Raw genomic sequence first — 922,746 nt, forward strand, 5'->3', positions numbered from 1 at the left:
TATATGGTGGAGGTGATCTTGAGCCCGTCGTGAAATGGATTCAGTTTTGTCGGCGTGCCCGGCCTCTTCCTGTACCGGACCGGGACGATGGCGATCTTCTGGTTCATCCGGACCGCCTCCGCGGAGATCTCGGTCTCGATTCCGAACCCGCCCTCGTGGAGCTGCATCTGCCGGACCGCTTCCCCGGAAAATGCACGGTATCCGGAGAGGATGTCGTTCAGGTAGCGGGCGTGCGCGAGTTTGAAAAGTCGGTTAAGAACCTGGTTCCCGAAAAAGTTCAGCCTCGAGAACGCCTCCCGGTTCTGATCGGTCAGCCGGTCCCCGATGACGTGATCGCAGCCTGAGAAGAGGGGCTCGAGCATCCTGTCCGCATCCTCCGGAAGATACGTCCCGTCCCCGTCGACCATGAGGATATAGGGCTTCTCAATCAGGTCGAATGCCTGGATGAGGGCATTACCCTTCCCTTTTCCTGACTGGACCACGACACGTGCTCCTTCGTGCTCCGCGACCGACCGGGTGTTGTCACTGCTCCCCCCGTCGATGACCAGGATGTCACGGTAGCCCTGTTCTCCGAGCTCCCGGATCAGGGAACCGACGGTGAGCCCCTCGTTAAGGGTCGGGATAAGCACGGTGACCTGGTCTTTTTGCACGCTCATCGGGATATTATTTAAATGCTCTTCACATAAGTCCTTGCATGCATCTCCAGAAAAAAGGGGTGCGCGTACTCGGAATCGCAGAAAGCTTCGCGTCCAGGAAGACTTCAGTGCTCGCCGGGGTGGTGATGCGGCGGGACCGGAGGATCGACGGGTTCAGGTGTGCCGCGGTGACTGTCGGCGGCGTGGACGCAACGGATGCGGTCCTTTCTCTCTACGCGGAGATGGATCGCAGGGATATCAACGCGATCATGCTTTCCGGCTGCGTCATCGCGTGGTATAATATCATCGATCCTGCGACGGTTGCGGAAAAGACCGGCCTCCCGGTCGTGGTGGTGACCTACGAGGATTCCACCGGGCTGGAAGAGGACCTTGCGAAACATTTTCCCGGGGATTCAGACCGACTGGAGCGTTACCGGGACCTCGGGTCACGGGAGGCGTTCTCCCTGCACACCGGGCATACCCTCTTTCTCCGGGCATTCGGCATCGATTTCCGTGAAGCGGGAAGGCTCTGCGACATCTTCACCCTCGACGGGAAGATCCCCGAGCCGCTCCGGGTCGCCCGGCTCTGTGCCCGGGGAGTCATGCATTATACGCAAAACTGGAGATGATCCGGTTTCCGGGCCGGTAGTAGACGTCCATCCTGATAGTATCGCCGGGCCGGAACGTCCCGTCGGTAAAATCTACCAGGATTTTCTCGCGCGGGTTCCATGAGAGCCCCGAACATCCCATTCCTCCCATATACTGGACGCCGAAATGGTGTGTGGAGATGAAATTGTACCCGTTGAAGGTCTCTATTGCGCAGTTCACCCGCTCGCCGTTCCGGAAGAACTCGGCCCGAAGATCGTCGTTTGTAAAAGACGCCGTTCCATTGTGGATGAGGAGCACCCGGGAGTCGTAGTTCAGGACGCCGTACTCGTTCGAATGGTAAACTGCCCTGATCTCCATGAACGACGGGACGAACGGGTCACCGGGACCGAACCAGTTCACGAAGCCGAGGAGCACCGCAAGGAGGATCGCCCCGAGCATGATGGTGAGCGCTATCATGATGAGCACCCCGGTGGTCTGGGAGTCGCCGGATTCGGGATCAGGACGCGTCAAACTATTCGAGGTTCATTCCGGGTTCAATAAATTTGCCGGAATGATCCCGGGAGCAGTACCGGACCTGTGCCATTATGAGTATTTAATCCCGGATCGCCTCCCTGACCATGGCGAACCGGGTTCACTCCGTGATCCTGCGTGAACCGGTTCGTTGCACGTGCCCCTGTTCCGGGGCCCGGATCTCAAAGGATGTAACAGGACGGTCAGGACGGAGGGATGAACGTCCGGTTCTCCCTCATAAAGACCCAGTAGCCTTTTCCGGGGACGATGATCTGACTATCGCTGTGCACCCCGCTCCCTCCCTGGATGATGGACGGTTCGTATACCTGGCCGACGGCATCGAACCCTATCATCATCACCCAGGACGAGTTCACCGGCGCCATGCCGTTCGCCGCGGTTGCGCTCGTCATACCGGGGATGCCGAACCCGTTCCACCCGGCCACCAGCGGCCTGCCTGCGTACGTCTGGTTATCCGAGAGGACCAGGCCGACACGCATCGGGTCCCGTGAATAAATCCAGATATTGTCCATCGCACTCAGGTTGTCATCCCTCGCCAGGGTCACCCATTCTTCCGAGGTCGCATTATAGGAGAACAGGCTGTGTGCCATGGTATCGACGCCGAAGAACACCACCCCGGGGGTGTTATACCCTGGTTCCAGGTTGACCGGGATAGAGATGAAGTTCCAGCCGGTGTAGAGCGTCAGGTTCCCCCCCGAGGGAGGCGGGGGCGTAGGGGTCGTGGGCAGTGTGGTCGGTGTCCCGGTCGCGGTGGGGCTCGTGGTCGGAGTGGTGGTGATCGTAGTGAGCGTGGGCGTAGGGCTCAGGGTAGTCGACGTCGGCGTGGGTGTGGCCGTGGTCGGGGTCGGGGTCACGGTAAAGGTGGGTGGAGGGGAGAGCGTGGGGGATATCGTCGGGGTCGGCGTTATCGGGACCAGAGTGGCGATTACCGTCGTGGTAGAGCCCGCCTGGATGGATACCTGGGTCTCGAAGCGTTGATACCCGGTCTTCTCTATTGCCACGCTGTGGGTTCCCGCCTGGACCCCCGGCAGGAACAGCGGGGTGGTCCCCACGACCACATTGTCCAGTATGACCGAGGCATCCGTCGGCGATGAGAACACCTGGAGGGTTCCGCCCCCGGTACCGGTCGTTGTCGGAGTCGGGGTCATTGTCGTTACCGTTGGCGTGGGGGTGCCCGTTGTCGGGGTCGGAGTCACCGTTGTTACTGTCGGGGTAGGAGTGCCCGTTGTCGGGGTTGGGGTTACGGTCGTTACCGTCGGTGTCGGTGTACCCGTTGTCGGAGTCGGGGTTAACGTCGTGACTGTCGGCGTTGGAGTTCCCGTAGTCGGGGTAGGGGTTAGGGTAAATGTGGGAGGCGGGGACAGGGTGGGGGATATCGTCGGGGTCGGCGTTATCGGGACCAGGGTTGCAATCACCGTCGTGGTAGAGCCCGCCTGGATGGACGCCTGTGTCTCGAAGCGATGATACCCGGTCTTCTCTATTGCCACGCTGTGGGTTCCCGCCTGGACCCCCGGCAGGAACAGCGGTGTCACCCCCACCGGAACATTATCGATGAAGACCTGTGCATCGGACGGGGATGAGAATACCTGGAGTGTCCCGGACAAGGTGCCCGTTTGAGTCGGGGTTACCGTCGGTGTCGGTGTACCCGTTGTCGGGGTGGGAGTTATTGTCGTAGTGGTGGGCGTCGGGGTTATCGTTGTCGGGGTTGGGGTTACGGTCGTCACTGTCGGGGTAGGGGTACCGGTTGTCGGGGTCGGGGTTGCTGTCGTTACCGTGGTCGTCGGGGTAACTGTTGTCACGGTGGGGGTCGGGGTGGAAGACCCCGCGGTCAGTCCCAGTTCACGTACCGATCCCGACTGGAAGACCGCGGTCTGGCCGGCAGGGAGTCCGCCCACGGTAAACTGAATGACCGGCGCTCCCCCTGAGAAATCCTGCTCATACGCATGGATGACGAGCCGGGGATCGAAGGGTCCGCTCCCGCCGTATGTCCCCGTCGTCGTTACCGTGATACTCCCCCGGAGTTCTCCGTTAATGTACCCCGACACGACGGTTCCCGGGGGGGCGGAGGCCCCGTTCAGGATGACCGGACCGTAGAACTCCGACGGGGGTACCTCGGGACCGAGAGTCGGGGTTGGGGTAGGAGTTGTCGTCGTGGGAGAAACGGTCGTTGTCGGGGTCGCGGTGGTTACGCTAGTCGTCGGGGTGGGGGTGGGGATCGGCCCGGAGGTGACCTGGATATAGTCGTATTTGATCAGGGAATGCGACCCGAATTCATCGCTCCGGTCCATCCGTACCGAGTAAATGCCGGGGTCGATATACTCGTGAACTACCTGTGCGTCCATGGTTGGGCTTACAGTCCCGTCCCCAAAGTTCCAGCTCCGGAACCGGACCTCCCCGGGAACGGTCGAGATATCGGTAAATTCGACCACAAGCGGAGCTTCCCCGAGGGTGATGTTTGCAATGAAATCGATCACGTATTCCTGGTCCTGGGCCACCACCGGGGAAAAAATCAGGAGGATTGCCAGAGTTCCAAGAATAATGCCGGCGGAATCGGACAGGGTCATTGTAGTGCTCCACGGTGGACGAATGAAATAATATATTAAGATTTCATAGGGGGTGGGGAATATTTACTCTTTTGCAGGTTCGTCGCCCGGTCGGCCTCCCGGCGGAGCATAACTCCCGTGCCCCCTCCCGATCCTGTACAATTATATTTTCGGTAAAACTGCGTGTTTTAATCGGATTTTTGAAACTATTCAGTATTTTTTGCAGGAGATATTCTCCCATACGATATAATGACCATCGACCGGGAATCAGGAGAACCTGCAGATTGAATGAAAGATAAAAAGAAGGGTATGTGAGAGGTGGAGAGGCCCGGCCGGACAAGTGGCAGCCTTCGCCCCGGTCCCGGCGCGAAGGCGGGCTTGTCGCTGACTGATCACTTGTTCTCGTCGCCGGTCCTGATCCGTATCGAACGTTCGACCGGGAGAACGAAGATCTTCCCGTCACCGATCTTCCCGGTCATCGCAGTCTCCTTTACGACCTGGATCACCATCTCGGAGTCCTTCTCCGGCACGATGATCTCCATGACCACCTTGGGCAGGAGGTCCACCCTCATGGCTCTCCCCCGGTACTGGAGGTTGATGCCCCGCTGGTCGCCACGGCCCATGACCTCGTACACGGTCATTCCGTAGATGTTACGGTCTTCGAGCGCCTTTTTTACAAATTCAAACCGCTCGGGTCTGATTACCGCCTTGATCATCTTCATCGGCACACCTCCTTACACTCTCTCCCCATGCTGGGAGATATCGAGTCCCACGTACTCTTCCTCCTCGGATACCCGCATCCCGATGGTCTTGTTCAGCACCCACGCGATGATGAAGGTTACCACGAACGCATAGATCAGTGCCGCGAACGCCCCGGTCGCATTGGCGAGGAACTGCTGGACGTTCCCTTCTATCAACCCCGAGTATCCGCCGATTGCCGCGACGGCAAAGATACCGGTGGCAATCGCTCCCCATAGACCTCCCATGCCGTGAACGGCCCAGGCATCCAGGCTCTCATCGAGGCCTTTGTTGATCCGGTAGAGCATGGCGCCGTAGCAGATCAATCCGGCAATCGCTCCGATCGCGATTGATCCCATGGTGTTCACGTATCCTGCGGCAGGAGTGATCGCCACCAGGCCCGCAATCGCCCCGCTGACCATACCGAGGGAGCTCGGCCTTCCCCTCACCCAGCTCGCGGCAAGCCATGCGAGCGCCCCTGCAGCAGCCGAAATATTGGTCACCACAAACGCGTTTGCGGCGATGCTGTTGGCCGCGAGGGCACTTCCGGCGTTAAACCCGAACCAGCCGAACCAGAGGAGGGCCGCTCCGAGCAGGGTCATGGGGATGTTATGCGGTTCCATGGTATACTGGCCGAAGCCCGCCCGTTTTCCTATGATGAGCGCCACCGCAAGGGCTGCAAACCCGGAACTGATATGCACGACCGTTCCTCCTGCAAAGTCCAGGGATCCGAACGCACCGGCCCAGCCGCCGCCCCATGCCCAGTGTGCGAGGGGATCGTAGACCAGCGTGGTCCAGAGCAGGGCGAACAGGACGAAGGCCGAAAGTTTCACCCGTTCCGCAAACCCTGATGTCACGATCGCCATGGCGATGGCGGCGAACATCAGCTGGAACGCCATGAACAGGATTGGGGGATACCCTGCGTCCCCGGCCTCCAGCCCGACGTTGTTCAGGCCCAGGAAATCAAGGTTCCCGATGAAGCCTCCCAGATCCTGCCCGAATGAGAGCGAGTACCCGAGGATTACCCACTGGATGCTCACCAGTGCGAAGGCGATGAATGAAAGCGCCACCATGGAGATGAAGTTCTTGCGCCGTACGAGACCCCCGTAGAAGAAGCCCACCCCGGGGGTCATCAGCATCACCATTGCGGTTGCTGTCAGGAGCCAGGCCGTTGTTCCGGTATCCAATGCCATATTCAGTTGCCTCGTTCGTCCAATGTTACAGGGTTCTTAAAGTTGAGCTCGTCGTGACGCCCGATGGATCGGACGCATAGTTACAACCGGGAACATCTCATGATGAAAGTTTCCGTCATCACGGGTCCCGGGTGGTGCCGGAGGATTCTCTCGCAGTCACCGGTTGATCAGGATCGGTTCAATGCCGGTTCGTTATTTCCGGCAGTTCATCCGGGATGAGCCTGTAGATTTACAGATTTTCCCGGGGGTTCCCGTTACGGGTGAAATCCGTACCGGGAGCAGATTGGTTCGAAATTACCACACACATCTTTTTTCAGTTCCATTTGATAGAAGGAAGTTGTTTTCTATGTATTATTAAATTATCTATTTTTCAAAGGACTCATATATAAATTTATTTGAAAAAACTACGAAAAAAGGGGCGTCGTCAGCACACGTTCCGTACTTTTTGAGCACCGGGTCGTGATCTCATGTACACTGGATCTACAAAAACACCAAAATTTAAAAAGCACCGTCATAAAAACACTAATATCCGCCGGGAAATTCCGGGCGGCCATATCAGAAGGAGCCCGGAAATCCCGCATGATTCCCGGGCCCCATAGAGCAAAGTTTGCAACCATTGTTGCATCGGAGAGAATTTATTTTGGGAGGCCTGAAATGCCGCTACATATCAGACCTCCACTTCGCCCGTGCGAATCCTGGTCGACCCTTCAACCGGGAGCACGAATATTCTGCCATCACCGATCTTGCCGGTCCTGGCCGAATTGATCACCGCCTCTACCGCGTCATTCTCTTTTTCAGCAGGTACGAAGACCTCCATGCACACCTTAGGGAGAAGGTCGATCGCGAACACCCCGCCCCGGAACTGGAGATGGAGCCCTTTCTGTTCGCCACGCCCCTTTACTTCCCATACGGACATCCCGTGGATCCCCTTCTCCTCCAGTGCCTTCTGGACAAACGGAAGGCGTTCTTCACGGATTATCGCCTTTATCAGTTTCATTCCATCGCTCCGTCCTTCCCGGAACACACGGACGAATCTCCTTCTCCCGGTACTCCCTGAAACATGACGTCGGCCGTTTCCTGGTCTTTCCTGAATATGGGCAGCCATTTGAGCCCCGCTTTCTTCAGCGTGGCGCTTATCAGCTGAACTGGCTGCTCTTCGTGCCCGGAACCTTCTGAATACGGCTGTCCGTCGATCGGAGACACGGTAAGGTACCTCTGTGCTTAGTGGAAGGAAGTAGTTGGTTTGTATATATAATATTTTTGTTTTTTCTACGCGCAAAAAAAATTAGTAGGTTGCCAGGTAGCGGTCAAGCTCCCAGGGGTGGACCGTGAGCCGGAATGCGTCGCTCTCCATTATCGCGATGCTTTCCAGGCACTCCATCACATGGCTTCCCATCGCCTTGGAGAGCACGGTGTTCTTGGAGAGTTCCGCCTGTGCTTCCATGAGGCTGCCGGGGAGCATGGAGATGCCCATCTTCTTCCGCTCTTCTGCGGTGAGGTGATAGATGTTCTTGTCGGTGCTCTCAGGAGGCATGATCTTGTTCTTGATCCCGTCCATTCCTGCGGCGAGCATCGCGGCGAAGGTAAGGTAGGGGTTGCACATCGGATCGGGGCTCCGGAACTCTGCACGGGTGCTGTTGCCACGTGCCGCGGGTACCCGGACCAGTGCCGACCGGTTCGCAGTGCTCCAGGTGATATACACCGGGGCCTCGTATCCGGGAACCAGCCGCTTGTAGGAGTTGATCGTCGGGTTCGCAACACGGGTAATCGCCCGGGCGTGCTTGAGCAGACCGCCGATATAGTACAGGCAGGTGTCCGAGAGCTGCTTCGGTCCGTCGGGGTCATAGAACGCATTCTTGCCGTCCTTCATCAGCGAGCCGTGGGTGTGCATTCCGCTCCCGTTGATCCCGCCGATGGGCTTGGCCATGAAAGTCGCGTGGAGGTTCTCTTTCAGCGCGAGGGTCTTTGTGGCGAACTTGAAAGTGATCACCTTGTCGGCGGTGTCGAGCGCATCGCTGTATTTGAAGTCGATCTCGTGCTGGCTCTCTGCGACCTCGTGGTGGGATGCCTCGATCTCGAATCCCATGTTGGTCAGGGCAAAGACGATGTCCCTCCGGACGTTCTCGGCCGAGTCGGTGGGGGCGAGATCGAAATACCCGCCGTAGTCCTGGAATTCGACCGAGGGTCTGCCGTTGCACATCTTGAAGAGGAAGAACTCGAGTTCGGGGCCGGTATTGAACTTATACCCCATCTGGGCCGCCTCTGCCAGGGTCTTTTTCAGGATGAACCGGGGGTCTCCCTCGAACGGCTTGTTCCCGTACGTGTAGATGTCACAGATGAAGCGGGCCACCCGTGCATCCGCCGGCCTCCAGGGAAGGATCGCGTAGGTGTTGAGGTCCGGTTTGAGGAGCATGTCGGACTCTTCGATCCGGGCGAAACCTTCGATTGAGGAGCCGTCAAACCAGATCCCCTCGGTGAGAGCCTTCTCAGCCTGCTCCACCGGGATGGCCACGTTCTTGGGCTGCCCCTGGATGTCAGTGAACTGAAGCCGCAAAAATTTTACCAGATCGGCGTCAATTCGTTCAAGCATTTCCGATACGACATCTTTGGTCATATGGAAATTAGCTTCTACCCAATTATATTTATACTTACTTAAGCATACATAATAAGGGCAGTCAATACAATTTTCCCGAATTAGCGAGATCTGTGATTTGAATGTGTGGAATCATTGGTGTGATCGACCGCGGCCGCGAACTGATGGACGGGAGTGCGATACGTACAGCTCTCGCCCGGATGGATGAGCGCGGAAGCGGTGAAGGAGCCGGATACGTGGCGTATGGCGTGTACCCCGATTATGCCGATTACTATGCCCTTCATATCTTCTATGACAATGTCCACGAGACCAAGAAGGCCGTGGAACAGGAACTATGCAAATGGGGCATGATCGAGCATCAGGAGGCCATTCCAACCTACGAACAGGGCAATATTCGAAAAGTGCATATTCCGTGGCGATATTTCTTCAAACCCGACCCGCTGCTGATGCCGAAGAGCACCACCCCGGAAGACGATATCGTGATGCACCTGGTGATGAAGGTAAACACCACCATCCCCGGTGCACTGATTTATTCGTCGGGAAAGAACCTGGGAGTGTTCAAGGCATCCGGATGGCCCGAGGAAGTAGCCGATTTTTACCGGATCCAGGACTATAAAGGATACATCTGGCTCGCCCACAACCGGTATCCCACCAACACCCCCGGCTGGTGGGGAGGGGCCCACCCGTTCAACCTCCTCCACTGGAGCGTGGTGCACAACGGGGAGATCACCTCCTACGGTACCAACAGGAGATACATCGAGAGTTTCGGCTACAGCTGCAGCATGTTCACCGACACCGAGGTCGTGGCCTACCTCTTCGACCTCCTCGTCCGGAGGCACGGGCTCGCCCCTGAAATGGCGGTGAAGGCCATGGCGCCAGCGTTCTGGGACGAGATCGACCGGATGCCCGCGAAAGAGCAGCAGATCAACCGGGCCATCAGGATGGCGTACGGGTCGGCGCTGATGAACGGCCCCTTCGCCATCGTGGTCGCCAAGCCCGATGCCATCGTGGGGTTCACCGACCGGATCAAGCTCCGCCCCCTGGTCACGGGCGAATGCGGCGACCGTCTGTACATCTCCAGCGAGGAAGCGGCGATACGGGCGATGGAGCCGGCAGTGGAAAAGATCGCCATGCCCCGTGCGGGCGAACCGGTGATCGGGAGAGTCTACGTATGACCATCGGGAGCGTTCCCCTGAAATTCAAGGTCAGCGTAGATGCCGAGCAGTGCATGCTCTGCGAGCGGTGCATCGAGAACTGTCCCTACGGGGTGTTCCGGAGGGAAGGCGACCAGCTCCGGATCAATTCCCGCCAGTGCGTGGCCTGCCACCGGTGCGTTGCCATGTGCCCCCGCGATGCGATCTCCATCGAGGAGCGGCCGATGGACTACAGGTCTCATCCCCTGTGGACACCGGAGGTCCGGGAGGCGATCTACAACCAGGCGAGGACCGGCAGGATAATCCTCTCCGGGATGGGCAACGCCCTTCCCTACCCGGTAATCTTCGACAGCCTCGTCCTCGATGCCTGCCAGGTCACCAATCCGAGCATCGATCCCCTGCGGGAACCGATGGAGATGCGTACCTACATCGGGAAAAAACCCTCAAGGCTCGAGTTCGTATCCCATAACGGCGATGTCGACCTGGTCACCCAGCTCGTGCCGAACCTCCAGCTCGAGACCCCCATCATGATCGGGCACATGAGCTACGGAGCGATCAGCCTCAATGCGCAGAAGAGCCTTGCCAGGGCGGTGACCGCGTCCGGGACCTTCATGGGGACCGGGGAAGGTGGACTGCACCAGGACCTCTACCCCTACCAGGACCACATGATCGTCCAGGTTGCCTCGGGCCGTTTCGGGGTGGACATCAACTACCTCGAACGGGGAGCGGCGATCGAGATCAAGATCGGCCAGGGAGCGAAGCCAGGTATAGGCGGGCACCTGCCCGGAGAGAAGGTATGTGCCGACGTCTCCTGCACCCGGATGATACCGCTCGGGAGCGATGCGATCAGCCCGGCCCCGCACCATGACATCTACAGTATCGAGGACCTCAAACAGCTGGTCCGGAGCCTGAAAGAGGCGACCGAGTGGAAAAAGCCGGTCTTCGTCAAGATCGCAGCGGTGCACAACTCCGCCGCGATCGCGGCCGGGATCGCCCGTTCGGCCGCGGACGCAGTGGTCATCGACGGGTTCCGCGGCGGCACGGGTGCTGCCCCGCGGGTCTTCCGCGACCACGTGGGGATACCCGTGGAAGCGGCCATCGCGAGCGTGGACGCAAAACTCCGGTCCCAGGGGATCCGGAACGAGGTGTCGCTCATCGCGAGCGGCGGGATCCGGGAGAGTGCGGATATCGCCAAGATCATCGCACTCGGCGCGGATGCAGTATACATAGGGACCGCGGCGCTCGTTGCCATGGGGTGCAGGGTATGCGGGACCTGCTACAAGGGCCTCTGCCCGTGGGGGATCGCCACCCAGCGGGAAGACCTTGTCGCGAGGCTCGACCCCGAAGTCGCCTCGAAAAACGTGGAAAACCTCATCCATGCCTGGACCCTGGAGCTCTCCGAACTGATGGGCGCCGCGGGGATCAACAGCATCGAGAGCCTGCGGGGCAACCGGGACAGGCTCCGGGGATACCTGCTCGATGAGTCCATTCTCAAGGTGCTCGACGTGAAACCCGTGGGGGCCTGAACAGCATGAGCGGGAACACAGTGCACATCGACGCGAAGGGGATGCACTACACCCCCCTGAACCAGGCCGTGAGGAAGGCGGTCGCCGAGGGAGCCGGGGAGGTCATCCTCGAGAATGTCCTCGGGCAGCGGTTCATCGCCGACGGGCTGAAGGGCAACGTCCACCTCGTCATCCACGGAGTCCCCGGGGGCGATCTCTGCATGTTCATGAGCGGCCCGACCTGCACGGTCTACGGGAACTGCGAACACGCACCGGGAAATACCATGGATGCCGGGAAGATTGTCATCCACGGGAGTGCGGGCGACGCGGTGGCCCACTCCATGCGGGGGGGAAAGATCTTCGTCCGGGACAATATCGGATACAGGGGCGGGATCCATATGAAGGAATACCAGGAGAAACGACCGGTGCTTGTCGTCGGAGGCTATGCGAGAGCATTCCTCGGCGAGTACATGGCCGGAGGGACTATCCTCGTCCTGGGACTTGATTCTCCGCAGGCGGTCGGGGAACGGGGTGTAGGGTCGGGAATCCACGGGGGTGAGATCATCCTCCGGGGTGACATCGACGATCTCCTCCTCGGGGTCGGCGCCCGGAAAACGCCGCTCGATGAGCACGAAAAGACCAGGATCGAACCACTCATCCGCGAATTCTGCGACCATTTCGGCAGAGATCCCGAACCGCTCTACCGGGACCGCTACGTCAGGATCACCCCGTCATCCAGCAGGCCGTTCGCGAACAAATATACATGGGAGTGAACCGATGGAGACCAGAAATTATCAGGATCTGAAGAAAGAGGTCTGGGACGCAGGCATCTGTGCAGGCTGCGGTGCCTGTGTCGCGGTCTGCCCTGCGGATGCGCTCTGTTTCGGAAAACCCGGCCAGGAGACCTGCCCGACGAATACCGGGTACTGCAAGAGCGCGAGCGACCAGGTCGCCTGCGGCGCATGCTACTATGCCTGCCCCAGGACCTCGGAGGGCCCGGGAGAGATCATCGGGCCGAACCTGGAGATCATCTCCGCGAAGGCCGGCTTTCCGGTCCCCCGCCGCCAGAGCGGGGGTGCGGTCACCGCACTCCTGGTCAATGCGCTCGAAGAGGGGATGATCGATGCGATCGTCACGGTCAGCGAGGACCGGTGGACCATGAAACCCTCTTCGGTGGTGATCACCTCGACGGAGGAGCTCGTATTCCAGGCGGGAAGCAGGTACAACTGGTGGGTGCCGCTGCTCAGCGCCCTGAAGACCGCGGTGGTCCGGAAGAAGTACCAGCGGATTGCGGTGGTGGGAGTACCATGCGTGGTGCAGGCGATCCAGAAGATCCGGGAGAGCGACCTTGATCTTCTCCGCCCTTACGCGAAGTCCATCCGCCTGGTCATCGGACTTTTCTGCACCGAGAGTTTCGATTACCACGCCCTCATGGAGAAGACCCTGAAGGAGACGTATAAGGTCGATACCTGGCAGATTGAGAAGATGGACGTCAAGGGGAAACTCGAGGTGACCATGAAGGACGGCTCGACCCTTGTGGTGCCACTGCCCGAGCTCGAGGAGACCATCCGGCCCGGATGCCGGTACTGCAGGGACCTCACCTCGGTATACGCGGATATCTCCGCCGGAGCGTTAGGAAGCCCCCGGGGAGAGACCACCCTCATCATCAGGAATCGTACCGGTGAGATCTTCGTAAAGAGCGCGGAAAAAACCGGCCGGCTGGTTACCGGTGCCGGAGTGGATCTTGCCCCGATAGAGAAACTGGGTCGGGCGAAACAGGCACGCCCCTGCAAGCCCTGAATTAACTCTTAAATTCTCTTATTTTCTTTAACCGACTGCATTTCTCACCTTAAATCATACCCGGGAAAAATAAAAACCCTGATTTTTTTTATTTTGTATTTTCAATATTATACAAAAGGAGAATGATTTTCTGCCTCTCAAATACCATTCCAAACCCCGAACAGAAGCATTTAGTCGTGAAAAACGGCGCAAGGTTTATAAGGTATGATTTCATACGCACACATATTCCCTTTTCGGACGGGGGACCATCCATACTCCGTGATCGCGAAACGGAGGATGATGAACTAAGTACATCCGGAAACTCGCAGGAAAAGCGAGATACAATCAAGGTGGCTGAAAATTATAGGATTTGGTGCGTCCAAGGTGGCTCTACTACTGTCATCTCCGTGCTGCAGAGCGACAGGGTAGCCGGCGGACCCAACCATGGGGAGTAAAAGAATATGAGTACTTCGACGAAGCGATCGCGGCGGTCCTATCAGCTGGTGCTGCTGGCTGCCGTGCTCTGCTGTATGGCATTTATTCTCCCGGCCTCGGCAGGCCCGGGTGATCCGACACATGTTGTTCTCAACATTTCGCCGGATATCGTATGTGCAGAAGACCATCAGATCAATATTACGTTCCATGCAAACTCGGGTATGAGTGCCGGGGTGAACGGTTTCCTGATCGGGTTCGACGAGGAGGAGATCGACCTCGAAGACATCACCCCACAGTGTATCACCGTCTATAATAACGGCCAGAGCGGGTCTCCCTCTGAAATCATCGTCTTCGAGACACCGGACCCCGAATACACTCAGTATTATTTCCCGGACGGTCTCACGGTGATAAAACTGTGGACTCCGATACCGATCACGTTCAATACCGACGTGACCATCATCATCGACTGCGCCGAGATCGAATGCCCGTGCAATTGTTCGGGTTACTTTGCATGGGTGGCCCGCGACGGTGGAACCGCGGTCATGAGCTCTCCCGACTACCTGAATGTCCAGATCGACGTGCATTCCGGGCAGAACGGTACCGTGGAGCTGCAGCCTGCAGGACCCGAAGCACCTCCGGACTTCACCGCAACCTTCCCGTGCTGCGATGACGCGACGTTCGAGATCGAGGCCGACCCGTGCTATTACATCTCGTCCGTGATTGTCACCCCGCTCTGCGGAGAGGATGACGAGGAGGAGTGCGTGTTCATTCCGCCGAATCCTGACGATTATTTCGGGGAGAGCGAGTACACTTACACGTTCACCAACCTGACATGCTGCTATGCCCTCGACGCGGAATTTGAGGCTCGCCAGTGCAATATCACCGCGGAGGCCTGCATGGGTGGCCGGATCCAGTCCCCCGACATGACCTGGTCCCCGCCCAACTACACCATGTCGTTCTATTGCGGTGATACTCCGACGTACTTCATCAAGCCGGACCTCTCCAACAAGATCTCCGATGTGACGGTCGACGGCGAGTCGGTCTACGATGACCTTGTGTTCTTCCAGAACGGAAGTGCGACCTACACGTTCGACCCGCTGGTGTGCGACGGGCAGGACATCGTCATCCGGGCCTGCTTCGAGCTTGCCCCCGTGGACGCCTTCCTGAAGTACCAGAACGCGACCCGGGACTGCCGGGGCGTGACCGAGGTCCAGGTCTACGGTGCCGATAACATCCAGGCGGTCCTCGATTATGTCGACCAGGTCTACCTGAGTGGCAACACTTCCTCGTTCGACATCAACGGGACCAGCACCGGGACTCATTTCGGTTCCTATTCTGCCGGGGTCTACGTTGACGATGCGACGAGCGGTGTCGGCGATACCCTGACCATCAACGTGCTCTCGCTGCCGTCGGTAAACCCGGAGACCTACAAGGTGACCTACGATGACGGGACGACGACCCGGTATGCAACGCTCACCATCCTGCTCGACGGAACCCCGGTCTGGGCCCCTGCCCCACCGGTCGGTGTCAGGGACGTGATCGACGTACAGGCCCAGATACCGGCATGGAACATGGTGACACAGGCGTACCTCGATGCGAACCCCGACTTTGAAGGGCTCATCGGCGCCGTCATCTATGTGGATGACGGGGACTACAACGAAGTCATCGAGGTCGACACCCCGGGGCTCCACCTGGTCAACATGACCGGGGCGTTCCCCGAGATCGATGCCGAAGGCCTGACTCCCGCCGGGAGCGGGGACACCAGGTCCGCGGTCTTCCTCTCAGCGGGGTGCACCGGCATCCAGGGCTTCGAGATTGAGGGTGCCGGAGAAGACGCCGGCGTGAACGCAAGCGGTATTGCGGTCTACCCGTCCAGCGAGAAGTGCCAGAGTGCATTTATCTGGGACTACGACCCGGTATCCGAGCAAAACATCCAGGTCCCGTGCCACTACGGCAGGGTGAACATTCTGGATAACGAGATCCATGAAAACACCGCAAGGGGTATCCGTGCGATCAACTGCAGTGTCCTGATCAGCGGCAACATGATCTATGAGAACGGTTTCGACGGGATCGCCGGTGAGGACCTGTTCACCGGAGTCGAGTGCATCGACCCGTTCGCATACACTCACAGCCCCGCCTCGAGCGAGATCATCTTCAACGATATCTTCGATAACGGCCCGAGCGGAAGAGGAGTCTGGGTCGTGTGGGACCCGGTCAGCCAGACGTACCGGTTCACCAGCAATGCGACCGCGTGCGGTACGCTGCCCGGCTGGACCGATTCGGGTATCGAGATCGATGAGATGAGCGAACCCGGCCTCGTCCCGGACCAGGTGCTCTACATCAAGCACAACTGGATCAACGGCAACTATCACGCGGGGATCTTCCTCATGGAAGACTCGACCGATGAGGCGCTGAACAACACTATCCTGATCGACGGGAACGACATCGAGTACAACGGTGTGTTCGGTATCTCCACGTTCGCAGGTGAACCCAGCCAGGTGACCGTCATCTACAACAACATCGTAGGGAACAGGTTCTGGGGAATCAAGAACTGGGAGACCGAGGACGAGGACGATGTCCTGATCGCCAAGGAGAACTTCTGGGGACCCGACGTAGGATCCGGGATCCCGTCGGGCGGACCGCACTGGGGTCCCGAGCCGATCACATCCCCCCTCATTCCCCCCTGCTACTGCCATGAGCCCGACCAGCGGAGCGATGCACTCGGCAACGGTGACAACGTGAGCCACTGGGTGGAGTACAACCCGTGGCTGTACTTCCCGTCCGATGAGATCTTCATGGACGATACCAACCCCATGTGGATGATGCGGGTGCTCGGGTCCGACACCCTCGAACTCCAGAAAGGCTGGAATACTCTCTCCGTCCCCTGCACCCTCTATACCAAGGCAGACACGATATCCGAGATCTCCACGCTCGGTGACTTCATCACCAACAACAACATGGTGATCGCATATTCCTGGAACGCGACCTCGGGTCTGTGGGAGAATATCGGTGCGAGTAATGCGAAGATCATCCCCAGCCAGGGATACTACATCAAGATGAAGGCTCCCACCAAGTTCCCGGTGCTCTATAGCAACAGCACGTCACCCGGGCTTCCCACCTACCCTGTGGTCCAGGGATGGAACCTTATCGGCGCTCCCTGGGGTATCGACCGGGTCGATGACGGCTACGGTGACGAAGGCCGCTGGGCAGTCGCAAGTCCCGAACTCGGCGACCCCGAGGCGTTCATGATGGTCTGGCAGTCGCTCGAATCCATCAAGGAAGGCAGCGGCGGGACCAAGGGAGTGGCCATCGTGATCAGCCCCTCGGTGCCCGGGCAGTACGCCATCTGGAGCGAGTCGGTAACCAGCGGGTTCTGGCAGATCACGAACACCAGGGAGATGGTGACCGGAGAAGGGTACTGGGTCTACATGGTGAACCCCTCGACCTACGCCGGATTCGAGATCACCCCGTTCTACTACACGTGAACGGATGGGACCAGGGGTAACCATGTCTGAACATCACAAGAGGAAGGGGGAACAAGACTCCCCGCCTTCCTCCCCTCGCGGGGCGATGAAGCAGGGACAGAACTGGAATTTCGTGGTGCTCGTAGGAGCAGTGATATTCAGCTTCATCATCTGCGCATCGTTCATCGCCGCGGCGGACAGTTCCCCTATCCTCCCCGCCCGGTTCTACGGCAGCGTAACCATCAACGATCAGCCTGCCCCTCCGGGCACTCTGGTCACTGCCGTGGTCCAGGGAGGCGGGGGGAGCTATACGACGACGGTCCCCGGACGGTATGGAAGCACGTACTTCACCGATCCGAGATTCGAGGTCCAGGGGCAGATCAGCGACGGTGAGCCGATCTCGTTCTTCGTGAATGGGATACGGGCTGAATGTTACCCTGTGGCGACCCATGGGCCATGGCAGGACACGTATCCCTTCTACGCTGACGAGGAGATCAACCTCGACCTCCGGGCGGAGGGGCAGATGTGGACCATCGTAGCCTCAGCCGGAGCGGGCGGGACCATATCCCCGTCTGGCAATGTCCAGGTCATCGACGGTGCCGACCAGACGTTCTGCATCACCCCGGCCTCCTGCTACCGGATCTACGATGTCCTGGTCGACGGATCGTCCGTGGGAGCGGTCTCTGCATATACCTTCGAGGATGTGGACCGCAACCATACCATCGCCGCCAGTTTCTCACCGATCACCTACACCCTGTCCGGGTCGGCGGGATACGGCGGATCGATAAGTCCCCAGGGGAGCATGACCGTTCCCTGCGGCGGATCGCAGAACTTCACCATCACCCCCGACGAATGTTACAGGATCGCCGATGTCCTTGTCAACGGGTATTCGGTGGGGCCGCTCGATGTTGTAGTGCTCACCAACGTCCACCAGGATTACAGCGTTGAGGCATTCTTTGCACCCATCGTCTACAGCATCTCGTCCAGTGCGGGGGCCGGAGGGTCCATTGATCCATTGGGAGAGGTCCCGGTGGCGTGCGGGGACGACCAGACCTTCATCATAGCTCCCGATTCCTGTCACACTATCGGGGACGTCCTGGTGGACGGCTCATCGGTAGGACCGGTCGGGTCCTATACGTTCTACGACCTCGACGACAACCACACCATCGCTGCGGAATTTACCACGATCACCTACACTATCGTATCCTCCGCAGGAGCGGGGGGAACGATCAGCCCGTCCGGGGAGGGTGAATTTCCCTGCGGGTCCGACCAGACCTACCTCATCACCCCCGACCCGTGTTACATGATCAGCGATGTACTTGTGGACGGGGTATCGGTGGGACCGGTCGGGTCGATAACGTTCTACGACCTTAACGACGACCACACCATCGCCGCCGAGTTTGCCCCGATCACCTACACGATCGTCGCCTCCGCAGGTCCCGGGGGATATATCTCGCCGTCCGGGGAAAGTGAATTTCCCTGCGGGTCCGACCAGACCTTCACCATCTCCCCCGACGGCTGCTACGTGATCGCCGACGTGCTCGTTGACGGTGTATCGGTGGGACCGGTGGGTTCCTACACATTCTATGATCTCGCCGATGACCATACCATCACCGCCGAATTTTCGGTAATCGTCTATAATTACACTGCGACCGCCGGTCCCGGGGGCTCCATTTCTCCGTCGGGCATCATCCAGGTCCCCTGCATGACAATACAATATTTCCATATCAATCCCGACAGCGGGTACCACATCGAGGATGTAGTGGTTGACGGAGTCTCGGAAGGTCCCGTCCCGTTGTATATTTTCGGTCCCGCCGATGCGGACCACACCATAGAGGCATATTTTGCTGAAGGAGGACCCGTGTTCTTCGATGAGACCCTCTACGGCGGGTGGAATCTCTTCTCCACCCCGATCCTGCTCGAACCCGGGCATAAGAACCTCGACGAGATCTTCGCCCCGGACCAGCTGGAAAATATCGATATGATCCTCGCATGGTCGGGCTCGTACTGGTTTATCCCGGATGCAGATTACGATCTCAACCCGCTCTACGCGGTGTACGTGAAGGTTCACGACAATGAGTCCGCGACCGCCACGATCTACCCGGCGACTTCGGTATCATCGCTCCCCGCGAGGTATCTCGAGAGCGGGCTCTCGCTGATCGGGTCCGCACCTGCGTACAGCGGCGCCCCCTTCCCGTCGATGCCGGTCGACCAGGCACTGATCAGCATCAGGGAGGCGCCGGGCAACCTCACCGGATACACCATGGTCATCAGCCCGGGGCTCGGCCAGCCCGCCTGGGTATACGTCCAGGGTGCGCCGGTGCAGAGCGTCCTTCCCTTCAAGGGTTACTGGGTGGTGATGGAAAACCCCGACACGCTGTTCGGGTTTTCTACCACCCCTATCGCCTAAATTTATGAGGTAAAAGAGAAATAAAGTGTTATTACATGTGGAAAGAGGAAAAAACCAACTTTCCGAGGTAATGATCATGAAGAAAGGAATACTCCCCGTCATTGCTACCCTCGTCATCCTGCTCTCCTGCGTGGCCGTGGCCACGGCAGCCGACCAGCAGCCCACGCTTCCCCACGTGTTCTATGGCGCAATCGTAATGCCCGATGATCAACCTGTACCGGTTAACCAGGTCGTCGAAGTCCACGGCGAAGGTATCGCAACCGGCATCGCCGGAAACCCGCTCCTCTCTGGCGAAGGAGGATTCGGAAGCAGTGGCGCGACCTCTCCGAAGCTGATGGCCCAGGGAGCCATCGCGGCAGGCACTCCGCTCACGTTCACCGTCGGCGGAGTCCCGGCACAGATCTATGTGGTCTCGAATCCGGACGGGTGGCAGGACAGCATACCGTACGCACCCGGCGAGGTCACGGTGGTGACCCTCCGCATCAACACGACACTGACCGCAGGGACCACCCCCACCAATGTCTATGTCTATCCCACGGTAACGCTGAATGAGGGAAGCGTCGTTGCGTACAACGAAGTCGTCGGTACCGGCGGGGTCCAGTCCACCGGAGGAGCCGTGAACCCCGGATCGGTACCGGCATACACGACCCCCCCCACTCGTTCGCCCGGAGTTTCGGGAACCTCTTCCTCCTCCGGTGAAGTATCCGGTGCAGCAGCGTTACAGGGCGGAAACGGCGCGGCGTCCCCCGGCCTTGTCCAGGCACAGAGCCCGTCCGAAGGACAGCCGATCCCCGCGTCCTGGTACATCGGAGGCATCCTGATCATCGTGATCATCGCCATAGGCGGGTTCTACTTCGGCAGGATGAAAAAAGAGGGTTCGGACAAGAACGAGAAGAAATAATTTTTTTTTTGGAACACTGCGGGCCCCGACTATCCGCTCCCCGATCGCGGGCCCCGGGTGTTCCGGTACACCGCCCAAAATTTTACCCGGTCCTGTTCCGGATCCGCATTTCTCAAAAACCGGGCTCGCCGTTTTTTCGTTGAACCTTCCCTATCCGATCATTTTAAGTACGTGTATGTAAAACTTCCTTTACATATCACCGCGGCAGGACCGGAATACCGGACCGGCGCACCCTCGCCATGGGGAGTACCCGGCCAGGACGATCACGACGACGAAACGGCCGGCACTTCGGGAGCCGGGCGGTAATCGGTCCTGTTCTCATCCGAGGACGAAATATGGCTGTTCACCCTGTACGATATACCACATTTTTCCTGATCGCGATCCTGATTTTTTCGTATGTGTCCGCAGATCAGGGTAGTTCTGCCGCCATCACGGACGGGACCGGCCTCTCCGGAGATCGGAGCGGAGCGGGCGCCGTTACCGCATTCTCTTCGTACTCCTCGCTCCTTCTCGAGGAAAAGAGTACCGTGTCGTCATCGCCGGGAACCGTCATAGGGCAGGGAGAAGAAGAACCGGCGTCATCTTTTCTGTTCGAAACCCTCGGGACCACACTCCTCGGTACCCTGCGGGAGCGGGTATCCCCCCTCCAGGCATATGTCGAGGGAAAGCAGGCAGCCGCTCTCGCCGGGATCACGACCGTCCAGTTTACCAGTCTCAACAAGACGGTTGAATTCGAGCTCTCTCCTATCAACCCCGATTTCCTCGAATATCTCAATACCCAGGGATCGGAACAGGGGAGCGGCGTCCACGCCCTGGGGTACGTCCCCCCGCCCGCGGACCTCTCCCAGAACAAGGGAAAGCAGGTGAGTTCGTTCGACGAGAGCTTCAGTTCCGCCCTGCAGTCCCTGCGGGCCGAGTACGTTACCGCAGCGTCCGGAGCTGATTCCGCGACCGTCTCCGCACAGAGCGGGGGGACCTCGTTCGACCTCCGCAACCAGGGGAAGGTGACCGACGTAAAAGACCAGGGGCAGTGCGGGAGCTGCTGGGCCTTCGCCTCGCTCGCATCGCTCGAGTCGACCCTCCGCCCGGGGGAGACCTGGGACCTCTCCGAGAACAACATGAAAAATACCCATGGATACGACCTCACGCCCTGCCAGGGCGGGAACTACATCATGTCGACCGGGTACCTGACCAGGTGGAGCGGCCCGGTCACCGAGTCGCAGGACCCGTACGTGGCAGGGTCGGGCACGTCGTCCACAACCTCCACGCCGGTGAAACATGTCCAGGAGGTGATCTACCTCCCGGCGAGGAGCGGCCCGCTGGACAACCAGAACATCAAACTGGCGCTCCAGGAGAAAGGAGCGGTATACTCATCGATCCGGTGGGAGGACTCGTGTTACAACGCAAGGACCGCGAGTTACTACTACGGCGGGGCCTCCATCTCCAACCACGCGGTCACTATCGTGGGCTGGGACGACAACTACGACCGGTCAAACTTTGCGAAGGCCCCTTCGGGGAACGGGGCGTTCATCGTGAAGAACAGCTGGGGACCCGACTGGGGTGACCAGGGGTACTTCTACGTTTCCTATTACGACAGCCGGATCGGAGGAGAAGGAGCCATATTCACCGCTGAGAGCCAGAACAACTATGAAAACCAGTACGAGTACGACCCCCTCGGGTGGGTGGTGAGTTACGGCCTGAACAGCGACAGCGCCTACTTCGCCAATGTCTTCACCTCCGAAGGCCAGGAAGACCTGGCCGCCATATCGTTCTATACCGTTGCCACGAACGCCCAGTGGAAGGCCACGGTCTATACCGGGGTCTCCGGGGGGCCGGTCAGCAGGACGCCGGCGGCCACGGTCTCCGGGACCTTCGGCATGCCCGGATATCATACCGTAACGCTGGATAACCCCGTCCCGTTGAAGAAAGGGGAGAAATTTTCGGTGGTGGTCTGGATACAGACCCCCGGATACGAGTACCCGGTCGCAGTGGAGTATCCCTACAAGGGATTCTCAAGCAAGGCGACCGCCCACAAGGGCGAGAGCTACGTGAGCACGGACGGCAGTACCTGGACGGACATCACCACCACCCTCGCCAACACCAATGTCTGCCTGAAAGCGTTCACCGTGGCCGGTTCCTCGCAGCCGACACCCACGGTCACTCCTACCCCGACCGTATCACCCACGCCGAGCCCCTCGCCGACTCCCTCCCCGACCCCCGTGGTCACGGATCGCACGGCTCCCCGGGTGAGCATCACCGCTCCCCGGTCCTATAGCAGCGTGACCCCCGGGGAGTCCGTTGAGGTCCGGTGGACCGCGACCGACTCGGGCGGGATAGCCACGGTAATCCTCGAGTATTCGACGGACCACGGGGCGGACTGGACCAGGGCCGCAACGGGCCTCGCCTCCTCGGGCACGTACTCCCTGAAGGTCCCCGACGACGCCTCGGGGACGCTGCAGGTCCGGGTCACCGCGACCGACAAGGCAGGGAACGCGGGGAGCGCGACAAAGACCCTGATGGTGAAGTCCGCGTCCGGAGGTATCTCGGACTTCCTCTCCTCCCGGACGGAGGCGGCTCCCGTTCCCCTGCCTACTTTTACCCGCACAGCCATCACCGCGGGCTCAACCGTCGGCTCGTTCCAGTCCGAGGCGGGGACGCTCCTTGCACGGTGGGAAGACGACGCGGTCTCCTTCCCGGCGGTCGCCCGTGCCCTGAAGCAAGAAACCAATATCCCCGCGACCAAATAACGTGGTGTGATACCCCTGGAGCGAACCCCTCCCACCCCGGAACCTTCCCTTTCTCCGGGCTGCGTGCTGTGCCACGAAGGCGCGAAAATGGTCCTCTTCGTGACGGGCACCTGCAGGAAGGCCTGCTGGTACTGCCCGCTCTCGAAGGAGCGCAAAGGGCATGACCGGGTGTACGCGAACGAGAAGTGCATCGCGACTCCCGGGGATGCCGTCGCCGAGGCACGGAGGATGAGCGCACTGGGAACAGGGGTCACCGGGGGGGAACCCCTGGACAAACTCGACCGCGTGGTGGAATACTGCAGGGCCCTGAAGAGGGAGTTGGGACCCGGGCACCAGATCCACCTCTACACCGCCCTCGCACCCACCAGGGACCAGCTGGAGAGGCTGTCGGGCCTCGTCGACGAGATCCGGCTCCACCCCCCGCACGACCAGTGGGAGACCATCGCCCAGAGCGATTTTATCGCGTCCGCCCGCCTTGCAAAGCACATGGGGTTCGTCACCGGTATCGAGGTCCCCTCCCTTCCGGGGATGGACCTCCTGGAAGCAGCACTCCCCTATCTCGATTTTCTCAATATCAACGAGCTGGAATGGGGAGAGAGCAACGCGGAAGAGATGCGGAGAAGGGGCATGGTCCCCGAGGACGGGGTGCATAACGCGGTCATGGGCGCAAGGGAATGGGGCGCCGGGCTGTGCTCCCACCAAAAAGTCCACTGGTGCTCGTCGGGCTTCAAGGACTCGGTCCAGCTACGAAAGCGCCTGCTGCGAATCGCCCGGAACACCGCACGCCCGTTCGACGAGGTCACCGAGGACGGGACCGTGGTATACGGGCTGGTCGAGGGACTCGGGGAAGTCCCGGAGATCATCCGCGAACTCGGGGATGACGGGTACGAGCTCCGGGAAGAAGGATTGGAGACCGCGTGGTGGATCCTTGCCGAGCATGGAGACGAGATCTCCGGTACCCGGTACATCGTGGAGAGGTATCCCGACCGGGGAATCATCGTGGAGGTGACACCGCTCTGATGCTCCGGAGTATCGCGGACTCGCTGTACGAGCGGAGACTCCTGCTCCAGTGCCGCCACATCCCCCGGCACATCGCCATCATCCAGGACGGGAACCGCAGGTTCGCCCGCATGATGAAGATGCAGAAGAGCGAGGGGCACCGGCTCGGGGCTGACCGCACCGAGGAGATGCTCGACTGGGCGAGCGAACTCGGGATCCGGTACATCACCCTCTACTCGTTCTCCACCGAGAACTTCAACCGGGAATCCGAGGAGGTGAAGATGCTCTTCGCGCTCTTCAAGAACAAGTTCACCAGCATCACCTCCGACCACCGCGTGCACAGGAAGCACATCAGGGTGCAGATGGTGGGTGACCGTTCGCTCCTTCCGAAAGACCTCCTCGGGGCGATCGAGGCCGCGGAGGAGTCTACCGCAGGGTACACCGACTTTTACCTTAACATCGCGCTCGCGTACGGAGGGAGGAACGAGATCGTCCGGGCGACAAGAAATATTCTCCGGGAAGTGTACGACGGGAGCTGTGCTCCGGAGGAGATCGACCCCGACCGGTTCGAGCAGAACCTCCACGCGGGGAGGAACCTCCCCCCGGTGGACCTCATCATCCGGACCGGGAACGAGTACCGGACCTCAAACTTCCTCCCCTGGCTTGCGAACGGTCACGAATGTGCCGTCTATTTCTGCGCCCCCTACTGGCCGATGTTCCGGAAGATCGACCTCCTCCGTGCGATCAGGCTCTACTCCCAACGGGTGGAGTCAAAGGCAGGTAATTCCTGATCGTGAAGTCCCGTGCCAGGGAAAAAACCGAAAAATCAGTTGGATTTTATTTTCCGAACCTTCGCGCCCTCGACTGGTAGTCGCGGAGCGCACGAAGGAAGTCCACTTTCCGGAACCCCCTCCAGTTGATGTCCGAGAAGAAGAGCTCCGAATATACCGACTGCCAGATGAGGAAATCGGTGAGGTGGTCTCCCCCGGTCTTGATCACCAGGTCCGGGCTGTAGGAGAAGGTCAGGAACCGCTCGAAGGTCTCCTCGGTGACCGATTCCGGGGGGATGCGGTCGTTCGCCATCCTCCTGATGCATTCCACGATCTCCTCGCGCCCGCTCTTCCCCACCGCGACACATACGTGCATCCCGGAACCTGAGACCGTCTTCTCCTCTCCCGAATGGAGTTCGAGCCGGGCGATCTTCTCCACCTTCCGTATCTCGGGGAGAATGGGTTCGAGCGAACCGGGGTCCGTGGTGCTGATGTGAAACGTGAGGCTCACGATACCGGGAATTTCGTTTTCCCCCGCACTTTCGGCCCTGCTCCGCACGATGTGACTGATATCCCTGCTCCACCGGGTCACCTCGAGGATCCTCTGGGGGGCGAGCCGCACGTCCTGCTCGCTCAGCATAAAGCAGATATGCCCGGGGAGGAGGGAGATCCTTCGGAGCAGCGCCCGTTCGTAGAGCCAGTAGAGCACCTATACCCACTCCATGAGTTCCTTGTGCGACATAGTGTTCAGCAGGTCGGCGGCGGTCGCCCAGCCCCGCCGGCAGGTTATGACCCCGTACCGGATGTTTCCGAACTCTTCCGGGTGATGGGCGTCGGTCCCTATGGCGATCTTCACCTTCTTCCGGGTGGCTTCCCGGATGTAGAGGTCGTCAAGGTCGAGACGGAACGGCGAGGCGTTGCATTCGAGCGCGGTCCCGGTCTCGGCCGCTCTCTCGATCACCCGGGGGATGTCGATCTCCGCGGGCTGGCGGCGCCCGAGGATCCTCCCCGTGGGGTGGCCGATGATGTCCACGTGCTCGTTCTCCACCGCGGCGAGCACTCTCCTGGTCATCACGTCCCGTTCCTGGGAGAAGGCCGAATGGATCGAGGCGATCACCACGTCGACATCGGCGAGCACCCGTGCAGGGAGCCCGAGTGTCCCGTCGGCCATGATGTCCACCTCGGTGCCCTGGATCAGCCGGCATGAAGAAGACCTGTTCGTCACTTCCACCTCGTGCATCTGTTTTCTCAGTCCCTCCTCGTCGAGCCCGTGCGCGATGCCCAGGGTTGCGGAGTGGTCGGAGATCAGGATGTACTCGTATCCCCTCGCCTCTCCGGCACGGGCGATCTCTTCGAGGCTCATCACCCCGTCGCTCCATGTGCTGTGGACGTGGAGATCGCCGCGAACCTCCCTGTCCTCCACGAGGACCGGGAGCCGGCGTGCAAGGGCCGCCTCCACCTCTCCCCAGTCCTCCCGCAGTTCCGGAACAATATAGTCCATCCCCAGGAATGAAAAGATCTCCTCTTCGGTGGCGAACTCCGAAAGGTGGCCGGAAGACCTGTCCTCGAGTCCGTATTCGTTTAATTTAAACCCTTTGAAGATGGCGTACTCCCTCATCCGGATGTTAAACGGTTTGGACCCGGTGAGGTAGAGGAGCATCGAGCCGAACTGCTCCGGCCTGCTGAACCGTACGTCCACCCGCTTCCCGAGGCACCGGAACGAGGTCTTCTTTGCCCCCTCGTCGATCATCTCTTCGGCGACGGTACGGATCTTCGGGTTCGCCACCGACGGTGGTTCCTTACTCACGATATCGATATCACCGATGGTGCTCTTCCCCCTCCGGTAGCTCCCCGCCATGGCGAACGTTCCCGGTTCGAGCACCGGCACCACCATGCCCACTACCGCGTCCGCCTCGGCCCGGGTCATCCTTCCAGACCGTTCCCGGTAGAGCGCGATCGCTTTTAGGAACGATTCCTCTTTCTTCTCGCCGAATCCTTTAATGGCCCGGATCCGGTGCTGTTTCGCCTCCCGTTCCAGGTCGGCGATGCTCTGCACGTTGAGTTTTTTCCACAGCTTGTTGACCGTTTTCGGTCCGATCCCCTCGAGGGAGAGGAGTTCGATCAACGGTTCCGGGATCCCCGCCCGCACCGTCTCGAGCTCGTGGAACGTCCCGGTCTCCACGATCTCCCGTATTTTCTTGGCGATCGCCGAACCGATCCCCGGAATTTCCCGGAGCTGTTCCTCGTCAAGGCGGCTCACCGGGGTGGCGAGCCGTTCCACCACCTCGGCGGACTTGTAGTACGCCCGGACCTTGAACGGGTTCTCCCCGAGCACCTCGAGGAGCTGTCCCATGAAATAGAGCGTCTCTCCCACCTGGCGATTGGAACGTTCTGCCATCTCATTCATCCTGTCGTGTCATGCGGTTCTTTCATTACAGGGCCCGGAACTGGTCCCCGGCATCACAGGGAGATCTCTGTCCCGCCGCTCCTCTGCATCATATTCGTTCATATCGGATTTGCATACTCCGGCATTGCCGGATACATGGCGTATGCGTTGCACGGACGTGTGCAATGAAACTCCCGCCCGCAGCGGGCCGATGCGGCCGGACCCGGGATCGACCGGCGGTTTTTTGCGCCCATGCCCCGGATTCTCCTTTTTTAGTCCCGGGCCCGGTACCTGCGGAATTGTTCCCGGAGGCCCCCCCCGGCTCCCCCGATATCGCCTCAATCTTTGTAACTGACTTACCACGGATATATATTCCCTTCCTTTCGTACGATGGGACGGTGAACACTCTCCCGTAACCGGGAAAAAACCGGGGTTCCCGGGGGAATGTCCTCCGGCAATACCGGCATTATCCAAATCCATAAGAGTGTACAGGCATAAATTCTGGTATGGATCCTTCCGTCCGGGAAGACTACCTCGAGTCCCTGTGCAACCTGGAGAGCGAACGCGGAAGCCCTGCCGCCATCAGGGATCTCGCCGCGTTCCTGGACCGGGATGTCCCGTCCGTGACGAAGGATATTCTCGAGCTCGCCGGCACGGGGGATCTCCTCGCGGGTGAGGACGGCATGGTGACCCTCACCGTGAAAGGGCGGCAGGAGGGGATGAGGGTGGTAAGAAAACACCGCATCCTGGAATGTTTCTTCACCGAGATGCTCGGAATGGAACCCGACGCGGCCTCCCGGGACGCCTGCGTCCTCGAGCACGATATCCCCGACGAAGCGGTGCTCAAATTAAAAAATCTCATCTCGGGGTGCCCGCCGGGGAACTGCGCTCCCTGCGCCCGGCGGGGGTGGAACCGTGCCCTGCTCCCCACGCTCCTCGACGTAGACGAGGGATCGGAGGTGATCGTGCGGGACCTGATGCAGAAGGGCAGGCTCCACCGGCTCGCGGACCTGGGGATCCTCCCCGGTGAGCACATCGTGCTCCGGCGGCGGCTCAGCAACAGGTCCGTGGTGGTGGAGGTGAAGGGCGCCGATATCGCCCTCTCCGCGGAGATCGCCGGTATGGTCCTGGTGGAGAAGTCTCCATGAAGATAGGCCTCGTCGGCAACCCCAACGTCGGAAAATCGCTCATTTTCCAGCAACTCACCGGTCTCGGCGTCGAGATCAGCAATTATCCGGGCACCACCGTCGATATCAAATACGGGAGCGTCTGCTACGAGAAGGAACGCCTCCAGGTGGTGGACCTTCCGGGAATCTACTCTCTCGACGGTGATTCGGACGAGGAGCGGATGGTCCGTGCGTTCCTCGAGTCGGCAGCGGTCGATTGCCTTATCGCGGTGGTGGACGCGACACACCTGGAGAGGAACCTTTACCTGCTCATCCAGGTCGCCGAATACGGCATTCCGACGCTTATCGTGCTCAACATGACCGATGAGGCCGAGAAGAAAGGGCTGATAATCGATCCCGTGAAGCTCGGGGCGCTGCTCGGTACCGAGGTGATCCCCACCGCCGCGATCCAGGGCAAGAACGTGGAGCAGATCATCCCTTCGGCCCTCGCGAAGGCGAAGGTACCGCATATCGAGGTCCATTACGACACCCATATCGAGGCCGCGGTGAGGAGCCTGCAGTCGCTCCACGAGATCGACCGGCATGGCGCCCTCATGGCCCTCCAGGGAACGGGGACCGACGAGGCCCTTCTCGAGTCCGCAGGGGTGCTTTCGACCGAGATAGAGCAGCGGCACCGGATGACGGTCCACCAGATCATCGCCGGGAACCGCCACCACTGTGCGGCGAGCCTGGTCCGCCAGGTCGAGAAGGAGAAAACCCCGGGGCCCCGGTTCGACCCGGACCGGATCCTCTCCACGACATGGCCCGGACTTCCCGTACTCGCGGGGATCCTTATCCTCATCCTTATCACGGTCTTCTTCATCGGGTCGTGGCTGGAGGGGCTGATCGTCGAGGCATTCAATATCTATGCCGTCCAGCCGCTCCTCTCCCTCGGCCTCCCCCCCCTCGCCCAGGAGCTTGCCCTCTCCTTCATCCTCGCCCTCCAGGCAGGGCTCGGTATCGCGTTCCCCTTCATCTTCACCTTTTACATCTTCATCTCCATCCTTGAGGACACAGGATACCTCACCCGAGCGGCCTTCCTCGCCGACCGGGGCATGCACCGGGTGGGTATGCACGGGGTGGGGATCATCCCCATGGTGCTCGGGTTCGGGTGCAACGTCCCTGCGATCATGAGCATAAGGCTCCTGGGGAGCAGGAGGGAACGGGTCATCGCCTCGTTCCTGGTCACCATGATCCCCTGCTCGGCCAGGACCGTGATCATCGCCGGGATCCTGGCGAGTTTCGTGAGTATCCTCTCGGCACTGAGCGTGTACCTCTTCGTGTTCGTGCTGATCGTCATCACCGGTTTTTTCCTCTCCCGGATCACCCCGGGGGAGCAGTTCGGGATGATCCTGGAGATGGCTCCCCTGCGGGCCCCGAGGGCGGGACTGGTCCTGAAAAAGTCGTGGACCAAGATCAAGGAGTTCCTCTTCATCGCCATGCCCCTCCTGCTCGCGGCGAGCCTTGTCCTCGGGCTGCTCCAGTATTACGGCGTGTTCGATCTCTTCGAGCAGATCATCGAACCTTTTTCGATGGCGGTGCTCGGGCTCCCCGCGTACGCCGTAACCGCCCTGATATTCGGGATACTCAGGAAAGAGATGGCCCTCGAGACCCTGGTCATCCTTGCCGGAAACGCAGACCTCTCCGCCGTGCTCACCGCCGGACAACTCTATACCTTCGCGATCGTGAGCGTGCTCTTCGTACCCTGCATCTCGACCATCGCGGTGCTCTCCCGGGAGGTGGGGGCGAAAATTGCCTTCCTTGTGTCGCTCTATACTCTTATGCTCGGAATTTTGATAGGAGCTCTTATAAACCTCTTAATTGTATGTTGTGTGGGAAATGTATAGTTACAAGACCGGGATACGGCCTATAGACGACGCTATCGGAGGCCTTGAACCCGGGTCCAACATCCTGATCCTCGCACCGCCCATGAGCGGTGCGGAAAGGGTTGGATTTGTGCTAGCAAGACCAAGAAACGGAGAATATACCATTATTCTCTCGACAGACCAATCTTCACTCGAACTCACCGAAGATCTTATGGGCCGTACAGGGTCGGACGATCACATCGGGGTGATCGACAGCATCACCAAGATGTCGACCCCCGATGCGACCGATACCCTGAGGGTCAAATACATCGCCAGCCCGAGCGACCTCACCGGTATCGGGATCAAGTTCTCCCAGCTGGCGGAATCGATCTTCAAAGGTGAACTTGACAGGTCGGGGGAGCTGTTCCCTCCCCCGGTGAGGTTTTACACGAATTCGCTCTCCACCCTCCTGATGTACAGGAAACTCGAGGTGCTCTACCAGTTCCTCCATGTCCTGAACGCCAAGATCAAAAAGATGGATGCCATCGGGATCTACACGCTCAACAGCGAGTCGTTCGACGAGCGGACCATCTCACTTATGAAGCAGCTCATGACCCTGGTCATCGAGATAAAAGAGGAGAACGACGGGGGATATCTCAGGATACGGGGAAAACCCGAGATATCCCCGGAATGGAAGAAGTTCCGTATCGAACATGATGAACTGATGGTGGGACCATGATCAGGACTGGAATAACCGGGATCGACGAGATGCTGGGGAGCGGGATACCAAGGGGGAGCCGGGTGCTCTTTTCCCTGGAGCCCGGGGTCGATGCGAGGGTGTTCATGTACAGCACGCTCAATGCCGCCCTCTCCCAGGGACTCCGATGCGTGATCGTCAACCCCCTCGCGACGGAAGAGGTCTTTCGGAGCGACCTGCTAGAGGCGAAGGGGATCGACATCGATTCGTTCGGGGATTACGCGGTAATCCTCGACTCCAGGGAGCGTGACCGGATAAACAAAATGTGCTCCCGGAGAGAAGATCGCAGGAGAGAGTGGGATTCACTGCTGAAGGCAGTCTGCGAGCGCCAGAAGACCGAGGTCGTATTCGTGTACTTCGACCTCATGTACGAGGATCTCGGGCTCGAGGCGGCCGTCGACGTCTTCGGGGCCTCGTGCTGCGGAGGAAAACTGACCCTGGTGATGGAGAACCTGAACCTCGAGGGGCAGCAGCTCGTCTCCAGGTTCTCGGATGATTTCGCGTTCGACCTGATCATCACCCTGAAGTCCGGATACACCACCATGCCGTTCTTCAACTTTTTCACCCTCGAATACACGTCATGGTCGAAGGTGCCCACCCGTTCGATCCCCTATCTCATCTCGGACGGGACGATCCGGCTCTATATCCCGAAGATTGTGGTCACCGGCCCCGCGTCGTCGGGGAAGTCCACCTTCGTCTCCAATGCCTCGGACCGGGGCGTCTCCGTCGACCGTGGAGGCCAGGGCGACCAGACCACGGTGGCGATGGACCTCGGGTGGCTCCACCTCAAGGGGTTCGAGATCACCATCTACGGCACCCCGGGGAAGCCGAGGTTCGATCCCATCATCCCCCAGCTGGTCCTCCACGCGATGGGGATCGTCCTGGTCATCGATGTCACCCGGAAGGATACCCTTGAACGGGCGAAGGAGCTGATGCAGCTGGCCCATGCGGAACGGCTCCCCATGGTTGTCGCGGCGAACAAGATCGATCTCCCCCATTCCCTCACCGAGGAAGAGATCAGGTCGATCCTGGGCCTGCGGGAAGACACCCCGGTGTATTTCATCTCTGCGCTCAGGCGTGCAGAGGTCCGCCACGTGATCGAGTCTATGGTGGACCAGATCACCCGTTTTCCCTATTGAACGGGCTGATAGCGGGATAACGAATTACGGAACAATCGACCCTCGCTGAATACCGGATCGGGGAACAGGCCAGGCGTGAATGCGGGATGACGAACAGGATACAGGACAAAATACCATGCTGACATTCGTAGGACTCGGGTTGTTCGATCACCGGGACATCTCCGTGAAGGGGCTGGAATGCATCCGGCAGGCGGATGCGGTCTTCATCGAGCGTTATACCTCCATGCTCGCGGGGACCACCCTCGAGGAGATGGAACGGTTCTACGGAAAACGCGTGGAACTGCTGGCCCGAGAAGAGGTGGAGCAGGACCCCGAGCGGCTCCTCGCGTGTGCCGCCGGGCAGGATGTCGTGTTCCTCACCGGAGGGGACCCCATGGTCTCCACCACGCACATGGACCTCCGGCTCCGGGCCCACGAGCGGGGTATCCGGACCGCGATCATCCATGGCGCCTCCATCTCGAGCGCGGTGTGCGGGCTGACCGGGCTGCAGAACTACCGGTTCGGCAAGTCGTGCTCGCTCCCCTTCCCGGCGAAGAACTGGTTCCCCCACACTCCCATCGAGGTGGTGGCAAAGAACCTCTCTCTCGACCTCCATACCCTGGTCTACCTGGATATCCAGAAAGACCGTTACATGACGGTCTCCCAGGCGGTCGGACTCATGGAGGAGCTCGCGGAGATCAAGGGGTTCCCCATCCCGCTCTACGTGGGGGTCGCCCGGGCGGGCTCCGACCACCCGGTGGTAGCGGCCGGGAGCGGGGAGAAGATGCGGAATATCGACCTCGGCCCCCCGCTCCACATCCTGGTGGTACCGGCCCGGCTCCACGTGGTGGAGCAGGAGTACCTGGAGGCCTTTGCGGGCCTATGACGGTCCCTTCACCCTGCGACGAGCTCAGAGCCCGGCTTTCGGGAAGCAATGCACTCCACGCACCGGAGGGGAGCATCTTCCACCGGGAAGGAGAAGAGATCCTTGGAATGGCCCGGGCATATTGCAGGGATGCCGCAACGTTTTCCCGCGATTCCGACCTGGTGAACGAGTTCGCGGCCTGCTGGTACGCGCTCGCCTGGCTTGACTGCGGGGAATGCCTGGGAATCGTATCCACCTCCGGAGCCCGCCGGGAGTGGCCGCCGGGTCCTTCGGGGATCGGACCGGAGGAAAAGGAAAAACTCGACGAAAAGACGTTTCGTTACCAGCGGCTGCTCTCCGGAGCCTGCACCGGCCTGGAACCTGCCGCCGAGCGGGAGACGGTCCCGTGCGAGGCAGCGGACCGGGTCCTGACTGTCGGGCGGGTATTCCTCGCATGGGGTGGGGAGTATATCCGGATGGGCCAAATGGACGCCGCCCTCGCGTGCTTCAGTTACGGTCACGGGTGGCTGGACTGCGGGGTCCGGACCGGGCTGTTCAGGATTACCGGCGAACGGGACCTCTTCACGGTGTGATTTTCAGGCGCTCCCGGGGCTTCCCCCGCTATTGCGGCGACCCCACACGGGATATGCCTGGATTGTCAGGACAAGCGACTTCTAGCGGGTCAAGGAACCACATCCCGTTCACTGCCTCTCCCTTGGGAGAGGAGGAGCCCGGCCCGGAGGGTGACGAGCGGAGGGGACACTCGCCTGTCCCCGGTGCGAGGAAAGGGCGAGGGAGTGGGGCATGCTCACCAGTGCTTCCTGGTTTTTTTCATGTTCATTTGATGAACTCATCGGGAGGCTGTGCCACATGCTATCGTGGTGCATAGTCGCATAAACACGAGATTAAACCTATTATGTCCGGAGTTCTACATCCTGTCAATGGATCCGGTCAGGTGCACGGTCAAGGGAGTGTATGTGGCGGTGGGAGCCGCGGGGGCATCACCCGCGGTGATCCTGAATACGGGGGAGAACAGGTTCCTCCCCATCTATATCGGGCTCTGGGAGGCAATCTCCATCAATAACGCCCTGAACAACGAACTCTCCCCGAGGCCGCTCACCCACGACCTTTTCGTGGAGTTTTTCAAAAAATTCAATATCCGGCTCCTCTCCCTGAAGATCGATTCCCTTGAGGAGGGGGTATATTATGCCACCATGCTGCTTGACCGGGACTCGGTCGAGGCGACCATGGACTGCCGGCCAAGCGACGGGATCGCGCTCTCCGTCCGGTGCGATGCCGAGATCCTCATCGACCCCGGGGTGGTGGAATCGTCCTCGGTCCCCTTCGACGAGCTTCCCCGGTTAGTCGATCTCAATTCGTATTTCTCGGGTTAATTATACGGTCTGTGGATTTCCTGAACATGCCAGGCAGAATTATTTCTTCCGGGCCGCAAGCTCGTCGAGGACTTCGTCGAACTCCACGCCGGCGCCCCGGAGCGCGACCATGAGGTGGAACTGCAGGTCCGCCGCCTCTTCGACGATCCTCGCCCTTTCCCCGTTCTTCACCGCGATGATGAACTCGGTCGCCTCTTCGCCGACCTTCTCGAGCGCCTTGTCGATCCCCTTTGCATGAGTCGCGAGGCCGGACACGTAGGACCCGGGACTTGGGTTATTGTACCGGTCGTCGATGACCGCCCATAGTTCCCCGAGCTGGTCGCACGGGCTCATTCCGCCGCCTCCGTGAGGAGTACCTCACCGATCTCCAGGTTGAAAAACCTCCTGGTGAGGAGCCGCGCCTTCTCGATATTGCAGCCGCCTTTCCCGATGGCGATCCCGAGGTCGCTCTTTCGCCTGACATACACGTTCAGGTGACCGCTCGCCGGGTCATGCTCCACCCGCTCCACCTCTGCCGGCTTGAAGATATTCGTGACGAACTCATCGCGGTCTTCGGAGTATTCCACCATCTCCACCCGCTTTCCGAGGACATTCTGGAGTCTTTTAATATTTTCTCCTTTCTTCCCGATTGCAAGCCCCATATCACCCTGTTTCACGATATAGATGACGCGTTCGAACCTGTCGTCGATGATACAATCAAGGGCGGTGGATTTGGTGAGTATACGTAATTCTTCGATATATCTTCGTTCTTTAAATCCGATACTACGATCCATTTATAAATCCTGCATAATATATTCCCGATCTCCCATTAAATGTATTGGTTTCGGCCACAGGATGTGCCGAATGGATATTATCGTTACGATTCCGGCCTGTTTCCGACTGTGGCCAAAGGATACAGAACTTTACCAGGTCATCAGATGCCGGCCCCCGACAGGTGTCACATCGGTAGCATTGGTAGGTCGATTGTTGCGTCCCGTAGCGATAGGTGTCTTTTCCGGAATATGAAACTTTTTTAGTTCCGGAACCAGGTTCCAGGATACATGCGGGGTTATTCCGGGAGGCCGGTCATGGAGGACGCTCGAGGTGGGGTGAAATCTCACGGCGTAGCCGGTCACGCTTCGTGAATAACGCGACGGCCCACTGGTGATCAAAAAAGATTAATTTATGAGATAGTTTACCGACACCGTAGCACTTACCGTGACCTGGCCCGGTTCGACGGGGGTCGGGACCGCCGCGGACATGTCCGCCGCACCCGCATTTACCGAGCGGTACATCACCGGCGGGTAATAGGATCCCACGGTGGCGTCCTGCACCCCGATGATAGTCACCCCGAGGGCTGCCGCGACTGCGTCCGCGTCGGCCCGGGTGCGTGTGACCGCCTCGGTAAGGACCTCGTTACGGAGCGATTGCTCCTTTTCGGGGCTCAGACTGAACGCGATGTTCTGCACCTGGTTCGCACCGGCTGCGATCGCGGCATCGATCACCGCACCGGTCATGCCTACATCGGTCAGCGTGACCTGCACGGTGTTGGTGACCTGGTAATACTTCACCTTCTGGCCGAAGAGGTTCGAGCTCTGGTCATACACAGGGTAGACCGAATATCCCGTGGTCTGGATGTTCTCCTTCGGGACTCCGGTCGCGAGGATGGCATCCACCACCTTGTTCATGATCTGTGCGTTCTCCTGCTGTGCGGTCATCACGTCGGCGTTCTCGGTCTGGACCCCGAGATACACGTCGGCACGGTCAGGCGTTGCAAGCACTTCTCCCGTTGCAGAGGTGGAGATGGTCTTCACATCGGGCGAGACCCCGGTCTGTGCCGTGACGGGTGCGAAGCAGAGTGCGCAGAGCACCATGATCACCGCCGCCATGAGCGTTATTTTTCGCGTTAAATAACTCATACGGCATAGTAGCACACAAATATTCAAAAACTTTTCTTAAAATGCGAAAATATTCGCAATTATCTGGAAGACCCGCCCTCCCGCTCACCCATGAAACCTCCCGGCCTGGCAAAAGTAGAATAGTCTGGAAAGACCATGAATATGTGAATTTTATGGGCAAGACCATAGTTGAGAAGATATTCTCTTCCCGTTGCGGAAGGGACGTGGAGGCAGGGGAGGTTGTCATGGCGCCGATAGATGCGGCGATGATCCATGACATCACCGGCCCCCTGGCCATCCAGAAGTTCCGTGAGATGAACGGCGGCAGGGTCTTTGACAAGAAGGGTGTCATCATCCTTTTCGACCACCAGGTCCCGGCGGATTCGATCCCTGCAGCCGAGAATCATGCATACATGCGGCAGTTTGCAAAGGAGCAGGATATTCACAACTATGATCTTCGGGAAGGGGTCTGCCACCAGGTGGTTATGGAGAAGGGTCTTGCCACCCCGGGTAAGATCGTGGTGGGTGCCGACTCCCATACCTGCATGTACGGTGCCGGAGGAGCGTTCGCGACCGGGATCGGGTCCACGGACATGGGATTTGTCCTGAAGTTCGGGGCCCTCTACTTCCGGGTGCCTCAGACGATCCTGGCCCGGGTGAAGGGCACGTTCCAGCCCCGGGTTGGGGCAAAAGACCTGATACTCTCCATCGTCCACGATATCGGGGCCGACGGGGCGACCTACCAGGCGGTGGAGTTCGCGGGCCCGACGATCCGCGACATGGACATGGCGGGCAGGATGACCTGCTGCAACATGGCCATCGAGATGGGAGGAAAGGCCGGGATTGTGGCCCCGGACGAGACGACCTGGGCGTACTTTAAGGAAAGAAGCGACGTCGCCCCGTTCCCGCTGGAAAGCGACCCGGATGCGAAGTATTCCGGGGTCCGGGACTACGACGTGAGCAGGCTTGCCCCGCAGGTGGCGGTCCCCCACAATGTCGACCAGGGAGTGGACGTGAAGGAGGTGGCCGGGACACACGTCGACCAGGTCTTCATCGGCTCCTGCACGAACGGGCGTTTCGAGGACCTCGCGGAGGCCGCAGAGGTGCTCGGGACCCACAGGTTCTCGGACGAGGTCCGGGTCCTGATCATCCCGGCATCGCGGGACGAGTACCTGAAGGCACTCAGGGCCGGGTTGATCGAGCGGTTCGTGGAAGCGGGAGCCCTCGTAGAAGCTCCCTGCTGCGGCCCCTGCATGGGGGGTGCGATCGGGCTGATCGGGCCCGGAGAGGTCTCGCTCTCCACCTCGAACAGGAACTTCAAGGGCAGGCAGGGGAGTGCGGAGGGGAAGGTATACCTCTGCTCTCCGGCTACCGCCGCGGCAAGTGCCATCTATGGCGAGATCACCGACCCGAGGGAGGTGCGGTCATGAGGGCATGGAAATTCGGGGACAACATCGATACCGATGCGATCATCCCCGGGAGGTTCCTGACCATCTACGACCCGAAGGAGCTCGCCTCCCACGCGTTCGAGGGGATCAGGCATGAATTCGCGAAGTCCGTCCGGCCGGGAGACGTGATCGTGGCCGGGCGTAACTTCGGGTGCGGCTCCTCAAGGGAGCACGCCCCTCATGCACTCTCCGGGGCCGGCGTCCGGTTCGTCATCGCCCGCACGTTCGCCCGCATATTCTACCGGAACGCCATCAATGTGGGGCTGCTCCCCCTGGTATGCGAGGACGCCGACAGGATCCGGGACGGTGCGGAGATCTCGGTCGATATCGAAAAGGGATTCGTCGAATCGGAGGGGGCGAGGTATCGCATCGAGCCCGTCCCCGACTTCCTCCAGCAGATCGTCAATGCCGGAGGGCTGGTTGACTACGCGAAGGACTTAACCGAGGTGGAGACATGTACAGGATCGCGTCGATAGGCGGGGACGGCATCGGCCCCGAGATCATCACCGAAGGAAAGAAGGTGGTGGAGGCCGCGGGGGATGCCTACGGCTTCGGGGTTGCGTGGGAGGACTTCGATATCGGCGCCGAGAGGTATCTCTCCACCGGGGACGTTCTCACCGAGGAGGACCTTTCCGAGCTGGCAAAATTCAGGGCGATCTATTTCGGTGCGATAGGCGACGACCGGGTAAAGCCGGGGATCCTGGAGAAGGGGATCCTGCTCCGGCTCCGGTTCCATTTCGACCAGTACATCAACCTGCGGCCTATCCGGCTGCTCCATGGAGTATCCACCCCTCTCGCCGGGAAAAGTCCCGATGATATCGATTTCGTGGTGGTTCGTGAGAACACCGAGGACTTCTACGTGGGTATCGGCTCCCGGTTCACGGGACACGAGAAGAAGACCCTGGACGTTTTCCGGGAGATGTACCAGGTGCGGTTCGGGCTCGACGTAGAGAGCGATGCCGAGGAGATCGCCTACCAGATCGGGGTCATCACCCGGGAAGGCGCGAGGAGGGCGATCAAATACTCCTTCGACCTGGCCGGGAAGCGGAGGAAGAAAGTGACCTCGGTGGATAAAGCCAATGTACTCTCGGAGGTCTACGGCCTGTGGAGGGATGTATTTACAGGAGTTGCGTCGGAATATCCCGGGATCCAGACCGAGTTCAATTTCGTCGATGCCGTTACCATGTGGTTCGTAAAGAACCCGGAGTGGTTCGACGTGGTGGTCACCCCGAACATGTTCGGGGATATCATCACCGACCTCGGGGCCATGATCCAGGGGGGTATGGGGCTCGCCCCCGGCGGGAACATCAACCCGTCCGGGACCTCCATGTTCGAACCTATCCACGGTTCTGCCCCGAAATACAAGGGAATGGGAGTGGCGAACCCCTTCGCCACCATATGGGCCGGCGCCATGATGCTCGAGCACATCGGGGAACCGGCAGCGGGGGCAGCGATCGTATCGGCCATAGAGCGGGCCATCGCGGAGAAGAAGGTCACCCGCGACATGGGCGGGTCGCTCTCCACCTCGGAGGTCGGGGATTTCGTAGCCTCGGCAGTGAAAAAATAATTTTTTTGCTCTGGTGAAATCCTTCTCCCAACGCGCTCAGGGGAAATGCGAGGGTGACTATGGTTTCGATCTTATGAGATGCCCTGAAACCGTCATTCTCCACGGGGCAGGGGTCGACAGACCCCGGGCACCCGTGGCCCCATCACCATCCCACGTCCATCCGATCAGGCTATCAACAGAGCCGGAATTTTATTTTTGTTATTGAGAAGGCAGGGATGCCATGAGGGCATAGAAAAATTCCGGTTTCCTTAACGTAAAGAGCCCGTACCATGCGTCGAGGGTTGCGGGATTCATGACATCCAGTTTCCTGAATATGCTGTAGGCAAATTCAACCGGTGCAAGCCCGCTTCCCGTGATAAGGTTCCCGTCTGTCACTGCAGGCTCTGTCCGGTAAAATTGCGCTCCTTTGTATCCGGGGCAGAACATTTTGAGCGCTCCGGGATCATTGCTGGTGTGGGGCCGGTTGTCAAGCAGCCCGGCATTGGCCAGGCCGAGGGTAGCCCCGCAGATTGCTGCAACAACCATCTCCTGCTCCAGGAGCGTGGCTACCTTACTGATAATCGGCGCATGGGCGGGATCAAGCCAGGTGTCTGCGCCGGGCAGGATCAGGAGATCTCCTTTTTTTGCCCTGATATTCTCAATGGTGATATCCGGTGTCAACTTCAGTCCGCCCATCGTCGTTATCGTATCCAGGGATTTTCCGCACAGGACAACATCGTACTTCAGCGACGGGTCTTTGAGATACCTTCCGGAATGGAGTTCGCCAAGGGCATGGCCGGTTTCCCAGTCGGAAAGCGTATCAAGGATATAGAGATAGAGTATCGGCATTTGGCATCACTTTCGCCATCAACACTTGGCAAGGCGGGATATCAATTTTACTTCCTTAAATTACCGGCAATTTAAAAAAAAGTGCGCGGTTGAAATCCGAAATTAAAAAGGGGGATTTTTTTCTTCTGTCCCCACCGCTTCACACGGTCTAATTGTACGAAGTACCTGATTTATGCGGCCATCTCTCCCCCGGCCCGCCTGACCTGGTAGCGGGGGGAGAAGAGCCCGGAGTATTCGGTGATGGTGTGATCGCGGGGGATGTTCTGGCTCGCCCGGGGCGGGAGCTCCGCGATCGGCGCGAACCGTTCGTCGCGGCTGAGCACGGCCCGGAGCGAATCGAGCGAGAGGGTGAACCGGTCCCCGTTCACCAGCTCGATGTTCAGCGCCCGGCCGGACCTGGAGATACTCGCATTCCCTGCAGTCCCGTCGAGATACTGCATCCAGTTCTGCCTGATTCGCTCGACACTCGCAGAAAATCCGCCCGAAAGGAGATCGTGCAGCCCGGCGAGACGCATCCCCAGGGTCGCGCCATGGATCCGGAGCTCCACGATCTCACGGGGGATACCCTCTTCATCGAGGACCGTCAGGCCGTTTCGCTGCAGATATCCTGCTCGTTTCATTTCCACCGTCTCCTTGTGACAATCCAACATCTGGCGGAAAATGCATATAAAGGCTCGATATGCGCAGGGTGAAAGTGAAAAGAAGGTCCGACCGGTCGGAGAGTAACGCCTATACCCGTTTCTTTTCGTCGATACAGGCATTAATGGCGTCTTCCATGAAGGACAGCGCCCCTTCGGTCCCCGCAAGGGGAGTGGCCCTGAGCCTGACCCTGCCCCGGAGCGGAGGGGTTATCCCTACGAACGGGGTGCCCGGCATGAGCGACTGTTCGAACGAAGACCCTGCGATAAGGTCGGGAGGGTCCGCCCGGAGGATCTCCTCCTCGACCCCCAGATCCAGGACCTGCCGGATCCCGCGGTCACCGGTGGTTGAACCGGGCGGACTTCCTGGCGGCGTTCCGGGAGGTTTCCCGGTCTGAGTCAATGCCCCGTTTCCAGGCGGGTTCCGGGAGAAGATCCCGGTGATCCCGGCGTCGAGGTACGTTGAGAGCATATCCGCGGCGAATCCCGCATAGCCCGCCTGGGCAAATATCGCGACGGAGGGAGGGTCGTACCGGCGGAGGTACTTGTCGCACGCCCGGACCACCCGTTCCTCGGCCTCCCGGAGTTCTTCCTCGAGGACACCGGTATCGGCGTCAGGGAACCGGAGGGAGAGCCCGGGAAGGCTCCCCCGTATCGCGGGGAACCCAAGCATCGACCCGATCTCCTCGCCGAACCGTCCGGCGATGTCGGGATTCGCGGAGAGCGTTGCCGGGGGAAGGCGGGAGAGGGAGGAGAACCTGTCCCGGCAGAGCACCGCTCCCACCCGGATCCCTGCGAGGGAACAGAGCCTCCTGATCTCAAGTTCATTCCCCCTTCCGAAAGGATCCGCGGCGCTGATCCCTGCGAGGGTTACCCCGGAGTGCTCCGGGTCGCTCCGGAGGGGCAGTGCCTCGAGTGCCGCGGAGAAGCCCTGTTCGAACTCCCCCATGAACCCCGGGCTGTCCACCACCAGGATATCGTCCCTCCCGGTGATGCGGTGGATATCGTCTCCGGTCAGGGCGGTCGCGCAGGTGGTCACCACCGCGAGCCGGTCGAACCGGGGAAGCAGCCGCTCCACCGTTTCCCTGACCCGTTCCTCGGCCCCGAAGACTACGTCCTCCTCCACGAGAAAGGTGGAGGAGAGGTCGGTCCGGAGCACGGTCGCCGGGTAGAAGTAACACCCGCTCGACCCGTGGATGATCACCCCGAGCCCCGAGAACCCGGAGAGGCACGCGACCGCACCCGCCATAGCGCAGGGCCAGAGCGGGTTCTCCCCTTCATGCACGGGTCCTCGCCCTCCACCGGTGGAGCACCCGTCGGACCCCGGAAGTGCCCGCAGGGAACGGGGACGGGAGGGGGAGGGAGGCTCCCCGCTCGTCGACCGAGAGGTCGAACAGTTCCGCGAGCTCGCGGACGGCCTCCTGCTCTCCGGGATCCGTCACTCCCTCGAGCCTCACCGACCTGCCTCTGATGTCCCCGAACTCCTCGACGAGAGCCCGCTGGCGTCTTTTTTCCTTCTCCAACGCCGGGTCTGCCGTTTTCCCCTCTGACTCCGCAACCTGACTTAAAAAGACGAGCGTCCCTTCGAGACCAAGGGGAAATGAAGAGATAAACGGGGTCCCGAACCGGACCTCAAGGGCCTCCCCGACGGGGGTGAGCCCCGTCTCCCGGAGGATGTTTAATGACCCCCTCCCGAGGAGCCCGACCTCCCGGGAATCGATCTCCCGGACGAACCGGAGCCGGACCTCCACCCCGAGGAGCGAGAGCAGCCTGACAATCTCGGCATAGTTCTGGTCCACCTCGTACTCCAGGTTCTTCTCCCCCACAAGGGTGATTCCCCCGGGTCCTTCCCGGGCCGGCCGGCCATGGTCTTCCATGGTCGCGAGGGCGATCAGGGCATTCCTCTCCCCGTCGTGGAACCCCCCGCCGAGGAACCCGGAGGTGGGGATGTGGACCACCGGGACGGGCCGGTCCTCCCTGCAGACCATGGCGGTGTCGTCCCCGATGGTATCGGCGACACAGCTGGTGAGCACGAAGATGCACGCCGGGTCCATCTGCACGGCCCGGTGAAGCGCCCGCTCGAGGGCTTCTTCCCCCCCGAAGACCACGTCCTTCTCGGTGACCATGGACGAGAGAATCCGGGGCGGAGGTCTTCCCCGGTCCACGGCGACCGTATGGAAGAGCGAAAAATTGTGGTGGGCGCAGCCCCGGGGCCCGTGAATTATGCTGACCGCGTCACGGACCGCCGTGGTGATCGAGAGGGCCCCGGTGAGGGTGCATCCTTCAGATCGCGATGAACTCATATGCGAGGGATTCCAGTTCCTCGATCTCGAGCGGCTCGGGGACGTCGAGCCGGGTGTTCTCCAGGACTTTTCCTGCAAGGTCCCGGTAGGCGCCCGCCTGCGAGGATTCGGGGGCGTATTCGATCACGGTCATCTTGTTCAGTTCCGCGAGCTGGACCACCGGGTCCCGGGGGATGAACTGTACCATGGTGCTCCCGATCTGCTCGGCGAAGCGGGCCACGAGCTCGTCCTCCCGGGGAAGGTTCTTCGCGTTGCAGATCACGCCCGCGAGGCGCGTCTTGCTCTTCGCACGCGACGAGAGCCGTTTTATGGCCTTGCAGATGTTGTTCGCCGCGTAGAGGGACATCAGCTCCCCCGAAGTGACCAGGTAGACCTCCTCGGCATAGCCCTCCCGCATGGGCATGGCGAATCCCCCGCACACCACGTCCCCGAGCACGTCGTACACCACCACGTCCCCGTGGAGCGCCCCGAGCCGCTCCAGGATCTGGAACGTGGCGATGATCCCCCTCCCGGCACACCCGACGCCGGGTTCGGGCCCGCCCGCTTCCACGCAACGGACGCCCCGGTAGCCCTCGAAGACCACGTCGTCCAGGGTGAGGGAGCGGTCGCCCCGTTCCCTGACCAGGTCCATCACGGTAGGGATCAGCCGGCCCCTCATCAGCATCCGGGTGCTGTCACGTTTCGGGTCGCACCCGATCTGCAGGATATCCAGGCCCCGGTCCGAGAGCGCGGCTGAAAGATTTGCAGATGTCGTCGATTTTCCAATCCCTCCCTTCCCGTAGAGGGCTATCTGCTTCATTGGGTACTACTTGGCGTCGTTCGTTTATTAGATATTCTGATGTTAAAAAAAGTACACTTGCGTTAGCCTGATTTTGACCCGATTTTCAGTCCGTACCACGGAACAGGGCCATCAGCATCACGATCACGGGGATCACTTCCAGCCGGCCGATCCACATCACGATGATAAAGACCCATTTCGAGACGAACGGCATGGTGGGGGAGACGTATCCGGCAGAGAGCCCGCACGAGGAGAAGGCCGAGACGATATCGAAGACCAGTCCGGTCACCCCGATGGAGATCAGGTGGAACTGGAGGATGATCAGGGTCGCCACGACGACCGTCAGCACCGCGAGGATGATGACCAGCATGTTCTTCGCGAGTTCGGGTTCCGCGACCTTGTTGGAGATGGTGTGCCCCCCGAACTTGAACGGCACGAGCACCTTCCCCCGGACGAACGCCCGACGGAACCACCAGATGATTCCCCGGTATCCGAGCGCGATGCGGGAGAGTTTCACCCCGCCGGCGGTACTGCCCGACGACCCGCCGATGAAGACCAGCATGGTGAGGAAGATCACCGTGACGCTCGCGTAGAGATGGATGTTCCCGTTCTGGAACCCGGTGGTGCTCACCGCGGCAGTGGTCATGAACAACCCCTGGCGGATCGCCTCGGAGACCGTGTAGTGCTCCAGGAAATAGAGGTCGCCGATCACGATCAGGGCCCCGAAGATGATGAAGGTGAGAAGGAGTTTCACCTGTTCGTCCGAGAAGAGGGAGATCTTCCGCTTGCGGTACATGGTGTACCAGATGAGGAACGGGGTTGAGCCTATCACCATCACCGGAATTAAGAGCGCCTCGAGAAGGGCGCTGTGGTAGTAGAGGATCCCGCCGGGGTGGGGGATGAACCCCCCGGTGGAGATCCCGGAAAGCCCCAGGTTGATCGCGTCCCACAGCGGGATCCTCGCCATGAGGACCAGGCCGATGGCGAGCAGGGTAAGAACGATGTAACTCGCCCAGATCTGCCTCCCGGTGGAGATCACGTTGGGGAGGATACGCTCGCTCCGGGAGTCCGACCGGAAATACGAGGGCTGGAAGAGTGCGGAGCGGTTCGCCACGGTGATAGTGAGCGCGATCACCCCGAACCCCCCGATCCACTGCATGTACACCCGCCAGAATGCGAGGCTCCGGGGGAGGTCCTGGGGAGCGGAGAGAAGGGTGAACCCGGTCCCGGTCCACCCTGCCATCGCCTCGAAGAACGCGTCGGTGAAGGTCATCCCGCTATACAGGATGAACGGGATGCAGCTGACGAGGGCGAAGGCGAGCCAGACAAGGGCAACCGAGCTATAGGCAGATGAGAGACGGATCTCCCTTCCCAGACGGGGGATATGGTTGAGCAGGATGCCGAGGACAAAGAAGAGGGCGGGGACGGTGGCCATCGGCAGGATCATCTGCCACTCCTGGAATATCAGGGCTACCGCGAGGGGTACCAGGGTGAGGGGGGAGACGAAGAGCAGCATGCCGCCCAGCTCTCCGAAAACCGTGGAAAAATACTGGATCCTGCCCATCTGTACACAGATGGAGGGATATCCACAAAATGCTTTTCGAAGCGGGGAGCCGGGATCCCCCCTCCTTCAGGGATGAATCTTACCGGAGGGAGCGATTTTTTCTTTCGGTGCCGGACAGCCCGACCCGCGTGGATCAGGACAAAGGCATTCGCCCGGGGAGTTCCCGGATGATCCGTACCGGCCAGCCCGATCCTCGTGGATCAGGACGAGTCATTCACCTGGGTAGTTCCCGGATGATCCATCCGGGAAGCGTAAGGGATTCCTTCGATCCTCCGGCCGGCCGGAGCGGAAAGGGCAGCCGCGGCATCGTCATTTTCGGTTTTTCAGTTCTCTTTTCATCCGGGCGAGCGTCTTCTCGAGGACCTCCTCGCTCATCCCGGGGTCCCTGAAACGGGTGAATCGTTCGCAAACCAGATCGGGACATTTCCCGCAGTGCGAAAGCCCGCGAAGGTTGACGCAGCAGTCATAGACCGGACACAGGTCCGCCCCGACATACGCCGTCCAGAACGGTTTTCCGCGGGTCTTTTCACACCCGGCACATTCGCGTCCCAGATGCTCGCAATCGCTGCACGAGTACCCGCAGACCATCTCGATCTGTTCACTCATCACCGGATCGTCTTCAGGTTGACCACTTAAATACTCCCCCTGCATTGTGAAAGTCCTGAACTCAACCCGGGGAGCTGTCGGGGAGCTAATCTTCTCCGCAGGAGACCCGGAACGGGCGATCCGGGTCCCGGATCTCCAGCCAGCGGGATATGATCCGGATCGCGAGGATAATGCGGATGCACGCGGTGGCGTTCACCGTATCGTCGGGATGGACGAGGCCTGGGGGATACACGCCGGTCTGCCGTGCGACGCAGCCTTCGAGGCCGGAGATCACCTCCTTTCCCGGTTCGCCATCGAAGGTGAGGGTGGCCACCTTCCTCCCGAACAGTTCCCTCTTCCGGTACTCGAAGAGGAAGTTCCCGTCCGGGAGGGAGAAGAGCCTGCCGAGGTCGATCCGAAGATCCGCATCGTCGCCGGCGAGCTCGTTCCGGGCGAGGGAGAGCGAGACCCGGTACACGTCCCGAAGCCAGCCGAGGTCCCGCCCGAACCGGGAGAACCCGATCTCCACCAGCGCATCGGCGTACGACTTCTGGGGGGCGATGAAGGCGTCATAGTCCTCGGCACGACGGGCGATCTCCTTCTCCACCTCGCCCCGGTCGTATCCCCGTTTCTGCATATCGCGCTTGATCTTCCATTCCCGCTTCACCTCCGTGGCGGGGTCGACGTAGAGGGAGAAGTCGAGGAGTTCGCGGAGCCGGGGGGTGTAGAGCGGGTGGAGGCCCTCGAGGATCAGGATCCGGGACGGGGTGAAAGGGACCGGCCCCTGGATCGTCCCCCGGTCGTGGTTGTAGACCGTCTTTAGGACGGTTTTCCCCTGTTTCAGGAGGGAAAGGTCCTCCTCGAGCCCCCGGAGGTCGTTCGCCGCGGGATCGAGCGGGGTGATGTCCCTCCGCTTCCGCTCCTCCCGGTCGTAGAGGTGGTAGTCGTCGAGGGTAATGGTCGATACCAGGTCCTCCCCGAAGATAGTGCGGATCGCCTGGGTGAAGGTGGTCTTTCCCGACCCGCTGTCGCCCGCGACCCCGAGGGTGAAGACCGAGGGTGACGCGGCGATGAGATCGTGAAAATGCGGGGATTCTTTCATGGAAATTCCGTAACGGGTTGTACATCCGGCCGGTTGTCCGCCCGGCCGCTCATTTCATTCCGGGTTTTCCGGCGACCCTGTACCGGTGCTCGGGGACCCAGAGCTCGAACCTGACGCCCTCGCCCGGCTCGCCGGTCTCCCTGATGCTGATATCGGTGATGGAGAGGATCTCCCGGGAGACGAAGAGTCCGTACCCGGCGACCTTCCCGTACTCCCGCTCGAAGATCAGCTCTTTTTCGTCTTTCTCCACGCCGGGGCCGTCGTCCTGGTAGATCAGGACCCATGCCCGTCCCTCCTTCCGCGCCGAGAGCGCGATCGTCCGGACCCCTTCGGTCCTGATCGAGTTGTTGAAGAGGTTGAAGAAGACTTTCTCGAGGAGAGGGTTGGCATAGATCTCGATCTCCGGGAGGTCGAGTGAGAGCCGGATCTTTCCCAGGTTGAGGGTCATGAGGGCCTTGTTCAGGGTAGAGGAGAGGTTCTGCCACTGGGGGGAGTGCACCCCGATGTCCTGGTAGTCCTTGTTGAACCGGATCTGGTTCTTGATCCGCTCTGCCGCGACTTCTTCCTTCTCGATGAACTCCCGCATGCTCTCGTCCATCCGGTCGTGCTTCATCAGCTCCAGGTTCCCGAGGAGGATGGTGAGCTGATTATTGATGTCGTGCCGGGTCACGCTGGAGAGCAGGCTTAATTTCTTGTTCGCCTGCTTGAGTGCCTCCTCCATGGACTTCCACTCGGTGAAGTCTTCGAGTGCGGCGAGGATCCCGCTGATCTTCTTCTTCCCGGCATAGAGGGGCCGTATCCGGTAGCGGAGGAAGATTTTCTTCCCCTTCTCGTTCACGTAGTAATGTTCGAACGTCCCTCCCTCCCCGGACTGGAGGCAGTGCTCGAAGTCGACTAATATCCCCGACTTCACCATGGGCGGGTAGGTGAGCACATTGATCTTTTTTACGTCCTCCTCCGTATCCGTGCCGAGGATGGACATGAGGAGCGGGTTTGAGTCCACTACGTTCCCCCCCGCGTCCGTGGCGAGGATCCCGATGGGGGCGTACTGCACGAGGGCCCGGTATTTCTTCTCGCTCTCCACGATCAGGCTGGTGGTCTGCCGCTTCACCACCGCATCCCGGATCATCTGCTGGAGCTGCTGCATCTTCTCCCGGGGGTCGCTCCCTTTCTGGAGGTAGAAATCGGCGCCGTTGTTGAGCGCCTCGATCACTACCTCCTCGTTTCCCTTCCCGGTAAAGATGATGATCGGGATGGTCAGGTCCATCCCCCGGAGCGTCTTTAACAGTTCGATCCCGTTCATCCCGGGCATCATGTAGTCACACACGATCGCATCGAACCGGGAGGCCGCGAGGAACCGGAGCCCTTCCTGTGCGGACTCCGCGGTGGTCACTTCCAGGTCCCCGTCCTGTTCAAGAAACAGTTTTACCATGACAAGCAGGTCGGGTTCGTCGTCGATAAGGAGGACACGGATCATGGGAGGCACCTTGGGTGTTGTCTGATATGCCATATCCCCTGCGGTATATAATTGCTTTTCCAGAAGTGCACCGGGCCCCGGGGAAAGGGAGGAGTCCGGGGACCTGGCTCATAAGACCTGCAGTGCCGCAATTCATTTTCCTGAAGTGTTCCGGGCCCTTCCACGGCAAAGGACCGGAATCTTGCTCATGAGCCCTGCGGTGCCGTAATTCCTTTTCCGGAAGTGTTCCGGGCCCTTCCACGGCAAAGGACCGGAATCTTGCTCATGAGCCCTGCGGTGCCGTAATTCCTTTTCCGGAAGTACGCAGGGCCCTTCCACGGCAAAGGACCGGATCCAAAAGAAAGTGAGGGTTTATTGCACGAGCCCTGCGGCCCGGTGCTTCCCGAGGATGGCCTCGGCAAGGTCGTCGAGCCGTTTCTGTGCCGGGACGTCGGGGACCCCCTGGATGTACACCGGCTCGATTATCTCGGGCTTGACATGGGTGAGGAGCCCCTCGATCGTCTCCACCGCCTGGCCGCCCCACCCGTAGGAGCCGATGATGCTCATGAACCGTGTCTTCGGGCGGAGGATGTTGACCAGGTAGGCGGCGGTGACCGCCTTGGGGTGGGGACCGAAGAGGACGGTCGGGCAGGCGATGACCACGGTCGCCGCGTCCACCAGCGCCATGCCGAGCGCCCCGTTGTCCGTCGTTTCGAGGTTGAGCGGTTTTACGCGTATGCCCCGCCGGATCAGGGCGTCGGTGAGGAAATCCACCATTTTGCGCGTGCTCCCGTGCATGCTCACGAAGGGGATGACCACCTCGTTCTTCACGTCGTCCGAGATCCAGTCCCGGTACGCGTCGAAGATCCGGTCCGGCGGCCGGTAGAGCGGGCCGTGGCTCGGCGCGACGATGGCGATATCGTACCCGGCGAGTTTCTCCATGTGCCCGGCGATGCTCTTCCGAAACGGCATCATGATCTCGGCGTAGTAGCGCTTGGCGGCCGGGTAGAGGTCCGGGTCGTCCCCCGCGAAGAGGTCGCTCGTCGCGTAGTGGGCGCCGAAGAGGTCGCAGGTGAAGAGGAGCCGGTCTTCCCGGACGTAGGTGAGCATGGTCTCGGGCCAGTGGACCCAGGGCGCGACGATGAACTCGAGGGTCTTCCCCCCGAGGGATATCGTCTCCTTGTCCCCCACCACCTGCACCCGGTCGGGGTCGATCTCCAGGAGCCGGACCAGGAGGTCCCTGCATTTCTCCGTGCAGAGAACCTTTGCCCGGGGGAAGAGTTCCATGATCATGGGGAGGCTCCCGGTGTGGTCCTGCTCCGCGTGGTTGGCCACTACGTAGTCTATCCCTTCGACCTCCGCCCTGACCAGGTTGTAGATCAACTCGTACTCTTTCGTCGGGTCGACCGTCTCGATCAACGCCGTCTTCTCGCTCCCCTTCACCAGGTAACAGTTATAACTTGTCCCGTCGGGGAGGGGGACCAGGGCATCGAAAACCTTCCGGTCCCAGTCCTGCGCCCCCACCGCCGCGATCCCGGGGACGACTTCGCGCACGGCCATCGGGTCACCCGGCGATAAACTTGTCCTTGCTCGCGTTGCAGACCGGGCAGTGCCAGTCGTCGGGGAGCGCCGAAAATTCAGTTCCCGGTGCGACTCCTTCGAGGGGTTCTCCCTTCAGCGGGTTATAGACGTGCCCGCATATTGTGCAGATATACGATTTCATCATTGACATACCTCGTTTTCATAAATCGGGTATTGCAGACTAAAAATGAAACGGATCCGGGATAATCCTTTCCGGTCTTATCCCGGGGTCTCCCGCGCTCATCCCCGGATGAACAGACATTTAATTGACCCGGCTCTACTCTACACCATGAACGTGGAACAGGACGCAACGGGATACGTCCTCTCCCTGATGGCACTCTCCGCACGGACCGCACCGAAGGGAAAAGGCATGGACTCCCTGGCGATCTCGGGGGTCCGGGGAAACGACCTCCACCGGCTCGCGGAGGCGATGCGGGAGTTCGGACAGGAATACGACCTCGGCTTTTTCCAGCGCGATGCCGGGAACATCGAAGCGGCCGATGCCTGCCTCCTGATCGGGGCGAGGGGGAACGAGCCGGTCGGGGTGAACTGCCAGGGGTGCGGGCACCCCTCGTGCCAGGCGATGGCCGAGGAGTACCGGTCCCGCGATATCGCGGGGATGCCGTTCCGGGGCCCGAACTGCGTGGTGAAGATGGCCGACCTGGGGATTGCGATCGGGTCCGCGGTGAAGACCGCATCGATGCTCAACATGGACAACCGGGTGATGTACAGTGCGGGCGTAGGAGGGCTTCGCCTCGGATGGCTCGGGGAGTCCACGGTGGCATACGGAATACCGCTCAAGGGAGCGGGGAAGAACATCTTCTTCGATCGGGGCTGAAGGGAGGGAGCACGCGATGCCGGTAATGATGATCCGCGGCGGCGACCTCGACCTCGTCGAGTACGAGTTCAGCTCGTTCTCGCCCGGGGAGCATATCAACACCCTGGGGCTCGACCGCGCCTACAGCCTGAAGACTATCGACGGGACGGTCACGGTGCGGGCGCCGGCCCGCATCCACCTCACGGTCATGGACATGAACCGGTTCGCCCCGAACCGGCCGGGCGGGGGAGGGGTCGGGTTCGCGATCCAGCTCTACTGCAGCGTCGAGGTGCGTTGTACCCCGGGAGGGGTGGAGATCGACTACAACCGGGCGCCGATCATCCGTCATTTCGTGGAGGTCTTCCGGAAAGTGACCGGGTATTCCGGCGGGTTCGCCATCGTCGCCAGGGACCACGAACACCCGCACGTCGGGCTCGGCTCGACGAGCACGATCATGATCGCACTCGCCAAGGCGCTCAACTTCGCGGTGGGGTCGCCCCTTTCCGACGAGCAGCTGCGGAAACTCGTGGGGAACAACTACGTGGAGGAGACCGCCGAAGGGACCATCGCGTCGGGGTTCGAGACCGGTGTCGGGCCCGCGGCGAGCATCCACGGGGGGATGGCGATCATGGGGGACGAGCTCACCCTGATCTACCACCACCCCTTCGCCCGGGGAAAGAACGTGTACATCGTCATCCCGCCGAGCGACATCTCCTCGGCAGGAACCCGTGAGTTCGACCTCCTCATGAACAAGGCCCGGCTCCTGGACTACCGCGACCGCGAACTGAAGGCCTACCTGGTCTTAATGGACCTCATCCCCGCCCTGGAGCGGGACGACCTCGCCGCGATGGGCGTGGTGATCGGGGAGATCGACTTCCGTGGTTCGAAACGGGCAGAGGTGGAGCACCACAGTTTCCGGATCTACCAGTACATGAGCGCCATGCGGGACGCGGGACTCGAGTTCGTGGGGATGAGTTCGGTCGGTCCTTCCATCGCGATCATCACGGAGAAGGACAGGGACGAGGTCGCCCGGATCGTCGAGCCCCTGGGACTCCGCATCGGGATCGCCACGCAGATCGACAACGAGGGTCTCAGCCTCACCCACCACTGCTAAAAAAGCCTTTCCCGGAGCTATTCCCGCGAACAGATGAACCTCTTCACGCACGAGCCGGCTGGTGAACCTCATTTCCACGCCATTGCCCGATGACCCCCCGGGGGGAAAAACTATCCCTCCGGGCCGGGAAGACCCGCCCCACGTAGTCCTGGCCTACCTTCTGCTGCCGTTCCTCTTCATCGGGGTCTATATCTGGATCCTCTACCTTGCGGTCCCTTACGAAGACTTCCTGCTCCTCGCCGGGCTGATGCTCGCCTACCTTATCCCTCCCGCGGGGAAGGAGAGCGTGATCCCGCTCGGTATCGCGCTCGGCCTGCCCTGGTACCTGGTCGCCACCTCGGTGGCCATGCTCGATATCGCCGCTGCGCTGTTCATGGCCTGGAACTTCGACCTCGCCCTGAACATCCCGGTGCTCGGGCCGTGGATCGGGAAGTTCATGCACCACGGGCAGGAGTTCGTCCGGCAGAGGCCCTGGCTCGAGCGCCTCTATTTCACAGGGCTGGCGCTCTTCGTCATGTTCCCCCTCCAGGGGAGCGGCGGGATCGGGGCGTCGATCGTGGGGAGGATCCTCGGCATGCCGAAGCACGAGGTGGTGGCGGCGATCGCCATCGGGGCCTTTGCAGGGAGCTTCCTCCTCGCGCTGGGGTTCGAGTTCCTAAAAGACATCCTGCTCGCCAATATCTGGGTCGGGATCGCGGTGATCGTCGCGGTCCTTGCCGGAGTCCTGGTCGGATACCTGTATCTCTCCCGGAGGGGCAGGAAGAACCGGGAAAAATTGCGGTAAACTACCGGGGAAAATCCGGGGAGCGGTCTTCGGACACTTTTTTTCCGGGCGTGGGCGGCCCTCCCCCGGCGCGGCGTCCCGGGCTGCACCGGCCGGGAGCGAACACAACGCCGGGAGAGGGTTATCGTTCCGGGGGGACCGGTTATACGTCGGGGAATGAACGTGAGAGGGTATCCCATGCAGAAAATCCTGTTCATTGTCGGGTTTATGCATCGCCCTGACGGCTGCTGCGCTCCTGTTCTTCCATATCGTTGAGTCCGGAATCGCCACGATGATCGGAATCGTGGGTATCGGGCTCACCGGGGCTTCGGGAGTAGGGAATGCAATGAAGGAGCGATGAGAATTATTCCTGTTCGGGGGTCTTTTGGGCCCGCGAGTGCAGGAACCCCTTGACCAGCCCCCACACGATGATCCCTATTGTGATCAGGGTGACCGCGATCACCAGGTAGATCAGGATGTTGATGTGCGCCTGGACGAGTGCGCTGGTGCCTAAGACGTACCCGAGCACCGTGATGCCGATCGACCAGGCGATCGCCCCGAGCACGTTGAAGATGATGAACCGCCGGTAGGTCATCCTCCCCACCCCGGCGAGGAACGGGGCGAACGTCCGGACGATGGGGATGAACCGGGCGATGAAGATGGTCTTGCCCCCGTACTTTTCGAAATACCCGTAGGTCCTGTCGATATACTCTTTCTTGATCAGGCCGGGGAACTTCTGGAGGAACACTTTCGTACCGAAGTAGTGCCCGATCCAGTAGTTCATGGTGTCCCCGATGATCGCCGCGGCGATGAAGACCAGGATGATCGCGTAGATATCCAGGAGCCCGGAGGCGGCGGCCGCTCCCGCGACGAAGAGGAGGGAGTCCCCGGGGAGGAACGGGGTCACGACCAGCCCGGTCTCCAGCACGATGATGACGAACAGTATCAGGTAGGCGTAGATCCCGTAGTGGCTGATGAGCGGCCCCAGGTTCTGGTCTATATTGAGCAGGAAATCGAGGAATCCGGGGAGCATGTATCTCCTTAAGGTTGCCACGGGTCCTATATGAAGTACTGCTACAAGGTAACCGGAGGGCCCGATTGGAACATTTTATGCGGGAAAGATGGCATAAATGTACTGCTAATTCCCGGTTGTCCGCAGGAGACGTGGGTTTCCCCGGGTCCGGGCCGCCGGGCACCACGAAAGAGGATGTCACACGATGCACGAATTCGGAATCGCATACGATATTTTCGCGACTACCCGGCGTGCGGCGCTGGAGAACCGGGCGACGCAGGTCACGAGGGTAAGGGTGGAGATCGGGGAGATGTCCATGGTGAACCCCGAGCAGGTGATCTTCCTCTTCGACACGCTCGCGGAGGAGGACCCGCTGGTCCGGGGGGCGAAACTCGACACCGTCGTGGTGCCACCCCTCTCCCGCTGCACGTGCGGGTACGAGGGGGACGAGAAGTTCGTCTGTCCCCGGTGCGGGGCGCTCCCCGAGCTGGTCCGCGGCCGGGAGATCGTGGTGACCAATATCGAGATCGAGGTGGATGAGGAATGCAAGTAAACCTGATGCACGGTGCGGGCGGCGAGGTGATGGGCGAGCTCCTCAAGGTGCTCACCCGGTTCACCCACAATAACGCGGGAGGGATCGGGCTCGAGTCCCTCGACGACGGGGCGGTGATCCCGTTCGCCGGAAAGAACCTGGTGTTTACCACGGACTCCCACGTGGTCCGTCCGATATTCTTCCCCGGCGGGGACATCGGGAGGATCGCGGTCTCCGGGACGATCAATGACCTCGCCATGATGGGCGGGAGGCCGATCGCCCTCTCCTGCGGGATGGTGATCGAGGAGGGGTTCGAGGTCTCGGACCTTGAGCGGATCGTGAGTTCCATGGACGAGGCTCTGGGCGAAGCGGGGGCGTCGATGGTCACCGGCGACACCAAGGTCCTCGAGAAGGGGGCGCTCGACGGGATCATGATCAACACCGCGGGGATCGGGGTGGCGGACACGGTCATCCGCGACTGCTGCCTCGAGCCCGGCGACCGGATCATCGTCTCCGGCACCCTGGGCGACCACGGGATCGCCATCATGGCGGAGCGTGCGAGCCTCGATCTCGGGGAGCAGATCCGCTCGGACGTTGCCCCGATGTGGAGCCTCGTAGAAAAGGCGATGGCCGCCGGGACGATCCACGCCATGAAGGACCCCACCCGGGGAGGCTTCGCGGCAGCCATCAACGAGATGGCGAGGAAGAGCGGGGTCCAGATCCGGATCGAGGAAGAGGCGGTCCCCATCCGCCGGAGCGTCAGGAGCGCCTCGGGGATGCTCGGGATCGACCCGCTCCAGGTGGCGAACGAGGGCAAGGTCGTGATGGGGGTCCCCGAAAAGGACGCGGATGCCATCCTCGCGGCGATCCGGTCCCATAAGTACGGGAAGGACGCAGCCATCATCGGGACGGTAAAAGCAGGCTCCCACGTGATCATGGAGACCGGTATCGGCGGTGAACGGTTCATCGAGCCGCCGATCGGGGACCCGGTGCCCCGGGTCTGCTGAATTTTTTTTCTTTGATTTCGGATGAAATTGGTTCTTTCTAGTACTCCTGACTTTCCCCCGAGCGGACGTCCGGTTCCCGGACCTTTCCTTGAATATCCGAACTATCGTTATTTGATGAGATGAACATCGATAGCCGGGCCTCTGAAAAAATATACAAATAAGCTAATAAGAGACGCGATAAACGCCGCCGCCCCCGAAGGGCACCCCGGCGGCGGATCAGTGACTAACCTGCGGTGTTCAAGTTTCAATTAAATTTCAATTTTGACCAGAAACCACTTGGCTATGGTACCCAACCGTCAACCGAACCGGCCCAGGCGCGACCCGACGAGGCATCGCGCCGACACCGCGGAGCGGGGTGGGAATCGGGTACTTTCCTATACCTTACACCAGCCCCGCCGGCCTGTCAGAACCCGATATACGAATAGAGCAGGTTGAGCGCCTCGACGTCCCGCGGTGAGCCGCAGCGGTGCACCAGCCGGGCATGGTGCCGGATCAGGTCCGCGAGCGCCGGGTCCTTATTCCGAATGTACCGGGTGGCATGCACGGTCGCCTCGATGACGCCGTTGAACCCCCTGTTCACCGGGTGCATATGCCAGGAGCGGACCTCTTCCTTGAGGGGGGTGAGTCTGACCACGATCGTCTCCGGGGTCGAGCGTTCGACCTCGGCCTTGAAGCCTGCCCAGGCCTCCGCCCCCGCAAGACGCTGCATCGTGAGGCCCTGGACCTGCTCAGGAACCAGGTCGCCGGGTTCGAGGTCGTCGAATGCGGTCCGGACGTAGAGCAGCGGGTCGAAGACCAGGTTCGCCATGACCCATCCGTGCGCCTCGATGCGGGCCGCGGTATGGCTCTCCCGGTAGACCACCATGCCGTACCTCCCGTTCCGGAAGATGATCCCCATGGGTGCGGCATTGTCCCGGGTGGTCGCGATAACCTCGTTAATCCCTTCTTTTAGCAGTCCCACTCCCATCCTTCTCCCAGTGCGATATAGATAGAAGCGATGATAATGTCTGCGATGGAGCCCGGGTTGATCCCTTTCCCGATCAGCTCCTCGTCGAGGTCGTAAATGTCCCGGAGCCCGGACCTCACCTCGAGGGCGTGCTCCATGGTCCGGACCGCCACGGCTTCCCCGTGTTTCTTGACGATGAACGTGTCGGGCTCGGTGGCGAGGAGGAAGAGGAAAGTCTCGACCACCGCCTCCTGCCCGCATCCGAACTGCTTGAGGAGGTCCGCCGCTTTCCTCGTGAGGTGGAACCCGTTCACCCATTCCCGGGCGACCATGTCCCGGGGGGCGGAGTGGAGCATGACGTCGTAGAGCGTGAGTTCCCTCTTTTTGAGCTCGTCGATCGCCCCCGGGTCGTTGATGTCGAGCTCGTCCCCGGGGTTGACACGGACGCTCGTCTCCTGGAACGCCCGGTAGAACTCCACCGCGTCCTCGACCGTGGTCGTCGCCACCAGCCGCCTCGCCCCCTCTATCCCGTCGCCCATTATCAGGGGGACGAGGAGGAGGAATGCCCCGAAGTGAGTGTTTCCACCCCTGTGGGTGTTGGTGAGGGCGACTGCACGATGGATGATCTCCCCCGGGCCGGCGGCCTTCTCCGCCGCCATCTCCAGGGCGGGGCGGGCGAGGATAGTGGAGGCGAGGAAATGCTCGAGCCGGGTGTCGTCGTAATCGTGGCACCGGTCCACGTTCCCGGGTTTCGGGAATGCGCAGACCTCGAGCATCATGGCCATCTGGGCCCGTTCAACAGGTGTCATTCCGTGCTTTTTCATAAAACAGGTGCTGGAGTATCTTATCGGCGAGGATATGTTTCTGCCGCATGTACTCCCGGTTGTCGATCCCCACCTGCCGGATGGTCATCTCCCGGAACATGCAGGGCGAGGAGTCTTTGCAGCACCAGGCGAGGCTCCCGAAGCAGGTGTGTTTGCCTTCGCTCAGGGGAGTCTCCACCACCGCGTGCTGCTTGAAGGCCATGTACTCGTCCCGGGTCATCCCGATCTTGTCGAGGGTGGGGATCAGGGGGCAGCTCTTCACCGGCATGCAGCAGAAGGCGAGGGAGCGGATGTCCCCTCCCCGGCAGAGCTGCTTCGGGGAGTTGTACCACCCGTGCTCGTCGGCATAACGAGTGATCGCCGCGTCGAGCCCGGCGAGGGTACGCTCGTCCGAGTGGCGGGCGAGAGAGACCAGGTCCGCCCCGTGGGAGAACATGTCCTTCATCTTCTCGAAGGTGTTGACGGAGTTGTTCGCGATCAGGACCAGGGGGCACGCGTTTCGCAGCTGGCGGACCTTCTGGTACCCGAAGTCCATGAGGTCGGCGTGGAGGATGTCCGCTCCCGCGGTCCAGATCTTCTTCGCGAGCTGGCGGTCGTCGCCCGCAACGCCGGTCCTGATCTTCACCGAGACCGTCACGTCCTGTGCCTTGAGTGCGGCGATGATCTCCGCGAGCCTCTGCTGGTTGTGGAGGAGGGCCTCTCCGCACCCGGCGTCTATCATGGGTTGCTGCCGGCAGTGGGCGTCGATCTCGTAGATGACCGAGTCCCCGAGGGCTTCTGCGACGGCAGCGTAGGCCGCAGGGGTGCTCCCCCGGAGGTTCAACCCGAGGACCACGTCGCTCTCCTTCATCTTCTCCATCTGCGAGGCGAGCTCTTCCACGGGGTCCTCGTAGGAAAACTCGGCCCTCCCCGCACGGGCCATCTCCCGGCTCGCCTCCATGGTCGGTGCGTCGATGGAATACCCGCCGATAAAGGCGACCCCCACGTGGTCCGCCCGTGCGAGCACATAGTCGGCGTTCACGACACCTGCCATGGATGCGATGGCCACCGGAGTCCTTACCACCCGGTCATTGAGCACCAGGCCGAACCGCTGGAAGTGTCGCATTGAGTCCATTTAAAAAACACACCCTCCGAATCCTAGAGAAATTGCTTATAACATTCGACGTATGGGCATATAAACAAATGGATACTTTTGACCCGATAGACCCCCTCGCACCCGACGGTCCGGGGTGGCTGCGAACCCGGATTCGGCCCCAGAATTCAGGTCTGGCCGAAAATTAGCAGGTACAATAGTATTCGTTAACCGCGCGCAGAAAGCGGCACGATCCGGTCCGGGGGTCCCCGGGGTATCCGCCGGTCCGGGACCGGGACCGGATCGGATCCTGCATCGCGGAGAGCGCCCGGGTTTTGGTGAAATATGAGAAATTTCCGGTGATTTCCACCCCGGCGGAAAAATTTAGTAGAATTTTTATCAGTTCCGGTAATACATTGTACAATATGAGTAAGAAGGGCTTGTTACTAGTCGGTCACGGAAGCAAACTCCCCTATAACAAGGAGCTTGTGGAATCGACCGCCCGGATCATCGCCGATGCAAATCCCAGTTTTATGGTGAAATGCGGGTTCATGAACATGAACTCCCCGAGCATCGGGGAGAGCCTCGGCGAGTTCAAGGGCGAGGACATCGACGCCCTCGTGGTGGTACCTCTTTTCCTGGCCAAGGGCGTGCATATCCTGAAGGATATCCCCGAGATCCTCGGCCTGCCCGAGGGGACCACCCACGGTTCGTTCATAAAGAACGGCAGCACCATCCCGCTGGTCTACGCGGACCCCATCGGAAGCGACCCCCTTCTTGCCGAACTCATGGTAAAGAACGCCAAGAAGGCGCTCTCGTCGCTCTGACGCCGGTATGAGGGTCCTGGTCCTCGACAGTATCCACGGCGGTCTGGTGATCGCCCGGTCCCTCGAAGACCGGGGGCACCGGGTGGAGACGCTCGACGTGTACCGGGGCGACCCTGCGGAGAACTCCGCGGTCGCGTCGCGGGGGGGCTGGGACCTTCTGGTCGCCCCAGTGCACCTGGACCCGTCCCACCCTCTTTTACGGGAACTTAAGGTCCCGTGTATCACCCACCACCAGGCGGTGCGCTGGATCCTCGGGGACCACCCGGTCTCCCCTTTCGTCGAGATCACCGGCGCCCGGGGCAAGACCACCACGGCGTTCGCCCTCGCGTCCCTGATGCACGGAGAGGGTATACTCCACTCCACGGGAGGGACGGTGCGCTTCCCGGAAGGGATCCGTACAGGGAAGACGAGCATCACGCCGGCCTCCTTAATCGGGCCCGCGATGGAGGCGTCCCGGGAAAGACGCTGGATGATCGGGGAGGTATCGCTCGGGTTCACCGGGGCGGGAGACCTCGGTATCCTCACCTCCCCGGAGGATTACGTGTTCGCCGGGGGCTGGAAGCACGCCATCGAAGAGAAACTTCGGTCCGCAATGCAGATGCGGGAACTTGTCCTCGCACCGGGTATACCCCCGCTCCCGGGCGCCCACATGGCAGACGAGCTGGCGACCTGCGGCGGTGATACGTGCCGTTACCGGTACGGGGATATCAGGGGCACGTTCGAGAACCCGCTTCTCCGCACCGGGGCATACCGGGAGCCGCTCATGCTTGCGGCGGCGGCCGCGATGATCTTCGATATCGACCCGGCGCCGCTCGCGGGGTTCGCACCGCTCGCGGGGCGGCTCTCGGTCAGGAAGGCCGGCGGGTCGCTCGTGGTGGACAACGCGAACAGCGGGGCCTGCGCCCGGACGGCCATCGACGCCGCGGAGTACGCCCGGTCCCTCACCGGGGACGACCCCCTGGTGCTGGTGATCGGGCAGGCGGAGCACGCGGTCTGCGAGGGGTTCCCCCCGGTGGAAGTGGGGCGGGCGGTCGACGCCGTCCGGCCCTCGGCACTGGTCCTGGTCGGGAACGACTATTCCGACCTGGCCGGGCAGGGGTGTTCCGGGTACCTCCGGGAGACCCCCGCGGTCCCGGTCCGGTACGCAGAGACACTGGAAGCGGCGGAGGCACTCGCCCGCACCCTTGTCCCGGGTGCGGCGGTGGTGCTCTCGGTCAAGACATGGAGATGACGAGATGAAGTACATGCAACCGCGGCCGAGCTCGATCGTTGCCGCACTCTACACCGCCCGGGACCTGGGGGTCGACGTGGCCATCCTCCACGGGCCGTCGGGCTGTTCGTTCAAGCACGCCCGGCTCCTCGAAGAGGACGGGCTCCGGGTGCTCACCACCTCGCTCGCGGACAACGAGTTCATATTCGGCGGGCAGCAGACCCTGGAGGACGTGCTCCGCTACGCCGAGGATAACTTCTCCCCCCGGAGGATGGCGGTGGTCGGGACCTGCGTCTCCATGATCATCGGGGAGGACCTCCAGTCGGCCATCGACGGCGCGGGGATCGCCACCCCGACCATTGCGGTCGATATCCACGCGGGATACCCGGAGAACATCGACGGGGTGATCGCCACGCTCGAACCGGCGGCGGAGGAGGGGTGGATCAGCGAAGACGAGCTCGACCGGCAGAAGTTCCTCCTTGCAAAGGCGAACGAGGTTGAGCGGCTCCGCGGTGCGGCCTGCAAGCCGTACATCGAGCCGTCCCGGGGAGACCTGAAACACGTCGCCGCCCGGAGGCTCCTCGACCTGGCGAGGGCAGGGAAGAAGGGCGTCGCCATTCTGAACGCGAAGAAGGAGACCGCGTACATGTTCGCCGACGCCCTGATCGCCCTCCACGACATGGCTCCCGGTGCGGACGTCACCTACGTGGCGAACCTCGAGAACCGGGGGCTCCCCAAGGTCCGGGCTGATGCGGCGAGGATCCGGGAGGAGATGGAGGCCCGGGGAGTCCCGGTCCGGCTGGAGGGGGCACTCGACGAGTACGGGGCGAACGGCGACCGGCTGGGTGAAGTGCTCAGGGAGATCGCGCCCGATTTCGCCCTGATCGTCGGCGTGCCCCACGCGATACCGGGGGAGTATACTGAAGGGATCGAGTGCTTCTCGATCACGAACGGCCCCCGGCAGGTGGAGCCGCTCCGGGATCTCGGCCACCGGCACGTGATGGTGGAGGTCGACCTCCACCCGAAGACGCTCGGAGTGCAGCAGGTCGTGGAGAGCGAGTTCGGCGCAGTGCTCCGGAGCCTCGCATGATAGCAGCCCGCGGAGCGGATTTACCCTTGCGAACACCTCGCTCACGGCCGGAATCGCTCGCCGCCCGATATCCGGGGGTCCTCGCATGAAAGCCCTGATGGTCGCCGGGGACCGGTCCGGGAGTGGGAAGACGAGCATCAGCCTCGCCATCGCCGCCCTGCTCTCCTCGCGGTTCACCGTCCAGACCTTCAAGGTGGGGATGGACTACATCGACCCTTCCTACCTCACCGGGGTGACCGGGAGGCCGTGCCGGAACCTGGACACCTTCGTGATGTCCCCGGACGAACTCCGCCAAATCTTTTTCCACGGCTGCACCGGTGCGGACCTCGCCCTGGTCGAGGGCGTGCGGGGGCTCTTCGAGGGGGCCGAGGCGCTGGGGGACCCGGGGAGCTCGGCCGACGTGGCCAAGGCGCTCGACCTCCCCGTGGTCCTGGTGATCAACGCCCGGAGCATCACCCGGAGCGCCGCCGCCATCGTGAAGGGCTTCCAGGCGATGGACCCGCAGATCAGGATCGCGGGGGTGATCCTCAACAACGTGACCGGGCCGAAGCACCGGGACAAGGCCGTCGCCGCGGTGGAGCACTACTGCGGAATCCCGGTCATCGGCGCCATCCCCCGGAAGCAGGAGATGGAGCTCGCCATGCGCCACCTTGGGCTGGTCCCCTACCTCGAGGGGAAGACCGACCGGGAGTTCGACCAGCGGATCTCCACCGTGACCGGGGTGATCGGCGAACACCTGGACCTCGACCGGCTCCTCACCCTGGCCCGGGACTGCCCGGCGACGCTCCCCCCGGCGCCCCTGTTCGCCCCGGCCGCTTCGATGGACCTCTCCATCGGGGTGGCGCTCGACGAGGCGTTCAACTTCTACTACGGGGACCTCTTCGACATCCTCGCCACGTACGGGGCGAAGGCGGTCCCCTTCAGCCCGATCCACGACCGGCTCCCGGAAGTCGACGGGGTGATCATCGGGGGAGGGTACCCCGAGCTCTTCCTCCCCGAACTGGAGGCGAACTCCGCCATGAGGGACGCGATCCGGGAAATGTCCCGGAACGGCACCCCGGTCTACGCCGAGTGCGGGGGGCTGATGTACCTCACCGACTCGGTCATCCTCCGCGAGGGGTGGCAGGGCTCCGAGGAGGAGCAGTCCTGCGGGATGTGCGGGGTCTTCCCCGGCGACACGGTGATGCCCGCCCGCCGGGTGGTCAGCTACGTGGAGGGCGAGAGCGTGAAGGAAAGCCCGCTTGGAGCGGCCCGGTTCCGGGGGCACGAGTTCCACTACTCGGACGTGCAGCTCCCCGCCGACACCCGGTTCGCCTACCGGCTCTCCCGGGGGATCGGGATCAAGGGGTCGATGGACGGGGCCTGGCGGGATAACACCGTCGGGAGCTACACCCACCTCCACCCGGTGAGCAGCCGGGAGATGTTTGCGCAGTTCCTGGACGGCTGCCGGGCGGAAAGAGGAAGAAGGTAATTCCCCCGGTTCTTTTTCCAGGATGCTCATGAAAGGGATTCCTTCCTTATCCACGGTTCTATTTCCAGGATGCTCATGAAAGGTTTTCTCCATTTTTCCCTGGTTCTTTTCCAGGATGACGAGAAAGAGATTGATCCATTTTTCCCTGGTTCTTTTCCAGGATGACGAGAAAGAGATTGATCCATTTTTCCCTGGTTCTTTTCCAGGATGACAAAAAGGGTTGATCCATTTTTCCCCGGTTCTTTTTCCAGGATGCTAAAAAAGGATACCTCCCATATCCATGGTTCTATTTCCAGAATACTCAGGAAAGGGATTCCTCCCTTACCCTCGGCTCTTCTTTCACTGGTGGACGGGAACGCTACGGTCTCTTCACGACCGCGGTGTCGTTATTTTCCCACGTGAGGTGGACTTCCCCGTATGCGAGAGCATTCCCTCCTCCGTGGTATCGTGTCGGTTCCCATACGGTGAGAAGGATGGTGACCGGTGGTTTCTCCTTCCCCATATCCTCCGGGGAATAGGTCCAGTAAATTGAGGGATCGGGGGTCTCGACGTACCCGTCGTGGGTCGTGACCTTCCCGTCGGTGGCATTCCACGAGACGAAATGTCCGTAGTCCGTCCCCCAGCTGTAGAACACGGGGATTGTTGCGTTATATCCGGCGTCGAGCCGGATCCCGACGGTGGACGACATGAGGGGGATATACCGGTCCGGGGTCGTCAGGATGGGGACGCTCCAGTCGTGCGGGTCTATGACCGGTCCGGCCTGGGTGACCGGGACGGTCCCGGGGGAGGGAACCGGGGTCCCGGGAGAGGTGAGCATATCCGTGGGCAGGGAGGGTCCTTCCGTACCCGGTATCGTGCACCCCGCAAGAAGGAGTGCCGAAACGATGATGAGGGAGAGTAAGATCGGCCGGAATCGCATGGTTGAAAGAGAATAGCGGGGCGGAATCATTAATTCTTCCGGAACGGTCGGAACCTTCGTTCTCCTTAAGGAAATGAACGGGAAAGTAGTAATCAGGGGTAAACAGAATAGGTGAAGGAAGGATTCTTATGGAAGATTCGGGGAACGATCAAAAAACCCTCAAATCGATCATCATCGTCTTCTCGTACCACCACCATAACACGGAGAAGATCGCCCGGGCCATCGCCGGGGTCCTCGGCGCACCGGTGAAGACCCCGCAGCAGGTCACGCCCGGAGAACTCGCGGAATACGACCTGGTCGGGTTCGGCTCGGGCGTTTACAGTGCGACGTTCGGCCGGCCGATCCTCGCCCTTGCCGACAGCCTCCCGCAGTCAGCAGGGAAGCGGGCGTTCCTCTTCTCGACCTACGGAGCCCCCGGCTTTGTCGCGAACCGGGAATTCATCGAGAAAAACCATGCCGAAATGCGCCGGAAGCTGGAGGTGAAAGGGTACCGGATGGTCGGCGGGTTCGGGTGCGCAGGCTGGAACACGAACAGTTTCCTGAAATATTTCGGGGGTCTGAACAAAGGCCGGCCGGATGAAAACGACCTGAAGAATGCGGGAGCATTCGCCCGGGAGATGAGGGAGAAGGCAGGGGCACAGGGCACCTAGAAGGGGAATACAGCCTGCCTGACCGACACTCCACGGGGAGATTCCGGACCGCTGATCCCCGGGGGAGGTTTCTCTGGCAATCGTGTTCACAGGGAAGATCCGGGGAACGCGGCGAAACGTAAATGAAAGGAAACGCCTTTGTTCGACGTGAAACAAATGGCTTTTTCACTGTTCGTTATGATTTCACCCCCCTTTTCGTCCTCCTTCGACTGAGTCGGGGCCGGGCCCGCGGAAGTGCCGCCACAAAAAAGGGGATTATGGGAACCTGACGATCATGTTGTTGTCCGGCAGCCGGTTCTCCTGAAGGACGGGGTGTTCAAGATACGTGACGAAACTGTCAAACTCCGACCATAACTGCAGTACGGAATACCCCGGTTCGGACATCCGTTCTTCGCCACGCGTCATATTAATCCCCCCGGTCGCGTCGAACGATCGGTACACATGGGGATACCCTTCGGCACCGAGGAACGACGGGGTGCCCGTGACGACCTGGAAGTGAAGGTGCGGGATGTCGGAGTTCCCGGAATTGCCGAGGAGCCCGATGACCTGTCCCTCCCTGACGATGTCGCCTTTCTTTACAAGGACCGACCCGTTGACCATATGGGCGTAACAGGCGTACTTGTCGTTCCCGAGATCGATGATGACGTAGTTACCCGCAATGGTGGGGATCGTGACCCCCAGCGGGGAGTAGATGGCGGGGGAATCGGGAAGACCGTCGACTGCATCCACCACGGTCCCGTTCGCAACCGCGTAGATCTCCTTCCCGAACCCGAAATATTCAAGGGCGAGGCTCACGTTGCCGGGAGCGACTTTGCCGGTCTCCGGGTCCAGATACACCCAGTCCTGCGCATAACGCTGGGGGACGCGGGTAGTGCCGTTCATCGTGATCTGGCCCTTGAAATGGTGGGTCTCCGGCGAGGTCGTTTCCATGGCCAGCCACCCCGGACCACGCATCGGGGAGCCGATGACCACCGGCGAAAGGTCCTTCCTCACGACTATGTCTCCGCCGGTGACGGTTTCCGGAGACTGGCCGTCAGCGGTCCGGTTCAGGGTGAGACGATGGGTGAGACGGTCCGGTACGGCGTCGGGGGCGACCCTGAACCAGATCGATACGCGGGGGACGGAGAGTTTCCCGGTTCCTTCCATGATCTCGGCCTGCGTGGGGGGCGGGACAGATGCCGGGTGGTACAGGTCTGCAAGAAGTTCGCCTTCAAGAGTATAGATCACATTTCCCGTGGCCGGGTCGATGACCTCGACCTTCTCCGGCACGGGCGTGGTGCCGGTCGCCGGTTTCAGCACCAATTCGTAGGCAATGTTGACTCCGTCGTTACTGGCGACCGGTACCGGCGGAAACGGGACGGTGATGGTCACTGCGGGCATTTCTGCGGTCGTCGGCGGGACCGCGGGCTGTGTGCAGCCGGCGGCAAGGACCAGGGCGACTGCGATGACGATGAGAAGAAAGGAATGCGGGGGAGACATGGAAATAACATCAGATCCTTCGCGTATCAGGGAATAAATGGATATGTTTTTGAGATCCGGCCGGACCTGATAATCTCCCTCTCAAAGATCAGCGTTGTGGGCGATCTTTTCGCCCCTGCGGTAAGGAGAAACCTGTCTTTCGTTCAGACAGGGCCTCCTATCAGCCTGGAATTTAATATCTGATACATTTTCATTTTTTCCGCCACAATTTCGGGAGATCGTATTGGATCAGGGACCCGTTTTTCTTTGTTGGAGTTCCCGGCAGATGAGGGATTGCGGGATGAAATCCGCAGATCCCGCAGGAACTGGCTTAGGAAAAAAATAATCAGGGGAAACTGACGATCACGTCGTTTTCCATGAGCCGGTATTCCTGAGGGATCGGCTGATCAAAGATCGTGGCGGTCTCGTTGTCCTCGAAGATCGTTCCGGTGATATTGAACGAGCGGTACACGATCGGGTAGCCCTCGGCTCCGAGGACCACCGGGCTGCCGGTGATGACCTGGAAGTGCAGGTGCGGGACGTCGGAGTTGCCGGTGTTGCCCATGAGCCCGATCACCTGCCCCTCCGTAACGGTATCGCCCACCTTCACCCGGACCGACCCGTTCACCATGTGACCGTAGCAGGCGTACTTCTCGTCGCCGAGGTCGATGACCACGCCGTTCCCGAGCGCGGTAGCGATCGTCGCAGGGGGTTTCTCGGTCGTGATCTCGATGTCCGGGACACCGTTGCTGACATAGACGACAGTCCCGTTGTCCACTGCATAGAGTTCCTTTCCGAACCCGTAATAGTTCCGGGCGACCGTTTCGTCGCCGGAGGCTACCTGCCCTGTCGCCGGGTCCAGGTAGATGAAGTCCTGTGCGTACCGCTGCGGGACGCGGGTGACCCCGTTGATCGTGATCTGGGAGCCGGCGTGGTGCACGAGCGGGGAGGTCGTCTCGATGATGCCCCACCCATCCCCTCTCACGGGAGCGCCGACGACGACGGGCGACAGGTCCTTACGCACCGCGACATCACCGCCCGTGACGGTGAGCGGGGACAGGCCGTCCGCGGTGCGGTTCAGGGTGACCCGGTGCGTGAGCCGGTCCGGCACGGCGCCGGGGGCCACTTTGAACCAGAGGTTGATCCGCGGCAGGGACAGTTTCGCCGTCCCGTTCTGCATCTCGGCCGCCGTCGGCGGCGGGACAGCCGCCGGATGGAGCGTTGCGGAGAGCAGCGTGCCGTCCGCAGTGTAGAGGACCTCTCCCGTGGCCGGGTCGATGACCTCGACCTTCCGGGGCATGAACGTCATGTTCTCCGTCCCGGAGAACTCGAGTTCGTACGCGAGGTTGATGCCGTCCGTGCTCTCGACCGGGATCGGCGGGAACGGGACGGTCATGGTTATTGCAGGCGTTTCCGGTGCCGGGTGCTCCGGGGCAGGCTGGGTGCAGCCGGCGGCGAGGACCAGGAAGGCTGCGATGAAGAAAATGAGCAGGGTATGCCGTAGAGACATAGTAAGACATCAGGTGCTTCGCGTATCAGGGAATAAAGGAGTATGCTTTGAGATCCGGGGCGGAGGCCCCCAGCCCACGCAGGAGGCCGACTTGTCCGGGACCCGGGAATCCTGCAGGAAACCGGTTATTCACATCATCGGGCCTGGGAAGCGGGTTTTCCTGCGGTCCGCACGTACTTTTCACTCCAGGTTACCAGCGGCCAGATGAGGAGAACAGGAGCAGTGCTCAGGATAATGAACACCCACTGGGCTGCAGTGAGCGGAACCGTTGAGAACAGGGCCCCGCCGTACTGGACGATCAGGATCTGGATCGCCACGATCCCCGCCATGATCCCGAAAAATGCCGGATTTCCCTTGAAAAACGGGGGCATGATACCGTTGATCCCGCGGCAGTTGATCCCGTTCCAGACCTGAGCCACGACGAACGCCGCAAAGAATGCCGTGGCCTGCCGTTCCGGAGATTCCATAAATGGGAGGCCGAACACCACGGCCAGCATACCAACCACGATATAGACTGCTGCCGTGATCAGGATCGCTCTGATCATATACGGGGTGATCACCGGGTCGTCCCGCGGCACCGGCCGCCTGTTCATCAGTGCAGGATGGGGTGCCTCGGAACAGAGGGCGAGGGCTGCCAGCGAGTCCATCACGATATTGATCCAGAGGAGCTGGATGATGGTGAACGGGGGTGGGTATCCGAGGACGGGTGCAAGAAACGATAACACTGCGGCCGATATGTTGATCGTCAGCTGGAAGATGAGGAACCTCTGGATGTTCTCATAGAGTGCCCTCCCCCACCAGACGGCATTCTTGATGGTCGGGAAGGAATCGTCGAGGAGGATGATGTCGCTCGCTTCCCTGGCGACCTCGGTCCCTGCAATTCCCATGGCAAGGCCGACGTCGGCGTGGCGGAGGGCCGGGGCATCGTTCGTACCGTCGCCGGTAACGGCAACCACCTCTCCTTCACCCTGCAGGGTCTTGACCAGGAGCAGTTTATCAGAGGGTTCCGACCGGGCCATGACCTCGAGCCGCCGGGCCGCTACGCCGCGTTCGTCCTCTGGCAATGCACGGAACTCGCTGCCGAGAAGGACAGTTCCCGAGGAAAGGATACCGGTCTCGCGTGCGATAGCCGTGGCCGTCTCAGGGCTGTCTCCCGTAACCATCTTCACTGTGATGCCTGCATCATGGCAGGTCCGGACGGCATCGGGGACATCAGGTCTCACCTCATCGCGGATTCCCACGTATCCGTCCCAGTTCAATGAAGGAGGTTCGGATCCATCGGGGAGGAGTTCGGCGTGGGCGAACGCAAGTGTGCGCATGGCACGGCCGGCGAGCGTACGGATGTGCGAGAGGTCCGGTGATGGCGTACACCGCGTTGCGACGATCTCGGGTGCTCCCTTGACCAGGAGAAATGACATGCCTTCGAGCCTGACGACCGTCGACATCTGTTTCCTGTTCGAATCAAAGAGTTCCTGGGTGACGGGATGGTGGAGCGAACGAAGCTCCTGATACGAGAGCCCTGCACGGTGAAGCCAGCGGAGAAGCGCCGCCTCGGTCGAATTTCCTACCGTCACGAGCCTGTCCTCGCGCGATTCGAGTTCCGCGGTGCTGTTCACCGCTGCATTGAGGGTGACCCAGCTGTTGGGCGACATGGGGATCCCCGCCTCTAATTCCGGATACTCGACCGATGAAGCGACCACGTCCATCTGGTTCATTGTCAGGGTGCCGGTCTTGTCGGTGCAGATCACCGTCACCGACCCCACTGTTTCGCAGGCGATCAGGCGACGCACGAGACTGGATGCCCGGGTCATCTTCCGCATGGTGAGCGCCAGGGAGACCGTGACACTGACCGGCAGGCCTTCCGGAACCGAGACAACGATGATGATCACGGCGAACATGAAACTTTCAAGGACATACTGGGCAATGGCGACCGGGCTTTCCAGGTATACCCCGGTAAATATCCCGTCGATCAGCAGGGTCGCGATGATCAGGCCTGCCATTATATAGCCGAATTTGCTGACGAGTTTTGCAAGCCGCCGGAGTTTCAGCTGCAACGGGGTCTCCGGGCGGGAACCTTCGGCAAGTTCCGCGGCAATCAGTCCCATACGGGTAGCATTTCCCGTTGCACCGACTATCATGCGCCCGCGGCCGGCAGTGACCAGGGTTCCTTTCAGGGCAACATCCTCGACCTTCCTGACCATGGGCTCGCTTTCTCCGGTGAACGCGGATTCATCCACCTCAAATCCCGACGCGGTGAGAAGATACCCGTCGGCCGGAACGACATCCCCTGCTTCCAGAATGACGAGATCCCCCACCACCAGGTCCCTCATGGGTACGGTGGCAGCCCGGCCGTCCCGGACCACCTTGATGCCGGTGTCCTCCCGCATGGCATTCAGGGCTTCGAACTCCCTGTTGCTCCGGTATTCGGTAACAAACGAGATGCCGGTCGCGAGGAGCACGGCAAGGAGAATCCCGATAGTGTCGATCAGGCTTCCTCCTTCGATAACCGAGACCATTGCCGAAATGAAAACGGCAACAAGGAGGATATGGATGATCGGATCGTTGAACTTCGAAAGGAATTGGCGCCACAACGGGGTACGCCGGGGCGGGGTAAGCTCGTTCTTCCCGTACCGCTCCCTCATGGCATTGACGGACTCGGAAGAGAGTCCGTGCACGCGGGCAGATTCAGGGAGGTCCCCGAGGGGGATCATTGGTTAAGGTATAGTTAGGGTAAGTTTTTGATGCTTTTCACCGCCGGCACCACGATCGGGCCCGGGGTGCGTATCCCGGTACACCGCGGTGTGCCAGGGACAAAGGGAGACCCTATGAGAGCCGGCACCCTGCAGACCAGGAGTATCCCCCTGCAGTCATATCCGGAAGAATGTTAAGTATTCACGCCCGGCGTCGGTAGTACGGACTGGCCTGAAAGAGATTCTGCCTCGTCATACCTATCTTGCCTTCGATGTGTCTACCGGGTGATAGATCAAATCGGCTCTTATTGCCTTCATCATCTCACACTCGGCATGGTCCTGAATTTCTTCGGTGGGAGGGGTGATGGATCCGGTGTGACGCGGGGGTGAGAACTCATGCCTCGTCAACCCGGTTCCTCATGGTTCGCGGCGTACCGCCCTGTCATCTGTGGAGGTCGAACCGGTCGAGGTTCATTATTTTGGTCCACGCCGCCACGAAGTCCTTCACAAACTTCGCCTTGGCGTCCGCACTTCCGTAGACCTCGGCGAGGGCCCGGAGCTGGGAGTTCGAACCGAAGACGAGGTCGACGCGGGTGCCGGTCCACTTTACTTGTCCCGTCCTGCGATCGCGCCCCTCAAACACATCGGCGTCGTTCGTGACCGGCTTCCACTCGGTGTACATGTCGAGCAGGTTCACGAAGAAGTCGTTGGTGAGGGTCCCCGGACGCGTGGTGAAGACCCCGTGGCGGGTGTGTCCGAAGTTCGTGTCCAGCACCCGCATCCCTCCGACCAGGACCGTCATCTCGGGAGCGGTCAGGGTCAGCAGTTGCGCTTTGTCGACCAGCAACGCTTCGGCCGGGACGGCGTAGCGGCGGGGGAGGTAGTTCCGGAATCCATCCGCTTTCGGCTCGAGGACGCTAAACGACGCCGCATCGGTCTGTTCCTGCGAGGCGTCCATGCGGCCCGGCGTGAAGGGGACCGTCACCGGGTGGCCGGCGTTCTTCGCGGCCTGTTCGACCCCCGCACACCCGGCCAGGACGATAAGGTCCGCGAGCGAGACCTTCTTCCCCCCGGACGCGGTGCGGTTGAACTCGTGCCGGATCCCTTCGAGGACCTTGAGCACCTTCGCGAGCTCCGCCGGCTGGTTGACCTCCCAGTCTTTCTGGGGGGCAAGGCGGATTCGCGCTCCGTTCGCGCCTCCGCGCCGGTCTGAGCCGCGGAAGGAGGACGCCGACGCCCAGGCGGTGGATACGAGCTGGGATACGGAAAGCCCTGATGCAAGGATCTTCTCCTTCAGGACGGCACAGTCATGTTCCCCGATCAACGCGTGATCGACCGCAGGGATGGGGTCCTGCCAGATGAGCGCTTCGGCGGGGACCTCCGGGCCGAGATAGCGGGAACGCGGGCCCATGTCGCGGTGGGTGAGCTTGAACCAGGCCCGTGCGAACGCGTCTGCGAACTCGTCCGGGTGCTCCATGAAACGCCGTGAAATCTTTTCATAGACCGGGTCGAACCGCAGGGAGAGGTCAGTGGTGAGCATAGAGGGTGCGTGACGCTTCGAGGGGTCGTGTGCATCCGGCACGGTGCCGGCCCCCGCATCGCCCTTCGGCTTCCACTGGTGGGCCCCGGCCGGACTCTCCGTCAGCTCCCATTCGTAGGCGAAAAGGGTCCGGAAGAAGTTGTTGCTCCACTGCGTGGGTGTGGGCGTCCAGGTGACCTCCAGGCCGCTGGTGATCGCATCGCCGCCTTTCCCGGTGCCGAAACTGCTCTTCCAGCCGAGGCCCTGCGCTTCGAGCGGGGCCGCCTCGGGCTCGGGTCCCACGTGCGACGCGGGGCCGGCGCCATGAGTCTTGCCGAAACTGTGCCCCCCGGCGATGAGCGCCACGGTCTCTTCGTCGTCCATTGCCATGCGGGCGAACGTCTCGCGGATATCTACGGCTGCCGCGACCGGGTCCGGGTTGCGGTTCGGACCTTCCGGGTTGACGTAGATCAACCCCATCTCCACGGCGGCGAGCGGGTTCTCGAGGTCCCGGTCCCCGGTGTACCGTTCGTCACCAAGCCAGGTGTGCTCTTTTCCCCAGTACACGTCATCCTGCGGTTCCCAGACGTCCTCGCGCCCGCCGCCGAAGCCGAACGTCCTGAACCCCATCGATTCCAGGGCGACGTTCCCGGAAAGGATCATGAGGTCGCCCCACGAGATCTTCCTGCCGTATTTCTGCTTGATCGGCCAGAGCAGCCGTCTCGCCTTGTCGAGGTTCGCGTTGTCAGGCCAGCTGTTGAGCGGCGCAAAGCGCTGGGTGCCGCGTCCTGCGCCCCCGCGACCGTCGCCCATGCGGTAGGTGCCGGCGCTGTGCCAGGCCATGCGGATGAGCAGCGGTCCGTAGTGGCCGAAGTCCGCCGGCCACCAGTCCTGCGAGGTGGTCATCAGTTCGCGGAGGTCCTTCTTCACCGCCGCGAAGTCGAGACTTTCGAACTCCCGGGCGTAGTCGAAGTCCTTCCCCATCGGGTTGCTCAACGAAGAGTTCTGGTGAAGGACCTTCAGGTTTAACTGGTTGGGCCACCAGTCACGGTTCGACATCGCCCTCCCCATCGCATGTTCATGAACCCCGCCCGTTTCCGGGCCCATCTTATTGTCAGTCATAGGTTCTCCTTCCTCTACGGTGATTCCCCTGTTGTATTCTTCCCCATAAATAGGATGTGGAGTGTCCGATCGGCACCGCCCGGGATCATGAGGAGGCCGGACGGGGAGAATGCTCTCCGCTCTCCGCGCCAGCCTCCGTTCCGGCGGAAAATGGCGCTTCACCTCCCTGCACTCCCCAGCCCTCTCGATCCAATAGATAACCTACATAACACAGTACGAAAGAACTACTACCATGGAGATCTACATCGACGGCCGCTTCTACCCCCGGGAAGAGGCCAAAATCTCGGTTTTTGACCACGGCCTTCTCTACGGGGACGGGGTGTTCGAAGGGATCCGTATGTACAACGGAAGGATCTTCCGGCTCGACGAGCACCTGGACCGGCTCTACGACTCGGCGAAGACGATCGACCTCTGCCCGCCCCTCTCCAAGAAGGAGATGGAGCAGGCGATCATCGATACGGTGAAGAAGAACAACCTCAAGGACGCCTACATCCGGCCCATCATCACCCGCGGAGTAGGCGACCTGGGCCTCTGCCCCACCAAGTGCCCGAAGCCCTCTGTCATCATCATCGCCACCGAGTGGGGCGCCATGTACGGCGACCTCTACGAGAAGGGACTCAAGGCGACGACCGTATCGGTCCGGAGGAACCCGGCCTGCTCCCTCCCGCCGAACGTAAAGAGCCTCAACTACCTCAACAATATCCTCGCCAAGATCGAGGCGAACTGCAAGGGCGGCGACGAGGCCATCATGTTCGACATGCAGGGGCACATCTCCGAGGGTTCGGGCGACAACATCTTCGTGGTCAAGAACGGGGTCATCTACACCCCGCCGACCCTGAACAACCTCCGGGGCATCACCCGGGCGGTCGTCCTGGAGATCGCGAAGTCCATGGGGATATCGGTTGTCGAGACCGACCTCGGGTACTTCGACCTCTACACCGCGGACGAGGTCTTCGTCACCGGGACGGCAGCCGAGGTCGCCCCCATCGTGTACGTCGACGGGCGTCACGTCGGGACCGGGAAACCCGGCCCCATCACCCGCCAGCTGATGGCAGGGTTCCACACCGTCACCGCGAAGGAAGGCACCCCGGCGTATTAGTGAAAAATATCAAATCCACTTACATCGGTATCCCGGGATACTGACTCACCACTCCTTTTTTCAGGGAAACGATCGACCGAAACAGGAACTGCACTGTCAGGGAGTCTTTGACCTGGTCCCCGGTCCAATGTACCCGGCCGACGCCCTCCAGGACGTTCTTTTTATCAGCTGGTCCGGAAGCGAGAACCGAAGGGGGTGTAGGGAAATAGGGGTTCTCCGGACCGGGCCGGGGCAATTCGGCCTGATATGCGACCGCTGTCGATGGCGCTGACCGCCGTTTCGGAGGCCGGGGCGACGAATTGTACGTCGGGAAAAGTGCATGGATTCTCAACCGAATAAAAGGGACCTTTTATTTCGCTGCAATGAACGTTATTTCGAAAAATATTTGATTATACAGGTACTTTCCATACGGGTGAACCCCATTTCCCCTGGAAGTCATCTTACCGGAGTTAAATAAGGGAAACGGAGGCCATACAGGGCGTATATTTTGGACCCTCGAAAAGGCCGGAGGATCGAGAGTTCTCATATCGGAGAGGACTGTTCCCAACCGGCCGGTCACGGGGATATACCGGATCCGAAGCACCCTTTCGGGGTTGATGTCCCCGGGATGCGTCCGCCCGTGCGGGGAGGTGCCGTCACCCATTTCCCCGGCCAATCCAGGGAGGTTTGACCTGCTGATTCCACAATTTATTTTTACCGGGATGGATAACTATTACAGGCAACCTTTGCTGCTATAGTGTAGTCCGGCCAATCATGTCGGCCTTTCACGCCGACGACTGGGGTTCGAATCCCCATAGCAGCATTCTGAGGCTATTTTTGGGTTATTTTATGGAATTGCCGGTTATATCATCGTATTTTCCTCAAATTTGGGAGAGGGGATTCGAACCCATAATCATTGTTCGGAATATCTCCTTACCTGTCATGTAGGAGCGAGTCACCGAGCGTCCGGGTCCGGTCCACAGCGACGAGCGGTCTGCGGAGCAGTCCGTGAGGAGCGGGACGGTAACAGCCGGCGGGGAGAAGCCTGCCACGAACCGCGGGCGTCATCGGTTTCCCGGAAAGGTCCCGCTGAAAAACGTCTATCGACTCTCATCCAGGGATCGTATTCCTTCCATGGCGTCTGCCTTTTCCTACATTTTATATCCGAATGCCTCCAAGTGGTATGCGAGAACGCTCTATGAAATTCAGTCTCCTCATTGAACAGGATGAAGAAGGGCGATACGTCGTGGAGTGCACCGATCTCCCCGGGTGCATGACTGAGGGCGAAACACTGGATGAGGCCATCGGGAATATCAACGAAGCCATCATCGGGTGCATCAAGTCGCGTCTTAAGACCGCGACCGAAAAGATCCACATTACCTCGCTCCCCACCCACATGAGTATTGACGTCGATACTAGTGGTATCACGTATGCCTAAGCTCCCACGGGCAGGCGGCGAGAAACATATCGCCGCGTTTGTACGTGCAGGGTGGATTGTGAACCATATCGAAGGGAGCCACCATATCCTTATAAAGAAAACAGCCCCATCCATCTTTCAATCCCTGTTCATTCCGGAAAAATCCTTGGTCCTGGCCTTCTTCGCAAATTGATCGGAAAGGCGGGAATGACTCCCGAAGAATATTGCGACTATTTTTATCGATAGGCTCTCGGAGCGATCTCCCCTAAAAATCATAACTCAACCTCGGGCCCGTCACCCCCACCGGAGCGGTCCCTCCCCTCGAACACCGTTCGGGAAAAAACGGGGGACCACCGGGAAGGGCTGCCGGACCCGGGGCAGGGTCGCGGAGAAGATGTGTATGCAACCTCCCGGTTGCATGAGCTAAATCCAAAGATCAGGACTATCGGAAAGTATTTTTCATGTTGAATACAAGTGATGACATAGAAGCGCGAGGTCCGTCCGCACCGGTGCCGGGACCTTGATGCTGACAATATGCAACCACTATACTCATTCAGAATAATGGGGGAAATAGAATGAAAACGAACCGAATAACAATTCTGTCGATTGCAATCGCATTTGCGATGCTCCTGATGATTATCCCCGTCAGCGCTGAACAGCTCAACATCACAACGCCGGACGGAAAATATTCCAACCCTTATCCGGACAAAGTATTCGGTGAGCAATTCCGAAGCCCGGAGAGACCTTGGGCTATTGGACGTAGTGTGACGAACATGGGACCTACGTGGGATGTTACCTGGACTTTTGTGATTTGTTTCACAGATGAGCAGATGGATCAGTATGTGGAATGGAGGGATAATAACTGGGATATGCCACTAATTGACGCATTAACACAACTAGTTCCGGAGCAGGTAGCTGCTCTGCCCGAAGACCTGGTGAGGTATCTCAAGGATACCAATGTACCAATCTACAATCGACCCCAGCCCCCCTGCTGGAGCAATCCTGGGAACGGCGATGTTTGGAAAGATCCCTGTAACACGGTAGTCCCACTGGAAGACGTTCCGCTGGTTATTAAAGATGGCATCAATTACCAAGGGGTTCCTCTTTACGACGACGTCAATACCTACGAGTATACTGATGCAGTAAAAATGCATCTCACGAACCTTGGATTATCAACCGATGCCCATACGGCCGATATTACCATCACTACATCGATTCCGAACGGTCGCTATACCATAACGATTCAGGCGAATACTCCCGATGGCACACAAAAGAGCTGGACATTCAGGAAAGAGTCGGACGGAACATGGATCGATGTGAATACGGGGTTGCAGATGAATGAGGACATGCAATATGTACTCGCAGCATGGAGATATGTGGACCCTCCAACCGAATCCGGTGCGCCAGTCTCACAAGTCCAACCCACGAATACATTCAACCTAGCAGCTCAGTCAAAGACCCTCTACCCCCATTCATTAAGCACCCTCGCGAACACTTTCCTCTCCCAGGCAGGAACCTCGAAAGTTTCCAAGGTAAACATCAGCTCGTTCGCCGGGACCAGGGCGACCACCGCCTCGACCGCCTCCACGGCCTTGCTCGTGTCGCAGGCTACGGTCTCATTGTCAGATGAGACCACAACGGGCGGGACCTTCGACATGGCATCGTTCGCGGCCTCGTACAGGAGCGGCGGCTCAGCGATCGCATCGAAGAGCTTCGGGTCGGATGTACTGGCGGCACGGGGGATCGGGGGATAAACGGGAAAATTGGCTGAATAAATTCATTCACTCCCCCCTTTCCCACCTCCTTTCAGCAGCCCATATTCGATTTCGTAATAGCACCCAGGGACCGAGATGAAGTACCGCATCTTCTTTTTCTCCTCAGCATCAGCAATCTGCTGAAGCAGCGAAGCCTGATCCTCGGGCGAGTGCCCGCAGATGACCCACTTCTTTGTCTCGTCGGTCATCTTCCAGGACCTGGCCGCCACCTCGGGCGGGGCCTTGACCACCGACTCGTCCTCCGGGTCGAAGAACGAGATCACGTTATCCTTCAGCGCTTCCGATTCCCACTGCCGGGCCTCGGCCAGGTCCCGCTTGACCAGGGCCTCGTCCTTGGCGTCAACCGCAACGAGTTTCTGCCGGTGCTGCTAGAAGGCGACCTAGTTCATATACTTTATATTCATCGCAGCGATGAACCTTCATCGTCCTGGTGAAGATTCACTGAACTTCCTGGTTATATGAAATAATCGAATTACCCGGAAAGTATTTGGAAGGTTAATCAAAATTGGAAAAGTGTCACAGGGGGGATTTGACGCTCTATCAAATCTTTATTCCCCACTGTGGCCCGTAGGCATAATGAGTTCGGCATTTAATCGTAAAAACCTTCTCATCGTGCCTCCGAAAGCACCAAGGCGGAATTAAAAATGAATAAAAGGCTAAAAAATGGGCATATTCTGTTTTCTTGCCTGATTTTAATCCTATGTGCGTTCCTTACAGGACAAGTTAGTGCGGCACCCATTGAAATCAGAGATAACATCCCATGTCCGTTTGAAAATCCAAATGCATATCAACCAGCAAATTCGATTGAATTGCCTTCAACATTCGAAGAATTACTAGTGTCAGACACCGCTGCTACAATGAAAACCCTGCTCCAAGACGATGTAAGGATAAGCTGTGGATTGGGGGTGCAAGGATATACAATATCCTACTGGGCAGCAAGTGCGGCCGAACCTGAAGTCTCACATCCATGGATGTATGTACAAGCTGCCTTAATGCACGATACACTCGTGGATCATATCGAAGATTCAGCGCCTATCGACGAAGGATATGGTGTAATTTCGGTCCAATCTCAGGACGCGTATACCGTTCCAAGTGGGACATACTATGTTATTGGGTGTCATCAGGGAGAACTACCTAATGAATATACCTACCATACTCATACACAGACGGGTACCCTTTACGTTGGTCCGTGAGATAGGTATTCGCGTATAGCAAAAAAGAGGTGAACAAATAAATGTTAAAAGGAAGGAAAAAATTCAAAATTTTTTCATTACTGGTGCTGATCTCATCGATCGGCATCTTCTGTGTTCCGGTATCAGGACTGTATATATGGAATGTCAATGATCCAGACAGCTGTCCGCTTGAGGCAGAGATCGGCGAATCCATCATTATCAGGGGCGATCCACCGCCTGATGAAAATATCGTGAAAGATCCTTATAATGCAACCGACGAACAAAAACAACTCTGCAGCGAGCTTCGGGGGAGCGACATTACGATGGGAGAATTCCTGAGAATCGTGTATCCACATTTATGGAACGGCCTCTCACCTGAAGATCAAAAAATGTATGATAGCTATAAGAAGGCCTGGGGTGCGGTCGATCCTATCCCGCTCCCCCCTTGGCATGAGCCCGGTGAGGCAGCTCCGTCAAAGACTGACTCCTCCCCATCATCAGGCACCCTCGCGAACACATTACTCTCCAGAGTAGCCATATCGAAATTTTCGATGGTGACCACCGCCCCCGCGGCCTTGCCCGTCTTGCAGGACAAGATTTCTTCGGTCGGTGAGACCACAACGGGCGGGAGCTTCGACATGGCATCGTTTGCGGCCTCATACAGGAGCGGTGGCACAGCGATCGCATCGAAGGGCTTCGGGTCGGATATACTGGCGGCACGGGGGATCGGGGGATAAAGGGTAAAAAGAAAATTGGCTGAAATAATTTATTCATCCCCCTTTCCCACCTCCCTTCAATAACCCGTACTCGATCTCGTAATAGCACCCGGGCACCGAGATCAGGTACTGGATCTTTTTCTGCCCTTCGGCATCTGCGATCTGCTTCAGCAGCGATGCCTGGTCCTCGGGCGAGTGCCCGCAGATGACCCACTTCTTCGTCTCATCGGTCATCTTCCAGGACCTGGCCGCCACCTCGGGCGGGGGCGGTCTCGGCAAATAACCCGCGCTTTACCGGGCGCTTCATTTTCCTTATTCATTTTTTGAAAATGAGACAATCCAGAGGGGATTCGAACTTCGTGTCAGGAATCCCCATAGCAGCACTCTAACGCTTCTTTTCGCTATTTTCAAAATCGTTCGTGAGTTCATGGTATTGTTCCTCACATGTGAAAAAAGAACTCTGACCTCGAGAGGACATTAGTATTATTTCCAGGTTTGTCGTTCGGGAAATGAATCGCCGAGTGTTGGTGTCCGGGCCATAGCGACGAGCGATCTGCCGTGAAATTCGTGAGGAGCGGGAAGGCCCAGGCGATCCGAAGCGAATGCATGAGCGAGCATGGCCGTCATCGTATCAAGGATGAACCGGAAGAAGCCGCCCCGTGTTGCGGGTGCGGGAGAAGGGAGTACCGGGCGATGAGGAAGAGCGGACCGGCGAAAAAGGAAACGAACACGGTGGGGCGCCACATTTCGGTCCTTTCCGGGATGGTGAAGATGAACGTGCTCCCCCTACCCGGCTCCGGTTCGACCAAAATCGGCCGCCGGGTCATACCACGGGGGATCAATTTCGATAAAGTGTCCCCCTTCCCTCGCTACCGATATGCACGCAGACTGGTCAAAGTCTTGAAACAGCCGGTCTACCCTCCCGGCCGTATATCGAGCCCCACCAGGACCCGCTCGGTCTTGGAGAGGTCCCCTATGATCTTCCGGATCGGCGGGGGCAGCTGCCGGATGAGCGTGGGAACGGCGATAATCTCGTCGTTCTTTGCAAGCTCCGGGTGCTCGAGCAGGTCGATCACCTCGATCTCGTACTTCCCTGCCAGGTGCTCCCTGCAGATCAGTTGCAGGTTCTCCAGCGCCCGATCGGCCTTGGAGGTATGCCCCGCGATATAGAGCCGGAGCCGCCAGAAGTCCTTGTCCATTTCAGAATTCGTCATGATGTACCTTTTTTTCCATGTCCCTGGAATTTTCCCCCGGATCGGCTTTCCGCCGGTCGGCGACCTGTTGCCGCTCTTCTAAGTCGACCCCTTTCTGCTCTTTTTCCCGTTCCGCCAGCCGGGAGAGCTCGCTCCTGCCGGCCTCCGCTTCTGCGTTGAGCGATTCGATCTGGGCATTTAACGCCTTTACCCTGTTCTCAATCTGCAGCTTCCGGGTGCGGAGTTCCTCCTCTTTCTGGCGTCGTTCTTCCCGGTCCTTTGCCTCCTGCAGGAACCGGGACGTCCCGGTGAGCAGCGAGCCGGGCCCCAGGTAGACATCGGAGAGCGAGATCCCCTTATCCGAAAGGATGAGCTCCCGTATCTGGTTGGAGTGGGCCATCCCCCTCGACTTCAGCACGTACAGGCCTTTGTTCCGCTCCCCGGGCTCCTCGATATCGGCAAGCATCAGCCAGGTATCGATAAGGGACGAGATCCGGGTGCTGCTTCCCCGCATTCCCTGTTCGTATTCCAGCTCGGTCATCACCGAGGTGATGTGGTTGACCTTTATCGAGTCGATGATCCTGGTGATCATCGCTTTGGAATCATCCGTGGTGCCCACCGCCTGGAGGTTGGAGATGGGATCGACGATCACCGCCGACGGGGAATAATCCCGGATCATCTTCAGCATGAGGGCGAGGTGCATCTCCAGCCCGTACAGTGCCGGCCTCGCGGCATGAATGTTCAGGAGGCCCGAGGCGAGGTGGGGTGAGAGGTCGATCCCGATAGACTGCATGTTCCGGACGATCTGGTCCGGGGACTCCTCGAACGCGAAGTAAAGGCATTTTTCACCTCTCCTGCAGCACGCGTTCGCGAATGCGGCCGCGAGCGAGGTCTTTCCGCTCCCGGCACTCCCCGAGATAAGCACGCTGGAGCCCCGGTAATACCCCTTCCCCCCGAGCATTGCGTCCAGCCGCTCGACCCCGGTGGAGACCCTGTCGCGGAGCGCCTCGTGGTGTAACCCGAGCGAAGTGATGGGGAGGACCGAGATGCCGTCCTCGCCGATCAGGAAGGGATATTCGTTCGTCCCGTGGGTCGAGCCACGGTACTTGACCACCCGGAGCCGCCGGGTGGATACCTGGTGGTCCACCCGGTGGTCGAGGAAGATCACGCAGTCAGAGACGTACTCCTCGAGCCCGTGCCGGGTGAACATCCCGTCCCCGGACTCGCCGGTAACCACCGCGGTAAGCTCCTTTTCTTTTATCCAGGAGAACAGCCGCACCAGTTCGGACCGCAGGACCCCTTCGTTCTGAAGGCCGGAGAAGAGGGACTCGATCGTGTCCAGGACCACTCGTTTCGCCCCGATCGACTCGACGGCCATCCCGAGCCGGATGAAGAGCCCTTCGAGGTCGTACTCGCCGGTCTCCTCGATGGTCCCCCGGTCGACGACCACGTGGTCGAGCGCGACCAGTTTCTCTTTCTGGAGGTCCAGGAGGTCGTACCCGAGCGACCTGACATTCTTCGCGAGGTCCGGGACCCTCTCCTCGAAGGAGATGAATACCCCGGGCTCGCCGTACTTCACTGCACCGTTCACCAGGAACTGGACCCCGAACAGGGTCTTTCCACACCCCGCCTTCCCGCAGACAAGCGTCGGCCTCCCTTCAGGAAGCCCGCCGCCGGTGATCTCGTCCAGTCCCTCGATCCCCGTCGGGCTCTTGGGGAATACGGGGGTCTCTCCCCCGGAATCCTTTAATCTGGCAGATTCTTTCATGCGAATGTACCCCTCTCATCCGGTCCGTGCGTAACGGGCCTGATCGCCGGTACCCGGCGCCGCGGGAATCGTGAAGAAGAAAGTGCTCCCGTTTCCTTCCGACGATTCCACCCATATACGTCCCCCGTGCCGTTCCACGATCTTCCTGCAGACCGCAAGCCCGATCCCGGTGCCGGGATAGGTCTTCTGGGTATGCAGCCTCTGGAAGATCTCAAAGACCTTGTCACTATATTCGGGATCGATCCCGATACCGTTGTCCTTCACGGAAATGCGCCACTCGTCGCCATCCCTGCGCCCGCCGATCCGTATCCGGGGATCTTCAGTCCCCCGGAACTTGAGCGCGTTCGAGATCAGGTTCTGGAAGACCTGGATCATCTGGGAATGGTCGGCGGAGACGACGGGAAGGACCTCCCACCGGATGTCCGCATTGCTCTCCTCGACCTGCACCGAGAGGTTCTGCAGGGCTTCGGCAAGGACCACGTTCAGGTTCACCTGCCCGAACGGTTTTGCCTGCGAGCCCACCCGCGAATATTCCAGCAGGTCGTTGACCAGTGCGTCCATCCTTGCGGCCCCGTCGACAATGTACCCGATGAACTCGTCCGCGTCATTGTCCAGCTTTCCCTGGTATTTCTGGGCCAGGAGCTGGGAGAAGCTCGTGACCATCCGGAGCGGCTCGCGGAGGTCGTGCGAGGCGATGTAGGCGAACCGTTCCAGTTCATTGTTGCTCTGCTGCAGGGCCATGGCGATCTTGTGCAGTTCCTCCTCGGCCCGTTTCTGCTCGGTGATGTCTGAAACGAGCACGATCCCGTACCGGATCGTACCCGTATCGTCCGGTACTGCGCTCGAACTGACATAAACCGCGCTCGTTTTTCCTTTCCCGTGAAAAAGCTCGACTTCCTCGTGGATGATGGTCTCGCCGGTCGCGAGCGTCCGTGCCAGCGGCCATTCGTCGACGAGGTACGGCCTCCAGTCGAGATGGAAGTCCTGCCCCGCGAGGGACTCCTGTTTCGGGATGGGGTGGCCCCATAACTCCCGCATGCGGCGGTTGACAAAGAGACACCTCCCGGAAGGAGCTTCGGTAATGATCACCCCAATCGGCAGATAATCGATAACAGGAAGAGGAGGGAATGAGGGTCCGGGGATGGGTTGATCCATCACGGCGGCACTGATCTCCGGTTCATTTTTATTGCCAGGGCTCACGTTTTCCCCCTTTTACTACCATGAAGTAGCGCATATCGGATAAAGTATTCGGACCTGACCTGCGACTCAGGCGATACAGACACGCCGGGTGATCTTTTTAACCGGGCTGCAAGCGGGAACGAGCGTCTTCGCTGGTAGACATAGGAGCGACGAGCGGTCTGCCCGGGAGCAGTCCGTGAGGAGCGGGAAAGAGCAGGCGATGCGACGCGAATACATGAGCGAGCATGGCCGTCGTCGTGTCATGGATGAACCAGGAGAGGCAGCCCCACGTTGTGAGTGCAGGGAGATCGGGAGCACCGGACGTCAGGAGGAGCGGACCGGCGACCGGAGCGAACATGGTGGGGCGTTACTTTCCGGTCCTGTCCGGTATGGTAAAGAAGAACGTGCTGCCCATCCCGGGCTCCGATTCGACCCGGATCCGGCCGCCGTGCCGCTCGACGATCCGCTTGCAGATGGCGAGCCCGATCCCCGTCCCCTGGTAGTCGCCCCTCGACTGCAGCCGCTGGAAGAGCTCGAAGATTTTTTCATGGTAATGCGGATCGATGCCGATCCCGTTGTCCCGGACCGAGAATTCCCATTCGTTTCCAATTTCACTGCACCGACAGAGACAACCGGCTCTTTGTTGTCATGGAACTTTATCGCATTCGAGAGCAGGTTCTGGAACACGAGCGTCACCTGCGAACGGTCTACGTAGACCGTGGGAAGGACGCCCACCTCGATTTTTGCCTTATTCTCCTTTATCGCCATGGAAAGACTTTTCCGTGTTTCTTCCAACACGATATTCATGTCGGTCGGTTCGAACGGTTTCCCCCGGGACGTGATCCTTGAATACTCGAGGAGGTCGTTCACCAGGGCGTCCATCTTCCTCCCGCCCTCCACGATGTAATCGATGAATTCATCGGCATCCGCATCGAGCCGGCCCTTGTAGTTCTTCTCCAGGAGCTGGGAGAAGCTGGTCACCATCCGGAGCGGTTCCCGGAGGTCGTGGGACGCGACGTAGGCGAACCGTTCCAGGTCCTCGTTGCTCTGTTTAAGGTTCTCGGCGTAGTTTTTTAGGCTTTCTTCAGCGTTCTTTCTCTCAGTGATATCCTGGCCCTGGGCGACGGTGGAGAGCACCGTCGTCCCGTCAGGTGAAAAAAGAGTCGCCGAGTTCCAGAGAACCGTGCGGATCGCTCCATCGGCATCGAGGATCGGGATCTCGACCACCTCCATTCGTTCCCCTGAAGAGGTCCTCCGGACCGCTTCCATTGCGGCATCGCGGAACTGGTCCGGGAACAGGACCGCAAGGTCTTTTCCGATCATGGATTCGGCCGGTTTTCCTGTCAGGAGCTCGAATGCATGGTTGAACCGGGTGATACGGTATCCGGGGTCCCAGACGATGATCGGGGCGTTGGCGTAACCGATCAGGTTCTCAAGGTACTGACTCGTCTCGCGCTCGGCGTGCTCGGCTTTCATGAGCTCTTCATAATTCTGTCTCAATTCTTCCTGGGTAGAGACGAGCTCTTCGTTCAGCTCGTTCAATTCTTCAAATTTCACTTTAAGGGCCTCTTCGGCACTTTTCCTGTCCGTGATGTCCCGGATGATACAGGTCCTCGCCCAGGTGGACCCGGCCGGATGCCCGAACACCGACATGTCGACCGGGAACTCGTTTCCATCCTTTCGCAGGGCAATCGTCTCGATGTGGTCACTGACCGGCAGTCCCTCGTTCCCCGTTGCCTCAGTGGAACACACTGCCCGGATTGCGGAGAGGAATCCGACTCCGGGAGCCATCAGGGCAATGGGGGTACCGACTGCCTCCTCCTGCGGATATCCGAACATCCGCTCGGCGGCCGGGTTCCAGACAAGCACCCGGTCGGCAGGGTCGAGGACCACGATCGCGCTGGTCGAGGCCTCCACGAGTGCCCGGTATCCGACCTCGGCTTCCCCGAAGAACTGAGCCAGCATCTCTTCGACGGGAACACCCTGCGCCGATGCGGTCCTTCTCACTCCGAGGTAGGCGACCAGAGCATAGCACGCCCCGACATATTCGGCGGTCCTCCCGAACCAGCCGACCAGCCCCCCGACCACCATCTCCTGGGCGAATGCGAACAGGCCGATTGAAAGGAGGCCGAAGGAGATTGCCATCCAGAAGAAGAAATCCTCCTTCTTCCTGGTGTTCTCCAGATAGAACATTACCGCCGAGGCCGCGAGCAAAACGATCGCGCTGATGAGAATGCCCTGGCGCAGCAGGGTCGGGCCGATGTCCTGGGTAAAGAACCGGGGGACGAGTCCCGCCAGGGTCGTGCCGGTGAAGAGAAGTATAAAAAGGCCCACTCCTGTATACAACAGCCCTGCGGTCCGGGTCCTTTTCGGGTCCGACAACCAGGCGGGATGATAGGTATTCGCCAGTGCGGCCGAGAATGCAAAAACTGCACCTACAAAAAATGCGGTGTTATAGACGGTGACGTTCAGGTTCGCCCCGTCCGGGAGTGATCGCACGAGCGCCGCGAGGATGCTGCCCATCCCCATGGCAAGCATCCCCCCGCCTATCAGCAGCACCGCGGGCCGCCCATACAAAGAATAGGTCCGGAAGGAGAGATACGCGATGAAAAGCGGGATAATTCCGACGAATATGGTGTTCGTGATCAGCAGCAGATAGGGGGGTTCGAATACCGTCTGGATACCAGAAAGCACGAGAATTTCAATGATAATGAAAAAAATCGGGATAAGTGCGAGACTCGCGAGCTTCCATCGTTCCTGATGTTGCGGGATTGGCATAGAAATCAAAAAAAAATGTTGGTATTGACTATGATGTCCGCTATGCACGTATAAAGGTGCGCTTTTAGAAATATCGCGACCCGGTGAAAAGATTTACACGTTCGGGCCACAGCGGCGAACGGTCTGCTCGGAAGCAGTCCGTGAGGAGCGGGAACGGGCAGGCGATGCGAAGCGAATAAATGAGCGAGCATGGCCGTAATGGGGGTGAACCAGGAGAAGCAGCCCCATGTTGCGAGTGCGGGGGAGAAGGAGCACCGGACGTTAGGTGGAGCGGCCCTGCGACCGGAGCGAACATGGTGGGGCGTCTGGATTAGACCGCCCGCGTCGAAGTCACACTCAACTACATTTTTCAAAATAGGGACAAAAATAATGATATTCGTGTCAGGGATTCGTGCACCTAAAAAAAGGGTATTCCCCTTGTGGGGGGCACTGTCCGGCCCTTATGCGGGATTACGGACGTGCGGAAGTTTCTCCTCACCCGGGAATGACGGTCATGATAGTCTGCCGGAGTTCTATTATTTAGAATTTGAATTTACGATTCAATCGGGAGCTCGTGCAGAATATTCACTCGTGACGGAATAAGTAAGGTTATATTTTTCATTAATAACCACTATCAATGCTGATCTTTCAAAATTGTAATATCTTATCTTGGTTTCTTTCGGCTTGAGATCTCCGATATCAGCTAAAAATCTGTTATCGCTGATACAGTTTCGGAACGGGAAATCATTTTGGTTATTGCAATAAGAAAATTGTTCAATTTTCACATTTTTGGCGGTAAAATTACTATTATTGAAAACAGTTACGGTAATGAGATATTTGTTTTCAGCATCGACATAATTTTTTACGTAAGTCCCATTATATTGAAAATCAGCCGTTACACAGATATCGGGATTAGGACCGCGATATGTGTGGGTGAGGCACCCTACAAAAAGTATGGATACACAGAGAATTGAGGTTAGTCCAGTTATTAGGACAATATTTTTCATTTTTTTCTTTCCTAGAATATCTTATTATAATAATCAAATATATCAATTCGATTAAATTATCTTTTTCAAATTGTTTTACGTTAAGAGTTGCCCATTTACCAGCAAAATAATGAATTCCATAGCAGCATTCTGTTTTATTGATGGTTCGATTCCTGTCTATTCATTTTCAAGATTGTTTTATATATTAGACGAATGATATTTCCAGCTACCTCATCCAACAATCATCCGGAGGGGTAGGAAACGGGGGTAAGAAAATGCTGTTCATGATTACGTTCCAGTGGGAACCGGGAAAGACGGATGAAGTGATGCAGATGCGGAAGAAGGAGACTCCGCATCCGGGAAGAAAGGTACTAAAAGAATGGATCGCACTCGAGTCAAATCTCGTGTACAGACTGGTAGAGCTCACCGATCCCGCAGCGCTGCTCAAGGCGACCCAGGGGTGGAGCGACATCGGATATATCGAAATGCACCCGGTGATGGAATCAGAAGAAGCGTTCAAGCTGCTGAAATAGGAAAAAGTCAGCCTGAAAATTCCTTTTTTTTCCGGATAATAGAATTGGACCGAATGATCTGAAGTACGAGAACTCTTTAAATTTTCGTAAAAAAGAGCATGGAACGGATATAATTGTCAACGAAGGGGTATTTCCCCGTTACGCCCCGCCGAGTTCCCTGATAATAATCAGCCGCCACTCGGTGCCGTACAACCCGACCGTCGTCCAGTAGGCCTCCTTCTGCACCGTGCGGGAAAATCCGGTATCGTAGAAGGAGTAGGTCGCGTGCCCCGACCAGTTGCCTGCATACGTATGGGCGAACGCGAGGATCTCGGGGAAAGCCTCGTAGAGCGACTCGTTGAACGTCTCTTTCCCGACCTCTTCAGGGTCGGGGTCGTAGAGCACCCTACCGCCGGCCTCGGCAACCATCGCGGTGTAGGGCGTGCCGTTCAGCACCGGCTCGATCTTCTCTTTGCAGAGCAGGTAGGGATCGAATGTGATGCTCATCGCCCCGGCCAGGCACTCGTCTTCTCCGAAGACGGGATACTCGATGATCGCCGCCTGCCCGCCCTCGTGGAGCGGGATGACGTCGGTCATGATCGGCACTTTCTTCTCGAACGTCTCCCTGACGACCTCCCGGCCACCGAGGTCCTCGCCGACGAGCGACGCGACGGACTCCGGAACGGCAGCGAGGCAGGTCCCGTTCCTCGCGATGGTGATGGCGGTGGTGACGGACGGGTCCGCCGCGAGGGCATCGTTGAGCTCCGCATCTGCGTCGGCTCCGGCCAGACCGGTCGCGGTCAGGTTCCCTGCCGTCGCCTCCACCTGTCCGTCGAGCCCGGCAAGAGCGCCGTCGATCTCGCCCTGCAGGAGATTCAGGTAGACAAGCATCTCCTTCTGCCCGGTAACGTCGCTACAGGCATCCCCGGCATCCGGTGCGCCGATGCACCAGCACAAAGAGACGCCGAGCAGCAGGAGTGCGCAGACCAGAACAGACGTCTTCTCTTTCACGTCACACAGCTTAACCGCAACTCTCTTTAGTCACTCGGATTGCCCGGGAGACGAAGCATGGAAAGTGATATGATAGTGGAAAGTTCGGATAATTCTAAAAAATTTAAGCGAAAAATTTTTGATTATCTTTATTTACTCTTTTTTTGAATCTCTACATACCAATTTTTCAGGGGAAATAGTGGCGGACCCCGGTGGCAGGAAATGACAGCCGAAAGCGAGAGAAAAACTCGAAAGAAGAGAATCGATCCTAAATTGAAGGCTGCCGGTTGGATCATAGTGACATTCGATGAGTCGAAGCCCCTTTCATCCTACCATGGATGTGCAATAGAAGAGTATCCCACGGAGAAAGGGCCGGCAGATTATGCCCTCTGCGTTGACGGCTTGATTCTCGGAGTCGTAGAAGCTAAGAAAGTCTCGCTTGGGCCCCAAAATGTGCTCACCCAGGCGGAACGCTATTCCCAGGGGGTACACCACAGTCCCTTCAACTACCGGGGATTTCGTGTCCCCTTTCTCTACTCCACCAATGGGGAAATTTTCTGGTTCCATGATATCAGAAATCCAAACAGCCGATCCCGTCAGATATCCGGGTTCCATACACCCGGCGCATTGAGAGAGTTCCTGGCAACCGATACCGAATCAGCAATTCAGCGATTCTCAGATATCCCTGATAACTCGCGGATGCGCCCTTATCAGCGGGAAGCATGCGATGCCGTCGGAAACGCAATGGTTGAGAGGAAACGCACCATGCTCCTCGCGATGGCAACGGGGACGGGAAAGACGGTCACGGTGGTAAATCTTATTTACCGGCTGATGAAATCCGGAGCGGCAAAACGAATCCTGTTTCTTGTGGACCGTCGGGCCCTGGCCGCCCAGGCGGTCCGGACCTTTGCCTCGTTTGATACCGAGCGGGGTTTGAAATTCAATAAGGAATATGAGGTGTACAGCCAGCGGTTTCAGCAGGGTGACCTTGAGGAAGGAGAATCGTTCGACGCCACAATCATGCCTGAGTCGTACCTTACGAACCCGCAGCCGGGAAATGCGTTCGTGTATGTCTCTACCATCCAGCGGATGACGATCAACCTTTTCGGGCACTCTTCGGTGTTCTCCTGTTGCGATGAATCGCCGGATGAAGAAGCCCGGAGACTGGATATCCCTATTCATGCGTTTGATATCATCATCGCCGATGAATGCCACCGGGGGTACACCACCGCCGAACTCTCGGTATGGCGGAATACGCTGGATCATTTTGACGCCACAAAAATAGGACTCACCGCTACCCCCGCTGCGCACACAACTGCGTACTTCCGTGATATCATCTACCGTTACGAATACGAGAGGGCGGTCCGCGAAGGGTACCTGGTCGATTACGATGTGGTCGCGATAGAATCCGGCGTGAGAATGAACGGTATATTCCTTCAGGAAGGGGAGATTGTCGATATCGTCGACCCGGAGACTGGAGTCCGTAACGTAGATGTCCTCGAGGATGAGCGTGAGTTCGGGGTGACCGAGATTGAAGCGACGATCACCTCACGGGATTCAAACCGGAAAATTCTCCAGGAGATCAGGAACTATGCCGATGAACATCAGGAACGATATGGACGTTTCCCGAAAACCCTGATTTTTGCAGAACAGGATGTCCCTCATATTTCCCATGCCGATCAACTGGTTGACCTCGCCCGTGATATTTTCGGCCAGGGGGATTCGTTCGTCCAAAAAATTACCGGCAAGGTGGACCGCCCTCTTCAGCACCTGCGAGAATTCCGGAACCGCCCGAGCCCCGGAATTGCGGTCACGGTGGACCTTCTTTCTACCGGGGTAGATATCCCGGACCTGGAATATATCGTGTTTCTCCGCACCGTCAAATCCCGTATTCTCTTCGAACAGATGATGGGACGCGGGACACGAAAAGGAGAGAATATCCCTGACAAGTCTCACTTCGTAGTCTTTGACTGTTTCGGCGGCTCTCTTCTGGAATATTTCAAGAAGGTCACAGGGGTAACTGCAGAACCTCCGGTCCGTGAAACGAAACCTATTACCCAGTTAATTGAAGAGATCTGGAACGGCCAGGACAGGGAATACAATATCCGCGTTCTTGCAAAAAGGCTGAACCGTATCGACAAGGAGATGTCGGGGGAGGCCCGGGACCTTTTCTCCGCATTCATCGAGAACGGGGACCTGAAACGATTCGCGGTCTCGCTGGAACGACGGCTCCATGAAGATTTCTCCGGGACAATGAAGCTCCTCCGCGATACGGATTTTCAGAACCTTCTGGTCAATTACCCGCGACCTCCCAGGACGTTCTATATTGATGATGTTACCCAGGATACGGTCACTTCTCGCTGGCTGGTCCGGGATGCTTCGGGGAACGAATACAAGCCCGAAGATTACCTCACGGCATTTTCCAGGTTCGTGAAGGAAAATCCCGAGCACATCCAGGCCATCGGGATCCTTCTTAACCGGCCGAGGGACTGGGGGACCGATGCGATCTCTGAACTGAAGTCCAAACTCGCCGCTACCCCGATGCGGTTTACGCTGGATAACCTCCAGAAGGCTCACCAGGTCCAGTACCACAAGGCCCTGGTCGATATCATCTCCATGGTGAAACACGCCGCCCGGGAAGAAGAAGCCCTCTTCACCGCCGAGGAGCGGGTAGCCCGGGCGTTCGATAGAGTCACGTGGGGAAAGACGTTTACGCCCGAACAACAGGCCTGGCTCACGAGGATTCGGGAACATTTAATTGCGAATCTCTCCATCAATGAAGAAGACTTTGAGTACATTCCCATTTTTACGGACCATGGGGGATTACGAAGAGCGACCCAGTTATTCGGGCCGGACCTTCCCGGATTATTGCAGGAACTGAATGAGGCGGTTGCCACGTGAGTGATATTGTCCAGCGTTTATGGGGTTTTTGCCATACCCTCCGGCACGAAGGGATTGATTACGGGGATTACATCGAACAGATTACCTATATCCTCTTCCTCAAGATGGCACACGAGCAGAACCGGCAGCTCCCTGCAGGATGTTCATGGGATACCCTGAAGGAGAAGTCCGGGACGGAGCTCACGGATCACTATACCGATGTCCTCAGGACCCTTGGAAAGCAGGAGGGGCTGCTCGGGGATGTCTTTGCCGGAGCACTCTCGCGGTTTCATAACCCGGTTAGCCTGAAGAAAATTATCGGCCTGGTCGATGAAACCGAATGGACCGCTCTGGATATCGACGTAAAGGCGGCCGCGTTCGAGGGACTCCTTGAAAAGGCAGCAAGCGAGGGTAAGAAGGGTGCCGGGCAATATTTCACTCCGCGCCTCCTGATCAAAACCATCGTCCGCTGCATGAAACCGGACCCCCGGCCATACCGTGAGTTCACCATCATGGACCCGGCCTGCGGGACAGGCGGGTTCCTGGTCTGCTCTTACGAATGGTTGAAGGACCAGACCGGCGGCGGGGCGTTTGACCGCGACCTCGCCAAGCGGATCCGGCATGATACCTACTTTGGAAAGGACCTGGTGGAACGGCCCCGGCGGCTGGCCCTGATGAATCTCTTTCTCCACGGGTTGGACCCGGAGATCCAACTGGGGGACTCTATCTACGAGGTGCCGGATTCCCGGCGATATGACGTGGTGCTGACCAATCCGCCATTCGGGACGAGAGGAGCGAACCAGTCTCCGGGACGGGAAGACTTCCTCATCGAGACGAGCAACAAACAGCTCAATTTCATCCAGCACGTGATGACCATCCTGAAGCCCGGCGGCCGGGCCGCGATCGTGGTCCCGGACAACGTGCTCTTCGCGGACCAGGCCGGTGCGGTGTTCGAGGACCTGACGAAGCAGTGTGCCCTCCACACGGTCCTCCGTCTCCCGAACGGCACCTTCTCCCCCTACTCTCCCGGGACGAAGACGAACGTGATCTTCTTCACCAAGGGGATGCCGACAGAGACGACCTGGGTCTACGACGGGAGGACGAACGTGCCCTCCATCACCAAGAAGGACCGCCCGCTCACCTCTGCACACTTCGCAGAGTTCGAGGACTGTTATGGCCCGGACCCGAACGGGAGATCTCCCCGGAACCCGGGGCAGTCAAAGGAAGACCGGTGGCGGTCGTTCCACATCACCGAACTGAAAGAGCGGGACTTCAAAGTTGATTCACTCAAGTGGCTCAGGGACGAGGGGCTCGGCGATGCGGATGAAATCGTATCTCCGGAGGACCTTGCGACCGAGGCAATCGAGGAACTGGAAGCAGCGGTCGAGGACCTGAACACCATTGTAGAGATGTTGGGGAACGGGTATGACTGGGGAGAATGAGCTGCCGGAGGGGTGGGTTGCTTGCCAAATGGGAGATATTTCTGAGGTGATTGCGGGAGGGACTCCGAATACTAAAAATCTTGGGAATTTTATCGATGACGGGATACCTTGGATTACACCTGCCGATTTAAGCGGTTTTAAAGAGATCTATATCTCAAGAGGTCAACGGTCACTATCAATAAAAGGGTTTGAGTCAAGTTCTGCAAGATTAATGCCAAAGGGAACTGTGCTTATGTCGAGCAGGGCACCCATTGGTTATATTGCGATTGCATTAAACCAGATAAGTACAAATCAGGGATTTAAAAATTTTATCTGTTACGAAGGAATCCTTCCGGAATACGTCTATTTCTGGATAAAATTTCAAACGCCGCTAATTGAATCGATGGGAAGTGGTTCGACTTTTAAGGAAGTATCAGGGAGTCGAGCCAAAACCATCCCCATCATAATCCCTCCCCTCGCCGAACAGCGCCGCATTGTCGCTGCGATTGAGGCACTCCTCGTCAAGGTGAACGTCTCTCGGGAACGGCTCGACCGGGTGCCGGGGCTGCTGAATGCGTTCCGGCAGGCGGTCCTTGAAGCGGCGTGCAGCGGGAAGTTGACGGAGACGTGGCGGGAGAATTCTTTTCTTGGAAATAATCACCATCAAGAAATCCCCTTCGGTTGGAAGTTGGTGAAAGTTGAAGAAGTATGTCATTCTCGACTTGGTAAGATGCTCGATAAATCTAAAAATAGAGGCGAATTCGTGCCATATCTCCGTAATATAAATGTTCGTTGGTTTGACTTCGATTTTTCTGATATAAAAACCATTAGAGCAACCCAGAGTGAGATTGAGAACTTAACGCTTAGAAAGGGAGACCTATTAGTTTGTGAAGGTGGGGAACCAGGTAGATGTGCAATTTGGAGAGATGACGATAAATCTTTTATATATCAAAAAGCACTCCATCGGCTCCGCGTCAAGGACGATGTTATCCCAGAGTGGATATGCTATTGTTTAAAAAACGCTGCTGATTCTGGTCGTTTATCAGATCTATTTACGGGAAGTACAATAAAACACCTTACTGGAGTATCTCTAAAAGAATTCTCCTTTCTATTACCACCCCTCCCCGAACAACACGAAATTGTCCACCGTGTGGAATCCCTCTTCGCTCTCGCCGACCACATTGAGCAGAGAGTGGCCACCGGGAAAGAACACGCGGACCGGCTGACTCAGGCTATCCTTGCGAAGGCGTTCCGTGGAGAACTGGTGCCCACTGAAGCGGAACTTGCAAAAATTGAGGGGCGGAAGTACGAGCCGGGGAGTGCGTTGCTGGAGAAGATAAATGCTCAAAAGGGATTCAAATCGGGTAAAGGAAAAGAGAAATGAGATATATTAAAAATTTAGAGGTTGGCCTTAAACAACACGCAACTTTTAAAAATATCCTATTATATTTTGGAATTTTCTTTTTAGTAATCCTACTCGGGAGTATATTCGTTTTCAATGTGAATATAAATCCTACCAACGTAACTGGGGCTAGATATTTTTTAAGTGCTCTAATTCAAAGCCAAGCTGCAATTATTGCGATAATAATAAGTTTGTCATTAATCGTGATTCAAATCAATTCATCAAATTCCATCCGATTAATTTCTTCATTGAAAAAGAATTCTGACCTATGGATCCTTTTATTTCTCTATCTTTTCGCAATTTCGGTTGAATTATATGCGTTGAAAGAATTTTCAGGAGATACGGGTAATCTTTCTGAAACTGGTTCAAAAATAGCATCGATTTTGTATTTCGTTGCCCTATCGACATTCATCATCCTTTTTCCATATGCATACCATATGTTGGACCTAATCTCGCCAAGGAAAATTGTTGAAAGACTGATCCAAGAAATTAAGATAGCAGATTTCATTTCCGAATCTGATAGATTTTTATCCTTATTTGATCTTACTAATAAATCTATAAAAGAAAGTGACCATTCCACTTTGAATTATATGCTAAATTCCATAACCGCTCTTTTCGAAATAACCTTTAAGGAAAATCTTCAAGAAAATGACAAAAATCAATTATGTCAGCATTTAACCCATCAATTAAAAAAACAAGGACGTTACTGTTTATTAGAGAAGAATGAAGAATGCCTTGCTGAAATAATTGATTGTTTTGGTCGATGTGGAATCATATGTGTAAAAAAGCATTCAAATGAAAATGCTAAAATTTTTGTTGAAGATATCTTATTCTTTATTCCTCCTTCGCTCGAAAACCACTCTGATTTAGTTTTAAGCCAAATTTGTGAATCATTAGGAGATACTTCAATCGCAGAAACCTCTAGGCGCTCCCATGTTGTTTTACCTAAAGAGGGGGAAGAAGGTTGGTCATCAACTGACGAATTGGGAGATATTTCGATTTCAACTCTTGGATGGTATGATGAAATTATTATTAGAACACGTGAAAATCAAGAGGAATATTATCAGACAATATCTACAATCGCTTCATTGTTATCAAAAATATGCTCATGCAGTATTAATTCAGGTTTCCAAACTCAAAGTATATTGAATACTTTAGAGGGTTTAGTTAATAGTTCAATAGATTCATCAAATTCAAGTTCTTTCTTAAAATCCCTCACTTCAATTAAAGAAATTCTCAATGCCTCCTATTTTGAGGGTGTCGAGACGGAGCATTGTGGGATTAAATTGGACACTTTTCATGCGATTTTTAAATTAATCGACTCAATTACAATTAGAGTTTTCAACATCTTTGGGGAACTCGAAATTTTTCGTTTGTTCAGCATCATTGATAATATCGCAACAACTTCAAAAGACGATCCTTTGGGTCGGGATGCTACTCAAATGGGGGTTCAATATTTCTTGAAATATGGCGCTTACGCTTTGAAAAACAAGAGCGAAATCAGGCATGATATCGCCACATTATTGGGAGGGATATGTGCTTTTAATGAGGATTTAGTCAGATATACGATTAAACAAATATTAGAAGCAAATCCAGCATTCGCAGAGGAATCAGAGGATTTTATTAGATTTTCCTATAATGAGTGTGAAAGACTTAAAAGAGTTATAAAAATGAGAGAGCAAATGAAAACTCCAAATGTAAAGCCCAAACTTTACAACTTAAAAACATAAATTCTCACGCTCCCAACACCCCTCACAAACCTTCACTCCACGCTCCCCGATAATACTTTCGCAATCCATTCCGCCTTTTGCAAGCCGCATATCGTGCATCCCCCCAAATCCACACCGATCCGCTCTAATCGTTCTACATCCATCACTCCGGTACCGGAGGTGCCGAGGCCCTATCCCTCTGGACAACCGCGTTCTCAGGATTAATACCCTCTTGTAAAAGTTGAATGCTCTCCACGGAATGAAACTATTTCGAGAGTCTGACAATCGGGAGAAATCGTGATAGTATTCCCTGCGCCGGCATCGACGCCGCCAGTCCAGGTATGACGAATTTTATTAGGTGCGATTATCTCGTAAGGGCCCCATGATCTAAGCTGATTATTTTGATATATCTCGATTCGATTATCGGGAAAAATCTGAATATACACTCCTGATACGGGCGTATTTTCATATTGGGTTTGCGTCCATTTTCCGATACTGTTACAGGACAAGTCTGATAATTGGGATGATTGATAGGTACTGGTGATTGCCGTTGTTACAGGTATAGTTGTGGCAAACGTTGATATTGTTGGGCTTATTGCTTGTGATGGAATTTGAGCGGATAATGTACCGCCGACAAATAGCCCCACAGAATAAAGGAGGTAATAAACAGGAAGCGCTCCAATTAGAGCAACAATTAACACTGTTAGTATACATGAAAATAGGTGACATCTTTGATATTTATCAGATACCCGTTTTTCACATTTAAGATCTTGATGCCATATGTAGATCGCAATAACAACGCATCCAAGGCCTGCAACTACAATGAGAATATCAGATTCAAAATAGCCCCCTAAACCGCCAAGAATTCCTAGGAAAAATGCCGCGATATATAATTGTTTGAAATCCAGAATCATAAATTGGAATATATATTCACAGGCATTAATTCTCTGGCGAAGATTCAGATGGCTATAAGCAATATACATAATAGGTACGACTCAAATTCGTCAACCGAATTCTAATTGATGGCATTTGTCGGGTTAATTTACATTAATCTGGGTAAAATACGAGCTTTTTTGGGAAGTCGGGTTTTTGAGGGTCGCTCGGGAGGGCCTGTGGACCGGTAGAGGTGGTGGGTCTGGGTTTTACTGTTACAGAACGAATAAAAACGAGAGGACTCTTTCAACTGTTAGAGATAAATCAGGGGTTAACCTGGTAGTTTACCCAAAAATATCAAAGGTTTAAGTCAATTTTGCTCTTTCAATATGAAACGTAGATTCAATTTGCTGTCTCTGTCTGTAACCTACATTATGTAAAGCGCAATGACCGACAATCATCATTTCAGCAGATCTCTTTGCAATTAATGAAAAATCCTTTTGAGATATTCTTCGATGAAGTTCTTCGACCGGTATATTTTTTAAATATTTCATGAGGATTCCATATTTAATCAGGGCCGTTGCGGGATTATCAATTTCATCACAAACTTGATTGGAAATCTCAATTAATTTGTCCGAACCTAGCGAATTAACTATTTTGAAAATATTCCCATATACGATGATAAAACACATATTCCAGAATATCGTTTGAGCCATCTTTCTTTTATCTTCTTCGGATAATTTTTTATTGGCATCTCTTTTTTCATCTAACTGACTCAATCTTATTGTCATATAATCTAAAATCGCTTTTTGTGACTCTTCACTTTTAATCGAATTGATGAGAGATGTTAGAATTCGTAAATGAACATTCATACCATATAAGAAAATATTTCGAAGTCGATCTTTTTCTAGCGATCCCGAACGGTTTCGAATTATCACTCCCATAACTTCAACAGTTTTTACTGCTTTTCTCAAATCTATGAGATACTCCTTATTTTCTGTTACTTGATCGTCGTTTGTTTCAAAATTGTGATTTTCTTCAAAATCATCTTCAAATTTCGATAACTGTTCTCTATGCATTTCAGGAGTATGGTTTTCTGAGGGTAATATCGCACGAATGACATTATGCATTTCCTCATCAAAAAAAGCCATTTCATCTTTGCTTAAAGTTGCGGGATCATATTGATTAAATAAAGAAAGTGAAATCGTTTCTATTTCGTTAAGGACTTGAACATTTTTTGAATGATGTATTATGAATACAGCGATATAGGCATTTTCGGGATTCTGAAGGTTGTTAAATATTTCTTTGATTGTTTCAATTACATCGGGTTTATCAAGATTTTCTGAAAGAGTCTTGCCAACAAAGAAATAATAAAAACATGGGTATTTGAAGGAAAAATTATTCAAACCATCTTTAATTACAACATCGGAGAGATTTTTAAGCAGTTTTTCGGGTTTTATATGTAAATTAAAATTATTTGAATAATCCTCCATAAAAACAGAAAATTCATTAAAATTTAGTTGATTTTGATTTTTTTGGCGTAAAAATGATGCAAATTCGCTCATGAAATTAAAGTAAGTATCAATATCATCACTCTCCACATTGCGTTTTTTCAGATAATAGACGAGAAATGCATGATAACAATATCCTTGAGATGTGATGTCTTCGTTGAGCGATAACGCAAATGCTTCATAAGTTATCAGTGCGGACAAAATAAAAAATGGGTACGCTGGAATTAGTCCTTTTCCGATGTTTCTCCCTAATGTTACATTGATGAGTTCAACTTTTTTATCGATTTCTTGATACGTATCAAGATCGATTTCTTTGTCATTTAAACTCAACCATCTTTTAATTAATTCGGACCTGATGGACGGTTTTAATTCCTTAATTCTGAAAGTGATAAACGATGAGATCAAGCTTTCATCTTTGAAATTTAATCCAAAAATATCATCGATAATGATAACACAAAGAGGGAAATTCAATAGGGCTTTAATTCGCTTCTCTTTATCTTTCGAAAGATGAAAATCATCAACAATTGGAACAATTCTATCAAGATTAATTACATTTTCATCAAAATTTTGATACTGTTTACGAAGGGATTTAATTAGAATATTATCTATTTTTCCAGGAGTTTTGATATCATCACCAGATATGTAAACAGGAATAAAATTTAATTTTCGAAGTTCACAAAACATCCTCTTTGCGATAGTTGTTTTTCCTGATTGATCTTCTCCGGCGATGATGATTCGATTTTCAGAGAACAGATTTTCAAACAACTCGGTCGTTTTGATAGTAGAGGTACTTTTCTTTGCAATGTCAAATTTTTCCAACTCCGTTTCTATGTAGATATCTTTGAGGGAAACGGATTCTTTTTGAGAATGAGCTTTGTTTAATAACTCGGTGTCAAATAAGAAAGATTGAAATTCATCTCTAATCGATAATTGTTTGATTTTTTGTTCTCTTTCAACTATTGCTTTTATCCCAAGATACACACTATGCCAAGCATCATTGGGATCGTTAAAAGATGTTATTGGTTTACCATCATCTGGGTACGCAAGTACATGAGAGATATTTGGATCATCCTTCCATGCACACTGAGATAATATAATTGGAATAACCGGTATCCCCTTCAATTTTCGAAGTGTAAATGCTATCTTTTTCTCATTTTGACATTCAGGGGATGCAAGAAATTTTGCAGAAACAAACAAACAAATAATGTCAGCTTTTTCTAAATTTTGACCGATAATCTCTTGAAAATCATCTCCACCTAACAAATGTCGGTCATACCACTCTTCAATCGAACCATTAGTTTTAAGGGGTGCGACATGTGTTTTGAAATCTTCGACATTTGGTTTTTCAGGGGTGTTATCAGCGTGTGAATAACTAATAAAAACCTTTAATTTTTTGTTTTCCTGGGAAACAAAATTTCCTTCTCGAATTTTTTCTGACGTATGCTTACCCCCATTATTTGAAATTGAATCAAACAGATAATATTTCGTGCAACATATATGTGAATTTCGAACTAAGTATTCTAATTCCCAAAGTCTCCCCACACCACTTTCCTGCACCGCCCTCCCCCATGCACCAAATAATAAGCGGTTAAATTATGATGAAAAAGAGATTTCCTTCAATTTTAAAGAAGGTTTAAATATTTCATTTGCTAAACGATGTCCTTCACCGTGTACCCATAGATATAATTGGGCTCCCAATGGTGAAGGTGTGCATACAATATACGAATCCTCATCCACTGCGTCTTCTCTAGCAGTAGATGCAGAACTATAGGCACTAAGTATTAATTGATCCTCACTAGACCTTGGTGCAACTCCAATACTAGCATCAACAACCGAAAATCGAGGTCTAGCTCTTGCGCCTTCTTTTTTTCGAACAAACAATGCTCTTTGTCGCTCCGAACAAAAACTTCTAGGCCCAAAAATACAGTCATTCAATAGCTCTTCTTTTAAAAGACGTGGTACAAATTCAGTAAGAATGTCTATCTCCTCGTATGTATCTTTATAATATTTCCTAAATTCTAAAAAGAATTCATTAACAGGTATCCTACAAAAAAGGCGGTGCCTATCTTCAACTTTGAAAATTGAATGAGATGTCCCTAAATGTTTTTCCCTCATTTTTGAATAGAGAATATAGTGGGCTTTTAAATCCACATTTGACATTTTAATAATCAAATCTAATAAATACAACCCTCTATCATCAGTTCCGGTTGTTGTTCGTGAGGCAGCCATTACCCCGGCGAAATATCTTTGAACAAGATCATCTTCAATATACGAACCCGAATTTATTAGTCGTTCAACGATTCTTGGATTTATTATTCCTTCTTCTTCGACTCCATCTCCGAGGACCTCTCCTGTTTTAATAACAATTTCCTCGAGATTTTTTTGTCGTAACGCAATTAAATCACGTAATTTTTCTCCAAGATAGTCTGAAGTTGGTCCTAAAATTCTTTTTACTTGTTCAGGTAAAGTTAGGGTAGCAATTCCCACAGCACCTAACAACAGAGGATCTACCATACATCAAAGCCTAATTAGAAAGAAGAAGTATTCATTTAAAAATATTTTCATAACCTAATTTTTAAATTCAATAAAGGAAATCAATTAATTTTTCAAAAATTCTTTTAAAAATGCTTTCGCCAGTTGTTTTTCAAATCGATCATCTACATATTTTCCTAATTGCACGGATATATTAATTCATATTTATTCTAAAATCCAGAAAAAATATGAAAATAAGCGAAGTTATCTTGAGGCATCCTACTCAAGGTTATTTAAGTGGATTATTTTTTATCGTCCTCGATTGCATATTTTTGTTTATAGAATTTGTTGTTCCACTCATAGTATACATCAACGCCTTATATACATCATATGCACATCCTTGGGATGAAAAGAATTCAAATATTCCTCAAAATTGTCTAGAATCTAAATATTCACATTTTATTCATTATATAAAAATTAAAATTCCATATTTATATAGGAGAAGGGATTACATCCGATATTTATTGCTACCCATTCTAATCGACTGCATTTTTGGTTATCATCTTGCAGTAACAAAACGAGAATATATCCAAGGTCGCGAACACGATGGAATTGTTATTGTTCATGAAAATATTGCAAAAATGAGTTTTTATGGCGATGGCGTTGGGATACTCATAAAATTTTTCTATGAACAGGAACCCCCTATTCCCTATAAAGTCTATCATTGTGATACTTTACAAAAATTTATAGAAGTAGTTAGAAATCCAGATGTTACTTCATTATGGATATTTGGCCATGGTCAACATTCGGGTATTGGTTGTGGTGTAAATCACTTAATTTATGAGCTTACTTTTCCACCACCTCCCAAAACCCCGGAAAAGAAATACATCTATCAATTACATTGCAATTCGGGTTGTGGTATATCTTTAACTGATATTTTATCGCATCAAAGAGGGTTTGCAAATTATCGAAATAGTGACCCATACATAAACCAATTCTACGTGAAACAAATAATTAAAAATTTTTAGCTTGATTTCCTTCCACAAATAGTCATTTCCCCAAGTGGAATAAACAAGTATCTCGCTGAAAAGATCGCAAGTATCAATAAAAAGATCTTTTTCGATATTCCATCATTTTCTCCCCCCCTATCCTCCCCCCCAGTGCCGCACCTCCCCCACCATTTCCCCTTCCTTTTAACCATCCACCCCACAATTCCGCGCGGTTTCCATTTCAGGGCATCTCCATCAAATAAAAACAAAATTTCGCCACAATTTTTCCGCCATTTTCCAATTCAACCGCAATCCTTATCTTATCCATAATAGTATCCTTATGTACAGCAATGATCCGGGAATTCGTCGTGAAGATGGCCGTGGCGGTGCGGGAAGTCGTTTCAGACCCGCGATTGAGACGCCCGGTCATCTTCATGATCTCCCTGATCTGGTTGCAGGTCAACGTGCTTATCGGCACGGTCCTCCCCGAGGAAGCGGAAGAGTTCCCGGCGCCGGTCCCCATGTTCGCCGGACCGGTCCCGGCCCCGGTATGCCCCTGCAGCCACTTCTCCCTCTTTTTCGATCGACGGTGACGGACGACACCTCCGGGTCCGTGCCATCATAAAATCCCGAAAGGTCATTTTTTTTCGCCTTGCGAGACCTACCGGGATTTTTACCGCGATCTTCCGGGCCCGGACATTCGTCCATTTCATTTGAACCATCGTAGCCTGGGCGGTTTTTAGCCCGTTTCCCGAGTCGTTGTTGAATAAAAAATTTCGAAGTGATAGAGCCATGAAAATATTCGATGAACCAGAAGTGGAGCTGGTAGAATCCTGCACGGACGCCGGCTCCGTAGGTCGTATAAGAAAAGCCGGAGCAATGAATCTCCCCGAGTCCGGGGAGGACGATAGAATACGACGGGATTTGTGGATACTCTCCGATAAGAACCTGATTCTGCACCATGAAAATGGGGAGCCGAAAGATGCAGGTCAGATTTTACACCGTGAGAGGGAGGAGCCGGAAACTAGAGGCCTGATTCTCCGACCCGACGGAGAAACCCTGTATACTCCAAATTCAATTTCGCACCGGGAGAGGCAGGGAGCGTACGATACTCATCTGATGCTCAAGCCAGACGGGGAAGTGCTATCCGCACCAGACCCGATTCACTGTCCTGAAGTGGGAGCACTGCCCGATACGAGCCTGGTTCTTCCTTCAGATACGACCCGCCTTCCAAAAGAAACAAAGGGGGTGTACCGGTGACCAAGCGCTACCGGAAGTTTTGCGATGCGGAGTACGAGGCCTGCCGCCTCCTGAAAGACGAGGGGTGGCAGGCGTACCGGATCGCAGGAGGACTTTCTCCGCCCGACCTCGTGGCGATGGGTCCGGCAGGCTGGGTCGCGATCATGGTCCGCAGTTCGCGAAGTCCGGTCCCGGACGCACACGCGGCGGCCCTCAAATATCCCCGGGAAGTTGCGAGGATGCGGACCGTCGCGGGAACGGCGAAGCGGAACTTCCGGGTCGAGGTGTGGATACGGTCGCCGCCGGACGGGTGGAAACGCTACCGGGTCTTTCCCTTCGGGTTGATGCGGGTGTTCCCGGGAGAACTCTACAACACGCCTCCGGAACTGCTGGATCTGGCCGGAGAGGAGGGTCAGCCCGACCGGCTCATGCCCTGGGAAGAACTCTTCAGGTTGGACCACCTGGGGGAGGAGGACATTGTTCCGGACCGGGAGGAAGATGACCAGGTTGGAGATGCGGGCGACGGCTGTACCCTGCGAAAAGACGCGAGGAATATAGAGGACGGCAGGGACCGGGAGGAACACGACCCTGTTGAAGGGCCTGCCCGTAACCCCACGGGCTGGCCCGGACCCTTGGCAACTGCGAACGCTGCCTGCGACCGGGTGACCAAGCATGCCTGATGCCGTATCCCCTGTCGGTACGGCATCCATGCGGGACGAGGTCGAGCGGGCGGTCCGGGTCCTCTCCGTCCCGGGCGGGGTGGTGGAAGTCCGGGCCGTCGCGGAGAACGGCACCCACAGCGGGTACTTCGACGACCCCGTCCTGCTCGCCCGGTCTTCCGAGCTCCTGGACCTCGCCACGGTCCACGGGGTGTACGTCACCCTGAACGAGGTGGCACCGGCGCTGATCGCCCGGCGGGCGAACCGGGTGAAGATGCGGCTCGGCGCAAAGGACGCCACCACCTCGGACGGGGATATCCTCCGGCGGAGGTGGTTCCCCGTCGATATCGACCCGGTCCGGCCGAGCGGAGTCTCCGCGACGGACGAGGAACGGGACCTGGCCTTCCGGAAGGCGGATGAACTCGCCGCGTGGCTCGCGGAACAGGGGGTTCCCGAACCGGTCTGCGGGGATTCGGGGAACGGTGCGCACCTCCTTTACCGGATCGACCTCCCGAACGACGAAGAGAGCAAACAGCTGGTCCAACGGTGTCTCGCGGTGCTCGCCCTCTTCTTCTCGGACGAGCGGTGCACGGTCGATACTGCGGTCTTCAACGCCGCCCGGATCTGGAAGCTCTACGGTACGGTCTCCAGGAAAGGGGACCACACCCGGGAACGTCCCCACCGGAGGTCCCACCTCCTTTCGGTCCCCGACCCGGTCCCACTCGTCTCCCGGGAGACCCTGGAACGGCTTGCCGGGCTCCTTCCCACCACGGACCCGGGACCGGAGAATGGAATGCAGGGACCGGCCGGGAATCCTCTTCCGGATCGTCGGGCATCCCCGGGCCTCGACCGGAGTGCCAGCCCGAACCACTGGAACTCCAGGGGACTCGCGGAACCTTCCGGTCAGAGTCGGGGAAAATCCCCGGGCCTCACCGGACCCTCCGGCCTCTCTCCCGGGACCTTTCCGGCCCGTAAAGGAACGGTCCCCCCGAATGCGTTTTCGCGTGCATTTCCGACCGCAACCGCGAGCGTACAGGGCCGGGACCGGACGAAGGTCTACGAGGACGGGAACGTCCCCATCGAACTCCGGGGATGGCTCCGGGAGCACGGGATCGCCGTCCGGTACGAAAAGCCCTGGCAGGGAGGGACCCTCTTCGTCCTTGAAGAGTGCCCGTTCTCCTCCGCCCACCGGGACGGGGCCTTCGCCATCCGGTTCCCGAGCGGAGCGGTCTACGCCGGGTGCAAGCACGCGAGCTGCGGGGGAGGAACACAACGGTGGCAGGAACTGCGGCGGATGTACGACACCGAGTACGCCGAGCGGGAACGGGAAGGGGAATCGGCTGCGGTTCCCGGGACGGGTCCGGGGGTGACCGGGGACCCGATGACCACTTCCGCTTCGCGACTGTCCGGAACATCTCAGGGGGTGGCCGGGAATGCAGTGATAAATTCTGCTCCCGGACTGACGGGGACATCTCTGGGGAAGAACGGTAACCCGATGACAAACTCCGGTACTCCACGAGCGGGGACACCTCCGGGGAGGACTGGAAATGCAGTGACAAATTCCGCTACTGGACTAGCGGGGACACCCCTGGGGAAGGCCGGTAACCCGATAACAAATTCCGCTTCGCCACTGTCCGGAGCGAACTCTGGTACGGAATCCGATCCCGAAAACGGATCGGTTCGCATGGACAGGAGCGCCACGTCTCCATCCCGGCAAGAACCAGGATTGCCTCCGAACCTTAATGACCCACCCGGAGCAGCCAGCGACAACCCGCTCCGCGACCGGGCGAGGGAGATTCTTTCGTCCGGCGATCCCCGGAAGTTCATCCTGGACACCTTTGCGAAGTGCCACGTGGGAGACGAGGTCGTAGCGGCGTGCTACCTCGCGAGCATCCTCTCCACGACGGTCGCGAACTCCCGGGGCCTGCACGTCTGCCCCACGGGAGACTCGGGGAAAGGGAAGAGCGACTCGGCGAACGCATTCCTCCGTCTCCTCCCCGCCGAGGCGAAGATGCAGGGCTCGATCACCTCGAAGGCCCTCTTCTACCACGGGGTCCCGCCCGGCTCCGCGATCATCTTCGACGACTTCTCCATGAGCGAGGACCTCCGGGAAGTGCTGAAGAACGCGACCTCGAAGTTCCAGCACGGCCTTTCCCACTACACCCTGAACGCGAACCGCCAGCCGGTGGTCCTCGAGCTCCCGCCCCGGTGCGTGTGGTGGGTCCTCTCGGTGGACAACCCCGGCGACGACCAGGTGCTGAACCGGATGATGAACCCCTGGATCGACGACTCCGAGCAGCAGGACATGCGGGTCCGGGACCACATCTTCGCCCGGGCCTGCCGATCGGGCGGAGCGCCAGAGGAAGACGAGGACGTGGCCGTCTGCCGGGAGATCTTCTCCCTCGTCCGGGAACAACTCTACACCGTCCGCATCCCGTTCGCGAAACGAATCCGGATGGACAGCATCCGGAACCGGAGGAACCCGATCATGTTCCTCGACATCGTCCGGTCGTTCGCGGCGCTGCGGTTCATGCAGAGGGGGAGCCGGACCCTTCCGGACGGGACGACCGAGATCGACGCCGCGGAGGAGGACTTCCGCGACGCCGCCGGGCTCTTCACCGCACTGGACTCCACCGACGGAGGCCAGACCTCGAAACTGCTCAAGAACGAGAAGCTGCTGCTCGACTCGGTACTCGCAATGAAGACCGGGGAGTTCACCCTCAAGGACGCCCAGGCCTGGATGGGACTCCCGTACGTCGCGGTCCGGCGCATCCTTCACGGGCGGCTGGAACGGGACCGGGACACCGGGGGGCTCCTCGCGAAGTGTCCCGCACTCGGCGTCATCGAAATGACGGTCAGCGAAGGGACCATCGCGGCGGTCACCCGGAAGAGGGAGAACCACTATACCTTCGACTACGAACGCTACCGGAGCTGGACCCGGGGCAACGGGGTGTGGCTCTCTGAAGGGGACCCTGACCATAAGAATCGCGACGGACCTGATCCCAATGATCCCATAAAAAAACGCGATGGGATCACAAATGGGATCAGATCGGATTTCCTGGAAAACGGTCAGATAGAAAATCCGGATGATATTAAAGAGAATACTAAGAATAATTGTACATTAAGATCCCATAATTCCAAAAGCGCAGCATCTCCTCCGGACCCCGGAAATTCCCACCAGGGGGGCGAGGGGTCGGAGGTATGCTCCCGCGATCCGGGATCATGGGATCACGAAAATGAAAATATTCCGGAAAATGAACGAAATGGGAAAGAAGATGAGGAACGCGAGAATCTCGTGATCCCAGACCTGATCCCATCCGGTCCTCCGATGGGATCATGGGATCATCTCAGGGAACAGGACTACATTGCACTTCCCTACGATTCCGACGAACCCTGCCACCTGTGTGGGAGTGCTCCCACGTCTTCAGTGAAGATCCGGCAACTGACCGATCCTCCGGACGGGGAAGAGAAGTACCTGTGTTTCGTATGCCTGAAACGGGTGCGGGAACGAGAGAGAACTGCGAAGCGGGACAACTTCAATACGAAGTCCGGACCGGCACAAGTCAAAGGAATTGCACCTCTCCCGGGCCTCCTGAACCCCGGCGATTTCACCCGGGCGAAGTGCTCCCAGGGGAAATGCGCAATCTGCGGGGGAAATGATGCGGTGTTCCGGAGTGCATCGAAGGCGATGTCCTGCTGCGAGAAGTGTTACGGGCGGCTGGTCCGGGAGGGAAACCGGGCCGAGGGGGCGGGGTAAGAATCTGAATAGAGGTCCGGGAGACCGGATAGCCACGAACGCGCCGTATTGAGAGCCCGGCATTTACAATTCTTCGAGCGGGACATACCGGGCATTCTCTTCAATCCGGTCCATTTCCTCGTGGAAACGAATTCGGCATTTTTTCCCGGGGTCCGGGAGAGACGGGGCACGCAGGCGTACCCGTGTTCTCGAGGGGATGCGCCGATCACGCATGATAATAAAGATGGAGCAATCGATAAAAAACGTATCGTCGGTCCGACCGCGCTCGTTTCCGCGCTCCATTGCACTGCTTCCGCTGCCCGACCCCCTGGACCCCGGGGACTTCACCCGGGCGAAGTTCATCCCCACCGGCGATATTCTTTGTGGGCCTGTTCGATCGTCATGACCTTCAGGACCCGGACGGTCCTGGTCTCTTCAATAACGAGGTAGAACACCGTGATGACCCTTCCGACGTGCAGCCTGTACACCCGGTACCCGTCGGGGAGGACGAGCAATTCGCTCTCCTTCGGTCGGGGTTCTTCACGCAGGGAGAGGAGCCGCTCGCGCACCTTCCCGTGGATTTTTTCCGGTAACGCCTCCAGGAACGCCCTGGCCTTCCGGTGGACTTCCAGCGTATACAAACCCGGGCCTCACTTTCGCGTCAGTCCAGTTCTTCGAACTCCCCGGCATCCTGTTCGAGCGCCTGCAGTTCACGGGAGAGCCGCAGTCCGGCTTCCATCTCCAATAACCGCGTGAGCAGTTCGTCGTAGGTCTCTCCGGGTTCCTTGAGACGTGAGAGGTTCGCCCACGTATCTGCGCCTACCGGAATTCGCTTTGTCACCGTTCCCATTCGTGCCGACCTTCCTTTCGCGGGCATGCTCATGCCGCGTGAATTGCATACTCAGATGGATTGTGCATTATTATCAATATTGTCTTAATTGCCATAATTGCACATATGATCCAAAAGACACCGGATACCGCCTGGTCTTCCTCCGCATTCCGCCCTCTCAACACCCCTCAATCCTCAATCCCATCACGCATCGCGCCCAGTTCCGAAACCCGGTGAGCAGCTAAGATCTTTCACGTCCTATATATATGTGCCTCACGAGACGAGGCAGGAAGTCGAACACACATGGCAGACTTTGTCCAGACCATCAATACCAAGACCGCCGTCCGGGAGCTCTCCACTCCCATCGCGGACGTGAACGCCTTCAACGGGATCATCCAGGGGATCCTCGACGACAACCCCTTCGGGTGCACCTCCTACATCCAGAACGACGTGACCCAGGACCCCGTGATGAAGAGTCGGGAGGCCTACACCGCCCGGATCAACTTCGAGGACAACCTGGCCGCGACGGTGGGGTACATCACCGCACGTGCCCCGAGCATCGCCGGGTTCACCGCGAACATCACCGAACTCCTCGCAAACGAAGCCCTCGCCACCGCGATGGGCGGAGACGCCGTCCGGGACACCGACCGGGACTCCTTCACCTGCACCCTGAAGTGCCACGACCCCTCCGGGGAGATCTACTATGTGGCATTCACCCGGGACCACGTGACCATCTCCTCCTACTCGGATGACGCCATCCGGACCGCCGTGGAGACCTGGGCCGATACCGTCCCGGCGCTCGCCTGAACGGGCAACGGCAACAGATGATGAGGAGATTTGGGGAGAGGAGGGAGGGATTCCCATAGATTCCCATCCTACGCCCAAACCGGCGAAGAAATTTCGCACCGCATGATGAGGGCAGGGAAGGATAGGAAAAAGGAGAGGAAATCCCAGCCCATCCCTCCTTATCCAAGGACCGTGCGTCCCGACCGGGTTTTCGCCATTTCCCGACCGGGACGTGAACGGCCCCGGTAAGGAGGCTACTGGAGAGAGTTCCTTGGTGCATCCTCCCCTCTTCCCAACCTCTCCATTCTCCTGGTGCCACCACGGAGAGACCTCATGGAATACGAACTCATCGCGGTCCTGCTCTGCGCCGTGCTCCCCGTCTACCCCGCACTCTTCGTCATTTACCAGAAGATCGGGAAATACGACGTGATGTGCGAAGAGCTCGAGAAGCTCAGGGGAGAGCACGACCGCGTTCATTCAGGGAAAGATGCACATGGGACCTGATATCATCCACATACTGGAGATGATCGCCGCCGTCATCGCGACCATCATCGCCGTCTGGCAGAACCGGCAGAAGAACGACGCCATCCAGGCGAAGGAAGAAGCCGTCGACCTCATACAGTTCGCCCGGGCCACCCAGTGGGAGACCGAGGCGGATAAGCAGGACCTGATCTCCTTCTTCGACCCGGCGGACGACCGGGTGACCGAGGCCCCGGACACCATCCCGGCCCGGTCCTGGAAGATGAACGACGAGACGAAGAAGTGGGTCGTCTGCGGGCACTCACCCGAGGACCAGGCTTCGCTGCTCACGCAAATCGCCGAGGCGGAACAGCAGCGGAAGGTGAGCTACCTCATCTCCGTGCCCGGCTGCTACTACGAGATCGAGTACGGGCTGCTGAAGGGAGGGGGGAAAGGGGGGTGAGTGAATTATTCTTTTTTCATTTTTTTATTTCTCGTCTTCCCCACATAGGACATCTGACCTGAAGCCTCCCGATAAGGTGATACTGTCATTCCAGGCACGAGACCATGCAATTCCTGAATAGATACAAATAATTGTTCAAAAAATATATGATGTGTCGTTCTAGCATGGCAACCAAAAGAATCCACAATCCTGTCACAGGTAAATATTACGAGCTAAGGCAGCGCTCTACGGTGAACGGGCAAGCCGGGCAGATCAAAGGGTTGTGGAGCTCGAAAAAGAAATCCCGGGGCAAAATTTGAAGAGCGCTCCTACGAGATGGTGCATCGATACCAATACGCTTGTTCCTTGGTTGATGACCAATTCCGGGGTTCTTGACCTTCTGATATCAAAATATCAAATCCCTGCTGATTTCAAGGAAGTATATCTGAACAGGCATCAGTTTTCAATTGAGTTTATCCAGAAAATTATCGATTTAAAAATAAAAGAGGTCCCCGATGAATTTTATTTTTCTTACCTCGCGATGAACGAAGTGTTTTCTGCGATACGGGATGAGATTAGATGTATACTCCTGTTTAGGAATGGAACACCGCTCTCGCGCTGGAACGAGGAGAAAAATGCCTTGGACCTTCCGGAAGATTCCATGGAAACGGTGTATGAGAGTATCGAAAAGAAATTCGATATCCTCTTCGGCAATAGTACAATAATACCATTGTCTTACGAACCGGAGGAAACAGGGGATAATTATTCGGAAATTATTGCATCACTTATTTTTAAAATTCAGGCGGGTGAAAACTCAGGATGCAATACTCCTTGCAACAGCCATATCCGTAAAAACAAATTATTTCGTTACAATTGACCAAAGACTCATAAAAGAAGTATCGAAGGATCTCGCAGAGAAATATGGTCTCCATTTAATTCCCCCCAGCCGAGGATATTCCATGTTAAAGGGGAAGGAGAAACGTCAAAAATAAAATTTCGCTGCGAAAGCGGTGTCTCTGCTATTCATCAATCATACCCCCGATACGTGTAATATGACCTTTCTGTCGCTTTTTCCCCCGCCACAAAAAATCCCTGGTGATACCTATGAATGAAATAGTACTGGGTCTGCGCCGGTTATCCATCGCAAAATAGTGTTGTTATGGAGTTATTCCCCACGAAAAACAATTTTTACCCTGCTAAACTCTCACCGGCCTGTTGTCCAGGATCGTGATCGCGTCCCTTCCCGGGCGGATCAGCAGCCCGTTCCGGTTGAGGGTGTCGAGGGCCTCCTCGAACTCCCAGTCGTTCCGAAACGATACGGCCTGCCTCCTGGCCTCTTTCAGGGGGATCGGGGTCTCCAGCTGGAACGCGTCGACCAGGTCGAGGTAGAGCCTCCTTGACCTGTCGTCCAGCCTGAAGAGACGGGATACCTCATACTGGGTGCTCACCACCTTTCTCGCCCGGTAGTACATGTCCGACCAGAGGTCCACCGCCCCGGTAAGGTCGTCCCGGGATACCTTCCGGTGCGAGTGGTACCGGGCGAAAGCCATCCCGAGCCTCGGCACGAGCGAGCCGAAGTCCTGCTTGTAGGGAACCCACCCGGAACTCTTGAACTCGTCGATCAGCGCGTGAAACGTGTCGGTGATCGAGGAGGAGAGCGATTCCGGGACCGCGGGCCTGACCATGAGGGAGTCGAGGAGGAACGCGGTCACCAGCGGCGCCTGGCTCTGCATGTCGAGGGTATATTCCTTCGCCGGCCGGACCTCGACCTCGTCGAGCACGACCGGGATGTGCATGGGGAACGTCTCGGGGTTCAGGTACGCCAGGTTGATCTCCTCCGCCCGGATATCGACGACCTGCTTTTCCCGGTCCGCGACCGAGTAGTAGACCGGTGCGGTCTCGCGGGAAAACTCCCGGGGGATGACCCCCATGGACTTCTTGAACCCCTGCCAGGGCCTCTTCTTCCCGAGGACCGCGGCATGCACCCCGCCCTTCTCGTCGGGGAGCGGCGGGGAGGAGACGGAATAGAGGGCGGAACACAGTGCGATCCCGTCCACGATCTCCTCCTCCCCGAGATAGGGGCGAGTGAAATACTCGTGCACCTCGCCGGGGGAGAGGGGGCCCGGCCGTACTAGTGCAGAGGGGTCCACGGGCGACCAGGAGTCCACGTATTTTATCGTGAGCGTATAGTACCCCGCCCGGTCTTTCATGATCTCCTGCTTCTCGTCGTAGACCGAGGCGAAGACCCAGGTCCCGTTCTCCGGGGGCGTGCAGTGTGCGATGTACACTACCCGTTTCGGGGACTGGAGGAACGGTGACGGGTCGAGGGAAAAGAGCGCCCCGGAGGTATGCAGGGAGCGGACGTATCCGGTGTCCTCGCGGGAAAAAATCAACTCCTTCTCGATCGATGAAAGCGAATGCCCGTATATCCTTGATGTTAACACCATGATATTCCCCCTGCTGCAGGTCGGCTCAGCAGCATACACTGGAACCACCAGTGATAAGAGTGCATCGGTTGTGTCGCGAAAGTGCGGTGGGGATGATATGCCGGCACGAGGGGGTGAGGAGAACCCCGGACGATCTCGCTATCCGGGCGAGCCTGTGCGGAGTCCTGGAAATCTGTGCCAATATTTTGGTTTATTTCAGGACGCGTGAGCGGATCGGATATCCGAGTCCGTCCAGCTCGTCGATTGCGGCATCAATCTCCGCGGGAGTAAGCCCGTCGACCGATTCCAGGAGGGTGCGAGAGACGGTCCCCTCGGGAGAGTTCTCCAGGGCGTCGAGCACGATCTCCGTTTCCCGCCGGATAGATAATTCCCGGAGGCTTTCATCCTGGAAAAGATCGTAGTCGCGTCCGTAAGGAGAAAGTTCTCCGGTCATGTCCTCTGTTATAAGAAGGTCTTTTTCCGCAAGCGATTTGAATATTCTCACCACGTCACGTTCGTCGTATCCGATTTCATACGCGACCTTTTCGGCAAGAAAAGGCAGGTCCTCTTCCTGGAAGAATCTGAGAACTTTTCTTTCATCAGGATTCAGGGTGTAGATCATTGATATTCACCGCTCAATTCCCATTTAGCCCCTACTGTATTAACCGGAACCTATGGGGGGCGAAACTGTAACGAATGAATTACGGACGATGTGCATCGATACCTCAAACGTTTTTTCGGACGACCGGGTGACCGGGGCCCCGGGACACCGTCCCGTCCCGGTTTCCTGGAAGATTTTTCGACGAGACGAAGAAGTGGGTCATCTGTGGGCACTCTCCCGAGGACCTGGTCTCGCTGCTCACGCAGATCGCCGAGGCAGAACAACAGCGGGAGGTGAGTTACCTGATCTCGGTGCCCGGCTGCTCCTACGAGATCGAGTACGGACTGCTGAAGGGAGGCGGGAAAGGGGGGTGAGAAAACTTTTTCATTTTTTTCGCCCTTTCCCTTTTTTCTGTTTTCTGTCCTAACCTCCTTTATCGGTTGCAGGTCCGTCTGCCGATCGGCCCGGAATAGATGGTTTGAATACCGGTAAATAAATAATAGGACAACATTTTTTATTTGATTATAAAATGATTGTAAAACCATACCTTTTCGTGTTCCTGTCTTTTGGATTTATTCTAGTTTCCACGGGGTGCATGAGTCTCACTTCACTTCAACTATCGCATCCGATGTATGTGGGAAATAACAATTCGATTTCTTCAATAGGGGAGAAAACGCTGGAGACAACAGGTATTGACCGTGAAACGGTTCATTTCTCAGAATTTAATTTCCGTACAGACTCCACCGGAAAGATCGATTCTTTCGAAATGCTCTTTTCAGGGATTCAAAATGGGAGAGAAGTGAGTTATCGTGCCTCATTGTATGGTGAAGATAAGGTAATCATTGCAGAACAGGATAAATCTTTATTCTCTGATTCCGGACCGGCCCCTGGTCAAATTTTCAATACGGTTCACAGTTATCTTCAAACCGTAACTCCCGGAAGCTCTCCAAATATTTCGTTCAATCTAGAAAATGGAGCGAATATTATATTCGATTCCAAATACGTTCCTGTTTATGCCGTTGAAAACGGGCAACTGATTGCATTGCAACGCATAGCATTCATCGAAAATGAAGTGGTGCATTACTTTACCATCTGCAATGGTTCGAACCCTATCCTGCCAACCATAGACGACAATAAAATCGTTGGAGGTTCGACGAGCGGGGTATGCAGGACCTGTGAAAGAAATTGCATCATCCTGCTCCATCAGGACCAATTACCAAAAGCACGAATTTTAGAGTACGGTTAAGATTTACCCGAAGTATATTTTGAAGAAAAGCGGTATTTTCTCTTCGTGAGTGTGGATTTTTACTGACTGTTGACAGAAATTTAAACATTCAGGTAACGGCTCTGAATATTTAATTGAGGGATTGTATGTTCCACTGCCACCAGATCCATCTTATCCCGATGAGATATGTTATTATTTCCTGGTAACCAGATCTGGATATCGCGTAATTCTTCGAGTAAGGTAGTCACATGAAGCTCTCAAAAAAACACATCCTTTTTTCGGTTGTGCTCGTTATCATTGTATTTGCATTCGTTGTTATGGTTCAGGCTTATTACAGCGGGAATAATAATAGTGGATGCGGATGCATTCCACCACAGAATCTCTCAACCGATGGAGAGGCTTTGGTGAATGAAGAAATGGCCGCGAAATTATGGAACCAGAACGTATCCCTCGGTGAATATCTGGAAAACGTTTTTCCTGACTATTTCAATAATTTAACAGAGGAATGCAAAGAGCAATATTACAACCAATCAATGAACTGGCCGGATCTTCATCCCGATTTACACCGATAGGGTTTCTGCAGTTATTGAAGGCCAATACCAGGCATTTAAGAGAAATAGCACCCCGATGATCGGCATTCCCAGCATCCAGTAGAAATACAACAGTCCGAGCATCGGAATGTAACCCCCATAGAGCAGGAGCACTGCGGTGATTCCGGAATATGCACTGACGAGGGCTGCAAGATAGAGTGAAGTCTCCCGGAACCTCCCGCTTTCCGGGATCGAGAACAGTACCGCTGCCGCACAGGGAGAGAGTATCAGGAGCGTGAACGCCCAGAGTTCCCCGATGGGTCCCATAGGAAACGATCCTGAAATGGAAAAGCTGAGCAGTCCCGTGACGAGGAGCGCAAGAATATCGATGCTGAATGGAAGGTTCAGATACCGGCGGGTCGAATCAGTCTTCGACTCATAGAAAAGGAGCACGGAGCCGACCAATGTAACCATGCCGGTGGAAATCATTATTATAACCCATAAAATCGGGTGGAATGCCCATAGCGAGAGTATCGGCCACCAGAAGAACACTGCAGAGGCCAGTGCCAGGGCATATTTCATCATCTAATATCTCTTGAAAAATATAAATAAATCTGAGTTTTTACCCGAATTTGGATTACATTTTCTTCCCAATAGCTCTGAACGTGCACAGCCCCGAGGACCAGGCTTCGATAGATCCTGGGTTTCTGATGAATCGACCGCTGATACCTATTGAAAAACTTGTTCTTTGCTATTTCCTTGACATTTTCACATGTGAAGACATACACGGGGAGGACAAATTGCCAAAGAGAATTTCCAACCTTACCTTGTTCACCGGTAACAACATCAACACCCGCTTTTCATGTTACATATTACAATATTTATCATAATTAGTATAACAAAAATAAAAAATTTTATTACTATGAATCACGCACATACCGTCTGCAGCAATTGAATGTTGTTGCCCGTCGGTAAATCGACACCCGCGAAGAGAATGCAAAGTCGCCTCTTCACACATTACAAAATTCGCGTACCGTTGGGGGGTATAATGAAGAAGACTGTAAATGATGCAGGAAAAGCAGTGCTGAATACCGAAAAAAGACACCTGTTTGTTCCAGGCACCGCGTGACCTGAAAGGAGACGCATACCAGAGGGGAAGAGACCTGTACATCCATACACGGAGGGGACTTCCCCCGATTTACTACCTTCACCGGTGGTCCCGGATGAAAGACGAGCAGGAGAAACTGACCGTGATATCGAACATAATGGCCAGCCGGTTCCTCGAAAATCGCGGGTTGCTCTGCCCGGGAGCCGGCGACCAGAAGGCGGCAGTAATACTGAGGAACTGGGGGTACGGGATCCTGGAGGAATTCTAAGGCCGGCTCCCTGAAAGGCAGTATGGCACGATCATCACGCAGGATGGCGTTAAGCCGACGGTATTACATGAACAGGGGGGAACGGCTACGTGCCGGACTCTATTTTTCCCGGATCTGGCTCAGGGACCCGGACAGATACCGATACTGTTAATCGGGTTCCACCACCTTAAAATCCGAGCCAGAACGGAATCCATCCCCCCTTTATTATGGATCAGACCGGAACTGAATTGCGGGACTATTTTTTTTCGAAGGAATGCGGTAATCCCTAAGCGAGTCATCCCGCCAAGGATCTCTCTGAGAGGACAAAGGGAAACAGGACCGGGATCACGGTCCTCGAAGAGGAACGATAAGACGAAGAAGTGGGTCATCTGTGGACACATGCCCGAGGACCAGGCTTCACTCCTCACCAAAATCGCCGAGGCAGAACAACAGTGGAAGGTGAGCTCTATCATTTCGGTGCCCGGCTGCTCCGACGAGATTGAATACGACTGATGAGGGAGGAGGGGGGAAAGAGGAGTGAATGAATTCTCCAGGATCTCCTTCCAGGTTCATTTTTTTCAGCGGGAATCGCAAAGAAAACGTGCTCCCCTTCCCGGGCTCCGATTCGACCCAGATACGGCCCCCGTGCCGATATCGAGGAATGGCAAAACCACCTGGCACATAACCTTGCACTTAGGAACCCATCGCTCACCGATGAACTCAACGTAGCGGTGCAGAAGACCATCGACCGGATCCTTTTCCTCCGAATATGCGAGGACCGGGGGATCGAACATTATGGGTGCCTCCAGAAACTGCTGGAACAACCGGATATTTACCTTCGCCTCCTCGGCCTCTTCCAGAGAGCCGATACCCGGTACAACTCCGGCATCTTCCATTTCAATAAAGAAGCCGGATGGGACGAGTTACCCGACATACTTACGCCGGGCTTCACGATTGACGATGCAATATTCAAGAAAATTTCCAAGCGGCTCTATTACCCCGAGAGTTCTTACGAATTTTCCGTTATTTCACCGGTCATCCTCGGCCAGGTCTACGAGCAGTTCTTGGGAAAAGACATCCGGCTCACTCCCGGGCACCAGGCGAAGGTGGAATACAAGCCCGAGGTGAAGAAAGCCGGGGGTTTTTACTATGCCCCTCAGTTCATCGTGGACTACATCATTCAGCACACCGGCGGGGAACTCGTGAATGAGAAGACCCCCCGGGATGTAGTGAAACTCCCCGTCCTCGACCCGGCCTGCGGGTCCGGATCGTTCCTCCTCGATGCCTACCATTACCTCCTCGACTGGCATCTCAACTGGTACATCCACAACCTGGTCCCTGTACTCGCCGACAAGCCTGCAACTTCCCAGGAGGTCCAGGCCTTCCTACCCGAACCGGCTAAAAAATCCGGGAAGAAAGGACCGGGGGGCGACTCCATTCTCCCCATTTACAAGGCTGCAAATGGGAGCGGATCGCGGACCCGGAGCGACTGGAAACTGACCACTACTGAGCGGGAAGCGGATCCTACTGAACAACATGAGCCCGTGCGATGGCTTGAAATCAGTTCGCTCGCACTGATCGCGAGGACCGGCGCACATACGAGCGTTACTATGAAAAATACTAAAATGAGAGACCAAATTTTCAGTCTAATTCTACGGTGGATTTAAAATCTATATAATATTTAAAATATTATAATTGTCCCGGTAAAAAAAAGTAGAGAACGAAACTCGAAAACCCGTTATTAAATTCTTATCTAATCGAAATAATCATAATTTTTGTCGCATTCTTCACCAATTCCGAAAATAGGATTTAGAATCATCAAAAGGGTAAAAAATTATGTTTTTTTTCCGAAACGAATACATACAAATGAAATGAGGATTCCAAGAGACAAAATAATGATATTCGATCCCGCAACAGGGGTTGTAGTAGGGATTGGGGTGAAATTTTCCGTGGAAGTAACATTCTGATTATCATATGCCTGACCGTCAACTGTCGGCTCATTAGAGAATAGTACACCTGACCAGCAATCGTTCAAAAAATTATCATAGTAGGGATCCAAACCCCCAAACACAACGATACTATCATTTATTACAACAACACCCTGGCCATATCGGGGAGAGAAACCTGACGAATTCGGGTCCTTGGTCCAGTTTATCCCATCGGAAGAAATCCATACGTCATTATACGCCAAACTGCCTGGCACTGATGCAACTCTTGTAGCTCTCATAGAATAACCATAACTCCCTCCTCCGATGACATACATCGAACCATTTGCAGAGATAACGGGAACAAATTCTCTTCCAGGGAATGGGCTGTCGCTATTTTGCTGTATCCAATTTACGCCATCGACCGATGACCATACGTCGGATAACTCTCTCTCTGTCGTTGTCCCCCTCGTATCAGTTAAACGTGAATATCCTCCGATAACCCAGATCTGGTTATTAAAATCGATTGTACCTTCTCCATGACGAGGAAGAAAGTTTGCCGATTTCGTCTCGCGGGTCCAGTTGATACCATCGAGAGAGGACCATATGTCATTTAATGTATTGGTCTGTGAAGATGAGCCTCCGATTACCCATAAACGGTCATTAAATACCACAACTCCGTGAAAATATCGAGGGCTGAAACCAGCGTGGTTTGTGACACGTGTCCAGTTTTTTCCATCGGTCGACGAATACACATCATTCATAGGGGTGTTATCTGAAATTCCCCCAATAATCCAGAGTCGGTTCTGAAATGTTGCAATCCCATGACCATATCGTGGTGTGAAAGCAGCATGATCGGTTACTAGGTTCCAGAATTCCCCATCTTCTGAAGACCATACATCGTTCATGCTCGATGTATTCGTGAGTCCACCCAATAGCCAAATCTTACCCTGGAAAGCGGTCATGCCCGAAAATGCACGCGGGGTAACATTCGTAATTGGAGCCTTTTCGACCCATATAATATTGTCCTGACTATCGGCAACGCATAATCCTATGGATAATAAGAAAATCACTACCCCAATGAATTTTAGAGATTTCATAGGTATCCTCTATTAGTTTGGTAATCATTCACTTTTGGGAACGAGGCGGCAGGGAGAATAGATCCTGTGATTCCCACGAATGGTGAAAATATGAAGATGCTGAAAATTATTGCAGCTATCGCAATGCCGCTGATAACGATTACCCATGTTAAGTTGTCTCGGTTCATGACTCGTTGTGAAAAGAATAGTTTCAGTGTAAATATATATTTCCAAAATATTAAATTGTAAAATTTTATTGATATCGAGAGAATATCAAAAAAGATAGATTTTCTTATTAATTTAGCACCCGAAGGACCAGGCCTCGCTGCTCACCCAGATCGCCGAGGCGGAGGAGCAGCGGAGGGTGAAGCTACCTCATCTCTGTGCCCGGCTGCTATTACGAGATCGAGAACGGGCTCCGAAGGGAGGCGGGAAAGGGGGGTGAATATTTTTTTAAACCTTTTTTGGAATTCTTTTCAAAAAATGTGGAGTGACGGAAATAATCTCATCCATTACTGCGCGAAGCTCCAGCCGATACAATACAACTGCCTGAGCGTACATGGTCGCCGTTATATCCGGGACTGTGAAGAGCACTCCACACATAAATGCAGGAAATCGGAAGCGTTGGAGGATGAGAAGAAATTGACCCGGAACGAACATCGTGGGAGCATCATATTCAGGGTGTGTCGTATCAAAAATCGGTTCATTAAAAAATTCTGCAGAATCGCCCGAAATCAATTTCAGGTCCTTTCCGGAATGGTAAAGAAGAACGTGCTCCCCTTCCCGGGCTCCGATTCCACCCAGATCCGGCCCCCGTGCCGCTCGACGATCCGCTTGCAGATGGCGAGCCCGATCCCTGTCCCATGATAATCGTTTCGCGAATGCAGCCGCTGAAAAATCTCAAAGATTTTTTCATGATACGCGGGGTCGATCCCGATCCCGTTGTCCCGGACCAGGAATTCCCATTCCTTTTCTCTCCTGACTGCCTTGACCGAGACGACCGGGTCCGTGTCGTCATGGAACTTTATCGCATTCGAAAGCAGGTTCTGAAACACGAGTAGGATCTGCAAATGGTCGACATTAACGGTAGGGAGCACCCCAACCTCAATTCTTGCCTTGTTCTCCTCGATGGCCATGGAAAGACTATTTTGAGCTTCTTCGAGGACGATATTCAGGTCTGTCGGTTCGAACGGTTTCCCCTGGGAAGTGATCCGTGAGTATTCGAGGAGGTCGTTTACCAGGGCGTCCATCTTCCTCCCGCCCTCCACGATATACCCGATGAATTCGTCGGCATCCTCGTCGAGCCGGCCCTTGTAATTTTTCTCCAGGAGCTGGGAGAAACTGGTTACCATACGCAGAGGTTCCCGCAGGTCGTGGGAAGCGACGTATGCGAACCGTTCCAGGTCCTCGTTGGACCGCTTGAGGTTTGCCGCGTATTCATTGAGCGCGTCCTCTGCGATCTTGCGCTCGGTGATATCGAAATTAACCCCGACGATGGCCTGTGGCGCTCCCGCGTCGTTTCGGATGATGCGGTATCTTCCGGCCAGCCAGTGAATGCTGCCGTCGGGCCAGATGACCCGCCATTCGTCTTCAACGGTCTCGTTTGTCTTAAAGGCCCTCTGGACTGTGGCTACCGCTCGTGCACGGTCCCCGGGGTGAACCAGTTCCTCCCAGGCCGGCTGCGTTCCTGCGAACCCGCCCTCCGGAAGACCATACAGCGCTTCCAACTCCGGCGTCCAGGTGTTCACCCCCGTCACGATGTTCCACTCAAACGAACCCACGCAGGTGATTTCCTGGGCCAACCGCCGGAGATACTCGCTCTCCCGCAGGGCTTCTTCCACCCGCTTACGCCTCGTGATGTCCCGGGTGATGCCCCGGTAGCCCTTCAATTCCCCGTTGCGGTCGAAGAACGGGACGCCGCTTACCTCGATATGGATGAGGTTCCCTCTCCTGTCGCATGAGTTAATTTCCAGGCCCTCGAACCGGATGGAAGACCTAATTACGTTCCTGAACGTTTCCCGGACGCGTTCTCTCTCGGGCGGAGGGATCATGTCAAGGAACGACTTCCCGATCATCTCATCGGGCCGAAGCCCCCAGAGCCGTTCCATCTGCGGGCTGCAATAGGTATATCTCCCCTGGGCGTCCGTTTCCCAGATGAAGTCCGAGGTGGTCTCGGTCAGGGCCTGGTACTTTGCCCTGCTTGCCTTCAGTTCTTCCTCCGCCCTCTTGCCCTCGGTGATGTCCCGGATTACCCACCGCAATCCTGTCCCGGGTCCTGTTGTTGACGAAGTAGAGGTGATGCTGATCAGGACCGGAATACATTGACCTTCAAACGACTTCATCCAGGCTTCTCTGGTAATACCAACCCCCGTCAGTAATTCCTGCACTTTCTGACCGGTATCGCTACCGTCCGTTTTTTCTATAAAGATCCCGATGGACCTGCCCTTCAACGATTCGGGATGGATATGGAGCATTTCCCCTATCAGCCGGTTGGCGGTAGTTATGATGCCGGTGCCATCGGTCACCACGTATCCGACGGGCGCATTTTCAAAAAGGTCGAAGTATTTTTCCCGTTCTTCCGCAAGTTTTTTCTGGGTTGCGCGAAGGATTTCGTTTTGTGTCCGGAGTTCTTCTTCGAAGGTACGGAGGGCATCATTTTGTTTTCTGAGTTCCTCCTCCGTGGCCCGGAGTTCCTCATATGCGATATAAAGTTCTTCCGTTCGTGTTCTCTCCTCTAAATCGTGCCGTTCGGAATGTTCGGAAGAATCCGGAACGGACGTTGTTCCCTGCATTTTTTTGGGCTTTTTATCCTTATTCGCGGGAGTTATTGGCATAAATTTCTATTCAGGTTCGTAATGGGCATTGTTCGTACTTAATAGTATGCGAACAACCAGAAGAGGATTACCGCGAGCGCCAGGCAGTCTCCCGGGGAGCGTGAACTGGAGGTATTGTATCGGGGCCGTTCCGTTACTCCTCGATTAGGAATATCTAAGAGACACCGGTATCGGACCTGGAACTCCTTCTGATGAGGTCGCCGTGCCTGGCTCCTGTTACGAGGCCAATCACAATTGCACCATCGAAGTTAAACCTGGCATGTTGATGGTGACCGGGAAACTCTTTCCGACGACGGTCCGTACCAAATGGTCAATTAACAGGGAAATAGCCAGGCGATCCCGGTCCCGTGAATATCGTCCCGCGAATCCAGCCGCGGGAAGAGCCCGGAGATTTCCCCGACCAAAATCATTTATACTCCCGGCCATAGTAACCCCCCGAACAGATGAGCCGTAGCGACATCATCGCGATAGGGGTCCTGGTCCTGGTGTTATCCGGGTCCGGCATGATGTGGAAGACTCACGAGATCGTTACGCCTCGTCCGGGATCGGGATTTTCAATTGCGTACCTGGATGTCGGACACGGGGATTCGGCGGTAATCATGAATGGAAATAAGACCATGGTGATTGATACCGGGAGAAGTGTCTGGACCCCCCGTGTGGCAAGTTACTTGAGAGAGAATCGAATACAACGAATCGATTATTTAATCCTGACACATCCGCATTCCGATCATGACGGCGGTGCATGGTTTATCGAACGTCTTTTTCCCGTTACGGCGGTGTACCGGTCCGGGGATCTTCATGCGCACGATACGCTGGATATGGGAGACGATATCAGCGTAACAATACTCAGTCCGGAAAAAGGAGTGAATTATGAGAATACCAATTGCGGATCGACGGTGATGATGATAGAGAAAAACGGGATAAAGTTTCTGTTTGCAGGGGATATTGAAAAAGAGACGGAAGATATCCTCTTCTGGGAGGGTATCGATCTCGATGCGGACGTGATCAAAGTTCCGCATCATGGAAGTCTGACCTCGTCGACGTGGGAATTTGTCGCGAGTGTGGTACCCGGAGTGGCAATCATATCGGCAGGCGAGTCGTTCACCCAGCCGTACCAGGAAGTGATCGATACCTACGAATCCGTGATGACCCCGGATTCATCCGGAAAGTACCCTGTTTTCGTTACAAGGGACGATGGCGATGTGATTGTCGAGTCCTGCGAAGAAGGAGTCTATACGGTTTATACCACGAGGACGCACGAATATGGTCTGTTCAGGGTGAATCAGGCGGTTATGGATACCGGATCCCTGCTCCGGACATGATCCGTTGCCTGGCCCACCTGGTATGCAAAAAAATGCAAGAGACGGTGGTAAAAAACCCTCGTCCCCTGTCATGAAACCATCAGGGCGTCACGATATTGAACCAGAACTCGAACGAATCCAGCAGTGAAACCAGTTCGTGGACCTTGCCTGCATTCCCGGCGACCTGCACCCCGCCGCTCCCGACTTCCTTATCGAAGGTCGATTCCTGCAGGATAATCCTGTTCAGTGCGTTTCGCGTCAGAGTGAGGGTCGCATCGGCGTGGGGGTCCTGCCGGTCAAGTGAATGATTCAACGTGGCGTTGACCAGGACGAGCACGGCTTGTTCCCCGGTATCGGTAAAGTTGAGGTTGATCACACTCTTCTTCCCCACCGCTTTGGGGCCGTTCAGGCGCACCCCCAGGTAATCAAAGAAGGTGTCCAGGCTCATCGCACGCACCGAATCGGGACTCACCGAATTTGGTGCAGGAAGCTGCATGACACCTTCGCGCAATTCCTTCGCTCCTGTCAGGTAAAAGTTCCGCCACGGGCCGGATTCCGCCCGGTAGCCCAACTGCTCGAACGTGTCGGCGAGCAATTCACGTGCTCCCTTGTGCCCGGGGTCGGCGAAGACCACGTGCTTCACCACTTCGGCCACCCAACGGTATTCCCCCCTCGCAAAGTAGGCGGCCGCCTTTTCCACCACGGCGTCGGCACCGCCCATCATGGCGACGTAGTTCTTCGCCGCCGCCTCCGGCGGCAGGACGTGCAGGTTCGCCGGATTTCCGTCGAACCACCCCAGGTACTTCACATAGGTCGCTTTGACATTGTGGTTGAAGGTACCGTAATAGGGACGCAGGGCCCAGTGGCCGGCCAGTTCCGGCGGCAATTCGAACTGCTCGGCAATTTCCACCGGAGTGTACCCGTGATTCGCGAGACGCAGGGTCTGGTCGTTGATGTAGCGGTAACAATCCCGTCCTTTCGTCAGGATCTCCAGGACACGTTCGCGACCCCAGACCGGCCAGTGGTGCATGCCGTACATCACCTCGGACTTGTCGCCCCACATGTCGATGGTCTGGTTGAGATACTTCGACCATGCCTGCGGGTCACGTATACTCGCTCCACGAAGGGTGTAGGTGTTGTGCAGGGTATGGCAGCAGTTTTCGGCGGCGGTAAGCGCTTTGAGCTGCTCGATGTACCAGTGCATCTCTGCCGGAGCTTCGGTGCCCGGGGCCAGAAGGAACTCGAAATCCAGGCCGTCGATGCGCATCCTCTGCCCGGTTGCGGTGATCTCGTGGGTGGGCGGGATCAGGGTGACGGTACCGCTGGACGTCGACATCCCGAGACCGGCACCGACCATCCCTCGGGGACCGGGCGGCAGCAGGTTGCCATACATGTACGTGGCGCGACGGCTCATCGCCGTGCCGGCCAGAACATTCTCGGACACGGCCGCGTCCAGGAAACCGGCCGGAGCGACGATCATCGCTTTTCCGGCCTTCACATCTTCTTCGGACACGACCCCCTTTACGCCGCCGTAGTGGTCCACATGGCTGTGCGAATGGACCACGGCGATCACGGGTTTCTTCGGGCGGTGCTGATAATAGAGATCGAGAGCCGCTCCGGCCGTTTCAGTGGAAACGAGCGGATCAATAATGATAAGACCGGTGTCTCCTTCCACGATGGTCAGGTTCGATAAGTCGGCAGTGCGGACCTGGTAGAGCCGGTCCACGACTTTATACAGCCCGGCCTTGACCACCAGTTGCGATTGCCGCCACAAACTGGGGTTGACCGTCGGAGGTGCCGGGGCATCCTGCGTGATGAAGCTGAAACGGGCCAGGTCCCAGACAATTCGTCCGTCGCCGGTTTTAATCACGCCGTTGTCGGGCAAGGGAGCGATGAAGCCGCGGTCGGCCTCTTCAAAATCACGGCGGTCGGTAAACGGCAGTTCCTTTAACAGTTTCGAATTGGCAGCTTTGGTATTTTCGGTTGCCTCTTTCGGTTGAGCGGTCATGGTTTCTCCTGTTTTCGGGATTGTTCTAAATTATTGGGAGATTGGCGAAGGGGGCGAGGATTCATCAGGGCAAGGTCCCCCTTCCCCCCTGCTCTTTTCCAATGACGTGAGGACTCTTTGAACGTTACTCTTTTCGGTCCTGTTTGGCGGTCGTATCGTATGACCTGCGGGGCGATCTCCGGAGCAATCCGGCCCTTGTACTACCGCCTTCGGAGGTGCGTGTGCGGAGAAGATCTCCCCGGAGTATGCGGGTTCCTTATCCGGTCCCCCTCCCGTCTCCACCCTCTCTTCATTGTGTCGCACTTCTTTCACCACAATTTGGACAGGTTATTCTGTCATTGTTCCTGTCCCTTATCGGCTGCGGGGATAAACGACCCCTTTTCAAAATCAATAAATAATTTTGATCCAAGGGAACTATCATGCAGGACCCTTCGGGATGGCTGAAAAAACATGTCCCGATCCTCGATTGGCTTCCGAAGTATACGCGGAAGTACCTGGTACGGGATCTCGCGGCAGGAATCACCGTCTGGGGGGTCCTCGTCCCTGCCTCCATGGCCTATGCCGAGATTGCGGGCATTCCACCCCAGGCCGGCCTTGCCGCCTCTACGGTCGCCCTGGTCGTGTATGCGATCTTCGGGACAAGCCGGAACCTCAAAGTGGCCATGACCTCGTCCATGGCGATTACATCGGCGGCAATTGTAGTGTCCCTTGCCCTCGGGGATCCGTCCTTAACCATCGCCTACACGGCCGCCCTTGCCCTCCTTGCCGGAATTATCCTCCTCCTCGCGGGAATTGCGAGGTTCGGGTTTATCTCGGATTTCCTTTCGAAATCGGTGATAACCGGGTTTGTCTTCGGGATCGCACTCACGATTATCGTCGGGCAGATCCCAAAGGTCCTCGGAGTCCCCGGGGGTTCCGGTACATTCCTGGAACAGCTTGTCTCGCTCATCGGGAACCTCGGGCTCACCAACCCGTGGAGCCTTGCGATCGGTGCGGGTGCCATCGTCCTGATCCTCGTGATCCGGCGGACCTGCCCGGTCATCCCCGGGGCTCTCGTCGCGCTTGTCGCGGGTATCCTCGTGGTCTCCCTTTTTCACCTTGACCAGTTCGGAGTCAGCATCGTAGGGACCATCCCTCCGGGGTTCCCTCCGCCGACTCTCCCGCACGTGGGCCTGGCTGCAATTCCTCTGCTCCTGGCAGGTGCGGTCGGCATCGTCTTTGTTGCCGTCGGGGAGTCCATCGGGATCGCCAGGGCCTATGCGGCACGCCACCACTATGAAATCAACCCGGACCAGGAGCTGGTCGCCCTGGGATGTGCAAACATCGGCTGCGGGCTCTTCCAGGGAGCGACCGTCGATGCGACCCTTTCTTCCACGGCAACCGGAGAGGCCGCGGGAGCGAGGACACAGGTCTCCGGGATCCTCACCGCGGCCCTGATCTTTCTCACGCTCCTCTTTCTCGCGCCCTTCTTTACGAACCTGCCCCAGGCGGTCCTCGGGGCGGTGGTTATCGTTGCCGTCATCGGGATGCTGGACGTGGCAGGCCTTCGGAGCTTCTACACCATGCGCCGGACAGATTTCTGGCTTGCGGTGACCGCCCTTCTCGGGGTGATCCTGGTCGGAATTCTTGAGGGCCTCCTCTATGCCGTGCTCCTTTCAATCATCGTGCTCCTCTACAGGGCGAGCAGGCCGGGCCTGGCGATCCTGGGAAGAGTGCCCGGCCAGGAAGGGTCGTACGGGGATATTGTCAGAGCACCGGAGAACGAACCGGTCCCCGGGCTCCTGATCCTCCGGGTGGATGCTCCCCTCTACTTCTTCAATGCCAACGTTGCCCGGAAAGGCATCATCGACCTCGTCGACGCCAGGAAGGACCTCCGGACTGTCATTCTCGACATCGGGGCGAGTAGCGACCTCGACCTAGCCACCGTCGATATGCTCCGCGAGCTTGTGGATACCCTCCGGAAGAGAGAGATCGTGCTGCTGTTTGTACATGCCCGCGGGCCGGTGCGGGATCGTATGAGGATCACCGGTCTCTACGACCATATTGGCGAGGGAAACATCTTTCTCACCACGGAGGCGGCGGTACGGGAATATAGCAGGCGGTTCCCCGGGATAACCAGGGTTCCGTGAGGCAGGATACGGGGACATCAGATATCTTCCATTGGACCCCATCGCTCATGACCCTGAACAGCCGGGGGAGAAATTTCCCGGTAACCAGTGATAACGACGGCCGTATCTGGGTCATAATCGGTACCGATTCGGGTTTCGAAGGACCCACCACGGTATACTACGACACGGTTGAAATTACCCTTCGGGAAGACGAGTAAGCGGTGGGGTGGCGGCACGCCGGTGCACGGGAAAAAGTGCCTTGCGAATGCTCCGGGACAAATTCAGCAACGGTTAAATATCCGTATATTTTAAAAAAAGAATGTTAAACCAACGCAAAATACAGGAGGTATGGATGAAAATCCGGATTATTCTGACAGCACTTTTAATTATCCTTGTAGCAACCGGTGGTGCGCTCGCCGACATCGGGGTGCCACAGGTTGAAGAGACGCAGGGGTTTGAGACGAGTACGCTCATGCAGCTGATCGGGACCGCTACGGAGACCGACAGCATTACCACGACAATCGATAACGGATACACGGCATATTGGCCTCCGGCTCCCCCGTTGGGAGGGTATTCGTTCATCTATTCGAGCGCCTATTCGGAGCACACCATCGCCGACCAGGGCCTCGTCTCCATTGCCAGGACCGTCGCGTATGACACTGCCGGAATGGCGGCAGAGAACCAGTATAACCTTGTCACCGACACCCTCGCGGAGTTTATCGGGAGTGAGACCGGCAGGATGGTCTCCGGGGAATCGCTGCTCCTCGATGGTGCAGGGGCCGGAACGAATGCCAATTTGACGCTAATCTGCCCGTTTGCAACAGAGAGTGGTGACGATGTCGTCGCGCCGCTCTGCAATATCGTAGAAGAGGGAAGTTCGGTAGATATTACCCTCGGCTCGCTTTCTTCACAGTCGGCGGAACGCTTTATTATGCTGGCAGTTCCGGAACCATCCTTTTATGGCATGGCCTGGCCGTATCCGGTTGCAGACCCCGGTGTCGAGGCGGACTATAGCGTGAAGCTTACCGGGTTCGGTGATGTCGCGGCAGTCGGGAGTGCATCCGCATACATGAATGCACATGTGCAGGAAGGACGTACGTTCCTTCAACGCGGTACCGGCAACCTTTACGAGGACTATCAGTACCCGAAGGCCGAAGACCTGGTATACTCGGAACTGACCACGGCAACCGGGGAGATCACGCTCTTCCAGAAAACGATGAACTATAAATCACAGTTCACCGGTCCTGCCGAAAAATATATCCCGGTCGAAACGTAAGGCGAACGGAAAAATCGTCTTCTATTTTTTTTTCTCTTTTTTTACAGACCTTGCACGGTCACTTCGTGCAGTGGGGCCGCCTGCAATCCGACCTAATGGGAATATTCACCGTCCGCTACCTTTCGGCTCACAACCCGGCGCTTTGCATCCATGGCCGAAAGGACCGCATCCATTACGTCCGGGAGCCGGTCCTCGAGTACTTTTACCCCCTCCTCCGTAATGCCGCCTTTCGTTGCCACCCTTTCAATGACACCATCGAACGTCGTATTTCCGGCTTCGAGGATCAGTGCAGTCCCGATCATCGTCTCCTTTACCAGATATTCCGCGAGATCGGGCGGGATAGTCCCGGTCCGGACTGCAGCCCCGCCAAACTCCCGCATCATCGCGACCATCAGCGCCGGGCCGCAGCTCGTCAGGTCCGTCAGGGAATCAAAATTCCGCTCATCGGTTTCCACGGCATTACCGATAGCATTCAAAAGTCCGAGGACGAGCTCCTTGTCTTCCTGTCGGACGTCATGCCCCCACGCTACGAGTGAAATCCCGGCACCCTCTTCAGCAGTCACGCTCGGGATGATTCGGACACAACGGATGGCATCACCTGCCCAATCCCGGAGGTTTTCAAGGCTGACACATCCTGCGATTGAGACAAGCAGGGTATCGTGTTTCAGCACGTCCCTGACCTCATGGAGAACACCCCTGACTTCGAGCGGTTTCACACAGATAAAAAGAACATCGGAGTTTCCCGCCACCGACCGGTTGGATGGTTCCGCAGTGATGCCGGTAGTTCCGGCAAGGGCACGAGCCGATATCCCTGACTTCGAACTGGCCGAGATCGCACCCGGTGCAACAAGACCGGTCCCGATAATTTTCCGGATCAACATGCTCCCCATGGATCCGGTGCCGATGAACCCGTATCGCATCATGAAAACCACTCTAACGTTTTAACCGGGTGGTAAAAAAGAAGCGGGCTTTCACCCGGTCAATCCTTAGGGAGAGGAGATGAGCCGGGTCCCTCCTGACCCGACGGTTCACACTTTTCCTCATCTACGACGGATACGAAATAATCGCCCAGGTACTTCAGCTCGGGATTCCACGTTCCGCCCGAAATCCTATTTATTACCTCACTCCACGAAAAGAAATAATCGGCATCATTTATTAAGTGTGAATGAATAATCAGCACATTATCTTTCAATGAAACGCACTGCATGTGCCAGAAATTCGATAATTCTGTTCACGTGCAGAAAAGAAACGTAATCGCAAGGTGAAGAGATGAACCGCGAAGAAGTTAAGGCACTGACCGCACCGTGCGGTCTCGATTGTTTCAACTGCCGCCTGTATCTGGCAGGCAGTGACGACGACATCAGGAAAGAAAACATGGCGATGTTCCATGTGTCGCACGAAGAAGCGGCGTGCAAAGGATGTCGCCCGGAGAACGGGCTCTGCCCGGTCCGCCGGCTGAACGGCCTCGGACTGTGCAAGGTGTACCGGTGCGTTGCAGAAAAAGGCATCTATTCGTGTGCCGAGTGTTCTGATTTCCCGTGCGATAATCTGCATCCCTTTGCCGAACATGCGTCGCTGCTTCCGCATAATACCAAGGTGTTCAACCTCGCGCTCATCCGGAAGATGGGTCTAGAAAAGTGGGCGGAGGAGAAGGCAAAAAGCGTGAAAGAGACCTATTTCTTCGGGAAATTCGAAATCTGATACGAATGGTGGCTCACGATTTTCTCCCGGGGGAGAAGAGGGACAGGAGAGCAATACTCCAGTTATAGCGGGTATCTGCTTCATGATAACCGACAACGCAGGGATGAAATCCGGGATCCTTTGACCCATTCATCGGAATAGCTCCCATGGAACGTGTACGAAAGAGAATCGGAAACCCAGGGAAACAGGATGTTCGCGGGATCGCAGCCGGGTGAATGTCGTCCAGACGCACGTGGAAGATGTAGTGCGCCAGGAGGAAATCGAGGGGTCGAAATCCATGCCGGGCAGGTCCCGCACACTGATCCCCGGAGTAGGTGAATAGTATGGAAAGGTCTGACGAGTGGAAAAATAGAACTGATAAAATACCTGAACTACCGAGAAAGAAGACGAGCCTGAGTAGGACGGCAGAAGATATCGCCATGCAGCGGTTTGTCGAGTCCAACCTGCCGGAGGATGAGCGGATCTGTTACGACCCCTATGCGGTTCATTTTATCGACCCGGACCTGCTCCTTTGGGCGAGGTCGCACCCGGATGAGATAAAGGCCATGGCGGCGGCATGGGAGAAAAAGGTGCCGGGCTGGAGCAACGTGATACGGACCAGGGTCCGGTATTTCGACGATATGATCACGGCGGCAGCCCGCGACGGACTCGAGCAACTCGTCATTCTTGGAGCGGGATACGACACCAGGGCGTACCGTATCGGAGAACTGACCCCCAGCACGGTATTCGAGGTCGATCGACCGGCCATGCTGCACGTCAAGGCCGGTATCATCAAGAAAATTTTCGGATCCCTTCCCAGCCACGTCACTTATGTACCGACAGATCTCAGTGCCGGGGACCTGGAACAGGTACTATCATCAGCCGGGTGCTCGGTGAAGAAAAAAACCCTGTTTCTTCTGGAGGGCCTCGTCATGTATCTGCCCGTCGAGGCGATTGGGAATCTGTTCGGGTGTATCAGACAGCATGCCGGGCCGGGCAGTATAGTCCTTTTCGATTACATCCAGGGCTTTGTTATCGACGGGACCCGCAACCGGGAGGATGCTCGTACCATCCTGGACTATACGCGAGCGCTTGGCGAACCATTCCTTTCCGGGTTTTCCGAGGGGGAGGTCGTGACGTTCCTCGCAGAGCTGGGGTTTACCGGCACGAAGATTCTATCAGGCGAAGATTGCAGGAGAATGTATTTCCGGGGCAAACGTTCCGGGCAACCTGTATCGGACCTGATGGTGTTCGTCTCTGCCGAGGTGCCGGAACGACCGATTGCATACGATCCCGACCTGCACGAAGACAGGAATTCCCTTAACTGACTCCGTGCCGCGGAAAGTGCGCCGCATCGTTTCGGTGCCCGGCGGTCACAACGAAATCGAGGTCGGGCTGCTGACGGGTGGCGGGAAGGGGAGCGAATTCCAACCCAGAATAGACCCCGATTAATTTTTCAACTCCTGATCCGGCGGGTTAAGGGGCCATTTTATGGTGCTCCCGGATCATAGTATGAACTCGCATGGACCCGGTGTTCCTCCTGGAGATCATGTTCATCGTGATCCTCGCCCTCATCGTCCTCTTCATCTGCAATTTCCTGAAGATCCCGTCGATCATCGGGTACATACTTTCAGGTATTCTCGCCGGCCCGTTCGTGCTGAGCCTGGTGGGGAGCCGGGACATCATCGAGCTGTTCGCGGAGATCGGGATCATCTTCCTCCTCTTCACGATCGGGATACAGTTCTCGTTAAAGACGTTCTTCGAGTCAAAGAAACTGGTCGTGATCGGCGGGGCGTTGCAGCTGGTCCTGACCACGGGCATCGTCACGGCCGCCACCCTGTTCGCGGGTGCTCCCCTCCCCCAGGCGCTCTTCCTCGGGTTCCTCGTATCGTTGAGCAGCACCGCGATCGTGATGAAAATCCTCCAGGAACGGGGAGAACTCGAGAGCATCCAGGGAAAGACCGCACTCTCGATCCTCATCTTCCAGGACCTCATGCTCATCCCCCTGATGTTCATCACTCCCATCCTCGCCGGGACCGGGTCCTTCAGTCCTGCATCGATCGCGCTCCTGGTCGTGACGGGGATCGTCATCCTCGTGATAGTGCTGATCACGAGCAGGTACGTCATCCCCCGCCTCCTCTATTACTCGGCGAAGGTGAGGAGCCAGGAACTCTTCCTGCTCTCCGTCATCGCCATCTGTTTTTCCGTCGCCTGGATCATCAGCCAGACGGGGGTGTCGCTTGCGCTCGGTGCGTTCATCGCCGGGCTGATCCTGTCCGAGTCCGAGTTCAGCGTGGCTGCTTTAAGCCACATCATGCCGTTCCGGGACCTGTTCGCCGGCTTCTTTTTTATCTCGATCGGCATGCTGCTCGACGTCGGCGTCTTCTTTTCCATGCCCGTGCTCATCATCGCCCTGGCGATCGGGGTCATCGCCCTCAAGTTCTGCACCGGGGCCATGGCGACCCTCTTTCTCGGCCTTCCCGCGAGGACGGGGATTCTCACCGGGTTCGCGCTCTGCCAGATCGGTGAATTTTCGTTCATCCTGGCCAGCACCGGCGAAGGGCTGGGGCTGATATCCGGGACCGTCTACCAGGTAATCATCGACATCACCCTGATCACCATGGTCGCGACTCCCTTTTTCATCGCCGGGTCGCACCGTATCGCGGCGAGGATCTCGGGTGGGATGGAGCAGCTCGTCGGGCCGTCCTGCGAGTTCGACCTCACCAGGGCTCCGGCCATGACAGGACACCTCATCATAGTCGGATACGGGTTCAACGGCATGAATGTCGCCCGTGCGGCGAAGTATGCCGGGATCCCCTACCGGATCATCGAACTGAACCCCGACACCGTCAGGGAATACTGCGAAGCCGGCGAGCCGATCTTTTACGGCGATGCCACCCAGCAGGCGGTGCTCGAACTCGCAGGTATCAGGGACGCCCGCCACCTCGTGGTGGTCATCGCGGACCGTATCGCCACCGAGCAGATCGTCCAGGGCGCCCGGGCGCTGAGTGCCCGGGTCCACATCCTGGTCAGGACACGGTTTATGAACGAGGTCCCCGTCCTGCAGAACCTCGGTGCCGACGAGGTGATCCCCGAGGAGTTCGAGACCTCCATCGAGATATTCACCCGGGTGCTGCGTAATTTCAACATCCCGGCACCGGAAGTGAACCATCTCGTCGGGGAAGTCAGGACGGAGAACTACGAGATGCTCAGGCAACCTCTCCCCTCGCCGGTGCCCCCGCTCCCGAAACAGTTGCCCGAACTGGAAGTCGGGTCTTTCAGGGTGGGTCCGGAGGATTCTTTCACCGGGAAGAACCTGGCCGAGATCTCATGGCGGAAGGAGAAGGGGATAAGCGTCATCGCCATCCAGCGGGGAGGGCAGGCACTCCTGAATCCCGGCCCCGATACCTCCCTCGAGCGCGATGACCTGGTGTATTTCATCGGCAGCACCGACAACGTGCGGAAGTTTCTCCTCGCCCGGGAATGACGGTCATGATAGTCTGCCCTCGACCGGGTGCATAACAAAAGTTATCCCCGTGTGTGGGCAAAGCCCGGCTCTTATACGGGGGTATGCCTCAGGAGGTTACAGCCGGAATCCGGGCCCCTTGTCATACAGTCCCTTGTACAACAGGGTAAACTGCGTGATGAATTCCTCTGCCCGGTCCGTTGCCACATAGTGCGACCGTTCACCGTCGTCCTCGACGTTCAGGAACCCGCGGCCGGCAAGGAGACCCAGGTATTTCTGCCCGTTCTTCGAGTTGAGATCGCAGCGGCCGACAATCGCCGTAAAGGTCCGGGGGACGCTGCAGAACGTAAGGATCTCCCAGCAGATCTCATACGATGTCCTTCGCTCGGCCACGTTCATTCCTTCCCCATCCCAAAGGATCGTTCCAGCTGCTCCGTACCACGTTCGATCTCGCGCTGCCTCCCGTCGGAGATCCTGGAGAATTTCGCGAAATACCAGGAACTGGCCAGGCTTACCAGCGCGATGAAGAGTGCGACAAGTGCCGGAGGGATAATGTGCACGCTTGAAATTGTCATCGTCCCCGAGGTGAGACTTATGGAATACGATTCAAGGGTCCCCGTAATTCCGAACACGAGAAGACAGACCCCCGATGCGATGCAGACAAGAATCATGGCCCGGATCGCTCCCCGGTTCTTCCGGTAGGAGGTGACCGTCCCGATGATCCATCCTGCGAGGGTCTTGTCCGGGACAGGTTCCGTCCGTCTTGTATACTCCCCCCAGATCCTTTGTATCCCGTTGAGGATTTTTGCACTGAGCGTAATCCAGAAGATACTGAGCAGGACGGACGCAACACCGGCCGCCACCCAGACCGTAAAGATACCGGGACGCACGGCCGGACCAGGAGGCAGGAAATTTATCGCAAATGAGACCGTCACAAATGCAATCGCGATCGCACCGGTGCAGAGGTTCAGGATCGTGAGATAATAGAAACTCGCAAGCTCGGTACCAAACCGCCGGAGGGAAGATTGGGTCATCGCTCTCTTTTCACCAGTCTGTAAGTATGGAGTGGTTTTGGGAATAAATGCCATGAAACTTAGGTACATGGGATAGCGGCACGTTGCCGCAGGAAATCGTCGGCAATTATACCGTTCACCTGTGGTCAGGCGGAAAACCGCGGGGCTACAGGACTATTCACCCGGCGGGCGGATTCCTCCCCGGCGACTCGTCAGGATCAATCTTGTTGCGGGAAAAAGGTCCCGCGAGATTCCGGAACACATAAGAGCGGCCGACAGAAAAAAACTTCCAGGCTGGTATCCATGAAACGCACCATCATTGTGTTCCTTCTCGTCCTCGCTGCATGTGCGACCTTGTTTTCGGGTTGCACGACCCCTTCGTCCCTTCCGGAGTCCCCAGGAGCGACGGTCGCCGCATCCCCTGGCGGAGCGGACGAACTGAAGTTCGTCACCGAAGAGTATCCTCCCTTCAATTACGTGGAGAACGGCACGCTCGAGGGAATTTCCGTCGACCTGCTCGCCGGGGCGTACAGGGAGATGAACCGGACCCTCGCACCCGGCAGGATCCGCATGCTCCCCTGGGCCGAAGCCTACCAGGCAGGCCTGGATGAGAATGATACCGTGATCCTCGCAGTGACGAGGCTCCCGGAGCGCGAAGCCCTGTTCAAGTGGGCCGGGCCGATCGGTTCCCTGCACCAGGTGGTATTCGCCGTGCGGGGCGACCACATTGTCATCAATACCCCCGGGGACCTCGACGGCTACCGGATAGGGGTGGTGAAGGACGACGCGGCGCTCCTCCAGTTAGAGGACCTGGGCGTAAACCGGTCACATATCGTGACGATGGACAACGCCCCCGAACTCATCTCTGCCGTGCAGAACCGCTCCATCGACCTCTGGGTCTACGGCCAGGCTGCCGGACGGTATTTCGCCGGGAAGGCGACGGGAGACCCCGGGTACTTCGAGGCGGTGTACACCCTGGATTCCGCGGACATATATTACGCATTCAACCGGAATACGCCCGACGAAACCGTCGGAGCGTTCCAGGCCGCGCTTGATGCGCTCCGGAACGAGCCTGATTCCGAAGGGATAACGGCATACCAGCGCATCGTGTACCGCTACGTGGGAGTGACCTGCGTGGACCGGCCTCCGGTGACCGCGGACCAGGTGACGAGCCTTGTAAACTTCACCGCGGCGGAGATGGAGAAGGATGCGCCGGGGACGATTGCAAGGATCAATACGGGCGAGCACCCGTTCTGGGATAAAAACAACCGGGCCCTCTACGTGTTCGTGTATGATACCAACGAGACCATCGTCGCCGAGGCGGACAACCCCCGGCTCGTAGGGGTCAACATGCGGGGCAAGACCGATGTCGCCGGTACCCCGTTCCGCGACCGGATCACCGAAAAAGCACTGACCGAAGGGACCGGCTGGGTGGATTACATCTGGGTCATCCCCGAAGAGAGCGGCGTCTACTATAAGTCCGCGTATTTCCGGCTGATACAGGGGAGCGATTCAAAACCCTACATCGTGATCAGCGGGATGTACACCCCCTGTTCCTCAGTGCGATGAAGAAGGGGCGAAGAGACCCCAAATTCAATTTTAAAAAAAGATTTTTAATAATCCGGAATCATATCACCTCTTGCTGATACCATCAGTCAAACCCCAGGGGGAGTTATCATAAAAGGTTTTTATCTACTGGCTGCTATCGCGCTGACACTCTGCATCGGCACCGCAATGGCTGATACCGGCGTCCCGCAGGTTCCGGAGACCCAGGGATTTACCACCTCCACCGCCATATCGGCAGTGGGGACGATAACAGAGACCGATAGCGTAGTGAATATTATTGCAAACGCTGCAACAGAGTTGCTCGGACCGTTGCCTTTTCCATTGGGTGAATGGGGGGCGTATGGATACCTTGCCGAATATACCAGTGCGTATACCGAGGAGACTGTTGCGGACCAGGGTCTCGTGAGTTACACGAAGACCATGACCACCGACACGTCCGGGATGGCGACCACGGACCTGTTCAACGTGCAGACGGACAAGCTCGTCGAGTTCATCGGTACGGATACCGGCCGGATGACCTCGGGAGAGAGCTCTGTCCTTGACGGGGCCGGATTGGCATTTTATAACAGTGATATCATGATCTGTCCGTTTGCCAGCCCGAACGACAATGTAAACCCCGACTTCTGCTCCATCGTGCAGGAAGGCAGCAGTGTCGACCTGACCCTTGGTTCGCTCGCGACCCGCACCGATCAACGCTACATCATGGAATCCGCGGGCCACCCGCCCACTTCACAGTTATTTGAGGAGGAGGTTCCGATCTCCGATGCCGGAGTGGAATCGAACTATGCGATCACGCTGAAAGGACTCGGGGATGTGCCTGCCATGGGCAGCGTCGAATCGCATATCGACGTCCATGTCCAGGAGGGGCGCCTGTATTTCATCCCGGAAGACTACCTCGTCGATTCGAAAGCGGAAGACCTGGTGTATTCCGAGACTACGACCGCGAGCGGTGATATCACCTTGTTCCGGAAAGTGCTGGGGTATACCTCAAAAATTACCGCTCCGGGACAGTCTATACCTCGTAATCTCTGAGTTCGTCGGATATCATTTTTTATATTTTTCAGGGAAAGGGGTGAGAAGACCGAATAGGCAGGGGCATATCGATCACGGTAAAATTGCTGTTTTCTCTCCCTCCGGAAAAATTCCATTGTCACCGTTAATTGTAACAGGGACTCTCTTTCCCGCAATACCTCCCGTACATAATGGTTATTCACCCTTCTGCGGGGTTCGTGTGAGTCTTGTTGAACCACCATAGATCCATCCATCGCCCGGCTGCTATTCGAAGATCGAGTACGGGCTGCTCCTGAAAGAGGGCAGGAAAGGAGGTGAATGAACGTACTCACCGGCGTATCTTTTTATTCGAAAATCTGGGAATTTATTCAATTTTTTCCAGGGAGAGCGCCCCCAACCGTCCAATCGTCTCCAGCATTTCGAGGGTGTCCGGCGATATCCGGTGCATTTCCGCAGGGAAGAAGAACCCCATCACACCGAATTTCATGTTCTGGGCCTTGAGGGGAATATAGGTACCCGCGGCATTCGGAAGAGTGTCCGTCCCCCTTCCGGCGGGCAGACCGTTTTCGTAGGCCCACTCGGCAATCATATCCTCCTTTTCCGGTGAGGGGTAGTCCCGGTCTCCCTCCTTTATTCCCAAGAGGCCGTTCGAAGGGATGAATATAGTCACCTTTTCGGCCCCCAAAGACCTTCCCTGCCGAAGAAGCGCGTCAAGCACTTCCCGGCGTCCACCGGCCTCCGCGAGTTCTTTTGAGAGCCCAGAGACCGCGGAGACTTTCACTTCGCTCCTCCATACCTGCTGGACCACGTAACGCAGGCGGGTTGCAAGGTAACTGACCAGCAGCGCGATGAAGACGTAGCCGATAAACGAGATGAAATACTCCCAGTCGTGCACGGTGAGGGTGAAATAGGGGCGGACAAAAACAAAATCGAAGACCAGCACGCTCATGATCGCGGTAAACACCGAGGCCCCCCTCCCGAAGAAATACGCGACCAGCACTACGGGGAGCAGCTGGAGGATGAGCATGTTGGCTTCGCTGATCGTGCCCAGGAGGAAATAGTTCAAAAGCGTGACCGCGACGACCCCCACCAGCCCCATGAGGTAGTGCCGGGGGAGCAGCAGCGGGATGTTCTGGTGGAAAGGAATGGGAAACTCTGCTTTCCAGTCGAAGAGATAGATGTCGATTCCCTTGGTCGCCCTCATGATCCGGTAGACCGGGGAGATCAGGATATCCAGTCCTCGGGGCTTTCCGAGGATGATCATGGTCACGTTATGGGCGCGGGCATAACGGATGACCTCGTCCGCAACGTTTGCTCCCCGGAACCGCACGATATGCCCGCCGAGTTTGTGTGCCGTGGAAAGCGCCTCGTCTATCCACCTCTTTTCCTGGTCGGAGGCGTTCATCTCGTCGGGGGTTTCCACGAAGAGCACTTCCCACTCGGCATTGAGGCGCATCGACATCCGGTAGGCGGCGCGGACCATCCGTTCGGCATACGGTCCCGGCCGGATCCCGACCAGCACACGCTCGGTCGCGGGCCACGGGCCCTCGACCGCCTTCATCCGCATATGGCGGAGCAGGCGCTGGTCCGCCATTCCTGCGACCTGGCGGAGCGTCAGCTGCCGGAGGGCCATGAGGTTGCCCTCCTCGAAAAAGCGGACGATCGCATCGTTGGCCATGTCTTTTACGTACACCTTGCCTTCCTGCAGCCGTTTCTGGAGTTCATCAGGGGGGACATCGATCAGCTTGAGATGATCGGCGCCCCTGACCACCGAGTCGGGGACTGTTTCCTGCACCTGGATCCCGGTGATCTGGAGCAGCGCATCGTTCTGGCTCTCGAGGTGCTGGATGTTCATCGTGGTATAGACGGAAATTCCTGCGTTCTGGAGCTCCTCGACATCCTGGAATCGCTTTTTATGGCGGAGGCCCGGAGCATCCGTGTGGGCGAGCTCGTCGATGAGCACGATCTCCGGTCTCCTCGCGATGATGGCGTCGATATCGGGTTCCCGGAGGTCCATCCCCTCGTAGTGCACGGTCCTGGTCGGTATTCCGGGCAGGCGTGCCGCCAGGGCATCGGTCTCCACCCTCCCGTGCGTCTCCACGTACCCGATCACCACGTCCGTTCCCCCTGCTTTCCGTTGCAGGGCGTCGAGCAGCATGCCATAGGTCTTCCCAACCCCGGCTGCGTACCCCACGTAAATCGTGAGTTCTCCCCGGACCTTCTTTCGTTCCTCTTCCTGCGCAACCGCGAGGAAATCTTCCGGCGAGGGCCTTTCGTCCGTGCCTCGTCCTTCCGGTCCCGGAGAGATATTTCCCGGAATATCGGAGAGTTTCATGGCGGGTTCACCGTCCCGCGGCCGGTTCCATAGTGTCTGTCAAGGTCGAGGTTGATGAGGTAGACGTTGACATACTGGTCCTGGGTAAAGAGGAATGTCCCGCTCTCGGCATGGGAAAGGACGATTCCCCGCAGTTCTTCCTCATCCGCTCCCCTCGCGGCGGCGATTCCGGGGACCTGCACCATCGCGGCATCGAGAGTGATATGAGGGTCAAGCCCGCTTCCCGAGGAGGTCACCAGGTCGGAGGGATAGGGGGAGAGGATCCCACGCGACTGGAGGCGGAGGATCGTCTCGTTCACCTCCGAAAAGAGGAGCGGGTTCGTGGGTCCCAGATTGGACGCCCCGGACGCCGATGCATTATACGGAGTTCCCGCCGTCGCAGAAGGCCTTCCGATAAAATACTCGTTTCCGGAAAACTCCTTCCCGATCAAAAGAGACCCCTCGATGCCTCCTGCTTCGTTGAACATGAGACTTCCCTTCGCCTGCATCGGGAACAGTGCCTGCCCCGCAAGAGTTACCACCAGAGGGTACGCGACCCCCACGACGACGAACAGTATGACGAAAAGGAGGACGGCGGTCCGTAGCGGTCGGAGGATAGTCATATCATACCACCCCCAGCCACGAGATGAGGAGGTCGATTGCCTTTATTCCGATGAACGGGGCAACGATCCCTCCAAGACCGAAAATCACCAGGTTGTAGGTGAAGAGCTGGCCCGCGGGCATGGGCCGGAACTTCACCCCGCGAAGTGCAAGTGGGATCAGGAGGGGGATCACGAGCGCGTTGAAAATAACTGCGGCAAGGATCGCGGAATACGGGCTTCCCAGCTGCATGACATTCAGGGCGGCAAGGCCCGGGTACATTACGATCAGGACCGCGGGGACAATGGCAAAATACTTGGCGATGTCGTTTGCGATGGAAAAAGTGGTAAGCGCACCGCGGGTGATGAGAATCTCTTTTCCGATCTGGACGATATCGAGAAGTTTCGTCGGGTCGCTGTCCAGGTCGATGATGTTTGCCGCCTCACGCGCCGGCTGCGTCCCGGAGTTCATGGCCACCGCCACGTCCGCCTGTGCGAGGGCCGGGGCGTCGTTGGTGCCGTCGCCGGTCATGGCGACCAGGTACCCCGAAGACTGGTACTCCTTGATCAGCCGGAGTTTGTCGTCGGGTTTCGCCTCTCCGAGAAAATCGTCGACGCCTGCTTCCGCCGCGATCGCGGTGGCGGTCAGGTTGTTATCTCCGGTAATCATGACCGTCCGGATGCCCATCCGCCGGAGGTCGAAGAATCTTTCGCGGATGCCCTGCTTGAGAATATCCTTGAGATGCACGGCGCCGAGGATCCGTTCGTCCTTCGCCACGAGGAGAGGGGTACCTCCGCTCTTCGCGATCCCCTCGACCATTCCCTGCACTCCTCCCGGGACATCGCCATTTCGTTCTTTCACGAACGAGATGATCGCGTCGGGAGCTCCTTTCCGGTAACAACAGCCTCCGTTGTCCAGTCCCGACAGCCGGGTCTGGGCTGAAAATTTGACCACCGTACTTCCCGGGGGAATCAGGCGGCTGATTCCCGGCGTGTCCTTTTCGATCAGGTCGATGATGCTTTTTCCTTCGGGAGTCTCATCGTCCAGAGAAGAATACAATGCCGCATTTTCGAGATCTCCGGCATCTTCCGGATTCACCGGGATCAGTGCCACGGCCTGCCGGTTTCCGAGCGTGATGGTCCCGGTCTTGTCGAGGAGGAGGACGTTCACGTCGCCGGCGGCCTCGATTGCACGTCCCGACATCGCAACGACATTTCTCCGGAACAACCGGTCCATCCCTGCGATCCCGATCGCGGGGAGAAGGGCTGCGATCGTGGTGGGTGCGAGGCAGACGAAAAGGGCTGCGAGGACCGCGATCGAGGCGGGCGCCCCTAACCCGGTAACCTCCGCACTGTACGCCGTGACCGGGTAGAGGTTGAACACCACCAGGAGGAACACCCCGGTAAGCGCGATAAGCAGGGTCTCGAGGGCGATCTCGTTCGGGGTCTTCCTTCTTTTCGCACCCTCTACCATCGCGATCATGTGGTCCAGGAAACTTTCCCCGGGGTTCACGGTGATCTTCACGATAATCTCGCTCGCGATAACCTTCGTCCCCCCGGTGACCGCGCTCCTGTCGCCTCCCGCCTCCCGGACGACCGGGGCCGATTCCCCTGTCACCGCCGCTTCGTTGACCAGGGCGGCCCCGAGGACCACTTCCCCGTCGCCGGGGATGAGATCGTTTGTTTTTACTAGAACCAGGTCTCCGGCTTTCAGCATGCCGGATTTGACACCCTCGCATGGTGAAGTAAAGGATACTTCCTGAATTCTACGGGCGTCCACTTCTCCCTTGGACTGCCGCAGCGACGAAGCCCTGGCCTTTCCACGCCCTTCCGAGACTGCCTCTGCGAAATTGGAAAATATCACCGTGAGCCAGAGCCAGAGCGAGACCAGCCCGGTAAACAGGAGAGGCTCAGACGGCGCCGATGTAAAAAGCCCGAGTAAAAATGTGATCGTAGTGAGAATGCTCCCTAATTCCACGAGGAACATCACCGGGTTATGTGAGGATACCCGCGGGTCGAGTTTCTTTATTGCGTCCCTTAGTGCAGTCGAGAGGATCTCCGGGTCGAATGCATTCACCTGATCGTATCTCTTTCTCGACACGTTACCCGCCTCCCACCATTACCAGGTATTCGGCGATCGGTCCCGCTGCGAGCAGAGGGAAGAAGGTGAGCGCCCCGACCACGACGATCACGCCGATCAGCCAGACGACGAAGACGGCTGAACTGGTGGGAAGAGTTCCCGGTCCGGGCGGGACCGTATTTTTACCGGCTGCACTCCCAGCGATTGCGAGCATTGCGATGGCAGGTACGAACCTGCCGATCAGGATCGCGACTCCTCCTCCCACCGAATACAGGAATCCGGTTGGGTTCAACCCGGCGAAGGCGGAACCGTTGTTGTTGGCCATGCTCGCAAACGCATAGACGATCTCGCTCAACCCGTGGGCTCCGGGGTTGGAGATCGCCGATAACCCCGCCGGAGTCACAAGTGCGATTCCGGACAGTATCAGGACGAGAATACCGGGAGCGAGTATTGCAAGGAGGGCATACCGCATCTCCCGGGCCTCGACCTTTTTTCCCAGGTATTCGGGAGTCCTCCCGATCATCAGCCCGGCAATGAAGACTGCCACGAGAAGAAATGCAATCATGGTGTAAAAGCCGGAACCGGCCCCCCCGAAGACGATCTCACCCAGCAGGATGAGCATGAGCGGGACCAACCCTGCAAGCGGAGTGAGGGAGTCCATCATCGCGTTCACGGCACCGCAGGACGTGGCGGTGGTTGCAACGGCGAACAGCACGCTCGGCGCGAGGCCGAACCTTACTTCCTTCCCCTCCATGGGGGGGCCAAAAACCCCAAGATTCGTGAGAACCGGATTTCCCGCGGACTCCGCCACGTAGATCCCCAGAAAAGCCCCTGAAAAGATGACGATCATCACGCCATAGAGCACCAGGCCCTGCCGGGGGTCTCCGGCCATCCTCCCGAACGTGAAGGGGAGCGATGCCCCGAGAAGAAGAAGGGCGAAAATCTCTGCGATGTTCGTCCAGGGCGTGGGATTTTCAAAGGGATGTGCGGAATTCGCGTTGAAAAATCCACCGCCGTTCGTACCCAGCTCTTTGATCGCTTCCTGGGACGCCACCGGCCCCATCGCGATGGTCTGCACCCCGCCGGGACCCGTCCCGGAGGTCACGACGTAAGGATCAAAATTCTGGATCACTCCCTGTGAGACAAGGAAGATCGCGAGGACCAGGGACAGGGGAACGAGGACATAGAGGACTGCCCTGGTGAGATCCACCCAGAAATTCCCTAGACGGTCATCTTTTACCCGGGTCAGCCCTCGCATGACGGCAATTGCAATGCAAATCCCTGTTCCCGCCGAGAGGAAGTTCTGCACGGCAAAGCCGGCGACCTGAGTGAGATAACTTGCCGCCACTTCCCCGCTGTACACCTGCCAGTTGGTATTGGTGACGAAACTTGCAGCCGCATTAAATGCAAGATCGGGGGTGAACCCGGGAATTCCTTCAGGGTTGAGGAACAGCCATCCCTGGGCGAGGAGGAGGCAAAAGAGTACGAGAAACCCTATCCCGTTGAAGATGATCACTGCTTTTGCATAGCCTTTCCAGTCGCTCTCTTCTTCGGGATCGGTTCCGATGATGCGGTATATCCAGTGTTCGACTGGCGAGAAGACGGGAGAAAGAACCGTACGGTTCCCTGAAAACACCCGGAACAGATACCTTCCGAGAAGATACGCAGCCGCGGTGAGGACAACCAGGATGATAAAAAAACCGAGGATATCCACCGCATCGACAGAGCTCGTAATGATCCCTCCAATCGTCCGATCGGCCCGGGAAAAAAACCCAAGTCACTATTCTAAGAAGGCCTCTTCCTCCAAGATTTATATACATTCTTCTTCCCCGTGCAGGCCTCCGGAAGAGCGCCGATTAAGGCATTGAAATTTTATATCCCATGCGCAGTATCGTGAAAAAACAGATAGCCGCCCTCCCCGGAAAACACGCACTCACAGGGTGCACGGAAAAAGGGGGGCCCTTCCGCGTCAGAATCTTTTTGGGTCGGTATCCACGTCCACGATCACAGGGGTATCGAGGGACATCGCTCTGATAAGCGCCGCCTTCAGTTCACCGGGCCGTTTCACCGTGATCCCCTTCCCGCCGCACACTTCCGCATAGGCGGCGAAATCAGGGTTCAGCAGGTCGGTGCCATAGTTCGGATAATGCTCGGTCAGCTGCTCGACCTGGATCATCCCCAACTGCTTGTTATTCAATACCACTACGACCATCGGGAGGTGGTACTTGACCGTCGTGACGAAATCCGACATTGCCTGCGAGAAACCCCCGTCTCCCGTAATACAGACGACCTGCTTCTCCGGATACGCGATCTTTGCCGCAATGGCCGCCGGGAACCCAAACCCCATCGTGGCAAGGTATCCCGACATCGCAAACCGCTGTCGTTTCATCCGGAAGTTCCTGCCGAACCACCACTGGTTTTCCCCCACGTCGACCGTGATCACCGCGTCCTCGGGAACAGTCTCCGAGAGAACCTTCATGATGTACGGCGGACGGACCGGGACCGCCGTGGGATCGGCTTCGCGGTCGAGCTGCTCCTGCCAGTCCCGTTTCATCTCCCGGATCCTGGGAAGGACGTCTTTATTATGCGTTTTCACCATTCCGGTGAGTTTCGGGATCGTGAGGGCGCAATTTCCCCAAAGGGGCAGAGCCAGAGGCCCCTTCCCCAGCTTGACCGGGTTGGTATCCACCTGGATCAACGCCTTGTCGGTCGGGATATTGGTAAACTTCGAGAACCCTACCCCCAAGGTGATGAGGAGGTCCGCCTCGTCCGTAAGGGCCCGCGCCTGGGGAGAGCCCACCGACCCCAGGACCCCCACGACCCAGGGATGGTCTTCGGGGAGGATTCCCTTCGCCCGGTAGGTGGTGAGAATGGGGGCCTTTATCTTTTCAGCCAGTGCGGCAATCGCGTCCCCCCCTCCGTACGCTCCCCACCCGGCAATAATGACCGCGTTTTGAGCCTGGTCGATAGCTGCGGCCGCTTTTGCCAGTTCATTCTCGTCAGGGACGATGTGGGGGCTGGCAATGCAGATCTCCTTCCTGCAGCACGAAATTTCGAGGTTCTGTTTCTGGATGTCGTTCGGGACCGAGATCTGCGCTACGCCGTGGTGGAGGGTGGCATACTTCAAGGCAAGGTTCAACAGCAGGATCGTCTTGTTCCTCTCGTACACGGTGTTATTGTAGACCGAGACCGAGCGAAAGAACGCGTCCTGGTCGATCTCCTGTATCCCGAAGGGGCCGGTGTACTGGCTCTCTACCTGGCCGTTGAGAGAGAGGACCGAAGCTCCGTCCTCCTTGGCATCGTAGAGCCCTGTCGACAGGTTGGTCGCGCCCGGACCGGCGATAGTGAGACAGGCGGCGATCTTTCCGGTGAGCTTATTGAACGCAGACGCCGCCATCGCCGCATTCTCTTCATGCCTGACGACGATATACTGCATGTTCGGATTTTTCCGGATTGCATCGACCAGCCCGAGCGACGAGGTCCCGGGGAGACCGAACACGAGGGTGACTCCCCACGCCACCATTTCACTTATGAGCGCATCGGAGACTGTGCTCCCGGAGGCTTCGTGGAGCGCCTCCTCTTCTTTGATCTCCACGAAAGCGCTCTTTGCCGCTCCGCATACCGGGCATTTCCAGGCGTCCGGGAGGTCCGAAAACCTGGTGTGGGGCGGAGTTTTAGTCGCCGGTTCCCCCTTCTCTTCGGAATAGATATACCCGCATACGCTGCATTTCCATCTGGCCATAAGTATCCCGGACGAGAAATGGTTGTAGTGATATTTCAATTATCCCTGAGCAGGCCGGACCGGTCACCTCACGCTCGTGGCATGAAAAAGACCTCGGGTGCAGACTGGAACATGGACATTCTCGCCACATTCCACGTTTGTCAAAAACAATCCTTATCAGGCAGCGTACTACACTGGCTGCAGGGATAAAGAAAAAAGAGAGTCCCGGTTCGATTTATTTCAGCATCGCATCGAAACGCTGAGTCTTTTCATTCCCCATCTGACAGAAAGACTGGTGCGTGAGCCCCTGCATTTTCGCCACCGGGCAGCCGGGACAGATGCACCCTTTGTTTTGAGTTATGCAATGGAAACTGCGCCCCATGGAACAATAGAGACCCTCCATCGCATTTTTAGAACACTCGTTATAGGTGGGGCACTTGGGGCACGTGCACATCTTCATGAGCTCCTGGACCTTCTGCATCACCTGTTCTTTTGGCATGGCGAGCATCTGTTTCTGCATTTTCAAGTACTGATCCTCGGGCATTGTTTCTTCATGTTTTCCAAAGAGTGCCATAGGCAACACCAGGTGCCCACAGGATCGCAAACCTGATAAAGCTTATCGGGCTTCGTCCGCACGTGTGAAGATCCACGCCGGCGCGAAATTATATGCCGGGAAACACCGGAATTCCGGGTATGTGAAGTATTTCGTGAGGTAAATTCGTCCGGTGCGGAGTATCGGGGGAATGACGCACCATAGGGAAAAAGAATACCCGGGGAGCGGGGCAGGATTATAACCCGGGAAAAGGCCGCAACATCGGGTTTCAGGTACTCACTACAGGTGAAGAGCGAAACGACACTTTCAAAATTGGGTTATTTCCACTCCCACATCTTGTCCTTGTAGGACCCGTCGGGGCCGATCTCGATCTCGAAGACTGCAGCGACGTCGTTCAGCTTCTTTAATGCCGGCGAACTCGTCTGGAAATAGCGGATTCCCCGTGCCATCCATCCGCCGTCTTTGGTGGGAAAACTGATCCCGGAGCCCTGGGCCTCGGCTTTCTCCCCGGTCTTTGTCATCATGATCCCGTGACCCTTCACGTAGACGCCCCCGTGCGGGCGCTCGACGGCCCAGGTGGTGGCGATGAAAGTGACCTCGGTCCCGTAGACCCTCCCCTTCGTTTCGATGGTCCGTTCAAGCTTCAGCGGACCTCCATAGTGGTGAGCGAGGCGTTTTCCGATGGTTTTTCCGGTTAATTCTCCAATTTCGTTTCCGATCATGGTCATCACCAAGGTGCCACATACGGCTATGAACGGATAAATCTTTCCTCCGGCTGAAACCTCGTTTTCCCCGGACATGGTCACCCCCCGTCCCTGCGGAGGGACTGGCGGATCGTTCGGTCCATTCGGGTGGGAATTCCTTCAAAGAGTGCCGTCTTTGAAGTTGTCCACGGACGCTTCCCAACCTTGTTCAAGTGGGACAACCGGATCGTTCGGTTCATTCGGGTGGGAATCCCTTCGAAGCGCATCACCGCGGGTGAAACCTCGTCCCTTCCCTTCCTGACCACTTCCTCTCTGTGGTCCCTCTCTCCACCCGAAGCAGAGACGCACTCTCCGGCACCCGCCTTCGATACCGGGTCATAATTTCACTATAGGGGACAGGATTTTCGAGAGAATTTGATTCGGGAGATTTTCCGCAATAAGATCCCTATCGTCCCACCCTATTTTGAAAAATTTATATAGGACCCTGATAAGGTATCACATACCAGGTCACCGGTCCGGAGCTTTTCGATGCATATGCCAGATAGCAGCAGCGGACCGGATCATGACGTGAGAGAACATCCGGTGAACAGTGTATGAAATTCCGATTCCTGATCATAGTCATCGTCCTCGCCCTCCTTGTCGCGGGGGGCGTAGCGACTTCAACGACCGGGACCCTGTACGTGGCATCGAACCCGCCCGGGGCGACGGTCCTCGTCAACGGCGTAGTGTCCGGCGCGACGGACGGGTTCGTGAAGAATGTTCCCGCGGGGGTCCAGAACCTGACCCTCGTCAAAGCGGGGTACGATCAGAAGACCATGATGGTCGAGGTCCCGGCCGGGGGGGTGAAGGCCCTGGCCCCCATCACCCTCTCAAAAAGCGGAGGGGGAGTTCCGGGACAGACCGGCACCCTGTACGTAACCACGATACCGTCGGGGGCGAGCATTCTCATCAATACCACCGACTACGGCACGACGAATGGGTTTGCGAAAAATGTTCCCGCAGGCCTCCAGGAGATGACGCTCCTCAAAGCGGGGTACGAGCAGAAGACCGTGACGGTCGATGTACCGGCAGGCGGGGTCAAGGCCCTGGCCCCCATCACTCTCACGAAAAGCGGAGGAGGAGCGGGAGGCGCGGCCACGCTCTACGTGACCTCGATCCCTTCGGGAGCGACCATCCTTATTGACGAAATAGATTACGGCACGACCAACGGGTTCGTGAAAAATGTCCCCGCAGGGATCCAGACCCTGACACTCGTCAAATCGGGATATAAGCCGGAGACCGTGACGGTTGACGTCCCGGCGAGCGGGCTGAAGGTCCTCGCACCCGTCACCCTCACCAGGGCCGGGCCCGGGTCCGGCGAGGTGGAGAACATCCAGGCAGCCGTGGACGCGGCATCGGACGGCGACACCATCGTGTTGAAGAGGGGGACCTATTACGAGAACGTGGTGATCAACAAATCGGTCACCCTCATCGGGTTCGGTCCCGGTGAAACCGTCATTAACGGGGACACCGGCAACGTGGTGATCGCGGGAGGAGTGATCAACGTCACGAAACCGGGCATTCTTTCATCCGGACCTTCGGTGACCCTCGTCGGTATGACCATCACCGGAGGTACTGCGCACTACGGGGGCGGCATCTTCAACGACGACGGATCGGTGGACCTCTCGTGGATATCCATCCAGGATAATTCGGCGTCGCTGAGCGGCGGCGGGATCTACACCATGGGAGGCACGGTGACTATGGACGGGAATACCACGGTCGCCGGGAACACGGCCCCGGTCGGGGGCGGAGTAGTCAACGACGGCAGCACGCTCACCATGGACAGCGGGAGCGCGATCACCGGGAATACGGCGCAGGCCGGCGGCGGGGTCGAAAACGTCCAGGGTACGCTCGTCATGAATAATGGCAGTTCCATCTCCGGCAATTCGGCAACCTACAACGGCGGCGGGGTCTACAGCTGGTTCTCCAGCACCATTACCATGAACGGGGGCTCGATCACCGGGAACACTGCCGAGACCGGAACCGGTGGCGGGATCTATACCGATTCTTCCAGCCCCGTGAACAAGAACGGCGGCACCGTCTCAAATAACACTCCGGATAACATCGCCTACGAGTATGAAGTGACCTTGCAGGGTGCTGATATCGGGAATATCATCTTCAATACGGAAGACTGGAGCTTCGTCGCCCACCTGCAGGGACTGACACCGGGAATGGAATACTGGCTTGCGGGCGAGTGGATACCCGGCACGATCGCCTCGGCGCACGCCGCCGGTGACGGCAGTCTTCTCCTCCAGGGGGTCCTGAACCCTGCTCCGAACCTGAGAACCATGGTTCCGGCATTCTTCCTGGGAACCGGGTCGCCCCCCCCGACCGCAGGGTCCGTCGTGCTCGATGGGAAAGAGTGCCGCGGAGGGTTTACCAGCACCACCATCTTCGGCACGTTGACATCCGATGGGGCCCCGGTTTCGGGCGCTGAGGTCGATTTCTATGTTTACGACCCGGTGAGCCTGCAAATTTCCTACCCGTCGTTCGGCCACGATACCACGGACAGCGACGGCAAGTTCTGTAAGGTATTTTTCGGCGGGCACGCGGGCGAGTCCCTTGCCGTCCAGGGTGGCGGCCAGATCGATATGAACGTGGAAAAGTCGGATGTCTGCCCGGTGTGCGGGTAACGACCGGACCAGGGAGCATGGGTGGCGGGACTCCGTCACCCCCTCCCGGATGAGAAGCGGGTACTTGATCCCCGCAGGACGGATCCGAACGAAATCGAGAACGGTCGCTGAAAGGAGTTGTCAGGGAAAGGAGGTGAAATCCCTTTTTCTCTTTACGCGACAGGGGAATCTCTTGTTTTTACAGGTACTGATTTACCGAAGGTATTCAAATGCCTTATAATAAAAACTTTAATCCTGTACTTCCTGAACCCTTCGATACGTCATGAAAAGGGCACATATCCCATACAGGACCGTGGTAATAATCACACTACCGACGATAAGGAAAATACAATAGACAAAACCCGAATCGAAGGATATCTTACTCGCCTGTTGTATTCCGCTGGTTATGATTGAGACCGCACGTGTAATGACGGCGGGTATATCGTATCCGCTTCCCGGTAGTGCGAGAACACTCACTCCGATGGACGAAACGAGAAAAACCGGGATTTCCCATTCCCGTTTCATGCGGGAAAATCTTTCGAATAATGGGATAACCGCTACCATCGAGGGTGCTGCTACGCCCAAGGTAAGCACCGAATAACTATAGTACTCGGAAATTCCCCCCACCCATCTGTCGCTCAACGGATACACAAAAATTATCGCTGAAATTATTGAAACGAGGAGAAGCACCAGAGGCAGCGCCAGATTCCTGGTATGCCCTCGGATCATCGTATACACAAAAACGGCGAGAATTCCCACAATCAATGACTGTAACAGGAAATACGAGAAAACGAGGAGCGCAATTGTTGCCAAGAGATGATATTTGTTTATTTGATCGATTTTTAAAATTTTTCTGGAAATGATTAAACCCCCAAGGAATACGGCGGTAATAATACAGAATTCAAAGTAGTAAATCAAAAAAATACTAAAAACAGGCATGGTTTCATTAAACGGGATTAGTATTGACGGGGCTCCGCCGGGTTCGAGCCCGGAAAATTGGAAAAGGAAAAAAATAACGGTAAACAGTATCGAACCGGCAGTAATAATCGAAGAAATCCGGCGGTTTTTAAGATATGGTTCAATAAAAGGAATCATGGTAAAAATCCCCGCAGTGGGAAGGAACATGATGAAAATTATAAGCGAAATCGCATCGTTGAATACCCAACTGAATAGTTCGGAAAGAAGCGAAAGTACCAGGACAATGCATAAAGGGAATATTAACCGGATGTTTTGTAACGGAATTTTTGAGAGCGCCGCATTCATTCCATAAGAAAAAAGATATGCAACAAATATTGCGCCTATTATAATAAATTCATACATATTGCTGTATTTCGTTCGTTTTCAATTAAAATTTGCTCAACGAGATCGAGTACGGGTTACTGGAAGAGACGGGATAGAGGGAGAAACATAACCCGATCTCGGTATCCGTGTGGCCTGCACGATAAAGTGACGGATTATTTGAACGGAGAGGACAATTATACCTCAATCTTTTTCCTCGTTAAATCCTTGTGAGGTTGACCTTTTCAGGAGAATACGAAACCCACCTGCTATTCACCTGTTGTTCGACCTGGACACGAACCGGGATGATCCCCGTGACTCCTCCGGGCAGGTCTTCCTCAACGCTCAGTCGGTACCAGTCTCTTTCCTGACTCGCAACCACCCCACCTCCCGCGTAGAATTTCAGGTCAAATGAGAGATTCGAGGGACCTTCGCCACGCGGCTGCAGCCCGGGACCGACGGCCACTTCTGATACAGGGCCGTCCTGACTGCTTCCATTGTAAATCTCGCGGGTATACGGTTTCGTAGTATCCGGGATCCGCGGGCTCAGCCCTTCCGTCAGCGCCCTGCTCCGGTCCATGGGACCTTCCTCTTTCTGGTACAACACTGCACGTATGTCGCTCAGATTTATTTCGCGGGTCGAGAACCGGACCATAGGGCCTCCTGCCGGGTATACCACATCGGAGGTCCAGATCCCGAACGTCCGGTTGATAATCTTCTCTTCGGGAAATATCATCGCCCCGGAATCCCGGACAGGCAGGGGCACGTCGATCGCTGTGACGTTACCACCCGAAAAACCCACAAGGCCGGTCACTTCTATCTCGTATTGATACGCACCCGGGTGGGAGATAGGGCCGTAGATGTATACTCCCCAGAGCAACAGGATATTGACAAGGAATACCGCGACGACAATTACCACTATCACCCGTATCCAGGTGGAACGCGACCATTTTTTCGGATGAACGGTTTCTTTCATGCTGATCTTTCGACTACGATTACGGCTTGCGGTACGAACGTGGGAAAGGGGGTGAATGCAGATACTCACCTTTATTCTGAGTCAAACTCATCGACTCGTTTTCTTCAGAATATCTCACCGATTCTGCTATTTTTGTCATCTCCTCCTGATTGACAGAGCCACTAATGCAGAAGGAATAATTTCCGTCATACCAGCTCAACGAGTTCCCTGTTTTCTCTCCCTGCGTAAAATTTCCCTTACCCCCGTTAATGATAACCGGGACGCTCTTCCCCGCACTTCCTCCCACGCAGAATGGTTGTTCACCCTTCTGTTGGGTTAGAGTAAGTCTTGTAGAACCGCTATAGATCGTATCAATCCGTTTCAACGTGCCATCATAGTAGTTTGCCTCGTGGAATGTACAACCTGCCGGAAGGGAGGTTGCGATGCCATAACCGGGACCGTACACTTCAGCAGCGTTGTTCAACGTTTCCGCACGGTACGGGGTTATTTGCGGTCCACCGGAAGTGTCGGGTTTTGGTGTTGCAGAAATCGAGGCAATCCAACCGACAATAAGGAAAATCAGGCACAGCACTAGTGGGATTAGTATAATGAAATACGGATTCTTCATCATTTCACCCGCCTCATCGAATTTTTGATGTCTCCCCCGGAAAAAGGAGAGAATGCCGTACTACACGTAGGTAGCGACCGAAATGATCTTCCCATTAACCGCATTGATTTTGACAATATACCCTGACGGTTGCGGCGGACAATACTTACCTTCCGAACACTGGTACGCAATCCCATGATATTCATGAATCGTTACTTTCCAAACCGTTCCCACCAATTCCGCTGTTACCGGTTGCGTGAACCCGGGCCAACGGAAGTGATTTTTCGCAATCGCAATAGCCTCGTCCTCCGAAATGATACTCTGACGAGTATCCGGAAGGGGAAACGACAGGCCCCAGGTCTGAGAATTGCCGAACATCCTGGAGAGAGCCGAAGTAATGAGATCCTGGACAGATAGGGTCGATGAGCTTTGGGACCTGAAATCGTAGAGAGACGGCAATGCCTGGGCGTATCCGGCGGTCAGGGTTAATGATAGGATCAGTAATATGAAAATTTTCAGTGCAATTTTGTTCTTTTTCATTGTATTCACCTCGCTTCAGGTCACATGTAAGATTTCATAAAAATTATTTCACCGGTTTTCGCATCGATTTCGAGAATTCCTCCCGAATTCAAGTACTCGCAAATCCCGGACGCCCCACAAATGGGAAGATATCCTTTGATATCCACCTTCCAAACGTTTCCCCACAATCGGGCGGAGATTGGTTTGGTCAGGATAAGATCCGGATATCGGTTTTGTGCAATTGCAATTGCTTCTGTCTTCGAGATTAATTGCGTCGGCGAAGATATGTCAGGTTTTGAAAAATCCCAAGAATATGAACCGAATATAAGGAAACTGCCTTGAGACAGAAGATCTGATATGGAAAAGGTGTAGGATGTCGAACTCCTTTGGGTACCGAAATTGTAGATGCTCGGCAATGCCTGGGCATATCCGGCGGTCAGAGTCAACGATAGAATAAGCAGTATGCAAATTTTCATCAATTTTTTTTCTTGTTTCATGTAATTCACATCTGATGAAATCCTACAACCAAGGGGTGACGGAGATTATTTCCCCGGTTTTGGAGTCTATTGTTACTTCCCCGCCCGCACACGTTCCCGGGATGAAATATCCCTCGGGACAATCTCCTTCCCAATCCGGTGCAAATCCTGTTATTGTTACAATATACACGCCCGGTTTCCACCGGACTGTTGCCGGACCCCTCCATGTCGCCGTTGGCCAGAGACTTTTTGCGATGGAAATAGCCTCATTTTTAGAGATGTAATTGAGGGATGGGAAATCGGCACTTGATGGAACATTCCACGCGGGTATATTTCCGAATATACCGGATAATTTCGAAGCGATCAGGTCGTAAAAGGACGTGCTTGCGGCACTTTTGTATCCGTAGAAACTGAGATCGGGCAATGCCTGGGCATACCCGGCGGTCAGAGTTAGTGATAGGAGGAGCAGTATGAAAATTGCAATTTTTCCTTGTTTCATTAATTTCACCTATGAATCGTTATTTGACCGCATTCACCGAGATGACCTCTCCCGTTATCGCATCAATTTTTACTTTTCCGCCTGCATCCGTCACGATGCAATAATAACCATCCGGACAATCTCCTTCCCAATCCTTCGTATATCCGTTCAATGTAACCGTCCATACACCCATGAACAACAACGCATTGGGCTTCCCAGTCCAGATTGCATCCGGCCAGAGATTCTTCGCGATCACTATCGCTTCATCCTTCGAGATCATTTCCGACGGCAAGACGACTTTCGGTTTCGAAAAATCAAAGAAATACTTGCCGAAAATCAAAAAACTGTCATGAGATCGCAGATCGACAATAGAAAATGTGGGAGAGGTCGTACTTATTTGGGCACCGAAATTGTAGATGCCCGGCAATGCCTGGGCATATCCGGCGGTCAGGGTCAACGACAGGATAAACACTATAAAAATTTTCATCGCAATTTTGTTCATTTTCATTTTGTTCACGTCCCTTCGATTCTACAACAATCGCCTGACGTGAATTATCTCCCCCGTCTTGGCATCAATTTTTACGTCTCCACCTGCGGGGACTCTTCCTCCGAATTCTGGCTCATAATTATAGTATCCCTTTACCGTGACAGTCCACATCCCCCCACTCAGTCTAGTCCTGATGGGACTTGTCAGAACGATTCCAGGCCAGAGGCCCTTGGCGATGTCGATGGCTTCGGTACTCGATATTTCATAATTAAAAGGTCGAATGTCCGTGTGAGAATTTCCGTATATACCGGACAATTTCGAAGCTATCAGATCGTAATAGGAAGTGCTTAATGTGCTCCCGTATCCAAAGGAACTGAGATCAGGCAATGCCTGGGTGTATCCTGCGGTAAGGGTTAATGACAGGATCAGCAATAGGGTAATTTTTAAAGCAATTTTTCCTGGTTTCATGTTATTTCACACCTTTTTTTAGAATTTGTCTCTCTATAATCCATTATCTTCAAAAATTTTTCATCCCCCGATCCCCCGTGCCGCCAGTACATCCGACCCGAAGCCCTTCGATGCGATCGCCGTGCCGCCGCTCCTGTACGAGGCAGCGAACGATGCCATGTCGAAGTTACCGCCTGCCGTGCTCTCGTCCGACAAAGAGTCAGTAGCCTGCGACACGAGCGAGGCCGTGGAAGCGGTCGAGGTAGTGGCCGTCCTAGAAATCTTCGATGTGCTTACTTGAGAGAGCAAGGTGTTCGCGAGGGTGCTGGATGTGTGGGAGGAGACGCTCGGAATGGAAGACACTGAACCGGCCTTTGATCGCACCGCAGCCATAAGAGAATCTGTTTGAAGACCTTTCGGAATTTGTGCGGCAAGCAATTCCGCCATAGGGGGTGGAGTATAGTCCGGAGAAGTGGCAAAGCAAAATGCTGCAAGAACGTAATGCATATCGTAACAGATTTCTTCGCCTGTCGCTGCATCCGTCCATGATCCGTCTGGTTTATGAATCAATGTCCAACTCTTCCGTTCGCCTTGATGGGTGTTTCCTTCGAAAACAACGATGTAAGTGCCGCCCTTCACTGATGTTGAAAATGTCGGATTCAGGCTTTGATGATGTGTTGCTAATCCCAGGTTATCGAGATGCTCCTGTACTTCCGGCGTATATGTCGAGCCGAGGCACCCCCATAAAACAACACCTCTGTCATCTCCCGGAACCAAAGTTCTCGGTACGAGGAGAGATGGGACATGGGTGCCGCAGAAGTCAGTCCAGGTATCTTCACCCACATTGTAGGACCAGCTGCCAATTTCCGAAGCGGGATCATGGCCTACCGTAATGTACGGGTGGTCCCGGAGATAGCGGACGAGGTCATCGGGCAGGGCGGCGACCTGCTCGGGGACCAGCATGTCCAGAACATCGATCAGTGGTGTATCCCACCTGTTGAACATCCAGTCCTTAAACTGTGCATCTTCTTCCGGGGTGAAACAAATAACGAAGGTCCACTTGAATTCGGAATCGGTACCGACTGATGCATCACCGTATACTTCACCTACACCAAATCCGGCCGCATAGGGTCTTTCGGGACTTCGGAATTCATCTCCATAGATTTTATTCGGATAGGGATTGGAGTATTTTCCGTCGGCGGATGTGGTCTCATATTGTTTAGCACTGGCGGGGATGATAAGTAGGAATACTGTGAGGAAAATTGTAATCGCCAAAATCATGAAATGATCTTTCTTCATTTTTATCCCCCAATCCCCCGTGCCGCCAGTACATCCGACCCGAAGCTCTTCGATGCGATCGTTATGCCGCCGCTCCTGTACGAGGCCGCGAACGATGCCATGTCGAAGTTCCGGCCATCCGATTTAAAACCGATATTTCGTATCCCTGGTCCTTGGATTACCGCATTCACCTGGCTGTTGATCGGCGCCAGAGAATCTGATGATGAGGATATCGTGTACTTATTGTCAGTATTGAACGGACAGTTCATTTCTGCAATCGCCAGTTCTTCAGGGGTCATTCCACCGCTGATTATATTTCCCTCCTCGTCGATGGTAAATTCCCAGCTCGAAAAACCGTCAATGATAAGGATACCCGACGAATCCACTACTCCTTTTTGATTCCTCCAGGTGTCTTTCATCGATTCAGGTACGACTGCATAAAGATCAGGACAGATAATCGCCTTGTACTCTGCCAACGTCATCGTCTGTCCGGAGAGATCCAGGGCCCTGGCTTTTTGTTCTTCTGTTTCGGGCCCTCCACCGATAATTGTGCACCCTTCCGTTACCGCTGGCTCTGAATTTAATTTCCTCTGTTCATCGAATGATAAAGAATTCCAGTAGGCGGGATTTTCGTTTCGTATCATCGCACCCATGGACTCGTACGGATTTCCTGTCGTCGGGTCGATGATGGGATCTGTGGTGATTATGCAGGTCCATCCTTCTCCAGAGATTTCCTCTTCGAATGCCAGCACCCCATGAATGCAGACAATTGCACATGCAAATCCAAAAAGAAGTAATGGAATTGTTATTCGGTTCGTTTTCATTGTATTTCCCCCATTTTTCTGGATGAGTAGTGGTTTCATATTGACAGCATTAAGGTCCCGGCACCGGTGCGGACGGACCTCATGCTTCTATGTCATCACTTGTATTCAACATGAAAAATACTTTCCGATAGTCCTGATCTTCGAATTTAGCTCATGCAACCGGGAGGTTGCATACATACCCTCTCCGCGACCCTGCCCCGGAACCGGCAGCCCTTCCCGGGGACTCCCCCGTTTTCCCGAACGGTAATTCGGGGCGGAGGGACCGCTCCGGTGCGGGGTGACGGGCCGAGGTTGAGTTATGATTTTTTAGGGAGATCGCTTCGAGAGCCTCTCAATAAAGATAGTCGCAGTATTCCTTCGGGGTCATTCCCGCCTTTCCAATCAATTTGAGAAAAAGGATATGAATACATTTTCTCTCTCGAAACCAGGGAAAATTTTTAATCACAATTTTGCAGCCTTCACCCCTATGGCGGATCGAGAAACGGAAGTTGCGGTAAGATACAATATCCTTCTTCCAAGTCTTCAGGACTACCCATATCTCTTATACATTTTATGGGCTTGTTCTATCGTCGTGAGCATATCAATTTTCACAGTTTTATGCTCGATATCGATTTGATAGAATGCAGTATTCGAACGACTGATATGCATGCGATATACCGGGGGATCGATTGGGAGGTCAAGTTTCTCTTTATCTCCGAACTCTCCAGGAAAAGGATTGATACTAAGTTTTTTCAGGTTTTCCTTAATCACTTTCTGACTTTTCAGAGTAAGGCTTGTAAGAAATCCATGAGCTTCTTCCTCGATCAGAATTTCAAACATTAGAACTCAATTTTTTGATATTTACCCTTGCTTCGAATAGTACCAATATCCCTCGTCAACCGGCGGGCATGCTCTGCATCGATCATTTCCTGGAGCAATTGATCATATGTCTGGTTCGGTGCTTTTAATTCACCGATTGCCCGCCATGTGTCTTCGGTTACCGGAATTCTCTTATCAAGAAGGGGCATAGTATACTAATTATATGTTGTAAATGACTTTAAAATACTATTGCATGAGGAATTACGTCACCGATTCCAGCATCGTTTCGGGGTAGTAAGAAGGTCCATTAACCACACTCCGAAAATTTGGGAACCGTGTCGCATGACACGGCCTTCTTCTGATTTTTGGTCAGATTATGAAGGAACTGCCTTTATCCCCCGATCCCCCGTGCCGCCAGTACATCGGACCCGAAGCTCTTCGATGTGATCGCAGTACCGCCGCTCCTGTACGAGGCGGCGAACGATGCCATGTCGAAGTTCCCGCCCGTTGTGATCTCACCGGCCGAAGAGACGGTGTCCTGCGACACGAGCGAGGCCGTGGAGGCGGTCGAGGCGGTAGTCGTCCTGGTCGCGGCGAACGAGCTGATGTTCACTGAAGAGACTTTGGAAAGTTTTGAACTCCTGATCTTTGAAAACAAACTTTGAGGAGATTTTTGGCTTGAAGAAACCCCATTATCAGTATCTCCGGTTATTACCGATACATCAGGATAAAATTTGAAGTAATAATCAGCGAATAACACGTGAAAAGTATTTGAATCTTGTCGCATTTCGAAGTCAAACATTTCCTTGGGAATAGTCAGGACCGCAACACCTTCATTCGGTGAAATTCCAGGAACAATCAGATAGTGAGTACCATTCGAAACGATGCTTTTTGCCGAATTCAGTTGAGAGGTGGGAATCGAAATCTCGATAAAATATTCGCTATAATCACCGGGGGAATACTGAAGCATCCTTTGCGGGAAAACCAATGATATCAACTCTGGCGGTGTGAAATCGGTTGGTTCCGGGAGTACCGGGATGGTTTTGTGTGGAGGGAGAACTATCGGCGTCGGACCTGGTTCAATAATACCCGCACAGCCGGTTGGAATCACTATGAGAAACAGTATGGCAAAAAAAGTCAGGGCGATTGAATAAACGGACAATGTTTTTTTCATTTTTTCCCCCAAATAATTGAATATAGTCTTATTCACGAACTACGGTTACGAGGTCAGCCGCAACGGATGACTCTCGCGCTTCTATGCCACTACTTCTATTCAAGGTAAAAAATACTTTATGATATTTTCCATTCAGGAATTTAGCTGGTGTAACCGGAAAGGTGGATGTATGAATGGCAGGGTGAAAGTGTTCAATCGGGAGCAACCTTTGTATACTCACTTGATACCCGATAGTGCAATTGATAGTGTTCGTCTGGGATGACGATCCAGGCCGGCCTTTCAAAATTGTAATACCGCGTTTCCTGTTCTCTTGGTATAAGATCCCCGATATCCGCCAGGAACCCGTTATCGATGATACAATTCTGGTACGGAAAAACCTTCTGCTTATTACAATACGAAAACTCGTCGATTCTTACATTTCTTGCGATTCTGCTCCCGTTATTGAGAATATTCACAGTGACGATATACCTATTCACATCATCGATATAATTTCTTGTATAGGATCCATTGTGATGAACATCAGCGGTTACAAGAACATCGGGATTGGTGCTTCGGTACCTATTTGATAGGCACCCGGGACTTGCCATCAGAGCTATTAAAATAAAAATTAGTGCAACGAAAAGAATTTTTTTCATTACCTTGATTTCATCCCTCCGGTTCGAAAAGATTTCTGTAGAGAAGAAATGCCATAGAGCTAGAAGAGTATAAATGAATTATTCCTCCGCGACCCTGTCCTGGATCCGGCAGCCCTTCCCGGTGGTTCCCCCGTTTTTCCCGAACGGTGTTCGATGGGGGGCAGGACCGCTCCGGCGGAGGAGGGACGGCTGCTGCAAAGTGTGACGTACAATTTCCCACGGATCCGGCGACCGGAACGAACATGGTGAGGCGTCTGCATACTACTGGTTAACCTGCTGACAGTGAGTGGTGGAGATCTGTATGATGAGAAAAATATCAAAGAATACGATGATTCAAGATAAAGGAAGACATCAACCATTGTGTTCAATAAAGTCGGCATTATTCGCAATTGCAGTCACATTTCTAATAGCATTGACACTTTTTTCCGGAATCGGTGCGGCCACGCTCTCTCAAACAGCGACTTCTCCCAATGGGAGCGTGAAGCTCACCATCATGCAACCGTTGGGCGAAGACGAGGCATGGATCGATATCGCTCCCCCGAACGCAGTTGTTCTCGGTGAAGTATCGGCTCCTGCAGGCATCCGGAATATCACAATCCGAAACGGGGCCGATGAAGTCATTTGTGGAAACGAGCCGACAATCGCCTGTGATATTCCCGTTTCCGAAGGTGAAAATACCATTATCGTGACTGTGACGGATAACCTCGGAAACCAGGCCGTGAAAGCCCTGAACCTCACGGTCCACCTGAGCATCCCGCCTCCGACTCAATTGATGGCGGTCACAGTATCGGGCAGGGTGACGGACCTGAGAGGTACCCCGGTTCCCGGAGCTCTCGTGAAATTTGAATCGGAACCGTTCGAAGGATTCCCACCCTATAATGTGACAAATATTACCGCCGCGGATGGTAGTTACATTATAAAAAAGGCGAGAGGATTGCACCAGACCATCAGCGTTGAAAAAGAGGGATATCTCCCTACCAGGACTATAGTTATCTTCGAGAGAACGAGAGATGAGCTGGACCTTGAATTAGTGCCGTCACTCCCCTCAGTCCCGGGATTTGACATGCCGGTTTGTTTTGCCGCGTTTCTCGGGGCAATTTTCCTGGGCTGGTTCTGCAGAAAATGAGAGGTCCTGGAAGAGATGTAATTTTTTAACCGGGGCAATTATAATATTTTAAATATCATTTGGATCTTAATTCGACCGTGGAATTAAAATGAAAATCTGGCCTCTCATTTCAGCATTTTTCATAGTAACCCTCGTCTGTGCGCCGGTTCTCGCCATCAGTGCGAGCGAACTGATTTCAAGCCACCGCACGGGCTCGCCTTCTTCCCTCACTATCCCGACAAGAATCCCGTCGGTAACGCCGACCGCTACGCCGCCTCCTCAAGTTACCGTCACACCGTTTCCTACGCGGGATCTTTCGTCGATCTTTGCCATGCCTACATTAAAGCCAACTTCGATTTACGTAAATCCATGGAAAATATACACTTGTCCACAGGACATATTGACGGGAAGACTGTATCGTTCTCTGGGAGAAGGGACGTGCGTATGTTTCGAGAGTTATGAATGTAATTGTGACGATTTTGAAAATAAACCAGGGGAACAGATATGATAGGAATACTATTTATCGTGAAAGACGGCTGCCCGGTGAAATGGGCCGAACATTAATTCAAGATCTGATATACTTCCTCTTTTGAATCATTAGAATGAATTAGTGTGAATTTTCTTCCTCTGTTTTTTTAACCGGGGCAATTATAATATTTTAAATATCATTTAGGTCTAAATTCAGTCGTGGAATTAAAATGAAAATCCGGCCTCTCATTTCGGTATTTTTTATTGTAACACTCGTATGCGCACCGGTCCTTGCCATCAGCGCGGGCGAACTGATTTCAAGCCATCGCACGGGCTCGTCTTCTCTCATCAATATCCCGACAAGAATCCCGTCGGTAACGCCGACCGCTACGCCGGCTCCTCAAGCCACCGTTACACCGCTTCCTACGCGGGATATTTCGTCCATTTTTGATGTATTCAAGAATAAAGGCACCTTCGTCATGCCGACAGCAAAGCCAACCCCAAATTACATCATTAATCAGGGAAAGACGTACACCTGTCCCCCGGACATACCGGTTGGAGAAATGCATCGCACTGTGGCAGGAGTAGACTGTACATGCTTCGTGGGTTTTGAATGTGGTTGTTACGATCCACAGACGGGACTGCCGTACCTGATGGGGGTGGATAGGTTGGGAAGAACCTTTATCGTGAAAGACGGCTGCCCTGCGAGGTGGGCCGAATACTAACATCAGATCCGATATACTTCCCTTTTTGAATTATTTGAATGAATTCGTTGAATTTTCTTCCTCTGTTTTTTTAACCGGGGCAATTATAATATTTTAAATATCATTTGGATCGTAATTCCACCGTGGAATTAAAATGAAAATCTGGCCTTTCATTTCAGTATTTTTTATAGTAACACTCGTCTGTGCGCCGGTCCTTGCCATCAGTGCGAGCGAATTGATTTCAAGCCATCGTACGGGCTCGCCTTCTTCCATCACTATCCCGAAAAGGATCCCGTCTGTAACGGCGACCGCTACGCTGGCTCCTCAAGCCACCGTCACACCGCTTCCCACACAGGATATTTCGTCCATCTTTGATGTATTCAAGAATAAGGGCACCTTCGTCATGCCGACAGCAAAGCCAACCCCAAATTACGCCAATACTCAGGAAAAGACATACACCTGCCCCCCGGACATACCGGTTGGAAAATTGTATCTCACTATGGTGGGTGGATCCTGCATATGCTTCGTGGGTTATGAGTGTAATTGTGATGATGATAAGTATCCCGTGGGTAGGGATATGCTAGGAAGACTGTTTACAGTGAAAGACGGCTGCCCGGTGAAATGGGCCGAATATTAATATCAGATCTGATATACTTCCTCTTTTGAATCATTAGAATGAATTAGTGTGAATTTTCTTCCTCTATTTTTTTAACCCGGGCAATTATAATAATTTAAATATCATTTGGGTCGTAATTCCATCGTGGAATTAAAATGAAAATCTGGCCTCTCATTTCAGCATTTTTCATATTAACACTCGTCTGTGCGCCGGTCCTCGCCATCAGCGCGAGCGAACTGATTTCAAGCCATCGCACGGGCTCGCCTTCTTCCATCACTATCCCGACAAGAATCCCGTCGGTCACACCGACCGCTATGCCGACACCCCAGGTTATCGTTACACCGCTTCCTACGAGGAATATGTCGTCCGTCTTTGATTCGTTCTCGGATAAGAGCACCTTCTTCACCCCCATAAAAAAACCAAGAATAACTGCAACGCCAACGATTGAACCGTTGAATATTCTTTCCTGCCCTCCCTCAAGCCCCATCGGTGAACTGCACCATTGTTTGTGCACGTGTGATGGCCCCGAATGTATTAATCCTAATACGGGGTGGCCCTACCCGATGGGAGGAGATATGGCAGGAAGATTATTCTATGTGAAAGAAGGCTGCCCTGCGAAATGGGCGGAATAAATTCCAGTTATTGAACTAGGGACATCATATATATTTTAATAATATAAAATTTATGAGAATACAAGTGAAAGATCATGTTCGGGGGAAAAACCAGATTGGGAAAATTTCTTTTTATCGGTGCAATATTAACGTTTGCGATGTCTTTTTCGATTGCTTCTGTGTTGGCGGATACATCAATAGCAGATCCCAACGTCCACCAAAATTGGGAGCCGTATCCAGTCATGATCCCTCAACATATCCCTATATCTATGCCTGATTCAGGTAGTTCCGTGAATGAACCGGTTATCGTATACCCGACTCCCACGCCGACCCAGACACCTGTACAATCGGTTCCTGATCAAAATGCCTCGTCGGGATGGCAAATAATTCCTATCGGAGATGGTCGATATATCTATATTCATCCGCCGTACGAACACATCCCCCTGGTGGACCCCAATACCCCCCCTGCGAAACCGGTGACGACCCTCACCCCACCAATACCCACCCCCCTATCCACACCTCCTGCAGATATCCCGAATCCCGGCGTGATTCTTCCGTCAAACCCCATACCTGTCGTTACATCTTCCCAATCATTATTCTCCAGCCTGATCTCGAGGATCTCTTCATCCCCGGTCACGGTCCCGGTCCCGGCCCAATCGGAGGGTCCTTCCGCGTCAGCGGGTCCGATGCTTGCGGAGGCCGCTCGGCAGGGCTCCGGCCCGGACCCGTTCTTTTACGTCGATTACGTAGTCCCGAACCGGCGCTGATGATTCTCTCGCGTAGTGAGGAGCACGAAGAAGATTTGAACCGAGGGATCTTTCACCTGTCACCTGTATAAGCTGCTCTCACCCGTCAGCTCCGGGCACCATTCATAAGGGTAGACTTTATCATTCCCATTGACGATTAGCCCAAAAGAGTGCTAAGTCTCGATGAGGAGAATGAGAAATGTCTTCATTGTCCGATACTATTGCGTCCTTCGGGACATCAGAACGGATACTGGCAATCCTGTTCGGGTTAGGATTCGTCATCGGCTTCCTCCTGACTCCGCTCGGATTCGAGACCCGTATGAATGAAATCCGGACCCTCGCATTCGGAGTGTTCTTCATTGTCGTAGGGTTGCTGCTCCCGCTTGCAGGGCTCGCGATGCTGCTGGTCCGGAGATCGAAACTCGCCGGTGTCCTGGCGATAATCGATGCAGCGTTCCTTTTCCTCGTCGCCCCCGCCGACCAGGCGAAATTTTTCTTCACGGTCCCCCCGCCGCCCGCCGTTACGGCCGGCGAGTTCATCCTGATCTTCGTGGGGATCGGGTACATGCTCTACGGACAAAGGGTGTATCTCGGGAACGGGACATCCCGGGAGGCCCCGCGATCTCCCTGATTCGGTCACATTTTCTCTATTTACACGGCCCTTGTGGTGAAATTTCGTGCCGCCGACCCCATTACTGAGTAACCCGGAATCTGGTCCTCCGGACCGGCTCGTTCACTGGAGCGTGTTCCCCGCAGGACGAGACCTAATCGTTTTCATGGGACATGCGAATCGGGATCGGACGAGACCTTATCGTTTTCAGGGGACGGGCGAATCGGGATCGGACGAGGCCTTATCGTTTCATCGGACAGGCGAATCGGGATCGGACGAGATTCGCGAGAATACCTGGCCAGGTTGTTCTTTGATCGAGAAGGTGTCCCGCAGGGGATCGTAGACTATAGTAAGAGTGCGCCGGATCGCGAGGGCAGTGACCTCGCCGTACCCGATATGAGCCCCCTCAGTCGTGAAGGTATAAAGTCCGCCCGGCTCCCATTGCCCGTAATACTGGAACGAATATTTCGGGTGGATATCCCCGGTGTCTGACCAGGCGCTGAACGTTCCATTTCCCCAGAAGCGGTAGAACACCGTCGAATCCGACTGGTGTGAGATCCAGGCACCCACGATGGGATCTCCCTGCGATGGTGCCGAAGTGGGAACGTGCGGGATAGTGCTGCACCCTGCGAAGAGGAGTGCACCGGACAGGAGGAAGACCAGGATCACCGGGATATTTCGATGCATTCTCATCCGGAGTGTGGGTTCGGGGAGAGATATAGATATCCGCTCTTCCGGCGCGATGATTCCTCGATCGGCCCTTCCTTTGGGCACGTCAGAAGGAGATGAAAAAAAATTAGGAAAATATTCATTCACGAGGAGAGAAAGAAATCCTCGGCCGTTTACACCGGCAATTGCGAATTCCGTGCAGTCACACACATTCACTCCTCTCCTTCCCCAAAAACCACGTAGATCGATTCATTCGCGTTCATCCCGGGATGAAAGGAACTTAGTCACCGGCGGTCGACCCCCGGGCATTTCGCCAGGAGCGCTGCGAGCGGTCCGGGTTTTGTTACCATCACGTCGTGTCCCGCGTCGATCTCGCCATAGCCCCACCGATCTGCCCTGGCATGTTCGGCAAAAGGCTTCAGCGCCGATGCCATCGGCTCCTGCGTGCAGTGGATGTACGTTTTCGGCAGGCGGTCGGATGCGTGCGTGTGCAGGTCCAGCGTATCGAAGAGGCACTTCATGGGAAAATCGGTCAGGCGCGGGGCCACCCAGGCGACGTCACCGGGGTCGGTCACGCCCCACCGGGCCAGAAATGCCTCTGACGGGGGGAGCCGCCAGCCGTCGCCCATCCGCCCGGACCATTCGAGGTAAAATTTTTGCGTCGCCTTTGTCTGCACGTCGAAGAGGCACTGGCCGTCCCGGGCGAGAAATGCGGCAAGATAGACCAGGCGCCGTATTCGTTCGTGTGCCGACTCGGCGAGCTGGGTGATGACCAGGCCGGCGTAACTGTGACCGACCACGATGACATCCGCGAGGTCCTCGAACTTCAGCACTTCCCCCAGGTCCTCGACGTGGGTAGAGAGCCCCGTCTCCCTGGTGAGGAGGTGCGATCGCTCCCCCATGCCGGTCAGCGTGGGGGAAAAGACCTCGTGTCCTTCCTTTCGGAGGTATTCGGTCAGCCTGCGCCAGCACCAGCCCCCGTGCATCGCTCCGTGGACGAGAAGGAATACCGCCATGAATACCTGTAAAGACGGCCCGGGAAGATATAAGCATGCACTTCTCCTGATCGGGGAAGTGGGCTCGTCAAGCGGCCGTCGCAGGTGAAGATCGCGAGGCGAAATTATGGATACTTATTCCCGGGAAATGGAAAAAAAGAGAGAACTCAAAAATCAAAGATTATTTTCTCTTCTTCTTCCGCGTCTGCAGAGGCGTGGTGAGGAAGAACCCGGCCGACCCGAAGTCACTGAGGTCCACGGTCCGGCCCTCCTCTCCGGGTGAGATTGCCGGGGTGATGAACCGGAAGAACTCGCTCGCGAACTGCTCGTAGCTGAATCCCTCCGCCTCGACCACGAGTTTCCACCTGTTTTCCAGCGAGAGGATCCCCATGAAGGAGATCATGAGGTACATCGAGGTCAGGAACGGGTCGAGATCGGCCCGGATCGTCCCGTCACCGGTGCCCTCCCGGATCGCCTCCATCAGGATCCCGCGACATACCCCGTATCCCTCCCCGATCTCTGCGGTATAGGGATTCTCCGTGGAGAACCGTTCTGACCCGTAGAAGTGGATAAGCCGGAGGTATTCCGGGTATTCCTGGGAAAACTGGTAGTAGGCCTGGCCCATCAGGGCCACCTTGACCAGCCCGGGGACCTGCTGCGCCATGCACTCCCCGAATTTTTCCCGGAGGATCGCAATACCCCGGAGGACGATGGTGGCGTAGAGCGCCTCCTTGTTCTTAAAATACAGGTAGAGGGTGGCCTTGTTCAATTCGACCTCCCGGGCGATGTCGTCCATGGACACCTCCTCATAACTCCTTGAGAAAAAGAGCCGCTCGGCGGCATCGACGATATCGGTCCTTCTCTGCTCCTTCTCCCGTTGTCTCCTGTCGCTTACTGCCATACCGTTCCTCCCGCGATCTTCCGGTCGTCCATTACACGATCCGTGAAATAGGTCCGGGAATCGCCGGCGGACCCGACTCCGGAGAAATTTTCCCGGATGGATCCGGCCGGGCGGTCGGTCCGGTCCTTATGAAAATGACGATTCATGACCGGTTCCCGAGCGCGTTTAACAGCCACGCCATGTTCTTTCCGGTATCGTGTGCACGCCTGATGCCTTCCTCGTCCTTCTGCACGGACCCGACCTCGTGTCCCACCCCGGTCACCGGTTTTCCGGCGACGATCATCCCGGAATAGGCCATGAAATTCATCATCGTGTTCAGGGTGGAAATCGCCCCGGCCCGCCGCATCACGGTTACCGGGACGCCGACCTTTCGCCGGAACAGGTCCCGGTTGACCATCGAGACAAAACCCGCCCGGTCGATGAGGCCTTTCATCTCCGCCGTGACGTCCAGGAAGTACACCGGCGAGCCGAGGATGATCCCGTCCGCCTCCCCCATTTTATCAATGCAGGCGTTGACGATATCGTCGTCGAACACGCAGTGCCCGTCCAGGTTCTCCATGCACTGCATGCAGGCGGTGCATCCCCGTGCCACGTTTCCGCCCAGGTTCACTTCCTCGGTGTCGACCCCTTCGTTCCCGAGCTCTTCCAGGACATGCCGTATCAGGAGGGCCGTGTTTCCCTCCCTCCGCGGGCTGCCGTTGATCGCGATCACTTTTGTCATTTTAATCCCTCGTTCCTGTTTTTCCTTTAAGGCAATTTGCAGGGTGTAATTTTTTTATCGGCTCTTCCGTTCCCCGCACCGAAGATTTCGGTATTTTCCCACAATCCTCAGTGTGGTTCGGTTCTTAGTCCATTCCCGCCGGACAATACTCCGATTCATTCCGTTCACTGCACCCGCAGGGTTTCGGTATTTTCCCGCAATTTCAGTGTGGTCTGTTCGCAGCCATTCCCGGTCGGGCACAATCCGGCTCTTTTGTTCCCTGCACCCGGCAGGGAGGTGACGGGTTCCAGGTCGCCTGCCCCGGACCGGGAAAGAGTGCGGGAAATGGTTTCAGATCTCCCGCCGGATCCAGGCCTCGATGAGCGCCCGCGAGATGCTCGTCTTCGAGGGGATGGAGGGGAGGTTCTCGCGGGAATACCAGCGGGCCTCCTCGATCTCCTGGTGGTCCACCCGGATCTCTCCTCCGGCATAGTCTGCGACAAATCCGATCATGAGCGAATCGGGAAACGGCCAGGGTTCGCTCCCGAAGTACCGGATGTTTCGCACCGTGATGCCGACCTCCTCGCCGACCTCGCGGCGGACGGTCTGCTCCAGGTTCTCGCCGGGCTCGTTGAAGCCGGCGATGACCGAGTAGAACCCCGGCGGGGAGCGAGGAGAACGGGCAAGCAGGATCTCTTCTCCCTTCTTCACCAGCACGATGATGGCGGGGGAGATCCGGGGGTAGATGATCCGGCCGCAGGCCGTGCAGGCTCGTGCCCGCTCGGTGGTGAGCGGGCGGGTGTCCGCCCCGCACCTTCCGCAGAAGGCCGTCGTCCTGTCGAAGTCGAGCATCCGGACGGCGTAGGCGGCAATTGCCATGTCGCCCTCCGGGACCTTCCCGTCCAGTTCCCTGACCGGTGATGCATGCCATCCGTCCGGCAGCACTTCTCCGGCAGGGAACTCGGCCGCATAGTACACCAGGTCGTCGCGGGTGCCGAGGTACACCGGTTCGCCGCACGCCAGCCCGGCCGGGAGCGGGTCCGGTGCAAGAACGGTGCCGGGCCCCGGGGTGTCCCGGTGGAGCACTGAGGCTCCCTGGACCAGGACCCAGCGTTTCCGTGCGGGTGGCAGGTCTTCCGGTTCCGGGTAGACCGGCAGGAGCGGACGGACCGCGTAGAAAGGGCGGTGTTCCATCAGCGCTCCCCGGCCGGTTTCAGGAACATTCTCCCGTCCGCCGTCATGAATGAACTTCTCATAGCGGCATCTTTCCCTTGCATGGAGGAGAAGATCTCCCGGCTGCCGCCTTGAATGAATCCCACATAAGAAGCATCTTTTCCCTGTACGTATGTGAAGATTTCTTGGTTTGGAGCCATGAATGACCCCCACATAAGAAACAGCGCTTCCTGGCAGATTTCCGCGGGAATATCCAGGCCGCCGCCTTGAATGAATCCCTCATAAGAAGCATTCGGGCTCCTTTCGTTCGGGGTAGAGCGTGTGGAGACGCAATTGGGCGTCCTTCACCAGCCCGGGTTTCATCGTCCTCGCGTGTTCGGGACAGTGCTTGATGCAGGCGCAGCAAGAAATGCATGTACCAATATCGATCACCACGCTGTCAGCCGGGTCAATGGCACCAACGGGGCAACCCGCCGCACAGGTACCGCACTGGGTGCACGCCTCGCTCACCGCGATGAAATCGACATTCCACAGCGTCGGGTCTCCCCGGTACGGGTGGCAGCCGGGAATATCCGCCCTGGGGATCCGGTCGACGGAGGGGATGGCGTCGATTTTTTCCCGGATCTTCCGCCCGAAGGACTCGGCATGACGAACATCGGACGCATCCGGACGGCCCTGGGCAGTCGGGGTCCCGGCGTCGGAGAACGAGTGCTCCCCGATGTATGCCCCGCCGGCGACCGGTATGCACCCGCACCCGGACACGATATCCTGCAGTTCGACGAGTGCGTCCTCGTACGTCCGGTTGCCGTAGACGACCACGCACACCGCCGGCGTATTCCGGGCTTTTATCGCGTGCAGCCATTTGCCCAGGAGGGCCGGCACCCTTCCCATGTACACCGGCACGCCGATCACCAGCAGCTCACGTTCCGAGGTCTGCAACGGCTCGTTTCTCGCATCCGGCGTGGTAATGTCCATAAATTCAGCCGTGCCGTAATTCATTCCGCGTGCGATACCCCGGACGACCGTTTTTGTCGTCCCCGTAGGTGAGAACCATACCAGTTTCACCGAATCGATCTTCATTCAGGTCCCTCCATCGAGGGCCCGGGAATGTTCCCTGAAATGCCGTTCATTATGGCCTCACTTCACGAGCATGCGGACCCTTACCGGGCCCGTTCCTTGCGCACCATAGTATCACCTTAGGTTATATTATAACTAACGGTTATTTTGTAACTAATAGTTATAACACGGGAACGAAGACGGGATCCACCCGAAACACTCTGAAATAGAATGATCCAGGTCATAATCCTTGACAAACAATCATCCTTGCCCGGTTCTTCATCGTAAGAGGGATCATCCCGGAGCAGCGGTTCCATCCCTGGCACGCGCCGGTGCTGCAAGAGACGCTTCCGGAGGGAGGGCCCACACCCCGGAGAGCAATATTTTTGCCCGGCCAATTCAACGGATCCTCCATGAAGACGCTCCTCTACTACTTCACCGGCACGGGAAACTCGCTCGCGGTGACAAACGAACTCTGCAGCCGGCTCGGGGATTGCGAGCGTGTCGCCATCGCATCCGTGATGAAAACTTCCGGACCGGTTATCCCGGATGCGGACCGGGTCGGTATCATAAGTCCGCTCTACTTTTTAGGCCTCCCCTCGATCGTAGCGGAGTTCTCCCGGAGAATCGATCTCTCGGGAGTGAGGTACGTCTTTTCGGTCATTACACTGGGAGGGGTCGGAGAAACGGCAACGCTCCGCCAGCTCGACGGCATCCTTACGGAAGGGCCGGGAAAGAGGGGACTCGACGCAGGATTTGCCCTCAGGATGCCCGGGAACTACATCATCGGCTATGACCAGGAGAAGGAGGTCATCGAGAAGACCCTTCGTGAGGCCGACCGCAGCATTGAGGAGATAGCCCGGGATGTGAAGGCCGGTATCCGAACCACAACCCCCTGGTCGCCCCTCGCATCCGTCCTTCACCGCCTCTATTACCCGCGGTTCATCCGGGGTGTGCACGAAGCGGACCGGAAATTTACCGTCGACGACCGGTGCACCGCATGCGGGACCTGTGCCGAAGTCTGCCCGGTCGGGAATATCCGGATCGAGACGGGCCGCCCTGTCTGGCTCCATCATTGCGAGCAGTGCATGGCCTGCATCCAGCTCTGCCCGACATACGCGATCCAGGCAGGGGAGAAGACCGAAGGACGGGCGCGATATCGCCATCCGTCAATCGGGGTCGGGGCGCTGAAGGAGCAGGCCGGGACCGGGATTCCCGAAGACCATTCTCCGACAGGATGACCACAAGACATCTAAATCATTTATCCCAAAGCTAATGCTCCAATGACATCGGAAGATTGTTTTCACCAGGTATTCGGGCAGATGCCCCGCCAGGGCCCGGGGTATCCGGAAGCGACCAGGAAGGCGTGGTCCCTGATCCCTTCCGTTCCACCGCGTCCCGTGATCGTGGACATCGGGTGCGGGACCGGGACCCAGACCCGCGACCTCGCCGGCCTGACCGACGGATCTATCACCGCAGTCGATGTGTACGAGCCGTTTCTCGAAAAGATCGCCGAATGGGCGCAGCGGGAAGGACTATCGAAGCGGGTCAGGACCGTGAAGGCATCGATGGACGACCTGCCGTTCGACCGGGACCAGTTCGATATCATCTGGTCGGAAGGGGCCATCGATATCATGGGGTTCGAAAAAGGGCTCTCGCTCTGGAAACAGTACTGTAAAAAGGGAGGCCATATCGTGGTCTCCGACCTGACCCTGTTCGCGGCGTCCGCACCGGAAGAGCTGATCGAGTTCTGGAAACCCTACGGAGTCACTATCTCCACCGAAGAAGAGAAAGCACGCCAGATATCTGCCGCCGGACTCCAGCTCCTCCACACCTTCCGGCTGGAGAAGAAAGGATGGACGGAATATTTTTATGAACCGATGGGGAAGGTAATCGAAGCACTACGAAAAGAAAAGGGCGATATTCCCGAGTGTGCTGCAGTCCTCGATGCACTCGAACAGGAAGGGGTGATGTACCGGAAATACGGGAACTCCTACGGGTACTCTTTCTTCGTCATGCGGAATCCCTAGGATATCCCGGATAATTTTTTTTGTAAAACTGGACATTTGAGGGCGATTTCGACATAGGATTCACTGCCCCTCGTGAGAAATGTCCTTTCCACTGCGCATTCCGTACCGATAATGACCCGACTCTTCAATCGTCCCGGATTTCTCTCCCCTCACAGGTCCGGGATCCTTCACGTCCCCCTGCGCGGCCCGGCCCTCATTTGTTTACTTCCGTGATATCCGGGACCCGTGCGGTGATCTCCTCAACGATCCGGTTCTTGATCTCCGCCCGACGGCCCTGGTCGGTGAAGTACTTCACCACCATGAGGACCTGGTACCGGTCTATGTGCACGTAGACCGTCGGCCCGGTATCGATCTCCGGCAGGTACTTCCGGTTCCCGAGGCTCTCGATCTCCTCTCGGGCCTGCTGCTGGACCTCCACGGTGTGCTTCCGGACGATTTCGAGGAGGAGCTCCCGCGTCCTGTGTATATCGGAGGAGAAAGGAAGCGTTATCCGTATCTCGTCGGCCGTGAACGAGAGCTCCCGGGTCAGGTTGGTCACGGTCTCCCGGAACAGTATGCCGTTCGGGACAGTGGTGATCTTCCCGCTGGGATGATCCCCGGACTGCTCGTCGAGCTGCATCAGGGTGGTGCGGAATACACCGATGTCGATTACAATCCCGTAGATGCCTTTTACCTGGATCCGGTCACCGATGGAAAACTCCCGGGTGATGAGCAGGGACAGGCTCGCGACCACGTTCTGGATCAGGTCCCGGAGCGCAATCAGGAGGGCGCCCCAGATGATCCCGATGAACAGGAAGATCTGCCCGGGGTCCTGCACCCACACCATCATGCCGAGCAGGAACCCTAGTCCGAGCAGGAGTGCGATGAAGATCCTGGCCGCGGTGAAACGGGACCCTTCATCCCGGATCTTCCTGACGATAAGGTAGACCCCGATCGTGTACGCCACCAGGATGAAGATCGCGACCAGGAGAGTCTCGAAGATTTTTTCAGCGACTGGATTGGTAAACAGGTTCTCGAGGTAGAAGCTCACGCGAAAGCCCATATTTCCCGTCGTGAACAGCTCTGCAAGGACGAGCCCCCCCAGCATCACCCCTATGATCAGGATGAGGAGCAGGTAGTACCGCAGGGGAAGTACGTACGATCGCATCAGAGTGGATTTACTCCACCCCGGGCTATCAACCTGCTGGTTTATCCCATGTCCGGAGCGGAAGAATCTCCTCCTGTTCAACGGAAACGTTTCTGACGCACTATTTTTCCCTGCCGGCTCCCTCGAGTTCAAGTCGTCTCTTCTCGAGACGGCTCCGGGACGCGATAGCGAGGATATATCCTATGGCGATCATGACCAGGGCCATGGCAATTCCAAGCCCGGCGATGAACATCCCGTCGGTGGCGATGGCAGCATACCCGAGGAACATCACGGGAAGGACCACCACGATGACTATCAACAGACGCTCCTTTAATACCTCGAATGTAGGGGTGTCGAGCCACTCCGGAAGATCGAGAGTACTGTCGATAAAGAGCTGGTAGAGTCCGAGTGCAAAAATAATGAGGACAAGACCGATCAGGTAGAGGTCTATCATCTCTGTCACCGTGACAGAGAGAAATCTTCCTGCCTCTTCTGAGAACACGCCATCATGGATGAGAAAGGAGAAGATCCGGAACAACTGCGCAACCCCGGCGAGTATCACCACGATTGAGGTCACGATCATGCCGATAATTGCGATGATTACCAGGATCCGGGTGACAATGTACAGGTTTTTCAGCCAGACACGTTTATTTGGCGTGTCCTTGACGAGACTCTCATCGGCAGTCATAGCATCCTGATAGGGATTAGCACTGCTCATGCATTTTACATTTCCCTCCCCGGAGCACCCGTCAGTATCCTGGAAGTGCAGGTCGGCACGAGACAAAAAGAGATGCGGGTGAGACGGTTCGGGGTGAACGCCGCTTGATTCTACAGGGGAGAAACGAACCCGGCTCTCCATGTGCAGCAGAAAGAGGAGCAGTCAAGGTGACGGCTCCTCATGTTCCGTACGGGATTTGCTCATTCCAAAACGCGGCAAATTGATCAATATCCCCTGACGGTAATGGGAATTCCGGTGATCTTCCGGAATATCTTCCTTTTCCGTGCAAGGTTCCGGTGGTCGTAGACGAAGTGTTCGTAGGTATCCCATATGGTCGCCCAGTTCAGGATAGTCAGGAATGCAAAGATGATGATGACTATCAGCGATTCTACGGGAATTTCATTCACCGTAATGTAGGCAAAAAACCCCAGGAGAAGGACAATATTCACCAGCATAAGGATGATGCTGTACATCCCCTCTCTCAAGGAAATTTTCAGGTCATGGGTGAGGTCGTCCTGCCGGAACGTGAAATGGTGACGAACGGCATCGGTAATCCCGGAAGCCGGGGTGGCGGCGAGCTCCGGTTCCGGCAGTTCGATGACCACGCTCGCGGGCCTCTTGACCCGGTACTCGTCGATATGCCCGGCGATGGCCTCCTCCGCGCCGTCCGTCAGCTCCTTTCCCGGGGCCCAGTCGGGGACGTCCTCGTCGAGGAGCTGCCCGAGGGTCTTGAACCGGAAGGTAAACATGACCATCCCGCCCTTCTCGTCCTCCCTCTTGTTCACCACGATCTCTTTCATTCGCACCCTTCCAGATGATTACACTCCGGGAATATAATCCTGCGTCCCGACCCGGGGTGAGCGTTTCGCGAAAGACCGTTTCAGTTTTTTCGGGTGAAGGGTCACCATCCCACTATGCCCGACAAATTTCGTGGTCGACAGATTGCCGCGATTTCCCCGCGGGATGAGCCGATTAAGATTTCCTTCGAAAAAGGACCGCAGACAAGGAGCGTTGTTTTCACCGCGACAAGTCATGAGTCTGTCAGCAGGTCACCGGGGGTCGATACTTGGTCAATAAAAAAAAAGGCCGGGATTTCCCCGCGGGATGAGCCGATTAAGATTTCCTTCGAAAAAGGACCGCAGACAAGGAGCGTTGTTTTCACCGCGACGAGCCATGAGTCTGTCAGCAGGTCGCCGGGGGTCGATACTTGGTCAATAAAAAAAAGGCCGGGATTTCCCCCGGTGAGGCCGTCAGAATTCCTTCGGGGAAAAATGTTACAGGCCGAGAAGCTTCTTCTTCATCGCAGCGAACTCCTCGTCCGTCAATGCGCCGGACTTGTGGAGATCGGCCAGTTTCTGGAGCTCGGCGGTAACGTCCTGTGTTGCGGGTCCCGCGGCCTTTGCCTCGGCGGCACCCTGCTCCTTAGCCTGGGCCACCTCTGCCTGGTGCTGGGCCTGCTGCTGGGCCTGTGCCTTGGCCTGGTTCTGCCCCATCTTCATCCCCGCAACGAGCATCAATCCTCTTCCTCTCATGTTCAGGCACCTCCTTTTGCCAACAGGTGTTTTTCCGCGTTCGCGATCGATTCCGGCGGGATCCTGCCCATGTCGATCAGTTCGGCATCGGCTTCCAGCAGTGCTTCCTTGAACTTGATCGCCCAGACATTCTCGAAGAGGAGGAGCCCTGCCGAACTATTGTTCGGGAGCGTCATCGCGATCGCCTCGATATCTCCCTCCGAGAACCACTCGTCGGTGTGCTTCGCAAGCTCCCTGTAGGCCGCACCCGCGTCTCCTTCGAGGTTCTTTGCCTCGACGATCATCAGTTTTCCTCTCGCGTCCTTCATGACCATGACGAGGTCGATCACCCGGATGATCCCTTTCTTCTCCAGGTTGTTCAGTTCGGGAGCGATCTTTCCGGTGAACTTGTTTCCCGGGAACCTGATCATCAGGTAATCCACCGGACCCATGACTTTACCGTGTTTCTCCGTCATTTTTTTCTCTCGCTACCTCTGTGACACTAAGGTATGAGGGAAACTGGCAGACATCGGTTATAAATCTACCGCAATCGTGAGTCCGGATAGCTTCGATCACGCCGCATTAAGGGCCCCTCCCGAATCATGGTCAAACTGCCGGCACACACTTCGAAAAGAGTATTTACCTCCCCCGGACGAACCCTGTCCTGATATGTTCCGCATTACTCGAAAGGAGCAGCTGGACTTAGGGTACGAATTGTTCATCGCGGCGGTATCGGCGCTCTCGGTCTTCAACCTGGTCCTGATATATTTCCCGAGGATCGACCCGGACTCGGTAAACGTCGTGTACGCGATCAATCTCGTCCTCACCCTGCTCTTCATCTACGACTTTTCCCTCCGGTTCGCGACGGCTCCCTCGCGAAAGGATTATTTCATCCACAATTTCGGGTGGGCCGACCTGCTCGCGATCGTCCCGGTCTTCCGTATCTTCAGGTTGTTCCGGATTTACAAAGCCTACAGGATCGTAAAGAAATACGGACCCAGTTATATCCTCAAGTACCTGTCCCATCATCGGGCGGAATCCGCCCTGTACATCCTGGTCCTGGCGGTTATCCTGATCATCGAGATCGGGGCGATCCTGGTGCTCCAGATGGAGAATGCATCCCCGGATGCGAATATCACCACTGCAGGGGATGCGATCTGGTGGGCGTACGTCACCATCACCACGGTCGGTTACGGGGACCAGTACCCGGTCACCTTCGGAGGGCGTATCGTGGGGATCCTGGTCATGACCATGGGCGTCGCGGTCTTTGCGACGTTCGCCGGGTTCATCTCGAGCAAGCTGCTCGCTCCCGGTGCGGAGGAGGAGACCCCCGAAGAACTGCCGGAAGGAGAAGCTACGCTTTCCGCGCAGATCACGAAACTGCAGGGACTTCTCGCGGAACGGGAGAAGATCGAGGCCGAGATCACCCTCCAGCTGAGACAACTCGACCGGATGCTCGAACAGGGCGGGCAGACAGGACTGGGATCACCCGGGCAGGAATGAATATTCCTTTTCTTTTTGCGTCCGACCCGGGATCGCGGGATGAAGAGGAGTCTTTCCCGAACCGATCAAAGGAGGACCCATGCCCGGAAGTTCACATCATACTCCCCCGATACTATATAATTAATCCCTGGCGGGAGCACTACCGCTGCTCCCATCCTGGACAAGGACCGACTGGATGCCCGGATTTCCGGTTCGTCAACCCTTTTTCATAGAACACCCGGTGCTGTTAAATATACGTCCGTGGATTGTTGGACCATGCGGAGTTGAGGTAAGTACATGACAAAGACCTGGAAAGGAAAAATCGCGCTGGATATCCGCGAGGCGACCCCCGACTGGGTGCCTTACATCCAGCCGAAGGCACCGGAAGGGTCCCCCAATATCCTCTACATCGTCTGGGACGACGTGGGGTACGGGACCATGGATACGTTCGGGGGCCCGGTCGAGACCCCGAACATGACCCGGATCGCCGATACCGGGATCCGGTTTTCCAACTTCCATACCACGGCCCTCTGTTCCCCGACCCGTTCCAGCCTGATTACCGGCCGCAACGCGACGAGCAACAACATGGCCTGCATCACCGAGGCATCCGGGGGATTTCCCGGGCTCTCCGCCCGTATCCCGTTCGAGAACGGGACCATCGCCGAGGTATTGAACGAACGGGGCTGGAACACCTATGCCGTGGGAAAGTGGCACCTCACCCCCGGCGAGGAGGTCGATATGTCGGCCTGGAAAGGGCGCTGGCCGCTCGGCCGGGGATTCGAACGGTTCTACGGTTTCCTCGGTGGAGAGTCGAACCAGTGGTACCCCGAGCTCGTGTACGACAACCATGTCATCGACCCGCCCTATTCCCCGGAGGAGGGGTACCACCTCTCCAAGGACCTCGCCGACAAGGCGATCGAGTTCATCCGGGACGCCAAGGCGGTGGCCCCGGACAAACCCTGGTTCATGTACTTCTGCCCCGGCTGCGCCCATGCCCCCCACCACGTCTTCCGGGAATGGGCCGACCGGTACAAAGGCCGGTTCGACGTGGGTTACGAGGAGATCCGGAAGCAGATCCTCGCCCGGCAGAAAGAGATTGGCCTGCTCCCGGAATCGACGGAACTCTCCCCCATCAACCCCCACGGGGAACCCGATACCAAGGGACCGGACGGCCAGCCCTGGCCGAGGCTCGACTTCGTGCGGCCATGGAACAGCCTTTCGAAGGATGAACAGACCCTCTTTGCCCGGATGGCCGAGGTCTTCGCCGGGTTCGTCTCCTACACCGACCACGAGATCGGGCGTCTCCTCGACTTCCTTAGAGATTCCGACCAACTGGAGAACACCATCATCGTCGTGGTCTCGGACAACGGCGGGAGCGGCGAGGGCGGCCCGAACGGCACCTTCAACGAGATGAAGTTCTTCAACAACATCCCCGACGACGTGAAGCAGAACCTCCTCCACCTCGACGAACTCGGCAGCCCGAAGTCCTACAACCACTACTGCACCGGCTGGGCCTGGGCATTCGATACGCCGTTCCCCTACTGGAAACGCTTCGCCGGGTACGAAGGCGGGGTGTCCGACATGTGCGTCGTGTCGTGGTCGAAGGGAATACCGGCACGGGGAGAGATGCGCCACCAGTACATCCATGCCGTCGACGTGGTGCCCACCCTCTACGAGATACTGGGCATTACCCCCCCCGAAGTCCTGAAAGGGTTCACCCAGAGCCCGATAGAAGGGGAAAGTTTCCTCCCTGCCATCCGGGATCCGAAGGCCCCGGAGAAGGAGGTCCAGTTCTATACCATGCTCGGGCAACGGGCGCTTTACTCCCGTGGCTGGCTCGCCAACACCGTGCACCCGCCCCTCTCCGGGTGGGGGAAGTTCGAGCACGACGCCTGGGAGCTCTACCACTTGAAGGAAGACCGGTCCCAGATGCGAAATCTCGCCCGGGAGCATCCCGATATCCTCGAGGAACTCAAGGGCCTCTGGTACTACTATGCCGGGATCTACAAAGGGCTCCCCCTCGACGATCGCAGTGCGATGGAGCTCGTCACCACCCCGCGGCCGCAGCCTTCCGAGCCGCGGAACAGGTATATCTACTACCCCGATTCGGCGGACGTCCCCGAGATGGTTGCGGTTAATATCCGCCGGCGTTCCTACGTTATCCTCGCCGGTGCGACCATCGAGAAGCCCGGTGCCGAAGGGGTCCTCTTCGCCCATGGCGGGGTCACCGGGGGGCACAGCCTGTATATCAAGGATAAGAAAATCCACTACATGTATAACTGGCTGGGAGAGAAATTCCAGAAAGTAACCTCGAATATCGAGGTCCCCCTGGGAAAACACTTGTTCACTGCTGAGTTCGCGAAGACGGGGGATGACGAGAGGACCCTGAGCGCGATAGGAACGCTCACCCTGTATATCGACATGAAACCGGTCGGTTCCGCGACCATCATGACCCAGCCCGGATACTTCGCGGCGGTGGGAGACGGTCTCTGCGTGGGGAGGGACAGCGCATCCCCGGTATCGCCCGATTACCGTGCGCCGTTCCGCTTCACGGGAGGGACCATCGAACGGGTCATAGTTGACGTGAGCGGGGATCATTACGTGGACCACGAAAAGGAAGTCGCGGCCTGGCTGATGCGGGATTGATTCCCGGGGAAGCGAACCGGAAAATAACAGGAGCCACGACCTGGTTTGTACGGGATCGATCTCCAGGCAGGAAGGGAACCGGAACAGACGCGGCATCGCTGTCCCGCGAATGCGGGTTTAATCCCCGGCTTCCGGGAAGCCTGCCCGTTCGTCCGGGAAAAACCATTTATTCGCCGACATGAAAGAAGAAGACAATCGCATGGCCCCCCCTTCCGCCCCTCCCGCATTCCATCTCATGGCCAAGCCGTGCGGCTCCCGGTGCAACCTCGCCTGCCGCTACTGCTTCTCCCTCTCCAGGGGTGACCGCTCTCCCGGCAACCGATCAGTGATGCCTGACGAGGTCCTCGAGGAGTACATCCGGCAGACGATCGCCGCACACCGGGTCCCGGAGGTCACCTTTGCGTGGCAGGGTGGAGAGCCTACACTCCTCGGGCCGGAATTTTTCGAAAAAGCGCTCGAACTGCAGAAGAAATACCGCCGGCCGGGTATGGCGATCCACAACACCCTCCAGACAAACGGCACGCTTCTCGACGACCGCTGGTGCAAGCTCTTCCGGAAGAACCGCTTCCTCGTGGGAATCAGCATCGACGGGCCGAAAGAACTCCACGACACCTTCCGGACGGGTGCCGCGGTGAACGGTTCGTTCGACCGGGTGATGCGGGGGCTCTCCCTGGTAAAGAAACACCGGGTGGAATTCAACGTGCTCTGTACCGTCAACAGGGCGAACGGGGACCATCCCGGAGAGGTGTACCGGTTCCTCCGGGACACCGCCGGGGCAGGGTTCATTCAGTTCATCCCGGTCGTCGGGCGGGACCCGGTCACCGGGAAAGTCACCCCATGGTCGGTCCGGCCGGACCAGTTCGGGAGGTTCATGACCGGGGTATTCGACGAGTGGGTGCGGCACGATGTCGCGAAGGTCTATGTCCAGCACTTCGATGCCGCCCTCGCCGGCTGGTATGGGGAACCGCACGGCATCTGTGTCTCCTCTCCCGTCTGCGGACACGCGATGGTGATCGAGCATACCGGGGACGTGTATTCCTGCGACCATTTTGTGGACCCGGATCACCTGCTCGGCAACATCATGACCGATCCACTCGAAGACCTGGTCGGCAGTCCCCGGCAGGTGCAGTTCGGAAACCGGAAACAGGAAACACTTCCGGGATATTGCCGTGAATGCCGGTTCCTCTTCGCCTGCCGGGGCGGGTGCCCGAAGGACCGGTTTGCCCTCACCCCCGACGGCGAGTCCGGGCTCAATTATCTCTGCGAAGGGTACAGGATGTTTTTCACTCATATCGCCGGACCGATGGAGTTCATGGTGAAGGAACTCCGGGCGGGGCGGGCGCCGGCGAATGTCATGGGGTTCATGAAGAGAACGTCCGACACGGTACAGTCGAATATCAACCCGTGAAACGAAAAATGAATGAATTCCCGGAATCAGGTCGTGACATTACCGGGAGGGTCCCGGCATTACTTCTTCTCTTCGGTCTTCTCTTCTTCGCCCTTCTTTGCTTCTTTCTTCTCGTTCCTGTTTCCGGCTACCTTCTTCGCAACGACAGCTTTTCCGATTAATCCCATGATGGTTCCTCCGGGACTCATATCTCCCGGGAACCCCAGGTTCGATGAGCCCGGTTCCTACTTCATTTCCCAGATAATAAAGGTATGTACTTCAGACCGCCGGCGGAGGTGAAATGCGCCGATCATTCCAGAGGCCCGGGTGATCGTACTTCCGCACAAGAATACCCAGACGTATCCTTTTGCCCCCGGAGCCGGTATGGCGGTGAGCGGAGGCTGATAGGGCTCGTTTTTTGGATGCAGAACAGGTGCGGGGTCCTGCATCCTCCCTGACCGTTCCGGGAAAAAATCACCCCTCTGCATACGGCGGCGATTCGTTCATGCAGAGGAAATCGAGCGCATTCTCTCCGTACTCGACCGGGGCGTAGTGCGAGCCGACGTGCGGGAGGTCCCTAAACCTCACAAGCCACGACCCGTTGATCCGCCCGGCCATCCGCACCGCCACCTCCTGGGGGGTCGCGGTATCACCGGTCCCGACGACCAGCATGACATTTTTGTCGATCCCGGAAAGTTCGTCCCATGTCCCGTTCCAGGCAAGGTTTGCCTCCGCCTCTCTCCGTATCCCCGCCGGCAGGGACTGGTTGCCGGCCGCGGACTGGAGGGTGCTGAACAGCGCTGCGGTTTCCGGGATCCGGGCATCGTAGGTGACGGAGTCCAGCACGAGCTTGCGTACGTGGCCGGGGTGGTCGATGACCAGTTGCTGGGCAATCGAAGAACCCATCGAGACTCCGTATACGTGCATGCTGTCGTACCCGAGCGCGGTCATCAGCCCGGCCGCGTCTTCCGAGTACAGCGTCATGGTCGGAGTAGTGTTGTCATCGCTGCTGTACCCCATCCCCCGGTTGTCGTAGGTGTAGACATGGTATTTTGAGGCGAGAATTCCAAGAAACGAACTGTTCCACTCGATATCCATCGTGGCGCCGAATCCCGGGATCATGAGGAGAGGTTCGCCCGACCCGACCTCGCGGTATGCGAGCCTGACCCCGTTGACGTCCGCGTACCGGACAGGTGTCTCATTGATCGATACGGCAGGAACCGGGGTGGTTCCCTGGCATGAGGTCTGGCCGGTGACGGTACCGGTCGTGCAGCCTGCCGCAAAAACAGCACCGAGCATGACAGCCACGGCCAGAATACAGAGCAGTTTCGTGTTCATGAAAGACCTCTCCCCCCGTGGTTCGGGGTTGTATCAGTGATCGCGAATAACCCCGGATTAAAGACTAAATCAAGATAAACGTTGCGAATCCACGCACCGCAACCATGGTCGGGTCGATCCCCCCGGTCGGAAATCCTCGCACATCCCTTTTCGCAGCGTTCGGTCCGAGGGCCGGGGGAGCGCTGCGTCGCCCGGATATCGCCGGTGGGTTCCCCTTCGGGGTGTAGATTCCCGTTGTTACTTCCGTGGTCAAAGTTTTCCAGAATGCGGAAAAAAGGGTTTATACCGTCGCATACGGCGGCGATTCGTTCATGCAGAGGAAGTCGAGTGCGGCCTCCCCGTACTCGACCGGTGCGAACCGCGACCCGACGTGCGGCTCATCCTTGAACCGGACCAGCCAGGACCCGTTGATCTGCCCGGCCATCTGGACCGATACCGCCTGGGGAGTGAACAGGTCGTTCGTGCCGACGACGAGCATGACGCTCTTATTGATCCCGGAAAGTCCGTTCCAGGTACCGTTCCACACCAGGTTTGCCTCGGCCTCCCTGTGGACGCCGGCGGTCTGCGAGGGATCCAGCGCTGCGAGCCGGATAAGGTCGAACAATAATTTCGTCTCGGGGATCCGCACGTCGTAGGTGGCGGATTCCAGGATCAGCTTCCTGACGTTCCCGGGATGGTCGATGACCAGCTGCTGGCCGATCGAAGATCCCATGGACGCCCCGTACACGTTCATGCTGTCATACCCGAGTGCGGACATCAGTCCTGCCGCGTCGTCTGCGTAGAGGGACATGGTCGGAGTCGCGTTGTTGTCACTGCTGTAGCCCATCCCCCGGTGGTCGTAGATATAGACGTGGTACCGGGTGGCAAGTATACCGAGGAACGACTCATTATAGAAGGAGTCCATCGTGGCGCCGAACCCGTTGAGCATCAGGAGGGGCTCGCCCGACCCGAACTCGCGGTATGCGAGCCGGACCCCGTTGACGTCCGCGTACTGGATTGGCGTCCCGTTGATCGATACGCCCGGAACAGGGCTGAGTTTCTGGCAGGGACTTATACTATCCTGGCAACTCTGGCGGTTCTCGCTGCCCTGGTCATTTACGGGGCTTGTCGTGCACCCGGCCGCAAGGACGAAACAGAACGTGACGGCTACGGCCAGGATTAGGAGCATGGGCTTGGTCATGGAAAGGTCCTCCCGGCTGACTGCGATGGATCCGGGATATCAGATAAAACCGGATTAAAGATTAAATCCAGATAAAATTTGCTGTTTATCGTCCCTTCGGGGAGAGAGAATTGAATTGAATTGAATTCCCCGCGAATCTCCGGGGTCACTTACTGACCGAAAACAGGGGACGAGTTCATTTCCCTTTTTTCTGTTCATCAAGGTATTTCCAGTACATCTGGGGCAGGAATGCCCCGGCGTAGTAAGGATCCCTGGAGAGGACAGTCTTCCAGTAGTCGTACACCGAGCCTGGCAGGTTGCCTTTCAGCCACTTCCTTAAACGATCGAAATTTATCATCGGGTCACTGCCGGACCGGCCGGATATGCGCACCGGGCTCATGGCGCCGATATCTATTCCTGTAGTTATATAATAAATGATGTGCCCGGTATCCCGCATCACCGGGAGCCGGGGTCTCCATATACCTTCGCAAATAGGGATCCGGGTGTCCCGACAAATTGTAGGAATGTATAACGCAGGTAAGAGTCCGGCATGTGCCGGTCCCGGTACCGCCGGAACACCGCCTCCCGGAGGTCACTCTTTTGGATATATTCCGTATGCATTCTTCCAGGTATCGGCGATTTTCACGAATTTCGCGTAGCCATGACGACGGATGAATTCAAGCGCCTCACGGTACCTGCGATACTTATACCCTTTCTTCCCGAAGAATTCGTTGAGGGTCGTGCAGTCCGCGAAGTCCGGACAATCCGCACAGGATTTATACCCTCTTCCCATGCAGCAGACCTTGATCCTGCACTTCGCTTTCGAGAGGTCCCGCTCCCCATCCGCGTACCCGATTTTACAGCCCTTGCAGGTATGTCCCGCAAATACTTTGCAGGTACCGCAGTACGCACCGCAACAGCCTATTTCCCGTAGCGACATTCCCGGTCTCGTTATTTATCTCCCGGGGAGAAAAAAAGGACGGAGCCCGGTCCCACCGGAGAAGCGCCTTCGCCTCTGCGAACCGATGCCGGATTCCTGCTACATTCAGGCCTTTACCCCGTTCCAGATGAATTCCAGCCCTTCCTCGATGAGGCCTGCACGCGTCTCCGGGTCCTTCTCGTCCGATGCCCGGGCGATCAGGCCGACGAGGGACGAGGCGACCATGCAGAAAATGAGGAGGGGGTCCATGTCCCGTAATACCCCGGTCCGGACCCCTTCCTTCACCAGGTCCTGCAGGAAGAGGTAGTGGGACATCCCCTCCTCGTGAGCGCTCGTGGAGACGAACGGCGAGTGGGCGAACTGCTCCATGAACTTCCATTTCATGGGGTTTTCGATGCCCCAGGCGACCGCGTTCTCCCCGATGCGCCTGAATTTCTTCTCCACTGTCGTCTCCGCCCCGTACCCGCTGCAGAGGGCGAGGGCCGATTCGCTCTTGACTTTGCGGTAGAGCGTGTCGATCAGGTCCTCCTTCGTGGGGAAATAAAAAAAGAGGGTCCCCGTCGCGACACCGGCCTCCCTCGAGATCAGCGAGGTCGGGGTGGCGGCAAACCCCCTCTCGGTGAACAGCCGGAGCGCGGTATCGAGGATCTTCTCACGGTTCTCCGATATTACGCCCTTATCCGGGGAAGTGCCCGTTGTGTTTCGTTTGCCGGGGTTCTTCTCCCGGTTCTCCGGCGTTCTACCCCTGCCTGACGAAGCCCCCGAAGAATACCGGGCGTCGGGGGTCTTCTCCCGGCCCGTCGATGTCCCCTGGTCCTTACCGGGTAAAGTTACCCGGGCGACCGTGTTTTTCCGGTTCACAGGACCTCCCTGCGCTTCTCCGCGAGGGCGAAGGAATGTATCCGGACCCTGGACAGTCTGCCTTCGGACCCTCTTTCACGCCCCCGCTGCCACCCGGGGCCGTTCCCGTCATGTACCCCGGGAATCATCGTCCGATCCATTTCACTCCTTTACCTCGGTAGAGAACATCATCTTCACCAGGGGCAGGATGGCTTTCGTGCGGAGGCCGCCGAGGGTGCCTTTCACCTTCTTCAGTTCGTCCGGGATGGCGATCTTCTGGGGGCATGCCTTCACGCACTTCCCGCAGTTCCGGCAGAGCGAGGCATCGGCGGGCGCGCCCATCCCGCCCATCAGGGTCGCCCCGTACATCCCGCGGGTCATGATCCGGCTCCCTCCCATGTAGTACCCGTTGTAGAGGGAGAAACACTGGGGGATGTTCACCCCGAACGGGCAGGGCATGCAGTACGCACAGCCCGTGCAGCCCACCTTCGTGAGGTGCGAATAGATGGATGCGACCTTTGCGACCGTTCCGAGTTCGCCGGCGGTCATGGACCCGGGGAATGCGTCACCGGCAGTCCGGAGGTTCTCTGCGATGTGGGCCTCGTCGTTCATCCCCGAGAGGACCACCGTCACTTCCGGGTGGTTCCAGACCCAGCGGAGGGCCCATTCTGCCGCAGAACGTTTCGGTTCCGCGTTCGCATAGACCTCCGCCGCTTCCCGGGGGATCTTTCCGGCGAGCATACCGCCCCGGAGCGGCTCCATGACCATCACCGCGATCTCCTTCGAGGCGGCGTAGCGGAGCCCTTCGGTCCCGGCCTGGTTCTGCTCGTCGAGGAAGTTGTACTGGATCTGGCAGAAGACCCAGGGATACGCGTCGATGATCTCCATGAAGGTCTTCCGGTCGCCATGGAACGAGAACCCGGCGTTCACAATCTTCCCGGACGCCTTCGCCGAATCAAGGAACTCCAGGACCCCGAGCCCGGCCAGTTTGTTCCAGGACTGTGCGTCGAGCCCGTGAAGGAGGTAGTAATCGATATGATCGGTCTGGAGTTTTTTCAGCTGGATATCGAGGATCCTGTCCATATCCTCCCGGGTCTGTACGGTCCACGGAGGGAGCTTGGTGGCGAGTTTCACCTTCTCCCGGTACCCGTCCCGGAGCACCCGCCCGAGGAACCGTTCGCTCTCCCCGCTGTGGTAGGGGACTGCGGTGTCGATGTAGTTGACCCCCTGGTCGATGGCACCGCGGATCTGTCTCGCCGCCCGTTCCTCGTCGATCTTCATCCGTTTCGTCGGGAGCCGCATGGCCCCGAACCCCAGCGCCGATAACTGGTCGCCATTCTTTGGAACTCGCCGGTATTGCATTCCTTTATCACCTGGCCGACCGGTCTCCCGGTCACCCGACTGATTGGTCTCGACTGACTAGTCAATTTATTAGAAGATCCTTAAGAGCATGCCGTTCTGCACCAGACCGGAATGGAGAGACTCCTCAATACGGATACGGGATTACAACACTCTGTACGGACTGGGACAATGGTCCTCCTGGTCAAGGACACGGGGATTACAACACTCTGCACCGGACTGAACGGGGACTCCTCCCGGTTCGGGACACGAGGATTACGCCAATCTGCACCAGACTGAACGGGGACTCCTCCCGGTTCGGGACATGAGGATTAGGTCGATCTTCAGTAGACCGGAACAGAGACTCCTCCCGGTTCGGGACGCGGGAATTGTACCGCTCCCGCCCTACGGAGGATCCGTCCTGACATTCCGGATGCCGGGCAGGGCCCTGTCGAGGGAGGATGGTTTGAAAATACACACGATTAATTCCCTTCCCTGCACATTCATTTTCCAGACGTTCATGCAAAATAGATCGACGCACGCACCGCAAGACATCGTGCACCAGGATCCCCCGGAACAGTTCCTTATCTACGGGTTCCGTGACGTCGACGGGTCCGGAGATGCAGAGGCATATCGGCGCTGCCTCGACTGTATCGCCGGGATCCCGTTTTTTTGCGCGGTGAAGGCGGACAGTATCCGCATAATCGCCGGGACGGAACCGCGACGCGTCCTCGATGCAGGGTGCGGGTCCGGGATCGACCTCGTCTCTCTCGCCGCCGCACTCCCCCCCGAATGCGGGATCGTCGGGCTGGACGCGAGCAGGTCCTTTCTCTCCATGGCATCTGAGCGGACACGGGAGTACAGGGACCGGTGCTCGCTCGTCCGGGGAGACCTTCTCGGGATCCCCTTCCGGGACGGCTCCTTCGATGCCGCGAGGATCGACCGCGTGCTGCAGCACATCCGGGAACCCGGACGGGTGGTCCGGGAACTGGCCCGTGTGCTCTCGCCGGGAGGAGTCCTCGTCGCCTTCGACAACGACTGGGACACCTTCCGGATCGAACTGGACGATCAGGACCAAGCCCTCCGCCTGACCCGGTTTTTCAGGGACAGTTTCGCCTCGGGACGGGTCGGCCGGGAGCTCGCGGGGCTCTTTGGCGCCGCCGGTCTCGAAGAGATCCGTGCCGAACCGAGGAACCTGGTGGTTACTGATCTCCCGACCGCCTGGCAGCTCTTCGACCTCTCCGCGCTGCTCCATAGGACGGAGGCTGCAGGCGTCCTGGCTCCCGCCGAGGCTGCGGAGGTCAGGGAAGAACTGTCCCGCCGGGCCGAAGAAGGGAGGTTCACTGCCGGATACACCGGGTGCCTGGTGCGGGGCACGAAACCATCGGTAAGATGCTGAAATTTCCGTAAAAAAAAGAATACCATTCTCCTTTCTACGGCGGTCCTTCGCACCTGCCTGTGCGGTCCGGAGAAAGGGAAGGAAAAGGAAGGGTTCCTTTCCCTACGAACTCACACCAGTGCCGGCACGAACATTGCGAGTAATGTCAGGTCACTGTGATCGACACGAACGCCATGGGGGACACCGGGAGGAGTCACGAACGTCTGTCCAGGGACTAACGGGATCTCGGCATCCCCGAACGTGAAGACACCCTTCCCGCCGATGACCCGGTTCCATTCCCATTGGGTCGCGTGGTCGTGGTCCGTGATCCGGCAGTCCTTCCAGACCCGCACCAGGTGATAACTGAACCTGCCGCCCGTATCTTTCCCGCCGACAAGGTCCTTTAAAAAGACCCCGTCCCATTCCGGGTGCTGATACCAGGGGGTGTCCTGGGTGTCGACCTGGAAGTCCGGGAAATGCACGATTTCCTGCTCCGATTCGTCGGGAGTGTCCTTGCGGTTCATCATCGTTCTTCGTCCTCCCCGGTGGGATACTCCATTCATCCTTTGACGGCAGGAATTACTTCCTTGAAGATATCGATGCCGTAGTTCACGTTCGGGCTCGAGTTGCCCAGGCAGAAGTGGGTGATGCCCGCGTCCCGGAACCGCTCGATCTCGTGGATAAGCCCTTCGGCGTCGGTCGCGCAGAGATAGTTCTTCTTGAGCATGTCTGAGTGGACCAGGTTCGCGTGCGATTCCACCTCGGGCGGGTCGCTGACACGGTACTTGAACATCGACGGCACGAGACATCCTGCCCAGAACCGGTTGCCTTCCACGGCTTTTTCGAAGTCGGGGTCAACGGAGTACCAGATCAGCATGGCCTTCTCCATCTTCTTCGGGTCCTTTCCCGCCTCCTTTGCACCTTCCTCGAACTTGGGGATGGTCATGTTCTTGAGCTGGTTCGTGTCGGCGGCGACCGTCATGAGGTGGTCCCCGTACATCCCGGCGAGTTTTGCGCCCTTCGGCCCCATTCCGCTGAAGTAGAGGGGGACCTCGTCGTCCGGCTTGGTATACATGAACGCCTTTTCAAGGGTGAAGTACTTCCCCTTGAACGACACCGGGTTTTTGCTCTCCCAGAGCTTCCTCATCACCTCGATCGCCTCGACCGTCATGTCCTGGCGCTCGGCGACGCTCGGCCACTGCCCGGTCACCGGCACCTCGTTCAGCGCTTCCCCGGCGCCGACCGCGACACCGACCCTCTTCGGGTACATCTGCCGGAGCGTCGCGAACGTCTGCGCGACGATCCCCGGGTTGTACCGGAGGATAGGACAGGTGATACAGGTGGAGACAAACACCTTCTTGGTCGCCTGGAGGGTTGCACCCATCCATGCCCATGCCATGCCCGACTGTGCGTCGGTGTGGTACCACGGGTGGAAGTGGTCGTCGACCCAGATGGAGTCAAACCCTACTTTTTCCGCCCTGACGGACTGTTCCAGTGCATCCATCGGCTTGTACTGCTCGATCGATGCGAAATACCCAATTTTTGTATCCATGTTCATTACCTCGTGCCGGAAAAGAGTGGATATGCACGGGGTGACGGATCTCGCGATCAGAATCTTCTTGTAGTTCGTCGGTCATGTAGTGATCGGTGTTCCAGCTGAGTCCACGGGGCTGAGGCGATACTGTCGAAAGTTGTAACCTCTTCGAATTTTTCGTGAACCCGGCTGCTCGCCCATGCATTTTCGGCTGTTTTTCCGGTATGCGTGGATTATACCATCCACATCCTCCCGTTTCCCTGAGTCACAGATAAACCTGTTTTTTATTGCTCGCCATTAGCAATTTGAAGGAGGTCATCGCTGCCTGGATATTTTCCCGGATATCCGGGAGAACATGAGAAAATAAGTGTTTTTCCATTGTGACTGCGGACCCTTCCCCGGTTTTATTGCTCGCCATTGAACAGTGGTCGTCCCTCGCAGAGCGGTTATCCCGGCAGGGGATTACCCCGCTGCGACGGACCGGGGACTGTGCCCCTTCGTCAATGAACCGGGACACGGGGCCGACACCGCGGATCGCGTGCAGGTGGGGAGGCAGAGGGTCCGGGGCGGAGCATGACCGCTTCGCTCAGCGCTGTTTCGCGTCTTTCGCCTTCGACGCCCCTTTTACCTTGTCGGTGACATCGATCATGAACGACGCGATCTCCCCCGACGGGAGCTTGAACACATAGTGGGAGATCCACGGGAAGTCCTCCCGGTCCCGGTACTTGATCGGGGTGACGAACTCCGGGTTCTCGGTGGTCAGGACACGGCGGAGGAGGTCGGGGATGTAGGGGTCCGGCAGGTCGGGAAATTCCTCGAAGAGTTTCTTCCCGACGATCTCTTCCTTCTCCATGCGAAGGAGTTCGGCGGTCACCCGGTTGACGTCCTTGATGATGTAGTCCTCGCCCTCCCCCACCGGCTCGTAGATGAGCACGCCGTTGCAGGTGTTCTCGAAGAAGGAGTGGTACCGGACCTCTTTCAGCTCGGACCGGCGAAGCGCCTCTTCCGCCCTCTTCCGGTCGGTGACGTCGAGGATGATCCCGTTCCAGACCACCTCGTTCCTCTGCCGGACGGGCTGGGAAAGGACCCGTATGTACATCTCTTCCCCGGTTGGCCTGATGAACCGGCCCTCGAACTCCCACCGGGCGACCCGCTCTATCACGTCGCGGATCGACTCGTGCCAGCGTTCCTGGTCTTCCGGAGCGATACACTCCCCGTATCGCTGGATCCAGGTGTCCACCGGGTCGGGGGGAAGGCCATAGACCTCGGTGGAACGGTCGTCGACGTAGTACAGGCCCCACTTGCCCGAGTCGCGGACATAGAACTGGTACACGATCCCAGGGAGATTTCCGGTGATCCCCCGGAACCGTTCCTCGTTCATGCGGAGCGCCTCTTCCGCCTGCCGCCGGGCGGTGATGTCGAGGAATATCCCGTTCCAGACCGTTTCATTCTTCAGGCGCACGGGCTGCGAGATTCCACGGATATACATCTCTTCGCCGGTGGGTTTGAGGAACCGGCCCTCGAACTCCCATGGGGCGACTTTCCGGATCACGTCATTGATAGAATCGAACCAGCGTTCCTGGTCTTCGGGGGCGATACACGCCCCGTATCGCTGGAACCAGGTCGACAGCGGCTCGGTCGGGACGCCGTAAATCTCCTGCGATCGCTCGTTGACGTAGTAGACGCCCCACTCACCGGAATCCCGGGCGTAGAACTGGTAGATGATCCCGGGGAGGTTGCTCATGATCCCCCGGTAACGCTCCTTCAACTGTTTTTCGGCGATCTTCTTCGCCGTGATATCGAGGAAGAGGATGAAGAACTCCCGAGGATTGGTTCCCCCTTTATCGGCGACCGGTGCGAACACGATCTGGAAATAGGCGATGCCGGATTTTTTTGTCGACGCGAGGGCCTCGGTTTTTAACCGGTCGAAGTTGCACGAGAGGGTCAGTTCGGCGATCTTTCCTTTCTTCATCAGGTCCTGGACGATATCCCGGGAACACATGATGTCGTAGAGCTTGAAGTCTTCGAGATCAGTGAACCGGGTGAGCCCGAGGATCTCGAGCGCCGCCCGGTTCGCGTTCAGGATCGTCCCGTCCTCCCGGAAGAGGAAGATCCCGCTCGGGACCTCCTCGAAGAGGGTGCGGATCTTGCGTTCGCTGTTCTTCAGCGCTTCTTCGGTCTTCTTCCAGAGGGTGATGTCCCGGAGCGTGATCATGATCCCCGGTTTTCCGGTGAACGAGATCGAGGGCAGCACGGTGGAGACGAACTCGGTGAGGAATATCCTCTCGGTCCCCTGCTCGATCAGGAGCATCTCGTTAATGAAGGTCTGCGAATTCGCGATCCGGTTGATATTTTCCCAGATAGTGGGATTATTGAAGAGTGCGAGATTGATCCGTGAAAGGTCGCTTCCTACGACGTTTCTCCCGGAGCGGATGTTGAACGTATCGATGAAACTCTTGTTCACCATGAGGATGTGGAGATCCGCGTCCAGGATGACGATCGCATCCGAGAGGAAGTCGAAGATGTCGTCGAAGGGGACGTTCCGGGCGGAAGAATAGAGTTTTGCCTTCCCGAACGGCTTCATGATCACGTGGCCGTGCGACTGGAGGACCTCGAGATATTTCGCCACGGAACCGCGGTTCATGTTCAGGGATCGGGAGATCGTGGAGATCGAAACCGCCCCGGGATAACGCTCCTGGAGAAATTCCCGGATTTGGGTATAGCGGTCTTCCTTTCCACTCATGATTAGGTGTTGGCGATACCCCTCGTTAAAGGAGACGATGGGACCAATGCACCACCGTCACTCCCATGTGCGACGGTCGTCCCGACCTGGAACAGCCTCTGTGTAGGGTCGGGGATATCGCAGGCCACGGTGCTCGCTTCGTCTCTGTCATCAGGCCTGTTGGCGGCTTATGTGCGGGTCAAAGGTTTCGGGGTTACCGGGACTTGTCCCGGTCTTCGCTATCCGGCTCGAGTACTTCTGGACAGGACCCGGGGTTTCGAAGGCATGAGGACTTGCGCCATTTTTTATCATACTGCCCGTAAACGTCCTGCGTGAGACCAGGCGCAGGAGGGTCCCGGGCTCCCTTACTCCCTGATCACGGTCCTCGCCTGCTCCCGGAGGAACGAGAGAAGATAATAGGGGCCGCCGACGCCCTTCCCGGTCGAACCGCTCGCCTTCCAGCCGCCGAACGGCTGTGAGCCCGGCCATGCGCCGGTCGTCGCCCCGCCGCTCCGGTTTGCATAGGTCACCCCGAACCGGATACGATCGAAGAAATACGCGACCTCGCCCGGGTCTTTTGAGAAGATCCCCGCGGTGAGCCCGTACTCGGTATCGTTCGCGAGACGGAGGGCCTCCTCCAGGGTGGAGAACGTGTCGACAATAAGGAACGGCAGGAAGAGTTCCCGCTTCACCAGGGGGTGGTCCCGGGGGAGGCCGGTCACCAGGGTTGGCCGGACGTAGTACCCGTGGGCGAAAATCCCGTCGTCGAGGGTTTCCCCCCCGGCGAGCACCTGTGCTCCCGCGTGTCTCGCCTCGGCGACCGATTCGAGGAACCTGTCGAACGCCTTCTTCTCGATCACCGGGCCGACGAAGGTTTCTTTCTCCTTCGGGTCCCCGACCTGCAGCGACTCGGCCTTCTTCTTCAGGGCGGCGATGAACTGTTCCGCGACCGGTTCCTGGACGTACACCCGGGAGGTGGCGCTGCACTTCTGGCCCGAGTACCCGAACGCCGCCTTGACCACCCCCTCCACCGCCCTCTCAAGGTCCGCCTTCGCGGTCACGATGACCGGGTTCTTGCTCCCCATCTCGGAGACGACCGGTTTCGGCCAGGGCTGGCGTTCGAGAAAGGATCGCTGGAGCCAGAGCCCGACGTCGCGGGACCCGGTGAACGCGATCCCCGCGATGTCCGGGTTCCCCACCACCGCATCGCCGAACATCTTCCCCGGGCCGGTGACGTAATGGACCGCGTTTTTGGGAATGCCCGCCCCGATGAAGGCCCGGTAGAGTTCCAGCGCCGAGCAGGGAGCCGTGCTCGTGGGTTTCAGGACCGCGGTGTTCCCGGTTAGGAGGGTTCCTCCCGCCATCCCCGCAATGAGGGCGATGGGGAAATTGAACGGCGAGATGACCGCCCACACCCCGTGGGGGCGCATCACGCTCCGGCACTCCGCCGCCGGGCTCTCGGGGGCCATCTCCCGCTCGTAGCCCTGGTTCTTCTCGTACACGCCGGCGTAGTACCGGAGCATATCGATCCCCTCGGAGATCTCGGCGATCGCCTCGTACCGGTTCTTGCCCGACTCCATGGTGATCAGGGCCGCGATCCAAAACCTCCTCCCGTCGAGGATGTCCGCGGTCTTCCGGATTATCCCCGCCCGTTCCGTCCAGGGCCTCGTGCTCCACGAATCGAACCCCTCCTTCGCGGATTCGATCGCGGCGTTCACCTGCATTACCGTTCCCAGGGGGAACTTTCCCACCAGGATCCGGGTATCGAACGGGGACCTGACCTCGAACTCCGGCGTCCCGAAGACCTCCTTTCCCCCGATGAACATCGGGTGGGACCTTCCCAGTTCGGGGCCGACCTCCTGGAGCGCCTCTTCGTAGTTCACGTGGATGCTCTCGTCCGCGAGCAGGTCGACATAGGTAAGTTTCTTCCTGGTCTCCATCGTCGTCACTCTCCCTCCGTCCTCGATCCGGGGCCTTCCGGGAACCGTCGCATCCCGAGCCCCGATTTTATGGGATATACTGTACGGCCCGGTATATATGCTAGGGGGTAGTGTTCCACGTTTCAGGAGCGGCGGGCGTGAAGGATCCCTTCCACACCGAGCGGTACGTGAGACGGGTCCCGGTCGATGGTGAATGCGTAGTGCCGCCCGATATAGTCCAGGAGCCCGGGATTCTGCGGTCCCCCGATAGGAGGCAGGTGGAGTTCCATCTCGATCCTGCGGACGCCGGCAAGGTCGCGGGGTTCGATCTCCCATTCCGCGCCTTCACAGTCGCATTTCAGGAAATCGCACCCTCCGGCCATCCTGACGAGATCCCTGAGAGGATACGCCGGCACCCGGGCGTACACCCCGTCCCATCCGATCTCCCGGACACCTCCCCTGCCGAGGGCCCCCTCGATGACCCGGACCGCGACTCCGTTCAGCCTGATATTCTCCCGAAGCACCCCTGCGGTTACCGGCTCGACCGCCCATACCGAAGTGCTCATCCTTGCGGCCCGTATGCAGAACGCACCCGCGTTCGCCCCGATATCGAGGACGATGTCATCGTTTTGGATATCGTCGAAGCGATACCCGGAAACCCCGGTAATCAGGCGGCAGCCGCCGGTTCGCCGAACGAACAGCGTCCCGTCCGGTTCGCGAAGGATCGGTCCGCCGGGATCTCCCCGGTCCTTCCCCGAAAACAGCCCCCTCGCCATATCCAGTCACGATCCCGGTCCATTTTTCAGCAATTGTACGCGCCTGTCGGAATTCCTGCAGCCTGTCAGGGTATTCAGTCGGGCCGGCATTTAAGGGCCCTTTTGCGGTCGGGAGCGGCCCGTCACCTCATCAGCCTGGCCGGCATCAGCATGCGGAGGGCCCCTGTTCCCGCCCGCCCGGGCACTCCTTCTTCAATATATGCCAGTCCCCCCTTGGAGAGCGAAAAGAACGGGACCGTTCTCCCGGTGAGGATGTATGCTCCCAGGATCGACAGGTCGGGCTCGTGCCCCACCAGGATCACGACGGCATTTTTTTTGACCGTGCCGATTTTTTGAAGCACCGTTTCCGGGTCGTTCCCCGGGGAGAGCTCGTCCCAGGTCTCGGGCGAGCTGCCGCTCTGCAGCTCATCCGCCAGTATCGCAGCAGTCTGCGATGCCCGGGCGAGGGGGCTGGTGGCGATGAGGCCGGGCTCCGTGTCCTGGCGCCGGAGCCATCCGGCGATGAGCACGAGATCCTGTATCCCTTCATCGGTCAGCGGCCGGAGCCGATCGTCCCCCGTGTACTCCTTCCGCTTTCCGGCCTTCCCGTGACGAAAGAGGATGAGGTCCATACACTCCGGACGACGGCGTGGAATATAAGCGTAGTGCCCACGAAAGAAGTCCGGACCACCCCTTCTGCGAAGCATACTTCCGGTTATCCGTGAACAGGTCTCCCGTAATCAGGAAACATAGTGAACGAATATCGTTCAGGAAATCACTTCCACGGAGGCATGGCCCGGGGGGCGGAGAAAAGAAAATTGGCCGGAGACCGGTGTTCCGGCCGGGGTCCGATCAGGAGATCTCCCGAAACTCCCTGTCTACGATGAAGCTTAAGAAAATATTCCGGGCGTCGGGCTTGTTCACCTGGTAGATACTGTCGTCATACTGGGAGTAGGGTCCCATGTAGCTCAGTATGTAGACCTTGCCGTCGATCACCGAGTAGTACTGGAGGACCGAGTTCAGCTTGTTCCCCCGCTCGTCCCGGGTATAGTATTCTATCCGGTAGGCCTTCACCTCCGAGAGGCTCGTGGGAGCACTCTTGCTCACGGCGGTGATCGAGTAATCGCGCTGCAGGGTGGCGACCGCCTCGTTGAAGTAGTCCTCGAGGACCGTGGTGAACGGATTGGTATCCACGTCGACCGTGACCTTGGTGATCAGCCGGTAGCACTCCCCGCTCCTGTTGTCGCAGAAGTCCTGCGGGGGGGCCTCGATCTCGATAACCGGGTACGGTCCGTTGTTCTCATTAAGGGTCCAGGTGGGCGGGTACTGGAGGCTGAACCGGTAATTGGCGTTGCTATAGTCCTTCCATGCATTCGGGTCCGGTGTCGGGGTCGGTTTCGGAGTCTGCGTCGGAGTGGGGGTCCTGGTCCGGGTCGGGGTGGGGGTCGCAGTGGTGACCGTCGTGGTGACGACCTCCGTCGCCCGGGTCGCCGGGGTCCGCGACGACCCATTGAACTCGGTTCCCATCAGGGTAAGGTTATCCGGGACCGGTATCGAAAGGTTGAAACTCTTTCCGAGAATGGAGATGTTCGAGGGGAAGGGGAACGAAAAATTGAGCTCTTTTCCAAACAACGTAAGGTTCTCGGGGAACGAGCCGTTCAGGACATCGTCCATATTTGCATCCAGGTCCGAATGATCGAAGAATAGCAGGTAAACGTTTCCAATGAGCGAAAACATCAGAAGTATCAGCAGTATTTGTTCTCTCATGATCTCTGTAACCTGTGCTCAGTAGTACTCTTTGTATTGCGTTTCCACATATTATTGTTTATATCCTGACATTTTAACCGGTAAATCCGGAAATCGGTGACACCGCGGGGCACGCCGGCCGGCCGGGGTAAAAAGGGAGGGTTAGTCTTTTATCAGGATTGCCCCGAATATGAGGAGGAAAATCCCGATAATCAGAGCGAGAATGCCGATAACTCCCTCTACGAACAATATCACCTCGGGGAGGAAGTACCAGATTCCCAACCCCCCGAGAATTACCAGTATTATGCCCGCAATCAGGCTTGCGACACCAGTTTTATCCATTATTATACTTCCTTTCCGGTACTATATCTCCATCGCACAGATGATAAGATTATTGCTCCGGATTCGTGCGCACACACCCGGAGAACCGTAATTCGCGAAAAGGACGCCGGGGACAGAAGGACTCCCCGGGAGAGAACGCTAGGAGAGTAAGGATCGAACATAAGGGACCGGGGCCCCGAGGGCGGGGTCTGCTCTGCTCTGGGAAATACGGGAAAAACAGGGAAATAACGAAAAAGGATTATTCTTCGAGGGCCGCGTAGACCTGCCTGAAGATCTCTCTCGTCTCCAGGCCTTCCTCGCGGCTCAGTTTCTGGATGGCAAAGCCGACGTGCACGAGCACGAACTCTCCCACCTTCGCGTCGACCAGGTCGAGCCGGACCTCCTGCTGGAGTTCGCCGTAGTCCACCAGGCCAACATTTCCGTCTCTTATCTCAAGCACTTCTGCCGGGATTGCAATACACATTCGTCTGCACCTGCGTAGTGGGTACTATGGTCGGTTACTCCAGATAAATGAACTGATTGTTCCATTGCGCCGCACTCCCCGGAGAAAGCCTGATAACCGATTCGGGTCAAAGGAGAGGGCATGGCGGTGCGAGCTTCTCCCCGGTACCGGTGTATCATCTGCGGCTACATCTACGACCCGGAACGCGGGGACCCCCGGCAGGGTGTCTCCCCGGGGACGCCGTTTGGGCAGCTCCCCCGGATGTACAAATGTCCAGAGTGCGGGGCATACGCCACCGCGGGCGGGAGAAGACCGTTCGTCCGGATAGACTAATTTGTGAAAAAAAAAGAGTTATCAAAGTGCAGATTCGTAATGCATCTGTTTTCTAAAACTGGTGATCTCTCCAGTAGCCGTAGTATCTTCGGAGTATTCAAGGTGTTCGGCAAGGTCGTCCGGGAACAAGAGGATGATATTCCCCCCGTCAAACGTCATGAACCTGCCTCTCCCCTCCTGGATAGAGACACCGATACCGGCGGATGCGGTCCCCAGGGAAGGTACGCCTGCGGTGAACTCGGTGACACTTATATCATGATTCAATTCCACGGGGATATCCCCGGATGTTGTCACGAAACGGTCGGTGGAGGTAGTACGGACGTTTGCGACCGACATGTCGATCAGGCTCCCGGCTTGTGCGATGTTGCAGTATGAGGGGATGACGACAATTGCATCGGCGGTGAAGGGACAAATCATCACTTCGTCGGCCAGATAGCGGTTCGATGCCCCGTCCACCAGGATTGAGTCCTCCGATGTGACGCGTGCGCCGTCAATACCTACGAATGCCAGTTGCTTGTCCGCCCTGACATTGTACTGGCCGTCGACCTGCCCGATAGTATCGACATCGAGTTCCTTTTGGTAATACACGAGGCCCTCTCCTCCTGATAACGTGTGTTCGGTGTAGCTCGACGTGTAAATCGAAGCATTCAGGATCGCCAGCGGCGGAACCCCCGGGAGCCCTTCGGGATCATCGGTGATGCTCCATTGGAGTTCGGAATCAGATGCGAAATTCCCGATTGTATAGACTGCCGTGGATATCTCGAACCCCTGCGTCTCCGGTACTGCAGGAATGCCGTGGTCGGCAAGTGATAATCCCGGGAGGAATGCACACGCAAGGAAAATAATTACGAGTTTTTTCATCAACACTCCCCTTCCTGTCTTCTCCTTCTCAGCATACTACTACAATTTTCGACTGATGTTAATAGTATCGATTTGCGAAGACTCCGCAAGATTCCGCACTCCTCTGTTCAACATACCCGTGGAGACAGTGCATGATTTTTGTCCGATGCCCTGCAATGATCCCAGGGTTCATCCGACGGTGTTTGTCCCGGACCGTTGGCCGGCTCCTCCCGGGACTCGCGGGAAGGGGTACCTGTCGCAGGAATTAATACGAAACTCTTATTGCAGTACAATAAAACCAGAACACATAGGGGGATCCCTGTGAACGGTTCACGACCTTTGATAGTATTGATAGCCCTCATTGCATTGTGCATGCTGGGAGTCGGGACCTGTAGTGCTTCGCTCCAGCAGGCGGTTGATGCATCGGTGGACGGCTGCATCATCCTCATGAAGCAGGGTACCTGGAACGAGAACGTGGTGATCGACAACGACCTGACCATCATGGGGGGATATGGCGGAGGGGAGACTGTCATCAACGGTGATACGACCGGCGACGGGGCCGGGGACGGAACGGTCGTTGCGATTGATTACGCCGATGTGGTCCTCGCCGGGTTGACCATCACGAACGGCAACGCAACTTCCGGCGGAGGCATCTACAACACCGGCGGGACGGTAACCCTCGACGATGTTTCCGTCACCGGGAATAACGCGGCCCTGTACGGCGGCGGCATTCAGAACGACTGGGGTACTGTAGTCCTGAATGAGGGGAGCTCCGTGTCCGGAAACAGCGCCGGGGATAAGGGCGGAGGTATCAACAACTACCACGGCACGGTTGTCATGAACGGGGAGAGCTCCGTGAGCGATAATTATGGCGGTAATTACGGCGGAGGAATCTGTAATTATGTAGGGACCCTGGTCATGAACCAGGGAAGTTCTGTCTCGTTCAATCGCGCGAGGAATGGCGGAGGGATCGACAATTATTACGGGAACGCTACCCTGAACAGCGGAAGTCATGTTTCGAACAATACGGCGTTCACCTACGGCGGCGGCATCTATAATACTCAAAGCACGCTGATCATGAACGCCGGGACTGCGATCTCCAATAACACCGGGAACTACGGGGGAGGGATCAACAACGAGCATGGCATTGTCGTCATGAACGCAGACAGTTCCATTACGGGCAACACGGCAAATCGCGATGGCGGAGGTATCGACAATTATATCGGTAGTGTGAGCATGTACGGCGATTCCTCCATCGCTGGAAATGTGGCACGACTGGGATCTGGCGGCGGGGTTTACAATGCCAATAACCAGATCCTGAACCTGTACGATGATTCCTCCATCACGGGCAATACGGCAAGCGCCCCGGGCCGGGGAGGCGGAATTTACAATCTCGGGTTCTACAACGGCGGCGGCACTATTACAGGTAATACGTACGAAAATATCGCCCCATAACCCCCGTGAATCCCTCAAAATAGTTTATTTCTTTTTTTGGTTCCCGTGCCGTTGGAGTATCATCCCGTGCGGGAGCGGTCCTTTCAGTTCATCACGGGAAAATCCCACACTTCCGTAAATCCTCAAAATAATTTATTTCTTTTTTTGGTTCCCGTGCCGTTGGGATGTCATTCCCTGCGAGCGGTCCTTTCAGTTCATCACGGGAAAATCCCACACTCCGATAAATCGACTCTCCCACCCCCTTGCTCCCCCGGAGATCCAGGCAGGTTAAGGATACCGTGTATATCCATCATCTCCCTTTCATCTCCTGTGTCTCGAAGAACCTGCCCCTGCCATCACTCCTTTCCCGGAAATACCCGGCATATAAGGACCAACACGAAACTACCCGGGAGGGTACACCGGGAACTCGTGTGTACGACATGTCCGGCCGCGGATACAACCGGGGAAGCTTTACCGAAAAAAGAGAGTATCCGGTGAATGACCCTTTTCTCACCGGTTACCCGGTCAGATTCGAGGGGATCACCCCACACTGCCCGTTCACGCACCCGCAGGTCCCGGCCCCGCAGTCGATCGGCCCTTCGCAGCTCGCGGTGCAGAACACGGTGCAGACCTCCTTGTAGTCCTTGTTGATACAGCTCGTCGGGTGGCAGCACTGGGCAGGGACGCAGTCCGAGGGCTGGGTGCATGCGGTCAGGCCGGGCTGCTGGAGCATCACCGTGACCGTGCCCGATACCGGCGGATTGAGCGGGGTATCATCATTGTTCACCAGTTCCACCCCCAGCACGTGTTGGCCCACCCCTACATTCTCCCAGGCGTAGGTGGTCTCGGTCGTCGCGAACGTCCTCTCCAGGGCGGCGGCCACCGGCAGTCCCTGGTCGGTGGGAGGGACGATGTCGAGGAAGTAGACGAGATGCCCCTCTCCGGGTACATTCGCCTGGCCGATCTTGTCCACCAGCTTGAAGTTCATCACCGCGACCGTAACCGTCACCGAGCTTCCGTTCACCACCGCGTTATCCTGGGGGGAGAGGATGGCCAGTTCCGGCTGGGCGGTGATGCAGCCTGCGAGCAGCACCGTTGCCATGCAGAGGAATGCGATGCAGATGAGGATCTTTCCATGAGGAGACATGAGGGAGGATATGGATTGGGCATAATAAAGATATCTTCAGGGCCCTGACCGCCCGGCAGGAGGTAACTTTAAATATTATTTCCCTGTGGTATTCCCTGCCCATCGATGGGTGAGAGGTGAGAACCATGTATTTTATTTCGCTGGTAAAATTCAAAAAGAAACTGACCAAAGCGGTCGTCGCAGAGAATCTTGCATGGGTTGAGGAAGACAAGAAAGCAGGGATCAAGTTTCACGGGCTCTACTGGACACTCGGAAAATACGATGCCATTGCCGTGATTGAAGCCCCGAATGAGAAAGACATCATGAAAATGGCGATAAAAAGGGGAGACAATATGACGCTCGAGACCCTTGTCGCCGTCCCGCTCGAGGAAGCGAAAAAACTTGTCGAATAGTGCATCCTTTTTTATAAGAGAGATTCGCCTTTTTTCTCCGGTAATCGGATATCCTATCCGGTTGTTGCGTTAATTGCTAAAAAATAGAGTCTATTTGCGATGCGGGAAGAGCCTTTTTAATACCGAATAGTATCGCCGGGTTTTTTCATCCCATTTCTTCGTCCCCTGGGAATCGTACAATTCCTCCTGCAACCGTTTATAGTCGGCATAGAGGGATGAGATGACACCCATAGACAACCATTGCCGCGAAAGCTGATAGTTTTACCCTTCATTTTCAAGGACCCTTTGAACACGAAAAATCCGTGTGCCTGTCGGCACAAGAGCAGGGAAATTTTTGAACTGTTTGAGGTCCCTCACTCATGTCTGACTCTTTAATTTCACTATGGAGCTACCTAGTACCTACCAGGTAATCCGGTGAAACCATGGAAGAGATCCAGCGGGAATTTGGAACACGGAAGACCCTGACTGACCCCAGCAAAACTGCGGAACTGGTTGTGTTACGTCGGGTGTCGGAATCTCTTCGTCCCGAAGAAGAACGGATCTGTTACGACCCGTACGCCGTCCGGTTTATCGACCCTGCAATCCTTGCCGCCGCACGGGAACACCCGGAGGAGAGAAAGAAGAAGGCTTTGGAGGTCGAGCGGGTGTTCCCCGGTCTCGCGGGATCCATCGTGGCACGGGTCCGGTATTTCGATGATTTCGTGACAACGGTTGCCGCGACAGGGATCCCACAGGTGGTTATTCTGGGGGCCGGATACGACAGCCGGGCGTACCGGATTCCGGGACTGGCAGGGGTCCGGGTTTTCGAAGTGGACCACCCGTTGACCCAGCGTATCAAGAAGGAGAGGGTCCGCGGGATATTCGGCACACTCCCGGACCATGTCGCGTATGTGCCGGCCGATTTTGGCCGGGACAGTCTTTTCGACACGCTTGATGCCGCAGGATATACGCGTACTTTACCCACGCTCTTCATCCTCGAAGGGCTGACGATGTACCTGTCGCCCGTAATTGTTGACGACATCTTCTCGTTCATCGTCCGGAATTCCGGGAAGGGGAGCGTCGTTCTGTTCGATTACTACCCGCTCTCGCTGGTGGACGGAACAGACACACGGCAGATCGCGGGCAACATCCGGGAATTTTCAAAGGGCGCGGGTGAACCGATACAATTCGGGGTCCCGGACGGGGAGATCGCCGGGTTCCTGGCGGATCGGGGATTTGTCGAGATCAGGAGCGTGACGTCGGAAGAATACCGGGCCCTGTATTTCGATGGGAAAAAAGCCGGCCGGCTCACGACAGATCTCATTGCGTTCGCCGTAGCACGCGTCCCGTAACAGCAATAAGAGAGAGCCGGGGTAACATGGGGGGTTAAAGACTCCCCGGCCAGGCGATAAAAGACTGTTCAAGGCCTGTTCCCGGCACGGTCCCGCGCTGGATCGTGGAGGGATGATCTTAGGTTATACCAATTTATATATAAAAAACGCGGTTTTCCCGCGGGCGTCGCCCCGCGCCGGTTAATTGCGCCCCTTATCGCCGGCTGCCAGGATTCCTTTGAGGGCACGCCGGATTTGGTCGGGGTCCGAATCGTTCATCATATCGACTTTTTCGCGGACGAAATCGTCGAATAAGCCGTTGGTTGCCAGGTTCACGGCGAGTAACCGTATCATGGATGAGTAGGGATCTCGGACCATGGATAGCCCTCTAGAAATAGATTTTTCACCTTATGAACTGAGCGAAATGAACTCGAAAAGGGAGTCTCACAGGGTCGTGCGGACCCACCAACAGGCGTAGAGCAGGAGGGGGAGACCTCCCGGCATTTCTGCCACACTCCATTACGCCTGGCCCCCCAAATCCACTATGGATGTTATGAGGCAATTGCCAATCAGCTTACAGATATATAAAATTATATATACCCCATTTTAGTATACATCCGGAATGTGTTAAACCAGATGAATTACCAGCAGAGGGCAGATATGGCCTGGGACGAATTCAAACACGGGATTCGTTCACCGGAAACAAGCATCGCCATTTTCGAGGATATACTCTGTGATATCGCCCACGAATATGGTCATACCGAAGTTGTCGAATATTTCAAGACAATCAGGACTGCGTGCTGGCACCAGAAGAAATCATCCCGGTTTTGACTTCCCGGGTCGCACTCGAATGCGCTGGACAAAGAGGTAAAAACTCCGGACCAGGCCTCAGTCCGGATGAAATCACCCGGTAGGGTCTCAGGATGATGAAATCACCCGATTGGATCTCAGGATGATGAAATCACCCGATTGGATCTCAGGATGATGAAATCACCCGATTGGATCTCAGGATGATGAAATCACCCGATTGGATCTCATGAGGTCTTAGAACATAGTTCAAGGCAAAGAATTCATTATGGAGATTAAATCGAACAATTAATTCTTTATAAAGAAAATTTTTCCAAAATGGACTGAATGGTACAGATATGAACCCGTGCAACCCCAAGAAAATTCTGGCAATTCTCGCACACCCGCACCCCGGCAGCTTCAACCACGCCCTTGCGACGACGGTGGTGAACACCCTGGAAGGCAACGGCCACTCGGTGATATTCCACGACCTGTATGCGGAGGGGTTCGATCCGGTCCTTCCCTTTCCGGAAATTTCCAGGGACGCGGTCCTTGCCCCCGATATCGCCGTCCACTGCGCCGAACTTGCGGAAGCGGAGGGCATCGTCGTCATCCATCCGGACTGGTGGGGCCAGCCGCCTGCAATCCTTAAGGGCTGGATAGACCGGGTCATCAGGCCCGGCGTGGCGTACCGGTTCCTCGAAGGAGATTCAGGTGAAGGGGTTCCGGTCGGACTCCTGCGGGCAAAGGCAGCCCTCGTCCTGAACACCGCGAACACGCCGCCGGATCGGGAGCGGGAGGTGTTCGGCGACCCGCTGGAGAATCTCTGGAACACCTGCATATTCTCATTCTGCGGGGTCCCGGTGTTTCACCGGCGCATGTTCTCGGTCGTGGTGACGAGCACGGAGGAGCAGAGACGGGAATGGTTGCGGGAAGCGGGGGAGACGACTGCCCGGCTATTCCCCGGGGAATGAAAGGGTGGGGGTTATTCCGGGGGCATTCTTAATCGTTGTACACTCATGACCGCGATGAAAGATCCGATAATAAGCGCAACCGCCCCGGTTATTGCCCAGGTCAGGGATGTGCCGACGATCTCTTCGCAGTTCGTGGCACACACTACGGGACGCAGATGAAGGATCCCGGTCCCCTGGAGAAACCACAGGAGGCCAAGAAATGCAATAAACCCTCCAACAATGATTCCGGCGATATATATGAATTTCATACTTCGTACTTTTGTTCAATATCAGCGATAATATATTCTAAAAATTTCACGATTGCGAGGTTTTGGGAATGTACAATCATTCAAAGGATTAAATCAGGGGGGTCTTACAGGGCCGTGTGCTCCCACACATACGTGATGACAAAAGGAATCACCTAAGGTTTTGACTTCCCGATTCGCACCCTCAAAAATTATCGAAAAAAAGGTTTGTTCGACTATCAGAAATTGCGAGTTTATTGATTGGGATTAATTGTTGAGATTAATATTGATATACTCCTATACTAATTTACTATTACCAATGAAAGATGAGGAAATAAGAGACAAATGTTCTTCATTAGTCCTTCCCCATTTAGAGCCCTTATTGAAAGTTATTTACCGTTTATTTACCCGATATGGAATCGAGGTCCCTTTAGAATTTGGATTATCAATTATTTTCTTAATTTTTACTATAATCATTTACATTACGGGATCATCTGAGGGGTATATTGTTTTTTTCAGCTCTCTTGCAATAATAATATTAATAGCCTCTAATTGGAATTTAATTCGAGATTTAATTAAAGATCGATTTATTTTGAAAAAAATACCTGCTGTCACCAATTTCTTTAGAGAATTAGAGAATAGATCGGTAAATGATGTACAAAAATTTTTACGAGATTATCGAAATTTAAGTGTAGATAACCTAAAAAATTTGATAAATAGCAAATTTTTTTCATATTCTGCTGTTCAATTAAGCATTGTAAAGTATCAAAGAATATCTGGGGAGTTATTGGAATATATCGTCAATAACGGATTTGATCATAAAATTAACATTAACGTATGGAATAAATACGTTTATTTTACAGCAGATGATATTTCTGAAAATACCTATTATGAACTGCTAAATCGTTATAAAAATAAACAGATAATAAAAGCAGTTCAAGTCAATTTCCCGTTATACGCGAAAAAGCGTTCTATTTTAATTAGTTCCGCAATATATCGATTAAAAATTCGTGATTGGTTCCGTTACGGGGCTGGAAATTTATTAATTGGGACTATCGCATTGATCCTAGCGGGCTATGCACTTTCTGAATTTGTTAAAGGAAATACTCCCTTACAATCCTCGTATTTGGAAAGCTTTGGAGTTTACGGAGTTATATTTTTTTGGATAAATATTGTCATGGGTTTTTCAATTATATTTGGAATTTTCATGATTATCCAACAATTCATAATTATAGCCTTTTTAAAAATATTCAAATATTCTTTGTACATACTAGCGCCTTCTTCAGTTAACTCATAAATTCACCTTAACATATGAGAAGATTATAATAATAAAATAAAATTCATATTAATGGGGAAAAATGGTTAGACCAAGAGTATTTGTGAGCTCAACATATTATGATCTTAAACATATTCGGGAAAATTTAAAATTTTTTTTCGAAGATATGGGATTTGAACCCGTATTATTTGAGAGAGGAGATATTCCTTATTCTCCGAGAAAACCACTTGATGAATCGTGTTATCAGGAGATTAAAAATTGTCACCTACTGGTCTTAATCATTGGGGGTTATTATGGGAATCCATCCTCATATGATCAAAAAACGGGAACCGATGAAGAAAGTGAGTTTTACAATTCAGTCACAAAAAAAGAATTTGAAACCGCTGTTGAGAAAGGAATCCCTACATTTATTTTTGTTGATAAGGCAGTTTACACGGAATATAAAACATATCAGAAGAATATTGATAGAGAGATTGAATATGCCCACGTTAGTCATAAAAATGTGTTTAAATTACTTGATTCCATCCTTATTCATCAACAAACAATGTTCTTAAAAACTTTCGAGAATTTCGATGATATCTCGAATTATTTAAGGGAACAATTAGCAGGACTTTTTGCAGATTATCTTACACGCATAAGAACTGAAAAAGATTTTAATGATATTCAAGAACAGGTTAAGGAATTAAAAGAAATTACCAATTCTTTACGAAAATATATTGAATCTTTGATGGAGGAGGTAAAACCTCCACAATATAAAGAAATTATTGAAAAAGAAAGACGGAAAGAGTTCATAAGAACTGTTCAACGATTTGTTAAGGAGCCAATGATTGAATATATTATTATATCTTTAAGCCCAGAAACATCAAAATCGAAAATATACAGAGCAATGGAAGAGTCTAAGAGTCTTGAAAATTTCCTTCAAAACCTTGGAGTTGATCCTGATGCTATATCTGATTTTCTAGCGGAACATCGAAAGCGGGCTTTGGAGGATTACAAGGAAATCTATGAAAAATACTTTATATCAAAGCCTGATGAAGTGCGGCTTGAATAAGGAAATCACCTTCTCTCTTTGTCTAGTATAAAGGCTAATGTAAAAGAGAAAGAGTAAAAAAACCGATTACGCCGGGGAAGAGATTTGAACTCTTGAGGTGCAGGGCACCAGTGGTTTTCAAGACCACCGCCTTCCCGGACTAGACTACCCCGGCCCGGAATAATATAATCGGCACCGGACCAAAAAAACGTTGTTCTTCCCGTATATCTGTTGACACTATACCCGTGCTGGATATCTTCACACAAAAGAATGAATTCCCGGGAAATCCGGCATCTCTACGCCGGAAAGAAAAAGAATTATCTGTGTTTCATCCGGTACGCCACGAGCAGCCCGCAGGCCCCGAGCGCCACCAGGATGAGGGGGAGGGGAAGGGGCGACTGGGTGGTGGGCGACGCGGTGGGCTCGAACGTCGCGGGCACCCCGGTGGCCACGACCACCGCGGTCGCTCCCTCGGCGGAGAGCGTCACGATCCCCTGGTCCGACATCCGGTAGGGATAGACCTTGATCGGGACGGTGTCGCCGATGCCCTGGAGGGTGACCGATTCACCCTCGAGCTGGCCCATGAGGTTCACCTTCTGGACGACCCCCGAGGGGTCGGGGTACTCGATGACCCAGTCGACTCCCGAGGAGGTGTACACCTTCACCGGACCGGTCCCGGTGGTCACCAGGAAATACGCCGGGTTGTCGTAGGACGAGGTGGTCGTCGCGGAGAGGGCCGGAGCGGACGTCGGGACGGTGGTGGGGATGGTGGTCGCCACGGTCTTTTCGTATACCGTGAAGGTCACCGTGCCGATGTAGCCCTTCGCGTCGGTGAAACTCACCTCGTAGGTCCCCTCCTTCGTGATCGGCACGTTCTGGGAGAACGACCCGTCCTCGCCCGTCTTGATGTACTGGGGCCCGAAGACGGTCGTCTCGTCCGGGCCGATCACGCTGATCTGTACTCCGGAGTTCCCGAGGCCGGTGATCGAACCCCGGACGCTCAGTACCCCGGTGTTCTCCTGCTTCATCGGGCTCTTGATCACGATCTCGTCGGTCCGGTCGGTGATCTGGACCACTCTCATGGTGACGGAATCCCCGAGGTACGAGATCCCCGTGCCTGTCGCTACAGGGACCTCCACCTTGTACTGGCCTTTCTCGAGGTTCTTGGTATCGAAGATCACCGTGAATACCTTGTCGGCCTGGATGGTGACCGTCTGGCGGGAGAGCTCCTCCGAAGTATACTGCGACCGGTAGAGCACGATATCCACGCTCACCCCGGGCGGGAGCGTGGTCGTCCCGTTGACGACCAGGGGCTGGCCCTTGGGAAGACTCGTCGGCGCATCGATGATGATCTCGTATGCCATCGCCGGGACCACCAGGAGCAGGACCGCTATGATGATTAGGGATATCTTCGGGATCCCCGAAGAGGCGCTGCGCGTTGCCTTCATATTATACCCTCGTGTTTACTGGAACTGGTTGTATGAACCGTGGTCTTTCCGGGACACCCGCGAGAGCGCTGTCTGTTACGGGAGGAAAGACCGCCACACTTGTAATAGCTTCTCGTTCTGCAATTGAATACCTTTCCGGTTCTACCAATCCATCCCGCGTCGGATACCGGGATAATGTGCAGGAACTGCGGAAGGTAAATACAAAGAGACCGAATCATTACCGGATATGAGCACGTCCGGGCCCCTGGAAAAGCCCCTCGCCTCGTGGCGGGGAAAAGACCGCCACCGGGAAGAGATCCTCGAGTCCCTTACCGTGATTCTCCGGACCGGAGGGTGTGCGTGGAACCGGTGCAGGATGTGCAGCTACCGGCACGAGCGGTACGCTCCCGGGACCGGAAGGCCGCTCGATGCACTCCTCTGCTCCCAGCTCGCCTGGATCGACGCGAACTACGATCTTGCGGAGGTGCAGATGGTGAAGGTCTACACCTCGGGAAGTTTCTTCGACCCGGCCGAGGTCCCCCCGCCGGTATGGGAGCGGGCAGGGAAGCTCTTCTCCGGCAAGGTGGTCATCGCCGAGACCAGGCCCGAATACGTCCGGGAAGAGACCGTCGCCGCGTTCCGGGACGCCATCGATACCGGCGACTGGGACCGGCCGTTCTACGTGGCCATGGGCCTCGAGACCACAAACGATGACATCCGGGAGAAGTCGATCCAGAAAGGGTTCACCATGGAGGACTTCCGCCGGGCGGTGGGAGCGGCCCGGAGCGGCGGTGCGGGCGTCAAGGCCTATCTCCTCCATAAACCCCTGTTCCTCACCGAGCGGGAGGCGGTGGAGGACATGAACCGGTCCATCCGGGAGATCGAAGGGCTCGCGGACATCATCTCCATGAACCCCTGTTCAGTGCAGCGGCGGACCGAGCTCGAACGGTACTGGAAGAAGGGGGAGTACCGGCCCCCGTACCTCTGGAGTGTGCTCGCAATCCTCCTGGACTCGCCGGTGCACGTGCAGTGCGACCCGGTGGGAGGCGGGTACTCCCGGGGGGCCCACAACTGCGGGGCCTGCGACAAGGAGATCACCCGGGGGATCCGGGACTATACCCTGAACGGAGACCGGGACCTGCTCGCAAACCTCTTCGGGCAGGACTGCGGGTGCAAAAAAGAGTGGGAGTTCGTGATGGAGCACGAGCGCCCGTACTGCATGCCCCTCACGAGATAGGTCGGGACGGAATATTCCGGCGGTGTGAACGCCCTGTTTTTTTCCTGGCATTCCCGGGGTTTCCGACCCTGCCATCGGCAGCTCATCGATGCGGTATCCTTGAAACTGGGTAACCCGAAATGATCTTCCGGCTGTCGGTACGTGAGGTTCGTTCACTCTCGCCCGGCACTCCCCATCAGAACCGACGACAGCCCAGGCATATTCATTCCCGTATACCTTCGCCGCTCCGGACGCCCGGCTGATCCAGCCCTTCATTGCATGAATTCAAGAAAAAAGTGTTTAGTCTGCTGCACTCACAGGAACGGGGCGAAGACTACCTGAAAGTCGCGCACCTCTCCGCGTCAGACCTGGTGAAGACCCAGGGTCCGGCACTCCATTATATGATTTCGAAAAAAGATGGTTATTCTTCTGTTTCGCCGCTCTGGAGGTCGAGCTGTTTCAAGAGCAGGGGGAGGAAGGTCCCCGCGTCGCTCACCACCCCGATCGCCTGCATCGTGCCCCGGTCCATCAGCTTGGTCACCGAGGAGGGGTTGATGTCCACGCAGATCGTCTTGACGTACGAGGGCAGGCAGTTCCCCACCGCTACGGAGTGGAGGAGGGTCGCGACCATCAGGACCAGTCCCACGTCCTTGATCTCCTCCCGCATCCGGTCCTGGGCGACCATCACGTCGGTGATCACGTCGGGGAGGGGCCCGTCGTCCCGGATCGACCCCGCGAGCACGAAGGGCACGTCGTTCTTCACGCACTCGTACATTATACCTCCCGTGATCACCCCGTTCTCGACGGCTTTTCTGATCGACCCCGCCCGCATCACCTCGCTGATGGCGTAGAGATGGTGCTTGTGCCCCCCGGTGACCGGTTTTCCGGTGCACATATTCATCCCGAGCGAGGTTCCGAAGAGGTTGTACTCGATGTCGTGGGTGGCGAGGGCGTTCCCCGCGAGGAGGACGTTGATGTAACCCTTCCGCACCAGCTCCGCCGTCGCCCGGTCCGCCCCGGTGTGGATGATGGCGGGCCCGCCCACGAGGGCGATCCTCTCGCCCCGGCGCCGGATCTCCAGGATCTCGGACGCTATCTGGGAGATGATCGTCTCGCTCGGGCGCTCGGGGGAGACCGTCCCGTGCATGAACTCGAAGGTGGAGACCTTCCTCGGCCGTTCGGGGGGGACCACCTTCACCCCGGTCTCGCCCACTACCACGCAGTCGCCTTTCTTCAGCTTGGAGAGCGGGGTGCAGCGTGCGGCCATGGCCCCGGGGTCGACGACGATCAGGCAGTCCATCTCGATCCACTGGACCGGGAGCCATTCTCCCCGGAACTTGACCAGGGTCGGGTGGTGGGTGGTGGAATAGAATCCCTTGGGCACGATGGAATTTCCCTCCGCAGGCACTATGGCGACGTCCTTGATCTCCAGGAGGCGGGCCCCGAAGCGGTGTATCTCCGAGAGGATCTGGTCGAGTTGTGCGTCGTCGTCCGCGTTGACCCGGAGACGCGCATAGCTCGGGTCGGTCTTCCGCTTCCCCACGTCGAAGATGACGATCTCGAAATTTCCGCCTAAGTCCATTATCCTGTCAAAAACCCTGGTCATGATGCCCGAGTCGATAATGTGCCCCTCGAGCTCGACCTCCCTGGACGCCTGCATATGGTATAGAATCTGTGGCGATTGTTTATATATTTCGCTGAAAAAACACAGGAATTTTCCCGGAAATTCAATTAAAAGGATTTAGGTGCGTATCCGGGTTCGGGCAGAACGATCTTACCCTTCTCCCCGGTCGCGGACGAGCGACTGCACCAGGCCGAGCTCCTCCCGGGTATTGATATTGAATACCAGCCTCCGGGAACGGACCAGTACCCGCACCTCGTCCTGGACCTCGGAGATCCGGTCCCCCCTGAGAATATTGATCCCCGCCGGGCACGCGTCCGTCCCCTCGATGATCTCCCGGTAGACCGCCCGGCACCCTTCTCCGAGCACCATGTCGTGGGGGACCCATACCGAGCAGGCGTCCTTCCCGGACGCGAGGTACCGGTCCCGGACCTCCCGGATTATCCCCGGCGTGAGGCAGGGGAGGTCGGAGACCGAGGTGAAGAGCGGTCCCTGCTCCTCAAGCGTCTCCACCGCGTGGACCAGGTCTTCCACGTAGCCCTCCCCTCCGGCGGTAAGATGGGGGATGCCCCGTGCACGGCACCAGTTATGGGTATACGGGGTGCGGGGAGAGAGGACCACGACCGGTTCGCACCCCGCCTCCCCGAATGCATCGATGACCCGCTCTATCATGGTCCTCCCTCCGATGGTGACCAGCGGTTTCTCGCCGAGCTCGAGCCGGCTCCCGCTCCCTCCTGCCAGGATCAGGGCAAGCATTCCGAAAGCGCCCCGATGAGCAGTTCGTTCTCTTCCCGTGTCCGTATCGCAAAACGGATCGAACGGGGCAGGCCGAACGAGTGGCAGTCCCTGACCAGGACCCCGTGCCTCTGCAGGTCTTCGCAGACCGGTGCCGCGTCGGTCGCGAGCTCGATGAGAATGAAGTTCGCCCGCGAGGGGGTGACCCGGACCGGGAGATCCGCGAGCCGGGAATAGAGCCACTCCCGCTCCGCCTCGATGTATCTCCGGGACTCTTCCAGTTCGTGATAATGGGCGAACGCGAGCAGGGCATAGTGCTCCGCGTAGGCGTTCACGCTCCACGGGGGGCGGGTCGCCTCGATCCGGGCGACCAGGTCGGGGTCGCCGAACCCGTACCCGAACCTGATCCCCGGGATCGAGAAGCTCTTGGTGAGCGACCTGAGGATGAAGAGGGACGGGTCCCTATGCCCGACCATGCTCTGGCCGGGGTCGGAGAGCTCTATGAACGCTTCATCAAGGAACAGCATTCCGCCCGCATCGGCGACCGGGGAGAGCATCGCCTCCACATCCGTGGAGGGAAGGAGGACCCCCGTGGGATTGTTGGGGTTGCAGAGGAACGTCACCGCCGGGTCACGGGTCCCGTCAGCAGGAACCGCTCCGGCGAGCCGGGCGGAATACTCGTACTCCCCGAAAGTCGGGGCGGGGATCCGCACCCGGTCCCCGGGAGAGAGCACGCAGGAGCAGAACACCCGGATCAGTTCTATCGACCCGTTTCCCACTGCGATCTCGTCCACGCGCCGGTGGAAGAGCCTCCCGATCGTCTCCTTGAGCACCGTGTACCCGTCGTCGGGATAGTACTCCAGGTCCCTTTGATCGAGGACCGGGTCCAGCCGGGGTGGCCGCGGGTTCAGACTTGCACTGAAGTCTATTACGGAAATACCCTCGGATTCACGCAATTTTTTTACGGTTCCCCCATGATGTACCTTATCAGAAATGATATCCCTCAAAACCGGACCTCGTCTGGAGAAAGGTTGTCCACCCCGGGACATTAAGGTAATTACCCCCTTTTCCGCCCCTCCGGGAAACCGGCAGGTTTATATAATATTATGTTGTAGTAGGAATCATCTGGTTAAAGTCAGACAAATGTAACCTCTCTGACTGACACATGTCAGACAAATGTCAGACAAACGTCACATAAGAGGTTCAGGAGACACAAGACACATGAAACGAATCACCCTCAGACTGCCCGACCAGCAGATCGAGATGCTGGAACAGATGGTGGAGGCAGGGGAGTTCCCCACCATCTCTGAAGCAGTGAGGGATGCCGTCCGGCAGCTCATCGAGAAACGGGCAGGCCGTGTCTTAAAAGAAAGTGACCAGGTGACATTCAAGGTTTAGGAGGGTTTAACGCAAAATGCAGACTATCATCAACGAGGCGTTAAAAAACGCAGAGCTTGAGAAGGAGATGCAGGCTCCGGGCAGTGCCATCGAAGACGACATGATCGGCCAGCCCAGGATCGTGATCATCGGGTGCGGAGGTGCCGGGAACAACACCATCAACCGCCTTCACCACATGGGGGTTGCGGGTGCCGAAACTATCGCCATCAACACGGACAAGCAGCACCTGGACATGATCCAGGCCGACAAGAGAGTACTCATCGGGAAATCCCTCACCAAGGGACTCGGTGCAGGCGGGTACCCCGACGTGGGACGCAGGGCCGCCGAGATGGCACGCCCCACCCTCGAGGCCATCCTCGAGTCCGCCGACCTCTGTTTCGTGACCGCCGGTATGGGTGGAGGAACCGGTACCGGGTCCGCACCCGTGGTCGCCCAGATCGCAAAGGAGCAGGGCGCCATCGTGGTCGGAATGGTCAGCTACCCCTTCCAGGTCGAGAAGGCCCGGCTCATCCGTGCCGAGGAAGGCATGGAATCGCTCTCGTCCGCCGCGGACTCGGTCATTGTCCTCGACAACAACAGGCTCAAAAATTTTGTGCCCAACCTCCCACTCGGCCAGGCGTTCTCGGTCATGGACCAGCTCATCGGGGAGACGGTGAAGGGAATCAGTGAAACCATCACCCAGCCCTCGCTGATCAACATCGACTACGCCGACGTTCGGGCCATCATGAGCAAGGGAGGTGTCGCGGTGATGCTGGTAGGCGAGAGCAAGCAGCAGAACAAGGCCGAGAGCGTGGTCAGGGAGTGCCTCTCCAACCCCATGCTGGACATCGACTACCGGGGCGCAACCGGGAGCCTGATCCACATCACCGGGGGGAGCGACCTCACCCTGACCGACGCCGAGGAGATCGCCTCTTCGCTCACCTACGAACTCGACCCCCATGCGGACGTGATCTGGGGAGCCCGGATCCGGAACGACATGGAAGGCAAAGTCCGTGTCCTCGCCATCATGACCGGGGTCAAGAACGGCAACCTGATGGGCACCAGGCAGTCCTACAAGTCTGTCCTGGAAGAACTCGACCAGAAGAAAGAGAACCCGAAGGTCCCCGCCCTGCCCAAGAACCGCAAGGCACGGGACTTCACCAGCGGAGGAAACTTACTGGAGTGGGTAGGGTAACCCGACACACGAACTGCAGCACACCTTGATCGAAACACAATAAAATCTGCCACCATTAACAACGGAATATACGCGGCCCGGGGTAAGGACTGCCACCCCGATCCCCGGGCCCCTTTTTTCAGTCTCGAAACTTTTAATATTCCCGGTGTCTTTTAAATAATAGAAAATCGCTGAGTAATCCCTCAGGTAAAAGAATCGTTAAGGGCTGCACTTTTAAGGATTTTCTGCAGTTCCCGGGCACCGGACGTCGAACATGAAGGACAGACAGTTGAACATAAGGCAGAATTCACACCCCGCAGGGTATTCTTTTCGGACCGCCACTTTGCAGGATGCGAAGACGCATCCGTTGCCAGTATGCGGCACCCCCGTGGCGGGTAATTCCGGCCGGACACACGTTCCTGTATCAGATTTCCTGTTCAACAGCACCGCTGCCATCTTCACGCGAGGGATACAGAAGGCCAGGACCCGACGGTCGAGGACGTGGTAGAGCATGTTGAATGAATTGATTGAAAAAAGAAAGAAGATTCTTGCCGAGTCTGAACAGCACAAAAACCGAAGAAATGAGCTCAACGCCGAAGCGAGCAAGTTTGCACGGGAGCGGAACACCCTCAACAACCAGACCCGCGAGTTTGTTGAAGAGGCCCAGAAGAACAAGGAGCTCCGTGACCACTACAATAACGAAGTCCAGTCGTTAAAAGACGAACGGAACAAGATCAACGAAGAAGCAAACAGTTACTTCGACGAGATCGAGAGCTTCAAGAAGGAGCACGGCGGCCTTCGCACCCGGGGAATCAAGGAACTCCAGAAACAGATCGAGCACCTCGAGTTTCGCCAGCAGACCGAAGTAATCAGCACCGACAAGGAACGGGAGCTGATCGAGAAGATCAAGCAGATGAAGGACTCCATGCGGGAGCAGGAGGCCGAGCTCGAGCAGAACAAGGAGATCAAGACCAAGATCACCCAGGCGAGGGACTACCGGAAACAGGCCTCCGACCTCCACGCCAAGGTGACCGAGATGGCCGAGCTCGCCCAGAAGCACCACGACCTGATGGTGGAGTCCTACCGTAACGCCGACAAGTCCCGCGAGGAGGCGGACGTCTCCCACAAGAATTTTGTCGAGGCCCAGGAGGCCGCGGACGCAGAGCACAAGTATTTCATCGCCTGCCAGAAAGAACTCCGCGACTACGACAAGGTCATCTCCGGGCTCCGCAAGAAGACCAAGAAGACCAAGGTCACGAAAGAGCAGAAGGCGGTCCGGAAGGAGGCAGAAAACCTCTTCAAGATGTTCCGTGCCGGTGAGAAACTCACCACCGACGATATCCTGCTCCTTCAGCGTTCAAAACTGATATAACCCACTTTTTTCATTCCCGGCAAAGGAATTATTTAATAGATTCATTGCGATTTCTATAGTGATGCAACAGGGGCGCACTCTTGTCCTAAGCGTCGATCGCGATGATGATATTGGGTTTAAAGCCAATGTAGCCAGCCCCGTCATCGGGCGCGAAGCGTGCCTGAATGCCGCGACCAGCCTTGGGCTCGCCGATGCCGAGGATTCCGACGTGAACGCCATCTTCCAGGCGATCAGGATCTACGACGACCTCAAGGCGAAAGGAGAGGACGTCGAGGTCGCGGTCGTCGCCGGAAACCATATGCACATGATCGAGGGGGACCGAAAGATCGCCGCCACCCTCGGCGAGGTGGTGAGGTCCACCGGCGCAACGAACTGCATCGTCGTGACCGACGGCGCGGAGGACGAGTTCGTGGTGCCGGTGATCCAGTCCCAGATCCCGGTCACGAGCATCCGGAGGGTCATCGTGAGCCAGATCCCGAACCTGGAGGGGACCTACTATATTATCAAGAAACTCTTCAACGACCCCAAGATCTCCCGGCTTGTGCTCATCCCCCTGGGCCTCGCGCTGCTCCTCTGGGCAATAACCTACCTGATAGGATATCCGCAGATCGCTGCCATCACCGTCGCAGGGGCAATAGGGATTTATCTCCTCTACCGCGGGCTCGGGCTCGACGACCTGTTCAAGGGCTTCATGGCGGCATTGCGCACCTCGCTCACCAGGGGCAAGTTCTCCTTTGTCACGTACATCGCGGGAATACTGCTGGTGATTACCGGGGTCGCGCTGGGACTGATGAATATCCTGGTCTACTACGCCGAGGTGGGGTATCTGCTCTATTTCCTGATCTTCATGTACGGGGCCGTGTTGTGGATCGCACTCGCAGGAATCGTATCCTCTATTGGGATCATCATCGACAATTTCTTCTACGACCGGCAGAGCCTTGCAAAAGTCATCGTATTCCCCTTCTTTATCGGAGCGGTGGGCCTTATCACCTACGGAGCGAGCATTTACGGGCTCGCGACGAACAATATCCCCGATTTCCCCTATACCACGGGAACTGCGCTCCAGTACATCATAATGGGGACGGTGGGAGGCCTCATCTGCGTCTTTGCCGGGGTCGGAGTCCAGTACCTGGTCAACCGCTACCTGGTCAATCCCCGGCCGGCCGAGAAGATCATCGACTCCATATGAGTGGATGAGCCATCTTCTTTTTCCGTTCAGGCGATCGGATTCGTTACGTTGTTTTCTCCTGCCCGGATGCGGAAAAAGCACTGCCGGCAAAAAAGAACTTCGATGTAATCCGACCGGATGAGTCATCCTCATTTTCCGCCAACAGTCCGTGGTTTACGTACCTGTCTTCATCCTGCCCGGACGGCTGAAAAACACTGCCGGCAGAAAGGAAGTCGATGTAATCCGACCGGATGAGTGGTCCTCATTTTCCGCCAACCGTCCGTGGTTTACGTACCTGTCTTCATCCTGCCCGGATGCTGAAAAAACCCTGCCGCCGAGAAGATCATCGACCCGAACTGACCGATAGGCCATTTTCTTTTTCCGGCTATGGGTCCGCGTTCACGTTACGTACCATTATTCCGCCCGGACAAGGAAACCCCGGCCGGACGAAAAGAGCATCGATCTACGCATTTCTTTTTTTTTGGTACGCGGTTGGGTGGCCTGCTCGATCGTGCTCCGATCCTGCACCCTGTCTTATCCGGAATAATTCTCCTTTTCGGGGTCACACGAAGTGATCAGTAATCTGAGGTCTTCCATCCGGAATGGTACTGGCGGGCAAAACCAGAAATGTTCGCACCCTCACCTGAACGAATGAATTAATCCATATGCTTCAGTTTCGGGACCGGTCGCATTCCCCGACTTTTTCTTTATGCTCTCCGACGGTGCAGGGATAGTACCGCCATAATTACGTCAAAACCAGGATATCAGGAAGGCATCAGAGAAAAGATCCGGTTACGAGTCGAAATACCCGATCCCGTTGGAGATGTTGTCGGTATAGGAATATTCCCGGGTCAGTTGCGGGGTTCTCACCGTGAGGGAGGGGATGATCACGTTGAAACGGTGCTCCGGGAACCAGTAGATCCCCCGCCCGTAGTCATAGGAGACATCGTCCACCTGGAGCCGTGCCTGGTCCATCTCGATGTAGGTCACCTTCGCGTCCTCGTAGTTGAGGACACGGAGCAGCCTGTTCTTCAGGTCCTGCTTCCCCAGGAGGAGGACGAGCAGGCGGGTGGGCTCGTCGAGCGTATAGTTTATCTGGATCTCGGCACGGTCTTTGACAAGGTTGATGTCAACGGACTGGACCGTGATGTATCCATACTTCTCCTCATTCACCGCGAGTACAGGTGCTGTCAGGCCAAAAAGAAAAAGGCACAGTACCGCGATGGTCCCGCCTCTCATTGGTATAACTATGCAATCCGTATTCTTATATCCTTTCTGGTAGTTCCATGATCCAAATCAGGAGTGATATATTGCACCGATTGGTTAAACAGTCTCAATTATTTGTTTTCAAAAAACATGGCTCCACGTAGGGAAGCAGGGGCGAACGGACCCGGCCCGGTCTCGCCCCCGTAAAAAGATGAGAGATTTACTTCTGGTTCGCCAGGATTATCTCGATGCTCGAGACGTTGGTCTTCCCACTCTCGGTATCGATGATCTCGGTGGAGGTGAAGATCTCTTTCTTGTTCACCCCGTCCAGGAATCGGTTCAAGGCGATCTCCGCAGTATCCACCGCCCTGGAAATGGCTTTTCCCCGTGCCTTTATGGCCACTTCTTCGGCTCCGTTGTTGAACTGTGTAACCACTGCGAGAACATAGTTCATTACTGGTTTGTTCCCTACGAACACTGTGTTATCCTTTAACATCGTCAATCCCTTAGAGGTATTTCTTGCTGTAGATCAGTTCCGCGTTCAGTACGGAGGCGCCGGCCGCCCCGCGAATGGTATTATGCCCCATTGCGACGTATCGGAGACCTTCCCGGAGCCTTCCCACGGAAACGGTCATTCCGTTGCCCCGCATGCGGTCAAGCCGGGGCTGGGGCCGGTCGTTCTCGTCCAGGTAGAGCAGCGAGTGATCAGGCTGGGTGGGCAGATCCTTGATCGGGGGGACATAGTCCCTGAATGCGGATTTTACCTTTTCCACGGGCTCCTTTACATCCGCCCACACCGCCATGGTGTGCCCGTCGATCACCGGGACCCGGTTGCAGCTCGCACTCACCCTGAACGGTGCCGGTCTGACGTGGTCCCCGTCGAGGGTTCCCATGATCTTCAATGATTCGGTCTCCATCTTCTGCTCTTCGGCACCGATGTAGGGGACGACATTGTCGAATATCCCCATCGCCGGGATCCCCTGGAACCCGGCCCCCGAGATGGCCTGCATCGTCGCCACCTTGACATCCGAGAACCCGAACCGGGCGAGCGGAGAGAGCGACATCACCAGCATGATGGTGGAGCAGTTCGGGTTGGTCACGATGAACCCGTCGGTCCCTTTGTCCCTCTGCACGTCGATAAGCCCCAGGTGGTCCGGGTTGACCTCGGTGATCACCAGCGGGATGTGGGGTTCCATCCGGTGCGAGCTCGCATTACTGCAGACCCCGATCCCCGCCTTTGCACATTTTGTCTCCACCTCTCCCGCAATTTCAGCGGGCAGGGCGGAGAAGACGAGGTCCACCCCGGAGAGCCCTTCGGGCGTAGTGGGACTTACCGTGATGTCACCGACATTCTCCGGGAAGGGGCAGTCGAGCCGCCAGTTTACGACATCACGGTACCGTTTCCCTGCACTCCTCTCCGAAGCAGTGAGCGTCTTCAAATGGAACCAGGGATGCTCAGCCAGGAGCTGGACAAACCGTTGTCCTACCGCTCCCGTAGCACCAAGCACTCCAACGTCGATCATAGGTAAAAATGCTATTACGTTGGAGTAATTAAAAGGTATGTTTTTATTCGAGCGTTATTGCCTCGGAGGGGCATACGTCGACACAATTTCCACAATCCACACAGAGATCCTTATCGATCTTGGCTTTCTCCTTCTCGATGGTGATCGCGGCCGCAGGGCACTCGTCGACGCAGGTCTCGCATCCGGTACATTTCTCTTCGTTAACCTTTGCAGTCATGGTTACACTTCTTCATTTATTGCCATCGAAAAAAGAAATAGTTTCCATTCGGTCAATATTCCGGAAATTCCTAATGTTTCTTCAGGCCGAGGACCGAGTCCATCCCGTAGATACCCGGCGGTTTTCCGGCCACCCACTTCGCCGCTTTAAGGGCGCCCTGGGCGAACACCGACCGGTCGTACGCCCGGTGGGAGAGGGTGATGGTCTCGAAGTTGCCCGAGAACAGGACCGAGTGGTCACCCACGATGTCACCTCCCCGGATGACATGGACGCCGATCTCCCTTCCCCGCTCCATCATCCCCTCCCTGCCGTAGACCTTATCGCGCTCGCCGAGTTCCTGGTCGAGGATCTGGAGAATCGTCTTTGCGGTGCCGCTCGGGGCGTCCTTCTTGTACCGGTGGTGCGCCTCCAGCACCTCCACGTCGTACTCGGGCAGCATCCTCGCCGCTTCGTGCAGCAACTGCCAGAAGATATTCACCCCTATGGAGAAGTTGCTCGAGATCACCGCAGGCACCTTCCCGGAGATCGCCTGGTCCATTACCGCCCTCTGGGCATCGGAGAACCCGGTCGTACCCACCACGAGGGCGGCGCCGTTCTTTGCGGCGTTCTTCACATTTTCCACCGCTGCAGCCGCAACCGTGAAGTCGATCACCACGTCGGGACGGACCGATTTGAGGAACTCGTCCATCCGGGACGATTCCACCACTTCCGCGCCGAAGAAGGTCCCCGGGCGGACATCCACCCCTCCGACCAGGGTGAAGTCCTTCGATTCGTTGACCAGGCGCCCGATGGTGGTGCCCATCCTTCCCAGGGCCCCGCAGACCACGACCTTAGTCATACTGGCAGAGCACCTCCCTGAGTTGTTCCGTCTTCTTCGCGTCGAGCTCGTCGAGGGGGAGCCTGACCGGGCCCCCGGCCATCCCCAGGAGTTCGACCGCTTTCTTCACCGGGATAGGGTTCGTGTCGATGAACATCGACCGGAACAGGGGCGAGAGCTCGTAGTGCAGGTCGAGGGCCATCTCCAGGTCACCCTCGAGGAAGTAGTCGAACATGGCGACCATTCTCGCCGGCTGGACGTTGGCGGCCACCGATATGACGCCGCCGCCACCGAGCGAGAGGATGGGGAGGGTGAGGTTGTCGTCCCCCGAGATGACCTGGAAGTCCAGGTCGAGGGTCTCCTCGATGATCCGGGATACCTGGCCGATGTCGCCGCTCGCCTCCTTGATCCCCACGATGTTGGGGTGCTCCGCGAGTTCGGCCACCAGGTCGGGGAGGAGGTTCTGGCCCGTCCTTCCCGGGACGTTGTAGGCAACCACCGGGATGTCCAGGTCCGCGAGCCGGTGATAGTGCTTGATCAGCCCGCTCCGGTTCGGCTTGTTGTAGTACGGGCTTATCACCAGCACCCCGTCGGCCCCGAGGTCCCTCGCCGCCCGGGTGAGCCGGACCGCCTCCTCGGTGTTGTTGGACCCGGTTCCGGCGAGGACAGGCACCCTTCCGTTTACCTGGTCGATAGTCGCAGCAATTACCTGATCATGCTCCTCGAAGGAAAGAGTGGCCGACTCTCCGGTCGACCCGCAGGGCACGATCCCGTGCACTCCCTGGCAGACCAGAAACTCGATGTTGGAACGAAGACCCTCAAGGTCAAGGTCCATGCCGGGATTTCTCTGAAAAGGAGTGACGATGGCAGGAAGAACTCCCTCGAACATAAGAGAAATTATGAGTGTCTTCCAGTATTTATCTTTCTTGTGATATATCCCGCAACCCGGTTTCTTACTCTTTTGCTCTCAATGGTGGTGACTTCGCTCACCATCAGCTTGTTGTCGTCGAAATTGTTGGTAAATTTGTTTCCGTAGGTGGAAAGCAGGTCTGTTCCTACCGCTTTGATATAGGTCGGCTTAATTCCCATGAACGATTCCTCAACTTGGTCTTAAATAATGCGTCCTGATAGTTTAATAATATTGTTCGCGACCTCGATGGGGTTTTCCCCCAGGATTCGGATCATCGGCTCCTTCCCCACGGCCCCGCGGTCGAATATCACGTCAGGGACTCCCGTTTTGCAGCAGGACGCCACGCCCCAGTCCATGGTCCGAATCCCGGGGGGTTCATGCGCCCTGTCGAACGAACAGATCTCGAAGAACAGTTCCTCGAGCAACGCGATATTCTCCGGGGAATACCGGATGTTTGCGGCACTCCGGATATCGGGGTCGAACTTCATCGCGGTCAGCACGATCCTCGCCACGTGATCGCTCGCCCCGAACTCCACGGGCCCGACCGCGTGGACCGCTCCCCGCTTCTTCACGATCCTCCCCTCGACTGCCGCCACATCCCCGGGCTCTTTCGCGCCTTTCACCGCGTACGCGATGTTTGAGCCCACCTCGGGGACGAGCGCCGGGGCCATCCGCTGTTCCAGCAGCTCAACCGCCGCCTTCAGGGCGGAGATCACTTCTTCCCGCTCCTCCGATCCCATCTGCACAACCACCATTCATTGACCCGGCACCCTTATTAACTCCGCCGGAACCGGGGAACCGGGCAGAAGAAGGATACCAATATTAGGGATCCGTGCAGAAAATGTGAGCATGGACCCACGCGTGATGGATATCATCTCCGCCCTGGGAGGTTTCATCATCTTCGTACTCCTCCTCGTGTACCTTCCCATGGCGATAACCCCCGCCATCGCCTACGTCATCGCCATCATCATATTCCTGGCGGTCATGAGCGGCGCAGGCTACTATATCAACCGGAGCGCTGCGTAAAGGAAGAGCGCTTCTTTTTTCTGCGGTAGTAGTTGAGCGGGTGGTTCACCTTTCCGCAGATCTCGTCCCTGTTAACGCAGAGCCCGAACGTCCTCATCGAGGCGCACCCCGGTGCGGTGTACTCCGTCCCTCCCCTCCCGGAAATGTGTTCGACCTGGTAGAGGGTCTTTGAGACGTCGAAGTCCGGGGCGCGGCAGTAGAGCTCCACGATCTGGTTTTTATCCATGCCGATGTTGTGGAGGAACGCGGTGAGCGCGAACCTTCCCGCGTGGGTGATGTTCGTCCCCCCGGTGAGCGCGGTGAGGATCGCCTGGATGCAGGGAGGGAAACTCCCCTCCTCGACCTCGCCCATGTCCTCGATGAGCCGCTCCTGGTACGCCGTGGTGATCAGTTCGAGGTAAGGCTGGAGGTCGGCGCAGACCTGCCCGGGCACCTTCAGGGGGAGCTGCCGGGCGAGGATAACCCGAAGCTGCTCCCGGATCAGCTCGTTCATCTCGTCCCGGTTCACCTGCACCCGGCCGGAATCGACCTCGCGGTTGACCAGCCTCCACCGGTCCTCCCGCATCCCGGAGACCATCTCTACATACTGGAACAGGGGGACCGACCTTCCGCTCACGTGGATCCCGAGCGACGAGGCGACCATCTCTTTCTTGTCGTCGTCTTCATCGAGCAGGTACCGGAAGGCCCTCGCCGCCTCGTACCGGCAGAGCCGGTCGATGATCGAACGATCGTCCTGGCATGAGACCAGGACCCTCGCGAGGGCATAGCCCGCGACCTCGAGTTTTACCTCGAACCGCTCGGTAGGGACACGATCCGGGGCCTTCTCTTCCTGAAGGCCGAGCGCATCGGAAACCCTGCCGGTCGCCCGCTTGAGCGCGATCTTTCCCGGGTTCGTCCCGATGAAATCGCCGATGGTGTCCGCGTATTCCCTGATGAACTGCTGTGATTCTTTTAAAAAAGGGTATTTGGCAAAATCTTTCAGTTCCAGGGCGACCTTCATTCAGTCGGCCTCGATCCGGGGTGCGAGGAGGTATTCCACATGGCCGTTGCCGCCGGCGATGTAGAACGAGAACTTGGCGGGGTGGTCGATGCCGAGGTTCAATTCGACTTCTTCCGCGCGGCTCATGACTTTTCCCATGTCCTTCAGGTAGTCGAGGGAGAAGAGGGAGCGGCATTCCGCCCCGTTGATGAAGTTCACTTCGCTCTTCCCGAACTCCCTGCGGATATTGTCGGTATCGCCCTCGGCCGCCATGTAGAACGTGGAGGTGGCCGGCTCGATGCCGAGCGCGATCTTGTCCGAGACGACTGCCGCCGCCTTGATGGCGTTGTTCAAGTCGCTTCCCGGGAGCACCACCTTTCCGGGGAGATCGATGTTCGGGATATTGGGGTCTTTCCGGATGGTATTGGGGTCGAGGAGGGTGATGGAGTACCGGTATCCCTCGAAACTCACCCGCAGCTTGTGGCCGTCTTCGGGGAGTTCCAGGGAGAGAAGCCCTCCTTTTCCCATCATGGAGAAGATATTCTTCATCTTGGCGATGTCCATCCCGAGCTCGTACTTCGTGGCGGAAAAAGACTCGAACGCCTCTTTCTTGAGCTGCATCGAGACCATGGCCACGTTCGCGGTGTCGACCGCCCGGGTGCTCATCCCGTTTTCGTCTATGTGAAGGCGGCTTTCGGTGACCAGGGCTGATACGGCCTCTATCGACTCTTTGAAAATATCTGCATCAATCGTTGCTTTTAACATCGTACACCCCTTATTATCTACCAATATAAACTATATCATCATATTTTTAATTATATCTGATTTATTCACCGCGAGCGGCGGAAGCTGCAGGAGTCCGTGACCGATGGGTTCGCAATGGGGAAAAGACAGCGCATATCTTCGTGCGATGAAGGAAGGCTACCGTTCACGGGCAGCGTTCAAGTTAAAGGATCTCCAGGACCGCTACCGGATTATCCGGGATGACGACAACGTGGTCGACCTCGGGGCCGCTCCAGGGAGCTGGCTCCAGGTGGAACGGGGTCTCACCAACGGAAAGGTCCTCGGGATCGACCTCAACCCCATCCCCCCTCTCGAAGGGGTGGAGACGATGGTGGCCGACATGTGCGACCCCGAACTCCCGGAGAAGGTCAAAGGGATGCTCGGCATCGTGAATGTGGTCGTCTCGGACGCGTCGCCCAAGCTCTCCGGCCACAAGAGCTACGACCAGGCCAGGGCGGTCGAACTCGGGGAAATCGCACTCGAATTCGCCTGCAAGGTGCTGAAACCGGGCGGGAACTTCGTGGTGAAATCGTTCCAGGGACAGGACTTTACCGGCCTGCTCGACAGGGTGAAGGATCACTTCCTCTCGGTGAAGGCGTACAGGAGCCGATCTTCGCGGAAGGGAAGCGCCGAGGTCTACATCGTGGCCAAATACTTCGTGGGGGCCGGGAATGAGACTTAAGGATCCCTACGACCGGCCGGTGAGCAACCTCCGCATCAGCCTCACCCCGGCGTGCAACCTGAAGTGCATCTATTGCCACGCGGAAGGGGAGAAAAAACCCGGGGATTCCCTGACCCCGGAAGAGATAGCCGAGATACTCAGTGTGGCGAGCGAGTTCGAGGTCAGAAGCGTGAAGTTCACCGGCGGGGAGCCCACCCTCCGCCCCGACCTGGTGGAGATCATCGAGTCCGTGCCCGGCGGAATGGAGTCCTCGATGACCACCAATGCCACGCTCCTCGCGGATATCGCCCGCGACCTGAAATCTGCCGGGCTTTCCAGGGTGAACGTGAGCCTGGACAGCCTCGATCCCGAGACGTACCGGAAGATCACCGGGTGCGACCGGCTGGGCGAGGTGCTGGAAGGGATCGATGCCGCGCTCGATGCAGGGCTCACGCCCGTGAAACTGAACATGGTGATGCTGCAAGGGATCAACGAGCACGAAATCGACGATTTCCTGCAGTTCGTACGGGGGAACCGGGACCTGATCCTCCAGGTGATCGAGCTGATGGAGCTCGGCGGCTGCCCCCACCATAGCGAGGTCAACGGACTGGAAAAACGGCTCTCCGAGGAGTCCCGGGAGATCATCACCCGGCGGATGCACCACCGGAAGAAGTACTGCCTCGACGGTGCGGAGGTCGAGGTCGTCCGCCCGCTCCATAACACCGAGTTCTGCGCCTACTGCAACCGGCTCAGGGTCACCTCCGACGGGCAGCTCAAGCCCTGCCTGCTCCGGTCCGATAACCACGTCGATATCCGGGGAAAGTCGGGTGACGAACTGAGAGAGAGTTTCAGGGAAGCCGTCCGGAGAAGGGCGCCATTCTATTGCTGAAAACGGGGTTCTTACATAACATTAACTCCCTGCTCTCCTGTTTCTCTATTTTTTGCAGGGGCGAGGACCCATCCTGTCGGGATTTCAGATTCCTCCGGTGCAGGATGGTCCGCGGTTCTTTCCTGATTCCACTACAACTTGTGCGTCAGGGAGCACGAATACGTCCCGACTGGTGCATCTTTCCCGCGGGACATAGGCCCTGCCGGAACGGAAACCCGGTGGTCCGCATGGCAGGGTCATAATCTCTATCACTCTTCCGGTAGAGGAATTCCTCTCATGACCGCAGATCGCGAATATGTTCACGTGCTCGAGTACCTCTACGAGAAAAGCCTGGTCCTCCACGACCCCTCGCTCTGGGAACCGGTGCTCGGGTTCTATTTCCTCGATGCGCTCGCCCATATAGATTATACCGTCGGGCTGATCGCCTACGGCTACCATTCCCCGAAGACCATGATGGCCGGGGAGTACCTCCGGTGGAGGATAGACGAGGAGAAGAAGGGGGATCGGGCGAAGTTCCCGGGATTCGTCAACTGGCTCAAGGAGCATCACCCGGACAGGTTCTCCAGGATCCCCTCGCTCTGGCAGATGGTGTACGATCGGGAGGACAAGGCCTCGTACCGTTCCTTCCGGGTTGTCCTCGACCCCGAGAGCCGCACTCCGCTCGCGGCGCACCATTTCACCCGGATGGTCGACGAATTTTTCGTGACTGATTTCATAAAGAGCATGTACCGGGAAGAAGGATCGCTCGCTGCCCTGTTCCGGGAGTATTGCGCCGCCAACTGAGATATAATAAAAAGCGTACAGGAACGGGACTCATGGATATCGCACGCCTCTGCAGCGAACTCGTACGGATCAGGAGCGAAAACCCACCCGGGGATACCGAGGATGTCGTCCACTATCTCAAGGGATTCACCGACAGGCTCGGGATCCGGACGACGATCGTGAAGAACCGGGGTGGGCGGTGTAACCTCGTAAGCACTGATCCGCAGGGAACGCTGCTGCTCTGCGGGCACGTGGACGTGGTCCCCGCGCTCGGCGACGGCTGGACCCACAGGCCGGACTCGGGTGATGTCGACGGGGGATACGTCTGGGGCCGTGGCGCGACGGATATGAAGGGGGGCTGTGCCTCCCTGCTCGACGCGTGCAAAACGGTCGCCGACGAGGGGATCGACCTCTCGGTCGACCTTGCGTTCGTCTGCGACGAGGAGACGAGCGGGAAATACGGGGTGCGCTGCCTCCTCGAACGGGAGCTGCTCTGCCCCTGCGACTGCCTGATCGCCGAGCCCTGCCCGGCGCTGCACCCGAACATCGGGCAGAAGGGGCTGCTCCGGGTCAGGTTCACCTTCCACGGGGTGCCGGGGCACGGGTCGCTCTATCCGTTGCGCGGGACCTCGGCCATCATGGAGGCGTACTCTCTCCTGGAGCACCTCCACCGGCTCCATGAAAGGGAGTATTCCCCAGGACCGGACCTCCTCCCCCTCGTCACCCGTTCTTCGGAGGTGCTGGGGGAGGTCTTCTCCCTGCCCCAGGCGGGATCTGCCCTGACCAGAATCATGTACAACCCCGGGAGGATCGAGGGAGGGGAGAAGGCGAACATCGTCGCCCAGCGGTGCTGTCTCGAACTCGAACTGAGGGTCCCCTGGGGGTGCAGCACCGAACTCCTCCTGCAGGATCTCCGGGCCGCAGCTCCCGGGGCCGAGGTGGTGGCCAGCAGCGTCGCGGATCCCTCGCTCACTCGGCCCGAAGAGCGGATTGTCCGGCTGACCTGCCGGGAGATCTCCCGGGTTTACGGAGCGACGGCGGAACCGATCGTCCAGTGGGCCGCGAGCGATGCCCGTCACCTTCGTGGTGCAGGCTTCCGGGTGATCGAGTACGGCCCCGGGGAGATCCAGACCCTCCATGCAGTGGACGAGCGGGTATCGATAGAGAACATGGAAAAGGTGTCACAGGTGTATCAGGGGATTATCCGGGAATATTGCAGCGGGAAGGATTAATTCTGCAATTAACCCGACACACAATCTTTTTGCTGACATTTTCTTGATTGCAGGAAGCAGCAGTTTCCAGATGAACTGCCTCGTTAAGGTCGTACATATCATTCAATTCAGGTCTTTTGTATACAATTTGGGGCTTACCCCACCCCAAACCCTCACATCTCTTATGCAGGGTCTTATTCATTGGAGGGGGGCGAAGCTCCAGGAGCGACAAGTTAGAGATAAAAATAAAACGCGATGGTTCCGCCGCCCCCGAAGGGCGCCCCGGCGGCGGATCTGGAACTTAATCCAAATAATTACAGGTTATCCAGCAGGCCTGTCATTTCCACGAATATCCTGTGCGGGGTCGCCACAGCGGCGGGGCGACAGCCCCGGGAGCGTCGAGGTAAAATTTTTTTTAGTATCCATTTTTAGAATTTTCAGAGAAAAGAAACAGCGCTTGAAGTGAAGTGTCCAAATTGAAGAGCGAGGGATGAATTAATTTACTCTTCCTTCCCCTCGCCAAACGGTTCGCCACGAAGCATCGCGTCGATGGCGAGCGCCGCCTGCTTCGCCCCACCCATGGCGAGGATGACGGTTGCCGCCCCGGTCGCGACATCCCCTGCGGCATAATACCGCTCCCGGGTGGTCTTTCCGTTCTCGTCGACCACCAGGTTCCCTTTTCTCCCGTAGGCGACCCCGGAGAGCCTCCTGATCAGCAGAGGATTCGGTCCCTGACCAATCGCCTGTACCAGGAGATCTGCCTCTATCGTAAAGGCGCTCCCCTCTACCGGTACCGCCTCGGGCCTCCCGCTCTGGTCGAGGTCGCACATCTCCATTCTCACGCACTCCACGCCGCTTACGCTCTGGTCCCCCAGGATCCTGACCGGGTTTGTGCAGAGCAGAAATTTTACCCCTTCTTCGGCTGCCCGTTCGACCTCTGCTTTCCGGGCCGGCAGGTCCTCCGCTCTCCTCCGGTAGACCAGCGTGACCTTTGCCCCCATCCGGCGTGCCACGCGGGCAGAGTCCATGGCCACGTTTCCCCCTCCGACCACGACCACCCGTCTCCCCCGTTTTATCGGAGTGTCATACACCGGGAACCGGTTGGCGTGCATCAGGTTTACCCTGGTAAGGAACTCGTTTGCCGAATAGACCCCGGAGAGCTGTTCTCCGGGAATGCCCATGAAGAAGGGGAGGCCCGCTCCCGTGGCGACGAGGACCGCGTCGAAATGGTCAAGTTCTTCCATGGAAACACTGGCCCCCGCGAGGTGGTTGCACCTGATATCTACCCCCATCTCCCGCAACTGATCGACCTCGGCCTGAACCACGTCCTTCGGAAGCCTGAAGGCCGGGATGCCATACATGAGCACTCCTCCGGGAGCATGGAGCGACTCGAACATCGTCACCTGATGACCCCTCTTCGCCAGTTCAAAGGAGGCCGCAAGACCGGCAGGGCCGGAACCGACTACCGCTACACGGTATCCGGTTGGTTCTGCTACCGCGGGAATTTTAGGCGCGTGCTCTCTTTCCCAGTCGGCCACGAAACGCTCGAGCGCCCCGATCCGGACCGGCTGCTCTTTTACGCCCAGAATGCAGACCCCTTCGCACTGCACCTCCTGTGGGCAGACCCGGCCACATATCGCGGGAAGGAGGTTTTCTTCCTTGATGATCGCCGCCGCCCCCACAAAGTCCTTTTGTGCCACCGCTGCGATGAACGCGGGAATGTCGATCCCCACCGGGCACCCCTTCACGCACCCTGGTTTTTTGCACTGGATGCACCGTTCCGCCTCGATGACCGCTTCATCAGGGGTAAGTCCGGTGTCCACCTCCAGGAAGTCATGGATCCGGACGGACGCCGGCCGGTCACCCATGATGTGTCCCCTCCCCGCACCTGCAGGCGTGCTCATGGTAGTGCTCCATAGACTCTTTCTCTTCCTCGAGGTAGTACCGTTGCCGCTGCATGAGGAGTTCGAAGTCCACCAGGTGCGCGTCGAACTCGGGCCCGTCCACGCATGCGAATCTGGTCTCCCCGCCGACCGACACCCTGCACGACCCGCACATCCCCGTCCCGTCGACCATGACGGGGTTCAGCGAGACAAACGTCTTTATTCCCGCGGGCCTTGTCACGTTCGAGGTCACCTTCATCATGATTGCAGGGCCGATGATCCACACGCAGTCGATCTTGTGTCTCGAGATCTCCTGTTTCAGCAGGTCCGCGGGAAACCCATGATGGCCCCTGCTCCCGTCATCGGTAGCGACGTGAAGCTCGTCGCAGATCCCCGCGAGTTCGTCCTCAAGGATGAGGAAATCAGCGTTCCTGGCGCCGATTATCCCGATAACATAATTCCCGGCGCTCCTGGCCTCCCTGGCAATGAGGGGAAGAGAGGCGATCCCTACCCCCCCGCCTACCACGATGACCCTGCCATCGTTCTGGATCTCGCTTGGTCTTCCCAGTGGTCCGGCGATGTCGAGCACGTGGTCCCCTTCTTCCAGTGCTGCAAGCTGACGGGTGGTTTTTCCCACTGCCATGAAGATAATCCGGACCAGGTCCCCTTGTACTGCGGAGATGGTGAGCGGAATTCTTTCCCCCCTTTCATCGATCCTGACGATCAGAAATTGCCCCGCCCTTGCATGCCGGGCGACCTGGGGCGCCCGCACCCACACCTGGTACACCCGTTCTGCAAGAGCTTTTGCTTCTTCCACCCGATACAAAAAATTCACTCCGTAATTCGTCCGATCAGATTCCGATAGTTATAGTTGCTGGATCCTCTTTACCTTACGCACCCTGACCGCAACTCCCCTGGACGAGCGGAGCATCTCCCCGGCGGGCATCGCGGCGCGACCCGAGGCTTCGACCCCCGGACCGGTCACGAACACCTCGTCCCCTTCCCGGATGGCGGGGTCCGCGTCGATCACTCCCGGCGCAAGGATATCCCCCTGGGGGATGAAATCGTCGATCGTCACCCGGTAGCCGGTGGGGATGAGCTCCCATCCTTTCAGGGTCGGGCGGAGCAGCCCTGTCCCGGTATCCAGGGAGAACAGGGGGTCCTTCCCCCGGTAGGCCATGACCTGGGGGTACCTCCCTTTCAGGAAGAGCCCTTTCGCGGCGATCTCAGCTCCGAACTGCCATAACCCGGTACCCCGGACCAGGTCGTGCCGGACCTTCCGTTCACCAACGAGCGCGGCGTCGAGTGCAGTGAGCGACTGCGAGGAGGCGGGATGCCCGCTGCAGGTGCACTCAAGGGTGATCCCCGCCGCGTCCGCCGCCATCTCTGCAGTTGCGAGGGCCCCGCCTTCAAGATGGGCAATCACCCTCTTATAGGGGTTCTTTGCGAGGTATCCGGCAAGGATCGCCGCAATCCGCTCCCGTTCCTCCGCATCCCAGTAACCGGTCACCGGGACATCGTAATGTGCGGCGGGATACACCAGCTCAAGTTCCCGGGGGACCAGCCCCAGGGGTGAGGTGAGGATCAGTTCGTGCGCCCTCCCGGCGATGACCGGGATAAACCTCCTGTGGCTTGCGGAGAGGGAGTAGGGCTTGTGCGCCGAACAGGGCAGAAGCACCGCGGTCTCCGCAACAGGGGGCGAATAGCGCCCGATGACACGTTCCGCGAACCGGGTTACCTCGAACCTGTGCAGCGATTCTCCGGTCGTTGCAAGGAGGGGTACGCTTCTCGCGACCGGCACTGCGGGTTCCATCAGGGATCGTGCGGAATCGAGGAGCCGGAGGATCGCCACCTGCGGGGGGAAGAACCTGCACCGCGACTCCACCAGGTCCCTGAGACGGGCTTCACCGATGAAACGGCGCACAAGGGCGAGTTCTTTCTCGAGGGCGTACCGGTTGTGCCGGAAGATATCGCCGTCCCGGCACCCTTCGCAGGTACAGGCCTCCGATTCCATCCATTCCGCAGGAAATGTCCCCTCCGGGAGGCAGTAGAGACCCTGTGCGCTCGCAAGATCGACGCCCTGGTAGTCGAAGAGGTCGAATCCCGAGTAACAGAGTATCGCCGCGTTTGAGGGAAGGGCCGTTCCGGGCGCATACCATGCGGTATCGGGCGGTACCATTGATTTGAGGGTGGAGAGCCACTGGACGTACTCCCTCGACTGGGCGAGCGCGGTATGCCAGTTCCCCACCATCACGCACGAGCCCGAAACAGCCGGGCACTCCACCGCCGGGTGGACCCAGACCGGCTCGTCGTCCCCGCACGCGTGATACGCCCCCGCGAGCCCCGCGTCGGCGAGGAGGGGCATGTTGTCGAGCCGGTGCCGTTCAAGGGACGGAAAGATTCTGTCGGTCTCGACCACTGCGGGGAGGGCGAGGGTGAGGTCGTCCCTCTGGTAGACCGAGAGCCTCGCGAGGGCGTCCCGTTTCCTGACCTCAAACCCCATGTACACGCACCTCAGCGCCCGGCACCTGCTCCCTCACCAGGGACTCCCACTCCGGGGGGCACCGCACGACGACCCTGCTTTCCGGATGAGTCTCCAGGTAGCAGCGAATACCCCGGCACCCCGAGACCATCATGTCACAGTCCCAGTCGGGGATCTCGGCCTGGCCGACCGGGAAGGTCTCCCGGAGCTCTGGAGGATACGGGCCGAACGGGGGTTTATAGAGAAGGACCAGGTCGAAGTCACGCTCGTCCCCGCCGGTCATATCGATGAGCACTCTTTCGCCCCCGGCGATCCGGCCGATCGTCCCGTGGTACCGGATCACTTCGGTCCGGGCGCAGCTTTCGCTTCCCCGGTAGAAAAACCGCCGCTTGCTCACCCGATCCGACCTTTCCAGCTCCGGGGCACGTGTGAGGAGTTCCCGGTACCCCCGGAGGAGCTCGGGATGTGCACGGCACCGCTCGTCGACAAGTTCCCAGAGGGTGCCGTCGGTGATCGCCTGCCGTATACGGGAGATCTCCCCGAGGCTCACCTGGAGGTTGTGCAGGGCGAGGAGCCGCTCCTTGTCAGGGGCTTCCTGGAGTTCCTTTGCGGAATGCCGGCGGCATACCTCGCAGGTGCAGGGGAGGTCCGAGAGTTCGGAGAGCCTCATGCTCCCTCCCGCGGTGATATAGCGCCCGTCCTTGGCGTAGAGTGCATATGCCGCGGAATCGAAGATATCGCATCCCATGGCCACCGCGAGGGCGAACATGGACGGGTGGCCCGCCCCGAAGAGGTGCACGCATGCCGCGGGGGAAAGCCCGGACTTTGCCGCACTGACCACCTTCACCAGGTCCTTGTACCGGTAGGACTCCATCAACGGGACGACGGCCCCTATCGGGCAGAACGCGATACCAAGGTCAGAAACCTCTTTACCGGCCCGGGTCCGGAGGTCGGTGAACAGGCCCCCCTGGACCGGTCCGGCCAGGTTTCCGTCCGGCCCGAGGATCTCCTTCGCCTCCCGCATTCGTTCCATGGTGATCGCGAGCTCGTCGGTGGCCCGCTGCCTGTCGGCGTCCGGCGGGGTGGGAATGTCGAGCGGCACGATGATGTCGCTCCCGATCGCCTGCTGGAACGTCAGGGTGTCCCGGTTGGTCACCTCGACCTCCCCGTACACCGAGAGCTGGAAGGAGCCCGAATCGGTCATGATCAGCCCGTCGAAGCCGAGCGTCCTGTGCACTCCTTCACTGACCACCTTCTCCCCGAACTCCCTGCTCCGGTAGAAGATGTAGGCATTGGTGATCAGTCCCTCGACTCCCAGCGCCTGCATCTCCTGCGGGGTTATCAACTGCAGGTGCGGGTTGATTACCGGGAGGAGCGCCGGGGTGCGCATGGTCCGTTCCCCCGCTTTCAGCCTGCCCAGTCTTCCCGCGATGTCCTTTGCGGTTATTTCAAAGAAAATTGCCATTTGCAGTCCTATTCGTCGAAAATCTGGCCTTCGAACGTAAATATATCCACGGAGTTATCGCACCAGCATCCGGACCGGAGCCCGGCTTTCATGCAGGTATGGTCGAGGAACGTCCGTGCGTCCCAGCAGTATTCCGTGGCCACCTGGGGGAGCAGCAGCCCGCTCCTTCCGTGTCCCCGTACAATCAGCCCGTGCCTCCCGACCTCGATCGCCCCCGGCCTCTCTCCCGGGGGTACGGCGAGCGGCTGGGGCACCGAGAGCACCGTCACTTCGATGTGCACGGACGGCAGTTCCGATCCCGAGACCGGAGGAAACCTCGGGTCCTCGAGTGCGGCGGCCGTAGCCGCCTGCGGAACGGCATCGCCGAGCGTGAGCATGGGATACGGAAACCCGATGCACCCCCTCAGCTCCCCGTTCCGGGTGAGGGTAACAAATACTCCTCGTTTCTGCGAAAAGACCGGGGTAAGGCAGGGGAGCGGGTGTTCTGCGCCGCCGATACAGTTTTCGAGTGTGGTGCGGGCGAGAAGGAGCGCGAGCCTTCCTTCCTCCGCGGTAAGGGCCTCCATCAGGGGTACCTCTGGTCGCTGTTGGCTCTAGTAACTTTCCACTGCGGCCGGATCCCGGTATCCGCATGTAATTCCGGCAACAGGGCCTGGGTTCCCGTTTTCCGGATCCCGGGTCCCCTTTTATGAAGGAGATTGAAACAGATCTCACCCGGGTAACAAGGGGACCGTACGAGATCCCCGGCCCCAGGATATCGCGTGAGGGCACCCATCCCCTACGAGAGATCATGGCCGGTACTCCGGGAGCCGCCGACGATTATAATATTCAACATTTCGAGCACCACGGCAGGTAACATCTTCGATGCCGGGAGTGCGGACGGGTATGATATTTCGCAATCGTGCACCGCGGCCGGCATTATCGGGGGGGTGCGTCATAGGATAGCAGTAAATAACAGCACCGATCAGTACTACAGGAGAGGGAGAGTGCGGCTGACGGTGGCCGAACTGGCCGCTGAGGAAAGTCCCCCCACCTGCTGAGCACGCAGCCATATGCAAGTATGGGTGGCGAGAGTCACGGCAATGGCACAGACACGGCACGGCCTGTTCCCGGTGATGATGCGGCTGAGCTCCTTCCGGAGCGAGAAACGCGAGAGATCGCGTGAGATAACCCGCTGAGCAAAGGAACAGGAAACGTTGAAACGGCGAATCCCTGCGGGTGCAAGCCAGAACAGGGCAACAGGTCGCTCAGTCACCGCCCGGGTATGGCGCATAGCTGAATGCCGCAAAGAACAGAAGGGGGCTTACTCCTCCCACTCCAAATTATGCACACAGGGCCAAACTATTTTGAATAATAATCACCCACAGTAATATCATATGCACATCCCTACCTCCGACGAGATAAAGGCAAGACGGGAAGTGCTGGGCATACGGCAGGCTGAACTGGCGAAGCGGGCCGGAATAAGCCAGTCCATGGTAGCCCGGATCGAGGCCGGGACCGTCGATCCCCGGGTGAGTACGCTCACGAAGATCATCGAGGTCCTGAACACCGCCGAGCGCTCGAGGGTCACCGCGGCGATGGTAATGCATACCCCCGTATTTGCAGTCGGCTCAACCGAGCCCATCGGGGTCGCGATCGAGATGATGGACCGGAACAGCATCTCGCAGCTCCCGGTGATAGACGAAGGGGTGCCGGTCGGGTGCATCTCCGAGTCCGCGATCGTCAACGCCCTTGACGATCCGGTCCATTACAGGAAGGAGGAATCGAGGATACGGGACTTCATGGAATCGGGGTTTCCCACGGTACCTCCGGACATGGACATCGAGACCGTGGTGCGGATTCTTCAGCACAACCACGCGGTCCTGGTGATGGAGTCGGGAAAGGTGCAGGGAGTGATCACGAAGCACGACCTGATTCCCCTCATTGTAGAGCGCTGATCAGGGGATTCCTGGTAAGATACAGGTTTGACTCGCGAGAGCAGGGAGGCAAAGGTCCGGCTCGTCACATATTCAGAATTCGTCTTTTTTTACTGGTAATCATAATGTCGTTAAAAAATTGTCTGGGGGAATGAGACCTCCGCTATGCAGCAGCCCCGCCGCTCCCGTTACAACTGGGACACAAGGTCCCGTAGTACAGTAATGGGCACCTTTGCTTTCACCACCGAAGACGCGAGCAGGACTCCGTCGGTCCCCAGGTCCCGGGCAATCTTCACGCACTCGCCCGACTGGATCCCGGCCCCGGTGAGGATCTTCACGCCGGGGTTTACCTTTCTCACCGCCTCCACCGAGCGTGTTATGATCTCGGGATTCGCCTTCGAAACCGATATACCGCTCCCGATGAGTTCCGGGGGCTCGATGGCGACGTAGTCCGGGGAGAGCACTGCCGCCGCGGCGGTGGTGATGTCGTTGTTGGTACAGACCACCGAGATCATTCTCTGCGCCTTGAGCGCCTGGACCGCGGCATCGATATCCGCCAGGGTCAGCCGCCGTTCGGAATGGTTCACCAGGGATCCGGTCGCCCCCGCCTGTTTCAGGGCTTCCGCGGTGATCGACCCCGTATGCGCCCCGGGTTCCGCCCCGTCAACGTGCTGGGCATATACGGGGAGCGCGTAGTGCATGGAGATGGGATGGATATTCATGTAGCTCGGCGCGATCCCGATGCTCGTACCGCTCTCGTCCGCCACCTGCTGGGCGGCGTCCGCAAGATTGTGCACCCGCTGTCCGGACCCTTCGGTGTAGGTCTTCAGGTTAAGAAGAATGAATGGGGTTGACATGACGTTCTCCACGGAACACTTGTCCTTCAATCATTAAGAAATGCTTCGCCCGTTCCTACCGGCCTGGATCTTCCGCTCCCCGCCCGAAGAACGCGCCGGTGGTGATCCCGCCCATGGACATCTTCTTTATCCGCTCCTTTACCTGGAGGAGGCACCTCTTCGTCTCTTCTCCCCTGCCCGTCCCGAGCACCGCGAGCGCTTCGCGGTACGCGAGGGTCATATCCCCTGCATAGTAGGCGCCTCTCCGGCGGGCATCGATCGCCACCCGGTCTATTCCGGCGCCCGCGATGATGGGGAGATGGTCGACCAGGCAGGTCTCGACCGCGTTGGAGAGGTGCGTCCTCCCCTGTGCGTCGCGGTACACCGGGAAGAGCCGGCCGGTCTCGTCAAGTAACCCGTGGAACGCCACCTTGTCCGGGCTGACGCGGCACCCGGAGAGGAGGTCGTCCTCGCTCACTATCGCTTCCTGGCTTCCCTGCACCATGATCTCCAGCTCGGGCTTGTTCTGCAGTCTTCCCGACATCGCGACCATGTGGGACAGGTCGTCTGCGGCAAGTTCGGGGGAAAAGGTAAGCCCGGCGAAGACAGGCGAGAACACCTCGATCGAGAGGTAATTGGTGATGTTCAGCCCCTGTCCCCCGAAGATGCGGAGACCAGGGGCATGCCTGGCTATCGCTTCGGCGAGCCCGGGCCCCTCGACCATAACACCGCCGATCCCGGACTCCTGGGCTTTCGAAAGGAGCGGAATCGCGTTATCGATGAACTCCTGGTCCGCGATCCGGGGCCATTTCCAGATCAGCTCAACCTCCGCGGAGCCGCAAACGCGGCTTGCATCGCTGATCAGGGCCCTTAGTTCCTTCGCCTTGCCTCCGGGGACCTCGTAATATACCCTCCCCGCTTCCGCACTGCAGGCCGCCTTGACCGCGTCGGGGTCGTCGACGTATACCGACAGCCCGGGAAGGGTGAACCGGACTTCAGGCGGTTGCGCTGCACGCCCTGCAAAAAAGGACCGAATCCTTGACCCCGCCTTATCGACACTCCGGGCATCGGGCCTGGTCAGGACAAGGTACTCTTCTCTGGCCTTCTCCAGGAGATCGCGCCGGAGGCTGTTCAGAGTGGCAAGGGGAAGAAAAACGTTCTCCCCCAGGTCGACGTGCAGCGAGGCGAGGGAGAACCTCGATCCCCCGGTCTTCTCGAACTGCCTGGTTATCACCTCTCCGGTGAGCGGGGCACGATCGGCCCGGGCTACGGGAAAATCTCCCTCGACCCGGACTTCCGCCACCTCGCCCGAAGGGCCGCTGAACCGGCCGGTTGCCCGGGGCGGCGTTCCTTCCCTCAGGACCAGGGAGATCTCCAGGGGAACGGGAACACCGGCCCGGGCGGCCGGATGGGAGAGGATCCCGGAGGCGGTCTCCCGGAGGAGAGTGCTCCGGGTCAGCCAGAGGTCCATGCCCTTCCTGCATTCCCGGGGTCCCTGGAACCGGAGCTCTCCTCTTGAATAGACCGGATCCGACTTCAGCACCAGCCCGTGCTCCTTCCCGGTCCTTGGATCGAAGAGCACGAGACCGTCCCCTTTCCGGATTTTTATCCCGGGAAGGGGTTCCTTAATGGAGAACTCTCCCCCCGGGCCGCAGCCCGTGACCATCCCGACGGGAACTCCCCGGCTGTCGGGGCGGTCCCTCCCCATCAGGTCTTCGCCCCTGCACCCGAACAGGTACCCGCAGGTAAAGCCCCGGTTGAACGCGAGCATGAGCATTGCGGTCTCTTCGGGCCGGGGGGCCCACGGTTCTCCCCTGGAGAATGCATCGAGCGCAGCCCTGTAGAGAGCCACTGCTATCGCCACGTACTCGGGCGACCGCATCCTCCCTTCTATCTTCAGTGCCTCGATCCCCGACTCCGCGAGTGCTCCCACCCGGAAGAGCGTCGAAAGGTCCATGGTGGAGAGCGGATACCCCCCCTGACAGAAAATCTTCTGGGGATTGACCGGCCTTCCGTGCCGGTCGATATCCGCTTCCACCAGCACGTAGGGTTTCCTGCACGGCTGGGCACACATCCCCCTGTTTCCACTCCTCCCCCCGATCACCGAGGAGAGGAGACATTGGCCCGAATAACTGTAGCAGAGCGCCCCGTGCACGAAGATCTCCAGCCCGGGGATTCGTGTCCCGCCTTCTTCTGCAATCTCTTTAATCCGGTCCAGAGCGAGCTCGCGCGCGAGAACCACCCGCGACAGGCCGTGCTCCTTTGCCCAGGAGACCCCCTCTTTGGATAGGATTGTCATCTGGGTGGACGCGTGGAGTTCCAGATCTGGCACCACCGTCCGGGCCAGCCCCATAAGGCCGGGGTCCTGCACAAGGACGGCATCAACGCCCATCCGGTAAAGGGACAGGAGGAACGCGGCGGCATCCTCCAGTTCACGGTCCCGGAGCAGCGTATTGACGGTGACGTACACGTGCACCCCGTTGAAATGTGCATAGTCCACGGCGGCCGCAAGTTCTTCTTCCGAAAAATTAGAGGCGAAGCTTCGTGCGCCGAACCGTTTCCCGCCAAGGTAGACGGCATCCGCTCCTGCCGCTACCGCGGCCCGGAGGGCTTCAGCCGAACCGGCGGGCGCGAGCAACTCCGGGATGCGGGTATGGTGCTCCGGGGACATTGTCTGCAGTTATGGCGCGATGAGGTAAAATGGTTGAGGGAATGCGAAGCTGACCGGGGTGATTCATATACCTCGGCGGGATGGTATGCAGCCGTCGTGCAGGAATCTGGAGACTTACGGGAATGGGGTTCTGAAAAGGATTCAAGCAGAACGGAGACCTCAGCACAAGAGAGATGCGAAGAGGATTCAGCTATCGAAGATACTGTATGCCGGAAGCGGATTCGAAGAGATGTAAAGTCCCCTGATCCCCGGGTGCAAAGGGATGACCGAAAGGGATCAGGCGGGAGATGCCAGTATATTTATCAATCTGCAACAATCACGCTCTTCCACGGGACGCGGGGGTCACTCCATGGGTCACCTCCCTGAAGAATGAAATTACAGGTTTTTACCATGAAACTGGCAGTATCCATAACAGATCCTGGGGATATCCCGGTCGCGCTCGGGTTTAATCCCGACCTCGTAGAATTGAGGCTGGACCTGATGCCCGGTGTCCCCTCGAGGGAGCTGGAGGATTGCCTGTCGGTAGCCGATATCCCTGTAATCCTTACCCTGAGGAGCCGGGATGAAGGGGGCGAGTTCGAAGGAAGTCCCGCCCGGTGGGAACAGGTCCTCGGGCCGTATCTCGACATCCCGGATTACATCGATATCGAGGAAAAATACCGGGAATATGCTCCCGGCATCGCCGCCCGGGGATGTACCGTCGTCGCCTCCTGGCATACGTTCTCCATGCCGTCCCGGGAGATCCTCGAGGAGAAATACAGAGCCCTGCGGGATTACGGAGATATCCCCAAGATTATTACGGTCCCCGGGAACGAGCACGATGTACTTTCGCTGTGCCGGTTCACTGCCGAGGCTGGAAAACCGCTCATCACCGGGACCATGGGGCCCGGCTTCCGGTTTTCTCGCCTCTTCCTTTTATTCTTCGGTTCGTGGGCTGCGTTCTGCCATTGCGGGAAACCCGCTGCCCCTGGGCAGTTCCATATCAGCGAGGCGAGGGAAGTGCTCCGCCTCCTCCGCTGATACCGCCGCCGATATCCTTATCAAGGCCCCCTGCAAGTGCAGTGCGTGAACGCTATGGCAACGACCTATCCATACCCGGGGGGGGATTCGGCAGTACAATGGGTCTCCACCGAATGGCTTGCACAGCACCTCCAGGATAAGGACCTGACCATCCTTGATACCCAGCCGAACATCCACGAATATGTAAAGGAGCATATCCCGGGGGCCCTCTACGTGAACGAAGGGCTCTTCCGGATCCACACCGGGAACCTTCCCACCGTATGGATCGCCCCCGAGGCGGCGCAGATCCTCCTTCAGACGCTGGGGCTGGACGCCGGGAAACCGGTGGTGGTCTACACCAGTTCGGGACACCTCACGAAGTGCGAGGGATTCGTGGGCGACGGCCTGGAACAGACATTCCTCGCCTATACTCTCGCACGTTTCGGGCACCACAGGGTGTATGTCCTCGACGGCGGGCTTGATAAATGGCGGGCCGAGAAACGGCCGATGACACAGAAGTACCCGACAGCCGGGAGGTCATCGTTCAGGAGCACGGTCATGCGGGACTATTTCATCACATACGACGAGTTCCTGCAGCAGAAGGACAAGCCCGATACTATCGTCCTCGACGCGAGGCCTGCTGCATTTTACGAGGGCCAGGGACCGTGGAGCAAACCCGGCCATATCCCCGGGGCGGTCAGTCTTCCATGGAAGAGCCTGATGGATCCGGGCAATTCCAGGCTCCTTAAACCGGAGGCGGATATCAGGGCGATGCTTCGGGAGAAAGGAGTGAGCCCCGACAAACAGGTCATCTGCTCGTGCGGGACAGGGAGGGAGGCGACGAACGAGTTCATCCTCTTCCGGTTCTTCCTCGGGTTTCCCAGGGTAAAACTCTACGAGGGATCGTTTACCGAGTGGCTGACCTATCCCGATAACCCTACGGTCACCGGGACGAAACCCCGATAACTCCTTTTCCATGTCCGGACACACCGGAACGACATTCGCAGACCCGATACTCCTTTGGAGTTCGGATTGCGGTGAAAAATGATGGATCCTGAAATTGAACTTCAGGCGTTTCGGGATAAGATTCAATCTTCTCTTTAACGGTGCAAAAATCCCTGATCTCTGGAATAGTTTATTATCTCATTTACGGAATATACGATTCGGTGACCTGAGATGTCATTTAAGGATGAGGTACTTGACAAGATTGGCGCACTAATGACCGCAGCATTCGGGCTGGTCGCGGCACTTGCATGGAACGGAGCAATTCAGGAGATCTTCAAGGTAGTATTCGGTACGGCGAGCACCATCGCAGCCCAGCTGACCTATGCGATAGTCGTAACCATTATCGCGGTGATCTTCACCATCTGGATCGCACGGGCGATATCGCATGCCAAGGGGGAAGAGAAGAAGAAGGAAACCACCCCCTGAATTCTCCTTTTCCACCCGGATGACGCTCTTACATTCCGGGAACTCATTCGGCCTACGCCGGAAATAGATGCATCAGTCGACCGGGGTCTGATCCGGTGAGGGTACAACCCCGCCGGCATAGACAGGAGCCCTTAGAGCGTGAACGGATTACCGACCCGGACCAGAGGAACCGGGCTACCCGCAAAGAACAAATCCTCCTGCAGGTGAACAAAAAATTATACCTCACGCCGGCGCCGGAATTGCCCTGACGGTATAGTCCTCGGCGCATTCGCCGTCGAGTTCCGCAACGACCGGCTGAGACTGGCCCGGTGCGAGAGTTCCCACGAATATTGTCCGGCTGTCCCGCACTGCCCCCGAATCTGCATTCACGAGCTCGATGTTCACCTGGATCGGCCCTGTTCCGACCTGGCCGGTATTCGAGACCTGGTAGGTCGCCGTCCAGGTGCACCCCCGGGAGAAGGTCCAGTCAGAGTTCTGGCCCACGAAGTACACGCTCACCTGTTGTCCGTTCCCGAGGTCGTAACGATCCTGCCCTGTCGATACCGGTGCCGAGACGCATCCGGCACCGGCGGTGAGGAGAAGAAGGAGGAGGCAGAGACACGGGGCACACATGACACGGGAATTCATTGTTGCATCCTCGTCTTATCCTCTTCACAGTACGAGGTATACTTTTCCTGTTCCAGGAACGCGTCGATGAGCACCAGGGCGATCATCGCCTCCGCCACCGGGACGATGCGGGGTACGATGCAGGGGTCGTGCCTCCCCTGGACGGAAACGCTGACAGGCGTTCCATGGATATCCGCCGTCTGCTGGGATTTCCCGATGGACGGGGTGGGTTTCACCGCGATACGGGCCACGATCTCGTTTCCGTTGCTGATTCCGCCCAGGATCCCCCCGGCGTGGTTGGAGAGGAACCCTTCCGCCCCCATCTGGTCGTTCTGTTCGCTGCCCTTCATACGGGCGGATGAGAATCCGTTTCCGATTTCCACACCCTTCACCGCACCGATCCCCATAAGTGCGGCCGCGATGGCCGCATCGAGTTTTCCGAACACCGGGTCGCCGAGCCCCGCCGGGCACCCCCGGGCGATGACCTCCACGATGCCGCCCACGGAGTCTTGTTCCCGGGCGGCGTTCCGGATCTCCTCCTCCCAGTCGCAGGGAATGGTCTTTCCGTGGATCTCTTCGACCCTGCCTTCGACCGTGATCCCCCGCATGCCGAGCAGTTTCATCGCCAGGGCTCCGGCGGCGACTCTTGCCGCAGTTTCCCGCCCCGAACTCCGCCCCCCGCCGCGGTGATCCCGGATCCCGTACTTCATCAGGAAAGTATAGTCGGCGTGCCCGGGGCGGAAGACCTCCTTGAGCCTGTCGTAGTCCCCGGGCTGCGCATCCCTGTTCCTTATCAGCATGCAGACCGGTGTCCCGGTCGTCAACCCCGAGAAGACCCCGGAGAGGATCTCTACGGTATCGGATTCTGCTCTCGGGGAACTGAGCGCGCTCGTGCCCGGCCGCCTGCGGTCCATCATCGGCTGCAAGTCTTTCGCCTCCAGCGGGACACCGGGGGGGCACCCGTCGATCACGACGCCGATCGCGGGGCCATGGCTCTCGCCGAAGGTGGTGCACCTGAAATTCCTTCCGAACGTGTTCATTCCATCATCTCCTTGATCTCCGCGGGCGGAACCTGTATCCCCGTAAACCTCCGGAACTGCGCCGCCGCCTGCCGGACGAACATCTCCGGCCCCTGGATGACCCGGGCCCCCGCATTACGGGCCATCCTGATGAGCGGGGTCTCCGGCGGCGTGTACACGAGGTCGAAGATCACCATCCCACTTTTCAGCTGCCCCGGCCGGAGCGGCGAATGATGATCGGGAGTCATTCCCACCGGCGTGGCATTGACCACGACCCCGGGGTCGAGGGCCTCGAACGCCGAGAGCGGGGCATGGGCGCACCCGAACCGTGCGGAGAGCTCTTCTGCCCGCCCGGGGGTCCGGTTCAGGACGGTGACCTCCATCTCCAGGTCCTGGAGGGCGTACACCGCGGCGGCGGCGGCACCCCCCGCCCCGAGGACCACCGCACGCGCTTTCCGGTACTCCGCGAGCGGCCCCCTGATCCCCAGCCAGTCGGTATTGCTTCCGTAGGACTTCCCTCCGCAGTACACCACGGTGTTCACCGCGCCGATCGCATCCGCGTCCCGGTCGAGGTGGTCCAGGGAGGGGATGATCGCCTGCTTGAACGGAATGGTGACGCTCGCCCCCCGGAGGTCGATATCCCCCGCGACACGGACTACGGTCCCGATTTCGGGGTCCTGGAGCCGGGTATAGAATGCGTTCACCCGGTATCGGGAGAACAGGCGGTTGAAGAGCTGCGGGCTCTTGCTATGGGTGCAGGGATACCCCATTATGGCGTACACCCGGGTGAGGGTGTCGGTACCCTCGCCCATGAGGACCTTTTCGATCTCCCCGATATCCTCATGCCCGATCCCGGAAGCACGGATAACCTCCATTCCACGTTCCCTCCGTTTCCAGGAGACCGCCCCCCCGGAGAGGACCCTGTGGATTTCGAGGCTCACTTCGTTCGCGTTCTTGATGGTGGTATCGATGCAGAAATCGGCCGCGGAGAGGTACGCGTCCCTCCTTACGGCCAGGAGCTCGTGGATCTCGTCACGGAGCGGCAGCCTGGTCAGGGACGGTCTGCGGGTATCGCGGATCCTTCGCTCGATGGCGGCCTCGTCCGCCTGCAGCAGGAAGACCGTGCTCCCCTCGCGGAGCTTCCGGACGTTCCCGGGGTCGAGGATGGCGCCTCCGCCGGTGGCGATCACCGCATCCCCTTCGGGAAGCGAGGCGATCACCCTCCGCTCCTTTCTCCGGAACTCTTCCTCGCCCTGTTCTGCAAATATCTCGTAGATGGTCTTTTCCGCAGATTCCTCGATCATCCGGTCGGTATCGAAAAACGGCACGTCGTTTATGTGCGCGAGGAGCCGGCCCACCTCGGTCTTTCCTGTCCCGCGAAATCCGATCAATACCGCCCTCATAGGAGCCCTCCGCTGCGCAGTACGTCCCAGAACCCGGGATACGACTTGTTCACGCACTCCGCATTCGTGATCGTGACACCCCCGGTCCCGAGCCCGAGCACCGCGAAACTCATCGCCGTGCGGTGGTCGTTTCCAGGGTCGATCGTCCCTCCGCGCAGGAGGGAGGGCTCGATCCGGATGCTGTCGTTCACGACCTCGATCTTCCCGCCGAGCGAGGAGAGGAGTCGCTCCGTGCCCGCGAGCCTGTCGCTTTCCTTGTACTTCAGGTGCGATATCCCGGTGATCAGGCTCGGGCTTTCCGCGCACGCCGCAACCATACAAAGGGTCTGTACCGTATCAGGTGATGAAGACATGTCCACCTCGACCCCCTTTAAGGCACAGTCCCGGGTCACCGTCGCCGAGGTCCCCGCCCAGCGGACGGTGCAGCCCATGCGGGAGAGGATGTCCGGAAAATTCCGGTCCCCCTGGCAGGATTCCGGGTTCAGACCGTGAACCGTCACCCGGCCTCCGGTTATCGCAGCCAGGGCGAAAAAATACGAGGCCGATGAGTAGTCCCCTTCGATGGTGTAGTCGGTGCCCCGATAGGGGGTCCCTGACTTCACCTGGAACGATTCGTACCCGGAACGGCGGATCTCTCCGCCGAACACCCGCATGACCTCGAGTGTTATGTCGAGGTAGGACCGGGATACGGGCGTTCCCCGGAGCACGACCTCTATATCGTTCCTGGCGTAGGGAGCGGCGATGAGCACCGAGGTGATGAACTGGCTGGAGATCTCCCCCGGGATTCGGGTGACCCCGCCTTTGAGGTCCCCGGACAATTCCACGGGGGGGAACCCTTCCTGTCCCAGGTAGCGCACGGAACCCCCCAGCTGGACCAGCCCGTCCATGAGAGGGCCGAGCGGCCGCTCTTTCATCCTCGGGGACCCGGTCAGCACCACGGGGCACCCGCACAGGAGTGCGACCGACGAGAGGAGACGCATGCTGGTCCCCGAGTCTCCCATGTCCAGGATTCCTCCTTCGGTGCAGGCGAGTCTTCCCCCGGTCCCCTGAACCCTGACGGCGTCTCCGTCCCGTGCAAAACGGGCACCCATCTGCTCCAGTGCCCGTTCCGTGATCCCGGTGTCGTCGGATACCAGCGGGCGTGAAAGGAGAGAAGGCCCTTCCGCGAGTGCCGCGCATATCATCGCCCGGTGAGTGAAACTCTTCGAGGGCGGGGCGGTCACGGCGAGGCTGACATCCCGGGCTTTACGTATCAGCACGTCCACCCGGGCACCTCCTTCCGGCCGTAGCACCCGAGGTTTTTGACGGTCGTGAGCGCCTTGAGCTCCTCGATGGCATCAACGCATGCAGGCGAGTAGGTGAGGTCGATGAAGAAGACGTACCGCCCCATCCCTCTCTTCGAGGGCCTGGACTCGATCCGGGTGAGATTGATCCCCCGTCTCGAGAACACCCCCAGCAGTTCATGGAGCAGTCCCGCCCGGTCGGACTCCGGGTCCACCAGGATGCTGCACTTGAGGGGATGTTTCTTCTCCGCGGGCACAGCGTCGATGCAGACGAAACGGGTCACGTTGTCCGGGTTGTTTTCCACATTGGGCTGCCGTATTACGAGCCCGTAGAGTTCCGCAGCCCTCCGGGAGACGATCGCCCCCGAATCCGCACACTGGAGCGTGGCGTGTGCGCTCGCGGCGTTGCTGCTGGTATGGATCACCTCCGCCCCGAGCCCCTCTATCACCTCGCTGCACTGCTCGTGGGTCTGCGGATGCACGAAAAGCGTCCTGATATTCCCGGTATCGCGGGGAGAGACAAGGAAATGGTGCACCGGCATGAAGATCTCCGCCGTGATGAACACCCGGTACGCCATGAGCCCGTCGAGGGTCGGCCCCACCCCGCCCGCTTCGCTGTTCTCGAGGGGGACGAGCCCCCGGCGACCGTTCTCTGCGACTTCGCGGAACACCTCCCGGATGGTCGGGACAAGGGTTACCGGCCCGTTCGTCACGCACTCCGCGACCTCGTGGGAGAATGTCCCCTCCGGTCCGAGCGTTACCAGGCTCATCGGGTCACCATGGCCCTGATCAGGGAGTCGGTCAGTTCGAGGGATCGCTCCCGGTACTCACCGAAATCCTCTGCATTCCGGCAGAACATCCGGGTGAAGCCTTCCGCATCGCCTTCCGCGATCCTCGAGGAGAGGTCCTGCACCGCCTCGTTGCAGAGCCGGAGCACCCCCGGCACGAACGGGTTCATGCAGAGCATGTCGGCATACAGCCCGGGGTCCTGGGAGAGCAGACGACCGACGAGCCCGAGCTCGATCTGGTACACGGGGCTCGTGAACTCCTCGGTCATTGCCGGGCTCATCCCTGCTCTCCTCATCGTCTCGGCCATGGAAAGGGTCACGAAATGGGTCAGCCCCTGTACCACCGCCATAATACGGTCATGTTCAAGGGGAGTGCTGAATGTCACCCGCGCCCCCTCGCGGAGAAAGATCCCGGCCATCCGATCCCGTGTCTCCTCCCGGCATCGCTCGGGGCACATGATGATCGTCTGGCGGAGGAGGGAGGGCACAGTCGGCCCGAACATGGGGTGAAGGCCGATCACCTCCGCACGGGACGCGAGCATTGCCTCGACCGGCTCCGCCTTGAGCGAGGTGAGGTCGCACACCAGCTGGTCGGCGGTAAGTACCGGTGTGATCTGCCCGATCACCTTCCGCGTCTCCCGTATGGGAACGGAGACCATCACGATATCCGAACCGGTCACCGCGTCACTTTTCGCCGGATCCGTCTCCCGTCCGGTGGCGACGACCTTGTACCCCGCTCTTGCGAACACCTCCCCGAAGAGGGAGCCCATCCTGCCCCGGCCCCCGATGATGCACACCTGCATCGGTTCACTTCTCCGTGATATGCTCTTTCACCGCCATCCCGAAATGACGTCCACCCTCCATGATACAGCCGAGGATACGATCTCCTGGGGAGAGCTCCACTACGGAGAGGGACGCACCGTCCTCTCCCACGAGGCGGATGGTCTCCGCGTTCTGCAGGACGAGACTCACCTTCGACGACCCCGACTCCGCCTCAACCAGGAGGAGGGGGCGCTTCTCGATCTTTACCCTGCCCACCACGGCGTCGGAGAGGTCTCCCTCCGCATCCGCGACCGTTACCCGGTCGCCGGTCTTCAGGTCCGAGAGGTACGCGGTCTTCCCCCCGGGGAGCAGGATGTACGCATGCACGGCGCCTGCATTAACCCGGAACGGGCGGGGGGCCACGTAAGGGTTCTCCATCGTTTCGGCATGGACCAGCAGGAAGGCCGAGGAGGTGTTCCCCACGAGCATCCCTTCACCCGGGGTGAGCAGGGTGCAGGTATCGACGCAGACCCGGTCCCCCATGCCCACCGGCCGTATCGCGGTGACGGTGAAGGGTACCAGCTCGGCATGCCCGGAAGATTTTCTGACCGCGAGGCCCACCTTTCTCACCATCGCAGGGTCGCATGTCCGGAGTACCACTCCCTTTACCCCTTTCTCAAGGACGGAAAGTGCCAATGCCGCCTCTTTCTCATCTTTGACGACTGCGTAGATCCGGTCGGACTGGGCGACCAGGTTCTCCAGGGGGATCACCGTCCAGTCGCTCGTGGAGACTATCACCGGGCCCTGCACGGATCGTTTCACCGCCTCTTCTTCGTCCGCTTTGCCCTTGATGGTCACCTCGAAGACATCTTTTCCCGGGACCATGTCTCCGTCCGGTGCCACCACCACGATCCTGGAGAGCTCCTTGGCGTTCGACGCCCGGTCGACGACGAGCACGTCCGCCCCGCTCTCGAGCGCCGTGGTGGCGATATTCTTATCCCAGGGGCGGATATCGACCCAGAACTCCTTCATTCCATCTCCTTTAATGCCCGCGCCGGCTCGACGTTGTGGTGCACGACCTTGCAGAGCGCCTGGATGAACTCTTTCGGGTTGTCCCGCTGGAACGCGTTCCTTCCCATGCAGACCCCGGCACCCCCCGCGTGCACCGCTTCCCGGATGGTCTGCAGGGTCTCCAGGTCGCCGGCCTTCTCCCCGCCTGCAACCAGCACCGGGACGGAGCAGGCTTTGACGATCTTCTCGAACGCCGCCTGGTTCCCCGGGTAGTTGGTCTTGATCAGGTCGGCACCCAGTTCCTCGGCAACCCTGACGCAGTGCCCCACCGCCTGGGGTGAGAACGGGTCGATACCCTTCCCCCGGGGGTAGATCATCACCAGGAGGGGCATGCCCCAGCGGTTGCAGTCCTTCACGATCTTTCCCGCGGATTCGAGCATCTTCGACTCGTTCGGCGCCCCCAGGTTTATATGGATGGATACCGCATCCGCTCCGAGGGCCACCGCTTCTTCCACGGTGCAGACCAGCACCTTGTCGTTCGGGTCGGGGTTGAGCGAGGTGCCGGCGGAGAGGTGGATGATAAGCCCGATATCTCTCCCGTGACGCCGGTGACCCCTCTTGACGAGCCCCTTATGCAGTACGATCGCGTTTGCTCCCCCGTCGCTGACCTGCGAGATGATCCAGGTCATATCGAGCAGCCCCTCGATCTGGCCGAGGGTAAACCCGTGGTCCATAGGAATTATCACCGTTTTGCCGGTGTTCCTGTCCATTATCCTCTCGATTCTGATCTCTTTTCCAATCATTGTTTCATTCCCCGAGAATTTTCATTGCTTCTTCGACACTCATACCCTGGTGGATTATCGCCGCTGCCGCCCTTATGAACAGGTCCGGCGTCCTGTGCTGGAAGGCGTTTCTCCCGATGGAGATCCCCGCGGCTCCGCCCTCCATTGCTCCCTCGATCATCTGCAGGGTGGCAAGGTCGCTGGTCTTTGACCCTCCGGCGACCACCACCGGTACCGGGCATCCCCGGGTCACCACCCTGAAACTCTCGGGGTCTCCGGTATAAACCGTTTTCACCAGGTCCGCCCCGAGCTCCGCCGCAACCCTGGCCGCGAGCGCCACGTGCTCGACCTGGTGTTCGTTCTCTATCTTCCTCCCCCGGGGGTACATCATCGCGAGGAGCGGCATTCCCCACTCCATGCACTCGACCGCGACCCTTCCCAGGTCGGAGAGCATCCTCGCCTCCGAGTCCGCTCCCACGTTGATGTGCATCGATACCGCATCCGCCCCCATCTTCATCGCGTTGGTCACCGAATTGACCAGGACCTTGTCGTTGGGGTCCGGCCCGATGGAGGTGCTGGCCGAGAGGTGGAGGATCAGGCCGATGTCCCTCCCTCCCTGCCGGTGCCCGTAGAGTGCGAGCCCGACGTGCCCGAGCACGGCGTTTGCGCCTCCTTCCGCCACGAGGTCCACCGCCCTCCCCATATCGATCAGTCCGTCGATAGGGCCGTTGGTCACCCCGTGGTCCATGGGGACTATGATGGTCTTCTTCGTGTTGCGATCCATGATACGTTCCAGACGAATCTCTTTTCCTCTCATAACAACAACCTCCGCCCTGAAATTCCGCCAGATTATGCGGTTTTCAGAGCGAAAAAAACCCAAAATAACTAAAATAGTCAAAAGTGCAGCCGAGAGCCCGGGCTCCTTCGTTTAACGATGGAGAAACCGGCCGGCCGGGGAGCGCCCTTCGGGCCATGCAAGGAACACAGACTTCGCTAACGGTGGTAAAAACACTCACCGGCGAAAAAACACTCACCTTGCATAGTCAATATGGTTTGCCATCCTTGTATAAAAAGGCTGGGGATACAGGGTCCGCCCCCGATCGGGCCCGGTTCACTGGCATTCGAGGCCCGGCGTCGGGCCACGCAAGGGCGGATCGGCACCCCGGACATCCCACCTTCATCAAAGTGTTGTTTATTGGTCGCCCGATCCGGAGGTATCCGCCCAGGGCTCGAAAAATGAAATTGCACAAAAAATGAATGAGAATCTGACCGAAAATGTCACTTTTTCGGTTTCTTGATGGAGATGACATCTCCGAGGGTGGGCACGACCTTTCCGGCTTTCTTCCGCTCCTCGGCTTCTTCTGGGACGTCCAGCAGCCTGATGCCCAGGGCCCGTTCTATCTTTACCCGCACGTCGTCCTCGGGGATGAGGTCTCCTTTCTCGATCTTCTTGATCAGGAGCTCTTTCTCCTTGATCGACATCGCAAGGTCCTTCTGGGTCAGCCCCTGCTGCATCCGGGCATTCCTGATCCGCTCCCCATAATCGTCGACGATCTCTCCTTCGATCAGGTCGAGGACATCTCGCGACTTGCGCACCGGGAGGCTCATCGCAGGTTTGGCAGCCCCGGGCCTTTTGGGTTCGGTCTTCTTCGGCTGCATGACCTCGGTCCCGTACCGGGCACACTGGCCGCAGACGTCGAGCACCGCTCCCTCAATCCTTACCCTCTTTGGCTGGCCCTGAATCGTGGCGCCACACATTTCGCACTGCATATGCCTCGCAAACTCTTTATAATCATTTTTCCCTATATACTTAATTGAGGCATTAAATGGCAGAGAGCGCCAGGCAACCGAAGGAACCTCAGAATCCGGAAGAGCTGTACAGGTACCTGCTCGACCGGGTGACCAATATGGAGACCCGGAACCTGGAGCTCAGGGAGCAGCTGCGCCAGGTGGAGTCCGATAAGAGGTATATCGAGACCCAGAAGATACGATACGAGCGGGAAGTGCGGAAATTAAAGAGCGAGATCGAGCAGCTCCGAAGCCCGCCCCTGGTTATCGGGACCATTACCGACGTCCTTGACGCGAACCGTGTTATTATACGGAGCAGTGCAGGACCGAGGTTCCTGGTCAAGAGCTCGCTCTGCATCGACCCGGAAAATCTCAAGCCGGGACTCCGGGTAACCCTGAACCAGCAGTCGCTCGCGGTGGTCGACGTCCTCCCGGAGAGCTATGACGCGCAGGTGTACGGCATGGAGGTGGTCGAGACTCCCGAAGAGAGTTATTCGGATATCGGGGGACTCGAACAGCAGGTTATCGAGATCCGTGAGGCAGTCGAGCTGCCCCTGAAAAGGCCCGAACTCTTCGAGAAGATCGGGATCGAACCTCCGAAAGGGGTGCTGCTCCATGGCCCTCCGGGAACCGGCAAGACCCTCCTCGCCCGGGCGGTCGCACACGAAACGAATGCATACTTCCTCAGGGTGGTCGGGTCCGAACTGGTCCAGAAATACATAGGGGAAGGGGCACGGCTCGTCCGGGAACTCTTCGACCTGGCCAAGAAGAAATCCCCGACCATCATCTTCATCGACGAGATCGATGCGGTCGGCGCCACCCGGAGCGACACCACCACGTCGGGCGACCGCGAGGTGCAGCGGACACTGATGCAGCTTCTGGCCGGGATGGACGGGTTCGAACGCCGGGGTGACGTTAAGATCATCGGTGCGACGAACCGGATCGATATCCTCGACCGGGCCCTGCTCCGGCCGGGAAGGTTCGACCGTATTATTGAGATACCACTCCCCGGAGTACAGGGGAGATACAGCATCCTCGAGGTCCATACCCGGGGAATGACCCTGGAGGACGATGTTGACCTGATGGAGATCGCCACCCTCACCGAAGGGAAGAATGGTGCGGACCTGCGGGCCATCTGCATGGAGGCGGGGATGTTCGCCATCCGGCGGGAGCATGACGCGGTCACCCGGGAGGACTTCCTGAAGGCAATCGACAAGATCGGGCTCGATTTCGAGCAGCACCGGCCCCTTGGAAACATCGGGGCGATGTTTGCCTGATTTTTTTCATCCTCTTTTCGTCCATTCTCTTTCCGCAAATACTTCGAAGACCGCAGGGTAATGTAGGGGTCCCGGATTCTTTCCGACACCAGGTGCGGGTCCGATTAACCCTCCAAAGTCACGGATAATATGATATCCGGCGTGATATCCGGAAAAAATTCCGAATTTATCAAAAATCATTAAATATTACAAAAAAAACTATTTTCTCCAGAGGCATTGAAAAAATGAGTTTTCTCAAGGAGTTCAAGGACTTTTTGTACGAATACAAGATCATAGGTCTTGCAATCGCGTTCATCATGGGCCTGGCCGCAAACCAGTTGATCAAATCCCTGGTAGACAACATCATCATGCCGATCATCACCCCGTTCATCCCGGGCGGGGCATGGCAGACGGCGACCCTGCTGCTTGGCCCTATCGTCATCAGCTGGGGTGCGTTCCTTGGGGACCTGGTCTACTTCATTATCGTCGCGCTGGTGATCTTCCTGATCGCAAAGAAACTTTTAAAAGAAGAGAAGGTGGAGAAAAAATAACAGTTGCAGCGTGTTGAATTTTTATTTTTCAGGACTTTACAGGAAGGAGCGACATACCAGTTTTTGATTTCTTCAGGGAACCCCGTCGCGGTGTTATCCGGGAACTCCCTGAAAAAAGCAGAATGAAGGTCAACATTAAAGGGCCCTTTACGACCATTCGGGTCTGATACTAAACCCCGGATCCCTTCGGATTACAGCGTCTCGAACTCGTGTGCCGAGCACCAGACTTCCAGTCCCTGGTCCGTACCTTCCGGTGCAGGGTTCATGGCCTCGCCGGCAGCCATCGCCCGGTCCTCGATGACCTCGCAGTCCCGGATCCCGATGCACCGGCGATACGGCCAGGGCGGCTGGAGGATCACGCTCCTGTCATAGTACACCTGCTGTGCCAGCGCGTGCGTGCAGTAAATCCCGGGCGAGACCTCGAAGAAGACCTCCCGCATATAGCGCCGGACGTACCAGCGAAGGTCCGCGACAAGCGAGAGGGCGCTCCCGAGCGTGGAGATGCGGACGATCATCCCCACGGGAACCTTCTCGGGGTGGTAAAACCGGAGGGCCCGCCGGCTCGTCTCGGAGAGCAGGAGGGCCGAATACAGGTCCACCCCCTCCTTCTGGAGCAACAGGATCCTCATCGTTCACCCCTATGTGCTATTTATCATGAATCACGGAAATATTTTGCCCGGATTCGTACGGAAAAAACCGGATTTTAAAAAATCGTGTGATCCATTTGATGGAAACAGGCCGACGGAATGAAATGCCGGAGGCATTTTCATTGTTAAAAAATGAGGTCAGGTATACATCCTGGTGTCTACCAGGACCTCTGCCTTGACCTTCTTCACCGCGTCGATGAAGTCCTGCTGGGAGACCCCGCTCGCCTCCCTCCGGACCGCCGCCATCCCCGCTTCCCGGCAGATCGCCTGGAGTTCGGCCCCTGTGGTATTCTCGGTCATCGAGACGATGGTGTCCAGGTCTACACCCTTCATGTTCATCTTCCGGGAGTGGATCTTCAGGATCTCCCTGCGGGCATCCCGGTCCGGGAGGGGGATGGCGATCACACGATCGAACCTGCCGGGGCGGAGGAGTGCCGGGTCCAGCATGTCAACGCGGTTCGTCGCGGCCATTATCCTGACCTCTCCCCGGTTGTCGAAGCCGTCCATCTCCGCGAGGAGCTGCATCATCGTCCTCTGGACCTCGGCACTTCCAGAAGTACCGTCGTTCGTCCTCGTGCTCCCCACCGCGTCGATCTCATCGATGAACACGATCGCCGGGGAACGCTCCCGGGCCATCATGAACAGCTCCCGGACCAGCTGGGCACCTTCGCCGATATATTTGTGCACCAGTTCGCTCCCCGACATGCGGATGAACGTCGCCCTCGCCTGGTGGGCGACCGCCTTGGCGATAAGGGTCTTCCCGGTACCGGGCGGACCGTAGAGCAGGATTCCCTTCGGGGGCTCGACACCAACGCGTTCGTAAATCTCCGGTCTGGTGAGCGGGTACTCCACCGCTTCCCGCACCTCCTCGATCTCCTTCTTCAGGCCGCCGACCTGTGCGAAGGTCACATCGGGAGATTCGTCGAGCTCCATTACCCGGACCCTCGAGTCAAAGATGTTCCCCACCACTTTCACGATCGAGAGCGCATTGTTTACCGCCACCTTGCTCCCGGGCTTGAGCTGTTTGTAGAGCTCATCGTTCACATGGGTCAGGTATTCCTGGTTATTTCCCTGCTGCCGGAGATAGACCTCGCCATTGTCCATCAGGTCCACGACCACCGCGATAAAAAGCGGCATTCTCTTCAACTGGTTGTTCTCCCGTTTGAGCTGGGAGTTCTCCCTCTGCAGCTCGTCGATCCTGACCTTGAGGTCGAGGACCTGGGACTCGAGATCCTGGATTTTTAGCTGGTTTTTGATTTCGGTATCGTTACCGACATTTTTGGCGACGGTATCTTCCATATCAGCTATTATATCTCCCCGTTCACACATTTATTACGTGTGATTATGCTCATCAGGGGGCGTGGCATCTCAAAAGGAACCGGAGAGGGCGATCTCCTCGTGTCACCGGTACCGATCTCGTTTCTCTCCGGGGTCGACCCGGATTCGGGGGTGATTGTTGAGAAAGGCCATCCCCTGGAAGGGAGGAGCATGGCGGGGAAGGTCATGGTATTTCCCTACGGGAAAGGATCCACCGTCGGGTCGTACGTGCTGTATGCACTCTCCAGGAACGGGCACGGGCCGGCTGCGATCATCAACAGTGAAGCGGAGCCGATAATCGCGGTGGGAGCCATCATCGGCGATATCCCGATGGTCGACCGGCTGGACATCGACCTTTCTGAACTAAAGGACGGCATCCGCGCCAGGGTCGACGGGGACAGGGGAGAGGTGGAATACCCGGCGAATCCCGTCTCTTAACCGCCGGAACTGGTAGTAACTGGTAGTCTATGCAACCCGGCGACCTTTCTTCATCAATTCCCGGTTCTCCTGTAATCCCCGGTTCTCCCGGCACTCACGTATGCTGGAGGCTCATTCATGCCGCAAGGAATTCTTACGCGGCACTGTATGCGGCGTGCGAGAAAGAAGGGATCATTCTTGCGCCTGCAAAGGGCCCTCGTCCGGGCATCACCGTCTACAGCCTGAACAGCCTGAACGAAAAACGCTACCGGAAGGAGATCCGGGACGCGGACTCCGTTACCATCGTCGGCGGGCCACATGCCACGGCCTGTTACGAATCGGTGAGCGAGTATGCGGATTACGTGGTGGTGGGGGAGGGGGAATTCGCACTTCCCGCCCTGATCAGGCACATCACCGAGGGACGAACCGGGAAGATCCCCGGGACGGCGACACGCGAGGGCTATGTGCCGGCCGAATATTGCGTACGCCTGGATGCATATCCCCCGTTCTCCCACATGAAGGGTTACGTTGAGATCAGCAGGGGGTGCCCGTTCCGGTGCGGGTACTGCCAGACACCCCGGATGTTCGGTCACAGGATGCGCCATCGCTCCCTGGACTCGATCGCCCTCCATGCCTCCCGTTATCGCGACGCCCGGTTCGTCACTCCGAATGCCCTGGCGTACGGGTCCGACGGGACCCGGCCCCGGCTGGAAAAGGTGGAGGCGCTCTTGAAAAGACTCGACAATAACATATATTTTGGTACGTTTCCGAGCGAAGTGCGCCCGGAATTCGTCACCGATGCGGCACTGGACCTGGTGACCACCTACTGCGCGAACACCCGCCTGCACTTCGGGGGCCAGTCCGGAAGCGACAGGGTCCTTCGCGAGCTCCTTCGCGGCCACAGCGCGCATGATACCATGACCGCGGTCGATCGTTGCCATGAGCACGGGATTATACCTGTTGTGGACTTTATCGTGGGTTTTCCGTTCGAGTCCGACGAAGAACAGCGCGAGACCGCCCGGGCTATCCGGGAGGTATGCCGAGGGGGAAAAGTTCATGTGCACCGCTTCATTCCGCTGCCCGGAACCCCCCTCGCAGGGGCCCGACCGAGGAAAATACTCCCGGAAATCGACCGTTGCCTTGGATCGCTCTCACTTCACGGAAAACTTACCGGTTCCTGGGGTGATCCTCAGATAAGGTTTTGTTCCTGACCTTCGAATTTATACAGCATGATGGATGTGCTCCTGTTAGCAGATCTCCATGGCCAATACGGCCAGATCGAGTCTTTCCTGGATCTGGGACCGGATGTGGTTTTTATTGCGGGCGACATCACCAATATGGGCCCTGCAGAAGAGGTTGAATCACTTATGTCCAGGATTGACGTACCCTGCTTCGCGGTTCCAGGGAACTGCGACCCCAGGGAAGTCGTGGACGTCCTGGAACGGTCCGACTGCGTGTGCCTTCACGGGTCCCAGATCAACCTGGGCAAGATCACCATTGCAGGAGTCGGGGGGTCGAATCCCACGCCGTTCAATACGCCCTTCGAACTCACCGACAAGCAGATCGACGACATCCTGCATTCGGTCATCCCCAAAATGGAGCGTTCTACCCATAATGTGCTCATATCGCACGCCCCGCCCTTCGGGGTGCTCGACACCGCGGCGGGAAACCACGTGGGAAGCGCAAGCGTGCGCCGCCACATGAAATCGTTCGACCTGGTCTGCTGTGCACATATTCACGAGCAGCGGGGGATCACCGAGGAGGAAGGGGTGAAGGTCGTCAACCCGGGGATGGCCGCGATGGGGCAGTGCGCCATGATCCGCTTCGGTCAGGACGCGAAGGAGATCTCGATAGAACTGCTCAGCGTGTAGCCAGGAGAAGTTCCAGGTACGAGGTGAGTATGGGCGTGCCCGAAATGCCCAGCTCCCGGGCAATATCTTCTATCAGTTTTTCCGGATCCTTAAGGTCTATCCTGTTCGGGGCTTCGATCTCCACGAAGGTCCCCAGTCCTTCCACGGTATCGAGGGATATCGTCGCGCCACGGAACCGGTAATTTTCCCGCGTCTTCCTGACTTCCGCGACCTTGAAAAAACCCAAAGACGTGAGCAGGACCTCGAACTCTTCCCCCGAGGCGATATCCACGTTGATCTCCTCACGGGCCTTGAAGTGGTAATCCTTCTTTTTCGGTCCCTTGTAGGTGAGGATGCACCGCCCGTCGAGGTACCGTATCCGGAGCGCCTCGTCCGTGGTCCCGAAGTCCCGGTGGGGAGCGTTGAAATAGGAATCTCTCTCCGCAAAGGTCCCGAGCGGGGTCCCGTGGGAGATTAAAAGGCGTTCCCGCACCGGTTCGAGCGCAGGGACGCGCAACTTGCATTCAATCTCGAGCATGACGTTCCACAGGTTTATCTATTTTCATCGCTTTGATATATAGTCAAAGGTGAGTTTTTCATGCCCATAGAGAACGGTGATTTCATCAGACTGAGCTATACCGGCACCGTTGCGGGGACCATATTCGATACCACCGACGAAGACCAGGCCAAAGATGCGGGAATTCATAACCCCCAGGGCGGGTATGGTCCGGTGACCATCCACGTGGGGAGCCACCACGTCATCGTCGGGCTCGACGAGGCGCTTCCCGGAAAAGAGGTCGGGTATGAAGGTGAGATCGATGTCCCTCCGGAGAAAGCCTTCGGGGAACACGATGCCAACAAGGTAGAGGCCTATAACAAGAACTCCTTCAAGGACAAGCCGAAGAAGGGAACCAGCGTCAAGATCGAGGACAAGGGCGAAGGGACCGTGGTCGATGTCATCGGGAACAGGGTGCTCGTAGACTTCAACCATCCGTTTGCAGGCAAGACCCTCCATTACTCGTTCAAGATCGAGGAAAAGGTTGATGCCCCCGAGGAGCAGTTCCAGGGACTGATCAAGCTCTATGCCGGGAGGGAGATGGACCTCGCGATCGACGAGGGCAAAGCGACCATCGAGCTGCCTCCAGGGATAAACTACGACCGCCGCTGGGTACTCTGGAGGAGCAGGATCATCCACGAGGCGTTCGAGTTCATCAAGGACATCAACGAGATCGTTCTCGTCGAGACCTTCCGCCGTCCCGAGGAGAAGGGACCGGAAGAGTCGGAACAGGACGAATAATTCTTTTTGTTTTTTTAGATCCGAACCCCTGTTTGAAACAACATCGCAGTGTTGGTTCAGCACCTGCTTTGGGTATTTTCATTAAGTCAACTATGTATATGATAACTACAATCTGAAATATCGAAGGGCACTTCGACTGGAATACATGGATTTAATCAGGATAATTTCCCCCCCCGCTTCGCGGGGTCGGCGCGACGCCTCGTCGGGTCGCGCCTGGGCCGATTCCAAGATGATATAATCAGAAAATCAAAATTTATGTCCTTAGGGGGCATATCCGACACCTTATATCTACACCCTGAGCACCTTGGAAGGAAGAACTGTCTGGAGAGGAATGTGGTGATGAATCCCTCCGGTCAGGCGTTCAATAATCGGTTTACTACCCACATTTAAAGATTACAGTGATTTTTCTCCTCCGACAGCCCTGGTTCTATCCCGCCGGGGTTCGCCATAGCGGCAGGGGCGTCAGCCCCTGGGAGCGTCAGAAAAATTTCGAATGAGGAGAGTCATCAAATATCAGGACCCAAAACCCGGCCTTTCAAAAATAAAAAGGAAACCTCATTCGCTCCTTGCGAGAGGGGTGAGTTTCCGGACCAGGCGGTCGACCTGGAGTACCACGGTCCCCGTATACCCCACCGGGTCAAGTGCCTTTCGCAACGCTTCCGGGGACATCAGGGCGACTATCTCCTTATCATCCGCGAGAACCGATGCCAGAGGCCGGGAACGGGAGATCGCCTCCATACTCGCGAGGCGGACCTTCTCGTGGGCTTCCTGCCGGTTCATTCCCTTCCGGGTGAGCTCGATCATCACGGATTCGGCCATGTTGACCCCGTGGAGGAGGTCCAGGTTCTTTTGGATCTGGTCCGGCCTGATCACGAGCCCGTCGAGGACCTTGATCATCAGGGCCAGGATATGGTCGCACAGGATGCTCGCCTCAGGGAAGATGACCCGCTCGCACGAGGAGTTGGTGAGGTCGCGTTCGTCCCAGAGCGTGTTGTTGAGCAGGGCGGGTTCCACCGCGGACCTGACCACCCGGGCGAGCCCGCAGACCTGCTCGCTCCGGATCGGGTTCCTCTTATGGGGCATGGTGCTGGAACCCACCTGTTTCGCCCCGAACGCCTCCTCGACCTCGCCTATCTCCGACCGCTGCAGGGAACGGAGTTCGATCCCGATCTTGTCCAGGGTGGTGGCCACGTTTGCGAGGAACATGAAGTACTCCGCATACCGGTCCCGGGACACGATCTGGTTGGAGACATCGACCGGGACGAGCCCAAGCTCCTTCATCATCGTCTCCTGGACCTGGATCCCCTGCTCGCCGAGAGCGGCCATGGTGCCTACCGCACCGGTCATCTGGCCCACCTGCACCCTTGGGCGGAGTTCCGCGAGCCGGTCGATGTGCCGGGCAACCTCGCTCGCCCAGATGGCGAAGCGGAGCCCGTAGGTGGTGGGCACCCCGATCTGCCCGTGGGTCCGGGCGGCGCAGACCAGGGTCCGTGTCTCCTCGCTCCTTTTCAGGAGGACCCAGAGCAGTCGGCGCAGTTTCGTGTCGAGAAGGTCCATAGAGCCCCGGATCTGCAGCCCAGTTGCGGTATCGAGGATGTCGTTCGAGGTCGCGCCGAAATGTACCCACCTTCCCGCATCCCCGCACTGCTCGGAGATCGCCTTCACAACGGCCATCATGTCGTGGTTGATCTCCTCCTCGATCTCCTTTGCCCGGGCGAGGGTTGCACAGGGGGCGTGTGCCGCGATCGCCTCCGCAGCCGCAACCGGGATCAGACCGTGCGTTGCGCAGGCCTTCGCGAGGGCTACTTCCGAGGCCACGATGCACTCGAATCGCGTATTTTCCCCCCATATTTCCTTCATTTCCGGAGTCCCGTACCGGAATTCTATCGGATGAATCGCCATGTGCACAGATCTCTCTTTCTGCAATAATAAAAACGGTGAACGTCCAAGTATTATACAATGGATTCACTCGACGCCTGGTTCCCCTACCCCGGCTACCGCCCCCACCAGCGCGAGATGCTGGAGCTCTGCGCCCGGCACGCCCGCGACGGAGGGGTGGTGATGATCGACGCCCCCACCGGGAGCGGGAAATCGAGCGTCGTATCTGCACTTCTTGCAGAGCGGAGCGGGCGTAAGGTGGTGGTCGCGGTGCGGACCATCAGCCAGCTCAATACCTTCATCCGGGAACTGCACCTGATCCGGGGACGCCAGCGCGGGCTCCGGAGCGCGTACCTCATCGGTAAAAGGACGATGTGCCCGGTCGGCGGGGAAGGCGACGTATACCGGCGGTGCGAGGGGCTAAAATCCTTCTCCACCTCCCTGATGAAAGAACGGGCTGAGAAAGGCTCTCTCGTTCCGTCGAAAGATTCCGTGATCCTCCAGCAGATCAGGAAGATGGACCATGAAAATCCTCTCATCTGCCCGTATTTCGTCAACAGCAGGATCTTCGTCCATGACGAGGAGTCAGGGCTGAAGATGATCCCCTCCACCCCGCTCCGGTCGAAGGCGGACCGGGTGTCGTCCCAGTGTATCTGGCCGGCAGAGTTGCGGGAGATCAGCGCGGGAGTATGCCCCTACGAGATGATGACCTATGCGGCCCAGAACGCGGATGTGGTGATCGTGAACTACCACCACCTGTTCAACGATGTCATCCGCGAGCAGCTCTATGTCAACCTGGGGACCGACCCCGGCAACGTGATCCTCCTTCTCGACGAAGGGCACAACTGCGGGGAAGTGATGCAGAGCGTGCAGAGCGTGGTGCTCGGCGAAGGGGCGATCGAGCAGGCATCCCGGGAGATGACCACGCTCCGCCGGAACCTCAAGGGTATCGAAGCGGTGCAGCACCTCCTGCCCCGTATCACGGAGTTCATGAAGGCCCTGAAATACTCGGATGAGACGGAAGACTGGTTCGATTCGGCTATTTTCAATAAGATGATGGTAAAGGGCTCGCTGTACCCGGACATCTCCGCCATCGTCGAAGACCTGATGCGGATCTCCGAGTACATCCGGGAAAAAAATATCAAGGCGGGGGAGTTCCGGGAGACCGCTATCGAGCACCTCACCGAGTTCCTCTTCCGTTTGTCGCAGTCTGCAACCGATCCCGCATACCTCACCGTGTTCCGGAAAGACGGGGACGAGCTCCTCCTCGAGGTCCGGAACATCGATCCCGCGACCAAGCTGCGCGACCTCGCGGGAAGCCACCATTGCACGGTCCTTATTTCCGGGACATTCTCACCCGTGGAGTCGTACAGGAAGCTCTTCTTCGAGGACCTCCCCGTAGAGACCATGAGCCTGCCCAACGCATTTCCCTCAAAAAACAGACTTCTCCTCTGTGCCGGGGATATCACCACGGCGTTTTCCATGCGGCAGGAGAAAGAAAATACCGCACGTATCGTAGAGTACATCAGGACGTTCTCGACCCTGAAAGGAAATCTCGCGATTTATTTCCCCTCCTACCAGATCCTGGAGACCTACGCGAGAGCGCTTGGTCCCGCACTCGCAAAAAGAAACCTGTTCATCGAGCCGAAAAACCCGAAAGAGGCAGGGGATGCCTTAAAAGAGTTCCTCTCGCTTCCCTCCCGGGGCACCTCGGGCATCCTCTTCGCGGTCGCGGGAGGCAAATGGAGCGAGGGGCTCGACTACCGGGGCGACCTCCTCGCCGGAGCCATGGTGGTGGGACTTCCTCTTGCTCCCTACAACAGGGTTAGAAGAATGGTGATTGAATACTTCAGGAGGAAATTCGGGGAGGAGGGGGAGTTCCTGAGCTATACGCTGCCCGGGGTGCACAAGGCCGTACAGGCGCTGGGACGGGTGCTGCGTACCCCTGAAGACCGGGGGGTGCTCATCTTCGGGGAGAGGAGGTTCCTCGACCAGGAAGTGATGAAGGGTTTACCGGAATGGATGAAAAAAGAGATGAATACGTGCGACCTGGATGCATACAAAAAGAAGCTGTCGGGGTGGAAATTATGAACGGGTCGTGCCGCTTCGGGCTGTGGCATGTCCAGGTCTGGTGGGAGGGTGATACCGTCTACCGCGTCCGTTTCTCGAAAGATCCCCTTGCCGGGGCAGTCCCGTCTGAAATTACCCGGTTCCTCGCGGGAAGATCGACAGACCTCGGACCCCTCCGTTCCGCGGCGACGGACCCCGGCCTCCAGTATTCGGGAATATATCGCGAGGTCCGGAAGATACCCTACGGGAGTACCCGGACTTACGGCGAGATCGCCCGGGACCTCGGCACTTCGCCCCGGCTGGTGGGGCTCGCAATGAAGAGGAATCCTACTCCCCTGCTCGTCCCCTGCCACAGGGTGGTGGCGAAGAACGGTCCCGGAGGGTTTACCCCGTCGATCGATCTCAAGGAGCAGCTGCAGGCACTGGAAAAAAAGACCCTCTCGAAAACCGCTCGCCCGAAAGATGAGGAGATTCTCTCATGAACACGGAACGCCACCCTGACCCGGCTCCGAAAAACGCCCCGAATTCGGGCGACGAGCCCTCCACCGGAAAGCCCCGCAGATCTGCCATCGTTCTCGTGGGCGGTGAAGCGAGGAGGGCGAACGGAATGGAGAAGTACTTCTTTTTCTTCCGGGGAAAGACCTTCATCGAACGGCTTGTCGGTTCGCTCTCGGAGGTGGTGGACGAGATCATCCTCGTCGCAAAGGACAAGGAGCAGTGCGAGAGGTTCAGCGGGATGAGGGATATCAGGTGTGTCGCGGATGTGAGGAGAGGGATCGGTCCCATCGGGGGGATTCACGCCGGGGTCGTGGAGGCGAAGGGGGACCTCCTCTTTATTTGCGCATGCGATATGCCCTGTATCGAACCTCAGGTAATCGACCGCCTATTTTCCGAGATAGATGATTTCGATGCGGTCATCCCGGAGTGGGACCGGGAGAGGTTCGAACCGCTCCATGCGGTCTACAGGAGGACCGCGCTTATCGGGTATCTCGAGGATCACACGTCCCTCTCGTTGAGGGACATGATAAAAAACCTGCACAGCCGGTACCTCCCTGTGGAACAGCTCAGGACCATGGATCCCGATCTCCAGACCTTCACGAATATCAATAAAATCGAGGATTTAATGGGAATTACCGATAAAAAAACCAAAAATTAAAAAAAAAGATTCAAATCGGCACGGTCGGACACATGGTGACCGGTGCCGTCTCATTCATCATCGTTCCCGGAGGTGCCTTGATCTGCATCAGGATGCTCGCATTGACATCGTTACCGGTGAATTCCACGACATACTGGCCCGATGAACGGACCTGGACCGTTTTCCTGGTGTCGATGCTGTAGGTCTTGCCAAATCCGTCGCGGAGCACTTCCGCCCCGGTGTTCCGGTCCCTGACCACGACCTCGAACCAGGCGCTGGGACTGACGATCGTCTGTTTTACCGTCACATCGTCCTTGCTCCCCGACCTGCTCTGGTACCAGATGTACCGGGTGGTGATGAGGGGCTTGATACAGATGTTGATGATCAGCGGCGGGTCCGTGAGGTCGTAGCTGTAGGCTACGGTGTTGTACTTGAATGCGAGTTCATTGTTGTATACCGTCAGGTAATTTTCCGGGACGGGGGTGGGATTGGGAATATTTCTGGGAGTCGGGATGGGAGTGGCCGATTCACTGGGGAAGGGGGTCACGGGGGTCAGAAAATTGGTATCGATGATCGTGGTGGTGGTCGTCGTCGGGGTCGGGGTAGCCGCACGGGTCGCGGCACCTGTCGTTCCTCCCCCCGGGTTCTCCCTGGGGGGGGCGATGCATGCACTGGAGAGGATGATCAGAACGAGAATAAACCCCACCAGGAACGAGAGACGAATACCACCCATAAGTTGAGGTTTGCCCCTGTCAGTATATAGTTATTTATTTTTCCACCGGTATGGAAGATCCATACCATTAAGTCTGGAAAAGGAGCACTTTTGACCAACAGGAGCATCCCCATGGCGAAAAAACAGGTATGGAACAGGAAGGAAGATCTCCTGAACGAGGCCGACAAGCTTGTCCTTACCGCAGATATGCTCGCGTTCGAGAGTAAATACGAGGATGCGGTAAAAAACTACGACAAAGCCCTGGAAATCGTTCCCGGGAACGCCGACGTATGGGCGTTCAAGGGTATCACGCTCGAAGGCGGACTCGGGCGCGAGGAAGAAGCCCTGAAGTGCTGGGATACGGCGAAAAGACTCGATCATGAGATCGCGGACGCGATGGATATGAGCACCAATCGTGAAGAAGAGCCGGACCTGGAAGGCATCGACCTTAACGTCAAAGACAGCTGCCGGGATAAGATTCTCAGGCTGATGATGAAAAAAGCGGAAAATCAAAGATAATATTTTATTTATTTCACTTTTTTCTGGGCCATCTCGAGTTCCACCAGGATCGGCGCTATCGTTCCGGTATCCACCGATCGTTTCGCGAGCCGGGTCATCCGCCGGACATAATAGATGTGCGCAATCTGGAAACTCACCAGCAGTCCGAAACAGAACATCACGACGCTGATCAGCAGATAAGATGTGGTATCCACCATACGAACCACCTAAGACTCCCTCTCCATTTCCGTGATCAAAGGAACGATCGTATCGACCTTCTCGCACTCGCGGGCCACTTCCAGAAATCTCTTTTCATAGTATCTTTTCATCAGGAGATAGCCAAGCATGAGGCCAATGATAAACATCAGGATCCCGATTATCACGTACACCTGCAGATCATCCATCCCGTTGTAGTCCTCCTCACAGACCTATTCAGGATAGGACAGATAAAATTAACCAATCTATCCCGGGCCGATCCTCACGGAATGACAGCTCTTCTATCCTTGCCCACAAGCCCGCCCGGAAAAAGTTAGGTTAAAATCTGATTATACGAAATACTCACCATGAGGTGAGAAATAATCCCGGTCATCGCATTCGCACACCATAAGGGAGGAACCGGAAAGACCACATCTTGTCTTAATGTCGCGGGATTCCTCCAGAAGAAGGGCAGATCGGTCCTGGTTATCGATCTTGACCCCCAGGCAAATGCCACGTCAGGACTCGGGATAGATCCTCACGCGCTTCCCCTGAGCGTCTACGACCTCTTCATGAGCCGGTTCGAGGGGTTTCCCGACGTATCTTTTCAGGATGTGGTACTCGAGACCAGGTCGGGGGTATATCTCGCGCCATCGACCCTTGATCTTGTCGGGGTAGAGCCGTTCCTCTATAATATCGAGAACAGGGCAAAGGTATTGAAAAATTTGCTCACCCGGGACCGCCCGGAATATGAGTTCATCCTGATAGACACCCCGCCGAGCATGGGTCAGCTGGTGATCAACGGGCTTGTAGCGGCTGAGCATACGGTGGTGACGTTCGACAGGGGGATATTCGCCCTTCATGGTCTCGACACGCTCATGACCATCTTCGCGGATATCGAGGAACTGCTCGGGGAGCATGTCTCCCCGGATATGGCGATCCTCACCCGGTGGGATAATCCCGAACAGGAGCTCCGGCGGGGGGTGCTGGCGCGGTTTGCGGATCACTTCAAAAAACCGGATCCCGAACTGGCCCGCGACAAAGAACAGTTGAGGGTCTTCGAGAGGGAGGTCCGTGACCGGTTCCCGGCCGTCTTTGTCGTTCCCTACAGCAGAGAGATCTACGAGGCCCAAAACGCGGGGCTTCCCATATCCCACTTCGCCCCGGAGTGCGATGCGGGAAGGGCGTACAGGGCGGTAGCCGGGAAAATTCTGGGGTGGAACGGATGAAAATGTACATGCGCCGGGGATTTGCACCAGGAGAGAGGAGGGGGAGTCCATGACCGAGAAACTGGGAAGAAAAGCACTATTCATGGGGGTGACCGAGAAAACAAGGGAGGAATCGCCCCCCGGTGATGAGGAACGTACACTACTTGAGGAGTTGTCGGCAGCAACGCACGCGGCTCTCTCGGGAGATTATTCGGAAAGAATTCCGGAGACCGGTATGCCCGATATGTGGCGGGAGTTCGCTGCGTCGTTCAACCGGCTTCTGGAACAGACCGAAGAAGATCGTCGCGATTGCATCTCCCTTTTCCCTGCGTTCGAGAAATCTCCGGTTCCGATGAGCGTACGGTACGAATCGGGCAAGGTACTCCTGTCAAACGAAATGTACCGGTCGATCACGGAAGCAAACGTGCAGGACGATCCGGTCAGGTCGGGCGCACTGCAGATGAAGGAGATCGGGATGATCGCGGAGGCCGCCCGGAAGGACGCAGCGGTTTCTGAAGATATCCGTCTGGGGGATCCAACCGGGTCCGGCGGGGACTACCGGATTACCGCGATTCCTCTGGGGGCTCCGGATCAGTCACCCCATTTCCTCCTTTACCTCGAAGATATCAGCAACACCGCATACTTTGAAAGGTCCCTGGGGGAACTCGAACACCAGGTGAGCGCCCTTGTAGTACGTCAGAACCAGATACTCCTTGAAAACCCGCTCCCCGTCCTGATTTCCGATTTTTCAGGCAGACTCCTGATCGCGAACGAAGCATTCAGGCGGGTGTCAGGCGTTGCGATACCCGATGATGGCAGCGTCCGGTACTCGGATCTCCCGTTGGTGGAGAGCAAAGGCCAGAATATTGAAGATATCTCAAAATTCAGAAAAATCGGGTCCGCCGAGGTCACATTCGGGTTTCCCTCCGGGATCCATGTGCTCTGGCAGTACGGCGTCCCGGTCACTGCTCCCGACGGGACCGAACAGATTGTGCTGATCTTCTTCGATGTCACCGCCCAGAAAACCAGGGAGCAGGATCTCGAATCCACCGTCGCCGGGCTGCGGAAGGAAGTGGAGGCCCTTATGACCAGGCCTCCTGCCCATGCACCGGAACCACACCCACCTTACTCAGGAGAACCGCCCGCGCCGGATAAGACTGATGAGGTTCCCCGGGCGTTCCCGAAATCTCCTGTCGGCGAAAAGAAGAAACAGGAGGCCGCCCCGGACCTGACCCACGATGTGGTCGAGTTCCAGCTGGGAGGTGAGAAATATGCCCTCGATATCAACTTTGCCCGGGAGATCGTGGAGATGATGCCAATCACTCCCATTCCCCGCTCCCCTCCTTATCTCCGGGGTGTCATGAATCTCCGCGGGGAGATCACCAACATCATCACCATCAACTCCATGCTGGGGCTTTCGGAATCATCCGGCGAACGGGGAAGGAAGATCATCGTCCTCTCCTCCGAAGCGACGGGTGGCGAGAACATAGGCATCGTCGTGGACGAGGTCCACAGCGTGATCCAGATAAGGGAATCGGATGTCGAGCACCTCGGGGGAGGGCTCTCCGGGCAGGCAAGCGGACATATCAAGGGGATCATCAAGACCGCGGGAAAAGGGGTGATCGACCGGAAAACGGACGATGAAAAGGACCTGATCATTTGGATCGACATGCAGAAGCTGCTCCAGGATTTAATTCCCAGAAAATGATGATCGGTCCCCGGCCAGGTATGCACCGGCCGGGAGCGAATAACTTTTAAGGATTGATATGAGAATTTTTAACAGACGATTTTTGCGGGCTGATCTATTGGACCGGGAGTAATGGAATGAAAAAAGAAACTTTAAATGAGATTCTGGCTTCCATCGAGCGCGGAGACTATCAGGCCAGGATCGACGAGACCGGTGTTTCCGAAGCGGAACGGCCGTGTGTGAAGACAGTAAACACTCTTTTAGCCAGATCCGAGGAGCTTGAAGCACGGGCGCTCACCATGATGGAACAGAACCCGATGCCCATCCTGGTGTTTGCCCCCGACTTTGCCATCCTTGCGACGAACGAATCTTTTGCAAAGATGAGCGGGATAAGCCGGGAACAACTCCTCTCCATGAATGCGAGGGCGTTTAAAATCCTCGAACAGCACGGGGAAGGACTGCGTGACGTGATCAAGTCCAGGAAGAGGAGTTACGGCGAAGTCACCATCGACTTCCCGTCCGGCAGAAAAATCCTGGAACAGTACGGGATTCCCATCACCGATACCGGAGGAAACCTGATCAACCTCTTCGTGGTGTACAACGATATCACCGACCTCCGGAAGAGGATGACCGACCTGCAGGACGTGCAGAAACGTTCCGAGGCGATCGTCCAGGAAAACCCGTACCCCATGCTTGTCGTCAGGCCCGATATGGCCGTCATAAACCACAACAAAGCGTTTCTGGAGATCTCCGGATTCACAAAGGACAAAATGACCTCTCTTTCTCTCCGGGACCTCAAATACCTGAAGAGCTCCGGAGGAAAGATCGAAGACACGGTGAACAAGAAGATCCGTACCCAGGGCAAAGCGACCATCGAATTCCCGTCGGGGGTGCGCGTGGTCAAATGGTACTACATCCCCCTGCTCGACCATGAGGGGAACGTAGACAACCTCCTTACGGTATATAACGACGTCACCGATGAAGAGCGGAACATGGAGGAGATCAAGGGGCTCCAGCAGCGAACCTCGGCCATCGTGGAGGAAAATCCCTACCCGATCGTCCTTGTCGACCCTGCCATGAACATCAACACCGTCAACCGCGCGTTCCTGGACATTTCAGGTTATTCGAAAGAGAAGATCGCCAATCTTACTCTCAAGGACTTCAAGTACCTGAAAAGCGTGGGGGGCAAGATGGAGGACACCCTGAAGAACCGGCAGAGGACGCAGGGAGTGGCCACCATCGAGTTTCCCTCCGGGAAAAAGATCCTGGAATGGTACTACATCCCCCTCCTGGACAACAAGGGGAACGTTGCGAATATCCTCATCGTGTACAACGACATCACCGAGAAACGCCTCCTCGAGGAACGTTTAAAGAAGAGCATCCAGGAGCTCGCCGACAGTCTTGCCGCCGTCGCGGGCGGGGACTTTACGAAACCCGCGGTGACGTATCCGGACGATCCGCTGGAGAAGGTCAAGGCCGACCTGAACAAGACGCTCGCCGAGTTAAGAAATATACTTGGAGACATCCTTTCCCAGGCAAACCAGCTGGAACATGCGGTGATCGACGTGGGCAAGGGCGCCGACGAGATCGCCAAGGCTTCACAGCAGGTGGCTATCACGGCCCAGAAGACCTCCGACGACGTCAGGGTCCAGATCAACGAACTTGAAAAGGTCACCAAGGAGGTCTCGGACCTCTCGGCGTCCATCGAAGAGATCGCGAGCACCTCACAGGAGGTCAAGTCGGTTACCTCGAATGTGGCGAAAGAGGGCGACAACGCCGTCAGGGTGGGGAACGAAGCCAACTCCAAGATGAAGATCGTCCAGGAGATCTCCCAGCGGGCGGTGGACGAGATCAATAACCTCAATGCACGGATGCGGGAGATCAGCAACATCGTGAAACTGATCACCGATATCGCCAACCAGACCAACCTGCTCGCCCTCAATGCAGCCATAGAGGCGGCAAGGGCGGGGGAGCACGGGAGAGGGTTCGCCGTGGTTGCAGGAGAGGTCCGGAATCTTGCCGGCGAATCGAAGAACGCCACCCGCAATATCGAGGACGTGATCAGCGGCATCACCATGAGCAGCGAGAAGACTGCCGAGGCGATGAAGCGGGCCTATGAGGAGATTATTTCGGGAATCGGCAGCGTGAACTCCACGATCGAGGCGCTGAACCATATGGTCACCGACGTGAACATCTCCGCGAACAGCATCGCGGATATCTCCCGGGCCACGGAAGACCAGGCTGAGGCGACCAACAACGTGACCAGGAACGTGGACTTCATCAACAACCTCATCCTTACGGCGGAAAAGAGCATGGAGGACCTCGCCGCACTCGCCGAGGAATCCAGCGCATCGACCGAGGAGGTCGCGAGCGCCGCAAATGAGATCAGGACGATGGCGGCACACCTGCGAGAGATGGTCGGCAAATTCACGGTAAACTGAGGCCGAAATGAGCGGCAATGCAATCGATGTAGTGGAGTTCGAGATAGGCGGGGAGCTCTATGCCATGGATATACAGCTGGCCCGGGAGATCGTGGAGATGGTCCCGCTCACGCCGCTCCCGAGGGCGCCGGCCTATATCTCCGGTATCATCAACCTTCGCGGGGAGATCACCACCATCCTTTCCATCGACGATCTCATCGGGATAAGGGGAAAGAAGGCGGGTAGCACCCAGAAGATTATCATACTCGTTCCCGAGGCGGCGGGCGGGTCCAATGTGGGGATCATCGTCGACGATGTACATAGTGTGATACAGGTCGACCAGCAGAGCGTGGAGAAGATCGACGGAGGGCTTTCATCCGGCGCAGGAAATTACGTGAAAGGCATAATAAAATCCGGAGCCGAAACCGGGGCCGAGAAAGGGCTCATCATCTGGCTCGATCTCGAGAAGCTGCTCCGCGACCTGGTGGACCTGGAGAAAAAATAATTTTATGGACGATTTTTCGCTGCTGCTGACAACAATCGAGAAGATCCTCTCGATCCGCTGTGGTAACTATAAAGAAGATTATATCAAACGGCGCCTCCTCTCCAGGATGAACGCGACGGGGGCCACGGGGTATCGGGAATACCACAAGCTCCTCCAGAACAGTTCCGAAGAGCAGGAGAAACTCCGGAATGCCCTCACCATCAATGTCACCAAATTTTTCCGCGACCCTGAGGTCTTCGATCTCGTGAAGAGAGACCTGATCCCCCGGATACTCAAAAAGAAGAACCGGGTCCGGATCTGGAGCGCGGGATGCTCTTCAGGCGAAGAACCCTATTCATTCGCGATTATTCTTGCGGAGCTCGGACTGTTTCATAAAGACCTTGACGGGCTTATCTATGCTACCGATATCGACCAGGAGATCCTGAAAAAAGCACGCGCGGGGGTGTATGAAAAAAGCTCCCTCGAGAATCTGAGCGAGAACCAGGTGCGCCGTAACTTCACACAGCGGACGGACGGGAAATTCGAGGTCCGTCCTCACCTCAGGGAACGTATCCGGTTCCAGCACCACGACCTGATGGCCGGTGTTCCGGTCTCGCGAAACCTGGACATCGTGTCCTGCAGGAACGTCACCATATACTTCACCGAACACCAGAAGAATGACCTCGCCCGCGAATTTTATGACGGGCTCGATAACGAAGGGTTTTACATTATGGGGATGTCCGAATTTCTGGGAAAGGAGGTCGGTACGTTGTTTACTCCCTATAAGCCCCTTCAGAAGGTCTTTGTAAAGAATCCAGGTCAGAAATAAGGTTCTTCTCGATGATCACCTGGGCCGGCAGCCTGATCCTGACCTGGTAACGCTTCAGGGGGAAGATCTCCTCCGTGATGCGAAGGGCGGAACGCTCCAGGCTCCCGCCGAGGATAAGGTCGAAATGTTTCTCTTCTTCCTTGTACACTTCCAGGACATAGGCTGGTATTTCCCCCCAATTCCGGAATGGAATGGCGGCAAACAGGCGGTCGATTACCACCCTGCCGATCTCGGGCGGGACTGCGTGGGCCCTCTGGCTGATATGGACCAGGCATTCCTCGATCTCGATCTGCTCCTGCTCGAGGATCGAGCATCGTATATCAAGATCGACCGTATGGAGCCCCTGCATGCAGAAACTGACCAGGTTGACGAGATAATCGATAAAAATATGCTTGTTCTCCTGATGCTCCCGCGAAATGGCTCTGATGGCAAGATCGACCGCTTGTTCCGGTATTTCATGTTCGTCCCGAATCCTTGTCATCAGGTCCGACTGTCCCGCGAGGTGCCTCTGCATCGCCAGGAACACTTCGTATCGTTTCCAGAATTCAAGCTCGTGCGTGGCAGGATGTACCGTGACTGGATCATTCATTCTGGTCGGGCTCCTCCTTCTTCCTGTAATTCTGGGAGAAATTCTTCATCATTGCCTTTTTCCTGTTATGGTCGCGGATCTCCTGGAAGATCAGGATGAAGTTGAACCCCACCACCGTGATGATCAGGGTCGAACTAACCCAGAACAGAGGAGTTATTCCCTGCACTATGAATGTTGCGGCGAGCAGGATGGCCACGAAGCAGATGAGGTAAAAAAATATCCAGGGCCGGATATTCATGACATCCATGGGATAGCGATGGTTGGTATCTTCCGGGCTAAAAAACCTCTGATTCTTGCCGGGCGTGTGAAAATCCGAGACCGTGGAATCTTAACACAGCCGAAACCGTACCGTTTAAATGCTATACGGTTATCATAGTGATCTTATCCGCGATGGCATCCAGACTCCCCACCCCTTCCCTCCCCCTTCGGGGATACCTCAATCCGAACGACGCGGTAAAACTGATGGTCATAGCAGTTTTTGCCGTCATCTCACTGGTCCTCACCGTCTCGTTCACCGAAGGGGCAGCGTCGGAGGCCACATTTAATGAGTTATACGCAGTCATCCCGCACCTGTATCTCATTCCCATAATTCTCCTCGCACTGTGGTATCCGAGAAGAGGGCTCCAGATCACCATCCTGCTCATCGCCGCGATCCTTCTGCTCATTCTCTATATGTATGCAAGGGGGGTAATCGTCGACCCCCTCCTCACCGTACTCAATTCCGGGATGGACATCGCAATTTTCGTCGCTCTGGCCCTGTACGCCAAGGACCGGACCCTTGTGGACTCTTTCCTCCGCAATTTCTTCGAACAGTCCGGAATGGAAGATTCGGTGAAAGGCATGGAATCGGGCTCTTCCCGGGCAAAAGTCAAGTTTGAAGGGGCGTTTGAAGAGGTCATCCATGCACTCGGTTCTCCCGACGACGAGGTCAGGGAAGAGGCGGTGAGGGCGCTCGGCGAGCTGAACGATCCCCGGGCAGTGGATCCGCTGATTCAGATGCTTAACGACGAGAACCGGTATATCCGGCGCGAGGCCGCGAAGTCCCTGGGAAGGATCGGGGACCCCCGCGCGATCCCCCCGCTGATCAACGCGCTCAAGGATGACGATCGGTACGGTCGCGATGGTGCCGCTGAAGGACTGGGGGATATGGGCGAAAAAGCCGTGCCCGCACTCGTGGAGCGGCTCTTCGACGAGGACTGGCACGTAAGGATGGGCGCCGCGGTCGCATTACGGATATCCGGTAATAAATCAGCCATCGAGCCGCTCATCCGGGCACTCGAAGACGACAATCGTTTCGTCCGGAGGGAGGTGACCAAGTCTCTCGGAAGGATCGGGGATAAACGGGTGGTGGACCCCCTTATAAGAGCGCTGAAAGATCCCGACCGGAGCGTCAGGATCCGTGCTGCAGGGGCGCTTGCGAAGTGCCAGGACGACCGGGTGATACAGCCGCTCATCGAAGCCCTGAACGACGAGGATTCGGGAGTAAGGCTTCGTGTAATCCGTGCTCTCGAGGAGATCGATGACCCCCGGGCGGTCCACGCCCTGAACAATTCTCTCGGGGATGCGCAGGGATCACAGGGAATTAAGAACGGAAAATTTGCGGAAAACTGATTTCCGGCGTTCTATTTTGAATTACGGTGTTTTGAACCGCAATGAAGGATATCTTTATAAAGGTTTAGGGCGACCTCACAATTACAGGCTAAATGGAGGGATCCGTTAGCCTCGTGAGGTGTAGCAAATGAGAAAGATGAGAAAGAACGAAGACGCGTTCACCGGGCTTGAAGCCGCGATTGTGCTCATTGCATTCGTCGTGGTTGCTGCGGTGTTCTCGTATGTAGTGCTCGGGGCCGGTTTCTTCACTACCCAGAAGAGCCAGGAAGTCGTCCACTCCGGTGTGACCCAGGCTGCCTCGAATATTGTGGTGAAAGGGGAAGTGTACGGTATTTCAACCACTCCGGGGGAAGTCAACAAGCTTAGATTTGATGTCGGACTTGCCGCCGGGGGATTACCGGTCGACATTGCACGGTCAACCCTTGTGATGAGTACTAAGGAAAATGTCTCGACACTGTCATATAATTCAGAAACCACTGATTCTCCGGGGGCAAACAACTGGAGTATCTCAGGAAAGAGCACAGGTGCATCCGATGACACCCTGTTACAGAGTGACGAGACCTTTACCATCTATGTTCAGCCCCCGACGAGCATACCCCTTTACAACCGTACGACGTTCAACCTGGAGATCAAACCCGAAGTGGGAGCCTCTCTCGGTATCCAGAGAACGATCCCAGCCGGGGTAACCAACGTAACGTTACTCTACTAATTCTCCCTTTTTTTGTATTCCCTTATTTTATTGCTAATAATTTTATATGGGATGCAATTTTCCAAATCCCATTGAGAGAAATGCCGATAGATCGCTTTCATTCGGCTGAATCTATCGGAATCCACTGCGTTATAAAACCCTGAAATATTGTTGGAATACATGTTTCCTCCCAAATTAGTGGGCTATATGGCCCCTCCAGGTCGTGTAACCAAAACTATAATTAGATCCAGTCAGAATTTTATTCATTATGGCAGTGAACCAGGCGCAGGTAGACCACATCATCTCCACCGCCTCGGCCGACGACCCGGAGGTGAAGCTGCTCAAGCTCCAGGACGAGGTGGAGCTGATCAAGACCTCCATCAAAAGGCTCCTCATCGATATCCGCGAGCGGATGAACGACATGGAGAATCCGATCATCGTGAACCCGGGCAGGAGCGGATCGGACAACGAGACGTATTCCCAGATGGCAAAAACCCTCAAGGATACCTCGAGCGCCGTGGAATCTGCCGCCGGTGCCCTGAAGAGCAGCACCGAGGCAAAGAAGGACGAAGTGAAAACCGAGTCCCAGGTCTCCTCACCGGCACAGCCGTCTCCTTCGCCCGAATACGTGCCCGCCACCGTTTCACTGCCGGCGGCGCAGGCACAGGGCCAGGTCCGGTCTGATATAGACCTCCTTTCGGCGCTCCGGGCTCAGCTCTCCATGGCGAGTCCCGGAGAAGAGCATGCAGGCCCCGCGACCGAGAAGGACAAGGTCAGGCTCCAGAAAGTGTTCCGTCTCTTCGAGTGGACCTCTAAGAATGTGAAACGGTTCGGGCACGACAGGGTCGACCTGATGCTCGATTCTTATTACGCCATGGGATATATATCAGAGCAAAATCTCCGTCTGGTCAAGGACATGGCCCGGCTGATGCCGTCGGACCTTGGGGAACAGCACGAGATCCAGGCGGATGAATTCGTCTCCGAACTCTACGAGCTGAACCACATCCTGATCCCCACGGACTCGACTCTCGACCGGGATATGATCGAGGTGCTCATGGAGCAGCGTGAGGGAAAAGAAGGGAAGAAAGTGGGAGGACGTCCCCGCCGGTCAGAAGATGTCAGGGAAGAAGAATATATCCGCACCAACGACCGAATATAAGAAATAGATGTCTTCCGAGACCATAGTCACCGCCCTTTTTTTAATCAGCGCAGTCATCGCAGCGGGAGTGCTGATCAGCGCAATATTTCCGGCAATATACCGCACGGCGGATACGTTCGGTTCGGTCTCGCACGAGGCGGATACGCAGATGCGTACCGATGTCAAGATTGTCAACGGGTATTCCGCTACAAGCCAGGATGCCACACTATGGTTGAAGAACGTGGGAACTTCCCGTATATCGACCGGAGAACTGGATGACGGGGATATTTTCATAGGTCAACCGGGCAACTTCGAGCGGCAAAACCTGCAGGGAAAATATACCATCGAAGGAAACGGCAACGGGTTCTGGGACCCTGGTGAGACGCTGACCGTTCAGGTTCACAGCACTTATCTCCCCACTACTTCAGGAGATACTGTATATTTCTCCATCGTACTGTCCAACGGGGTGAAGAGGTCGACGGAGTTCACCTCTGGTTAGTTCCTCATCACTATGGCAGCTGCTTCGCTTGTCGCCACGGCGCTCGGGATTATCCTTCTTCTCGTGACGGGTTATGTACTAGTCGGGGGGGCGCTTACCTCCAGCCAGGTGGTGATGGATGCCCAGAAGGATATGACCGCGGCCCAGGTCGAGATTATGGGGACCGGGATGGAGATTAACGGTGTTACTTTATCGGGAAATCCCTTTTACATCCAGGTCAGGAATACGGGGAATGTTCCCATCCTTGACTTTGAACATACCGATATATTCCTGTTCCCTCCAAATGATGTCCCGGTCAGAATCCACTACAGTGCAGCCGGGGGAGGAAATACCTGGCAGAAATTCTCGATCAACCCCGATGTCATTTACCAGAATCAGTGGGACCCGGGCGAAGAGATGAACATCTCGGTTTCTTACAGCGGGACCGCCCCCAAGGCAGTGAAGATTACCACGGCAAACGGAGTCTCGGCCTTCTATACGATTTACCCGTAAACCTCCGCTACGCACACTTTTATATAAATTCGGAATTGAAGATCAATGTAGTAGGTGGCATAGGTGAATGACGGATTATCAGGGCTCCTGGGTGGCGAAGACAAGCATATTCTCTCCACAGGCAATAGCGAAATAGATAAGAAGATCGCCGACGGGCTCCCGCTGGGTTCCCTTACCCTGATCGAGGGGGAGAACGACACCGGAAAGAGCGTGCTCACCCAGCAGATCATGTGGGGTGCGATGAAGCAGGGGCTCAATGTGGATCTCTATACCACGGAGATGACCGCGAAGAGTTTCCTCTCCCAGATGGAATCGATGAGCCTTGACGTCTCCGACTATTTCGCGTGGGGGTACATGCGGCTCTTCCACCTCCATATGGTAGGGTTCAAGTGGTCGAAGGAGGAAATGGACGGGATCCTGCAGCGGATCATCGATCATATCCGTACCAGCAAGGCCCAGGTCGCCATAATTGACTCCCTCACGATGTTCACCGAGTATACCCAGCAGGAGGCCATCCTCACCTTCCTTACCAACTGCAAAAACCTGGTCGATCATGGGAAAACCATCCTGATCACCCTCCATACCTATGCCTTCCAGGAGGACACCCTGGTCAGGATCCGTTCCATCTGCGACGCCCACCTGATGATGAAGAAGTCGCTCATCGGCGACAAGTACGTGATGGTGATGGAAGTGGTCAAGGTCCGCGGTGCAAGAAAGACCACGGGCAACCTGGTGAGTTTCGAGGTCCATCCCGGGTACGGCATGAAGATCATCCCCATCTCAATGGCGAAAGTGTGACATGAGTTCCCTTACGGCGGCCATCAACCTCCCGTTCAAACCGACCGAGAACGAGGAGGACAACGACTGTGCCAACAATATCGAGGCCTGCGCACTCTACCGCATGCTCCCGGTCAATGCCAAGGAGTATGTGAAGAAAAGCCCCCATCTCCTCGAATACCTCCATATTTTCCCGGTGGACGAGTACGGCATCCCCCTGTTCTTCTCGGAGCTGAAACGGGATCTCCGTTCGATCAAGGAACCGAACCTGATCTACCCTGCAGACGATACGGTGTTCGTCCACATCTTCCACGACCCGAACGATGTCCGTAACTTCTACATCCCGGTGGACCCCTCGTTCATGCACAGCGTAAAGCAGCTTACTCCTGCGGTGGAAGTGAAACTGATCGATCTTCTGGACTCGCTGGAAGAGGACCCGGTGACCAACGAGGAGCGGGCGGAGGTACTCAAGAGCCTGATCTCGCAGGTGCTCTACGTAAAGCGCCCGGACGAAGTGCTGCCACAACTCACGCAGGGAGAGGGAAAGAAGGGATTCGGGGAGAAGATGAAGGAGTTCCTGAACAAGGACCTCACTGCGAAATCAAATCCCAAAAAGGACCGGGTCCTTGTCAAAGTGCCCACCACCGCGGACGGGAGGATCATCGTAAGTCCCCAGGAGTACCGTGCCCTTGAATACATGATCATCCGGGACAAGATCGATGTGGGGATCCTCAAGCCTTTCATCAACGACCCCTATATCGAGGATATTACCGTCGACGGGGTGGGTCCCGTCTTCATCGAGCATAAGATCTTCAAAGGGCTGAAATCAGTGGTGGGGTGGGACGATACCGACGAGCTCGACCGTTTCGTGATAAAACTCGCCGAACAGGCGAAACGACCCATCACCTACCAGAACCCCATCGTGGATGCCACCCTGCCAGACGGGTCACGTATCAATATCGTTTACAGTACCGATATCAGCCGGAAAGGGAGCAACTTCACCATTCGTAAAGCCATGGACGACCCGATCAGCATCCTCAAACTGATCGAGTTCAAGACCTGCGATTACATGGTGGCCGCGTACCTCTGGGTGTGCATCGAGAACGGCATGTCCCTATTCATGAGCGGGGAGACCGCCTCCGGCAAGACCACGAGCCTCAATGCCATGACCACGTTCATCCCCCCGGAGAACAAGATCGTGACCATCGAGGATACCCCGGAGCTCCAGGTGCCTCACAAGAACTGGACGAGAGAGGTTTCCAAGGGGAAAGGGAAGGGCGAAGGGGAGGGCTCGGACGTGACCATGTTCGACCTGCTCAAGGCGGCGCTGCGCCAGCGCCCGAACCAGATCCTCGTGGGTGAGATCCGAGGGGTCGAGGGGTCGGTTGCGTTCGGGGCGATGCAGACCGGGCACCCCGTCCTCTCGACGTTCCACGCCGCTTCGGTGGAGAAACTGATCCAGCGTCTTTGCGGTGATCCCATTAATATCCCCAAGACCTACGTGGATAATTTGAATATCGTGGTCATCCAGAGCGCGGTAAAACGCCCTACAGGCGAGACTGTCCGCCGCATGCTCTCAATCAACGAGCTGGTCGGGTACAACCCGGAGACACAGGGATTTTCGTTCGTGGAGATGTTTCACTGGGACCCGGTGACCGATACTTTTGAGTTTACCGGAAGGGGGAGCAGTTTCCTCCTCGAGAACAAGGTCGCCACCATGCTCGGGATCCCGGAGCACAAAAAGGCCGCCATCTATCTCGAGCTCGAAAAAAGGGCACGTATCCTTGAGCGGTTACACAAAGCGGGATATACAGGCTTCTATGATCTTTACCATATGACCACCAAGGTGAAGAAGCAGGGGCTGCTCACCATCGATGTCGATGCAGTCTGAGGGATTCGGCAAGCCAGTCCGTTCGCCGAGTGCGGGAAAAGTTCCTTTTGCAGACGTATTTACCAGGATAAAGAAATATTTCGCGAAAGTCACTGAAAACAAGCGGATGGGGCCGGACCTCCTGTTCATGATAACCTACATGGCCTCGATCACCACCTCCAAGGCCACGAGGCCGGAGATCTTCGCGTATACTGCGGCCAGGACAGAGTTCGTACCCGCGAAATACATCGCCAAGGTGGAATTCTTCGTGAAGCGGTGGAACTACAGCTACGTGGAGTCCCTCACCACCATCGCCGAGCGGGTGAACAACGAGATGGTCAGGAGCATGCTGAACCGTTTCGCGAATTCGATCGAGTCGGGGGTCCCCGACGAGGATTTTCTGACAAGAGAACTTGCCACCATCCGGAGTGTGTATAAAAATACCTATGAGCAGGGGCTGGAGATGCTCAAGAAATGGGGTGATGCCTACATCGCCATGCTCTTCTCCGGAGCGCTCGTGGGGATCATCATCATGGTCTCGGTCGCAATCTTCGCCCCGGACGATGTGAACCAGACCCTTGCTGCATCGTATTTCATCGTTATCTTCATCTCCGCATTCGGGCTTATCACCATGTACCGCTCGGTTCCCCTCGACGACAAAACGCATCACCTCGAGAGGGGTTCGAAGGAACAGACTCTGATTCGCCGTCTGGAAAAGAGGATCGTTCCGGTCGCAATCGTTGCCTCCGTCATCCTCCTGGTTATCACGTGGAACCCGGGCCTGATGATGCTCCTTCTCGGCCTGATGCTGCTTCCCCTCGGGATAATCGGCTACCTCGACGACCGGAATATCATTCTCAGGGATGCCGAGTTTACCACATTCATCCGTGGGCTCGGCGCGGTGATGGGCGGAAAGGGGATCTCGATCGGGACAGGCCTTTCGGAGATAGACCGCAAATCGCTGGTCGCCCTGGAGCCCTTCATCAACGGGGTCTATTCGAAGCTGAACCTCGGGCTCGACGAGGAGAAGACCTGGGGGCGGTTCATCGGGGAGAGCGGGAGCAACCTGATCTACAAATATTTCAATATTTTCCGCGATTCCATTCTGCTGGGGGGAAGGCCCGACAAAATCGGCCAGATCGTCGGTTCATCGATGCTGGAGCAGGTCCTCCTCCGGGAGAAACGCAATACCATCGCCATGGGATTCGTGATCCTCCTCATCCCCATGCATGCCATGATGGTCGGGATCTTCCTCTTCCTGTTCCATATCATGCTCACCATGTCGAAGGCGATCGCGGAGGTAGTCTCGACGCTCGGGAGCACGGGAATGGGAACCACAGGCTCAATCAGCGGCTCGCTCGGGGGAGGAATCGAGATGTTCGTGAACTTTCCGGAAGCAGACATGACTATGTACGTGATCATCATGATCACCATTCTGACGGTGGCAAACACCATCGCAGGGAAGATCGTGATGGGGGGGGACCGGTACATGTATTACTTCTTTGCGAGCACTCTGCTTGCGGTAACAGGGCTTATTTATATTGCAGCACCAATAGTTGTTGGGATGTTTTTCAATATTCCGACCTTCCAGGGGGTATGACATGAAAGAATCGACCCGTAGAGCTGTTATTTTTGCGGTAATCGTGATCGGCGGATCGGTGATGATCATCTTCGATCTCCCCACTTTCTACCTCGTTCTCGGGATCGTCATCCTCGGAATCCTCCTCCTCTTCCTGACCGGCGCAATAAAAATCCCTGCAATCAAACTGGCCCGAAAACCCCGGGCGAAGAAAACGGCATCCGGGAAGGAGCCCGTCGCACCATCTCCGAAAATAAAAGAGAAAAAACCGAAGAAGGAGAAGACTAAAGGTCAGGACACCGTCTCCGGGGGATCGTTTTCCCAGGCGTTCTCGATGCTCAAACTTGACCTCCGGCGACTCTTCCGGTCAAGCAAAGAGAAAACAACTCAGACGAAGAAGATCGACGAGCTGCTCGAAAAATCGATCAAGGGCGAAGAAGTCTCGTCTCTTGCAACTATCGTTCCCGAGCTCGCCCCTCCCCAGAAAAAAGGAATATCCGACCCGTTTTCAGAACTCGTGAAGGATCCGCTGAACCCTGACATGATTAACGATCTCCCGCTGGACGAAGATATCCCGCTCGCGAATGAAATGGACCTGGGGGACGATTTTTCCGGGGAAATCTCCAGTGAAACGGAGGATAATTTTGACCTCTCGCACCTGGATATCGAGATCGGTGAGAACGAGTCTTCTATTGCCATTGATGAGGAGGAGGATGACGAGGTCGCGGACATTCTCGCGGCACACCAGGATATGCTCTCGGAGGAAGAAGGTTCGGGAGTGGACCCCTTCACCTCCGGCCTGGATGGCCTAGGGGATATCGACCTTGGCGAGGTGGATCTCGATCAGGACATCGGCCAGGCGGGGACAGGGCAGGCCGGGGGAGATCGCCCCGCTCCGGCAGCTTCACCGGCAGTGGTGAGTGCGGTTGCTTCGCCGTCCCCTGCGCCCTCCCCGATGCCGGTGGTAAGCGGAGGAGGACCGGGTGGAAGAAGCGATTCGAACGAGTACGACATGGTCTCGTTCGGCACCGGCCACAGGGAAGACGATGACCTTATGGCCTCCCTTAAATCCGACGCGAAAGGAGTAAAGAGGCAAAATAATCTCAGCCTTCTTCGCGACCTGAAAGATGTGCGGGTCCCGGCCTCGGATCTCGAAAAGGAACTTGAGGGGATAGTCAGGTCGAAAAAACAAAGAGATTGATGCACGAATGTTGACGTATCAGCGAGGGATGAGTGAATCATGACCGAGGTCCCGGTAAAGATTGAGAAGGACGGGCAATGGGTGGTGACGAAGGTCGACGTCCAGCAGGATGCGATGCAGATCAGCGAGCCCGTGAACCGGAAGATCCCGTATAAGTCGATCGTGGACCTTGTAGAAAAGAAGAACGTTCTCCTGATTACGCTGAAAGGCGAACCTGGCGAGGTCATCCGGGTCGCGAGCGTAGAAAAGGTGCTGCAGGCATTAAAGCGGGTCATCATCATGTCCTGCAGCGCCTACCGCCTGACCGCGTACTTCATGTCGCCTGCGGTGAGGGGCGGGGTGATGGTCACGAATGCCCAGTGGGAAAAAGGTGCGATCGCGGTCCTCAAATCGAGCATCTGGTTTGTCAGCCAGAATAAGCAGGTCTCGGTCCCCCTCCGTGAGGTTGCCGGGATTGAACTGACGAAGCGTGAGGTGCAGAACAAGCAGGTCGATGTGGTAAAGATAGACCACCTTGAGAATACCGAGGTGGTCACGAGTTTCGTGCTCTGCCCGCTTTCCACCCTCAATGTGCTGTTCAATTTCTTAAAAGACGCCACCAAGGACATGGACATGGCAGGAAACGAGCTCGATGCGCTCGGTGCCCAGGTCGGGATGCTCATCTACAGCGGAATGGACTCACATGCCATAGAGAACATGTTAAACGTCTCTCACAAGGACCTTGACACCATCTATGACAAGTTGATCCAGCTGGGACTCGCCGAGGTGATGTTCGTCAGGAAAGAGGTCCAGCTGACCCCGAAAGGGGTGCGTTACATCGCTGAAGCGGTGAAACCCCCGCAGTGATTTCCATTTTTGCGCCGGAAACATGATTTTGTAATCTTTCATTCCCCGGTTGTCCGGACCCTCACGAGAAAGGATCCCCGCAAACGATGCCGTGGTAAAATCCCGCGAGAGTTCCTCACGTGACAGCATGGCGTATTGTGGCTAAAGGTTACCTACATATAATTCTCTTGCGAAATTCTATTTGATCTGTTATGGGCAGAATTTTGATCGTCGATGACACCCTCTTCATGAGGACCCTCCTTAAAAATATCCTGTTTTCCGGGGGGCACGATATCGTCGGAGAAGCCGCGGACGGCGATGAGGCAGTGGCCAAATACAGGGATCTGAAACCCGATCTGGTGACAATGGATGTAGTGATGCCGAAAGTAAACGGTATCGAGGCCCTCAAACAGATCCGGGCGATGGATCCCGGTGCACGAGTGGTGATGTGCACCGCGGTCGGGCAGGAGCAGATGGTGAAGCTCGCCATCAAGACCGGTGCCAGGGGATATATCGTGAAACCATTCCAGGCCCCGAAAGTGCTGGAAGAGATAAAGAACGTGCTGGGTTCATAGGATGATCAGGGTCCTCGTGGTGGATGATTCGCTCTTCATGCGTACCCTCATCAGGGATATGCTGGAGAAGGATCCCGAATTCCAGGTGGTAGGGACCGCCATCGACGGCCAGGACGCGCTTTCGAAGATCCGGGACCTCTCTCCGGATATCATGACCCTCGATATCGAGATGCCCAGGATGGACGGACTGACCGTCCTCCAGAAACGATCCGAATGCCCCCGTTTTCCAAAAACCCTTATGCTTTCCTCCCTGACCACCGCGGGGGGCGAAATGACCAGGAAAGCAATGGAACTCGGCGCCGATGATTTCATGCTCAAACCAAGGGACGTGCGCGGGGTCCGGGGAATTGACAGGGAACTCCGGGACAAACTTAAAAACCTCATCAATATTTCCTATCCTGGAAAGAAGCTGATTCAACGCCAGAAAATCGCGAACCGCGCGGTGTTCGTCGGCTCTTCGGCAGGAGGGCCACCCATGCTTGACGTGCTCCTCTCGAAAATCCCCGCCCCCCTGGAAGCAGCGCTGGTCATCACCCAGCATATGCCGGAAGGAGGTTTTACCGCATCCCTCGCGACGCGCCTGAACCGTGTCTCCTGCATGCCGGTGAAAGAATCCGAGAACGGGGAGCACCTCATGGAAGGAACGGTATACGTATCGAAGGCAGGGTACCACTCCATTATCACGGGCCTTCTGAACGAACGAGGACGCCGGGGAGGAATGATCGTCCACGCCCGTTCGGCCCCCGTGCACAGCGTGCGACCGGCGGTCGACAAGACCTTTTCAACCGGTGCGACGGTCTTTGGTGACCGGTGTATCGGGGCGATACTCTCCGGGATGGGAAACGACGGCGGAGAAGGGATGGCCGCGATACGGAACGGCGGGGGAAAGACCCTGGTGTGCAGGGAAGAGGACTGCCTGGTCTGGGGTATGGCCCGATCGGCCATTACACGGAACAGTGTCGATATGGTGCTCCCCCTGGGGGAGATTGGAGGCCAGATCGTAAAAATGCTCGAGGAGATGGAGAACAATGTCCGATCTTGAGAGTTATCGTGCGCTCTATATTGCGGAGTCCAGGGAAAACCATGAGACGATCGTGAAAAATCTTCTCATCCTGGAGAATGAAGCGGATGAACAGGCCATTGCCGAGATCTTCCGGGCCGCACATTCCCTGAAGGGGATGTCCGCATCCATGGGCTTTGCCGGGATGGAGCGACTCTGCCACGCAATGGAAGACATTTTCCAGGAGGTCCGGAGCGGGACCCTGGAAGTGCACCCCGACCTTATCGACCTGCTCCTCGCCGCCGCCGACGACATGGAGTCCCTGCTCGATGAGATCGAGGGAGGCGGGGAAGGATCGCCGGAGACGGTGGATCAGCGGATCAGGCAGCTGAAGGAATGGGACCGGCGGCCGGATAAGGGGGGTGCCGGGGACGCCGCTGCGATACAGGACATTTACGAGCAGGAACTCTCAGATACCACGCAGGTATCCGGTACACAAGAAGGCCTCCATACCTACCTTTTACAGGTCCAGCTCAAAAGTTCGTGCGACAATAAAAACCTGCGGGGAATGATCGTCCTTTCAAACCTCGATGAACTGGGAAAAGTCGTCGCAACAAACCCTTCCCGGGAGATTATCGAGGATGGCGTGTTCGACGGGTTCTTTGAAGTCTCAATCGCCAGCGATGCAGGGAAGGAGGCGCTTGAGGCGATCACCTCAGGCAGCGAGGTCGAGAGTGTCGTCATCATCGGGCAGGAAGTCCAAAAACCTGCGCCTCCAGATGCAGGGACTGAAACCGCGGAACTGCGGTCGGTTCAGGAACGAGGCGAGGTCGCGGTCGAAAAAGGAGAGAAAACCCGCGAGATCAGGAATATCAGGGTCGATATCGCCAGGCTTGACCAGATGATGAACCTGGTGGAAGACCTGGTGATCAACCGGGGCAGGATAACCCAGATCGCGAGGAAACACCAGATCAAGGAGCTCGACGAGACGCTGAATATGGTAGGGCGATCCGTCTCGGATCTCCAGAACCTGATGATGAATATCAGGATGATCCCGCTCAACCACATCTTCAACAGGTTTCCCCGGGTGGTCAGGGACGTGGCCCACCGGGAAGGCAAGGAGGTGGAGTTCGTGATCGAGGGGGGAGAGACCGAACTTGACCGGAGCGTGATGGACGGACTGAACGACCCGCTCCTGCATCTGATCAGGAACGGCATAGACCATGGCATAGAAACCCCCGAACAGAGGGTGTCGGAAGGGAAACAAAAGAAAGGGCTTCTCCGGCTCTCCGCGCGGAGGGACAAAGACAACGTGATCATCACCGTCGAGGACGACGGCAGGGGGATCGATACCACCCGGGTCCTGCAAAAGGCGGTGCATAAAGGACTCATCGATCCCGAATCCGCGGCCACGCTCTCCAGGGAGGAGATATTTGACCTGCTCCTGCTCCCCGGATTCTCCACCGCCGAGAAGATCACGGATATCAGCGGCCGGGGCGTCGGCCTTGACGTAGTCAAAAACGCCATTGAATCGCTCAAAGGGACCATAAAAATTGAATCCGAGATCCACAGGGGAACGAAGTTCGAACTCCTCCTTCCTCCCACCATGGCGATCGTGAACGTGATGATGGTCCGGATAAACGACCACCGGTGCGCCATCCCGGTCAACAACGTGGTAGAAGTCGCGAGCCTTAACAACCTCAAGATCCATCACATCGGGACACAGGAGACCATCATGCTCAGAAACGAAGTGCTGCCTCTCGACAGGCTCGACGATATGTTCGGTGCTTCCCGGAGGTCAGAGATCCTCGTGGTGCTCCAGTACCAGAACAGGAAGCGGTCGATCGCGGTGGACCTTATCGAAGGCCAGCAGGAAGTGGTAATCAAACCGCTCTCCACGGTCATCGGGATGTGTAAAGGGGTGAGCGGAGTGACCATACCGGGGGATGGGGAGGTCGTCCCGGTCCTTGACGTGAATTCAATCCTGAAAGAGGCGTGAAAATATGTTATTGAACAGCCAGCAATGTGATGCACTGAGGGAACTTGGAAATATCGGGGCGGCCCATGCCGCAACAACCCTCTCGACCATGCTCATGACCAATATCGAGATGGATGTACCGGATATCAAGGTGATCGATATCTCGCAGGTTCACCAGTATGTCAGCGACGAGCTCGCCGCACTGGTCCTCTTCGAGATCACAGGAGAGGTTTCGGGCGGAGGATACGTACTTCTGCACATCCCCAAGAATTCGGTCATCCGGCTCACCAATGCGATGCTTGGCATGACGGAGCAGGACCGTGAACTGACTGAGATGGACGAGAGTGCGCTCCTCGAGATCGGCAATATCATGGTCTCTGCGTTCCTGGACGCGACGGCAGGGCTGCTCAATATCATCATGCTCCCCTCCCCTCCGTCTCTCACCATCGATATGCCGCATGCCGCAGTTCAAAGTATCCTGGCGTCGGAAGGATTTATGGATATCAACGAAGTAGTCCTCTTCCGGACGGAACTGCGGAGCGATCAGCACAAGATCATCAATAACCTGTTCCTCCTGCCGAACGAGCCTATGCTCGACGAGATCGTGACAATGCTCGAAAACCTCTTAACCACCGCATCGGAGTCCCCGGGTACTTCATGAGTAAAGAACAGCCTGATCCCCAGACGGTAATAATCGGCATCGGTGAGTTCCTGGTAGGAAAATTACCGATGTCGTCCATAGGCCTCGGATCCTGCATAGGCCTTGTGTTGCATTCCCGTACCGGAGGCATCGGGGGGATGGCACACGTGATGCTGCCCGATTCCCAGGGGAGGGAGGACCGGCCGGGTAAATTCGCCGATACCGCGGTTGAGATCCTGGTAAGCGAACTCTCCGCTGCCGGGTGCAGGCCCTCACAGATGGTGGCCAAGATCGCAGGCGGCGCCTCGATGTTCAAGGGTTTTTCGGGGAATCTCAACATCGGAGAGCGGAATACCGAAGCTGTTCTCGTGGCCCTGAAAGGGAAAAATATCGAAGTGGCCGGAAAAGACGTGGGCGGGACGATGGGAAGAACGGTCACATACTATCCGGCACTCGGGGGAAGAATGGTAGTCCGCTCTGCCGATGGAACGTTAAAAGAGTTGTAGAATATTCAGGGCAGGGTTCCCTTCAGATACCACAGATCGGCGTATGCTTGAAAATCACGAATTTACGGATACCCCGAAAAAATCGCAGATCCGTGTCCACGAGAAAATATCCCAATCCATGGACACTTACTAATTGCAGGTCCGCTCATACCTTGAAAAATACCGATCTGCCGGAACCCTAAAAATCAAGGAATAAATACCGCGGCCGCTATCACCGTGGTCCATAACCCGCTTTTATCGCCCTGTGCCGTCTGGCATACCTGCTGGGTTTTGATAATCTTCCCGCTCGCTTTATAGATCTGCTCCCGCTCCTGCCATGCCATGTCGATATCGAACTCGATACCCAGCGTGGTGGCGAGCATTGTTGCCGCAAGATCCTCCGCGTAATCGCCGGTTCTCTCGGCGGTCTCTCCGAATGCATGATGTTCCGAGAGATACCCGTATGAGTTGGGTTCTTTTGGAAGTGCGAGACCGACTGCGGCTGAAATCAGCCTGTTCGGTTCGTTCGTTTCGTTCTTTGCCATGACGCAATAGGTTATCTCGCCCGCTTCCAGCAGGTTTGTTCCTTCTTCGACTGATACCTGCCGGCAATTGGGCGGAAAGATACTCGAGACATATACCAGGTTGTACTTCTCGATATTCGCCTTCCGCAGGGCAAGTTCAAAAGAGGCGAGACGGTCTTTATGGACACCCATCCCCTTGGTGAAAAAGACCTTAGTCGGCACTGCCATGCAATATCTTTATCTTTTTTTCTTCTTTAACTTTGCTGATTCTGAAAATGAGGGTTTTAATTGAATTTCCGGTGCCGGATATCCCCCGGTGGCCGCCGGGGATTTTTATGAACTCCGGGGTTATACCAATGAACTTTGCGGTTCAATGACCCTCTCCAGGGGAATGGAAGGTATTTATTAAACGGATTCTATAGTACACTTGCTGACACCTGATCAGCACCGAGATAGAGGAGGAATCAAAGATTAGATTTTCAGCGTTCCCGATCATCCTGGGAGCTCTCGTGGTATGCCTCGCGTTATGCAGCCCGGTTGTTGCAGACCGCCCGGTCAACCAGACACCCGAGACCCAGGGGATCGTGACCAGCACCGCGATCGAATGCGTCGGCACGGTGACCAACACCGCCTCGATGGTCTGGACCGTAAGCAGCGAAGCAGTCAATGGTGCCCCGCTCAGTGCGTCGGAAAACATCGCGACCACTTCCTACAGCGAGAACACCATGGCGGTCGACGGCTACGTCCGGTACGTTAAGGAATTCGGCCTCGATACCTCGAACCAGGTGGCAAACACCAACAACGTGGAGTCAACCCGGATCATCGAGTTCGATGCCGCAGCCGATGGCAATCCCATGGGAAGGATGATCTCTTCCGAGGACATCCTGATCGATACCGCGGGCAACCCGGCATCTACGGCGGCAAATATGATCTGCCCCTTCGGATCCTCCAGCAGCAGCTCCATTCCGGCCTATTGCAACATCATCCAGGCAGGAAGCGACATTGACGTGACATCGGTCTCGGTGGCCACTGAGGCCTCCTCGAGGACCGTTGCAGCGTCCGCCGATATACCGGCAGCGCTCTCCTACCATATCAGGGCAACGGGCCTGGGCGGAGAACCTGCACAGGGATCTATCAGTGCCTACATACGGTCTCACATCCAGGAAGGCCGTGGCGACAGCACTGACAAGGCGGAAGACATGATGTTCGAGGAGCGAACAACCGCCAGCGGTGAGATCACGCTCTTTGACAAACTGATGGAATATCAGTCCGGCATGCGCCGAGTCTAAGAGCTCCACACACTCCTTTTTTATTCCTCGTGAGCACCGGGCGATGTGCATTTCCGGGATTTGGTCCCATGGCGTCACACCCTGATACCGGTGTGGAAATAATCCCTTCTTCATCCTGTTTGCACATCCGTCACCTATTATAACTGATTGCACCAATTTAATATGGAAATCATGAAGGCGGTTCTGGGTCTGGAAGACGGGACCTATGTAGTCGGTGAAGGGTTCGGTGCGGAGGGGGAGCGTTCCGGGGAACTGGTCTTTTCCACCCAGATGACGGGGTACATGGAAGCGCTCACCGATCCGAGTTACCACGGGCAGATCCTGATGTTCACGTTCCCCACCATTGGCAATTACGGGGTTGACAGGAAAAATTTCCAGCACCCCCGTGTCTGGGCCATGGGGTGTGTGGCCAGGGAGATCTGCGAGAAACCTGCAGCACTGCCGAATATGAGAGATTTTTTCGAGGAGAACGGCCTTCCGGGCATTATGGGCGTGGATACCAGGATGCTCACCATTAAGACCAGGGTAAAGGGGACCATGAGGGCGACCCTTGTCGTAGGGAACGACGACGGGGAGTACGCCGTCGCATCAGCACGGGAAGCCCCGTCCATCTCGCTCGAGGAACTGATCCCCGAGGTCTCCTGCCGGGCACCCTACCGGGTGGAAGGAAAGGGAAAGAAAATTGCGGTCATCGACCTTGGAATTAAAAAGAACATGGTTATATCGCTCAGGAAAAGGGATGCGGACGTCTACGTATTCCCCCATGACGTGAAAGCAGACCAGGTCATGGACTGCCGCCCCGATGCCCTTTTCATCAGTAACGGGCCGGGCGACCCTGTCCATGCCCGGCATGCCATCGAATGCGTGAAGGAACTGGCAGGGACGCTCCCCGTATTCGGCATATGCATGGGAAACCAGGTGTGCGGGCTCGCCCTCGGCGCGGAGACCTATAAGATGAAGTTCGGCCACCGGGGAACGAACCAGCCCGTCCGGTACAAGGACGGGAGCATTTACATCACCACCCAGAACCACGGGTTCGCGGTCGCCGCCGATACCCTTCCCGAAGGCAGCGCGCTCCTCTATTCGAACGTGAACGACGGGACCCTCGAAGGGTTCGAGGACCCCTATCTTGACATCACCTGTGTCCAGTTCCACCCTGAAGCGCATGGAGGACCACGGGATACAGAGATGCCGTTCTTCGACACCATGTTCCGGAGGCTGGACTGAATATGCCCAGGCTTCCGCACATTAAAAAAGTCCTCCTTATAGGGTCGGGACCGATCCAGATCGGCCAGGCGGCGGAATTCGACTTCTCCGGCTCGCAGGCTTGCAGGGCGCTCCGGGAAGAAGGAGTGAAGGTAATCCTGGTCAACTCCAACCCGGCCACCATCCAGACCGACCCCGAGATGGCGGATGAGATCTATATTGAACCCATTAAAGCCGACATCATCGCCGAGATCATCAAAAAAGAACGGCCGGACGGGATCCTGAGCGGCATGGGCGGCCAGACCGGCCTGAACATGACCGCGGAGCTCGCCGAACGCGGTGCGCTTGAGGGCGTGGAGATCCTCGGCACCCCCCTCGAGGCCATCTACCAGGGGGAAGACCGGGAGAAGTTCAGGGCACTGATGCACAGGATCGGGGAACCCGTACCCACCAGCATGATCCTGAACAGGCTGGACCAGCTCGGGGAGGCGCTCTCGGTCGTAGGGCTTCCCGCTATCATCCGGCCGGCATACACCCTTGGGGGCGCCGGAGGCGGAATTGCCCACACCCCTGATGAACTCGCCCGTATCGTCGAGATAGGGCTTTCACGGTCGCGTATTCATCAGGTGCTCATCGAGGAGAGTGTCGTAGGCTGGAAGGAAGTGGAGTTCGAGGTGATGAGGGATGCCTCGGATACCTGCATCATCGTCTGCGGTATGGAGAACGTGGATCCCATGGGGGTCCACACCGGGGAGAGCGTGGTGGTGGCACCGATCCTGACCCTGCGCGACGACGAGTTCCAGCTCCTCCGCAGTGCGGCGATCAAGATAATCCGGGCGCTCGACGTGCAGGGAGGATGCAACATCCAGTTCGCCTTCAAAGACGGGGATTACAGGATCATCGAGGTGAATCCCCGGGTATCGCGTTCGTCCGCGCTCGCTTCCAAAGCCACGGGATACCCCATCGCCCGTGTGGCGGCGAAGATCGCCATCGGGCTCCGGCTGGACGAGATCACCAACAGCGTCACGGGATGCACACCGGCGTCCTTCGAACCGTCCATCGACTACGTGGTGGTAAAGGTACCCCGCTGGCCGTTCGACAAGTTCAAGAGCGCCGATCGTACTCTGACCACCGCGATGAAGAGTACCGGCGAAGTGATGGCCATCGGAAGGTCCCTCGAAGAAGCGTTTAAAAAAGCGCTCCGGTCGCTCGATACCGACGTGACCCGCCATACCAACCCGAGTGAGATTCGGATGATCCTCTCCCGGCCGACGGACGAACGGTTCCATACCCTCTTCGACGCGTTCAGGTCGGGGTTCACCCTGGAGGAGATCGCCGGACTCACCAATATCACCCCCTTCTTCCTGGAGAAGATGCGGAATATCGTCGACCTGGAAACGCGCCTCGCCACGTTCCCGACAAGGAATGATATCGCGCTCGCAAAGAAATTCGGCTTTACCGACGCGGAGCTGGCGAAACTGACCACCAGGAGCTGGGAGGAGATCGAAGGCGTGGCGGGCAACCCCACCTACAAGATGGTGGACACCTGTGCCGCGGAATTCCCCGCGACCACCCCGTACTTTTACTCCACCTGGGAGAGCGAGTGCGAAATTGTTCCCTCCGACCGGCAGAAGATCCTGATCCTGGGGTCCGGCCCGATCCGGATCGGGCAGGGTATCGAGTTCGACTATTGCACGGTCCACGCGGTGCAGGCGCTCAGGGAAGAGCATGTCGAGGTGCATATCGTCAACAATAACCCCGAGACCGTATCCACGGACTTCGATACCTCGGATCGGCTCTTCTTCGAGCCGATGACTCTCGAGGATATCGTCAACATCCTGCTCAAGGACAATTATTACGGAGTAATGGTCCAGTTCGGGGGTCAGAACGCGGTGAACCTTGCGGTTCCTATCTACGACGAGATCCACCGCCTCGGCCTGCAGACCAGAATTCTCGGGACCACCCCCGATTCCATGGATATCGCAGAAGACCGGGACAGGTTCAGCCTGCTCCTGAAGAAACTCGAGATCCCCAGTCCACCCAACAGCAGCGCGTATTCGCTCGAGGAGGCCAGGGTCAAGGCTGCAGCCATCGGGTACCCGGTCCTCGTCCGCCCGTCCTACGTCCTCGGGGGGAGGGCCATGGAGATCGTGCACGACGAGGTGGAGCTGGAGAGCTACATGAAAGAGGCGGTCCGGGTGAGCCGCCATCACCCGGTGCTGATCGACTCGTTCCTCCAGAACGCGGTCGAACTTGACGTGGACGCGGTCTGCGACGGTGAAGAGGTCCTGATCGGGGGGATCATGGAGCACATCGAGGAGGCGGGAGTCCACAGCGGGGACTCGGCGTGCGTGATCCCCACGCAGTCCCTCTCTCCCTCGATCCTGGAACGCGTTCGCGACTATACCCGGAGGATGGCCCTCGAACTCGGAGTGGTCGGCCTGGTCAACATCCAGCTTGCGATCAAGGACGACGTGGTCTACGTGCTGGAAGCAAACCCCCGTGCGAGCAGGACTGTACCCTTCGTGAGCAAGGCCACCGGACTCCCCCTCGCTAAGATCGCGGCGAAGGTGATGATCGGGAAGAAACTAAAAGACCTTGGCTACGCGGAACGCCCCATCTGCCACGTCGCGGTCAAGGAGGTGCTCCTCCCGTTCAACAAGCTGCCCGGTGTGGACACGGTGCTCGGCCCTGAAATGAAGAGCACCGGCGAGGTCATGGGGATCGATTACGACTTCGGGCGGGCGTATTACAAGGCATCCGTCTCAGCGGACAACGAGCTCCCGGTCGAAGGGAACGTCTTCATCTCGGTATCCAGCGACCAGAAGGATGAGGTGATCGATATCGCCAGGAAACTGAAGAACCTGGGACTTTCCCTGTATGGAACGTCGGGTACCGTCGAGTACCTGACCCAGGCCGGGATCGAGGCGCACCTGGTGCGAAAAGTCCAGGAAGGTTCGCCGAACGTGATCGATATGCTCCGGAACGGGGAGATCCGCCTTATTGTGAATACCCCGATGGACAAGCAGTCCCGCCAGGATCACTACCAGATCATGCGGGTCGCAGTCGATTATGGCGTACCGTACATTACCACGGTCCAGGCCGCAAGGGCCGCGGCGCTCGCAATCGAAGCCATCAAAAAATCGAAGATCACCATCGAACCCCTGAGCCACTATAATCCTTCGCGATAGCGCCTGGGACTTTTTTTCCCCTTTCCGCTCATGGGGATGGCCTTATAATCAATCGCCCCGAAAAAGTACCTGGAGAATCGGAATCGATAATACCGCGGGACGGGCCGGCAGGTAATGCTTAAAAGTCCGGTATTTCCGCCTGTCCCGAACAAGGAGCACGACAATGGGTAAAGGAACCATAGTAATGGCATACTCCGGAGGGCTCGATACCTCCATTTGCATCCCTCTTTTAAAAGAGCGATACGGGTTTGACAGGGTGATCACCGTAGCGGTCAACGTGGGCCAGAGGGATGAGGAGATCGCAATGGCCACCGAGAAGGGGAAGAAACTCGCCGATAAGCACTATACCATCGATGCAAGGGAACAATTCGTCAACGAGTACGTGTTCCCCGCCATCCGGGCGAACGGGTCCTACGAGGGATATCCCATGGGGACTGCGCTTGCCCGCCCCCTGATTGCGGAGGAGGTCGTCCGGGTGGCAATGGAAGAAGGCTCCCACAGTGTGGCACATGGGTGCACGGGGAAGGGAAACGACCAGTTGCGGTTCGATTTCATCTTCCGGATGGCCGGACTCGAGGTTATTGCACCCATCCGTGAGCTGAACCTCACCCGCGACTGGGAGATTACCTATGCGCAGGAGCACAACATCCCGGTGACCGTGGCAAAGGAAAAACCGTGGAGCATCGATGAAAATATCTGGAGCAGGAGTATCGAGGGCGGAAAACTCGAGGACCCCGCATATCACCCCCCCGAAGAGATCTATGGCTGGACCGCGGCGCAGGAGAAAGCCCCCGACACCCCGGAGATCATCTCCCTGCAGTTCCTGAAAGGTGTCCCGGTCGCCCTGAACGGCCAGGCAATGTCCGGGCTCGACCTGATCCGGACCCTGAACGTCATCGCGGGGAAGCACGGCATCGGCCGGAGCAACATGATCGAGGACCGGATCCTCGGTCTCAAGGCCAGGGAGATCTACGAACACCCCGCGGCAACCGTCCTCCTTACAGCTCACGCCGACCTTGAACTGCTCACCCTCACCCGGCAGGAGCTCTCGTTCAAGCGGATGGTGGACGACCGCTGGTCGGAACTCGCCTACATGGGCCTGGTGCACGAGCCGCTCTTTTTGGACCTGAACGCGTTCATCACCCGCTCACAGGAGAATGTCAGCGGACGCGTGGACGTGAAGCTGTACAAGGGATCCTGCAGGGTGCTCGGACGCTCCGCGCCGGAAGGGCTCTATTCCGAGGAGCTTGTGTCCTTCGACAGCGGGGCCCTGGACCAGTGCCACGCCATCGGGGTCTCCGCCTATTACGGTATACAGGCACGGATGAACAAAAAGAAATAATTTTTTTAAAGGATCTTTTTCCCGGCGTTCGGCCCGGGAGCACAATCGAAAATTTCCTCGATATGCATGACAATCAGCGATTTCGCAGGGAGCTCGGGCTTTTTATCGTGCACCATCTTCCGCATCTTCTCGTAATCGGGACCCGACGTCTTGATCTCGACCTTCCCCTTCAGCTGGAGACATTTCTTGCTCTCCGGCTCCCAGGCGTACACCGCGATCTTCGGGTTCTCCTTGAGGTTTGCGAGGGTCTTGTTCATGAAATTGTCCGCGAGCCAGAGGGTATCGTCGCTTACCATGACCACGAATGCTATCGGAGCGACGTTCGGCACTCCCGCTTTCGAGGCGGTCGCAACCGGGAAAAGTTTCACCTTGGAGAACGCCTCTTTCATCTCTGCCGTCATTTTGACCATTTTTTCACCATCCGGATATCCGGCACGGCGCTGCCGTAGTAGTGCCATCAACCTGCAAGACTTTATTTTTTTGGTTTCCAGGGGATGAGGCGGATGCCCGGGTTCACGAGGCTGATCTGTAGGGGAGGAGGACCGGATTTTCAACGAGTATCAGGTCCCGAATGAATTTCCGGGTTCAGAGTTGAGCATGTCGCTATTATTACCAGGTTCACGTGGAAGGAGGGTTATAAGAATGAATTAGTAACAGGATTGATGGTGCCCTAAGAGTAAGGGTTCACGAGGAAGGCCGGTTATGAGGAGGAAAGGGCCTTGGGGGGGTCAGGAAGCTAAAAGCCAAGGTTCACGAGGAAGGCCGGTTCTGATGAGGAAGGGGCTTTGGGGGGGGGATCAGGATCCTAAAAGCCAAGGTTCACGAGGAAGGCCGGTTCTGATGAGGAAAGGGCTTTGGGGGATCAGGATCCTAAAAGCCAAGGTTCACGAGGAAGACCGGTTATGAGGAGGAAGGGTGACGTATGAGCGTTCCTGCATACCTTGAAACATGGAAAAGCGGGGAACTGGCCGGAAAGGTAGAGCGGGCCCTCTCGCAGCTCGATTCATGCACCGTCTGCCCAAGGGACTGCGCCGTTGACAGGGCCGCCGGCGAGCACGGCTATTGCGGGATCGGCCAACATGCACGTATTGCCAGTTACGGCCCTCATTTCGGAGAGGAGCGACCGCTCGTCGGGCGTTTCGGATCGGGGACAATCTTCTTCTCGGGATGCCATATGCGGTGCAGGTTCTGTCAGAATTACCAGATAAGCCAGCTCCGCTATGGAAGCGAGGTCTCCGCTCCTGAACTCGCCAGGATCATGCTGGAACTACAGGACCGGGGATGCATCAACATCAACCTGGTCTCGCCCTCTCACGTCGTCCCCCAGATCCTCGAATCGCTCCCGATTGCCGTCGAAGGAGGTCTCTCCATCCCCCTGGTGTATAATACAGGAACCTTCGACCGCATTGGGACGCTCGAACTGCTGCACGGCGTCGTAGACATCTACATGCCGGACGCGAAATACGGGAGCGACGAAATTGCCCGCGATCTCTCTGATGCCCCCGGTTACACGGAGATAATGCACGCGGCACTAAAGGAGATGTACCGCCAGGTCGGGAACCTGAAGACAGAGAACGGCATCGCGACACGGGGAATGATTATCCGCCACCTGGTCCTTCCGGGAGACCTCGCGGGGAGCGGGGAGGTGATGCGGTTCATCGCCCGGGAGATTTCAACGGATGCATACGTGAATATTATGGACCAGTATTACCCTTCCTGGAAGGCCAAGGAGACCGGTTATTCAGGAACCCCGCATGAATCGCTTCTCGGAAGACGTATTACTGACGACGAGTACCGGATTGCACTCGAAATTGCAAAAAAAGAGGGGCTTCACCGGGGATTTCCCGGGGCGGACGAGTAATTCTTATGGACTGGATCCTGCCAGGTTGAATTCATGGGAACCATATGCTCAATAAATGAATTTTCGAAAAAAAATGGCTAATGAACAAGATATTTCCTATTCCGCTTCGCTAGGTCGGTATGATGCCTGCACCTGGTCTCAATTGAGTCGACAACTGATCACTTAATCATCGTTATGTGATAGGAGATCGAAGGATCCAATCTCTCCGGGAAACGTATAAGATCCGCCGCCGGGGCGCCCTCCGGGGGCGGCGGAATCATCCTATGAGGTTTGGGGGCGATAGCCCCCAGTAAGCATCTTCAGAGAAGTCGCACAACTATCAGCACAATTTTATTTTATGAGAAATATACAAGAAATTTCGCCAATTACCTCACAAATACCAACAGAGAGGGTCGTCCCCGCCTATCTGCCCCGTCTCGTGATATGCCCTTACCCTGCACCCTCCTCCACAGGTGTCGACCGAGGGACAGCCCCTGCATTTTCCGGTAAGGATATTCGCATTGTTCCTGAATATACCGAGAACGGGATTCTCCTCGTCCCGCCACAAGGTGCTGAACGGTCGTTCGCGGACGTTCCCGATCAGAAAACCCTCCTCCTGGGCAAACTGGCAGGGATAGACATTCCCCAGGTGATCGATGTTGGCCACCCGCCGGCCCGCACTGCACCCGGCCCCCATGCACCTGGCGAGAGTCCGGGCATGTCCACTCTCACCTTCATTGTCCTCATCCATTCTTTGCAGGATATGGACCAGATCCTGGGGAGCGTCGACGGTGAGAATCTCCATCTCGCCCGGCTCGAGCATCCTGGCCCATAGGTACAGCAGCTCGAGCGCCGACTTCGCCTCGCCGGGGGTGAGTTGCGAGCCGTTCGCAAGTTCCCTTCCCCTTCCGCTGGGGACGAGCCAATAGAGGCAGAACCGCGGGACACCAAGGTCCCTGGCCATGCGGAGTACTTCCTCGAGCCCGGAAACGTTCTCCCTTGTCGCGGTGAACCGTATCCCGCACTTCAGGTCCGCGTCCAGGCAGTTCCGGATCCCCTGCACGGCCCGGTCGAAACTTCCCGGGACATTCCTCTGCCGGTCGTGGACCTCCGGCCCGGGCCCGTCGATGGATACGCCCGCATACTCGATACCGGTCTCTTTCAGCCGGGCCGCCACCCGGGGAGTGATCAGGGTGCCGTTGGTGCTCAGGGCCAGTTTGATCCCCTTCGCTCTGGCATGTCCGGCAAGCTCCCAGAAATCGTCCCGCAGGAGAGGTTCGCCCCCCGAGAGGAGGATGAGGGGGACCCCCATACCGGCGAGGTCGTCGATCACGTGCATCGCCTCATTTGTCCCAAGTTCGAGCGCGGTGCCCGCCCTCGGACCAGAGGAGTTGTAACAGTGGAGGCAGGAGAGATTGCACCGGGTGGTGAGGTTCCAGAACACCACCGGGGCATCCACCTTCGAAAATGCGAGATACCGGGAGGGGATCTCCCCGAAGGGTGCCGAACGGTGTTTGATCACCTCGCTCACTGTACCGCTCCCGTGGATCATCTGCGTTATCCGGTTCATTCCTGCTCCTTTCTGTTCCGGAGACTCCCGGTAGGCGATCTCTTGTACTCAGCCCCGCTGAACAGCACCAGGTAGGTATCTATTCCCGTGTCGGCCGCGATTTCCGCGACCTCGTTGCAGAGATCCTCTCTTCGCCGCGAATGATGGACGGTATAGAGCTCATAATCCCAGCGACCCGGGACGGGTCTCCGGCGGTAGCAGTGAGTAACTCCGGGAAACTCCGCCACCCTTGCACCGAGCGACGACACGTCTGCCTGGTGAACATCCCATGCAACCAGCGCATTTGCAGTGATCCCGGCCTTTCGCTGGTCGATCCTCGCCCGGAACCTCCGGATCACTCCCTGTGTGCGAAGGATCTGCAGTCTCCGGATGACCTCCGATTCCGGGATACCCGTTCTCCTTCCGATCTCCCTGTAGGGATGATCCGAGAGCGGGATCCCCCCCTCGATCTCCATCAATAGCATCCTGTCCGTGTTATCCATGTTGCTCGTCTCCGTCGAACCTGAACCGCACATCTACCTTGTACCGGTCGAGAGTGACCAGGTTGAGCACCTTTTCGTCGGGTAGCCCGGTCTTCGCGATGATCTCCCCCACCAGCCTGACGCATTCGTCCTCGTCCCGGGTGCTGAGCGTGAACCATACGTTGTAGTCGTGCTCCCGCTGGTAATTATGGGAGACCTGGGGATATTCGTTGATTATCGTCACCACCCGGGGAATATCGCATGCAGGCACCTGCATTGCCACGAGGGTCGAATACCGGAGTCCAATCTTCCCGGTCTCGAGAATGGGGGAGATGCTCCGGATTATTCCGCGGGACTGGAGATCCCGGACCCTGGAGAGCACTTCGCTGCCGGGCAGTCCGAGTCTCCCGCCGAGCGCATCCCATGGTGACGGGATAAGGGGGAATTCCTCCTGGAGCAGGTCGAGAACCTTCAGGTCGACCGGATCAGGGAATTGTTTCATGATATCGGCCCCTTTTCGTCACCCGGAATATACGGGCACCAGGGCTCCTCGTCGAGATAGTGATCCCCGGAAAGGGATGATCCATGTGGGGTGATCCGGCCGCTATTATTCCACAAGCCGTAGGCCCGTGCCCTGCATCCCCCGCAAAGACGCCTGTACTCGCACCTTCCACATTTCCCCCGGAGCCTCGTGAAATCCCTGAGATCCCGGAGTATCTCTGACCGGTACCATATCTCCCTGAAAGGCGTCGAAAGGATATTGCCGCAGCTGATCGGAAGATACGGGCATGGAGTGACGTCTCCGGTCGGCGTGATCCGGCAATAACTCTTCCCGGCGATGCATCCTCTCCCCCATTCTTCAAGCGGAAGTCCCATCTTCCGCGCGATCCGGATGAACTGCGGGGCACACGTGGGTCGGATGTGCACACCTGGCGCATTGATCGCGAGCACCTCGCGGATCATCGTTTCATACATTGCGGGAGTAACGTCCGTCATGGTCCCCCCCCTTCCGGTCGGCACCAGGAAGAAGACCTGGAAATCAGTGACTCCGAGGTTCCTCCCCATAGATATGATATCATGGATCTCCCGGAAGTTCTCCCAGGTGACGGTAGTATGGATCTGGACTCCAAGCCCCGCTCTGACCGAACCCCTGACTGCCTCGACCGCTTTCCCGAAGGCGCCCTCAACCCCGCGGAACCCGTCGTGAACTTCGGGCGAGCAGGAATCCAGGCTGATTGCTATCTTTTTCAACCCGGCCCGACGAAGCTTGGCTGCCATATCTTCGTCGACGAGGTACCCGCAGCTGCCCATTACCATTCGAAGACCTCGTCCGGTTCCGAACCTTATGATCTCGAAGATATCTTCTCTCATCGTAGGTTCCCCCCCGCTCAGGATTACCACAGGACGCGAGAGAGATATTATCCGTTCAATCACCTCTTCCGCTTCGGTCGTGGAGAGTTCTCCCTGAACGGGGTCTCCTGCAGAGATATAACAATGCGGGCATTTCAGCATGCACCTCGTGGTAAGATTCCATGAAATTATGCGGGGCGCTTCAGGGGGTTGTCCTAATTCCACGGGACCATCATAACCGGGATGCATACATCACCACTCCCAGGTATGCTATCCCTACAACTACAAACGGGATAATCCCTGTCACGGTTAATTCGGCGGCTCCTATCACATACCCCATCGGGAAAAGCGCTCCTACCGGGTTCTGGGTTATCCCAAGGAGGACCAGAGGGAGCGTAACGAGTATTGCGAAGAGATGGACGCTCCCCAGGGTCCTGGCGACAAGCCCGACTAATGTGCCACTAATCGCCGCGAGAATAAGGGAGAGTTCGGCGAAGGGAATGATCAGCGCGCCTTCGAAGAATGCACCGGCAAGCATCGCAGGCAGAAACTGGGCAGTATAGAGCAGCACGTAATTTGCAGTATATGCCGAAAAAATCTCATTCTTCGGTCGCTCGCTTACCACAAGACGGCGGAACATCCCGCTTAGTCTCAGTTTCACAAGATTGATCGCCGTTCCGGCGACCACTACGAAGATGAGCAGCACTGTGAGAACCAGCCCGGAATATCCCCATAACCCTGCCACCAGGACCGCGGCTGCCGGGACGATCATCCTCCCCGCCAATCGCAGGGGATGGCCAGTGTACTCTTTCATCAGCGGGGTCCACATCATCGCTTTTCGAACCTCGTTCTGGCTTCATCTACTACCGATACGGTGATCCGCGAATAGCCTTTATCCCGGGCATATTTTTCCACAAGTTTCCTTACCATCGGCCGGACGAATGCCGGAGCCCGGGAGACCTTTTCCTCTGCATCGCGGGTCCAGAACTCGTCTGTTGCCCCGGGATCACCGAATACCTCGATGGTGCGTGGTACGCCGAACGGGAGCATCTTGGCAATAAGCGGGGGAAGATCCTCGATCCGTTCCAGGTGCTCGGTGAAAACCTGATCCCCGGTCGAGATCGTGACCGGGATGAGATCCTGCTCAAGCTCGGTGACGGAGCCGACCTCCTTCAGTCCTTCCCCGGTCAGGTGAAAAATCCGGTCTCCGTGGCGGATTTCACTTATCCTGTTCGTCCCGTAGAGAACCGCGGCCCCCTCCCGGGCCCGTTCCCCGGCAAGCGAGAAGAAACGGGTTCTTGTATCGGAATCAAGTCCCAGTGACGGTTCGTCATACAGGAGGACCGGCTTTCCGCTTACAAGGGATTCGGCGAGCATGAGCTTGCGCTTCATCCCCAGGGAATAGCTCCCGGCAGGACCCGAGGGGTCCAGGTCAAGGATCTTGAAAATCCGGTCGGAATCGTCCAGTTTCGTCAGGGCGTATATTTTTTTGAAAAATTCGAGATTGTCCCATCCGTTCACGTTCTCGAAATGGGAATTTTCATCGAAAACCGGAAAAATCCTGGCCCTGACGGTCTCCCGTTCGCGGTCCCCGTCGGCTCCGAGGATCAGGAAACGTCCGCCCGAGGGGCGGCAGGTCGTTGAAAGGACGTTGAATAATGTCGATTTTCCCGTACCATTCTTTCCATAGATACAGCAGATCTCCCCGGGGTCAACGGTGAAGGTGAGATCCCTGACTCCCTTCCCGCCGGGATACGTGTAAGCCAGGCTTTCCACGGCCACCGCAGGGATCATATCCCGAATTTCTCCCTCGCGCCGTCCATTATCTCGGGAGTGATGATAAAAACCCCAAGCTCGCGTGCGTACCGTTCTATCGCAAGCACCGCCATACTCCGGGCGAAGGGAGGTACATTCTCGATACGGGCACTGGCCTCCTCGGTCCACTCGAGTGACCCGCCTGCGGGGCAGGGAACGGAAGCAGGCTCACCTGAGGGGATCTTCCCCGGGATTTGTGCCCATCCACCGACTACCAGGACGTTCGCACCGGTATTCCTCACCACCCTTTCAGCTGTTGATCCGATATCGGAATAGCTGCCCTTGTGCATACCGGAACGGCTCACTACCACAAGGTCATACCCGCCCTGCTCCGCTTCACGGCAGATCTCGTTCCAGGGCACGCCTTCTTTCCGCACCGGATTCACCCGCGAACATCCCGAGTCGCGAGCGACCTCACACCCCCGGTCCAGATATTTCCGGTAAAGTTCGGCGAGGCTCCGATCGATTATGGTGTTGTGGAGCGTTTCCTGCTCGTTGAACCTGAACACCTTGCCCGCCTCCTCGGAAAGGACCCGGGAGAGGAGGGAGAATACCGTGCGGTGCAACTGGGGGTTGAAGACCGATATGAGCGTGACCTCCCCGTTCATCATCGATGCGAGTCCTGAGCCTGTCTTCACGGCTCCGAAGGACTCCTCGCTCCCGTCAATCCCGACAAGAACCTTCCGGGGTATCCTGTCGTTCCTGATTATCAGGAGGTCGCACCCCGCGTGGCGGAGCACGGATGAAGCGGTTCCGCCGAGCGTGCGCGTCCCCTCTACCGTGCCAAGCCCTTGTGCACCCATGATGAAGAGGTCATGACTTCTGGTCGCTTCGATCAGGATATCCGCGTTTTTTCCGTCTTTCAGGACCTCTCTCAACGGTATCTTCTCACCGGCACACTTCTCCGAGAGTCCCTTCATGTATTCAAGAGAGATTATCTCCAGCCCCCGTTCGATCAGGACCGAATGGATCCTTCTCTGGTAGTCCAGCTGGTCCTCATCCTGGTAGCGGGGGGGGAGGTAGGGCTCCAGTGCCCCGAATCTCGCGCGATGAAATCTTCCCGAATAGACATGATATCCCGAAACAGCCGCATGGAACTGTTTTGCAATCTCCACCCCGATCGTTTCGGAAGCATGAGAGCACGGGGATTTGTCCACTGCGATCGCGATATCACTGTACATATAACACCGGATAAAGATGGATTCGCCGGAATTCCCTGGCGTTAGTTCATTCTGGTAATAATGAGTGTTCTGTAATAAAAGCTCTGCTCCTACATTCCCCGGCAAGGCTGCGATTCAGGAACAGGACTAATTTTAATACACTTCCCGGGAAGAGTGAGGGATACCATGCCGGGCGCGAGGCGAAGTAAGGGGCTGAGTATCGCCGCTGCAATAGCATTTGCTGTGGGAAACATGGTCGGTGCGGGGGTGTTCGTGCTAAGTGGCCTCGTCGTAGGGGTCGCGGGGCCCTCGGCGATCCTCTCATACCTTTTTTGCGGAATAATCGTAGCCTTTTCAGGCATTTCCTATGCAGCCCTGGCATCGATATTCCCCGAAGACGGCGGGGGATATTTGTTCGCACGGAGGATGCTCGGAGCATTCCCCGGATTCATCGCCGGGTGGGCGATGTACATCAGTCTCACCATCGCATCCGCCTTTGTCCTGCTGGGCTTTGGCATTTATTTCAACCTGCTCCTGGGGACGTCAGTCGACCCCAGGCTCTTCGCTCTCGGCGGCATCGTGGTCCTCGCGGGCCTGAACCTCCGCGGCTTGTCGGAAGCCGGAAAATTCGAGATAGGTCTTGTGGCCTCGAAGATCGCCATCCTGTCCGGGCTCATCGCAGTGGGACTCTTTCACATCACTCGCACGGATTTCGTGCCCTTCTTCGATTCGGGAATAGGAGGGATGATTCAGGGGATGACCATGGTTTTTTTTGCCTATATCGGGTTCCAGGTCGTTGCCCTCATGGGGGGAGAGGTGAAGGAATCCTCCCGGAACGTCCCTCTGGCCACGCTAATCTCGATCGGCATCGTCGCGATCATTTACATAGGGGTAATCGTGGCCCTTCTTTCTGCACATCTACCCTCTTACGGCAGCCAGAGCGTGTTCGATGCGTCGGTCGTGCTCTTTGGGGGGGCCGGTGCAGCAGTGGTCGCGCTTGGTGCGGTGTTCTCCACGCTTTCGTCCGCGAACGCAAACGTTATAGGGGCATCCAGAATCATCATGGAAATGGCAAGCGAACGGCAGGTCCCCGGAAGGTTTGCACGTCTTTCCGCCGGGGGGCAGCCGGCGAATTCCATTATTATCGGCGCGATCCTGGCAACTGCCCTGATCCTGTATGGAAACCTCAATTTCGTGGTGGACCTGACAAACGTAACCACCCTGGTGACCATGGCCCTGGTGAATATCAGTGCGTTCCTGCTGGTTCGCAGGGAAAATCTTGTACCACCTGAAAGGACATACTTCAGGATACCCCTGGGAGTAGTCATCCCTGCTGCAGGTGCGATCTCCTGTGTCCTGTTTATGGTGACGCTCGCCCCACTCACCATACTGGTGGGGTTCATCGTTCTTTTCGCAGGTTCTGCGATATATCTGATGGAGGATACACCCCGGGGAGAGAGGATCGTGAGAGAGATACGGGACCGGCTGGGAAGGCGGGACGGGTCGGAACTGCCACAAAAATCTCCCTGATAATTGCCAACGGGTGACACCCCCGGTTCGGAAAACATTCCGGGCGGTAATTATATCGTCATTTAATTTATCTATACCTCGTAAACGTGGATTCATGGGAGGCGTTGAAGGGTCATGAAACAGATATACGGCTATCTCATCGCATTGGCCATATTCCTTATAATACTCGTGTTCTTTATCGTTCCCCAGCAGGGGGGACTGATATCGTCCACTCAGTTGAATGCCGATGCGCTGGGGCAGGTACCTTCGCAATACAACGAGACATTGCCTATCCAGGAGGTGGATATTTCAAGTTCCGGACGGTCAATCTTCATCGCGTTCGTGATGCTTGCCCACGTCCTGTTTGCCAACCTTCACCTGGGAGGGGCCTGGGTGGCTGCCGGGACCGAATCGATCTACCTTAAAACCAAAAAAACCAGATATAAACGACTGGCGCGTTCGATTACGCTGTTCAACGTAATCCTCTTCTCTGCGGGAGCGACCTTCGCCGTCGGAGGGGTCTTATTCTTCATCTCGCTCTTTCCCACGTTCGCCTCGGAGGCATTCCACATCTACTGGTGGCCACTGCTCGCGGAGGCCATCACCTTCGGGCTGGAAATTTTTTTCCTTTATACCTACTGGTTCGCGTGGGATAAGATAAGCAACAAATGGCACCAGTTCCTTGGTTACGCATATGCGGTAGACGTATTCGCCCAGACCCTTCTGATCAACACGCTTGCGTCCGGGATGCTCACCCCCGGCGGGACCGCCATCGACTGGAACACCTCCGCGGGTCTTTTTACCATGCCCTTAAGTGTTCTCTCCGGCTGGTGGTTCAATGCCACGACCTGGATATTACAGTTCCATCGGCTTGCGGCGGCGGTGTCATACTTCGGGTTCCTGCTCGCGATGCTCGCGATGTTCCATTACCTTGACCGGAAGGACAAACCATCAAAGACCTATTGGGATCTTGTGGGGTCATACGGGCTCAGTTTCGGATTGCTGGGATTGATCTTCCAGCCATTGCTCGGGTTGATCTACATGAGCACGATCTTTCACGCGCAGCCCGGTGCCTTCGCAAGCATCATGCTTGCAAATCGTGCGTGGGAGATGGTCCTGATGGTGGGACTGCTCTCGTTCCTCTTTATCGCGTCGATCCTCTACCTCTACGACCGAAAGGAACGGATACTCACCGAAGTCGGCAACGAGCGCCTTCACCGGTTGTTCAAGCTCTTCATCGTGATCGCGTCCGTGGCCGGGTTTATCCTCGTCCAGCCCTATACCATGGATTTCGGGGTGAATCCTCTGGGATACATGAGCTACAAGCTCGTAGCGCTCTTCGTCCTCATCGTAATCGGGGCAATCGTCCTGGTTATTGACCTGGTGATGCTTCGGGAACCTACCAAAATGGAATGGGGCAACCTCTCGTCGGTTTCACGCAGCTATGCACTGATTGCCGGCGTCCTGGGCATGTGGATCGTGATTGTCATGGGCTTTGTCCGCGAATCGGCACGGTCTCCATGGACGATATATGGGATTGTCCCGGTCCCGGGAGGGCAGGCATACCCTACCCCAATCCCCGTGGCGCAGATATTCGGGGTCTGGTTCATCATCACCGTGATGACCATCGCCATATTCTGGTTCACCTCGAGGGTCACCGCCGAACATCCTGAAGAAGCGGAGAAGATCTAGGAGGAAATGGTTATGGAAGTGAAGAAAGGAGAAGAAGAGATCAAGGAGATCGTCAAGGAGATGCCCCGTTGGGAGAAGATCACCTGGGCCCTTCTGGTCGTGTACCTGATCATCGTGTTCGCGGTGTACTGGTACCTGGGATGGCGGGTCCTCCCGTTCCCTCTCTAATCCCGGAATTTTTTTTGATCCCGGAAGTCATTGAACAGGGAATGGTCTACTCAGGGAGGGTTTCTTTAAGGCGGGCTTTAAGCTAATATAGAGGGGTTTGAGCCCATCTGGAAGGAGCGCTTAATTTTTTGGAAATAATCCCGGGGAGAGCTGGAAAATTTTCAGGGAGGGGGTACATTCCGCCCAAAAACCCCCCTCCATCCCCTGCAACATTCCTGAATTATTCTACTCTCATGGGGTATACCCCCGGACTGCAGGTGTCCGGAAGGTCTACCTCGTTCAGGCGGTTCGAGAGGTCATTGAGGTCGGTCATGATGATCGAACCTGAAGAGACCGTATAAAGCACGTTCCCGATATACAACGACCTCTTCACCGTATCAGGGGAATACCAGTAGGAATATGCATCTGCGTTCATCTGGTGCGTGATTGTACCTTTTTTGATGAAGCCGATGTCCGGGTCCACCCCAAAGACATATGCCCCCTGCCAGAGCCCGTGACCATACGGGCTCCCCTTCAGGTCGGATACGTAGGTCTTTTGTATCTCCGAAACCGGGATTACCAGCAGGTCTTTTCCTTTGTCGAAGAGGAAGGCCTTATGGTCCTGAAGGGCCGCGGAATCGGTCCCTGAATCGCCGATCTCCACCTTATCCACCATCACCGGATTATTCACGTCGGAGACGTCGAAAAGAGCCAGTTTCAGTCCGCCGACAGACACCCCGCCCCAATCGTTCGATTCCGTCTCTTTTCCGAGACCGATGATATGATTTTCGTCATAGGGATGCAGGTAGTCGGAATATCCGGGGATCTTCAGTTTTCCAAGGATGCCCGGATGTGCCGGGTCGGAGAGATCGATAACGAAGAACGGGTCGATTCTCTTGAATGTCACCATATAGAGCCGATCGCCGAGGAACCGGGTGGAGTAGATCTTTTCATCTAGTGCGATATATTCAAGGCTTCCTACCGTGTGCATGGCACCGTCCAGGATGTAGACGCTGTTGTACTGCAGGGACCTGGAGGAGCTCCATTCGTTCACCGTGGTGGCGACCCGCAGGTTCCCGCCGTATTCGTCGAGGGAGAACTGGTTAAGGAGGTGGCCCGGTACATCCCCGGTAGATTGGTACTTGACGATTCCATCCATGATTGAGAAACGGTGGATGATGGTCTCTTCCCTCGGGGGTTCGTACATGGGACTTGTACTTCCCAGGGGTTCTGCCATAACCTGCCGCGGTGCGTAGTTCTGGTTTACATAGGCGACGTACAGGTTATCCGGCGAGCAGTAAAGCGTGGAGGAATAACCTGAGAGATAGGTCTCTGCCCTGACCGGTGAATCGTCGTTCACCTTGAAGGAAGAGATGGTATTGTACACGAAATTCCCAGGAATGGTCCGGAACCGGTAGAGATCCGGAACCATGACCGGTTCGTCTCCCACCTTCACCTCGGGGTACAGGGGTTCGTCCAGCACCCAGGGGACCGACTCGCTGGTAATCGCGTACACGTAATCCCCGACCATGCGCGAATCGTAGTAGTTCCCACTTATTGCAATATCCCGGGCCAGACGGGGGTGCGAGCGGTCGGATATATCGTAGACATACGCATGGGTGATCTCCCTTCCGTAGGGAACGGGTGCAACGCTTGCGGCAGGTTTGATATAGGTCTGTTCCCAGCCGGAGGCAAAGATAGTAAGCCTGTTACCCTCCAGGAACATCTCCCCCGGATTTCCCTCGATACGGGTTGTAGAGAGGGTCTTTGCGCTCTCAGCCGGATATGCGTCGATGATGGCCAGTTCCCCGCAGGAGAGAATATAAATATATCTCCCGTCGTTCTTCACGAAATCCGCTTCGTCCACGCCTGCAACCTGGATGTTCGTTGTGGAATAATCGGAAGACACCACCGGGTAGGCTGCCGGAACAGCCATCTTCTCCATACCGGTTCCTGCCATCCCGATACTGCCGTCCAGCGTCGAAGACTGGACGTACATCGGACTCCCTCCGGTTCCCCGGTCACGGTCTGACTGGAGATATAGCTTCAGGTCCTTTGGGTCTGTAATTCTGATGATTTCACTGGTATTCGTACCTTCGATATCGCCTCCGGTGACAAGTGCGGCACCGATTACGGCAGCAATGACGGCCACACCTACGAGAATTATCGAGATAATATAACGGTCGGACATTTCCACTCCCATCTCTATGAGAGGCTGGGACCGGAGAAGTTAATTATTTTGTCTTAACTGCGAGAATTTTTGTAATTATGAATTGAACAGCCTTGTCGTTAATGAGTTCAGGCGAGGGGCTTGATATTTTGTAATAAATTGTACCAGCGCTGATTTTGCAGAAAAATGTAACGCCCCGGCCGGGATTTGAACCCGGGTCAAAAGCTCCGCAGGCTTCTAGGATATCCACTACCCTACCGGGACAGAGAGTTGCCTATAACCTTCGAACTACAAAGATAAATAGATGTGCCTTTTTCATTCACCTCTTTCGGGCATATCGTTCGATATCGGCCTTCATCATCATTTTTACAAGATCCTCGAATTTTACTTCCGGTTGCCAGCCAAGTATATTCCTCGCCTTTGACGAATCTCCCATCAGGAAATTGACCTCGGCTGGCCGGAAAAATTTCGGATCCACCAGGACATAGTCCTCGTAGTCCAGACCGACCTCCTTGAATGCAAGGTCGACGAACTCCCTGACGGAGTGGGCCTCACCTGTAGCGATTACAAAATCATCCGAACTGTCATGTTGGAGCATCTTCCACATGGCTTTGACATAATCTCCGGCATATCCCCAATCCCTCTCGGCATCCAGATTGCCAAGCCTTAGGTCTTTTTGGAGCCCTGCATCGATACGTGCAACCGCATCGGTTATCTTCCTGGTAACGAATTCGATTCCCCTGCGCGGCGACTCATGGTTGAATAAAATACCATTTGCACAGAACATTTCGTAACTCTCGCGATAATTGATCGTAGCCCAGTATGCGTAGACTTTGGCCACACCATAGGGAGACCTGGGATAAAACGGTGTTTTTTCATTTTGTGGCGTTTCCTGGACCTTCCCGAACATTTCACTCGAAGAGGCCTGATAATAGCGGCAATCCTTTTTATTCCTTCTGATTGCTTCCAGGACCCGGAGCGCCCCAAGTGCGTCGACTTCGCCGGTCAGAACCGGTTGCTGCCAGGAGGTTGCAACAAATGACTGGGCCGCCAGATTGTATACTTCATCGGGTCTGCATTGCTGGATCGCAGTGTCTAGGGAGCTCTGGTCCATCAGGTCTCCCTCAACAAGATGAATGTTATCGACGATATGTGTGATATTTGTCGTATTCGGGGTACTGAGCCTTCGGACAAGCCCATATACGTCATATTTTTGTTCCAGGAGTAATTCCGCGAGATACGATCCATCCTGCCCTGTAATTCCGGTGATTAAAGCTGTTTTAGTCATGGTTTCAGCATCAGATCCTGTTGTATATTGGTAATCACAGTATTTTTACTTAATATCTTTTTATAGAGGAGCATTCAGATATTTAGTCAGATGGTCTCGCAGGAGAATACAGAAGTCCCTACAATTATCATCCGACCCCCGAGAAAATGGGTACCAATGGACTTCGGGGAGCTCTGGCAGTATCATGAACTTCTCTATTTTTTTACCTGGCGTGACGTTAAGGTGCGTTATAAGCAGACGGGGCTCGGTTTCACATGGGCAATAATTCAGCCTTTGTTTATGATGGTGGTCTTCTCGATATTCTTCGGTGGACTGGCCCATATCCCCTCGGAGGGCCTTCCCTATCCTTTGTTCAATCTTGCAGGGCTACTTCCATGGACGTTATTTGCCGAAGGGTTAACCAGGTCCACAACGAGTATGGTCACTAATGCAAATATTCTGACGAAAGTTTATTTCCCCCGCCTGATCATGCCATTATCCGGGGTGCTTTCACCTCTTGTGGACTTTGCGGCGGCGTTCTCAATTCTCGTTGTCATGATGGCAGTCTACGGATTTATGCCGGGGTGGAACCTGATTTTTCTACCGGTTTTTATCATTTTTGCAGTGATAACCTCACTTGCTGTTGGATTATGGCTATCAGCATTAAACGTTCAATACCGGGATTTCCAGTATACCCTTCCATTTATTATCCAGTTCTGGCTCTTTGCGTCTCCGGTTGTTTATCCCAGCACACTTCTTCCAGAATCAATCAGGTGGCTCTATGGACTGAACCCCATGGCAGGAGTCATAGAGGGGTTCCGATGGGCACTTTTAGGGACAACTCCTCCAGATGCATTGATCGGGGTTTCAGTCGCAATGGTGATTGTCCTTTTATTCGGGGGATTTTTCTATTTCAGGAAGATGGAACAATACTTTGCAGATATTGTGTAGGGGCGGAGAGAATTAATGGATACAGCAATAATTAAAGTGAAAAAAGTAGGGAAGAAATTTCGCCTTGGACAGAGAGCGTCGTACAGTACGTTTCGTGATGCAATTTCTGATACATTGAAAGCGCCTTTCAAAAAATTTACCAATAATCCAACTGTTGTGAATGAGTTCTGGGCGCTCAAAAACATCTCCTTTGAGATTGAAAAAGGCCAGGTTATCGGAATAATTGGAAGGAATGGTGCGGGAAAAAGTACCTTGTTGAAGATTTTATCCCGAATAACATTTCCCACCGAAGGAGAAATTGAAATCCATGGCCGTGTAGGTTCTTTGCTCGAGGTGGGGACGGGTTTTCACCCAGAGTTAACAGGCAGGGAAAACGTATACTTGAGTGGTTCAATTTTAGGAATGAAAAGAAAAGAAATTGATGCGAAATTTGAGCAAATAGTTCGTTTCGCAGAAATTGAAAAATTTATCGATACTCCTGTGAAAAGATATTCAAGCGGAATGTATGTAAGACTGGCATTCGCAGTTGCTGCACACCTCGATCCTGAAATTCTTCTAATCGATGAGGTTTTAGCAGTAGGGGACAACGAATTTCAGAAAAAATGTCTAAATAAAATGAAGGATGTGTCCAGGAGTGGTCGAACAATACTATTTATCAGCCACAATATGAGAGCAATAGCCGGATTGTGTGATAAATGCATTATGTTGGAAAATGGAATTTTAAAAAAATTTGGTGAGACAAATGAAGTCATTGAGGAATATCTATCGAGCCAGGATACTATCGACAGTGGAATTGCAGATCTCACAAGCACCGATTTACGCGTAAATTCCATCGAATCGAGTAAATTTAAGTGGGTTAAAATTGAAATATTGAATTCCAACAATATACAAACATCATATATCAGATTAAATGAACCCTTTTGCCTAAAAATCTCAGGAAAATTGACCGAAACAATAAGTGATATCCAATTTGGTTTTAGTATCGATTCTGTTATGGGATTATGTCTGTTCAATTCATATTTATCTGATTCACTCAATGTGACACAGTTCAAAGCTGGAGCGATCGAATTTATAATAAAATTTGAGAATAATATTCTCGGACCTGGTTTTTATACCATTAGTCTCGGAGCAAATGGGCCCGGAATTATTGATTTTATCCCTATTTCAATTCAATTTCAAGTTAGTGACATCGATATTGAAGGGAGGCCGTTACGGAAAAATTTTGTCGGAATGGTCAGTCCGCAGTGCGAATGGTCAATGAATAATTTTTAGAGTGAAATTTTACTCCAATATCGGTTTTTCTTTTATTCCATGGACATGTCCAAAATATTTCATTCACGAAAATCCCACATCAAAATTTAAGCAGTGAATTACCGGCCCTGAGGAAACTTTGTTTTTGCTAATAATAAGACCGGAACACAAATGAAAATGTAAACTCAGGGAACGACCATTGAAAAATATTTACCGTTCTGATCACCTTTCATAGACGCAACGTGAAGAGCTTAATGTCAAGGTCAGATAATAACTTTTCAAATACCTCAAGAATACTGAATTCCTTTTCTCTTCTGATCGTTATTGAGGAATTCTACAGAGCCGGATTTTTTTCTTTTTTGTTGTTAACGAGTAAAAATTAATAGTTTTAAAATCAAATTCTGAAAAAAAGTATTCCGTTTAATCTGAAATAAGTGGTAAAAAATGATTTACTTGAACCCAGAAGTAATAAGCGGTTTGGGAGAAGATACCTTTTGGACGTGGTTTAAAAGGGAATTTCCTTCGTCCAAATTTGGCCTTCCAAATAGAATGTCCTCCGACGATATTCTATTGCAATACTCAACTCTTGGATTTCCAAACCTACCGGGAAAAAGCATCGCTCTTTTATGGGAATTGTATCCGGAAATGAAGGAAGTTTTTAAAAAGGATATTTGGGATCAAAAAATTGAAAGAATTTTTCAGTGTTCAAAATACTGCACTTATAGGACTGTTTCAAGTCCCTTAGCCGCCAGATATTACCAGGAATTTGGTCATGTCGATGTCTTACCGATTGGTGTCGATACAGAATTGTTCAAACCAAAAAGGGATAAGGAATTACTCAGAAAAAAATATGGTCTGCCTCTCGATAAGGAAATCGGCTTTTGGGGAGGCACTACCCATCCTATGAAAGGATATGACAGGGTTCTAGAATATGCAAAAAATCATCCGGATATTTATTGGATTATTGTCTGGAAATGGGATCTTGAATCAGATAATTTTTCCGGAGGCCATAATTTCATTAAGGTAAATCAAGAGACATTAAGTGAATTGATGAATTGTGCGAATTTCATACTTTTTACGGGATTATTAAGGTCTTATTTTATGCTCGAATGGGAAGCGATGGCCTGTGATCTTCCTGTACGTCTATACGATTCTTCATTAGAAAGAGACTTTATCCCCTCTAATTCTCCAAGGGAAGACGTCTTTAGGCAGAAATGGGATAGAATAAATACTAAAGCATTGTGGACTCAATATTTGGAAAACAAGGGGATAACATGGTAAAAATATCAATTATATCACTAATATATAAATCTAAAAAATATGCTGATTTCATATATGAATCAGTAAATAAATATACTCCTATGATTCGTACGGGCCATGCAGAATTTTTTTTTGTTGCAAATGATGCAACCGAAGAATTGATCGAACATCTCGTAAAACGAGGATATAAATTTATAATCAATAATAATGAAAAAAGAACCCCTGAAGAACTTTTTAATTCGGGCTATGGAGAACCCGAATATATGCAATATGTCTATAAAGGGTATAATAAAGGGATTACTTCAGCAAGCGGGGATATTGTTGTCCTTGTCAATAGCGATAACTGTTTTTCTCCTGACTGGCTTGAAAATTTATTGAAATATTTAGGCCCAGACTCTATTATCACATCTCATTTGGTTGAGAGAAATCATCCGGAACATGGCATATTCCCTGATGCATCTTATTGTGACTTTGGAAATAGCCCAAAAAACTTTGATGAAACGGGCTTTTTAAAGTTCGTTGAACAAAAAAAGGTGACGGGTTTGACCAAAGGAGGTGCATATATGCCCTGCGCCGTTTTTAAGAAAAATGCAATAAAAGTGGGCCTGTATCCAGAAGGAAATCTTGCAGGTAAATCATTTAAGGATGTTGTAGAATTCGGCGACCAAAATTTTTATAGGAAATTATCAAATATTGGCGTTCAACATTTTACCTCACTGGATTCGATTGTGTATCATTTCAAGGAGGGTGAGAAAGATGAAGACGTTCCAATTGTAGAAAATTCAATTCCGTTAAAGCGTTACTATAAACAACCTAATTATTTCCCTCTGAAGTCAATTAAAATTCAAAATTTAGACAACTATGAATTTTTAACAGTTGACAATACTCCAATATTTTTTAAGATAATGAAAAATAATTTCATATCATTAAAGAATTTCTTCAACTCAGCAATTATAAAAATGAAAAATTTTTAATTTCCCCCCAATTATTAATATAATAAATTTAATTGAATAATATCCGCATTATTTTTATCTTTAAGGACTGAAGATCACCGAAAACCAACTGTATTCAGGAATTATTTTGAGCTGTTCACCGACCATCATCAAGTAAACTTTTTTATTAAGACTTCAAATAAAATAAATGATTCCGATGAAAATTCTGGTTCTAGGCGCTACGGGGATGCTGGGGCATAAAGTCATTCAAATTCTCTCAAGGGAACATACGGTATATGGAACAGTAAGAAAGAAATTGCCAATAAAAGGTCATCCGGTCTTCGGTAAAATGAACTTAATAGAGAATATCGATGCCCTTCACTTCAATACACTGATTTCTGAAATTCATAAAATTGAGCCAGATGTGATAGTCAACTCAATTGGGATTGTAAAACAGCTTCCAGAAGCACACGATCCAATAAAAAGTATATCAATTAATTCACTTTTTCCACACCAGCTCGCAAGCGTCTGTCGAAATAGCGGGATCAGACTTATTCATTATAGTACGGATTGTGTTTTTTCGGGAAATAAAGGGAATTACTCAGAAGAGGATTTTCCCGATGCGAACGATCTTTATGGAAGGACAAAATTACTTGGAGAACTAAATGAAAAAAATTGTCTCACAATTAGGACCTCAATTATAGGCCGTGAGCTTACGTCATCTCATGGACTTATTGAATGGTTCCTCTCGCAGAATGGAAAATCAGTACAGGGATTCAGAAAAGTCATCTTTTCGGGTTTGACAACAAATGCCCATGCAGAGATTCTTGAGAAGATTATTGTTGAATATCCACATATTTCCGGTCTGTACCATGTATCCTCACAATCAATTAGCAAACTTGATCTCCTTAATTTAGTCAGGGATATTTATGATCTTAAAATTGAGATTTTTCCCAATGATTATGAAATTAGTGATAGAAGCTTGAATTCTCAAAAATTCAAGTCTAAAACAAAAATTTTTATTCCCGGGTGGAGAGAAATGATTGAAGAAATGCATCGTGATTCTACGCCGTACTCCAATTTGAGGGACTAACATGTTAACAGAGAAAACTGTTTTAATAACCGGTGGAACTGGTTCACTTGGAAAAGTACTCGTTCGCAGACTGCTTTCAGGAGAAATGGGGTTACCAGAAAAAATAATTGTTTTTTCACGAGATGAGGCTAAACAACATGCAATGCGTGTCGAGTATCAAAATCTAAAATGTCCAACCGATGAAGTAATCTATAATAATTTTCAACAACTCCTTGAATTCCGGATAGGGGATGTCAGAGATTTTCATAGCATCAGTGCAGTATTGCCAGATGTAGACATCGTTTTTAACGCAGCTGCCTTGAAGCAAGTCCCTTCCTGTGAATATTTTCCCTTCGAAGCAGTCCAGACCAATATCCTGGGACCAGAGAACATTATCAGAGCGATAAGAGAACATAATCTGAAAATTGAAACTGTAGTGGGCATATCTACGGATAAAGCGTGCAAGCCCGTCAATGTCATGGGAATGACCAAAGCAATCCAGGAAAGAGTGTTTATCCACGCAAATATGGATTGTAAAAATACAAGATTTATCTGTGTACGGTATGGTAACGTGCTCGCTTCGCGTGGATCAGTTATTCCCTTGTTCCATGAACAGATTAAGAGCGGGGGACCGGTAACTATCACCACCGAAGATATGACGAGATTCCTTCTCAGTCTTGATCAGGCGGTCGACACCATCTTTGCTGCAATAAAATCTGGCCGACGTGGAGAAACCTTTATTCCAAGAGTGCCGTCTGCGAAGGTTACTGATATCGCAAATATTTTGATTGGGAATAGAGCGATTAATACTATTGTGACCGGGATACGCCCTGGTGAAAAGGTTCATGAAATTCTTGTTTCAGAAGAAGAGGCTCATCGGACTATCTCGAGGGGAAATTACTACGTAATACTCCCAATTCTCCCCGAATTATTGCCAAAAGAAGGGGTTGGAGAAATTATTGGTCATGAATTTAGTTCCGCTGACAATTTAATGAGCATTAGTGAATTGAAAAAACAGATGGAAAAATTCAATCTTTTACTCGAACAGCAGACCCCGGGAGAAGGTGAATTGCTAAGATGAAGGTTCTGACGGTATTGGGGACAAGACCTGAAATTATCCGTCTCAGCCAGGTAATAAGAAAACTGGACCAGTCAGGGGACCATACACTCGTCCACACCGGCCAGAACTATGATGTAAACCTTAGCGATATTTTTTTTCGGGATCTGAACGTAAGAGAACCAGATTATTATTTAGGGGTAAAATCATCCACGTTTGGGGAACAGGTCGGCACCATAATCCAAGAGACCGAAAAGATCCTTGTGCGTGAAAGGCCGGACAGGCTCCTCATCCTTGGCGATACCAACAGTAGTCTTTCGGCATTTGTCGCGAAACGATTGGGGGTCCCGGTATTTCATATGGAAGCCGGCAATAGGTGCTACGACGATCGCGTTCCCGAGGAGATTAACCGGAGAGTAATCGATCATTGCAGCGATATCCTGATGCCCTACACCGAGAGAAGCTGTATGAACCTTTTACGAGAGGGAATCCCCGGTGAAAAGATATTCGTTATCGGAAATCCGATTTACGAAGTATTGCTACAGTATCGAGATAGTATCGAATCGTCATCGATTATGGAAAAACTCGGAATTGAGAGAGGTTCGTATCTTCTCGCAACTTTGCATAGAGCCGAAAATGTGGATGATCCTCAACGCCTGCGTTCGATAGTCAAGGGACTGAATACACTGCATTCTGTTCTCGGTCTGCCGGTAATCGTGAGTGTGCATCCGCGGACAAAGGCACGGTTGGAGTTAGCCGATTTGAGTGGGATTTCCGAAGGTCTCCGATTCTGCGTACCTTTTGGATTCATTGATTTCATAAATCTCGAGAGAAATGCATATTGTGTGATTAGCGATAGTGGAACAGTCCAGGAAGAATGCTGTATTTTTAAAGTACCGAATGTTACAATCAGGGATGTGACGGAAAGACCCGAAACGATAGAATCCGGGAGCAATATGCTCAGCGGCGCGGATGAGGATATGATAGTGCAATGCGTCAGGACCGTCACAGAATTGTCGCCTTCATGGATAGTACCTCGTGAATACCTCGTGGATAATGTGAGTGGAACTGTTCTGAAAATTGTGAAAGGCTATTCTCATTTTTCCTGATGTGGTATTTCCGATGAAGTTTGCAATTATCTCGCCTGTCCTGCCACCTTCTCCCTCGGGCCAGGCCGTAGTCCTGTATAAACTGCTACAGGACATACCCTCCGACGACTTCATTGTAATTTCCACTCGCGATTACCACAAAAAATGCAGGGACTCTTGCACAGAGAGATTTAACTCCGAATATTTTTACATGCCTGGTTTACACATCCTTTTTAAACAATTCATCCTCATTACAAATTTTTTTGGGGTTAAAATTTTTTTAAGGGCATATCTTAATAAGAGAGCCTCGGACTACACGAAAATACTCGCAAAAAACGGGTGCCAGCTGGCAATTGTATGCACTGCAGACCTTTTTGAACCTGACGCAGTCTGTTCCGCATGTAAAAAACTGCAAATCCCCCTTTATTTTTACATTTTTGATGACTACATACTTCAATGGCACAATAGGTCTGAGCTTAAATTCGCGGGAGAAACGGGACCACTCGTCATTAAAAATGCAGAAAAAGTGATTGTTGCGAACGAATGCCTGAAACGGGAATACCATAAGCGGTACGGGATCGAGTCAGATGTAATTCATAACCCGGTAAACATGGACTTTTACAAACGTCCGGGGAATTCAGGGTTTTCAAGTACGAACCTACGGATAGTATACACAGGAGACGTAGGGGAAGCACATTACGATGCGTTCCGGAATATGATCAGTGCCCTTAAATTAATAAATCGCAGGGATGTTAAACTTCATATTTACACGGGACGAAGAAAGGCCAGATTGGTGAAGGAAAGAATAACTGGTCCGTTCGTAGTGATCCATCCGCATCAGAGCATAACGTCCATCCCTGATATCCAAGAGAATGCAGATATCCTGTTCCTTCCATTGGCATTTCGATCCAAATATCCGGATTTTATCATTGATTCGGCTTCTCCCGGTAAAATGGGAGAGTATCTTGCAGCAGGCAGAGCCATTTTGGTTCATGCCCCAGCGGGATCTTTTGTATCCTGGTATTTCAAGAAAAATAACTGCGGAATTGTCGTCGATTCCACCCGTGTGGAAGATCTCGCAGGTGCCATCCGACAGCTGCTTGAAGATAGATCTCTTCGGCAGAATCTCGGAGATGCTGCAAAGAGCGCCGCAGATCGCGATTTCAATCTGGATCGGATTAGATCACAATTCAGACGGATAGTCTATGAGAACCAGACGACCAGATAAATCACCAGTAAGTCTGATGGCAGTGCGAGAGTAGGTGACGTATGCGTATCCTCCTAATCCATTCTAATTATGATGCGTTTGGCGGAGGAGAGATATATGTCAGTTCTTTAATGCGCCTTTTAAAGGCGCATGGGAATGATACATTCCTCTTCTCCTTTTCAAATCGTGAAGAATTCACGGACGAGTCCATGTGCATTGTAAGAGATCATTTTTACGACAGGGATCAATATCCGGGCAGTTACATTCTCCGTTATTTTGCAAGATTTTACATTAACCCGCGCATCATCTTAAAATTACGGCACTGGATTTCCCAAATAAAGCCGGATATTATTCATATAAACGCAAATGACAGATATGGAATTTCGGTGCTGATTGCATTACATGGATTGAGGATCCCGGTTATCCAATCGGTTCACGCATATACTGTAGTTTGCATGAGTGAAACATCTAAAAAACCTTTCGGGGAATTATGCCGCTATTCCTACGGAATAGAATGTTTTAAAAATCGTTGCCTTCCCACCTGGAAATTTTTGGCAATTGCTCCTTCATACGCACTTAAATGGAATTTAACCAAGAGAATCGTTGACAGAATCATCGCACCGAACAACCAGTTAAAACAACGGCTGCTCAATTGCGGAGCTAAAAATATGAGTGTCATCCAGCACTTTGTGGATCGTCCTCTGACATTGCCGGATACATCGGGTGTAGAACCGGGAAACATCCTCTGTGTGGGAAGAATTAGTAAAGAAAAGGGATTTCAGTACGTAATTCTCTCAATGTTGGAGGTTCGCAATGAATTTCCTGCCGCCGTGCTGCATATTTGTGGTGACGGGCCATATCTGGATGAATTAAAATTACTATCCAAATCCCTGAACCTCGACCAGGCGGTTCAATTTCACGGGTACGTCAACCAGAACGATCTAGGGGGATTCTATGAAAGGGCGAACGTTGTAGTTTTTCCCTCAATGTGCCTTGAGATCTGTGGCCTCGTTAACCTAGAAGCTCTTGCATATGCCAGACCACTAATAGTGAGTGATCAATGTGGCGTTGAAGGTCTTTTCATAGATGAGTTGACGGTAAACCCTTCCGATGTCCGTTTATTGTCAGGAAATATTCTTTCTGTGTTGAAGGACCGGGACCGTTTTCAGGAAATGAGCAAAAATTCGTACGATTTATACAATCGCCGATACAGTCCTGAAATCCACTATGAAAGGTTATACAGAGAATATTCCGAACTACAGGCAAAAAGGCGATCTGCGTAGAATAAATTCTTTTCCTTCATCCGTGCTTATCCTTCGTTTTCGTTTCATATTTTTCCCAGTCTCATCCTTCTTATTTTTGAAGGAAGTTATAGAATAGCAGATTATAGAGAACAACTTTGAATATAGAGTTCATTCAAAATTAATCTGAAGTCTTCATGACCATCCTCCTCACGTGCCGCCGCTGCAAAGGGACCGGGGAGATCCCGAACGATCAGTACCGGATCTGCCAGGCCCTTGAATCCCACGAGACCCGGCGATATTTCCATATAAAAACCGAGGATACCATCGCGGAAGACGAGCTCCCGGAATCTGACGGCTGCAATGAAATCTCCAAGACCGTGGAATGCCCTGTCTGCAACGGTACGGGCCAGATCGAATTCGATGAAGAGGAATGGGAATTGCGGATAATATCGGACGAGGAAGAAGACGTAGCCTGATCCGCGAAATTCGGTAATTCTGTTGTAACTTTTCAGGGGTCCGGCGTTTTCGTATTGTTCACCGTTTTTTTGAGCGCGTAGTGATGTTGGGATAAATTTTTAAAAAAACCTAAAAAATTCATAAGAAGAATTTTCACCCCGGATGGCCCACCTCAGGGTGATCTGACAATTATGATTCCGTGGATTGTGATCGGGTCCGTCGCGGCGCTCCTGACGATGTTCGGGTTTGTGCCCCAGATCCTGAAGATGTACAGGACGAAGCTGGTCCACGATGTCAGTGTCCTCACGCTGTTCCAGTTCTCTGCAGGGGTTTTTCTCTGGGCAATCTATGGCTACGCGATCCAGGACCCGGTCGTCGTCGGGGCGAACATCGTCAGTTTCGCAACCCTCGTCGTGGCGCTGATCCTGTATTACCATTATAGGAGAAGAACACCCTGACCCGATTACCAAGAAGGAAGGTCTTCCACGAGTGAGACCCTGCTGAGACTATACGTTCCATCCCAATCCATTGGTCGAACACCCCGTGCGTTATCCTTCGGCCGGCTATGACTGTCGAATACTGCGATATTTTCAATGATTTTACTCATTTCCGAAGATTTACCTAACAAAATTCCTGCGCACTCCTGCCTGCACCCCCGGGATGCCTTTGCTGCCAGGGTGATCTTTTTACCGGCATATCGCGTAGTAATATCAGGTTTTATAAAAGGGAGCAAGGGTATCACACAGGTGGTAGCCCTCCCGGGAGGAGAATTCATGCAGCAGGTATACGTGATCGGGCACCGTCACCCGGATACGGACAGCATCGGAAGTGTGCTCGGGTATGCCGAGTTCCTGAACAGGGAGGAGCCCGGCAAATACGTTCCGGCATATTCCGGGGAACTTAACGCAGAGACGAGGTTCGCCCTTGCCACGTTCGGGCTCGAGCCGCCTCTCCCGATCGAGAGTGTTGAGCCTGCCGTTTCCGATATCCCCTTCTTTTACACGAAGAGCGCTCCGGCAGATATGCCCACCATCGACGTAGCCGGGATGATGGACGAGTTCGAGGTGCGAAACATCCCCATCACCGATTCCCGGGGCGCACTGGTGGGGCTGGTGAGCGAGCACGGACTGGCCAAGGCCTACGTGACCCCTGATACACGAGGGGAGCAGCTCACGATCGGCCCCATCCCCCTCGCCACCCTAGCCAGGATCCTGAGCGGTGAGGTGCTCACCCAGGCAAAAGAGGAACTGCGGGGAAGAGTCACCATCGTCATCGACGCGCTGCACGTGTCCCTTTCCCGCCTTACCCACGAAGATGTAGCTATTGTGGGAGATAACGAGCCCGCACAGCTGGCGCTCATCTCAGCCGGGATTGCAGCGCTGATCGTGGCGGAAGGCGCCCCCGTAGGGAACCGCGCGCTCGCCGCGGCAAAGGATCGGGGCGTTTCCATCATCGGGACCCCGCTCGACGGTTTCTCTGTCGGAAGAATGGTCCATCTCTCGCTTCCCGCGGGAAAAGTGGTTGCCACCGACGTTCCCACAATCCGGCTCGAAGAACCGCTCTCGTACGCCAAGAAGCTGGTCACCGATTCAAAATACCGAACTGCGTGCGTAGTGGACCGCGACGGAAAACTGCTCGGCATGATCTCCCGGAACACCTTCCTCGAGGAGATACAAAAGCAGGTGATACTCCTCGACCACAACGAGTATGCCCAGTCGGTCGAGGGAATAGAGTACGCGGAGATCCTGGAGGTCATTGACCATCACAGGCTCGGGGCGATCTCTACCCTCAAACCGGTCAGGTTCCTGAACGAACCCGTAGGCTCCACCTCTACGATCATCGCTTCCAAGTTCATGGAGTCTTCCGTCGACCCCCGGGATCCCACGGCGGGGATGCTACTGGCCGGGATCCTCTCCGACACGCTCGTACTCCGGATGTCTACCACCACCCAGAAAGACGAGAAGGTGGTGTCTTATCTCTCGGGAATCACCGGACTCGACCCGGTGAAGTTCGGGACAGACCTCATCCGGAAAGGGATGGACCTCGAGAATAAACCTCTGGACGAGCTGCTCACCCAGGATATCAAACGATACCTCCTCTTTGGAAGGGATATCATCATCGCCCAGGTGATGGCCGCTTCCGGAAGTTATGCGGCCGCGCATGGAGGCGAGATCAGGAAACACCTGGAGCAGCTCAGGAAAGGGCACGGGGTCGATCTCTATATGGCGCTTTTCACCGATATTATTGGGAATTCGAGTGATCTTTTCGTTGCCGGCGACCACACGCTCCTCGCCGAGCTCGGTTATGAGGCGCAGCCGGTCCGGCTCGGGGGAGTAATGTCGCGAAAGAAAGATTTCGTGCCGGTTTTCGGGCAAAAACTAAAAAATATCTGAATATTTTTTTCAGATTTCGCGGATCCAACTCTTCATCAGAAAAGTTGATTCGTAAAATTTTTCAAAAAATTCCTTTTTCCTTTTGGTTACAGTATGTAATTGAATAACAATACCCTATGAGAAACTACAGGATGGTTCCGCCGCCCCCGAAGGGCGCCCCGGCGGCGGTTCTGGAACATGAACTGGAATTAGATTTTTTCGATAAGATATGATGAATATCAACACCTGAACTCAGTCAATTCCGCGAGTTCCTCGGCGGGGTGCCGCAGTGGCGGTGCGGCAGCCCTGGGAGCGTCTTCCCGCGTGATTAGCGGAATAGTTCAATTATTCTCATATTCTCCCCACTGTTTCAGCAGAGGGTTCCTTTACGCGCACAAGACACAGGACACACCTCATTATCCGCAAATAATCCTTATCCATTCCCCCCAATTACCCCGAAGATCAGCCCTATATGGATCAGAAGACCACCATAATCACACAATTGAAATGAAAAAGATCATCATAAAGGGAGCGCGGGAGCACAACCTCAAAAATATCAACGTAGAGCTCCCCCGCGACAAATTCATCGTCATCACGGGGCTTTCAGGATCGGGAAAGTCCACCCTTGCATTCGACACCATCTATGCCGAAGGGCAGAGGAGGTACGTGGAGTCCCTCTCTTCGTATGCCCGCCAGTTCCTGGGGCTGATGAACAAGCCCGACGTGGATGCCATCGAAGGCCTGTCCCCCGCGATCTCTATCGAACAGAAGACCACCAGCAGGAACCCTCGCAGTACTGTCGGGACCGTGACCGAGATCTACGATTACCTGCGCCTCCTCTTCGCCCGCGTGGGCGTGCCCTACTGTCCCGAGCACAACACCCGGATAGAATCGCAGACCCCGGAGAAGATCGCGGACCGGATTACCGAAGAGATCCCCGGAATGGTGACGATTCTCGCACCGCTGGTCCGGCAGAAAAAGGGCACCTACCAGCAGCTCATAAAAGACCTCCAGAAGGAAGGGTATTCCCGGGTCCGGGTAAACGGGGAGGTCCACCGCACCGACGAGGAGGTCCTCCTCGAGCGTTATAAAAAACACGATATCGAGGTAGTGATCGACCGCCTGGAGACTTTTGACCGCTCCAGGCTGGTGGAGGCCTGCGAAGCCGCACTTAAAAAATCCGAGGGCCTGATCATCGCCGTTGACAAGGAGGGGAATGACCACCTTTACTCTTCGCTCATGGCCTGCCCCGAGTGCGGGTGCACCTTCGAGGAACTCCAGCCCCGCATGTTCTCCTTCAACAGCCCGTTCGGGGCATGCGAGGAGTGCAATGGCCTGGGTATCCGCATGGACTTCGACCCCGACCTGATCATCCCCGACCAGGACCTCTCCATCGCAGACGGAGCGGTGGCACTTTATCGCAACTACCTCGACGGCTACCGGGGACAATATCTCGGGGCAGTAGCGAAACACTTCGGGTTCTCCATCTTCACCCCGATAAAGGACCTGACCAAACGACAGTACGATGCCCTGATGTACGGTTCGCCGGAGACGATCCGGTTCTCCATGAGCATGAAGAACGGCGACGCCCACTGGGCTCATTCAGGAAGCTGGGAAGGGCTCCTTCCCCAGGCTGAACGGCTCTACCGGCAGACACAGTCAGAATACAGGAAGCGCGAGCTGGAAAAGTTCATGCGGGTCACCGAGTGCCCGAAATGTCATGGGAAAAGATTGAAGGACAAGATCCTCGCGGTCAAGGTCGGGGGCAGGTCGATCATCGACGTGACCGATCTCTCGGTATCGTCCTGCTATAAGTTCTTCTCCGCCCTGGAACTTACCGAGAAGGAGGCCGAGATCGCCCGGCAGATCCTGAAAGAGATCAATGCCCGGCTCGAGTTTCTCGAAAAGGTAGGTCTCGGGTATCTCACCCTCTCCAGGAGTGCAGGAAGTCTTTCCGGAGGTGAGGCCCAGCGAATCCGGCTCGCCACGCAGATCGGGTCCAACCTCATGGGGGTGCTCTACGTGCTTGACGAACCCTCGATCGGGCTCCACCAGAGAGACAACCAGAAACTGATAGACACGCTCCGCCGGCTTCGCGACCTCGGCAATACCCTGGTGGTGGTGGAGCACGACGAGGACACCATCAGGAGCGCAGACCACGTGATCGATATGGGGCCGGGAGCAGGGCTGCACGGGGGGTATGTGGTGGCGAAAGGCACCCCGGCACAGATAGAGAAGAACCCGAAATCCCTCACCGGACAATACCTGGCCCGGACCCTGACTATCGAGACCCCGGAGTCGCGGAGGGGCTCTGATCGTTTTATCCGCATATCGGGATGCCGGGAGAACAACCTGAAAAATATCGACGTACAGATACCCATAGGAGTTTTTACCGTGATCACCGGGGTTTCTGGAAGCGGGAAGTCAACGTTCATGTACGACACCCTCTACCAGGCGCTGGTGAAGAAAATTCATCATTCCAGGGTTAACCCGGGAAAATACGACCGGCTCGATTTCGACTCTCCGATCGACAAGGTCATCGTGATCGACCAGAGCCCGATCGGCAAGACCCCCCGGAGCAACCCCGCCACATATACCAAGGTATTCGACGAGATCCGCCGGGTCTTTGCGGAGACAAAGGAAGCGAAGGTCCGGGGATATAAGCCGGGCCGGTTCTCGTTCAACCTGAAAGGGGGCCGGTGCGAAGCCTGCGAGGGGGACGGCCTGATCAAGATAGAGATGAACTTCCTGCCCGACGTGTACATCGAGTGCGAGGAGTGCAAGGGGACACGGTACAACCGGGAAACCCTGGAAGTCAGGTACAAGGGGAAGTCTATCTCCGACGTGCTGAATATGAGCGTGGAGGAAGCCCTGGAGTTCTTTGCCAATATCCCCTCGATAAGGACCAAGCTCGAGACCCTCTCCGCGGTCGGACTCGACTATGTCAAACTGGGGCAGAGCTCCACCACCCTCTCCGGGGGGGAGGCACAGCGGATCAAGCTCACCCGGGAACTCTCCAAGCGCGGGACGGGGAGAACGATATACCTCCTCGACGAGCCCACGACCGGACTGCATTTCCATGATGTCAAGAAACTGATCGCCGTGCTGAACGAGCTCGTGGACAAGGAGAACACCGTGGTGGTGATCGAGCACAACCTCGATATCATCAAGTCCGCGGACCACATTATCGACCTCGGGCCCGAAGGCGGCGATGCGGGGGGCTACGTGGTGGCCACAGGGACCCCGGAGGAGGTGGCCGCAGATGATAAAAGCCATACCGGTGCATTCCTCAGAAGGATGCTTGCCTGAATATGATAGAATATTCAACCCTGCCCGCCGAGCCCGGCTGTTACCTCTTCAAGGATAAAAACGGTGCCATAATCTACGTAGGGAAGGCAAAAAACCTCAAAAAAAGGGTCGCTTCCTATTTCCAGAAACGGGACCACGACAAAAAGACCCGGAAAATGCTCTCGCTCGCCGAATCGCTCGATTACCTGGTCACCGCCAACGAGGTCGAGGCCCTGATCCTGGAAAACAGCCTGATCAAGACCAACCATCCCAGATTCAACATCAACCTGCGGGATGCGAAGCAGTACGCCTATATCCAGTTCACCGACGATCCATTTCCCCGGGTGTGCATCGCGCGAAGGTCTGAGGGAAAGGGACAGTTCTTCGGGCCCTTCGTCTCCGCCGCAGAACGCGATTACGTCCTTTCCGTGGTAAAACGGATATTCCGTCTGAGGACCTGCAAGAGACTGACCGGGCGCGCCTGCCTCCGGTATCATATCCATACCTGCAGCGCACCCTGCAGAGGGATGATCGACCAGGATGCATATCGCGAGCAGGTGAAAAGGGCCTCGATGGTGCTGAAGGGGAGGAGCAGGGACCTGATCGGAGAACTCCGCCAGGAGATGGCGGCATGCGCGGAGAGCCAGGATTACGAGCGGGCCATGGTACTGAGAGATCAGACCCAGGCAATCGAACGGCTCTCGGGGAAGCAGGACATGGCCCGGCAGGTGCAGGGAGACGAGGACATTATCCATTACCTTGCGCACGCGGGAAACATCTATCTCATGCTTTTCCAGGTGCATCACGGGACTCTGATCAATAAGAAGGAGTACATTTTCGAAGAGACCCCCGATATGCTCGAGGAGTTCCTCGTGCAGTATTACGGGGAAAACCCGGTTCCTTCCGACCTCATCCTTCCCTCCGAGGTGGATGCCACCCTCGAAGAGTACCTTGCCGTCCAGCGCGGTAAGAAGGTCACGATCACGGTACCGAAAATTGGCGCCAAGAAGAGGCTCCTGGACCTGGTCGAGAAGAACATCGAGATCTCGTTCTTCGGGGACCGGATCAAGCTCGAGGAACTCCAGGAGAAACTTGCCCTGGACACCCTGCCGGAGGTCATCGAGTGCTTCGACATCTCCCATATCTCGGGTACCGCGGTAGCGGGATCCATGGTCCAGTTCCGGAACGGCAAACCGGACAAGCGGAATTATCGCAGGTTCCGGATCAAGACCGTGGAAGGGATCGACGACTTCTCCGCAATCGCCGAGGTGGTAAAGCGAAGGTACTCGCGTCTCAAGAAAGAGCACGGCACGCTCCCCGACCTCGTGGTGATCGACGGAGGAAAAGGGCAGCTGTCTGCTGCCCGGAAAGAATTGAAGGCCCTGGATCTCCCCCTCCCGATCATCGGCCTTGCGAAGAAAGAGGAACAGGTCTTCGTGCCCGGTCACTCGCACCCGCTCTCCCTCGAAAAGAAGGAGAAGGCGTCCCTGTTCCTCCAGGAGATCCGGGACGAGGCACACCGGTTCGCCATCTCCTACCACCACCTGCTGCGAAGAAAAGAGGTGCGGCAATGACGGAATTCAACCTGAAATCGGAGTTTTCCCCCAGGGGTTCGCAGCCTGAAGCCATCCGAAAACTTGTCGACGGGGTAAGCGCCGGACTCCGCTGCCAGACCCTGCTGGGGGTGACGGGGTCGGGCAAGACTTTCACCATGGCGAACGTCATCCGGCAGGCCGGGCGCCCTGCCCTGGTAATCGCGCACAACAAGACCCTGGCGGCACAGTTGTACAACGAGTTCCGCGAATTCTTCCCGGACAACCGGGTGGAATATTTCGTCTCGTATTATGATTATTACCAGCCGGAGTCCTATATCCCCCAGAAGGACCAGTACATCGAGAAGGATGCCCAGATCAACCCCAAGATCGAGCAGATGCGGCTCTCTGCCACCGCGTCGCTGCTTTCCAGAAGGGACGTGATCGTGGTTGCGTCCGTTTCCTGCATCTACGGGCTCGGCCGGCCGGAGCATTTCCGGAATATGGGGTTCGAGCTGAAAGAGGGAGACCAATTTTCAAGGAAAGATATCCTGGAACGGCTGATATCGAGCCAGTATGAGCGAAACGACCTGGAGCTCATGCCCGGGAGGTTCCGGGTCCGGGGGGATACCATCGACCTCATCCCCGGGTACTTCAACGACATCATCAGGATCGAACTCTTTGGCGACCGGATCGAACGGATCCTCGAAGTTGAGAAGGCGACCGGGAAGGTGACCGAGAGGATGAGTTACTTCTATGTCTTCCCCGCACGGCACTATGTCATCCCGGTCGAGGTCCAGAAAAAGGCTCTCGAATCAATTCGCGAGGAGCTGGAAGAGCGGCTCCCGCACCTGGGAATGTTGGAGGCCCACCGGCTCGAACAGCGGACACGGTACGACATTGAGATGATCGAGGAGACGGGGAGCTGCAAGGGTATCGAGAACTATTCCCGCCATTTCGATTTCCGGAAACCGGGGGAGAAACCGTACTGTCTCCTGGACTATTTCCCGCCCGATTTCCTGATGTTCATCGACGAGAGCCACCAGACCATCCCCCAGCTCCACGGGATGTACCGCGGGGACCGTTCCCGGAAGAATGCGCTGGTGGAGTATGGGTTCCGCCTTCCCTCTGCCTACGACAACAGGCCCCTGAAGTTCGACGAGTTTGAGAGATACATGCGGCAGGTTATCTTTGTCTCGGCTACTCCCGGTGACTATGAGCTCTCCAGCTCAGGCCAGGCGGTGGAGCAGATCATCAGGCCGACGGGGCTGGTAGATCCCGAGGTCGAAGTGCGAAAGACCGAAGGGCAGACGGAAGATGTAATCCGGGAGATCCGGAGGACGGTTGCCCGCGGGGACCGGGTCCTGCTCACCACGCTTACCAAGAAACTCGCGGAGGAGCTGACCGAGTACCTCGCCGAGCAGGGTATCCGCACCCGTTACCTGCACTCGGAGATCGATACCCTGGAACGGACCGAGATCATCCGTGAACTCCGGTTAGGAAATTTCGACGTCCTTGTGGGGATCAACCTCCTCCGTGAGGGGCTGGATATCCCCGAGGTCGGGTTCATCGGGATCCTCGACGCAGACAAAGAGGGCTTCCTCCGGGACGCCCGCAGCCTCATCCAGATCATCGGTCGGGCAGCCCGGAACGTGAACTCGCTGGTGGTGCTCTATGCGGACAACATCACCGGGTCGATCAGGGACGCGCTTTCGGAAACGAAGAGGAGGAGGGAGCTGCAGTTACAGTATAACCTCGCGCACGAGATCGTTCCCCGGACCATTATAAAACCGGTACGGAAGAAAGAGGTCGAGATCAAGGATACCAGGCATATCCCGAAGAAGGAGATCCCGGATCTCATCATCGAAATGGAGGCAGGGATGCAAAGAGCGGCTGAACGGCTGGACTTTGAAGAAGCGATCCGGCTGCGGGACCAGGTCAGGAGCCTTCGGGAGCGTATCGGACAGTCCCAATAAGAGAGCAGGAGCAGGGATGGAGGAAGGAAAATCTTGGGTCCGCAGGAGAATTTCGATGCTCTGGCACTTTCAAGAATCTTCACATTTCGGGCGTAAGATCTTCCACTTCCCCATATTCACCACACCAGAATGAGAGGAAGTCGCATCATGCCGCACATGTAGCGGTGTTCTTCGTATAGGTTATCCCTTATGTCCAGGATATCCCTTGGCACTTCACACAATCGAAGGAGCACGGGATCTCGACAGAATTAATCAGGTCCGGTTTCGTCTTTCAACCGTAGTGCCAGTTCAACAACTGTTTTTGGAATTACCCGGAGGGATCAACTTTCCGGCCGGATTCGTATCATCCGAAGACTAATTAAAAAATCCGTGAGTAAACGGTAAATTCCGGACCAGGTCAATCAGGTCCCGCAAATTCTAAAAAAATAACTGAAAGGTGAGAGAAAGAGATCAGGGGAAAGAAAGGACCCTGATAAAGTTGGTCTTGGTCGCCATGCTGGAACCGAAATCATCGGTAACCGTGAGGGCGACCGTATAGTTGCCCGGGCTGTTATAGGTGTGGACTACGTTCTTCTCGGCCGGGTTGGTCACTTCCTGGAACTGCCCGTCGCCGAAGGTCCAGAACCAGCGGTTGGGTTCACCGATACTGGTATCCATGAACAGCACCGTGAGGGGTACCGATCCCTGGGTCGGCGTTGCATCGAAGTTTGCCTCGAGCGGGTTTGTGACGACAATGGTCTGCGAGGTCGCACTGGTGCCCGAGAGCCCGGTCACGGTGAGGGTGATGGTGTAATTGCCTGCCACGGGGTAGTTGTGGATCGGGTTCCGGTCGGTGGAGATGTACCCGTCACCGAACTGCCATGTCCAGCGGAGCGGTCTGTCGGTCGAGGTGTCGGTGAATGCAACCGAGAGCGGTGCGGTGTTATCGGGGTTGCTGGTGGTGTAGGTAAACGCCGCCTGCAGCCCTTCCTGCACATTGATATACCTGTTCTTGGTCTCCGTGCTCATCCCCGACGGGTTGGATGCAATCAGCTGGACGCTGTAGGTCCCGGCCTGGGTATAGACGTGGACCGGGTTCTGGTCGGTGGACATTCCTCCGTCGCCGAAGCTCCAGGTCCAGTTGGTCGGGTCACCGGTGGACTGGTCCAGGAACTGAACTGCAAGCGGTGACATTCCCGCGGTGGTGTTGGCGGTGAATGCCGCGACCGGCAGAGACCTGACAGTTATCAGACTGTATTTGGTGAGCGTATCGGCTCCCGCCGGGTTAAGGACGGTCAGGCTGACGTTGTATACGCCGGCTTTGGTGTAGAGGTGATAGGGGTTCTGCTGTATGGAGAAGCTGCCGTCACCGAACTTCCAGGTCCACTTGGTCGGGTTGCCGTCCGATGTGTCGGTGAAGTGGACCAGGAGCGGCGCCGTGCCGTCGGTGGGGGCCGCGGTGAAGTTGGCGATCGGCCGGGTCACCACGGTGATGTAGTCGTACTTCGTCACGGTGTCGGACCCGCCTGCGTTGAACACGGTGAGGGTGACGTTATAGACGCCCGGTGCGTTGTAGGTGTGGACCGGGTTCTGCTCGTAGATCCCGGCGAGCGTGCCGTCGCCGAAGTCCCAGACCCAGACCGTGGGGCCGTTCAGCGAGTCATCCGTAAACTGTACCGTGAGCGGCACTGTTCCCAGCGTGGGGTTCCCGGTGAACGCGGCAACCGGCGGGGGCGGGGTGATGGTGAACCCGTTGGGCAGGGATCCCGATTTGCCGTCGGTGTTGGTCACAACCACGTTCCACAGCCCGGTCATCGCACCGGACAGGTCGACCGTGCAGTTGATCAGGGTCGGGCTCTGGACGGTGACATGCGTGGCGACGATATCAGGCTGCCCGGTCCGGGTCAGTTTCACTGTGGCTCCGGAGAGGAACCCGGTACCCTGCAGGCTGCCGATATCGAGCGAGCGGTCGTTCGGGCCCTTGTTCGGTGAGATCGAGGTCACCGTGGGCGCGGGGTTCTGAACCGTGAACCCGGCCGGCAGCGTGCCGGACTGGCCGTCATCGTTCCTGACCACGACGTCCCACGGACCGGTCACGGCACCGGCGAGGTTGAAGGTGCAGGTGATCTTCCCCCGATGGACCACGGTCACGTTGGTCGCGGTGATATCTGACTGGTTTACCTTCTCCAGGGTAACCGTCGCACCGTTTCTGAACGCGGTTCCCGCGAGGTCGGTGATGAACACCGGGCCGTTATTGATCCCGGTCGCCGGGGTTATCGAGGTCACCGTAGGCGCCGGGTACTTCACAACAAACCCGTTGTTGAGCGTTCCCAGCTGCCCGTCATCATTGGTCACTACCACGGTCCATGGCCCTACAACCGCTCCGGTCAGGTCGAAGTCGCAGGTGATCTGGCTGCCGCTGACCCTGGTCACGTTGGTCGCAACGATCGTAGGTTCACCGGCTTTGGTGAGGTTCACCGTAACGCCCGGCTCGAACCCGCTTCCGGCGAGGTCGGTGATGGACACGGTCTGGAAGGTTATGCCCTGATCAGGGGTTATCGAGGTGATCGAAGGTGCCTGCGGGTAGTATACGATAAATCCGTCGGGCAGCGTTGCTGACTTGCCGTCAATGTTCTCCACTACCACATCCCATGGCCCGACCTTCGCCCCGGTCAGGTCGAAGAAACATATGATCTTGGTGCTGGTTACCACCAGGCCCTGGCCAACAATATCAGATTCGCCTGTTTTGGTCAGCTTCGCCGTGATCCCCGGCAGGAACCCGGTCCCGGAGAGGTTAAGGATCGGTACCAGTCCGTTATTTGTCCCATAGGTGGGGTCGATACCCGTAAGGGTGGGCGCCGGGTTGGTCACGTTGAACCCGTTCGTCAGTGTCCCGGTGAGACCGTCGGGGTTCTCCACCGTCACGTCCCAGGAGCCGGTCGCGACGCCAGTGATGTCAAAGGTGCAGGTGATCGAGGTCGGGTTGACCACGGTCAGGCCGGTGGCCACAATATCGGGCTGTCCGGTCATGGAGAGCTTCGCGGTTGCACCAGGTAAAAATCCGGTCCCTGCGAGATCGCTGATGTATGCCGGTGCGGTGTTCACACCCTCGGACGGGGTGAGCATGGTGACCGTAGGCGCGGGGTTGGTGATATTGAACCCGTCGACGAGCGTGGCCGACTGGGCATCGGTATTCTCCACGGTCACGTTCCAGAGACCGGCAGCCGCATTGGTGATATCGAGGGTGCAGGTAATGGTCGTCGAATTCACCACGGTCACGCCGGTGGCGACGATGTCCGGCTCTCCCGTGCGGGTGAGCGTAACGGTCGCTCCGGTTACGAACCCGGTCCCTTCAAGGTCAGTAACCGCCACGGGCCCGGTGTTTACCCCGGTATCAGGTGTTATTGAAACGAGCGTCGGCGGAGGATTGGTCACGGTAAAAGCCGCCGGTAGGGTTCCGGACTGGCCGTCGTTATTGGTAACCACCACATCCCACGCACCGGTCGCCACACCGGTCAGGTCGAAGGTCGCATTGACCTGCGTTCCGCTCACCCGTATAACGTTCGTTCCCGGGATGTCCGGCTGTCCGGACATGGTGAGGTTAACCGTGAGGTTGTTCTCAAAGCCCGTACCGCTGATGTCCGGAATGACGATAGGCCCGTCATTCACGCCGGTCGCCGGCGTAATCCCGGTCACCATAGGGGCCTGCGGATAGTATATGGTAAATGCACCCGCGAGCGTCCCATTCTGGCCGTCGGGGTTGTCCACTACCACGTTCCAGACACCCACCGGCTTGCCGGTAAGGTCAAAGAAACAGAGAATTTTGTTCGGTTGGACGATCGGGCCATTTATAGTCGCAATCGGGGTCTCTCCGGTCTTGACCAGGGTGACGATCGCTCCGTTCATGAAGTTCGCACCCGCAAGATCGGTGATCCCTATCACGCCGTTGTTGATCCCGCTCGAGGGGGTAATACTGGTGATCACCGGCGGTGGATACGTTACCCTGAACGCATTCGGCAGTGTCACGCTCTGGCCGTCGCCATTGGTCAGGACCAGGTCGTAAAGGCCTTCATTCCGGCCATTGAGATCGAACGTGCAGGCGATATCGGACGCGTTTCCAGTCACGCCGGTCCCCACTATGGTCCCATAGGTAACGTTCGTCAGGTTCACCGACGGCGAATAGAAGTTCGCTCCTGATATGGAGACTCCCACGCTGCCCGTGTTGATCCCCGAGGCGGGAACTATCCCGTAGAGATAGGGCGGCGGGTTCATGATCGTGAACCCGTTCGGCAGTACCGCACTGGTCACGTTCGTGGGGTCATTTACCACCACGTTCCAGGGGCCGTACTGCTTCCCGGTGAGGTCCATCACGCAGGTTATCCTGGTGGGATCGGCCACGGTCACATACATACCCGGAATGTCCGGGTATCCGGTACGGTTCAGAAGTACCGTCGCATCCATCGGAAAATCGGTACCTGATAAATTCGTTATGAACACGGTCCCGTTGTTAAGTCCCGTTGCGGGAGTGATGCCGTTCAGGCTGAGCGCAGCCGATACCGGCACCCCTACCAGCACCAGGAGCAATAAAGGAACCGCGTACTTCACTACTCTTGAATGGTTCATGGGTCACCTCAGTTGCAACTTACATTTCCATGGTTTGATTGCGAAATAAGATTGAATTCAAACCTCATTTCGCCATTATAAATATATTCAACAATACGTCTATTGTAACCTATTTAAATCTTTCCCAAAAATACAACAATTTTAATGGGTTATTTCAGGGTATCACCTCTCCATTCGCGACCAATTACAGTACCAGACCCCTCCTCATCTCCTCCCGCAGGATGATGACCCCATCTCCTGATGTTTGAAATAAACACCCCGGTAAATTGTTTTTGGTTTATATTTTGGAATAGCTTAACATGATAAACGGGAAAAATTACCCCTTGCGGTGGGTATACTAAGATCCAAATGCAAAAAGACCGATTGTCCGGAAAAAAACTTCATAACGGATGTTTATATATTCAATAGTACTGCGCTCCCCAAAGAGCATCTTAAGCCCCTAAAGGTTTATATTCCTGGACCTCTTCATTTCGAACCTGATATATAGAAGCTTAACCTTTGAAAAAAGTATCTTGCAGTCGTACCCTGAACGTCAAAATAACTCATCAATCGATATTTACTCGTTCACACTGGCATAAAAACTCACTTTCTTAATATATGATCTGCTTAACACTTCCCGCGGGTTATTGGAGCTAAAGGTTCCTTTACCCCCGGTGTCCACGGCACGATACATCAGGTTCCGGATGGTGGTCTTCCTGCACGGAAAAAATGAATCGATTAGGACCGTGACGGAGAATTCACGACCCTCCTGTCCCGGAACAGTTCCGTGAATACGTTACAGCCGGTTTGCGGGTCTCTTCTTTATAACCCTGCAAATTCCGGATTTCCCGGATCAGCCCGAAAAAAGGTTAGAGTTTGGGCTTGACCTTCAGTGCCTGGACCAGGAGCCGGACACCCGCCTCGATGTCTTTCACGTCCAGCACTTCCACCGGAGAATGAATGTAACGGGTCGGGATAGAGAGGGTGGTGCTCGGGATCCCTCCTTTTTCGAGATGGATCGCAGTCGCATCGGTGGTCCCTCCGCTCCCCACCTCGAGCTGAACGGGGATGTCATGATCCGCCGCCGTCTTACGGAGCCAGTCCACCATGCTCCGGCTCGCGATCAGTCCTCTCCCGCTTGCATCCATTATGGTGATAATCGGGCCCTTTCCCATCTCCACCGGTACGTCATTTTTATCTATACCCGGATGATCCCCGGGAAATGTCACATCGGTCGCCACCGCGCAGTCCGGCGAGATGGAAAAGGCGCTTGTTTTCGCCCCCTTCAACCCGACTTCTTCCTGCACGGTGAAGACGCCGAAGATGGTATACGGTGATTTCACCTCCTGCAGGGTCCGGATCAACATCGCCACTCCAGCCCGGTTGTCGAAGGCCTTTCCGGTAATCCTCCCGTTCGCAAGATCCGCGACCTGGCGGTCGATGGTGACGGGCGTCCCGATCTCGACTCCCAGGGCGAGCGCATCCTCTTTGCTGGTCGCACCCGCGTCGATGAAGAGATCTTCTATCTTCGGCATCTTTTTCCGCTCTTCTTCATCCATTTTGTGAGGAGGTTTCCCCCCCAGCACACCGGAAACAGGTCCCTTCGTGCCGTGAAGTATTACCCTCTGATTATAGAGGGTGGGGTTATACCATCCCCCCAGGGCGACGAACCTGATGAAGCCCTTGTCATCTATGGATTTTACCGCCAGTCCGATCTCGTCTGCATGGGCGGCGAGCATGATCCGGAAGTCGTTTCCTTTCTTTACGGTGATCAGGTTGCCGAGCGGGTCGGTGTACATCTCATCAACATGTTTTTTCAACTCTTTTTTTACGATGTTGAGAACACTTCCCTCGCTGCCGGAAACCCCGTGCGCATTGGAGAGCATGCGTAGTAGTTCATGAACCATCGATTACTCCTCCATAACACTGCCGATTCTGTCCACGGCCTGTTGCAGCACCTGTCGCGACGCCGCATAACTGAAACGTGCATAATCCGGTGCATTACATCCGAATGCTGTGCCGGGCACGATGACGACACCCGCTGCGAGAACCCTTTCCAGGAGTGCAGGGGACATAGGCGAGAAGATATAGAATGCTCCCTCGGGGAGGGGGAAGTCTATACCGAGGCCCTTTAACCCGGAATACAGCAGGTCCCTCCTGGCCTGGTATTCGGTCCGCATCTCCTCCACGCATCCCTGGTTTCCCGTATAAGCGGCCAGGGCGGCATATTGTGAGATCGATGTGGCGCAGGCCTGGCAATACTGGTGAACCTTGAGGCACTGGTCGGTATACTCTTTCGGGCCCGCGAGGTAACCGATTCGCCAGCCTGTCATAGCATAGGTCTTGCTGGTTGCATTGACCGTGATGACGTCCTCCCCGAAGCGTGCCGCGCTCGTGTGGTGTGCACCGTAAATAAAATGTTCATATACCTCGTCGCTGACCACGGTCACTCCCGCGTCGTTGGCATACTCCACGATCGCCCTTATAGAATCTTCCGGTTCGACCGCACCGGTGGGATTTGCAGGGGAGTTTAATACAAAGATTCTCGCCCCGTCCATCAGCTCCTTTGCTGCTTCCACGTTGATGTGGAACTTACCGTCAAGGGGAACACCCACCGGGCACCCTCCCGCAAGCGTCGCAAGGGATGCGTAGGACACGAAACCCGGGTCCTGGAATAACACCCTGTCTCCCTCTTCCACCAGTGCATGCATGATGATATGCAGCGCCTCGCTCGCACCTGCGGTGACGATAATCTGATCGGGGGCGTATGCGAGCCCGTTCTCCCGGGCAAACTTGGCGCTGATAGCCTCGCGCAGTTCCGGGATCCCGGTATTCGGGGTATACCCGGTTTTCCCTTCCCTTATCGCGGCAATAGCCGCCTGTTTGATATGTTCCGGGGTGTCGAAGTCCGGCTGCCCGAGACCTAGGTTGATGGACCATGGCCCGGCCGCTTCGAACAGTTTTCTTATCCCGGAGATCTCTATTCCACGGCATCTTTTGGTACACCTGTATGGCTCCATTCATTCCACCTCATTCGATATTGGCATGCCTTGTCTTCAGGTCCTTCTCTTCCATCCGGGTGATCTCCATCAGCCGCGAGATGATGGCATCGGCAAAGACCATTGAGGCGGTCTCGAAGATTGTCCCGAGCGGCGCGAACGACTTGTGTTCTCCCATCATCTGCCGGATCTCGAACTCCGCCGTGTCGTCCTTCACCGCGTCCCTCTGGGACTCGATGATCACCACCGAGTCGGATATCTGTGCGATTTTCGAGGACTTGTCGGAAGAGATCAACGCGAGCCTGCCTCCGATGTCCTTTGCCGTCTCTGCGATATCCGCCACGGTCTTGGTCTTCCCCGAACCCGAGAAGACCACCATGAGGTCTCCCTGTTTCATTGCCGGGGTGATTGTCTCTCCCACCACATACGCCTGGAACCCAAGGTGCATCAGGCGCATTGCAAATGCCTTCGCCACCAGTCCCGAGCGTCCGGCACCCATCACATAGATCCTTCTGGCTTTCAGAATTTCGTCAAGAAACCGCGTTATTTCCTCGTCAGAGAGAGAATCTGCGATTTTTTTAATCTTGGACGACATCAGCCGCATCATATCCTGAACCCGGTGATCCACCATACTCTGCTCCCACTCATTCTTCAATCCGCCAGCACATAAATCTACCAAGAGTCGTGAACGAAAGTCCGTTATCCTCCCGTGTGACTCCAAACTGCTATTAATGACCGCGGATAGAGTTGTAATAGAGACCCATGACCCCCGGGCGGGAAAAATGAACACCATGCCTGTCTGTCGGGTCTTAACAGGACCGAGTTCCCGGAAACGATCATGACCCTCCCTGTCCCCTACTTCTCCCGCGACGGATTCACCCTCTATCACGGTGATTGCATCGATATCCTCGGCCACCTCCCCGCGGGATCGGTGGATCTCATCTTTGCCGATCCGCCGTATAATCTTTCGAACGGGGGGTTCACCTGCAAAAGCGGGAAGAGAGCGTCGGTGGACAAGGGACCCTGGGATGTGAGTGCAGGGATTAAGGAAGACTTCTCATTCCACCTCGCCTGGATCGGCGCCTGTCGCAGGGTGCTGAAGGACCATGGAACCATCTGGATAAGCGGGACCTACCATTCGGCCTACGCATGCGGATTTGCTCTTCAGATGCTCGGGTTTCACATCCTGAACGATATCTGCTGGTTCAAGCCCAACGCGCCGCCGAACCTGAGCGGACGATTCTTCACGGCCAGCCATGAATCTCTCATATGGGCAAGGAAATCGAAAGATTCTCCGCATTACTTCAATTACAGTCTGATGAAATCGGGAGAGTGGGAGGAGGACAGCATGAAACGCCCGGGGAAACAGATGCGAAGCGTATGGAGCATCCCTTCGCCCAAGGGAGAGGAGAAAAGGCAGGGTAAACACCCGACACAGAAACCCTGCGCCCTTCTCCGAAGAGTACTCCTCGCCTGCTCCCGGGAAGGGGACGTTGTCCTTGACCCCTTTACCGGAAGCTCCACCACGGGCATCGCGGCGGCCGTGCTCGGGAGGACCTTTATCGGGATAGACTCTTCCGTGGAATACCTGGATCTCTCGATCCGCAGATACTCTGATCTGGGCGTTTTGGAATGATTCAGGCGCGGTGAACCATTTTAAGGTCGCACGCGTACAGTATTGCGGTGTTGGCCTGATGCCGCCTGATCCCGGACCCCGCGAGAGGACATGCCTGCTGATAGATGCAGAGCTGCCGTACCTTCTGGAACTGTACCGTCATCTGCACCGGAACCCCGAACTTTCCGGGATGGAGGAAAAGACCGCAGCGACCCTGGCCCGGGAACTGGAATCGGTGGGGGTCGAGGTGATTTCAAACCTGGGAGGGCATGGCGTGGCGGGGATTCTCCGCAACGGTACCGGTCCGGTCGTTCTTGTCAGGGCGGATATGGATGCACTCCCCATCGAAGAGGAGACCGGCCTCCCGTATGCAAGTGTTGTTCGGACCACGGATAGCACAGGGGCGCCCGTGGGAGTGATGCATGCCTGCGGGCATGACATCCATATGGCGGTACTGGTAGGAATCGCAAGGATCTTTTCCAGGATGCGGGACCGGTGGGGGGGAACCCTGGTCTTCGTGGGGCAGCCCTCGGAGGAAATGGTCTCCGGTGCAAAAAAAATGGTGGATGAAGGTCTTTACACCCGGGTCCCCCATCCCGACGCAGCCCTCGCTCTCCACGTGGGCCCGGACCTCCCCCCAGGCGTTATTGGGTACCGGGAGGGGATCTTCTCGGCCGGGGCGGATTCGATCGATATCGAGGTACGGGGCATCGGAGGGCATGCCGCGCATCCCGACCAGACCCGCGACCCTGTCGTGATCTCCGCCACGATGATCCTTGCATTCCAGACGATCATCACCAGGGAAATTCCCCCGAACGAGTTTGCCATCCTGACCGTGGCATCGGTCCACGGGGGGACGAAACACAATGCAATCCCCGACCAGGTGGACCTTCAGGCAAATATTCGTTACTTCAAGCCCGAAATCAGGGAACTTCTTCTCGAGGCAATCCGAAGGGTGGCGAATGGCGTGGCCCTGGCGGCAGGGGTTCCCGCGGACAGGATGCCGGTTGTCCGGGTAGAGACCGAATCGGTCCTCCCACTGGTCAACGACCCCGGGCTCTCGGAGAGGATCGCCCTTGCGTTCATCAGGAATCTTGGGAAAGACAGGGTGAAAAAGATCGAACCTCTCTCGGGGAGCGAGGATTTCGGATTTTTCGGGATGGTCCGGCCGCCCGTCCCCTTGTGCTATTTCCGGATCGGGACGGGAAGCAGTCCGGTCGAAGGCCAGGGGCAGGCATACCTGCACAGCAGCCGTTTTGCCCCGGACCCGGGCCCGGCCATCGTGTCCGGTCTTGAGGCGATGTGCATCGCGCTGCTGGAACTTACGGGAATACCCGATCAGCAGACATCCGAACCCTGATAGTGCTCGATCTCCCCCCAGGGGACAAGCTTCTTTCCTGATATCACCGATACCGGGCCGTGCCCGCCGCAGATCAGGCAGGGGCGATCCGATCCCGGTACTTCCTGGCTGGTGGCTTCTGCGAGCTCGAGGAGCGCCCGCCGCTCCTTCTTTGCAAGATCGCTGTCCACGTTCACCGAGGTTACCAGAAACACCGCGAGGGAATTATAGGTCGCCCGTTCGGGGGTAAGATATTCGAAGTTGATCACGGTATCGGAAGTGAAAAGGAGGCCGACACGGGGAGAATAGACGAATATCATGCCATGGGTATGGCCTCCCATACCTTCGAGTATCTCGAATTCAACACCGGCAAGCGTGAACGTGGAGACTACAGGGAAGATCCCCCGCATGGAAAGCGGGACGGTGGGGACGACCTGGATCTCCTCCGACGGCGCAAACCCTGAGAACAGGTTGATCATGGTGGTGTATACCTCTTCGAGGATCGATTCCTCGCTCCTTGAACCATACGCACGATTCGCAACCCTGATGATGTCCAGCGTACCGGGGTGCATCAATGCAGGGACCCGGTAGTGCGACCCTGCCCCGCAGTGGTCCGCATCTGCATGAGTAATAATGATCCGGGAGAGATGCTTCAGTGCATCAGGGGCATACTGGCGGATCATCGCGGAAATTTCCGGATAGTAAATACCATACCCTGTGTCTATCATCACCGCTTCCCCGGCGGCTTCAAGTATGAACACGTTCCCTCCGCAGGGCGGCTGGAAACAGGATACGGTGATCCCCCCGCCCGCCGGAATTATCTGAACGTCGGCATAAAATTTCGACCCTGTCGTCGCTTTTAATGACCTGCCCGTGACCAGGACGCTCTCGAACGCTTTCTTCGGGTCCTGCCCCAGGTTCATCAGCTCCTGGGCGATATGATTGATATCCCCAAGCAGCTGCATCAGGAAACGGTCCTCGGAATCCCCGATAATCTCCCGGATATTCTGTGCGAAGCGGAGGTAAAAGACCGTGTCATCGAGGTGCAGCCCCGAGTTGTCGTATTCGATGATCTCGATCCGGTAGCGGGATTTCAGTTGATCGAGGAGCCGGTCCGCACCGGCATTGTCTTCAAGATTGAGACTTATGGTAAGCCTGTCCGGGTGCCGGCCTTTATCATCGAAATCGATGAACGCGATATTTGCCTTGCAGGCGGTCGTATAGTGGAGGAAGTCGGAGAGTGCTCCGGGCCGGTGAGAGATATACACATAGAACTTGAGAAAACTCAGCGGTTTTAAAGAAGACTGCAGGTATCCTATTGCGTTCAGTTCTTCGGTCATCCGCTGGTAGGAGTCTTGGTCTGCCGTCACCTCAAAAAATACGGTGTAGGGGTCTATTCTCCGATCAAACTGTATCCGATTGATATTTCCGGAGTAACGGGTGATTATTTCCGCTGCCCTGTGCAACGATCCGGGCTGATCCGGTACTCTGGCAATGAACGAGCGTTTTTCCATTCTGGCACCCTGTAAATTGGTCAGGGGGTACTATTGGGGGTGTCGTTCCATCAAAGTTCCCCATCCGGGAGAGAGTTTATATTCAGTGGTGTGAATTGTTTTTACTATACGGTTCCCTTCGGGGGGGGAATTCCAAAATACCAGGATTTCTATGCAGCATCAGCAGGTATTTGTGGTGGATGACGATCCCATAGTGGCAAATCTCATTGAATTACGGCTGAAAAAGATGGGGTACGGGGTCTCGGGAGTCTCCCACAATGGTACGGATGCGCTGGAGAAGATCCGCGGGTGCCACACGGATGTAGTGATCATGGACATCAACCTTCCCGGGTCGCTTGACGGTATCCAGACTGCAGGCAAGATCGCGGCATCCCATGATATCCCGGTTGTGTATCTCACCGGAGACCAGAATCCGACTACGTTCGAACGGGCGAAGTCCGGTTCGGAATGCCAGTACCTGGTAAAACCGTTCAAGGACTCCGACCTTCACATTGCGATCCAGCTCGCGATATCGCGGCACGACATATTCAAGGAGGTGAGCAGGCAGAACCGGTTCTGCCAGAGTATCCTCTCGAGCGTGAGTGACGGGATCATCGCCACCGATACGGAAGGCTTCGTATCCTTCATGAACCCGGCTGCCCAGGTGCTTACGGGAGTCCAGAGTATATCGGGGAGAAAAACACATGTCCGGGAGCTGGTCTCCATCATCAGCAACGGGAACGGGCAGGCCATGGAGAACCCGGTCGATCTTGTAACAAGGACCGCGGATATCGCCGGGTTCCCGCAGGATGCAGTCCTTATCAACCACAACCGCGAGAAGATCCATGTCGACGGCTGGGCAGGTCCCTTGTACGACGAGAAAGGAAATCCCAAAGGGATTCTCCTCTATATCTCCCCGAAACCAAGAAAAAACCTGTTAAAATTTACCGGGAAGGTGCTCTATTAAGTGTACCCGACCGATCGCTTTTTCGGTCGGGAAGGTCTTTCGGCGAAACGCCGGCAGAATACCTGGACATTTCTTTGGAGTCCCGGGTTGATTCCCAAGGGGGTCCTTCTTACCGGGCCCTGCGGACATCCCGATGCCATATGTCGTGAAAAACAGACTACAGTGGCTAAAAATGGAAAATACGAGTATTTTTCAATAAAAAAGATTGAGGCTATTCCGAGTCAGTTTCGTGCACGATCATCAGCGAACCATAGATGATCTTCTCCAGCACCTGTGCAACGTACTTAATCTGCTGAGCCCGTTCCAGGTCCTCGTTCCTGTGGATATCCGCATGGATCTGGATCCTTACAAGGGCAAAACGCAGCCGGTCGAGGGTCTCATCGTCCATCCGGGACGCCTCCCGGTACACGGGCTCAACAATATCCGGCAGGATGCGGACATTTTCGAGCGCAGGGCCTATTATCTTGTAAATTTCCAGAGGCTCTTCGCGCCCGGCAAGAACCGCGGTGTAGTCCATCTACTCCTCGACGACCCTGATCAGCGACTCCATTACCTTGTCCACGCTCTTCCAGGTGGGACTCGCCATGCTCCGGAGGATAAACGGCCTCCCCTCGTCTCCTGCTTTCCTGATCTCGGGGTCGAGGGGAATGCTGCCAAGGTACGGCACGTCCAGTTCCTTGGCGATCCTCTCTCCTCCGCCCTGGCCGAAAAGGTCGATCTCTTCCTTGCAGTGCGGGCAGATCATCACGCTCATATTCTCGACGATCCCAATCACCGGGACTTCAAGCCTCTCTACGAACTTTGCAGCCTTGAGCGCGTCCATGGTAGCGACATCCTGTGGTGTGGTGACGATCACCGCACCCCGAACATTGGGGGCGAGCTGGACCACGGTCAGGGCTTCGTCACCGGTGCCCGGGGGCAGATCAACGACCAGGAAATCAAGGGCCCCCCAGTCGACGTCCTCCAGGAACTGCTGGATCGCACTCATCTTCATCGGGCCCCTCCAGATCACCGGGGTGCTGGTATCAGGCAGGAGGAATGCCATCGAGATGACACTCAGATTCCCTGTTACCCTCACCGGCTCTATCTTGTTACCCACTGTGGTCAACCGGTGGCTCTCGATTCCCAGCATCTTGGGAATGTTGGGGCCGTGAATATCGAGGTCAAGGAGGCCGACCTTGAACCCATGGGTCGAAAGTGCATAAGCAAGGTTTACCGAGACCGTAGACTTCCCTACACCTCCCTTTCCGGAGAGCACCATGATCACGTGCTTCACATCGATCTTTGCTTTCGGGGGAAGACTCATCGACTTTGCCTGGGGATTTCCTGCGCTCGGACAGGATTCGGCGGACTTGCAGCCCTCGCACGTACCCGGGCATTCCTCTTCGTTTGCGTTACCGGCCATAAAAAATCACATCCTATCGGTTAGTACCGATATATATTCGATCAAAAAACTTAAAGAGTATACCGATGCTGCAATAAAACGTAGTACCGTCGATCCGAGTGACCGCGGGTTTCAGCGTTTCACCGCATCGTCAAGGATCCGGTTGCAGAGCGCGTCCATCCTTCGTATCAGGGGATTTTCCCTGGGGACAGAACGATACTCCACATTCTGGAACATTCCTTCACGCTCTTTGACCCTCCGGTACAGTGGGAGGAGATGAGCGGCCCTGACCGCGTAGCGACCGTTAAGTTGCCGGATGACGAGCTCGCTGTCGGAAAAGACCGTAACCGATCCGTGAGAGAATCGTGCCCCGGCGTCGAGCGCCGCTATGACCGCCTGGTATTCCGCCTCGTTGTTCGTTGCCTTTCCCAGGAATTTTCCCGTTTCATCAAGTATCCTGTCCCGATCGCAGACGAGGTAGGCATACGCGGAGGGGCCGGGGTTCCCCCTGGACGCTCCGTCGGTATAACAGGTCAGCCCCGGATCTTCGTTCGTCAGGTTCATCTACAACATGAGGGAATTGAACCGTTTTTAGGGTTCCGGAACCCTGCCGGAGGGACACGGGTGAACGACCGATGCATTTTAGAACAGGGACACGGTACTGATGGGTATGAAACCACTCGTGGTGCGGCTTCCTTTTCTCGAGTTTCCTCCGGATCACACCTGCGACGGAGGGGATCGTTCTCCTGAGATCCGCCTTTCGGGACTCGACGCCCAATCGATCGCGATAATGGCTGTAAATCCTTTTCAGCCGTCATGCTGCTCGTTTTCCCCCTGGATCATCTGGAATATCGAACCCATGGAAGAGATCCCCGCGGGCATCCCGAAGGAGATGGTGGTGACCCACCCCATCAATGCAGTGCAGGGAATGAACGACTTCGGAAAGATGGGGTACTCAGGCCCGTGTCCCCCGCACGGGGCGACTCACCGTTATGCGTTCAAGGTATACGGGCTGGACAGCATGCTGGACCTGGAACCGGGCTCCCCGAAGAATGCCCTGATCGAGGCCATGCAGGGCCATGTCCTCCAGTACGGAGAAACAATGGCGCTGTACACCCGGTGAACTGTCCGGGAGAGGAGATACGGTGACAGTCATCCCCAAAAACGAGCCGGTCCCGTAATGCCTGTCAGGTTCTCTTGAGGATCCGGGAATTGAAAATAAAAGGAAACATTCATTTCGACTGAATTTGAACCGAAGTGCAGAGTGAAATGATATGGAAAATCTCTCCATAAAATTCCAGGCAGTGAATCTCCCGGTACTGCACACCTGCGACGGGGAGGATCTCTCCCCTCCGTTCGAGGTGTCGGGTATCGATACGAATCGGGTGGTCACCATCGCAGTAGTGATGAGTGATCCCGACGCATCCGGAGGCTTTACTCACTGGGTGATCTGGAACCTGAAACCCCACGGAAAGGTCCCCGCCGCGATCCCCCCGGAACCCGTGGTCATGACACCCGTGGAAGCGATCCAGGGGAAAAATTCCTACGGGCTTATCGGGTACAGCGGGCCCTGTCCACCGCAGGGTCAGACCCACCGTTATGATTTCAAGGTCTACGGCCTGGACACCACTCTGGGACTGGCCCCCGGGGCGACGAAACCCGAACTGCTGAAGGCAATCGAAGGACACGTCGTCCAGTACGGGGAAGGATTCGTCGTGTACGGTAAATAAGAACCACACGCGACGGTTTCAACGAATCCGGGTTTGCCTGAATGGAGCATTGGTCGTCACGAACCGGGTTCATCCTCGCGGCCATCGGTTCGGCGGTAGGTATAGGAAATATCTGGCGTTTTTCTTCTGTAGTCGGCCAGAACGGGGGTGGGGCATATCTCATCCCGTATATCGCCGCGTGTTTTCTCGTTGCTGCACCACTGATGATCCTCGAGATCACTGTCGGTCGTTATTACCTCGCCGATGTGGTAACCTGTTTCCGGAAGATCGATGAACGGTTCAAGATAGCCGGCTGGCTGGTTGTGGGAATCGTATTTCTTGTTCTCTCCTACTACCTGGTCATTACCGGGTGGACACTGGGGTTTGTCATGCTTTCCGTTGCCCACACCGGCGAAAATTTCGGCGACTTCATCTCGGGAGCAACCCCGGTATATCTTTTCCTGGCCTGTGCCGTGATCGCAGGTGTCGTGGTGGCAGGAGGAGTGAGGAAAGGGATCGAACGCGTATCCATCCTTCTTGTCCCCTTCATCTTCATTATACTGGCCGGGCTTCTGGTATACTCCGCGAGCCTGCCGGGCTTCGGACAGGGATTGACATACTTTCTTTCTCCGGATTTCTCGGTGCTCTCTAACCCGCTCCTCTGGAGTGCCGCGTTCGGGCAGGCGTTCTTCTCGCTCTCGGTCGGCCAGGGGATTCTGATCACCTACGGGGCGTATCTTTCTAGAAGTGTCGATGTGGCCCGCTCATCGATCATCATCGTCCTCGCCGATCTCTGCGTCTCGCTTATGGCGGGAATCACTATCTTCTCCCTGGTGTTCACCTTCGGGCTCGAACCAGGGATGGGAGCGACACTTGCGTTTTCCACAATTCCAAAAGCGTTCGCGTCCATCCCTTTCGGAAATATACTTTCTTTCGGGTTCTTTGTGCTCCTGTTCTTCGCAGCCCTCACCTCCGCCATCTCCATGCTCGAGGTGAGCGTGGCCGCATTTACCCGGAGTTTCGGACTTTCACGGGTCAGAGCCGCCGGGTTGCTCGTGACCATGCTTGTCATCGTGGGCCTTCCTTCCGCCGCAAGTTACAGTTCCCTCGGTTTCTCCCTGAACGGAATCCGGTTCCTGGATTTTATGGACGAAACCGTGGGGACGCTGGGAATCCCGGTCGCCGCGATGATCACTTCGATAGCATTTTCATGGTTCATGGACCGGAAGGTGCTCGAAGGGGAACTGATGACGTACCGTGGCCTGAGAAGAATTATAATTCCGGCGTGCAGGTATGTCATACCTGTCGTGCTGGCGGGATCGATTGGTGCTCGTCTCGTGCTCAACCGGGATTATCCCGCGTGGCATGTGATCCCGGGGGCTCCTTTCCCCGGGAATCTCATTCAGGGGGCCGGTACATTCCTGATACTGGGGGGCATTCTTCTCGTAATTTTCATAAGCTGCAGGCTCTCCGGGTGCAGCTGGGTCCGGAAATTACCGTTCTTTGGAGAGAAAAAGGCCCCCTGATGTCCCGATTAACTCCTCCACGCCGGTTCCTGCGCTATTCCACATCTTCATATACTGCCAGCAGAAAAATTATGCACTATGGAAAAGCGGGATCTGGCGATCGTAATAGCAGCCCTTGCGATAGTCATCGTCCTGGCGCTGGTCGTCAAACCCGCACTCACCGGGAAACCACCGGACCTGAGCATCCCGATTCCGGGCACCGAACCTACGCCGAGCCCTACGCCCACGCTCCCGGACTGGGCGAAAGATTACTATGCATCGTCAACCACATCGGCTACGCCCGTCCCTACCCCCTCGCCGACCTGGAGCGGGCAGTCGCAGACCCTGGGGATTGTGGGACCCGGCAGCACCCCCGAACCCACCCTCTCCCATAGCCGGCTGCCGGAAGAGCCCACGCCTGTGCCCGAAAAAATGCTTGTCTACGCTACCATAGACGGGAATTACGGCGGAATGACCGAGAATATCTCTATGCCCTTCCCGTATTGGGAACTCCAGTACACAGTTGAGCCCTGGGACCGTTTTGTCGGGGTTACGGAGTCCAAAGCAGGGGGGATTGCCAGCTCTATGGGAACCCAGGTGTTCCCGTCCTTTTCCATCGAGGTCCGGGATGCTTCAGATCCCGATCGGGTCATCCGGACCATCGAACCCGCGGGAGGGCTCGACCCTGATCTCTGGGGGAGGGGGGATGATTACGATCCGCGTCCCTGGGTCGAGAAGTTCTATGAAGGGACCTCGAGGGGGTCCTATTACTTCGTCATTAAGCCGCATATGATCCGGTCATATCACATAGAAATCCTGGTACCCGAACGATACCTTGGAAATTACTAGCCTGTATCCCACCTGGGGAGATCAGACCGGGAAAAAAAGAATTTGTATTCTGTATCCCGGGGACGGCTTGATATCCCGTCCCCTTCGCCGCGGGTTCTTTAACGGTTATTCGAGGTCCAGTTTCCTCTTGCCCATCGATTCGATGTAGGGAATCTCTTTTCCGACCTCTACGGCAGCAGTCTTGTCTGCGGGAATCTCGATCTCGAAATTGGTGAACTCTTTCATGTCCATCAACGTCGCAGTCGTCCCTGCCACCGTGATCACCTGCCCGCTTTTCCTTTCTACCACCGGGATGTAGGTCTTTGCCGAGACTGGCTGGACGATGGAGCGCTTGACTCCGTCAAAGATCCCCACCGCATCTATACGCGCCTTTGCCGCGCCATGCTTGCCGGGCTTCGAGACCGAGATGGACAGTATCTTGCAGGGCTCTTCTTCAATGACCATGTAGCGGCCTTCCTTGAGTTTGCCTATTTCTGTTTGTTCTTTCATTGTATTCACGCTCGCTCACAAACGCAGTAGTAATTTATCATAACCAGATTACATAAATACACCGTAGGAACGCACCGGTTTGATACCATGGAATTCCTCTCCTCGTGTGAAGAAATGGCGGCATTGGTGCAGGATGCGATAGAGGATCTTGCCGGGAGGCCTGCAGGCGGGGAAGTCGTGGGGATGGGTGCTGACGGCACGCCGACCAAGAAGATCGACCTGGTTGCGGAAGACTGCATTGTATCCTACCTGGAAGATCATCCCCTGTGCAGGACCCTGATTAGCGAAGAAGCAGGGATCGTGTCCATGAAGGGGGATGCCGGGACCATCTTCCTCGACCCGGTGGACGGGACGTTCAACGCAGTTGCGGGGATTCCCTTCTATGCGCTTTCCCTTGCATATGCCGAACACGGCAGGGTCGAGAAAGCATTCGTGAAAAACCTTGCAATCGGGGAGACTTTCACAGCGGTAAGGGGAAAGGGGTCTTTTATGGACGGGTCCCCGATCAGGGTCTCCGCGACCTCCCACCTGGACCGCAGTGCCATGAGCATCTACGGGAGGAAGTTTGATCCCCGGAGGATGACACCACTTGGCCAGAAGATACGGAGGTGGCGTCTCCTGGGAGCGTCCGCACTCGAGTTATGCTACCTTGGATGCGGAAGGATAGACGGGTTCATCGATCTTCGCGGAACCCTCCGGGTAACCGACGCCGCGGGAGGTATGCTGGTATGTACGGAAGCGGGAGGGGTTGTCAGCGATCTCGAGGGGTCGCCCCTGTTCTTCCCCGACGAGGTGACCATTGGAAAATGCATGGTGGCGACCAACGGCACCCTGCACGGCAAAGTAATCGAGTACCTGAGGTAACACCCATGCGATTTCTGCTTGTCTCACGGATAGACACTACGGACGCACTCAGATATACCCTGGAACTCGGCGATCTCCTCTCCGGAGCAGGCCACGAGGTTCAGTATGAGCAGAACACCGCCAGAACAGCAGGTCTCCCCTCCGGAATGGCATTTCCGGATGCCGATGCCGATATTATCGCCACGGTAGGAGGAGACGGTACCATTCTTCTCGCGGTCCAGAGCCTGCGCCGGCAGATCCCCGTCATAGGGATAAACTGGGGCGAGGTAGGCTTCCTGGCAGACCTTGAACCCGAAGAGGCGAGTCCTTTTTTGCTCTCATTGCAACCGGATTTTCCTGTGGAAAAGAGGATGCGTATCTCGCTCTCCATGGACGGGAAGGAACTCGGAGAAGCACTGAACGAGGCCCTCATCGTCACCAGTCGTCCGGCCAAGATGCTTCGGTTTCTCGTAATGGTAGATGGAAACCCCGCAGAAAGGTTCCGCGCGGACGGCCTTCTGATCAGCACCCCTACGGGCTCGACGGCATATGCGATGAGTGCCGGGGGGCCGATTGTCGACCCCCGTATCGAAGGAATCCTGCTCGTGCCCCTGGCACCCTACCTTCTTTCCTCCCGTCCCCACCTTATCAGCAGCGGCCGTTCCCTCGAGATCCGGTTGGAGAGTGCGAAACCCGCCAACCTTGTGATCGACGGTCAGTCCACCATCGTTGTGGGCGAGAATGCATCCATATCCGTCACGAAATCCGTGAACCCGGCATTATTCGTCACGACCGGGAAGAACTTCTTTGAAAAGGTGGACCGGAAGCTCAGGCGACTTTGAGCCTGGGGTCTTATGCGCATATGAGAGTTATTATCACTCCTGCCGGGTATACCGTGCAGTGGTGACAAGTGATGGATCAGACTATCCGGACCGATTTTAATTATGCGGAGGCATCCGCCGCGCTGAAAACGGCACTAGGATTGAAGACTTCTCCGGTCGCGATAAAGCTCGCCACAAGCAGGGCCGATATCCCCGAGGGCATGGAAAAATTCGAGGGAACAGTGAGGCACTGCCAGATGGTGAGTATCGCCCGGAAAGAAGGCAGGGCATTCTATGCAACCGTGGACAACCACGAATGCATGGGCGGTGCCTGGGCGCTCGGCCTCCGGGAGATCACCGAGACCCTGAAAACCGGACATTTTTACTTCAAACTGGGCAAATACGAGAGCACTGCGGCATGTAAAAGGACCATCGACAAAATTCCCCACGTTGAATCGGGTGCAACATTCGCAACACTCTACGCCCCCCTTGAAAAAACCAGTTTCTCGCCTCACATCGTACTAATCGTCGCCCCCCCCCGGACCATGCTCAAACTCGCACAGGCAAGCCTGTTCAAATACGGTGGAAGGATAGTCTCGGAATTTTCGGGTATCCAGTCCGTCTGCTCCGATACCACCGCCCAGACCTACCTGACCGGGAAACCGAATTACAGCCTGGGGTGCGACGGTTCCAGAAAATTCTCGGGAATCGAGGATGACGAGATGGTGATGGGGTTCCCGATCGAGATGCTCACGGATATGGTGGATGCCGTCCGGGTGGTCACCGCTGCTCCAGGCTCAAAAAAATAATTTTTTTTTTCGTCGAATTTTTCCCGCCCCGTAATTCGAGACGGGCCAACGATAAACATTTTTTTGTTTTGCCCGCATAGAGCCAGGAAAGATAATTCGCATGATATGACGCTCCCTGGGCTGCGCCCCGCCGCGGGCGTCCCAAAAGGATAGGCTGTGACTGTCGTATGCTCACGATCCAGTACGATTGATAGCGGGAGTACACTGCCCGTTCTCTATTGAATCATTCCGGCGCTCCGGAGCGGATTTAACCTTTTTCCCGGGATATCGCGACGGGGGCTGCCGGAGACGCGGGGGTGGAGCCCCGGGAACATCAAACAGTAAGAATGTAGAAAAAGCCAGTTTTTCGTTACCGTTTTTCCCTTTTAATGCGTTTCCCGTTTTGCCGCCGCAACGGTCACGTTGTCCCTGCTTGTCCGCAGCGCATCATGGACGAGTGCCTCGCAGAGATGGGAGAACGGGACAGTTCCTGAAATTTGCGCTATCTCAGCGTCGGAGAGCCCGTCGATCAAGCCGTCGGAGCAGAGCATTAAAAGATCTTCATCGTTCATCCGGAGGTCGTAGAGATCAGGGGAATCCCCCGGACGCCCCGCGATACGGGTGACGATATTTTTCATCGGATGACGGTTCGCCTCCTCGAGCGTGAGAATGCCCCGTGAGACCATCTCCATGACCCTCGAATGATCGACGGAGAGCCGGACCGCTCCTTCAGGTCCGATGGAATATGCCCTGCTGTCACCCAGGTTTCCAAGTATCCCGTGCCCTTCCTCGCGGATAAGGGCGGCCACCAGGGTGGTCCCCATGCCCTGCCATGCGGGTGTCGCGATGCCGCGGGAAAACACTTCATTGTCGGCGGAAGAGAACCCCTTCTTCATTATAATCCGTAAAACACCGTGATCCGGGTCCGGGGAGTCCGCGAGACCCCGCCCGACTGCACGATGAAGCTCCTCCAACGCCAATGCACTCGCGATATCACCCGCGGGATGACCTCCAAGACCGTCTGCGACCGCGATGAGGGTGAGGCCCTGAGGAAACTTCCATACCCCGCACGCATCCTCGTTCCTGGGACGGATGCCACGGTCGGTCAAAAAACAGGTCTTCATATGATTCACCCCGGCGAGGACATATGCCTCATTCGACGGTCAGGGGTATTGATGTATTCGAAATTATAAATTTATGCCCGGGAAGACCGGAAAAACGGGCGCTCAGTTCTTTTCGAGGACAAGGATCCTTCTCGTCAGGCTCTTATGGACGCGCTGTCCGTATGAGTCCACGATCCTGAATTTTCCCATGGCAAGGTCGCGAATGTCCCGGTGAGTCACCAACACCACCCTCTTTCCTGGTTTTAGCACTCTCCTCATCTCGGTGAGCGAATCATTATAGAGGGACTCAATGCTCGAGGCTGCGATGCAGACCGACTGCCCGTACGGCAGGTCTGTAACGATCGCATCGAATGTACCGTCCCGAAACGGCAGGTCTGTGGAATCAGCGATAACCAGTTCCGCCGAAGGAACGTTCATCCTGCTCCCCTTCACCATCAGGGGATCGATATCGCTTCCCACTGACGATGCCCCGATCATCACTCCTTCCAGGACGATCCCCCCGGTTCCGCTGAAAGGGTCGAGCATCAGTTCGCCGGGCAGGACCCCGGAAATATTCACCAGGGCCCGTGCCGTCAGGGGCATCATAACCCCGGGATGGAAGAAAGGACGATCTCCGGGGCGCCTCCTAGAGAACGAACCACGGTCGATGGCGAAGAGCACACGACCGAAGTAGCAGGTGTCGCCCGAGAGGACCGCCCGGTATTCTTCCTCCGGGTGATCGAGAGAAACCTTCCCGTGTATCTGGGAACCTATCTCACGTTCCAGTTCCTGGCGGGAATCTTCCATCAGGCTTCCCTCTATCTTCTTGACCCTCCCTGAAAACGAGCGGGATGTTGCGATATCCAGTTCCCCGAGCATTTTCCGGAACGCCTTCCTGTTTGCGGGGCATTGCCCGAGATATTCGATCACCACGTGGGTCAACGCCAGCCTTCTCGCCCTGTCCGTGTCGGCACAATCCCCTACCACCACCTGGGGCCTCCGCTCGAGGATACGGGCGCAGGAGGCCACCTCGGCCGCCGGAAGTTCGGGGTGTTCCCCGGAGAGCTCGAAGATCAGCTTCATTCCATCTCAATTGGGGTCAAATATTCAAATATCTGTGTTTCGTGCAGCATCAGTGACGAAGGATTTATTCATGGACGGGATATAGGGGGTGCCGTAGAGAAAAGGAGGTACCAGGATGAGTAAGATCGCGGTGCTGATCGCCGATATGTTCGAAGACGTTGAGTATGCAGAACCCGCGGAAGGCTTTAAAAAGGCCGGGCATACCCTGATCCACGTGGGTCTCAAACCGGGGGCTGTCGTCCGGGGAAAACACAACAGGGAAAAGGTGCTCATCGACCGCTCGGCGGATGACGTACACGTCGCCGAGTTCGACGCCCTGTTCATCCCCGGGGGGTACTCTCCCGACGGGCTTCGCGCCCATCCCGGGCCTGTGAAATTCGTGAAGGACTTTGTCGAATCGGGGAAACCTGTTATGGGGATATGCCACGCGGCCCAACTCCTGATTACTGCGCAGGTCCTCGGGGGTAGGAGAGTTACCGGATGGGTCTCAATTGTCCAGGACATAAAAAATGCAGGGGCTGATTACGTGGACCAGGCGGTAGTTGAGGACGGCAACCTCCTCTTCTCCCGTAACCCCGGGGATATCCCCCGTTTCATCGAGGCCTCGCTCAGGAAAATGAAGGAAGCGGGATGATCTACGGGAGACCTACTTCTTCCCTTTCAGCCCGCTGAAAAATCCCTTTTTATGCTCCAGGGGACGGTTCCCTTCCAACTCCATGATCCGTTCATAGAGTTCCTTCTGTTCCCCCGAAACGTTCTTCGGGGTAACGATCTTCACCCTCACCAGCAGGTCACCCGGTTTGGCCCGCCTCCTGACCCCTTCACCCGGGATCTTGAGGGCCGTGTTGTGCTGGATCCCTGCCGGGATATTCAGCTCCACCTGGCGTTTATCGATGGTCTCGACCTCGGTTACCGATCCGAGCACCGCCTGCGCAGGGGAGACCGCGACGATGGTCTCCAGGTTGTCCCCGTGACGGGTGAACCTGTCGTGCGGCCTCACATAGACCTCGATGAAGAGGTCCCCGTTCGGTGCCCCGTAATCCCCGGCTTCACCGTAACCTTCCATACGGAGCCTCATCCCGCTCTCGATACCGGCCGGGACATGGACCGAGACCTTTCGCTTCACCTGGGTATGGCCGGTTCCCTTGCACTCGGGGCACCTCTTCTCCGGGACCCTGCCCCGCCCGTGGCACTCGGTACAGGTGCTCATCCTCACGAACTGGCCGAAGATGGTCTGGCTCATCTGGCGCATCTGTCCGGTCCCCCCGCACCGGGTACACGTGATCAGCTTCTTGGTCTCGCTCCCGGTCCCGTTGCAGGCAGGACACGCCTCGGAATGGGTGACCTCGATCTCACGGTCCGTCCCGAAGACCGCATCGTCCAGGTTGATCTGGATCTTCATGAGCAGGTCATGGCCCGGTTGCGGGCCGCTCTGCTGGCGCCCTCCGAAACCCCCGCCGAAGAAGTCGAAGATATCCCCGAAGCCGCTGAAATCTGCGGAGAAGCCTCCTCCTCCGAAGCCGCCGCCCCCGGTGTAAGACCCCCTCGAGGCGTTGGTATAGGTGTCGTGGCCCATATGGTCGTACTGGGCCCGTTTCTGCGAATCTGAGAGCACCTGGTAGGCCTCGTTGATCTGCTTGAACTTTTCTTCCGCACCCGGTTCCTTGCACACATCGGGGTGATACTTCCTCGCCAGGTTGCGGTACGCCTTTTTTATCTCTTTCTCGTCAGCGTTCCGCGGAACTCCGAGGGTCTCGTAGTAGTCTCCCGATGGCATGGAGTTCACTCATCTTTTACCTTGAAGTCGGCGTCCACCACATTGTCCTGGTTCCCGGTATCGCCCCCGGGGCCGCCCGCCCCGCCCGTCGCCTGGGCCTGCTGCGCCTGCTGTTCGGCCTGGACTTTCTGGTAGATTTTGGTGGTGACGGCATAGATCGCCTCGGTCAGCGCTTCCATCTGCTTTTTTATCTCGTCGCTGTTATCGGACTCGAGCGCTTTTTTGACCTCCGCAACCCCGCTCTCTATCTTCTCCCGGTCGGCGGGCTCGATCTTGTCCCCGCTCTCCTTGAGCATCTTTTCTGCGGAGAAGACCGCGGTGTCGGCCATGTTGCGCAGTTCTATCTCTTCTTTCTTCTTCGCGTCTTCCTGCTCGAACTGTTTCGAGTTCTCAACCATCCTCTTGATCTCGTCTTCGGAGAGTTTCCGGTCGCCCTTGATGGTGATTGCCTGCTGGTTCCCGGTTCCCAGGTCTTTTGCAGATACGTGCAGGATACCGTTGGCATCGATATCGAAGGTCACCTCGATCTGGGGAATGCCCCGTGGAGCCGGGGGTATCCCGGTAAGCTGGAACTTGCCCAGGGTGAAATTATCTTTGGCAAGTGCCCGCTCGCCCTGTACCACATGGATCTCCACACTGGTCTGGCCGTCGGCTGCAGTGCTGAAGATCTGACTCTTCCTCGTGGGAATGGTGGTGTTTCTCTCGATAAGCTTTGTCGCGATACCGCCCAGGGTCTCGATCCCCAGGGTGAGCGGGGTTACATCGAGGAGCACAATATCCTTCGTCTCGCCGGTGAGCACTGCGCCCTGGATTGCTGCCCCGAGCGCCACGCATTCGTCCGGATTGATCCCTTTGTCCGGCTCCTTGCCCATGATCTTCTTCACGGTCTCCTGGACCAGAGGGACCCGGGTCGACCCGCCGACCAGCAGTACGTGGTCTATCTTCTCGGGGGTAAGCTTTGAATCGGAGAGGGCCTGTTTCACGGGCCCTACCGTGGATTCCACCAGGTCACCGATCAACTGTTCGAGTTTCGCCCTGGTGAGGTCGATATCGAGGAACTTGGGTCCCGTGGGACCGGTCGTGATATAGGGGAGGTTGATGTTGGTTTTGCTCTTCTGGGAGAGCTCGATCTTCGCGTTCTCGGACGCGTCTCTTAACCGCTGCATCGCGATGGGATCGGTCTTGAGGTCGATGCCTTCCTTTTTCCTGAATTCTTCGACCAGGTAGTCCATCACCCGCTTGTCGAAATCGTCTCCGCCCAGGAAATTGTTGCCCGAGGTAGCCTTTACCTCGAAGACGCCGTCGCCGAGGGTCAGGATGGAGACGTCGAAGGTCCCGCCGCCGAGGTCGTACACCAGGACCGTGACGTCGTGCTCCTTATCTATGCCGTACGCGAGTGCGCTCGCGGTGGGTTCGTTGATGATCCGCAATACCTCGAGACCCGCGATCTCCCCGGCGTCCTTGGTCGCCTGCCGCTGGGCGTCGTTGAAGTAAGCGGGAACGGTGATGACCGCCTTTTTGATCTTCTCCCCGAGATACGCCTCGGCATCTATCTTCATCTTCTGGAGGATCATTGCCGAGATCTCCTGGGGGGTATACTGTTTCTCGTCGATCTTCACCTTCTCGCCCGAACCCATCTTCCTCTTGATGGACTGTATGGTACGTCCGGGGTTGGTGATGGCCTGCCGCCTGGCCAGGCTCCCGACGAGACGCTCGCCGTCCTTGGTGAAGGCGACCACCGAGGGAGTGGTCCGCTGTCCTTCCGCGTTGGGGATCACCGTGGGTTTTCCTGCCTCCATTATCGCCATGCAGGAGAAGGTGGTCCCCAGATCGATTCCGAGCACTTTTTCCGTTGCCATATCACTCACACTCTTTTCCTTTCGAGACTGCAACCTTCGCACATCTGATGACCTTATCGTGCATCCTGTAGCCCTGGCAGACCTGGTCGATCACCACGCCCTCGTCATGATCCGAGGGCACGTATGCGATCGCCTCATGTTCGGCAGGATTGAACTTCCTGCCCCTGGACTCTATCCTGGTAATGCCGTGGCGCTCGAGCACCGCGTCGAAGAGCTTGCTGATCTGCTCCAGCCCTTCCCGTACGGCGCCGTTCTCGGCAGATAAGGCACGTTCGAAATTATCCGCCACTTCAAGGAGTTCGATCGCGAATTCCTCGATGGCAAACCTTACACGCTGGTCGAGATCCCGGGAGACCCGCCTCTGGTAATTTTCAAAATCCGCGGCGAGCCGGAGAAATCGATCGTTAAGGTCATCGTATCTCTTCTGCATCTCATCCGGTGCGGGAGAGCTCTCCGGCGATTCTTCCCTGGAAACCGATTCTTTTTTCGTTTCAGGGTTCACTGGAGCCCCCTCTTCTGATTGCGTCATACGATGATCAGTATCTATTGCATTGTGGTTCTATAAATAATTTCTGATATTTCGAAAAAGGGAAATCAAACCAAATGTGAGTTTATTATCAAAATGAAGGCTGAAAATAACCTATTTGCGGCGGTATGATCTCTTTTTTGACACCGCGGGAGCCGCTTCACGCATCTTGGGGGGGAGGACGTCCCACCGCCAGAGCCCGCAGGAGAAGAACTGCTCGGGATGATGTTTTCCCTTGTAGTACTCCTTCAGAAACTCGATCCAAAGAGAGTACAGCTCGGGATGAATCGATTTCACATGCTCCGATTCGCTCTCAAGCATCGCGGGACACATCCAGCACCCTACCCGCTCGAACCCCATCTCATACAGGGGATTTACCGGGAGTTCCCGCCACCATATGTAGAGAAATACCTCGAGCGCACGCCAGTTCCGTATCGGGGAGATGTTCACCTGTGCCGGGTTGAACGGGTTGACCGCAACCGGGGGGAGGTTCGCCCGGGCAAACGATTCGTACCACCGGTTACCCTGGACCGTTACGCACGGACCGGTTTTTTTCCGCCATTCCTTGACCGGTTCGAGCTTGAGGCATTCGCAGCACCAGCGCTTGTCCTTCTTCGGGGGGCCCGCTTTCCGCACTTCCTTCCAGAAATCACCCCCGAAAAGCCGGACCTGGAGGTCATGACGGGACACGAACTCAAGGGTTTCCGGAAATTCAAGACCCGTATTGACGAAATATGCAGTGGTGATCCCGGCCCGCCGGGCGAGCTCGAGGGCCACCGTACTGTCCTTCCCTCCTGAGAACGAGACATTTGCCTCCGGCCGGTCATGCATGTGCTGCCTGATGAACCGTACCGCGTTCCGCTCGAGGTTATGGAGGTGATACCGGTTGCGTTCGACCACGAGATCCCATCCGGGATCTGCCTCCTCGCGAGGCTGAATGACGCCGATCTGTTTGATCCGGACGAAACCTCCGGATAATTGTCCCACGCCGTGGAGTTTTCCGGATCTGACGACCACACTGCCGTCTGCAAGCGACGTTCCTACGGCGACTTTCTTCCCCCCGATTCGCTTACCGGGATGCGTTCCCGGTTCACCGATATCCACGATTCCTTTCGTTATCCAGGGGAGGATCGCCGGAAGTCCCTCGAATGCGAGGTCAAAGGAGTAGGTCCTGCCGAAGGGATCGAATGAGAGCCAGCCGAGACGGGTCCCGTTGGCGATTACCAGGTCTTTCCTGTCGGTCCCGCCGGTCTTGTTCAGCAGGATGATCCTCGGGATTCTGGCGACCCCGAACCTTTTCGCGATCAGGGAGCGGATGATCTCCATGTCCGCGGAAAGCGCAGGCCGTACGTCGTACGGCTGGAGGAGCTCGAGCGGGATCCCCTCCGCTCCGCACCCGCAGGTCCTCCCGATCAGCGGGACGTTGCATTCCCTGCACCAGTACAACAGCTTCTTTACCGGCGGCTCTCTCATTTCCATACTACCTTGCGCAGGTGAGCGGATAAGAATTCACCATGGGGACCATCAATCACACGGGACAGGGTCAGGCTCATTATCTCCCGCTGCCCATTACACCTCATGAAGTGGGCACTGCTTTCTGTCTGGGACAAGACAGGAATTATCGAACTCGCCGGCTCCCTGGCATCCCGCGGGGTGGGGATCCTCAGTTCGGGCGGCACAGGAAGAGCCCTCCAGACCGCAGGGATTCCCTACACTGAGGTATCCGAATATACCGGGTTTCCGGAGATGATGGACGGGAGGGTGAAGACCCTCCACCCCCGCGTCCATGGAGGACTCCTCGGCCGGCGGGGAATCGACGACTCGGTCATGGAACAACACGGCATCCGCCCCATCGACCTTCTGGTGGTGAACCTCTACCCCTTCGAGGAGATGGCGAAGAGCGGAAAAGGGCTGGATGAACTGGTCGAGTACATCGATATCGGTGGACCGGCCATGATCCGCGCCGGAGCAAAGAATTTCCGGGACGTGGCGGTGCTGGTCGACCCGAACGATTACGGCATGGTAGGGGAGGCGCTCGATTCCGGAGGGTTCCTTCCCGAACAGAAACTCGCCCTCGCAAGGAAGGCGTTCGCCAGGACCGCCGCGTACGACGCGGCTATCAGCAATTACCTCTATGGCCTCGACGATATGTTCCCGGCGGTCTACACGGTGCAGCTCACCCACGGGAGGAGACTCCGCTACGGAGAGAACCCCCACCAGCAGGCTGCGGTCTACGGCTCAGGCGGGGTGGCCCTCCAGACCCCCCTCCAGGGAAAGGAGATGTCGTACAACAATTATCTCGACCTCCACGCCGCCTGCGGACTCCTGAGGGAGTTCGATCAGCCCGCGGCGGTAATCGTGAAACATAACAACCCCTGCGGCGTCTCCACCGGGGAGTTCATCTACGACGCGTATGTAGACGCCAGGGAGGTGGACCCTGTCTCGGCGTACGGGTCGGTGGTCGCGTTGAACAGGGAGGTCGGCGCGAAACTCGCCGAAGAGATCTGCGGGACGTTCGTCGAGGTGATCTGCGCCGAATCGTTCACCCCCGAAGCACTCCGGATAATGTCCCGGAAGGAAAACATGCGAGTGCTCGCGCTCCCACCACCGGTCGGCGGAAACGAGATCAGGACCATCGACGGCGGGGCGCTGGTCCAGCACACTCCCCCGTACCAGGAGCACTGGAAGGTCATCACCGACAGGGATGCGACCGAGGAGGAGATGAAAGCGCTCCGTCTCGCCTGGAAGGTCTGCAAGCACACGCGGAGCAACACCATCATATTCGCCAACGCGAAGAAAGTCCTCGGGATCGGCGCCGGGCAGATGAGCCGGGTGGACGCGGCGAAAATTGCCATTGACAAGGCGCTCTATCCCCTTAAAGGCTCTGCGGTGGCCTCGGACGCATTTCTCCCGTTCCCGGATACGCTCGAAATTGCCGCCGCTGCCGGGGCAACAGCCCTTGTGCAGCCGGGCGGATCGATCCGGGACCAGGAAGTCATTGCCGCGGCTAACAGGCTTAATATGGCAATGATCTTCACCGGAATCCGCTATTTCCGTCACTGACGGGAAAGATCAGACCTCACATTTTTTATTTTCCTACACTGAATTCTCCCGGGAAGGTGAATAGTATGGAATACGGTTCGATGATCGGGAGTTCGATGGAGTATGCGAAAGACGCAGTATGGGGAAAATGGACCCGATGGGTTCTGCTGGTAATTTCCACGATAATTTTCCCCCTGATACTGGGGTATATCATGGAGATTTATCGGGGTGCGACACCCGCGCCGGAGATGGAACACTGGGGCAAAAAATTCATTGACGGGCTGAAATTCTTAGTAGCTGCCCTTATATATGCCATACCGGTCCTGATTGTTATCTTCCTTTTCATCGGGATCGCAATCCTGGCCTTTATGCCGTTCTCCTCGACCATGGGATACACGCCCATGAACCCGGCCCTGATCGCCGGTGCCATCGCGGGGGTTATCGTCGGGATCATAATCGCGATCGTCGTGGGGATCCTGGTCACCCTCTTCTCCACCATTGGGCTTGTCAGGATGGCGAGAGAAGACCGGTTCGGAGAAGCGTTCAATTTTGGTGCGATTCTGGCAACAATCCGCCGGATCGGGTGGGGGAATTACATTGTCGCACTCATCGTGCTCTGGATCATTTCGCTCATCCTCGGACTGATCCTGGGCGCTCTCGCCGCCATTCCGTTTATCGGCTGGCTTATCTGGCTGTTCCTGTTCCCGCTCCTCCTGATCTTCGAATCGCGCTATGTTACACAGATATACGATGCAGCGGGACCTGAGACAAAATCAAAAGAGTGACCGGAATTGTAACACTTATCAATCCTTTTTTATTTGATTCCGGGAAGAATCAACTGCCACTCTGAATGGGGATCTCCCGTGATCCCGAAAAAGGAGTTCCTGGAATGTAAATTTTCCTGTATTCACATAACCTGTGAATCCAGGTTTTTTTCCATTTCCTCATTGATCTTCTTGGCAGAGGTGTACGCATCGTACATCCCGAAAATCCAGACGATTATTCCCGGAACGATAAAGAGCGCGAATCCGACCAGCTCGGCAAAAAGCAGGAGAATCCCTTTCAGGTATTGCCCGTTATAGAACTGCCCCAGGCCCGAGAGGATCAATGAAAGGATCAGGGCTACAACCGGGTTCTTTTGTGGTTTTTTATTCTGGATGACATTCTCAGATTCCGCTTCCATATACTGTCCTCAACGCTGAACCATTACTGATAAAAATTAATTAACTTTTGCCACGGTTTTCACACATGCGCCGTGATACTGGTAAAAATATCTGCCGATGTCCTCAAAAAATTGTAAAACACACGAGATTATTTATATTCTCCCTTCCAAACTGAATGACGTGGTGGAATTTCCATGACAGATCGTTTTATTCTCTGAAAAGCTGCGCTTTTTTGACACCACCTTACGGGACGGTGAACAAACTCCCGGAGTATCGTTAAATCCTGCAGAAAAGCTCGAGATCGCAGCCAAGCTGGCTGAAGTCGGGGTCCATGTCATCGAGGTGGGATCTGCTGCGGCATCCGAGGGAGAGCGGGATGCATTGCGTCTCATATCCGATGCAGGCCTGAACGCCGAGATCTGCACGTACGTACGTGCGGTGAACCAGGACATCGACTTTGCCGCGGATTACGGCGCAGATTCCGTTCATCTGGTCATCCCGGTGAGCGACCTGCATATCCAGAAGAAGATGCGGAAGACAAGGGCCCAGATCTGCGAGATGGCGTTCTCCGCGGTGAGTTATGCCCGGGACCGCGGGCTTATCGTGGAGCTCTCCGGGGAGGACGCGTCGCGTGCGGACCCGGCTTTTATCCGCGAGATCTACCGGGGGGGTATCGAACGGGGAGCACAAAGGCTCTGTTTCTGTGATACCGTGGGCCTGATGACCCCGGAGAGGGCGGCTGAGATCATTCCCTCCCTGTGCCTCGCCCCCCTGAGCATTCATTGCCACGACGACCTCGGGGTTGCCATGGCAAACACCCTTGCGGCGTTGAAGGCAGGGGCAAGTGCGGCGCACGTCACGGTCAACGGCCTCGGCGAGCGTGCCGGGAACACGCCTCTTGAAGAACTGGTGATGGCCCTCGAGGTGCTGTACCGCTACCCGACCGGGATCCGGACCGAGGAACTCTATCCCCTCTCCACACTGGTCTCACGCCTTACGGGGGTACCGTTACCCACCAACAAGGCGGTGGTGGGTGAGATGGCCTTTACCCACGAGAGCGGGATCCATGCACACGGGGTATTACGGGAACCGAGTACCTACGAACCGGTCCGCCCGGAGCTTATCGGAAGGAAACGCAGGATCCTGCTCGGAAAACACAGCGGTTCGGCCGCCGTGGAAGCAGCCCTGCACGAGATGAAGTATCGTCCCGAAGAAGGACAGTTAAAAGAGATCCTCAAGCGGATCAAGACTCTCGGCGACCAGGGGAAGCGGGTCACCGACGCCGACCTCATGGCTATCGCGGAGGCGGTCATGGCGATAGAATGCAAACCCCTCCTGAAGGTCCGCCAGTTCACGGTGGTAAGCGGGAGCAACGTGATTCCCACGGCCTCGGTCACCATGGTGGTCAAGGGTGAGGAGATCACCGGGGCCGCCACCGGTACGGGCCCCGTCGACGCGGCCATGGAGGCATTGCGGAAGTCGGTGGCCGCAGTCGCGGACATCAGGCTCGAGGAGTACCACGTGGACGCAATCCGTGGCGGAACCGATGCAATGGTGGACGTTACAGTAAGATTAAGTAAAGACGGCAAGATAATTACCTCCAGAGGCGCACGCACGGACATCATAATGGCCAGTGTTGAAGCAGTGATCGCCGGAATGAACAGATTGTTGAGGGAAGAGGATGAAAACCGGAGCTAAAATCCTGATTGAAAGCCTGCAGCGTGAGGGAGTCGAGACACTCTTCGGGTATCCCGGAGGGGTGGTGCTTCCCATCTACGACGAGCTTTTCGATTCGCCGCTGAACCACATCCTGGTTCGGCATGAACAGGCAGCGGCACACGCTGCCGACGGATATGCAAGGGCGAGCGGAAAGGTAGGCGTATGCCTGGCTACTTCGGGACCCGGCGCCTGCAACCTGGTAACCGGTATCGCCACCGCGTACATGGATTCAATCCCCGTGGTGGCTCTTACCGGACAGGTCCCTACCAGCCTGCTCGGGAACGACGCCTTCCAGGAGTCCGATATCACCGGCATCACCCTGCCGGTCACCAAACATAATTACCTTGTAAAAAGGACCGAGGATCTCGGCCATGTGGTGAAGGAGGCATTCTATATCTCCAATACCGGCAGGAAGGGGCCGGTCCTGATCGACCTCCCGAAGGACGTGAGTACCAAGGAGATCGAGTACGAGTTCCCTGAGAACGACGAACTGGTGCTTCGGGGGTACCAACCGACCTACAGGGGACACGCCCGGCAGATCGAGAAAGCCCTGGAACTTATTGCACTCGCGGAACGACCCCTCATCTATGCGGGAGGCGGAGTAATTAGTTCGGATGCCTCCCGGGAGCTGGTCCAGTTCGCGGAGATGCTCCAGATCCCGGTGACAACGACCCTGATGGGGCTCGGTGCGATACCCTGCGACCATCCCCTGAACCTGGGGATGCTCGGGATGCACGGCACCCAGTACGCCAATTATGCGGTCACCGAGTGCGACCTGTTATTCAGTGTCGGGGTCAGGTTCGACGACCGGGTGACGGGAAAGATCGAGACATTCGCATCCCGTGCACAGGTCATCCACGTCGACATTGATCCTGCGGAGATCGGCAAGAACAAAAAGGTCGACGTGCCCATCGTCGGGGACGCCAAGGGCGTGCTCGCGGATATGTGTGCCAGGATCCAGAAGAAGGCGGGATACCAGAATTGGATCTCCAGGATTAACTCCTGGAAGCAGAAGTATCCCATGCGGTTCCGCGAGGACGGGCACCTTCGGCCCCAGATGATCATACGGGAGCTCTCCGACCTCCTTGCGGGTGAAGGTATCGTGGTGAGCGAAGTGGGCCAGAACCAGATGTGGACCGCCCAGTACTTCTGCTTTAAGAAGCCCCGCACCTGGATCACCTCGGGCGGCCTCGGGACCATGGGTTACGGGTTCCCGGCCGCAATGGGGGCGCATTTTGCGAGGCCCGATCAGCCGGTCTTCGACATCGCCGGCGACGGGAGTTTCCAGATGAACATCCAGGAACTCGGTACCGTCTCCCACAACCGTATCCCGGTCAAAGTCGCGGTCCTCAACAACATGTTCCTCGGGATGGTCCGGCAATGGCAGGAGCTTTTCCACAACCGCCGTTACTCCTTTACCGAGCTCCCCCCGGTTGACTTCGTCAAGATCGCAAACGCCTACGGGGTTGACGGAATGCGGGTCGACTCCCCCGACCAGGTCAGGGAAGCCTTAAAGACCGCGATCGAGACCGAAGGTCCCTTCGTGCTGGATTTCAGGATCGAGCGGGAAGAGAACGTGTTTCCCATGGTGCCCGCAGGGGCGGCGATCAACGAGATGATCGGGGGGTGCCAGGAATGAAACCCCATACCCTGAGCGTGCTGGTGGAAAACAAAGCCGGGGTTTTGTCCCGGGTTACCGGGCTGTTCAGCCGGCGGGGTTTCAATATCGAGAGCCTTGCAGTGGGCACCTGCGAAGAGCCGGGGATGAGCCGGATCACCATCGTGTGCATCGGGGACGATGCCCAGATCGAACAGGTGATGAAACAGCTGAACAAGCTGATCGAGGTGATCAAAGTCTCGGACATCTCCGATATGGACCGGGTGGAGCGCGAACTCGCGCTCATCAAGGTACATGCGGAGCCTGGTTCGGGACGTGCTGAAGTTATGCAGATCGCCACTATCTTCCGGGCCCAGATCATCGACGTGGGAACAAAAACCGTTGTGCTCTCGGTCGCGGGTGATACCGAGAAGATAGACGCACTGGAGACCCTGCTCCGGCAGTACGGGGTGAAGGAGTTCATCCGGACAGGAAAGATCGCGCTGCTCCGGGGTTCGAAGACGGTGAAGAGCAGCAAGTAATGCCTTTCTTATCGGGGGCAGCGCAACGCCCCCGGTTCAATCCTTTCCTTTCAGCAGCAGCCAGTCGTTCTCACCCGCCTTCCTGAACCTGACAAGCACGAAGAGGCCGCTGATCCGTTCTCCTTTCATCACCACCTCGATCTTGTCCTCGTTCCATTCGAGCGGCTCGTAGAAGCCCCGGTCCCATATCCCGACCTCGCCAGCGCCGTACTGTCCCCGGGGAATGGTCCCCTCGAAGTCCGCGTACTCGAGCGGGTGGTCCTCCGTACGTATGGCAAGGTTCCTGATACCTGTTTTTTCAGGGATCCCCTTGGGGACCGCCCAGGATTTGAGCACCCCGTCCCGCTCGAGCCGCAGGTCGAAGTGGTGGGTGGACGCATAGTGCTCCTGCACGACAAAACGCGGGTGTCCGGCCTTCGTCTTTCCGATCTCCCCCCCGGGTTCGGGAGTCTCGTCGAAATTCCTCTTTTTCCGATAGTCATCGAGTTCCATCTGTGCATTCCTCTTTTCCAGTTGATCTAGCCCGCATTCTTCCGGCCTTTTATCCGGCCGCCGCCGTATAAAACGGGGAGCCCGGAGCATTCCTCCCCTGGTAACCGCCGTGTAGGCGACCTCGCAGACCATACCCGCCCCTACCCACCAAACCCCCGGTCCAGCGCCGGGGAGCGGGGAACCCGGACCGTAATCGTTGAGCTCCTGGAGGATCTCTTCGCGTTCCTCAATGGAAAACCCTGTTCCCACCTTCCCTATGTAGACAGGAGAACCGTGATCGTAGAGGCCCAGTATTAGTGCACCGAACGTCGATCTGCGCTCTCCCTGCCCCGGGGTGTAGCCAAGGACCACACAGTCGCAGGTGAGGATATTTTTTATCTTCAGCCAGTTGTCGCTCCTGATTCCGGGTTCGTAGACACTCGTCTTCTTCTTGGCGATGATCCCTTCGATTCCTTCCCCGCTCACCACCTCGAAGTACTCCTTCCCCTTCGTGTCGACGGGACGGGACAGGACCACGTGCGGCCCTTCCCGCACCTCGCGGGCAAGCAGCTCCTTTCGCCTTGTAAGGGGGAGCGCGATAAGGGATTTCCCGCGGCACTCCAGGAGGTCGAATACGATGTAGGTTACCGGCAATACCCGTGAGAGCGCCGCGATATCTTCAGGGGAGGTCTTCTGGGCCCGTTGCAGGAGGGACTGGAAATCGGGCCTGCCTTCCCTCATTGCCACCACCTCACCGTCCAGCACGCTCGATTCCGGGGCAAGTCCGGTGATCTCCCCGATTTCGGGGAACACCCCCGAGAGGTCACGTCCGTTCCTGCTGGAAAGGCCGAACTCTCCGTGAGGGCCGATGAAACAGATCGCCCGGATACCGTCCCACTTTATCTCAAAGAGCCAGTCCGGAGAACTGAAGGGTGCATCCGCATCGCGGGCGAGCATCGGGACGTAACGTTCGCTCATTGGTGTTGAAGCCTGGCGAGCGTCTCCTGCAGGGCATCCATCAGTTCTCTTGCCTCTTCTGCGGCAGGTTTCTCGACAGTCACCGTTTTTCCCTCCATCTTCTTCTGGATCAGGTCCTTCAACCGATCGCGGTAGGTGTCCTGGAAATCCGCAATATCGAACTCACCGGTGAGGTCGCCGATGATCTTCCCCGCTATGCCGAGCTCTTTTTCCGGAGGTTCGGACAGCTTCTGGATCTCTTCGAGATCGGGCGGGTTCACGATCTCGTCCGCGTAGTGTAATGTGGTAAGGATTAGAGCCTCGTGATACTCCCGTACCACCGCGGGGTATTCCTTCGTCCGGAGCGTTATCATTCCCACGCCCGCCCGTCCCATGCTACGGAACGAAGAGAGCAGGAGGGAATACGCTTCATCGTTGCCGTCGGGAACGAGCAGGTAGCTCCTGTTGAAGAATACGGGATCGATAGAGAGGGAATACACGAATTTATCCAGCCTGATCTTTCTGTCCGAATCGGGTTTCACGGCATCGAGTTCTTCGTTCTCGAATACCACGTACTCGTCTTTTCGTACCTCGAACCCTCTCACGATATCTTCCCAGGGGACGACCTGGTTGTCCCTGGTACAGACCCGCTGGTACTGGATCGGCTGGCCGTCGGCCCTGTGCAGAAGCCGGAACGAGACCGAATGGTCCCGGACCATGGTAAGAAGTTTGACCGGGACGTTCACGAGTCCTATGCTTATCGACCCGGTCCATATCGGGCGATGCGGGATCCTGGGGGCTGATTTGTCTGCGGGCATGTCATTTCACCGGAATATCCTGTCGATCGTCGAAGATCCCGTTCCAGGGGTCTATCGTCCTGGAAATCACCGTTGCAATATTAAAATCTTCGGGTTTTAACGAAGCGGACACTTCGTCCCAGGAGATCGGACACGAGACCGAGGCCGCCGGTACCGGGCGGAGAGAATAGGGGCAGGCCATGGTCTTCCAGGAGGTATTCTGGAGGTAGTCCACGAACACCGTACCCGGGTCCCGTGAACGGGGGAACTCCGACACGATCCATTCGTGCTCGCGGGAAAGGAGGATGCCGGTCGCATGGACGAAATTCCGTACCTCGTTGAAATTATAGCCTTCCTTGAGCGGGACCACCACGTGGAGCCCTTTCTTCCCCGACGTCTTCACGTAACCCCGAATCCCGAGACCCTCCAGTACATCCCTGAGTTCAGCGGTGACCCTGACTGCCTCCTGTATCCCGAACGGTGGTTCCGGGTCTATATCGAAGAGTGCAAAGTCGGGCATTTCCGGTTCATTTGCAGGAGAAAGAGTGATGTTAAGCTCGATCGCGGCTAGGTTGGCGAGCCATATCAGGGTATCGAGGCGGTCACATACAATGTAGCGGACAACTTTTCCCGTGTGTCCGGATCGATGGGCGGAAAGGGTCACCCAGTCTGGGGTCTCCCGGGGGGCGTTCTTTTCAAAAAAACCCTGGTGGTCGATCCCGTCGGGAAACCGGTTCAGGATAACGGGCCTGCCGGAAAGAAAGGGAAGCATTTTCGGGGCGATCCTGATGTAATACTCGATGATCTCTTTTTTTGTAAGCGCGAGCTCAGGATAGAGCACCTTTTCAAGGTTGCTGAGTACGACTCTTCCGATCCTGCTCATGGGGCACCCGCTTCCGCGTGTCCGGTCATCCTGCAATGAATAGCCGCTGCCAAACCTGATAAAGATCGGTTCCCGGGGGGCATGGGGTGAGTCCCGCCCCGCATGGAAAGGAAGCGGGGTTTCCGGAAGGACGGTCAATCATATAAGGCGGCGCTGCGAACTAATAAGAAGTGAAAACTGTCATTCTGGGGGGCGGTCTTACCGGGGTTACCCTCTCCCGCCTGCTCACGGAAACGGGTGACGAGGTGACCGTCCTCGAGGCGGCGTCCCGGATCGGGGGACTCTGCCGTTCAAGGACCGAACAAGGGTTCACCTTCGACGCGGGAGGCTCCCATATCATATTTTCCAGGGATTGCGAGGTCCTTTCGTTCATGGTCGACGCCCTCCGGGGTAACCGGAACGAACGCATCCGAAATACCAAAATATTCTACAAAGGGCGCTATGTCAAGTATCCATTCGAGAACGGCCTCGCCGGTCTTCCGAAGGACGATCTGTTCTTCTGCATCAATGAGTTCATAAAAACTCTGATCGCCGAGGAGAAAGGAGAACTTGCCCCCCCCGAAAATTTCAGGGACTGGATCTACTTCACTTTCGGAAAGGGGATCGCCGAGTGTTACATGGTCCCCTATAACGAGAAGATATGGAACTTCCCTGTCGGTAAGATGTCGCACCACTGGGTGGAGGGGCGTGTACCGCGACCACCGGTCGAAGACGTGATCAAGTCGGCGATAGGGATCGAGACCGAAGGGTACACGCACCAGGCGGTCTTTACCTATCCCGTCACCGGGGGGATCGAGGCGGTGATCAGGGCGATCGCAGAGCCGGTCCGCGAGACGATACGCACCAATTTCCCCGTAAGATCGGTAAAGAGAGAGGACGACGAATGGGTTATCGGGGACGGAGATTCAGAAATCCGGGCGGAACGGCTGATCAGCACTATTCCCCTTCAAAATCTCATCCCCGCCCTGAACGATGTACCCCTGACCGTTGCGGAGGCGGTAAAGAACCTGAAGTACAACTCGGTCGCCTGCATATTCATAGGGATCCGGGGCGAAGTCCCTCCCTATTCCTGGGTGTATCTCCCCGACCCCGAGACGGGACTCATGAACAGGATCTCGTTCCCGTCTAATTATTCTCCAGGAGTCGCCCCGGAAGGACACGGTTCGATCCTTGCAGAGATTACCTACAACGAAGGCGATGCGGTCTCCCTCATGTCGGACCAGGATCTGATCTCGCATGTCACGCTGTCGCTGGAAAAGATGGGCGTGATTGATCGCACCCGGGTGGTATACTCCGGGGTCGAGCGGCAGGAATTTGCGTACGTAGTCTACGACCTGGACTATCAGAAAAATATCAGGATAATCAGGGATTATTTCGACCGGGTCGGAATCGACCTGGTGGGACGGTTCTCACAGTTCGAATACCTGAACATGGATGGTTGTATTAGGAGCGCCATGAATTACGCAGGAAACCTGGCATGCAGGTAAATTTTTACGTTGAAGACCTGCTCTTCTTCAAGTACATCGGATGTGCCACGGTTGCCCGCACCCTTTATAAAGAACTCGTCGGATCCAACGAGATCGAGATCACCTGGAAGAAACGGGATACGCACATGGACCTCGTCCACTACCACACGTTCGGCCCGCTCGCCATGTTCAACCGGAGGATCAATAAGGGAAGGAACCTTCTCACCGCACATTCCACTCCCCGGATCAATGAGGGGAATATCGCCCTCGCGAAAGTGATAAACCGACGTTATCCCAAGATTTACCGTAAATTCGACCACATCATCACCATATCGGAACCCTGCCACCGGGAAGTGACCGAGATGGTCCCGGACATGCCGGTAACCATGATCCCGAACGGGGTCAACAGGGAACAATTCCGAAGGGACGATGAGAAAAGGAGGCTCTTTCGGGAGCGCTACAATATCCCGGAAGATGCGGAAGTGGTCCTCTCGGTGGCCCAGCTTACTCCCCGTAAGGGGCTCTACGATTTCCTCGCCCTCTCCAGGGCCTGTCCCGACAAGGTATTCGTGTGGGTCGGCGGATTCCCGTACGGTGCCCTTTCGAAGGACTACCGGAAGATAAAAGTCCTGAAACGGAGATGCGGGATGAATGTCATATTCACGGGATACGTGGACGAGATCGTAAAGGCCTACTCGGCAGCGGACATCTTCATCATGCCGTCCTATGCGGAGACATTCGGGCTGGTCATCCTAGAAGCGCTCTCCTGCGGGCTCCCGGTCATTGCCCGCGATATCCCGGAGTTCCATGACATATTCGACCAGCGGATCCTGTTCTTCGGGGATCGGCAGACCGCAGCGTCGCTCCTCGAAGACAGGTCCTCGCTGCAGGCCTGTGCCTCCCGCGCCCGCGATTACACTACACAGTTCGACATCCGGGATATCGGACAGCGACACCTGAAATTGTATCACGAGCTGATAGAAGAATGATATCGGTAATTATCCCCTCGTTTAACGAAGAGGCGAACATCGCCAGTTGCCTTGAGTCGCTCTCCCGGCAGACCATCCCCCGGGACCAGTATGAGATCATCGTGGTGGACGGGGACTCGCACGACCGTACCAGGGAGATTGCAGAGCAGTACGCGGACCTGGTCTTCATCCAGACCAGCAGGAAGGTGGGAGGGGCCCGGAACGACGGAGTACTCAGGGCAAAGGGCGAGATTGTCGCCACCACCGATGCGGACTGCTTCATCCCTCCCGACTGGATAGAACGGATCGGAAAAGACTTCATGCGTTACCCGGAGGTGGTCCAGCTCTACGGTCCGGTATACCCGAGAGAACCGGGGATAAAAAACTGGATTTCGCTCGCTCTTGCGAACACCTTCTCCCGTCTCGGCTACTATACCAATACCCTTTTCTATACTCTCGGGGCCAACACCGCGTTTCGTAAAGCCGCCTTCATGAAAGCAGGCATGTACAGGACGATCGATGCGGGGGACGACCTGGAGATCGCACGGCGTATGCGAACCCTGGGAAAGGTTCTCTTCGACAACAAACTCAGGGTTGGGTTTTCCATGCGTCGTTACCAGCAGTTCGGGACACTGAAGTCCCTGTGGGAATGGATCTACATCGTTCTCCACGGGGGAGAGGCGGAAGATGTCTCCTATACCCGGCGAGAGTACAAATAACCCTGTGTTCCTCATCCCTCCCGGAGGTGCTTCAGAATGACCCCGGGAACAAACAACGAGCGGGAGCGGAACAGGAAGTCCCTGACAGACGAGTTCAACCGCAGCGAGTTCGCCAGGCTGCTGGGAATGGTGGTGATGGATACCTGGGAAGGGGGAGTTAGGGTGAGGATGGATGTGACCGGAAAGAGAAACTCCCGTGGAAATGTCCATGGAGGTGCAATATTTTCTCTTGCGGATCAGGCGTTCGGGCTCGCCGCAAACCTGGAGGACGACCAGGTGGCCACCTCGGCCCATATCAATTATCTCTCTCCGGCGGGGGACCACCTGGAAGCGGTCGCAGAGCGTGTCGGGGGGAACGCACTCAATACCTTGTACCGGGTAACCGTCTATGAAGGTGAACGGGTTATCGCCACGTTCGAGGGTGTAGGGATACGGATGAAGCGTACGGCGCGGGGCAAGTAACGCGTCATATCCCGGAGTGGATCCCACCCCCGATATCACCGGATCAGCGGATAATTTGTTCGCACCGGAAGAGTGTAATACCCCGGCGTAAAACCGTAGGGGTCAGGCATATCATTCCCGAACATCGGGAAACACGCGGTCGTTCATTAGATTCCGCTCTGTTGACAGCCTCTATCTCCATCATTTATGAGTGTTTTTTCAAGGCTTTGCCAGGGGTAGTACAAATCTATGGCATATGACGCGCCAGGGGCTCTGCCCCGCCGCTGCGGCGCCCCAACGGGATATGCCTGGACTGTCGCAGGGGCAGAATCTTGTTTCAAATTGACATTCAAACGAATTCTGCCGAAGGTAGACATTTGCCAGGATATCGCGCCGGGGGCTGCCGCAGTGGCGGGGGCGCCCCCCCCAAGAACGTCGCGCAGTAAGGATATCAAAAAGCCTTAAATTCGAAAAATACCGGCCTAAAACTGTTTATGGCACTGCCAGACAGACAAAAAAAGGATTTAGCTGTAGGTCCTGAATGCCAGGTCCTGGTCGTAGATCAGGTACCGTTTCCCGTCTGACATCTGTGCAACCACTTTCACGTTGTCGACTCCCCGGGTGCCGAGGATATCGATCTTGTCGTTCACCTGGGGTCGGGTGAGCCTGTCAACCACCACGGTCCCATCGGATCTTGCGACAATTATATCCAGCCATTGCAGGAAATTGATCCCCGCTCCGCCTCGGAAACTGACGGTGATGTACGGCTCGGTCGAGACGGTGTTCCTTGTTACCTGGACCTCGACTTTCTGCCCGGTCGGCATCGGGGTGGTGAGGTAATCAGGTATCTCGATTACCGCAGTCGGCACGGTGGTCGGGGCGGTGGTCGGCACGGTGGTCATCACCGTGGTCTGGGTCGTGGGAGGGACGGTCGTGGCTACCGTCGTGGCCGGCCCGGACGTGGGCGAGGTGCACCCTGCGGCGAGGAGCAGCCCGAAGAGCGCACAACAGACCAGGATAATTCCAATCCTCATCTTCATGCGGTACTATAAGCGCCCCGATTATAAGAGGTTTCTCGGAACCGGCAGGATCCTTTTCCCCGCCGGAACTTCCTGTCCTGATGTGCGCTCACTTTTCCCGCATCCTGTAAATCTGATTCGGAACAGACCTTATTTCGCCATTGAGCGCCATTATTTTCGCCCGAGCTAAGAGTCCTGTAAGGAAGAGAAGGCAGGTGAGCCTGAACCCGCATCGGACTGAAAAGAAATAAACTGACGCCGAGGGGGAGATTTGAACTCCCGAGGCGCAGGGCGCCAATGGTTTTCGAGACCATCGCCTTCCCGGACTAGACTACCTCGGCCCGATGAGAGTAGCTATTTTGCCTCCCGATTCGTATAATGCTATCGAAGCATGCCCTGCTGCAGGTTTGTTCTGATGCCCGGCGGAGAGGTCCTCGACCGTGAGATCCGGCCAGGTGAGACGTACGAGGAGGCCCTCCTCGCCCTTGGGATCATCCCGGACATCGTGCTCATATTTTATCGCGGGAAAAGCCTCCCCCAGGATAAAACCATCGAGGAGGATATGGTGGAGATCGTGGAGACCTGTTCGAGAGGGTGAATTTTTTCAGGTCCCTTTAGGTTGAAAACCGGGGGCGAGGCTGTTGAAGAATTACATTCCCACCCTCGATAATCCGGTCATTTCCGCGGATATCCTCTGCGGATGCATCACAGGGGCTGGGTGTCAGTCTCGAGAGAGCCTGAACTAATTTAATCAAATAGAATATCACTTTCGTCTCGCGAACGCCAGAGGATGGTTCCGCCGCCCCCGAAGGGCGCCCCGGCGGCGGATCAAGAACCTGAGCTAATAATATGGTAAGAAAAATGCCATTCGGTTTGGAAAGATAATTCCGGTACTCGATTGTCCACGGATATCCTCTGCGGGGCGCCGCAGCGGCGGGGCGACAGCCCCGGGAGCGTCCGCATTTCCATTACAAGAAAAAAAATACATTCGTTGATAAGGAACGAAATTTGTCTTGTCAGAATTGTAATTATTTTTCTCAAAAAATAATTTTTATCCGGAGTTATGCACCGGGCATCGGAGGAGCACCCGCGCTGCGGGTGATCATCATGTCGTCCACTCGGAGGAGGAGGGAGGCCGCTTCGGTCGCACTCTGGATTGACTGGCGCTTGGATCGCTGGGGTTCGATTACCCCGTTCTTCAGCATGTCCACGATCTTCCCGGTGTAGACATCCAGACCGGCATACTTCTCGCCTTTCTGGTGGGCATTCTTCAGGTCAACCAGCTTGTCGATGGGGTGGAACCCCGAGTTCTCCGCGAGCGTAACAGGGATAACCTCGAATGCGGAAGCGTAGGCCTCAATGGCGAGCTGCTCCCTTCCACCGACGGCCGCTGCGTAATCCCTGACTCGCATAAGTATCTCGGTCTCCACCGATGCGCCGCCGACCACGAGCTTTCCGTCCTCCATCGAGTCCATGACCACGCTGGTACCGTCGACGACCGCCCGCTCGAGCTCGTCCAGAAGGTATTCGGTCGAGCCGCGAAGGAGAATAGTGACGGCTTTGGGATTATCGCACCCGGAGACCTTGATGATATCCAGGTCTTCCAGCTGCTCCACGGTCTCGGCCTTGCCAAGCGCATCGGGGGTGAGATCCTCGACCTTGTTCACGATCTGTGCGCAGAGTGCCTTTGCCGCGTACTTCATGTCCTTCTCGGGAACGTCCTCGACGGCGAACACCCCGTTTTTCGCAAGGAAAAACTGGACCGGGTCGGCGATCCCCTTCTGGCAGAAGAGCACGTTCGCACCCGCCGCGATGACCGCGTCCGAGAACTTCTTCAGGGTCTCCCGCTCCTGGGCGGAGAATGCTTCCATCTGCTGGCTGGAAGAGATCCGGATCTTTGCCTTGGTCTGGGTCTTCTTGATCTCCATCGGGCTTGCGATGAGGGCGACCTTTGCGTTCTTGACCTTGCGGGGCATGTCCTCGGAGACCCTGCTCTTGTCGATGACCAGTCCCCGGACCAGCTCCGCGTCGTCCATGGTCTCGCCCTTCTGCTTCTTGATCATCACGTTGTCTTCGTCGGCGGTGACCTTCCCGTCCTCTTTCTCGGCGATGGCCATCACGGCGTCCACCACGATACCGTTCAGGCTGCCCTTCACCGACTCGATGGACTTCCCGGTCATGGCCGTGTCGGCGATCATGATCAGTTTCTCACGGTCGAAGGGATCGATCTCGATGGTCAGGTCGTCGAGGATCTCCATGGCCTTCTTCATCCCCAGGCGGTAGCCCTGTGCGATGACAGTCGGATGGATCTTCTTCTCGATCAGCTGTTCGGCCTTCTCCATCATGGACCCGACCAGCACCACGGCGGTAGTGGTGCCGTCTCCCACTTCGTTGTCCTGGGCTTCGGCCACCTCGATGACCATCTTTGCACCCGGGTGCTGGACCGATATCTCGGAGAGAATCGTGGCGCCGTCGTTGGTGACCGTCACGTCACCGGTGCCGGAGACCAGCATCTTGTCCATACCCCGGGGGCCGAGGGTGGTGCGGACCGCACTGGCGATGGCCTTTGCCGCCGCAATATTCGAGCGCTGGGCTTCAAGGCCCCTGTTCCGGTCCACGTTGTCCTTCAGGATAATGATCGGTTGTCCTCCTAGCATAATATCCTCCAATGTTGTAAAAGATGGAATTGAACTTCTATATAAATTAGTCTATTTTGAGGCTTCCCAAAAAAAGCCCTTTCAATCGATACGGGATATTTTGAAGAGCGAATAGACCGGAACTCCCTCGACGTCCTTGATACCGCGCTTATCGAAGATCACCCAGATCGCGAGTGGTACAGCTCCATGCTTGCGAAGATAGCGCACCACCTCCTGCATGGTCTTCCCCGAGGTGATCACGTCATCGACCACGATGCAGCGCTCGCCGGCGATATTCGCAAAATTACCGCTGATCGATCCCAGCGGCGGGTCCGAGGTGCTGTGCTTGGCCGGGTGATAAATCGCGAGCTTCGCGTCCTCTTCCACGGCGATGAGCGTGGCCATGGGTATCCCGGAGATCGCGATCCCCACGATGGTCGACGGGTAATTCTCAACCGGGGTCTCTTCCTTCCCCACGTCCCTGGCTGCGGTATAATACCGCTTCTGCATCATCATCGCCAGATCGTCAAGCAGGGGGCCCTGTCCGCTCACCATGCTCCAGTCGATATGGACATCTTTCGGGATCTGGGCTCCTTTCTGCTGGGTGAGGAGCCAGGTCACCGTCTCCATGGAAAGGGAGAGCTCATCCGCGATCTGCCCCGGGCTGTGGCCCTCAGAAAGAAGCATCTGTGCCTTTTGTATCAGCTCTTCGAGCGATGACATGAGAAAAACAAGGTGTCTCGGCTATTTAAGTTTTCTTTTGATTTGTGCGCCGCAAACCGGACATTCACCCGGTTCCCGGTAATATCTTCCGCATCCTGCGCACCGATACTTCCACTGCACCTTCGCCGCCCTGCGCTGCAGGATCGGATGGACCTCGATTCCCAGTTTCTTTGCCACGTTCTGGACCGCAAAGTCATCGGTGCAGATATCTCCCCCGATCTCCAGCGCCAGGGCCAGCACGGCCTCATCCACGGGAGAGAGCACTCCACGGTCCCCGGTCTTAGTCGCGGCGATCTTCACCTTTTCGATCGATTCGTCTCCCGGCTGGAGTACCCTGAGTCCCTGATGTTCCAGGAGATCAAACCTGCATTTCGCCTGCAGATCCCGCAGTTCTTCCACGACACCCGGGACGGAATAGAGCTCGCCGGAAAATGAGATATCCAGGAAAAATGCTCCCGCATCGAGGACACGTTTCATCTCCGCACCTCGGCAGTACCTTCGGGATCCTCACTGACCCGGAGGGGGAGGCCGAATTGTTCCAATAGCCAGAGCATTGTTCTTGAATGCAGGGTGAGTGGTACGGTGATGAACCGCCCTCCGTACACGGCCACGTACGGCATGAGCTGATCGGCAAGGTGGCGGTCCGCCCCCCCCGGCGGGTCCAGTTCTGCTATCAGTGCATCGGCGGCTGCAGTTCCCACCTGCTCTGCAGGAAGTCCCCGGCGCCCCAGTGCCGTGCCTCCTTTGGAGTCCTGCCAGACCGTGCACGACGTGCCTGTCGAGGGGCCGCTTCTCCGGTCGAAAATGACAGGATACTCGAGTCCGGTATATCGTGCGAGACGCTCCGCCGCGGATACCCCCTGCCGGGCGGCCACGTGTTCCGGAAGATTGGCGGAACAGGAGATCACTCCCCTGGATTCTCCGGAAGGGATTGCCATCGGGGTCAGCGCGGACGGGCGGACCGTGATCCTTACCTTCCCCCCTCCGGCGGGGTAATAGCCCCTCTGCAGGATTTCCACGGTCACCTCGGCCCCGCAGGCTTTGAGGACAGGGAGAAAGACCCGGGTGAAGTAATCGATCGTGGGACTTTTCCGGACCTCAGTCCCCCCGGTTATGGAGAGCGATGCACCCGAACGGAGGGCGACAAAAAGCCAGGCCTGGAGGACCAGGGGAATACTCCCTGCGGTACCGATATCGATATCCTGGTCGCGGCGGACCGGGTTGCCGGGTGTGAACTCAAGCAGGCTGCTCGTCGGACTGCACCCTTTCACCGTCGCACCGCACAGCCCTGCTACAGCGCGGACCGCACTGCAGTGCTGGGGAGCCAGCCCGGGTCGCGCTCTACCGCCGCGGACCCTGTCGATCGTGACCGGTATACCGGTCACCGCGGATAGTGCGACGGACGTGCGGACTATCTGTCCTCCCCCCTCCATCATGGACCCGTCGATTCGGAGCATCAGGCTGTGATCTCCGCGGCAAGGCGTTTTGCCGCAGAATAACAACTGCAACCCCGTTCGATCGTGTCGCTGCACGCCACATCAAGGATCCCGGCAGCCCGAAGGTGGGTATACGCTCCCCCGGACAGCACCCCGTGCACGCACACCGCATGGATGCTTCGTGCACCCTGGTCCGCGAGCATCCCTGCCGCAGTCGCAAGGGTGCCCCCGGTCGATATGATATCGTCCACGATCACCACGGTCCTCCCTTCCGCACAGAGCGATTTGGGCTTCATAGTGACCTCTTCTCCGGAATGCCGGGTTTTTTGCAGGTGATCCGCATCCCAGCGGCCGGACTGGGCTACGGCTTTGCCGAACCGGGCCGCACCCTCATCGGGCGCCAGGACGAGGGGGTCGGCGAGCCCCATGGCTTTCAGGTACTCGCCCACATCCTCCGCGAGGGAAATATTCCGTGCGGGAATGGTGAAATGGTCCAGCACACTCTCTTCATGGATATTTACCGTGATGACCTCTTCAGCGACCGTGGAGAGCGCCCGGGCGATCGCCCGGGCCGAGAGCGGTTCCCCGGGATGGAACTGTTTATCCTGTCGTGCGTAGCCCATGTAGGGAACCGCCAGGGTGCAGGACGACTCCCGGCATGCGTCGAGAAGGAGGAGGAGCTGGACCAGATCGTCATTACTGGTCACGCTGCCCACTACCACCGTCCGTTCGTCCAGTTGCCCTGCCCGGAGGTACAGCTCCCCGTCGGGGAAGCGGGAAAACCGCACGTCCACGAGACTGCATCCCAGCTCTCCTGCAAGCCTTGCAGCCAGGATTTGTGAAGATTCGGTGCTAATAACCCTCATCCAATGCTACCTCATGCTGAAAGTACTTAAACCACCATGGATAAATTATATCACTACCTGTAGCGTCCAGAGAGGTAAAATCAATAATGGAATCAACATTACATCCTGAGATCACGCAGCCCGATCTGCCATCGGATGAGGTCCCCGATTCCTCCTCCCTGATAGAAGTGCCGGCCAGGCTGATCGACCAGGTCATCGGCCAGGAGCACGCAGTGGAGGTCATCGAGAAAGCCGCCATCCAGAGGCGGCACGTGATGATGATCGGGAGCCCGGGTACCGGAAAGTCCATGCTCGCCAAAGCCATGGCAGAACTCCTGCCCAAGGAGGATCTCCAGGATATCCTCGTATATCCCAACTCTGACGACTCGAACAACCCGGTTGTCCGGACCGTGCCTGCAGGGCGGGGAAAACAGATCGTCGCCGCCCACAAGGCAGAAGCCCGGAAGAAGATACAGTTTCGCAATACCCTGATGATGATTCTGATGATCGGGATCATCGGTTATGCGTTCATCACCATGCAGTGGCTGATGGGGATCATCGCCGCGGCATTCGTGTTCATGGCGCTCCGCTACGCGACCCCGCGGGAAGAATCGATGGTCCCGAAGCTCCTGGTATCGAACGATACCCATACGGTCGCACCTTTTATCGATGCCACCGGGTCCCATGCCGGGGCCCTCCTCGGCGACGTCCGGCATGACCCGTTCCAGAGCGGCGGGCTGGAGACCCCCAGCCACGACCGCGTGGAGGCCGGAGCCATCCACAGGGCGCACCAGGGCGTCCTCTTCATCGACGAGATCAACACCCTTACCCCGCACTCCCAGCAGAACCTGCTCACGGCACTCCAGGAAGGAGAGTTCCCCATCACGGGACAGAGCGAACGATCCTCGGGAGCCATGGTGCGTACCGAACCGGTCCCCTGCAGGTTCGTGATGATCGCGGCGGGTAACCTGGATGCAATCCAGGGGATGCACCCCGCGCTCCGTTCGCGTATCCGGGGATACGGATATGAAGTGTACATGAGCGAAAGCATGCTGGACACCCCTGAGAACCGGGAGAAATTCATCCGTTTCATCGCCCAGGAAGTGAAGAACGACGGGAAGATCCCACACTTCGACCGCGGAGCGATGGACGAGGTTATCCGCGAGGCCCGGAGAAGGTCGAACCGGAAAGGCCACCTCACCCTGAAACTTCGTGACATGGGCGGGCTGATCAGGGTGGCCGGCGACCTCGCCCGCCAGGAAGGCGCCGAGGTCACCACCGCCCAGCATGTTATCGCCGCGAAAGGAACCGCACGCTCCATCGAGGACCAGGTTTCGGACGAGTATATCCGCCGCAGCCGGGAGTATGAACTGACCGTCGTCGAGGGAACCCGGGTGGGACGGGTGAACGGACTCGCAGTAATGGGGAGCGATTCGGGCTCGGTGCTGCCGATTATGGCAGAAGTCACTCCCGCCCAGGGTGCGAGCGGCACGGTGATCGCCACGGGGATGCTCAAGGAGATCGCCCAGGAGTCCATCAAGAACGTGAGCGCAATCCTGAAGAAGTTCACCGGAAAGGACATCAAGAACATGGATATCCATATCCAGTTCATCGGGACCTACGGCGGGGTGGAAGGCGATTCGGCGTCCATCAGTGTCGCTACCGCGGTGATCAGCGCCATCGAAGGTATCCCGGTACGCCAGGACATCGGTATGACCGGCTCGCTCTCGGTCCGGGGGGACGTGCTCCCCGTGGGAGGGGTGACCTATAAGATCGAAGCGGCGGCAAAAGCCGGAATCAAGACGGTGCTTATACCCCGCTCAAACGTCGAGGATGTGCTCATCGAGGAACGGTACCAGGAGATGGTGACCATCATTCCGGTCGACTGTATCGAGGATGTCCTCAAAGTCGCCCTGGTTCCCGAGAACAATGAAGGTTTCCTCGCAAAGCTCCGGAAGATGGCATCCTCTGCCTCGGGCAGAGTGGGGACGGTAAGTCCCACCTCGGTTGCGTAGAGTGACATGGCCGGAGAACGTGACGCCCGCTATTATGACATACGTCACGTGACCGGCAGGGTCACCCATATCGACATCGATAACGGCGCGGTCGAGTCGGCGGGCTCGTCTCTTTTCGACCACGCGGTGGTGAGAGTGCTCGGCCCCCGCGGATGGGGCATCCTCACCCTCGATAACTACCGGTGGCCCCGGGGGGAGCAATTCGATGAACTTATCCGTTCCGCGCTCCGTCTCGCCAATCTTACCGGGGAGTACGTTGAGCTCGCTCCTGCGCCTCACAGGATACGGAAAGTCCCGGCGGTAAGAGAGGATCCGTCCGGGGTGAGCATGGAAGAGAAATCGGACCTGCTCGGTTCAATCGCCAGGGCCGCATCGCTTCCCGGGATCGTCAATACCAGGGCAAACTATATCGAAAGGACCGAAAACGTAAGATTTCTCGACAGCAGCGGTCATGAGTACGAATATTCCACCTGCAGGTCGGGTTTTTCGGTGCTCGCGGTAGCCCAGAGAAACGGGACCGTCCAGATGGGATACGAGCGCGAACATACCATCCGCGGGTTCGACCTCCGACACAAGGAAGATGCGGGACACAACGCCGCGACGAGAGCCCTCCTGCTGCTGGACGCCATTCCCGCAAAAGGAGGGAGAATGAATGCGATCCTCGATCCCGAGCTCGCCGGCGTCTTTGCCCATGAGGCGGTCGGGCACGCGAGCGAAGGTGACCTGGTCCAGGAAGGCAACTCGGTGCTGAACGGCATGATAGGGACGCAGATAGGGAGCCCGCTGCTCACCATCGTGGACGACCCCTCACTTCCCGAGTTCGGGTTCGAACCGGTGGATGCCGAGGGAAGCGCGGTGAAGAGGACGGAGATCATAAAATCCGGGGTGATGAACGCATATCTTCATTCCCGGGAAACCCTCAAAGCGGTGGGTTCTGGGATTGCAGGGCATGCGAGGGCGATGCCCGGGGAACCGCCGCTGGTCAGGATGAGCAACACGTTCGTCGAGAACGGGGATAGCTCGTTCGATGAGCTGATGGAGGAATGCAGGGACGGGATCCTGCTCAAAGGTTCCCGGGGAGGCCAGGTAGACCCGGGAAGGGGGGTGTTCCAGTTCAATGCCGAGTACGGATACCTGGTGCAGGCCGGGGAACTTGCGGGGATGGTACGGGACGTATCGCTTTCGGGCGAGATCCTCCACACCCTCCACGCGATCCGCCGACTCGGCAACGACCGGGTCATGCATCAGGGATATTGCGGAAAAGGAGGGCAGAGCGTGCCGGTAAGCGACGGATCGCCCCATCTCCTGCTTGAAGATGCGGTGGTGGGCGGCAGTGGATGACCCGGAGAAGATCCTGAAGTACGGGTCAGGAAAAGCGGACGAGACAGAGGTATACTATGCCCGCGGCAGGACCATCTCCGCAGATCTGAAGCGGGACAAGGTGAGTGCCGCGGTGGAGTCGCAGTCCGCGGTCCTCACGGTCCGGGTGATCCTGCAGGGAAAGATCGGCACCTCGAGCACCAACGACCCGGGCCGGTGGAAGGACTGCTTCCATGCCGCCCTCGACGGCGCACATCTTGTCTCGGCGCAGCCCTGGAAAGGGCTTCCCGACCCCGTTCTCGGCGATCCTGCACCACTGGCCTTCGATCCCGATCTGCCCATGGACCCGCAGACAGTTCAGGATCTCCTGGGCGAGTTGAAAGCGGGGGCTGCTTCCTACAAGGACGTGGAGATCACTTCGGGTTCGGCAGAATTGTCAACGGGTGAGATACTGCTCATGAACAGCAGCGGGATCACATACCGCCGTCCGGTGACTTCTGTCGGGGTATCCCTGGAGACCATCCGGGAACAGTCGACCGGGTACGAGTTCGACCATTCGGTGTATTTCGATATCGATGCCGGATCGGTTGGCGAAAAAGCCGCGGAACTTGCCCACAGGTCACATGGAGGAAAAGACATTCCTTCCGGGGAGTACGAGGTCGTGCTCTCGCCCATCGCACTTGCCCAGGTGCTGGGAGCGGTCGTGGTTCCCGCCCTGAACGGGAGGAATGTCAACGCGGGCAGGTCAAGGCTTGCAGGGCACCTCGGGGAGCAGATCGCGGACTCCTCGCTGAACCTTCTCGACGATCCGTTCCGCCCCAGGGCCCCGGGCAGCACGCGCTGGGATGCCGAGGGAGTACCCACGGAACCCGTTCATTTCATCAGGGACGGGATCCTTGAATCGTTCTGCTACGACCTCAAGACCGCGTACCGGTACGATACCAGGTCGACGGGAAGCGCGGTCCGGGGCGGACCCGGGGGAGCCCCCTCCATCGGCCACCATAACCTGGTCCTCGATGGTCCCCGCGGGCCGTTGCTCGAAGATTCGGTGCTCTACATACGCGATGTGGTGGGTGCCCATACCGCAAACCCGATGAGCGGGGATTTCTCGGTGGAACTTTCGAATCCTTTCATGGCGAAAGACGGTGATTTCGAGCTTCCGGTACGAAAGGCGATGCTCTCCGGCAACGCGTTCGACATGCTGAACGACGTCGTGCGCATCTCCCCCGAGACCCGGAGCGTGGGGTCGATGATTTTACCCTCGATAAGGTTAAAGAATCAGAAAATCATTGTAAATTAGGTATGAATTTCGATCCGGCGCTCCTGATTGTCGCGGTCCTCATCGCCATCGTCCTCTTTCTCCTGCTGAAAGATATCACGAAACTTATCATCAACTCGATCCTCGGCATTCTCCTTCTGTTCATCGTCAATTACTTCGACCTGATGAGTTACCTGGGGCAACCGGACGTGAATATCGACGTCGTAACCGTACTCATGTGTGTTCTGGGTGGAATACCCGGCGCACTGCTGGTGATTATTCTCCAGGCACTCGGATACAGCGTATAATCCGCCCTCCTCTTTTACCGGATGCCTGAACTGTCGCAGAAGGATCTTTTTATTTATTTTATATCACGCGATATCGGCCGGGGGTTACACTTCGCCGATAATATCATACCGGGGGTGCCGCAGTGGCGGTGGTGAAGCCCCTAGGAACGTAAAATGTAAGATTTCAACAGAGCCCTAAACAGGTCTGTTTCAGAAGACGTTCGCCTCGGTGTATACGAGAACCTGGTCCTGCTGAATTTCATACGGTTTGATCTCCCTGGAGTGCGCGGACAACCTCATCTTCACTACTTCGAGGGCGAGGTGCACGTCGGTGAGGTCCGAGGGGCGGACGTAGCGGAGGAGGATCACCGTATCGGCAAGATATTCGATAAGGTTGTGCCTGCTGGAGAAAGGATTGTCCTTGTCGGTCTCGCTGGTGATGACGATGGTGCAGTGCTGCTCCCTGAGGGCCTCGACAAACCGGAACATCTCTCTTCTCCGGTCCGACGCCCGTTCAAAGAGGTCCTCGAAGAGGGAGACCGGATCGATCACCACCCGGGTCGCCCCGAGCTCGCGTACGAGTGTGGGAAGCTCGTTCTTGATCCGGTTTATCGCGAGGTTGAAATCCGAGGGATCCAGCTTGATTACCGTGAGGGCAGAATCTTTGTACGGGGTGATGTCCCAGTTTTTCTGTTTCATATAGAGATAGAGCCGGTCCTCCGCTTCTTCCAGGCTGATGTAGATCGTTTTTTCCCCGTTTTTCAATCCCTCCCAGATGAACTGAAGCGCAAACGTGGTCTTGCCCGTGCCGTACGTCCCGATGATCGCGCAAATCGTTCCGGGAATAAGCCCGCCTCCCATCATCTGGTCCAGCCCTTCGATTCCTATCTTTACCCGGTCCCCGTTCATATGACCACCCTGATATTGCTCACCTCGAACCCGCCGGTGGATGAGATGCGCACGGCAAACTTCACCAGGTCCTTGTCCTCGAGGAACGGCATGAGTCCACGGAATTTATCGATGTGCATCACCCGCTGTCTCCTCGCCCCGGTGGTCTCTTCCCACCGGAACAGGAGGACGGCGTCCACTGCGTCGGCTATCTCGAGCTCCTGCCGGGGGTCGAGGATCCCCCGCGTGAGCAGGAGATACACGGTGCTTTCCCATTGCTTGGATATCCGCTGTATGCCTCGAAGCAGGGCGATAAGGTCGGTCCAATTTCCGGTCCCCGCATAGGATGTGGCAAGGTCGGTGAGCGAATCGAGCACGATGAGACTCCCGGGGGGTATGTCGTTTAAGGAATCCGCAAGGTTTGCAAGCATCCCTTCACTCTCAGCTCTTTTCTGGAGACGGGATACGAGGTCGGTACCCGAATACCAGCCGACGGGGACTACGGTGGCATCGAAATACTGGGACGAGAGATCGAAAAATTCGATGCTGGGCAGGCCGGTTGACATGTCATGCCGGAAGGAGAACGTGATCTCTTCCTGGATGTCTTTCTTTGTTTTTGTGAATGAAATATACGAGATCCGACCTGGACGGACCGTTTTCCCCGCCTGCACCCCCGGGGGAGGTGAAGCAAGCGCCAGGATGGAGCTGTAAACAAATTCCTGGCTTCCCGCACCTACATCGCCGAGCAGCAGGACCACCGACCCCGGCGGCATACCCCCCTCGAGAACCGGATCCAGGGAGGGTATCCCGGTCGGCATCCGCATCGGACCTGTGGTCTCCATTAGAAATAACTCCATTCAAGAGATGAAGAGAAAAGCACTTCTATTTTTCGATGGATCGATGCTCCTTTCCGATATCCGGCCTTCCTCCAGGGAAAGAGTTTATTAAGTTAATCTGCAACATTTAAATCAAATCAGGCGTTTTCAAGGCCGGAAAGCGCGGAGTTCAGGTTTCGTATGAAGGTTCCGGATATTAAAAGTCTCACAGCCGGGTTATCACCGAAGCCAGGCAAAGACGAGGCGACAACGCCCCCGCAGGATAAAAAAAATACTTTCTCGCTCACGAGGAAAAAGAGTGAAAAACATTATCCAGAATACGACCCGGCAATCCATCCGCCCCTCGTAGAGGCAGAGGTCCCGCCGGAGTACGAAGAAGTGGAGCGGTACTGGGTCGAGACCGGCCGGTCGCTTATCATCATCGTAAGGAACACCCGCACGAATCAGCTCGAGTATCTTCTCTTCGAACCCGCGCTGTCAGAATTCGAGTACGAACTCCTGGAGAGGATCCACGAAGACCTCAGGTCTGCCCTGATCCTCACGGACGAGGAGATCAAAAAGGAACGAAAGGAGCTTCTTACGGAGAAGATGTACATGCTCCTCCGGGAATACGGCATCTCGCTTTCGGAGCCCTCACAGTTCAAGCTGCAGTATTTCCTTATACGAAATTTCCTTGGGTGGGGGAGGCTCGACCCCCTGATGAAAGACCGTTGGCTTGAGGATATCTCCTGCGACGGGAACATGATCCCCCTCTTCCTCTACCACCGTAAATACCGCAACATCAAGACGAACATCATGTTCGAGGAAGAGGTCCTCAATTCCCTCGCTATTACCCTCGCCCAGCGCTCGGGAAAGCATATCTCCACCGGCAACCCCATGCTCGATGCAACGCTGCCCGACGGGTCGAGGCTCCAGGTCACCCTGGGGACCGAGGTCACCACCAGGGGAACGTCGTTCACGATCCGGAAGTTCCGGGAAGACCCCTTTTCACCAGTCGAGCTGATCGAGAACGGGACGTTCTCCGCCGATGAACTGGTGTATTTCTGGATGGCTATCGAGAATAACAAGAGCCTCCTCTTTATCGGCGGCACCGCCTCGGGGAAGACTACCTCCTTAAACGCCGTCTCGCTTTTCATCCCCCCGATGGCCAAGGTGGTGAGCATCGAGGACACAAGGGAGATCACGCTCTACCACGAGAACTGGATCGCGAGCGTCACCCGGGAATCCGTGGCGGAAGGTTCAAACCTCATCGATATGTTCGACCTTCTCCGGTCCGCCATGAGGCAGCGGCCCGAGTATATCCTGGTCGGAGAGGTGCGGGGTCACGAGGCCCAGACCCTGTTCCAGGCGATGAACACCGGGCACACCACCTTCTCGACCATGCATGCCGGGAGCGTGGATGCCGCCATCCACCGTCTGGAGAGCGAGCCGCTCCGCGTCCCCCGCAACATGGTTACCGCACTCGATATCGTGAGCGTGCAGGCATTGGTGTATGTGGGGAACCAGAGAGTGCGGCGGGCACTCGAAGTAGTGGAGATCGCAGGAATCGATCCGGCCACAGGGAATCTCCGGGTCAATACGGTCTTTACCTGGGACCCGGTCAAGGACACGTTCTCGTTTAAGGGGCGGTCGGGGGTTTATTCCGATATTGCCGAACGGAGAGGATGGAGCAGGGAGGCTATGGAACAGGAGATCGAGGTCCGTAAGAAGATCCTCCTGGCCATGCAGGCACAGCGGATCATTGATTATATCAGCGTATCGCGGATCTTCCACACCTACTACATCGAACCCGAAAAGGTGCTCGGGTCAATGGACGACTTGAACAGGCTGTTGCAATGAACTTTTTCGGACTCGTACACCGGTGGATTGAACGGGATCCCCTTCGGTACCAGCAGCTGCTGGGAAACATAATATCCGCCCGGATCGGGATGACCCTGGAACGTTACCTCACCCTCTCGATCCAGGTCTCTCTCCTTTCAGGGGTCGGGTTTGCAATATTCGGCTGGTGGATGGCCGGGATACTCTTTTCCAGTTCGTACACCCAGGGATATACCGGGATCTACAATATCCTGCAGGTACCCTTTCCCAGCATCCAGCCGTCACCGGGGATGCTTCTCTGGTGGCAGATCGCCGGGGCATTGTTCGCCTTCCTTCTGGGGTTCTTCTTCGTGTATTATATCGCCTTGAAATACCCCGGCATGCAGAAGAGCAGCAGGGCAACCAAGATCAACCTGACCATCCACAATGCGGTGGCCTACATGTACGCCATGCGGAAGGGAGGCGCGGAACTGATGGTAATATTCCGTTCTCTCTCGGAAAGCGCATCGATTTACGGCGAAGTTGCGATGGAGTTCCGACAGGTGGTCAGGGACGCGGATTTCTTCGGGTACGATGTGATCTCAGCCCTCCGTCACCTGATGGAGACCACTCCCTCGGAGAAGATGAAGCAGTTCCTCGAGGACATGATCTCGGTAATCGAGAGCGGCGGGGATCTTGCCTCATTTCTGTCCAACCGGGTCCGGCTTTTCCAGGAAGAGGCGCGATTCGAACAGAAACAGTTCCTGAACTTCCTCTCCCTTGTGGCGGAGTCCTACGTGACGCTCTTCGTTGCCGGACCTCTGTTCCTGATCATCATCATGGTGGTGATGGGACTGGTGGGCGGACTTGCCGCACTCCAGATGACCATGGTCGTGTACATGCTGCTCCCGATCGGCTCCACGATATTCATCGTCCTCATCGATATCATCTCCATCAAGAGCGAAATCGTCCAGCGCTACACTTTTGTAAAATGGCTCCACGAATATTCGGACGTCCGGGTTTTCAAGAAAACGGGGGAAGAGATCTTCTTCGCCAAGCTCGTCCGGTACGATCAGTTAAGGAATGTCAGGAATTTTCTCCGCCATCCCCTGCAGTTTTTTACCCGTCATTACAATGCCACCCTTTTAATAACCGTCCCGATCGCAGTTGCGTATATCGCCGCCGTACTGGTAATTACTCCCCATTACACGAACGTCGAGACCTATATCGACGTGATCGATGATCATCTCATAATTATCCTGCTCATCGTGCTTGTCCCGTACTCTGTATTCTATGAGTTGTGGCGAAGGAATATCCAGGGAATGGAATCCCTGATCCCCGAGTTCCTGGAGCGGATGGCAGGTATAAACCAGGTCGGACTCACCATCGCCCAGGCGATCTCAATTATGGTAAATACCAACCTCGGGCTCCTTTCTTATGAGATAAGGAGAATCAAACGCGATATCGATTGGGGCGCGACGTTCTCTGATGCACTGCTCCGGTTCGAAGACAGGGTTCGGACACCCCTGATTGCCCGTACCGTGGTGTTAATCACAAAAGCAAGCAGGATGAGCGGTTCTATCGGGGATGTACTGGCTATCGCCGCGAGCGATGCCAAAATGACCGATACCCTGAAACGCGAGCGTCTCTCGGATATGTTCATCTATACCGCGATCATTTACCTCGCGTTCATCGTGTTCCTATTCGTGGTCGGAGTCATCTCAAGCCAGTTCATCCCCGTGCTCGGAACCATAAACACTTCCGGGGTCCCCACGGGGACCGGCCTTTCAGGTATCACTCCGATCGGTCTGCAATCCATAAAAAGACTGATGTACCACGCAGTGCTGGTGCAGGCCCTGTTCTCAGGCCTTATCGCGGGCCAGATGGGAGAGGGGTCGCTCAAATCCGGACTGAAGCATTCCTGTATTATGCTGATCATCACCCTGCTGGTCTTCAACTATATCATTTGAGGGATTCGGAGGACCCGGTGAACCTGATGACAAAAAATTCTGATATGGAGTTTCCGGGATGGCCTTCAGGTTCGGTGCTCCTGATAGAGGGCAGCGCCTCTTTCCTGGTCGTAGGCCTCGCAGGAGCAAGATTTCCTCTCTGCATCGAGACGATGGAGGAAGAGTACTGCGAGACCGTAGATGCCCATCATCTTATCGCGGTATCCGCTCCCGAAGGCGGAGACTATTCGCCTGCACTCATGCTGATGGAACTGGTGAGGAGCTACCGGTTTCCTCTGGTGGTACTCCCCCGGAACCATCCCGGATCCCGCAGGCTCCGGTACGTCGTCTCTGCCGGACCGGAGATACTGCTCTCCTGCGGGATCTCTCGCGGTACACATCCCGAACAGCACCTGCTCTGTTCTTCTCCCGAACTGGCGGGAATAACCCTCCTGGCGGACGAAAAAAAGGTTACTGTCCGGAATATCCCTTCCGGAATAACCGCGGGGGTGAGGGCCCTGCCACTCCATGACCGCGGAGGCGTCGAATGAAAATTCTCGCCCTTTCTCATCATTTGATCGGAATGCCGTAAACCCGATTATTAAAATTTCTTCAGAAATTCGTTATTTCCCTTATCGGAGGCGTTTTCTGGATAAATTATAGAACAACAGGTATAAGAACAATTCCTGTCAAATATTTGAATGCCGTGAGAGGAGGGTTGGATGAAGACTGAGGTATTGCAACAGATCAAGAAGTCAGAAGAAGAGTACCAATCGCTGGTCAACACGGCACGTGACGAGCGAAAGACCCGTATCGCTCAGGCAGAACTTGAAGCTGACAATCTGATTGCCAAGGCATCAAGTGATGCAGAGGCCTATAAAAAGACCAGGCTGGCCGATGCACGCCAGCAGGCAGAGAAAAAACACGAAGAAATCATTTCTGAGGGAAAAGTCCAGGCAGAGGCCCTCACTGAAAAAGGCAAAAAGAACCTTGACAGAGCTGTAGAACTTCTGGTATCCCGCTTCAAGGAGCAGCTCCATGTTGGCTCCTAGGAAAATGAGCAGGCTGCTGATTGCGGCCCAGAAAGACCAGATGGAACCGGTTATCGCCGAATTGTTCCGGCGTGGCGTATTCCATATCGAGGATTTTGTCGATCAGGGAAAAGAGGGTTTCGAAGGCTTTAAAATTGGAATGCCACTCCCTGGTGCAGGAGAACAATCAAGTGCACTGATCAAGATCCGGGGGATCGAGAACACGTTTATGATCGATCCGGAAGTTTTTGACCCTAAAGCAAAGGTTGGAACTTCACGTATGAAGGATCTTATTGAGAAAGAGCTTCCCGTGGTCGAGCAGATGGTGGAAGATCTGGTCGGAGAACGCTCGAAACTCGAGGCACAGAAGAAGGGCCTTGAGGATAACATCGAGGAACTTCGGCCTTTCACGGCAGTCCCCATCGATCTTGACCTGCTCCAGGGATACAGGACACAGACGGTATTTGCCGGTTTCGTGGCCCGTAACATAGAAATTCCAGTACCTCATGAACGCTACTACCAGCCCTCCAAAGAGGGCAATCTCATCGTGATCGTAGCTCCCAACGAGCAACGCGATACGATCGAGAGAATCCTGCTCGACGCCGAATTCCGCCCCATTCCCATCCCGAAGGAACAGGGTGCCGCAGCACCGCGGATAGATGAGTATAGGGCCGGGGTCGGGGACGTCGAGCGACAGATGAAGACGGTCGATGCGAAGATCGAAGAAGTCAAACTGAAGCATTCTGAATTTCTCCTGGCATGTGACGAATTTCTTTCGGCACAAGTCGAGCAGAATGAGGCTCCCCTGAGGTTCGCCACCACTGATCTGGCGTTCGTTGCCGAAGGGTGGGTACCTTCGGCGGAGGTAAAGGATATCTCTGATTCTCTCACCGGGGTGACTGGCGGGAAGGTCTTCGTGACCGAGCTTCCAATTGACATCGAGGAGCGTACTCCTCCCGTGGAATATCACAATCCAAATTTTGCGAAACCCACGCAGATGCTGATGGATATCTATTCCAGGCCCAGATATACTGAACTTGATCCGACTCTCCTGGTGGCGATAGTATTTCCCATCTTTTTCGGTTTCATTCTCGGTGACCTTGGCTATGGGATAATCCTTCTGGCATTGGCCCTGGGGCTCCGGAAGTTCTTCAAAGGAGAAGAGGGAATCATGCTCCTGAAGGTGCTCCGGAACGCCGCGATATCGACTATCATATTCGGAGCGCTGTATTCTGAGTTCTTCGGATTTGAACTTCCGTGGCATCCCATTTTGCCAAGCAGGCATTTGAACATAGGCGGTGAAGGCGAAGGGCCGGGCGCGGCTATACCCGAACTGCTCATTATCACGATCTGGATAGGGATATTGCATATCACTGTCGGCCGGGTTCTCGGAATTATCAATCATGCCCGGCAGGATCACGGCTCGCACCGGATAAAGGCAATTCTAGCCAATTTAGGCTGGTTGCTCGTGATGTGGGGACTGTTATCCGCTATCTGGTCGATTTTCCCAATCCCCTATATGCCGGACTTCACCTCGGCCCCAACGGTTGGATTCGGACTAAACCTTGCCACCGTGATCGGCGGGGTGATGCTTGTCCTGGGAATTGTGTTCATCGCAATGGAAAACACCCTCGAGATCGTGGAAATCCCGACTATCGTGAGCCACGTGCTCTCATACGCCCGTCTGATGGCGGTGGGACTATCCTCGGTGGCGATTGCCCTTGTGGTCAATTTCATCGCCATCGGAATGATCATTGAACCCCAGCTGGAAAATCTGACCCCTGTAGGGGTAGTTATTGTAATCTTCGGAATCCTGGTACTCGTGATCGGGCAGGTGCTTAACCTTCTGCTCGGAATTATCGGGGGAGGACTCCATTCAATCAGGTTACATTATGTCGAATTCTTCACCAAATTCTACAAAGGTGGAGGAGAGAAGTACAACCCATTTGGAATGAAAAGAAAATTTACGGAGGATTAAACAATGGCAGACGCAGTTATGACCCTTGAAATGGTTGAAGCATCGCAGGTAGGACTCAAAGCACTCGGTGCAGGACTTGCAGTCGGGCTGACAGGCATCGGCGCAGGTGTCGCCGAAATGGGAATCGGTTCCGCGGCAGTTGGTGCAACCGCAGAGAACAAGGATCTCTTCGGTCTTGTCCTCCTGCTGACTGTTATTCCGGAAACCATCGTCATCTTCGGTCTTGTGGTTGCATTGCTCCTGCTCTTCTGAAAGGGGCCGACTATGGGATTGGAATCGGTCGTAAACGAGATCAGGGATAAAGGCCAGAAAGAGGCTGCGGCGATCAGGAAAGAGACTGCAGATGAAGTCGAAAAAATCCTGAAATCTGCACAAAATCGCGCCGAAAAGATCAAGATCGCCGCGAATGAAGAGGTGGACAAGCAGGTAACCCACATCCAGGGCCAGGAAGTATCCGCCGCGAATCTGGTAGTGAAACGGGACCTGCTCAATGCCCAGAAATCGCTTCTGGACCAGGTCTATAAATCCACACTCACCTCTGTTTCGGGCCTCCCTGAAAGTTTCCATAAGGAAACGATGGTAAAACTCCTGAAAAAAGCCAAGACGGAAATTCCGCAAGGTATTGTCCATTCCAACCAGCGTGATCTTAATGCATTAAAGGATATCTTGTCCAAGGATCCCGAATTCAGGACCTATACGCCTGGAGATCCGGTGAATATAGAAGGTGGGATCGTTCTGGAAAGCATGGATGGCGAGTTGCAGATAGATTACAGCTACCGGAATTTCCTGGACATCGTATGGGAAGCAAGATTAAAAGACGCAGCAGACATCCTGTTTCGGTAGGAGGTGAAAAATGGTAACGGCGAGGGGAGGAGGCCCGGCTCCTTACATCTATGTATGCACCCGTATGCGGGTGAGAAAGTCCAAACTCCTGCCCCGGGAAGAGTACCTACGGATGCTCAACATGAGTCTGCCCGAGATTGCTCGTATCATCGAAGAGACCGAGTACAAAAAAGAGATCGATGAGCTGGCCACATCGTTTAAAGGGGTTGACCTGATCGAGATCGGCATCTCCTGGAACATGGCCAAGGAATTCCAGAAGATCATCGAGATCGCACCCGGGAACCTGAAAGATTTCACCAGGCTGTACCTCCGCCGGTGGGATATCCAGAACATTCTCACCATCCTCCGGGGCAAGTCCCAGGGATCCAGACCCGGTAAGATAAAGGAGGTTTTGATCCCTGCAGGAGAGCTCGATCGGGTATTCCTCGACCGTCTTCTTTCCGAGGAATCGATAGAGCGGATAGTCGAATTGCTGAAGGGTAGAAGGATTTACCCGGTGATTGCCCGCGAACTTCCGGCAGCGCTCGAATCCGGTGTGTTTTCCCACATGGAAAATGAACTCTACAAACAGTTCTACGGGGATCTCCTCTCCGAAACCGGCGCTGGTCTCCGGGGCGGTATCCAGTTCAAAAAATTCCTTGAACTCGATATCGATCTGATAAATATCAGGAACATGTTCAGACTCAGGGCTGACAGTATGCAGGAAGACGCCAGGGATCTGTTCATCCCGGGAGCCACGTTCACGGAGGATGAATTCCAGCGAATGATCAGTATGGAGTCCCAGAGCGAGTTCATCGACTCGATGAAGATGAAGATCCGTTCACCGGGACTGCTTCAGATCCTGGAATCCCTGAGGGAAAAAGGATCTCTCCGCGAGATAGAGATCGACCTGATCCGGGTGCAGATTGAGCAGATGGAAAAACTGGCGAAGATCTATCCATTCTCCATTCATCCTATCCTGGCGTATCTCGAGCGGAAGAAATACGAGGTCTTCAACCTGCGGGCAATTGCCCGCGGGAAGGCGGCGGAGCTTCCCGGCGAGGAGCTGAAGCAATACCTGGTGATCTGAAATGGAGATTGCAGTGATTGGTGAAAGTTCATTCGTCCTCGGTTTCAGACTCGCAGGGATCCAGAAGACCTATGTGGCGGAATCGGATGAAAAACTGGCAGAAGAGGTGAACCGGGTCCTGGCGGACAGCGAGGTGGGCATCCTGGTCCTGAAAGGCAGCGACATGGACCGGATCCCGCGACGGTTAAGGACCATCCTCGAAGATTCGGTAAAACCCACCGTGATCGCCATTGGCGGAGACGAAGGTGGGGAATCGCTCCGGGAGCGAATAAAAAGATCAGTGGGTGTTGATCTGTGGAAGTGAAAGCAAGTACAGCAACCAAAAGTGAGAAAGGTGTCCTGAAAAGGATTGCCGGCCCGGTGGTGACCGCGGTTAACCTTGACGCACATATGTACGATGTGGTCAAGGTAGGGAACGAGGAGCTGATGGGCGAGGTGATCAAGGTCCAGGGTGACAATATCATCATCCAGGTCTACGAGGATACCTCGGGGATACGGCCGGGAGAACCCGTGGAAAACACCGGCCTCTCCCTGGCCGTGGAGCTCGGCCCGGGCCTTCTCACCAGTATTTACGACGGGATTCAGAGACCGCTCTCGGTACTCGTGCAAAAGATGGGCGATTTCATCGAGAGAGGAGTATCTGCACCCGGTCTGGATCATGCAAAGAAGTGGGAATTCAAACCTCTCGTCAAGGACGGGGACAGTGTAGGACCGGGAAGCATCATCGGCGAGGTGCAGGAGACCAATATCGTGCACCGGATCATGATACCGCCCAACATGAAGGGCGGGGTCGTGAAGAGCATCAGGAGCGGTTCGTTCACGGTGGAAGAGGTGGTCTGCACCCTGGATGACGGATCTGCGATCACCATGATGCAGAAGTGGCCGGTACGGGTACCCCGTCCGGTTCAGGAGAAACTCAACCCGACGGTTCCCCTTATCACAGGGCAGCGCATTCTCGACGGGCTGTTTCCCATCGCCAAAGGTGGTACCGCTGCCATTCCCGGTCCTTTCGGGAGCGGGAAGACGGTCACCCAGCAGCAGCTCGCCAAATGGAGTGACGCGGAGATCGTGGTGTATATCGGGTGCGGCGAACGCGGGAACGAGATGACCGAAGTGCTCACCGAGTTCCCCGAACTCGAGGACCCGAAGACCGGAAAACCCCTGATGGAGAGGACCGTGCTCATCGCCAACACCAGCAATATGCCGGTGGCGGCACGTGAAGCGTCGGTGTATACCGGTATTACCATCGCCGAATACTTCCGTGACATGGGCTACGACGTCTCGCTGATGGCAGATTCCACCTCCCGGTGGGCGGAGGCGATGCGTGAGATCTCCTCCCGTCTCGAGGAAATGCCCGGTGAGGAAGGGTACCCCGCCTATCTTGCGGCACGCCTCTCCGAGTTCTACGAGCGTGCCGGAAGAGCGATTACCAAGAACGGGGGCATGGGTTCTGTCTCGGTTATCGGGGCGGTCTCCCCACCTGGCGGAGATTTCAGCGAACCGGTTACTCAGAACACCCTTCGTATCGTAAAGGTATTCTGGGCACTTGATGCCAAGCTCTCGCAGCGGCGACATTTCCCGGCGATCAACTGGCTGAACTCTTACTCCCTGTACCTTGACAGCCTGCACGACTGGTATGACAAAGAGGTTTCTCCCGAATGGAACCCAATTCGTTCATGGGCCATGGAAATCCTCCAGAAAGAGGCCGAGCTCCAGGAGATCGTCCAGCTGGTAGGATCCGATGCCCTGCCCGAGGCCGAACAGGTGACCATCGAGGTCGCCAGGATGATCAGGGAGATCTTCCTCCAGCAGAACGCGTACGACCCGGTCGACACGTTCTGCGACATGGGCAAGCAGTATGACATGATGAAGGCAATCAGGCATTTTGCAGATCTGGCATATGCGGCACAGGCTGCGGGGGTCACTCCCACGCAGATTCTGGGAGTCAAGTCTAAGAACGAACTCCCCCAGATCAAGTTCATCAAGGACTACAAGCCGGCTCTGGAGAAGATCGAGAAGGACATGGAGAACGAATTCAACACACTGAGGTCGGCAGCATGAAGGAATATCGGACGATAACCCAAATTGCCGGACCTCTGGTCTTTGTTGAAAAGACCGAACCGGTAGGATACGGTGAGCTGGTCAACATCGTCCTCTTCGACGGGTCCATCAAGCGGGGCCAGGTCCTTGATACCAGCGACGAGCTGGTGGTGGTCCAGGTCTTTGAGACCACCGCGGGGATCGGAAGGGACAGCGGGGTCAGGTTTACCGGTGAAACGATCAAGATGCCGGTAGGAAAAGAGATGCTTGGGCGCATCCTCTCCGGCGGAGGAAAACCGATCGACGGCGGTCCCGATATCGTACCGGAAAAACGGCTCGATATCACCGGTGCCGCTATCAATCCCTACGCCCGGGGTTCCCCTTCGGACTTCATCCAGACGGGTATCTCCACCATCGACGGGACAAATACGCTCGTCCGTGGCCAGAAACTGCCTATCTTCAGTGGGGCGGGGTTGCCCCACAACAACGTGGCACTTCAGATCGCCCGCCAGTCCAAAGTTCCCGGCTCTGTCGAGGAGTTTGCGGTGGTGTTCGCCGCGATGGGTATCACTAAGGAAGAAGCGAACCACTTCATGCAGGACTTCGAGCGGACCGGTGCGCTTGAACGGGCAGTGGTCTTCCTCAACCTGGCCGACGACCCGGCGGTGGAACGTATCATCACCCCGCGTCTCGCGCTTACGACCGCGGAATACCTGGCATTCGAACTTGGTATGCACGTGCTGGTCATCCTTACCGATATGACCAACTATTGCGAAGCGCTGCGACAGATCGGCGCGGCGAGAGAAGAAGTGCCGGGGAGGCGTGGCTATCCGGGATACATGTACACCGACCTCGCCAGCATCTACGAGCGTGCAGGGATCATCAAGGGCAAGAAGGGTTCCGTGACCCAGATCCCGATCCTGACCATGCCCGGTGACGATATCACCCACCCCATCCCGGACCTAACCGGGTATATCACCGAAGGCCAGATCGTGGTCAACCGTGACCTTCACAGGAAGGGCATCTACCCGCCGATCAACGTGCTCCCCTCGCTCTCCCGTCTGATGAACCTGGGTATCGGGAAGGATCACACCAGGGAAGACCACAAAAAGGTCTCCGATCAGCTCTACGCTGCATATGCAGAGGGGAACGATCTCAGGGGCCTCGTCGCCATCGTCGGAAAGGACGCTCTTTCGGAGCGCGACCGGATGTTCCTGGAATTCGCGGATCTCTTCGAGCACCGGTTTGTCAAGCAGGGATACGACGAGGACCGCACAATCCAGGATACCCTGGATCTCGGCTGGGAACTCCTGTCAACGCTGCCGGTGGAACAGCTGGTGCGTATCGACCGCGACCTGATCAACAAGTACCACCCCAAGTTCAAAGCAACTGCTGCGGTGAAGGAGTAATTATTCATGGCCCTTCGAGATGTCAAGCCCACGCGTTCGGAACTGATCGGTCTTAAAAAGCGGATAGCCCTCTCGGAGAGAGGATACAAGATCCTCAAGATGAAGCGTGACGGACTCATCCTCGAATTTTTTAAGATACTCGAGCAGGCCAAGAACAGCCGGGGTGCGCTCCAGGAGCGGCATGCCAGGGCGATGCGGATGCTTGCCCTGGCAAACACCGTGGAAGGTTCGATCGGAGTTAAGTCGGCCGCATTCTCAGTGAAGGAGGTCCCCCAGATCTCGCTCACGAGCAAGAACATCATGGGGGTCGTCGTACCCGAGATCGAGTCCTCGAAAGTGAAAAAGGGCCTTGTCGATAGGGGTTACGGGCTCCTGGGGACCACTTCGGTCATAGACGAGACCGCCGGGTCGTTCGAGGAGCTGGTCGAGGCAATCATCGAGAGCGCCGAGATCGAGACCACCATGAAAAAACTCCTCGACGATATCGAGTCCACGAAAAGGCGGGTGAACGCACTCGAGTTCAAGGTCATCCCCGAGCTCACCGAGGCGAGGGACTTCATCAAGATGCGCCTCGACGAGATGGAACGCGAAGAACTGTTCCGCCTGAAAAAGATTAAAGCGAGGAACGAGTAAAGGGGAACATACCGGTAAAGAGGGATTTGTGTGCCGATAGGTACGATTAACGAAGCGGGAGTCGAAGGAAAGACGGTTCTCCTCCGTCTCGACCTCAACTCCCCCATTGATCCCACTTCCAGTACTATTCTTGACGATAAGCGGTTCCGCGAACACGTTCCCACGGTCCAGGCCCTCGCTCAAAGCAGGGTAGTAATCCTCACTCACCAGAGCAGGCCCGGAAAAAAGGATTTTACCACGCTCGAGGCCCACGCGGAGAAACTTGCCCAGCTGATAAGTCGACCGGTGAAGTACGTGGATGATATCTTCGGTCAGTGCGCCAGGGAATCGGTCCGTGCACTGAAACCCGGAGAGGTGCTCATGCTGGAAAATATCAGGTTCAACGCGGAGGAGAACCTGACGTTAAAACCGGAAGAAGCGGCAAAGACTCATCTGGTAAAGAAGATCTCGGCGATGGGGGATATTTTCGTGAACGACGCGTTTGGTACCGCGCACCGTTCGCAGCCGACGATGGTAGGCCTTCCCATGGTCATGCGTTCAGTCGCAGGACTGCTTATGGAGAAGGAAGTCTTTACCCTCAGCCGGGTTTTGCAGGCAGCACCGAGACCTGTTACCTTTGTGCTCGGGGGTACCAAGGTAGACGATTCGATCGAGGTTGCGAAACACGTCCTCAACGACGGGATTGCCGACAGGGTCATCGCGATCGGGGTCGTCGCGAATGTATTCCTCCTGGCGATGGGCTACGACATCGGAAAACCTTCGACCCAGCTCATCTCTCAGCTGAAGTATGAACCCGAGGTCGTAAAAGCGAGAGAACTCCTGAAAATGTTCGAGGACCGGATTCTGGTCCCGGACTGGGTCGCGGTCAGGGAAGAGGGGAAACGCGTGGAATACCCCGTAAGCGCCATTCCCGGGGAAATGCCCGTCCTCGACGTAGGAATGGACTCGATCGCTGCCTTTTCGGCCGAGCTGAAGAATTCCGGAACGGTCGTGTTCAACGGCCCGGCAGGAGTATTCGAGGAGAAAGATTTTGCAACCGGGACCTACGAGCTCCTGAAGTCTGCATCCAGGGTAGAATTTTCGGTGGTGGGAGGAGGCCACACCGCGGTCGTAATCGAGAAGATGGGGATCGAGAAGGATTTCACTCACATCTCGACCGGGGGTGGCGCGTGCATCGAATTTCTCACCGGAAAAAAACTCCCTGCCGTCGAGGCGCTTGAACGTTCCAGGGAAATATTCGGCTGATTTTAAACCACATTTTTATTTTTAAGGCCGCTTTTTGGCCTCTTCCGGCGCCCGACCGGCCCGGATATGACTCCGTACCAGGACAGTATTCTCTCCGTTCTTCATTATTCTGAACCGGGAAACCTCTCCCCGGAAGGGGAGATGAAAAAGACGCCTGTCTGGTGCCGCAGTGGAATCATCATCCGTCCGAAGGATATGCTCAATTCTAAGAGGTATCGCCAGGGTCTGCCCATTGGTCAGGGTAGGCCCCCCAGGAATGTCACCGGAAAATGAGGTAACCAGTAAGGAATACTGTTCGAAAAGACTCTCCTGACCTCACAGGGATTAAGAACGCCCCTTGTTATGCCCTTCCATTCATGATGAGACGTCAGATCAGAACTTATTTCAGCCGGTGCAGTCGATCTCCTACTATGGCCTACCTCCGGTGGAAACTCCTCGCGGTCCTGGCGCTGGTGATCGGAGCGTGTTCTTTTGCGGGTTGCCTTTCTCTCGGGATCGGGGACGTTTCCTATTCCGATGGCGGGATCAACGTCCAGTTCAACAATGAGGGAAATTCCACCATCCGCATTCTGAAAATAACCGTATACCGGGTGGACAATTTCACGCAGCATGAAGTCCTCCAGCGATCGGAACTGATCTCGCTAAAGCCCGGGGAGAGCGCTCTTTTCATTCCCATGCCCCTTGAAAACGGAAGCTATAAATTTTACATGTCCCTTTCGACCGGGGATGAACGACGATATGTGGTGATCCGCGATGTCGAAGTCGGATGATATGCCCACGCTTATGCGTGCAGCCCGCGGAGAACTTCCTTCTGATGTGATCTTTCGGAATGCCCTTCTTTTCAACCCCTACGCACTCTCATGGGATCAGGTAGATTTCGCGGTGAAACATGGCATCGTAGTCGGAATTGGTGACTACAAAGGTATAAGGGAGGTGGATCTCAGGGGAAGACGGGTAATTCCCGGGATGATCGATGCACATGTTCACATAGAAAGCTCCCTGCTCTCACCCGGTGAATTCGCACGTCTCGCGGTGAGCCATGGAACCACGACTGTCGTGGCGGACCCGCATGAGATCGCAAACGTCTGTGGTCTCGCGGGGATCGAGTACATGGTATCCGAGCGCGAAGGGCTTCCCATCGATATATTCTTCATGCTCCCTTCGTGTGTGCCCGCCAGCCCGTTTGATGAAGGCGGCGCAGTACTTTCGGCATCCGACCTCGGGGTGTTCAGGGGAAGGTCCGGAATTCCAGGACTGGCCGAGATGATGAATGTCCCGGGAGTGCTCTCCATGGACCAGGGAGTATGGGAGAAGATCAGGATTTGTTCCCGTATAGATGGGCATGCTCCGCTCCTGTCGGGGAAAGATCTCAACGCCTACATCCTCGCCGGGATCCAGAGCGATCACGAATGCCTCTCCCTCGGGGAAGCAACGGAGAAACTTAAAAAAGGGATGTACATCTTTCTCCGGGAGGGTTCGACCGAGAAAAACCTCCGGGACCTCTATCCGGTGGTAACGCCCGCCACCTCTTTCCGGTGTGCTTTTGCAACCGACGACCGGCACGTGGACATGCTGGTAGAAATGGGACAGATAGACGATTGCGTGAGAAAAGCGGTGAGTTACGGCATGGAGCCCGAACTCGCCCTCAGGATGGCCACGCTCTCTCCCTGCCTGCGGTTCGGGTTTGAAGACCGGGGCGTCATTGCACCCGGGAAGATCGCAGATTTCTGTATCCTCGGGGAAGGAGAGGTGTTCGAGGTGGCAGGGACGTTCAAGCAGGGCCGTGAGGTGATCATGGAACCGTTCGTCCGGAGATCGTGTGTCAGCCATTCCATAAGGACCGCTCCGCCCACGGCCGATATGCTCAAGATCGAAGGTTCCGGGGATGCACAGGTCATATCGATTATCCCGGGACAGATTCTCACCGAAAAACTGGTCATGAACCTCGATTCGGGGGATATCCCCGACCTGGAGAGGGATATCCTTAAAGTTGTGGTCTGCAACCGGTATCATGACCATATCTGCGGCATTGGCCTCGTTCACGGCCTGGGCCTGCAACAGGGGGCCCTCGCCAGCAGTGTTGCCCACGATGCCCATAATATCGTGGCCGCGGGAACATCCGACCGCGATATCATCAGGGCCGTCGGGAGGGTGATAGACTCGTGCGGGGGGCTGGTGGCGGTCAGCGGGAATAAGGAAACGGTTCTCCCGCTGGAATGCGCCGGGCTTATGTCACTCTCCCCCTACCAGGAGGTATACTCCGGATTAAAAGCGCTGAACCAGCACGCGACCAATATGGGTGCAATCGCAGATCCCTTCATGTACCTCTCCTTCCTTTCGCTCTCGGTAATCCCCCACCTCCGTATATCAGATCGTGGCCTGGTGGACGTCGACCGGTTTGCCAGGACCACGCTGTTTATCCCGACAGAAAAGTAGGCAGGTATTTCGAAATCATCCCGGATTCGAGCCCTGATCGAATCCGCCCCCTTTTTTTCGCTCCCCTTCCCGTTTCTCCGTGATGTTTTTTGAGAACTGCAGGTTCACCCGAAAGATCCGGTCCGGGAAGAACTATCCCAATTGGTATGAGTGGACGGGACTTGTTTAACAGGGATGAAATGAAACGCCCCCGACGGGTCTTATCCGGAGTATAGCATTCCACCTGCCGAATCCGGAACACAGGGGCTCAATTCGGAATCAGGTCACGTTATTTCAGAAAATAGCCTCGTCATCCGGCAGGAATAGTGGAGAACAATAAGGGTGTACCGGGAACAATCCCGTCATCGTCCGCAGCGGAGCCTTCCATGATGCCACCTTGAATGAATATCCGCATGCAGGGACTATTATCGCCGTCGGGACCGGTGCACCATAGGTTGTGTTTTGTTTTTACATATATAAATTAGTAGGCTGGTTTTAGTAAAATGCGACGTGGATAGCTGAGTGATCCGTAAAATATCACCAATACATCACTGAAAAATTCAGGGCTCAATTTATGTTTTTTTCGAGATATTACGCTCGAAATGAAGAAAAAACCCCTGCTTTCCCCGATGCCGTAACCAGTAGCCCAATTCATTCCGATATCCGGGAGCGCCGCATTTATGGGTGAAAATTACCTGCATCTTTCCAGGGGTGCCGCAGATATTATACCCGGGGAAAATAAGATAAATGCGAATCAGATAATTATTATATCTGTCAGGAGAAATAAAATTCAATTAAGTATACCTTACCCCGGAGCATCTCATGATTACCGTTTTATTTGTGGATGACGAACCCGCTCTGCTTGAGATAACCAGGCTGTTCCTGGAGCGTTCCGGGGAAATGAAGGTTGAAACGGCGAGATCTGCACTGGAGGCGCTGGAAAAAATAAAAACCAGGACCTACGATGCCATCGTCTCGGACTTCGAGATGCCCTTGATGGACGGCATCGTATTCTTAAAAATTCTCCGGGCAGAAGGGGATCAGACTCCTTTTATCATCTTTACCGGAAAAGGGAGGGAGCACGTGGCGATGGATGCGCTGAACAACCGTGCCGATTTTTATCTCCAGAAGGGAGAAGACCCGCGTTCGCAGTTCGCAGAACTTGACAGGATGATCCGGCAGGCAATTCAGAGAAAGGTCGCGGAGGAATCGTTACGCGGATCGGATCGCCTTATGGTGGAGATCATAGGGAATCTCCCGGATGCCACGTTTGCAATCGACAGGGATGGCAGAGTTATCTCATGGAACAGGGAGATGGAGATCCTTACTGGGGTCAAGGCCGCCGATATGCTGGGGAAGACCAACCATGAGTATTCGGCGCTGTTTTACGGGAAACCAAGGCCGATGCTTATCGACCTCATCCTAAGACCGGAAGAAGATCTCTCACGATTCTCTTACACCAACATACGGAACGAGGGTAATTCTCTCGTAGCGGAGACCTCGGAAGCACGGAAAATGGGCAAAGCGGCCACACTCTGGATCAGGGCGACCAGGATAAACAATCCAAAGGGAGAACTGATCGGGGCGATCGAGTCGATCCGTGATATCACCGAGATTCGCACCCTTGAACGGGACCGGGCAATCAAAGAAGAAAAGGAACTGGAGATCGGAGTCTTCGACAGGATCTTCGGGAAATCGGCAAATGCCTGGTTCAAAAAAGGCCTGGACCTCTATTATAAACAGGGAAAATTCATGGACGCAATCCAGTGCTTCGACCGCGTCATAGAGATGGAGCCTGGACATGTACAGGCGTGGCAGGACAAGGGGATCTGTCTTAAGGAACTGGGGCGGTACGAAGAGGCAATACAGTGTTTCGACCGGGTGATCACGCTCTCACCCTCCAATCCTGATATCTATTATTTCAAGGGTGAATGTCTGGAAAAGATAGGAAAGAGTACCGGTGACTTCGAATATTTCGAAAAAGCCCTGAAATGTTTCGACCAGGTTCTCACCATGGACAATAAAAATATCAATGCATGGAATTACCGGGGCGTCTGCCTGAAGGAACTTCGAAGGATGGAAGAAGCGCGCAAATCTTTTGATCATGCCCAGATGATCCTCCGCCAGAGCCTTCAAAAAAATTATGAATAGAACATCTTCGTTTATTCCTTAAGATGCGGGAAATTTCCGGGAGATAGTGAACAGTAATGTACTTGTGCAATTGGAATCCATAGACTAGTATTCTATGGGGAGTCCCGCCTCTCAGGGTATTGCAGGAAAGGACATCATTGCCGGATTCAGGAACCTTTCCGGCAGGGCCAGGCTGCAGCTTTTCATCGTCATAGTCATCACGGCTGCCGCATTGACGGCTTCTCTGGCCGGGATACTGCATGGGATCTCCCTTATCACCCCGTTGCTCCTGTTTATCCCTATTGCCGTGGCGGCATACTGGTTTCCCCGCCAGGGTGTAATTTTTGCGGTGTTTCTCGGTGTTCTCGAAGTTCTGCTCGTCTTTCTCTATGATACGCGGGAACTTGCGATCCTTACCTTTGCGGTTACCACGGCCAGTTTTTACGTGCTTGTCGCGATCGCGGTGGTCATTTCCTCCCTTTCGGGAGGGTTGAGGGAGCGTGAATCCCGTTATCACGGAATCTTCGATCATTCGGAGACCGGCATTTTCCTGGTCCGGAACGGTGACCGGGGGCTCCAGATAATGGAGGTGAATAACAGGGGCGCAGAGATGGTAAAAGAGGATCCCGCGGCACTCGTGGGGACATCACTCTCCGAGGTCTGGAAAGAGAATGCCTCAAGGGAGGAATTCCTTGAAAAAATCAAGGAGGACCGATCGGTCTCAGGATTCGAGTCAGCACTGAACCCCGCGAAGGGGGGAAATGTTCCCGTCCTTGTATCCGGTGCGCGACTTCCCGGTTCCCAGATCGTGCTGACCTTTACTGATATTTCACGCAGGAAACAGTACGAACAACAGTTCCAGAGCCGGAATCTCCAGCTTTCCACCATTAACCAGGTAATAGGCAGCACCAGCGGTGCCACTTCAGTCCGGGAGCTCACGCAGTCCGCGATGGGGAAGATCGCGGAATTGCTGGGGTTCGAATATTGCGGGTGCCGGCTTTCGGGAACCGAAACCCACGGCGAAGAGGTGCTGCGCCAGGGAGATGATTCCCTTTACCGGGGGATTACCCGCGATGAATCGAAAGCCGCGAAGGAATGGCTTAATTCCATCGAACAACAGGTGGCGACCTATTATCCGGAACCGGGAAAAACAACGTCAGAACCCTCCCTGCTCGGCGCCGGAGCCGTAATTCCCCTGGTGAGCGACGACGGCCCCCTGGGTGCGATGTATTTTGCCACCCGTCGGCCTCACGAGTTCACCCCCGACGAAAAGGATGTGCTCGAATCGCTTGGTACGGAGGTGGGAACTGCGATCACGAAAATCCGGCTCTCGGAAGACCTGGCGGTAGCGAATCAACGGGCGAACCTCTACCTGGATATCCTGATGCATGACATAAATAATGCGAACCTCGCGTCTCTGTGGTATGGCGACCTGCTTACCGAGATGCTTTCGGGAGAAGCCCGTGATATTGCAAGGAAGATGATCGAAGGAATTCAGAAGAGCAGAGAGGTCATCAGGAACCTCGAGACCATCAGGAAGATCTATGAGAGACGGGAAAACCTCAAGTCCATCGATCTTGACCGTGTCATCAAGGCGGAGATGGCACATTATCCCGATGCACGCATACGCTACGAGGGAAAAGCTCCCATGGTCCTCGCAGACGACCTTGCAGGGGAGATCTTTACCAATCTTTTCGGGAACAGCCTGAAATTCGGGGGAAGGGACGTGGCGATCGAGGTCGGCGTGAGCGAGCGAGGAGACGACGATGTGGTTATATCGGTCTCCGATCACGGACCCGGTATCCCTGACGAATTAAAAGAAGTGATATTCAATCGTTTCCAGACCTCAACGACAAAGGGTTCCGGAAAGGGCCTTGGGCTCTACATCGTAAAAACACTGGTCGAACGTTATGGCGGGAAGATCTGGCTGGAAGACGTGGTCCCGGGGGATCACCACGGGGGCTGCAGTTTCCAGTTCACCCTGAAGAGAGCGATCTGAACCGCTGAATCTTCCCGGAACATACTCCGGCGGTTCCTCCTGCAGACCCTGAATCCTGTTCTATGAACACAGCTTCCTGAAATAACCGGCCTGCCGGCTACAATATCCGGGTCCCGGTAACCGCCATGATCAGGAGAATGATCACCGGCTGGTGGATGACGTAAATTGCGAGGGAATGTCGCCCGAGAAATACGAGCCCGTTCCGGAGAGGAAATTTCAGGTCAGGCACCTTACATCGTCTTTTCCCATCGGGGTACGCGAGGTTCCCGAGGAATATCCCCAGGAGGACCACCCCGAACCAGGGAAGGAGCGGGGTATAATCCACGCTGTAGAAGGTCGGGGAGTGAATGCCAAGAGGCAGGAGCCAGTCCGGTCCCCTGATAGTATGCACCACTTCTCCTGCAATAATGACCAGGATACCGGCGACAAGGTTAATCCATCTGAACCGGAGAAACGGTATCGAAAGGATGATCGAGATCCCGATGAGATGGAGAATTCCGAATCTTATGAACCAGGGGCCGATGATGATCCAGGTCACGAGGGTTACCGCGAGTCCCAGTCCGAAGATGAATAGTCCCCTGCGAATGTATTTGAGGTAATATGCCCGTGGTGAGAGGACTTTTCTCGCATGCGCCGAGCTTATGGTAAGGGACACCCCCACCAGGAATACAAACAGAAATGCGGTCACGTAGGCGAAGTAACGCCAAAAGCCCGTACTTACCTGGATTGCAGCAACACCGAGGAATGTCAGGTCGAAGAGGGTATGAAAGAGGACCATCATGCAGATCGCGACCCCCCTCATCGTGTCGATCTCCCAGAACCTCTGCGTCACGTGGGTCTGCTGCATATTATTCCTCTAAGTTTGCCCGGGCGGGAGAAAATCTCTCTTCTTGTTGCCGCGCCATAAATTAGAAGAATTAATGTCTTTCATCGGTAAAATACCAGTGTGGAAATCCACTCCCCGCGAATCCAGGAGGATTTTCGGGGGATTACTGGTGATGGCGATGATTGAAGATCTGATACTTGGAAATCTGAAATTTCGTGAGAACGACTTTAATGCGAATATCGAGTATTACAGGAACCTTGTGCTCGGTCAGAGCCCGGGAGTGCTCTGGATTGGCTGTTCGGACTCGAGGGTAAACCCGGAAAGGATAACAGGGGCGAAACCGGGGGAAATTTTCGTTCAGAGGAATATCGGGAATATTATCCCCATGCATGACTGGAATTTCGCTACGGTCCTGGAGTACGCGGTCGCGCATCTCAAGATCAGGGAGATAGTTATCTGCGGCCATTCCGAGTGCGGGGCAATAAAGGCCCTCGATAAAGACAGCATGGGGGACAGCTACATTCCGCTCTGGCTGAACAATGCCTGCGATGCAAAGACCAGGGTCGATGCGAGGATCCCCGTTCCTTCCAATGACGAGGAGAGGAAAGCACGTTCAAAGGAGATAGAGATGGAAAATGTCAGGCTCCAGATCGAACACCTGAAGACGTACCCCATCATTCGCGCCGCCCTTGCGGACGACAGGGTAAAAATCTACGGGCTCTATTACAACCTTGCCACCGGCACACTTGAAAAAATAACCTGATCAGGAGATCAGGCGCTCCAACTCTTTCTGGAGCTGGGGAAGGGAGATCCTTCCGAGAGGAGTGAGAGTACCGTTGATAAGGATAAACGGTATAGGGGGGTACTGGGAGGCAATTATCTCTTTTATCCGGTCTGGCATCCCCTCGTCAAGGAGGATCAGTTTCAGCTCCACCGAGTCTCCGTATTGTTCACCTATCTCCGCTTTCAGGGTTTCAAATGCGGGGACCAGTTTGCCCGAAGGATGGCAGTCATAGAGCCCGCAGGACCTGGTATTATCGCAGGGGAACGGGGAACACGATGAATCTTTGAGTCCCACGACTTCTACAAGGATAGCGCTCATGGGTGTACTATGGTCAATCAGAGTATTTCATCGTTCAGAATCTTCCACATCGCGGGACGGTCTAAAAAAATGTTCAGAGAAAACGCTCGAACCGGTCCTGCTGGACCTTACAGATCGGACATATCAGCGGGGGGGCATCCCTGGCACAGAGATATCCGCAAACCCTGCACCGCCAGACAGGATGCGAAAGTTCTGCACTCTTTCCAGTGACGCCCGGGGAGACAAATTGGAGACGCTTATCCCTGGGTGGCCGCCGCTCAGGTATTGAACCGACCTTCTGATCCCCGGAAATCACCTTTCCGGATACGTAGAGCGCGCAATAACATGCCCCGTATGCGTTGAGATCCGGGTCCCTGTAGTCGCACGGACAGATGATATCAAGGTCTTCGTTCCGCGTTCCGCCCGCCAGCCTGCAGGGGCATGCGGGGTAACCATATCTCCGCATATTGATTATCAGACCCCTGACCAGGTTTCCGGTAAATTCCCGGTCCGGGTTAAGATGGTAGCCACCGTCCTCCGCCTCACGGTTCAGGCGCCGGTACTCTGTCTCGATCTCCTGGGCGGTTGGCTCCTGGATGTTCATCCCAGTTCACTCCGGATCTCATCTTCACGGAACCCGATGATGACCCTCCGGTCGTCGATCACCAGGGTGGGAAACGACCCATGGGGATTGTACCGCTGCATCTCGTTGAAAGCCTCCTCCCTTTCATCGAGTGGCAGGAGGTCGACGAACACGAAAGAATATTCAACCCCGAGCGTATTCAGCAGCTCTTTGGTCTTTCCACACCATCCGCAGGTACTCAATGCATAGAGGACGATCTTTCCTTTATTCCTTCCCGGAATGTGTTCCATCTTCATCTCTGAGATCTCCGGTCAATCAACGATATGATAGGAGAGCGGAGTATTAAAGGTATCAGGCATAATGCCGGAAACCGTCAAGGATTTCTTTCGAATATTTTAGGTTATTTTGAGGTGTTCCTGCCGGGTGATCGTGTATCCGGTTGACATTTCCGTCATCCCCGGGGCACCATGCAAAACCCTTTTCGGGCAGCGGTGGAGATAGGAATACAGGTCAGGTAGCCATGAAGGATGTACAAGATGCCGTTATAAGGGGAAACGAACTGATCGGGGAGAAAATTTCCCGTTTGCAGGGTGATTTTTTTTACGAGGAGACTGCCTACCACCTGCCGGTGTCCTATGCCCTCACGGGGAGACCCGTCCATTCAGCCGCAGAGGGAAAAGAGGTATACAGGGCGGCCGGCGGGAGCTCCCTGGTCGGGACAGAGCTCCTGATCGCATCCGGGGAGGTGCCTCGCCCGGGACCGGAGGAGCCCTACACCGGGTTCATTCCCGATGCCGTGCTCAGGAAACTGGGGTACTCGCTGGTCGACGGGTCCATCCTTGGTCTCGCACTGGTTATCGGTTCCCCTGAAACGGGAGATGAAGCGGCCGGAATTTGTCGTGAACTCCAGGAGAAACTCATGCTCACCTTCCTGGCGGGAAAGGTGGTCCCCTCCCTCGTTGGAAAAGGGGTGAAGGTAGGCACCGATTTCCGGCTCGTCCCGCTCGGTCCCGAACCCCTGCAGGCCGTGCACTTCGTGGATATTATCGCCAGGGTCGCCATGATGTTCGGGGGGGTGGCTCCCGGTGATGCGGACCGTTTGGTCGCCTACGCAAAGGAGCGGGCAAAAGCCTTCGTAATAGTGTTTCCAGGGCTCTCCGATGAGGAGATCGCGTTCGTCGATGCATTGAAGGCACTCTCGATCCCCCTGATTACCCCCGCGGACTACCAGGGAGAGGGCTGGATAACGGCCCCGCTCGACGACCTTGTCGGCCGCGGGATGGAGGAGAAGGGGATCAAAGTCAACGTAACCGCGATTCCCATTCCTATGGGGTGTTCACCTGCCTTTGAGGGGAAGAGCATCAGGAAAGAGGAAATGTACGTGGAGTTCGGCGGGGGGAGGTCCCCGGCATTCGAACTGCTCCGCGAAAAACCCGCAGATGAGGTCACGGACGGGAAAGTGCAGGTGATCGGGCCGGAGATAGAGGATATGCAACAGGGATCCGCGATGCCTCTCGCGATCCTGGTGGACGTATCCGGGAGATCGATAAAAAAAGAGTACGAACCTGTGCTGGAACGAAGGATCCATAACTTCATCAATTACGGGGAAGGCTCCTGGCACGTAGCCCAGCGGGACCTCATCTGGGTCAGGCTGTCTGCCGAGGCGGTGAAGAAAGGAGTGCGGATCCGCCATCTCGGGGACCTTCTCGCGGCAAAATTCAGGATGGACTTTCCCGATCTCCTCGATGCGGTGCAGGTGACCCTGATCACCGATGAGAAAAAAGTGAGAGAAGCCCAAAAAGAGGCCGAACGGGTCTACGAAGAAAGGGATCAGCGTATCCGCGGGATGAAGGACAAGGACGTGGATACTTTTTATTCCTGCACGCTCTGCCAGACCTTCGCTCCCAACCACGTATGTATCATCACCCCTGAAAGACCCGCGCTCTGCGGAGCGATCAGCTGGCTCGACGGGAGAATCGCCTACGAGATCGCCCCTGCGGGGGCGAACCAGCCGGTAAAAAAGGGCGCGGTGATCGATACCCTCCGGGGGGAGTACGAAGGAGTGAACCGGTTCGTCAAAAAGGCCTCGCACGGCGAAGTCGACCGCTGTTCCCTGTACGGGGTAATGGAGTACCCCATGACCTGCTGCGGCTGCTTCGAATGTATCGTCCTCATGCTGCCCGAAGTGAACGGTTTTATGGTGGTGAACCGGGAGTGGAAGGGGGTCACCCCCTCGGGGATGACCTTTTCGACCCTGGCCGGGACGATCGGCGGGGGAGCCCAGACCCCCGGATTTGCGGGGATTTCGAAGAACTACATCCTGAGCGAGAAATTTCTCCAGGCGGAAGGAGGAATTGCCCGCCTGGTCTGGATGCCCTCCCTGTTGCGGGAAGAACTTGGCCCCCGACTGAAAGAAGAGTTTGTAAAGAGAGGGCTTGACGGCCTTTTCGAAAAGATCGCCGATGAAACTACGGCTCCGACCATAGAAGACCTTACCGTGTTCCTGATCAGGGTGAAACATCCGGCGCTCGATATGCACCCGCTTATCTGAGGTTATCATGACGTTACCATCTTTATTCGAATGGAACGGGAGACTGAACACCGTCACCATCGGGGCGACCAGGGAAGAGGGGGGGACACGGTCGGTCCGGTACACCATCGGCGGAGACGATGACCTCCCGTTCTTTTCCGGTACCGCCGGCGGCAGCAGACCCCTGGTGGCATTCGAGATCTGCGACGACCCCGAACTGTGGTCCCCGATCGTCCGGGCCGACGAAGGCGATGTGATGCACGATACGGGAGAATGGGCCCGGCACGTGGAAAAAGACCATCGGCCGGACCTGATCCGGCTTTATCTGAACAGCACGAGGAGAAGGGGATTTTCGGATTTTTCCGGGATCCGTCGCACTGTCGAAGCGGTGCTGCAGGCGACCGGGCTCCCCCTTATCATAGAGGGAAGTATCGACCCTGCCATAGACAGCGACGTGTTCCAGCGGTGCGGCGAGGCCGCAGAAGGGGAGCGGGTCCTCCTGGGGACCGCGGAGGCGGGTCGCTACCGAAGTATTGCCGCTGCCGCAATGGCCTACCACCATCCGCTGATCGCCCAGTCCCCCATCGATATCAACCTCGCCAAACAGCTAAACATCCTGCTCAGGGAGATCGGGGTTCCCCCGGACCGGGTCGTGATCGACCCCTATACCGGCGCACTCGGGTACGGGTTCGAGTATTCCTATTCGGTCATGGAGCGGATACGCTTCGCCGCACTCAAGGGCGATGGAGATCTTGCGATGCCGATGATCAGTGCCCCGGTCGATACCCTGAACGTCAGGGAAGTCCGTGAGACTCCGCACGGGGAACAGGGTCAGGCTGCGATAAAGTGGGAATACTGTTCTGCACTGTCAGCAGCGGTTGCAGGAGCGGCCATCGTATGCGTCCGGCACCCCGGGTCGGTCCCCCTGGTAAAAGATTCACTGGCAGGTCTCACCGGAAGCACGGTTACAAGACGCCCGGAGGCGCAATAATCATGGCATTAAAAGCCCTGGATATCTACAAGCTTCTCCCGAAGAAGAACTGCAAGGAGTGCGGGGATCCGACATGCCTCACATTCGCCATGAAACTTGCCAGCGGGAAAGGAGAACTCGAAAAATGCCCGTACCTCGATGAGAACGCACGAAGGGTGCTCGGGGCATCCACCAGGCCGCCCGTTCAGAAAGTAAAAATCGGCGTGGGTGAACGTTCGTTCACGGTCGGTGAAGAGTTCGTTCTTTTCCGTCATGAAAAGACCTTTTATCATCAACCCGGGTTTATGCTCGGAGTTACCGACACCATGGAGCCTGAAGAGATCATGCAGAGAGTGATCGAGGTCAGGGACGGGGTCATGGTCAGGGTGGGGATGGACCTCCGCCTCGACGGGGTGGCGATCCGGAACGTGAGCAGGGACCCGGGGAGGTTTGCCGACGCGGTTTCCGCCGTGGAATCTGTTGCCGATCTGCCCGAAGTTCTTATCTCGGAGAATCCCGCGGCTCTCGAGGCGGGTCTCGCGATCTGCGGGCATTACAGACCCCTTATACACGCGGCGGACCACCGGAACTACAGGGAGTTCTCTGCCCTCGCAAAGAAGTACGGGGCAGGCCTGATCCTGAGAGCTCCTTCCCTCGAAGCCATGTCCGAACTTTCGACGCTCTGCACCGGGGAAGGCGTACATTCCCTTCTCTTCGACCTCTCCCCGGGTTCGCTTTCGGAATACCTCCGTTCCGCCACCCTTGCCCGGCAGTACGCGATCGCCAGGGCCCCGCCCCCCCTTGGGTACCCGATTTACTGCGACACTACCGCCTTCGGGGATCCCGAGGCTGCACTGGTTCTCGCGGTCCTGAAATACGGTTCGGTTATCGTTACGGACCATCTTTCCGCCCCGGCTAAGCGTGCACTGCTGACGCTTCGCCAGAACATTTATACGGACCCCCAAAAACCGATTCAGATCACCCCGGGACTGTATCGCGTGGGAAACCCGGCCAAGGACGCTCCTGTGCTCCTTACCGTCAATTTCTCCCTTACCTACTTCACCCTCCAGGGCTACCTCGAGGCAGCCCGTGTCCCCTGTTTCATGCTGGTCGCAGACACGGAGGGCATGTCGGTGCTCACCTCCGTTGCGGCCGGAAAACTGAACGAGACACTGGTGAAGGACTCCCTGGCAAGGTTCGGAGTTGACGCCGAGGTCTCCCACAGGACCCTGATCATACCGGGATACGCGGCACCCCTCTCTGGCAGGATAGAAGAGGAGACCGGGTGGAAGGTCCTGGTCGGCCCGAGAGATGCCGCAGAGATTGCCGAATTCCTGGAGAAGGAGTGGAAACCCACCCATGCCTGATGTCACGTTCCTGCCGAGTTTCCGGAAAACCACGGTCCCCCCCGGAGGCAGTCTCCTGGAGGCGGCGCAGAAAGCAGGAATCCACATGAACGTGGTGTGTGGCGGGCAGGGCAAATGCGGCAAGTGTGTCGTGTACGTAAAGAGCGGCAGGGTGGAGTTCGACAGGGAGAAGTTCGGGAGGTTTTTCTCGGGGAAGGAGCTGGACGAGGGCGGATGCCTCGCATGCCAGACCCGGGTGCTGGACGATGTACAGGTCCTGATTCCCGAAAGCTCGCTCATCCAGGAGCAACAGATCCTGATCGATACCAGGGGGCTGACCACCGGGTTCTCCCCCTCGGTCTGGAAGTACTACGTGAGTCTCTCCCCACCCACCCTCGAGGACCCGTCTCCCGACCTCACCAGGCTCCTCTGGGGGATCGAGAAACAGGGCGGCCCGAAGGAAGGGAAGATCTACGTGCCCCTCGAAGTAATCCGCCGTATTCCCCGGGCTTTACGGGACAGCGGGTGGAAAGTGACCGGGACCGTCGCGCTCGTTCCGGGCGGCTACCGCCTGATCGACGTGGAGAAGGGTGACTCCAGCCAGAGACTCTATGGCGCAGCGGTGGACCTGGGCACCACCACGGTGGTGGTCTTCCTCCGGAACCTTGCGGGGGGGGAGGTTGCGGGGGTGGCATCCAATTACAACCTCCAGATCAGTTGCGGCGAGGATATCCTCTCCCGGGTAAATTACGCCCGGAAAAACGGGCTTGAAAAACTTCAGGCCCTCGCGGCGGAGAGCATCAATACCACCATTACCGACGCCGCAAACAATGCAGGCATCGACCGGGAGGATATCTACGAGGTGGTGGTTGCGGGAAATACCATCATGACCCATATCCTGATGGGGATCGACCCGGCATACATGATCGAGGAGCCATACGTCCCTGTCGTCCGGAGGTACCTCACCTCTGCAGCGAGCAGGGCAGGGCTCGAAGTCGAGGAAAACGCCGGCCTGTTTGTATTCCCCGCAGTCAGTGATTTCATCGGGGGTGATATCGTCGCCGATATCCTCGCGTCCGGTATGGCGGAACAGGACGAGGTTTCGCTGATGATCGACATCGGGACGAACTTCGAGGTGGTGCTCGGAAACAGGGACTGGATGTTCTCATGCGCGGGAGCGGCAGGACCGGCCCTCGAAGGAGGGGAGGTACTCTTCGGCATGAGGGCGAACCCCGGGGCGATAGAGCAGATCTCTCTCGACCTGACCGACCTTACGCCGGCGTATCGCACGATCAACCACCGGAAACCGAAGGGGATCTGCGGATCGGGGCTGATCGATCTCCTCGCAGAATTGTTGCGGGCCTGTGTCATCGACCGCACCGGGAGGATCAACACCGATATCCCCCACCCGAGGATTCGTCTGGGCCCTCATTTTCCGGAGTTCGTGGTTGCCTGGAAGGAAGAGACCGATATCGGCAAGGATATCGTGATCACCGAGAACGACATCAAGAACCTGATCATGAGCAAGGCCTCGATCCTTGCCGCATGCAGCACGCTCATGAACCAGGCGGGAATCACCCGGCACGAGATCGCCCATATCTACTTCTCCGGGGCATTCGGGAACTACATCAACAAAGAGAATGCGGTCATCATCGGGCTCATCCCGGAAGTAGCGAGGGAACGGATCGAGAACATCGGCAACGGGGCGATCGAGGGTGCCAACATCGCCCTGGTGAACCGTAAAAAAAGGAAGTTGCTCGACGAGATCGCAAGGAAGATCGCGTACATCGAGCTCAATGCCGAGCCGTCCTTCATGGACGAATACACCAGCAGTACGTTCCTTCCCCATACAGATCTCTCCACCTTCCCCCTGGTCGAGAAGATCCTCAACGAGTGCCGTGTCAGGAGGAGCTAGCATGTCGGCACCAATCCCCCCAACCGACAGTCTTGCCACGGGAGTGGGTGCACTCCCGCATCTCGACCCCGGTGTCGCCTGCGAGACGGTCCTCTCGATCTACCCTGAAATCCCCTATATCCCCACGCTTCCGAAACGGGGCATCCGGGAGAGTATCGTCTTTGCAGATTCGGCCCGTCTTCCGGGCGGAGCCATCCGCGAGGGCCGGCTGACGATCGATACCGCCCGGGACATCCCCGCAGAGATGGAACGGATTTACCTGGACTTCGTGGAGGGCAACCTTGACCCCTACATTCCGACAAAGGAGTTTGCATCGGCATTCATCGAGATGCTCGGCCGGGATGTCTCCGGGTGCAGGATACTCAAGTGCCAGGTGACCGGCCCGGTCACCTTCGGGATGCAGGTGGTCGATCGGGACAGGAGGCCGTTATACTATGACGAACAGTATGCCGACGTGATTTCAAAGATGATCGCGCTCCGGGCGGCAGCGTGCGAATCCGCCATGGCCGGGATACGAGGGGTTTCCCGCACGCTCGTTGTGGTCAACGAGCCGTACTTTGCCGCGCTCGGGTCTTCCGTCGTGCCCGTCGACAGGGAGATGGTGCGATCGGGCTGGCATGATATCGCGTCGAGTGTCCGCGACGGTCTCGGGATCCATTGTTGTGCAAATACCGACTGGGAGTTCGTCCTCTCTCTCCGGCCTTCCCTGCTTTCCTTCGATGCGTATACCATGGCCGGAGAGTTCATGCTCTATGGCGGTGCGGTGGCAGAATACCTCGAAGCCGGCGGTGTGATCGGGTGGGGGATCGTCCCGGCGGAATATGCGGTGTTCACCGGGGTCGACCGCGAGGATCTCTACACTACGTACATGGATATCCGGAAGAGAATGTGCGAGCTCGTGGATCCCTCGCTCTTCGATGCGGGATCGCTTATCACCCCCACCTGCGGTATTCAGTTCGGTACACCCGAAGGCGCCGGAGAGATCATGAAGACCTCGGCATGGCTCTCCCGGAAGGTTCGCGGGGAGACAGGCTCATGACCCCTTTCACCGTTGCAGTGGCGGGGAAGGGGGGGACGGGGAAGACCACGATCAGCGCCCTGCTCATCGATGCACTCGTACGAGAGGGAATGATCCCGGTTCTCGCAGTCGATGCCGACCCGAACGCCAACCTCAACGAGGCGCTGGGAATCGAGGTCGCCGAGAGTCTCGGGTCGATGCGGGAGGACGCGTTCACCCGGAATATCCCCCCCGGGATGTCAAGGAACGAGTATATCGGGCTCAGGTTCAGGAAGGTCCTGGTGGAGGGACGGGGGTTTGACCTCCTCGTCATGGGGAGGCCTGAAGGATCGGGCTGCTACTGTTTTGCGAATGACCTGCTTTCGTCCTGCATGAGGAGCCTCGAACGGGATTACCGGTTCGTGGTGATCGATACCGAAGCAGGACTCGAGCACATCAGCAGAGGAACTATCGGACACCCGGACGTGCTGCTCATCGTGAGCGACCCCGGTGCGCGCGGAGTCCGTACCGTAGGAAGGATCCGGGAACTCGCCCTCTCCCTGGGCCTCGACGGGACCTCCATGCTGACGGTCTACAACAGGATTCGCGGTGACGCACCATATGAAACCGCAGGGATACCTCATCCCGCTGCATACATCCCTGAAGACCCGTCAATAACTGATGCCGACCTCAACGGCAGACCTATCACGGGGATCCCCGCGGATTCTCCCGCACGGGCGGCGGCAGACTCGCTCGCTAAAGTAGTGATCAGGCGATCGGGGCAGCCCCTGAAATAAAATTTCCCTTTAAATAGCCTTGCTTATGTCCTCGAGCTTCTCGATGAAATAGGCGATCCAATCCTGGACTCCCGCAATAAAGGTATTCAGAAGGTTCTCCAGAGAATGAACGAATTGCATCAACGGACCGAGATCGCCCTCCTGCGTTGGAGTTCCGGTATTGAGCATGATGGTAAGACCTATGATGATCATCAATGCCAGAAGTATCACGACCAGTAACAACGCGATGAGGAGAATGGTGAACGAACTGGATCTCATCTCTTATGGATTCTATTACAGAGCGCGATAAAAAAGATATTTATTGGTGTCTTTGGTCCACTCGCGATCGACCGGGGATAAATTTCTTGAATTACGAGTCGGATTCTCGTTTCTTCGCTCTTTCCTTGGAGAGTTCAATCAGCAGCATGACAAACAGGATTATCGAGAACCCCAGGACTACCAGGACGAGCAGCAACCCGACCCAGAGCATGGTATCCTGAGTGAAGAGGAACCCGACCCAGAGAAGTGCCACAAAACAGATCAGGTAGTAGAAAATCCAGCTTCTGGAATCCCCAATTTCCATAATTAAAATAAGTTTATTAACGAGAATTTAATACTTTCTTTATCAATCCTCTGGCGCGCTTTGCTCCTTAAGCACTCCTTTTTTCACCCGGCCCACTGCCCCGAAGTCGCTCTGATCGCAGCGGGTACATTCTGCTTGATATACCCCTTCCCTCCAAGGACAATTATGAAAAAATTCGCAGTTCTTGTCATGATGATGGTAGTGCTCATCCTGCCTGGCGGGGTGTCCGCACTGGATGCCAGGAGCGGAGGGGAGGTCGTCATCTCTTCACCGGTATATGACGATTTGCTTGCCAGCGGGGGGAGCATCACCCTGAATGCTCCCGTGGACAGTGCCATTCTGGCAGGCGGTACGATCGAGGTGAATGCGCCGGTACGGGGAGATCTGATCGCCGCAGGAGGGACGATCAGACTGAATTCCGACGTGGGAGGGAAGATCGTCCTGGCCGGGGGATCGGTCCTGGTGAACGGCAGCGTGGGCACCAATGCGATCGCGACGGGAGGTGAAGTGACCCTTCTTCCGGGAGCAACCGTCACCCGGGATGCCCTTATCTCCGGAGGAACGGTGAAAAACGAGGGGAATGTCGAAGGGACTCTTACGGTCGATGCGAACCGGTTCCAGGATGAGGGGCGCGCTGGAACCACGAACGTGCACATTAACCAGAATTCGGGCGCACTCCCGGCGATCGTCGTTACCCTGTCGCTCCTCTTTGCCGCAGGGATGTGTATCCTGGGACTGGTCCTGTTAAAGACGATGCCCGCCAGGTTTTTTTCTGTCACCCGCGAGGTACGAAAGTCCCCGGTGCTAAAAACGGTGATCGGTTTTATCGGCCTTTTAATCGGGATCGTCGCTCTCGCTATCCTGGCAATCACCGTAGTCGGGCTACCTCTCGCGATACTGGCAGGGATGGTGCTCCTCATCGCGGTACTTCTTTCCACCCTCTTTGTGGCATACACCCTGGGAGAGGTGATCTCAACACGTACCGCTCCCGGATCTGCCGCATGGCAGCGTTATCTCATCGGTTTCGTAATTCTCTATATATTGTTTTATATTCCCTTCATCGGCCCGGTTATTCTTGTTATTGCGGTGAGCCTCGGGTTCGGTGCATTCCTCTATGCGTTACACGACCAGTGGTCACCGATAATCGGAAGCCCCGAAACAGAATAGTCCTGACGAACCTTCACTTTTTTTCTCCGGAAAACCTGGAATAGCACTAAATAGGAGATTGTCTATTAGAGTTTTGAGGGATGAAGCAGGTACCCCCACGGCACGCCGCGTTCTATTACGCAGAGTATCGCCCGCCGGATCCCGGCTGCAGGCAACGTGCCTGATACAACCCGGGGTTCCTGCTTCTTTCGCCAAAAATCCGGAGAAGATACCGATGCCTGATTACTTTGAAGAGGAGACCAAGAAGAAGAAGGTGGAGATCTCGGAGATCGAGAGGGCAAAGATGTCACTGATGAACCCTGAACTTATCAGGAGTAAAATTCAGGAACGGACAATCGACGAGTCTGCCAAGCCGATCATCGAGCTGATGCTCAAGGAAGGGATCGAGACCGTCTGGGACAGGTTCGAGATCCAGCAGCCTCCCTGCCGGTACTGCTCTGCCGGGCTCTCCTGCAGCAGGTGTGCCATGGGGCCGTGCAGGATCATACCGCCGGTCAGGATGCGTGGCGTATGCGGGGCGGACGCGGACCTGATCGTTTCCCGCAACCTGCTCGATACGATCGCCACGGGTGCAGCGGCCCATTCGGATCACGGCAGGGATATTGTCGAGACGCTCTATAAAACCTCGATCGGCGAGTCGGACGGCTACGTGATCACGGACCAGAAAAAAATGAACCGCCTGGCCGAAGAATACGGAATACCAATAAAGGACAGGAATGAGAAGGAGGTCGCAAAAGATCTCTCGATCGCCATGCTGGAGGAGTTCGGCTCCATTAAGGGCACGCTTACCATGGCCGGAAGGGCCCCGGACCAGACGAGAGAGATCTGGAAATCAGCCGGTATTGTTCCCCGGGGTATCGACAGGGAGATCGTGGATGCCATGCACCGGGTGCAGATGGGGGTAGGCGCGAGCTATTCCAACATGATCCTCCAGGGAGCGCGGGCGGCACTCGGCGACGGGTGGGGTGGTTCTATGATGGGGACTGAAATATCGGATGTGCTCTTCGGCACGCCCCGTATAAACCAGTCTACGGTCAATCTCGCGGTCCTCAAGCCGGACCAGGTCAATATCTCGCTCCACGGGCATAACCCCATTCTCTCGGAGATGGTGGTGCGGGTCATCGAGGACCCGGAGATCAAGAGCATGGTCGAAAAAGTCGGTGCGAAAGGGATCAACCTCGTGGGGCTCTGCTGTACCGGAAACGAGCTCCTCATGCGAAAGGGCGTCCCCATGGCGGGGAATCATTTCAACCAGGAGCTGGTCATCGCCACCGGGGCCCTGGAAGCCATGGTGATCGACTACCAGTGCATTTTCCCCTCCCTTCCCCGCACCGCGAGCTGTTTCCACACCAAGGTGATCTCCACCAGCGAAAAGTCCAAGGTCCCTGGTGCGATTCACATGGAGATCCATCCGGAGAACGCGTATTCAATGGCAAAGGAGATCGTGAAGGTCGCGGTGGAGAACTACCCCAACCGGGTCCCCGAGACGGTGAATATCCCGGCGAACCCCATGGCGGTGACGGCGGGATTTTCGGTGGAGGCCATAAAAGACGCACTTGGCGGCACCTGGAAACCTTTGATCGACCTAATCGTGGCAGGTAAGATCAAGGGGGCGGCGGGGATTGTCGGTTGCAATAATCCTAAGATCCAACACGACTACGGGCATGTCAACCTAACCAAAGAACTGATAAAGCGGGACATCCTCTGCGTCCAGACCGGCTGTGCGGCCGTTGCCTCAGGGAAAGCGGGACTGATGAAGCCCGAGGCAGCGGACCTCGCAGGACCCGGTCTCGGGCCGGTCTGCAAAAGCCTTGGCATTCCTCCGGTGCTGCACATGGGTTCGTGCGTCGACAACGCGAGGATCCTGGTGCTGGTCGCCGAGCTCGCGAGGGCGCTCGGTGTCGGCATACACCAGCTCCCTGTTGCGGGGGCGGCCCCCGAATGGTACTCGCAGAAGGCGGTCTCCATCGGGACGTACTTCGTCGCATCCGGGGTATACACGGTCCTCGGGGTCATGCCAAAGATCGCCGGGAGCGAGAACACTATCCAGCTCCTGACCGAAGGCCTGCAGGGTGTGACACATGCACGGTTTGCAGTCGAGCCGGATCCCTTCAAGGCGGCCGACCTTATCTCGAATCACATCGGAGCACAGCGTTCCGCCCTGGGGATATGAACCGCGAGAAACTGAATATCAACCAGGCAGCTGAAAAGATCCGGGACGGCACTCGTGCCAAGCCGGGCGGGCGGCGGATCCTGATCACCGGCAAGGGCGGGGTCGGGAAGACCACTCTTGCCGCGATCCTCGCCTGTCTGTACGCCGAGGAGGGAAGAAAAGTGCTCGCGATAGACCAGGACCCCCAGCAAAACCTCGCCTGGTCGCTCGGGTACCCTCCGGACCAGGCTGGCCGGCTTGTCCCTCTCTCCCGGAATGTGGAGTATATCGCCGAAAAAACGGGGGCGGTGCCCGGTCAGGGATGGGGCCAGCTCTTCAGCCTGGCCCCCGACGTGTCCGACGTCTTCGGCCGGTTGGGAATCAGGATCCGGGACAATATCTGCCTGCTGGTGATGGGGGGTGTGGAGAAAGCGGGCAGCGGGTGCCTTTGCCCGGAGAACGCGCTTCTTGAGAGCGTGATCCGGGCAATTCCACTGAGGGATGACGAGGTCATCATCCTCGACACCCAGGCCGGACTTGAGCACTTCGGCCGTTCCCTCGCGGAAGGGTTTTCAAACGCAATTGTCCTCGCCGAACCGTCGTTCAACGCACTCTCGGTCGCACGTGATGCGGCCCGGCTCGCCCGGGGACTGGGGATCCGTACCTGTTCCCTGGTGGTCAACAGGGTCAGAGACGAGAGGGACCGTCAGCAGGCCCTGAAGGTAATCGGTCCTTCGCATCCCTTCGATGATGTATACTTTCTCCCCGATGACGACCTCGTCCGGAGGACCGAGCCCGATGTCAGCCCCCTCATCGCCGTATCTTCCCCGTATATCGACGCGGTGCGGCGGATGATCCTCCGGATACCGGGTGAATAACTCCACGGCGCCCGAAGCAGGGTGCATCTCACCAAAGACTTTATTTTTGGGTTTATTGAGGATAATCGAAAGATATATGGGGACATTTGAAGAACATTCGTTGTATGTGTGCACGCTTTTTTGATCGTTTCTTCAAACCCCGTCCCTATATCGTGGAGAGCCCGCCTCCCCCCTCCATTTCGCACGGTCCCGGAACCTACATGCCCGAGTTCAAAGTCAAACCTTATTTTCTGGTCGCATCAGTGGAGATGGGCAATACCACCACCAAGTGCATCCTCACCGGTGTCAACCTTGAGACCGGGATGAGCTACGTGATCAATAAAACGGTAAAGATGAGCCGTGATGTGCGCAAACCGAAACCGGGCGAGACGGTCTTTGGTGAGACCCTCGACGGCACCCGGCTCACCCGGGAATCGGTCACCGACCTTGTCCGCGACACGCTCATACAGTGTCTCCAGGAGGCGCATCTCGAGGTTGAAAAGGATCTTGATTTCGTAGTCCGAAGCACAGGAGTGGTGGCGGCGATGGATTCTCCCGACCAGGTAGGGGATTTCGTGCTCGCCCTGGCAAGCGGCTGCCTGAACGCGGGGGTGCCTCCGCGGAGAATGACGCCTCCGATGTCCAAGGCCAACCAGCCCCAGAGAGTGCAGCCCTTCAGTTACGCAGATAAAGTGGTGTTCATCGGCGCCGTAGCGGGGGTCATCCCCCCCGTGGGGAGCACAGGGGTGGAAATGGTAGCCAACGAGATGGAAGGAGAGCTTGCGATGGCGGGGATTAAGGAGGGTGCGAAGTGGACTCCCGTGGACTTCCGGAACCCCTGCGTCTCCATCGACTTCGGCACCACGCTCGACGGAAGGATCACGAGCGATGTGACCCCGGATGACCCCAACCCCTTCGCAAAGACCATAGGTAACTTTTGCGGACTGGCAGGGGCAATACCGGACGCGATCGTGAAGGGGACCGGGCTCGTGGACAGCCAGAGGGGGACCGCACTCGATGTCTTCGGTGACAGGAGCGTGGTCGCGGAGTTCGCGCTCAAGGGTCAGAGCAACGTGGTGAAGGAATACGTGGACCGGTGCCACGAGCTGATCGATATCCGCGTAGTCCCCCCCGAACGGAAAAGGTTCGGGAGAGTTCCCGTATATGCCGCGGTAGCGAAGGAATCCGGGGTCGCGTTGATTGGCTGCGATGCGGGGGAGGACGGAAGCAATCTCGAAAAATTAAAAGAGATTGGACATGAAGTGTACCAGAACCACAATCTCTCGCTCCTGAACGAGGTGATCGATCGCGTATGTGCGAGGATGGCACTCAGGCTGGTCGATGTGACCCGGGAGGAGGGTATGGTGTATCGCAACAGCTCGATAGGATTCACCGGAAGAGCGGCAATTTCCGGGAGAAAACCGGAATACATACTCGACGGGATCACCGAGAGGAAACTCTTTGATAATCCGGTGGACCACCTGGTCTTCGTAGATGATGGCCTTGCGAGGGGCGCTGCGCTCATGGCCCGGTGCATGAACTCTCTCGGAAAACCGAAAAATCCGATAGGCGGAGTCCGTGGTGGGCCGTGTATCATGCCACGCAGGATTAAAGCAGGAAAGTGAGGGCAGGAAAATGACAGAAGGACCGACGAACGCACCGCTGGAAAAGACCGGTGGAACTGAAAAGGAGGAGCTCTTCGATCTTCTCATCCCCCCGGGGGTTCCCCGGAGGATTATCAAGGAAGTAATGGAAAAATTCGATGTCCAGCTCGTCGAAAGAACGAAAAGACTTTACTTTGCAAATATGGCAGGCGATGAACGTGAACTTCTCGCATTCCGCGGGAAACGGGAAGTCATCGAGGAAGCCGAACAGTACATGATCAGCGAACTGGACAAATATATCAATGGATGATTCCGCTAGCCTGAATCGATTTATTTAACTCTTTTTCCCGAATGCACAGGATGCAATCTATCATATCGTCAGAACGCATATCTGATCTATCCCAAATACCCGAGAGATCCTTCACTCCCTGGGATCCGGGTGGATTGTGAGGCCGAATGGATCTTACCCAGAAAAGATGGATTTGGATCTCGATCGGGTTTTCAGTAGTGGTTCTGGTCATCGTGCTTGCGAGCACGTTGGATCAGAATACGCTCGAGTACCTGAAACAGGCAAATCCCATCTTTCTTATCCTTGCGGTAGGTCTGCGGCTCTGTTCACTCCTGTTCTGGTCGCTTCGGGTAAAGATGATGTCGCATGCACTGGGTTACCGGATAAAACTCTCGAATGCCTGGAACCTGGTCCTCGCAAACCTCCTCATCGGGGCCATCACCCCCGGACAGGCGGGTGGCGAACCGGTGCGAATCCACGAACTATACAAGGACGGAGTGAAAATCGGGGACGCTTCGGCCATTGTAATCATGGAAAGGGTCCTCGACGGACTGATCCTGGTCCTTATGGGCGTCCTCTCAATCGGCCTTCTCGGCAGCGTCGTACCCGGAATCTCAATCACCCTGATCATTGCGATGATAATATCATGGATCTTCATGGGAGGGCTGATCATCCTTCTTTTCATGGCCTCGAGGAATCCTGAAAAAGTTAAGCTGATGATCATCCGGCTTCTTCACTGGCTTGACGCGAAGATCCACCGCGCATCGCTGAAAAAAACCATTGGAAGGGTCGATGCAGAACTCGACAACTTTTTCGTGAGCATCAATCTCTTCACCGGGCCTGCCCGCAGGGGGCTGGTCACCGGGGGATTCTTTTCGCTGCTTTTCTGGATATCGGAATTTTTTGTCGCGTCCCTCATCCTCATGGGGCTCGGGCTGTCCCCCTATATCCTCGAATCGTTCCTCTTTCAGTTGATCATCGCGGTGGTGATGATGCTCCCCCTCACCCCTGGATCTTCCGGAATCGCAGAGATCTCGGCGACATCCCTGTATGCGTTGATTGTACCTTCGTCACTCCTCGGGATCTTCGTCCTGCTCTGGCGGCTGATACTCTACTATCTCAACATCGCTCTCGGGTTATGGCCGAGCCTGACAATATTCAGACGCGAGCTTGCCCGGAAGGACGATGAATCGGGGCAGGACCCGAAGAGCGAAGGATAAACTTACAGGTCCGGCAAATGCCGGGCGATATACCAGGCATGCAGGGCGAGCAGGATATAGACCGTCAGGAGCACTGTTTCGGTGAGCATCCCCCCTTCGTGGGTGAAAAGCCAGAGCGTGACGTAGACATCGACCTGAAACAGGACAACCCCCCACCAGCGCCCGAGATAGAGATAGCCCATACCGGGGAGAAGGAGGTTGAGCACCGCGGCGACTCCCGGGTTCTTCCGGACTCTGGGTCTTTTTGAGAGCCCTCTCGGGATATACCGGATAGGAAGTCCGGTCTTAGGAGCCGCCCTGACCGCCTCCCATCGTACACGGTCGTCGGGGTCCCGGAGATGACGGTAGATGAGAGGGATACCTTCCTCACCACCCATGGCGCCCAGAGTCCTCGCCGCATTCAGCCTGATCTCAGGGTCTTTGTCCCGGGAAGCGATATCAAGGGGAAGGATGGCAAGACTCCCGCAGTGAGAAAGGGCATCCCAGTCCTGGCGGGCACAATAGAGGTATGCCTCTTCCAGGTGATCCTCCGGGACCCACGAGAGACGCTCGAGCGAGAGGGCCGCCCCTTCACGGACGAACCGGTCCCTGTCCCTGAGCGCATCCCGAAGCGGGGGGATGACGTCTCTGTTGTCCAGCATCCCCAGCGCAAGCGCCGCCTCCCATCGTATCTCGTTATCCGGGTCTTTGAGGAGGGGAACAAGTGGCACGACCGCCCTCGGATCCCGTGAATCGCCGAGAGCCTCTATCGCTCCCAGTCTGATGTCTTTTGATCGGGAATCAAGGGTATCTACCAGGATCTCGAACACAGAAGGACCCATCGACGCGAGCGCTTCCGCTGCTCTCCACTGCACGTCCAGGTCGGGGTGCTTCATAGCCCTGATGAGAGCCCGAACCTGCCCGGATTTGAGCAATTGATCGATATCCGGTGGACGAGGGGAGAAAAGGCCGCCCATTTCAGTGCATCTCCATGAATTTCACCGAATAGAAGGTATGCACGGCGACTACCGCGGAGACCGTGTAGGAGATCGCCAATGGGACCAGGGACTCCATCGCCAGGGAAAGGAGCAGGATGGCCGTCGCATCGACCTGGAAGAGAAGAAACCCCCACCACCGGCCCAGGTAATTATACCCCAGTCCCAGGAAGAGAAAATTCAGTACCGCGGCCACATAGGGATTTTTATTCTCTTTTACCCTTTTCGCTACTCCCTTCGGGAGACGAAGCGGCGAGAACCCATATCCGGGAAGAGCCCTTACGGCACACTCACGGAGTTCCGGGTTCGCGTCCTTCAGCACGGTCGCGGCCGCCGGCGGAGGCACCGGTTTTTCGAGGAGGACAATACTTTGGAACGCCCTCATCCGGATGACAGGGTCGGGGTCCTTCATCATCCGGATAAGCGGGTCGAGAGGGGGATCGGGAATGTCCGGGATCCGTTCCCACTCGTAGCCGCTTATCGCATATTCCAGCGATTCTTCCGGGCATGAGGGTTTCCAGCCCAGCTTGCCGAGCGCAAGAGCAGCACCATAACGGACATATTTATCGTGATCCCGGAAGGCACGGACGAGGGTGGCGATCGAACGTTCCTCCCCGATCTCACCGAGCGTGATCGCCGCCGCCCAGCGGACTTCTTCTGATTCGTCCGTTAAAACCATTTTTTCCAGCACAGGTACGGCCGCCGGGTCCCTGATGGCGGCAAGCGCCTCTGCCATTCCAAGCCTGACCGCCGGATTGGGGTGCCTGCTCAGTCTCATTATCCGGGGGACCGCTTTCTGACCGAGAGTCCCCAGTCCTTCGGCCGCCCGCCACTGTAGGGTAAAATCGGGGTACGACAGGAGCCGTATGAGGCCCCTGACGTCCTGTTTTTTTACCAGGCTTTCGACATCCGTAGTTCTAAAAGGGTGAAATGAGAGGGTTACCGGAGGCGTCATTCATTCCCTTCACCTCCGCCAGACCTCTTCCACCGCACGTAGAGCACGATGGTAATGAAAAATACGAGGAATACGATTGACAGGTTTTTCAACAGGGACATAGTGAAGGGCATCGTGCTCACCACGGGAGAATCCCCGGCCTGGTCCGCCTCGGCCTGGCCCGCGGATGCGGGTGTATCCGCCACGGCAGGCCCTGAGATCCGGGCAGCTGCGGACGGCATATCCGCCCCGGATGCCTGCGCTATCGTTTCCTTCGGGGCGACAGGAATGTCCTGGACAGGAGTGGGATTCACCACCGGATTCGGCTCGCTGGCGACAGCGCCCCCGCCTCCACTGTATCCGCCGCCACCGCCGCCGCCACCGGATTTGGGCGATGCCCATTCCTGGAGCGAGAGATAAAGGATCTGGAACATATTTCCGGACGTATCAAGAGTTACGAGGCTGAAACGGGACAGTCCCTCGGGGGATGAGACCGTGAAATAATCCATATTCGCTGCCGGGTCGTGATAGAGGAACTCGGCGGGCAGGAGGTCTCCCTGACCGTCGTCACCGATCCGCATCACCCCGACACTTTCCCTTACATCCGATAGAATGATGGTGGATATGTTGGAGGTATAGCCGGGATAGGTCACGTTTACCTCGTGAATACCTGCCGAGAGTCCGGTAACGTTGATCGGGGACCGCCCCCGGTATATCCCGTCAACATACACGTATACGCCTTCCGGGTCGGTATCAACCGAAAAGTTACCGTGATCTCCCCATCCGTTCTCCTCGAGCCAGTCGCGGGAAACTCCGAAAGTGAGATTGGCGGGACCGGTGAGATTCAGATTGTCCTTTTCAAATCTCACGGTATACGCACCCCGGTACAAATCACAGTAGTGCTGGATTGCGATGCGTGATTCAATTTGTTCGTCCGCTGGTGTTACCCCCTCCCATTGAGTTGCATTGAATGGACTCGCCGGGTAATGGTCGGTGGTGAAGGAAAGATTATACCGGCAGGTGGCATCACCCACGCAGGCTGCACTTCCTGTCATTTCGGAGGTACAGATCCGGATTCCGGAAAATGTGCCTGAAACGGTGCCGTTCGAATCATCAGAAAATTCCAATCCGGGCGAAGCGAACAGGAGTATTGCCGATATTCCGCTCCGGGAGTCAGGATGTATCTCGATCAAGGATTTGTCTCCAGGAAGAGGATAGTTCACGCTGACCATTGAACTATTGATGGCAATAGTTTCGAAAACCCCGTCATCTGATACGAAAACCCCCGGGATATCAAAATTGAGTTCATTCCTGCATACAGGCAGGACGGTGACCGCCTCGGTTTTCACCATGCTGCTGTTCCCGAGAGCATTGGTTACAATGAGGCTTACATTGTAGATTCCCGGAGCAGTATATTCATGCAGAGGGTTTTGTTCCCCCGATTGCCCCCCGTCGCCGAAATCCCACCACCATTCCGTAGGGGATCCTCCCGACAGGTCGTAAAAGGAAACCACCTGGGGAACAGGGCCGCAACTTATATTCATCCCGAAATCCGCTTCCGGGAGGTTTCCGCAGGCGATAAGCCCGGGTTTACTGCATGCGTCCCGGTGAGTCGGGTCGAAAATACGTAAGATCACCGAATAAATCCCTGGGGATGTATACGTATGCACAGGATTTTGCTCATCCGACCTGTTGCCGTCACCGAAATCCCATTGCCACCCCGAGGGCGATCCCACCGAATCATCGGTGAACGTCACCGTAAAGGGGACTTCCCCCGTGGTCCCGTTCTCCGTAAACACGGCCCTGAAAGGGTAATCCGGAACGCCGAAAGTGTAAAGGCCAATATCTCCCGCATTACCGGCATTTACGAACACCATCCGGCCTTCTCCGAGATCTGGTCCGAAAATCGGGGCTCCGTACTCATTTGAGTCGAGGAATAAGCCCGTACCATCTCCAAGCGACACTACCGAGATTCCACCGTACCCGATAGAACTCTCGAACGCCACCATATCCCCATAAATAACCGGATTGTCCCCGCTACTCCCTTCATTCAGCCATATATCGGTGCCGGTGACCAGGTTGACCGCGTGAATTTCCCCGTTGTCGACATACACAACTGTAGTGCCCGAAATGCGTGGTTTTTGCTGCAAGGAAGGGTTGTCGGTAACTTTCCGTTCGGTCCCGGTTTGAAGATCATAGAGGTAAATGTGGCTGTACCATGTATCCTGGTCCCGGTAATCTTCCCACACGATGAAATTTCCCCAGATATCGGGATTAATTCCTGTATCTGTAAGAATCTCGGTTGAATTATTTTCGATTGTATAACAGAATACCTTGACGCCGACATCCGAAGAGTCGTACCATGTGATTTTACCATTTGCAATATGGGGTATGATCCAATCCCCGCTTATTTGAGCGATATCACTCATATTGCCTGTTTTAAGATCGAACAACCGGATTGTGTATCCCATTTCCCCCTTGTTCTGCCAGACGACCCAGTCCTCCCAGATATCCGGATGAGTTTGAGAGTTCGTATCCGGGCAGAGATCCTGCTCCAGTCCTGTGGTGATATTGTAAATGTGAATTTGCGGCAATCCACCTTGCCAGTCCTCCCATACAACGCGGTCTTTATAAATTGACGGGCATTTCTGAGTGAAGGTGTCAAGGGGGGTCAACGTAGCGGAGGTTCCCACCTGCAGGGGGTTCGTGTTCGTATCGGTAACCGGAGTGTTCATCCCAGGCTCGATAAGACTCTGTGCTGTACCAGTTTGGTTATCGAGGGCAGTCTCGTTCGATATCTGGCCGTCCGGGTCATCATTTGCGCCTGTAATAGTGGTATTGGAGATTTCCAGTGTCAGGTTGTCCCCGGAGTTTTGAGGGTCCGCGTCTTCTCCCTGCACCGGAGATAGCACCTCTGTGAACGGAGTAATATTGTGATCTCCGCTGCTTGTCAGGTTCTCGTTCTCCAGGGGCATGAAAGTGGACGCCGTGCCGTTGTCCCCTCCCACAGAAAATGGTAAAATGAAAAAAATGAATAAAAACACCACTATTCCCACTTTCATTTTCCCTGTCATAGATCCTGCCTCTCCAATTATCCTGTAAACAATTCCGCAAGATGCGCAACAATTTCGGAACTTGGATTCTCCAACAAATTATTAATTCTCCCGAACTTTAGGAAGTTCTGGGCGAAAATGTCGGCACGCAATGCGAAAATCCCGTCTTTTGTGTCGGAAAAATCGATGAGATTGTCAGGTAGGCCATCCGGGTTCCAGGTCCCGGCGGTTTTTACTCCCGCTGTGGGTTCTGGGAGCACCTTGCTCGTATCCCTGTTTGCATACGGGTTTCGTAAAACGATATATCCGTCGCTTATCCCAAGGAGAGAATAGGTGTGGTTCGGATAGAGCCCTGCCGCGTTGGTCGCATTACGCGTCCAGGCAACCATCGGGTACTTCGTCTTGCCGGACGCGAGGATATTCGAGCTGTTATCCGGACTCCTGGTAAGAACATTGGTGAGCGTCGCGTCCCAGATGTAATAGTATTTCCAGGCACTGCTATTTATCGATAGGATATTGACAAGGGCTGTGATACCGTTTCCCATCGGAAGGTCTCCAATCGTCTTGGCCCTGAAACTCGCATAAGCTTTTTCGAACAGCGCAGGCCAGGTCTCGACCGGAGGCATTCCGGGAACAACTGCAGTTTTAACGTAACAACTCGCAAAGATCATCTTGCCGGAAGCCTCGACCGGAAGGTTCTGATCAATGGCAATGGAAATGGTTCTCTTATTCGGGTCGATAATGCTCGGATCAGGGTTGTAAAATTTGAACGATGTCGAGCTCGTGGAAAGGCTGCTCTGGGCTGCCCAGGCGACCGATGAAAGTGCGGCGATGAAGTAGCAATCCGCTGAATAACCTTGCATCGGCTCTCGAAAATTCATTCTCGAAGTGATCGGAGGCAACATCGGATTGCAGAAAGTCCCACAGCTCTTCCATTGCGATATGGCTGGAGCGGCCCCCAGCAGGTTGGCACCCGTGTTCTGTGCTTCAGAACAAAAACTCTCTTCGGAGTCCACATTTTCTTTCTTCATTTTTTTCTTCCCCCTAGGTAAACTGCCGCGACGAGGGACGAAAATTCAGGAATCGTGTGACTTTTGGGAATAACACTATGGAACGATGATTGGACCCTTGCTTGCCAGACAATTTACCGGGATGCCCCCGGACACTGCCCCCTATCCGGCTTCAATTGATATTCCATTTTTAATGTTATAAATACTTATCCAGTATTTCCAATGGAAATAGATTCCAATGGAAATCTGGCTGGAACAATAAAGCATGAGAAAAAAAGAATTACTTTAATCTTTTATCTTCACATCGTGCGCGAGAAGTGAAACCAGCAACGCCTTCTGGGCATGGAGCCGGTTCTCCGCTTCATCGAACACTACGCTCTGCGGGCCCTCGATAACCTCGTCGGTGACTTCCTGACCGCGGTGAGCCGGCAGGCAGTGCATGAATACAGCATCGGCTTCGGCCTTCTTCATCAGCGCGGTGGTAACGGTGAACCCCTTGAATGCTTCAAGGCGTTTCCCCCGTTCGCCTTCTTCGCCCATGGATACCCAGGTATCGGTCACCACCACGTGGGCACCTTCTACTGCACTTTCGGGGTCCTTCACCAACTGGATTTTTGCCCCCTTCTCCCTTGCAGCATCGATGATGTCATTCGGGGGCTCGTATCCGGGCGGTGTGGCGACCGAGATCTCCATCCCCGTAAGGACTGAAGAGAGGATCATGGAGTTGCACACATTGTCGCCGTCCCCTACCCACGCCAGTCGCAGCCCGACCGTCGAACCGAAACGTTCCCGGATGGTCATCAGGTCAGCGAGGATCTGGCAGGGATGCTCACGGTCGGAAAGGCCGTTAATTACCGGGATGCTGGAATATCGTGCAAAGTCCTGGATGGTCTGGTGCCGGTAGGCCCTGACCATGACGCCCGATACGAAGCGTGAGGCGACCCGGGCAGTATCCCTGATCTCTTCGCCCCGCCCTATCTGGAGGTCCTGGGTATTGAGGAAGAGGGCATGCCCGCCGAGGTCGTTCATTCCTACTTCGAAGGAGATCCTCGTTCGGGTGGAGGACTTCTCGAATATCATCGCCAGGTTCATTCCGGCAAGGAACGGGTGGGGGATCCCGCTGCGCCGCATCCGCTTCAGCTCGACGGCATCGGTGATTATCCGGTCCAGTTCTCCCTGATCGAGGTCCAGTATTGAGATGAGGTCTTTGTTCATCGTATCTCCTTCATATGCGCACACCGCCGGGCGAGAAGATCTGCGGTGCCGATATCTTTCCTGTGTCGCACGGGGCCTTTTACAGATCCTGCGGCATGTTCGGCGATTGTTTCCGCCTCCGACAGGGTGTCCGCGATACCGACGAACGCCATGGTCCGCGAGGTCTGGGTATAGAGCATTCCTTCGCGTTCCTCCACGTTCGCATAGTATAGTCTGGCATTCCCGTAATCGTGCACGGAAAAGGGTTCTCCAGGGTTCGGGGTCTCGGGATAGCCTGATGGAACAATGTATTTGCAGACCGTGGCCTTGCGGGAGAATTCGACCTTACGGGAGCTGAGGGTGCATTCCGCGATGCCCGCGACGATCTCCGAAAAGTCCGACTCCAGGATGGAGAGGACGTTCATCGCCTCGGGATCCCCGAACCTCGCATTGAACTCGATGACCATGGGTCCTCTCGCGGTGTTCATGAATTGTCCATAGATTACGCCTTTGTAAGGTTGTCCCAGTCTTGCCATCGAATGTACTGCGGCATACATGATTTCAAGCGCTTTCTCCCGGTCATTTTCGGATACAAAGGGCAGGCTATGGTCTTCCATGGAGTAAGAACCCATCCCCCCGGTATTCGGCCCCTGGTCTCCTTCGAATGCCCTCTTATGATCCTGGACCAGGGGCATCGGGACGAGCGTCTTGCCGTCGGTAAATGCCTGGAGGGTGAACTCCTCTCCGATCAGACGCTCCTCGATCACCACCTCCCCTCCGAGTTGCCGGACGTATCGTCCCGCTTCTTCACGGTCGAGGTGTTCGCCCATGATCTTGACGCCCTTCCCTCCGGTGAGCCCTATCGGTTTTATCGCGAACTCCTCTTCGGAGTCCAGGATAAATCCGGCCGCGAGTTCGGGGTCGTGGAACACCCGGTATTTCGGGCACCCGGCGACTCCTTCCCTGTTCATCATCTCCCGGCAGAATGCCTTGTCGGTTTCCAGTCTCGCCGCGGCACGGGACGGGCCCATGCACCCAACGGCATTGTCCTCAAGGGCATCGACGATCCCGGTCTCCAGCGGCGCTTCCGGCCCGATAACCGCATATTCCACCCCTCGGGTGAGGGCGAAGCGGACTACGGCGGGGACGTTCGTCTCTTTCTCGATCAGGACCTCCCGGGCAATTCCTGCTATCCCGGGATTTCTCTTTGCCATAACCGAAAAAATGACGTTCCTACTATCGCTGGCCAGGGCCCTGACGATCGCATGTTCCCTTCCACCTCCACCCACAACCAGCACGTTCATAGTCATGTATTCGAGTCTCCTTTTAATATACTGTCCGGGCCGTTATGCGGATAAGAGCTCCTGTGCGGTGCAAAGAGGGATCAGGGTCAGGTTTTCCCCTGCGAGCATCTCAGGAGCCCCTTCCTGCCTGTCTACTACTGTAACGATTATGTCCACCAGGGCCCCCGCCTTCCGGAGTTCGCGAACCCCGTACAGGGCCGATCCCCCGGAGGTGGTAACATCCTCTACCAGGAGGACACGCTTCCCTTCCACGTTCCCGATGATGGTCCCCGATTTCCCATGGTCTTTCCCCGAGCTCCGGATTATGGCGAATGGTTTTCCGCTGATGAGGGAAACGGCTACGGCAAGAGGTACACCCCCGACAGCAACCCCTGCCACGGTATCGAATGCAGCGGTATCTGCCATGGCTTTACCGATCGCGCGAAGGACAACAGGGTTGGTAAGCGCAGACTTGATATCCATGTAGTAGGTGCTCTTCTTCCCGGATGCAAGCACAAAATCGCCGAATTCCACCGCCCCGTGTGACTTTAACAGTTCTGCTATCCGCGTTACCATGGCACCTTTTTCACTCCTGCAAGATATCCTATCACATTCGCGGTTTTATGCAATATAGGGGTGACGATAACTATCCAGAGCCCGATCAGAGGGGTAATGTTCGCTATGATCCAGCCCGGTGAAATTAGTGCGGTGAGGACGAATGCCCCCGCGACAAGGTCGTACTGGTCCGCTATGATCCACTGGTCGCCGCTCTTGATCCCAAGCCTTCTTTTAAAGAAACTCTTGGTCATGTCGCCGAGCAGTGCACCGGCTGAGAAGAGGACCACGGTAAGGACCGTATGCGTAGGAAGCATGGGCAGGGCTCCGGTCCCCTGGACTGCGATCTCTGCAAGCCCTACAAGTATCCCGGCGATGACCCCGGTGATAAAACCACGCCATGTCTTACCGTCGCCAAGGATCCGTTTTCCATCCCGGAAGTTTCTCCCCCCGTCGATGGGCCTCCCTCCACCCAAAGCCGCAGCGACAGGATTTGGCACATAGGCGGGGAGCATGATCCACAGGGCGGAGGCCAGGGCAATTACAACGGACTCCAGATGGATATTTATACTCACCAATACCTGTAATAGAGAGCAGATAAAATCATTAAGGTATCTGAATGCTTACATTGGAGGAGGAATCTTTGGTGGGTACCACAATGCTGTTGAAGAAGACCAGAAGTCTCTGCCCTGTCTGCAAAAACGTCCTGGATGCAGATATCGTGGAGGAGGACGGGAGTGTCTGGTTACTGCGGACCTGCCCCGAGCACGGTTCTTTTAAGGATATATATTGGTCGGATGCGGAGATGTGGCACCGTTTCGAGCGTTATGAGGTCCTGGGAAAAGGAGTGGAGAATCCACAGTCCAGCGGGACCACCGACACCTGCCCGACAATGTGCGGCCTTTGCAACAATCACCGTTCGTCCACCCTCCTTGCCAATATCGACCTTACGAACCGCTGCAATCTGAACTGTGACTTCTGTTTCGCGAATGCACGGGCGTGTGGGTTTATCTACGAGCCCACATTCGAGCAGATCGTAGCCATGCTCACCGTGCTCAGGGAAGAGAAACCATGTCCCGCTCCGGCGGTCCAGTTCTCCGGGGGAGAACCCACGATGCGGGAAGACCTCCCGGCCATTATCCGAAAGGCAAAGGAGCTCGGGTTCCCCCAGGTGCAGCTGGCAACGAACGGGATCAAGCTCGCAAGAGATGTCAAGTACGTGGAAGAGCTGCGAAACGCGGGCCTTTCCACGGTATACCTTCATTTTGACGGGGTAACCAGGGACACTAACCCCCAGCTGAAGATCGACGAAAAAGTGGTGAAGAACTGCGATGAAGTAGGCCTTGGCATTGTGCTCGTCCCGACCATCATAAAAGGAAGAAACGACGACCAGGTGGGTGCCATAATCCAGTTCGCCGCGGATCACATTTCCGTCGTGAGAGGGGTTAATTTCCAGCCGATCGCATTCACCGGGGCGGCGAGCGAAGAAGATGTGAACCGGGAGCGGATCACCATCCCCGAACTCCTGGAGGATATCGAGGCGCAGACCGAGGGCGTGCTGAAAAAATCTGACTTTTACCCCGTCCCCTGCGTGGTCCCGGTATCGGACCTGGTGGAGGCGTATACCGGGAAACCGCAGATCCGGTTCACCGCCCACCAGCACTGCGGGGCGGCCACGTACGCATTTGTCACCAAGGACGGTCTCATGCCCATCAACCGTATGGTCGACGTGGACAGTTTCTTCGCCTCTCTTGAGCAGACCGCGGAGAAACTGAAGAAAGGCGGTTCCATCAACAAATACAAGGCACTCCTGGAAGGGATCAAGGAGCTCCACACCTCGGTGAAGAAGAGCGAACAGGGGAGCACCACGGATTTCTGGAAACTGATCATGAAAGCCCTGGTGCTCCAGAACTTTGAAGCATTGCGCGATTTCCACTGGAACGCACTCTTCATCGGGACCATGCACTTCATGGACCGTTACAATTACGACCTGGGCAGGGTCCAGCGGTGTTGCATACATTATGCTACACCCGACGGGACACTCGTTCCCTTCTGCACTTACAACAGCGGACCGGTCTACCGCGAAGTGGTCTGGAAAAAATACAGCAGCGAATTCAAAGAATAACCTTTTTTTATTCGATCGGTACTTTCTCCCCGGGGGCGGGGCCGGGTCCGTATATTCCGGATTCCGGCCGGTTCAGAAAAAATGACGATTCAGGGAAATTTCAGGTTTATAAAGGCCCCGTTCTTCACCGCAATCTCGGCGATGGCGAGGTCCTGGATGGCAAGCCCGGTCGAATCAAAGACCGTTATCTCGTCTTTTCCTTTCCTTCCCGTCTTCCCGAGAATAACCTCTCCCAGGGTCCCGCGGATGCGTTCAGGGGCGTAGAAACCTTCTCTGATAGGAACATTGATCTCACCCGAATGCACTGCCTGGGCAGGATCGTCCACAAAGACTCCTGCCCGGGAGAGGATCCCGGGATCGAGCTCCTCTTTCCCGGGAGCATCCGCCCCGATCGCATTGATATGAGTGCCCTCGTGAATCCATCCATCCCTGATCAGGGGTTTTCGCGAAGGAGTCGTGGTGACAAGCACCTCTGCATCGCATGCCCGTTCCAGGCTCGCCTGCTCGCAGTTGAAACGGGCGTATTTTTCGCAGAATGCAAGAGCATTTTTTTCGTTCCTGCTCCAGACGAGGATCCTGTCTATCCGGAGCTCCTCCGCGATCGCCTCGACCTGGGCCCCTGCCTGTCTCCCGCTTCCCACGACGCCAAGGGTCACTTCCCTCTTCGGGGACAGGTATTTCGCTGCCACCGCGCCAGCGGCACCTGTCCTCATGTCGGTCAGCCGTGTCGCATTCAGGATTGCCTCCGGGATCCCGCTCTCCACCGAAAGAAGAACGGTGAGGGCCATTACGGTGGGGAGGCCGGACTTCGGGTTCTCGGGATGGACGTTTACAATCTTCACTCCTGCGGTCTCGAGAGAAGGAATGTAGCCCGGCATAGTCCGGAAATCCCCGTGACTGAAATTGATATAGACCTTGGGAGGCATCTGGACATTTCCCCTCCCATGCTCGGCAAACGCCTCCTCGACCGCCCTGTTCACCTCTCGCAGATCGAGACCGGTTTCCGGACTGGGATAATATCTCATGGTCCGATCATATTGCCTGCAACCTGATGAACCTGACCGAATCGCTTCGTTGTTGTCGGAAGCGTGAGGGTTATCCCCTTGGGGATCCAAAATTCCTCTTCACAGAACCAGGGTCACCATGATCTCCATCATTCCCAAACCTACCGATACACCCGGCGACAACTCGACCGCAATGGTCCTCCGGGAACTGCAGCGAATGGGCAGGAATTACTCAATCCTGGACATCGACAGCCTCGATCCCTTCAATTGCGAACTGGACGGCGGCGTGATCTGGGTATGCGGGTTAAAACAGGACCAGCATCAGTTCGAGGTCATCAATGCCCTCTCGGTGCACCACCGGGTGATAAACACCCCCCTCTCCATCTTCACCTGTGCGAGCAAGGTGATGACCAGCGCCCTCCTGCATAAACACCGCATTCCCACACCAAAGACCCTGTTTACCGCGTCGCGCGACGAGGCAGTGCGGTTCCTCCGGGAGCAGGGAAAGGTGGTCACAAAACCGGTCTACGGATTCGACGGAATAGACGTAAAACTCGTGGACTCCCCTGACATGCTTCCCCCACCTCCCTTTTATCTCCAGGAATATGTTCCGAACAACCGCGACTACAGGATATTCGTGATAAACGGGAAGGCGGTCGGAGGAATCATGAGAGTGTCCGATACCCTCGCCCATAATATCCACCAGGGGGGCACGGGGATCCCGTGCGAGATCGACCCTGGTATGCAGGAGGTGGCGGGGAATGCCGCACGTGTGGTGGGAGTCGATTATGCGGGGGTCGACCTCCTCCGGACGAAGGAGGGGTATTGCGTACTTGAGGTGAACGGCACACCGAACTGGCACTGCATGTCCACGCCTATTCCGAAACTCCTTGCCGAGTACTTCGTCGAACAGGAACAGCTGGAGCGGATGTAAACAGGGTCTCACATCTGGAGCTCTTCAAAAAAAAAATTCGATAATCGGGGTTGAATCATCCTGCCCCGGTTATTCAGGGCGGAATTGACGAAGGATATTTCTTTTTATAATCCCTCTGCCTCAATTATCAGCGATTGGATTTCCATTGCATAATGCTCCAGGGGCTTCGCTCCGCCGCCGCTACTGCCCCGGGACAGGATATCCCCGGACTGTCGGATTTCCGGGATCTTCTTATCGATTGATAGTGAGGGCTATTGGACAGCGTAACACCTTTACAAGGGATCACGTGCCGGGGCTGCCAAGAAGCGGAGACAAAGCTCCGAAGAAGGTCATGAAGGAGATATCAGGAAGTTCCAGAATGCAGAAATAGAGAGACTTTTGGATTTGCTATAAAGGATTACTGGACGTATTCCATCTCTTTTAAGGTTTTATCGGCAAGTTCCTTCATCCTGGCAGAGATCCTTCCCGACGCGGAGAACTCTACATCTTTCATCGCGTTGGCAATCTCGTTTCCAAGCACAAAGATCGCATATTTGTGCTCCATTTTGCTCTTATGGAGCTGGTTTGGATTAATCTTCAGAGAGCTGTACTGGGCAAACTTGAGATCCGGATTAAGATACTCAAAATGATCCTTGATCTCGAAGAGCATCTGGTGGAGGGTGATAAGTTCTTCCTTGTGCATGCTCCGACTCCGAGATCTACATGGAATCCCGGAAAATAAATAGGTATCTCCACTAACCTGTTCACGCGATTTTCATCAGCCGAATTGAAAGCGGACGTTTAATTATGCCTTTATAGTCCCTTGCGGCGACGTACTCCAGACCTTTTCCCACGAGCATGTCCAGAAGTCTCTGGTTTACGTTTCCGTCAAGGATGAGCCCGGTTGCATTCCCGTTCACCTCTGCAAGAATCTTTTCGATATCTTCGGGTTTTCCTTCCTTGAGGATGGTAAAATCTCCGGTAAGGAAACGGGCCACATGCTTGCCCTTTACGGCGATCAGGTGTTCGTTGAGGGTCCGGGGGGCAGGTGCTGAATCCGTGCTCTCCATCTTTCGCGGTCCCTTTCTCTTCTCGATCTTTTCGGGAGGCTCCTCTTTTCCGGCAGCAGGTGCGACCTCTTCGCGGGTCTTTTCCTCTCCCGGTTCTTCTCCTTCGGAGTACTGCTCCCTTACGTATTCGGCCGGGATCTTATTGCGGAGTGCCTTTATGATCTCCTTCCGGGACATGTCCTCGACGCTTTTCCCCCGGGGAGAGAAGGCGACGAAGTCCATATCCGCGACCTGGAGGAGTTCCCGGAGGATGAGCTCCCCGCCCCGGTCCCCGTCAAGGAAGGCGGTGGAGGTCTTCTTCTCACACAGGTCGATGATGGTCTGGGATATGTTGGTCCCTTCCACCGCGACGGCGTTCTTGATCCCGAAGCGGAGAAGATTGATGACGTCCGCCCTCCCCTCCACGACGATTATTGCATCCGATTCGAGGACATTCGGCCCGGCGGGAACCCGGTCATCTCCCACCGTGCTGATCTTTTCGATCCTGATGCTCTCCCGCACATCTTCAAGCAGCTCGTTGCTGTCGATAGTGCCCTCCTCGAAATAGTCGAGGAGAAGTTCCTTGGCCCGGTCCACGATCTTCTTTCTCTTACTCACCCTGATGTCCTGGATCGATCCCACCTTCACCCGGGCGACACACGGTCCGACACGGTCGATACTCTCCAGTGAGGCCGCAAGAATAGCGGTTTCAGCTCGATCGAGCGAGGACGCTATGGTGATCTCGCCCTTCGTTTCTCCTTTTTTACTTGTGATCTGGACGTCAATACGACCTACACGCCCAGTTCTCTGCAGATCCCGCAGATCGAGGTCTTCGCCGAGCAACCCTTCAGTCTGGCCGAATATGGCTCCCACTACGTCGGGTTTCTCGACCACCCCCTCCGCTTCGATGTGAATCTGGATAAGGTACTTGGTAGTATCTGATGAATACAATGAAATGCACCCCCATGCATCATGACGTGCAATGTACGCGTGATCATAGGCATTGTACCGTCTGTTGTAGGATCACTTAAACTATATGATTAGGTAAAATATTTTAGCAATTATCAAAAATAGAGCATATTTCTTTATTTTTAGCCCGGGTCCGATCGAGGAGATGTCTGCCGCCGGCACGGCACATTCCCGATCCTGTTCTTCAAATCTCCCTGGCCAGGGCTGCAAGGATTTCAGTCTTATCCAGTCCCAGCACCAGCACCTGCTTTTGTGAAGACGTCGACCCTGCAACGATCGAAACACGGGAAGCGGGGATCCCGAGAACCCGGGCGACCACGTTGCATATCGCCTTATTTGCCTTTCCTTCGACCGGCGGGGCCGTCACCTGGACGCCGATACTGTGCCGCCACTCGTTGTACCCCGCAGGAAACCTGTTGAATTTCGAGCCCGCGGAGACCTCGAGGCTCAATACCACGCCTTTCCCTGTAACCCGGAGCGCGGGTTCAAAATCCGGGGGCATAATAAGAACTAGGGTGTCGCCCGGCATTAACGGCTGCGGATCATAAGTGGCTGGTGCCGTGCTTCACCCGCCTTTACCCTTGCCGGGCGGTGCCTGTTTCACAACCGGGTTGTCCCGAAGATCATCTCCAGGCATATGCCACTCGATCACCCGGGGACCTATGGAAGTGAGCTATCGGCACCCAAAGTCTTCGGCATGGATGATATATAACCCCTTCCAGGGTACCAACGCGGGTGGCCGGGGAAGAATTCGCAATCCCGATAGACCACTTCGCCCTCCATGACGACGACGGCCGGGAACAGCGCCCGCATCCCTTCGTAAGGGGTCCATTGCGCCCTGCTATGCAGACGCTCGGCATTTACCGCGGAGATCTCCCCTTCGAAGAGGATGAAGTCGGCCCGGTCACCGGGAGAAAAACCCGCGTCCTTTATCCCAAGGAGCCGCGAAGGGGTTTGTGACACCTTCGTTATCAGGGAACCAAGGTCGCACGCCCCTCGTTTCACCTCCGCCATGAGCAGGGGGATCATGGTCTCCACCCCCGGGATCCCAGAAGGGGCGCGGTCGAAATCATCGGCCTTTTCTCCCCGCGTGTGAGGTGCGTGGTCGGATGCGATTACATCGATCCGATCCCAGCACGATAAGAGGCCCCTCCTCGTTTTTTCCTCCCGGAGAGGAGGGTTCACCTTTCCCCACGTGTCCTGCGGGGAGAAGGTATCCCGTGAGAGAAGCAGGTGATGAGGGGCGACTTCCACGCTGCCGGAGGTGACGGCCTTCACCGATTCGGGGCAGCTCAAATGGCAGAAATGCAATTCGGCACCTGCGGGGCAGGCCATTCGCTCCACCTCACGTACCATCGCGGCTTCACCCCGCTCCGGCCTGAGCCGGTCATGATCCGTCAGGCTGCAGTCGGGGCCCGGAGCCACCTCTTCGGCATGGATTGTTGCGAGCGCACCCATGGCACCTATTCTCGAGAGTGCCCGGGCAAGGAGGTCTGAATCGAGTGCCTGGCCGTAGCTGGACGGAGCCGCGAAGATCTCCCCGAAACTCATCGCCCCGGCATTCCACAGTCCTTCAAGGTCCGCTTTGGGAGAGACCCCGCCGTTCACCGCAAAGCTGCAGTTCGAATGCACAAGCCCGTCCTGTACCCGCTCCCGGTACGAACCGGGGGCATCGAGCGGAGGTATGGTATTCGGCTGGTCCACCACCACGGTCACTCCTCCCGCAATTGCACTCAAAGACCCGGTGTTCCAGTCCTCTTTCGCACTCTGCGACCATCCCCTCATATGGACGTGCATGTCGACCCCCGCAGGGATCGCCAGCCTGCCTCTGCATTCGATGGAGATGTCGGCGGAGATCGGGGATCCCGTGTGGCAGACCCGGCCTCGGTGCACGGAGACATCTGCAGTCCTCCCGGAAGGGAGGAGGACGTTTTTTAATACCAGATCGCAACGGGAGGGCAGATGTGACATTTGAGTGTCTGTTCGACCAGGAAAGAAATAATAATGACGCCCGGGAAAAGGTCAGTCCCCGGGAGTTCCCGGCTGTTCCACCCTGACGTGGTCCACTTTTCCCACGAGCGCAAGAATTGCCGGCATCACGATGATGGCCCCGATAAGGGAGAACCCGACCGTGATCACCGTCACAATCCCGAAGTTGCTGATGATATTGAAGCTCGAGATGGTCAGTGCGGCAAATCCGAATACCGTGGTGAGTCCCGATACGGTGATGGCGGTCCCGATCTGGCTCACACCGATCCGGATCGCGGGGAGCAGTTCATTTCCTCTCGCCCGTTCTTCATAAACCCGCTCCATGATCAGGATGGTGTACTCTGACGCCACACCGATGGTCATCGACCCGAGGGTCGCGGTAAGGGGCGTGTAATCGATTCCCAGGAGGTACATAATCAGACCGTTCCACCCGACGATCATCATGATGGGAATCACCGGGGTGATCGAGCGGCCGAACTTCCGGTAGACGAGCAGGAGGAAGAGGAATATCAGGCCGAACGCGAGTGCCGTCATTCTGGTCTTGCCCTGGGAGATCTCGTTGATAAGGTTGGTGAACATCTCCCCGGTACCGGTCAGCGTAGCGGTCACCCCGGGGGGTGGCTGGTTCCATTCGAGATCCTTCTTGATATTTTCCACGTTCGACGCAGCCACCTCGTTCTCCATCTCGACCATGGAGAATTCGATAACCGCCTCGGAGTTGCCGGAAATATAACGGTCCCTGGTTTCTCGGGGTATCTTTTCCAGGACCTGCTGGAGTTCGGTATCCGTCCCCGGGAGCTCGCCGCCATTGTACTGCACAAGATAGGTGGCAATACTCTGCGATCCTATGATCTTGTCATTATGCGCCGCTTCGTACTGCTGGAACCCGTACATCCATTCTATCGTGTCGGGAGAGAGGACATCGGCCCCCCTGACGAAGATCGGGAGCGAGGACGTCGAGCCCATGGTGCGCGAGACCTTGTTCAGGTTGATAATCGCCGGCATGTCCTTCGGGACGAAGGTGTCCTCGTTGGTGTTGATCACGATCTCGCTGTCCATCTGGAACCCGATGAACGCCACGAGCGCACAGAGGATGAGAACCGGGACTGCATTCCTGGCAACCTTTTCAGAGACTTTCCCGATCGCCTCGTTGTAGTGTTCGATCTTATTCTTCTTCCCGGGTTTTCCGTCGGTATCCGCCTGGACCTTCGGCCGGTACTTCAGGAGAATCCCCACTGTGGGCACCGCGATAAGGGCAAACAGGTAACAGCACATCACTCCGATCATGCAGACAAGTCCGAAACCGCCGATCATGGGCACCGGCGAGATAAGCATTGCGATGAATCCCATTGAGGTGGAGAGCATCGCGTAGAGGACAGAAGGGCCCGCTTTGGTTACCGTGGTCCTGACTGCGTCGGGTAGCGGAGAACGTCTCGCTTCTTCGTCGAAACGTGCATGGAACTGGATGGCATAATCGATCCCGATCCCGATCAGGACCGGGAATGCCCCTATGGTCACCATTGAGATGGGCATATTTGCAAACCCGAGTATCCCGAAGGTCAGGATCAGGCCGCACCCCACGATAACCACCGAGAGGAACCGATAGCGGACGTGGGAGAACAAAATCCCCACAGCGATCACCATCAGGATCATGGCGGCGAAGATCAGGGTTCCCATCGAGGTCCCCATCTCCTGGGACATCTGCTGCTGGAATGCAGCATTTCCGGTCACCACCACGTTAACTCCCGGCGGGGGGTTGGAGAGGGCGATTACCGATTCGAGGTTTGCGATCACCGTCGCCTGCACATCCTGGGAGAGCCCGGGCTCGATGGTAACGACACCGATGGTCATCAGGTTGGAGGGGACGTACCGCTCGAGCAGTTCTGGGGGGATGTTCTCCCTCGCCGCGGCGATCTCCGCGTAAGAACTGGGAAGGACGCCCCCGTTCTGTGCCTTGACCATGTCTACTATGCTCGATGCCCCCGTCACGTATTTCTGGGTGAGGACATCTCCCTGCAGCCTGTCCATGTAGGCCAAAACGTCGGGATTGAGCACATCGTCGGCCTCGACCAGCAGCATAATGCTGTCGGACTGGAACGTGCTCGTATATTTGTCGAGCAGCATCCCCCTCTCGGTATCCTTGTCAAGGTAGGTATCCGTACCGGTGGCCATGGTCACGAAGGTCATCCCTACAAGGGATACCAGAACCATCGCGATGAGGACGCCCATGACCAGCCCGGGTCTTTTAATGATTGCTCTCACTAAAAGTTCGAAAGGGGATTGGAGTGCCATTGATCCTTACAAGGTATCTCTCACAACATTCATAAGATTTGTTGTGAATGAGACAACAAAAAAAATAATAGAATCTCCGGTAACGGATCATTCATTGCCTGACGGGCGTTAAAATGGTGTATTCGTGATACCGTATACGATGATGCCCGGGCTCATGATGGAAGGATTCCAGAAAAAACGCACTGAAATGCGAGGAGCCGGATTCGAACCGGCGAACGCCTGCGCGAATAGGCCCTGAACCTATCGCCTTTGACCTGGCTCGGCAATCCTCGCTCTCCCTTCTGGTTGGACTCGCGGGAAAATAAAGGTGCCTAATTATCAGCATCCAACAACCCGCCCGAACCACGATTGTTGTTCGTATCCCACGGGAAAGATCCTGACAAATCCCCGGAGTCCGGGGGGGAACGACCATAGCGGAATCATCATACTCCTGCCAGATCAAGATACTCATCGGGAACACCTCGTTTTCCCGGAAAAAATTTCATTTAGACGCTCCGGAAGGCAGTAGTACATTACAGCGGCAGGGCTTCAAGGCCGGAAAAGGAGAATGAAAGAGAAATGCCTTACTTCGAATTCTTTTCGAATTCTTTCATTTCCCGGTCCCTGAGGACGTTACGCTTGATTTTACCGGAGATCGTCTTTGGCAGGTCGTCCACGAACTCGATCGCCCGGGGGTACTTGTAGGGGGCGGTAGTCTTCTTCACGAACTTCTGGATATCCCTGACCAGCTGTTCGGTGGGTTCCCATCCTTCCTTGAGCACGATGAATGCCTTCACGATCATTCCCCGGATGACGTCCGGGGAGCCGACCACCGCCGCCTCTTTCACGGAAGGGTGTTCCATGAGTGCGCTCTCAACCTCGAACGGTCCGATCCTGTATCCGGAACTCTTGATCACGTCGTCGTCCCGGCCCACAAACCAGTAATACCCGTCTTCATCGACAGTGGCCTTGTCACCGGTGTAATAGAAGTCGCCGGAGAAAACTGCCTCATTTGCAGCGGGATCGTTCAGGTAGCCGTCAAAAAGCCCGACGGGTTTCGGTTTCACCCTTATCGCGATCCTCCCTACATCGCCCGGTGGAGTGAGTTTTCCGTCTTCATCGTGGAGCTCGATGTGCCACCCGGGGGACGGCCGGCCCATGGAGCCGGGCTTCGCCTGCATACAGGGGAAGGTCCCGATGACGAGCACCAGCTCGGTCTGGCCGTATCCTTCGTATATGGTGAGGCCGGTCCCTTCCTTCCACACCCTGATCACCTCCGGATTGAGGGGTTCCCCGGCGCTCACGCAATGGCGCAGTTCCGTGAGGTCGAACTTTTCAAGGTCTGCCAGGATGAGCATCCGGTAGACCGTGGGCGGGGCACAGAACGTGGTCACCTCGTACCGTTCGAGGACCGGTAATAATTCCGTGGCCTTGAACCGGCCCCTGGTGTCGTACACGAGGATACATGCGCCCTGGACCCACGGGCCGAAGAATTTACCCCAGGACGATTTCGCCCACCCGGTGTCTGCAAGGGTAAAGTGGAGGTCGTTATCTCGGAGATCCAGCCAGAACTTCCCGGTGGTGAGGTGCCCCAGGGGGAGGGCCTGGTTATGGAGCACCATCTTCGGTTCGCCGGTGGTCCCCGAGGTGAAGTAGATCACCATGGGATCCGTCGACTTCGTCTTCTCCATTCCCGGAAGGCTGACGAGGTACCGCGATACCGGTGCGGGATAGTCCAGTTCCACAGGGTAACTGATCCATCCCGGAAGCTCGGCATCGATCACGAAGCGGCACGAGAGCGAAGGGCAGTCGTTCGCGATCTCGTCGACTTTGGGGGAATTCTCGAGATCGGTGATGACCATCTTGATCTTCGCCGCATTGACCCGGTATTTTAAGTCCTTCCCGGTGAGCATGGTGGGGCAGGGGCAGAATACCGCTCCGAGCTTTATGCAGGCGATGGCGAAGATCCACCACTCAGGGACCCGGGTGAGCAGGATGATCACCCGGTCGCCCTTGTTGATCCCGTACTTGAGCAGCATGTTCGCCGCCTGGTTGGAGAGGTTCATCAGCTGCCGGAAGGTGAAGTTCTTCTCCTCCCCTTTCTGGTTCACCCAGATCATTGCCAGCTTGTTCCGGTCTTTTTTTCCGAGCGCATCTATCACGTCGAAACCGAAATTATAGAATTCCGGGACCTCAATGGAGAAATTCTGGTAGGTCTCCTCGTAGTCCGCCATATTATGCTCCGGGGGGGACATATAACTTAATTTGTTGGATTCGTGGCCTGATATAGCTGCCTTTTTTTATTCATCCCCGGTATCGGGCCGGGGCTCGACAGGGCGGAGAGGGCAAGGGCCGATATTGTGCTGCATCCGGGAAGAAGAATCCGTTAAGACGCGATCGTCGCAAAAAAAAGGAAAACAGGACAGGGTTTTTCAGCTGTTATTCGAGAACCGCGCCATTTCCTTCTGGCGGAGTTCATTCCTTTTTATCTTGCCGGAGAGGGTCTTTGGCAGCTCGTCCATGAACTCGATCGCCCGGGGGTACTTATAGGGGGCGGTAGTCTTCCTGACGTGGTTCTGGATCTCCTTAATCAGGGTCTCTGAGGGGCTGTATCCCGGCTTCAGGACGATGAATGCCTTGACGATCACCCCGCGGATTAGATCCGGCGACCCTACCACAGCCGACTCCTGGACTGCAGGGTGCTCCAGGAGGGCGCTCTCCACCTCGAACGGTCCGATCCTGTACCCGGAACTCTTGATGATATCGTCGTCCCGGCCCACGAACCAGAAGTACCCGTCCTTGTCTTTGAATGCCTTGTCCCCGGTATAGTAGAATCCGTTGACGAACGACGACGCATTCGCCTCGGGGCTGTTGGCATATTCCACGAAGAGGCCGACCGGGCGCGGGTCGAGACCGATGGCGATTCGCCCCTCCTCGTCCTGTTCCACCGGTGTTCCGTCCTCGTCATGGAGTTCCACGTGCCATCCGGGCGCAGGTTTGCCCATCGACCCCGGCTTGGTTTCCATCCCCTTGAACGTGCCGATGCAGCAGACCGTCTCCGTCTGCCCGTATCCCTCGGAGATGGTCTGTCCCGTGCCCTCCATCCACACCCGCACCACCTCGGGGTTGAGCGGCTCGCCGGCGCTGGTGCAGCGGCGGAGCTCCCGGAGGTCGAACTTCTCCAGGTCCGCGAGGATGAGCATCCGGTAGATGGTCGGAGGGACGCAGAAGGTGGAGATCTCGTACTTTTCAAGAAGCGGGAGAAGTTCGGTCGCCTTGAACTTACCCCGGACATCGTAGACGAATATACAGGCTCCCTCTATCCACTGGCCGAATATTTTTCCCCAGGCGCACTTCGCCCACCCGGTGTCGGAAGAGGTGAAATGGACGTCCCTGTCTGTGACACCCTGCCAGAGCCGGGCGGTGACGATATGCCCGAGGGGGTAACTCTGGTTATGCAGCACCATCTTCGGCTCGCCGGTGGTCCCCGAGGTGAAATAGATGAGCATGGGGTCGGTGGCAAGCGTCTTCTTCCCGAACGGCAGGCTGACCGACCTGAAAGACACCGGAGCAGGGTAGAGCAGCTCGCTCTGGAAGTCCACCCACCCGGGGCGGTCCCCGTCGACCAGGAACCTGCAGGTCAGGGTTGAGCACTCCTCGATGACCTCCTCCACCTTCGGAGCGTTCTCCAGGTTGGTGATGATCATCTTGAACTTCCCCACGTTCAGCCGGTACTTGATATCCTTCGGGGTAAGCATCGTCGGGCAGGGGCAGAGCACGGCACCGAGCTTGATCAGGGCGATGACGAATATCCACCATTCGGGGACCCGGGGGAGCATTAGCATTACCCGGTCACCCTTCTGGATCCCGTACTTGATCAGGATGTTCGCCGCCTGGTTGGAGAGATTCTTCAGGTCACGGAAGGAGTATTTCTTCTCTTTTCCGTCCTGGTTGAGCCAGATCATGGCCAGCTTGTTCCGGTCTTTCTCCGCCCAGCGGTCGATCACGTCGAACCCGAAATTGTACTCCTTCGGGACCTCGATCGAAAAATTGCGGACTAATTCTTCGTAAGTATCCGCGCTGCGGTCCTTCTTCGGCATAAAATCATCATATGTATGCCACGGATATCACATGTAATTTCTCATTTCGTTCCGGAGCGTTTTCCCCCAGCAACCCGTTTTTCCGGAGATCCGGCTCAACTCTGCCAGAAACGGTGGGTCTTGATGTAATTTCTCTCGGCCTTGAGGATCTCCCGGTAGAATGCATCCCCGTTCGCGAGTGTGGAGATTATCCGGGACGCATTTTCAGGCCCCACCCCGCGGGCCGAGAGCGCGATTATTGCTTTTTTCCCGCTGGAGAGGACGATATTGGCATTCCTGATCAGCCTAATCTCGGCGTTCCTCTCCTCTTCCGTCTTCCTCTTCTTATTGGCGATGGTGTACTGTTCTTCTTCCCACGGTTTGAGGGCAGCGATGAGCCTTGCACCGCACACCGGGCAGACGGGGGTATCCTGGACCCGGGAAACGGTGGTCCGGGATTTCCAGCTCCGGCAGTTCATGCAGGCGAGGACTACCTCCTGCTGGTCGAGCCTCCGCTTCAGGGTCCCGATGACCGCCTGGTCCTGGGTGGGGGGAGGGATCTGGTCCCGGGACGAGAAGAGCCCTTCGGCGCCGAGGATGCTCAGGAACGAGATGACGAGCCCGGTTTTTCCGGACTCCAGTTCTTCGAGGACCCTGTCCGCCGCCCCGACGTCCATGTAGACCGAGAAGAGTTCGCGGTACGCTTCCTGCTGCACCACGCTCCCCTCGAAGAGGTCCGTGAGACGGTGAATGCTCAGCCGCTCATAATCGGCGTCGGGGTCGATGGCACCGAACTTCTTCGCCACCTGCACCAGTTTCCACTTGTAAAGCGCGGTCCTCTTGAGCGCGACCTCCAGTATCCCCCGGATATGCCCGGCCTTCAGCGTGAGCAGCGTCTCTTTGACCAGCCCTCCCTTTATGTCCGAGGGCAGGCGAAGAAGGATCCGGTAGGCGTCGATCTCCAGCCCCACCGTGGTACCGTAGCGTGCGGAGAGGAGGATCGATATCACTCTCCCTAACGCTTCGTTTGCCTTGTGTCCTGCGCAGACATGGCATACCACCCCATCCGCAGAGTTTTCCAGTACGATCCGGTCATCCGTCCCGACCGGCGACCGGTTCAGGTCCATGTCGTTCAGGAACCGCAGCGCGAAATCCCGGGGCCCCTTCCTGGCCGCATACGGGGAGAAGTCCCGGGTCCTCCGGAGTGCACCCACCTCACGAGCAACCGGGAACGGCACCGGGATCTGCTCTCCCTCCCAGGACGGAAGTTCTCCCCGGGCTTTGTGCGCCGGTTCGACGATGATCCTTCCTTCCTCGAAGTCGAGTACCCGCCATAACTGCCCCTTGGTGATGAAGACCGCCCCGGTCTGCACCCAGCTCACCACGAACGACTCGTCGAGCGTCCCCACGGTGCGCCGCGACACCATGTCGAAGACCGGGACCTTTCGTTCGTCGTGGATCATGGAGAGGTTTCCCCAGAGATATCTCCGCGCCCGCGCGGTGGTGATCACCCGGTCGCCGTCGAGCCGGATCAGGCGGTGGCCCTGCATCTGCTCGCAGACACTGTCCAGGAGCGGTCCGGGGTCTTCGAAACTCGCACATCCGCTCACGATCTCCCGGATCCGTGTCCTGGAGATCTCGCCGTATTCGACTACCAGGGCCGCCACCTGGTTTGCGAGTACGTCCGCAGGGTTCTTCGGGGGGTGGACCTCCTCGACCTCCCCCGACTTCGCCCTCCGGGTGATGACCAGGGACTCCAGCAGGTCGTCGAACCCGGTGGCGAGGATGGTCCCCCGGGAGACGGCGTTCAGCTGGTGACCGGCCCTCCCCACCCTCTGTACGAGCCTCGCGACCTCGCGCGGCGAGCCGAACTGGATCACGTGTTCGATGTGCCCGATATCTATCCCCAGTTCCATCGACGACGTACAGATAAGGGCCCGGACCTTTCCGGACTTGAAACGCTCTTCCGCATCTATGCGTACGTCCCGTGAAAGCGACCCGTGGTGGACTTCCACGTCGCCCCTGGAGAAAAGGTGGTGGCCGAGCGCTTCCGCGGTCACCCGGGTATTGACGAAGATCAGGGTCGAGCCATACCTGTCGATCGCTTTTGCAACCCAATCCGCCTGCTTCTCGAAGGAATCTCCCGCAAAATCGACCGAAACATCGAGATTTTTTGCCACGGGGACCTCAACCACGGAGAACGGTCGTTTCCCGCACATGAACCGCCCCATCTCGTCCGGGTTCCCCACGGTCGCGGAGAGCCCTATACGCTGGAACTCCCCTGCATACGGGACGATCCGCTCGAGCGCTACCGCCAGCTGCGATCCCCTCTTTCCCCCGGCGAGCTCGTGGATCTCGTCGATCACCACGCACCTTACATTTTGCAGGTGTTTCCGGAGGACCTTCCCCATGAAGATCGCCTGGAGCGTCTCAGGAGTGGTGATCAGGAGGTCGGGAGGGGAAAGGGCCTGCTTTCTTCGCTCGGCAGCCGGCGTATCTCCGTGGCGCACGCCAACCGTGATGCCCAGCTCTTTGCACCACCATTCCAGCCGCTGGAGCATGTCCCGGTTCAACGCCCTGAGGGGTGTGATGTAGAGCGTACGAAACCCTCCGGCCGGCTGGGCGAGCATGGCATCGAAGACCGGGAGCATCGCACTCTCTGTCTTCCCCGTCCCCGTGGGTGCGATCAGGATGAGGTTCCTTCCTTCCCGGACCATGGGGATTGCCTGCTGCTGCACATCAGAGAGGCTTGAAAATCCCCGTTTGCGGATACACGCCTGTACCCTGGGATCAAGGGTCTTCGCGATCTCCATGGTCCTCCAGCGACCCGGCCGAGCCCACGTAGGTCCCGTCGGCGAGAAATATCTCGGATTGTTCTTTGTCCAGGCACCGGGAGAGAGGGCTGAACGGGTCTTTCACGATCTTCCGGATATCATAGCCCGAGAGCTCGTTGAACGCCGGCATGAGCAGGACCCGCGTTGGCGTCGAGGGTTCCTCCCGCTTCGGAAAATTCAGGCAGGATTCGTCGACCAGCGAGAGCAGGTATGCCGGAGCCCTGAGCGCACATCCCACCTCGTCCATCAGCGATGCGGTCGGATGGTGGTGCCCGGCGATGATCAGTCTTCCCGACAGGTTCGGGGAAGGATAGGTATGCCCGTGCAGGTAGCCCGTTCCATCGATGACCACCCCGTCCCTCGCCAGGAGCTCCCCTTCCTCGAGAAAACGCTCTATTCCGGGATCGTGGTTTCCCGGGACCACCCCGAAGGCGACGTATTTCCGGAACTCTTCCAGCACCCGGGGGAGCTCCCGGTACTCCTGCCGGGAGATGTACGGGACGCTGTGTTTCACGTCCCCGAGCAGGATCATGTAATCGGGTTCGGCTTCCCCGATGCACCCGATAACCCGTTTCGCCCGTTCCCGGCTCCGGGTGGAGAAATGGATCCCGTGTCGCGCCATCTCGCTCTCGATCCCCAGATGGAGATCCGCCACGACGAGGATCCGCTCTTTTCCCTCGACCAGGAGTGCCGGACCCTGTGAAAGGAATTCGATATTCATAGAAGCCTGATGGTTCCCTTCACGGGCTGGTAGCACTCGTCCTCGGCAAGGAGCGACTCCACGGCTTTTCTGACCTCACCGGGGGAGAGACCTTCCCCGGTTCCCGCCCGGATGATCTCCTCGAGGGTTATTCCCTTCTCGCCGCCGTTATCCCGGATCAGGGTAAGCACGACCTGGACGATATCGGTCTCCCTGCAACCCGGAGATAGTTCCATTCCTGCAAGAATTTCCCTGATCTCTGTTGCGGTATCCTTCAGGTACCCGGGCATGGTCCGGTAGTGCAGGATGGCTTCCCCGATTGTTCCGGTTCTATCCCCGCTCTCCATCGCACGGGCCAGCGCCTCGATCCGGAAGAGTGTAGCGCGTGCGGTGGTGATCACCCAGCCGTCGCGGATGTCCCGGGTCACCTCCCTGATATCCTGCAGCACACATCTGAAGGCCGCATCTCCGGTCCCCCACGGGCAGCGGATCTCCGCCACGGCGGTGACAAAGACCGGAGGCTGTATCGAGGAAAGGATCCCGGCTGTATCGCGCTCCTGCCGGCCGGTCTCGAGCGTGAATGCACCGGTCGGGTCCGCGACCCTGGCCTGCATGCGGTCATTCACCCTCCCGTCCACCTCAAGGAGTGCGCCCGCTATGAATACCGCGCTGCACAGCGCGCCCGTGGGGGTGATAACCCTGCAGGTGCCGTCTTTTTGCCGGTCCTTCACCAGTCCCGTACCGGCCAGCTCGCGGGCGAACACCCGGGTGAATGAATCCATTCCGTTCATGAAATCTTCCGGAATCCTCCGTTCTGTGGATAACCGGTTAAACTATAGTAGTGTTGCCCCCGGGGCATTAGGGATTTTGCTTCGGGCAAGTGTTCCCGGACAGGCAGCAAGATTACTTCAGGTGGAGCAGTATCCGGTGAAGTGTCGGTGGGTTTATCGGTCCAGAAATCAAAAAAATGCATGGTAAATAGGATACTATAGAGAGAAATAACCGTTAAGTTTATCATGAGTTATTCACACAACAATTTTAAAGAGGTTTTTATGCGATTCACCGCACGAATAGTGTTTATTGTGCTGATGGGCCTTCTGATAGGCTGCATTTCCGGGGGTGCAGCTGCAGAAGATATCCCACCGGCCGACGTCCCCGTCACGCTCCTTGCAGGGGGTGACGAACAGGGGGTCCCGCAACCGGCCACGGCAACCGGAACTGATGAAGAGTATATCGACGAGGGCTGGCTCGATGCAATGCCCCTCCAGTTCATCCGGAACCAGGGCCAGTACGATCCCGAAGTACAGTATACGGTCATCACCGACGGGGGTTCGGTATACTTCACCGGACAGGGGGTGATCTTCGAACTCCTGAACGTGACCGAAGAACAGGTCGATTCGGCCTTCGTATGGTACATGTTCCTCAATGCCACGGGCCCGGCGGGCGTGGAAGGTGAAGACCTCCTGCCCTGCAGGACCAATTTCCTGGTCGGGAACGATTCCGCGGACTGGCACACCTCCGTGGAGACCTACGGGAAGATACGGTACGTGGACCTTTATCCCGGGATTGACCTGGTCTATCACGGGGTCCCCGGCGGACTCAAGAGCGAGTTCATCCTCGCACCCGGCGCCAGGCCGGAAAATATCCAGCTGATCTACGAGGGCCAGGACAACATCTCCATAAACGACGACGGGTCCCTCATCATATCGACTCCGGTCGGCGATCTCATCGAATGCGCCCCGGTGTGCTACCAGAATATTTCCGGAGAGATTACCGATATTCCCTGTTTTTTCACGATCGAGGACAATAATATCGTTGGATTCTTGCCGGGAGAATACCGGGACGACCTCCCCCTGGTCATCGACCCGGTCATGAAATACGGGATTTACCTCAGGGGGGTCGGGATCGCGAGGGGTGCGGGGATCGCGGTCGACGACCAGCAGAGTGCGTACGTTATCGGCACCTCATATCCTTCGCCTTATACCCCCGCACCAGGAGCCCTGGACGGCGATTCGGGGGGGACGGATATCGTGGTCGTGAAGATAAACCCCGACGGGACTGCACCCCTGTACGTGACCTATATCGGGGGGAGCGGCGACGACACGGGAGCCGGGATCCAGGCCGACTCGGGGTATGCATATATTACCGGAACGACGCTTTCCGGGGATTTCCCCACTGCCAGCGCGGTCCAGCCTGACTTGGCGGGAGGTTCGGACGCGGTTGCGGCCAAGATAAACCGGGACGGGACAGGTCTGGTGTATTCCACGTATCTCGGAGGGAGCGGTGAAGATTCCGGGGCAGGAATTGCCCTGTTCCAGGGAGATGCGTACATCACCGGGACCACCAATTCCCCGGTCTTCCCGGTAATAAGTCGCTACCAGAGGACATTCCTTGCCGGCCAGCAGGATGCGTATCTGCTCCGGCTTTCCGCGAACGGGTCAGAACTCATATTCTCGAATTATATCGGCGGAACCATGGTCGATTACGGGAAAGGGGTTGCGACGGACGGCGAGGGGTTCGGATACGTCACCGGGGAGACATACTCAAGGGACTTCCCCCTGAAGAATCCCTATCGGGCTTCATTTTCCGGTTACAGCGACGTATTCCTCACCAAGGTCACACCTTCCGGTGATTCGTTCACCTACTCGACCTACCTTGGCGGGTCTTCGATGGATACCGGAAACGCGATCGGGGTGGATGCCTCCGGCTCGGCCTGGATCGCCGGGATGACGCTTTCCAAGGACTTCCCCACACAGTCACCCTGGCAGGACAAGAGTAAGGGGTTGTATGACGGATTCCTGACCAGGTTCTCCCCTGACGGAAGATCTTTGCTTTATTCTACGTTTATCACCGGATCGGGAGTCGACCAGGCGACGGGAGTCGCCCCTGACAGCGAGGGAAGCGTGTATATTACCGGGAGCACCGGTTCCCGCGACCTCCCCACTGTCGCGGCATACCAGGACACCTACGGGGGAGGGCAGTATGATGCGTTCGCGGCAAAATTCTTCCCCGGCCAGTCCGTCCCGGTGTACATGACCTACCTCGGGGGGAGCGGACTCGATATGGGAGACGGGATCGCGACGGACGACCAGGGTGGGGCGTACCTCACCGGGCTGACCAGTTCCGTCAACTTCCCCACCGTGGACCCGTATCCGGTCGCGTTCGGGACCAGGGGACAGGGGGGATTCGTTGCAGTGCTCCTCGACCAGTCTCATCCGCCACGGGTCCCGACCGCCGATTTCGTGGTGAATGGGACCTCAGGTTTTGCTCCCCTTGCGGTGAGTTTCTCCGATCGCTCCACCGGGTATCCCACGACATGGCAGTGGAGCTTCGGGGACGGCGCGACATCTGCCGAAAGGAACCCGGTCCATGTGTATACCGGCCCAGGCAACTATACCGTTAACCTTACCGTCTCCAATCTCGTGGGGAGTGATACTGACTCCCGGGTCGATCTTATCTCGGTTCTCGGTATCCCGACCACCACTCCGACCACGGAACCAACTACCACTGTTACCACTGCAGAGCCCACTACCACCGTTACCACCGCTGAACCTACTACCACGGTCACTACTGCAGAGCCCACCACCACCGTCACCACTGCCGAACCTACTACCACGGTCACTACTGCAGAGCCCACTACCACCGTCACCACCGCTGAACCTACTACCACGGTCACTACTGCAGAGCCCACTACCACCGTCACCACCGCTGAACCTACCACCACGGTCACTACTGCAGAGCCCACTACCACCGTCACCACCGCTGAACCTACGCCGACAATGACAGGGCAGGCCCAGCTCCCCCAGAGCTTCTATGGTGCGGTGACAATAGGCGACAGTCCCGCCCCGGTTGGGAGCAACGTGACTGCGGGTGTAACGGGTGGGATTTCACAAGGGGCCACGGTGATCACCTCTGAGGAGGGACGCTACGGTGGGGCCGGAGCAGTCGACGACAAAGTCCTGGTCCAGGGTGATATCGAACAGGGAGCCCCGATCACCTTTTTAGTGAACGGTGTGCAGGCGGAATGCTACGACGCGGCGGCAGGAGGGAACTGGACCATGACCTATCCCTTCACCTCGGGTGAGGTCACCGAGCTCGACCTCCGGGTCGTGCAGGAACCGGTCGCCCCGCTGGCGAACTTCACCGCGAATATCACCCTTGGGCCAAGCCCGCTGACCGTCAGCTTCACCGACCTTTCGTCGGGAAACCCGGATACATGGTCCTGGGAGTTCGGTGACGACGGGTCTTCCATGCTCCAGAACCCCATGCATACCTACGTGAACCCGGGGACGTACAACGTGTCCCTCACGGTGGGCAACGACCAGGGGAGCAATATCCTGGTCCGGCCGGCATACATTACCGTAAACCCGGTCGTGGGCGGAGACAAGGGGTATTTCCTGGTCCATTCGAACGTCGATTCCGCGAGTGTCTTCTTTGACCAGGACTTCATGGGAACGACCGAGAACGGGACGCTCCTGGTGGAGGTGTTCGTTACCGGTACGCCCTACCAGACTTTCACCGTAGAGAAAACCGGATATCTCACCCTCACCCAGGACATCCCCGCCTATCCTGCAAAGAACGAGACCATTGACCTCTACGCAGACCTGACGCCTCTCCCCCCGGTCGTATTCATCACCGCCACCGCGGGACCGGGCGGCTCGATAGAACCGAACGGGACGGTTGAAGTGGCCACCGGCGGCAACCTGGTCTTCGCCATTATTCCGGATCCAGGGAATAAAGTAGGGAATGTGGACGTAGACGGTACCGGCTTCGGGGCGTTGAGCGTGTATATGTTCCAGTCCGTACAGGAGAACCACACCATCGCCGCCACCTTCGTTCCCAATGAGTCGGTGCTCTTTACCATCACCGCCAGTGCCGGGACACACGGAGAGATCGTTCCCTCTGGGGTCCTCAATGTTCCCGAAGGCACCAACCAGTCGTTCTCCATTGTGCCCGGCACGGGATACCTGATCGCTGACGTGACAGTGGACGGCACCTCTGCCGGTTCTGTGGCCGAGTACACCTTCGAGAACATATCCGGGGATCATACGATTGCGGCGTCATTCTCACCCGAGACGTTCGTCATCAATGCGACCGCGGGCGAACATGGGCAGATCTCGCCCTCGGGCGAGGTGCAGGCCGGTTACGGGAGCACCTATATCTTCTCAATCACCCCGGCGGGCGGCTACCGCGTCGCGGACGTGCTCGTGGATGGAACTTCGGTCGGAGCGGTAACCTCGTATACGTTCGGCACTATTACCGCGGACCACACCATCATTGCATCGTTCGAACCCCAGGTCTTTACCATCGTTGCATCGGCGGGCGATAACGGTCAGATCACGCCATCAGGCCAGATCACGGTCCCATTCCAGGAGAACCGGGAGTTCATCATCACCCCGGATGCGAATTACTTTACCTATTCCACGGAGATTGACGGAGTCTCCATCGCTCCGGTCGGGAACTACACCTTCTGGAATGTGTCCGCGAACCATACCATCTCGGCCTCGTTCCTGCCCGAAGGAACGAAGATCTACACCATATCCGCGGATTTCAGCGGGCCGGGGACGCTCGAGCCGTTAGGCGAAGTTAAGGTCATCGAAGGGCATGACCAGACCTTCACCATGACTCCCACGCCGGGATGCTACATTGCGCTGGTGCTCGTCGACAGCAGAGCCGCCCCGCTCCTCCCCACCTACACGTTCCAGAACGTAACCGCCGACCATACGTTCTATGTGCAGTTCAAAGCCGTCAGCGGCGGGGGCGGCGGCGGGGGCGGGGGTGGCGGAGGCTACACCAGCTCGGTCACCACGACCGAGACTACCACGACGCCTACCCCCACACCCACCGAGACGTCCGATACCGGTGATACCGGGACGGGAACCGGGACAGTAACCCCCACGCCCACCACCGTACCCCCGACCCTGGAGACTACCGTGCCGACCGCCGTGCCAACCACCAGTGCTCCGCCGGCACCCTTCTGGACGAGGTTCCCGGGGATAGTTGCGCTGGTAGTGGTGATCACCGTCATCGCTGCGGCAGCGGGAGGATACTACTATTACCGGACCTACTACCGGAAGGGAGAGCCCGGGGACCAGCTCTACGAAGAGAAATAGTCAAAATCTTTTTTCCTAAATTTCCCGCAAACCTGCGGGATCGTGTTTGAATTCAATAAACAGAGGCGGTTTGACGGCTCCAGACGATACTCCCCCATTTTTCTCCCTGATGCCATGTAGCCGGCATTTCCCAAGGTAAATTTCCAGGCTCCCGCGATACTCTGCAGATGCGGGAGACGCCCCACAATTTTCCTTCGAAAAGAATTCCTGTAGGGGGATATCTTTCGTAACAGTTTGTGACGATTCCAGGCCGTATCCCCTTAATCCGGATTTACAACTCTACAGGCAGCATTACTGAAACAATGCATACCACTTACAATTTTTTAGTTTCACACCACAGCGCCAAATCATTTTGTGATCAAAAAAGCAACAAAAATACCATACGAGGGCTATCCACTGATGACCGGATCGTCCCGCCCCGAGGAGCGCCAAGGAATGGATGAGAACCACGCCATATGGATCGAGAAGTACCGCCCGACAAAACTGTCGGAGATCGTGGGGCAGGACGAGATCATCACCCGTCTGCAATCCTATGTGAAGACCGGAAACCTCCCCCACCTCCTCTTTACCGGAAGTGCAGGGGTAGGGAAAACCACGGCGGCCGTCGCCCTGGCAAGGGAGTTCTTCGGGGAGACCTGGCACATGAACTTCCGGGAGATGAACGCCTCGGACGAGCGCGGTATCGAGGTCGTGCGGAACCAGATCAAGCAGTTCGCCCGCACGTCACCCCTGGGCGGGTCCTCCTTCAAGATCCTGTTCCTCGACGAGGCGGATGCCCTCACCCCGGATGCGCAGGCCGCGCTCCGCCGGACCATGGAGAGTTATGCACTGACCTGCAGGTTCATCCTCTCCTGCAATTACTCCTCAAAGATCATCGACCCCATCCAGAGCAGGTGCGCAATATACCGGTTCCGCCCCCTCTCCCGCGACGCGATCGCGGAAGAGATCCACCGCATCGCGGGAAAGGAGAAGATTAAAATCTCCCCCGGGGCGATCGATGCGATCGTCTACGTCGCCCAGGGAGACATGCGGAAGGCGATCAATGCCCTCCAGGGCGCGGCAATCATCAGCAACGAGATCGACGGGAAGATGGTCTATGCGATCACTGCGACAGCCCGTCCGGAAGAGATAGAAGACCTCCTCTCCCTCTCCCTCCAGGGCGATTTCGAGGGTGCAGAGGCGGTGCTGAACAATCTTTTGTACGAGCGGGGTATCGCGCCGAACGAGTTGATCAACCAGTGTTACCGGGCCCTCGTGAAACGGGATATGGACCCGGGCCAGAGGGTCGCGCTTATCGATACCCTCGGGGAAGCCGACTTCCGCCTCTCGGAAGGGGCCAGCAGCGACATCCAGCTCGAAGCGCTCATCGCAAGGTTCGTGCTGCTATCAGGTAATCCGAGGAGCTAGACCCGCACATGGAAGAAGAACCCGAGACCGAGATCATCGACAGGGATGCCGACTGGAGCAGGTTCCTCAAGTCGCGGTACAAAAAGCAGATGAGCGAGATCTCCAGGGAATTTCCCTACAAGAGGTCCCTGATGATCGATTACCGGGAGGTGGAGAGTTACGGGAGGACCGGGGTCAGGATGGCCGACGAGCTGCTGGAGAACCCTGGAAAGGTCATTGAGGACGTGAAGAATGCCATCAGGAACCACCAGCTGATCAAGGCAAAAGACGGCAAGACCCCGCGGGGGGTCAATATCAGGTTCATCAACCTCCCTAAAAAACTCCAGGTCCGGGATATCAGGTCGGACCATATCAACACCTTCCTCAGTGTCGAAGGGATCCTCCGGAAGACCACCGAAGTCCGGCCCCGCGTGGTGGAGGCGCATTTCCGCTGCCCTGGGGGGCATATCACCATAAAAGACCAGGGGTACGGCAAGTTCAAGGAACCCGACGGCTGCGCTACCGACGGGTGCACCTTCAAGAAACTGGAGATGATCCCCCGGAGGTCCAGGTTCGTGGACTCCCAGAAGCTGCGTATCCAGGAGTCCCCCGAAGGACTTCGGGGCGGGGAACAGCCCCAGACCCTCGACGTCGACGTCACGGACGACCTCACCGGGAAGGTCGCACCAGGGGACCGGGTAATCATCAACGGGATACTCCGGTCCATGCAGCGGATAACCCATGGGGAGAAGAGCACCATCTTCGATATCTACCTTGAGTGCAACTCTATCGAGGTCGCGGAGAAGGAGTTCGAGGAGGTCTCCATCGATGACAAGGACGAGGAGGAGATCCTCGCCCTCTCCAGGGATCCCAATGTCTACCGGAAGATCACCCACTCCATCGCTCCCACCATCTACGGAAATGTCGACGTAAAAGAGGCCATCGCACTCCAGCTCTTCGGAGGGATCCCGAAAGAGATGCCGGATGGAAGCCATCTCCGGGGAGACATCCATGTCCTGCTGATTGGCGATCCGGGGATTGCAAAGAGCCAGCTCCTGCGGTACGTGGTGAAGCTCTCACCCCGGGCCATCTACACCAGCGGGCAGTCTGCGACCTCTGCAGGTCTGACCGCGACCGCGGTCAAGGACGAGTTCGGGGACGGGCGGTGGACGCTTGAGGCCGGAGCACTGGTGCTCGCGGATATGGGTGTCGCCGCGGTGGACGAGATGGATAAAATGCAGAAGGAGGACCGGAGCGCCCTGCACGAAGCCATGGAACAGCAGTCAATCAGCGTGGCCAAGGCAGGGATCACGGCCACCCTGAAATCGCGGTGTGCGCTTCTCGGGGCTGCAAATCCCAAATACGGGCGGTTCGATGATTACGCACCGATCGGCGAGCAGATCAACATGCCTGCATCGCTCCTCTCCCGTTTTGACCTGATCTTCATCATGAGCGACAAGCCGGATCACAAGCTGGACAATGCCATAGCGGAGCATATCCTCAAGGCACACTCCATCGGTGAGATCATCGCCCAGCACCAGAAAAATCCCATCCCCGGCGTCGACGACGAGTACATCAGGGAGCAGCTCAAGCCGGTGACCCCGGACATCGAACCGAGCCTGTTCCGGAAATACGTCGCCTACGCAAAACGCACCTGTTTCCCCCGGTTAAGCGATGCCGCGAGGGAGTCGCTCATCAGTTATTACATGAAACTCCGCGACCTGGCATCGGGCTCGAACAAGCCGGTACCGGTCACCGCCCGACAGCTCGAGGCCCTGGTCCGTCTTGCCGAAGCAAGCGCCCGCATACGGCTCTCGTCCTGCATCGAGCTCGACGATGCCGAACGCGTGGTGAAGATCGTAGACACCTGCCTCCGGCAGGTCGCCTACGATGCGAAAACAGGGAGTTTCGACATCGATAAGGTAGTGACCGGCTATTCCAAAGGGAAGCGCGACCTCATCCGGATGATCAAGGAGGTAGTCAGGGAGCTGGAGGACGAGAAGGGCCGGGCGAGGATCGACGACGTCATCAAGGCCCTCACGGAGAAAGGCCATTCGAGGGATGAGATCCGGGCACAGATCGATATGTTCCTCCGCCAGGGCGAGGCGATGGAGCCCAAACCGGGAATCATCAAGCTGATATAACCCCGTGGGTGTAAGGTCCGGACCATACCGCGGACATTTTTTTTACCCGGCCCGCCAACCGGATGGGTATGATATCCGAACGGGAACAGGCCGCATTCGAGGCGGGGATCAAGCTCGGAGCCCTTTACCACCAGTGGGTGGGTACCCCTATCTCACCGGAGACTGCAGATCTGGTGGAAAGGACGATTGAAAAGAGCGTCCGGCTTCAGCCATTCGTGGAAGAGGTGCAGGTCAGGCTCGACCGGGGCATTATGAAACCTCACTCGAAAGGGTATTCTGAACTCTCGGGGATGATGTTTTCGGTTCAGATCGCCACCACCGTAGGAACCGCAACCTGCAGGGCGGTATTAAAACCCCGGGGAGATTACCCGTTAATGGAGATACTGGAGCTGGAATGAAGATCCCGTCCTTCCCGGTGACCGATGACCATATCCATATCGACCCGGTCAACGGCAGGGGCCTGGAAGCGGCAAAAGATTTTCTCCGGGCCGGGGGGAGCCACCTGTTCCTGGTCTGCAAACCCACCTCGTCCTTCGGCATCACCCCCGCAAAGGGGACGGATTTTACGGGGGTCTTTGATGAGACTCTTGCAATTGCAGAACAGGTCAGGGAGCTCGGGCTCACCGTCGGGGTGGTCCTCGGGGTCCATCCCGCGGAGATTACGAGGCTCTCCGGATCATACCCCCTTTCACGGGTGGAGGAGATCATGAAGGAAGGGATCTCCCTCGCCGCGACCTACGTCGCCGACGGCCGGGCGGTCGCGTTGAAGAGCGGGCGACCTCATTACGAGGTCCCGGGAGAGATCCTGGACGCGTCCAACCGGGTACTGGCTCACGCATTCTCCTGTGCGGCCCGGAACGACTGCGCCATCCAGGTGCATGCGGAAAGCGGCCCCTGTGCCGATATGGTCCCAATGGCCGAATCCGCGGGTCTCCCGTCCTGGAAAGTGGTGAAACACTATGCGACACCGGATACCCCGCTCACCCCCTCGTTCATCGCCACCCACCCGGATATTCCCGAATTGTGCAGGGAAAAGAGAGAATTCACCATGGAGAGCGATTATATGGACGAGAACTCCCGCCCCGGAGCGGTCATCGGGCCGAAATCCGTGCCGAGGGCGACGTTCCGTCTTCTCGAGCAGGGGATTATCGAAGAGGAGGACGCGTTCCGCATCCACGCAGAAACCCCGGCAAAGGTCTACGGCATGGAGATATCGCGTTAGGCCGTGTGGCACGGATGCCACTTTTATGTCCGTGGCGCTCCAATAACTAAATCGATGTATTTAAAGATTCACCGCAGCCCCGACGGTGTGGTGGTGGCGGTCTGCGACCGTGAACTCCTGAATACCACGGTATGCCACGGAGATGTCGAGATCTGCATCAGCGAGAAATTTTACGGGAATTCCCCTGCACGCGAGGAAGAGATCAGGGCCGCATTAAAGACCGCGGAGAACGCGAACCTGATGGGGGCACGAGCCGTTCGTCTTGCGGTGGAGATGGGCCTGATCGATCCTTCTTCATGCATGATGCTCGGGAATGTTCCCCACGCACAGATCTTCAGGATTTGAGAATGGACATCAAGGAGAGCATCTGCCCCTCCTGCGGCAGGCCCTCCCCGGGAGGGAAACCCTGCGGGGCATGCCGGGCGGAACGGACGGTCTGGCTGGAATGCGACCCGAGGGTAAAGATTGTCTTCTGCCCTTCCTGCGAAGCACGGAAAGACCAGGGAGTCTGGACGGACATGCCTGCGTCGAGGGAAGAGGTTGCGACGGAGCGGGTATACCAGGCGATCAAAGTAAGCCCGGATCTTCGGGAGCAGCGGATCGAGGTCATCCTCACCGACCTGAGCCCCAACAGGACGTATGCCGACTGCACGGTGACCGGGACACTCTACGGCGTCGGGGTGGAGGGGCAGTGCCGGATCGAGATCGCCTGGAACAAGGAGCAGTGCGACCGTTGCAACCGGCTTTCCGGAAGTTATTACGAGGGGATTGTCCAGGTCAGGGCCGCCGGCAGGAAGCCGTACCCGTTCGAGATCGCCGCTGCCGCCCGCATCGCCGAGGAGATGGAGGAGACCCTCCAGGAGGGGGGCGAACGTCTCTCGTTCATATCGAAGATGACCGACAGCAGGGACGGGCTGGACATCACCGTGGGCTCCCAGAAGATAGGCCAGGAGATCTCCAACGCCATTGTGGCCAGGCTTGGCGGGAAATGGTCGACGCACCCGAAACTGGTCGGGGAGAAAGCCGGTCGCCAGATCTTCCGGATCACCTACTCGGTGCGCCTTCCGCGGTTTGTGCGGGGGGACGTGATCGGGCTTTCGAAACGCTATGGCGAGGTGCAACAGACCGAAGGGCATAATATACGGTATTTCGACCTTTCCTCGGGATCAATGAAGACCACGAAAGACGACGCGGACCTCCGCCTGGTGGGCAATGCCAGGGATGCGGAATCGCACATGGTGGTGTACCGCGAGTCCGACCTGATCGGGGTCCTCGACCCGGTATCGGGGGTCACCCGGGAATGTCTCGTCGGCCCTTTCATGGACCTTGCCCCCGGGGATACGGTAAAACTGTTACACGACGCTGAAGAGATCGTTCTGCTGGGAAAAGCATGAGAGTACGCGAGGTCGGGGTGAAGGAACTCGGAAAAATCCGGGGCGCGGTCTGGCGGGATGAGGAACGCAGGGTCTGGGTGGAAGGCAACACTGCGTATGTTCCGGTCAGGGAAGGTTATTCTTTCACCCGCGATCTCTCTCCGAGGACTCCGTACTCCGGGCGGGGTTACTATCTCATGGGAAACGTGGCGGTCCTTCACGGAAAAGACCCCTCGGAGAAGGAGATCCGTGAAATCGTGGAATGGACCGGCGCGGAGGGGGTACTCCTGGTGCACTCCTGCGACGGATGCGAAAGGATCCCCCGGGCTGAGGTGGTCTACGGCACCGTGGGAGAAGTCTGCCATCACGAGGCCGGAATACGTTATCACCTCGACCCACGCCACCTTATGTTCTCTATGGGAAACCGTGAAGAGAAAGCCCGGCTGTGCGCGAATCTCCGGCAGGGCGAACGGGTGGCAGACATGTTCGCCGGGATAGGCTATTTTACCCTCCCGATCGCCCGCAGAGGTGCAAAAGTCCATGCGATGGAAATAAATCCCCTGGCCTACCGCTACCTGGTGAGAAATGTCGGGGAAAACGCGGTCACTGGCCGCGTAAAGCCGGAACAGGGCGATTGCCGGGATCTCCTCCGCGGGACGTACGACCGGATCCTCATGGGACACTTCGAGAGCGTGCAGTTCCTGGATTCGGCGCTGCACCACGCGGGTCCGGGGACTGTACTCCACGTGCACAGTGCAGGAAGTACTCCCCCCGACCTCGGTGAAGCGCTCATCCAGGCCGGCTTTACCGGGACTATCACCCCCCGGAAGGTAAAGAAATATGCACCGCACCGTTGGCATTATGTACAGGACGTGATACTCGCATGAACCCGGGCAGCCCACTGGAAGGACATACGATCGTCCTGGCCGTGACCGGCAGCATCGCGGCGGTCGAGACTATCCGCCTCGCCCATGCCCTGCGCAGAAGGGGCGTAACGGTTGCGGGGGTCATGAGCCCTGCGGCCACGGGGATCATTCATCCCGACGCGCTCACGTACGCTACCGGAAACGAGACCGTAACCCGGATTTCGGGAAAGGTGGAGCACGTTGACTACTGCGGCGAAGGGGGAACGGCAGATCTCCTTCTGGTCGCACCATGCACCGCCAATACGCTGTGCAAGATCTCCGCAGGCATAGACGATACCCCGGTGACCACCTTCGCAACAACCGCGATCGGCCGGGGGATGCCCGTCGTGATTGCCCCGGCGATGCACCAGAGCATGTACCGCCACCCTGCGGTCCTGGACGCCCTCGAAAAACTGCGCTCGTGGGGGATCGTGGTGATTTCTCCCAGGATGGAGGAAGGCCGGGCTAAGATCGCCTCGATCGAGGAGATAGTGCTCCGGTGCGAACGCGAGCTGCTCGGAAAACCTCTCGCAGGGAAGAAGGTGCTCATTACCAGCGGAGCGTGCCAGGAACCGGTTGATGACGTGCGGGTTCTTACCACCCGGTCATCCGGAAAAATGGGCAGGGCACTCGCCCTCCAGGCCTGGAGGCTGGGCGCGGAGGTTACGGTGGTCCACCGGGATTTGTTCCCGTGCGTGGAGAACGTCGGCTGCAGCAGCGCCGTTGAGATGCGGGAGGCGATCAACTCTCTCTGCGAATCACGGGATTTCCATTATTACATCAGTGCCGCCGCGGTATCGGATTTTGCTCCTGCGAGAGTACACGGTAAAATCCCGAGCGGTACTCCGGTCAGTATCGCGCTCGACCCCCTGCCGAAGATCCTCGATGAAGTGATCGCACGGTACGGGATACCCTCCATAGGATTCAAACTCGGGTGGGACGAGGAGGAGCGTGCCCGCGAAATGGTCGAACAAGGAACGCTCCTCGTGGCAGTGAACTCGCCTGAGGCCCTGGGTTCCGAGAACTCGAGCATAATCCTGTTCTCCCGGGAAGACCGCGAGTTTCTCTGCGGGACCAAAGAAGAGGTCGCGGCCGGGATCTGGGATGCAGTCATCAGGCTGCGGGAGCGCGGGGACAGGCATTCCTGATACCCTGCCCTCCGACGGGGACATATTAATCTGATTTCTTTAAAAAAGTAAGAACATGCACGGGAGACCCGCTGTTTCCCGTACGAAGGTGCGTTACCATGCCAGGGAAAGTACGGGCGTTCTGCCCGGGTCATATATCCGGGTATTTCAAACCGGTATTCACCGGGGACCCGGCCACAACCGGAAGCCTAGGCGCCGGAGTGGTGATCGACGAGGGGGTCACGGTGGTCGCGACTCCTGATCGTTCCCCGGCGGTCCGGATAGTGCGAAAAGACCTTCACGGGACAATTCTCGAATCGAGGGACGGTTCGGCACCGGTGGAGTCGCTGATGGAAAAGATGGGGGTAGGGTCGAGGATCGTCACCGAATGTCATCTTCCCATCGGGGCGGGGTTCGGCCTCTCCGCCGCTGCACTCATGGCCTCGGCGCTCGCCCTCAACGCCCTCCACGACCTCGGCCTCTCCCGGAGAGAATGTGCAGGACTCGCACACGAGACTGAGGTGCTGCACCGGACGGGGCTTGGCGACGTGGCCGCCTGCCAGGCCGGGGGGAGGGACTGCCGCACCGGGCCGGGTATCCCGGGAGAGATCCACAGGGACCGGGACGCGGACCTGCACCTCGTTGCGGTCACCTTCAGTGCCCTTCCCTCGCCCACTGTCCTCACCTCCGCCGAGTCACTGGAGAGGATAACCCGGGCGTTCCCGGGGAGGTGTCCCGGGTCTCCGGAAGAATTCTTCACACTGTCCCGGCAGTTTGCCGAGGCGAGCGGGCTGATCACCCCTCCGGTCCGGAAGGCGCTCTCCCTTTGCGATGCGAAGGAAATACCGGCGAGCATGACCATGCTCGGGAACGGGGTGTTTGCAATGGGAGACCGGGCGGGAAAAGTACTCTCCGGTCTCGGCGAAGCATTTTCTCTCGGTGTCGCGGGCGAGGGGGTCCGTATCCTGGAGGTGCAGGAATGATCCCCCCCGACCATCCCCGGTACAGGTCGCTCGTCGCGCGGGAGCGGATCGCCCGTTGCGCACGGGAAGGTATCGTAAGCCTTGAAGGAATCGCGGCACACGGGAGAGGCGAGGCATTCGACTACCTGCTCGGCGAGAGAACCTCAGAAAGTGCCCTCCTCGCGGAGAAAACCGCTGCGGCTTTTCTCATAACTGCAAAGAACCCGGTTATATCGGTCAATGGCAACACGGCCGCACTCGCTGCCGGATTGATCCGCGACCTGCAGCAGGCCTCCAGTGCCAGCGTGGAGGTGAACCTCTTCCACCGCACGGAGGAAAGGATGACCCTGATCACGGGACTCCTCGAAGATCACGGGGTCAGGGTCCTGTCCGGGACGTTCGAGCGGCTGCTTCCCCTTTCGCACGATCGCGCCTGGTGTCTCCGCCAGGGGATCTATGAATCCGATGTCATCCTCGTCCCGCTCGAGGACGGAGACCGGTGCGAGGCGCTCCGATCGATGGGAAAAACGGTTATAACGATCGACCTGAACCCTCTTTCGAGGACCTCCCGTACCGCGAGCCTCACCATCGTTGACGAACTCACCCGGGCACTCCCGCAGATCACCCGGGCCTGCGGTGAAATCCCTGGAGAACAGGCGACAAAATTTATCCGTGAGTGCGACAACACCCGGTTCCTGAAATCTGCACTGCGGGTGATGGAGGGGAATCTTGCCCATGCTCTGGATTGAAAAATACCGCCCCGGGTCATTTGGGGAGATAATCGGGCAGGAAAAAGCGGTGGACCTGTTGGGCACCTTCGCCGCGACCGGGAACCTCCCGCATCTCCTCATCACCGGCCCCCATGGAACCGGCAAAACGGCAGGCGTCGAGTGTCTGGCCCGGGCACTCTACGGCGATCGCTACCCGGAGAACCTCACGGTCATCCAGGCAGGGGACCTCTTCGAGCAGGGGAAGAAGTATCTCGAGGAGAACGAGCGCTACGCGCATATTTACCGTAAGGATCAAAGCCTGCTGAACAATTTCAAAAATATCATCAGGTGGTACGCCTCGCTCCGGCCGCTTGACAGCGAATTCCGGATGATGGTCTTCGAGGGGGCCTCGGCGCTTACCCGCGAATCCCAGCAGGGGCTCCGCAGGATAATGGAACGGTACAGCGGGACCTGCAGATTCGTGTACATCACAGGCCAGCCCTCGGGGATCATTCCCGCCATCAGGTCGAGATGTCTCCCCGTGTTCTTCGCACCGCTCGCGGATGATCTCATTCTTGCGAAGCTTCGGACCATCGGATCCGCCGAAGGGCTTGCACCGGAGCGCTGCCCCGACGACACCCTGGACCTCATTGCACAGGCCGCACGGGGCGACCTGCGGAAAGCAATCATGCTCCTCCAGATCTCGGTGGAATCGAACGAACCCCCGGACCTCGTCCGCTGGTCCCAGAGTGAGACCGGCCAGGTTGCGGGAGCGATCTTTTCCGCGGTGGAAAGCGGGGATATGCAGGCGGCCGTGCGCCGGATCGAGACGCTCATGATCGAATACGGGCTCTCTGCCCGGGAAGTGATCATGGAGCTCCGCAACGTGACGAAACGGGTGTATAACGATCCCAGGATCTCCCGCGCCCTCGGCGAAACGGACTATATTCTCGGTCATTGCAACAACGAATACCTGCAACTCAACGCCCTGGTGATGAAGATACGGCAGGAGGTATTTTCCCGTGAAAGCGGTCAGTAAGGTCCAGCGCCATTACGACGAAGTCGCGCACATCTATGACCGGAGGTACGACCGTTCCGGCGGGAGAGCATATTACAGCCACATCAGCCGGCACGTCATGGAGGGATTACCCGGGGATAAAAGGCTCCTCGACCTCGGATGCGGTACAGGCCTCTTCCTGTCCAGGTACCGGTCCACGGGCGGTGATGGCGTCGGGCTCGACATCAGCCGGATGATGCTGAACAGGGCACAGGAGAGATCGCCTTCTTCGAGTCTCTGCATGGGAAATGCCGAACACCTGCCCTTCAGGGACGGAAGTTTCGACGTCGTCGCGAGCCTCCTTGCGTTCAGTTATCTCCGAAACCCTGACCGGGTGCTGGAAGAGTCGTTTCGGATCCTCTCCCCGGGAGGGACCATCGCAATATGCACGCTGGGGAAAAACCTCTTTACCACGGGCCTGCCCGCAGTCTACCAGATTGGCGAGGTGATGGGGGTGACCCACGTCGGGATGGGGAATTTCGGGGAACGCTATTACTCCGGGAATGAGATGGGGTCTCTCCTCCGGGAGGCGGGATTCCGTCAGATCACGGTGAAACGGATCTCGTTCGCACACGTCAGCCTTGCAAGGCCGTTGTTCCATCTCGCGAAAAAATTCGAGCCCTTCGTAGAGACCCATATTCCCTACCTGGCCTACAACCTGGTGGCATTCGCACGAAAGCCCGAATGAGATATTCAGGGTTCAAAAGGACCCGGTTTCTTCCCGTGAACAGGAACATCCGGGAAAGGCACCGGACACCCGTGCAGACGCTGAAAAAGGCGGGTTGCCAACCGGGGGCATATTCCCGGCTGCATACCCGGATTGACCAGATATCGTTCGGTTTATTCGCCAGATGGTGTTATCCTTTTCAGTACGGATTCTTTCTTCCGGATTGCCGCCAGGGCAGCCGCTTCCACCAGGTTCTTCATCTCGTCGAAATCCCGGGCGGTCCGGTCGACCACCTTCTTGACCGGGGTATACGCCGCTTCCCGGAACCGGGGGGAAAAGTCCCTTCTCCCGTCATCTGTCTCGAGAAGCGCCTCCGGAACCCCTTTTTCGACACAACCGATCTCCTCGATGCGGACCCCGGCGGATGAGATTACCGTGCTGATTGCGGGAGCGGCCTCCCGGGGGGCGACGATGAGCAGCGCATCGAGGGATACCCCAAGGTAATCGATGGAGAGCCTCTCCAGGAGTTCTCTCACCCGGGGCTGGACAAGCCCCGCCACACGATCCTCCCGGACCACGATCCTGCACCCTGCCGTCTGGGCCATCTCGTGCACATCTCCCCGGAGCCCCCCGTTAGTCACGTCGGTCATGGCGTGGATCCGGTGCAGTACCGGGTCCTTGAGCAGCGTCTCGCACGCGGTAAGAAAATGGAGGTTGATGGTCTCCTCGACCACTTCGGGAAACCCGGAGTACAGGGCGGCAGTGGCAATGGTGCCTCCTCCCGCGCCCTCGGTCATGAGCAGTACATCACCGGGAGCAGTGCCCCTTCGTGCGGTGAGATGGCCTGCGATCCCTACCGTCCCTACGCACCCCGTCATACGGTTCCCGAGCACCATGTCCCCGCCGATGCGGAGCGTCGATCCGCTCACAAGGGGGACACCCATCGCCTCTCCCACCGTGGTTATTCCCGCAGTATAGTCGAATATCTTTGCCACGTCGCCATCGTCGGCGACGTGGATATCTGAGAACAGCATGATCGGTCTTGCACCCATCACGTACGCGTCACGGAGCGTGGCCCTCGTGGCATGGAATCCGGCGAGGAAGGGAAAATCCGAGAGCCGGGAGTGCATCCCGTCGACCGTGCACACGACGTACCGGGCATTTCCCTGTTCTTTGCCGGGGACTTCCCCCGGGACGCGGGCAAGCGGGACGACCCCCGCATCGTCCATCTCGTCGACCCCCACCACCGCCCCTGTCTTACCGATGATCCTGGCAATCTGGCGGTGGGCAAAAAAGTCGCCCGTGCCGCGTGAACCCACCCCGAATTCACCCATCTTCACCCCTGCAGGGGAGAACGAGAACAGGTCCCCGGAAAGCCCTGTGGTATTCCTGACCTCCTCGATGACCGCATCCGAAAATTCCCGCGCATAGGAGGACTGCACACCGGGTTTGTACTCCTTTATAAGGCTCACGAGATCTTCACGTACCGAAGACACGTCCTCTCCCCGCGCGATCCTCCGGCGAACGAATTCCTCCACGTCCATGTCTAGCTCTTGTGCTCCGTGTGATAAAAAACAAGGGATCTTCGGATTGGATCACGGAGAACGGAAGGAAGAAGGGATCCCCCCGCCGTGTTCAGGTCTGGCCCGGTGCGGTATGCCAGGCCGCCTGTTGGAACGAAACCGCTTTCTGCCCGGGCCGGGAAGGGGCCCGTCACGAGAGCGCGAGGTCAGTACCGTTCGCTGTGTTTGAGGGTAACGGCAAATGATTCACGCCCCTCGTGAATCGTCCGCGAGAGTCGTGCAGTCACCCTTTTCATTCCTTCGGGTGCGCACATCACATATTCGGAGATAAGACCTATCGGGACCTTTTCAAGCGTTTTGAGATCGCTCTCGAGCGCGGGGTGACTTTGGGCATGCAGGATCTCCCGTATATTTTTCACCTCTTTTCCTTCCGTGCCCGATAATACCCGTGCAGAGTGTGTGATCGAAAGAATTGTCCCCTCCGAATCGATCACAATCCTCGGCGAAGTACGCACAGACTCCGCCTGTTTCCGTGATACCTGGGAATCCTCCGTGCTTCCTTTCACCCTGACGACCTCCACGATTCCGGTCAGGGTGTTTCTATCGTCCAGGTAGACCCGGACATGCTCTTCACAACGTGCTCCGAGGGAGCCCGGTGGTGCTTCGGCCCGGGCCGTCATTCCCCCGTCCGGTTCGGTTCTGATATCGGAATAATACCGCGATTGCAGTTCACCTGGCGCGAGGACCAGGTCGGCGAGAATGGGCCGCGCCGATCCGAAGAGCACCTCTGCGAGACGATGGTCCGCGCGACCGCGCATTGATTCCGCAGGGAGGCCGGTCAACTTCTGCATGTGTACGTTCCATTCGGCGATCCGCCCGTCGCGATCGAAAAGGCATGCAGGGTCCGGGATCGCCTGCACAATTCTCACAAGATCTGTCAGGCTGTGCCCACTTGTTCTCGCCTTGACCGCATGTTCGATGCGTTCGCGAAGGACCGCAAGCTGGGTGCGCGGGTGCCTGCCTTTCTTCAGGTAATAGTCGGCTCCGAGGTTCAGGGCTTCGATCGCCACTTTCTGGCTGCCTTTTCCGGTAAAAATAATGAACGGGATCTCGTTTCCTTTCTCCCGGACTTTTTTCAGGAGATCGATCCCCGTTGTCCCGGGCATGAAGTAATCCGCTACGACGACGTCGAAATTCTCGTTCGCCAGCGCATTCAGGGCATCGCCGGCGTTCCCCGTAGCCCTGACCCGAAAGTCTCCCGATGCCTCGAGGTATTCTTTTGCGAGATCACACAATCCGGGTTCGTCATCTACAAACAGCACTAACGTCAGTCCAAACCCCCCCCGGGCCATTGGTCTGAATCCCTGTTGACTTCCTTGGTGCAGGAGTTGATAAATCTCCCGATGTGGCCGCGCGGATGTTTTTTTTTCCAAAAATCCTGCCTCACGGGTGAGGAGGAGGGTGCTGAAAATTAATTCAGGTAATTTTATTTATCTCACAAACGCTAGGATTATTTGGTTGATACTAGTATGAACCGGTTGATATTAGTCTGGGGGGTTTTAATACTCATTCTTGCCGTTCCGGCCTGCGCTGCCGTTTCGGTCACGGTCGATCCGCACCAGATCGGCCAGTCGGGAACAGTGAGCGTACATTATTCGGGACTACCTGATGGAACGAACTGTTCCCTCCGGGTCCAGGCATTCATGGACGTGGACCCCGGGTCCGACTTCCTTTTCAGGGCGGGAAACGTGAGCCTGCCCTTCGACCTCGGGATCGTGACCTTTACCGTGAAGAACCAGAATACCGCGTATAACCGGATCGTAATCCGTGAATGGGAGAACGAGCCGGGTGAGGAGGGCTATGACGAGATCACGTTCGAAGGGCCCTCGGTTGACGGGACCTATTCGAAATCGGCGGTTTCGAGCAACGCCGAGGAGGGAGGAGATATCTGGCAGGTGGAGGACTCGTCCACCGCACTCTCTGCCGCGCGCAACGTGGTATTCAGCGGAGAGATAGCAGGCCAGAAGACCGGCGGTCCGTCGGAGGGGACGTTCGAGGTGCCCATCCTTGCCTCCAACCCGGGGACCCTTCGCTTTACCCTCGTCGCCGACGGGGAAGTAGCGGATTCGGATGAGATCGTGATCGGCTCTCCCGTTTCAAGGAGCGGAAGGATCTACATAACCTCGAACCCGTCCGGTGCCGGGGTATTCATCGACGGGGTGCTCTACGGCATGACCCCGGCAATGATCGTCGATGTCCCGCCGGGACAGCGGATCGTGACCCTCACCAAGGACGGGTATGTGCCGTGGAAAAAGACGGTGAATGTCCAGGCACAGCGGATCACCATGCTCACCGGAATAAAGCTCACGAAAGAGGGGCCGGAAACGGGGGCAATTTCCGTAATATCCATTCCATGGAGCGCTGCGGTATACCTGGACGACCAGTACAAAGGGCTCACACCCCTGACTATCCAGGGAGTAACCGCGGGCACCCACACACTGAAAGTAACAAAAGACGGGTACCGGGACTACAGCACGACGGTGACCGTATCTAGTGGCAGGACGACGAGAGTCCCCACGATACGGCTCGTTCGCGAGAGCATTCCCGTAACGGGTACCAGTGGGAGCGTATTCAATAACATCGGTCTCCTTAACGAATACGAGGAGAGTACGACAGTCACCGATGCAGGAGCCCTTCTCCAGGAGATCGGGGCACGCGATTCTTCGAGCCGGGGTGAGCTTATCCAGAACGCGCTTTCGCGGTTCCGGGCCCAACAAACCACCTGATTTTTTGCTGAAATCCCACTTTTTTAAATTCCTCCGCGCTCTTGTTTACACGGATTATTTACGAATTGTTTTGCTCTGTTGCATCCTCGATCTCCTTCATTTATGAGTGTATTTTCAAGGCTTGCCAGGGATAGATCAAATCTCTCGCATATGACGCTCCAGGGGCTCTGCCCCACCGCTGCGGCGCCCCAACGGGATATGCCTGGACTGTCGCAGGCCCAGAATCTTTTTCTATTTGAAATTAAGCGACTTCAGCACAGGGTAGTGTTTTGCCAGGAATGTCGCGCCGGGGGCTGCCACAGTGGCGGGGGCGAAGCCCCCAAGAACGTCACGTAATAAGGATGTCAATAAAGTCAATTGTTGATATCGCGCCCGGGGGCTGCCCAAGAGGCGGAGACAGAGCCTCAAAGAACGTCTCAATGCGAGGACGTCAACCAGGTCCCGAATCTTTTTTCCCTGCTCCGTGAGTTCCCGGCCGAACCATTCATTATGACAGCCGGCGGCTTCGATATTCCTTTAAAAAAATTTAATCCTGAAGAGTATCGCTCACTCAATACCTGCAAATCGCCGGGACACACCATCGGATACCCCCGGAACGAACCCTGCGGGAGTGTCTCCAAAAAAATTCAGGGGAGTGCCCTCGAAAGGGGCGGAATTCCTGTGGAGTCGTAAAATACTTCCTGGTATCCGTCAGGGAACCGGACAATTGTCCGGTCGGGGGAAAAGTCCGGTCTGACCAGCGGCGCAAACCAGTACCCATTCAGGGCCTGCTCGGCAGACGCAAATGAGAGCCCGGGAGTGTTCATGATCACCTCTCCATTCTCCTCCCTCACGGTTGCAAATTGTTCCACCGTGAATTCGGCCCGGGTATTCCCCACGTTCTGTATCTCCACGTTTTTATGGAGATTCGATTCCAGTGCGGACTTCAACTCCTTTCCCGGGTCCGCTATTCGCAGGAATATGGCAACATTTTCCAGGAACGAGAGGGAATAGTCGAACTGTATCTCTGCGTCCCCCTGATCGTCCAGGGAGATTGTCAACTCTCGTGCAACGAATGCCTGACCGGGGGCGACCAGAAGGATCGCCACCATGATCAGCACGAGCGCACCACTTCGCGTCTCCATACTGATATCGCCAGTGCAGGGGTTGGCCTGAACCGCATTAACCTTTTCCTACCCCGGATGAAGGGCAGACTTTTCAAAACCTCCGATACCCTCATCTGGAGAAAAGTCATATCTCCTAAAAAGGATGCATAAAAAGAGGATCGCCCTCCTGGCACTCACGCTCTGGTTAATTTTGATAATTGCGTTCATGCTCCTTGCCAGGACGCTCGATCTGGAAATATTCTTCGTACTCTGGCTGATAGGTATTCTCGTGATAGTGGAGCTGGTATCCGGTGCCTCGGCCACCCCACGGTACCTGAAATATCTCAGGTTCGTAATTGCTGCCGGCGTGATCATCTTCGGGGCAATCGTCGCCCAGAAAGTACTGGAGATATTGAGTCGATGACCCGGGCACTCGCTGGAATAGTCGTTATTTCGGTGCTCACGGCATTCGCACTGGTTTTCGTCGGCATGCACGCGGCCTCCCCGCTCCTTTATAACCCCTCGTTCGACGGCTCCACGCCGTCGCATACCAACCCTGCGGGGCTGGACAAGACCGGCAACAACGAGGCCGAACGTCTTCTGCCCCTCATGAGCGATCTGCTCGACTCACCCGGGACGGTAATGGTGAACATCAGGTATGGGGACCTGGACCTGGCGCAACGGGACTTCGAGGAATTTTCCGAGATGGCCAGGTCGCTCGACACGCTTGTGGTGAACCTGGAGATGTCGGAGAGCGAGATCGAGGAGTTCCGACGCATGAACCGAAAAAACCTGGAAATCATGAACGAGCTCCTCAACAGCACCTCCAGGCTGGACGAACTCCGTACACTCGAGGTCCGGTTCAGGGATTCCAACGATCCTCAGGCGATGACCAGCATCACGTATGAAGGGGAGGCACTAAGGAAAAAAGTCCGCGGACTGCTCACGGATTACGAGTCACAGCGCGAACCGATGACCCGGACCGGGGAAGACCTGGAACTCGATACCACGGAGTACCAGGAAAGTCATCAGATCTTCGAGGAGATAGTGAGGAGCATCGAGGAAGAACAGGATACCAGGAGCAGGGATCTCCCGGTTCCCGTTGATGACCCTTACCGGATCACCCTAAGGACCTCGCCCCCGGTGGTATTCTATCACGATACCCTGGTGATCTCGGGATTCCTTTCCGGGCCACAGACCACGGGGGTCGAGATCGCCATATTCATCGACTCCCGTCAGGAGGCGAGCGTGTTTACAGATTCTTCCGGGATGTTCTTCCACCGGGTGTATATCGATTCCATGAGCGCGGGAGGACATACCGTGTTCGTCACATTCAGGGATAGTACGTTCTCGGATATCCATTCCTTCACCGTTGAGACGCTCCCCACGACCCTGACCCTTGCCTCCCCCTCGCCGGGGAAAGGGGGCTATTCGGCGTACGGGGTCCTTTCCGCACCGGACCGTCCGGTGACAGGAGCAGGGGTGAGCATACTTGTCGATGGAAAGGTGACCCGAAAAGTCGTCACAGGGAACGACGGTAGTTATCAGGCGGTGATTCCTCTCGCGGCCGGGGAACACGATATTAAGGCTGTTTTTACGCCACTGGGCCTTCCGCTCGGCCCGTCGGAGAGCGGGAGCCGTCACATTGTAGTCAGGCCTGAAGATGCCCCTGTGACCATTCCCGGCCTTTATTCCATCCTTTTTGGCGCCATCGTCATCGCGGCGTCCTCGGGCGGGGCTTATTATTATCTCAGGCGAAGGCCCGGGATCCCGTACAGGTCCCTGCCAGGTGAATTCCCGCCGGGTGAAATCACGGTCTCCCCGCTCCCGGGGACTCCGGGGGCCGCCCCGGAAACCTCCGCGGTCCCGTTTGCAATCCGGGCGGACGAGACTCTGGAATACTACAGGAGGGAAGAAAATTCCCGGGAAGCTGCGCGGTTGCTGTTCCTGTTCCTGCGGACGGAGATAACCGCCCGCCTCGGGCTGCGGCACGAAAGGTCGATCACCGCCCGGGAGATGGTAAAATCTTCGGAAGGGAGAGCATTCTTCTCACCTCTCCGGATATTTACCCAGATATACGAGAAGGTCCGGTACGATCGGGCGATCGCGGGACAGGATGAGAAAGACCGTATCGGCGCGGCATTCTCCGCAACCGCGGGGGTTCTGGAAGGTGATGAGCATTAGGTCATACTGGTGGATTGCAGGGGCGGTACTTGCCGGAGCGGTGATCCTGGTGGCGTTCCAGTTCTCGACTACCAATCTGGAATACAGCAGGTATAACCCGGGCTGGAACGGGACTTCCGCATTCGCCGGAATGATTGAGGCACACGGAGGCACGGATCTGTATTCCGCATCGGAACTTTCCGGGAAACAGGGGTCGATGCTCCTGATCATCGCCCCCCGCGGTGACCTTACCCAGGATGAACGGACGAAATACCGGGAATATTTGAACCGGGGGAATCTGCTGCTCCTTGCCGACGACCGCGGCGAAAGCAACGGCATCCTTTCCGCTCTCGGGAGCACGCTCCGCGTCTCCGCGGTAAACGTGTCCAGTGCCGACAGGGAGTACAATGATCCTTCGTCGGTGGATGCATATCCTGCGGGCGAAGATCCCCTCGTGAAAGGGCTGCAGACGATATGTCTTAACAGGCCGGCCGTCGTCAGGGGCGGGTCCCCGATGCTCGAGACTTCGCTCCTGACCTGGGTCGATGAAAACGGCAACGGCAGGCTGGACGGGGGAGAAGCGCTCTCGCGCTCCACGATCATGAGCTCGGAGACACTCGGGAATGGCACAATCTATGTACTGGCGGACCCAAGTATCTTCATCAACGGGATGCTTGACCCCCCCGCATGTGAAGGAAACCACGCGCTGGTGGAGCGGATCCTCACCGCAGCACCGGGAGGCGTGATGATCGACCAGGTGCATGGGATGACGGGATCCGAGGACGGAGCGATCGGACTGATAAACATCATGAAAAGCACGACCCTTATCAGGGCCGTTGCGCTTCTTCTCACTGTTCTGGGGGTAATGGCAATCTATCGGACGATAAAGAAGCGGGGTGGTTCATGACTGATTTAAAAGACGAACTCGCCAGGATCCCTGATATTTATTCCGAGATCCTTGACCGAATGGGAAAATTCGTTGTGGGAAACGAAGACCTTATCCTCCTTTGCATGGTAGGAATGCTTTCGGGGGGGCACCTCCTTGTCGAAGGGACACCCGGTACCGGCAAGACCTCCATCGTCAAAGCACTCGCGAAAATTTCGGGATGCGGATTTTCGCGGTTCCAGTGTGCGGTGGACAGCCAGCCCGCGGATATTATCGGGGTACGGATCTTCGAACCCGATTCCCAGGAATTTTCGTTGAGAAGAGGACCCATCTTTACCAATTTCCTGCTGATCGACGAGATAAACCGGCTCGCACCGAAGACCCAGAGCGGATTTATCGAGGCGATGAGCGAACGGCAGGCGACGATCGACGGGATAACGATCCCCATCGACGCCCCGTTCATGGTCATCGCCACCCAGAATCCCTTCGAGTTCGAAGGGACCTTTCCCCTGATCGAGGCACAGAAAGACCGGTTCATGTTCAGCATGGTCCTTTCCCACCTGGACGAAAACGGGGAGATGGAGATCATCCGGCGCGAACATCAGGGAAACCTGGACTGGATAACGTATTACGATCAGCTGGAACCGGTAATGGATGCTGATCTGATCAACCGCTACGTCGATGCGACCCGCGAGGTATTCATCGAAGAGCACCTGCTGGAGTACATCCGGGACCTTGTGATGGCCACCAGGAAACACAGCGATATCCACCTGGGGGCGAGTTCCAGGGCGTCAATCGCGCTGGTCAGGGGGAGCAAAGCGCTCGCCGCCCTGAATAACAGGACCTACGTAATTCCAGACGATGTCAAGTGGCTCGCACCGAGGGTGCTCGAACACAGGATAATCCTCGAGAGAGAGGCAGAGATCTCCGAATTGACCGTCTCCCAGATCATCGGGGAGATCGTCGGGAACGTAGAGGTGCCATAGCCCGTGCGGCCCACCCCTGCCCTTTCGGCCCTGGCAGTCCTTGCCGTGACCATGGAGATTTACGCATGGATCTTTGACGACCCTGCAGCCGTGATGGCAGGAGCAATGATCCTCATCGTTGCGGGTGCAAGAGCAGTCGCGTTCCAGCACGCACTCGCTTCGACCGCCGCATCAGCCACCTGCAGCCGGCGGACAGAAAATCTCATTCTCCGGCAGGGGGGCAGTACCTCGGTGGAAACCACCGTTTCTCTCGTTGCGCCGAAAGGGGCATGCATCGAGCTCACCGACCTTACACCCCCCGGGGGATCGGTAATCCAGGGGGATACCACCTGGAGGACCACGGGTACCGGTTACCCGGACCGCTCTACACTCCGGTACAGGCTGGCCTATTTTGCCACAGGCGAGCTCCTCTTCGGCGGGATCACAATCGCAGTGAAAGACCCTTTTTTTTCGGCCCGCGTGCACCTGTCGGGAGATTCATTCAGGAGACCTGCGGTATTTGTCGAACCGCTCAACCAGTTTTCAGGGAAATCAGGCCTGGAAGGCACGGGGGAGCGGGAGCTCGAGAGGATTACCCCGCTCAAGGGGTATGGAATCCGGGCGTTCCGGCTGTACAGGGATGGGGACGACCCACGGGCCATCGACTGGAAACTCACTGCCAAACATGGAAAAACATATGTCAGGGAATATGCGGGGCTGGCGGGCGCCCCTCCCCTCCTGGTTATCGACCTTCCCGGTCCCGGACAGGAGGGGAATCCGGCGGCGTTCGACCAGATCCTGGGTGCGGTCAACGATGCGATCATCCGCGGGGGAGTGTACGATAATTCCTGCGGGCTGCTTCTCATCTCGGGCCCGAACCTGATAAAATTCGTTCCTGCCGAAAGGTCAACGCTCCATGCCCGGCGGCTGATCGATGAAGCAGGCCGGATGCCACGGGTGTATTCCTCTTTTCGGAGCCTTGAACCCTCGTCCGCACGGGGGATGCAGGTAAAGATCGCGCAGGAACGCACGGAATTAACGGGCGGAAACGGACCTGGCGGGGTGGATGACCATCTCCTCCGCCTTTCGGAGGTCTACCGGGGATTCCTTCCCGGCATGCGCACCCCGACCTTCGACCTGCAGGTCAGGAACGTGATGAGAGCGAGGAAAAATTCTGCCGTCTATGTGTTCAGCCTGTACCAGGGCGATCTCAGCCATCTTCGATCGCTGGTCCTCCAATCACGGCAAGCAGGGTGCGAGACGGTGCTCCAGGTACCGTCTGCGCTGCCGGACGGAGGGGGGAGCGGGGAACTCACCATGATTCGCGGGGTCGACACCGTGGTGATAAAATGATCTCCCGATGGAGACTTGGGGTCACGGTCGTGGCGGGCCTGGCATTCGTCGCCTCGGGTGTGGCCGTATCATGGAACAACCAGGCATTTCTGCTGATCGCCGGGCTGCTGGTCCTTTATCTTGCAGTCCTTCTGGCATCGGTGAGAAAGGATCTCGGAGGAGTGTATCCGGTGTGCGCGGGCCAGCCCCCTGTTATCCTGCTCGCGGCGATCAGCCCCATTTTTTCGCTCGCAGGAGAACTCCTGGTTATCGGTCTCGGGGTGGGGATCGAACTCCGCGCCTGGTCGGCCCGGGAAGGCTATCTTCTGCTTGGATCGCTGGTTGCAGCAGGAATTGCCGGGATGGTGCTCATGATCCCGGTCCATGCGGGTCTCCTCCCCCTGCTCGTGCTGGTGCTCGCAGGGGCGGGCACCGGACTCCTGCTGCTGAACGAACAGCGTATCAATCTCGTGTTCAGAGGGAAGCATGAAGGTTAAAGGATTTTCTGATTATACGCTTGCCGGGGGGATCATCCTCGGGGCGGCGGCACTGCTCCTGGGAGTGGCATGGTTCACCAACCGGTCTGACATCACCACGGCAACTCTTTTCCTGGCGGGGGTGGGCTGTTTCCTCGGGGGGATATTCATGCTTACCTTCATGAAAGAAGAAAATCCCCACCCGGGCGCGGTTGCGCTCCTTGGCCGTGCCGAGAGCCTCAATATCTCCCGGATGTGTTCGGACCTGGGGGTCAGGGGTGATGCCTGGATACTCCCGGGCGCTCATCATGGGGACCTGTGGCAGTTTATACCGGTTGCCGACGGGATCCCCCCCGAACCGGTCAGGGATTTTTCTTACATGGTCCAGGGCGGGACCCCCGGCGTGGTACTCGTCCCGGCAGGGAAGCCGCTTCTGGAGATGCTCTTTCGCGACCATTCCCTGATCCTCCCGGAAAACGAGTCGGAACTGCCCTCTACCATCAGGGAAGTTTTCGAGGATGTTCTCGAGATCGCCTCCGGGGCACACGCCGCCCTTGAAGGGGACCAGTGGGTGGTTACCCTGACAGGCTACCGGTTGTTCGAGGGGTGCAGGTATATCAACGCGGCATCCCCGAAGTGCTGCACCATGAATCCCTGCGGGGCATGCTCCCTGGCGGGGTGCATGTTCACCGCGGCGCTCGGGCGTCCCCACCAAATCTCAAGGGTCGAACTTATGGAGAGAGAACAGGGTATCCGGATATTCTGCATCACCGGGGCCGTACCGTGATCCAGAGGTGAAGGTCCCGGTAACTCGCGTTGATCCTGTCCTGTCCCCGGACCTCTGCCCCGGGGGCCTGGTCGATGAACAGGAGGAACTGGATCTGATTATACCCGGTCTCGTTGACCCTGAACGGTAACTTCTCCTGGTAGGTCTGGTTATCGGGAAGATCGACCCTCTGCTGCGACATCTCATCCATTTTAATGATGGACGAGGCACCCGAAGCCGGATCCGATTCCCTGTCGAGGAGCCATACCTCGACGAAATAGCTCGCATTCCGGTACTCGTGGTTCCCGATCCCCACGATCACCTCCTGCGGATCCCCTGTCCTGATCATGGTGGGGTAATCCGAGGCCTTACCCTCGCTGCCCAGGATATAAAATTCGGTGAATTTTTCCCCTTCCTTTGGCACCGCGATCACGTACGCGGTAGCGACCAGGGCGCCCGCGATGGCGATCAGGAGCAGGACCGAGAGTGCCCGGTCGGTCTTTCCTGCCGAAGGATCGAAAAACTCGGCTTTGAACGCAACGGACAAGCCCCTGAAAGGGACCGAAAACCGCGCTTCAGGAGCAATCTGCGCCCTCCTGAACTGGGCCACGATCGCCATAGCCAGTGTAAATATGGCCAGGCTGATCACCAGGGGGTCGAGACGGATTCCCCAGGGAGTATAATTCAACACCAGGCCGATGAGGGGAACCACTGCAATGGAGAGCCCGAATGAGAGCGCCAGCCGTTCGATACCGTCGATCTCCGTCTTCCCGGGGAATAACGCACATATAAGGGAATACCCGGGAAAGAAGAGGATCATGGGGAGCGCGATGATAACCCGGAGGAACGTCCCGTTCACTATCGGGATGTAAATGACCGCCGCGCTCGCGATGGTCCAAAGATACACCAAAGCCAGGTCCGGGGGGGTATTCCGGGGGGAGAACGCGTCCAGGACGCCGGCCCCCGCATTATGCTCGTCCATGTGTGTATCAGCGTCTCATGAAGAACAAAAGTCCGGACAGGCAGAGTGCACCAAGAATTGTCAGGAACCCGAGGGGTATTTTTCCTGCAGGCTGGGGAGTGGTTACGGCGGTATGCATCGGGGTCCCGTCGGCCGGGGGCACAGTGGTAGAAATTCCGCTCGCGACCGTCGTCACGGGTTCATCTCCGGGAATTGTCGGAACTGTCCCGGTCGTTTGCACCGAGGTCGGCGACACGGTATCAGTGATGACTGCTGCGCTCCCACCTGAGGTACCTCCTCCCGAGGACGGAGCGGAGGTACTGGTCGGGGATACGGTCGGGAACGCGGTGCCTGACGGCACTCCGTTTCCAATGGTGATGGTCCTGTCGAGGACGAGGTTCCCGTCAATCGTTACCTTCACCCGGATGCTCCCATCCGAGATACCGTCCGGGATGAACGATATTTCGGAATTATCGGGCCCCCGTTTCACGCCCGCGAGGGAAATGCCCGAGGATACGATACCCGCACCGGCGGAGGGGGTTCCCGAGAGCCTCAGATAATCGTAGGTTCCTGCGGGGATCGTCCCGGATTCCGAGGCTGAAAAGACCCCGTTCACAGAATTTCCTACTTTTTTCACCGTGGTATCATTCTTTTTTACCTCGAGCACGTTATAGTCCGTGTCATAGAGGGTTGCCTTGATCTGGCCTGATTCAAGCGTAAAAGGCATCACAAACCGGGAGGTCTCGAAGGTGAAGTCCTGGCCTTGCTGGACCGCGAACCTTCCCTCGATCCCGATTGAAAATGTCTGATTGTCTCCCAGGTCCTGTATCGAGATGAACACCGTATCCCCGCGATCCAGGGTCGCAGGAGAGAGGGTGACCACAGTGGCTGCCGCGCTCGCGGCCAGGGCCAGGAGCAGGACCAGGCAGACACCGATTGATCGATTCCACATGTGCATCGTGCCTTTAGTGTAGTATATCGAAGCCGCCTGGCTTAAAATTGTGGTCGTCCGGGTTCAATCCGGGTGTGGTGAAACAGGACCGGAGCCGTTCTAAAAACCAGGGGGTTTGCGATCCCCCCATCGCAAAATGAGTACCAAGTACAATGCGGTTCGTAATGAGCCCAATCGCATCGTAGAGATATTTCCCCAAGCCCTCTCTGAGGGCATGAAATGTGTCGGGCACCCGGTACAATAAGCATATGCCATACACCGTTGCACGGCATAGTAAAAACAGACAAATAATATTCCGTTATTTCGCAGACGGTGGTGAATGGCGGTCCGGATGGAATCGCGGCTCCACAGAATTTATTTAGAGATTATATGATTCTTTTCAAAAAACGCATGCATGTATAAATGAAAATGCCGGAGGCATTTTCAATAAAAATAGTCGTTACCCTCCCATCGCGATTAGAACACCCTGATTGATGCAGGCGAGGCCCTCGTCCTCTCTTCCGACCTTCTTCAGGGTGATGCCTTTATTGAACAAGCATTCGGCGTTCTGGGGATCGCATTTGAGGGCATTGTCGTAACACGCGATCGCCTCCTCGTGTCTCCCCACGGAATCGAGGGCATTGGCCTTGCTGTGCCATGCCGAGGCGAGCGTGTGTACCGAAGAACTTGCAAGCGCCTGATCGTAGTACTCCATGGCCTTTGGAAGCTCTCCCTTATGCATCATCTCATCGCCGTATCGTATCCAGATCCCGGCGTCGTTCGTACTTTCGGTCGTGTGTTTTGTGCGGTCTGCAGTATTCATTTTTTTTACCCCCCACCATCGGGTTTCATGTTCTCCCCCCGATGGCTGATTGATGAATAATATCGGTCTAAATATATTTTTATGCACTAATATGCTGCATGTCGACGGTGCATGCCCACAGCGCCGGGTTGATATGCCGGGCATTGATCCGGCGGTATTTTCACCGGAAATTATTCCTTTCATGTTTCAGGGGGTTATTTATTCTTCCCGTATCAGCAGACCTGCGTATCGCGGATTCTGCCACACTATCAATTCGATCTCCGGCGGCGGAGAGCAGGGTTGAGAGAAGCCGGGGCTGTAAATGGTCTGAAAAAAGGTTGTTATCTTCCCATCGCGATCCGGACACCGTGGTTGATGCAGGCGAGGCCCTCGTCCTCTTTCCCGACCTTCTTCAGGGTCAGGCCCTTATTGAACCAGCACTCGGCGTTCTGGGGATCGCATTTCAGGGCATTGTCGTAACACGCGATCGCCTCATCATGTCTCCCCACGGAATCGAGGGCATTGGCCTTGCTGTGCCATGCCGAGGCGAGCGTGTGTACCGAAGAACTTGCGAGCGCCTGGTCGTAGTACTCCATGGCCTTTGGAAGTTCTCCCTTATGCATCATCTCATCGCCGTATCGTATCCAGATCTCGGCGTCGTTCGTACTTTCGGTCGCGTGTTTTGTGCGGTCTGCAGTATTCATTTTTTTACCCCCCACCATCGGGTTTCATGTTCTCCCCCCGATGGCTGATTGATGAATAATATCGGTCTAAATATATTTTTATGCACTAATAGGCTGCATGTCGACGGTGCATGCCCACAGCGCCGGGTTGAAATGCCGGGCATTGATCCGGCAGTATTTTCCCCAGGTAATATTCCCCCTTTCTTGATTTCCGGCTGTCCGGTTATTCTTCCCGTAAGAGACCGGACTCCTGTATCATGAGGCAGTCCGATCATCAGGTCTATCGCAGGTGGCAGAGAGCGGAAGCCAGGATCAGGATGGTCCCAAAATAGTTCGAAAAAAGGTGTTATCTTCCCATCGCGATCAGAACGCCCTGGTTGATGCAGGCGAGGCCCTCGTCCTCTTTCCCGACCTTCTTCAGGGTCAGGCCCTTATTGAACCAGCACTCGGCGTTCTGTGGATCACATTTAAGGGCATTATCGTAACACGCGATCGCCTCATCATGTCTTCCCACGGAATCGAGGGCATTGGCCTTGCTGTGCCATGCTGAAGCGAGCGTGTGTACCGAAGAACTTGCAAGCGCCTGATCGTAGTACTCCATGGCCTTTGGAAGCTCTCCCTTATGCATCATCTCATCGCCGTATCGTATCCAGATCTCGGCGTCGTTCGTACTTTCGGTCGCGTGTTTTGTGCGGTCTGCAGTATTCATTTTTTTACCCCCCACCATCGGGTTTCATGTTCTCCCCCCGATGGCTGATTGATGAATAATATCGGTCTAAATATATTTTTATGCACTAATATGCTGCATGTCGACGGTGCATGCCCACAGCGCCGGGTTGATATGCCGGGCATTGATCCGGCGGTATTTTCACCGGAAATTATTCCTCTTTATTGATTTCGAGCGCTTTGGTTATTTTTCTCCGCGCTGCCCGTCACATCCAGGCCGATAGTGCCATCGCCACGTCGGATCATCCGGAGCGGGGGTCTCCCCGGAATCCGGCTCATGCCCGGACAGTATCTTCAGGTCCGGGAACGCGAAAAGAGCACAATTCTTCGGACGATCCGGAGCCCTTCTTACCACACGCAACTGACATTTCTGTCAGGTCACGGTCGAATAAACTGTCACGGGTATATTTTTATGGGGATACAATTTGGGGGATACAATTAATGGGAGTTCCACGAAACACATCATCATTGATAAGGTGGGGTAAGGTATGGCACTCGAAGAGGAGACGATATCAAAGATCAAAGTCCTGCTCAAGCTCAACTCGCGCGGTCTTACGATAACGGAGATCTCCTCAAAACTGAAGATGAACAGAAATTCGGTGGCAAAGTACCTGGAGGTCCTGCTCATCTCGGGCCAGGTGGAGAGCTGTTCCTACGGGACCGCACGCGTCTTCTTCCTCTCTCACCGGATTCCCATATCTGCAATGCTCGGCATTTCTTCGGATCTTGTCCTCGCACTCGACGAGAACCATAAAATGGTGTTCTGTAACGAGAGCTTTCTGAAGTTCTTCGGACTCACCAGGGAAGAGATCATCGGGAAACATATCGTCGAAATTTACAAGAAAAACATCGAGGATATCTCATTTTCGGAGATATTCTCGGATATCCTGATAAATCCCGAGCTCACGAGGGAGATACAGATAAATAAGGCAGCTGAAATGTTTTTTTTCCGGATTAAAAGTATAAATACCGTATTCGACGACGGCGGACAGGGCATTACGATCCTCATGGAGGACATCACCCGGGAAAAAAAGTATAAACTCGAACTTGAGACAAAAGAAGCAAGATACAGGGGAATCGTGGAGGACCAGCCCGAGTTCATCACACGGTTCCGCCCCGACGGAACACTTTCCTTCGTCAATTCGACATACGCCCGGTATTACGGGAAAGATCCCGGAACCCTGATCGGAGAACCGTACATCTATGCCCTGCTCGAAGATGACAGGGATTCGGTGGATAGGACTATCCGCTCCCTCGCTATTGACGACCCCGTCGCCTCCTTCGACTGCAGGGTACTATGCCCTTCCGGCCAGGTCAGATGGCAGTCCTGGACGATCCGGGCATTCTTCGATGGTCAGGCGAACCCCGTGGAATACCAGGGGGTGGGCCGGGACAATATGGAGAAGCGTGAGGCTGCGGCAAAAATTCAGCAGCACATCGCGAATATGGAATTTTTGTCCCGGAAACTGCTGGAATTCTCCGAATTGCCGATGGACACGGGCATATTTGAAAAGATCGCCGCCGATCTCCAGGAACTTGCACCCGGATCCACGATATTCCTGAACTTGTTTTCAGAGCCGGATGAAAGCATGACGTTGAAAAGCCTCCTCCCTGAGCGCGACCGGGAACTGATTCACCGATACCTTGGCCGGGATCCCGTCGGCACTCAATATCACCTCAATCCCCAACTGTTCCGGGAATTGAGGATCGGTATCCTGCACAAAGTAGCTCTTCCGGTGTGTGATATCATCTCCCCCTCCCTGCCGGAATCAGTGTGCGAGGAAATATCGCGGGTGATAGAATCTGGCGATATATATGCCGTCGGCTTCGTGCGCGGGGGGAAACTCCTCGGAAATGCAATGATCGTGGTGCGGAAAAGCGCGGATGTTCCGGACCTCCCTTTGGTGGAGACGTATGTCCGCCAGGCGACCATCGCCCTTCAGCGCAGGCTTGCCGAAGATGCGCTGAAGGAGAGCGAGGAGTTGTACCGTAACGTGATCGAGAACATCCAGGATGTATTCTATCGCTCCGATCTTGAGGGAAGGCTGATCATGGCGAGCCCGAGCTGGGCCTCCGTGCTGGGGTACGCCGCCATGGACGAGTGCCTCGGAAAGAATATCGCGGATGCGTTTTATTTCGATCCCGCGGAAAGAAGCAGATTCCTGGAAGAGGTCCGGACCCATGGGGAGGTCCTCGATTACGAAGTGGTCCTGAAAAAGAAGGACGGCAGCCCCCTCCACGTTGCAGTGAGCAGTCACCTGTATTACGATAAATCGGGTGCCCCGCTCGGAATAGAAGGTATATTCAGGGATATGACAGAGCGCCACGAATCATCGGTGAAGATCCAGCGTTATCTTACCGAAAAGGAATTTTTTTCGAAAAAACTGCAGGAATTCATCGAATTGCCTCCAAAATCCGATATTTTCGAGAAAATTGGCCTGGATCTGAAATTTCTCATCCCGAAAGGGTATATTGTCGTGTGCACCTTCGATAATGCGACAGGGGTTATCACTCTCCGGAAGATGCTCATGGGACGTGACGCACACGACCTCTTTTCATCCTGTTTTGGCTGTGAGCCAGAGGGTTTTCAGCTCACCGCGACACCGGAGACCCGCAGAGGGATCCTTGAGGGACGCATCCTGCATGTAGACCGTTCGGAGTTTCCTCCCCTCTTTGAGGGAGCGCTTGGCAATGCGTTGAACGGTTTCATTGGGATGACCCGTATCAGGGAGATCTATGGAATCGGGCTCGTACGTGAGAATGAAGCGCTTGGTGTGGCCGGGGTCTTCCTCCCGGAAGATGCGGAGGTCCCGGATTTCCAGACGGTTGAAATTTACGTGCAGGCCGCCGCGATCGCTCTCCAGCGGCATATTGCTGAAGAGTCATTAAGCAAGAGCGAGGAACTGTTCTCGAAGATCACGGCACATTCTCCCTTCCCCATCTCGATCATCGCGGAGGATGGCAAATACCTGTTCATAAATTCCAGGTTCACCGAGACCTTCGGGTACGATCTTTCGGACTTCTCGACGGGCAGGGAATGGTTCCGGGTGGCGTATCCCGATCCGGAATACCGGAGATCGGTCATCGCCGCATGGTCCGGCGACCTGGAAGACTCCCAGGTCGGTTCGATGAGGCCCAGGACTTTCTCGGTCAGATGTAAAAACGGTGAGATAAAGGAGATCTTTTTCCGGCCCGTCACCCTGACCGACAACAAGCAGTTCGTGGTATACGAGGATATCACCGACCAGCGTGAGGCGGACCGGACCCGTCACCTCCTCTCATCCATCATCGAATCGACCATGGAAGCCGTGATCGGGAAGAGCGTCGATGGTATCGTGATCAGCTGGAACGCATCCGCCGAGCGGATATACGGGTACACCGCTGCCGAGATGATCGGGAAGCACATCAGTTCTATCATTCCTCCGGACCGGTTTCCCGAGATGGAGGAGATCATCGGAAGGGTCAGGCAGGGCATCCCTGTGGAGTACCTGGAGACCATCCGGATAAGGAAGGACGGATCTCCGGTCGATATCGGGATGTCTGTCTCGCCTATCAGGGACGAGAACGGCATCGTGATCGGGGCCTCGACTATTGCACGCGATATCTCGCAACAGAAAGCAGAGGAGCGACTGAGGGGGAAAGAAGAGGAGTATCGCGCTCTGGTCCAGGACATGGGCGTCGGGGTCTACCGGAGTACGGGTGATCCGATGGGACGATTTATCTGGGGAAATCCCGCCCTCGTCAGCATACTCGGGTATCCTTCTCTTGATCAGCTCAAAAACGTAAAAGTTGCGAGCATCTTTGCCGAACCGGACGGGAGAAAGCAACTCCTCGATGACCTTCGCAAGTACGGGTTCGTGAAGAACTGCCCGATCAGGTTGAAGACCCCGGACGGGAAGGTTCTGGCGGTCCGGGTCACTGCTCTTGCACAATTCGATTCTGCAGGAGAGGTTTCATGCATCAACGGACTCGTCGAGGATGTCACCAGTCTCCAGGAGGCCGAGATACGCCTCGAGGGAGCGAGGGAAGAGATCGGGTCCCTCATCGACTTCATCCCCCACCCGGCGTTTATAATCGACGAGGAGAAGCGTGTCGTCGCATGGAATACTGCGCTGGAAAAGATGACCGGCACCGGCAGGGCCGAGATTCTCGGTTCCTGTGACTATTCGGGCGCCTTCAGCAGTGTACTTCCTTCATGCCCCCCCTTAATCGACCTTATCGCCGAAGGGGATGAGGAAATTCTCAGGTATTATACCAATGTGAAGAGAGAAAACGGGAAGCTGACTGCCGAAAAATCCCTACCCGCAGGTACAGCGGGAACTGACGATCTGCCGGTCGTCACGATCGAAGCATCGTACCTCCGGGGACCGACGGGGGAGCCGATCGGAGGAATAGAAATCATTCACCTGCCGTAACATTTCCGACTTACGGTTGAACAGGATATTTTTCTCTGCTCCCTTTGTATCAGGATGCCTGGGGAAAACCCTTCATACCTCTTTTATTCCATAATAAGCACAGAAGTAAAATTATTATATTAAAATATATAATATTCTATGTTTTTTCTTTGTTTTTTTTCCTCCCGAATATTCGACGTTCCTCTCGATCAGAGTTTTTATCACGGCCAATACTGCAATTGGAAGCCGATTTATACAAAAGGTTTAAATTGATGAGCTCCACAACGGTGTTATATATAAATTTCTGATGATACCTCGCGTGAGGGCGAATCGGACATTCCCATGTACGGAGAAGAGAGGAGAAGTTAAGTATGCCAGGGAAGTTGCTATCGAATGAAGACGAGGAGGGATACTCAGGGTCAGGAGGTAAAAGGACGAAACGTCGTTACCCCGTACAGCCATCCGTGGCTGCCTTGGGTATCCTTCTTGTCCTGATGACGTTAATATCCGGATATGGTGCCGCAGATGACGATATCATCGCCAGGCTGACCCTCGACCAAACGCACACCGTAAAACAGATGACGGTCGGAACAGTGGATACCATTGACCTCCTGAACCTTTCAAAGACCGAAGTAATCCTGATCTCGACTACAGGCGACGGATCTGATATCGACACGCTCGCAGCACCCAATCTCCGCGAAGTTCGGCGGATCTTCTCTTCAGGATCCGCCCAATGTTCAGGCAATACGCTCACCATCCTGGGTCCTCTGGATGTAAGCGAAGACTGGTCTTCCTGGCCGGGAATCAACGTATATACGGACCTTAATGTCCCTACAATAAATTGCGAGATTCCCGGAGAGATCGGGAATATTTTTATCGTGAAAGTGAACCAGTCAGCAGGTATTCCAGGGCTCGAAAACCTTTTCAATTCCTCGGATATTCTTTACATCGTCTCCAACCAGGGTCTTCTAGCGGTGAAGCCGGCCTCTGACCTCTATATCGTTACCGGGACCTTCGTATATGATGCCGATGACCTGGTCTATACCCTGAACCAGAATGCGGTCGACCTCTCTTCATTTACCCTCGACAGGCAATACTCCCAGGCATTATCGAATCCCTTGTCAGGTGCCGCCCCTCTTCCCGGGGAATACTCGCTGATCGCATTTTCCTACGACCAGGCCGGGGAAAGGATTGTAAGTTACGCAGCATACCCGATTATTATTCTTGACGGGAGGAACGAGCTGGTCATCGCAGGACATTCCCTTCCCTACGAGTACGATAAAAAATCCCCCGAGAATCTTACCGTCACGTTCCAGAATAATGCCGGGATCCGGGAAGTAGCATATCTCCTGATCAAACAGACCGAAACCTACGATGCACGGCTCGATATCGACATGCAGAACGTATGCGGCTCAATCACGGACTCCTTCAATTCAGGAGTGGCGATCGGGGATCCGCTTCTTTCCGGCCTGAAGAACATTCTCAGGTCTTCCGAAGATTCTACCGCGTTCCGCTTTACCCTGTCCAGAATAGGCAGCCCTGTACCACCCCCACCTTCGAACGGCTCGGTGATCTCCTTCACTCCGGGGTTCGGCATTTCAGGTTATTCCACCGGTTCGACAGGTGCGATGATTCCGGCATCCTCCCTCAACTCGCTCAATGCGGGTGAATATTACGTCTACGCTCTGGGTCTCGACCAGGACGGGGAGATCGTCGGATTCGACCAGTCTACACTCCTTGTGGCGGAATCGCCCTCTGCCAACTTTGTCGGGGTGCCCACCCAGGGTGCCGGTCCGCTGACGGTCCAGTTCAGCGACCTCTCCACGGGCAGCCCGACCCAGTGGAACTGGTACTTCGGTGACGGGTCCCCGAACTCCACGCAGGAGGACCCGGTGCACGTTTATACTACTGCAGGAACGTACTCCGTGACCCTGACGGTCCAGAATGAGTTCGGGACCTCGACACTCCGGAAAACGGGTTATATTACGGTCACCCCCGATGCCAGTCTTCCCCACGCGTTCTATGGCGGAGTGACGGTCCTCGGGAGCCCTGCCCCAGCCGGAAGCCTCATATCAGCACTGGCAACGGGCGGGAGCGGCTCCCTCGTCACCACCATTCCGGGGGTTTACGGGAATGCCACGGCGTTCGGCAATAAACTTCTTGTGCAGGGAGGTGTCCCGGCAGGGTCTCCCATCACCTTCTCCGTGAACGGGGTCCAGGCCATGTGCAGGGTGAACGGCACTTCAGGGCCGTGGCTTTCGAGTTATCCCTTCGAACAGGGAGGCCTTACCGTTCTCGACCTGAATGTGACAAGTGCACCGGTAGCAGCGGATTTCACCGGGAGCCCCCGTTCGGGTACCGCGCCGCTCTCTGTCCAGTTCACCGACATGTCCAGCGGAGGGCCTGTGCAGTGGAGCTGGAACTTCGGTGACGGAACCGCCAACTCGACCGAACAGAACCCGGTGCACGTGTATCAGAGTGCGGGCACCTATACGGTGACCCTCACGGCCTGGAACGCGTTCTCCAACGATACGGAGCAGAAGGTCGGCTATATCGTGGTCTCCAGCTCGGGGCTGGTCGCGAACTTCCAGGGCACGCCCACGTCCGGCTTTGTCCCGCTCAATGTCCAGTTCACCGACCTCTCGTCGGGTCCGCACAGTTACTGGACCTGGCAGTTCGGAGACGGGGGAAGTTCAAACGTGGCCAACCCGACCCATACCTACCAGGCAACAGGGACCTATACGGTAAGCCTGACCATACGGGACCTCTCCGGGAACCAGGCAACCACGGTCAAACCCGGATATATCACGGTCTCGCCGCTGCCGCCGCCCCCCACGGCCAACTTCATGGCGAATGTCACCCAAGGGGAGGCCCCTCTCGCGGTCCAGTTTACCGACCTCTCGACCGGGAACCCCTTCGAATGGACCTGGTCGTTCGGGGACGGGAGCGGGTCGTCCCTCCAGTCCCCGGTGCATGTATACCGGAACCCGGGCATCTACACAGTCTCTCTGACGGTGAGGAACCTAGGCGGAACGGACACGGAGTTAAAACAGGCCTATATCAACGTGACGGAGGCCCCGCCCGCGGCGGACTTCGAGGCCCAGCCAAAATCCGGTTATGCGCCGCTTGCGGTCCAGTTCACCGATCTGTCCACGGGCGGGCCCGATGCCTGGGACTGGTCCTTCGGGGACGGGAGCAGCTCGACGATGCAGGACCCGTTGCATACCTATGCTGCAGCCGGAAACTACACAGTAAACCTCACTGTTTCGAACGGGTTCGGTTCGAGCTCTGTCTCGAAAACGAACCTGATCCAGGTCCAGGAATACTTCGGGCCCATCGCGAACTTCACCGCGGACCCCCTGAAAGGGTATGAACCCCTCGCGGTGAACTTCACCGACACTTCGCTCGGGAACGTGACCTCCTGGCTGTGGACCTTCGGGGACGGGAAGATCTCGACCGAACAGAACCCGATGCACCTGTACAACAACGGAGTGTACACCGTGACGCTCACCGTGAGTAACGACCTCGGCAACTCCACGCTCACCAGGCCCGCGTATATCACCGTGCTCCGCAGCGGCGGTGGCGGCGGTGGCGGCGGCGGCGGAGGTGGCGGGTACTTCTATGTCGGAACGACCGCCACGACGCCCACCGTGACCCCCACGCCGACCCCGACCATCCCTCCGGGCACGATCCCGCTTGACGGAAACAACGTCACCGTGCAGATGGTAGTAATCGTCTCGCCCGACGGAATCGTCTCGGTCAATATCCCCGCAGGAGTCCGGCCGACCGATGCGAACGGGAACCCCCTCAGGGACATTATCCTGACCCCTGTTTCCGGAAGCGAGCTCCCCTCGATGCCCCCGGCCCCATACTCCTTTACCGGGTATGCAGACCTGGTCGAGCCTGAGGGTGCCTCGTTCGACCCCTTCGTGACCGTCAGTTTCACATTCGGTCCCGATGCCTGGGCCGCCCTCGCAGGCCAGAACCTGGTTATCATGAGATACGATACCGCATCGGGCACCTGGTATGCGATCCCTACCACGATCGATACCTCTGCGATGTCTGTCACCGGGACGGCCACCAGGGGCGGGCTCTACGCGCTGTTCGGGGAGGCAGGGCCGGCCACCACCGTCCCGACCATAACCACCGGCACGCCTGAAACAACCCCGGTTTCCATGCCGTTCCCCGCGATGCTTGTCATCCCGGCCATGGTGATCATTGTGATCCTTGTCGCGGTCGCGGTGTACCTGATCGAGCGGCGGACACGAGCGCCGAAGAAACCGGAGAACGAAGAGATCTTTGAAGAAAAGGAATAATTTTTATTATTTTCAAGAATTCTTCGTTTTTAAGCCGGATTTTATGAAACTATAAAACCGTTCTGCTTCACCCGCGAGGATCCCACAGGCTTATTTTTTCCCTGAATTGTCGATTCTCTCCCCACCTGATTTCACTCCGGGACGAACAGGAGAGAAAAGTATATTATCATCTTGTCCCAATTCAGACTATATAAAAGAGCGGTTAGTCCCAGAAGGTGGCAGCCGGGGATCCCTCTTTCATGCATAATTCAATCAAGGTGGTGCTGAGATGAAGCTTCGAAAGTGCTTACTCTACTGTATCGTGGTCGTAATTGCTCTTATCTGGGCTATTGCGCCCGTTTCTGCGGTGACGAATGTCATTCCGCAGGGTGGTGACGTTTTTATCGGTGAACAAGGACTTGATGTAACCGCAGCAGTGGGTGGATATTCCCAGATCGCGTGGTTCATGCAGGGAACCAACCCGAACACCGATGTACCCAATGCAATTTACTCGGTGGGCAATCCTTCCTCGTTCTATGTCGCACCGTCAAATTTTGCGGGAAAAACCGGTACATGGTACAGGTGGGACGGTTCAAACCAGGGCCAGGCATTCAACGTGGTTGACCCGTCCCTGACCCTCCGCGTGTGGGACCAGGATACCCAGACCGAAGTTTCCGGAGCAAAAGTCCCTGTCGGGAGCACGGAAAACTTCAGGATCGAGACCAATATGTATTCGATTGCGAGCAGGCCGGGGTTCAACCCGGTGACCGACGGGATGTTCACCATCAAGGTGCAGACCCCCGACGGCGGGATCCTGACCAGCCTGATCGACATAACCCTCCTCTATGTCAACTACCAGATACCGTTGACCAACCAAAACGTCAATTCCAACCCCTATTACTGGGTATCCACCACACCGATCGCTCCCGACTGGTATGTCGGGTGGTACACGGCGGCCATGACCACCTATACAGGGATCTCGGGGACCAGGATATATCCTGACGGGACGTATACCGCCTGGATCGAGTGTAATGTAAACCATATCAAGGAAAACTACAACATCGAGGGTAAAACCGTCTCGATCAAGAAGACGGTGACCATCGAGTCAAGGCCGGTGAGCGTTACGGTCAACAAGGGTTCGGTGAAGAGGGGAGAGACCTTCTCCGCGACCGTCTCGGGCGACCCGTTCACCCAGTACGTGATCTGGGTCAAATCCGGAACCTGCAGCGGGACCATGTCAGGGTATCCCTGCGACCAGCCGCCCATGATCTCCTACAACCTCCAGGAGGGTGTGATGGTAGGGACGAACGGGGACAAGTACTTCGATTGTTCGGGATGTATCAAGCAGGTCGAAGAAAATGTGCCCTTCTATCCTGACGACGGCATATGGTATTATGCGACCGTCACCACCGATGTGAACGGGACCCGTACCATCGACTGGCAGACCAGCACCGATACCAAGCCGGGGACGTATTCCATTGCGGTGGTGCCGCTGTCGAGCGGAGATACCGTGATCCCGAAGTTCACCACCATCACCGTGACCAAAGGGACCGTGACCTTTGCGGCCTACGTCTTCGGACAGCAGACCAACCAGGCATACCTGGGCGAGACCATCCGGCTCTCCGGGACCAATACCGACAGCACTACCACGTACCTGTTCATCTCCGGCCCGTGCCAGTCCTGCGCAGGATCCGACCTTGTCTATAACGACCCTGTGGTGACCGGCGAACCCTATACGTTCACCCAGGTGCCGGTACAACCCGACGGAACGTGGGAATACCTCTGGGTCACCAGGGAGAACATGATAGACCTGGGCCAGTACTACATCTACGCATCCAGCAAGCCTGACGACCGCCAGGCCCTGGAGAACATCCAGTGCATCAACTGCAGTCCGGTCACTCCGTCGTGCGCCGCATGGACCAAGATACCCTTCGAGTTCCTCCAGCCGAAGATCACCGCGGATATCAACCCCAAGGTCCTGAAGATCGTCTGCTGCAACCCGGTGTCCATCATCGTATCGGGCAATGCAACCGGGATATGGGACTATTACTACGACGAGGAATACGAGGAGTGGGTCAAGGACCCCATCCCGATCGCATTCTGGGTATTCGGTGAGAACAAGGTCGCGGGCTCCAAGTACATCTACGACCAGATCGACGTGAACTGCCCAGACGATACGTTCTCCTTCAACCTCGCCAGCTACTTCAACACCCTGGCGCTGCAGCCCGGGACCTACAAGGTGGTCCTCCAGCACCCGATGTACAACCACCTCCTCGACGTCATCCCCGAGGACTGGGTGTACTACCCCACCTGGGACACCGTGTGGTCAGGAGACCCGAACAAGGAGTACGTGATCACCTCGGACCCCGTGCGGTGGAGCAAGCTCTTCCTGATCGACGGCACCGGCAGGCTCGTGGGAATGCAGGCCTTCCAGGCACTGATCAACGGAATCGACGCCCAGAATATCGATGATACCTACCAGGTGCTCGAGTTCAAGGTCGAGAGCAACACCGCGGTCATCGCGGACTTCTCGGGCACCCCGACCACGGGAGCCAAACCGCTCACCGTGCAGTTCACCGATATCTCCACCGGTACCCCCAACACCTGGCTCTGGAACTTCGGCGACGGAACGACCTCGGTCCAGCAGAACCCCCTCCACACCTACCAGCTGGAAGGGTCCTACGACGTCACCCTCAGTGTGAGCAACGCAATGGGGTCGTCTACCACGACCAAGACCGATTACGTCACGGTCACCTCCGTAGGCCCGACCCCCACCCCGACCGGGACCGTCACCCCGACCCCCGGTACCAACACCATCGACCTCTGGCCCGGGTGGAACTTCGTCTCCACGCCAAAGACCCTTGCTGACGGCTACAACACCGCCTCCGAGGTCTTTGGCGGGGTGAACACCGGCGGACACTCTATTTACCTCTACGACGCAAGTACTGGTATATGGACGCAGATGATGGCCGATTCACCCGTCAAACCCCTGGACGGTATCTGGATCTACTCTACGACCACTTACCAGGTGACTCTCCACTACAAGGACGACCCCCTGGCAACACCCCCGACCAAACAGATGTATACCGGGTGGAACGCAATAGGGTTCTCGGACACGACACAGGCCTCTGCGAAGGATACCCTGACCTCTGTGGTGGACCAGTGGTCCCAGACGATGGGATTCAATGCCGCCCTGCAGTCCTACGAGACCTCGATCATCAACGGCGGATCCGGCAGCCACTCGGACACCAACCCCATGTATCCCTCGAAGGGATACTGGCTCTACATGAGGGGCCCTGGGACTCTTGCAGCGATCAGCGCATGATCTTCCGGGTGTCGAGGTGAAGATGAACCACAAGCTCCTCATTTTTTCACTGATGCTCTGTCTGCTGGTAGGAGCTGCAGCAGCAGTACCGCCCATCCCCTGCGAGTTCTATGGCACCGTGACCCAGGGTGGCCAGCAGGCCCCGGTCGGGAGCACCATCGTCGCATATTACCATGGTACTCCGCACGGCCAGCTGGTCACGACACAGCAGGGGTTCTACGGTGGGGCAGATGCATATGCCAACCGGCTGAAGGTCACGCTTTCCGAACAGGAGATCAACGATTGCTGTTCGTCCTGCGGATGCGTCCTCCTGATCGAATTCTACATCAACGGGTACAAGGCCGACCAGACTGCCATATTCCAGTCGGGCAGCACGATGTACCTGCCCCTTACCGCATCGGGGGCCCCGACTCCCACGGTAACGCCAACCCCCACCGTGACCGTTACCACCACGACAACGACGGTTACCCCGACAACTACCGTTACCACCGCAACGCCTACACCCACGACGGCCACTCCCACGCCCACCACTACTACGACTACCCCGACGCCGACCACGTCTACCCCGACACCAACGACTGCAACGCCGACACCTACCACGACTACCCAGACACCGACACCCGTCCCGTCGACGATCCCGGTCCGGCCCCACGAATTCTATGGCACGGCCGTTCTCGCGGGCGGTGAGCAGGTGCCGGCAGGGACCGAGATAGAGGCGTTCGTCGCGGGTGGCCTGACCAACGTGCAGGGGAACCCTGTCGTTGTGAGCGTACCGGGACAGTACGGCGGCAGCAGTTCCTTCTCGCAGAGACTTGACGTGATGGGGAGCATCCAGGAGAACGCCCCGATCTCGTTCTTCATCGGAGGCGTCCGGGCCGAGGTTTACGACGTGAATGCGAGCAGCGGGTGGGTTTCAACCTACCCGTTCCACAGCGGCAGCCTCACGGAACTGAACCTGCGTACCAACATGTCCCTCCCCCAGGCCGACTTCTCCGCCACGCCGCTTGCGGGATACGAACCCCTGAAGGTCTACTTCTATGACATGTCGACCGGGATTCCGACCCACTGGGAGTGGAACTTTGGTGACAATTCCGCGAACTCCACCCTCCAGAACCCGATGCATTCCTACTTCAACGGGGCCTACACGGTGACCCTCACAGTGAGCAATGCCGCAGGGACCTCCACCACTACGAAGACAGGGTATATCGTGGTCTCCAAGTCGAGCAGCCCTGCCGCAGGCGGCGGTGGCGGTGGCGGCGGCGGAGGGTTCTACGCACCCGCATCCACGGAGACCGCAACGCCGACACCCACGGTCAGCGCCACGGCGACGACCACCCCGGTCGGCCCCGCGGGAGGGACGCTGCCCCTGAACGTGGACTACCGGCTCTCCCAGTCGGTGGTGATCGTTGCGGAGGACAATGCCGCCCAGCTCTATCTCCCCGAAGGGATGAAACCGGTCAACGCAACGGGAAGCCCGATCTTCTCCATAACCATCGTGAGGGTGCCGGGATCGGATGTCCCGCCGGTGGCCCCCGGGGCTCCCTATACCTTTGCGGGATATGCGTACGACATCGAGCCGAGCGGTGCGAGTTTCGATCCCTACATCACCCTCTCGATCACCCTTCCGGAACAGGAATGGGCCGCATTACAGGGCGGGGACCTCTCGATAAAGTGGTATAATACCGCGACCGGCCAGTGGGAAGACCTTCCCACCACGGTGAATGCCAACAGCCGCACGGTGAGCGCGACCATCACCCACTCCACCACCTTCGCGCTCTTCGTCCAGGGCGGGCAGACCCCGGTCCCCACCACTGTCGCAACCACCGTGATCCCCACCACTGCTGCGGTAACCGGTGACTTCACCGACCTGCTGATCAAGGTGATCATCGTCGTGATCATCATCGTCGCGGTGGCGTTCATGGCGATCTACCTCCTCCGGAGGAAAGGTAAAGAGGGCGAAGAACCGGAACCAAAGAAGGAAAAGAAGAAATTTGAGTGGAGAAAGAAGAAAGAAGAGGAAGAGCCGGACGAGGACTGGGAGATCAAGGGACTCCAGTAATCTTCTCGTCCGAAAATGGCTTTGCCATTTTCGTCTTTTTTTGAACTGCTGTGAATCACTCCACTCTATGATTTAATTGTCCGATCAATCTCATGCGTATCCTTTTTCGCGGACCATGTAGCAGGAAATATCTCTGGTAAAATTTTAATCCTGGCTGACATCGCTCGATAAAAAATCCAAAGATACGATATTCAGGTATTTCCTTTCGGGGCGCCGCAGCGGCGGGGCGCAGCCCGGAGCGTCATGAAACGCACATTCTATTCAAAAATCGAGGTTTAGAGAAAATAACGGGGAGTTGTCTTACTCCTCATCGGTGTAGTAATAGTATTCGCCGCTCGCCTTCTGTTCCCGGTCGAGGTACGACTCCGGCTTGTTGATACGGGGCCTGCCGGTCTTGTCCCTCCGGAAGGTTACCCCGAGCTCGGAGAGGAACCGGTTCATCCCTTCCCGCATATCGAACGGTCCGGTGGCCTCGCCGCTGATCCCGGGGGACCCCTCGAAGACCAGGATGCGCTCGCTGATCATGTCGATCAGGTAGATGTCGTGGTCTATCACCAGTACGGCGGCATCCTTGCCCTCGACGTGCCGTTTCAGGACCCTGGTCACCTTGACCCGCTGCTCTACGTCCAGGTGGGCGCTCGGCTCGTCGAGGATGTAGAGGTCCGCTTTCCGGGAGAGGCACGCGGCGATGGCTACCCGCTGGAGCTCGCCGCCGGAGAGGGTGTCGACCGACATCTGTAAAAGGGGCCCTATCGAGAGCGGTTCGATGATCTCGTGCTGGTAGCCCGAGGAATCGAACGACTTCGTGATGCTCCGGAGTATGAACTCGACGGTGTCCGAGCCCTGGGGCTTGATGTACTGGGGCTTGTAAGAGATGGTGACCTGCGACTCGAGCGGCCCTCCCTCGGGCTCCTCCTCCCCGGCGAGCAGCCGGGCGAAGGTGCTCTTCCCGATCCCGTTCGCGCCCACCACGCCGAGTACCTCTCCGGCCCGGATCTCGCCGCCCGACACCTCGAGCCTGAACCGGTCGTACGACTTCGCCATGCGGGGGAACTCGTAGAGCACCTGACGCTCGGAGCCCTTCTCGTGGGCCCGCTTCTCGAAGACCACCGGGTAGGGCCGGAACCTCACGTTCTCCTCGGGAAGGTACCCCTCGAGGTACTGGTTGATCCCCACCCTGACCCCCTTCGGCTGGGTGATCACCCCGAAGACCGCCGGTTTACCGTATGCCACGTGCACCGTGTCGGCGAGCATGTCGAGGATCGCGAGGTCGTGCTCGACGATCACGATGGGGCGGTGCAGGGCGAGGTCCCGGATCAGTTCCGCTGCCGCCATTCTCTGGTAGATATCGAGGAACGGGGTGATCTCGTCGAGGAAATAGAAGTCCGCCTCGCGGGAAAGACATGCGGCGATGGCAACCCGCTGGAGCTCGCCGCCGGAGAGGGTGGTGATATCATGGTCGAGGATCGGGTCCAGGCGGAGCGCCTCGATGTACCCCTGCAGCGCACCCCGTTCGTCGGTCCCCTTAAGGAGCTCCCGGGACGAGCCGGAGAAGACCTTGGGGATAAAGTCGATATACTGAGGCTTGACGGCCACTTTGAGTTTCTTCTGGGAGACGGTCTGGAGGTAATCGAAGAGTTCCGTCCCGGTATAACGGCGGAGGATCTCCTCCCAGGCTGCCTCCCGTTCGAACTCTCCTAGGTTCGGCTTGAGCTGCCCGGACAGGATCTTCATCGCCGTGCTCTTCCCAATCCCGTTCTCCCCGAGGATCCCGGTGACCTTCCCTTCCACCGGGATGGGAAGACCGTAGAGTGCGAATCCGTTTACCCCGTAGCGGTGTGTGGGGTGCTCGAGCTCTTCGGGAAGGCTCACGATGTCGATCGCCTCGAAGGGGCACTTTTTCACGCATATCCCGCACCCCACGCACAACTCCTCGGAGATCACCGCCTTGCCCTCCTCGGAAAGGACGACCGTCTCGTCTCCGGTACGGACCCGGGGACAGTACGAGATGCACTCGGTCCCGCATTTCCGGGAGTGGCATCGGTCACGATGAACTACTGCAATACGCATATGCGATCAGATTGAGCCGGATAGCAGGAATGTCCAGATAATGAACCAGAAGGCGAACGTCATGAACCCCTGATAGAGCCAGTCCTTCTTCCCGAGCCCGGAGGTGTTCATCCGGAGCGCCATGAAGATGTGTCGCTGGACGACTATCCCGGCGAACATTATCAGCAGGCCGAGGAATGTGTAGCTGTTGAACCCGGCGATATTCTCCGGTCCTACCACGAGGTAGGAGATTATGCCGGTCACTATCCCCATCACGCAGGCGATGACGGTCCTCTGGATCCGCTCGTGCTGTTCCTTCTGCTTCTCCTGCGGAGTAAGCTTCTTTTGTCCGCTCTCTTTCTGCGGACTCTCATTTTCTTCCGGCATTTCGGCGCTCATCGTGACACCAGTAGTCCTATTTTTAGGTGCTCGGGCCATATCTAATTTGGTATTATATGGCAACCATCCAGGGCATGAGCGGGATAGATATCCGCGCGGTGGTAGCGGAGCTCTCGGACCTTCTCCCGCTGTGGGTGGACAAGGCCTACCAGTTCGAGCCGAATTTTCTCGCGATCCGGTTGAACGGGCTAGAACACGCACGGTATCACCTGTTGATCGAACCCGCAAAAAGGGTGCACCTCGTCCGGTCGCTGCCCCCGCCGCCGAAGATGCCCCCCCATTTCGCGATGCTCCTCCGGAAATATCTCTCCGGGGGGAAACTCCTCTCCGTCCGGCAGCACGGCCTCCAGAGGATCGTAATCTTCGAGATAGGAAAAAAGGACCTCTCCTTTTTCCTTATCCTCGAACTCTTCGACCCCGGCAACGTGGTCCTCTGCGACGGGGACTTTACCATCATCAATTCGTTCTCCCACCACCGGTTCAGGGAGCGGGCGGTGGTCCCGGGGGTCCGTTACGAGCTCCCGGGCCAGGACCCTTTCACTTCGGGAGAGGAAAAGTTCTCGGAATTCCTGCGAAACGACGACCGGGACATTGTCCGGGCCCTCGCGGTGGGGGCGATGCTCGGGGGAAAATATGCGGAGTATGTCTGCGAAACGGCAGGGGTCGACAAGACTGCTCCGGCCGGGAGCGTCGATGCCGGGCCGATATATTCGGCGGTGAGCCGTCTCCTTGCCCGTGCCGAGACGGAGATATCGCCGGTGATCACCCGCGATTCGTGTCTCCCCTTCCCCCTGACCGGCATGGGCGGGCCGGGCGGACCTCGTGCGTTCAACGAGGCGCTCGAGTCGTTCTTCCCCCTGATACAAAAGCCGGAGAAGGAGACTAAGAAAGCCGAAAAGGTCTCGCGTGAAGAGCGGATCCGTCGCCAGCAGGTAGCGGCGGTAAAGAAGTTCGAGGAGAAGATCGCCAGGACCGAGCGGATCGTAGCACTGATTTACGAGAACTACCCCCTGGTGCAGGAGGTCCTCGAAAGCCTCGACCAGGCGAGTAAGAGCCGTTCCTGGCAGGAGATCGAAGCGATATTAAAGAGCCAGACCGGGGGGCCTGCGACCAGGATCACTGCCGTTCACCCCGAGGACGCCTCGGTCGACCTTGACCTCGGTGAGCAGGTGAACCTCCGGGTCCACGAGAGCCTCGAGGCGAACGTGGGCGCCTACTACGACACTATCAAGAAATTCCGGAAGAAGATCGAGGGCGCCCGGGGGGCCATGGCAAAGGTCCCCGAGAGGCGGGAAAAGAAATCTTCATCCTCGCCGGTGCGGAAAAAACGCTGGTTCCACAGGTTCCGGTGGTTCTATACCAGCGACGGTGTGCTGGTGCTCGGGGGAAAAGACGCCGGGCAGAACGAGGAACTGGTAAAGAAGTACATGGAGGGTGGGGACCGGTTTGTCCACGCCGACGTGCACGGGGCGAGTGTAGTGATCGTGAAGGGCAGGACGGTACGGATGGACGAGGTGGCCCAGTTCGCGGCGTCGTACTCCGGGGCCTGGAGGAGCGGGCATTTCAGCGCTGATGTCTACTCGGTCGCCCCGGACCAGGTGAGCAAAACTCCCGAATCCGGGGAGTATGTGGCAAGGGGGTCCTTTATCGTCCGGGGGGAACGGGTGTACTACCATAACGTCCCCCTCGAAGTGGCCATAGGGCTAGAGACCAGCCCCGAACTCGGGGTCATCGGCGGGCCGCCCTCTGCGGTGAAGGAGCGGGCCTCGAACGTGGCCGGCCTCCGCCCGGGGCAGTACGAGCCGAACGATATCGCGAAGAAAGTACTCAGGATAATCCGGGAAAGACTATCACCCCAGGAGCAGAAAGGGTTGAAAGGGGTGCTTAACACGGAGACTGTCGCGGCGTTCGTCCCCCCCGGTGGGTCGGACCTGGTGGAGCCATGAAAGCGGAACGGGGTGAACTGCAAAGATCATGCGGGGAGATCCGGATCTTCCCGGAGAGTATCGACGATCTTTGGCATCTGGAGCACCTGGTCGGCCCGGGCGACCTTGTCTTTGCCACCACCCTTCGCACCGTCGAGGGGGAGACCGACAAGCTCCGTCCTGAAAAGCTCGAAAAGAAGCCGGTCAGGCTCGGGATCAGGATAGAGCGGGTAGAGTTCCACAAGTACGCCCTCCGCCTCCGGCTCACCGGGATAATCGAACACGGGATCGAAACCGGCTCCTACCATACCCTGAACATCGAGCCCGGTTACGAGCTCTCGGTGATAAAGTGCTGGCGACCGGTCGACCTGGAACGGATAGAGCGGGCGATACGGGCCTCGGTCCAGGAAGTGCCCCATATCCTCACCATCGAGGAGGGGGAAGCAGAGCTCTTTCGCATCCGCCAGTTCGGGCCCGAAGGGGTGGTCACCATCACCTCGGGGAGCGGGAAAGAGGACGATTCGGGCGGGAGAACGGATTTCTTCTCCCGGGTGGCTGATCACCTGAAGGACGTCAGGGGGCCCCTGATCATCGCAGGTCCGGGATTTGTCAAGGAAGACCTGATGAAATACCTCCGCGGATCTCATCCGGACCTTGCCGCGAGGGTGATGATCATCGATACGCGGAGGATCGGACGGGGTGCAGTACAGGAGGCGATCGGGCAGGGGGTTCTTGAACGGGTGTACCAGGATCTCCAGCTCGGGAGGGAGGTCCGGTGCATGGATGACCTCCTTAAAAGGATCGCCTGCGGCGAGCCCGCGGCTTATGGAAAGGCCGAGGTATCGAGGGCAGTGGAATACGGGGCCGTGGAGGAGCTGTTCGTTGCCGACTCCCTCCTCCGCGATCCCGAGACGCAGCACCTTATCGAGCGTGCAGAACTCCTCGGATCCGGCATCGTGGTCTTTTCCACCGAGTTCGAACCCGGCGCTCAGCTCGAGTCCCTCGGGGGCGTGGCTGCGCTCCTGCGATACAGAATAGAATAAAGGTCACCGCGAAAAACCTGGACGGGTCACGTAGGACTCCGGTCAATTTCGGACATAACTGGACACCGGAGCGCCACATTTCCCGGGCGCCGTCCCGCGGGGAGCGTCCCGGCTGTACAGGGAGAAAACCGGGGACCGGGGCGGAGATGGACTCCCGGATCCCGGACTATGCAGCGGTTTCACAGAAAGCCTCATTACCCCGTATCGGAATATCCCTGATATGCTTCGGCACGAGTGCGGATACGAGCAGGATATCATCTGCCGGCGGTGCGGCAACTCCATGATCTACAATAAAAGACTGGGCCTCTACTGCCCGAAGTGCGGGCATGAAACGACCCTTCTCTGTCCGGGCTGCGGCAAGAAGTGGTAACGGCTATGCGCCGCTTCGCAGCCACTGCGCGTACTGTTTTCGCAGGGAATCGAGCTCTTCCCTGGTCAGGTCCTTCTTTTTCGTGCGGTGGAGGTGTTCCTCGAGCTGCGCCACCACGCTCTCGGCGACGCGATAGTCCTCCACCTCGAGATATACCGTGGCCCTGCGGACATCGATGGTCTCCCCGCAGTTCGCGCAGAGCTTCCACTGCTGGAAACGGTCCACATACGTGAATGTCCTGCACCCTCCGCAGCGGATAACCAGGTACATGAATATTTTGTGTTTTGAACCCCCGGGGGTATATATATTCCGCAGTCGTGGATAATAGTGCCCTGCCGCTGTTCCGCGCATTTTTTCCCGTTCCCAAACCAGATCTATCGGTATGAAACGTGCGCCGGAAAGCATCCGGGTCACAGGGGTCCCGGGACTGCCCCTCATCCGGGAAGGAGACGACCTCCCCGGCCTGATCCTCGCCCGGATCGACCTGGAAGACGGGGACATCATCTGCATCGCGTCGTCGGTCTACTCGAAGGCCAGGGGATATACCCGGAACCTCTCGGATATCGCGGTTTCGGGGAGGGCGTCAAGAATCGCGGGACGGACCGGCGAAGACCCCCGGTTCATCCAGGCGGTGCTCGATGCATCGCAGGAGGTGCTTCTCGAGTATCCGTTCGTCCTCTCGGAAGTATCCTGCGGGCATATCGGGGTCCGTGCCGGTGTCGACCAGAGCAATGTAGAGGACGACACGGTCATTCTCCTGCCCCCCGATCCGATGGCTGCGGCGCAGGATGTCCGGGACCGGGTGAAAGAACTCTCCGGGAAAGAGGTCCGCGTGATCATCACCGATACCTGCGGGAGGTCGTTTCGCAGGGGCCAGACCGGGCATGCCATCGGGTGGAGCGGGATGACCGCAATCCGGGACTTCCGGGGCGATACCGATCTCTTCGGCCATGTGCTGAAGATCACCGAGGAGGCGGTGGTCGACGAACTCGCGGGGATGGCCAATTTCGTAATGGGAGAGAGCCACGCGGGAATTCCGGTCGTAGTTATCCATGGATGCCCGGAATGGAAGGGCCATGACAACCTGTATTTCAATCCCGATGAGGACCTCTTTCGGAAGATGCTGACCGGGCAGGGAAGCGGGAAGTAGGCGGAGATAAAACTTCGCGCACTTTTTCACCTCGGTCAGGCGAAAAACCGTCGTTATCAAATCCGGAACGCCCAGACCGGAATCATCGTGAGGTATCTTATTGCAGGACCCAACAGGCATCCTCGCATAGAACACTGATAAAATCCATTTAAACACTTAGTTCCGCTAAATATCTTCATTTATTCCGGATAATTTTCCCATAGATACACCTATATAGAAATCCCCATATAGTAATTCCAATTACTCTTGGGCAGGAGAGAGGTCGTCCGGGATCCTGGTGCACACACCCGAATATCGCGGGCATGCGATTATGCCGCTCTTTCCTTTCAAGAGTATAAGGTGGCATATAAATGAGCAGAAATACTTACGGTTTTATCGCATTTCTGGCGATTCTCCTGTCATGTGCGGTGGCGCCCGCGATGGCAGCCGGCAGTTCTTCCACCCCGGTGCTCCCGCACGTCTTTTTCGGAACGGTTGCCGTCGATGGATTACCCGCTCCCGTGGGGACGGAGATCACTGCCGTGGTCCAGGGGGGCGGAGGTTCCATCGTGAGCGATGCAACAGGGTGGTACGGGTACAGGAGTCCGTTCGCGCAAAAACTAATCGTCCAGGGTGACATCCCGAGCGGTGCTCCTATCACGTTCTATGTCAACGGCGAACAGGCCGAATGTATCGCCGAGGGTACCGGGGGGAGCTGGCAGGGCACGTATCCCTTCACCCCGGGCGAGGTTACCGAGCTCGATCTCAGGGTAGGATGCGCCCCGCCGATCGCGGATTTTACTGCCGATCCGACCTCGGGCGATACACCCCTGACCGTACAATTCAATGACGCGTCCTTTGGAAACCCGACCGCGTGGTCGTGGACCTTCGGTGACGGCACCTCCTCGACGCTCCGGAACCCTGTCCATACCTACGCCGATGCGGGCAACTACGTGGTCAGCCTGAACGTCACGAATGACTGTGGATCGGACCCCATCACCAGGACAGGGTTTATCAGCGCCGTGTCGGACCCCCCGCCCGTTGCAGACTTTACTGCCAACACCACCTCGGGGACCGCCCCCCTGACCGTAGGATTCACCGACACCTCGCTCAACTTGCCTGCCGCCTGGTCCTGGACCTTCGGTGACGGGAGCTCCTCGACGCTCCGGAACCCCGTCCATACCTATGCCGCTCCCGGGAACTACACCGTCAGCCTGGAAGTCTCCAACGGCGACGGGTCGGACCGTATCACCAGGACAGGGTTCATCGCCGTAGATTCCAACCCTCCCCCGGTTGCAGACTTCACGGCCAACGTAACATCCGGGGCTGTACCCCTGACTATCAGGTTCACCGACACCTCGCTCAATTCGCCCACCGCCTGGTCCTGGACCTTCGGTGACGGGAGCTCCTCGACGCTTCGGAACCCCGTCCATACCTATGCCGCTCCCGGGAACTACACCGTCAGCCTGACCGCGAGCAACTCAGTCGGCAGCGTGACGGTCTCCAGGCCGGGGTACATCGTTGTCGTACAACCCCTATCGGACGCTGATTTCTCGGTATCACCCGTATCGGGCATCGTACCGCTGACGGTCTACTTCACCGATCTTTCGGGGGGACACCCTCTACGCTGGACATATAATTTCGGCGACGGGTTCACCTCGTCGTCAAAGAACCCCCGGCATACCTACCTCACGCCCGGAAATTACACCGTCACTCTGACGATCCTGAAGATAGAGGGCGGGAAGTTGGTGAAGAGCACCATAGAAAAACAAGAGGTCGTCAAAGCCGGTGGCGGGCAGGACTCCGGGTTCATTGCAAATTTCACGGCCGTGCCGATATCCGGACCGGCACCGTTGTCGGTCGCATTCACCGACTGTTCGACCGGAAACCCCCGGTTCTGGAAATACGACTTCGGTGACGGGTTGACCTCGACCTCACGCAATCCCGTGCACCGGTATAGAGCACCGGGCACCTATACCGTAACGCTCACCATCACGGAGATCCAGGGACGGAGTTTCCTGAAGAACTCCACCGTAATGAAAGACCTGATCACCGTTGGGCCCTGACAGGCTCCCGGGGATCAACGTACCTTTTTTAACGGGGGGCCTCATGCCTCCCGGGTGTGACGCGTAGTGCCAAAAAATACCGCTGATTTCTTCCGGGAGGTAGCAAAGCTCAACGTGACGCCTTTGAAATGTGAGCCAGAGCCGGGGCTGATAAATCATGCATAACGAAAAAAAGTTCAGTAGATAAGGTCCAGCACCAGGATAAAAATACCAATCGCCGCGGTAACCGCCACCACCGCTACCGGGTTCAGATGGACCGCACGCCGGTCGTCGCTGTCGTAATAATTGACCAGCCCGGCGGATGATATTAATCTCCCACCCTGTTTCTTTGCCATACAATCATATTTCTCGTTCGCCATATATAAAACGGTGTTCGTACTCATGGGTGACGGAGAAGAACTGGTCAGCGGAATGGCGCTTCTCGGACCGGAACTGGAAGTGCGCAGCGTGACCCTGGTGATACGGGACGGGATCATCGCCGCGGTCGAGGAGGAGACCTCCGGCGGAGGCCCGTGGATCTGTCCCGCGTTCTTCAATGCGCACACCCATCTGGGAGATACCGTCGCCATGGACCTCCCTTCCGGCGGGTCCCTCGAGGAACTCGTGACCCCCCCGGACGGCCTGAAGCACAGGATCCTTGCCGCAACTCCTCCCGGCCGTCTCGTCGAAGGAATGCGGGCGAGTATTTCCTACATGCAGGCATCGGGTACGGGAGGGTTCGCCGACTTCAGGGAGGGGGGGACTGCAGGGGTCGGGCAGCTTCGGACCGCCTCCGAAGGGTTCCCTGGCACGGTCTTCATCTTCGGAAGGGAGGGCGGGGAACGGGTCGCGGAAGGGCTCGGGATCTCGAGCGCCCGGGACGTCCCTGCACTCGAGGAGAAGGTGGCCGCCGCGAGGGCGGAAGGGAAAAAAGTTGCATTTCATGCCGGGGAGCGGGACGCCCTCGACATCGATGCCGCACTTTCCTACGAACCCGATCTCCTGGTCCATTGCACCCATGCCACCCCCGCCCAGGTCAGGGCGTGTGCGGACAGGGGCATCCCGATCGCCATATGCGCCAGGTCCAACTGGAAACTCGGGGTCACGAGGTCCGGGAGGAACCCTCCGATCGACCTCATGGAGAAGACGGGGTGTACCCTGATGCTCGGGACTGACAACGTCATGTTCGTCCAGCCTGACATGTGGCGGGAGATGGAGTTCGTATCCAGGATCTACGACCTCCCGCCGGAGAGAATCCTGTCTGCGGCCGTGCGCGGTTCCGCGTATTTCGACACCCCCTGGTACCTTGAAAAAGGCAACAAAGCGAGGTTTTTCCTGATCGATCCGACCCATTCGAATCTGCGCTTCTCCCGGGATATCTTTTCAACGCTCGTAAATCGGGCCGGTTTACATGATATTGTGAAAAAAGTTTTTTATTCGTAACTCAACATTATAAAGAAGACTGTTTTGGGAAGGTAAAAATGTTCACTCAGATACTCGTGGCAATAGACGGATCGAAAATAAGTGACCGGGCCCTGAAGATCGCGCTGGATGAGGCGAAGGTCTGGAATGCGACTGTCAATGTGATCTACGTGGTGGAGACCGGCCTCTTTTCATCACTCCCCATGGACAACACCTGGGAGATCATGTACAGCATGCTTGAGAAAGAGGGACAGGATGCGCTCGATGCCGCAAAGAACGAGGCTGAAAAGAGGCACATCACGCTGAACGCGGTGATGAAGCAGGGTCATGCAGGAAACGAGATCGTGAATGCTTCAGAGGAACTGGGTGCGGATCTGGTGATCGTCGGGTCACACGGGAGAAGCGAGGTCGATCGCATCCTCCTCGGCAGCGTGAGTTCTTTCGTGGTCTCCCATTGCGCGGTGAGCGTCATGGTGGTGAGATCATAACCGAAATGAAAGTCGCCGATTTTATGACCTCGGACGTGGTTGCAGTGGAGATACCGGGCAACCGCGATGATGTACTGAAGATTCTGAAGAGGACCGGGATATCGGGGGTTCCCGTCCTTAAGGACAAGGTACTGGTGGGAATTATCACCAGGAAAGATCTCCTCCGGAAGGCAGAAGAGACCCAGCTCGGCCTGCTCATGACAGTCGACCCGATCACCATCGAGGCCGACGCGACCATCTCCGATGCCGCCCGGTTAATGATAAAAAACAATATCAGGCGGCTTCCCGTCGTCGAGGACGATACTCTGATCGGCCTGGTCAGCGTGGCGGACCTCATCGCGGCCATCGCCCAGATGAAGATACGTGTGGAGATCAAGGGCCTGTACACCAGCCAGACCTTCGCGCTCTGGGAGGATACTCCGCTTCCCCTCGTGGGGAGGATCATGGAGATCTCGGGGTTCGAGGCGATACCGATCCTCGATGCGGACAGCAGGCTGCAGGGGATCATCTCGGAAGGCGACCTGATCCGGCACTCTTCCATAGAGGACACTGTCGAGGTCAGTGACTTCTCCAACGGCACCGACGACGACGAGTGGACCTGGGAGAGCATCAGGGATATGCATACCATCAGCTACGGCATCTCCAAGATCCAGCTGCCCAACAGGGCGGTAAAGACGGCAATGGTGACCAACGTGGTGGCCGTGCCCCAGAATGCCGAAGTGAGCGAGTGCGCCCTCAAGATGAAGCGTGCAAGAGTGGACCAGCTCCCGGTGGTGAACGGGGACAAGCGGCTGGTGTCGATGCTGTTCGACCGGGAACTGATCAGGGTCCTCTGCAGTGAAGAGGCGCAACAATAAAATTTAAATTTTCAAACTACATTGTATACCGTGAAGCGCTTTTCCAGATTTTCACAGCGTTTTCCATTATATTTTGGGGTGATTAAATGGAGGAACAGTATAAGGAACCCATGAAAGGGACCACCACTGTCGGGTTGATTTTCAAGGACGGTGTAGTCCTTGCTGCCGACAGGCGGGCTACCATGGGATATTTCATCGCCAGCAAGAATGCAAAGAAGATATACCAGATCGCGGACCGTATCGGAATGACCACCGCTGGTGGAGTGGGGGATGCCCAGCAGCTGGTGCGGGTCATGACCGTGGAATGCAGCCTCTACAATATGAGGAGGGGAAAATCCATGACCGTGGGGGCGGTATCGACACTCCTCTCCAATATCCTGAATAACAACAGGTATTACCCCTTCTACGTGCAGCTCCTGGTAGGGGGAATGGACGAGAGCGGCCCGCACCTCTTCTCGGTGGACGCGATGGGCGGTGCCACCAGGGAGGACGATGTCGTGGCGACCGGGTCGGGGTCCCCGACCGCGTACGGGATCCTCGAAGACCGGTACAAGCCGGGTATGAACGAAGAAGACGCGATAAGCCTGGGGGTACGTGCAGTCAGGGCGGCGATGAAGCGCGATGTCGCCACCGGGGAAGGTGTCCACGTGGCGGTCATCACAAAGGACTCCTACCGCGAGATCCCTGAAGAAGAACTGCAGAAAAAATTCGGCAAAATCCTCGCATAAAACTTTTTTAGGACGATTTTAATGCTCATTGAAGAACGACTGAAAGAACTAAAGGATAAGATCAACGATAAGATCCCTTCCGGGATCACCGTCTCGGACGTGGAGTTCGAGGGGCCTGAACTGGTCATCTATACCGACGACCCCAAGAGATTCGCCGACGAGGCGGACCTGATCAAGATCCTTGCCAGGGACCTCCGTAAAAGGATCGTCATACGCCCCAACGTCCTGGAGGACCCGGAAAAGGCAGTGAACGATATCCGGTCGGTAGTCGCGGAGAATGCAGGCATCACCGACATCTTTTTTGACCCCGACACGGGAGAGGTCCTGATCGAGGCCGAGAAGCCCGGAGTGGTCATCGGCAAGAACGGGACCACGCTCCGGGAGATTACCAAGCACATCGGGTGGACTCCCAAGGTGGTCCGCACCCCACCCATCGAGAGCGGGACGGTGAAACAGATCCGCCAGTACCTGCGGTCCGTAAACGAGGAACGAAAGACCTTCCTCCGGACCATAGGAAGGAGGATCCACCGTGACGTGATCTCCAAGGACCAGTGGGTCCGGGTCACCATGCTCGGTTGCTGCAGGGAGGTGGGAAGGGCGGCATTCCTCCTTTCCACGCCCGAGAGCAGGGTCCTGATAGACTGCGGGGAGAAGCCCGACAATACGAACAGCACTCCCTACCTCTACGTCCCTGAGATCCACCCCCTGACCCAGCTGGATGCGGTGGTGCTTACCCATGCCCACCTGGACCACTGTGCCCTCGTCCCCCTCCTCTACAAGTACGGGTACGACGGCCCGGTGTACAGCACACCTCCCACCCGCGACCTCTCGGCCATGCTCCAGCTTGACTACCTGGACGTAGTGAGCAAGGAAGACCGGAAGATCCCGTACAGCTCGAACGAGGTGAAGAATTACATCCGGCACTCCATCACCCTGAACTACGGGAGCGTCACCGATATCGCCCCGGACATCAAGCTCACCTTCCATAACGCCGGGCATATCCTGGGATCTGCGATCGCGCACTTCCACATAGGAGACGGGCTCTACAACATCGCGTTCACCGGCGATTTCAATTACAGCAGGAGCAGGCTGTTCAACCCGGCGACCAACAATTTCCCCCGCCTCGAGGCCCTTTTCATGGAGAGCACCTATGGGGGGAGCAACGACGTGCAGCCCGCCAGGGGCGACGCAGAGGAGAAACTCTACGAGACGGTCCAGAACGTGGTGAGCCGCGGCGGGAAGGTCATTATCCCGGCGTTTGCGGTGGGCCGTTCCCAGGAGGTCATGCTCGCCCTCGAAGAGGGGATGCGCAGGGAAAAGATCCCCAGGATGAAGATCTATCTCGACGGGATGATCCGGGAGGCCACGGCGATCCACACCACCTACCCGGAGTACCTGAACTCTGACCTGCGAAACCAGATCTTCAAGGAGGGCTTAAACCCGTTCCTGGCGGAATGTTTCGTCCCGGTCGATTCCTCGGACCTGAGGGGAAGGGTCATCGCAGGGGACCCCTGCGTGATCATCACCACCAGCGGGATGCTCAACGGCGGACCGGTCATGGAATACCTGAGCAACCTCGCGGCCGACGAAAGGAATGCGCTGGTATTCGTCGGATACCAGGCGGACGGGACGCTCGGGAGGAGGATCCAGAAAGGATGGCGCGAAGTGCCCCTCGGCCGTAGGGAGAGCATCGTGATCAACCTCGAGATCGTGACCATCGACGGGTTCTCGGGGCATTCGGACCGGAGACAGCTGATGAATTACGTGTCCCATATGCAGCCGAAACCCGAGAAGATCTTCACCATTCACGGCGACGAGAACAATACCATCGATCTCGCGAGCTCGATCTATAAACGCCACCATATCGAGACCCACTCCCCCCTGAACCTTGAGACGTACCGTATGATATGAAGTCCCGGATCCCGGTCTTCCTGGGTGTATTCACCGTAATGGCACTCTCCAACGCGATCGTGCCGGTCCTCCCCGGTCTCGCGGAGGGCACCGTTGCCCAGAGTGCACTCTACTCCTCGTATTTTTTCGGAGCGCTCATCCTCGTGCTCCCTGCAGGTATTCTCGCCGACCGGATCGGCGAACTGCCGCTGATCCGCGCAGGACTCCTGCTCACCACCCTCTCCGGGGTGCTGCTGCTCGCGAGCAGTTCCTCGTATATGCTCCTCTTCTCCCGCTTCGCCGAGGGGTTCGGTGCAGGACTCTTCGTGGCTTCCGGCCTGGCATTTCTGAATGCAAGGCCGGATGACGCCCGGGGGAGCGGCATATTTCTTGCCATGCTGAACGTGGGGCTGGTGGTCGGACTGATCGGGACAGGCTGGATCGTCGATATGACCGGAGACCGGTATGCCGGAGTGATGCTCTTCACCGTCTTATCCCTGCTTCCCCTGCTTGCGAGCATGCTGATGAAGCCCGACAGGGAAACATCCCGTCGCGGGGAGGCCGCCGCCGGATCCGGGCATTCCGGGACGGAAGGAAATCCGGGAGGAAAATCGGATCTTTCACGGAATACCCCGACGGAACCCGAGACTTTCCGGGAGATACTGGCCCGGTCAGGCCGGGTGATCCGCCAGTACTTCTGGCTTTGGGTCTCGGCGGTGATAATGATCGGGATTACCGGGGCCCTCACCGCGATCTACCCCCAGTTTTCCGGACTGTCCCCCGCCATCATAGGGCTCCAGATCGCCGCGATGAATGTCTCTACCGCAGTGGCGGTGCTGATAGTCCCCCGGGCGAACCTTCACCCCATCACCGCAATCCGGGTATCCGCCATTCTCATGGCGGGTGCGGTGCTGCTCTCCTTCTACACCCCCTGGGGCTTTATCCCCGTAGGCTTCCTGGCAGGGGTGGTGATGATAGGCCAGCTCACCTTCCTCTCCCGGGTGGAACCCCGGCAGGGAGCGGTCATGGGCCTGTTCAACGTGGCAAGTTACGGGGGTATGACCATTCTCCCGTTCATCGCCGGGGTTGTTGCACAGGAAGTATCATTCTTCGCCGCCTTTGCAACCTCGATGCTGTCCGCCCTTTTCATCGCGGCGACGATAGGACGATGCGGATGCAGCGATCCCGGGAAGAAAAGAGATGGCCGGAAAACCGGGGATTGACCCCGGGATCCGGATGCCGGTGCATGACGGTTCGTGCCGTTCCGTGGGCAGCCGGATACAATCTGATCTCTTTATGCCTGCACGGGTGAATGAGGTGTTCATAGAAATGCAGCCGCTTCGTGCAGGTTCTCCTCCTGAGTATTCCTTTGTGGTGAAACCATGAACCGTTCTCCGCAGATACCCCCGGAAGGGAGGGTGGTGACATTCATCGACCTGGGTACAAACTCCATCAGGGTCCTCGTGGTACGACTCTTTTCGAACTGTACCTCAACGGTCCTCTCCCGCCAGAAGGAGGTGATCCGTCTCGGGGAGGGCGAATTCGACACTTCTCTTATCTCCGAGGCGGCGATGGACCGTGCGGTCACGGTATGCCGGAGGTTCGTGGAGATGGCCCGTTCGTTCGGGACCGAAGAGTATCTCGCGGTGGCGACCTCGGCCACCAGGGAAGCGCGGAACCAGAACATTCTCCTCTCGCGCCTCCGGCACGAGTCGGGGCTGGACGTCAGGGTCATCTCCGGGAGGGAGGAAGCACGCCTTATCTATGAGGGAGTGGTCAGCGGAACCCATCTTGACGACCGCCTCGCCCTGCTCGTGGACGTCGGAGGGGGGAGCACCGAGATCGCGCTCGGGACCAGGTCCGGGTACCTTTACCTGGAAAGCCTGAAACTCGGGTCAATCCGGCTCACAAACCTCTTTTTCCCGGGAGGGACGGAGAAGAGCGTATCCCGGAAAGAATACGAGCGAATCCGGCAGCACGTGAAGAACGAGATGGTAAGGCCGGTCCAGGAACTACGAAAATACCAGATCGACCTCACCCTCGCCAGCTCGGGGACCGCACAGAACCTGGCGGAGATCGCGGCGCGTACCGCAGAAGGAACGAAAAACGGGCAGGGAACAGAAATTTCACGGTCGGAACTCTCGCGGGTGGCGAACCTTCTCTGCTCGCTGTCTCTGGATGACCGCCGGAAAGTCCCGGGTATCAATCCGGAGCGTGCCGACATCATCGTCTGCGGGGCCGCCATCCTCGAGACCCTGATGGAGGAACTGAAACTCGGGAGTATGCAGGTCACGAGCAGGGGCCTGCAGGACGGCCTCCTCACCGACTACCTCTCCCGGCTCGACGACTTCCCCCTTCTCGGGACGCTCACCGTAAGGGAGCGGAGCGTCCTCCAGCTGGGACGGTCCTGCGGGATCAACGAGCACCACGCCCGGGCCGTCGCCCGGCTCGCGCTTGACCTCTTCGATTCCGCCCGGGATACGGGGATCCACTCCCTGGGCGAGGAGGAGCGGGAACTTCTCCTGTATGCGACCTTCCTCCACGATATCGGGTCGTTCATCTCCTACAACAATCATCATGCGCATTCCTACTACCTTATCCGGAACGCCGAGCTCCTCGGATTCGACCAGAAAGAGATCTCGGTCATGGCCTACATCGCCCGGTTTCACCGGAAGAAGCCGCCGAAGAAGAAGGCCCTGGAGACGACCGAGCTTGGGAAGGGTACGAGGGCTACGGTGAAGATGCTCTCCCTTTTCCTGCGCATGGCAGAGAGCCTCGACCGGAGTCACGCAGGCCTGGTGCACCACGTGCGGTTCATGAAGGCAAACCGGAACAACGAGGTCCGGCTGGAGATCGCGGCCGTCGAAGACTGCCAGCTGGAGATCTGGGGGGTCGAGAACGAGGTCGAGAACTTCTCCCGGGTCTTCGGACGGCGGCTGGTTCCCGTTGTACGAAAGATCGACCTCGGGGAGCTGGCCGAGTGCGGTACGGCCCGGCCCGTCCCTCCCCTTCTCGATCATTCCGGGAAACAGTAACCGAATTCCCGGTCTGAGGCACTAAGGACCCGCGGAAAAGCAACCCACGACACCGGGGTGCCCGTTGATCTCCATTTTCATTCGCCGGCCGGAGTCCTTTAAAATGCATCGCCGGGTATATCTTGGAGGAACGTGACATCTATCCGAGCAGACAATGAAACATTCCCGTTATGCGCTTCTCCTGTTCTTCGGTTTTTTGAGCTGGCTTATTCCTTTCCTGGTCTCGATCCCGTTCTATTCGGTCCAGGGAACCCTTCTCGTCGACGTGTTCCTCTTCAAGAGCATCATGATCGTGGTCGGGTCCGTAGTCGGAACCCTCCTGATGGTGTGGCTCTTCCTCCGAATCAGGGAGGGCTATCTCATGGAAGGAATCCTGATCGGGTTCACCTGGCCGGTGATCAACTGGGTCATGGACGGGCTGATCCTCCTGCCAATGAGCGGGATGGACGTATCGGCGTACTTCGCCCAGATCGGGATCCGTTACCTGGTCATACCGGTTATCTCGGTCTCCATGGGATATGTGCTGGAAAAGTCCCCGGGATCCGGGTCAGCCTCGGGATCGGGGTGAAACCCGAAAATTTTTACCCGGACCGGGCATTGCGCCCGATCAGTCCCAGCCTTCGTTCTCCGAGGACCGCGAGGTATACCGCGACGCTCACCAGTATGATGGTCGCCCCGGAGGGAATGTCGAAAAGATACGAGAGCCATATCCCGGAGAAGGTGAAGATCATCCCCCCCGCCACGGCGATGACCATCATCCGCTTCATCTCGCCCGCGTATTCTCGGGCGATGGCGGCCGGAAGGGTAAGCAGGGCTATCACCAGGATTATTCCCACCACCCGGATGAGCATCACGACGGTGAGGGCGGTCAGGCACAGGAGGAGGAGCATCAGGGCGGTTACCGGGAGGTTCATCACCCGGGCGTACTCCTCGTCGAAGGTGACCGCAAGAAGCGGGGAATACACGATGATGACGGCGCCTATGATCACCATTGCAAGGACACCCATCAGGAGCAGGTCCCCCTGCGGCACGAGCAGGATATTCCCAAACAGGTAAGAGAACAGGTCGGGCGCGTACCCGGGGGTGAGGGATATGAAGAGGATACCGAGCGCCATCCCCGCCGCCCAGACGGCGCCGATGAGCGTATCGAGGTTCTGCACCGCCTTCTCCCGTAAAATCCCGATCCCGGTCGAGACCGCGAGGGCGAACCCCACCGCACCCAGGATCGGGTCGAACCCCAGGTAATATCCGAGGCCGATACCCCCGAATGCCGCATGGGAAATCCCCCCGGAGAGGGCCACCATCCGTTTCACCACCACGTAGGAACCGATGATGCCGCAGGCGATGCTTGCGAGCAGCCCTGCAAGAAGCGCGTTCCTGAAGAATTCGTAGCCGAGGATCTCGAACATTATTCATCACCTCCCCGATAAAGGGTGTACCGGAGGACCCGGCGGGGGACACCGGGGATGATCCGATCCGACGAACTCCTGCAACCGGCGATCGTGGGCATCACTCCTCATCTCCTTCGTGCGGGTGGTCCCTGAGCACCCGGTGGGGGACCCCGTGGGCGATCAGGTCCACCGGGCACCCGTACCCGAACGCGAGCATCTCATCGGTGATCTCCGCCCCCCCGTGGGTGAAGATACTATGATTGAGGCAGGCGATCCTGGTCACATGAGCGGGAAGGACCCCGATATCATGGGTCACCATCACCAGGGTCTTGGTCTTCCGGAGCACGTCCAGCAGGTCGAGGAACTGGAGTTCGGTAGGAGCGTCCACGTACACGGTCGGTTCGTCGAGGATGAGCAGGTCCGGGTCTCCCACCAGCGCCCTGGCGACGATCGCCCGCTGCTGCTCACCTCCCGACAACCTCCCGACCTGCTGCGAAGCAAGCCCGGAGAGTCCCAGGTCTTCCATCACCCGGTCGACTTCCTGCTCCTGATCAGGGCCGATCCTCCTGGATACCCCCCTCCCATGGCCCATGAGGCCCGAGCGGATCATCTCCCTCACCGTGATAGGGTAGGAGAAGTCGAAGGTCTTGAACTGGGGGACATACCCGATGAGTTCCCGTACCTCACGGGGAGGGCGGCCGAACACCGCAACGGCGCCGGTGTCGGGAGCGAGCAGACCGAGCATGATCCGGAGCAGCGTGGTCTTCCCCCCTCCGTTGGGCCCGATTATTGCATAGAAATCCCCGCGGTCCACCACCAGGTCCACGTGCGAGAGAATCTCCCTCCCGTTCTTTGAATACGAAACATCCCTGATCTCGATTGCCGGCTGACTCATGAAGTTGTGTCCTCCCCGGCAAATGCCGCCGCGACCCTGCGCATGTTCTCAAGGTATTCCTCCGAAAGGGGATCGACCAGCACGACCGTCCCGTTGATCTCTTCGGCAAGGACCTGGGCACCGCGGATCGAGAACTCGGGCTCGGCGAAGATGACCCGGATATTCTCCGTCTCGGCCAGGTTTACCAGGTACTCCAGTTCGCGTGCAGTAGGCTCTTTTCCTTCCTCGCCGATCGCCACCTGGGTAATCCCATAATCTCTCGTGAAATAGCCCCACGACGGGTGCGTAACCAGGATATCATGCACCCCGCTCCCGGCAAGGACCTGTCGGATCTGCCCGTCGGTCTCGTGGAGCCGGGAGATATAATCGTCGCTGTTTGCCCGGTACTCGTCTGCATGGGCAGGGTCGGCCTCTATGAGTGCGTCCCTGACGTGGGCGGTCATTATCTCCGCGTTCCTGAGCGAGAGCCAGATGTGGGGGTCCGGGGCTCCCCGTTCATCGGGATCGGTCCCTGCAAGCAGGGCGATCCCTTCCGAAGAATCGATCACCCTGATCCCGGGCTCGATCTCCCGGAGCCTGTCGACGAGGACGTCCTCGAAAGGAAGGAGGCCGGGGCCGACACGGAAGTAGAGCGTGCTGTCGCTCAGCCGGACGATCTCCCCGGCCGTGGGCTCGAACGTATGGGGATCCGCCCCCGGGGGGACCACGATCTGTACCGTCACGTGGTCGCCTCCCACTTCCCTCACCATCTCGGCCTGCGGAGGAAGGGTGACCGCGACCTTCAGGGGCTCCGCTCCGGTCACTCCGGCCGGCTGGGTGCACCCGGCGGCGAGGAGCGCACACACGACCAGCAGGAACACACATCCTGCGATTCCCACCGGCAGGTTCCTCCCCGGGGACCGCGCTTCCGGACCTCTCCCGGATATGTTTGGTACTCTCCCAAACATTCGGACCCCCATTCAGTCATCTCCCATGCACAGCGGCCCGTGGGTGATCTTCCCGCATATCCCGACGGTCGGATGGCCCATCGCCCGGCACATCTTGTCGATCGCCTCCCGCGAGGCATAGCACTCCATACGGGAGGCTTCCTGGCATGCCTCCTCGTCCGACAGCCCGTAATGGGAAAGGATGAGGCCCAGGATACGGTGGCGCCGGAGGATGAATTCCCCGTATTCCCTCCCGTACGGGGTGAGGACCACCCCGTGGTAGGGCTCACGGGCGATGAGCCCGATCTCCTCAAGTTCCTGGAGTGTTTTCGTGACCGTCGAGGGGTCGACCCCGAGCGCGGTGGCCAGCTCCGAGGTCTTTACCACGTCTCCTTTCCCGGCGATACACTTCAGGTACTCAACCTTTTTCGGGGTCAGCTCGAGCCCTGTGAATGCCATAATCCCATGAGTAGAGGTCGGGCGTGCTCAAAAATATTTTGGGTACAGTACCAAAAAAGCGCCGACGCAGGTGGATGGGTCGCAATGAAAGTGGGTGAAATTGATTCCTTCCGGACTCCGCCCGACGGCGGGCGTAACGCCCCCGGGATCGTCTCCTATTCTGTGCCGTAAATATCAACAAGATGGTTCCGCCGTCCCCGAAGAGCGCCCCGGCGGCGGTTCAGGGACTGTTCTCGTGAAATATTTTCAGGATAGCACTTCGCTATAATTTCAGCAGGGTCGGGTTCATCCGACGATTCAGGTTCTATCCCATTGGGGTTCGCCCAGCGGCAGGGGCGACAGCCCCTGGGAGCATCCTCCTATTCTGTGCCGTAAATATCAACAAGATGGTTCCGCCGCCCCCAAAGGGCGCCCCGGCGGCGGTTCAGGGACTATTCTAGTGAAATTCCTTTTCCATCCAACAGTATAAATTCTATCCCCATTGGGGTCGCCCAAACGGCAGCCCCGGCATGATATCTCCGATAAATGTTTAAACCTGGCTGATATCGCTGATACACAAAAAAAATCCTGACCTATGACAGTCAAGGCATATCCTGTAGGGGCGCCGCAGCGGCGGGGCGCAGCCCCTGGAGCGTCAAACAAAGAAAAGTAAGACCTCTTTGATAATCCTGGCAGGATATTTTTCAAAGGGTAATTATGAGTTCGCATTACGTGATGGAGGCGGAAGAATCCAACAAATCGAAAATAAACTATATTTTGAATACTTTCGACCCGAATGCGAGATCGTAAGGGAACAGGGGGATCATGGTGACGTAGACCTCGACCGTCTGGCCCGCCGAAGGATACTGTTTCAGGGAGCCCTTATACGGCTTGTATCCTTCCGCATCGATCTGGAGGTTCCGGTAGGGTGTGCCGGTCACGTATACCGGGACCGTGAGATTGCCTCCGTTGATGCGCCCCATGACGATTCCGTCCATCAGGACCGAGGCGTTCTCGACATTGCAATACACGGTATAGTATCCCACATCCCCTCCGACAGGTCGCGGATACACCGTAATGCAGTCGGGGACCGCGAGCGTGTCATTCACGGTACCGTTCCACACGGTGAGATTCACGCCGTACGTCCCCGGCTCGCCGAATACATGGACCGGGCGCTTCTCCGTGGAATTTTCCCCGTCACCGAACTCCCAGAGCCGCCGTTCCGCACCCTGCGAGAGGTCGGAAAACTCTACCGCGAGGGGGGCCGGTCCCTCGGTGATGTTCGACGAGAAATTCGCTTCAACCGTGGGAAGCACGGGCAAGACCTCGATTTCCAGTTCCGGGCTCTGGTTGGTCACACCCTGCCCGCAGGATATCACCAGCGAGACCGAGTAGTTCCCGGGTTCCCCGTAGGTATGGACCACAGACTGGCCCGTGGAGACCGATCCGTCCCCGAACCGCCAGTTCCACGCCCTGATCTCGGGCCCGCCTGCCGCCTCAAAAGCCACGGTGAGCGGGGCCGCGCCGCCGGTGGTATTCGCATTAAATTCAGCGACGGGGACGAATTCCTCGTCCGGCCCGGCCGGGACCGGGGTCATCTCCCCGTCCGGCTGCCGCTCCGCCGGGATGGGAACGAAACGGACATTGATGCGGTGATCTGCCTGTAGGTCGCGAAGGGTATACTCCGCGACCGGGCCCACGGAATCGCCATCGAGAAGGACGTCATCAACCCGGCTCCCTGTCCCCGGAGCGATCACGAGGGTGAGATCGCCGCCTTCAACCACCTGCACGTTGCCATCCGGGCTCACGTCTCCCTCGCCCTCGGTCGATATCGAAACGGTGTACAGGGGCAGGGGGAGAAGAGATATCGCCGCCGGTCGGCGGGCCTCGTTCGCGACCACGCGCACTTCGCCATGGTAGGGCTGGTACCCGGGACAGGTCAGTTCGACGGGATACACGCCCTCGTCCAGGGATACCATCAGGGGTGTTGCCCCGTAATATACACCGTTAAGGCGGATTTCCGCCCCCCGGGGGACGGAATCGATGGTGATCGTCCCGGTCACGGAGACCGGGGTGAGACCGATGCCGGTGATCCTTGTCACCTCCCCTGCCTTCACCCGGACTACTCCGTACACCAGGTCAACGAAACCCTCCTTGGAGAGCGTGAGCGCATGGTCCCCGGTGGAGATATGGTCCAGAAGGAGGGGAGTCGTTCCCGCGGACTCGCCGTCGAGGTAAATCACTGCCCCCTGCGGGATTGAATCGATGTACAGACCGCCCTCTGTGAGTGTAGGGATGGTTGTGGGCGGTATCGTGTACCGGGCCTGATCGGCAGATTCGTATTCCGAGGCGGAATCCTCGGTTGGGGCAGGTGTGGGAGTCGGGAAGGTGACGAACGGGACGACTCCTCCGGGAATGTCGTTTGCGGGGGTCTTTCCGACCCCGGACCCGACCTTCACCGTTCCGTCTGCGGCGGTGGCAGTGTACACCGCACCGGCATCGTCCTTCATCCTGTTGACGGTCACTTTAAGCCGGGTGGTCCCGTCGGCAATTCCCCGCAGGGTGATCGTGGCCAGGACCACGTTCCTGTCTCCCTGCCGGATCTTGTTCCCGGAATCGGCCCCTTTAAGCGTCAGGGTCGCTGTCGGAGTTTTTCCCCTTGAGTTCAGCCCGGCCCAGGACGGGAACTGGATACCGGTGATCTCCGCAACGCCCGGGTCCTCGATCGTTACGGTGATATCGTACTCCGAGAGCCCCCGGCTCACGGTGTCCATGGCAAGGGTACAACTCGCCGATTCCCCAGGTGCAGGAATGGTGCAGTCCCCGCCCCGGACCACACCCTCCCCCGAGCCGGACGCACACCCGACCAGCACGATCATGCATACGAGGAATAGTGCCAGATATCGATTCCACATACACTGTGTCCTTCCCTGAACGGATCAGGTCAAATTATTCTCTATTTTCAATAATAACCTTATGAGTTTATAACTTTTCCCCAAAAAAACGTCAAATAAGAGAGAAAATAGTTCAGCCGAACCACTGCCGGTGGAAGTGTCCCGATGCCGCAGGAGTCGTTTCCCTCCCCTGGGGGGTCCTCTTCAGAAAGCCGATCTGGATCAGGTAGGGTTCGTACACCTCCTCGATGGTCCTCGTGTCCTCTCCCACGGAGATCGCGATGGTCTTCAACCCCACCGGGCCGCCGGAGAAGTCATCCATGATAACGTGCAGGATCCTCCTGTCCACCTCGTCGAGTCCCAGATGATCGATCCCGAGGAGGTGTAAAGCCTGGTCGGCGGTCTCGCGGTCGATGGTCCCGTTCCCCTTTACCAGGGCAAAGTCTTCCACCCTTCGAAGCAGCCGGTTCGCGATCCGGGGCGTCCCCCTGGACCTTTTCGCGATCTCGGCGGACCCGTCGGGGGTGATGGTAATCCCCATCAGGCCGGCGCTCCTCCTGACGATAGCCGCGAGGTCTTCGGCACCGTAGAGGTTCAGCCTCGCGACCATGCCGAACCGGTCGCGGAACGGCGAACCGAGGAGCCCTATCCTGGTAGTGGCACCGATGAGGGTGAACCGCTCGAGGGTGAGCTTGATCGACCGGGCGCTTGGACCTTCCCCGATCATCACGTCGATCTCGAAGTCCTCCATGGCCGGGTAGAGCAGCTCCTCGATCACCACGTGGAGCCGGTGGATCTCGTCGATGAAGAGCACGTCCCCGCGGTTGAGCGTGGTCAGGATCGCCGCGAGGTCCCCGGGCTTTTCGAGGACCGGCCCGCTGGTGCTCTGGATCTCGACTCCCATCTCGTGGGCGACGAGGTTGGCGAGCGTGGTCTTTCCAAGACCCGGCGGACCTGAGAAGAGGATGTGGTCGAGCGGCTCTCCCCGCATCTTCGCCGCACCGATCGCGATCTTCAGGCTCTCCTTGAGCGTGTCCTGCCCGATGAACTGGTCGAACGTGGGGGGGCGGATGGTGCCCTCAAAACTCTCCTCCCCTTCCTGGTCCCCGGACACGATCCTCGCCTTATCCATCGCTCACCGCTCTTTCAGCACCGACAGGGCCGCTTTGATCACCGTCTGCACCGGAAGGTCGCGACCGCCGGAAAGGGCGCTCTCCACCGCGGCGTACGACTCCTTCTCCCCGAATCCCAGGGCAATCAGCGCACTCACCGCATCGTGCCGCACCTGCTGGGCGGGAACGGGGGCTCCGGCGGGCACCCCGGCCTTCTTCTGCATCCGGTCTTTCAGCTCGAGGATAAGCCTTTTGGCGTTCTTCTGGCCGATTCCCGGGACCCGGGTGAGCACTTTCTCGTCATCCCCCAGCACGGCCGCGGTAAAGTCGGGGATGCTCACCCTTGAAAGGATGTTCATCGCCAGCGCGGGGCCCACCCGGTTCACCCCGATCAACATCCGGAACATCTCCAGCGTGCTCTGGTGCAGGAAGCCGTAGAGGAACAGGCCGTCTTCCCTTACCACCAGGTGGGTGAGGACGGTGACCTCTTCCTTTCTCCGGGAGACCTCCTCGAGTTCGGGTGCAGGCATGGCGACGTGGAACCCAATCCCGCCGACCCGGATGATCGCATAACCTTCCCCCGTCCTCACCACTTCACCGTTCAGCTGTGCGATCGTATCCCTTCACCTCCCTACCTCAACACGTGGATATGGCACAGGGCCACAGAGAGTCCGTCGGCGACGTCGTCGGGCTTCGGGATTTCTGAAAGGCCGAGCAGCCGCCGTATCATCTCCTGCATCTGCAGCTTGTCCGCCTTCCCCGAGCCCGTGATCGCCATCTTCACCTGGGTGGGGGTATATTCGCTCACCGGCACGCCCCGTTGCTGTGCGGCGAGGATGATCACTCCCCGCACCTCGGAGACCCCCATCGCCGAGGTGACGTTCCGGGAGAAGAAGAGCTTCTCGATGGCCAGGTGCGAAGGTCGGTACCGATCGAGGAGATCCCCGACCCGGAGATGGATCGTCTCCAGTCGTTCCGCAGGGGTCATGGTCTTCGCGGAAGTCACGATGGAATCATAATCGAGGGGCACTACCCGGTTACCGTTCTTTTCAAGGACGCCGTACCCCGTAATCGCCAGCCCCGGGTCTATACCCATCACGATCATCTGGCGGTCACTTCCCGGTGGATTCCCATTCAGGGAGAAATAGGGGCTCTCTCCTCTTATACCTTCAGAGGGGAGGGCGAAACTGCACCGTTCGCGAGGGGGCGGGACACGTTCATTCCCGTTCTGGAGCCGGATCGCGGTAACGGACTACACATACCCGGCCTGTTACAGGATCAGCTATCGAACTACATATCCCGGCCTGTTCCAGGATCACAGTATGGAACTTCAAATTCCCGTCAAGGTACAGGTTCAGCTAGCGAACTACACATCCTGGCCTGTTCCAGGATCACAGTATGGAACTTCAAATTCCCGTCAAGGTACAGGTTCAGCTAGCGAACTACACATCCTGGCCTGTTCCAGGACCACGGTATGGAACTACACCGGGTCATCGAAAGGGAGTCCCCGGAGGTCATAGGGAGGAATTATTTCAATATTTTGTTCCACTCACCCAGTACAACTCCTCCGGGTAACCTGCAGGTGATTCGTCGTTATCTTTCCGGGAATCGTGAAAGAACGACAGGTATCTCTTCCAGGACCCGTTCGAGCCGGATACTCTTCCAGTACGCAACGAATTCTTCATAGAGTTTCTGTCGTTCACGCTTCCTGTTCTCCAGAAGATACGCGATACCGGTGCCGGGGTATTCAGGGAAATCCGGCAGGAGGGCCCGATCTCCCGTCCGGTTTCCTTCCTTCTCCATGAATTCCGGAAGGGTGGAGATCCACACGTCGCAGTCATGGATCCCCCCCAGGAGCTCCTGGACGCGTTTCACGCCACGGATTGACTCCCTGAGGCCGGTCCCGTAGAGCGGGGCGAATATCTCCAGGGTATACCGCAGTTGTTTCGCGGCGATGCGCATCCTGTGCTGCTCTTCGACCGCATCCTCGACGAAGACCCAGGGTTCGAACGCGAGCAGCACCCCGAGGTGCCGGGTGATCTCGCGGTACGCCGTGGAGTAGATATTTTTCTTTTTTCCACCCCTCTTCCCGATAGTTTCCCCCGGAGTCGCGAAGCGGTCCTCCATCTCCCCGATCACGCGGGACTCTTCCAGCTCGTCGAGCCGGCGGCATACTTCGGGCTGGAGGGCATCTCTTTCGGCCTGCAGGGTCTCGATCAGCCGGTCGAGCCCTGAACCCCGGTGACTCGCCGTCTCCGTTGACCCGCCTCTTCCGGGAGAACTCTCCGCCTGTTCGTGACCTTTACGGAACTGCATGAGAAATTCGATCTGTACGTCGAGATCCCGCGCCCTTCCGAGCGCCCTGGTGACCCGCCGCACCTCGGAAAACCATCGTTTGTACTTTTTCTCCGGGATGCACGGGGAAAAAAGTGGGAGTGCGGCCCGCAAACGCCGGGAGGCGACCCTCATGCGGTGGACCGGTTCGATATCCGCACCCTCTCTCACCCCCGCGATCTCGCCTGAGAATGCGGGAAGCAGCCGAAGAAGGTATTGTTCCCCGTAGGTACAGAACCCGGGCCTCTTTCCCGCCCGCCGGTCAGACGCCGCGCTCATCCTGCCAGGACCCCCGGTGTTGTATGCACCACTTCTGCGCATTGCATGCCGTTTCCCCGGGTCCGGTCTCCACACGGACGTACGTTCCGTCAGGAAGGAGCCTCCGGGCCTTAGTGGTATCCCTGAGGTGCACGGGAATGAGGGTATCCGCGATCGCCCGCCGTATGTGGGGGTCTTCAACCGGGAAGAGCACCTCCACTCTCCGGTCGAGGTTCCTCGGCATGAGGTCGGCGCTCCCCAGGAAGACCTCTTCATCGCCGCCGTTCCTGAAGTAATAGACCCTGGCGTGCTCCAGGAACCTCCCCACGATGCTGGTGACCGTAATGTTCTCGGAGACCCCGGGGATGCCCGGGCGGAGGCAGCAGATTCCTCTCACCTGGAGCACCACCCGCACCCCTTCACAGGAGGCCCGGTAGAGGGCCATGATGCATTCCCGGTCGACCAGGGCGTTCATCTTGAAGACGATGCACCCGTCCCCGCTGCTCCGGTGGCGGAGGATCTCCCTCTCGATCCTCGCGATGATCTCGCTTCGTATGGTCAGCGGCGCCACCAGGAGTTTCCGGTATTTCCTGATCCTGGCGCACCCGGTGAGAGAGTTGAAGAGGTCCGCGACGTCCGCCCCGATCACCGGGTCCGTGGAAAAGAGCCCCAGGTCGGTATAGACCCTGGCGCTGGAGGCATTGTAGTTGCCGGTGCCCATGTGCATATAGCGGACGATTCCCTGCTTCTCCCGGCGCACCACCATACACACTTTTGCGTGGACCTTCAGGCCCACCAGCCCGTAGACCACGTGCACACCGGCCCGTTCGAGCGCCCGGGCCCAGCCGATATTGTTTTCCTCGTCAAAGCGCGCTTTCAGTTCGATAAGAGCTGCCACGGCTTTCCCGTTCTCCCTCGCTTCGAGAAGCGCATCGACAATCGGGGAGTTCGGGCCGACCCGGTAGAGAGTTATCTTGATCGCGAGCACGTCCTCGTCCCTCGCCGCCTGGCGGAGGAAGGCGATCACCGGGGAGAAGCTCTCGTAGGGATGGAAGAGGAGCAGGTCCTTTCCCCGTAACCCGGAAAAGATCCGGTCTTCCTGTTCCACCGCCGCAGGAACGGAAGGAGTGAAGGGAACGTCCTTTAAGTCCGGCCGGTCGATCGAGAGGAGGGCCATCAGGTCGGCCATACCCAGGGGGGCACGCTGCCGGTAAAAACAGGACTGGGAGATCCCGAGCATCTTCGCCATCATGGCACAGATGGGCCCGGGCATATCGGGGGTGACCTCCACCCTCACCGGGGAGCCGACCCTCCGGAGTTCGACGCTCTCCTCGACCGCGGTGAGAAGATCAGAGGCTTCGTCCTCCTCGATCTCCAGGTCCGCATCACGGGTGACCCTGAAAGGATACGATGCCACCACCTCGAGACCGGGGAAGAGCAGGTCGAGATTCGCGGATATGAGATCTTCTAAGAATATCCTGGTCTCCCGGCCCCCCCGTTCGTCCGCGCCGGGTACTTTCATCAGACGGGAGAAGAGGCTGGCGGGGATTTTGACTCTCGCAAAGTGCTCCTCCCCGGTCTCATTGTCCCGCACCACGGCCGCGAGGTTGAGGGAGAGGTTCGAGATGAAGGGAAACGGGTGACTCTTGTCGAAGGCAAGCGGGGTAAGGACCGGGAATATCTCCCGGATAAAATAGTCCCTCATCGCCATCTTTCCGATGGAATCGAGGTCGTGATAGAGGCATATACGGATGCCTGCCTCCCCGAGGGCGGGGACCAGGTCGTCTTTCCAGAGAACCGACTGCTGTTCGAGGAGTGGCGCAAGAGTCTCCTTGACCGCCTCGAGCTGCCGCGACGGGCTCATCCCGTCCGGGGGGAGCTCCCGGACCCCCCTCTCCACCTGCCGCTGGAGACCGGAGACCCGGATCATGAAGAACTCGTCGAGGTTATTGGAAAAAATGGCCAGGAACTTGACCCGTTCGAGGAGCGGGTGCGAGGTGTCCTTCGCCTCTTCGAGTACATGGCGGTTGAACTCGATCCAGGAGAGTTCGCGGTTGATGAACAATGCAGGAGACTCTTCGAGAGCACCGGTGCGTTGTTCCGGAGGAGGTCCGTTCGGCATGGCCCGACACTTCACCCTGACCCCTGATCTTCCGGGGTTTCTCATAACAATACGAATCCGGAGAATTATACTTTTCCGGTAAATTAACCGGATCCGCTCACAAATCTGAAGGTATTCCCGGGGATTCGAAATCCTTTTATCACCGCGGCGTAATATTGCCCTGATGTACTATGGGATCATCCGAAGACGTGATGCATGATTTTGCCCGGAGGGCAGTGAAGAACAAGTACCCGACGGTTGACGGCTGGCAGTACCGCCATGCGGAGGACATCAGGGGTAAGGAGATGTTCGTGGTCAGCCGCCGGATCCTCGGCCGCTCCGAAGGGGCGTACGTGCTGGTCTCGTTCGACAAGAAAATCCCCGCCTCCGACGCCGGACTGATGGATTCCATGAGCGCCAGCCACCCGATACCCGGCGTCGCCCGCCCTGACAAGGTCCTTATCGTCGCCGGAGGATCGGATTCCTCCGTGCTTCCGGAAGATATCAGGATCCTGCATCTCCAGGGGTTCCATTTCGAGGGCAAAGACCTGATCTGGAAGAAGAGGAACGCCCTCACCACTGAGGTGGAAACCTCCTGAAGAACTCGGTATCGAGGTAAAATAACTCAAAAACTTTTCTTTTTCTTATTTCCCGGTCAACCTCGGCACAAGGTGTTATCGACACTCCCGGGCATGTCCCTGGAGGGCTTGGTTTCCAGGCGAACTGTCTTGATTGCTCATTCTCCCGACAGCCCGTCTTTCAACCTCTTTTCGAGGTTTTTCCCGTGACTTCCCAGCCAGTAGAGCTTGCGGCACCTCCGGCACCAGTAAAAGTCGAGGTGTTCCCGTTTCCGCGGGGCGTACGACGCGGAGCTCACCTCGTCCGCGCTCGCGGGACGGAGGTACTCGTTGCATATCGAACACCGGTTGAGCCGGATGGCGGGGACGATCACGCCGGCACTTACCAGTTGCCTGAGTTGGGCCATCACGTCTTCCCCGGTGATCAGCACCGCCTGGTCCCCACCCCTCCTCGCGAGTTCCCTGTCACGGGTGAGGAGGAGCCGCTGTTCTTCCCGGGCCCGGAGGAGGAGCAGGGTGTCTTCTCTCCGGTTTCCCTCTGCATACGCGTTCGCGCTCGCGGTGTCGTATCCCATGAGCCGTAGGTAACGGCAGAGCGTCCCCAGCATCCGGTCGACGATGAAACGTGCGGAGGGTTCCCTGTGCTCAGACATGGGAGACATACGGGATTTCGTGGCCGCATTTCTGGCACCGGTGGTCCTTGAGGTTCCGGATGCGTGCTGCGAACCCGGAACGCTCGATCAACAGTTCCCCGCATTCCGGACAATAGGTGTTCTCCCCGCGGTGCTGGAAGACGTTGCCGAGGTAGGGGTACATGAGCCCCATCTCCCGGGCCATCCGGTAGATCTTTTCGAGCGTCTGCACAGGTGTCGGCCCGCGGTCCGTCATCTTGTAGTCGGGATGGAAGCGGGTGATATGGAGCGGCGTCTCCGGGCCGAGGTTGTCTATGATCCAGCGAATCATCGCTTTCGACTCTTCCGGGTCGTCGTTCAATCCCGGGATTACCAGGTGGACCACCTCGATGTGCATCCCGAGTTCCCTGGCCTTCACGCTCGCATCGAGTACCGGCTGGAGTCTCGCTCCGCAGGTCTTTTTGTAAAATTCATCGGTGAAGGCCTTGATGTCCACCCGGAATGCGTTCAGCATGGGAGAGAGCTCCGTGAGCGCCTCCTCGGTGATGTACCCATTGGTCACGTACACTGTGCCAAGCCCTTCCTTCCGGGCGAGGGTCCCCATGTCGAGGGCGTATTCGTGCCATATGGTGGGCTCGTTGTAGGTCCACGCGATGCTCGCGCAGCCCCTCTCCTTTGCCCGGGAGACCCCGGTCCCCGGGGCAAGGTCCATGAGGCCCATGGTGTCGACTCCCGCCCGGGAAATGTGCCAGTTCTGGCAGTGTTCGCAATGGAAATTGCAGCCGACGCTTCCGAGCGAGTAGGAGAGGGTGCCGGGCAGGAAGTGGTACAGGGGTTTCTTCTCGATAGGATCGACCGCTTCGGCACTCACCCTCCCGTAGGTCGCCGCATAGAGGACCCCTTCGCGGTTCAGCCGTACCCCGCAGATGCCGTGGCTCCCTTCCTTTATCAGGCACCGGTGGGCGCAGAGCGAGCATTTCACCTTCCGGTCTTCCGTCTTCTCGTATTGAAGGGCCTCGTGCATGGTGATCACTCCATTGAATATCGGATCACGCTGATAAAGGTACCCTTACCCTTCGTCCGTATCCGGTCCACGGTCGGACTCTTTCCCGGGCTTTGTCTCACGGGAGTCTGTGTCCGGGCCTTTTTCGTGATCTTCGTCTTCGGTCTCCAGGACAAAAGACCCCCGGTACCCGCATTCCTTGCACCGGTAGATCTGCCCGAATACGCCTCCGGTCACCGGATAAATGGTGGTGCTCCCGCACACAGGGCAGCGAAGCATGATACGAGGGTGTGGGCGTGGGGATTAATAATACCGATCTTGCGGGTATCGATCCTCCCGATTGCCGCCCGGTATCTGTTTTTCACGGATACTGCAATTCGTTACGGATATCGGATCCCTTCCGCCCTCATCGAATGAACACACCCGCCTGCTCCTGTCCGCACCGGGGTTCAATTAGGTATATGTGGACTTTCGTGAAATGAATGGAATAATGACACGCGTTGTCCTCTCCCTGGGGGGATCGATCCTCTTCCCCACGCTGGAAGAGAACCGGCTCGCCGGGTACCTCCCCGTGCTCCGCCGGCTGGCGGAGAAGATGCAGGTTTATATCGTGGTGGGCGGCGGCGGCGAGGCCCGCCGGTATATCGGGGTCGCCCGGCAGGCAGGAGTGGACGAGGCGACCTGCGACGAGATCGGGATCCGGGTCACCCGGTTGAACGCCCTCCTCCTGGTGAGCGCCCTCGGGGACTCCGCATTTCCGGCGGTCGCAGAATCCCAGACCGAGGCCATGGCAGCCGGTGTTTCGACCGGGAAGATCGTGGTCATGGGAGGGATCACCCCGGCGCAGACGACCGACGCGGTGGCGGCGGTCCTCGCGGAACGGGTACGGGCCGACCTGCTGGTGAACGTCACCTCCATCGACGGCATTTACAGCGCGGACCCGAAGAAGGATCCCGACGCAATCCGTTTCGAGTCAATGACCGCCGATGACCTGATGCAGATCGTGAGCGGGGACTCTCTCTGTGCGGGTTCCAACACGGTCATGGACATGGTCGCGGTGAAGGTGGTGCAGCGGAGCGGGATCCCCATGGTGGTCGTGGACGGGCGCGAGCCCGGGAACCTCGCCGCCGCATTGCTCGAGGGGCGCCTGAAGGGAACGGTCGTCATCAGGGACGGCGGAAACCCCCTCCCGCTGAAGACCTGAAGGACCTCCGGTCGGCAGGTATTTTGAGATCCCTGCCCCATACTATATCTCTCCCGGGGTAGTAGGGTAGCCTGGTCCATCCTAGAGCGTTTGGGACGCTTTGACGGCAGTTCGAATCTGCCCTACCCCATCATCGGATCGCGAAACAAACATCTTTTCCCCCGGCGGGCACCCATGGATCACGCAACCGCAGACCGGATATATCGCGTTCTTCTCGCGGCATACCCTTCCGCCAGGGACAATCCCCGGCACCGGGCCTCTCCTTTCAGGATCCTGATCCTCACTATCCTCTCCGCCCAGACCACCGATGCATCGGTGGACAAGGTCAGCGGGGAGCTCTTCAGGCGCTTCCCCACCCCCGAAGCCCTCGCCTCGGCGGAACAGGGTGATGTGGAGGAGATCATCCATTCCACGGGCTTCTACCACGCGAAAGCCCGGCACATCATCGGGGCGGCGAAGACCCTCCGGGACGGGTTCTCCGGGGAGGTCCCGGATACCATGGAGGAGCTGCTCACCATTCCCGGGGTGGGGAGAAAGACCGCCAATATCGTGCTCGACCACGCATTCGGCATGAACGAAGGCGTTGCGGTGGATACTCATGTGCGCCGGCTCGCGCAAAGGATCGGGTTTTCAGACCACAGCGACCCGGCGGGGATAGAGCGGGACCTGATCGCCCTCTTTCCCCGGGACCGCTGGGGAATGCTTACCGACATCCTGATATCGCACGGGAGGGCGGTCTGCACCGCACGGGCGCCGAAATGCCCCGGCTGCCCGATCAGGGAAGAATGCAGGTATTATCACAAGGTGTTCCTGCCCGGCGCCCGGGAAAAGGACCGGTAACACCACCCCGTCGGAGGCTCTTACTATCCCAGGGGCAGACAGCCTGCCCTGTCACATGCGTGCGGACCCGCGGGTTACAAATAGGATGGTTCCGCCGCCCCCGTAGGGCGCCCCGGCGGCGGATCTTGAATTTGTTCTGTCGATTTTCCAGAGGATGACGTGCACTCGACAGTCCAAGTTTATCCCGTTGGGGTCGCCGCAGCGGCGGGGCGAAGCCCCGGGAGCGTCCAGCGTCAGTATAAGTGAGAGGATGGTTCCGCCGCCCCCGTAGGGCGCCCCGGCGGCGGATCTTGAACTTGTTCTGTCAATTTTCCAGAGAATCCCTTTGTATTCAACAGTCCACTTCTATCCCGTTTGGAGGCGTCGTGGCGGCTGGGTGTGAGTTCTGGGAGCGTCTGTGACGAGATTCTCCCCTTATGAACAGGCACGAAAAGGTTGTCATTTCAGGAGAATGGCTATCCTATCCAGCTTGGGGGCGCCGCAGCGGCGTGGCGTAGCCCCGGGAGCGTCTTTGTGATGGTCTCTAATAGGATGGTTCCGCCGCCCCCGAAGGGCGCCCCGGCGGCGGATCAGGAACTTGTTCTGTCGATTTTCCAGGGAATGCCTTTGCTTTCATCAGTTCCGGTCTATCCCGTTTGGGCCGCTGCAGCGGCGGGGCGCAGCCCCGGAAGGTTCGGTTGTTCCATAAAAAAAGAATTCACAGAGAAACAGTCTTTTAACCCTGCGGAGAGTCCTTCCCCCGTTCCACGAGGTCCTGTGCAACTCGGGCGGCCTCTTTCAAGACCTCCGCCTCGCCGGGGATGAATCGGTCGAGCATGAGCACCCGGCCGTCACAGAGAGTGGTCTTCACGGAATCCCCGTTACACGCGTAGACCACGTTGGAATCCGGGTGGTGGAGCGGGACCATGCAGCTCCGGGCGGGGTCAAGGATGACCAGGTCCGCCGGGGCTCCCACCGTGAGCGTGCCCGGACCGATCCCGAGCGCCCGGGCTCCCGACTCGGTAGCCATCCGGAGGGTCTCGCCCGCAGGGAGCAGGGTCTGCGAGTTCCAGTAGAACTTCTGCAGCAGGGCGGCGAACTTCATCTCCTCCATCATGTCCAGGTTGTTGTTCGAGGCGCACCCGTCGGTCCCCAGCGTCACGCCTGCTCCCGCTTCACGGAGCCATTCGTACGGCATGGCACGGTTTACCGCGAGCTTCATGTTGCTCGACGGGTTGTGCGAAGCCCAGGCCCCCCGTTCTCCGAAGAGGCGGCAGTCTTCCCGGTCGAGCCAGCAGCAGTGGGCCGCAACGGTCCGCGGGGTCAGGCACCCGCACCGGTCGAGGTGCACCGGAGGGCGGGCATTGTACCTGGCCACGCACTCGGTGATCTCCTGCTCGGTCTCACTCACGTGGATGTGGAGGCAGATGTCCTGTTCCTTTGCATACTCCGCGCACCAGGTGAGCCCTTCCGGCGAGACGGTATAGACCGCGTGCGGCCCGACGGCGGTCCTGATCCGGGGATTTTGCATAGACCTTACGTGCGAGACGAGGTGCTCCGTGGCCCGGATCTCGGCCTCCCTTTTCTCCTCGAGCGAGAGGTCGATGAACCCGTGGGCCAGGGTGGCCCGGATCCCCGACCTGTCGACCGCTTCGGCCGCCCGCTCCATGAAGAAGTACATGTCATTGAACGCGGTGGTCCCGGTGCGGATCATTTCCATGCAGGCGAGCAGGGTCCCCCAGTAGACGTCGTCCCCGGTGAGGTGCGCCTCCAGCGGCCAGATCTTCTGCGCGAGCCATTCCTGGAGCGGCATATCGTCGGCATACCCCCGGAGCAGGGTCATTGCCGCGTGGGTATGCGTGTTCACCAGGCCGGGGAGGGCGACTCCGCCGTTCCCCTCGATGACGAACTCGGCCTCGCCCCGGAACTCTTTCCGGGTGCCTCCCCCCATTCCCGCGATCACTCCCTCGCGGTCGATGAAGATATCCGTCAGTCCCTCGCCGACTCTCACGTTCCGGACAAGAATTGCCCCTTTCGCATCGAATATTTCCGTCAAGATCTCACACCCGTGTTCCCGAAAATTTCCCCGTCATCATACTTCTCCATGACGTCCCGCACCTCTTCCGGTTCAGGACAGGCCCGCCACGATATCCCGCAGGATGCGGTCCATCCGGTCCTTGTACCGGTTTGCATTCTCCAGCATCAGCTCGTAAGAGAGTCCCTCGTCCCCGAGCCCGTTCGCGTAGTTGTCCACCGGGCAGATCGCGGCGAATTTCATCCCGAGTTCTAACGCAAGGGTGGCCTCGCTCGCAAGGGTCATTCCCACGATGTCCGCGCACCGGGCAAGCGCCGCGACCTCGGCCACCGTCTCGATCCGCGGCCCGCGGGTCTGGACATACACTCCGCCGAGTCTCGCTTCGGGGACAAGGTCCGAGAGTTTCCCTGCCATGTCGAGGGGGAGGCCAGGCTGGATATGCCGGATGGCGTGGTCATGAATCGAGGGGATCGCCGCATCGCTCATGTAATCCGTGGGGATCACCAGTGACCCCGGGGGGATATCCATCTTCAGCGAACCGGCACTCCCGATGGCGATTACCCGGTCCACTCCCAGGAGCGCGAGCGCCGCCATATTGGACCGGAAGTTTATCCGGTGAGGGGGCCTGTTGTGCTGGTGGCGCAGGAGGACCGCGATCTCCCCGCACAACACTTCAGAATTTCCGTATGGGGTGGAGATAACCTTCTTTTCCAGGTCCGGGAGCCGGGAGAAAAGGAGGCTCGTCCCCCCGATGATACCGAGCATTTGTTCCTACACCTCCACGACCATATGCAACGGGTGGAGCGCTACGGTCCTTTCCACGCCTGCATTAGGGTAAGCCATTATATCCATTGGGACGCGGGCCCCAAAAAAACCCACCCTCCCCACCTGACACGCGGAGCGGCAGGTGTATGACGATTCCGGCCGATACTCCTCCATGGGCAGGTTCCAGACGGTGGATGAGGAGACTATTCGGAGCGGCGGGTGTACCGACATCTATTTCGTGCGGAGCGGGGAGGTGCTGGAGACAGACCAAAAAAACCCCCGGGTGGTCATGGAAGTGACGGCGGGGACGCTCCCCGATGCGTGGGCCATATTCTGCGGGTTGAACGATGTCGTATCCCTGCTCGAGGGGGTGCCGGTAGACCTCGACGCGATGCCTGAAGGGACGGTCTTCCTCGCCCGGGAGCCGGTCATGAGGATCTCGGGGAGGTACCGCGACTTTGCCCGATACGAGACCGCGATCCTCGGTTTTCTCTGCCACGCCTCCGGGATCGCGTCGGCCGCGGCCCATATTAGGTGTGTGGCAGGAGACCGGCGGGTCTACTCCTTCGGGTCCCGGCGCCAGCACCCTGCGATCGCGGCGATGGTGGAACGTTCGGCGTGGATCGGCGGGGTGGACGGGGCGAGCAATACCGCCGCCCCCGAGGGGATACCCCTCGCGGGGACCATGCCGCATGCGTTCGTGATGTGTTATCCGCGTCCTGCTGATGCATTCCGGGCGTTTGCCCTGCATGCCCCCGCAGGTGTCCCCCGGATCATGCTCTGCGATACCTTCTGCGACGAGAAACGGGAGTCCCTCGCCGCTGCCGGGGTGGGTGCCGAGGGGGTGCGGCTCGATACCCCCCGTTCCCGGCGGGGGGACATGCGGGAGATCCTCGAGGAGGTGCGCTGGGAACTGGACAGCGCGGGATACCCGCAGGTGGATATCTTCCTCTCCGGGGGTGTGAACCGGGAGGACATCGTCCGGTACCGGGACATCGTGGGCGCGTTCGGGGTGGGAGGGGCGATTGCAAACGCCCCGGTGATCGATTTCGCGATGGACATTGTGGAACGCGAGGGCGTGCACTGCGCGAAGAGAGGGAAGCGGGGGGGCGTAAAGCAGGTCTACCGGATGCCGTCCGGGGAGCGGGTGCTCCTGCCCGCAGCGAGGGAACCGCCCGCGGGGGGGACGCCTCTGCTCCTCCCGTTCGTGCGGAACGGAGAAGTTGTCCGGGAGGCGGATATGGGAGAGGCGCGCCGGAGGGTCCTTTCGGCCATCCCCGGGCTTTCCGGGAGCTCCTGATGGCTCGCGACCTCGGTTCCGGGAAAAGATTGAGGCCGGCCGGAGCGCACGGTAAACAATCCTTTTAAGCTTTCACGTCCTACAAAATAGGAGTCGGGCCGATAGATCAGGGGTAGATCGCTTCCTTGGCATGGAAGAGGCCGCGGGTTCAATTCCCGCTCGGTCCATTCCCGCGAACAAACCCATACGTTTTTCCCTGCCCGGGACCTAATTTCTCACGATCACCAGTGGGCATTAAAGAATGGCTTATTCCCCAGGATAAGGTTTTTTTCGACCTTTTTGACCGTATGGCAGCACTGGTAGTACTGGCTTCGTACCGGCTGGTGGACCTTGTGGACGACTTTTCGGACGTGAAGAACAAGGTGCACCAGATCGAACAGATGGAGCACGACGGGGACCGGATCACCCACGAGATCTACGAGCAGCTGAACCGGACGTTCATCACCCCGCTCGAGCCGGAGGAGATCTCGAAACTGGCGTCGGCGCTCGACGATATCCTCGACTATATCGACGGCACCGCCCAGAAGATGCTGAACTACGGGATCGAGGAGACCGATACGCATATGAGCGAGCTCGCAAAGCTCGTCCAGCTCTCGGTGGTGGAGCTCGAAGAGGCGGTGAAGTCCATCAGGGCCATAAAGGAACCGCGTATGATCGAGGAACGGTGTATCGAGGTCAACCGGCTGGAGAACCTCGCCGACGACGTGCTTGCCCACGCGATCAACGAGATATTCCGCACCAACGACCCGATCGCCATCATCAAGTTCAAGGATATCTACGAACACCTGGAGATCGCCACCGACAAATGCGAGGACGCGGCAAACGTCCTTTCGGACATTGCCATCCGCCATTCGTGAGCCGAAATGGAAATCGTAATTATCGCCGGGATAATCTTCGCCATCCTGTTCAATTTTGTCAACGGCCTCAACGATGCGGCCAATTCCATCGCGACGGTGGTAGCGACGCGGGTGCTCACCCCGCTCCAGGGGGTGCTCATGGCCGCGGCTTTCAACATGATCGGGCCGTTGATCTTCACCACCGCAATCGCCAAGACGATCGGACAGGGGATCGTGGAGACCGGGTTCCTCACCACTGACGTGATCCTGATCGGGATGATCGTCGCGGTGATGTGGGTGTTTCTCTCCTCCTACCTGGGGATCCCCATCTCTGCGAGCCATGCGCTCGTGGGGGGACTCCTGGGTTCGGCGATCGCGTACGGAGGCCTCGCCGTAGTGATCCTGCCCGCACTGTCGGTGGTATACATCCTTCTCCTCGCCATACTTGCCGGAGCCATCGGGGGGGCGCTGGTCCTGGGGGGGCTGGCACGGTACAAGGGCGAGGAGAAACTCGCGGCGTATTTCGGCCTCGGTGCCCTGTGCGGTGTGACGATCTCAATTCCCTTCGCGATCGTTATCGGTATCCTGCCGATCAGCGGACTCCTTGCAATTCTTGTCTTCATCGTGGTCTCCCCGATGCTCGGGATGATCGCCGCGTTCCTCCTCGGCATGCTGATCATAAAGGTATTCCGCCATTCACAGGGGAAGACCATGAACGCAATATTCCAGAAACTGCAGGTGTTCTCGGCGGCGTTCTATAGCATCGGGCACGGGAGCAACGATGCGCAGAATGCGATGGGAGTGATCACCGCGATCCTCGTGGCGGCAGGAATCCTCACCGAGTTCGTGGTTCCCCTCTGGGTCATCATCATCTCGGGGGCATCCATCGCGCTCGGGACGTTCCTCGGGGGTTGGAAGGTGGTGGAGACCATGGGGACCAAGATCACCAAGCTCCGTACCTACCAGGGGTTCTGCGCCGAGACGGGAGGCGGCGTGGTGCTCTCCTTCGTCACTGCGTTCGGGGTGCCGGTCTCCACCACCCATGCGATCTCCGGTGCCATCATGGGTGTGGGTGCGACAAGGGGGTACTCGGCGGTCCAGTGGGGAATAGTCCGCAGGATCGTGACCGCATGGGTGATCACCATCCCGCTCACCGCTGGGTTCGCATTTGCATTTTTCCTGTTCTACGGGGCGATATTTTTATAGGCCGGGTCACTGCCGGATCATGACGACGGAGACAGAGGTATCCGCTCGTTTGGGTTCGTCCCGGGAAACGATCGCCAAAAAAAAACCGAAATCCCGGTCCAGCGAAAAGAAAAATCTATTCTACGGGTTACATCACGGCCCCGACCCCGGAAATGCCCGGGTCGGGGTTGAAATTCCCCTTCAAGGTATCCGCTGAAAAGATGATGCCGGGTTCATAGTGCTACGAAAAAAATTCAGGTCCCCCGTCATTCGCACGAATAGATTGCGTTCGGGATCATGATCTCGAACCGGGCACCCTTCCCGTACGTGCCCCGTTCCTTTATCGACATCCCGGTGATAGAGAGGATCTCCCTGATAAGGAAAAGCCCGAGACCGGTGTTCTTCCCGAATCCACGTATGAATATTAGTTCTTTTTCGGCATCCGGTATGCCGATCCCGTCATCTTCGCAGACCACGGTGACCCCCTCGGTATGCCTGTGTGCCGAGAACGTGATCTTTGTGATCTTGCCCCCGTGAGCGACGGCATTCTGGATAAGGTTGTAAAAGACCTTCTCGAGCATGGGGTCGGCGAACACCTTGAGGTCGCGGAACCCGATCTCGAGCGTGATACACTGCATGTCGATGAGCTGGGCCGCATTTTCGATAATTTCCCGGACGTCCTGCCATTGCGGCGATTTCACCCCGATGTCCTGGTAATCGCTGGTAAACGAGATCTGGTGGGTGATCGAGTCCGCGATAATCAGCATCTTCTCGAGGTAGCGGAGCTGATCCTGGCCGGGGTCGTCCATCATTGAGAGCTCAACATACCCCCGGAGTGCGGTGAGGTTATTGATAATGTCGTGCCGGGTCAGGCTGGAGAGGAGGTTGAGTTTCCTGTTCGCCTCAATGAGGCTCTTTTCCGTCATTTTCAGGTCGGTGATATTGGAGGAGACCACCGTGACCGCAATGACCTCGCCGCTCTTCCGGTCCCTGACCGGGCAGAAGCGACGGGAGAAATGATGGTTGCCGGCCTGGTACTCGTCCCACGCGACCTCCCCCGTCTCGAAGACCCGTCCCACGATTCGCGAGAATGCCTCGGTTTTCCCCCTCATGTGAAGGTCTTCATAGGTCTTTCCGAGGTAGGTCTCTTCGGCGGTGATTCCCAGGCGTTCCAGATGACGGGGGTTTATCGAGAGGTAGCGGCAGTCCCGGTCCACCATGTAGACCGAATTTTCGCCTTTGCCGGGGAGGTTTTCTGATTTCCTGTAAGGGAATGCAAATTCTACACTAAGGGGCACTTTTCTCGATATTACATTCACCGCCACGATCGTATCGTCATCGATGTTCCTGACAGGCTCGAACGACCGGAGGAACTTTGTACCGTCCTCCGCATCCCGTTCTTCATCGACCCTCGCCCCGGTCGAGAATACCTGCCGGACCTGCGCTTCAAAGCGGAGAGTTTCCTCCTCCGAGTGGAAATCCCGGTAGGTCTTACCCTTGTAGAGTCCGGAGGACCGTCCCAGCCGGGAGAGGTGTTTCTGGTTCATGAACAGGTAGCGGCAGTCCCGGTCCACCATGTAGATCGAGTCGTCCATCGATTCGATGACCGAGAGGTACTTTGCCTCCTTCTTTTCCATATCGTCACAGTATCTCTTTCTTATCGCGGCTTTCCGGAGCATGTTCCTGATGTTCTCCGTCTCGAGCGCGAGGTCGCCATGCGGGATGAGGATGAGGTCCATCCCAGAACTGACGGCTTCAACCGTCAATATTTCGTTCGATTCCCCCGAAAAAAGCACGAGCGGGATTTTTTTCCCTTCGAGTTTCATTTTCTTTGCGAGTTCGAGCCCGGACGGGCCTGAAGCGACCACATCGAACCGCTGGCTCCGTGCCTTTTCGAGCGCCTCGGGGAGCCCGCTGCAGGAGACAATAAAAAATTCATTATCCCCAGAAAGGCCCGCAGCAAACTCTTTCAGCCCGGGGACATCCTCGATAACCAGCACCGATATCATACAGGGTCGAAATCCGAAAAATGAGCGGTCAGGCCGTCTCGATCTTCGAGGCGGTCTCCAGCCCGAGCTCCCTGATCGAGGTCTCCCGCATCTTGTACTTCTGGATCTTCCCGGTCACGCTCATGGGAAACTCGGTGGTGAACTTGACGTACCGGGGGATCTTGTAGTGCGCGATCTTCCCCCGGCAGTATTCCTTGATCTCTTCTTCGGTGAGGGACTGGCCGGGTTCCACCATCACCCAGGCCATGAGCTCCTCGCCGTACTTCTCGTCGGGGACACCGACGACGTACACGTCCGAGATCTTCGGGTGGTGGTGCAGGAACTCCTCGATCTCGCGGGGGTAGATGTTCTCGCCCCCGCGGATGACCATGTCCTTCAACCGTCCCACGATCTTCACGAACCCTTCCTCGTCCATGGTCCCCAGGTCACCGGTATGGTTCCACCGGTTGGAGTCGATGGTGGCGTGTGTCGCGCTGGGATTATTGTAATAGCACTTCATCACCGGGTAGCCCCGGGCGCAGATCTCCCCGATCTCGCCCCGGGGGACGATCTTCTTGGTGGCCGGGTCCACGATCTTGAGCTCGGTGTGCGGGAACACTCTCCCGACCGTGGAGACTCTTCGCTCCAGGGGGTCCTTCGTGGTGGTCATGGTGACCCCGGGCGAGGTCTCGGTCTGGCCGTAGACGATCACGATCTCGGACATGTTCATCTTCCGGTTCACCTCTTTCATCACTTCCACCGGGCAGGGAGAACCCGCCATGATACCCGTGCGCAGGGTGGCCATGGAGTAGAGGGGGAAATCGGGGTGGTTCAGCTCGGCGATGAACATGGTGGGAACCCCGTGCAGCGCGGTGCACCGCTCGTTCTGCACGGTCCGGAGCACGTCCTCGGCATTGAACACCGGGGAAGGGAGGACCATGGTCGAGCCGTGGGTGACGCAGGCGAGGTTGGAGAGGACCATCCCGAAGCAGTGGTAGAAGGGTACAGGGATGCAGAGCCGGTCCTTCTCGGAAAAGCCCATCCCTTCCCCGATGATGTACCCGTTGTTCATCACCCCGTGGTGGGAGAGGACCACGCCCTTCGGGAACCCGGTGGTGCCGCTGGTGTACTGGATATTGATCGGGTCGTCGAAGTCGAGGGACTCTTCCCGGGCCACCAGCTCGTCGGTGGTGATCTCCCACCCCTTCTTCATGATCTCGTCCCAGGTGAACATCCCGTTGTAGGGGATGTCCCCCATGAAGATCACGTTCCGGAGGAAGGGGAGTTTCTCCAGGTTGATCTTACCGGGCCTCGCCTCGTATGCCTCGGGGCAGGCCTCGTAGAACATTCCCACGTAGTCCGAGGTCTTGAACCGGCCCTGGACGATCAGGGTCTGGATCTCCGCCTGCTTGAGCACGTACTCGAGCTCGTAGGTCCGGTAGGCGGGGTTGATGTTCACCATGATCGCCCCGATCTTGGCGGTTGCGAACTGCACCACGACCCACTCGGCGTAGTTCATGGCCCAGATCCCCACCCGGTCGCCCTTCTCCACCCCGAGCGCCATGAGTCCCCGGGCGAGGCCGTTCACCTGGTCGAGAAATTCCTTGTATGTCCAGCGAATACCCTGGTGGACCGAGACCACCGCGTCTGTCTGGGGATACCGGCGGGCGATGTCGTTGAACATCTCGCCGATGGTCTGCCCCAAAAGAGGATATGAGGAGATTCCGCAGTCGTAGCTCCCGAGCGCCATCCTATAGTAGAACGTGCCCGGATGATATATGCGTACCGTTCTTTTCCACAACAGTTAAATCGCCCCGGTTCGATGTACTACGATACGGGGTCGTGGCCTAGTCCGGAATGGCGACGGGCTCCAGCGGTCTTTCGCGTCCGGTGCGAATGATGAACAATGGGTCTGCTGATTTGGTGATGACCCGTTGGAGCACTGACGCATGTCGGAGAGACCCGTCGATCGTGAGTTCAAATCTCACCGACCCCACGTTTTTGAACGTTTCCACGCGGGAGCGGGGCGTTTTCTACGAGAACCTCACCGTGCAGGGTTCCATTCCGGGGGTGTTCCACCCTGTTCCTGTATCCGTCCCTTAACGTGAGATCCATACTTGCGGCCCGTACCGGTTCCGGACCGTTCCGGTTATCCGCTCGCAGTTCCAATGTTCGCTGATAACCCATGACCGATGAACGGTACGCATGTGGAAAGGCACAGCTCGAGAAGATGGGCGGCGGCTCAGTGGAAGAGATGCTCGACAACCTGAAGGGCCTCTCGCCCGATATCGAACGAATGGCGGTAGAATTTGTGTTCGGCGAAGTAGTATGCCGCCCGGGGCTCGACCTCCGGACGAGGGAGATCGCCACCGTCGCCGCGCTCACGGCGCTCGGGACCGCCCAGGTCCAGCTCCGGGCGCACATCGACACCGCCCTGAACGTGGGCTGCACGAGGGACGAGATCCGTGAGGTCATCCTCCAGATGATGGTATACGCAGGTTTTCCCGCGGCCCTCAACGGGATGGCGGTTGCGAAGGAAGTATTCGGAATGCGGGATGCGAAAGGACAGTCCTGAAGGTGTTCCCGGAACGGGTCGGGATGTTGCGGAACAATCCTTCTTTCCCGGGGTTCTGAACGGAAATGACCGCGATCCGGACGATCTGAAGAGGTGCCCGCAGCCCGCAGGAATTCCCGGAAATCCTGTTTGTTCGTCGAGGGTGCTGCAGGAAGGACTCGAGGTTCCGGTGGTTGCCACGGGGACGCCCGGCAGGATGGCGTGGTCGCGCTGATCCTGCAGGCCGGGGGCGTAACCGCGGTCCTCTCCCGAACGGGTCCCGTCCCGGTGCCCTATTACGGGGGAGCCTGCGACCCGGCCACACTCACGCTTTTATTAATGGCCCGCACATAATTAACACAACAAATTGGGGATTTTCATGTATCTTATTGGAGAAGCACTTGTCGGGGACGGCGCGGAACTCGCTCACGTCGACCTGATCATCGGGGAGAAGGAAGGGCCGGTCGGGACCGCGTTTGCGAACGCACTCTCGCAGCTCTCCATGGGCCACACGCCGCTGCTCGCGGTCGTCCGCCCGAACCTCCTGACAAAGCCGGCCACGCTGGTGATCCCGAAGGTCACCATCAAGAACATCACCCAGGTGAACGAGATGTTCGGCCCGGTCCAGGCAGCGGTCGCGAAGGCGGTCGCAGACTGCGTCGAGGAAGGCGTCTTCGCCGACGCGAAGGTCGACCTGGAAAGCGTCGTCATCCTCGCGTCCGCGTTCCTCCACCCGGAGGCGAAGGACTACAACCGGATATACCGGTACAACTACGGCGCGACCAAGCTCGCGATCACCCGTGCCTTCGAGAAGTTCCCGGACGCAAAGACCCTGCTCTACGAGAAGGACCGTGCCGCCCACGCGGTGATGGGCTTCAAGGTGCAGCGGCTCTGGGACCCGCCCTACCTGCAGGTGGCCCTCGACCTGGTGGAGATGAACAAGGTGGCGTCGGTGCTCGCGAGCCTCCCGAAGAACGACCACCTGATCATCGAGGCGGGGACGCCTCTGATCAAGAAGTTCGGGCTCTCGGTCATCTCCGAGATCCGGAAGCTCCGCCCCGACGCGTTCATCATCGCCGACATGAAGGTGCTCGACACCGGGAACCTCGAGGCCCGGATGGCCGCCGACTCCTCGGCCGACGCGGTGGTAATCTCGGGACTCGCCCCGGCCTCCACCCTGGAGAAGGCGATCACCGAGGCGAAGAAGACCGGGATCTACTCCGTGGTGGACATGTTAAACGTCCCCGACCCGGTGAAGGTCATTAAGAGCCTCAAGGTCAAGCCCGACATCGTGGAGCTCCACCGGGCGATCGACGCCGAGGACACCGCCCACGCCTGGGGCAACATCCCCGCTCTGAAGAAGGCCGCCGGAGGAAAACTCCTCGTGGCGACCGCCGGCGGTATCCGTGCACCGAACGTGAAAGAAGCCCTGAAATCAGGTGCGGACATCCTCGTGGTCGGTCGTGCGATCACCGCGAGCAAGGACGTGGCGAACGCAGCAGAGATCTTCCTCGAGCAGATGAACAAGGAAGAGATCGACCAGTTCCGGGTTATGACTGACTTTTAATACAATATTTTTTATCAGACGAAACAGAGTCTCCGAAAAATTTTTATGTAAATTCTGTTAAAATACCTCAAAATACCGATATCGTTTTCTCGAAAAAAAGAAGCCTTTGCCGGGATCGGGAACAGATGCCCCGCTCCCGGTAATGTTCCCACTCCTCCGGATGACATAAGACTATAAATAGCCCCTCGTGCATTTCCCTCTATCCTTACTCTCCTCCCGGAGGAGAAGAAGGGGAACGGAGCGAGAAAATATGCGATGTATTGTCGAATGCGTGATCCCGGCCGAAACCGGTAATCGCAGTATCCTGGACGGGTCACTGCCCCTGAAGATCAAGAACTACCTCGACATCGTGAAACCCGAAGCGGTATATTTCACGGTCAAGGAAGGGCAGCGGACGATGATTGCCGTGGTGAACCTACCAAGCGAGGACAAGATGGTTGCATTCAACGAACCCCTCTGGCTCGACTGGGGAGGGTCCGTCTCCATTACACCCGCAATGTCCCTTGCAGATCTCCAGAAGACGGGGAAGGATATGGAAAAACTCGCAAAGGAGCGGAAATAGCGGGAACAATATTTTTTTGCGGATTGATCAGGGATTGGATCCCACCGGGGCGAGCCTGTCGGAGTTATGGAATTTTCTTGATCTCTTCGCCGTGTTTATAAATCCTGATCCCGCCGCTCTGGGACACGACGACACTTACGGAATTCGAACTCTTCGTGATTGCGGCGGCGAATATATGCCTGGCCCCTCCGGAGACCCCGAGATTCCTTATGTCTGCCGCAATAATCGCACCTGCGTCCATTACGAGCCCGTCCCCCGTGATAATAACGGCTCCGTCCAGGGTGGCGTAACGTTCGACGAACTCGAGCGTGTCGCGGTCGAGGATCCGGTGCCCGGTCTCCTTGAAGGGGTTCGTCGGGTTTTTCACGATATGCTGCTCGATCTCTTCGTAGTTCCCGACGACGAACGAGGTCCCGATCCTCTTCCCCTCGTACCCGTACTTGTTGAGTTTCTCCGCGATCTCGAGGACCCGGTAGAAAATCATGTCGTCGACATCGGTCCCCGCAAGAATATCCGCGGTCTCTCCCGGAGTCAACACACCCGGATATTTATACTGTGCGTTAGGGTTGTCCCGATAGGACCCGCCGTCCGGGGTCCCGTTTCCTGCCGGTTCCTCCAGTTCGATAAGAATATCCTTGAGCATGTACCCCATCGACCGTATCAGCGGACTCAGTACTGCCTGCTTGAACTCGAAGATCATCCCGATATAGTTGGTCTCCCCGAAATACTCCGTACAAAACTGCTTGAGATCGATCTTTCTCTCGAATATTCTGAGGACAAGCTGGTACAACAGGGCATCTTTTTCGAAATCACCGAGGGGGAGCGTAAACTGTTTCGACCCGGGCGCCTGACCTCCGGCGTCCCGGCCGCGGTTCCACCAGTCGTCAAAGCGAACATCGGCATTTTTCAGCCGGGACGAGATGATCTTCATCACCTCGTCGTTTTCGCAGAAATAGACGAAACTGTCAAATCTCGTCTGGAACGTATTGTTGTTGGACATCTCCAGATCGAACGAAATATCGGAAAATTTCCTGATGTGGTGAATTATTTTCCTGTTTCCGGAGCGATCACCCATGATTATCATTCAATACTTTTCATAAACAATTATTCTTTTGTATAGCAAAAGTTCAAAACTACGCCCTTGTTTTTTGATCCTTCTACAGATATCGCTTCACCCCTCGGATCCGGCGGGAGCCCGGGTATCCATTTTTTTGGGGGTCCTGTACCGGCCCCGGGGTTTCCTTTCGGGACCCTGGCGGGATTGCCCCGGGAAATCCCCTGAATCCCCTTCCGGCGACAATGCTTGTCAACAACCTCTCAATTCACCCGTTCTCCTCCCGCATACGAGCGAAAGAGAGATATTCTGCCTTTGGACAATATCGCGTACCGATACTGTATGGCAGAAAATTACATTTCCCGGCAACTGGGCCGCTTCGAGGCAGGATACCTCCCGGACTTCGAGTCCAAGCTCTTCTTTGAAGGGGAGCGAAGACACCGCCAGGTGACGAACTTTACGGTCCTCCTCCTCCTTGCGACCGTTATCGCGACCTATGGTGTCATTACCAATTCGACCGCCACCGTGATAGGCGCGATGATCATCGCTCCCCTCATGACCCCGATCATGGCCACCGCCGCCGCGGTCATCCTCGGTTCGCCCTCTCGGGCATTCAAATCCCTCCAGCTCGTGGTGCTCGGGGTGATCGCGGTGGTCCTGTTGTCCCTGGTTCTCACGTTCTTCGTCCCCGAGGTGTTCATCTCGTACTCGTCGAATCCGCAGATCACCTCCCGGGTCTCGCCGAGCCTGCTGGATTTGATCATCGCGCTCGCCGCAGGCGCCGCGGGGGCGTTCGCCATCGGCAGGAAGGAGATCGCGGATTCCCTCGCCGGGGTCGCCATCGCCATCTCCCTCGTCCCTCCCCTGTGCGTGGTGGGAGTATCCATCGCGAACGGGTATTTCGTCCAGGCCAGCGGGGCATTCCTGCTCTTCCTCACCAACTTCTTCGCCATCCTCGTCGCCGGGAGCACGGTCTACAGTTTCATGGGTCTCCAGAAGTATTCCACCGCCGATGTCCACGGAGAGATCCGCCAGAAGGCGGTCCGTTACATTCTCGCCGGGACCCTCGTCATCACGGTCCTGCTGGTCGTTACTTCATTCAACGCGTTCCAGACCACCAATAACCAGTACATCGCGAGCACGACCGTGACGGAATGGATAGGGAACGCACCGTTCCAGGTCTCCAGCGTCACTACCAACGGTGTCGATGTCTCGGTCACGATCGTGGGCAATGGTGACGTCCCCCCCGTGGCGAATCTGGAGAAGATGCTTTCCCAGGCATTCGGCCATCCCGTCGTCATCAGCCTTCACGTGATCCCGCAGACCAGCGTGGTCTACCCGGAGCCGGCGACATGAGGAATCTCTCTCCCGGGGGGGACCCATCCGTGTTCGCACGTCCGGTGGAATAATCAGGACCCGATGAAAAGGTATTCTCCATGGAATCCCCCTCTGCAAGTGCCCTGATCGCCCCCTGCGGAATGAACTGCGGCGTGTGCATCGCCCACTTGAGGGAGAGGAATCCATGCCCCGGGTGCAGGGGGCCGGATGCCGGAAAACCGGTCACGAGGACCCGGTGCAAAATTAAAACGTGCGGGACGCTCCGGGAACGTAACGCGAAGTACTGCTTCGAGTGCGAACAATTTCCCTGCGAGCGGCTGCAGCACCTCGACAAGAGGTACAGAACGAAATACCACGCGAGCGTTGTCGAAAACCTGGAAACGATAAAAAAATCTGGCATCAGGAAATTCCTCGCCGACGAAAAGAGGAGATGGACCTGTTCACGTTGCGGTGGGACGGTGAGCATTCATGGTGCACGCTGCAGCCGTTGCGGATACCAGGAGTCTCCCGAGGGAGATTCGCTTCCGTGAGAACAGGGTCTCCATCCGGATGCGAGAACATTTCATTTTACAGATCGCGACAGAGACCGTACGGTCCTCTGTCCGGTCATGTCCCGTTCGCAACCCAGCTCATGGAATTCCTTCCCTGCGGGTCGCCGGGGTGGGCGCTGATATTCAGGAGGGAGAGCGGGGAGGCCCCGTCCAGCCCCGCGAAAATCGAGAGGATCGCCGCTGCCAGGACCAGCACGATGACGATCAGGAGTGCGAAATAGAGCATTACAAAGAGCAGATTGGTCGGTTCGTAGGTGATTTTTCCGTATCGCATCTTCTTTGCAGTGGTATAGGCGTCGTAGATCCCGAACAGCCATATCACCACCCCGGGTATGATCAGCAGCGCGAGGCCGAATATCGTCCCGGCCAGGATCAGGAACCCCTTAAAGTTCTGGCCGTTGTAGATCTGGCCGAGCCCGGCGAAGAAGAAGGCAACGACCCCGGCGACCGCCGGGCTTTTTTTATCCCGTTCCAGCCGTGCGTAGTCTGGCGGATGCGTCTCGTGCCCCGTCTCCTCCGGGAGCGGAGGTTCACGGGCTGCCGCTTCTCCCGGGCCTTCACCCTGCAGGTCTTTGACAAAATGCATGGCCCGGCCCGCCTCTTCCGTCCTCCCCATTTTCCGGAGGGCTGCGCTCAGGCTGTTCCAGGCATCGAGATATTCCGGGTTGAGTTCGATGGCCCGGACATAATTCATGGAAGCCGCTTCGTAGTCCCCTCTCTGGAAAAACCGGTCCCCTTCCTGTTTCCATACTGCCGGGTCGTCCAGGTCCTTCTCCGGGACACGTTCCGCCATCGCGCTCCTCACCCGATAACGGATGAGAATATTATCCCTTATATAAAAGGATTATCCTTTATAATTCATTCTTGATTTTAAAAAAAAAACAATCTTATCGGTGGCGACCGAAAAATTTCCCATTTTTTCGGCATAGTTATGGCTCGGCAGTGAAAGGGTGCCGATCCCTGATCAACCGGCATATTTTCCCGGGTCCGGAAATTAAAAATAGACCCATCGTAAAGCAAAATAAAAGGGAAGACCTCCCCCGCCCTGAATATACATCGGGAACGTCGCAGGGGGGTTTATTTGAGTGCGTTTTCGACGATATCCCCCACTATCGGCAGTTTGTATCTCTCCCCCTGGTATGCTTTGATCATCAGTACGATCCACAGGATAAACATGATGATACCCACGATAATTGCCAGGATGTATGCGACGCCGGTCCACCAGAACAGACCGAGGACCCAGTAGAGTATGTTGAGAGGAAGGAACGTTAACACAGATTGTAAAGCATGGAATTTTACCGTCTTGTTATCTTTTTCCACCAGGTAAAAGATGATCCCCGTGATCCAGACGACCAGGTAACAGAGCAGGGAAGCAATGTTCTCATCCAGTCCGAAAGTTGCCTTAGGATTAGCCGTTTCTGCCATAACCATCACTTCATTGTTCTTTTAAAGAGTAGCATAATTTTTGACTATTTAATTATTTCTTTCTGTATCGGGTCCGAATAGAGAGAATACGGTCTGGGCCTAGTCGTCTTCGCAGGGTATCCGTCAGGAGGATTTTTAGGAGAGGAGCGGAAACTGGGTTCTCATGGCAGAACTGACCTTCAGGGAGATCGGGGATCGCCTCGTCTCGGCCTTCGGGTTCACCGCGAGGCCACTGGCAGTATACGGCAGCGATACGAAGCCTGCGGGCGCCGTTCACCTCCCGGCGGTGAACCGTTGCATCGCGATGTCCATGTTTCGCATGGCAACCGAACACGGCGTGGATGCAGTGTACATGAGCGGGGACGAACCGGAAGGGTGTTGCATGGGCGGGCTCACCCACATGGGATTCATCGCCACGCCGGAGGATATCAAGTACTTCGTATCCACCGGGAGGGCGGATATCCGTGGAGGCGCCGCCGAATTCCTCAAGGCGGACCCCGGGCTCGTCGAACGGTCCTTCGCGGCCGAAGGGACCATCACCCCGCCCGGCCGGTACCTGATCATCAGGTCGTGCGACACCCTGGACGGGAAAGACCCCGGGGTGAGGTCGATCTGCTGCTTCGGAAATGCCGAAGAGATCCGGAACCTCGCCGCCCTGGTGCATTTCGACCGGGACGACCCGTTCACCGCGGTGGTCGTGCCGTGGGGCCCGTCCTGTTCTACCTACATCAGTTACCCGGCCGGGATGGCCTCAAAGGCCCCGCAGGACACGGCGTTCATGGGCCCCCAGGACCCTACCCAGAACTACGCGTTCCCCCCCGACATGATGGCGCTCGGGATCCCTGCCGGTATGGCAAGGCGGATGGTCCGCAACCTGGACACGTCGTTTGTGATCAGGAGGCCGAAGGTGGCGTTCCCCGACCACGAGAAGATTGCGGAACGTAAAAAACGATGATCTTCCCGGAAAGTTACGAAAGACCGGCACGGAGAGATCGGCAGATGAGCTGGGCTGACCGAGAACACGCCTATTCCCGGAATATGCCCCGTCGGGAGCCGGTGATTTCCGGGGTATCCTCCGGGACACAGGTCACTATCGTGGCGATTCGCCCGGACCGGTTATCCCTCGGAGACTCGTCGCTCTCCCGGCATGGGCGACCGGACCAGGAGTCACTCTTGGACCTGTCAGCACTCCGGCGTGCCCCGACCGGGGGTATCCACCTCACCTGTCGTTGCTCATGACTCCGGGGATATCACTCGAGAGCTCCTCGATGATCCTGGTCTTCACCAGGGACCGGTCCCTTGCCGAAGTGATGTAGTTTACCGTGAGCACGGTGCCCCGGTCCGTCAGCTCAAGATGGAACGAGGGCCCGGTATCGAGGGAGGGGAGATATTTCCTTTGCCCGAGATTCCTCAGTTCTTCCCTGGCTTTTTCCTCGATCTCCCCGGTATATTTCTGGATCGCGTCTATCAGCAGGTTCCTCACACGGTCGATATCGGTGGTGAAGGGAACGGTGATCCTGATCTCGTCGGTGACTATCGAGAGGTGGCGGGTGGTGTTGGTCACCACCTCCCGGAACAGGATGCCGTTCGGAATGGTGATGATCTCGCCCGTCGGTCTATCGTTCGAGTCGTAGTCGAGCTCCATGAGGGTGGTCCGGAACACGCTGATATCCATAACAAGGCCGTATACCCCTTTCACCCGGATATGGTCGCCGATGCGGTAGACCCCGGTGAGGAGGAGCATGAGGCTCCCGACTACGTTCTGGATCAGATCCCTGAGTGCGACGAGAATCGCCCCCCAGATGATCCCAATCGTGATCAGGATCTGCGACGGGTCCTCGCTCCATACCGTAAGTGCAAGGAAAAAACCGAGTCCCAGGAGGATGGCGATGAATATCCTGGTCGCCGTCATGCGGGACGCTTCGTCCGGCATCTTCCGTACCAGGACCCATGCCCCGATGCTGTACGACACGACGACAATCAGGGCCACGATGTACGTCGCCAGCACGTTCTCGAAGAACACGTCCTCGAGGATGACGTCGATTGCGAAGAATACCGCAAAGAACAGGATGAGGAGGAGCACGTAGCGGGCGGACAGCCTGATTTTACCCATAAATGACAAGAGATATGCGAGAGCGATCTCATCAAGCCAGTGGTTTATTCCGCCCGGCAATCCGGGTGAGGGAGACGCAATCTTTCGCGGAACCCTAATCCGCCGGATCGATGATCTGCAGGGTTGACCTGACGATCAGGTTCCGTGAACCGCGTCTGACCCGGCATCCGGAAATGAGCAGGGTTCTTTCGCCCCGGGCCTTTCCAGGAAAGGGATTGACGAGATTTAACAATACTTTTCTCCGAAGAAACCGATTTTTATCCAATGGAACCGTCCGCAAAGAACACCCCGTATTCGAACCGGGACGACCTGACCGGAAACGAAAAGGAGGCAGTCGGGTTGTACCTGGAGAACTGGGATTACGTGAACGATACGCTGAGAAAACCGAAAGAGGTCAAGGAACTCGAGGAATGGCAGTACCTCCCGAACCTCGTCTACCATATCGACAGTGCCATCTCGAAGTCTTCTCCCGGGGAGGCCCTCCTCTTCCGGGAACTGCACGGGGACTTTGCGACACGAGCCCTGTTCTGCCTCGCTATCCCGCCCGGGAATCCCGGTGATTCGGAGTATGGCCCCGCGGTCCCCCACCTTATCCGGGACAGGGGATACTGCTCCTTTTCCGGGGACCTCGACATGGTACTGGAAGACGAGAATGAGACGAGGGGCCGGAAGGTCATCCTGGTGCATAAACCCCGGCAAGGGGAGCCCGGGCTGTATATCGACGAACAGGGGGAAGTGCTCTTCCCCCGGGAAACACTCTGGATCACGACAGGGTACTCTTACCAGGACCGTAAGGACTGTAGCGTCGTGTTCATCAGTGTGGACAGGTTCAGGACAGGGTGAGTCTATGAGCGAAAACGAACGAATGCAATGGAAACAGAAGGATATCCGCATCGAACGGGCTCCGGTTATCGTACATGAGGACCCGATGGACACGGCGGGACCGGTCCTGACCGAAGCGGCGGTACGGTTGAAGAAGTCAAAGCAGTGCGGCGGGAAATAACCCCCCTATCCCGGGATTCGCTCCCGATCTTCGGAACCACTTTTTTCTTTACCTTAAACAATAAAATCCCGGGGTCTGTATTGCGCGGCTGGCCGGGAGTAACCCTTCCCGTCTCGCCTTGATCTCCTCCCGCGTAGGACTTCCACTCACAAATTCAATCCGGGTTCGGGGAGTAGTTCTCCGGCATAGTCCTGCCACTCATGAATCAGGCAGGGTGCATGCAGGATTGCGCCGACAACCTGTACCCGGGATCCGGCGGGATACGGGGAGGCAAGAGCATAGGACTCCTTCTCACAATTCCGACACTGCATCGGGGAGTACTTTCCCAGGCTTCACGCGAGGACTTTTGGGCCTCTACGTTCTCAGGGACGCATACCAGGCAATCGCGACGACCGCCGCGACGGCGATGACGACCGCCGCATCGGCCCCGGAGAAGCCGGGGCGACGGTAGACCGTGGGCCTGGCGGAAGAGGAAAAACCCCTGCTTTCCATTGCTGCGGTAAGGCTCCGCGACCTGCGAAGCACGATCACCGCCATGGGGACTGTCAGGGTCATCAGCTTGTTCCGGTTCCGTGTCAGGAGCCCGCGGTCGAACTCCATTCCCCGCGAACGCTGGGCGTTCATGATCTTCGAGGCGTCCTCGGCGAGGACGCTCATGGTCCGGAACGCAGTCCCGAGCGAGAACGCGATCCCCCCCGGGAAGCCCGCGGACCTCAGGGCACGGACGAACGCCGTGTAACTTGTGGTGGAGATGAAGAGTATCCCCACCCCGGAGAGGGCAAGGAGCCTGAATCCCATAGCCAGGGCGAAGAGGACCCTCCCGGACACCAGTTTTAACGTGACGAATCCCGCCTGCCAGGTCACGATCACCACCCCGGCCTCGGGGCCCGCGAAGAACGCATCGGTTACCACGACGAACACGATGAAGGGGACGATGATCAGGTAACCCCGAAAGAGCGGGCGGATCAGTCCCGCGAGCCATGCTGCCGCCAGGACCGAGCTCCAGAGGACCAGTCCCGGCAGGGCCTTCCCGAACGCGAGTGCCGTCCCGGTGAAAATGATGAGTATTGCGAGTTTCGTGAGGGGATTCATCCGGTGGATGAAGGACTCGCCCGGGATATAGGCAAGAAATCCTCCTCTTTTCCCGAATATCCTCTTTTTTATTCCCTTCCTACCCGCCACCGTTCCTGTCTCCGGGTCCGTCCCGGGCGGGCCACCGGCCTTCCGGCCGTCTTCGCGGGCCATCACGGCCTCCCCGGATCACGATCTTCTTCACGGCCGATCTCTTCCCGGTTATCCGGGACGATCCTGCAGCGATCTTCCTCATGACCGTTCTCATCCCTGCTATTCAAGACGGTCCTGCAGTGATCTTCTTCATGGCCGCTCTCTACCCGACTATCCGGGACTGTGCTGCAGCGATCTTCTTCATGGCCGATCACTTCCCGGTTATCCGGGATGATCCTGCAGCGATCTTCTTCAGGGTGGGGTCCTCCCCGCGTATCCGAGATGACCCTTCCGTGATCGAGGACTATCACCCGGTCCCGGATGAGACGGGCGAATTCCTCGTCATGGGTGGCGACGATCACCGCCGCCCCCGCGTCGCGGAGCTCGCCGAGCACCTGCCCGACGATACGCTTGCACCTCCGGTCGAGCCCGAGCGTGGGTTCGTCGAGCACCACCACCGGGGTCTCCATGGTGAGCACACTACCAATGGCCACCCGCTGCTTCTCCCCGGATGAGAGGCCGAGAGGCGGCGTCTTTAAACCGAGGCTGGTAATGTCCAGCCGGTCGGCGACCTTCCCGACCCTCCGGTCCGTCTCCTCAGCCCCCACCCCGAGGTTCTCCGGGCCGAAGGAAAGTTCCTCTGAGACCGTCTCGGCGAAGAGCTGGTAGTCCGCGTGCTGGAGGAGCACTCCCGCCTCCCGGGAGAGCTCCGCGGTGCTCCTCCCCCACACATCCCTGCCCATCACCCGTAGTTCTCCGGAATGCGGTTTCTGGATACCGTTCAGGTGCCGGATGAGGGTGCTCTTCCCTGAGCCGTTCTGCCCCCGGATGACCGTGATCTCCCCGGGAAAGATATCAAGGCGTTCTATCGCGATCGCGGGCTCCTCCCTCTCGGGATAATAAAATACAAGTTCCCTGACCGAGACCGCAGGCTCCCTCCCGCAAGATTCCTTCATATGCTCTTCATGGCTCTGCCCCTGTGCATAGACCGGGTCCTCCATGGTATACCACCCGGGGAGCGTATCGGGCGGACCATCGTAGACGACCCGCCCCCGGTCAAAGACCACCAGCCGCCCGACGAGCGGAAGCAGCAGGGAGAGGCGTTGTTCCGCGAGGATCACCGTAGTTCCCGTTGTCCGGTTGAGATTTGCAATGAGGCCGGTCAGCCTCGCGGATGTCTCGTGGTCTATCCCTGAAAACGGTTCGTCAAGGACGAGGACTTCGGGGTGCACCGCAATTGCGGCGGCGATCGCCACCCTCTGGCGTTCCCCCCAGGAGAGTTCCCCGGTATCCCTGTCCCGCAGGTGCGCAATATCGAGTGCGTCGAGCGACGCATCGATGGTCTTCCCGATCTCCTCTTCGGTCCAGACCATCTGTTCCGGGCCGAACGCGATCTCGGACTCGACGTCCGAGGAGAAGATCTGGTCTTCGGGGTTCTGGAACACGAGTGCCACGTGCGCCGCGAGGTCGGTCACCCTGCAGGAACGGGTGTCCATCCCGAGAACGGTGACCGTTCCCTCCATCACCCCGGGGAAGAGGTGGGGGATCAGCCCGTTCAGGCAGTAGCAGAAGGTCGACTTCCCTGAACCGCTCATCCCGGCGTGCCCTACCAGTTCTCCCCGGTGGATGGAGAGGTTCACGTCGTTGAGGGCGGTCACGGTCCTCCCGGATACCGTTGTCGGGTGGCGGAACGAAAGTCCGCGGACCTCGATGATCGCTTCGGTTTCCTTTTGCCGCGAGGTCCCCCGTTCCTCCTCCTCATCAATCGATCCGGGTTTCACCATCCGGGATGACCCCCGTTTCCCCTTTTCACGCTGATCGTTTCGGGTTCCCTTTCCCGCGAGGTCCTCCGCACCCTCTCACCATCAAACCATCCGGGCTTCGCCATCCGGAACCCCTCTTTCCCTCTTTCCACGGTGATCGGTCCGAAGTTCCCGGTCTGCAAGATATTCCGTTCCTTTTCTCTACTGAACGGTGCGGGATCCGGGGTCCGTGATGATCCCTGTTCTATCCCCGCTGCGTTCGGTCCGGGAATTCCGGCCCGTGCTGACCCCCTGTCTCGTGTTCCAAAGGTCGGTTCAGGTTTCATGGCCCGCGATGATCCCCGCTTTCATCAGCCTGGCGATGATGACGGCGGCGATGATCCCCCCGATCCCGCCGAACACGAGGTGGGTCACCGAAGAGATGCCGATCCCGAGGATGATGAACACGGGAAGGACGCCGAGCGCCAGCTGGATGGCATAATTCACCAGCATCTTGGCGATATTCGAGGACGCACCTACCACGAACCCGATCGCCGGGTGGTCAAACCGGTAGCGGAAGATAACCCCTTCGATATCCACCGCGACTCCCAGGGCGAGGTAGGTGATCGAGTCCATCATCCCGAGCGGGTCCATCCCGAAGAACGCCGTGAGCAGCCCGGATATCACTCCCACGTAGGTTCCCGAACCGGGTTTTCTCACCACCGCAACCGCGAACATCACCGGGATGACCCAGAATATTCCCGAATGGCCGGGGAGGTGGAGCGGGATCTTGAACGCGGTCTTGAGGACGAATATCAGCCCGCCGCAGATCGAGAGGACGGAGAGTTCGTAGAGGGAGAAGTAGGGCTTCCGGGGTTTCATACGGTCTCCCCGACAAACTCCGATTCGAGATGAAGCCTGAAATCGTCCGGCTGGCCCGGTGATACCGCCACCAGGAGGAGGAGCAGCCTGACGGGGTTGCCCCCCGTGTGGGTGACATAGAAGGTCCCGTCCTGGAGGGGCGTAGTGATCACCTCACCTTTCTTTCTCGTGAGGTCGGTGGTGATATGGAGCGAATCGAGCCCGGAACCAGGTCTCTGCGTGAAGTAGAGGGTGATCAAAGACGGATCTATCCCGTCAGTGCCGGCGGGCAGGGCGGAGGAAAGGCGAATGGTATAGTTATCCGGGATCTGGCGAAGGGCGGTCGGCAGGATCGCGTCCCCGGGCGAATCGGCGCCGAGCACGTAATATGCCGAAGTCCCGAATTCTTCCTGCCGGTTCGTCGCCCACAAGCCGTCCAGCTGCCGGAACCCGTACACGTGGAACGCCGCTTCACCCGTGAGGTTCTCGAAGGTGTAATGCACCCGCACAGCCCCTCTCTGGTGCATCGCGGGGTTCCCCCCGTACGGCGTCCCGTTCAGGGGGACGAACATGAGGACCCACATACGGTCCGGGTCGGAAGAGTCGGCGATGTCAAGCCGGGTCTGGTAAGGACGCCAGGACTGGGGGCCGTAGATGAAATCTGAAGAGGAAAATACGGATTTTACTTCGAGCCCGGCGGGGGTCTCCCCTCCGGGTCCTGACCCCGGGGAAGTGAGATACTGGGCCGCGACCTGGACGATCACCGCCGCGGCTGCAAAAATCCCCAGGAGAAGGATTGCGACGAACAGTTTTTTCCGGACCGCGGGGTTTACCATGGTGTCAGTCACGTTTCACTGCATGAAGTGCCCCTTCCCTTTCTTCCACGAAAAGAACGGTTTTTCCCTTAACCGGGCAGGCTTTTACCGATTTTCCTTCCGGGGACACGATGATGCCGGTGGTGACCGGGACCCCGTCCACAGTGAGGATCATGTCAATTCCCGCCTCGAGCAGCGTCCCCGCCGGTGCAGGGCCAAGGATCTCGCGGATTCTTCCCTTCTGGAGGTACCGCCCGTCGAAGCCGGTCGAGGCCAGCCCGAGCCCGGCCATGGCGCCGATCACCCCGTCTTCGGTCCCGCCCAGCCCCTCCAGGCGGATCGAACAGTTCTTCGCAAGGGTCCGGGCCCGGTCCTGGGTGAGCACCATCCTCTTCGCGTCCTGGCCGAACGTGACCATGGCGGGTGTCACCTCCGTGATGTGGGCGAGGGCGATCCCGGGATCGCTCCCTTCCACGAAGTCGTCCATCATCACCTGCCGGGCTATGGAAAAGATCCTCTCTGCATGGTCGGGTGCGCAGGGACCGATATGGATCACCGCACAGCTGTTGTGGGACGTGTAGGGGATGGACTCGTGCACGAACAACTGGTGCCGGGTGACCGCAGTCACGGGGTATTCCTGCCCGAGCCTGTCTGCGATCGCCCGGGCCAGCCGGCCTGTGCCGCGTGAGTTGAGGGAGTCGGTGTCGTCGATAGAGAGAAGGAATGTCATTTCTGGTCTTCCTTTTCCTGTACTCCACCAGGCGTAATACCCTTTGTCATTTTGCCTTTTGTCAATATAATAAAGTTATTATGATTAACAATCCGGAGAAAAACAACAACTATATTTCAATTATTCATGAAGTATCCATAGAAAAACGGATGTTACGGGGGGCCGGACCCCCCCGACCCACCCGATTCTGGATTGGATCACCATGGCGCGCTTACACATACCTTCCGGGGCCCGGGAGAAGGACGCCCGCGGTAGCACCTCCCGGGAGAGGATCTTCCTGCAGGTTTCTGCCGGGGTTCTCCTCCTCCTCCTCTCCCTGGGAGGATCCGCCGCTTCAGCGTCCGATGTCGCGGGAATCATCCTTCCCGATTACCACCATATCGACATCACCCTGGCACACAACGCGGGCAGCAACTACATCAAGTTCGACGGCGGAGGGTTGAACGCGCTCCACCTCACCACGAGCCCGTCCGAACCCTACGGGCAGGTCACCACCACACAGTCCGAATCGGGCACGTTTTATGTCTCTGACACCGGCGGGCGCGGGTTCTTCGACGACCTGATCCTCATGGTCGCGGTGAGAGGCGACGTCCCCGACGACTATTCGGTCCGCATCAGGGCGAGCGGGTACCGGTGGACCCCCACACCGGTACTGAACATGCCTCCCACCGCTGACAACGTTTCCTATGCATACGCATCGATCGACGACACCTTCACCGCCTCAGATTTCATCTACGGGCCCCAGTCGTGGAGGCCGTATAACGGGCCCGACTACCCGTTCTACAACGGCCAGGATCTTTCAGCGAGCGACGAGACGTTCAGGTTCATGTTCATCGACCTGAACGTGGGCGCGATCGGGCCGAACAGCCAGCTTCCCGGGCTCACCGACAACGGGATGGCGAAGATCGAGTACCAGATCACCGGCGAACCCTGCTTCACGGTCTTCAACGTGTACGGGTGGTGTAACCAGTCGAACCAGGGGAAGGGGATCTCCTGGACGAACGATGTCGACGGACTCTCCCAGAGCGGGGTCTCCGGGTATTCGGTCCTTCCCCCGGAAGCTGCGTCAACGGGAGGGGACCAGGCGGGATCGACGGATTCGACCGCAAACTTCGAGAAGGGGACAGTCGTCAACGGGTATGACGGGACCACGCTCGCCCAGGGAGAGCCCTCCCTGGTCAACGGAAGCGTGCTCCTCTTCGTTTCCGAAAGCCCCGCGGCCACGCTGGACGGGCTGAAGTCGGCGGAATTCCCGTTCAACGTCACCCTGCCGCAGGGCGTTCGCGCGCAGGACGGATTCCTGGCGCTTTACGCGACCGGTGGAAAAGATACGACGTCCGGGCGGGGTGTGCTTCCCGACCTCGATGTCGCCTTCGACGGAACCACAATTACCGCACTCCGGACCTACAGGGATACCGCGGGGGGGACCGACGGAACTGTGGCGGCGACCTGGATCTATTCCCTCCCTCCGGAGTTGACCTCCGGGCGCCATGTGCTCGCGGTGAAAAACAGGAATACCGGGACGAAGATCACGATCCCGGGGGCGGTAATGGCGGTATTCCCGAAGGACGATTCCGGTACGGTCAGCCTGGTCTCGTTCACCGAGGGATGCGACATCCTTCGCGCCGAGCCCACCGGGATCGGCGAGGTCTCCACCACCTCGGTCTTCAGGGACGGGACGGTTCCGGGCAGACCTGACCGTGTGACCCTGTATCTGGTGAACACCGGGACCTTCCCCCTGGTTTCCTCGCCGTTCCGGTTCTATTTCAACCGCGAAGCCGTGAATACGACCTCTACAGGTACCCCGGGCCCGGTCGAGATCAGGACGTTCGACGTCACCGGCCTTGCACAGCCCTCGATGAACTCACTTTCGGTCTCGGTCGTTCCGACCGACCAGAAAGAGCGGTCCTACACCGAGACCCGGAACGCGATCCTGGTCTTTTCCTATGCCCCGAAACATCAGCAGGCAGGTGCGCCGGCTTCTGACCCGGATATTGTGGTCGCGGAAGAGACTCCGATCCCGACCACGGCGCTCCCGGCCACTACCGCAACACCCGGGGCGACGTCCACCCCGGCGACCAGTCCGGAAGACCCTGACGGGGGCATCTTCGGGATGCTCCCCGGGCCTGTCCGTGACTTCCTCGACGGGATCTTCGGGGCGATCTTTGCTATCGGCGGCGTGGAAAGTGCCGCACCGGGGACCGGAGCGGGAATGGTCGTCCAGGCCGGCGGGAATCCTGACCCCACCTCTGGGGAACGAGGGGTTGACCTCCGGGATGATTCCCCCGTGGCCGCGATATCGGACACGGTCCCTGAAGATGACTCTGCCGGGACCGTTGCCGCCGGAAATCCGCCTTCCGTGGCGGACGACGACCCCGGAAATCAGGAGACCCTGATAGTATCGGAACCCGGTGACCAATGGGTATCAGGGGCAGCGGCCCCCTCTTCGCCATACGGGGGTATCTATATTAAATCAATACCCGGCGGTGCGGGGATCACCATCGACGGGAAGGCACTCAACGCGGATACCCCGAAGGCGGTGTTCGGTCTGCGGGAAGGGTCGCATACCGTGAGGATCTCGAACGATAAAGGCCTGTTCTCGGTCACCGACCAGCAGGTCTGGGTCTACCGCGGCCTGATCTCCATCGCCGCCTTCGATACCGCCCCGGGGATGAAGAAGTCCGTCCAGGTGGTCTCGGAGGTGTACCCGGGCGACCAGTTCACCCTGAACGGGAGATACCCGGCCTACAAGATCCCGGCCGGTATAACGCTCCGGAAGTCCGGGTCGTACCTCACCGTGCTCCACGACGGGCACTATATCTCCCGGGAGATCTCCGACTTCCTGAACGCGGGGGGCACCGTTGAGATCCGGCCCTCCGCCACGTCGTACGGGACACTCGCGGTCAGTTCCGACCCGGCGGGCGCCGACGTGCTGGTGGACGGCTTCCCCTACCCGGAGAAGACTCCCTGCACGGTGGAGAACCTCTCCGAAGGACGGCATACCATATCCGTCTCGATCCTGGGGTACATCCCCGGGGAGCAGACGGTGACGGTGCTCGACGACCCCTCGGAGCAGATCGACGGAGAGGTCATGCTCAGGCTCTCGCCCTATGCCTGCGGCGAGCTCTCCGTGGAGAGCACGCCTCCCGGCGCCTCGGTCCAGATCAACAAGGTGAACTCCCGGCAGACCACCCCGTGCGTCTTCCCTTACATGACCATCGGGAGCTACGCCATGACGGTCTCCTACGGGGGCAAGGTAAAGAACGTCGAGTTCGACATCACCCCCGATACCCGGATCGAGTACGTATTCGACTTCGACAAAGACACGTTCCTCCACAGGAGCGTGAGAATGTAACCGCGGAGAAATCCGTGACGAGGTTTTCTAAATGAAAAAAACAACTTCAATCATTTCTATCCTGGTGGTCCTCACCGCCCTGGCGTCCTGCACTGTGACAGGCGCTCCCCTCCCGGATTACAACAACATCTTCATTAACGTCGCAAACGACGCGGGGGCGACCTACGACGCCTTCGGAAACGACACCTATAACATCCGGTTCGAAGGCATCGACCGGGGCTTAAACGCCCTGCACATTTCAACCGACCCCGCGGCCAACTACGGGCAGGTGACGCTCACGGAAGCCCTGTCGGGAACATTCTATGCTACCGATTCCGGCGGGAAAGGATACGAGGACGAGATCCTCCTCATGGTGGCCGTGAACGGGACGATCCCCGACGACTTTTCCCTGCGAATCACCTCGGACGGGTACACGTGGCCCCCGAACCCGGTGAGCAATACGGCCCCGCCGTTCGATACCGTGTCCTACCAGCCGGTCGCCCTCGACGAGACCTTCACCAAGGCCGATTTCATCTACGGGCCCCAGACCTGGAAGCCGACCGGGAACGAGGTCGAGTATCCGATCTACTTCGGGCAGGACCTCGGCGCCACCGGCAATACCTTCCGGCTGATGTTCGTCGACCTGAACGCCGGGGTGCTCCGCCCCAACGCGAGCCTCGAGAACCAGGGAGCGGTACGAATCACCTACGAGTTCCGGAACCTCGAATCCTTTGCGGCATTCAACGTGTACGCGTACTGTAAAACCTCCAACAACGGTGACGACATGGTCGCCTGGTCCAACGCCCTCCTCCTTCCGAAAACGGTGAGCGGATACTCGGTGGTCCGTGTGCCGGTTCCCTTCCCGGGGAAGACCGATCCGCCCACCGACCCCGACGGGGACGGGATCATTGAAGATATGAACGGGAACGGGTATTCCGACTTCAACGACGTGGTCCTGTTCTTCAAGCAGATGGAGTGGGTCCAGGCCAACGAACCGGTCTCTCGGTTCGATTTTAACGGGAACGGTATCATCGACTTCAACGACATCGTGAGGCTGTTCAAGGAGCTGTAAGGGACAGGAAAGAAGCTTTAAGTTATTGAGCGAATCTCCCCTGATAAATCCTGTACACGGGAGAAGAAAACAATCCTTTTCTTTTAGCAATTCCGGTTATGTATCTTACAACCGTACTCTTCTGCATGATACGGTTTCGATTCGATACCATCACATTCAAATTGAAGGTTCCGCCACAGTCCTTTCCAGGTTAAAAAGTACCTTTAAACGATTGAACCAGGTACATCTCTTGAATATATATAATGCATGAATAAAAGCCGGTTTTGGTAAGCGAGGGTCCGGCAAAGTCCTGGTCAGACGGACGGGCCCCCGTTGCCCGTAGGCATAGGAGAATGGCATTCATACTTCATTAAGTCTTTTCTTGTGCCTCGTTACGACGGAAAGGAGGCGATTTACCTATAAATCAGGCATTTCGGGAGGAAGAACCGGTTTCCGGATCCGGCGACCGGTTCGTGAATCGAAGGAGAACACAAATGACTGCGCACCGGTGACCGCGGTGCACAGAACGCGAAGGAATGAATATAGTATGAAAAATACGCAAGGAAAGGCCAATGCCTTCAAGAAAGCCATCGGGATGATTGCCGCGTTATTCCTGGTCTCGACCCTTATCGGCCCGGTAACCGCTGCGGATCCGATCGACCCGTACAAGCATGTCTGGCTGGAGATGACGAACGGTGCGAGGTTCGCCGACCTCTCGTCGGGCGGCGCAAATCAGTCCTACTACTTCAAGTTCGACGGCGGGGGACTGAACGCCATGCACATCTCCAACTCGTCCGACCTTCCGTTTGGACAGGTGACAACGGACGCTCCGACATCGGGGACATTTTACATTACCGACACGGGGGGGCGAGGGTTCAACGACGATATCATCCTCATGGTCGCTGTCCAGGACCCCCTCCCGTCAGGGCTTAATATCCACATCAATGCGAGCGGGTACCGCTGGGAGCCGACCGCGGTCCTGAACGAGATCCCGGATGAGGAAGATCTGACGTATTACGCCGGGTCGGTTGACGAGGACTTCACCGTCGATAACTTCACCCTGTACGGAACGCAGGACTGGAAGCCCTGTTCTTCGGAATATTACCCGCTCTTTGTTGATTTGGAACCGGACACAGTTTATTATCTGGCGTTTATCGACCTGAAAGTGGGCAACCTCGGGTTAAACTCGACCACAGGATATTCTGAGTCGCTCATCGACAAAGGAAGTGTCAATGTGACGTATGAGATCACCGGCACAAATGGGGAAAATATTGCCTTTAACGCGTACGGGTGGTGCAATCAGTCGAACCAGGGAAAAGGGGTATCCTGGACGAATGCGCTTACCGGGACCGGTGCAAGTGCATGGGAAGTCAATAACTGATCTCTTCCCCTTTTTTTGCAGTCTTCATCGTGTCATGATACGATCGGTAGGGATCCCCTATTTCCATTCGGGGGTGCAGAAAACAAAACCGGGAATTGAAAAAAATTGCTTATTTTTTCCGCGAGATAGAATAATTAATTAAACTAATTTAACAACTCACATCAAAACCTAATTTTTATTTATCATATTAACTTCTCCATTAAGTTATATATCCACTTATTTTCGTGAGGGTAGGTCATGACCAAAAAAGCAACAAAAATACCAGCAATTTTGATTCTTGCCGTTTTTGCATTGACATTCAGCGCCGCAGGGCCGGCAATGGCAGGACTTGTTCTACCGGAAGAGCAAGTGCAGGGAATCCAGTCGGATACCATGTTCCTGCCGCTGTTGTTCATACAAAACCAGGGTCAGGCTCCGGACGATGTGAAGTATCACGCTTCTGCGGCGGGGCACACGATATCCTTCATGCCGGACCGGATCGTACTCAGGGCGATCGTCAACGAGGGAGAAACACCCCGTGATACAGAGATATCGATGAGTTTTCCCGGCGCATCGGCCGCGCCCGAGATAACAGGCCTCGATCCTCAGCCTGGCGACGCGAACTTCTACCTGGATAATGATCCATCCCGATGGCGGGAGGGCGTTCCGATATTCGGTTCGATAGAGTACTGCCAGTTGTATCCAGGGATCGACCTTCGCTACCGTGGCACCGAGGGAGTACTGAAGCGAGAATTCATCGTCGCCCCGGGAGCCGATCCGGACCGGATTGCTATCGCCTACGACGGTATCCAGGGCCTCGCACTCAATGAAGACGGATCTCTCGCGATCACTACTCCTCTCGGAGTACTGACCGAAGAGGCCCCGATCGCGTACCAGGATGTTGACGGTTCGCGGGTGCCGGTCTCGGTTTCCTATCGCCTTATCAACGACAGGACCGTCGGTTTTACTATCGGAGAATATGATCCTTCCCTTCCGCTCGTGATCGACCCGACGCTCATCTATTCGTCCTTTTTCGGAGCGTCGGGAAGCACATATATCCACCGCGTTCGCGTTGACGGGAACGATAACATCTGGATCGCCGGCAGGACCAGCGCGAACGATCTCCCGGTCCAGAATCCCAACCAGGGATATGTATCAGGGAACGATGGTTTCGTGGCTGAGCTGAACCCCCAGGGAACTTCAGTGCTCTACCTGACATACATCGGGGGAGGTGCAGAGGACTCCATACAGGGTTTAGACCTCGATACCTCCGGCAATGTCTACATCTGCGGGGCAACGAGTTCCGATAACTTTCCTCTCCAGTCTCCCATAATGGACACAAGAAACGCACAATCGGCCGGGTTCGTGACGAAACTGGACCCGACAGGCCTGCCCGGTTCGCAGCTTATCTATTCTACATACCTGGGCCATAACGGAACATCTCCTTCCTATAATTATACGACCGTCAATGCAATTGGCGCTGATACGTCCGGAAACGCCTGGATATCGGGATACACGATGAGCGAAACCCTCCCGGTCACCCCCGATGCTGAACAGCCGAACAAGGCGGGAGGGTGCGACTCATTCGTCGGAAAGATTGCAGCCGATGGATCGCTGCAATACCTGACCTACCTCGGTGGCTCCGCAGACGACGGTGACTCCTCCGCTGCAGCGGGTTACAGTTCGTTCAAACCTATGGGGCTCGGCCTTGATTCGGCAGGAAACGTCTACATTGCCGGTTATACAAAGTCCAGTGATTTTCCTGTAGTGAATGCCTATGATTCGACCTACGGAGGCGGCACCACTGCGGACATATTCGTTGCCAAATACAATTCGAGCGGGGGGAAGGTATATGCAACGTATATTGGCGGATCCAACCTGGACAAGGCAAATGACATTGCCGTCGATGCAGGGGGATCAGTCTACATTGCGGGCACGACCTATTCCAACGATATCCCGGTGATTAATCCTGCACAGGGGACATTAAAAGGTACATATGACAATTATATTGCCAAACTCGATTCTTCAGGAACAAACCTGGTCTATTCGACCTATTGGGGAGGGGCGAGCGGTAACGATGACGGTGCATTTGGTATCGCTGTCGATGATAACGGGAACTCGTATACGGTGGGAGAAACGAGAGCTTCGGACTTCCCTCTCATCAATGCGACCCAATCGACGATGACGAGCTATGAGGGATTCATTGTCCGTCTTTCGCCTTCGGGGGAGGCGCTTTACTCAACCTACGTAGGTGGAGCGAACTATGATTACCTCTATGGTGTTGCAGTCAATGGTGAGGGAAATGCAGTGGCAGCTGGTGATTCAAACAGTGCCACGTACCCGATTGTCGGTTCACCCTATCAGGATACAAAAACCGGGACCTATAGCGGAGTCATTACTATAATCTCACCGCTCAATCTCCCGTCCGCATCCTTCACCGCCGACCCCCTCTCGGGTGATGCTCCGTTGGAAGTCCGGTTCACCGACACGTCGACCGGGGACCCGACCTCCTGGTCCTGGGCCTTCGGTGACAGCGGCACCTCGGACGAGCAGAACCCTGTCCATACCTACACTTCGGCCGGGCTTTTTACTGTTAATCTGACGGTTACGAACGCCGGGGGGAGCGACTCATTTGTTCGTACAGATTATATCACCGTCGCGCTCCCGGAAGGTGCCGGTCTCGCCTCCAGCGCCTGGCCGAAGTTCCAGTTCGATACCCGGAACACTGGACAGTCCCCGAATGCAGGTCCGGAGACGGGCACATTATATTGGACTTTCCCGGCTAACGGTGAATTCATCGCACAGCCTTCGATCGGTCCGGACGGCTCCATTTATATTGAGAACTACGACGGAGATCTCTATGCGGTAAATCCGGACGGGACGCTGAAATGGAACTATACCCTGGGTGAGCAGCTTCACGGTTCCCCTGCAATCAGTGCAGATGGAACGATTTACGTCGGCAACCGGGGTATTTCCGCGATTAATCCCGACGGGACTTTGAAATGGACCTACCCCGAAGGTCCTGCAGGGAACTTCACTTCTGCAACTATCGGACCGGACAAGACCATCTATGTCGGTTCTTTCGACGGACCGGTCGGTTCTTTGGTCGGTTCTCTGTACGCGATTTCGGACGTTGGGGACAGGGCTACCCTTAAATGGGCATACAATACGGGCCCGGTACTGGGTGTTCCTGCAATCGGAAACGACGGCACAATCTATGCCGGAAGCCTGGACAAAGATCTCTATGCGATCCGCCCGGACGGAACGCTGAAGTGGAACTTCACGACCGGAGGACAAATGGAGCTCGCCTCTCCCGCCATCGGATCGGACGGGACCATTTATATCGCGAACAATGATACAAACCTTTATGCAGTTGACCCGATGGGATCCCTTCGGTGGACTTACGCCATTGGAAATTATGTTCTCGGTACTCTCGCAATCGGGTCCGACGGAACCATATACATTGTATGCGAGGATCGTAACCTCCACGCGATAAACCCTAACGGGACCGCCAGGTGGAGCTTTGATATCGGGGGCTCGGGCGCACCGGTTCTCGCCGCCGACGGAACCGTTTATATCGGAAGCGACGACGGGAATATCTACGCGATTAACCCGGAAGGAACCCTGAAATGGTCATTTGCGACCGGAAGCTCGATAGTCTATTCCGCTCCGTGCATTGGTGAGGACGGAACACTGTACGTCGGTAACTTCGATGGCGACCTAATTGCGTTGAAGGATATTCCCGCTCCCGTCCCCCTCCCGGGGAAGACCGATCCTCCGACCGACCCGGACGGGGACGGGATCATCGAGGACATGAACGCGAACGGGATCAAGGACTTCAACGACGTATTCCTGTTCTTCAGGCAGATGGAATGGATCCAGGCGAACGAACCGGTCCCGCTCTTCGACTTCAACGGTAACGGTATCGTCGATTTCAACGATATCGTGAGACTGTTCAAGGAGCTTTGATGATGAAGTCCATTAATTTCGCCACATTTTTACTTGTGCTCGCCCTGGCGGCGTTAGCCGGAACGGCATCGGCATTCACCCTCTCCGGGGAGAACGCGAGCGTCGGAGCGCCCGGCGGGACCGCGACCATCGCGCTCTTCCTCGACGAAGCACCCGCCGGCCTCTCCGGGTTCAACATCTCGGTATCGCTCGCGGATCCCGCGGTAGGGGAGATCATGAGCGTCTCCTTCCCGTCGTGGGTCACCATGAGCGACAACACGACCTTCCCGGCGGATACCGTCTGGATCAAGTCGCTCGACACGGGACCGGGAGACTACGGGAATGTCGCGCCGGGGGCGACGGACATCCCGATGGGGACCCTCGCCCTCCGCGGCGACGCCGCGGGGACCACCGCGGTCGTCCTCTCGATCGTCCAGATGAGCGACGACGAGGGGATGAATATGACACCCGCCATAGCTCCCCTGTCCTTTACCGTGAACGGGCCGCCGGTGGCACAGTTCTCTGCGAACCTGACCGCCGGAGCCGCTCCGCTCACGGTCCTCTTCTCGGATGCCTCGACGGGTAACCCCGTCTCGTGGTCCTGGTCGTTCGGCGACGGGGGCAGTTCCACCGAGCAGGACCCGGTCCACACCTACCTGGTCCCGGGAAACTACACCGTGACCCTCACCGTGACGAATGCGGCCGGGAGCGACAACGAAGAGAAAACAGGATACATCAGCGTGACCGCCGCACTCCCGGACCCGCCGGTGGTGAACTTCACCGCGGATAACAGGTCCGGCCCGGCTCCTCTTGTCGTCCACTTCACGGACCTGTCAACCAACGGGCCTGCCTCATGGGCCTGGGACTTCGGCGACGGCACCACTTCGGGCGATCAGGACCCGGCCCACACCTACGCGGACCCCGGAACCTATTCGGTCACCCTCACCGCCTCCAACGCGGGGGGTTCCGGCGACGATGAGAAACAGGGGTACATCACCGTAACCGCACCGCTCCCCGACCCGCCGGTGGTGAACTTCGTCGGGGACAACAGGTCGGGCCCCGCCCCCCTCGTGGTCCACTTCACCGACCAGTCCACGAATAACCCGACCGCATGGGCGTGGGACTTCGGGAATGACGGGACCGTCGACAGCACGGAGCAGAACCCCACCTACACCTTCACCGTTCCCGGCACCTACCAGGTCAACCTCACCGCTTCGAATGCCGGCGGGAGCGGCAGCCGCCTGAAAGGCAACTACATCCAGGTCACCGTGCCCGGCAGCACCGACCCGGTGGTCGACTTCTCGGCCGATTCCAGGACCGGCACGGCGCCTTTCACGGTACAGTTCACCGATGCCTCGGTGACGGACCCGACCGCGTGGGCCTGGGACTTCGAGAACGACGGGACCGTCGACAGCTCCCTCCGGAATCCGGTCCACACCTACCCGGATCCCGGGACCTACCAGGTGAAACTCACGGTAACCAACGCGAGCGGCACGGCGAGCAGGCTCAAGGCGGACTTCATCACGGTAAACCCCCCGGTCACGGCACCGGACGCGGACTTTACCGCCGCGCCTCTGTCCGGTGACGCTCCGCTCGAGGTACAGTTCACCGACCAGTCCACCGGCGCCGGGACCTGGAACTGGGACTTCGGCGACGGCACCACCTCGACAGAACAAGACCCTGTCCATACCTACGGACTCCCAGGGAACTATACCGTCCGGCTCACCGTGGCGAATGGCGGCGGGACAGATACCGAAGTGAAGAGCGGGTATATTACGGTCTCTCTTCCACCGGACCAGGTCATCACCTCGATCGTGGTGGTGCCCGATACGGCCCTGATGGTACCGGGCGAATCCCTGCAGTTCGCCGCAACCGCGTATGATCACGACGGGGGTACGGTACCGTATTCAGGGTTCGCGTGGTCGAGCAGCAACGCCACGGTCGGTACGGTAAACAGTACCGGATATTTCAGGGCGCAGGCACCGGGATCCGCCACGATCACCGCGTCGAGCGGTGACGTGACAGGTTCCGCGAATGTGCATGTCGTGGCAGCTCCCGCGAACGGCGCCTCATTCACCGCAAATCCCGACACGGGACGTGCCCCGTGCATCGTCAGGTTCACCGACACCTCGAGTGCGACCGGTGTGACCGGCCGCGAGTGGGACTTCGGCGACGGAACTACGTCGGACGCTATCAACCCGACCCATATCTACCGTAAGGCGGGTCAGTACGTTGTCATTCTCCGTCTCTTCTCGGAGATCGGAACAGACACCGCGACCGGGACGGTACTCGTCACCGGAAGCGGGAGTACCGGCCCCGTTTCTTCCATTACGGCGCGGTTCTCCGCGAATCCGATGGCAGGGAAGGCTCCTCTCGAGGTACGCTTCACCGACCGTTCCACGGGGGCGGAGACCTGGACCTGGGACTTCGGCGACGGCACCACCTCGACCGAGGAAAATCCCGTACACGTCTTCACCGGTCCCGGCACCTATAGGGTGACCCTCTCGGTGACCGGCGAGGGGGGCAGCGCGTCCACGACCGGGTCGGTCATGGTAATCGGGGGCTCGTCCACTCCCGGACCCGTATTAAAAGCGCAGTTCTCGGCGAGCCCGATGTCGGGAAGAGCGCCTCTCGAGGTAACCTTCACCGACCGTTCCGCGGGGGCGGAGACCTGGACCTGGGACTTCGGCGACGGCACCACCTCGACTGAACAGGACCCGGTCCATTTGTTCACCGCCACCGGCATCCACAGGGTGACCCTCACGGTGACTCACGGTGATGAACTCGCGGCCTCCACGGCGTTTATCATGGTCATGAGCGGTGCATCCGGCCCCGTACTTCCTGCAACCGCACAGGTTACCGCGAGCCCGATGACCGGGAGAGCCCCGCTCGAGGTCAGGTTCACCGACCGTTCCGCAGGGGCGGAGACCTGGTACTGGGACTTCGGCGACGGCACCACCTCGACTGAACAGGACCCGGTCCACACCTTCGCGATGAAGGGGACCTACAAGGTTGTAGTACAGGTGAATACCGGAAATGCCGTGGAAGAAGCGACAAAGACGATCTGGGTGTTCTGAACTCCGGGACATAATATTAAATAAACTTATTTAACTTAAGACAAAAACCACCCATTTTATTTGCTGTCATTAAGATCTCCAATGGTCGAACCCCTACACCAACCCGAGGTCTGTTCATGCATAAAACCGCTGCTGTTTCGATAATTCTCCTGTCCGCCTTCCTGGCGGTCTCCTTCGCATCGGGCGCCCCCCTCCCCGCACCACGCCATATCTTTATCGACGTGGCGAACGATGCCGGAGTAAAATGGGACTGGGACAGCATCTATTACGGTGAACCCGGCGGCATCGCGAACGGCACCTACTATATCAAGGCCGACGGCGGAGGGCTGAACGAACTCCACCTCACGAACGACGTCACCTTACCCTACGGCCAGCTCACCGCAAGTAACAACGTCTCGGGAGTATTTTACGTCACCAACACCGGGGGAAGAGGGTACGACAACGAGATCATCCTCCTGCTCTCGGTTAAGCCCCCTATCCCGGACGACTTCGCCGTGCGCATCCGTGCGAGCGGCTATAACTGGACTCCCGCACCGCCGGGGCCCTACACGCCAGTCGAACTTCCCTCCGATTATTACCATATCGACGGCGCACTGGACGAAGTGTTCACCCGGAACGATTTCATGTACGGCCCGGAGACCTGGAAACCCGGCCCCGGGGATCTCCTCGTCCCGTCGCTTCCCCTCTACAACGGCCAGGACATCAGCGACGGTTCAACCGAGGAATACCTCATGTTCATCGATCTCTACGCCGGGAACATGTACCCCGAGAAGTTCGGAACGACGCTTGTCGATAACGGTGCGGTGAAGGTAGAGTATAGCTTCACCAACATGACCACCTTCGCGGCGTTTAACGGGTACGGCTGGTGCAGTGCCGCGAACCAGGACGAGGGGATCTCCTGGACCAACCGTATCGTCGACGTGGGAGCGAGCGGGTACACCGTGGAATACGTACCGCCATCCCCGTTGCCGTTCCCGGGAAAAACGAGTCCTCCCACCGACCCCGACGGGGACGGCATCTGCGAGGACATGAACGGGAACGGATTCAAGGACTTTAATGACGTGGTGCTGTTCTTCAAGCAGATGGAGTGGGTCCAGGCGAACGAGCCCGTGGGACTCTTCGACTTCAACCACAACGGGTACATCGATTTCAACGATATCGTGAGATTGTTCAAGGAGTTATAACCGTGACGACCGGAAATTCTGCGGGCCTGGTGATCGCCCTCGCCATTATAATCGCCATGGTCCTCCCCGCCTCCGCACTCACCATCTCGGCGGGAGAGGCGGTCGTGGAGGGGGGAGAGGACATCGCGAAGGTCGACCTTGTCCTCGACGAGGCACCGGAAGGGATCTCGGGGTATAACCTCACCGTCTCGCTCTCCGACCCTTCGGTGGGAGAGATCGAGGGGATCGGGTACCCGGACTGGGTCTCGCTGTCGGATAACTCCACGCTTCCCGCGGGCAAGGCCTGGATCAAGGCCGCGGACATGGGTGGCGGGGAGAACGGGAACGTCGCCCCGGGTGCGACGGGGATCGTGCTCGGGACGCTCACCCTTCGCGGGATCTTCCCCGGGACATCCGGGATCACCGTGACCGTCAACCAGATGAGTGACGACCTGGGAGAGAACATTGCCCCCTCCATCATTGCGGGGACATTTACCGTGACTGCCGTCGCGGCCGGGGAAACCCTGCCGGCATCTTCGGGGGGAAGTTCTTCCCCTGTTGAATATTCGGTCTCCGGAAGCGTGACCACCACGTCCACCGCAACGATCTCCCCCCCGGCTCCCGATGCCACCCTCACCGGTCCCGGCCCGGATCAGGCACCGGATTCGCCGGATGACGGGCTTACGGAGGAACCACCGTTCGGGAGCCCGGGTATTGTCGCGGATTTCTCGGCGGAGGTCCGAAGCGGCGTCGCGCCGCTCACGGTGCGGTTCATCGATCTCACCGGGGGGGGCCCCACGGGGTGGGCGTGGGACTTCGAGAACGACGGGGTCACCGATTCCGTCGAACAGAACCCCGGCCACGTCTACACGACCCCGGGAGTATACCAGGTCCGGCTTACCGCGTCCAATGCACAGGGAAGTGCGACAGAGATGAAGACCGCCTTCATCACGGTGAATCCGCCGGAGGCGGACGAACCGCCCCTTTTCGTTCCCTGGACCCTGGTGATCGCAGCCCTCGTCGCCATGGCCGGGGCAGGGGTCCTGGTGCTCTACCTGACGTTCACCGGGAGGATCTGACCCGGGACACCTCATGAATCCCGAGATCGCAGAACTCAATGCGTCGGCGGCCGGATACGCCGCCGCGCTCGACCGGGTCCGCACCGAGATGAGCAAAGTGATCGTGGGGCAGCGGGAGGTGATGGACAGGATGCTCGCCGCACTCTGCGCCGACGGGCACATCCTTCTCGAAGGCGTCCCAGGTATTGCGAAGACCCTCATGGTGCGCACCCTCGCGGGGTGCCTGGACTGCAGCTTCGCCCGGCTCCAGTTCACCCCCGATCTCCTCCCCGCGGACATCACCGGGACCAAGATCTTCAACCGGAAAGACTCGAGTTTTTCCACGGTAAAAGGGCCCATTTTTGTCAATTTCCTCCTGGCGGACGAGATCAACCGGGCCCCCCCGAAGGTCCAGTCCGCACTCCTCGAGGCGATGCAGGAACGGCAGGTCACCATCCAGGGAGAGACCTTTCCCATAGTCCGGCCGTTCCTGGTGCTCGCCACGCAGAACCCCATCGAGTCCGAGGGCACCTATCCACTCCCCGAGGCGCAGACCGACCGGTTCATGTTCAAGGTCATGATGGGCTATCCCACGCTTGACGACGAGATCGAGATCATGAACCGGTTCGCGGAGGAAGAGTGCAGCCAGGTGTGCAGGGTGCTCGCCCGTTCCGAACTCGACGGGCTCCAGGCATTCACCCGATGGGTGTACACGGACCCCGCCGTGAAGCGGTACGTCGCGGAACTTACCAGCGCAACCCGCGACCCTGCCTCGTTCGGGCTCGACCCCGCCGACCACATACGGTACGGTGCCTCTCCCAGGGCCTCCATCTTCATGATCCTCGGCGCAAAAGCGACGGCGCTCATGGACCGGAGAGGCTACGTGGTCCCGGAAGACGTAAGGGCGGTCGCACACGACGTGCTCCGCCACAGGATCGTCCTGACCTACGAGGCCGAGGCCGACGGAATGACCACGGACCAGGCGATCGACGCCATACTCCGGGAAGTCCCGGTGCCCTGAAGGAGGACCGATGCAGGACGCGACCTCACCCGGAGACCGGAGTTCCAAAAGGAGCAGGAGGTTCCGGAGACTCGAGCGCGCCATGATACCCATGGATCTGCGGTCGTCCGGGCTCGCGGCAGGAGTACATCGTTCGACCTTCAAGGGCCACGGGATCGAGTTCTCGGATCTCAGGGAGTACGTCCCGGGCGACGACCTCAGGGCCATCGACTGGAAGGTCACCGCCCGTCTCGACCAGCCGTTCACCCGGCTGCTCACCGAGGAACGCGACCTGACGCTGTGTCTCGTCGTGGACATCTCCGGTTCCACCGGCTTTGGTTCCCTCGCGAGCAAAGTCGATACGGCACGGGAGATCGCCGGCAGCCTCGCGGTCTCCGCGCTCCGCCACCACGACGCGGTCGGGCTCATGCTCTTCTCCGACGGGGTGGAGAAGTACGTCCCCCCCGGAAAGGGCAGACGTCACGTCCTCGAGGTCTTAAACACCCTCTTCGAGCACACGCCTGTTTCCGGGAGGAGCGATATCGCCCCCGCGCTCCGCCACCTCGCGCATTCGCTCGCGAGACAGTCCTCGGTAATCCTCATCTCGGACTTCCTCCTGCCACCCTGCCGGAGGGAACTCGCCGTGATGAAAAAAAGACACCAGGTCTTTGCGATAAGGATCTCGGACCCGAGGGAGGAGGAGATTCCCGACGTCGGATACCTCACGCTCGAGGACACCGAGACCGGCGAGCAGTTAGTCATCGACACTTCGGACACTTTGGCGATGGCCCGCTACCGCGAATCTTTCCGGGAACGTGAAGAATCGCTCGTACGCGCGCTCGGCACATTCGGAATCCCCCTCGCCAGGGTCAGGACCGGAGACGGGTGGGAGCCCGGGCTTCGCAGGTTTTTCCGGGGGTGAGGGCCTTGGCGGGATTCTATTCACCATTCTGGCTCCTCGGCCTCCTCCTGCTGCCGGTGCTCTGGCTCTTCTGGAGACGTTCGGTCTCCCGCAGAAAGATGGCCGCCATAGAGTTCTCGAACCTCTCTGCGCTGAAGTCGGCGGGCTCGGACGAACGCGGGAGGAGACGGGTCCTGCTCCTGTCGATCGTCCCGCTCCTTGCCCTGGGATGCCTGTTCATCGCGCTCGCAGGCCCCCACCTGCCCCTGGGGACCGAACGGGCGGGGACCAACGTGGTCCTGGTCATCGATGATTCCGGGAGCATGCAGGCGACCGATTACACACCGACACGGCTCGAAGCGGCGAAATCCGCGGCGGCGACCCTCATCGGCGAGCTCCCGGGGGAAGACAGGGTGGGAGTAGTGGTGTTCGAGTCCGGAGCATCGACCGCGGCATACCTCTCTCCCGATAAGACACACGTGATCCAGCGGCTCGAGTCGATCGGGCCGAAGACCGGGCAGACCGCCCTCGGCGACGGGCTGACCCTCGCGGTGGAGATGGTGGGTTCCATCCCTAGTGCGAAGCAGGTGGTGATACTCCTCTCTGACGGGGTGAGCAATGCGGGAGTGGTGAAACCTCTTACCGCCGCCTCTTTCGCGAAAGAACGTGGAATCCAGGTCTATACGATTGGGCTCGGTTCTGACGGCCCGGTCTCCCTGGGCACGGACGCGTTCGGAAACCCCGAGTACGCGGACCTCGACGAAGGAACGCTCCGGACAATCGCGGAAGAGACCGGGGGCAGGTACTTCACCTCGGTCGACGAGACCACGCTCTCGGGAATTTACCGGAACCTTTCTGGGGAGATCGTGAGCGAACCCGAAGAAACCGGCATCGGCTCCGTTTTTATCCTGGCTTCCGTCGCGCTCATCCTGGGAGAGTTCTGGCTCAGGTACGGCAGGGGGAGGATACTCCCATGAGACTCGCGATAGTGATGGTCCTCGGCCTGCTGGTCATGTCGGTCTCCGTCGCTGCCGACCCGGTCCGGCTATGGACCGATAACCGGGAGTACACATTCCCGGCGGGCGTGGAGGCGAAAATTCCCCTCCACGTGGAGAACAACGCCGGCGGGGAGGTCACGGGGGTTATCAGGGCCGTGTTCACCGAAGTGGCGGACGGGAGGGAGATCGGCCCGTGGACCGAATCCCGTTCCTATGCGTTCCAAGCGGGGGAGACCACCATCGGTTTCCCTGCGGGTACATCAGATACGCCATTGGTCCGTCTGGTCAGGCTGAACTTCGATTATACCGCAGGGATGACGAGGACCCTTTCCCTGGACGAGATCACGGTCCGGTTCGTCGTCACGGACCAGGGCGCTTCACCGCCGGCAACCGGCCCCGGTGTGGAAGCGGTTCCCGGGGTGGCAGACCCCACGAGCCCGGCGATATCAGGCCCCACGAACCAGGCCGGAGGAACGGACCCGGTCGGCGCTCAGGCAACCCAGGACATGGAATCCCTGCAACGTGACCTGCAGGCGTCGCAGGAGGAGACGGCACGGCAGAAAGAAGCCCTTCAGACGCGCCTCGTCCAGGACCCGGCGTATGTCGCGCTCAACGAGACCCTGGTCTCGGGGGGGTATTCCCCCCGGGAACCGTCCATCAATCCCGGCTCGGACACCGACGGGGAATTTACACTCCGGTTTACCAGTCCGACAGGCGCAGTCCTCCTCCAGGGGACCATAACGCGGGGGGTGATCACCTCTCTCGAGGCGAGTTCGTCCTCATCCCTCCCCGCCCCTTCTGAATTCACGAGCGATACGCAGTATCGCGACCAAATGACTCAGCTTGCGGAACAGGGGTTCACCCCTGCGGGAAGCCGGATCATCATCGCCGGAAACGAGCTCACCCTGAGCAGCGAATACTCGGGGAAGAACGGGGAACGTGCGGTCCTGACGGCGGTTTCGAGAAATGGCGTGGTGCAGTCGGTGGACCTCCAGACGGATTCCGGGATCATCGATATCCCCTCACTGATTGCGTTGATCGGGCTTCTTGCGGTCCTGGCCGTTCTCCTCGCATACCACCGGAGAAGAGGGTCCGGAACTGCACACACACAAGAGCAGGACCCCATCGTCCCCCCTGAAAAGCCGGATCCTTCCGTTACGGTAAAAGAGATGATCGCCGATGCCCGGAAGCTGGTCCCGGAAGGGGATCTCCCCGGGGCGTACCGGAAAGCCGGATACGCACTGCGGCATTACGTATCACTCCGTTTCGGTAAGGGAGACGAGATTACCGACACGGAGGCACTCAACCTTCTCCGCACCGCGGACAGTCCTTCGCTCCCGCCGGCGGCCCGGATCCTCGCGAGGTGCAGGGAAGTTGGATTCGCACGGGGAAAAGGTTCCGCGGAGGAATTTTCAGGCATCGCTGATGAGATCGATCTCCTTGTCGGACGCGGGCAGGGGCAGAATCCGTAACTTTTGTGAAACTCCAGGGATTACAATCCCGTTTCTGGAAAACCGGCCCCCCGCATATCGGCGTTTCCCGGTTAGATGAAGAGAAGTTAATCGTATTAATTAAACATATTCAACAAATAAAAACGAAATAGTAAGGTATTTCCGGCCACCGGGGCAGATCTCTTCACTTTGCCGGTAATCGGAGCAACCATGAACCGCAGCCGTATCGTCTTAGGGAACCGGGGGCTTTTCGAAAACCGGGTGAGCCCGGCCCGGGTGGGAAAGGCGCCCTTCTCTGCACCGGTTCCCTCTTTCCTGGCAGCCCTTCTTTTCGCGCTCGTGCTGGTCTCCGCGGTATCGGGAGCCACCACCTCCGTCCATATAATCAGGGAGGACGCTTCAGGGGCCGTTATCGCCGAAAAGACCGTCGACTATACCTGGATGGAGAAGAACCTCCCGGTCCTCGGCGACGGGACGACCCATTATTACCACCAGGGCCCGGTCTTCGTCGACGGGACCGGGGAGCGGTGGAACCCCGCGGAGGATCGCAACGTGCAGGAAAAGGACATGGGCGCCCTGAAAGGGACAAACCTCTCCCGCCTCTGCGACCTTGTCGGGGGGATGGCACCGGGCGACACCGTGAAAGTCTCGGCGGCCGACGGTTTTTCAAAGACATTCGCCTTCCGGAACGTATACGACCCTTCTCCCCGCCAGGGTCCGCTGGTGATCACCTGGTACCGGGCGGACGAGGGCTACGTGCCGGACTACCGCACCGGGATGAGGCTGGTCTTCTTTGCGGACACCTCGGTGAACCCCTGGGGCATCCACGCGTTCGGGAACCAGGACTGGCACGAATCGGCCGACCCGGAGTACTATTACTACTACGTGCAAGGGAGTGAACGCTATCCCACGACGACGGGCCTCTCCGTGCAGGAGGTCTCCACTATCACCATCATGGAAGGGGACGATCCGGGGACGGTCGCCGGTCCCACTCCGGCACCGCTCGGACCGGCGGCGGTGCTCACCGGGATCGGCCTCTCGTCCGTACTGGTTGCCCGGAGGCGGGGACAATGAGTCCCGGGAGAACGGTCCGGGGCGCGAGTTTCCGGGTCTTTTTAACCCTGTTCCTCGCCTCACTGCTCTGCACGGTCGTCTTTACGGCATCCGTCGCAGGGGAGCCGACCACCGGCCTCCGTATCGTGCAGTACGGACCCGACGGGATAACGGTGCAGAACGAGACCCGCGTCTCCATCGCGTGGATGGAACAATACCTCCCGGTCCAGGGTGACGGGGTGACCCATTACTACCACCAGGGGCCGGTCTTCGTGGATGACAAGGAGGCACAGTGGGACCCGGGTGAGACCGCGAACTTCAAGGACATGGGTGCCGTGAAAGGCACGGCAGTCAGGGATCTCTGCGATCTCGTGGGGGGCATGGCACCCGGCGACGAGGTGATGGTGAAAGCCGTGGACGGGTACCACGTGGAATTCCCCAGGGAAAATGTCTACGACCCCTCTTCCCGGCAGGGGAACATCACCGTGTGCTGGTACAACGGGGATGAATCTTCCGCGGGCGAACGACAGGGAACCGGGTATCCCTCCTCGTATAACGTAGGTATGAGACTCGTCTTTTTCGCGGATAATTCCACGAACAGCGCGGGAAAACACGTCTTCGGGAACCAGGACATGAGAGCGGTCATGCCTCCGGATACCATCCATCTTTTCGACGAACTCTACCCCTCCACCAGCGGATACACCGTGAAGTGGGTGGACGAGGTCCGGGTCTACCAGGGAGGATATCACGGATCGGCAGATCTCCTTCCCAAGTCGCTGGAATCGAAGATGGACGAGACTTTTCCCTCAACGCCCGCCTCGGCCGCGAGCGGGGCAGCCCTCCCGTTCGCCGCCCTGACCGTCATGGCCGGGGCACTCCTCTTCCGGAGGTGCGGGAGATGACGAAAGGAACCGGGTGGTGCGCACTTTTCGCGGCCCTGATCGTCATCATCTCAATCATGCTCGCGGGATGCACGACAGGACCCGCAAACGCGGAGGATGACGCCGCAAAGGACTGGCGGCTCACCCTCAACGGGACCGGCACGAAAGTGCTGACCATGGAGGATCTCCACAGTTTCCCCGCAGTCACCGGTCACGGCTATGCCGTATCCACGACCGGGGTGCGGTTCGGCCCCTATGTCTGCACGGGGGTGGACCTCCGGGACCTCGCGGCCGAAGTGGGGGGGCTTGCCCCTGGCGACCGGATATGGGTCTCGGCACCCGACGGCTACATGTGGGTCTTCGATACGGACCAGGCGGAAGGGAACGGGTTCGTGACGTTCAACGCGTCCCTCCGGGAGATCCCGTCGCCGCCCCTTCGCATCATCCTGATGTACGAGCAGGACGGGAGACCGGTCGGATACGATGACGGAGGACCCGCCCGAATCGCGATTATCTCGGAACAGCCCGGCGTCGTTACCGAAGGGAGTGCATGGGTGAAATGGGTGGACCGGATCGAGATAAAAAGAGAGTGAACTCTTTTCAGGTCAACGCGGTCATCCTTGCCATCGTCCTTACCGCACTGGTCCTGTGCTCCGGGTGCACCCAGCCCGCACAGGAGAAGACCACGCTCAAGGTGATAGCCGCCGGGAGTCTTCTCTCCCCTTTCGCAGAGGCGGAAAAAGAATTCGAGGCCTCACACGCGGGGGTCGACGTGGAGGTCGAAGGGCACGGGAGTATCCAGGTGATCCGCCAGGTCACCGACCTCCACAGGAACGCAGATGTGGTCGCGGTGGCGGATGAGTCCCTGATCCCCGACCTCATGTACCGGGAGGACGAAAAGACCGGGAGAAACTTCACGGACTGGTACCAGCCGTTCGCCACGAACGAGATGGTGATCGTTTACACCCGGAAAAGTCTTTATTCCGACGAGATCGGTCCCGGAAACTGGGTGGAGGTCCTCTCCCGGCCCGATGTGCGGGTGGGGTTCTCGAACCCGATGCTCGATGCCGCGGGGTACCGGGCGCTCATGGTCTTCCTCCTCGCCGGGGAGGAATACGGGGACCCCAGGATCTTCGACAGGGTGATCGGGAGCCATTTCGACCCGCCCCTCGATGTCAGCCGTTCAGGCACGGTCTCGACGGTGACCCTCCCGGAGATCATGAAGCCGTCCGATGGAAAGGTGGTGATACGGGACGGGAGTATCTATCTTCTCTCTCTCCTGGAAACGGGAGGGATCGATTACGCCATCGAATACCGGAGCGTTGCGGAAGGGATGGGGCTCGACTATATTCTACTCCCGGCCCCCGTCAACCTCGGCAGAGATGAATACGCGGAGAATTACCGTCGTGCGAACGTGGTCCTCGGCTTCCAGCGCTTCAGCAGTATCGGGAGGGAAAGGACCGGGCTACCCATCGTCTATGCGCTCACCATCCCTTCGGGCGCCGGACATCCCGGGCTTGCCCGGGAGTTCATCGATTACGTGAGCCGGCAGGCGGAGCTCGGAAGACCCGGATGGCCGGCACCCCTCCGGGAGGCCGGGAACGCATGAGTGGTAACGCCGGGCCTCCGGCAGGAAAAAAACGGTCGGGCATTGACACCTCGCTCCTGGCTTTCTGGCTCCCCGGCGCCCTGATGATCGGGCTGATCGTGCTTGCCCTGGCCACGATCGCCATTCCCGCGCTTTCCAACCCGGAAGGCCTGTCGGCCGCGGTAACCGACAGCGAGGTGATACACTCCCTCCTGCTCACCTTCGCGGCAGGGGCGAATGCGGTCTTCATCCTTTTCATCCTCGGCACGCCCCTTGCGTACGCGCTCGCCCGCACGGAGACCCGGTGGAAGGGGTTCCTCGAAAGCCTGGTCGACCTGCCCCTGATCCTCCCCCACACCGTCGCAGGGCTGATGATCTACCTGTTATTCATGGCCAGGGGGCCCCTGGGTGCGCCTTTCGCGGACATCGGGATCTTTTTCGAGGACGCGTACCCGGGGATCGTGGCGGCGATGACCTTCGTCGCGATCCCTTACTACGTCAACGCCGTGCGTTCGGGGTTCGACCAGATCCCCGTGCACCTGGAGAACGTGGCCCGGACTCTCGGCGCCTCGCGTCTCCGGGTCTTCCGGTACGTCTCCCTCCCGCTCTGCACCAGGCCGATCCTCTACGGGTGCCTGCTTGCCTGGGGCCGGGCCATCGGGGAATTCGCCGCCGTGATCATGATCGCATATTTCCCTCTGGTCATCTCCACCCTCATATTCTACCGATTCACGACCGGCGGACTCGCCGAGAGCACGGGGATCGCGTTCATCATGATCGTCCTCAGCGGGCTGATCTTCCTGGTCTTCCGGCTGCTGACCGCCCGGAAAGGGAGGTACGATGATAGGGCTTGAGGGTATCTCGGTGACCTTCGGCCGGTTCGCGGTCCGCGACGTTGACCTTTCGGTGAATCCCGGCGAGTATTTCTTCCTCATGGGGCCCTCGGGTGCCGGGAAGACCGTGCTGCTCGAGACGATCGCCGGGCTGCACGCCCCGGACAGGGGGGCCGTCCGGGTCGGGCCCGGTGAAGTCACCCGGCTCCCCCCGGAAGCACGCCGGATAGGGTTCGTGTACCAGGACTATTCCCTGTTTCCCCACTACACGGTGGAAGAGAATGTCGGGTTCGGGATGAAGATGACGGGAGTGCCGCTGGCGGCAAGAAAGGAGAGGACAGAGGAGCTCCTTGCCCGTTTCGGCATCCTCCCGCTCCGGGACCGGCTCCCGGGCACCCTCTCCGGGGGGGAACAGCAGCGGGTCGCCCTCGCCCGCGCTCTCGCTCCCGGGCCTTCGGTCCTCCTTCTCGACGAACCCTTCGCAGCGCTGGACGCGGGTTCCCGGGACCGGTGCATGAAGGAATTGCGCTCGCTCCACCGGGAGAGCGGCCTGACAATCCTCCAGGTAAGCCACTCCAGGGACGAGGCCTACGCGCTCGCCGACCGGGTGGCGGTCATGGACCAGGGCAGGATCGTCCAGACCGGGACCAGGAAAGAGGTGTTCGAATCCCCTTCCCACCCGGCGAGCGCGACCATCGCCGGCTACGAGAACATGATACCGGGCGTGGTCGTGGGAGCGGGAGACGGGATCGCGGTCATGGCCGGGGATCTGACCATCCGGGGAGAAGGGAACGTACGTCCGGGTGACCGTGCCCTGGCCTGCATCCGTGCCGCCAGGATCAAACTGATCTCCCCCTCCGGACTTCCGGGGGAAGATGAGATCCGTGTCCGGGGTACGATATCTTCGCTCATCCCCGGAGACAGCTCGACAAAGGTGGGGATAACGGGTCCCGTAGACCTGCAGGCGCTGGTCCCCCTCGAGGACCCCCCCGGACTGGTGATCGGGTCCCCGGTGACCGTTGCATTCTCCCCTGACGACGTGCACATCGTCAGGGTCTCCGATACCGGGAGGAAGGAGCGGTGAGGGAAATGTCCCCGCATCACCGTCGCGGTCGGGATAGCGGAAAAAGGGGGCGGCACCTCGCGGTAGTCTTTCTGCTTGCCTCCGTCGTATGCCTGGCCGCGATCCTCCCGGCGGCAGGCACCTCCACCGAACTCCATATCGTGAAACTGGCCTCGGACGGGTACACCATCCTGAGAGAGACCAGGGTCACCTGGCAGTGGATGGAACAGAACCTCCCCGTCAGGGGCGACGGGACCACTCACTATTACCTCCAGGGCCCGGTCTTCGTGGAGAACCAGGACGACCGCTGGAACCCTGCCGAGGACACCAACGTCCAGGAGAAGGACATGGGCGCCGTGAAAGGGACCGACGTGCGGGACCTCTGCGACCTGGTGGGGGGTATGGCAGAGGGGGATGTGCTCACGGTGAAGGCGAACGACGGCTTCTCCCGGGAGTTCGCCTATGAAAATATCTACGCCCCGTCATCCCGGCAGGGGCCGGTAGTTATCGCCTGGTACCAGGCTGCGCAGGGGTACGTCCCTTTGTACCAGGACGGGATGCGGCTCCTCTTCCTCGCCGATTCCTCCTCCAATCCGTGGGGGATCCACGCGATGGGGGTATGGGACTGGCACGAGAGTGCTGACGAGCAGTACTGGTACTACTATTACGACGGTACCCAGCGCTATCCCACCACCACCGGCCTTTCCGTCCGCTCGGTGAGCGAGCTCTCCATCGCCAGCCAGGAGGAGCCCGCGGGCTCCGTCCGCGTGACCTCGGAGCCGGAGGGAGCGGCCGTGACCCTCGATTCCATGGAAACGGGTCTTACCACCCCCTGCACGATATCCGATCTCTATCCCGGCCCGTACATGGTGGGAGTGGTGCTGGCGGGGTACGACACCCCGGGAGAACAGGAGGTCGAGGTGGTCCACGGAGAGACCGCGGAAGTATCCTTCACTCTGGAGAAAAGCGCAGATTCGGGGTACACGACCGGAGACGGCGGGGATTCTTCACTGTCCGACGGATCGGGGGGATCCGGGACGCTCCCGCTCCGGAGGGAGGGGTCAGTTCCGGGCGACCTGGCGGTAATCCCGCTTACCGGGCTCGGGGAGGTCATGCGATCCGGAGAAAGCCGGAACCCGGTGCCGGACTATGCCCTGCCCGGAAACTTCACCCCGGTCTGCCTCTGTATCTTTTCGGCCGATTATTCGAACCCCCGGAACCCGGCACGCACCTCCCCCGAGATGGAGCTCGCCATCGACGGGGCCGTCGTACCCTCCGGTGAGATCGCTACGGATACGTCTCCTGGCGGGGCTGCGGGTCTTGTCGCCACCGAATGCTGGGATCTTGCCGGTATACCCGTCAGGGAGGGCTCAACAATTACCCTCCGAATGAAGGGAGAACCGGGGGCGACATGTGCGGTACGGGGCGGGGTCCTTGTTTCGGGCGTGGACCGGGTTTCCGGATCGTCGACACGGTACTGGATGTTCGAGGGCGCTGATGCGACGCAGGCGTCTTCCGGGATGGAGAGTGCGGAGAGCGAGACCCGTTTCGAGTTCTCTCCGGGGGCCGCGGGACTTCCGGGAACGTTGAGCCTTATCCTGGTGACAACAGGCAGGCAACGGGAGAACGACATACCAGGGTTCCAGGTTCAGATAAACGAGAATATTCTCACGGGATCTTTTTCCGTGCCGCATGGGGAGATGTGGATTGGAGAGCTCAGCATCCCCGCACTCACCCCTGGGACGCGGGTCAGCGGGGTGGTAAAAACCCTGGGATCGCCCGAAGGAGGCCTCTTTACAGAGAACAGGATTGTTATCATCGCAGGCCGGGTCATGGACGCCCGGGGAACGGACGTGGTTACGACGGGCACTCCGGCCGGTGAACTACCTGATACTATTGCTGACGCACCCGCGGAGATTGTCGTCACGACATTGGCAACCGCTCCACCCACCGGTTCCGGTGCATCGCCGGCCGAAACCCCCTCAACCGGGGCTCCCCTGGTGGCCCCGCCCCCGGCCTCTGCACTGGAAAGGATTATCGATGCAATATTTTCCTTTATCTTCGCCGTGAGCGGGGCTCCCCCGATCTCCTATGAGAATTCATCCGGGACTTCCACGGGGCCCGGTGAGGGATCCCAACCGGGCGGGGGCGGATCGGACGAGAACCCCGCAGAGGTCCCCGTTGAATATACACCGGATAGCGGGACCGGGCAAGTTGTCGGTCAGCCCGTCCTGCCTGCCGGTACCGGGAACAGTACGGATCCGGGAGCAGCGCCCGCCACACCCGGGGAGGAAGGGAGGATCACCCCGTATGGCGGGCTTTACCTCGAATCACTTCCATCGGACATCAGCCTGAAGATCGACAATAAGCCTGTCACCCAGAGCCTCCCCTGCGTGGTCTACGGGCTTAAAGCAGGGAGCCACCTGGTTCGAGCGGATCTCAGTGCGGGCGGGGGCCGGCCCGGCACGGCCAGGTCCGTCCGCACCTGGGTCTACCCGGGCGCGGTGATGCCGCTCCGCCTGGACCTCATCGGGGTGCAGGAGCTTATCTCCACCCGCATCGTCACCGGGGACGGAAGTGCGGTATCGTTCACCGTCGACGGACATTACCCGGTAAGGAAGGCACCGACCGAGGTGGAGATGGGAGGGCCGGGGTCTTTCATCACCGCCCTGAAAGATGGCGCGTATCTCTCCTGTACTCCTCCTCCGGCCTACTCGGGCACCCCGCTGGTCACTATTCCGGCTGCCGGGGCGACCGGGCTCCATACGCTGGAGGTCGAGTCGTCGCCCGCAGGGGGGGAGGTGTTCATCGACGGGGTCAGGACGGAACGCACAACCCCCTGCCGGGTGGAGAACGTATCCGAGGGGCTCCACCGGGTCACCGTATCCCTGGCGGGTTACATCCCGGGAGAATCGGTCATCGACGTCCCGGTGAGCCGGGACCCGGTGGTGAAGTCCCCCGTGCGGTTTACCCTCGAACGATACCCCTGGGGCGACCTGGAAGTCCGGGGCGGTACCGAGGGCGCTGATATCTTCCTCGACGGGTTTGCCACCGGGGAGAAGACTCCGGCCACGCTCCGGTATATCCCCATAGGGGTCCACGAGGTGACGCTTCGCCTCGGGGACAGGAGCAAGGCGAGCGATGTCACAGTCAGGCCGGGGGAGTTGATCAGGTGTTCCGTAACGCTGGAGTGAGATCGGGTGCGCAAGGAGGGGGGCACCGGTGATCCGTTCATGAGCCGGGTTGTCGGTCGGACCCCCGCGATACCCGGCAGGAAGCGGAACGCACCATTGATCGTGCTCCTCGCCATAGGACTGGTGATCCTTGCCCTGCCAACTCCATCGGCCGGGGATTTGCCGGATGACCCGGCAGGGACCGAATGGGGACCCTTGATTACGAATACATCGCCGTGGTCGGCGACTATCCAGTGGAAAACCCATGACTCTGTGGTTGGGGGCGTGGAGTATCTCCCGTTCACCGGTGGATCCCCGGAAGGCCCGAACATCACCGTTACGGAGAACGCTGCCTGCCAGGTGCACCGGGTGACCCTCCGGTCTCTCGCCCCCGGAACCATGTATGTCTATCGGCTGTCCGGGTATCCGGGCTGGTTCACGCTCCGGACATTTCCTGAACACGGACCCGTACGGTTCATCGTGTACGGTGACACCCGGGGACAGGAAGGGTGGAAAGACCAGGAACTCCTCAGGAAGAGCGTTGCCGACGCCATCGCCCGTGAGAACGATATCATGTTTGTTGTCCATACCGGAGACCTGGTCTATGATCCCGGAAACGCCTCCGACTGGGGGGAGTTCTTCTCCCTGTCAGGGGAGTTCATGGGAAACACTTCGTTCTTCCCGGTGGCGGGGAACCACGAGGGCAACCTTGCCGCGTATCACCGGATCTTCGGTATGCCGGACGGGTACTCCTTCTCCTGCGGTGATGCGAGATTAATCGTGCTCGACAGTAACGTCATGGATGCCGCCGAAGAGACCGCCCAGGCGGAATGGCTTCGACACGAGCTCGCGACGACCACCGGACCGATCTTCGTCGCCCTTCACCACCCGCTCTATTCTTCCGAAACAAACCATTACGGGGGCCGGCAAGACCTCCGGGAATCATTCGGGACCCTCTTCACCCGGGCGGGAGTCACCGCGGTATTTTCCGCCCACGTCCATGCCTATGAACATTACTGGAACGGGGGGGTCCAGTATTTCACCGTGGGGACCGGGGGAGCCCCCTTCTACCCGCTTTCAGCCGAAAAGCCCGCGGGACATGTCAAGAGCCTCGAGAATACCGCAGGCTACGCGGTGGTCACTGTTGAGGATGAAGGGATAACGGTAGATTTTATCAGGGTAGCGGAAGTGCGGGAGGGGAATGTGATCCTGTTTCCACCCGGTTCCGTCGCTGAACGGACAGAGATCGGGGAGCGCCCGGGTATGATAATTCCCTTTATCGGGATCCCGTTCGAGAACGGGAATCCTGACGGGATCCGGTTCCCATTCGGTCCCTGAGGGGTTAGGATCTCGTCCGGAATGGATTCATCGGGGAGAATGTGTACCAGGGTTGAGGGGGGACCACGGCCTTCTCGAAGCTTAAGAAAATTCGGCTTTGTTGACCTCCTTACTACGTGACGTTCCTGAGAACTTCGCCCCCGCCACTGCGGCAGCCCCCAGCGCGATATTCCTGGCATAACTCTACCCTGGGCAGAAATCGCTTAATTTCAAATGGAAAACATGTTCCGGCCTGCGACATCCAGGCATATCAATATAAAAAAAAAGAGGCCGCCCCTACGCGATGCCCGACTCGTACTGCATTTTCTTGTGGAACATGGTGATCAGCCCGTCGGCTGTCGTCTTTTCCGTGTAGGCAAGGTCTTCTGCCTTTTGCACGCTGTTCCCCATCGCTTCCTGCGCATGGACGTCGAGGTATGCCGCAATGGACCCGGATGCCGGGGTGAGCTGGCCTGCCGACGTAACTCCCCTGGCTGTGATCTCGTATCCCAGCCCGACCGGCACTCCGGCATCCGCCGCGATGAATCCCGTGTCCGCCGAGGTCGCAAGAGATACCCTCGTCATGTCGAGGGTGCTCCCGGCGGTGGCGATATTGCAGAAGACCGGAATGAATTCGGTGCTGTCTCCCGCGAACGGACAGATCACGCTTCCCGGGGCTCTCGACCAGTTTCCTGAGAGGTCGACGAGAATGCTCTCCGACGAGGTCATCCTGCCCGTTTCCGTCCCGATGAACTCCACAACCTTCTCCGCCTTCAGGTTGTTTACGCCGGGAACCCTGTTCGCCGTTGATATGACCATCGACTTGGTGTAGCTGGTCTTCCCGGCGACTGCGACCGTCTCTTCGCGGTAGGAGCTCACCGCATGGATCTCCTCGGGATCCAACGGAGTAGTGGCCAGGGAGAAGGAATCGTTCGCGTAACGGGCATTATACTGGGTCCCTTCCGCGAGCGGTTCGAGGATCCCTGTGCCCAGGGGGAAGAAGATGAAGCCGTTCGTATACCCGAACTCGTAGGTCCCGGGTGGAAGCGTTGTTTCGATCTCCTCCGGTCCGGGCGCCGACGCGACGATCTGGCCGTCGGAGACCCGGCGTATCGCCGATGAGAGTGATGACGGGAGATCGGTGATGGCAAACGAGACGATCACATAGTCTTTCGGCCTCGTGGGCGAATCGACGGTCCAGATCACCCCGTCGGTCTCGGTGACCGTACCGAGGCAATCGATGGCGGTAAACGACGAAAAGTCCTGGGTTTCGGGCGTTGCATTCACCGGGCGGTCTGCAAGAACGCAGGGGGTGCACAATAGTCCTATACCCATGAGAATCCCCAGAAAAATCAAGCGCATTTTCATGTAATTCCCTTATCAAATTTCAATAGTCAGATATTATAGGTTGATTTATTAGAACGTTGTCATTTATTTTTGTACGTCTTCCATAATCCACCATGGATCGATTAAGTGAATTTAGACAGAGAATTTGAAAAAAAACAACAAAGGAAGTATTTTCTGTCCTGACCCGGTGTAAGGCGGCCTCATAAACTTAAGTTAATTAAGTTAACATATTTGAAAAATAAATAAGAATATTTTTAGTTGGGCGAGCAGATACCCCTGTGTAAAATTCTCCTGTGTCGCGCGGGGGGTGTGTATGAAATTAATCGAAAATGAGTGCGTTATAGCTATTCTCTGTATTTTTGCGGCATTCCTGGTGGCGGTGCCACCTATGGCAGCCGCAGGTACCACGAACGTCACCATCCTGAAGTATGCGAGCGACGGAATGACGGTCCTCAATCAGACGACCGTTGACTTCCAATGGATGCAGACCAATCTCCCGGTCTACGGGGACGGGTACACCCATTACTATCACCAGGGCCCTGTGATGAACGATACCATCGCGGACAAGTGGAACCCGTCGGAGAACGATCCCGTAATCCTGACCAAGGATATGGGCGCCGTGAAAGGCACCGACGTCAAGGACCTCTGCAACCTCGCCGGGGGGATGTCGCCCGGGGACTATAATGTCACCCTTAAGGCACCTGACGGTTTTAAGAAAGCTTTTGCCTATTCCAGCGTGTATACGCCAACGGCCCGTGCCGGGAAGATCGTACTCACCTGGTACAAAGCCGGCGAAGGCTACGTGAACGGCAACTACAACGCCGGTATGCGGAATGTGATGTTCTCCGATACGACGACCAACCCCTGGCATGTGAACGTCTTCGGCCTCTGGGACATGCACGAATCGTACCCCGAGGAGTTCTGGTACTTCTACCAGCCCGGACTTCCTAGCACCACCGGCCTCTCGGTGCAGAACATCAACCAGGTCCTGATATTCTCGGACTTCCCGGTCGCTTCGTTCTCCGCCAATACGACCTCGGGCTATTCTCCCCTTACCGTGTCCTTCTCGGACGAGTCGACCGGAACGGGAATAACGTCCTGGCAGTGGGGCTTCGGTGACGGAAACACTTCCGGACTGCAAAACCCGGGCCATACCTACCCGTCCGCGGGCAATTACACCGTCACCCTGACGGTCACCAATGCCCAGGGGAGCGATCCCACGACCAGGGTCGAGTACATCGAGGTATTGCAGGGACCGGTTGCGTTCCCGGGGAAGACGAACCTTCCCACCGACCCCGACGGGGACGGGATATACGAGGACATGAACGGGAACGGATTTTCGGACTTTAACGACGTGGTCCTGTTCTTCAAACAGATGGAATGGGTCCAGGCGAACGAACCGATCGTGCTCTTCGACTTCAATCACAACGGCATTATCGATTTTAACGATATTGTGCGGTTATTTAAGGAGATCTGACCATGCTTTCGAGAAAAATTTCCGGATTACTGATCGCGCTCGCACTCTTTGCGCTGATCGGCCCGGCCGCGGCATTCGCCCTCACCGCTGAGGACGTGCATGCAGACGGCATCGGGGGTACCGCCACCATGAACTTCCTCCTCGACGAGGCCCCGAACGGTCTCGCAGGGTTCAACATCACTGTTTCCCTCGCCGATCCCGATGTTGGCGAAATAATGAGCGTGAGTTACCCGGCCTGGGTATCCCAGCACGACAACGCAACGCTCCCGGCGGACAGCGCCTGGATCAAGACCGTCGATATGGGCTCGGGGGATTACGGGAACATCGGACCCGGTGCGACCGACATTCCCCTTGGGACCATCACCCTCCGGGGGGACGCCGAGGGGACCACCGGCGTGATCGTCACCATCAACCAGATGAGCGATGACGAGGGGTCGAACATGTTCCCCACCGTAACTCCCGGCACATTCACCGTTATCGTCCCGCCCGTCGCGGAATTTTCCGCGAACCAGACCAGCGGGGATGCGCCTCTAATCGTGCTCTTCACTGACGAATCCACCGGCGATCCCACCTCGTGGGCATGGAATTTCGGCGATTCGGAGACCTCTGACGAGCAGAACCCCGTTCATACCTACGCTGCGGCCGGGAACTATACGGTAACCCTTACGGCCAGCAACTCGGCGGGGAACGACGACGAAACAAAGACCGACTATATCACCGCAAATGTGGCAGTCCCTGCCCCGACAGCGGATTTCAACGCGGATCAGACCTCGGGCATCGCACCGCTCTCCGTGCAGTTTACCGATACTTCGACCGGTTCGCCCGACACCTGGTCCTGGAATTTCGGTGACTCGGCTACCTCGGAAGAACAGAACCCCACCCATATATTCACGGATGTCGGGACCTACACGGTTACCTTGACCGTGACGAACGCAGGGGGAAGCGACACCGAGACGAAGACCTGGCTGATAAAGGCTACCACCGAAGACGGCCTCGTCCCGCTCGTGGCCCCGCGGCATATTTTCATCAATGTGGCGAATCCCGACGGGGTGAAGTACGACCTCGACGGAGCGCTCTACAGCGGACCGGCGGATACCTATTACATCAAGGCCGATGGCGGGGGGCTCAACGAGCTGGGACTCTCGCACACCAACGAGACCGCAGTCGCGAAAAGCCGGACGAACACCTCGCAGGGCTCGGGGGCATTCTACCTCACCAATACGGGAGGAAGAGGCTACGATGACGACCTCATCCTGTGCCTCGCGGTAAAAGGACCGATTGCCGATGACTTCAGCGTCAATCTCCGGTCGAGCGGGTACACCTGGACGCTTCCCACCGTGGTGAACGCCCTCCCCACCGATCCCTCGTACAATGCGGGGGGTATCGACCTCACTTTCCATAAAGAAGACTTCCAGTACGGGCCCCAGTCCTGGAAACCGGGCCCGGGAGACCTGTATACCCCCTCGCTCCCGTTATACGTGGGCGAGGACATCCACGACGAATCGAACGAGTTCTACCTGATGTTCATCGATCTCGGGGTAGGGAACATGAACCCGGGGAAAGCGTGGCCCGCGGGAATCCTCCCTCTGGTGGATAACGGCGCCGCGAAGGTGGAGTACACCTTCAGCAACATGGACACTATGGCGACGTTCAACGGCTATGGGTGGACCTACCTCGCGAACCAGGGCCAGGGGATCTCCTGGACGAACAGCATGGACCCCCCGAACTATAGCGAGTTCATCGTGACCGGTATCGTGGAGCAGGTGGAACCCCCTGTGGCAGCCTTCACGGCAAACGTCACTTCGGGGACCATTCCGTTCGCCGTGCAGTTCGCGGACCAGTCGACCGGGAATCCGACCTCCTGGGCCTGGGACTTCGGTGACTCCGGTACATCCGACGAGCAGGACCCCGTGCACACCTACACCGCTGCCGGCACGTACACTGTCTCCCTGACCGCAACGAACGACGGAGGATCGGACACGGCAACCGAGCCGGATTACATCACCTCGGGTTCAGGCCCGTCCATCGACACCCTCTTCAACGGTACCGTGACCCTGGCATCAGACGGCACGTTCACGGTGGTACCATATCAAAACCTTACCAACACCTGTACGGTGAACAGCACCACTCCCCTCGGGGCACTCAATGCTGCGTCGCAGCTCGGTTCGGGATTCACCTACCTGGTGACCGATAAGAAATACTACGATTCCGGCATCCTGATGCTCGACGGCGTGGGGAGTTATCTCTATAACAAGACAGGAACGGTCACGAAGACCTGGATCTGCCAGGTCAACGGGGTGACCCTCGACGACTACACCTACCCGGCAACAGACGGGCTGAACCTGAAGACACTCCAGAACGGGGACCAGGTCGATTACTACTACGGGATCAAACCGATCACCCCGGCGAACGCGACCGCTGCGGTGAAGATCACGGTCCGGGCCGAGAGCGCCCCCGGAGACTGGTCGCTCACCATGCGGGGGAAGGTCACCCGGACCATCACCAGGGCAGACTTCGAGGATGCGCTCGCGTGCCTCCCGTCGGGACACAGCGTGACCTGGACGGATGCAAACGGGGCCGTCTGGGGCGGCATACCGCTCTGGACCCTGGTGGGAATGGTCGATGACATCGAGGGCGGAAGCCACTATACCTTCAACGACGCCCTCGCCGCGGAAGGCTACTCGGTGAAGGTCAAGGCGCCCGATTACAACACCAGCCTTTCCAGCGCCGATATCGCGAGAAACGACGGATATATAGTCGCAAACACCCTCAACGGGACCGCCCTGCCGGAGACCACCGATGCCGGGAAGCCCTGCTGGCCGCTCATGCTGAAGGGATCGGCGGTCTTTGGCGGGCAGCAGGTCGGCGGCATGAACGAGATCGAGCTCGTCGGGCTGCCCGAACCGCCCGCAGGGTGGACGCTTTCCATGGAGGGTGACGTCACCGATGTCATTACCCAGGAGTATTTCGAGCAGGCGATCGCCTGCCACCATAACGTCACCTACACCGACGCTGCCGGAGCGGTATGGACCGGTGTCCCGCTCTGGGACCTTGTGGGGAGCGTGGACGACATTGAGACCACGAACCACTGGACATTCAACGACACCAGGGCGACGGACGGCTACACCGTCAGGGTCATCGCCGGCGACGGGTACAACCGTACCTTCGCGAGCGCCGACGTCAGCCACAACAACGGATTCATCGTGGCGAATACCCTCAACGGCACCGCTCTTACCGGCACCTCCGCACCCCTGAAGATCGTGGGACCTGCGACCACCTCAGGCGGACAGCGGGTAGGGAACATCGCGACCATCCGGTTGGAGGGACTGCCTTCCTATCCTGCGGGAGAGTACAACCTCACCCTGAAGGGGAAGATCGGCGACGTCATCAACCAGCCCGAGCTCGAAACATGGATCGCCCAGTATGGCGTGGACTACACTGACCCGAACGGGGCCGAGTACCACGGGATCCCCCTTTGGATGCTCATGGGATGGGTCGACGACCGTATCCCCACCGGTGCGTCCGGGTTCAATGACCTTGCCGCTGCGGCCGGCTACAAGGTGATTGTCAAGGCCGGAGACGGTTATTCGAAGGAATTCACCAGCGGTGCGATCGGCAAGGACGACCGGTTCATCGTTGCGAACACCCTGAACGGCACTGCGCTGCCCCAGGACGGCTCGCACCCGCCGTGGCCCCTTCGCCTGGTCGGAGGGGGAGCGACCGGGTCGAACAGCGTAGGGAACATCGCCGAGATCGAACTCACCGATTTCCAGACCCCGGTTGAGGCTCCCCCGCTCCATATCGTCAAATATGCGGCCGACGGGGTCACCGTCGTGAACGAGACCACCGTCACCCGGGAATGGATGGAACAGAACCTCGCGGTGGTCGGAGACGGTACGACCGTCTACCGGTTCGAGGCCATCACCAGCAATACCTCGAATATCTGGGATCCCGAGGAGACGTATCCCGGCGGGTACAAGATTGCGAACGCCGTGAAAGGCAGCCGTGTCCGGGATCTCTGCGAGCTGGTCGGCGGAATGGGCTCCGGCACCGATATCAAGTTCATCGCGAGCGACGGGTACGAGACCACGCTCCCCTACTCGTCGATCTACACCGACCCCGCCGTCCAGGAACGCCAGGGAGACGCCATACTGGCCTGGTATGCGGACGGTAACTACGTACCGGCATACGTGGACGGGATGCGGCTCTTCTTCACGCCCGGCGGCGACCACGTCTACGGGCAGTGGGACATGCACGAGACGCTCCCCTCTACCTACTGGCACTATTATTACGACCAGGGGACGCAGTTCCCGTCATGTGCCGGGCTCTCGGCCAAGCTGATCACCACCATCAACATCTACTCGGAGCCTTCCGCCGACTGGACCCTCGTGCTCGACGGGACCCGGGTCGGAGGGCTCAACTACACCGTGAGTAAGAACTACTTCGAACAGGCCCTCGCCTGCCAGTTCGGTTCGAACCACTCCGCAACATACACCGACAGCAGCGGTCGCATCTGGGAAGGGATGCCGCTCTGGTTCCTGTGCGGGTTCGTGGACGATGCCGATCAGCACTCGAGCAACTCCTATAACGACACGCTCGCGCTCGCGGGCTACAACATCACGGTATCTGACAGCACCGGGTACTCCGCGACTTTCGACAGCAGGTACACCATCAGGACTACGAATTACCTCATGGCCAACACCCTGAACGGGTCCCTGATAGCGGAGACCGACTCCAGCTGGCCGCTCCGGCTGGTCGGCGCAAACGTCACCGGGTCGAAATCGGTGAGGAACGTGGCCTCCGTGGTGCTGTCCCCGATTGCGGCGGAAGTACCCACGGGCCCGACGATATCGGTGGTCCCGGCGTCAAACAGCACCGCTGTTGACGGCGTCGCAGAGTACCGGATAATCATCAACACCCTCCCTGAGGGCCTGTCCGGGTACGACCTGGTCGTCTCGCTGGGGAACACCAGCGTCGCGGATATCGTCGGGGTGAGTTATCCGGCCTGGGGATCCATGAGTAACACCGGGACGCTCCCCGGAGATTCGGTGAGGATAAGTTGTGTCGATGTCGACCGGCTAGTCCAGGACGGCGCCGCGAACCAGGTGCTGGCAACCGTTTCGATCGCGGGGACGGTCCCTGGCACGAGCGAAATCCTGCTGAGCGAGGTCCACATGGACGATGATGACGGGGCAGTGATGACGCCGGACCTCGTGAACGGGCAGGTAAGTACCTTCAGCGAGCTCGCTGCCGGGTTCTCGGCGAACACCACCTCCGGGACAGTTTCGCCGCTCGGGCCTTTCACCGTCGCATTCACCGACGAATCGACCGGAAGCCCGCTGCCTACCTCCTTCGCCTGGACCTTCGGTGACGGGAACACCTCGTCCGATGAGAACCCGGTCACCCGCTACTTCCAGCCGGGCCTGTATACGGTAAGCCTCACCGTCTCCAACGCGTATACCTCCGACGCACTGACCGTGCCCGATTACATCGCGGTCACCCGGTACGTGAAGCCCTTCCCGGGATACGCCAACCCGCCGCTCGACCCGGACACGGACTACTTCTTCGAGGACATCAACGGGAACGGAAGGCTCGACTACGATGACGTGGTCGTCTTCTACCAGAACATGCAGTGGATCCGGGACCAGGCCGACGTAGGGATCCTGCCCTATGACTTCAACGGGAACGGGAGGATCGATTACGACGACGTGGTCCTCCTGTACTGGGAAGTCCTGGAGAGCCCGTAATTATGAAGGACGGCGGGGCCACCCCTTTTTTTTTCGTGATACCACCTGAAGGGAGGGTGACATGAGATCGCTTGGGAGGAGCCGCGCCCATCTTCGCCTCGGTCCCGGGTTCATCCCCGGGTCGTCAAGAGCATATGCACAACCGTTTCGTCAGGTCCATCTCCCCCCGGGCAGATACCTGATCAGGAGATCAGCGAACTTCCAGAGAACAGGAGAGTGAAAATAGAATCATGAAGTCCAGTTCAGCTATCGTCGTGCTGGTACTCCTCGCCGCGGGGATTATCGCGAGTTGTTCGGCGGCACCGGCACTGAGTTTTCAGCCGGGGAGCGTCTCGATCGTGAGCGGGGGCGTCTCGACCCTCAACCTTACCCTGAACGAGGCCCCCGAAGGTCTCGCGGGATACGACTGCGTGGTCAGGATCACAAACCCCGGTACGGGGGTAATATCAAGCGTCCAATATCCCGCATGGGCGGTGATGCATAACACCACCGCCCTCGTTGACGGCGGACTGCGAATCAGCGGAACAGACATCGATCTAGAGATAGATCCCGGCGCCACAGACATCGTGCTCGCAACCCTCACGGTCCGGGGTATTTCCGCGGGCTCTTCAGCAGTTACCGTGAGTTCGGTGAATATGGATGCCGACGGAGGAGGAATGATCACTCCCTCTCTCGGTTCCGCGACGCTCACCGTGACCGGGACGGGCGGTACTTCCGGCGGTGGTGGCGGCGGAGGAGGAGGGTCGTATTATCCGTCCACTACCACCCAGGCGACCGCCACGCCCACTGTTGCCGCCACGATCACCACGGAACCCACGACCGTCCCTGCGACCCCCCGCGAGACTGTCACTACCGTTTCTGAAGAGACTCCTGTCGACGGCCTGCTCTCTGTGCCGGATACGCCGGTAGTCCCCGGCCCCGATGCCACGGAGAATCCCCAAGGGTTTCCCTGGGCTTGGATCGTTGCAGCGATAGTTATCATCGCAGCAGCCAACCTCGTCGCGGTCGGTATTATGAAGTTCCGGCAGAAACGGGAGTAATTTTTTTTCCTGCTCCGCCACTACCTTTTTTACCTTCACCGATTGCCCGTCCGCCCCGCAATACCCACCTGCACGGAGAGAATGATTTTATTCCCGGCCCCCAACAGGTCTTATAGGTATTATCCATGAACTTCCGGACATTCTCTATCGGGCTCATCCTCCTTGCGCTCCTCCTCCCCGGAGCCGTTTCCGCGGCACTTCCGGCCACCTTCGACAGCCGGATCCTGATCCCCCCGGGCCGTCTTGCGGGATTCGGGACGAACAACCTCACCGCGATCGGGGCCGGACACGACCAGGGGTTGAGTACGGGTGAAACGATGACCTGTACTGAAGTGAGGGGACGGACCCTCTGCTATTACTATCACCGGAACCCCGCCGGACCCGGGGCCCCCGTGTCGATGGTCTCCCAGTCGGACGTCCCCGATAATATGCTCGCGCTCTTAACGGCGCTCAAAGGAGCCGGTAACAGCCCTTCGTGACCATCCGGCAGCACCTTGAGAGAGGACCGATACGGGTCGTATCCCTTTTTTCCTGAGTTCAACTCCAATACCGAAGCGGAGGTCGTGGCCCGTTCGCTCTCCGGTTTATTTTAAATACCACACCTTCCATGAGGTGTAGTATGCACGCGGTTGTCTCTTTTCATAAATCCGTCCCGATGATCCCCCGGACCACGGCGAAAGGAGCCTGATACCATGCCTCTCCTGCCGAACCTCAGGCGGCTCATGGTGATTTACAAGGGGAACTGGCGGTGGATCGTCCTTTCCCAGGTCTTTGTGCTCCTCGGGGCCCTGTTCATGCTCCTCATCCCGGTACAGGTGGCATCGCTGTTAAACGACGGCGTCCTTGCCGGAAACGTCGAGAAGGTGATCGACAGCGCCCTCAACATGATATTGTTCGCCCTCCTCGCGGGGGCGTTCTCACTCGCAAACCTCTACGTTGCGGCACGGGTGGGAGAAGGAACCGCACATTACCTGAGAAAACAGGTATATGAGAAGGTCCAGACCTTCTCGTTCGGAAACCTCGACCGGTATCCGGTGGGAGAACTCCTGGTCCGGTTGACCAACGACATCTACCAGATCAACATGGCGGCGAACTACGCCACCCGGTACGTGCTCTATGCCCCGTTCATGATCCTGGTGGCCCTGGTATTCGTATACGCCGGCAGCCCCGACCTGGTCTGGATATTCGTCCTGGTGATCGTGGTCACCGCGATCCTCTTCTCCGCCATCTCCATGATTCTCCAGAAACAGTTCAGGAACCGTCAGCAGAACCTGGACAAGGTCAATAACGTCCTTCAGGAGGACTTCGCGGGCGTAAGGGTGGTAAAAGCGTTTGTCCGGCAGGACTACGAGAACGCGAGGTTCGCAGAGGTCAACGAGCAGTTCCGGAAGGCATCCGTCTCCCCCCTGCACACCAACGCGTTCATGCTCCCCTCCATATTCCTTATCCTCGGGGTCTCCAACGCACTGGTGATCTGGTTCGGGGGGCTCGAGGTCATCGCCGGGACCATAGACGTCGGCCAGATCGTGGCCTTTACCCAGTATTTCTTCTTCATCCTCGCCCAGCTGTGGATCCTTTCGTTCGTGCTCCCCCAGATCATCGCCGCGGAAGCCTCTGCGGGACGTCTGGCGTTGCTCGTCGACACGCCTCCTGCGGTCCTCGACGCCCCGGGTGCACAAGACCTGGACCCCGCAGGGGTGAAGGGGAAGATCTCCTTCGAAGACGTATCGTTCTCCTACGACGGGCCCGGAGGGAAGGAATCGGTGAAGAACATCTCCTTCGTGGCGGAGCCCGGCCAGACGGTGGCGTTCCTCGGCGCGACCGGCTCCGGGAAGTCCACCATCGTGAACCTGATCCCCCGGTTCTACGACGTGACCCGGGGAAGGATCACCATCGACGGGGTCGACGTGCGGGAGGTCTCGCAGGACAGCCTCCGCAGGGTCGTGGACATTGCGTTGCAGGAAGCGGTCCTCTTCTCGGGGTCCATCCACGAGAACATCGCGTTCGGAGACCCCGACCTGCCCTTCGACCGGGTGGTGGAGGCTGCGAAGGTGGCGGACGCAGACGGTTTCGTCTCGGCGATCCCCGAAGACTACGAGTCCAGGGTGGCCCGCAGGGGGGCGAACTTCTCCGGCGGGCAGCGGCAGCGGCTCTCCATCGCCCGGGCGGTCGCTCCCCGCCCCCGGGTCCTGATCCTCGACGACAGCACCAGCGCGGTGGACGTGGCGACCGAGGCCCGCATCCAGGGTGCGATGAACACGATGCTTGCGGGGACCACCACGTTCATCGTGGCCCAGCGGATCAGCACCGTGCTCCTCGCGGATACTATCCTCCTCCTCGACCAGGGAGAGATCGTCGACCGGGGCAGCCACAGGGAACTGATGGAGAAGAGCCCCCTCTACCGGGAGATCTTCGAGTCGCAGCTCGGGGGCATCTCGAGGGAGGAGATCTCATGAGCCCCTCCGTGAGCGCCCTGGAAAAACCGACCCGGAAACCGGGTGCGGGGGCGATGAAATCCCTGGTCCGGGCGATGAAGTACCTGGGTCTCCGGAAGGGACGTCTCGTGGTGGTACTGCTGCTCTTCGCGGTCGGCACGGTCTCCTTCATCTTCCTCTCCATCCTGCTGGGTATCGCGGTCAACGCCCTCTCCGGCACAGTGGATCCCGCAAGGCTTTACAATGCGGTGATGGCGATGGTGGTGCTCTCCGTCGTCGCCTTTGTCACCTACTACCTTGGATATTGGCTCCTTGCCGGCGTGACCCAGGACGCCCTCTTCAGGCTCCGGCAGGACCTCTTCGAGCACATGCAGACCCTCTCGCTGCGGTTCTACGACCGACAGCCGATCGGGGAGCTGATGAGCCGGGTGACGAACGACATCGACGTGATCACTGCGTTCTACCAGCAGCCGCTCGGGACCCTGCTCATGGGGATATTCATGCTCATCACCACCCTTGTCGCGATGTTCCTGATCCACCCCGGCCTGGCCCTCGTGGCATCCATCGCCATCCCCATGCTGATGGGGCTGGTCTGGCTCCTCGCAAGGGTGGCGGGACCTGCGTTCGCACTCCTCCAGGAGCGTCTCGCCGACCTGAACGGGCTGATGGAAGAAACGATCGCAGGGGAGCGGACGATTATCGCGTTCCGGCAGCAGGATCCCATGGCGGAGCGCCAGGGAATGGTCTCGGAGGAGGCACGCGAGGTAGGCACCAAGGCCCAGGTCCTCTCCCTGGTGATCAACCCTCTCACCGTGCTGGTCACCAACCTGGACGTGGGGATCGTCGCCCTGGTAGGGTCGGTGATGATCATCAACGGCACCCTCACGGTGGGGGTCCTCACCACGTTCCTCTCCCTGACCCTGCTCTTCGTCCTCCCCATGGTCACCATATTTGCCAATTATAACTTCATCCTCTCCGCGGGGGTCAGCGCCCGGCGGATCTTCGCGATAATGGACGAACAGGCGGACGTAGTGGACCGCCCCGGAGCAGTCCCCATCCCCGCGGTCGACGGGCACGTCGTCTTTTCGGACGTGGATTTCTCCTACGTCCCCGGGAGGCAGGTCCTGAAGAAGAACACCTTCGAAGCCCTCCCCGGCCAGATGATCGGGCTCTGCGGCCCCACGGGCGCGGGAAAGAGTACCATCATCAACATTCTCACCCGGTACTACGACATCGACAGCGGAAAGATCGAGATCGACGGGCAGGACCTCTACGGGGTGACCCAGGACAGCCTCCGGAAACAGATCGGGGTGGTCCTCCAGGAGCCCTTCCTCTTCTCGGACACGGTTATGGCCAACCTGCGGTACGGCCGGGAGGCGGCCACCGACGAGGAATGTATCGCCACTGCGAAGGAGGCGAACTGCGACGAGTTCATCACCCGGCTGCCGCAGGGATACGAAACAGTTCTCACGGACGGGGGGAGCAACCTCTCCCAGGGCCAGCGCCAGCTGCTGACTATAGCCCGGGCTATGCTCGCAAATCCCCGGATCCTCATCCTCGACGAGGCGACGAGCAACGTGGACACGAGGACGGAGAAGAACATCCAGGACGCACTCAGGAAACTGCAGGAAGGACGGACCAGCTTCGTGATCGCCCACCGGCTGAGCACCATCAAGAACGCCCACCAGATCCTGGTGATCAACAACGGCGAGATTGTAGAACGGGGGACGCATGAGAGCATGATGGCATCGAAAGGGTTCTATTACGACCTCTATATGAGCCAGTTCAAGGGGAGGATCGCGGATATCCTTCCCGGTGGAAGCGGAGGCGGGAAGGAGGAGAAACGATGATCAAGGATAAGATTCTCAAAAGACTCCGGGTGGTCCCGGGGAAAGGCGTGTCGCTGAAGAATTTCGGGACCGGCTGGGCCCAGAACGATGAGTTGAAGGATGCGGGAAAGGAAGCGGTGAAAGAGCGGGCGGGGGAGATCCTCCAGGCGAACAGGGAGGCACTTTCCGAGGCACAGGAGCTCCTCTGGGCGAGCGACTCCCATTCGGTGCTGATCGTGCTCCAGGGGATGGACACCGCCGGGAAAGACGGCACCATCCGGCACGTGATGTCCGGGGTGAACCCCCAGGGGTGCAGGGTATACTCGTTCGGCGTCCCCACCGCAGACGAACTGGACCACGATTATTTCTGGCGTTATATCCTGAAACTCCCCGCGAAAGGGGAGATCGGCATCTTCAACCGGTCGTACTACGAGGAGGTGCTGGTGGTCAGGGTTCACCCCGAACTGCTGGACAAACAGCGGCTTCCGCCCGGAAAACGGGGAAAGAAATTCTGGGAGACCCGGTACCGGGACATCAACGAGTTCGAACGTCACCTGGCCGCGAGCGGGACCCTTATCCTGAAGTTCTTCCTCCACATCTCGAAGGACGAGCAGAAGAAACGGCTTCTTGAGCGGTTGGAGAACGAAGAGAAGTACTGGAAGTTCTCGCTCGCCGACCTCGCAGAACGCCGCTACTGGGACGAGTACCAGGATGCCTACGAAAAGATGCTCGAGAACACCAGCACGGAACATGCCCCCTGGTACGTCATCCCTGCGGACTACAAGTGGGCGGCCCGGGCACTGGTTGCCGACGTCATCACGACCAGGATACAGTCGCTCGACCTCCATTACCCTGCGGTCACCCCCCAGCAGATGGAAGAAATACGGCGGGCACGGGAAATTTTGAGAGAAGAGGAATAATACCTCTTTTTCTTTTTATGGAGTGTTCCATATCGGAGCGGATCGCCGTCGCGTGTCCCGGACCAGATTATTCATTCCTCCACATGCCCGGTCCACGGCTATGTCGTGGGCGGGTCAGGTAAGATCGCCATTTGCTATCAAATTCCGAAGGCTCCCAGGGGCTCCGCCTCTGCCGCAGTCGCGGACCCCAAACGTGATAAACTTCTCCGATGGTGGGGGATAATTCTGGCTTTCTCTAATTGGTTCATTCATACACATGCCCGGTCAACGACTATCCCGTGGGGGGCCAGGGGGGCTCGCCCCCCGTCATCAATGATTTCAGACGCTCCCAGGGGCTCCACCCCTGCCGCTGTGGCGGACCCCAAACGGGATAGACCGTTCTCCGATGAATGGGGATAATTCTGGCTTTCCTGCCTAATTGGTCATTAGTATTCATTCCTGGTCCTCAACTTTCCCGTGGGGGGTCAGGGGGGCCGCCCCGTCGGATACTCCCCGAATGGGCACAGATATGTGATGAGGAGTCAGATTTTACCCACGGATTGCCCATACTCCTACTCATTCCACCACCGTCTCCGTGCGGGTCAGGGGAGCTCGCCCCCCGTCTGGTTGTAATTTTACAGGAAATACTCCTGCAGCATCCTGAATTCAACAAAAAAGAATACCCGATTTCCAACTTATCTGTCCGGTATCCTGAACCCTCTCTCCTTAACGCAATTCCTTTCCCGGAAGAGATCACACATTCCTTAATGGCATTCGAGTGCAGGCAGTGCGGGACCTGCTGCATGTTCCTTGGAGACTACATCCGGATCGAGGAGCAGCGCGCACCCTACGAGTTCCTCGCAGAATGCGTCTCTACCGGGACGCAGTTCATCGCACGGGTGGACCGGGACAAGCGTGCCCTCTTCGATGACCATGAATGGTCGGATGACCTGCACCCCTCGGCCTGCCCGTTCCTCCGCCCCGCGGGCGACGGCAGGATCGTGTGCACCATCCATGAATGCAGCCCGGTACAGTGCGGGGCCTACCGGTGTGTGATTATGCGAATCTTCACCAGGGACGGCAGGGAAGCCGGGAGGATCACCGGTACCAGGGCCCTGCTCTCGGAGGATACGGATCTGAATGCAATCTGGGAGGCGGGTCGCGGGAGCATCCGGTTCTTTGACGACGACGTGGAAACGCAAATCGCCTGTTTCCTCCGGTCGAAAGGTTACCGCGTGGATTAGCGATTTCATAATTCTCTGTTCCGGTGCCGTGATTATCGCGACTAAAATAACAGGATTCTAGTACGAGTACAACCCAATAGTTGTAATTCGGTGCACTCCACGGTTCACTGAAGCAGTAATCATCGGAATGCATCGGAACAGGGCTTTTTCACTTCAGGGCCCCCTATGGGGGATTCGTGATGTCCAGGGCCGGATCCGCTCCCGGAGGTCCGGGGAGATCCCCCGATCGGACCGCCGCATATCCCGTGATCCACTCACACTCACAACCTGACAATCGCATCCAAGAGGATACTATGGAACATCTGGCTGAATCTAGCAGGAACAACATCTTTCTCGTGGACGGGACTGCCAACCCGGCCCCGCTCGGCCTCTGTGCGTTCGGGATGACGACGCTCCTGCTCTCGCTGCACAACGCGGGGATCATCGCGCTCGGAAGCCCTATCCTTGCAATGGCCATCTTTTACGGGGGACTTGCACAGGCGATCGCCGGCTTCATGGAATGGAAGAAGAACAACACCTTCGGGTTCGTCACGTTCGGGAGTTTCGGGTTTTTCTGGATCTCCTTTGCGACCATCCTGATCCTCCCCGCCCTCGGGCTGATAAAAGCGCCCGGACCGGTGGAACTCGCTGCATTCCTCGCTGTATGGGGACTGTTCGCCCTGGGCCTCTTCGTCTGCACCCTGCGGATGCACAAGGTGCTCCAGGTGACCCTCCTCTTCGTGGTGCTCCTCGTGGTCGCACTGGTCGCCGCGGAACTCACCGGGATCAAGGCGGTCCTCACCCTTGGCGGGGTCCTGGGACTTATCGCCGGAGGGCTCGCATTCTACATCGGCATGGGCCAGGTGATCAACGAGGTGTACGGGAGAAAAGTGTTCCCGGTATGAACATAAACAAAAAAAATCTTTTTTAGGATTATTCTTCATTGCGTGTCGTTAATTCCTCTGGCTCCCGGAGGTTCGTCCGTTTACAATACGGAGCGTTTCCCCTGCTCAGTTGGAACTTTTCGCAGGAATCGCAGTCCCCGTACCGCGAACACTGCAGGTTCAGGCAGGGACAGTCTTCACGGTTGTTGTCCGGCATCCCAGCTACATCGGGGTCCCGGGCCTTAATGGTGGGTATCGATCACCCCGGAGCGTATGAGAAAATTCTGACCGCAGATTCCTCCCATATTCGCCCGGGGCTCTCCGCGTCGGACGCACGACACTGCATCCGGGATCGGTCCCGGCCTGTAACTCCCCGCGTGAATCAGAGCGTAACCGTCTCCCCCGGTTTCAGCACCTTCACCTTAATATCAGTGGTCCGTTCCACCGCCCTTCTGAACGCTTCGGGATCCTGGTCGATTATAGGCCAGGTGCCGTAGTGGACCGGTATTACAAGAGGCGCCCCCACGAAACGGGCCGCGATCATGGCCTCTTCGGGACCCATGGTATACCTGCCCCCTATAGGCAGGAGTGCGACATCCGGGTGGTAGAGTTCCCCGATAAGCTGCATGTCGGAGAACAGTGCCGTATCTCCCGCATGATACACGGTTGTGCCGTCCATCCTGATGACAAGCCCTGCCGCTGCTCCTCCGGAGTATCCCGGTCCCGCTTCCTCGAGCCAGTTGGAGTGCACCGCAGGGGTCATGGTGAATTTCACCCCCGAGACGGTTATCGAACCGCCCAGGTTCATCGCTTCGGCGGGAAGTCCCTTCCCCTTCAGGTACTTCGCCACCTCGTTGATGGCGATGGTCGGTTTTGCGAGTTCCGTGGTCATACCCATGTGGTCGGCATGCCCGTGGGTTAGAGCCACCAGGTCAGGCGATTCGGGAACCTTCCCTTCGGGAATAAAGGGGTCAATCAGTATGGTTTTCGACCCGCGGAGAAGGACACACGAATGTCCCAGCCATGTCAGATCCATGCATGCGGGTAGGCACCCATGAGTGATAAATTGCCCGTTGGGCTGGTAAAAAAGTATTTCCCCGCCGCCTTCAGGCGACGTCGATCATCTCGGCTTCGGTGATGTCGATGGACTCGCCGAGGCTGTCGCGGGTTGCACTGCGGGTGAGCTGTTCGGAGAGGTCGCGGTCCTCCATTACGTCCTTGATCCGTTCAAGGTAGATGTCGATGGTGGTGTCCTCGGCCTGCTCGATGACATGCCGGTACTCCCGGAGCGTTGACGGGCTCACACCCAGCTCCTCGCTTACCTCTTTCATGGTCTTTCCCGAGTCCAGGAGGTCTTCCATCTGTTCGCGATCGAAGGGCATCTTCCAGTCAAGGTCGCGGAAGAGTTTCAACCGGACACGCGCCCGGGCGACGGTCTTGGAGAGCTTCTCGTCCCCCAGTTCGCGGGCGATCTCGGTATCGTTCTTCCCGGCGTAGTAGAGGCTCACCAGCTTTGCGAGCTGGATGGGTTTCAGCTTGGTCTTGAAGAAGCCCTGGTCGAGGATCTCCCGCATTACCAACGCGATCTCCCGCTCTACCGCGTCCCTGTCTCTCAACGTCCCGTGGATCTTCGTCATGGGCTCTACTATCTTGGTCTTGCCCGAGATATTGGTAAAGAGCTCCAGAAGGTGCGTTTTTCTCTTATCGTCCTGCATGAAACCTCACTAAGGTTACCGTTATAGATCCCGCCAATTGTATATAAGGTTATTGTTCTTTCCATTCGTTTCCGGCGGTCAAATTCTCCAAACAGGTCAATTCCGGGGCCTGTTTTTTCCTTCTCGCGCAAGGTATGATATCACCTCCGTGAGCGGCGTGGATCCCTGTACCGGCCCCATATATGATACACCTTTTTGTCCCACCCCGCTGACACTTATAAACCGACACAGGTGTCCGTCATGAGCGATGTATACGATAAAATAATGGACCTGGCAAAACGGCGGGGATTTATCTGGCCCACCTCCGAGTGTTACGGTTCGGTGGCCGGGTTCATCGATTACGGCCCCCTGGGCTCGATGATGAAACGAAAGATCGAGAACATCTGGCGGCACTTCTACGTGGTCCAGGAAGGGTACTACGAGATCGAGTGCCCCACGATCGGGCAGGAGGACATATTCATCGCCTCCGGTCATGTCAAGGGGTTCTCCGATAAGATGTGCCAGTGCCCGTCCTGCAAGGAATACCTCAGGGCTGACCACGTGGCCGAAGGGCAGAACATCGCCGGGGCCTCCGCGATGAGCGCCGAACAGCTCTCCGAGGTGCTCTGCAAGCTCTGCTGTCCGGCCTGCGGTGAAGAACTCGGAAAGGTGGAGGTATTCAACTTCAACCTCATGTTCGCCACGACCATCGGTCCGGGGTCCCAACGGACCGGATACCTCCGCCCGGAGACCGCACAGGGAATGTTCACCGATTTCTCACGACTGCTCCGGTTCTACCGGGACAAACTTCCCTTCGGAGCGGTGCAGATCGGGAAGTCCTACAGGAACGAGATCTCTCCCCGGCAGGGCATGATCCGGCTGCGGGAGTTTACCCAGGCGGAAGCGGAGATCTTCGTCCATCCCTCCGAGAAGACCCACCCCATGTTCTCCCGGTACGCCGATTACAAAATCCCGCTGCTGGGGATCGCGCAGCAACTGGGGAACACGGACCCCCTGACCGTGACAATGCGGGAAGCGGTCGACCTCGGCCTCGTCGCCAACGAATACGTCGCGTACTATCTCGCGCTCACCCACCAGATCCTGACCACTATCGGGGTGAAGCCGGAACGGATGCGGTTCCGCCAGCACCTCTGCGAAGAACGCGCCCATTATGCAGAGGACTGCTGGGACGCGGAGATCTTCTCCGACCGGTTCGGGTGGGTGGAAACGGTCGGGATCGCCGACCGGACGGACTACGACCTCCGGGCCCACGAACGGCAGAGCGGCCAGCGCTTCGCCGTGTTCCTCCAGTACCAGACCCCGAGAAAAGTCAGGCAGGTCAGGGTAATTCCCGATATGGCCGCACTCGGCCCACGGTTCCGCGGGAAGGCGAAAGCCGTGGCAGACGCCCTGTGTGCCTGTGCCCCCGGTCCCGGAGGAGTGACCATCACCCTTGACGGGGAAGAGATCGAGGTTCCCGCAGCACTCTACCAGGTCAGGGAAGAAGAGGTCGAGGTCCCCGGCGAGGAGGTCACCCCCCACGTGATCGAGCCCAGCTACGGGATCGACCGGATGATCTACGGGGTGCTCGAATCCTCCTATGACGAGGAGCTGGTTGACGGGGAGGAACGGAAAGTGCTCCGGTTCCCCCCGCAGATCGCGCCCGTGCAGGTTGCGGTCTTCCCCCTGATGGCCAGGGACGGCCTCCCCGAGATCGCGGCGGAGATCAGCGAGCAGATACGGCAGAGGGGAATTCTCGCGGAATACGATGATTCCGGGGCCATCGGGCGGCGGTACCGCAGGCAGGACGAGATCGGGACCCCGTTCGCCATCACGGTGGACTACGATTCGAAGGACGACGCCTCCGTCACCCTTCGGGACAGGGACAGCATGCGCCAGGTGCGGGTCCCTATCGAAGGGATCGCCGACAGGATGCGGGGCCTGGTGGAGGGACGTATCTCCTTCTCCGAACTCTAACCCTCCATGTCCTTCATCACCCACCCCTGCATCCGTCCCGAAAGCCTCGAACAGAGGGCCTATCAGCTCACCATCGCCATGCACGCGGTGGACACCCACACCCTGGTGGTCCTCCCCACGGGGCTTGGGAAGACCGCCATTGCCCTCCTGGCCGCGGCGTCACGGTTGTACAACGAAGGGGGGCGGGTCCTGATGATGGCACCCACGAAACCTCTTGTCGAACAGCACTTACGGTTTTTTTCCCGGTACCTCCGGGTCCCGGGTGAGACGGACCACGAAGGACAGTTCGTCATGTTCACCGGGGAGACGCCGCCAGAGGAACGGACGGCACTCTGGAAGAAGGCCCGGGTGATCTTTGCCACCCCCCAGGTGATCAAGAACGATGTGATCGCCGGGAGCTACACCCTCGACGATGTCACCCTGATGATCGTGGACGAGTGCCATCGGGCGGTGGGCAACTATCCATACGTTTTCCTCGCCCGGAGATACCTGGACACCGCGAAAAGCCCTCGCATCCTGGCCATGACCGCCTCGCCGGGAGGCCGGGACGAACGGGTCGACGAGGTGTGCGTCAACCTGGGGATCGAGTCGGTGGAGAGCCGTACAGAGCATGACCCGGATGTTGCTCCCTACGTGTTCGAGCGGGATATCGAGGTGATCGGGGTCGACCTCCCGAAGGAGCTCCGCCACGCGCTCGACGACCTGAACGAACTGCTCGAATCCCGCCTGGGGTACTTGAGAACCCTGGGGTTCGAGGTCCCCCGGCGGCAGCAGCTTACCATGAAAGCCCTGAACGTGCTGAACGCCCAGATCCAGGCACGGATACAGGAACGGGACGCCACGGCGTTCCAGGCGGCGTCGGTATACGCGGAGTGCATGAAGCTCCGGCATGCCACCTCTCTCGCGGAGTCCCAGGGAAGCCGGGTACTCGCGGGATACGTGACCAAGCTCTTCTCCGAGGGAGGAGCCGCGGCGGGAAGCAAGGCCAGCAAGAGGCTCGCGCAGGACCCGGTATTCATCCGGCTGCTGGAGCGCTGCATGTCGTGGAACGAGGAGCTGCACCCCAAGATGGAACTCATGCGGGCGGTTGCCAGGGAACAGCTGGTGCTCGCCCCGGAGAGCAGGATCATCGTCTTCGCCACATTCCGGGACACGGTCCAGCAGATCGTGGAGTTCCTGAACGAATCCGGAATCACCTGCGAGCGGTTCGTGGGACAGGCGAACCGGGACCGGGAGAAAGGGCTGTCCCAGAAGAAGCAGATCGAGACGCTCTCCAGGTTCAGGGCCGGGGAGTTCCGGGTCCTCGCGGCCACCTCGGTGGGGGAAGAGGGGCTCGACGTCCCCTCGACCGACATGGTAATCTTCTACGAGGCGGTTCCTTCCGAGATCCGGAGCATCCAGAGGAAGGGGCGCACCGGCAGGAGCGGGGCGGGAAAGATCGTGGTCCTGGTCACACGGGGCACTTCGGACGAGGCGTTCCGGTATATCAGCCAGAACCGTGAGCGGGCCATGGTCACCGGTATCACCCGGCTCTCGGGGAAGACCGGGGCCGGGGGAACCGCGAGAGACGGGGGTCCGGGAAGGGAGGTCCAGACGGGAATCGATTCCTTCTCGAGGCCCGCCCCGGTAGTGGCGGCCGACCATCGTGAAACCTCCTCGAGAGTGGTCGAGGTGCTCTCCGACCTTGGCGCCGCGATCTCGATAACCCGGCTCGAACAGGGCGATTATGCCATCGGGGACCGCATCCTGGTGGAAAGGAAGACCGCCCGGGACTTCGTGGACACCCTGGTGGACCGGGACCTCATGGGACAACTCCGACGGCTCTCCGAGTCCTGTCTGCGACCGGTGCTGATCATCGAGGGAGGAGATCTCTATACCCAGCGGGACCTTCATCCCAACGCCATCCGCGGTGCGCTCGCCGCCATCGCCGTGGACCTCGGGGTAAGCATCCTCTTCTCCCGTGACGAGGCGGACACGGCGGGGATCCTCTTCGTGCTTGCACGGAGGGCTGAAGAGGGGCCGGGGGAGAAGAGGATCCCTCTGCAGAAATCCTACCAGTCGCTCCGGGAGCAGCAGGAACTGGTGGTGGCATCGTTCCCGGATATCGGGGCCAGGTACGCAAGGTTGCTCCTCGAACATTTCGGTTCACTGCAGGCGCTCGTAAATGCGGACAAGGAGGCCCTGATGAAGGTACCGGGGATCGGGGAGAAAAAAGCGGAGAAAATTTACGAACTCTCCCGGCGGGACTATCGCTGAGAGAGCATCCCGAGCACGGAGACGCCGGTCCTTACCGCCTTCATCAGGACCAGCACCCTGTCGGGATCCGGTTCGTTCCGGATTCTCTGGCAGAGCGACACGAGGGCCGCCTCCAGTTCGGGCCCGAGCGCCCCTGCTCCGACCTGGGGCTGGGAAGATGCCCGGGATTCACCGGCCGGTGCCGCTTCGGCCGGGGGCTGACCTTTACCGGGTTCCGTGGTACTCCCACGTTCCCTGCAGACCACGCAGAACGTCTCTCCCTTGTACTCGAAGAGGGGGGATCCGCATTTCTGACAGGTTTTGGCCAGCATCTTGCCTCCCTTCAGCAGGTACTGGGCCATGATCTCGTCGTCTGTCGTCATTTCTTCACGTATCCCGTTAACCGGCCGGTACATTAAAAATTTTGTATGCCCCGGTTGGATGCTACCCGATGACCCGCTGCACTACCACTCTCCACTCGGTGCCGTGGAGGGAGATCGTGTCCCAGACCGCTTCTTTCTGCACCGGCTGATCCGTTCCCGGAGTCGGGAACTGATACGTCCCTGTTCCGGACGTCTCCCTTATAATCCGTGAAGCTAATGCCCGGAGTTCCGGGTACTTCACATATACCGGGTCATCCGGGGTTTTCCCGATCTGGGTGGGGTCGCTGTCATAGAGGATAAGGCCGTCAGACGCCTGGAGTACATCGATGCCATAACCGGTGCCCCGGGTCGCATTCGCGATCAACGGTCCGATCAGAAGGTCCGGGCGGAACGGCACCGAAACACCCCCTGTCGATTCGTGAGAGGATGAGAACACCGGATACGCGATGGCCGCCGCCTCGAACCCCTCAACGGTCTGGAAAATGGGGGAGAGCGCCGGTTTTTCATCCGTGAGAATGGTGACGATATGGCTCTGGTTTCCAATGTACTCCCCGATTACGCCCTGGTACTGCTCCGGCATCACCGCGGCGATCTTCCCGTCGGGCGACACGGTGACCGCATCGACGATCCAGTCGTTCGACTCTGCGAGGGAGAGGAGGGCCAAATCGGCCCCCTGCCCGGTGATTCCCGTCATAGTGAGGATATCTCCGGTTGCCGATACCTCTGCATCGGCGGTATACAACCTGTCCTGCAGGACAGGTACCAGCATATTCAGGAACTGTTCCATGGAGGCACCGGCCTCCGTCTGGTTCGTGGGCAGGGTTGCCGGGGTCTCTGCGGGAGCAGGGGTGGGAATCACGGGAACAGACGGCGGGGCCTGGGTGCACCCCGCACATGCGATCGCGGCGATGACCGTGAGGACGAGAGTGAGCTTCATCAGCGGTCTCATGCCCGTAGATAAGGAGTGTGACCGATTTAAAATGCGGGGCTCCGATCCCAGGAGTATCGTGGGCATACAGGGACCGGTAACGATCACCCCCATATCACAGAGAAAGTGACCGGGACCGGGGCGCGATCCGGCCGATTCCCGACCCGGCCCAAGGGGGCCGGTGACAGATCGCAACCTCGTATTCGATGGCATTCCGTCCCTCCTGACCGGATTAGATGTGAAACCGAAAATAACAGAATATAATGGATATTTTTTCAAATGCATTTCCGGTTGGCTGCAAATTACTAAAGTATTTAAGGGCGTATATAAGTACACATAGGAAGAGCTGGAAGGGGATTTTGATGGCGAACCCTGAGAAAACAATAGAGAATTGCGTCCTGATGCTGCAGCACATCATGGACGACTCGACAATTCCTCGTAACATCAGGCGCGTGGCAGATGAGACGCGTCAGCTGCTGATGAATAATTCCAAACCGATCGGGCTACGGGCCGCGGAGGCGATCTCAAAGATCGACGAGATAAGCAATGATCCCAATATGCCGGTTCATGCCCGCACCAGGATATGGGAACTGGTGTCCCAGCTGGAGACAATCCCCCTCGATTGACACGAGAGCCGAGCCTCCTGGTCCGGTGCGTAACGGATCCGTGAATTGGCCTGCCTTCCCCGGCGGGTTTCGTTTTTCCTTGAGATTTTTTAAATTCTGCCCGTTCTGATATCTTTATCCTTCTTTGGGGTTGCAATGTGCAGTGAAGGTTATTGATAAAATCTCTGTGATCAGGATCTGGTTTCACGGCTTTCCTCACTATTCATGCAGATCTCCGATCTGTTTCACTATTCGGAGCCGCATACAATGAAAAGGCAATGCTGAATTCCAAATTATGATCCGGTCTGTTTTCCTGGTTTTTCTCCCCAGACTGTGACCAGAATCGTCCGGGTACGGCTGGACCGCACATCGAGTTCGAGCAGCACGATCTGCTGCCACGTCCCCAGCGCGAGACTGCCGTCTGCGACCGGGACCGAGAGCGATGGACCGACCAGGGCGGCCTTTACATGAGACCGCCCGTTTCCGTCGCCCCATGCCGCATCGTGCGAATATTTTGCGTTATCCGGGGCGAGCACCGAGAGGGCCCGGGAGAGGTCACGAAGGACCCCTGTCTCGTATTCGATGGTGGTCACGGCCGCGGTCGAGCCGGTGATGAACACGTTCGCCATGCCGTCCTTTACCCCGCTCTCGTCCAGCACTTCCCGCACGTGGGGGGTGATATCATGGATCTCCCCTTCGCCTTGGGTGGTGACCTGGACCGCCCTTCGAAACATCATACAACCGGCGTTGGGTCCTCCGGGGAAAAATCTCTTTCGGCCCGGGAGCAGAGGGTGTTCGTTCCTCGTTGGGAGCGGAACCTGGCTGGTTTACCGGAGGAATCCGGGGTATCGGATGGAAAATTTCAGACCCGGTTCCACTCCGTAGTAGAAGACTGAAAAAAATCTTCCGGACTTGTGGATCACCTTCCGGGTACAATAGCAGGTTCGCTTTTTTGGGTAATTTATAGAATGTCGAACCAGAAGAGGACTAAGTATTGTGTGATACCCGTGTTTCGCCGGGATCTCATCGAACTCCGCGGTATTCCTGTCGCTTAAGATTGAACAGAACTATAGTGGCCTCTTCATTTCGTGACGTTCTCGGGGGCTTTGCCCCCTGGAGCGTCATACAAAGCAAATTAGACTTCTTTGATAATACTTACAGGAAATCTCAAAAATGGTCATCGTCACGCCACTTTAGTAAGGAAGCAGATGGTCAAAATAAAGCCAAAAAAACGATTTATTCCAGGTCTTCCCCGGAATTCTCTTCATCTTCAAGGTCTTCCTCGGGAACTTCGGGAAGGTCCTCCGGAAGCTCTTCCCCGGAATCTTCCGGGAAATCTTCGCCCGGTTCGTCCATTGCAGGCATTTCCCCGACTTCCCCGCCGATATCTTCCGATTCTTCCTCGAGCTCGCCCTCGATCTCCTCCTGGAGGACGGCGACGCCGACCACCCGGTCGCCCTCGTCCATCTTCATGATCCGCACCCCGCGGGTACTCCGTTTCTGGATGGATATCTCGTTGACCGTGGTCCGGATCACGATGCCCGACGCGCTCATCATGATGATCTCGTCCCCGTCGCCTACCGCTTTCGCGGCCACCACGCCTCCGCGGTGCTCGGTGAGGATGTTCCGCACCCCCATGGTCCCCCTGCCGTGGCCACGGAACTCGTCGAAGTCCGTGCGCTTGCCGTACCCGGACTCGGTGACCGTGAGAAGCATCCTGCCCTCCTCGACCATGGTCAGCGCCCGGAGCTCGTCGCTCGGCCTCATCCGGATCCCGATGACCCCCATTGCGTTCCGGTGCCGGGGCGAGATGGACTCCTCGTGGAACCGCAGGCTCTGCCCCTTCCTGGTGGTAAGCAGGATCTCCCGGCTCGCATCGGTGATCTTCACGTCGACCAGTTCGTCGTTCTCCTTCAAGGTGATGGCATTGATCCCCGTGGAACGGGGGCGGGAGAACTCCACCAGCGGGACCTTGATCACCATTCCCCGCTTGGTGGCGAAGAGCAGGAACCGATCCGCCTTGAACGCCCTGACCGGGATGACCGTGGTCACCCGCTCGTTGTTCAGGTTGAGCAGGTTCACGATGGCCTTGCCCCTTCCGGTCCGGGAACTCTCAGGGATGTCATAGACCTTCAGCCAGTAGGCCCTGCCGTTGCTGGTGAAACAGAGGAGGTAATCGTGGGTGTTCGCCACGAACGCGCTCTCCACGAAGTCCTCCTCCTTGGTGGACATCCCGATGATCCCCTTGCCGCCCCGCCGCTGCTGCCGGTAGGTATCGAGGTCCATCCTCTTGATATAATTCAGGGACGTGAGCGAAACGAGGACGTTTCTCCGTTCGATCATGTCCTCTTTCTCGATCAAGGTCAGCTCGTGGCTGATCTCGGTCCGGCGTGCATTCCCGTACTTTTCCCCGATGAACTCGAGCTCCTTCCTGATCTCTCTCCGGATGTTCAGCTCGTTTGCCAGGATCTCCGCGAGGCGGGCGATCTCCGCGAGGAGTCCCTCCTTCTCATCCACGATCTTCTGCTGCTCCAGTGCCGCCAGGCGGCGGAGCTGCATCTGGAGGATGGCGTTTGCCTGGATCTCGTCGAGCCCGAACTTGGTCATCAGGGCGGTCCTCGCGGTATCGGCGGTGTCGGATGCCCTGATGGTCGCGATGACCTCGTCGATGTGGTCGAGCGCGTGGAGCAGGCCGAGCAGGATGTGTACCCGCTCTTCGGCTTTCCGCTTGTCGAACTCGCTCCTCCGGCGGATGACCTCCACCCGGTGCCGGACGAACTCCTCCATCAGGCTTTTTAGCGGGAGGACCCGGGGCTGGTTGTCCACGATTGCCAGGTTGATGATCCCGAAGGTGCTCTCGAGCGGGGTGTGCTTGTAGAGCTGGTTGAGGATCACACCCGAGACCACCCCTTTCTTCAGCTCGACCACCACGCGGAGCCCGTCCTTGTCGGATTCGTCGCGGATATCCGAGATCCCCTCGATCTTCTTATCCTTGACCAGGTTCGCGATCAGTTCGACCAGTCGCGCCTTGTTGACCTGGAAGGGGATCTCGGTGATGATGATCCGTTCTCCCTTCGCCCCCCGATCCTCGATCTCGGCGACACCCCGGGTCACCACCTTCCCGTGGCCGGTCTGGTAGGCGGAGAGGATCCCCTCGGTGCCCATGATCACTCCGCCGGTGGGGAAGTCGGGTCCCGGGATGATCCCCATCAGTTCCTCGACCGTGACCTCGGGATGGTCGAGATACATGCAGATACCCCTGCATACCTCGCCGAGGTTGTGGGGAGGCATGTTGGTGGCCATTCCCACCGCGATCCCCGATGACCCGTTGATCAGCAGGTTGGGGACCTTCGCGGGGAGTACCGAAGGCTCCTCCATCGACTCGTCGAAGTTGGGGACGAACTTCACCGTTTCCTTCTCCAGGTCGGAGAGCAGCTCCTCTGCGAGGGGAAAGAGCCGGACCTCGGTATAACGCATTGCCGCAGGGGCGTCGCCGTCGATCGACCCGAAGTTCCCCTGCCCTTCCACCAGCGGGTAGCGGTAGGAGAACGGCTGCGCCATCTTCACGATGGTGTCGTAGATCGCGGCGTCTCCGTGGGGGTGGTACTTACCCATCACGTCCCCGACCACACGGGCGCTCTTCTTGGTGGGCTTGTCGCTGGTGTTGCCCATCTCCCACATGGCATAGAGCGAGCGGCGGTGGACCGGCTTTAAGCCGTCCCTCACGTCGGGGATGGCCCGGCCGATGATCACGCTCATCGCGTAGTTGATGTAGGAGGTCTTCATCTCCTCCTCGATGTTGATGGGGATCACCCGTGCGGACGGGGTCTCCTCGGTGTGTTCCGGTGCGGGGTTCTCCTCAGATGTCAAGGTTGGTCACCTCCTTCGCGTGCCGCTTGATGAAGTCCTTCCGGGCGTCCACGTCCTCGCCCATCAGTTTTTCAAAGATCTCGTTCGCGTAGCTCGCATCCTCTATGGTCACCTTCTTGAGCACCCTCGATTCGGGGTCCATGGTCGTGCTCCAGAGCTGCGTGGCATTCATCTCCCCGAGACCCTTGTACCGCTGGACCGAGACGCCCTTCTCACCCATTTCCGAGGAGATCTGCTTCATCTCGTCCTCACGGAAAGCGTACCGCTCCTGTTTGCCTTTCGCCACCCGGAAGAGGGGCGGCTGGGCGATGTACACGTATCCCTCCTCGATCAGCCGCTTCATGTAGCGGAAGAAGAAGGTGAGGAGCAGGGTCCGGATGTGCGCCCCGTCGACATCCGCATCCGTCATCAGGATCACGTGGTGATAGCGTGCCTTGTCGGTATCGAACTGCTCGCCGACCCCCGTTCCGATGGCCGAGACCAGTGCCTGGATCTCGGCATTCTTCAGGATCTTGTGGGGGGTGGCTTTCTCCACGTTCAGGATCTTGCCCCTGAGGGGGAGGATCGCCTGGAACCGGCGGTCCCTCCCCTGCTTGGCGGAACCGCCCGCACTGTCCCCCTCCACGATATAGATCTCGCTCTTCGCGGGGTCTCGTTCCGAGCAGTCCGCCAGTTTCCCGGGGAGACCCGAGCTCTCGAGCGTGCTCTTTCTCCGGGCCAGTTCCCGTGCGTTCCGGGCCGCCTCTCTCGCCCGTGCTGCGGCGAGCGCCTTCTCCACGATGGCCGAGAGGACCTTCGGGTTCTCCTCGAAATACTCCGAGAGAGAGGAGTAGACCAGGGAGTCTACGATCCCTCTCACGTTGCTGTTTCCGAGCCTCATCTTGGTCTGGCCCTCGAACTGGGGGTTCGCCACCTTGACGCTGATCACCGCGGTGAGCCCTTCCCGCACGTCCTCTCCCCTGATGGTGAGGGAGTTGTCTTTCAGCAGGTTGTTCTTCCGGGCGGAGTTGTTGATCGCCCGGGTGATCGCGCTCCGGAACCCTTCCAGGTGGGTACCTCCCTCCCGGGTGTTCACACTGTTAACATACGAGAAGACCTGCTCGGAATATGCGGTGGTGTACTGGATGGCAACGTCCACGTCGACCATGTTCTCGGCATCCTTCTTCGCCACCGCGATCACGTCGGGGTGCACCGGGTCGACCCCTGTATTGAGATACTTCACGTACTCGGTGATGCCGCCCCCGTAGTAGAAGGTCTCAACGTCAGAGGTCCGTTCATCCAGGATACTTATCGAGACCCCGGAATTGAGGAAGGCGAGCTCACGCATCCGGTGCGCCAGGATATCGTAGTCGAACTCGCTCGTCTCGAAGATGGTATCGTCCGGTAAGAAGGAGATCGAAGTTCCGGAGAGCTTCTCGCCGTACTCCGAGAGCACTCTTCTCCGGTCACCTGCATCCGGTGCAGCGAGCTCCGGGTACCATGCCCTGAGCCGCTCCAGGAGTTCCTGTCCGCTCTCCTGCTTCGTCTGCAGGGGAAGCGAGACCTTTCCCCGCTCGAACCGCATCTCGTAGCGGTTCCCGTCACGGTAGACCACCGCGACAAGCCAGCGTGAGAGTGCGTTCACCACCGAGACACCCACCCCGTGCAGACCCCCCGATACCTGGTAGGTGTTCTTGTCGAACTTTCCTCCTGCGTGGAGCACGGTAAGCACCGTCTCCAGCGCGCTTTTTCCCGATTTGGCCATCACATCAACGGGAATCCCCCTCCCGTTATCCACTACCGTGATGGACCCGTCGTTATGGATAGTCACCCATACCCGGTCGCAGAACCCGGCGAGCGCTTCATCTATTGAGTTATCCACCACCTCATAGACCAGGTGGTGCAGTCCGCGGGAATCGGTGCTCCCGATATACATGGCAGGGCGTTCCCTGACCGGCTGCAACCCTTCGAGTACGGTGATATGAGATGCATCATAGGTATCGTTCATCGGTCCCCTCCGTGAAAAAATAATTGTTCAATCAAATAAGCCCCAAATTTCACTATAGTATTGGATTTCCGTCCTCTTAATGATGACACCCGGGACAGGAAACGTTAATGAAATTCTCCGAGGTCCGGGTCCTTTACTCCCAGGGATTTATCGATCGCGATGATAAGCCGGTCCAGCACGCGGATGACTTCTTCCGCTTCCTCCTTGTCCATGGTCCCGGGCTGGTGCCACACGATCCGCTTCCGGAGGTTCGTGACCAGCTCGTCGATCTGGGTCCCCGCAAACTGTTCCGGGACCACCAGTTCCTCCAGGTGGTCCGCCGCCCCGTACCACGCCTGCTCGGGGGGCAGCGCGAAGTGCCTGCAGATCAGGGTAAGGTTGGTGATAAAACCCCGGCCAAACTTGCTCTTCATGGACCATAATTACACGCAGGAATTACATAAACCGTGCGATCACCAGGGAGAAATGCCGAGCCAGGTGAGCACCGGGACCGCAATTATGATTACCATCCCCGTGGCGAGGAACGCCCAGTCCCTGGTGGGGAGGGGCTTTTTCGTGATGAAAAGGTGGCTCTCCCGCCCGTAGCCCCGGCAGAGCATGGAAAGGTAGGTCCGCTCCCCCTGCTCGTAGGCCCGGATGAACATGGTGCCGATGGTATACCCGAGCATCCGGACCCGGTACTTCCAGGGGATCTCCCGGGAGAACGGGTCGAAACACCGGGTTTCGAGCGACTCGGTGACCTTCCTGTACATGTAGGCGAACACGAACAGGTACCGGATCATCATCCCGAGTATGAGGGAAAACTCCGCGGGGAGCCCCAGCCGCCCGGCCCCCTCGAGGAGGTGCTGCATCCTCGTCGTGGAGGAGAGCAGGATGATGAACGAGATGCAGACCAGGAACTTCACCAGCAGGATAGAGGCGAATTCAACCGATTCGGCATAGATGTGAATGTTGAACGGGAGGTCGACAATGGGGGTGAACACCGTGTAATGCGGGTTTTCGAAGAAGATCTGGGCCACGATGATGAAGATCCCAAAGGGGAGGACCATGATCAGCCGCCAGATGTATACCCTCGGTGAGAGCCGGGCGAGCGCCCAGAGTACCGCGAAGAAGAGGAAAAAGACCGCTCCCACCCTGTATATCATGGTGGAGTAAGGGATGGCCACGATGGCGACGATCGCGGCGAATGCGATAATGATCTTCACCCTGGCGTCGAGCCGGTGGATGAAACTGTCCCGGTATGCCTGCTTCTCGATTAAAAAGAGCTCCTCGATCATGGCGTTTCCCGGAATGCCCGGAGAAAGGCCGATTCCGCGTCCTGGTAGGTATACGCCATATCGATATCGATCCCCCGCTCCCGGAGGCTCCGGATCAGTTTCGGCAGACAGGGGACGTCGAGCCGCACCGAGGTGAGCAGCTCCTGCTGATCGAAGATCTCCCCGATACTCCCGCAGGCGACGACCTTCCCCTTGTTCATCACGTAGACATAGTCGGCGATCTCGGGGATGAGCGACACGTCGTGGCTGGAAAAGATCACCGTCATGCCGTATTTCCGGGAGAGCGAGTTGATGAACCCGACCAGGTCCGAGACCCCCTGCGGGTCGAGCCCTGCGGTGGGTTCGTCGAGCACGAGCACCTGCGGCTCCATGGCGATGACCCCGGCGATCGCCACCCGCTTCTTCTCACCGCCGGAAAGGTGGTGGGGAACCCTTGTTGCACGGTCCTCCATCCCCACCATCCGCAACGCTTCTTCCACACGGTGCTGGACCGTCTCCGGATCGAGACCGAGGTTGGTGGGCCCGAACGCCACGTCCTGTTCGACGGTGGGAGAGAAGATCTGGTCGTCCGCATTCTGGAAGACCACCCCGACCATCTTTCTGACTTCCCTGATATTGGCCTTCGTGATAGGTTCGCCGTGAATGAGGACCGAGCCGGAAGTGGGCTTGAAAATGCCGTTGAAATGCTTGAAGAGGGTACTTTTTCCCGCCCCGTTTGCTCCGATTACTGCAATCCTCGCATTCCTGGGGGCGATGAAATTCACGCCTTCCAGCCCGGTGACGTTTCCCGGGTAGACGTAGGTGAGATCCCTGGTCTCGATCAGGTGCATTGAATGTGTACCTTGGTGAAAAAAGAATAAATTCTATTTGTTTCCGCATTCTTTCTGCCGGGCTGCGACCCGGGCCACACCGAGCACGATTATGAAACTGATGCCGATTCCGACCAGCATGGCGATGATCTGCCCGGGTATCCCCATATCCGGCAGTTCATAATCGGGCATCGGCGACTCGTACGCAAATCCCCCGTGCACGTCTTCCACTACTTCCGCATCTTCCGGGGTTTCCCCGGTCAGCAGTTTATCTCCCTGGACCACCAGTGCCGTGCTCTCCAGCCCGTCGGGGTCGGACGAGGCGACGAAGATGGCCACCACCCCGATGATCACCGCGATGGCAATGCCGATCATGACGAAATGTTTTGTTTCCATCATGCTGCCGCCACCTTCTCCGGTTCGGTTATCGGCATCCCTGACTTCTTCGTGGTCCAGTCGAGATCCGGCCTGGCAGTCCAGATGAGATAGACCGCGATAGCGGTGATGAACGCCTCGATCACCCCGATTGCCGCATGGTACGTCCCCATTGCGATCAGCCCCGGGACGAGCGGGAAAGTTCCCGCCACCCAGAGTTCGAACGAAGCGGCGAGGGCCGGAATGAGGCAGGCGAACCACGCGGCGATCCCCGCGGAGACGTAGGGGTTTTTAATTGCTTTTTTGAGCCCCACAAACCCAAAGAAGCCCACGAATCCACCGATGACCCCCATGTTGATAATATTCGCACCCATGGTGGTGATCCCTCCGTCGCCGAAGATGACCCCCTGGATGATAAGCACAATCGTCAGAAAGAACACCGCGGCGAAAGGAGAGCCCAGGATGATCGCCGCCAGGGCACCCCCGACGAGATGCCCGGAAGTTCCCATCCCCACCGGCAGGTTGAAGGCCTGCATCGCAAAGATCGCCGCCGCAAGAACGGCGACGATGGGAACCTTCTCTTCTGACAGTTCCTTTCTTGCCCATCTGAGCGCGAGGGCGATGAACACCAAGGCGATGATCCAATAAATGACCGCCTGGTCGAGTGGAATAAATCCATCGGGAATATGCATGATAACACCGTAGTAATACGAATACAAACTATCGTATTAACTGTTACTTAAAAAAGATTTTTATTTGATAATTCCGCGTACTCCTTCTCTTAATAGTAGCCATAAAACAGGATATAACCGGGGATTTTTAGCAAATCTCTTTAATAAAACTCCGGGGCGATCCATATCTCCGTAGAGAATAATTTCCTGTACCACTTCATCCCTGGAAAGCATGCGAACGAGCCGGTCCATCTCCACCGGACCGAAGGCGCGCCGTGCTGAGAACACCCGGAACCCCAGCGCAAGTTCTTTTCCAATATCGGCTTTCCAGCGTCCTTCGTACCGGGCGAGGCTTTCGTCGGTGAAATCGTGCTCCCTGCATGCGAGTGCCGCGGTCTCGGCCGCGTGGACCGCCGACCTGACACCGGTATAGACGCCTCCCCCGGAGGTCGGTTTGGCCATTCCCGCGGCATCGCCGATAAAAAGCGTCCTGTTCCCGAAGGTGCGGGGCATGACACCGAGAGGGATCGTCCCGGTCACCAGGTGCAGGCCGCATTCTTCGGGACCTGCTCCCACCGTCGAGAGAAGGCGGTGGAACCTCCCCCTGATATCTTCCATCCCGGCAAGACCCACCCGGGCCCGCCCCGTACCCGAAGGGATGACCCACCCGAAGAACTCCGGGGATACATCCGGGTAAATCTCCACGAACCTGGGATCGATATCCAGGGGGATCTCGGTCTGGAGTCCGGCGAGGAACACGGGGGGGCGGGTCATTCCACGCGCTCTCGCGACCGGGCTCCGGGGACCATCCGCCGCGATGAGGACCCGGAACGGGAATTCTTCCCTCCCGTTGACTCCCCTGGTGATCACGGATCTTTCCCGGACCCCGGCACACGCGGTCTTGACCCTGATCTCTGCGCCCGCACCGGCCGCCAGCGCAGCCATCTCCCTGTCAAGGATCCCCCGGTCGACTACGAAAGCCTTCGTGGTTCCTGCGTCGAAGGCCAGCTCCGTCCCATGCGCGGTCCTGATCCTGGCCCCCGAGACCCTGTTGAGCACGGAACGGGCTGATACCCGGCATTCGCGCATTGCGGCCAACGAAAGGAGGCCGGCACACTGGACCGGGTGCCCTATGGTGGCATGCTCCTCGAGCAGAAGGCATGAGAGCCCCAGCTCGGCGCACCGGCGGGCGCAGGCGCTCCCCGCCGGGCCGGCTCCCACCACCACCACGTCGTAGCCGGTTCCGGACATCGTACGTATCATTTGCTCACCTGAATCCATGAAACCGTGAGATGGTGCACTCCGCACGCCCGGATTCAATGGCTCCTCCCGCCCGCCGGTATCTTATTCCCCCGGCAGGACCGATCAACTGGGGACGAATGGCTGAAGAACCCGTATTTGAATGGAAACAGTGCATCATCCTCCGGTCGGACATCAGGATGAGCTGCGGCAAGTCCTGCGCCCAGGCCGCCCATGCCGCCATCATCGCTTACGAGCGATGCGACCAGAAGCTCCGGAAGCGGTGGTTCGCCGAGGGCCAGAAGAAGGTAGTGCTCAAGGTCTCCGGAGAGCGGGCGCTCTTCGAGTTGAAGGTGATCGCGGAACAGGCAGGGATCTCCACAGGGCTCGTGCAGGATGCGGGACTGACCGAGATCGCGCCCGGGACCATCACCGCACTCGGCCTCGGCCCGGCAAGGAGCGAGGACCTGGACAGGATCACCGGGGACCTCTCCCTGCTATGAGAGAGAGCACCCATCCCCTGGAATGTTCCCTGGGGATGCATTACTACGCGAGCGATACCCCCGGTCTCGGGGGGCGACTCCGCGCCTCGGCGCAGGACTTCATCGTGGAGGAGGTCCCCTGCCTGGTAGGAGAGGAGGGGCCGTACCTGATCTGCCGCCTGACCAAGAAGGACTGGGAGCTCCAGCGGGCGGTGAAGGAACTCGCGAAGCGGCTGGGAATCTCGCACCGGCGGATCGGCTGGGCGGGGACCAAGGACCGCAGGGCCCTGACCAGCCAGCTCATCTCCCTGTACGACATCACCCCCGAACAGGTGGCGAGGGTTGACGTGAAAGACATGCGGCTCGAGGTGGTGGGGCGCTCCCGGACGGGGCTTACCCTGGGCTCGCTCGAGGGGAACAGGTTCAGGATCAATATACGGGATATCGAAAAACCTGACCCGGAGGCCGAGGTTGCCGAAGTGACGGAGGCCTGCAGGCGCGGGATCCCCAACTACTTCGGCGTGCAGCGGTTCGGGGTGATCAGGCCCCTCACCCACCTGGTAGGGGAGGCCATCCTCCGGGGAGATTACGAGGCAGCGGTATGCTGTTACGCGGGCCGGGCCTTCCCGGACGAACCCCTCGAAGTACAGGAGGCCCGCCGTGCCTTTCTCGAGACAAGGGACCCTGTCGCCACCCTCCGTGCATTCCCGGTCCCCCTTACCTACGAACGATCGATGCTCCACCACCTTGTCTCAAGCCCTGGCGATTACCGGGGAGCGCTGCTGGTGCTCGCACCCAAGCTCCGGTCCATGTTCGTCTCGGCGTTCCAGTCCTGGCTCTTCAACATGACCCTCTCGTCGCGGCTCCGGGAAGGGCGAGGACTCACAGACCCGGTGCCCGGCGACCGGCTGGTCTTCGTCAACGGGAAGGAGGACCGGGTCACCCCTGCGGGTGTCGCTGCCGCGAGAGTCCAGGTCGCCCGGGGGAGGTGCCGGATCGGGATCTTCATGCCCGGTTCCCTCACGTTCGTTCCCGAAGGGCCGGACGACGAGACGATGGCCGGGCTCCTCGCACAGCACGGCATCACTTCTGCCAGTTTCGACCGGGCATCCGAATACGTGGGCACCTATTTCAACGGTGCCATCAGGCCCATATCCCTGGCTGCGGACGTCGAGGCACGCTTCGAGGAGGGAAACCTCGCCCTCTCGTTCACCCTTCCTCCCGGCCACTATGCCACTACAGTCTGCCGGGAGTACATGAAGGCGGACCCGTTGAAGATGGTGTGACCCCGGGGGGGACGTCCTCTTCGAATACCTTTTTGGAAACTTTCTGATGACCAGGCCGCTGGTCTTCGTCATCCCCCGGAAAAGGGGGGCAAAATATCATGCGAAATATTCCGGAATCGGACGTGGCGCTGCCCGATGGCCGGATGTGAAGATGAGTGGATAATGAGAATCCGACGCTCCCGGGGCTACGCCCCGCCGCTATGGCGCCCCCAAACGGGATAGGTCTGGTTCGTCAGGGCAGGTGATTTTAGGAGATTCGACAGGACATGTTCCTGATCCGCCGCCGGGTCGCCCTTCGGGGGCGGCGGAACCATCCTGATAGGATGTCTGGTTACCAGACGACCCCGGGAGAAGAAATCTGCGCCCGTGAAATATCCGACCTTTCACGAGAGCCGCCGGTAGAGGTAGCCGATCCGCTGCAGGGCGGAGAGGTTTGTGCAGATCGCGATGATGAGGACCGAGACCCAGATGTAGCCGGCAAGCCCTCCGATTACCAGTACCAGGAACGTCTCGGGACGCCCGAAGAACCCCACCCCCTCGAGAGGGTCCTCGATCTTCCCGTCGACCCGCTCCTGGTAGCCGATCTCGGCATAGACAACCGGCTTGATGAAAGTGTTCATCAGGGAGCCGATTATCGCCGCGGCGACAAGCGCGAAGTCTGCCATAGGGCTGACAGGATAAAACCGGGAGACGATGGCGACCCCCGAGAGGCCGACTCCCAGCAACACCAGGGCGTCGACGTACTTGTCCACGATCCAGTCGAAGACCGCCCCGAACTTGGTGGTCCTGGAAGTCATCCGGGCCACGCTCCCGTCGATCAGGTCGAGCAACGCGGAGATGATCAGCATCAGGCTCCCCAGCGGGAACATCCCGATGGCAAAAAAATACGCACAGAGTATCCCGAACAGAAGCGAGAGAAGGGATATCTGGTTGGGAGTGATGCCCACCCTGACGAACGCGCCTGCCACCGGCTCGAGATAGCCTACAAGCCTGGGGCGGAGCGCGGTTATATTCATGCCTTAATACCTTGGAAGGTTGAGGATAAAACTCTCTCCACTACTTTTTCCCTTCCGGGACCGGATCCCCCGGCCGGCCCGGGCCCGTGGAAGCCCCCCGGATATTATAACGGATTTATATCTTGATTCCCGGCCCTTGCACGCGATTTTACTCCTGTCCGGAAAAATCGATGTCTATAATTATACTCCGGAGAGAAACCACTATTACAAAGGAGTTATTTTGCCAGACCCAACCGAGCGGCCCCATGTCCTCATGATGTCCGAGATCACGGTGGACGGGAAGCTTACCCTGAAAAAAGGATCCTCCTCCAAGATCCTGATGAAATACATGGATCATGCGACCGAGATCCTGCTTCACGAGACCAGGGCCAGATACGACGCAATCATGGTAGGGTCGAATACCATACGGATCGACAACTCCTATCTTACCGTACGATACGTGGAGGGAAAGAGTCCGCTACGGGTGATCCCCTGCAGCAGGGCCGACATTTCGCTCGATGCGAACGTGCTGGGAACCGATGCCCCCACCCTGATCGCGGTCTCCGAGGACGCCCCCGAGGATCGGGTAAGGAAGATCAGGGAGAAGGGGGTGAACGTCGCCCGGGTGGGGAAACACCAGGTCGACCTCCCCGCGCTCATGCGCCTCCTCAAAAAGGAGTACCATATCGGGAGCCTGATGATAGAAGGGGGGCCCACCCTGAACTGGCACATGCTCCACCATCGCCTGGTGGACGAGATACGCCTGATCCACCTGCCTTTCATTGTCGGAGGGTCGGATACCCCGTCGCTGGTAGGCGGGATGCACATCGAGTCGGAGGACGAGATGATCCGGCTGCAGTTAAAGAAGCATTATATGGCGGGGACCAACCTGGTCACCGAATACGATGTCCTGTATCCCGGGATGCAGTGAGTTCCCGGGCACCTGGAAGAGAGGATTCCGGCTTTTTTTAAAAATGCGGCCAGGATTATCAGAAGAGATCTAATGCGAATATGACGCCCTGGAGCCTGCGCACGCCTCTGTGCGTCCCAACGGATATGCCCGGACTGTGGTATATCCAGGCACCTCATCGGTGAATCCGTCTTGCACGGTAAGGCAAGAGGAATCAACAACGCCGGGTTTTACAAATCCAAAATGCCGGAGATCAGTCCTTTTCCGAGGGAGGAGATGGTGGCGTCTTCTTCCGGCCGGTGAAGTCTCGTACCTCGTTGAGATACAGGGCGAAAAGCTCGGTGGCGAACCGGGCGAGTTCCGGGATAAGCCGGAACAGCCCGTACGCGATAGCAACCAGGAGGACCAGGGCGAGGAGCTCGGCAAAGACATTGTGGGCCCAGAAGAAGCTCTCGTACCCGTATTCTCCATTGCCCGCGATCTCAGGGAAATAGGGGAACCACTGCTCCGTATAGGCGATGATCACCGCGGTGTTGCGGATGAGGTTTAAGATATAGATGGTGGGGACGACCATCAGGAACGCGGCCACTTTCTGGCGGAGCGTGGTCTTTACCGCGGCGGCAACCCCCAGCATGATGGCGATGGCCTGGATCCCGGTACAGGCAAGGATGATCTCAACCCGGAACCCGTTCCGGATGACCGTGTTCCAGGCGTACAGTGATGTGGGGTACCCGAACGCATCGAGCAGCCACACCACCTGCCCGACCACCACCGAGATCAACCAGTCCCCAAGCGGGGTAAAGGCGAACGGGGCATAGATCAGGAAGGCAACCGAGGCGGCCGTGGTGAGCTGCATGACGCGCAGGTTCTCCCGGTTCAGGTATTTCACCGTGAATGCAAGGAACGGGACCGAAAGGACCGCGATAAGGGGATAGAGGAAGTTATTGATGGAGAAATAGTAGGGGATCTCCGCGAAGAGAAAGAGGACCATGCCGGTCCACCCCAGCATCCCGAAGTACTTCCTGGCCCTTACCGGGAGAAGAAATGCGATGAAAAATATGCCCGAGAAAAGGACCAGGTATTCTTCCATTACCTAATGTCAGGACGGAATGGTCAAAAAGAGTTCCCATGCGGCATCGCGGCAGGCCCCTGAAACGCTCTTTTTTTCCCTTTTTTTGCCCTAACCAAGCATTAATCTTGGTTGCACACGCATAATTAAAACAATGTTCTGCCCTGAATGCAAAAGCCTCATGATCTCCTCGGCCGGCCAGCTCAAATGCAGGAAATGCGGGTACATCAGGAAGATCGAATCCTCCGATCAGATGAAAAAGACCCACAGAAGAAGCGAGAAGGAGATGGTCATCGTGGAAGACGAGGAACAGGCAAGAACCCTTCCCACTATCTCGACCAAGTGTCCCAAGTGCGAGCACAACGAGGCATTCTGGTGGCTCCGCCAGCTCCGTGCCGCCGATGAGAGCGAGGTCAGGTTCTTTCGGTGTACCGCGTGCGGCCACACCTGGAGAGAATACGATTAAACAATCCATCCATCCTTTTTTCCCGGTATGCAACTCGCGGCCCGGGTACCATCTTCATTCCTCTCGCCCACCTTTGCTAATTATCTGATTTTTAAGCCATTTTTGGATTTTACGAACCATATTCTCATTTTTATCGGCAAATATTTTTTAAAAATCTCAAGAAAATGAGGTATATCTGAGGAAGCAGCGAATGGTCGAGGACCCGTATTCGTCCATGATCCGGTTGCCCGCGGTGAACCTGGCATCGGACGGGATATTTGACGGTCGAATCCGGGAACAGGTCGACAGCATGAGAGAAACGGATCCCGAGCTGGTCCGGATGGTCTCAACGGAATGACCATGCTGAATGAACTGAAGCGCGTTTGACCGGCGCACGGACCAAATGCGAATATTCTTCTTTTATATAGAACGAAGGCCCATCATAGGTACCCCATTCTCTATTTTGGTGTGTGGATGGGCAGGGAGATCTTCTCCCGGGCCGGGACATTAACCCCCCATTATATCCCGGTTTTACCAGAACGGGTAAACCTCGTTTTAATCTCCCCCCGATACCGACAGCAGGTGCCGTCTTCGTATCCCGGCCTTTTTCCTGACGTGGCGGATTTCGGGTCTTTTGAATGAATCTGCGCTCACTTTCGCCCCGCACGCTCCCTACGCTTTTCACCTTCCGGTGAAAGACGGAAGTATGTCATACCATCACAAGACAACCCGATGGGTGACACCCGGGCTATCGGGGCGGGCTCAATGAAAGGGAAATCAAGGGGACCGGGCCCGCCCACGACCCTGCGGAACCGGACGAGCCACCCGTATGCGGTGCCGTGAGGGGGTCCCGTTACGGTTTCCCCTGGGAATTGTTCCACAATTCCGTTCCCACAACTCTTTTCCTCAAATTCCATTCTCTGAAAAACCTCGTGTGTTCACGTGACTATCGGCCATGAAATGCCGGCGTCATTCTTTACGGTATTTCCCCGGCGACCTCCGGTAAGATATTCCCCCGGGTCGTGTCTCCGATCCGCGACATTCCAGAACGGGAATTCTTTTTACGGAACGCGGTCTTTTACACAGAAATCCGGTGATAAAAATTTATTACGAATCTTGCACGATCTATAATGACATCCTGCCGGTTCCCACGGTTCCGGCAAAATCGGATACACGTGTTTTTCGGGCGATACCATGGTGGAAGAACATACTGTGATGACCGGGACCAGGACCTATCTGCCTGACCCGTCGATACGCGATCAGGCTACGATGCAGGAGATCGAGACAAGGCACCGGGAGTTCCGGGACGACCCAGGGGCGTTCTGGGACCGGGTCGCCGGCGAGCTCGAGTGGTCCCGCCCTTACGCAAAAGTCAGGGAATGGAACCACCCGCATGCCCGCTGGTTCATCGACGGCCGGACGAACATCACCCGTAACTGCCTGGACCGGCACGTCAACAACGGGAGGAGGAACAAGGTCGCCCTGATCTGGAAAGGGGAGGACGACGAGGAACGCGTCTTCACCTACCGGCAACTCGCCCGCGAGGTCTGCAGGCTGGCCAACGGGCTGAAGAGCCTGGGAGTAGGGAAAGGCGACCGGGTCTGCATCTATATGCCGGTGGTCCCGGAGCAGGTAATATCCATGCTCGCCTGCGCACGGATCGGTGCGATCCACACGGTGGTATTCGGGGGGTTCGGTGCCGGGGCACTGAACCACCGTATCGTAAGCGCCGGCGCGAAAGTGGTGATCACCGCGGACATGACGCTCCGCCGGGGGAAGAGGATCCCCTTAAAGAGCGTGGTGGAAGAGGCGGTGGTCGAGGCGCCTTCCGTGGAGCACGTGATCGTGCTCAGGCGAGACCTGGAGCAACCGGTGGAGATCCACGCAGAGATTGAGGTCGACTATTACGGCCTGATCGGGGGCATGGCACGGGATTGCACCGCCGAGGAGATGGACTCCGCGGACCCCCTGTTCATCCTCTTCACCAGCGGGACGACGGGGGCCCCGAAGGGGATTGTCCATTCCTGCGGAGGCTATATGGTGGGGGCGTACTACACCACGAAAAACGTCCTGGACCTCAAGGAGAACGATGTCTACTGGTGTACCGCGGACCCCGGGTGGATCACCGGCCACACGTACGTGGTATACGGCCCGCTCCTCGCCGGGGGGACCGTGTTCCTCACCGAGGCCACCCCGGATTTTCCCGATCCCGGGGGATGGTGGCGCATGGTCCAGGAGTTCGGGGTCACCATCCTCTATACCGCTCCCACCGCCATCAGGATGTTCATGCGGTTCGGCGACGACTGGCCGAACCGGTGCGATCTCTCCTCGCTCCGCGTCCTGGCCTCGGTAGGGGAACCACTCAACCCCGAGGCATTCGAATGGTTCTACCGGTTGATAGGAAAAGAGAAGCTCCCGGTGGTGGACACCTGGTGGCAGACCGAGACCGGGATGCACATGATCACCACCCTCGTCGGGGAGCCTATGAAACCGGGCTTTGCCGGTAAACCCATCCCCGGTGTGGTCGCCGACGTGGTGGACAAGGCGGGCAACTCCGTGCCACCCGGCACCGCAGGTGCCCTGGTAATCCGGGAGCCCTGGCCTTCCATGATGTGCGGGGTATACCAGAACGAGGAGCGTTACCGGCAGTACTGGTCCACTATCGGCACCTGCTATACCGCAGGGGATATGGCGGTAAAGGACAAGGACGGGTATTTCATGATCATCGGGCGGTCGGACGACCTGATCATCGTGGCCGGGCATAACATCGGGACGGCGGAGGTGGAAAGTGCGCTCACCTCCCACAAAGCGGTGGCCGAGGCTGCGGTCATCGGAAAGCCCGATCCGGTCAAGGCGAACATCATCAAGGCGTTTGTGATCCTGCGCCAGGGAAACGTCCCCGGGGAGAAACTTAAAAATGAGATCCTTCACCAGGTACGGATGAACCTCGGGCCTGTCGCCATGCCTTCGGAGATAGAGTTCGTGGATAGTCTTCCGAAGACGAGGAGCGGAAAAATTATGCGAAGATTGCTGAAAGCAAAGGAAATGGGGATAGATCCGGGGGATATCTCGACCCTGGAGGACTAACACCCAACTCTTTATATACTGCCCAGAATCATTTATAAATATGAAGGTCAAGCCAGAGGATTCTCTGAAGATAGAAAATATCGTGGCCTCCGCAAAGGTGACCGATTACCTGGATCTTCCCGCGCTTGCATCGCAGATCAAGGACGCGGAATACAATAAAAAACGGTTCCCAGGGGTCGTGATCCGTATGCAGGAACCGAAGATCGCGGCATTGGTCTTTGGTTCGGGAAAAGTTGTCCTTACCGGGGCAAAGAGCATTGAAAGCCTCTCGGAGGGGCTCGAAATTCTCGGCAACCTGCTTCGGGGGCTGAATATCGATATCCCCCAGAAACTGACCTACAAGATTCAGAACATCGTCACATCGGCGGATCTCGGGTCGGGGATAAACCTGAACAAGATCGCGGTGGGGTTCAACCTGGACCGGATCGAGTACGAACCCGAACAGTTCCCTGGACTGGTCTACCGGCTTGAGACTCCCAAGGTCGTGGTCCTCCTGTTCGGATCAGGTAAACTTATCATTACCGGCGGCAAAGAACCTGAGGATGCAAGGAAGGCGGTTCAAAAGATCGTGAACGATCTCAAGAACCTCGGACTCCTCTAAATTTTGAAGACTTTTTCTTATGAATTAGTTTATAAAGATATTTCTGGACTTAATAATAATATATTTATATCATTTTGTAGAATATACTACGCGTCGCGGGTGAGAACGAGTGAAAGCAAAAAGTGTATTATATTTTACCCAGAAAGAGGAAGAGTTCGCCAATCTGCTGATGAAGATCGGGATTAAGAAGAACGTTGCCAGGGTTCTGGTCTATCTGGCCCATGCGCCCGAGGCAACCTCGCGGGATATCGAGCGGGGGACTGACCTCCGGCAGCCCGAAGTGAGCATCGCCATGGCATCTCTGATCGAGCAGCAATGGGTCGAGAGCAGGGAGAAGAAAGCCGAAAACAAGGGCCGTCCGGTAAAGATCTACCGTTTGTCAAAGCCGATCGATGAAATAATGGACAGCATCGAGCGTGAGAAACGCGACGAGGCCACAAAACAGATGAAACTTATCCAGCAGCTGCGGAGTTACCTTTAACGCCCGGGTCACGGGGAGAGGATCCGGCATCCTCCCGTTCCGCCAACAATTACCACCGTTTTTCCGGCATACCCTGAGAAGATACCGCAGGAAAGGACTCCGGGAAGTGCCTCGATCATGGATTCCAGCCGTGCAGGTTCCGGTATCCGGCCGAATGCGCAGTCGATGATGAAATTCCCGTTATCAGTAATAACCGGCCCGTCTTTTTTCATCCCTTCCCTTACCACCGGGGTGCCACCGAGCGCGGTTATCGCACAGGATACCGGGGTCACGGCAAACGGGATAACCTCCACCGGGACCACTGCGTCCAGGCAGGAGACCATCTTTGCCTCATCTGCAACGATCACCAGCCTTCGGGCCGCATCCGCCACGCATTTTTCCCGGGTCAGGGCGGCTCCTCTCCCCTTGATCAACCGGAGGGACGGGTCGACCTGATCCGCCCCGTCGATGGCAAGGTCGAGCACCGGAAAATCGTCCAGGGTTGCCAGGGGAATGCCCATCGCCCTGGCGCGAATCGCCGCCTGGTGAGAGGTAGGCACCCCCGTGACCCGCATTCCCTCGGATATCCGCCTGGAGATCTCTTCCATGGCGTAGAGGACCGTGGAACCGGTCCCAAGCCCAATGGCCGATCCGTCCTCCACCATCCCGGCGGCACGAATCCCTGCCGCCTGTTTTCCGCCCCCGTTGCCCTGGTTCTTCATAAAGAGAGTGTACGCGTGAAAGGTTATTAGCAGTAGTATCCCGTTGCACGGAGTGAACTTCCCGGCGGCCATGTCGGGAATATCTGTGCCCGGATTTCTCATTGGCCGGTGTGCCGTGCAGGGAAAAAAAAGACCGGACTACCTGGCCCGACCAAAGGTGTTTCATGGCAGAAATGGCGTGGTGGTGCGGGGATCCTGAAACTCCGGTGTTTCTGAAAATGAAAAATGGATGAATTCCTTGGTGCGGCAGCCGGGTCCGCCTGCTCGGATATTCTGCCGTGTTTTACAGGGAGATCCAGGTTATTTTTTCCCGGCCCGGAAACACTCCCGGAGCTCGTTATCCGCGGAGAACGCGGTGCAGTCGAGGGTGATCGGGGTGACCGAGACATTGCCTTTCCGAATGGCGTGCACGTCGGTCCCTTCCTCCGCGTCCTCGATGAGGGGACCGTTTATCCAGAAATACGGCCTCCCCCGGGGGTCTGAGCGCTCCTCGACCCCGGTCACGAAGAGTTTTCTCGCAAGCCTGGTGACCTCGTAGCCCCCCTTCACCACCGAGGGGATATTCACGTTGATCACGTCGGCGCCCGCGGGGAACGGGCGGGAGAGGAACGTGCGACAGATATCCTGCACCACCTTCTTTGCATCGTCAAAACTCTGGGCATGGTGGCGGGGATCGTCGAACTTGTCTCCCTGGTCCTCCACCTGGAGCGAGAACGCGATGGCGGGGGCCCCCTGGTTGGAGGCCTCGAGCGCAGCCCCCACCGTACCTGAAGTCATGATCGACTCGAACGAGAGGTTCTCCCCGATGTTGATCCCGCTCACGACCAGGTCCGGATCGAGTTTTTTTGCGTAGAGACCAATAATCACCGAATCGGTGGGTTTCCCGCCCACGGCATAGGCGCGGACCCCGTTCATCTGCACCTCGTTGACCCTGATGGGTTCGAAAATGGAGATGGACCTCCCCACCGCGCTCTGCTGGGTGGCGGGAGCGACCACCCACACGTCCCCCAGGGGGGCAAGGGCCTCATAGGCGGCCCAGAGCCCGATGGAGTTGATTCCGTCGTCGTTGGTGAGCAGGATCCTTTTTCTCATGGTAGGTACGCGTAGGAAGGATGGAGAGAAATACTTCACCGATCGGCATCCTATATGACATTTCAGCCCCAAATGTACTGGCAATGAAGGCCCTTCTCGCCGAGTACGCCATGTTCCACGACCCGCTCCTCGCACCGGAAGGAAAGGCGATGTACGGGGTGATCGCGGGGTCGCTGGAACGATGCGGCTACCGGGTCACGAGTCCCGAAGACGGAGATTTCGCAGAAGAAATCCGCAGGCTTGCCCCGGGATGCGACATCGGGCTGGTAATCGCCCCGGACCACCTGCTCGCAAAGTATACCGCGGTCATGGAGCGGCTGACCCACAACATCGGGTGCGGGAGCATGAACGTCGCCGTCTGTGCGAACAAACGCCAGACCGGCGATATCCTGGCCCGGCACGGGATTGCGGTCCCTCCCGGGGACGGACCGGGGAAGAAGGTCATCAAGCCGTTGGCGGGATGCGGGTCCATAGGGGTCCGGGTTTCGGGAGAGGTCCCGGGCGAGGGTGAGTTCACCCAGGCGTATATCGAAGGGGAGCACCTTTCCGTGAGCCTGGTGGGGAGCAGGGTAGTCGGGAATGTCTGCGAGTTCTACAGCGGGGACCCCCCGCTCGTGCTCGCGATCAACCGCCAGGAGATCTCGATCGGCCCTGACGGCAGGTTCAGGTACTCGGGGGGAGAGACTCCCGTCAGGGGGCACCCGCGGGAGCGCGAGATCCTGGACAGTGCCGTTCGAGCCCTCCAGGTGCTGGGATGCCAGGGATACTGCGGAATAGATATTGTGCTCGGGGACCGGGCATACGTCGTGGACGTGAACCCCAGGATCACTACCAGTATCACCGGAATTGCGGCCTGCATGGAAGAAGAGATCGCGGACGTCCTGATAGCGGCATCAAAGGGGACGGGTCCCAGGTGCGTGCATCTCACCGGGAGCGCCCGGTTCGACGACCACGGGAGGGTGGTGCGGGCATGATCGGGATCGACGTGGGTGGGGCGAATCTCAAAATCGCGGACGAAAATGGGGTCATACTTCACTACTGCCCGCTCTGGCAGGAAGCACCCTTAAAAGAGCTCCTTCTCGGGCACAGGGATGCCTCTGCAGGAAAGGCCGCGGTAGTAATGAGCGGGGAGCTCGCGGACTGCTTCCCGAATAAAAAGGAGGGAATCTCTTTCATCGTCGACCAGGTCCGCGAAGCATTCCCGGACGCCCTCTTTTACGGGACCGACGGAAAATTCCACGACCGGGCCGCGGCATCCCTCGCGGCAGCGAACTGGCTGGCCTCAGCCGATCACCTCCGGACCCGCTACCCCCGGGGCCTGCTGGTGGATATGGGGAGCACCACCATCGACGTTGTCCCGCTTTCCGGATTCGAAACACTCAAAGGGCTCACCGACCTCGACCGCCTTCAGAAGGGGTACCTTATCTATCACGGGCTGCTCCGCACTCCCGTGGCAACCCTTGTCGGGCAGGTTCGGTTGAACAATATCCCCACCCCTGTGAGCACTGAATTCTTTGCGCAGAGCGCCGACGCCCACATCGTGCTCGGCCATATCTCTTCGGAGGAGTATACCTGCGATACCCCGGACCGGAAGGAGAGGGACGTACTTTCAGCGAGCCGCCGTCTCGCCCGCGTGGTCTGCGCAGACCTCGACGAGATCGGGATGGACGGGGCTTATCAGGTGGCGCTATCATTCTGGGAGGAACAAAAACGCCGGATTAGGGAAGGAATTCTCGCAGCGGGAGGCGATCCGGAGAACGGGGAGAGTACCCCGGTGCTGTATGCGGGGATCGGATCCCGGCTGCTCCTTCGCCAGTGGGGAGGGATCGATCTCGCCGGTGTTATCGGGAGCTATGCCGACGCCCTTCCCGCGTACGCAGTCCGGGAGGTGGCGTTACGAGACCGTATATTTTAGCCCTGGTGCTTCTTGCAGGGTCCCTGACGGTGACGGTTCTCCTCTATGCCGCGGGATTTCCCTTCTTCTTCCTGTTTCTGATGATTCCCATCATTCCGTTCGTTTCGCAGAAAAAAAAGGTTCACCGGTGCCCCGCATGCGGGTTCGCCACCGCCGATCCCGCGGTAGGGTTCTGTCCGTACGACGGGACGCCGCTATCGCCGGGTGCCGATGATTGAGAGGGAGATGAGCGAACGGGGGATCTTGAGCCCGAACATCTCGGTGGTCGCGATGGGGCCGAACGTTCTCTCCGCGTAATTCAGGACCGTTCCCCGGTCGATGACTATCCCCATCTCGCGCATTACCCTGCCGGCCCGGTTGTAGGGCATATTCTGAGAAAGTACGATGCAGAGATCGACCACCGGGGAACCCATCCGCGTGTCCGGGTAGAACGGCGAGCGTGCCGGGGAGACGGCCCCGCACTGCCTGCACCGGTAACGTTTCACCTTCACCCTGATCTCCCGGGTCCCGTTCTCGGTTGCGAGGGTGGCGAACTTCCGCTCCTTCGTATCGTATCCCGAAAGCGCTCCGCTGCCGCATACAGGGCACGAGTCGAGCCGGGAAAATTCGATCCCGTCCACCGCCGCGAACCCGGTCTGGACCAGGGCGATGAGCATGGGCGGGACCCTGGCGCGGTTCACGCACACCCCCCCGCATCCCCACATTTTCCGGATATCTCGACCTCTTTACCAATTCCAGACATATTCATGGGTTTTTCCTGCATTACGCTGTCCCTTCCGCGCACCATTACCCACCAATATTCATCAATTTTTGAGATGTTAATCATTATTGTTAAATATCGTCCGGGTCGAGATCTCTGTGTTCGAGGAATACCATGGACATGAAGTATGTACAGACAACCTGTCCCTATTGCGGGACCGGATGCACGTTCAACCTCGTGGTCAGGGACGGGAAAGTGATCGGTGTCGCCCCGTATCACCGTTCGCCCGTCAATGAAGGCAAGGTCTGCCCTAAGGGGACCTATGCACACGAGTTCGTCAACCACCCCGACCGTCTTACCACCCCGCTGATCAAGAAGGACGGCAAGTTCGTCGAGGCGAGCTGGGACGAAGCGATCGACCTGATTGCCAAGAAGTTCAAGCAGTACAAGCCCGACGAGTGCGCCTGTCTCTCATCTGCACGTGTCTCCAACGAGGAGAACTACGTCATGATGAAGTTCGCCCGCGGTGTGATGAAGACCCGGCACATCGACCACTGTGCCCGTCTCTGCCATGCGTCGACTGTCGCAGGGCTCGCGGCGACATTCGGCTCCGGCGCGATGACCAACTCCATCCTGGACATCGCAGAATCCAAGTGTATGTTCATCCTCGGGAGCAACACGTTCGAGCAGCACCCGCTTATCGGCCGAAAGGTCATGCAGGCCAAGATGAAAGGGGCAAAGCTGATCTACGCAGACCCCCGGTATACCCCCACCGCGAAACAGGCCGACCTCTATATGCAGTTCCGCTCTGGCTCAGATGTGGCCATCCTCAACGGCCTGATGCAGGAGATCATCAAGAACGGCTGGGAAGACAAGGAGTTCGTCAAGAACCGGACCAAGGACTTCGACAAGCTGAAAGAAGAGGTCATGAAGCCGGATTACTCATTGGAAAACGTTTCCAAGATCTCCGGGATCCCGGTCGCCCAGCTCAAGACTTGTGCAGAATGGTTCGCGAAGGCGGAGTCCGCTTGCATCCTCTACTCCATGGGCATCACCCAGCACACCGTGGGGGTTGACAACGTCAAGTCCGTGGCCAACATCCAGATGCTGACAGGGAACCTGGGCAAGCCCGGCGCCGGCGTGAACGCACTCCGTGGCCAGAACAACGTGCAGGGCGCCTGCGATATGGGAGCGCTCCCCGTGGTGTTCACCGGGTACCAGAAGGTCATCGACGAGGCCGCCCATAAGAAGTTCGCCGATGCATGGGGATTCCCCGACGGCATCTGCGAGCCCAAGAACGGGTACGAAGTCACTACCATGATGGACGTGCTTGCCGACAAGCCCGGCGAGCTGAAGTGCATGTACATCATGGGCGAGAACCCCATGATCTCCGACCCGGACCTCCACCACGTGGAGAAGGCGATCAAGAACCTCGAGTTCCTGGTCGTACAGGACATCTTCATGACCGAGACCTCAGAGCTCGCCGACGTGGTCCTCCCCGCGACCTGTTACGCAGAAAAGGACGGGACCCAGACCAGTACCGAGCGCCGGGTCCAGATGTGGAGAAAGGCACAGGACGCACCCGGGCAGGCCAAGCTCGACTGGGAGATCACCTCCATGATCGCCGCGAAGATGGGATACGGGAAGCAGTTCGCGTGGAAGAGCGCCGAGGAGATCTTCAACGAGATCGCCAAGGTCACCCCCTCCTACGGTGGAATGAACTATACCCGGCTGGGAAGGCCCGAAGCGCTCCACTGGCCCTGCCCCACCGCGGAGCACCCGGGTACCCCCATCCTGCACAAGGAGAAGTTCGCCCACCCGGACGGCCTGGGACAGTTCTTTGCCTGTTCATGGAAGCCCCCGGCAGAGGTCCCCGATGCGGAATACCCGTACATCCTTACGACCGGCCGTTGCATCTGGCACTGGCACACCGGCACGATGACCCGGCGTTCCAAGGACCTGGAGGCGGAAGAGCCCACCGGATGGATCGAGATCAATCCCGAGGACGCCAAGGTACTCGGCGTCCAGAACAAGGAGATGGTGAAGGCCATCACCCGGCGCGGAGAGGTCAAGGTCCCTGCCCGGGTCACGAAGGACATCATGAAAGGCGTGATGTTCATGCCGTTCCACTTCAAGGAGTGCGCGGCGAACGTACTTACCAACAACGCGCTCGACCCCATCGCCAAGATCCCCGAGTTCAAGGCGTGTGCGATCCGGGTTGAAAAGATCAAGGAGGCCTGAAAATGGTAGCGAAAGGCGACATGGTCTATGCCTGGACCAGCGACGCAGACATCGCAAAGAAGGCGGAGTGCGGCGGAGCGGTGACCGGCCTGCTCAAGTTCGCCCTCGAGAAGAAGATCGTCGATGCGGTCTTTGCCATCAAGAAGGGTCAGGACATCTATGATGCGGTGCCCACCCTTATCACCGACCCTGCAAAGGTCGGCGAGACCGCGGGATCCCTGCACACCGGGACCCTGCTCATGTCCAAGCTGGTAAAGAACTTCCTTGACGGGGCACGCGACATGAAGATCGCCATGACCGTCAAGGGCTGCGACATGATGGGGCTCTACGAGCTTGCCAAGAGGCAGCAGGTGAACCTCGACAACATCATCATGATCGGGGTCAACTGTGGAGGCACGGTCAGCCCCATCACCGCCCGGAAGATGATCAGGGAGAAGTACGGCGTCGACCCTGACACCGTACACAAGGAAGAGATCGACAAGGGCCAGTTCATCATCGAGTACGAAGGAGGCCACAAGGGCATCTCCATCGACGAGCTTGAAGAAGAGGGCTTCGGCCGCCGGTCCAACTGCCGCCGGTGCAAGCTGAAAGTCCCCCGTCAGGCGGACCTCGCCTGCGGGAACTGGGGAGTCATCGGCGAAAAGGCCGGCAAGGCCACCTTCGTCGAGGTTGGAAGCGAGAAGGGCGCCATGCTCCTTGACCAGGCTATCAAGGCCGGGGCCATCAAGACCGAGAAGGCCGACCCCAAGGGGATCGAGATCCGGAAGAAGGTCGAGAACGCGATGCTCAAGCTCGGCGACAAGTGGCGGGCACGGGACTTCGAAGCGCTCGGGAACGGAAAGGAGCGTCTGGAGACGATCGTGAAAGAGACCGGACGCTGCATCAAGTGCTACAGCTGCATCAACGCGTGCCCGATCTGCTATTGCGTGGAGTGCAGCACCAAGAAACCCTACCTGGTGCCCCCGGGAGAGGTCCCGCCGAACTTCATGTTCCACCTCATCCGGTTCGCCCACATCGCCGACTCCTGTGTCAACTGCGGCCAGTGCCAGGAGCTCTGCCCCATGGAGATCAGGAACTCGCTCTTCATGCACGCCCAGCAGGTCGAGCTGGAGAAGATGTTCGGGTACACCCCCGGTGTCGACATGCACCTGCCCCTCCTCGCCCTCGTGGACGAGAAGGAGGAGCGGGAAAGGCTCCACGGGACCGGAAGCGACCAGATCTTCGATATCTTCAAATAATCCAAATTTTTTCCTCTTTTCCGGCGATTTTCCGTATCTGTCCCCATCTGCACCGGATTCGTATCCTATTCCTGTCCATGTGGACAGATCCGGGCACTCCTGTTTCCCTGGATAACGACCCGCTGTCACCGGCGACTGCATCCGGGGGTCGGCCGGAAGCCCCCGCCGTCCTCATGTACCGGCGGATTATCACAAGTGCCGTAAATTACCGCGGAAAATTGTAAAATCCATTGTCTACACCACCACCTCCCGCACCCGGGTTCTCCGCGGGAGTCCCGGTGTCTTCGCCCTGTCGTAATGTGAGGGCCCGGAGGAGTCATTATATAGAGCAATGGAGTATGGGGATAGCGTAGGTTGTGTTCGCTATGACACCTGAAGACTATCGTAAGATCCTCTCGCTCGCGATCGACCGGGAGGTTGAATCGTATACCTTTTACCGGGGTATCTCGGACAAAGTGAAGGATAACAATCTGAAGAAACTCTTCAACGAGCTTGCAGGCGAGGAGACCAAGCACCGCCAGTTACTCGAAGGCCTGATGTCCAGGGATGTGAAAGAACTCAAATTTTCAGCAGCCAAGGACTATAAGATCGCCGATCAGATGGCAGCCCCGAAACTTTCGATGGATCTGAAACCCATCGACGGCATCGTGCTCGCGATCAGGAAAGAGCTCGAGGCTATGCAGATGTATACCCAGCTCGCGGGCCACAGCACCGATGCAGGCCAGAAGAAGATGTTTACCGAGCTGGCCACCATGGAACGGGGGCACAAGGCCCGGTTGGAAGACCTCTATACCGAGATGGCCTTCCCCGAAGTCTGGTAACACCTCTCACCCTTTTTCTTTCACCCTGGTACCTGGATCCGGCGGGGAATTTCCTGGAGGCACCCGTTATTTAACGGCCCGGAGCGTTGTTCATTTGGAAAATATTATTAAAACACGGGCGTGGTTGACACCATTACCACGCCGCATTCTTAGGGGCTTCGCCCCCGATAAGGACCCGCCCGTGTGCCGGAACAGTTCAGCCGGATCCCGAAGGCCGCGAATTTTCCGACTCTTTCTCACCGTGCAGCGCTTCCAGCCGGCGCCCGTAGCCCTCCATGATATCGGTCGTGGTGATGAACCCCACGAGCCGGTCGCTTCCCCGGCCCGCGACTACCGGGAGATGATGGATGCGGTGCTCGATCATGAGTTTCAGGGCGGTCTCGAGGGTATCCTCCGGGGTGACCGTGACCACGGTCCGCTCCATGCAGCTCCCGATACCTTCGTGACCTTTCCCTCTGGCTTCCATCTTCCGCAGGTCGCCGACGGTCACGATCGCCTTCAGGTGGTCGTCCTGCAGCACGGGGAACCCCGTATGCCAGGTCTGGTCGATCAGGCCCATCACCGTGGCGCAGTCCTGGTCCGCGCTCACCGAGATGACCTTCTCACCCGGGGTCATGACGGAGGAGACGCGGACGTCGTCCAGGATCTCGACAAGGTACTCTCCGCGGTGGGCCCCGGAATCGGCCTTGGTCTCCACCTGTTCCCGGTAAATGGTCTTCCCTGCGGTGATAACCGCGGCGATCCCCACCGACGCCATGGAGGGGATGAGGAGCGAGAAGTTCCCGGTCATCTCCACCACCATGATCATTACCGCAATGGGGGCGTTCGAGACCGAACCGAAGAGCGCGATCATCCCTACCACCACGAAAGCGGGGACCGTGGCGAGGGGAACGTATTCGGGGGCAAGAATGTGGAGCACCGTGCCGAGCGAACCGCCGACCGCCGCCCCGATGAAGAGCCCCGGCGCGAACACCCCGCCGCTCCCGCCTGAACTGATGGTCAGGGACGTCGAAATTATCTTGAGGAACGGCATCACCAGCAGGACCGAGAGGGGGAGAAGGGTGAAGATTGCGAGCTGCATGAACCCGTAGCCCGAGCCCAGGGATGCCAGTGCCGGGACGAGCCCGCCGGGGACGAAATAGGCGAGAATCACCACCATGAGCCCGAGAAGCCCTGCTCCGAACGCGGGCTTGAGGTAGGGGGGGATGTGGTATTTTTTCCAGAGCGCCGTGAACTGGTCTCCCGACCAATAGAAGAACCAGACATAGAGCATTCCCATGAGTGCGCAGACCACCCCGAGGAGGATGAAGAACGGGATCTGGGGGATATCCCATTCGATGTTTCCGGTAAGGAAGACCGGTTCGAACCCTATAAACGCCCCGAAGATCGAATACCCGATGATCGAGGCCAGGAACGCCGGGATGATGGCGTCGGACTCGAAGTCCCTCTTATAGAGGATCTCGCCCGCGAGGATCGCACCCCCGAGAGGGGCCTTGAAGATGGTCCCGATCCCGGCGCCGATCCCGGTCGCGATCGCGATCCGCCGTTCCCGATCGGAGAGATGGAGGAGGTCCGCCATGATCGAACCGAACCCGGCGGATATCTGTGCCGTCGGCCCTTCCCGTCCGGCGCTTCCCCCGGTGGAGATGGTGATGATGGAGGTGACCGCCTTGAGGAGCGGGATCCTCCATCGGATCCTGCCGTCCCCGTGGAAGGCCTTGATCGCCGCGTCGGTGCCGTGCCCGGCCGCCTCAGGTGCAAACCTCCAGATGAGCAGGCCCGATGCGAGTCCTCCGAGGGTAATGATCGGGAGGATCAGCCAGATATGCAGCGGAGGGGTCCAGTTCGAGACCTCCTGAAGGGTCATACCTTCGGCGGGCATGTGGTATCCGAGGATCACCGTCGCGACGAGGCTGATTGCCGCTTTCAACCCGACAAAGAACAACAGGGAACCAAAGCCTGATATGATCCCGATAAGGATGGCGATCAGGAGGGTCTTTTTGAACCTGGAAAGCCGCTCGGGATCGACTGCCATATGTGATCAGGGTTGTCCCGCATCCACCATAAACGGGTAAGAACCGGGCCCGGCGGAGAGGCATTTTCTTATTCAGGCCACGCGGTGAGAATATCGGTAGTACACCGGCGGATCCGGATTCCAAAAAAAATCATTTGATTTTTCCGGAGGTATAACTGCATTCCGTTATTTTTTCAGACGCGGGGAACGCGGGCTGTCCCGGGGGTGGCGGTACCGGGATGTTACCGGGAGAAAACGGGAGGATAAAGCGTTACCGGTTACGGTTTCCGTTTTCTCGTATAGACGTAGTATCCGGCGACCACTATCACCGCCCCGATGATACTCAGAAGGATTGGGTTTGCAAGCACGCGGTCGATCCCTTCCCGCGGCTCCACGGTGACACGGACTTTCAACGGATCAGAGATCAGGCTGTTCCCCAGGCTGTCCCTGTACCGGACCTCGGAATCAAGCCCGAAGTCCTTGATCGTCGCGGATTTATCGACGCTGACCTGGAACCGGGCCGTGGCCCGTTCCCCGGGTGCGAGGTCTCCGAGGACCGCGGTGTCGGTCGCGCTGCTGAATGGGTCGGTCGCGCTGAGCCGGGCCTGTGCGCTGTACACCATTCCAGCCCCGGTATTCTCATAGACGACCTCAAGGGTGCCCGAATCGCCGGGTTTCATCGTCGCCGGGGGGGATACCACCGTGAACTCGATCTTACCCTTCACCGGTACGCCCGCGCTCACGGCGTCCGAGCTCACCGTGTCCTTGTTCTCGTCCTGATAGGTGACCACCACATCGATCGGGTAGGACTGCGCACCCGCACCTTCGAGGACCTTCACCTTGTAACGGCACTCCGCAACTGCGCCCGGGGGAAAATCCCCGATATAGACGCTGCTGGTCATGGGGACCACGGGTGAACTGCCGCTTCTCGATATCTTCGCCACGGTTGCCTGCCCGTCGAGGTATCCCGCGTTCCGGATCTTCAGGGTCACATAGCCCTCCCCTCCTGCGTAGAGGTCTTCCGGAAGCACCTCGATCACCTCGGGATTGACTTCCGCCTTGATCGTGAGCGGAAGGTCCAGGGTCTCGTTTACCGTGCGATAGTGGTAGATCGCATCGTCATTCCCGATCTGCTCGACGAAATAGAGATAGGTGTAGCCTACCTGTACCGGGAGGGTATACCGGCCCGCAACCGCATCCGGATTTATTTTTACGGAGAAGGGGACCGTTGCAGTAGATCCTCCCGGAATATCCCCGATCATCTGGGAATCCGACTTCACCGTGACCGGGGCGTCTCCCGCCTGCAGATCGACGGTGACCATACGTGCCTGGTTGGGAAGGTCTTCGGCAGAGCTGGAGGTCCCGGTGAGTTTCACCTCGTTTAAGCCCTGGTTCTTGATCACCACGTTCAGGGTCACGTCCTCTGCGGGCGAGAACAGGGTATCCCCGGAAAGCGAGAGCGAGAGATCCGGGGAACCGGAGAGGTACGTGGTGCCCGCCATTCCCGGTCCTGCAAGCAGGAGGAGCGCTGCGGCAAGGATGAGCACAGAACGAAAAATACTAGGCCTCATGAGTACGGTCCTTGTGTTGTTATTTTTGTAACAACATTTTAGCTGGTAAAATAAATATACATTATCCTGTTGCATTCCGTCTGCCGGGGCTGATGCTGGAGAGCCGAGAGTATCATGCCCCTTTCCGCGCCGGGATTCTTCCCGCACCCCCTTCGGATCCGCCGGGGCAGGCCAGGCAGTCATCCCCTGTGATGGGGCGACATCGCTCGGCAAGGTTCGTCACTTCGGAGACAGTGACCTGCCCCCGGTCTCCTTTACGCTATTCCGCCATCGGCGAGCTTCGCATCATCGAAGAGCGTGACATCCAAGCATTTTTCATCCGGAATGCCGAACCGGGATCCATGACAGGCGCGAGGGATGAGGCAAAGGGAGACGACCTGAAACGAAAGGTGCTCAGCCCCGGGAACATGGTCGCGTACCAGGAGGGCTCGGTCGTGAGCCGGATGCTGGCGTATAAAAGATCGGGGACCGTGACCCTCTTCGCCTTCGACGCCGGAGAAGGGCTTTCCGAACATACCGCACCCTTCGATGCCATGCTGCAGGTGCTCGAAGGGGAGGCGGGGGTCACCATAGAGAAGGAGGATTTCCGGGTGAAGGAAGGAGAGCTGATAATCATGCCCGCGGGAATCCCTCACGCGGTCCACGCGAACACCAGGTTCAAGATGATGCTCACCATGATTCACGAATAGCGGCGGGAGACGCCCTTTTTTGTGATGTTACTGTACTGGAGACTGGTAACTCCTATGGGAGCAGGTGCTGACCGGCAGTGGGTCCCAGGAAATCTTTACTTTTCGTGGAATTTCTGTGGCAATATCCCCAGATCACGGGTGGATACTCAAAAAAACAACGCAGGAGAAATTGTTCATGCGTATCCGCTGATATCGTAATTGATCGCCGTGGAGCTTTTCACGCAGTCCTCCCCGTTTTTCAAGCCCTCCTCGATCATCCGCCTGAGCAGGGTGGGATACACCGCACCCACCATGTCGGCGACCGGCCGGCCGCTGCAGAAGAACTTGAACGTCGGGGTCCCCCGGACCCCGAACCGCTCTGCGGTCCAGATATTGTTGCTGATATCGATCCGGGCGAACGTGACCTCTCCTGCAAATTCCTTTGCGTACTGCCTGAAATACGGCTCGATGCTCCTGCAGAAAGGGCACCCCGGGGAATAGAACATTACTATCGCGGGCTTTTCCCCCCTCTCCACCACCTTTTCGAAGCTCCTGTCCGTGACCTCCACCAGTTCTTCTTCTGCCATCGATCGTCCCGACTCCATATGGCAGCTTCTTTCTTAAAAAACTGTGGCCGGAGCCCGGGGATGATGTTCGATAAAACCGGATCCTGCCGGTGCGGAACCGAAGGCGAAGTGAACGCAGTCCCGGTTCTTCATGCAGAACCAGTGCAACTTCCCATTCCGGCTGATAAGGGTCGGACACGAATCCGGCGTGCACGGGGCCGGGAATTCCCGCCTCACGTATAATATACCGGGCCGGTATCGTACCAGAGGGTTCCCTCTCCAATCTGACCCGGAAACGGAAAAAATCCCTCTTAATAAGTATCCCGAAATGCGGTCTTACCCCTTCGGGGCACGGACAAATGTCTTTTCAACCCAGGCGGTTATCTGGTCCCTGAGCCGGCGGAATTCATCCCGGACCTTCTCTTCATCGTCGCCGTGTTCCGGGGAGCTCGGGAACGGGTGATGGAGATGGTGCGTCCCGCCGGGAAGGACCGGACACACCCTGCCGGCATCGTTACAGACCGTTACCACGTAGTCGAACTGTTCTCCCCGGAACTGGCGTATGGACTTGGAATAAAGTCCCTGTGTGGAAATTCCCGCTTCTTCGAGGACTGCGACTGCTCTCGGGCTTACCGTCGCGGAGGTGATCCCCGCGGAAAAGACCTGATAGCGGTCGCCTGCGAGGTGGCGCAGGACCGCCTCCGCCATCTGGGACCGGACCGAGTTGTAGGTGCACAGAAAAATAACCCTGGTGTTTGTGGCCCGGTCCTGTTCTTCAACGGTCGGGGCGGGCACATCCATCACCGGATCTCTATTCGCTCTCCGGTCACCATGTAGTGGACCTTCTCCGCGATCTTGCAGGAATGGTCCGCGCTGCGCTCCAGGTACCGGGCGACCATGAGGTAATTGGTGCACCGGGTGATCGTCCGTGGGTCCTCCATCATGTAGGTTATCCCGTCCCGGAATATGGTATGGCGGAGTGCGTCGACGCGATCGTCCCGCGCCGAGTGATGGGCGATCAGGGAGACATCTCCCGTGTCGTACGCCTGGATCGCGTCGTGGATCATGGAGAGGACCAGTTCGCTCATGTGGGGCAGGGAGAGGGCCCTCACCAGGTCTTCGAATCGGGAGTCCTCCGGGGTCTTGATCACCACGTTGGCGATATCCTTGCCGTACCTGCCGATCCTTTCCGCGGCGGATATGACTTTGAGGGCGCACGCGATTGCCCGCATGTCCTTCGCCACCGGCTGGTACCGGGCGATAAGCTGGTAGACCTCCTCCTCCAGGGTATCGTTCTTCTCCGAGAGCAGGGTCTTTCGCTCCTTTACCTTCATCGCAAGGTTGCGGTCGTGTTGTTCGAGTGCGGTCATGGAGTCGCGAAGCATCTCCTCCGCCATGGCGGCCATGGAGAGGATATGGGTCTTCGTGTCCTCCAGTTCAGCGTGAAATTTTTCAGACATGGTCTCCTCAGCCGAATCTTCCTGTAATGTAGTTCTCGGTCAGTTCCAGTCCCGGGTGCTCGAATATCTGCGAGGTCTCCCCGAACTCCACCAGTTCGCCGAGATACATGAACCCCGTGTAATCGCTCACCCGGGACGCCTGCTGCATGTTGTGGGTGACGATGACCACGCAGTAGTTCTTCTTCAGTTCGTCGATCAGCGCCTCGATCTTCGAGGTCGCGATAGGGTCGAGCGCCGAACAGGGCTCGTCCATAAGGATGACCTCGGGCTCGACGGCCAGGGTCCTGGCAATGCAGAGCCGCTGCTGCTGCCCGCCCGAGAGGCCCATCGCGGATTCGTGGAGCCTGTCCTTCACCTCTTCCCAGAGGGCTGCGTTCCTGAGGCTCTTCTCCACGATCCCGTCCAGTTTTTTCCGGTCGTTGATCCCGTGGACTCGCGGCCCGTAGGCGACGTTCTCGAAGATCGACTTGGGAAAGGGGTTGGGCTTCTGGAAGACCATCCCGATCATTCTCCGGATGTCCACCGGGTCGGCTCCGGAGCCGTAGATATCCCTTCCATGGTACAGGACCTTCCCCTTGATCCTGCACCCGTTCACCAGGTCGTTCATCCGGTTGAAGCACCGGATCAGGGTGGACTTGCCGCATCCCGACGGTCCTATCAGTGCGGTCACTTTCCGGTCCGGCACCCGGATGGAGACCTTTTTCAATGCCTTGCTCTCCCCGTAATAGAGGTCAAGTTTTTCGGTTTCCAGTATAATGGAGCGGTTGTTCATTGTGTTCACCAGCGGAGTGTCTTTTGGTAGTGGTGCCGTATGACGATGGCAACAGAGTAGATGGCGATGACCAGCATGAGGAGGACCAGGGCGGTGGTATACTGGTTCGCCTGGGCATTTGGCACGTTGGTCGCAAGAATATAGAGATGGTAGGGGAGGGCCATCACCGGCTCGAAGAGCGAGGTCGGCAGGAACCGCTGCGAGAAGACCACCGCCGTGAACAGTATGGGGGCGGTCTCTCCCGCGGCCCGTCCTATGGAGAGGATTGCACCGGTGATAATCCCGGGCATTGCCGGAGGGATGACCACCCGGCGGATGGTCTGCCATTTCGTGGCGCCCAGCGCGAGGCTTCCCTCCCGGATCGCGTGCGGGACCCCTTTTAATGCCTCCTCGGTGGTGCGGATGATGGTGGGGAGGACCATGAGCGCGAGGGTAATCTGGCCCGCGATCAGGGATACCCCGAAATTGAGGTATAACACCAGGAATGCGAAGCCGAAGAGACCGAAGACGATAGAGGGAGTACCGTTCAGGAGATCCGCTCCGGTGCGGATGATCCTGGTGATTGTTCCTTCGCGGGTGTACTCGGTAAGGTATACCGCGGCTCCGACCCCGAGAGGAAGGGAGATGGCGATAGCGCCCAACACCAGGTAAAGCGTTCCCACGATCGCCGGGAAGATCCCGCCCGCCCGGCCGAGATCACGGGGAGACTGGGTGAGGAAGTCCCAGGTGAGATTGACGATTCCTTTTGAGATTATATCCCAGAGGATGATCCCCAGGACGACCAGCACGATGATAATGGAAAGGGCGATTAGTGCGAACGCGATCTTCTGCACGAGCCGTGACGAAAGGCGTTTCCGGCTGGTGGCGATCCCTCCGACAACCCCGACGGTGAGCATTGCCGCTCCCGCCCGGGAGAAGAGGAACATCAGTCCCGTGAGCAGGGCTGCCCCGATCCAGGGGGTAACGTTCCGGACTCCGCCTAACCATCCGGACCGGTCCATGGCACAGGAGAGCGCGTTCTTATTTCTTTTTTTACCGGAAGGCATCTGTTTCTCCCTGATCCGGCCGAGGATTCCCCTCGCGATAAGGTTGACCCCAAGGGTGATCATCAACAGGACCACCGCCACCCCGAAGAGGGCGTGGAAGTGCATGCTGCCGATGGCAACCTCCCCCATCTCGATACCGAGCGTCCCGGTAAGGGTCCGGATCGGTGAGAGCATGTTCCATAGAGGGGACGGGATGATCGCTGCGTTCCCCGTTACCATCAGCACCGCCATGGTCTCCCCAAGCGCCCTGCCCATGCCCAGGATGATTGCAGCAGTGATGCCGGAGAGCGCACCGGGGACAATAACCCGGGAAATGGTCTGCCAGTGGTTGGCGCCGACGGCGAGGGACCCTTCCTTGTACTCGCGGGGCACGCAGGCGATCGCGTCCTCGGAGACACTGATAATTGTAGGAAGGGCCATGATGCCGAGAAGGAGCGAACCCGCCAGCCAGGTCTGCCCGGTAGGCACGTCGAAGGTGACGCGTATCCAGTCCGTAAGCACCACAAGTCCGAAGAACCCGAAGACTACCGAGGGAATGCCTGCCAGCAGTTCGATTGCCGGTTTTACCACTGCCTTCACCCGGGCGGGTGCGAGCTCCGAGATATAGATCGCGCTGCCGATTCCCAGTGGGATGGAGATCGCCATGGCCCCGATCGTCACCAGGAGGGTATCGACGATGAGGGGGAAGATGCCGTACATCGGCGGGTTTCCGGTGGGGTTCCACGACATTCCCGTTATGAAGTCCCAGAACCCGACCTGGAGGAATATGGGATACGCGTCCCAGAAAAGGAAGACAAAAATGAAAAAGATGACGATGACCGCAAAGATCGCACAGAAGAACCAGATCGACTTGAGGATGGATTCTTTGATGTGCATTCCATTCCATTTTGCGGGTGACGGAGCGCCCGTTACGCTCATGCCTGAAGCTTCATCATTTCCATCCATGGTAACCTTTTTTGATAAAATGGTGAAAGCCGGCAGGATTCTCCTGCCAGGGCTCATTCAACCTGCGTTTCAGGTCAGGGAAACGTATCCCTCTTCCGCAACGATAGCCTGTCCTTCAGGGCTCTGGATATAGTCGAGGTAGTCCTTTGCCAGGCCCTGCGGGGCTCCCTGGGTGATCATGAGCAGGGGACGGGAGATCGGATACTGCCCGCTCTTCACATTGGCGACAGTCGGCTCGATCTTATTCCCGTTCGCATCCAGGTCGAGGGCCTTTACCGAATCTGTCAGATATCCGATGCTTATGTACCCGATAGCTCCCGGAGTCTGGCCTACCGAGAGCAGCACACCCCCGTTGGAGTTCTGCTCGAGCATGGTGGGGGCTGCGTTCTCTTTTTTCAGCACCATCTCGGTGAAGAACGACCTGGTGCCGGACGCACTGTCTCTTCCTATCAGCACGATGGTCTCATCCGGGCCACCGACCTCTTTCCAGTTGGTGATGTTGGCCTGGTAAATAGCCTTGATCTGGTCGAGAGTGAGTGAGTTTACGGTATTCGCCGGGTTGACGATGACCGCGATGCCGTCACCTGCGACGGTGGTCACCACGAGGTTGGGGTATTTTGTCGTCTCTTCGGTCGTCAGCTCCCGGGAAGACATCCCGATATCGGTGGTGCCTTCTCCGATCGCCTGGACGCCGACACCGGACCCGCCGCCCGAGACCTTGATATCAACATTGGAGTGGGCGTCCATGTAATCCTCTGCCGCACTCTGGGCGATGGGTAATACGGTGGTCGACCCTGTTACGGACAGGGATTGAATGCCCCCGGCCGCAGCAGGGGTGGGGGTTTTTTCCGCACTCGCGGGAGCCTGCGTGCACCCGCAGAGGCACAGGGCGAGGACGAGCAGTGCTGCCAGCCCAAGAACGATGTACCCGGTTTTTTTCGGTTGTACTGCCATGGTGTTCCATGAAAAATCGACACGGGTTCATATACTGTTTTTCGAAATAAACTATATCAGTATATATAGGATATAGTGCAAGATAGAGGAGTATAGGAAATCGGGTGAACGCCGGGGAATGGGAAATACGATGGAAATCCGGAAAGTGCAGATAACGGGAGGGTCTTCGTACGTAATCACCCTCCCGAAGGACTGGGCCGAGTCGCTGAAGATCAAGAAGAACGATCCCCTCGGCCTGGTTGTGCAGCCCGACGGGACGCTGCTCGTCACCAAGGACATCACCGAGGTCCAGGTGCAGAGAGCGAAAAAGTTCGACGTGACCGCGATCCACGAACCTGCGTTCCTATTCCGCCTCCTGATTGCGAGTTATATCGCCGGCTACACGACGATCGAGATCACCTCCAAGAACCGGCTCCCTGCCTCGGTGAGGATGGTAGTCCGGGATTTCACCCAGATGACGATCGGACCGGAGGTGGTAGAAGAGACCGACAATTCGGTGGTGCTGAAAGACCTCTTAAATCCCCTGGAGATGCCGTTCAATAACACGATCAAGCGGATGTACGTCATCGTCAAGAACATGTACCTGGATGCCATGAACGTCCTGGAAACGAGGAACCCGAACCTTGCCGACGACGTCGCCGCGAGAGACAACGACGTCGACAGGCTCAACTGGCTCGTGGCGCGCCAGACCAACATCATCCTGAAGAATGCGAACCTCTCCCGGAAGATGGCGGTCTCAACCAGCATGGTGATCAACACGTACGTCATCTCCCGGATCATCGAACGCATCGGTGATCACGCGGTACGCTGGGTTGACAATGCCCGTAAACTCCCCGAAGGGGAACTCCCGGAGGACCTTATCGAGGCGGTCCGGAAGGCGAGCGGGATTTCCCTTTCCCTCTTTGACAAGAGCATCGTCTCCTACTTCCAGTCGGATATCAGGGAGGCGAACAAAAACATCGAGCAGGTAGGTGCGCTGGAAAGGGCCTGCGAGGAGATCAATGCGCTCGCGATGAGCCAGGAGCCCCTGACGGCCATTTCGCTGCGAAACATCGCCGAGAGCATCCGCAGGGCCGGGGAATACTCCGGGGACATCTCCGAGAACGTAATCAATTACCTCGTGGAATCGAAGATCTGAACACAATTTTTCCTCTTCGATACAAAGAAAACCTCACAGTCCGGTGGACATCCGACCGGATTCCCCGAATTATACCGGATCTTCCGAAGTACATTCCAGTGAGGATGACGGAATGAGATGGGGGGGCACCGGACCGGGGATATTCTGGTGATCCGAGGTCGACACGGTCCCAGCCCGCTCCGCTCCCTTCATTCGATCTGAAAGTGAGAGTTGATCCGGCTACCTCTATATATTTGATGAGACCTATTGAGACCTGGGTTCTTCCTGCGGGGCCCGGGCGGCAGGAGTGTTCGTCCTGAAAAAAAATCCCCGTATACGGAGATCAACAAGTATTCCCCCGATATAAACCCCTTTCCCTCCTCCCTCACGCGGTGCCATAGGGAGGTGCAATCGCCGCGAGTACCGCGAGTGCGGGTCCTACCAGGATGCCGGCCCAGAAGACGAGACCAAGCCCCGCGATGACCAGCATCCCGATCCTTTGCGCGAACCCCGGGGCTCCATCTGCGCGAAGACTGAACACGAACGCTCCCGCACCCAGGGCAAGGGGAATCCCCGCAAAGATCAGGGTAAGACCGGCTCCGGAGTCCCAGCCGGTGACGGAGAGTGCGATCCCCATCTCCGCGAGGACGAGGAGCCCGCTCCCCACGTAGAGCGCTCCGGCGCCCATTCCGGACCACCCGTATATTCCGGGGGTATTCCGGGATTCTTTTTTATTTCTCCATAACAGGAACCCCATTACGAGAAACCCGATACCGTAGGGGATTACGAGGAGGAACGGGGACTGGCCCTGCCAGAGCCGGATCCTGGCTACCTCCACCGGAATGCCCAGCCATTCGGCGGGAGAAAACTCCTCGAGATACCCGGTGGCCAGGATCGTGCGTCCGGCAGACGGAGCGGATATTACCGCGTAATACACGCCGTCCACCGGTGCAGGCCCCTCCAGCGATGAGATCTCGTACATTGCCATCGGGGTGAACGGTTCATAGGTGGCACGGAGCGGGAGCGCTCCGGGAACCCCCAACACCTCGTATCCCGGAGGGAGATCGATGCCCGGGGGCACCACCTCGCCGGTCCTGTTCCCGGGGACGAGGAGGGAGAGCATGGGAAGGAATCCGGGGTCCGGGGTGGAGAGGGAGAAGACCATGGAGTCTCCCCGTGCAAACTCCAGCCGGTAGTACTCCATCCCGCCCGGGGATCCGGCCGTCCCGTACCAGGCATACGATTTCGCGTTGTCGGGGACGACGGCCGCCCCCTGCACGGACGTCCCCCCGGGAGCGAGCACGGGCACGTGTGCCGCCGCGCCGGCCACGCAGCATGCGGTTGCGGCCAGCAGGACCACCACCAGGATCCGCAGTTCCATGGGGGTTCTTTTACCCTGCGTGGCGAAAAAATTTGTCCTCCCGGGAGGAGAAGAAACTGACTGATTTCCCCGTCGGACTCCGCTCAGGCGTGAATACCTTTAACCTATGAAGGCGAGATCAGCTGTGGAATGATTCTCCCCCCGCGGGGGAGTGAACGACATGCTCACGCAGGACGACGAGGAATCAGACGGCGATTCCGATCATTGTCGGAATATTTCATCCTCTACGGGATGCAGGATAACCACGACGAACACCCTCTCTTCTCGGATTATTAAAGAACCTGGCTTACCCTCCGACGGGACAATATATCATTACCGCCAGGGGAGAGAAAAAAACGGCCAGCCGCTCCCGGGGCCGGGATCAGGGCAGGATCTCCAGGGAGTGAACAATGGGCACTAGGAAGGACCCCCCGCTCGTGAAGGACCAGACCTACATGGTCCGCCGGGAGGGAGTGACCCACGTGGTGAGCGAGAACTACTCCTACAAGAGCGACACCTACTATACCATCCTCTCCCAGGAGATGAAAGGGGTGGCGATCGCGCCAACGAGCCAGTCGGTGCTGGACGCGGGCGTGGTCCCCATATGCCTGGAGAAGGCCCGGCTCGCGGGTATCAGGGTCTGCGAGTGGGGAATCTCCCATTCCTACGTCCCGTTTCCCGCACTCCTCTACGGGATCAATTATTTCGCCACGTCTTCGGACTACCACCCGGTCGCGGGCCCCGACGAGACCAAAGCGGCGATAAAACACGTGACCAACTGTGGAAAATATCCCTTCTGCTACCAGGGGCTCGGGGATGGGGACTACATCCACCGGGTCCACTCCGTATTCGGGAGGGTCACCACCGAAGACCCAGGTCTCTCCCGCCTCGCAGGAGAGATCTACGACCTCTTCGGAATCCCCCTCCAGACCCTGGTGGTCCGTGAGAGGGCTGGGGAATATGCGTTCTCTTCCCTTGCTCCGTGCCGTTACTCGGCCCTCTCCCGGGATGAGAAGACGCTGCTCCATGCATATATCGAACGCCAGGAGTTCCTATGAGCAGGCTCGGCATATTTGTGGACAGAAAGACCCTCTCTTCAGCCGAGCAGCTCACCGCCCTCATCCACTGCCGGGACGTGGCAGAGGCGATGGGGCACTCCGTGGAGTTCATCTTCCCGGTGGACATCCACCGTATCCCCCAGATGGACGCCCTCTTCATCCGGGCACGGACCGACCCGATGAACGTCACCTACGTCGCCGCCAGGATGGCCAGCTTCCATGACATCCCGGTGATCGACGACCCACGGTCTATCCGGGTCTGCTCAGATAAGATCAACATGTACTGCCAGCTGATGAAGAAAGGGGTCTCGATCCCCCGGACGATCTTCCTCTCCCGTCACGAGCTCTCCCCGGAAAAGGCGGAGGAGCTCTTCGGTGAGCTGGGACGCCCCCTGGTGATAAAAGAGCCGTCCACCTCGTTCTCTCTCCGGGTCGAGAAGGTGCAGGACACGGCGGAGTTCATGCGGGTCTCCCGGAGGTTTTCCAAGCTCTCAGACTGGATCGTGGTCCAGCAGTTCGTGGAGAGCCAGTACGACTGGAGGATCGGGGTGCTCGGCGGGGAACTGCTCTATGCCTGCAAGTACACCATCCCCACCACCACGTTCAAGATCCAGGCCTCCGTGAACGGGCACGTGGTCTATTGCGACGTGCTGAGCGTCCCCCCGGAGGAGATCCCTCCCGACGTGCTCGACCTCGGGCTCGAGGCGGGGAACGCGATCGGCAACGGGCTCTACGGGGTGGATATCAAGAAGGCCGACGGGCACGCCTGCGTGATCGAGGTGAATGACAACCCCTCCCTGGAGAGCGGGGAGGACGCGCACTATCCCCTGGTCTACCGGAAGATCGTCGGGCACCTCCTGGGAGCGTGAACATGGACGAGGACTGGCTGCTTACCGCCGAGGCCATCTGTTGTGACTGCGGGGGGCGGTGCTGCCACGGCGCCCACCCGCCGCTTTCCCCCTCCCGGAGGACCCTTATCACCTCCCGGGGCGTGGGAAACGGGAACATCGAGTTCACGGGATACCACCGGATGGCGGTTGACGAACGGGGCTGGTGCACCATGTTCCGGGAAGGGAGGTGCGCAATCCACTGCATCAAGCCCGAGACCTGCATCGCGGGCCCGTTCACCTTCGATATCAGGGACGGGATGCTCGAGATCTACTTGAAACACGAGGGCATCTGCCCCCTCGCGGGGTTGTTCCGGCGGACTCCGGGGGCGTACAGGGTCCATTACGACCGGGCTGTCCATGAGATCTCCCGCCTGGTCAGGGATCTCCCGGCGGCCGAGCTCGCAATAGTGCTCCGGATCGATGAACCCGAGACCGATAAGGTGGCAGAGATCCCCCTGGAGGCGTTCTCACGGAACTGATCGGCACCGAGCATGAATACTCCATCAACGGCCCTGATTATACCCCGTTGCCTTGTTCCGATACGATTCTCGCGGAAGTTGCAGGATACCCTGCGGACGAGACCCCGTTCTCCGGGGTGCTGCTCGGAAAAGAACTGCAGAAGACGGTGATCGAGTTCATACCGCCGGCACCGGCCCGGAACGTCCCCGAACTGGAGGCGAGCCTCCTCCCCGGTATTGAGGGGTTCTTCTCCCGCTTCGGGTCCCGGTACTCCCTGCTCGGCCTCGGCATGCACCCCCTGCTCACTCTGGACCAGACCTCGGTCTGGGACCACGGGGAGCATGAGTACTACCAGGCCTACGACCGGATCTTCGGGCTCCGCCAGCACGGGTGGCTCAATATCCAGGCGCTGCAGATCAACCTCTCCTACCGGGACACCGGCCACCTCGTGTGGCTCTACAACCGTGTGAGGGCGCTCATTCCATACCTGGTCGCCATCACCGCGGCATCACCCTTCGTCGAGGGAAGACCTACCGGCCTTGCGGATAACCGGCTCCGGTATTACCGGGAGAACCAGGCGAGGATCCCGGAGATCTGCGAGAACATCATCCCGGAACGGCTGCGATCCCTCCAGGACTATCTCGATTCCCTGGAGCGGATTTACGGTGCGCTCCGGCGTCTCGACGGGGATATCCTCTGCGACGAGTGGGTCGCCTCCCGGGGGCTGATCGTCCGTTTCTCCCGCCCCTGCATCGAGATCAAGGCCCTGGACGAGCAGGAATGCGTGCGATCCGACATGGCGGTCTGCGCATTCGTCCGGGCGCTGGTGTCCTGCCGGGACCTGTCACTGGAGGAGGACCGCGACGCCCTCGTGGAGCTCACCGGGAAGGCGATGGAAGGCGGGACTGCCGCACTTCGCCCGGAACTCCGCGCCCTGTACCGGAAGGCCTGCAGGGCCGCGACGGACGAGGAGCGAAGGTACCTTCCCTACATAGAGAGGAGGATCGAGTCCGGAAGCCTGGCGGAACAGATGGTGAGGGAGGCACGGAACGAAGGCTCGATCAGGGCCCTCCTCCCCGGGCTCGCAGGGTCGCTCCGGACAAACGAACCGTGGATCAGCCGGTGACCGCACCTTTTTTCTTGAAGAAATATGCGATAAGCACTCCGATAACAATGATCCCGACGCCCAGGGCGATCACCGGGAGAGTGAGCTGGGCGATCATGAATACGCTCGACAGGATTCCCAGGACCGGGAGGACCGGGAGCCGTCCGATCGCGAGGGGGATGCGGAACGGCCGCTCGAGGCCGGGACTCCTGTACCGGAGGACGATAACCGTCGCGTTGATCACCAGGAAGGTGACGAAGAGGAGGAAATTGGTCACGTTGGCGACCATGCCGAGGTCCCCGGGGACGGTGAAGCATATCGCCGCCACGCTGACCCCGAGCACCGCCACCCAGGGAGTCCTTCTCCCGGGGTGGACGAACGCGATCTGTTCCGGGAGAGAGCCCGCGCTTGCCATCCCGTAGGTGATCTGGGAGGCCGCGAGGAGCATCAGGAGCACGGTGTTGGAGGTGGCGAAGAGGGCCACCACCGAGATCACCACCGAGGCGTCGGCCCCCCAGGCGGCCCCGGCTACGGTGACGAACGGCGCATCGGATGCAGACAGGGCCTCCCATCCCACCACGCTCACCGCGGAGATTGAGACCAGCACATAGAGCACGATGCAGATCCCGATCGCGAGCATGAGCGCCCGGGGAATCACCGTGGCCGGTTTCCTGGTCTCGTCCGCGAACTTCACCATCTCCTCGAATCCCATGAACGCGAAGAAGACCAGTGCCGCGGCGGAGAACAGGCCCTGGACCCCGAGCGGCATCTCCAGGTAGTCGATGCTCCCCAGGAACGGGATTCCGGCAATGATGATCGCCACCAGCCCGCCCGCCTCGACAATGGTGAAGGAGATCGCCAGCCAGGCGGTCTCCCGGATCCCGTAAAGGAGGATCGCCGCCAACACGAGGATGATCCCCACCCCCGGGAGGAACGCGGGCATGGGGAACAGCGCCTGGAAATAGCCGGAGAACGCGATGGCCACCGTCGCAGCACCCACCACCCCGGAGAAGATGATCAGCCACCCGATGAGGAATGCTGCCTCGGGCCCGAACCCCTGCCGGGTATACTCGTACTCGGCGGCGGCCCGGGGATACATCGAAGAGAGTTCGGCGTAGGAGAAACAGGTGAGCAGGGCCACCACGGCGGAGAACCCGAACGCGAGCCAGACCGCGTTCCCGGCGAGCCCTGCGGCCTCGCCGATGAGGGCGTAGATCCCCGCCCCGAGAATAATTCCCACCCCGGCCGCGGTGACCTGGAGCAGCCCGAGCTCGCGTTTCAGTGCCGGCCGGGCAGGGGGGCTCCCTCCTGTCATCGTTTCACCATGGGAGCGCCGGGCAAAAGAGTTTATCCCCGTTCACCGGGGTAAGAGGGGGGAGGAAGCATGCAGGCGCGGGAAGTATCCTGATAAGGATGATTGATCGGATCAGTGGCTGGCAGTCTGGAAAATTCTCCCGGTTGAATTGCAGAGAATCACGGGATGTGAAAGATATCAGGACAAACGACAGTCCGGGCATATCCCGCTGGGGCGCCACAGCGGCGGGGCAGAGCCCCTGGAGTGTCATATAGTTCAAATTCAGTTTTTTTGGTTTTCCTGACCTCCTTTCTTCGTGACGTTCTTGGGGGCTTCGCCCCCGCCACTGCGGCAGCCCCCGGCGCGATATCTCTAGCAAAAGTTTGAACCGGAGGGTAGGTCCAGAATGGTGTGCTGGATATCGGTGAGTTCACGCTCACTAAAGTCTAAAAAATTCTTAGGCCTAACGATAGTCCGGGTATATCCCGTTGGGGCGCCACAGCGGCGGGGCAGAGCCCCTGGAGCGTCATAATTCGAATTCAGTTCTGAAGATTTTTTGAATCCTCTTTTTGTGAAATTCCTGGATTAGGTAATGTAAATGTAATCTTCTAGCGTGAACATCCCATTTTTATGACGTTCTCGGGGGCTTCGCCCCCGCCACTGCGGCAGCCCCCGGCGCGATATCTATGATAAAAGTTTGAACGGTAGGGTAATGTCCGGAATCCATCGTCAATACAAGCCACAAAAAGATTGGGCCTAACCACAGACCAGGCATATCCCGTTGGGGCGCCACAGCGGCGGGGCGCAGCCCCTGGAGCGTCATAGGCAATCTCTCTTCTTCGACCAAATTGAGAATAAAGTGCAAACCGCCCAAATCAGCCCGATCAGGCGATCTCCTGGATCATCCGCCCGTTCCGGAAGATGGAGATCTTTCCCCCGCTCTGGGACACCACGATCCCGATCGCCCCGGTCACCATGGTGATCGCCGCCACCGAGGAGTGCCGGGTTCCGAGCCCCTTCGGTATCCCCACCTCGTGGGTATCGATGGTGATGTACCGGGCCGCGGCCTCGATAAGACCGTCGCCCCGGACCACGAACGCCCCGTCCAGCTGGGCGAGCTCTTTGACGTTCTCCTTGATGTCGTGGTTCACGATCATCCGGTCTTCGGTGCGGTGCCCTGCGAAGGGGTTCAGGATCAGCTGCTTCGACTTCTGGAGCACATTCTCGGTATCCCCGATGATGAACGCCGTCCCGAGCTGTTTGCCTTCCCGTCCCTCCTTGGCGATCTCCAGGCAGATGTTGAACACCGCGTCGAAGACCTCGTCGGTGATGTCGGTCCCGGATATCACCCGGTCCTTCCACATCGCGGTGCTGATCCTTTTCCGGTCTCTGCCGGAGTGGTCGGTGATGTCGTGCCCGATGCACACGATCTCCCTGATCCGCCCGTCAGGTTCGCGGACGGCCCTGTTCACCCAGGCGATCCATACCGGTTCCCCGTCGCGGAGGACCATCTCGTTGATCCGGATGGCGGAGTTCTCGCCGTTCATGTGCATGTCCTGCACGAACCCGGTCACCTCAAGGTTCCGCCGCCCCTCGGGTATCAGGGTCCCGACCACGTTCTTCCCCATGATCTCCGGGGCCGAATAGCCGAAGAAGGACTGGGCGAACTTGTTGAAGAAAGTGATGGTGCCCTCCGGATCGAGCTTCATGATGATGCTCCCCGAGCTTTGCAGCATCTCCCGGTAGCGGAGGTCGCTCTCCTTGACCATCTCCTCGAGGCGGACCTTCTCGCTCTGGTCCTCGCATACCAGGACCTGTCCACGGGAGTGGTCGTGGAGGTCGGCGAGCCGGATCCTGGTCCTGCAGGGTATCACCGTTCCGTCCTTCTTCTTCATCCGGGTATCGGAGAACCCCCAGCCCTCCTCGTCCACCCGGATGGTCATCTCCCGGAACGCACGGTCGCACTCTTCCTTGTCGGGGAAAAGCGAGAGCGCGGACTTCCCGGCGAGCGCTCCCTCCTCGTATCCCAGGCCCCGGGTCATGGCGCCGTTCACCCAGTCGAGGACCGAGGAGTGCATCTGGCATACCCACAGGGGGGTGGCGTTCAGGATCGCGTCGAGGGTGTCGCACCGGGCGGAGAGGTCCCGTTCGATCTTCTTCCGCATCACGGCCTGGTGCACGAGGTCGCGGAGTTCCGCAACCTGGGGCCGCGAGCTGCCCCTTGGGAGGGGGGACTCCCCTGCGGCGTTAAGGTCTTCCAGCACGAGCCGGTCGCCCCGTCGGGAATAGAGGATGAAGGGGCTGGTGCTCCCCTGGGACTTCAGGAACCGGAGGAGCTCTATCCCGTTCATGTCGTCGAGGAACTCTATCCCGTTCACCTCGGGGATCTGGTAATATGAGACGATGATGTCGTAATTCCTGTTCTTCAGGATCTCCAGGGCCTGCTTCACGGAATGTACCGCATCCACCCTCACCTCGCCCATCTTCGCGAGGTACGACCGGGCCCCCTCGATGAGTTCGGTGTTATCGTGTACCAGCAGAACCGTGATCACTTCGGCTGTCCCCCGGACCCGTCGCCGGGCCAAAATATGAGATAAATTAGGATGGATCAGGATTAAATAATTATTGAACCGCTGGTTTCAGTTCTTACGACCTGTAATTCCTTTTTTTCCTTCGGCTGTCGGGGTACCGGCCCTGGCTCCGGGACGGGCCCGGCCTGCTTTTCCCCGCTTCCTGCCCTTCTTTCTTCGGTTCGCCGCCGAGCGGGGCCATCTGTATCTTCATCAGTGCCGCCGCAACGTCGAGCGAGGTGAAATCGTCGCCCATAAGCTGCTCCACCCTGGGGATGTAGGGTTCGAGCCCGCCCTTGTCCATCTCGGCCCGGACCCGGGTGAGGAGCTTCGCCGCCCGCTGCTCGGCGATCTGGTTGTCGGTGGGGATGGGGTGGGGCATGATCCGGATCTTGGCGAACTTCTGGATATCCTTTAATTTCCAGACCTCTCTCCCGGATACGAAGGTAATCGACCGCCCGCTCCTTCCCGCACGCCCGGTCCTCCCGATCCGGTGGACGTAGTACTCGGGGTCCTGGGGGACGTCGTAATTGACCACCAGTTCCACCTGCTCGATATCGATCCCCCGGGCGGCCACATCGGTCGCGATCAGGATGTCGGTCGACCCGGCCCGCACCCGGGTCATGACGCGTTCACGCTGCGTCTGGTTCATATCGCCGTGGAGCCCCTCGGCCTGGTAGCCCCTGGCCTGGAGGGTGCTCACCACCTCGTCCACCTTCCGTTTGGTGTTGCAGAAGACCAGGGTGAGCCGGGGGTTGTAGAAGTCGATCATCCGGGAGAGGGCCTCGGGCTTCATGGGGTCCCCCACCTCGAGATAGCGCTGCTCGATCCCCGGCACGGTAAGCTGCTCGTGAAGCACCTTCACCGGGAACGGCTGGTTCAGGTACTTCTCCGCGAGCTGCCGGATCTCCGGGGAGATCGTGGCCGAGAAGAGCACCGTCTGCCGGTCCTTCGGGAGCCTCCGGAGAATTGCCTCCACGTCGTCGGAGAACCCCATGTCGAGCATCTCGTCCGCCTCGTCGAGGACCACCATCCTCACCTGGTCGAGCCGGATGGTACCCCGCTGCAGGTGGTCGAGCAGCCGTCCGGGGGTGGCGATCACCACCTGCACGCCCTTCCGGAGCGCGGCGAACTGCCGCTCGATGGGCTGGCCCCCGTAGACCGGGATTACACTCATATTTTTCAGGTGAATCGCCAGCCTCCGGAGTTCTTCCGACACCTGGATAGCCAGTTCCCTGGTCGGGCAGAGCACCAGGGCCTGGATCGCGGGTTTTGCCACGTCGACTTTTTCCAGCAGGGGAATTCCGTACGCGGCGGTCTTTCCCGTACCGGTGTGGGCCTGTCCTATCACGTCACGCCCGTCCCTCACCGCGGGTATTGCCAGGGACTGGATAGGGGTCGGCTCCTCGAACCCCATCTCCGAGACCGCTTTCTGGAGCGGCAGGGAAAGGCCGAGATCTTCGAATGATAATGTCTTCATCGCCCGTTCCACCATATATATTCAGGGCGATTCATTTCTCTTCTCATCTTATAACATCTACTCCTGCAGTTAATGCGTCGCGGGCCTGCTTATAAGGTTCCTTTAGGGATGATCGGGATCAGGGAAACGGGAGGTCCCCGCCTGTAACTCATTCATGACTCCACAAATTCTCATTCGCGGGAAATGGGGGTCACTCCTGTAAGTCATCCATAAATACTCATATCGCGAAAGAATACCTCATATGGCCGGGGATATGAAGATGGGAGCCGGTAAAGGCATGAGGATGGCCTCCATGCATCAGGTGATGGCCACCGATTTCCGGAATCGGTTCATCGTCTCGGTGATCCTCACCGTCCCTATCCTGGCACTCTCCCCCCTCATCCAGCAGGCGCTGGGGTTCTCCCTCCGTTTCGAGGGGGATGCCATCGTCCTCTTCCTCCTCTCCACCGCGGTGTTCTTCTACGGCGGCTGGCCGTTCTATTCCGGGCTGGTGAAGGAGCTCCGCCGGCGCCAGCCGGGGATGATGACCCTGATCGGAGTAGCCATCATCGTGGCGTACGTGTATTCCAGCATCGCCCTGTTCGAGGCGTTCGGGATCTCGGGGGCGATCTTCTTCTGGGAGCTCGCTACCCTGATCGACATCATGCTCCTCGGCCACTGGGTGGAGATGCGGTCCGTAATGGGCACCTCCCGGGCGCTCGAGGAACTGGTAAAGCTCCTCCCTTCCCAGGCACACCGGGTGCGGGACGACGGGAGCGAAGAGGATGTTTCCCTCGAATCGGTCCGGTCAGGGGAGCGTGTCCGGGTAAAACCGGGAGAACGTATCCCTGTCGACGGGGAGGTGGTGTCCGGGGAGACCAGCGTCGACGAGTCGATGCTCACCGGGGAGTCGGTCCCGGTGTACAAGGGAACCGGGGACGAGGTGATCGGGGGGTCGGTGAACGGTGACGGGTCGATTGTGGTCCGGGTGACGAGGACAGGGGAGAGCTCGTACATCTCTCAGGTGATCGACCTGGTCCGTTCGGCCCAGACCGCCCGTTCGAGGACCCAGAACCTCGCCGACCGGGCGGCGAAATGGCTGACCATCATCGGTCTTTCGGCCGGGGCGATCACGCTCGTGGCATGGTTCCTGGTCGCCGGGCAGCAGTTCGTCTTCGCCCTCGAGCGGAGCGTGACGGTGATGGTGATCACCTGCCCCCACGCGCTCGGGCTCGCTATCCCCCTGGTAGTGGCGGTTTCCACCGCGCTCGCCGCACGGCACGGCTTCCTCATCCGGAACCGCACCGCGTTCGAGAACGCCCGGAGGCTTCAGGCAATCATCTTCGACAAGACCGGGACCCTCACCCTCGGAGAGTTCGAGGTCACCGACGTGATCCGCCTGGGGGGTCTCTGCGACGAGGCCGTGCTCCGGGACTATGCCGGCTCGCTCGAGTCCCTCTCCGAGCACCCCATCGGGAAGGCAATCGCCAAGGCGGGAAAGACCCGCTATGATGTGGATGAGTTCAAATCCATGCCCGGCAAGGGCGTCACCGGGACGATTGACGGGCACAGGGTGATGGTAGTCAGCGGCATGCACCTTGAATCCCTCAAAAAAACCGTATCTGATGCCCGGATCGACGAGACCGCGGCCAAAGGGCGGACCGTGGTCTATGTTCTGATCGATGACGAACTTTGCGGGGCGATCGCGCTCGCGGACATCGTCCGCCCGGAATCTAAGAACGCGATCGCACAACTGAAGGACATGGGGATCGAGTGCCTGATGGTTACCGGGGACCGGAAGGAGGTGGCGGAGTACGTCTCCCGCGAGCTCGGGATGAGCGAGTACTTCGCCGGCGTCCTCCCCGATAAGAAGGCCGAGAAGGTCCGGGAGATCCAGGCCCGCGGCCTTCTGGTGGGAATGGTCGGTGACGGGGTGAATGACGCCCCCGCCCTCGCCGAGGCGAACGTGGGGATCGCCATCGGGGCCGGGACGGACGTGGCCATCGAGGCGGCCGACATCGTGCTCGTCCGGAGCAACCCCGACGACGTGGTCTCGGTGATCAAGCTCGGGCGTGCCACCTACCGTAAGATGGTGCAGAACCTTCTCTGGGCAACGGGGTACAACGCGGTCGCGATACCTCTCGCGGCCGGGATACTCTACGGAGAGGGGATCCTCTTATCGCCGGCGGCAGGTGCGGTGCTTATGTCGGTTTCGACGGTTATCGTGGCGGTGAACGCGAGGCTGCTAAGGTTTGAGTGAAATTTGAGAGATTTGAAGAAAGCGCTATTTCTATTAGTTGTTATTGAACCCAGAAGGCAAATTCCGGGCCAAAGTGCAACATGAAATTCCTATCTCATTCCCTGATCTTTCAATTATGATTTAGTCCCTAGATCCGCCGCCGGGGCCCCCTTCGGGGGCGGCGGCGTTCATCCCCTATAACTACTGTATTCTGATGTTCAGATAAATTCTAAATAATTGAATTCCCTCAATCTCATTCACCATGGGAATATCTTCAGAAAGATCAACCGGGTCCAGTTCGTCACCGGGAGCCAGAAGTGGTAGTGCTCTAACAGGGTTGTTGTGAAACGGTATCCCACGATCGTGTACCATATCAGTCCGGAGGCGAAGAGCACCGGGATGAGATACCACAGCCATTCCTTCTTTACCTTCCCTAAAATTACAAGGATAACCGCAGTTGCAACAATGATCAGGAAGGTATAATTTATCCAGGCCTGAACCTGGAGCTGCTTCACCATACTGTTCCCGATGAATGCCTGGAGGACAATAAACGCCAGGGGCAGGGTCACCAAACCTATCCAGACGAACGATTCGAGGGTCTTTTTCAGATCCTTTTCTTCAAACCCGATCTTTTTTAAGAGAGAGCATCCAAGAATCGCCAATGGTATATAAATCGGGGAGAGGTAGCGAATATCCGGAATAATTCCCCCATCAGTTCCAAGGAATGCAATGCTCCTCATGTAGGGAAATAAAACCCCCAATGATACAAGGAACATGATGATTACAATCGTCCGATCCTGAGAATTGCCAAAATAACGCCTCTTCTTGATGAACAAAACCGTGAGCCAAATGATCAGGATCACTGCCATGAAGGCGAATGGAGATACTTGAAATATACCGGCAGCAATCGGTGTTTTTGGATCGAAAAATATCCTATAAAGGCCGGGAAAAAACGTTATAGGGTTTAGAAAATTTAGGGAATATTGTGAGATAATAAGATTTCCCATCACATCAATAGAGTTTTCTGTTCCTGCTTGAAAACCAATTGTAAAAGGATTAGTGAAAGGGTTTCCTGTTAATCCATAATTATTGATGAATAGGGGCAATGCCCCAAAAATTGAGGCGAATCCACACAAAAAAGTCTTCAGCTCTTCTTTGATTCCCTTTCTATATGCTATCACCAAGCCTGATATGATAAACAGGATAAGGAGCCCAAAACCCAACTCAGGCCGTACCCATGCCGTCCATCCGATAGCAATGTAGGATGACATGAGATTGAGGTACGAACCCTTCTTTACAAACCGAATAAGGAAAAAAAGAGCAATTAGGAAAAACAATAAAGCGAGGATGTGATCCTTTGCAGTACTCGACCAGAAAAGATAGGAAGACCCGGAGAGTACCGCGATGAACCCGAAGACCCCCCACCAGTCGTTTTCGAAGACCTCGCGAAAGATTAGGAAAACCATCGGCATCGAGAGCGCAAATAGAATGTGATTAGTGAACACCAATGCAGCCAGTTCCGGGAATTCTTTCCAGACAAACGGCTGATATAACCACATATTTAAGACGAATAAGACAAGGGCTGAAAGTAGTAGCCCATACGTCCAAGGAATCCCTTTATAGCGAGCATATTGGGAAAACGAGGTCTCAATAAGTATGATGAATAGAACGACAAGCGCCAACCAAAGAACATTCACGAATAAACGGAACGAATCCCCGAACAGGGAGAATAAAATGTATACCGGGGCGGAAACTATTGAAAATGCAAGAGTATATGATAGAACATTGCCATGTCCCATGGCATATGGAGTCTGGCCATACGGATAGTATCCATGTAAAAGGTCTGCACCAATAACGAGATGGTTCAACTGATTGGCAGATATCCACTCATCATTAAGGTAAAAACGAGGATACCCAAAAAGAATTGATATCATCAAAGTAAACAGGAAAATTAAAAAAATAATCCTGAAGTAACGCATTATATTTGAAAATTGCTTTAAAAAAAGATAAAATTAGTGAATGGAATCAATACTGTCGGTCAAACAGAACTTGTGAGGATCCGTCGTCAAACAGACCGGTAACAATGAACCGGTTTCCACTGAGAGTATCCCCGCCCTGAGTATAAAGCACTGAACCAACCACAACTGTTCCGCCGGTCGTTGTTGCTGCACCACTCGTTGCGGAAACAGCGAAGAATTTGTAAGTAGTTCCTCCGTCAACTGAATACTTCAAGTTTGAAATGGTCGGAATATCGGTTCCACCCTGTACGGTTACAACACCAAGTCCGGCCGCATTCTGAGTAACAGTCAGCCCCACATTCTTGGAAGATCCCGTGGTTCCCGCAAGTCCGAACACGAATGCCGCAATGACCGCCGCCAGAATGACGGTGATCGCGACCATGAGGATAACACCGATGACCGGTGATACCGCCTCGTCATTTCGAATAGTCTTCATAACACAACACCTTGATTGGTTTTACCAGTAATGCCCGCACGCGCGAACATGACACTGTAGTTGGTAATTTTTTTGGTATCTATTTAAACGTTGTTATCGCAGGACCAAGGATTCCGATGGAAGAGTATTAATGAAGGTGAAAATAATAGCAAATCCGGTGATTTCGTGGAGCCTGGCGAGGAGAAGAAAGGCATTATAGGTGTAAATGAAGGAAAAGGAGCCAGAACAGAAAGTGAGGGGTGGATAATGGTCCGGATCGCCGGAGATGCACCCGAACGCGGATTCCAGCAGGGATTTCTGCTCGCTTCCGAGATCCGCGGCGTGATGCGTTCCCTCCGGTACCTTACCTATATTGATACCGGTAAGGAATGGGAGTTTTTCGTGAACGCCGCCAGGAAATTGTTCGCTCCCCACCTGGGCCTGGAATATACCGAAGAGCTGAAGGGGATGGCCGCCGGCCTTGAGGCGGCACGCGAGGCAGATCACGACTTAGTTTCCGCGGAAACCCCGGCCCCCGGGTACCCTGTCCTGGGAGCCGGCGGTGCGATTACTTCTTCTGTGGAACGTGAAACGGACCCGGCGGCCGGGATCTCCTGGCTCGACCTCCTTGCCTGGAACGGGTATATCGAACTTCTTGACTACTGGTGGCCGAAACAGCGGGAAGGGCAGTACCGGCCGGGGAGTATGGTGGAGCACGGCGGATGCAGCGCGTTCATCGCCACGGGTTCGTGCACATCCGACGGGAAGGTGGTGATGGGGCATAACTCGTGGGACAACTTTGAGACGGGACAGTTCTTCAACGTCATCCTCGACGTCCGCCCGGACGAGGGGAACAGGATCCTGATGCAGTCACCCCCGGGGTCCCTCCACAGCGCCACCGACTTCTTTCTTACCGGCGCGGGGATCGCCGGGTGCGAGACGACCATCGGCGGGTTCCGGGAGTACGACCCGTCCGGCGTCCCGGAATTCATCCGGGTCCGGGATGCGATGCAATACGCCGGTTCCCTGGACGGGTTCGTTGAGAAGATGGTCGACGGGAACAACGGAGGCTATGCCAACGGGTGGCTCCTTGCCGATACCCGGTCCCGGGAGATCCTCCGGCTCGAACTCGGGCTGCAGTACAATTCGGTGGACAGAACGAAGGACGGGTATTTCATCGGGTGCAACGCCCCGTTCGACCCGAGGATCCGGAACCTCGAGTGCGAGAACTCGGGGTTTGCGGATATCCGCCGGCACCAGGGTGCGCGTCAGGTCCGGCTTACCCAACTTATGGAGGACCACTACGGGAAGCTTGATTGCGAGCGGGCGAAGGCGATCCTGGCCGACCATCACGATGTATACCTGGGCCGGGACAATCCCTGCTCCAGAACGGTCGACGGCCATTACGAGCTCGATTCCAGAGACGTGATGAGCCAGTCGGGCCGACCCCTGCCCTTCCAGCCGAGGGGGACCGTGGACGGCAAAGTGATCGACAGCTCACTTGCCGCCGACTGGTCGTTCCTGGCCCGCTGGGGGAACTCCTCCGGGATGCCATTTAATGCAGGAGAATTCATCGACCGCCACATCCAGTGGCGGCACCTGGACGGCTACCTGATGGACAGGCCGGAGCGCCCGTGGGTGAAGATAAGGGGTGGAGAATAGGTTATCCTCTTCGTTCTCTTATTGTTGAAATCACATTTTAATTAGCAGTTAGATGAAAACAGGATATCTCCCACCCCGCTTCGCGGGGTCGGCGCGACGCCTCGTTGGGTCGCGCCTGGGCCATTTCGGGCGGTTCCTTGTCCTTTCCCAATTACGAACTAATGGCGATTCGTTTTCGGAGAACCTTCAAAAACAGCGAAACCATCTCTGGAATCAGGATATGTATCGCGTTAACTGCCTCTCCCCTCGGGAGAGGAGGAGGCCGGCCCGCAGGGTGACGAACAGAGGGGATACTCGCCTATCCCCGGAGTGAGGTAAGGGCGGGGGAGTGGGGCATTAATAATAAAATTGAAACAGGGGCACCCTTCGGGGGTGGCGAAACCATCGCATGGGGTTTAGGGGCGACAGCCCCCCCCAATAAAATACATTACCTCGACACGATCGGGCAAAAAAATGAGACAATAACGAAGAATTACCCCTTCTTTCTCAAAAACCGGCCAGGGACCGTCAGCACGAATCGCCCGCCAGTGACGCCGTCCTCCCTGATCGAGATCCCGGAGAGTGCGAGCAGCTCTCTCACCAGCCACAATTCGATTCCAGCCTTTCCATGACCCCGTTCGAATATGAGATCCCTCTCCTCAGAAGGAACCGGCGGCGCGAAATCCTCCACGATGATGTTGAATCCATCAGGGGTATTCCCCGCCATTATTTTCACCGGTACCGTAGGTCTCCTTGCGAGGGCAATGTACTGGATTAGTCGTTCAATCGTTTCCTCAATCGAAGGATGGGCGAAGATCTCCCAGCGCTCCGGGAGCGGGGTGAGCACGAAATGGTCCTCTCCGATCTTGTTGACGACATTCCCCAGAATCGTTTCGAAATCGAGCCAGCGCGGGCCTTCTTCCCCGATGTCCTGGTATTCACGGGTGAACTCGATGAGGCGCTGGATCTTCTCCCCCGCCGTGATCTCCTTCCCGATGAAGTCCCTGAACTTGTCGTCGGTGGTCAGGTCCTCGGAAAACTGGAGGAACCCTATGAGGATGGTGAGCTGGTTCAGGATATCATGGCGGATTTCCGCGTTGAGGTGGCGGAATTTCTGTCCAATCTCGAGCAGGCCATCCTCATAGCGCCTTTGTTCCGTTACGTCCCTGACATGGAGGAGCACTCTGTCCGGGGTCTCCCCCGGTCCGGCCGCAAGAATGCTGTACTCGATTCTCCGTTCCTCACCTTTTAGAACCAGATTCCCGCTCTCCCTGCAGCAGGGTCCTTTTACCGGAGGGAGGATCCCGGCGAGGACCACCCCGGGGATCACGGGGCGCTCCTCCCCCGATGGAGGGAGCCCGAACCATTCCTCTGCCGCCCGGTTCCAATCCAGGACGTTTCCGTCCCGGTCTGCGATCACCACCGGTTCGGGGAACAACTCGCCTGTCAGCCTGCACCATTGCTCGTTCATACGCCACCCTGATTCATGCACCGAAACCTTCTCCTGCGGGTATATTACCTTGGTGCTCATCTTGCTTTCGACCCGGTTCCGGATGGAGCACACCCGTCCTCGCCGCCAGAATCGCAGCTCATATTAAACCAGAGTAAATTGTAAAAGGAGGATATTGGAGAGAATGATGAAGAGCACGCATTCACCTGCATTTCCGAAGTGAGACACTACTTTTTACGGTGCCCCGACGGCTGGACCATGGCGTTGCCGCTCCGGCTCGTCACTGCACACTCGATGGCGTCGGTGACGAATTCCTTGGCCTTCCGGAACGAATCTTCCATCCCGCCTCCCGAGGTAAGATAGGCAGTAAGTGCGGCTGAAAAACAGCACCCCGATCCATGCACCTGGCAGGGGATACGCGGGGCGGAGAGGATTTTTTCGGTCCCTTCCCCGGCGAGCAGGTCGGACGAACGATCCCCTTCCATGTGCCCCCCCTTGATGATCACGAACTCGGGGCCGAGGGCCAGTATTTTCGAGGCTGCGTCACGGGCCTCGTCCATCGAAGAAATCCTTTGAATACCCGCGAGAAGACAGGCCTCGGGGATATTCGGGGTAACCACCGTGGTACGGGGGAGGAGCGTAGCCTTCAGCGCTTCAATTCCCCGGGGGTCGAGAAGGGGATACCCGCTCGTGGAGATCATGACCGGGTCTACTACCAGGAGCGCATCTGCCGGGAGCGCGTCTGCCACCGCCTCTACCTGCCCGCCAGAACCCAGCATCCCGGTCTTGAATGCTCCGATCGGGAAATCTTCTATCACCGCTTCCAGCTGGAGCCTCACCAATGACGAGGGGACGAGATGCGTTCCTTTCACCTCCCGGGTGTTCTGGGCGGTGACCGCGGTGAGGACTGATACCCCCCACACTCCGAGGGCGGCGAAGGTCTTGATGTCTGCCTGGATCCCCGCCCCTCCTCCAGAATCCGACCCTGCGATAGTACAGGCAACCGGCAGCGTCCTCGTCTCCATCACCATTGATGGGGAGTTAATCCCACTCAATGTTTCCCATGCCAGCTGAAGACCAATCAAACAGAAAGGAAGAGTCCGGTTCTTGCAGAAGTGGATCGATTCCAGTAGAGAGAAGGATTTGGGTCCGGGGGGATGAACAGATCACGTCCTGTAGAAAGAAGAGTCCGGGTCCAGCTAAAGAAAGGGACCAGGGTTTCAGGTGAGAGAAGGATAAGGTTCCGCAGAGGGAGAGACAACCTCCATAGAGGCAGGATCATTTCCGGTGGAGGAGAGACCAGGTCCGGTGAAATGGAGACATCACATCCCGGGCAGAGAGAAAAAACCTGATCCGGTTGAGATGAGGGATGGGGTTTCCGATGGAAAGTCAAGATCGGAAGTGTTATACTCTTCCCCAAAGGAGATCGAGGATCATCCGATCGCATTCCAGGGGTTTTTATTTTGACCGAGCGTAGTGACCCGTTATCTCCACAGGAAGAAGAGGCCCGCCTTTTTTGCAGGGAAGGCATCCGCCTTACCCGGAGGGGCGAGTACGACCAGGCGCTGCGCTGGTTCTCCAGGTCACTTGCCAGCGACCCTTCCTGCGCCGACGCGTGGACTGCCCGGGGGGTCGCGCTCGGGAAGATGGGCAGGTTCGAGGAAGAGATCGAGTCCTGTGAGCAGGCCATCGCACTCAACCCCCGCCTCTCGATGGCGTTGGTGCATAAAGGATTCGCCCTGGGGAAGATGGGAAAGTTCAAGGAGAAGATTGCCTGCTGCGAGGAAGCCCTGAAGATTGACCCCGCGAACGCGATGGCCTGGAACGCCAAGGGACACGCCCACGGCGAACTCGGGGATTTCGAAGAGGAACTCAGGTGCAGCGAGATCGCGCTCTCGCTCCGCCCCCGCTACCTTGGCGCGTGGATGAATCACGGGTACTCCCTGATGATGCTCCGCAGGACACCAGAGGCGATATCATCGTTCTCACAGGCGATCTGCCTGTTCCCGGGATACTTCTCCGCGTGGGTGAACAAGGGCATCGCCCATGTAATCGCCGGAGAGCCGGAGAAAGCCCTGGAATCGTTCCATAAGGCCGAACAGCTCCGCCCGGGGAACGGCAGACTCTGGTTCTGGAAGGGGATCTCCCTCTCTATGACCGGGGAATATGGGGAATCCGCACGGACCATGGAACTGGTGACAAAGGCCGAACCCCAAAACGCGGACGCGTGGGTGGTCCTTTCTAACTGCTACCTGATGCTCGGAAGGGTCGAGGACTCGGTGCGCTGTTTCTTCACTGCGTACAAAATCGACAAGGACGACCTGACACACTGTTTCTCCCGGAGCGTGTCCCTCATCCGGGACAGGAATTTCAAGGAGGCACGGCGCTCCTTAAACGATGCATTCGGGATCCTCGCCCGGTGATCCACACCGGTGTCAAGTATAAAAATGCTTCGTAAATGGTCTGTTTTAACCAACAGGCTCATATACTCTTGTTACCTGGTATAGGTTTATGTGATAGGGATACAAATAGAAGAAGCGAGTCTGTCCGGCGAGCTGCCCGGTATCAGGACACCCTGAATGATGAAAGGCCCCCCTCAAGGGGGATACTTTTCATCTTCCGGGGTGCGCCTCTTCCAGGCGCTCAAATATTTCCGGACGCTTCACGGGCCCGGTCCATGATGGACGCGGGGAGCCCGCACCCAGAAGACCAACCCCCTCCGGGCGGGGATCGTATATGCCCGGACACGGACACTACCATGACCTCACGAATGCATGCAGCCCATACCACGTGTCCCGCCTGCCGGGAAGAGGTATACCTGGATGAACTGGTGAAAGGACGGTGCCCACTCTGCGGGTGTACCCTCGAGGAGTGCGACGACGGAGAGAGCGAAGGCGAGGAGTTGATCGAGCGGTGCGACTTCTCCTGGCTGGTCTTCAATTACTTTATCTTCAAGAAATTCGACGACATGGGGGTCTCCCCCGTGCAGATCATGCAGTTCCTCTCCAATTACGAGGAGCCGTGCGTCCAGAACTTCTCCGGGACCGAGACCTCGTTCGAGTTCGAGCTTCCCTCCCGGTTCATCGACCGGGTCCGGCCGAAAAAATGCGGGGCCTGCGGGAAGATCTATTTCCGGGGCGGGAAGAAGATCGTCCGCGGTGACCTGGCCCGTCCGGGGCTGCAGCACTCGTATCGCTGCCCCCGGTGTTAAATTTTTTTAATTCGTGGAATTTTCAATAGTTTTGAACTTTTCACGGAAACTTCGATAAATGCACTTTTTACGAGTTTCGGGAGTGATTTCACTTGAAAAGTCTGCTGATAAACGAATAACGAAGATAGATTCCCACCCCGCTTCGCGGGGTCGGCGCGACGCCTCGTCGGGTCGCGCCTGGGCCATTTCAATTGCACACCTCATTACTCAATTGTGAAAGAAAATTCGCAACACAATTCCGGTATCTATCCAATATCCTTCAGTTTCTAGGGAGAGAGAAACGATAAACCACCAGATCCGCCGCCGGGGCGCCCTTCGGGGCCGGCGGAACCGTCGCGTGGGGGTTTGGGGGCGACAGCCCCCAATTTTCTAATATCTATTTACACCCTAGAACATCTTCTAAAAAAGACTTGTTAAAATTAGTTTTCTTTAATACGCCTTCCCCACGAGCGTCCCGGTCCCTTCCTTCCCGCAGATCACGCATATCCCGTGTACAGGAGGAATCGCTTCAGACCGGACCTCGGTGCCAAGGACGCTCGCCCCGGTCTTCTCCTCTATTGCGTCCGCACACCCGCGGTCGCCGCACCAGGGGACCACCGCCACGCCGGTCTCGAGTGCGTTCACTAACTCCTGGATCCCGTTCACGACCGAGATCTTCGCCCTGAACTGCTCCAGTGCCCGCTCCTCGAGTTCGGCGGTGAATGTAGCGAGCCGTTCGGCGACCCCGTCGACAAGGCCCTCCATGGGGATCGCGCCCTTGTGCCCGAGCCTGGTGACCGCCGTAACCTGGCCCGCGTCGATATCCCGGGGGCCGACTTCCAGCCGGAGCGGCACGCCCCGCATCTCCCAGTAGTAATATTTCGCCCCGGGCCGGAGGTCGCGGTCGTCCCGTTTTACCCGGAAACCCGCAGCGAGGAGTCGTTCCTCGATCTCCTTCACCGCGTTCGCCACCTCGTCCTTGCGCTTCCCGATGGTGATCGGGACCAGGACCACCTGCACCGGTGCGACCGCCGGAGGCAGCACCAGGCCCTTGTCGTCTCCGTGGACCCCGATCAGTGCGGCGATGCACCGCTCGGAGATGCCGTAGCAGGTCTGGAACGCATACTGCTGTTCCCCCTGCACGTCCTCGTACTGGATGGAAAACGTCCGGGAGAAATGATCGCCCAGGTGGTGCACGGTCCCGCTCTGCAGGGTCTTCCCGTCGGGCATGATCACGTCCACCGCAATAGTGTGGTCCGCCCCCGGGAACTTGTCCCAGTCCGGCCTCTTTGAGACGATCACCGGGATGCAGAGCGTCCTGTAGAACTCCTTGTAGAGACCAATTGCAGTCTGCACCTGTGCCTCGGCATCGTCCCACGTGGTATGGACCGTGTGGGCCTCCTTAAACGAGGTGATCTCCCGGAGCCTTATGAGCGGCCGGGTATGCTTTGTCTCGTACCGGAAGGTATTCACGATCTGGTAGATCTTCAGCGGGAGGTCGGCATGGGACCGCACCCAGAGGGAATACATGGGATAGATAGCACACTCGCTGGTGGGGCGGAGCGCCAGTTTGACATCCATGGGCGTGAGCCCCCCGTGGGTAACCCAGTAGACCTCCTCCTCGAACCCTTTGATGTGCTCGGCTTCTTTCGCAAACTCGGTCTCCGGGATGAGCAGCGGGAAGAGGGCCTCCTGGTGTTCCCGGTCCATGATGGAACGGAGCCGGTCGTAGACGTTTCTCCGGAGAGAGAACCCGAACGGGTACCAGACGTAGATGCCCTTGACCGGGTAGCGGACATCCATGATCTCCGCCCGCCACAAAAGTTCGTTATACCAGGCGCTGAAGTCGTGTATCCCGGGGAGTGCCCCCATTTCCTCTTCCATGCCCATTGCTCCTCAAGCTACAAATTGTAGGATATATGGCGTAATAAAAGCCTCTACGAGGGCTGCAACCGCGACCAGGGGGATTACTATAGTGAGGAAATGCTTCCCCACGGCCTGTGCGGTTGCTACGGCATCGCCCCCGCCGGTGAGTTCCTTCCACATCCCTCCCGCGAGGGTGAACCCCAGGGCCCCGGCGATGATGAAGGCGGGGATCTCGAAGATCCCGTGGGGAACTATGGCGGCCGCCACGTAGAGCAGCCCCTTTTCACCGGTGACCAGCTGGAGGATGGCCCCGATCACGAGCCCGTTCGTGCCTATCACGAAGAGGGTGAACAGCCCGAAAGTCGCCCCCCCGAGGAAGAGGAGGACGCAGGCCTGGAGGTTGTTCAGGAAGAGATTTCCTGCGAGGAGGAGCGGTTCGTCGGTCATCAGTTCCCCCATAATCGCCTCGCGGAAGAGGTCGAGGAACTGCTGGCCGACCTCAGGGTTCGCCGCGGCGATCAGGATGCCCCCCGAAAGGCACAGGGCGAAGAGGAATGCCGTGAATCCCAGGTTTTTCCAGATCGCCGGTTCAGACATAGAGGACCATCCTCACCATGTCCCTGATCCCCGGGGCGAGCCCGACGGTGATCATGGCCAGCACGATCAGGTGCCAGAGGACCGGCGCACCCTCGTGCCTGAACCGCTGGAGGATGTAGATCCCGGGGAAGAGTACCAGGAGCTTCAGCGGGTACATCACGAATGCCGTTCCGGTGAGGGCGATGAGGTTCGAGCCCACGACGTGAACCTCCATGTAGTGCAGGGGGTGGATATCGATCCCGTAGCTGGTCGCGCTCGCATCGAGCAGCTGCCCGAAGATAAGGGCGAGATAGAGGGGGTCGCTCGCATACTCCCACTTCAGCAGGTACCGCATCGCCGCCCAGACCAGGAACGAAGATACCACGCCCATGGCCAGTATGGTGAACAGCACGTTCAGTGCGATGATCCCCCGCGAAAGCCCGAACGCGGTAAGCACTCCCGCGACCAGCACGCACCCGGCGACCCCAATCCCTGCATAGTAGGGGATATAGTCCTTGATTACGCCCATTTTCTCGAGCGAATAGGTGACCCCGAGCGCGATCGCGGTAACCGCGAAGAGCACGAAATAGATCAGGGGGGTGATGAGCAGGTACTGGAAGTCCGAGGTGATCATCCCGGTGTCCTGGACCACGCGGGTGAGGCCTCCCAGCACCACGAAGGGCAGGGTGGCGATCACGAACCGGCCGTTAATATCGATCTTCGACCAGACGAGCCACCTGTACACCAGGTAAATCGCGATAAGAAGCACAATCGCGTAGGTAGTGGTGTCGACGACATTGTAGGGCTGGCCGAAACGTATGGGATCGATGTAGTATTTGTAGATGAATTCCCTAATCATTCTCTGATCTAAATGGGCACGGAGGGTAATAAAGTACTGAAGAGCAAACAATTCGACAAATCACGGTGGTTGCAGCTCCCCCGGGACGTGGTGATCGGCCATGATGCCCTCTCCCAGATCGCCACGGTGGCGGGAGACCTCCGCCTCGGCTCTTCTGTGCTGGTGGTCACCGGGAGCCATACCGGTGAACTCGCCGGGAAGAAGGTTATCTCGCTTCTCTCCGGAGATTACACGGTTTCAACATTCGTCTCCGATACCCTGGATATGGAAGTGATCGCCAGGGCTGAAGCCGCCGCGGAGAAGGCGGACTTTCTCGTGGGTGTCGGGGGCGGGAGGGTGATCGATACCGCGAAGATCGCGTCCTATAACACAGACAGGCAGTTCATCAGCGTCCCCACCGCCGCATCCCATGACGGGATCGCCTCTGCCCGTGCCTCCGTCTCTTCGGGCGACGGGAACGTCTCCCTCCAGGCCCACCCGCCGATCGCGGTGGTCGCCGATACGGGGGTAATCGCCGCCGCCCCCCATCGCCTCCTCGCATCCGGGTGTGCGGACATCATCTCCAACTATACCGCCATCCTCGACTGGGAGCTCGCTCACCGCCTTCGGGGGGAGGAGGTCTCCGAGTATGCCCTCGCACTCTCGAAGATGACCGCCGAGCAGGTGATGGAGCATGCCGGCGCGATCAAGCCTCACCAGGAGGAGACCGCCTGGTTCGTGACCAAGGCGCTGGTGGCCTCCGGTGTCGCCATGAGCATCGCGGGATCCTCCCGCCCGGCGAGCGGCGGTGAGCACAAGTTCGGGCACGCCCTCGAACGGCTTGCTCCGGGAAAGGCGCTCCACGGCGAGGCCTGCGGTATCGGGACCATCATCACCATGTACCTCCACGGGGGCGACTGGCGGGCGATTCGCGCCGCACTCAGGGCGATAGGTGCCCCGATAACCCCGCGGGACCTGGGGATCGAGGACCGGATCTTTGTGGAGGCCCTCCTCATGGCAAAGACTATCCGTCCGGAACGATTCACTATCTTAGACATGGGGCTCTCTCCCGAAGCGGCGGAAGACATGGTGAGAATGCTGTACCAGGAGTGAAGTGGCGGATATGGTCGAGCCGAAACCGAAAGTAACCCTGATCGGGGCGGAACTGGCACAGCAGGGGCTGGAGTTCGTGTATGAAGGGGAGATCGAGGAGTGCGCACCCTGCTCGCTCAAAAAAACCTGCAATAACCTGAAGAGAGGCAAAAAATACCGTATCGTGGGTATCCGTCCGACAAGGCACCCCTGCCAGGTGCACCTGAACGGGACCCGGGCGGTCGAGGTTCTGGAGTCGCCCATCCCTGCCCTGATCAACGCGGACATGGCGATAAAAAACACCCGGATCCAGTACGAGTTCTCCTGCACCCGGACCACCTGCAGCAACTTTGCGCTCTGCCACCCGGAAGGGATCGTCGAGGGCGACCGGTACGTGGTGATCGAGGTGCTCGGACAGGCTGCCGAAGCCTGCGAGAAGGGCCGGGCCCTGCAGATGGTCGAGCTCAGATCCGCGTGATTTTTTCTGATTCTATTTTTTGAAGCAAATTACAGTTTGATGATATTTTTATGAAGATATTCCCCCCCCGCTTCGCGGGGTCGGCGCGACGCCTCGTCGGGTCGCGCCTGGGCCGTTTTTAATAGCATCTTGATATCTGATAATTCATCAGGCACTACGCATCTCAATGATTTATTCCTTTGATCCGCCGCCGGGGCGCCCTCCGGGGGCGGCGGAACTATCTTGTGGGGGTTTGGGGGCTACAGCCCCCATATTGCATTTTTCTTCCTTTTCTCACCGCTCCGAAACCGCCCATAGCCGCCACGCGATCTCCAGCAACCCGGGCAGGTCTTCCAGGGCGGACAGCCAGCGGACCGGTATCGCCGAAAGCCCGTAGGTCGCCCCGGCAAGTGCCCCGCAGCAGGCCCCCACGGTGTCCGCATCCCCTCCCATGTTCACCGCTGTCACCAGTGCCTCCTCGAACGACCGGGTTGTCATGAAGGTGTGGACGGCGGCATGGGTGGCAAGCAGAGCGTCGAGAGAAGGAACGGGTTCGTGGGAGAGGAAACTCCCCAGGTATCCGGCCACCTCCCGGTTTCCACAACGCCGGAGTGCACGGTTGAACGCGAACTCCCGGGACCTCCCCCGGCAGAGCTCGCTCACCATGCGGTTGAGCCATGCCGAGCAGGCGCAGGCGACCGGGTCGGGGTGGGTGAGCCGGGAACACTCGAGGGAAAGCGGCTCTAGTTCGGGGCCGTTCGAGAACACCCCGAGGGGGGGCCCCCTCATCACGCTCCCGTTGCTCCGGCTACCCTGTATACGGTCGATCTCCCGTGCGGCAGCGAACGGTTCCCAGCCTGCCCTGGCCATGAGGAAGACCCGGGATGAAGTCGGTCCGAAAGCCCACGGATATTTGAGGTAACCTGAAACAAGCCTCGATATGAGGTCATAAGGACATAACCCGCGACACGAGGCCAGGGATTCGGCAAGCGCGAAGGCCTGGATGCTGTCGTCGGTGATTTGGCCGGCGGAACGGGGGAAAAATCCACCGGGCTCCATTTCTGTGAGTTTTTTCCGTGGAGGGGGGAGCCCTTCCAGGGGCGCACCCAATGCGTCCCCGATCGCGAGCCCAATCAGGGCTCCTCCGGAGTACGAATAACCGGATATAAAGATCACCAATAAACTATATGTCGTAACGAAAAGAGTAGTGATTTGAAGAAAGGTGATTGTGTGCAAAAAGAGGAACTACTCCATCTCCACATGCTGATGATTCATATCAAGAGGTACTTCGAAACGGTCACCAGCGAAGAAATTCCGACGAAAAACTACAATTCCCTTGAGATCTCTCCTGTTCATATTCACAAAAACAAGAAATGCCACAAGGATGCTATTCTCACCCTCGGCGACGAGATCGTCACCAACATCCGGGGCAGCCACCCCATGGCGGTCGAGTATGCACCCGAGGTCGCAACTGAAAAGGTCGCAGCCGAATAATAGTATGGTATGAGTGGTGCGGAGATTTACCGGGAGATCATCTCCCAGCTTTTTTCCCGTTCTCTTTCCCCCGGCGATATTACCCGCATCAAGATCGCGGTCTGCCGCAAGTATTCCCTTCCGGAGGTCCCGAAAAACTCCGCGATCCTCGCTGCCGCATCTCCCGAAGAGCGCGAGCGGCTTCGCAGGATCCTGCAGGTAAAGCCCGCCCGCACGATCTCCGGGGTGGCCCCCGTGGCGGTGATGACCTCCCCGTACCCCTGCCCCCACGGGAAGTGCCTCCCCTGTCCCGGCGGGCCCGAGCACCCTTTCGGGTCGCCCCAGAGCTACACCGGGGAGGAGCCCGCCGCCAAACGGGCGAGGGACCATAATTACGACCCGTTCGACCAGGTCCGGGCCAGGCTCTCGCAGTTCGAGGTACTCGGCCACCAGGTCGACAAGGTGGAGCTGATCGTGATGGGGGGGACCATGACCGCACGCCCCGAGGAGTACCAGGAATGGTTCGTCACGGAGTGCGTCCGGGCGATGAACACCTACCGGGGGCCGGTTGCAGGGGTGGGCGGAGACCTTCCGGAGATCTTCCGGCAGAACGAGTATTCCCCGGTCCGTTGCGTGGCGATCACCTTCGAGACACGCCCCGACTGGTGCCGGGAAGAGCACATCCGCCGTATGCTGCGCCTTGGGGTGACCAAGGTGGAACTCGGGGTCCAGGCACTGGACAACGAGATCCTGGCGTTCAACCGGAGGGGGTGCACGGTCGAGGACACGGTGGAGGCGAACCGCCTGCTCCGCGACGCAGGGCTCAAGGTGGGTTTTCACGTGATGCCGAACCTCCCGGGGAGCACCCCGGAGACGGACCGGGAGATGTTCCGGCTGCTCTTCGACGACCCCCGGTTCAGACCGGATTTCCTGAAGATCTATCCTACGCTTGTTACTCCGGGCTCGGAGATCGAGAAATTGTGGCAGGACGGACTGTACCGGCCGTACTCCGAAACGGAACTGATCGACCTTGTGGCCTACGGGAAGAGCCTCCTTCCCGAATATGTGCGTCTTCAGCGGATCCAGCGGGATATCCCCGCGGAGCTGATAGTCGCCGGGTCGAAGCACAGCAACTTCCGGCAGCTCGCCGCCGGACGGCTGCACGAACTGGGCGGGACGTGCCGGTGCATCCGCTGCAGGGAGATCGGGCGGAAACCCTCGGAAGAGGTGCCGGAGCTACGGGTGAACCGCTACGAATGCACAGGAGGCACGGAACATTTCATCCAGTTCGTCTCCGGGGACGCCCTGGTAGGGTTCTGCCGCCTGAGGACAGGTGGGTCCCGGTTTATGGGGGAGGTCCGGGACGCCGCCCTCATTCGCGAGCTGCACGTGTACGGGAGCGTCGTCCCGTTGGGAGTGTCCCCGGAGCCCGAACAGCGGCAGCACAGGAAGTTCGGGCACCAGCTCCTCTCGCACGCCGAGGAGATCGCAGGCCAGGAAGGGTATCGGGAGATCGCGGTGATGAGCGGGATCGGGGTCCGCCCTTATTACCGAAGATACGGCTATGAACGACGCGGGCCCTATATGCATAAGGACCTTCCATGAAGGCGGCGACCCTTGAGTTCCTGAAACAGCGTTTCTCGGCCTACTACCAGTCGGGAAACCTCCTCGCGCCACCTTCGATGGAAGAACGGGAATGGGGGTTCATCTTCTTCGACCCCGAGTACCCCGAGATCCGGATGCGCAGGCACATGGGATTTCCCCGGAAGGACGAGCTCTTCACCTACCTCCGGACCATGGCGCCCGCTCACGCCTACTACTCAAGCGCGTATTACGCCATCCCCGACGCCCCCACCATGGACCAGAAACAGTGGCTCGGGGCGGACCTCATCTTCGACCTCGACGCGGACCACATCGTCCGGGGCCCGTATGACATGATGCTCGCCCGGGTCAAGGAAGAGACTGAGAAACTGCTGGAGATGCTCATCGGCGAGCTGGGAGTCGCCCCGCACACCATCGACCTGGTCTTCTCCGGGGGAAGGGGCTACCACGTCCACGTTCGGGACGTGGAGACACGGAACTGGGGGAGCAACGAGCGGAGGGAACTGATCGATTACGTCTGCGGGATCGGGCTCGACCCGGTGATGGTCCTCGGCCGCGAGACACATTCACCCCGCGGGTGGTACATGCGTTTTATAGCATCGCTGCAGGAGTACCTTCTGTGGCTCCGGGAGATGGAGGCCGAGGCGAGGATAAAAGAAGTCTCCGCCCTGGAGGGAGTGGGAAAAGTGTCTGCAGAGGAGCTTGAGGGGAGAATAGACGAGATACTCAAGGGTCTCTCCGGTCACCCACCAGTGCTGAACGTGCGCGATCCCCTGGTGGCCCGCCTGGTCAAGGGGCTCACCCGCACGAAAGAGGGGAAGTTCGCATCACTGCTCCGCGAAAAGGCCGCGCTCGCAGACGAACCGGTGACTACCGACATCAAGCGGCTCATCAGGCTGCCCTCCTCGCTCCACGGGGGGAGCGGGTTCCGGGTGACCCCGGTCCCTGTCCGGGAGATCTCCCGTTTCGACCCGTTGGTCGATGCGGTGGTCTTTTCTGACCGGAAGGTGAACGTGGACCTTACGATGAAGCTCTCCATGAGCCTCCTCGGCAGCCGGTACGACCTGGAGAAGGGGATCAACCAGGTCCCCGAAGCGCTCGCGGTCTTCCTCTGCTGCCGGGGCGTGGCCGAGATAGGAGGCGGATGACGGTGCACCTCGACGAGCTCCGCAGCGTGCTCCTCTCCGAACGGGAGACCGGGCGGCTGATCCAGATAGTCCCCGACCTCTACGACTCGACCCTGGAGGAACTGGGGGAGATCACGCGGGACGTCTATTCGCAGGAGGACCCGTTCTCCGACAGGACCCGGATCCTTATCGAGCGGGTGGGGAGTATCCGGGAAACCCTGTGTGACATTTTCCGCATCCGGGCAGGCAAGATCGTGGCACTGGCCCAGACCCAGCAGGAGGGCGGGTACATCGACCGCGACGAGATGAAGAAGATGCTCCCCGCGGAACGGGAGATGTTCGACCAGATCGCCATGGCCATGGAGCAATGCCGGTGCAGGCTTGTCGGCGGCCAGCACCCGGCCCTCTCCGAAACGGAAGAGGTGGAGGGAGGGGTCCCTCCGATCGAGGTCTGCGAACCCTCGCCGGTGCCGGAACCGGCTGCCCCGGCGTATGTCCTCACCCGGGTGCTTGCCGATATGGAACCCTTCATGGGTGTCGACGGCAGGATCTATCACCTCCAGAAGGAGGATATCGTCACTCTTCCCCGGAGGAACGCGGAAGTCCTTTGTGAACGCAACATAGTGTTAAATATGAATCTCTCCTAATAATACAGGTATTCGCGAGGGCGCACAAGAGGCGGAATCACATGAAGATGCCAGCAAAATTCAAGACATACTGCCCCCATTGCAGAAATCATCAGCTGCACGAGGTAGAGAAGGTAAAGAAGGGCAAGACGACGGGACTCCACTGGATCGACCGGCAGAAGGCCCGGAGAAGCCATGTGGGCAACCGTGGGAAGTTTTCCAAGGTGCCCGGCGGGGACAAGCCTACGAAGCGGATCAATGTCCGCTACCGTTGCAAGGTCTGCGGGAAGGCTCACCTGAGAGCAGGTTACAGAATATCCAAATTCGAACTGACGGAGTGAATTTCTTGGTACGACAGCTCAGAGAGAACCGGAGCAAGTTCCTGAAGGTAAAATGCCCGGACTGCGAGAACGAGCAGATGGTCTTCGAGAAGGCCAGCACTGTGGTCGACTGCGTGGTCTGCGGCAAGGTACTCGCGGAACCTTCCGGTGGAAAGGCAACCATTAAGGCTGATATCCTCGGAACATTCGAGTGAGTGCGTTATGAGCGAGAGGGCGTGGCCTGAGGTCGGGGAACTGGTGGTCTGCACGGTCCGGGACGTGAAGGACTTTGCGGCATTTGTCAGCCTGGACGAGTATGGAGACAGGGAAGGGCTGATCCCCATCTCGGAGGTGGCCACCGGCTGGATCAAGTATATCCGGGACCATATCCGGGAGGGGCAGAAGGTGGTCTGCAAGGTCCTCTACGTGGACCGGAACCGGGCGCACATCGACCTCTCGCTCAAGGACGTGAACGAGCACCAGCGGCGGGAAAAGATCCGGGAATGGAAGAACGAGTCCAAGGCAAAGAAGTGGATCGGGTTTGCCGCCAAGGCGTCCGGGGAACCGGCAGAGAACATCGAATCCGCCTTATATAAAAAATACGGCGACCTCTATTCTGTTTTTGAAGATATCGCCACCTCGGGTGAGAAGGTGCTGGATAAGACCGATCTCTCCCCCGGTGTGGCGCAGGCGCTCGCAAAGGTCGCCTCCGAGAATGTCAAGGTCCCCCGGGTCACGGTGAGCGGAAACCTCGTCCTCACCTCCACCAAGCCCGACGGGGTCAATATCATCCGCAGGGCGCTTCGGAGCGCCGAACCGAAGATCCACGACGCGGATATCGAGATCCTGTACGTAGGGGCCCCCATCTACCGGATCAAGGTCACCGCACCCGATTACAAGAAGGCCGAGAAGGCCATCGAGAAGGCAGCCTCGGCGGCGATCGGGGTAGTCGAGCGGGCCGGCGGCGAAGGCAAGTTCGTCAAGAAACCCAAGTCGGGCAAGGCGGCATGAGCGGCAGGATACGGAGGTGCCCGGAGGACGGGACCTACACCCTGAAGCTCAGCTGTCCCCGCTGCGGCACCGCCACGGTCACGGTGCACCCGGCACGATTTTCACCACAGGACCGTTACGGGCATTACAGGAGGATTGCCCGATCATGGACGACATAACCTTTGGTTTTCTGGATACCGTTACAAAAGAGGAACTCCGGCCCCGTATCCTGATCGAGGGGCTCCCGGGGATCGGGCACGTGGGGAAGCTGGTCGCCGAGCACATGATCCAGGAGCTCGGGGCAGTGAAGGTGGGAGTGATCGAGTCGGTCTTCTTCCCGCCCCAGGTGATCATCGAGGAGAACGGCACGGTCCGGCTCGCGAACAACGAGCTGTTCTACTATCCCGACGGCGAACGGGGTATCCTGTTCCTGGTGGGAGACTTCCAGAGCACCTCTGCCGAAGGGCACTACTTCCTCAGCGATGCCTACCTGGACATCGCCCAGGAGCTCGGCGTCGAACGGATCTACACCCTGGGGGGCTACGGAGTGGGCCACCTTGTTGAGGAGCCCCGGGTTCTCGCGGCGGTGAACCACGATTCCCTGCGGGAAGAGGTGGAGAACGCGGGAGGCACCTTCGGCAGGGATGAGCCCGGCGGAGGGATCGTCGGTGCCGCGGGCCTGCTCCTCGGCATGGGGGCACAGCGCGGGATGGAAGGGATCTGTCTCATGGGGGAGACCTCGGGCTACCTGGTGGACCCCAAGAGCGCCGCAAGCCTGCTCCGGGTGCTCACCGGCCTGCTCGGCATGGAGATCGACCCCACCCAGCTCCAGCAGCGGGGCGCGGAGATGGAGCACATGCTCCAGAAACTTATCGAGGGAGAGCGGATCACCGAGGGTGACGAGCTGAGGTATTTCGTGTGAAGGTCTATTGCGACCTTCACATTCATTCCTGTTTTTCAATCGCCACATCCCGCACGATGACACCGGTCGCATTGACTGCAGCGTGCAGGGAGAAAGGAATCTCTGTCCTGGGGAGCGGAGACGCACTCCATTCCGGCTGGAGAACGTGCTGGGAGCGCGTTCCCTTTGACGAGACCGTGCTGGTGGTCCCCACCGCCGAGGTGGAAGATTCCGACCGGGTGCACCACCTGATCCTGATGGAGTCGTTCCGGGAGTTCGGGGAACTCGAAGCACTTCTCGCCCCGTACAGCAGGGACATCGCCACCAACGGGAGACCCAGGGTAAGGCTTCGGGGCGGGGAGATCGCGTCCATGGTGCACGGTCTTTCGGGCCTCATCGGTCCCGCTCACGCATTCACCCCCTGGACCTCGCTTTACGCCTCCTTCGACCATCCGTCCGAGTGTTACGATGAAGAACGGCCGGATTTCGTGGAACTCGGCCTCTCCGCCGACAGTTCCTATGCCGCCGCTATCCCGGACCTTATCGGTCTACCTTTCCTCTCGAACTCCGACGCCCACAGCCCCGACCCGCTCCGTATCGGGAGAGAGTTCTTTGGAATCGACCTTCCGGTGCGCACTGCAGGAGCGGTCCTCGAAGAGATCAGGAAAGGCCGGATCCTGATGAATGCCGGGTTCTTCCCCGAGGAGGGTAAGTACAACCGCACCGCATGCGTGCGGTGCTATCGGCAGTTCTCCCTTGATGGGGCGGTCGCTCACCGGTGGAAGTGCCCCGACGACGGAGGGAGGATCAAGAAGGGAGTGGCCGACAGGGTCCGGGAGCTCTCCTCCGGAACAGCCGGGACCCGGCCCCCCTACCTTCATCTTCTTCCCCTGGCCCAGGTCATCCAGGTCCTCGAAGGGGCCTCATCCCCCCGCATTAAACGAGTTCAGGAACGATACCGGGATCTCATCGACCGGTTCGGAAACGAGATCTCAATCTTAGCGGAAATCCCTGCGGCCGAGCTTGCCGAGTACGACCAGGGGGTCGCCCGGGCGGTAAGGGCGCTCCGGGAGGGGGACGTGGTGCTTCATCCCGGCGGGGGTGGGAAGTACGGTACGTTTTCTTTCCGGGATGGGGTGAAATCGGGGCATGTGTAGAACCCAGTGTTTTCCAAACGTCCTGCATCCTTGGCTTACCCGAAACAGACGCTCCCAGGGGCTGTCGCCCCTGCCGCTGCGGCGACCCCAACGGGATAGAACCTAGACCTGTGGATGGAATTTTTTTTCCAGTGGGCGTTTGAACTGTCCCTAACGGATATTCCCAGCCGTTTTATCGAAGCTACTCCTAAATACTGCCTCTCCCGGAGGGAGATGAGGAGCCCGGCCCGGGGGTGGCGAGCGGAGGGGTACCCTGCCTTATCCGCGGAGCGAGGAGAGGGCGGGGGAGTGGGGTCGAATCATTCCATTTGGAACAGGATCCTCGGGCGGCAGAACCACAACAGGATACACCTGGACTATTCGGTGTTTTCGAATTTCCTCCTAACTGAATGAAGATTTTTCCCACCAGGCATCGCCGGATCTACGCGACGCCTCCTCGGGTCGCGCCTGGGCCATTGTTACGGTATTGTCACCCGAAGACATATGGGAACCACGCCCATTCATGAGGATCTTCTTCAAGGTTCGTTGAATGAGACTGGATGTCTTTACCTCTTAACAGCCCTGTGATCTGATCCGCCGCCGGGGGCGCCCTCCGGGGACGGCGGCGTTAAGCCCCATCTGATGGATTGCATTTAGATGCTCCAAGTTGCTCCAATAGCGCCCCTCCCATTCCGGCGAAATATCTCGACTTAAGAACTTATCCAGGCTCTCTGTAATGCAGATATCTCCGCAAAATACCCGGCCGGGTCAAATCCTCCCTCCACAACTTCTTCGCCGGGGGAACAAGATGTTGCAGACGCAACAAATACCCTTCTTAACCGGGAAATCCCTCTAGCTCTCTCATGTACCGGATTTGACCGGACTTTTTCCAGAGAAAACAATAAGGTTCTCCCCCGCGAACATGATCAGGATGTTGCAGGTTCATCGAGATGTATGCGGATACTGCGGGTGTTGTGTCTCGGTCTGTCCCGAGGGGTCGCTGGAACTGATCGACGCCTACCTTGAGGTGGGCGACACGTGCACCGGGTGCGGGATATGCGCCAAGGTCTGCCCGGTAGGGGCCCTCGAGGTGATCAAATGAGGGCAGGATATGACCTCCTTGTCGTCGGAGGCGGACCGGCGGGTGCGCTCGCTGCCAGAACCGCGGCCGAGAAGGGATTTTCGGTCCTCCTGGTGGAGAAACGGCCGGCGATAGGCGCCCCCGTGCGGTGCGCGGAAGGGATCGGGAAGGAGGCGCTCGCCGAGTTCATTGAACCCGACGAACGCTGGGTCTCCGCCGAGCTCAAGGGTGCCGAGATCGTCGCCCCCGACGGGACGACGATGCGGCTCGAGTCGGAAATGGCGGGGAGCAAGGTCGGGTATATCATCGACCGGAAGATCTTCGATCGCGACCTGGTCTGGCAGGCCGCGGAAGCCGGGGCCGAGATCTCGGTCAAGACCCGGGCCACAGCACCCATCATGGCCGGAGGGGCGGTCAAGGGCGCGATGCTCGACGTCTGCGGTTCGATGGTCAAGGTCGACGCCGATATCGTCATCGCCGCCGACGGGGTTGAGTCGAAATTCTCCCGCTGGTGCGGCATCGACACCACGGTGCCCGTGCGGGAGATCATGAGCTCCTGCCAGTACCTGATGACCGATATCGATATCGACCCCACGGTGACGGCATTTTACCTGGGCAACGAAGTCGCTCCCGAGGGGTACCTGTGGGTGTTCCCCAAGGGAGAACGCTCCGCGAACGTGGGGATCGGGATCTCCGGGAAAAAGAGCGGTCAGGGGCACCGGGCAAAGGACTACCTCGACCGGTTCGTGTCCGGCCACTTCCCGAACGGGAAGACCATCGAGTGCATCGTCGGCGGGGTATCCGTCTGCGAACCCCTGCCCTGCACAGTTGCCGACGGGCTCATCATTACCGGGGATGCGGCCAGGGTGGTGGACCCGCTCACTGGCGGCGGTATCTATAACTCGATGTTTACCGGGAGGCTTGCCGCCGAGGTGGCGGAGAAGGCTATCTCCAAGGGCGACTTCTCAAAGGAAAAACTAATGCCCTACGACGAGGGCTGGAGGAACTCGAAGATGGGCCAGACCATCGCCCGGAACTACCAGATCAAGGAGTACCTCATCAAGCTCTCGGACGAGAAACTGAACGCCATAATCCAGACGGCAGCAATGATGAACCTGAAGGACTTCTCCACACTCTCGCTGATAAAAGAACTGATGAAGCGGAACCCCCGCCTCGTGGTCGAACTGGCCGCGTTGAAGGCCTCACTCAGGTGACTTGCGGAGCTGCCTGTTGAGGAGTTCCAGGCAGTCGTTCTCCGCCTCTTTTTTCGTAAATACGGTGATGGTGTCCCCGGGCCGGATCTTGACCGTTCCGCTGGGAATTATCAGCTCCCCGCCTGCCCTGCGGATGGCGATGAAGACGAAATCCTTCACCTTCAGCTCCCTGATCTCGTGGTCCACGATCGGGGCCCCCTTCTCCGCCACCACCTCGAATATGGTCCCCCCGGGGATCGAGGCCAGTTGCTGCAACTGGGGGTTCTTCGCCCAGTAGTAGAGGCGGTTCGCCACCAGCTCGTCGGGGTTCTCGCTGATCTTCACCCCGACCTCCTTGAACAGGTCCGAGTGCTCCTTCTGGTTGACGATGGAGACCACGATGGGGACCTTGAACCTCTTTGCGAGCCAGCAGGTCATCAGGTTCACCGAGTCGTCGCTGGTAGTTGCCACCAGGGCGTCCGCCCGGTCGATCCCCGCGTCCTCCAGGATGGACTTGTCCGTCGCATTGCCGGTGATGGCAAGTACATCGTAGTGTTCGAGCATCTCGCCGGCCCGTTGTTCGTCGCGGTCGATGATCACCACGTTGTTCCCGTGTTCAACCGCCAGCGCGGTAAGGCTCCGCCCTATTCCCCCGAGCCCGACGATGATGATGTACATACGTACGGGTTACCACCATTGCCATTGAAATAATTTGCGCATCGATACTAAGATCACGTGTTCTGTGGCGTGGACGAAGCGGGCAAAGGAGCGGTGCTCGGCCCGATGGTGGTCGCGGCAGTGGGGTGCGAAGACCCCGGAGAGGTCGCCTCCCTCGGGGTGCGGGATTCCAAGCAGCTGACGCCGGCGAGACGGGAAGAACTGTGCGCGGTGATACGGGCCCAGTTCCAGGTCGCGGTGCTGGTCATCCCCCCGGACCGGATCGATCACCGCGGTGGAACCATGAACCGGCTGATGGTCCACGCCCATGCGCAGGTGATCGGTGAACTGCGCCCGGATACCGCCTACGTGGATGCCTGCGACGTGATCGCCGCCCGGTACGGATGCATGGTGGGGAACAGGCTCGAGTTCCCCTGCAGGGTCATCGCCGAGCACCATGCGGACGAGAACCGCCCCCTGGTCTCGGCCGCGAGTATCGTCGCCAAGGTCACCCGCGACGCGGCGATCGCCGAGCTCTCCGCCATCCACGGGGAGATAGGCAGCGGGTATCCTTCCGACCCGGCGACCGTCCGTTACCTGGAGGCCTTCATCAGGTCTTCCGGGTCTCCTCCCCCGTTCGCCCGGAAGACCTGGACAACGGTCCACAACCTCATCGCGAAGGCGGAACAGGCAACGCTCCCGGATTTTTCCTGATCAGGTGCCCTGGTCACCAAGATTATGTATTTTCCGGGGTAATACTGGAGGAATGTATGAATGGGTCTATGTCGTCATCCTGCTGGTGGCGGCCTATGCCGCGGTGGCCTGGTATGTCCATTACAGGAACCCCTCCCCCGGGAGGTTCTCGTTCTACGGGCCCATTCTTGCCGTCAAGACCTCGAAAGTCGGGTTCCTTGACCGTTTCACCGTAATTTCCACGTTCCTCCGGGTCTATTCCACCATCGGGGTGGCCATGGTGGTCCTGATCTCGGCGACCATGGTCGTGCTCCTCTTCTTCTCGCTGCAGATGACCCTGGTCGTGCAGCCGGAGCCTACCGGCATCTACGCTCCCCAGAACCTCCTGCTCATCCCGGGGATCAACGAGTACGTCCCGGCGACATTCGCGGTATGGTTCGCCCTGGTCCTGGCCATCGCGGTCCACGAGTTCGGGCACGGGGTCCTCGCCAGGGTGGAGAAGATCAGGGTCAAGGCAATGGGGGCACTCATCCTGGTCATCCCCATCGGGTTCTTCGTCGAGCCGGACGAGGAGGAGATGGAGAAGGCACGGGGCATTTCCAGAGTAAGGGTGTTCGGGGCGGGCATCACCAACAACGTTGTGGTGGGGGCGATCTGTTTCGTGCTCATGATCCTGCTCGTGGGGGCCGCGGTCCCCACCACCGAGCCGGTGATCCAGGGAGTGTACCAGAACTATTCCGCCTACCTGGCCGGCGTCCCTGCACCCTCGGTGATCACCGCGATCAACGGCACTCCGGTGGAGACCCGGGAGCAGGTTTCGGCAATCCTGAACACGACCCATCCCGGACAGGACCTTACGCTCTCTGTCGATTACGAAGGGCAGCCGGCAACGTACAATCTCACTTTGAGCGAGTGGCCGGAGGGAACGGAGGGGAGGACGTCCGGATTTTTGGGGATCTACTATTACCAGCCGGACCTGGTGATCCAGACCGTGAGCGACAGCCTCAATCCCCTGGGGATGCTCCGGTTCCTGATCGTCCCCTTCGACACCTCGATGACCGGCCAGCAGCTCAGCATCCTCGCCTTCGACACCCCTGACACCCAGTTCTACGAGGTACCGGTTCCCGGGTTCTGGGTACTCGTCCATATACTCTTCTGGAGCGGGTGGATCAACATCAATCTCGGGATATTCAACGCCCTTCCCATGATCCCCCTGGACGGGGGTTATATCCTCAAAGAGGGCGTTGACCGGACTCTGGAGAAGAGGGGTCTCTCCCGGTATGCACCCTCGGTCACCTCGGCGATATCGGCGCTGATACTGGTCCTGCTCGCATCCCTGATTATGCTCCCCTATCTCCTTCACGCCTGAACCGGCATCCCCCGGTCGGGCCCGGATTTACTCCGGAAAACGCACTCTGTGGTCATAAGCGAACGTATAAGTTGTTTTCACTGCTATCGTACAGCACTCATACCTGCCGGAAGAGTAAGAACCATGCCTTTTCACCTCAGACCCTGCCGGAAGGCCTATGCCAACGAGACCCAGCGTACCGTCCCCCCGGAAGAGACGCTTGCCCGGGTAGAGAAGACGATGCCCGCTGCAGGGATCACCCGGGTGGCCGATATCACCAGCCTTGACAGGGTGGGGATCCCGGTCTTCTCCAGTATCCGTCCGACGGCCCAGAACGGGGCTATCTCGGTGTACAACGGTAAAGGGGCAACACCGGTGGAGGCCAGGGTCTCGGCGATGATGGAGGGGCTCGAGCGGTATTCCGCCGAGGTCGGGGACCGGAAACTCAGGGTGGCCCGCTATTCCGATCTCCTCGGCGAAGGGTCCCGGGCAATCGACCCCGCCGACCTGATCCTTCCCATGAGGACAGACCCTGATATGGCGGTCCCCTGGATCACCGGGTTCGACCTCGTCTCGAGGGAAGAGGTGTTCGTCCCCGCCAGTGCGGTCTTCCACCCGCTGCCGAAAGAATACGCGCAGCTCTTTCGCACCTCCACCAACGGGCTTGCCTCGGGGAACACCCGGGAGGAGGCGGTATTCCACGCCCTGATGGAGGTGATCGAGCGCGACGCCTGGTCGCTCGTCGAGGTCCGCCGCGATACCGGTCCCCGGGTGGTGGGGATCAACGACGGACTGGCCGGAGACCTCCTCTCCCGGTTCTCGTCCGCAGAGGTGGAGGTGACCGTCAAGGACATCACCAGCGATATCGGGATCCCCACCATCGCCGCGGTCTCCGACGATACCAGGCTCCGCGACCCGGCGCTGCTCACCATCGGGATGGGCACCCATACCAGTGCCCGTATTGCGGTCCTCCGGGCCCTCACCGAGGTCGCCCAGAGCAGGCTCACCCAGATCCACGGAGCCCGGGAGGATACTACCACCGCCGATATGCGCAGGCGGCTCGGGTACGAGCGGACGAGAAGGCTGAACCGCTATTGGTTTGACGCGGGCCGTGACGTGGAGTTCTCCACGCTGCATTCCTACGACAGCGACGATTTCCTCAAGGACATCTGTTTCTCCCTGGACCGGCTGAAGGAGGCGGATCTCGACAGGGTCATCGTCACCGACCTCACCCGGCCCGAGACCGGGGTCCCGGTGGTCAGGGTGATCGTGCCGGGCCTCGAGTGCTACGCGATGGACCAGGACCGCATCGGCAGGAGATGCACCAATGCAAGGAATAGTCGTCTTTCTGGGGCCAAGCCTTCCCAGGGATGAAGCGGCGGGAATCCTTCCTGCCTCGTACCTCCCCCCCGCCCGCCGGGGGGACATCCCCGGGGCGGTCGAAGAGGGAGCCCGGCTTATCGGGCTTATCGACGGAGTCTTTTTCCAGGACTGTTCGGTAGGCCACCGGGAGATCCTGGACGCGATCTCCCGCGGGGTGCGGGTAGTCGGGGCCTCGAGCATGGGCGCCCTCCGTGCCGCCGAGCTCGATACCCTGGGCATGGAGGGGGTGGGAGAGGTCTACCGGCTCTACCGGGACGGCACCCTGATATCCGACGATGAGGTGGCTCTCGTGTTCGATCCGGAGACCGGAATTGCCCTCTCGGAACCCCTGATCAACATCCGGTGCACGCTCCGTGATGCGGAGAAGAAAAAGGTCGTCGACTCAGCAACGGGAGACCGGATCCTCTCCCTTGCCCGGTCCGTCTATTTTCCGGAGAGGACCTGGGACCGCATTCTCGAGCTGGCCGAAGGTCAGGTTGATCCCGGGACGCTCCGCCGGTTCTCCGGTTTTGTCACGGAGCACCCTGTGGATCAGAAACGGGACGACGCGATCGCCGCCCTTCACCGGATCAGGGAGATCGGGCGCGAACTGGATCTTTTATGAAAAAAACAGGCAGCGTCGGCATGTCTTTCCGGGGACTGCCGCTATCGCATATCAGACGTGAGGTATCCGGGTATGCCCGGAGATCTCCGAGCTGGTCGTGCAGATGTCCCTGATGGAGAGCCCGTGGACGTCGTCGTTTCCCGTAAGCCGGGCGAAATCCTTCAGCTCCTCGATTGATACCCTCAGGTAGTTCTCCAGTCGTACGGCCGATTTTTCTATATCGAATCTCTCCCGCAGCAGCGGGTCCTGGGTGGTCACCCCTTCCGGGCATCTCCCGGTGTCGCATATGCGATGCTGGCGGCAGGCGCAGGCCATCAGGGCCGCGCTCCCGATGGCGACAGCGTCCGCTCCCATTGCAAGCGCTTTCGCAAAATCCGACGAGACCCGCAGACCCCCCGTGATCACCAGGGATACGCCGTCCGCCCCCTCCCTGTCGAGGAACTCGCGGGCCCTGCAGAGTGCAAAGATGGTTGGGACCGAAGTCGCGGCCTTTACGAACTTGGGGGCAGCCCCGGTCCCTCCCGGCCTCCCGTCGATGGTGATGAAATCCGGTTCCGCGAAGAGTACCGCCGTGAGGTCGGCCTCGATATCCCCCGCGGCGATCTTTACCCCGATCGGCCTTCCGCCTGACATCTCCCGGAGCCAGCGCACCTTCTCCAGGAGGTCCTCTTTTGAGCGTATGTCCGGGAACGTCGCCGGGCTGACGATGTCGACCCCCGGCGGATATCCCCGGACCCGGGCGATCTCAGGGGTCACCTTGTCGGCCCGCAGGCGGGCGCCCAGGCCCGGTTCCGCTGACTGCCCTATCTTGATCTCCACGGCATCCGCGGTTCTGAGGTTCGATGCAGTGATTCCGTACCGGTTAGGGACATACTCGAGGATGTAGCGGTATGCCTCCCGCCTCGCATCTTCCAGGATCCCCCCCTCTCCGGAACCCATGGCGGTCTTCACCGCCGCGCTCCCCCGGGCGATCGCGATCTGCCCCTCCCTGGAGAGGGCTCCGTACGACATATGGCTCACGATAACCGGTGCCTCGAGGACCATCGGGATCCGTGCCCGCGGACCAATTACTGTCCGCGTTGTGACAGCGTGCCCGGCATCGAGGGGTATCCTCGCGATTTGGGCCCCTTTTATTAGGATCTCATCCCATGAAATGACCCGTTTCCTTGTTCGCATAGGCTCGAGCCGGGATCTCCCCGATATCGCCATCTCGCGGATATCCTCAAGATATTCCTCAGGTCCTCTTTCCCAGGGGACTATTTCTTCAGCGGTCGACCGCCCCGAGGCCCGGGGCGGGGTGGCGGGCTCCACCACACCCGTTGCCCCGCATACAGGACACCTGAAGACAGGTGATATCGGGGCGATCACACGTTCCCCGGGGAATGGCAGGAGATGAGACTTGTCGGCGGAACATACCGGGCATTTCCAGCCCTCGGGTAGTGCTTCGGGGAGGGTGCCCGGAGATATCGCGGCTTTCGGGTTCCCACGTTCGGAGTCGTACTCGAATTGCCTGCAGACCTCGCACCGGAAATGTACCATCGGATTTGTCACACTCCATGTTGTTCGGTATTAATTTTTTCTCCCCGGAAACGTCCGGTGATATTCCCCGCCAGTGCAGGGAAATCCCTGTCCATGCGGGAGGACCACATAAACTCCGGACACTATTCGTGTGACAGCTGCCTGAAGGGTTCACCTCTTCCCCCGTGCAGTGTGCCGAACAAAGATATACGAAAGGACCAGGTCGGGTTTCATGAAAGGCTTTGTAAAAATCATGCGTTTCATTGATCTCCTCAAGCCTCCCGTCACTTCGCGGTGCGGGGACCGAAAAGACCGTCCGGGTATACTGGCGGGGAGCTTCGGCAGTGAGGCCGGCGCCTTTCCTCACAACCCGGAAACCCGTTCCCTTCCAAGGTTCCGGATGTGGTTTTTTTAGTTCGGCGGAGAAGCGGAGGGAGTCAGCCGTGGAAAAATAGAAATTATTTCTGTTTCACATCGGGAGGCGGCGGCGTGGACCCGCCTTCGTCCTCCATGTCCGATGCCATCTCGTCCTCGCTGATCTTCCGCTTCTTCCCGATGTCCTTGAGCTCCTCGACCGAGACCTCGGTCTTGATCTCCCGGTCCATCTCGCGTAAGATCTCCTTGACCTCCTCGGTGGTGGGAATGTTCCCGAGCACCTCCTCGGGGGGTATCGTGGTAACCGCAGGTTCTTCGGGCATCTCCTCGGTGGCACCGATGAACCGGGCGGCCTGCTTCATCAGGCTGGAGATCTCGAAGGGGAAGATGATCTTGGTCGCCTGGCCGGAGGCCATGGTCTTGAGCGCATCGAGCGAGAGGACGGTAATGGCACGCTTGTCGAGCGGCTGGGACCCGACGGAGATGATCCGGAGCCCCTGGGCCTCCCCCTGGGCCTTAAGGATGAGGGAGATCCGCTCCCCTTCCGCCCGGAGCACCCTGCTCTGCCGGTCGCCCTCCGCTTCGAGGATCATGGACCTCTTGGTCCCCTCCGCCCGGAGGATCGCAGACCGCTTCTCTCCGTCTGCCCGGAGGATTGCCGCTCTCCTCGCCCGCTCGGCGGCGGTCTGCTCGGTCATCGCCTGCTTGACCGCACCGACCGGGTCGACCGTCTTGATCTCCACCCGTTCCACCTTTACCCCCCACTGGTCGGTCTCACGGTCGAGCGTGTCCCGGAGCCGGGTATTGATCACGTCCCGGTTGTAGAGCACCTCGTCGAGCTCCATGTCCCCGATGATCCCGCGCAGGCTCGTCTGGGCGAGGGCCACGGTGGCCATGCGGTAGTTTGAGACCTCAAAGTAGGCCTTCTCCGGATCGACGACCCTGATATAGACGATCGCGTCCACGTTCGTGGGGGAGTTGTCTTTGGTGATCACTTCCTGGGAGGGGACGTCCATCACGGTCGTCCGGAGATCCAGCTTGATCACGTTGGTGACCAGGGGGACCACCCAGCGGAACCCCGGGTTCATCCGGCCGATATATCGTCCAAGGCGTATCTGCAGCCCCTGCTGGTACGGCTGGATTATTACCACCCCCCTCGCGAATATGATCACGATCGCGACGATCAGGAATATTGTGACCAGTGTTGTGGTCAGATCAAATGCCATCTCATTTCACCTCTTGCACCACGATGTGTACTCCTTCCGATTTCACCACCCGCACTTTGCTCCCCACGGGGATAATCCCTTCCTCGCTCCGGGCGCTCCAGTCCTGCCCTGCAACCCTGACCTTGCCTGAAAGGCTGTCCGGGATGACCTTCACCAGGACCAGCCCCTCGAGTCCCACGAGGGAGTCCCGGCTGATCGTTGTCGGGGACAGCGTGTCGGGATTGATCTTCTTGTAAATCCAGATGGTCACTATGGAAGCAGCGATTGTCAAAATAACCGCCACAATAAGACCGAATGGGGACGAGAAGATGTCGATTCCCAGCACGAGCAGTATCCCGAGGATGATCATCACCGTCCCGGGGACTGCGATAAAAAACCCGGGATTTATTGCCTCGGCGACCAGGAACAGCGTGCCGACCACGATCAGCAACCAGCCAAATGAGAGACCGAGCACATCGACCATGAAAAAACATAGCCCCGGTAAGATTAAAATCCTATTCGAAGAAAAAACACGACAGTTGCGCGGGATCCGGAGCACGCCGGTATTTCCTATTCCCCGCGCCGAAACGCGAATTCGCTAAATATAATAACTTTCCCGGAGTACCAAATCTACATGACACACTCCATTCCGGCGAAGATCGTCGGGTTCCTCTTCCATCCTGCCGAGTCCTTCCGCGAAGTGAAGGATGAGGATATCAACCCTACACTGAAGTATTTCGGTGCAATCGCATTCTTTTATGCGCTATTATTCACCATCATGACCACGCTGGAGCTGATTCCCCTGCACCCGATCGTCACCGCGTTCGGGGTGTCCCCCGAGGGGGGGTTGGTCGGTGCGTTACTATTCGTCCTCGTCCTCATCATCGTCTTCGCCATGACGTTCATCTTCGCGTTCCTGTTCGGGGCGTGGCTGCACCTTTTCGCGTGGCTCCTCGGGGGGAGAAAGGGGTTAATGCAAACCGAGAAGTCGACGTTCTACGGCCTGACGCCACTCCTGATCATCGGCTGGATACCCGTGATCGGGGGCATTATCGGCGGCATCTGGTCGCTCGTCCTGGAAATCATCGGGCTTAAGGAGTTACAGGGTATCTCTACAGTGAAAGCAGCCGTGGCGGTTATCCTGGCGATTGTTATCGCGTTCATTATTATCGCAGCACTCTTCGGTGCCGTGTTCATGGCAGCCGTTTCCCAGGGCATAACCACGCAGCCCCTGGTCTGAATATTTTTTTCTCCCGGAAAATTACCGGGTTTTTTGAATCCTTCGCGATTTCCCCTGATTTGCCGCTTCGGCAGTCTCATTTTATTATAAGACCCCGTCTCTAACCGCAGATGAAGAGAGATCATGGAGTATGACTCTCCAGGGGCTCTGCCCCGCCACTGCGGCGCCCCAACGGGATTTGCCTGCATAGGTCCAGGATCTTTTACTTCTTCGATATTCAGCGATATTAGACCAGGATCCACTATGCAGGAGATATCGCACCGGAGGCTGCCACAGTGGTATGAGAATAGCATTTTCTCTGGAGTAATCAGCCCGGGTCACCCTTCTACCGGAGATAGCGCGCCGGGGGGATCGTGGTGGCGGGGGCGAAGCCCACGAGAATGTCAGGATAAAAAAACTCAATTCACGGAAAAAACGAAAAATCCGGTGGATAATCTCCTTGTTGTACCGCACGGGATTGAGGACCTAGTCTTCCCTTAACATGGCGACCTTCGACCCCCGGGGTACGCCCACCTCGTCGGCGATGGGGTCACATTTCACCGACATCAGGTACGCGACCGGCGGGAGATCGGTGTACTCGGAGAACGACTCGTAATTCGCCATCCCCTTGGAGATGATCAGGGTGCACTCGTCCATGGCACGGACCAGGTCCGGCGGCCGGAGGTCCATCCGCACCCCGAGTTCGCAGCCGCATCCCGTGGTGGTGATCCGGTCGACGAACCGGGCGAGGTGGAGATCGTCCGCCTCCTTCCTGGTGGCGTCGTTGAGGATGGGGGCGTCCCGCACCGCAAGGGTGACGTGGGATCCTCGCCGGTGGAGGTCCTCAAGGAGGAGCCGGTCGAATACGATCTCACCGCAGTTGTCGGTGAAATACACCACCTTCCCGATCTTTTCCAGGATCCGGTCAGTATCGTCAACGGCGAGCCCGACCGAGAACTCCTTTTCAAAAAACCGGGAGAAATCGTCGGTGACCTGGTGGAACTTCACCCCGTAGTCGAACGTATTCCCGATGATGCTCGCGAGCACGATATCGCGGAATGTCCGCAGCCGGGGCCGGAACTCCCGGCAGACCTCCAGGGCCTGGCGGGTGCTCTCTGCCTTGAGGACGGCGAACGGGTCCTCGTTCCCGAGCATCCCGTAGGCGCAGCGATGCACGGTGCTCGCGATCATGGGGTGAGTCAGGGGTTGGCCCCTGATCTCATCCAGGAGGCGGGCGCAGGCCCCGACCGTCTCTTCCGTACGCGATTCCCCCGCCCCGCACAGGCTGCATTCCAGGCGGACCCTGGAAAGAAGACAATCGAAGCACCGTTCGTCAAAACGCATCCGACAGACCTCGCATGCCATGAAAAACGGCGGTGCCGTCTGTTCATAGCTCTGTAGAAATATAGGCTGCGTGAATCATGTAGTTTATGAGAAATAGAAATGGGGCCACTGCGATTTGAACGCAGGTCAGAAGACCCCCAGTCTCCTAGGATGGCCAGGCTACCCTATGGCCCCGCTCTTACCTTATTCGACCAGATCCCTTATCTAATTTCTCTTACGAAAATCCGGGCGTCAGGAGAACAACCAAGGATAAGAAATATCTACGAGGGGATTACTCTTCTGTATACCAGGATTTACGGGCCTCGCCGGGTGAGCGGAGATGTTAAAAGAGAAAATTCAGGATTTTATCGAGAAGGTAAAGACAATTGAGGGCGTTTCGGACTGTGCCCTGGTGTCGAGGGACGGCATAATGCTCGGGAACTCAATGAGCGCGGAGTTCAACGAGCCGTGGTTCGCGGCGATGAGCGCAACGCTCTTCGCATCCGCGGAATCGGCATCGGGGATCATCAAAGTTGCCGCCCCCGAGCGGGTGACCCTCACCTCGAGAGAGGGGTCGGTCGCGGTAATCGGGGCAGGAGAGAAGCTCCTCCTGGTGGCAGTGCTGAAGAGCAGACCCGAGAGCTCCCCGTCAATGACCGCCCTCGAGGAGATGGCACGGGAAATAGGAGGTTCATTCTGATGTACACAGTGATGGTGGTAGATGACAGCCCCTTCATTGTGGATATCTTTGTCACCATGCTCGAACGGGGGGGCTACAAAACCCTTGCCGCCTATGGCGGGGAAGAGGCGCTCGAGACGCTCCGGACCGTGAAGCCCGACCTCATCCTGCTCGACATCATGATGGAACCGATGGACGGCTGGGAGACCCTGATGCACCTCAAGAACGGCCCCGAAACGAAGGAGATCCCGGTGATGATGCTCACGGCCAAGCAGCTCACTCCCTCCGAGGCCCAGGAATACGGGATTTATATCGAAGATTACATCATGAAGCCGATCACCCACCGGGAGCTCTACGATGCCATCGAGAACCTCCTCTCACGGAAACGGATGATCGAGACGGACATGAAGATGGCCGCAGAAGCGGGAGTCGACCGAAAACTGATCGACGAATATTCCCGGCTCAGGAGACAGGCGGACGTGAGTAAAAGGCTGCTCCGCCTGCTGGAGAATACCTACAAGATCAACGACGAGAAGCTGAAGGTGAGCGACGATATCAACCTCGCGATCAAAAGCATGGCAATGAACATCAGGTTCCAGGAAGAACGTCTGGAACAGCTCCGTAAAGAATTTTCACTGCGGTTTGAAGAAAAGAAAAAGACGTAAGTCCGGGGATTTCAGGAAACCCCCGGGACTTTTTTTACTTCTCCGGTTCGATCTTTTCGACGGTCACCCTGACCGTGTCGCCCGCTTCGATACCGTGCCCCTTAAGGACATCGATATTGAACCACAGGCACTCCGGTTGGTCCTGCGTCTTGTCCTGGGCCATCAGGCAATCCTTCTTCTCGTTCACCGTGGCCACGAACTCGACTTTTGATTCAAACTGCACTACTTTCTTCATATCATTCCATTCTACGGGATAGCCGACTTACGCTCCGCGGGGGGTAACCATCCAGGTGGTGCTGTTGGAGTAACTCCACTTGATGATGGCGAGTTCCTTGCACATCTGCGAGAGGATCGCCATGTTGGTCCCTACCTCCTTGGGGGAGAGTCCAAGCTCCTTGGCGATGTACTTGGACTTGAAGTAATGTTTCCCCTTTCCAAGACCCGTTTTGAGGTACTGGATTATCCTGTCCTGGGTATCGTTATAGGTCTCACGGATCTTTTTCGTTGCTGTCAAGTATTTCACCTCAGCATTTTAGATCTGGTATTTATGCTCCCCTATAAATAAATAACTGTTCTTCACGGATCACGGAAAGCATTTAAACTTTGATTTTTCCGCGGAAAAACATTAGTCTGAAGGCAAAAGGGAGACACTTACCAAAAGGAAATGTAAAGAAGGTTTTCCGTGCCCGTCATTCCGGCGGGACCACCGGGACGAGGGATATTTTCTGGATCAGTCCCTCCATCACCTCGTCCCGCATACCCTCCACGAACTTGATGCTTCCCACCACCAGGTGCCCTCCGCCGGAGATCCCTCCGCCGGGAAGCTCGTCGCGCAGCTCCCGTACCATCCTCGGGATGTTCATCATGACCCCCCTGGACCGGAGTACGGCAAAATCCGGCCCGATCCCGATGGTCACCACGGGGGATCCGGCGTGCTTCTTCACCAGCCGGTCGTGCACCTCGCCGGAGGTTTTACCCGGCGGGGGGAAGGTGAACTTGTGGGCGTGGATCTCCACGTCGATCAGGAAGAGCTCCGCCCCGTTTGCGAGCGTCCTGTGCTGGACGTGAGGCATGCAGGCGCTCATCTGGTCCTCGATCGCCGCATTCGCGCCTTCCACCATCAGGGCCACCATGGCATTGTGCCGGTCGGGATTCCCGGTGAGGTCCAGCAGGTCCTTCACCAGCTCCCGTCCGTCGTTGAACCGGAGCCAGAACTGGAGATAGTCCAGGGAGAGGGCGATGTCCTTGCAGTGGTCCTCGGTGTACCGGTCCTTCACGAGGGCGAGGTAGCGTTTCCTCTCCTCGGCCTCGCTCCGGTCGCCCACCGCGGCGACCGCCGGGAGATGGGTGATCACGTCCCCGATCGCGGGGTTGATCAGCCGGGCCACCTCGGTCCCCAGCATCCCGGCGGTGATCCCGAAATCTCCCCCGACGTGGTAGGGATTCGCATGGCCCGCGAGGTACTGGTCCACGATCTCGTCGGGGTGGTGGTGATCGATGACCACTATGGGGAGCTGGTACACCTTCGACATCTTCAGCGACGGGAGGTCCTCCTCGGTGGACCCGTTATCGGTGAGCAGCACCAGGGGCATCTTCTGGCCGTAGCGGGCGTGATCTTTCAAAGCGTAGTCGAGGTCCCTGACGATATCTTCGATCTCGTAAAAGGGTGCTTTCGAAGGGGCACGCTTGAACAGGAAGTAATCGGCATCGAAGTCGCCACCCGACTCGCGGATCAGGGAGGTCACGGCCTGTTCGATCGCCACGGCGGAGCAGATGCCGTCCGCATCGGCATGGTGCCGGAGGATGATCGGCTGGGAGGTGAAGACCGCCTTCCTGATGATCCTCGCGATCTTCCTCATCTCCGGGCGCAGCCGGGTGAGCACGTCGCTCTCCACCAGGAGGGGGATGTCTGCGGGCTCGGCGCGTTCGTCGAGGGCCCGGTCGATACGTTCCCGCACCTCCTCTGCGTCGGCACCGGCGAGGACGGAGAGCGAGGACACCTCGATCTGGACCTGGTTGTTCCGGAGCATCACCTCTCCCACGATGCGCACGATGTCTTCAAGTTCGGCCTCGGGGTACGCCCGGACCCCCGCCTCCACGAACGCCGCGGCGTTCTCGGTGCCGCTCTCGTCCACGATGGTGAAGATGGTGGGGCCGCTGGTCTGCTTGATCTGGGCGATCTCACCCTCGATCCTTACCGTCCTCCCCACCTTGCTCCGGAGATCTGCGAGCCGGACCGCGGTGGATTTCTTCTCCACCATCTCCACGGTGTAGACCTGGATGGTCACCTCCTCGAGGTCGATGTTGCCGTTGTTCCTGATGTTGAGCACCTTGACCAGGATGTTGTCCCGTTCTTTATGGTTGGTCTTGGCGTTGCTCTTGTGGACCAGTCCCTTGATCCGGTCGTTCAGCTGTACGAACGTCCCGAAGTTTGCGAATCCCTGCACTCTCCCGATATAGGTCTTTCCCACTTCAACGTCCGAGAGGTCACAGCCGGGGCTTAAGCGGTATACTTTTACGTCATCTTCCATCTGCATTATTTCACCATCCGATCAGGTATCGTATCGATTATTTTTTCACACGTCCGATCCGGGTTCCTTTCGTATAGCAGTCATTTCGCATCCACCCATATCAGGGTATGGAATCGTATTCCTTCATTCCACGGTATCCCTGAAGGGGATCTCCCACATCTCGAGATCCGAGGGTGCGATGATTGTCCCTGCAAACCTCCGGCCCGCATCCCTGATATGGGGGCCGGTCCCGGTGTAGCGGGAACTTATGTGCACCAGGGCGAGGACCGCCGCGTTCAGATCCGCTGCAGCCTCCCCCGCCTCTCCCGCCGAGGAATGGAACACTTCCCGGGCGCGATCCGCCTCCGCGTCGTCGTAGGTCGCGTCGTGGATCAGGAGGTCCGCATTTTTCGCGAACTGCCCGATGCGCTGGTGGACAGGACGGGTGTCCCCGGTGTACACCACTTTCCTTCCCGGGCGGGAGGGTCCCATGACCTGCTCGGGGGTGATGTCCACCCCGGCCCCGTCCCGGGCGATACAGACCGTCTCTCCCCGCTGGAGCCGCCCGAAGAGCGGTCCGGGCGGGACCCCGAGCGATATCGCCCGTTCCCGGTCGAACCGTCCCGGCCGGGGATCCTCCTCCAGCACGTAGCCGATGCTCTCCATCCCATGGCTCGTGGCGAACGCCGTCACCGTGTACCCGTTGAACCTCACCGCAGAGCCGTGCGAGAGCAGCACCGACTGGAGGGGGAACTTCAGGTTGAACCTCGAGAGCTGCCGGATCCCGGCGACCGCATCGTGGACCCACTCCGGGCCGTACACGGTGAGGGGTGCCTTCCTCCCGGTGAACGAGAGGGTCTGGACAAGCCCGATTATGCCCAGGAAGTGGTCGGCATGCCAGTGGGTGATGAAGATCGCGTCTACGAGGAACCCGGTCCTGGCCCGCATCATCTGCTGCTGTGCTCCTTCACCGCAGTCGAAGAGGAGGGTGTCGGGCCCGCGCTTGACCATGATGCAGGGCGGGTTCCGGAGCGGGGTGGGGAGCGCACCCGCGGTCCCCAGGAAGTAGACGTGAAGCGTCTCACCGCTCAACGGGTCCACCCCCGGACTACGGCGAGAGACCTTCTCCCTTCTTCCAGGTTCCTCCCCTCGACCACCGCCACGTGGTGATAGTCCCGGACGATCCGCGGACCTGCATTCTTCCAGTCTATGGTCCCCTCGCCGAGCGGCAGGTGCTCGTCGGATGCCCCGTGGTTGTCATGGAGGTGCAGGTGGTCGGCACGTGCGAGGAAGGGGAGGAATTCCGCGACCCTCCCCACGGTGTTCGCGTGCCCGAGGTCGATGGTGATCCCGATCCCTTCGAGCCCTTCGGTCATCCCCAGGAGCTCGCCGGGTTCGCGGCAGAGGAACTCCTTGAGCCCGATCATGTTCTCAAGGCAGGCCCTCACCCCGCACCCCTCCGCGACCTTCCCGATCTCGGCAAGTGCGGTTTTCTGCTGCTCCCAGGCTTTCTCCGGCATCATCTTCCCCACGGGAGAGAGGTAGCCGGGGTGGATGGTGACCCTGTCGGTCCAGGAAGAGGCCCGTTCGATGCAGGTGCAGATCTGGCGGACAGATTCCCTCCAGATAGGATAGTTCAGTGTGGCGAGGTTCAGGTCGCCGTAGGGAGCGTGCACTGAGATCCCGATCCCAAGGCTCCCCACCGCCTCGTCGATCCGGCGGTAGTTGTCAGGATTGTCCAGCCGGTAATTGCCATCGGCCACGATCTCCCACCCGTCAAAACCCGCACCCGGGATGTCCGCGGTCCACTCGATCCGGTCCCAGACCGACGCGGACGAAGAGAAATAGACCCGGAAACTCATGCCTCACCCTTTAGTTCGGCAAGGAGGGCCCGGGCGTCGTCGGCGAACTTCTCCAGCCCGTCGCCGTTATCCAGGACGTAATCCGCGTGGATGAGCGCTTCTCCGAGCCCCCAGCCGATCTCCCGCCGGTCCCGCCTGATCAGCTCCTCTTCCGATATGAAATCGTCGGATCTCCCCCTCGAGGCGAGCCGCCCGAGCCGTACGCTGAAGGGGGCGTCGATTCCGACCAGGTAAAACTCCGGGAAACGGGCGCGGAAGAGCCGGACTTCCGTTTCTCCCCTGATCCCGTCAACCAGGACCAGGGGGGCGTCGAGTGCTTCAATGAGGGGGATGCAGCGTTTCGCGATCGCGTCCATCCCCTCCTCCTCCCGCAACCGGGTCGCGGTCCCGCCAAGGTTCTGGTCGGTAAGCGGGAGCCCGGCTGCCTGCACCTCGTTCCGGATCACGTCCCCCATCACCACGATGGGGATGCCCATCTCCCGGGCAACCCGGGAGAACTCACCTTTTCCGCTCGCCGGCAGCCCAACGACCCCGATCACTTTCATAGACCTTCTCTCCCTCCTCACGGGTCCTTATCTTTGTTATCCCCCGCTTCCTACTAATCTGATCCGCAAGCCCCTTCAGCTCCGCGAGGGTGAGCGGCCGCTGCCACCCCTCAATGTCCCCGGGTGTGGGAGGGCGCGTCCCGTTCGTCCCTGGCATACGGTTTTCCCAGGACCTCTTCATGACTCCCTGGTTCAGCACCAGAGGGATCCCCGGCGGCAGACGCTTCGCAATCACGATCGCGTCGGCCTCGTTTCCGGGGAAGATGGTGAGGACCACCTCGAACTCGGGGAGGACCGCCTGGTCCCACGCCCCGGTACAGAGCTCGATCGAGCGCCGGACCTGGAGCGTATAGTCCTCTGTGCACACCGCGTCGTATCCTTCGCGCCGGCCGGAATACCCCTCCCACCGGGTCTTGTAGTCCAGCGCGACCCGGTCCAGCAGGCGTTCGGAGAGCAGGCGCTCGAGGGTGGCCGGGAAGTAGCCGTTGGTCTGGAGCCCTACCGCGAGCCCCAGCCCTTTTATCCGCCTGGCCAGTTCGAGGACCGCACCGGCCTGGAGCGTCGGCTCGCCTCCGGAGATCACCGCCCCGGATATGAGCGGGGCGGCGGACTCCACCATCTCCATCACGCTGTCGATATCCAGGAAGTCCTGCCCGGTCTGGATGGAAAGGTTGTGGCAGTAGGAGCACCGCAGCGGACAGCCGCGGAGGAATATAGTACAGACTGACCTCCCCGGCCAGTCGACCGTCGAGAGGCCCACGAATCCCCCGAAATTTACCAAGCCCCCACGGTTCTCCATGCGGAAAAATATAGGGTCCGGAATTTCATCAATGTATTGAAACTCCCGAATTTCCCGCAGGAATCATCCCTCCCGATCCGTAAGGAGCTCCTTCCCGGGCAGCCGAACCTCCCCGGGAGCTCCACAATCAGGAATTTCCGTTCATTAAGGCGTTTTAGAGACCTCGTTCCCGACCCGGGCACTCCGGGAGATCCCATCACACCTTGCGCTCCTGTTCACCCCCGCGTGCCTGTCCGGACACGCGTCCTCCCCCCGGCCTCCCGGCCGGTAGCGGTCCGCCGCGGGAATGTAAAATAAGGTTGCGTAAACGCAAATCAATTTTACTTGTGGAGAAGACAAGCCAGATTTAGTGACGGATTTTCATATGGTGGCTTTATCTGGTTTTCTGCGAAGTACTGAGTATGAGCCTGATCGAGGATGCCAGGAAGGGGATCATCACCGAGGAGATGAAGATCGTCGCCCGGCAGGAAGGAGTATCCGAGGAATTCGTACGAAAAGGGATAGTAGGAGGGCATATCGTGATACCGGTCTCCCCTTACCGGGATGTCAGGATCTGCGGGATCGGGGAGGGGCTCCGGACCAAGGTCAACGCCTCCATCGGTACCTCTTCGGACATAGTGAACATCGACGAAGAGATCGAGAAGGCCAGGCAGGCGGAACGTGCGGGAGCCGATACCCTGATGGAACTCTCCACCGGCGGCGACCTCGTGGAGATCCGAAAGAGGGTCATCGCCAACACCTGCCTCTCGGTGGGGAGCGTGCCCCTTTACCAGGCGTTCATCGAAGCAGCGACCAAGGAGGGTGCCGTAGTCTTCATGAAGGAGGACGATCTCTTCCGGATCACCGCTGAGCAGGCGAAACTGGGCACGAACTTCATGGCCATCCATACCGGCATCAACTGGGAGACGGTCAAGCGGCTGCAGAACCAGGGACGGCACGGAGGGCTGGTCTCCCGCGGCGGTGCGTTCATGACCGCGTGGATGCTCCACAACGAGAAGGAGAACCCGCTTTATTCTGAGTTCGATTACCTGCTCGAGATCATGAAAGAGCACGAGGTCACCCTCTCCATGGGCAACGGCATGCGTGCGGGAGCGGTCCATGACGCGACCGACCGGGCGCAGATCCAGGAGCTCATCATCAACGCCGAGCTCGCGGACAAGGCCCACGCCGAGGGGGTCCAGACGATCGTGGAAGGCCCGGGGCACATCCCGATCGACGAGATCCAGGCGAACGTGATCCTGCAGAAGCGGGTCACCAACCGGAAACCCTTCTACATGCTGGGCCCGCTGGTGACCGATATCGCTCCCGGGTACGACGACCGTGTCGCCGCTATCGGGGCGTCCCTCTCCTCGGCCTACGGTGCGGACTTCATCTGTTACGTCACCCCCGCCGAGCACCTCGCCCTCCCCACCCCGGAGGAGGTCTACGAAGGGGTGATCAGTTCCCGCATCGCCGCCCACGTCGGGGATATGATCAAGCTGAAGAAGCGCGACCAGGACCTCGAGATGGGCCATGCCCGCCGGGACCTGGAATGGGAGCGGCAGTTCCAGCTTGCGATGAACCCCGAACGGGCCCGCCAGATCCGGGCGGAGCGGATGCCGGCCGATACCGACGCCTGCACCATGTGCGGGGACTATTGCGCCCTGAAGATCGTGAACAAGCACTTCAGCTTCTGAATAATCCCTGACATCCGGCATAATTCTCTTTTTTCGTGAAATTTCGGCGTTGTTTCCATTGCAGTGGCCTCCCGGCTTCCCTGGATATTCACTGCCTCTTTACCGAACTCCAACGACCCGCATCACTTTCCACACGCCGGGATCGTATCACGCTCTTTTTCGTGAAGTCTCCCCCACCTCCCATATGCAACCGGAAAACCGACAATATCTCCGCGAGTTCCTGACCCACGCACCCGAGATGGAAAAAGACCTCTGCAACGATGCCAGGGAGGTGTTGGGGGTCGAACCCGCCATCTTTTCCACCCTGAAAGAGCGGCAGGACTATTTCGTCCTCTCTGTCCTGACTGATTATCTCGCCGGGAGACCGGAGTCTCTCGACCCGGTCACCGCCGAACTGGTGGCAATCGCGGCGGCCGCGGCATCGGATGCGCCTCATTGCATGAAAGTCCATATAGGGGCCGCGCTCAAGGCCGGAGCCACAAGGGAACAGGTCAGGGATACCATCCTGATCGCGGGTGCGATCGGCAGGACGAAAGTGCTTGCATCGGGGCTGCGGGAGCTGGAATCGGTGTGCGGGAAACGATAACTCGTTTTTTAATATGACTCCTTTCCGTCCAGGGTTAGTGTATAATTCTGGAATCACAGGGAATTGGAACAGTCATAGAGATGAACGACGACGACGAAGGATCCCCCGGCGGCTGATCCATAAAATTGATCGTTAATCAGGATGGCTTCATCTGATAGCGTTCCTCAAACGATCACCGAATCGGCCCAGACGCGACCCGACGAGGCGTCGCGCCGACCACGCTGAGCGGGGTGGGTTTTATTCTTCGAAACATATTCTGGAACTTACAATGCGATGAAAATGAAATTCAAATCCGCATACCCAAAAAAAAATAAGATTAAAACGCGGTGACTCCCTCGTCGAAGTGCTTCATCGACTCCGGCGAGGACCGCTTCAGGGCCTCGAAGAAATATCGGATCTTCACCTGGTCTGATTCTGTGATGACGCGGTTGACCGTCGCGGCGAGCCAGTTCGGCATCCCCTCCCCCGCATCTTCGAAGTCCCTGATGACCGTGACGAACGCCTCCACGTCCCTGTTGCTGTTCCAGGCCTTGGGAAGACCGAGCGCCTCCTCGAAGTATCCGATGGTGTCCGGCGCCCATTTTTTCAGTTCCCTGGCAAAATAGTCCGAGTACCGCTGCTCCGAATCTGCAATTGACGCGTTTACGATCGAGAGCAGCCATGCAGGGATCTCGGGGCCGTGGTCCAGCTGGTTCTTGATCACCACGATCGTCTCGTCGACCTCGTTATTGCTCCTCCATATGTAGGGCATTTCTTGAATCACTCCGGTGAACACCCCTAACAGGTCAACGCATAAATAACTATCCGGTCAGGCGGGTTGGGATGGGAGATCCAGGAAACCTGGGCGCGTGTGGTCCGTTTGTCCGGGAGGAGCGGTTCCCCGGCGGCCGGTCTCTGCGTGTCCCTGATGGGCATGATTATCTTTTATTTCATCCAACATCTCCGGCAGATGAGTTCCAAGCAGCAGCTCCGGGAATCCGCCCGCAAGGCACGGGATTCTCTACCGGCGAAAGAGGCCGACCGGTACAGCGGCGTGATCCTCGAGCGGCTGCTTTCCCTCCTCGACGGGGAGAGCCCGGTGATGGTGTATGTCTCCAAGCCGCCCGAGGTGGAGACCCACCGGTTCATCCGGTCCCTTCTGGAACGGGGAACGGAGGTGGTGGTCCCTATCATCCAGGCCCGGGACTGCAGTCTCCGGCTCTCCTACCTCCGGGACCTCACCTCGCTCAGAGTGAGCACCTTCTCGGTCCCCGAACCGATCGGTGCCGAGATCCCCGCCCGTGCCGAGGATATCCCCGTGGTGGTGGTCCCGGTCATCGCATTCGACAGGAACGGCCACCGGCTGGGCTACGGGGCCGGATATTACGACCGTTTCCTGGAGAAAAATCCCCACCTGAAGCGTATTGCGGTGGCATTCTCCTGCCAGGAGGTAGACGATCTCCCGGCCGACGAGCATGATATGAAGATGGACCTTATCGTCACCGAAAAAGAGGTTATCGTGGTCTGATTCACCGGTATCAGAACAATATTTATATACAATAATGACTAACTAAAAGTAAACCTCTGACAATAGGATAGGTTACGATGACAGATAAGGATTACTTTGAGGTAGTGGTCAAGGAGGCGGCCCGGGACGATGCCGGACGGGGTATCGCGCGCCTCTCGATCGAAGTGATGCGGGGACTGGGGCTGGTCAGCGGCGACGTGATAGAGATCCAGGGCAAGAAGAAGGCTACCGCGATTGTGTGGCCCGGATTCGCCCAGGATTCCGGCCAGGGCATCATCCGGATCGACGGGACGGTCCGGGGCAACGCCGGTTCAGGCGTCGACGAACGTGTCAGGATCAGGAAGATCGAGGTCGGGTTTGCCAGGAAAGTGGTGATCCAGCCGACCCAGCCCATCCGTCTGGTGGGAGGGGAGCAGTACCTCGCGAGAATGCTCCGGGGCCGGTCGGTGATGGAGGGCCAGAGCGTCCGGGTGGACGTGATCGGCAATGCCATCACCCTGGTCATCTCCAAGGTGGTCCCCAAGGGGATCGCGGTGGTCACCGACGATACCGAGATCGAACTGAAGGAGACGCCCTACCAGCCGGAGGAAGAAAAGAAGGGCGAGGTCTCTGACGTGCACTACGAGGACATCGGCGGCCTCTCCCGGGAACTGGAGATGGTGCGGGAGATGATCGAGCTCCCGCTCCGCCACCCCGAGCTCTTCGAACGGCTGGGGATCGAACCTCCCAAGGGAGTCCTGCTCTACGGGCCGCCGGGGACGGGAAAGACGCTCATCGCCAAGGCGGTCGCAAACGAGGTGGACGCCCACTTCATCTCCCTCTCCGGCCCGGAGATCATGAGCAAGTACTACGGGGAGAGCGAGGGCAAGCTCCGCGAGGTCTTTGACGAGGCCCAGGAGAACTCCCCGGCGATCATCTTCATCGACGAGATCGATTCCATCGCCCCGAAGAGGGAGGATACCAAGGGAGAGGTGGAACGAAGGGTGGTGGCCCAGCTCCTCTCCCTGATGGACGGGTTGAAGGCGAGGGGCCAGGTGATGGTCATCGCGGCCACCAACCTCCCCGACGCCATCGACCCGGCGCTTCGCAGGGGCGGGCGGTTCGACAGGGAGATCGAGATAGGCATCCCGGACAAAAAGGGGAGGATGGAGATCTTCCAGGTCCACACCCGGGGGGTCCCCCTGGCCGATGACGTGAACGTGGAAGAGTATGCGGACAACACCCACGGGTTCGTGGGGGCCGATATCGCCCTCCTGGTAAAAGAAGCGGCGATGCACGCCCTCCGGAAGGTCATCCCCAAGATTGAGATCGACGAGGAGATCCCGTCGGAGATGCTCGAGCAGCTCCGGGTGACCAAGGAAGACTTTGACGAGGCGAGGAAGCACGTGGAACCGAGCGCCATGCGCGAGGTCCTGGTGGAGGTCCCGGACCTCTCCTGGGACGACGTGGGCGGGCTCGACGACGTGAAACAGGAGTTGAAAGAGGCGGTGGAGTGGCCGTTGAAGTACCCGGGGGTGTTCGCGAAACTCGACACCAAGCCCCCGAAGGGCATCCTGCTCTTCGGGCCGCCCGGCACGGGGAAGACGCTCCTCGCCAAGGCGGTCGCGAACGAGAGCGAGTGCAACTTCATCTCGGTGAAAGGGCCGGAGCTCCTCTCAAAGTGGGTCGGGGAGTCTGAGAAGGGAGTGCGGGAGGTCTTCCGCAAGGCACGGATGGCCGCCCCGGCGATCATCTTCTTCGACGAGGTCGACGCCCTTATCCCCCGGCGGGGGACCTACGTGGGATCCTCCCACGTGACCGAGAGCGTGGTCTCCCAGATCCTGACCGAGCTGGACGGGCTCGAAGAGCTCAAGGATGTCACGGTGATCGGGGCGACCAACAGGCCCGATATGATCGACCCGGCGATCATGCGTCCGGGCCGGATGGAGCGGCACATCTACGTCCCTCCGCCGGACAAGGAAGGCAGGAAGAAGATCTTCGAGGTCTACCTGCGGAACGCCGGGGCCCTGCTCGCGAGCGACGTGGACATCGACCAGCTCGTTGCCGAGACCGAGAACTATGTAGGTGCGGACATCGAAGCGCTGGTACGGCAGGCCAAGCTCCAGGCCATGAGGGAGTTCATCTCCGTGATGGCGGGCAAAGGCACGCAGGAGATGGAGGACGCCATCTCGAACGTGCGCCTGACCCGGAAGCACTTCGAGGACGCGGAGAAGAAAGTCAGGGGGTCGCTCGACCGCGACACCCTGGAATCTTCCGAGCGGCAGTCCTGGGAGATGCTCTACAACTCCGACCAGAGGGAGATCCTTGAGAACGCGGCCGCCACCTTAAAACAGGCGGAACTGCGGAGAGACCACACGGTAGATACCACCGGACTCCGGGAAGTCACCTTTGCCCGGAACAAAGACTTCAATGAGATCAGGCGCCGGACGCATGAAGTGGAGGCGCAGCTGAAAAATTAGGGACGTTCACCCAAAAGAGCGACAATCAATGAGCGACAAGACAAACGACGCATACAAACGGATCGAGGACATGATCCGGGAACTGATGCAGCAGGCCGAGGACGGCGAAGGCCACCCTATATTCATCGGGATGAAGATCGTCGTCCCCCCCGGGAGCTTCCCCGGCATCCCCCCTTCGGGAGGACCTGGCGGCCGCGGAAATTCCACCGAACCGGAGATCGAGGTGCACCGGCTCGGAAGCCACGTGACCCTGGTGACCGAGCTCCCGGGTATGTCGGCCGAGAACGTCCAGGTACTGTTCCGGGACAACCGGGTCTTCATCTGGGCCAAGGACCAGGAACGGCAGTATCGCACCGGTGCGGAGGTCCCGCCGGCGGACAAGAAGACCGTGGAGATCTCCTTCCGCCACGGGGTATTGGAAGTCTCCTACCAGATTGCGGCAAAAGAGCAGGAAAATCCCTCATCTGAAGGATAATCCGGCGATTCTCCCCCAATCCCACATATTTTATAATCTGATCGCGCATTTACTAGTGGAGCTGATCATATGCCAAAGACCACCATTTCTGTGATAAAAGCCGATGTGGGTAGCTATCCCGGCCACTCCAGGACTCATCCGAAACTCCTTGAGAAGGCGACCAGGATGCTGAAAGAGCAGGAGGGGAAGCTGCTCATCGACTCGTTCGTCACCCACTGCGGGGACGACCTTGAACTGATCATGACCCACACCCGGGGCGAGGATAACGTCGAGATCCACAAGCTTGCCTGGGAGGTCTTTATGGAATGCACCAAGATCGCCAGGGAGATGAAACTCTACGGTGCAGGCCAGGACATGCTCGCCGACGCGTTCTCGGGCAACGTGAAAGGAATGGGGCCGGGCGTTGCGGAGATGGAGTTCGAGGAGCGGGGGTCCGACCCGGTGCTGGTGTTCATGGCCGACAAGACCGAGCCCGGCGCATGGAATTTTTACCTGTACAAGATATTTGCAGACCCGTTCTCCAATCCCGGCCTGGTGATCGACCCCACGATGCACGAGGGGTTCGTCTTCGAGGTGCACGATGTCATCGACAAGAGGGTGGTCGAGTTCAAGACTCCGGAGGAGTCCTACAGCCTGCTCGCGTACATCGGGGCTCCCTCCCGGTACGTGGTCAAGGCGGTCCGGAGGAAGGACGGCGTGATCGCCGCGTCGACCTCCACCCAGCGGTTAAACCTTATGGCAGGCAGGTACGTCGGCAAGGACGATCCTGTCATGATTGTCCGGGCCCAGAGCGGTCTTCCCTCCGTGGGAGAAGTGATCGATCCCTTCACCATCCCGACCATTGTTGCAGGGTGGATGCGCGGGTCACACCACGGGCCCTTTATGCCGGTAGGTCTTCCGGACGCCAATTGCGCCCGGTTCGACGGCCCGCCGAGGGTGATATGCCTGGGGTTCCAGGTCTGCAACGGGAAGCTGATCGGGCCGGCCGACATGTTCGACGACCCGTCCTATGACCGGGTCCGCGACCGGTGCAACGAGATTGCCGATGTGCTCAGGGCAATGGGCCCGTTCGAGCCCCACCGGCTCTCCCTGGAGGAGATGGAATACACCACTCTCCCCATCGTGGAAAAGACCCTGAAAAACAGGTGGAAGCCCCTCCCCGAGTAATTTTTTTTTGGGGAAGGCGATCCCGGGCATGAGGGGATCAAAGCAAATTTTAATATCCCCACAGCCCTAATAAACGCAGATGGTTAACGGAATTGTGCTTCCTATAAAAAAGGTATTTTCTCTCGTTGATTCCAAAATTATCGTGGAAATAAAGGATGATCCCCGAAAGCTCCAGGGTCGCCTGGTTGCGGTGGACGAGTACCTGAATCTCCATATGGACGAGACAATCGAGATGGAGGACAACCAGCGCGGACGCACCCTCGGAACCGTGGTGATCCGGGGGAACAACATCCTTTCCATCTCCCCAATCCTCTAAATGGAACCTATGACAAACCCGGCAGATGATGCACTCAAGGTGATCCAGTCCCATCCGGAGGGGGTACTCCAGAGCGAACTCTGGAAGATCCTCGATGTGGACAGCAGGAAATGCTCGCGGATCGTGAAGAGGCTGCTCGACAGCGGCCTCATCGAGCGGATCGAATACAAAAAAGACGGCATAAAGACCTATGTCCTGAAAGCGACCCGACGACCAGTGGACCCCTGCAAGATCCTCGCCGGGGACGAGCTCGTTCCCTGTATCGGCTGCGACGAGGAGTGCAATGCCCAGGAATGTCACCGCCTGATGGACTGGATGTACCAGCTCGCGATCTGCGAGGCGGAAGAGTAGGAGCGGTTCGGGGCACCGGTCCCCGGTGAAAAAAAGCCCGGCCTATATTTTTCTTATTCAATCTTTCGGTTCTTTATCTTCCCCGATATCACCTTTCCGGATCTTCACGTGATCTTCTTGCCTGTCCGGCCTCGACGGAAGACCTACCCCGATCCGTTCCCCAGTTTCTCCAGATCCACCCGATAAACGCAAGTTGCAGGAGAAGCACCAGGGCAACCTGGGTGACATCGTTCCAGGCAAAGAGCATCCCTCCGGCGAGAGTTCCTTTCGCAGAAGATGCGGCCCAGGCGATCGGCCACATGGAGAGGAGGTTGTCCGTGAGCCGGAATATCGCCGCAAAAAGGATACCATAGAGCGCAAGTACCCCCACGGCCGCCGGAGGATACGTGCCGATGTGGTAGGCGCCGAAGAACAGGCCTGCCAGGAGAATTCCGGGAATTATCCCGAACGCCTCGCCGAAACGAAGTTCGAGCCAGCAGAACACAAAGAAGGGTTCCCACAGGATCAGGGCATTCGCGACGATCTGGGGGGCGAGCACCTCCGCACCCATACTCCCGTACTGTCCCGCGATGAGCCAGAAAAAGGGGACCGCCACGATGATGCTGACCAGGAGGCTCTCCTTCCAGCGCAGGCCGGTGATACCAAGTTCGCGGAGCGGGCGCCCCCGGTGCAGGCAGAACCACCAGACCGGGACCACCACCACGAGGAGCATCGCCAGGATCCCGTAGAGTGTCGACAGCGGGGGATCGCTGAAGTGAGTGAGCAGGTAGTAGGCACCGATCCAGATGATCCCGGTAAGGAAGGCCATGGAGGTGTCGGGTCCGGGATTCCATCCGAACCACGGCCGGTGCCTCTTCTGCTCGCTGATGCGTTCCGACATTTTGTCAGATCATGGATTTCGCGCGTAACCATAATATTCCGTCTGGTGTTATCCGGGAATTTCTTCCTTCGTGGAAACGTGCCTGTGTTCCCTCCGGTAGACGAGTACGGCGACTATCGCCGCGGCGACCGAGAGCCCCAGGTAGACCAGGAAACATGCCCGGGTCGAGGCGAGGAACGCCGGGATCTCAGCGAGGGTGACCTGGGCCCCGCCCATGAAAACGCCGAACACGATGATCACCACCGCATTGCTCACCGTGATCCCGGCGAGCCGCGAGGTCTCGGTGATCCCTGATGCGACACCGGTGTATTCGCCCGGGATGACGGCCATCGCCCAGGTGATCACGGAGGGCATGAACAATGCGATGCCGACACCGTTCAGCGCCAGCGAGAGTATGACAAGGACGAGGGGGGTGCCCGCACCGAGGGAAACCAGCAGGAGCACTCCGAGCCCGTTCACCAGGGCACCCGCCGCGGCGACCAGCCGGGGGGATATGCGGTCGGAGAGGGCGCCGGAGAACGGACCAATCAGGACGGTGAACACCTGGGGTACGATCAGCAGCACCCCGGTGAGGGCGGGATCGATCGCGTCGACATACTGGAAATAGAGCGACAACAGGAATGAAACGGCGAAAGAACCGCCGTTGAAGATGATGTTCGTAACCGCAGAGGCCGCAAACGTAACAGTTCCGAACCCGCGGTGGACCAGGGGGTGGGGGGTGTGCCGCTCCCGGATGAAAAATGCACCGAGGACGAGGAGCCCGGCGACAAGCGCGAGCCTCCCAGGGGTGTTCCCTACCCCGGAGAGTCCATAGACGGAGAGCAGGATCCCGCCTGTGCAGAGCACCATCCCCAGGGGGTCGTAATCATTGATCCTCGCAATTTCGCACTCTCCCCGGACCCGGGTGAGGATGAGTGCGAGGTCGGCGACCGCGATCACCGCGACCACGAGGAAGATGCTCCTCCACCCGACGTAGGTGGTGAGCAGTCCGCCGAGGAGGAGTCCTGATACGAACCCCACGAACATGGCGGTGACATTAATCCCGATCGCCTTCCCCCGCTCGTGCGGGGGGAACACCAGGGAGAGCAGGGCGATCGAGGTACCGAATATCATCGCCGCCCCGATCCCGGTAAGGGCACGCCCGGCAATCAGTACATAGATATCGGGCGCAGCGGCCGAGATGACCGCTGAGACCACGTACATGGCGAGCCCGGTGGTAAACACCTTCTTTGCCCCCCGGATATCGGCGATCCTCCCGAACGGGATCAGGAACGATGCCGCGGTAAGGAAGAACGCAGCGGTCACCCAGCCCAGGAGCACCACGTCGGCCGAGAATTCCCTGCCTATCTCAGGGGAAGCGACGATGATCGAGGCCACCATGAACGGTGCCGCCGCCGACCCGAGGGCGGCGGTCAGCCTCACCATCCGCTTGCTCCCGGACGAGTACTCTTCGGTCATCCTTCTGTGAATGGATGATTTGCGGATATAAATTCTCGCGGGGGCTTCCGCAGGCCACGCTACCGGACCAGTGCGTCCGGGAGCCGGAACGCATATAAAAATAATTTTTTTTTCTAATAAGTGTGAAAAAAATAAAAAATATTATTACTACGACGGTCCCACATTACCTTGCAGGCCGTCTGGAACACAGCATGAGCCTCATACACCGGGACTCTCTCGCGTTACGGGCAATCCACGCACGTCTCTCTCCGACACTGCCGGGGTCCCGGCCGACCGTACTCTCTTTTTTTGCCGAGGCAAAATCCCCGATTTATGGGCCTGTATTTGTCATATGCCCGCCGATCTGTGTATCGGGTTAAAGCGATCGATCTCGACCCGGGGGAGCTTTTACCAGAGGTATCACGCCGGGGGATGCCGCAGGGGACGGGCGAAGCCCTGGGAACGGTGAAAAGAAAGAGTAGGAAAAACAAAAAAACTGAATATGCATGATATGACGTTCCAGGGGCTGCACCCCGCCGCTGAGGCGCCCCGACAGGATATGCCCGGACTGTCGTGTGCCCTGGATTTTTGCGACCTGTAGTGAGTATGGACTCCGTCGTAACCCGCCAGGATTTAACTTTTGTCAGAGATATCGCACTGGGGGTTGCCGCAGTGGCGGGGGCGAAGCCCCCGAGAACGTCACGAAAAAAGGATTCAGAAAAACCAAAAAAAAACTGAATTTGTATTATATAACGCCCCAGGGCTCCGCCCCGCCGCTCGGCGACCCGCCGAATATACAGGGATTGTCGTATTTCCAGGATCCTGTTATCGAAATGTTTACAGAGATAGTGCTCCGGGGCCGCTGCAAAGGCACCCTCCGGAGAGGCTATGTTATTCAGGCGGATGATCCTTCAAGGAACCCGGTTCCCGATGCACTCCATTCAGCACCATCCGCGGGTATACTCCCCCGCACAGGGGAGGCACACGATCTTCCCGTCCTTCACCCGTGCCCGTGACTCGGAGACCATCTCGCCGCAGACCGCACACGGATGAGACAGGAAGATCCTTGCCCGTTCGGGCACCTCCGCCCGGACATGTTCGATCCGGTAGATCTCTTCGCCCGGCATCGCCAGGATCTCTTCCACGGTCTGGTTCGCCTGGTGGCGGAACGCGGTCTCCTCCTCTGCCGTCGCGGTTCCCGCCACGACCTTCGCCCGGAGGTCCTCCGAACCCTGTGCCCTCCTCCGGTTCGCAAATTCGGTTCTCTGGGAGATCCTGACCGCATCGCCGGTCGTGCGGTTGACAAACGTATACACCTGTTTTCCGAAGTCCCAGAAGATCAGGTTGCCCTTCCCGAGGGTGCACCCGGTCACGTACTGGATCGCGTCCACCCCGCAGGCATCGTTCTCCACGATGGCGAGAAGGTCTTCATCCCCCGATCGGGTCGCATGCAGTTCCTCCATGGCGATCCGTGCGGCGCGGTATCCGAGGGCGAGCCCCGGGCAACGGTGCCCGTGAAATGCCACGACCTCTTCGAACGGGACTGGTTCCTGTATCATTGGGATCCGGTACCGCGTTCGCGGAGATGTAGATTGTGTTGTGCACAAACAGCACCCTGCAACGGTTACCGGAAGCTCCCGGGCTGAACTCCGGAAAAAGAATCCGGGATTGTGGTTTTTCGCAATCCGGGAAGGGTAACTATTAAAAAAAGATGATGTGATCTTACGGTCGCTCGATCCTTACCATTTCGGCGTAGATCGGGTTCCCGTTGCTGTCGATCCCCGCAGTGTATCTGATGGGAATCGGGATGCCCGGGGCGGCCCAATAGGTGAACTCCCCGTACGTGGTGGGAATGACATACCGGGTAGCATTAAAGGTCCCCGCGGGGACGGTCACGGTCTCGTTCCCCTGGTAGGTGAGCGTGGTCTCCTTCTCCCAGAGCATTATTCCGCTCTGGTCCAGAGGTTCCGGCGAGAGCTCCTGGTAGATGGAATTGCCCTGGACGGTCTGGTTCACCGACCCGCCGAGGAGGGTCTCCATGTCCGTATCGAAATAGACGTTTGAGATGACGGTCATATTCTCGTTCGACATGCTCGTCCGGTAGAATACGGCCGGAACTCCCTGGAACTCCGTGATTGAACGGTCCATATCAAGAAGGGTGGTGGAGGTCTGTTCGCCTGATACCGTGGTTATCCGGTACTCTACCCGGGAGAAGTCCGGTTCGAAGACGGAGGCCGAGCGTACGGTGATCGCGGGCTCAAAGGTCTGCGGGGGGGCAGGTGTGGTCAAACTGGTAATTTCCACGGGCGCGGCGGTCTCCGCGGGGGTGACCGGCGACTGTTCCGGGGCTGGGGTGGTGCATCCTGCGAAGAGCAGGCATAGCACAAGCACCCCGGTTGCGAGGATGGTTCTCCATAACTTCATGAATGTGGACTCCTGTGAAAGAGGTCGTGTCCTTTGCACCCCCTACGCTCACGGAGCCGGGGCCGGGGACTCAACCGGCGGGCACCGGGACTGCAGGGGGCCCGGGAGGCAGATCGCGGATTATTCCCGGGTCGGGGGCACTATCGAAAGAATGGAAGTCTCTTTGGAGATATAAAACTTCTTTTCCCGCCGCAGAATTTGACGGACCTGTGGCCCCCCGGTAAAAAAAAGTCGGCCCTCGTCCCCTTCCGGGACCCGGCCTGAAAAAATAAGGGTTACCCCGTCACCACGATGCAGTCGGTGACCGTCTGATTATCCCGGCCTGCCGCGTTCGCCACCGAGAGGGTGACGTCGAAGGCACCCGGCCGGGTATAGGTATGGGTGACGTTCCGTTCGGCGGAGGGAATACTCGCGTCACCGAAGTTCCATATCCAGGAGGTCGGGTCCCCGGTAGAGAGGTCGGTGAAGTTCACGGTGAAGGGGAGGGTCCCGTTGGTGACGTTTACCGAGAAGTTCGCATCCGGCACCCCGGGCCCGGGGGCTTCCCGGACCACGATGTAATCAACGACCGTCTTTCCATTGCTTCCCTTGCCGTTCGATGCGATCAGTTTCACATCGAACTCACCCGGCCGCGTATACGTGTGGACGGGGTTGTGCTCTGAAGAGTACCCTCCGTCCCCGAAGGTCCAGATCCACCGGGTCGGGTTCCCGGTCGAAGCATCGGTGAAGCGGACGGTGAAGGGAATCGTGCCCGAGGTGGTGTTCGCCGAGAAGTCTGCGTGGGGGACACCCGGTCCCGGCGCCACTCCGACGGTGATGTACCCGGATTTCACCTCCTTGTCGGATCCCCCGCTGTTCTTCACCGTGAGGACCACCGAGTAAGTACCCGGCCTCTTATAGTTATATTTCGGGTTCTGCAGGCTCGATAGTCCCCCGTCTCCGAAGGTCCACGACCATGAATCAGGCCCGCCGGTGGAGAGGTCGGTGAACTGGACCTCGAGCGGGGCCGAACCGTCGCGGGGTGAGGCGCTGAACTGCGCATCTGGGAGCCCTGGTTGCGGCGCGTTCTTTACGGAGATGTAGTCTTTCTTGGTGAGATTCACTCCTACCGAGGCGTTATCCCTGTAGACCGTGAGGGTCACATCCCACTGGCCGGTACGGGTATAGGTATGGACCGGGTTCTGCACGGTCGAGGGAATGCTCCCGTCGCCGAAGTTCCATAACCATTTCACCGGGTTCCCGGTCGAGGTGTCGGTGAACTGCACGGTGACCGGCGAGGTGCCCTCGCGGGGGCTTGCGGTGAAATCCGGGGAGGTCCCGCCGTGGACTACAGGGATTACCAGGGTCGCATTATCCTGCCCCACCTTCCCGCCCGCGGCGGCGCCGTTCACCTGAACGTAATTGGAAAGGTCCCCGGTTGCGTTTGCGGTCACCGTGGTTGCAAGTACGATGGTCAGGTTCTCGCCCGCAGATAACCCCTTCCATCCGGGGCGGTGCCCGGGATCGTAGTCCCACATGTAGATATTCGGCGCAGGGGTCTCGTTCCAGAGCGGAGCCGTCCCCTGTCCGGGTATGACATACGGGCCGGGCGGCTGCAGGTAATACTGCACCGTCACGGTGTCCCAGGTCATGCTCCCGGTGTTGGTGACCGTGATCCTCATTTTCAGGGGACCCCCCGCGACTGCCGATACGGAGTCCGAGTCAAGATCCACGTCGATCGCCGGGCCCTGGCCGGTGATCAGGAGGGTAGTGTTTGCCGATGCGTTCACCGTGCCGGCAGGGAGGGCCCCGTGAGCTTCGGTCTCTACGGTGACGTTCCCCGCGGTGACAGCCCGGGCGATCACCTGCACCGGTATCGCGTCGCCCGGGGCGAGCGTCCGGTTGAAGTTGAGGGTGAGGACGCCATCCTTGAAATCGCTCTTATTAACCGTGGGGATGGTTTCTTCAAAGACCAGGTACTGGGAGAGGTGCTGGATCACGTAGACGTTCTGCAGCAGTTCGGTCCCGGTGTTGGTCACCGTGAGGTTGAAAGTAGTGTTCCTTCCCACGGCGATATTTGTGGGTTCGGCCAAGACGGCAAGGCCTATCCCCGGTCCGCCCTCCGCGGTGACCACCGTGTAATTCGAGTACTCCACCGGTTCCCCCGTGGGAAGCGTCCCGTTCACGAAGGCGATCTGCGCCACCTGCCCGTTGGCGGTGACCGCGAAGCGCTCGGTGAGGTTGAAAGTCCTCTCTTCATTCGGGGAAAGCCCGGAAAGCGGCCAGTATACCGAGCCGGCCTGGGTGACCATCCCCGGGTCCCCGGAGACCACCGAAACCCGTGAGGGGAGGTACTGGGTTACCCGGACTCCCGAGATCCTGGTGGTTCCTGTATTCTTCACCCTGACAGTGAGGTTTGCCGACTGGCCGGGAGTCACGTTTCCGGGGGTTACGGAGACACTGCAGACGATCGGCGTGTCGCGCTCGGGGACCGTAATCGTGGCGTACCATCCCGGGGGCACCTGGAGTGCGTTCTGGAGAATGCCGGAAGTCCCTTTCGCTGAAGATCCCACGTTCCACCAGTTCACCGTGACTGCCTTCGCGTGCTGGTTCCACGCGACGAACGTGGTATGGCCGTAGGAATCGGTGAATGCCGCGGTATAGGGCTGGGTAAGTCCGGCGGTGTCCGCATCGGCGGAATACCCGAAGTACCGGAAGTCGGGGGTCCCGTACTGGTCGAGGGCCCAGAAATAGTCCAGCGATTCCGAGATGGACTGGGAATCAAAGACCGAGCTCTTGATCGGGTTCCACCAGTCAAGGTTATAGGGGTAGCTGGCGGATTCACCCTGGCGGTTTTTTTGGATCAGGTCCTCCCAGAACCAGTCGTAGGGCTCCTTGGAGATCCCCGGCACCGAGGTCGTGACTCCGACCAGCGCCCTCTGCTGGTTCTCGGTGGTGCGGTAGGCGAGCCCGCCCGGGTCGGTGCTCTGGCAGTACCCGCTGCTCGGGGAGTAGTCCACCGTGCGGGTGAAGTACTGCATGTAGTCCTTGTCCCGCCCGAACCCGAGCGAATAGGGGGTCATTGGCAGCCACATGTTGAACATGTTGGAGCTCGGGGTGAGCCCGAACTGCCCGAAGTTCGAGACCTTCATCTGGTAGACCTTGGGTACCATCGAGGTCTTCTGCGCACCCTGCTCTGACGGCCAGGTGATCTTCGGGTTGCCCCAGTTGAACCAGCGGTCCCACATGGACTCCCCCGAGTTATGGCTCCTCGGATCGAGGGGGTCGGAGGTGACCGGGATATAGTCCCCGTCCTTTGACCAGACCGCGGCGGTTGCACGGTAGTCCGGGATGTAGGAACCGGTCTTGTCGAACCAGTAGGCGTCCGCGTTGTACAGGTTGGTGGTATAGAGGTAGATCCCGAGGTCGGTGACCTGGGGCCGGTCTGTCACGCTCCCCCATAGCGCGATCCCCGCCCAGGCCTGCATGGTCTCCCCGAGCGTATTGTCGTTCTTGCCCTCGAGCTGCCAGTACCCGTCGATCTGCCCCTGGGTCCAGGACTGCCCCGCCCACTGGTCGAAGAAGTTCATCTTCGAGTAACGGAGTTCGGGGTTCCTGTAGAATGTGGTTACCCCGGGGTCGTAGGCGATGGACATGATCATCTGGTCAATCAGCGAGCCGTAGTGCTCCGGAGCGGCCCATTCCCGGTCGAACCACCCCGTCATGGCGGCCGAGGCGATCAGGTCTCCGTACAGGTAGTGGTCGTCATTCCATTCGGCTGCATTTCCGAAACCGCAGCGCGCCCCCCCGTAGAGTTCGCTCCGCGTCGGCATGGGGAAGTACCCGTAGGCGATCTGGTCTGCCGGACCTCCCTGCTGGCCTGCTTTATCGGGCCCCTGGGCAGGGTACATGAAGATCGCCCCGAGCGTCCTGTCGTACAGGAAATAGTAGGGGGAGTACTGCCAAGCGCTCCCGTCTGTCTGCCTGGACGACCGGAACGGCGTCTGCATCGTGTAGAGCCTGAAGAATTCCTCAACCGCTTCGAGATCGCGCTGGTGCGCAAGGGTCGGGTCGTAGGGGTGATCGCGAGAGGTGGCATAGTAGTCCGTGCCATTCCATGACGCATTTGAGAGCGCCCAGTGTTCATAGTCCCAGGCGGTCTCCCCGGTGATCACCCGGCTCTGGTTGGCCACCCGGGAAAGCTCCTTCGTGACGGCCAGTTTTCCGGAAACGTACCGGATCTCCTTTGCCATGTTGTAGTTTGCGTCCTGCTGCCCGCCGTCGATGTAGGTCCAGAACGGGGGATATGCCCCGGCGTTCTTCTGGGTATAATCCGACTGGTCGCAGTTGATGATGTGCCATAAGAATTCCCCGTCCTTGGTGGCGTTCGCATCGACCGGGGGCATGAAGGGCAGGAAGTTGTTGAACACGTAGGACGTGGAGAAACTCTCCGCGGTGATGGGAACGAGCTTCCCCTTGGGAATCCAGTACTGGTAGTGCCCGTTGTTCACCGCGGGCATGCTCTGGTTCCAGATCCCCGGGGCGAGGGGATAAAGGCTCACTGCACCGAGGTCCCCGTCGAACACGGAGACATTATCACGGCCGTCTTCGAACGTCCCATACTGGTGACGCTGGAGGAGCATCACGGTCTTTTTCCCGGCCGAGGCACCCACGGGGCCCTGCGTGGCGGTGGCTGCATGGTAAGTGGTGTGGAGGAGACCGGTCGCATGGTCCACCGAGTAGGATACTTCTGTCCCGGTCACGTAGTTGAACGCATAAGGTGCAAGCGCAACCGCCCAGGCGCTGGACTCGGAGAGGGCCTGTTCCCTGGTGGGGATGGCGGGGTCACCGCTCCCCTGGCCTTTCGGATAGGAGATCACAGGGAGCCCGGCGATCACGAAGGTGTCCTCGCCGGTGGTGTTCGCAATTCTGGTGAGGGCAATCCCGTTTCCGGGGTCCTCGGTCACCTGGTACTTCCGGATATCGTAGTACACGGCGAAGAAATTCCAGTTCGTGTAGGTCCCGGGTTTATCGGTGGACTCCAGGATAAGGTCCTGGTTTGTCCCTACCAGGTAACACCCCAGGTTATCAACCCCGGAGACCGGGGCGGTGATATCCGAGGTGGTGATGTTGTACCGCTGCATCGTGGAGGTGAACGGGGCCTCCCGGTAAAACTTGAAGGCCATCACTCCTCCAGGCGGGGCATCGTGCCAGGTAAATTGCGCGAACGGCGACCCCTTGGGCAGTTCGAGCCCGAGATATTCGGCACTGCCCGTATGCTGGTAGAGGAAATGCACGTCCCAGTCTCCCATCCGGTCGGTCACCAGGTTGTCGGGCACCCACGAGGGCCCGGTTGCCGTAACATTGGCAGCGGGGAACACCCGGAGCCCTGAGGCGAAGGCCCCGCCCTGGTCGACCGCGAATGTTTTGTCATCCACGGAAAAAGTCCCCCCGGTACAGTTATTATCCATGTATTTCGCACCCTGCAGCGCAACGGGGATGGGCATGGAGAAGACCAGGCCCGAGACGTCCCCGTAGTTCATGATATTGGAATATTTCACCGGTCGGAAGAGGAGGATGAGCGGGTCCGCATAGATGGGTTGCTGAAGGAAGGGCATGTCCTGCGGCTCCCAGTAACTGACGACCAGGCCGTTTGGGGAGACGTTCTTGATCGGCTTGACGGCGGTAAGGGTATTGTTCGGCCAGACCATGAACCCGGCCCAGGAATGGAGGCCCTTTACCAGCGGGCCGTCCTTCATGGCGTCCGTCACGGGGGCATACTCCCCGAAGATCGGCGTGGGATTAAGGGCCCAGCTGCAGGCGCAGGCGGTCCCGTTCCACTGGCAGTTTGCCGGCCGTTCGGTCTGGATATAGGCATCTCCCACCTTGACCGGTGCCGCTGCCGATATTGTCACGATTAGGCAGATCATCAGCGCGAGCGCGAGATAATCACGGATAGACAATTCCTGGATTCGCATGGTATGGGTCCCCCCGTTTGCCATCCAGTCATCACGGCGATCTGTATCCTTCGGGACGACGCGGTCGCTCCCGGAGTGATGGCAATCAGATTGAAGAATTCTCCGCCGCGGAGATGTTAAATGCTTTCAATTGTGGCGGGCTTTCCCGTAATTACCCGGAATTAAGAGGTATTCTTTAAATTTTTTTTGGGAATTCCAGGCATATCTTTCGAAGGTACCTCCGGCGCGGTTCCGGATATGAAAAGGGGTAAATTCCTGCAGGTCCCGGGTATGATCCTGTCGTGCATTTTTTCCGGTTCGGACCTCTGAGGTTATAGACCCCGGTTCGGTAAAGGTCCGGAGACAGCCCCCGCAGGAGTGAAAAAATCTGCCGTATACGACGGGGTCCGTTGAAACATTTTCCGAAGGTTTTTCCGGCCTGAAAAAGGGTGAGCCTCCCGGACCGTCCGCCGGGGAACTGAATGTGTGGTGTGCGTATCGATCCCTCCGGCTGACACGGTCCGGGGAATTTCATAGGCTGCTGATCTGTCTGAACAGTCTCCTCGTAATCTCTTGACGACGTGGTATGCGCGTGACCTGAGATCTCTCTCATCCGGTGTGTGCGGTTGAGGCTCACCTCCTCTCGTGCTATATAAGCATAGCACGAATAGTACTTCCACCACATTATTTAAGTATCTTCTTGTTCAGCGGTTTCCGGAATAGAGAAAATCGGAAAAAAGAGAGTTGGTTTTTTAGAGCGCGGTAGTCCCGCGTTCCCTGGTCCTGACCCGGATGGCGTCCTCAACCGGGATGATGAAGATCTTCCCGTCACCGATCTTGCCGGTGTTCGCCACCGTACAGATGGTGTCCACCACCTTCTCCACGAGAGGATCGTCGACCACCATCTCGATCTTGGTCTTTGGGATCATGTCCACCACGTACTCGGCACCCCTCCACTGCTGGGTGATACCTTTCTGCTTCCCCCGACCCTTCACGTCGGTCACGGTCATGGACTCCACTCCGATCGCCTCGAGGGCGGTCTTCACGTCCTCGAACCTCATGGTCCTTATGATTGCTTCCACTTTTTTCATGATTTCTCCCCGTCGATTGCAGGTTCAGTGGTCACGAAGTTGGGATAGGCCGCAACCCCGTGCTCGCCGATATCGAGGCCTTCGAGCTCCTCGGCCTCGGTGACCCGGACCCCTATCGTTGCCTTCAGGATCCTGAACAGGATATACCCGAGCCCGAACGCCCAGATGAAGACCACTACTGCGCTGATCGCCTGGACTGCGAGGAACCCGGCGTTCCCGAAGAGCAGCCCGGTAACCATCGGACCTTCCGTGGTATAGACCCCGTAGGTCCCGTCGGCGAAGATCCCGAGCGCCAGGAGACCCCAGATCCCGTTCATTCCGTGCACCGCGACCGCACCCACCGGGTCGTCGACATGCATCTTCCAGTCAAGGAACCATACGCCGAGGTAGATGATGATCGCTGCGATCACACCGATCAGGACAGAGGCGTAAGGACTGACCCATGCGCACCCTGCAGTGATCGCCACCAGTCCGCCAAGTACCCCGTTGCCGGTCATACTTGCGTCAGGTTTGCCGTAGCGCCACCACGTGAGAAGCATGATGGTGACCGCACCCGCAGCAGCCGCGAGACAGGTGTTCACGGCAATTACGGAGATCCTCAGTTCGGTTGCGGCGAGCGTGCTCCCCGGGTTGAACCCGAACCACCCGAACCACAGGATGAAGACACCCAGCATTGCGAGCGTTAGGGAGTGTCCCGGTATCGCCACGGGAGTGCCGTCCTTGCGGTACTTGCCCAGGCGGGGCCCGACGATCAGTGCCCCTGCAAGCGCCACGAACCCTCCGAGGGCGTGCACTACGCCGGAGCCGGCGAAGTCGAGCGCCCCGTAGCCTCCTCCGAGGGCCACCATGAAGTCAGCCGCGTTGAGCCAGCCGCCACCCCATATCCAGTGCCCGTAGATCGGATAGATCAGGGCGGATATCACCACGCTGTAGATACAGTAGGTGGAGAACTTTGTCCGTTCCGCCATGGCTCCTGACACAATGGTGGCCGCAGTGGCCGCGAAGACCATCTGGAAGAACCACAGCTCGAGCGTGCTCACATCGTACGCCTCTCCTCCGAGGAAGAATCCCGTGGATCCGAAGATCAGGGAGGTGATCCCCGCGGATGTCCCGAACATCAGGGCGAACCCGACGGCCCAGTAGGCCAGCGCCCCGAGGGAGAAGTCCATCAGGTTTTTCATCATGATGTTCACCGCGTTCTTCGCCCTGGTGAGACCTGTCTCAACCATGGCGAACCCGGCCTGCATGAACATCACCAGGAACCCGCAGAGCAGGGTCCAGGAAAAGTTAACCGGTGCGTCCGGATTCTCTGCCAGTGTGATGGCGCCGGTGGGGTCGCCCCCGAGGACCGGCTGGGCCAGCAGCATCAGGCACAGGATCAGCAGCACGATTACAGGTAGTCGCGTTTTCATCGTCACTCACCCTCACTCTTGAGGTAGAAGGAAGTTTCCTTCTTACATTATTTATAATTATTTGTTATCGTTGAGGGGCGCACGGATCCTGATTGCCTCGATATGCCCCATTTTTAAAATTTTGGACCAGGAATGCGATTTCTATCGGATAGACTCCTACCGGCAATGTTCCCGGCGCGCAAAAAAGTCATCAGGCAGCATGTTCCCACCACCCCTGCAAAAATGGCAGAGAGTACCTTGAGAAAAGTCTCCGGATCGCGCTCTCCACTCCCCGGCCTGCCCCGCAGGCTGAGAATCCGCGGAGGAGATCCCGGGCCTGAAACAGCCAAGAATTCAAATTAACCAATAATTTTGTGTTATCCGGAGATCGGCATGTCCGGTTGGTTCGTTCGCCCCAAAGAACAAGGCTATATTCCCCCGCCGAAAAACACCATGTACGGCAGTGCTCATTGCGCGTCCATCCTGTCTTTGAGACGGCGTGAGCTGCCGTTTCCCGTCGGGACCTTATTTTCGCCACTCCCTCTCCAGGAATCGCATCGTCCCGGGAGCCGTCGCTTCGCCGGGCTGGAACAAAAATCATTTATACGATCTCATGGAATTTTCTTCCACTGCCTGGAGGGGAGGGGGCATGTGATCGCGGTACTGTACGTAGATGACGAGCTGCAGCTCCTCGAGATGGCACGGGTTTACCTGGAACGCTCCGGTGAATTTTCGCTTCACACCGCGAGCTCGGTGAAAAGCGCCATCGCGATGCTGGAGGGACACCGTTACGACGCGATCATCTCAGATTACCAGCTCCCGGGACCTACCGGAATAGATCTCCTCCGTCATATCCGGAAAACGGACGAACACATTCCCTTTCTCCTGTTTACGGGAAGGGGGCGGGAAGAGGTGGTTATCGAAGCCCTCAACTGCGGGGCTGATTTTTACATCGAAAAAGGGACCGATGTCGTTACCCAGTTCCTGCAACTGGAGCACGAGATACGGGAGGCGGTCCGGCGTCGAAGGGCGGAGGAGGCCAGGGTGGAGATGGAGGCGATGCTCCACATAACAAACGCAGCCGTCCGCTCGGCCCAGAACCCCATCCTGATCACCGACCTTGAGGGCAACCTCATCTTCGTCAATCCGGCATATCTGGAGACGTTCGCCTATACGGAAGAACGGGAGGTCCTCGGAAAACCTGTGACCGACTTTTTCGCCTCCCCGGAAATGGCCGATGTCGTCGTCGGGGAACTGCTGCGCACCAAGGCCTGGGCCGGAGAGGTCGTCGCCCGGAAGAACGGGGGCGACACATTCGACGCAAGAGTGGTCGCAAACGAGATCTCCGACGAATCGGGGCGTGTACTCGGATACGTCGCCTCCTGCACCGATCTCACCGAGCAGAAACTCGCGTTCACCCGCCTCGAGGAATATGCCCGGCTGCTGAAACAGGCCTCGACCGCGGCGACAGAACTCGCAGAATATCCCCTCGATGCCAATATCTACCAGTGTATCGCAGAATCTCTTCAAAGCCTGGTACCTCCCGGTTCTGTGGTATTCGTCAGTTCCGTGTGCAGAACGCCGGACAGGACCGTGATCCTCCTGGAGGCATTCCAGGGGATATCCTCACGGGAGACGATCGAATCAATCATCGGCCGGCCACTCGCAGGGCTTGCGATGCCGGTCAACGAGGAACATCTCAGTTCACTCGCCAAGGGCAGCTTCCACACGATCAACGGGGGGGTGAGGGACATCACCTTCGGACTTCTCCTGCCCGGACCCTGCAGGGCGCTGGAGGCCGTCCTGCCCGGCGGATGCTTCCTCGGGGCGGGATTCACCTGGAAAGGACAGGTGAAAGGCAGCACCGCGGTGCTCCTCCCCGTGGGGGCATCGTTTCCCTATCTCGATATCCTCGACCTGTTCATCCGCCAGGCGGCTGCGGTCCTCCAGCGCCGGGAAGCGGAATCGGAGCTGTATGCCGGTAACCCTGAAATCATACACGGTTCTCGTCCAGCTTCCCTGCATACCGGGATTCACGACAGATAGTCCAGGATCTCGTCTGTCACGGTCCTATCCCCTACACACCATGACTCACGACTCGTTGTCAGGATCTCCCCGGGGCCGGGTCCTATCCCCATACACACGACGATTAACGACAGGTAGTCCAGGATCTCCCCGGGGCCGGGTCCTGACCTCATGCAAATTGGGATTCACGGCAGATTATCCAAATCACCAGTGCCAGGTCCTGCCCCCTTGCAGGTCTTGTTCGCGACAGGCAGTCCTGGATCTCTCCGGCCATCCCTGCCTCCATGCACATCGGGATTCACGCGGGAGCAATGGATGGTCTCACCCGGACCGAGTCCCTCCTTCCTCAGGGGAGTGCATACTTTATCCGGCGGTCCTCTCCCTACCGTGAACGGAATCCGCCGGGCCCCCGGAATTCTCACACCGGAAATGACATGCGGGGGTTGCCAGGGGAGTGCACTGTGTCATGTCCTGAAGCGAGCTGCCGAAGGATAATGTGGACCCATAGCCATCATCTGTGAAGGTGGATGTAGGTGGACCCTCAAGAAAAGCAGAGGCTCCTCGAAAAGTGCCGGGATATGGAGATACCCCTGGTGGGGGTCGCCCCGGTGGAACGCTGGGAGGACCCGCCGTTTCTCCCCTGGATGCCGGAAGAGTTCTATCCCCGGTCTGTCTATCCGGAGGCGCGGTCGGTGATCGTGGTGGGGCTCCCGGTGAGCCTCCCGGTGCTGGAGACTACGCCCTCGATATGGTATCACGAACTCTACAAGACCGTGAATATCCTCCTCGACCAGTACACGTACCGGCTCGCGAACTTCCTCACCGGTGACGGCTATCCCTCGGTATTCGTACCCCGGGACGGGTACGGCTCCGCGGAGGTGCTGAAGGAAAACCCCGTCGCATTCTTCTCGCACCGGCATGCTGCCTACCTTGCCGGGCTCGGGACGTTCGGTGTGAACAACACCGTCCTCACCCCGGCCTACGGTCCCCGGGTTCGGTTCGGCTCTGTAATTACCACCGCGGAACTTCCTCCCGACCCGCTTATGACCGGGCAGCTCTGCACCCGGTGCATGCGATGCGTGCGGTCATGCCCGGCCCGGGCCCTGGACGAAGGGGCATATCCGGAGGGTCTGACGGATAAATCCGCATGTACTGCCCATAGCATCGCGCTTGGAAAACGGTCGATCTCCCCCTGCGGGATCTGCATCAAGGTCTGTCCCGTAGGCGAAGACAGGAGAGTCTTTGCAAGGGAGGACCTTGCGGCGTACGATACACCTGAAGGTGAGCACGATCTGCACCGTGCGTGGAGACACGTCCGGGCGTATGGCGGCAGAAGAAGTCCATGAGGGAGGAGGAGATTCCGGTCTGCCGGAAGTTCCGCCGGGTTTTTTCTTTCATGGCGGCACCGGGATCCAAAAAGAGAGTTGTTGTTGAATCGTGCAATGACGAAACGAAAGGAAAAAATGAGGGCGGGAATTACCGGTTCCGAACCTGAAATTCACGAAATGTGTAGTGTTGAAGGATTAAATCGTTGAAACGAATTTTCATTGCTTCGAGGAATAGGTCACAAGTAATCCTCCCTCTGCGCTTTTCCCTTATGAGCGCACCTATAACTTTTTCAAAAAATTCCGGAAAAATCCCTGAAATTTTCAAAATATTGATAATTTGCAGTCAATGCACCACCGGCAACGAGAGCCCCCAAACCCAAATTTCAATTAATTATTAATAGTGGTGGAAAGAAACTTCCTTCTATGCAATAAATATAAATGAATTGATATCCCGGTGCACCCGGCGCAATTCCCGGGTGCCGGGATGGCCGGGGCCTTCTCGCGAAACCCCGGTGCCATGCACAGCCGTCTGACCAATCAGGTGAACAAAGGAGACCTATGACACGAGAAATTGCCTCCAATGGAAAAGATGGATGCAGGAAGTCCCCTGTCCGGCAGTATACCGCGGAAGCGATGAAGCATTCCCTTCGAAAGAAGCTCCTCGTCCGCTGCTGCGATTCGAATGCCGGCTGTACAAGAAGAATTCCCGATTCCGGGACGCATTCGTCAAAGATTCATCCCGTCTGTTTCCGGGCGGACTGACCACGGGCACCGGATCTGAACCGTCCCGGAGTGCGTCCGGGGCGGTGAATCGCACCGGACACCACTTCCGAAGGTCCCGAACCGGATAATGGACGCGGCGGAGTTCTCACGCGGAAACCGCCGGACTCGAACGAAGACCGGCCCGGAATTATCGAGCCGGGCAGTTGGAAAAAGAAATACGACCCAGGGTATGGCCCTGACTGAGAAGAGGCCTCCCGGGACACGGGCTCCAGCCGATGCTGGAGGCCGGAAACAACCAGGCAGAAGAAGAGGGTAAACATGGCACGACAGGTAGCTATCTACGGAAAGGGCGGTATCGGAAAATCGACCACGACACAGAACACGGTGGCGGCGCTCGCAGAGGCGGGAAAGAAGATCATGGTGGTCGGGTGCGACCCCAAGGCGGACTCGACCCGGCTGCTCCTGCACGGACTCCACCAGAAGACCGTGCTGGACACGTTAAGAGACGAAGGGGACGACATCGAACTCGATGCGGTCCTGAAACCGGGATTTGGGGGGACGCGGTGCGTGGAGTCCGGAGGACCGGAGCCGGGCGTGGGCTGTGCGGGACGCGGCATCATCACGTCCATCAACCTCCTCGAGTCGCTCGGGGCATACACCGACGATCTCGACTATGTCTTCTACGATGTGCTGGGAGACGTAGTCTGCGGCGGGTTCGCGATGCCGATCCGCGAGGGCAAGGCGGAGGAGATCTACATCGTCGCTTCGGGCGAACTGATGGCGCTCTACGCCGCGAACAACATCTCCAAAGGCATTGCGAAATACGCAGTGAACGGCAAGGTCCGGCTCGGCGGCATCATCTGCAACAGCCGCAAGGTGGACAACGAGCAGGCGCTCCTGAAGGCTTTTGCCGAGGAGATCGGGTCGCAGCTCATCTACTTCGTACCTCGCGACAACCTGGTCCAGCGGGCCGAGATCCACAAGAAGACGGTGATCGACTTCGACCCGGAGGCCGGCCAGGCCAACGAGTACCGCAACCTGGCACAGGCAATCGACCACAACAAGATGTTCGTCATCCCGAAGCCCATGACACAGGACCGGCTCGAGGAACTGATGATGCAGCACGGGTTCCTGGACGCACTGTAACGGCAGCATGACAAGAGGATACCAAGGCAGGTGAAAAGACGATGTTACTGATACGTGCAATTGTGAGGCCGGAGAAGAAGGACGTGGTCCTGGAACAGCTCGCCGGCGCAGGGTATAACGCGGCGACCATGGTCGACGTGGTCGGACGGGGCAAGCAGAAGGGCATCAAGATCGGGGGAATGGTCTACGACGAGATCCCGAAGAGCCTCATCCTCATGGTGGTCCCCGACGATGCAAAGGAGCGGGTGGTGCAGATCATCATGAACACCGCCCGGACCGGAACGGAGGGCACCTTCGGAGACGGGAAGGTCTTCGTCAGCCCGGTCGAGGAGGCATACACGATCTCCAGAAACAGCCCTGGCCTGTGAGGCGAAAGGAAGATGAAAGAGATCATGGCCATCGTGCGCATGAAAAAGACCGGCGCAACCAAAAAAGCGTTGGTCGCGGCCGGAGTAGCCGGGTTCACTGCAGTCCGGGTCCTTGGGCGGGGAAAACTCGTGGACGACCCGACCGAACTGGAGAAGTGCAAACGGAAGCTCCTCGAAATGGGCATGGACGAGATCAGCGACAAGCAAGACACCGAGCAGGTGGTCACGGAGTTCCTGGACGGCTCCAGGTTTTTCCCGCGCCGGCTCTTCACGGTCCTTGCGCATGACGACGATGTCCCGCGAATCGTGGAAGCGATAACGAAGGCAAACCGCACGGACTACGGGCTCGGCGACGGCGCGATATTCGTCCTGCCGGTACTCGACGCGTACCGCGTCAGGACCGGCGAGGCGGGAGAAGCGGCAATCTGGTAACGGAGGAATCGGGAAATGGCAGAACCAGACGCAACAGTCATAGACGGGGTGCTCGCATCCTGTCCGGATACGGTGAAAAAGAACCGGAAGAAACACCTCGTGGTAAAGAACGAGGCGGCAGGATGCTGCCAACAGATCGAGGCGAACACGCGGACGATCCCCGGCATCATCACGCAGCGCGGGTGCGCGTACGCAGGATGCAAGGGCGTGGTGATGGGCCCGGTAAAGGATATGGCCACGATAACGCACGGGCCGGTGGGCTGCGGATACTATTCCTGGGGGACCAGGCGCAACAAGGCCCGGGCCGACGAGAGAACACCAGCGGACAAGATCTACTCCCAACTCTGCTTTACCACCGACATGCAGGAGCCCGACATCGTCTTCGGAGGAGAGAAGAAGCTCGCGAAGATGATCGACGAGATCGTGGAGACCTTCCACCCGAGGGCGATTAACATCTGCGCCACCTGCCCGGTCGGCCTCATCGGGGACGACATCGGGGCGGTGGCAAAAGCCGCCGAGGAGCGGCACCACATCCAGGTCGTTGCGCACAACTGCGAGGGCTACAAGGGAGTCAGCCAGTCTGCGGGTCACCATATCGCAAACAACAACATCATGGAAAAGATCGTCGGGACCGGGACGGAGAGAAAGCCTGGCAGGTATGTCATCAACATCCTCGGGGAGTACAACATCGGCGGCGACGGCTGGGAGCTGGAGCGGGTCCTCGAGGAGATCGGGTACACCGTCAACAGCATCATGACCGGCGACTCGAGTTACCTCGATCTCAAGAACCTCCACCATGCCGACCTCAACCTGGTGATGTGCCACCGGTCGATCAACTACATCGCCGAGATGATGGAGAAGAAGTACGGCATCCCGTGGCTGAAAGTGAACTACATCGGGATCGGGGCCACGAACGAATCGCTGCGTCAGATGGCACGGTGCTTCAACGACCCGGAACTTATGGAGCGGACCGAGAAGGTTATCGCACGGGAGACCGCCCGGGTGATGCCGGTACTCGAACAGTATCGCAAGATATGCGAGGGCAAAACTGCATTCGCGTTCGTCGGAGGGTCGCGCAGCCACCACTACCAGTACCTCCTCCGCGACATCGGCATGGAGATCGTCGTCGCGGGGTACGAGTTCGCGCACCGGGACGACTACGAAGGCCGGCAGGTCATCCCCACGATCAAGACCGACGCGGACAGCAAGAACATCCCCGAGCTCCATGTCACCCGTGACGAAACACTGCACCGCGAGCCGAACGAGTACCTGGGAATTACAAAAGAGGAGTACGAAGACCTCAAATCCGAGGTTTCGCTCAACGCATACGAGGGGATGTACCCGAACATGCGGGACGGGGAGATAATGATCGACGACGCGAACCACCGCGAAGTCGAGGAACTCGTCGCGAGATGCAAGCCGGACATCATCTTCACCGGCATCAAGGACAAGTACGTCAGCCACAAGATGGGGATCCCCTCCAAACAGCTCCACTCGTACGATTACGCCGGGCCTTACGCTTTATACAACGGCGCCGTCAACTTCGCGCGGGACGTATCGGAAATGCTTCTGACACCCGCATGGAAGCTCATAGTCCCGCCCTGGGAACAGCAGAACACAACGGAAGGTGAACCAAATGCTTGAATGCCTGCCGGACAAAGCGGTCACGCATACCGCGGGAAAGATCAACCCGGCGAAGACCTGCCAGCCCATCGGTGCAATGTACGCGGCGCTCGGCATCCACGGGTGCCTGCCGCACAGCCACGGCTCGCAGGGGTGCTGCTCCTACCACCGGATGCACCTCTCCCGGCACTTCCGGGACCCCGTGGTAGCCTCGACGAGTTCCTTCACCGAGGGAGCATCCGTCTTCGGAGGCGCGGCAAACCTGAAAACATCGATCAAGAACGTGTTCGCCATCTACAATCCCGAGATCATGGCGGTCCACACGACCTGCCTGTCCGAGACGATCGGCGATGATATCCCCAATATCCTCAAGCAGGCCGAGATACCTGAAGGGAAGCTCGTGATCCACGTGAACACCCCGAGTTACCAGGGCTCCCACATCACCGGCTTTTCCGGCATGTGCAAGGCCATGGTCCAGTATCTCAGCGAGTCGGACGGGGTCCAGAAGGCCCAGGTGAACATCCTGCCCGGTTTCGTGAACCCCGGCGACATGCGGGAGATCCGGCGAATCGTGCATGAGATGGGGATCAGAATGATCATGTTCCCCGACACCTCCGGCGTCCTCGACGCGCCGATGACACGCAAGTACGAGATGTTCCCCGCCGGAGGGGCGACGGTCGCGGAGATCCGCGATGCGGGCAACTCCGCGCTGACCCTCGCGCTGGGCGCATTCGCCTCCAACGCTGCGGCCGACCTGCTGCAGGAGAAATGCGGGGTCACAGGTATCCCGTTAAAACTCCCCATCGGACTGAAAGCGACCGACGCCTTCATCATGGCGCTCTCGGACTGGTTCGGCACCGAAGTTCCGGGATCCCTCAGCCTCGAGCGCGGGCAGGTCGTCGATACCCTTCTCGACACCAACTTCCACTACCAGGGAAAGACGGTGGCGGTCTTCGGCGACCCCGACCACGTCATCGCGATGACGGAGTTCCTGATCACCATGGGTATGGTCCCGAAGTATGTCCTGACCGGCACGCCCGGCAAAGCGTTCGAGGCGGAGATCAACGGCATGCTCGGGGAGGCCGGCATCAGCGGGAGTAAGGTGAAAGCGGACGGCGACCTCTTCGAGCTCCACCAGTGGATCCGCGAGGAGCCGGTCGACCTGCTCATCGGCACGACGTACGGGAAGTACATCGCAAGAAAGGAGGACATCCCGCTCGTCCGCTTCGGGTTCCCGATCCTCGACCGGGCCGTCCACCCGCTTATGCCTGTGGTCGGATACCGAGGATGCCTGCGGTTGATCGAGCAGATTAGCACTGCACTCCTGGACCGGCGCGACCGCGATGCCCTCGACGAGGACTATGAACTGATCCTGTGAGGCGAGGGGAATGGACGAACTCTGCAGCCTCCCCTCCGGGGGAGCGCCTCCGTGCATCAGCGAACGCGAACGTTCGATAGTTACCGCGGGCCGGAGCAGGACCGCCATCCACTGCACCGACGACAGTCTCGCAGGCTCGGTAAGCCAGCGGGCCTGCGTCTTCTGCGGGGCGAGAGTGGTCTTAAACCCGGTGACGGACGCGGTGCACCTTGTCCACGGGCCGATCGGCTGCGCCAGTTATACGTGGGACATCCGGGGCAGCCTTTCGAGCGGCTCCGAGATGTTCCGCAACAGTTTCTCGACCGACATGAAGGAACGCGACGTGATCTTCGGCGGAGAGAAGAAACTCGCCGCCTGCATCGACGAGATCGTGGAGGAGCACCACCCGCCGGCGATCTTCGTGTATGCGACCTGCGTCTCGGGGATGATCGGCGACGACATCGTTGCGGTCTGCAACGCCGCATCGCGGCGTCACGCCACCGAGGTAATCCCCGTGGAGTCGAGCGGATTCATATCGGGCAACAAGGTCGTCGGGTACCGGGCTGCGGCCCTTGCCCTGATGCGGCTCATTACCCCAAAGGAAGGGGAGACGGTCGAAAAGACGCGGAAACTGAACTTCCTGGGCGAGTACAACCTGAGCGGAGAGATGTGGCTGGCCCGGCGTTACCTTACCGAGATGGGGATCGGGATCAACGTTGCCTTCACCGGCGACTCGACGGTCGCGGATCTCAAACGGGCTCCCGGCGCCTGTCTCAACATCGTCCAGTGCACCGGCTCGATGCACTGGGTGGCGATGCAGCTCGAGAAGGAGTTCGGCACGCCCTACATGGACGTGAACTTCTTCGGTGCGGAGAATACCGCGGAGAGCCTGAAAAAGATCGCCCGCTTCTATGCCGACGAGGCCGTCATGGAGCGGACCGAGGCGCTCATCGCCCGCGAGACCGCCCGGATCGCGCCGGATCTCGCGTGGTACCGCGAGAGGCTCGCCGGAAAACGGGCCGCCATCTACGTGGGCGGGGCATACAAGGCAGTCGCCCTCATACGACAGCTTCGCGGTCTCGGCATGGAGATCGTCCTGACCGGCACCCAGACCGGCAAGAAGGAGGAGTACGCCACCATCAGCGGGCTCCTTGACGAGGGGGCAATCGTGGTGGACGACACGAATCCCGCAGAGATCGAGCGATTCCTCAGAGAGATGAAAGTCGATGTCATGGCCGGCGGGGTGAAAGAACGGGTGCTCGCCACCAAGCTCGGCGTGGGGTTCGTGGACCACAACCACGACCGCAAGGAATGCCTGGCCGGCTTCGACGGGGCGGTTCACTTCGCCCGCGAGGTGTACACCAGCGCGTGCTCGCCGGTCTGGAAGCATATCCGCCCGTTCGGGGGTGCATGATGGCAGACCACGGGAACGTCCGGCAGGTGAACGAGAACCAGTGCCAGCAGTGCATGCCGCTCGGCGGCGTCATCGCGCTCCGCGGGGTCGCGGGGTCGATGGCCGTCATCCACGGGTCGCAGGGGTGCAGCACCTACATGCGCCTCACCTGCGTCAACCACTACAACGAGCCGGTGGACATCGCGTCCTCCTCGCTCAACGAGAAACAGACCATCCACGGGGGCGAGGCAAACCTGAAAAAGGCCCTGGACAACGTGCGCCGGGTCTACAACCCCTCCGTGATAGGCGTGCTGACCACCTGCCTCGCCGAGACGATGGGAGAGGACCTCGATCGCATTATCCGCGACTACACGGATGAGCGGGGCCTGGACGGCGTGGAGATCGTTGCCGTACCGACCCCGAGCTATGGCGGGAGCCACACGGAGGGTTACTGGGCGGCGACGAAGGCAGTGATCGCCCGTTTCGCCCGCCCGACGGAGCCTCACTGGCGGATAAACGTCATCGTGCCGCACGTGAGCCCGGCGGACCTCCGGGAGATCAAAAGGATCCTCTCGCTCATGGGCTTGGAATATATCCTGCTGCCGGACTACTCGATGACACTTGACCGGCCGTATGCGGAGCAGTACAGCAAGATCCCGGAAGGCGGGACCACGGCGGCTGATATCGCCGCGATGCCGGGAGCCCTGCTGACGATCCAGTTCGGCGAGACCTGCCCGGACCGGCTCTCGCCCGGCCTCTGGCTGGAGCAGGAGTACGGTGTGCCTCTCGTCACCCTGCCGCTCCCTGCGGGTGTGGAGGCGTGCGACCGGCTCATGAAGGTCCTGCAGAAAGTGACCGGGAGGGAGATGCCCGACGTGCTCAGCAACGAACGCGGCTGGCTCCTCGACGCGATGGCCGATGCCCACAAATACAACTCGGAGGGCCGGCCGGTGATCTACGGGGAACCGGAGACCGTGTGCGCTCTCACCCGGGTCTGCCTGGAGAACGGGGCATACCCTGCCGTCATCGCAAGCGGGTCACATGAGGGCCGGCTCGACGGGCACCTTGCGCCGCTCCTCGCTGCTGTTGAGGGCGAAGCGCCGGTCGTGCTCGAAGGCACGGACTTTGCCGCGATCGAGGCGGCGGCGCTCCGGGCCGGTGCAAACATCGCCGTCGGCAACTCGGGCGGGAAGTTCTTCACGGAACGGCACGGGATCATCGTGGTCCGTGCGGGCTTCCCAGTCCACGACCGCATCGGGGGGCAGAGGATCCTCACGGTCGGCTACGCCGGCACGCTCGCCCTCCTCGACCGTATCACGAACACTCTGCTTGAGCAGAAGCACGGGTCATACCGGCGCCTGCGCAGGGACGAGATGATGGGGACCACCGTATCAGGAGGTGTCTGAACGATGCAAAAACCGAATTACCACATATTTGTCTGCACAAGCTCCCGTCCGAACGGGCAGCAGAAAGGCTTCTGCCACACGAAGGCCGGTGTCGACGTGATGGCGAGGTTCATGGAAGAGATAGACGAACGCGGGCTCGGGGGCGAAGTCTTCCTGACGAACACCGGGTGTTTCGGCATCTGCGAGAAGGGGCCGGTTGTGGTGGTATACCCGGACAATGTCTGGTATGCCTCGGTCGCGCCGGAGGATGTCGGCGAGATCATGGACGAGCACATTGAAGGCGGCCGGGTTGTCGGGCGCCTTGCCCTGTGACGGCGGTGACCTGCCATGTGTCGTGCAGAGATCGCAGTCATGACGGGTGGTGACGGGCACACGGTCCCGTTGAACGAACCCGGGACGGTCGTGGTTTTCCGGAGGTCCCAGGGTACCTGGAAGACCGACCGGTCACTCCCGTTCGCACTCGACGAAGAGGACGGCTTATCCGGACTGCGCAGGAAGATGGCGGACCTGATCGCCTTCCTCGGTGACTGCCGGGCCGTGGTCGCGGCATCCGCGAGCGGGGCTGCATTCTTCGAACTGGAGAAGGCCCGCTGCCCCGTCTGGGAGATCTCCGGAACGGCGTTAGGAGTTCTCGATGAGGTCTGGCGGGAGATACAGGACGAAGAGGCGACGCTCACCGCCCCTCAGGCACGGGGTGCCGGCATCCCTGCCCCGCGTGAGACGTCGCCGGGAAAGTTTGCCATCTCGATCAAGGAGATCCAGGGGACGAGGCCCGAGGTGAGCAGCAAGCAGGTCCTCCGGCAGTTCGTCCGCAGGGGCGAGTTCACCGAGCTCGAGATCCTCTGCGACCACGTCCCGCCCTGGATCGAGATGGACGCCGAGTGCATGGGACTAACGCTGGATTCGGAAAGGACCGGGCCCGACGAGGTCAGGGTCCGGCTGACCAGGACATCGTCCTGACGCTCCGGGTGCTGAAGGTGAAAAACCACCCCTCCGAGCCGGGTTCCTGCGATGCGTCAGGAAGCCGGGCCCGCAGGAGAGAGGTTGTCCGAGGTGTTAAAATTTATAAGTTAACTTATGTAGTAAATTAATAATAAATATATAACATTTCATTCCCAGTTATCCGGTACCAAAAAAAGGTGACAGTATGAGAAAGATTACCACGCTTGCAGGCGTTCTTGCCGTGCTCCTGGTCGCGAGCCTCCTCGCTGCCGGGTGCACCGATTCCGCCGCCACCGCCGCACCGCACGAGACCACACTGACAGTATTCACCGCCGCATCGCTCACCGGGGCGTTTACCGATATCGCCACGTCCTACGAGGCGGCGCACCCGGGAGTGAAGATAGACCTGGTCTTTGACGGAACCCAGGCCCTCCGTACCCAGGTGGAACAGGGAGCGAGCCCGGACATCTTCGTTTCGGCGAATGCCAAACACATGAACGCGTTGAAAGACGAAGGATTCATGGACAACGAGACAGTGATTTACTTCGTCGAGAATGCGATCGCCGTGATCGTCCCGGCGGACAACCCCGCGAACATCACGAGTCTCGCGGACCTGGCAAAACCCGGAGTCAAGCTCGTCATCGGTACGAAGGATGTCCCGTTCGGCTCGTACACCCGCCAGGTACTCGATAAAATGGCGGCCGATACCGCATACGGCCCGGCGTACAAAGACGCGGTGATGGCGAACGTGATCTCCGAGGAGACCGCGGTCAGCTCCGTGGTGCCGAAACTGGTGCTCGGGGAGGCGGATGCGGCGTTCGTGTACAAGTCCGACCTGCAGCCGGCAGACAAGGATAAAGTGCAGCGTATCACCGTCCCGTCCGAGTACAACGTGGTTGCGGAATACCCGCTGGGGATCCTTGCCAAATCGCAACAGAAAGACGCAGCGTCCGCATTTATCGTGTACATCACCGGACCGGATGGCAATGCCGTACTGACAGAATATGGATTTGACCCAGTTCAGGCATCACGCTGAAACGACGCGGAACGACGACGGAACGAGGTCCGGCGAGAGGGGCCTGATCATCCTCCTCGCCCCCCTCGTCATCCTGTTCCTGCTCTTCCTCACCATCCCCGTAGCCTCGCTCTTCCTGCGGATCACCCCGGAGGCGTTCCTCGAGTCCCTGGGAAACCCGGTGGTCATCGACGCCCTGTTCCTGTCCCTGATCACGGCGACCGCGAGCCTCGGCATCGTGATCCTCATGGGCACCCCGCTCGCGTATCTCAACGCCCGCACGAACTACTGGGGAAAAGAGGTCGTAGATACCCTCATCGACCTGCCTATCGTGATGCCCCCCGCCGTGGCGGGTATCGCCCTGCTCATGGCATTCGGGCGGAGGGGTGTCGTCGGCGAGTACTTCAGTGCGTTCGGGATCCAGATCGCGTTCACCACCCTCGCGGTCGTCCTGGCGCAGGTCTTCGTCGCCTCCCCGTTCTACATCCGGCAGGCCCGGGCGAGTTTTCAGGCGGTGGACCGGACCTACGAGGAGGCGGGCAGGACCCTCGGTGCAGGGAGGCTCCGGGTGTTCTTCCGGGTGACCGTGCCGATCGCCTGGGCGGGGCTCGTATCGGGTGCAATCCTCACCTTCGCCCGTGCACTGGGCGAGTTCGGGGCCACGATAATGTTCGCCGGGAATTTCCAGGGCAGGACGCAGACCATGCCGCTCGCCATCTACACCACCATGCAGGGAGACCTCAACGACGCCCTCTGCCTCTCGATCATCCTGGTGGTCATCTCGTTCGCGGTAATCCTCATGGTGAAGTATATCACCCGGAGACTGGTCTGATGCTCTCGGTCGGGGTGAAGAAAGAGCTCCGGGACTTTACCCTCGACGTCTCGCTCTCTGTCCGCGAAGGCGAGACCCTGATATTGATCGGGGAGAACGGCGCAGGGAAATCGACGGTGCTATCTCTCGTATCCGGGCTCCTTTCTCCTGACCGCGGGGTAATAACGCTTGGCGACCGGGTGCTCTTCTCCGCCCCCGGGCGGATCAACGTCCCGCCCGAACGCCGGAACATCGGCCACCTCTTCCAGTCGTACGCCCTGTTCCCCCACCTTTCGGTCTTCGAGAACGTCGCGTTCGGCCTCCGGTGCCGGAACCTGGGAAAACAGGAGATCGTCCGGAAGGTCGGGGAGTTCCTGGAAGGAATGGACCTGGCTTCCCTTTCCGGTGAACCGGCCGGCCGGCTCTCGGGAGGGCAGCGGCAGCGGGTGGCCCTGGCCCGGGCACTCGTGCTCGAACCCGATCTCCTGCTGCTCGACGAACCGCTCGCGGCGCTCGACGTGAAGTCCAGGGTATCGATGAGAAAGGAACTGAAGGAATCGATCGCCGCCGCGGGGATACCCGCGGTCATCGTCTCGCACCATTTCGAGGACGCCCTGGCGCTCGGGGACCAGGTATGCCTTATGGAGCAGGGCAGGATCACCGCCCGGGGATCTCCCCGCGACCTGATGACCGTTAAAAACAATGCGTTTATTTCCAGTTTTTTCTGCCACTGCGAGACGTGCAGGGATCGGTGAGTCCAGGCCCTTTAACCCTGGCAGAATTCAAATATTTTTTGTTTATTTCCGGAATAATCGATTATATCATCGAATTTTTTGAAGAGAGAGTTTCATACCTCTTGTCTCGATACCCCTGGGCGGATTCGAACCGCCGTCGCCGGATCCAAAGTCCTGCATGATTGACCGCTACACTACAGGGGTGCACGTTGTCGACACTCCCTGTCCGGGAGGGCCGGTCACAAATTCCGGGAGGGAGACTTGTGCACCTACCCGTTGGATAGCCATGCTCTTAAATTCAACTTTCGTCCCGGAAAACGAACCGGGATATCCCGAATGCGTGGAACCGGTGAAGGACCCCGGTAGTGCATACGATTCATGAACAGGGCCCGGCCCGGCATCCTGATTCGCCGGGAACCCTGCGGGGTCGTATCGGTTCCCGGAAATCGCAAGGCCCGTAATCCTTAACAATTCGTGAAGATGACACCCACCGGCTATTCCAGGAAGGAAAAATACTAATGAAAATCTACCAAAGTTTAACAAGGTGATTATACGCCGACAAGCAAGAAACAGATGGTGAAACTGAACCAGGCGAAAAAGGTCAAGGCAGAAGAGCTCTCGAAGCAGGCAGCAGCGGGGAGCAAAGAGGCCAAGAAGAAACTCAAGAAACTCGAGAAAAAAATCAAATGAGCCGTCCGGTCGAGGTCTCGCTCTTTTTTTCGGATTTTTCGCGGTTCCCGACGGGTTTTTCAGGTAACGAAATTGCCCTTCCCCGGGAGAGCGCACCGCACGAACACCCCGAACATTCTGACCGGAATCGGATCCGGTATGAGATCTCGGCGATCTCGCATACATCCGATAGAAAAGTACCGAGCAAACGGTGCGAGAAGAACCAGCCGGCCAATCGCCCGATCATCGGCGCCGGCCACCCGAAAAAACCGGGTTCCACGGTTCCTCATACGGTATATCCGGCTACCCCGAATATCCGTCTGCTTTTTCATTCAGGCACTCCCAGAGAGACGATAAAGAAGTGAGACCATGACCGCGATCATCGTAAAAAGCGAACGCTGCACCGGCTGCGGAATCTGCAGCGAAGTATGCCCTCTCAGGATCATTACCGTGGATGAGGAACGGGGTCCCCGGGTTGAGCCCCTACGGGAGGCGTTCTGCATTGAATGCGGGCATTGCGAGGCCTGCTGCCCCGAATCGGCCCTTGTTCTTGATATCGGGGGTCGGGAAGCACCGCAGGAAAGGGTTACGACCTTCTCGCCGGATGAGATCGGGTTTTATATGAAAAACCGGCGTTCGGTCAGGCACTACAAAAAAGAGCCGGTGTCCCGGGAGATGATCGAGGCGATCCTCGATGTCGCCCGCTACGCCCCTTCCGGTGGCAACGGGCAGCCGGTGGAGTGGCTCGTAGTGTATGATCCGGCGAAGGTCAGAACGCTCGCCGGCCTCACCGTCGACTGGATGCGGCACGAATCGGCAAAAGAATCTCCGGTAATGCCCGCGGCATTCCTCCGGGGACTTATAGATTCCTGGGACCGGGGAAACGACCCGGTCTGCAGGGGGGCCCCTCACCTGCTGGTGGCCCACATTCCCGGCGGTCAGGGTTCCGGGCCGATCGATGCACTCATCGCGCTGACCTACGCGGACCTCGCCGCACCCGCATTCGGGGTGGGGACCTGCTGGGCGGGTTTCCTTTCCATGGCGGTGCCGGTGTGGAAGCCGCTCCGGGAGGCGCTGGCTCTCCCGGAAGGCCGTGTGTACTCCTACGCCCTGATGTGCGGGTATCCCCGGTTCATACCTCGCCGGATCCCTCACAGGAAACCGCTCCGGGTAAACTGGCAGTGACCTCGCGGCCTTTACTTTTCAGCGTCCTCTCGCCGAAAAATCGGCCGCGACCCAGGAGTAATAGCGTTCCGCCGCTGAACAGACCTCCTCCCAGTCGTACATCCTGGAATATTCCCGGCACGACGGGGAGAGGTCCCCCGACCGTTCCAGCGCCCGCATGAGGGCGTGACCCAGTTCTTCCGGAGACTCCGTTGTCAGAAATCCGGTTTTTTCGGTGACGAATTCCTTTGCCGCGTTCATCTCATGGTCGAGCGTTACCAGGGGTGTGCCGCAGGCGAGTGCCTCCAGGGCGCCGATCCCGTATCCCTCCCGGGCTGACGGGAATGCAAAGACCCGGGAGGTCTTCATGAGCGCCAGAACCTGATCGTGATCCTCCAAAAACCCGGTGAACGTGACGTTCCTCTCGAGGTGCAGCCGGCGTACCTCGGAGACGAGGTGCTGCATTTCAGGTCCGTCCCCGACCAGCATGCAGGAGACGTCCGGTTTTTCCTCCCGGATACGGTCCACCGCCGCGATAAGGAGACCGATGTTTTTTTCACGGATGAACCTCCCGGCGAAAAGGATATCCGGGGACTCCGCCGCCGGTCTGACCCTGTCGATGTGGTGTATGTCGATGGCGTGGGGGATCACCGTCGCTCCCGGCAGGGAAAGTTTCTCATCAAGCCGCTTTTTTACTGCGGCTGATATCGCGATATGGTACGGGGACAGGCGGGTGAGCACCCGGTCCATGAACTTCCCCACTCCACCCACGGCGCCGAGGTATTCGTCCCAGTATTCGCCCCACACTTCGTACCACGTGATCGCGAGGGGATCTTTCCTCATCGACGCGGCGACCCGTGAAGCGAGGCCCGAAAAATAGGGGAACTGCTGGCAGTCCACGACATCGAACCGGTCCCGGATAAGGGCAGGAAAGACCCCGGCCCCGTAGAATACGGCCTCCGGAATGGCTCTCCGCTGACCCGCGTAGAGTTGCATGGCGGGGATGACGCCGTGCAGGGTAAGTCCTTCCCTTTTGACACTCAACGGACCATCCCAGAATTTCAGCCCATAGAGATGGATTTCATGCCCCCGGGAGGCGAGGCGCACCGCGAGGTCGTGGATCCTTTTTTCGCCCCCGCCTTTTACAAAAGGGTATATTGCGTCGTATACGAACGCAATTTTCATTTATTCACCCGGGATGGAAGACTCGTTGAGCAGCATCATACTCACGAAGATGGAGGTGAGAATGACCTGGAGACCTACGATGGTCAGGAGGAGCGCGGTTACCGCCTGTGAAAACTGGTTTAACACCCCGTATCCGGTGGAGATCCAATCCGCAACGATGGTGGAGCCGAGCAGAATTCCGGCAAAAATCAGAATTCCACCAATGACCAACATTTTTTCCAGGTTATAATAGTTCATGAGGTACTTCGCAACCCCTTCCATCCGGTCATATCCGTGAACCACAGAATAGGTCTTGATCGAGATTGCAGAGAGAACAAATTGCACACCGCCTATCAGGAAAAATGCCCCGAGAATGAAGGTGTTCAGGTGAAGCTGGTTGACGTCGCCATAGAGGGAGAAGATCCCCATAAGCATCACACCCATGAGGGAAAATAGAAGTCCGGGTATGGCGAGGAACGGTATCGGTTTTAAGAGGAACAAGAACCGGAGATGTCTCCACCCATCCGCAAAACTGTGCAGTTTTGAGGCTGCGACACGAGGGCTATAGGATATGGGAACCTCCGCGACTTTCAGCCCATTTATTGATGCCATAACGAGCATCTCTGAAGCGAATTCCATTCCCGTCGATCTGAGATTCAGCGATTCCCAGGCAGTTCGCGTAATTGCACGGAAGCCGCTGTGGGTATCGGAATAATTGGTTTTAAATGCCAGATTAAGGATTTTTGTAAGCAATGGATTTCCGATATAGTAGTGAAGGGCAGGCATAGACCCTTTCTCCATGGTCCCCTGAAACCTCGACCCTACAACAAGGTCTGCCCCTTTCAGTATAGGGGCAACAAGACGGGGGAGTTCTGAAAAATCGTATGTCCCGTCGGAATCTCCTATTACGATGATGCCGCCCCTTGACGCCCTGAATCCTTCGAGGTAGGCATTCCCGTACCCCCGGTTTTTAGGATGGACTACTCGTGCTCCCATTGATCGGGCAATCTCGGGAGTCCGGTCGCTCGATGAGTCAGATACCACTATTTCGGCGCTAAGCTCGCACCGGGAAAGTCCGTCGCGGATTCGCTCTATACATCTCCCGATAGTCAATTCTTCATTCATCGCCGGAAGGATTATGGAAATATCCGGATGATCCGATCGGTCTTCTTTGTCGTTTTTCCCTGGTCCCAACTTCACTGTCCTCCGGATTATTCTTGAATAATTTTGTATATATTGTGACGGACGACTGATCAATGTGGCGCCGCCTGCGCATCCTTCCGTACCTTACCGCACCTGTCTTCCCTGCTGCACGTCCTCTTCGGTTACTTCAACATTTCTCCCACTGTTCACGATACGGTAGGGCCCGACAGCCCGGACCGGGTAGGGGTTGCCGCTGGTCGAATAGGGGACGGTAAACGTGCCGTTCACGCTTTCCTGCCGGTATACCAGCGTGCGGCCCTGGTTGGTGACAAGGTCCAGCTCGATCACCCCGTCTCCCTGGATCTCTGCTCCTTTCACCCTCTCGAATACCTTGACTTCATGGAGCCCGGTAAGGGAGTCGACACCCGGCGACTCATAGACCAACCGGTAATGCTGCAGGGCGGGTATTGTCGAGAGTGGCACGGTGAGAGAAACCGAGAACACTCCGGCGGCGGTGTCCGGGTGCACTTCACCTGAAAACTCATTTAATCTGGCGACCGCCTGGTCGTATGGGAGGGGCGCGAGCCGGGTCACGACCGGAGTGCCTTCCCCTCCCGTCCGGTACTCGATGTAATACGCCTCGGACGGGGTCGCCATCGATCCGTCGAAGTCCTGGAGCCGGGCGATCATGGTGGAATAATAGGGTGGGGCGACCATGGTGAGCGGGGTGAATCCCTCCCCGCCCTGAACCGGAGCAAGGAAGTTCATGGTGTAGTATCCGCTTCCCCGGGAGCTGTTGTACCAGGTGGCGGTGTTCTCGAACTTCGTATTCGCAAGCTTGATATCGGTGATCACGAACCGGGACCCGAGTCTGTCCGCAACCCGTTGCGCGTCCTTCTCCGTCCCGGCCATGAGGAACGCGGTGGTACTGGTCCTCCCAAGCACATTATCCTGGAACGGGTTCGAGTTCGGGATGCGTTTCCCGAGGAACGTAATCCAGTGTCCGCTATCCCAGAGGGAGATTATCCCATACGACTCCGCAGGATAGGTCCATCCATCCTTCGTATACTTCCCGAGATAGTCTACCCCCGGATCGGGGGTATTAACGGAGATCCAGTCCATGGTCGAGGCCCAGTCGTCAGGAATGATTGTGGTCCGGAACTCTGCAGGGGCGGTAACGTCCGAATACAGGGAAAAGACCGTGAAGAGCACCAGCAGGAGGATCATGACCTCTCCTGCGTGTCTCCTCCATGCTGAAAGCCCCTCTCCTTTCTCCTTCCCTTTCGAACGCTCCTGTTTCGTGCCCTGTGACAAGGCGATCAGGTATATTGCGCCCACCCCGGAGGTGATGGCGACTATCGGGGCCAGGTAGTACTCGTACCGGGCGTGGATGACCGTGGAGAAGATTATCACCGCGGCCCAGGCGAGCGTAAAAAGGTGCCAGGGATGCCGTTTTTTCATCCACAAGACACACAGTACCGCGAGGCCGGCAGCCAGGAGGACGAGCCCCCAGTTGAAGGACGTCCACGCGGTGGCCAGGTCCAGGGGTTCCATCTCGGAGATCGGGTAGAGGAGAGCCGACTGCCCGAAGAACCCCCCGATAGAGTCGATGATGACCTTCCAGACCGGAGTGGCCAGGAATGCGATCGCCGCGAGGGCCGCGACGAGGGTCACGATCACCGCTCCCAGAAAATGGAGCCTGTTCTTCCTGAATGCGACGGAGAACCCGAAGAGGGCGAGCGTGCCCGCGATCAGCAGGGCATACATGTAGCTGTGGGCGATGGAGTAGGTGAAGAGTGCCATTCCCTGCCGCTGGACCATGAAAAGGGTATAGACCACCAGCACCAGCCCGAACGCGACGATGTTGGTGAACGCCAGCGACACACTTGTTTTTCCTGCCCAGGAGTCTGCGATGAACTGGGCGAGGGTATAGAGGGCCACGATCAGGGCGAAAAGGATCATGGTGGGCATGACCAGCAGCCCGAGGAGGTAGGCGACTCCCGCCGCCAGGGCGAGCCCTCCTGCAACGGCGAGCCCCCGGGTGTCGTTAAAGGAGAGTTCGCGTCTTCCTCCATTGTACAGGGCGAGAATATAGGCCAGACAGAACAGGGTCGAGAACAGGACCTCCGCCGCGTGATGGTCGACGAATCCGAAGGAGGTCCGGAAAAGGTAGCCTCCGGGGATAATGGCGATCATCCCCGCCGCGATCAGGCCCGCCTTCCAGTCGCAGAGCCTGCGTGCGACCAGGAACACAAGGGGCACGGTCAGCGCCGCCATCAGGGGTGGGACGAACGATGCGGTGTAGATCAGTTCGTACCTCGACCCCGCTGCACCGGCAAGGAGAACGACCCCTGTGGTGATGAACGGGAAGAGCGGCCCCCAGTCGATCACCTTCCCCTGGGGATAGGCGGTCATGGGATCGAACCAGTTATAGTTGGGGAACTGTACCGCCATCGATTCGATCTGCCTGAGGTTATACCACGGGTCGGCCCCGAACACCCTGGCTACGCCGTCGGAGACCAGGTAGGGGAGGTCGATCAGACGCAGGGCGAAGGCAAGCGCCATGAAAATCACGAGCAGTACCCCAATAACGGCAAAGGGATGCCTCCCTGCTGCCTTAGTTACCCGGGAAAAAGGTCCGTCCATCGCTGTATGAGGTTATTCTCCGTGTGTAAAAATAATATCCCGTAAGGGGAAACCCCTGACACCCGGCAGGGTGGTGAAGCGCGTTCAGGGGTACCCGATCTGAATGCAAATTAAAAATTCCTACAAATAATTTCAATAGTCGGCACATCAATAATAATGAGGATGATACCTCTTCGCCGATTCACAGAGGCGGTATGGTAATGACTCCTTATCTGTCGATAATTATTCCTGTTTTCAATGAACAGGAAAATATCACTCCACTTTATGATAAGTTGAAAAAAGATCTTGCGTTGATCGATACAAGCTACGAAGTCCTTTTTATCGATGACGGATCGAATGATTCGACATTTAAAAAAATCCTTGATATCCAGCAAAAGGATAACTGCATAAAAATTATTAAATTCAGAAGAAATTTTGGAAAATCCGCAGCCTTAAATATCGCATTTCGCAAATTACAGGGAAATATCGTCATCACTATGGATGGCGATCTGCAGGACGACTCTGCCGAGATCGGGAACTTCCTAAGGAAAATCGATGAGGGGTACGACCTCGTTTCGGGATGGAAATTCCAGCGAAATGACCCTTTTACAAAGGTGTTCCCGAGCAGGATTTTCAACGGACTCACCTCATGGATTACCGGTGTGAAACTTCACGATTTTAATTGTGGATTTAAAGCGTATCGCCGCGAGGTAACCGATGCAATCTATCTCTATGGGGAGATGCACCGTTATATTCCGATATTAGCTGCCCAGTACGGGTTCAAAATTGCGGAAATCCAGGTGCACCACAAGCCGAGGCGGTTCGGGAGGTCAAAATATGGATTTTCACGTCTATTCAAGGGATTTTTGGACCTTATTACAGTGAAATACATTACCTCGTATTCTGCACGACCCCTTCATGCATTCGGAGTGCCCGGCTTTGTCTTCCTGGGGCTCGGGTTCATCATCGGGATCTATCTGCTCGCACTCAAATACCTCGAAAACATCGTGTTGAGCGAACGGCCCCTGCTATTGCTTTCCGTGCTGCTCATCGTCCTCGGACTCCAGTTCATCTCGATCGGGTTACTGGGGGAGATGATTACACACAGGGAAACCGGAAAGGAGAACCTGACACCGTATATCGAAAAATCAATCGGTATCTGAATAATGGCACACGACGAGGATCAGCTACTCCACGACGAGACTTCCGGGAAGTACTTCAAGAGGTCAACCGGATGGATCACAAGAATTTTTATCCGGAATGTAGTCCGGGAACTGGAAGAACTTAACCCCGATACTGTTCTGGATGTGGGGTGCGGGACAGGATACGTTACCGACATTATCGGAGGCGCACTAAACGTAAGTGTAATCGGGTGCGATCTCGAGAGAGAAAGATTGTTGATCGCAAAAACGCGGTTCAATCAGCAGGTAATCATGGCCGACATCACCAGGCTGCCGTTCAGGGATGGAAGTTTCGATGCCATAGTCGCAATGGAGATTCTGGAACACCTGCAACATCCGGATGCCGCACTGACGGAGATGAAGAGGGTCGCCAGGAAAAATATCGTAATTACGGTCCCCAATGATCCCTACTTCATGCTTGCGAACATGATGCGGGGGAAAAATGTTAAAAATTTTGGTAATCCTCCGGATCATATTCTCCATTTCAATAAAAGTTCCTTCGCGCGGTACCTCTCGGGTAGTTTCCGGAATGTTGCGGTCAGGACCAATGCGTGGTTATGGCTTTTGGCAACGATGTACCTGCATTAAGCCGAGAACGTGAACAGATTATTCTTTCTTAAGGCTAAAAATCCCCAAACTCCCCAGATCGCAAAATACAGTATAACGATGAAATGGTAGATGAACCCGGAGCTTATCGCAGCATCCTGGGACACCCCTACGGCGATGAACCCGAGCGTCCAGCCTGCCTCAAGCGTTCCGAAGTTCCCCATCCCCTGAACCGGCAGGACCGTGGTCAGGATGGCAAATGTCGATGCAAATATCACCGCGATATACGTCAGTTGTATATTCATCGCCAGGATGAGGACAAAATTCATGGTATAAATTGAGAGCCAGACTCCAAGCGTTGAGATAATTAACGGATACCACATGCCTTGTTTAGTTTCCTTGAGATGTTCTATACATTGTACGGTCTCGTCGCATTTTCTCAGAATGAAATTTCCTGCACGGTGCTGATCTACACGAAATGCCCCGAAAAACCTCTCCAGGTAATGGACAGATGACCTTCCTTTATACATGAACCACATCAGGAGCACGAGCAGGAGCAGCATGAATGCAATTCCCAGGAAAATTGCATTCGTACTAATCATTTTCAGATCCCGAAGGAGAAAAAAAGAAATTAAAAATAAGATTGTAATCAGGATATAATCGAAGATTCGGGAAATTATCAGAGTTGCAAGACCTTCCCCGGCAGTCCTTCCATGGATCTTCTTGATCAGGTAGACGTAGGTTAGCTCCCCGGAGCGTACGGGTAATATGTAATTGAACATATTGTGAAGGCATACAATCCGGTACATATCCCTCAACCGGATCGCATTATCCAGGAGATACCCAAAACGTAGGGACCTGAAGAAATAACTACAGCTGTACAACAGAAATCCTGCGAGAAGGTAGGCAGGGTTGATATTTCTAAGCGTGGACACCAGGTCATTGATGGAAATCTGCGATATGAGAATTCCTGCGAAGGTGATAGTAAGCAGAATCGCGATAATTTGAATGTATTGAGATTTTTTCATCGATGTCACCAGGGTCTGCATACACTTCACCTCCCGGGAATATTCCTGCGGGGGCGATGGATTAGAATGTAGACCGCCCGGTTCATCGAACTATCGCTTTGATCAGAGCATCGTTTCGTGAAGTGCCTGATGTTCATTGCGGGAGCATCACTATTGTTGAGGGAGACCTGATCCTAACGGTATAGAGTTGATATTCATTGTCCTGATACACTGGGTTATTCAGGGGAATCTCAATTTTTTTCGGATTCCCTGTAGTCACCACAATGTCGGCGTGAACTTTTCCCGACGTAATTGCGACTTCAGTCTCGTCCTTCTCCTCGGACCCGAGGATAACGTCCATGTGATCTCTCTCCGTCCGGGGTTTTATTACCAGAGTCGATTCCCCTTTCTGGAAGATCGTGCCGTTTATGCTCACGGAATTCCCATCGATATCATACAGCGTGGCGTTGGGATACGAGTATTTGTGCATCCATATGGGTAAATTATTGATTTGAGAATATTCAAGCGGGAGTTCCGTATAAGGATGACGGAAGGTATGAAGTTCCGGGACCATTGAGGTTTCGATTGGATTTGCGATCACCGGTGCAACGGTAAACAACCCAATCAGGATAAAGGGAATTATAATCTTTATATTAATCCTGGTAATCAAAAATAAAAACGCGGGAAATATGTAAAAATACCTGTTGCCTATGGCATGTTGTCCGCCAAGGTAATTGTTACCGATGATAATGACAAAAAACAGGATGTTCAGGATAATTCCCAAAAGAATCAGGTATTGAACCGGGTCTTCCCCCACGATCGAGAGTAATGTCCGCGTATTGTTATCCCGTTTTTTTGTCGCGAATATCCCAAGCGCGAATGTAAGCAGGGCAAATACGGTCAGAGGATAATACCAGATCATCCCGGTAAACTTCCCGAAGAAGTAATAGAATAAATTTAACGGGCTTTTCGCCCAAACATCCGTATTCAGAAGGCCCGAAATGCGACCTTCTTCAACGCTGAATGCCGGGTACCCAATCTCATTGACACCATCGAAATCCCCGGTATAAGGGAATTGATCGATGTAGTACATGCGATTACCCCCGTAGAACGTCATCGATCCTGTCTCAAGATAGAAATACCCGTAAAAAACGAGAATTGGGAGCAGAAACATGCACATGACCAAAGTGACACGTCTGAACTGACGACTGTACATTTCGTACGCGATGAAAGGGATAAAAAGCAGGCAATTGGATATTTTCGCTACAGTTGCCACACCGAAGACAAGGGCAGCGAGGAGGAGATAGCGGTCCTGCTTCGTATCAAAGAAAAGTGTGCAACCAAAAATCCCCGCAGTAATGAGGAACATATTGTAAATTTCTACATGGATCCAGAAGAGATAGACAAACGCGGTGGAAAAAAGAAAAAACAGGGCTGAAACGATAAACGACAGGGTCCGGGAGTTCCCCTTCCGCTCGAGATAAAGGTACCCCATGAGGATCATACCCCAGAACATAAGGCCGTTGAAGAACAGGATCCCGTGGTTTCCCAGAAGAACGAAAAAAGGAGCTGCAAACAGGGCATAAGAAAATTCTTTGCCGTAAAAATAATTTCCTTCATCGGTCTTGATCAGGAATAACCCATCCGGCAGGTCATCGAATTTATTTGAGAGCGTACGCTGAATGTCAACCGGTTCGAATTGCAGGTCAAAATCATCGGCGATGCTCGTGATCTGCATATAGTACGTTGACCCGTCTGCAAACCGATGTACCGGGGCGACATACGTAATAGCTGCAAGGCCCACGAGGAGGAGAAGAAAAATAACGATTATTCCGAGAGAACTGGATTTTTTTATGCCATTAATATTTAAAAAAAAACGGGGAACGGGGATCATTTATTTTCATTTACAGATTTATTTTTAAAAATATTATACTTTCAGGAAGTAATTAGCAGGTCCATGCTGTCTGTGTAATGCGCTGTTCTACCCTGCTACGAACGTTCCTGCCACCTATGCGATTTTTTTTGGCATTCCTCCGGACACGGGGTTATTTCTCTTCTGGTGATTTCGCTCGGGGGTAGGGCGGATTCTTACCTGTCCCCGGATGGTTATCACGGGAAGACTTTCTCGGCATTTCAGGAAGATTCTGTCAAATTCTCGTAGACCCCCACAACACGGTCGGTGATGCAATCCCACGTATAATGTTGTGTTACTTTCTGATAGCCTCTTTCCCCCATGATCCTGGACATTTTTCTGTCCTCGAGAAGCGCCAGGATGGCACGGGTTAACTCCTTCACATCTGAACATAAAAGGCCGTTGTACCGGTCATCAATTAACGTTGAGACCGCCCCGCAATTCCTGTTCCCGATTACAGGTTTTTTTCTCATCCATGCCTCACAAAAAACCATGCCGAAACTCTCGCTTTCTGACATCATGGCAAATACATCGCAGGCATCATAGGCATCGACAAGGTCCGCAAGGCCCATCTGGCCGAGATATTTGACGTATGGTTCCGCCAGGATTTTGTTGTCCTCATCGGGACCGATCATCACCAGAACCGCTTCAGGATGCTCCTTCCGGACTGCCCCGACTGCCTGGATCATGTCTGCATAACGTTTTTGCGGCGATTTCCTCCCTACCGTCAGGATTACCTCCCTGCCCTCCAGACGATACTTTTCCCGGAATCTGGCTCCGCTCACATTCCTGTTCTCAAATGATTCAGGGTCAATCCCTGCACCTAAAACACACGATCTCGCCTTCAAAGAGTCATAGACCTGGCTTTTCGAAAAATCACTCATCGCCAGAACGCAGTCGGCAGCGGCAATCATCCGAAAGTAATGATTCCAGTGATAAAACTCGTCGTCGGCGTGCATGAGCGGGAGCAATACGAGTGGTTTCCCGAATTTTTTTGCGATGAAAGAATACCTGACTGTGTTAAACGGAAACATTTGCGCGAGCACCACATCGTACCCCGATATATTTTTTCTCAGCCATAGTGCAAGATCAGGTGACCACGGCCCGCGGAGATAGTCAAACATCCAGGAAAAATATTTCGGACGGTCGCAGGCGTTTCGCATTAAATATGGGATTAATTTGTGCTGTTTTCGAAAAATGGTCCGAAAATCATTTTCAATATCAACCTGGCAGTTCCCCGAAGCGGAACAGAAATCGATTCCTGATACCGCGACCCCAAAGGTCCGGAAATCTCTCAACGGGCGGCGAACCAGGCTACAGGAGAGTGTCACCTTCACGATCCCGGAGATATCCGGTAGAGTGCAGGACTGCCTGTCCCAACGCGGATTCTCCTTGAATTCATACTTTTGAGCATAATCGCTGCCGGCGACCTGCACCGTCACCGGAATCTCCCCCGGATTATCGAGGGAGATGCCAATCTCCTTGATATCGGTATCCCTGATAAAAAAGACGGCTTCCGATTTCGTCCACCGGACGGCGCGGTTTCCTTTATGATCGATCTCGTTCCAGCCGTCAGCAAGGCAGCTCTCATGATCTCCCAGCGAATTCTCAATAAACCGGCGGATTTTATGCGAAGATCTCTGCTCCTCCCTGTCACGCTCCGCCTGTATCATTTTTTCGAACACAAGTGAGAGATACCTGCTCTGGGGGATAACAGGAAACCGCACTACCTTGATCCCATTGATCGTCTCGTTCGACAGCCTATTGTCAAAGTGCGCCCCCGACTTGATGAAGGGAGTAAGTGAATGAGCCTTCGTTGTACATACGTCCGTTTCTATACCCCGTTTGAGAAGGCCCTCGGATAAATTCCGCAGATACAGCTCCGCCCCGCCGTACACATCTCTCCCATACCGGAACGTAATATGAAGCGCTCTCATTGACCGTTACGCATATAGTTATTCGTCACAGTAAATATAAAGAATGAAATCCGTTCTTGCATTGAGTTTTCATCCCGCGTTCACCCCCCCGATGAGCGGAGGAGAAGAGCGATTATACTACGTCTTGAATGGTTTTTCACACTATGAACACGTGACATTGATCAGTTTTACCTTCCACGGGGTAGACCGTGTAGAAACGGTGTATCATTCTCCATGTTTTAAGGAGATTAGGATCCCCAAGGGAATGGTCAGCCTGGCGCTTCACGGGCTCATCCAGAAATTCACCACGATCAAGGAATGTTCCGGTGTGGTCACGTCCCTGGAAAGCAGGATCAATCCGGCATTCAGAAGGATAGTCAGGGAAGAGCTACCGCGACACGATATAATTTTTTTTGAATCCCCTTTCCTCTTCACGATCCCCGGTCGTCTTCTCCGAAACCACACCCTGGTATACAACGCCTACAATAATGAGTATGAACTGATGAAATCTGCGTTTTCCGGGTCGTTCATCGGGAAGATCCTCCTTTCGTACGTTGCATATACTGAGAGAGGGCTGGCCCGGGCATGCAAACTTCTATTCGTTGTCTCCAGGGACGATGCCGAAAGTCTCGCCCGGACCTATGGAATCGATCCCGGGAAGTGCATAGTGGCGCCGAACGGGATATGCCCTGCCTGTTATGACAGGGTGTTTCAGGAGAGAGCACATATGAAGACCTCTCCTGTCTGCCTGTTTATCGGCAGTTATCACCCTCCCAATATTGAAGCAGTTATTCAAATCGTGAACATTGCGGCAAAAATGCCCGGAGTCCTTTTTCTCATCGCCGGAAATGTCTCCCGGTATTTCGCGAGCCGGGATTCCCAGACGGAACCATGTGAGAGAGATGCATATACCCTCTCAGGGGAGTTATATAAAAATTTTCAGAAAGGGGGGGGAAATCCACAAATCGATAGAATTTGTGAGTTTATACGTGAACATCGGGAGGGGGAGGAGCCTCTCCGCCGCTTCAGCCATTCAAGAAATGTCCTATTGCTCGGCCAGTTAAGTGAAGAGCGAAAACTGGAATTGTTTCACCTGACAGGCATCGCACTGAACCCCATGACAACCGGCTCGGGTACGAACATCAAGGTCTTGGGATATCTCGCTGCCGGTCTCCCCACGATCACTACTCCCAAGGGTGCGAGGGGGCTTGACCTTGTCGACCGTCATCATGCCCTGATCTGTGATCTTAATGATTTTCCGGAGAAGATTCATGAATTGCTCAATGATCCCGGATTGGTGGAGATACTAAGAGAGAACGGCCGGATCCTCGTTGAACGTGAATACGACTGGAATACAATTGTAGAACGTATGCGTCGTACCCTGTGAATACCATGAAAAAAATTCTGGTTATCAATGATTTTCCTGTTTTTCCACCGGTTCACGGGGGAAAGATCAGGATTCTTAACATTTATCGGAATATATCTTCCGAGTGTGAGGTCACATATCTCTGTCTTGGGGATGTGAAGGAAACCACACTACGCTCGATCTCGGATAATTTCAGCGAGATCTCTGTCCCGAAAACATTTCTGTACAGACAGATCGTCCTGTTTGCCGGTCTGATAATGAAATGTCCGGTCGATGATCTTGTCGCATTGTTACTGGCACCGTTCAATCCCTGGTTAAGGAACATGATCAGGAAAAAAATCCGGGAATCCGACATCGTGATCTGTTGTCACCCGTATATGTACCCCGCGGTCTCTCCCTGGATTGGCGGCAGGTTCCTCGTTTATGAAGCGCTCAATGATGAATATGGCCTGAAATCGACGACCCTGCCGGAAGGATTCCTAAAAAAAATCATGTTGCACCGCCTCGACGTGGTATCCTGCGATCTTTTGAGAAATTGCGACCTTTGCTTCGTCGTGTCCGAAGAGGATAAAAAAGCATTTATAGAGAGATATCCTGCAGATCCGCAAAAATTGGTGATTGCACCGAATGGAGTCGATACAGAGTATTATTCGGAACTATACAAGAAACGCTCCCACATGCAGGGAGATCCGAGCCTTCATCCCCTTGTGATTTTCCTCGGAAGCGCTCACCCCCCCAACATCGTGGCGGCCAGGAAGGTGATTCACTCGATCGCTCCCAAGCTGCCCGACGTGAATTTTTTCATCGCCGGAAGCGTCTGTGACCCGATTATAAACGACCCGCGCGGCTCCAATGTGACCCTTGGATTTTATATTAGCGATGAAGAGAAGGAAAAATTATTCCTGCGTGCAAATGTGGCCATTAACCCGATGACTACCGGTTCAGGTTCAAATATTAAAATATTCGACTACCTGGCTTCGGGAATTCCGGTGGTCACTACGAAATTCGGTGCCCGGGGGATAAGTATGACAAACCGCGTTCATGCAATTGTGTGTGATATTGATGAATTCCCCGGAGCGATCACGACACTGATCGATAATAAAGCATTATCAGAAGTCCTTTCTCACAACGGACGGGTTCTCGTCGAGCAAAGTTACGACTGGAAGAGGATCGCGTTGTCGATGGTGGCTGAAATAAGGAAAAAAACGGAGGCCGGTCACTCCCAGGAGGCTTCGTAGACTGCCCTGATGAGCTTTTCCTTAAAAACCGGGATATCAAAATCCTGGGCCCTTTTAATGCAGGCGTCCCGGTACAACTCGGGATTCCGCGATATTTTCTTTACTGCTTCCCGAATCTCCCCGGGGTCGGCCCTGACCAGGATTCCCGTACCTGCAGTGACCGTCTCCCGATACCCTCCCTCGTTCACTGCGACAACCGGTTTCCCGCTCGCCATTGCTTCGATCGGGGTCAGCCCGAAGTCCTCGTCCATGGCAGTACATATATGCCCCCTGCACCGGGCATAGAGATCGACAAGCTCCTTTTCTTCCACCTCACCAAGGATCTCGATATTCTCCGGTAGATCTCTCACGATTTCCGATGCGTAAGCGTGAGCATGGTCGCCTGCCGCATATCCACCCGCGATCAACAATCGTTCTTCCGGCATCTCTGCAAACGCTTCGATCTGGAGTTCGATCCTTTTTTCCGGATACAACCTGTTGACCGAGAGCCAGAAGTCACCGTACTCCCTGCAATGGAACCGGGAAACATCGACCGGAGGATACAGGATTTCTGCATCGCGTCCATAAAATTTCTTTATCCGCGTCTGGACATTTTCTGAAATCGTGATGATCCTGTCGATCGATCCCACCGACCTCCTGTCGAACACGCGGTGACCACCCACCCAGGCCCGGAATGCTTGTCGGGTCGCGAATCCCTGGCGCCCCAGGAATGTCGCATAGAGATCATAGAAGGGCCTGACAGGCGTATAACAGTACCATAGATTCGGGTGATGCCGCCGTGCCGCATAATGGCTCCAGTTCCCGGTAAAAATAAAAAAATCGTATTCATCCGAATAATCAGCCCGAGAAAACAGGTATGATGCCGACATCTGCTTGAAGGGCGGTATCTTAATGGTCCTCCCAATGCTGATCACAGGAACGTCGTCCGCAATCCTGGGAACCGCATCGACATCCGTAGTGATTACATCGGCCTGCAGAATTCTGGCCATGGTGAGTACTACCCGTTCCCCGCCTCCGATGGCACCGAAATAGTCGTGAAAAATCGCTATTTTCATTATGATTCTCCGGTCATGCCATAACCGGTTGACTGCCGGATCGGTTTCACGAGTGGCTTTGGATTCGTTGCCCGAGATCCCGGCGTATACAACGGAAACCTCCGCATCTCCTTTTCTTTTATCCTGATCCACTCCCTGACCCCGTTCTTCCCGTATGAAGCAACCGGGAGATCGGGAGTATTTCCAGGTCCGGATTGCACGTTCTTTCGCGGGAGCCGGCCTCCTAATTCTTGATGATTCTCCCCCTTTTCCTCCAAAGATTCTGTTTTCCAGGAAAATAACATTAACATCCCTCAAAAAAATGAGATTTCGGGAGTTTCGTCAAGACCCCTCCCTCCTGAAAAATTCTGCCCGAGTGAGGACGAATGAGATGAAAGGCCCACCATGATACATTATTTGACGGTCTCCATGTAGTCATCTATCACTTTTTCGGTCTGGTCAAGCGCCTTTATGTATCCTTTCTGGATGAACATCGTCCGGCTGCAAAGATCCCGTATCAGATCCATATCATGAGAGACGAGCAGGATGGTCTTCCCTTCCTTTCGGAACTCATCTACTTTATCCGCACACTTCCGCTTGAACGCCTCGTCCCCGACCGCAAGCACCTCGTCCACCAGCAGAATGTCCGGGTCCGACTGGATTGCGGTTGAAAATGCGAGGCGAACCTGCATACCGGAAGAAAGGTGACGGAGTTTCATGTTCTCGAAGCGTTTCAGCTCCGCAAAATCCATGATCTCCTCGTACCTTTCCCGGATCTTTTTCAACGGGAGCCCAAGGACCGCCCCGTATAAAAAGACGTTATCTCTCGCGGTCAGTTCCGGGTGGAATCCAACTCCAAGCTCGAGGAACGGTGCGATCCTGCCGTTGATGCCAATCTTCCCGGTATCCGCGTATATTACTCCGGCGAGCAGTTTCAGCAGGGTTGATTTCCCTGAGCCATTCGGGCCGATAATACCGAATGTCTCACTGTGCTCCACCGTGAAACTAATATCCTGGAGTGCCCGGAACGTATCGTACGCATGCCCGTGCCCGGCAAGAAGGCTGGTGATATGCTGGTAAAGTGTGAGCTTCTTCTCTCTCGGGATTCGAAATTCCTTCGATAGCCCGGTGACCTCGATTGCATGAGTACCTGACCGGTCCCCGACAACTCTCAGGTCATTTCGATACCGTGTCCTCATGTCAGATCTCCTCCGCGAACCTTCTCTCTAGCCTTTTGAAGATGAAAGTCCCGACACCCAGCATCACGAACGAAGTTCCCAGGAGATACGCGAGTTCCCAGAGGGGGGGAGTAACCCCATTCAGCAAAATGTCACGATAAGACTGGATCATTACGGTGATCGGGTTGAGCATGTAATAGGGAATGAGGCTTTCGGGCAGGATCGATACAGGATACACGATAGGGGAGAGGAAAAACCCGAGTTGGAGGATAACTTCCCAAATCTGGTTCAGGTCGCGGTAATAAACATAAAGGCCTCCAAGCACCAGTGCGACCCCGAATACGAGAATGAAATACAGCGCCTGCAATACGGGGAAAAGGAAAACGTTAAAGGTAATATGCGGGGAGAAGAGCGCCACAAAAAAGAATAGAACTCCGAATTCCAGAAGCGAGCTGATCAAGCTGGAGAGAACGCTGGACATGACGAGGATCTGCCGGGGGATAAACACTTTCGTAACCAGGCTCGCCTTGTACACGATTGAAGGCACTGCTGCTGACGTCGCATTGGCGAAGAACCGCCAGGTAATGATCCCTACCAGCAGGTAGATGGCAAAATTCTCTTCAGTGACCCGGAAGATGCTGGAGAACACCACGTAAAGAATGAGCATCAACAGCAACGGATTTAACAGGGACCACAAAAATCCTAGCACCGAGCTCTGATACTTGATTTTCAGGTCGCTTATTGTCAGAATCCAGATCAGATCCCTGAAATCAGCGATCCACATTACACCAGCTCCCGGCACTTGTCTCTGTTCTAACTCCCCGATGAAATTTCACTACTGTTCTCACTTCCTGATTATTTTTTTCATTCCGCTATTATGGTTCTTATTCCAGTTAGGTTGGGGCCCCAAACCCGACCTGTCCCCCTTCTTCCGCGAACACGGCGAAAAACTCGTCCCACGGGTCTTTCCGGGGGACGCTCACTTACAGGAGACTATCCGGTGGCCCGCCCTGTGTCCGTCCTGTATATCCAGCAGTAGTCGATCCCGTTTAGTGTTATGACCTTTTCAGGGGCCTCCCCCTGATACTCGTCCCAAAGCCTGATATCATAATGCCTCTGCACACCGCTGATATAAAACACCAAATAATCCGGATAGGGGTCGGTTTCCTGGGTAAGATCTCCCATCCTGATTGATTTGCCCCCAAAATACTCGGGGAACCCGAAATACTGGTAGGCAACGGTGAGATTTGCCGCATCAGGTTTCTGATTAAGGTACTCCGCTGCAAGATCGTTCCCCTCTCCCCAGCCGACAAGTACGATCTCCGGTGCGTGGGTTGGACCTCCGAACGCCACCGGGTTGAAATATGAGTTGAAGTATGGCGTTACGGGGATAATTAAGGCAGATTGTATGATAATGACTGCCACGATCGCGCCGGTGAAAAGGACACCGGTACACCCGAATGATGTTTTCTCTTTCCCTTCAGCCCGGAACCTGTCACATATTGCGCGAATGCCATAACATATTCCGGCGGCAGCAAGGATATCGAGTATCGGGAATACCGGGAGAATATAGCGATCCATCTCCTTCCTTGCGATGGCCATCTGTAACGAAAAGAGGATGATATACAATATCAGGACAACAAGAAATAACTCGTAATTTCTGAATTCCCGTTTTGAACCCTTGTAGAGGATAAAGCCGAGGCACACCAGTGAAAATACCAGAACGAGTGGGGTTAACCGCATAAGCAGTGCAACCGGGTAAAATAACGGCCCGTAATTACCATCCGAGATCTCTCCAAAGAAGAAACCTGTGCCATGCGGCTCGACTGTCGCCTTCAGGAGCCCGCATGAAGGGTCGGCGACCATCCCGTAGAGTGTGTTTGCGGGGGCGACCCAGATCGACGGCCAGAGGGCCACACAGGTTACCCCGCATACGATCCCGAATAAGAGTATGCTGCCGAGGATCTGTCTCCAATCCGGTGCCCCCCGCTTCCCGCCGGGGCGCCACCAGATATTCCATACCAGAACCACGAACGGGATGAACAAGAGTAAAAATAATGCCGGAAGTTTCGTTAACAAGGCCAGCCCGGCAAAGAATCCCGCTGCCGCAAGCAGGTATTGTTTCTCTGTTTCTTTCAGGTATGCAAGGAGGGAGAGGACCGATAACAACATGAATGCGGTCAGAAGGGCATCGACATGGATGAATCTGGAATATGCGATGAAGAAGGGGTCGAGCGCAATGAAGACTGCCGCGAGAAATGCAAGTTTTGACCCCGCTATGTATTTTAATAGGAAATATGCGATGACGACTGCCACGGAAGTAACCAGTACCACGGGAAGTCTTCCTGAGATGAGCAGATCGCTGAATTCCATACCCGGAACGCGAAGTAAAAACATCGAGATTCCGGCTATCCACATGGTGGTAACACCTGGATGGGGTGCCTGATATGTTCCGGCCCAGTCCTGGTGCTGGACTGCATCGAAAAATTCGGGTGCTCTTTCAAGCCACAACCGTTCATCGGCGGTAAGTCCGGTACCCAAATCTACGCAACGCGGAATGAGGGCTATTGCAAAGATGAAGAGCGGAATCGCCACGTTAAAGAAATAGAAATACGCATCCCTCCGAGCTCTGACGTCTCCTGTACCTGATTGCGCCATCTATGCCATCCTTACGCCCTGTAATCTGCCTTATTAGATATATTTCATAAAACAGATAACACCTTTCAATCACGAAAGAAAATGTGGTTTTTCATAATCCGACCTGAGTTCCGTTACGACGATTGACACTTCCGTCATGCAACGTGAATACAATACTTCTGGAATGACATCTCCGCTAACACTCGGAATCACCCAACGATTCAAATAGTTCCTCTGCAAGTATCCATATCGTGAACACCATGCGACACTTAATTCCGATGCTGTGTGCCGCGGTCCTGCTCGCGGGACTGTGCGGGGTCGCCGCCGCCCAGATCGGCGGGGACGTCGGCTATTACTATATCACCTCCTCTCCCTCGGGGGCGAGCGTGTACTTCGACGGCAGTTACAAGGGGACCACCCCCACCACGGTACAGGTCTATACTTCGGGGACGCCCGGACATACTCTCTCACTCACCCTGTCCGGGTACCAGACCTACACCCAGTCGATCGCGGGTAACCCGTCCGAGGGTCAGACCGTGACCATCTTCGCCACGCTGACCCCGATGCCCGGGAGCCAGACCGGGTACTACCAGATCAGCTCCTCTCCGTCCAACGCGGACGTGTACTTTGACAGCGTCTACAAGGGGACCACCCCCGTTACCGTGGAGGTCTCCACCACCGGGACCCCCGGACACACCATCAACGTGTACAAGTCGGGATACGAGTCCTTCTCCCAGTTCTATCCCGGAAATCCCTCGTCAGGGCAGACGGTGTACGTGTATGCCGCACTGACCCCGGTCCAGAGTACCGGGAGCGTATACGCAACCAGCAGCCCGTCGGGGGCAAGCGTATATTTGGACGATGTATACATGGGGACCACCCCGAATACCTTCACCTCGATCTCCACCGGCACGCATACCATCAGGATCTCCCGTTCCGGGTACCAGACCTACACGGGGAGCGTTACGGTCTCCTCGGGGAGCACTACCACGGTGAGCGTCACCCTCCCGCCCATCTCCAGTTCTGTGGGAAGCCTGTACGTGACCAGCAGCCCGTCGGGTGCTTCGCTTTATATTGATGGCACCTACCGGGGGACCACACCAACTACTGCCGGAAGCCTCACTCCGGGGAGCCATACGGTGCGACTCAGTCTCGCAGGCTACCAGGACTTCACCACCACGGCTACGGTCTATGCGGGCCAGACTACCACGCTGAGCGCCAACCTGGTCCAGGTAACTCCCACCACCACGCTCGGGACACTCGCTATCTCCTCCTCGCCTTCCGCCGCGGAGGTTTACGTGGATAATGTGTTCCGGGGCTATTCCCCGCTCACATTAAACGACATCTCCCCGGGGTCGCACGCGATAACGCTGCGGCTCGCCGGGTATCAGGACTGGCAGGGCAACGTCCAGGTGAGCGCCGGGCAGACCACTTCGGTCCAGGGCACCCTCATCCCGGTCCCCACCACCGTGCCCACCACCAAGGCCCCGGGCTTCGGGATCCTCGCCGGGATTGCGGCCCTGGGACTTATCGGTGCGGTGCTGGTCATTAAAAGGGACTGAATCATGCTCGAAGTGCCATGTGCACTTCGTTTCTTTTTTTCCGACGGCTTTGCTGTTACCTGTGAAAATGCAGGGAAGATCCGATCCCTGGTAGCGAGCACCGTCCGGGCTTCGATATCACACTCCACGGATATTATCGCGGTACGTGGATACTGATGCAGGTGCCCTGGTCGCGGACGATCTCCACGGTGGCATCGATCTGGCGGGAAAGGACAAATACCAGTTGGAGCCCGAGCGATTCGGTCTTCTCGGGGTCGATGTCGGGAGGAAGACCAATTCCGTCGTCTTTCACCGTAAGGGTGAACCCGTCCGGCGTCCCCCTCATGCTCACCCGGATGGTCCCCTCGTCCTTCCCCCTGAAGGCGTACTTGATCGCATTTGTCACGAGTTCGTTGACGATCAGGCCGAGCGGGATGGCGGTATCGATAGAGAGCGGGATATCATCGAGCTCTGACAGAATCCTGACCCCCGGCTGGTGCAGGTAGGAGGCCTCGATGCCGGAGAGGAGTTCCGAGAGGTACTTTTTTGCATTGATCTCCCTCATGGAGCCCGAATGGTATAACTGTTCATGGACGAGGGACATCGTGCGGATGCATCCCTGGCACTCCTGGAGCATCTGCAACGCGGCCGGGTCCGCGAAATTGTGCTGCTGCAGGGTCATCAGCGCCGAGATTATCTGCATGTTGTTCTTGACCCGGTGGTGAATCTCCCGAAGCAACACTTCTTTTTCCCGGAGAGAGTCCTCCAGGGATTCCTGTTCGCGTTTGCGGTCGGTGATGTCCACGATGAAACAGATAAGCCCGGCGACGTATCCTTCTGCGTTATTATATGTCGACTTGTAAAATACCCCGGTCCTCCCTTTCCCCTGGCTGGTGTTCACCCGGCCTTCGTGGACCTGGACCCCGCCCTTTGAGAGCAGTTCGAGGTCCTTTGCGTGCTGGTCCGGGCCCAGGTCCTCGGAGAGGAATGGAATCTCCTCCGGCGTATGCCCCACGATCTCTTCTTCCACAACGCCGAAGAGCGAGGCGAATCGTGTGTTGCACCCCAGGAAGGCTCCGATGGAGTCGGTGTAGTATATCGGCCCGGGGATGGTGTTCATGAGCGCCTTGACAAACTCGAGCTGCTCGCGGATCGCCCTCTCGGCCTCTTTCTGTTCGGTAATATCCACGATGCTCTCCAGGAAATACTTCTTCCCGGAGATATCGACAGGGACCAGCGTGGCCAGGATGGGCCTTTCTTCACCTGTCGCCGTCACCAGCACCTCTTCGGAGAAGCCCCGTTCTTTCCCCGGGCCTCTCTTCCCGGCGGTCACGAACCGGTTCCATGATTCTCCGAGGATCTTTTCCCGGGGGGCGCCGATGAGCTGCTCGATGACCGGGTTGACATCCACCACGTTCCAGGTGTCCTGATCGATAAGGATCACCCCGGTGGGGAGACGGCTGATAATTACCCGAAGCCGGGCCTCGTTCTCCCGCAGGACTTCCTCGGTCTTTTTCTGGGCGGTCATATCGGTGACCATCACGAGAAGGCCGGATACCGACAACCCGTCGTCAAAGTACGGTGATGCCGACAGGCGAAGATACCGGGGCGTGCCGTCCTTGTGCGCTGCACGTACTTCGATCTCCCCGGAAACACCATCCCCCCCCAGGTCGAGCCCGCTGTCTCGCTGATCCTCCTGCTCCGGCGTGAGGAACGCCGAAAAATTTTTTCCATGCACCTCGGAGAGCCGGTATCCCATGATCCTCAGGAATGCGGGGTTTGCGTAGGTGATCAGCATCAGCGAGTTCAGGATGACCACCCCTTCGTGGGCGTTTTCAATGAGGTTACGGAACTTCCATTCGGATTCTTTCAGGTCGGCGTCAGCCTGTTTCCTGGAAGTGATGTCGAGGATTATCCCGGTCACCATGGACCCGTTTACCTTCGACCCGGTCAGGATGACGTCCCGGTACGAACCGTCGGTGGCGCGGAGGCGGGTCTCCATCTCCGGGGACGTCCCGCCGCTCCCGACGTCCCGGGAGAACTTCTCGAACGGCTCGGGGGTGTAAAAGAAGGCCTGCAGGGGTTGTCCAACGATCTCCGTCCGTGAGCACCCCAGTATCTCGCAGAATTTTTTATTCACCTCAAGGAGAGTAAAGTCGGGGGCCGCGGTGAATACTCCTGCCTGCGAAGTGAGGAATATAGTCTCGTATTTTTCCTCCCGGTTCTTCGTCGCCTCGAAGAGCATCGATATCAGGCCCCCAATCCCGACGATCATGCCGCCCTCGATAAAGATGAGCGAGACTACAGACGCAGGTGACGCGAACATACTTATAAAGAACATGTTAATCGCGACGAAAACTGCCGCCATGATGAGCGAAGCCGCTACTCCCCACCGGGGGTAGTGATATGCCACGAATACGATAGGGAGGTAGAATATCTGGGAGTACAGATAGAACAGCCCGTTCTGGATGCTGAGTGCGGTCACCGCGATGTCTATCGCGATCAGGATCATTATGAGGATCAGCCAGGGGTTTTTCAGGGCGGAGCCGAGGGCCGACTCCCCGGCAGGGGCCGCTCCCGGCCTTGGATCGTCCTCCGCAGGGGGTCGTTCGCGGGGATCCTTCCCTTCTCCTGCCGGTACGTCGACCTCCGTCAGAATCATTTCACCCGTCTCTCCATTATAAAACTAGTAATATTAATTTACTATGGTGGAGATTGTCACGTAACCTGGAGGACATGATGGAAAAACGCGTGTTGATCGTCGAGGACGAGGGTATCGTGGCCATGGCCATCAACGACACCCTGAAAAAAATGGGATATACCGTCACCGGGATCTGCAGCACGGGAGAAGATGCCATAGTCACGGCGGCAAAGACCGTCCCCGATGTGGTCCTGATGGACATTCACCTCAAGGGGGAGGTGGACGGGATCGAGGCTGCCGATAAGATCAACAAATTGTACGGTATCCCGGTGATCTATCTCACCGCGTACGCCGACGACGAGACCATCCGGCGGGCGCTCTCCACCGGGTCGTATGGCTATCTGGTCAAACCGTTCAATGCCAGGGAGCTCTTTTCCAACATCGAGCTTACGATCTACAAGCACCGGGTGAAGATGAGGATCGGTTCCGATACCGAAAACCTCGAGGGGCCGCTCTCCACGCTCCCCGAGGCGGCGGTCCTCGTCGATGCCCGCCAGGCGATCCTCTATATGAATCTCCCCGCAGAACAGATGACAGGATACAATCTCCGGGACATCCAGGGGAAGAATTTCTTCAGCGTCCTCGGGCTCAATCCCTCCACGACCGAAGAGCCGTGCTCCCTCGCTCTGGAGAAGATCAAGGGCTACACCTCTATCCGCCCCATCCCTTCGGTCGCCGTGATCACGACGAGGGGAGGAAAGGCCCGGCGCGTATGCATCCGGACCAACATCATCGCCAACAGCGACGGGACGATCGGGAAGATCCTGCTGGTGATGAAACCGCACACCCCCGATATTACCTGAACGAAGTGCCGGGCTTCCGAAAAACCCGATGCCATTCACGGGAAAATTTCCCGGTCCATCCGACGTTTCCGGGGCTTCCCTCTGCCGCTGTGGCGTCCTAACAGGATAGGGCCGAACTGTTGGGCGCAGAGGCATTACTGGAAAATCTATAATTGAGATGTCCCTATTGAATCGAGAGAACAAGTCCCTGATCCGCCGCCGGGGCGCCCTTCGGGGGCGGCGGAACCATCCTGATCGGTAGACTCGGATTAGTAACGGGACCTGTCGCTCCAGAGGCTTCGTCCCGCCGCTGTGGCGTCCCCAACGTGATAGTCTCAGACTGCCGGGTGCCGAAACAATCCTGGAAAAATCACCAGAACACAGTCCCTGATCCGCCGCCGGGGCGCCCTTCGGGGGCGGCGGAACCATCCTGATTGGAGGCTCATCAAATAGACGCTCCCGGGGCTTCGCCCCGCCACTGGGGCGTCCCCATGGGACATGCCCGTACCGTTGGATGTGAGATCTTCCTGGAAAATCACAGAGCAGGTTCCTGATCCCCGCCGGGGTGCCCAGGGCGGGCGGAACCATCCTGATCGGCTGTAACAGACACCGCACAAACATGTCAACAGAGGATGTTCACGCCGTTAACATCCTACACGGATACTGGTCATTCCTGGTGAATGTTCCCCAGCTCAACCTGGATTTCAAAAAAGGGATTATATCTTCGGGAACTGCTGCGGGGTGATGTACTGCAGCTGGGGTGCAAACCAGTTTGGATAAGGCTTGTTCGAGATGAAGGTCATAGTGTACCCGTACCCGTTCGACCCTTCGAGGTACTGGGGCACGGTCCACTTCAGGTAGGATGGGTTCACCTCGAAGGAGTTCGTGACCGCGTTCCACCGTTTCCCGACCGAGATATAGAAGTTGTAGGTTCCCGGCGGGATCAGCTGGTAGAAGGTCTGGAAGTCCCCCTGCTGCACGTAGACCGCAGCACTCGCGGTTTTTAACCCCGGCTGGGAGACTGCCACCACCACGTCCCACATTCCCTGGGTGTTATCGACGGTCAGGTACTGCCACCCCGGCTGGGTGGAACCGGACAGGATAGTTCCGCTGGGGATCGCGGGGTACACGATCGCTTCAGAACTGGCCAGGTAACTCTGTACCATGGGGGCAAGCCCGGGGGAGAGGGCGATCGCCTGCCGATAGGCTTCGATCGCGTTCATGTGGTCCCCGAGCGCCGCGTAGGACTGTCCCAGGGCGAAGTACGCCCGGGCAAAGGTGGGGTCGAGCGCCACCGCCTGCTGGAACTCCTGGATCGCCTGGGCGTGCCGGGCCACCTTCGCATCCGCAAGTCCCATCTGGTAGTAATTGTCCGCGGTGAGCAGGGGGTAGGCCCCGGTGCCGTTCATCACCATCACCAGTGGTTCGCCGTCCGCCGCCGCAACACTCCCAATTCCCGTCGCCAGAAGCAGAAGCGCAGCCAGCAACGGAATCAACCTGATATGCATCACAAACCCGTCCTTTTCGGGAGCCCCACACCGCCACCCGGGAGAGAGCTCCGGATGCTTTTCTCATGTACCGGCGGGATGATATAGTTTATTTAAATGTGCCGGGCAGGCCGGAGCGGGATAAACGGTTGAGAACACACGATTTTTTAATTTTAGCGTTATTCTCCACCCCTTTCAAGGCCGGATTGCTTCTATCAGGCCGGCACCTTCGGAAAATCCCCTGGAGAACCCATAAGCATAAACTATTTATCCGAAAAAAACCTCCGGGAATCGTACTACCTCGGTTTTCGGGAGGCAGGTTTGCATGCAGTCCGGCACAATCTTTATCCTGATTCTTATCGCCCTGTTATCGGCAGTCTTTTCATTTCAGGCCCTTACACAAGCGGATTTGATTACTCTGGGAGAAGTTGTTGTTGCAGACCCTTTGGCGGGCCCGGATGTCGGTATTTCGGGAACCGGTGAGATCGCGATGAACATGATCCCGGAGGGATCATCCCTCACGGTCCCGGGAGTGGATACGCTCATTGACAGGGATGCTGATATGCCGGTCAATATGGTTCCCGAAGGGGCGCAGATTTCGCCTTCCGGGGCCGAGAACATCGGAATCCAGGAAGAGGGAGCGGGCATTGATACTGCACGGGAAGAATCAGTCACTATTCCTTCAGCCGAACAGACGGTTCTCCCCGAGTCCGTCTCCTTCCCTCCCCGGGGAGCCGGACAGTCGCCGGGAATATTCACCAAGACCCCGCCCAATAAATTGTTACTCTACGGCGCTGCGTTACTTGTGATTATCATCACTATATCTTCCCTCGCATTGGTTGGACGATCGGAAGGGTGGTGGAATCGGAGAAAACCGCCATCTTAAAGGTAATGCTGTGGGACCTTCGTTTGATGTGCCCGGAATAGACTGAAACGAATCTACGTATCATGGAGATCTCGTCTGCTTGAACCGTATCGCACTGGATACCCAGGGCACCCCGGGTGTCCATGGGAGCGAAGAGGACTGCGGAGAAACGAACGGTGGGGGAATGACAAAATCCGGGAGAATTCCGGCAGACCGGGACAGAAGAGAGGACCATACCCCGAAGATCCTGCGTAGAACTTCCTTCATCCATGACTTTTTTGTTATAGGAGATAAAACCCTATTGATCCTGATGGGAAGAGAAACGAGGGGTATAAGGAACTGTCTTGTCTGCTTCATCGCATTGCTGCTGCTGTTATCTATGGGTGGGGTTTCTCTTGGAGAAACTCTTTCGGATACGCCTCCCGGGTCAATCCCTGGTGCACTCTTACCCTCCATACCCGAACCAAACACTACCCCCGCCCAGGAACTCACGCTTCCTGTAACATCAGAGACCTCCATCCCCGTGACCCTGTCGGCATCTCCGGTCACCGAAGGATCACAGGACCTCGATATCACTCCCTCTTCAACAACTCCATCATCACTTCCTCCCGATTCACTCATGACCCCTGACGAAGGGTCCTTCGGGTCACCGGCATACGCACCTGCGGAGGTCTTGGTCAGGTTCAAACCGATTACCGGGGTCACGGCAAATCAGAAAAAGGTCCGTTATGCAGCCACCCATTCTTTTGCCGGAGGCGAGCCTTCAAAGGATTTTTCCAACGCAGGACTTCCCGATCTGCAACTGGTAAAATTAAAGGAGGGGGTAAGCGTTGAAGATGCGGTAGCCGCATATTTGCAGTCGCCCGATGTCGCCTACGCTGAACCAAATTATCTGATCACCGTATCGCCTGATACCCCGGTTTCGATCTTCGCCATCCCGGACGGACAGGATTCACCCGTAAACGATCCCTGCTTTCCCCTCCAGTGGGGTCTGATGAATACAGGACAGGTGGTGAATAATGTATCAGGGACCCCAGGGGACGATATTTCTGCACCCGGCTCCTGGAAGGTCAGCACGGGGTCCCCCTCCGTGGTAATCGCGGTCATCGACACCGGGATAGATCTCGCCCACCCGGACCTTGCCCCCAACATCTGGACTAATTCTGGAGAGATCCCGTCGAATGGCATCGACGACGACCTCAACGGCTATGTGGATGATGTCCATGGATATGACTTCTATGCAAATGACGCGCTTCCTTCAGACGAAAATGGACATGGATCACATTGCGCAGGGATCATCGGGGCCACCGGAAATAACGGCCAGGGAATCACGGGGATCGGCTGGAACGTAAATCTTATGCCGATCCGGTTCCTGGGTCCTGACGGATCGGGGACGATCGCCGATGCCATCGAGGCGATAGGGTATGCAAACCGGATGGGGGCGGATATTATCAGCCTCTCCTGGGGCTCTCCCGTGAGGGACCAGGCACTGGATGAAGTACTGTCGCAGTCAGGCGCACTTGTGGTCTGCGCCGCGGGTAATTCGGGTGCAGATATCGATTCTCTTCCTTATTATCCAGCCTCGTTCGGAAGTCCCAATATCATCTCCGTGGCCGCGACCGACCAGGATGACAAACTCCCGGTATTTTCAAATTACGGGGAACAATCGGTTGACATCGGGGCCCCGGGCGTCAGCATCCTGAGCTGCACTCCCGGTGCGTCATACTCCTATATGTCCGGTACCTCAATGGCGGCACCATTCGTGGCGGGTGTAGCAGGACTTCTGAAATCTCAGGATCCGGCGCTCACTCCGGGCGAAATGAAGGAACGGATTCTCTCAGGATGCACTCGTGTGTCTTCCCTTGAAGGAAAGGTGGCGTGTGGCGGACGATTAAATGCTGCCGGGGCCCTCGAGGTTTCCACCGGAACAGGATCCGCGGTGCCTGAACCGACCGCGACGCCCACGGCCACGCCTCAGCCGATCTCCGATATGCCGTCGATCGCCCCGGAAAACCCTGGGTTCACAGAATATCGCGAGTCTTCCGCTCTGATGTCGACCGGACAGGACTCGACCCAGGTGAGCGAAGGGTTCAGGCCCTCCCCGGTGGATAAAACCGCCATGACGGGGGCATCACTGGAGTTCTCAGAAGTCCAGATATTTTCTCTCCCCGACTCATACGACCTCCGGACGGAGAACAAAGTCACCAGCGTAAAAAACCAGGGCTCGTGCGGATCCTGCTGGGCGTTTGCGACATTCGGATCCCTCGAATCGGTGCTCCTCACCTCAGAGTACCGGGACTTTTCGGAGAACAACCTGAAAAACACCCATGGATTCGATTACGGGTCCTGTTCGGGCGGCAACTTCGATATGTCGACCGCCTACCTGGCACGATGGAGCGGGCCGGTCAACGAGACCGATGATCCGTACGACCCGTATTCCTCAACATCGCCCACAGGACTCACGTCCCAGAAACAGGTTCAGGAAGTCTTCCTCATCCCTGCACGCAGCGGTCCGCTGGACAACGACAACCTCAAGACTGCGGTGATGCAGTATGGTGGAGTCGCGACTGCATTTTACTGGAGCAGCGCGTATCTCAGCGGGTATAACTACTATTATTCCGGTACAGCATCCGAGAACCACGCAGTAACAATCGTGGGATGGGACGACAACCGGGCAATCTCCGGGGCCCCGGGCCCGGGGGCTTTCCTGATAAAGAACAGCTGGGGGAGCGGATGGGGTGATGGAGGGTATTTCTGGATCTCTTACTACGATTCGAGGGTCGCAAAACAGAACATGCTGGTCACATCCGAGCCGCGGGGAACTTATGAAGCGATTTACCAGTACGATCCCCTCGGATGGACCGCCCAACTGGGATACGGTTCAACGACGGCGTGGGGCGCCAACGTGTTCACTTCAACCGGAAACGAACATATCAGCGCGGTAGGATTCTATTCGGAGGTGCCCGGCACCCAATACCAGGTCTACATCTATAAAAATCCCACAAGCGGCCCCCTCAACCCTGCAGGATACTCCGCCTCAAAGACCGGAACGATCGCGATCCCCGGATATCATTCAATCAGCCTGGACGAACCCGTGGAGATCGGTACAGGTGAAAAATTCTCCGTTGTTGTACGGCTGACCACCCCCGGATACGTGTACCCCCTTCCCATAGAGAGACCCATCACCGGGTACTCGAGCGCGGCACGTGCATCGGCGGGACAAAGTTACGTGAGCTCATCCGGGTCTTCGTGGCAGGACCTTTCAACGCTGTACGCGAACACGAACGCATGCATCAAGGCATATACCGCAAAAAGCAGTCTCCCGGTCGCTGACTTCTCCGGTAGTCCCAAAGAAGGCATAGTCCCGTTGACGGTGACCTTTTTCGATTCATCGACCGGAAATCCCACATCATGGAAGTGGGACGTGAACGGAGACGGTGTGACCGATTTTTCAACGAAGAACTGTTCTTTCACGTATACTACTCCGGGGGTCTACACGGTAAAGCTGAACGTGACCAACCAGTTCGGCTCATCCGAAATAGTAAAAACAGGGTATATACGAGGGATTGCCGCTCCTCCCTTCCCCGAGGGCTGGACCTATCGGAAGCTGCATGCCCTGGCAGGGTCGTCTTCCGGCGACCAGACCGATTACCAGATCAGATTTATAGTGCATCGCATAGCCGGTACCGACCTGGGAGAGAATGTGTATCTTGGACCCGATGTGAAACCTGACTTCTCCGATCTCAGGTTCACCACGCTCGACAACGTCCCGGTACCATACTGGATCCAGGAAACCGGGTCAGACTATGCGATCGTCTGGGCTAGGATCCCGTCGATCCCCTCTACAGGGACACAGGTATATCTCTATTATGGCAATCCCTCCGCTTCTGCAGTGAGCAGTGGGGAATCTACCTTCGTCTTCTTCGACGATTTCAACGATAACCACCTTGATTCCGCGAAATGGACCGGTGTTGCCTCGGGAGGTTCCTCAGCGATGGTTGAGCAGAACCAGCGCCTCGAAGCCCGGTCCGACGGCACGAACCGCCCATATATCCGGAGCATCGGTACCTTCTCCGCGCCCTATGCCCTCGACTTCTCCGCACAGAAATCCGAGGATATCGAGACTGCCGTTCACTGGGATGGGACAATTACCGGGACGGCCGACGTCATCACGAACGGCTATTACGCTCCCTGGTACGTGTCATGGAACACCCCGAGCACCTTCCGGATCACGAGGTCCGCCGGGGGATCCCGAACCGATCTTTCGAGTGTGGCGGCATCCCTTGATACCGCCTGGCATTCCTATTCGGTCAGAATGTTGCCCCAGGGCATCTCGGTATTCTTTGACGATGTTTCCCTTATGAGTGCTGAGACCTCCTGGAGGACTTCAGGCTATATCGGACTTTCCGCAAGAGAGAGACCCAGCGGCACAACAGCGTCCTATGATGACGTGAGGGTCAGAAAACTGGTGCCGGATGAGCCCGATCATGCAAGCTGGGGATCTGCCGAGTATCATCCGGTGCCGCCCGTCGCATCTTTTTCCGCCGAACCGCGTTCCGGCGAGGTCCCTCTGACGGTCAGGTTTACCGACACTTCCACCGGGAACCCCACGTCCTGGGCATGGGATGCGAATGGTGATTCGGTGATTGACAATACCTCGCGGAACTGTACCTTTACCTACACGAATCCGGGGAGCTATTCGGTCTCCCTCACCATAAGGAACGCATCAGGGTATTCCAATACCACGGTAGTATCCAACTATGTGACTGCTTCCCCCCCAATGCCTTTCCTCTCTGGCTGGTCCAACCGCAAAATTCATACCATCACCGGATCGCCGGCCGGCGACCAGACCGATTACCAGGTCAGGTTTAAAGTGTATCGCACGTCGGGAAGTGACTCGGGTGAAAATGTGTTCCTTGGATCCGGCGTAAAACCTGACTTCTCCGATCTCAGGTTCACCACCTCCGACAACACCCCGTTTCCCTACTGGATCCAGGAGACAGGATCCGATTATGCTCTTGTATGGGTCAGGATCCCCTCAATTCCCTCTGCAGGTACGCAAATTTATCTCTATTACGGCAACCCGTCCGCACCTGCAGTGAGCAGCGGAGAATCAACATTCGTCTTCTTCGATGATTTCAACGACAACCACCTTGACTCCGCGAAATGGACCGGTGTAGCCTCGGGAGGATCCTCGGCGCTGGTCGAACAGAACCAGCGGCTCGAAGCGAAGTCCGACGGGACAAACCGCCCCTATCTCAGGAGCATCGGCACTTTCTCCGCGCCCTATGCCCTCGATTTCTCCGCACAAAAATCAGAGGACCTCGAGACTGCCGTCCACTGGGACGGCACGATCACGGGAGTCGCCGATGTCATCACGAACGGATATTACGCCCCATGGTACGTGTCCTGGAACACCCCCACTACGTTCAGGATTACCAGGTCTGCCGGAGGGTCGAGGACCGATCTTGCGAGCGTCGCCGCATCTCTCGATACGGCCTGGCATTCCTACTCGATCAGGACCCTGCCTTCAGGGATATCGGCATACTTCGACGATTCTCTGCTGCTCGCAAGTTCGGACACTTCCAGGACTTCGGGCTATTTCGGGCTCTCCGCCAGGGAAAGGCCCGCTGGGACCACCGCGTATTATGACAACGTCCGTGTGAGAAAATATGTGGCAAACGAACCGGGGCATGGGTCCTGGGGAGCGGACGAGTACCATCCTGTGCCTCCCGTCACTTCATTTTCCGCGGAACCACGGTCAGGCGAAGTACCGCTGACAGTCTGGTTTACCGACACTTCCACCGGGAACCCCACGTCCTGGGCGTGGGACGTGAATGGCGATTCCGTGATCGACAATACCTCGCGGAACTGCACCTTTACGTACTATGACCCCGGGAGTTATCCGGTTTCCCTCACCATCACGAACACAACGGGATACTCCAACACCACCACGATATCCGGGTACATCACCACGACCCTGCCACCACCCTTCCTGGCAGGATGGTCCTACCGTAAGGTACACAGCCTGACCGGGTCGTCATCCGGCACCCAGAGCGACTACCAGGTCAGGTTTAAAGTATACCGAACGACCGGTACCGACTCGGGGGAGAATGTCTACCTCGGATCAGCCGTAAATCCGGACTTCTCTGATCTCAGGTTCGCCACTCCGGACGATATCCTGATGCCGTACTGGATCGAAGAAAGGGGATCCGATTATGCTCTTATATGGGTCAGGATCCCCTCAATTCCCTCTGCAGGTACGCAAATTTATCTCTATTACGGCAATCCGTCCGCACCTGCAATGAGCAGCGGGGAATCTACATTCGTCTTCTTCGATGATTTCAACGACAATCAGCTTGACTCCGCGAAATGGACCGGTGTTGCCTCGGGAGGATCCTCCGCGCTGGTTGAACAGAACCAGCGGCTCGAGGCAAGGTCCGACGGGACAAACCGCCCCTATCTCAGGAGCCACGGTACCTTCTCCGCGCCCTATGCCCTCGATTTCTCCGCACAAAAATCAGAGGACCTCGAGACTGCCGTCCACTGGGACGGCACGATCACGGGAGTCGCCGATGTCATCACGAACGGGTATTACGCCCCATGGTACGTGTCCTGGAACACCCCCACTACGTTCAGGATTACCAGGTCTGCCGGAGGGTCGAGGACCGATCTTGCAAGCGTCGCCGCATCTCTCGATACGGCCTGGCATTCCTACTCGATCAGGACCCTGCCTTCAGGGATATCGGTTTACTTCGACGATTCTCTGCTGCTCGCAAGTTCGGACACTTCCAGGACTTCGGGCTATCTCGGGCTCTCCGCCAGGGAAAGGCCCGCGGGGACCACCGCGTATTACGACAACGTCCGTGTGAGAAAATATGTGGCGAACGAACCGGGACATGCGCTCTGGGGAAGCCCGGAGGACTACAATCCATAATCCTTTTTCGGAGACGAACCCGGTAACCCGGAGACCCGGGAGCGCGGCCGTCCGGTTTTCCAGGCCCCCCCTTTAACAGGTCAGCACCCCCGTAAGACGGCAGTATCATGATGAATATCAGGGGATCCCGGGAGAAGGAGCATTTCTCCTCAATTTCATATCCCCTGGAATGCTATGCTGCACGACGTTGCTCTTTTTCGAGCTATACCGGGCGTTGTACGCATCCCGATCAGGGAGATTTCCGATATAAATTACTGGAAGCGCGATGGGAGAACAAGAAAAAGGGTTCCGGGGTTATATCCAGACCCCGGTGACGGGTTTGTCATTCGTCTGCCCGTAGTTGATTGTGGTATAGGTTGTTGCTGCGGCGGTATTTGCAGGCCTGAGGTAGAAGATGTGGGTCGACGGCCTGAATAAGCCTACCTCGGTGATCCCGTCCGCGTTCCAGTCGCCGCTGATGGGGAGATCCGTGCTCGATCCCATGCCGAAGGTGATCTCCGGAGTTGTCGGGTAGTTCGCGGGCCTAAGGTGGAAGTACCTTGTAGAAGGTGTGTAGGTCCCCACCTCGGTACGTCCGTCGCCATCCCAGTCCCCGGTAACGGGGAGATCTCCATTCGTACCGAACGTTATCACGGTATAGGTCGTTGCCCCGGCATTGTTCGCGGGCCTGAGATAGAACGTGTGGGTCGACGGCCTGAATACGCCTACTTCGGTAATCCCGTCGCCGTTCCAGTCGCCGCTGATGGGGATATCAGTGCTTAGTCCCATTCCGAATTGGATATAGGGGCTTGCCGGATAGTCCGCCGGCCTGAGGTAGAAGTTGCGGTTGGACGGCCGCCAGACCCCCACCTCGGTGAGTCCGTCCCCGTTCCAGTCGCCACTGATGGGAATATCCCCGGTAGATCCCATCAGGATGGTGATTTGAGGTATCGTCGGGTATCCTGTGGGCCTGAGATAGAAGTTGCGGTTGGACGGCCGCCAGACTCCTACCATCGATGCCACGACGACCGGAGCTGCCCCGATCTGAGCGACGTTCGAGGGCGTGGAGTTCGTCTCTATCTGGGGGAACCCGACCGAGGGTGCAGGATAGGTGAAGTTGTCCCCGACAAGGTTGGCGGAGAGCGTCCTCCAGTAGTAGTCTGTGCCGGGTATCCCCGTAGTATCAATGTAGCTCACATTGCCTCCCTTCTCCGGGCCGGTCGTGGACTGGAGCGCCGCGATGGGGGTCCACGGTCCCGAGGAGTTGGTGCTCCGTTCCACGTAGAACCCTGTCTCGCTCAGGGAGTCGTCTGTCCAGGTCAGGTTGACCGCGGAGGCGTTCACCTCGGTGGCGGTGAGATTGACCGGCGGTTGCGGAGGCACTACGAACGGCATGGAGTGCATCATGTCCATCTCCTCGTGGGAGAGGATGTGGCAGTGGAAGACGTACTCGTTCCCGAAGTTGACCAGGTGGTTAAACACCGTTACCGGGTTGGCCTGGGGATCGAAGAAGCCCAGTCCGCCCGGGGCCCCTATTAGCTGCTTGCCGATAGGCTCTGTCGGTGCGATGGGCCTGATGCTGTTCGGCAGGTCGAAGGGCAGCCGCATCTGGATCGGCCGCATGGCTACGATTGTGTCCTCGAGCGGGTGGATCTTGATCGTCTCCTTCCATCCGAGTTCGTTCGCGTCTGGGGGATAGATGAACCCGTCCCACCCCACCCGGTTGATCAGCTGGAGGTTGAACAGGTGCCAGTGTAGCGGGTGGGTGTCCACCCCATTGTGGGTGATCTTCCAGATCGTGGTCCCGTCACCGAGTTCCCCGATCTGCGTACCGTAGATCGTGTCGTTGATGAAGTCGATGGGCGGGCTCATGTAGCTGTAGAGCAGCAGGTTCTGCTGGTTGTTCACCGCGACCTGGAGCCCCAAAAGCCCGCTCATCCGTCCGTACTCGTCATATGCCTCGCCCATCTCGTCCTGGATGGACTTCGGGGCGAGGGGGAGGGTCACGGTCTGGCCCATGAGCGTCTGGAAGGTCGTCGAGGTCTGGAAGATCCTCACATAGGTGTCGGCGGGGAAACTTGCGTCGTAGGCAGTATTGTACCGCGAATCAGGTATGATGATATCATCCTGATCGGTCTCGAAGACTCCGTTCTTTCCGGAAGTCTTTGCAAAGACCGCATTCAGGGTGCTGAGGTCGTAGGGATCGGCTACCGGTCCGGGAGCCACGTTGATCTGCATGATGGTGCGGGTGTTCGGCCCATACCCGGCCTGAGTGGTGGGAGTGCTCCCGTAACTGGTGCCGTCGGGGTTCCCGGTGTAGTAGTCATAATGCGGGTCGAGCGCCGGGGTCGGCGCCGGGGCGTCGTTGTAGAGGATCAGGGTCTTGCCCGCGTACTGGGAAAAGTCGACGATCACGTCCGCCCGCTCTGCAGGCCCGAGGAAGAGCGAGTGCAGGTTGACGTTCCCTGCGGTGAACAGGGTCGGGTCGACGACCCAGGTGATCGGCTGGTTCGGGACCACCACCGGGGCGGGCAGGAACCCACCCTCGGTCCCGACCTGGATCCACGAGGGGCCTATCGTGGTGGGGTCGGGGACTCCACCGGCCCTCCCGTCCGTGGGCCAGTCTGCCGGCCAGCCGGGCGTGACCGCTGCGGGGACCATCTTCACCTCGGTGTTGATCCTCCCGTCGGCGGTGACCACGTCGGGGTCGGCGACGTACATCTGCAGGTTAAAGAACCGGTCGTCCGCCGCGTTCAGGATCCTGAACCGGTAAGCCTTCGGTTCAACGGTGAGGTTGGGATACACCGCACCGTTCACCAGCGGGGTGTCCATGAATGCCTCCGCGACCGCGGACGGGTTCGGGGTCCCGGGTATCATCGGACCTTCCCAGGGGGCCTGGCCGTAGTACGGGTTTGCCACCGGACCGTATGCGGTACTCGTGGGGGGCCAGAACCATGGACCGTAGGCCCACCTTCCAAGTGCGTTCACCCCGTCGACCACGTAGGGGTTCGCGGCAGGCATGTACACGTGCGGCCACCAGAGGTCGCCCGTCCTCGGCACGGGGGGAGTGGTCCCCCAGTTCCAGGTGGGGTCCTGGACCGCGATCGTGTCCGCGTCCACGAAGGTCTTGTCCTGGATGACCAGGGGGATCCCGATATCGGGGAGGACTGCGGCATGCGTCGGGTTCACTCCCGTCAGGTCGGTGCCGTTGATCAGGTCCTGCTCCACCGCGTCCGTAATGAGGTAGGGGGATGCCATCCCGGCATAGACGTTGAGACGGGTGATGGCGTGGGCGTGGTCATGGTAGAACATGAGACGGGCGCTCTGCTGGTTGGTGTAGTAGAGCGTCACCGCGCCGTCGCCGGGGTCAGGCATATCCGGTACGTTCCGGACGCTCACCCCTGTGGGATAGTCGGTGTTCTCTCCGGCGGGCGTGATCCATTGGAGCGGAGTCCCGTCGCTTATCCATGGGGTCACTCCTCCATGGAGGTGGATCACCGCCCTGTTCTGGGTATAGTATATGGGTTTGCCCGGACTGGTGTTCATCTCCAGCGGGCCCATCCCGGCGCCCATCAGGGTGAAGTCGACCGGGAGGAAGAGGTCGCCACCCGCGTTCGTGGGAAGGTTGTTGGTGAACTTGATCCGGACCGGCCGGTCACTCTGGGCGATGATCGTCGGGCCAGTATAGCTGAACCGGTCGACCGCCGGGTCCCCGCTATTGGTCTGCCGGTACCCTCTCAGGGTGGTCGGGGGGATGTCGGGGTGGAGTTGCTCGATGTACTCGCCGAGCTCGATCTCGTAATAGTCGGCACCCACCAGGGAGATGTCCTGGATTACCCCTCCGGTCACGTTCGCCTTCCCGATCGCGTTCACCGTGGCGCCGCCGCCGACAAAGCTTACAAATGGATCATCCGAGTACCCGCTCCCTCCGTCGGTAACCGTGACTGTCGTTACCTTTCCCCCGGAGATCGCCGCGGTGGCGGTCGCGTTCGTCCCGGTGGGGTCAGTGATGACCACCTGCGGGACAGAGGTATACCCGTTTCCTCCGGCAGGATACGTGGTGGTGTCGGGCACGGCGATAATCACGTACTGCCCGAGGCTGTTCTGGTTCGCGGGACCGATTCCCGGCATCGAGTCGATGAACTTCCTGATCCCGCCGAAGAATGGTCCCCCGATTGTTGCGGCCGCCTCGGCACCGTTCCCGGTTCCGTCCGGGTCAACGACGGTGAGGAGCGGTGCGGAGTAGTTCACGCCCCCGTTCACGATCGTAGCCCCGGTGAGCGTCCCGTTGATAAGCACCGGAGTGATGTTCGCCCCGGACCCGGTCTGGTAGAAGTCCGTGACGTTTATCGTGGTATTTGCGGAATAATTGACTCCTCCGCTCACGATGGTGATGTTGGCGATCGGACCTCTCGGCATCGGGCTGTTGGCGTAATTCGGGTAGGGCCCGAAATAATGGGGGATTCCGCCCGGGTCCATCTGGGCGAGCACCTGGTAGGGTGCCCCCTCCGGCTGCACGGAGTTATACAGTTCCCAGAACCGATCCGCGGCCGCCTGTCGTTCGGGCTGCGAGACGACCTGGCTCGTCCTCAGGTTGAACTGGCTGTCCGGGTCGGTACTGGCCCTGATAACTCCGGGGATATCCGGGAGGGTCGCGGAAGGCGTGACCGCCGCGAGCGTGTCCGTGACCGGCGGGACTGCGGTCAGGACCTCTTCCGGCGTGGGAGGCACCGTTGTCTCTTCGGTCGTCAGGATTGCGGTCGTCTCTTGGGTCGTCGGGACTGCGGTCGTTTCCTCCGTTGTCGGGGTCGCGTTCAGCTCCGTCGTGTTGCTATCAGGGTCGAGGACGGTATCGTTCACTATCCCGGTCGGGGCCGGGCTCACGTCCGTGTCATTACTGGCGGTCACGAACCCGATGCTTACAATTGCTATTGCACACAGGACCCCGAGGGTGAACCATACCCCCGTATTTCCTGCCCTGACCCGCCGGCCTCGTTGCGGGCCCCGTTTCTTTTCACTTCTGATATCTGACATGGTATCCCCATTTCCACCAATCATCCGGTGCTTATCTTCTTCTCATATGTTGCTATGTTGGATCAGGAGTGATCCTTGCTCTCGTCGTTCTCTGATCAAGGATATAATAATATCTAAACCCGCAGCAGAGATGGTTCAGGAAGCGTCTTCTTATTTTCATCAAAAAGCCCTGAACAGATAAAATGAAGCACTTCTTTAGAGAGAAAAGAAATTCCCGCCCCGAGTGCTTTTTCCATTGGCGGGCATTAATAATCCGGCGTTGTCGAGAGCCATATCGATCCCGGGCGAACCGTCGGGTTTGTAGTACAGGCGGGGTGTTGGATCCATATCCCGGGGCGGGCACAGCCTTCGGAAGTCGCGGGAGGAGGAGGGCGGATCCCCGGACCGCTATACCCTGCCTACTTCTTCTCCCGCAATTCCCGGCGCTCCTGCTTCTTGTTCTACAGGAACGTTACTCAACCGGGATGAGATGCGGAGTACCGGGATCACCTACAATTCCGGAATGTCACGGCCTGGTCTCTTGACAGTGACGTCTCTCCAGGCCGGGGGCGGTCAGGTTCCGGTACCTGAACTACGTCGTCTTCATGGAATCAGCGTTCCTGTGCGACATGCCTGAATACGCGTCCCCGAAGTATCCCGATCGGGAGGATAAAAAAACTCAGTGTCAGAAATCAGATTCCCGCGTTTTTAAGTGGATTCTGGCAGATCCCTGTCCATAATGATAAGATTAATAAGTGTCCCCGTCCATGAACACCTTTCATGAGTTCGGACAAGATGATTAGCGGGACCGGCGCATTGCTGGTCATCCTCGGCATCCTGGTAATCCTCACCCCATGGGTGCTTTTCCCGGTGTGTGAGGTGGAAGGACTATACCTCAAGACCGCTTCGGGCGTCCAGATGCCGATGAAGTGCGGATGGACTGCCAGGGCAGAGACCGGGATGGGTGCACTGATCGTCCTCGCGGGAGGGATGCTGATCGCCCGTCACACGCCGGAGACGCGGCAGGCCGTGGGGGTGTTCACCATCGCCTTCGGTGTCCTGGTGGTGCTCTTCCCGACCTTCCTGATCGGGATGTGCGCCCTCGCCGACCATCCCTGCAGGCTGACCACCCTCCCCGCCCTCGAGCTCCTCGGGGTGATCGTCGTCATCGTCGGAGGGTTCCTGCTCTGGAAACGAGGGAATGAGTAGCCCCCCCGGGTTCCATTTTTTCAGGTTCGTATTCCGGAACCTGGCCAACCGCCCCTCACGAAACATTGCGACGGTCTTCGTGTTCGCACTGGTCGCGGGGATCCTGTTCTCGTCCCAGTTTCTTATCGCGGGTGCAGAGCAGAGCCTGGACGCGGGGATGTCCCGTATGGGGGCGGACATCCTGGTCGTCCCGGAGGAGTACGTCCTCTCCGGGGAGTCCATTCTCATCACTGGAGAGCCATCCAGCTTCTTCTTCGAGGACACCGGGTACGAGAAGATCGCCCGCATCCCCGGAGTCGCGAAGGCGAGCCCGCAGATCTATATCGCCACGCTGTTCGCGTCGTGCTGCGCCGCCCCGGTCCAGATGATCGCCATCGACCCCGCGACCGACTTCACCGTGGCAACCTGGCTCCTGGACCACAAGGTCACCATGGGGAAGGACGAGATCATCATCGGGAGCTCGATCATCCAGAACCCGGGGAACGACCTGATGTTCTACGGCCATAACTTCCATGTGGTGGGATGGCTCGAGCCGACCGGGATGGGGATGGACAATGCGGTCTTCACCAGGTTCGAGGACGCCTACGTCATGGCGGACGAGTCCGGGGAGAAGGCGGTGCAGAAACTCACCATACCGGAGGGGATGGTCTCCGCAGTAGTAGTAAAGGTCGAGCCCGGCGCCTCTGTAGACGAGGTCGCCCGGGAGATCCGGCGGCAGGTGCCGGGGACAAAGACGATCGTGCACAGCGGGCTCCTCAGCGCGGTGAACGCACAACTGGGCGCCCTTACCGGGCTTCTCTTTGCCTCGACGCTCGCGGTCGCCGTCGTGGCGGTCCCCCTCCTCGGGGTCGTGTCCGCCATGACCGCCCACGAGCGGCGGAGGGAGATCTCGGTCCTCCGTGCACTCGGGGCGGGAAAGGGGTTCGTTGCCCGGCTCATGCTCGCCGAGGCGTTCTCCCTTGCACTCATCGGCGGCCTCATCGGCATCGCGACCTCCGCAGGCCTCCTGGTGATCTACCAGGATTACCTCATGCACAGCGTAAAGATACCGTTCATCATTCCTTCCCCCCTTTCGGTGCTCGCGGGCGGGGGGATCGCACTGGCCCTGGTCATAGGGATTGCAGGCATATCCTCGCTCTACCCGGTGCTTCGGGCCACCCGCCTCGAACCGTACGAGGCCATCAGGAGGGGAGAACTGTGATAGAGGTACGCGATGTATCCAAGATCTACCGGACCGGGGGGGGCGAGGTCCGGGCGGTGGACCGGGCGAACTTCGTGATCCGGCCGGGAGATTTCGCACTTATCCTCGGGAGGTCCGGGAGCGGGAAGTCCACGCTCCTCGGGATGCTCGCCGGGATCATCCGCCCCACCCTGGGGACCGTCCTGGTGCGGGGCGAGGACCTCGCCTCGCTCTCGGACGACCAGATCTCCGGGCTCCGGGCCCGGGAGATCGGGTTCGTCTTCCAGTTCTCAGGACTCCTTCCGACGGTGACGGTGCGGGAGAACGTACTTGTCCCCACTCTCTTCTGCCGGGGGGGGCCGGGATGCGGCGACCGTGCCGCGGAGATCCTCGAGTTGGTGGGACTTACAAGTCGGGTCGACGCGTACCCCCGCACGCTCTCGAGCGGGGAGATGAAGCGGGCGGCGATCGCACGGGCCCTGATCAACGGTCCGTCGATCCTTATCGCGGACGAACCGACCGGGGACCTCGACGCCCGCACCGAGTACGAGATCATGGAGATCTTCCGGGAGCTCAACCGGGAAGGTACGACGATCGTCATGGTCACCCACAACCCGGACCTGGTCGCCTACGGAACCCGGGTATTCGACATGGAACAGGGTGTGATCACTGAGCGATCCGGAGGTGCCGGCCATGCCGGGTGAAGTGGAAAAAAGACATCACGATCGCTCCGGCGGAGCTTGGACCCGGGGCATTCATTTCGTGTTTGGTTCGGGAGGACCGGGAGATCCGGGTGTTCCTGCGCGGATCAGTGCCGGGAATTGGGACGTCTTTTGCGTGGAGGTCGCCGGATTTTATGGAATTCCGTCCGTCACCAGGGGGAAGGCATGAACCCTGTCGCATTGGTGGACCTGGGCAGGACGCGAATTGAGGGGAAACTGTTCACGCGGAATACCCCCATGGTTCCTTTTGCCCTCCAAGAAACCGCAGGCAACACATTCGATGGCCCTGTGTTCACCCGTCCATGTACATGCGGACCGCGGAGAGGTGGCCCAGGATGAGGGCGGATGAGATTATCCCGGTTTACGGGGGAGTTCAAAAGTTCATTCAGGAGATTCGGCATGCGAAGATTCCCTTGAACACGTCTCCCCACCCGGGATCCGCAGGTGAACGCCGGTACAGAGCGATGGGGGGCATACCGTGACCGGGATAAGCCTCCTTTCATATATCGTCGCGGGCGTGCGGAACAAGCCCGGGAGGAACCTCGCGACTGCCTTCTGCTTCGCGTTCATCGCAGCGAACCTTTTCGCCGGACAGTACCTGTTCACCGGCGCAGCCGGGAGCGCCGACCAGGGGATCGCGAGGATGGGGGCGGACCAGATCGTAGTCCCCAGCCGGTACCTGGTCTTCTTCCGGGGCAACACCCAGAACAATACCGCCCCCCTGGTCAGGGCGGAAGCGTCGACCTTCCGGATCGGCGGCAGCGTGATGGAGGACATCCGGGAGGTCGACGGGATCGCCGCGGTCTCACCGCAGGTATACATAACCTCCCTCCAGCTCCCCCACCTCTCCGACCTGCCGGTGGACGTCTTCGGCATCGACCCGTCGACCGACTTCACCATCCGCCCCTGGCTGCGGCGGCCTCTTGCGGGCCCGGTCCGGCCCGGCGATGTGATTGTCGGGAGTGGGATCCGGACCGACGCGACAGGCAGGATACGGATCGGGAAGACCGAGTACACCGTCGTGGGAACACTCGACCCGACCCAGTCCCCCGTGGACCGGACCGTCTTCATGACCCTGGACGACGCCTACGCGCTCGCCCTGGTGAAGGGCGCTCTTCCGGAGAACGCCCCCTCCATATCCCGAGGGGACATCAACGCGGCGATGATCCGCCTCGAGCCGGGCGCGGACAGCGCCGCGATCGCCACGAGGATCAGGATGCTCTTTCCCGCAACCTACCTCGCGGTGGTGGAGCGGCACTTCTCCCTCGACCCCGCCTCGCAGGAGATCCGTGGAGTTCCCGCACTCCTCAACCTGGTCTCTGTAGTGGTCGTGGTCGCGGCCCTCCCCCTCATCGCCCTGATCGCGGCCATGGCCGCCCGCGAACGGCAGCGTGAGATCGGGCTCCTCCGCTCCATGGGCGCGAGGAAGAGGGTCATATTCTTCCTGGTGATCTCCGAGTCCCTGTTCCTCGCTGCAGCCGGAGGGCTTGCCGGAGTCGCTGCGAGCGTGCTCCTCCTCTCCGGCATGAATTCCGCAGGCATCCTCACCCGCACGTTCGCAGTCTCCGCCCCGGTGCCGGACGCGGCGGGCATCGGGGCGATGGCCGGGGTTGCTCTCCTCGTAGTGATCGCCATCGGGAGCATCGCAGCCCTCTACCCCGCCTACCAGAGCAGTATGATGAATCCCTATGATGCAATCAGGAACGAGGGGTAAAAAGAGCGTTGTGGCAGAGGGAAAGAGACATTATTTTCCCGATGTTCACCTTGAAATGATCAACCCTGGAAAATGACTCCCCTCATCGAAAAATTCGTAACAATGGCTACAAGGTCAGCCATTCAGCAATATTTGAAGAAACACTGCGCCCATGACACCCGTCGACCTCAGGACGCGGAGGGCAGTCACCTCCTTATATGAGCCCTATCCCCGGTCATTGAATTCGCCTCTTATAATGTTGAATTTCGTCCCCCATTTGACATATCTCAATCCTCACCGATAATCTCTCAACATTAACGTATATGCCACGAGACTCGCCACCCTGGCGAAATTCCTATCTCCGGTCATTGAATTCGCCTCTTATAGTGTTGAATTTCGTTCCCTCATTTGACATATCTCAATCCTCACCGATAATCTCTCAACATTAACGTATATGCCGCGAGACGGCCTGCCCCGTAAAATTCCACATCACCCCCGCGATCCCTTTCACCGGAAAAACCGGTACCTCTCCCCGTATTTTCATACCTACATCGGACGACCCCCGACGCCGGGGGCTCGTCACCCTCATCGTCGCCATTATCGCTTCCCCTTCCAAACTACTCACCAATGTTCGTGCTCGCCCACCTGCTCGTGGGAATCCTGATCGGCATCCTGCTCTATCTCTGGAGACGGGAACGGTGGCTGGTCCTTGCCGCTGCGGTGGGGAGCATCTTACCGGACCTGATCGACAAGCCGCTGGGCCATATTTTTCTCACAGGATCAGTGAACTTCGGCAGGATCTACTTCCATACCCTCATATTCCTCCTCGCATTCGTGATCGCGGGGGTGCTCATCTGGTGGAAGTACCGATCCTTCATCGGCATCGCCCTGGCCCTCGGGGTGCTCTCCCACCAGGTGCTCGACCGGATGTGGGTCGAGTACTGGAACTGGCTCTGGCCATTCCTCGGGCCTTTCCGGGGAAGAGAGATCGAGAATTTCTTCCTCGACGGGCTCCTCCGGGAACTCGCAAACCCCTCGGAATGGATATTCGGCCTCGCAATCCTCCTCGTGCTGATAAGCCTGCCCCGAATAGGGATGCGTGCCGGCGATTCCCCCGGGCATCATCCCTGGGCACGCGATCATCCCCTGATTTTCCGGATTTTTGCCGGGATTTGTGTAGTTCTCCTGGCGCATGCCGGGGCCTTCGCGATAGCCTGCGGAATTACAGGGACGCCCTGCCCGGCGACCGGCCTCAACGATCCGGAGGATAACCTCCTTTTGGGAATCGTAATGATCGGGGGAGCCTTGTTCCTGGGCTGGATCGATCTGAAAAGAGATTCTCCGGGACATAATCCAAAAAAATGACCGTACACATTTATTAATGACTATCAACGGGACAGCCCGGCGACCGGCCTCAACGATCCGGAGGACAACCTCCTTTAGGGGATCGTGATGATCGGGGGGGCCTGTTCCTCGGCTGGATCGATCTGAAAAGAGATCCTCCGGAATATAATCCAAAAAAATGACCATATGCCGCTATTTATTGCATCAACAGAACGGCCCAGGAAGAATTTTCAATCGGCACCTAAAAGCTGAACCACTGGCGAAAATCCGGTCCGTCGTTATCAGTGTAGACATTTTCGTATCTTCCCCGCATTTCTGAATAAATGGCAGAATGGAAGCCGAAACACCCAATCTTCCCATGTCCGATCACATTCGACTAATCTTTGCATCCAATGAATATGCGATCACCCTAATCCCATACTTTTCCGGGAATATCCGGCCCCTTTCACAGGAAAAACGCCATGAAATCATCCCCCGAATAATCCCCAACCGCACCGCGCACATTTCCACTGGAAGATTTCTCCATACCGGATCCCTTATTATTTGACCTTTATGAAAATATTGTAATAATCCTTAATCATCAATATTCCGCAAAATTGCATGATTTCCACTGGATGCGCTCCTCCCCTTCCGAGCGCGATCCCGGCGATTTCACGGCTTTTTTCCAGCCCATTGCACCCATTTTTTCCTTAACGGTGGGTCAATGAAGGCACTTTTTTCGAAGAAATTGGAAAGACTTTTTATCCCCTCATGCTAATTTTGATCTGCCGATACAATTTCATTCAATAAATCGCGCAAAATGGTGGCAACACGACTTACAAAGACCAAGGGGGGTTGGTCTTCATGTCCGATCAACGGGATTTGATCTCAGAAGTACCTGATCACAAAAAGTACGATGATTATACCTCGTCCCTATTGGGACAGTATTCGCAGTTCCAGAATACACTCCGTGCCAATTCGGCGACCGTGATGTTGGATAGGAAAGAAACTACCGATTCAAATCTCAATGTTGATCGATTTAACGAATTAAATATAATATTCCGCTCCTCAACCTTCAAAAATAGAGAGGAATCCACTTCGGAAAACACTGCAACATATCGCAATCAGAAAATTGCAGTCGTCGTTCCGGCATTCAACGAAGAATTACTCATTGGAGATGCTCTCTCTTCAATCCCTGACTTTATCAATACTATTTACGCAGTGGATGACTGTTCAACAGATCAAACAATGAATATTATCCAAGAATACTCTTTAATTGATAAACGAATAGTGCCGATCCATCACGAGATAAATGGGGGTGTAGGAAAGGCAATTACATCGGGATTTAAAAGGGCAATCCAGGATAACTTAGACATTGTGGTAGTTATGGCAGGCGATAATCAGATGGACCCCCAATATCTTCCAAACCTGCTTGACCCAATAATAGAGAGACAATGTGATTTTACTAAAGGAAACCGGTTAAAAAATGGATTTTGGAAAGGGATGAGCGCCTGGAGGTTGTTCGGGAACATCCTATTGACAACTCTGAATAATATTGCATCGGGATATTGGTACATTAAGGATCCGCAAAATGGCTATGTTGCAATTTCGACAAATGCCTTAAAGAAAATTAATCTCGAACATCTCTATCCGCGTTATGCGTTTGAAAACGACCTCATGATTAAAACAAATATTGCAGATATCAAAATGCTAAATATCGATATCCCTGCAAAATACGGAAATGAACAATCTAAAATTAAATATTTAAATTTCATTTTTTCCACAAGTGCATTCCTTCTTAAATCTTTTATATACAGAATTTCGGAGAAAAGTAAACAATCATTAAACCCTGTTTATCCTTTGTACTTTTCCTCGCTTATTCTGGTGTTTGCAGGTATTCCCCTTGTTGTCATGAATATTGGCGTTATTTTCGCACTTGGTCTGATCCTTTTCGCATCAGCGTGCGCATTGGAAGCCTTTCAGCAAAAAAGATCATCTAAGGGGTAGAATAATGAAAAATATCGGAATATTTGCCATTACTCCTGCTCAAATTCATTTTTATAGAAACATCATTTGCGAGTTGAATAAAAAGGATACTAATACATATTTGTTGGTTAGAGATTATGGCGAAACAATCCAGTTGGTAAAAGAATTTGAGATGCCACACTTCATTTTTTCAAGACCTCCTGACTCAAAATATGGAAAAATCCTCAATTTGCCCAAAGAGGTGCTTACGGCCTACAAATATCTTAGAGAGAAAAATGTTGATCTTGTCACGGGATTCGGTATATACGAGTCTTTCACTTCTGCATTACTCAATGTCCCTGCCATCACATTCACGGATTCTGAATATTCGGTCAACGCCTTCACATACGTAATTCAATTTTACATATCTTCATTATTCACAGACAAGTACATCACCCCCACATCGTTTAAACAGGACTTAGGGAAGAAACAAATCCGGGTAAATTCCTTCAAGGAACTTGCATATCTCCACCCGAAATATTACCATCCGGATGATTCCATTTTTCCGTTACTTGGACTTTCCAAAGGAGAACCCTACATTCTTATCCGGTTCAACGCGTTTGATGCAGTACATGATTTTGGGGTAACCGGCTTTTCTCTTGAAGAGAAAATAGAAATGGTCAGGAGCCTTGAAAAACACATGCGTGTATTTATTTCATCCGAGGGATCCTTACCTGAGGAATTGTGTAAATACCAGGTTAGAATACCGAAAAACAGAATACACGATGCCATCTACTTTGCCAGCCTGGTGATAACGGATACCCAGACGATGGCCACTGAGGGCGCAATACTTGGTACACCTACAATCCGATGCAATGGCTTTGTAGGATCGGCAGACATGGGAAATTTCATCGAACTGGAGCGTAGATATGGACTTTTGTATAACTTTTCAAAATATGAAGAAATATCACCATCCAGTAAAAAAATTATCCAAAATCCAAATTCCAAGATAGAATGTCAAAGAAAAAGGGAGATTCTGTTAAACGAGAAAGAGAATATTACTGATTTAATTTCGCAAATATTGATTCATTCGGTTAAATTGGAGAATACCCCCTATGCAATTTAAGTTCTCGGACAATTTTATCAGAAGAAATATTTTCATGTTCTCACATAATCTCATTGATAAATCTTTTTCTTCCGAATATTACAGATTACAAAAAAACCAATGGGAACCCAGAGGAGAATTAATTCGTCAGCAGGAAAAAAATTTAAGAGCGATTATTAAATATTCCTACGAAAATGTGCCATATTATTCAAAATTATTTAAAAAATTAGATTTAAAGGTTAATGATATATCAAGAATAGAGGATCTCAATAAGATACCGATTCTCACGAAAGACATTATTAAAAAGAATTGGGAGGATTTCAAACCAGTTAACCTTGAAAGACTTAAATATTCAGAACGATCCACAGGAGGCTCAACTGGCACCCCCTTTCGTTATCGCTTATCAAATAATGACAGATATTTATCAGGGGCTCTACTCTACCGAGGTTGGAGCTATGCTGGATACCAACCTGGAGATAAAATGGTTTTCTTTGGAGGTTCCTCAATCAATGGTCAAGATACTACTTCTTTAAAATCTAAAGTTCTTGAAGGCGTTCGGAATATTAAAAAGTTTTCAGCATTTGATATGAAAGAAAACGATTTGAAAAACTATCACACTAAAATCAGGAAGTTCAGACCAAAGTACATATATGGATATCCTTCAGCATTATTTGAATTTGCAAATTGGCTTGAGATCCATGATTTACCTGTTAGAAATGACTTAATTAGTATTTTCACAACTTCGGAAAAAATCTATCCACATATGCGCAATAAAATCGAAGAGGTTTTTGATTGCAAAATATGTGATTGTTACGGGTTAAATGATGGTGGGGTCAGTGCGTTTGAATGCACCGAACATACTGGCCTTCACCTCGATACCGAAAGGAGTATAATTGAGCTAGCGGATGATTGCGAGTCATCAATTGAAAATGGCGAGGGCAGAATTATCACTACGAGTCTTAAAAATTTTGCAATGCCGTTTATTCGATATGATACCGGAGATCTTGGTTCTGTAACTGATGAAGAGTGTAACTGTGGGAGGCAGTATAGAAGTTTAAAGGAGCTGATCGGCCGAAGCGTTGACATATTAATAGCCCCAGATGGAAAGAAGGTTCATGGATGGTTTTTTCTTTATATATTTTGGGAAGTTTTTAAAGGGATTCAGGAATATCAGGTTGTTCAAAATTCCGTTAATACAATCACTATTAATATCGTACCCGAGCAGGAATTCAAGGATAATAATTTGGAAATTATTAGGTCAATAATTGAGGGAAAATGTCCTTATTGGGACGTAGAATTTAATATTGTCGATAATATCCCAAAATCAGGATCAGGGAAATATAAATTCATTATTAACAAAGTGAATGGCGGAAATGAAAATTAGAATTTGTGCTGTTGGAGATATAATGTTGGGTGAACATCCATTATGCATAAATTTTGGTGTTAAAAGCAGTATTGATAGAAATGGGTTTAATTATTTGATTTCTGAGATTATCCCAACTCTTCAAAATTCTGATTTCACAATAGGTAATTTAGAAACTCCTTTTATAAAAGATCCAAAAAAACGAATAAATAATTATTTTTATTCTGAATCAAAAAATGTATCCACTTTGAAAGAGAATAATTTTAATCTTCTTTCGATAGCGAATAATCACATAATGGAACAAGGGAAAGAGGGATTTCATGATACAATAACAGCTTTACAAAATTATAATATTACCCCACTCGGCCTTAAAAATCAAAAATATATTATCAAGAAAAATGGCCTTAATCTTGCCTTTTTGGCATACTCCCTTATTGAGGATTTTAAAGATGATGGATTATATAATAAACTAAATTCTTATTCTCAAATTATCACAGATATTCATGAAATTAGACCAAATTCTGATATTGTTATAATATTACTCCATTGGGGTGATGAATACGTTCCAAAGCCATCTTTATCTCAAATCGAGATGGGACGAAGAATAATAAATGAAGGCGCAGATATTATTATCGGAAGTCATCCTCATGTTTTACAAGGTTATGAAGAATATAATGATAAATTAATTATTTACAGTTTGGGAAATTTTATTTTTGATATGAAATATATAAAAAAAACGCTAAATTCAGCAGTTGCGCTAATTGAAATCGATGAAGAATGTAATATTTCTTTGAAATTTTTACCGATAACGTGTAACCCCAATGATTTTTCTTTGAAAATAGCTAATGGAAAAGAATATACTCAAATCTCTGATTCTCTTTACAAGATTTCGAAATTTTTATCGAATAATTTCTTTGATTCAAAGAAATATCAAAATAATTATGAGAAGAATAAAAATAAATCTGCATTTTTTGCTAAACTAAGTATGATTTTTCATTTTATTAAAAACTATACTAAATATCCTTCAATTAATAGAAATCAGATAATAATTAATTTTTTAAAAAAAAATAGGTGTCGAAAATGAAAATTTTACTTTCGATTGGGCTCGCAGACCGCTCAATGCAGCATCACATTGCACCTCTAGCAAACGTTGACAAAATTTCTGAAATACTTGTTGTACGAGGATCTGAAGGTCCGAATATTCCTAAGGTCAAGTATTTTTGTCCCCCAGTTTTTTTTAGAGATAATTCATTTTTTAAAACTGTATTTAAATACATTTTACTGTATAAAGTTGCTTTAACCGAGAAACCGAATTATATTCATGGATTTATGTTTTTCCCTGATGGTTTAATGTGTTTAACAATTGGAAAGTTATTACATATTAAAACCGGTGTTTCATTAATAGCAGGACCGGTCGAAATTTACAAACCAGGAAGAAGTCCGATAAATAAATATTCATATACGAAGACATTACCCAAAATTACTGGGATTACTAGGTTTTATAAATGGCTATTAGAAAAATTTGATTTCATTACATGTACAGGAACTTTTACGTCTGATTTTTTAATAAATCACCAAATTAGAAATGATAAGATTTACATCGTACCACATATTGTTGATAGCAGGTTTCAAAAACAAATTGCATCTGAAAAAATATTTGATATCATATATATCGGAAGACTTGCACCAGTTAAACATTTGGAAAAAACTATTGATATAATTAACATGATAAAAAAAGAAATTCCTGAAATTTCTACAGCTATAATTGGAACAGGTCCTCAAGAAGAAGAATTGAAACAAATATCTAAACAAATGAACTTAGAAAATACAATTCATTTCCTTGGGTATAAGGAAGATGTCTGGAATTGGTATAATTTAGCGAAAATTTCAATATTAAATTCTGAAAGGGAAGGTTTCCCATATTCGGTTATTGAATCATTAAGCTGCGGAGTACCTGTAATCACTTCAAATTGCGGCGATGTCTCAGATGTAATTGTAAATAAATATAATGGAATTATAATTAATGATAATGAGGATATAAAATCATTCAGTAAAGCGTTTATTGACCTTCTTAAAGATGACGAATTATTAGAAGAAATCAGCGATAATGCTTTAAAAAGTTCTAAAGATTATAGTGACCTTTCAGCGACAAACGTCTGGAAAGATCTGTTATATCAAAAGGTTTTACAAAAAAGGTGATTAAAATTTTAATATCCCGCTCACGGGCAAATAAAGTTACTTTAATTTTATTTTTTTTATCAATTTGTATTCCATTATTAATGTTCAATGGAACAATAGATGATTTTGTTCCAAAACAAATTGTTAATGTTCAAGAAACTTTTAATTATGGTACATTAGTCGAATTTTCAGGTCATACAATTCAAGTTCCAGGATTTAATATTTATGGTGCAATAATTTTAAATCTTACGGGAATGTCTTCAGAAAATTTAATTTTTTTCCCTTTTCAGTTATTTCCTTATACAGTTATTTTTTTCACAATTATATATCTAATTTCAGATAATGGGATAATTGCCGGTAGTATTACATTAATCACAATGATCTCAGGGTCAACAGGAACGACCACAATTTTCTTCTGGCCACATGGCATTGGATATATTCTATTTTTTACATTTTTAATTCTTATTTACGTTTTATTCAAAAATAAAAATTTTAAACCTGTAGTTTTAATAGCTACAATTACAGGTTCAGCTCTTGTTTATATTTCTTACAATTTAATGGCGGTCTCATTAATCTTAATTGCGACGATAGTTGTTTTTTTATTTATATATATAACAACAAATAAAAAAATATATTTTCAGAATAAAAATTCGTTAAAGATTTTTACAATTTTGTTTTTAGTGTTAGCAATAGTCGAATTAGGACTGTCAAAATTTGTCTATGGAGTTTTTATTCCCACGATACAATCTGCTCAGGAATTAGATCTTAGCGGTTTAGATAAATTTCTACAGGCCTATTTTAATTCAAATATTTCCTCATCTCCGATCAATGTTTTACTTCTCCAATTCCCTTCAATAATTTCAATTATCAGCGGTATTAAATATTCAATAATTGTTTTATCTATTGCATTATTTATATCATATTTTATCTTCAATAGGATTCGTAAAACGGAGCTGACTTTCCAACATCTTTTTTTATTAGCCTTTATCGCGACCTTTTTAATTTATATGATTCCAAGATATTATATTGGAGGTGTGGTCATTACCTTACTATGGCTACCAGGAATATTCTGTATCGCCCATTTTTATCGTTTTTCAAATACATTTAAACTATTCGCAACCATATCAATTGTAATAATAGCCGGATGTGTAATAACATATTATTATACGATGGATGAATATAATTATATAAATCATAATGATTACAACACTAAATTATATAAAATTCCTGCAAAATGGCTAATTACATATTCTAATGAAAATCCTACAGTTTCAGATGAGCTGACAAAAAATTTTCTGATCTTTTATACATATAAAGAATTTGGTTATTCTAAGGATTCTCTATATGAAATAACTCAAAAAAATGGTTTAATTTTAAGTAAGGATGCTCTAAGTCTGACCCAGTTATCTAATAATCCCACGGAAAATAGCTATTTTGTACTAAATGATAAATTGCCTCAATTAAGCCTCCAAAATTGGATTGTCATTAAACCATGGAAAAATTACGAACTCCAAATTGATAGCAATCAAAAAATTAATAAAATCTATTCAATTCCGCTTTTATCAATTTATTATTCATAAATTGGCACGGGACTATCCTGTACAATTTTTTATCCGAAATCAGGAGAATTCCCTGTTACCTCGAAGATTATTCTTCAATAACAGGAATCCGCGGGTCAATTGTACCTTCACCGTATTCTATTACAAAAGTACAGGGAAAATATAGGGAGATGATAAAATAGAAACGATAAATTTCCTCCATTTTTTGATTTCCTGCCGAAGGAAATCCAGATCAGCTTAATATAAGGCATTTTGAGGGACTCATATTTTCGGGGTCTGGCCAGTAATAGATATATGTTTCAGATTTTCTAGCATGAGATAAAAGTGATCTCACGATAATTCCATTCGAAATTTTTATTTTGTAGACAATAATCGGGAGTTTACCGTCTGTTCTCACATTATGAGAGCTTGAACCGTAAAATAGGTGGAAAAGAAAGCATTCCTCATGCCAGACCTAACCAGTGTAGAATCATGATATTAGGTTATACATACAACTCAATAGAATAAATCAATCAATATGCAATCCCAGAGAAATCGCTATTCAGCAGTCATCAGGAATCCTTCATCTATTGTTTTTCTGAACCGCGTGTTAATACCAGCCTTTGTATTACTACCGCTAAAATGTATTCCCTCAGGGTTATTTACAATAGATATATATTATCTAATATCATAAATAATTATTATCGATTAATATGACAGAAAATATCAAATACTTTATTTGTGGATTATGGAGATTAAAAACTATCCAAAAATGGATTAACCATCATTATAATGATAATGAGAATTTAATCATTGATAGCAAGTACTTTCCCTATGTGGTCACAAAGAATGGGGAAATATTCTCTAATAGTTCCCAGATTTACACGGTTAAACAAGCAATGACAGATTATATTTTAGATGATATTCAAAAGGATGATATTGTAATAGATATCGGGGCAAATGTAGGTGGATTTTGCATCCCTGCAGCGAAGTTATCTAATTATGTTTATGCAATCGAACCCATAACAACTGACGAATTACGTCATAATATTAGTAAAAATAATTTGAATGTGAGGGTTATCGAAGGTGGTCTTGGAAATGGAATGCCTTCTGAAGTTATTTGGAATAAAAAGAAAACCGTTAAAACATATACCTTCGCCCAAATAAAGTCTATATGTGGAGGATGTGATTTTTTAAAATGTGACTGTGAGGGCTTCGAATGGTTTATCCGTCCAAGCGAATTAGAGGGCATAAGACGATTAGAGATGGAGATTCATAATTTTAACCCATCACCTAATGACCCAACTATACTTATAAATGGGATACTGAATGAATTTAATATTTCGTTAAATTCTATGTTTTTCAAGAAAAGTGATGATTTTTTTAAGTTTAAATTCAAAAAAAATATTAACCGAATAGGAGAAATCGATGAAGTTGCCATACTACATGGAAATCGAAAATAAATTAAACATAAATGGTCTTGAAAAATGCTAAAGATCCCCCTATTTTAGGGGGTAATGAATAAAAATAATGATCCTAATTTAACCATTAAAAAATATCAGAATTAGAAAAGGCCATTTGCTTCCTCATCACCACTCAACCAATTGATTAAATGATAAATAGATTTGCTCTTCGATACTTGGTTGTGCTGATTTTTTATAATTCTTACCAGGTCTTAAATGATATAAATCTGGCTATTAGAAATCTTGCTATTCTATTCCTATCGATTAGTGTAATTGGGCATATCAGATTCCTTTTTGTTCAAAGATAGTGTGTTTCAGCATTCCTCAAATCCCTTTTACCCTTTTTTATTTCAATGCCAGCAGGCTTTGTGAATATTCTGAATGATCTTGGAAATTAAATATTTCGATCTGTCAATAGATTTTTATTTCAACTTAAATGCTCAATTTGAGGCTAATTTAGGCTGATTTCTCTTATTTTTCCCTTATCATGTCAATTATAGTACAATTTACCTGTTGAAAGGGTCTATCAGCCAAATTTTAACAGGTTCTTCATTATAGAAAAAATTATCAATTAATAATTGACAGATATTATATAATAGTTTTGAGAGCAGATTGAGAATGAAAATCGCAATTGTAACGAGTTATTGGAAAAATAGCCAAGGTGGTGGTCTAAAAAATTATTTGATTAATCTAGTCGATATTTTTAAAAAAAAAGGATATAATGTAAGCGTTCTTTTTCGGGAAGGAGATGATCCACAACAATATCAGTGTGGAATAAATAAGATTTGGTTTTGTTTTAACTGTTATCGACATTTACGAAGGATTAAGCCTAGTGTAATTCATTCCCAAGGAGCATGGTTCTGTCTTTTCCCCAGTGTAGTTTATAAAAAAATCTATAAATGCAGACTTGTTCATACGTTTCATACGGCGCCAACACAAAAACTATCAGTCCCAGCTAGGTTTTTTTTTCAATGGATTCTGAATAATTGTGACTGTATTACATTTGTCTCTAAAAGCCTACAACAACAAATTATTGAAATGGATAAATTAGTTGTATCTAGGACAAAAATTACCTATGCGGGAGTTCAACCCATCACAGTTACTGATGATGAGGTTAAATGGTTCCGAGAGCAGCATAATATCGATAAAGATGCAATTGTCCTTCTAGCGATCGGAATGACCGCTCTTTCATATAAGGCAGAAGGACTAAAAAAACTAATAAGTGCTATCCACATACTTCGAGAGCGCTATCCAAATATTTTATTGATTGTTACACGAAACGCTAAATATTCAGAGGAATTGAGAGCTTTCTCAAATGAGTTAGGTATTAACAAACAACTTATTTTTATTGGAGATATAATTAACCCATTTGTTCCGCTGAAATTATGTAGTATTTATACACATACACCTTTGGGAGAGGGAGGGGTGTCATTGGCTGTTCTTGAGGCAATGTCTATGGGTAAACCAATTATTGCAACCAATGTAGGAGGAATTCCGGAAGCAATAGATGATGGGGTAAATGGGATACTCATCGAACCTGATTCAATTCAAATAGCAGCAAAAATTGACCTTCTTTTACAAAATAAAGAATATGCAGAAATGATAGGACAATTTGCGAGGAATACTGCAGAAAAAAATTTCAATTGGGAGAAGACTGCAGAACAATTTTTAAAAGCTTATTCAGGCCAATGACGATGTTTCACTTTTTATTCAAAACCGAGTTTTCTGACATACCAACGCATTAGTTCCGCATAGAATAACCACGACATGTAATCCACTCTTTCATTGGTATCCATCCGTATAGTGCATGCAAACCAAATAAAGAATCATCATTTCGGGAATGTTCCAATTTACTCAATCATACAACCCGTTTTGCCATCCAGTCTGTGATGTATTTTTATTTGCTATCGGTGAGATATTCAAGTAAAATTTTTAGATCATTCCCTGTTTTCTTGTGTTTGCAATTATATTGGATATATGGTTTTTTTCAATTTTTCATCACTTGGTGTAATAACATATTTAAATCCAACCCCTCTTCTTTATAAGTATACTGATTCCTATTCCAAGTATCATATAGGTGATCAACCAAGCATACCCTGCTCCAATAACCCCCAATGTAGTAAGCAGCCAAAAAGTAAGTCCAATAAGCAGCCCAAATCTTATAGCATTTAGGATTACGATTCCACCAACTCGTAAACGAATATTCTGAAGGGGAATAAACAGGTTGTAGATGGTCACGAAGAGGCTTGAAATAGCAATGATCCTTAGCAGGTTAAACGCCGCGAGATACTCTGTCCCAAACAGGCCGAGAAGGTAGTTTCCAAAGAAAACAACGAATAAAACTGCCGGGATCAGGATTGCATACGTAACCCCAAGGGTCCGGATCGCTCCGCTCCGGAGATTGATTCCGTGACTCCCTTCTACAAAGAAGGATGTGGTGATCGCATCCGGAATGATAAGAACGAGATTTCCCACTGCAAACGCAATGTAATAGAGTGCTGCGTCCTCCGGGCTGATGAGGTTAACAATGATTATTGGGATAATCAGAGTTGGAATGCTCTGGAAAAGGCTTGCAATATAATTCTGGACAGAGAACCTGAATGTCTTCCGGATAAATTCGTAGTCAATCTTAAAAGATATGGTAATAAATCTGGCGATTACAATAAATGCATAAATCGAGGCGATCAGATATGCAATTCCGAGTGACGAAAAAATCCCCAGACTTCCCAGGAATACAAATGGAAGAAGGAGGAGCAGCCTTCCTCCCATAATGATATTCTGAATGAATTTAAGGTCTGCTTTTCTCAATGACAAAAGGGCATTACCCGTAGTAATAACGATGGAGTTAACGACTGCAATAATTATGAAAAGAACAGCATATTCTTGGATAAACGCAATATCCGGTGAAATAAAGTTAATAGCGGCAAGATAGACGAAACTGGCAACAATTGCAGCTCCAATAGTTATCCAGAGGCAGGTATTGAACACGCGGTTGTAGTCGTGGGAGGGCATGAAACGAATGAGAGTAATGTCGAATCCAAGTCGGGAGAATGCCATCACGAGGCCCAGTGAAGATATCAGAGCAACGGCAAGTCCTACATCGGTTACTGAATAAAATCGAGCAGCGACTGTCCAGAAGAAAAATCCAATTCCTACGTCAAAAAACCTGCCAAGAGCGATATAAATGGAATTTTTATAGAGAGGATTTTTCCAATAATTCCTGACCTGTCCGGGGCGTTTCAGCAGCGAAAAATCCATTTCCTACCTGACATTAGAATTATATTTTTCTTATCTTGTCTTTTTTAGGCGGGTTCCATTTATCGAAAGACTATTAATAATCATGTTCCTGTGCCATTGCATGGATAACTCTTGCACCAGTAACACAATCGAAATTAGGCCCCCAGTATAAGAGTAAATCTATCTCCTATTCAATCTTCCTTTTTAATTTATTTTTATTATTAAAAATAAAACAAAAATCTTCATTATTTCCCGAAACCGAAAATAAACAATAACCCGCCTTTTTTAATTCCATTATGGCCTCCTCAGTCGCCGGAACCCCTACATTTGGAAATCTATGGTGGAATTCAACCAGAATTTGAGTGGGAATTATCTTCGATTCAATCAGATCATGAATTACCTGGTATTCGGCTCCTTCTATATCCATTTTCAGAATGTCTACATGCTGATGCTCCAGCTCCCGCATAATTGTCTTCAACTTCTTTACATCGACAATGATGGCATTATTACCCGTCTCCGGCCGGTCTAGGATAGTATGGGATACATGATTTGGATTTTTGGGAGGATTGAATTTTATTACTCCGTCAAAATCGGCAAGACCATATTCATGAACAATAAATGAATCCGGAAAATGCTGTTCGTGAACCCACTGGATCGATTTGGGAGGAGGATCGAAGGCATGTATCGTTACTCCGAGTCTTTGTATCATTTCCAGGTCGAATGATGCATCCTCTCCGATTCCAAATGAATAAACAACAGAGTCCTTGGAAATATCTTCAACAGCAACATCCCACCCCCCAAACCTGGAACCGAATCTTTCCTTTTTACGGGTGCAATCAAGCTGGGAAGAAAATCTGTCCGATAAAATTATATTTTCAATTAATTGCTTTATTCTGACTATCATAACAGTTGATCGATCCCTGCTGAATTTGAATTATATCCAATATAGTTTTATCTTAAGATTTGGTAGTTTTGCTCATTTAAAAATAATGAGATAAAATTTCTTACGTTGGCGATTATAATTGCCTTAAATTATTAAATACTTAATATCCTACTCTTGAGTAATGAAATTAAAAGTGAATGACGAATTACAAAAATATTATGATAATTATTATAGTAAAGAAGAAAATAAAAGCGAATGGAGAGATTTAGGGGCTATTGATAAAGTTAATAATATAGTAGAATTATGTGGAAAATATCCTCATGAAAAGATACTCGAGATAGGGTCTGGAGAAGGTGCTATACTAAAAAGACTGTCAGATCTCAAATTTGGCAAGGAACTCTGCTCGTTAGAAATTTCATCTTCCGGTATTAATTCGATACTTAAAAAGAATATCCCTACCTTAAAGGAGGTAATAATTTTTGATGGATACGATATTCCATATACTGACAAGGAATTTGACCTAGTCATATTATCTCACGTGATTGAGCATGTAGAACATCCTCGAAAATTATTGTACGAGGCTACACGGGTTGGAAAATTCATTTTTATCGAAGTGCCACTGGATGATACAATCCGTCTGAAAGAACAACATTTAAATAAATCAGGCCATATAAATTTTTATTCTTTAAAAACCATCAAAATGCTGCTCAGGTCATGCAATTTGAAAATTCTGAATTATTCCGTGACTAATATCTCGTATCCGGTCAGGAAATACCTGTCTGGCAATAAGGCACTAATTTATTATCCTTTAACAGAATTCTGCCTGAAAATCTTTCCAAATCTTGCCCCGGTGATATTACCTTATCATTGCGCTTTAATCGCAGAGCAGGAATAATTCTTTAATTTCACATTGTTATTAGATTAAATAATTCCAGGTTATTAAGGGAAAATTTTGACCATATACGTTTCATTTCAGATCTTAACTGAAGATCCGAATACTTCATCTTCCCTTTTTGGATACCATTCCCTGCCTTGATATTCCGATTAAACTGAAGAATTAGAATTCAATTGTTAGCAAAACCCACACAAAGATAATCACATCCTATAAAAGAATATTAATCAAATGCCCGAAACGGAAAAATCTTCCAAATCGGTAGGCCTCATCTATGCAATAATCCCTGCCTTCAACGAAGAGGTGGCGATAGGGTCGGTGGTCCTTCGGACGAAAAGAAATGTCGACAGGGTCCTTGTGATAGACGATGGTTCGACCGATGCCACTGCCGAAATTGCTGCAGAAGCCGGTGCCGAGGTACTCCGCCTGGATGAAAATCGTGGAAAGGCATATGCAGTGATCAGTGGGTTTTCCAAATTGAAGGAAATGCATCCGATAGCTGTGGTGATGCTGGATGCCGACGGCCAGCACAATCCCGACGAGATTCCGCGGGTAATTCAACCTATTCTCAACGATGACGCGGACCTGGTGATTGGCTCGCGATATCTCGGCCAGGAGAACATCGTTCCAAGCTACCGGAAGGTCGGGCAGAAAACCCTTGACCTTGCCACCAGCATGAGTTCGGGGTATTCTTCCACCGATTCACAGTCCGGATTCCGGGCGATCGGAGGAAAGGGGATCGATTGTTTCAATTTCACCTCGGAGGGCTACAACCTTGAATCGGATATGATAGAGACGTTCCTCAGGAAAGGGTGCAGGATCATTGAGGTCCCTATTACAGTAAAATACGATATTGCCAATACACACAAAAAACATCCCCTCGCACACGGGGTCGACGTGATGAGTCACCTCTTCGGGCTTATCGGGTACAAGCGACCTCTAATCTCGTTCGGTATGCCAGGACTGATCTTTACCGGGTTTGGGCTTGGCGGAATAATTTACACGTTTTCAGTGTATTATTCGGGCGGAGATTTTCACTATATTGTCTTCATAATGGGAATCGTGGGGATCATTCTCGGGCTCCTGCTGCTCACTTCAGCCCTTATCCTCAATTCGCTGTTGATTATTATCCGGGAACAAAACATGGAACGGCCGTGAAAATAGAAGACTTCAGGTTCAGGATCGTCGGGGGACAATCATGAGCCGCCTTTCAGTCGCAATCCTGACACCCGAGTTCATCCCGGTCCGGGGAGGAACCGGGGCGTATGTGGAAGGCCTCGCACGTAATTTCCCTCGGGATGTGGATGTCCATATCGTAACCCCCTACGTTGCAGGAGAGCCGGAAAAAATGATCTCTCCCCTGGGAGGCCACATAACAGTACATAGGCTGGGGACCACGTCCAACAGTTTTATCGATAATTTGAGGTTCCAGCGTATTGTCGGAACACAATTACCCCTGCTCGTGGAAGAATATGCAATTGATATCGTCCATTCACAAAGTGCCCTGCCAGACCGGTATATCGATCCCAGGATGCTGAAAGTCCCTATCGTGACCACGATCCATTCGACCATCGAGGAACAGATCGCCACGATCGAGGCAACCAAACAGGGATTTTTCAGGTTGTCGGACTCGGAACGCTATTGCATTCTTTTAAGCCCTTTTCTTAAAAGAATTGAAAACAAGTATTACACCAGTGACAGGTATTTCATCGCGGTATCCGAATGGACTAGAAATCAGGTCATCCGGGCAAAGCAAATCGACCCTGAAAAAATCACCGCTATTCACAATGGTGTGGATCCCGAAAAATTCCGGCCTCGAGAGAAAGAAGAGGCGGCCAGGCATTTCCCCTCTCTCGATACCTCGGACACCCTAAACGTCCTGTTTCTCTCAAGGATGAATGCAAGCAAGGGACTGTATACTTATCTTGATGCTCTTGAAGATATTTCGAAGAACACTCACCTCCACTTCATCTTCGCAGGCCCGGGAGAATTTCCTGAAGTTTCTCTTCCCGGTGACTCGTTCACCTATCTAGGACCGGTTGATCACGATATTGCCCCTTATCTCTACAACCTTGCAGACGTTTTTATCCTGCCGTCATTTTACGAAAATTTCCCAATAAGCGTTCTTGAAGCAATGGCATCCGGGTTACCGGTAATCGCATCCGAAGTGGGAGGGATCCCGGAAATGATCAGGAACAGGGTCAATGGGATACTGATCCCGCCAAGGGATCCCAAAAGAATTACAGAATCACTTATCATGCTTGCAAATGACGGTACTTTAAGAAATTTGCTTGGTCGAAATGCCAGGGGTTCCGTTGTTTCAGAATTTACCTGGAACCATGCCGCTACTGATACGATGAACTATTATAGAGAGATATTAGGCCGTAACAATGGAGATCCTGCTCGTTAACCCCCCCAGGCTAGATGAAAGAATACCGGTAATCCGGGAGGATCGCTGCGAGATTACCGATCGGTATGCAATCATCCCTCCCTATTCCCTCCTGCAGATGGCATCGATACTCAGGGAAAAGGGTCACCTGGTGCACCTTATCGATGCGAACGGGGAGAATATTACGTACTCCCAGGTCAGGGAAAGAATTTCCGCCATCAATTTTGACATAATTTTTTTCCGGTTCGGGCCGACGACATTCGACTGGGACATGCGGGTCTCGCAGATCTCAAAAGAACTCAGGCCTAAAGCCGTTACCGCAGGAATATGCTACACAGTATGGTCAATTCAGAGTGAGGTGATGCAACAGGCGGATAATCTTGATATTTTAGTTTCCAACGAGTGGGAACAGATTATTCCACGGATCGTGACCTCAATCGGGGCCAACACGGCACTCGAAGGAATCACAGGAATTTGTTTCCGTCAAAACGGAAAAATCGTAGAAACCTCGAGAATTGAGACGGTGAAAGAATATGGGGATCTCCCGCTTCCAGCATACGATCTAATTGCAGATTTCAGAAATTACAGGCCAAATACTCCTACAAATGGAAATTTCACGATAATTTATACCAGCAAGGGGTGTCCCTTCGGATGCACATACTGTACAGTTGCCCGGACACCCTATCATTCGAAACCCGCGAATAAGGTGATCGAGGAGCTCCTGCTCCTGTACAACAATTACGACGTGAAGCTGGTCACGTTTTTCGACGAGACCTTTACCATAGACCGGAAGCGGACTGTCACAATCTGCGAGGAAATATCCCGAAAGATGCCGGAATTACGATGGTATTGCAACACCAGGGTGAACCTGGTCGATGACGAGCTCCTCGGGATCATGCATGAGGCAGGATGTCGGGGGATCGCCTACGGGATCGAATCCGGCTGCCAGAACATTTTGGATAATGTCCACAAAGGAATCACAGTCGAGCAGGCACGGACTGCGATCCTGCTCACTAAAAAGAACAGGATAAAGGTGTACACGAGTTTCATTCTCGGACTGCCGGGTGAGACAAGCGAGACCGTCGCCGAAACGTTCTCGTTCCTGAAGAGTACGACACCCCACGGGGCACAATTCAATATCGCAGTGCCTTACCCGGGGACAGAACTCCTTGACTACGCAATTCGGGAAGGATTGATATCAGAGTACCGGTGGAAAGAATTGTACCAGCACCAGGCAATGCTGAAATCCGAAACTCTTACGCCAGAAGAACTGGAAGCGTTCAGGAAAAAAGCATACAGGATCCTGTATCTTAATCCGATGTGGGTGGCCTCGAACGTACGCTGGGTCCTTGAAAATCCCGAAGATCTGCGGCTGGGAATCCGCTACTATCTTAAGGCCCTCAGGAACCTGTTTATCCACGACATGGAGCATGCTCACTAATATGGAAACAAAAAAAATCCTGCTGACTTCCACTTTTTTTCCTCCCTACCACATAGGAGGGGATGCACTCCATGTCTTCGCCCTCGCACACGAATTACAGGACAGAGGATACGAAGTCCACGTCATCCATCTTCTGGACTCGTATTATTTCAAAAGAGGAAAGGGCGGGGTACCACGAGATGACGAATTTGTAACTGATGCACAAATCCACTCGATTAAATCCCAATATGGCTTTTTCTCTTTGTTGAGTGCTTATTCGGCGGGAGTCTCAAGGGCCATCGACAGGAGAGTTGAGGCGATCATCGATGAAATCCATCCCGATGTACTGCATCACCACAATATCGCCGGGTTCGGACCTTCAATTCTGTTCCATCATGCCCCAAATGTGCTCTACACCGCACATGATTACTGGCTTGTCTGCCCTCTCGGGAGTATGATGTTCAGGGATTCACTCGAATGTGGGTATAATAAAAATTGTACGCTGTGCCTTCTTGCCAACCGGAGACCCCCCCAGTTATGGAGAAGATCCAACCTGTTCAATTCAGAAAGAAACCAGGTCAGGACAATTATTTCTCCCAGTGAGTATGTCAGAGATGTTCTGATCCGCTACGGAATTAAGCAAGATGTAGTGCATATCCCGAATTTCATCGACCCCCCTCCGGATGATGAATCCTCTAATCCTCCAGTCTTCGAAGACTTCTTCCTGTTCGTAGGGGTTTTGGAGCACCATAAGGGAATACTTGACCTGATACAGGTATTTCGTGAGGTCCGGAATAAAAACCTGGTAATCATCGGAACCGGCTCACTCGAAGGTAAGATCAGGGAATCTTTGAACGCAGAAGGTGATGCTAATATCCGCTATCTAGGCAGAGTGGCTAAAAAGACATTGTTTCACTATTACCGGAACGCGAACGCGGTGATCATTCCCTCACTCTGGCCGGAAAATAATCCGTTGGTCGCACTGGAATCCCTATCGGTAGGAACCCCTATTATTGTCTCAAATAGAGGCGGACTTCCTGAAATTGCCGGAAAAATAGGTGCAACGCTTATCTTCGATCCATGCGATTTCGGGCAGTTAAAACGGATCATCGAGGAATTCCAGGGATCAAGAGCAGATATAAAAGAGATCTTTGATGATAATTATTCACAGGAAGCATTCTTCAGGCAATATATCCCATTGATCAAAGAATAGGAATTGCATGCACATTCTTGATAGCCATGAATTTATCGAGTTATATCGGGGAGATAAGGACCTCCGGATCGGAAAAATTCTTGCGTTGGATTACGACTGCACTTATACGGTCATGGTTCCGGACTTGCAGAGCCCCGCTGATAGAAAAATTCTCGATGAAAAATCTAAAATTTTTTCAGAATTCATGAAAGGTTTTCCGGAAAAAATGAATTTTATTCATTATAAGACTCACTTAATCTATTTCAACAGGAAAAATATTTCCCTCGGAGGATTTTTCCAGGTATCTTTGACCTACTTTATGAAATTGTTCAAAGCAAAACGCGTTGATCTGATCCTAGAAAATGTGTACACTACCTTTACCCCGCGTATGTACATGACTTTTTTCTACAGTATTTTGACAAAAACACCAGTAATTTACGTTGATGCAGGAGATATCCCCGCAAAAGGGACTATGAAAAAATTTTTGAGCAAATTTGAAAAAATTTGCATAGAGAATTCGAAAGGCATAATCGTATATAACGAACTTGGATCCAAACGCTACCTGCTCGAGTATGGCATTTCATCGGATCGAATTAGCGTTATCCCAAAACCTGTGGATTCTATCGAATTCAATCCCATGGTATCAGGGGCTGATTTTAAAACACGGTTCAGTCTTGAAGATAAGTTTGTCGTAGGGTATTTCGGCCGGCTTGATGCCAACAAGGGATCCGCGTGCCTCCTGAAGGTCGCCAAGGAATTATCGGAACGAAATCTCGATAATATCATCTTCCTTTTTGTCGGCGGAAATATCGAAAACAAAAGCAGTACAAACTTCAAACAAATACTTTTGGACTATGATCTCCCAAATGTTGTAGTAACTGGGATGATATCGCACGATGAAATGCCTATGGCATATGCATCGACGGATATTGTTGTTTTTCCGGATATTACTAATATCCCCGGTTTCCCCACAGTCCTTGCCGAAGCGATGTCCATGCAGAAACCTATCGTTGCCGGAATAAATGGATATGAAGAGGCTTCTCCATTGAATCCGGAGATGGGACTCATTATTCCCCCTCGCGATATTGGAAAAATTATCGAGAGTATTCTTCTTTTGAAGGATAACCCACATATAAGGGAGAAATTTGGATTAAACTGCAGAAAATTCGTTGAATTAAATATGGATTATGATAAAGTTGTGCATAAGTACTATGCCTTGTTCCTGAAGGCCGTCGCAAAATAATTCCTTTTCCATCATGAAAGGCAGCATTATCACCATTTTCATTCCTATTTGGCCAATTCTTCGATAAATACTCATATTAAGATAAATGCTTGATTTGGCCAGTATAGAGTTTTTTTGATTTAATTGAAAATTACTAACAGATTTTAATGGAATTTAAAATGTCAGCAATCCGCCTGCTTGCTCCGATTGTGCCGAAAACACCAATTTTTCTTTTTGACGATTTGATATTAACGATTTCAGATAAAATCATGAAATAATCTGCTCCAACTAGGACATTCCACCCGTCCTTCACGGTCTCGACCCATTCGGTATTTTCCCTAAGGGTGATGCAGGGAACATTAAGCAGATATGCCTCTTTCTGCATTCCGCCGGAATCGGTGAGTATCTTTTCTGCATGAGCCATTAAACGGATCATATCCAGGTAGCCGAGCGACTCACTAAGGATAATGTTCGCGGGAAGTGTATCGAGAAGGCCATAATCCGAAAGGCATTTCCTTGTCCTCGGATGTATCGGGAACACCACCCGTTTCCCCGATCGGCCCAGGGCGGAAAGAATCGCTTCCATGTGTTCCCGGTTGTCCGTGTTTGACGGCCGATGGACGGTGACTACTAGGTAGGACCCAGGTACCAAAGCAAACCGCTCCAGTATGCGGGACTTTTCTTCAGCAATCTCCCGGTTGTACTCCAGGGCGTCCACCATCACATCTCCGGTGAGATGCACCCCGCTCTTGATACCTTCCTGAGCAAGATTGTCGATCCCCGTCTGCGTAGGACAGAAGAGGAGGTCGGATATATGGTCCGTCAATACCCGGTTGATTTCCTCGGGCATTGTCCGATCAAAACTCCGTAACCCGGCCTCCACATGGGCCACCGGAATGTGGAGTTTCGCGGCCGCAAGAGCCCCGGCAAGGGTGGAGTTCGTGTCACCGTATACAAGCACCAGTTCCGGCTTCTCCTTGATTAGTACCTCCTCAACTTTTGCGAGGATCTTCCCGGTCTGCTTCCCATGGGATCCGGATCCCACTCCAAGGTAATAATCGGGCTTCGGAATATGGAGTTCCTCGAAGAATATATCGGACATCTCCAGGTCATAATGCTGTCCGGTATGGACGAGTAGTTCGGTATGCTTTTTTCGCAATTCGCGGGACAACGGGGCACACTTGATGAACTGTGGCCGGGCTCCAACGATTGTAACGATCTTCATGGCTATGCAACACCTCACACCGGTTCAATTACTGTAGCGGGTGTAGATTCTTATCCCCTCTCCCGATACCCTTGTACACGAATCCGTTACGGATGAACAAATCTGCATCAACAACGTTCCTGCCGTCGACAATAACCGGGTGTTTTTCCTGCATTAACATCTTCAGAAAAACCGGGTCCAGGTCATAGTACTCCGAATGCCCAGTAAAGATTGCGATCGCATCCGCTCCTTCCAAAACCACAGCTAAGTCCTTCTCGATCTCCACTCCCGGATATTCTGTTATCCAAGGATCATGCACTTTCACAATGGCCTTGGCTTCCCGCATTCGGTTCCGGTATAACTCCGAGGGGGTGTTTCTTGCATCGGCGGAGTTGGTCGTGAACGCCCACCCAAGTAATGCGATATTAGCTCCTTCTACTGTTTTTCCTGCCCTTTCAAGTCCCGCTATTGTTAAGTTGAATATGTGCTTCGGCATGAAGTCGTTGATATTCCGGGCCAGGACGAAGAGGGAATCTTTCCCTTCGGGATAGTCCAACGGCCCACCGAGGACCTTCACCCCCCGTTCCAGGTGATAGGTGTCCTTTGTCAGGCAGTGTCCGCCGACCCCGGCACCCGGCCAGAGGATCGCCCTTGTCACCCCTTCTTCCTTCAGGCTTGCAATCCCCTCCCGTACGTCGTACACGTTGATCCCCATCGCCTCGCAGTAGAGGGCGAGCTCGTTCACCGCGGCGATCTGCAGGTCACGGAACGTGTTCTCCGCGGTCTTGGTAACCTCCGCCGCCGTCGCGGTCATGGGGATGATCTTCCCTTTCGTGAGAAGCGGAGAGTAGAGCTCTGTCGCCCGCGTCGTACTCGTCTCGTCGATGCCCCCGACGATCCTGTCGTGCTCCTGGATATTCCGGATCAGCCTTCCCACCATCACCCTCTCAGGGGCATGGGCGAGGGCAAAATCCTCCCCGGCTATCATCCCGGACTCCTTTTCCAGGATCTCCCGGGCGATACCGCTGGTCGTCCCTGGGGTTATCGTCGACTCGAGGACTACGAGAGTACCCTGCTCCATGTTCTTTCCCACAAGCCTGAGGCCTTCGAAGAGGGCAGTAAAATCGGGTTCCAGGTCTTTTGGGTTCCTGAAGGGCGTCTGGATGGCCAGGGTGACCGCGTCGCATTCCCCGATTTTCGAAAAATCGGAAGTGCAGGCGAATTTCCCGGCTTCGACCACCTTTCCGATGAGTTCTTCGAGCCCGGGCTCTTCACCCTTCAGGGGGCTCTCGCCACAGTTGAGCATCTCGATCTTGTAGCCCGAGGTCTTTGAGGCCCGCTGGAAACCATACACCTTTTCGATGCCGGGAAGGTCGGCAAAGAGCACTGCCGAGGGGATTCCGACATACCCCATCCCGACCACCCCAATCCTGCGGATGGGACCTCTTTTCTTCAGTAAACCGGAAAGAATGGAATTCATGTCTGGCCATTCCCTATTCGCCATGATGTGGGATATTGTATCGGTTGTTCATTATTCCCGGCGCACACGAAATAATATCTCTTCAATTCCTGGAGGTTCACTTCATTGCACGATGGTTCATGGTCCCCGGACGCAACCGCGGATATCGTCCGGTAGCTGATGGAATTCACGAAAGTCCCGCCTTGATCGATTCGCAGATCCGGAGGTCCTCGTACGCCTGCAAAGCGGTTACCGGGAACTCTTTTCCGTCCTTTGCACATTCGAGGAACGTCTTTAACTCCACCTTGAGAGGCTCGACCTTGTTGACCATCACCTTCTCGATGATGTTCTCCTGGACATAGCGCTCGTTCTCCACATGGTAGGTCTCCGGTTTCCAATAGGAAAAAATCTCCTGGTTCATGAAGTCTCCCTCGATCGTGAGCTCTTCCTCCTCGATGTAGATCCTGCGGATCTTCTTGGAGGATTTTCTGCTTGCCGAGAGAAACGCCGGAGTCTTCCCGAACCGGAACAGTGCCGTCGCGACATCTTCGGTACCCCCGGGAGTGAGATCGAATCCGTCCGAGAAGAGGACGTGGCGGAGGATATCGATATCGTGGATCATCAGGTCTTCCACCACCGATGCCCCTGTGACACGGTACGAGGCGGGATTGTGCCGGTTCATCTCCACGTAGAGGGGGTCTTTGCAGATACGGCGCACTTCGGGAACGATCGGGTTGAACCGCTCGATGTGTCCCACGCCGAAGGTGGTCCCTTTCCCAATAAGGGGAAGAAGTGCCTCTGTCTCCTTCGTAGTTGCACATATCGGCTTCTCCATCAGGACGTGAATATTCTTCGGGAGGACCGTCCTCGCTACTTCGAGATGAAACTGGGTGGGCACACAGATACTCACCGCTTCCACGTTCTTCACCAGCTCCTCGATACTGGAACAGGGTGTCGCACCATTCTCCATGCCGACCGCTGTCGCGGCCTGGTAGTTCACATCATAGACGTATAAACCGGAGACGGGCCTCAGTTCTGAGTACACCCTGACATGATTCTTCCCCATGACCCCGACGCCTATTACCCCTACATCCATGACTATTTCACCTCGTTCAATATTGTGACGATATAATCCCTCTCCGTATCAGTCACCGACGGGTGAACCGGGATACTGATGACTTGATCTGCAAGCCTTGCGGATACCGGGCATTTCGTATCACCCGCAATCTCTCTGAACACAGGTTGCCTGTGCAGAGGTATCGGGTAATGAACTGCATTCCCGATGCCTTTCCCGGAAAGGTATGCAGAAAGGCTTTCTCTCGTCATAGGACCGTTCTCCATGACTTTGAGCACATACTGATGGAAAACGTGAGTTGCTCCGGGGACTTCGAACGGAGGGATTATTCCTGCGGCCCGGATATTCTTCGAATAATACCTTGCAATCGCTCTCCTTCGCGAATTAAACGAATCGAGTTTATTCAGCTGGACACATCCCATGGCGCCTCCGATATCGCTCATCCGGTAGTTGAACCCGAGGCAGGAATGGAGATATTTCTCGCTCTGTCCGTGATTAATTATTATCCGGATCCTTTCGGCGAGGTCCCGGTTGTCGGTGGTCACCATACCCCCCTCACCGGTGGTCATATTCTTCGTGGGATAGAACGAGAAACATGCCGCATCCCCTAACCCTCCGGCCTTTTTATTATGATATTCCGCCCCGTGAGCCTGGGCAGCGTCCTCGATCAGGGGTATCTTCGCATCTTCGCAGAGTTCCCAGACCGGGGTGACCTCAAACGGCTGTCCAAACAGGTGTACACCTATCACAGCCCTGGTTTTCGGGCCAATACACTCCTGAACTGAAATGGGATTCACATTGAATGTCCTTTCCTCCACGTCGGCGAATACCGGCCTGGCCCCGCACATGCACACGCTCGATGCCGTGGCGAAGAACGTGAAGTCCGGCACGATCACCTCGTCCCCTGGCCGTACCCCGAGAGCAAGAAGCGTCGCGTGAAGCGCGGCAGTTCCATTATTTACTGCGACGGCCTCAGCCACGCTACAGTACTCGGCAAAATTTTTCTCAAACCGGGCCACGTTCTCCCCCTGGGCGAGCATCCCGGAATACAGGACGTCCGCGACCGCCGACACCTCTTCCCCCCCCATCGAGGGTTTCGCAATCGGAATCATATGAACGTCCTCATCTGATCGGGGAGGTCCCGTATCCGTGCGGGAGATCCGATCGCCATCTTCCCTTCGGGAACGTCCCTGGTCACGACCGATCCCGCTGCAACTGCTGCCTTTTTCCCGATCCTGATGCCGGGCAGAATGGTACAGTTAGCCCCGATGACTGCCGAATCACCGACCACAGGTCCTTTCAGTTCAGGTTTCCCTGTCGGGGGGTACCGGTCATTCGTGAGGACCGCATTCGGGCCGATAAACACATTATTTCCTATCTCCGTAAGGGTTGGAATGAAGACCATGCTCTGGATCCTCACCCCGTTTCCGATAGTACAGAATCCCTCGATTACCGTCGCAGTCCCTATCGCAACATCCGACCCGATTCTGGTCTTTTCCCGGATCATGACGTTATGGCCGGTCTGGAAATTATCCCCTATCTCCACATCGCAGTAGATTATCGTCCCGGTCCTAAGTATCGCATGGTTTCCTATTACTGTGCCGGGAAAATCCGTTTGTCCTAGCCGTTCCCGTGAAGGGAAACCAAGGATCACTGGTTCAAAAAGCTGAGCGGAATTCCCAATGGAATTTTTTCCATATCGTGTCATTGTTGGTGTACGCCCCCCCAGAGCGGGATATGAAGTGATTTTAAAATTCACTCAATAAATGGAAGATATAATTCAAGATAAATACATCGTTTTTGAAAAAAAGCCTATCCATAGTTGCCACCTCAAGATTTCGCGGCAAATTCGGTTTCATAACTCCCTGGAGTGTTTTGTCGAGCGCGCCGCCTGACCCGAATTTCATAAGATCCAGGCGCAAAATCCAAAAAAATCTTTTACTGGGCGAAGGATGTGAAAACCGGGGTTAGGTCTTACCACCTTCGGGCTACCCTTTGAAAGGTTGATATTTCACTGACCTTGCACACAGAATCAATCCATTGAGGAACCCCTTGAAATAACAGAACAATAATTTTGCACTTTTATGCTTAACCAAATGAACATACACCGTATGCCCGATATCATAAGAGAATAAATAAAAATAAAATTTGAAAAAACGGGCATCCGTGGAATATTTTTTCATGAAATACATCCGGTTACGTGTCATATAATATTCAAAAAACCCGGTGATTCTTCTCGTGGTGAAAGAAACCTTATGCCAGACTTTGGCATTCTTCAGACAAACGATCCTCAATCCCAGTTTTTTCACTCTTACACAAAAATCCACGTCTTCCCAGTAGGCGAAATATTCGGGATCGTATAGTCCGGTCCGTATGATAGTATTGTGTGAAATGAGGAGAAACCCGTGATAATCGATGTCCAGGCACGCAGGAAATTCTGTATCTTTTTGTCCGTTATAGAGAAGAGACGTGGTTGCATGGTCCCAGTCGATCATTGCGCCTCCGAGTTGAATGATTTCAGGTGCATCGTAATAATAGACCAAGGGTGACGCAATCCCGATCGAAGGATCGGATTCCATGCAATGCAATAATTCCTTGAGCATGTTTTCGTTGCACATCACATCGTTGTTGGAAATAAAAAGATAATCAAAACCCATTTCGAGTGCATGCCGGATCCCGACATTCTGCCCTTCCGCAACACCGTAATTTTTCCCGAGCTCGATCACGGTGAATTCAGGGAAAAGAGTCTTTACCATCTGCTGAGAGCCGTCTTTTGATCCATTATCAACGACAATTACGTCATAATTTGAATAGTCAATTTTTTTATAGGAATGTAAACACTCTTCAAGAACATTTTTCGCATCCCAGTTTACGACAACGATAATTACCTTTTTTGGATGTTCCAAATATTTTCACCTTTATGGGGCAATTTTTATTGAGAGAGGGGTTTAAGTTCCAACTCTAAAAATTATCCTATTTAATCCAAATTCGAATCACTTAAGAGGGTTCGCACAATAATTCTGGATGCTATCCGGGGGGAGTACCAATTTTCAGTTATGTACCGGAAAGGGGCCAGGTACATTGTTTCGGGACAGCCCGGATTCTGTGAAAGGTACTGTGACAGCCCAAAATGCCTGTAACCTGGAGGCAGAGCAGGAAAGTCTTGCAAATTAGGTTCTTTCTCCAGCGGGTACTTTTCGCTCAGGAAGATCCGGGAATTCAATGTATGAAACACAGGGTAGGGATCACGGGCCGGCACGGGTTCCTTGGCACAAGTCTCGACAGGTATCTCCAGAGATATGAGGATGAGATCGAGGTAATCCCATTTTCCCGGGATATGTTCTCACAACCGCATGACCTGATTGAATTTTGCCGGAACTGCGATACAATCGTTCATTTTGCCGCGGTGACCCGGGGTGACGAAGAGGCCGTGTACCGGGTCAACATGGATCTCGTGCTATCACTCTGCTCGGCCCTCGAACATGTGGAACACGTTCCTCACGTGATATATGCCTCATCGGTGCATGAAACCCGGAACACCGGGTACGGGCGGTCGAAACGTGAGGGAAGGATGCTGCTGGAGGAATGGGCCCGGAAGAACGGGTCCCCCTTTACCGGCCTGGTGATCCCGAATGTCTTCGGCCCGTTCTGCCGCCCGTTCTACCTTTCCTTCATCGCAACCTTCTGTTACCAGCTCACTCACGGGCAGGAGGCAGAGATCCACGTCGATGCCCTCATGAACCTGGTGTACGTGGAGGAGCTGATGGAACTGCTGGTATCCCTGATCCGTACAGGTCCGCAGGAGTCCTGCATCACCGTCCCGCCGGGCGGGGTATTCCTGGTCAGCGAAGTGCTCGAAAAACTGACCGGCTTTCGCGACCTGTACTGTGTCCAGGGGATTGTCCCCCCGCTGGACGAACCCTTCGACCGCAGACTTTTCACCACGTTCCACTCGTACGTTGAGCCGGCCCATTTCCCGGTCCCCCTGGACGTTTCCCGAGAGGGGGATACAAGAGTCGCAGCACCGGGAGAGAAAGACAGAGAGGGGGTAGTCATCTCCATGCTGGCATCAGGAGGGGAGAAGGATCATGAGAAGGTTGTCATCTCCATGCTGGCATCAGGAGGCGAGAAGGACCGTGGAAAGGCCGTCGTCTCCATGCTGGCATCAGGAGGCGAGAAGGACCGTGGAAGGGCCGCGGTCTCCATGCTGGCATCAGGAGGCGAGAAGGATCGTGAGAGGGCCGCGGTCTCCATGCTGGCATCAGGAGGCGAGAAGGATCGTGGAAGGGCCATCACCTCCATGCTGGCATCAGGAGGTGAGAAGGATCGTGAGAGGGCCGCCGTCTCCGTGCTGGCACTTGGAGGTGAGAAGGATCGTGGAAGGGCCGTCGTTTCGGTGCTCGCACCGGGCAAACGCATGGGAAATCACTACCATGCCGAAACATTCGAACGTCTCTCCATCCTCCAGGGGAATGCGTCCCTGCGGATGAGGAGGATCGACTCGGAGTGGGTCACCGAATACGACCTGGATGGAGATGCTCCGGGCTATATTGATATTCCGGTGTATCATACGCATGAAATCACAAATACCGGGGTCTCTGATCTCGTCACAGTGGTATGGAGCGATACGAGCGACGAACGGGATACCTTTTTTGAGACGATATGAAAATCGAGGCGCATCAACCCCGCCCGACCCGTTGTTCCACGGGGCCCGTGTTTTTTCCCACTATCAGCATTGATCCGGTTTCGTTCTCCCGATTCCGGAGAATGGCGGTGATGCAACCACCTGAGAGTAGAATCTGGTGCGGAAGTGAACAATGTCGGCGCATTGAGAGCAGGATTCGGGTGACAGAGATATCCCAGAATAAACCGAAATAGTTTCTATCGCTAAAAAAAAATACGTAACACATACGAAATCCCACGTGTGAACCTGGCATGCCTCCGCTGTTGTCGATCATAATACCCACGAGAAACAGGCAGAAATATGCAATCTCTACCGTTGAGAGTATTTTGAACATTCAGGATCCCGATCTCGAACTCGTGGTTCAGGACAACAGTACTACCGGGGAACTGGGAGAGTACCTGCGGAACACCACCGATGATGAACGCCTGGTCTATCACTATAATCCCCGTCCCGTGTCGATGATAGACAATTTCGAATGTGCGGTCAGATCGTCTTCAGGGCGGTATTTGTGTTGTATCGGGGATGACGACGGTCTCAATCCCGGGATCCTCGAGGTAGCACGCCAGGCGGATGAGGAAGGGTGGGATGCGGTCATACCGGCGATCAATGTCGTGTATTACTGGCCGGGTTCCCTGGGACGCGGTAGTACAAAAAAAGATCCGGATGACGGGGTATTGCACATTAATCCGTATTCAGCGGATATTTCGTTCGCCGATTCAGAGTCCGAACTCAGGAGACTTGTCCGGGACGGAGGACTGAATTACTTTCTCGCGGGAATTCCGAGGTTATACCACGGGATTGTAAGTCGAACGGTGTTACACGCAATATATGAAACAACCGGCTCACATTTCGGGGGATTGTCCCCTGATGTCTATATCGCCGTTGCGAGCGCCGGTTATGCAAAAAAAGTAGTTACGGTAAATTATCCGTTGACTATCTTAGGTGCCTGCGAAGCGAGCGCTACCGCCCAATCCGAGCGCGGGGAACATAGCGGACCACTTGAGAACGCTCCCCATTTCCAGCACAGGGAACACTATCAATGGTCGACGCGTGTCCCCTGTTTCTATTGCGTCGAGACGATTTGGGCCGATTCCATGGTCGCTGCCTTGACCGCCCTGGGAAGACACGATCTCCTGCGCGAGTTCAATACCACGAATCTCGCAGCCCATTGCATTCTCTATTACCCGAAATATTTCCCGGTCATCATCCGTGACATGGTACGGTATTTCAGGGAAACACCTACGGACCTTGCTACCGGAATGGTGAGATTCTCACACCTGATAGTGCATAATTTCAGGAACGACGTGCTGAAACGGTATCGTGCGAGAATCTGGGGGACCTCAGGACCTCCATGCACCACATACCATAATGTTCGCGACATACAGGAAGCGATGGGCATCCTGGCCGGGTACCTGGATCAGAACAACCCGGAATTCATGGACTCGATATCGAACACGAAACTGGAACAGGGGATTTAATGTTCCTGGTCCGGGCCGACGGCCTCACGTGAAACCTCATCCGCCTGGACCTGGGTTTGCATCAGGGAGGGCCCGGTACGAACGATCGATCCCTTACATCCCCTTTTTCCTGATATATTCCCCCAGTTCCCCCTTCATCCCCTCATCCTCCATCGCGTACTCGATGATCGTCTCGATATAGCCGAGTTTATCCCCGGTGTCGAACCTCTTCCCGGTATATTTGTACGCATATACATCCTCTTTTTTCATCAGCTGCCGGATTGCATCGGTCAGCTGGATCTCTCCGCCAGCACCCGGGGTCACCAGATCAAAGCAGGGAAATAGTGCGGGTGTGAACACGTACCTTCCAATCGCCCCGAGATTTGACGGAGCGTGTTCAGCCCGGGGTTTCTCTACGATATCCTCGAGAAGAAAGAGGTTGTCGCCCTCTTCACGTCCTTTGATGATCCCGTACTTGCTGATATCCTTCTTTGCAACCTCCTGTACCGCAATCACGGATCCACCGGTCTTCTCGAACACGTCGATGAGCCGGCGTGTGCAGGGGATCCCGTCCTTCATGATGTCGTCGCCGAGGAGCACCGCGAACGGGTCGTCACCGCAATGCTTTTCGGCCGAACGAACCGCATCGCCGAGGCCTTTCGGCTCCGTCTGGCGGGTGAAATGGATACCCCGGAACCTGGATATCTCGTTCAGGTCCTTCAGCTGCTGGTTCTTTCCATGACGCTCGAGGTGCATCCGGAGCTCCGGTGCGTCGTCGAAATAGTCCTCGACCGCGCGTTTCCCCCGCCCGGTGATGATCAGGATGTCATCGATCCCCGAATCGAAGGCTTCCTCGACGACATAGTGGATGACCGGCTTATCAATGATGGGAAGCATCTCCTTGGGCATCGATTTCGTCACGGGAAGGAATCGCGTGCCGAGACCCGCCGCCGGTATGACCGCTTTCCTCACCCGGGTCTTCTTCTTCACCATGATATGCTCACCCCGGAAATCGGGCGTCCGGCAGGAAGGGGGTCGCCTGCCCGCCCCGCCGCGCAGCGCCGGAGGCAGCGCAAATCCCCCCGCATCACCAGCACACTCCCTCGTAGATTGCTGCCTCCCTGCGGGCCCTGGCGATCCTCCGGCCGTCAATCACGATCTTCCCCCGGTAGTCCAGGTCCTCGAATTCCTTCCACTCGGTGACGATAAGGACCGCATCGGCGTCGAGCACCTCTTTCGCGGTCCCTGCGTACCTGATATCCGGGAAGAGCGGCCTGAAGTTGTCTGCCGCGATCGGGTCGAACGCGACAACCCTCGCTCCTTCGCGGAGCAGTGCCCGGATCACCGGGACCGCTCTGCTCTCCCTCACGTCGTCGCTGTCCGGCTTGAACGCGAGGCCCAGGACCCCGATGGTCTTCCCGCGTAGTTCCAGGTGCCGTTCAAGGAGGCTGACCAGGTTCGCAGGCTGCGCCTCGTTCCGTTCCATCACGGCGTCCAGGATAAAGGGCTCGATGCCGGTCGCCCGTGCATGCGCAATGAGCGCCCGGACGTCCTTCGGGAAGCAGGAACCGCCGAACCCGATCCCGGACCGGAAGAACTGGTGGCCGATCCGTGAGTCCATGCCTACCCCTTCAAACACCTCGTAGCTGTCGATACCGAGCTTCTTGCAGAGATTCCCGATCTCGTTCGCGAAACTGATCTTGGTGGCGAGGAAGGCATTGCTGGTGTATTTTATCATTTCCGAGGTACGGAGTGTCGTGAAAAAAACCGGGGCGTCGAGAGGTTCGTAGACCTGCTCCATGACCTTCCTGCTCCTGTCGTCGTGTACCCCGATGACCACCCGGTCCGCGTAGAAGAAGTCCTCCACCGCGGTCCCTTCTTTCAGGAACTCGGGGTTGGATGCCACGCCGAAGTCGAGGAATGCCTTCTTCCCGGATTCACGTTCCAGTATCGGGATCACGATGGTCTCCGTGGTACCGGGGAGGACGGTACTCTTCATGATGATCGTGCGATAGTTCCCATCCGACCCGAGACTTTTCCCTATCGTCCGGGATACCTCTTCCACCTGGCCCAGATCGATCGATCCGTCCTCCAGTGAAGGGGTACCGACGCAGACGAACGTGACCTCCGAATCGCGGACCGCACCGGCGAGATCGGTCGTGGTCCGGATCCTCGCCGTGTTCCTCTCCAGCAGGTCGTCGAGCCCCTTCTCGAAGATGGGGCTCACCCCGGAGCTGATCAGGTCGAGCTTCCTCTGGTCACGACCCACGAACACGACATTGTGCCCCATTTCCGCGAGGCACGCTCCGGTGACGGCTCCGACATACCCGGTCCCTATCACGGTGATATGCATCGTGTTCATAGACGTACGCCCCCCGTTCGAGAAGGAGACGACCCTGTGGAAGGAAAAAAAATCATTATTTGTCCGGGAGTGCAGCGTTTCATTCTCAAAACCTTCCCGTTATTGTTCGTAGTATGAAATTATAATAATTCTTCAATTTTTTCAGATCGTGCGGCCGCTTCATCCGGGAAGCATCTGTCTCTCCCGTTCACCAGAAGCATCCCGGGATTCAGGTTCATTTTTCGCCCGATACCTCACCTTTATTGAGCCCGGACAATCACTAAAGGTTAAATGCTACCCTGATGACCTAGTAGATGAGGGGAGCGTTGAGGTTATTATCAGGAAGCAAGGAATATGGAGGCAAATTCCTCGGTCTTTGCACCCGCTTATTGTCCGGGAAAGAACCAGGACAGGAGCAGTATTGTGAAGAGGAGATCCGGTTATTGCCCTGTTTATGCGACAAAAATAAGATTTCCCTCGATATCGGGGCCCATTGGGGAGAATATACCTTCTGGCTGGAGAAATATTCGAAATGCACCTATGCCTTCGAACCCCACCCGGATATGATCGAAAAACTCCATGAAAGATTTTCACAATATCCCAATGTGAAAATTATTCCCTATGCGGTATCGGACAGGAATGGTAGTGCCGAGCTTTATACTCCGTCGGTACACGGGGAAGAGATCATCGGCCTGTCCACGATCAACCTGGAAAAGAACAAACTGGACGGTTTTCCAATCGTAAAAAATCCGGTGAAAACGATCCGGCTGGACGATTGTCACCTGGATGAGGTCGGGTTCATCAAAATTGACGTCGAAGGGAACGAACGGGAAGTCCTCGAAGGAGCACAGAATATCCTTGAAAAGTACCACCCTGGCATTATGGTCGAGCTGGAAAACAGGCATCACCCCGGTGCAATCGATTCCATCGGTCGGTTCATGGAAGAATTCCATTATATGGGCTATTTCTTTTTCGAGGGAAAATTATTCGAAATGGTACATTTTCAACCCGAAGACCACCAGAATATAAAAAATCTGAATGAGACCGGCACCGGCAGGCGGGAAAATACCATCTACATTAACAATTTCATTTTCATACACAATTCGGACCGATCCACACTCAGGAAACTTACGAAATTCCTGAAACCGAAGGAACCCATAAAATTACACTGAGTTTCGAGGGGTTGTCCCCCCGGGCGGGAGAATAATCAGGATTATTTTTTCAGAATGCCTCCGATTGTAGTTCTCCGCACGTTACTAAAAAAGAGGACATGTTGTAGTTCCCCGCAGGTTACTAAAAAAATAAGGGACTCTCCCTTCATTCACCCCGCTCCCTTCTTCGCGTACATCCCTCCTCCCTTGATCAGCCCGTACTCGATCTCGTAGTAAGCCCCGGGGACAGAGATCACATAGTTAATCTTCTTCTCGGCCTCGGCATTACAGATCTGCTGCAGGAGCGAGGCCTGATCAGTCTGCGAATGTCCGCAGATCACCCAACGACGGGTCTCGTCGGTCATCTTCCAGGACCGCCCCGGGACCGCTGCAGGAGGTGACGTAATCTTCTCGTCCCCGGGGTCGAAGAAAGATATCACATCCCCGGCTCTCTCTTCGGCCTTTTTCTTCCCGGAATGCTGCCAGAGCGCCGCCAGGGAAGCCCCGGCGGCGGCAGTCAGCTCAACGATCTGCAGGATCCCTGGATCCATAGGCAATCCCCACGGCAACGATCTCGTGGTCTTCGCAGTGTCTGGTGAACTCCTCGCAGACCCGGTCGAACCTCCCGATCTTCTGGTAGATGCTCCAGAGGGCCGGGTAGATGGGGAGGATGGCCGCAAGAAGGAGTGCTGTCAGTTCATAATCCATTGTCAGTCACCCCGGTGTCGATGAGAGAGAAACTGCTCCGAAGAGTGAGTGCTGTCATTTCATAGTCCATTATGGTCACCCCGGTGTCGATGAGAGAGAACTGCTCCGAGGAGGAGCGCTGTGAGTTCGTAGTCCATTGTCGATCACCTCGTTTTCAACAGAATATGGAAAGGGAGCAGGAATATCGGGAAGATGAGAAATGGAGAGGGGGACCGATGAGGGGAACGCAGAGGGTTGGTTCTCTCCTCTCCTCATCTTCCGGTTCCCTTTCCCGTTCCCGTTCAGGCCAGGGCGGGCAGTGCGTCCGCCCAGGTCTCGAGTGCGGTCACGATGCCGTCGTCCGAGTAGGAGGAGACGGTCACCCGGTCCCTTGCGAAGGCAACGTAGTAGATCTCTCCTGCAGCGCTATGGCACTTCAGGGTGCAGGAGAAGCGGTCCGCTTCGGTATCCCGCACCGGGTCACCCCCCATAGCGGTGGCGAACGCCTCGTTTGCCATGATCTCGGCGATGTTCCCGGAGAATGCCCCGATCGTCGGGGCCCGGGCGGTGATCTGGCCCACGGTGGCTGCTTCGTTATCCTGGAACAGGACCCTTGCGGTGTAGTATTCCCGGCTCTTCATGACCGGTGCCTGCTCCACGTCGTTCTGAATGTAGGAGGTGCACCCCCAGGGGTTGTCGTCGAGGATTCCCTGGACGATCCCGTTAAAGGCGTTCACATCTGCGATCGGTGCCGCCAGTTCACGAACGGCGGTCTTCTGGTTATTGGTCTGGACAAAATTTGCCATTTTTTTACCTACTGCCTCTTTTGGAGGCACATACCAGGTAAGCAGGGGATATCAAGGGGTTTCTCCGGGGTGGAGAAACGGATGGCTCTATGACGCGGGATTTTTGAACCCGGGACAACGATGGGGAGGAAAATGAAAAAGATGGAAAATATCGAAATTTTCCACTCTTGTAGAGTGAAAATTTGAACCGGCAATGAAAGACCTGGCTGCCAAAAAGGTCGTTATTGATACCCTTGTACTGTCACCCCGCCGCTGGCGGCGCCCTCATGGGATAGTCCATGGCCGGTCGAATGCAGTGAACCGCACGTTACGAACACATTGTGAAAATAAACCAAAAATAATTAATATTTTAGCTTTCACTTCTATTAACAAGTAATAGTGATTACCATGATTCCGCAACCATACGAAGTGGTGGAGCGAACGGTGAAATCAAGGGGCAAAGCGGGGTAGGTGTACCTCCCGAAGGAGTGGACCGGAAAACGGGTCCGGATCCTCCTCCTCGATCCCCTTGATATCGAAGAGAAAGAACTGCCCGCAGAATAAGAACCTGCCCATGTTCCCTTTTCCTGGCCCTTAGGTCATAGATTAATCCGGGAATTTCCTATTCAATAACAAAAAAGATTCTCATCGGCCAAAATTGGGGATTAGTCTTTTTGCCAACACATATTCGGGCTCTTGTCGCGTGAAAATTTCATTCGCGTTCTTCTTCTCCGTCCAGGGAGGACCCGGCACTCCGCATACGCTGCAGTGGCGGGGAGGGTGTCCGGAACAGCTCCCCGATACTGACTCCCTCTCCGCGGGGCGCGAACTCTTCGTGCACTATCGATCGAAGCCCGCCCGGGAATACTTCGTAGAACCTCCAGCCGAAAGGAGGTGCCAGGGTCCAGAGTTCCCTCGAGCATTTTCCCGAATGCCTGAATTTTCGGAACGCATCCAGGTCCTCCCGGCAGCGGAAGGACACCGCCTGGGCATCAGGAACTGCGGCATGGAATCCCCGGACCATGATGAGCATGTAGTCGCCGTCGGGTGCGTTCACCTGCAGATCGGGCGGGGCTCCTTCCTTTCGTCGGGTCACCTGGTATCCGCGGGACTTGAGCATCCGGATGGCCTCGAACTCTGCCCGGCATCCTTTCCGGTATGCCTTCATACTGCATCACCACCCGTATACCGGGTGCCATCCGCGACGCGGTTCATCGATGTTCCTCCCCGGTCCGGGAGGCTCGGCGTGATTTGGGGTCCATAAGTCTTCGTATTGTGGTTTTTTCCACGGAAACATCCCGGAATAAAATTCGGGACATGTCCGGGAGCGTTTATCTGACGTTTCGAATTCAGTGACGCCCGTTGGAAAGGACGCAGCAGGGTTCAAGGGCGGGAAAGCCCTTGAAAAAAAAGTGCCGGAACCCGGAAGAACTTCGAATCTTTGAGAGTCGCGATGGCGACGTACCGGGAACGGTGACATCGGAAGGATACGGGTGAACCGTCGACGTGGATGCGATTCCCGGAAAAGATCTCCCGGAAGAGCCGGCATTTCATCGTTGCAGGATAAGTACAGGCCGGAAAAAGAGGGAAGGAAATGAAGAGGAGCTCTGCCGCTCCGGCAGGGGGAGTTGCTCCTCCTTGTCCGTCCCTCCTCCCAGGAAGACCCGGAGCGTTATCATGAGGGGGGAGAAGAACCCGAAGAAACCCCACGTACGAGGGCGTATCGAAGGGTCCTTCATCCCGAGCCTCCATAATCGCATTCCGAGCTCGCTGACCATGTATACAGGAAAAATACCTCCGATACATATGAATTTATCGAACTCATGAGTTATATGGACCTGATTTTTAAAAAAACGGGATATCTGAATCGAATGACCTGATTCATGGAAACTGAGTTCTCCAAAAAAATTTAGGTCCCGGTCCGGACAAGTTATTTCCCGCGTTAGCTGGTAAGACGGCCCCTAAACCCCGCCCATGAAAAAATGAGAGTATGCCCTGTACAGGGCCAGGTCGGGAGATCTCTACGCCGCGGGAAGTTCGCCAGGCCTGAACTCATCACCCGACGTGGAGATATCCAGGAACGGCGAATCGGGAACTTCGCCCCCCTTCCCGAGACAGTCTCCGCAATAATAACGTGGTCGCTCTTCGGAACCGTTCTCCCGGCACATAAGCACATAGATCTTCGTCCAGGATCCGCACTGCTCGCAGCAGCCAAGGATGGTGTGTATTGTCAATTAACCCCCCCGGGTAAAACACAGATATACCGATGCCAGCATAAATGTTTTGAAATCAAAGTAATTAAATAAAAAACGGATTTTCGGACCTGATTTTACGTCTAACGGTAAAATTCTTCAGAATTAGAGCGCGGCGAAAAAATGGTTGTCCCGGGTGCTCCAGGCCCGGAAAGGAATTGACGCGACATTTCCTGTGCGCGGGCTACCAGAGCTTCGGGAAGGCGATCTTCCAGGGGAACGGGAAGAACCCCAGGAAGGTCTCCTCTCCGTTGGATTCGGTTATATTGACCATCGAAACAGAGGTAAAGTTGTCCGGACTCGTTGCGTTCACCTCCGGGAAAGAGATCTCTTCCGCGACCACGGGTTCGGAAACGGTCTCGAAATATTCCAGTACCCGGTCGTTCGCCACCACCGCGAGTGCGCGTCCGTCGGAGGAAAACTCCATGCGGGTGACCGCCCCCGTGGGGAATACGTCGAGTTCGTGCTGCCAGATTATTGTACCGTTCCGGTCGAACACCCTCAGGTCTCCCTCATCGTTGCCTGCGGCAAGGACCCCCGCCCCCGGTGCATAAGAGAGTCTCCCGGCAGGCGCCCCTGACTGGTACGCCCATTCGAGGTCTCCCGAGCGGTTGTAACAGGAGACATTCCCGTCCCCGCCGGCGATAAACACACATCCCCCCTGCCCGTCCAGGGCCAGGTCGTTGATCCGGGCGAGATCCTTCGACCAGAGCCGGGTCCCGTTCCTCGCATAGAAGTTCAGCACCCCGTGGCTCCCCTCACCTCCCGCGGTGGCGATATATGCGCCGTCACCCGAGAGCTCGATCTGCCGGATTGGTTCAAGATATCCGTAAGTTCCTGTATAGGCGAAGTCCTTGGCAAACGACTTTTTCGAGCCGCTGCTCACCGTGACGAACTTCACCTGGGGGTTGCTCTCCTCCAAGGCGTATGCGAAATACTTTCCGTCCGCCGAAAGCGCCAGGTCCGCGATAATGTAGGTCTTGGGGAGGTCGTTCCACGTCCGCACTTCAAGTCCTCCCCCGTCCAGCATCACCACATTCCCCGCCCGGTCACCGGTGACGATCCGGTCGGTCCCCTGGCAGAAGTCCATGGAGGTGATCCACCCCGAGTTCCAGAACCACTGCGCGTCGCCCTCCGCGTCGAAGAGCCGGAGCGTCCCCTTGTTCTTCTCCCGGTCCTCCTGGGACGCCACCAGGTAGGCGCTCCCGTTCTGCAGGATCCCTACCTGCGCCGTACCGGGGACCCGGACTTCCATGCAGACACTCCCGTTCGGGTCATACACCCGCACCTGGCCGGTGTTGGTCCCTACCATGACCCGGGAACCGTCGTCCGAGAGGGCAAGCCCGGATATCCCCGGGATCCCCTCCTCCCACCTGAAATCCAGGGTCGTTCCCTGCGCGGAACCAGCGAGGAGCGCAATAAGCACCCCTACAAGCAACAATTTTCCCCCCCCTCGCGCCATCGGATCGATATTGCCGGGAAACAGAGAAATAATTTTCGAGAGCATAGATACTAATAACCAGGACGTATTTTATTAAATAAGGCAATTTTATCGCTTTTTCATTCCCAGTGGTTGCTGCGTCGGTCTTTCTTTCCGACGCAGGGAACCCCCGGCATATATGCGCGTGGTCAGGGAGCATCCAATCCTGACCTTCTGATTTTTCAGGCAGCCGGCACCCTCACTGATATCCCGATGGTTCAGGGAACATCCTCTCTCGACCTTCCAGTCAGATGTCCCCGGGAAATTCCCGAACTTTTGAAACCTGCGATTGAACAACAACGACGTCTCGGATCTTTCCCCGATAAACCGGTTTTTGGGAAAAACCATCGAATCATCTCCCGGTTTTCCTGGAACTCCCCCCTCGTATCCGGACTTTCGCTCACGAACCCCGGGGTTAACCCTCTGAAATTCATGGTTCCGATAGGAATATACCGGAATTCGACAATAGGACTTACCATGAAACGCATCGCCTTAATCCTTGCACTGGCGTTCGCCGCCGGAATGCTCTTCACCGCAGGGTGCGTGCAGAGTCCCGGAATCCCCGGAATCCCGACTGCATCTCCCACTTCGGGTGCCCCCGGAACACTGACCACCGGGCCCACCCAGCAGCTCCCGGCAGACTATTCAATGGAGTTCCAGGTGCAGAGCAACGGCAACAACGTCAACCCCATGATGGAGGTCTCCCTCCGGGGCGGCAACGGGTTCAACCTCGACACCCGGATCGACGTCACCCAGACCGAGCCTGACGGGAGCGTCCAGACCGCGACCATGCTCCCGCCGTTCTACCAGGGACAGACCGTCACGTTCCCCTGCAGCGCCGACAAGAACCGGATAGAGATCTGGGTCACCGCCCCCACAGGCCAGTACAAGGTATACGACCAGGTCATCCCCTTCAAGACCCTGAATCCCTACTAGGGAGATCAATTTTTTTCTCTTGTCCTTTAGTTCTCTCCCCCGAAACGGGTAATATCTCCCGTATTATCAAAACTATGCATGGGTGTCTTCTTCCGCAATCTATTGGTCTGATGGAAAACTTTCCGGGGGTAATGATCTCAGGGCTCACCCCCCGGGAACCCGGAGAATCGTTATTTGATAGCGCTGAAGGAAGCGCGAGGGGTACCGGGGAAGGGGTGGATCCGAAAAGGGGCGAAAAAAAAGATCGGAGGATATCCTGGGTTACTTATGCTGCCCTAGCGCGTTCCTCTCCTGCCGGTCGTAGTATTCGAGTGTTTCGGAGAGTCCCCACTCCAGTTTGCACTCCGGCGAGTAGCCGAAGTCCTTCTCCGCCCGGCTGATATCCGCCACCGAATGCTTCACCTCGCCGGGACGCTCCCCGGTATGTTTCGGCGAAAAAGACAACCCGAAGAGGGCCATCATCGTCTCCGCCAGGTTATTCACGCTGGTCTCCTCCCCGCACCCCACGTTATAAACCCCGGTCGCACCGCTCTGCATCGCCTTCACGTTCGCCTGCACCACGTCCTTCACGTATACGAAGTCCCTGGTCTGGTCCCCGTCGCCATAGATCAACGGCGGCTCCCCCTCGGCGAGATGAGCGATGAACTTGGGGATTACCGCCGCATAATCGGAATGCAGGTCCTGCCGGGGGCCGTAGACATTGAAATAGCGCAACGCCACCGTGGGGAGGCCGTAGAGGCTTGTAAAGAGCCGGCAGTAATATTCTCCGCCAAGCTTGGCCAGTGCATAGGGGGAGAGCGGGTCCGGGGTCATCCCTTCGTTCTTGGGCTGTTCCGGGATGTTCCCGTAGATCGCGGCCGACGAGGCGAAGACCACTTTCTTCACTCCCGCGTCACGGGCCGCGAGGAGGACGTTCAGGGTTCCGGTCAGGTTGACGTCGTGGTTTACCATAGGGTGCATGATGGATTTCTGCACCGAGACCATCGCCGCCTGGTGAAACACCCCGTCCGCCCCCCGGAACGTCTCCGCGAGGAACGCGAAGTCGGCGATCGTGTCCTGGTAAAAAGTGACCTTCTTCTGCTCCAGGAGGGGCGCGATGAACTCCTTTCTGCCCGACGAAAGGTCGTCGACAATCGCCACCTCGTGTCCCGCACCCGCGAGCGCCTCGCAGAGGTGCGACCCGATGAACCCGGCCCCGCCGGTCACGATATACCGCATGATACTCCGAGATACCATACCCGAAGAAACCAGATAAAGTTCACGCTCTGCGGGCGCGGGTAGTCTCTCTTCTTTCCGGGAGATGTATAATGATAGTCGGGATCTTACGGGGGATGCATCTGGGTTACACTCTTTATTTCCGGAACATTCCCGATCAGGATGGTTCCGCCGCTCCCGAAGGGCCCCCCGGCGGCGGATCAAGAACTCAATCCGGCGATTTTCCTGTCACATATTTTACAATCGATACTTATGAAATCACTAAGTTATTTTCCAGAATATTCTGCAGCCAACAGTCCATGCCATATCCTGTTGAGGCGCCACGTGGCGGGGCGCAGCCTCGGGAGCGTTATATTCTGTAAATTGTCTTTCGATAATCCTGTCGGGGAGTAAAAAATGTTCATCGCTCGCCAGGTGGGAATACCCCACAAGTTCCTGGAAAACGAAAAATGCGAGTTCTTCTCCCCACCGGTCCAACGGTCCCTGGAGAAGCAGGGCGGGGATCGCGGGTTACAGTTCCCGGAACCTTCCCCAGGCCGAATATCCCTTCGTGAGCAGGTAGCAGACGATCAGCACGATCAGGAGGATCCCGTCGAAAAGGGCGGTGGCCGCTGCGTCGGTCGCCGCCCCGAGGAGAATGATCCCGCTCAGTGCGAGCGCCGCCTTGTGGAACATGGAGACCTCCCACACCCCCGGATAGGCCCGCGGATTTGCGGCCAGCATGAAGAAGAGCCCGGCAAAGACCAGGTACCCGAACTCCCGCCAGAGCTCGACCATCACCGTCGAAGGCGGATACGAAGTCATGGTGAGCAGGGGGGCCATGAAGGCATACACCGCCGCGAGACCCGCGAGGGTCATCAGCACGGTGGCGACCCTGTCCCGCCAGATCCCGGGGGCGCGGATGCACATTCTTCGTTCCGGTTGATCGGTGTCGCACTCTTCCAGATCGGTCATACTCATCATCCTCTGGAGAGGGAAACCGATAAAGGTTCCACCGGCCTGACCCCGCCGCGAAGGTCTCTAGAAACATTCCTGTCTTCGCTTCCGAGCTTCGCACAATTTCAACCGGAAAAGTTCGCGATCCTCCGACAGCACGGACTTATCTTGTTGGGACACCGCAGGGGCAGGGCGTAGATCCCGGAGCGTCCTGTACTGCAGGTTTGTCTTCACCGGCAAACCCCCTGGGTCGGCAATATCCCCCACCCTTACCGATGCGTGGCTTTTCCGGGTGACAATCGCGGCAAGTCCCACGGCTCCACTGCCCATTCGGTTCCATGTGCCCGTGACGGGCTCTGTAAGTCCTCCCTGGCCTTTTTCCGGCTACCAATTCACAATGTTTTAGGGTTCTTCCGGGAACCACTGTTACGAACGTCATGGACGATCCCCCCGCCTCCGGTACGCCGTCGAACCGCCTTCTCCTGCTTACCGTCGGTATCGCCGTCTTCATGACCTCGCTCGACATCACTATCGTTAATATCAGCCTCCCCACCATCTCCCTGGAGTTCGGAGTCTCCACCGCGACCATCTCGTGGGTGATCATGGGGTACCTGCTGGTGATGTGCAGTTTTCTTCCCGCCTTCGGCAAACTGGGGGATCTGAAAGGGTATCACCGCATCTTCTCCACCGGCTACCTGGTCTTCGTGGCCGGATCGTTCCTCTGCGGGATATCGGGAAGCGCGGCGATGCTGATCGGGTCCCGGCTCCTCCAGGGGGTCGGGGCATCGATGCTCTCGGCCCTCACCACCGCGATCGTGATGATCGCGCTCCCTCGCGCCGCCAGAGGGAAGGGACTCGGGATCGTGGCCATGTTCGCCTCGCTCGGGATCGCCCTCGGGCCGGCGATCGGGGGGTTCATCACCACCTACCTCACCTGGCACTGGATATTCTTCATCAACGTCCCGGTGGGGATCGCCGGCTTCTTCATCGCGCTCCGTACCGTACCGAAAAATTCCCTGCCCGGGAGGCAGAAGTTCGACTATGCAGGAGCAGTCCTCATCTTTTTCGCAATCCTCGGTATCCTGTTCGTCCTAAACCAGGGCCAGGCGCTCGGCTGGACCTCCTTTCCCGTCGTTCTCTCGCTCCTCGGGGCGTTTGTGTTCGCCGCCCTCTTTATCCGGCGTGAACGCTCCATCCCGTACCGGGTCTTTAACATCGGCCTCTTCCGGGTCCGGGACTACGCCCTGTCAAACCTGGCCACCCTGATGGTCATGCTCGTCTTTTCCGGGGCGCTCTTTCTCCTCCCCTTCTATCTGGAGTATGTCCGGGGGCTCCCTCCCGATATCGCGGGGCTTGTGCTCACCATCCCCTCCGGGGCGATATTCCTCGCCGGACCGCTCTTCGGGGCGCTCTCCGACCGGATCGGGCCCCGCATTCCGTCCGCGGCCTCCGCGGTGGCCCTGGCCCTGGGATTCATCGCCATCGCCCGACCGGGTGTGACCGGGGACGACGCACTCCTCTATGGGGGCCTGGTACTGATCGGGCTCGGGGTCGGCGGGTTCATCCCTTCGAACAGCGTGCAGGTGATGGCGCTTGCCCCCGAAGGAGAGGTCGGGTCGGTCTCTTCCATGCTCCTTACCATACGGAACCTTGGCTCGACGCTGGGGGTCGCGGTATTCGAGGCGGTCCTGGCGGGGGTCGTCCTTGCCGGGATCACCGGTCCCTTCGTGGCAGATGCCATCCCTCCCGGACTCCTGCTGGATGCGTTCAGGGTCGCGTTCCTCTTTGGAGGGTTTACCTCGGTCCTGGCCTTCATCACCGTAATGGCCACGAGGAAAAAAAGAAAATTCGCGGCGTAACAATAAAAATCACCCAATTTGGTCTCGCAAAATTCCGGCACCACAGTGAAAATGCCCTTGAAACACCAAATGACCGAATTTCTCGGTAATTCAGATTTTTTGCGTTCATCAATAAATGGTAAGAATAGCCAAAAAAAGGAAATTATCATTCCGGCAGATCAAAAGTGGGCAGGGGCCCCGAGACCTTCGAGTCGTACCCCATTACCTTCTGGAACAGGGTGATGTCCCCGCTCGCGGTGGTGAATTCGGAATACGTCAGGTCCTCCGCCTTTGCGGCTCCAATGTCATCGATGACCGGTCCCTCCCTGGCCTCCTGGACATGCACGTTGATATACGCATCCGCGCTTCCCATTGCAGGAACGTCGCCGAAACCGGTAAGCTTCACGGAATAATCCATGGAGACGCCGGGGTCAGCCGCGTAGCCCAGGAAGTGCTCGCCAGTGGTAGTGGTGAGGGAACCTAATGTGAGGTCCATGTCGCTTCCCATCTCCTCGATGTTACAGAACGCGGGGATGAACGAGTCGACAGTTGCCGCGAAAGGACAAATGAAGTTTTCCTCCCCCTCGAATCCGGAACTTGCCCCGTCGAGGACTACGTTCTCTGACGAGGTCATCCTCCCGGTATCGAGCCCGATAAATTCCACGACTTTCGAGGTCGCGACGTTGTCAACCCCGACAGCCTGTTCGGCAGTATCGATGGACGCCGTTTTCACGTACGAGACCAGCCCCTGGTCCGCGATGGTGTCCTCGCTATACGACGTGGTGTAATAAATGAAAAGCAGATCCTCCGGCGGTATGGTGTCGCTGGAGATGATCCAGGTAAGTCCGTCGGTCTCCGTCACCGTCCCCAGTGCCTGGATCGTGGTCCCGGTGGAGAACCCCTGCGTCTCGGGGGTTTGGAAGATCCCCGTGTCGGCGAATACTCCGCCGGTCACGACTGCCAGCGTGACGATGGTCAGTAGTGCTAATGTGAAAGATTTCATTACTCCTCCTAAATTCGCCGGATTTCGGCAAAATACAGTCTTATAAAGAGATATATATAACTTCTTGATTGATCCGCAAAAGACCAGCGATCCCTGCATGAAGAGGCGTGTTCAGGACAAGCAAGGGGCCGGATCGAAGAGATCGGATCCTGAAGGACCCTATCGGAAAAAAGGGAAGAATTATCCTGTAAGTTCAGTCGGAAGCGCACCGGTAACCTTCGAGTCGAAACCCATCACTTTCTGGAAGAGCGTGATCTCGCCGGCCGCGGTGGTCGTTTCCCCGTAGACAAGGTCCTCGGCCTTGAGGAATTCTCCTTCATCGTCCCCGAGCGTCCGTGCTTCCTGTATGTGCACGTTTATGAATGCAGTTGCACTCCCCATCGCCGGGATGTCACCAAAGCCCGTGAGCTTGACAGAATAGTCCATGGCCACGCCGGGGTCACCCGACTTCGCCACATGGCGTTCATCCGTCGTGGTGGCGAGCGATCCGATGGTCAGATCCGCAGTGCTTCCCATCTGTTCGATGTTGCAGAACGTGGGAATGTACGATTCCGGTAACGACAGGAACGGACAGATGAACACTTCATCCGCATTGGGCATATACCCCATCGCTCCGTCGATGACCTCGTCTTCACTGGTTATCATTCTCCCCGTATCAAGCCCCACGAACTCGACCACTTTCGCGGTCTTGAAATTATACTGGCCCGCCACCATGGGACCGGTATCGAGTGCGGCAGACTTGGTATAAGTCACCAAGCCCTGATCGGCAATGGTATCCTCGCTATAGGACGTGGTGTAGATGATCTCTCTCATGAGGGGGAGATCGGGCGGGAGCTGATCGGTGTCGAGGGTCCAGACCAGCCCGTCCGTCTCGGTCACTGTGCCCAGCGCCTGGATCGTGGTCCCGGTGGTCAGGCCCTGGGTCTCAGGCATGTTAATCGTTCCCGTATCGGCTACAGCAGCCCCCACGAGGAACATCAGGGCGATAACGGCAGGTACGAATATCTTTTGTAACTCCATTCCTCCTCCTGTTAAACGCCGATTTTCTCGGCAAATAGAGATTTTTTTGGGTTTATTTAAATCTTCCCCTGATCTCGCCCGTAATTTTCCATGGATGACCCTGTTTCACGGAAAAAATTCGATTGCGACTCACACAGGGGACCGGATGAAAAAAAGAAAATTTCCGGATGTGTTCTGCGTGCAATTTACCCGTACCATATCCGGTAGATCGCTCCCGCCTGGTCGTCGGAGACCAGCAGGGACCCGTCTGGAAGGGTAAGCACGTCCACCGGTCTCCCCCACGCCGAAGCCCCCTGCAGCCATCCCGACGCGAACGGCTCCCAGGAGACCGCGGTCCCGTTCTCCATGGTCACGCTCACCACCTGGTACCCGACCGGCACCACCCGGTTCCAGGACCCGTGCTCGGCGATGAAGATCCTTCCCCGGTATTCTGCGGGGAACATGCTCCCCCGGTAGAACTCCATCCCCAGGGGGGCGACATGGGCCGGCAGTTCCAGGGCGGGAGGTATCGCTCCCGGGCACCCGTTGCCCTGAACGGCAGGATCGGGAATATTATCTCCGTAACAGAGAGGAAAACCGAAGTTCTGGCCGTGTGTTGTGGCGACGTTCAGCTCGTCGGGAGGGAGGTCCTCCCCGAGAAAGTCCTGACCGTTATCCGTGAACCACACAAAACCCGTCTCCGGGTCCCAGTCGAACCCCACCGTGTTCCGAATCCCCGAGGCATAGATCTCAAGGTCCGAGCCGTCGGGGTTCATCCGCATGATGGTGCCGTACAGGGGCGTATCCTCGATGCAGATATTGCAGGGCATCCCCACCGGGACGTAGAGCTTCCCGTCCGGCCCGAACGCGATGAACTTCCATCCGTGGGTCGTGTCCGAGGGGAAGTTGCCGTTGACCACTACCGGCGGCGGAGGGGTGTCGAGCCGGGAGGAGATGTCGTCGTACCTGAGCACCCGGTTCACTTCCGCCACGTACAGCGCACCGTCCCGGTAGGCGACACCGTTCGGGAGGTAGAGGTTCCCGGCAACGATCTCCACCCGGTCTGCCACGGAGTCGTTGTTCTCGTCGATTACCGCGTAGACCTTCCCCTCCCCCCTGGTCCCGACAAAGATCATCCCTTCAGGGCCAAGGGCCATCTCGCGAGCCCCTGGAACGTCGGGGGTATACACCCCGATGTGGAACCCTGCCGGGAGATTGATCATGGAAAGCCGGGAGTCCGCAGGCGGTCCTCCCGGGGGGAGCATCAGGGGAACGATGCTGATGAACGCCAGGGCAATGACGACTACCAGCACCACCATGAGGGCGATCTTCTTCCAGGGCATCTTCCCGTTCACCAAACCCCGATGGAGTGCCGGGAGTATAAAGTTCCTCCCCCGTCATACCGGGACGATCCCGGTGCCGGTCGGGGCGCGGTATCACCAGGAAAAACGGTAACTTCAGCGGGAGCGATTCACCTTTGCAGGATATCCGGCCTTTCTCACCTCCCTTTAGGTACTTTGCAGGCGGACCGGCTTTGTTAACATCCCTTCTTCATGACGTTCCTGGGGGATCAGATGTCCCGGGTCCCTCAGCATATACCCTTCCCGAGGCCGTTCCGGGAGGAGCCCGCGGTCATCCCGGGTAATCTTAAATATTACTTCCTCCTTCACACTCGACGAAGGAGTGATGCTCTGATGACTATTCTTGAATGCTGCAGGGCGGCGGTCATTACCGCTTCCCCGGACGCCACTGCCCACGAAGTGGCCAGGCTGATGAGCGAGGCGGGGGTCGGATCGGTGGTGATCACCGGTCCGGACGACTGCCCGCTGGGGATTGTCACCGACCGGGACCTGGTGCTCCGGGTGCTCGCCGAAGACCTGGACGGGAAGAAGGTAAAGGCGAAGGATATCATGACCGGCGACCTGCTGGTAGTCGAGGACGGGACCGGCATCTATGAGGCCGTCCGCTGTGCGAGGGCTGAAGGCGTCCGTCGGCTCCCCATCGTGGACACCGGCGGGAGGCTGGTGGGGATCATCACTGCCGACGACATCGTTCGCCTCCTCGCCGAAGAGCTCCGGTGCGTGACCGACATCATACAGGAAGAATCTCCCTGATCTTCTGATCTTTTTGGAGGACTGAACCCTTGGTCACCCTTGTCGATATCAGGGAAGCCGAATCGAGGATACGGGGAAAGATCATCCGCACCCCGCTGGTGTACTCCCCCACCTTCTCGTCCATGAGCGGGGCGGAGGTCTATCTCAAACTCGAATCCATGCAAAAGGCGGGGTCGTTCAAAGTCCGGGGCGCCACCAATCGTATCCTCTCATCGCGCGATGCCATCGGGCCCGCCGGAGTTATTGCCGCCTCGGCAGGAAACCATGCACAGGGGGTAGCGGTGGCCGCCGGCCTCGCCGGTGTTCCCGCTGCCATCGTGATGCCCGAGTGGACCTCGCTCTCCAAGCAGGAGGCCTCCCGGGGCTACGGGGCCCGGGTTATTCTCGCAGGTACCAGCCTCGAGGAGAGCATCGTCCGGGCGAAGGAACTGGCCGGAACCGAAGGGATGATGTTCATCCATCCGTACGACGACCCCGCGGTCGTCGCCGGGCAGGGTACGATCGGGCTCGAGATCCTCGCCGACCTCCCGGACGTCGACCGGGTGCTGGTCCCGGTAGGAGGAGGGGGGTTGATCGCGGGGATCGCCCTGGCAGTCAGGGGGCTCCGGAGAAGCGCCCGGGTCACCGGGGTGCAGGCCTCGGCGTGCCCCTCCGCCATCGCCTCGCGGGAGCGCGGAGGCCCGGTCGCCGTTGACGCCGAGTCCACCATCGCCGACGGTATCAGGGTGAAACGGACGGGCGACCTGACCTTTCCCCTCATCCGGGACCTCGTGGACCAGGTGGTGGCGGTTGAGGAGCAGGCGATCCTCGACGCGGTCCTCCTCCTCCTGGAGCGGAAAAAAGTGCTCGCGGAGGGAGCCGGCGCCGTCCCCCTCGCGGCGCTTCTTTCCGGAGCGGTTGCAGTAACCCCCGGGGAGAAGGTGGTGCTGGTGATCTCCGGCGGCAACGTCGATACCTTCCTGCTGGAACGAATCCTCAAGCGGGGCCTTTTTGATTCCGGCCGGATAGCCCGTATCGCGGTTCTTATTAAGGAAGACTCCCGGTCGCTTCCCGCACTTCTCGAAGTAGTCTCCCGGGAAGGAGGAGTGATCGGCGCGGTAGACCAGGACCGCGACGACCCCGGCGTACCTCTCGACCGGATGCGGGTCAGGATTGAGGTTGAGACCCGGGGTCCTGATCACCGGGACCGGATTCTGTCGGCACTTCAGCGGGCGGGGTATCGGCCCCTTTAAGTTCCCCGCCCGAGAAGGTGAGCCGCAGCGTCCCCACCTGCACCGAGCTCACCTCTTCCGGAGCGAACGGCGGGGCGAAGAGTTCGAGGGTGTCCCCCCGGAGGTCGAGGCTGACCACGATTGCGAGCCTGATCACCATAAGGGCCGGGTCGCAGAGGGCAACCACCCGGAAGATCCAGTCCTGCTGGCGGAAGCTCCGGGGGATATTGCCGTGAATTGCGAGGCCCGCCAGGGGAAGGCGGTGAAGGGTTGCCCCCCGGAAGTACTCCGCGAACCGTTCTTCCCTGTACCTCTTCCTCCAGGCGGTGTTCCGGGGGATCACGGAAGGAGAAGGACGGATGCGGTGCACCACCGCCCCGGACCGGGCAAAGGGTGCGAGAATGGGTTCGAGCTCGCGTTCCTGTTCGATGCCCACGAGGTACTGCGGGGCGAGCAGGTCGATCATCCTGATATGGAACTCCTGTGCGGCCTCGTCCTGCACGTACCCGGGGGAGTCCACCAGGATCAGGCCGGCCCGTTTCTGGAGCGCGATGTCGTGCAGCCGGGCCGCACCGGTCATCAGGGGGAGAAAATGCCCCGAAGGGCTGGTGGAGCCCACGAATTTCAGCAGCGGACGGTGAAGGTTCACGAGGCGGAGGCCGACCGTGGCAGGCGGACCGACGGTCGACTGGCCCGGGTCGCAGTCGAGGACCGCCACGGACCCGGTGCCGGGGGAGAGTTCCTGGAGCACCGTGCAGAGGGTGGTCTTCCCCCGGTCGGTGCCCCCGAGGATGTACACGGTCCCCCGGGGGTCTTTTCCAAGCTCTTCCAGAAGAGGCGTCCAGCCGGGAGGGATGTCGATCGGCACGGATGAGAATACGATGAGATCGGATATAGGCATTCCCGGCGGAAGTGGAGAAAAACCCACGGCAACAGTCACCCGCTGTCCCGCAAGAAAGCCCGGCACCGTGATTTTGGGATTGCTGACCATCCTTTTTATTAGGGCAAAAGAACTCCCTGCCTTATTGGCGTAGTATATCGCGTGACATTCCGGGCGTATCCCATTTGGCCCCGATATCGCCGGAAACGTGTGCTCGGCTGATAATTGTTCATTATCAAATCAAAAAAATCCCGGAACTACGACAGTCCTGGCATATCCTGTCGGGGCGCCGCAGCGGCGGGGCGGAGCCCCTGGAGGGGCATACAAAGTAAATTAGAGTTCTTTGATGATCCTGGAGGGTATTTTCAAAAGTGCTCGTCAATAATCCGCTTCGAGTGAGCGCGCAGGGGAATCACGGAAAATACCCGCACCACCACCCTCCCCTTAGAATGCACCGGAAATACCCTTTTTCCTGTCCGTTTGCCAGGTATTACCCGCATCCTTCGTGGTGTCGTTCTTTCACCATGGTAAGATGGTTGGTCCCGCCCTGGTAGCGGTAGGACACCTGGTCGGTCATGCTCCGGATCAGGTGGATCCCGAGTCCCCCGATCTTCCGGTGGTCCACATCCGCTGCGATGTCCGGCGGAGGGACCGTGAGCGGGTCAAAAGGGACGCCGCGGTCTGAGATAGTGACTTCCACCTGGTGGTTACGGACGCACGACGAAACACTGATATTCCCACCCCCCTCCCGGTAGCCATAGAGGATGATGTTTGCGCAGGCTTCGTCCACCGCGAGCCCGATCTCGAAGATATCCTTCTCTCCGACACCGGATTCTCTCAGATGATCCTCGAGCAGGGCGGCGATTTCAGAAAGGCTCTCCATCGCTGCCTCGACCGTGAATTCCCTGCACGCCTTCATTCTGACCTTCCTCCCCTGGTGACCGCCGGCGGGCCGGAGAAACCCGGTCACCGTGCCTTTTGTACTAGCTGATTCTTTCTCTACCCTTATCAAGAATCCCAAAAAAGGAGGGGATGCAGGCAACCCGTGCAAAATTGAAATTTTTCCCGGGATCGCGCGTGGTCCCTGCTACGGCCTGGAGAGCGCTTCGATGGCGTCATTATACCGGTCATAAAATACGAACATCCGGTCAAATCCCGCAACCTCGAGTATTTTCTTGATCGGGGGCTGGAGACAGGCAATGAGGAATTTTCCCTCCCGCTCTCTCATGAGTTTAAGCCCGGTGACGAGCATTCTCAAGCCCTCGCTGTTGATATAATGGAGTCCGGTAAAATTCAGCAGGATTCTCCGTTCCCCCTCAAGGATAGCATCCTTTACCTGACCGGCGGCCATCGGGGTGGTGATATCGTCCAGCCGGCCGGTAAGGTCAAAGACCAGCACCGGTCCTTCCCGGCGGGAACAGAGCGTGAGATCCTCCCCCATTACCCGAATAGTCCCCCTGCCAGATGATGAGTGTTCCGGCGGGAGCGGAGCGCGGGGAATATAAATCCCATAAATAACAGACAATTTTTGAAAATAAGGCCATTTATCCCCTATAATCCTCTCAACGGATGTTCAAAAAATTATCATGATCGATATATCTCAGCTGAGTGATGCAGTGACTCCGGGTTCGGATCCCTACTCCAACCCCCCTCTGAAGATGAAATTTGGTATCCTCATTGCATATAGCATCATATGGTTTATGTAATAAAAATACCGATAATTTTGCATTATTTCATGGATTCAGGCGTAATTTTTCGAGATTTATTTCCAATTTCTTTGACACTTGTCCCGGGCAGGAAGATCGGGGCGATTTGTGTTGAGTGATTCGCGCTCATTAAAGTGGTGAAAATTAAAAATAACAGGAATTGTTCACATTTTTATTCCGGAAGATGCGATTGGAAAAGGCATCGAGCACCCCCTACCCGGGGCCCATGGAGGGATCGAGGTCCCGAGAATCCCTGCCTTTCACCTCCCATCTATCCGGGAACATGGGGAAAGCAGGGATATCCCCTGGCCATCCATTCCTCCGTGTTGCACCGGGAGGGATTATTTCCTGACGTTTTTTTGAGAAATACACCCGTAATAACGTTAATTCGTCCGCCAGGAATGAGCTGACGGAGTTCATCGATATCAGATACCAAATCAATTTCAATTAATAAACTGTCCCGGAACAACGTGAAAATCAGGCTACGTCCTGCTGGAGCGCGATATCTCTGAAAAAGAGTTCTTTCTGGCGGGGAATCCCGGAAAACCCTGCCGAATATCAGTACGCTGCATATTGTCAATACCAATCGACAGTAAAGACAGTGGTACTACGATTCACAAGACCTACCTGGTCTGGACACCGGAGCTGCGGGGAGCAGCCGGGGCGACCGCCAAATAATGCAGATTCATCATCCTGGGCGATCCCTGGAGATTTCCTTGTTCACGTTAAGGGAAAAAGACCCGAAAATTTCCATAGGACCTCCCATTTCACGAATAAAAGAAATCCGCGATTTTTCGATAACCAGGAATATTTCCTGGAAAGTACGAAAAACCCGGTACCTCACCCGGGAACGAATATATGGTTCTCCTCCCTATCAAGGGCCGTAAAGCCCGGTTACTTCTCCGGGGGCCTCTGATATGGTCGTTTCTTCGGATCAGGAGCCCTGATACCCCATGTTTTTTTCTGCGACCGACTATCCGGCCTCCCTACCTCCAGCGGTGCTAGTGCTCCGGGGATTCATCCCTGGGGCGTTTCTTCACCGGTTCGTGATTTCCTTCCGACAGGGGGAAGAACTCCTGGTAGACGCGTTTCCGCTCGTCCAGGTCGGTATGCAGGTAGATCTCGGTGGTTTTGATGGAGGTGTGACCCAGGTTCTCCTGGACCACCCGCAGGTTCTTTGACCTGCGGTAGAGTTCGCTCGCGTAACTGTGCCGGATTTTGTGAGGCGTTATGCCCGGCGGGGCATATTTCTTGAAGATATGTTGTACCGAGCGGGGAGAGATATGGTGCCCCTGCTGGCCGGCGAAAAGCGGCCCCTCGATGTGGTTCCCGATGAAGCGGGAGAGCTCTTCGAGGGTCTCGGGGTCCACGAACACGATCCTGATCTTGCCCCCTTTTCCCTTAACCCGGATGGTCTCGTCCTCGAAATCGATGTCCTCGATGTTTATTGTGCAGAGCTCCGATACGCGGACGCCGGTGGCGTAGATGGTACGCACGATAAGCCGGTCACGGGGGTCTTCTATGGAGGCGATCAGCCGCAGCACCTGGCTGTGTTTAAGATAACGGAGCTCCTGGTCCTTGATCTTCGGCCGTTCCACTCCGAGCATGGGGTTGTTCTCGATGACCCCCTGGGCGTAGAGGAACCGGTAAAAGGAGCTCAAGGTGGAGATGACCCGGTGGAGTGTCTTCGCCTTGTAGGTCCGCTGGGAACTCATGAAGGTGAGATAATCGCTGATCATGGCCGGCTTGACGTTCACCTCGGTGTCCAGCCGGGCCGGAGCGAGCTCGTCCCAGAAGACCTGGAGCTTCTCCGGGTCGGCGGTGCGCCGGAGCCAGACATAGTAGCCGAAGTTCCGGACCACCTGCTCGTAACTCTGGATGGTCCGGGCCGAATAATTGCGCATCCGGAGGTAATGGCGATACTTTCCGAGCCACTCTGAAAAAAAACCTCCGTGCATGCTCTATTCTTTATTACATCAAATAATTAAATTTTTGCGCAGAATCTCTCTTCTGCGCAAGTTATGGATTCGGGAGTGCGATCCGGCGCCGGAGCTTCCCGGGCCCCCCGGGCCACCTGTTACGATGCCGGTACCGCGCCCGGAGCCGGTGAAAACGTCCTTGCGAAGAGCCTGACATTCGACACTCTGGGGACCTAAGATTCATGACCCGGAATGGTAATTGTGGCCCGCGGATTATATCGTGATCTCATAACTCCCGATCCCGACCCGTACTACAGGACCCCTGACCCTTCCCGTGTGCGGATTAGGCGTAATCGTAGCGGAAAGAAATCTCGAAAATACGGGCTTTTTATCGTGCCGAGACGGGACTTTTTCGAAGAAGATATGTTATCCATCGATAATTTGCAATTAGTCGTTAATTTGCCTTCTACGTGCGAATCGGGGATCTTGAGGGGGGTGGACAGGCGATCCGGAGATCACGACGGTCCGATCACCTGTCCGGGCCGCTCCTTCAAAAATTTCAGGGAGGTCCCCACCCTCCCGGGGGGGATTTGGATATCAGAACTGCAATGTTCCGGAGATGGTCCGGCTATCTCGGACATCCCCACAGGCGTTGAACCCGCCCGAGCGTAGTACATCTGGATGGACTCCCTGGTCCCAATGATAACGCCGGGTAGTCCGGTTCGGGGCTTTGAGGGTCCCTTGCCTCACCACGAGATATATCTTCGATGAGATATCGAACCAGGGCGGGCGCTAAAGAGTACATACGCTCCGCCCCGGGCTCCCGCTCGTCGAAAAATCCGAAATATTTCGGTCGCATCCCTCCCTGCAGACGGAAGGTATGAGATGCTAACACCGCCGTTTCAGCAGCGTCCCTGTCACGAACATCCCTGCGAGAATCTCAACGGCGACGACGAAAGGATGTGTTCCCGCGCTTGTTGCCGGGTTCCACCCTGATGATCTCTGTGGCCCGGTCGGATCCGTCAGGCCCGGCCACTTCGAGGACTACCGTGTACATGCCGGGATTCCGGAAAATATGGGTCGTATTTGGCGTGGCGGCACGGCTCCCGTCCCCAAAGTCCCAGGACCATGCGGTTATATCTCCGGTCCAGGCACCCGTGTATTCAACCGCCAGGGGAACAGTTCCTCCGCTGACATTCGACCGGAACGATACCTCCGGGGGCACCTGCAACGGTCCATAATACCAGACATCGTTCAACGGAATGTCGGCGGAGCCGCCGATGACCCACAGGCCGCCTTTAAATGCCGCAACTCCCTGGCCGTAACGCGGGGAAAACCCGGCATGCTCGGTGTCCATGGTCCAGGTTATTCCGTCTCCGGAATGCCACACACTGTCGAAGGCATACCTCGGGGGATATTTGACGTCACAAAACGGGGGAGGACCTCCGCCCCCGGCGATCCACCGACTGTCGTTGAATACGGCAAGCGGGACGAATTCACGATCCCCGAATGCGGGTGAGGAATTTTCCAGGCGCCACGAGCGCCCGTCGGTCGTCGACCATACGTCATTGAGCCACTGCATGATTGTAGAGCCCCTGCTGTTCTCGGTCCTGGAATAGCCCCCGATTATCCAGGGGCGGGCGTCGTATGCCACGACACCCGGTCCATGACGGGGAAGGAACTCTGCGTGATCCTTCTCACGCGTCCAGTTCTTTCCATCTTCCGACGACCATACGTCGTTCGCAAAGCCATTTGGCGTTTCGCCGCCGATGATCCAGATTCGTCCGTCAAATACTGCAACTCTGTGCCATACCCGCGGGGAAAAAGCTGCATATGCGGTCTCCCGGGTCCAGTGTTTTCCATCGGCCGACGACCATACCCCGTTATCATAACCAGTTTCGGTGTACCCCCGATTACCCGGATACGCTCGTCGAATACCACGACCCCGTGCCCGAACCGGGAGGGAAGGCCCGCATCCTCCGTTTCCAGTGACCAGGTCTTCCCATCCGTAGAAGACCACACGTCGTTGTAGGTCCCATTCATTTCAGGGGTGAACGGTGGGAGGGAGGTCCCGCCAATTACCCATAATTTACCGTCGAACACGGTGGTGCCGTGCCAGCCCGGGGTGAAAAGCCGGCATCGGGGTTTACCTGCGACCAATACAGGTCATTCTCCGCACCGGATAAAGTCGGGAGAAGAACGAAGAAACAACAAAGGACCGCAAATAGAAGTGCCCGTTGCGGAGTTCCTCCGGGCGATATTATAAAAAATACTATTCGTATATTTTTATTTATTTTTCGATTTTGTAAGGTCTCTTGTGGCGCCTTCCGGCCCGAAGGCGTTTAAAGGGATATGTTCGTGAGGGCGCGACGGTCGATATCATGAATTCGTTCATATTTTTTGGAAAATGAAATAACCAGATATTTACCGGAAATGGTAATTCTTCCGGAGCTGATAAGCTGCCCTTAACCTGGGGACGGCGTTCACAACACCGCTCGTATTCATGCAGGATCAGGCAGGATTGTAATTTTTCTCCCGGAAACATCCTGAATCCGGAGCCCCTGCTTCCTTGATCTTGAACGCGTTGATTCTCGTTGGTCGACCGATGGGATGAAATAACAAGTCCCTTTAAACGTTGAAACCCGGGACAACCCATGATTTCTCGAATGGAAGTCGCGACTTTGCGAGTGTAAAAAACGCCCCTCATTATTCGAACCGGCCCCGGAGTGGCGCGAACCGTCCTGGAATTGAGAGGGATCGCCGGCTTTTACAGAATCGGGATGAATGTCACCGAAACCAGATCCGCGGTAGAAACGCCTGCTTCCTCGATGTACGCACCCTGAGCCTTAGTATTTGACGGAACACTTCCTGCTGATTACTTATACTACGGCTACGGACTCATCTCTATCCTTTTATGATCCGCAAGATCATCTCCCGGGATTCAGATGATTGTTTTTGAAATAGTCGGTTCATAACAAAATTCTCGCAGATCTCTCTCTCTGTCCTGACTTGAACCGTCGAATTCGGTCGCCATGGAGCAGGAGTCCTGTTTCCGGACCCTTCCGGGTCCCTGTTCGTTAAGATCACTCTCTGTTCCGGAACTCCCCTTTACCCGTGAGCCGGGCTTTTACACTTTCACGCCCTGCCCGCCGATCGTTCAAATAACCATCCGTTGACATTCGATCTGCCTGCATGGCACGACTTCGTGCAGGCACTGCAGCACGTGTATATCCTGACACAGCAAAAAATGGGCCAGACGGTGAATTACCCCCTCACCCGGCCTCTTTTTTCCCCGGGACGTACCTGGAGTTTCCCTCTTACGTTCTTTTTTTCGCATGTTCCGGGCTGACCGGAAATCATGGAGTCAGTAACAAACCCACCGGAATCTGCCACGTTTAGGCCCAATGATCGACCCATGAGTCGTACCCGCCCGGGACTGCCAGGGACTCGATAAAAGATTTATATGAATTCGTGTTCGGACCCGGGAAGACCCCCCGGTCTGGAGAAGGATTTTCAACAGTTGTCACTGTTCTTATTGAAAAATTCCCTGGTTTTGCGACCCTGATTCGCGTTCGTGCGAATAAAAAAAACAAAGGGAAAAATATCATATAAGTTGAAAACTACTGTTATATTGCTCAATTCAAGGTGGCATACCCCGGGCAACGTGATAATTAGCATAAACCGTATGATGCTATACAATGAAGGAGTCACAGAGCATCGCGGAAACGGTTCAAAAGGAAAAATACTAGGAGATTGTTGAGAAAGAGAACAAAGGGATACTTCCCGCTGCGTCTTCAAAGCCCGGGAGATCCACACGATCCACCCCGGCCGCGAGATTTATAATATCAGGCTGCTATTCCCGCATTCATCATGATCACCGTGCTGTTTGTCGATGACGAGCCCGCACTCCTGGACCTCTCCAGAATATTCTTGGAAAGGACGGGTGAAGTGAAGGTCGATACCTGCGGGACGGCAATCGAGGCCCTTAAACAGCTCACCGGGAGGCGGTACGATGCCATCATCTCGGATTACGATATGCCGGGAATGGATGGCCTGGATTTTCTGAAGAAGATCCGGAATTCGGGTGATACCACCCCCTTCATCATGTTCACCGGAAAGGGACAGGAACAGGTGATGATGGAATCGCTGCGGAACGGTGCCGATTTTTATATCCAGAAAGAGGGCTCTCCGAAACCCCAGTTCGCCCAGCTGGTGCATTACCTGAAGATCGCCGTGGTCCAGAGGAGGGCGCTCGAGGATCTTACTATTGCTCAGTACGCCCTGGAAAAGTCCCCAGTTTCGGCATTCATCATGGATGGATTCGGAAGGATACTCCAGAGCAACGAGCATTTCAGAAACTGCCTCGGATACGGGCCGGAACAGCTTCGCCTGAACGGGCTTTCGGACCTCGACCCCTGTTTCGAGGGCGAGGCGCTTGCCAGGTTCCTCGACCGCTTAAAAGAAGAGCGACACGTGGAGTGCTCCGTCTCGTTCAGGTCGAGGGCGGGCGGACAGGTTCCTTTCCTGATCCGATGCACTATCAAAGAATTCGGGGACAAGACGGTTATTTTCGTGTATGCCCAGGAAGTATGAAGGTCCGGGGCCCCTCTTGGACGAGATGCACCGGAGAATAAATCGTTCCCTTCGTTTTTCGTTCATTGGTAAGGAATGGTACCGGTGAATGCTCCCGTAACACCCGGACCCGAGACTCATTACGACTGGAATCCCCCGGGCTATAGTCCCGGAACCACACGGTTTCTCTTCTTGAATCGCATCCATGCAAGCAGGCAACCGTACCCGCGAACGCTCCTGTTATCTCCGGACCCGCACGGCGCCGACCTGTCCCGGGGGGACGCTGCCTCATGCTATATTAAAGGGTCCGTTCCAACTATGATCAGATGCGCAACCGATTCGGCCCGGATGATGTGAACAAGTACAAGAAATTCAAGAAGGTTGACGGTGCGACCTACCGCAGGGTGAACCAGTTCCTGCGGAAACGCACCTATATCACCGCGAGGGAATGGGCGATCGCCCGGCTCTGCACCGACTTCCGGACGCGGGGAGGGGCTGAAATGACATTCATTGGCCAGCATCTCCCCGAACTCGTCCCTTTCATGAAAGAGCCCTATACCCCCCAGGCGGTCAACCAGGCGAGGAACTCTTTCAAGAAAAAGGTCTACAAATCGGGCGCTACTTTTTTCTACGGTGCGATGTGCGGGTTTTTCACCACCGACGAGCTCGACGACCTCCTCTTTGAGGCCTCCGAGGTCGCACGGTTCCTCCTCGAGGTGGAGCGGAGCACCCTCGATATCGACGAGGAGATTGATGTAGAGGACAGGATCACCGAGGTGATGAGGAGCGTGGGAGAGGCAGCAAAGACAATCCTCCGCACCCGGGTCAGGAAAGACGAGGAAGACGAATACGACGGGGAAGAGGTCGTGGAATGAGGGTTATCCACGTCGCCGGCCTGTCGGGATCCGGAAAGACCCGGTTCATCTCGCAGTTGGTACCCCCTCTTCGGGAACGCGGCCCTGTCGCAGTGGTCAAACACCTGGGACACCACCAGTGGGACCTCCAGGAAGGAAAGGATACCACGGTATTCTTCGAATCCGGGGCGGTTTCGGTGGGGATAGACTCCCGTAAATCGGTAATGGTCATGGAAGAGCACGACCTGGAAACGGTGCTCGGAATGCTGGACCGTATCGGGATGGCGTTCGCGGTCATCGAGGGGTTCAAGCAAAAGCCCTTCCCGAAGATCGCAATCGGCGGGCTGCCGCATCCCGAAAATGTCCTGTTTGAGGACCCTCCGGTCGAACTGGTCCTTGACCACCTGGACATGTTCCCGGAATTCCACGGAAGCTCCGCACCTGGGGTCAACCAGGTGGCCGGAAACGACCCGTTCACTCTGAAACTGGAAATCCCCGCGGGAGGCCCGGAATGGGATCCGGATGAATTCTCCCGGTCAGTCCTCGCCGGCATGGACCAGGACTACCCCGGCCTCCGCGGGTCCCTTGTCCGTTCCGGCCCGGGCGAAAAGAAGGTATCCCTTCAGATCTCGGCCCCCGACCCCCGGTCGGCATATTCGGCAATGAACAGGGTCTTGGAAAAAATGAGAGAAGCAATCCCATATTCCTCATCCACTGGATAACGAAAGGACTGACCTGGCAATGAGCGTAACAAAACTGGAAAAGAAACTCTTCGGCACCAACGGGGTGCGTGGAGTCACCGGCGTGGACATGACCCCGGAACTTGCCCTGACCATCGGCATGGCATTCGGGTCGATGCGAAAAGGACGGATCGCGATCGGGAGAGACACGAGGACCTCGGGCCCGGCGCTTTCCAGCGCCGTGGCCGCAGGATTACTCGCCACCGGGTGCGACGTGGTGGACTGCGGGGTGCTCCCCACCCCGGCGCTGCAGTTCATCGTCCGGGAGAAATTCGCCGGGGGAGTGATGATCACCGCGTCTCATAACCCTCCCGAATACAACGGGATCAAGGTCATCGAACCGGATGGGACCGAGATGGGGGACGATGCGACCGTTGCGCTAGAACACCGGGTCTTCTCAAGGGACTTTGTGCTCGCCGACTGGGACGGGGTCGGGATGGAAGAGCGCGCACCCCGGGCGGTGGATGACTATATCCGGGCCATTATCTCCCGTTTCAAACCCGGTATCGGGAAGGGGATCACCGTTGTGGTCGACCCGGGGTGCGGGGCGGCTGCGTGGACCACTGCGAAGATCCTCACCGGGCTCGGGTGCCGGGTGCTGACCATCAACGCACTCGAAGACGGCACGTTCCCGGGAAGGATGCCTGAGCCCTCCATCGAGGGGTTGTCCGGGCTCGCGGACCTCGTCCGTTCGACCGGTGCCGCATTCGGGGTAGCCCATGACGGCGACGCCGACAGGGCGGTTTTTGTCGATGAAACCGGGACCTACGTGGAAGAGAACAGGGAGTTCGCCCTGGTGGAACGGTACATCTGCGCCCGGTCGAAAGGAGCGGTGGTCACCCCGGTCAGTTCCTCGCTGCTGATAGAGACCGTCGCCAGGGAATCAGGCTGCACCACAGTCTATACCCCGGTCGGGAGCATCTATGTCGCCAGGACCATGATCGACCTCATCGCCGGGGGGACCCCGGTGGTGTTCGGCGGTGAAGGAAACGGGGGGCTGATCTTCCCGGACCACCAGTTCTGCCGGGACGGCGGGATGACCGCCGCGACCATGGTGGCCATCCTCGCAGGGGAAAAGCGGGCGCTTTCAGCCCTCGTCGCTGAGCTCCCTCCGTTCCACCTGATCAAGGACAAGCGCCGGGTGGATGACCCGGGATCCCTGGTGAAAAAGGTGCAGGAGGTATTTTCCAGGGATCGGCTCGACCTCACCGACGGGGTTCGCATCAACCGGGACCTGACCTGGGCCCTCGTCCGTCCCTCCGGCACCGAACCGCTCGTACGGGTGCTGGTCGAGTCGGAGGACCCGCAAAAGGCCGAGGCCCTGTACAAGGAAATCCTGACACTCTTCAAGAATTAGGAGCCTTCCGGAAGCATCCCGTTAAAAACCACGTCCCTTTTCTTTTTTCGCCATAAAGGCCCTTTCATGACGATTTTTCGAACATTCCATGCACATGGCCGCCCGTATTGATAAACCATATAATGCTATACCTTAACCTTCCCTGACCGGATAAGGCGTATCGGACCCTTCGTGCCTTTATCCGGGCGGCAACACCTGAAAGGAGCGAGTGGAAAAGAACTTATAACCCGGTCAGGAATAGTCTCAAAGGGATGAATCCGAACAAGGGAGGAGAGGGACCCCTGCATAAGACCATCGAAATACGGATCTCGGGCCGGGTGCAGAAGGTGGGGCTTCGAAACTGCATCCGGCGCATCGCCGCGAAACTGAACGTGCACGGCGAAGTGATGAACCTCCCTGACGGAACGGTGAGGGCCGTGGCGAGCGGAGACCCTATCCTTCTCGAGAAATTCCTGTCGATGATCTACGGATGCCCCCGTGCCCTGATCCGGGACGTCGAGGTCAGGGATCACGAGCCGGCCACCTACGACGATTTTATCATCCGGAGAGGGGGACTCCCGCCCTGACCTATTTTACAATGTAGAACTCGGACTTCTTTTGCAGGGCTTCGATGAGGACCATGACCTGGGCGTCGATCATATCCTGGTCGATCGAGGCATGGAAGATCTGGGTCAGTCTGCGCCGCAGGCCATCCGAAATGTGGCACCGGGTCTCCCCGCATTCGAACTCCCACTCAGATAGCCCGTCCCTGATCAGGGCGAGGACCGGGCGGTCGATCATCTCCGACTTGAACGGATCCATTACGTCGTATACCAGTCCTTTCGGCCCCCGATGGAGGAACCCGTAGCCGGGATCGAGGTGGGCCCCCAGCACCGCCACCGCCGTATTCCCAAAGAGCATATTATACCCCACCGAGAGGATGGTGTTGACTACATCGAGATAAGGACTCCCGGTCCTCCTGCGGAACCCGAGACTCCCAGGCAGGGTACGGGAGAGGATCTCGTAGTACATGTCCGAGGTGAGACGGTGCACCCTCCGGATCTCCTCCACCCTGACCAGGAACTCGAGCTCGTCCATCGTCTGGTGGAGGATTTGCAGCTCGCCCTCGTAGAGAAGATTCCCCCCCTGCATCCGTTCCAGCCGCTCGATCTCCAGGAGTCGGGCGCTCAGTGCACCCCTGGCGATCGCTACCGCGTAGCTGTGGCCGAACACCGAATGCTGTGCATCGTGGACTTCCCTGTCGAGAGTTCCCCCGAACGGTCGCGTTATCCCCAGCGGTTCGCCGTCTGCGGCAAAAAATGAGATATACGCCCCTTCCCTGAGGAGGCGGGAGACCGCAGAGGTGTGAAGTGAATGCCCTCCCATTACCATGAGGTGCTTCACCTTCGCGAGAGGAATCTCCTCCGACCTGCCGTCCTGCTGGACCACCAGGGTACTGCCGGTGGCGCGAATATGAGCCCCGAAACCACTTACACAATACCAGGGAACCTGCACGGACCACTACCCGGGTCATCCCGGGGGACAACCCTTTGGTAAGATATTTGCCCCATGTATCTACATCAATTCATCGATTGGAAGCCGAATCATAGAATATGTCCCAGGGAGAGCCGCTTAAGGAATTACCGGGCGGGGCGGACAGATCGCGGGCCCCGTGTTCTCGCGGGGTTTCCCCTGACACGTCATGCTCCATAGGAACTTCGAGGGTTAATGCGCGGAATATTCGGGATTACCTGCGTGGAGCGGGACACGCCAGGGGGATCCCGGGTGCCACTGCCATGCCATGTCATAGCATTTTTGGCCCCCGGGGGCCTAATATCTGGTATCCCTGCACGGGAGTCCCCGCTCACGGGATCCCCGTGACCGATACTCTGTGGTACCGGGAGATTGAATGACCATGTTCTGGAATGAGAAGATAGAGACCATGCCGCCCGCGGAACTCGCGGCGCTCCAGCTGGACCGTTTGAAACAGACCCTCCTGCAGGTGCAGAATGTTGAATTCTATCGGATTAAATTGAAAGAGGCGGGAATCCGGCCCGGGGATATCAGGACCCTGGACGACGTGCAGAAACTCCCCTTCACCGTGAAGCAGGATCTCCGCAACGGGTATCCCTTCGGGTTTTTCGCGGTCCCCCTGCAGAAAGTGGTGCGGATCCACACCACCTCCGGCACCACCGGGAAACCTACGGTGGTGGGATACACCTGTAACGACCTCGAGACATGGGCGGACTTAATCGCCCGGAATCTTACCATGGTAGGCCTTACCGACCGGGATATCTTCCAGAACATGGTCAACTACGGAATGTTCACCGGCGGTCTGGGGTTCCATTACGGGGCGGAAAAGGTCGGGATGACGGTGATCCCGAGCGCCACGGGCAATACCAGGAGGCAGATCGAGATGATCCAGGACTTCGGGGTGACCGCGATCCACTGCACCCCCAGTTATGCCATGCACCTCGCCGAAGTGGCTGAAGAGATGAACGCCCCGCTGGAGAGCCTGAAGACCGGCCTTTTCGGGGCAGAGCCCTGGTCGAACTCCATGAGAAAGGAGCTCGAGTCTAAGCTCGGGGTCACCGCCTACGACTCGTACGGGCTCTCCGAGCTCTTCGGGCCGGGGGTTGCCTTCGAGTGCACGGAGCGGGACGGGTTGCATATCTGGCACGACTGCTACCTGGTGGAGATTATCAACCCGGTCACGGGCGAGGTGCTCGGTGACGGGGAGCGGGGGGAGCTGGTGGTCACCCCGCTCAAAAAGGAGGCCATGCCCCTGCTCCGTTACCGCACCGGGGACATTACCATGAAGTTCGAGGACGGGTGCCTCTGCCGGAGAGGCCAGAAGATCGCCAGGATCACCGGGCGGAGCGATGATATGCTGGTAATTCGGGGGATCAACGTGTTTCCCTCCCAGATCGAACACGTCCTGCTCCGGATTCCGGAGGTAGGCAATCAGTTTATGGTTTATGTAGACAGAATCAATCATCTGGACGAAATGACAATCGAGGTGGAGATTAACCGGAATTACTTCAGCGGAGAGCTTGCAGACCTGGCGCGGATCCAGAAGAAAGTGGTGAAGGAGCTCCGGGATACCCTCGAGCTCCGGACTACGGTAAAACTGGTCGAACCCGGATCCCTGCCCCGGTTCGAGGGGAAAGCAAAGAGGGTCGTCGACCGCCGGGGGGAGATGTAGGTGCACTTCTGGGATCCGCGGATCGAGGAGATGCCGCTCGAAGAACTCAGGAAGATGCAGTACCGCCTGTTAAAGACCCTTGTCTATCGGCTCTACAGTTTCTCTCCCTTCTACCACGAACGGATGCGGGAGCAGAAGGTGCACCCCGACGACATCCGCTCGCTCGGGGATATCGGGAAACTGCCCTATATGTACAAGCGAGACCTCCGGGACAACTACCCGGACCGGATCTTCACTGCATCGCAGGACGACCTGGTCCGGTATCACGTCTCCTCGGGGACTACAGGAAAGCCGACGGTGGTGGGATACACCCAGGCGGACCTGAACAACTGGACCACTTCGCTTGCCCGGGGGCTCACGTCGTGCGGTCTCGGGAGGGGCGACGTGATCCAGGTGAGTTACGGGTACGGCCTCTTCACCGGCGGGCTCGGGCTCCACTACGGGGCGGAACGGATCGGGGCGACCGTGCTCCCCACCAGCGTGGGGAACACCGAACGCCAGATCGAGCTGATGCAGGACCTGCACGCGACTGCGATAGCCTGCACCCCCTCTTACCTGCTCCATATGGGCGAAGTAGCGGAGAAGATGGGGGTTTCAATAAAGAACGATACGGATCTCCGGGCCGGGATCCTCGGTGCCGAACCGTGGTCGGCCACCATGAAGACCCGGATCGAGGAGGGGCTCGGGATCAAGGCCTACGACATCTACGGCACGAGCGAGCTCTCCGGTCCCATGTTCTGCGAGTGCTCGGCCCAGAAAGGGTTCCACGTATGGGGTGACCTCGCATACGTCGAGGTCCTCGACCCGGAGACCGGAGAACCGCTTCCTTCCGGGGAGAAGGGCGAGCTCGTGATCACCATGCTCCAGAAGGAGGCGCTCCCCATGATCCGGTACAAGATCGGGGATATAAGCTCGGTCGAGGACGAGGTCTGTCCCTGCGGGCGGACCCATCCCCGGGTGCAGCGGATCTCGGGCCGGGTCGACGATATGCTGATCATCCGGGGGATCAACGTCTTCCCCTCCCAGATCGAGCATGCCCTGATGAATATCCCGGAGGTCGGGGACCATTTCCAGATCGTGGTCGACCGGAAGGGAGCCCTCGACGAGATGCTCGTCCGGGTCGAGGTCTCGCCGGAAGCATTCTCCGACAAGATCACCGACCTGATGAAGATAGGAAAGCTGGTCGAACACCGGCTCCGGAACTCCCTCAACGTAGCGGTGAATGTGGAACTGGTGGAACCAGGCTCCCTGCCCCGCTTCGAGGGGAAAGCAAAGAGAGTGATTGACAGGAGGTCGCTCTGAATGGACGAATCACAGTTTATCATAAAACAGATCTCGGTGTTCTCCGAGAACAGGCCCGGGAGGCTGGCGGCCATCGCCCATGCCCTTGAAGAGGAAAAGATCAATATCCTGGCGTTTTCCATCGCCGAAGCGAACGGGTTCGGGGTAGTACGAGCCCTTGTCGACTTTCCCCAGAAGGCCTACAAGAAGCTGACCGGGCTCGGGTTCAACGTGGCCTTCACCGATGTTATCGCGGTGAAGATGCGGGACGAACCGGGAGGACTCTACGAGATCGCCAACATGCTCGGAGAAGGGGCGATCAATATCGAATACTCCTACGCCTATAGCGGAAAGGACGGCGCGGTGCTGATCCTGCGGGTGGACGATGCGAAAAAGGCGATCACTTCCATCCTCTCCCGCGGGGGAACGCTCATTCCCAGTTCCACCTTCCAGTAACCCGGTCCCGGTCCCATCACTTTTTCCACGGATTCCCTGTCTTCGACGACCTCCCCGGTCCTGACACCCGGACAAATCCGAACACCGGGCATGACCGGATGCAATTGCTGGTTTCATGATGCATATCATCAATTTTTCAAAGACCCTACCGTCAGGTTCATTCACCGGTCATTCCCGCAACGCGTGCAGGTACAGGCACGCTCATCCGGTTCACCGTGCGTGGGAGGTTCCCCACGGCATAAAGTACCTGCGGTCATCCGGATCGTCCCGTATCAGGGGCAAAAGGGCCTCCCGCATCAGGATTCCCGGCTATATTCGCCGGTCGGGTGGTCTCCGGGAGGTTATTGGTGCCCGGACTTTCGTAGCTCTTGGATTTTTGCATTAATCTGATAATACGCAATATCAGCCGAAGTTGACCAGTACACGAAGATATCGCGTCGGCGCCTGCCGCAGTGCCGGGGGCGAGGCCCCGAAGAACGTCACGTTGTACGGAAGTCAGAGCAATACCCGGAAAAAAAAGAGAAAAGAAATTGGCTTGGAATAAGCCTATTTTTTCATCTCCCACCTGACCAGGTCGGCCACTTTGGAGAGCGTGCTCCCCCTGCGGATCTCCTCGCGGATCCGTTCTTCGTTCTTCCGAACCTCGAGCGCCCTCCGGGCAACCTCGTACACACGTTCCTTCGGGATCACCACCACACCGGACTCGTCCCCCACGATCCAGTCCCCAGGCCGGACCTCCTGCCCTGCGCACCTGATCCCGGTATTGATCTCCCCGAACCCTTTGGGATCGCCCGCGTTGGGGACGACGGCTCTGGCAAAGACCGGAAACTTCATTCTCCGGATATCGTCCACGTCGCGGACGCTCCCGTCGATTACCACTCCGGAGATGCCCCGTTGGATGCAGGAGAGCGTCGCCAGCTCTCCCCAGGGGGCGATGCTGGTGGAGCCCTCGTTGTTGACCACCAGTACGTCCCCCTTCCCCGCGACATCGATGGCTTCAACGGGTTTTGCCCAGTCGCCCGCAAACGACTGCACGGTGACTGCAGGGCCGGCCATCTTCACGTCCCCGCAGATCGACCAGATCCCCGACATGGCACCCTGCCGGTGCATCGCATCCGAGATGTTCGGTGTGGAGACCTCGGCAAGGATGGTGCGGATCTGCTCCTCCCTGGACCTGGTGACCACGACAGGCGGTCCCGGGCGGTCGATCGCCTCCCGCACACTGCGGGCGGACGCTTCGACATCGGCTGAATGGGTGATCGAGCCTCCGACGATGATGATATCGGCTCCGTTCTCCACTGCCTGGGCTGCGGTAACCGGGTTAAGTCCGCCGGCGACGGCGATCGGGATGCCTACCGTACCCTTGAGGGTCGCGAGGAGTTCGAGTGAACTCCTGCCGATCATCTGCTGGTCTATACCGACGTGAGCATTGAGGATATGCACTCCCAGGGACTCGAGCTCCTGCCCACGTTCAACGGGCCGCGGGACGTTGATCAGGTCGGCCATCAGGCGCACCCCGAACCGGGTTGCGGTCCGGACCGCCTCGGCGATCACCGTATCATCGGCGTCTGCAAGGACGCATACGACCGATGCCCCCGCTTTCGCCGCCATCTCGACCTCCAGAGCCCCCGTATCCGCGATCTTCATATCGGCCACTATCGGCCGGTCCGGAAAACGGGACGCGAGAACCCGGACTGCTTCCATCCCCTCGCTCTTGATCAGGGGGGTGCCTGCCTCGATCCAGTCTGCACCGCCCCTCACCGCCTCGCTCCCGATCTGGACCGCACGGGGGAGTTCCAGGAGGTCCAGGGCCACCTGAAGGATGGGTCGTGTCATACAGAAAGGTGGTGACACAACGCCTTATTCCTGTTCCCCGGCCGGGATGAAAACGCAGGATGTAGCATCTCGGTGATCGGCAGTCCTGCAGCCTCGATATAGCGGGATCTCAAGAAAATATCCGTTATTACCACAGTTCCTGATGCCTGGATTTTCGGACGATGGTGGTGGAGCGGTGTACAGGAGATCACCTTTTGGGTGGTGGAGTGGATGACGTCGCGGACGCCCTGAAAGCACCTGATACCCGGGTCCCTTCCCTGGCTGAACCGGGCGATATCCGCCCCCGCGTCTTCTCATGAGACGCAGATCCCGCTCACCCTATTCGTGTGTTTCGACGGAAAATGCCCATGTTCCGGGAAGGTTTAACACCCACCCCATCGACCTGATACCAGATCCATGGATATCGTCTCCATCGTCCTGGTGGTAGCAGGGCTCTGCCTCTTCGAGACCATCAGCAGCATCGACAACGCCATCATCAATGCAGAGGTCCTCTCCACGATGGCCGACTGGGCACGGAGATGGTTCCTTGTCTGGGGGCTCCTTTTTGCGGTCGTAGTGGTGCGGGGGGTTCTTCCCTGGCTTATCGTGTGGCTCTCCGCCCCCTCGCTCGGCCCGGTGGGAGCATTCACCGCAACCTTCTCGAGCGACCCGGCGGTGATCGCGGCCATCGAGGAATCGGCCCCCATGCTTCTTATCGGCGGCGGCACGTTCCTGATCTTTCTCTTCCTGCACTGGATCTTTCTGGAAGAGAAAAACTACGGGCTCCGGGGTGAAAAATACGTTGAGTCCAAAGGAGTCTGGTTTTTCGCAGCAGTCTCGATACTCCTGCTTCTCCTGGTCTGGTTTGCCCTGGAGAAAGATCCCGTAATGGCCTTCGGGGCAGTTGCCGGGTCCACCGCGTTCTTCATCGTGCACGGGTTCCGGCAGAACGCCGAGGAACAGGAGAGAAAGATGCTCGGCGGAAAAATGTCCGATATCTCCAAGATATTTTATCTCGAGGTGATCGATGCCACCTTCTCCATCGACGGCGTGCTCGGGGCGTTTGCATTCACGCTCTCGGTCCCGCTCATCCTTATCGGGAACGGTCTGGGTGCCATCGTGGTCCGCCAGATCACGGTCGGGAACATCGACCGGATAAAGAGATACCTCTTCCTGAAGAATGGTGCGATGTACTCGATCCTCTTCCTGGGGGTAATCATGGTGCTGGACAGTTTCGGGGTCAATATCCCGCCGTTCGTCTCTCCGGTGGTGACGTTCGCCGTAGTAGGGTTCTTCCTCGCAAAATCGATCAGGGCAAACAAGGAACCCGGTCCGTCCTGAATCACTTTTTTACGGGGAGGCCGGATTGTTTCCAGTTTTCTATGCCTCCCCTGATATTGACGACCCTGATAAAACCGCACGATCTCATCATGTCCCTCGTGCGTTCTCCACGATGCCCTTTTTTACAATATACCACGTAAATTCTCTCCCTGTCCCGGGTCTCGATCTTCGTCCTGAAGTCCGAACAGAAAAAGTCCAGGTTCTCCGCCCCGTTCAGGTGACCTTCGGAATATTCTCCGGGGGTTCTTACGTCCAGGATAACGCATCCGGGGGAAGAATCGATCAACTGCCTGCACCCGGCAGGATCAAGCTCGGCGGGAAACGTACCCGCGTCTCTTTGCGGGACCATGAGAAAAATAGTTATCCTATCTTGATCTCTTTCTTCGCCGACCAGAGCCCGTGCAGGTTGCAATATTCCACGGCATGGAGTACCCCGCTCTTGCCGAGCTTGACCTTGGCCGTCACCTCGGGATCGGTGGTCCCCGGGTTGAACGAGAATTTGCCGAGCATTATGGGATTAAACGCCCGTCCTTCTTCATAAAAGAACAAATGAATCCAGCGGATGGAATGCTCCACCGTGTTCGGGTGGGGTCCGACCGAGACCTTCAGCATGAAGGGTTCTTCCGGCTTTGCCATCGCGGGCGCCTCGATCTTCGGGGTGTGACTCTCTCGCTTTCCCAGGGCTTCACCTGCGGCCATATCGTACGTATTGATAATGGCTCCGATATCTTTCATTTCCATAATCGGTTGCACCACATGGCTAGAGGCAGACCAGAAATATAAAAGTTTGGATCTGAAGGGAATAAAAGTGATTTATGGGGAGAACCTGTCGTAAAAGACCAGGTCTTCGGGATTTTTCTTCTCCACGAGAGTCAGGTCGGCGGGGTACCCGGCAGGCAGGAGCGACACCAGTGTATACTGGTCCGGAACCATGAGCAATTTCCGGACCTGCTCCGCATAACCCTTTTTCTCACCCGCCACCCAGCAGGACCCCACCCCGTAGGACTGGAGGGCGATGATCAGGTTCTCCGTTGCGGCACAGCAGTCCTCGAGGTAATACTTCTCTTCGCGGAGCCCGAAGACCGCAAAGCAGACCGGAGCGTCGGCGATGAACTTCCCGCTGTCGGTCAGCCCTGCGATCTCTTTCCGGAGAGTTTCGTCCCGGATCACCCCGAAGAGCCAGGGCTGCTCGTTCCGGGCCGAAGGGGCAAGGCGGGCGCATTCGAGGGCATCCCGTATCACCAGGTCGTCGACCGGCTCGGCCTTGTAAGACCGGACGCTGTGGCGGCATTTCAGGATGGTCGTTCCAACATTCATGCTCTTTCCTGGCATTCGTACGAGAAAAGGATTGCGAAGAACGGATGATCCGGTTTTCGGACTTCCGCATCCGGGAGACGGGCGCCCACTCCAATGAGTCATTTTCCCTTTAACGAGGGAAATTTTTCCAGAGCGACCGGTTTATTCCGCCGGACATCGATCCGGGCGTATTCCCCCATAAACCGATAGATGCGATATCGTAAATTCCCCCCCCCCAGGAACATATCGGGCCGTTCAGTGCCTCCATGCTGCGATCTCGGACATTAATCCCCTGAATGAACCGTGAAAGTAAGTGAATATCGGATCATTAACATCACGGTCCTTGTCGCATACAGGCGGGGGCTTCTCCGAAGGTGCCCTGATTGCAGATTGCCAGAAATCCTGTAAACCCGGGAACACGTCACAGGGAAGCACATTCCTCCGGGAACCGGGTTACCAGGGAACCGTCCCGCTTTCACCCCGGTATTACAGTGACCACGCGTGGCCGGACACCGCGATATTCCGGTAATTCCGGTACTTCGCGAAAAAAAAAGTTATGACCTTCGTATTACGACAATTCCCGCTATAAAGGCCGCAATCCCCGCGAGCCAAATCCCGAAGCCTGGTGCGGTGGTGGGAGGCGTCGTGGGGGGGACGGTCGTGGGCGCGGAGGTCGGCGGAACGGTGCTCGGAACCGTCGTTATGGTGGTGGGCGGAGCGGTGGTGGGGGCCGTGCTCGGCACCGTCGTGAGCACGGTCGTGGGCCTCGTGGTAGGAGTAGTGGGAGTGATGGAACTGGTAATCAGCGGGTTTGTCACGGAAAGCAGGAAGGATACCGGTTCGGAGACGGTCCTTCCCACGACGTCGTAGTTGTCCTTCATACTGTTGGCATTGCACTCCGCGGTCACGGTGTAGTCGCCGCGTGCGTACGCTGAACTTCCGGTGGCCCAGACTGCCCCGGTGTTGAAGGGGGAGGACGATACGGGGATATTGGTCAGGCTGTACCCGTCCACCGACGAATATTGCACTCCTCCCGGTCCGTTCAGCTTAATCGTGACCGGAGCGCCGCTCACACCGGGCCTGTTCGCCATGGTGTAGAGGTTGGTGTCGATCCGGAAGCCTGCGGTATCTCCCACCGGGAGCCAGTAGGCGGTGGGGCTCAGGGTAAACCCTGCCGTATAGTCGATGACCCGGATCCCGATCGTGGGGTCGTTCACGTAAAACGCAAGGTTGTTGCCCGGCTGGGTGAACCAGGGACCGGTCTTGCCCTGGAACGTCGCGGGGATGACGTAGAACGACCCGGCATTGTCGACGGTCACCGTGGCCTGGGGGACATTGGTGACGCTTCCTCCCGGACCGTACCACGCGATGTTCGAGCCGCTGGTGACGCCAGTGTCGGTGATATCCAGCCCCTGTTCGCCGATAAATACCGTCCCTCCTGGCGGAATGGTATTAAGTGCACCTGCTGCCGGCAGGACCATGATGATGCAGGCAAGGAATGCGATGCACCCGGAGATGATATGCTTCATCTTCATCATACGTGTGAAGATGGCCTGTCCGGATTAAAACTTTTCTCCGGCCGGGGTTATGCCTGGCCGAAGAGCCCGGTGATGGCCAGCCACATGTTGGCCAGCCCCTGGGAAATGACCGTCGCCGGGTCGATTCCGAGTACCGGGAAGATGAAGAAGAAATATGCGATCGTCCCGATCGTCGACCCCAGGTTCGCGAGGGCGGCTACCATGACCACCCGGAAGAGCGGGATCTTCATCATTGCCGAGAAACTCTCCGCCTCGAAGATCTTCCGGAAGTCCGAGGGTGCCGGCTTCCGGATCTTCGCCTCCACTATTGCGGCGAACCATCCGGCCGCGATCAGGGGGTTCAACGCCGTGAGCCAGGAGACGGCAAACCCGGTGGCGGCAGAGAGCGGGTGACCCCGGGCGAGCAGGGTGAACGCGGCGGTGAGCACCCCGTGGATCAGGACCCAGTAGACGAGTGCCATGCCCAGTACTTCCAGGCCCACACCGGAGAACGCGATCGTCGCCAGCAGGAAAACGAACAGCGCCGTGACAATGACTCCGAAGATCAGGCCCCATCGCCGGGTCTTGACATCCTGGACAAGCCCTTCAAGAGGCGGGATGGTATCAGGAGCGGCGAGATAGCGCTCCACTCCCTGGACATGTCCGGCCCCCATCACCGCGAGCACCTTTTCGTGGCCCTGCCGCAACCGGTCAAGGTTATACGCAAGATACGCATCCCTCTCATCGATCAGCGCATGGGCCCCGTTGGGAGAGAACTTACGAAACTCCTCCATGGCGACCGAGATCATGTCCTGCTGCTTGAGCTCTTCAACATCGATCTCCTGGCCGTCGACCGTGGCCACCGAGGCTGCAAGAGCATAGAACATCTTGATCTTCTCGAAAAATGAGAGGGATCGCCAGAAGCGGTGCAGGGTGACCCGGATGTCCCGGTCAACCAGTGCAAGGGGCGTTCCGGTCGCCTCCGATTCCTCAATGGCGGCCTTCATCTCCGCGCCCGGCTCCACTCCCATGTCCATCCCGATACGCCGCTGCAGGTATGCCAGGACCCACTGCACCAGGAGCTGCGTGAAGTTCTTGGCCTCCAGGACCTCGTTCACCGAGGGGTCGTGGACCTGTTTTTTCAGGGCGGCATACCGTCCCTGGTCGAGCTCGATCGCCACCACGTCGGGTTTATAGTCCCGGATAGCCTCTCTCACCTCGTCCACGCTCGCCTGGGAGACGTGGGCGGTACCTACGATCCTGATCTCACCCATGCAGCACCTTCATTCCATCGCCGTCGATCACGACCCTGCCCTGCGGGAGGGGACTTCCCTCGAAGACCTTCCTGACACGTTCCTCTTCTTCGCGCTCGAAACACTGTCTGGCGAGGAGATCTGCGGCCATTGCTTCCGCCTCCATCGTCGCCTCTGCCCGGGACAGCCCGGGGCAGGGGTAGACCAGCAGATCTTCTCCCTCTAGCACGAACGGATAGGTGCGGCAGATCCAGGGACGCGAGAGATACACGCTGCAGGCAGGGAAGCCTCCCCGTTCGCGAAGGAAACGACAGCGGTCCCCTTCCCGCCGCAGGCACCATTCGAACGTGTGGGAACCCGCGGATCCGTGGGGGGTAAAACAGGGGAACGGTTCTGCGACCGATTCCCAGGAGCCCCCGCCGGCCACGGCGATCTCCCGCACCTCGTCCGGGCTTACCAGCACCAGATGCTCATCCCCTGATTTTGCCCGGCAGCACTCCCCGCAGCGGATACAGGAGAACCCGAGGGCCCGGATCAGGTCCGCCAGCGCTCCTTCCGTCCGGGGGACGTGAAGACGGAACGGGAATTCAATGCTACGAGGATCCATGCTCCCTGCAGATGCGATCGAAGTTCTCATAGACTCTTCTCCCGTCGGGGGTGTGGCTCACCTCAGGGTGCCACTGAAGCCCGTAGATATGCCGGTCAGGGTCGGCGATGGCCTCGTTCTCGCAGATGGAGGAGCGTGCAAGCCGTATATATCCGGGAGGGACCTTCTCCACCTCGTCGGCATGGGAGGCCCACACCTGGATCCGGTCCGGATACCCCGCAAGGATCTCGTCGTGTTCCAGGATCTCGACGTCCACGTGGCCGTATCCTCCGGAGGTTCCCGGGTGGACGGACCCACCGCGGGAGACGGCAATAGTGTGCAGCCCGAGACAGATCCCGAGCACCGGCAGGCCCAGGTCGAGGTACCTCGCGCCGTTCCCTATCCGGTCGAGGGTCGGGCCTCCTCCGAGGATGATCCCCCTGCACCCCCCCGCGACCTCTTCAGGCGGCAGGGTATTGGCGACCATCCGCACCTCGATCTCGAGGTCACGGAGCATCCGCTGGATGAGATGGTTGAACTGCCCGAAATTATTCACCACGAATATGGGAAGCATTGTATATCACTTGTTATTCTGGGATTATAAGACCTGTTTTAGTCATAGAACCGCACAAATTCAAATATCTTCTCCCGTATGGCCTCAGGGGAGTGCCCGAGGAGCGCGGCGAGGAACATCGCTCCTCCTGCCCCCATTCCCTCTTTAACCTCCCCGATGCAGTAACGGGCGAGGCCGGAATGGCCGAGGTCACCGAAACCCGGGTCCACGTAATATGCCTCCGCGCCGATCTCCCCGGCAAGGCCGGCGAAATTTGCGGATGCATCGTCCCTCACGTAACAGGTGGTGACCACCCGGGGGGCCGGGAGACCGAGCCTCTTTGCCACGGCAGCCACCGCGAGCATCTGAGTCCCACCCGCGAGGATGAGGGTTCCCTGATACGCGGAATAAATTCCCGCCGAGAGGGCGATCATCGGGTCACCGCAGACCCGCACCACGTCGAGCGGTCCGTCCCCTGGATCCGCATCAAGGCGCCGCATGACCTCGTCCCATACCTCTTCCTTCATCCGTACCGGGTTTTCCGAGAAACTGCTGCTTACCCTCGCGTGGTACCCGAGACCCCGGAGGACGCACATCGCCGTGGTCGTCCCTCCCGGGACGCACTCCCCGAGCACCAGCAGGTCGCTTACCCGCCCGAGGAACATTCCAATTGCTTTCCCGCGGCCGAACAGTTCCTCCGCCCTGGGCACCGCATCGGCGAACCTGGGATCGCCCCCGGGCTCCCCGTAGGCATCCAGGCAGGGAACCGTGGGGCGGTGCACCAGCCCCGCGTTGATGAACAGGGCGTGCAGGCCTGAGAGTTCCATCATCGACCGGGTGATGGAGGCCGGTGTGGGGCATCCGGTAGGGGTGTTCGGCTTCACCGGCATGCTGGTGATCTCTCCCAAGGTAATCAGTTCCGCGTCCAGGACGGGGGTGAGAAGCGTCTTCTCCGGGCTCGGGCCGGCGCCGGAGATCCCGGGTACGGTAGAGAGCAGGGTGTTGGCAAGGACTGCAGAGAAGAGCGGTTGCCTGGTAGCGATACGGGGAACTCCGGAGATAAACGGCATGTAGGGCCTCTTTCTTATATATCTGGCCCGGTTTTCCCATAAATGCTCTCCATGCGGTTGGCAACCCTAATCACCACCCGGGGCGACGTAAGTATGATGTTTGAGATCGAGCAGAGGCTGGAGGAGAAGGGAGTCACCATGGACATCATCGTCGCCACCGCGATGGAGCTTTATGTTCCCCACGGGATGGAGTCCGCGGAGGCCGCCCCGCGGATCCGGGAGAAGATCAGCCGGGCCCTCGGGGATCCCAACGTCTCCTCGCTCCTCCTTGGCGCGATCCTGCTGGAGGACGAGCTCTACTGGAAGCGGAAGAACTCCGAGATCCAGGACGACCCGGTCTTCCTGTTGAGCGACGAGATCATCGGCATGGCAATTGCCGAATGCATCGGCGGGACCTACGCCCGGTTTGAGTTTACCCGTTACGACCAGAAAAAACCCGGAATTTTAAAGACCCTGGGCCCGTTCCTGGACGACGCGGTGGCCGGGCTTATCGCCGGGTGCACTTCCAGGTTCTACAGCGAATGTTTCCAGCCTCTGTAAAGGCCCTGTTCCAGTGGACCACGGTGCTCCCCCTGGGAGCGCCCGCGGACTTCGAGGCGTTTGCGAAACGGTCGTACCTCTACCCTCTTGCCGGATGGCTCATCGGTGGTATCGTCGGCGCCGTCATCTTTTTCGTGCCCTACAATGGCCTTGCTGCGGCCTTCGCCCTGGCGGGGGTGCTGCTCCTCTCGGGCTGCAACCACTTCGACGGGTTAATCGATCTCGGGGACGGGATGATGGCACACGGGAGCAGGGAGAAACGGATCGCGGCGCTCACCGATCGGAACGTGGGAGCAGGAGGGGTCGCGTTCGGGTTGATCTTCTCCCTCATCGCTTTTGCCGGACTCCTGTCCGCAAGTGTTCCCGCCTTCGCCATCCTCATCGCGGAGGTGGGGGCGAAGCTCGCCATGTCGGTGGTAACCACCTTCGGCAGCCCGTTCCGGGAAGGGATCCAGTCCTACATGCATGCCCGTTCCAGGAAGTATTTCCCGTTCCTCTCGGTCCTGTTGTTCCTGCCGCTATTCTTCCTCCCGGTGAACACGGTTGCGGTTTCCGTTGCAATGGTACTGGCGGTCGTCACTCCGCTCGCACTTGTTGCACTATCGTCAAGGCTCTTCGGCGGGGTAAACGGAGACGTTGCCGGGGCGGCGAACGAGATCACCCGGGCGGTAATCCTCGCGGCCCTTATTCTGGCCTGATTCCGGGTTGCAACCTATTAAGACTGATGCCCGGAACCTAGATCTGATGTTTCCGAACCAGGGCGTTCACATGAAGGGAGGGGTGATCACCGAGCGGAACCCCGAGTTCTGCACGATCCGGACCAGGATACCGGCCGGAGTGGTGACTACCGACCAGCTCCGGGGGCTCGCGGATATCGCCGAGAAGAACGGGGTAACGGATCTCCACCTCACTACCAGGCAGACCGTGGAGATCCCTCACATGGACCCCTCGGTGCTGAAGGAGATCGCCGCCGATCTCGCCGCGAACGGGACTCCTGTGGGTTCCGAGCGGGATGAGGTGGTCAACATCATCTCCTGTCCCGGGCTGGAGCGATGTGTCTTCGCGAATATCGACTCCATCCACCTTGCACAGGAGCTGGACCGGAGGCTTTTTGGAAAGGAGATGCCGGTCAAGGTCAGGATCGCTATCTCCTCCTGCCCCAACGCCTGCACCAGCCCCATGCTCAACGAGATCGGGATCGTAGGAAGGATGGCGCCGGTGCGGGTCCCGGGCATGTGTACCGGATGCGGGACCTGCGCCCAGTATTGCAAGGAATCGGCGATCATCATCAAACGGGGGATTTCGACGCTGGAGCCGGACAGGTGTGTGCAGTGCGGGACCTGCGTGCGCTCGTGCCCGTTCGACCTCCTGAAGACCTCGGGCCAGCAGTACCTGATCATGATCGGGGGGCGGAGGGGCCGCCACCCCCATATCGGCAGGGAACTGGTCGCGGTTAACTCGGAAGAGACCGCGATAGGGGTGGTGGAGAAAGTGATTAACTGGGTCTACCGGAGGGCATGGAGCGGGAGGCTCCTCTCGGACCAGATGGACGAGATCCAGTTCGAAACGTTCCAAAAAGAAATACGGGACCAGATCCCCGAATCTGCACTGATCGGTGATGCACCGCCGGAGAAATTCTCGGGGAACGGAACAGAGTAGCGCTACGGTCCCCGTTATCTCGATTTGAATCCCTTATTTTCGTCGTCGTCGCATTCGATGGCGAAGCCGTCCCGGACAAGGGTATTGAACTGGAGCTGGGCGTTGAGCAGGAGGTCCTCGGCCCCTCGGCCCCGGGACATGTCCTGCATCGCCTTCTCCTGGGGTGCCGGGTACACCCTCGCTCCCACCCGGATCCCCTTGCAGTGGAGGCAATAGGCACAGGCGCGGTAGACCTGTACTTCCCCGGTGGCGCACTCCACCGCCGCGCGGATATTTTTTTCGTCCCGGTGAATAGTCAGTGTCTTCATACTCTGGAGCTAACATTTTAATCCATCGGATATCAGAGTGTCGGTTCTGCGCATTATTTGGCGAAATCCCTCAAAATAGCGCCCATCGAAATGATTAATATGGATCCGTTTCCAATAAGTTATACTCGCATAAATAGGCTGTACTCTGACAGTCGGGTATTTATAGGAGGTATGTTATGGCAAGTGAGAAGCCCCACATGAATCTGGCGGTCATTGGACACATCGACCACGGAAAGTCAACCATGGTCGGCAGGCTGATGTTCGAGACCGGAACCGTCCCTGCGCACATCATCGAGGGATACCGGAAGGAGGCCGAGTCCAAGGGCAAGGCGACTTTCGAGTTTGCATGGGTTATGGACAACCTCAAGGAAGAGCGTGAGAGAGGTATCACCATCGATATCGCGCACAAGAGGTTCGACACCCCGAAGTTCTATTTCACCGTGGTGGACTGCCCCGGGCACAGAGACTTCGTAAAGAACATGATTACCGGTGCATCCCAGGCCGATGCCGCGATCCTCGTGGTCGCAGCCCCTGACGGTGTGATGGAGCAGACCAAGGAGCACGTCTTCCTTGCGAGGACCCTTGGTATCAACCAGATCATCATTGCACTCAACAAGATGGACGCGGTAAAGTACGACCAGAAGCGCTTCGAAGAGGTCAAGAAGGACCTGTCCGGGCTGCTGCAGATGGTCGGGTACAAGCCCGCGGAGATCCTGTTCATCCCCACCAGCGCACTCGCAGGGGTCAACATCTCCAAGAAGGCTCCCGAAACTCCCTGGTACACCGGCCCGTCACTCCTCGAGGCCCTGGACACCCTTAAGGAACCCGAGAAACCGATCGACAAGCCGCTCCGGCTGCCCATCCAGGACGCCTACAGCATCAGCGGTATCGGCACCGTGCCCGTAGGGCGCGTAGAGACCGGAGTAATGAAGAAGGGAATGAAGGTCTCCTTCATGCCGGCCAACAAGGAAGGCGAGGTCAAGTCCATCGAGATGCACCACGAGGAGATCCCCCAGGCACTTCCCGGCGACAACGTAGGGTTCAACGTGCGTGGTATCGCCAAGGGTGACATCAGGCGTGGCGACGTCTGCGGACCCGCAGATGCACCGCCGACGGTTGCGGACGAGTTCACCGCCCAGATCGTGGTGCTCCAGCACCCCAGCGCCATCACCGTGGGATACACCCCGGTGTTCCACTGCCACACCACACAGACTGCCTGCACCTTCATCGAGCTGCAGAAGAAGCTCGACCCCAGGTCCGGGCAGACCAAGGAAGAGAACCCCACCTTCCTGAAGAGCGGTGACGCAGCCATCGTCAAGATCAAGCCGACCAAGCCGATGGTAATCGAGAATGTCAAGGAACTCCCTCAGCTGGGCAGGTTCGCAATCCGGGATATGGGCTCAACCATTGCAGCCGGAATGTGCATCGCAATTACGCCCAAGCAGATGAGATAACCCAATATTTTTTTGGTGACCATAATGCAGAAGGCCAGAATTCGCCTGACCGGTACAGACTACAAGAAAGTTGAGATGGTCTGTGAACGAATCAAGGAGATTGCTGAACGAACGGGTGTCAATCTGGCCGGTCCGATCCCCCTGCCGACCAAGAAGATGGTGGTCACCGTCCGCAAGAGTCCGGACGGAGAGGGGACCGCGACATGGGACCGCTGGCAGATGAGAGTCCATAAAAGACTGATCGATATCGACGCGGATGAGCGTGCACTTCGCCAGCTTATGCGCACCCAGGTACCGAAAGATATCGGAATCGAGATAGTTCTCGAGAGTTAGGGAGGACTCCCGCAGTTGAGCGCTGCATATCCGAGGTTAACGCGCTGGTTCTCAGTCGAGAATCTCTTTATTTTAATTTTTATTCTCACCTTTCTACTGCGGTTCCTGTTCCTGGACCTGAAACTGTTTCATCACGACGAGTCGATTCATGCCTGGTTTTCCTACGATCTCCTGACCAAGGGGTCCTACACGTATGACCCCATGTATCACGGGCCGTTCCTGTACTACGTCACCGCCGGGATGTTCTACCTCTTCGGCCAGTCCGATCTGGTAGCGAGGATACTTCCCGCCCTGTTCGGGGCGCTCCTGGTCCCCCTGGTCTATGCAATCTACCGGCTGGGATACCTTGACGCCCGCCAGGGCCTTGTCGCCGCGGCGTTCGTCGCGGTCTCCCCCGACCTGGTCTATTTCTCCCGGTTCCTGCGGCACGACATATTCCAGCTCTTCTTCACCCTGCTGATCGTGGTGGCACTCCTCTATTACCTGGAGCGAAAGAAGCTCTGGTTCGCACTTGTCGCGGGCCTCGCCGTAGGAGGCGGTATGACGCTCAAGGAGGATATGCCGCTCTTCCTGGTCATCCTGATCACTTTCGCCATCTTCCTGTGGTGGAGACGGAAGATCCACCTTCCTCCCACCTGGAAACGGGATCTTATCCTGGGGCTCGTCGTAGCAGGTGCGATAATCGTCGCATTCTACTCATCGTTCGGAGGGCAATGGGAGATCCTGTATACCGGGCTCATAAAGGCGTGGAACCACTGGACCGCAATGCATGAAGCGTGTCGTATCTGCGGGCCGCCGTATTTCTACATCCTGTTGCTGCTCCTTTACGAGGTGCCGATCTTCATCCTGGCCATCTTCGGGATCATGCAGTTCATAGACCGCCACAACCCCTTCCCCGGATGGATTGAGAAGATCCGGGAGTACCGGAACCGTGAACCGGCGAAAACCTTCGAGATCGATGAGGTCACCGGGAAAAACGCGGGTCACGGCAACGTCCCGTGGGACAAGAAGGAACTCTTCTTCGCGTTCTCCATCTGGTGGATGGTGGTGACCATGGCGGCATATGCCTACATCGGCGAAAAGGTCCCCTGGCTGATAATCCACCAGCTGCTCCCCATGATCTTCGTCGCGGTCTATCTTATGACCCCGAACAAGACCATCGTGGCGGTGATCGGGATCATTTTCCTTCTGTTCATGACCTGGCACGTCGCATTTACGCCGGGCGATATCAACGAGCCGATCGTACAGGTACAAAACTCCGAGGAGTTGCGGGAGGTGATGGCCCAGATCGACAACTCCAGCGTGGTAATGATCGCATCGAAAGACTACTGGCCGCTTCCCTGGTACTACCGGGGCGATAAATGGGACAAGATGAAGTTCTACGGCCAGATAGTAGACCAGACTACGATAGAGCAGGTCAATCCCGACATGATCATCACCCACGATCTGGAGAGCTATCCCTGCCTGCCCGGGTACGACAAGGCGACCTACAAACTCTCATACTGGTTCTCCATCTACGACCAGGAGTCCCGGTTACCTGAGTATTATTTCCAGCGGGATGGGAAACTGGGGAGCATTAACATAGACGTATTCACCCGGAACGCGAGCGCGACGGGCTGCTATTGATTTTTTTTCCGGATTTCACCTATCCTGCTATTTTTACCTTATTTCGGCTCTGTTGACATCCTCGATCTCCTTCATTTATGATCATATTCTCGAGGCTTTGCCAGGGTAGCATAAGAGCACGAATCTATTGCATATGACGCTCCAGGGACTGCGCCCCGCCGCTGAGGCGCCCCAACAGGATATGCCAGGACTGTCGCAGGCCCAGAATCTTTTTTTTAATTGACATTAAGCGACTTCAGCCCGGGGTAGTGTTATCAAGAAATATCGCGCCGGGGGCTGCCGCAGTGGCGGGGGCGAAGCCCCCAAGAACGTCACATGGTAAGATGTCAACAGAGCCGATATTTCTTATACGCTGACGCCCCCGGGAGCTATTGCCCCCCGACTGTAATGTCTGGACTGTCGCATATCCAGGATTTTTTATCGATTGATTGGGAGATATCAGCCGGGTTACACTTTGGCCAGAGATATTCGCGAAAAGACAAGGCCGTTAAATGCCCAATATCAATTTTGTTAAAGAAGATTTGAGTGGATTAACTCAATTCAGTGTAGTAATGTGATCCGCCGCCGGGGCGCCCTTCGGGGGCGGCGGAACTATCCTGTTGAAGAAATGGATTCAGTTTCGGTTTTTTTAAAGAATGAAAAATTCTCGACGACGCCCGGGCCCAGGTCCCCCGCTATCCGTCTCAATTATAGGGATCCCCCCCTATACATCTTGACGACAGCCATGACCGGTCCGGGAATCGATGAGAAATTGCGAAGGCTACATGAATACCTTGCAGACCATTCGCCGATGATTATATCATTCTCGGGGGGTGTCGACAGCGGGGTCATGGCCGCGGTGGCACGGGACGAGCTGGGTGATGACGCCCTTGCGGTGCTTTTAAAAAGCCCGGTTATCCCGGAACGGGAGATCGAATCCGCGATCAAAATAGCGGAATCAATCGGAATCGGACTGGAGGTGCTCCCTGTCCCGCTCCTCGAAGACCCGGCGTTCTGTTCCAACCCTCCTGATCGCTGCTACCTGTGCAAGAAACATCATGCAGGCGTCCTGAGCGCGTATGCCAGGGACCACGGGTACTCGTTCATTGCCGACGGGCTGAATGCCTCCGACCTGGGGGAACGCCGGCCGGGAAAGCGTGCCGGTGACGAGGAGGGGATCCTCCATCCCTTCATCGCCGCAGGGATCTCCAAACCGGAAGTACGTGAGATCGCCAGGATAATGCGGCTCTCCTTCGCTGAAAAGCTCCCCTTCTCCTGCCTTTGTACCCGGGTCCCCTACGGCGAATCCATATCCCCGGACCTGCTGGCCAGGATCGGTCGGGCAGAGGATGTACTCGGCGAACTTGGTTTCACGCAGTTCAGGGTCAGGGCCCATGGCCCGGTAGCCCGGGTCGAAGTGATCCCAGGGGAGATGGAAATGGCGATGGAACACCGGGTATGGATAGTGCGGCGTATGAAGGAGACCGGGTTCATCTACGTCACGCTCGACCTCGAAGGGTTCCGGTCCGGAAGCATGGACGAGGTGTTCTGAAAACCAGGGAGAAACAGCCCCCGATTCCGGTAAACGAGACTGGATTTCTGAAAAGTCGTCTCCCTGGTGCCTGGTATCCCCGGACTGCGGTGTAACCCGGATGTGGAGTTCAACAAGAAAAAAACAGGCTGGTCGAATAAATAATTGAAAATAAGGGTTATCCCAGCTCGTCCCAGCGCCGGCGGCGCCGGAAGAGCACGATACCAACCACTGCGACCACCACGATCAGGACGATTACCCCGATATAGATGAGCACCCCGCCGATCGCACCACCCGCTCCCCCGAGGGCATTACCGATCCCCGAGAGGGGGTTGGAATCGACCTCGGTTTTTAGGGCCTGGGCATCGGCAAGGGCTTCCTGACCCTTGGCCAGGGCTTCGTTCGCCTTATTCGTAGCCTCATCGTAGCTCCCCTGCGAAGAGAGGTCGCGGGCGTCTACAAGAAGATCCGCCGCACGTTCTCTCTTGGTGATGATGGGAGAGAGGCGGGCGTCGTTCGACATGCTCTTGTTGACCTGGAAATAGGTGATGATCTCGTCCGTCTGGTCGATAGGAACGCTCGCCTTGTTGATCGCGTCCGTGGTCTGCAACTGCTTGAGCAGGGTATTGAGATCGGTTATCGACTTCTGGACCTGGCTGACATACGTCTGGGCGTTCGAGTAATTGGTGGTCGATTCGGCCTTCTGTATGTTTGCCATCGCGTCGTTGTACTTGGTCTCCGCCGCGGATACGTCCACCCCGTCGGCATTCAGCTGGTCAATAACTGCCTTGATCCCGGCAAGGTCCGTCTTCAGCTTGGGAATGGCGGAGGTGATCTCGGACGGGTTGAGCACCATCTTTTTCTTGATCACCTGGCTGCTGGCGTCCGCCTGGTTCCTCGCATTGAGATCCGCTACCTTGAATACCGTGATCTCCCCCGACTGGCTTACTGTGGGCGTTGTTCCTTCAAGACTGACCTTCAGCTGGACCTCCTTGTTGGAAGGATAGGAGAGGGTCCACCCGTTGATGTTCACATTGGGACCGATGTCGATGGGTTGGGGATTTTCCACTCCGTCCAGGAGCAGTACCTTGGTCCAGTGCGCATTGGACAGGTCGGTGGAAAGCTGCAGGGTATCTTCGCTCGGGAAGGTGTCACCCCCGCCGGCAATGAAATCGACCACGAAGGATGCGGTCACCGAGGTCTGCCCTGATACCAGGTCACCGCTCGGGGTGATGGCAATATTCGATACGGAAATGCTGGCAGACGCTGCCTGCGCGATGCCGAGAAATAGGATACAAACGATGAGAATCTTCCAATACCTGGTCATTTTCATTCACTCAAACAATGGTTCAATATCATCCGCCACCAGGGATGGCTTCTGTTCCTGTGCAGATCGTGCAACGTCCTCTTTTGTCGAGCGGGCGATCTCCATGAGCTCCTTGATCCGGGGTGCGTTGGATACCGTGGCGAGCATTACCACCGCGGCGACATAGTTGCTGTTAACCGGGTAATCTCCGCCACGGACCTCAACCCCCGCGATATTCTCTTCCACCCAGCTCTTGGCTTTCTCGATTCCTTTCCGGTCGAGTTCGCCCGGCGGCCCGGCGACAAGCACCAGGGCCCGTTCGGCGGTGGAATAGTCGCAGGGTATGGTGAGACGCCCGAGCATGGCCCGGCGGACCAGGGAGATGATCTTTGCGGTCCGGTCCTCGCCGAGAAGAACCTCTTCGTTTGCTTCTTTCTTGCGAAGGCCCTTGATCCCCCCGATCAGGCTTCCCATTCCCGGCTTTCCCTTCCTGGTGACCACTTCGCTCACTGCGTACCCCACGGAGCTGATCCCGCCGCCGCGGAGCGTATTGATGATCTCGCTCGAGTCGACCACCATCTCGCCCACGCCGGCGCGACCGACCTCTCCTGCCCTGAAGAGGACTCCGAAACGGCGCACGATCTCGTCGTTCAAGCGCTGGAAGGCGCTCTTTACGCTTTCCCCCTCGTTCTTCCAGGCGCTGTTGTCGAAGATGAAAGTGTTGTCGGCCTCCTTGATCAGAGTGGCGAGGCTCCTCGCCGCGTTGTAGGAATAGAGCCTTCCTTCCTCGGGGGCGGGGAGGATCCCGAGGACGTACACAGGCTCCCGGTAGATCTTCTTCAGCTGCCTGGCGAGAACCGGGGTACCCCCGGAACCCGTCCCGCCGCCAAGCCCGGCAACGATCATGAACGCATCGACATCGTGGGTTCCACGCTTGTCGATGGCACTGATGATCGCATCGGACTCCTCGAAGGTGATCTTTGCACCGGCGGCATTGTCCGTGCCTACACCGTGCCCTTTGACCGTCGTCTGGCCGATAAGAATACGGTCCTTGAGCTCGATATTTTTCAGGCCCATGAGATCAGTGCGTGCCGTATTGACCGCAATTCCACGGAAACTGCTGGTGCCGAGACGTTTGTCCTGCTCGATGAACATGTCTACGATCTTCCCTCCCGCCTGGCCGAATCCAATGAAAAATATCCTCATGAGTAGAACTCCAGCTCCCCGTTGCTGCACAGATAATCTGTGATTATCTTCTAAGAAGATTTTGCCCGTGAGTTCAAATACTTTCTTATAAAGGCGAATTTACGAAAGCCCGTATACCGGTTTTCACCTGATGCGGAGCCTTTTTCTCCCTTATTTTCATATTAGTATTAGGAAGGAAAGGCATGAAGATCTGCATCATCGGCGGAGGGTTGACCGGTCTTGCCGCCGCGTTTCGCCTGGCGGGATCCCACGAGGTGGACCTCGTGGAGAAGAGAGATCACCTTGGGGGGTGTCTCGCGTCCTATGACCGGGAACGCTACTGGATAGAGAAATTCTATCACCATTGTTTCGTGGGAGACGATGCACTTCTCGCCTTAATACGGGAACTCGGGATCGAGGACCGCCTGGAATGGCTGAAGGGGACCAGTGGATATTACGTCGAAGGGAAGGTGTACCCGCTCAACACTCCCCTGGAGATCGCCCGGTACCCGTTCCTCACCCTCGGCGAAAAATACAGGCTCGCCATGCTCACTCTCAGGGCAAAAAAACTCGACGTTGACGCACTCGACGGAGTGCGGGCCCGTGATTACGTGCTCGACAACCTAGGAGAAGGGATATACAGGTCATTCTTCGAGCCGCTCCTCAGGAGCAAATTCGGCGAGCGGAGCGGGGACGTCTCCGCGGCGTGGCTGATCTCGAGGATCGCGATCCGGTCCCACCGTGGACTCTCCGGGGAACGGCTGGGATATCTCAACGGGGGGTTCCAGGTACTCGTCGACGCTCTCGGGGACTGGATCGGAAAACACGCCACGTTCCGGCTGAACGACCCGGTAACCGTAATGGGGAGAACCGGAGACGGGTGGATGGTAAACGGGAGGCACTACGACCGGGTCGTCTCGACCATCCCCCCCCAGGAACTGGCCCGGATCAGCGGAATCCCGCTCGCACCGGTACCGTACCAGGGAGCGGCCTGCATGACCCTGGCCATCGACCGCGACGTGACCGACGGGGTGTACTGGCTGAACATGAGGGATCCGGCACCATACGGCGCAGTCGTATCGCACACCAACTTCGCACCGGTGGACCGGTACGGCGAACGCCTCGTATATCTTGCGTCATATTTCACCGGTGAACTCCCGCCCCGCCACGACCGGGTGATGCGGGAGGACTTCTGTAAGCGGTTCGGGGTCCGGGAGGAGGAGATCCGGTGGCAGCACATGGCGGTGGAGCCGTATGCCGGGCCGCTGTATACAACAGGTTACCGCGAGCGGCTCCCGGATTATGCCCAGGACGGGCTGTTCATCGCCGGGATGTTCTCCCGCCCCAATTACCCCGAGCGGAGCATGGAAGGGTCAGTCCGTGCGGGCTACGAGGCGGCGGAACTGGCAGGCCGGATGTGATCACCGTGGGCGAAATCGAGGTCAGTGCGGTGATCCCGGTCTTCAATGACCGGCCTGCGTTGGAAACGGCAATTCCCGAGTCGCTCGAAACACTCTCAGGCTGTTGCCAGAATTTCGAACTGATCGTCGCCGAGGACGGGAGCACGGACGGGAGCGCAGAGCTGGTCGGGGAATGGGAACGGAAAGACCCCAGGGTCCGGCTGCTCCACCGGGACACGCGACAGGGAAGAGGGACCGCATTAAATCGTGCTTTTACAGAATCCAATGGAACTATTGTCTGTTACTACGATGTGGACCTTGCGACCGACATGCAGCACCTTCCCCGGCTGATCGGGGCCATCCGGGAGGGGTACGATATCGCCACGGGGTCGCGGCTCATGCCGGACAGCGAGATCACCCGGAGCGGCGGAAGGGAGATCGCCAGCAGGGGGTATAATACTCTTGTACGGCTCATTCTGAGAAGCAGACTCTATGATCACCAGTGCGGGTTCAAGGCATTTTCCAGGGAGCGGCTGATGCCGCTGATCCCTTCGGTGAAGGACGGACACTGGTTCTGGGACACGGAGGTTCTGGTAAGAGCCCAGAGGAAAGGATACCGTATCCTGGAATTCCCGGTCCACTGGACCGAAGGGAAAGGGACGACGGTGCGGAAAAACGACGTGATATCAATGGGTCGGGCGATCCTCCGCCTCTGGTGGCAGTTGCATGTGGAAAAAGATTAGTGCGGTCGTAATTCCTACCATCATCGCGGTAGGGATCATCGCGTATATGCTCTACCGCGTCTGGGACGACCTCCTGATCGCCCTGGAGCATATCGTCTGGGGGTTCCTTGCGGTGGCGGTCGCCATATGCCTGCTTGCCTGGTTCGTCCGCGGGTACCGCTACCAGGTCATCCTGAAGGGGATGGAGATACGGGTCGGTCTTTTCTTCTCGACGGCCACAATCTTCGTCTCCCAGACCGCAAACCTGATCATTCCCGCGAGGCTTGGAGACCTGGTCCGGGTATTCATTCTCAAGCATGAGAAAGGGACGACCGTGTCCCAGGGCCTTTCATCCCTGGTAGTAGAACGGATCTTCGACATCGTCACCGTGGCGCTCATCGGGGCCCTTGCCCTGCCGTTCGTCCTGAACGTGCCGGAATGGTTTACTACGGTGATCATCGTCCCCCTGGTCCTCGGAGCGGTCTTTTTCGGGGTTCTTCTTGTCAGCGGAAGACTGGCATCCAGGAACAAGTACCTCCAGATAGTCCTGACCATGGCAGAGCAGATGCGCCAGGCGTCCCTTACGATCAGGTCGATGGTGCTCCTCTCGGCAAGTTCCATCCTCACCTGGGTGCTTGATATCCTGGTGTGCCTCTCGGTCGTGCTCATGTTCGGCCAGCAGATCCCCTTCGCGGTCATTGCGCTCGCGATCGTGATCGGCAACCTGGTCAAGGCAGTCCCGCTCACCCCCGGAGGAGTGGGGACCTACGAGCTGGCCCTGGCGCTTACCTTCTCCCTTGCGGGCGTGTCCCCCGCTGAGGCCACGCTGATCGCGGTGATCGACCACCTGATCAAGAACCTCGTCACCCTTGCCGGTGGAATCGCCTCTATATACTACTTTGGCGGATGGGTACTGGATACTATCCGGTCCGCATTCAACCGGGAACTCGAGGGAGGGAAGAAATCTGGACTATGAACTGCAGTTCCTGGCGGTAATCGTGTGGCTGGGGGTGGTGTTCCTCCTCCAGCTCTCCTTCTGGCCGTACCTGAAAAAATGGCTGGGAGACTATGCCTTCCCGGCCGCCTTCCCCGCCTCGCTCCTTGCGTTCACCCTCCTTTCGTGGTATTGCGGGTTGTTTTCCCTGCCCCTTCAGCTGGCCCTGATCCCCAATGCGGCCCTCTTCCTCTACGCCATCCGGAAGAGAACGATCACCTGGACCCTGCTGAAGAGGGAATGGAAATGGGTGGCGGTGTTCCTGCTCTTCTTCGTGTTCATGCTGGAAGTTCGGTTCGTCAACCCCAGCATATCTTACGCGGAGAAGTTCATGGACCATGCGTTCATCGCCTCCATCATGCGTACCCCGGTGGTGCCTCCGCTCGATCCGTGGTTCCTCGGCGGGACGCTCGACGTCTATTACTACCTGGGCTACTGGATCTTCGGGGCGCTCGGCGTGGTGACCGGGATACCCTCGAACATCGTCTTCAACCTGGCGCTCCCCACCGTCCTCGGAATGGCGGCGGTGAGCCTCTATGCCCTCGGCCACCTGCTCACCGACCGGTTCCGGTGGCTCCCCCTGGTCACACTGCTCATCGTCAACCCCTCGTTCGTCTACCAGGTCATCCAGGGAAAAGCGATCGGGGCGATCTTCTGGGACAGCACCAGGACCATTCCCAATGCCATCCAGGAATACCCCCTGTTCTCGTTCCTCTGGGGCGACGTACACGCCCATGTGATAGGGATGTTCAACCAGCTGTTCATGATCTTCCTGCTGGTCTACGCCTGGATGAACTGGCAGAACGCAGGCCGGCGGACCCGGTGGGCGATCGTCCTGCTCTCATCGTTGTCGCTCGGGGCGATGCCCCTTATCAACTCCTGGGACGTGATCGTCTACGCCCCTGTCACCGTGCTCTCCGGGCTGATCCTGTGGTACCGGAGCAGGAAATACCCGGCTCAGAATGATGAACCTCAACCGGGCACTTCCCGCGGCCACTGGTATCATCCCCTGAACTGGGTGTGTACGGGACCTTCGTACCTCGTCCTGGTCCCCGTGCTCGCGGTACTCTCTTACCTTCCCTCGTACTTCATGTTCAACACCCGGGGGATCATGGGGATCGGGCTGGTGACCACGCCCACGCCGGCATTCGAGTTCCTGCTTATCCACGGCCTGTTCATCGCCCTCTTCGTCGTCTACCTCGCCGGGGACATCATAAAAAGGCCGTACCTGCTTCTGGTGGCCATCCCGTTCGCCATCGCAGGGTATCCCGGGGCGGCAATCGCGGTGATCCCGCTCGCATATTTCCTCGCCCGGGGAGCGAAGAAGCCCGCCGAACTCCTCGCGGTGCTCGGCCTTGTGATCATCATACTCACCGAGTTCTTCTATTTCAAGGACAACATGGGGGACGTCTATTACCGGATGAACACCATCTTCAAGTTTTATATCGCCGCCTGGCTGCTGATGGGTGCATCCTCGTTCGTAATGCTGGCCCAGGTGCTCGGGAGATTCATCCCCCGTGAAAAGATCCGGCCGGTGGTCACCAGGATCGGGCTGGTGATCGCGGTGGTCGTCCTCCTGGTCTGCCCCTTGGTGGTCCCCCTCGATTCCCCCTACCGGGATGCATCTCTCGACGGGCTCAACTACCTTAAGACGGCATACCCCGGGGACGCACTTGCAGTGGACTATCTCCGAAGCCTTCCCGGTTCGTTCGGGATCGTCGAGGCCCAGGGAGGGGACTATACCTACTTTTCGCGGATCTCCTCCTTCACCGGACTTCCCACCATCATTGGGATGCCCTTCCACGAGTACATGTGGAGGAACGACGATTCGGGGTGGTACGGGGAACGGATCAACGACATCAAGACCATTTACGAGGACCCGGGGGCGACCGCTGACCTGATGCGGAAGTATAACGCAACCATGGTCGTCGTGGGGAACCCGGAACGCGAGCAGTACCAGGTCCGTGTCGACCTGGCGGGCCTGACAGAGATCTATAACCGCGAAGGAGTGCAGATATATGCTCTCCCCGCGGGAAATGGGCCGGCAGCTCCCGTTACGGCCGGATTTCCGGCGTGAAAAACGGTATCTCGCAAACCTTTATTTCCGTTCCTGTTGAATTTATACAGCACATCGTCGTCACTGACTGATGAGTGATGAGGGAGAACGCTACTCCTGAATGAGGTGAGTTATGGCTAAATCGTACATGAAGTTTGAAGTCCCGGAAGAGCTCCAGAACAAGGCGCTCGAAGCACTGGAGATCGCCCGAGACACCGGCAAGATCAAGAAAGGGGCCAACGAGGCGACGAAAGCAATAGAGAGAAGCATCGCGACTCTGGTCCTGATCGGCGGAGACGTGGAACCCGAAGAGATCGTGATGCACCTTCCCCCGCTCTGCGAAGAAAAGAAGATCCCCTACGTGTTTATCAGCAAGCAGAACGACATCGGGACCGCGAGCGGGCTTGACGTGGGCTCCACTGCTGCAGCCGTCGTCAAACCGGGCAAGGCAAAAGAAATTATCGACGAGCTGGCAAAGCAGCTCTCCGACCTGAGAGCGTGAAGTAGCCCATGGCAGACGAAGCAGTGCCGGCAGAAGTGATCGAGGTCATCGGGTCCACCGGGATGCACGGCGAGGCGATGCAGGTGAAATGCCGGATCCTTGACGGGATCAACAAGGGCAGGATCATCACCCGGAACACCGTGGGACCCATCCGGGAAGGCGATATCCTGATGCTGATCGAGACCGAGCGTGAGGCGAAGAAGCTCTCACGGAGGTGAAGCAAGATGGTGGAGACCAAGATTTGCAGTTTCTGCGGAGAGCCTGTCGAACCCGGCACGGGCAAAATGTATGTGCGCCGGGACGGCACCACGTATTATTTCTGCAGCAGCAAGTGCCAGAACAACCAGCGCCTGGGCCGCGCCCCGCGCCGGGTGGCCTGGACGAAGGCCGGAAGGAAGGCGCTCGGGAAGGAGTGATCCGGGATGGAGATGGATCGCACCTTCGTCATGGTGAAACCTGACGGTGTCGCCCGCGGGCTGGTGGGAGATATCGTCTCCCGGTTCGAGTCCAAAGGCCTGAAACTGGTGGCGGCGAAACTCGAGAAGCTCCCGGAGAAGCGGGTGCGGGAACAGTACCAGGAGCACCTGGAAAAGCCGTTCTATCCCTCGCTCCAGCACTACATCACCAGCGGTCCCTGCTTCCTTATGGTATGGGAGGGCAGGAACGTAGTGAAAGTGGCCCGGGCGATCATCGGGGCTACCAACCCGGCCGAAGCGGCCGCGGGGACCATCCGGGGAGATCTGGCAATGGATATCGGACGGAACGTGGTGCACGGTTCCGACTCCCCGGAAAGCGCGAAGCGCGAGATCGGGATTCACTTCGCGGGGACCGAGCTGGTCGCCTACAAGCGGATCGACGAGCCGGTCCTTTACGAGTGATCGCGTCTGAAAACCGCTCCCCGGTTTTCATTTTTTTATTATTGTTTTTTTTGTTTGGATGTATTCTTGTCTATTGCCTCCGGCCCCAAAAAAACCAGGGTTTATCCTGCGAATCCTATTTCGAGACTTTCGTGCCTGGGGCAGCTGAAGTGCCGGGTGCGGAAGATTCCAGTAACGTACCGCCGCCGAAGGACGCCTTGGCGGCGATCTTAGGCCGTAAAGCGTGGAGAGTCACGACGGGTTAGTCAATACCACAGGTATCCGGTCGGGGTTCGCCACAGTGGCAGGGGCGACCGCCCCGGAAACGTTGTCGGAGAAAATCCGGTCCGCTCATATCCTGCTCTCCGAGCCATCACCCTGCACCACTTTTCGGGATGTACCCCCAAAAGACGTCCCGGCGGCGGCCCCGGAACTTGATCGGGAGACAGATAAACAGCATTCGATTCATTTCCACAGATATCCTGTGCGGAATGCCGCAGCAGCGGGACGGCACCCCTGGGAGCGTCGTCAGTATTCAACCTGCGTATGACCTCGACCCCGGCTTTTAGAGATCATGTGAGAAAACAAACGCCGGAACAGCCCACCAACAGTCTCATTAAAGGGAAAATCCATACTCTCCCCATGGCAGGGGACCTGGTCACCTTTACGCTGCTCGCGTTTTCTTCGGTGATCATAATCGTGAACCCGCTCGCGGCCACGCTCATTTTCGTCTCCCTGACCGCCGGGGCGGACAACCCGACCCGGATGAAAGTCGCAAAGGAGTCGTGTCGTTATGCCCTCATCCTCCTGCTCGTATTTGCCTTATTAGGCGGGATAATCCTGCAGCTCTTCGGGATCACCCTCGATGCATTCCGAATCGCCGGAGGTATCCTCCTCTTCGGGATCGGTATGGAGATGGTCTACGCAAAGATCTCGCGGACCAAGCTGACCGCCACCGAGAAATATGAGAGTACCGATGCGGAGGACATCTCGGTGATGCCGCTCGCCACCCCGATGATCGCCGGGCCCGGAGCGATCACCACCACCATAGTGCTGATGAACGAAGCGGTGGGAGATTACGTCCAGGCGATCGCTATCCTTGCAGCGGTGGTGGTTGCCATTCTCATCACGTACCTGATGATGATCCGGTCCGACGCGATCATGAAGAGAGTGGGGCAGCGTGAGTTCCGGGTGATCAACCGGATCATGGGTATGCTGCTCATCGCGATCGCGGTGCAGTTCGTGGTCACCGGGATCAAGGCGACGTTTCCCCTTCTGGCGGGAGGATAAGTGCTCATGCCGGTGCTCCACTCTGTCCAGATGTCCCCGGTGTGGGAAGATCCAAAAAAGGGGCTGGAAAAGGCGGAAATTTTCGTCGCGAAAGCCGCGACGAACAACGGGATGCTGGTAGCATTCCCCGAACAGTTCGCCACCGGGTGGGACCCCACCTCCCGGAAGAACCTCCAGGCCCGGGACGGTCAGATCGCAACAACACTCTCCCGGTTGGCGAAGGAATATGGCATCGCGGTACTGGGTTCGTTTCGCGAACGACACTCTCCTCTCCCCAGGAATACGGCGATGGTGTTCGATTCCGGAGGGGATGAGGTCGCGGCGTACTCGAAATGCCACCCTTTCTCGCCCGCCGGAGAGGAGTGCTGGTACGGGCCGGGCGACAATATCTCGGTTTTTACCCTGGGAGGCGTGACGTTCGGGATCGCGATCTGCTACGACCTGCGGTTCTCCGATATATTTGCAGCCTATTCGCGGGCGGGAGTCGATGCCGTCGTGGTCCCTTCCGCGTGGCCGGGTTCAAGGCTGGAGCATTGGGAACTGTTCATCCGGGCACGGGCGGTGGAGTTCCAGATGTACGTCGCTGGGGTGAATACCACCGGGGTCACCCCGGTCGACACCTACCTCGGAGGGACCATGACGGCAAACCCCTGGGGGAAGATTATCTCCAGGGCCGGTGAGGAAGAAACAATCGTCGCTTCGGAGATCGACCCCTCGCTGGTCCTGGAAGTACGTTCCCGGTTTCCCGTAGAGAGGGACCGCCGCCCGGAACTCTACCTGCGGCTCCATGAGAGAGAAAAAGGATAATCCAGACACGAATCGGGAGAGCCTGCACAAATTGAAGAGATACATGCCTTAATGTATGGGGATGGCGAATAAGTACACCATGTACCGCCTCGTGTGTGTGAAGTGCGGCGCCAGGTACCCTCCGGACGCGATCCTCTATAACTGCAGTGCGTGCGGCCATCTGCTCGCGGTAGAGTACGATCTCGACAAGGTATCGGTGGACAGGGCGGTATGGGATTCCCGCCCCCTCTCGGTATGGCGTTATCGTGAACTGCTCCCGGTGAACATCCCCCCGGTCACCCTCCAGGAAGGCGGCACCCCGCTCTACCACTTGAAAAGGATCGGGGAGGAGCTGGGTCTTCCCCACCTCTATGCCAAGCACGAGGGAATGAACCCCACCGGATCGTTCAAGGACCGGGGAATGACCGTAGGAGTGAGCATGGCCATCCAGCTTGGAAAGACCACCGTTGCCTGCGCAAGTACTGGGAATACCTCGGCAAGCCTGGCGGCTTACGCCGCACGGGCGGGGATCCCCGCGGTGGTGCTCCTCCCGGCGGGTAAGGTCGCCCTCGGAAAAGTGGCACAGGCCCTGATGCACGGGGCCCGGGTGATCTCGATCCGGGGTAACTTTGACCAGGCCCTGGAGATGGTTCACGAGCTCTGCCTGACCCATGGGCTCTACCTGCTCAACTCGGTGAACCCGTTCAGGCTCGAGGGCCAGAAGACCATAGGATTCGAAGCGATCGACCAGCTGGGCGCGGTGCCCGACAGGATCGTCCTCCCCGTGGGCAATGCCGGCAATATCTCGGCAGTGCATAAGGGATTAAAGGAGCTTCTGGCTCTCGGGCTTATCGACAGGCTGCCGATGATGACCGGGATCCAGGCGGCGGGTTCCGCCCCGATCTACAGGGCGATCTGCGAGGATCTCCCCGAGGTGGTCCCTGAGCTGCATCCCGAGACCGTGGCCACCGCGATCCGCATCGGCGCCCCGGTAAACGCCGAGAAGGCACTCACTGCCATCCGGGAGACCGGTGGCACCGCCGGTGTGGTGAGCGACGAGGAGATCCTCGCCATGCAGAAGGCACTTGCGAGGAGAGAAGGGATCGGGGTCGAGCCCGCGTCCGCAGCATCGGTCGCAGGAGTGAAGAAACTCCTGGAATGCGGCGCTATCGATCGGGACGAATATATTGTGTGCGTGGTGACCGGACACCTGCTGAAAGATCCGGAGACGGTGATACGACAGTGCGAACCCCCGCTGGAGATAAATGCAGACCTGCCATCATTGGTCTCTGCATTGCAGTCCTCCTCATCGTAATCCCGGTACAGGCGCAGGTCGCCACCTACACGGTGATCGGGAACGGGACCGCCTTCCAGGCGGAGATACAGCTCGAGGACGCGAACGGGTTCGAGTTCTACACCACAGGGATGCTCGGGGAACGGGTCCCGGTCACGGTCAGGGATATCCGACTTTCAGGACCGTGCAACCCCTGCAACTACACCTCCACCAGCACGTCCGCCATATCCTTTCCCAGAGGAAATTACACCCTCTCATACCGGGGGGACATCTCCGAGAGCCATATGACGGGCTCCTTTGCAACCCCCTATAAGGTCGAGGTGATCCTCCCACCGGGTCTCGACGTCCGGAACCCGCTGCTCGGCATGATCAGCCCGGGGGGCGAGGCGGTGAACGGGACCAATGGGACCGTCCTTGTGACGTGGGACGAGACCCGGACCTTCGAGATGAGGTTTTACGATCCCCAGAGGGAGGAACTCCTGTATTTTTTCCTCAATTTCTGGATCCTGATCGCCATCGTGCTGCTCCTCCCGTTTGCATTCACCTGGCGGAAAAGCAGAAATAAAGGGCCCTAACGGTGAGAAAGGATCTCGTCGAGCAGCTGGCCCATATCCTTTATTCTGTAGGGTTTCGGCATCACTCCCGAAAAGCCGTAAGAGCGGGGGTCGGCCATCACGGGGTTTCCGGAGTGTCCGCTGGAGACGATCGCCTTCACCGAAGGGTCGATCTTCTGCAGCTCCTGCAGAGCCTCCTCCCCGCCCATACCCCCGTTAATGGTAAGATCGATGATCACCGCATCGAACCTCTCGTCCCGGCAAAATGCCTCGGAGTACTGCCTGCATGCCGACTCCCCGTCTGCCGCCGTCTCGACCTGGTACCCGAGGTGGATGAGAATATCCCTGAGGATCTCCCGGATACCCGGTTCGTCATCCATCACCAGGATCCGGCCCTGGCAACGGGATTCGTCGTGCCCTTTCATGAAAATGCCCCCGGCCGCAGCACGCCTGGAAGTCGGTGCATTTTCCTGGCGTTTTTAACCATGAAAAAGAATCCGCGGATGTTCCTATGGTGCCTGTCAGGAGCGGCGGGAGCTATGTGGCCGCTCCTGTTCCCGGTTCAATAATTACTATGAATAGAAGATCCATGATAACGTTTCCGTCATGGTTCTTCCCGGAGGTACTGCCGTGGGTGAGGACGGAGTCCCGATGGCATGGAGGCGTCCTTCATTCATTCGCACCGACATCCGGGTAGCATCCCGCCCCCGCCCTCGTACTATGGAAACTGCAAACCTTACCGGGAGCGGGGATTGGCATCGTATTTGCCCATCGGATATCCGGACCCCTACAGAAGCATCCGGCGATTTGCAGCGGCCGGCAATAGATCCGCGGGGCTCATCCGAACGTTCATTATTTTCTGCCGTTTGCAGGAATTTTTGGCTTTTTTAACATCATTACCACGTGACGTTCTTGGGGGCTTCGCCCCCGCCACTGTGGCAGCCCCCGACGCGATATCTCCCGCATTACTTCCGTGGCTGCTATCCCCCGATAAGAAATTAATAAAAAAAGACCCCTGCATCCGACGGTTCAGGAATATCCTGTCGGGGCGCCGCAGCGGCGGGGCGCAGCCCCTGGAGCGTCATACGTGATGGATTTGTATTCTTCAACAACTCCGGATAAGCCCTTAAGAATATGAGCACATACGAATGAGATCGAGGATTTCAACAGAGGGGGATTTTTTTAATTCCTTTCCGGCAAGGAAAAAAGATATTCAGTCTTTCTTAATCTTCAGGTCGATGCCGTAACGTTCTGCGTTCCGGTCCGCGATTGCCTGGATCTTCCCGATCTCTTCATCGTTTCTTTTTGGTTTGAACAGGTGGCGGAACCGCTTCTGTTCTTTGAGATACTCTTCGACCGGTTTTCGGACCACTTTCTTCGCCCGGGTGACCTTCCCCTCTTCCATCTCATAGTTGACCCAGAGTCCGGTCTCGACCGCGAGCTTCCCGATGGCCATGGTCTTCTCCCCCTCAAAGCCCCACCCGGTGCAGCAGGGGGCATGGATCTGCACGTAACAGGGACCTTTCGTCTCCAGAGCTTTCTGGATCTTCTTTTTCACGTCCGCGGGATAAGCGATGGACGCAGTCGCCACGTACGGAGCCCCGTGGGCCGCGAGGATCGCCGGCAGGTCCTTTTTCTGCCGTTTGTTACCGAGGGAACATTTCCCCGCAGGACTCGTGGTGGTGCTCGCGTCGTACGGCGTGGCTCCGGACCGCTGGATCCCGGTGTTCATGTAGGCCTCGTTGTCATAGCAGATGTAGGTGATATCATGACCCCGCTCAAACGCCCCGCTGATGCAGAGGACCCCGATATCGAATGTCGCACCGTCGCCTCCCAGTGCGATCACCTTCTCCTTCCTCCCCTGCTTCTTTAACGATGCCTCGACCCCCGAAGCCACCGCGGAGTTGTTCTCGAAGAGCGAATGGATCCAGGGGACCTTCCACGCCGTTTCCGGATAAGGAGTGGAGAACACCTCCATGCACCCGGTGGACGAGCAGACGATAGTGTCCTTCCCTGCCGCATCGAGTATCAGCCGGGCGGCGAGCGCCGCACCGCAGCCCCCGCAGGCCCGGTGGCCGAACTCGAAGAGGTCACAACCCGAGCCCGCCATTACAGCACCTCCTTCCGGAGCCCGTAGAAGAGGTCTCCCTGGTTCTTCTCCGCCATATCTACAACCGCCGCGATATCTTTCTTTCTCACGTCCCTTCCGCCAAGGGCGATAATATAGTCCAGGACAGGTATCCCGGAACCGTACAGCGCATCCTTCACCTCGATGCCCATCGCTCCCTTGGCTCCGAGCGAGATGTTCTTGTCGAGCACCGCAACCCGGGAAACCCCGGAAAGAGCTTTTGCGATTTCGGGACCGGGGAACGGGCGGAAAGTCCTCACGTTCAGGAGACCGACCTTCCTTCCCGAACTCCGCATCTCATCGATGGCATCCTTGGCGGTGCCGCAGATGGACCCCATAGCCACCAGCGCAGTATCTGCATCGTCAAGCCGGTATCCTTCCACCGGTGCACTGTAATCCCTCCCGAAGAGGTCTGCGAATTCCTTTCCTGCTGCGGAGAACGCCTTCTTCGACCGTTGCATCGCCCGGTCGATCTCGTACCGGAACTCCATGTAATACTCCGGGGTTGCGTACATCCCGAAACTGATGGGGTCGTCCGCGTCCAGCCTCTGGTAGGGCGAGAACGCCGGCAGGAACGAGTCGACCTGCTCCTGGGTGAGCATTTCCACCGGTTCGTAAGTGTGGGAGAGGATGAACCCGTCCAGGCAGACGAATGCCGGGAGAAGGATATCGTGGTCCTCCGCCACCTTGTAGGCGATATAGTGGAGGTCCGTAGCCTCCTGGTTGTCCTGGGCGTAGTACTGAAGCCACCCGGAGTCCCGCAGGGATATCGAGTCCTGCTGGTCGTTCCATATGGAGAGTGGTGCCCCGAGTGAACGGTTCACGATGGTCATCACGATGGGCAGCCGCATCCCGGCAACGTTGTAGCAGACCTCGAACATCAGGGCGAGACCCTGGGAAGTGGTGGCCGAGTATACTCTCGATCCTGCGGCACTCGCACCGAGGCACGCGGAAAGTGCGGAAAACTCGCTCTCCACGGTGACGTATTCGGCGTCGAGGTGGCAGTCCGCTACCATGTCCGCCAAAGCCTCCACGATATGGGTCTGGGGGGTAATCGGATATGCCGCGATCACCTGCGGCCGGCACTGCTTCACCGCGTGGGCCACGGCGTGCGACCCTTCCATGATCTCCATCATCTACTTCTCCTCCTTTTGCATCTCGACCGCACCGGAGGGGCATTCCTCGGCACAGAGCCCGCATCCCTTGCAATAGTCGTAGTCGGGGACGGGGAGCTCGTCCTCTTCCCTGATGCACCCCTCCGGACAGATGGTGATGCACATCCCGCATTTGCTGCACTTTTCGGAATCGAATTTAGGCTTGAAAACCCGCCACGACCCGGTCTTGTTATCCTTCGCCCTGCCAGGGCGGGCGGTGCACCCGACACCGAGCGCCATCTAGGACGCACCCCCGATGAGCTGGTACGCCTTCCGGGCCGCTTTGATGTTCTTTTCGGCCATATCGCCGGTGAATCTCCGCCGAAGCGCGTTTTCAAGCGAGTCCATCTTGATCTCTCCAGTTGCCGCAGAGAACGCCCCCATGAGGGTAGTGTTCGTAATGGGGACCCCAAGCTCCTGGAGCGCGATGCCTGTTGCATCGATGGTGATAACCTTCACCCCTGCGGGGATCGAATATTCCTGTTCCTTCTCGGTATTGATTATCACGATGCCTCCGGGCTTTACCCCCTGGAACACGTTCACGTCCCGGATCAGGGTGCTGTCCTGTACTATGATGTAATCCGGCTCGTACACCTGGCTCCGCAGGCGAATTTTGCTGGTGTCGAACCTCACGAACGCCTGGACCGGAGCGCCGCGTCTTTCGACGCCGAATGCAGGAAATGCCTGCGAAAACACCCCGCCCTCAAAAGCGGCGACCGCGATCAGTTCGGCAGCGGTGACCGACCCCTGCCCGCCCCTGCCGTGGATACGTAACTCTCTCAAAATAATCCCAGAATAATCTTACATGATTAATAATATAAATTTACATTTTGACGTCCAGGCCGAGGATCTCATCCTTCCCGGAGAAGATGTCCCGGGTTATCCTGGCAATTCCACGTGACGCACACCATTCATCGTATACCGCCACCTCCGTGCGGAGATGGTCCCGGACCCGGTCTCCGATCAGAGGGGCGAGCGAACCGGCCAGGGCGACCTTCGCGCATGGGCACAAAACCCGCATCGCGGCACATTCCATTGCGGCGAACATGGCCAGTGCCGGTACCCGTTCCTCTTCGGGAAGCGAAAAATTCACCCCTGCATGGAGAAACGCCTCGTTCGCGGTCATCTCGCCGGCATCGATCTTCCTGATCCCGTCCACGTCGATTGCCCCGTGGACCGTGCCGGGCGCGAAGATGCAGGCATCGATAGCCCCTACGATCTTCCAGTCCGCGACCAGGAGGGTGACCGTATTGGAGCTCGCGTCCGATACCACCACGTCCCTGCCGAGGTCATGGCAGACCTCGTAGGCGATTCCCACCTTCTCCGGGCTGGCCTGGTGGGAATAGGCCTTGAAACGGGGATCGGTGGGAGAACCCCGGTGAAGGCCGGGTATGACCACGGCAGGGATCCCGCTCTCTCTCACCTGGTCAAAGACCCGGGTCCCGCCCCCGATATGCTTCCCCGCGCCATCCCGGCTCACCAGCCCCCGGTCGACCAGGTGGTCGATCGCGGTAATGGCGGAGAAGTTGTCGCCCATGGAGTAGGAGAGGCCTATCCCCTCGATCTCTTCCAGAGGGCTGATCCGCTCGAGGTCCCGAATGGAGAAAAACCGCGCATCCTCCCGGGAGATCTTGAACTCCCCTGCGGGGGAGGAGAACCGCATCGAGGTGGTCCCGTGGTCTATGCCGATGAACATAGCAGTTAAAGGTAGTGCGCCGGAGATATTTAGGATATGATCTTTTCCGTCGTCACCGGTGGAGCGGGATTCATAGGATCCCACCTGGTCGACGCCCTGGTCGGGCGGGGCGAGCGGGTGGTGGTCATCGATTCCCTGGCGGCAGGGTCGCGGGACAACCTTGGGAAACACCTGGACGAGGGGCTGGTCACCCTCGTGGAAGCCGACCTCCTCGGGGACGGCTGGCAGCGGTCCCTCGCAGGTGCGACCCGCGTGTTCCATCTTGCCGCGGACCCGGACGTCCGCCAGTCGGCGATCGCCCCCGACTCTCAAATAAGGAACAATATCATGGGGACCTACCGTGTGCTCGAGGCGATGCGGGTGCATCGTGTGGGGGAGATCGCGTTCACCTCCACATCAACCGTGTACGGGGAGGCCGCGGTGATCCCCACACCGGAGGACTATACCCCGCTCGAGCCCGTTTCCGTCTACGGGGCGAGCAAGCTTGCGTGCGAGGCACTGATATCGTCCTATTGCCATTCGTTCGGGATGAAGGCCTGGGTTTACCGGTTCGCAAACATCATCGGGGCGCGGAGCGGCCATGGTGTGATCACCGATTTCATCCGAAAACTGCGGGAGGACCCTGAGGTCCTGGAGATCCTGGGAGACGGCCGGCAGTCGAAGTCGTACCTCGAGGTCTCGGAGTGCGTCCGCGCAATGCTCTATGCGGTCGACAACGCGCCGTCGCAGTATAACGTGTTCAATATCGGGTCCGAGGACTGGGTTGACGTGCGCCGGATCGCGGACATCGTGGTCGGGGAGATGGGACTTACCGGCGTGAAGTACCGGTTCACCGGCGGAGAACGGGGCTGGGTGGGAGACGTGCCCAGGATGCAGCTCGCGGTCGACAGAATGCGCACTCTCGGGTGGAAGCCCGAGATCGGATCGGCCGAGAGCGTGCGGTCTGCGGTGCGGGCCATGCTGGAGTGACAGGATGGACCCCGGTGCGGCGCTGGTAGTGATAATTCTCGGCGCGCTGCCCTTCTTTGAAGCCCGGTACGCCATCCCTCTGGCTATCCTCTACGGGTTTCCTCCCGCGACTGCATTCCTGCTGGGAATGCTCGGGAACCTGCTCCCCGTGATTCCGCTGCTGCTGCTCCTCGATCCGGTATCGGCATGGCTGTGCGCCCACTCGTCGATCATGAAGCGGTTCTTCGACTGGCTTTTTGCCCGGACACGCAGACATGATCACCAGATCAGGAAGTGGGGGGCAACCGCCCTCTTCCTCTTTGTGGCCGCACCCATCCCCGTCACCGGGACATGGAGCGGTTGCGCGGCGGCGTTCGTCTTCGGGATCCGCTTCCGGCAGGCATTTCCGGCCATAGTCGCGGGAGCCACGGTCGCCGCCCTGATCACCACGCTGCCCCTTATCGGGGTGCTCAACGCATTCGGTGGCTCACCATGAAGTATATCGTGATACTCGGAGACGGAATGGCAGATGAACCGCTGCCTGAGCTCGGGGGAAAAACCCCCCTCGAGTACGCCAGGACTCCCGCCATGGACCGCATTGCCCGGGAAGGGGCATCGGGCCTGTTAAAGACCGTCCCCGACGGGTTCGAGGCGGGGAGCGACATCGCCAACCTCTCCATCCTTGGATACGATCCCGCGGCCTGCTATACCGGGAGGGGGCCGCTTGAGGCCCTCTCCATGGGTATCGACCTCCGCGAGCAGGACGTGGCCTATCGGGCGAACCTGGTGACAATCCGGGACGGGGTGATGGCGGACTTCAACGCGGGGCACATCAGTTCCGCAGAGGGTGCAGCGCTGCTCCACGACCTCTCTCCCCGGCTTCCCCGGGCCAGGGTCCACGCAGGCATAAGTTACAGGAACCTGCTGGTGGTTCCCGGCGGGGAAGGCGCGGTCACCGTGCCCCCCCACGATATCGTCGGCCAGGAGATCGCCCCCCACCTCCCCGCAGGCGGGGACGCGAAACTTCTTGCCGCGGTGATGGAGGAGAGCAGGAGAGTTTTTTCCGGGCACCCGGTCAACCAGGCCAGGATCGCCGCCGGAAAACTGCCCGCCACGCAGATCTGGCCCTGGAGCGGAGGAAAGAAACCGGCTCTGACACCGTTCCGGGAAAAGTACGGCCGATCGGGAGGGATGATCTCCGCGGTCGACCTGCTGAACGGCATCGCGAAAGCGGCGAAGATGGAGGTGGTCTCCGTTCCCGGGGCTACCGGATACCTGGACACCGACTACCAGGCCAAGGCGCGCTACGCACTCGCCGCCCTGAAGCGGCTGGACTTCATGTATGTCCACGTCGAGGCCCCCGACGAGGCAGGGCATATGGGGGGCATTGCCGAGAAGATAGAGGCAATCGAGCGGGTTGACGAAATGATCGGCACCATCCTCGAGGAGTTCTACGGGGTTGTGGCAGTGCTTCCCGATCATCCCACCCCCATCAGGGTCCGGACCCATACCCGCGACCCGGTCCCCTTTGCCATTCGGGGAAGGGAAAAGGACAATACCAGCAGTTTTTCCGAGAAAGAAGCGGCAAAAGGAAGTTACGGAGTAAGATCCGCTGCAGAGTTCCTCCCCCTCGTATTCGGCGCAAAGTAACCTGGAGGCATCAGGCCCGTGCTTCATCACCGGGATCAGTGGGGGTAACTCTCATCATCTGCCTCCCGGCCCGAATCAAGTGGTCGTCCCGGGGTGATAAAGGTCTGCCGGATGGAGCCCCCCGGTACACTGCACAAATCATATCAGACGGAGTGATGATATGACTGGTATGGGAACTCGCAAAAATCTCACCGTAGGCGTCACGGTTAACCTTGAGCACTACGAGAACCTGAGGCTGGAGGTCTCCGGCGAGGTGGCGAGCGAGGAGGATGCGAAGGATCTGGTCGCCTACCTGGACCGCATCCTGGGAACGCTGGGCAGGGGGGATCCCGAGACCGCGAAACGGGTGGACAGCTACCGGGAGCGGGTATTCTTCCGGGAAGGGCCCGCCGTCGACGAACCGGTGGAATGCCAGATCGGAGTGTGTGCACTCCCGAAAGAGATCGTCCAAGAGGTAATGGAAGCCGGCCCTGTGCCGGAAAAGGTGCCGGCGAAAGAGTCTGCGGCCCTGACGAAGGGTCCGGCTGAGGAGAAGCCTTCCCTGACGGCACCCGCGAAGGTCTCCGCGGCGAGTGAGTCCGCCGGAGTGACCTGTGAGGAATGCGGGGTCGGGGTTACGCCGGCGGAGCAGAAGATGAGCCAGCTCTTCACCAGCCGTACCCTCTGCAGGAAGTGCATGAAGAAAACATGATACGAAAAAGATCGGCCTGGATTTAGTATAAGGGAGCAGAACAAGGATGAAAAAGAACCTGCTGATGTGGGACGAGACCCTGTTCCGGGACCCGGAGGTATTCGAGATCGATTACGTCCCGGAACAGTTCAACTTCAGGGAGGTCCAGATGCGGGAACTGGCCTTCCAGATACGCCCCGGACTCCGTGGAGGGCGCCCCCTGAACACGATATGCCGGGGGCTCCCCGGGACCGGGAAGACCACCAGCGTCAGGAAACTCTTCGAGGAGATCGAAGAGACCACCAAGAAGCTGGTGCCTGTATTGATCAACTGCCAGATCGACAACACCAAGTTCGCCATATTCTCCCAGATCTACCGCAAGCTCTCCGGGCATCTCCCCCCTTCATCCGGGACTTCGTTCAAACAGGTCTTCGATGCCGTGGCACGGATGCTCCAGAAAGAGGAGACGGTGCTCCTGGTGGCGCTCGACGATGCTAACTACCTTTTCTACGAGAATGAGATCAACCGGGTGCTCTACACCCTGCTCCGCTCCCACGAGGCCTATCCCGGCACCAGGATCGGGGTGATCGTGATCATCAGCGACCTCGACGTCGACCTCACCGCGACGGTGGACGCCAGGGTGTCCTCGGTCTTCCGCCCCACAGAGATCTACTTCCCTCCCTACGGGGAGGATGAAGTACGGGATATCCTGCACGAACGGGTGCTCCAGGGGCTCTACCCCGGGTGCCTCTCAGAGGAGATGTTCTCCCTGGTGGTAACCCAGACCCAGAAGAGCGGGGACCTCCGGGTGGGGATCGACCTCCTGAAGCGGGCGGCGCTTAACGCGGAGAAGCAGGCGCGGAGGAACATCGAGAAGGAAGACATCTGTAAGGCGTACGATGTCTCCCGCTACCTTCACCTGGGCTTCTCGGTGCGCAGCTTAAAAGACGAGGAGAAAGCGCTTCTTCGGGCACTCGCCGAGCTCGCGGCCCGCGAAGGGGAGATGAACGCGGGAGAGGTATTCCGTACTATCAAGGATCGGATCGGCGTAGGATACACCAGGTTTTACGAAATGGTAAAAAAACTGGACGCGATGCGCCTGATAGACCTTGAATACCGGGAAGGAAAGGGAAGGACCCGGGTAATCAGTCTCCGGTACGAGCCGGCAAAGATACTCGAATACCTTTCTTAAGTTATTTATTTACATTCGTTTGACAAAAAATATGTATTCCGCTACCATGTTGTATTGGTAAAGGGGGTATTTCATGTGCTCAGCGTAAACGAACTTGCACTCGAAATTTTCGAAAACCTGGCAGAATATGCCGAGGAATTCAATGCTGCCTACCACGAGCTGGACAACGGAGCCCGGATTGTTGACTGCGGCGTGAGCGTAAAAGGTGGATATGCCGCGGGGAGAGCATTTACCGAGATCTGCATGGGCGGCCTTGGTGAGGTCAATTTCCGGATGGGCCACATCGGCGACTATCCTATGACCTTTATCGACGTCTTCACCGACTTCCCGGCGATCTCGTGTCTCGGAGCCCAGAAGGCAGGATGGACGGTAAAGCATAACAACTACTTCGCGATGGGAAGCGGCCCGGCAAGGGCGCTCTCGCTCAAGCCCAAGCACACCTATGAAGTCATCGAGTACGAAGACGACTTCGACTCCGCGGTGATCGCGCTGGAGAGCGACCATCTCCCCAACCAGGAGGTAATGGCAAAGATCGCGGAAGAGGCAGGGGTCGATGTGGCCAACGTCTGTGCGGTGGTGGCCCCCACGGCATCACTCGTAGGTTCGATCCAGGTGGCAGGAAGGTGCGTGGAGACCGCCATCTACAAGCTGAACGAGCTCGGGTTCGATACCAAGAAGATCACCGCCGGGTTCGGGACCGCCCCCGTGCCACCGGTAAAGAAGGACGCAACCCGGGCGATGGGCACGACCAACGACGCCACGATCTACCACGGCCGGATCATGCTCACCATGAAGGCCCCCGAGATCAAGGACTACCTGGACAGGATCCCGAGCAACAAGTCGAAGGGTTATGGAAAGCCGTTTTATGATATCTTCAAGGAAGCGAACTTCGACTTCTACCAGATCGATACCTCGCTCTTCTCGCCCGCGGAAGTGGTGATCAACGAGCTTACCGAGGGCAAGGTATACCACGTCGGCGCGGTGAACCCCGAAGTGACCCTCAAGTCCTTCGGTCTGATCTAATACCTTTTTTATTCCTATTTTCCAGAACGTAACTATGCCCCCGTTCCGCGACGCCTGGGATACCGGATACCGTACCAGGGGAAGGGTCTGGGGGGGGAGCCCGGGACTCGTCCCGGAACTCCCGGCAGAAGGCCGGATTCTGGAACTGGGCTGCGGTGACGGAAAAACCCTTTCGTTCCTGGTCGCTGCCCCTGCCATTTCACAGGCAGATACCCCCGTCTCAACTACCGCTCCCCCCAGTGAATATCCCGAATTAGGCCAGGACAGAGAACTTCGGGCCCCGGCCGGAGAACTACCCAGGTCACCGCTGTTAAAAGGAGATCAGATCCCTGTCACGATGGTCTCAAACGGAAACCCTGTGGAAATAGTCGGGGCTGATTTCTCGCGCGAGGCACTCCGGCTCTGTAGGGCAAGATCAACTTTTAGATCGGTGCGTTTCGTCGCTGCCGATGCAAGGTGCCTCCCGTTCCGGGACGGAATATTCTCCCTCGTGCTGATGCTCCACGTCGCAGGGCATGTCACAAAACGGGGAAGAGAGGCCGTGGCCCGCGAAGCGTCGAGGGTCCTCACGCCGGAAGGAGAGCTGTATTTCGCAGGATTTGCCCGGGGAGACATGCGGGAAGGAAAGGGACCCGAAATTGAGCCGCACACCTTCCGGAGAAATGACGGGACCATAACCCACTATTTCACCGAAGATGAGGTGAGAGAACTCTTTTCGTCGCTCGACCCTGTCAGGGTGGAGACCCGGAAATGGGAGCTCCGGGTCAGGGGGCTCTCCCACCCCCGGGCGGAGATAAACGCTTATTTTAAAAAAGATTGAGCCAAAGCCCGCGGGCGGACATGCCCGGCTTCCTGCCCGGAATCAACAATATTAATACCCACAGGGGCGACATTATCAGGCAGCGTGGGCCCGTGGTCTAGTCGGTTATGACGTCGCCCTTACACGGCGGAGGTCGCCGGTTCGAATCCGGCCGAGCCCATCCGTTTCTCGCAGCATTGTTCACTTCCCCATCGCAATCTTCCGCATCAGTGCCATGATCCCGGGGGGAACGTCCTTCCGCGGTTTGATGCCGAACGGTCCGGCCTCGAGCGGGTTCGAATCGAACATCTCTTTATTGAGCCGGTCGCTGATCTCGCCGAAGATCCTTTTGTACGCAACGCAGTGGGGGTCGACCCCACTGATCAATCCTTCGGTGGGGGCTATGGCGTTGTAAGGACACCCGCCACGACAATACCTGATGTGCGGGCAGGCCCCGCACTCCCTATCGACATAATCGGAATATTCGCGCATCAGCCTGCCCGGAGGGGAGTCGGCCAGCTCATCCGCGGTGGGGCGGTCCCGGACATTGCCCATCACCCATTCGGGCATCCCCACGAACCGGTAACAGGGATAGATGCTGCCGTCCGGCCCGATGGCGAAGGTGTTCCCCATGCAGTCGGCAAAGGTGCACACGTTCCCTCTCCGGGTGATGACACACCGAACCAGGTCGTTGATATTCATCACCTCGATCTCGTCCAGGTGTTCGAGGGCCTCCTCAAGCAGGTACACGAGGAGGTCCCCGTACGCTTCCGGCGCGAGGGCCCATCTGCGGGGGTTATCGTCGCGGAGCGACGGCAGGGCAGGGTGGAGCTTGAGGACGAACCCGTTCTCCATGAAAAACCGGAATATCTCCCGCCTGTACTGCACCGAGTACGAGGTGAAGGTGCAGATGAACCGGACCTCGAGACCGTTCTTGGTGGCCACCCGGTATCCCTTCATCGTCTTCTCGAAATACCCGTCTCCCCTCTGCACATCGTTGATCTCCTCGGGCCCGTCGATACTTGAACCGAGGGGGACATGATACTCCGCGAGGATACGGGCGAGCTCGGGGGTCATTCTCCAGAGGTTGGTCTGCATGGCGAACGAGGGCTTCATGTGGGCAAGTCCGTTGGAGAGGAGGGGGAGTGCCTCCCGGTAGAACTCCGGACCCGCGAGGAGCGGCTCGCCGCCATGGAACGTGATGGTGACAGGCTCGTTACGGAAATCCTTGAGCCACTCCACCACCTCCTTCACCGTGTCGATGCTCATGACCGGGGAGCCTTCCTCACTGCTCCAGCAGTAATGGCACCGGGAAGGACACCCCAGGGTGGGGATGAGCATGATGTGGAAGGGGGTCTTCATTAATCAATGAATTTTAGGCCGCCCTCCACGATTAATGCTTGCGTCCCGCACCGCCAGGCCTTGAGAGGGCTGTTTGAAATTCTCCCTGAATGAGCCGGTTCAGGGAATTGAACATAAAAATTCCGGCTTTTTAGACTTCCTTTAAGTCGGCCTCAGTGACAGATCAGGGAACCTGGAAAAACGCCAAAAATTTAAAAGATTATGGAAGGGGCGCCGGATATGAGGTGTTGACCCCAGTAATCTCGTTGAGGTAGACTCCGGACCCGACCCACCAGGTCTCGTCGACCGGAAGGACATACCCGATCTTCATCTCGATCAGGTTGTTGTCGTCAGGGTTCGGCCACATGAATACCACGTACCCCCCGCCGTCCGCGGCGGTGTGTGCCAGGGCACGGATGACCTCCATTCCGAACGGGCCCTGGTACCCGGATAAATCCTTCCCGATCTTTTCCGGGATGTAGGGGTGAGCAAGGAGGGTGCCGTTATAATCGTAGGCGTAAAGATAGTGACCTTTCGCATCGACAAACCTACCGGACTTGTTCGAGATTTCCAAAAACGCTGCGTCTTTTCCATTCATTTGCCCATAGGCCACCCCCTTTTCAACGAGATCGATCATCTCCGCTACCGGTCCTGGAACCTGGTCCGCCCCTTCAAGGTCGGAGAAATATATCCCTGATCCTATCCACCAGTCCTCACCAGCCGGAGAGGCGAACCCGATCTTGGGGACGTAAGAATCCCGTGCCGCTTCGTCGATTACCCCACCCTCAGGAGCAGGATAAAGATATGCGAAAAATCCCCCGCCGTTCGAAGCGGTGTACTCACCGATCCTGATCACCGGAAGACCACGTATATCGGTGAAGTTATTCCTGTTCTGTCCCACTTCATCGGATTGGTACGGGTGGGCAAGGAGGATGCCATTGTCGTCATAGGCATAGACGTACACGTCTCCATGGGAGAACATCCCCTCTTTTTTGGAGAATTCGATAAGCGCGGCGTCCTTACCCACGGAGTGCGCATATGCCGAGGCGTTCTCCACGAGGTCCCTGAGCTGGCCGGGGGAGTACCGGGGGTGCTCACTCCCGGTCTGGCCTGCAGGGGTATCGGGAACGGTGCCTGGACTGCCGCTGCACCCTGCGGACCACGCGGCACCGATGACAAGGAGAATCAGAGTTCCCGTAAAAAAATATCCCTTCATGGAAAAATTTTGGACGAATCTTGGGAAAAACAGATCGAAACGCAAACGGGTATACTGCCGTCAGGTTATCCCTGTTTCTTCGGCCTGACCTCTTTCTTCTCCGCACCGCACCGATCACACCGGTAACGGTATTCGATAACGTTCGAGGAAAACTGTGAAGAGGAAGAGATCTTCTTCCACCGGTGGCTGCCGAGCCTGCACAAAAAATTCATGAAACGGTACCGGGACCGTGCCAAGACCGGGCCGTTACCTCAACCCCTTTTTTTCTTTCAGCCCGACAATGGTACGGTTCACCATCTTCGCTTCTTCGGTCTTGCCCATCTTCATAAGGGCCAGGCCCATGTTGTTCCAGGCCTCGAGGTATTCCGGGTCCAGCGAAAGTGCCTGGGCATAACATTTGATCGCATTCTCGTACTCCCCCCGCTTGAAATAATCGTTCCCTGCATCTTTCCACATTTCAGGCGTTTTAGCACTTCCGTTCGGAGTCATATCAGGTGTTGTCGGCGAACCTCGTATCGGTACTATGTCGGTCCTTTCATATAAGAATTGCCGGGAATCGCCCGAAACAACAAATCCGGCAATGAAACGCGACCAGGAATAATCTCCCACCCATTGACATGCAAAATCCCTGTATTTTCTTCCAAACACCTGAAGAGTCCTGGTGCGTCAGACGCATCAAAAAAGATGCAGAAATAACCATTTTCAAAGTGTTGGTTTATATACTGGATGACAAAAGTGAAGGTGTTGGTGCACCGGTTCCGCGGGCGACGCAGGCCTGAAAAAAGCACTATACAATCAAGGTGGCATCAATATAGGCAGTACTCCAGACTTAGCATGACGGGGCGGTTCCCGGTACACCACATTCAGATAATACATACTGATAAAAAATGTATCGGATCTAATCGGGTGCCGCTTTGCCCCCCGATCCTTTATCTTCTCATTTTGCGTGAGAATTTCGAAATTAAAGAGTTATAGGTTTCCAATCAGGAAGTCTTCGCCGGGATGATCTCTTCCACGGTGATCCTGAACTGGAGATCTTTTCCTGCCAGGGGACTGTTCTCATCCACGGTGACGGTGTCCTCGGTGATGTTGGAGAACCGCAGGTATCCATGAGTTCCGTCCGGGAGCGCATACTCGAAAACAGGCTCCATACCCGGATAGTCGAGCTCCCTGATGGCTCCCGCATCTTCCATCGCCTGCACGCTTGCGAGCACCTTGTCCGCAGGGAGGGTGTTCACCAGCTCGGGACGGTTGGGGCCATAGGCCTGTTCGGCGGGGATTATCACTGTCTTTGTCTCTCCTGCCGCCATTCCGACGACAGCCGAATCAAATCCCGAGATCATCGACCCTGAGCCCACTACGAACTCGAGGGGTGTACTGTTCTCGTTCGTCTCGAAGACCGCGTTTCCCGGTAGAGAAACCGCGTAATATACCTTGACCGTATCTCCCGCCTTGACCGTTGCAGGCGCGGAAGTGCACCCCGCACCCAGTGTGGCCAGGAGAAGGGCACATCCGATAAGAACTGCAATGTACCCGTTCTTCCGCTGAAGTCCGCGTGATCTTCTGATCATAAAAGTACTATTTGCACACTGCATACCCTTTAATCTCTCCTTTGGATACCAGTGGCCACAAGGAGGACGCAACGGTCATACCTGCTCCGCGATCCGGATTGCCCCGTTGTATGCTATTTGCAGGAGCATTCCAATCCTCCCGGGAGCACGATTGCACCCTATAAATAAGATCAGGGAGAAACCATACGTGGTTTATCATGGCAGATGAGGGCTACAGGGAATCCTCGGTCGGCGGGAGTAAAGTCCAGTGGGACCCGGAGCAGATGCGGAAGATCAGCGAACATCCCTGCTTTTCGGAGAAAGCCTGTCACGCGTTCGGGCGCTGCCATCTCCCTGTCGCTCCGGCGTGTAATATCCAGTGCAACTACTGCGTCCGCGATTTCGATTGCGTGAACGAGAGCCGCCCCGGGGTAACCAGCGAGGTACTTGACCCCGAGGAGGCGGTGGAACTTGTGCGAAAAGCCATGGACAAGTTCCCCTATATCAAGGTCATCGGGATCGCGGGACCGGGCGAGCCGCTGGCAAACGAGGCCACATTCGAGACGCTTCGGAGGCTGAAGGAAGAGTTCCCCCACGTGATCAAATGCATCTCCACAAACGGGCTCCTTCTCCCGGAGAAGATAGACCTTCTCGAGAAGTACGATGTAGGAAACGTCACCGTCACCCTCAATGCCATCGATCCTGAGATCGGGGCTAAAATATACCAGTTCGTGACCTATAAGGGGAAGAGGTACGAGGGAATCGAGGGCGCCCGAATCCTCCTTGAAAACCAGCTCAAGGGGATACAGATGGCGGTCGGGAGGAAGATGATCGTAAAGATCAACACCGTGTATATCCCCGGTGTGAACGAGGACCACATCCCGGAGATCGCCAAAAAAGCGGGAGAGATGGGTGTGTATACCTTCAACGTGATCCCCCTCATCTCCCAGTATAAATTCGCCGATATCGCACCTCCCACCCCCGAGATGAAGCGGAAGATGCAGGACGCGTGCGCGAAGTACGTACGCCAGATGAGGCATTGCCAGCGGTGCAGGTCCGACGCCATCGGAAAGCTCGGCCAGGACGTCCAGGGCTGCCTTTACGAGAACAAGTAATTCAAATTTTTTTTATTTTTATATCTATCCGCCCTGGCCGGTGGCACTTTGCGTCCGCCCTGGCAAGGCACCAAACAGGGCCGGTTGCGTCTCACTCATGAAAGATTGCCCGGCTATTCAATCCTCTGCTCCGGACCATTGTTGAAAATGAGAGGTTTTCCTTACTAGCGTGCGGACTGCGCAGTGATGATCTGGTCGAGGTAGCTGATCACCGGCATGAGCTGGTCGGGCACTCCGGTTGTCTGGGTGATTACGGTCTGGTTCTCGTAGGTGATCCGGTAGGTGAAGTAGTCCGCCCCGGGGGTAGGTGCAGGGTATGTCCCGTTGAGCGATTCGAACCCTGCGATGGCGAATACGTCCCTCAGCCGGTCCACATCCCCGGATGAAAGTTCAAATTCCCCTGAACCGGTCCAGGTGGAATAGATCGCCTGCCCGTTCTCGAATACAACCAGGTGGTCGCTGACCCCTGCGATACCCCCCGTCCGTACGTAATCGACCAGGATGGAGGGAGGGTTTTCCGGAGTTGTCGGTTCGCCAGGCTCGTTCACGCATCCGGCAAACACCACCGATGCACAGAGGACTACGAGAAGCCCGAAGAACACACCTCTCCCGCACCGTTTCACCGATCTATCGGTATCCCCCGCGACACCCTTCATGCCACGATTTGGTCTCGTCATGTATCATCCCTGGATACGGGATCTTTCCCTGATCTTCCTGTTCAATCTCAATGATTATATCATTATCTCACCGGGAATCGCTCAAATCGGTGATAAAAGAGATCGATCATCCTCCCGGGACGAGTGAGCGGAAGATCGCGTCAGCCACGCCGGCATGAATCGTGCACGGGGGATTATATCTCCAGGACTTCTTCTTTCTCGGCTTTCGATCCCTTTTTCCCGGGAGCGACCTCCTCGATCGATTCCAGGAGGGCCTCCACCTTCTCATTATTGAAGAGTTCACGGAAGGCGGAGAGCTCACCTCGTCCCATGATCATAATACCCTTCTTCTTCATGGGCGCACCTTTCTCGTTCGGAGGATTGATCTCTATGGCAAGTGACGCCGGCCTGCTTTTCGTCTGGGGGAGTCTGATGATCGAGACCCCTTTAAGTGTGGTGTTCTTCCGCTCCCAGTCTTCTCCAGTTTCCAGGAATGCCCGCAGGCTCTGTGTAAGTTCCATGAGCACAACTGCGGCACACGGGTATTAAAGTCTATTGCGCGGAGGATGAAAGAGGTACGGAGCAGTTAATGGCGGTGGGTGAACTCACCCGGATCTGGAGAGATCGGTCGCCGGACCGGGATCGGCGCGAATGAATAAAATTCCTGATTTCACTACCGGAACAACACGGGGACAAGAACAATCTCCCTATCCCGGGGGGGAGCGGGGAACTGTTGAAGCCTGATCTCTTCGAGTTCTATATCGGTTCGTTTCACGGCACTTCCTGTCACGCGAAGTGGACCGGTACCTCGCTCCGGTTCGAGCGATCAAGAGGGGGGAATTTTAACGGAACAGTCAGCGAGTTATTCCCCTCCGGTGGTGAATGACAGCGATTCCGTCGTGATCTTGAGGAAAATGACTGTTTTTCCTGGAGTGGCGAATACCTTTCGCCACATGGGTGCTCCGACGCCACATTCTGGTTTTTCCGGATCATGATCGACGGCAATCGCCTGGAGACCCGGGGAACGGGTGTTATCCACCGAATGGCGATCCCGGACCTTCGCCAGAGTTCAGAGCCTTCCTCACTGCCTTTTCGAGGCTCGTCGCCGGTTCCTGAAATACCCGGACCTGCCTTTACCCGCAGCAATTTAAGCCGGGCGAAGGAATTTCTGAGGGTAGTGCCATGGACACCCTTACGCTTCGCCCGGACCAGCCGTTCTCTCTCGACCATACTCTCTCCTGCGGCCAGGTATTCCGGTGGGAGAAGGACGGAGGCTGGTGGTACGGCATCGTAGACCAAAACGTCATCAGGGTCCGGCAGAGGGGTAGGAAACTGTCCTGGCAGGGAGCCGACGAAGCCCAGATCCGTCACTACTTCCAGCTGGACCTCGACCTTCCCGCGATCCTGACGGTCATCGCACACGATCCCCTGGTCCGGGACGCGGTAGCCAGGTGCAACGGGCTCCGGATCGTTGCCCAGCCCCCCTGGGAATGTCTCGCGTCCTATATCTGCGCGACGTATACCAATATCCCGGTGATAAAAAAGCGGATAGCACTTTTCTCCGCAAGGTATGGCGAAGAGATCCCGTTCAGGGGAAAAACCTACCATGCATTCCCGACGCCGGAGGCGCTGGCCGAAGCCGGAGAGTGCGACCTCAGGGAGTGCAGAATGGGATACCGGGCCCCCTACCTGTGCGACACCGCAGGGATCATCGCCGGAGACCCGGGGTGGGAGCAAAGAGTCTCCCTGCTTCCCTATCCCGATGCCCGGAAAGAGCTCCTGCGACTGAAGGGCGTTGGGAAGAAGGTTGCGGACTGCGTGCTCCTCTTTGCATTCCAGAAATACGAGGCGTTCCCTGTGGACGTGTGGATCCGGAAGATCCTCACTGCCAGGTACCCCGGAGCGGCCGGGTCCGGCCGTGACGAGGATATCGCTGCATTCGGAAGGCAGACATTCGGTCCCTACGCAGGGTATGCACAGGAATATCTCTTCTGCAACAGGGAAAATATCGGGATCGAAGAGGATAACGGATAACCGGTATCCGGCACACCTAAAAACGAGTCGGAGAGAGAAAAGGCGATCCCCTGAACATCGGGTCCTTGTCGGACAGAGCTGCCCTGCAATACCTGAATTTCACACTACGCACGAAATGACGTAGTAAGGATGTCAACAATGATGAAAATTCATCACAGTATGAGGTCGGGGTCCCCGACCCGGTGAAAAAGGAATTATTTACCAGATCTGAGAGAATTCAGGTCCCGATGTCCCAGCTGGCCATGTAACGGCGCTGCTCCTCGTTCAGGCGGTCGATGGAGAGCCCGAGTGCGGCAAGTTTGGCCCGGGCAACCTCCTCGTCGATAGTCAGCGGAACGGGATGCACCCCGGGGGGAAGTTTTTTACCATTTTTAGCGATATATTCCGCGCAAAGAGCCTGAAGGGCGAAGGAGAGGTCCATCACCTCGATGGGGTGGCCCATCCCCTTGGGAATTGCGAGGTTGACCAGTCTTCCCTGGGCCAGGACGTGGATCTGCTTCCCGTCGACATGATAGGTATCGATCCCGTCCCTCCGCACCACGGGTCCGGCATTGGCCTCCAGCCATTCGACATCGATCTCCACGTTGAAGTGCCCGGCGTTGGAGAGGATGGCCCCTTCTTTCATCCTGCGGAAATGCTCCTCCCTTATCACCGAAGTATCGCCCGTGGTGGTGATGAAAAGGTCTCCGATGGTTGCCGCTTCATCCATGCTCATGACCAGGTACCCGTCCATGTGCGCTTCGAGCGCACGGCGGGGGTCGATCTCGGTCACCACTACTTTCGCGCCGAGACCGTGCAGCTTCCTGGAGAGCCCCCTCCCGCAGTACCCGTATCCGGCAACGACGACGTACTTCCCTGCCATGAGCACGTTGGTGGTGACCATGATCGCCGTGAGCGCACTCTCCCCCGTGCCGTGTACATTGTCGAAGAACCGTTTCATCGGGGTATCGTTCACCGCAATGACCGGAAACTTCAGGGCCCCTTCCGTGGCCATGGCCCTGAGTCTGTGGATACCGGTAGTGGTCTCTTCGCAGCCTCCTATCACCTCACCGAGCTGTGCCGTGCGGGTGGTGTGAAGCCGGTAGATGAGATCCATACCGTCGTCGATAGTAACTACCGGGTGGGCGTCCAGCACCCTGTCGATCGCCTGGTAATATTCGTCCACCGATGCTCCCCGTTTTGCATAGCACTCGACCCTCTCGTAGTGGTTCAGGGCGTCCGCGACGTCGTCCTGCGTGCTCAGGGGGTTGCACCCGGTGATATACACCTCGGCGCCTCCCGCGGCAAGGGTCAGGACAAGGTTTGCGGTCTTTGCCTCCACGTGAAGGGCCATCCCGATCCTCATCCCCGAAAAGGGCCTCTCCTTTGCAAATCTCTCCCGTATCCCTGCCAGGACCGGCATGTACTGCCTGGCCCACTCAATCTTCAGTGCTCCCGAATGGCTCGGATCCATAAAAGTCCCCTCGTGCTCATAACTATCCTCCTCACAACAGATAAAGTCACGGCAGGAGCCGGGAATCTGCCCCAAAGGCACAAACCATGATATATCCACCCGTCGACCTTGTGGTATGGTTCTTACCCGGAGGATCATCCCCTGCCTGGACTTAAAAGGCGGCCGTGTGGTGAAAGGCACGCATTTTCTGGAGTTGCGTGACGCAGGGGACCCGGTCGAGCTTGCGGAGCGGTACAACGAACAGGGTGCCGACGAGGTGGTCTTCCTGGATATTACCGCCTCGAAGGAGCAGCGCGGCGCGATAATCGACGTGATCAAGCGGGCCGCGGACCAGCTCTTCCTTCCGCTTACGGTGGGAGGAGGGATCCGTTCACTCGACGATATCCAGCAGATCCTCCGGGCCGGCGCGGACAAGGTGAGCATCAACACCAGTGCGGTGCAGGATCCTACCCTGATAAGCCGGGGAGCGGAACATTTCGGGACCCAGTGCATCGTCGTTGCGATGGACGTGCGCCGGAATTTCGAACCTAGTCCCTGCGGAACCCCAGTGGTCCTGCCGGACGGTTCGTCGTGCTGGTACGAGGTCGTGATTTACGGGGGGAGCAAGCCCACGGGGATAGACGCCATCACGTGGGCTGCGGAAGCCGAAGAGCGGGGGGCAGGAGAGATACTGCTCACCAGCATGGAGACGGACGGGACCAAAAAAGGATTCGATATCCCCGTTACCTCGGCGATTTCGGAGTTCGTGGGGATACCGGTCATCGCCAGCGGCGGGGTGGGGTCAATGGAACACTTCTATGATGGGTTCGTCCACGGCCACGCGGATGCCTGCCTCGCGGCGAGCGTTTTTCATTACGGCGAGATGACCGTCGCGGAGGTCAAGGAGTACCTCGCGCTCCGGGGTATCCCGGTACGGCGGTAAGGTCCAGTTCCACCGCAGCCACCGGGTGTTCCAGTTCGAACGCATTCAGCACCGCAGGGTGGATCTCCCCGAATACCCCTGAAAACTTCCCGTGAGAGAGAATATCGCCTCTTCTCCCTTCGATGAACGCCCCGTCCTCTGACCCTTCCGCAACGTAGGGAACGGAGAGCTCGCGGCAGAGTGCGTCCGCGGTGGCGTACGCCTCCGAAAAGTCCGCCCCGGGATGGGTGCTCACGCAGGCGAGTTTCTGCACGGTATACATCCCTTCCACCACGTCGCCCACGGCAAATATCCGCTGGGGAAGCTCCCGGTGCCGGTTTGCCTGCAGGGTCTCAAGGAGCAGGGGCAGGATCGAGGTCCGGACAAGGGTGTGGTCCTCGCTGATGGGATAGAGGATCTTGAGCGCACATTCCTGCACCGGACGCTGCATCCGGGTATAGAGGGTCCGCTCGTTGGTCAGGGTAAAGGGGAGCACCTCGATGTACCCCAGACCCGAGGCAAGTTCCCGGATTGCCCCTGTGATTGCCTGTACAGGGTGTTCCTTCCCGATTGCGAAGGTCGAGGAGATGCGGGCGTCGAAGTGTTCATACCCGTATGCGATGGCCGCGTCCTCAAAGACGTCCCAGTCGTGCATGATGTCTGCCCTGTAGCACGGGACCCCGACCCGGATCCGGTCCCCTTCCCCGGCTACGGCGGAAAACCTCATCTTTTCCAGAAGCGCCGCAATCTCCTCCGGAGGGAGCGAAAGGCCCAGGAGCCTGTTGCACTCCGTCGCACTCACGGACCTTTCAGCCGGGCGGAGGTCGGGCCATGCGGTACCCTCGATAGTGACGCCCTCGATCAGGGCGCCGTTTTCAGCCAGCGCGGTGCAGATTATCGCCACCGCGATCTTCACTGCTTTCGGGTCGGTTCCGGTGGTGTCCAGCAGGATATTCCGGGTCCCTTCGGTCACACGCGTAAGTTCACCGTTGATGATCGGTGGGAAGGAAAGGACCTGGTCCTCTGCGTCTACGATCAGGGGGAAACGGGGGAAGTCCTGCACGATGTGGGCATACGCCTTCCCCTTGGGGTGCTCCGCGAGGATCTCGTCCATGGTCATCTCCCGGTCGTAGTCCAGGGGCACGAACGAAAGGTCCCGGGGGGCAGCGATGTACCGGAACGGGGCTTTTACCTTGTCGAGGTCGTGGACGCCGATGGCCACCTTGCTCCGGCCCCGGCCCACTGCCCAGTGAAGAGCCTCCTGGAGGCCCATCAGGCTGGTGATGGACTCCTCGTCGAAGCGGAGGTTCCGGATCACCGCCGACCCCAGGTACGGCCGTATGGTGGCGAGACCCGGGTCGATGGAGAACGTGGTCCGGGAGGGAGCGACCCGGTAGTCGGGGAGGCCGGTCTCGATGCCGAGGAAACCCCTCATCGCCCGGGCGACGCCCTCCACCGAGAAGAGGTCGGGGCGGTCGGGGAAGAACTCCACGTCGGCGTGGTCCTCTTCGACCCTCTCGATGTCCGACCCGATCATGGGCAAGCGGGACATTATGGTCCTGACATCGGTCCCCACGAGCGACTCGAGGTACCGGTAGGGCAGGGTGATGATCGCCATGGCTACCTCCCCCTCCGGTGTTCGGGGACCCATGTGGGAGTCTCCCTGATCCATTCGATATCGCTCCGGTAGAGGAGGCGCAGGTCTTTCAGGCCCAGGCGGAGCATCGCCATCCGGCTTACCCCGAGCCCCCATGCAAGCACGGGGTGGCGGATCCCCCACGGTGCGGTGACCTCTTCGCGGAAGATCCCCGCACCTCCCATCTCGACCCATCCGAGACCGTCCACGTACACTTCGGGCTCCACGGAGGGCTCGGTGTAGGGGAAGTACGCCGGCCGGAACCGCACGTCCTCAAAGCCCATTCTCCCGTAGAACTCCTTGAGATAGCCAAGAAGATGGCGGAAACTTACTCCCTCGTCCATCACGATCCCCTCCAGTTGTTCGAACTCAGGCAGGTGTGTCGGGTCGATGGCCTCGCGGCGATAGACCCGGCTGATGCAGAAGGCCTTGACAGGCGGCTCGGGGTTGCACGCCAGGTGCTGGATGGAGAGGCTGGTGGTATGGGTCCGGAGCACGCACTGCTCGGCCTTGTCCCTGCTCCAGGCACCCCCCCAGCCGCTCGAAGTGGTCTCTCCGCCGAAGAGGTGCATGTCCCTGACCCGTTCGTATCCCTCCGGGACCGCGAGCCTCTCCCCGAGGTAAAAGGTATCCTGCATCTCGCGGGCCGGGTGATCCTGGGGCTGGAACAGGGCGTCGAAGTTCCAGAACGCACTCTGAACAACACTTCCCTGGATCTCGGTGAACCCCATCTCCAGCAGGAGATGACGCATATGGTCGATTAACCGCTGATAGGGGTGGATTTTCCCGGGGTAAGCCTTCTTGGGAAGTTTTCCCACATCATAGCGCCGGAGGGCGAGGTCTTTCCACGCACCGCTGATAATCTGGTCACGGGTGAGGGTGCCGGTCTCCTCGGTAAGGTCGAGCCCCGCCCGGACGAGTGCGGTTCCCTCGGAAGTTATCCGGATACTGACACTGACCGTCTCCTCTTCGACGAGCAGGCCCCGCTTCACGAGGTCCTGTACAGGCCGTCCTCCTATGGAGGGATCGCGAAGCGCCCGTTCGTCGTCACCTTCAGACGCGGTCCCGGTCTTTTTTACCACGCCATCCTTTATGGATATCCAGCCCTTTTTTCTCATCTGCCCGATCCCTATCTTGGAGAAGGGGTTTTTGGAAAGGTCCGGGAGCGGGATCGAATCGCCGAAACTCTGGTAAAGCTGCCGTTCCGGGAGCCCGTGCTCCCGGTATTCGATGCCTTCGTCGGTCAGCCGGTAGGATACCTCCGTCGTTCGCAGGACCTCCGCAAGCCCCCGGTCGGCGAGAAGGTGTGCGTGCTGGATCACCGCATCCTCCCTGGTGCCGAGAATCTGCGAAAGGGTATCCGGCCCGGCAGTTTTCAGCGGTTCCAGTGCCGCGAGCAGTTTCTTCTCATTCTGCGTTAATTCTGCCATTTATACCTCCACCATATGCTCCACTTCATCCATCTTTTCCCGGAATTCCGCCAGGTATTCCGTGACCCTGGCGAGTGTCTCCTTTTTGCACTGGCCGCAACTCATCTCGCCGGAGAGACAACGACTCCGGATCTCGCCGAGTTCCGCGTCGTCTTCCACCATGTGGAACAGGTTGAGTGCAAAGAGCGAGCATTTCCCGGGCTCCCCGCCGAGCTCCTTCTGCTCGGCGAGGGTGGACCTCCCCCCGGTGAATGCGGCCATCACTTTCTTCTTCACCGTCTCGGGAGGCTCGAAGAACCCTATGGTGCTCTCCGGAATGCTCGACGACATCTTCCCCCCCTGCAACCCGGGGATGAACCGGTGGTACGTCGAGGAAGGAGTAAAGAATCCGAACCCCCCGTGCCGCCGTTCGATCTCCCGTACCATATCCGCCACATCGGCGCATACGCCCCCGGGAACGTCCACGTGGCCTTCGAATTTCCGTGACCCCGGGAATGCCCTGTGGACCTCTTCGAGGGCTTCCGGCGGTGCCTCCTTCGACCGGACGCTGATGTGGCTCTCCCGGTCTTCCACGGTGAACATCCGCAGCTTGTGGGCCACCCCGCGGGTAAGCCTGATGTGCGGGTCCTGGTCGATGCCTACCGGGACGATGGTGGGAGCGGGGATGCCGTCCACCTGGGGGTAGAGGATATCCGCGACCTGGGTGATCACGCTCCAGGCATGGGCAATATCGGTTTCGGGAGAGAACCCGTAAATTGCCTGCATTTCCGAAAAGTTCACCTTGGTCGAGGCTTCGAACGCCAGGTTCTTGAGGGGATCGTTACGGCTCTGGAAATAGGTCCTCCCGTGGAACCCGAGCGCGTAGAGGCACTGCAGGTATTCCTTTCCGAACTCGTCGCATTTTTTCCAGGAGATCTCACGTACCGCGTGCGCTTCCCGGTCGGCGATGGTGATGTAGCCCGATCCACCCTGTTGGACGTGCCACACCACCTCTTTCATCACCATCAGGTGCCCGAGGTGCGGGTGTCCCGACGGCATGAACCCGGTCAGGATATGAAACGGGCGATGAAACCGGATCGCTTCCGCGATCCTCTGGTAATCCCGGTGCCCGATCACCACTCCCCTGCGGATGAAATATGGAATACTGGGGAGAAGATCGGTCACCGTGCTGATGGGTTCGATACCGAAGTCTCCAAAAAGGCGTTCGATATCCAGCGATTGGTCACTCGACCAGGGATTAATCTCCTGCTGCATGGGTTCTTCACTCGACCTGTGCTCACACTGTTGGTAGTTCGCGATAACACTCTTTCTATAGTTTTATCCGTGCGAATTCCACAAATTGTAGCTCCGTTAAGTGTTCACACGCGAACAACATCTTCTTTTTCACGCTGTGCGCCATCCTCACCGAGCGGGAGACCGCGCTCATCGGGCTCTCCGCACCGGGCGGCAATGCATGGACGAGCATCTCTGAATGGACCTTGTTGCCGGAATACACCCTGAAGTGATGACCGAACTTATACCCCGTGCGGGGGATGTACCCGCGTTCGCGGAGGTACGTATAGGCATGGTACTTCTCGGCGAATTCGGGGTCGGCATCTCCCGCAAGCGCCCTGTACTCGGTGGCCGAAACTCCGGCACCTGCCATGAGCAGCTTCAGCAACTGGCGTTCGAGGAGATAGAGAATCTCCAGGGGGGACAGGACGACCCTCCCCTCGTCCAGGCGGATGCCGAACGTACCCAGGTAGCCGGGAGCGTCCCGCCCGGCATGCATGATCGCCGACCGTCCTACTAACAGTCCCTCCGCGGCCCCACCGGGGACGGGGGACTCCATCGGCGGGAGGGAAGGTACTTTGATCTCGTAGTAGGTCAGTTCGCTCTCATCGTCCACGACAGCCAGGATGTACTGTTTTCTCATGGCCAGTGCCGAGGTCGCTTCTCCGGCCAGGACCGAGAAATCGATCAGGTCCCGTTCCGAGAGGACCCGCACCAGGTACTGGGAGTGCCCGGTCCCCGGCCGCTGCCCTCTCCTGAATACCCGGAAGTCCTGCGGGCCGGTCTGCACCGCGTAGCCCCGTTCCCGTATATCGCGGTAGACCAGGAACGAACGGAAAAAATTCGGCCGTTCGGCGAAGAGCGCCACGAGAGAATCGAAAGAATACCCCTGGATCTCGATCCGCCCCCGATGTACGAGGTAGGAGGCCTCCTCGGGTGCGAGTCTTACCCCGCCTTCTTCCAGCCTCCCATAGCCGCTCTGCTCGTGCAGGGCGACACCGTCCGCACCGAGGCGGACGTAGGGACCATCCAGTCTGGCCTTCACGCTAGATCTGTTTATCCCCGAGCCTCATAATACGCACCCGCCCGTATCCGGGCCGGGTTTTGAAGACGGGAAGAAACGCCCGAAATGGGTAAATAAACCACATGATGCTATACACTAACGAACCCGCCACGGAGAAAAGGCTTGTAATGGAGGGGTTATTGGGTGAGAAGTCAGGAAAGGGACGTTAATAAAAGGAATCCTTTCTGCTGCAAAAATATCGGCAAAAGATCAGGGACGGGCGCTCCAGGGGGGTTCGCCCGCCAGTGGGGCGACGCCGGATTTGGATATAACCGGTCTGTTGGCCAGGGAAAATTCTGTTTGACGAGAACCGGAAGGATTTGAAAACCAATCCTTTTTTCCCGCCCCTCCCGTGAGGGAGAAGAGGTGAACAGTCGCGTGGTGACGAGCGAAGGGTTACATGCCTTGTCCCGGAGCGGGAAGTACACGGGCATAAGAAACAGTTCGATAGTACGCTATCCCGCAAAATTCAGGGTAAACCGTATCATAACCGTCAATCCCCCGCCAGCTCGCGGACTTTAGTAAGATTGCCGGCGTCATTCCTCCGGTCGTCTTCAGGAGTCTCGCATATAAGCGGGAGGTTTCGGAAGAACGGATGGTGCAGGATAGTGCGAAACCCTTCTTCACCAATATACCCGAGACCGATGTGCTCGTGCCGGTCGAGCCCGCTGCCAAGGTCCCCCTTGGAGTCGTTGCAGTGGACGACGCGGACCCTCGAGAGGCCGATCGCCCGGTCGAAATTGTCCAGGGTCTCCTGCAGCCCCCTCGCGGTGCGGAGTTCGTACCCGCCGCCGAAGGCATGGCAGGTATCGAAGCAGACACCCACGCGTTCCTGGTCGACAACCCCGTCGAGTACGGCTCCGATGTCCTCAAACGTGTTTCCTACGCCGTTCTTCTCTCCCGCGGTATTTTCCAGGAGGAGCATCGCCCCTTTGTCCGCCTGTCCGAGCGCCGTATTTATCGCATCGATCACCCGGGTCCGCCCTGGTCCGATTCCTTCGCCCTGGTGATGGCCGAGGTGCGTCACCAGGTATGGGATACCAAGGACCGCGCAGCGGTTCAGTTCCATCGTCAGGGTATCCACCGATTTCCCATAAAGGTCCGGATCGGACCCTGCAAGGTTCGGGAGGTAGGGCATATGGTCGACTGCGGGGGATATCCCGGATTGTTTCAGCCACTCGCGAAACTCACCGACGTCCTGGTCGTCCAGGTCCTTGGCTTTCCAGCCCCTCGGGTTTCGTGAAAAGATCTGGAAAGTATCGCACCCGGCATCCTTTGCCCGGGGAACTGAGCGGGCGATCCCTCCCGCAATCGAAACATGCACTCCGACACGTACCATCGGTTCACCAGCCGGTGATGATATGGACGCCGCACCCCCATCAATTCTTTCCTCCGGGGAGTGCCATTGAACCGACGACATCTGTATATTTTAAATAGGGCGGTCAGAAGGATTCCTATGGTAACCCGAAGAACCGGTTACCCGCAGGGCCTGTGCATATCCCGTGCAGTGCGGTCCTGTGAATCGAAATGTAGGAACCAATTCCGGCCCCTCCGGGGGTCGGTCAAGAAAGAAGAGGAGGATACACCGCCGGGCCCTCCATGGATCCCCCCGGGGATTCCGGACGAGGGCCCATTCAATCGCCTTTCATCGATCTTTGGGGATAACTCCCTCACAGATGCCAGCGAGAACTACAATAGCGGAATTTCCCGGCCGGCGACCATGATCTCCCACGCGGGCTCCGGAGATCTGTCCCGGCCCGGATCCCACAATACTATTTTTGCAGGAGCCTGATTTCGCGAAGAATTTCTGTTCCGAATTCCCTTGTTCCCGAAGATCCCCCGAGGTCCCTGGTGCGGACCCCCCGGGCGAGTACCCGGGTGATCGCCTCCTCGATGACTGCGGCGCCGCAGGGGTCCCCGGCGTGTCCGAGGAGCATCGCTGCGCTTCTTAGTGCCGCGACGGGATTGGCCACGTTCCTGCCGGCAATGTCGGGTGCGCTCCCGTGCACGGGTTCGAACAGCGCATTCCGGTCGCCGATATTTGCGCTCGGGAGAAGCCCCAGCCCGCCTGCCAGGTAAGCCGCCACGTCGGAGAGGATGTCCCCGAAAAGATTGGTGGTCACGATCACGTCGTAGCGTCCGGGGTGCTGGAGTACGTCCAGGCAGAGCGCGTCAATATACCCTTCCTTCCAGGGGACCCCTGCCAGTTCTGCCTGCTCGATACAGATATTCCGGAAAAAAACATCCGATTTGAGTACGTTTGCCTTATGCCCGACGGTGAGGTCCCTGCGGGAAACGGCAAGCCGGCACGCGTACCTGGCAATGCGTTCGCTCCCTTTCCTGGTTATACAGCGGAGGGTGCACGCCCGGTCCTCTTCCACGGTTTCGATACCGGAATACAACCCTTCCGTGTTCTCCCGGACGATCACCATCTCGAAACCCTCCCCCTTCACCGGGCGGATATTGGCATAGAGGTCCAGTTCTTTCCTGATCCTGACGATTACGCTGCGGTACCCGGGGTCGGGAGGAGTGGTAACCGCACCGAAGAGGATGCTGTCCGCTGAGCGGAGCATTGCAATCTCTTCCTCGTCGATCGCGGTCCCGGTCCGCTGCCACCGTCCGTATCCCGCCTCGACAGGGAAAAATTCGAAGTCCGGGCGAAGGAGCTCCAGCGCATCCCTGGCCACGGGAATGACCTCTTTCCCTATGCCGTCCCCTTCAACAACCGCGATCCTCATCACGTTCCCTCCATTTGGCCAACATGCCGGAGATCGCTGAATAGATCGCGGACGGTGACGCGCCCCAGTGGACGATAACTCCTCGTTTCCCGTTCCACTCTGTAAAACCGCCCCGTTCATTCCTGCAGCATCTGGCGATGAAGGGCTCCTCCGCCACCATGTTCAGAGGGCAGATGTCGTGGAGCTGGAACGGTTCCTCATAACACTCTTTAAGAATCTGGGAGGCGGTGAGACACCCCGCGACAGATTCTCCCCCGAGCAGGAGGTCGGCGTCCACCGTGCGGAGGAACCCCGATGCTCTGCAGGGATAGACCTCTGCATCTATCTGGGAGATATCCCGGAGCGTATGCTGGAACGAGACGTCGAGGTCGCCGAACATCCCGATCGCCTCCATGTCCCGGATCGCCGCTGAGAGTGAGGGGCGGGGAGGGGTGACATCATAGACGTACACCGTCTGGAACGCGGAGGGGTCGGGGTCGAGTACAAAGGTGATGTGTTCGTCGAGCCCGGTGAAGATCGTGCACCGGAACCCCGATTCCAGGGCCATTTGCGCGAGCCTGGCGCGGTCGTTTATCTGCACCTTTTCGGGGTACCAGTACACCTCGTCAGACCGGGCGATGACTGAGCACTCCTCCACGGCCCGCATCATGGTGCCCGGCTCCTGGCCGAGTTTCACCTCCATCACCTCGTACCCGCCCGCGGTCTGGTGCACGAGGTAGCGGGAGAGGAAATAGACCTGATCACCGCAGGGGCGTGTGGTGGCAAACCCGATCTCCTTGCATTCCCGGGGGAAGATCATCCTGTCTTCCTCCAGAACTCCACCAGGCCACCTGCAGAAAGAATGGAGATCATCCTCGGGGAAAGCAGACGGATGGAGTATTCTTTCCCGTCTACCTGCACCATTCCGGATTCGAGGTCCGCCGAAACCTGCTCCCCTTCCACGCACCTGCACCCGTGTTCGCATTCCATCAGCGGCAGGCCCACGTTGATGGCGTTCCGGAAGAAGATCCTGGCGAAGGAGGGTGCGATGACCCCGGCCACCCCGGCCTCCTTCAGGGCAATGGCGGCCTGTTCCCGGGATGAGCCGCACCCGAAGTTTTTCCCCGCCACGATGACCGCCCCCTGCAACCGGGATGCCAGCCCGGGATCGAGATCTTCGAGCGCGTGTGCAGCCCATATGCTCCGGTCCTTGGTCCGTAGGTAGCGGCCGGCAATGATCAGGTCCGTATCGACATCCTCGCCCAGGCACACCGCCCGTCCTTCGATCTTCATGGAAATTCCTCCGGTTCCGAAATAGCCCCTTTAAGGGCGCTTGCCGCAGCGGTCGCCACCGATGAGAGGTAGATCTCGCCGCCCACCCCCATCCGGTTCTTGAAGTTACGGTTCGCCGTCGAGAGGCAGACCTCGCCTTCCCCGAGCACTCCCATATGAGCCCCAAGGCACGGTCCGCATCCGGGCGGGAGGATGGTGCACCCCGCCTGCACCAGGTCGTTGAGGACCCCCGTTCTCACCGCCTCTTCGAGCACTGCATGGGAGGCCGGCGCAACGATCGTCCGCACCGCGACCTTCTTTCCCCTGACCCCCGCAGCGAGCACCGCCAGGTCCGAGTACCTCCCGTTGGTGCAGGTCCCCACAAAGACCTGGTCCAGGGCTATCCCTTCGACCTCGGTCACCGGTTTCACCGTATCGACCCGGGGCGGGCAGGCCACTACCGGCACCACATCGGAGAGATCGATTCCTATCTCCCGCTCGTAGGTGCAATCCTCCGCGGCCTGGATTGTGATCTCTTTTCCTTGTGCAGCGAGGTATCTTCTCGTGGTATGGTCAGCATAGCACATTCCTGCCTTTGCCCCCGTTTCTACCGCGAGGTTGCAGAGGGTGAGCCGGTCGTCCATATCCAGTGAAGAGATACCGTCGCCGACGAACTCGAGAGCACGGTAGGACGCACCGTCCATCCCGAGCTTCCCCACGTAGGTCAGGGCAAGGTCCTTGGCCGATGCGGGCTCCGGAAGTCTCCCCTCGAGCGACAGGGCGATCGTCTCCGGAACCCGGAACCAGGTGCATCCTGAAGCCCAGATCGCCGCCATGTCCGTAGCACCGACGCCTGTCGCGAAAGCCCCGAAAGCACCCACAGTACAGGTGTGGGAGTCGGCGCCCACCACGATCTCGCCGGGCAGCACCTCTCCTTCCGCCATCAGCTGGTGGGAGATCCCCCCTCCGACATCCGAGAAACAGAATCCGTGTTTCCGCGCGAATATCCGTAATTCATGCTGGAGGACCGCGGTGACGGAATTGTTGGCCGGGGCGATGTGGTCGAACATCACGTACAAACGGGGCGGACTGACTACGCGGTCGGCGATCTGCCGCCAGGCTTCGAGCGTCAGCACCCCCGTGCCGTCATGCACGTAAGCCCGGTCTACGGCTTTGTCGACGAACTCTCCCGCGGGCGCCTGAAGAATACGCTCGGAAAGGGTGCTCATACCGGTTTCTCCTTCTGGACATGACGGATCAGGGCCGTGAGAGCCTCGGGGCTGACCCCGATCTTGCTCTCCCCCAGTTCCTTCACCTCGTCGAGCACCTGGCAGATCTGCTGCTCGGAGAGGGAGTACCCGAGCGTGCCGACCACGTGCTCAAGGGCCTTCTTCCCGGTATGCTTTCCGAGGATGAACCTCCTTTCCCCACCCACCATTTCGGGGAGAAAATACTCGTAGGTCGAGGGATCTTCGAGGATTGCAGCGATATGGATGCCACTCTCATGGGAGAACGCATGCGCACCCACGACCGGCTTGGTCCTGCTCATCGCGATCCCGGAAAACTCCTCAACCATCCGCGAGAGCCTTGTAAGGTGGCTGAGGTCGTACCGATCGACCCCCCCCTTCATCCGGAGCGCGACGAGGACCTCTTCGAGGGCCGCGTTCCCGGCACGCTCGCCGATCCCGTTCACGGTGGTGTGCAGCTGGAACGCCCCGGCCCCGGCCGCGGTGATGGTGTTGGCAGTGGCACACCCCATATCGTTATGGCAATGGGCACAGAGCGGGATCTTCACCGAGGCGACCAGCTCCCTCATGATCCGGTACATCTCTTCAGGGATCAGGCAGCCCACGGTATCTGCGAAGCTTACCAGGTCGGCGCCCCGTTCCTCTCCCTTCCGGTACACCTTTTTGAGAAATTCGGGATCCGTACGGGACGCGTCCTCGGCCGCAAACCGGACTTCAAGACCGTGGTCCTTCGCGAGCTCGATCATCCGGAGGGCGTCCTCGAGAACCAGCTCCCGGTCTTTCCGGTATTTATGCCGGATGTGCAGGTCGGAGGTGGCGATAAACACGCTCACCATGTCGACATCGCAATCGATGGCGGCCGTTACGTCCTCCGGTCTTGCCCGGGCGAGACAACAGATACGTGCATTAAGCCCCATCTTCGTGATGGCGGTCACGCATTGTTTTTCATACGGCGAGACGATAGGGAACCCGGCCTCGATCACCTCGACCCCGATCTCATCCAACACTCCGGCGATCTTCTGTTTCTCTTCACAGGAGAACGAGACCCCCGGGGTCTGTTCCCCGTCTCTCAGCGTCACATCACAGATCTCAACATGGTATGGTTTCATGCTCCCCTCCTTTCGGGCATTCTCCCTCCACGATAATGGTCCGGGGGCCCGGAACCGGCCTGGAAAATAATCCCGACAAACGTTTCGTATCCCCCGCCGGGACCACCACGGGTTTTGCGAACCCCAGGTAATCACGCGGGTCGTACGCCTCTTCCTGCCCCCCGGTCATCCCCAGGCACCGGTTCCGGAGCACGATGCAGAGCAGGGGCGTCTTCTTTTCATACACATCGATAAGGGCCTGGATTCCAGAATGCAAGAGGGCGTAGTCCCCTATTACCGCTACTCCGGTGCTCCTCGCCCCCACAGCGACCGCGGATCCGAGCCCGTAACTGGCCACCCCCACCCCGTAGAGGGGGCTTGCGAGCAGGATCGAACAGCCGGCATCGACCGCGGCGCGTACCCCCTGTTCCTTCATCGCCAAGAACAGTCCGAGGAACGGGCAGCCCCGGCAGAACGTGCGGTAGAACCCCCGTGACGTGAAGGTCTCCGGTGCATCACGGTGAAGGTCACCGGGCTCCACGCACCGGTGCTCCCGGAGAAAAGGTCTTCCCAGCTCGTTGACGGCCGGCAGTTCTTCCACCCCCCCCGGGGGGGGGTATACGGTGACCGCAGCGGACTCTCCGGGTGCCGCCCCGGCCCCCACCCGCCCCCCGCTGATAGAATTGAGCGGGTTCTCCCGGGACCACGAAAAGAGCCCGTTGAACAGACGTTCTTCCCGCTGGACCCTTCCTTTCATGGTGAGCGCAGGATTCGCGGGAGTTCCGGGCAGGTCTCTCCGCTCGCTCCGGTCCGGGCACACCTCGCAAAACAGGAGTTCCGGGGTAAGCCGGAGGATCGCAACCCGGCTGAACCGTTCGGAGGCCCGGAACGCCTCCTCCACACCCGCGAAACACGTGGCCGGCCCGGGCTCGATCACGGGCACACGGGCGAGCTCCCCGTAGTAACGGGAGTCCTGGAGGCTCGTGGAACCTAGCGGCACGAGATCGTCCCCGGCCACCACCACCACACCCGAACCGAGCCCCTGGGTACCCGCCTGCACCAGGGGATCTGCACACGCGTTCAGCCCCGCATTCTTCATGATCACCGCCGCCCTTCTCCCTGCGAGCGAATCTCCGAGAGCATATTCCAGGGCTACCTTCTCGTTGATCACCGGTTCTGCGGACACTCCCCTTCCGATGCCGGTCACCGGGTAACCGGGAATGGCATAAAACCTGTCTGCGCTCCGCCCGAGGGCCTGCACTATCGCATCCTCTCCCTTCATGTCACGCATCCCTCCCGGGCACCATGTCACACCCGGTGCACGCGCTGCACATGGTGACCGCGCTGCAGGGATCCAGTCCCTTCTCCCGAAGAATCCGTTCGTGGATCCTGAACAGCCTTAACAGCCTTTCCGCCGAAGGCCTGGCCCACCCGGCAAGTTCTCCGGCCGGATTTAACGGGCGCAACACCGGAATAACCCCCATTCCGGCTAGTTCCCCGATACAGTCCTCCATCTCGGCATCGGTCTCTCCAAGCCCGATGATTACGTTGGAGTACACACGGTTTTTCCCGAAGACCTCAACGGACCGGGCGAGGATGCGGAGGATCTCCCGGCGGTCGAGACCGGGGCACATGGTCCGGAAGATCCTGTCCGTTGCGGCCTCGACGTTGAACTTCACCTCCGCCGCTCCCTCGGCACGCAGCCTGTCCGGAGTCCCGAAAACCGGATAGATGGAGACACCGATAGGAACCGAGAACGGCGCAAGGGCACGGATCACCGAGATCACGTACTTCTCCTCCTCTTTCGGGTCGTATGCCACCCCGCTGGTTATGGAAATGGCATCGATCCGGTCCCTGACCCGTCCGACCATTTCCCGGATCTCGGCTACGCTCTTCCGCTTCCCTCCGAGGGCGGGGACCCTGCAGTAGCGGCAATGATAGATGCACCCTGCGCTGACGGTGATGTATGCCTGGCGGGGGCAGTGGAGTGCAACCGGTTCGAGAATTCCCTCGATGCATTCGCGGCCGATACAGAGTACGGCGATCCCGCTTCCCCGGTGCTCGAGGACCAGTGTTCCTTCCTCCTCGACCGGGATCCTTACCCTGCGGCCCGCGACTGAGAAGAAGACCGAGCCTTCACCGCCTGCCCCGGGGCCTGCCGTCGACACGGCAAGGTAGTCGTCTGCCGGCAGACCGGTGATCCGTGCGGATCCCGCAGCGAGAATCCCCGCCTTCAACTCGTCCCATTCCATAACCCGAGTGCCTCCTCGTACCGGGTGTAAAAGGGTATCGCCGCGACCGCCCCGATGATACCCCTGCCTTCCATCCGGATGTCCAGGGTTCCGTCGCATATCCGGGGGATCTTTGTCCTTTCCACCTCGCCCCGTTTCACCTGCTCCCCGAATGGCCTAAGTTCCGAAGGATCAAATCCGGTGAATGCAGCCATACCTGTTTCATCCGAAAGAGTATACCGCCCCAGGAGGTCCTGGAAGGCGCCGATGAGCCTTCCGGGTTCGGAAGTGGCGAACTCGCAGACGATGCTCACGCAGTTCTTGGTCCGGTACGGGACCGGAAAGAGTTGGACGATGGTATGAGAGAGATACCGGCTAAACTCGTCTTCAACCGCCCGGGCGATATTGTGGCTGAGGGTCCATGTGGCCCCTTCTTCCGGGGTATCGGTGTCGTCGACCCCGATCAGGACCCGTTGCCTGCGGGGGAGCCAGATAGTCGACCCTGCCTGCTTTCCGCCTCCGGCGGGATCGGTCCTGCACCGGATGACTCCGCCCGCATAGGACCGGCAACTTGCCGCACCGACCCCTCCACCGCCGATTCCAAGGTAGGAGATCTCTATCTCATCTTCATGGACCCCGACACCGGATATCCCCGCGGGAAATTTCGATCCCTCAAGTTTAAGGTCCGCATGGCCGGAACGGCAAAGATATCGCATAGTCCCTCCCACATTCCGGGCGGACTCGACCACCGGGCTCTGGGGATAGTGCTTCCCGCTCCACATGGCTCCCCCCACACAGTCGAAGAACTCCACGACCTCGACTTTCCTCCCGTCGGGAGACGCGAGCGCAGTGATTTGGGGATAACGGATAGTGTAGGGGTCAGAAAGTTTCACCATACAAACCCGCCGCCTCGAT

General features: G+C 57.1%; 827 protein-coding genes, 11 tRNA genes and 1 other RNA gene (2 of these 839 cut by a window edge). 442 read left to right on the forward strand and 397 right to left on the reverse strand.

Features of this window, described 5'->3' with window-relative positions; all coding sequences use genetic code 11:
• Positions 1–656: the 5' portion of an S-layer glycoprotein N-glycosyltransferase AglJ gene (aglJ, locus tag J2741_RS00825; protein ID WP_209673165.1), read on the reverse strand. It extends 310 nt beyond the left edge of the window; only the first 656 of its 966 coding nucleotides appear in the window; the start codon lies at positions 654–656; the stop codon falls past the left edge of the window.
• Between the two features lie 38 nt (positions 657–694).
• On the opposite strand from aglJ, the gene J2741_RS00830 reads away from it, so the two are divergent.
• Positions 695–1,264 (forward strand): endonuclease dU, encoded by a 570-nt coding sequence (locus J2741_RS00830; protein ID WP_209673166.1) that lies wholly within the window; start codon positions 695–697, stop codon positions 1,262–1,264.
• Here J2741_RS00830 and J2741_RS00835 read toward each other — a convergent pair.
• The 7 genes from J2741_RS00835 to glnA all read right to left on the reverse strand — a co-directional run bounded on the left by J2741_RS00835 (position 1,236) and on the right by glnA (position 8,860).
• A complete protein-coding gene (locus J2741_RS00835) occupies positions 1,236–1,754 on the reverse strand; it encodes a hypothetical protein (RefSeq protein WP_209673167.1) in 519 nt (172 codons plus the stop codon). The two genes, J2741_RS00830 and J2741_RS00835, sit on opposite strands and share 29 nt — an antisense overlap.
• A gap of 203 nt (positions 1,755–1,957) precedes the next feature.
• Positions 1,958–4,336 (reverse strand): PEGA domain-containing protein, encoded by a 2,379-nt coding sequence (locus J2741_RS00840; RefSeq protein WP_209673168.1) that lies wholly within the window; start codon positions 4,334–4,336, stop codon positions 1,958–1,960.
• 371 nt (positions 4,337–4,707) lie between these two features.
• A complete protein-coding gene (locus tag J2741_RS00845; protein ID WP_209673169.1) occupies positions 4,708–5,037 on the reverse strand; it encodes a P-II family nitrogen regulator in 330 nt (109 codons plus the stop codon).
• Between the two features lie 12 nt (positions 5,038–5,049).
• Positions 5,050–6,246: an ammonium transporter gene (locus tag J2741_RS00850; protein WP_209673170.1), complete on the reverse strand. Its 1,197-nt coding sequence runs from the start codon at positions 6,244–6,246 to the stop codon at positions 5,050–5,052.
• A 667-nt stretch (positions 6,247–6,913) separates the two neighbouring features.
• Positions 6,914–7,243, reverse strand: a complete 330-nt coding sequence (locus tag J2741_RS00855; protein WP_209673171.1) for a P-II family nitrogen regulator — start codon at positions 7,241–7,243, stop codon at positions 6,914–6,916.
• A complete protein-coding gene (locus J2741_RS00860) occupies positions 7,240–7,449 on the reverse strand; it encodes a hypothetical protein (protein WP_209673172.1) in 210 nt (69 codons plus the stop codon). Before J2741_RS00860 ends, J2741_RS00855 begins: the two co-directional genes overlap by 4 nt.
• An 82-nt stretch (positions 7,450–7,531) precedes the next feature.
• Positions 7,532–8,860: a type I glutamate--ammonia ligase gene (gene glnA, locus J2741_RS00865; protein WP_209673173.1), complete on the reverse strand. Its 1,329-nt coding sequence runs from the start codon at positions 8,858–8,860 to the stop codon at positions 7,532–7,534.
• A 101-nt stretch (positions 8,861–8,961) separates the two neighbouring features.
• On the opposite strand from glnA, the gene J2741_RS00870 reads away from it, so the two are divergent.
• The 10 genes from J2741_RS00870 to uppS all read left to right on the forward strand — a co-directional run bounded on the left by J2741_RS00870 (position 8,962) and on the right by uppS (position 25,024).
• On the forward strand, positions 8,962–10,014 hold the full coding sequence (locus J2741_RS00870) for a class II glutamine amidotransferase (protein ID WP_209673174.1): 1,053 nt from the start codon (positions 8,962–8,964) through the stop codon (positions 10,012–10,014).
• The gene (locus tag J2741_RS00875) at positions 10,011–11,519 is read left to right on the forward strand and encodes a glutamate synthase-related protein (protein WP_209673175.1); all 1,509 of its coding nucleotides are present in this window, start codon (positions 10,011–10,013) and stop codon (positions 11,517–11,519) included. The genes J2741_RS00870 and J2741_RS00875 overlap by 4 nt, the downstream gene beginning before the upstream one ends.
• A gap of 5 nt (positions 11,520–11,524) precedes the next feature.
• Complete coding sequence (locus J2741_RS00880; RefSeq protein ID WP_209673176.1) at positions 11,525–12,271, forward strand: GltB/FmdC/FwdC-like GXGXG domain-containing protein; 747 nt, start codon at positions 11,525–11,527, stop codon at positions 12,269–12,271.
• 4 nt (positions 12,272–12,275) lie between these two features.
• Positions 12,276–13,298, forward strand: a complete 1,023-nt coding sequence (locus tag J2741_RS00885) for a Coenzyme F420 hydrogenase/dehydrogenase, beta subunit C-terminal domain (RefSeq protein WP_209673177.1) — start codon at positions 12,276–12,278, stop codon at positions 13,296–13,298.
• A 440-nt stretch (positions 13,299–13,738) separates the two neighbouring features.
• Entirely contained in the window at positions 13,739–17,197 is a 3,459-nt protein-coding gene (locus J2741_RS00890) for a right-handed parallel beta-helix repeat-containing protein (RefSeq protein WP_209673178.1), read from the forward strand.
• A 22-nt stretch (positions 17,198–17,219) separates the two neighbouring features.
• Positions 17,220–19,586, forward strand: coding sequence for an InlB B-repeat-containing protein (locus J2741_RS00895; RefSeq protein ID WP_209673179.1), 2,367 nt, complete (start codon positions 17,220–17,222; stop codon positions 19,584–19,586).
• A gap of 76 nt (positions 19,587–19,662) precedes the next feature.
• Positions 19,663–20,487: a hypothetical protein gene (locus J2741_RS00900; RefSeq protein WP_209673180.1), complete on the forward strand. Its 825-nt coding sequence runs from the start codon at positions 19,663–19,665 to the stop codon at positions 20,485–20,487.
• Between the two features lie 335 nt (positions 20,488–20,822).
• On the forward strand, positions 20,823–23,234 hold the full coding sequence (locus tag J2741_RS00905) for a lectin like domain-containing protein (protein WP_209673181.1): 2,412 nt from the start codon (positions 20,823–20,825) through the stop codon (positions 23,232–23,234).
• Between the two features lie 87 nt (positions 23,235–23,321).
• The gene (locus J2741_RS00910; protein WP_209673182.1) at positions 23,322–24,254 is read left to right on the forward strand and encodes a radical SAM protein; all 933 of its coding nucleotides are present in this window, start codon (positions 23,322–23,324) and stop codon (positions 24,252–24,254) included.
• The gene (gene uppS, locus J2741_RS00915; RefSeq protein WP_209673183.1) at positions 24,254–25,024 is read left to right on the forward strand and encodes a polyprenyl diphosphate synthase; all 771 of its coding nucleotides are present in this window, start codon (positions 24,254–24,256) and stop codon (positions 25,022–25,024) included. The genes J2741_RS00910 and uppS overlap by 1 nt, the downstream gene beginning before the upstream one ends.
• A gap of 46 nt (positions 25,025–25,070) precedes the next feature.
• Here the strand turns inward: uppS and J2741_RS00920 are convergent, their stop codons facing one another.
• On the reverse strand, positions 25,071–25,712 hold the full coding sequence (locus tag J2741_RS00920; protein ID WP_209673184.1) for an undecaprenyl diphosphate synthase family protein: 642 nt from the start codon (positions 25,710–25,712) through the stop codon (positions 25,071–25,073).
• On the reverse strand, positions 25,713–27,401 hold the full coding sequence (gene polX, locus J2741_RS00925) for a DNA polymerase/3'-5' exonuclease PolX (RefSeq protein WP_245249328.1): 1,689 nt from the start codon (positions 27,399–27,401) through the stop codon (positions 25,713–25,715). It abuts the gene before it with no gap.
• Between the two features lie 494 nt (positions 27,402–27,895).
• On the opposite strand from polX, the gene J2741_RS00930 reads away from it, so the two are divergent.
• From J2741_RS00930 to J2741_RS00960, 7 genes are all read left to right on the forward strand, one after another.
• On the forward strand, positions 27,896–28,537 hold the full coding sequence (locus J2741_RS00930; RefSeq protein ID WP_209673186.1) for a metal-dependent transcriptional regulator: 642 nt from the start codon (positions 27,896–27,898) through the stop codon (positions 28,535–28,537).
• Positions 28,534–30,402: a ferrous iron transport protein B gene (feoB, locus tag J2741_RS00935; protein WP_209673187.1), complete on the forward strand. Its 1,869-nt coding sequence runs from the start codon at positions 28,534–28,536 to the stop codon at positions 30,400–30,402. Before J2741_RS00930 ends, feoB begins: the two co-directional genes overlap by 4 nt.
• Positions 30,395–31,099: an RAD55 family ATPase gene (locus J2741_RS00940; RefSeq protein WP_209675388.1), complete on the forward strand. Its 705-nt coding sequence runs from the start codon at positions 30,395–30,397 to the stop codon at positions 31,097–31,099. Before feoB ends, J2741_RS00940 begins: the two co-directional genes overlap by 8 nt.
• Positions 31,096–32,256: a GTP-binding protein gene (locus J2741_RS00945; RefSeq protein ID WP_209673188.1), complete on the forward strand. Its 1,161-nt coding sequence runs from the start codon at positions 31,096–31,098 to the stop codon at positions 32,254–32,256. The genes J2741_RS00940 and J2741_RS00945 overlap by 4 nt, the downstream gene beginning before the upstream one ends.
• Before the next feature lie 115 nt (positions 32,257–32,371).
• Positions 32,372–33,121: a diphthine synthase gene (gene dph5, locus J2741_RS00950; RefSeq protein ID WP_209675389.1), complete on the forward strand. Its 750-nt coding sequence runs from the start codon at positions 32,372–32,374 to the stop codon at positions 33,119–33,121.
• The gene (locus J2741_RS00955; RefSeq protein ID WP_209673189.1) at positions 33,118–33,693 is read left to right on the forward strand and encodes a DUF357 domain-containing protein; all 576 of its coding nucleotides are present in this window, start codon (positions 33,118–33,120) and stop codon (positions 33,691–33,693) included. Before dph5 ends, J2741_RS00955 begins: the two co-directional genes overlap by 4 nt.
• A gap of 348 nt (positions 33,694–34,041) precedes the next feature.
• Positions 34,042–34,494, forward strand: a complete 453-nt coding sequence (locus J2741_RS00960; RefSeq protein ID WP_209673190.1) for a bifunctional nuclease family protein — start codon at positions 34,042–34,044, stop codon at positions 34,492–34,494.
• 39 nt (positions 34,495–34,533) lie between these two features.
• Here J2741_RS00960 and hisE read toward each other — a convergent pair whose 3' ends face one another.
• From hisE to J2741_RS00975, 3 genes are all read right to left on the reverse strand, one after another.
• Complete coding sequence (gene hisE, locus J2741_RS00965; RefSeq protein WP_209673191.1) at positions 34,534–34,827, reverse strand: phosphoribosyl-ATP diphosphatase; 294 nt, start codon at positions 34,825–34,827, stop codon at positions 34,534–34,536.
• Complete coding sequence (locus J2741_RS00970; RefSeq protein WP_209673192.1) at positions 34,824–35,267, reverse strand: NusA-like transcription termination signal-binding factor; 444 nt, start codon at positions 35,265–35,267, stop codon at positions 34,824–34,826. Before J2741_RS00970 ends, hisE begins: the two co-directional genes overlap by 4 nt.
• A gap of 384 nt (positions 35,268–35,651) precedes the next feature.
• A complete protein-coding gene (locus J2741_RS00975; RefSeq protein WP_209673193.1) occupies positions 35,652–36,392 on the reverse strand; it encodes an SIMPL domain-containing protein in 741 nt (246 codons plus the stop codon).
• Positions 36,393–36,544: 152 nt separating this feature from the next.
• On the opposite strand from J2741_RS00975, the gene J2741_RS00980 reads away from it, so the two are divergent.
• The 3 genes from J2741_RS00980 to J2741_RS00990 are packed head-to-tail and all read left to right on the forward strand — an operon-like array spanning position 36,545 to position 39,386.
• The gene (locus J2741_RS00980; protein ID WP_209673194.1) at positions 36,545–37,801 is read left to right on the forward strand and encodes a 3-isopropylmalate dehydratase large subunit; all 1,257 of its coding nucleotides are present in this window, start codon (positions 36,545–36,547) and stop codon (positions 37,799–37,801) included.
• A complete protein-coding gene (locus J2741_RS00985) occupies positions 37,798–38,295 on the forward strand; it encodes a 3-isopropylmalate dehydratase small subunit (protein ID WP_209673195.1) in 498 nt (165 codons plus the stop codon). The genes J2741_RS00980 and J2741_RS00985 overlap by 4 nt, the downstream gene beginning before the upstream one ends.
• On the forward strand, positions 38,274–39,386 hold the full coding sequence (locus tag J2741_RS00990) for a 3-isopropylmalate dehydrogenase (protein ID WP_209673196.1): 1,113 nt from the start codon (positions 38,274–38,276) through the stop codon (positions 39,384–39,386). Before J2741_RS00985 ends, J2741_RS00990 begins: the two co-directional genes overlap by 22 nt.
• A gap of 198 nt (positions 39,387–39,584) precedes the next feature.
• On the opposite strand, the gene J2741_RS00995 is transcribed toward J2741_RS00990, so the two are convergent.
• The 11 genes from J2741_RS00995 to J2741_RS01045 all read right to left on the reverse strand — a co-directional run bounded on the left by J2741_RS00995 (position 39,585) and on the right by J2741_RS01045 (position 50,366).
• Positions 39,585–40,214 (reverse strand): type 1 glutamine amidotransferase family protein, encoded by a 630-nt coding sequence (locus J2741_RS00995; RefSeq protein ID WP_209673197.1) that lies wholly within the window; start codon positions 40,212–40,214, stop codon positions 39,585–39,587.
• 170 nt (positions 40,215–40,384) lie between these two features.
• The gene (locus tag J2741_RS01000) at positions 40,385–40,834 is read right to left on the reverse strand and encodes a hypothetical protein (RefSeq protein WP_209673198.1); all 450 of its coding nucleotides are present in this window, start codon (positions 40,832–40,834) and stop codon (positions 40,385–40,387) included.
• Positions 40,835–40,943: 109 nt separating this feature from the next.
• On the reverse strand, positions 40,944–42,137 hold the full coding sequence (locus tag J2741_RS01005; protein WP_209673199.1) for a nitrogenase component 1: 1,194 nt from the start codon (positions 42,135–42,137) through the stop codon (positions 40,944–40,946).
• Entirely contained in the window at positions 42,130–43,155 is a 1,026-nt protein-coding gene (locus J2741_RS01010; RefSeq protein WP_209673200.1) for a nitrogenase component 1, read from the reverse strand. Before J2741_RS01010 ends, J2741_RS01005 begins: the two co-directional genes overlap by 8 nt.
• Complete coding sequence (gene cfbC / locus J2741_RS01015) at positions 43,136–43,954, reverse strand: Ni-sirohydrochlorin a,c-diamide reductive cyclase ATP-dependent reductase subunit (protein WP_209673201.1); 819 nt, start codon at positions 43,952–43,954, stop codon at positions 43,136–43,138. The genes J2741_RS01010 and cfbC overlap by 20 nt, the downstream gene beginning before the upstream one ends.
• 85 nt (positions 43,955–44,039) lie before the next feature.
• Positions 44,040–45,497 carry a TrkH family potassium uptake protein gene (locus tag J2741_RS01020; protein WP_209673202.1) on the reverse strand — a complete coding sequence of 486 codons (1,458 nt, stop codon included), beginning with the start codon at positions 45,495–45,497 and terminating at the stop codon, positions 44,040–44,042.
• Between the two features lie 309 nt (positions 45,498–45,806).
• Positions 45,807–46,103 carry a DUF3795 domain-containing protein gene (locus tag J2741_RS01025; protein ID WP_245249329.1) on the reverse strand — a complete coding sequence of 99 codons (297 nt, stop codon included), beginning with the start codon at positions 46,101–46,103 and terminating at the stop codon, positions 45,807–45,809.
• Between the two features lie 85 nt (positions 46,104–46,188).
• Positions 46,189–47,184: a phosphoribulokinase gene (locus J2741_RS01030; RefSeq protein WP_209673204.1), complete on the reverse strand. Its 996-nt coding sequence runs from the start codon at positions 47,182–47,184 to the stop codon at positions 46,189–46,191.
• A 49-nt stretch (positions 47,185–47,233) separates the two neighbouring features.
• Positions 47,234–48,661, reverse strand: a complete 1,428-nt coding sequence (locus tag J2741_RS01035) for an ATP-binding response regulator (protein ID WP_209673205.1) — start codon at positions 48,659–48,661, stop codon at positions 47,234–47,236.
• Positions 48,662–49,012: 351 nt separating this feature from the next.
• Positions 49,013–50,200 (reverse strand): FprA family A-type flavoprotein, encoded by a 1,188-nt coding sequence (locus J2741_RS01040; protein ID WP_209673206.1) that lies wholly within the window; start codon positions 50,198–50,200, stop codon positions 49,013–49,015.
• Between the two features lie 4 nt (positions 50,201–50,204).
• Positions 50,205–50,366 (reverse strand): rubredoxin, encoded by a 162-nt coding sequence (locus J2741_RS01045; RefSeq protein ID WP_342452199.1) that lies wholly within the window; start codon positions 50,364–50,366, stop codon positions 50,205–50,207.
• Between the two features lie 144 nt (positions 50,367–50,510).
• Between J2741_RS01045 and J2741_RS01050 the strand changes: the two genes are divergently transcribed.
• From J2741_RS01050 to J2741_RS01065, 4 genes are all read left to right on the forward strand, one after another.
• Positions 50,511–51,059 (forward strand): ferredoxin domain-containing protein, encoded by a 549-nt coding sequence (locus J2741_RS01050; protein ID WP_209673207.1) that lies wholly within the window; start codon positions 50,511–50,513, stop codon positions 51,057–51,059.
• A gap of 16 nt (positions 51,060–51,075) precedes the next feature.
• Entirely contained in the window at positions 51,076–52,152 is a 1,077-nt protein-coding gene (locus J2741_RS01055; protein WP_209673208.1) for a GHMP family kinase ATP-binding protein, read from the forward strand.
• A 61-nt stretch (positions 52,153–52,213) separates the two neighbouring features.
• Entirely contained in the window at positions 52,214–52,936 is a 723-nt protein-coding gene (locus J2741_RS12850; protein WP_209673209.1) for a small multi-drug export protein, read from the forward strand.
• A gap of 196 nt (positions 52,937–53,132) precedes the next feature.
• The gene (locus J2741_RS01065) at positions 53,133–53,276 is read left to right on the forward strand and encodes a hypothetical protein (RefSeq protein ID WP_209673210.1); all 144 of its coding nucleotides are present in this window, start codon (positions 53,133–53,135) and stop codon (positions 53,274–53,276) included.
• Positions 53,277–53,279: 3 nt separating this feature from the next.
• On the opposite strand, the gene J2741_RS01070 is transcribed toward J2741_RS01065, so the two are convergent.
• The gene (locus J2741_RS01070; RefSeq protein ID WP_209673211.1) at positions 53,280–53,948 is read right to left on the reverse strand and encodes a VTT domain-containing protein; all 669 of its coding nucleotides are present in this window, start codon (positions 53,946–53,948) and stop codon (positions 53,280–53,282) included.
• 184 nt (positions 53,949–54,132) lie between these two features.
• On the opposite strand from J2741_RS01070, the gene J2741_RS01075 reads away from it, so the two are divergent.
• On the forward strand, positions 54,133–54,480 hold the full coding sequence (locus tag J2741_RS01075) for a hydrogenase maturation nickel metallochaperone HypA/HybF (RefSeq protein WP_209673212.1): 348 nt from the start codon (positions 54,133–54,135) through the stop codon (positions 54,478–54,480).
• Positions 54,471–55,466 (forward strand): hydrogenase expression/formation protein HypE, encoded by a 996-nt coding sequence (hypE, locus tag J2741_RS01080; protein WP_209673213.1) that lies wholly within the window; start codon positions 54,471–54,473, stop codon positions 55,464–55,466. The genes J2741_RS01075 and hypE overlap by 10 nt, the downstream gene beginning before the upstream one ends.
• Positions 55,467–55,869: 403 nt before the next feature.
• Here hypE and J2741_RS01085 read toward each other — a convergent pair whose 3' ends face one another.
• From J2741_RS01085 to J2741_RS01095, 3 genes are read right to left on the reverse strand one after another with little or no spacing between them, the layout of a single operon-like run.
• Complete coding sequence (locus tag J2741_RS01085; protein WP_245249331.1) at positions 55,870–56,433, reverse strand: DUF447 domain-containing protein; 564 nt, start codon at positions 56,431–56,433, stop codon at positions 55,870–55,872.
• On the reverse strand, positions 56,415–57,221 hold the full coding sequence (locus J2741_RS01090) for a triphosphoribosyl-dephospho-CoA synthase (RefSeq protein WP_245249332.1): 807 nt from the start codon (positions 57,219–57,221) through the stop codon (positions 56,415–56,417). Before J2741_RS01090 ends, J2741_RS01085 begins: the two co-directional genes overlap by 19 nt.
• Entirely contained in the window at positions 57,208–58,341 is a 1,134-nt protein-coding gene (locus tag J2741_RS01095) for a methanogenesis marker 9 domain-containing protein (RefSeq protein WP_209675391.1), read from the reverse strand. The genes J2741_RS01090 and J2741_RS01095 overlap by 14 nt, the downstream gene beginning before the upstream one ends.
• 392 nt (positions 58,342–58,733) lie before the next feature.
• On the opposite strand from J2741_RS01095, the gene cfbA reads away from it, so the two are divergent.
• The 4 genes from cfbA (at position 58,734) to cfbB (ending at position 62,906) form a co-directional block, all read left to right on the forward strand.
• On the forward strand, positions 58,734–59,135 hold the full coding sequence (cfbA, locus tag J2741_RS01100; RefSeq protein ID WP_209673215.1) for a sirohydrochlorin nickelochelatase: 402 nt from the start codon (positions 58,734–58,736) through the stop codon (positions 59,133–59,135).
• 7 nt (positions 59,136–59,142) lie between these two features.
• Complete coding sequence (gene cfbE, locus J2741_RS01105) at positions 59,143–60,366, forward strand: coenzyme F430 synthase (protein ID WP_209673216.1); 1,224 nt, start codon at positions 59,143–59,145, stop codon at positions 60,364–60,366.
• A gap of 4 nt (positions 60,367–60,370) precedes the next feature.
• A complete protein-coding gene (gene cfbD / locus J2741_RS01110) occupies positions 60,371–61,435 on the forward strand; it encodes a Ni-sirohydrochlorin a,c-diamide reductive cyclase catalytic subunit (protein WP_209673217.1) in 1,065 nt (354 codons plus the stop codon).
• An 85-nt stretch (positions 61,436–61,520) separates the two neighbouring features.
• The gene (gene cfbB, locus J2741_RS01115; RefSeq protein ID WP_209673218.1) at positions 61,521–62,906 is read left to right on the forward strand and encodes a Ni-sirohydrochlorin a,c-diamide synthase; all 1,386 of its coding nucleotides are present in this window, start codon (positions 61,521–61,523) and stop codon (positions 62,904–62,906) included.
• A gap of 358 nt (positions 62,907–63,264) precedes the next feature.
• On the opposite strand, the gene J2741_RS01120 is transcribed toward cfbB, so the two are convergent.
• Positions 63,265–63,825 carry a hypothetical protein gene (locus tag J2741_RS01120; protein WP_209673219.1) on the reverse strand — a complete coding sequence of 187 codons (561 nt, stop codon included), beginning with the start codon at positions 63,823–63,825 and terminating at the stop codon, positions 63,265–63,267.
• 128 nt (positions 63,826–63,953) lie between these two features.
• Here J2741_RS01120 and J2741_RS01125 point away from each other — a divergent pair, with 128 nt between their 5' ends.
• Entirely contained in the window at positions 63,954–64,475 is a 522-nt protein-coding gene (locus J2741_RS01125) for a flavodoxin family protein (RefSeq protein ID WP_209673220.1), read from the forward strand.
• 255 nt (positions 64,476–64,730) lie between these two features.
• On the opposite strand, the gene J2741_RS01130 is transcribed toward J2741_RS01125, so the two are convergent.
• The 4 genes from J2741_RS01130 to katG form a co-directional block, all read right to left on the reverse strand.
• Positions 64,731–65,954 (reverse strand): M23 family metallopeptidase, encoded by a 1,224-nt coding sequence (locus J2741_RS01130; protein WP_209673221.1) that lies wholly within the window; start codon positions 65,952–65,954, stop codon positions 64,731–64,733.
• 325 nt (positions 65,955–66,279) lie between these two features.
• On the reverse strand, positions 66,280–67,443 hold the full coding sequence (locus tag J2741_RS01135; protein WP_209673222.1) for a M23 family metallopeptidase: 1,164 nt from the start codon (positions 67,441–67,443) through the stop codon (positions 66,280–66,282).
• A 134-nt stretch (positions 67,444–67,577) separates the two neighbouring features.
• Positions 67,578–70,154: a calcium-translocating P-type ATPase, PMCA-type gene (locus tag J2741_RS01140; protein WP_209673223.1), complete on the reverse strand. Its 2,577-nt coding sequence runs from the start codon at positions 70,152–70,154 to the stop codon at positions 67,578–67,580.
• A gap of 421 nt (positions 70,155–70,575) precedes the next feature.
• Entirely contained in the window at positions 70,576–72,774 is a 2,199-nt protein-coding gene (gene katG / locus J2741_RS01145; protein ID WP_209673224.1) for a catalase/peroxidase HPI, read from the reverse strand.
• 232 nt (positions 72,775–73,006) lie between these two features.
• Here katG and ilvE point away from each other — a divergent pair, with 232 nt between their 5' ends.
• From ilvE to J2741_RS01160, 3 genes are all read left to right on the forward strand, one after another.
• Entirely contained in the window at positions 73,007–73,873 is an 867-nt protein-coding gene (gene ilvE / locus J2741_RS01150) for a branched-chain-amino-acid transaminase (RefSeq protein ID WP_209673225.1), read from the forward strand.
• 727 nt (positions 73,874–74,600) lie between these two features.
• A tRNA-Glu gene (locus tag J2741_RS01155) sits at positions 74,601–74,675 on the forward strand.
• A gap of 375 nt (positions 74,676–75,050) precedes the next feature.
• A complete protein-coding gene (locus J2741_RS01160; RefSeq protein WP_209673226.1) occupies positions 75,051–75,290 on the forward strand; it encodes a type II toxin-antitoxin system HicB family antitoxin in 240 nt (79 codons plus the stop codon).
• Between the two features lie 875 nt (positions 75,291–76,165).
• Here J2741_RS01160 and J2741_RS01165 read toward each other — a convergent pair.
• Positions 76,166–76,363, reverse strand: a complete 198-nt coding sequence (locus J2741_RS01165) for a hypothetical protein (protein ID WP_209673227.1) — start codon at positions 76,361–76,363, stop codon at positions 76,166–76,168.
• A 54-nt stretch (positions 76,364–76,417) separates the two neighbouring features.
• Between J2741_RS01165 and J2741_RS01170 the strand changes: the two genes are divergently transcribed.
• Positions 76,418–77,023, forward strand: coding sequence for a hypothetical protein (locus J2741_RS01170; RefSeq protein ID WP_209673228.1), 606 nt, complete (start codon positions 76,418–76,420; stop codon positions 77,021–77,023).
• 23 nt (positions 77,024–77,046) lie between these two features.
• Here the strand turns inward: J2741_RS01170 and J2741_RS01175 are convergent, their stop codons facing one another.
• Positions 77,047–77,307, reverse strand: a complete 261-nt coding sequence (locus J2741_RS01175; RefSeq protein ID WP_209673229.1) for a hypothetical protein — start codon at positions 77,305–77,307, stop codon at positions 77,047–77,049.
• Positions 77,308–77,688: 381 nt separating this feature from the next.
• Here J2741_RS01175 and J2741_RS01180 point away from each other — a divergent pair, with 381 nt between their 5' ends.
• Together J2741_RS01180 and J2741_RS01185 are read left to right on the forward strand one after the other, a co-directional pair.
• The gene (locus J2741_RS01180; RefSeq protein ID WP_209673230.1) at positions 77,689–78,237 is read left to right on the forward strand and encodes a hypothetical protein; all 549 of its coding nucleotides are present in this window, start codon (positions 77,689–77,691) and stop codon (positions 78,235–78,237) included.
• A gap of 230 nt (positions 78,238–78,467) precedes the next feature.
• Entirely contained in the window at positions 78,468–78,953 is a 486-nt protein-coding gene (locus tag J2741_RS01185) for a hypothetical protein (protein ID WP_209673231.1), read from the forward strand.
• A 33-nt stretch (positions 78,954–78,986) separates the two neighbouring features.
• Here the strand turns inward: J2741_RS01185 and J2741_RS01190 are convergent, their stop codons facing one another.
• The 6 genes from J2741_RS01190 to J2741_RS01215 all read right to left on the reverse strand — a co-directional run bounded on the left by J2741_RS01190 (position 78,987) and on the right by J2741_RS01215 (position 86,836).
• A complete protein-coding gene (locus J2741_RS01190) occupies positions 78,987–79,211 on the reverse strand; it encodes a hypothetical protein (RefSeq protein ID WP_245249334.1) in 225 nt (74 codons plus the stop codon).
• A gap of 635 nt (positions 79,212–79,846) precedes the next feature.
• Positions 79,847–80,146, reverse strand: a complete 300-nt coding sequence (locus tag J2741_RS01195; RefSeq protein ID WP_209673232.1) for a circadian clock KaiB family protein — start codon at positions 80,144–80,146, stop codon at positions 79,847–79,849.
• Positions 80,133–81,893: a circadian clock protein KaiC gene (gene kaiC, locus J2741_RS01200; RefSeq protein ID WP_209673233.1), complete on the reverse strand. Its 1,761-nt coding sequence runs from the start codon at positions 81,891–81,893 to the stop codon at positions 80,133–80,135. The genes J2741_RS01195 and kaiC overlap by 14 nt, the downstream gene beginning before the upstream one ends.
• A 15-nt stretch (positions 81,894–81,908) precedes the next feature.
• Complete coding sequence (locus J2741_RS01205) at positions 81,909–83,048, reverse strand: sensor histidine kinase (RefSeq protein ID WP_209673234.1); 1,140 nt, start codon at positions 83,046–83,048, stop codon at positions 81,909–81,911.
• Between the two features lie 348 nt (positions 83,049–83,396).
• Positions 83,397–85,850, reverse strand: coding sequence for a PAS domain-containing sensor histidine kinase (locus tag J2741_RS13005; protein ID WP_209673235.1), 2,454 nt, complete (start codon positions 85,848–85,850; stop codon positions 83,397–83,399).
• Positions 85,851–86,389: 539 nt separating this feature from the next.
• Positions 86,390–86,836: a hypothetical protein gene (locus tag J2741_RS01215; RefSeq protein WP_209673236.1), complete on the reverse strand. Its 447-nt coding sequence runs from the start codon at positions 86,834–86,836 to the stop codon at positions 86,390–86,392.
• Positions 86,837–87,090: 254 nt separating this feature from the next.
• Between J2741_RS01215 and J2741_RS01220 the strand changes: the two genes are divergently transcribed.
• A complete protein-coding gene (locus J2741_RS01220) occupies positions 87,091–87,348 on the forward strand; it encodes a DUF3303 domain-containing protein (protein ID WP_209673237.1) in 258 nt (85 codons plus the stop codon).
• A 138-nt stretch (positions 87,349–87,486) separates the two neighbouring features.
• Here the strand turns inward: J2741_RS01220 and J2741_RS01225 are convergent, their stop codons facing one another.
• Entirely contained in the window at positions 87,487–88,338 is an 852-nt protein-coding gene (locus tag J2741_RS01225; protein ID WP_209673238.1) for a cache domain-containing protein, read from the reverse strand.
• A 201-nt stretch (positions 88,339–88,539) separates the two neighbouring features.
• Between J2741_RS01225 and J2741_RS01230 the strand changes: the two genes are divergently transcribed.
• Genes J2741_RS01230 through J2741_RS01245 form a run of 4 tightly spaced genes read left to right on the forward strand, consistent with a single transcriptional unit; the run spans position 88,540 to position 95,750 of the window.
• A complete protein-coding gene (locus tag J2741_RS01230; protein ID WP_209673239.1) occupies positions 88,540–91,218 on the forward strand; it encodes a type I restriction endonuclease subunit R in 2,679 nt (892 codons plus the stop codon).
• Positions 91,215–92,639: a class I SAM-dependent DNA methyltransferase gene (locus tag J2741_RS01235; RefSeq protein ID WP_209673240.1), complete on the forward strand. Its 1,425-nt coding sequence runs from the start codon at positions 91,215–91,217 to the stop codon at positions 92,637–92,639. The genes J2741_RS01230 and J2741_RS01235 overlap by 4 nt, the downstream gene beginning before the upstream one ends.
• Positions 92,623–94,002 carry a restriction endonuclease subunit S gene (locus tag J2741_RS01240; protein WP_209673241.1) on the forward strand — a complete coding sequence of 460 codons (1,380 nt, stop codon included), beginning with the start codon at positions 92,623–92,625 and terminating at the stop codon, positions 94,000–94,002. The genes J2741_RS01235 and J2741_RS01240 overlap by 17 nt, the downstream gene beginning before the upstream one ends.
• Entirely contained in the window at positions 93,999–95,750 is a 1,752-nt protein-coding gene (locus J2741_RS01245; RefSeq protein WP_209673242.1) for a hypothetical protein, read from the forward strand. The genes J2741_RS01240 and J2741_RS01245 overlap by 4 nt, the downstream gene beginning before the upstream one ends.
• Positions 95,751–95,950: 200 nt before the next feature.
• On the opposite strand, the gene J2741_RS01250 is transcribed toward J2741_RS01245, so the two are convergent.
• The 3 genes from J2741_RS01250 to J2741_RS01260 all read right to left on the reverse strand — a co-directional run bounded on the left by J2741_RS01250 (position 95,951) and on the right by J2741_RS01260 (position 100,627).
• Positions 95,951–96,712: a hypothetical protein gene (locus J2741_RS01250; RefSeq protein WP_209673243.1), complete on the reverse strand. Its 762-nt coding sequence runs from the start codon at positions 96,710–96,712 to the stop codon at positions 95,951–95,953.
• A 255-nt stretch (positions 96,713–96,967) separates the two neighbouring features.
• Positions 96,968–99,670: a TIR domain-containing protein gene (locus tag J2741_RS01255; protein ID WP_209673244.1), complete on the reverse strand. Its 2,703-nt coding sequence runs from the start codon at positions 99,668–99,670 to the stop codon at positions 96,968–96,970.
• A 36-nt stretch (positions 99,671–99,706) separates the two neighbouring features.
• On the reverse strand, positions 99,707–100,627 hold the full coding sequence (locus J2741_RS01260) for a hypothetical protein (protein WP_209673245.1): 921 nt from the start codon (positions 100,625–100,627) through the stop codon (positions 99,707–99,709).
• 206 nt (positions 100,628–100,833) lie between these two features.
• Here J2741_RS01260 and J2741_RS01265 point away from each other — a divergent pair, with 206 nt between their 5' ends.
• Positions 100,834–101,613: a hypothetical protein gene (locus J2741_RS01265; protein ID WP_209673246.1), complete on the forward strand. Its 780-nt coding sequence runs from the start codon at positions 100,834–100,836 to the stop codon at positions 101,611–101,613.
• Here the strand turns inward: J2741_RS01265 and J2741_RS01270 are convergent.
• Positions 101,610–101,786 (reverse strand): hypothetical protein, encoded by a 177-nt coding sequence (locus tag J2741_RS01270; protein WP_209673247.1) that lies wholly within the window; start codon positions 101,784–101,786, stop codon positions 101,610–101,612. The genes J2741_RS01265 and J2741_RS01270 overlap by 4 nt on opposite strands.
• Before the next feature lie 138 nt (positions 101,787–101,924).
• Here J2741_RS01270 and J2741_RS01275 point away from each other — a divergent pair, with 138 nt between their 5' ends.
• The 4 genes from J2741_RS01275 to J2741_RS12870 all read left to right on the forward strand — a co-directional run bounded on the left by J2741_RS01275 (position 101,925) and on the right by J2741_RS12870 (position 107,229).
• Positions 101,925–102,167, forward strand: coding sequence for a hypothetical protein (locus J2741_RS01275; protein ID WP_209673248.1), 243 nt, complete (start codon positions 101,925–101,927; stop codon positions 102,165–102,167).
• A 199-nt stretch (positions 102,168–102,366) separates the two neighbouring features.
• The gene (locus J2741_RS01280; protein WP_209673249.1) at positions 102,367–102,834 is read left to right on the forward strand and encodes a hypothetical protein; all 468 of its coding nucleotides are present in this window, start codon (positions 102,367–102,369) and stop codon (positions 102,832–102,834) included.
• Entirely contained in the window at positions 102,831–103,493 is a 663-nt protein-coding gene (locus J2741_RS01285; RefSeq protein WP_209673250.1) for a hypothetical protein, read from the forward strand. Before J2741_RS01280 ends, J2741_RS01285 begins: the two co-directional genes overlap by 4 nt.
• 28 nt (positions 103,494–103,521) lie before the next feature.
• Entirely contained in the window at positions 103,522–107,229 is a 3,708-nt protein-coding gene (locus J2741_RS12870) for a hypothetical protein (protein WP_245249554.1), read from the forward strand.
• A gap of 338 nt (positions 107,230–107,567) precedes the next feature.
• Here the strand turns inward: J2741_RS12870 and J2741_RS01295 are convergent, their stop codons facing one another.
• Together J2741_RS01295 and J2741_RS01300 are read right to left on the reverse strand one after the other, a co-directional pair.
• Positions 107,568–107,849 (reverse strand): type II toxin-antitoxin system RelE family toxin, encoded by a 282-nt coding sequence (locus J2741_RS01295; protein WP_209673251.1) that lies wholly within the window; start codon positions 107,847–107,849, stop codon positions 107,568–107,570.
• A gap of 20 nt (positions 107,850–107,869) precedes the next feature.
• Positions 107,870–108,058: a DUF7557 family protein gene (locus J2741_RS01300; protein WP_209673252.1), complete on the reverse strand. Its 189-nt coding sequence runs from the start codon at positions 108,056–108,058 to the stop codon at positions 107,870–107,872.
• A gap of 282 nt (positions 108,059–108,340) precedes the next feature.
• Here J2741_RS01300 and J2741_RS01305 point away from each other — a divergent pair, with 282 nt between their 5' ends.
• The 4 genes from J2741_RS01305 to J2741_RS01320 all read left to right on the forward strand — a co-directional run bounded on the left by J2741_RS01305 (position 108,341) and on the right by J2741_RS01320 (position 110,601).
• Complete coding sequence (locus tag J2741_RS01305) at positions 108,341–108,844, forward strand: hypothetical protein (RefSeq protein ID WP_209673253.1); 504 nt, start codon at positions 108,341–108,343, stop codon at positions 108,842–108,844.
• A 312-nt stretch (positions 108,845–109,156) separates the two neighbouring features.
• Positions 109,157–109,327: a hypothetical protein gene (locus tag J2741_RS01310; protein WP_209673254.1), complete on the forward strand. Its 171-nt coding sequence runs from the start codon at positions 109,157–109,159 to the stop codon at positions 109,325–109,327.
• Positions 109,317–109,745 carry a hypothetical protein gene (locus tag J2741_RS01315; protein WP_209673255.1) on the forward strand — a complete coding sequence of 143 codons (429 nt, stop codon included), beginning with the start codon at positions 109,317–109,319 and terminating at the stop codon, positions 109,743–109,745. The genes J2741_RS01310 and J2741_RS01315 overlap by 11 nt, the downstream gene beginning before the upstream one ends.
• Positions 109,746–110,007: 262 nt before the next feature.
• A complete protein-coding gene (locus J2741_RS01320) occupies positions 110,008–110,601 on the forward strand; it encodes a hypothetical protein (protein ID WP_209673256.1) in 594 nt (197 codons plus the stop codon).
• Positions 110,602–110,920: 319 nt separating this feature from the next.
• Here J2741_RS01320 and J2741_RS01325 read toward each other — a convergent pair whose 3' ends face one another.
• Positions 110,921–112,171 (reverse strand): hypothetical protein, encoded by a 1,251-nt coding sequence (locus J2741_RS01325; protein WP_209673257.1) that lies wholly within the window; start codon positions 112,169–112,171, stop codon positions 110,921–110,923.
• 190 nt (positions 112,172–112,361) lie between these two features.
• Entirely contained in the window at positions 112,362–112,772 is a 411-nt protein-coding gene (locus J2741_RS01330) for a hypothetical protein (protein WP_209673258.1), read from the reverse strand.
• A 574-nt stretch (positions 112,773–113,346) separates the two neighbouring features.
• Between J2741_RS01330 and J2741_RS01335 the strand changes: the two genes are divergently transcribed.
• Positions 113,347–113,997 carry a hypothetical protein gene (locus J2741_RS01335; protein WP_209673259.1) on the forward strand — a complete coding sequence of 217 codons (651 nt, stop codon included), beginning with the start codon at positions 113,347–113,349 and terminating at the stop codon, positions 113,995–113,997.
• 227 nt (positions 113,998–114,224) lie between these two features.
• Positions 114,225–114,548, forward strand: a complete 324-nt coding sequence (locus J2741_RS01340) for a hypothetical protein (protein WP_209673260.1) — start codon at positions 114,225–114,227, stop codon at positions 114,546–114,548.
• On the opposite strand, the gene J2741_RS01345 is transcribed toward J2741_RS01340, so the two are convergent.
• A complete protein-coding gene (locus J2741_RS01345) occupies positions 114,537–114,980 on the reverse strand; it encodes a hypothetical protein (protein ID WP_209673261.1) in 444 nt (147 codons plus the stop codon). The two genes, J2741_RS01340 and J2741_RS01345, sit on opposite strands and share 12 nt — an antisense overlap.
• A gap of 749 nt (positions 114,981–115,729) precedes the next feature.
• Between J2741_RS01345 and J2741_RS01350 the strand changes: the two genes are divergently transcribed.
• Both J2741_RS01350 and J2741_RS12875 read left to right on the forward strand, forming a co-directional pair.
• Positions 115,730–115,882: a hypothetical protein gene (locus J2741_RS01350; RefSeq protein ID WP_209673262.1), complete on the forward strand. Its 153-nt coding sequence runs from the start codon at positions 115,730–115,732 to the stop codon at positions 115,880–115,882.
• Positions 115,883–116,592: 710 nt separating this feature from the next.
• Positions 116,593–117,528, forward strand: a complete 936-nt coding sequence (locus J2741_RS12875; protein WP_342452200.1) for an N-6 DNA methylase — start codon at positions 116,593–116,595, stop codon at positions 117,526–117,528.
• 167 nt (positions 117,529–117,695) lie between these two features.
• On the opposite strand, the gene J2741_RS01360 is transcribed toward J2741_RS12875, so the two are convergent.
• On the reverse strand, positions 117,696–118,886 hold the full coding sequence (locus J2741_RS01360; protein WP_209673263.1) for a Kelch repeat-containing protein: 1,191 nt from the start codon (positions 118,884–118,886) through the stop codon (positions 117,696–117,698).
• Positions 118,887–119,605: 719 nt separating this feature from the next.
• On the reverse strand, positions 119,606–121,657 hold the full coding sequence (locus J2741_RS01365; protein ID WP_209673264.1) for a PAS domain-containing sensor histidine kinase: 2,052 nt from the start codon (positions 121,655–121,657) through the stop codon (positions 119,606–119,608).
• A 485-nt stretch (positions 121,658–122,142) separates the two neighbouring features.
• On the opposite strand from J2741_RS01365, the gene J2741_RS01370 reads away from it, so the two are divergent.
• Complete coding sequence (locus J2741_RS01370; protein ID WP_209673265.1) at positions 122,143–123,021, forward strand: ComEC/Rec2 family competence protein; 879 nt, start codon at positions 122,143–122,145, stop codon at positions 123,019–123,021.
• 79 nt (positions 123,022–123,100) lie between these two features.
• Here the strand turns inward: J2741_RS01370 and J2741_RS01375 are convergent, their stop codons facing one another.
• Positions 123,101–124,774 (reverse strand): alkyl/aryl-sulfatase, encoded by a 1,674-nt coding sequence (locus J2741_RS01375; RefSeq protein ID WP_209673266.1) that lies wholly within the window; start codon positions 124,772–124,774, stop codon positions 123,101–123,103.
• A 653-nt stretch (positions 124,775–125,427) separates the two neighbouring features.
• On the opposite strand from J2741_RS01375, the gene J2741_RS01380 reads away from it, so the two are divergent.
• The 3 genes from J2741_RS01380 (at position 125,428) to J2741_RS01390 (ending at position 128,392) form a co-directional block, all read left to right on the forward strand.
• Positions 125,428–127,137: a SulP family inorganic anion transporter gene (locus J2741_RS01380; RefSeq protein WP_209673267.1), complete on the forward strand. Its 1,710-nt coding sequence runs from the start codon at positions 125,428–125,430 to the stop codon at positions 127,135–127,137.
• A gap of 47 nt (positions 127,138–127,184) precedes the next feature.
• Positions 127,185–127,334, forward strand: coding sequence for a hypothetical protein (locus tag J2741_RS01385; protein ID WP_209673268.1), 150 nt, complete (start codon positions 127,185–127,187; stop codon positions 127,332–127,334).
• A 134-nt stretch (positions 127,335–127,468) separates the two neighbouring features.
• A complete protein-coding gene (locus J2741_RS01390; RefSeq protein WP_209673269.1) occupies positions 127,469–128,392 on the forward strand; it encodes a hypothetical protein in 924 nt (307 codons plus the stop codon).
• 92 nt (positions 128,393–128,484) lie between these two features.
• On the opposite strand, the gene J2741_RS01395 is transcribed toward J2741_RS01390, so the two are convergent.
• A complete protein-coding gene (locus J2741_RS01395) occupies positions 128,485–129,315 on the reverse strand; it encodes a pyrroline-5-carboxylate reductase family protein (RefSeq protein WP_342452201.1) in 831 nt (276 codons plus the stop codon).
• A gap of 346 nt (positions 129,316–129,661) precedes the next feature.
• On the opposite strand from J2741_RS01395, the gene J2741_RS01400 reads away from it, so the two are divergent.
• From J2741_RS01400 to J2741_RS01410, 3 genes are all read left to right on the forward strand, one after another.
• Positions 129,662–130,093, forward strand: coding sequence for a DUF3795 domain-containing protein (locus J2741_RS01400; RefSeq protein WP_209673271.1), 432 nt, complete (start codon positions 129,662–129,664; stop codon positions 130,091–130,093).
• Between the two features lie 323 nt (positions 130,094–130,416).
• Entirely contained in the window at positions 130,417–131,400 is a 984-nt protein-coding gene (locus tag J2741_RS01405) for a class I SAM-dependent methyltransferase (protein ID WP_280897074.1), read from the forward strand.
• Between the two features lie 194 nt (positions 131,401–131,594).
• Positions 131,595–133,559, forward strand: coding sequence for a cation:proton antiporter domain-containing protein (locus J2741_RS01410; protein WP_209673273.1), 1,965 nt, complete (start codon positions 131,595–131,597; stop codon positions 133,557–133,559).
• Between the two features lie 96 nt (positions 133,560–133,655).
• Here J2741_RS01410 and J2741_RS01415 read toward each other — a convergent pair whose 3' ends face one another.
• Both J2741_RS01415 and J2741_RS01420 read right to left on the reverse strand, forming a co-directional pair.
• A complete protein-coding gene (locus tag J2741_RS01415; protein ID WP_245249336.1) occupies positions 133,656–133,937 on the reverse strand; it encodes a winged helix-turn-helix domain-containing protein in 282 nt (93 codons plus the stop codon).
• Positions 133,934–134,572 (reverse strand): hypothetical protein, encoded by a 639-nt coding sequence (locus J2741_RS01420; protein WP_209673274.1) that lies wholly within the window; start codon positions 134,570–134,572, stop codon positions 133,934–133,936. The genes J2741_RS01415 and J2741_RS01420 overlap by 4 nt, the downstream gene beginning before the upstream one ends.
• Before the next feature lie 282 nt (positions 134,573–134,854).
• Between J2741_RS01420 and J2741_RS01425 the strand changes: the two genes are divergently transcribed.
• Together J2741_RS01425 and J2741_RS01430 are read left to right on the forward strand one after the other, a co-directional pair.
• A complete protein-coding gene (locus J2741_RS01425; protein ID WP_209673275.1) occupies positions 134,855–136,120 on the forward strand; it encodes a transporter substrate-binding domain-containing protein in 1,266 nt (421 codons plus the stop codon).
• Between the two features lie 165 nt (positions 136,121–136,285).
• The gene (locus J2741_RS01430) at positions 136,286–137,149 is read left to right on the forward strand and encodes a hypothetical protein (protein WP_209673276.1); all 864 of its coding nucleotides are present in this window, start codon (positions 136,286–136,288) and stop codon (positions 137,147–137,149) included.
• Between the two features lie 343 nt (positions 137,150–137,492).
• Here the strand turns inward: J2741_RS01430 and J2741_RS01435 are convergent, their stop codons facing one another.
• From J2741_RS01435 to J2741_RS01465, 7 genes are all read right to left on the reverse strand, one after another.
• The gene (locus J2741_RS01435) at positions 137,493–139,463 is read right to left on the reverse strand and encodes a DUF4118 domain-containing protein (protein WP_209673277.1); all 1,971 of its coding nucleotides are present in this window, start codon (positions 139,461–139,463) and stop codon (positions 137,493–137,495) included.
• A complete protein-coding gene (gene kdpC, locus J2741_RS01440) occupies positions 139,460–140,065 on the reverse strand; it encodes a potassium-transporting ATPase subunit KdpC (RefSeq protein ID WP_209673278.1) in 606 nt (201 codons plus the stop codon). Before kdpC ends, J2741_RS01435 begins: the two co-directional genes overlap by 4 nt.
• A 1-nt stretch (position 140,066) precedes the next feature.
• Positions 140,067–142,142 carry a potassium-transporting ATPase subunit KdpB gene (gene kdpB / locus J2741_RS01445; RefSeq protein ID WP_209673279.1) on the reverse strand — a complete coding sequence of 692 codons (2,076 nt, stop codon included), beginning with the start codon at positions 142,140–142,142 and terminating at the stop codon, positions 140,067–140,069.
• Between the two features lies 1 nt (position 142,143).
• Positions 142,144–143,835 carry a potassium-transporting ATPase subunit KdpA gene (gene kdpA / locus J2741_RS01450; RefSeq protein ID WP_342452202.1) on the reverse strand — a complete coding sequence of 564 codons (1,692 nt, stop codon included), beginning with the start codon at positions 143,833–143,835 and terminating at the stop codon, positions 142,144–142,146.
• A 255-nt stretch (positions 143,836–144,090) separates the two neighbouring features.
• Positions 144,091–145,863, reverse strand: a complete 1,773-nt coding sequence (locus J2741_RS01455; RefSeq protein WP_209673280.1) for a thiamine pyrophosphate-dependent enzyme — start codon at positions 145,861–145,863, stop codon at positions 144,091–144,093.
• A gap of 214 nt (positions 145,864–146,077) precedes the next feature.
• On the reverse strand, positions 146,078–146,362 hold the full coding sequence (locus J2741_RS01460) for a DUF2769 domain-containing protein (RefSeq protein WP_245249338.1): 285 nt from the start codon (positions 146,360–146,362) through the stop codon (positions 146,078–146,080).
• Positions 146,363–146,712: 350 nt separating this feature from the next.
• Positions 146,713–147,126, reverse strand: a complete 414-nt coding sequence (locus J2741_RS01465; protein WP_209673281.1) for a hypothetical protein — start codon at positions 147,124–147,126, stop codon at positions 146,713–146,715.
• A gap of 566 nt (positions 147,127–147,692) precedes the next feature.
• Between J2741_RS01465 and J2741_RS01470 the strand changes: the two genes are divergently transcribed.
• Positions 147,693–149,771: a PEGA domain-containing protein gene (locus J2741_RS01470; RefSeq protein ID WP_209673282.1), complete on the forward strand. Its 2,079-nt coding sequence runs from the start codon at positions 147,693–147,695 to the stop codon at positions 149,769–149,771.
• Positions 149,772–149,999: 228 nt separating this feature from the next.
• On the opposite strand, the gene J2741_RS01475 is transcribed toward J2741_RS01470, so the two are convergent.
• The 10 genes from J2741_RS01475 to J2741_RS01520 all read right to left on the reverse strand — a co-directional run bounded on the left by J2741_RS01475 (position 150,000) and on the right by J2741_RS01520 (position 157,138).
• Positions 150,000–151,070 carry a hypothetical protein gene (locus J2741_RS01475; RefSeq protein ID WP_209673283.1) on the reverse strand — a complete coding sequence of 357 codons (1,071 nt, stop codon included), beginning with the start codon at positions 151,068–151,070 and terminating at the stop codon, positions 150,000–150,002.
• 178 nt (positions 151,071–151,248) lie between these two features.
• Positions 151,249–152,004, reverse strand: a complete 756-nt coding sequence (locus tag J2741_RS01480) for a hypothetical protein (protein WP_209673284.1) — start codon at positions 152,002–152,004, stop codon at positions 151,249–151,251.
• A gap of 19 nt (positions 152,005–152,023) precedes the next feature.
• Positions 152,024–152,614 (reverse strand): DUF4367 domain-containing protein, encoded by a 591-nt coding sequence (locus tag J2741_RS01485; RefSeq protein WP_209673285.1) that lies wholly within the window; start codon positions 152,612–152,614, stop codon positions 152,024–152,026.
• 57 nt (positions 152,615–152,671) lie between these two features.
• The gene (locus J2741_RS01490; RefSeq protein ID WP_209673286.1) at positions 152,672–153,130 is read right to left on the reverse strand and encodes a PepSY domain-containing protein; all 459 of its coding nucleotides are present in this window, start codon (positions 153,128–153,130) and stop codon (positions 152,672–152,674) included.
• Between the two features lie 20 nt (positions 153,131–153,150).
• Positions 153,151–153,606 (reverse strand): PepSY domain-containing protein, encoded by a 456-nt coding sequence (locus J2741_RS01495; protein ID WP_209673287.1) that lies wholly within the window; start codon positions 153,604–153,606, stop codon positions 153,151–153,153.
• Positions 153,607–153,628: 22 nt separating this feature from the next.
• Positions 153,629–154,084 (reverse strand): hypothetical protein, encoded by a 456-nt coding sequence (locus J2741_RS01500; protein WP_209673288.1) that lies wholly within the window; start codon positions 154,082–154,084, stop codon positions 153,629–153,631.
• A gap of 19 nt (positions 154,085–154,103) precedes the next feature.
• Positions 154,104–154,571, reverse strand: coding sequence for a PepSY domain-containing protein (locus J2741_RS01505; protein ID WP_209673289.1), 468 nt, complete (start codon positions 154,569–154,571; stop codon positions 154,104–154,106).
• A gap of 21 nt (positions 154,572–154,592) precedes the next feature.
• On the reverse strand, positions 154,593–155,018 hold the full coding sequence (locus tag J2741_RS01510; protein WP_209673290.1) for a PepSY domain-containing protein: 426 nt from the start codon (positions 155,016–155,018) through the stop codon (positions 154,593–154,595).
• A gap of 60 nt (positions 155,019–155,078) precedes the next feature.
• Complete coding sequence (locus J2741_RS01515) at positions 155,079–156,296, reverse strand: hypothetical protein (protein ID WP_209673291.1); 1,218 nt, start codon at positions 156,294–156,296, stop codon at positions 155,079–155,081.
• A 2-nt stretch (positions 156,297–156,298) separates the two neighbouring features.
• Positions 156,299–157,138, reverse strand: a complete 840-nt coding sequence (locus J2741_RS01520; RefSeq protein WP_209673292.1) for a hypothetical protein — start codon at positions 157,136–157,138, stop codon at positions 156,299–156,301.
• A gap of 1,202 nt (positions 157,139–158,340) precedes the next feature.
• Between J2741_RS01520 and J2741_RS01525 the strand changes: the two genes are divergently transcribed.
• Positions 158,341–158,562, forward strand: a complete 222-nt coding sequence (locus J2741_RS01525) for a hypothetical protein (RefSeq protein ID WP_209673293.1) — start codon at positions 158,341–158,343, stop codon at positions 158,560–158,562.
• Between the two features lie 700 nt (positions 158,563–159,262).
• Here the strand turns inward: J2741_RS01525 and J2741_RS01530 are convergent.
• A complete protein-coding gene (locus J2741_RS01530; protein WP_209673294.1) occupies positions 159,263–159,706 on the reverse strand; it encodes a hypothetical protein in 444 nt (147 codons plus the stop codon).
• Positions 159,707–160,007: 301 nt separating this feature from the next.
• Between J2741_RS01530 and J2741_RS01535 the strand changes: the two genes are divergently transcribed.
• Both J2741_RS01535 and J2741_RS01540 read left to right on the forward strand, forming a co-directional pair.
• Positions 160,008–160,832 (forward strand): carboxypeptidase-like regulatory domain-containing protein, encoded by an 825-nt coding sequence (locus J2741_RS01535; RefSeq protein WP_209673295.1) that lies wholly within the window; start codon positions 160,008–160,010, stop codon positions 160,830–160,832.
• A 1,305-nt stretch (positions 160,833–162,137) separates the two neighbouring features.
• Positions 162,138–162,620: a hypothetical protein gene (locus tag J2741_RS01540; protein ID WP_209673296.1), complete on the forward strand. Its 483-nt coding sequence runs from the start codon at positions 162,138–162,140 to the stop codon at positions 162,618–162,620.
• 94 nt (positions 162,621–162,714) lie between these two features.
• Here the strand turns inward: J2741_RS01540 and J2741_RS01545 are convergent, their stop codons facing one another.
• On the reverse strand, positions 162,715–163,086 hold the full coding sequence (locus tag J2741_RS01545; protein WP_209673297.1) for a hypothetical protein: 372 nt from the start codon (positions 163,084–163,086) through the stop codon (positions 162,715–162,717).
• Positions 163,087–164,155: 1,069 nt separating this feature from the next.
• On the opposite strand from J2741_RS01545, the gene J2741_RS01550 reads away from it, so the two are divergent.
• A complete protein-coding gene (locus J2741_RS01550) occupies positions 164,156–164,587 on the forward strand; it encodes a hypothetical protein (protein WP_209673298.1) in 432 nt (143 codons plus the stop codon).
• 228 nt (positions 164,588–164,815) lie between these two features.
• Here the strand turns inward: J2741_RS01550 and J2741_RS01555 are convergent, their stop codons facing one another.
• The 7 genes from J2741_RS01555 to J2741_RS01585 form a co-directional block, all read right to left on the reverse strand.
• A complete protein-coding gene (locus tag J2741_RS01555) occupies positions 164,816–165,259 on the reverse strand; it encodes a hypothetical protein (RefSeq protein WP_209673299.1) in 444 nt (147 codons plus the stop codon).
• Between the two features lie 260 nt (positions 165,260–165,519).
• Positions 165,520–166,251 (reverse strand): alpha/beta fold hydrolase, encoded by a 732-nt coding sequence (locus J2741_RS01560; protein ID WP_209673300.1) that lies wholly within the window; start codon positions 166,249–166,251, stop codon positions 165,520–165,522.
• Between the two features lie 160 nt (positions 166,252–166,411).
• On the reverse strand, positions 166,412–167,131 hold the full coding sequence (locus J2741_RS01565; protein WP_209673301.1) for a TetR/AcrR family transcriptional regulator: 720 nt from the start codon (positions 167,129–167,131) through the stop codon (positions 166,412–166,414).
• Complete coding sequence (locus J2741_RS01570) at positions 167,122–167,277, reverse strand: hypothetical protein (protein WP_209673302.1); 156 nt, start codon at positions 167,275–167,277, stop codon at positions 167,122–167,124. Before J2741_RS01570 ends, J2741_RS01565 begins: the two co-directional genes overlap by 10 nt.
• On the reverse strand, positions 167,274–167,852 hold the full coding sequence (locus J2741_RS01575) for a flavodoxin family protein (RefSeq protein WP_209673303.1): 579 nt from the start codon (positions 167,850–167,852) through the stop codon (positions 167,274–167,276). The genes J2741_RS01570 and J2741_RS01575 overlap by 4 nt, the downstream gene beginning before the upstream one ends.
• Positions 167,853–168,182: 330 nt before the next feature.
• Positions 168,183–169,025 carry an NAD(+) diphosphatase gene (nudC, locus tag J2741_RS01580; RefSeq protein ID WP_209673304.1) on the reverse strand — a complete coding sequence of 281 codons (843 nt, stop codon included), beginning with the start codon at positions 169,023–169,025 and terminating at the stop codon, positions 168,183–168,185.
• 258 nt (positions 169,026–169,283) lie between these two features.
• Positions 169,284–170,084, reverse strand: coding sequence for an EFR1 family ferrodoxin (locus tag J2741_RS01585; protein WP_209673305.1), 801 nt, complete (start codon positions 170,082–170,084; stop codon positions 169,284–169,286).
• A 389-nt stretch (positions 170,085–170,473) separates the two neighbouring features.
• Here J2741_RS01585 and J2741_RS01590 point away from each other — a divergent pair, with 389 nt between their 5' ends.
• On the forward strand, positions 170,474–171,301 hold the full coding sequence (locus J2741_RS01590; RefSeq protein WP_209673306.1) for an EFR1 family ferrodoxin: 828 nt from the start codon (positions 170,474–170,476) through the stop codon (positions 171,299–171,301).
• A gap of 42 nt (positions 171,302–171,343) precedes the next feature.
• Positions 171,344–172,090 (forward strand): class I SAM-dependent methyltransferase, encoded by a 747-nt coding sequence (locus J2741_RS01595; RefSeq protein WP_209673307.1) that lies wholly within the window; start codon positions 171,344–171,346, stop codon positions 172,088–172,090.
• 193 nt (positions 172,091–172,283) lie between these two features.
• Here J2741_RS01595 and J2741_RS01600 read toward each other — a convergent pair whose 3' ends face one another.
• From J2741_RS01600 to J2741_RS01620, 5 genes are all read right to left on the reverse strand, one after another.
• The gene (locus tag J2741_RS01600; RefSeq protein ID WP_209673308.1) at positions 172,284–173,237 is read right to left on the reverse strand and encodes a mechanosensitive ion channel family protein; all 954 of its coding nucleotides are present in this window, start codon (positions 173,235–173,237) and stop codon (positions 172,284–172,286) included.
• A gap of 100 nt (positions 173,238–173,337) precedes the next feature.
• A complete protein-coding gene (locus J2741_RS01605; protein WP_209673309.1) occupies positions 173,338–173,904 on the reverse strand; it encodes a YqhA family protein in 567 nt (188 codons plus the stop codon).
• A gap of 254 nt (positions 173,905–174,158) precedes the next feature.
• Complete coding sequence (locus tag J2741_RS01610) at positions 174,159–174,734, reverse strand: hypothetical protein (protein ID WP_209673310.1); 576 nt, start codon at positions 174,732–174,734, stop codon at positions 174,159–174,161.
• A gap of 474 nt (positions 174,735–175,208) precedes the next feature.
• Positions 175,209–175,466, reverse strand: a complete 258-nt coding sequence (locus J2741_RS01615) for an SHOCT domain-containing protein (RefSeq protein ID WP_209673311.1) — start codon at positions 175,464–175,466, stop codon at positions 175,209–175,211.
• 2 nt (positions 175,467–175,468) lie between these two features.
• Positions 175,469–175,921: a DUF6325 family protein gene (locus J2741_RS01620; protein ID WP_209673312.1), complete on the reverse strand. Its 453-nt coding sequence runs from the start codon at positions 175,919–175,921 to the stop codon at positions 175,469–175,471.
• Positions 175,922–176,114: 193 nt separating this feature from the next.
• Here J2741_RS01620 and J2741_RS01625 point away from each other — a divergent pair, with 193 nt between their 5' ends.
• The 3 genes from J2741_RS01625 to J2741_RS01635 all read left to right on the forward strand — a co-directional run bounded on the left by J2741_RS01625 (position 176,115) and on the right by J2741_RS01635 (position 180,981).
• Complete coding sequence (locus tag J2741_RS01625; protein ID WP_209673313.1) at positions 176,115–176,948, forward strand: ion transporter; 834 nt, start codon at positions 176,115–176,117, stop codon at positions 176,946–176,948.
• A 276-nt stretch (positions 176,949–177,224) separates the two neighbouring features.
• On the forward strand, positions 177,225–179,573 hold the full coding sequence (locus tag J2741_RS01630) for an arylsulfatase (protein ID WP_209673314.1): 2,349 nt from the start codon (positions 177,225–177,227) through the stop codon (positions 179,571–179,573).
• A 178-nt stretch (positions 179,574–179,751) separates the two neighbouring features.
• Positions 179,752–180,981, forward strand: coding sequence for an anaerobic sulfatase maturase (locus J2741_RS01635; RefSeq protein ID WP_209673315.1), 1,230 nt, complete (start codon positions 179,752–179,754; stop codon positions 180,979–180,981).
• A gap of 59 nt (positions 180,982–181,040) precedes the next feature.
• Here the strand turns inward: J2741_RS01635 and J2741_RS13015 are convergent, their stop codons facing one another.
• From J2741_RS13015 to J2741_RS01670, 8 genes are all read right to left on the reverse strand, one after another.
• Entirely contained in the window at positions 181,041–181,169 is a 129-nt protein-coding gene (locus tag J2741_RS13015) for a hypothetical protein (RefSeq protein WP_280897100.1), read from the reverse strand.
• A gap of 265 nt (positions 181,170–181,434) precedes the next feature.
• Positions 181,435–182,298: an alpha/beta fold hydrolase gene (locus tag J2741_RS01640; protein WP_209673316.1), complete on the reverse strand. Its 864-nt coding sequence runs from the start codon at positions 182,296–182,298 to the stop codon at positions 181,435–181,437.
• Between the two features lie 280 nt (positions 182,299–182,578).
• Positions 182,579–183,478: an alpha/beta fold hydrolase gene (locus tag J2741_RS01645; protein WP_209673317.1), complete on the reverse strand. Its 900-nt coding sequence runs from the start codon at positions 183,476–183,478 to the stop codon at positions 182,579–182,581.
• A gap of 175 nt (positions 183,479–183,653) precedes the next feature.
• Positions 183,654–183,857 carry a hypothetical protein gene (locus J2741_RS01650; RefSeq protein ID WP_209673318.1) on the reverse strand — a complete coding sequence of 68 codons (204 nt, stop codon included), beginning with the start codon at positions 183,855–183,857 and terminating at the stop codon, positions 183,654–183,656.
• A gap of 192 nt (positions 183,858–184,049) precedes the next feature.
• Entirely contained in the window at positions 184,050–184,397 is a 348-nt protein-coding gene (locus J2741_RS01655) for a DUF3795 domain-containing protein (protein ID WP_209673319.1), read from the reverse strand.
• A gap of 105 nt (positions 184,398–184,502) precedes the next feature.
• On the reverse strand, positions 184,503–185,258 hold the full coding sequence (locus J2741_RS13070) for a TetR/AcrR family transcriptional regulator (protein WP_342452204.1): 756 nt from the start codon (positions 185,256–185,258) through the stop codon (positions 184,503–184,505).
• Positions 185,255–185,398 carry a hypothetical protein gene (locus J2741_RS01665; RefSeq protein ID WP_209673320.1) on the reverse strand — a complete coding sequence of 48 codons (144 nt, stop codon included), beginning with the start codon at positions 185,396–185,398 and terminating at the stop codon, positions 185,255–185,257. Before J2741_RS01665 ends, J2741_RS13070 begins: the two co-directional genes overlap by 4 nt.
• Position 185,399: 1 nt before the next feature.
• Positions 185,400–186,599: an aldo/keto reductase gene (locus J2741_RS01670; RefSeq protein ID WP_209673321.1), complete on the reverse strand. Its 1,200-nt coding sequence runs from the start codon at positions 186,597–186,599 to the stop codon at positions 185,400–185,402.
• Between the two features lie 496 nt (positions 186,600–187,095).
• Between J2741_RS01670 and J2741_RS01675 the strand changes: the two genes are divergently transcribed.
• Positions 187,096–187,974, forward strand: a complete 879-nt coding sequence (locus J2741_RS01675; protein ID WP_209673322.1) for a methyltransferase domain-containing protein — start codon at positions 187,096–187,098, stop codon at positions 187,972–187,974.
• Positions 187,975–188,084: 110 nt separating this feature from the next.
• Here the strand turns inward: J2741_RS01675 and J2741_RS01680 are convergent, their stop codons facing one another.
• The 9 genes from J2741_RS01680 to J2741_RS01720 all read right to left on the reverse strand — a co-directional run bounded on the left by J2741_RS01680 (position 188,085) and on the right by J2741_RS01720 (position 197,434).
• Positions 188,085–188,480: a cupin domain-containing protein gene (locus tag J2741_RS01680; RefSeq protein WP_245249339.1), complete on the reverse strand. Its 396-nt coding sequence runs from the start codon at positions 188,478–188,480 to the stop codon at positions 188,085–188,087.
• A 32-nt stretch (positions 188,481–188,512) separates the two neighbouring features.
• On the reverse strand, positions 188,513–189,505 hold the full coding sequence (locus J2741_RS01685; protein WP_209673323.1) for a TIGR03557 family F420-dependent LLM class oxidoreductase: 993 nt from the start codon (positions 189,503–189,505) through the stop codon (positions 188,513–188,515).
• Positions 189,506–190,073: 568 nt separating this feature from the next.
• Positions 190,074–192,230: a PAS domain S-box protein gene (locus J2741_RS01690; RefSeq protein WP_209673324.1), complete on the reverse strand. Its 2,157-nt coding sequence runs from the start codon at positions 192,228–192,230 to the stop codon at positions 190,074–190,076.
• A gap of 344 nt (positions 192,231–192,574) precedes the next feature.
• Entirely contained in the window at positions 192,575–194,149 is a 1,575-nt protein-coding gene (locus tag J2741_RS01695; protein ID WP_209675407.1) for an aldehyde dehydrogenase family protein, read from the reverse strand.
• Positions 194,150–194,271: 122 nt separating this feature from the next.
• Positions 194,272–194,904, reverse strand: a complete 633-nt coding sequence (locus J2741_RS01700; protein WP_209673325.1) for an FkbM family methyltransferase — start codon at positions 194,902–194,904, stop codon at positions 194,272–194,274.
• A 122-nt stretch (positions 194,905–195,026) separates the two neighbouring features.
• A complete protein-coding gene (gene sixA / locus J2741_RS01705; protein ID WP_209673326.1) occupies positions 195,027–195,515 on the reverse strand; it encodes a phosphohistidine phosphatase SixA in 489 nt (162 codons plus the stop codon).
• A gap of 220 nt (positions 195,516–195,735) precedes the next feature.
• Positions 195,736–196,650 carry a PsbP-related protein gene (locus J2741_RS01710; protein ID WP_209673327.1) on the reverse strand — a complete coding sequence of 305 codons (915 nt, stop codon included), beginning with the start codon at positions 196,648–196,650 and terminating at the stop codon, positions 195,736–195,738.
• A 141-nt stretch (positions 196,651–196,791) separates the two neighbouring features.
• Positions 196,792–196,971 carry a hypothetical protein gene (locus J2741_RS01715; protein ID WP_209673328.1) on the reverse strand — a complete coding sequence of 60 codons (180 nt, stop codon included), beginning with the start codon at positions 196,969–196,971 and terminating at the stop codon, positions 196,792–196,794.
• A gap of 238 nt (positions 196,972–197,209) precedes the next feature.
• Positions 197,210–197,434, reverse strand: a complete 225-nt coding sequence (locus J2741_RS01720; protein WP_209673329.1) for a HypC/HybG/HupF family hydrogenase formation chaperone — start codon at positions 197,432–197,434, stop codon at positions 197,210–197,212.
• A gap of 120 nt (positions 197,435–197,554) precedes the next feature.
• On the opposite strand from J2741_RS01720, the gene J2741_RS01725 reads away from it, so the two are divergent.
• Positions 197,555–197,746: a rubredoxin gene (locus J2741_RS01725; protein WP_209673330.1), complete on the forward strand. Its 192-nt coding sequence runs from the start codon at positions 197,555–197,557 to the stop codon at positions 197,744–197,746.
• 21 nt (positions 197,747–197,767) lie between these two features.
• Here the strand turns inward: J2741_RS01725 and J2741_RS01730 are convergent, their stop codons facing one another.
• The gene (locus J2741_RS01730; protein WP_209673331.1) at positions 197,768–198,607 is read right to left on the reverse strand and encodes a hypothetical protein; all 840 of its coding nucleotides are present in this window, start codon (positions 198,605–198,607) and stop codon (positions 197,768–197,770) included.
• Between the two features lie 327 nt (positions 198,608–198,934).
• Between J2741_RS01730 and J2741_RS01735 the strand changes: the two genes are divergently transcribed.
• Positions 198,935–200,041: a hypothetical protein gene (locus J2741_RS01735; protein ID WP_209673332.1), complete on the forward strand. Its 1,107-nt coding sequence runs from the start codon at positions 198,935–198,937 to the stop codon at positions 200,039–200,041.
• Between the two features lie 496 nt (positions 200,042–200,537).
• Here the strand turns inward: J2741_RS01735 and J2741_RS01740 are convergent, their stop codons facing one another.
• The gene (locus tag J2741_RS01740; protein WP_209673333.1) at positions 200,538–201,167 is read right to left on the reverse strand and encodes a hypothetical protein; all 630 of its coding nucleotides are present in this window, start codon (positions 201,165–201,167) and stop codon (positions 200,538–200,540) included.
• A gap of 125 nt (positions 201,168–201,292) precedes the next feature.
• Here J2741_RS01740 and J2741_RS01745 point away from each other — a divergent pair, with 125 nt between their 5' ends.
• Together J2741_RS01745 and J2741_RS01750 are read left to right on the forward strand one after the other, a co-directional pair.
• Positions 201,293–201,559, forward strand: a complete 267-nt coding sequence (locus J2741_RS01745; RefSeq protein ID WP_209673334.1) for a GYD domain-containing protein — start codon at positions 201,293–201,295, stop codon at positions 201,557–201,559.
• A gap of 422 nt (positions 201,560–201,981) precedes the next feature.
• Entirely contained in the window at positions 201,982–202,890 is a 909-nt protein-coding gene (locus J2741_RS01750) for an SAM-dependent methyltransferase (protein WP_209673335.1), read from the forward strand.
• Between the two features lie 180 nt (positions 202,891–203,070).
• Here J2741_RS01750 and J2741_RS01755 read toward each other — a convergent pair whose 3' ends face one another.
• Entirely contained in the window at positions 203,071–203,247 is a 177-nt protein-coding gene (locus J2741_RS01755) for a hypothetical protein (protein ID WP_209673336.1), read from the reverse strand.
• A 767-nt stretch (positions 203,248–204,014) separates the two neighbouring features.
• On the opposite strand from J2741_RS01755, the gene J2741_RS01760 reads away from it, so the two are divergent.
• The gene (locus tag J2741_RS01760) at positions 204,015–204,629 is read left to right on the forward strand and encodes an NAD(P)H-dependent oxidoreductase (RefSeq protein ID WP_209673337.1); all 615 of its coding nucleotides are present in this window, start codon (positions 204,015–204,017) and stop codon (positions 204,627–204,629) included.
• Positions 204,630–204,640: 11 nt separating this feature from the next.
• On the opposite strand, the gene J2741_RS01765 is transcribed toward J2741_RS01760, so the two are convergent.
• On the reverse strand, positions 204,641–204,877 hold the full coding sequence (locus J2741_RS01765) for a hypothetical protein (RefSeq protein ID WP_209673338.1): 237 nt from the start codon (positions 204,875–204,877) through the stop codon (positions 204,641–204,643).
• A 295-nt stretch (positions 204,878–205,172) separates the two neighbouring features.
• Between J2741_RS01765 and J2741_RS01770 the strand changes: the two genes are divergently transcribed.
• Both J2741_RS01770 and J2741_RS01775 read left to right on the forward strand, forming a co-directional pair.
• Positions 205,173–206,150 carry a hypothetical protein gene (locus J2741_RS01770; RefSeq protein ID WP_209673339.1) on the forward strand — a complete coding sequence of 326 codons (978 nt, stop codon included), beginning with the start codon at positions 205,173–205,175 and terminating at the stop codon, positions 206,148–206,150.
• Positions 206,151–206,211: 61 nt separating this feature from the next.
• Entirely contained in the window at positions 206,212–207,180 is a 969-nt protein-coding gene (locus J2741_RS01775) for a DUF4062 domain-containing protein (protein WP_209673340.1), read from the forward strand.
• A gap of 69 nt (positions 207,181–207,249) precedes the next feature.
• Here the strand turns inward: J2741_RS01775 and J2741_RS01780 are convergent.
• Positions 207,250–207,334: transfer RNA gene (locus tag J2741_RS01780), tRNA-Ser, on the reverse strand.
• A gap of 142 nt (positions 207,335–207,476) precedes the next feature.
• Positions 207,477–208,607 (reverse strand): hypothetical protein, encoded by a 1,131-nt coding sequence (locus tag J2741_RS01785; RefSeq protein WP_209673341.1) that lies wholly within the window; start codon positions 208,605–208,607, stop codon positions 207,477–207,479.
• A gap of 226 nt (positions 208,608–208,833) precedes the next feature.
• Here J2741_RS01785 and J2741_RS01790 point away from each other — a divergent pair, with 226 nt between their 5' ends.
• Positions 208,834–209,823 carry an archaeosine biosynthesis radical SAM protein RaSEA gene (locus J2741_RS01790; RefSeq protein ID WP_209673342.1) on the forward strand — a complete coding sequence of 330 codons (990 nt, stop codon included), beginning with the start codon at positions 208,834–208,836 and terminating at the stop codon, positions 209,821–209,823.
• Positions 209,824–210,223: 400 nt separating this feature from the next.
• Here the strand turns inward: J2741_RS01790 and J2741_RS01795 are convergent, their stop codons facing one another.
• The 3 genes from J2741_RS01795 to J2741_RS01805 all read right to left on the reverse strand — a co-directional run bounded on the left by J2741_RS01795 (position 210,224) and on the right by J2741_RS01805 (position 213,114).
• Positions 210,224–211,462 carry an ornithine cyclodeaminase gene (locus tag J2741_RS01795; RefSeq protein ID WP_209673343.1) on the reverse strand — a complete coding sequence of 413 codons (1,239 nt, stop codon included), beginning with the start codon at positions 211,460–211,462 and terminating at the stop codon, positions 210,224–210,226.
• A 114-nt stretch (positions 211,463–211,576) separates the two neighbouring features.
• On the reverse strand, positions 211,577–212,179 hold the full coding sequence (locus J2741_RS01800; RefSeq protein ID WP_209673344.1) for an NTP transferase domain-containing protein: 603 nt from the start codon (positions 212,177–212,179) through the stop codon (positions 211,577–211,579).
• Complete coding sequence (locus tag J2741_RS01805; protein ID WP_245249341.1) at positions 212,167–213,114, reverse strand: pyridoxal phosphate-dependent aminotransferase; 948 nt, start codon at positions 213,112–213,114, stop codon at positions 212,167–212,169. Before J2741_RS01805 ends, J2741_RS01800 begins: the two co-directional genes overlap by 13 nt.
• 265 nt (positions 213,115–213,379) lie before the next feature.
• On the opposite strand from J2741_RS01805, the gene J2741_RS01810 reads away from it, so the two are divergent.
• The 4 genes from J2741_RS01810 (at position 213,380) to J2741_RS01825 (ending at position 217,270) form a co-directional block, all read left to right on the forward strand.
• The gene (locus J2741_RS01810) at positions 213,380–213,556 is read left to right on the forward strand and encodes a ribbon-helix-helix domain-containing protein (protein ID WP_209673346.1); all 177 of its coding nucleotides are present in this window, start codon (positions 213,380–213,382) and stop codon (positions 213,554–213,556) included.
• A gap of 16 nt (positions 213,557–213,572) precedes the next feature.
• On the forward strand, positions 213,573–214,730 hold the full coding sequence (ftsZ, locus tag J2741_RS01815; RefSeq protein WP_209673347.1) for a cell division protein FtsZ: 1,158 nt from the start codon (positions 213,573–213,575) through the stop codon (positions 214,728–214,730).
• Between the two features lie 490 nt (positions 214,731–215,220).
• Positions 215,221–216,081: a coiled-coil protein gene (locus tag J2741_RS01820; RefSeq protein WP_209673348.1), complete on the forward strand. Its 861-nt coding sequence runs from the start codon at positions 215,221–215,223 to the stop codon at positions 216,079–216,081.
• A gap of 61 nt (positions 216,082–216,142) precedes the next feature.
• On the forward strand, positions 216,143–217,270 hold the full coding sequence (locus tag J2741_RS01825) for a DUF373 family protein (protein ID WP_209673349.1): 1,128 nt from the start codon (positions 216,143–216,145) through the stop codon (positions 217,268–217,270).
• A gap of 771 nt (positions 217,271–218,041) precedes the next feature.
• On the opposite strand, the gene J2741_RS01830 is transcribed toward J2741_RS01825, so the two are convergent.
• The 8 genes from J2741_RS01830 to J2741_RS01865 form a co-directional block, all read right to left on the reverse strand.
• Entirely contained in the window at positions 218,042–218,488 is a 447-nt protein-coding gene (locus J2741_RS01830) for a hypothetical protein (RefSeq protein WP_209673350.1), read from the reverse strand.
• Between the two features lie 187 nt (positions 218,489–218,675).
• On the reverse strand, positions 218,676–218,951 hold the full coding sequence (gene albA, locus J2741_RS01835; RefSeq protein ID WP_209673351.1) for a DNA-binding protein Alba: 276 nt from the start codon (positions 218,949–218,951) through the stop codon (positions 218,676–218,678).
• Between the two features lie 10 nt (positions 218,952–218,961).
• Entirely contained in the window at positions 218,962–219,978 is a 1,017-nt protein-coding gene (gene asd / locus J2741_RS01840) for an aspartate-semialdehyde dehydrogenase (protein ID WP_209673352.1), read from the reverse strand.
• Positions 219,979–220,021: 43 nt separating this feature from the next.
• Positions 220,022–220,195: an indolepyruvate ferredoxin oxidoreductase subunit alpha gene (locus J2741_RS01845; protein WP_209673353.1), complete on the reverse strand. Its 174-nt coding sequence runs from the start codon at positions 220,193–220,195 to the stop codon at positions 220,022–220,024.
• 70 nt (positions 220,196–220,265) lie between these two features.
• The gene (gene dapB / locus J2741_RS01850) at positions 220,266–221,033 is read right to left on the reverse strand and encodes a 4-hydroxy-tetrahydrodipicolinate reductase (protein WP_209673354.1); all 768 of its coding nucleotides are present in this window, start codon (positions 221,031–221,033) and stop codon (positions 220,266–220,268) included.
• A complete protein-coding gene (gene dapA, locus J2741_RS01855) occupies positions 221,026–221,901 on the reverse strand; it encodes a 4-hydroxy-tetrahydrodipicolinate synthase (protein ID WP_209673355.1) in 876 nt (291 codons plus the stop codon). The genes dapB and dapA overlap by 8 nt, the downstream gene beginning before the upstream one ends.
• Positions 221,902–221,909: 8 nt before the next feature.
• Positions 221,910–222,101: a 30S ribosomal protein S17e gene (locus tag J2741_RS01860; protein ID WP_209673356.1), complete on the reverse strand. Its 192-nt coding sequence runs from the start codon at positions 222,099–222,101 to the stop codon at positions 221,910–221,912.
• Between the two features lie 21 nt (positions 222,102–222,122).
• Positions 222,123–222,677 (reverse strand): thiamine-phosphate synthase family protein, encoded by a 555-nt coding sequence (locus tag J2741_RS01865; protein WP_245249343.1) that lies wholly within the window; start codon positions 222,675–222,677, stop codon positions 222,123–222,125.
• A 94-nt stretch (positions 222,678–222,771) separates the two neighbouring features.
• Here J2741_RS01865 and J2741_RS01870 point away from each other — a divergent pair, with 94 nt between their 5' ends.
• Positions 222,772–222,948 carry a hypothetical protein gene (locus J2741_RS01870; protein WP_209673357.1) on the forward strand — a complete coding sequence of 59 codons (177 nt, stop codon included), beginning with the start codon at positions 222,772–222,774 and terminating at the stop codon, positions 222,946–222,948.
• On the opposite strand, the gene priL is transcribed toward J2741_RS01870, so the two are convergent.
• Positions 222,929–223,948 (reverse strand): DNA primase regulatory subunit PriL, encoded by a 1,020-nt coding sequence (priL, locus tag J2741_RS01875; protein WP_209673358.1) that lies wholly within the window; start codon positions 223,946–223,948, stop codon positions 222,929–222,931. The genes J2741_RS01870 and priL overlap by 20 nt on opposite strands.
• Positions 223,949–224,692: a DNA polymerase sliding clamp gene (locus J2741_RS01880; protein ID WP_209673359.1), complete on the reverse strand. Its 744-nt coding sequence runs from the start codon at positions 224,690–224,692 to the stop codon at positions 223,949–223,951.
• Between the two features lie 103 nt (positions 224,693–224,795).
• On the opposite strand from J2741_RS01880, the gene J2741_RS01885 reads away from it, so the two are divergent.
• From J2741_RS01885 to J2741_RS01900, 4 genes are all read left to right on the forward strand, one after another.
• Positions 224,796–225,392: an RlmE family RNA methyltransferase gene (locus J2741_RS01885; RefSeq protein WP_209673360.1), complete on the forward strand. Its 597-nt coding sequence runs from the start codon at positions 224,796–224,798 to the stop codon at positions 225,390–225,392.
• A complete protein-coding gene (gene moaA / locus J2741_RS01890; RefSeq protein ID WP_209673361.1) occupies positions 225,382–226,260 on the forward strand; it encodes a GTP 3',8-cyclase MoaA in 879 nt (292 codons plus the stop codon). The genes J2741_RS01885 and moaA overlap by 11 nt, the downstream gene beginning before the upstream one ends.
• A gap of 276 nt (positions 226,261–226,536) precedes the next feature.
• A complete protein-coding gene (locus J2741_RS01895) occupies positions 226,537–227,043 on the forward strand; it encodes a hypothetical protein (RefSeq protein WP_209673362.1) in 507 nt (168 codons plus the stop codon).
• A gap of 32 nt (positions 227,044–227,075) precedes the next feature.
• Positions 227,076–228,254: a M20/M25/M40 family metallo-hydrolase gene (locus tag J2741_RS01900; protein WP_209673363.1), complete on the forward strand. Its 1,179-nt coding sequence runs from the start codon at positions 227,076–227,078 to the stop codon at positions 228,252–228,254.
• 479 nt (positions 228,255–228,733) lie between these two features.
• On the opposite strand, the gene gltA is transcribed toward J2741_RS01900, so the two are convergent.
• Genes gltA through J2741_RS01925 form a run of 5 tightly spaced genes read right to left on the reverse strand, consistent with a single transcriptional unit; the run spans position 228,734 to position 234,629 of the window.
• On the reverse strand, positions 228,734–230,101 hold the full coding sequence (gltA, locus tag J2741_RS01905) for an NADPH-dependent glutamate synthase (protein ID WP_209675411.1): 1,368 nt from the start codon (positions 230,099–230,101) through the stop codon (positions 228,734–228,736).
• Positions 230,094–230,942 carry a sulfide/dihydroorotate dehydrogenase-like FAD/NAD-binding protein gene (locus J2741_RS01910; protein ID WP_209675413.1) on the reverse strand — a complete coding sequence of 283 codons (849 nt, stop codon included), beginning with the start codon at positions 230,940–230,942 and terminating at the stop codon, positions 230,094–230,096. The genes gltA and J2741_RS01910 overlap by 8 nt, the downstream gene beginning before the upstream one ends.
• 39 nt (positions 230,943–230,981) lie before the next feature.
• A complete protein-coding gene (arcS, locus tag J2741_RS01915; RefSeq protein ID WP_209673364.1) occupies positions 230,982–232,619 on the reverse strand; it encodes an archaeosine synthase subunit alpha in 1,638 nt (545 codons plus the stop codon).
• A complete protein-coding gene (gene tgtA / locus J2741_RS01920) occupies positions 232,609–234,063 on the reverse strand; it encodes a tRNA guanosine(15) transglycosylase TgtA (protein ID WP_209673365.1) in 1,455 nt (484 codons plus the stop codon). Before tgtA ends, arcS begins: the two co-directional genes overlap by 11 nt.
• An 8-nt stretch (positions 234,064–234,071) precedes the next feature.
• Complete coding sequence (locus tag J2741_RS01925) at positions 234,072–234,629, reverse strand: TIGR00296 family protein (RefSeq protein WP_209673366.1); 558 nt, start codon at positions 234,627–234,629, stop codon at positions 234,072–234,074.
• Positions 234,630–234,751: 122 nt separating this feature from the next.
• Here J2741_RS01925 and J2741_RS01930 point away from each other — a divergent pair, with 122 nt between their 5' ends.
• The 3 genes from J2741_RS01930 to J2741_RS01940 all read left to right on the forward strand — a co-directional run bounded on the left by J2741_RS01930 (position 234,752) and on the right by J2741_RS01940 (position 236,000).
• A complete protein-coding gene (locus tag J2741_RS01930; protein ID WP_209673367.1) occupies positions 234,752–234,919 on the forward strand; it encodes a hypothetical protein in 168 nt (55 codons plus the stop codon).
• Positions 234,920–235,039: 120 nt separating this feature from the next.
• An RNA gene (rnpB, locus tag J2741_RS01935) (RNase P RNA component) lies at positions 235,040–235,381 on the forward strand.
• Between the two features lie 58 nt (positions 235,382–235,439).
• A complete protein-coding gene (locus tag J2741_RS01940) occupies positions 235,440–236,000 on the forward strand; it encodes a CBS domain-containing protein (RefSeq protein ID WP_209673368.1) in 561 nt (186 codons plus the stop codon).
• Between the two features lie 167 nt (positions 236,001–236,167).
• On the opposite strand, the gene tpiA is transcribed toward J2741_RS01940, so the two are convergent.
• Together tpiA and J2741_RS01950 are read right to left on the reverse strand one after the other, a co-directional pair.
• Positions 236,168–236,836 (reverse strand): triose-phosphate isomerase, encoded by a 669-nt coding sequence (gene tpiA / locus J2741_RS01945; RefSeq protein ID WP_209673369.1) that lies wholly within the window; start codon positions 236,834–236,836, stop codon positions 236,168–236,170.
• Positions 236,837–236,891: 55 nt separating this feature from the next.
• Positions 236,892–239,486 carry a DUF3656 domain-containing U32 family peptidase gene (locus J2741_RS01950; RefSeq protein ID WP_209673370.1) on the reverse strand — a complete coding sequence of 865 codons (2,595 nt, stop codon included), beginning with the start codon at positions 239,484–239,486 and terminating at the stop codon, positions 236,892–236,894.
• Positions 239,487–239,876: 390 nt separating this feature from the next.
• Between J2741_RS01950 and J2741_RS01955 the strand changes: the two genes are divergently transcribed.
• The 3 genes from J2741_RS01955 to J2741_RS01965 all read left to right on the forward strand — a co-directional run bounded on the left by J2741_RS01955 (position 239,877) and on the right by J2741_RS01965 (position 241,916).
• Positions 239,877–240,506, forward strand: coding sequence for a type I 3-dehydroquinate dehydratase (locus J2741_RS01955; protein ID WP_209673371.1), 630 nt, complete (start codon positions 239,877–239,879; stop codon positions 240,504–240,506).
• 54 nt (positions 240,507–240,560) lie between these two features.
• Complete coding sequence (locus J2741_RS01960) at positions 240,561–241,451, forward strand: sulfurtransferase (protein ID WP_245249562.1); 891 nt, start codon at positions 240,561–240,563, stop codon at positions 241,449–241,451.
• Positions 241,452–241,661: 210 nt separating this feature from the next.
• Positions 241,662–241,916, forward strand: coding sequence for a DUF5654 family protein (locus J2741_RS01965; RefSeq protein WP_209673373.1), 255 nt, complete (start codon positions 241,662–241,664; stop codon positions 241,914–241,916).
• Between the two features lie 222 nt (positions 241,917–242,138).
• Here the strand turns inward: J2741_RS01965 and J2741_RS01970 are convergent, their stop codons facing one another.
• From J2741_RS01970 to J2741_RS02015, 10 genes are all read right to left on the reverse strand, one after another.
• On the reverse strand, positions 242,139–242,543 hold the full coding sequence (locus J2741_RS01970) for a DUF7490 domain-containing protein (protein ID WP_209673374.1): 405 nt from the start codon (positions 242,541–242,543) through the stop codon (positions 242,139–242,141).
• Positions 242,540–243,562 carry a chorismate synthase gene (locus J2741_RS01975; RefSeq protein WP_209673375.1) on the reverse strand — a complete coding sequence of 341 codons (1,023 nt, stop codon included), beginning with the start codon at positions 243,560–243,562 and terminating at the stop codon, positions 242,540–242,542. The genes J2741_RS01970 and J2741_RS01975 overlap by 4 nt, the downstream gene beginning before the upstream one ends.
• Positions 243,559–244,944, reverse strand: a complete 1,386-nt coding sequence (aroE, locus tag J2741_RS01980) for a shikimate dehydrogenase (protein WP_209673376.1) — start codon at positions 244,942–244,944, stop codon at positions 243,559–243,561. Before aroE ends, J2741_RS01975 begins: the two co-directional genes overlap by 4 nt.
• Positions 244,941–246,209, reverse strand: a complete 1,269-nt coding sequence (aroA, locus tag J2741_RS01985; protein WP_209673377.1) for a 3-phosphoshikimate 1-carboxyvinyltransferase — start codon at positions 246,207–246,209, stop codon at positions 244,941–244,943. The genes aroE and aroA overlap by 4 nt, the downstream gene beginning before the upstream one ends.
• On the reverse strand, positions 246,197–246,997 hold the full coding sequence (locus J2741_RS01990; RefSeq protein WP_209673378.1) for a prephenate dehydratase: 801 nt from the start codon (positions 246,995–246,997) through the stop codon (positions 246,197–246,199). The genes aroA and J2741_RS01990 overlap by 13 nt, the downstream gene beginning before the upstream one ends.
• Positions 246,994–247,818 carry a prephenate dehydrogenase/arogenate dehydrogenase family protein gene (locus tag J2741_RS01995; protein WP_209673379.1) on the reverse strand — a complete coding sequence of 275 codons (825 nt, stop codon included), beginning with the start codon at positions 247,816–247,818 and terminating at the stop codon, positions 246,994–246,996. The genes J2741_RS01990 and J2741_RS01995 overlap by 4 nt, the downstream gene beginning before the upstream one ends.
• 4 nt (positions 247,819–247,822) lie before the next feature.
• On the reverse strand, positions 247,823–248,809 hold the full coding sequence (locus J2741_RS02000; protein ID WP_209673380.1) for a 3-dehydroquinate synthase II: 987 nt from the start codon (positions 248,807–248,809) through the stop codon (positions 247,823–247,825).
• Positions 248,806–249,591: a 2-amino-3,7-dideoxy-D-threo-hept-6-ulosonate synthase gene (locus J2741_RS02005; RefSeq protein ID WP_209673381.1), complete on the reverse strand. Its 786-nt coding sequence runs from the start codon at positions 249,589–249,591 to the stop codon at positions 248,806–248,808. Before J2741_RS02005 ends, J2741_RS02000 begins: the two co-directional genes overlap by 4 nt.
• Before the next feature lie 4 nt (positions 249,592–249,595).
• Positions 249,596–250,387, reverse strand: a complete 792-nt coding sequence (locus J2741_RS02010) for a 2-amino-3,7-dideoxy-D-threo-hept-6-ulosonate synthase (protein ID WP_209673382.1) — start codon at positions 250,385–250,387, stop codon at positions 249,596–249,598.
• Positions 250,388–250,848: 461 nt separating this feature from the next.
• The gene (locus J2741_RS02015; RefSeq protein ID WP_209673383.1) at positions 250,849–251,340 is read right to left on the reverse strand and encodes a multiprotein bridging factor aMBF1; all 492 of its coding nucleotides are present in this window, start codon (positions 251,338–251,340) and stop codon (positions 250,849–250,851) included.
• Positions 251,341–251,396: 56 nt separating this feature from the next.
• On the opposite strand from J2741_RS02015, the gene J2741_RS02020 reads away from it, so the two are divergent.
• The gene (locus J2741_RS02020; RefSeq protein WP_209673384.1) at positions 251,397–252,635 is read left to right on the forward strand and encodes a proteasome-activating nucleotidase; all 1,239 of its coding nucleotides are present in this window, start codon (positions 251,397–251,399) and stop codon (positions 252,633–252,635) included.
• Between the two features lie 224 nt (positions 252,636–252,859).
• Positions 252,860–253,165 carry a large conductance mechanosensitive channel protein MscL gene (locus J2741_RS02025; RefSeq protein WP_209673385.1) on the forward strand — a complete coding sequence of 102 codons (306 nt, stop codon included), beginning with the start codon at positions 252,860–252,862 and terminating at the stop codon, positions 253,163–253,165.
• Positions 253,166–253,356: 191 nt separating this feature from the next.
• Here the strand turns inward: J2741_RS02025 and J2741_RS02030 are convergent, their stop codons facing one another.
• Positions 253,357–253,794 (reverse strand): DUF5804 family protein, encoded by a 438-nt coding sequence (locus tag J2741_RS02030; RefSeq protein WP_209673386.1) that lies wholly within the window; start codon positions 253,792–253,794, stop codon positions 253,357–253,359.
• A gap of 156 nt (positions 253,795–253,950) precedes the next feature.
• Complete coding sequence (locus tag J2741_RS02035; RefSeq protein ID WP_209673387.1) at positions 253,951–255,111, reverse strand: proteasome-activating nucleotidase; 1,161 nt, start codon at positions 255,109–255,111, stop codon at positions 253,951–253,953.
• Between the two features lie 45 nt (positions 255,112–255,156).
• Here J2741_RS02035 and J2741_RS02040 point away from each other — a divergent pair, with 45 nt between their 5' ends.
• The 3 genes from J2741_RS02040 to J2741_RS02050 are packed head-to-tail and all read left to right on the forward strand — an operon-like array spanning position 255,157 to position 257,417.
• On the forward strand, positions 255,157–255,567 hold the full coding sequence (locus J2741_RS02040) for a DUF126 domain-containing protein (protein ID WP_209673388.1): 411 nt from the start codon (positions 255,157–255,159) through the stop codon (positions 255,565–255,567).
• Positions 255,568–255,596: 29 nt separating this feature from the next.
• Positions 255,597–256,757, forward strand: coding sequence for a TIGR04013 family B12-binding domain/radical SAM domain-containing protein (locus tag J2741_RS02045; RefSeq protein WP_209673389.1), 1,161 nt, complete (start codon positions 255,597–255,599; stop codon positions 256,755–256,757).
• A gap of 18 nt (positions 256,758–256,775) precedes the next feature.
• Positions 256,776–257,417, forward strand: a complete 642-nt coding sequence (locus J2741_RS02050; protein WP_209673390.1) for a metallophosphoesterase family protein — start codon at positions 256,776–256,778, stop codon at positions 257,415–257,417.
• Here the strand turns inward: J2741_RS02050 and cyaB are convergent.
• Positions 257,407–257,934 carry a class IV adenylate cyclase gene (cyaB, locus tag J2741_RS02055; RefSeq protein ID WP_209673391.1) on the reverse strand — a complete coding sequence of 176 codons (528 nt, stop codon included), beginning with the start codon at positions 257,932–257,934 and terminating at the stop codon, positions 257,407–257,409. The two genes, J2741_RS02050 and cyaB, sit on opposite strands and share 11 nt — an antisense overlap.
• Before the next feature lie 60 nt (positions 257,935–257,994).
• On the opposite strand from cyaB, the gene J2741_RS02060 reads away from it, so the two are divergent.
• Positions 257,995–258,693: a peptidylprolyl isomerase gene (locus J2741_RS02060; protein WP_209673392.1), complete on the forward strand. Its 699-nt coding sequence runs from the start codon at positions 257,995–257,997 to the stop codon at positions 258,691–258,693.
• Positions 258,694–259,248: 555 nt separating this feature from the next.
• Here the strand turns inward: J2741_RS02060 and purB are convergent.
• The gene (gene purB / locus J2741_RS02065; protein WP_209673393.1) at positions 259,249–260,595 is read right to left on the reverse strand and encodes an adenylosuccinate lyase; all 1,347 of its coding nucleotides are present in this window, start codon (positions 260,593–260,595) and stop codon (positions 259,249–259,251) included.
• Between the two features lie 57 nt (positions 260,596–260,652).
• Here purB and J2741_RS02070 point away from each other — a divergent pair, with 57 nt between their 5' ends.
• From J2741_RS02070 to J2741_RS02080, 3 genes are read left to right on the forward strand one after another with little or no spacing between them, the layout of a single operon-like run.
• Positions 260,653–262,662 carry an ATP-dependent DNA helicase gene (locus J2741_RS02070; protein ID WP_209673394.1) on the forward strand — a complete coding sequence of 670 codons (2,010 nt, stop codon included), beginning with the start codon at positions 260,653–260,655 and terminating at the stop codon, positions 262,660–262,662.
• Positions 262,659–263,123 (forward strand): methylated-DNA--[protein]-cysteine S-methyltransferase, encoded by a 465-nt coding sequence (locus tag J2741_RS02075; protein ID WP_245249346.1) that lies wholly within the window; start codon positions 262,659–262,661, stop codon positions 263,121–263,123. The genes J2741_RS02070 and J2741_RS02075 overlap by 4 nt, the downstream gene beginning before the upstream one ends.
• On the forward strand, positions 263,120–263,797 hold the full coding sequence (locus J2741_RS02080; RefSeq protein ID WP_209673396.1) for a molybdenum cofactor guanylyltransferase: 678 nt from the start codon (positions 263,120–263,122) through the stop codon (positions 263,795–263,797). Before J2741_RS02075 ends, J2741_RS02080 begins: the two co-directional genes overlap by 4 nt.
• 10 nt (positions 263,798–263,807) lie before the next feature.
• On the opposite strand, the gene J2741_RS02085 is transcribed toward J2741_RS02080, so the two are convergent.
• Positions 263,808–264,509: a hypothetical protein gene (locus J2741_RS02085; RefSeq protein WP_209673397.1), complete on the reverse strand. Its 702-nt coding sequence runs from the start codon at positions 264,507–264,509 to the stop codon at positions 263,808–263,810.
• A 111-nt stretch (positions 264,510–264,620) separates the two neighbouring features.
• On the opposite strand from J2741_RS02085, the gene J2741_RS02090 reads away from it, so the two are divergent.
• On the forward strand, positions 264,621–265,007 hold the full coding sequence (locus tag J2741_RS02090) for a hypothetical protein (protein WP_209673398.1): 387 nt from the start codon (positions 264,621–264,623) through the stop codon (positions 265,005–265,007).
• Between the two features lie 8 nt (positions 265,008–265,015).
• Here J2741_RS02090 and J2741_RS02095 read toward each other — a convergent pair whose 3' ends face one another.
• Entirely contained in the window at positions 265,016–265,204 is a 189-nt protein-coding gene (locus tag J2741_RS02095; RefSeq protein WP_209673399.1) for a hypothetical protein, read from the reverse strand.
• A gap of 9 nt (positions 265,205–265,213) precedes the next feature.
• Positions 265,214–265,390, reverse strand: a complete 177-nt coding sequence (locus J2741_RS02100; protein WP_209673400.1) for a hypothetical protein — start codon at positions 265,388–265,390, stop codon at positions 265,214–265,216.
• A 183-nt stretch (positions 265,391–265,573) separates the two neighbouring features.
• On the opposite strand from J2741_RS02100, the gene J2741_RS02105 reads away from it, so the two are divergent.
• The 5 genes from J2741_RS02105 (at position 265,574) to J2741_RS02125 (ending at position 271,809) form a co-directional block, all read left to right on the forward strand.
• On the forward strand, positions 265,574–266,410 hold the full coding sequence (locus J2741_RS02105; protein ID WP_342452266.1) for a ParA family protein: 837 nt from the start codon (positions 265,574–265,576) through the stop codon (positions 266,408–266,410).
• Between the two features lie 49 nt (positions 266,411–266,459).
• A complete protein-coding gene (locus tag J2741_RS13075; RefSeq protein ID WP_342452205.1) occupies positions 266,460–268,097 on the forward strand; it encodes a chemotaxis protein CheW in 1,638 nt (545 codons plus the stop codon).
• A gap of 116 nt (positions 268,098–268,213) precedes the next feature.
• On the forward strand, positions 268,214–270,517 hold the full coding sequence (locus J2741_RS02115) for a methyl-accepting chemotaxis protein (RefSeq protein ID WP_209673401.1): 2,304 nt from the start codon (positions 268,214–268,216) through the stop codon (positions 270,515–270,517).
• Between the two features lie 7 nt (positions 270,518–270,524).
• Positions 270,525–271,001 carry a chemotaxis protein CheW gene (locus J2741_RS02120; RefSeq protein WP_209673402.1) on the forward strand — a complete coding sequence of 159 codons (477 nt, stop codon included), beginning with the start codon at positions 270,525–270,527 and terminating at the stop codon, positions 270,999–271,001.
• A gap of 4 nt (positions 271,002–271,005) precedes the next feature.
• The gene (locus tag J2741_RS02125; protein WP_209673403.1) at positions 271,006–271,809 is read left to right on the forward strand and encodes a CheR family methyltransferase; all 804 of its coding nucleotides are present in this window, start codon (positions 271,006–271,008) and stop codon (positions 271,807–271,809) included.
• Here J2741_RS02125 and J2741_RS02130 read toward each other — a convergent pair.
• On the reverse strand, positions 271,754–272,398 hold the full coding sequence (locus J2741_RS02130) for a hypothetical protein (protein ID WP_209673404.1): 645 nt from the start codon (positions 272,396–272,398) through the stop codon (positions 271,754–271,756). The two genes, J2741_RS02125 and J2741_RS02130, sit on opposite strands and share 56 nt — an antisense overlap.
• Positions 272,391–272,645, reverse strand: coding sequence for a hypothetical protein (locus J2741_RS02135; RefSeq protein ID WP_209673405.1), 255 nt, complete (start codon positions 272,643–272,645; stop codon positions 272,391–272,393). The genes J2741_RS02130 and J2741_RS02135 overlap by 8 nt, the downstream gene beginning before the upstream one ends.
• 143 nt (positions 272,646–272,788) lie before the next feature.
• Here J2741_RS02135 and J2741_RS02140 point away from each other — a divergent pair, with 143 nt between their 5' ends.
• The 15 genes from J2741_RS02140 (at position 272,789) to J2741_RS02210 (ending at position 287,777) form a co-directional block, all read left to right on the forward strand.
• Complete coding sequence (locus J2741_RS02140; RefSeq protein ID WP_209673406.1) at positions 272,789–274,009, forward strand: HEAT repeat domain-containing protein; 1,221 nt, start codon at positions 272,789–272,791, stop codon at positions 274,007–274,009.
• 127 nt (positions 274,010–274,136) lie between these two features.
• Positions 274,137–274,718, forward strand: coding sequence for an archaellin/type IV pilin N-terminal domain-containing protein (locus tag J2741_RS02145; RefSeq protein WP_209673407.1), 582 nt, complete (start codon positions 274,137–274,139; stop codon positions 274,716–274,718).
• Between the two features lie 247 nt (positions 274,719–274,965).
• Positions 274,966–275,856, forward strand: coding sequence for a hypothetical protein (locus tag J2741_RS02150; RefSeq protein ID WP_209673408.1), 891 nt, complete (start codon positions 274,966–274,968; stop codon positions 275,854–275,856).
• A 7-nt stretch (positions 275,857–275,863) separates the two neighbouring features.
• Positions 275,864–276,334, forward strand: coding sequence for a flagellin (locus J2741_RS02155; RefSeq protein ID WP_209673409.1), 471 nt, complete (start codon positions 275,864–275,866; stop codon positions 276,332–276,334).
• A 12-nt stretch (positions 276,335–276,346) separates the two neighbouring features.
• Positions 276,347–276,826 carry a hypothetical protein gene (locus J2741_RS02160; protein ID WP_209673410.1) on the forward strand — a complete coding sequence of 160 codons (480 nt, stop codon included), beginning with the start codon at positions 276,347–276,349 and terminating at the stop codon, positions 276,824–276,826.
• Between the two features lie 63 nt (positions 276,827–276,889).
• On the forward strand, positions 276,890–277,624 hold the full coding sequence (locus J2741_RS02165; RefSeq protein WP_209673411.1) for an ATPase domain-containing protein: 735 nt from the start codon (positions 276,890–276,892) through the stop codon (positions 277,622–277,624).
• A 1-nt stretch (position 277,625) separates the two neighbouring features.
• On the forward strand, positions 277,626–279,494 hold the full coding sequence (locus tag J2741_RS02170) for a type II/IV secretion system ATPase subunit (RefSeq protein WP_209673412.1): 1,869 nt from the start codon (positions 277,626–277,628) through the stop codon (positions 279,492–279,494).
• The gene (gene flaJ / locus J2741_RS02175; RefSeq protein WP_342452206.1) at positions 279,478–281,073 is read left to right on the forward strand and encodes an archaellar assembly protein FlaJ; all 1,596 of its coding nucleotides are present in this window, start codon (positions 279,478–279,480) and stop codon (positions 281,071–281,073) included. The genes J2741_RS02170 and flaJ overlap by 17 nt, the downstream gene beginning before the upstream one ends.
• Position 281,074: 1 nt before the next feature.
• Positions 281,075–282,253, forward strand: coding sequence for a hypothetical protein (locus tag J2741_RS02180; RefSeq protein ID WP_209673413.1), 1,179 nt, complete (start codon positions 281,075–281,077; stop codon positions 282,251–282,253).
• Positions 282,254–282,292: 39 nt separating this feature from the next.
• Positions 282,293–283,099, forward strand: coding sequence for a CheF family chemotaxis protein (locus J2741_RS02185; protein WP_209673414.1), 807 nt, complete (start codon positions 282,293–282,295; stop codon positions 283,097–283,099).
• 191 nt (positions 283,100–283,290) lie between these two features.
• Positions 283,291–283,653: a response regulator gene (locus tag J2741_RS02190; protein WP_209673415.1), complete on the forward strand. Its 363-nt coding sequence runs from the start codon at positions 283,291–283,293 to the stop codon at positions 283,651–283,653.
• Position 283,654: 1 nt separating this feature from the next.
• Positions 283,655–284,695 carry a chemotaxis protein CheB gene (locus J2741_RS02195; RefSeq protein WP_209673416.1) on the forward strand — a complete coding sequence of 347 codons (1,041 nt, stop codon included), beginning with the start codon at positions 283,655–283,657 and terminating at the stop codon, positions 284,693–284,695.
• Entirely contained in the window at positions 284,682–286,652 is a 1,971-nt protein-coding gene (locus J2741_RS02200; protein WP_209673417.1) for a chemotaxis protein CheA, read from the forward strand. Before J2741_RS02195 ends, J2741_RS02200 begins: the two co-directional genes overlap by 14 nt.
• Before the next feature lie 4 nt (positions 286,653–286,656).
• Entirely contained in the window at positions 286,657–287,292 is a 636-nt protein-coding gene (locus tag J2741_RS02205) for a chemotaxis protein CheC (protein ID WP_209673418.1), read from the forward strand.
• Positions 287,289–287,777 (forward strand): chemotaxis protein CheD, encoded by a 489-nt coding sequence (locus J2741_RS02210; RefSeq protein ID WP_209673419.1) that lies wholly within the window; start codon positions 287,289–287,291, stop codon positions 287,775–287,777. The genes J2741_RS02205 and J2741_RS02210 overlap by 4 nt, the downstream gene beginning before the upstream one ends.
• A gap of 185 nt (positions 287,778–287,962) precedes the next feature.
• Here the strand turns inward: J2741_RS02210 and J2741_RS02215 are convergent, their stop codons facing one another.
• Positions 287,963–288,508, reverse strand: coding sequence for a pyruvoyl-dependent arginine decarboxylase (locus J2741_RS02215; RefSeq protein ID WP_209673420.1), 546 nt, complete (start codon positions 288,506–288,508; stop codon positions 287,963–287,965).
• 281 nt (positions 288,509–288,789) lie between these two features.
• On the opposite strand from J2741_RS02215, the gene J2741_RS02220 reads away from it, so the two are divergent.
• From J2741_RS02220 to J2741_RS02235, 4 genes are all read left to right on the forward strand, one after another.
• Positions 288,790–289,569, forward strand: coding sequence for a hypothetical protein (locus J2741_RS02220; protein ID WP_245249348.1), 780 nt, complete (start codon positions 288,790–288,792; stop codon positions 289,567–289,569).
• Positions 289,570–289,740: 171 nt separating this feature from the next.
• Complete coding sequence (gene carA / locus J2741_RS02225; RefSeq protein ID WP_209673421.1) at positions 289,741–290,796, forward strand: glutamine-hydrolyzing carbamoyl-phosphate synthase small subunit; 1,056 nt, start codon at positions 289,741–289,743, stop codon at positions 290,794–290,796.
• A 2-nt stretch (positions 290,797–290,798) separates the two neighbouring features.
• Entirely contained in the window at positions 290,799–293,966 is a 3,168-nt protein-coding gene (gene carB, locus J2741_RS02230) for a carbamoyl-phosphate synthase large subunit (protein ID WP_209673422.1), read from the forward strand.
• A gap of 163 nt (positions 293,967–294,129) precedes the next feature.
• Positions 294,130–295,308, forward strand: a complete 1,179-nt coding sequence (locus J2741_RS02235) for an argininosuccinate synthase (protein ID WP_209673423.1) — start codon at positions 294,130–294,132, stop codon at positions 295,306–295,308.
• A 5-nt stretch (positions 295,309–295,313) separates the two neighbouring features.
• On the opposite strand, the gene J2741_RS02240 is transcribed toward J2741_RS02235, so the two are convergent.
• On the reverse strand, positions 295,314–295,718 hold the full coding sequence (locus J2741_RS02240) for a pyridoxamine 5'-phosphate oxidase family protein (protein WP_209673424.1): 405 nt from the start codon (positions 295,716–295,718) through the stop codon (positions 295,314–295,316).
• A 512-nt stretch (positions 295,719–296,230) separates the two neighbouring features.
• Between J2741_RS02240 and J2741_RS02245 the strand changes: the two genes are divergently transcribed.
• Positions 296,231–297,169 (forward strand): radical SAM protein, encoded by a 939-nt coding sequence (locus J2741_RS02245; protein ID WP_209673425.1) that lies wholly within the window; start codon positions 296,231–296,233, stop codon positions 297,167–297,169.
• A gap of 370 nt (positions 297,170–297,539) precedes the next feature.
• Here J2741_RS02245 and J2741_RS02250 read toward each other — a convergent pair whose 3' ends face one another.
• The 7 genes from J2741_RS02250 to J2741_RS02280 are packed head-to-tail and all read right to left on the reverse strand — an operon-like array spanning position 297,540 to position 303,525.
• A complete protein-coding gene (locus J2741_RS02250) occupies positions 297,540–298,718 on the reverse strand; it encodes a radical SAM/SPASM domain-containing protein (protein ID WP_209673426.1) in 1,179 nt (392 codons plus the stop codon).
• On the reverse strand, positions 298,715–299,200 hold the full coding sequence (gene ahbB / locus J2741_RS02255; RefSeq protein WP_209673427.1) for a siroheme decarboxylase subunit beta: 486 nt from the start codon (positions 299,198–299,200) through the stop codon (positions 298,715–298,717). The genes J2741_RS02250 and ahbB overlap by 4 nt, the downstream gene beginning before the upstream one ends.
• Positions 299,193–299,681, reverse strand: coding sequence for an Lrp/AsnC family transcriptional regulator (locus tag J2741_RS02260; RefSeq protein ID WP_209673428.1), 489 nt, complete (start codon positions 299,679–299,681; stop codon positions 299,193–299,195). The genes ahbB and J2741_RS02260 overlap by 8 nt, the downstream gene beginning before the upstream one ends.
• Positions 299,678–300,778, reverse strand: coding sequence for a radical SAM/SPASM domain-containing protein (locus J2741_RS02265; protein WP_209673429.1), 1,101 nt, complete (start codon positions 300,776–300,778; stop codon positions 299,678–299,680). Before J2741_RS02265 ends, J2741_RS02260 begins: the two co-directional genes overlap by 4 nt.
• On the reverse strand, positions 300,762–301,343 hold the full coding sequence (locus tag J2741_RS02270; RefSeq protein ID WP_209673430.1) for a hypothetical protein: 582 nt from the start codon (positions 301,341–301,343) through the stop codon (positions 300,762–300,764). The genes J2741_RS02265 and J2741_RS02270 overlap by 17 nt, the downstream gene beginning before the upstream one ends.
• Before the next feature lie 14 nt (positions 301,344–301,357).
• The gene (locus tag J2741_RS02275; RefSeq protein ID WP_209673431.1) at positions 301,358–302,323 is read right to left on the reverse strand and encodes an ATP-binding cassette domain-containing protein; all 966 of its coding nucleotides are present in this window, start codon (positions 302,321–302,323) and stop codon (positions 301,358–301,360) included.
• A complete protein-coding gene (locus J2741_RS02280; RefSeq protein ID WP_209673432.1) occupies positions 302,320–303,525 on the reverse strand; it encodes a universal stress protein in 1,206 nt (401 codons plus the stop codon). Before J2741_RS02280 ends, J2741_RS02275 begins: the two co-directional genes overlap by 4 nt.
• Before the next feature lie 165 nt (positions 303,526–303,690).
• Here J2741_RS02280 and J2741_RS02285 point away from each other — a divergent pair, with 165 nt between their 5' ends.
• From J2741_RS02285 to J2741_RS02295, 3 genes are all read left to right on the forward strand, one after another.
• On the forward strand, positions 303,691–305,034 hold the full coding sequence (locus tag J2741_RS02285; protein ID WP_209673433.1) for an APC family permease: 1,344 nt from the start codon (positions 303,691–303,693) through the stop codon (positions 305,032–305,034).
• A gap of 114 nt (positions 305,035–305,148) precedes the next feature.
• The gene (locus J2741_RS02290; RefSeq protein WP_209673434.1) at positions 305,149–306,705 is read left to right on the forward strand and encodes a cytochrome ubiquinol oxidase subunit I; all 1,557 of its coding nucleotides are present in this window, start codon (positions 305,149–305,151) and stop codon (positions 306,703–306,705) included.
• Between the two features lie 12 nt (positions 306,706–306,717).
• On the forward strand, positions 306,718–306,873 hold the full coding sequence (locus J2741_RS02295; RefSeq protein WP_209673435.1) for a hypothetical protein: 156 nt from the start codon (positions 306,718–306,720) through the stop codon (positions 306,871–306,873).
• 220 nt (positions 306,874–307,093) lie between these two features.
• Here J2741_RS02295 and J2741_RS02300 read toward each other — a convergent pair whose 3' ends face one another.
• From J2741_RS02300 to gmd, 3 genes are all read right to left on the reverse strand, one after another.
• Positions 307,094–309,055, reverse strand: coding sequence for a beta-propeller domain-containing protein (locus J2741_RS02300; protein WP_245249351.1), 1,962 nt, complete (start codon positions 309,053–309,055; stop codon positions 307,094–307,096).
• A gap of 159 nt (positions 309,056–309,214) precedes the next feature.
• Positions 309,215–309,286: transfer RNA gene (locus J2741_RS02305), tRNA-Arg, on the reverse strand.
• A 55-nt stretch (positions 309,287–309,341) separates the two neighbouring features.
• Positions 309,342–310,310, reverse strand: coding sequence for a GDP-mannose 4,6-dehydratase (gene gmd / locus J2741_RS02310; RefSeq protein WP_209673436.1), 969 nt, complete (start codon positions 310,308–310,310; stop codon positions 309,342–309,344).
• 156 nt (positions 310,311–310,466) lie between these two features.
• Between gmd and J2741_RS02315 the strand changes: the two genes are divergently transcribed.
• From J2741_RS02315 to uvrB, 15 genes are all read left to right on the forward strand, one after another.
• On the forward strand, positions 310,467–311,240 hold the full coding sequence (locus tag J2741_RS02315) for an ABC transporter permease (RefSeq protein WP_245249353.1): 774 nt from the start codon (positions 310,467–310,469) through the stop codon (positions 311,238–311,240).
• Between the two features lie 15 nt (positions 311,241–311,255).
• Entirely contained in the window at positions 311,256–312,512 is a 1,257-nt protein-coding gene (locus tag J2741_RS02320) for an ABC transporter ATP-binding protein (RefSeq protein WP_209673438.1), read from the forward strand.
• A 456-nt stretch (positions 312,513–312,968) separates the two neighbouring features.
• Complete coding sequence (locus tag J2741_RS02325) at positions 312,969–313,772, forward strand: hypothetical protein (RefSeq protein WP_209673439.1); 804 nt, start codon at positions 312,969–312,971, stop codon at positions 313,770–313,772.
• Entirely contained in the window at positions 313,733–314,725 is a 993-nt protein-coding gene (locus J2741_RS02330) for a glycosyltransferase family 2 protein (RefSeq protein ID WP_209673440.1), read from the forward strand. Before J2741_RS02325 ends, J2741_RS02330 begins: the two co-directional genes overlap by 40 nt.
• 166 nt (positions 314,726–314,891) lie before the next feature.
• Positions 314,892–315,776 carry a dTDP-4-dehydrorhamnose reductase family protein gene (locus tag J2741_RS02335; protein WP_245249355.1) on the forward strand — a complete coding sequence of 295 codons (885 nt, stop codon included), beginning with the start codon at positions 314,892–314,894 and terminating at the stop codon, positions 315,774–315,776.
• Position 315,777: 1 nt separating this feature from the next.
• A complete protein-coding gene (locus J2741_RS02340; RefSeq protein ID WP_209673441.1) occupies positions 315,778–316,836 on the forward strand; it encodes a polysaccharide biosynthesis protein in 1,059 nt (352 codons plus the stop codon).
• Positions 316,833–317,921 carry a non-hydrolyzing UDP-N-acetylglucosamine 2-epimerase gene (gene wecB, locus J2741_RS02345; RefSeq protein WP_209673442.1) on the forward strand — a complete coding sequence of 363 codons (1,089 nt, stop codon included), beginning with the start codon at positions 316,833–316,835 and terminating at the stop codon, positions 317,919–317,921. The genes J2741_RS02340 and wecB (J2741_RS02345) overlap by 4 nt, the downstream gene beginning before the upstream one ends.
• A 13-nt stretch (positions 317,922–317,934) precedes the next feature.
• Complete coding sequence (locus tag J2741_RS02350; RefSeq protein ID WP_209673443.1) at positions 317,935–319,128, forward strand: glycosyltransferase; 1,194 nt, start codon at positions 317,935–317,937, stop codon at positions 319,126–319,128.
• A 41-nt stretch (positions 319,129–319,169) separates the two neighbouring features.
• Positions 319,170–320,390, forward strand: coding sequence for a glycosyltransferase family 4 protein (locus J2741_RS02355; RefSeq protein WP_209673444.1), 1,221 nt, complete (start codon positions 319,170–319,172; stop codon positions 320,388–320,390).
• 155 nt (positions 320,391–320,545) lie between these two features.
• Entirely contained in the window at positions 320,546–320,827 is a 282-nt protein-coding gene (locus tag J2741_RS02360) for a hypothetical protein (protein WP_209673445.1), read from the forward strand.
• A gap of 171 nt (positions 320,828–320,998) precedes the next feature.
• Positions 320,999–321,265, forward strand: a complete 267-nt coding sequence (locus J2741_RS02365; RefSeq protein WP_209673446.1) for a SemiSWEET family sugar transporter — start codon at positions 320,999–321,001, stop codon at positions 321,263–321,265.
• Between the two features lie 315 nt (positions 321,266–321,580).
• Positions 321,581–323,200 (forward strand): putative manganese-dependent inorganic diphosphatase, encoded by a 1,620-nt coding sequence (locus J2741_RS02370; protein ID WP_209673447.1) that lies wholly within the window; start codon positions 321,581–321,583, stop codon positions 323,198–323,200.
• Between the two features lie 486 nt (positions 323,201–323,686).
• Positions 323,687–326,488, forward strand: coding sequence for an excinuclease ABC subunit UvrA (gene uvrA, locus J2741_RS02375; RefSeq protein ID WP_209673448.1), 2,802 nt, complete (start codon positions 323,687–323,689; stop codon positions 326,486–326,488).
• Positions 326,489–326,490: 2 nt separating this feature from the next.
• On the forward strand, positions 326,491–328,041 hold the full coding sequence (uvrC, locus tag J2741_RS02380; protein ID WP_209673449.1) for an excinuclease ABC subunit UvrC: 1,551 nt from the start codon (positions 326,491–326,493) through the stop codon (positions 328,039–328,041).
• Positions 328,038–329,975, forward strand: a complete 1,938-nt coding sequence (gene uvrB, locus J2741_RS02385) for an excinuclease ABC subunit UvrB (RefSeq protein ID WP_209673450.1) — start codon at positions 328,038–328,040, stop codon at positions 329,973–329,975. Before uvrC ends, uvrB begins: the two co-directional genes overlap by 4 nt.
• A gap of 450 nt (positions 329,976–330,425) precedes the next feature.
• On the opposite strand, the gene J2741_RS02390 is transcribed toward uvrB, so the two are convergent.
• The 4 genes from J2741_RS02390 to hxlB all read right to left on the reverse strand — a co-directional run bounded on the left by J2741_RS02390 (position 330,426) and on the right by hxlB (position 338,186).
• Complete coding sequence (locus tag J2741_RS02390; RefSeq protein ID WP_209673451.1) at positions 330,426–334,577, reverse strand: beta strand repeat-containing protein; 4,152 nt, start codon at positions 334,575–334,577, stop codon at positions 330,426–330,428.
• 848 nt (positions 334,578–335,425) lie between these two features.
• Entirely contained in the window at positions 335,426–336,463 is a 1,038-nt protein-coding gene (locus J2741_RS02395; protein ID WP_209673452.1) for a M42 family metallopeptidase, read from the reverse strand.
• 3 nt (positions 336,464–336,466) lie between these two features.
• A complete protein-coding gene (locus J2741_RS02400) occupies positions 336,467–337,576 on the reverse strand; it encodes a pyridoxal phosphate-dependent aminotransferase (RefSeq protein WP_209673453.1) in 1,110 nt (369 codons plus the stop codon).
• A 10-nt stretch (positions 337,577–337,586) separates the two neighbouring features.
• Entirely contained in the window at positions 337,587–338,186 is a 600-nt protein-coding gene (gene hxlB, locus J2741_RS02405; protein WP_209673454.1) for a 6-phospho-3-hexuloisomerase, read from the reverse strand.
• Between the two features lie 207 nt (positions 338,187–338,393).
• Here hxlB and J2741_RS02410 point away from each other — a divergent pair, with 207 nt between their 5' ends.
• Together J2741_RS02410 and J2741_RS02415 are read left to right on the forward strand one after the other, a co-directional pair.
• The gene (locus J2741_RS02410; protein ID WP_209673455.1) at positions 338,394–339,191 is read left to right on the forward strand and encodes a DNA-methyltransferase; all 798 of its coding nucleotides are present in this window, start codon (positions 338,394–338,396) and stop codon (positions 339,189–339,191) included.
• Positions 339,192–339,249: 58 nt separating this feature from the next.
• Positions 339,250–340,530, forward strand: coding sequence for a M20 metallopeptidase family protein (locus tag J2741_RS02415; protein ID WP_209673456.1), 1,281 nt, complete (start codon positions 339,250–339,252; stop codon positions 340,528–340,530).
• Here J2741_RS02415 and J2741_RS02420 read toward each other — a convergent pair.
• Positions 340,509–341,879 carry an MBL fold metallo-hydrolase gene (locus J2741_RS02420; protein ID WP_342452207.1) on the reverse strand — a complete coding sequence of 457 codons (1,371 nt, stop codon included), beginning with the start codon at positions 341,877–341,879 and terminating at the stop codon, positions 340,509–340,511. The two genes, J2741_RS02415 and J2741_RS02420, sit on opposite strands and share 22 nt — an antisense overlap.
• A 295-nt stretch (positions 341,880–342,174) precedes the next feature.
• On the opposite strand from J2741_RS02420, the gene J2741_RS02425 reads away from it, so the two are divergent.
• Positions 342,175–342,969 carry an ATP-binding response regulator gene (locus J2741_RS02425; protein WP_209673458.1) on the forward strand — a complete coding sequence of 265 codons (795 nt, stop codon included), beginning with the start codon at positions 342,175–342,177 and terminating at the stop codon, positions 342,967–342,969.
• A gap of 211 nt (positions 342,970–343,180) precedes the next feature.
• Here the strand turns inward: J2741_RS02425 and J2741_RS02430 are convergent, their stop codons facing one another.
• The 3 genes from J2741_RS02430 to J2741_RS02440 all read right to left on the reverse strand — a co-directional run bounded on the left by J2741_RS02430 (position 343,181) and on the right by J2741_RS02440 (position 344,917).
• A complete protein-coding gene (locus J2741_RS02430; RefSeq protein WP_209673459.1) occupies positions 343,181–343,486 on the reverse strand; it encodes a hypothetical protein in 306 nt (101 codons plus the stop codon).
• Complete coding sequence (locus J2741_RS02435; RefSeq protein ID WP_209673460.1) at positions 343,487–344,374, reverse strand: Mrp/NBP35 family ATP-binding protein; 888 nt, start codon at positions 344,372–344,374, stop codon at positions 343,487–343,489. It lies immediately after the preceding gene.
• A gap of 111 nt (positions 344,375–344,485) precedes the next feature.
• Positions 344,486–344,917, reverse strand: a complete 432-nt coding sequence (locus J2741_RS02440) for a ribonuclease HI family protein (protein WP_209673461.1) — start codon at positions 344,915–344,917, stop codon at positions 344,486–344,488.
• Between the two features lie 106 nt (positions 344,918–345,023).
• On the opposite strand from J2741_RS02440, the gene J2741_RS02445 reads away from it, so the two are divergent.
• The 4 genes from J2741_RS02445 (at position 345,024) to J2741_RS02460 (ending at position 348,416) form a co-directional block, all read left to right on the forward strand.
• Positions 345,024–345,476, forward strand: coding sequence for a YbhB/YbcL family Raf kinase inhibitor-like protein (locus tag J2741_RS02445; protein WP_209673462.1), 453 nt, complete (start codon positions 345,024–345,026; stop codon positions 345,474–345,476).
• Positions 345,477–345,627: 151 nt separating this feature from the next.
• A complete protein-coding gene (locus J2741_RS02450; RefSeq protein WP_209673463.1) occupies positions 345,628–346,083 on the forward strand; it encodes a YbhB/YbcL family Raf kinase inhibitor-like protein in 456 nt (151 codons plus the stop codon).
• Between the two features lie 41 nt (positions 346,084–346,124).
• On the forward strand, positions 346,125–347,588 hold the full coding sequence (locus J2741_RS02455; RefSeq protein WP_209673464.1) for a sodium-dependent transporter: 1,464 nt from the start codon (positions 346,125–346,127) through the stop codon (positions 347,586–347,588).
• A 78-nt stretch (positions 347,589–347,666) separates the two neighbouring features.
• Positions 347,667–348,416, forward strand: coding sequence for a hypothetical protein (locus J2741_RS02460; protein ID WP_209673465.1), 750 nt, complete (start codon positions 347,667–347,669; stop codon positions 348,414–348,416).
• Positions 348,417–348,521: 105 nt separating this feature from the next.
• Here the strand turns inward: J2741_RS02460 and J2741_RS02465 are convergent, their stop codons facing one another.
• Positions 348,522–348,905 (reverse strand): translation initiation factor IF-5A, encoded by a 384-nt coding sequence (locus J2741_RS02465; RefSeq protein ID WP_209673466.1) that lies wholly within the window; start codon positions 348,903–348,905, stop codon positions 348,522–348,524.
• 87 nt (positions 348,906–348,992) lie between these two features.
• On the opposite strand from J2741_RS02465, the gene J2741_RS02470 reads away from it, so the two are divergent.
• The 3 genes from J2741_RS02470 to J2741_RS02480 all read left to right on the forward strand — a co-directional run bounded on the left by J2741_RS02470 (position 348,993) and on the right by J2741_RS02480 (position 351,378).
• A complete protein-coding gene (locus J2741_RS02470) occupies positions 348,993–349,769 on the forward strand; it encodes a bifunctional fructose-bisphosphatase/inositol-phosphate phosphatase (protein WP_209673467.1) in 777 nt (258 codons plus the stop codon).
• 5 nt (positions 349,770–349,774) lie between these two features.
• Positions 349,775–350,590: an NAD(+)/NADH kinase gene (locus J2741_RS02475; RefSeq protein WP_209673468.1), complete on the forward strand. Its 816-nt coding sequence runs from the start codon at positions 349,775–349,777 to the stop codon at positions 350,588–350,590.
• A gap of 71 nt (positions 350,591–350,661) precedes the next feature.
• Positions 350,662–351,378, forward strand: coding sequence for a DUF169 domain-containing protein (locus tag J2741_RS02480; protein WP_209673469.1), 717 nt, complete (start codon positions 350,662–350,664; stop codon positions 351,376–351,378).
• Positions 351,379–351,743: 365 nt separating this feature from the next.
• Here J2741_RS02480 and J2741_RS02485 read toward each other — a convergent pair whose 3' ends face one another.
• Both J2741_RS02485 and J2741_RS02490 read right to left on the reverse strand, forming a co-directional pair.
• Positions 351,744–352,481: a PP2C family protein-serine/threonine phosphatase gene (locus J2741_RS02485; RefSeq protein ID WP_209673470.1), complete on the reverse strand. Its 738-nt coding sequence runs from the start codon at positions 352,479–352,481 to the stop codon at positions 351,744–351,746.
• A 102-nt stretch (positions 352,482–352,583) separates the two neighbouring features.
• Positions 352,584–353,543 carry a methyltransferase domain-containing protein gene (locus J2741_RS02490; RefSeq protein WP_209673471.1) on the reverse strand — a complete coding sequence of 320 codons (960 nt, stop codon included), beginning with the start codon at positions 353,541–353,543 and terminating at the stop codon, positions 352,584–352,586.
• 115 nt (positions 353,544–353,658) lie between these two features.
• Here J2741_RS02490 and J2741_RS02495 point away from each other — a divergent pair, with 115 nt between their 5' ends.
• The gene (locus J2741_RS02495) at positions 353,659–354,177 is read left to right on the forward strand and encodes a type 1 glutamine amidotransferase domain-containing protein (protein ID WP_209673472.1); all 519 of its coding nucleotides are present in this window, start codon (positions 353,659–353,661) and stop codon (positions 354,175–354,177) included.
• Positions 354,178–354,189: 12 nt separating this feature from the next.
• Here the strand turns inward: J2741_RS02495 and dnaJ are convergent, their stop codons facing one another.
• From dnaJ to J2741_RS02515, 4 genes are all read right to left on the reverse strand, one after another.
• Positions 354,190–355,320: a molecular chaperone DnaJ gene (dnaJ, locus tag J2741_RS02500; protein WP_209675428.1), complete on the reverse strand. Its 1,131-nt coding sequence runs from the start codon at positions 355,318–355,320 to the stop codon at positions 354,190–354,192.
• 5 nt (positions 355,321–355,325) lie between these two features.
• Complete coding sequence (dnaK, locus tag J2741_RS02505; RefSeq protein WP_209673473.1) at positions 355,326–357,179, reverse strand: molecular chaperone DnaK; 1,854 nt, start codon at positions 357,177–357,179, stop codon at positions 355,326–355,328.
• A gap of 1 nt (position 357,180) precedes the next feature.
• Positions 357,181–357,681, reverse strand: coding sequence for a nucleotide exchange factor GrpE (locus J2741_RS02510; RefSeq protein ID WP_342452208.1), 501 nt, complete (start codon positions 357,679–357,681; stop codon positions 357,181–357,183).
• Positions 357,682–357,819: 138 nt separating this feature from the next.
• Positions 357,820–359,178 (reverse strand): phosphoadenosine phosphosulfate reductase domain-containing protein, encoded by a 1,359-nt coding sequence (locus J2741_RS02515; protein ID WP_209673475.1) that lies wholly within the window; start codon positions 359,176–359,178, stop codon positions 357,820–357,822.
• 105 nt (positions 359,179–359,283) lie between these two features.
• Between J2741_RS02515 and purH the strand changes: the two genes are divergently transcribed.
• Both purH and J2741_RS02525 read left to right on the forward strand, forming a co-directional pair.
• Entirely contained in the window at positions 359,284–360,768 is a 1,485-nt protein-coding gene (gene purH, locus J2741_RS02520) for a bifunctional phosphoribosylaminoimidazolecarboxamide formyltransferase/IMP cyclohydrolase (protein ID WP_209673476.1), read from the forward strand.
• Positions 360,769–360,833: 65 nt separating this feature from the next.
• The gene (locus J2741_RS02525) at positions 360,834–361,532 is read left to right on the forward strand and encodes a DUF4013 domain-containing protein (protein ID WP_209675430.1); all 699 of its coding nucleotides are present in this window, start codon (positions 360,834–360,836) and stop codon (positions 361,530–361,532) included.
• 122 nt (positions 361,533–361,654) lie between these two features.
• On the opposite strand, the gene J2741_RS02530 is transcribed toward J2741_RS02525, so the two are convergent.
• Entirely contained in the window at positions 361,655–361,930 is a 276-nt protein-coding gene (locus tag J2741_RS02530) for a DUF5683 domain-containing protein (RefSeq protein ID WP_209673477.1), read from the reverse strand.
• Positions 361,931–362,111: 181 nt separating this feature from the next.
• Here J2741_RS02530 and J2741_RS02535 point away from each other — a divergent pair, with 181 nt between their 5' ends.
• The 3 genes from J2741_RS02535 to ilvN are packed head-to-tail and all read left to right on the forward strand — an operon-like array spanning position 362,112 to position 365,768.
• Complete coding sequence (locus J2741_RS02535; protein ID WP_209675433.1) at positions 362,112–363,608, forward strand: 2-isopropylmalate synthase; 1,497 nt, start codon at positions 362,112–362,114, stop codon at positions 363,606–363,608.
• The gene (ilvB, locus tag J2741_RS02540; RefSeq protein ID WP_209673478.1) at positions 363,592–365,268 is read left to right on the forward strand and encodes a biosynthetic-type acetolactate synthase large subunit; all 1,677 of its coding nucleotides are present in this window, start codon (positions 363,592–363,594) and stop codon (positions 365,266–365,268) included. Before J2741_RS02535 ends, ilvB begins: the two co-directional genes overlap by 17 nt.
• Positions 365,265–365,768: an acetolactate synthase small subunit gene (gene ilvN, locus J2741_RS02545; protein WP_209673479.1), complete on the forward strand. Its 504-nt coding sequence runs from the start codon at positions 365,265–365,267 to the stop codon at positions 365,766–365,768. Before ilvB ends, ilvN begins: the two co-directional genes overlap by 4 nt.
• Before the next feature lie 36 nt (positions 365,769–365,804).
• Here ilvN and ligD (J2741_RS02550) read toward each other — a convergent pair whose 3' ends face one another.
• The 3 genes from ligD (J2741_RS02550) to ligD (J2741_RS02560) are packed head-to-tail and all read right to left on the reverse strand — an operon-like array spanning position 365,805 to position 368,876.
• Entirely contained in the window at positions 365,805–367,217 is a 1,413-nt protein-coding gene (gene ligD, locus J2741_RS02550) for a non-homologous end-joining DNA ligase (protein WP_209673480.1), read from the reverse strand.
• Positions 367,214–368,014 (reverse strand): non-homologous end joining protein Ku, encoded by an 801-nt coding sequence (gene ku, locus J2741_RS02555; protein ID WP_209673481.1) that lies wholly within the window; start codon positions 368,012–368,014, stop codon positions 367,214–367,216. Before ku ends, ligD (J2741_RS02550) begins: the two co-directional genes overlap by 4 nt.
• 1 nt (position 368,015) lies before the next feature.
• Positions 368,016–368,876 carry a non-homologous end-joining DNA ligase gene (gene ligD / locus J2741_RS02560; protein WP_209673482.1) on the reverse strand — a complete coding sequence of 287 codons (861 nt, stop codon included), beginning with the start codon at positions 368,874–368,876 and terminating at the stop codon, positions 368,016–368,018.
• A 170-nt stretch (positions 368,877–369,046) separates the two neighbouring features.
• Here ligD (J2741_RS02560) and J2741_RS02565 point away from each other — a divergent pair, with 170 nt between their 5' ends.
• Genes J2741_RS02565 through J2741_RS02580 form a run of 4 tightly spaced genes read left to right on the forward strand, consistent with a single transcriptional unit; the run spans position 369,047 to position 372,491 of the window.
• Entirely contained in the window at positions 369,047–370,363 is a 1,317-nt protein-coding gene (locus J2741_RS02565) for a protoporphyrinogen/coproporphyrinogen oxidase (protein WP_209673483.1), read from the forward strand.
• Positions 370,354–371,331 carry a glycosyltransferase family 4 protein gene (locus J2741_RS02570; RefSeq protein ID WP_209673484.1) on the forward strand — a complete coding sequence of 326 codons (978 nt, stop codon included), beginning with the start codon at positions 370,354–370,356 and terminating at the stop codon, positions 371,329–371,331. The genes J2741_RS02565 and J2741_RS02570 overlap by 10 nt, the downstream gene beginning before the upstream one ends.
• The gene (locus J2741_RS02575; protein WP_209673485.1) at positions 371,328–372,029 is read left to right on the forward strand and encodes a glycosyltransferase; all 702 of its coding nucleotides are present in this window, start codon (positions 371,328–371,330) and stop codon (positions 372,027–372,029) included. The genes J2741_RS02570 and J2741_RS02575 overlap by 4 nt, the downstream gene beginning before the upstream one ends.
• Before the next feature lie 36 nt (positions 372,030–372,065).
• A complete protein-coding gene (locus J2741_RS02580) occupies positions 372,066–372,491 on the forward strand; it encodes a PaaI family thioesterase (RefSeq protein WP_209673486.1) in 426 nt (141 codons plus the stop codon).
• A 503-nt stretch (positions 372,492–372,994) separates the two neighbouring features.
• Here the strand turns inward: J2741_RS02580 and J2741_RS02585 are convergent.
• The gene (locus J2741_RS02585) at positions 372,995–373,510 is read right to left on the reverse strand and encodes a hypothetical protein (protein WP_209673487.1); all 516 of its coding nucleotides are present in this window, start codon (positions 373,508–373,510) and stop codon (positions 372,995–372,997) included.
• Positions 373,511–373,745: 235 nt separating this feature from the next.
• Positions 373,746–373,830: transfer RNA gene (locus tag J2741_RS02590), tRNA-Ser, on the reverse strand.
• Between the two features lie 74 nt (positions 373,831–373,904).
• On the opposite strand from J2741_RS02590, the gene J2741_RS02595 reads away from it, so the two are divergent.
• Entirely contained in the window at positions 373,905–374,087 is a 183-nt protein-coding gene (locus J2741_RS02595) for a thiamine S protein (RefSeq protein WP_209673488.1), read from the forward strand.
• Between the two features lie 463 nt (positions 374,088–374,550).
• Here the strand turns inward: J2741_RS02595 and thsA are convergent, their stop codons facing one another.
• The 5 genes from thsA to J2741_RS02620 form a co-directional block, all read right to left on the reverse strand.
• A complete protein-coding gene (gene thsA / locus J2741_RS02600; protein ID WP_209675435.1) occupies positions 374,551–376,146 on the reverse strand; it encodes a thermosome subunit alpha in 1,596 nt (531 codons plus the stop codon).
• A gap of 81 nt (positions 376,147–376,227) precedes the next feature.
• Entirely contained in the window at positions 376,228–376,848 is a 621-nt protein-coding gene (locus J2741_RS02605; RefSeq protein WP_209673489.1) for an orotate phosphoribosyltransferase-like protein, read from the reverse strand.
• Positions 376,849–376,869: 21 nt separating this feature from the next.
• Positions 376,870–377,325, reverse strand: a complete 456-nt coding sequence (locus J2741_RS02610) for an NOB1 family endonuclease (RefSeq protein WP_209673490.1) — start codon at positions 377,323–377,325, stop codon at positions 376,870–376,872.
• The gene (gene rtcA, locus J2741_RS02615; RefSeq protein ID WP_209673491.1) at positions 377,322–378,305 is read right to left on the reverse strand and encodes an RNA 3'-terminal phosphate cyclase; all 984 of its coding nucleotides are present in this window, start codon (positions 378,303–378,305) and stop codon (positions 377,322–377,324) included. Before rtcA ends, J2741_RS02610 begins: the two co-directional genes overlap by 4 nt.
• On the reverse strand, positions 378,305–379,150 hold the full coding sequence (locus J2741_RS02620) for a ribose-phosphate diphosphokinase (protein WP_209673492.1): 846 nt from the start codon (positions 379,148–379,150) through the stop codon (positions 378,305–378,307). The genes rtcA and J2741_RS02620 overlap by 1 nt, the downstream gene beginning before the upstream one ends.
• Before the next feature lie 86 nt (positions 379,151–379,236).
• On the opposite strand from J2741_RS02620, the gene lonB reads away from it, so the two are divergent.
• From lonB to J2741_RS02640, 4 genes are read left to right on the forward strand one after another with little or no spacing between them, the layout of a single operon-like run.
• A complete protein-coding gene (gene lonB, locus J2741_RS02625; RefSeq protein WP_209673493.1) occupies positions 379,237–381,144 on the forward strand; it encodes an ATP-dependent protease LonB in 1,908 nt (635 codons plus the stop codon).
• Positions 381,145–381,150: 6 nt separating this feature from the next.
• Positions 381,151–382,485 (forward strand): TldD/PmbA family protein, encoded by a 1,335-nt coding sequence (locus tag J2741_RS02630; RefSeq protein WP_209673494.1) that lies wholly within the window; start codon positions 381,151–381,153, stop codon positions 382,483–382,485.
• The gene (locus tag J2741_RS02635) at positions 382,478–383,764 is read left to right on the forward strand and encodes a TldD/PmbA family protein (RefSeq protein WP_342452209.1); all 1,287 of its coding nucleotides are present in this window, start codon (positions 382,478–382,480) and stop codon (positions 383,762–383,764) included. Before J2741_RS02630 ends, J2741_RS02635 begins: the two co-directional genes overlap by 8 nt.
• A 2-nt stretch (positions 383,765–383,766) precedes the next feature.
• On the forward strand, positions 383,767–384,030 hold the full coding sequence (locus J2741_RS02640) for a pro-sigmaK processing inhibitor BofA family protein (RefSeq protein WP_209673496.1): 264 nt from the start codon (positions 383,767–383,769) through the stop codon (positions 384,028–384,030).
• 189 nt (positions 384,031–384,219) lie between these two features.
• Here the strand turns inward: J2741_RS02640 and J2741_RS02645 are convergent, their stop codons facing one another.
• Together J2741_RS02645 and J2741_RS02650 are read right to left on the reverse strand one after the other, a co-directional pair.
• On the reverse strand, positions 384,220–384,918 hold the full coding sequence (locus J2741_RS02645; protein ID WP_209673497.1) for a KaiC domain-containing protein: 699 nt from the start codon (positions 384,916–384,918) through the stop codon (positions 384,220–384,222).
• Positions 384,915–385,739, reverse strand: coding sequence for an RAD55 family ATPase (locus J2741_RS02650; protein WP_209673498.1), 825 nt, complete (start codon positions 385,737–385,739; stop codon positions 384,915–384,917). Before J2741_RS02650 ends, J2741_RS02645 begins: the two co-directional genes overlap by 4 nt.
• A 174-nt stretch (positions 385,740–385,913) precedes the next feature.
• Here J2741_RS02650 and J2741_RS02655 point away from each other — a divergent pair, with 174 nt between their 5' ends.
• The 17 genes from J2741_RS02655 to J2741_RS02735 all read left to right on the forward strand — a co-directional run bounded on the left by J2741_RS02655 (position 385,914) and on the right by J2741_RS02735 (position 406,271).
• Entirely contained in the window at positions 385,914–387,572 is a 1,659-nt protein-coding gene (locus J2741_RS02655; RefSeq protein ID WP_209673499.1) for a type II/IV secretion system ATPase subunit, read from the forward strand.
• Positions 387,569–389,500, forward strand: a complete 1,932-nt coding sequence (locus J2741_RS02660) for a type II secretion system F family protein (RefSeq protein ID WP_209673500.1) — start codon at positions 387,569–387,571, stop codon at positions 389,498–389,500. Before J2741_RS02655 ends, J2741_RS02660 begins: the two co-directional genes overlap by 4 nt.
• Before the next feature lie 26 nt (positions 389,501–389,526).
• The gene (locus J2741_RS02665; protein WP_245249358.1) at positions 389,527–390,030 is read left to right on the forward strand and encodes an alpha/beta hydrolase; all 504 of its coding nucleotides are present in this window, start codon (positions 389,527–389,529) and stop codon (positions 390,028–390,030) included.
• 171 nt (positions 390,031–390,201) lie between these two features.
• The gene (gene ahaH, locus J2741_RS02670) at positions 390,202–390,531 is read left to right on the forward strand and encodes an ATP synthase archaeal subunit H (protein ID WP_209673501.1); all 330 of its coding nucleotides are present in this window, start codon (positions 390,202–390,204) and stop codon (positions 390,529–390,531) included.
• Positions 390,532–390,535: 4 nt separating this feature from the next.
• Positions 390,536–392,488 carry a V-type ATP synthase subunit I gene (locus tag J2741_RS02675; RefSeq protein WP_245249360.1) on the forward strand — a complete coding sequence of 651 codons (1,953 nt, stop codon included), beginning with the start codon at positions 390,536–390,538 and terminating at the stop codon, positions 392,486–392,488.
• A 3-nt stretch (positions 392,489–392,491) separates the two neighbouring features.
• On the forward strand, positions 392,492–392,740 hold the full coding sequence (locus J2741_RS02680; RefSeq protein WP_209673503.1) for an ATPase: 249 nt from the start codon (positions 392,492–392,494) through the stop codon (positions 392,738–392,740).
• A gap of 12 nt (positions 392,741–392,752) precedes the next feature.
• Positions 392,753–393,331: a V-type ATP synthase subunit E family protein gene (locus J2741_RS02685; protein ID WP_209673504.1), complete on the forward strand. Its 579-nt coding sequence runs from the start codon at positions 392,753–392,755 to the stop codon at positions 393,329–393,331.
• A gap of 10 nt (positions 393,332–393,341) precedes the next feature.
• On the forward strand, positions 393,342–394,400 hold the full coding sequence (locus tag J2741_RS02690) for a V-type ATP synthase subunit C (protein WP_209673505.1): 1,059 nt from the start codon (positions 393,342–393,344) through the stop codon (positions 394,398–394,400).
• Position 394,401: 1 nt separating this feature from the next.
• Positions 394,402–394,704: a V-type ATP synthase subunit F gene (locus tag J2741_RS02695; protein ID WP_209673506.1), complete on the forward strand. Its 303-nt coding sequence runs from the start codon at positions 394,402–394,404 to the stop codon at positions 394,702–394,704.
• The gene (locus J2741_RS02700) at positions 394,695–396,461 is read left to right on the forward strand and encodes an ATP synthase subunit A (protein WP_209673507.1); all 1,767 of its coding nucleotides are present in this window, start codon (positions 394,695–394,697) and stop codon (positions 396,459–396,461) included. The genes J2741_RS02695 and J2741_RS02700 overlap by 10 nt, the downstream gene beginning before the upstream one ends.
• A complete protein-coding gene (locus J2741_RS02705; RefSeq protein WP_209673508.1) occupies positions 396,458–397,849 on the forward strand; it encodes a V-type ATP synthase subunit B in 1,392 nt (463 codons plus the stop codon). The genes J2741_RS02700 and J2741_RS02705 overlap by 4 nt, the downstream gene beginning before the upstream one ends.
• A gap of 6 nt (positions 397,850–397,855) precedes the next feature.
• The gene (locus tag J2741_RS02710) at positions 397,856–398,482 is read left to right on the forward strand and encodes a V-type ATP synthase subunit D (protein ID WP_209673509.1); all 627 of its coding nucleotides are present in this window, start codon (positions 397,856–397,858) and stop codon (positions 398,480–398,482) included.
• A gap of 30 nt (positions 398,483–398,512) precedes the next feature.
• Positions 398,513–399,727 carry a phosphoglycerate kinase gene (locus J2741_RS02715; protein WP_209673510.1) on the forward strand — a complete coding sequence of 405 codons (1,215 nt, stop codon included), beginning with the start codon at positions 398,513–398,515 and terminating at the stop codon, positions 399,725–399,727.
• 410 nt (positions 399,728–400,137) lie between these two features.
• On the forward strand, positions 400,138–400,497 hold the full coding sequence (locus tag J2741_RS02720) for a hypothetical protein (protein ID WP_209673511.1): 360 nt from the start codon (positions 400,138–400,140) through the stop codon (positions 400,495–400,497).
• On the forward strand, positions 400,481–402,163 hold the full coding sequence (ade, locus tag J2741_RS02725; RefSeq protein ID WP_245249362.1) for an adenine deaminase: 1,683 nt from the start codon (positions 400,481–400,483) through the stop codon (positions 402,161–402,163). The genes J2741_RS02720 and ade overlap by 17 nt, the downstream gene beginning before the upstream one ends.
• 801 nt (positions 402,164–402,964) lie before the next feature.
• Positions 402,965–404,293: a response regulator gene (locus J2741_RS02730; RefSeq protein WP_209673512.1), complete on the forward strand. Its 1,329-nt coding sequence runs from the start codon at positions 402,965–402,967 to the stop codon at positions 404,291–404,293.
• Between the two features lie 94 nt (positions 404,294–404,387).
• Positions 404,388–406,271, forward strand: coding sequence for a sensor histidine kinase (locus J2741_RS02735; RefSeq protein WP_209673513.1), 1,884 nt, complete (start codon positions 404,388–404,390; stop codon positions 406,269–406,271).
• Positions 406,272–406,368: 97 nt separating this feature from the next.
• On the opposite strand, the gene J2741_RS02740 is transcribed toward J2741_RS02735, so the two are convergent.
• Positions 406,369–407,118 (reverse strand): heparan-alpha-glucosaminide N-acetyltransferase, encoded by a 750-nt coding sequence (locus J2741_RS02740; protein ID WP_209673514.1) that lies wholly within the window; start codon positions 407,116–407,118, stop codon positions 406,369–406,371.
• Between the two features lie 157 nt (positions 407,119–407,275).
• Here J2741_RS02740 and J2741_RS02745 point away from each other — a divergent pair, with 157 nt between their 5' ends.
• Entirely contained in the window at positions 407,276–407,860 is a 585-nt protein-coding gene (locus J2741_RS02745; RefSeq protein WP_209673515.1) for a carbonic anhydrase, read from the forward strand.
• Here J2741_RS02745 and J2741_RS02750 read toward each other — a convergent pair whose 3' ends face one another.
• The 3 genes from J2741_RS02750 to J2741_RS02760 form a co-directional block, all read right to left on the reverse strand.
• Complete coding sequence (locus J2741_RS02750; RefSeq protein ID WP_209673516.1) at positions 407,861–408,199, reverse strand: hypothetical protein; 339 nt, start codon at positions 408,197–408,199, stop codon at positions 407,861–407,863.
• A gap of 73 nt (positions 408,200–408,272) precedes the next feature.
• A complete protein-coding gene (locus J2741_RS02755) occupies positions 408,273–408,782 on the reverse strand; it encodes a ferredoxin-thioredoxin reductase catalytic domain-containing protein (protein WP_209673517.1) in 510 nt (169 codons plus the stop codon).
• On the reverse strand, positions 408,779–409,057 hold the full coding sequence (locus tag J2741_RS02760) for a glutaredoxin family protein (protein ID WP_209673518.1): 279 nt from the start codon (positions 409,055–409,057) through the stop codon (positions 408,779–408,781). Before J2741_RS02760 ends, J2741_RS02755 begins: the two co-directional genes overlap by 4 nt.
• A 224-nt stretch (positions 409,058–409,281) precedes the next feature.
• On the opposite strand from J2741_RS02760, the gene acsB reads away from it, so the two are divergent.
• From acsB to J2741_RS02790, 6 genes are read left to right on the forward strand one after another with little or no spacing between them, the layout of a single operon-like run.
• Positions 409,282–411,312, forward strand: a complete 2,031-nt coding sequence (acsB, locus tag J2741_RS02765; RefSeq protein WP_209673519.1) for an acetyl-CoA decarbonylase/synthase complex subunit alpha/beta — start codon at positions 409,282–409,284, stop codon at positions 411,310–411,312.
• 7 nt (positions 411,313–411,319) lie between these two features.
• Positions 411,320–412,282, forward strand: a complete 963-nt coding sequence (locus J2741_RS02770; RefSeq protein ID WP_209673520.1) for an acetyl-CoA decarbonylase/synthase complex subunit delta — start codon at positions 411,320–411,322, stop codon at positions 412,280–412,282.
• A 2-nt stretch (positions 412,283–412,284) separates the two neighbouring features.
• Positions 412,285–413,628 carry an acetyl-CoA decarbonylase/synthase complex subunit gamma gene (gene acsC, locus J2741_RS02775; protein WP_209673521.1) on the forward strand — a complete coding sequence of 448 codons (1,344 nt, stop codon included), beginning with the start codon at positions 412,285–412,287 and terminating at the stop codon, positions 413,626–413,628.
• On the forward strand, positions 413,621–415,522 hold the full coding sequence (locus tag J2741_RS02780; protein ID WP_209673522.1) for an ASKHA domain-containing protein: 1,902 nt from the start codon (positions 413,621–413,623) through the stop codon (positions 415,520–415,522). The genes acsC and J2741_RS02780 overlap by 8 nt, the downstream gene beginning before the upstream one ends.
• Position 415,523: 1 nt before the next feature.
• The gene (locus J2741_RS02785; RefSeq protein WP_209673523.1) at positions 415,524–416,561 is read left to right on the forward strand and encodes a hypothetical protein; all 1,038 of its coding nucleotides are present in this window, start codon (positions 415,524–415,526) and stop codon (positions 416,559–416,561) included.
• A complete protein-coding gene (locus J2741_RS02790; RefSeq protein WP_209673524.1) occupies positions 416,558–417,316 on the forward strand; it encodes an ATP-binding protein in 759 nt (252 codons plus the stop codon). Before J2741_RS02785 ends, J2741_RS02790 begins: the two co-directional genes overlap by 4 nt.
• A gap of 9 nt (positions 417,317–417,325) precedes the next feature.
• Here the strand turns inward: J2741_RS02790 and J2741_RS02795 are convergent, their stop codons facing one another.
• Together J2741_RS02795 and J2741_RS02800 are read right to left on the reverse strand one after the other, a co-directional pair.
• A complete protein-coding gene (locus tag J2741_RS02795) occupies positions 417,326–417,574 on the reverse strand; it encodes a hypothetical protein (RefSeq protein ID WP_209673525.1) in 249 nt (82 codons plus the stop codon).
• 91 nt (positions 417,575–417,665) lie between these two features.
• On the reverse strand, positions 417,666–417,878 hold the full coding sequence (locus J2741_RS02800; RefSeq protein ID WP_209673526.1) for a hypothetical protein: 213 nt from the start codon (positions 417,876–417,878) through the stop codon (positions 417,666–417,668).
• Between the two features lie 165 nt (positions 417,879–418,043).
• Here J2741_RS02800 and J2741_RS02805 point away from each other — a divergent pair, with 165 nt between their 5' ends.
• From J2741_RS02805 to J2741_RS02830, 6 genes are all read left to right on the forward strand, one after another.
• A complete protein-coding gene (locus tag J2741_RS02805) occupies positions 418,044–419,045 on the forward strand; it encodes a hypothetical protein (protein WP_209673527.1) in 1,002 nt (333 codons plus the stop codon).
• A 214-nt stretch (positions 419,046–419,259) separates the two neighbouring features.
• A complete protein-coding gene (gene cooS, locus J2741_RS02810; RefSeq protein WP_245249364.1) occupies positions 419,260–421,218 on the forward strand; it encodes an anaerobic carbon-monoxide dehydrogenase catalytic subunit in 1,959 nt (652 codons plus the stop codon).
• Entirely contained in the window at positions 421,215–422,075 is an 861-nt protein-coding gene (locus tag J2741_RS02815) for an ATP-binding protein (RefSeq protein ID WP_209673528.1), read from the forward strand. Before cooS ends, J2741_RS02815 begins: the two co-directional genes overlap by 4 nt.
• Before the next feature lie 104 nt (positions 422,076–422,179).
• Positions 422,180–423,679 (forward strand): methanogenesis marker 14 protein, encoded by a 1,500-nt coding sequence (locus J2741_RS02820; RefSeq protein WP_209673529.1) that lies wholly within the window; start codon positions 422,180–422,182, stop codon positions 423,677–423,679.
• A gap of 10 nt (positions 423,680–423,689) precedes the next feature.
• Complete coding sequence (locus J2741_RS02825; RefSeq protein ID WP_209673530.1) at positions 423,690–423,968, forward strand: hypothetical protein; 279 nt, start codon at positions 423,690–423,692, stop codon at positions 423,966–423,968.
• A gap of 146 nt (positions 423,969–424,114) precedes the next feature.
• Complete coding sequence (locus tag J2741_RS02830; protein ID WP_209673531.1) at positions 424,115–425,167, forward strand: lysylphosphatidylglycerol synthase transmembrane domain-containing protein; 1,053 nt, start codon at positions 424,115–424,117, stop codon at positions 425,165–425,167.
• Between the two features lie 2 nt (positions 425,168–425,169).
• Here the strand turns inward: J2741_RS02830 and J2741_RS02835 are convergent, their stop codons facing one another.
• The 8 genes from J2741_RS02835 to J2741_RS02870 form a co-directional block, all read right to left on the reverse strand.
• Positions 425,170–426,042 (reverse strand): HEAT repeat domain-containing protein, encoded by an 873-nt coding sequence (locus tag J2741_RS02835; protein ID WP_209673532.1) that lies wholly within the window; start codon positions 426,040–426,042, stop codon positions 425,170–425,172.
• Between the two features lie 82 nt (positions 426,043–426,124).
• Positions 426,125–427,096, reverse strand: coding sequence for a HEAT repeat domain-containing protein (locus J2741_RS02840; protein WP_209673533.1), 972 nt, complete (start codon positions 427,094–427,096; stop codon positions 426,125–426,127).
• On the reverse strand, positions 427,093–430,083 hold the full coding sequence (locus J2741_RS02845) for a PKD domain-containing protein (protein WP_209673534.1): 2,991 nt from the start codon (positions 430,081–430,083) through the stop codon (positions 427,093–427,095). The genes J2741_RS02840 and J2741_RS02845 overlap by 4 nt, the downstream gene beginning before the upstream one ends.
• A gap of 83 nt (positions 430,084–430,166) precedes the next feature.
• Entirely contained in the window at positions 430,167–431,159 is a 993-nt protein-coding gene (locus J2741_RS02850) for a C2 family cysteine protease (protein ID WP_209673535.1), read from the reverse strand.
• A gap of 264 nt (positions 431,160–431,423) precedes the next feature.
• Entirely contained in the window at positions 431,424–432,353 is a 930-nt protein-coding gene (gene argF, locus J2741_RS02855) for an ornithine carbamoyltransferase (protein ID WP_209673536.1), read from the reverse strand.
• Positions 432,350–433,642 (reverse strand): phosphoribosylamine--glycine ligase, encoded by a 1,293-nt coding sequence (purD, locus tag J2741_RS02860; RefSeq protein WP_209673537.1) that lies wholly within the window; start codon positions 433,640–433,642, stop codon positions 432,350–432,352. The genes argF and purD overlap by 4 nt, the downstream gene beginning before the upstream one ends.
• A 36-nt stretch (positions 433,643–433,678) precedes the next feature.
• Positions 433,679–434,191, reverse strand: a complete 513-nt coding sequence (gene pyrE, locus J2741_RS02865) for an orotate phosphoribosyltransferase (protein WP_209673538.1) — start codon at positions 434,189–434,191, stop codon at positions 433,679–433,681.
• Positions 434,185–434,745 (reverse strand): CDP-2,3-bis-(O-geranylgeranyl)-sn-glycerol synthase, encoded by a 561-nt coding sequence (locus tag J2741_RS02870; protein ID WP_342452267.1) that lies wholly within the window; start codon positions 434,743–434,745, stop codon positions 434,185–434,187. The genes pyrE and J2741_RS02870 overlap by 7 nt, the downstream gene beginning before the upstream one ends.
• An 83-nt stretch (positions 434,746–434,828) precedes the next feature.
• Between J2741_RS02870 and tes the strand changes: the two genes are divergently transcribed.
• Positions 434,829–436,295: a tetraether lipid synthase Tes gene (tes, locus tag J2741_RS02875; RefSeq protein WP_209675445.1), complete on the forward strand. Its 1,467-nt coding sequence runs from the start codon at positions 434,829–434,831 to the stop codon at positions 436,293–436,295.
• An 89-nt stretch (positions 436,296–436,384) separates the two neighbouring features.
• Here the strand turns inward: tes and J2741_RS02880 are convergent, their stop codons facing one another.
• Entirely contained in the window at positions 436,385–437,320 is a 936-nt protein-coding gene (locus J2741_RS02880) for an ornithine cyclodeaminase family protein (RefSeq protein WP_209673539.1), read from the reverse strand.
• 118 nt (positions 437,321–437,438) lie between these two features.
• On the opposite strand from J2741_RS02880, the gene J2741_RS02885 reads away from it, so the two are divergent.
• A complete protein-coding gene (locus tag J2741_RS02885; protein ID WP_209673540.1) occupies positions 437,439–438,233 on the forward strand; it encodes an ATP-grasp domain-containing protein in 795 nt (264 codons plus the stop codon).
• A gap of 397 nt (positions 438,234–438,630) precedes the next feature.
• Here J2741_RS02885 and J2741_RS02890 read toward each other — a convergent pair whose 3' ends face one another.
• From J2741_RS02890 to J2741_RS02940, 11 genes are all read right to left on the reverse strand, one after another.
• Positions 438,631–438,915 (reverse strand): UPF0058 family protein, encoded by a 285-nt coding sequence (locus J2741_RS02890; protein WP_209673541.1) that lies wholly within the window; start codon positions 438,913–438,915, stop codon positions 438,631–438,633.
• Between the two features lie 61 nt (positions 438,916–438,976).
• On the reverse strand, positions 438,977–440,212 hold the full coding sequence (gene dnaG, locus J2741_RS02895) for a DNA primase DnaG (RefSeq protein ID WP_209673542.1): 1,236 nt from the start codon (positions 440,210–440,212) through the stop codon (positions 438,977–438,979).
• A gap of 202 nt (positions 440,213–440,414) precedes the next feature.
• Entirely contained in the window at positions 440,415–440,732 is a 318-nt protein-coding gene (locus tag J2741_RS02900; protein WP_209673543.1) for a DUF167 domain-containing protein, read from the reverse strand.
• Positions 440,733–440,890: 158 nt separating this feature from the next.
• Positions 440,891–442,201, reverse strand: coding sequence for a dihydroorotase (pyrC, locus tag J2741_RS02905; RefSeq protein WP_209673544.1), 1,311 nt, complete (start codon positions 442,199–442,201; stop codon positions 440,891–440,893).
• A 51-nt stretch (positions 442,202–442,252) separates the two neighbouring features.
• The gene (locus J2741_RS02910; protein ID WP_342452210.1) at positions 442,253–444,481 is read right to left on the reverse strand and encodes an efflux RND transporter permease subunit; all 2,229 of its coding nucleotides are present in this window, start codon (positions 444,479–444,481) and stop codon (positions 442,253–442,255) included.
• 218 nt (positions 444,482–444,699) lie between these two features.
• Positions 444,700–444,784, reverse strand: a tRNA-Leu gene (locus J2741_RS02915).
• A gap of 290 nt (positions 444,785–445,074) precedes the next feature.
• The gene (locus tag J2741_RS02920; protein ID WP_394357414.1) at positions 445,075–446,724 is read right to left on the reverse strand and encodes an AMP-binding protein; all 1,650 of its coding nucleotides are present in this window, start codon (positions 446,722–446,724) and stop codon (positions 445,075–445,077) included.
• 198 nt (positions 446,725–446,922) lie between these two features.
• Positions 446,923–448,590, reverse strand: a complete 1,668-nt coding sequence (locus tag J2741_RS02925) for an AMP-binding protein (RefSeq protein WP_209673547.1) — start codon at positions 448,588–448,590, stop codon at positions 446,923–446,925.
• 95 nt (positions 448,591–448,685) lie between these two features.
• Positions 448,686–451,382 carry a DEAD/DEAH box helicase gene (locus J2741_RS02930; protein ID WP_209673548.1) on the reverse strand — a complete coding sequence of 899 codons (2,697 nt, stop codon included), beginning with the start codon at positions 451,380–451,382 and terminating at the stop codon, positions 448,686–448,688.
• Positions 451,360–452,124, reverse strand: a complete 765-nt coding sequence (locus J2741_RS02935) for a metallophosphoesterase (RefSeq protein WP_209673549.1) — start codon at positions 452,122–452,124, stop codon at positions 451,360–451,362. The genes J2741_RS02930 and J2741_RS02935 overlap by 23 nt, the downstream gene beginning before the upstream one ends.
• Positions 452,121–452,894: a hypothetical protein gene (locus J2741_RS02940; RefSeq protein ID WP_209673550.1), complete on the reverse strand. Its 774-nt coding sequence runs from the start codon at positions 452,892–452,894 to the stop codon at positions 452,121–452,123. The genes J2741_RS02935 and J2741_RS02940 overlap by 4 nt, the downstream gene beginning before the upstream one ends.
• Before the next feature lie 261 nt (positions 452,895–453,155).
• On the opposite strand from J2741_RS02940, the gene J2741_RS02945 reads away from it, so the two are divergent.
• The 13 genes from J2741_RS02945 to J2741_RS03005 all read left to right on the forward strand — a co-directional run bounded on the left by J2741_RS02945 (position 453,156) and on the right by J2741_RS03005 (position 469,790).
• Positions 453,156–458,216 (forward strand): DUF7948 domain-containing protein, encoded by a 5,061-nt coding sequence (locus J2741_RS02945; RefSeq protein WP_209673551.1) that lies wholly within the window; start codon positions 453,156–453,158, stop codon positions 458,214–458,216.
• A 435-nt stretch (positions 458,217–458,651) separates the two neighbouring features.
• Entirely contained in the window at positions 458,652–459,623 is a 972-nt protein-coding gene (locus J2741_RS02950; protein WP_209673552.1) for a replication factor C small subunit, read from the forward strand.
• Between the two features lie 8 nt (positions 459,624–459,631).
• On the forward strand, positions 459,632–461,746 hold the full coding sequence (locus J2741_RS02955) for a minichromosome maintenance protein MCM (RefSeq protein ID WP_209673553.1): 2,115 nt from the start codon (positions 459,632–459,634) through the stop codon (positions 461,744–461,746).
• 68 nt (positions 461,747–461,814) lie between these two features.
• A complete protein-coding gene (locus J2741_RS02960; protein WP_209673554.1) occupies positions 461,815–462,144 on the forward strand; it encodes a dihydroneopterin aldolase family protein in 330 nt (109 codons plus the stop codon).
• Positions 462,141–462,968: a TatD family hydrolase gene (locus J2741_RS02965; RefSeq protein WP_209673555.1), complete on the forward strand. Its 828-nt coding sequence runs from the start codon at positions 462,141–462,143 to the stop codon at positions 462,966–462,968. Before J2741_RS02960 ends, J2741_RS02965 begins: the two co-directional genes overlap by 4 nt.
• Before the next feature lie 54 nt (positions 462,969–463,022).
• Positions 463,023–463,313 (forward strand): DUF424 domain-containing protein, encoded by a 291-nt coding sequence (locus J2741_RS02970; protein WP_209673556.1) that lies wholly within the window; start codon positions 463,023–463,025, stop codon positions 463,311–463,313.
• 2 nt (positions 463,314–463,315) lie between these two features.
• Positions 463,316–464,362: a 60S ribosomal export protein NMD3 gene (locus tag J2741_RS02975; protein ID WP_209673557.1), complete on the forward strand. Its 1,047-nt coding sequence runs from the start codon at positions 463,316–463,318 to the stop codon at positions 464,360–464,362.
• On the forward strand, positions 464,359–465,228 hold the full coding sequence (locus J2741_RS02980) for a class I SAM-dependent methyltransferase (protein ID WP_209673558.1): 870 nt from the start codon (positions 464,359–464,361) through the stop codon (positions 465,226–465,228). The genes J2741_RS02975 and J2741_RS02980 overlap by 4 nt, the downstream gene beginning before the upstream one ends.
• Positions 465,225–466,394: a bifunctional phosphopantothenoylcysteine decarboxylase/phosphopantothenate--cysteine ligase CoaBC gene (gene coaBC, locus J2741_RS02985; RefSeq protein ID WP_209673559.1), complete on the forward strand. Its 1,170-nt coding sequence runs from the start codon at positions 465,225–465,227 to the stop codon at positions 466,392–466,394. Before J2741_RS02980 ends, coaBC begins: the two co-directional genes overlap by 4 nt.
• Before the next feature lie 98 nt (positions 466,395–466,492).
• A complete protein-coding gene (locus J2741_RS02990; RefSeq protein ID WP_209673560.1) occupies positions 466,493–467,356 on the forward strand; it encodes a pantoate kinase in 864 nt (287 codons plus the stop codon).
• Positions 467,353–468,084 carry a 4-phosphopantoate--beta-alanine ligase gene (locus J2741_RS02995; protein WP_209673561.1) on the forward strand — a complete coding sequence of 244 codons (732 nt, stop codon included), beginning with the start codon at positions 467,353–467,355 and terminating at the stop codon, positions 468,082–468,084. The genes J2741_RS02990 and J2741_RS02995 overlap by 4 nt, the downstream gene beginning before the upstream one ends.
• Positions 468,071–469,084 carry an AAA family ATPase gene (locus tag J2741_RS03000; RefSeq protein ID WP_209673562.1) on the forward strand — a complete coding sequence of 338 codons (1,014 nt, stop codon included), beginning with the start codon at positions 468,071–468,073 and terminating at the stop codon, positions 469,082–469,084. Before J2741_RS02995 ends, J2741_RS03000 begins: the two co-directional genes overlap by 14 nt.
• The gene (locus J2741_RS03005) at positions 469,068–469,790 is read left to right on the forward strand and encodes a class I SAM-dependent methyltransferase (RefSeq protein WP_209673563.1); all 723 of its coding nucleotides are present in this window, start codon (positions 469,068–469,070) and stop codon (positions 469,788–469,790) included. The genes J2741_RS03000 and J2741_RS03005 overlap by 17 nt, the downstream gene beginning before the upstream one ends.
• Before the next feature lie 152 nt (positions 469,791–469,942).
• On the opposite strand, the gene J2741_RS03010 is transcribed toward J2741_RS03005, so the two are convergent.
• Both J2741_RS03010 and J2741_RS03015 read right to left on the reverse strand, forming a co-directional pair.
• On the reverse strand, positions 469,943–471,313 hold the full coding sequence (locus J2741_RS03010; RefSeq protein ID WP_209673564.1) for an AIR synthase-related protein: 1,371 nt from the start codon (positions 471,311–471,313) through the stop codon (positions 469,943–469,945).
• Between the two features lie 185 nt (positions 471,314–471,498).
• Positions 471,499–472,614, reverse strand: coding sequence for a response regulator (locus J2741_RS03015; RefSeq protein ID WP_209673565.1), 1,116 nt, complete (start codon positions 472,612–472,614; stop codon positions 471,499–471,501).
• A gap of 216 nt (positions 472,615–472,830) precedes the next feature.
• Between J2741_RS03015 and J2741_RS03020 the strand changes: the two genes are divergently transcribed.
• Positions 472,831–474,078 (forward strand): PEGA domain-containing protein, encoded by a 1,248-nt coding sequence (locus tag J2741_RS03020; RefSeq protein WP_209673566.1) that lies wholly within the window; start codon positions 472,831–472,833, stop codon positions 474,076–474,078.
• 626 nt (positions 474,079–474,704) lie between these two features.
• Here J2741_RS03020 and J2741_RS03025 read toward each other — a convergent pair.
• Positions 474,705–475,202, reverse strand: coding sequence for a hypothetical protein (locus J2741_RS03025; RefSeq protein ID WP_209673567.1), 498 nt, complete (start codon positions 475,200–475,202; stop codon positions 474,705–474,707).
• Positions 475,203–475,326: 124 nt separating this feature from the next.
• On the opposite strand from J2741_RS03025, the gene J2741_RS03030 reads away from it, so the two are divergent.
• The 7 genes from J2741_RS03030 to J2741_RS03060 are packed head-to-tail and all read left to right on the forward strand — an operon-like array spanning position 475,327 to position 481,772.
• A complete protein-coding gene (locus J2741_RS03030; protein ID WP_209673568.1) occupies positions 475,327–475,587 on the forward strand; it encodes a hypothetical protein in 261 nt (86 codons plus the stop codon).
• Positions 475,584–477,347, forward strand: a complete 1,764-nt coding sequence (locus J2741_RS03035) for a hypothetical protein (RefSeq protein ID WP_209673569.1) — start codon at positions 475,584–475,586, stop codon at positions 477,345–477,347. Before J2741_RS03030 ends, J2741_RS03035 begins: the two co-directional genes overlap by 4 nt.
• Positions 477,337–478,233, forward strand: coding sequence for a DUF4350 domain-containing protein (locus tag J2741_RS03040; protein WP_209673570.1), 897 nt, complete (start codon positions 477,337–477,339; stop codon positions 478,231–478,233). Before J2741_RS03035 ends, J2741_RS03040 begins: the two co-directional genes overlap by 11 nt.
• Positions 478,230–479,198 (forward strand): AAA family ATPase, encoded by a 969-nt coding sequence (locus J2741_RS03045; protein ID WP_209673571.1) that lies wholly within the window; start codon positions 478,230–478,232, stop codon positions 479,196–479,198. The genes J2741_RS03040 and J2741_RS03045 overlap by 4 nt, the downstream gene beginning before the upstream one ends.
• Positions 479,199–479,201: 3 nt before the next feature.
• Positions 479,202–480,530, forward strand: coding sequence for a DUF58 domain-containing protein (locus tag J2741_RS03050; RefSeq protein WP_209673572.1), 1,329 nt, complete (start codon positions 479,202–479,204; stop codon positions 480,528–480,530).
• Positions 480,527–481,006, forward strand: a complete 480-nt coding sequence (locus J2741_RS03055) for a hypothetical protein (protein ID WP_209673573.1) — start codon at positions 480,527–480,529, stop codon at positions 481,004–481,006. Before J2741_RS03050 ends, J2741_RS03055 begins: the two co-directional genes overlap by 4 nt.
• Positions 480,996–481,772, forward strand: coding sequence for a hypothetical protein (locus tag J2741_RS03060; RefSeq protein ID WP_209673574.1), 777 nt, complete (start codon positions 480,996–480,998; stop codon positions 481,770–481,772). Before J2741_RS03055 ends, J2741_RS03060 begins: the two co-directional genes overlap by 11 nt.
• Here J2741_RS03060 and J2741_RS03065 read toward each other — a convergent pair.
• From J2741_RS03065 to J2741_RS03075, 3 genes are all read right to left on the reverse strand, one after another.
• A complete protein-coding gene (locus J2741_RS03065; RefSeq protein WP_209673575.1) occupies positions 481,753–482,733 on the reverse strand; it encodes a DUF1616 domain-containing protein in 981 nt (326 codons plus the stop codon). The genes J2741_RS03060 and J2741_RS03065 overlap by 20 nt on opposite strands.
• A gap of 7 nt (positions 482,734–482,740) precedes the next feature.
• A complete protein-coding gene (locus tag J2741_RS03070) occupies positions 482,741–483,664 on the reverse strand; it encodes a hypothetical protein (protein ID WP_209673576.1) in 924 nt (307 codons plus the stop codon).
• Positions 483,665–484,103: 439 nt separating this feature from the next.
• Positions 484,104–484,466, reverse strand: coding sequence for a tetratricopeptide repeat protein (locus tag J2741_RS03075; protein ID WP_209673577.1), 363 nt, complete (start codon positions 484,464–484,466; stop codon positions 484,104–484,106).
• Between the two features lie 91 nt (positions 484,467–484,557).
• On the opposite strand from J2741_RS03075, the gene J2741_RS03080 reads away from it, so the two are divergent.
• Positions 484,558–484,749, forward strand: coding sequence for a hypothetical protein (locus J2741_RS03080; RefSeq protein WP_209673578.1), 192 nt, complete (start codon positions 484,558–484,560; stop codon positions 484,747–484,749).
• A gap of 37 nt (positions 484,750–484,786) precedes the next feature.
• Here J2741_RS03080 and J2741_RS03085 read toward each other — a convergent pair whose 3' ends face one another.
• Both J2741_RS03085 and J2741_RS03090 read right to left on the reverse strand, forming a co-directional pair.
• Positions 484,787–485,149 (reverse strand): tetratricopeptide repeat protein, encoded by a 363-nt coding sequence (locus J2741_RS03085; protein ID WP_209673579.1) that lies wholly within the window; start codon positions 485,147–485,149, stop codon positions 484,787–484,789.
• Between the two features lie 325 nt (positions 485,150–485,474).
• Positions 485,475–485,837: a tetratricopeptide repeat protein gene (locus tag J2741_RS03090; protein ID WP_209673580.1), complete on the reverse strand. Its 363-nt coding sequence runs from the start codon at positions 485,835–485,837 to the stop codon at positions 485,475–485,477.
• A gap of 505 nt (positions 485,838–486,342) precedes the next feature.
• Here J2741_RS03090 and J2741_RS03095 point away from each other — a divergent pair.
• From J2741_RS03095 to J2741_RS12880, 4 genes are all read left to right on the forward strand, one after another.
• Positions 486,343–490,269, forward strand: coding sequence for a PAS domain S-box protein (locus tag J2741_RS03095; RefSeq protein WP_209673581.1), 3,927 nt, complete (start codon positions 486,343–486,345; stop codon positions 490,267–490,269).
• Positions 490,270–490,619: 350 nt separating this feature from the next.
• Positions 490,620–494,564, forward strand: coding sequence for a PKD domain-containing protein (locus tag J2741_RS03100; protein ID WP_209673582.1), 3,945 nt, complete (start codon positions 490,620–490,622; stop codon positions 494,562–494,564).
• A 268-nt stretch (positions 494,565–494,832) separates the two neighbouring features.
• The gene (locus J2741_RS03105) at positions 494,833–497,868 is read left to right on the forward strand and encodes a DUF3821 domain-containing protein (RefSeq protein WP_209673583.1); all 3,036 of its coding nucleotides are present in this window, start codon (positions 494,833–494,835) and stop codon (positions 497,866–497,868) included.
• A gap of 22 nt (positions 497,869–497,890) precedes the next feature.
• Complete coding sequence (locus J2741_RS12880) at positions 497,891–499,927, forward strand: PKD domain-containing protein (RefSeq protein WP_245249368.1); 2,037 nt, start codon at positions 497,891–497,893, stop codon at positions 499,925–499,927.
• 300 nt (positions 499,928–500,227) lie between these two features.
• Here J2741_RS12880 and J2741_RS03115 read toward each other — a convergent pair whose 3' ends face one another.
• Together J2741_RS03115 and J2741_RS03120 are read right to left on the reverse strand one after the other, a co-directional pair.
• The gene (locus J2741_RS03115; protein ID WP_209673584.1) at positions 500,228–501,997 is read right to left on the reverse strand and encodes a ribosome biogenesis/translation initiation ATPase RLI; all 1,770 of its coding nucleotides are present in this window, start codon (positions 501,995–501,997) and stop codon (positions 500,228–500,230) included.
• A gap of 6 nt (positions 501,998–502,003) precedes the next feature.
• Positions 502,004–502,363 (reverse strand): EMC6-like membrane protein, encoded by a 360-nt coding sequence (locus J2741_RS03120; protein WP_209673585.1) that lies wholly within the window; start codon positions 502,361–502,363, stop codon positions 502,004–502,006.
• Positions 502,364–502,431: 68 nt separating this feature from the next.
• On the opposite strand from J2741_RS03120, the gene rqcH reads away from it, so the two are divergent.
• The 3 genes from rqcH (at position 502,432) to J2741_RS03135 (ending at position 505,713) form a co-directional block, all read left to right on the forward strand.
• On the forward strand, positions 502,432–504,321 hold the full coding sequence (rqcH, locus tag J2741_RS03125; RefSeq protein ID WP_209673586.1) for a ribosome rescue protein RqcH: 1,890 nt from the start codon (positions 502,432–502,434) through the stop codon (positions 504,319–504,321).
• Positions 504,318–505,343 carry an mRNA surveillance protein pelota gene (locus J2741_RS03130; RefSeq protein ID WP_209673587.1) on the forward strand — a complete coding sequence of 342 codons (1,026 nt, stop codon included), beginning with the start codon at positions 504,318–504,320 and terminating at the stop codon, positions 505,341–505,343. The genes rqcH and J2741_RS03130 overlap by 4 nt, the downstream gene beginning before the upstream one ends.
• Before the next feature lie 220 nt (positions 505,344–505,563).
• Positions 505,564–505,713, forward strand: coding sequence for a DNA helicase PriA (locus J2741_RS03135; protein ID WP_209673588.1), 150 nt, complete (start codon positions 505,564–505,566; stop codon positions 505,711–505,713).
• A 3-nt stretch (positions 505,714–505,716) separates the two neighbouring features.
• On the opposite strand, the gene J2741_RS03140 is transcribed toward J2741_RS03135, so the two are convergent.
• On the reverse strand, positions 505,717–505,983 hold the full coding sequence (locus J2741_RS03140) for a DUF1922 domain-containing protein (RefSeq protein WP_209673589.1): 267 nt from the start codon (positions 505,981–505,983) through the stop codon (positions 505,717–505,719).
• A 112-nt stretch (positions 505,984–506,095) separates the two neighbouring features.
• On the opposite strand from J2741_RS03140, the gene J2741_RS03145 reads away from it, so the two are divergent.
• Positions 506,096–506,863 (forward strand): coenzyme F420-0:L-glutamate ligase, encoded by a 768-nt coding sequence (locus J2741_RS03145; protein WP_209673590.1) that lies wholly within the window; start codon positions 506,096–506,098, stop codon positions 506,861–506,863.
• 350 nt (positions 506,864–507,213) lie between these two features.
• A complete protein-coding gene (locus J2741_RS03150; protein WP_209673591.1) occupies positions 507,214–508,908 on the forward strand; it encodes a PKD domain-containing protein in 1,695 nt (564 codons plus the stop codon).
• 176 nt (positions 508,909–509,084) lie between these two features.
• On the opposite strand, the gene J2741_RS03155 is transcribed toward J2741_RS03150, so the two are convergent.
• Positions 509,085–509,243 carry a preprotein translocase subunit Sec61beta gene (locus J2741_RS03155; protein ID WP_209673592.1) on the reverse strand — a complete coding sequence of 53 codons (159 nt, stop codon included), beginning with the start codon at positions 509,241–509,243 and terminating at the stop codon, positions 509,085–509,087.
• A 34-nt stretch (positions 509,244–509,277) separates the two neighbouring features.
• Here J2741_RS03155 and J2741_RS03160 point away from each other — a divergent pair, with 34 nt between their 5' ends.
• The 8 genes from J2741_RS03160 (at position 509,278) to J2741_RS03195 (ending at position 517,875) form a co-directional block, all read left to right on the forward strand.
• On the forward strand, positions 509,278–510,330 hold the full coding sequence (locus tag J2741_RS03160) for an amidohydrolase family protein (protein WP_342452212.1): 1,053 nt from the start codon (positions 509,278–509,280) through the stop codon (positions 510,328–510,330).
• 38 nt (positions 510,331–510,368) lie between these two features.
• Complete coding sequence (locus J2741_RS03165) at positions 510,369–510,797, forward strand: universal stress protein (RefSeq protein WP_209673593.1); 429 nt, start codon at positions 510,369–510,371, stop codon at positions 510,795–510,797.
• Positions 510,798–510,802: 5 nt separating this feature from the next.
• Positions 510,803–511,654, forward strand: a complete 852-nt coding sequence (locus J2741_RS03170) for a CBS domain-containing protein (RefSeq protein WP_209673594.1) — start codon at positions 510,803–510,805, stop codon at positions 511,652–511,654.
• 86 nt (positions 511,655–511,740) lie between these two features.
• The gene (gene psmB, locus J2741_RS03175; RefSeq protein WP_209673595.1) at positions 511,741–512,382 is read left to right on the forward strand and encodes an archaeal proteasome endopeptidase complex subunit beta; all 642 of its coding nucleotides are present in this window, start codon (positions 511,741–511,743) and stop codon (positions 512,380–512,382) included.
• Between the two features lie 21 nt (positions 512,383–512,403).
• Positions 512,404–514,293 (forward strand): beta-CASP ribonuclease aCPSF1, encoded by a 1,890-nt coding sequence (locus J2741_RS03180; RefSeq protein ID WP_209673596.1) that lies wholly within the window; start codon positions 512,404–512,406, stop codon positions 514,291–514,293.
• Positions 514,290–515,495: an MFS transporter gene (locus J2741_RS03185; protein ID WP_209673597.1), complete on the forward strand. Its 1,206-nt coding sequence runs from the start codon at positions 514,290–514,292 to the stop codon at positions 515,493–515,495. The genes J2741_RS03180 and J2741_RS03185 overlap by 4 nt, the downstream gene beginning before the upstream one ends.
• A 159-nt stretch (positions 515,496–515,654) precedes the next feature.
• Positions 515,655–517,307, forward strand: a complete 1,653-nt coding sequence (locus tag J2741_RS03190; RefSeq protein WP_209673598.1) for a Ppx/GppA phosphatase family protein — start codon at positions 515,655–515,657, stop codon at positions 517,305–517,307.
• Positions 517,308–517,461: 154 nt separating this feature from the next.
• Entirely contained in the window at positions 517,462–517,875 is a 414-nt protein-coding gene (locus tag J2741_RS03195; RefSeq protein WP_209673599.1) for a hypothetical protein, read from the forward strand.
• A gap of 13 nt (positions 517,876–517,888) precedes the next feature.
• Here J2741_RS03195 and J2741_RS03200 read toward each other — a convergent pair whose 3' ends face one another.
• The 10 genes from J2741_RS03200 to ppk1 form a co-directional block, all read right to left on the reverse strand.
• Complete coding sequence (locus J2741_RS03200; protein WP_209673600.1) at positions 517,889–518,716, reverse strand: metal ABC transporter permease; 828 nt, start codon at positions 518,714–518,716, stop codon at positions 517,889–517,891.
• A 100-nt stretch (positions 518,717–518,816) separates the two neighbouring features.
• On the reverse strand, positions 518,817–519,593 hold the full coding sequence (locus tag J2741_RS03205) for a metal ABC transporter ATP-binding protein (protein ID WP_209673601.1): 777 nt from the start codon (positions 519,591–519,593) through the stop codon (positions 518,817–518,819).
• A complete protein-coding gene (locus J2741_RS03210; protein WP_342452214.1) occupies positions 519,590–520,471 on the reverse strand; it encodes a metal ABC transporter solute-binding protein, Zn/Mn family in 882 nt (293 codons plus the stop codon). The genes J2741_RS03205 and J2741_RS03210 overlap by 4 nt, the downstream gene beginning before the upstream one ends.
• 81 nt (positions 520,472–520,552) lie before the next feature.
• On the reverse strand, positions 520,553–520,978 hold the full coding sequence (locus J2741_RS03215; protein WP_245249371.1) for a metal-dependent transcriptional regulator: 426 nt from the start codon (positions 520,976–520,978) through the stop codon (positions 520,553–520,555).
• A 749-nt stretch (positions 520,979–521,727) separates the two neighbouring features.
• On the reverse strand, positions 521,728–523,872 hold the full coding sequence (locus tag J2741_RS03220) for a PEGA domain-containing protein (protein ID WP_209673603.1): 2,145 nt from the start codon (positions 523,870–523,872) through the stop codon (positions 521,728–521,730).
• 112 nt (positions 523,873–523,984) lie between these two features.
• Positions 523,985–524,983, reverse strand: coding sequence for a Holliday junction branch migration DNA helicase RuvB (gene ruvB / locus J2741_RS03225; RefSeq protein WP_209673604.1), 999 nt, complete (start codon positions 524,981–524,983; stop codon positions 523,985–523,987).
• A gap of 3 nt (positions 524,984–524,986) precedes the next feature.
• Positions 524,987–525,577 carry a Holliday junction branch migration protein RuvA gene (gene ruvA, locus J2741_RS03230; protein WP_209675454.1) on the reverse strand — a complete coding sequence of 197 codons (591 nt, stop codon included), beginning with the start codon at positions 525,575–525,577 and terminating at the stop codon, positions 524,987–524,989.
• A 17-nt stretch (positions 525,578–525,594) separates the two neighbouring features.
• Positions 525,595–526,068: a crossover junction endodeoxyribonuclease RuvC gene (ruvC, locus tag J2741_RS03235; RefSeq protein ID WP_209673605.1), complete on the reverse strand. Its 474-nt coding sequence runs from the start codon at positions 526,066–526,068 to the stop codon at positions 525,595–525,597.
• Positions 526,069–526,556: 488 nt separating this feature from the next.
• Positions 526,557–527,576, reverse strand: a complete 1,020-nt coding sequence (locus J2741_RS03240; protein ID WP_209673606.1) for a CHAD domain-containing protein — start codon at positions 527,574–527,576, stop codon at positions 526,557–526,559.
• Entirely contained in the window at positions 527,560–529,677 is a 2,118-nt protein-coding gene (gene ppk1 / locus J2741_RS03245) for a polyphosphate kinase 1 (protein ID WP_209673607.1), read from the reverse strand. The genes J2741_RS03240 and ppk1 overlap by 17 nt, the downstream gene beginning before the upstream one ends.
• Before the next feature lie 170 nt (positions 529,678–529,847).
• Here ppk1 and J2741_RS03250 point away from each other — a divergent pair, with 170 nt between their 5' ends.
• Positions 529,848–530,255: a hypothetical protein gene (locus J2741_RS03250; RefSeq protein ID WP_209673608.1), complete on the forward strand. Its 408-nt coding sequence runs from the start codon at positions 529,848–529,850 to the stop codon at positions 530,253–530,255.
• Between the two features lie 137 nt (positions 530,256–530,392).
• Here J2741_RS03250 and J2741_RS03255 read toward each other — a convergent pair whose 3' ends face one another.
• Genes J2741_RS03255 through J2741_RS03265 form a run of 3 tightly spaced genes read right to left on the reverse strand, consistent with a single transcriptional unit; the run spans position 530,393 to position 532,148 of the window.
• The gene (locus tag J2741_RS03255; RefSeq protein ID WP_209673609.1) at positions 530,393–530,887 is read right to left on the reverse strand and encodes a Mut7-C RNAse domain-containing protein; all 495 of its coding nucleotides are present in this window, start codon (positions 530,885–530,887) and stop codon (positions 530,393–530,395) included.
• Positions 530,880–531,890, reverse strand: a complete 1,011-nt coding sequence (gene amrS, locus J2741_RS03260; protein ID WP_209675456.1) for an AmmeMemoRadiSam system radical SAM enzyme — start codon at positions 531,888–531,890, stop codon at positions 530,880–530,882. Before amrS ends, J2741_RS03255 begins: the two co-directional genes overlap by 8 nt.
• A gap of 45 nt (positions 531,891–531,935) precedes the next feature.
• Complete coding sequence (locus tag J2741_RS03265; RefSeq protein WP_209673610.1) at positions 531,936–532,148, reverse strand: hypothetical protein; 213 nt, start codon at positions 532,146–532,148, stop codon at positions 531,936–531,938.
• Positions 532,149–532,359: 211 nt separating this feature from the next.
• Between J2741_RS03265 and pyrH the strand changes: the two genes are divergently transcribed.
• The 3 genes from pyrH (at position 532,360) to nth (ending at position 533,913) form a co-directional block, all read left to right on the forward strand.
• Positions 532,360–533,073 carry a UMP kinase gene (gene pyrH / locus J2741_RS03270; protein ID WP_209673611.1) on the forward strand — a complete coding sequence of 238 codons (714 nt, stop codon included), beginning with the start codon at positions 532,360–532,362 and terminating at the stop codon, positions 533,071–533,073.
• A gap of 55 nt (positions 533,074–533,128) precedes the next feature.
• Positions 533,129–533,203, forward strand: a tRNA-Pro gene (locus J2741_RS03275).
• A gap of 44 nt (positions 533,204–533,247) precedes the next feature.
• Positions 533,248–533,913 (forward strand): endonuclease III, encoded by a 666-nt coding sequence (gene nth / locus J2741_RS03280; protein ID WP_209673612.1) that lies wholly within the window; start codon positions 533,248–533,250, stop codon positions 533,911–533,913.
• 715 nt (positions 533,914–534,628) lie between these two features.
• On the opposite strand, the gene J2741_RS03285 is transcribed toward nth, so the two are convergent.
• On the reverse strand, positions 534,629–535,948 hold the full coding sequence (locus J2741_RS03285) for an amidohydrolase family protein (RefSeq protein ID WP_245249372.1): 1,320 nt from the start codon (positions 535,946–535,948) through the stop codon (positions 534,629–534,631).
• Positions 535,949–536,020: 72 nt separating this feature from the next.
• Positions 536,021–536,692, reverse strand: coding sequence for an MTAP family purine nucleoside phosphorylase (locus J2741_RS03290; RefSeq protein WP_209673613.1), 672 nt, complete (start codon positions 536,690–536,692; stop codon positions 536,021–536,023).
• A 142-nt stretch (positions 536,693–536,834) separates the two neighbouring features.
• Here J2741_RS03290 and J2741_RS03295 point away from each other — a divergent pair, with 142 nt between their 5' ends.
• The 4 genes from J2741_RS03295 (at position 536,835) to J2741_RS03310 (ending at position 540,034) form a co-directional block, all read left to right on the forward strand.
• Complete coding sequence (locus J2741_RS03295) at positions 536,835–537,992, forward strand: nicotinate phosphoribosyltransferase (RefSeq protein WP_342452215.1); 1,158 nt, start codon at positions 536,835–536,837, stop codon at positions 537,990–537,992.
• Positions 537,993–538,087: 95 nt separating this feature from the next.
• A tRNA-Ala gene (locus J2741_RS03300) sits at positions 538,088–538,159 on the forward strand.
• Positions 538,160–538,219: 60 nt separating this feature from the next.
• Entirely contained in the window at positions 538,220–538,849 is a 630-nt protein-coding gene (locus J2741_RS03305) for a DUF47 domain-containing protein (protein ID WP_209673614.1), read from the forward strand.
• Between the two features lie 6 nt (positions 538,850–538,855).
• A complete protein-coding gene (locus tag J2741_RS03310) occupies positions 538,856–540,034 on the forward strand; it encodes an inorganic phosphate transporter (protein ID WP_209673615.1) in 1,179 nt (392 codons plus the stop codon).
• 245 nt (positions 540,035–540,279) lie between these two features.
• Here J2741_RS03310 and J2741_RS03315 read toward each other — a convergent pair whose 3' ends face one another.
• Both J2741_RS03315 and J2741_RS03320 read right to left on the reverse strand, forming a co-directional pair.
• Entirely contained in the window at positions 540,280–542,022 is a 1,743-nt protein-coding gene (locus J2741_RS03315) for a hybrid sensor histidine kinase/response regulator (RefSeq protein ID WP_209673616.1), read from the reverse strand.
• A gap of 28 nt (positions 542,023–542,050) precedes the next feature.
• Positions 542,051–543,751 (reverse strand): AMP-binding protein, encoded by a 1,701-nt coding sequence (locus J2741_RS03320; protein ID WP_209673617.1) that lies wholly within the window; start codon positions 543,749–543,751, stop codon positions 542,051–542,053.
• Between the two features lie 86 nt (positions 543,752–543,837).
• On the opposite strand from J2741_RS03320, the gene J2741_RS03325 reads away from it, so the two are divergent.
• The 4 genes from J2741_RS03325 (at position 543,838) to J2741_RS03340 (ending at position 546,684) form a co-directional block, all read left to right on the forward strand.
• Positions 543,838–543,997 (forward strand) — tRNA-Trp (locus J2741_RS03325).
• Positions 543,998–544,186: 189 nt separating this feature from the next.
• Positions 544,187–544,576, forward strand: a complete 390-nt coding sequence (locus J2741_RS03330; protein ID WP_209673618.1) for a carboxymuconolactone decarboxylase family protein — start codon at positions 544,187–544,189, stop codon at positions 544,574–544,576.
• 358 nt (positions 544,577–544,934) lie between these two features.
• Positions 544,935–546,122 carry a bifunctional 5,6,7,8-tetrahydromethanopterin hydro-lyase/3-hexulose-6-phosphate synthase gene (locus tag J2741_RS03335; protein ID WP_209673619.1) on the forward strand — a complete coding sequence of 396 codons (1,188 nt, stop codon included), beginning with the start codon at positions 544,935–544,937 and terminating at the stop codon, positions 546,120–546,122.
• A 250-nt stretch (positions 546,123–546,372) separates the two neighbouring features.
• Positions 546,373–546,684 (forward strand): hypothetical protein, encoded by a 312-nt coding sequence (locus J2741_RS03340; protein ID WP_209673620.1) that lies wholly within the window; start codon positions 546,373–546,375, stop codon positions 546,682–546,684.
• A gap of 64 nt (positions 546,685–546,748) precedes the next feature.
• Here J2741_RS03340 and J2741_RS03345 read toward each other — a convergent pair whose 3' ends face one another.
• Positions 546,749–547,759, reverse strand: a complete 1,011-nt coding sequence (locus tag J2741_RS03345) for a diadenylate cyclase (protein ID WP_209673621.1) — start codon at positions 547,757–547,759, stop codon at positions 546,749–546,751.
• 321 nt (positions 547,760–548,080) lie between these two features.
• Here J2741_RS03345 and J2741_RS03350 point away from each other — a divergent pair, with 321 nt between their 5' ends.
• Positions 548,081–549,094 carry a TIGR00341 family protein gene (locus J2741_RS03350; RefSeq protein WP_209673622.1) on the forward strand — a complete coding sequence of 338 codons (1,014 nt, stop codon included), beginning with the start codon at positions 548,081–548,083 and terminating at the stop codon, positions 549,092–549,094.
• Positions 549,095–549,174: 80 nt separating this feature from the next.
• Positions 549,175–549,606: a DUF3795 domain-containing protein gene (locus J2741_RS03355; RefSeq protein WP_209673623.1), complete on the forward strand. Its 432-nt coding sequence runs from the start codon at positions 549,175–549,177 to the stop codon at positions 549,604–549,606.
• 76 nt (positions 549,607–549,682) lie between these two features.
• Here J2741_RS03355 and J2741_RS03360 read toward each other — a convergent pair whose 3' ends face one another.
• A complete protein-coding gene (locus tag J2741_RS03360) occupies positions 549,683–550,420 on the reverse strand; it encodes a tetratricopeptide repeat protein (protein WP_209673624.1) in 738 nt (245 codons plus the stop codon).
• 284 nt (positions 550,421–550,704) lie between these two features.
• Positions 550,705–551,052 (reverse strand): DUF4870 domain-containing protein, encoded by a 348-nt coding sequence (locus J2741_RS03365; RefSeq protein ID WP_209673625.1) that lies wholly within the window; start codon positions 551,050–551,052, stop codon positions 550,705–550,707.
• Between the two features lie 163 nt (positions 551,053–551,215).
• Between J2741_RS03365 and J2741_RS03370 the strand changes: the two genes are divergently transcribed.
• Positions 551,216–552,007: a DUF169 domain-containing protein gene (locus J2741_RS03370; RefSeq protein ID WP_209673626.1), complete on the forward strand. Its 792-nt coding sequence runs from the start codon at positions 551,216–551,218 to the stop codon at positions 552,005–552,007.
• Positions 552,008–552,271: 264 nt separating this feature from the next.
• Here J2741_RS03370 and J2741_RS03375 read toward each other — a convergent pair whose 3' ends face one another.
• On the reverse strand, positions 552,272–553,165 hold the full coding sequence (locus J2741_RS03375; protein WP_209673627.1) for a mechanosensitive ion channel family protein: 894 nt from the start codon (positions 553,163–553,165) through the stop codon (positions 552,272–552,274).
• A 264-nt stretch (positions 553,166–553,429) separates the two neighbouring features.
• Between J2741_RS03375 and J2741_RS03380 the strand changes: the two genes are divergently transcribed.
• Positions 553,430–554,008 (forward strand): ADP-ribosyltransferase, encoded by a 579-nt coding sequence (locus tag J2741_RS03380; protein ID WP_209673628.1) that lies wholly within the window; start codon positions 553,430–553,432, stop codon positions 554,006–554,008.
• Positions 554,009–554,012: 4 nt separating this feature from the next.
• On the forward strand, positions 554,013–554,168 hold the full coding sequence (locus J2741_RS03385) for a hypothetical protein (RefSeq protein WP_209673629.1): 156 nt from the start codon (positions 554,013–554,015) through the stop codon (positions 554,166–554,168).
• Between the two features lie 354 nt (positions 554,169–554,522).
• On the opposite strand, the gene J2741_RS03390 is transcribed toward J2741_RS03385, so the two are convergent.
• The 5 genes from J2741_RS03390 to J2741_RS03410 form a co-directional block, all read right to left on the reverse strand.
• Positions 554,523–555,413, reverse strand: a complete 891-nt coding sequence (locus J2741_RS03390; RefSeq protein ID WP_209673630.1) for an energy-coupling factor transporter transmembrane component T family protein — start codon at positions 555,411–555,413, stop codon at positions 554,523–554,525.
• On the reverse strand, positions 555,413–557,176 hold the full coding sequence (locus tag J2741_RS03395; RefSeq protein ID WP_209673631.1) for an ABC transporter ATP-binding protein: 1,764 nt from the start codon (positions 557,174–557,176) through the stop codon (positions 555,413–555,415). The genes J2741_RS03390 and J2741_RS03395 overlap by 1 nt, the downstream gene beginning before the upstream one ends.
• A 294-nt stretch (positions 557,177–557,470) precedes the next feature.
• On the reverse strand, positions 557,471–558,016 hold the full coding sequence (locus J2741_RS03400) for an ECF transporter S component (protein WP_209673632.1): 546 nt from the start codon (positions 558,014–558,016) through the stop codon (positions 557,471–557,473).
• On the reverse strand, positions 558,013–558,843 hold the full coding sequence (locus tag J2741_RS03405; RefSeq protein ID WP_209673633.1) for a hypothetical protein: 831 nt from the start codon (positions 558,841–558,843) through the stop codon (positions 558,013–558,015). The genes J2741_RS03400 and J2741_RS03405 overlap by 4 nt, the downstream gene beginning before the upstream one ends.
• The gene (locus tag J2741_RS03410) at positions 558,836–559,540 is read right to left on the reverse strand and encodes an ABC transporter substrate-binding protein (RefSeq protein WP_209673634.1); all 705 of its coding nucleotides are present in this window, start codon (positions 559,538–559,540) and stop codon (positions 558,836–558,838) included. The genes J2741_RS03405 and J2741_RS03410 overlap by 8 nt, the downstream gene beginning before the upstream one ends.
• Positions 559,541–559,742: 202 nt before the next feature.
• On the opposite strand from J2741_RS03410, the gene J2741_RS03415 reads away from it, so the two are divergent.
• From J2741_RS03415 to J2741_RS03505, 19 genes are all read left to right on the forward strand, one after another.
• On the forward strand, positions 559,743–562,895 hold the full coding sequence (locus J2741_RS03415; RefSeq protein ID WP_209673635.1) for a PEGA domain-containing protein: 3,153 nt from the start codon (positions 559,743–559,745) through the stop codon (positions 562,893–562,895).
• A 31-nt stretch (positions 562,896–562,926) separates the two neighbouring features.
• Positions 562,927–563,946 (forward strand): nitroreductase, encoded by a 1,020-nt coding sequence (locus tag J2741_RS03420; protein WP_209673636.1) that lies wholly within the window; start codon positions 562,927–562,929, stop codon positions 563,944–563,946.
• A gap of 526 nt (positions 563,947–564,472) precedes the next feature.
• A complete protein-coding gene (locus J2741_RS03425; RefSeq protein ID WP_209673637.1) occupies positions 564,473–565,306 on the forward strand; it encodes a nitroreductase in 834 nt (277 codons plus the stop codon).
• Positions 565,307–565,543: 237 nt separating this feature from the next.
• Complete coding sequence (locus tag J2741_RS03430) at positions 565,544–569,254, forward strand: DUF7948 domain-containing protein (protein ID WP_209673638.1); 3,711 nt, start codon at positions 565,544–565,546, stop codon at positions 569,252–569,254.
• Positions 569,254–572,310, forward strand: a complete 3,057-nt coding sequence (locus tag J2741_RS03435; protein ID WP_209673639.1) for a PKD domain-containing protein — start codon at positions 569,254–569,256, stop codon at positions 572,308–572,310. Before J2741_RS03430 ends, J2741_RS03435 begins: the two co-directional genes overlap by 1 nt.
• Positions 572,311–572,426: 116 nt before the next feature.
• The gene (locus tag J2741_RS03440; protein WP_209673640.1) at positions 572,427–573,494 is read left to right on the forward strand and encodes a nitroreductase; all 1,068 of its coding nucleotides are present in this window, start codon (positions 572,427–572,429) and stop codon (positions 573,492–573,494) included.
• Positions 573,495–573,496: 2 nt separating this feature from the next.
• Entirely contained in the window at positions 573,497–574,552 is a 1,056-nt protein-coding gene (locus tag J2741_RS13080) for a PKD domain-containing protein (protein WP_209673641.1), read from the forward strand.
• Positions 574,553–574,565: 13 nt separating this feature from the next.
• Positions 574,566–575,552, forward strand: coding sequence for an AAA family ATPase (locus tag J2741_RS03450; protein ID WP_209673642.1), 987 nt, complete (start codon positions 574,566–574,568; stop codon positions 575,550–575,552).
• A gap of 10 nt (positions 575,553–575,562) precedes the next feature.
• Positions 575,563–576,453 (forward strand): DUF58 domain-containing protein, encoded by an 891-nt coding sequence (locus J2741_RS03455; protein ID WP_209673643.1) that lies wholly within the window; start codon positions 575,563–575,565, stop codon positions 576,451–576,453.
• Positions 576,450–577,409, forward strand: coding sequence for a vWA domain-containing protein (locus J2741_RS03460; protein ID WP_342452217.1), 960 nt, complete (start codon positions 576,450–576,452; stop codon positions 577,407–577,409). Before J2741_RS03455 ends, J2741_RS03460 begins: the two co-directional genes overlap by 4 nt.
• Positions 577,406–578,902 carry a hypothetical protein gene (locus tag J2741_RS03465; RefSeq protein ID WP_209673645.1) on the forward strand — a complete coding sequence of 499 codons (1,497 nt, stop codon included), beginning with the start codon at positions 577,406–577,408 and terminating at the stop codon, positions 578,900–578,902. The genes J2741_RS03460 and J2741_RS03465 overlap by 4 nt, the downstream gene beginning before the upstream one ends.
• A 189-nt stretch (positions 578,903–579,091) precedes the next feature.
• The gene (locus J2741_RS03470; RefSeq protein ID WP_209673646.1) at positions 579,092–579,955 is read left to right on the forward strand and encodes an argininosuccinate synthase; all 864 of its coding nucleotides are present in this window, start codon (positions 579,092–579,094) and stop codon (positions 579,953–579,955) included.
• Complete coding sequence (locus J2741_RS03475; protein WP_209673647.1) at positions 579,952–580,836, forward strand: argininosuccinate synthase; 885 nt, start codon at positions 579,952–579,954, stop codon at positions 580,834–580,836. Before J2741_RS03470 ends, J2741_RS03475 begins: the two co-directional genes overlap by 4 nt.
• Positions 580,833–581,408, forward strand: coding sequence for a molybdopterin-dependent oxidoreductase (locus J2741_RS03480; protein WP_209673648.1), 576 nt, complete (start codon positions 580,833–580,835; stop codon positions 581,406–581,408). Before J2741_RS03475 ends, J2741_RS03480 begins: the two co-directional genes overlap by 4 nt.
• Positions 581,405–582,424, forward strand: a complete 1,020-nt coding sequence (wtpA, locus tag J2741_RS03485; RefSeq protein ID WP_342452218.1) for a tungstate ABC transporter substrate-binding protein WtpA — start codon at positions 581,405–581,407, stop codon at positions 582,422–582,424. Before J2741_RS03480 ends, wtpA begins: the two co-directional genes overlap by 4 nt.
• Positions 582,421–583,257 carry an ABC transporter permease gene (locus J2741_RS03490; RefSeq protein ID WP_209673649.1) on the forward strand — a complete coding sequence of 279 codons (837 nt, stop codon included), beginning with the start codon at positions 582,421–582,423 and terminating at the stop codon, positions 583,255–583,257. The genes wtpA and J2741_RS03490 overlap by 4 nt, the downstream gene beginning before the upstream one ends.
• On the forward strand, positions 583,244–584,320 hold the full coding sequence (locus J2741_RS03495; protein WP_209673650.1) for an ABC transporter ATP-binding protein: 1,077 nt from the start codon (positions 583,244–583,246) through the stop codon (positions 584,318–584,320). Before J2741_RS03490 ends, J2741_RS03495 begins: the two co-directional genes overlap by 14 nt.
• A gap of 5 nt (positions 584,321–584,325) precedes the next feature.
• On the forward strand, positions 584,326–587,493 hold the full coding sequence (locus J2741_RS03500; RefSeq protein ID WP_209673651.1) for a PEGA domain-containing protein: 3,168 nt from the start codon (positions 584,326–584,328) through the stop codon (positions 587,491–587,493).
• A 39-nt stretch (positions 587,494–587,532) separates the two neighbouring features.
• Positions 587,533–588,810 (forward strand): purple acid phosphatase family protein, encoded by a 1,278-nt coding sequence (locus J2741_RS03505; RefSeq protein ID WP_209673652.1) that lies wholly within the window; start codon positions 587,533–587,535, stop codon positions 588,808–588,810.
• 276 nt (positions 588,811–589,086) lie between these two features.
• Here the strand turns inward: J2741_RS03505 and J2741_RS03510 are convergent, their stop codons facing one another.
• The gene (locus J2741_RS03510) at positions 589,087–590,124 is read right to left on the reverse strand and encodes a hypothetical protein (protein WP_209673653.1); all 1,038 of its coding nucleotides are present in this window, start codon (positions 590,122–590,124) and stop codon (positions 589,087–589,089) included.
• A 325-nt stretch (positions 590,125–590,449) separates the two neighbouring features.
• Between J2741_RS03510 and J2741_RS03515 the strand changes: the two genes are divergently transcribed.
• The 9 genes from J2741_RS03515 (at position 590,450) to J2741_RS03570 (ending at position 605,691) form a co-directional block, all read left to right on the forward strand.
• Positions 590,450–591,613: a PKD domain-containing protein gene (locus J2741_RS03515; protein WP_245249377.1), complete on the forward strand. Its 1,164-nt coding sequence runs from the start codon at positions 590,450–590,452 to the stop codon at positions 591,611–591,613.
• A gap of 2 nt (positions 591,614–591,615) precedes the next feature.
• Positions 591,616–597,360: a PKD domain-containing protein gene (locus J2741_RS12890; protein ID WP_245249380.1), complete on the forward strand. Its 5,745-nt coding sequence runs from the start codon at positions 591,616–591,618 to the stop codon at positions 597,358–597,360.
• 230 nt (positions 597,361–597,590) lie between these two features.
• A complete protein-coding gene (locus tag J2741_RS03540) occupies positions 597,591–598,400 on the forward strand; it encodes a hypothetical protein (RefSeq protein ID WP_209673654.1) in 810 nt (269 codons plus the stop codon).
• Positions 598,401–598,525: 125 nt separating this feature from the next.
• Positions 598,526–598,879: a hypothetical protein gene (locus J2741_RS03545; RefSeq protein ID WP_209673655.1), complete on the forward strand. Its 354-nt coding sequence runs from the start codon at positions 598,526–598,528 to the stop codon at positions 598,877–598,879.
• A gap of 213 nt (positions 598,880–599,092) precedes the next feature.
• Entirely contained in the window at positions 599,093–600,856 is a 1,764-nt protein-coding gene (locus tag J2741_RS03550) for an ABC transporter ATP-binding protein (RefSeq protein ID WP_209673656.1), read from the forward strand.
• Positions 600,853–602,685 carry an ABC transporter ATP-binding protein gene (locus J2741_RS03555; protein ID WP_209673657.1) on the forward strand — a complete coding sequence of 611 codons (1,833 nt, stop codon included), beginning with the start codon at positions 600,853–600,855 and terminating at the stop codon, positions 602,683–602,685. The genes J2741_RS03550 and J2741_RS03555 overlap by 4 nt, the downstream gene beginning before the upstream one ends.
• Positions 602,682–603,584 carry a polyphosphate kinase 2 family protein gene (locus J2741_RS03560; RefSeq protein WP_209673658.1) on the forward strand — a complete coding sequence of 301 codons (903 nt, stop codon included), beginning with the start codon at positions 602,682–602,684 and terminating at the stop codon, positions 603,582–603,584. Before J2741_RS03555 ends, J2741_RS03560 begins: the two co-directional genes overlap by 4 nt.
• Positions 603,585–604,330: 746 nt before the next feature.
• On the forward strand, positions 604,331–604,807 hold the full coding sequence (locus J2741_RS03565) for a YkgJ family cysteine cluster protein (protein ID WP_209673659.1): 477 nt from the start codon (positions 604,331–604,333) through the stop codon (positions 604,805–604,807).
• Positions 604,808–605,100: 293 nt separating this feature from the next.
• Positions 605,101–605,691, forward strand: a complete 591-nt coding sequence (locus J2741_RS03570) for an acetate uptake transporter (protein WP_209673660.1) — start codon at positions 605,101–605,103, stop codon at positions 605,689–605,691.
• A gap of 361 nt (positions 605,692–606,052) precedes the next feature.
• Here the strand turns inward: J2741_RS03570 and J2741_RS03575 are convergent, their stop codons facing one another.
• Positions 606,053–606,706, reverse strand: coding sequence for a metal-dependent hydrolase (locus tag J2741_RS03575; RefSeq protein WP_209673661.1), 654 nt, complete (start codon positions 606,704–606,706; stop codon positions 606,053–606,055).
• 70 nt (positions 606,707–606,776) lie between these two features.
• The gene (locus J2741_RS03580) at positions 606,777–607,385 is read right to left on the reverse strand and encodes a response regulator receiver protein (protein WP_209673662.1); all 609 of its coding nucleotides are present in this window, start codon (positions 607,383–607,385) and stop codon (positions 606,777–606,779) included.
• Positions 607,386–607,625: 240 nt separating this feature from the next.
• On the opposite strand from J2741_RS03580, the gene glyS reads away from it, so the two are divergent.
• On the forward strand, positions 607,626–609,341 hold the full coding sequence (gene glyS / locus J2741_RS03585; protein ID WP_209673663.1) for a glycine--tRNA ligase: 1,716 nt from the start codon (positions 607,626–607,628) through the stop codon (positions 609,339–609,341).
• 6 nt (positions 609,342–609,347) lie between these two features.
• On the forward strand, positions 609,348–611,597 hold the full coding sequence (locus tag J2741_RS03590; RefSeq protein ID WP_209673664.1) for a DEAD/DEAH box helicase: 2,250 nt from the start codon (positions 609,348–609,350) through the stop codon (positions 611,595–611,597).
• Here J2741_RS03590 and J2741_RS03595 read toward each other — a convergent pair.
• Complete coding sequence (locus tag J2741_RS03595; RefSeq protein ID WP_209673665.1) at positions 611,588–611,959, reverse strand: Sjogren's syndrome/scleroderma autoantigen 1 family protein; 372 nt, start codon at positions 611,957–611,959, stop codon at positions 611,588–611,590. The genes J2741_RS03590 and J2741_RS03595 overlap by 10 nt on opposite strands.
• Positions 611,960–612,020: 61 nt before the next feature.
• A complete protein-coding gene (locus J2741_RS03600) occupies positions 612,021–612,908 on the reverse strand; it encodes a cache domain-containing protein (protein WP_209673666.1) in 888 nt (295 codons plus the stop codon).
• A gap of 341 nt (positions 612,909–613,249) precedes the next feature.
• Between J2741_RS03600 and J2741_RS03605 the strand changes: the two genes are divergently transcribed.
• Positions 613,250–613,513 (forward strand): UPF0147 family protein, encoded by a 264-nt coding sequence (locus J2741_RS03605; RefSeq protein ID WP_209673667.1) that lies wholly within the window; start codon positions 613,250–613,252, stop codon positions 613,511–613,513.
• Positions 613,514–613,785: 272 nt separating this feature from the next.
• Here the strand turns inward: J2741_RS03605 and J2741_RS03610 are convergent, their stop codons facing one another.
• The 9 genes from J2741_RS03610 to J2741_RS03650 form a co-directional block, all read right to left on the reverse strand.
• Positions 613,786–614,226, reverse strand: a complete 441-nt coding sequence (locus J2741_RS03610) for a secondary thiamine-phosphate synthase enzyme YjbQ (protein WP_209675466.1) — start codon at positions 614,224–614,226, stop codon at positions 613,786–613,788.
• Between the two features lie 502 nt (positions 614,227–614,728).
• The gene (gene gyrA, locus J2741_RS03615) at positions 614,729–617,362 is read right to left on the reverse strand and encodes a DNA gyrase subunit A (protein WP_280897259.1); all 2,634 of its coding nucleotides are present in this window, start codon (positions 617,360–617,362) and stop codon (positions 614,729–614,731) included.
• Entirely contained in the window at positions 617,352–619,349 is a 1,998-nt protein-coding gene (locus J2741_RS03620; protein WP_209673668.1) for a DNA topoisomerase subunit B, read from the reverse strand. Before J2741_RS03620 ends, gyrA begins: the two co-directional genes overlap by 11 nt.
• Positions 619,350–619,453: 104 nt before the next feature.
• Positions 619,454–619,762 (reverse strand): hypothetical protein, encoded by a 309-nt coding sequence (locus J2741_RS03625; RefSeq protein WP_209673669.1) that lies wholly within the window; start codon positions 619,760–619,762, stop codon positions 619,454–619,456.
• 39 nt (positions 619,763–619,801) lie between these two features.
• Entirely contained in the window at positions 619,802–620,626 is an 825-nt protein-coding gene (gene cbiQ / locus J2741_RS03630) for a cobalt ECF transporter T component CbiQ (RefSeq protein WP_209673670.1), read from the reverse strand.
• Positions 620,623–621,456 carry an ATP-binding cassette domain-containing protein gene (locus J2741_RS03635; RefSeq protein ID WP_209673671.1) on the reverse strand — a complete coding sequence of 278 codons (834 nt, stop codon included), beginning with the start codon at positions 621,454–621,456 and terminating at the stop codon, positions 620,623–620,625. Before J2741_RS03635 ends, cbiQ begins: the two co-directional genes overlap by 4 nt.
• Positions 621,457–621,489: 33 nt before the next feature.
• Positions 621,490–621,834, reverse strand: coding sequence for a PDGLE domain-containing protein (locus tag J2741_RS03640; RefSeq protein WP_209673672.1), 345 nt, complete (start codon positions 621,832–621,834; stop codon positions 621,490–621,492).
• Complete coding sequence (gene cbiM / locus J2741_RS03645) at positions 621,831–622,502, reverse strand: cobalt transporter CbiM (protein ID WP_209673673.1); 672 nt, start codon at positions 622,500–622,502, stop codon at positions 621,831–621,833. Before cbiM ends, J2741_RS03640 begins: the two co-directional genes overlap by 4 nt.
• Before the next feature lie 60 nt (positions 622,503–622,562).
• A complete protein-coding gene (locus tag J2741_RS03650; RefSeq protein ID WP_245249382.1) occupies positions 622,563–623,744 on the reverse strand; it encodes an NAD(P)/FAD-dependent oxidoreductase in 1,182 nt (393 codons plus the stop codon).
• Positions 623,745–623,860: 116 nt separating this feature from the next.
• On the opposite strand from J2741_RS03650, the gene pth2 reads away from it, so the two are divergent.
• Both pth2 and truD read left to right on the forward strand, forming a co-directional pair.
• Complete coding sequence (gene pth2 / locus J2741_RS03655; protein WP_209673674.1) at positions 623,861–624,223, forward strand: peptidyl-tRNA hydrolase Pth2; 363 nt, start codon at positions 623,861–623,863, stop codon at positions 624,221–624,223.
• Positions 624,220–625,488 (forward strand): tRNA pseudouridine(13) synthase TruD, encoded by a 1,269-nt coding sequence (gene truD / locus J2741_RS03660; RefSeq protein WP_209673675.1) that lies wholly within the window; start codon positions 624,220–624,222, stop codon positions 625,486–625,488. Before pth2 ends, truD begins: the two co-directional genes overlap by 4 nt.
• Positions 625,489–625,871: 383 nt before the next feature.
• Here the strand turns inward: truD and J2741_RS03665 are convergent, their stop codons facing one another.
• On the reverse strand, positions 625,872–626,504 hold the full coding sequence (locus J2741_RS03665) for a CDP-alcohol phosphatidyltransferase family protein (protein ID WP_209673676.1): 633 nt from the start codon (positions 626,502–626,504) through the stop codon (positions 625,872–625,874).
• A 253-nt stretch (positions 626,505–626,757) separates the two neighbouring features.
• On the opposite strand from J2741_RS03665, the gene J2741_RS03670 reads away from it, so the two are divergent.
• Positions 626,758–627,414 carry a RibD family protein gene (locus J2741_RS03670; protein ID WP_209675472.1) on the forward strand — a complete coding sequence of 219 codons (657 nt, stop codon included), beginning with the start codon at positions 626,758–626,760 and terminating at the stop codon, positions 627,412–627,414.
• Positions 627,415–627,646: 232 nt separating this feature from the next.
• Here the strand turns inward: J2741_RS03670 and artA are convergent, their stop codons facing one another.
• On the reverse strand, positions 627,647–628,483 hold the full coding sequence (artA, locus tag J2741_RS03675) for an archaeosortase A (RefSeq protein WP_209673677.1): 837 nt from the start codon (positions 628,481–628,483) through the stop codon (positions 627,647–627,649).
• A gap of 133 nt (positions 628,484–628,616) precedes the next feature.
• Between artA and J2741_RS03680 the strand changes: the two genes are divergently transcribed.
• The 5 genes from J2741_RS03680 (at position 628,617) to J2741_RS03700 (ending at position 633,076) form a co-directional block, all read left to right on the forward strand.
• Entirely contained in the window at positions 628,617–628,928 is a 312-nt protein-coding gene (locus J2741_RS03680) for a transcription factor S (RefSeq protein WP_209673678.1), read from the forward strand.
• Between the two features lie 190 nt (positions 628,929–629,118).
• Positions 629,119–629,265 carry a hypothetical protein gene (locus J2741_RS03685; protein WP_209673679.1) on the forward strand — a complete coding sequence of 49 codons (147 nt, stop codon included), beginning with the start codon at positions 629,119–629,121 and terminating at the stop codon, positions 629,263–629,265.
• 836 nt (positions 629,266–630,101) lie between these two features.
• Entirely contained in the window at positions 630,102–631,994 is a 1,893-nt protein-coding gene (acs, locus tag J2741_RS03690; RefSeq protein WP_209673680.1) for an acetate--CoA ligase, read from the forward strand.
• Positions 631,995–632,034: 40 nt separating this feature from the next.
• Positions 632,035–632,595 carry a TATA-box-binding protein gene (locus J2741_RS03695; RefSeq protein ID WP_209673681.1) on the forward strand — a complete coding sequence of 187 codons (561 nt, stop codon included), beginning with the start codon at positions 632,035–632,037 and terminating at the stop codon, positions 632,593–632,595.
• A 109-nt stretch (positions 632,596–632,704) separates the two neighbouring features.
• Positions 632,705–633,076, forward strand: a complete 372-nt coding sequence (locus J2741_RS03700) for a MarR family transcriptional regulator (RefSeq protein WP_209673682.1) — start codon at positions 632,705–632,707, stop codon at positions 633,074–633,076.
• Between the two features lie 8 nt (positions 633,077–633,084).
• Here J2741_RS03700 and rpiA read toward each other — a convergent pair whose 3' ends face one another.
• Together rpiA and surE are read right to left on the reverse strand one after the other, a co-directional pair.
• Positions 633,085–633,777 (reverse strand): ribose-5-phosphate isomerase RpiA, encoded by a 693-nt coding sequence (rpiA, locus tag J2741_RS03705; protein ID WP_209673683.1) that lies wholly within the window; start codon positions 633,775–633,777, stop codon positions 633,085–633,087.
• A 300-nt stretch (positions 633,778–634,077) separates the two neighbouring features.
• Positions 634,078–634,869, reverse strand: coding sequence for a 5'/3'-nucleotidase SurE (gene surE, locus J2741_RS03710; RefSeq protein ID WP_209673684.1), 792 nt, complete (start codon positions 634,867–634,869; stop codon positions 634,078–634,080).
• Positions 634,870–634,952: 83 nt separating this feature from the next.
• On the opposite strand from surE, the gene J2741_RS03715 reads away from it, so the two are divergent.
• Genes J2741_RS03715 through J2741_RS03725 form a run of 3 tightly spaced genes read left to right on the forward strand, consistent with a single transcriptional unit; the run spans position 634,953 to position 637,002 of the window.
• Entirely contained in the window at positions 634,953–635,843 is an 891-nt protein-coding gene (locus J2741_RS03715) for an ATP-grasp domain-containing protein (RefSeq protein ID WP_209673685.1), read from the forward strand.
• Positions 635,840–636,784: a hydantoinase/oxoprolinase family protein gene (locus J2741_RS03720; protein ID WP_209673686.1), complete on the forward strand. Its 945-nt coding sequence runs from the start codon at positions 635,840–635,842 to the stop codon at positions 636,782–636,784. The genes J2741_RS03715 and J2741_RS03720 overlap by 4 nt, the downstream gene beginning before the upstream one ends.
• 5 nt (positions 636,785–636,789) lie before the next feature.
• A complete protein-coding gene (locus tag J2741_RS03725) occupies positions 636,790–637,002 on the forward strand; it encodes a hypothetical protein (RefSeq protein WP_342452219.1) in 213 nt (70 codons plus the stop codon).
• On the opposite strand, the gene J2741_RS03730 is transcribed toward J2741_RS03725, so the two are convergent.
• On the reverse strand, positions 636,979–637,464 hold the full coding sequence (locus J2741_RS03730) for a hypothetical protein (protein ID WP_209673687.1): 486 nt from the start codon (positions 637,462–637,464) through the stop codon (positions 636,979–636,981). The two genes, J2741_RS03725 and J2741_RS03730, sit on opposite strands and share 24 nt — an antisense overlap.
• A gap of 194 nt (positions 637,465–637,658) precedes the next feature.
• Between J2741_RS03730 and fdhF the strand changes: the two genes are divergently transcribed.
• The 3 genes from fdhF to J2741_RS03745 all read left to right on the forward strand — a co-directional run bounded on the left by fdhF (position 637,659) and on the right by J2741_RS03745 (position 641,784).
• Positions 637,659–639,725: a formate dehydrogenase subunit alpha gene (gene fdhF / locus J2741_RS03735; protein ID WP_209673688.1), complete on the forward strand. Its 2,067-nt coding sequence runs from the start codon at positions 637,659–637,661 to the stop codon at positions 639,723–639,725.
• A 2-nt stretch (positions 639,726–639,727) separates the two neighbouring features.
• The gene (locus J2741_RS03740) at positions 639,728–640,963 is read left to right on the forward strand and encodes a Coenzyme F420 hydrogenase/dehydrogenase, beta subunit C-terminal domain (RefSeq protein ID WP_209673689.1); all 1,236 of its coding nucleotides are present in this window, start codon (positions 639,728–639,730) and stop codon (positions 640,961–640,963) included.
• A 365-nt stretch (positions 640,964–641,328) separates the two neighbouring features.
• The gene (locus J2741_RS03745; protein ID WP_209673690.1) at positions 641,329–641,784 is read left to right on the forward strand and encodes a ferritin-like domain-containing protein; all 456 of its coding nucleotides are present in this window, start codon (positions 641,329–641,331) and stop codon (positions 641,782–641,784) included.
• A 196-nt stretch (positions 641,785–641,980) separates the two neighbouring features.
• Here J2741_RS03745 and J2741_RS03750 read toward each other — a convergent pair whose 3' ends face one another.
• Positions 641,981–643,819, reverse strand: a complete 1,839-nt coding sequence (locus J2741_RS03750; RefSeq protein ID WP_209673691.1) for a chloride channel protein — start codon at positions 643,817–643,819, stop codon at positions 641,981–641,983.
• A gap of 257 nt (positions 643,820–644,076) precedes the next feature.
• The gene (locus tag J2741_RS03755) at positions 644,077–645,369 is read right to left on the reverse strand and encodes a COG1361 S-layer family protein (RefSeq protein ID WP_209673692.1); all 1,293 of its coding nucleotides are present in this window, start codon (positions 645,367–645,369) and stop codon (positions 644,077–644,079) included.
• A 191-nt stretch (positions 645,370–645,560) separates the two neighbouring features.
• Between J2741_RS03755 and J2741_RS13085 the strand changes: the two genes are divergently transcribed.
• Complete coding sequence (locus tag J2741_RS13085) at positions 645,561–646,058, forward strand: cupin domain-containing protein (RefSeq protein ID WP_342452220.1); 498 nt, start codon at positions 645,561–645,563, stop codon at positions 646,056–646,058.
• 173 nt (positions 646,059–646,231) lie between these two features.
• Here the strand turns inward: J2741_RS13085 and J2741_RS03765 are convergent, their stop codons facing one another.
• The 6 genes from J2741_RS03765 to J2741_RS03790 form a co-directional block, all read right to left on the reverse strand.
• Positions 646,232–646,624, reverse strand: coding sequence for a thioredoxin family protein (locus J2741_RS03765; protein WP_209673693.1), 393 nt, complete (start codon positions 646,622–646,624; stop codon positions 646,232–646,234).
• Between the two features lie 315 nt (positions 646,625–646,939).
• Positions 646,940–647,404 (reverse strand): arsenate reductase ArsC, encoded by a 465-nt coding sequence (locus J2741_RS03770; RefSeq protein WP_209673694.1) that lies wholly within the window; start codon positions 647,402–647,404, stop codon positions 646,940–646,942.
• A complete protein-coding gene (gene phoU, locus J2741_RS03775) occupies positions 647,404–648,063 on the reverse strand; it encodes a phosphate signaling complex protein PhoU (RefSeq protein WP_209673695.1) in 660 nt (219 codons plus the stop codon). Before phoU ends, J2741_RS03770 begins: the two co-directional genes overlap by 1 nt.
• A 7-nt stretch (positions 648,064–648,070) precedes the next feature.
• The gene (pstB, locus tag J2741_RS03780) at positions 648,071–648,835 is read right to left on the reverse strand and encodes a phosphate ABC transporter ATP-binding protein PstB (RefSeq protein WP_209673696.1); all 765 of its coding nucleotides are present in this window, start codon (positions 648,833–648,835) and stop codon (positions 648,071–648,073) included.
• A 5-nt stretch (positions 648,836–648,840) separates the two neighbouring features.
• Positions 648,841–650,799 (reverse strand): phosphate ABC transporter permease PstA, encoded by a 1,959-nt coding sequence (pstA, locus tag J2741_RS03785; RefSeq protein ID WP_245249384.1) that lies wholly within the window; start codon positions 650,797–650,799, stop codon positions 648,841–648,843.
• 96 nt (positions 650,800–650,895) lie between these two features.
• On the reverse strand, positions 650,896–651,780 hold the full coding sequence (locus J2741_RS03790) for a phosphate ABC transporter substrate-binding protein (protein ID WP_209673697.1): 885 nt from the start codon (positions 651,778–651,780) through the stop codon (positions 650,896–650,898).
• Between the two features lie 130 nt (positions 651,781–651,910).
• Between J2741_RS03790 and J2741_RS03795 the strand changes: the two genes are divergently transcribed.
• Positions 651,911–652,918, forward strand: a complete 1,008-nt coding sequence (locus J2741_RS03795) for a phosphate signaling complex PhoU family protein (RefSeq protein WP_209673698.1) — start codon at positions 651,911–651,913, stop codon at positions 652,916–652,918.
• Positions 652,919–653,282: 364 nt separating this feature from the next.
• On the opposite strand, the gene J2741_RS03800 is transcribed toward J2741_RS03795, so the two are convergent.
• Complete coding sequence (locus J2741_RS03800) at positions 653,283–654,278, reverse strand: hypothetical protein (RefSeq protein ID WP_209673699.1); 996 nt, start codon at positions 654,276–654,278, stop codon at positions 653,283–653,285.
• Between the two features lie 389 nt (positions 654,279–654,667).
• Here J2741_RS03800 and J2741_RS03805 point away from each other — a divergent pair, with 389 nt between their 5' ends.
• Genes J2741_RS03805 through J2741_RS03820 form a run of 4 tightly spaced genes read left to right on the forward strand, consistent with a single transcriptional unit; the run spans position 654,668 to position 657,790 of the window.
• Positions 654,668–655,315 carry a RimK-like ATPgrasp N-terminal domain-containing protein gene (locus tag J2741_RS03805; RefSeq protein WP_209673700.1) on the forward strand — a complete coding sequence of 216 codons (648 nt, stop codon included), beginning with the start codon at positions 654,668–654,670 and terminating at the stop codon, positions 655,313–655,315.
• On the forward strand, positions 655,312–656,184 hold the full coding sequence (locus tag J2741_RS03810; protein ID WP_209673701.1) for an ATP-grasp domain-containing protein: 873 nt from the start codon (positions 655,312–655,314) through the stop codon (positions 656,182–656,184). The genes J2741_RS03805 and J2741_RS03810 overlap by 4 nt, the downstream gene beginning before the upstream one ends.
• A 2-nt stretch (positions 656,185–656,186) precedes the next feature.
• Positions 656,187–656,684: a YkgJ family cysteine cluster protein gene (locus J2741_RS03815; RefSeq protein WP_209673702.1), complete on the forward strand. Its 498-nt coding sequence runs from the start codon at positions 656,187–656,189 to the stop codon at positions 656,682–656,684.
• Positions 656,685–656,731: 47 nt separating this feature from the next.
• On the forward strand, positions 656,732–657,790 hold the full coding sequence (locus tag J2741_RS03820; protein ID WP_245249385.1) for a glutamate-cysteine ligase family protein: 1,059 nt from the start codon (positions 656,732–656,734) through the stop codon (positions 657,788–657,790).
• On the opposite strand, the gene J2741_RS03825 is transcribed toward J2741_RS03820, so the two are convergent.
• The 3 genes from J2741_RS03825 to J2741_RS03835 all read right to left on the reverse strand — a co-directional run bounded on the left by J2741_RS03825 (position 657,780) and on the right by J2741_RS03835 (position 663,113).
• A complete protein-coding gene (locus tag J2741_RS03825) occupies positions 657,780–659,084 on the reverse strand; it encodes an APC family permease (RefSeq protein WP_209673703.1) in 1,305 nt (434 codons plus the stop codon). The two genes, J2741_RS03820 and J2741_RS03825, sit on opposite strands and share 11 nt — an antisense overlap.
• 863 nt (positions 659,085–659,947) lie before the next feature.
• The gene (locus J2741_RS03830; RefSeq protein WP_209673704.1) at positions 659,948–661,615 is read right to left on the reverse strand and encodes a PAS domain S-box protein; all 1,668 of its coding nucleotides are present in this window, start codon (positions 661,613–661,615) and stop codon (positions 659,948–659,950) included.
• A gap of 94 nt (positions 661,616–661,709) precedes the next feature.
• On the reverse strand, positions 661,710–663,113 hold the full coding sequence (locus J2741_RS03835; protein ID WP_209673705.1) for a DEAD/DEAH box helicase: 1,404 nt from the start codon (positions 663,111–663,113) through the stop codon (positions 661,710–661,712).
• A gap of 259 nt (positions 663,114–663,372) precedes the next feature.
• Between J2741_RS03835 and J2741_RS03840 the strand changes: the two genes are divergently transcribed.
• Positions 663,373–665,352 carry a copper-translocating P-type ATPase gene (locus J2741_RS03840; protein WP_245249386.1) on the forward strand — a complete coding sequence of 660 codons (1,980 nt, stop codon included), beginning with the start codon at positions 663,373–663,375 and terminating at the stop codon, positions 665,350–665,352.
• Positions 665,353–665,588: 236 nt separating this feature from the next.
• Here the strand turns inward: J2741_RS03840 and J2741_RS03845 are convergent, their stop codons facing one another.
• Both J2741_RS03845 and J2741_RS12895 read right to left on the reverse strand, forming a co-directional pair.
• Positions 665,589–667,310 carry a hypothetical protein gene (locus tag J2741_RS03845; RefSeq protein WP_209673707.1) on the reverse strand — a complete coding sequence of 574 codons (1,722 nt, stop codon included), beginning with the start codon at positions 667,308–667,310 and terminating at the stop codon, positions 665,589–665,591.
• A gap of 46 nt (positions 667,311–667,356) precedes the next feature.
• Positions 667,357–667,785 (reverse strand): type IV pilin, encoded by a 429-nt coding sequence (locus tag J2741_RS12895; RefSeq protein ID WP_245249388.1) that lies wholly within the window; start codon positions 667,783–667,785, stop codon positions 667,357–667,359.
• A 246-nt stretch (positions 667,786–668,031) separates the two neighbouring features.
• Here J2741_RS12895 and J2741_RS03855 point away from each other — a divergent pair, with 246 nt between their 5' ends.
• Entirely contained in the window at positions 668,032–669,426 is a 1,395-nt protein-coding gene (locus J2741_RS03855) for a C45 family autoproteolytic acyltransferase/hydolase (RefSeq protein ID WP_209673708.1), read from the forward strand.
• A gap of 472 nt (positions 669,427–669,898) precedes the next feature.
• Here J2741_RS03855 and J2741_RS03860 read toward each other — a convergent pair whose 3' ends face one another.
• Both J2741_RS03860 and thiD read right to left on the reverse strand, forming a co-directional pair.
• On the reverse strand, positions 669,899–670,876 hold the full coding sequence (locus J2741_RS03860; RefSeq protein WP_209673709.1) for a PAS domain-containing protein: 978 nt from the start codon (positions 670,874–670,876) through the stop codon (positions 669,899–669,901).
• A 206-nt stretch (positions 670,877–671,082) separates the two neighbouring features.
• The gene (thiD, locus tag J2741_RS03865) at positions 671,083–671,880 is read right to left on the reverse strand and encodes a bifunctional hydroxymethylpyrimidine kinase/phosphomethylpyrimidine kinase (RefSeq protein ID WP_245249390.1); all 798 of its coding nucleotides are present in this window, start codon (positions 671,878–671,880) and stop codon (positions 671,083–671,085) included.
• 262 nt (positions 671,881–672,142) lie between these two features.
• Between thiD and J2741_RS03870 the strand changes: the two genes are divergently transcribed.
• The 3 genes from J2741_RS03870 to J2741_RS03880 all read left to right on the forward strand — a co-directional run bounded on the left by J2741_RS03870 (position 672,143) and on the right by J2741_RS03880 (position 674,066).
• A complete protein-coding gene (locus J2741_RS03870) occupies positions 672,143–672,322 on the forward strand; it encodes a hypothetical protein (RefSeq protein WP_209673710.1) in 180 nt (59 codons plus the stop codon).
• Entirely contained in the window at positions 672,319–673,278 is a 960-nt protein-coding gene (locus J2741_RS03875) for a tetratricopeptide repeat protein (protein ID WP_209673711.1), read from the forward strand. The genes J2741_RS03870 and J2741_RS03875 overlap by 4 nt, the downstream gene beginning before the upstream one ends.
• Positions 673,279–673,613: 335 nt before the next feature.
• Complete coding sequence (locus J2741_RS03880; RefSeq protein WP_209673712.1) at positions 673,614–674,066, forward strand: hypothetical protein; 453 nt, start codon at positions 673,614–673,616, stop codon at positions 674,064–674,066.
• 429 nt (positions 674,067–674,495) lie between these two features.
• On the opposite strand, the gene proS is transcribed toward J2741_RS03880, so the two are convergent.
• The 3 genes from proS to J2741_RS03895 are packed head-to-tail and all read right to left on the reverse strand — an operon-like array spanning position 674,496 to position 677,346.
• On the reverse strand, positions 674,496–675,929 hold the full coding sequence (gene proS, locus J2741_RS03885; RefSeq protein WP_209673713.1) for a proline--tRNA ligase: 1,434 nt from the start codon (positions 675,927–675,929) through the stop codon (positions 674,496–674,498).
• Between the two features lie 12 nt (positions 675,930–675,941).
• Complete coding sequence (locus tag J2741_RS03890; RefSeq protein ID WP_209673714.1) at positions 675,942–676,508, reverse strand: stage II sporulation protein M; 567 nt, start codon at positions 676,506–676,508, stop codon at positions 675,942–675,944.
• Complete coding sequence (locus J2741_RS03895) at positions 676,501–677,346, reverse strand: DUF63 family protein (RefSeq protein ID WP_209673715.1); 846 nt, start codon at positions 677,344–677,346, stop codon at positions 676,501–676,503. Before J2741_RS03895 ends, J2741_RS03890 begins: the two co-directional genes overlap by 8 nt.
• Before the next feature lie 12 nt (positions 677,347–677,358).
• Here J2741_RS03895 and J2741_RS03900 point away from each other — a divergent pair, with 12 nt between their 5' ends.
• Positions 677,359–678,438 (forward strand): NAD(P)-dependent glycerol-1-phosphate dehydrogenase, encoded by a 1,080-nt coding sequence (locus J2741_RS03900; protein ID WP_209673716.1) that lies wholly within the window; start codon positions 677,359–677,361, stop codon positions 678,436–678,438.
• A gap of 10 nt (positions 678,439–678,448) precedes the next feature.
• Positions 678,449–678,895 carry a UPF0179 family protein gene (locus J2741_RS03905; protein ID WP_209675484.1) on the forward strand — a complete coding sequence of 149 codons (447 nt, stop codon included), beginning with the start codon at positions 678,449–678,451 and terminating at the stop codon, positions 678,893–678,895.
• A 273-nt stretch (positions 678,896–679,168) separates the two neighbouring features.
• Here the strand turns inward: J2741_RS03905 and J2741_RS03910 are convergent, their stop codons facing one another.
• Positions 679,169–680,050: an ADP-ribosylglycohydrolase family protein gene (locus J2741_RS03910; RefSeq protein ID WP_209673717.1), complete on the reverse strand. Its 882-nt coding sequence runs from the start codon at positions 680,048–680,050 to the stop codon at positions 679,169–679,171.
• Positions 680,051–680,104: 54 nt separating this feature from the next.
• Between J2741_RS03910 and J2741_RS03915 the strand changes: the two genes are divergently transcribed.
• The 12 genes from J2741_RS03915 (at position 680,105) to J2741_RS03970 (ending at position 689,344) form a co-directional block, all read left to right on the forward strand.
• Positions 680,105–680,368, forward strand: a complete 264-nt coding sequence (locus J2741_RS03915; protein ID WP_209673718.1) for a UPF0058 family protein — start codon at positions 680,105–680,107, stop codon at positions 680,366–680,368.
• Between the two features lie 9 nt (positions 680,369–680,377).
• Positions 680,378–681,952 (forward strand): tRNA uridine(34) 5-carboxymethylaminomethyl modification radical SAM/GNAT enzyme Elp3, encoded by a 1,575-nt coding sequence (locus J2741_RS03920; RefSeq protein ID WP_209673719.1) that lies wholly within the window; start codon positions 680,378–680,380, stop codon positions 681,950–681,952.
• The gene (priS, locus tag J2741_RS03925; protein WP_209673720.1) at positions 681,949–683,097 is read left to right on the forward strand and encodes a DNA primase catalytic subunit PriS; all 1,149 of its coding nucleotides are present in this window, start codon (positions 681,949–681,951) and stop codon (positions 683,095–683,097) included. The genes J2741_RS03920 and priS overlap by 4 nt, the downstream gene beginning before the upstream one ends.
• Positions 683,094–683,723, forward strand: coding sequence for a hypothetical protein (locus tag J2741_RS03930; protein ID WP_245249394.1), 630 nt, complete (start codon positions 683,094–683,096; stop codon positions 683,721–683,723). Before priS ends, J2741_RS03930 begins: the two co-directional genes overlap by 4 nt.
• Before the next feature lie 41 nt (positions 683,724–683,764).
• Positions 683,765–684,043: a 50S ribosomal protein L44e gene (locus J2741_RS03935; protein ID WP_209673721.1), complete on the forward strand. Its 279-nt coding sequence runs from the start codon at positions 683,765–683,767 to the stop codon at positions 684,041–684,043.
• A 5-nt stretch (positions 684,044–684,048) separates the two neighbouring features.
• Positions 684,049–684,237, forward strand: a complete 189-nt coding sequence (locus J2741_RS03940) for a 30S ribosomal protein S27e (RefSeq protein ID WP_209673722.1) — start codon at positions 684,049–684,051, stop codon at positions 684,235–684,237.
• 7 nt (positions 684,238–684,244) lie between these two features.
• Positions 684,245–685,033, forward strand: a complete 789-nt coding sequence (locus J2741_RS03945) for a translation initiation factor IF-2 subunit alpha (protein ID WP_209673723.1) — start codon at positions 684,245–684,247, stop codon at positions 685,031–685,033.
• A complete protein-coding gene (locus J2741_RS03950) occupies positions 685,030–685,191 on the forward strand; it encodes an RNA-protein complex protein Nop10 (protein ID WP_209673724.1) in 162 nt (53 codons plus the stop codon). The genes J2741_RS03945 and J2741_RS03950 overlap by 4 nt, the downstream gene beginning before the upstream one ends.
• A complete protein-coding gene (locus J2741_RS03955) occupies positions 685,179–685,934 on the forward strand; it encodes a proteasome assembly chaperone family protein (protein ID WP_209673725.1) in 756 nt (251 codons plus the stop codon). Before J2741_RS03950 ends, J2741_RS03955 begins: the two co-directional genes overlap by 13 nt.
• Positions 685,931–687,070 carry an endonuclease Q family protein gene (locus J2741_RS03960; protein WP_209673726.1) on the forward strand — a complete coding sequence of 380 codons (1,140 nt, stop codon included), beginning with the start codon at positions 685,931–685,933 and terminating at the stop codon, positions 687,068–687,070. Before J2741_RS03955 ends, J2741_RS03960 begins: the two co-directional genes overlap by 4 nt.
• A 910-nt stretch (positions 687,071–687,980) precedes the next feature.
• Positions 687,981–688,151: a 4Fe-4S binding protein gene (locus J2741_RS03965; protein WP_209675488.1), complete on the forward strand. Its 171-nt coding sequence runs from the start codon at positions 687,981–687,983 to the stop codon at positions 688,149–688,151.
• Positions 688,148–689,344, forward strand: coding sequence for an NAD(P)/FAD-dependent oxidoreductase (locus J2741_RS03970; protein WP_209673727.1), 1,197 nt, complete (start codon positions 688,148–688,150; stop codon positions 689,342–689,344). Before J2741_RS03965 ends, J2741_RS03970 begins: the two co-directional genes overlap by 4 nt.
• Here J2741_RS03970 and J2741_RS03975 read toward each other — a convergent pair.
• The gene (locus J2741_RS03975; RefSeq protein WP_209673728.1) at positions 689,333–690,001 is read right to left on the reverse strand and encodes a potassium channel family protein; all 669 of its coding nucleotides are present in this window, start codon (positions 689,999–690,001) and stop codon (positions 689,333–689,335) included. The genes J2741_RS03970 and J2741_RS03975 overlap by 12 nt on opposite strands.
• A gap of 69 nt (positions 690,002–690,070) precedes the next feature.
• Here J2741_RS03975 and rnhB point away from each other — a divergent pair, with 69 nt between their 5' ends.
• The 4 genes from rnhB (at position 690,071) to J2741_RS03995 (ending at position 694,008) form a co-directional block, all read left to right on the forward strand.
• Positions 690,071–690,694 carry a ribonuclease HII gene (gene rnhB, locus J2741_RS03980; protein ID WP_342452222.1) on the forward strand — a complete coding sequence of 208 codons (624 nt, stop codon included), beginning with the start codon at positions 690,071–690,073 and terminating at the stop codon, positions 690,692–690,694.
• 52 nt (positions 690,695–690,746) lie between these two features.
• Positions 690,747–692,042, forward strand: coding sequence for a site-2 protease family protein (locus tag J2741_RS03985; protein ID WP_209673730.1), 1,296 nt, complete (start codon positions 690,747–690,749; stop codon positions 692,040–692,042).
• A gap of 123 nt (positions 692,043–692,165) precedes the next feature.
• Complete coding sequence (locus tag J2741_RS03990) at positions 692,166–693,395, forward strand: YcaO-related McrA-glycine thioamidation protein (RefSeq protein ID WP_209673731.1); 1,230 nt, start codon at positions 692,166–692,168, stop codon at positions 693,393–693,395.
• Complete coding sequence (locus J2741_RS03995) at positions 693,349–694,008, forward strand: TfuA-related McrA-glycine thioamidation protein (RefSeq protein WP_209673732.1); 660 nt, start codon at positions 693,349–693,351, stop codon at positions 694,006–694,008. The genes J2741_RS03990 and J2741_RS03995 overlap by 47 nt, the downstream gene beginning before the upstream one ends.
• Positions 694,009–694,059: 51 nt before the next feature.
• On the opposite strand, the gene J2741_RS04000 is transcribed toward J2741_RS03995, so the two are convergent.
• The 3 genes from J2741_RS04000 to J2741_RS04010 form a co-directional block, all read right to left on the reverse strand.
• Positions 694,060–695,547: a glutamate synthase-related protein gene (locus J2741_RS04000; RefSeq protein WP_209673733.1), complete on the reverse strand. Its 1,488-nt coding sequence runs from the start codon at positions 695,545–695,547 to the stop codon at positions 694,060–694,062.
• Between the two features lie 437 nt (positions 695,548–695,984).
• Entirely contained in the window at positions 695,985–697,127 is a 1,143-nt protein-coding gene (locus J2741_RS04005; RefSeq protein WP_209673734.1) for an SPFH domain-containing protein, read from the reverse strand.
• Position 697,128: 1 nt separating this feature from the next.
• The gene (locus tag J2741_RS04010) at positions 697,129–697,590 is read right to left on the reverse strand and encodes an NfeD family protein (RefSeq protein WP_209673735.1); all 462 of its coding nucleotides are present in this window, start codon (positions 697,588–697,590) and stop codon (positions 697,129–697,131) included.
• A 150-nt stretch (positions 697,591–697,740) separates the two neighbouring features.
• Between J2741_RS04010 and J2741_RS04015 the strand changes: the two genes are divergently transcribed.
• Positions 697,741–698,346, forward strand: coding sequence for a YIP1 family protein (locus J2741_RS04015; RefSeq protein ID WP_209673736.1), 606 nt, complete (start codon positions 697,741–697,743; stop codon positions 698,344–698,346).
• A gap of 465 nt (positions 698,347–698,811) precedes the next feature.
• On the opposite strand, the gene J2741_RS04020 is transcribed toward J2741_RS04015, so the two are convergent.
• Positions 698,812–699,669 carry a damage-control phosphatase ARMT1 family protein gene (locus J2741_RS04020; RefSeq protein ID WP_209673737.1) on the reverse strand — a complete coding sequence of 286 codons (858 nt, stop codon included), beginning with the start codon at positions 699,667–699,669 and terminating at the stop codon, positions 698,812–698,814.
• Between the two features lie 100 nt (positions 699,670–699,769).
• A tRNA-Pro gene (locus J2741_RS04025) sits at positions 699,770–699,843 on the reverse strand.
• Between the two features lie 145 nt (positions 699,844–699,988).
• On the opposite strand from J2741_RS04025, the gene J2741_RS04030 reads away from it, so the two are divergent.
• Both J2741_RS04030 and J2741_RS04035 read left to right on the forward strand, forming a co-directional pair.
• The gene (locus J2741_RS04030) at positions 699,989–700,348 is read left to right on the forward strand and encodes a roadblock/LC7 domain-containing protein (RefSeq protein WP_209673738.1); all 360 of its coding nucleotides are present in this window, start codon (positions 699,989–699,991) and stop codon (positions 700,346–700,348) included.
• On the forward strand, positions 700,348–700,992 hold the full coding sequence (locus J2741_RS04035; protein WP_209673739.1) for a response regulator: 645 nt from the start codon (positions 700,348–700,350) through the stop codon (positions 700,990–700,992). The genes J2741_RS04030 and J2741_RS04035 overlap by 1 nt, the downstream gene beginning before the upstream one ends.
• 34 nt (positions 700,993–701,026) lie before the next feature.
• On the opposite strand, the gene J2741_RS04040 is transcribed toward J2741_RS04035, so the two are convergent.
• The 7 genes from J2741_RS04040 to J2741_RS04070 all read right to left on the reverse strand — a co-directional run bounded on the left by J2741_RS04040 (position 701,027) and on the right by J2741_RS04070 (position 706,708).
• Positions 701,027–701,227 (reverse strand): hypothetical protein, encoded by a 201-nt coding sequence (locus tag J2741_RS04040; RefSeq protein WP_209673740.1) that lies wholly within the window; start codon positions 701,225–701,227, stop codon positions 701,027–701,029.
• 27 nt (positions 701,228–701,254) lie between these two features.
• Positions 701,255–701,506, reverse strand: coding sequence for a DUF7123 family protein (locus J2741_RS04045; protein WP_209673741.1), 252 nt, complete (start codon positions 701,504–701,506; stop codon positions 701,255–701,257).
• A gap of 175 nt (positions 701,507–701,681) precedes the next feature.
• Entirely contained in the window at positions 701,682–703,529 is a 1,848-nt protein-coding gene (locus J2741_RS04050) for a DHH family phosphoesterase (RefSeq protein WP_394357415.1), read from the reverse strand.
• Positions 703,530–703,646: 117 nt separating this feature from the next.
• Positions 703,647–704,594: a ribonuclease Z gene (gene rnz, locus J2741_RS04055; RefSeq protein ID WP_209673742.1), complete on the reverse strand. Its 948-nt coding sequence runs from the start codon at positions 704,592–704,594 to the stop codon at positions 703,647–703,649.
• Positions 704,591–705,364, reverse strand: a complete 774-nt coding sequence (locus tag J2741_RS04060) for a sugar phosphate isomerase/epimerase family protein (RefSeq protein WP_209673743.1) — start codon at positions 705,362–705,364, stop codon at positions 704,591–704,593. Before J2741_RS04060 ends, rnz begins: the two co-directional genes overlap by 4 nt.
• Positions 705,361–705,909, reverse strand: a complete 549-nt coding sequence (locus J2741_RS04065; protein WP_209673744.1) for an AAA family ATPase — start codon at positions 705,907–705,909, stop codon at positions 705,361–705,363. Before J2741_RS04065 ends, J2741_RS04060 begins: the two co-directional genes overlap by 4 nt.
• A complete protein-coding gene (locus tag J2741_RS04070; protein ID WP_209673745.1) occupies positions 705,863–706,708 on the reverse strand; it encodes an anaerobic ribonucleoside-triphosphate reductase activating protein in 846 nt (281 codons plus the stop codon). The genes J2741_RS04065 and J2741_RS04070 overlap by 47 nt, the downstream gene beginning before the upstream one ends.
• A 401-nt stretch (positions 706,709–707,109) precedes the next feature.
• Here J2741_RS04070 and thiC point away from each other — a divergent pair, with 401 nt between their 5' ends.
• Together thiC and J2741_RS04080 are read left to right on the forward strand one after the other, a co-directional pair.
• Positions 707,110–708,384: a phosphomethylpyrimidine synthase ThiC gene (gene thiC, locus J2741_RS04075; RefSeq protein ID WP_209673746.1), complete on the forward strand. Its 1,275-nt coding sequence runs from the start codon at positions 707,110–707,112 to the stop codon at positions 708,382–708,384.
• 184 nt (positions 708,385–708,568) lie between these two features.
• Positions 708,569–708,970, forward strand: a complete 402-nt coding sequence (locus tag J2741_RS04080) for a carboxymuconolactone decarboxylase family protein (RefSeq protein WP_209673747.1) — start codon at positions 708,569–708,571, stop codon at positions 708,968–708,970.
• A 316-nt stretch (positions 708,971–709,286) separates the two neighbouring features.
• Here J2741_RS04080 and J2741_RS04085 read toward each other — a convergent pair whose 3' ends face one another.
• Complete coding sequence (locus J2741_RS04085; protein WP_209673748.1) at positions 709,287–709,721, reverse strand: hypothetical protein; 435 nt, start codon at positions 709,719–709,721, stop codon at positions 709,287–709,289.
• Positions 709,722–709,919: 198 nt separating this feature from the next.
• Here J2741_RS04085 and J2741_RS04090 point away from each other — a divergent pair, with 198 nt between their 5' ends.
• The 6 genes from J2741_RS04090 (at position 709,920) to J2741_RS04115 (ending at position 715,245) form a co-directional block, all read left to right on the forward strand.
• Positions 709,920–710,477 (forward strand): 5-formyltetrahydrofolate cyclo-ligase, encoded by a 558-nt coding sequence (locus J2741_RS04090; RefSeq protein ID WP_209673749.1) that lies wholly within the window; start codon positions 709,920–709,922, stop codon positions 710,475–710,477.
• Positions 710,478–710,554: 77 nt separating this feature from the next.
• On the forward strand, positions 710,555–712,936 hold the full coding sequence (locus J2741_RS04095) for a CDC48 family AAA ATPase (protein WP_209673750.1): 2,382 nt from the start codon (positions 710,555–710,557) through the stop codon (positions 712,934–712,936).
• Positions 712,937–712,964: 28 nt separating this feature from the next.
• Complete coding sequence (locus tag J2741_RS04100) at positions 712,965–713,411, forward strand: Hsp20/alpha crystallin family protein (protein ID WP_209673751.1); 447 nt, start codon at positions 712,965–712,967, stop codon at positions 713,409–713,411.
• A 69-nt stretch (positions 713,412–713,480) separates the two neighbouring features.
• Positions 713,481–714,578: a fructose-1,6-bisphosphate aldolase/phosphatase gene (gene fbp, locus J2741_RS04105; protein WP_209673752.1), complete on the forward strand. Its 1,098-nt coding sequence runs from the start codon at positions 713,481–713,483 to the stop codon at positions 714,576–714,578.
• Positions 714,579–714,657: 79 nt separating this feature from the next.
• Complete coding sequence (locus tag J2741_RS04110; protein WP_209673753.1) at positions 714,658–714,894, forward strand: LSM domain-containing protein; 237 nt, start codon at positions 714,658–714,660, stop codon at positions 714,892–714,894.
• A 9-nt stretch (positions 714,895–714,903) separates the two neighbouring features.
• Positions 714,904–715,245, forward strand: coding sequence for a helix-turn-helix transcriptional regulator (locus J2741_RS04115; protein ID WP_209675493.1), 342 nt, complete (start codon positions 714,904–714,906; stop codon positions 715,243–715,245).
• A gap of 88 nt (positions 715,246–715,333) precedes the next feature.
• On the opposite strand, the gene J2741_RS04120 is transcribed toward J2741_RS04115, so the two are convergent.
• The 7 genes from J2741_RS04120 to J2741_RS04150 form a co-directional block, all read right to left on the reverse strand.
• Positions 715,334–716,125 (reverse strand): CPBP family intramembrane glutamic endopeptidase, encoded by a 792-nt coding sequence (locus tag J2741_RS04120; RefSeq protein ID WP_209673754.1) that lies wholly within the window; start codon positions 716,123–716,125, stop codon positions 715,334–715,336.
• Between the two features lie 48 nt (positions 716,126–716,173).
• Positions 716,174–717,583, reverse strand: a complete 1,410-nt coding sequence (locus tag J2741_RS04125; protein WP_209673755.1) for an MFS transporter — start codon at positions 717,581–717,583, stop codon at positions 716,174–716,176.
• Positions 717,584–718,503: 920 nt separating this feature from the next.
• Positions 718,504–719,121, reverse strand: coding sequence for an FmdE family protein (locus J2741_RS04130; protein ID WP_209673756.1), 618 nt, complete (start codon positions 719,119–719,121; stop codon positions 718,504–718,506).
• Between the two features lie 163 nt (positions 719,122–719,284).
• Positions 719,285–719,986, reverse strand: coding sequence for a hypothetical protein (locus J2741_RS04135; protein WP_209673757.1), 702 nt, complete (start codon positions 719,984–719,986; stop codon positions 719,285–719,287).
• A gap of 275 nt (positions 719,987–720,261) precedes the next feature.
• Complete coding sequence (locus J2741_RS04140; RefSeq protein WP_209673758.1) at positions 720,262–725,967, reverse strand: PKD domain-containing protein; 5,706 nt, start codon at positions 725,965–725,967, stop codon at positions 720,262–720,264.
• 707 nt (positions 725,968–726,674) lie between these two features.
• Complete coding sequence (locus J2741_RS04145; RefSeq protein WP_209673759.1) at positions 726,675–727,013, reverse strand: P-II family nitrogen regulator; 339 nt, start codon at positions 727,011–727,013, stop codon at positions 726,675–726,677.
• Complete coding sequence (locus tag J2741_RS04150) at positions 727,010–728,425, reverse strand: ammonium transporter (RefSeq protein ID WP_209673760.1); 1,416 nt, start codon at positions 728,423–728,425, stop codon at positions 727,010–727,012. The genes J2741_RS04145 and J2741_RS04150 overlap by 4 nt, the downstream gene beginning before the upstream one ends.
• A gap of 630 nt (positions 728,426–729,055) precedes the next feature.
• Here J2741_RS04150 and J2741_RS04155 point away from each other — a divergent pair.
• The 15 genes from J2741_RS04155 to J2741_RS04225 all read left to right on the forward strand — a co-directional run bounded on the left by J2741_RS04155 (position 729,056) and on the right by J2741_RS04225 (position 743,728).
• Positions 729,056–730,450 carry a PAS domain-containing response regulator gene (locus J2741_RS04155; protein ID WP_209673761.1) on the forward strand — a complete coding sequence of 465 codons (1,395 nt, stop codon included), beginning with the start codon at positions 729,056–729,058 and terminating at the stop codon, positions 730,448–730,450.
• Between the two features lie 512 nt (positions 730,451–730,962).
• Positions 730,963–731,775 carry an epoxyqueuosine reductase gene (locus J2741_RS04160; RefSeq protein ID WP_342452223.1) on the forward strand — a complete coding sequence of 271 codons (813 nt, stop codon included), beginning with the start codon at positions 730,963–730,965 and terminating at the stop codon, positions 731,773–731,775.
• Between the two features lie 540 nt (positions 731,776–732,315).
• Positions 732,316–732,519, forward strand: a complete 204-nt coding sequence (locus J2741_RS04165; protein ID WP_209673762.1) for a hypothetical protein — start codon at positions 732,316–732,318, stop codon at positions 732,517–732,519.
• A 279-nt stretch (positions 732,520–732,798) separates the two neighbouring features.
• A complete protein-coding gene (gene nifH / locus J2741_RS04170) occupies positions 732,799–733,626 on the forward strand; it encodes a nitrogenase iron protein (RefSeq protein WP_209673763.1) in 828 nt (275 codons plus the stop codon).
• Between the two features lie 41 nt (positions 733,627–733,667).
• On the forward strand, positions 733,668–733,994 hold the full coding sequence (locus J2741_RS04175) for a P-II family nitrogen regulator (protein WP_209673764.1): 327 nt from the start codon (positions 733,668–733,670) through the stop codon (positions 733,992–733,994).
• Positions 733,995–734,006: 12 nt separating this feature from the next.
• Positions 734,007–734,426, forward strand: coding sequence for a P-II family nitrogen regulator (locus tag J2741_RS04180; protein WP_209673765.1), 420 nt, complete (start codon positions 734,007–734,009; stop codon positions 734,424–734,426).
• Between the two features lie 15 nt (positions 734,427–734,441).
• Positions 734,442–736,070: a nitrogenase molybdenum-iron protein alpha chain gene (nifD, locus tag J2741_RS04185; protein ID WP_209673766.1), complete on the forward strand. Its 1,629-nt coding sequence runs from the start codon at positions 734,442–734,444 to the stop codon at positions 736,068–736,070.
• Positions 736,063–737,427 carry a nitrogenase component 1 gene (locus J2741_RS04190; RefSeq protein WP_209673767.1) on the forward strand — a complete coding sequence of 455 codons (1,365 nt, stop codon included), beginning with the start codon at positions 736,063–736,065 and terminating at the stop codon, positions 737,425–737,427. The genes nifD and J2741_RS04190 overlap by 8 nt, the downstream gene beginning before the upstream one ends.
• A gap of 10 nt (positions 737,428–737,437) precedes the next feature.
• On the forward strand, positions 737,438–738,820 hold the full coding sequence (gene nifE / locus J2741_RS04195; RefSeq protein WP_209673768.1) for a nitrogenase iron-molybdenum cofactor biosynthesis protein NifE: 1,383 nt from the start codon (positions 737,438–737,440) through the stop codon (positions 738,818–738,820).
• On the forward strand, positions 738,817–740,205 hold the full coding sequence (locus J2741_RS04200) for a nitrogenase component 1 (RefSeq protein WP_209673769.1): 1,389 nt from the start codon (positions 738,817–738,819) through the stop codon (positions 740,203–740,205). Before nifE ends, J2741_RS04200 begins: the two co-directional genes overlap by 4 nt.
• A gap of 3 nt (positions 740,206–740,208) precedes the next feature.
• Positions 740,209–740,517 (forward strand): 2Fe-2S ferredoxin, encoded by a 309-nt coding sequence (locus tag J2741_RS04205; protein ID WP_209673770.1) that lies wholly within the window; start codon positions 740,209–740,211, stop codon positions 740,515–740,517.
• A 15-nt stretch (positions 740,518–740,532) separates the two neighbouring features.
• Positions 740,533–741,165, forward strand: a complete 633-nt coding sequence (locus J2741_RS04210; protein WP_209673771.1) for a Fe-only nitrogenase accessory AnfO family protein — start codon at positions 740,533–740,535, stop codon at positions 741,163–741,165.
• Positions 741,166–741,352: 187 nt separating this feature from the next.
• Positions 741,353–742,183: a molybdate ABC transporter substrate-binding protein gene (modA, locus tag J2741_RS04215; RefSeq protein WP_209673772.1), complete on the forward strand. Its 831-nt coding sequence runs from the start codon at positions 741,353–741,355 to the stop codon at positions 742,181–742,183.
• Positions 742,152–742,994, forward strand: coding sequence for an ABC transporter permease (locus J2741_RS04220; RefSeq protein WP_209673773.1), 843 nt, complete (start codon positions 742,152–742,154; stop codon positions 742,992–742,994). Before modA ends, J2741_RS04220 begins: the two co-directional genes overlap by 32 nt.
• A complete protein-coding gene (locus tag J2741_RS04225) occupies positions 742,994–743,728 on the forward strand; it encodes an ABC transporter ATP-binding protein (protein ID WP_209673774.1) in 735 nt (244 codons plus the stop codon). The genes J2741_RS04220 and J2741_RS04225 overlap by 1 nt, the downstream gene beginning before the upstream one ends.
• Positions 743,729–743,838: 110 nt before the next feature.
• On the opposite strand, the gene J2741_RS04230 is transcribed toward J2741_RS04225, so the two are convergent.
• Positions 743,839–743,911, reverse strand: a tRNA-Gln gene (locus J2741_RS04230).
• An 834-nt stretch (positions 743,912–744,745) separates the two neighbouring features.
• Here J2741_RS04230 and J2741_RS04235 point away from each other — a divergent pair.
• On the forward strand, positions 744,746–745,561 hold the full coding sequence (locus J2741_RS04235) for a nitroreductase family protein (protein WP_209673775.1): 816 nt from the start codon (positions 744,746–744,748) through the stop codon (positions 745,559–745,561).
• An 18-nt stretch (positions 745,562–745,579) separates the two neighbouring features.
• On the opposite strand, the gene J2741_RS04240 is transcribed toward J2741_RS04235, so the two are convergent.
• The 3 genes from J2741_RS04240 to J2741_RS04250 all read right to left on the reverse strand — a co-directional run bounded on the left by J2741_RS04240 (position 745,580) and on the right by J2741_RS04250 (position 750,493).
• The gene (locus J2741_RS04240; protein ID WP_209673776.1) at positions 745,580–746,725 is read right to left on the reverse strand and encodes a glycosyltransferase family 4 protein; all 1,146 of its coding nucleotides are present in this window, start codon (positions 746,723–746,725) and stop codon (positions 745,580–745,582) included.
• Positions 746,726–747,904: a DPM/DPG synthase family glycosyltransferase gene (locus J2741_RS04245; protein ID WP_342452225.1), complete on the reverse strand. Its 1,179-nt coding sequence runs from the start codon at positions 747,902–747,904 to the stop codon at positions 746,726–746,728.
• Positions 747,905–747,991: 87 nt separating this feature from the next.
• The gene (locus tag J2741_RS04250; RefSeq protein ID WP_209673778.1) at positions 747,992–750,493 is read right to left on the reverse strand and encodes an oligosaccharyl transferase, archaeosortase A system-associated; all 2,502 of its coding nucleotides are present in this window, start codon (positions 750,491–750,493) and stop codon (positions 747,992–747,994) included.
• Between the two features lie 200 nt (positions 750,494–750,693).
• Between J2741_RS04250 and J2741_RS04255 the strand changes: the two genes are divergently transcribed.
• A complete protein-coding gene (locus J2741_RS04255; RefSeq protein WP_209673779.1) occupies positions 750,694–751,635 on the forward strand; it encodes a glycosyltransferase family 2 protein in 942 nt (313 codons plus the stop codon).
• A gap of 3 nt (positions 751,636–751,638) precedes the next feature.
• Positions 751,639–752,241: a class I SAM-dependent methyltransferase gene (locus tag J2741_RS04260; protein ID WP_209673780.1), complete on the forward strand. Its 603-nt coding sequence runs from the start codon at positions 751,639–751,641 to the stop codon at positions 752,239–752,241.
• Here the strand turns inward: J2741_RS04260 and J2741_RS04265 are convergent.
• Together J2741_RS04265 and J2741_RS04270 are read right to left on the reverse strand one after the other, a co-directional pair.
• Positions 752,238–753,248, reverse strand: coding sequence for a lysylphosphatidylglycerol synthase transmembrane domain-containing protein (locus J2741_RS04265; RefSeq protein WP_209673781.1), 1,011 nt, complete (start codon positions 753,246–753,248; stop codon positions 752,238–752,240). The genes J2741_RS04260 and J2741_RS04265 overlap by 4 nt on opposite strands.
• A gap of 112 nt (positions 753,249–753,360) precedes the next feature.
• Complete coding sequence (locus J2741_RS04270; protein ID WP_209673782.1) at positions 753,361–754,299, reverse strand: hypothetical protein; 939 nt, start codon at positions 754,297–754,299, stop codon at positions 753,361–753,363.
• On the opposite strand from J2741_RS04270, the gene J2741_RS04275 reads away from it, so the two are divergent.
• On the forward strand, positions 754,282–754,644 hold the full coding sequence (locus J2741_RS04275) for a hypothetical protein (RefSeq protein WP_209673783.1): 363 nt from the start codon (positions 754,282–754,284) through the stop codon (positions 754,642–754,644). The two genes, J2741_RS04270 and J2741_RS04275, sit on opposite strands and share 18 nt — an antisense overlap.
• Before the next feature lie 695 nt (positions 754,645–755,339).
• Here the strand turns inward: J2741_RS04275 and J2741_RS13090 are convergent.
• Positions 755,340–756,560 carry a glycosyltransferase family 4 protein gene (locus J2741_RS13090; protein WP_209673784.1) on the reverse strand — a complete coding sequence of 407 codons (1,221 nt, stop codon included), beginning with the start codon at positions 756,558–756,560 and terminating at the stop codon, positions 755,340–755,342.
• A gap of 538 nt (positions 756,561–757,098) precedes the next feature.
• On the opposite strand from J2741_RS13090, the gene J2741_RS04285 reads away from it, so the two are divergent.
• Positions 757,099–758,421, forward strand: coding sequence for a glycosyltransferase family 4 protein (locus tag J2741_RS04285; RefSeq protein WP_209673785.1), 1,323 nt, complete (start codon positions 757,099–757,101; stop codon positions 758,419–758,421).
• A 5-nt stretch (positions 758,422–758,426) separates the two neighbouring features.
• Complete coding sequence (locus J2741_RS04290) at positions 758,427–759,638, forward strand: glycosyltransferase family 4 protein (protein WP_245249610.1); 1,212 nt, start codon at positions 758,427–758,429, stop codon at positions 759,636–759,638.
• Here the strand turns inward: J2741_RS04290 and J2741_RS04295 are convergent.
• From J2741_RS04295 to J2741_RS04310, 4 genes are all read right to left on the reverse strand, one after another.
• Entirely contained in the window at positions 759,617–760,693 is a 1,077-nt protein-coding gene (locus J2741_RS04295) for a glycosyltransferase (RefSeq protein ID WP_209673787.1), read from the reverse strand. The two genes, J2741_RS04290 and J2741_RS04295, sit on opposite strands and share 22 nt — an antisense overlap.
• Positions 760,694–761,085: 392 nt before the next feature.
• Complete coding sequence (locus J2741_RS04300) at positions 761,086–761,871, reverse strand: ABC transporter ATP-binding protein (protein WP_209673788.1); 786 nt, start codon at positions 761,869–761,871, stop codon at positions 761,086–761,088.
• A gap of 1 nt (position 761,872) precedes the next feature.
• Positions 761,873–762,634, reverse strand: coding sequence for an ABC transporter permease (locus J2741_RS04305; RefSeq protein WP_209673789.1), 762 nt, complete (start codon positions 762,632–762,634; stop codon positions 761,873–761,875).
• Between the two features lie 209 nt (positions 762,635–762,843).
• Positions 762,844–764,445, reverse strand: coding sequence for a phospholipid carrier-dependent glycosyltransferase (locus tag J2741_RS04310; protein WP_209673790.1), 1,602 nt, complete (start codon positions 764,443–764,445; stop codon positions 762,844–762,846).
• 320 nt (positions 764,446–764,765) lie between these two features.
• On the opposite strand from J2741_RS04310, the gene J2741_RS04315 reads away from it, so the two are divergent.
• A complete protein-coding gene (locus J2741_RS04315) occupies positions 764,766–766,049 on the forward strand; it encodes a PEGA domain-containing protein (RefSeq protein WP_209673791.1) in 1,284 nt (427 codons plus the stop codon).
• Positions 766,050–766,182: 133 nt separating this feature from the next.
• Here J2741_RS04315 and J2741_RS04320 read toward each other — a convergent pair whose 3' ends face one another.
• Positions 766,183–768,690, reverse strand: a complete 2,508-nt coding sequence (locus J2741_RS04320; protein WP_209673792.1) for a PAS domain S-box protein — start codon at positions 768,688–768,690, stop codon at positions 766,183–766,185.
• A 74-nt stretch (positions 768,691–768,764) separates the two neighbouring features.
• Here J2741_RS04320 and J2741_RS04325 point away from each other — a divergent pair, with 74 nt between their 5' ends.
• Entirely contained in the window at positions 768,765–769,532 is a 768-nt protein-coding gene (locus tag J2741_RS04325; RefSeq protein WP_209673793.1) for an ATP-binding response regulator, read from the forward strand.
• A 695-nt stretch (positions 769,533–770,227) separates the two neighbouring features.
• On the opposite strand, the gene J2741_RS04330 is transcribed toward J2741_RS04325, so the two are convergent.
• Positions 770,228–771,019 carry a tetratricopeptide repeat protein gene (locus J2741_RS04330; protein WP_209673794.1) on the reverse strand — a complete coding sequence of 264 codons (792 nt, stop codon included), beginning with the start codon at positions 771,017–771,019 and terminating at the stop codon, positions 770,228–770,230.
• A gap of 388 nt (positions 771,020–771,407) precedes the next feature.
• On the opposite strand from J2741_RS04330, the gene J2741_RS04335 reads away from it, so the two are divergent.
• The gene (locus tag J2741_RS04335; RefSeq protein WP_209673795.1) at positions 771,408–771,884 is read left to right on the forward strand and encodes a hypothetical protein; all 477 of its coding nucleotides are present in this window, start codon (positions 771,408–771,410) and stop codon (positions 771,882–771,884) included.
• 60 nt (positions 771,885–771,944) lie between these two features.
• Here J2741_RS04335 and J2741_RS04340 read toward each other — a convergent pair whose 3' ends face one another.
• A complete protein-coding gene (locus J2741_RS04340; protein ID WP_209673796.1) occupies positions 771,945–772,484 on the reverse strand; it encodes a hypothetical protein in 540 nt (179 codons plus the stop codon).
• Between J2741_RS04340 and J2741_RS04345 the strand changes: the two genes are divergently transcribed.
• Positions 772,483–778,800, forward strand: coding sequence for a DUF2341 domain-containing protein (locus J2741_RS04345; RefSeq protein ID WP_209673797.1), 6,318 nt, complete (start codon positions 772,483–772,485; stop codon positions 778,798–778,800). The genes J2741_RS04340 and J2741_RS04345 overlap by 2 nt on opposite strands.
• Positions 778,801–779,094: 294 nt before the next feature.
• Here the strand turns inward: J2741_RS04345 and J2741_RS04350 are convergent, their stop codons facing one another.
• Positions 779,095–783,813, reverse strand: coding sequence for a hypothetical protein (locus J2741_RS04350; protein ID WP_209673798.1), 4,719 nt, complete (start codon positions 783,811–783,813; stop codon positions 779,095–779,097).
• 759 nt (positions 783,814–784,572) lie between these two features.
• Between J2741_RS04350 and J2741_RS04355 the strand changes: the two genes are divergently transcribed.
• The 13 genes from J2741_RS04355 to J2741_RS04415 all read left to right on the forward strand — a co-directional run bounded on the left by J2741_RS04355 (position 784,573) and on the right by J2741_RS04415 (position 801,223).
• Complete coding sequence (locus J2741_RS04355; protein ID WP_209673799.1) at positions 784,573–785,001, forward strand: DUF4418 family protein; 429 nt, start codon at positions 784,573–784,575, stop codon at positions 784,999–785,001.
• Positions 784,994–786,202 (forward strand): ABC transporter permease, encoded by a 1,209-nt coding sequence (locus J2741_RS04360; RefSeq protein WP_209673800.1) that lies wholly within the window; start codon positions 784,994–784,996, stop codon positions 786,200–786,202. Before J2741_RS04355 ends, J2741_RS04360 begins: the two co-directional genes overlap by 8 nt.
• Positions 786,199–786,885, forward strand: coding sequence for an ABC transporter ATP-binding protein (locus tag J2741_RS04365; RefSeq protein ID WP_209673801.1), 687 nt, complete (start codon positions 786,199–786,201; stop codon positions 786,883–786,885). Before J2741_RS04360 ends, J2741_RS04365 begins: the two co-directional genes overlap by 4 nt.
• 496 nt (positions 786,886–787,381) lie before the next feature.
• Positions 787,382–788,617, forward strand: coding sequence for an ABC transporter permease (locus tag J2741_RS13095; RefSeq protein ID WP_209673802.1), 1,236 nt, complete (start codon positions 787,382–787,384; stop codon positions 788,615–788,617).
• A 606-nt stretch (positions 788,618–789,223) separates the two neighbouring features.
• Positions 789,224–789,961: a metal-dependent hydrolase gene (locus J2741_RS04375; protein ID WP_209673803.1), complete on the forward strand. Its 738-nt coding sequence runs from the start codon at positions 789,224–789,226 to the stop codon at positions 789,959–789,961.
• Positions 789,962–790,783: 822 nt separating this feature from the next.
• A complete protein-coding gene (locus J2741_RS04380) occupies positions 790,784–791,926 on the forward strand; it encodes a glycosyltransferase family 2 protein (protein WP_245249397.1) in 1,143 nt (380 codons plus the stop codon).
• Between the two features lie 4 nt (positions 791,927–791,930).
• Positions 791,931–793,010, forward strand: coding sequence for a DUF354 domain-containing protein (locus J2741_RS04385; RefSeq protein ID WP_209673804.1), 1,080 nt, complete (start codon positions 791,931–791,933; stop codon positions 793,008–793,010).
• A 34-nt stretch (positions 793,011–793,044) separates the two neighbouring features.
• A complete protein-coding gene (locus J2741_RS04390; RefSeq protein WP_209673805.1) occupies positions 793,045–794,373 on the forward strand; it encodes a phenylacetate--CoA ligase family protein in 1,329 nt (442 codons plus the stop codon).
• On the forward strand, positions 794,354–795,436 hold the full coding sequence (locus tag J2741_RS04395) for a CapA family protein (protein WP_209673806.1): 1,083 nt from the start codon (positions 794,354–794,356) through the stop codon (positions 795,434–795,436). The genes J2741_RS04390 and J2741_RS04395 overlap by 20 nt, the downstream gene beginning before the upstream one ends.
• Positions 795,433–796,551 carry a glycosyltransferase gene (locus J2741_RS04400; protein ID WP_209673807.1) on the forward strand — a complete coding sequence of 373 codons (1,119 nt, stop codon included), beginning with the start codon at positions 795,433–795,435 and terminating at the stop codon, positions 796,549–796,551. The genes J2741_RS04395 and J2741_RS04400 overlap by 4 nt, the downstream gene beginning before the upstream one ends.
• Positions 796,548–798,110, forward strand: a complete 1,563-nt coding sequence (locus J2741_RS04405) for a hypothetical protein (RefSeq protein ID WP_209673808.1) — start codon at positions 796,548–796,550, stop codon at positions 798,108–798,110. The genes J2741_RS04400 and J2741_RS04405 overlap by 4 nt, the downstream gene beginning before the upstream one ends.
• Positions 798,111–798,781: 671 nt before the next feature.
• Positions 798,782–799,531, forward strand: coding sequence for an FkbM family methyltransferase (locus tag J2741_RS04410; protein ID WP_209673809.1), 750 nt, complete (start codon positions 798,782–798,784; stop codon positions 799,529–799,531).
• A gap of 618 nt (positions 799,532–800,149) precedes the next feature.
• Positions 800,150–801,223, forward strand: a complete 1,074-nt coding sequence (locus tag J2741_RS04415; RefSeq protein WP_209673810.1) for a glycosyltransferase family 4 protein — start codon at positions 800,150–800,152, stop codon at positions 801,221–801,223.
• 327 nt (positions 801,224–801,550) lie between these two features.
• On the opposite strand, the gene J2741_RS04420 is transcribed toward J2741_RS04415, so the two are convergent.
• Both J2741_RS04420 and J2741_RS04425 read right to left on the reverse strand, forming a co-directional pair.
• The gene (locus J2741_RS04420; protein WP_209673811.1) at positions 801,551–802,789 is read right to left on the reverse strand and encodes an oligosaccharide flippase family protein; all 1,239 of its coding nucleotides are present in this window, start codon (positions 802,787–802,789) and stop codon (positions 801,551–801,553) included.
• A 166-nt stretch (positions 802,790–802,955) separates the two neighbouring features.
• Positions 802,956–803,672, reverse strand: coding sequence for an FkbM family methyltransferase (locus J2741_RS04425; protein ID WP_209673812.1), 717 nt, complete (start codon positions 803,670–803,672; stop codon positions 802,956–802,958).
• 160 nt (positions 803,673–803,832) lie between these two features.
• Here J2741_RS04425 and J2741_RS04430 point away from each other — a divergent pair, with 160 nt between their 5' ends.
• The 6 genes from J2741_RS04430 (at position 803,833) to J2741_RS04455 (ending at position 810,787) form a co-directional block, all read left to right on the forward strand.
• On the forward strand, positions 803,833–804,546 hold the full coding sequence (locus tag J2741_RS04430) for a class I SAM-dependent methyltransferase (protein WP_209673813.1): 714 nt from the start codon (positions 803,833–803,835) through the stop codon (positions 804,544–804,546).
• A gap of 228 nt (positions 804,547–804,774) precedes the next feature.
• The gene (locus J2741_RS04435) at positions 804,775–805,701 is read left to right on the forward strand and encodes a glycosyltransferase family 2 protein (protein ID WP_209673814.1); all 927 of its coding nucleotides are present in this window, start codon (positions 804,775–804,777) and stop codon (positions 805,699–805,701) included.
• Positions 805,702–805,741: 40 nt separating this feature from the next.
• Positions 805,742–806,953 (forward strand): glycosyltransferase family 4 protein, encoded by a 1,212-nt coding sequence (locus J2741_RS04440; protein WP_209673815.1) that lies wholly within the window; start codon positions 805,742–805,744, stop codon positions 806,951–806,953.
• On the forward strand, positions 806,934–808,373 hold the full coding sequence (locus J2741_RS04445) for a B12-binding domain-containing radical SAM protein (RefSeq protein WP_209673816.1): 1,440 nt from the start codon (positions 806,934–806,936) through the stop codon (positions 808,371–808,373). The genes J2741_RS04440 and J2741_RS04445 overlap by 20 nt, the downstream gene beginning before the upstream one ends.
• Before the next feature lies 1 nt (position 808,374).
• Complete coding sequence (locus J2741_RS04450) at positions 808,375–809,565, forward strand: glycosyltransferase (protein ID WP_209673817.1); 1,191 nt, start codon at positions 808,375–808,377, stop codon at positions 809,563–809,565.
• Positions 809,566–809,572: 7 nt separating this feature from the next.
• Complete coding sequence (locus J2741_RS04455) at positions 809,573–810,787, forward strand: glycosyltransferase (protein ID WP_209673818.1); 1,215 nt, start codon at positions 809,573–809,575, stop codon at positions 810,785–810,787.
• Positions 810,788–810,920: 133 nt separating this feature from the next.
• On the opposite strand, the gene wecB (J2741_RS04460) is transcribed toward J2741_RS04455, so the two are convergent.
• The 6 genes from wecB (J2741_RS04460) to J2741_RS04485 all read right to left on the reverse strand — a co-directional run bounded on the left by wecB (J2741_RS04460) (position 810,921) and on the right by J2741_RS04485 (position 817,410).
• Complete coding sequence (gene wecB, locus J2741_RS04460) at positions 810,921–811,991, reverse strand: non-hydrolyzing UDP-N-acetylglucosamine 2-epimerase (protein WP_209673819.1); 1,071 nt, start codon at positions 811,989–811,991, stop codon at positions 810,921–810,923.
• 28 nt (positions 811,992–812,019) lie between these two features.
• Entirely contained in the window at positions 812,020–813,450 is a 1,431-nt protein-coding gene (locus tag J2741_RS04465; protein WP_209673820.1) for a nucleotide sugar dehydrogenase, read from the reverse strand.
• A gap of 166 nt (positions 813,451–813,616) precedes the next feature.
• Positions 813,617–814,525: a Gfo/Idh/MocA family protein gene (locus J2741_RS04470; RefSeq protein WP_209673821.1), complete on the reverse strand. Its 909-nt coding sequence runs from the start codon at positions 814,523–814,525 to the stop codon at positions 813,617–813,619.
• Between the two features lie 2 nt (positions 814,526–814,527).
• The gene (locus J2741_RS04475; protein WP_209673822.1) at positions 814,528–815,616 is read right to left on the reverse strand and encodes a DegT/DnrJ/EryC1/StrS family aminotransferase; all 1,089 of its coding nucleotides are present in this window, start codon (positions 815,614–815,616) and stop codon (positions 814,528–814,530) included.
• Positions 815,613–816,212, reverse strand: coding sequence for an acyltransferase (locus J2741_RS04480; RefSeq protein ID WP_209673823.1), 600 nt, complete (start codon positions 816,210–816,212; stop codon positions 815,613–815,615). The genes J2741_RS04475 and J2741_RS04480 overlap by 4 nt, the downstream gene beginning before the upstream one ends.
• A 280-nt stretch (positions 816,213–816,492) precedes the next feature.
• On the reverse strand, positions 816,493–817,410 hold the full coding sequence (locus J2741_RS04485) for a glycosyltransferase family 2 protein (protein ID WP_209673824.1): 918 nt from the start codon (positions 817,408–817,410) through the stop codon (positions 816,493–816,495).
• A 320-nt stretch (positions 817,411–817,730) separates the two neighbouring features.
• Between J2741_RS04485 and J2741_RS04490 the strand changes: the two genes are divergently transcribed.
• Together J2741_RS04490 and J2741_RS04495 are read left to right on the forward strand one after the other, a co-directional pair.
• Positions 817,731–819,170 (forward strand): polysaccharide biosynthesis C-terminal domain-containing protein, encoded by a 1,440-nt coding sequence (locus J2741_RS04490; RefSeq protein ID WP_209673825.1) that lies wholly within the window; start codon positions 817,731–817,733, stop codon positions 819,168–819,170.
• A gap of 269 nt (positions 819,171–819,439) precedes the next feature.
• Positions 819,440–820,666: a glycosyltransferase family 2 protein gene (locus J2741_RS04495; protein WP_209673826.1), complete on the forward strand. Its 1,227-nt coding sequence runs from the start codon at positions 819,440–819,442 to the stop codon at positions 820,664–820,666.
• A gap of 93 nt (positions 820,667–820,759) precedes the next feature.
• Here J2741_RS04495 and galU read toward each other — a convergent pair whose 3' ends face one another.
• Together galU and J2741_RS04505 are read right to left on the reverse strand one after the other, a co-directional pair.
• Positions 820,760–821,638 carry a UTP--glucose-1-phosphate uridylyltransferase GalU gene (galU, locus tag J2741_RS04500; RefSeq protein WP_209673827.1) on the reverse strand — a complete coding sequence of 293 codons (879 nt, stop codon included), beginning with the start codon at positions 821,636–821,638 and terminating at the stop codon, positions 820,760–820,762.
• Positions 821,639–821,732: 94 nt separating this feature from the next.
• The gene (locus J2741_RS04505) at positions 821,733–823,007 is read right to left on the reverse strand and encodes a UDP-glucose dehydrogenase family protein (protein WP_245249401.1); all 1,275 of its coding nucleotides are present in this window, start codon (positions 823,005–823,007) and stop codon (positions 821,733–821,735) included.
• Positions 823,008–823,429: 422 nt separating this feature from the next.
• On the opposite strand from J2741_RS04505, the gene J2741_RS04510 reads away from it, so the two are divergent.
• Entirely contained in the window at positions 823,430–824,158 is a 729-nt protein-coding gene (locus tag J2741_RS04510) for an FkbM family methyltransferase (protein ID WP_209673828.1), read from the forward strand.
• 149 nt (positions 824,159–824,307) lie between these two features.
• Here the strand turns inward: J2741_RS04510 and J2741_RS04515 are convergent, their stop codons facing one another.
• The 3 genes from J2741_RS04515 to J2741_RS04525 all read right to left on the reverse strand — a co-directional run bounded on the left by J2741_RS04515 (position 824,308) and on the right by J2741_RS04525 (position 825,630).
• On the reverse strand, positions 824,308–824,688 hold the full coding sequence (locus J2741_RS04515) for a hypothetical protein (RefSeq protein WP_209673829.1): 381 nt from the start codon (positions 824,686–824,688) through the stop codon (positions 824,308–824,310).
• Entirely contained in the window at positions 824,660–824,845 is a 186-nt protein-coding gene (locus tag J2741_RS04520) for a hypothetical protein (protein WP_209673830.1), read from the reverse strand. Before J2741_RS04520 ends, J2741_RS04515 begins: the two co-directional genes overlap by 29 nt.
• Before the next feature lie 281 nt (positions 824,846–825,126).
• On the reverse strand, positions 825,127–825,630 hold the full coding sequence (locus tag J2741_RS04525) for a hypothetical protein (protein WP_209673831.1): 504 nt from the start codon (positions 825,628–825,630) through the stop codon (positions 825,127–825,129).
• A 450-nt stretch (positions 825,631–826,080) separates the two neighbouring features.
• Between J2741_RS04525 and J2741_RS04530 the strand changes: the two genes are divergently transcribed.
• Positions 826,081–826,173, forward strand: coding sequence for a DUF2080 family transposase-associated protein (locus J2741_RS04530; protein ID WP_209673832.1), 93 nt, complete (start codon positions 826,081–826,083; stop codon positions 826,171–826,173).
• 148 nt (positions 826,174–826,321) lie between these two features.
• On the opposite strand, the gene J2741_RS04535 is transcribed toward J2741_RS04530, so the two are convergent.
• The 4 genes from J2741_RS04535 to J2741_RS04550 form a co-directional block, all read right to left on the reverse strand.
• Positions 826,322–826,777, reverse strand: coding sequence for a hypothetical protein (locus tag J2741_RS04535; RefSeq protein ID WP_209673833.1), 456 nt, complete (start codon positions 826,775–826,777; stop codon positions 826,322–826,324).
• Positions 826,778–827,159: 382 nt separating this feature from the next.
• Entirely contained in the window at positions 827,160–827,387 is a 228-nt protein-coding gene (locus J2741_RS04540) for a hypothetical protein (RefSeq protein ID WP_209673834.1), read from the reverse strand.
• A 243-nt stretch (positions 827,388–827,630) separates the two neighbouring features.
• A complete protein-coding gene (locus J2741_RS04545; protein ID WP_209673835.1) occupies positions 827,631–827,843 on the reverse strand; it encodes a hypothetical protein in 213 nt (70 codons plus the stop codon).
• Positions 827,844–828,045: 202 nt separating this feature from the next.
• A complete protein-coding gene (locus tag J2741_RS04550; protein WP_209673836.1) occupies positions 828,046–829,323 on the reverse strand; it encodes a WD40 repeat domain-containing protein in 1,278 nt (425 codons plus the stop codon).
• Between the two features lie 495 nt (positions 829,324–829,818).
• Between J2741_RS04550 and J2741_RS04555 the strand changes: the two genes are divergently transcribed.
• Positions 829,819–830,277: a hypothetical protein gene (locus tag J2741_RS04555; RefSeq protein WP_209673837.1), complete on the forward strand. Its 459-nt coding sequence runs from the start codon at positions 829,819–829,821 to the stop codon at positions 830,275–830,277.
• Positions 830,278–830,538: 261 nt separating this feature from the next.
• On the opposite strand, the gene J2741_RS04560 is transcribed toward J2741_RS04555, so the two are convergent.
• Positions 830,539–831,513, reverse strand: coding sequence for an SDR family oxidoreductase (locus J2741_RS04560; RefSeq protein ID WP_342452226.1), 975 nt, complete (start codon positions 831,511–831,513; stop codon positions 830,539–830,541).
• Positions 831,514–832,002: 489 nt separating this feature from the next.
• On the reverse strand, positions 832,003–832,446 hold the full coding sequence (locus J2741_RS04565) for a hypothetical protein (protein WP_209673838.1): 444 nt from the start codon (positions 832,444–832,446) through the stop codon (positions 832,003–832,005).
• Positions 832,447–832,865: 419 nt separating this feature from the next.
• On the opposite strand from J2741_RS04565, the gene J2741_RS04570 reads away from it, so the two are divergent.
• On the forward strand, positions 832,866–834,287 hold the full coding sequence (locus J2741_RS04570) for a DHA2 family efflux MFS transporter permease subunit (protein WP_209673839.1): 1,422 nt from the start codon (positions 832,866–832,868) through the stop codon (positions 834,285–834,287).
• 145 nt (positions 834,288–834,432) lie between these two features.
• On the opposite strand, the gene J2741_RS04575 is transcribed toward J2741_RS04570, so the two are convergent.
• The 3 genes from J2741_RS04575 to J2741_RS04585 all read right to left on the reverse strand — a co-directional run bounded on the left by J2741_RS04575 (position 834,433) and on the right by J2741_RS04585 (position 837,623).
• Positions 834,433–835,269: a hypothetical protein gene (locus tag J2741_RS04575; RefSeq protein WP_209673840.1), complete on the reverse strand. Its 837-nt coding sequence runs from the start codon at positions 835,267–835,269 to the stop codon at positions 834,433–834,435.
• A 180-nt stretch (positions 835,270–835,449) separates the two neighbouring features.
• The gene (locus J2741_RS04580; RefSeq protein ID WP_209673841.1) at positions 835,450–836,289 is read right to left on the reverse strand and encodes a hypothetical protein; all 840 of its coding nucleotides are present in this window, start codon (positions 836,287–836,289) and stop codon (positions 835,450–835,452) included.
• Positions 836,290–836,474: 185 nt separating this feature from the next.
• Positions 836,475–837,623: a PQQ-dependent sugar dehydrogenase gene (locus tag J2741_RS04585; RefSeq protein WP_342452227.1), complete on the reverse strand. Its 1,149-nt coding sequence runs from the start codon at positions 837,621–837,623 to the stop codon at positions 836,475–836,477.
• Positions 837,624–837,962: 339 nt separating this feature from the next.
• Between J2741_RS04585 and J2741_RS04590 the strand changes: the two genes are divergently transcribed.
• Positions 837,963–838,382, forward strand: coding sequence for a CBS domain-containing protein (locus J2741_RS04590; protein WP_209673842.1), 420 nt, complete (start codon positions 837,963–837,965; stop codon positions 838,380–838,382).
• A 29-nt stretch (positions 838,383–838,411) separates the two neighbouring features.
• Positions 838,412–839,614 carry a threonine ammonia-lyase gene (ilvA, locus tag J2741_RS04595; RefSeq protein ID WP_209673843.1) on the forward strand — a complete coding sequence of 401 codons (1,203 nt, stop codon included), beginning with the start codon at positions 838,412–838,414 and terminating at the stop codon, positions 839,612–839,614.
• Here ilvA and J2741_RS04600 read toward each other — a convergent pair.
• The 4 genes from J2741_RS04600 to xerA form a co-directional block, all read right to left on the reverse strand.
• Positions 839,529–840,461: a Clp1/GlmU family protein gene (locus J2741_RS04600; protein ID WP_209673844.1), complete on the reverse strand. Its 933-nt coding sequence runs from the start codon at positions 840,459–840,461 to the stop codon at positions 839,529–839,531. The genes ilvA and J2741_RS04600 overlap by 86 nt on opposite strands.
• Positions 840,462–840,963: 502 nt before the next feature.
• Positions 840,964–841,392 carry an ATP-binding protein gene (locus tag J2741_RS04605; protein ID WP_209673845.1) on the reverse strand — a complete coding sequence of 143 codons (429 nt, stop codon included), beginning with the start codon at positions 841,390–841,392 and terminating at the stop codon, positions 840,964–840,966.
• Between the two features lie 168 nt (positions 841,393–841,560).
• Positions 841,561–841,914 (reverse strand): STAS domain-containing protein, encoded by a 354-nt coding sequence (locus J2741_RS04610; RefSeq protein WP_209673846.1) that lies wholly within the window; start codon positions 841,912–841,914, stop codon positions 841,561–841,563.
• 1,266 nt (positions 841,915–843,180) lie between these two features.
• Entirely contained in the window at positions 843,181–844,137 is a 957-nt protein-coding gene (xerA, locus tag J2741_RS04615) for a site-specific tyrosine recombinase/integron integrase (RefSeq protein ID WP_209673847.1), read from the reverse strand.
• 63 nt (positions 844,138–844,200) lie between these two features.
• On the opposite strand from xerA, the gene J2741_RS13025 reads away from it, so the two are divergent.
• Positions 844,201–844,335, forward strand: coding sequence for a hypothetical protein (locus J2741_RS13025; RefSeq protein WP_280897349.1), 135 nt, complete (start codon positions 844,201–844,203; stop codon positions 844,333–844,335).
• 703 nt (positions 844,336–845,038) lie between these two features.
• Here J2741_RS13025 and J2741_RS13100 read toward each other — a convergent pair.
• Positions 845,039–845,752 carry a PKD domain-containing protein gene (locus J2741_RS13100; protein ID WP_209673848.1) on the reverse strand — a complete coding sequence of 238 codons (714 nt, stop codon included), beginning with the start codon at positions 845,750–845,752 and terminating at the stop codon, positions 845,039–845,041.
• Between the two features lie 2,216 nt (positions 845,753–847,968).
• Between J2741_RS13100 and J2741_RS04625 the strand changes: the two genes are divergently transcribed.
• The 5 genes from J2741_RS04625 (at position 847,969) to J2741_RS04645 (ending at position 852,187) form a co-directional block, all read left to right on the forward strand.
• Positions 847,969–848,691 (forward strand): response regulator, encoded by a 723-nt coding sequence (locus tag J2741_RS04625; RefSeq protein WP_209673849.1) that lies wholly within the window; start codon positions 847,969–847,971, stop codon positions 848,689–848,691.
• 305 nt (positions 848,692–848,996) lie between these two features.
• Positions 848,997–849,545, forward strand: coding sequence for a DUF5806 family protein (locus J2741_RS04630; RefSeq protein ID WP_209673850.1), 549 nt, complete (start codon positions 848,997–848,999; stop codon positions 849,543–849,545).
• Entirely contained in the window at positions 849,542–850,246 is a 705-nt protein-coding gene (mobB, locus tag J2741_RS04635) for a molybdopterin-guanine dinucleotide biosynthesis protein B (RefSeq protein ID WP_209673851.1), read from the forward strand. The genes J2741_RS04630 and mobB overlap by 4 nt, the downstream gene beginning before the upstream one ends.
• A 19-nt stretch (positions 850,247–850,265) precedes the next feature.
• Positions 850,266–851,621 carry a phosphoglucosamine mutase gene (glmM, locus tag J2741_RS04640; protein WP_209673852.1) on the forward strand — a complete coding sequence of 452 codons (1,356 nt, stop codon included), beginning with the start codon at positions 850,266–850,268 and terminating at the stop codon, positions 851,619–851,621.
• A gap of 251 nt (positions 851,622–851,872) precedes the next feature.
• Positions 851,873–852,187, forward strand: a complete 315-nt coding sequence (locus J2741_RS04645) for an acylphosphatase (RefSeq protein ID WP_209673853.1) — start codon at positions 851,873–851,875, stop codon at positions 852,185–852,187.
• 1 nt (position 852,188) lies between these two features.
• Here the strand turns inward: J2741_RS04645 and cas1 are convergent, their stop codons facing one another.
• Positions 852,189–853,115, reverse strand: a complete 927-nt coding sequence (gene cas1 / locus J2741_RS04650; protein WP_209673854.1) for a CRISPR-associated endonuclease Cas1 — start codon at positions 853,113–853,115, stop codon at positions 852,189–852,191.
• Between the two features lie 400 nt (positions 853,116–853,515).
• Between cas1 and J2741_RS04655 the strand changes: the two genes are divergently transcribed.
• From J2741_RS04655 to J2741_RS04665, 3 genes are read left to right on the forward strand one after another with little or no spacing between them, the layout of a single operon-like run.
• A complete protein-coding gene (locus J2741_RS04655; RefSeq protein WP_209675511.1) occupies positions 853,516–854,805 on the forward strand; it encodes a phenylacetate--CoA ligase family protein in 1,290 nt (429 codons plus the stop codon).
• The gene (locus J2741_RS04660) at positions 854,806–856,107 is read left to right on the forward strand and encodes a phenylacetate--CoA ligase family protein (protein WP_209673855.1); all 1,302 of its coding nucleotides are present in this window, start codon (positions 854,806–854,808) and stop codon (positions 856,105–856,107) included. It abuts the gene before it with no gap.
• The gene (locus tag J2741_RS04665) at positions 856,108–856,542 is read left to right on the forward strand and encodes an acetolactate synthase (RefSeq protein ID WP_209673856.1); all 435 of its coding nucleotides are present in this window, start codon (positions 856,108–856,110) and stop codon (positions 856,540–856,542) included.
• Positions 856,543–857,088: 546 nt separating this feature from the next.
• On the opposite strand, the gene J2741_RS04670 is transcribed toward J2741_RS04665, so the two are convergent.
• Positions 857,089–858,378 (reverse strand): orotidine 5'-phosphate decarboxylase / HUMPS family protein, encoded by a 1,290-nt coding sequence (locus tag J2741_RS04670; RefSeq protein ID WP_209673857.1) that lies wholly within the window; start codon positions 858,376–858,378, stop codon positions 857,089–857,091.
• 396 nt (positions 858,379–858,774) lie between these two features.
• Here J2741_RS04670 and J2741_RS04675 point away from each other — a divergent pair, with 396 nt between their 5' ends.
• On the forward strand, positions 858,775–859,698 hold the full coding sequence (locus J2741_RS04675; protein WP_209673858.1) for a DUF475 domain-containing protein: 924 nt from the start codon (positions 858,775–858,777) through the stop codon (positions 859,696–859,698).
• A 1-nt stretch (position 859,699) separates the two neighbouring features.
• Here the strand turns inward: J2741_RS04675 and J2741_RS04680 are convergent, their stop codons facing one another.
• The 8 genes from J2741_RS04680 to cobT form a co-directional block, all read right to left on the reverse strand.
• Complete coding sequence (locus tag J2741_RS04680) at positions 859,700–860,047, reverse strand: rhodanese-like domain-containing protein (RefSeq protein WP_209673859.1); 348 nt, start codon at positions 860,045–860,047, stop codon at positions 859,700–859,702.
• 11 nt (positions 860,048–860,058) lie between these two features.
• Entirely contained in the window at positions 860,059–860,451 is a 393-nt protein-coding gene (locus J2741_RS04685) for a class II SORL domain-containing protein (RefSeq protein WP_209673860.1), read from the reverse strand.
• A 60-nt stretch (positions 860,452–860,511) separates the two neighbouring features.
• Entirely contained in the window at positions 860,512–861,030 is a 519-nt protein-coding gene (locus J2741_RS04690; protein WP_342452229.1) for a nitroreductase family protein, read from the reverse strand.
• A 518-nt stretch (positions 861,031–861,548) separates the two neighbouring features.
• Positions 861,549–862,532, reverse strand: a complete 984-nt coding sequence (locus J2741_RS04695) for a DUF3821 domain-containing protein (protein WP_209673861.1) — start codon at positions 862,530–862,532, stop codon at positions 861,549–861,551.
• Positions 862,533–862,579: 47 nt separating this feature from the next.
• Complete coding sequence (locus J2741_RS04700; protein WP_209673862.1) at positions 862,580–863,785, reverse strand: TraB/GumN family protein; 1,206 nt, start codon at positions 863,783–863,785, stop codon at positions 862,580–862,582.
• Positions 863,778–864,401 (reverse strand): YkgJ family cysteine cluster protein, encoded by a 624-nt coding sequence (locus J2741_RS04705; protein WP_209673863.1) that lies wholly within the window; start codon positions 864,399–864,401, stop codon positions 863,778–863,780. Before J2741_RS04705 ends, J2741_RS04700 begins: the two co-directional genes overlap by 8 nt.
• Entirely contained in the window at positions 864,358–864,924 is a 567-nt protein-coding gene (locus J2741_RS04710; protein WP_209673864.1) for a GMP synthase subunit A, read from the reverse strand. Before J2741_RS04710 ends, J2741_RS04705 begins: the two co-directional genes overlap by 44 nt.
• Positions 864,925–864,962: 38 nt before the next feature.
• Positions 864,963–865,973: a nicotinate mononucleotide-dependent phosphoribosyltransferase CobT gene (cobT, locus tag J2741_RS04715; protein ID WP_209673865.1), complete on the reverse strand. Its 1,011-nt coding sequence runs from the start codon at positions 865,971–865,973 to the stop codon at positions 864,963–864,965.
• A gap of 96 nt (positions 865,974–866,069) precedes the next feature.
• Here cobT and J2741_RS04720 point away from each other — a divergent pair, with 96 nt between their 5' ends.
• From J2741_RS04720 to J2741_RS04730, 3 genes are read left to right on the forward strand one after another with little or no spacing between them, the layout of a single operon-like run.
• Positions 866,070–866,513: a phosphatidylglycerophosphatase A gene (locus tag J2741_RS04720; RefSeq protein WP_209675516.1), complete on the forward strand. Its 444-nt coding sequence runs from the start codon at positions 866,070–866,072 to the stop codon at positions 866,511–866,513.
• On the forward strand, positions 866,495–867,211 hold the full coding sequence (gene cobS / locus J2741_RS04725) for an adenosylcobinamide-GDP ribazoletransferase (RefSeq protein ID WP_209673866.1): 717 nt from the start codon (positions 866,495–866,497) through the stop codon (positions 867,209–867,211). The genes J2741_RS04720 and cobS overlap by 19 nt, the downstream gene beginning before the upstream one ends.
• A gap of 46 nt (positions 867,212–867,257) precedes the next feature.
• A complete protein-coding gene (locus J2741_RS04730) occupies positions 867,258–868,172 on the forward strand; it encodes a 4Fe-4S dicluster domain-containing protein (protein WP_209673867.1) in 915 nt (304 codons plus the stop codon).
• Positions 868,173–868,186: 14 nt separating this feature from the next.
• Here the strand turns inward: J2741_RS04730 and J2741_RS04735 are convergent, their stop codons facing one another.
• The gene (locus J2741_RS04735) at positions 868,187–868,480 is read right to left on the reverse strand and encodes a hypothetical protein (protein WP_209673868.1); all 294 of its coding nucleotides are present in this window, start codon (positions 868,478–868,480) and stop codon (positions 868,187–868,189) included.
• Positions 868,481–868,656: 176 nt separating this feature from the next.
• On the opposite strand from J2741_RS04735, the gene tuf reads away from it, so the two are divergent.
• From tuf to larE, 4 genes are all read left to right on the forward strand, one after another.
• Positions 868,657–869,934, forward strand: a complete 1,278-nt coding sequence (tuf, locus tag J2741_RS04740; RefSeq protein ID WP_209673869.1) for a translation elongation factor EF-1 subunit alpha — start codon at positions 868,657–868,659, stop codon at positions 869,932–869,934.
• A gap of 24 nt (positions 869,935–869,958) precedes the next feature.
• On the forward strand, positions 869,959–870,267 hold the full coding sequence (rpsJ, locus tag J2741_RS04745) for a 30S ribosomal protein S10 (RefSeq protein WP_209673870.1): 309 nt from the start codon (positions 869,959–869,961) through the stop codon (positions 870,265–870,267).
• Positions 870,268–870,282: 15 nt separating this feature from the next.
• Positions 870,283–871,893, forward strand: coding sequence for a flippase activity-associated protein Agl23 (locus tag J2741_RS04750; protein ID WP_209673871.1), 1,611 nt, complete (start codon positions 870,283–870,285; stop codon positions 871,891–871,893).
• A 607-nt stretch (positions 871,894–872,500) separates the two neighbouring features.
• The gene (gene larE, locus J2741_RS04755; protein WP_394357416.1) at positions 872,501–873,424 is read left to right on the forward strand and encodes an ATP-dependent sacrificial sulfur transferase LarE; all 924 of its coding nucleotides are present in this window, start codon (positions 872,501–872,503) and stop codon (positions 873,422–873,424) included.
• Between the two features lie 157 nt (positions 873,425–873,581).
• Here the strand turns inward: larE and J2741_RS04760 are convergent, their stop codons facing one another.
• Together J2741_RS04760 and J2741_RS04765 are read right to left on the reverse strand one after the other, a co-directional pair.
• Positions 873,582–874,730, reverse strand: coding sequence for a hypothetical protein (locus J2741_RS04760; RefSeq protein WP_209673873.1), 1,149 nt, complete (start codon positions 874,728–874,730; stop codon positions 873,582–873,584).
• Positions 874,731–874,736: 6 nt separating this feature from the next.
• Positions 874,737–875,915 carry a tubulin/FtsZ family protein gene (locus J2741_RS04765; protein WP_209673874.1) on the reverse strand — a complete coding sequence of 393 codons (1,179 nt, stop codon included), beginning with the start codon at positions 875,913–875,915 and terminating at the stop codon, positions 874,737–874,739.
• A gap of 182 nt (positions 875,916–876,097) precedes the next feature.
• Between J2741_RS04765 and J2741_RS04770 the strand changes: the two genes are divergently transcribed.
• From J2741_RS04770 to J2741_RS04825, 12 genes are all read left to right on the forward strand, one after another.
• Positions 876,098–877,315, forward strand: coding sequence for an NAD(P)/FAD-dependent oxidoreductase (locus tag J2741_RS04770; protein ID WP_209673875.1), 1,218 nt, complete (start codon positions 876,098–876,100; stop codon positions 877,313–877,315).
• 5 nt (positions 877,316–877,320) lie between these two features.
• Entirely contained in the window at positions 877,321–878,037 is a 717-nt protein-coding gene (locus J2741_RS04775) for a dolichyl-phosphate beta-glucosyltransferase (RefSeq protein WP_209673876.1), read from the forward strand.
• Positions 878,021–878,992 carry a lysylphosphatidylglycerol synthase transmembrane domain-containing protein gene (locus J2741_RS04780; protein WP_209673877.1) on the forward strand — a complete coding sequence of 324 codons (972 nt, stop codon included), beginning with the start codon at positions 878,021–878,023 and terminating at the stop codon, positions 878,990–878,992. The genes J2741_RS04775 and J2741_RS04780 overlap by 17 nt, the downstream gene beginning before the upstream one ends.
• A complete protein-coding gene (locus J2741_RS04785) occupies positions 878,916–881,087 on the forward strand; it encodes a DUF2298 domain-containing protein (RefSeq protein ID WP_245249407.1) in 2,172 nt (723 codons plus the stop codon). The genes J2741_RS04780 and J2741_RS04785 overlap by 77 nt, the downstream gene beginning before the upstream one ends.
• Positions 881,088–881,199: 112 nt before the next feature.
• On the forward strand, positions 881,200–881,568 hold the full coding sequence (gene rpl7ae, locus J2741_RS04790; RefSeq protein ID WP_209673878.1) for a 50S ribosomal protein L7Ae: 369 nt from the start codon (positions 881,200–881,202) through the stop codon (positions 881,566–881,568).
• A gap of 8 nt (positions 881,569–881,576) precedes the next feature.
• Complete coding sequence (locus J2741_RS04795; RefSeq protein ID WP_209673879.1) at positions 881,577–881,786, forward strand: 30S ribosomal protein S28e; 210 nt, start codon at positions 881,577–881,579, stop codon at positions 881,784–881,786.
• A gap of 6 nt (positions 881,787–881,792) precedes the next feature.
• Positions 881,793–881,984, forward strand: coding sequence for a 50S ribosomal protein L24e (locus J2741_RS04800; protein WP_209673880.1), 192 nt, complete (start codon positions 881,793–881,795; stop codon positions 881,982–881,984).
• A 12-nt stretch (positions 881,985–881,996) separates the two neighbouring features.
• On the forward strand, positions 881,997–882,446 hold the full coding sequence (gene ndk, locus J2741_RS04805) for a nucleoside-diphosphate kinase (protein WP_209675519.1): 450 nt from the start codon (positions 881,997–881,999) through the stop codon (positions 882,444–882,446).
• Positions 882,447–883,067: 621 nt separating this feature from the next.
• Positions 883,068–883,715: a MarC family protein gene (locus J2741_RS04810; RefSeq protein WP_209673881.1), complete on the forward strand. Its 648-nt coding sequence runs from the start codon at positions 883,068–883,070 to the stop codon at positions 883,713–883,715.
• 6 nt (positions 883,716–883,721) lie between these two features.
• Entirely contained in the window at positions 883,722–884,522 is an 801-nt protein-coding gene (locus tag J2741_RS04815; protein ID WP_209673882.1) for a nitrilase-related carbon-nitrogen hydrolase, read from the forward strand.
• A 79-nt stretch (positions 884,523–884,601) separates the two neighbouring features.
• Entirely contained in the window at positions 884,602–885,816 is a 1,215-nt protein-coding gene (gene thrC, locus J2741_RS04820; protein WP_209675520.1) for a threonine synthase, read from the forward strand.
• Complete coding sequence (locus J2741_RS04825; protein WP_209673883.1) at positions 885,744–886,370, forward strand: DUF5803 family protein; 627 nt, start codon at positions 885,744–885,746, stop codon at positions 886,368–886,370. Before thrC ends, J2741_RS04825 begins: the two co-directional genes overlap by 73 nt.
• On the opposite strand, the gene J2741_RS04830 is transcribed toward J2741_RS04825, so the two are convergent.
• The 6 genes from J2741_RS04830 to J2741_RS04855 form a co-directional block, all read right to left on the reverse strand.
• Complete coding sequence (locus tag J2741_RS04830) at positions 886,367–886,774, reverse strand: response regulator (RefSeq protein ID WP_209673884.1); 408 nt, start codon at positions 886,772–886,774, stop codon at positions 886,367–886,369. The two genes, J2741_RS04825 and J2741_RS04830, sit on opposite strands and share 4 nt — an antisense overlap.
• A gap of 788 nt (positions 886,775–887,562) precedes the next feature.
• The gene (locus tag J2741_RS04835) at positions 887,563–888,459 is read right to left on the reverse strand and encodes a thiamine pyrophosphate-dependent enzyme (RefSeq protein ID WP_209673885.1); all 897 of its coding nucleotides are present in this window, start codon (positions 888,457–888,459) and stop codon (positions 887,563–887,565) included.
• A complete protein-coding gene (gene porA / locus J2741_RS04840; protein WP_209673886.1) occupies positions 888,459–889,613 on the reverse strand; it encodes a pyruvate ferredoxin oxidoreductase in 1,155 nt (384 codons plus the stop codon). The genes J2741_RS04835 and porA overlap by 1 nt, the downstream gene beginning before the upstream one ends.
• Positions 889,614–889,871, reverse strand: a complete 258-nt coding sequence (locus J2741_RS04845; protein WP_209673887.1) for a 4Fe-4S binding protein — start codon at positions 889,869–889,871, stop codon at positions 889,614–889,616.
• Positions 889,872–890,414 (reverse strand): pyruvate ferredoxin oxidoreductase subunit gamma, encoded by a 543-nt coding sequence (locus J2741_RS04850; protein WP_209673888.1) that lies wholly within the window; start codon positions 890,412–890,414, stop codon positions 889,872–889,874. It lies immediately after the preceding gene.
• A 40-nt stretch (positions 890,415–890,454) separates the two neighbouring features.
• Positions 890,455–891,327: a methanogenesis marker 12 protein gene (locus J2741_RS04855; RefSeq protein WP_209673889.1), complete on the reverse strand. Its 873-nt coding sequence runs from the start codon at positions 891,325–891,327 to the stop codon at positions 890,455–890,457.
• 36 nt (positions 891,328–891,363) lie between these two features.
• Between J2741_RS04855 and J2741_RS04860 the strand changes: the two genes are divergently transcribed.
• The 8 genes from J2741_RS04860 (at position 891,364) to J2741_RS04895 (ending at position 897,790) form a co-directional block, all read left to right on the forward strand.
• A complete protein-coding gene (locus J2741_RS04860; RefSeq protein WP_209673890.1) occupies positions 891,364–892,296 on the forward strand; it encodes an NAD-dependent epimerase/dehydratase family protein in 933 nt (310 codons plus the stop codon).
• A 4-nt stretch (positions 892,297–892,300) separates the two neighbouring features.
• Positions 892,301–892,771, forward strand: a complete 471-nt coding sequence (locus tag J2741_RS04865; protein WP_209673891.1) for a COG2426 family protein — start codon at positions 892,301–892,303, stop codon at positions 892,769–892,771.
• Entirely contained in the window at positions 892,768–893,925 is a 1,158-nt protein-coding gene (locus tag J2741_RS04870; RefSeq protein WP_209673892.1) for a cofactor-independent phosphoglycerate mutase, read from the forward strand. Before J2741_RS04865 ends, J2741_RS04870 begins: the two co-directional genes overlap by 4 nt.
• 169 nt (positions 893,926–894,094) lie before the next feature.
• Positions 894,095–894,616, forward strand: a complete 522-nt coding sequence (locus J2741_RS04875; protein WP_209673893.1) for a hypothetical protein — start codon at positions 894,095–894,097, stop codon at positions 894,614–894,616.
• 46 nt (positions 894,617–894,662) lie between these two features.
• Positions 894,663–895,787, forward strand: coding sequence for an ORC1-type DNA replication protein (locus J2741_RS04880; protein ID WP_209673894.1), 1,125 nt, complete (start codon positions 894,663–894,665; stop codon positions 895,785–895,787).
• Between the two features lie 75 nt (positions 895,788–895,862).
• Positions 895,863–896,810 carry a methenyltetrahydromethanopterin cyclohydrolase gene (mch, locus tag J2741_RS04885; protein WP_209673895.1) on the forward strand — a complete coding sequence of 316 codons (948 nt, stop codon included), beginning with the start codon at positions 895,863–895,865 and terminating at the stop codon, positions 896,808–896,810.
• 34 nt (positions 896,811–896,844) lie between these two features.
• On the forward strand, positions 896,845–897,630 hold the full coding sequence (locus tag J2741_RS04890; protein ID WP_209673896.1) for a class I SAM-dependent methyltransferase: 786 nt from the start codon (positions 896,845–896,847) through the stop codon (positions 897,628–897,630).
• Between the two features lie 86 nt (positions 897,631–897,716).
• Positions 897,717–897,790: transfer RNA gene (locus J2741_RS04895), tRNA-Val, on the forward strand.
• Between the two features lie 20 nt (positions 897,791–897,810).
• Here J2741_RS04895 and J2741_RS04900 read toward each other — a convergent pair.
• The 5 genes from J2741_RS04900 to J2741_RS04920 all read right to left on the reverse strand — a co-directional run bounded on the left by J2741_RS04900 (position 897,811) and on the right by J2741_RS04920 (position 901,737).
• Positions 897,811–898,971: a TIGR04083 family peptide-modifying radical SAM enzyme gene (locus J2741_RS04900; protein ID WP_209673897.1), complete on the reverse strand. Its 1,161-nt coding sequence runs from the start codon at positions 898,969–898,971 to the stop codon at positions 897,811–897,813.
• A gap of 199 nt (positions 898,972–899,170) precedes the next feature.
• Entirely contained in the window at positions 899,171–900,166 is a 996-nt protein-coding gene (locus tag J2741_RS04905) for a cache domain-containing protein (protein ID WP_209673898.1), read from the reverse strand.
• A 65-nt stretch (positions 900,167–900,231) separates the two neighbouring features.
• On the reverse strand, positions 900,232–900,378 hold the full coding sequence (locus J2741_RS04910) for a hypothetical protein (RefSeq protein WP_209673899.1): 147 nt from the start codon (positions 900,376–900,378) through the stop codon (positions 900,232–900,234).
• A 34-nt stretch (positions 900,379–900,412) separates the two neighbouring features.
• Positions 900,413–900,622 (reverse strand): tetratricopeptide repeat protein, encoded by a 210-nt coding sequence (locus tag J2741_RS04915; RefSeq protein WP_209673900.1) that lies wholly within the window; start codon positions 900,620–900,622, stop codon positions 900,413–900,415.
• Between the two features lie 527 nt (positions 900,623–901,149).
• On the reverse strand, positions 901,150–901,737 hold the full coding sequence (locus J2741_RS04920; RefSeq protein ID WP_209673901.1) for an FKBP-type peptidyl-prolyl cis-trans isomerase: 588 nt from the start codon (positions 901,735–901,737) through the stop codon (positions 901,150–901,152).
• 197 nt (positions 901,738–901,934) lie between these two features.
• On the opposite strand from J2741_RS04920, the gene nifB reads away from it, so the two are divergent.
• Positions 901,935–902,831 (forward strand): nitrogenase cofactor biosynthesis protein NifB, encoded by an 897-nt coding sequence (gene nifB, locus J2741_RS04925; protein WP_209673902.1) that lies wholly within the window; start codon positions 901,935–901,937, stop codon positions 902,829–902,831.
• Positions 902,832–902,995: 164 nt separating this feature from the next.
• On the opposite strand, the gene J2741_RS04930 is transcribed toward nifB, so the two are convergent.
• Both J2741_RS04930 and J2741_RS04935 read right to left on the reverse strand, forming a co-directional pair.
• The gene (locus J2741_RS04930; protein ID WP_209673903.1) at positions 902,996–903,508 is read right to left on the reverse strand and encodes a hypothetical protein; all 513 of its coding nucleotides are present in this window, start codon (positions 903,506–903,508) and stop codon (positions 902,996–902,998) included.
• 173 nt (positions 903,509–903,681) lie between these two features.
• The gene (locus tag J2741_RS04935) at positions 903,682–904,008 is read right to left on the reverse strand and encodes a hypothetical protein (RefSeq protein WP_209673904.1); all 327 of its coding nucleotides are present in this window, start codon (positions 904,006–904,008) and stop codon (positions 903,682–903,684) included.
• A 661-nt stretch (positions 904,009–904,669) separates the two neighbouring features.
• Here J2741_RS04935 and J2741_RS04940 point away from each other — a divergent pair.
• Positions 904,670–905,521 carry a DNA-3-methyladenine glycosylase family protein gene (locus J2741_RS04940; protein ID WP_209673905.1) on the forward strand — a complete coding sequence of 284 codons (852 nt, stop codon included), beginning with the start codon at positions 904,670–904,672 and terminating at the stop codon, positions 905,519–905,521.
• A 217-nt stretch (positions 905,522–905,738) separates the two neighbouring features.
• Here J2741_RS04940 and J2741_RS04945 read toward each other — a convergent pair whose 3' ends face one another.
• Positions 905,739–906,974: an adenosylhomocysteinase gene (locus J2741_RS04945; RefSeq protein ID WP_209673906.1), complete on the reverse strand. Its 1,236-nt coding sequence runs from the start codon at positions 906,972–906,974 to the stop codon at positions 905,739–905,741.
• A gap of 115 nt (positions 906,975–907,089) precedes the next feature.
• On the opposite strand from J2741_RS04945, the gene hisF reads away from it, so the two are divergent.
• Entirely contained in the window at positions 907,090–907,896 is an 807-nt protein-coding gene (gene hisF / locus J2741_RS04950) for an imidazole glycerol phosphate synthase subunit HisF (protein ID WP_209673907.1), read from the forward strand.
• Here the strand turns inward: hisF and pheT are convergent.
• From pheT to J2741_RS05020, 14 genes are all read right to left on the reverse strand, one after another.
• Positions 907,853–909,493 (reverse strand): phenylalanine--tRNA ligase subunit beta, encoded by a 1,641-nt coding sequence (pheT, locus tag J2741_RS04955; protein ID WP_209675521.1) that lies wholly within the window; start codon positions 909,491–909,493, stop codon positions 907,853–907,855. The two genes, hisF and pheT, sit on opposite strands and share 44 nt — an antisense overlap.
• 2 nt (positions 909,494–909,495) lie before the next feature.
• Positions 909,496–910,941: a phenylalanine--tRNA ligase subunit alpha gene (gene pheS, locus J2741_RS04960; RefSeq protein ID WP_209673908.1), complete on the reverse strand. Its 1,446-nt coding sequence runs from the start codon at positions 910,939–910,941 to the stop codon at positions 909,496–909,498.
• Positions 910,942–912,195, reverse strand: coding sequence for a tryptophan--tRNA ligase (locus J2741_RS04965; RefSeq protein WP_209673909.1), 1,254 nt, complete (start codon positions 912,193–912,195; stop codon positions 910,942–910,944).
• A gap of 55 nt (positions 912,196–912,250) precedes the next feature.
• Entirely contained in the window at positions 912,251–913,258 is a 1,008-nt protein-coding gene (gene endA, locus J2741_RS04970) for a tRNA-intron lyase (protein WP_209673910.1), read from the reverse strand.
• A gap of 511 nt (positions 913,259–913,769) precedes the next feature.
• Positions 913,770–914,615: a deoxyribonuclease IV gene (locus J2741_RS04975; protein ID WP_209673911.1), complete on the reverse strand. Its 846-nt coding sequence runs from the start codon at positions 914,613–914,615 to the stop codon at positions 913,770–913,772.
• A 433-nt stretch (positions 914,616–915,048) separates the two neighbouring features.
• On the reverse strand, positions 915,049–916,014 hold the full coding sequence (locus J2741_RS04980; protein ID WP_209675522.1) for an isocitrate/isopropylmalate dehydrogenase family protein: 966 nt from the start codon (positions 916,012–916,014) through the stop codon (positions 915,049–915,051).
• On the reverse strand, positions 915,995–916,813 hold the full coding sequence (locus J2741_RS04985; protein ID WP_209673912.1) for a DUF7714 family protein: 819 nt from the start codon (positions 916,811–916,813) through the stop codon (positions 915,995–915,997). The genes J2741_RS04980 and J2741_RS04985 overlap by 20 nt, the downstream gene beginning before the upstream one ends.
• Entirely contained in the window at positions 916,810–917,286 is a 477-nt protein-coding gene (locus J2741_RS04990; RefSeq protein WP_209673913.1) for a LeuD/DmdB family oxidoreductase small subunit, read from the reverse strand. Before J2741_RS04990 ends, J2741_RS04985 begins: the two co-directional genes overlap by 4 nt.
• Positions 917,283–918,494, reverse strand: a complete 1,212-nt coding sequence (locus J2741_RS04995) for a 3-isopropylmalate dehydratase/homoaconitate hydratase family large subunit (RefSeq protein ID WP_209673914.1) — start codon at positions 918,492–918,494, stop codon at positions 917,283–917,285. The genes J2741_RS04990 and J2741_RS04995 overlap by 4 nt, the downstream gene beginning before the upstream one ends.
• Complete coding sequence (locus J2741_RS05000; protein ID WP_209673915.1) at positions 918,491–919,621, reverse strand: homocitrate synthase family protein; 1,131 nt, start codon at positions 919,619–919,621, stop codon at positions 918,491–918,493. The genes J2741_RS04995 and J2741_RS05000 overlap by 4 nt, the downstream gene beginning before the upstream one ends.
• A complete protein-coding gene (locus tag J2741_RS05005; RefSeq protein WP_209673916.1) occupies positions 919,602–920,882 on the reverse strand; it encodes a thiamine pyrophosphate-dependent enzyme in 1,281 nt (426 codons plus the stop codon). The genes J2741_RS05000 and J2741_RS05005 overlap by 20 nt, the downstream gene beginning before the upstream one ends.
• Position 920,883: 1 nt before the next feature.
• On the reverse strand, positions 920,884–921,852 hold the full coding sequence (locus J2741_RS05010) for a radical SAM protein (protein WP_209673917.1): 969 nt from the start codon (positions 921,850–921,852) through the stop codon (positions 920,884–920,886).
• Positions 921,834–922,727, reverse strand: a complete 894-nt coding sequence (gene mmp11, locus J2741_RS05015; RefSeq protein ID WP_209673918.1) for a methanogenesis marker protein 11 — start codon at positions 922,725–922,727, stop codon at positions 921,834–921,836. Before mmp11 ends, J2741_RS05010 begins: the two co-directional genes overlap by 19 nt.
• Positions 922,711–922,746, reverse strand: partial view of a tRNA(Ile2) 2-agmatinylcytidine synthetase gene (locus J2741_RS05020; RefSeq protein ID WP_342452231.1) — the end only. It continues 849 nt past the right edge of the window; 36 of the gene's 885 nt are visible here — the last part of the coding sequence; the start codon falls outside the window, past its right edge — the gene reads right to left on this strand; the stop codon is at positions 922,711–922,713. The genes mmp11 and J2741_RS05020 overlap by 17 nt, the downstream gene beginning before the upstream one ends.

Source organism: Methanolinea mesophila (genome assembly GCF_017873855.1).
Classification (GTDB): Archaea; Halobacteriota; Methanomicrobia; order Methanomicrobiales; family Methanospirillaceae; genus Methanolinea_B; species Methanolinea_B mesophila.

Bases quoted from the DNA above. Each gene is read 5' to 3' on its own strand.
- J2741_RS00830 (WP_209673166.1), top strand. From the start codon at position 695: ATGCATCTCCAGAAAAAAGGGGTGCGCGTACTCGGAATCGCAGAAAGC.
- J2741_RS00840 (WP_209673168.1), bottom strand. From the start codon at position 4,336: ATGACCCTGTCCGATTCCGCCGGCATTATTCTTGGAACTCTGGCAATC.
- J2741_RS00845 (WP_209673169.1), bottom strand. From the start codon at position 5,037: ATGAAGATGATCAAGGCGGTAATCAGACCCGAGCGGTTTGAATTTGTA.
- J2741_RS00850 (WP_209673170.1), bottom strand. From the start codon at position 6,246: ATGGCATTGGATACCGGAACAACGGCCTGGCTCCTGACAGCAACCGCA.
- J2741_RS00855 (WP_209673171.1), bottom strand. From the start codon at position 7,243: ATGAAACTGATAAAGGCGATAATCCGTGAAGAACGCCTTCCGTTTGTC.
- glnA (WP_209673173.1), bottom strand. From the start codon at position 8,860: ATGACCAAAGATGTCGTATCGGAAATGCTTGAACGAATTGACGCCGAT.
- J2741_RS00870 (WP_209673174.1), top strand. From the start codon at position 8,962: ATGTGTGGAATCATTGGTGTGATCGACCGCGGCCGCGAACTGATGGAC.
- J2741_RS00875 (WP_209673175.1), top strand. From the start codon at position 10,011: ATGACCATCGGGAGCGTTCCCCTGAAATTCAAGGTCAGCGTAGATGCC.
- J2741_RS00880 (WP_209673176.1), top strand. From the start codon at position 11,525: ATGAGCGGGAACACAGTGCACATCGACGCGAAGGGGATGCACTACACC.
- J2741_RS00885 (WP_209673177.1), top strand. From the start codon at position 12,276: ATGGAGACCAGAAATTATCAGGATCTGAAGAAAGAGGTCTGGGACGCA.
- J2741_RS00890 (WP_209673178.1), top strand. From the start codon at position 13,739: ATGAGTACTTCGACGAAGCGATCGCGGCGGTCCTATCAGCTGGTGCTG.
- J2741_RS00895 (WP_209673179.1), top strand. From the start codon at position 17,220: ATGTCTGAACATCACAAGAGGAAGGGGGAACAAGACTCCCCGCCTTCC.
- J2741_RS00900 (WP_209673180.1), top strand. From the start codon at position 19,663: ATGAAGAAAGGAATACTCCCCGTCATTGCTACCCTCGTCATCCTGCTC.
- J2741_RS00905 (WP_209673181.1), top strand. From the start codon at position 20,823: ATGGCTGTTCACCCTGTACGATATACCACATTTTTCCTGATCGCGATC.
- J2741_RS00910 (WP_209673182.1), top strand. From the start codon at position 23,322: ATGGTCCTCTTCGTGACGGGCACCTGCAGGAAGGCCTGCTGGTACTGC.
- uppS (WP_209673183.1), top strand. From the start codon at position 24,254: ATGCTCCGGAGTATCGCGGACTCGCTGTACGAGCGGAGACTCCTGCTC.
- polX (WP_245249328.1), bottom strand. From the start codon at position 27,401: ATGGCAGAACGTTCCAATCGCCAGGTGGGAGAGACGCTCTATTTCATG.
- J2741_RS00930 (WP_209673186.1), top strand. From the start codon at position 27,896: ATGGATCCTTCCGTCCGGGAAGACTACCTCGAGTCCCTGTGCAACCTG.
- feoB (WP_209673187.1), top strand. From the start codon at position 28,534: ATGAAGATAGGCCTCGTCGGCAACCCCAACGTCGGAAAATCGCTCATT.
- J2741_RS00940 (WP_209675388.1), top strand. From the start codon at position 30,395: ATGTATAGTTACAAGACCGGGATACGGCCTATAGACGACGCTATCGGA.
- J2741_RS00945 (WP_209673188.1), top strand. From the start codon at position 31,096: ATGATCAGGACTGGAATAACCGGGATCGACGAGATGCTGGGGAGCGGG.
- dph5 (WP_209675389.1), top strand. From the start codon at position 32,372: ATGCTGACATTCGTAGGACTCGGGTTGTTCGATCACCGGGACATCTCC.
- J2741_RS00955 (WP_209673189.1), top strand. From the start codon at position 33,118: ATGACGGTCCCTTCACCCTGCGACGAGCTCAGAGCCCGGCTTTCGGGA.
- J2741_RS00960 (WP_209673190.1), top strand. From the start codon at position 34,042: ATGGATCCGGTCAGGTGCACGGTCAAGGGAGTGTATGTGGCGGTGGGA.
- hisE (WP_209673191.1), bottom strand. From the start codon at position 34,827: ATGAGCCCGTGCGACCAGCTCGGGGAACTATGGGCGGTCATCGACGAC.
- J2741_RS00970 (WP_209673192.1), bottom strand. From the start codon at position 35,267: ATGGATCGTAGTATCGGATTTAAAGAACGAAGATATATCGAAGAATTA.
- J2741_RS00975 (WP_209673193.1), bottom strand. From the start codon at position 36,392: ATGAGTTATTTAACGCGAAAAATAACGCTCATGGCGGCGGTGATCATG.
- J2741_RS00980 (WP_209673194.1), top strand. From the start codon at position 36,545: ATGGGCAAGACCATAGTTGAGAAGATATTCTCTTCCCGTTGCGGAAGG.
- J2741_RS00985 (WP_209673195.1), top strand. From the start codon at position 37,798: ATGAGGGCATGGAAATTCGGGGACAACATCGATACCGATGCGATCATC.
- J2741_RS00990 (WP_209673196.1), top strand. From the start codon at position 38,274: ATGTACAGGATCGCGTCGATAGGCGGGGACGGCATCGGCCCCGAGATC.
- J2741_RS00995 (WP_209673197.1), bottom strand. From the start codon at position 40,214: ATGCCGATACTCTATCTCTATATCCTTGATACGCTTTCCGACTGGGAA.
- J2741_RS01000 (WP_209673198.1), bottom strand. From the start codon at position 40,834: ATGAAACGAGCAGGATATCTGCAGCGAAACGGCCTGACGGTCCTCGAT.
- J2741_RS01010 (WP_209673200.1), bottom strand. From the start codon at position 43,155: ATGAGTTCATCGCGATCTGAAGGATGCACCCTCACCGGGGCCCTCTCG.
- cfbC (WP_209673201.1), bottom strand. From the start codon at position 43,954: ATGAAGCAGATAGCCCTCTACGGGAAGGGAGGGATTGGAAAATCGACG.
- J2741_RS01020 (WP_209673202.1), bottom strand. From the start codon at position 45,497: ATGGGCAGGATCCAGTATTTTTCCACGGTTTTCGGAGAGCTGGGCGGC.
- J2741_RS01025 (WP_245249329.1), bottom strand. From the start codon at position 46,103: ATGAGTGAACAGATCGAGATGGTCTGCGGGTACTCGTGCAGCGATTGC.
- J2741_RS01030 (WP_209673204.1), bottom strand. From the start codon at position 47,184: ATGAAAGAATCCCCGCATTTTCACGATCTCATCGCCGCGTCACCCTCG.
- J2741_RS01035 (WP_209673205.1), bottom strand. From the start codon at position 48,661: ATGATCCGTGTCCTCCTTATCGACGACGAACCCGACCTGCTTGTCATG.
- J2741_RS01040 (WP_209673206.1), bottom strand. From the start codon at position 50,200: ATGGCCGTGCGCGAAGTCGTCCCCGGGATCGCGGCGGTGGGGGCGCAG.
- J2741_RS01045 (WP_342452199.1), bottom strand. From the start codon at position 50,366: ATGATGAAATCGTATATCTGCACAATATGCGGGCACGTCTATAACCCG.
- J2741_RS01050 (WP_209673207.1), top strand. From the start codon at position 50,511: ATGAACGTGGAACAGGACGCAACGGGATACGTCCTCTCCCTGATGGCA.
- J2741_RS01055 (WP_209673208.1), top strand. From the start codon at position 51,076: ATGCCGGTAATGATGATCCGCGGCGGCGACCTCGACCTCGTCGAGTAC.
- J2741_RS01070 (WP_209673211.1), bottom strand. From the start codon at position 53,948: ATGCTCCCCGGATTCCTCGATTTCCTGCTCAATATAGACCAGAACCTG.
- J2741_RS01075 (WP_209673212.1), top strand. From the start codon at position 54,133: ATGCACGAATTCGGAATCGCATACGATATTTTCGCGACTACCCGGCGT.
- hypE (WP_209673213.1), top strand. From the start codon at position 54,471: ATGCAAGTAAACCTGATGCACGGTGCGGGCGGCGAGGTGATGGGCGAG.
- J2741_RS01085 (WP_245249331.1), bottom strand. From the start codon at position 56,433: ATGGGAGTGGGACTGCTAAAAGAAGGGATTAACGAGGTTATCGCGACC.
- J2741_RS01090 (WP_245249332.1), bottom strand. From the start codon at position 57,221: ATGACACCTGTTGAACGGGCCCAGATGGCCATGATGCTCGAGGTCTGC.
- J2741_RS01095 (WP_209675391.1), bottom strand. From the start codon at position 58,341: ATGCGACACTTCCAGCGGTTCGGCCTGGTGCTCAATGACCGGGTGGTA.
- cfbA (WP_209673215.1), top strand. From the start codon at position 58,734: ATGAGTAAGAAGGGCTTGTTACTAGTCGGTCACGGAAGCAAACTCCCC.
- cfbE (WP_209673216.1), top strand. From the start codon at position 59,143: ATGAGGGTCCTGGTCCTCGACAGTATCCACGGCGGTCTGGTGATCGCC.
- cfbD (WP_209673217.1), top strand. From the start codon at position 60,371: ATGAAGTACATGCAACCGCGGCCGAGCTCGATCGTTGCCGCACTCTAC.
- cfbB (WP_209673218.1), top strand. From the start codon at position 61,521: ATGAAAGCCCTGATGGTCGCCGGGGACCGGTCCGGGAGTGGGAAGACG.
- J2741_RS01120 (WP_209673219.1), bottom strand. From the start codon at position 63,825: ATGCGATTCCGGCCGATCTTACTCTCCCTCATCATCGTTTCGGCACTC.
- J2741_RS01125 (WP_209673220.1), top strand. From the start codon at position 63,954: ATGGAAGATTCGGGGAACGATCAAAAAACCCTCAAATCGATCATCATC.
- J2741_RS01130 (WP_209673221.1), bottom strand. From the start codon at position 65,954: ATGTCTCCCCCGCATTCCTTTCTTCTCATCGTCATCGCAGTCGCCCTG.
- J2741_RS01135 (WP_209673222.1), bottom strand. From the start codon at position 67,443: ATGTCTCTACGGCATACCCTGCTCATTTTCTTCATCGCAGCCTTCCTG.
- J2741_RS01140 (WP_209673223.1), bottom strand. From the start codon at position 70,154: ATGATCCCCCTCGGGGACCTCCCTGAATCTGCCCGCGTGCACGGACTC.
- katG (WP_209673224.1), bottom strand. From the start codon at position 72,774: ATGACTGACAATAAGATGGGCCCGGAAACGGGCGGGGTTCATGAACAT.
- ilvE (WP_209673225.1), top strand. From the start codon at position 73,007: ATGGAGATCTACATCGACGGCCGCTTCTACCCCCGGGAAGAGGCCAAA.
- J2741_RS01160 (WP_209673226.1), top strand. From the start codon at position 75,051: ATGAAATTCAGTCTCCTCATTGAACAGGATGAAGAAGGGCGATACGTC.
- J2741_RS01170 (WP_209673228.1), top strand. From the start codon at position 76,418: ATGCATCTCACGAACCTTGGATTATCAACCGATGCCCATACGGCCGAT.
- J2741_RS01180 (WP_209673230.1), top strand. From the start codon at position 77,689: ATGAATAAAAGGCTAAAAAATGGGCATATTCTGTTTTCTTGCCTGATT.
- J2741_RS01195 (WP_209673232.1), bottom strand. From the start codon at position 80,146: ATGACGAATTCTGAAATGGACAAGGACTTCTGGCGGCTCCGGCTCTAT.
- kaiC (WP_209673233.1), bottom strand. From the start codon at position 81,893: ATGAAAGAATCTGCCAGATTAAAGGATTCCGGGGGAGAGACCCCCGTA.
- J2741_RS01205 (WP_209673234.1), bottom strand. From the start codon at position 83,048: ATGGATCAACCCATCCCCGGACCCTCATTCCCTCCTCTTCCTGTTATC.
- J2741_RS13005 (WP_209673235.1), bottom strand. From the start codon at position 85,850: ATGCCAATCCCGCAACATCAGGAACGATGGAAGCTCGCGAGTCTCGCA.
- J2741_RS01215 (WP_209673236.1), bottom strand. From the start codon at position 86,836: ATGAAAAATATTGTCCTAATAACTGGACTAACCTCAATTCTCTGTGTA.
- J2741_RS01220 (WP_209673237.1), top strand. From the start codon at position 87,091: ATGCTGTTCATGATTACGTTCCAGTGGGAACCGGGAAAGACGGATGAA.
- J2741_RS01230 (WP_209673239.1), top strand. From the start codon at position 88,540: ATGACAGCCGAAAGCGAGAGAAAAACTCGAAAGAAGAGAATCGATCCT.
- J2741_RS01240 (WP_209673241.1), top strand. From the start codon at position 92,623: ATGACTGGGGAGAATGAGCTGCCGGAGGGGTGGGTTGCTTGCCAAATG.
- J2741_RS01245 (WP_209673242.1), top strand. From the start codon at position 93,999: ATGAGATATATTAAAAATTTAGAGGTTGGCCTTAAACAACACGCAACT.
- J2741_RS01250 (WP_209673243.1), bottom strand. From the start codon at position 96,712: ATGTATATTGCTTATAGCCATCTGAATCTTCGCCAGAGAATTAATGCC.
- J2741_RS01260 (WP_209673245.1), bottom strand. From the start codon at position 100,627: ATGGTAGATCCTCTGTTGTTAGGTGCTGTGGGAATTGCTACCCTAACT.
- J2741_RS01265 (WP_209673246.1), top strand. From the start codon at position 100,834: ATGAAAATAAGCGAAGTTATCTTGAGGCATCCTACTCAAGGTTATTTA.
- J2741_RS01270 (WP_209673247.1), bottom strand. From the start codon at position 101,786: ATGGTTAAAAGGAAGGGGAAATGGTGGGGGAGGTGCGGCACTGGGGGG.
- J2741_RS01275 (WP_209673248.1), top strand. From the start codon at position 101,925: ATGATCCGGGAATTCGTCGTGAAGATGGCCGTGGCGGTGCGGGAAGTC.
- J2741_RS01280 (WP_209673249.1), top strand. From the start codon at position 102,367: ATGAAAATATTCGATGAACCAGAAGTGGAGCTGGTAGAATCCTGCACG.
- J2741_RS12870 (WP_245249554.1), top strand. From the start codon at position 103,522: ATGCGGGACGAGGTCGAGCGGGCGGTCCGGGTCCTCTCCGTCCCGGGC.
- J2741_RS01300 (WP_209673252.1), bottom strand. From the start codon at position 108,058: ATGGGAACGGTGACAAAGCGAATTCCGGTAGGCGCAGATACGTGGGCG.
- J2741_RS01305 (WP_209673253.1), top strand. From the start codon at position 108,341: ATGGCAGACTTTGTCCAGACCATCAATACCAAGACCGCCGTCCGGGAG.
- J2741_RS01310 (WP_209673254.1), top strand. From the start codon at position 109,157: ATGGAATACGAACTCATCGCGGTCCTGCTCTGCGCCGTGCTCCCCGTC.
- J2741_RS01315 (WP_209673255.1), top strand. From the start codon at position 109,317: ATGGGACCTGATATCATCCACATACTGGAGATGATCGCCGCCGTCATC.
- J2741_RS01325 (WP_209673257.1), bottom strand. From the start codon at position 112,171: ATGGTGTTAACATCAAGGATATACGGGCATTCGCTTTCATCGATCGAG.
- J2741_RS01330 (WP_209673258.1), bottom strand. From the start codon at position 112,772: ATGATCTACACCCTGAATCCTGATGAAAGAAAAGTTCTCAGATTCTTC.
- J2741_RS01335 (WP_209673259.1), top strand. From the start codon at position 113,347: ATGAGTCTCACTTCACTTCAACTATCGCATCCGATGTATGTGGGAAAT.
- J2741_RS01340 (WP_209673260.1), top strand. From the start codon at position 114,225: ATGAAGCTCTCAAAAAAACACATCCTTTTTTCGGTTGTGCTCGTTATC.
- J2741_RS01345 (WP_209673261.1), bottom strand. From the start codon at position 114,980: ATGGTTACATTGGTCGGCTCCGTGCTCCTTTTCTATGAGTCGAAGACT.
- J2741_RS01350 (WP_209673262.1), top strand. From the start codon at position 115,730: ATGAAAGACGAGCAGGAGAAACTGACCGTGATATCGAACATAATGGCC.
- J2741_RS01360 (WP_209673263.1), bottom strand. From the start codon at position 118,886: ATGAAATCTCTAAAATTCATTGGGGTAGTGATTTTCTTATTATCCATA.
- J2741_RS01365 (WP_209673264.1), bottom strand. From the start codon at position 121,657: ATGCAGGGAACAACGTCCGTTCCGGATTCTTCCGAACATTCCGAACGG.
- J2741_RS01370 (WP_209673265.1), top strand. From the start codon at position 122,143: ATGAGCCGTAGCGACATCATCGCGATAGGGGTCCTGGTCCTGGTGTTA.
- J2741_RS01380 (WP_209673267.1), top strand. From the start codon at position 125,428: ATGCAGGACCCTTCGGGATGGCTGAAAAAACATGTCCCGATCCTCGAT.
- J2741_RS01385 (WP_209673268.1), top strand. From the start codon at position 127,185: ATGACCCTGAACAGCCGGGGGAGAAATTTCCCGGTAACCAGTGATAAC.
- J2741_RS01390 (WP_209673269.1), top strand. From the start codon at position 127,469: ATGAAAATCCGGATTATTCTGACAGCACTTTTAATTATCCTTGTAGCA.
- J2741_RS01395 (WP_342452201.1), bottom strand. From the start codon at position 129,315: ATGATGCGATACGGGTTCATCGGCACCGGATCCATGGGGAGCATGTTG.
- J2741_RS01400 (WP_209673271.1), top strand. From the start codon at position 129,662: ATGAACCGCGAAGAAGTTAAGGCACTGACCGCACCGTGCGGTCTCGAT.
- J2741_RS01405 (WP_280897074.1), top strand. From the start codon at position 130,417: ATGGAAAGGTCTGACGAGTGGAAAAATAGAACTGATAAAATACCTGAA.
- J2741_RS01410 (WP_209673273.1), top strand. From the start codon at position 131,595: ATGGACCCGGTGTTCCTCCTGGAGATCATGTTCATCGTGATCCTCGCC.
- J2741_RS01415 (WP_245249336.1), bottom strand. From the start codon at position 133,937: ATGAACGTGGCCGAGCGAAGGACATCGTATGAGATCTGCTGGGAGATC.
- J2741_RS01420 (WP_209673274.1), bottom strand. From the start codon at position 134,572: ATGACCCAATCTTCCCTCCGGCGGTTTGGTACCGAGCTTGCGAGTTTC.
- J2741_RS01425 (WP_209673275.1), top strand. From the start codon at position 134,855: ATGAAACGCACCATCATTGTGTTCCTTCTCGTCCTCGCTGCATGTGCG.
- J2741_RS01430 (WP_209673276.1), top strand. From the start codon at position 136,286: ATGGCTGATACCGGCGTCCCGCAGGTTCCGGAGACCCAGGGATTTACC.
- J2741_RS01435 (WP_209673277.1), bottom strand. From the start codon at position 139,463: ATGAAACTCTCCGATATTCCGGGAAATATCTCTCCGGGACCGGAAGGA.
- kdpC (WP_209673278.1), bottom strand. From the start codon at position 140,065: ATGACTATCCTCCGACCGCTACGGACCGCCGTCCTCCTTTTCGTCATA.
- J2741_RS01455 (WP_209673280.1), bottom strand. From the start codon at position 145,863: ATGGCCAGATGGAAATGCAGCGTATGCGGGTATATCTATTCCGAAGAG.
- J2741_RS01460 (WP_245249338.1), bottom strand. From the start codon at position 146,362: ATGCAGAAACAGATGCTCGCCATGCCAAAAGAACAGGTGATGCAGAAG.
- J2741_RS01470 (WP_209673282.1), top strand. From the start codon at position 147,693: ATGAAATTCCGATTCCTGATCATAGTCATCGTCCTCGCCCTCCTTGTC.
- J2741_RS01475 (WP_209673283.1), bottom strand. From the start codon at position 151,070: ATGTATGAATTTATTATAATAGGCGCAATATTTGTTGCATATCTTTTT.
- J2741_RS01480 (WP_209673284.1), bottom strand. From the start codon at position 152,004: ATGAAAGAAACCGTTCATCCGAAAAAATGGTCGCGTTCCACCTGGATA.
- J2741_RS01485 (WP_209673285.1), bottom strand. From the start codon at position 152,614: ATGATGAAGAATCCGTATTTCATTATACTAATCCCACTAGTGCTGTGC.
- J2741_RS01490 (WP_209673286.1), bottom strand. From the start codon at position 153,130: ATGAAAAAGAACAAAATTGCACTGAAAATTTTCATATTACTGATCCTA.
- J2741_RS01495 (WP_209673287.1), bottom strand. From the start codon at position 153,606: ATGAAACAAGAAAAAAAATTGATGAAAATTTGCATACTGCTTATTCTA.
- J2741_RS01500 (WP_209673288.1), bottom strand. From the start codon at position 154,084: ATGAAACAAGGAAAAATTGCAATTTTCATACTGCTCCTCCTATCACTA.
- J2741_RS01505 (WP_209673289.1), bottom strand. From the start codon at position 154,571: ATGAAAATGAACAAAATTGCGATGAAAATTTTTATAGTGTTTATCCTG.
- J2741_RS01510 (WP_209673290.1), bottom strand. From the start codon at position 155,018: ATGAAACCAGGAAAAATTGCTTTAAAAATTACCCTATTGCTGATCCTG.
- J2741_RS01515 (WP_209673291.1), bottom strand. From the start codon at position 156,296: ATGAAGAAAGATCATTTCATGATTTTGGCGATTACAATTTTCCTCACA.
- J2741_RS01520 (WP_209673292.1), bottom strand. From the start codon at position 157,138: ATGAAACCACTACTCATCCAGAAAAATGGGGGAAATACAATGAAAACG.
- J2741_RS01530 (WP_209673294.1), bottom strand. From the start codon at position 159,706: ATGAAAAAAATTCTTTTCGTTGCACTAATTTTTATTTTAATAGCTCTG.
- J2741_RS01535 (WP_209673295.1), top strand. From the start codon at position 160,008: ATGATGAGAAAAATATCAAAGAATACGATGATTCAAGATAAAGGAAGA.
- J2741_RS01540 (WP_209673296.1), top strand. From the start codon at position 162,138: ATGAAAATCTGGCCTTTCATTTCAGTATTTTTTATAGTAACACTCGTC.
- J2741_RS01545 (WP_209673297.1), bottom strand. From the start codon at position 163,086: ATGGGGCTTGAGGGAGGGCAGGAAAGAATATTCAACGGTTCAATCGTT.
- J2741_RS01550 (WP_209673298.1), top strand. From the start codon at position 164,156: ATGTCTTCATTGTCCGATACTATTGCGTCCTTCGGGACATCAGAACGG.
- J2741_RS01555 (WP_209673299.1), bottom strand. From the start codon at position 165,259: ATGAGAATGCATCGAAATATCCCGGTGATCCTGGTCTTCCTCCTGTCC.
- J2741_RS01560 (WP_209673300.1), bottom strand. From the start codon at position 166,251: ATGGCGGTATTCCTTCTCGTCCACGGAGCGATGCACGGGGGCTGGTGC.
- J2741_RS01565 (WP_209673301.1), bottom strand. From the start codon at position 167,131: ATGGCAGTAAGCGACAGGAGACAACGGGAGAAGGAGCAGAGAAGGACC.
- J2741_RS01570 (WP_209673302.1), bottom strand. From the start codon at position 167,277: ATGAATCGTCATTTTCATAAGGACCGGACCGACCGCCCGGCCGGATCC.
- J2741_RS01575 (WP_209673303.1), bottom strand. From the start codon at position 167,852: ATGACAAAAGTGATCGCGATCAACGGCAGCCCGCGGAGGGAGGGAAAC.
- nudC (WP_209673304.1), bottom strand. From the start codon at position 169,025: ATGGAACACCGCCCTTTCTACGCGGTCCGTCCGCTCCTGCCGGTCTAC.
- J2741_RS01585 (WP_209673305.1), bottom strand. From the start codon at position 170,084: ATGAAGATCGATTCGGTGAAACTGGTATGGTTCTCACCTACGGGGACG.
- J2741_RS01590 (WP_209673306.1), top strand. From the start codon at position 170,474: ATGAAGACGCTCCTCTACTACTTCACCGGCACGGGAAACTCGCTCGCG.
- J2741_RS01595 (WP_209673307.1), top strand. From the start codon at position 171,344: ATGACATCGGAAGATTGTTTTCACCAGGTATTCGGGCAGATGCCCCGC.
- J2741_RS01600 (WP_209673308.1), bottom strand. From the start codon at position 173,237: ATGCGATCGTACGTACTTCCCCTGCGGTACTACCTGCTCCTCATCCTG.
- J2741_RS01605 (WP_209673309.1), bottom strand. From the start codon at position 173,904: ATGACTGCCGATGAGAGTCTCGTCAAGGACACGCCAAATAAACGTGTC.
- J2741_RS01610 (WP_209673310.1), bottom strand. From the start codon at position 174,734: ATGAAAGAGATCGTGGTGAACAAGAGGGAGGACGAGAAGGGCGGGATG.
- J2741_RS01615 (WP_209673311.1), bottom strand. From the start codon at position 175,466: ATGAGAGGAAGAGGATTGATGCTCGTTGCGGGGATGAAGATGGGGCAG.
- J2741_RS01620 (WP_209673312.1), bottom strand. From the start codon at position 175,921: ATGACGGAGAAACACGGTAAAGTCATGGGTCCGGTGGATTACCTGATG.
- J2741_RS01625 (WP_209673313.1), top strand. From the start codon at position 176,115: ATGTTCCGCATTACTCGAAAGGAGCAGCTGGACTTAGGGTACGAATTG.
- J2741_RS01630 (WP_209673314.1), top strand. From the start codon at position 177,225: ATGACAAAGACCTGGAAAGGAAAAATCGCGCTGGATATCCGCGAGGCG.
- J2741_RS01635 (WP_209673315.1), top strand. From the start codon at position 179,752: ATGAAAGAAGAAGACAATCGCATGGCCCCCCCTTCCGCCCCTCCCGCA.
- J2741_RS13015 (WP_280897100.1), bottom strand. From the start codon at position 181,169: ATGAGTCCCGGAGGAACCATCATGGGATTAATCGGAAAAGCTGTCGTT.
- J2741_RS01640 (WP_209673316.1), bottom strand. From the start codon at position 182,298: ATGAACACGAAACTGCTCTGTATTCTGGCCGTGGCTGTCATGCTCGGT.
- J2741_RS01645 (WP_209673317.1), bottom strand. From the start codon at position 183,478: ATGACCAAGCCCATGCTCCTAATCCTGGCCGTAGCCGTCACGTTCTGT.
- J2741_RS01650 (WP_209673318.1), bottom strand. From the start codon at position 183,857: ATGAGCCCGGTGCGCATATCCGGCCGGTCCGGCAGTGACCCGATGATA.
- J2741_RS01655 (WP_209673319.1), bottom strand. From the start codon at position 184,397: ATGTCGCTACGGGAAATAGGCTGTTGCGGTGCGTACTGCGGTACCTGC.
- J2741_RS01665 (WP_209673320.1), bottom strand. From the start codon at position 185,398: ATGGATCGGACGATGATTCCCGGGGTACATGACGGGAACGGCCCCGGG.
- J2741_RS01670 (WP_209673321.1), bottom strand. From the start codon at position 186,599: ATGCAATACCGGCGAGTTCCAAAGAATGGCGACCAGTTATCGGCGCTG.
- J2741_RS01675 (WP_209673322.1), top strand. From the start codon at position 187,096: ATGCAAAATAGATCGACGCACGCACCGCAAGACATCGTGCACCAGGAT.
- J2741_RS01680 (WP_245249339.1), bottom strand. From the start codon at position 188,480: ATGATGAACCGCAAGGACACTCCCGACGAATCGGAGCAGGAAATCGTG.
- J2741_RS01685 (WP_209673323.1), bottom strand. From the start codon at position 189,505: ATGGATACAAAAATTGGGTATTTCGCATCGATCGAGCAGTACAAGCCG.
- J2741_RS01690 (WP_209673324.1), bottom strand. From the start codon at position 192,230: ATGAGTGGAAAGGAAGACCGCTATACCCAAATCCGGGAATTTCTCCAG.
- J2741_RS01695 (WP_209675407.1), bottom strand. From the start codon at position 194,149: ATGGAGACCAGGAAGAAACTTACCTATGTCGACCTGCTCGCGGACGAG.
- J2741_RS01700 (WP_209673325.1), bottom strand. From the start codon at position 194,904: ATGGCGAGGGGGCTGTTTTCGGGGAAGGACCGGGGAGATCCCGGCGGA.
- sixA (WP_209673326.1), bottom strand. From the start codon at position 195,515: ATGGACCTCATCCTCTTTCGTCACGGGAAGGCCGGAAAGCGGAAGGAG.
- J2741_RS01710 (WP_209673327.1), bottom strand. From the start codon at position 196,650: ATGAGAGAACAAATACTGCTGATACTTCTGATGTTTTCGCTCATTGGA.
- J2741_RS01715 (WP_209673328.1), bottom strand. From the start codon at position 196,971: ATGGATAAAACTGGTGTCGCAAGCCTGATTGCGGGCATAATACTGGTA.
- J2741_RS01720 (WP_209673329.1), bottom strand. From the start codon at position 197,434: ATGTGTATTGCAATCCCGGCAGAAGTGCTTGAGATAAGAGACGGAAAT.
- J2741_RS01725 (WP_209673330.1), top strand. From the start codon at position 197,555: ATGGCGGTGCGAGCTTCTCCCCGGTACCGGTGTATCATCTGCGGCTAC.
- J2741_RS01730 (WP_209673331.1), bottom strand. From the start codon at position 198,607: ATGAAAAAACTCGTAATTATTTTCCTTGCGTGTGCATTCCTCCCGGGA.
- J2741_RS01740 (WP_209673333.1), bottom strand. From the start codon at position 201,167: ATGTCTCCTCATGGAAAGATCCTCATCTGCATCGCATTCCTCTGCATG.
- J2741_RS01745 (WP_209673334.1), top strand. From the start codon at position 201,293: ATGTATTTTATTTCGCTGGTAAAATTCAAAAAGAAACTGACCAAAGCG.
- J2741_RS01750 (WP_209673335.1), top strand. From the start codon at position 201,982: ATGGAAGAGATCCAGCGGGAATTTGGAACACGGAAGACCCTGACTGAC.
- J2741_RS01755 (WP_209673336.1), bottom strand. From the start codon at position 203,247: ATGGTCCGAGATCCCTACTCATCCATGATACGGTTACTCGCCGTGAAC.
- J2741_RS01760 (WP_209673337.1), top strand. From the start codon at position 204,015: ATGAACCCGTGCAACCCCAAGAAAATTCTGGCAATTCTCGCACACCCG.
- J2741_RS01765 (WP_209673338.1), bottom strand. From the start codon at position 204,877: ATGAAATTCATATATATCGCCGGAATCATTGTTGGAGGGTTTATTGCA.
- J2741_RS01770 (WP_209673339.1), top strand. From the start codon at position 205,173: ATGAAAGATGAGGAAATAAGAGACAAATGTTCTTCATTAGTCCTTCCC.
- J2741_RS01775 (WP_209673340.1), top strand. From the start codon at position 206,212: ATGGTTAGACCAAGAGTATTTGTGAGCTCAACATATTATGATCTTAAA.
- J2741_RS01785 (WP_209673341.1), bottom strand. From the start codon at position 208,607: ATGAAGGCAACGCGCAGCGCCTCTTCGGGGATCCCGAAGATATCCCTA.
- J2741_RS01790 (WP_209673342.1), top strand. From the start codon at position 208,834: ATGAGCACGTCCGGGCCCCTGGAAAAGCCCCTCGCCTCGTGGCGGGGA.
- J2741_RS01795 (WP_209673343.1), bottom strand. From the start codon at position 211,462: ATGCAGGCGTCCAGGGAGGTCGAGCTCGAGGGGCACATTATCGACTCG.
- J2741_RS01800 (WP_209673344.1), bottom strand. From the start codon at position 212,179: ATGCTTGCCCTGATCCTGGCAGGAGGGAGCGGGAGCCGGCTCGAGCTC.
- J2741_RS01810 (WP_209673346.1), top strand. From the start codon at position 213,380: ATGAAACGAATCACCCTCAGACTGCCCGACCAGCAGATCGAGATGCTG.
- ftsZ (WP_209673347.1), top strand. From the start codon at position 213,573: ATGCAGACTATCATCAACGAGGCGTTAAAAAACGCAGAGCTTGAGAAG.
- J2741_RS01820 (WP_209673348.1), top strand. From the start codon at position 215,221: ATGTTGAATGAATTGATTGAAAAAAGAAAGAAGATTCTTGCCGAGTCT.
- J2741_RS01825 (WP_209673349.1), top strand. From the start codon at position 216,143: ATGCAACAGGGGCGCACTCTTGTCCTAAGCGTCGATCGCGATGATGAT.
- J2741_RS01830 (WP_209673350.1), bottom strand. From the start codon at position 218,488: ATGAGAGGCGGGACCATCGCGGTACTGTGCCTTTTTCTTTTTGGCCTG.
- albA (WP_209673351.1), bottom strand. From the start codon at position 218,951: ATGTTAAAGGATAACACAGTGTTCGTAGGGAACAAACCAGTAATGAAC.
- asd (WP_209673352.1), bottom strand. From the start codon at position 219,978: ATGATCGACGTTGGAGTGCTTGGTGCTACGGGAGCGGTAGGACAACGG.
- J2741_RS01845 (WP_209673353.1), bottom strand. From the start codon at position 220,195: ATGACTGCAAAGGTTAACGAAGAGAAATGTACCGGATGCGAGACCTGC.
- dapB (WP_209673354.1), bottom strand. From the start codon at position 221,033: ATGACTAAGGTCGTGGTCTGCGGGGCCCTGGGAAGGATGGGCACCACC.
- dapA (WP_209673355.1), bottom strand. From the start codon at position 221,901: ATGTTCGAGGGAGTTCTTCCTGCCATCGTCACTCCTTTTCAGAGAAAT.
- J2741_RS01860 (WP_209673356.1), bottom strand. From the start codon at position 222,101: ATGGGAATTAAGCCGACCTATATCAAAGCGGTAGGAACAGACCTGCTT.
- J2741_RS01865 (WP_245249343.1), bottom strand. From the start codon at position 222,677: ATGGTGGTTGTGCAGATGGGATCGGAGGAGCGGGAAGAAGTGATCTCC.
- J2741_RS01870 (WP_209673357.1), top strand. From the start codon at position 222,772: ATGGACCCACGCGTGATGGATATCATCTCCGCCCTGGGAGGTTTCATC.
- priL (WP_209673358.1), bottom strand. From the start codon at position 223,948: ATGAAGGTCGCCCTGGAACTGAAAGATTTTGCCAAATACCCTTTTTTA.
- J2741_RS01880 (WP_209673359.1), bottom strand. From the start codon at position 224,692: ATGTTAAAAGCAACGATTGATGCAGATATTTTCAAAGAGTCGATAGAG.
- J2741_RS01885 (WP_209673360.1), top strand. From the start codon at position 224,796: ATGGGTTCGCAATGGGGAAAAGACAGCGCATATCTTCGTGCGATGAAG.
- moaA (WP_209673361.1), top strand. From the start codon at position 225,382: ATGAGACTTAAGGATCCCTACGACCGGCCGGTGAGCAACCTCCGCATC.
- J2741_RS01895 (WP_209673362.1), top strand. From the start codon at position 226,537: ATGACCGCAGATCGCGAATATGTTCACGTGCTCGAGTACCTCTACGAG.
- J2741_RS01900 (WP_209673363.1), top strand. From the start codon at position 227,076: ATGGATATCGCACGCCTCTGCAGCGAACTCGTACGGATCAGGAGCGAA.
- gltA (WP_209675411.1), bottom strand. From the start codon at position 230,101: ATGGGTGACCGGCCGGCGTCCGTCCGGATCCATGACTTCCTGGAGGTG.
- arcS (WP_209673364.1), bottom strand. From the start codon at position 232,619: ATGGGGTTTGAGGTCAGGAAACGGGACGCCCTCGCGAGGCTCTCGGTC.
- tgtA (WP_209673365.1), bottom strand. From the start codon at position 234,063: ATGGCAATTTTCTTTGAAATAACCGCAAAGGACATCGCGGGAAGACTG.
- J2741_RS01925 (WP_209673366.1), bottom strand. From the start codon at position 234,629: ATGGAGGCCCTTACCGCGGAGGAAGGAAGGCTCGCGCTCCTTCTCGCC.
- J2741_RS01930 (WP_209673367.1), top strand. From the start codon at position 234,752: ATGAAGGAGATTGAAACAGATCTCACCCGGGTAACAAGGGGACCGTAC.
- J2741_RS01940 (WP_209673368.1), top strand. From the start codon at position 235,440: ATGCACATCCCTACCTCCGACGAGATAAAGGCAAGACGGGAAGTGCTG.
- tpiA (WP_209673369.1), bottom strand. From the start codon at position 236,836: ATGTCAACCCCATTCATTCTTCTTAACCTGAAGACCTACACCGAAGGG.
- J2741_RS01950 (WP_209673370.1), bottom strand. From the start codon at position 239,486: ATGTCCCCGGAGCACCATACCCGCATCCCGGAGTTGCTCGCGCCCGCC.
- J2741_RS01955 (WP_209673371.1), top strand. From the start codon at position 239,877: ATGAAACTGGCAGTATCCATAACAGATCCTGGGGATATCCCGGTCGCG.
- J2741_RS01960 (WP_245249562.1), top strand. From the start codon at position 240,561: ATGGCAACGACCTATCCATACCCGGGGGGGGATTCGGCAGTACAATGG.
- J2741_RS01965 (WP_209673373.1), top strand. From the start codon at position 241,662: ATGTCATTTAAGGATGAGGTACTTGACAAGATTGGCGCACTAATGACC.
- J2741_RS01970 (WP_209673374.1), bottom strand. From the start codon at position 242,543: ATGAATTCCCGTGTCATGTGTGCCCCGTGTCTCTGCCTCCTCCTTCTT.
- J2741_RS01975 (WP_209673375.1), bottom strand. From the start codon at position 243,562: ATGAACACGTTCGGAAGGAATTTCAGGTGCACCACCTTCGGCGAGAGC.
- aroE (WP_209673376.1), bottom strand. From the start codon at position 244,944: ATGAGGGCGGTATTGATCGGATTTCGCGGGACAGGAAAGACCGAGGTG.
- J2741_RS01990 (WP_209673378.1), bottom strand. From the start codon at position 246,997: ATGAGCCTGGTAACGCTCGGACCGGAGGGGACATTCTCCCACGAGGTC.
- J2741_RS01995 (WP_209673379.1), bottom strand. From the start codon at position 247,818: ATGCAGGTGTGCATCATCGGGGGCCGGGGCAGGATGGGCTCCCTCTTC.
- J2741_RS02000 (WP_209673380.1), bottom strand. From the start codon at position 248,809: ATGAAGGAGTTCTGGGTCGATATCCGCCCCTGGGATAAGAATATCGCC.
- J2741_RS02005 (WP_209673381.1), bottom strand. From the start codon at position 249,591: ATGATTGGAAAAGAGATCAGAATCGAGAGGATAATGGACAGGAACACC.
- J2741_RS02010 (WP_209673382.1), bottom strand. From the start codon at position 250,387: ATGAGAGGAAAAGAGATTCGTCTGGAACGTATCATGGATCGCAACACG.
- J2741_RS02015 (WP_209673383.1), bottom strand. From the start codon at position 251,340: ATGCAGTGCGAAATGTGTGGCGCCACGATTCAGGGCCAGCCAAAGAGG.
- J2741_RS02020 (WP_209673384.1), top strand. From the start codon at position 251,397: ATGGCAGAGAGCGCCAGGCAACCGAAGGAACCTCAGAATCCGGAAGAG.
- J2741_RS02025 (WP_209673385.1), top strand. From the start codon at position 252,860: ATGAGTTTTCTCAAGGAGTTCAAGGACTTTTTGTACGAATACAAGATC.
- J2741_RS02030 (WP_209673386.1), bottom strand. From the start codon at position 253,794: ATGAGGATCCTGTTGCTCCAGAAGGAGGGGGTGGACCTGTATTCGGCC.
- J2741_RS02035 (WP_209673387.1), bottom strand. From the start codon at position 255,111: ATGGAAGATACCGTCGCCAAAAATGTCGGTAACGATACCGAAATCAAA.
- J2741_RS02040 (WP_209673388.1), top strand. From the start codon at position 255,157: ATGCTCATCAGGGGGCGTGGCATCTCAAAAGGAACCGGAGAGGGCGAT.
- J2741_RS02045 (WP_209673389.1), top strand. From the start codon at position 255,597: ATGCAACCCGGCGACCTTTCTTCATCAATTCCCGGTTCTCCTGTAATC.
- J2741_RS02050 (WP_209673390.1), top strand. From the start codon at position 256,776: ATGATGGATGTGCTCCTGTTAGCAGATCTCCATGGCCAATACGGCCAG.
- cyaB (WP_209673391.1), bottom strand. From the start codon at position 257,934: ATGCTCGAGATTGAATGCAAGTTGCGCGTCCCTGCGCTCGAACCGGTG.
- J2741_RS02060 (WP_209673392.1), top strand. From the start codon at position 257,995: ATGCCCATAGAGAACGGTGATTTCATCAGACTGAGCTATACCGGCACC.
- purB (WP_209673393.1), bottom strand. From the start codon at position 260,595: ATGGCGATTCATCCGATAGAATTCCGGTACGGGACTCCGGAAATGAAG.
- J2741_RS02070 (WP_209673394.1), top strand. From the start codon at position 260,653: ATGGATTCACTCGACGCCTGGTTCCCCTACCCCGGCTACCGCCCCCAC.
- J2741_RS02075 (WP_245249346.1), top strand. From the start codon at position 262,659: ATGAACGGGTCGTGCCGCTTCGGGCTGTGGCATGTCCAGGTCTGGTGG.
- J2741_RS02080 (WP_209673396.1), top strand. From the start codon at position 263,120: ATGAACACGGAACGCCACCCTGACCCGGCTCCGAAAAACGCCCCGAAT.
- J2741_RS02085 (WP_209673397.1), bottom strand. From the start codon at position 264,509: ATGGGTGGTATTCGTCTCTCGTTCCTGGTGGGGTTTATTCTCGTTCTG.
- J2741_RS02090 (WP_209673398.1), top strand. From the start codon at position 264,621: ATGGCGAAAAAACAGGTATGGAACAGGAAGGAAGATCTCCTGAACGAG.
- J2741_RS02095 (WP_209673399.1), bottom strand. From the start codon at position 265,204: ATGGTGGATACCACATCTTATCTGCTGATCAGCGTCGTGATGTTCTGT.
- J2741_RS02100 (WP_209673400.1), bottom strand. From the start codon at position 265,390: ATGGATGATCTGCAGGTGTACGTGATAATCGGGATCCTGATGTTTATC.
- J2741_RS13075 (WP_342452205.1), top strand. From the start codon at position 266,460: ATGACCGAGAAACTGGGAAGAAAAGCACTATTCATGGGGGTGACCGAG.
- J2741_RS02115 (WP_209673401.1), top strand. From the start codon at position 268,214: ATGAAAAAAGAAACTTTAAATGAGATTCTGGCTTCCATCGAGCGCGGA.
- J2741_RS02120 (WP_209673402.1), top strand. From the start codon at position 270,525: ATGAGCGGCAATGCAATCGATGTAGTGGAGTTCGAGATAGGCGGGGAG.
- J2741_RS02125 (WP_209673403.1), top strand. From the start codon at position 271,006: ATGGACGATTTTTCGCTGCTGCTGACAACAATCGAGAAGATCCTCTCG.
- J2741_RS02130 (WP_209673404.1), bottom strand. From the start codon at position 272,398: ATGAATGATCCAGTCACGGTACATCCTGCCACGCACGAGCTTGAATTC.
- J2741_RS02135 (WP_209673405.1), bottom strand. From the start codon at position 272,645: ATGGATGTCATGAATATCCGGCCCTGGATATTTTTTTACCTCATCTGC.
- J2741_RS02140 (WP_209673406.1), top strand. From the start codon at position 272,789: ATGGCATCCAGACTCCCCACCCCTTCCCTCCCCCTTCGGGGATACCTC.
- J2741_RS02145 (WP_209673407.1), top strand. From the start codon at position 274,137: ATGAGAAAGATGAGAAAGAACGAAGACGCGTTCACCGGGCTTGAAGCC.
- J2741_RS02150 (WP_209673408.1), top strand. From the start codon at position 274,966: ATGGCAGTGAACCAGGCGCAGGTAGACCACATCATCTCCACCGCCTCG.
- J2741_RS02155 (WP_209673409.1), top strand. From the start codon at position 275,864: ATGTCTTCCGAGACCATAGTCACCGCCCTTTTTTTAATCAGCGCAGTC.
- J2741_RS02160 (WP_209673410.1), top strand. From the start codon at position 276,347: ATGGCAGCTGCTTCGCTTGTCGCCACGGCGCTCGGGATTATCCTTCTT.
- J2741_RS02170 (WP_209673412.1), top strand. From the start codon at position 277,626: ATGAGTTCCCTTACGGCGGCCATCAACCTCCCGTTCAAACCGACCGAG.
- flaJ (WP_342452206.1), top strand. From the start codon at position 279,478: ATGTCGATGCAGTCTGAGGGATTCGGCAAGCCAGTCCGTTCGCCGAGT.
- J2741_RS02180 (WP_209673413.1), top strand. From the start codon at position 281,075: ATGAAAGAATCGACCCGTAGAGCTGTTATTTTTGCGGTAATCGTGATC.
- J2741_RS02185 (WP_209673414.1), top strand. From the start codon at position 282,293: ATGACCGAGGTCCCGGTAAAGATTGAGAAGGACGGGCAATGGGTGGTG.
- J2741_RS02190 (WP_209673415.1), top strand. From the start codon at position 283,291: ATGGGCAGAATTTTGATCGTCGATGACACCCTCTTCATGAGGACCCTC.
- J2741_RS02195 (WP_209673416.1), top strand. From the start codon at position 283,655: ATGATCAGGGTCCTCGTGGTGGATGATTCGCTCTTCATGCGTACCCTC.
- J2741_RS02200 (WP_209673417.1), top strand. From the start codon at position 284,682: ATGTCCGATCTTGAGAGTTATCGTGCGCTCTATATTGCGGAGTCCAGG.
- J2741_RS02205 (WP_209673418.1), top strand. From the start codon at position 286,657: ATGTTATTGAACAGCCAGCAATGTGATGCACTGAGGGAACTTGGAAAT.
- J2741_RS02210 (WP_209673419.1), top strand. From the start codon at position 287,289: ATGAGTAAAGAACAGCCTGATCCCCAGACGGTAATAATCGGCATCGGT.
- J2741_RS02215 (WP_209673420.1), bottom strand. From the start codon at position 288,508: ATGGCAGTGCCGACTAAGGTCTTTTTCACCAAGGGGATGGGTGTCCAT.
- carA (WP_209673421.1), top strand. From the start codon at position 289,741: ATGAAGGCGGTTCTGGGTCTGGAAGACGGGACCTATGTAGTCGGTGAA.
- carB (WP_209673422.1), top strand. From the start codon at position 290,799: ATGCCCAGGCTTCCGCACATTAAAAAAGTCCTCCTTATAGGGTCGGGA.
- J2741_RS02235 (WP_209673423.1), top strand. From the start codon at position 294,130: ATGGGTAAAGGAACCATAGTAATGGCATACTCCGGAGGGCTCGATACC.
- J2741_RS02240 (WP_209673424.1), bottom strand. From the start codon at position 295,718: ATGGTCAAAATGACGGCAGAGATGAAAGAGGCGTTCTCCAAGGTGAAA.
- J2741_RS02245 (WP_209673425.1), top strand. From the start codon at position 296,231: ATGAGCGTTCCTGCATACCTTGAAACATGGAAAAGCGGGGAACTGGCC.
- J2741_RS02250 (WP_209673426.1), bottom strand. From the start codon at position 298,718: ATGAACCGGATAACGCAGATGATCCACGGGAGCGGTACAGTGAGCGAG.
- ahbB (WP_209673427.1), bottom strand. From the start codon at position 299,200: ATGGATAACACGGACAGGATGCTATTGATGGAGATCGAGGGGGGGATC.
- J2741_RS02260 (WP_209673428.1), bottom strand. From the start codon at position 299,681: ATGAAACAATTCCCTGATCCGGTCGACCTGAAGGTTCTCGACCTGCTC.
- J2741_RS02265 (WP_209673429.1), bottom strand. From the start codon at position 300,778: ATGCATCCCGGTTATGATGGTCCCGTGGAATTAGGACAACCCCCTGAA.
- J2741_RS02270 (WP_209673430.1), bottom strand. From the start codon at position 301,343: ATGAAAGAGTACACTGGCCATCCCCTGCGATTGGCGGGGAGGATGATC.
- J2741_RS02275 (WP_209673431.1), bottom strand. From the start codon at position 302,323: ATGATCCCTGCGGTGGCCGTGGAAAGCCTGGCTTACACGTATCCCGGC.
- J2741_RS02280 (WP_209673432.1), bottom strand. From the start codon at position 303,525: ATGTACAGTGATATCGCGATCGCAGTGGACAAATCCCCGTGCTCTCAT.
- J2741_RS02285 (WP_209673433.1), top strand. From the start codon at position 303,691: ATGCCGGGCGCGAGGCGAAGTAAGGGGCTGAGTATCGCCGCTGCAATA.
- J2741_RS02290 (WP_209673434.1), top strand. From the start codon at position 305,149: ATGAAACAGATATACGGCTATCTCATCGCATTGGCCATATTCCTTATA.
- J2741_RS02295 (WP_209673435.1), top strand. From the start codon at position 306,718: ATGGAAGTGAAGAAAGGAGAAGAAGAGATCAAGGAGATCGTCAAGGAG.
- J2741_RS02300 (WP_245249351.1), bottom strand. From the start codon at position 309,055: ATGGGAGTGGAAATGTCCGACCGTTATATTATCTCGATAATTCTCGTA.
- gmd (WP_209673436.1), bottom strand. From the start codon at position 310,310: ATGACTAAAACAGCTTTAATCACCGGAATTACAGGGCAGGATGGATCG.
- J2741_RS02315 (WP_245249353.1), top strand. From the start codon at position 310,467: ATGGACTTCGGGGAGCTCTGGCAGTATCATGAACTTCTCTATTTTTTT.
- J2741_RS02320 (WP_209673438.1), top strand. From the start codon at position 311,256: ATGGATACAGCAATAATTAAAGTGAAAAAAGTAGGGAAGAAATTTCGC.
- J2741_RS02335 (WP_245249355.1), top strand. From the start codon at position 314,892: ATGATTCCGATGAAAATTCTGGTTCTAGGCGCTACGGGGATGCTGGGG.
- J2741_RS02340 (WP_209673441.1), top strand. From the start codon at position 315,778: ATGTTAACAGAGAAAACTGTTTTAATAACCGGTGGAACTGGTTCACTT.
- wecB (WP_209673442.1), top strand. From the start codon at position 316,833: ATGAAGGTTCTGACGGTATTGGGGACAAGACCTGAAATTATCCGTCTC.
- J2741_RS02350 (WP_209673443.1), top strand. From the start codon at position 317,935: ATGAAGTTTGCAATTATCTCGCCTGTCCTGCCACCTTCTCCCTCGGGC.
- J2741_RS02355 (WP_209673444.1), top strand. From the start codon at position 319,170: ATGCGTATCCTCCTAATCCATTCTAATTATGATGCGTTTGGCGGAGGA.
- J2741_RS02360 (WP_209673445.1), top strand. From the start codon at position 320,546: ATGACCATCCTCCTCACGTGCCGCCGCTGCAAAGGGACCGGGGAGATC.
- J2741_RS02365 (WP_209673446.1), top strand. From the start codon at position 320,999: ATGATTCCGTGGATTGTGATCGGGTCCGTCGCGGCGCTCCTGACGATG.
- J2741_RS02370 (WP_209673447.1), top strand. From the start codon at position 321,581: ATGCAGCAGGTATACGTGATCGGGCACCGTCACCCGGATACGGACAGC.
- uvrA (WP_209673448.1), top strand. From the start codon at position 323,687: ATGAAAAAGATCATCATAAAGGGAGCGCGGGAGCACAACCTCAAAAAT.
- uvrC (WP_209673449.1), top strand. From the start codon at position 326,491: ATGATAGAATATTCAACCCTGCCCGCCGAGCCCGGCTGTTACCTCTTC.
- uvrB (WP_209673450.1), top strand. From the start codon at position 328,038: ATGACGGAATTCAACCTGAAATCGGAGTTTTCCCCCAGGGGTTCGCAG.
- J2741_RS02390 (WP_209673451.1), bottom strand. From the start codon at position 334,577: ATGAACCATTCAAGAGTAGTGAAGTACGCGGTTCCTTTATTGCTCCTG.
- J2741_RS02395 (WP_209673452.1), bottom strand. From the start codon at position 336,463: ATGGTTCATGAACTACTACGCATGCTCTCCAATGCGCACGGGGTTTCC.
- J2741_RS02400 (WP_209673453.1), bottom strand. From the start codon at position 337,576: ATGGAGCCATACAGGTGTACCAAAAGATGCCGTGGAATAGAGATCTCC.
- hxlB (WP_209673454.1), bottom strand. From the start codon at position 338,186: ATGGTGGATCACCGGGTTCAGGATATGATGCGGCTGATGTCGTCCAAG.
- J2741_RS02410 (WP_209673455.1), top strand. From the start codon at position 338,394: ATGACCCTCCCTGTCCCCTACTTCTCCCGCGACGGATTCACCCTCTAT.
- J2741_RS02415 (WP_209673456.1), top strand. From the start codon at position 339,250: ATGCCGCCTGATCCCGGACCCCGCGAGAGGACATGCCTGCTGATAGAT.
- J2741_RS02425 (WP_209673458.1), top strand. From the start codon at position 342,175: ATGCAGCATCAGCAGGTATTTGTGGTGGATGACGATCCCATAGTGGCA.
- J2741_RS02430 (WP_209673459.1), bottom strand. From the start codon at position 343,486: ATGGACTACACCGCGGTTCTTGCCGGGCGCGAAGAGCCTCTGGAAATT.
- J2741_RS02435 (WP_209673460.1), bottom strand. From the start codon at position 344,374: ATGGCCGGTAACGCAAACGAAGAGGAATGCCCGGGTACGTGCGAGGGC.
- J2741_RS02440 (WP_209673461.1), bottom strand. From the start codon at position 344,917: ATGAACCTGACGAACGAAGATCCGGGGCTGACCTGTTATACCGACGGA.
- J2741_RS02445 (WP_209673462.1), top strand. From the start codon at position 345,024: ATGAAACCACTCGTGGTGCGGCTTCCTTTTCTCGAGTTTCCTCCGGAT.
- J2741_RS02450 (WP_209673463.1), top strand. From the start codon at position 345,628: ATGGAAAATCTCTCCATAAAATTCCAGGCAGTGAATCTCCCGGTACTG.
- J2741_RS02455 (WP_209673464.1), top strand. From the start codon at position 346,125: ATGGAGCATTGGTCGTCACGAACCGGGTTCATCCTCGCGGCCATCGGT.
- J2741_RS02460 (WP_209673465.1), top strand. From the start codon at position 347,667: ATGGAAAAGCGGGATCTGGCGATCGTAATAGCAGCCCTTGCGATAGTC.
- J2741_RS02465 (WP_209673466.1), bottom strand. From the start codon at position 348,905: ATGAAAGAACAAACAGAAATAGGCAAACTCAAGGAAGGCCGCTACATG.
- J2741_RS02470 (WP_209673467.1), top strand. From the start codon at position 348,993: ATGGAATTCCTCTCCTCGTGTGAAGAAATGGCGGCATTGGTGCAGGAT.
- J2741_RS02475 (WP_209673468.1), top strand. From the start codon at position 349,775: ATGCGATTTCTGCTTGTCTCACGGATAGACACTACGGACGCACTCAGA.
- J2741_RS02480 (WP_209673469.1), top strand. From the start codon at position 350,662: ATGGATCAGACTATCCGGACCGATTTTAATTATGCGGAGGCATCCGCC.
- J2741_RS02485 (WP_209673470.1), bottom strand. From the start codon at position 352,481: ATGAAGACCTGTTTTTTGACCGACCGTGGCATCCGTCCCAGGAACGAG.
- J2741_RS02490 (WP_209673471.1), bottom strand. From the start codon at position 353,543: ATGAAGCTGATCTTCGAGCTCTCCGGGGAACACCCCGAACTTCCGGCG.
- J2741_RS02495 (WP_209673472.1), top strand. From the start codon at position 353,659: ATGAGTAAGATCGCGGTGCTGATCGCCGATATGTTCGAAGACGTTGAG.
- dnaJ (WP_209675428.1), bottom strand. From the start codon at position 355,320: ATGCCATCGGGAGACTACTACGAGACCCTCGGAGTTCCGCGGAACGCT.
- dnaK (WP_209673473.1), bottom strand. From the start codon at position 357,179: ATGGCAACGGAAAAAGTGCTCGGAATCGATCTGGGGACCACCTTCTCC.
- J2741_RS02515 (WP_209673475.1), bottom strand. From the start codon at position 359,178: ATGAGAGAGCCGCCGGTAAAGAAGCTGTTGTACTGGTGCAGGGAATGC.
- purH (WP_209673476.1), top strand. From the start codon at position 359,284: ATGAAGTGGGCACTGCTTTCTGTCTGGGACAAGACAGGAATTATCGAA.
- J2741_RS02525 (WP_209675430.1), top strand. From the start codon at position 360,834: ATGGAATACGGTTCGATGATCGGGAGTTCGATGGAGTATGCGAAAGAC.
- J2741_RS02530 (WP_209673477.1), bottom strand. From the start codon at position 361,930: ATGGAAGCGGAATCTGAGAATGTCATCCAGAATAAAAAACCACAAAAG.
- ilvB (WP_209673478.1), top strand. From the start codon at position 363,592: ATGAAAACCGGAGCTAAAATCCTGATTGAAAGCCTGCAGCGTGAGGGA.
- ilvN (WP_209673479.1), top strand. From the start codon at position 365,265: ATGAAACCCCATACCCTGAGCGTGCTGGTGGAAAACAAAGCCGGGGTT.
- ligD (WP_209673480.1), bottom strand. From the start codon at position 367,217: ATGAGCGAACGTTACGTCCCGATGCTCGCCCGCGATGCGGATGCACCC.
- ku (WP_209673481.1), bottom strand. From the start codon at position 368,014: ATGCCCGCAGACAAATCAGCCCCCAGGATCCCGCATCGCCCGATATGG.
- ligD (WP_209673482.1), bottom strand. From the start codon at position 368,876: ATGAGCAGGATCGGAAGAGTCGTACTCAGCAACCTTGAAAAGGTGCTC.
- J2741_RS02570 (WP_209673484.1), top strand. From the start codon at position 370,354: ATGCAGGTAAATTTTTACGTTGAAGACCTGCTCTTCTTCAAGTACATC.
- J2741_RS02575 (WP_209673485.1), top strand. From the start codon at position 371,328: ATGATATCGGTAATTATCCCCTCGTTTAACGAAGAGGCGAACATCGCC.
- J2741_RS02580 (WP_209673486.1), top strand. From the start codon at position 372,066: ATGACCCCGGGAACAAACAACGAGCGGGAGCGGAACAGGAAGTCCCTG.
- J2741_RS02585 (WP_209673487.1), bottom strand. From the start codon at position 373,510: ATGAAGATGAGGATTGGAATTATCCTGGTCTGTTGTGCGCTCTTCGGG.
- J2741_RS02595 (WP_209673488.1), top strand. From the start codon at position 373,905: ATGCCCGGCGGAGAGGTCCTCGACCGTGAGATCCGGCCAGGTGAGACG.
- thsA (WP_209675435.1), bottom strand. From the start codon at position 376,146: ATGCTAGGAGGACAACCGATCATTATCCTGAAGGACAACGTGGACCGG.
- J2741_RS02605 (WP_209673489.1), bottom strand. From the start codon at position 376,848: ATGTCATCGCTCGAAGAGCTGATACAAAAGGCACAGATGCTTCTTTCT.
- J2741_RS02610 (WP_209673490.1), bottom strand. From the start codon at position 377,325: ATGAAACGTGTCCTCGATGCGGGAGCATTTTTCCTGGATATCTCATTT.
- rtcA (WP_209673491.1), bottom strand. From the start codon at position 378,305: ATGCTCCGAATCGACGGGTCCATGATGGAGGGGGGAGGACAGATAGTC.
- J2741_RS02620 (WP_209673492.1), bottom strand. From the start codon at position 379,150: ATGAGGGTTATTAGCACCGAATCTTCACAAATCCTGGCTGCAAGGCTT.
- lonB (WP_209673493.1), top strand. From the start codon at position 379,237: ATGGAATCAACATTACATCCTGAGATCACGCAGCCCGATCTGCCATCG.
- J2741_RS02630 (WP_209673494.1), top strand. From the start codon at position 381,151: ATGGCCGGAGAACGTGACGCCCGCTATTATGACATACGTCACGTGACC.
- J2741_RS02640 (WP_209673496.1), top strand. From the start codon at position 383,767: ATGAATTTCGATCCGGCGCTCCTGATTGTCGCGGTCCTCATCGCCATC.
- J2741_RS02645 (WP_209673497.1), bottom strand. From the start codon at position 384,918: ATGAACGGGGACCGGGTAAAGATAGGAATCGAAGGGCTGGACCAGATG.
- J2741_RS02650 (WP_209673498.1), bottom strand. From the start codon at position 385,739: ATGGAGACCACAGGTCCGATGCGGATGCCGACCGGGATACCCTCCCTG.
- J2741_RS02655 (WP_209673499.1), top strand. From the start codon at position 385,914: ATGAAGGTTCCGGATATTAAAAGTCTCACAGCCGGGTTATCACCGAAG.
- J2741_RS02660 (WP_209673500.1), top strand. From the start codon at position 387,569: ATGAACTTTTTCGGACTCGTACACCGGTGGATTGAACGGGATCCCCTT.
- J2741_RS02665 (WP_245249358.1), top strand. From the start codon at position 389,527: ATGACAAAAAATTCTGATATGGAGTTTCCGGGATGGCCTTCAGGTTCG.
- ahaH (WP_209673501.1), top strand. From the start codon at position 390,202: ATGAAGACTGAGGTATTGCAACAGATCAAGAAGTCAGAAGAAGAGTAC.
- J2741_RS02675 (WP_245249360.1), top strand. From the start codon at position 390,536: ATGAGCAGGCTGCTGATTGCGGCCCAGAAAGACCAGATGGAACCGGTT.
- J2741_RS02680 (WP_209673503.1), top strand. From the start codon at position 392,492: ATGGCAGACGCAGTTATGACCCTTGAAATGGTTGAAGCATCGCAGGTA.
- J2741_RS02685 (WP_209673504.1), top strand. From the start codon at position 392,753: ATGGGATTGGAATCGGTCGTAAACGAGATCAGGGATAAAGGCCAGAAA.
- J2741_RS02690 (WP_209673505.1), top strand. From the start codon at position 393,342: ATGGTAACGGCGAGGGGAGGAGGCCCGGCTCCTTACATCTATGTATGC.
- J2741_RS02695 (WP_209673506.1), top strand. From the start codon at position 394,402: ATGGAGATTGCAGTGATTGGTGAAAGTTCATTCGTCCTCGGTTTCAGA.
- J2741_RS02705 (WP_209673508.1), top strand. From the start codon at position 396,458: ATGAAGGAATATCGGACGATAACCCAAATTGCCGGACCTCTGGTCTTT.
- J2741_RS02710 (WP_209673509.1), top strand. From the start codon at position 397,856: ATGGCCCTTCGAGATGTCAAGCCCACGCGTTCGGAACTGATCGGTCTT.
- J2741_RS02720 (WP_209673511.1), top strand. From the start codon at position 400,138: ATGGCCTACCTCCGGTGGAAACTCCTCGCGGTCCTGGCGCTGGTGATC.
- ade (WP_245249362.1), top strand. From the start codon at position 400,481: ATGTCGAAGTCGGATGATATGCCCACGCTTATGCGTGCAGCCCGCGGA.
- J2741_RS02730 (WP_209673512.1), top strand. From the start codon at position 402,965: ATGATTACCGTTTTATTTGTGGATGACGAACCCGCTCTGCTTGAGATA.
- J2741_RS02735 (WP_209673513.1), top strand. From the start codon at position 404,388: ATGGGGAGTCCCGCCTCTCAGGGTATTGCAGGAAAGGACATCATTGCC.
- J2741_RS02740 (WP_209673514.1), bottom strand. From the start codon at position 407,118: ATGCAGCAGACCCACGTGACGCAGAGGTTCTGGGAGATCGACACGATG.
- J2741_RS02745 (WP_209673515.1), top strand. From the start codon at position 407,276: ATGATTGAAGATCTGATACTTGGAAATCTGAAATTTCGTGAGAACGAC.
- J2741_RS02750 (WP_209673516.1), bottom strand. From the start codon at position 408,199: ATGAGCGCTATCCTTGTAGAAGTCGTGGGACTCAAAGATTCATCGTGT.
- J2741_RS02755 (WP_209673517.1), bottom strand. From the start codon at position 408,782: ATGAACATCCAGGAGCCAACCGCCCAGGAGATCGAGACAGAGTACCGG.
- J2741_RS02760 (WP_209673518.1), bottom strand. From the start codon at position 409,057: ATGAAGATGGAACACATTCCGGGAAGGAATAAAGGAAAGATCGTCCTC.
- acsB (WP_209673519.1), top strand. From the start codon at position 409,282: ATGAAGGATGTACAAGATGCCGTTATAAGGGGAAACGAACTGATCGGG.
- J2741_RS02770 (WP_209673520.1), top strand. From the start codon at position 411,320: ATGACGTTACCATCTTTATTCGAATGGAACGGGAGACTGAACACCGTC.
- acsC (WP_209673521.1), top strand. From the start codon at position 412,285: ATGGCATTAAAAGCCCTGGATATCTACAAGCTTCTCCCGAAGAAGAAC.
- J2741_RS02780 (WP_209673522.1), top strand. From the start codon at position 413,621: ATGCCTGATGTCACGTTCCTGCCGAGTTTCCGGAAAACCACGGTCCCC.
- J2741_RS02785 (WP_209673523.1), top strand. From the start codon at position 415,524: ATGTCGGCACCAATCCCCCCAACCGACAGTCTTGCCACGGGAGTGGGT.
- J2741_RS02790 (WP_209673524.1), top strand. From the start codon at position 416,558: ATGACCCCTTTCACCGTTGCAGTGGCGGGGAAGGGGGGGACGGGGAAG.
- J2741_RS02795 (WP_209673525.1), bottom strand. From the start codon at position 417,574: ATGAGATCCAGTTCGTTCACCATTCTCCTCATCGCGTTGTTACTGGTC.
- J2741_RS02800 (WP_209673526.1), bottom strand. From the start codon at position 417,878: ATGGAAATTGGGGATTCCAGAAGCTGGATTTTCTACTACCTGATCTGT.
- J2741_RS02805 (WP_209673527.1), top strand. From the start codon at position 418,044: ATGAAAAAATTCGCAGTTCTTGTCATGATGATGGTAGTGCTCATCCTG.
- cooS (WP_245249364.1), top strand. From the start codon at position 419,260: ATGCCTGATTACTTTGAAGAGGAGACCAAGAAGAAGAAGGTGGAGATC.
- J2741_RS02815 (WP_209673528.1), top strand. From the start codon at position 421,215: ATGAACCGCGAGAAACTGAATATCAACCAGGCAGCTGAAAAGATCCGG.
- J2741_RS02820 (WP_209673529.1), top strand. From the start codon at position 422,180: ATGTGTGCACGCTTTTTTGATCGTTTCTTCAAACCCCGTCCCTATATC.
- J2741_RS02825 (WP_209673530.1), top strand. From the start codon at position 423,690: ATGACAGAAGGACCGACGAACGCACCGCTGGAAAAGACCGGTGGAACT.
- J2741_RS02830 (WP_209673531.1), top strand. From the start codon at position 424,115: ATGGATCTTACCCAGAAAAGATGGATTTGGATCTCGATCGGGTTTTCA.
- J2741_RS02835 (WP_209673532.1), bottom strand. From the start codon at position 426,042: ATGAAGCACCCCGACCTGGACGTGCAGTGGAGAGCAGCGGAAGCGCTC.
- J2741_RS02840 (WP_209673533.1), bottom strand. From the start codon at position 427,096: ATGACGCCTCCGGTAACCCTCTCATTTCACCCTTTTAGAACTACGGAT.
- J2741_RS02850 (WP_209673535.1), bottom strand. From the start codon at position 431,159: ATGAAGAAAGAAAATGTGGACTCCGAAGAGAGTTTTTGTTCTGAAGCA.
- argF (WP_209673536.1), bottom strand. From the start codon at position 432,353: ATGAACAAAGACCTCATCTCAATACTGGACCTCGATCAGGGAGAACTG.
- purD (WP_209673537.1), bottom strand. From the start codon at position 433,642: ATGACTATGAACGTGCTGGTTGTGGGTGGAGGTGGAAGGGAACATGCG.
- pyrE (WP_209673538.1), bottom strand. From the start codon at position 434,191: ATGGTAACGCGGATAGCAGAACTGTTAAAGTCACACGGGGCGGTGGAA.
- tes (WP_209675445.1), top strand. From the start codon at position 434,829: ATGCTGTTGAAGAAGACCAGAAGTCTCTGCCCTGTCTGCAAAAACGTC.
- J2741_RS02880 (WP_209673539.1), bottom strand. From the start codon at position 437,320: ATGAGATATTATCCCAGTCCGGAAACCGGTCTCGATCTGCGAGAGGTG.
- J2741_RS02885 (WP_209673540.1), top strand. From the start codon at position 437,439: ATGATCTCCATCATTCCCAAACCTACCGATACACCCGGCGACAACTCG.
- J2741_RS02890 (WP_209673541.1), bottom strand. From the start codon at position 438,915: ATGCACAAGGAAGAACTTATCACCCTCCACCAGATGCTCTTCGAGATC.
- J2741_RS02900 (WP_209673543.1), bottom strand. From the start codon at position 440,732: ATGCCCCCGGATTTTGAACCCGCGCTCCGGGTTACAGGGAAAGGCGTG.
- pyrC (WP_209673544.1), bottom strand. From the start codon at position 442,201: ATGTCACATCTGCCCTCCCGTTGCGATCTGGTATTAAAAAACGTCCTC.
- J2741_RS02920 (WP_394357414.1), bottom strand. From the start codon at position 446,724: ATGGCGGACTACGAGGAGACCTACCAGAATTTCTCCATTGAGGTCCCG.
- J2741_RS02925 (WP_209673547.1), bottom strand. From the start codon at position 448,590: ATGCCGAAGAAGGACCGCAGCGCGGATACTTACGAAGAATTAGTCCGC.
- J2741_RS02930 (WP_209673548.1), bottom strand. From the start codon at position 451,382: ATGGAGATCGCGAAGACCCTTGATCCCAGGGTACAGGCGTGTATCCGC.
- J2741_RS02935 (WP_209673549.1), bottom strand. From the start codon at position 452,124: ATGAATATCGAATTCCTTTCACAGGGTCCGGCACTCCTGGTCGAGGGA.
- J2741_RS02940 (WP_209673550.1), bottom strand. From the start codon at position 452,894: ATGAACGGAATGGATTCATTCACCCGGGTGTTCGCCCGCGAGCTGGCC.
- J2741_RS02945 (WP_209673551.1), top strand. From the start codon at position 453,156: ATGCGATTCACCGCACGAATAGTGTTTATTGTGCTGATGGGCCTTCTG.
- J2741_RS02950 (WP_209673552.1), top strand. From the start codon at position 458,652: ATGGATGAGAACCACGCCATATGGATCGAGAAGTACCGCCCGACAAAA.
- J2741_RS02955 (WP_209673553.1), top strand. From the start codon at position 459,632: ATGGAAGAAGAACCCGAGACCGAGATCATCGACAGGGATGCCGACTGG.
- J2741_RS02960 (WP_209673554.1), top strand. From the start codon at position 461,815: ATGATATCCGAACGGGAACAGGCCGCATTCGAGGCGGGGATCAAGCTC.
- J2741_RS02965 (WP_209673555.1), top strand. From the start codon at position 462,141: ATGAAGATCCCGTCCTTCCCGGTGACCGATGACCATATCCATATCGAC.
- J2741_RS02970 (WP_209673556.1), top strand. From the start codon at position 463,023: ATGTATTTAAAGATTCACCGCAGCCCCGACGGTGTGGTGGTGGCGGTC.
- J2741_RS02975 (WP_209673557.1), top strand. From the start codon at position 463,316: ATGGACATCAAGGAGAGCATCTGCCCCTCCTGCGGCAGGCCCTCCCCG.
- J2741_RS02980 (WP_209673558.1), top strand. From the start codon at position 464,359: ATGAGAGTACGCGAGGTCGGGGTGAAGGAACTCGGAAAAATCCGGGGC.
- coaBC (WP_209673559.1), top strand. From the start codon at position 465,225: ATGAACCCGGGCAGCCCACTGGAAGGACATACGATCGTCCTGGCCGTG.
- J2741_RS02990 (WP_209673560.1), top strand. From the start codon at position 466,493: ATGCCAGGGAAAGTACGGGCGTTCTGCCCGGGTCATATATCCGGGTAT.
- J2741_RS02995 (WP_209673561.1), top strand. From the start codon at position 467,353: ATGATCCCCCCCGACCATCCCCGGTACAGGTCGCTCGTCGCGCGGGAG.
- J2741_RS03000 (WP_209673562.1), top strand. From the start codon at position 468,071: ATGCTCTGGATTGAAAAATACCGCCCCGGGTCATTTGGGGAGATAATC.
- J2741_RS03010 (WP_209673564.1), bottom strand. From the start codon at position 471,313: ATGGACGTGGAGGAATTCGTTCGCCGGAGGATCGCGCGGGGAGAGGAC.
- J2741_RS03025 (WP_209673567.1), bottom strand. From the start codon at position 475,202: ATGGAGACGCGAAGTGGTGCGCTCGTGCTGATCATGGTGGCGATCCTT.
- J2741_RS03030 (WP_209673568.1), top strand. From the start codon at position 475,327: ATGCATAAAAAGAGGATCGCCCTCCTGGCACTCACGCTCTGGTTAATT.
- J2741_RS03035 (WP_209673569.1), top strand. From the start codon at position 475,584: ATGACCCGGGCACTCGCTGGAATAGTCGTTATTTCGGTGCTCACGGCA.
- J2741_RS03040 (WP_209673570.1), top strand. From the start codon at position 477,337: ATGAGCATTAGGTCATACTGGTGGATTGCAGGGGCGGTACTTGCCGGA.
- J2741_RS03045 (WP_209673571.1), top strand. From the start codon at position 478,230: ATGACTGATTTAAAAGACGAACTCGCCAGGATCCCTGATATTTATTCC.
- J2741_RS03055 (WP_209673573.1), top strand. From the start codon at position 480,527: ATGATCTCCCGATGGAGACTTGGGGTCACGGTCGTGGCGGGCCTGGCA.
- J2741_RS03060 (WP_209673574.1), top strand. From the start codon at position 480,996: ATGAAGGTTAAAGGATTTTCTGATTATACGCTTGCCGGGGGGATCATC.
- J2741_RS03065 (WP_209673575.1), bottom strand. From the start codon at position 482,733: ATGGACGAGCATAATGCGGGGGCCGGCGTCCTGGACGCGTTCTCCCCC.
- J2741_RS03070 (WP_209673576.1), bottom strand. From the start codon at position 483,664: ATGTGGAATCGATCAATCGGTGTCTGCCTGGTCCTGCTCCTGGCCCTG.
- J2741_RS03075 (WP_209673577.1), bottom strand. From the start codon at position 484,466: ATGAATACTGCAGACCGCACAAAACACACGACCGAAAGTACGAACGAC.
- J2741_RS03080 (WP_209673578.1), top strand. From the start codon at position 484,558: ATGCTGCATGTCGACGGTGCATGCCCACAGCGCCGGGTTGATATGCCG.
- J2741_RS03085 (WP_209673579.1), bottom strand. From the start codon at position 485,149: ATGAATACTGCAGACCGCACAAAACACGCGACCGAAAGTACGAACGAC.
- J2741_RS03090 (WP_209673580.1), bottom strand. From the start codon at position 485,837: ATGAATACTGCAGACCGCACAAAACACGCGACCGAAAGTACGAACGAC.
- J2741_RS03095 (WP_209673581.1), top strand. From the start codon at position 486,343: ATGGCACTCGAAGAGGAGACGATATCAAAGATCAAAGTCCTGCTCAAG.
- J2741_RS03100 (WP_209673582.1), top strand. From the start codon at position 490,620: ATGCCAGGGAAGTTGCTATCGAATGAAGACGAGGAGGGATACTCAGGG.
- J2741_RS03105 (WP_209673583.1), top strand. From the start codon at position 494,833: ATGAAGCTTCGAAAGTGCTTACTCTACTGTATCGTGGTCGTAATTGCT.
- J2741_RS12880 (WP_245249368.1), top strand. From the start codon at position 497,891: ATGAACCACAAGCTCCTCATTTTTTCACTGATGCTCTGTCTGCTGGTA.
- J2741_RS03115 (WP_209673584.1), bottom strand. From the start codon at position 501,997: ATGCGTATTGCAGTAGTTCATCGTGACCGATGCCACTCCCGGAAATGC.
- J2741_RS03120 (WP_209673585.1), bottom strand. From the start codon at position 502,363: ATGCCGGAAGAAAATGAGAGTCCGCAGAAAGAGAGCGGACAAAAGAAG.
- rqcH (WP_209673586.1), top strand. From the start codon at position 502,432: ATGGCAACCATCCAGGGCATGAGCGGGATAGATATCCGCGCGGTGGTA.
- J2741_RS03130 (WP_209673587.1), top strand. From the start codon at position 504,318: ATGAAAGCGGAACGGGGTGAACTGCAAAGATCATGCGGGGAGATCCGG.
- J2741_RS03135 (WP_209673588.1), top strand. From the start codon at position 505,564: ATGCTTCGGCACGAGTGCGGATACGAGCAGGATATCATCTGCCGGCGG.
- J2741_RS03140 (WP_209673589.1), bottom strand. From the start codon at position 505,983: ATGTACCTGGTTATCCGCTGCGGAGGGTGCAGGACATTCACGTATGTG.
- J2741_RS03145 (WP_209673590.1), top strand. From the start codon at position 506,096: ATGAAACGTGCGCCGGAAAGCATCCGGGTCACAGGGGTCCCGGGACTG.
- J2741_RS03150 (WP_209673591.1), top strand. From the start codon at position 507,214: ATGAGCAGAAATACTTACGGTTTTATCGCATTTCTGGCGATTCTCCTG.
- J2741_RS03155 (WP_209673592.1), bottom strand. From the start codon at position 509,243: ATGGCAAAGAAACAGGGTGGGAGATTAATATCATCCGCCGGGCTGGTC.
- J2741_RS03165 (WP_209673593.1), top strand. From the start codon at position 510,369: ATGTTCACTCAGATACTCGTGGCAATAGACGGATCGAAAATAAGTGAC.
- J2741_RS03170 (WP_209673594.1), top strand. From the start codon at position 510,803: ATGAAAGTCGCCGATTTTATGACCTCGGACGTGGTTGCAGTGGAGATA.
- psmB (WP_209673595.1), top strand. From the start codon at position 511,741: ATGGAGGAACAGTATAAGGAACCCATGAAAGGGACCACCACTGTCGGG.
- J2741_RS03180 (WP_209673596.1), top strand. From the start codon at position 512,404: ATGCTCATTGAAGAACGACTGAAAGAACTAAAGGATAAGATCAACGAT.
- J2741_RS03185 (WP_209673597.1), top strand. From the start codon at position 514,290: ATGAAGTCCCGGATCCCGGTCTTCCTGGGTGTATTCACCGTAATGGCA.
- J2741_RS03190 (WP_209673598.1), top strand. From the start codon at position 515,655: ATGAACCGTTCTCCGCAGATACCCCCGGAAGGGAGGGTGGTGACATTC.
- J2741_RS03195 (WP_209673599.1), top strand. From the start codon at position 517,462: ATGAAACATTCCCGTTATGCGCTTCTCCTGTTCTTCGGTTTTTTGAGC.
- J2741_RS03200 (WP_209673600.1), bottom strand. From the start codon at position 518,716: ATGTTCGAGATCCTCGGCTACGAATTCTTCAGGAACGCGCTTCTTGCA.
- J2741_RS03205 (WP_209673601.1), bottom strand. From the start codon at position 519,593: ATGAGTCAGCCGGCAATCGAGATCAGGGATGTTTCGTATTCAAAGAAC.
- J2741_RS03215 (WP_245249371.1), bottom strand. From the start codon at position 520,978: ATGGCATTCACAGGGCTCGAGCTGACCCCGAAAAAGGTTGAGTACCTG.
- J2741_RS03220 (WP_209673603.1), bottom strand. From the start codon at position 523,872: ATGTGGAATCGATATCTGGCACTATTCCTCGTATGCATGATCGTGCTG.
- ruvB (WP_209673604.1), bottom strand. From the start codon at position 524,983: ATGGATAAGGCGAGGATCGTGTCCGGGGACCAGGAAGGGGAGGAGAGT.
- ruvC (WP_209673605.1), bottom strand. From the start codon at position 526,068: ATGATCGTGATGGGTATAGACCCGGGGCTGGCGATTACGGGGTACGGC.
- J2741_RS03240 (WP_209673606.1), bottom strand. From the start codon at position 527,576: ATGAGCGCGGCGTCTGACCGGCGGGCGGGAAAGAGGCCCGGGTTCTGT.
- ppk1 (WP_209673607.1), bottom strand. From the start codon at position 529,677: ATGCCGAACGGACCTCCTCCGGAACAACGCACCGGTGCTCTCGAAGAG.
- J2741_RS03250 (WP_209673608.1), top strand. From the start codon at position 529,848: ATGGGATCATCCGAAGACGTGATGCATGATTTTGCCCGGAGGGCAGTG.
- J2741_RS03255 (WP_209673609.1), bottom strand. From the start codon at position 530,887: ATGTCTGAGCACAGGGAACCCTCCGCACGTTTCATCGTCGACCGGATG.
- amrS (WP_209675456.1), bottom strand. From the start codon at position 531,890: ATGCACGAGGCCCTTCAATACGAGAAGACGGAAGACCGGAAGGTGAAA.
- J2741_RS03265 (WP_209673610.1), bottom strand. From the start codon at position 532,148: ATGCTTCGCTGCCCTGTGTGCGGGAGCACCACCATTTATCCGGTGACC.
- pyrH (WP_209673611.1), top strand. From the start codon at position 532,360: ATGACACGCGTTGTCCTCTCCCTGGGGGGATCGATCCTCTTCCCCACG.
- nth (WP_209673612.1), top strand. From the start codon at position 533,248: ATGGATCACGCAACCGCAGACCGGATATATCGCGTTCTTCTCGCGGCA.
- J2741_RS03290 (WP_209673613.1), bottom strand. From the start codon at position 536,692: ATGCTCGGTATCATCGGGGGGACGAGCCTCCTTTTCTCCCGGCTCCCG.
- J2741_RS03310 (WP_209673615.1), top strand. From the start codon at position 538,856: ATGGAAATCGTAATTATCGCCGGGATAATCTTCGCCATCCTGTTCAAT.
- J2741_RS03315 (WP_209673616.1), bottom strand. From the start codon at position 542,022: ATGATATCGGTGCTGGTTATCGAGGATGTCCCCGGGCTGAAAGAGTTT.
- J2741_RS03320 (WP_209673617.1), bottom strand. From the start codon at position 543,751: ATGGCGCTCGGGAGCTACGACTGCGGAATCTCCTCATATCCTCTTTTG.
- J2741_RS03330 (WP_209673618.1), top strand. From the start codon at position 544,187: ATGACCGATGAACGGTACGCATGTGGAAAGGCACAGCTCGAGAAGATG.
- J2741_RS03335 (WP_209673619.1), top strand. From the start codon at position 544,935: ATGTATCTTATTGGAGAAGCACTTGTCGGGGACGGCGCGGAACTCGCT.
- J2741_RS03340 (WP_209673620.1), top strand. From the start codon at position 546,373: ATGCGATGTATTGTCGAATGCGTGATCCCGGCCGAAACCGGTAATCGC.
- J2741_RS03345 (WP_209673621.1), bottom strand. From the start codon at position 547,759: ATGGGTGATCGCTCCGGAAACAGGAAAATAATTCACCACATCAGGAAA.
- J2741_RS03350 (WP_209673622.1), top strand. From the start codon at position 548,081: ATGGCAGAAAATTACATTTCCCGGCAACTGGGCCGCTTCGAGGCAGGA.
- J2741_RS03355 (WP_209673623.1), top strand. From the start codon at position 549,175: ATGGAATCCCCCTCTGCAAGTGCCCTGATCGCCCCCTGCGGAATGAAC.
- J2741_RS03360 (WP_209673624.1), bottom strand. From the start codon at position 550,420: ATGGCGGAACGTGTCCCGGAGAAGGACCTGGACGACCCGGCAGTATGG.
- J2741_RS03365 (WP_209673625.1), bottom strand. From the start codon at position 551,052: ATGGCAGAAACGGCTAATCCTAAGGCAACTTTCGGACTGGATGAGAAC.
- J2741_RS03370 (WP_209673626.1), top strand. From the start codon at position 551,216: ATGGCAGAACTGACCTTCAGGGAGATCGGGGATCGCCTCGTCTCGGCC.
- J2741_RS03375 (WP_209673627.1), bottom strand. From the start codon at position 553,165: ATGGGTAAAATCAGGCTGTCCGCCCGCTACGTGCTCCTCCTCATCCTG.
- J2741_RS03380 (WP_209673628.1), top strand. From the start codon at position 553,430: ATGGAACCGTCCGCAAAGAACACCCCGTATTCGAACCGGGACGACCTG.
- J2741_RS03385 (WP_209673629.1), top strand. From the start codon at position 554,013: ATGAGCGAAAACGAACGAATGCAATGGAAACAGAAGGATATCCGCATC.
- J2741_RS03390 (WP_209673630.1), bottom strand. From the start codon at position 555,413: ATGGCCCGCGAAGACGGCCGGAAGGCCGGTGGCCCGCCCGGGACGGAC.
- J2741_RS03395 (WP_209673631.1), bottom strand. From the start codon at position 557,176: ATGGTGAAACCCGGATCGATTGATGAGGAGGAGGAACGGGGGACCTCG.
- J2741_RS03400 (WP_209673632.1), bottom strand. From the start codon at position 558,016: ATGAAACCCCGGAAGCCCTACTTCTCCCTCTACGAACTCTCCGTCCTC.
- J2741_RS03410 (WP_209673634.1), bottom strand. From the start codon at position 559,540: ATGACATTCCTTCTCTCTATCGACGACACCGACTCCCTCAACTCACGC.
- J2741_RS03415 (WP_209673635.1), top strand. From the start codon at position 559,743: ATGGCGCGCTTACACATACCTTCCGGGGCCCGGGAGAAGGACGCCCGC.
- J2741_RS03420 (WP_209673636.1), top strand. From the start codon at position 562,927: ATGAAAAAAACAACTTCAATCATTTCTATCCTGGTGGTCCTCACCGCC.
- J2741_RS03425 (WP_209673637.1), top strand. From the start codon at position 564,473: ATGAAAAATACGCAAGGAAAGGCCAATGCCTTCAAGAAAGCCATCGGG.
- J2741_RS03430 (WP_209673638.1), top strand. From the start codon at position 565,544: ATGACCAAAAAAGCAACAAAAATACCAGCAATTTTGATTCTTGCCGTT.
- J2741_RS03435 (WP_209673639.1), top strand. From the start codon at position 569,254: ATGATGAAGTCCATTAATTTCGCCACATTTTTACTTGTGCTCGCCCTG.
- J2741_RS03440 (WP_209673640.1), top strand. From the start codon at position 572,427: ATGCATAAAACCGCTGCTGTTTCGATAATTCTCCTGTCCGCCTTCCTG.
- J2741_RS03450 (WP_209673642.1), top strand. From the start codon at position 574,566: ATGAATCCCGAGATCGCAGAACTCAATGCGTCGGCGGCCGGATACGCC.
- J2741_RS03455 (WP_209673643.1), top strand. From the start codon at position 575,563: ATGCAGGACGCGACCTCACCCGGAGACCGGAGTTCCAAAAGGAGCAGG.
- J2741_RS03465 (WP_209673645.1), top strand. From the start codon at position 577,406: ATGAGACTCGCGATAGTGATGGTCCTCGGCCTGCTGGTCATGTCGGTC.
- J2741_RS03470 (WP_209673646.1), top strand. From the start codon at position 579,092: ATGAACCGCAGCCGTATCGTCTTAGGGAACCGGGGGCTTTTCGAAAAC.
- J2741_RS03475 (WP_209673647.1), top strand. From the start codon at position 579,952: ATGAGTCCCGGGAGAACGGTCCGGGGCGCGAGTTTCCGGGTCTTTTTA.
- J2741_RS03480 (WP_209673648.1), top strand. From the start codon at position 580,833: ATGACGAAAGGAACCGGGTGGTGCGCACTTTTCGCGGCCCTGATCGTC.
- J2741_RS03490 (WP_209673649.1), top strand. From the start codon at position 582,421: ATGAGTGGTAACGCCGGGCCTCCGGCAGGAAAAAAACGGTCGGGCATT.
- J2741_RS03495 (WP_209673650.1), top strand. From the start codon at position 583,244: ATGATAGGGCTTGAGGGTATCTCGGTGACCTTCGGCCGGTTCGCGGTC.
- J2741_RS03500 (WP_209673651.1), top strand. From the start codon at position 584,326: ATGTCCCCGCATCACCGTCGCGGTCGGGATAGCGGAAAAAGGGGGCGG.
- J2741_RS03505 (WP_209673652.1), top strand. From the start codon at position 587,533: ATGAGCCGGGTTGTCGGTCGGACCCCCGCGATACCCGGCAGGAAGCGG.
- J2741_RS03510 (WP_209673653.1), bottom strand. From the start codon at position 590,124: ATGGGTATAGGACTATTGTGCACCCCCTGCGTTCTTGCAGACCGCCCG.
- J2741_RS03515 (WP_245249377.1), top strand. From the start codon at position 590,450: ATGAAATTAATCGAAAATGAGTGCGTTATAGCTATTCTCTGTATTTTT.
- J2741_RS12890 (WP_245249380.1), top strand. From the start codon at position 591,616: ATGCTTTCGAGAAAAATTTCCGGATTACTGATCGCGCTCGCACTCTTT.
- J2741_RS03540 (WP_209673654.1), top strand. From the start codon at position 597,591: ATGAAGTCCAGTTCAGCTATCGTCGTGCTGGTACTCCTCGCCGCGGGG.
- J2741_RS03545 (WP_209673655.1), top strand. From the start codon at position 598,526: ATGAACTTCCGGACATTCTCTATCGGGCTCATCCTCCTTGCGCTCCTC.
- J2741_RS03550 (WP_209673656.1), top strand. From the start codon at position 599,093: ATGCCTCTCCTGCCGAACCTCAGGCGGCTCATGGTGATTTACAAGGGG.
- J2741_RS03555 (WP_209673657.1), top strand. From the start codon at position 600,853: ATGAGCCCCTCCGTGAGCGCCCTGGAAAAACCGACCCGGAAACCGGGT.
- J2741_RS03560 (WP_209673658.1), top strand. From the start codon at position 602,682: ATGATCAAGGATAAGATTCTCAAAAGACTCCGGGTGGTCCCGGGGAAA.
- J2741_RS03565 (WP_209673659.1), top strand. From the start codon at position 604,331: ATGGCATTCGAGTGCAGGCAGTGCGGGACCTGCTGCATGTTCCTTGGA.
- J2741_RS03570 (WP_209673660.1), top strand. From the start codon at position 605,101: ATGGAACATCTGGCTGAATCTAGCAGGAACAACATCTTTCTCGTGGAC.
- J2741_RS03575 (WP_209673661.1), bottom strand. From the start codon at position 606,706: ATGGATCTGACATGGCTGGGACATTCGTGTGTCCTTCTCCGCGGGTCG.
- J2741_RS03580 (WP_209673662.1), bottom strand. From the start codon at position 607,385: ATGCAGGACGATAAGAGAAAAACGCACCTTCTGGAGCTCTTTACCAAT.
- glyS (WP_209673663.1), top strand. From the start codon at position 607,626: ATGAGCGATGTATACGATAAAATAATGGACCTGGCAAAACGGCGGGGA.
- J2741_RS03590 (WP_209673664.1), top strand. From the start codon at position 609,348: ATGTCCTTCATCACCCACCCCTGCATCCGTCCCGAAAGCCTCGAACAG.
- J2741_RS03595 (WP_209673665.1), bottom strand. From the start codon at position 611,959: ATGACGACAGACGACGAGATCATGGCCCAGTACCTGCTGAAGGGAGGC.
- J2741_RS03600 (WP_209673666.1), bottom strand. From the start codon at position 612,908: ATGAGACCGCTGATGAAGCTCACTCTCGTCCTCACGGTCATCGCCGCG.
- J2741_RS03605 (WP_209673667.1), top strand. From the start codon at position 613,250: ATGGCGAACCCTGAGAAAACAATAGAGAATTGCGTCCTGATGCTGCAG.
- J2741_RS03610 (WP_209675466.1), bottom strand. From the start codon at position 614,226: ATGTTTCGAAGGGCGGTCCAGGTCACCACCCAAGGCGAAGGGGAGATC.
- J2741_RS03620 (WP_209673668.1), bottom strand. From the start codon at position 619,349: ATGAACGATACCTATGATGCATCTCATATCACCGTACTCGAAGGGTTG.
- J2741_RS03625 (WP_209673669.1), bottom strand. From the start codon at position 619,762: ATGAAGAGCAAGTTTGGCCGGGGTTTTATCACCAACCTTACCCTGATC.
- cbiQ (WP_209673670.1), bottom strand. From the start codon at position 620,626: ATGATCGAGGAGCTCTTTTTAATCGAGAAGCAGGCATACCGGGACAGT.
- J2741_RS03635 (WP_209673671.1), bottom strand. From the start codon at position 621,456: ATGCACCTGATCGAGACCAGGGATCTCACCTACGTCTACCCGGGAAAC.
- J2741_RS03640 (WP_209673672.1), bottom strand. From the start codon at position 621,834: ATGATGGAAACAAAACATTTCGTCATGATCGGCATTGCCATCGCGGTG.
- cbiM (WP_209673673.1), bottom strand. From the start codon at position 622,502: ATGCATATTCCCGATGGATTTATTCCACTCGACCAGGCGGTCATTTAT.
- J2741_RS03650 (WP_245249382.1), bottom strand. From the start codon at position 623,744: ATGATACGTACGATGTCCGGAACCGGCTACGACGTGGTGGTGGTGGGA.
- pth2 (WP_209673674.1), top strand. From the start codon at position 623,861: ATGGCTGAAGAACCCGTATTTGAATGGAAACAGTGCATCATCCTCCGG.
- truD (WP_209673675.1), top strand. From the start codon at position 624,220: ATGAGAGAGAGCACCCATCCCCTGGAATGTTCCCTGGGGATGCATTAC.
- J2741_RS03665 (WP_209673676.1), bottom strand. From the start codon at position 626,504: ATGAATATAACCGCGCTCCGCCCCAGGCTTGTAGGCTATCTCGAGCCG.
- J2741_RS03670 (WP_209675472.1), top strand. From the start codon at position 626,758: ATGATGTCCGAGATCACGGTGGACGGGAAGCTTACCCTGAAAAAAGGA.
- artA (WP_209673677.1), bottom strand. From the start codon at position 628,483: ATGGAAGAATACCTGGTCCTTTTCTCGGGCATATTTTTCATCGCATTT.
- J2741_RS03680 (WP_209673678.1), top strand. From the start codon at position 628,617: ATGTTCTGCCCTGAATGCAAAAGCCTCATGATCTCCTCGGCCGGCCAG.
- J2741_RS03685 (WP_209673679.1), top strand. From the start codon at position 629,119: ATGGTCGAGGACCCGTATTCGTCCATGATCCGGTTGCCCGCGGTGAAC.
- acs (WP_209673680.1), top strand. From the start codon at position 630,102: ATGGTGGAAGAACATACTGTGATGACCGGGACCAGGACCTATCTGCCT.
- J2741_RS03695 (WP_209673681.1), top strand. From the start codon at position 632,035: ATGAAGGTCAAGCCAGAGGATTCTCTGAAGATAGAAAATATCGTGGCC.
- rpiA (WP_209673683.1), bottom strand. From the start codon at position 633,777: ATGAAGAACCAGGGCAACGGGGGCGGAAAACAGGCGGCAGGGATTCGT.
- surE (WP_209673684.1), bottom strand. From the start codon at position 634,869: ATGAGAAAAAGGATCCTGCTCACCAACGACGACGGAATCAACTCCATC.
- J2741_RS03715 (WP_209673685.1), top strand. From the start codon at position 634,953: ATGAAGGCCCTTCTCGCCGAGTACGCCATGTTCCACGACCCGCTCCTC.
- J2741_RS03720 (WP_209673686.1), top strand. From the start codon at position 635,840: ATGATCGGGATCGACGTGGGTGGGGCGAATCTCAAAATCGCGGACGAA.
- fdhF (WP_209673688.1), top strand. From the start codon at position 637,659: ATGGACATGAAGTATGTACAGACAACCTGTCCCTATTGCGGGACCGGA.
- J2741_RS03740 (WP_209673689.1), top strand. From the start codon at position 639,728: ATGGTAGCGAAAGGCGACATGGTCTATGCCTGGACCAGCGACGCAGAC.
- J2741_RS03745 (WP_209673690.1), top strand. From the start codon at position 641,329: ATGACACCTGAAGACTATCGTAAGATCCTCTCGCTCGCGATCGACCGG.
- J2741_RS03750 (WP_209673691.1), bottom strand. From the start codon at position 643,819: ATGGCAGTCGATCCCGAGCGGCTTTCCAGGTTCAAAAAGACCCTCCTG.
- J2741_RS03755 (WP_209673692.1), bottom strand. From the start codon at position 645,369: ATGAGGCCTAGTATTTTTCGTTCTGTGCTCATCCTTGCCGCAGCGCTC.
- J2741_RS13085 (WP_342452220.1), top strand. From the start codon at position 645,561: ATGGGGCGACATCGCTCGGCAAGGTTCGTCACTTCGGAGACAGTGACC.
- J2741_RS03765 (WP_209673693.1), bottom strand. From the start codon at position 646,624: ATGGCAGAAGAAGAACTGGTGGAGGTCACGGACAGGAGCTTCGAAAAG.
- J2741_RS03770 (WP_209673694.1), bottom strand. From the start codon at position 647,404: ATGGATGTGCCCGCCCCGACCGTTGAAGAACAGGACCGGGCCACAAAC.
- phoU (WP_209673695.1), bottom strand. From the start codon at position 648,063: ATGTCTGAAAAATTTCACGCTGAACTGGAGGACACGAAGACCCATATC.
- pstB (WP_209673696.1), bottom strand. From the start codon at position 648,835: ATGAACAACCGCTCCATTATACTGGAAACCGAAAAACTTGACCTCTAT.
- pstA (WP_245249384.1), bottom strand. From the start codon at position 650,799: ATGAGCGTAACGGGCGCTCCGTCACCCGCAAAATGGAATGGAATGCAC.
- J2741_RS03790 (WP_209673697.1), bottom strand. From the start codon at position 651,780: ATGGCAGTACAACCGAAAAAAACCGGGTACATCGTTCTTGGGCTGGCA.
- J2741_RS03795 (WP_209673698.1), top strand. From the start codon at position 651,911: ATGGAAATCCGGAAAGTGCAGATAACGGGAGGGTCTTCGTACGTAATC.
- J2741_RS03800 (WP_209673699.1), bottom strand. From the start codon at position 654,278: ATGGAACTGCGGATCCTGGTGGTGGTCCTGCTGGCCGCAACCGCATGC.
- J2741_RS03805 (WP_209673700.1), top strand. From the start codon at position 654,668: ATGGGCACTAGGAAGGACCCCCCGCTCGTGAAGGACCAGACCTACATG.
- J2741_RS03810 (WP_209673701.1), top strand. From the start codon at position 655,312: ATGAGCAGGCTCGGCATATTTGTGGACAGAAAGACCCTCTCTTCAGCC.
- J2741_RS03815 (WP_209673702.1), top strand. From the start codon at position 656,187: ATGGACGAGGACTGGCTGCTTACCGCCGAGGCCATCTGTTGTGACTGC.
- J2741_RS03825 (WP_209673703.1), bottom strand. From the start codon at position 659,084: ATGACAGGAGGGAGCCCCCCTGCCCGGCCGGCACTGAAACGCGAGCTC.
- J2741_RS03835 (WP_209673705.1), bottom strand. From the start codon at position 663,113: ATGAAGACATTATCATTCGAAGATCTCGGCCTTTCCCTGCCGCTCCAG.
- J2741_RS03840 (WP_245249386.1), top strand. From the start codon at position 663,373: ATGGGAGCCGGTAAAGGCATGAGGATGGCCTCCATGCATCAGGTGATG.
- J2741_RS03845 (WP_209673707.1), bottom strand. From the start codon at position 667,310: ATGCGTTACTTCAGGATTATTTTTTTAATTTTCCTGTTTACTTTGATG.
- J2741_RS12895 (WP_245249388.1), bottom strand. From the start codon at position 667,785: ATGAAGACTATTCGAAATGACGAGGCGGTATCACCGGTCATCGGTGTT.
- J2741_RS03855 (WP_209673708.1), top strand. From the start codon at position 668,032: ATGGTCCGGATCGCCGGAGATGCACCCGAACGCGGATTCCAGCAGGGA.
- J2741_RS03860 (WP_209673709.1), bottom strand. From the start codon at position 670,876: ATGAACGAGCAATGGTGCAGGCTGACAGGCGAGTTGTTCCCCGAACCG.
- thiD (WP_245249390.1), bottom strand. From the start codon at position 671,880: ATGGAGACGAGGACGCTGCCGGTTGCCTGTACTATCGCAGGGTCGGAT.
- J2741_RS03880 (WP_209673712.1), top strand. From the start codon at position 673,614: ATGACCTCACGAATGCATGCAGCCCATACCACGTGTCCCGCCTGCCGG.
- proS (WP_209673713.1), bottom strand. From the start codon at position 675,929: ATGGAAGAGGAAATGGGGGCACTCCCCGGGATACACGACTTCAGCGCC.
- J2741_RS03890 (WP_209673714.1), bottom strand. From the start codon at position 676,508: ATGTCTGAACCGGCGATCTGGAAAAACCTGGGATTCACGGCATTCCTC.
- J2741_RS03895 (WP_209673715.1), bottom strand. From the start codon at position 677,346: ATGATTAGGGAATTCATCTACAAATACTACATCGATCCCATACGTTTC.
- J2741_RS03900 (WP_209673716.1), top strand. From the start codon at position 677,359: ATGGGCACGGAGGGTAATAAAGTACTGAAGAGCAAACAATTCGACAAA.
- J2741_RS03905 (WP_209675484.1), top strand. From the start codon at position 678,449: ATGGTCGAGCCGAAACCGAAAGTAACCCTGATCGGGGCGGAACTGGCA.
- J2741_RS03920 (WP_209673719.1), top strand. From the start codon at position 680,378: ATGAGTGGTGCGGAGATTTACCGGGAGATCATCTCCCAGCTTTTTTCC.
- priS (WP_209673720.1), top strand. From the start codon at position 681,949: ATGAAGGCGGCGACCCTTGAGTTCCTGAAACAGCGTTTCTCGGCCTAC.
- J2741_RS03930 (WP_245249394.1), top strand. From the start codon at position 683,094: ATGACGGTGCACCTCGACGAGCTCCGCAGCGTGCTCCTCTCCGAACGG.
- J2741_RS03935 (WP_209673721.1), top strand. From the start codon at position 683,765: ATGAAGATGCCAGCAAAATTCAAGACATACTGCCCCCATTGCAGAAAT.
- J2741_RS03945 (WP_209673723.1), top strand. From the start codon at position 684,245: ATGAGCGAGAGGGCGTGGCCTGAGGTCGGGGAACTGGTGGTCTGCACG.
- J2741_RS03950 (WP_209673724.1), top strand. From the start codon at position 685,030: ATGAGCGGCAGGATACGGAGGTGCCCGGAGGACGGGACCTACACCCTG.
- J2741_RS03955 (WP_209673725.1), top strand. From the start codon at position 685,179: ATGGACGACATAACCTTTGGTTTTCTGGATACCGTTACAAAAGAGGAA.
- J2741_RS03965 (WP_209675488.1), top strand. From the start codon at position 687,981: ATGTTGCAGGTTCATCGAGATGTATGCGGATACTGCGGGTGTTGTGTC.
- J2741_RS03970 (WP_209673727.1), top strand. From the start codon at position 688,148: ATGAGGGCAGGATATGACCTCCTTGTCGTCGGAGGCGGACCGGCGGGT.
- J2741_RS03975 (WP_209673728.1), bottom strand. From the start codon at position 690,001: ATGTACATCATCATCGTCGGGCTCGGGGGAATAGGGCGGAGCCTTACC.
- J2741_RS03985 (WP_209673730.1), top strand. From the start codon at position 690,747: ATGTATGAATGGGTCTATGTCGTCATCCTGCTGGTGGCGGCCTATGCC.
- J2741_RS03990 (WP_209673731.1), top strand. From the start codon at position 692,166: ATGCCTTTTCACCTCAGACCCTGCCGGAAGGCCTATGCCAACGAGACC.
- J2741_RS03995 (WP_209673732.1), top strand. From the start codon at position 693,349: ATGCAAGGAATAGTCGTCTTTCTGGGGCCAAGCCTTCCCAGGGATGAA.
- J2741_RS04000 (WP_209673733.1), bottom strand. From the start codon at position 695,547: ATGGTACATTTCCGGTGCGAGGTCTGCAGGCAATTCGAGTACGACTCC.
- J2741_RS04005 (WP_209673734.1), bottom strand. From the start codon at position 697,127: ATGGCATTTGATCTGACCACAACACTGGTCACAATATTCCTGATCGTC.
- J2741_RS04010 (WP_209673735.1), bottom strand. From the start codon at position 697,590: ATGGTCGATGTGCTCGGTCTCTCATTTGGCTGGTTGCTGATCGTGGTC.
- J2741_RS04015 (WP_209673736.1), top strand. From the start codon at position 697,741: ATGACACACTCCATTCCGGCGAAGATCGTCGGGTTCCTCTTCCATCCT.
- J2741_RS04020 (WP_209673737.1), bottom strand. From the start codon at position 699,669: ATGCGTTTTGACGAACGGTGCTTCGATTGTCTTCTTTCCAGGGTCCGC.
- J2741_RS04030 (WP_209673738.1), top strand. From the start codon at position 699,989: ATGTTAAAAGAGAAAATTCAGGATTTTATCGAGAAGGTAAAGACAATT.
- J2741_RS04035 (WP_209673739.1), top strand. From the start codon at position 700,348: ATGTACACAGTGATGGTGGTAGATGACAGCCCCTTCATTGTGGATATC.
- J2741_RS04040 (WP_209673740.1), bottom strand. From the start codon at position 701,227: ATGAAGAAAGTAGTGCAGTTTGAATCAAAAGTCGAGTTCGTGGCCACG.
- J2741_RS04050 (WP_394357415.1), bottom strand. From the start codon at position 703,529: ATGCAGATGGAAGATGACGTAAAAGTATACCGCTTAAGCCCCGGCTGT.
- J2741_RS04060 (WP_209673743.1), bottom strand. From the start codon at position 705,364: ATGAGTTTCCGGGTCTATTTCTCTTCGTCCGCGTCGGTCTGGGACCGG.
- J2741_RS04065 (WP_209673744.1), bottom strand. From the start codon at position 705,909: ATGAAAGTGATCGGGGTCGTTGGGCTGCCGGCGAGCGGAAAAGGTGAG.
- J2741_RS04070 (WP_209673745.1), bottom strand. From the start codon at position 706,708: ATGGAGAACCGTGGGGGCTTGGTAAATTTCGGGGGATTCGTGGGCCTC.
- thiC (WP_209673746.1), top strand. From the start codon at position 707,110: ATGAGCCTGATCGAGGATGCCAGGAAGGGGATCATCACCGAGGAGATG.
- J2741_RS04080 (WP_209673747.1), top strand. From the start codon at position 708,569: ATGCAACCGGAAAACCGACAATATCTCCGCGAGTTCCTGACCCACGCA.
- J2741_RS04085 (WP_209673748.1), bottom strand. From the start codon at position 709,721: ATGCCCTACATATGGAGGAGCAATAACGAGGTCGACGAGACGATCGTG.
- J2741_RS04090 (WP_209673749.1), top strand. From the start codon at position 709,920: ATGAGTTCCAAGCAGCAGCTCCGGGAATCCGCCCGCAAGGCACGGGAT.
- J2741_RS04095 (WP_209673750.1), top strand. From the start codon at position 710,555: ATGACAGATAAGGATTACTTTGAGGTAGTGGTCAAGGAGGCGGCCCGG.
- J2741_RS04100 (WP_209673751.1), top strand. From the start codon at position 712,965: ATGAGCGACAAGACAAACGACGCATACAAACGGATCGAGGACATGATC.
- fbp (WP_209673752.1), top strand. From the start codon at position 713,481: ATGCCAAAGACCACCATTTCTGTGATAAAAGCCGATGTGGGTAGCTAT.
- J2741_RS04110 (WP_209673753.1), top strand. From the start codon at position 714,658: ATGGTTAACGGAATTGTGCTTCCTATAAAAAAGGTATTTTCTCTCGTT.
- J2741_RS04115 (WP_209675493.1), top strand. From the start codon at position 714,904: ATGACAAACCCGGCAGATGATGCACTCAAGGTGATCCAGTCCCATCCG.
- J2741_RS04120 (WP_209673754.1), bottom strand. From the start codon at position 716,125: ATGTCGGAACGCATCAGCGAGCAGAAGAGGCACCGGCCGTGGTTCGGA.
- J2741_RS04125 (WP_209673755.1), bottom strand. From the start codon at position 717,583: ATGACCGAAGAGTACTCGTCCGGGAGCAAGCGGATGGTGAGGCTGACC.
- J2741_RS04130 (WP_209673756.1), bottom strand. From the start codon at position 719,121: ATGATACAGGAACCAGTCCCGTTCGAAGAGGTCGTGGCATTTCACGGG.
- J2741_RS04135 (WP_209673757.1), bottom strand. From the start codon at position 719,986: ATGAAGTTATGGAGAACCATCCTCGCAACCGGGGTGCTTGTGCTATGC.
- J2741_RS04140 (WP_209673758.1), bottom strand. From the start codon at position 725,967: ATGGCAAACGGGGGGACCCATACCATGCGAATCCAGGAATTGTCTATC.
- J2741_RS04145 (WP_209673759.1), bottom strand. From the start codon at position 727,013: ATGAAAAAAGTGGAAGCAATCATAAGGACCATGAGGTTCGAGGACGTG.
- J2741_RS04150 (WP_209673760.1), bottom strand. From the start codon at position 728,425: ATGAAAACGCGACTACCTGTAATCGTGCTGCTGATCCTGTGCCTGATG.
- J2741_RS04165 (WP_209673762.1), top strand. From the start codon at position 732,316: ATGACACGAGAAATTGCCTCCAATGGAAAAGATGGATGCAGGAAGTCC.
- nifH (WP_209673763.1), top strand. From the start codon at position 732,799: ATGGCACGACAGGTAGCTATCTACGGAAAGGGCGGTATCGGAAAATCG.
- J2741_RS04175 (WP_209673764.1), top strand. From the start codon at position 733,668: ATGTTACTGATACGTGCAATTGTGAGGCCGGAGAAGAAGGACGTGGTC.
- J2741_RS04180 (WP_209673765.1), top strand. From the start codon at position 734,007: ATGAAAGAGATCATGGCCATCGTGCGCATGAAAAAGACCGGCGCAACC.
- nifD (WP_209673766.1), top strand. From the start codon at position 734,442: ATGGCAGAACCAGACGCAACAGTCATAGACGGGGTGCTCGCATCCTGT.
- J2741_RS04190 (WP_209673767.1), top strand. From the start codon at position 736,063: ATGCTTGAATGCCTGCCGGACAAAGCGGTCACGCATACCGCGGGAAAG.
- nifE (WP_209673768.1), top strand. From the start codon at position 737,438: ATGGACGAACTCTGCAGCCTCCCCTCCGGGGGAGCGCCTCCGTGCATC.
- J2741_RS04200 (WP_209673769.1), top strand. From the start codon at position 738,817: ATGATGGCAGACCACGGGAACGTCCGGCAGGTGAACGAGAACCAGTGC.
- J2741_RS04205 (WP_209673770.1), top strand. From the start codon at position 740,209: ATGCAAAAACCGAATTACCACATATTTGTCTGCACAAGCTCCCGTCCG.
- J2741_RS04210 (WP_209673771.1), top strand. From the start codon at position 740,533: ATGTGTCGTGCAGAGATCGCAGTCATGACGGGTGGTGACGGGCACACG.
- modA (WP_209673772.1), top strand. From the start codon at position 741,353: ATGAGAAAGATTACCACGCTTGCAGGCGTTCTTGCCGTGCTCCTGGTC.
- J2741_RS04220 (WP_209673773.1), top strand. From the start codon at position 742,152: ATGGATTTGACCCAGTTCAGGCATCACGCTGAAACGACGCGGAACGAC.
- J2741_RS04225 (WP_209673774.1), top strand. From the start codon at position 742,994: ATGCTCTCGGTCGGGGTGAAGAAAGAGCTCCGGGACTTTACCCTCGAC.
- J2741_RS04235 (WP_209673775.1), top strand. From the start codon at position 744,746: ATGACCGCGATCATCGTAAAAAGCGAACGCTGCACCGGCTGCGGAATC.
- J2741_RS04240 (WP_209673776.1), bottom strand. From the start codon at position 746,725: ATGAAAATTGCGTTCGTATACGACGCAATATACCCTTTTGTAAAAGGC.
- J2741_RS04250 (WP_209673778.1), bottom strand. From the start codon at position 750,493: ATGGACGGACCTTTTTCCCGGGTAACTAAGGCAGCAGGGAGGCATCCC.
- J2741_RS04255 (WP_209673779.1), top strand. From the start codon at position 750,694: ATGACTCCTTATCTGTCGATAATTATTCCTGTTTTCAATGAACAGGAA.
- J2741_RS04260 (WP_209673780.1), top strand. From the start codon at position 751,639: ATGGCACACGACGAGGATCAGCTACTCCACGACGAGACTTCCGGGAAG.
- J2741_RS04265 (WP_209673781.1), bottom strand. From the start codon at position 753,248: ATGCAGACCCTGGTGACATCGATGAAAAAATCTCAATACATTCAAATT.
- J2741_RS04270 (WP_209673782.1), bottom strand. From the start codon at position 754,299: ATGTACTACATCGATCAATTCCCTTATACCGGGGATTTCGATGGTGTC.
- J2741_RS04285 (WP_209673785.1), top strand. From the start codon at position 757,099: ATGAAATCCGTTCTTGCATTGAGTTTTCATCCCGCGTTCACCCCCCCG.
- J2741_RS04290 (WP_245249610.1), top strand. From the start codon at position 758,427: ATGAAAAAAATTCTGGTTATCAATGATTTTCCTGTTTTTCCACCGGTT.
- J2741_RS04295 (WP_209673787.1), bottom strand. From the start codon at position 760,693: ATGAAAATAGCGATTTTTCACGACTATTTCGGTGCCATCGGAGGCGGG.
- J2741_RS04300 (WP_209673788.1), bottom strand. From the start codon at position 761,871: ATGAGGACACGGTATCGAAATGACCTGAGAGTTGTCGGGGACCGGTCA.
- J2741_RS04305 (WP_209673789.1), bottom strand. From the start codon at position 762,634: ATGTGGATCGCTGATTTCAGGGATCTGATCTGGATTCTGACAATAAGC.
- J2741_RS04315 (WP_209673791.1), top strand. From the start codon at position 764,766: ATGCTGTGTGCCGCGGTCCTGCTCGCGGGACTGTGCGGGGTCGCCGCC.
- J2741_RS04320 (WP_209673792.1), bottom strand. From the start codon at position 768,690: ATGATTCTGACGGAGGTCGACGTACCGGCAGGAGAAGGGAAGGATCCC.
- J2741_RS04325 (WP_209673793.1), top strand. From the start codon at position 768,765: ATGATGGAAAAACGCGTGTTGATCGTCGAGGACGAGGGTATCGTGGCC.
- J2741_RS04330 (WP_209673794.1), bottom strand. From the start codon at position 771,019: ATGCATATCAGGTTGATTCCGTTGCTGGCTGCGCTTCTGCTTCTGGCG.
- J2741_RS04345 (WP_209673797.1), top strand. From the start codon at position 772,483: ATGACCCCTGACGAAGGGTCCTTCGGGTCACCGGCATACGCACCTGCG.
- J2741_RS04340 (WP_209673796.1), bottom strand. From the start codon at position 772,484: ATGAGTGAATCGGGAGGAAGTGATGATGGAGTTGTTGAAGAGGGAGTG.
- J2741_RS04350 (WP_209673798.1), bottom strand. From the start codon at position 783,813: ATGTCAGATATCAGAAGTGAAAAGAAACGGGGCCCGCAACGAGGCCGG.
- J2741_RS04355 (WP_209673799.1), top strand. From the start codon at position 784,573: ATGAGTTCGGACAAGATGATTAGCGGGACCGGCGCATTGCTGGTCATC.
- J2741_RS04360 (WP_209673800.1), top strand. From the start codon at position 784,994: ATGAGTAGCCCCCCCGGGTTCCATTTTTTCAGGTTCGTATTCCGGAAC.
- J2741_RS04375 (WP_209673803.1), top strand. From the start codon at position 789,224: ATGTTCGTGCTCGCCCACCTGCTCGTGGGAATCCTGATCGGCATCCTG.
- J2741_RS04380 (WP_245249397.1), top strand. From the start codon at position 790,784: ATGTCCGATCAACGGGATTTGATCTCAGAAGTACCTGATCACAAAAAG.
- J2741_RS04385 (WP_209673804.1), top strand. From the start codon at position 791,931: ATGAAAAATATCGGAATATTTGCCATTACTCCTGCTCAAATTCATTTT.
- J2741_RS04390 (WP_209673805.1), top strand. From the start codon at position 793,045: ATGTTCTCACATAATCTCATTGATAAATCTTTTTCTTCCGAATATTAC.
- J2741_RS04395 (WP_209673806.1), top strand. From the start codon at position 794,354: ATGGCGGAAATGAAAATTAGAATTTGTGCTGTTGGAGATATAATGTTG.
- J2741_RS04400 (WP_209673807.1), top strand. From the start codon at position 795,433: ATGAAAATTTTACTTTCGATTGGGCTCGCAGACCGCTCAATGCAGCAT.
- J2741_RS04410 (WP_209673809.1), top strand. From the start codon at position 798,782: ATGACAGAAAATATCAAATACTTTATTTGTGGATTATGGAGATTAAAA.
- J2741_RS04415 (WP_209673810.1), top strand. From the start codon at position 800,150: ATGAAAATCGCAATTGTAACGAGTTATTGGAAAAATAGCCAAGGTGGT.
- J2741_RS04420 (WP_209673811.1), bottom strand. From the start codon at position 802,789: ATGGATTTTTCGCTGCTGAAACGCCCCGGACAGGTCAGGAATTATTGG.
- J2741_RS04425 (WP_209673812.1), bottom strand. From the start codon at position 803,672: ATGATAGTCAGAATAAAGCAATTAATTGAAAATATAATTTTATCGGAC.
- J2741_RS04430 (WP_209673813.1), top strand. From the start codon at position 803,833: ATGAAATTAAAAGTGAATGACGAATTACAAAAATATTATGATAATTAT.
- J2741_RS04435 (WP_209673814.1), top strand. From the start codon at position 804,775: ATGCCCGAAACGGAAAAATCTTCCAAATCGGTAGGCCTCATCTATGCA.
- J2741_RS04440 (WP_209673815.1), top strand. From the start codon at position 805,742: ATGAGCCGCCTTTCAGTCGCAATCCTGACACCCGAGTTCATCCCGGTC.
- J2741_RS04445 (WP_209673816.1), top strand. From the start codon at position 806,934: ATGGAGATCCTGCTCGTTAACCCCCCCAGGCTAGATGAAAGAATACCG.
- J2741_RS04450 (WP_209673817.1), top strand. From the start codon at position 808,375: ATGGAAACAAAAAAAATCCTGCTGACTTCCACTTTTTTTCCTCCCTAC.
- J2741_RS04455 (WP_209673818.1), top strand. From the start codon at position 809,573: ATGCACATTCTTGATAGCCATGAATTTATCGAGTTATATCGGGGAGAT.
- wecB (WP_209673819.1), bottom strand. From the start codon at position 811,991: ATGAAGATCGTTACAATCGTTGGAGCCCGGCCACAGTTCATCAAGTGT.
- J2741_RS04465 (WP_209673820.1), bottom strand. From the start codon at position 813,450: ATGAATTCCATTCTTTCCGGTTTACTGAAGAAAAGAGGTCCCATCCGC.
- J2741_RS04470 (WP_209673821.1), bottom strand. From the start codon at position 814,525: ATGGATGTAGGGGTAATAGGCGTCGGGGTCATGGGGAAGAATCATGTC.
- J2741_RS04475 (WP_209673822.1), bottom strand. From the start codon at position 815,616: ATGATTCCGATTGCGAAACCCTCGATGGGGGGGGAAGAGGTGTCGGCG.
- J2741_RS04480 (WP_209673823.1), bottom strand. From the start codon at position 816,212: ATGACACGATATGGAAAAAATTCCATTGGGAATTCCGCTCAGCTTTTT.
- J2741_RS04490 (WP_209673825.1), top strand. From the start codon at position 817,731: ATGAAACACAGGGTAGGGATCACGGGCCGGCACGGGTTCCTTGGCACA.
- J2741_RS04495 (WP_209673826.1), top strand. From the start codon at position 819,440: ATGCCTCCGCTGTTGTCGATCATAATACCCACGAGAAACAGGCAGAAA.
- galU (WP_209673827.1), bottom strand. From the start codon at position 821,638: ATGGTGAAGAAGAAGACCCGGGTGAGGAAAGCGGTCATACCGGCGGCG.
- J2741_RS04505 (WP_245249401.1), bottom strand. From the start codon at position 823,007: ATGAACACGATGCATATCACCGTGATAGGGACCGGGTATGTCGGAGCC.
- J2741_RS04515 (WP_209673829.1), bottom strand. From the start codon at position 824,688: ATGGATCCAGGGATCCTGCAGATCGTTGAGCTGACTGCCGCCGCCGGG.
- J2741_RS04520 (WP_209673830.1), bottom strand. From the start codon at position 824,845: ATGGATTATGAACTGACAGCACTCCTTCTTGCGGCCATCCTCCCCATC.
- J2741_RS04525 (WP_209673831.1), bottom strand. From the start codon at position 825,630: ATGGCAAATTTTGTCCAGACCAATAACCAGAAGACCGCCGTTCGTGAA.
- J2741_RS04535 (WP_209673833.1), bottom strand. From the start codon at position 826,777: ATGAAGGCATACCGGAAAGGATGCCGGGCAGAGTTCGAGGCCATCCGG.
- J2741_RS04540 (WP_209673834.1), bottom strand. From the start codon at position 827,387: ATGGTCAGCGAGCTCGGAATGCGATTATGGAGGCTCGGGATGAAGGAC.
- J2741_RS04550 (WP_209673836.1), bottom strand. From the start codon at position 829,323: ATGGCGCGAGGGGGGGGAAAATTGTTGCTTGTAGGGGTGCTTATTGCG.
- J2741_RS04555 (WP_209673837.1), top strand. From the start codon at position 829,819: ATGAAACGCATCGCCTTAATCCTTGCACTGGCGTTCGCCGCCGGAATG.
- J2741_RS04560 (WP_342452226.1), bottom strand. From the start codon at position 831,513: ATGGTATCTCGGAGTATCATGCGGTATATCGTGACCGGCGGGGCCGGG.
- J2741_RS04565 (WP_209673838.1), bottom strand. From the start codon at position 832,446: ATGACCGATCTGGAAGAGTGCGACACCGATCAACCGGAACGAAGAATG.
- J2741_RS04570 (WP_209673839.1), top strand. From the start codon at position 832,866: ATGGACGATCCCCCCGCCTCCGGTACGCCGTCGAACCGCCTTCTCCTG.
- J2741_RS04575 (WP_209673840.1), bottom strand. From the start codon at position 835,269: ATGAAATCTTTCACATTAGCACTACTGACCATCGTCACGCTGGCAGTC.
- J2741_RS04580 (WP_209673841.1), bottom strand. From the start codon at position 836,289: ATGGAGTTACAAAAGATATTCGTACCTGCCGTTATCGCCCTGATGTTC.
- J2741_RS04590 (WP_209673842.1), top strand. From the start codon at position 837,963: ATGACTATTCTTGAATGCTGCAGGGCGGCGGTCATTACCGCTTCCCCG.
- J2741_RS04605 (WP_209673845.1), bottom strand. From the start codon at position 841,392: ATGAAGGCGTGCAGGGAATTCACGGTCGAGGCAGCGATGGAGAGCCTT.
- J2741_RS04610 (WP_209673846.1), bottom strand. From the start codon at position 841,914: ATGGGGGAGGATCTCACGCTCTGTTCCCGCCGGGAAGGACCGGTGCTG.
- xerA (WP_209673847.1), bottom strand. From the start codon at position 844,137: ATGCACGGAGGTTTTTTTTCAGAGTGGCTCGGAAAGTATCGCCATTAC.
- J2741_RS13025 (WP_280897349.1), top strand. From the start codon at position 844,201: ATGGATTCGGGAGTGCGATCCGGCGCCGGAGCTTCCCGGGCCCCCCGG.
- J2741_RS04625 (WP_209673849.1), top strand. From the start codon at position 847,969: ATGATCACCGTGCTGTTTGTCGATGACGAGCCCGCACTCCTGGACCTC.
- J2741_RS04630 (WP_209673850.1), top strand. From the start codon at position 848,997: ATGCGCAACCGATTCGGCCCGGATGATGTGAACAAGTACAAGAAATTC.
- mobB (WP_209673851.1), top strand. From the start codon at position 849,542: ATGAGGGTTATCCACGTCGCCGGCCTGTCGGGATCCGGAAAGACCCGG.
- glmM (WP_209673852.1), top strand. From the start codon at position 850,266: ATGAGCGTAACAAAACTGGAAAAGAAACTCTTCGGCACCAACGGGGTG.
- J2741_RS04645 (WP_209673853.1), top strand. From the start codon at position 851,873: ATGAATCCGAACAAGGGAGGAGAGGGACCCCTGCATAAGACCATCGAA.
- J2741_RS04655 (WP_209675511.1), top strand. From the start codon at position 853,516: ATGTTCTGGAATGAGAAGATAGAGACCATGCCGCCCGCGGAACTCGCG.
- J2741_RS04665 (WP_209673856.1), top strand. From the start codon at position 856,108: ATGGACGAATCACAGTTTATCATAAAACAGATCTCGGTGTTCTCCGAG.
- J2741_RS04670 (WP_209673857.1), bottom strand. From the start codon at position 858,378: ATGACACGACCCATCCTTCAGGTGGCCCTGGACCTCCTGGAACTCCCC.
- J2741_RS04675 (WP_209673858.1), top strand. From the start codon at position 858,775: ATGGATATCGTCTCCATCGTCCTGGTGGTAGCAGGGCTCTGCCTCTTC.
- J2741_RS04680 (WP_209673859.1), bottom strand. From the start codon at position 860,047: ATGGTCCCGCAAAGAGACGCGGGTACGTTTCCCGCCGAGCTTGATCCT.
- J2741_RS04690 (WP_342452229.1), bottom strand. From the start codon at position 861,030: ATGCCAGGAAAGAGCATGAATGTTGGAACGACCATCCTGAAATGCCGC.
- J2741_RS04695 (WP_209673861.1), bottom strand. From the start codon at position 862,532: ATGATGAAGATGAAGCATATCATCTCCGGGTGCATCGCATTCCTTGCC.
- J2741_RS04700 (WP_209673862.1), bottom strand. From the start codon at position 863,785: ATGGGTGAGATCAGGATCGTAGGTACCGCCCACGTCTCCCAGGCGAGC.
- J2741_RS04705 (WP_209673863.1), bottom strand. From the start codon at position 864,401: ATGAGAACTTCGATCGCATCTGCAGGGAGCATGGATCCTCGTAGCATT.
- J2741_RS04710 (WP_209673864.1), bottom strand. From the start codon at position 864,924: ATGCTTCCCATATTCGTGGTGAATAATTTCGGGCAGTTCAACCATCTC.
- cobT (WP_209673865.1), bottom strand. From the start codon at position 865,973: ATGCCGTTTATCTCCGGAGTTCCCCGTATCGCTACCAGGCAACCGCTC.
- J2741_RS04720 (WP_209675516.1), top strand. From the start codon at position 866,070: ATGTTTGAGATCGAGCAGAGGCTGGAGGAGAAGGGAGTCACCATGGAC.
- cobS (WP_209673866.1), top strand. From the start codon at position 866,495: ATGTTTCCAGCCTCTGTAAAGGCCCTGTTCCAGTGGACCACGGTGCTC.
- J2741_RS04730 (WP_209673867.1), top strand. From the start codon at position 867,258: ATGTTTCCGAACCAGGGCGTTCACATGAAGGGAGGGGTGATCACCGAG.
- J2741_RS04735 (WP_209673868.1), bottom strand. From the start codon at position 868,480: ATGAAGACACTGACTATTCACCGGGACGAAAAAAATATCCGCGCGGCG.
- tuf (WP_209673869.1), top strand. From the start codon at position 868,657: ATGGCAAGTGAGAAGCCCCACATGAATCTGGCGGTCATTGGACACATC.
- rpsJ (WP_209673870.1), top strand. From the start codon at position 869,959: ATGCAGAAGGCCAGAATTCGCCTGACCGGTACAGACTACAAGAAAGTT.
- larE (WP_394357416.1), top strand. From the start codon at position 872,501: ATGGATTCAGTTTCGGTTTTTTTAAAGAATGAAAAATTCTCGACGACG.
- J2741_RS04760 (WP_209673873.1), bottom strand. From the start codon at position 874,730: ATGACCAGGTATTGGAAGATTCTCATCGTTTGTATCCTATTTCTCGGC.
- J2741_RS04765 (WP_209673874.1), bottom strand. From the start codon at position 875,915: ATGAGGATATTTTTCATTGGATTCGGCCAGGCGGGAGGGAAGATCGTA.
- J2741_RS04770 (WP_209673875.1), top strand. From the start codon at position 876,098: ATGAAGATCTGCATCATCGGCGGAGGGTTGACCGGTCTTGCCGCCGCG.
- J2741_RS04780 (WP_209673877.1), top strand. From the start codon at position 878,021: ATGTGGAAAAAGATTAGTGCGGTCGTAATTCCTACCATCATCGCGGTA.
- rpl7ae (WP_209673878.1), top strand. From the start codon at position 881,200: ATGGCTAAATCGTACATGAAGTTTGAAGTCCCGGAAGAGCTCCAGAAC.
- J2741_RS04795 (WP_209673879.1), top strand. From the start codon at position 881,577: ATGGCAGACGAAGCAGTGCCGGCAGAAGTGATCGAGGTCATCGGGTCC.
- J2741_RS04800 (WP_209673880.1), top strand. From the start codon at position 881,793: ATGGTGGAGACCAAGATTTGCAGTTTCTGCGGAGAGCCTGTCGAACCC.
- ndk (WP_209675519.1), top strand. From the start codon at position 881,997: ATGGATCGCACCTTCGTCATGGTGAAACCTGACGGTGTCGCCCGCGGG.
- J2741_RS04810 (WP_209673881.1), top strand. From the start codon at position 883,068: ATGGCAGGGGACCTGGTCACCTTTACGCTGCTCGCGTTTTCTTCGGTG.
- J2741_RS04815 (WP_209673882.1), top strand. From the start codon at position 883,722: ATGCCGGTGCTCCACTCTGTCCAGATGTCCCCGGTGTGGGAAGATCCA.
- thrC (WP_209675520.1), top strand. From the start codon at position 884,602: ATGTACCGCCTCGTGTGTGTGAAGTGCGGCGCCAGGTACCCTCCGGAC.
- J2741_RS04830 (WP_209673884.1), bottom strand. From the start codon at position 886,774: ATGAAAGGGCACGACGAATCCCGTTGCCAGGGCCGGATCCTGGTGATG.
- J2741_RS04835 (WP_209673885.1), bottom strand. From the start codon at position 888,459: ATGGCGGGCTCGGGTTGTGACCTCTTCGAGTTCGGCCACCGGGCCTGC.
- porA (WP_209673886.1), bottom strand. From the start codon at position 889,613: ATGATGGAGATCATGGAAGGGTCGCACGCCGTGGCCCACGCGGTGAAG.
- J2741_RS04845 (WP_209673887.1), bottom strand. From the start codon at position 889,871: ATGGCGCTCGGTGTCGGGTGCACCGCCCGCCCTGGCAGGGCGAAGGAT.
- J2741_RS04855 (WP_209673889.1), bottom strand. From the start codon at position 891,327: ATGTTCATCGGCATAGACCACGGGACCACCTCGATGCGGTTCTCCTCC.
- J2741_RS04860 (WP_209673890.1), top strand. From the start codon at position 891,364: ATGATCTTTTCCGTCGTCACCGGTGGAGCGGGATTCATAGGATCCCAC.
- J2741_RS04865 (WP_209673891.1), top strand. From the start codon at position 892,301: ATGGACCCCGGTGCGGCGCTGGTAGTGATAATTCTCGGCGCGCTGCCC.
- J2741_RS04870 (WP_209673892.1), top strand. From the start codon at position 892,768: ATGAAGTATATCGTGATACTCGGAGACGGAATGGCAGATGAACCGCTG.
- J2741_RS04875 (WP_209673893.1), top strand. From the start codon at position 894,095: ATGGGAACTCGCAAAAATCTCACCGTAGGCGTCACGGTTAACCTTGAG.
- J2741_RS04880 (WP_209673894.1), top strand. From the start codon at position 894,663: ATGAAAAAGAACCTGCTGATGTGGGACGAGACCCTGTTCCGGGACCCG.
- J2741_RS04890 (WP_209673896.1), top strand. From the start codon at position 896,845: ATGCCCCCGTTCCGCGACGCCTGGGATACCGGATACCGTACCAGGGGA.
- J2741_RS04900 (WP_209673897.1), bottom strand. From the start codon at position 898,971: ATGAAGACCCCCTTCCACATCATGCTCATCCCCACCCTGGGGTGTCCT.
- J2741_RS04905 (WP_209673898.1), bottom strand. From the start codon at position 900,166: ATGAAGGGATATTTTTTTACGGGAACTCTGATTCTCCTTGTCATCGGT.
- J2741_RS04910 (WP_209673899.1), bottom strand. From the start codon at position 900,378: ATGAATTTTTTGTGCAGGCTCGGCAGCCACCGGTGGAAGAAGATCTCT.
- J2741_RS04915 (WP_209673900.1), bottom strand. From the start codon at position 900,622: ATGTGGAAAGATGCAGGGAACGATTATTTCAAGCGGGGGGAGTACGAG.
- J2741_RS04920 (WP_209673901.1), bottom strand. From the start codon at position 901,737: ATGATCAGAAGATCACGCGGACTTCAGCGGAAGAACGGGTACATTGCA.
- nifB (WP_209673902.1), top strand. From the start codon at position 901,935: ATGGCAGATGAGGGCTACAGGGAATCCTCGGTCGGCGGGAGTAAAGTC.
- J2741_RS04930 (WP_209673903.1), bottom strand. From the start codon at position 903,508: ATGACGAGACCAAATCGTGGCATGAAGGGTGTCGCGGGGGATACCGAT.
- J2741_RS04935 (WP_209673904.1), bottom strand. From the start codon at position 904,008: ATGGAACTTACACAGAGCCTGCGGGCATTCCTGGAAACTGGAGAAGAC.
- J2741_RS04940 (WP_209673905.1), top strand. From the start codon at position 904,670: ATGGACACCCTTACGCTTCGCCCGGACCAGCCGTTCTCTCTCGACCAT.
- J2741_RS04945 (WP_209673906.1), bottom strand. From the start codon at position 906,974: ATGGATCCGAGCCATTCGGGAGCACTGAAGATTGAGTGGGCCAGGCAG.
- hisF (WP_209673907.1), top strand. From the start codon at position 907,090: ATGGTTCTTACCCGGAGGATCATCCCCTGCCTGGACTTAAAAGGCGGC.
- pheT (WP_209675521.1), bottom strand. From the start codon at position 909,493: ATGGCGATCATCACCCTGCCCTACCGGTACCTCGAGTCGCTCGTGGGG.
- pheS (WP_209673908.1), bottom strand. From the start codon at position 910,941: ATGGCAGAATTAACGCAGAATGAGAAGAAACTGCTCGCGGCACTGGAA.
- J2741_RS04965 (WP_209673909.1), bottom strand. From the start codon at position 912,195: ATGCAGCAGGAGATTAATCCCTGGTCGAGTGACCAATCGCTGGATATC.
- J2741_RS04975 (WP_209673911.1), bottom strand. From the start codon at position 914,615: ATGGTACGTGTCGGAGTGCATGTTTCGATTGCGGGAGGGATCGCCCGC.
- J2741_RS04980 (WP_209675522.1), bottom strand. From the start codon at position 916,014: ATGAGGATCGCGGTTGTTGAAGGGGACGGCATAGGGAAAGAGGTCATT.
- J2741_RS04985 (WP_209673912.1), bottom strand. From the start codon at position 916,813: ATGATCTTCCCCCGGGAATGCAAGGAGATCGGGTTTGCCACCACACGC.
- J2741_RS04990 (WP_209673913.1), bottom strand. From the start codon at position 917,286: ATGAAGATCGAAGGACGGGCGGTGTGCCTGGGCGAGGATGTCGATACG.
- J2741_RS04995 (WP_209673914.1), bottom strand. From the start codon at position 918,494: ATGAGCACCCTTTCCGAGCGTATTCTTCAGGCGCCCGCGGGAGAGTTC.
- J2741_RS05000 (WP_209673915.1), bottom strand. From the start codon at position 919,621: ATGAAACCATACCATGTTGAGATCTGTGATGTGACGCTGAGAGACGGG.
- J2741_RS05005 (WP_209673916.1), bottom strand. From the start codon at position 920,882: ATGAAGGGAGAGGATGCGATAGTGCAGGCCCTCGGGCGGAGCGCAGAC.
- J2741_RS05010 (WP_209673917.1), bottom strand. From the start codon at position 921,852: ATGGAATGGGACGAGTTGAAGGCGGGGATTCTCGCTGCGGGATCCGCA.
- mmp11 (WP_209673918.1), bottom strand. From the start codon at position 922,727: ATGGTGAAACTTTCTGACCCCTACACTATCCGTTATCCCCAAATCACT.